Annotated in this window: 782 protein-coding genes, 15 tRNA genes, 6 rRNA genes, 7 pseudogenes and 4 riboswitches (2 of these 814 running past the window's edge); of the genes and pseudogenes, 294 read left to right on the forward strand and 516 right to left on the reverse strand. The window is 68.5% G+C overall.

Annotated features, from left to right (window positions below; translation table 11 throughout):
* Together AC6I9V_RS01050 and AC6I9V_RS01055 are read left to right on the forward strand one after the other, a co-directional pair.
* A protein-coding gene (locus AC6I9V_RS01050; protein ID WP_349411682.1) for a fumarylacetoacetate hydrolase family protein crosses the window boundary here: on the forward strand, positions 1–168 show its end. The gene continues 657 nt to the left of window position 1, outside the view; the window shows 168 of its 825 coding nt (coding positions 658–825); its start codon lies beyond the left edge, outside the window; the stop codon is at positions 166–168.
* Entirely contained in the window at positions 168–920 is a 753-nt protein-coding gene (locus AC6I9V_RS01055; RefSeq protein ID WP_497898021.1) for a maleylpyruvate isomerase family mycothiol-dependent enzyme, read from the forward strand. Before AC6I9V_RS01050 ends, AC6I9V_RS01055 begins: the two co-directional genes overlap by 1 nt.
* A gap of 424 nt (positions 921–1,344) precedes the next feature.
* Here the strand turns inward: AC6I9V_RS01055 and AC6I9V_RS01060 are convergent, their stop codons facing one another.
* From AC6I9V_RS01060 to AC6I9V_RS01090, 7 genes are all read right to left on the reverse strand, one after another.
* Entirely contained in the window at positions 1,345–1,884 is a 540-nt protein-coding gene (locus AC6I9V_RS01060) for a TetR/AcrR family transcriptional regulator (protein WP_497898022.1), read from the reverse strand.
* 36 nt (positions 1,885–1,920) lie between these two features.
* A complete protein-coding gene (locus tag AC6I9V_RS01065) occupies positions 1,921–4,197 on the reverse strand; it encodes an FG-GAP repeat domain-containing protein (RefSeq protein WP_497898023.1) in 2,277 nt (758 codons plus the stop codon).
* A 333-nt stretch (positions 4,198–4,530) separates the two neighbouring features.
* Positions 4,531–4,890 carry an ArsR/SmtB family transcription factor gene (locus tag AC6I9V_RS01070; RefSeq protein WP_497898024.1) on the reverse strand — a complete coding sequence of 120 codons (360 nt, stop codon included), beginning with the start codon at positions 4,888–4,890 and terminating at the stop codon, positions 4,531–4,533.
* A 4-nt stretch (positions 4,891–4,894) separates the two neighbouring features.
* Positions 4,895–6,124, reverse strand: coding sequence for an MFS transporter (locus AC6I9V_RS01075; RefSeq protein WP_497898025.1), 1,230 nt, complete (start codon positions 6,122–6,124; stop codon positions 4,895–4,897).
* A gap of 84 nt (positions 6,125–6,208) precedes the next feature.
* Positions 6,209–6,964 carry an IclR family transcriptional regulator gene (locus tag AC6I9V_RS01080; protein WP_497898026.1) on the reverse strand — a complete coding sequence of 252 codons (756 nt, stop codon included), beginning with the start codon at positions 6,962–6,964 and terminating at the stop codon, positions 6,209–6,211.
* 159 nt (positions 6,965–7,123) lie between these two features.
* A complete protein-coding gene (locus AC6I9V_RS01085; RefSeq protein WP_497898027.1) occupies positions 7,124–8,491 on the reverse strand; it encodes an FAD-binding oxidoreductase in 1,368 nt (455 codons plus the stop codon).
* A gap of 112 nt (positions 8,492–8,603) precedes the next feature.
* A complete protein-coding gene (locus AC6I9V_RS01090) occupies positions 8,604–10,298 on the reverse strand; it encodes an L-lactate permease (RefSeq protein ID WP_497900221.1) in 1,695 nt (564 codons plus the stop codon).
* Positions 10,299–10,652: 354 nt separating this feature from the next.
* On the opposite strand from AC6I9V_RS01090, the gene AC6I9V_RS01095 reads away from it, so the two are divergent.
* From AC6I9V_RS01095 to AC6I9V_RS01110, 4 genes are all read left to right on the forward strand, one after another.
* Positions 10,653–12,839 carry a malate synthase G gene (locus AC6I9V_RS01095; protein WP_497898028.1) on the forward strand — a complete coding sequence of 729 codons (2,187 nt, stop codon included), beginning with the start codon at positions 10,653–10,655 and terminating at the stop codon, positions 12,837–12,839.
* Positions 12,836–13,264: a GlcG/HbpS family heme-binding protein gene (locus tag AC6I9V_RS01100; RefSeq protein ID WP_349411693.1), complete on the forward strand. Its 429-nt coding sequence runs from the start codon at positions 12,836–12,838 to the stop codon at positions 13,262–13,264. Before AC6I9V_RS01095 ends, AC6I9V_RS01100 begins: the two co-directional genes overlap by 4 nt.
* A 125-nt stretch (positions 13,265–13,389) precedes the next feature.
* On the forward strand, positions 13,390–13,932 hold the full coding sequence (locus tag AC6I9V_RS01105) for a PadR family transcriptional regulator (protein WP_497898029.1): 543 nt from the start codon (positions 13,390–13,392) through the stop codon (positions 13,930–13,932).
* A gap of 182 nt (positions 13,933–14,114) precedes the next feature.
* Positions 14,115–15,650, forward strand: coding sequence for an ABC1 kinase family protein (locus AC6I9V_RS01110; protein ID WP_497900222.1), 1,536 nt, complete (start codon positions 14,115–14,117; stop codon positions 15,648–15,650).
* Here AC6I9V_RS01110 and AC6I9V_RS01115 read toward each other — a convergent pair whose 3' ends face one another.
* Positions 15,651–16,112, reverse strand: a complete 462-nt coding sequence (locus AC6I9V_RS01115) for a DUF8821 family protein (RefSeq protein ID WP_497898030.1) — start codon at positions 16,110–16,112, stop codon at positions 15,651–15,653.
* A gap of 119 nt (positions 16,113–16,231) precedes the next feature.
* Between AC6I9V_RS01115 and AC6I9V_RS01120 the strand changes: the two genes are divergently transcribed.
* Positions 16,232–16,810, forward strand: a complete 579-nt coding sequence (locus tag AC6I9V_RS01120; RefSeq protein ID WP_497898031.1) for a type 1 glutamine amidotransferase domain-containing protein — start codon at positions 16,232–16,234, stop codon at positions 16,808–16,810.
* Between the two features lie 14 nt (positions 16,811–16,824).
* Here AC6I9V_RS01120 and AC6I9V_RS01125 read toward each other — a convergent pair whose 3' ends face one another.
* The 4 genes from AC6I9V_RS01125 to AC6I9V_RS01140 form a co-directional block, all read right to left on the reverse strand.
* Positions 16,825–17,898, reverse strand: a complete 1,074-nt coding sequence (locus AC6I9V_RS01125; protein ID WP_497898032.1) for a DNA polymerase IV — start codon at positions 17,896–17,898, stop codon at positions 16,825–16,827.
* A 14-nt stretch (positions 17,899–17,912) separates the two neighbouring features.
* Positions 17,913–18,572 carry a dihydrofolate reductase family protein gene (locus AC6I9V_RS01130; RefSeq protein ID WP_497898033.1) on the reverse strand — a complete coding sequence of 220 codons (660 nt, stop codon included), beginning with the start codon at positions 18,570–18,572 and terminating at the stop codon, positions 17,913–17,915.
* Between the two features lie 58 nt (positions 18,573–18,630).
* On the reverse strand, positions 18,631–19,380 hold the full coding sequence (locus tag AC6I9V_RS01135; protein ID WP_497898034.1) for a lytic transglycosylase domain-containing protein: 750 nt from the start codon (positions 19,378–19,380) through the stop codon (positions 18,631–18,633).
* A gap of 65 nt (positions 19,381–19,445) precedes the next feature.
* Positions 19,446–20,351 (reverse strand): DUF4192 family protein, encoded by a 906-nt coding sequence (locus AC6I9V_RS01140; protein ID WP_497900223.1) that lies wholly within the window; start codon positions 20,349–20,351, stop codon positions 19,446–19,448.
* Between the two features lie 842 nt (positions 20,352–21,193).
* On the opposite strand from AC6I9V_RS01140, the gene AC6I9V_RS01145 reads away from it, so the two are divergent.
* Positions 21,194–21,793 carry a polysaccharide deacetylase family protein gene (locus tag AC6I9V_RS01145; RefSeq protein ID WP_497898035.1) on the forward strand — a complete coding sequence of 200 codons (600 nt, stop codon included), beginning with the start codon at positions 21,194–21,196 and terminating at the stop codon, positions 21,791–21,793.
* Positions 21,794–21,892: 99 nt separating this feature from the next.
* Here the strand turns inward: AC6I9V_RS01145 and AC6I9V_RS01150 are convergent, their stop codons facing one another.
* The gene (locus AC6I9V_RS01150; RefSeq protein WP_497898036.1) at positions 21,893–22,429 is read right to left on the reverse strand and encodes a hypothetical protein; all 537 of its coding nucleotides are present in this window, start codon (positions 22,427–22,429) and stop codon (positions 21,893–21,895) included.
* Between the two features lie 513 nt (positions 22,430–22,942).
* On the opposite strand from AC6I9V_RS01150, the gene AC6I9V_RS01155 reads away from it, so the two are divergent.
* Positions 22,943–23,077 carry a hypothetical protein gene (locus AC6I9V_RS01155; RefSeq protein ID WP_349411704.1) on the forward strand — a complete coding sequence of 45 codons (135 nt, stop codon included), beginning with the start codon at positions 22,943–22,945 and terminating at the stop codon, positions 23,075–23,077.
* 61 nt (positions 23,078–23,138) lie between these two features.
* Here the strand turns inward: AC6I9V_RS01155 and AC6I9V_RS01160 are convergent, their stop codons facing one another.
* Together AC6I9V_RS01160 and AC6I9V_RS01165 are read right to left on the reverse strand one after the other, a co-directional pair.
* Positions 23,139–24,044, reverse strand: coding sequence for a LysR substrate-binding domain-containing protein (locus tag AC6I9V_RS01160; RefSeq protein ID WP_497898037.1), 906 nt, complete (start codon positions 24,042–24,044; stop codon positions 23,139–23,141).
* 111 nt (positions 24,045–24,155) lie between these two features.
* Positions 24,156–25,070 (reverse strand): NmrA family NAD(P)-binding protein, encoded by a 915-nt coding sequence (locus AC6I9V_RS01165; RefSeq protein WP_497898038.1) that lies wholly within the window; start codon positions 25,068–25,070, stop codon positions 24,156–24,158.
* A 298-nt stretch (positions 25,071–25,368) separates the two neighbouring features.
* On the opposite strand from AC6I9V_RS01165, the gene AC6I9V_RS01170 reads away from it, so the two are divergent.
* Positions 25,369–25,860, forward strand: coding sequence for an NUDIX hydrolase (locus AC6I9V_RS01170; RefSeq protein WP_497898039.1), 492 nt, complete (start codon positions 25,369–25,371; stop codon positions 25,858–25,860).
* Between the two features lie 51 nt (positions 25,861–25,911).
* Here the strand turns inward: AC6I9V_RS01170 and AC6I9V_RS01175 are convergent, their stop codons facing one another.
* On the reverse strand, positions 25,912–26,982 hold the full coding sequence (locus tag AC6I9V_RS01175) for an endonuclease/exonuclease/phosphatase family protein (RefSeq protein ID WP_497898040.1): 1,071 nt from the start codon (positions 26,980–26,982) through the stop codon (positions 25,912–25,914).
* Between the two features lie 762 nt (positions 26,983–27,744).
* Between AC6I9V_RS01175 and AC6I9V_RS01180 the strand changes: the two genes are divergently transcribed.
* The 3 genes and pseudogenes from AC6I9V_RS01180 to AC6I9V_RS01190 all read left to right on the forward strand — a co-directional run bounded on the left by AC6I9V_RS01180 (position 27,745) and on the right by AC6I9V_RS01190 (position 30,249).
* A complete protein-coding gene (locus AC6I9V_RS01180; protein ID WP_497900224.1) occupies positions 27,745–28,953 on the forward strand; it encodes an AbrB family transcriptional regulator in 1,209 nt (402 codons plus the stop codon).
* A 322-nt stretch (positions 28,954–29,275) separates the two neighbouring features.
* Positions 29,276–29,565 (forward strand): annotated as a pseudogene (locus AC6I9V_RS01185) (transposase); the annotation flags it as partial.
* Positions 29,566–29,817: 252 nt separating this feature from the next.
* On the forward strand, positions 29,818–30,249 hold the full coding sequence (locus AC6I9V_RS01190; protein WP_497898041.1) for a hypothetical protein: 432 nt from the start codon (positions 29,818–29,820) through the stop codon (positions 30,247–30,249).
* A gap of 282 nt (positions 30,250–30,531) precedes the next feature.
* Here the strand turns inward: AC6I9V_RS01190 and AC6I9V_RS01195 are convergent.
* A tRNA-Leu gene (locus tag AC6I9V_RS01195) sits at positions 30,532–30,613 on the reverse strand.
* 208 nt (positions 30,614–30,821) lie between these two features.
* Between AC6I9V_RS01195 and AC6I9V_RS01200 the strand changes: the two genes are divergently transcribed.
* Entirely contained in the window at positions 30,822–31,427 is a 606-nt protein-coding gene (locus AC6I9V_RS01200) for an ANTAR domain-containing response regulator (protein ID WP_056739732.1), read from the forward strand.
* Positions 31,428–31,518: 91 nt separating this feature from the next.
* On the opposite strand, the gene pyk is transcribed toward AC6I9V_RS01200, so the two are convergent.
* The 11 genes from pyk to hisI all read right to left on the reverse strand — a co-directional run bounded on the left by pyk (position 31,519) and on the right by hisI (position 46,893).
* Positions 31,519–33,018 carry a pyruvate kinase gene (gene pyk, locus AC6I9V_RS01205; protein ID WP_497898042.1) on the reverse strand — a complete coding sequence of 500 codons (1,500 nt, stop codon included), beginning with the start codon at positions 33,016–33,018 and terminating at the stop codon, positions 31,519–31,521.
* A 92-nt stretch (positions 33,019–33,110) separates the two neighbouring features.
* Positions 33,111–34,568 carry a glutamate synthase subunit beta gene (locus AC6I9V_RS01210; RefSeq protein ID WP_146337749.1) on the reverse strand — a complete coding sequence of 486 codons (1,458 nt, stop codon included), beginning with the start codon at positions 34,566–34,568 and terminating at the stop codon, positions 33,111–33,113.
* Positions 34,561–39,177, reverse strand: a complete 4,617-nt coding sequence (gene gltB / locus AC6I9V_RS01215) for a glutamate synthase large subunit (RefSeq protein WP_497898043.1) — start codon at positions 39,175–39,177, stop codon at positions 34,561–34,563. The genes AC6I9V_RS01210 and gltB overlap by 8 nt, the downstream gene beginning before the upstream one ends.
* A gap of 263 nt (positions 39,178–39,440) precedes the next feature.
* Complete coding sequence (gene lgt / locus AC6I9V_RS01220) at positions 39,441–40,727, reverse strand: prolipoprotein diacylglyceryl transferase (protein WP_497898044.1); 1,287 nt, start codon at positions 40,725–40,727, stop codon at positions 39,441–39,443.
* Positions 40,728–40,730: 3 nt separating this feature from the next.
* Positions 40,731–41,573: a tryptophan synthase subunit alpha gene (gene trpA / locus AC6I9V_RS01225; protein ID WP_497898045.1), complete on the reverse strand. Its 843-nt coding sequence runs from the start codon at positions 41,571–41,573 to the stop codon at positions 40,731–40,733.
* Positions 41,570–42,916, reverse strand: coding sequence for a tryptophan synthase subunit beta (gene trpB / locus AC6I9V_RS01230; RefSeq protein ID WP_349411794.1), 1,347 nt, complete (start codon positions 42,914–42,916; stop codon positions 41,570–41,572). The genes trpA and trpB overlap by 4 nt, the downstream gene beginning before the upstream one ends.
* Before the next feature lie 92 nt (positions 42,917–43,008).
* Complete coding sequence (gene trpC / locus AC6I9V_RS01235) at positions 43,009–43,824, reverse strand: indole-3-glycerol phosphate synthase TrpC (RefSeq protein ID WP_497898046.1); 816 nt, start codon at positions 43,822–43,824, stop codon at positions 43,009–43,011.
* Between the two features lie 2 nt (positions 43,825–43,826).
* The gene (locus AC6I9V_RS01240) at positions 43,827–44,114 is read right to left on the reverse strand and encodes an HGxxPAAW family protein (protein WP_349411796.1); all 288 of its coding nucleotides are present in this window, start codon (positions 44,112–44,114) and stop codon (positions 43,827–43,829) included.
* Between the two features lie 103 nt (positions 44,115–44,217).
* Complete coding sequence (locus AC6I9V_RS01245) at positions 44,218–44,844, reverse strand: Trp biosynthesis-associated membrane protein (protein ID WP_497898047.1); 627 nt, start codon at positions 44,842–44,844, stop codon at positions 44,218–44,220.
* A complete protein-coding gene (locus tag AC6I9V_RS01250; RefSeq protein ID WP_497898048.1) occupies positions 44,841–46,409 on the reverse strand; it encodes an anthranilate synthase component I in 1,569 nt (522 codons plus the stop codon). Before AC6I9V_RS01250 ends, AC6I9V_RS01245 begins: the two co-directional genes overlap by 4 nt.
* Before the next feature lie 91 nt (positions 46,410–46,500).
* Positions 46,501–46,893: a phosphoribosyl-AMP cyclohydrolase gene (hisI, locus tag AC6I9V_RS01255; RefSeq protein ID WP_497898049.1), complete on the reverse strand. Its 393-nt coding sequence runs from the start codon at positions 46,891–46,893 to the stop codon at positions 46,501–46,503.
* Positions 46,894–47,037: 144 nt separating this feature from the next.
* On the opposite strand from hisI, the gene AC6I9V_RS01260 reads away from it, so the two are divergent.
* The gene (locus tag AC6I9V_RS01260; protein WP_497898050.1) at positions 47,038–47,682 is read left to right on the forward strand and encodes a TIGR03085 family metal-binding protein; all 645 of its coding nucleotides are present in this window, start codon (positions 47,038–47,040) and stop codon (positions 47,680–47,682) included.
* Between the two features lie 393 nt (positions 47,683–48,075).
* Here AC6I9V_RS01260 and AC6I9V_RS01265 read toward each other — a convergent pair whose 3' ends face one another.
* From AC6I9V_RS01265 to AC6I9V_RS01275, 3 genes are all read right to left on the reverse strand, one after another.
* Entirely contained in the window at positions 48,076–48,843 is a 768-nt protein-coding gene (locus AC6I9V_RS01265; RefSeq protein WP_497898051.1) for a hypothetical protein, read from the reverse strand.
* A 333-nt stretch (positions 48,844–49,176) separates the two neighbouring features.
* Complete coding sequence (locus tag AC6I9V_RS01270) at positions 49,177–49,530, reverse strand: hypothetical protein (protein ID WP_497898052.1); 354 nt, start codon at positions 49,528–49,530, stop codon at positions 49,177–49,179.
* Positions 49,531–49,637: 107 nt separating this feature from the next.
* Positions 49,638–50,258: a hypothetical protein gene (locus tag AC6I9V_RS01275; protein ID WP_497898053.1), complete on the reverse strand. Its 621-nt coding sequence runs from the start codon at positions 50,256–50,258 to the stop codon at positions 49,638–49,640.
* 240 nt (positions 50,259–50,498) lie between these two features.
* Here AC6I9V_RS01275 and AC6I9V_RS01280 point away from each other — a divergent pair, with 240 nt between their 5' ends.
* The gene (locus tag AC6I9V_RS01280; RefSeq protein ID WP_497898054.1) at positions 50,499–50,774 is read left to right on the forward strand and encodes a hypothetical protein; all 276 of its coding nucleotides are present in this window, start codon (positions 50,499–50,501) and stop codon (positions 50,772–50,774) included.
* Positions 50,775–50,950: 176 nt separating this feature from the next.
* On the opposite strand, the gene AC6I9V_RS01285 is transcribed toward AC6I9V_RS01280, so the two are convergent.
* Positions 50,951–51,301 (reverse strand): hypothetical protein, encoded by a 351-nt coding sequence (locus AC6I9V_RS01285; protein ID WP_497898055.1) that lies wholly within the window; start codon positions 51,299–51,301, stop codon positions 50,951–50,953.
* Between the two features lie 181 nt (positions 51,302–51,482).
* Here AC6I9V_RS01285 and AC6I9V_RS01290 point away from each other — a divergent pair, with 181 nt between their 5' ends.
* From AC6I9V_RS01290 to AC6I9V_RS01310, 5 genes are all read left to right on the forward strand, one after another.
* Positions 51,483–52,586 carry a site-specific integrase gene (locus tag AC6I9V_RS01290; protein WP_497898056.1) on the forward strand — a complete coding sequence of 368 codons (1,104 nt, stop codon included), beginning with the start codon at positions 51,483–51,485 and terminating at the stop codon, positions 52,584–52,586.
* On the forward strand, positions 52,583–54,085 hold the full coding sequence (locus AC6I9V_RS01295; RefSeq protein WP_476982616.1) for a tyrosine-type recombinase/integrase: 1,503 nt from the start codon (positions 52,583–52,585) through the stop codon (positions 54,083–54,085). The genes AC6I9V_RS01290 and AC6I9V_RS01295 overlap by 4 nt, the downstream gene beginning before the upstream one ends.
* Positions 54,072–54,455 (forward strand): DUF6262 family protein, encoded by a 384-nt coding sequence (locus AC6I9V_RS01300; RefSeq protein ID WP_476982615.1) that lies wholly within the window; start codon positions 54,072–54,074, stop codon positions 54,453–54,455. Before AC6I9V_RS01295 ends, AC6I9V_RS01300 begins: the two co-directional genes overlap by 14 nt.
* Positions 54,456–55,291: 836 nt before the next feature.
* Positions 55,292–55,516, forward strand: a complete 225-nt coding sequence (locus AC6I9V_RS01305) for a GNAT family N-acetyltransferase (RefSeq protein WP_497898057.1) — start codon at positions 55,292–55,294, stop codon at positions 55,514–55,516.
* A 121-nt stretch (positions 55,517–55,637) separates the two neighbouring features.
* Positions 55,638–56,045: a RidA family protein gene (locus AC6I9V_RS01310; RefSeq protein ID WP_497900225.1), complete on the forward strand. Its 408-nt coding sequence runs from the start codon at positions 55,638–55,640 to the stop codon at positions 56,043–56,045.
* Between the two features lie 103 nt (positions 56,046–56,148).
* On the opposite strand, the gene AC6I9V_RS01315 is transcribed toward AC6I9V_RS01310, so the two are convergent.
* The 15 genes from AC6I9V_RS01315 to AC6I9V_RS01385 all read right to left on the reverse strand — a co-directional run bounded on the left by AC6I9V_RS01315 (position 56,149) and on the right by AC6I9V_RS01385 (position 68,409).
* Positions 56,149–56,487: an EamA family transporter gene (locus tag AC6I9V_RS01315; protein ID WP_497900226.1), complete on the reverse strand. Its 339-nt coding sequence runs from the start codon at positions 56,485–56,487 to the stop codon at positions 56,149–56,151.
* 780 nt (positions 56,488–57,267) lie between these two features.
* Positions 57,268–58,044 carry an imidazole glycerol phosphate synthase subunit HisF gene (gene hisF / locus AC6I9V_RS01320; RefSeq protein ID WP_497898058.1) on the reverse strand — a complete coding sequence of 259 codons (777 nt, stop codon included), beginning with the start codon at positions 58,042–58,044 and terminating at the stop codon, positions 57,268–57,270.
* 49 nt (positions 58,045–58,093) lie between these two features.
* Positions 58,094–58,936 carry an ATP phosphoribosyltransferase gene (gene hisG / locus AC6I9V_RS01325; protein ID WP_497898059.1) on the reverse strand — a complete coding sequence of 281 codons (843 nt, stop codon included), beginning with the start codon at positions 58,934–58,936 and terminating at the stop codon, positions 58,094–58,096.
* 105 nt (positions 58,937–59,041) lie between these two features.
* Positions 59,042–59,305: a phosphoribosyl-ATP diphosphatase gene (locus AC6I9V_RS01330; RefSeq protein ID WP_349411804.1), complete on the reverse strand. Its 264-nt coding sequence runs from the start codon at positions 59,303–59,305 to the stop codon at positions 59,042–59,044.
* 81 nt (positions 59,306–59,386) lie between these two features.
* The gene (ribH, locus tag AC6I9V_RS01335) at positions 59,387–59,872 is read right to left on the reverse strand and encodes a 6,7-dimethyl-8-ribityllumazine synthase (RefSeq protein ID WP_497898060.1); all 486 of its coding nucleotides are present in this window, start codon (positions 59,870–59,872) and stop codon (positions 59,387–59,389) included.
* Positions 59,873–59,934: 62 nt separating this feature from the next.
* A complete protein-coding gene (ribA, locus tag AC6I9V_RS01340) occupies positions 59,935–60,630 on the reverse strand; it encodes a GTP cyclohydrolase II (RefSeq protein WP_497898061.1) in 696 nt (231 codons plus the stop codon).
* A gap of 22 nt (positions 60,631–60,652) precedes the next feature.
* Positions 60,653–61,333, reverse strand: a complete 681-nt coding sequence (gene ribB / locus AC6I9V_RS01345; RefSeq protein WP_497898062.1) for a 3,4-dihydroxy-2-butanone-4-phosphate synthase — start codon at positions 61,331–61,333, stop codon at positions 60,653–60,655.
* The gene (locus AC6I9V_RS01350; RefSeq protein ID WP_349411808.1) at positions 61,330–61,968 is read right to left on the reverse strand and encodes a riboflavin synthase; all 639 of its coding nucleotides are present in this window, start codon (positions 61,966–61,968) and stop codon (positions 61,330–61,332) included. The genes ribB and AC6I9V_RS01350 overlap by 4 nt, the downstream gene beginning before the upstream one ends.
* A complete protein-coding gene (gene ribD / locus AC6I9V_RS01355; RefSeq protein WP_497898063.1) occupies positions 61,968–63,125 on the reverse strand; it encodes a bifunctional diaminohydroxyphosphoribosylaminopyrimidine deaminase/5-amino-6-(5-phosphoribosylamino)uracil reductase RibD in 1,158 nt (385 codons plus the stop codon). Before ribD ends, AC6I9V_RS01350 begins: the two co-directional genes overlap by 1 nt.
* A 156-nt stretch (positions 63,126–63,281) precedes the next feature.
* Positions 63,282–63,432, reverse strand: a riboswitch (FMN riboswitch).
* An 86-nt stretch (positions 63,433–63,518) separates the two neighbouring features.
* Positions 63,519–64,175, reverse strand: a complete 657-nt coding sequence (gene rpe / locus AC6I9V_RS01360) for a ribulose-phosphate 3-epimerase (protein WP_349411809.1) — start codon at positions 64,173–64,175, stop codon at positions 63,519–63,521.
* A gap of 63 nt (positions 64,176–64,238) precedes the next feature.
* Complete coding sequence (locus AC6I9V_RS01365; protein WP_497898064.1) at positions 64,239–65,831, reverse strand: RsmB/NOP family class I SAM-dependent RNA methyltransferase; 1,593 nt, start codon at positions 65,829–65,831, stop codon at positions 64,239–64,241.
* On the reverse strand, positions 65,828–66,748 hold the full coding sequence (fmt, locus tag AC6I9V_RS01370; RefSeq protein WP_497898065.1) for a methionyl-tRNA formyltransferase: 921 nt from the start codon (positions 66,746–66,748) through the stop codon (positions 65,828–65,830). The genes AC6I9V_RS01365 and fmt overlap by 4 nt, the downstream gene beginning before the upstream one ends.
* On the reverse strand, positions 66,745–67,335 hold the full coding sequence (gene def, locus AC6I9V_RS01375; RefSeq protein WP_497898066.1) for a peptide deformylase: 591 nt from the start codon (positions 67,333–67,335) through the stop codon (positions 66,745–66,747). Before def ends, fmt begins: the two co-directional genes overlap by 4 nt.
* Before the next feature lie 70 nt (positions 67,336–67,405).
* Entirely contained in the window at positions 67,406–68,251 is an 846-nt protein-coding gene (locus tag AC6I9V_RS01380; protein WP_497898067.1) for a cytochrome, read from the reverse strand.
* An 86-nt stretch (positions 68,252–68,337) separates the two neighbouring features.
* Positions 68,338–68,409 (reverse strand) — tRNA-Val (locus AC6I9V_RS01385).
* Between the two features lie 520 nt (positions 68,410–68,929).
* Here AC6I9V_RS01385 and AC6I9V_RS01390 point away from each other — a divergent pair.
* From AC6I9V_RS01390 to AC6I9V_RS01420, 7 genes are all read left to right on the forward strand, one after another.
* On the forward strand, positions 68,930–69,058 hold the full coding sequence (locus tag AC6I9V_RS01390) for a hypothetical protein (RefSeq protein ID WP_497898068.1): 129 nt from the start codon (positions 68,930–68,932) through the stop codon (positions 69,056–69,058).
* 178 nt (positions 69,059–69,236) lie between these two features.
* Positions 69,237–69,309, forward strand: a tRNA-Gly gene (locus AC6I9V_RS01395).
* A 50-nt stretch (positions 69,310–69,359) separates the two neighbouring features.
* Positions 69,360–69,430, forward strand: a tRNA-Cys gene (locus AC6I9V_RS01400).
* Between the two features lie 40 nt (positions 69,431–69,470).
* Positions 69,471–69,545, forward strand: a tRNA-Val gene (locus tag AC6I9V_RS01405).
* 57 nt (positions 69,546–69,602) lie between these two features.
* A tRNA-Gly gene (locus AC6I9V_RS01410) sits at positions 69,603–69,675 on the forward strand.
* 50 nt (positions 69,676–69,725) lie between these two features.
* Positions 69,726–69,800 (forward strand) — tRNA-Val (locus tag AC6I9V_RS01415).
* Positions 69,801–69,956: 156 nt separating this feature from the next.
* A complete protein-coding gene (locus AC6I9V_RS01420) occupies positions 69,957–70,229 on the forward strand; it encodes an antitoxin (protein ID WP_497898069.1) in 273 nt (90 codons plus the stop codon).
* 140 nt (positions 70,230–70,369) lie between these two features.
* Here the strand turns inward: AC6I9V_RS01420 and zapE are convergent, their stop codons facing one another.
* The gene (gene zapE, locus AC6I9V_RS01425; RefSeq protein ID WP_497898070.1) at positions 70,370–71,407 is read right to left on the reverse strand and encodes a cell division protein ZapE; all 1,038 of its coding nucleotides are present in this window, start codon (positions 71,405–71,407) and stop codon (positions 70,370–70,372) included.
* Positions 71,408–71,621: 214 nt separating this feature from the next.
* Between zapE and AC6I9V_RS01430 the strand changes: the two genes are divergently transcribed.
* Genes AC6I9V_RS01430 through ybaK form a run of 3 tightly spaced genes read left to right on the forward strand, consistent with a single transcriptional unit; the run spans position 71,622 to position 73,541 of the window.
* On the forward strand, positions 71,622–72,539 hold the full coding sequence (locus AC6I9V_RS01430; protein WP_497898071.1) for a sulfurtransferase: 918 nt from the start codon (positions 71,622–71,624) through the stop codon (positions 72,537–72,539).
* 10 nt (positions 72,540–72,549) lie between these two features.
* The gene (locus tag AC6I9V_RS01435; RefSeq protein WP_497898072.1) at positions 72,550–73,035 is read left to right on the forward strand and encodes a SufE family protein; all 486 of its coding nucleotides are present in this window, start codon (positions 72,550–72,552) and stop codon (positions 73,033–73,035) included.
* A gap of 8 nt (positions 73,036–73,043) precedes the next feature.
* Entirely contained in the window at positions 73,044–73,541 is a 498-nt protein-coding gene (ybaK, locus tag AC6I9V_RS01440) for a Cys-tRNA(Pro) deacylase (protein WP_497898073.1), read from the forward strand.
* 9 nt (positions 73,542–73,550) lie between these two features.
* Here the strand turns inward: ybaK and AC6I9V_RS01445 are convergent, their stop codons facing one another.
* Positions 73,551–74,909, reverse strand: a complete 1,359-nt coding sequence (locus AC6I9V_RS01445) for an alpha/beta hydrolase family protein (protein WP_497898074.1) — start codon at positions 74,907–74,909, stop codon at positions 73,551–73,553.
* A gap of 118 nt (positions 74,910–75,027) precedes the next feature.
* Here AC6I9V_RS01445 and AC6I9V_RS01450 point away from each other — a divergent pair, with 118 nt between their 5' ends.
* From AC6I9V_RS01450 to AC6I9V_RS01490, 9 genes are all read left to right on the forward strand, one after another.
* A complete protein-coding gene (locus AC6I9V_RS01450; RefSeq protein ID WP_497898075.1) occupies positions 75,028–75,519 on the forward strand; it encodes a hypothetical protein in 492 nt (163 codons plus the stop codon).
* A 14-nt stretch (positions 75,520–75,533) separates the two neighbouring features.
* A complete protein-coding gene (gene msrB / locus AC6I9V_RS01455; protein WP_497898076.1) occupies positions 75,534–76,082 on the forward strand; it encodes a peptide-methionine (R)-S-oxide reductase MsrB in 549 nt (182 codons plus the stop codon).
* Between the two features lie 148 nt (positions 76,083–76,230).
* A complete protein-coding gene (locus tag AC6I9V_RS01460; protein WP_497898077.1) occupies positions 76,231–77,628 on the forward strand; it encodes a DUF6421 family protein in 1,398 nt (465 codons plus the stop codon).
* Positions 77,625–78,359 (forward strand): SDR family NAD(P)-dependent oxidoreductase, encoded by a 735-nt coding sequence (locus tag AC6I9V_RS01465; RefSeq protein ID WP_497898078.1) that lies wholly within the window; start codon positions 77,625–77,627, stop codon positions 78,357–78,359. Before AC6I9V_RS01460 ends, AC6I9V_RS01465 begins: the two co-directional genes overlap by 4 nt.
* A 35-nt stretch (positions 78,360–78,394) precedes the next feature.
* A complete protein-coding gene (locus AC6I9V_RS01470; RefSeq protein ID WP_497900227.1) occupies positions 78,395–79,498 on the forward strand; it encodes a threonine aldolase family protein in 1,104 nt (367 codons plus the stop codon).
* A gap of 69 nt (positions 79,499–79,567) precedes the next feature.
* Positions 79,568–80,212: a DUF3000 domain-containing protein gene (locus AC6I9V_RS01475; RefSeq protein WP_497898079.1), complete on the forward strand. Its 645-nt coding sequence runs from the start codon at positions 79,568–79,570 to the stop codon at positions 80,210–80,212.
* 63 nt (positions 80,213–80,275) lie between these two features.
* A complete protein-coding gene (locus AC6I9V_RS01480) occupies positions 80,276–81,694 on the forward strand; it encodes an HRDC domain-containing protein (protein ID WP_497898080.1) in 1,419 nt (472 codons plus the stop codon).
* 140 nt (positions 81,695–81,834) lie between these two features.
* Entirely contained in the window at positions 81,835–83,127 is a 1,293-nt protein-coding gene (locus AC6I9V_RS01485) for a thiolase family protein (RefSeq protein WP_497898081.1), read from the forward strand.
* Entirely contained in the window at positions 83,124–85,289 is a 2,166-nt protein-coding gene (locus AC6I9V_RS01490; RefSeq protein ID WP_497898082.1) for a 3-hydroxyacyl-CoA dehydrogenase NAD-binding domain-containing protein, read from the forward strand. The genes AC6I9V_RS01485 and AC6I9V_RS01490 overlap by 4 nt, the downstream gene beginning before the upstream one ends.
* 66 nt (positions 85,290–85,355) lie before the next feature.
* Here AC6I9V_RS01490 and AC6I9V_RS01495 read toward each other — a convergent pair whose 3' ends face one another.
* The 11 genes from AC6I9V_RS01495 to AC6I9V_RS01545 all read right to left on the reverse strand — a co-directional run bounded on the left by AC6I9V_RS01495 (position 85,356) and on the right by AC6I9V_RS01545 (position 100,066).
* Complete coding sequence (locus tag AC6I9V_RS01495; protein ID WP_497898083.1) at positions 85,356–86,849, reverse strand: ABC transporter ATP-binding protein; 1,494 nt, start codon at positions 86,847–86,849, stop codon at positions 85,356–85,358.
* Positions 86,846–87,598, reverse strand: coding sequence for an energy-coupling factor transporter transmembrane component T (locus tag AC6I9V_RS01500; RefSeq protein ID WP_497898084.1), 753 nt, complete (start codon positions 87,596–87,598; stop codon positions 86,846–86,848). Before AC6I9V_RS01500 ends, AC6I9V_RS01495 begins: the two co-directional genes overlap by 4 nt.
* A gap of 18 nt (positions 87,599–87,616) precedes the next feature.
* Positions 87,617–88,447 carry an ECF transporter S component gene (locus AC6I9V_RS01505; protein ID WP_497898085.1) on the reverse strand — a complete coding sequence of 277 codons (831 nt, stop codon included), beginning with the start codon at positions 88,445–88,447 and terminating at the stop codon, positions 87,617–87,619.
* Positions 88,448–88,546: 99 nt separating this feature from the next.
* The gene (locus AC6I9V_RS01510) at positions 88,547–89,572 is read right to left on the reverse strand and encodes a nucleoside hydrolase (protein WP_497900228.1); all 1,026 of its coding nucleotides are present in this window, start codon (positions 89,570–89,572) and stop codon (positions 88,547–88,549) included.
* Between the two features lie 74 nt (positions 89,573–89,646).
* Entirely contained in the window at positions 89,647–90,624 is a 978-nt protein-coding gene (locus tag AC6I9V_RS01515) for an aldo/keto reductase (RefSeq protein ID WP_497898086.1), read from the reverse strand.
* Positions 90,625–90,700: 76 nt separating this feature from the next.
* A complete protein-coding gene (locus AC6I9V_RS01520) occupies positions 90,701–90,919 on the reverse strand; it encodes a helix-hairpin-helix domain-containing protein (protein WP_349411850.1) in 219 nt (72 codons plus the stop codon).
* 95 nt (positions 90,920–91,014) lie between these two features.
* Positions 91,015–91,572, reverse strand: coding sequence for a hypothetical protein (locus AC6I9V_RS01525; protein WP_497898087.1), 558 nt, complete (start codon positions 91,570–91,572; stop codon positions 91,015–91,017).
* Positions 91,573–91,666: 94 nt separating this feature from the next.
* Positions 91,667–93,640, reverse strand: coding sequence for a 1-deoxy-D-xylulose-5-phosphate synthase (dxs, locus tag AC6I9V_RS01530; protein ID WP_349411851.1), 1,974 nt, complete (start codon positions 93,638–93,640; stop codon positions 91,667–91,669).
* A gap of 133 nt (positions 93,641–93,773) precedes the next feature.
* A complete protein-coding gene (locus tag AC6I9V_RS01535; protein WP_497898088.1) occupies positions 93,774–96,587 on the reverse strand; it encodes an aconitate hydratase in 2,814 nt (937 codons plus the stop codon).
* Between the two features lie 159 nt (positions 96,588–96,746).
* Complete coding sequence (locus AC6I9V_RS01540) at positions 96,747–98,093, reverse strand: class I SAM-dependent RNA methyltransferase (protein WP_497898089.1); 1,347 nt, start codon at positions 98,091–98,093, stop codon at positions 96,747–96,749.
* Positions 98,090–100,066, reverse strand: coding sequence for an APC family permease (locus AC6I9V_RS01545; protein ID WP_497898090.1), 1,977 nt, complete (start codon positions 100,064–100,066; stop codon positions 98,090–98,092). Before AC6I9V_RS01545 ends, AC6I9V_RS01540 begins: the two co-directional genes overlap by 4 nt.
* 169 nt (positions 100,067–100,235) lie before the next feature.
* Here AC6I9V_RS01545 and AC6I9V_RS01550 point away from each other — a divergent pair, with 169 nt between their 5' ends.
* Together AC6I9V_RS01550 and AC6I9V_RS01555 are read left to right on the forward strand one after the other, a co-directional pair.
* On the forward strand, positions 100,236–100,907 hold the full coding sequence (locus tag AC6I9V_RS01550) for a potassium channel family protein (protein ID WP_349411856.1): 672 nt from the start codon (positions 100,236–100,238) through the stop codon (positions 100,905–100,907).
* Positions 100,908–101,678 carry a potassium channel family protein gene (locus tag AC6I9V_RS01555; protein ID WP_497898091.1) on the forward strand — a complete coding sequence of 257 codons (771 nt, stop codon included), beginning with the start codon at positions 100,908–100,910 and terminating at the stop codon, positions 101,676–101,678. It begins immediately after the preceding gene.
* 61 nt (positions 101,679–101,739) lie between these two features.
* Here AC6I9V_RS01555 and AC6I9V_RS01560 read toward each other — a convergent pair whose 3' ends face one another.
* The 4 genes from AC6I9V_RS01560 to dut all read right to left on the reverse strand — a co-directional run bounded on the left by AC6I9V_RS01560 (position 101,740) and on the right by dut (position 104,190).
* Positions 101,740–102,456, reverse strand: coding sequence for a DUF3159 domain-containing protein (locus tag AC6I9V_RS01560; protein ID WP_497898092.1), 717 nt, complete (start codon positions 102,454–102,456; stop codon positions 101,740–101,742).
* Positions 102,453–102,872 (reverse strand): hypothetical protein, encoded by a 420-nt coding sequence (locus AC6I9V_RS01565; protein ID WP_497898093.1) that lies wholly within the window; start codon positions 102,870–102,872, stop codon positions 102,453–102,455. Before AC6I9V_RS01565 ends, AC6I9V_RS01560 begins: the two co-directional genes overlap by 4 nt.
* Positions 102,865–103,581, reverse strand: a complete 717-nt coding sequence (locus AC6I9V_RS01570) for a DUF3710 domain-containing protein (protein WP_497898094.1) — start codon at positions 103,579–103,581, stop codon at positions 102,865–102,867. The genes AC6I9V_RS01565 and AC6I9V_RS01570 overlap by 8 nt, the downstream gene beginning before the upstream one ends.
* A 78-nt stretch (positions 103,582–103,659) precedes the next feature.
* Positions 103,660–104,190 carry a dUTP diphosphatase gene (gene dut, locus AC6I9V_RS01575; protein ID WP_497898095.1) on the reverse strand — a complete coding sequence of 177 codons (531 nt, stop codon included), beginning with the start codon at positions 104,188–104,190 and terminating at the stop codon, positions 103,660–103,662.
* Between the two features lie 122 nt (positions 104,191–104,312).
* Here dut and AC6I9V_RS01580 point away from each other — a divergent pair, with 122 nt between their 5' ends.
* Positions 104,313–104,795: a DUF3093 domain-containing protein gene (locus AC6I9V_RS01580; protein WP_497898096.1), complete on the forward strand. Its 483-nt coding sequence runs from the start codon at positions 104,313–104,315 to the stop codon at positions 104,793–104,795.
* Positions 104,796–104,821: 26 nt separating this feature from the next.
* Here the strand turns inward: AC6I9V_RS01580 and AC6I9V_RS01585 are convergent, their stop codons facing one another.
* Positions 104,822–105,121, reverse strand: coding sequence for a DUF4193 domain-containing protein (locus AC6I9V_RS01585; RefSeq protein WP_138769577.1), 300 nt, complete (start codon positions 105,119–105,121; stop codon positions 104,822–104,824).
* Positions 105,122–105,447: 326 nt separating this feature from the next.
* On the opposite strand from AC6I9V_RS01585, the gene sepH reads away from it, so the two are divergent.
* Positions 105,448–106,905: a septation protein SepH gene (sepH, locus tag AC6I9V_RS01590; protein WP_497898097.1), complete on the forward strand. Its 1,458-nt coding sequence runs from the start codon at positions 105,448–105,450 to the stop codon at positions 106,903–106,905.
* 85 nt (positions 106,906–106,990) lie between these two features.
* On the opposite strand, the gene AC6I9V_RS01595 is transcribed toward sepH, so the two are convergent.
* Genes AC6I9V_RS01595 through AC6I9V_RS01605 form a run of 3 tightly spaced genes read right to left on the reverse strand, consistent with a single transcriptional unit; the run spans position 106,991 to position 111,756 of the window.
* The gene (locus AC6I9V_RS01595) at positions 106,991–108,259 is read right to left on the reverse strand and encodes an alkaline phosphatase family protein (RefSeq protein ID WP_497898098.1); all 1,269 of its coding nucleotides are present in this window, start codon (positions 108,257–108,259) and stop codon (positions 106,991–106,993) included.
* Between the two features lies 1 nt (position 108,260).
* The gene (locus AC6I9V_RS01600; protein WP_349411865.1) at positions 108,261–109,004 is read right to left on the reverse strand and encodes a DUF5998 family protein; all 744 of its coding nucleotides are present in this window, start codon (positions 109,002–109,004) and stop codon (positions 108,261–108,263) included.
* A 46-nt stretch (positions 109,005–109,050) separates the two neighbouring features.
* Complete coding sequence (locus AC6I9V_RS01605; RefSeq protein ID WP_497898099.1) at positions 109,051–111,756, reverse strand: bifunctional acetate--CoA ligase family protein/GNAT family N-acetyltransferase; 2,706 nt, start codon at positions 111,754–111,756, stop codon at positions 109,051–109,053.
* A 67-nt stretch (positions 111,757–111,823) separates the two neighbouring features.
* Here AC6I9V_RS01605 and AC6I9V_RS01610 point away from each other — a divergent pair, with 67 nt between their 5' ends.
* Positions 111,824–114,340: a DNA gyrase/topoisomerase IV subunit A gene (locus tag AC6I9V_RS01610; protein ID WP_497898100.1), complete on the forward strand. Its 2,517-nt coding sequence runs from the start codon at positions 111,824–111,826 to the stop codon at positions 114,338–114,340.
* Positions 114,341–114,714: 374 nt separating this feature from the next.
* Here AC6I9V_RS01610 and AC6I9V_RS01615 read toward each other — a convergent pair whose 3' ends face one another.
* From AC6I9V_RS01615 to AC6I9V_RS01625, 3 genes are all read right to left on the reverse strand, one after another.
* A complete protein-coding gene (locus AC6I9V_RS01615; protein ID WP_497898101.1) occupies positions 114,715–115,503 on the reverse strand; it encodes an ABC transporter permease subunit in 789 nt (262 codons plus the stop codon).
* A 1-nt stretch (position 115,504) separates the two neighbouring features.
* A complete protein-coding gene (locus AC6I9V_RS01620) occupies positions 115,505–116,461 on the reverse strand; it encodes an ABC transporter ATP-binding protein (protein ID WP_497898102.1) in 957 nt (318 codons plus the stop codon).
* 99 nt (positions 116,462–116,560) lie between these two features.
* Positions 116,561–116,944, reverse strand: a complete 384-nt coding sequence (locus tag AC6I9V_RS01625) for a VOC family protein (protein ID WP_349411871.1) — start codon at positions 116,942–116,944, stop codon at positions 116,561–116,563.
* 64 nt (positions 116,945–117,008) lie between these two features.
* Between AC6I9V_RS01625 and AC6I9V_RS01630 the strand changes: the two genes are divergently transcribed.
* Positions 117,009–117,527 carry a DinB family protein gene (locus AC6I9V_RS01630; protein WP_349411872.1) on the forward strand — a complete coding sequence of 173 codons (519 nt, stop codon included), beginning with the start codon at positions 117,009–117,011 and terminating at the stop codon, positions 117,525–117,527.
* 57 nt (positions 117,528–117,584) lie between these two features.
* Here the strand turns inward: AC6I9V_RS01630 and AC6I9V_RS01635 are convergent, their stop codons facing one another.
* From AC6I9V_RS01635 to AC6I9V_RS01650, 4 genes are read right to left on the reverse strand one after another with little or no spacing between them, the layout of a single operon-like run.
* The gene (locus AC6I9V_RS01635; RefSeq protein ID WP_497898103.1) at positions 117,585–118,574 is read right to left on the reverse strand and encodes a GNAT family N-acetyltransferase; all 990 of its coding nucleotides are present in this window, start codon (positions 118,572–118,574) and stop codon (positions 117,585–117,587) included.
* A gap of 21 nt (positions 118,575–118,595) precedes the next feature.
* Entirely contained in the window at positions 118,596–122,033 is a 3,438-nt protein-coding gene (gene cydD, locus AC6I9V_RS01640) for a thiol reductant ABC exporter subunit CydD (protein ID WP_497898104.1), read from the reverse strand.
* 7 nt (positions 122,034–122,040) lie between these two features.
* The gene (gene cydB / locus AC6I9V_RS01645) at positions 122,041–123,090 is read right to left on the reverse strand and encodes a cytochrome d ubiquinol oxidase subunit II (protein WP_497898105.1); all 1,050 of its coding nucleotides are present in this window, start codon (positions 123,088–123,090) and stop codon (positions 122,041–122,043) included.
* A 33-nt stretch (positions 123,091–123,123) separates the two neighbouring features.
* Complete coding sequence (locus tag AC6I9V_RS01650; protein WP_349411876.1) at positions 123,124–124,722, reverse strand: cytochrome ubiquinol oxidase subunit I; 1,599 nt, start codon at positions 124,720–124,722, stop codon at positions 123,124–123,126.
* A gap of 299 nt (positions 124,723–125,021) precedes the next feature.
* On the opposite strand from AC6I9V_RS01650, the gene AC6I9V_RS01655 reads away from it, so the two are divergent.
* Together AC6I9V_RS01655 and AC6I9V_RS01660 are read left to right on the forward strand one after the other, a co-directional pair.
* Positions 125,022–125,408: a BlaI/MecI/CopY family transcriptional regulator gene (locus tag AC6I9V_RS01655; RefSeq protein WP_349411877.1), complete on the forward strand. Its 387-nt coding sequence runs from the start codon at positions 125,022–125,024 to the stop codon at positions 125,406–125,408.
* 6 nt (positions 125,409–125,414) lie between these two features.
* A complete protein-coding gene (locus AC6I9V_RS01660; RefSeq protein ID WP_349411878.1) occupies positions 125,415–126,419 on the forward strand; it encodes a M56 family metallopeptidase in 1,005 nt (334 codons plus the stop codon).
* Between the two features lie 22 nt (positions 126,420–126,441).
* Here the strand turns inward: AC6I9V_RS01660 and AC6I9V_RS01665 are convergent, their stop codons facing one another.
* Positions 126,442–128,550, reverse strand: a complete 2,109-nt coding sequence (locus tag AC6I9V_RS01665) for a DNA gyrase/topoisomerase IV subunit B (protein WP_497898106.1) — start codon at positions 128,548–128,550, stop codon at positions 126,442–126,444.
* A 261-nt stretch (positions 128,551–128,811) separates the two neighbouring features.
* On the opposite strand from AC6I9V_RS01665, the gene AC6I9V_RS01670 reads away from it, so the two are divergent.
* The gene (locus AC6I9V_RS01670) at positions 128,812–129,033 is read left to right on the forward strand and encodes a DUF7455 domain-containing protein (RefSeq protein ID WP_175321658.1); all 222 of its coding nucleotides are present in this window, start codon (positions 128,812–128,814) and stop codon (positions 129,031–129,033) included.
* 172 nt (positions 129,034–129,205) lie between these two features.
* Here the strand turns inward: AC6I9V_RS01670 and AC6I9V_RS01675 are convergent, their stop codons facing one another.
* From AC6I9V_RS01675 to AC6I9V_RS01690, 4 genes are all read right to left on the reverse strand, one after another.
* Positions 129,206–130,540, reverse strand: coding sequence for an RNA polymerase sigma factor (locus AC6I9V_RS01675; protein ID WP_349411880.1), 1,335 nt, complete (start codon positions 130,538–130,540; stop codon positions 129,206–129,208).
* Between the two features lie 276 nt (positions 130,541–130,816).
* Positions 130,817–132,136, reverse strand: a complete 1,320-nt coding sequence (locus AC6I9V_RS01680; protein WP_497898107.1) for a DUF4192 family protein — start codon at positions 132,134–132,136, stop codon at positions 130,817–130,819.
* Positions 132,137–132,222: 86 nt separating this feature from the next.
* Positions 132,223–133,554, reverse strand: a complete 1,332-nt coding sequence (locus AC6I9V_RS01685) for an MFS transporter (RefSeq protein WP_497898108.1) — start codon at positions 133,552–133,554, stop codon at positions 132,223–132,225.
* Positions 133,555–133,589: 35 nt separating this feature from the next.
* Positions 133,590–134,528 carry a proteasome assembly chaperone family protein gene (locus AC6I9V_RS01690; RefSeq protein WP_146337822.1) on the reverse strand — a complete coding sequence of 313 codons (939 nt, stop codon included), beginning with the start codon at positions 134,526–134,528 and terminating at the stop codon, positions 133,590–133,592.
* A 303-nt stretch (positions 134,529–134,831) separates the two neighbouring features.
* On the opposite strand from AC6I9V_RS01690, the gene AC6I9V_RS01695 reads away from it, so the two are divergent.
* The 5 genes from AC6I9V_RS01695 (at position 134,832) to AC6I9V_RS01715 (ending at position 140,910) form a co-directional block, all read left to right on the forward strand.
* Positions 134,832–136,358, forward strand: coding sequence for a leucyl aminopeptidase (locus AC6I9V_RS01695; RefSeq protein ID WP_497898109.1), 1,527 nt, complete (start codon positions 134,832–134,834; stop codon positions 136,356–136,358).
* A 263-nt stretch (positions 136,359–136,621) separates the two neighbouring features.
* Entirely contained in the window at positions 136,622–138,007 is a 1,386-nt protein-coding gene (lpdA, locus tag AC6I9V_RS01700; protein WP_349411885.1) for a dihydrolipoyl dehydrogenase, read from the forward strand.
* 121 nt (positions 138,008–138,128) lie between these two features.
* Complete coding sequence (sucB, locus tag AC6I9V_RS01705) at positions 138,129–139,835, forward strand: 2-oxoglutarate dehydrogenase, E2 component, dihydrolipoamide succinyltransferase (protein ID WP_497898110.1); 1,707 nt, start codon at positions 138,129–138,131, stop codon at positions 139,833–139,835.
* A gap of 93 nt (positions 139,836–139,928) precedes the next feature.
* The gene (locus AC6I9V_RS01710; RefSeq protein ID WP_497898111.1) at positions 139,929–140,279 is read left to right on the forward strand and encodes a hypothetical protein; all 351 of its coding nucleotides are present in this window, start codon (positions 139,929–139,931) and stop codon (positions 140,277–140,279) included.
* Positions 140,280–140,481: 202 nt separating this feature from the next.
* Positions 140,482–140,910, forward strand: coding sequence for an OsmC family protein (locus AC6I9V_RS01715; RefSeq protein ID WP_497898112.1), 429 nt, complete (start codon positions 140,482–140,484; stop codon positions 140,908–140,910).
* A 71-nt stretch (positions 140,911–140,981) separates the two neighbouring features.
* Here the strand turns inward: AC6I9V_RS01715 and AC6I9V_RS01720 are convergent, their stop codons facing one another.
* A complete protein-coding gene (locus tag AC6I9V_RS01720; protein WP_497898113.1) occupies positions 140,982–144,497 on the reverse strand; it encodes a S41 family peptidase in 3,516 nt (1,171 codons plus the stop codon).
* Between the two features lie 74 nt (positions 144,498–144,571).
* On the opposite strand from AC6I9V_RS01720, the gene AC6I9V_RS01725 reads away from it, so the two are divergent.
* Positions 144,572–145,465, forward strand: a complete 894-nt coding sequence (locus AC6I9V_RS01725) for a TIGR01777 family oxidoreductase (protein WP_497898114.1) — start codon at positions 144,572–144,574, stop codon at positions 145,463–145,465.
* Here the strand turns inward: AC6I9V_RS01725 and AC6I9V_RS01730 are convergent.
* Complete coding sequence (locus AC6I9V_RS01730; protein WP_497898115.1) at positions 145,462–147,180, reverse strand: serine/threonine-protein kinase; 1,719 nt, start codon at positions 147,178–147,180, stop codon at positions 145,462–145,464. The two genes, AC6I9V_RS01725 and AC6I9V_RS01730, sit on opposite strands and share 4 nt — an antisense overlap.
* Positions 147,181–147,230: 50 nt before the next feature.
* Here AC6I9V_RS01730 and lipB point away from each other — a divergent pair, with 50 nt between their 5' ends.
* The 4 genes from lipB to AC6I9V_RS01750 all read left to right on the forward strand — a co-directional run bounded on the left by lipB (position 147,231) and on the right by AC6I9V_RS01750 (position 150,362).
* On the forward strand, positions 147,231–147,956 hold the full coding sequence (gene lipB, locus AC6I9V_RS01735) for a lipoyl(octanoyl) transferase LipB (RefSeq protein WP_497898116.1): 726 nt from the start codon (positions 147,231–147,233) through the stop codon (positions 147,954–147,956).
* Positions 147,953–148,960 carry a lipoyl synthase gene (gene lipA, locus AC6I9V_RS01740; protein WP_497898117.1) on the forward strand — a complete coding sequence of 336 codons (1,008 nt, stop codon included), beginning with the start codon at positions 147,953–147,955 and terminating at the stop codon, positions 148,958–148,960. Before lipB ends, lipA begins: the two co-directional genes overlap by 4 nt.
* A 90-nt stretch (positions 148,961–149,050) precedes the next feature.
* Positions 149,051–149,812: a DUF4191 domain-containing protein gene (locus tag AC6I9V_RS01745; RefSeq protein WP_349414026.1), complete on the forward strand. Its 762-nt coding sequence runs from the start codon at positions 149,051–149,053 to the stop codon at positions 149,810–149,812.
* Between the two features lie 187 nt (positions 149,813–149,999).
* Positions 150,000–150,362 carry a DUF3817 domain-containing protein gene (locus AC6I9V_RS01750; protein WP_497898118.1) on the forward strand — a complete coding sequence of 121 codons (363 nt, stop codon included), beginning with the start codon at positions 150,000–150,002 and terminating at the stop codon, positions 150,360–150,362.
* A gap of 415 nt (positions 150,363–150,777) precedes the next feature.
* Here the strand turns inward: AC6I9V_RS01750 and AC6I9V_RS01755 are convergent, their stop codons facing one another.
* Positions 150,778–151,215, reverse strand: a complete 438-nt coding sequence (locus AC6I9V_RS01755) for an RDD family protein (RefSeq protein WP_497898119.1) — start codon at positions 151,213–151,215, stop codon at positions 150,778–150,780.
* Positions 151,216–151,511: 296 nt separating this feature from the next.
* Here AC6I9V_RS01755 and glnA (AC6I9V_RS01760) point away from each other — a divergent pair, with 296 nt between their 5' ends.
* On the forward strand, positions 151,512–152,936 hold the full coding sequence (gene glnA, locus AC6I9V_RS01760) for a type I glutamate--ammonia ligase (protein ID WP_138769611.1): 1,425 nt from the start codon (positions 151,512–151,514) through the stop codon (positions 152,934–152,936).
* Positions 152,937–153,032: 96 nt separating this feature from the next.
* On the opposite strand, the gene AC6I9V_RS01765 is transcribed toward glnA (AC6I9V_RS01760), so the two are convergent.
* The 5 genes from AC6I9V_RS01765 to glnA (AC6I9V_RS01785) all read right to left on the reverse strand — a co-directional run bounded on the left by AC6I9V_RS01765 (position 153,033) and on the right by glnA (AC6I9V_RS01785) (position 159,000).
* Complete coding sequence (locus AC6I9V_RS01765; protein WP_497898120.1) at positions 153,033–153,569, reverse strand: DinB family protein; 537 nt, start codon at positions 153,567–153,569, stop codon at positions 153,033–153,035.
* 15 nt (positions 153,570–153,584) lie between these two features.
* The gene (locus tag AC6I9V_RS01770; protein WP_497898121.1) at positions 153,585–154,100 is read right to left on the reverse strand and encodes a GNAT family N-acetyltransferase; all 516 of its coding nucleotides are present in this window, start codon (positions 154,098–154,100) and stop codon (positions 153,585–153,587) included.
* A gap of 38 nt (positions 154,101–154,138) precedes the next feature.
* Positions 154,139–154,555, reverse strand: coding sequence for a VOC family protein (locus AC6I9V_RS01775; protein WP_497898122.1), 417 nt, complete (start codon positions 154,553–154,555; stop codon positions 154,139–154,141).
* An 83-nt stretch (positions 154,556–154,638) separates the two neighbouring features.
* The gene (locus tag AC6I9V_RS01780) at positions 154,639–157,650 is read right to left on the reverse strand and encodes a bifunctional [glutamine synthetase] adenylyltransferase/[glutamine synthetase]-adenylyl-L-tyrosine phosphorylase (RefSeq protein WP_497898123.1); all 3,012 of its coding nucleotides are present in this window, start codon (positions 157,648–157,650) and stop codon (positions 154,639–154,641) included.
* A gap of 9 nt (positions 157,651–157,659) precedes the next feature.
* Positions 157,660–159,000 (reverse strand): type I glutamate--ammonia ligase, encoded by a 1,341-nt coding sequence (gene glnA, locus AC6I9V_RS01785; RefSeq protein ID WP_138769615.1) that lies wholly within the window; start codon positions 158,998–159,000, stop codon positions 157,660–157,662.
* A gap of 286 nt (positions 159,001–159,286) precedes the next feature.
* On the opposite strand from glnA (AC6I9V_RS01785), the gene panB reads away from it, so the two are divergent.
* On the forward strand, positions 159,287–160,222 hold the full coding sequence (panB, locus tag AC6I9V_RS01790) for a 3-methyl-2-oxobutanoate hydroxymethyltransferase (protein ID WP_497898124.1): 936 nt from the start codon (positions 159,287–159,289) through the stop codon (positions 160,220–160,222).
* 36 nt (positions 160,223–160,258) lie between these two features.
* Here panB and AC6I9V_RS01795 read toward each other — a convergent pair whose 3' ends face one another.
* Together AC6I9V_RS01795 and AC6I9V_RS01800 are read right to left on the reverse strand one after the other, a co-directional pair.
* Complete coding sequence (locus AC6I9V_RS01795) at positions 160,259–160,828, reverse strand: YceI family protein (RefSeq protein ID WP_497898125.1); 570 nt, start codon at positions 160,826–160,828, stop codon at positions 160,259–160,261.
* An 87-nt stretch (positions 160,829–160,915) separates the two neighbouring features.
* On the reverse strand, positions 160,916–161,080 hold the full coding sequence (locus tag AC6I9V_RS01800) for an SPOR domain-containing protein (protein WP_349414057.1): 165 nt from the start codon (positions 161,078–161,080) through the stop codon (positions 160,916–160,918).
* A 55-nt stretch (positions 161,081–161,135) separates the two neighbouring features.
* Here AC6I9V_RS01800 and map point away from each other — a divergent pair, with 55 nt between their 5' ends.
* Together map and ppgK are read left to right on the forward strand one after the other, a co-directional pair.
* On the forward strand, positions 161,136–162,014 hold the full coding sequence (map, locus tag AC6I9V_RS01805; RefSeq protein WP_497898126.1) for a type I methionyl aminopeptidase: 879 nt from the start codon (positions 161,136–161,138) through the stop codon (positions 162,012–162,014).
* Positions 162,015–162,063: 49 nt separating this feature from the next.
* On the forward strand, positions 162,064–162,867 hold the full coding sequence (gene ppgK / locus AC6I9V_RS01810; RefSeq protein WP_497898127.1) for a polyphosphate--glucose phosphotransferase: 804 nt from the start codon (positions 162,064–162,066) through the stop codon (positions 162,865–162,867).
* 140 nt (positions 162,868–163,007) lie between these two features.
* Here ppgK and nrdR read toward each other — a convergent pair whose 3' ends face one another.
* The 3 genes from nrdR to AC6I9V_RS01825 form a co-directional block, all read right to left on the reverse strand.
* A complete protein-coding gene (gene nrdR / locus AC6I9V_RS01815) occupies positions 163,008–163,499 on the reverse strand; it encodes a transcriptional regulator NrdR (protein ID WP_138769622.1) in 492 nt (163 codons plus the stop codon).
* 148 nt (positions 163,500–163,647) lie between these two features.
* Complete coding sequence (gene hisD, locus AC6I9V_RS01820; protein WP_497898128.1) at positions 163,648–165,042, reverse strand: histidinol dehydrogenase; 1,395 nt, start codon at positions 165,040–165,042, stop codon at positions 163,648–163,650.
* Positions 165,043–165,101: 59 nt separating this feature from the next.
* On the reverse strand, positions 165,102–165,725 hold the full coding sequence (locus AC6I9V_RS01825; protein WP_497898129.1) for a hypothetical protein: 624 nt from the start codon (positions 165,723–165,725) through the stop codon (positions 165,102–165,104).
* A 204-nt stretch (positions 165,726–165,929) separates the two neighbouring features.
* Here AC6I9V_RS01825 and AC6I9V_RS01830 point away from each other — a divergent pair, with 204 nt between their 5' ends.
* Positions 165,930–166,388: a flavin reductase family protein gene (locus AC6I9V_RS01830; protein ID WP_497900229.1), complete on the forward strand. Its 459-nt coding sequence runs from the start codon at positions 165,930–165,932 to the stop codon at positions 166,386–166,388.
* Positions 166,389–166,390: 2 nt separating this feature from the next.
* On the opposite strand, the gene dnaE is transcribed toward AC6I9V_RS01830, so the two are convergent.
* The 23 genes from dnaE to dinB all read right to left on the reverse strand — a co-directional run bounded on the left by dnaE (position 166,391) and on the right by dinB (position 194,175).
* Entirely contained in the window at positions 166,391–169,948 is a 3,558-nt protein-coding gene (gene dnaE, locus AC6I9V_RS01835; protein ID WP_497898130.1) for a DNA polymerase III subunit alpha, read from the reverse strand.
* A 63-nt stretch (positions 169,949–170,011) separates the two neighbouring features.
* A complete protein-coding gene (locus AC6I9V_RS01840) occupies positions 170,012–170,974 on the reverse strand; it encodes an RluA family pseudouridine synthase (RefSeq protein WP_497898131.1) in 963 nt (320 codons plus the stop codon).
* The gene (gene lspA / locus AC6I9V_RS01845) at positions 170,967–171,683 is read right to left on the reverse strand and encodes a signal peptidase II (protein ID WP_497898132.1); all 717 of its coding nucleotides are present in this window, start codon (positions 171,681–171,683) and stop codon (positions 170,967–170,969) included. Before lspA ends, AC6I9V_RS01840 begins: the two co-directional genes overlap by 8 nt.
* Before the next feature lie 96 nt (positions 171,684–171,779).
* Positions 171,780–172,457, reverse strand: coding sequence for a DivIVA domain-containing protein (locus AC6I9V_RS01850; RefSeq protein WP_497898133.1), 678 nt, complete (start codon positions 172,455–172,457; stop codon positions 171,780–171,782).
* 150 nt (positions 172,458–172,607) lie between these two features.
* Positions 172,608–172,916 carry a YggT family protein gene (locus AC6I9V_RS01855; protein ID WP_146337845.1) on the reverse strand — a complete coding sequence of 103 codons (309 nt, stop codon included), beginning with the start codon at positions 172,914–172,916 and terminating at the stop codon, positions 172,608–172,610.
* A gap of 150 nt (positions 172,917–173,066) precedes the next feature.
* Positions 173,067–173,597, reverse strand: a complete 531-nt coding sequence (locus AC6I9V_RS01860; RefSeq protein WP_349414066.1) for a cell division protein SepF — start codon at positions 173,595–173,597, stop codon at positions 173,067–173,069.
* A 117-nt stretch (positions 173,598–173,714) separates the two neighbouring features.
* Positions 173,715–174,461: a YggS family pyridoxal phosphate-dependent enzyme gene (locus AC6I9V_RS01865; RefSeq protein WP_497898134.1), complete on the reverse strand. Its 747-nt coding sequence runs from the start codon at positions 174,459–174,461 to the stop codon at positions 173,715–173,717.
* Positions 174,458–175,189 (reverse strand): purine nucleoside phosphorylase YfiH/LACC1 family protein, encoded by a 732-nt coding sequence (locus tag AC6I9V_RS01870; protein WP_497898135.1) that lies wholly within the window; start codon positions 175,187–175,189, stop codon positions 174,458–174,460. The genes AC6I9V_RS01865 and AC6I9V_RS01870 overlap by 4 nt, the downstream gene beginning before the upstream one ends.
* A 129-nt stretch (positions 175,190–175,318) precedes the next feature.
* Positions 175,319–176,533, reverse strand: coding sequence for a cell division protein FtsZ (gene ftsZ, locus AC6I9V_RS01875; RefSeq protein ID WP_497898136.1), 1,215 nt, complete (start codon positions 176,531–176,533; stop codon positions 175,319–175,321).
* A gap of 286 nt (positions 176,534–176,819) precedes the next feature.
* A complete protein-coding gene (locus AC6I9V_RS01880) occupies positions 176,820–177,686 on the reverse strand; it encodes a cell division protein FtsQ/DivIB (RefSeq protein ID WP_497898137.1) in 867 nt (288 codons plus the stop codon).
* Positions 177,679–179,091 (reverse strand): UDP-N-acetylmuramate--L-alanine ligase, encoded by a 1,413-nt coding sequence (gene murC, locus AC6I9V_RS01885; RefSeq protein ID WP_497900230.1) that lies wholly within the window; start codon positions 179,089–179,091, stop codon positions 177,679–177,681. Before murC ends, AC6I9V_RS01880 begins: the two co-directional genes overlap by 8 nt.
* Positions 179,092–179,154: 63 nt before the next feature.
* Positions 179,155–180,288 (reverse strand): undecaprenyldiphospho-muramoylpentapeptide beta-N-acetylglucosaminyltransferase, encoded by a 1,134-nt coding sequence (gene murG / locus AC6I9V_RS01890; RefSeq protein WP_349414071.1) that lies wholly within the window; start codon positions 180,286–180,288, stop codon positions 179,155–179,157.
* Positions 180,289–180,292: 4 nt separating this feature from the next.
* A complete protein-coding gene (ftsW, locus tag AC6I9V_RS01895; RefSeq protein WP_349414072.1) occupies positions 180,293–181,837 on the reverse strand; it encodes a putative lipid II flippase FtsW in 1,545 nt (514 codons plus the stop codon).
* A gap of 2 nt (positions 181,838–181,839) precedes the next feature.
* On the reverse strand, positions 181,840–183,441 hold the full coding sequence (gene murD, locus AC6I9V_RS01900) for a UDP-N-acetylmuramoyl-L-alanine--D-glutamate ligase (protein WP_497898138.1): 1,602 nt from the start codon (positions 183,439–183,441) through the stop codon (positions 181,840–181,842).
* Positions 183,423–184,532: a phospho-N-acetylmuramoyl-pentapeptide-transferase gene (gene mraY, locus AC6I9V_RS01905; RefSeq protein ID WP_349414074.1), complete on the reverse strand. Its 1,110-nt coding sequence runs from the start codon at positions 184,530–184,532 to the stop codon at positions 183,423–183,425. Before mraY ends, murD begins: the two co-directional genes overlap by 19 nt.
* Positions 184,529–185,992 carry a UDP-N-acetylmuramoyl-tripeptide--D-alanyl-D-alanine ligase gene (locus AC6I9V_RS01910; RefSeq protein ID WP_497898139.1) on the reverse strand — a complete coding sequence of 488 codons (1,464 nt, stop codon included), beginning with the start codon at positions 185,990–185,992 and terminating at the stop codon, positions 184,529–184,531. Before AC6I9V_RS01910 ends, mraY begins: the two co-directional genes overlap by 4 nt.
* Before the next feature lie 6 nt (positions 185,993–185,998).
* Positions 185,999–187,660: a UDP-N-acetylmuramoyl-L-alanyl-D-glutamate--2,6-diaminopimelate ligase gene (locus AC6I9V_RS01915; RefSeq protein WP_497898140.1), complete on the reverse strand. Its 1,662-nt coding sequence runs from the start codon at positions 187,658–187,660 to the stop codon at positions 185,999–186,001.
* Positions 187,661–187,770: 110 nt separating this feature from the next.
* Positions 187,771–189,573: a peptidoglycan D,D-transpeptidase FtsI family protein gene (locus tag AC6I9V_RS01920; protein ID WP_497898141.1), complete on the reverse strand. Its 1,803-nt coding sequence runs from the start codon at positions 189,571–189,573 to the stop codon at positions 187,771–187,773.
* Between the two features lie 44 nt (positions 189,574–189,617).
* The gene (gene ftsL, locus AC6I9V_RS01925) at positions 189,618–190,313 is read right to left on the reverse strand and encodes a cell division protein FtsL (RefSeq protein ID WP_497898142.1); all 696 of its coding nucleotides are present in this window, start codon (positions 190,311–190,313) and stop codon (positions 189,618–189,620) included.
* Positions 190,310–191,311 carry a 16S rRNA (cytosine(1402)-N(4))-methyltransferase RsmH gene (gene rsmH / locus AC6I9V_RS01930; RefSeq protein WP_497898143.1) on the reverse strand — a complete coding sequence of 334 codons (1,002 nt, stop codon included), beginning with the start codon at positions 191,309–191,311 and terminating at the stop codon, positions 190,310–190,312. Before rsmH ends, ftsL begins: the two co-directional genes overlap by 4 nt.
* Before the next feature lie 178 nt (positions 191,312–191,489).
* Entirely contained in the window at positions 191,490–191,918 is a 429-nt protein-coding gene (gene mraZ, locus AC6I9V_RS01935; RefSeq protein WP_138769645.1) for a division/cell wall cluster transcriptional repressor MraZ, read from the reverse strand.
* Between the two features lie 430 nt (positions 191,919–192,348).
* Positions 192,349–192,717 carry an SCO2097 family morphological protein gene (locus AC6I9V_RS01940; protein ID WP_349414080.1) on the reverse strand — a complete coding sequence of 123 codons (369 nt, stop codon included), beginning with the start codon at positions 192,715–192,717 and terminating at the stop codon, positions 192,349–192,351.
* A gap of 246 nt (positions 192,718–192,963) precedes the next feature.
* Positions 192,964–194,175, reverse strand: coding sequence for a DNA polymerase IV (dinB, locus tag AC6I9V_RS01945; protein ID WP_349414081.1), 1,212 nt, complete (start codon positions 194,173–194,175; stop codon positions 192,964–192,966).
* Between the two features lie 112 nt (positions 194,176–194,287).
* Here dinB and AC6I9V_RS01950 point away from each other — a divergent pair, with 112 nt between their 5' ends.
* Both AC6I9V_RS01950 and AC6I9V_RS01955 read left to right on the forward strand, forming a co-directional pair.
* Positions 194,288–194,818 (forward strand): hypothetical protein, encoded by a 531-nt coding sequence (locus AC6I9V_RS01950; protein WP_497898144.1) that lies wholly within the window; start codon positions 194,288–194,290, stop codon positions 194,816–194,818.
* Positions 194,815–195,909 carry a polyprenyl synthetase family protein gene (locus AC6I9V_RS01955; RefSeq protein WP_497898145.1) on the forward strand — a complete coding sequence of 365 codons (1,095 nt, stop codon included), beginning with the start codon at positions 194,815–194,817 and terminating at the stop codon, positions 195,907–195,909. The genes AC6I9V_RS01950 and AC6I9V_RS01955 overlap by 4 nt, the downstream gene beginning before the upstream one ends.
* Positions 195,910–195,981: 72 nt before the next feature.
* On the opposite strand, the gene AC6I9V_RS01960 is transcribed toward AC6I9V_RS01955, so the two are convergent.
* Positions 195,982–196,335, reverse strand: coding sequence for an Rv2175c family DNA-binding protein (locus AC6I9V_RS01960; protein WP_349414084.1), 354 nt, complete (start codon positions 196,333–196,335; stop codon positions 195,982–195,984).
* 301 nt (positions 196,336–196,636) lie between these two features.
* Here AC6I9V_RS01960 and AC6I9V_RS01965 point away from each other — a divergent pair, with 301 nt between their 5' ends.
* Together AC6I9V_RS01965 and AC6I9V_RS01970 are read left to right on the forward strand one after the other, a co-directional pair.
* Positions 196,637–198,037 carry a LysM peptidoglycan-binding domain-containing protein gene (locus AC6I9V_RS01965; RefSeq protein WP_497898146.1) on the forward strand — a complete coding sequence of 467 codons (1,401 nt, stop codon included), beginning with the start codon at positions 196,637–196,639 and terminating at the stop codon, positions 198,035–198,037.
* Positions 198,038–198,137: 100 nt separating this feature from the next.
* Positions 198,138–200,258, forward strand: a complete 2,121-nt coding sequence (locus AC6I9V_RS01970; protein WP_497898147.1) for a protein kinase domain-containing protein — start codon at positions 198,138–198,140, stop codon at positions 200,256–200,258.
* Positions 200,259–200,339: 81 nt separating this feature from the next.
* Here AC6I9V_RS01970 and AC6I9V_RS01975 read toward each other — a convergent pair whose 3' ends face one another.
* Together AC6I9V_RS01975 and AC6I9V_RS01980 are read right to left on the reverse strand one after the other, a co-directional pair.
* On the reverse strand, positions 200,340–201,713 hold the full coding sequence (locus AC6I9V_RS01975; protein ID WP_497900231.1) for a class II 3-deoxy-7-phosphoheptulonate synthase: 1,374 nt from the start codon (positions 201,711–201,713) through the stop codon (positions 200,340–200,342).
* A 128-nt stretch (positions 201,714–201,841) separates the two neighbouring features.
* Entirely contained in the window at positions 201,842–202,582 is a 741-nt protein-coding gene (locus tag AC6I9V_RS01980; protein ID WP_497898148.1) for a lysophospholipid acyltransferase family protein, read from the reverse strand.
* Between the two features lie 111 nt (positions 202,583–202,693).
* On the opposite strand from AC6I9V_RS01980, the gene AC6I9V_RS01985 reads away from it, so the two are divergent.
* The 3 genes from AC6I9V_RS01985 to AC6I9V_RS01995 are packed head-to-tail and all read left to right on the forward strand — an operon-like array spanning position 202,694 to position 204,853.
* On the forward strand, positions 202,694–203,518 hold the full coding sequence (locus AC6I9V_RS01985; RefSeq protein WP_497898149.1) for an alpha/beta hydrolase: 825 nt from the start codon (positions 202,694–202,696) through the stop codon (positions 203,516–203,518).
* Entirely contained in the window at positions 203,515–204,318 is an 804-nt protein-coding gene (locus tag AC6I9V_RS01990) for an alpha/beta hydrolase (RefSeq protein WP_497898150.1), read from the forward strand. The genes AC6I9V_RS01985 and AC6I9V_RS01990 overlap by 4 nt, the downstream gene beginning before the upstream one ends.
* Positions 204,311–204,853, forward strand: coding sequence for a hypothetical protein (locus AC6I9V_RS01995; RefSeq protein WP_349414090.1), 543 nt, complete (start codon positions 204,311–204,313; stop codon positions 204,851–204,853). Before AC6I9V_RS01990 ends, AC6I9V_RS01995 begins: the two co-directional genes overlap by 8 nt.
* Positions 204,854–204,867: 14 nt before the next feature.
* Here the strand turns inward: AC6I9V_RS01995 and AC6I9V_RS02000 are convergent, their stop codons facing one another.
* Positions 204,868–205,956: an ROK family glucokinase gene (locus AC6I9V_RS02000; RefSeq protein ID WP_497898151.1), complete on the reverse strand. Its 1,089-nt coding sequence runs from the start codon at positions 205,954–205,956 to the stop codon at positions 204,868–204,870.
* 187 nt (positions 205,957–206,143) lie between these two features.
* On the opposite strand from AC6I9V_RS02000, the gene AC6I9V_RS02005 reads away from it, so the two are divergent.
* Together AC6I9V_RS02005 and AC6I9V_RS02010 are read left to right on the forward strand one after the other, a co-directional pair.
* Positions 206,144–207,961 (forward strand): AMP-dependent synthetase/ligase, encoded by a 1,818-nt coding sequence (locus tag AC6I9V_RS02005; protein ID WP_497898152.1) that lies wholly within the window; start codon positions 206,144–206,146, stop codon positions 207,959–207,961.
* Positions 207,962–208,110: 149 nt separating this feature from the next.
* Entirely contained in the window at positions 208,111–208,692 is a 582-nt protein-coding gene (locus AC6I9V_RS02010; RefSeq protein ID WP_497898153.1) for a dihydrofolate reductase family protein, read from the forward strand.
* Positions 208,693–208,759: 67 nt separating this feature from the next.
* Here AC6I9V_RS02010 and AC6I9V_RS02015 read toward each other — a convergent pair whose 3' ends face one another.
* Complete coding sequence (locus tag AC6I9V_RS02015; RefSeq protein ID WP_497898154.1) at positions 208,760–212,155, reverse strand: pyruvate carboxylase; 3,396 nt, start codon at positions 212,153–212,155, stop codon at positions 208,760–208,762.
* 317 nt (positions 212,156–212,472) lie between these two features.
* Between AC6I9V_RS02015 and AC6I9V_RS02020 the strand changes: the two genes are divergently transcribed.
* The gene (locus AC6I9V_RS02020) at positions 212,473–213,342 is read left to right on the forward strand and encodes a ParA family protein (protein ID WP_497898155.1); all 870 of its coding nucleotides are present in this window, start codon (positions 212,473–212,475) and stop codon (positions 213,340–213,342) included.
* Positions 213,343–213,439: 97 nt separating this feature from the next.
* Here the strand turns inward: AC6I9V_RS02020 and AC6I9V_RS02025 are convergent, their stop codons facing one another.
* From AC6I9V_RS02025 to gcvH, 5 genes are all read right to left on the reverse strand, one after another.
* Positions 213,440–214,036 carry a MerR family transcriptional regulator gene (locus tag AC6I9V_RS02025; RefSeq protein ID WP_028275903.1) on the reverse strand — a complete coding sequence of 199 codons (597 nt, stop codon included), beginning with the start codon at positions 214,034–214,036 and terminating at the stop codon, positions 213,440–213,442.
* Between the two features lie 200 nt (positions 214,037–214,236).
* Positions 214,237–214,740 carry a bifunctional nuclease family protein gene (locus tag AC6I9V_RS02030; protein ID WP_349414096.1) on the reverse strand — a complete coding sequence of 168 codons (504 nt, stop codon included), beginning with the start codon at positions 214,738–214,740 and terminating at the stop codon, positions 214,237–214,239.
* Positions 214,740–215,456, reverse strand: coding sequence for a transcriptional regulator FtsR (ftsR, locus tag AC6I9V_RS02035; protein ID WP_349414097.1), 717 nt, complete (start codon positions 215,454–215,456; stop codon positions 214,740–214,742). Before ftsR ends, AC6I9V_RS02030 begins: the two co-directional genes overlap by 1 nt.
* 23 nt (positions 215,457–215,479) lie before the next feature.
* Positions 215,480–215,953 (reverse strand): FHA domain-containing protein, encoded by a 474-nt coding sequence (locus tag AC6I9V_RS02040; RefSeq protein ID WP_146337876.1) that lies wholly within the window; start codon positions 215,951–215,953, stop codon positions 215,480–215,482.
* 118 nt (positions 215,954–216,071) lie between these two features.
* Entirely contained in the window at positions 216,072–216,458 is a 387-nt protein-coding gene (gcvH, locus tag AC6I9V_RS02045) for a glycine cleavage system protein GcvH (RefSeq protein WP_349414098.1), read from the reverse strand.
* Between the two features lie 153 nt (positions 216,459–216,611).
* Here gcvH and AC6I9V_RS02050 point away from each other — a divergent pair, with 153 nt between their 5' ends.
* Complete coding sequence (locus tag AC6I9V_RS02050; RefSeq protein ID WP_497898156.1) at positions 216,612–217,481, forward strand: Fpg/Nei family DNA glycosylase; 870 nt, start codon at positions 216,612–216,614, stop codon at positions 217,479–217,481.
* 80 nt (positions 217,482–217,561) lie between these two features.
* Here AC6I9V_RS02050 and AC6I9V_RS02055 read toward each other — a convergent pair.
* The 10 genes from AC6I9V_RS02055 to AC6I9V_RS02100 all read right to left on the reverse strand — a co-directional run bounded on the left by AC6I9V_RS02055 (position 217,562) and on the right by AC6I9V_RS02100 (position 227,310).
* Positions 217,562–217,638 (reverse strand) — tRNA-Pro (locus AC6I9V_RS02055).
* A 151-nt stretch (positions 217,639–217,789) separates the two neighbouring features.
* Positions 217,790–219,340 carry a ribosome biogenesis GTPase Der gene (der, locus tag AC6I9V_RS02060; protein WP_146337879.1) on the reverse strand — a complete coding sequence of 517 codons (1,551 nt, stop codon included), beginning with the start codon at positions 219,338–219,340 and terminating at the stop codon, positions 217,790–217,792.
* Complete coding sequence (locus AC6I9V_RS02065; protein ID WP_497900232.1) at positions 219,337–220,035, reverse strand: lysophospholipid acyltransferase family protein; 699 nt, start codon at positions 220,033–220,035, stop codon at positions 219,337–219,339. Before AC6I9V_RS02065 ends, der begins: the two co-directional genes overlap by 4 nt.
* Positions 220,036–220,084: 49 nt before the next feature.
* Positions 220,085–220,813: a (d)CMP kinase gene (gene cmk, locus AC6I9V_RS02070; protein ID WP_497898157.1), complete on the reverse strand. Its 729-nt coding sequence runs from the start codon at positions 220,811–220,813 to the stop codon at positions 220,085–220,087.
* Positions 220,813–221,922 (reverse strand): prephenate dehydrogenase, encoded by a 1,110-nt coding sequence (locus tag AC6I9V_RS02075; RefSeq protein ID WP_497898158.1) that lies wholly within the window; start codon positions 221,920–221,922, stop codon positions 220,813–220,815. The genes cmk and AC6I9V_RS02075 overlap by 1 nt, the downstream gene beginning before the upstream one ends.
* 2 nt (positions 221,923–221,924) lie before the next feature.
* Positions 221,925–223,112: a pseudouridine synthase gene (locus AC6I9V_RS02080; protein WP_497898159.1), complete on the reverse strand. Its 1,188-nt coding sequence runs from the start codon at positions 223,110–223,112 to the stop codon at positions 221,925–221,927.
* Positions 223,113–223,221: 109 nt separating this feature from the next.
* Entirely contained in the window at positions 223,222–223,803 is a 582-nt protein-coding gene (scpB, locus tag AC6I9V_RS02085) for an SMC-Scp complex subunit ScpB (protein ID WP_497900233.1), read from the reverse strand.
* A gap of 98 nt (positions 223,804–223,901) precedes the next feature.
* Positions 223,902–224,747 (reverse strand): segregation and condensation protein A, encoded by an 846-nt coding sequence (locus tag AC6I9V_RS02090; protein ID WP_497898160.1) that lies wholly within the window; start codon positions 224,745–224,747, stop codon positions 223,902–223,904.
* A gap of 8 nt (positions 224,748–224,755) precedes the next feature.
* The gene (locus tag AC6I9V_RS02095; protein WP_497898161.1) at positions 224,756–225,655 is read right to left on the reverse strand and encodes a ParA family protein; all 900 of its coding nucleotides are present in this window, start codon (positions 225,653–225,655) and stop codon (positions 224,756–224,758) included.
* Positions 225,656–225,942: 287 nt separating this feature from the next.
* Positions 225,943–227,310 (reverse strand): cation:dicarboxylate symporter family transporter, encoded by a 1,368-nt coding sequence (locus tag AC6I9V_RS02100; protein WP_497898162.1) that lies wholly within the window; start codon positions 227,308–227,310, stop codon positions 225,943–225,945.
* 134 nt (positions 227,311–227,444) lie between these two features.
* On the opposite strand from AC6I9V_RS02100, the gene AC6I9V_RS02105 reads away from it, so the two are divergent.
* Entirely contained in the window at positions 227,445–229,181 is a 1,737-nt protein-coding gene (locus tag AC6I9V_RS02105; RefSeq protein WP_497898163.1) for a sensor histidine kinase, read from the forward strand.
* Positions 229,178–229,897: a response regulator gene (locus tag AC6I9V_RS02110; protein WP_349414108.1), complete on the forward strand. Its 720-nt coding sequence runs from the start codon at positions 229,178–229,180 to the stop codon at positions 229,895–229,897. The genes AC6I9V_RS02105 and AC6I9V_RS02110 overlap by 4 nt, the downstream gene beginning before the upstream one ends.
* Here AC6I9V_RS02110 and AC6I9V_RS02115 read toward each other — a convergent pair.
* Positions 229,894–231,816: an AMP-binding protein gene (locus AC6I9V_RS02115; RefSeq protein WP_497898164.1), complete on the reverse strand. Its 1,923-nt coding sequence runs from the start codon at positions 231,814–231,816 to the stop codon at positions 229,894–229,896. The two genes, AC6I9V_RS02110 and AC6I9V_RS02115, sit on opposite strands and share 4 nt — an antisense overlap.
* A gap of 171 nt (positions 231,817–231,987) precedes the next feature.
* On the opposite strand from AC6I9V_RS02115, the gene AC6I9V_RS02120 reads away from it, so the two are divergent.
* From AC6I9V_RS02120 to AC6I9V_RS02135, 4 genes are all read left to right on the forward strand, one after another.
* Positions 231,988–232,629 carry a GntR family transcriptional regulator gene (locus tag AC6I9V_RS02120; RefSeq protein WP_349414110.1) on the forward strand — a complete coding sequence of 214 codons (642 nt, stop codon included), beginning with the start codon at positions 231,988–231,990 and terminating at the stop codon, positions 232,627–232,629.
* Positions 232,630–232,639: 10 nt separating this feature from the next.
* A complete protein-coding gene (locus tag AC6I9V_RS02125; protein ID WP_349414111.1) occupies positions 232,640–234,160 on the forward strand; it encodes an MmgE/PrpD family protein in 1,521 nt (506 codons plus the stop codon).
* Positions 234,160–235,062: a methylisocitrate lyase gene (gene prpB / locus AC6I9V_RS02130; RefSeq protein ID WP_138769677.1), complete on the forward strand. Its 903-nt coding sequence runs from the start codon at positions 234,160–234,162 to the stop codon at positions 235,060–235,062. Before AC6I9V_RS02125 ends, prpB begins: the two co-directional genes overlap by 1 nt.
* 61 nt (positions 235,063–235,123) lie before the next feature.
* Positions 235,124–236,263 carry a bifunctional 2-methylcitrate synthase/citrate synthase gene (locus AC6I9V_RS02135; RefSeq protein ID WP_349414112.1) on the forward strand — a complete coding sequence of 380 codons (1,140 nt, stop codon included), beginning with the start codon at positions 235,124–235,126 and terminating at the stop codon, positions 236,261–236,263.
* A gap of 79 nt (positions 236,264–236,342) precedes the next feature.
* On the opposite strand, the gene AC6I9V_RS02140 is transcribed toward AC6I9V_RS02135, so the two are convergent.
* From AC6I9V_RS02140 to AC6I9V_RS02155, 4 genes are all read right to left on the reverse strand, one after another.
* Positions 236,343–237,242 (reverse strand): DUF1330 domain-containing protein, encoded by a 900-nt coding sequence (locus tag AC6I9V_RS02140; protein WP_349414113.1) that lies wholly within the window; start codon positions 237,240–237,242, stop codon positions 236,343–236,345.
* A gap of 151 nt (positions 237,243–237,393) precedes the next feature.
* Complete coding sequence (locus AC6I9V_RS02145) at positions 237,394–237,882, reverse strand: 8-oxo-dGTP diphosphatase (protein ID WP_349414114.1); 489 nt, start codon at positions 237,880–237,882, stop codon at positions 237,394–237,396.
* A 35-nt stretch (positions 237,883–237,917) separates the two neighbouring features.
* Positions 237,918–238,676 carry a hypothetical protein gene (locus AC6I9V_RS02150; protein WP_349414115.1) on the reverse strand — a complete coding sequence of 253 codons (759 nt, stop codon included), beginning with the start codon at positions 238,674–238,676 and terminating at the stop codon, positions 237,918–237,920.
* Between the two features lie 2 nt (positions 238,677–238,678).
* Positions 238,679–239,182 (reverse strand): RNA polymerase sigma factor, encoded by a 504-nt coding sequence (locus tag AC6I9V_RS02155; protein ID WP_349414116.1) that lies wholly within the window; start codon positions 239,180–239,182, stop codon positions 238,679–238,681.
* Positions 239,183–239,301: 119 nt separating this feature from the next.
* On the opposite strand from AC6I9V_RS02155, the gene AC6I9V_RS02160 reads away from it, so the two are divergent.
* The gene (locus AC6I9V_RS02160; RefSeq protein WP_497898165.1) at positions 239,302–239,796 is read left to right on the forward strand and encodes a GNAT family N-acetyltransferase; all 495 of its coding nucleotides are present in this window, start codon (positions 239,302–239,304) and stop codon (positions 239,794–239,796) included.
* A gap of 70 nt (positions 239,797–239,866) precedes the next feature.
* Here AC6I9V_RS02160 and AC6I9V_RS02165 read toward each other — a convergent pair.
* The 13 genes and pseudogenes from AC6I9V_RS02165 to AC6I9V_RS02225 form a co-directional block, all read right to left on the reverse strand.
* Positions 239,867–241,414 (reverse strand): annotated as a pseudogene (locus AC6I9V_RS02165) (HNH endonuclease signature motif containing protein).
* Between the two features lie 189 nt (positions 241,415–241,603).
* On the reverse strand, positions 241,604–242,656 hold the full coding sequence (gene xerD / locus AC6I9V_RS02170; protein WP_497898166.1) for a site-specific tyrosine recombinase XerD: 1,053 nt from the start codon (positions 242,654–242,656) through the stop codon (positions 241,604–241,606).
* The gene (locus AC6I9V_RS02175) at positions 242,656–243,318 is read right to left on the reverse strand and encodes an NUDIX domain-containing protein (protein ID WP_349414776.1); all 663 of its coding nucleotides are present in this window, start codon (positions 243,316–243,318) and stop codon (positions 242,656–242,658) included. The genes xerD and AC6I9V_RS02175 overlap by 1 nt, the downstream gene beginning before the upstream one ends.
* A 27-nt stretch (positions 243,319–243,345) precedes the next feature.
* The gene (pyrG, locus tag AC6I9V_RS02180) at positions 243,346–245,109 is read right to left on the reverse strand and encodes a CTP synthase (RefSeq protein WP_349414777.1); all 1,764 of its coding nucleotides are present in this window, start codon (positions 245,107–245,109) and stop codon (positions 243,346–243,348) included.
* Between the two features lie 74 nt (positions 245,110–245,183).
* A complete protein-coding gene (recN, locus tag AC6I9V_RS02185; protein ID WP_497898167.1) occupies positions 245,184–246,923 on the reverse strand; it encodes a DNA repair protein RecN in 1,740 nt (579 codons plus the stop codon).
* 3 nt (positions 246,924–246,926) lie between these two features.
* On the reverse strand, positions 246,927–247,982 hold the full coding sequence (locus tag AC6I9V_RS02190) for an NAD kinase (RefSeq protein WP_497898168.1): 1,056 nt from the start codon (positions 247,980–247,982) through the stop codon (positions 246,927–246,929).
* Positions 247,983–248,022: 40 nt separating this feature from the next.
* A complete protein-coding gene (locus AC6I9V_RS02195) occupies positions 248,023–248,835 on the reverse strand; it encodes a TlyA family RNA methyltransferase (protein ID WP_497898169.1) in 813 nt (270 codons plus the stop codon).
* Complete coding sequence (locus tag AC6I9V_RS02200) at positions 248,832–249,059, reverse strand: hypothetical protein (RefSeq protein ID WP_497898170.1); 228 nt, start codon at positions 249,057–249,059, stop codon at positions 248,832–248,834. Before AC6I9V_RS02200 ends, AC6I9V_RS02195 begins: the two co-directional genes overlap by 4 nt.
* Before the next feature lie 10 nt (positions 249,060–249,069).
* Positions 249,070–250,062, reverse strand: a complete 993-nt coding sequence (locus AC6I9V_RS02205) for an HAD-IIA family hydrolase (RefSeq protein ID WP_497898171.1) — start codon at positions 250,060–250,062, stop codon at positions 249,070–249,072.
* Positions 250,063–250,068: 6 nt separating this feature from the next.
* Positions 250,069–252,006, reverse strand: a complete 1,938-nt coding sequence (locus tag AC6I9V_RS02210) for a hypothetical protein (protein ID WP_497898172.1) — start codon at positions 252,004–252,006, stop codon at positions 250,069–250,071.
* Between the two features lie 313 nt (positions 252,007–252,319).
* Positions 252,320–252,436: ribosomal RNA gene (gene rrf / locus AC6I9V_RS02215) — 5S ribosomal RNA — on the reverse strand.
* 227 nt (positions 252,437–252,663) lie between these two features.
* Positions 252,664–255,788, reverse strand: a 23S ribosomal RNA gene (locus AC6I9V_RS02220).
* A gap of 534 nt (positions 255,789–256,322) precedes the next feature.
* A 16S ribosomal RNA gene (locus AC6I9V_RS02225) occupies positions 256,323–257,845 on the reverse strand.
* Together the 16S, 23S and 5S rRNA genes form the textbook arrangement of a ribosomal RNA operon.
* 211 nt (positions 257,846–258,056) lie before the next feature.
* Between AC6I9V_RS02225 and AC6I9V_RS02230 the strand changes: the two genes are divergently transcribed.
* Positions 258,057–258,332 (forward strand): hypothetical protein, encoded by a 276-nt coding sequence (locus AC6I9V_RS02230; RefSeq protein ID WP_497898173.1) that lies wholly within the window; start codon positions 258,057–258,059, stop codon positions 258,330–258,332.
* A gap of 22 nt (positions 258,333–258,354) precedes the next feature.
* On the opposite strand, the gene tyrS is transcribed toward AC6I9V_RS02230, so the two are convergent.
* From tyrS to AC6I9V_RS02245, 3 genes are all read right to left on the reverse strand, one after another.
* Positions 258,355–259,668 (reverse strand): tyrosine--tRNA ligase, encoded by a 1,314-nt coding sequence (gene tyrS, locus AC6I9V_RS02235; RefSeq protein WP_497898174.1) that lies wholly within the window; start codon positions 259,666–259,668, stop codon positions 258,355–258,357.
* Positions 259,669–259,766: 98 nt separating this feature from the next.
* Entirely contained in the window at positions 259,767–262,016 is a 2,250-nt protein-coding gene (locus AC6I9V_RS02240) for a HelD family protein (RefSeq protein ID WP_349413830.1), read from the reverse strand.
* A gap of 174 nt (positions 262,017–262,190) precedes the next feature.
* Complete coding sequence (locus tag AC6I9V_RS02245) at positions 262,191–262,712, reverse strand: adenine phosphoribosyltransferase (RefSeq protein WP_497900234.1); 522 nt, start codon at positions 262,710–262,712, stop codon at positions 262,191–262,193.
* Positions 262,713–262,923: 211 nt separating this feature from the next.
* Here AC6I9V_RS02245 and AC6I9V_RS02250 point away from each other — a divergent pair, with 211 nt between their 5' ends.
* Positions 262,924–263,541: a GNAT family N-acetyltransferase gene (locus AC6I9V_RS02250; protein ID WP_497898175.1), complete on the forward strand. Its 618-nt coding sequence runs from the start codon at positions 262,924–262,926 to the stop codon at positions 263,539–263,541.
* On the opposite strand, the gene AC6I9V_RS02255 is transcribed toward AC6I9V_RS02250, so the two are convergent.
* Positions 263,511–264,152, reverse strand: a complete 642-nt coding sequence (locus AC6I9V_RS02255; RefSeq protein ID WP_497898176.1) for a DNA-3-methyladenine glycosylase — start codon at positions 264,150–264,152, stop codon at positions 263,511–263,513. The two genes, AC6I9V_RS02250 and AC6I9V_RS02255, sit on opposite strands and share 31 nt — an antisense overlap.
* A gap of 104 nt (positions 264,153–264,256) precedes the next feature.
* On the opposite strand from AC6I9V_RS02255, the gene AC6I9V_RS02260 reads away from it, so the two are divergent.
* Together AC6I9V_RS02260 and AC6I9V_RS02265 are read left to right on the forward strand one after the other, a co-directional pair.
* Positions 264,257–265,798, forward strand: coding sequence for a DNA-3-methyladenine glycosylase 2 family protein (locus AC6I9V_RS02260; protein ID WP_497898177.1), 1,542 nt, complete (start codon positions 264,257–264,259; stop codon positions 265,796–265,798).
* Positions 265,795–266,310: a methylated-DNA--[protein]-cysteine S-methyltransferase gene (locus AC6I9V_RS02265; protein ID WP_349413834.1), complete on the forward strand. Its 516-nt coding sequence runs from the start codon at positions 265,795–265,797 to the stop codon at positions 266,308–266,310. Before AC6I9V_RS02260 ends, AC6I9V_RS02265 begins: the two co-directional genes overlap by 4 nt.
* A gap of 25 nt (positions 266,311–266,335) precedes the next feature.
* Here AC6I9V_RS02265 and AC6I9V_RS02270 read toward each other — a convergent pair whose 3' ends face one another.
* From AC6I9V_RS02270 to argC, 10 genes are all read right to left on the reverse strand, one after another.
* A complete protein-coding gene (locus tag AC6I9V_RS02270) occupies positions 266,336–267,076 on the reverse strand; it encodes a maleylpyruvate isomerase family mycothiol-dependent enzyme (protein ID WP_349413835.1) in 741 nt (246 codons plus the stop codon).
* A 54-nt stretch (positions 267,077–267,130) separates the two neighbouring features.
* Positions 267,131–267,652, reverse strand: a complete 522-nt coding sequence (locus tag AC6I9V_RS02275; RefSeq protein WP_497898178.1) for a pyridoxine/pyridoxamine 5'-phosphate oxidase — start codon at positions 267,650–267,652, stop codon at positions 267,131–267,133.
* Between the two features lie 138 nt (positions 267,653–267,790).
* Complete coding sequence (argH, locus tag AC6I9V_RS02280; RefSeq protein WP_349413838.1) at positions 267,791–269,206, reverse strand: argininosuccinate lyase; 1,416 nt, start codon at positions 269,204–269,206, stop codon at positions 267,791–267,793.
* Positions 269,206–270,411 (reverse strand): argininosuccinate synthase, encoded by a 1,206-nt coding sequence (locus AC6I9V_RS02285; RefSeq protein ID WP_349413839.1) that lies wholly within the window; start codon positions 270,409–270,411, stop codon positions 269,206–269,208. Before AC6I9V_RS02285 ends, argH begins: the two co-directional genes overlap by 1 nt.
* A gap of 57 nt (positions 270,412–270,468) precedes the next feature.
* Positions 270,469–270,999 carry an arginine repressor gene (locus AC6I9V_RS02290; RefSeq protein ID WP_497898179.1) on the reverse strand — a complete coding sequence of 177 codons (531 nt, stop codon included), beginning with the start codon at positions 270,997–270,999 and terminating at the stop codon, positions 270,469–270,471.
* Complete coding sequence (gene argF, locus AC6I9V_RS02295; protein ID WP_497900235.1) at positions 270,999–271,988, reverse strand: ornithine carbamoyltransferase; 990 nt, start codon at positions 271,986–271,988, stop codon at positions 270,999–271,001. Before argF ends, AC6I9V_RS02290 begins: the two co-directional genes overlap by 1 nt.
* Positions 271,989–271,996: 8 nt before the next feature.
* Positions 271,997–273,211: an acetylornithine transaminase gene (locus tag AC6I9V_RS02300; RefSeq protein ID WP_497898180.1), complete on the reverse strand. Its 1,215-nt coding sequence runs from the start codon at positions 273,209–273,211 to the stop codon at positions 271,997–271,999.
* Between the two features lie 68 nt (positions 273,212–273,279).
* Positions 273,280–274,215, reverse strand: coding sequence for an acetylglutamate kinase (gene argB / locus AC6I9V_RS02305; RefSeq protein WP_497898181.1), 936 nt, complete (start codon positions 274,213–274,215; stop codon positions 273,280–273,282).
* Positions 274,216–274,239: 24 nt separating this feature from the next.
* Positions 274,240–275,406 (reverse strand): bifunctional glutamate N-acetyltransferase/amino-acid acetyltransferase ArgJ, encoded by a 1,167-nt coding sequence (gene argJ, locus AC6I9V_RS02310; protein ID WP_497898182.1) that lies wholly within the window; start codon positions 275,404–275,406, stop codon positions 274,240–274,242.
* Complete coding sequence (argC, locus tag AC6I9V_RS02315) at positions 275,403–276,434, reverse strand: N-acetyl-gamma-glutamyl-phosphate reductase (RefSeq protein WP_497898183.1); 1,032 nt, start codon at positions 276,432–276,434, stop codon at positions 275,403–275,405. Before argC ends, argJ begins: the two co-directional genes overlap by 4 nt.
* 180 nt (positions 276,435–276,614) lie before the next feature.
* Here argC and AC6I9V_RS02320 point away from each other — a divergent pair, with 180 nt between their 5' ends.
* The 4 genes from AC6I9V_RS02320 to AC6I9V_RS02335 all read left to right on the forward strand — a co-directional run bounded on the left by AC6I9V_RS02320 (position 276,615) and on the right by AC6I9V_RS02335 (position 284,226).
* The gene (locus tag AC6I9V_RS02320; protein WP_497900236.1) at positions 276,615–277,718 is read left to right on the forward strand and encodes a fatty acid desaturase family protein; all 1,104 of its coding nucleotides are present in this window, start codon (positions 276,615–276,617) and stop codon (positions 277,716–277,718) included.
* Positions 277,719–277,813: 95 nt separating this feature from the next.
* Positions 277,814–278,779 (forward strand): quinone oxidoreductase family protein, encoded by a 966-nt coding sequence (locus AC6I9V_RS02325; protein ID WP_497898184.1) that lies wholly within the window; start codon positions 277,814–277,816, stop codon positions 278,777–278,779.
* Positions 278,780–278,837: 58 nt separating this feature from the next.
* Positions 278,838–282,791: a Pls/PosA family non-ribosomal peptide synthetase gene (locus AC6I9V_RS02330; protein ID WP_497898185.1), complete on the forward strand. Its 3,954-nt coding sequence runs from the start codon at positions 278,838–278,840 to the stop codon at positions 282,789–282,791.
* A gap of 142 nt (positions 282,792–282,933) precedes the next feature.
* A complete protein-coding gene (locus AC6I9V_RS02335; RefSeq protein ID WP_497900237.1) occupies positions 282,934–284,226 on the forward strand; it encodes a M1 family metallopeptidase in 1,293 nt (430 codons plus the stop codon).
* 15 nt (positions 284,227–284,241) lie between these two features.
* On the opposite strand, the gene AC6I9V_RS02340 is transcribed toward AC6I9V_RS02335, so the two are convergent.
* From AC6I9V_RS02340 to pheS, 3 genes are read right to left on the reverse strand one after another with little or no spacing between them, the layout of a single operon-like run.
* Positions 284,242–284,964: a 4'-phosphopantetheinyl transferase family protein gene (locus AC6I9V_RS02340; protein ID WP_497898186.1), complete on the reverse strand. Its 723-nt coding sequence runs from the start codon at positions 284,962–284,964 to the stop codon at positions 284,242–284,244.
* Between the two features lie 33 nt (positions 284,965–284,997).
* Positions 284,998–287,541, reverse strand: a complete 2,544-nt coding sequence (gene pheT / locus AC6I9V_RS02345) for a phenylalanine--tRNA ligase subunit beta (protein ID WP_497898187.1) — start codon at positions 287,539–287,541, stop codon at positions 284,998–285,000.
* Between the two features lie 3 nt (positions 287,542–287,544).
* On the reverse strand, positions 287,545–288,606 hold the full coding sequence (gene pheS, locus AC6I9V_RS02350) for a phenylalanine--tRNA ligase subunit alpha (RefSeq protein ID WP_349413850.1): 1,062 nt from the start codon (positions 288,604–288,606) through the stop codon (positions 287,545–287,547).
* 250 nt (positions 288,607–288,856) lie between these two features.
* Between pheS and AC6I9V_RS02355 the strand changes: the two genes are divergently transcribed.
* Complete coding sequence (locus tag AC6I9V_RS02355) at positions 288,857–289,291, forward strand: hypothetical protein (RefSeq protein WP_497898188.1); 435 nt, start codon at positions 288,857–288,859, stop codon at positions 289,289–289,291.
* Positions 289,288–289,926, forward strand: a complete 639-nt coding sequence (locus AC6I9V_RS02360) for an SIMPL domain-containing protein (protein ID WP_497898189.1) — start codon at positions 289,288–289,290, stop codon at positions 289,924–289,926. The genes AC6I9V_RS02355 and AC6I9V_RS02360 overlap by 4 nt, the downstream gene beginning before the upstream one ends.
* Before the next feature lie 25 nt (positions 289,927–289,951).
* Here AC6I9V_RS02360 and pcp read toward each other — a convergent pair whose 3' ends face one another.
* Positions 289,952–290,593 carry a pyroglutamyl-peptidase I gene (gene pcp, locus AC6I9V_RS02365; protein ID WP_497898190.1) on the reverse strand — a complete coding sequence of 214 codons (642 nt, stop codon included), beginning with the start codon at positions 290,591–290,593 and terminating at the stop codon, positions 289,952–289,954.
* Positions 290,594–290,673: 80 nt separating this feature from the next.
* Here pcp and AC6I9V_RS02370 point away from each other — a divergent pair, with 80 nt between their 5' ends.
* The gene (locus AC6I9V_RS02370) at positions 290,674–291,831 is read left to right on the forward strand and encodes an Rv2578c family radical SAM protein (RefSeq protein WP_497898191.1); all 1,158 of its coding nucleotides are present in this window, start codon (positions 290,674–290,676) and stop codon (positions 291,829–291,831) included.
* A gap of 62 nt (positions 291,832–291,893) precedes the next feature.
* On the opposite strand, the gene AC6I9V_RS02375 is transcribed toward AC6I9V_RS02370, so the two are convergent.
* The 4 genes from AC6I9V_RS02375 to AC6I9V_RS02390 are packed head-to-tail and all read right to left on the reverse strand — an operon-like array spanning position 291,894 to position 295,269.
* The gene (locus AC6I9V_RS02375; protein ID WP_497898192.1) at positions 291,894–293,267 is read right to left on the reverse strand and encodes an NAD(P)(+) transhydrogenase (Re/Si-specific) subunit beta; all 1,374 of its coding nucleotides are present in this window, start codon (positions 293,265–293,267) and stop codon (positions 291,894–291,896) included.
* Entirely contained in the window at positions 293,264–293,626 is a 363-nt protein-coding gene (locus tag AC6I9V_RS02380) for an NAD(P) transhydrogenase subunit alpha part 2 (RefSeq protein ID WP_497898193.1), read from the reverse strand. The genes AC6I9V_RS02375 and AC6I9V_RS02380 overlap by 4 nt, the downstream gene beginning before the upstream one ends.
* Positions 293,626–294,783 (reverse strand): Re/Si-specific NAD(P)(+) transhydrogenase subunit alpha, encoded by a 1,158-nt coding sequence (locus tag AC6I9V_RS02385; RefSeq protein WP_497898194.1) that lies wholly within the window; start codon positions 294,781–294,783, stop codon positions 293,626–293,628. The genes AC6I9V_RS02380 and AC6I9V_RS02385 overlap by 1 nt, the downstream gene beginning before the upstream one ends.
* Before the next feature lie 42 nt (positions 294,784–294,825).
* Positions 294,826–295,269, reverse strand: a complete 444-nt coding sequence (locus AC6I9V_RS02390) for a (deoxy)nucleoside triphosphate pyrophosphohydrolase (RefSeq protein ID WP_497898195.1) — start codon at positions 295,267–295,269, stop codon at positions 294,826–294,828.
* A 178-nt stretch (positions 295,270–295,447) separates the two neighbouring features.
* On the opposite strand from AC6I9V_RS02390, the gene AC6I9V_RS02395 reads away from it, so the two are divergent.
* The gene (locus AC6I9V_RS02395; protein WP_497898196.1) at positions 295,448–296,656 is read left to right on the forward strand and encodes an MFS transporter; all 1,209 of its coding nucleotides are present in this window, start codon (positions 295,448–295,450) and stop codon (positions 296,654–296,656) included.
* A gap of 48 nt (positions 296,657–296,704) precedes the next feature.
* Here the strand turns inward: AC6I9V_RS02395 and AC6I9V_RS02400 are convergent, their stop codons facing one another.
* Positions 296,705–297,625 (reverse strand): cation diffusion facilitator family transporter, encoded by a 921-nt coding sequence (locus tag AC6I9V_RS02400; protein ID WP_497898197.1) that lies wholly within the window; start codon positions 297,623–297,625, stop codon positions 296,705–296,707.
* A 228-nt stretch (positions 297,626–297,853) separates the two neighbouring features.
* Between AC6I9V_RS02400 and AC6I9V_RS02405 the strand changes: the two genes are divergently transcribed.
* A complete protein-coding gene (locus AC6I9V_RS02405; protein ID WP_349413861.1) occupies positions 297,854–298,120 on the forward strand; it encodes a GlsB/YeaQ/YmgE family stress response membrane protein in 267 nt (88 codons plus the stop codon).
* Positions 298,121–298,226: 106 nt separating this feature from the next.
* On the opposite strand, the gene AC6I9V_RS02410 is transcribed toward AC6I9V_RS02405, so the two are convergent.
* The 4 genes from AC6I9V_RS02410 to infC all read right to left on the reverse strand — a co-directional run bounded on the left by AC6I9V_RS02410 (position 298,227) and on the right by infC (position 301,162).
* Positions 298,227–299,129, reverse strand: coding sequence for a TrmH family RNA methyltransferase (locus AC6I9V_RS02410; protein WP_497898198.1), 903 nt, complete (start codon positions 299,127–299,129; stop codon positions 298,227–298,229).
* A 65-nt stretch (positions 299,130–299,194) separates the two neighbouring features.
* Positions 299,195–299,662, reverse strand: a complete 468-nt coding sequence (rplT, locus tag AC6I9V_RS02415; RefSeq protein WP_497898199.1) for a 50S ribosomal protein L20 — start codon at positions 299,660–299,662, stop codon at positions 299,195–299,197.
* A gap of 119 nt (positions 299,663–299,781) precedes the next feature.
* Positions 299,782–299,976, reverse strand: a complete 195-nt coding sequence (gene rpmI, locus AC6I9V_RS02420; protein WP_009358635.1) for a 50S ribosomal protein L35 — start codon at positions 299,974–299,976, stop codon at positions 299,782–299,784.
* Between the two features lie 115 nt (positions 299,977–300,091).
* Positions 300,092–301,162, reverse strand: coding sequence for a translation initiation factor IF-3 (gene infC, locus AC6I9V_RS02425; protein ID WP_497898200.1), 1,071 nt, complete (start codon positions 301,160–301,162; stop codon positions 300,092–300,094).
* Positions 301,163–301,556: 394 nt separating this feature from the next.
* Between infC and AC6I9V_RS02430 the strand changes: the two genes are divergently transcribed.
* Entirely contained in the window at positions 301,557–301,943 is a 387-nt protein-coding gene (locus AC6I9V_RS02430; RefSeq protein ID WP_146337937.1) for a DUF1844 domain-containing protein, read from the forward strand.
* Between the two features lie 139 nt (positions 301,944–302,082).
* Here AC6I9V_RS02430 and AC6I9V_RS02435 read toward each other — a convergent pair whose 3' ends face one another.
* The 8 genes from AC6I9V_RS02435 to AC6I9V_RS02470 all read right to left on the reverse strand — a co-directional run bounded on the left by AC6I9V_RS02435 (position 302,083) and on the right by AC6I9V_RS02470 (position 308,444).
* Positions 302,083–303,402, reverse strand: coding sequence for an MFS transporter (locus tag AC6I9V_RS02435; protein WP_497898201.1), 1,320 nt, complete (start codon positions 303,400–303,402; stop codon positions 302,083–302,085).
* 63 nt (positions 303,403–303,465) lie between these two features.
* Positions 303,466–304,353 carry an SseB family protein gene (locus tag AC6I9V_RS02440; RefSeq protein WP_497898202.1) on the reverse strand — a complete coding sequence of 296 codons (888 nt, stop codon included), beginning with the start codon at positions 304,351–304,353 and terminating at the stop codon, positions 303,466–303,468.
* Between the two features lie 14 nt (positions 304,354–304,367).
* Complete coding sequence (gene priA, locus AC6I9V_RS02445; protein WP_497898203.1) at positions 304,368–305,114, reverse strand: bifunctional 1-(5-phosphoribosyl)-5-((5-phosphoribosylamino)methylideneamino)imidazole-4-carboxamide isomerase/phosphoribosylanthranilate isomerase PriA; 747 nt, start codon at positions 305,112–305,114, stop codon at positions 304,368–304,370.
* Between the two features lie 75 nt (positions 305,115–305,189).
* Entirely contained in the window at positions 305,190–305,348 is a 159-nt protein-coding gene (locus tag AC6I9V_RS02450) for a CG2302 family histidine operon protein (protein ID WP_186467000.1), read from the reverse strand.
* On the reverse strand, positions 305,349–306,107 hold the full coding sequence (gene hisH, locus AC6I9V_RS02455; protein WP_497898204.1) for an imidazole glycerol phosphate synthase subunit HisH: 759 nt from the start codon (positions 306,105–306,107) through the stop codon (positions 305,349–305,351).
* Positions 306,104–306,730, reverse strand: a complete 627-nt coding sequence (gene hisB / locus AC6I9V_RS02460; RefSeq protein WP_497898205.1) for an imidazoleglycerol-phosphate dehydratase HisB — start codon at positions 306,728–306,730, stop codon at positions 306,104–306,106. Before hisB ends, hisH begins: the two co-directional genes overlap by 4 nt.
* Positions 306,731–306,799: 69 nt before the next feature.
* Positions 306,800–307,918 carry a histidinol-phosphate transaminase gene (locus tag AC6I9V_RS02465; RefSeq protein WP_497898206.1) on the reverse strand — a complete coding sequence of 373 codons (1,119 nt, stop codon included), beginning with the start codon at positions 307,916–307,918 and terminating at the stop codon, positions 306,800–306,802.
* Positions 307,919–307,982: 64 nt separating this feature from the next.
* On the reverse strand, positions 307,983–308,444 hold the full coding sequence (locus AC6I9V_RS02470; RefSeq protein WP_497898207.1) for a LysM peptidoglycan-binding domain-containing protein: 462 nt from the start codon (positions 308,442–308,444) through the stop codon (positions 307,983–307,985).
* 402 nt (positions 308,445–308,846) lie between these two features.
* On the opposite strand from AC6I9V_RS02470, the gene lexA reads away from it, so the two are divergent.
* Positions 308,847–309,596 carry a transcriptional repressor LexA gene (lexA, locus tag AC6I9V_RS02475; protein ID WP_349413874.1) on the forward strand — a complete coding sequence of 250 codons (750 nt, stop codon included), beginning with the start codon at positions 308,847–308,849 and terminating at the stop codon, positions 309,594–309,596.
* 82 nt (positions 309,597–309,678) lie between these two features.
* On the opposite strand, the gene AC6I9V_RS02480 is transcribed toward lexA, so the two are convergent.
* The gene (locus tag AC6I9V_RS02480; protein ID WP_497898208.1) at positions 309,679–311,757 is read right to left on the reverse strand and encodes an ATP-dependent DNA helicase; all 2,079 of its coding nucleotides are present in this window, start codon (positions 311,755–311,757) and stop codon (positions 309,679–309,681) included.
* Entirely contained in the window at positions 311,750–313,327 is a 1,578-nt protein-coding gene (gene hflX, locus AC6I9V_RS02485; protein WP_497898209.1) for a GTPase HflX, read from the reverse strand. Before hflX ends, AC6I9V_RS02480 begins: the two co-directional genes overlap by 8 nt.
* A gap of 520 nt (positions 313,328–313,847) precedes the next feature.
* Between hflX and AC6I9V_RS02490 the strand changes: the two genes are divergently transcribed.
* A complete protein-coding gene (locus AC6I9V_RS02490; protein ID WP_497898210.1) occupies positions 313,848–314,462 on the forward strand; it encodes a class I SAM-dependent methyltransferase in 615 nt (204 codons plus the stop codon).
* Here AC6I9V_RS02490 and dapF read toward each other — a convergent pair.
* The 6 genes from dapF to AC6I9V_RS02520 all read right to left on the reverse strand — a co-directional run bounded on the left by dapF (position 314,443) and on the right by AC6I9V_RS02520 (position 320,135).
* Positions 314,443–315,411, reverse strand: a complete 969-nt coding sequence (gene dapF / locus AC6I9V_RS02495; protein WP_349413878.1) for a diaminopimelate epimerase — start codon at positions 315,409–315,411, stop codon at positions 314,443–314,445. The genes AC6I9V_RS02490 and dapF overlap by 20 nt on opposite strands.
* Before the next feature lie 52 nt (positions 315,412–315,463).
* The gene (gene miaA / locus AC6I9V_RS02500; protein ID WP_497898211.1) at positions 315,464–316,366 is read right to left on the reverse strand and encodes a tRNA (adenosine(37)-N6)-dimethylallyltransferase MiaA; all 903 of its coding nucleotides are present in this window, start codon (positions 316,364–316,366) and stop codon (positions 315,464–315,466) included.
* 4 nt (positions 316,367–316,370) lie between these two features.
* On the reverse strand, positions 316,371–317,927 hold the full coding sequence (miaB, locus tag AC6I9V_RS02505) for a tRNA (N6-isopentenyl adenosine(37)-C2)-methylthiotransferase MiaB (protein WP_497898212.1): 1,557 nt from the start codon (positions 317,925–317,927) through the stop codon (positions 316,371–316,373).
* A gap of 75 nt (positions 317,928–318,002) precedes the next feature.
* A complete protein-coding gene (locus AC6I9V_RS02510) occupies positions 318,003–318,476 on the reverse strand; it encodes a regulatory protein RecX (RefSeq protein WP_497900238.1) in 474 nt (157 codons plus the stop codon).
* Positions 318,477–318,651: 175 nt separating this feature from the next.
* Positions 318,652–319,701: a recombinase RecA gene (gene recA / locus AC6I9V_RS02515; protein WP_146337953.1), complete on the reverse strand. Its 1,050-nt coding sequence runs from the start codon at positions 319,699–319,701 to the stop codon at positions 318,652–318,654.
* A 212-nt stretch (positions 319,702–319,913) separates the two neighbouring features.
* Positions 319,914–320,135: a DUF3046 domain-containing protein gene (locus AC6I9V_RS02520; protein ID WP_497898213.1), complete on the reverse strand. Its 222-nt coding sequence runs from the start codon at positions 320,133–320,135 to the stop codon at positions 319,914–319,916.
* A 41-nt stretch (positions 320,136–320,176) separates the two neighbouring features.
* Between AC6I9V_RS02520 and AC6I9V_RS02525 the strand changes: the two genes are divergently transcribed.
* Positions 320,177–320,698 (forward strand): MarR family winged helix-turn-helix transcriptional regulator, encoded by a 522-nt coding sequence (locus AC6I9V_RS02525; protein ID WP_497898214.1) that lies wholly within the window; start codon positions 320,177–320,179, stop codon positions 320,696–320,698.
* Positions 320,699–320,797: 99 nt separating this feature from the next.
* Here AC6I9V_RS02525 and AC6I9V_RS02530 read toward each other — a convergent pair whose 3' ends face one another.
* The 7 genes from AC6I9V_RS02530 to AC6I9V_RS02560 all read right to left on the reverse strand — a co-directional run bounded on the left by AC6I9V_RS02530 (position 320,798) and on the right by AC6I9V_RS02560 (position 328,852).
* Positions 320,798–321,250, reverse strand: coding sequence for a helix-turn-helix domain-containing protein (locus AC6I9V_RS02530; protein WP_497898215.1), 453 nt, complete (start codon positions 321,248–321,250; stop codon positions 320,798–320,800).
* 138 nt (positions 321,251–321,388) lie between these two features.
* The gene (locus AC6I9V_RS02535) at positions 321,389–321,919 is read right to left on the reverse strand and encodes a CinA family protein (protein ID WP_497898216.1); all 531 of its coding nucleotides are present in this window, start codon (positions 321,917–321,919) and stop codon (positions 321,389–321,391) included.
* On the reverse strand, positions 321,916–322,554 hold the full coding sequence (gene pgsA, locus AC6I9V_RS02540) for a CDP-diacylglycerol--glycerol-3-phosphate 3-phosphatidyltransferase (protein ID WP_349413884.1): 639 nt from the start codon (positions 322,552–322,554) through the stop codon (positions 321,916–321,918). The genes AC6I9V_RS02535 and pgsA overlap by 4 nt, the downstream gene beginning before the upstream one ends.
* 25 nt (positions 322,555–322,579) lie before the next feature.
* Positions 322,580–325,501, reverse strand: coding sequence for an FtsK/SpoIIIE family DNA translocase (locus AC6I9V_RS02545; RefSeq protein WP_497898217.1), 2,922 nt, complete (start codon positions 325,499–325,501; stop codon positions 322,580–322,582).
* 211 nt (positions 325,502–325,712) lie between these two features.
* Positions 325,713–327,401, reverse strand: coding sequence for a ribonuclease J (locus AC6I9V_RS02550; protein ID WP_497898218.1), 1,689 nt, complete (start codon positions 327,399–327,401; stop codon positions 325,713–325,715).
* 61 nt (positions 327,402–327,462) lie between these two features.
* On the reverse strand, positions 327,463–328,371 hold the full coding sequence (dapA, locus tag AC6I9V_RS02555; RefSeq protein WP_497898219.1) for a 4-hydroxy-tetrahydrodipicolinate synthase: 909 nt from the start codon (positions 328,369–328,371) through the stop codon (positions 327,463–327,465).
* 58 nt (positions 328,372–328,429) lie between these two features.
* Positions 328,430–328,852: a hypothetical protein gene (locus tag AC6I9V_RS02560; RefSeq protein ID WP_497898220.1), complete on the reverse strand. Its 423-nt coding sequence runs from the start codon at positions 328,850–328,852 to the stop codon at positions 328,430–328,432.
* 284 nt (positions 328,853–329,136) lie between these two features.
* Here AC6I9V_RS02560 and rox point away from each other — a divergent pair, with 284 nt between their 5' ends.
* Positions 329,137–330,573 (forward strand): rifampin monooxygenase, encoded by a 1,437-nt coding sequence (rox, locus tag AC6I9V_RS02565; protein WP_497898221.1) that lies wholly within the window; start codon positions 329,137–329,139, stop codon positions 330,571–330,573.
* A 100-nt stretch (positions 330,574–330,673) separates the two neighbouring features.
* The gene (locus AC6I9V_RS02570; RefSeq protein WP_497898222.1) at positions 330,674–331,939 is read left to right on the forward strand and encodes a heparan-alpha-glucosaminide N-acetyltransferase domain-containing protein; all 1,266 of its coding nucleotides are present in this window, start codon (positions 330,674–330,676) and stop codon (positions 331,937–331,939) included.
* Here the strand turns inward: AC6I9V_RS02570 and AC6I9V_RS02575 are convergent.
* The 7 genes from AC6I9V_RS02575 to AC6I9V_RS02605 all read right to left on the reverse strand — a co-directional run bounded on the left by AC6I9V_RS02575 (position 331,936) and on the right by AC6I9V_RS02605 (position 337,564).
* Positions 331,936–332,424, reverse strand: coding sequence for a hypothetical protein (locus AC6I9V_RS02575; protein ID WP_497898223.1), 489 nt, complete (start codon positions 332,422–332,424; stop codon positions 331,936–331,938). The genes AC6I9V_RS02570 and AC6I9V_RS02575 overlap by 4 nt on opposite strands.
* The gene (gene dapB, locus AC6I9V_RS02580; protein WP_497898224.1) at positions 332,424–333,182 is read right to left on the reverse strand and encodes a 4-hydroxy-tetrahydrodipicolinate reductase; all 759 of its coding nucleotides are present in this window, start codon (positions 333,180–333,182) and stop codon (positions 332,424–332,426) included. Before dapB ends, AC6I9V_RS02575 begins: the two co-directional genes overlap by 1 nt.
* A 99-nt stretch (positions 333,183–333,281) precedes the next feature.
* Positions 333,282–333,749 (reverse strand): molybdenum cofactor biosynthesis protein MoaE, encoded by a 468-nt coding sequence (locus tag AC6I9V_RS02585; protein ID WP_497898225.1) that lies wholly within the window; start codon positions 333,747–333,749, stop codon positions 333,282–333,284.
* Positions 333,739–334,251: a MogA/MoaB family molybdenum cofactor biosynthesis protein gene (locus AC6I9V_RS02590; RefSeq protein WP_497898226.1), complete on the reverse strand. Its 513-nt coding sequence runs from the start codon at positions 334,249–334,251 to the stop codon at positions 333,739–333,741. The genes AC6I9V_RS02585 and AC6I9V_RS02590 overlap by 11 nt, the downstream gene beginning before the upstream one ends.
* Positions 334,248–334,748, reverse strand: a complete 501-nt coding sequence (moaC, locus tag AC6I9V_RS02595; RefSeq protein ID WP_497898227.1) for a cyclic pyranopterin monophosphate synthase MoaC — start codon at positions 334,746–334,748, stop codon at positions 334,248–334,250. The genes AC6I9V_RS02590 and moaC overlap by 4 nt, the downstream gene beginning before the upstream one ends.
* Positions 334,736–335,953 carry a molybdopterin molybdotransferase MoeA gene (locus tag AC6I9V_RS02600; RefSeq protein WP_497898228.1) on the reverse strand — a complete coding sequence of 406 codons (1,218 nt, stop codon included), beginning with the start codon at positions 335,951–335,953 and terminating at the stop codon, positions 334,736–334,738. Before AC6I9V_RS02600 ends, moaC begins: the two co-directional genes overlap by 13 nt.
* A 27-nt stretch (positions 335,954–335,980) precedes the next feature.
* Entirely contained in the window at positions 335,981–337,564 is a 1,584-nt protein-coding gene (locus AC6I9V_RS02605) for a molybdopterin-dependent oxidoreductase (protein WP_497898229.1), read from the reverse strand.
* Between the two features lie 94 nt (positions 337,565–337,658).
* Here AC6I9V_RS02605 and moaA point away from each other — a divergent pair, with 94 nt between their 5' ends.
* From moaA to AC6I9V_RS02620, 3 genes are all read left to right on the forward strand, one after another.
* Entirely contained in the window at positions 337,659–338,789 is a 1,131-nt protein-coding gene (gene moaA / locus AC6I9V_RS02610) for a GTP 3',8-cyclase MoaA (protein WP_497898230.1), read from the forward strand.
* 7 nt (positions 338,790–338,796) lie between these two features.
* A complete protein-coding gene (locus AC6I9V_RS02615) occupies positions 338,797–339,063 on the forward strand; it encodes a MoaD/ThiS family protein (RefSeq protein ID WP_497898231.1) in 267 nt (88 codons plus the stop codon).
* Between the two features lie 107 nt (positions 339,064–339,170).
* Entirely contained in the window at positions 339,171–339,452 is a 282-nt protein-coding gene (locus tag AC6I9V_RS02620) for a hypothetical protein (RefSeq protein WP_497898232.1), read from the forward strand.
* A 31-nt stretch (positions 339,453–339,483) separates the two neighbouring features.
* On the opposite strand, the gene AC6I9V_RS02625 is transcribed toward AC6I9V_RS02620, so the two are convergent.
* The 8 genes from AC6I9V_RS02625 to AC6I9V_RS02660 all read right to left on the reverse strand — a co-directional run bounded on the left by AC6I9V_RS02625 (position 339,484) and on the right by AC6I9V_RS02660 (position 347,610).
* Positions 339,484–340,389 (reverse strand): alpha/beta hydrolase, encoded by a 906-nt coding sequence (locus AC6I9V_RS02625; protein ID WP_497898233.1) that lies wholly within the window; start codon positions 340,387–340,389, stop codon positions 339,484–339,486.
* Positions 340,386–341,063, reverse strand: a complete 678-nt coding sequence (locus AC6I9V_RS02630) for a TetR/AcrR family transcriptional regulator (protein ID WP_497898234.1) — start codon at positions 341,061–341,063, stop codon at positions 340,386–340,388. Before AC6I9V_RS02630 ends, AC6I9V_RS02625 begins: the two co-directional genes overlap by 4 nt.
* Positions 341,060–342,670 (reverse strand): class I adenylate-forming enzyme family protein, encoded by a 1,611-nt coding sequence (locus tag AC6I9V_RS02635; RefSeq protein WP_497898235.1) that lies wholly within the window; start codon positions 342,668–342,670, stop codon positions 341,060–341,062. Before AC6I9V_RS02635 ends, AC6I9V_RS02630 begins: the two co-directional genes overlap by 4 nt.
* On the reverse strand, positions 342,667–343,908 hold the full coding sequence (locus tag AC6I9V_RS02640; RefSeq protein WP_497898236.1) for a branched-chain amino acid ABC transporter permease: 1,242 nt from the start codon (positions 343,906–343,908) through the stop codon (positions 342,667–342,669). The genes AC6I9V_RS02635 and AC6I9V_RS02640 overlap by 4 nt, the downstream gene beginning before the upstream one ends.
* Positions 343,905–344,780: a branched-chain amino acid ABC transporter permease gene (locus AC6I9V_RS02645; RefSeq protein WP_349413904.1), complete on the reverse strand. Its 876-nt coding sequence runs from the start codon at positions 344,778–344,780 to the stop codon at positions 343,905–343,907. Before AC6I9V_RS02645 ends, AC6I9V_RS02640 begins: the two co-directional genes overlap by 4 nt.
* The gene (locus AC6I9V_RS02650; RefSeq protein WP_497898237.1) at positions 344,777–345,586 is read right to left on the reverse strand and encodes an ABC transporter ATP-binding protein; all 810 of its coding nucleotides are present in this window, start codon (positions 345,584–345,586) and stop codon (positions 344,777–344,779) included. The genes AC6I9V_RS02645 and AC6I9V_RS02650 overlap by 4 nt, the downstream gene beginning before the upstream one ends.
* Positions 345,583–346,347, reverse strand: a complete 765-nt coding sequence (locus AC6I9V_RS02655; RefSeq protein ID WP_497898238.1) for an ABC transporter ATP-binding protein — start codon at positions 346,345–346,347, stop codon at positions 345,583–345,585. The genes AC6I9V_RS02650 and AC6I9V_RS02655 overlap by 4 nt, the downstream gene beginning before the upstream one ends.
* A gap of 63 nt (positions 346,348–346,410) precedes the next feature.
* A complete protein-coding gene (locus AC6I9V_RS02660) occupies positions 346,411–347,610 on the reverse strand; it encodes a substrate-binding domain-containing protein (protein WP_497898239.1) in 1,200 nt (399 codons plus the stop codon).
* Between the two features lie 309 nt (positions 347,611–347,919).
* Between AC6I9V_RS02660 and AC6I9V_RS02665 the strand changes: the two genes are divergently transcribed.
* A complete protein-coding gene (locus AC6I9V_RS02665) occupies positions 347,920–348,393 on the forward strand; it encodes a DUF1579 domain-containing protein (RefSeq protein WP_261382482.1) in 474 nt (157 codons plus the stop codon).
* A 52-nt stretch (positions 348,394–348,445) separates the two neighbouring features.
* Here AC6I9V_RS02665 and AC6I9V_RS02670 read toward each other — a convergent pair whose 3' ends face one another.
* The 6 genes from AC6I9V_RS02670 to AC6I9V_RS02695 all read right to left on the reverse strand — a co-directional run bounded on the left by AC6I9V_RS02670 (position 348,446) and on the right by AC6I9V_RS02695 (position 356,033).
* The gene (locus AC6I9V_RS02670) at positions 348,446–349,789 is read right to left on the reverse strand and encodes a M16 family metallopeptidase (RefSeq protein ID WP_349413911.1); all 1,344 of its coding nucleotides are present in this window, start codon (positions 349,787–349,789) and stop codon (positions 348,446–348,448) included.
* A gap of 122 nt (positions 349,790–349,911) precedes the next feature.
* A complete protein-coding gene (locus AC6I9V_RS02675; protein WP_497900239.1) occupies positions 349,912–352,161 on the reverse strand; it encodes a polyribonucleotide nucleotidyltransferase in 2,250 nt (749 codons plus the stop codon).
* A 245-nt stretch (positions 352,162–352,406) separates the two neighbouring features.
* A complete protein-coding gene (rpsO, locus tag AC6I9V_RS02680) occupies positions 352,407–352,676 on the reverse strand; it encodes a 30S ribosomal protein S15 (protein ID WP_138769772.1) in 270 nt (89 codons plus the stop codon).
* A 193-nt stretch (positions 352,677–352,869) separates the two neighbouring features.
* Positions 352,870–354,153: a kynureninase gene (gene kynU / locus AC6I9V_RS02685; protein ID WP_497898240.1), complete on the reverse strand. Its 1,284-nt coding sequence runs from the start codon at positions 354,151–354,153 to the stop codon at positions 352,870–352,872.
* On the reverse strand, positions 354,150–355,004 hold the full coding sequence (kynA, locus tag AC6I9V_RS02690) for a tryptophan 2,3-dioxygenase (RefSeq protein ID WP_497898241.1): 855 nt from the start codon (positions 355,002–355,004) through the stop codon (positions 354,150–354,152). The genes kynU and kynA overlap by 4 nt, the downstream gene beginning before the upstream one ends.
* 21 nt (positions 355,005–355,025) lie before the next feature.
* The gene (locus AC6I9V_RS02695; RefSeq protein ID WP_497898242.1) at positions 355,026–356,033 is read right to left on the reverse strand and encodes a bifunctional riboflavin kinase/FAD synthetase; all 1,008 of its coding nucleotides are present in this window, start codon (positions 356,031–356,033) and stop codon (positions 355,026–355,028) included.
* Positions 356,034–356,285: 252 nt separating this feature from the next.
* On the opposite strand from AC6I9V_RS02695, the gene AC6I9V_RS02700 reads away from it, so the two are divergent.
* Together AC6I9V_RS02700 and AC6I9V_RS02705 are read left to right on the forward strand one after the other, a co-directional pair.
* On the forward strand, positions 356,286–357,098 hold the full coding sequence (locus AC6I9V_RS02700) for a DUF937 domain-containing protein (RefSeq protein WP_497898243.1): 813 nt from the start codon (positions 356,286–356,288) through the stop codon (positions 357,096–357,098).
* A gap of 47 nt (positions 357,099–357,145) precedes the next feature.
* Positions 357,146–357,577 carry a hypothetical protein gene (locus tag AC6I9V_RS02705; protein WP_497898244.1) on the forward strand — a complete coding sequence of 144 codons (432 nt, stop codon included), beginning with the start codon at positions 357,146–357,148 and terminating at the stop codon, positions 357,575–357,577.
* A 27-nt stretch (positions 357,578–357,604) separates the two neighbouring features.
* On the opposite strand, the gene AC6I9V_RS02710 is transcribed toward AC6I9V_RS02705, so the two are convergent.
* Entirely contained in the window at positions 357,605–358,186 is a 582-nt protein-coding gene (locus AC6I9V_RS02710) for a P-loop NTPase family protein (protein ID WP_497898245.1), read from the reverse strand.
* Between the two features lie 26 nt (positions 358,187–358,212).
* Here AC6I9V_RS02710 and AC6I9V_RS02715 point away from each other — a divergent pair, with 26 nt between their 5' ends.
* Positions 358,213–358,638: a GNAT family N-acetyltransferase gene (locus tag AC6I9V_RS02715; protein ID WP_497898246.1), complete on the forward strand. Its 426-nt coding sequence runs from the start codon at positions 358,213–358,215 to the stop codon at positions 358,636–358,638.
* Positions 358,639–358,731: 93 nt separating this feature from the next.
* A complete protein-coding gene (locus AC6I9V_RS02720; protein WP_497898247.1) occupies positions 358,732–359,160 on the forward strand; it encodes a hypothetical protein in 429 nt (142 codons plus the stop codon).
* Positions 359,161–359,179: 19 nt separating this feature from the next.
* On the opposite strand, the gene AC6I9V_RS02725 is transcribed toward AC6I9V_RS02720, so the two are convergent.
* The 3 genes from AC6I9V_RS02725 to AC6I9V_RS02735 form a co-directional block, all read right to left on the reverse strand.
* Positions 359,180–359,728 carry a hypothetical protein gene (locus AC6I9V_RS02725; protein ID WP_497898248.1) on the reverse strand — a complete coding sequence of 183 codons (549 nt, stop codon included), beginning with the start codon at positions 359,726–359,728 and terminating at the stop codon, positions 359,180–359,182.
* A gap of 62 nt (positions 359,729–359,790) precedes the next feature.
* A complete protein-coding gene (locus AC6I9V_RS02730) occupies positions 359,791–360,546 on the reverse strand; it encodes a class I SAM-dependent methyltransferase (RefSeq protein WP_497898249.1) in 756 nt (251 codons plus the stop codon).
* Between the two features lie 121 nt (positions 360,547–360,667).
* On the reverse strand, positions 360,668–362,215 hold the full coding sequence (locus tag AC6I9V_RS02735) for an HNH endonuclease signature motif containing protein (protein ID WP_497898250.1): 1,548 nt from the start codon (positions 362,213–362,215) through the stop codon (positions 360,668–360,670).
* Between the two features lie 688 nt (positions 362,216–362,903).
* Between AC6I9V_RS02735 and AC6I9V_RS02740 the strand changes: the two genes are divergently transcribed.
* The gene (locus tag AC6I9V_RS02740; protein WP_497900240.1) at positions 362,904–363,398 is read left to right on the forward strand and encodes an NUDIX domain-containing protein; all 495 of its coding nucleotides are present in this window, start codon (positions 362,904–362,906) and stop codon (positions 363,396–363,398) included.
* Between the two features lie 93 nt (positions 363,399–363,491).
* On the opposite strand, the gene AC6I9V_RS02745 is transcribed toward AC6I9V_RS02740, so the two are convergent.
* The 4 genes from AC6I9V_RS02745 to truB form a co-directional block, all read right to left on the reverse strand.
* Entirely contained in the window at positions 363,492–363,923 is a 432-nt protein-coding gene (locus AC6I9V_RS02745; RefSeq protein WP_497898251.1) for a MarR family winged helix-turn-helix transcriptional regulator, read from the reverse strand.
* 254 nt (positions 363,924–364,177) lie between these two features.
* Positions 364,178–364,672, reverse strand: coding sequence for a hypothetical protein (locus AC6I9V_RS02750; RefSeq protein WP_497898252.1), 495 nt, complete (start codon positions 364,670–364,672; stop codon positions 364,178–364,180).
* 22 nt (positions 364,673–364,694) lie between these two features.
* Complete coding sequence (locus AC6I9V_RS02755; protein ID WP_497898253.1) at positions 364,695–365,048, reverse strand: hypothetical protein; 354 nt, start codon at positions 365,046–365,048, stop codon at positions 364,695–364,697.
* Between the two features lie 2 nt (positions 365,049–365,050).
* On the reverse strand, positions 365,051–366,016 hold the full coding sequence (truB, locus tag AC6I9V_RS02760) for a tRNA pseudouridine(55) synthase TruB (RefSeq protein WP_497898254.1): 966 nt from the start codon (positions 366,014–366,016) through the stop codon (positions 365,051–365,053).
* A gap of 119 nt (positions 366,017–366,135) precedes the next feature.
* On the opposite strand from truB, the gene AC6I9V_RS02765 reads away from it, so the two are divergent.
* Together AC6I9V_RS02765 and AC6I9V_RS02770 are read left to right on the forward strand one after the other, a co-directional pair.
* Complete coding sequence (locus AC6I9V_RS02765; RefSeq protein ID WP_497898255.1) at positions 366,136–367,329, forward strand: pyridoxal phosphate-dependent aminotransferase; 1,194 nt, start codon at positions 366,136–366,138, stop codon at positions 367,327–367,329.
* A gap of 65 nt (positions 367,330–367,394) precedes the next feature.
* Positions 367,395–367,592, forward strand: coding sequence for a hypothetical protein (locus AC6I9V_RS02770; RefSeq protein ID WP_138769785.1), 198 nt, complete (start codon positions 367,395–367,397; stop codon positions 367,590–367,592).
* Between the two features lie 33 nt (positions 367,593–367,625).
* Here AC6I9V_RS02770 and AC6I9V_RS02775 read toward each other — a convergent pair whose 3' ends face one another.
* The 7 genes from AC6I9V_RS02775 to rimP all read right to left on the reverse strand — a co-directional run bounded on the left by AC6I9V_RS02775 (position 367,626) and on the right by rimP (position 374,450).
* On the reverse strand, positions 367,626–367,973 hold the full coding sequence (locus tag AC6I9V_RS02775) for a CU044_2847 family protein (protein WP_497898256.1): 348 nt from the start codon (positions 367,971–367,973) through the stop codon (positions 367,626–367,628).
* Entirely contained in the window at positions 367,970–368,419 is a 450-nt protein-coding gene (gene trxA / locus AC6I9V_RS02780; RefSeq protein WP_497898257.1) for a thioredoxin, read from the reverse strand. The genes AC6I9V_RS02775 and trxA overlap by 4 nt, the downstream gene beginning before the upstream one ends.
* Positions 368,420–368,579: 160 nt before the next feature.
* Positions 368,580–369,089 (reverse strand): 30S ribosome-binding factor RbfA, encoded by a 510-nt coding sequence (gene rbfA, locus AC6I9V_RS02785; protein ID WP_497898258.1) that lies wholly within the window; start codon positions 369,087–369,089, stop codon positions 368,580–368,582.
* Positions 369,090–369,352: 263 nt separating this feature from the next.
* Positions 369,353–372,208: a translation initiation factor IF-2 gene (infB, locus tag AC6I9V_RS02790; protein ID WP_497898259.1), complete on the reverse strand. Its 2,856-nt coding sequence runs from the start codon at positions 372,206–372,208 to the stop codon at positions 369,353–369,355.
* Between the two features lie 152 nt (positions 372,209–372,360).
* The gene (locus tag AC6I9V_RS02795; protein WP_497898260.1) at positions 372,361–372,702 is read right to left on the reverse strand and encodes a YlxR family protein; all 342 of its coding nucleotides are present in this window, start codon (positions 372,700–372,702) and stop codon (positions 372,361–372,363) included.
* A 153-nt stretch (positions 372,703–372,855) separates the two neighbouring features.
* The gene (nusA, locus tag AC6I9V_RS02800) at positions 372,856–373,836 is read right to left on the reverse strand and encodes a transcription termination factor NusA (protein WP_146338005.1); all 981 of its coding nucleotides are present in this window, start codon (positions 373,834–373,836) and stop codon (positions 372,856–372,858) included.
* Positions 373,836–374,450, reverse strand: a complete 615-nt coding sequence (gene rimP, locus AC6I9V_RS02805) for a ribosome maturation factor RimP (RefSeq protein ID WP_349414435.1) — start codon at positions 374,448–374,450, stop codon at positions 373,836–373,838. The genes nusA and rimP overlap by 1 nt, the downstream gene beginning before the upstream one ends.
* A 114-nt stretch (positions 374,451–374,564) precedes the next feature.
* Here rimP and AC6I9V_RS02810 point away from each other — a divergent pair, with 114 nt between their 5' ends.
* Together AC6I9V_RS02810 and AC6I9V_RS02815 are read left to right on the forward strand one after the other, a co-directional pair.
* Complete coding sequence (locus AC6I9V_RS02810; protein WP_497898261.1) at positions 374,565–375,674, forward strand: DUF4439 domain-containing protein; 1,110 nt, start codon at positions 374,565–374,567, stop codon at positions 375,672–375,674.
* A gap of 114 nt (positions 375,675–375,788) precedes the next feature.
* Positions 375,789–376,520 carry a VIT1/CCC1 transporter family protein gene (locus AC6I9V_RS02815; protein WP_349414433.1) on the forward strand — a complete coding sequence of 244 codons (732 nt, stop codon included), beginning with the start codon at positions 375,789–375,791 and terminating at the stop codon, positions 376,518–376,520.
* Here the strand turns inward: AC6I9V_RS02815 and AC6I9V_RS02820 are convergent.
* Positions 376,517–377,095 (reverse strand): annotated as a pseudogene (locus tag AC6I9V_RS02820) (integrase core domain-containing protein); the annotation flags it as partial. The gene AC6I9V_RS02815 and the pseudogene AC6I9V_RS02820 sit on opposite strands and share 4 nt — an antisense overlap.
* A 267-nt stretch (positions 377,096–377,362) precedes the next feature.
* Between AC6I9V_RS02820 and AC6I9V_RS02825 the strand changes: the two are divergent.
* The gene (locus AC6I9V_RS02825; protein WP_497898262.1) at positions 377,363–378,280 is read left to right on the forward strand and encodes an aminoglycoside phosphotransferase family protein; all 918 of its coding nucleotides are present in this window, start codon (positions 377,363–377,365) and stop codon (positions 378,278–378,280) included.
* Here AC6I9V_RS02825 and AC6I9V_RS02830 read toward each other — a convergent pair.
* The 13 genes from AC6I9V_RS02830 to AC6I9V_RS02890 all read right to left on the reverse strand — a co-directional run bounded on the left by AC6I9V_RS02830 (position 378,277) and on the right by AC6I9V_RS02890 (position 392,399).
* Positions 378,277–379,644: a pyridoxal phosphate-dependent decarboxylase family protein gene (locus AC6I9V_RS02830; protein ID WP_497898263.1), complete on the reverse strand. Its 1,368-nt coding sequence runs from the start codon at positions 379,642–379,644 to the stop codon at positions 378,277–378,279. The two genes, AC6I9V_RS02825 and AC6I9V_RS02830, sit on opposite strands and share 4 nt — an antisense overlap.
* A 66-nt stretch (positions 379,645–379,710) precedes the next feature.
* Positions 379,711–380,505 (reverse strand): sulfite exporter TauE/SafE family protein, encoded by a 795-nt coding sequence (locus AC6I9V_RS02835; RefSeq protein ID WP_497898264.1) that lies wholly within the window; start codon positions 380,503–380,505, stop codon positions 379,711–379,713.
* Between the two features lie 22 nt (positions 380,506–380,527).
* The gene (locus tag AC6I9V_RS02840; RefSeq protein ID WP_497898265.1) at positions 380,528–382,339 is read right to left on the reverse strand and encodes a proline--tRNA ligase; all 1,812 of its coding nucleotides are present in this window, start codon (positions 382,337–382,339) and stop codon (positions 380,528–380,530) included.
* Positions 382,340–382,717: 378 nt separating this feature from the next.
* Positions 382,718–383,611, reverse strand: coding sequence for a GNAT family N-acetyltransferase (locus tag AC6I9V_RS02845; RefSeq protein WP_349414449.1), 894 nt, complete (start codon positions 383,609–383,611; stop codon positions 382,718–382,720).
* Complete coding sequence (gene ispG, locus AC6I9V_RS02850) at positions 383,574–384,740, reverse strand: flavodoxin-dependent (E)-4-hydroxy-3-methylbut-2-enyl-diphosphate synthase (RefSeq protein WP_138769799.1); 1,167 nt, start codon at positions 384,738–384,740, stop codon at positions 383,574–383,576. Before ispG ends, AC6I9V_RS02845 begins: the two co-directional genes overlap by 38 nt.
* A gap of 60 nt (positions 384,741–384,800) precedes the next feature.
* Positions 384,801–385,094 (reverse strand): YciI family protein, encoded by a 294-nt coding sequence (locus AC6I9V_RS02855; protein ID WP_497898266.1) that lies wholly within the window; start codon positions 385,092–385,094, stop codon positions 384,801–384,803.
* A 28-nt stretch (positions 385,095–385,122) separates the two neighbouring features.
* Positions 385,123–385,644 carry a hypothetical protein gene (locus AC6I9V_RS02860; protein WP_497898267.1) on the reverse strand — a complete coding sequence of 174 codons (522 nt, stop codon included), beginning with the start codon at positions 385,642–385,644 and terminating at the stop codon, positions 385,123–385,125.
* Positions 385,641–386,369: a MarR family transcriptional regulator gene (locus AC6I9V_RS02865; RefSeq protein ID WP_497898268.1), complete on the reverse strand. Its 729-nt coding sequence runs from the start codon at positions 386,367–386,369 to the stop codon at positions 385,641–385,643. Before AC6I9V_RS02865 ends, AC6I9V_RS02860 begins: the two co-directional genes overlap by 4 nt.
* A 285-nt stretch (positions 386,370–386,654) precedes the next feature.
* Positions 386,655–387,986: a M50 family metallopeptidase gene (locus AC6I9V_RS02870; RefSeq protein WP_497898269.1), complete on the reverse strand. Its 1,332-nt coding sequence runs from the start codon at positions 387,984–387,986 to the stop codon at positions 386,655–386,657.
* 39 nt (positions 387,987–388,025) lie between these two features.
* On the reverse strand, positions 388,026–389,210 hold the full coding sequence (dxr, locus tag AC6I9V_RS02875) for a 1-deoxy-D-xylulose-5-phosphate reductoisomerase (protein ID WP_497898270.1): 1,185 nt from the start codon (positions 389,208–389,210) through the stop codon (positions 388,026–388,028).
* Positions 389,211–389,327: 117 nt separating this feature from the next.
* The gene (locus AC6I9V_RS02880; protein WP_497898271.1) at positions 389,328–390,860 is read right to left on the reverse strand and encodes a tripartite tricarboxylate transporter permease; all 1,533 of its coding nucleotides are present in this window, start codon (positions 390,858–390,860) and stop codon (positions 389,328–389,330) included.
* Positions 390,853–391,374 (reverse strand): tripartite tricarboxylate transporter TctB family protein, encoded by a 522-nt coding sequence (locus AC6I9V_RS02885; protein ID WP_497898272.1) that lies wholly within the window; start codon positions 391,372–391,374, stop codon positions 390,853–390,855. The genes AC6I9V_RS02880 and AC6I9V_RS02885 overlap by 8 nt, the downstream gene beginning before the upstream one ends.
* Positions 391,375–391,376: 2 nt before the next feature.
* On the reverse strand, positions 391,377–392,399 hold the full coding sequence (locus tag AC6I9V_RS02890; protein WP_497898273.1) for a Bug family tripartite tricarboxylate transporter substrate binding protein: 1,023 nt from the start codon (positions 392,397–392,399) through the stop codon (positions 391,377–391,379).
* A gap of 172 nt (positions 392,400–392,571) precedes the next feature.
* On the opposite strand from AC6I9V_RS02890, the gene AC6I9V_RS02895 reads away from it, so the two are divergent.
* Together AC6I9V_RS02895 and AC6I9V_RS02900 are read left to right on the forward strand one after the other, a co-directional pair.
* Positions 392,572–394,197 (forward strand): ATP-binding protein, encoded by a 1,626-nt coding sequence (locus AC6I9V_RS02895; protein ID WP_497898274.1) that lies wholly within the window; start codon positions 392,572–392,574, stop codon positions 394,195–394,197.
* Positions 394,194–394,931, forward strand: a complete 738-nt coding sequence (locus tag AC6I9V_RS02900; protein ID WP_497898275.1) for a response regulator — start codon at positions 394,194–394,196, stop codon at positions 394,929–394,931. The genes AC6I9V_RS02895 and AC6I9V_RS02900 overlap by 4 nt, the downstream gene beginning before the upstream one ends.
* Before the next feature lie 802 nt (positions 394,932–395,733).
* On the opposite strand, the gene AC6I9V_RS02905 is transcribed toward AC6I9V_RS02900, so the two are convergent.
* The 7 genes from AC6I9V_RS02905 to AC6I9V_RS02935 all read right to left on the reverse strand — a co-directional run bounded on the left by AC6I9V_RS02905 (position 395,734) and on the right by AC6I9V_RS02935 (position 403,757).
* Positions 395,734–396,567 (reverse strand): HpcH/HpaI aldolase/citrate lyase family protein, encoded by an 834-nt coding sequence (locus tag AC6I9V_RS02905; RefSeq protein ID WP_497898276.1) that lies wholly within the window; start codon positions 396,565–396,567, stop codon positions 395,734–395,736.
* The gene (locus tag AC6I9V_RS02910; RefSeq protein WP_497898277.1) at positions 396,564–397,115 is read right to left on the reverse strand and encodes a MaoC family dehydratase; all 552 of its coding nucleotides are present in this window, start codon (positions 397,113–397,115) and stop codon (positions 396,564–396,566) included. The genes AC6I9V_RS02905 and AC6I9V_RS02910 overlap by 4 nt, the downstream gene beginning before the upstream one ends.
* The gene (locus AC6I9V_RS02915) at positions 397,112–397,873 is read right to left on the reverse strand and encodes a CoA transferase subunit B (RefSeq protein ID WP_497898278.1); all 762 of its coding nucleotides are present in this window, start codon (positions 397,871–397,873) and stop codon (positions 397,112–397,114) included. Before AC6I9V_RS02915 ends, AC6I9V_RS02910 begins: the two co-directional genes overlap by 4 nt.
* Positions 397,874–397,875: 2 nt before the next feature.
* The gene (locus AC6I9V_RS02920) at positions 397,876–398,658 is read right to left on the reverse strand and encodes a CoA transferase subunit A (RefSeq protein WP_497898279.1); all 783 of its coding nucleotides are present in this window, start codon (positions 398,656–398,658) and stop codon (positions 397,876–397,878) included.
* Between the two features lie 21 nt (positions 398,659–398,679).
* Entirely contained in the window at positions 398,680–399,843 is a 1,164-nt protein-coding gene (locus tag AC6I9V_RS02925) for an acyl-CoA dehydrogenase family protein (protein WP_497898280.1), read from the reverse strand.
* A gap of 67 nt (positions 399,844–399,910) precedes the next feature.
* Positions 399,911–402,142, reverse strand: a complete 2,232-nt coding sequence (locus AC6I9V_RS02930; protein ID WP_497898281.1) for an acetyl/propionyl/methylcrotonyl-CoA carboxylase subunit alpha — start codon at positions 402,140–402,142, stop codon at positions 399,911–399,913.
* Between the two features lie 7 nt (positions 402,143–402,149).
* Positions 402,150–403,757 (reverse strand): carboxyl transferase domain-containing protein, encoded by a 1,608-nt coding sequence (locus tag AC6I9V_RS02935; RefSeq protein WP_497898282.1) that lies wholly within the window; start codon positions 403,755–403,757, stop codon positions 402,150–402,152.
* A 157-nt stretch (positions 403,758–403,914) separates the two neighbouring features.
* Here AC6I9V_RS02935 and AC6I9V_RS02940 point away from each other — a divergent pair, with 157 nt between their 5' ends.
* Entirely contained in the window at positions 403,915–404,541 is a 627-nt protein-coding gene (locus tag AC6I9V_RS02940) for an SACE_7040 family transcriptional regulator (RefSeq protein ID WP_497898283.1), read from the forward strand.
* Between the two features lie 163 nt (positions 404,542–404,704).
* On the opposite strand, the gene AC6I9V_RS02945 is transcribed toward AC6I9V_RS02940, so the two are convergent.
* From AC6I9V_RS02945 to pdhA, 3 genes are read right to left on the reverse strand one after another with little or no spacing between them, the layout of a single operon-like run.
* Positions 404,705–406,120 carry a dihydrolipoamide acetyltransferase family protein gene (locus AC6I9V_RS02945; RefSeq protein WP_497898284.1) on the reverse strand — a complete coding sequence of 472 codons (1,416 nt, stop codon included), beginning with the start codon at positions 406,118–406,120 and terminating at the stop codon, positions 404,705–404,707.
* Positions 406,117–407,127: an alpha-ketoacid dehydrogenase subunit beta gene (locus AC6I9V_RS02950; protein ID WP_497898285.1), complete on the reverse strand. Its 1,011-nt coding sequence runs from the start codon at positions 407,125–407,127 to the stop codon at positions 406,117–406,119. The genes AC6I9V_RS02945 and AC6I9V_RS02950 overlap by 4 nt, the downstream gene beginning before the upstream one ends.
* Positions 407,127–408,305 carry a pyruvate dehydrogenase (acetyl-transferring) E1 component subunit alpha gene (pdhA, locus tag AC6I9V_RS02955; protein ID WP_497898286.1) on the reverse strand — a complete coding sequence of 393 codons (1,179 nt, stop codon included), beginning with the start codon at positions 408,303–408,305 and terminating at the stop codon, positions 407,127–407,129. Before pdhA ends, AC6I9V_RS02950 begins: the two co-directional genes overlap by 1 nt.
* Positions 408,306–408,501: 196 nt before the next feature.
* Between pdhA and AC6I9V_RS02960 the strand changes: the two genes are divergently transcribed.
* The 3 genes from AC6I9V_RS02960 to AC6I9V_RS02970 all read left to right on the forward strand — a co-directional run bounded on the left by AC6I9V_RS02960 (position 408,502) and on the right by AC6I9V_RS02970 (position 410,210).
* Positions 408,502–408,975, forward strand: coding sequence for an Lrp/AsnC family transcriptional regulator (locus AC6I9V_RS02960; protein WP_497898287.1), 474 nt, complete (start codon positions 408,502–408,504; stop codon positions 408,973–408,975).
* Positions 408,976–409,147: 172 nt separating this feature from the next.
* Complete coding sequence (locus tag AC6I9V_RS02965; RefSeq protein ID WP_497898288.1) at positions 409,148–409,564, forward strand: DUF4383 domain-containing protein; 417 nt, start codon at positions 409,148–409,150, stop codon at positions 409,562–409,564.
* Positions 409,565–409,583: 19 nt separating this feature from the next.
* A complete protein-coding gene (locus AC6I9V_RS02970) occupies positions 409,584–410,210 on the forward strand; it encodes a hypothetical protein (RefSeq protein WP_497898289.1) in 627 nt (208 codons plus the stop codon).
* Between the two features lie 109 nt (positions 410,211–410,319).
* Here the strand turns inward: AC6I9V_RS02970 and AC6I9V_RS02975 are convergent, their stop codons facing one another.
* Both AC6I9V_RS02975 and AC6I9V_RS02980 read right to left on the reverse strand, forming a co-directional pair.
* Entirely contained in the window at positions 410,320–411,936 is a 1,617-nt protein-coding gene (locus AC6I9V_RS02975) for a monocarboxylic acid transporter (protein WP_349414395.1), read from the reverse strand.
* Positions 411,933–412,313, reverse strand: a complete 381-nt coding sequence (locus tag AC6I9V_RS02980; RefSeq protein ID WP_349414393.1) for a DUF485 domain-containing protein — start codon at positions 412,311–412,313, stop codon at positions 411,933–411,935. The genes AC6I9V_RS02975 and AC6I9V_RS02980 overlap by 4 nt, the downstream gene beginning before the upstream one ends.
* A 239-nt stretch (positions 412,314–412,552) precedes the next feature.
* On the opposite strand from AC6I9V_RS02980, the gene AC6I9V_RS02985 reads away from it, so the two are divergent.
* From AC6I9V_RS02985 to AC6I9V_RS03000, 4 genes are all read left to right on the forward strand, one after another.
* A complete protein-coding gene (locus AC6I9V_RS02985) occupies positions 412,553–413,770 on the forward strand; it encodes a sensor histidine kinase (protein ID WP_497898290.1) in 1,218 nt (405 codons plus the stop codon).
* An 89-nt stretch (positions 413,771–413,859) separates the two neighbouring features.
* Entirely contained in the window at positions 413,860–414,579 is a 720-nt protein-coding gene (locus tag AC6I9V_RS02990; protein ID WP_497898291.1) for a LytR/AlgR family response regulator transcription factor, read from the forward strand.
* Positions 414,576–414,992 carry a hypothetical protein gene (locus AC6I9V_RS02995; RefSeq protein WP_497898292.1) on the forward strand — a complete coding sequence of 139 codons (417 nt, stop codon included), beginning with the start codon at positions 414,576–414,578 and terminating at the stop codon, positions 414,990–414,992. The genes AC6I9V_RS02990 and AC6I9V_RS02995 overlap by 4 nt, the downstream gene beginning before the upstream one ends.
* A 7-nt stretch (positions 414,993–414,999) precedes the next feature.
* Positions 415,000–416,466 carry a sodium/solute symporter gene (locus AC6I9V_RS03000; protein ID WP_497898293.1) on the forward strand — a complete coding sequence of 489 codons (1,467 nt, stop codon included), beginning with the start codon at positions 415,000–415,002 and terminating at the stop codon, positions 416,464–416,466.
* A gap of 18 nt (positions 416,467–416,484) precedes the next feature.
* Here the strand turns inward: AC6I9V_RS03000 and AC6I9V_RS03005 are convergent, their stop codons facing one another.
* The 6 genes from AC6I9V_RS03005 to rpsB form a co-directional block, all read right to left on the reverse strand.
* A complete protein-coding gene (locus AC6I9V_RS03005) occupies positions 416,485–417,063 on the reverse strand; it encodes a DivIVA domain-containing protein (protein WP_349414388.1) in 579 nt (192 codons plus the stop codon).
* A gap of 108 nt (positions 417,064–417,171) precedes the next feature.
* Complete coding sequence (locus tag AC6I9V_RS03010; protein WP_497898294.1) at positions 417,172–418,092, reverse strand: phosphatidate cytidylyltransferase; 921 nt, start codon at positions 418,090–418,092, stop codon at positions 417,172–417,174.
* Positions 418,092–418,649 carry a ribosome recycling factor gene (gene frr / locus AC6I9V_RS03015; RefSeq protein WP_138769830.1) on the reverse strand — a complete coding sequence of 186 codons (558 nt, stop codon included), beginning with the start codon at positions 418,647–418,649 and terminating at the stop codon, positions 418,092–418,094. The genes AC6I9V_RS03010 and frr overlap by 1 nt, the downstream gene beginning before the upstream one ends.
* 75 nt (positions 418,650–418,724) lie before the next feature.
* On the reverse strand, positions 418,725–419,462 hold the full coding sequence (gene pyrH, locus AC6I9V_RS03020; protein WP_349414386.1) for a UMP kinase: 738 nt from the start codon (positions 419,460–419,462) through the stop codon (positions 418,725–418,727).
* A 140-nt stretch (positions 419,463–419,602) separates the two neighbouring features.
* The gene (tsf, locus tag AC6I9V_RS03025) at positions 419,603–420,439 is read right to left on the reverse strand and encodes a translation elongation factor Ts (protein WP_349414385.1); all 837 of its coding nucleotides are present in this window, start codon (positions 420,437–420,439) and stop codon (positions 419,603–419,605) included.
* 147 nt (positions 420,440–420,586) lie between these two features.
* Positions 420,587–421,480 (reverse strand): 30S ribosomal protein S2, encoded by an 894-nt coding sequence (gene rpsB / locus AC6I9V_RS03030; protein ID WP_497898295.1) that lies wholly within the window; start codon positions 421,478–421,480, stop codon positions 420,587–420,589.
* A 429-nt stretch (positions 421,481–421,909) separates the two neighbouring features.
* On the opposite strand from rpsB, the gene AC6I9V_RS03035 reads away from it, so the two are divergent.
* Positions 421,910–422,428 carry a M23 family metallopeptidase gene (locus AC6I9V_RS03035; RefSeq protein WP_497898296.1) on the forward strand — a complete coding sequence of 173 codons (519 nt, stop codon included), beginning with the start codon at positions 421,910–421,912 and terminating at the stop codon, positions 422,426–422,428.
* Between the two features lie 87 nt (positions 422,429–422,515).
* Here the strand turns inward: AC6I9V_RS03035 and AC6I9V_RS03040 are convergent, their stop codons facing one another.
* The 6 genes from AC6I9V_RS03040 to AC6I9V_RS03065 all read right to left on the reverse strand — a co-directional run bounded on the left by AC6I9V_RS03040 (position 422,516) and on the right by AC6I9V_RS03065 (position 427,985).
* Positions 422,516–423,706, reverse strand: coding sequence for an acyl-CoA dehydrogenase family protein (locus AC6I9V_RS03040; RefSeq protein ID WP_497898297.1), 1,191 nt, complete (start codon positions 423,704–423,706; stop codon positions 422,516–422,518).
* Between the two features lie 210 nt (positions 423,707–423,916).
* Positions 423,917–423,990: transfer RNA gene (locus AC6I9V_RS03045), tRNA-Ile, on the reverse strand.
* Positions 423,991–424,124: 134 nt separating this feature from the next.
* On the reverse strand, positions 424,125–425,315 hold the full coding sequence (locus tag AC6I9V_RS03050; RefSeq protein WP_497900241.1) for a glycosyltransferase: 1,191 nt from the start codon (positions 425,313–425,315) through the stop codon (positions 424,125–424,127).
* Positions 425,316–425,423: 108 nt separating this feature from the next.
* Entirely contained in the window at positions 425,424–426,329 is a 906-nt protein-coding gene (locus AC6I9V_RS03055; protein WP_497898298.1) for a DMT family transporter, read from the reverse strand.
* Positions 426,329–427,024, reverse strand: coding sequence for a CDP-alcohol phosphatidyltransferase family protein (locus AC6I9V_RS03060; RefSeq protein ID WP_497898299.1), 696 nt, complete (start codon positions 427,022–427,024; stop codon positions 426,329–426,331). The genes AC6I9V_RS03055 and AC6I9V_RS03060 overlap by 1 nt, the downstream gene beginning before the upstream one ends.
* A gap of 55 nt (positions 427,025–427,079) precedes the next feature.
* Positions 427,080–427,985, reverse strand: coding sequence for a phage holin family protein (locus tag AC6I9V_RS03065; RefSeq protein WP_497898300.1), 906 nt, complete (start codon positions 427,983–427,985; stop codon positions 427,080–427,082).
* Between the two features lie 140 nt (positions 427,986–428,125).
* On the opposite strand from AC6I9V_RS03065, the gene AC6I9V_RS03070 reads away from it, so the two are divergent.
* Positions 428,126–429,349, forward strand: coding sequence for a multidrug effflux MFS transporter (locus AC6I9V_RS03070; RefSeq protein ID WP_497898301.1), 1,224 nt, complete (start codon positions 428,126–428,128; stop codon positions 429,347–429,349).
* 324 nt (positions 429,350–429,673) lie between these two features.
* On the forward strand, positions 429,674–430,081 hold the full coding sequence (locus AC6I9V_RS03075; protein WP_138769841.1) for a hypothetical protein: 408 nt from the start codon (positions 429,674–429,676) through the stop codon (positions 430,079–430,081).
* 67 nt (positions 430,082–430,148) lie between these two features.
* On the opposite strand, the gene AC6I9V_RS03080 is transcribed toward AC6I9V_RS03075, so the two are convergent.
* From AC6I9V_RS03080 to AC6I9V_RS03105, 6 genes are all read right to left on the reverse strand, one after another.
* Positions 430,149–430,221: transfer RNA gene (locus AC6I9V_RS03080), tRNA-Asn, on the reverse strand.
* A gap of 126 nt (positions 430,222–430,347) precedes the next feature.
* Positions 430,348–430,420, reverse strand: a tRNA-Asn gene (locus AC6I9V_RS03085).
* A gap of 76 nt (positions 430,421–430,496) precedes the next feature.
* Positions 430,497–432,452, reverse strand: a complete 1,956-nt coding sequence (gene dnaG / locus AC6I9V_RS03090; protein ID WP_497898302.1) for a DNA primase — start codon at positions 432,450–432,452, stop codon at positions 430,497–430,499.
* A gap of 64 nt (positions 432,453–432,516) precedes the next feature.
* Positions 432,517–433,806: a deoxyguanosinetriphosphate triphosphohydrolase gene (locus tag AC6I9V_RS03095; RefSeq protein ID WP_497898303.1), complete on the reverse strand. Its 1,290-nt coding sequence runs from the start codon at positions 433,804–433,806 to the stop codon at positions 432,517–432,519.
* Positions 433,799–434,980, reverse strand: a complete 1,182-nt coding sequence (dusB, locus tag AC6I9V_RS03100; protein WP_497898304.1) for a tRNA dihydrouridine synthase DusB — start codon at positions 434,978–434,980, stop codon at positions 433,799–433,801. The genes AC6I9V_RS03095 and dusB overlap by 8 nt, the downstream gene beginning before the upstream one ends.
* Before the next feature lie 90 nt (positions 434,981–435,070).
* The gene (locus tag AC6I9V_RS03105; protein ID WP_497898305.1) at positions 435,071–436,522 is read right to left on the reverse strand and encodes a YibE/F family protein; all 1,452 of its coding nucleotides are present in this window, start codon (positions 436,520–436,522) and stop codon (positions 435,071–435,073) included.
* A 213-nt stretch (positions 436,523–436,735) separates the two neighbouring features.
* Between AC6I9V_RS03105 and AC6I9V_RS03110 the strand changes: the two genes are divergently transcribed.
* The 4 genes from AC6I9V_RS03110 (at position 436,736) to AC6I9V_RS03125 (ending at position 440,686) form a co-directional block, all read left to right on the forward strand.
* Entirely contained in the window at positions 436,736–437,488 is a 753-nt protein-coding gene (locus tag AC6I9V_RS03110; protein ID WP_497898306.1) for an alpha/beta hydrolase, read from the forward strand.
* Positions 437,488–438,297: a DUF1295 domain-containing protein gene (locus tag AC6I9V_RS03115; RefSeq protein WP_497898307.1), complete on the forward strand. Its 810-nt coding sequence runs from the start codon at positions 437,488–437,490 to the stop codon at positions 438,295–438,297. Before AC6I9V_RS03110 ends, AC6I9V_RS03115 begins: the two co-directional genes overlap by 1 nt.
* A 15-nt stretch (positions 438,298–438,312) precedes the next feature.
* Entirely contained in the window at positions 438,313–439,164 is an 852-nt protein-coding gene (locus tag AC6I9V_RS03120; protein WP_497898308.1) for a lysophospholipid acyltransferase family protein, read from the forward strand.
* A gap of 73 nt (positions 439,165–439,237) precedes the next feature.
* Positions 439,238–440,686 carry a short-chain fatty acid transporter gene (locus AC6I9V_RS03125; protein WP_497898309.1) on the forward strand — a complete coding sequence of 483 codons (1,449 nt, stop codon included), beginning with the start codon at positions 439,238–439,240 and terminating at the stop codon, positions 440,684–440,686.
* Positions 440,687–440,741: 55 nt separating this feature from the next.
* Here AC6I9V_RS03125 and AC6I9V_RS03130 read toward each other — a convergent pair whose 3' ends face one another.
* From AC6I9V_RS03130 to AC6I9V_RS03140, 3 genes are all read right to left on the reverse strand, one after another.
* Positions 440,742–441,749 carry a GNAT family N-acetyltransferase gene (locus tag AC6I9V_RS03130; RefSeq protein ID WP_497898310.1) on the reverse strand — a complete coding sequence of 336 codons (1,008 nt, stop codon included), beginning with the start codon at positions 441,747–441,749 and terminating at the stop codon, positions 440,742–440,744.
* A 2-nt stretch (positions 441,750–441,751) separates the two neighbouring features.
* Entirely contained in the window at positions 441,752–443,137 is a 1,386-nt protein-coding gene (locus AC6I9V_RS03135) for a glycine--tRNA ligase (RefSeq protein ID WP_146335290.1), read from the reverse strand.
* A gap of 118 nt (positions 443,138–443,255) precedes the next feature.
* A complete protein-coding gene (locus AC6I9V_RS03140; protein ID WP_497898311.1) occupies positions 443,256–444,245 on the reverse strand; it encodes a DMT family transporter in 990 nt (329 codons plus the stop codon).
* A gap of 33 nt (positions 444,246–444,278) precedes the next feature.
* Between AC6I9V_RS03140 and AC6I9V_RS03145 the strand changes: the two genes are divergently transcribed.
* A complete protein-coding gene (locus tag AC6I9V_RS03145) occupies positions 444,279–444,515 on the forward strand; it encodes an RNA-binding S4 domain-containing protein (RefSeq protein ID WP_146335292.1) in 237 nt (78 codons plus the stop codon).
* A gap of 54 nt (positions 444,516–444,569) precedes the next feature.
* On the opposite strand, the gene AC6I9V_RS03150 is transcribed toward AC6I9V_RS03145, so the two are convergent.
* The gene (locus tag AC6I9V_RS03150) at positions 444,570–445,232 is read right to left on the reverse strand and encodes an alpha/beta hydrolase (protein ID WP_497898312.1); all 663 of its coding nucleotides are present in this window, start codon (positions 445,230–445,232) and stop codon (positions 444,570–444,572) included.
* 70 nt (positions 445,233–445,302) lie between these two features.
* On the opposite strand from AC6I9V_RS03150, the gene AC6I9V_RS03155 reads away from it, so the two are divergent.
* Positions 445,303–446,199, forward strand: a complete 897-nt coding sequence (locus AC6I9V_RS03155; RefSeq protein WP_497898313.1) for an SGNH/GDSL hydrolase family protein — start codon at positions 445,303–445,305, stop codon at positions 446,197–446,199.
* Between the two features lie 76 nt (positions 446,200–446,275).
* Positions 446,276–446,767, forward strand: a complete 492-nt coding sequence (locus AC6I9V_RS03160; protein ID WP_497898314.1) for a hypothetical protein — start codon at positions 446,276–446,278, stop codon at positions 446,765–446,767.
* A gap of 98 nt (positions 446,768–446,865) precedes the next feature.
* On the opposite strand, the gene AC6I9V_RS03165 is transcribed toward AC6I9V_RS03160, so the two are convergent.
* Together AC6I9V_RS03165 and mmsB (AC6I9V_RS03170) are read right to left on the reverse strand one after the other, a co-directional pair.
* Positions 446,866–448,350: a CoA-acylating methylmalonate-semialdehyde dehydrogenase gene (locus AC6I9V_RS03165; protein WP_497898315.1), complete on the reverse strand. Its 1,485-nt coding sequence runs from the start codon at positions 448,348–448,350 to the stop codon at positions 446,866–446,868.
* Positions 448,351–448,382: 32 nt separating this feature from the next.
* Positions 448,383–449,285, reverse strand: coding sequence for a 3-hydroxyisobutyrate dehydrogenase (gene mmsB / locus AC6I9V_RS03170; protein ID WP_497898316.1), 903 nt, complete (start codon positions 449,283–449,285; stop codon positions 448,383–448,385).
* Between the two features lie 106 nt (positions 449,286–449,391).
* On the opposite strand from mmsB (AC6I9V_RS03170), the gene AC6I9V_RS03175 reads away from it, so the two are divergent.
* The 3 genes from AC6I9V_RS03175 (at position 449,392) to AC6I9V_RS03185 (ending at position 452,439) form a co-directional block, all read left to right on the forward strand.
* Complete coding sequence (locus tag AC6I9V_RS03175; RefSeq protein WP_497898317.1) at positions 449,392–450,333, forward strand: LysR family transcriptional regulator; 942 nt, start codon at positions 449,392–449,394, stop codon at positions 450,331–450,333.
* A 58-nt stretch (positions 450,334–450,391) separates the two neighbouring features.
* Positions 450,392–450,931 (forward strand): GNAT family N-acetyltransferase, encoded by a 540-nt coding sequence (locus AC6I9V_RS03180; protein ID WP_497898318.1) that lies wholly within the window; start codon positions 450,392–450,394, stop codon positions 450,929–450,931.
* A 143-nt stretch (positions 450,932–451,074) separates the two neighbouring features.
* On the forward strand, positions 451,075–452,439 hold the full coding sequence (locus tag AC6I9V_RS03185) for a sensor domain-containing phosphodiesterase (protein ID WP_497898319.1): 1,365 nt from the start codon (positions 451,075–451,077) through the stop codon (positions 452,437–452,439).
* Between the two features lie 188 nt (positions 452,440–452,627).
* Here the strand turns inward: AC6I9V_RS03185 and AC6I9V_RS03190 are convergent, their stop codons facing one another.
* The 3 genes from AC6I9V_RS03190 to AC6I9V_RS03200 all read right to left on the reverse strand — a co-directional run bounded on the left by AC6I9V_RS03190 (position 452,628) and on the right by AC6I9V_RS03200 (position 456,948).
* On the reverse strand, positions 452,628–454,010 hold the full coding sequence (locus AC6I9V_RS03190; RefSeq protein WP_497898320.1) for an MFS transporter: 1,383 nt from the start codon (positions 454,008–454,010) through the stop codon (positions 452,628–452,630).
* Positions 454,011–454,181: 171 nt separating this feature from the next.
* Positions 454,182–455,315, reverse strand: coding sequence for a homoserine O-acetyltransferase MetX (gene metX / locus AC6I9V_RS03195; RefSeq protein ID WP_497898321.1), 1,134 nt, complete (start codon positions 455,313–455,315; stop codon positions 454,182–454,184).
* An 11-nt stretch (positions 455,316–455,326) separates the two neighbouring features.
* Positions 455,327–455,442: riboswitch (SAM riboswitch) on the reverse strand.
* A 189-nt stretch (positions 455,443–455,631) separates the two neighbouring features.
* The gene (locus AC6I9V_RS03200) at positions 455,632–456,948 is read right to left on the reverse strand and encodes a bifunctional o-acetylhomoserine/o-acetylserine sulfhydrylase (RefSeq protein ID WP_497898322.1); all 1,317 of its coding nucleotides are present in this window, start codon (positions 456,946–456,948) and stop codon (positions 455,632–455,634) included.
* A 62-nt stretch (positions 456,949–457,010) separates the two neighbouring features.
* Positions 457,011–457,126, reverse strand: a riboswitch (SAM riboswitch).
* Between the two features lie 223 nt (positions 457,127–457,349).
* Between AC6I9V_RS03200 and AC6I9V_RS03205 the strand changes: the two genes are divergently transcribed.
* Positions 457,350–457,988, forward strand: coding sequence for a VOC family protein (locus tag AC6I9V_RS03205; protein WP_349412626.1), 639 nt, complete (start codon positions 457,350–457,352; stop codon positions 457,986–457,988).
* Positions 457,989–458,113: 125 nt separating this feature from the next.
* Here AC6I9V_RS03205 and AC6I9V_RS03210 read toward each other — a convergent pair whose 3' ends face one another.
* On the reverse strand, positions 458,114–459,127 hold the full coding sequence (locus AC6I9V_RS03210; protein WP_497898323.1) for an isopenicillin N synthase family dioxygenase: 1,014 nt from the start codon (positions 459,125–459,127) through the stop codon (positions 458,114–458,116).
* 218 nt (positions 459,128–459,345) lie between these two features.
* On the reverse strand, positions 459,346–460,137 hold the full coding sequence (locus AC6I9V_RS03215; protein ID WP_497898324.1) for a CPBP family intramembrane glutamic endopeptidase: 792 nt from the start codon (positions 460,135–460,137) through the stop codon (positions 459,346–459,348).
* 80 nt (positions 460,138–460,217) lie between these two features.
* On the opposite strand from AC6I9V_RS03215, the gene AC6I9V_RS03220 reads away from it, so the two are divergent.
* Positions 460,218–460,874 carry a histidine phosphatase family protein gene (locus AC6I9V_RS03220; protein ID WP_349412660.1) on the forward strand — a complete coding sequence of 219 codons (657 nt, stop codon included), beginning with the start codon at positions 460,218–460,220 and terminating at the stop codon, positions 460,872–460,874.
* A 26-nt stretch (positions 460,875–460,900) separates the two neighbouring features.
* On the opposite strand, the gene AC6I9V_RS03225 is transcribed toward AC6I9V_RS03220, so the two are convergent.
* Genes AC6I9V_RS03225 through tdh form a run of 5 tightly spaced genes read right to left on the reverse strand, consistent with a single transcriptional unit; the run spans position 460,901 to position 467,022 of the window.
* Positions 460,901–462,289: a phenylacetate--CoA ligase family protein gene (locus AC6I9V_RS03225; protein ID WP_497898325.1), complete on the reverse strand. Its 1,389-nt coding sequence runs from the start codon at positions 462,287–462,289 to the stop codon at positions 460,901–460,903.
* Between the two features lie 33 nt (positions 462,290–462,322).
* Positions 462,323–463,534 (reverse strand): amidohydrolase family protein, encoded by a 1,212-nt coding sequence (locus AC6I9V_RS03230; protein ID WP_497898326.1) that lies wholly within the window; start codon positions 463,532–463,534, stop codon positions 462,323–462,325.
* An 11-nt stretch (positions 463,535–463,545) separates the two neighbouring features.
* Positions 463,546–464,658 carry an NAD(P)/FAD-dependent oxidoreductase gene (locus AC6I9V_RS03235; protein ID WP_497898327.1) on the reverse strand — a complete coding sequence of 371 codons (1,113 nt, stop codon included), beginning with the start codon at positions 464,656–464,658 and terminating at the stop codon, positions 463,546–463,548.
* Positions 464,659–464,707: 49 nt separating this feature from the next.
* Entirely contained in the window at positions 464,708–465,922 is a 1,215-nt protein-coding gene (locus tag AC6I9V_RS03240) for a glycine C-acetyltransferase (protein WP_497898328.1), read from the reverse strand.
* 53 nt (positions 465,923–465,975) lie between these two features.
* Positions 465,976–467,022: an L-threonine 3-dehydrogenase gene (gene tdh, locus AC6I9V_RS03245; protein WP_497898329.1), complete on the reverse strand. Its 1,047-nt coding sequence runs from the start codon at positions 467,020–467,022 to the stop codon at positions 465,976–465,978.
* A gap of 158 nt (positions 467,023–467,180) precedes the next feature.
* Here tdh and AC6I9V_RS03250 point away from each other — a divergent pair, with 158 nt between their 5' ends.
* A complete protein-coding gene (locus tag AC6I9V_RS03250) occupies positions 467,181–468,089 on the forward strand; it encodes a LysR family transcriptional regulator (RefSeq protein ID WP_497898330.1) in 909 nt (302 codons plus the stop codon).
* Between the two features lie 3 nt (positions 468,090–468,092).
* On the opposite strand, the gene gatB is transcribed toward AC6I9V_RS03250, so the two are convergent.
* From gatB to AC6I9V_RS03270, 4 genes are all read right to left on the reverse strand, one after another.
* Entirely contained in the window at positions 468,093–469,598 is a 1,506-nt protein-coding gene (gatB, locus tag AC6I9V_RS03255; protein ID WP_497898331.1) for an Asp-tRNA(Asn)/Glu-tRNA(Gln) amidotransferase subunit GatB, read from the reverse strand.
* On the reverse strand, positions 469,598–471,151 hold the full coding sequence (gatA, locus tag AC6I9V_RS03260; RefSeq protein ID WP_497898332.1) for an Asp-tRNA(Asn)/Glu-tRNA(Gln) amidotransferase subunit GatA: 1,554 nt from the start codon (positions 471,149–471,151) through the stop codon (positions 469,598–469,600). The genes gatB and gatA overlap by 1 nt, the downstream gene beginning before the upstream one ends.
* A gap of 4 nt (positions 471,152–471,155) precedes the next feature.
* Entirely contained in the window at positions 471,156–471,452 is a 297-nt protein-coding gene (gene gatC / locus AC6I9V_RS03265; protein WP_175323093.1) for an Asp-tRNA(Asn)/Glu-tRNA(Gln) amidotransferase subunit GatC, read from the reverse strand.
* A 323-nt stretch (positions 471,453–471,775) separates the two neighbouring features.
* Complete coding sequence (locus AC6I9V_RS03270; protein ID WP_497898333.1) at positions 471,776–473,200, reverse strand: CitMHS family transporter; 1,425 nt, start codon at positions 473,198–473,200, stop codon at positions 471,776–471,778.
* 180 nt (positions 473,201–473,380) lie between these two features.
* Here AC6I9V_RS03270 and AC6I9V_RS03275 point away from each other — a divergent pair, with 180 nt between their 5' ends.
* Together AC6I9V_RS03275 and AC6I9V_RS03280 are read left to right on the forward strand one after the other, a co-directional pair.
* On the forward strand, positions 473,381–475,141 hold the full coding sequence (locus AC6I9V_RS03275; RefSeq protein ID WP_497898334.1) for a sensor histidine kinase: 1,761 nt from the start codon (positions 473,381–473,383) through the stop codon (positions 475,139–475,141).
* The gene (locus AC6I9V_RS03280) at positions 475,134–475,805 is read left to right on the forward strand and encodes a response regulator (RefSeq protein ID WP_497898335.1); all 672 of its coding nucleotides are present in this window, start codon (positions 475,134–475,136) and stop codon (positions 475,803–475,805) included. Before AC6I9V_RS03275 ends, AC6I9V_RS03280 begins: the two co-directional genes overlap by 8 nt.
* 13 nt (positions 475,806–475,818) lie before the next feature.
* Here AC6I9V_RS03280 and AC6I9V_RS03285 read toward each other — a convergent pair whose 3' ends face one another.
* Positions 475,819–476,202: a RidA family protein gene (locus AC6I9V_RS03285; RefSeq protein ID WP_497898336.1), complete on the reverse strand. Its 384-nt coding sequence runs from the start codon at positions 476,200–476,202 to the stop codon at positions 475,819–475,821.
* Between the two features lie 98 nt (positions 476,203–476,300).
* Positions 476,301–476,804, reverse strand: a complete 504-nt coding sequence (locus AC6I9V_RS03290; RefSeq protein WP_497898337.1) for a GNAT family N-acetyltransferase — start codon at positions 476,802–476,804, stop codon at positions 476,301–476,303.
* Positions 476,805–477,209: 405 nt separating this feature from the next.
* Here AC6I9V_RS03290 and AC6I9V_RS03295 point away from each other — a divergent pair, with 405 nt between their 5' ends.
* Entirely contained in the window at positions 477,210–477,512 is a 303-nt protein-coding gene (locus tag AC6I9V_RS03295; RefSeq protein ID WP_497898338.1) for a hypothetical protein, read from the forward strand.
* A 111-nt stretch (positions 477,513–477,623) separates the two neighbouring features.
* Here AC6I9V_RS03295 and AC6I9V_RS03300 read toward each other — a convergent pair whose 3' ends face one another.
* From AC6I9V_RS03300 to AC6I9V_RS03380, 17 genes are all read right to left on the reverse strand, one after another.
* The gene (locus AC6I9V_RS03300; protein WP_497898339.1) at positions 477,624–478,454 is read right to left on the reverse strand and encodes an inositol monophosphatase family protein; all 831 of its coding nucleotides are present in this window, start codon (positions 478,452–478,454) and stop codon (positions 477,624–477,626) included.
* A complete protein-coding gene (gene ligA, locus AC6I9V_RS03305) occupies positions 478,451–480,760 on the reverse strand; it encodes an NAD-dependent DNA ligase LigA (protein ID WP_497898340.1) in 2,310 nt (769 codons plus the stop codon). The genes AC6I9V_RS03300 and ligA overlap by 4 nt, the downstream gene beginning before the upstream one ends.
* Before the next feature lie 143 nt (positions 480,761–480,903).
* The gene (locus AC6I9V_RS03310; RefSeq protein ID WP_497898341.1) at positions 480,904–481,170 is read right to left on the reverse strand and encodes a hypothetical protein; all 267 of its coding nucleotides are present in this window, start codon (positions 481,168–481,170) and stop codon (positions 480,904–480,906) included.
* Positions 481,171–481,311: 141 nt separating this feature from the next.
* A complete protein-coding gene (locus AC6I9V_RS03315) occupies positions 481,312–485,763 on the reverse strand; it encodes a type VII secretion EssC family protein (RefSeq protein ID WP_497898342.1) in 4,452 nt (1,483 codons plus the stop codon).
* On the reverse strand, positions 485,760–486,464 hold the full coding sequence (locus tag AC6I9V_RS03320) for a hypothetical protein (protein WP_497898343.1): 705 nt from the start codon (positions 486,462–486,464) through the stop codon (positions 485,760–485,762). The genes AC6I9V_RS03315 and AC6I9V_RS03320 overlap by 4 nt, the downstream gene beginning before the upstream one ends.
* 70 nt (positions 486,465–486,534) lie before the next feature.
* Positions 486,535–488,163, reverse strand: a complete 1,629-nt coding sequence (locus AC6I9V_RS03325; RefSeq protein ID WP_497898344.1) for a serine/threonine-protein kinase — start codon at positions 488,161–488,163, stop codon at positions 486,535–486,537.
* Positions 488,160–489,788, reverse strand: coding sequence for a double zinc ribbon and FHA domain-containing protein (locus AC6I9V_RS03330; RefSeq protein WP_497898345.1), 1,629 nt, complete (start codon positions 489,786–489,788; stop codon positions 488,160–488,162). Before AC6I9V_RS03330 ends, AC6I9V_RS03325 begins: the two co-directional genes overlap by 4 nt.
* Positions 489,775–490,593 carry a PP2C family protein-serine/threonine phosphatase gene (locus AC6I9V_RS03335; protein ID WP_497898346.1) on the reverse strand — a complete coding sequence of 273 codons (819 nt, stop codon included), beginning with the start codon at positions 490,591–490,593 and terminating at the stop codon, positions 489,775–489,777. The genes AC6I9V_RS03330 and AC6I9V_RS03335 overlap by 14 nt, the downstream gene beginning before the upstream one ends.
* 185 nt (positions 490,594–490,778) lie before the next feature.
* Positions 490,779–492,221 (reverse strand): RDD family protein, encoded by a 1,443-nt coding sequence (locus AC6I9V_RS03340; protein ID WP_497900242.1) that lies wholly within the window; start codon positions 492,219–492,221, stop codon positions 490,779–490,781.
* Between the two features lie 26 nt (positions 492,222–492,247).
* The gene (locus AC6I9V_RS03345) at positions 492,248–494,746 is read right to left on the reverse strand and encodes a transglutaminase-like domain-containing protein (protein ID WP_497898347.1); all 2,499 of its coding nucleotides are present in this window, start codon (positions 494,744–494,746) and stop codon (positions 492,248–492,250) included.
* Complete coding sequence (locus AC6I9V_RS03350; protein ID WP_497898348.1) at positions 494,743–496,074, reverse strand: DUF58 domain-containing protein; 1,332 nt, start codon at positions 496,072–496,074, stop codon at positions 494,743–494,745. Before AC6I9V_RS03350 ends, AC6I9V_RS03345 begins: the two co-directional genes overlap by 4 nt.
* A gap of 59 nt (positions 496,075–496,133) precedes the next feature.
* The gene (locus AC6I9V_RS03355; RefSeq protein WP_497898349.1) at positions 496,134–497,105 is read right to left on the reverse strand and encodes an AAA family ATPase; all 972 of its coding nucleotides are present in this window, start codon (positions 497,103–497,105) and stop codon (positions 496,134–496,136) included.
* A gap of 95 nt (positions 497,106–497,200) precedes the next feature.
* The gene (locus AC6I9V_RS03360; protein WP_497898350.1) at positions 497,201–503,335 is read right to left on the reverse strand and encodes an Ig-like domain-containing protein; all 6,135 of its coding nucleotides are present in this window, start codon (positions 503,333–503,335) and stop codon (positions 497,201–497,203) included.
* Between the two features lie 120 nt (positions 503,336–503,455).
* Positions 503,456–504,772, reverse strand: coding sequence for an adenylate/guanylate cyclase domain-containing protein (locus tag AC6I9V_RS03365; RefSeq protein ID WP_497898351.1), 1,317 nt, complete (start codon positions 504,770–504,772; stop codon positions 503,456–503,458).
* On the reverse strand, positions 504,762–505,358 hold the full coding sequence (locus AC6I9V_RS03370; protein WP_497898352.1) for a PH domain-containing protein: 597 nt from the start codon (positions 505,356–505,358) through the stop codon (positions 504,762–504,764). The genes AC6I9V_RS03365 and AC6I9V_RS03370 overlap by 11 nt, the downstream gene beginning before the upstream one ends.
* The gene (locus AC6I9V_RS03375) at positions 505,351–506,268 is read right to left on the reverse strand and encodes a biotin--[acetyl-CoA-carboxylase] ligase (protein ID WP_497898353.1); all 918 of its coding nucleotides are present in this window, start codon (positions 506,266–506,268) and stop codon (positions 505,351–505,353) included. The genes AC6I9V_RS03370 and AC6I9V_RS03375 overlap by 8 nt, the downstream gene beginning before the upstream one ends.
* A gap of 186 nt (positions 506,269–506,454) precedes the next feature.
* Entirely contained in the window at positions 506,455–507,354 is a 900-nt protein-coding gene (locus tag AC6I9V_RS03380; protein ID WP_497898354.1) for an SDR family oxidoreductase, read from the reverse strand.
* A gap of 341 nt (positions 507,355–507,695) precedes the next feature.
* On the opposite strand from AC6I9V_RS03380, the gene AC6I9V_RS03385 reads away from it, so the two are divergent.
* The 4 genes from AC6I9V_RS03385 to AC6I9V_RS03400 all read left to right on the forward strand — a co-directional run bounded on the left by AC6I9V_RS03385 (position 507,696) and on the right by AC6I9V_RS03400 (position 513,116).
* Positions 507,696–509,279 carry an acyl-CoA carboxylase subunit beta gene (locus tag AC6I9V_RS03385; RefSeq protein WP_497898355.1) on the forward strand — a complete coding sequence of 528 codons (1,584 nt, stop codon included), beginning with the start codon at positions 507,696–507,698 and terminating at the stop codon, positions 509,277–509,279.
* Positions 509,276–509,509: an acyl-CoA carboxylase subunit epsilon gene (locus AC6I9V_RS03390; protein WP_349412604.1), complete on the forward strand. Its 234-nt coding sequence runs from the start codon at positions 509,276–509,278 to the stop codon at positions 509,507–509,509. Before AC6I9V_RS03385 ends, AC6I9V_RS03390 begins: the two co-directional genes overlap by 4 nt.
* A gap of 53 nt (positions 509,510–509,562) precedes the next feature.
* Positions 509,563–511,272: a DUF885 domain-containing protein gene (locus tag AC6I9V_RS03395; protein ID WP_497898356.1), complete on the forward strand. Its 1,710-nt coding sequence runs from the start codon at positions 509,563–509,565 to the stop codon at positions 511,270–511,272.
* 392 nt (positions 511,273–511,664) lie between these two features.
* On the forward strand, positions 511,665–513,116 hold the full coding sequence (locus tag AC6I9V_RS03400) for a dicarboxylate/amino acid:cation symporter (protein WP_349412602.1): 1,452 nt from the start codon (positions 511,665–511,667) through the stop codon (positions 513,114–513,116).
* A gap of 89 nt (positions 513,117–513,205) precedes the next feature.
* Here AC6I9V_RS03400 and AC6I9V_RS03405 read toward each other — a convergent pair whose 3' ends face one another.
* On the reverse strand, positions 513,206–513,769 hold the full coding sequence (locus tag AC6I9V_RS03405) for a hypothetical protein (RefSeq protein WP_497898357.1): 564 nt from the start codon (positions 513,767–513,769) through the stop codon (positions 513,206–513,208).
* 189 nt (positions 513,770–513,958) lie between these two features.
* On the opposite strand from AC6I9V_RS03405, the gene AC6I9V_RS03410 reads away from it, so the two are divergent.
* The 6 genes from AC6I9V_RS03410 to AC6I9V_RS03435 all read left to right on the forward strand — a co-directional run bounded on the left by AC6I9V_RS03410 (position 513,959) and on the right by AC6I9V_RS03435 (position 521,226).
* Positions 513,959–514,345 carry a YbjQ family protein gene (locus tag AC6I9V_RS03410; RefSeq protein ID WP_349412600.1) on the forward strand — a complete coding sequence of 129 codons (387 nt, stop codon included), beginning with the start codon at positions 513,959–513,961 and terminating at the stop codon, positions 514,343–514,345.
* Between the two features lie 38 nt (positions 514,346–514,383).
* Positions 514,384–515,103, forward strand: a complete 720-nt coding sequence (locus AC6I9V_RS03415) for a TetR/AcrR family transcriptional regulator (protein ID WP_349412599.1) — start codon at positions 514,384–514,386, stop codon at positions 515,101–515,103.
* 1 nt (position 515,104) lies between these two features.
* Entirely contained in the window at positions 515,105–517,657 is a 2,553-nt protein-coding gene (locus AC6I9V_RS03420) for an MMPL family transporter (RefSeq protein ID WP_349412598.1), read from the forward strand.
* Between the two features lie 107 nt (positions 517,658–517,764).
* On the forward strand, positions 517,765–518,448 hold the full coding sequence (locus AC6I9V_RS03425; RefSeq protein WP_349412597.1) for a Maf family protein: 684 nt from the start codon (positions 517,765–517,767) through the stop codon (positions 518,446–518,448).
* A gap of 169 nt (positions 518,449–518,617) precedes the next feature.
* Positions 518,618–520,462 carry an acetyl/propionyl/methylcrotonyl-CoA carboxylase subunit alpha gene (locus AC6I9V_RS03430; RefSeq protein WP_497898358.1) on the forward strand — a complete coding sequence of 615 codons (1,845 nt, stop codon included), beginning with the start codon at positions 518,618–518,620 and terminating at the stop codon, positions 520,460–520,462.
* A 32-nt stretch (positions 520,463–520,494) separates the two neighbouring features.
* Entirely contained in the window at positions 520,495–521,226 is a 732-nt protein-coding gene (locus tag AC6I9V_RS03435; protein ID WP_349412595.1) for a glutamine amidotransferase, read from the forward strand.
* A 155-nt stretch (positions 521,227–521,381) separates the two neighbouring features.
* Here AC6I9V_RS03435 and AC6I9V_RS03440 read toward each other — a convergent pair whose 3' ends face one another.
* Positions 521,382–522,794 carry an MFS transporter gene (locus AC6I9V_RS03440; RefSeq protein ID WP_349412594.1) on the reverse strand — a complete coding sequence of 471 codons (1,413 nt, stop codon included), beginning with the start codon at positions 522,792–522,794 and terminating at the stop codon, positions 521,382–521,384.
* Between the two features lie 180 nt (positions 522,795–522,974).
* Here AC6I9V_RS03440 and AC6I9V_RS03445 point away from each other — a divergent pair, with 180 nt between their 5' ends.
* The 7 genes from AC6I9V_RS03445 (at position 522,975) to AC6I9V_RS03475 (ending at position 530,100) form a co-directional block, all read left to right on the forward strand.
* Positions 522,975–523,313, forward strand: coding sequence for a YnfA family protein (locus AC6I9V_RS03445; RefSeq protein ID WP_349412593.1), 339 nt, complete (start codon positions 522,975–522,977; stop codon positions 523,311–523,313).
* Between the two features lie 55 nt (positions 523,314–523,368).
* Positions 523,369–523,695 carry an ArsR/SmtB family transcription factor gene (locus tag AC6I9V_RS03450; RefSeq protein ID WP_349412592.1) on the forward strand — a complete coding sequence of 109 codons (327 nt, stop codon included), beginning with the start codon at positions 523,369–523,371 and terminating at the stop codon, positions 523,693–523,695.
* Positions 523,692–524,510 carry a cation diffusion facilitator family transporter gene (locus AC6I9V_RS03455; protein WP_349412591.1) on the forward strand — a complete coding sequence of 273 codons (819 nt, stop codon included), beginning with the start codon at positions 523,692–523,694 and terminating at the stop codon, positions 524,508–524,510. Before AC6I9V_RS03450 ends, AC6I9V_RS03455 begins: the two co-directional genes overlap by 4 nt.
* Positions 524,507–524,839: a thioredoxin family protein gene (locus AC6I9V_RS03460; RefSeq protein ID WP_349412590.1), complete on the forward strand. Its 333-nt coding sequence runs from the start codon at positions 524,507–524,509 to the stop codon at positions 524,837–524,839. Before AC6I9V_RS03455 ends, AC6I9V_RS03460 begins: the two co-directional genes overlap by 4 nt.
* An 87-nt stretch (positions 524,840–524,926) precedes the next feature.
* Positions 524,927–526,390, forward strand: coding sequence for an MFS transporter (locus AC6I9V_RS03465; protein WP_349412589.1), 1,464 nt, complete (start codon positions 524,927–524,929; stop codon positions 526,388–526,390).
* Positions 526,391–528,550 (forward strand): molybdopterin oxidoreductase family protein, encoded by a 2,160-nt coding sequence (locus AC6I9V_RS03470; protein ID WP_497898359.1) that lies wholly within the window; start codon positions 526,391–526,393, stop codon positions 528,548–528,550.
* Positions 528,547–530,100: an FAD-dependent oxidoreductase gene (locus AC6I9V_RS03475; protein WP_497898360.1), complete on the forward strand. Its 1,554-nt coding sequence runs from the start codon at positions 528,547–528,549 to the stop codon at positions 530,098–530,100. Before AC6I9V_RS03470 ends, AC6I9V_RS03475 begins: the two co-directional genes overlap by 4 nt.
* Before the next feature lie 162 nt (positions 530,101–530,262).
* Here the strand turns inward: AC6I9V_RS03475 and AC6I9V_RS03480 are convergent, their stop codons facing one another.
* Complete coding sequence (locus tag AC6I9V_RS03480; RefSeq protein ID WP_349412586.1) at positions 530,263–531,105, reverse strand: hypothetical protein; 843 nt, start codon at positions 531,103–531,105, stop codon at positions 530,263–530,265.
* A 347-nt stretch (positions 531,106–531,452) separates the two neighbouring features.
* Between AC6I9V_RS03480 and AC6I9V_RS03485 the strand changes: the two are divergent.
* The 3 genes and pseudogenes from AC6I9V_RS03485 to AC6I9V_RS03495 form a co-directional block, all read left to right on the forward strand.
* Positions 531,453–531,715, forward strand: a pseudogene (locus AC6I9V_RS03485) ((2Fe-2S)-binding protein); the annotation flags it as partial.
* A gap of 121 nt (positions 531,716–531,836) precedes the next feature.
* Complete coding sequence (locus AC6I9V_RS03490; RefSeq protein ID WP_349412585.1) at positions 531,837–532,007, forward strand: hypothetical protein; 171 nt, start codon at positions 531,837–531,839, stop codon at positions 532,005–532,007.
* 110 nt (positions 532,008–532,117) lie between these two features.
* Entirely contained in the window at positions 532,118–532,702 is a 585-nt protein-coding gene (locus AC6I9V_RS03495; protein ID WP_349412584.1) for a hypothetical protein, read from the forward strand.
* Here the strand turns inward: AC6I9V_RS03495 and AC6I9V_RS03500 are convergent.
* Positions 532,699–533,238, reverse strand: coding sequence for a flavodoxin domain-containing protein (locus AC6I9V_RS03500; protein WP_349412583.1), 540 nt, complete (start codon positions 533,236–533,238; stop codon positions 532,699–532,701). The two genes, AC6I9V_RS03495 and AC6I9V_RS03500, sit on opposite strands and share 4 nt — an antisense overlap.
* A gap of 183 nt (positions 533,239–533,421) precedes the next feature.
* Between AC6I9V_RS03500 and AC6I9V_RS03505 the strand changes: the two genes are divergently transcribed.
* The gene (locus AC6I9V_RS03505; protein ID WP_497898361.1) at positions 533,422–534,879 is read left to right on the forward strand and encodes a benzaldehyde dehydrogenase; all 1,458 of its coding nucleotides are present in this window, start codon (positions 533,422–533,424) and stop codon (positions 534,877–534,879) included.
* Between the two features lie 56 nt (positions 534,880–534,935).
* On the opposite strand, the gene AC6I9V_RS03510 is transcribed toward AC6I9V_RS03505, so the two are convergent.
* The 3 genes from AC6I9V_RS03510 to AC6I9V_RS03520 are packed head-to-tail and all read right to left on the reverse strand — an operon-like array spanning position 534,936 to position 537,448.
* Positions 534,936–535,772, reverse strand: a complete 837-nt coding sequence (locus AC6I9V_RS03510; protein WP_349412581.1) for an oxidoreductase — start codon at positions 535,770–535,772, stop codon at positions 534,936–534,938.
* A complete protein-coding gene (locus AC6I9V_RS03515; RefSeq protein ID WP_497898362.1) occupies positions 535,769–536,008 on the reverse strand; it encodes a hypothetical protein in 240 nt (79 codons plus the stop codon). Before AC6I9V_RS03515 ends, AC6I9V_RS03510 begins: the two co-directional genes overlap by 4 nt.
* Before the next feature lie 24 nt (positions 536,009–536,032).
* A complete protein-coding gene (locus tag AC6I9V_RS03520) occupies positions 536,033–537,448 on the reverse strand; it encodes an NAD(P)H-quinone dehydrogenase (RefSeq protein WP_497898363.1) in 1,416 nt (471 codons plus the stop codon).
* Between the two features lie 82 nt (positions 537,449–537,530).
* On the opposite strand from AC6I9V_RS03520, the gene AC6I9V_RS03525 reads away from it, so the two are divergent.
* Positions 537,531–538,349 (forward strand): purine-nucleoside phosphorylase, encoded by an 819-nt coding sequence (locus tag AC6I9V_RS03525; RefSeq protein WP_497898364.1) that lies wholly within the window; start codon positions 537,531–537,533, stop codon positions 538,347–538,349.
* A 29-nt stretch (positions 538,350–538,378) separates the two neighbouring features.
* On the opposite strand, the gene AC6I9V_RS03530 is transcribed toward AC6I9V_RS03525, so the two are convergent.
* Complete coding sequence (locus tag AC6I9V_RS03530) at positions 538,379–538,861, reverse strand: RrF2 family transcriptional regulator (protein WP_349412572.1); 483 nt, start codon at positions 538,859–538,861, stop codon at positions 538,379–538,381.
* A gap of 175 nt (positions 538,862–539,036) precedes the next feature.
* Here AC6I9V_RS03530 and AC6I9V_RS03535 point away from each other — a divergent pair, with 175 nt between their 5' ends.
* Positions 539,037–540,776: a phospho-sugar mutase gene (locus tag AC6I9V_RS03535; protein WP_349412571.1), complete on the forward strand. Its 1,740-nt coding sequence runs from the start codon at positions 539,037–539,039 to the stop codon at positions 540,774–540,776.
* Here the strand turns inward: AC6I9V_RS03535 and nirD are convergent.
* Positions 540,773–541,153 carry a nitrite reductase small subunit NirD gene (nirD, locus tag AC6I9V_RS03540; RefSeq protein ID WP_349412570.1) on the reverse strand — a complete coding sequence of 127 codons (381 nt, stop codon included), beginning with the start codon at positions 541,151–541,153 and terminating at the stop codon, positions 540,773–540,775. The two genes, AC6I9V_RS03535 and nirD, sit on opposite strands and share 4 nt — an antisense overlap.
* A 427-nt stretch (positions 541,154–541,580) precedes the next feature.
* On the opposite strand from nirD, the pseudogene AC6I9V_RS03545 reads away from it, so the two are divergent.
* The 8 genes and pseudogenes from AC6I9V_RS03545 to AC6I9V_RS03580 all read left to right on the forward strand — a co-directional run.
* Positions 541,581–543,365: pseudogene (locus AC6I9V_RS03545) on the forward strand (FAD-dependent oxidoreductase); the annotation flags it as partial.
* Positions 543,335–543,454: transfer RNA gene (locus tag AC6I9V_RS03550), tRNA-OTHER, on the forward strand. The pseudogene AC6I9V_RS03545 and the gene AC6I9V_RS03550, both read left to right, overlap by 31 nt.
* Positions 543,423–544,151, forward strand: a complete 729-nt coding sequence (locus tag AC6I9V_RS03555) for a hypothetical protein (protein ID WP_497900243.1) — start codon at positions 543,423–543,425, stop codon at positions 544,149–544,151. Before AC6I9V_RS03550 ends, AC6I9V_RS03555 begins: the two co-directional genes overlap by 32 nt.
* 2 nt (positions 544,152–544,153) lie before the next feature.
* Entirely contained in the window at positions 544,154–545,188 is a 1,035-nt protein-coding gene (gene cobA, locus AC6I9V_RS03560) for a uroporphyrinogen-III C-methyltransferase (RefSeq protein ID WP_497898365.1), read from the forward strand.
* A 5-nt stretch (positions 545,189–545,193) separates the two neighbouring features.
* The gene (locus tag AC6I9V_RS03565) at positions 545,194–546,396 is read left to right on the forward strand and encodes a uroporphyrinogen-III synthase (protein ID WP_497900244.1); all 1,203 of its coding nucleotides are present in this window, start codon (positions 545,194–545,196) and stop codon (positions 546,394–546,396) included.
* 151 nt (positions 546,397–546,547) lie between these two features.
* Positions 546,548–547,423, forward strand: coding sequence for an FAD-dependent oxidoreductase (locus tag AC6I9V_RS03570; protein ID WP_497898366.1), 876 nt, complete (start codon positions 546,548–546,550; stop codon positions 547,421–547,423).
* Positions 547,424–547,537: 114 nt separating this feature from the next.
* Positions 547,538–548,260: a deoxyribose-phosphate aldolase gene (gene deoC / locus AC6I9V_RS03575; protein WP_497898367.1), complete on the forward strand. Its 723-nt coding sequence runs from the start codon at positions 547,538–547,540 to the stop codon at positions 548,258–548,260.
* 63 nt (positions 548,261–548,323) lie between these two features.
* Positions 548,324–548,548, forward strand: a complete 225-nt coding sequence (locus tag AC6I9V_RS03580) for a hypothetical protein (protein ID WP_349412564.1) — start codon at positions 548,324–548,326, stop codon at positions 548,546–548,548.
* Positions 548,549–549,098: 550 nt separating this feature from the next.
* Here AC6I9V_RS03580 and AC6I9V_RS03585 read toward each other — a convergent pair.
* Together AC6I9V_RS03585 and mfd are read right to left on the reverse strand one after the other, a co-directional pair.
* On the reverse strand, positions 549,099–549,926 hold the full coding sequence (locus AC6I9V_RS03585) for a metal-dependent hydrolase (RefSeq protein ID WP_497898368.1): 828 nt from the start codon (positions 549,924–549,926) through the stop codon (positions 549,099–549,101).
* 6 nt (positions 549,927–549,932) lie between these two features.
* Positions 549,933–553,574, reverse strand: a complete 3,642-nt coding sequence (mfd, locus tag AC6I9V_RS03590; RefSeq protein WP_497898369.1) for a transcription-repair coupling factor — start codon at positions 553,572–553,574, stop codon at positions 549,933–549,935.
* 189 nt (positions 553,575–553,763) lie between these two features.
* Here mfd and AC6I9V_RS03595 point away from each other — a divergent pair, with 189 nt between their 5' ends.
* From AC6I9V_RS03595 to AC6I9V_RS03615, 5 genes are all read left to right on the forward strand, one after another.
* A complete protein-coding gene (locus AC6I9V_RS03595) occupies positions 553,764–555,299 on the forward strand; it encodes an SDR family oxidoreductase (RefSeq protein ID WP_497898370.1) in 1,536 nt (511 codons plus the stop codon).
* Between the two features lie 48 nt (positions 555,300–555,347).
* Positions 555,348–555,845 carry a DUF2505 domain-containing protein gene (locus tag AC6I9V_RS03600; protein ID WP_349412560.1) on the forward strand — a complete coding sequence of 166 codons (498 nt, stop codon included), beginning with the start codon at positions 555,348–555,350 and terminating at the stop codon, positions 555,843–555,845.
* A 3-nt stretch (positions 555,846–555,848) separates the two neighbouring features.
* Positions 555,849–556,070, forward strand: a complete 222-nt coding sequence (locus tag AC6I9V_RS03605; RefSeq protein ID WP_497898371.1) for an SCO4848 family membrane protein — start codon at positions 555,849–555,851, stop codon at positions 556,068–556,070.
* A gap of 140 nt (positions 556,071–556,210) precedes the next feature.
* Entirely contained in the window at positions 556,211–556,654 is a 444-nt protein-coding gene (locus AC6I9V_RS03610) for a VanZ family protein (RefSeq protein WP_497898372.1), read from the forward strand.
* A gap of 27 nt (positions 556,655–556,681) precedes the next feature.
* Positions 556,682–557,995 (forward strand): UDP-glucose dehydrogenase family protein, encoded by a 1,314-nt coding sequence (locus AC6I9V_RS03615; protein WP_497898373.1) that lies wholly within the window; start codon positions 556,682–556,684, stop codon positions 557,993–557,995.
* Between the two features lie 11 nt (positions 557,996–558,006).
* On the opposite strand, the gene sufU is transcribed toward AC6I9V_RS03615, so the two are convergent.
* The 5 genes from sufU to AC6I9V_RS03640 all read right to left on the reverse strand — a co-directional run bounded on the left by sufU (position 558,007) and on the right by AC6I9V_RS03640 (position 564,334).
* On the reverse strand, positions 558,007–558,492 hold the full coding sequence (gene sufU, locus AC6I9V_RS03620; protein ID WP_497898374.1) for a Fe-S cluster assembly sulfur transfer protein SufU: 486 nt from the start codon (positions 558,490–558,492) through the stop codon (positions 558,007–558,009).
* A 12-nt stretch (positions 558,493–558,504) separates the two neighbouring features.
* Positions 558,505–559,812: a SufS family cysteine desulfurase gene (locus AC6I9V_RS03625; RefSeq protein ID WP_497898375.1), complete on the reverse strand. Its 1,308-nt coding sequence runs from the start codon at positions 559,810–559,812 to the stop codon at positions 558,505–558,507.
* 89 nt (positions 559,813–559,901) lie between these two features.
* Complete coding sequence (locus AC6I9V_RS03630) at positions 559,902–561,470, reverse strand: glycerophosphodiester phosphodiesterase (protein WP_497898376.1); 1,569 nt, start codon at positions 561,468–561,470, stop codon at positions 559,902–559,904.
* Positions 561,471–561,503: 33 nt separating this feature from the next.
* Positions 561,504–562,859: an O-antigen ligase family protein gene (locus AC6I9V_RS03635; protein WP_497898377.1), complete on the reverse strand. Its 1,356-nt coding sequence runs from the start codon at positions 562,857–562,859 to the stop codon at positions 561,504–561,506.
* Positions 562,860–562,912: 53 nt separating this feature from the next.
* Positions 562,913–564,334 (reverse strand): tyrosine-protein kinase domain-containing protein, encoded by a 1,422-nt coding sequence (locus AC6I9V_RS03640; RefSeq protein ID WP_497898378.1) that lies wholly within the window; start codon positions 564,332–564,334, stop codon positions 562,913–562,915.
* 349 nt (positions 564,335–564,683) lie between these two features.
* Between AC6I9V_RS03640 and AC6I9V_RS03645 the strand changes: the two genes are divergently transcribed.
* From AC6I9V_RS03645 to AC6I9V_RS03660, 4 genes are all read left to right on the forward strand, one after another.
* Positions 564,684–565,844, forward strand: a complete 1,161-nt coding sequence (locus tag AC6I9V_RS03645) for a glycosyltransferase (RefSeq protein WP_497898379.1) — start codon at positions 564,684–564,686, stop codon at positions 565,842–565,844.
* A 126-nt stretch (positions 565,845–565,970) separates the two neighbouring features.
* Positions 565,971–567,386, forward strand: a complete 1,416-nt coding sequence (locus AC6I9V_RS03650; protein WP_497900245.1) for an oligosaccharide flippase family protein — start codon at positions 565,971–565,973, stop codon at positions 567,384–567,386.
* Positions 567,379–568,341, forward strand: coding sequence for a glycosyltransferase family 2 protein (locus AC6I9V_RS03655; protein ID WP_497898380.1), 963 nt, complete (start codon positions 567,379–567,381; stop codon positions 568,339–568,341). The genes AC6I9V_RS03650 and AC6I9V_RS03655 overlap by 8 nt, the downstream gene beginning before the upstream one ends.
* Before the next feature lie 129 nt (positions 568,342–568,470).
* Complete coding sequence (locus AC6I9V_RS03660) at positions 568,471–569,589, forward strand: right-handed parallel beta-helix repeat-containing protein (RefSeq protein WP_497898381.1); 1,119 nt, start codon at positions 568,471–568,473, stop codon at positions 569,587–569,589.
* A gap of 21 nt (positions 569,590–569,610) precedes the next feature.
* Here AC6I9V_RS03660 and AC6I9V_RS03665 read toward each other — a convergent pair whose 3' ends face one another.
* The 17 genes from AC6I9V_RS03665 to AC6I9V_RS03745 form a co-directional block, all read right to left on the reverse strand.
* Positions 569,611–570,915: a hypothetical protein gene (locus AC6I9V_RS03665; RefSeq protein ID WP_497898382.1), complete on the reverse strand. Its 1,305-nt coding sequence runs from the start codon at positions 570,913–570,915 to the stop codon at positions 569,611–569,613.
* A gap of 182 nt (positions 570,916–571,097) precedes the next feature.
* Positions 571,098–575,540 (reverse strand): PKD domain-containing protein, encoded by a 4,443-nt coding sequence (locus AC6I9V_RS03670; RefSeq protein ID WP_497898383.1) that lies wholly within the window; start codon positions 575,538–575,540, stop codon positions 571,098–571,100.
* Positions 575,541–575,649: 109 nt separating this feature from the next.
* On the reverse strand, positions 575,650–576,564 hold the full coding sequence (locus AC6I9V_RS03675) for a hypothetical protein (RefSeq protein WP_497898384.1): 915 nt from the start codon (positions 576,562–576,564) through the stop codon (positions 575,650–575,652).
* A 57-nt stretch (positions 576,565–576,621) separates the two neighbouring features.
* Positions 576,622–577,371: a hypothetical protein gene (locus AC6I9V_RS03680; RefSeq protein WP_497898385.1), complete on the reverse strand. Its 750-nt coding sequence runs from the start codon at positions 577,369–577,371 to the stop codon at positions 576,622–576,624.
* Entirely contained in the window at positions 577,368–578,210 is an 843-nt protein-coding gene (locus tag AC6I9V_RS03685) for a CDP-alcohol phosphatidyltransferase family protein (RefSeq protein WP_497898386.1), read from the reverse strand. The genes AC6I9V_RS03680 and AC6I9V_RS03685 overlap by 4 nt, the downstream gene beginning before the upstream one ends.
* On the reverse strand, positions 578,207–579,382 hold the full coding sequence (locus tag AC6I9V_RS03690; protein WP_497900246.1) for a DUF1972 domain-containing protein: 1,176 nt from the start codon (positions 579,380–579,382) through the stop codon (positions 578,207–578,209). Before AC6I9V_RS03690 ends, AC6I9V_RS03685 begins: the two co-directional genes overlap by 4 nt.
* A 5-nt stretch (positions 579,383–579,387) precedes the next feature.
* On the reverse strand, positions 579,388–579,849 hold the full coding sequence (locus AC6I9V_RS03695) for an FAD synthase family protein (RefSeq protein ID WP_497898387.1): 462 nt from the start codon (positions 579,847–579,849) through the stop codon (positions 579,388–579,390).
* Positions 579,850–579,888: 39 nt separating this feature from the next.
* Complete coding sequence (locus tag AC6I9V_RS03700) at positions 579,889–581,334, reverse strand: sugar transferase (RefSeq protein ID WP_497898388.1); 1,446 nt, start codon at positions 581,332–581,334, stop codon at positions 579,889–579,891.
* Positions 581,335–581,979: 645 nt separating this feature from the next.
* Positions 581,980–584,622 (reverse strand): LuxR C-terminal-related transcriptional regulator, encoded by a 2,643-nt coding sequence (locus tag AC6I9V_RS03705; RefSeq protein WP_497898389.1) that lies wholly within the window; start codon positions 584,620–584,622, stop codon positions 581,980–581,982.
* A 58-nt stretch (positions 584,623–584,680) separates the two neighbouring features.
* The gene (locus AC6I9V_RS03710; RefSeq protein WP_497898390.1) at positions 584,681–587,416 is read right to left on the reverse strand and encodes a LuxR C-terminal-related transcriptional regulator; all 2,736 of its coding nucleotides are present in this window, start codon (positions 587,414–587,416) and stop codon (positions 584,681–584,683) included.
* Positions 587,417–587,641: 225 nt separating this feature from the next.
* On the reverse strand, positions 587,642–590,356 hold the full coding sequence (locus AC6I9V_RS03715) for a LuxR C-terminal-related transcriptional regulator (protein ID WP_497898391.1): 2,715 nt from the start codon (positions 590,354–590,356) through the stop codon (positions 587,642–587,644).
* Complete coding sequence (locus AC6I9V_RS03720) at positions 590,343–593,006, reverse strand: helix-turn-helix transcriptional regulator (protein ID WP_497898392.1); 2,664 nt, start codon at positions 593,004–593,006, stop codon at positions 590,343–590,345. Before AC6I9V_RS03720 ends, AC6I9V_RS03715 begins: the two co-directional genes overlap by 14 nt.
* 219 nt (positions 593,007–593,225) lie before the next feature.
* Positions 593,226–593,813: an aminoacyl-tRNA hydrolase gene (gene pth, locus AC6I9V_RS03725; RefSeq protein WP_497898393.1), complete on the reverse strand. Its 588-nt coding sequence runs from the start codon at positions 593,811–593,813 to the stop codon at positions 593,226–593,228.
* A gap of 99 nt (positions 593,814–593,912) precedes the next feature.
* Positions 593,913–594,545, reverse strand: coding sequence for a 50S ribosomal protein L25/general stress protein Ctc (locus AC6I9V_RS03730; protein WP_349412533.1), 633 nt, complete (start codon positions 594,543–594,545; stop codon positions 593,913–593,915).
* Between the two features lie 226 nt (positions 594,546–594,771).
* Positions 594,772–595,752 carry a ribose-phosphate diphosphokinase gene (locus AC6I9V_RS03735; protein ID WP_138769945.1) on the reverse strand — a complete coding sequence of 327 codons (981 nt, stop codon included), beginning with the start codon at positions 595,750–595,752 and terminating at the stop codon, positions 594,772–594,774.
* 5 nt (positions 595,753–595,757) lie between these two features.
* Positions 595,758–597,248, reverse strand: a complete 1,491-nt coding sequence (gene glmU / locus AC6I9V_RS03740; protein ID WP_349412532.1) for a bifunctional UDP-N-acetylglucosamine diphosphorylase/glucosamine-1-phosphate N-acetyltransferase GlmU — start codon at positions 597,246–597,248, stop codon at positions 595,758–595,760.
* A gap of 200 nt (positions 597,249–597,448) precedes the next feature.
* Positions 597,449–597,520 (reverse strand) — tRNA-Gln (locus tag AC6I9V_RS03745).
* A 235-nt stretch (positions 597,521–597,755) separates the two neighbouring features.
* Between AC6I9V_RS03745 and AC6I9V_RS03750 the strand changes: the two genes are divergently transcribed.
* On the forward strand, positions 597,756–598,355 hold the full coding sequence (locus AC6I9V_RS03750) for a TetR/AcrR family transcriptional regulator (protein ID WP_349412656.1): 600 nt from the start codon (positions 597,756–597,758) through the stop codon (positions 598,353–598,355).
* A 693-nt stretch (positions 598,356–599,048) separates the two neighbouring features.
* Here the strand turns inward: AC6I9V_RS03750 and AC6I9V_RS03755 are convergent.
* The 5 genes from AC6I9V_RS03755 to AC6I9V_RS03775 all read right to left on the reverse strand — a co-directional run bounded on the left by AC6I9V_RS03755 (position 599,049) and on the right by AC6I9V_RS03775 (position 605,419).
* A complete protein-coding gene (locus AC6I9V_RS03755) occupies positions 599,049–600,875 on the reverse strand; it encodes an ABC-F family ATP-binding cassette domain-containing protein (RefSeq protein WP_349412531.1) in 1,827 nt (608 codons plus the stop codon).
* 84 nt (positions 600,876–600,959) lie between these two features.
* A complete protein-coding gene (locus tag AC6I9V_RS03760) occupies positions 600,960–601,922 on the reverse strand; it encodes a 4-(cytidine 5'-diphospho)-2-C-methyl-D-erythritol kinase (RefSeq protein WP_497898394.1) in 963 nt (320 codons plus the stop codon).
* A 70-nt stretch (positions 601,923–601,992) separates the two neighbouring features.
* Entirely contained in the window at positions 601,993–602,904 is a 912-nt protein-coding gene (gene rsmA / locus AC6I9V_RS03765; RefSeq protein ID WP_497898395.1) for a 16S rRNA (adenine(1518)-N(6)/adenine(1519)-N(6))-dimethyltransferase RsmA, read from the reverse strand.
* A 126-nt stretch (positions 602,905–603,030) separates the two neighbouring features.
* On the reverse strand, positions 603,031–604,206 hold the full coding sequence (locus AC6I9V_RS03770; RefSeq protein WP_349412529.1) for a resuscitation-promoting factor: 1,176 nt from the start codon (positions 604,204–604,206) through the stop codon (positions 603,031–603,033).
* A gap of 280 nt (positions 604,207–604,486) precedes the next feature.
* On the reverse strand, positions 604,487–605,419 hold the full coding sequence (locus tag AC6I9V_RS03775) for a TatD family hydrolase (protein ID WP_497898396.1): 933 nt from the start codon (positions 605,417–605,419) through the stop codon (positions 604,487–604,489).
* A gap of 162 nt (positions 605,420–605,581) precedes the next feature.
* Here AC6I9V_RS03775 and AC6I9V_RS03780 point away from each other — a divergent pair, with 162 nt between their 5' ends.
* From AC6I9V_RS03780 to AC6I9V_RS03790, 3 genes are read left to right on the forward strand one after another with little or no spacing between them, the layout of a single operon-like run.
* Entirely contained in the window at positions 605,582–606,763 is a 1,182-nt protein-coding gene (locus tag AC6I9V_RS03780; protein WP_497898397.1) for an AAA family ATPase, read from the forward strand.
* 15 nt (positions 606,764–606,778) lie between these two features.
* Positions 606,779–608,164: a DUF58 domain-containing protein gene (locus AC6I9V_RS03785; protein WP_497898398.1), complete on the forward strand. Its 1,386-nt coding sequence runs from the start codon at positions 606,779–606,781 to the stop codon at positions 608,162–608,164.
* A complete protein-coding gene (locus AC6I9V_RS03790) occupies positions 608,161–610,680 on the forward strand; it encodes a transglutaminase TgpA family protein (RefSeq protein WP_497898399.1) in 2,520 nt (839 codons plus the stop codon). Before AC6I9V_RS03785 ends, AC6I9V_RS03790 begins: the two co-directional genes overlap by 4 nt.
* Here AC6I9V_RS03790 and AC6I9V_RS03795 read toward each other — a convergent pair.
* Both AC6I9V_RS03795 and rsmI read right to left on the reverse strand, forming a co-directional pair.
* Entirely contained in the window at positions 610,677–612,176 is a 1,500-nt protein-coding gene (locus tag AC6I9V_RS03795; RefSeq protein WP_497898400.1) for an NAD-dependent succinate-semialdehyde dehydrogenase, read from the reverse strand. The genes AC6I9V_RS03790 and AC6I9V_RS03795 overlap by 4 nt on opposite strands.
* 218 nt (positions 612,177–612,394) lie before the next feature.
* Positions 612,395–613,300, reverse strand: coding sequence for a 16S rRNA (cytidine(1402)-2'-O)-methyltransferase (gene rsmI, locus AC6I9V_RS03800; protein ID WP_497898401.1), 906 nt, complete (start codon positions 613,298–613,300; stop codon positions 612,395–612,397).
* 59 nt (positions 613,301–613,359) lie between these two features.
* Between rsmI and AC6I9V_RS03805 the strand changes: the two genes are divergently transcribed.
* Positions 613,360–615,114, forward strand: coding sequence for a dolichyl-phosphate-mannose--protein mannosyltransferase (locus tag AC6I9V_RS03805; RefSeq protein WP_497898402.1), 1,755 nt, complete (start codon positions 613,360–613,362; stop codon positions 615,112–615,114).
* 62 nt (positions 615,115–615,176) lie between these two features.
* Positions 615,177–617,006, forward strand: coding sequence for an AMP-dependent synthetase/ligase (locus AC6I9V_RS03810; RefSeq protein WP_497898403.1), 1,830 nt, complete (start codon positions 615,177–615,179; stop codon positions 617,004–617,006).
* A gap of 90 nt (positions 617,007–617,096) precedes the next feature.
* On the opposite strand, the gene AC6I9V_RS03815 is transcribed toward AC6I9V_RS03810, so the two are convergent.
* Both AC6I9V_RS03815 and AC6I9V_RS03820 read right to left on the reverse strand, forming a co-directional pair.
* The gene (locus tag AC6I9V_RS03815) at positions 617,097–618,392 is read right to left on the reverse strand and encodes a TIGR01906 family membrane protein (protein ID WP_497898404.1); all 1,296 of its coding nucleotides are present in this window, start codon (positions 618,390–618,392) and stop codon (positions 617,097–617,099) included.
* Positions 618,393–618,517: 125 nt separating this feature from the next.
* Positions 618,518–619,510: a stage II sporulation protein M gene (locus AC6I9V_RS03820; RefSeq protein WP_497898405.1), complete on the reverse strand. Its 993-nt coding sequence runs from the start codon at positions 619,508–619,510 to the stop codon at positions 618,518–618,520.
* A 93-nt stretch (positions 619,511–619,603) separates the two neighbouring features.
* On the opposite strand from AC6I9V_RS03820, the gene AC6I9V_RS03825 reads away from it, so the two are divergent.
* A complete protein-coding gene (locus AC6I9V_RS03825; protein WP_497898406.1) occupies positions 619,604–620,410 on the forward strand; it encodes an RDD family protein in 807 nt (268 codons plus the stop codon).
* A 19-nt stretch (positions 620,411–620,429) separates the two neighbouring features.
* Here the strand turns inward: AC6I9V_RS03825 and AC6I9V_RS03830 are convergent, their stop codons facing one another.
* The 5 genes from AC6I9V_RS03830 to AC6I9V_RS03850 all read right to left on the reverse strand — a co-directional run bounded on the left by AC6I9V_RS03830 (position 620,430) and on the right by AC6I9V_RS03850 (position 625,485).
* Positions 620,430–621,629 carry a L,D-transpeptidase gene (locus AC6I9V_RS03830; RefSeq protein WP_497900247.1) on the reverse strand — a complete coding sequence of 400 codons (1,200 nt, stop codon included), beginning with the start codon at positions 621,627–621,629 and terminating at the stop codon, positions 620,430–620,432.
* A 134-nt stretch (positions 621,630–621,763) separates the two neighbouring features.
* On the reverse strand, positions 621,764–622,987 hold the full coding sequence (locus AC6I9V_RS03835; RefSeq protein ID WP_497900248.1) for a L,D-transpeptidase: 1,224 nt from the start codon (positions 622,985–622,987) through the stop codon (positions 621,764–621,766).
* Positions 622,988–623,135: 148 nt separating this feature from the next.
* Entirely contained in the window at positions 623,136–624,614 is a 1,479-nt protein-coding gene (gene ahcY / locus AC6I9V_RS03840) for an adenosylhomocysteinase (RefSeq protein WP_349412517.1), read from the reverse strand.
* Between the two features lie 135 nt (positions 624,615–624,749).
* Positions 624,750–625,010, reverse strand: coding sequence for a Trm112 family protein (locus tag AC6I9V_RS03845; RefSeq protein WP_497898407.1), 261 nt, complete (start codon positions 625,008–625,010; stop codon positions 624,750–624,752).
* A gap of 82 nt (positions 625,011–625,092) precedes the next feature.
* Positions 625,093–625,485 (reverse strand): DUF3499 domain-containing protein, encoded by a 393-nt coding sequence (locus tag AC6I9V_RS03850; protein WP_349412514.1) that lies wholly within the window; start codon positions 625,483–625,485, stop codon positions 625,093–625,095.
* A gap of 189 nt (positions 625,486–625,674) precedes the next feature.
* Here AC6I9V_RS03850 and AC6I9V_RS03855 point away from each other — a divergent pair, with 189 nt between their 5' ends.
* Complete coding sequence (locus AC6I9V_RS03855) at positions 625,675–626,175, forward strand: metallopeptidase family protein (protein ID WP_497898408.1); 501 nt, start codon at positions 625,675–625,677, stop codon at positions 626,173–626,175.
* Positions 626,176–626,222: 47 nt separating this feature from the next.
* Here AC6I9V_RS03855 and AC6I9V_RS03860 read toward each other — a convergent pair whose 3' ends face one another.
* The 3 genes from AC6I9V_RS03860 to AC6I9V_RS03870 all read right to left on the reverse strand — a co-directional run bounded on the left by AC6I9V_RS03860 (position 626,223) and on the right by AC6I9V_RS03870 (position 631,994).
* Positions 626,223–627,842, reverse strand: coding sequence for a DUF5719 family protein (locus AC6I9V_RS03860; RefSeq protein WP_497900249.1), 1,620 nt, complete (start codon positions 627,840–627,842; stop codon positions 626,223–626,225).
* A gap of 169 nt (positions 627,843–628,011) precedes the next feature.
* A complete protein-coding gene (locus tag AC6I9V_RS03865; protein WP_497898409.1) occupies positions 628,012–631,422 on the reverse strand; it encodes a glycosyltransferase family 2 protein in 3,411 nt (1,136 codons plus the stop codon).
* A gap of 29 nt (positions 631,423–631,451) precedes the next feature.
* Positions 631,452–631,994, reverse strand: a complete 543-nt coding sequence (locus tag AC6I9V_RS03870) for a WhiB family transcriptional regulator (protein ID WP_497898410.1) — start codon at positions 631,992–631,994, stop codon at positions 631,452–631,454.
* Positions 631,995–632,377: 383 nt separating this feature from the next.
* On the opposite strand from AC6I9V_RS03870, the gene AC6I9V_RS03875 reads away from it, so the two are divergent.
* Positions 632,378–633,091, forward strand: coding sequence for a TIGR03089 family protein (locus tag AC6I9V_RS03875; protein WP_349412509.1), 714 nt, complete (start codon positions 632,378–632,380; stop codon positions 633,089–633,091).
* 29 nt (positions 633,092–633,120) lie between these two features.
* On the opposite strand, the gene AC6I9V_RS03880 is transcribed toward AC6I9V_RS03875, so the two are convergent.
* On the reverse strand, positions 633,121–633,690 hold the full coding sequence (locus tag AC6I9V_RS03880; RefSeq protein WP_497898411.1) for a GtrA family protein: 570 nt from the start codon (positions 633,688–633,690) through the stop codon (positions 633,121–633,123).
* 195 nt (positions 633,691–633,885) lie between these two features.
* Between AC6I9V_RS03880 and AC6I9V_RS03885 the strand changes: the two genes are divergently transcribed.
* From AC6I9V_RS03885 to AC6I9V_RS03905, 5 genes are all read left to right on the forward strand, one after another.
* Positions 633,886–635,082, forward strand: a complete 1,197-nt coding sequence (locus AC6I9V_RS03885; RefSeq protein WP_349412507.1) for a 5-(carboxyamino)imidazole ribonucleotide synthase — start codon at positions 633,886–633,888, stop codon at positions 635,080–635,082.
* Positions 635,083–635,156: 74 nt separating this feature from the next.
* Positions 635,157–635,681: a 5-(carboxyamino)imidazole ribonucleotide mutase gene (gene purE / locus AC6I9V_RS03890; RefSeq protein WP_349412651.1), complete on the forward strand. Its 525-nt coding sequence runs from the start codon at positions 635,157–635,159 to the stop codon at positions 635,679–635,681.
* Positions 635,682–635,692: 11 nt separating this feature from the next.
* Positions 635,693–637,327, forward strand: a complete 1,635-nt coding sequence (locus tag AC6I9V_RS03895) for an LCP family protein (RefSeq protein ID WP_497898412.1) — start codon at positions 635,693–635,695, stop codon at positions 637,325–637,327.
* A gap of 75 nt (positions 637,328–637,402) precedes the next feature.
* Complete coding sequence (manA, locus tag AC6I9V_RS03900) at positions 637,403–638,650, forward strand: mannose-6-phosphate isomerase, class I (RefSeq protein WP_497898413.1); 1,248 nt, start codon at positions 637,403–637,405, stop codon at positions 638,648–638,650.
* 3 nt (positions 638,651–638,653) lie between these two features.
* On the forward strand, positions 638,654–639,670 hold the full coding sequence (locus AC6I9V_RS03905) for a lipid II:glycine glycyltransferase FemX (RefSeq protein ID WP_497898414.1): 1,017 nt from the start codon (positions 638,654–638,656) through the stop codon (positions 639,668–639,670).
* A gap of 402 nt (positions 639,671–640,072) precedes the next feature.
* Here the strand turns inward: AC6I9V_RS03905 and galE are convergent, their stop codons facing one another.
* The gene (gene galE, locus AC6I9V_RS03910; RefSeq protein ID WP_497898415.1) at positions 640,073–641,047 is read right to left on the reverse strand and encodes a UDP-glucose 4-epimerase GalE; all 975 of its coding nucleotides are present in this window, start codon (positions 641,045–641,047) and stop codon (positions 640,073–640,075) included.
* Between the two features lie 125 nt (positions 641,048–641,172).
* A complete protein-coding gene (glpX, locus tag AC6I9V_RS03915; RefSeq protein WP_186372267.1) occupies positions 641,173–642,195 on the reverse strand; it encodes a class II fructose-bisphosphatase in 1,023 nt (340 codons plus the stop codon).
* Between the two features lie 193 nt (positions 642,196–642,388).
* Here glpX and AC6I9V_RS03920 point away from each other — a divergent pair, with 193 nt between their 5' ends.
* The 3 genes from AC6I9V_RS03920 to AC6I9V_RS03930 all read left to right on the forward strand — a co-directional run bounded on the left by AC6I9V_RS03920 (position 642,389) and on the right by AC6I9V_RS03930 (position 645,234).
* Complete coding sequence (locus AC6I9V_RS03920; RefSeq protein ID WP_497898416.1) at positions 642,389–643,108, forward strand: DUF4245 domain-containing protein; 720 nt, start codon at positions 642,389–642,391, stop codon at positions 643,106–643,108.
* 10 nt (positions 643,109–643,118) lie between these two features.
* Positions 643,119–643,733, forward strand: coding sequence for a carbonic anhydrase (locus AC6I9V_RS03925; protein ID WP_349412499.1), 615 nt, complete (start codon positions 643,119–643,121; stop codon positions 643,731–643,733).
* Between the two features lie 64 nt (positions 643,734–643,797).
* On the forward strand, positions 643,798–645,234 hold the full coding sequence (locus tag AC6I9V_RS03930; protein WP_497898417.1) for a class II fumarate hydratase: 1,437 nt from the start codon (positions 643,798–643,800) through the stop codon (positions 645,232–645,234).
* A gap of 105 nt (positions 645,235–645,339) precedes the next feature.
* Here AC6I9V_RS03930 and AC6I9V_RS03935 read toward each other — a convergent pair whose 3' ends face one another.
* The 3 genes from AC6I9V_RS03935 to AC6I9V_RS03945 all read right to left on the reverse strand — a co-directional run bounded on the left by AC6I9V_RS03935 (position 645,340) and on the right by AC6I9V_RS03945 (position 647,118).
* On the reverse strand, positions 645,340–646,008 hold the full coding sequence (locus tag AC6I9V_RS03935; RefSeq protein WP_497898418.1) for a VWA domain-containing protein: 669 nt from the start codon (positions 646,006–646,008) through the stop codon (positions 645,340–645,342).
* Positions 646,009–646,113: 105 nt separating this feature from the next.
* Positions 646,114–646,584, reverse strand: a complete 471-nt coding sequence (locus AC6I9V_RS03940) for an NUDIX hydrolase (protein WP_497898419.1) — start codon at positions 646,582–646,584, stop codon at positions 646,114–646,116.
* A 9-nt stretch (positions 646,585–646,593) separates the two neighbouring features.
* On the reverse strand, positions 646,594–647,118 hold the full coding sequence (locus AC6I9V_RS03945) for a prepilin peptidase (protein WP_497898420.1): 525 nt from the start codon (positions 647,116–647,118) through the stop codon (positions 646,594–646,596).
* A 35-nt stretch (positions 647,119–647,153) separates the two neighbouring features.
* Here AC6I9V_RS03945 and AC6I9V_RS03950 point away from each other — a divergent pair, with 35 nt between their 5' ends.
* Entirely contained in the window at positions 647,154–647,804 is a 651-nt protein-coding gene (locus tag AC6I9V_RS03950) for a GNAT family N-acetyltransferase (protein ID WP_497898421.1), read from the forward strand.
* Between the two features lie 459 nt (positions 647,805–648,263).
* On the opposite strand, the gene phoH2 is transcribed toward AC6I9V_RS03950, so the two are convergent.
* Positions 648,264–649,706 carry an RNA 5'-3' helicase PhoH2 gene (gene phoH2 / locus AC6I9V_RS03955; protein WP_497898422.1) on the reverse strand — a complete coding sequence of 481 codons (1,443 nt, stop codon included), beginning with the start codon at positions 649,704–649,706 and terminating at the stop codon, positions 648,264–648,266.
* A gap of 234 nt (positions 649,707–649,940) precedes the next feature.
* Entirely contained in the window at positions 649,941–650,702 is a 762-nt protein-coding gene (locus tag AC6I9V_RS03960; RefSeq protein ID WP_497900250.1) for an isoprenyl transferase, read from the reverse strand.
* A 154-nt stretch (positions 650,703–650,856) separates the two neighbouring features.
* On the opposite strand from AC6I9V_RS03960, the gene trhA reads away from it, so the two are divergent.
* Positions 650,857–651,600 (forward strand): PAQR family membrane homeostasis protein TrhA, encoded by a 744-nt coding sequence (gene trhA, locus AC6I9V_RS03965; RefSeq protein WP_497898423.1) that lies wholly within the window; start codon positions 650,857–650,859, stop codon positions 651,598–651,600.
* Positions 651,601–651,739: 139 nt separating this feature from the next.
* Here the strand turns inward: trhA and AC6I9V_RS03970 are convergent, their stop codons facing one another.
* The 4 genes from AC6I9V_RS03970 to mca all read right to left on the reverse strand — a co-directional run bounded on the left by AC6I9V_RS03970 (position 651,740) and on the right by mca (position 655,890).
* Positions 651,740–652,417 (reverse strand): HAD family hydrolase, encoded by a 678-nt coding sequence (locus AC6I9V_RS03970; RefSeq protein ID WP_497898424.1) that lies wholly within the window; start codon positions 652,415–652,417, stop codon positions 651,740–651,742.
* On the reverse strand, positions 652,414–654,594 hold the full coding sequence (locus AC6I9V_RS03975; RefSeq protein ID WP_497898425.1) for a thioredoxin domain-containing protein: 2,181 nt from the start codon (positions 654,592–654,594) through the stop codon (positions 652,414–652,416). The genes AC6I9V_RS03970 and AC6I9V_RS03975 overlap by 4 nt, the downstream gene beginning before the upstream one ends.
* Entirely contained in the window at positions 654,569–654,904 is a 336-nt protein-coding gene (locus AC6I9V_RS03980; RefSeq protein WP_497898426.1) for a hypothetical protein, read from the reverse strand. The genes AC6I9V_RS03975 and AC6I9V_RS03980 overlap by 26 nt, the downstream gene beginning before the upstream one ends.
* 80 nt (positions 654,905–654,984) lie before the next feature.
* Positions 654,985–655,890 carry a mycothiol conjugate amidase Mca gene (gene mca, locus AC6I9V_RS03985; RefSeq protein ID WP_497898427.1) on the reverse strand — a complete coding sequence of 302 codons (906 nt, stop codon included), beginning with the start codon at positions 655,888–655,890 and terminating at the stop codon, positions 654,985–654,987.
* 93 nt (positions 655,891–655,983) lie between these two features.
* On the opposite strand from mca, the gene AC6I9V_RS03990 reads away from it, so the two are divergent.
* Both AC6I9V_RS03990 and greA read left to right on the forward strand, forming a co-directional pair.
* On the forward strand, positions 655,984–656,442 hold the full coding sequence (locus tag AC6I9V_RS03990; protein ID WP_497898428.1) for a DUF4307 domain-containing protein: 459 nt from the start codon (positions 655,984–655,986) through the stop codon (positions 656,440–656,442).
* A gap of 199 nt (positions 656,443–656,641) precedes the next feature.
* A complete protein-coding gene (greA, locus tag AC6I9V_RS03995; protein ID WP_349412488.1) occupies positions 656,642–657,136 on the forward strand; it encodes a transcription elongation factor GreA in 495 nt (164 codons plus the stop codon).
* A 66-nt stretch (positions 657,137–657,202) separates the two neighbouring features.
* On the opposite strand, the gene AC6I9V_RS04000 is transcribed toward greA, so the two are convergent.
* The 4 genes from AC6I9V_RS04000 to AC6I9V_RS04015 are packed head-to-tail and all read right to left on the reverse strand — an operon-like array spanning position 657,203 to position 661,417.
* Positions 657,203–657,802 (reverse strand): rhomboid family intramembrane serine protease, encoded by a 600-nt coding sequence (locus AC6I9V_RS04000; protein WP_497898429.1) that lies wholly within the window; start codon positions 657,800–657,802, stop codon positions 657,203–657,205.
* A 9-nt stretch (positions 657,803–657,811) separates the two neighbouring features.
* A complete protein-coding gene (gene ilvA / locus AC6I9V_RS04005; RefSeq protein WP_349412486.1) occupies positions 657,812–659,050 on the reverse strand; it encodes a threonine ammonia-lyase in 1,239 nt (412 codons plus the stop codon).
* 3 nt (positions 659,051–659,053) lie between these two features.
* A complete protein-coding gene (locus tag AC6I9V_RS04010; protein WP_497898430.1) occupies positions 659,054–660,409 on the reverse strand; it encodes an AI-2E family transporter in 1,356 nt (451 codons plus the stop codon).
* A gap of 54 nt (positions 660,410–660,463) precedes the next feature.
* A complete protein-coding gene (locus AC6I9V_RS04015; RefSeq protein WP_497898431.1) occupies positions 660,464–661,417 on the reverse strand; it encodes an aldose 1-epimerase family protein in 954 nt (317 codons plus the stop codon).
* 83 nt (positions 661,418–661,500) lie between these two features.
* On the opposite strand from AC6I9V_RS04015, the gene galT reads away from it, so the two are divergent.
* From galT to AC6I9V_RS04030, 3 genes are read left to right on the forward strand one after another with little or no spacing between them, the layout of a single operon-like run.
* Entirely contained in the window at positions 661,501–662,649 is a 1,149-nt protein-coding gene (galT, locus tag AC6I9V_RS04020) for a galactose-1-phosphate uridylyltransferase (RefSeq protein ID WP_497898432.1), read from the forward strand.
* Positions 662,646–663,806: a galactokinase gene (gene galK, locus AC6I9V_RS04025; RefSeq protein WP_497898433.1), complete on the forward strand. Its 1,161-nt coding sequence runs from the start codon at positions 662,646–662,648 to the stop codon at positions 663,804–663,806. Before galT ends, galK begins: the two co-directional genes overlap by 4 nt.
* 47 nt (positions 663,807–663,853) lie before the next feature.
* The gene (locus AC6I9V_RS04030; protein ID WP_497898434.1) at positions 663,854–665,089 is read left to right on the forward strand and encodes an acetyl-CoA C-acetyltransferase; all 1,236 of its coding nucleotides are present in this window, start codon (positions 663,854–663,856) and stop codon (positions 665,087–665,089) included.
* Positions 665,090–665,165: 76 nt separating this feature from the next.
* On the opposite strand, the gene AC6I9V_RS04035 is transcribed toward AC6I9V_RS04030, so the two are convergent.
* On the reverse strand, positions 665,166–666,104 hold the full coding sequence (locus AC6I9V_RS04035) for a Bax inhibitor-1/YccA family protein (protein ID WP_497898435.1): 939 nt from the start codon (positions 666,102–666,104) through the stop codon (positions 665,166–665,168).
* A gap of 169 nt (positions 666,105–666,273) precedes the next feature.
* Positions 666,274–667,026 carry a polysaccharide lyase family protein gene (locus tag AC6I9V_RS04040; protein WP_497898436.1) on the reverse strand — a complete coding sequence of 251 codons (753 nt, stop codon included), beginning with the start codon at positions 667,024–667,026 and terminating at the stop codon, positions 666,274–666,276.
* Between the two features lie 615 nt (positions 667,027–667,641).
* On the opposite strand from AC6I9V_RS04040, the gene AC6I9V_RS04045 reads away from it, so the two are divergent.
* Genes AC6I9V_RS04045 through AC6I9V_RS04060 form a run of 4 tightly spaced genes read left to right on the forward strand, consistent with a single transcriptional unit; the run spans position 667,642 to position 671,785 of the window.
* Positions 667,642–668,934 carry a branched-chain amino acid ABC transporter permease gene (locus tag AC6I9V_RS04045; protein WP_349412477.1) on the forward strand — a complete coding sequence of 431 codons (1,293 nt, stop codon included), beginning with the start codon at positions 667,642–667,644 and terminating at the stop codon, positions 668,932–668,934.
* 9 nt (positions 668,935–668,943) lie between these two features.
* Entirely contained in the window at positions 668,944–669,912 is a 969-nt protein-coding gene (locus tag AC6I9V_RS04050; RefSeq protein WP_146335428.1) for a branched-chain amino acid ABC transporter permease, read from the forward strand.
* A complete protein-coding gene (locus AC6I9V_RS04055) occupies positions 669,909–671,015 on the forward strand; it encodes an ABC transporter ATP-binding protein (protein ID WP_497898437.1) in 1,107 nt (368 codons plus the stop codon). Before AC6I9V_RS04050 ends, AC6I9V_RS04055 begins: the two co-directional genes overlap by 4 nt.
* Positions 671,012–671,785: an ABC transporter ATP-binding protein gene (locus AC6I9V_RS04060; protein WP_349412474.1), complete on the forward strand. Its 774-nt coding sequence runs from the start codon at positions 671,012–671,014 to the stop codon at positions 671,783–671,785. Before AC6I9V_RS04055 ends, AC6I9V_RS04060 begins: the two co-directional genes overlap by 4 nt.
* A 777-nt stretch (positions 671,786–672,562) precedes the next feature.
* Here AC6I9V_RS04060 and AC6I9V_RS04065 read toward each other — a convergent pair.
* From AC6I9V_RS04065 to AC6I9V_RS04180, 24 genes are all read right to left on the reverse strand, one after another.
* Positions 672,563–673,912, reverse strand: a complete 1,350-nt coding sequence (locus tag AC6I9V_RS04065) for an ABC transporter substrate-binding protein (RefSeq protein WP_497898438.1) — start codon at positions 673,910–673,912, stop codon at positions 672,563–672,565.
* 429 nt (positions 673,913–674,341) lie between these two features.
* A tRNA-Leu gene (locus tag AC6I9V_RS04070) sits at positions 674,342–674,415 on the reverse strand.
* A gap of 31 nt (positions 674,416–674,446) precedes the next feature.
* Positions 674,447–675,424 carry an N-acetyltransferase gene (locus tag AC6I9V_RS04075; RefSeq protein ID WP_497898439.1) on the reverse strand — a complete coding sequence of 326 codons (978 nt, stop codon included), beginning with the start codon at positions 675,422–675,424 and terminating at the stop codon, positions 674,447–674,449.
* 126 nt (positions 675,425–675,550) lie between these two features.
* Positions 675,551–677,008, reverse strand: coding sequence for an NAD(P)/FAD-dependent oxidoreductase (locus AC6I9V_RS04080; protein ID WP_497898440.1), 1,458 nt, complete (start codon positions 677,006–677,008; stop codon positions 675,551–675,553).
* Between the two features lie 34 nt (positions 677,009–677,042).
* The gene (locus AC6I9V_RS04085) at positions 677,043–678,422 is read right to left on the reverse strand and encodes a S8 family serine peptidase (RefSeq protein ID WP_497898441.1); all 1,380 of its coding nucleotides are present in this window, start codon (positions 678,420–678,422) and stop codon (positions 677,043–677,045) included.
* 46 nt (positions 678,423–678,468) lie between these two features.
* A complete protein-coding gene (locus AC6I9V_RS04090) occupies positions 678,469–679,422 on the reverse strand; it encodes a Ppx/GppA phosphatase family protein (RefSeq protein WP_497898442.1) in 954 nt (317 codons plus the stop codon).
* Positions 679,419–680,108, reverse strand: coding sequence for a DUF501 domain-containing protein (locus AC6I9V_RS04095; protein ID WP_497900251.1), 690 nt, complete (start codon positions 680,106–680,108; stop codon positions 679,419–679,421). The genes AC6I9V_RS04090 and AC6I9V_RS04095 overlap by 4 nt, the downstream gene beginning before the upstream one ends.
* A 137-nt stretch (positions 680,109–680,245) precedes the next feature.
* Positions 680,246–680,944, reverse strand: coding sequence for an FtsB family cell division protein (locus AC6I9V_RS04100; RefSeq protein ID WP_497898443.1), 699 nt, complete (start codon positions 680,942–680,944; stop codon positions 680,246–680,248).
* A gap of 122 nt (positions 680,945–681,066) precedes the next feature.
* Complete coding sequence (eno, locus tag AC6I9V_RS04105; protein WP_497898444.1) at positions 681,067–682,347, reverse strand: phosphopyruvate hydratase; 1,281 nt, start codon at positions 682,345–682,347, stop codon at positions 681,067–681,069.
* A gap of 128 nt (positions 682,348–682,475) precedes the next feature.
* Positions 682,476–683,201, reverse strand: coding sequence for a MazG nucleotide pyrophosphohydrolase domain-containing protein (locus tag AC6I9V_RS04110; RefSeq protein WP_497898445.1), 726 nt, complete (start codon positions 683,199–683,201; stop codon positions 682,476–682,478).
* The gene (locus tag AC6I9V_RS04115; protein ID WP_497898446.1) at positions 683,194–684,363 is read right to left on the reverse strand and encodes an adenosine deaminase; all 1,170 of its coding nucleotides are present in this window, start codon (positions 684,361–684,363) and stop codon (positions 683,194–683,196) included. Before AC6I9V_RS04115 ends, AC6I9V_RS04110 begins: the two co-directional genes overlap by 8 nt.
* Before the next feature lie 32 nt (positions 684,364–684,395).
* A complete protein-coding gene (locus AC6I9V_RS04120; RefSeq protein WP_497898447.1) occupies positions 684,396–685,085 on the reverse strand; it encodes a DedA family protein in 690 nt (229 codons plus the stop codon).
* A gap of 174 nt (positions 685,086–685,259) precedes the next feature.
* Positions 685,260–685,910 (reverse strand): DedA family protein, encoded by a 651-nt coding sequence (locus AC6I9V_RS04125; protein ID WP_497898448.1) that lies wholly within the window; start codon positions 685,908–685,910, stop codon positions 685,260–685,262.
* Positions 685,911–686,052: 142 nt separating this feature from the next.
* Complete coding sequence (locus AC6I9V_RS04130; RefSeq protein ID WP_497898449.1) at positions 686,053–687,390, reverse strand: thymidine phosphorylase; 1,338 nt, start codon at positions 687,388–687,390, stop codon at positions 686,053–686,055.
* Positions 687,387–687,812 (reverse strand): cytidine deaminase, encoded by a 426-nt coding sequence (locus AC6I9V_RS04135; RefSeq protein WP_497898450.1) that lies wholly within the window; start codon positions 687,810–687,812, stop codon positions 687,387–687,389. Before AC6I9V_RS04135 ends, AC6I9V_RS04130 begins: the two co-directional genes overlap by 4 nt.
* A 2-nt stretch (positions 687,813–687,814) precedes the next feature.
* Complete coding sequence (locus tag AC6I9V_RS04140) at positions 687,815–689,152, reverse strand: ABC transporter permease (protein ID WP_497898451.1); 1,338 nt, start codon at positions 689,150–689,152, stop codon at positions 687,815–687,817.
* Entirely contained in the window at positions 689,149–690,543 is a 1,395-nt protein-coding gene (locus AC6I9V_RS04145; RefSeq protein WP_497898452.1) for an ABC transporter permease, read from the reverse strand. Before AC6I9V_RS04145 ends, AC6I9V_RS04140 begins: the two co-directional genes overlap by 4 nt.
* Entirely contained in the window at positions 690,536–692,149 is a 1,614-nt protein-coding gene (locus AC6I9V_RS04150) for an ABC transporter ATP-binding protein (protein WP_497898453.1), read from the reverse strand. The genes AC6I9V_RS04145 and AC6I9V_RS04150 overlap by 8 nt, the downstream gene beginning before the upstream one ends.
* A gap of 167 nt (positions 692,150–692,316) precedes the next feature.
* The gene (locus AC6I9V_RS04155; protein ID WP_497898454.1) at positions 692,317–693,426 is read right to left on the reverse strand and encodes a BMP family lipoprotein; all 1,110 of its coding nucleotides are present in this window, start codon (positions 693,424–693,426) and stop codon (positions 692,317–692,319) included.
* 312 nt (positions 693,427–693,738) lie between these two features.
* On the reverse strand, positions 693,739–694,764 hold the full coding sequence (locus tag AC6I9V_RS04160; protein ID WP_497898455.1) for an NADP-dependent oxidoreductase: 1,026 nt from the start codon (positions 694,762–694,764) through the stop codon (positions 693,739–693,741).
* Positions 694,761–695,192, reverse strand: a complete 432-nt coding sequence (locus tag AC6I9V_RS04165; RefSeq protein WP_497898456.1) for an organic hydroperoxide resistance protein — start codon at positions 695,190–695,192, stop codon at positions 694,761–694,763. The genes AC6I9V_RS04160 and AC6I9V_RS04165 overlap by 4 nt, the downstream gene beginning before the upstream one ends.
* A gap of 57 nt (positions 695,193–695,249) precedes the next feature.
* Positions 695,250–695,642 carry a MarR family winged helix-turn-helix transcriptional regulator gene (locus AC6I9V_RS04170; protein ID WP_497900252.1) on the reverse strand — a complete coding sequence of 131 codons (393 nt, stop codon included), beginning with the start codon at positions 695,640–695,642 and terminating at the stop codon, positions 695,250–695,252.
* Positions 695,643–695,847: 205 nt separating this feature from the next.
* Positions 695,848–697,047 (reverse strand): amidohydrolase, encoded by a 1,200-nt coding sequence (locus AC6I9V_RS04175; RefSeq protein ID WP_349414353.1) that lies wholly within the window; start codon positions 697,045–697,047, stop codon positions 695,848–695,850.
* Between the two features lie 112 nt (positions 697,048–697,159).
* Positions 697,160–698,317 (reverse strand): mannose-1-phosphate guanylyltransferase, encoded by a 1,158-nt coding sequence (locus AC6I9V_RS04180; RefSeq protein ID WP_497898457.1) that lies wholly within the window; start codon positions 698,315–698,317, stop codon positions 697,160–697,162.
* A gap of 292 nt (positions 698,318–698,609) precedes the next feature.
* Here AC6I9V_RS04180 and sdhC point away from each other — a divergent pair, with 292 nt between their 5' ends.
* From sdhC to AC6I9V_RS04205, 5 genes are all read left to right on the forward strand, one after another.
* Positions 698,610–698,990: a succinate dehydrogenase, cytochrome b556 subunit gene (gene sdhC / locus AC6I9V_RS04185; protein ID WP_138770013.1), complete on the forward strand. Its 381-nt coding sequence runs from the start codon at positions 698,610–698,612 to the stop codon at positions 698,988–698,990.
* A gap of 3 nt (positions 698,991–698,993) precedes the next feature.
* Positions 698,994–699,458 (forward strand): succinate dehydrogenase hydrophobic membrane anchor subunit, encoded by a 465-nt coding sequence (locus AC6I9V_RS04190; RefSeq protein ID WP_138770014.1) that lies wholly within the window; start codon positions 698,994–698,996, stop codon positions 699,456–699,458.
* A gap of 119 nt (positions 699,459–699,577) precedes the next feature.
* A complete protein-coding gene (gene sdhA / locus AC6I9V_RS04195; RefSeq protein ID WP_138770015.1) occupies positions 699,578–701,377 on the forward strand; it encodes a succinate dehydrogenase flavoprotein subunit in 1,800 nt (599 codons plus the stop codon).
* Position 701,378: 1 nt separating this feature from the next.
* Positions 701,379–702,161: a succinate dehydrogenase iron-sulfur subunit gene (locus AC6I9V_RS04200; protein WP_138770016.1), complete on the forward strand. Its 783-nt coding sequence runs from the start codon at positions 701,379–701,381 to the stop codon at positions 702,159–702,161.
* A gap of 99 nt (positions 702,162–702,260) precedes the next feature.
* On the forward strand, positions 702,261–703,031 hold the full coding sequence (locus AC6I9V_RS04205; RefSeq protein WP_497898458.1) for an alpha/beta hydrolase family protein: 771 nt from the start codon (positions 702,261–702,263) through the stop codon (positions 703,029–703,031).
* Here the strand turns inward: AC6I9V_RS04205 and AC6I9V_RS04210 are convergent.
* The 11 genes from AC6I9V_RS04210 to glyA all read right to left on the reverse strand — a co-directional run bounded on the left by AC6I9V_RS04210 (position 702,988) and on the right by glyA (position 712,878).
* Positions 702,988–704,151, reverse strand: coding sequence for a YihY/virulence factor BrkB family protein (locus tag AC6I9V_RS04210; RefSeq protein ID WP_497898459.1), 1,164 nt, complete (start codon positions 704,149–704,151; stop codon positions 702,988–702,990). The two genes, AC6I9V_RS04205 and AC6I9V_RS04210, sit on opposite strands and share 44 nt — an antisense overlap.
* On the reverse strand, positions 704,096–704,773 hold the full coding sequence (locus AC6I9V_RS04215; RefSeq protein WP_497898460.1) for a 2'-5' RNA ligase family protein: 678 nt from the start codon (positions 704,771–704,773) through the stop codon (positions 704,096–704,098). The genes AC6I9V_RS04210 and AC6I9V_RS04215 overlap by 56 nt, the downstream gene beginning before the upstream one ends.
* A gap of 4 nt (positions 704,774–704,777) precedes the next feature.
* Positions 704,778–705,887 carry a tryptophan--tRNA ligase gene (gene trpS, locus AC6I9V_RS04220; protein WP_497898461.1) on the reverse strand — a complete coding sequence of 370 codons (1,110 nt, stop codon included), beginning with the start codon at positions 705,885–705,887 and terminating at the stop codon, positions 704,778–704,780.
* Between the two features lie 16 nt (positions 705,888–705,903).
* The gene (locus tag AC6I9V_RS04225) at positions 705,904–706,737 is read right to left on the reverse strand and encodes an exodeoxyribonuclease III (RefSeq protein WP_497898462.1); all 834 of its coding nucleotides are present in this window, start codon (positions 706,735–706,737) and stop codon (positions 705,904–705,906) included.
* Positions 706,738–706,747: 10 nt separating this feature from the next.
* A complete protein-coding gene (locus AC6I9V_RS04230) occupies positions 706,748–707,320 on the reverse strand; it encodes a hypothetical protein (protein WP_497898463.1) in 573 nt (190 codons plus the stop codon).
* 69 nt (positions 707,321–707,389) lie between these two features.
* Positions 707,390–707,746 carry a VOC family protein gene (locus AC6I9V_RS04235; protein ID WP_349414344.1) on the reverse strand — a complete coding sequence of 119 codons (357 nt, stop codon included), beginning with the start codon at positions 707,744–707,746 and terminating at the stop codon, positions 707,390–707,392.
* A gap of 49 nt (positions 707,747–707,795) precedes the next feature.
* Positions 707,796–708,656 (reverse strand): ABC transporter permease, encoded by an 861-nt coding sequence (locus AC6I9V_RS04240; protein WP_497898464.1) that lies wholly within the window; start codon positions 708,654–708,656, stop codon positions 707,796–707,798.
* On the reverse strand, positions 708,653–709,504 hold the full coding sequence (locus tag AC6I9V_RS04245; protein WP_349414342.1) for an ABC transporter permease: 852 nt from the start codon (positions 709,502–709,504) through the stop codon (positions 708,653–708,655). Before AC6I9V_RS04245 ends, AC6I9V_RS04240 begins: the two co-directional genes overlap by 4 nt.
* Entirely contained in the window at positions 709,497–710,447 is a 951-nt protein-coding gene (locus tag AC6I9V_RS04250; protein ID WP_349414341.1) for an ABC transporter ATP-binding protein, read from the reverse strand. Before AC6I9V_RS04250 ends, AC6I9V_RS04245 begins: the two co-directional genes overlap by 8 nt.
* Before the next feature lie 180 nt (positions 710,448–710,627).
* A complete protein-coding gene (locus AC6I9V_RS04255) occupies positions 710,628–711,572 on the reverse strand; it encodes a bifunctional methylenetetrahydrofolate dehydrogenase/methenyltetrahydrofolate cyclohydrolase (RefSeq protein ID WP_349414340.1) in 945 nt (314 codons plus the stop codon).
* A gap of 4 nt (positions 711,573–711,576) precedes the next feature.
* Positions 711,577–712,878, reverse strand: coding sequence for a serine hydroxymethyltransferase (glyA, locus tag AC6I9V_RS04260; protein ID WP_349414339.1), 1,302 nt, complete (start codon positions 712,876–712,878; stop codon positions 711,577–711,579).
* A 169-nt stretch (positions 712,879–713,047) separates the two neighbouring features.
* Positions 713,048–713,133: riboswitch (ZMP/ZTP riboswitch) on the reverse strand.
* A 31-nt stretch (positions 713,134–713,164) separates the two neighbouring features.
* Here glyA and purU point away from each other — a divergent pair.
* Together purU and AC6I9V_RS04270 are read left to right on the forward strand one after the other, a co-directional pair.
* Positions 713,165–714,025, forward strand: a complete 861-nt coding sequence (gene purU, locus AC6I9V_RS04265) for a formyltetrahydrofolate deformylase (RefSeq protein ID WP_497898465.1) — start codon at positions 713,165–713,167, stop codon at positions 714,023–714,025.
* A gap of 53 nt (positions 714,026–714,078) precedes the next feature.
* Entirely contained in the window at positions 714,079–714,486 is a 408-nt protein-coding gene (locus AC6I9V_RS04270; RefSeq protein WP_497898466.1) for a class I SAM-dependent methyltransferase, read from the forward strand.
* A 284-nt stretch (positions 714,487–714,770) separates the two neighbouring features.
* Here AC6I9V_RS04270 and AC6I9V_RS04275 read toward each other — a convergent pair whose 3' ends face one another.
* A complete protein-coding gene (locus tag AC6I9V_RS04275) occupies positions 714,771–715,274 on the reverse strand; it encodes a DUF2231 domain-containing protein (RefSeq protein WP_497898467.1) in 504 nt (167 codons plus the stop codon).
* An 89-nt stretch (positions 715,275–715,363) separates the two neighbouring features.
* Here AC6I9V_RS04275 and AC6I9V_RS04280 point away from each other — a divergent pair, with 89 nt between their 5' ends.
* The 12 genes from AC6I9V_RS04280 (at position 715,364) to AC6I9V_RS04335 (ending at position 729,389) form a co-directional block, all read left to right on the forward strand.
* Complete coding sequence (locus tag AC6I9V_RS04280) at positions 715,364–715,882, forward strand: gamma carbonic anhydrase family protein (RefSeq protein WP_497898468.1); 519 nt, start codon at positions 715,364–715,366, stop codon at positions 715,880–715,882.
* Positions 715,883–715,977: 95 nt separating this feature from the next.
* A complete protein-coding gene (locus AC6I9V_RS04285) occupies positions 715,978–717,168 on the forward strand; it encodes an ROK family transcriptional regulator (RefSeq protein WP_497898469.1) in 1,191 nt (396 codons plus the stop codon).
* Positions 717,169–717,298: 130 nt separating this feature from the next.
* A complete protein-coding gene (mmsA, locus tag AC6I9V_RS04290) occupies positions 717,299–718,855 on the forward strand; it encodes a multiple monosaccharide ABC transporter ATP-binding protein (protein ID WP_349414333.1) in 1,557 nt (518 codons plus the stop codon).
* A gap of 45 nt (positions 718,856–718,900) precedes the next feature.
* A complete protein-coding gene (gene mmsB / locus AC6I9V_RS04295) occupies positions 718,901–720,169 on the forward strand; it encodes a multiple monosaccharide ABC transporter permease (RefSeq protein WP_349414332.1) in 1,269 nt (422 codons plus the stop codon).
* Positions 720,170–720,231: 62 nt separating this feature from the next.
* Complete coding sequence (locus tag AC6I9V_RS04300) at positions 720,232–721,332, forward strand: substrate-binding domain-containing protein (RefSeq protein ID WP_497898470.1); 1,101 nt, start codon at positions 720,232–720,234, stop codon at positions 721,330–721,332.
* A gap of 202 nt (positions 721,333–721,534) precedes the next feature.
* Positions 721,535–722,980 (forward strand): ABC transporter permease, encoded by a 1,446-nt coding sequence (locus AC6I9V_RS04305; RefSeq protein ID WP_497898471.1) that lies wholly within the window; start codon positions 721,535–721,537, stop codon positions 722,978–722,980.
* Between the two features lie 2 nt (positions 722,981–722,982).
* Entirely contained in the window at positions 722,983–723,690 is a 708-nt protein-coding gene (locus AC6I9V_RS04310; protein WP_497898472.1) for an ABC transporter ATP-binding protein, read from the forward strand.
* Positions 723,691–723,793: 103 nt separating this feature from the next.
* Positions 723,794–724,864 carry a Gfo/Idh/MocA family protein gene (locus AC6I9V_RS04315; protein ID WP_349414326.1) on the forward strand — a complete coding sequence of 357 codons (1,071 nt, stop codon included), beginning with the start codon at positions 723,794–723,796 and terminating at the stop codon, positions 724,862–724,864.
* A gap of 222 nt (positions 724,865–725,086) precedes the next feature.
* A complete protein-coding gene (locus AC6I9V_RS04320; RefSeq protein WP_497898473.1) occupies positions 725,087–726,433 on the forward strand; it encodes a hypothetical protein in 1,347 nt (448 codons plus the stop codon).
* A 480-nt stretch (positions 726,434–726,913) separates the two neighbouring features.
* Positions 726,914–728,203, forward strand: coding sequence for a serine/threonine-protein kinase (locus AC6I9V_RS04325; RefSeq protein ID WP_349414373.1), 1,290 nt, complete (start codon positions 726,914–726,916; stop codon positions 728,201–728,203).
* Entirely contained in the window at positions 728,200–728,679 is a 480-nt protein-coding gene (locus AC6I9V_RS04330) for a mucin-associated surface protein (protein ID WP_497898474.1), read from the forward strand. Before AC6I9V_RS04325 ends, AC6I9V_RS04330 begins: the two co-directional genes overlap by 4 nt.
* 95 nt (positions 728,680–728,774) lie before the next feature.
* Complete coding sequence (locus tag AC6I9V_RS04335) at positions 728,775–729,389, forward strand: SRPBCC family protein (protein ID WP_497898475.1); 615 nt, start codon at positions 728,775–728,777, stop codon at positions 729,387–729,389.
* 108 nt (positions 729,390–729,497) lie between these two features.
* On the opposite strand, the gene AC6I9V_RS04340 is transcribed toward AC6I9V_RS04335, so the two are convergent.
* The gene (locus AC6I9V_RS04340; protein ID WP_497898476.1) at positions 729,498–731,717 is read right to left on the reverse strand and encodes an NADP-dependent isocitrate dehydrogenase; all 2,220 of its coding nucleotides are present in this window, start codon (positions 731,715–731,717) and stop codon (positions 729,498–729,500) included.
* A gap of 262 nt (positions 731,718–731,979) precedes the next feature.
* Here AC6I9V_RS04340 and AC6I9V_RS04345 point away from each other — a divergent pair, with 262 nt between their 5' ends.
* The gene (locus tag AC6I9V_RS04345) at positions 731,980–732,957 is read left to right on the forward strand and encodes a trypsin-like serine peptidase (protein WP_497898477.1); all 978 of its coding nucleotides are present in this window, start codon (positions 731,980–731,982) and stop codon (positions 732,955–732,957) included.
* 649 nt (positions 732,958–733,606) lie between these two features.
* Here the strand turns inward: AC6I9V_RS04345 and purH are convergent.
* Complete coding sequence (gene purH, locus AC6I9V_RS04350) at positions 733,607–735,292, reverse strand: bifunctional phosphoribosylaminoimidazolecarboxamide formyltransferase/IMP cyclohydrolase (protein ID WP_497898478.1); 1,686 nt, start codon at positions 735,290–735,292, stop codon at positions 733,607–733,609.
* 161 nt (positions 735,293–735,453) lie between these two features.
* Between purH and AC6I9V_RS04355 the strand changes: the two genes are divergently transcribed.
* Positions 735,454–736,806: an MFS transporter gene (locus AC6I9V_RS04355; protein ID WP_497898479.1), complete on the forward strand. Its 1,353-nt coding sequence runs from the start codon at positions 735,454–735,456 to the stop codon at positions 736,804–736,806.
* Between the two features lie 71 nt (positions 736,807–736,877).
* Here the strand turns inward: AC6I9V_RS04355 and AC6I9V_RS04360 are convergent, their stop codons facing one another.
* Positions 736,878–737,555, reverse strand: a complete 678-nt coding sequence (locus tag AC6I9V_RS04360) for a putative endonuclease domain-containing protein (RefSeq protein WP_497898480.1) — start codon at positions 737,553–737,555, stop codon at positions 736,878–736,880.
* Between the two features lie 377 nt (positions 737,556–737,932).
* Complete coding sequence (gene purN, locus AC6I9V_RS04365) at positions 737,933–738,517, reverse strand: phosphoribosylglycinamide formyltransferase (RefSeq protein WP_497898481.1); 585 nt, start codon at positions 738,515–738,517, stop codon at positions 737,933–737,935.
* Between the two features lie 39 nt (positions 738,518–738,556).
* On the opposite strand from purN, the gene AC6I9V_RS04370 reads away from it, so the two are divergent.
* The gene (locus AC6I9V_RS04370; RefSeq protein WP_497898482.1) at positions 738,557–738,988 is read left to right on the forward strand and encodes a hypothetical protein; all 432 of its coding nucleotides are present in this window, start codon (positions 738,557–738,559) and stop codon (positions 738,986–738,988) included.
* Between the two features lie 28 nt (positions 738,989–739,016).
* Here the strand turns inward: AC6I9V_RS04370 and AC6I9V_RS04375 are convergent, their stop codons facing one another.
* The gene (locus AC6I9V_RS04375; RefSeq protein WP_497898483.1) at positions 739,017–740,339 is read right to left on the reverse strand and encodes a cell division protein PerM; all 1,323 of its coding nucleotides are present in this window, start codon (positions 740,337–740,339) and stop codon (positions 739,017–739,019) included.
* 156 nt (positions 740,340–740,495) lie between these two features.
* Here AC6I9V_RS04375 and AC6I9V_RS04380 point away from each other — a divergent pair, with 156 nt between their 5' ends.
* The 8 genes from AC6I9V_RS04380 to AC6I9V_RS04415 all read left to right on the forward strand — a co-directional run bounded on the left by AC6I9V_RS04380 (position 740,496) and on the right by AC6I9V_RS04415 (position 751,842).
* Positions 740,496–740,963, forward strand: coding sequence for a DUF4383 domain-containing protein (locus AC6I9V_RS04380; protein WP_349414312.1), 468 nt, complete (start codon positions 740,496–740,498; stop codon positions 740,961–740,963).
* A 216-nt stretch (positions 740,964–741,179) separates the two neighbouring features.
* Positions 741,180–742,616, forward strand: coding sequence for a flotillin family protein (locus AC6I9V_RS04385; RefSeq protein ID WP_349414310.1), 1,437 nt, complete (start codon positions 741,180–741,182; stop codon positions 742,614–742,616).
* The gene (locus tag AC6I9V_RS04390; RefSeq protein ID WP_497898484.1) at positions 742,609–742,866 is read left to right on the forward strand and encodes an NfeD C-terminal domain-containing protein; all 258 of its coding nucleotides are present in this window, start codon (positions 742,609–742,611) and stop codon (positions 742,864–742,866) included. Before AC6I9V_RS04385 ends, AC6I9V_RS04390 begins: the two co-directional genes overlap by 8 nt.
* A 233-nt stretch (positions 742,867–743,099) precedes the next feature.
* Positions 743,100–744,263 carry a glycosyltransferase family 4 protein gene (locus tag AC6I9V_RS04395; protein ID WP_497898485.1) on the forward strand — a complete coding sequence of 388 codons (1,164 nt, stop codon included), beginning with the start codon at positions 743,100–743,102 and terminating at the stop codon, positions 744,261–744,263.
* On the forward strand, positions 744,260–745,654 hold the full coding sequence (locus AC6I9V_RS04400) for a UDP-glucose dehydrogenase family protein (RefSeq protein WP_497898486.1): 1,395 nt from the start codon (positions 744,260–744,262) through the stop codon (positions 745,652–745,654). The genes AC6I9V_RS04395 and AC6I9V_RS04400 overlap by 4 nt, the downstream gene beginning before the upstream one ends.
* 53 nt (positions 745,655–745,707) lie before the next feature.
* Positions 745,708–747,561 carry a putative bifunctional diguanylate cyclase/phosphodiesterase gene (locus AC6I9V_RS04405; RefSeq protein ID WP_497898487.1) on the forward strand — a complete coding sequence of 618 codons (1,854 nt, stop codon included), beginning with the start codon at positions 745,708–745,710 and terminating at the stop codon, positions 747,559–747,561.
* 35 nt (positions 747,562–747,596) lie between these two features.
* The gene (locus tag AC6I9V_RS04410; RefSeq protein WP_497898488.1) at positions 747,597–749,756 is read left to right on the forward strand and encodes a putative bifunctional diguanylate cyclase/phosphodiesterase; all 2,160 of its coding nucleotides are present in this window, start codon (positions 747,597–747,599) and stop codon (positions 749,754–749,756) included.
* A gap of 223 nt (positions 749,757–749,979) precedes the next feature.
* Positions 749,980–751,842 (forward strand): putative bifunctional diguanylate cyclase/phosphodiesterase, encoded by a 1,863-nt coding sequence (locus AC6I9V_RS04415; protein WP_497898489.1) that lies wholly within the window; start codon positions 749,980–749,982, stop codon positions 751,840–751,842.
* Between the two features lie 162 nt (positions 751,843–752,004).
* Here the strand turns inward: AC6I9V_RS04415 and AC6I9V_RS04420 are convergent, their stop codons facing one another.
* The 14 genes from AC6I9V_RS04420 to AC6I9V_RS04485 form a co-directional block, all read right to left on the reverse strand.
* Entirely contained in the window at positions 752,005–752,853 is an 849-nt protein-coding gene (locus AC6I9V_RS04420) for an SDR family NAD(P)-dependent oxidoreductase (protein ID WP_497898490.1), read from the reverse strand.
* Between the two features lie 155 nt (positions 752,854–753,008).
* Positions 753,009–753,125: ribosomal RNA gene (gene rrf / locus AC6I9V_RS04425) — 5S ribosomal RNA — on the reverse strand.
* A 227-nt stretch (positions 753,126–753,352) separates the two neighbouring features.
* Positions 753,353–756,476 (reverse strand): 23S ribosomal RNA (locus tag AC6I9V_RS04430).
* Between the two features lie 517 nt (positions 756,477–756,993).
* Positions 756,994–758,516, reverse strand: a 16S ribosomal RNA gene (locus AC6I9V_RS04435).
* A gap of 594 nt (positions 758,517–759,110) precedes the next feature.
* Positions 759,111–760,385 (reverse strand): plasmid pRiA4b ORF-3 family protein, encoded by a 1,275-nt coding sequence (locus AC6I9V_RS04440; protein WP_497898491.1) that lies wholly within the window; start codon positions 760,383–760,385, stop codon positions 759,111–759,113.
* Positions 760,386–760,510: 125 nt separating this feature from the next.
* Positions 760,511–762,139 (reverse strand): alkaline phosphatase D family protein, encoded by a 1,629-nt coding sequence (locus tag AC6I9V_RS04445; protein WP_497898492.1) that lies wholly within the window; start codon positions 762,137–762,139, stop codon positions 760,511–760,513.
* 167 nt (positions 762,140–762,306) lie between these two features.
* Positions 762,307–762,771 (reverse strand): hypothetical protein, encoded by a 465-nt coding sequence (locus tag AC6I9V_RS04450; protein WP_497898493.1) that lies wholly within the window; start codon positions 762,769–762,771, stop codon positions 762,307–762,309.
* 186 nt (positions 762,772–762,957) lie between these two features.
* Positions 762,958–763,161 carry a cold-shock protein gene (locus AC6I9V_RS04455; protein WP_011690916.1) on the reverse strand — a complete coding sequence of 68 codons (204 nt, stop codon included), beginning with the start codon at positions 763,159–763,161 and terminating at the stop codon, positions 762,958–762,960.
* Positions 763,162–763,362: 201 nt separating this feature from the next.
* Positions 763,363–764,076, reverse strand: coding sequence for a GntR family transcriptional regulator (locus AC6I9V_RS04460; protein ID WP_349413157.1), 714 nt, complete (start codon positions 764,074–764,076; stop codon positions 763,363–763,365).
* Positions 764,057–765,682: a dipeptide ABC transporter ATP-binding protein gene (locus AC6I9V_RS04465; RefSeq protein ID WP_497898494.1), complete on the reverse strand. Its 1,626-nt coding sequence runs from the start codon at positions 765,680–765,682 to the stop codon at positions 764,057–764,059. Before AC6I9V_RS04465 ends, AC6I9V_RS04460 begins: the two co-directional genes overlap by 20 nt.
* Positions 765,666–767,435 (reverse strand): gamma-glutamyltransferase family protein, encoded by a 1,770-nt coding sequence (locus AC6I9V_RS04470; RefSeq protein WP_497900253.1) that lies wholly within the window; start codon positions 767,433–767,435, stop codon positions 765,666–765,668. Before AC6I9V_RS04470 ends, AC6I9V_RS04465 begins: the two co-directional genes overlap by 17 nt.
* Before the next feature lie 63 nt (positions 767,436–767,498).
* Positions 767,499–768,392: an ABC transporter permease gene (locus AC6I9V_RS04475; protein WP_497898495.1), complete on the reverse strand. Its 894-nt coding sequence runs from the start codon at positions 768,390–768,392 to the stop codon at positions 767,499–767,501.
* Positions 768,393–769,343, reverse strand: a complete 951-nt coding sequence (locus tag AC6I9V_RS04480; RefSeq protein ID WP_497898496.1) for an ABC transporter permease — start codon at positions 769,341–769,343, stop codon at positions 768,393–768,395. It lies immediately after the preceding gene.
* Between the two features lie 9 nt (positions 769,344–769,352).
* Positions 769,353–771,026, reverse strand: a complete 1,674-nt coding sequence (locus AC6I9V_RS04485; protein ID WP_497898497.1) for an ABC transporter substrate-binding protein — start codon at positions 771,024–771,026, stop codon at positions 769,353–769,355.
* A gap of 107 nt (positions 771,027–771,133) precedes the next feature.
* Here AC6I9V_RS04485 and AC6I9V_RS04490 point away from each other — a divergent pair, with 107 nt between their 5' ends.
* The gene (locus tag AC6I9V_RS04490) at positions 771,134–771,877 is read left to right on the forward strand and encodes a YoaK family protein (protein ID WP_497898498.1); all 744 of its coding nucleotides are present in this window, start codon (positions 771,134–771,136) and stop codon (positions 771,875–771,877) included.
* A gap of 22 nt (positions 771,878–771,899) precedes the next feature.
* Here AC6I9V_RS04490 and AC6I9V_RS04495 read toward each other — a convergent pair whose 3' ends face one another.
* Both AC6I9V_RS04495 and AC6I9V_RS04500 read right to left on the reverse strand, forming a co-directional pair.
* Entirely contained in the window at positions 771,900–773,138 is a 1,239-nt protein-coding gene (locus tag AC6I9V_RS04495; protein ID WP_497898499.1) for an acyltransferase family protein, read from the reverse strand.
* 130 nt (positions 773,139–773,268) lie between these two features.
* Positions 773,269–773,763: an SRPBCC family protein gene (locus tag AC6I9V_RS04500; protein WP_497898500.1), complete on the reverse strand. Its 495-nt coding sequence runs from the start codon at positions 773,761–773,763 to the stop codon at positions 773,269–773,271.
* A gap of 140 nt (positions 773,764–773,903) precedes the next feature.
* Here AC6I9V_RS04500 and AC6I9V_RS04505 point away from each other — a divergent pair, with 140 nt between their 5' ends.
* Both AC6I9V_RS04505 and AC6I9V_RS04510 read left to right on the forward strand, forming a co-directional pair.
* On the forward strand, positions 773,904–774,293 hold the full coding sequence (locus AC6I9V_RS04505) for a TfoX/Sxy family protein (RefSeq protein WP_497898501.1): 390 nt from the start codon (positions 773,904–773,906) through the stop codon (positions 774,291–774,293).
* A 2-nt stretch (positions 774,294–774,295) separates the two neighbouring features.
* The gene (locus tag AC6I9V_RS04510; RefSeq protein ID WP_497898502.1) at positions 774,296–775,561 is read left to right on the forward strand and encodes a flavin-containing monooxygenase; all 1,266 of its coding nucleotides are present in this window, start codon (positions 774,296–774,298) and stop codon (positions 775,559–775,561) included.
* Positions 775,562–775,933: 372 nt separating this feature from the next.
* Here AC6I9V_RS04510 and AC6I9V_RS04515 read toward each other — a convergent pair whose 3' ends face one another.
* On the reverse strand, positions 775,934–776,527 hold the full coding sequence (locus tag AC6I9V_RS04515) for a pentapeptide repeat-containing protein (protein WP_497898503.1): 594 nt from the start codon (positions 776,525–776,527) through the stop codon (positions 775,934–775,936).
* Positions 776,528–777,766: 1,239 nt separating this feature from the next.
* Between AC6I9V_RS04515 and AC6I9V_RS04520 the strand changes: the two genes are divergently transcribed.
* Positions 777,767–777,997 (forward strand): hypothetical protein, encoded by a 231-nt coding sequence (locus AC6I9V_RS04520; protein WP_497898504.1) that lies wholly within the window; start codon positions 777,767–777,769, stop codon positions 777,995–777,997.
* 292 nt (positions 777,998–778,289) lie between these two features.
* Here the strand turns inward: AC6I9V_RS04520 and AC6I9V_RS04525 are convergent, their stop codons facing one another.
* From AC6I9V_RS04525 to AC6I9V_RS04540, 4 genes are all read right to left on the reverse strand, one after another.
* Entirely contained in the window at positions 778,290–778,922 is a 633-nt protein-coding gene (locus tag AC6I9V_RS04525; protein ID WP_497898505.1) for a hypothetical protein, read from the reverse strand.
* Between the two features lie 458 nt (positions 778,923–779,380).
* On the reverse strand, positions 779,381–783,802 hold the full coding sequence (locus tag AC6I9V_RS04530) for a coiled-coil domain-containing protein (RefSeq protein ID WP_497898506.1): 4,422 nt from the start codon (positions 783,800–783,802) through the stop codon (positions 779,381–779,383).
* Positions 783,799–784,584, reverse strand: a complete 786-nt coding sequence (locus AC6I9V_RS04535; protein WP_497898507.1) for a hypothetical protein — start codon at positions 784,582–784,584, stop codon at positions 783,799–783,801. Before AC6I9V_RS04535 ends, AC6I9V_RS04530 begins: the two co-directional genes overlap by 4 nt.
* Positions 784,584–786,257 carry a hypothetical protein gene (locus tag AC6I9V_RS04540; RefSeq protein WP_497898508.1) on the reverse strand — a complete coding sequence of 558 codons (1,674 nt, stop codon included), beginning with the start codon at positions 786,255–786,257 and terminating at the stop codon, positions 784,584–784,586. The genes AC6I9V_RS04535 and AC6I9V_RS04540 overlap by 1 nt, the downstream gene beginning before the upstream one ends.
* 167 nt (positions 786,258–786,424) lie before the next feature.
* On the opposite strand from AC6I9V_RS04540, the gene istA reads away from it, so the two are divergent.
* From istA to AC6I9V_RS04560, 4 genes are all read left to right on the forward strand, one after another.
* Positions 786,425–788,101 carry an IS21 family transposase gene (istA, locus tag AC6I9V_RS04545; RefSeq protein WP_497898509.1) on the forward strand — a complete coding sequence of 559 codons (1,677 nt, stop codon included), beginning with the start codon at positions 786,425–786,427 and terminating at the stop codon, positions 788,099–788,101.
* A complete protein-coding gene (istB, locus tag AC6I9V_RS04550) occupies positions 788,098–788,916 on the forward strand; it encodes an IS21-like element helper ATPase IstB (protein ID WP_497898510.1) in 819 nt (272 codons plus the stop codon). Before istA ends, istB begins: the two co-directional genes overlap by 4 nt.
* A gap of 278 nt (positions 788,917–789,194) precedes the next feature.
* The gene (gene mscL / locus AC6I9V_RS04555) at positions 789,195–789,599 is read left to right on the forward strand and encodes a large conductance mechanosensitive channel protein MscL (RefSeq protein ID WP_306971928.1); all 405 of its coding nucleotides are present in this window, start codon (positions 789,195–789,197) and stop codon (positions 789,597–789,599) included.
* Positions 789,600–789,879: 280 nt separating this feature from the next.
* Positions 789,880–790,101 (forward strand): hypothetical protein, encoded by a 222-nt coding sequence (locus AC6I9V_RS04560; protein ID WP_237429419.1) that lies wholly within the window; start codon positions 789,880–789,882, stop codon positions 790,099–790,101.
* 1,018 nt (positions 790,102–791,119) lie between these two features.
* Here AC6I9V_RS04560 and AC6I9V_RS04565 read toward each other — a convergent pair.
* On the reverse strand, positions 791,120–791,950 hold the full coding sequence (locus tag AC6I9V_RS04565; protein WP_497898511.1) for a hypothetical protein: 831 nt from the start codon (positions 791,948–791,950) through the stop codon (positions 791,120–791,122).
* Positions 791,951–792,626: 676 nt separating this feature from the next.
* Here AC6I9V_RS04565 and AC6I9V_RS04570 point away from each other — a divergent pair.
* The 4 genes and pseudogenes from AC6I9V_RS04570 (at position 792,627) to AC6I9V_RS04585 (ending at position 794,576) form a co-directional block, all read left to right on the forward strand.
* A complete protein-coding gene (locus AC6I9V_RS04570; protein ID WP_497898512.1) occupies positions 792,627–793,076 on the forward strand; it encodes a hypothetical protein in 450 nt (149 codons plus the stop codon).
* 446 nt (positions 793,077–793,522) lie between these two features.
* A pseudogene (locus AC6I9V_RS04575) lies at positions 793,523–793,822 on the forward strand (SLC13 family permease); the annotation flags it as partial.
* Positions 793,823–794,140: 318 nt separating this feature from the next.
* Complete coding sequence (locus AC6I9V_RS04580; RefSeq protein ID WP_497898513.1) at positions 794,141–794,293, forward strand: DeoR family transcriptional regulator; 153 nt, start codon at positions 794,141–794,143, stop codon at positions 794,291–794,293.
* Positions 794,244–794,576, forward strand: a complete 333-nt coding sequence (locus tag AC6I9V_RS04585) for a hypothetical protein (protein ID WP_497898514.1) — start codon at positions 794,244–794,246, stop codon at positions 794,574–794,576. The genes AC6I9V_RS04580 and AC6I9V_RS04585 overlap by 50 nt, the downstream gene beginning before the upstream one ends.
* Here the strand turns inward: AC6I9V_RS04585 and AC6I9V_RS04590 are convergent.
* The 7 genes from AC6I9V_RS04590 to AC6I9V_RS04620 form a co-directional block, all read right to left on the reverse strand.
* Positions 794,560–797,157: a GIY-YIG nuclease family protein gene (locus tag AC6I9V_RS04590; RefSeq protein WP_497898515.1), complete on the reverse strand. Its 2,598-nt coding sequence runs from the start codon at positions 797,155–797,157 to the stop codon at positions 794,560–794,562. The genes AC6I9V_RS04585 and AC6I9V_RS04590 overlap by 17 nt on opposite strands.
* On the reverse strand, positions 797,108–797,395 hold the full coding sequence (locus AC6I9V_RS04595; RefSeq protein ID WP_497898516.1) for a hypothetical protein: 288 nt from the start codon (positions 797,393–797,395) through the stop codon (positions 797,108–797,110). The genes AC6I9V_RS04590 and AC6I9V_RS04595 overlap by 50 nt, the downstream gene beginning before the upstream one ends.
* Before the next feature lie 14 nt (positions 797,396–797,409).
* Positions 797,410–799,023, reverse strand: coding sequence for an Eco57I restriction-modification methylase domain-containing protein (locus AC6I9V_RS04600; protein ID WP_497898517.1), 1,614 nt, complete (start codon positions 799,021–799,023; stop codon positions 797,410–797,412).
* Complete coding sequence (locus AC6I9V_RS04605) at positions 799,020–799,658, reverse strand: N-6 DNA methylase (RefSeq protein WP_497898518.1); 639 nt, start codon at positions 799,656–799,658, stop codon at positions 799,020–799,022. The genes AC6I9V_RS04600 and AC6I9V_RS04605 overlap by 4 nt, the downstream gene beginning before the upstream one ends.
* Before the next feature lie 706 nt (positions 799,659–800,364).
* Positions 800,365–800,862 (reverse strand): hypothetical protein, encoded by a 498-nt coding sequence (locus tag AC6I9V_RS04610; RefSeq protein WP_497898519.1) that lies wholly within the window; start codon positions 800,860–800,862, stop codon positions 800,365–800,367.
* Between the two features lie 443 nt (positions 800,863–801,305).
* Positions 801,306–803,369 (reverse strand): GmrSD restriction endonuclease domain-containing protein, encoded by a 2,064-nt coding sequence (locus AC6I9V_RS04615; RefSeq protein WP_497898520.1) that lies wholly within the window; start codon positions 803,367–803,369, stop codon positions 801,306–801,308.
* A gap of 362 nt (positions 803,370–803,731) precedes the next feature.
* Positions 803,732–806,887 (reverse strand): DEAD/DEAH box helicase, encoded by a 3,156-nt coding sequence (locus AC6I9V_RS04620; RefSeq protein WP_497898521.1) that lies wholly within the window; start codon positions 806,885–806,887, stop codon positions 803,732–803,734.
* Positions 806,888–807,023: 136 nt separating this feature from the next.
* Between AC6I9V_RS04620 and AC6I9V_RS04625 the strand changes: the two genes are divergently transcribed.
* A complete protein-coding gene (locus tag AC6I9V_RS04625; protein ID WP_497900254.1) occupies positions 807,024–807,764 on the forward strand; it encodes a GIY-YIG nuclease family protein in 741 nt (246 codons plus the stop codon).
* A 164-nt stretch (positions 807,765–807,928) separates the two neighbouring features.
* On the opposite strand, the gene AC6I9V_RS04630 is transcribed toward AC6I9V_RS04625, so the two are convergent.
* Positions 807,929–809,044, reverse strand: coding sequence for a hypothetical protein (locus tag AC6I9V_RS04630; protein WP_497898522.1), 1,116 nt, complete (start codon positions 809,042–809,044; stop codon positions 807,929–807,931).
* Positions 809,045–809,555: 511 nt separating this feature from the next.
* The gene (locus AC6I9V_RS04635) at positions 809,556–809,936 is read right to left on the reverse strand and encodes a VOC family protein (protein WP_497898523.1); all 381 of its coding nucleotides are present in this window, start codon (positions 809,934–809,936) and stop codon (positions 809,556–809,558) included.
* Between the two features lie 386 nt (positions 809,937–810,322).
* Between AC6I9V_RS04635 and AC6I9V_RS04640 the strand changes: the two genes are divergently transcribed.
* Positions 810,323–810,979, forward strand: coding sequence for a DinB family protein (locus AC6I9V_RS04640; protein WP_497898524.1), 657 nt, complete (start codon positions 810,323–810,325; stop codon positions 810,977–810,979).
* Here the strand turns inward: AC6I9V_RS04640 and AC6I9V_RS04645 are convergent.
* Positions 810,976–812,064, reverse strand: a complete 1,089-nt coding sequence (locus AC6I9V_RS04645) for an AI-2E family transporter (protein WP_497898525.1) — start codon at positions 812,062–812,064, stop codon at positions 810,976–810,978. The genes AC6I9V_RS04640 and AC6I9V_RS04645 overlap by 4 nt on opposite strands.
* A 121-nt stretch (positions 812,065–812,185) precedes the next feature.
* Here AC6I9V_RS04645 and AC6I9V_RS04650 point away from each other — a divergent pair, with 121 nt between their 5' ends.
* From AC6I9V_RS04650 to AC6I9V_RS04660, 3 genes are all read left to right on the forward strand, one after another.
* Positions 812,186–812,770 (forward strand): histidine phosphatase family protein, encoded by a 585-nt coding sequence (locus AC6I9V_RS04650; protein WP_497898526.1) that lies wholly within the window; start codon positions 812,186–812,188, stop codon positions 812,768–812,770.
* 388 nt (positions 812,771–813,158) lie between these two features.
* A complete protein-coding gene (locus AC6I9V_RS04655) occupies positions 813,159–814,052 on the forward strand; it encodes an Ltp family lipoprotein (protein WP_497898527.1) in 894 nt (297 codons plus the stop codon).
* 43 nt (positions 814,053–814,095) lie between these two features.
* Entirely contained in the window at positions 814,096–814,530 is a 435-nt protein-coding gene (locus AC6I9V_RS04660) for a hypothetical protein (protein WP_497898528.1), read from the forward strand.
* 132 nt (positions 814,531–814,662) lie between these two features.
* Here the strand turns inward: AC6I9V_RS04660 and AC6I9V_RS04665 are convergent, their stop codons facing one another.
* From AC6I9V_RS04665 to AC6I9V_RS04680, 4 genes are all read right to left on the reverse strand, one after another.
* Positions 814,663–816,561, reverse strand: a complete 1,899-nt coding sequence (locus AC6I9V_RS04665; RefSeq protein ID WP_497898529.1) for an FAD-binding monooxygenase — start codon at positions 816,559–816,561, stop codon at positions 814,663–814,665.
* Positions 816,562–816,787: 226 nt separating this feature from the next.
* Complete coding sequence (locus AC6I9V_RS04670; RefSeq protein WP_497898530.1) at positions 816,788–818,152, reverse strand: MFS transporter; 1,365 nt, start codon at positions 818,150–818,152, stop codon at positions 816,788–816,790.
* A gap of 93 nt (positions 818,153–818,245) precedes the next feature.
* Positions 818,246–818,566, reverse strand: a complete 321-nt coding sequence (locus AC6I9V_RS04675; protein ID WP_349413129.1) for a GYD domain-containing protein — start codon at positions 818,564–818,566, stop codon at positions 818,246–818,248.
* A 175-nt stretch (positions 818,567–818,741) separates the two neighbouring features.
* Positions 818,742–819,077, reverse strand: coding sequence for a cupin domain-containing protein (locus AC6I9V_RS04680; protein WP_349413128.1), 336 nt, complete (start codon positions 819,075–819,077; stop codon positions 818,742–818,744).
* A 154-nt stretch (positions 819,078–819,231) separates the two neighbouring features.
* Between AC6I9V_RS04680 and AC6I9V_RS04685 the strand changes: the two genes are divergently transcribed.
* Entirely contained in the window at positions 819,232–820,998 is a 1,767-nt protein-coding gene (locus AC6I9V_RS04685; protein WP_349413127.1) for a RecQ family ATP-dependent DNA helicase, read from the forward strand.
* On the opposite strand, the gene AC6I9V_RS04690 is transcribed toward AC6I9V_RS04685, so the two are convergent.
* Positions 820,973–821,290 carry an acylphosphatase gene (locus tag AC6I9V_RS04690; RefSeq protein WP_349413126.1) on the reverse strand — a complete coding sequence of 106 codons (318 nt, stop codon included), beginning with the start codon at positions 821,288–821,290 and terminating at the stop codon, positions 820,973–820,975. The two genes, AC6I9V_RS04685 and AC6I9V_RS04690, sit on opposite strands and share 26 nt — an antisense overlap.
* A gap of 155 nt (positions 821,291–821,445) precedes the next feature.
* Between AC6I9V_RS04690 and AC6I9V_RS04695 the strand changes: the two genes are divergently transcribed.
* Positions 821,446–821,712, forward strand: coding sequence for a YegP family protein (locus AC6I9V_RS04695; RefSeq protein ID WP_349413125.1), 267 nt, complete (start codon positions 821,446–821,448; stop codon positions 821,710–821,712).
* Positions 821,713–821,766: 54 nt separating this feature from the next.
* Here AC6I9V_RS04695 and AC6I9V_RS04700 read toward each other — a convergent pair whose 3' ends face one another.
* Both AC6I9V_RS04700 and AC6I9V_RS04705 read right to left on the reverse strand, forming a co-directional pair.
* Positions 821,767–822,513 (reverse strand): hypothetical protein, encoded by a 747-nt coding sequence (locus AC6I9V_RS04700; protein ID WP_497898531.1) that lies wholly within the window; start codon positions 822,511–822,513, stop codon positions 821,767–821,769.
* A gap of 7 nt (positions 822,514–822,520) precedes the next feature.
* A complete protein-coding gene (locus AC6I9V_RS04705; RefSeq protein WP_497898532.1) occupies positions 822,521–823,297 on the reverse strand; it encodes a hypothetical protein in 777 nt (258 codons plus the stop codon).
* A gap of 212 nt (positions 823,298–823,509) precedes the next feature.
* Between AC6I9V_RS04705 and AC6I9V_RS04710 the strand changes: the two genes are divergently transcribed.
* Positions 823,510–824,721, forward strand: coding sequence for a mechanosensitive ion channel family protein (locus tag AC6I9V_RS04710; RefSeq protein ID WP_497898533.1), 1,212 nt, complete (start codon positions 823,510–823,512; stop codon positions 824,719–824,721).
* A gap of 356 nt (positions 824,722–825,077) precedes the next feature.
* On the opposite strand, the gene AC6I9V_RS04715 is transcribed toward AC6I9V_RS04710, so the two are convergent.
* Together AC6I9V_RS04715 and AC6I9V_RS04720 are read right to left on the reverse strand one after the other, a co-directional pair.
* Positions 825,078–825,875: an alpha/beta fold hydrolase gene (locus AC6I9V_RS04715; protein WP_349413121.1), complete on the reverse strand. Its 798-nt coding sequence runs from the start codon at positions 825,873–825,875 to the stop codon at positions 825,078–825,080.
* A 124-nt stretch (positions 825,876–825,999) separates the two neighbouring features.
* Positions 826,000–826,875, reverse strand: coding sequence for a pullulanase X25 domain-containing protein (locus AC6I9V_RS04720; RefSeq protein WP_349413120.1), 876 nt, complete (start codon positions 826,873–826,875; stop codon positions 826,000–826,002).
* A gap of 226 nt (positions 826,876–827,101) precedes the next feature.
* Between AC6I9V_RS04720 and AC6I9V_RS04725 the strand changes: the two genes are divergently transcribed.
* Positions 827,102–828,076 carry an aldo/keto reductase gene (locus AC6I9V_RS04725; protein ID WP_349413119.1) on the forward strand — a complete coding sequence of 325 codons (975 nt, stop codon included), beginning with the start codon at positions 827,102–827,104 and terminating at the stop codon, positions 828,074–828,076.
* A gap of 78 nt (positions 828,077–828,154) precedes the next feature.
* Here the strand turns inward: AC6I9V_RS04725 and AC6I9V_RS04730 are convergent, their stop codons facing one another.
* Positions 828,155–829,267, reverse strand: coding sequence for an adenosine deaminase (locus AC6I9V_RS04730; protein WP_497898534.1), 1,113 nt, complete (start codon positions 829,265–829,267; stop codon positions 828,155–828,157).
* Positions 829,268–829,332: 65 nt separating this feature from the next.
* On the opposite strand from AC6I9V_RS04730, the gene uvrA reads away from it, so the two are divergent.
* Positions 829,333–831,903, forward strand: a complete 2,571-nt coding sequence (uvrA, locus tag AC6I9V_RS04735; protein ID WP_497898535.1) for an excinuclease ABC subunit UvrA — start codon at positions 829,333–829,335, stop codon at positions 831,901–831,903.
* 219 nt (positions 831,904–832,122) lie between these two features.
* Positions 832,123–832,785: a transglycosylase family protein gene (locus AC6I9V_RS04740; RefSeq protein ID WP_349413116.1), complete on the forward strand. Its 663-nt coding sequence runs from the start codon at positions 832,123–832,125 to the stop codon at positions 832,783–832,785.
* Between the two features lie 89 nt (positions 832,786–832,874).
* Here the strand turns inward: AC6I9V_RS04740 and AC6I9V_RS04745 are convergent, their stop codons facing one another.
* On the reverse strand, positions 832,875–833,447 hold the full coding sequence (locus tag AC6I9V_RS04745; protein WP_349413115.1) for a hypothetical protein: 573 nt from the start codon (positions 833,445–833,447) through the stop codon (positions 832,875–832,877).
* Positions 833,448–833,592: 145 nt separating this feature from the next.
* On the opposite strand from AC6I9V_RS04745, the gene AC6I9V_RS04750 reads away from it, so the two are divergent.
* The 6 genes from AC6I9V_RS04750 (at position 833,593) to AC6I9V_RS04775 (ending at position 838,592) form a co-directional block, all read left to right on the forward strand.
* A complete protein-coding gene (locus tag AC6I9V_RS04750) occupies positions 833,593–834,495 on the forward strand; it encodes an MSMEG_6728 family protein (protein WP_349413114.1) in 903 nt (300 codons plus the stop codon).
* A gap of 253 nt (positions 834,496–834,748) precedes the next feature.
* The gene (locus tag AC6I9V_RS04755; RefSeq protein ID WP_349413113.1) at positions 834,749–835,621 is read left to right on the forward strand and encodes a nuclease-related domain-containing protein; all 873 of its coding nucleotides are present in this window, start codon (positions 834,749–834,751) and stop codon (positions 835,619–835,621) included.
* A gap of 48 nt (positions 835,622–835,669) precedes the next feature.
* Complete coding sequence (locus tag AC6I9V_RS04760; RefSeq protein ID WP_349413112.1) at positions 835,670–836,575, forward strand: SDR family oxidoreductase; 906 nt, start codon at positions 835,670–835,672, stop codon at positions 836,573–836,575.
* A gap of 42 nt (positions 836,576–836,617) precedes the next feature.
* On the forward strand, positions 836,618–837,007 hold the full coding sequence (locus AC6I9V_RS04765; RefSeq protein ID WP_349413111.1) for a DUF1622 domain-containing protein: 390 nt from the start codon (positions 836,618–836,620) through the stop codon (positions 837,005–837,007).
* A gap of 62 nt (positions 837,008–837,069) precedes the next feature.
* Positions 837,070–837,849 carry an isocitrate lyase/PEP mutase family protein gene (locus AC6I9V_RS04770; protein WP_349413110.1) on the forward strand — a complete coding sequence of 260 codons (780 nt, stop codon included), beginning with the start codon at positions 837,070–837,072 and terminating at the stop codon, positions 837,847–837,849.
* On the forward strand, positions 837,849–838,592 hold the full coding sequence (locus AC6I9V_RS04775; RefSeq protein WP_349413109.1) for a YqjF family protein: 744 nt from the start codon (positions 837,849–837,851) through the stop codon (positions 838,590–838,592). Before AC6I9V_RS04770 ends, AC6I9V_RS04775 begins: the two co-directional genes overlap by 1 nt.
* A 6-nt stretch (positions 838,593–838,598) precedes the next feature.
* Here the strand turns inward: AC6I9V_RS04775 and AC6I9V_RS04780 are convergent, their stop codons facing one another.
* From AC6I9V_RS04780 to AC6I9V_RS04800, 5 genes are all read right to left on the reverse strand, one after another.
* On the reverse strand, positions 838,599–840,410 hold the full coding sequence (locus AC6I9V_RS04780) for a gamma-glutamyltransferase family protein (protein WP_349413108.1): 1,812 nt from the start codon (positions 840,408–840,410) through the stop codon (positions 838,599–838,601).
* Positions 840,411–840,413: 3 nt separating this feature from the next.
* Entirely contained in the window at positions 840,414–840,557 is a 144-nt protein-coding gene (locus tag AC6I9V_RS04785; RefSeq protein ID WP_349413107.1) for an MFS transporter small subunit, read from the reverse strand.
* Position 840,558: 1 nt separating this feature from the next.
* Positions 840,559–841,953, reverse strand: a complete 1,395-nt coding sequence (locus AC6I9V_RS04790) for an OFA family MFS transporter (RefSeq protein ID WP_349413106.1) — start codon at positions 841,951–841,953, stop codon at positions 840,559–840,561.
* A 159-nt stretch (positions 841,954–842,112) separates the two neighbouring features.
* Positions 842,113–844,452 carry a Tex family protein gene (locus AC6I9V_RS04795; RefSeq protein ID WP_349413105.1) on the reverse strand — a complete coding sequence of 780 codons (2,340 nt, stop codon included), beginning with the start codon at positions 844,450–844,452 and terminating at the stop codon, positions 842,113–842,115.
* 14 nt (positions 844,453–844,466) lie between these two features.
* Entirely contained in the window at positions 844,467–845,090 is a 624-nt protein-coding gene (locus tag AC6I9V_RS04800) for an SOUL family heme-binding protein (RefSeq protein ID WP_349413104.1), read from the reverse strand.
* Positions 845,091–845,211: 121 nt separating this feature from the next.
* Between AC6I9V_RS04800 and AC6I9V_RS04805 the strand changes: the two genes are divergently transcribed.
* A complete protein-coding gene (locus AC6I9V_RS04805) occupies positions 845,212–848,832 on the forward strand; it encodes a TM0106 family RecB-like putative nuclease (RefSeq protein WP_497898536.1) in 3,621 nt (1,206 codons plus the stop codon).
* Between the two features lie 287 nt (positions 848,833–849,119).
* Here AC6I9V_RS04805 and AC6I9V_RS04810 read toward each other — a convergent pair whose 3' ends face one another.
* From AC6I9V_RS04810 to AC6I9V_RS04820, 3 genes are all read right to left on the reverse strand, one after another.
* The gene (locus AC6I9V_RS04810; protein ID WP_349413102.1) at positions 849,120–850,190 is read right to left on the reverse strand and encodes an alkene reductase; all 1,071 of its coding nucleotides are present in this window, start codon (positions 850,188–850,190) and stop codon (positions 849,120–849,122) included.
* 90 nt (positions 850,191–850,280) lie between these two features.
* Positions 850,281–851,138, reverse strand: a complete 858-nt coding sequence (locus tag AC6I9V_RS04815) for a PKD domain-containing protein (protein WP_349413101.1) — start codon at positions 851,136–851,138, stop codon at positions 850,281–850,283.
* Between the two features lie 82 nt (positions 851,139–851,220).
* Entirely contained in the window at positions 851,221–851,883 is a 663-nt protein-coding gene (locus tag AC6I9V_RS04820) for a DUF6318 family protein (RefSeq protein WP_349413100.1), read from the reverse strand.
* A 307-nt stretch (positions 851,884–852,190) separates the two neighbouring features.
* Between AC6I9V_RS04820 and AC6I9V_RS04825 the strand changes: the two genes are divergently transcribed.
* From AC6I9V_RS04825 to AC6I9V_RS04835, 3 genes are all read left to right on the forward strand, one after another.
* Positions 852,191–852,625 carry a pyridoxamine 5'-phosphate oxidase family protein gene (locus tag AC6I9V_RS04825; RefSeq protein ID WP_349413099.1) on the forward strand — a complete coding sequence of 145 codons (435 nt, stop codon included), beginning with the start codon at positions 852,191–852,193 and terminating at the stop codon, positions 852,623–852,625.
* 101 nt (positions 852,626–852,726) lie between these two features.
* Positions 852,727–853,194: a very short patch repair endonuclease gene (locus AC6I9V_RS04830; protein ID WP_497898537.1), complete on the forward strand. Its 468-nt coding sequence runs from the start codon at positions 852,727–852,729 to the stop codon at positions 853,192–853,194.
* Between the two features lie 268 nt (positions 853,195–853,462).
* Positions 853,463–853,627 (forward strand): hypothetical protein, encoded by a 165-nt coding sequence (locus AC6I9V_RS04835; protein ID WP_349413097.1) that lies wholly within the window; start codon positions 853,463–853,465, stop codon positions 853,625–853,627.
* A 20-nt stretch (positions 853,628–853,647) separates the two neighbouring features.
* Here the strand turns inward: AC6I9V_RS04835 and AC6I9V_RS04840 are convergent, their stop codons facing one another.
* The 6 genes from AC6I9V_RS04840 to AC6I9V_RS04865 all read right to left on the reverse strand — a co-directional run bounded on the left by AC6I9V_RS04840 (position 853,648) and on the right by AC6I9V_RS04865 (position 861,872).
* Positions 853,648–854,892 carry a 5-methylcytosine restriction system specificity protein McrC gene (locus AC6I9V_RS04840; RefSeq protein ID WP_497898538.1) on the reverse strand — a complete coding sequence of 415 codons (1,245 nt, stop codon included), beginning with the start codon at positions 854,890–854,892 and terminating at the stop codon, positions 853,648–853,650.
* Positions 854,879–857,110: an McrB family protein gene (locus tag AC6I9V_RS04845; protein ID WP_497898539.1), complete on the reverse strand. Its 2,232-nt coding sequence runs from the start codon at positions 857,108–857,110 to the stop codon at positions 854,879–854,881. The genes AC6I9V_RS04840 and AC6I9V_RS04845 overlap by 14 nt, the downstream gene beginning before the upstream one ends.
* Before the next feature lie 127 nt (positions 857,111–857,237).
* Positions 857,238–857,492, reverse strand: coding sequence for a hypothetical protein (locus tag AC6I9V_RS04850; protein WP_497898540.1), 255 nt, complete (start codon positions 857,490–857,492; stop codon positions 857,238–857,240).
* A gap of 95 nt (positions 857,493–857,587) precedes the next feature.
* Positions 857,588–858,019: an acyl-CoA thioesterase gene (locus tag AC6I9V_RS04855; RefSeq protein WP_497900255.1), complete on the reverse strand. Its 432-nt coding sequence runs from the start codon at positions 858,017–858,019 to the stop codon at positions 857,588–857,590.
* Positions 858,020–858,096: 77 nt separating this feature from the next.
* Positions 858,097–860,142, reverse strand: a complete 2,046-nt coding sequence (locus tag AC6I9V_RS04860; protein ID WP_497898541.1) for an ABC transporter ATP-binding protein — start codon at positions 860,140–860,142, stop codon at positions 858,097–858,099.
* A complete protein-coding gene (locus tag AC6I9V_RS04865; protein ID WP_497898542.1) occupies positions 860,139–861,872 on the reverse strand; it encodes an ABC transporter ATP-binding protein in 1,734 nt (577 codons plus the stop codon). Before AC6I9V_RS04865 ends, AC6I9V_RS04860 begins: the two co-directional genes overlap by 4 nt.
* A gap of 475 nt (positions 861,873–862,347) precedes the next feature.
* Here AC6I9V_RS04865 and AC6I9V_RS04870 point away from each other — a divergent pair, with 475 nt between their 5' ends.
* Together AC6I9V_RS04870 and AC6I9V_RS04875 are read left to right on the forward strand one after the other, a co-directional pair.
* On the forward strand, positions 862,348–863,049 hold the full coding sequence (locus tag AC6I9V_RS04870) for a hypothetical protein (RefSeq protein ID WP_497898543.1): 702 nt from the start codon (positions 862,348–862,350) through the stop codon (positions 863,047–863,049).
* Positions 863,050–863,121: 72 nt separating this feature from the next.
* The gene (locus tag AC6I9V_RS04875; protein WP_497898544.1) at positions 863,122–863,859 is read left to right on the forward strand and encodes a class F sortase; all 738 of its coding nucleotides are present in this window, start codon (positions 863,122–863,124) and stop codon (positions 863,857–863,859) included.
* A 13-nt stretch (positions 863,860–863,872) separates the two neighbouring features.
* On the opposite strand, the gene AC6I9V_RS04880 is transcribed toward AC6I9V_RS04875, so the two are convergent.
* From AC6I9V_RS04880 to speB, 4 genes are all read right to left on the reverse strand, one after another.
* Positions 863,873–865,567, reverse strand: coding sequence for an MFS transporter (locus tag AC6I9V_RS04880; RefSeq protein ID WP_497900256.1), 1,695 nt, complete (start codon positions 865,565–865,567; stop codon positions 863,873–863,875).
* Between the two features lie 73 nt (positions 865,568–865,640).
* Positions 865,641–866,126, reverse strand: coding sequence for a MarR family winged helix-turn-helix transcriptional regulator (locus AC6I9V_RS04885; protein ID WP_497898545.1), 486 nt, complete (start codon positions 866,124–866,126; stop codon positions 865,641–865,643).
* A gap of 154 nt (positions 866,127–866,280) precedes the next feature.
* A complete protein-coding gene (locus tag AC6I9V_RS04890) occupies positions 866,281–867,945 on the reverse strand; it encodes a thiamine pyrophosphate-binding protein (RefSeq protein ID WP_497898546.1) in 1,665 nt (554 codons plus the stop codon).
* Complete coding sequence (gene speB, locus AC6I9V_RS04895; protein ID WP_497898547.1) at positions 867,942–869,057, reverse strand: agmatinase; 1,116 nt, start codon at positions 869,055–869,057, stop codon at positions 867,942–867,944. Before speB ends, AC6I9V_RS04890 begins: the two co-directional genes overlap by 4 nt.
* 688 nt (positions 869,058–869,745) lie before the next feature.
* Between speB and AC6I9V_RS04900 the strand changes: the two genes are divergently transcribed.
* Positions 869,746–870,210, forward strand: coding sequence for an endonuclease domain-containing protein (locus AC6I9V_RS04900; RefSeq protein ID WP_497898548.1), 465 nt, complete (start codon positions 869,746–869,748; stop codon positions 870,208–870,210).
* A gap of 143 nt (positions 870,211–870,353) precedes the next feature.
* Here the strand turns inward: AC6I9V_RS04900 and AC6I9V_RS04905 are convergent, their stop codons facing one another.
* A complete protein-coding gene (locus AC6I9V_RS04905; protein ID WP_497898549.1) occupies positions 870,354–870,929 on the reverse strand; it encodes a helix-turn-helix domain-containing protein in 576 nt (191 codons plus the stop codon).
* Between the two features lie 279 nt (positions 870,930–871,208).
* Here AC6I9V_RS04905 and AC6I9V_RS04910 point away from each other — a divergent pair, with 279 nt between their 5' ends.
* Positions 871,209–872,735, forward strand: coding sequence for a sodium:solute symporter family protein (locus AC6I9V_RS04910; RefSeq protein ID WP_497898550.1), 1,527 nt, complete (start codon positions 871,209–871,211; stop codon positions 872,733–872,735).
* 118 nt (positions 872,736–872,853) lie between these two features.
* On the opposite strand, the gene AC6I9V_RS04915 is transcribed toward AC6I9V_RS04910, so the two are convergent.
* Positions 872,854–873,090, reverse strand: a complete 237-nt coding sequence (locus AC6I9V_RS04915) for a hypothetical protein (RefSeq protein ID WP_497898551.1) — start codon at positions 873,088–873,090, stop codon at positions 872,854–872,856.
* Between the two features lie 299 nt (positions 873,091–873,389).
* On the opposite strand from AC6I9V_RS04915, the gene AC6I9V_RS04920 reads away from it, so the two are divergent.
* Positions 873,390–874,562: a VIT1/CCC1 transporter family protein gene (locus AC6I9V_RS04920; protein ID WP_497898552.1), complete on the forward strand. Its 1,173-nt coding sequence runs from the start codon at positions 873,390–873,392 to the stop codon at positions 874,560–874,562.
* Complete coding sequence (locus AC6I9V_RS04925) at positions 874,562–875,494, forward strand: matrixin family metalloprotease (protein ID WP_349413083.1); 933 nt, start codon at positions 874,562–874,564, stop codon at positions 875,492–875,494. Before AC6I9V_RS04920 ends, AC6I9V_RS04925 begins: the two co-directional genes overlap by 1 nt.
* A gap of 26 nt (positions 875,495–875,520) precedes the next feature.
* Here AC6I9V_RS04925 and AC6I9V_RS04930 read toward each other — a convergent pair whose 3' ends face one another.
* Together AC6I9V_RS04930 and AC6I9V_RS04935 are read right to left on the reverse strand one after the other, a co-directional pair.
* Positions 875,521–876,654, reverse strand: a complete 1,134-nt coding sequence (locus AC6I9V_RS04930; protein WP_349413082.1) for an LOG family protein — start codon at positions 876,652–876,654, stop codon at positions 875,521–875,523.
* Between the two features lie 10 nt (positions 876,655–876,664).
* Positions 876,665–877,168, reverse strand: a complete 504-nt coding sequence (locus AC6I9V_RS04935) for an SRPBCC family protein (protein WP_497898553.1) — start codon at positions 877,166–877,168, stop codon at positions 876,665–876,667.
* Positions 877,169–877,221: 53 nt separating this feature from the next.
* Between AC6I9V_RS04935 and AC6I9V_RS04940 the strand changes: the two genes are divergently transcribed.
* A complete protein-coding gene (locus AC6I9V_RS04940) occupies positions 877,222–877,989 on the forward strand; it encodes a gamma-glutamyl-gamma-aminobutyrate hydrolase family protein (RefSeq protein WP_497898554.1) in 768 nt (255 codons plus the stop codon).
* Here the strand turns inward: AC6I9V_RS04940 and AC6I9V_RS04945 are convergent.
* Entirely contained in the window at positions 877,986–879,242 is a 1,257-nt protein-coding gene (locus AC6I9V_RS04945) for an MFS transporter (protein ID WP_497898555.1), read from the reverse strand. The genes AC6I9V_RS04940 and AC6I9V_RS04945 overlap by 4 nt on opposite strands.
* Before the next feature lie 168 nt (positions 879,243–879,410).
* Here AC6I9V_RS04945 and AC6I9V_RS04950 point away from each other — a divergent pair, with 168 nt between their 5' ends.
* Complete coding sequence (locus AC6I9V_RS04950) at positions 879,411–879,860, forward strand: MarR family winged helix-turn-helix transcriptional regulator (protein WP_497898556.1); 450 nt, start codon at positions 879,411–879,413, stop codon at positions 879,858–879,860.
* Between the two features lie 112 nt (positions 879,861–879,972).
* Here AC6I9V_RS04950 and AC6I9V_RS04955 read toward each other — a convergent pair whose 3' ends face one another.
* Together AC6I9V_RS04955 and AC6I9V_RS04960 are read right to left on the reverse strand one after the other, a co-directional pair.
* Positions 879,973–881,253: an alkaline phosphatase family protein gene (locus AC6I9V_RS04955; RefSeq protein ID WP_497898557.1), complete on the reverse strand. Its 1,281-nt coding sequence runs from the start codon at positions 881,251–881,253 to the stop codon at positions 879,973–879,975.
* Positions 881,250–882,893, reverse strand: a complete 1,644-nt coding sequence (locus AC6I9V_RS04960; protein WP_497898558.1) for an alkaline phosphatase D family protein — start codon at positions 882,891–882,893, stop codon at positions 881,250–881,252. The genes AC6I9V_RS04955 and AC6I9V_RS04960 overlap by 4 nt, the downstream gene beginning before the upstream one ends.
* A gap of 192 nt (positions 882,894–883,085) precedes the next feature.
* Between AC6I9V_RS04960 and AC6I9V_RS04965 the strand changes: the two genes are divergently transcribed.
* Together AC6I9V_RS04965 and AC6I9V_RS04970 are read left to right on the forward strand one after the other, a co-directional pair.
* Complete coding sequence (locus AC6I9V_RS04965) at positions 883,086–883,460, forward strand: ArsR/SmtB family transcription factor (protein ID WP_497898559.1); 375 nt, start codon at positions 883,086–883,088, stop codon at positions 883,458–883,460.
* Entirely contained in the window at positions 883,457–883,939 is a 483-nt protein-coding gene (locus AC6I9V_RS04970) for an SRPBCC family protein (RefSeq protein ID WP_497898560.1), read from the forward strand. Before AC6I9V_RS04965 ends, AC6I9V_RS04970 begins: the two co-directional genes overlap by 4 nt.
* A gap of 103 nt (positions 883,940–884,042) precedes the next feature.
* Here the strand turns inward: AC6I9V_RS04970 and AC6I9V_RS04975 are convergent, their stop codons facing one another.
* From AC6I9V_RS04975 to AC6I9V_RS05015, 9 genes are all read right to left on the reverse strand, one after another.
* Positions 884,043–884,819: an SDR family NAD(P)-dependent oxidoreductase gene (locus tag AC6I9V_RS04975; protein WP_497898561.1), complete on the reverse strand. Its 777-nt coding sequence runs from the start codon at positions 884,817–884,819 to the stop codon at positions 884,043–884,045.
* A 9-nt stretch (positions 884,820–884,828) separates the two neighbouring features.
* Entirely contained in the window at positions 884,829–886,181 is a 1,353-nt protein-coding gene (locus AC6I9V_RS04980; protein WP_497898562.1) for an MFS transporter, read from the reverse strand.
* A gap of 241 nt (positions 886,182–886,422) precedes the next feature.
* On the reverse strand, positions 886,423–887,151 hold the full coding sequence (locus AC6I9V_RS04985) for a FadR/GntR family transcriptional regulator (protein ID WP_497898563.1): 729 nt from the start codon (positions 887,149–887,151) through the stop codon (positions 886,423–886,425).
* A gap of 180 nt (positions 887,152–887,331) precedes the next feature.
* Entirely contained in the window at positions 887,332–888,234 is a 903-nt protein-coding gene (gene sucD, locus AC6I9V_RS04990) for a succinate--CoA ligase subunit alpha (protein ID WP_120955091.1), read from the reverse strand.
* Between the two features lie 12 nt (positions 888,235–888,246).
* Positions 888,247–889,416, reverse strand: a complete 1,170-nt coding sequence (gene sucC / locus AC6I9V_RS04995) for an ADP-forming succinate--CoA ligase subunit beta (RefSeq protein WP_497898564.1) — start codon at positions 889,414–889,416, stop codon at positions 888,247–888,249.
* Between the two features lie 225 nt (positions 889,417–889,641).
* Complete coding sequence (locus AC6I9V_RS05000; protein WP_497898565.1) at positions 889,642–889,785, reverse strand: hypothetical protein; 144 nt, start codon at positions 889,783–889,785, stop codon at positions 889,642–889,644.
* Between the two features lie 24 nt (positions 889,786–889,809).
* Complete coding sequence (locus AC6I9V_RS05005; RefSeq protein WP_497898566.1) at positions 889,810–891,138, reverse strand: glycosyltransferase; 1,329 nt, start codon at positions 891,136–891,138, stop codon at positions 889,810–889,812.
* Positions 891,139–891,146: 8 nt separating this feature from the next.
* Positions 891,147–893,687 (reverse strand): DNA helicase PcrA, encoded by a 2,541-nt coding sequence (pcrA, locus tag AC6I9V_RS05010; RefSeq protein WP_497898567.1) that lies wholly within the window; start codon positions 893,685–893,687, stop codon positions 891,147–891,149.
* A 447-nt stretch (positions 893,688–894,134) separates the two neighbouring features.
* Positions 894,135–894,968, reverse strand: a complete 834-nt coding sequence (locus tag AC6I9V_RS05015) for an inositol monophosphatase family protein (protein ID WP_497900257.1) — start codon at positions 894,966–894,968, stop codon at positions 894,135–894,137.
* Between the two features lie 150 nt (positions 894,969–895,118).
* Here AC6I9V_RS05015 and AC6I9V_RS05020 point away from each other — a divergent pair, with 150 nt between their 5' ends.
* On the forward strand, positions 895,119–895,751 hold the full coding sequence (locus AC6I9V_RS05020; protein WP_497898568.1) for a hypothetical protein: 633 nt from the start codon (positions 895,119–895,121) through the stop codon (positions 895,749–895,751).
* Here the strand turns inward: AC6I9V_RS05020 and AC6I9V_RS05025 are convergent.
* Positions 895,748–896,815 carry a hypothetical protein gene (locus AC6I9V_RS05025; protein WP_497898569.1) on the reverse strand — a complete coding sequence of 356 codons (1,068 nt, stop codon included), beginning with the start codon at positions 896,813–896,815 and terminating at the stop codon, positions 895,748–895,750. The genes AC6I9V_RS05020 and AC6I9V_RS05025 overlap by 4 nt on opposite strands.
* A gap of 197 nt (positions 896,816–897,012) precedes the next feature.
* On the opposite strand from AC6I9V_RS05025, the gene AC6I9V_RS05030 reads away from it, so the two are divergent.
* Positions 897,013–897,162, forward strand: coding sequence for a hypothetical protein (locus AC6I9V_RS05030; RefSeq protein ID WP_497898570.1), 150 nt, complete (start codon positions 897,013–897,015; stop codon positions 897,160–897,162).
* A gap of 113 nt (positions 897,163–897,275) precedes the next feature.
* Here AC6I9V_RS05030 and AC6I9V_RS05035 read toward each other — a convergent pair whose 3' ends face one another.
* The 3 genes from AC6I9V_RS05035 to AC6I9V_RS05045 form a co-directional block, all read right to left on the reverse strand.
* A complete protein-coding gene (locus AC6I9V_RS05035) occupies positions 897,276–898,811 on the reverse strand; it encodes a putative bifunctional diguanylate cyclase/phosphodiesterase (protein WP_497898571.1) in 1,536 nt (511 codons plus the stop codon).
* A complete protein-coding gene (locus AC6I9V_RS05040) occupies positions 898,804–899,286 on the reverse strand; it encodes a DUF7793 family protein (RefSeq protein ID WP_497898572.1) in 483 nt (160 codons plus the stop codon). Before AC6I9V_RS05040 ends, AC6I9V_RS05035 begins: the two co-directional genes overlap by 8 nt.
* Positions 899,287–899,595: 309 nt before the next feature.
* Positions 899,596–900,366 carry a DUF998 domain-containing protein gene (locus AC6I9V_RS05045; protein WP_497898573.1) on the reverse strand — a complete coding sequence of 257 codons (771 nt, stop codon included), beginning with the start codon at positions 900,364–900,366 and terminating at the stop codon, positions 899,596–899,598.
* A gap of 85 nt (positions 900,367–900,451) precedes the next feature.
* On the opposite strand from AC6I9V_RS05045, the gene AC6I9V_RS05050 reads away from it, so the two are divergent.
* The 3 genes and pseudogenes from AC6I9V_RS05050 (at position 900,452) to AC6I9V_RS05060 (ending at position 901,413) form a co-directional block, all read left to right on the forward strand.
* A tRNA-Arg gene (locus AC6I9V_RS05050) sits at positions 900,452–900,524 on the forward strand.
* Positions 900,525–900,537: 13 nt separating this feature from the next.
* Positions 900,538–900,999 (forward strand): annotated as a pseudogene (locus AC6I9V_RS05055) (DUF6314 family protein); the annotation flags it as partial.
* Positions 900,991–901,413: an NUDIX hydrolase gene (locus tag AC6I9V_RS05060; RefSeq protein ID WP_497900258.1), complete on the forward strand. Its 423-nt coding sequence runs from the start codon at positions 900,991–900,993 to the stop codon at positions 901,411–901,413. The pseudogene AC6I9V_RS05055 and the gene AC6I9V_RS05060, both read left to right, overlap by 9 nt.
* Here AC6I9V_RS05060 and AC6I9V_RS05065 read toward each other — a convergent pair.
* Together AC6I9V_RS05065 and AC6I9V_RS05070 are read right to left on the reverse strand one after the other, a co-directional pair.
* Positions 901,410–903,323: an ABC transporter ATP-binding protein gene (locus AC6I9V_RS05065; protein WP_497898574.1), complete on the reverse strand. Its 1,914-nt coding sequence runs from the start codon at positions 903,321–903,323 to the stop codon at positions 901,410–901,412. The genes AC6I9V_RS05060 and AC6I9V_RS05065 overlap by 4 nt on opposite strands.
* A complete protein-coding gene (locus AC6I9V_RS05070) occupies positions 903,320–904,990 on the reverse strand; it encodes an ABC-F family ATP-binding cassette domain-containing protein (protein ID WP_349413061.1) in 1,671 nt (556 codons plus the stop codon). Before AC6I9V_RS05070 ends, AC6I9V_RS05065 begins: the two co-directional genes overlap by 4 nt.
* A gap of 255 nt (positions 904,991–905,245) precedes the next feature.
* Between AC6I9V_RS05070 and AC6I9V_RS05075 the strand changes: the two genes are divergently transcribed.
* From AC6I9V_RS05075 to AC6I9V_RS05090, 4 genes are all read left to right on the forward strand, one after another.
* Positions 905,246–906,025, forward strand: coding sequence for a hypothetical protein (locus tag AC6I9V_RS05075; protein ID WP_349413060.1), 780 nt, complete (start codon positions 905,246–905,248; stop codon positions 906,023–906,025).
* 98 nt (positions 906,026–906,123) lie between these two features.
* Positions 906,124–906,858: a hypothetical protein gene (locus AC6I9V_RS05080; RefSeq protein WP_349413059.1), complete on the forward strand. Its 735-nt coding sequence runs from the start codon at positions 906,124–906,126 to the stop codon at positions 906,856–906,858.
* Positions 906,855–907,604, forward strand: a complete 750-nt coding sequence (locus tag AC6I9V_RS05085; RefSeq protein WP_497898575.1) for a hypothetical protein — start codon at positions 906,855–906,857, stop codon at positions 907,602–907,604. Before AC6I9V_RS05080 ends, AC6I9V_RS05085 begins: the two co-directional genes overlap by 4 nt.
* Before the next feature lie 12 nt (positions 907,605–907,616).
* On the forward strand, positions 907,617–908,351 hold the full coding sequence (locus tag AC6I9V_RS05090; RefSeq protein ID WP_497898576.1) for a hypothetical protein: 735 nt from the start codon (positions 907,617–907,619) through the stop codon (positions 908,349–908,351).
* A 205-nt stretch (positions 908,352–908,556) separates the two neighbouring features.
* On the opposite strand, the gene AC6I9V_RS05095 is transcribed toward AC6I9V_RS05090, so the two are convergent.
* Positions 908,557–911,115: the 3' portion of an alpha-mannosidase gene (locus tag AC6I9V_RS05095; protein WP_497898577.1), read on the reverse strand. Its footprint extends 465 nt past the window's final position; the window shows 2,559 of its 3,024 coding nt (coding positions 466–3,024); its start codon lies beyond the right edge, outside the window; its stop codon occupies positions 908,557–908,559.

Genomic DNA, 911,115 nt, shown 5'->3' on the forward strand with positions numbered 1-911,115 from the left:
ATCTCCACGATCATCACGCTGAACCCGGGCGACGTCATCGCCACCGGCACCCCGGGAGGCGTGGGCCACGCCCAGGACCCGAAGCGCTACCTGCAGGAGGGCCAGCTCCTGGTCACCAGCATCGAGGGCCTGGGCGAGCTGAAGAACCGCGTGGTCAAGGAAGCCTGATGGTTGCCCGCCACGACCAGACGACGGACCCGGAGCTGCTCGCGGCCCTGTTGCAGGCGCGCCGGGGCACGGCGTTTTTCGCCCGCAAGCTCAACGAGCTCTCCGACGCCGACCTCGACGGCGACTCGCTGCTGCCGGGCTGGACCCGCCGCCACATCACGGCGCACATCGGCTACAACGCCCGGGCCATCGCGCGACTCATCGAGTGGGCCGCCACGGGGGTGGAGACCCCGATGTATCCCTCCACCGACATCCGGGACCACGAGATCGATTTCGGCACCACGCTGAGCCCGATCGCGCTGCGGCACCTGTTCGACCACTCCGCCGTGCACTTGAACGTGGAATGGCGGGACCTGCCCGAGGATGCGTGGCACCACAAAGTTCGCACCATCCAGGGCCGCGAAGTGCCCGCCACCGAAACGGTCTGGATGCGCAGCCGGGAAGTCTGGATGCACGCCGTCGACCTGGCCAACGGCGCGGCTTTCCGGGACATTCCGGTCCCCGTCCTGGAGCGCCTGCTCAAGGACATCACCGGGGCATGGAAGACCCGCGGCACCGATGCGGGCCTTGTGGTCAAGGTCACCGACCGCGATCTGACATTCGGGGACACGACGTCGGCGTCCCCGACCGTGGTCTCCGGGCCGCTGCCCGGCGTCGTCGAATGGGCCGCGGGCCGCGGCAACGGCGGCGTCACCGCCGCGGGCGCGGAGACCGCCAACGGCACGGTTCCGGCCGCACCGAAGTGGATCTGAGGCCGGCGCAACGGCCTACAAACCGGGAGGCCCGTTCGCCTGAACAGTTCAGGCGAAGGGGCCTCCCGCTTTCGTGCTTGGCTGTCCGTCCCGGGGCACTTTGAGGGCGATGCCCGACGCCGGCGCCCTGGCTGAAGGCGTGTCCGCGCCAAAGTGCCCCCGGAGCGCGGCCGGACCTTCCCGGGCCCACAGCGTTTCCCGCCGGCCCGACCGGCCGAATCGACGACGATGGCCGCGTTCCCGCCCAGTTGCAGGTCCGAGAAGCCCACCCGGGCAGGCGACACGCCTGCCGACTGCGCGCGGCGGATCCGGTAACTGGGCTGGAGCGCAGCAGGCGTGCCGCCTCCGTTGGTCCACCGCGTTCTCCTGCCCCCTGCCCTGCCGTCCAGCCAACGGCATCGGGTTCACTTCTGCGAGGACCGGCTCAGCCCTCGTCGCAGAGCAGGTGGTACCAGCTGTCGGCCAGTACCTCGAGAGCGTGTTCACGGTTCGGTTCGAACTTCCGCCGCGTCCAGAGGGTGGCCACGTAGTCGAGCGAGGTGAAGGCCAGGGTTCCGCGGATGTGGCGGGTCTCCGCCGGGAAACGCCCGGCCAGCTCCATGCCGCGGACCAGGTCGGAAATGACCTCCTCGTGCCAGCCTTCCACCATCTCGCGCACCTCGCGGTCGACGGCGGCGGCCTCGTCGAGGACGTCGAGGTAGGGCCGGAAGACCGGCCAGAGCGCCGCCCGGGACTCGAGCCAGGCCAGGATCCCGGGCAGCTCGCCGGCGCGCACTACGTCCACCAGGTCGGGCGCGGTCGATCCGCTCTCCGGGCCGTCGGCGCGGTCCAGCACCGCGTTGACGCGCGCCATGAAGTCCCGCATCAGATCGGCGCGTGAGGGGTAGTAGGCGTAGAAGGTGACCCGGGTGGTGCCGGCCGCGGCGGCGATCTCGTCGATGGTGGTCGCGGCGTAGCCCTTCACCACGCGAAAGTCGGCCGCGGACGGCTGATCCCGGCGCTAGAAGGTGCCGGCGGGGGTGCGTCCGAGGTATCCCTCGCTGGGCAGCCCGGTGCCCGCGTATGTCCAGAGCGTACCGTCGGGTTTCCGGGCTACAAGGTCAGGGTGCCCGTCAGCGTTGAGGTCCCCGGAGCCAAGGAGAGCGTCGAAGCTGTTCCAGCCGAAGTAGCCGATCTTCACGGCTGCCTTGTAACCGCCGCTGGTCGCGTCGACGCGGCCCGTCCCCTGGTAGTACCAGAGGGTGCCGTCGGGTTTCCGTGCCACCAGGTCATTGTGGCCATCACCGTTGAAATCCCCTACCCCCGTCATGATGTCGAAGGTGTCCCAGCCGAAGGCGCCGATCTTCACCGGCAGGCCGTACCCGGTGCTCGTGGCATTCACCGCTCCCGTTCCGGGGTAGAGCCACAGGGAGCCATCGGGCTTGCGGGCGGCCAGATCATTCTTGCCGTCGCCGTTGACGTCTCCGACGCCGACCAGGGCGTTGAAACTGTTCCAGCCGAAGTTGCCGATCTTTACCGGCAGGCCGTACCCGGTGCTCGTGGCATTGACCGCTCCCGTTCCGGGATAGAGCCACAGGGAACCGGCGGGACTGCGCGCAATCAAGTCATTCTTGCCGTCGCCGTCGACGTCACCGGCCCCGACCAGGGCATCGAAACCGTCCCAGCCAAAGTTGCCGATCTTCACCGCGGGGCCGTAGCCTCCGGCCCCGGTCCCGGGGTAGAACCAGAGGGTGCCGTCGGGTTTGCGGGCCAGCAGGTCATCTTTAGCGTCGCCGTTGAAGTCGTGGACGTTGACGAGCATATTGAATGCCTGCCAGCCGAAGGCGCCGATCTTGGCGGGAGGGGCGAGGTAGCCGCCGCCTGCGGTGCCTGTGCCGGCGTAGAAGAAACCGGATCCGTCGCTCTGGCGGGCGACCATGTCGGGGCGTCCATCCTTATTAGCGTCGCCGACGCCGATTATGTCGCCGTAGATGTTCCATCCGGTGCCGATCTGCTGCCCGTTGACGAGTCTTGCGGCCCCGGTGTTGGCGTAAAACCAGAGTGTACCGTCCGGCTTCCGGCCGACCAGGTCGCTGGTGCCGTCGCCGTTGAAGTCCCGGACGGCCACGAGCTTGTCGAAGATACTCCAGCCGAAATCAATCTGCCGTGCAGTTCCCGGCAGCCCGTTTCCGGCGCCGGAGTAGAGCCACAGGGTGCCGTCGGGCTTGCGTGCGACGAGATCCGACAGCCCATTGCCGTCGAAGTCCCCTACCCCGAGGAGCGTGTCAAACATGTTCCAACCGAAGTTGCCGATCTTCACCCCGCCGGCGAAGCCTTTGCTTGTTGCGTCGACGCGTCCGGTGCCGGCGTACAGCCAGAGCGATCCGTCCAGGTTCCGGCACACCAGGTCCGGGCGGCCGTCGCCGTTGTAGTCGCCGACGCCGACGATCTGGTCAAACGCCTGCCACCCGAAATCGCCAATCCGCTGCCCTGCCCCGAAGTGCCCGGCCCCGTCGCCGGGAAAGAACCACAGGGTGCCGTCGCTCTGGCGCTGAACCACGTCCGGAAGTCCATCACCGTTGACGTCCCCGGCGGCCACCAGCTTCTCTTTCCAGTCTCCGGGGCCGGTCCCGGGTGTCGGGTTGGGGTTGGGCGCGGGTGACGGCGTCGGCGTCGGCGTCGGCGTCGGGAGCGGTCCCGGAACCGGTCCCGGCGTCTGGGCACCGCTGTTGATGACCACGTCGTCGGCGTAAATATCGCCCATCTGCTGGTCGTGTTCTGCACCGAGCTGCAGCCGGTCGAACGTAGTTGCGCTGATATTCACCGTTTGGGCAAACACCGATTGGCCGTCCCACCAGATTTGCACCCCGGTCGCGGCGCCCTTTGGCACCACGTGCATAACCAGGTGGTGCCAGCTGCCCAGCGTCACGGTCGAGGCCAGGGTGGTGTAGACGAACCCCTGGGCGCCAGTGACGCGGAGCACCAGATCGTTGGTGACGTTGTGCCGGAAGACATCCACGAACCTGATTCCACCTGAAAAGAACCGAAAGTAGGGGACATCGTTCCCCGCTAGCCCCTCCTTGGTGATGTTGAACCAGCCGTCCGCGTAGGCTTCCCTCATTCCGGCTGGCAGGCCCACGGACATGTTCGCGATCGAGGCGTTGTCCGTCGTCGCGTGCAGATGGGCGGAGCACGCCGGACTATTCGACTGGTCGGAGGCGACCGCCACGGTGCCGGTACCCGAGGTGAACGGAGTGAACGGCGACAGAGTGCCCGATTCGAAATTGGTGGCCGCCACCGTGGTTCCGGGATACGGATCCACCGGTGCGGGAGCGCCGGGCTGACATGTCGGCGGGGCGGCGGACGCCGGCCCCGGACTGAACGCAGAGACGCTGACCAGGGGCAGCGCCAACAGACCTGCAAGGATTAGCCTTAGAAACCTAGTCATGTCCTTCGTCCCCACCCCAGCGCAACTTGAGCGTATCGCTCCGTCGTGCGGCCCGGGTCTCGCCAAACGCCCCTGCCGTGACGGTGCCTCCCCACACAGTAGGGCGGGCATCTTGGAAAAACCTTGCAAACGGAAACGCAGCAATCCCGCCTGGCCCCGGGCCACTCCGGGTGGGGGTGACCGTCAGTCGTGGACGGGCTCACCCGTGACTCTGTGGTCGGCGTGGTTCAGGCCCTCCATAACGAGGCGGGTCAGGTGTCCGTCGGAGATGCTGTACACGACGCGGCGGCTCTCCTTCCGGGTGGTCACGAGCCCGCTGAAGCGCAGTTTGGCCAGATGCTGGCTGACGGATGTCCTGGACGCTCCGGTGCGCTCCACCAGGGAGGACACATCGGAGGGTTCCTGGGCCAGCAGCCACAGGAGATGCAGCCGGGTGGGGTCCGAGAGCATCCGGAACGTGGCCGTGGCGGTGTCGAGCCGCCGGGAGTCGGGGGCCGCGTCGTGGTGGAGGCTGGGTGCTGCGGCGCGCTGTACGCTGTCCATCCGATCACCTCCTCGTCGTCGCGGGCGTGGTGCCGGTCTTGGCGGTCGCGGGCCAGAATAGCAGGGCGGCCGCGGTGCCGATGGCCGCCACCGCCGCGAGGGCGCCGGCCGCCACGGGCTGGCCTGCCACAGCGCCGATCCAGCCGGCCGCGGGGTAGGTGAGGATGAAGCACGCGTGCGAGAGCGAGAACTGGGCGGTAAAAATGTAGGACCGGGTGCTGTCCGTCGCGGCACGGCGGAGCAGCCGGGCCGAGGGTGTATTGATCATCGACGTTCCGGCTCCGAGCACCACCCACAAGCCCAGCAGTACGGGCCACGGTCCCGACGAGACCAGCAGCACGAAGGCACCGGCCAGGCCGACGGAAAGCAACGCTGCCCCCGCCCCCATCAAGGTACGGTCTCCGGTCCGATCCAGAACCCTGGGCGCCGCCAGGGCGACGACCATGGATCCGGCACCGAAACAGGCAAGGGCGAGTGCGACGTCCGCGTTTGACCCGCCGAACAACTCCCGGGTATAAACCACGGTGTTGACCAGCACCAGTGCCGTGGCCGCCGCCACCACCAGGTTCAGCGCCATCAGGCCCCGCAGTTCCGGCGTCTTGGCAAAGATCCGGGCGCCCAGGGTGGTGCGGTGCCACAGCGAACCCTCCGGCGCAGCCGCGTGCACCGCCGGCAGCCCTGTGGTGATGACGAGCGCCGCCGAGACCAGGAACCCTGCCACGGTGCCCAGGAACAGTTCGTGGAAGGACACGACTGTCAGCAGCGCGGCCGCCAGGGCGGGACTGAGAAGGGACTCGAGGTCGTACGCCAGGCGCGAGAGTGACAAGGCGCGTGTGTAGTGCCGCTCATCGGGCAGCACCACCGGGATCAGCGCCTGGAAGGCAGGAGTGAACGTTGCCGAGGCACTCTGCAGCACGAAAACCAGCACATAGATCTGCCAGGCCTGGTCAACCGCCGGCAGCATCAAGGCGATGCCGGCCCGGATCAGGTCAGCACCAACCAGCACTGCCTTCTTGGGAAGCCTCTCCACGAGGGCCGCCATCAGGGGCGCGACAAAGACGTAGGCGAGCATTTTGATGGTCAGCGCCGTCCCGAGCACCGCCCCGGCGTCACCGCCGGCCAGGTCAAAGGCCAGCAGACCCAGGGCGACCGTGAGGAGACCGGTGCCAAGCAGGGCAACGATCTGGGCCGAAAAGAGTTTCCGGTAGGCCTTGACGGCCAGAACTTCAAACAACGGGGCTCCCAGTCGGGTCGGCGAAGCGTTCATCGTGTGCACATGTGTGCACACATTAGCCTACCCTGGACCCGCCCCGCCGTGCTAGGCCAGGCTCAGCTCGTCCGAGATTGCCCGCGCCGCGTCCCGCAGGAGGGGAACCGCGCGGTCGGCAAAGGCCTGGTCCACCCGGGATACCGGGCCGGAGACGGAAATGGCCATGGGTGTCGGCGCGTTGTCGACGGCCATGGCGAAGCAGCGGACGCCGAGCTCCTGTTCCTCTTCGTCGACGGCGTAGCCCCGCTGCCGGATCGTCTGGAGGTCCTTGAGCAGGGTGTCGAGGTCCCCGATGCTCTTGGGGGTGGGCGTGGGCATGCCGCTGCGGAACACGATCCCCCGGACGGTGGCGTCGTCGAGCTGGGCCAGAATCGCCTTGCCCACGCCGGTGGAGTGCATGTGGGCCCGGCGGCCCACTTCGGTGAACATGCGCATCGAGTGCCGCGACGGCACCTGGGCGACGTAGATGATCATGTCCGCGTCCAGCACAGCCATGTTGGCGGTCTCCCCCAGTCGGTCCACGAGGGACTTCAGCTGCGGCCGGGCCAGGACGCCGAGTTGTTTGTTCGCGCCCTCGCCCAGCCGGATCAGCCGGGGCCCCAGCGAGTACCGGCGGTTGGGCAGCTGCCGGACATAGCCCAGGCTGACCAGGGTGCGCAGCAGCCGGTGGATCGTCGGCAACGGCAACGATGTGGAGGACGAGAGTTCGCTCAGCATGACTTCGCCGCCGGCGTCGGTGATGAGTTCCAGGAGTTCAAAAACGCGCTCGACCGACTGGACGCCTCCGGGGGCCTTTTCAGCCATCTCGCTCTGTCTCCTGCCGGTCCCTGCCGATATCAAATATCCGCATCGTGAAATTTTTGTCTGACGATTCCAAGATACAACACGCCCGCCGCGGGCCCCGGGCCCGGCCGCCGCCAGCGCGCACGGCCGTGCCGACGGCCGTACGCGCTGGCGAATTCCCTAGATTGCCTTGCCGGGGTTGAGGATGCCGAGCGGGTCAAAGACCTTCTTGATGGCGTGCTGCAACTCGAGGGAGTCGCTGCCCAGTTCGTCCCGCAGCCAGTCGCGCTTGAGGATTCCGACGCCGTGTTCCCCCGTCAGGGTGCCGCCGAGGCTCCGGGCCAGCTCGAACATCTGGCCCAGTGCAGCCTTGGCCGGGCCTTCCGTGGAGGGCTGGCCGGGGTCAAGCACGATCATCGGGTGCAGGTTGCCGTCGGCGGCGTGGGCAACAGTGAAGATCCGCACCCCGGTGCGGCGCGAGATTTCCTCGATGCCGGCGACCATCTCCGCGAGCCGGCCGCGCGGCACACCGACGTCGCCGATGCAGACGTCGCCGAGCAGTTCCAGGGAGGGAATGGCCTCCCGGCGCACTTTGAGCAGTTCGGCGGTTGTTTCCGGATCCGCGGCCTTTTCGTAGGACGAAGCGAGCGGCTTGATGGCCTCGATCAGCACCTCCTGTTCCAGGAATGCCCCGTACCCGTCGGTCTGGGCGAGGAGGAAGGCTCCGCCGCGGCTTCGGTAGTCGGTCCCGAGTGCCGCGTCGACGGCCGCCAGGGTCGGGCCGTCCATCAGTTCCAGTACGGACGGGGTCACGCGCGAGGAGATGATGGCCGAGGCTGCCTGGGCGGCGGCCACGATGTCCGGGAAGAAGGCGGCGACAGTCGCCGTCGCGACCGGGAGCGGGCGAAGCCGCAGCGTAGCTTCCACAACGACGCCGAGCGTCCCTTCGGAGCCGATCATGAGCGCGTTGAGGTCATACCCCGTGACCCCCTTGATCGTTTCCCGGCCGGTCACCAGGAGCCGGCCGTCCGGCAGGACAACCTTCAGCGCCAGGACGGATTCGCGGGTGACGCCGTACTTGGCGCACCGCATGCCGCCGGCGTTGGTGGCGATGTTGCCGCCGATCGAGCAGATGGCGGTGCTGGCCGGATCCGGGGCATAGAAGAGCCCGTGTTCACCCGCGGCCGCGTTGACCTCCGCGTTGAGGATGCCGGGTTCGACGACGATGAGCTGTTCCAGCGGATCGAGCCGCAGGATGCGGTTCATGCCGGAGACGTCGAGGACGATCTCGCCCGCCTGGGCGGCCGAGCCTGCCGCCAGGCCGGTGCCGGCACCCCGGGCGACGATCGGAACCCGCCCCGCCGTCGCGCGGACCATGGTGTCCACAACGTCGTCGATGCTGGTGGCGTACACGACGCCGTCCGGCAGCGTCTCGGGCGTGTAACCCGACCGGTCGGTGTTGACGCTCCTGCGGGCAGCTTCCGCCGTCGAACCGTGCCGGGCGGCGGCGAGCAGCGTCGCCCCCGCCTCTGAAATGGTCTCACTCACGTTGGTCCTCACAAGCTCTGCTCTCTATCTGTTGCTTTGTATTCTCATTCCGGCGCGGCCCCGGCCATGGGGCCGGGGCCGCGCCGGACTGTGTTGGGACGGTGTCGGTTGCTTAGGGAACCATCCAGCCCAGCACCGGGGTGGACTGCAGGACAATAAGGATGGTCAGGAATGCCAGCAGTCCCAGGCTCCAGCCGATGAGCTTCCGGAACAGGACGCTCTCGGCCCCGTCCAGGCCCACTGCAGCCGAGGCAACGGCCAGGTTCTGCAGGGACAGCATCTTTCCGAGGACCCCGGCAGAGGAGTTGGACGCAGCCATCAGGGTCGGCGACAGGCCCGTTTGCTGGGCCGCGGTCACCTGGAGCTGGCCGAACAGTGAGTTGGACGAGGTGTCCGAGCCCGTGAGCGCAACACCGATCCACCCCAGCAGCGGGGACAGGAAAGCGAAGAAGCCTCCGGCGGACGCCAGCGCAATGCCGAGCGAGTTGGTCTGCCCCGAGACGTTCATAACAAACGCCAGGGCCAGCACCGAGGTAACGGAGACGATGGTCCAGCGCAGCTGGAACAGCGTGTCGCGGTAGATGCGGAGACCCCGCAGCGGTGCCAGCTTGTACAGCGCCATGGTGATGATGCCCGAGATCAGCAGCAGCGTGCCGGTGGCCTTGAGGTGGTCAAGCTTGAATTTGTGGGCGGCAACCGGTTTCCCGTTGGGATCCACCGCGTCCAGGCCGGGCCATTCGAACGTCACCGACCCCACTGCTGTGAGCCAGTTCTTCACACCCGGAAGCTGGGCGATCGAGAACACCGCCATGATGATCAGATAGGGGGCAATCGCCATCCACACTTCGCCGTTGGAAGGCCTGACCGCGGCGTCCCTGCGCTCCCCGGCCGTGCCCGCCTGCGCGGGCGCACCGTTGCGGCTCACGCCGCCGAGGCCGGAGGACGTTCCGTAGCCGGTACCGGCCTTCGCACCGACGCTGGCCAGTTCGGCGTCGGCGGTCTCGTTGTCGGCGATGTCGTGCATTCCGATGATCTGCGCCGGCTGCCAGTACTTCAGCATGACCAGCACCACCGCCACGGTGGCAATGGCGGCGACGACGTCGGTGAGCTCCACAACCAGGAAGTTCGAGGCAACGAACTGCGCCAGGCCGAAGACGACGCCGGAGACCACGGCCACCGGCCAGGTTTGCCGGACACCGCGCTTGCCATCGACGATGAAGACCAGGATGAGCGGGACGATGACCGCGACAAAGGGCGTCTGGCGGCCGGCCATGGAGCTGAGGTCGTGAAGGGGGATGCCGGTGACACCGTTAAGGGCAATGATCGGCGCGGCCATCGCTCCGAAAGCCACGGGGGCGGTATTGGCCAGCAGCGCCACGATGGCTGACTTCAACGGTTTCATGCCGGCCGCCATGAGCATGGCGCCCGAAATTGCCACCGGGGCACCGAACCCCGCCAGGGCCTCCAGCAGCGCCCCGAAACAGAAGGCGATCAGGATCGCCAGGATGCGCAGGTCGTTGGAGATGGAGCGGATGGTCCGGCCCAGTACCTCGAACCACGGGGTATCCACCGTGAGCTTATAGACCCAGAGCGCATTGATGAGGATCCAGAGGATCGGGAAGATGGCATAGAAGGCGCCCTGGCCGGCGGCGCTGAGCACCTGGCCAAAGGGCATCTGCCAGCCCACAACCGCGAGCACAATGGACAGCAGCAGGCTCGCGATGGCAGCCTTGGGCGCCTTGACCCGGAAGACGCCCAGCAGAACAAACAGGAGCAGCAGCGGCAGGGCGGCAACCACGGCTGACATGGCGAGGGAACCCGCAATCGGATCGATGACTTGCTGGAACGGCTCAAACCTGGGACTCACAAAAACTCCTTTGTTTTCTCCGAGCTATCGGTGGGCACTGCGGTGGCAGCATGGCGGCAATCCGCTCAGCCTGCGGATTGAATTCCGCATAGTGGAATATATCTTTTGTTCAGTGATATTCAGTGACTGAGAGTATGTGCGATCCAGGTCACAGTCAACCGTCCGCCCCGGCGCGGCGCTGCGCCGCGCCGGGGGCCGCAAACGCCGTTGACAGGCGGCAGCGGGGCTGGGTAGGTTTTATATATTGGTATTTAACTTCCACAATGCGAAATTTGATCTTGAGAGGTGGCCGGTATGCCGAATCACGTGGAGACAAACGGGCTGAACGTCGCCGAGGAGCTCTACGCCTTCGTCCGGGACGAAGCGCTGCCGGGGACGGGAATCGAAGCGGAGGCATTCTGGGCCGGCGCCGCCGAGCTCATCTCCGAGTTCTCGCCGAAGGTGCAGGAACTGCTGGACATCCGCGACCGGACCCAACAGCAGATCGACGAGTACCACCGTTCCCGGGGCGCGGCTCCGGTGGACCCGGAGGAGTACGAGGATTTCCTTCGCTCGATCGGCTACCTCGTCGACGAACCCGGGGACTTCACCATCTCCACTGAGCGGGTTGACCCCGAGATCGCGACCGTCTCCGGAGCGCAGCTGGTGGTCCCGCTGTTGAACGCGCGGTTCGCGGCCAACGCCGCCAACGCCCGGTGGGGCTCGCTCTACGATGCCCTGTACGGCACCGACGCCATCGACGAAGCGGACGGACGCGGGCACACCAGCGGTTACAACCCGGTCCGCGGTGCCGCCGTTGTCGCCCGCGGGCGACAGTTCCTGGACGAGACCACCCCGCTGGCGGGCGCATCGCATGCCGATGTCACCGCCTACCGGATCACCGACGGCGCCCTCCTGGCAGAGACTCCGGACGGCGCGAAGAAACTGGCGGATCCGGCCCAGTTCGCCGGCTTCAGGGGATCCGCTGAAGGACCCGAGTCCGTGCTGCTCGTGCACCACGGACTGCACGTGGAGATCCAGATTGACCGCAGCCACGCCATCGGTTCAGGCGACCCTGCCGGCGTCAAGGACATCGTGCTGGAATCCGCCATCACCACCATCATGGACCTCGAGGACTCCGTTGCGGCGGTCGATGCCGGCGACAAGGTCGCGGGCTACCGCAACTGGCTGCAGCTGATGCAGGGCACCCTGAGCGCCGACGTCGAGAAGGGCGGACGCACGTACACCCGGCGCCTCAACGCCGACCGCGTCTACACGGCACCCGACGGCTCGGAGCTGACCCTGCCCGGCCGCTCGCTGCTGCTCATCCGCCAGGTGGGCCACCTGATGACCAGCGACGCAGTGCTCGACGCCGACGGCGCACCGGTGCCGGAGGAAATCCTGGACGCCCTGTTTACCAGCCTCGGTTCCGTGCATGACCTCCGCGGTCCGCACGCCGGCCGGAACTCCCGTGCCGGATCGGTGTACATCGTGAAGCCAAAGATGCACGGCCCGGGCGAGGTGGCCGTGGCCTGCGCGCTGCTGGCCGGCACCGAGTCCGTGCTGGGGCTCGAACCTCTGACCCTCAAGATCGGCATCATGGATGAGGAGCGCCGCACCTCGGCCAACCTGAAGGCGTGCATCTGGGAGGCGCGGGAACGGGTGGCGTTCATCAATACGGGCTTCCTGGACCGTACCGGCGATGAGATCCACACCTCGATGCTGGCCGGTCCCATGGTCCGCAAGGCCGACATGCGCAACTCCAGCTGGATCAAGGCCTACGAGGACGCCAACGTCGATATCGGACTGGAGTGCGGCTTCAGCGGGCGCGCCCAGATCGGCAAGGGCATGTGGGCGGCCCCCGACAACATGGCCGACATGCTCCAGCAGAAGATCGCCCACCCGCTCGCGGGCGCCGACTGCGCCTGGGTCCCCTCGCCCACCGCCGCGACTCTGCACGCCATCCACTACCACCAGGTCGACGTGGACGCCCGGCAGGCCGAACTCGCCGGGAAGCGCCGTTCGACACTGCGGCAGCTGCTGACCATCCCGGTCGGCGATCCTGCCGGCTGGGATGCTGACGCCCGGCGCAACGAGCTGGACAACAACATCCAGAGCAGCCTGGGCTACATCGTCCGTTGGGTGAACGACGGCGTCGGGTGCTCCAAGGTCCCTGACATCAACGGCACGGCGCTGATGGAAGACCGCGCTACCTGCCGGATCAGCTCACAGCACGTGGCCAACTGGCTCCAGCACGGCGTCGTGACCCCGGAGGAAGTGGAGGCATCCCTGCGGCGCATGGCCGCCGTCGTCGACGAACAGAACGCCTCAGACCCCGGCTACACGCCCATGTCCCCCGCGTTCGACGGCGAAGCCTTCCTCGCCGCCCGCGAGCTCGTGCTTGAGGGAGCCGCCCAGCCATCCGGCTACACCGAGCCGGTCCTGCACCGGCGCCGCGCCGCGCACAAGAACACCGAGAATTTGGCAAGGAACGCATCATGAACCTGACACTGGAATCCGCACAGTCCATCATCAGCGACGCCTTCGCGGCCGGGGCGCAGCACGGCTTCAAACCGCTGACCGTGGTGGTCCTCGACGCCGGAGGCCACGTGATCGCCGCCGCGCGCCAGGACGGCGCCTCGAACAACCGCTTTGAGATTGCGCAGGGCAAGGCCTACGGGGCGCTGGCCCTAGGGATGGGTTCGCGCGCCATCATGGAGCGGGCCGAGCAACAGGCCTACTTCATCGCTGCGGTGACCGCCGCCGTGGGCGGCCGGCTCATCCCGGTGCCCGGCGGGGTGCTGGTCCGGGGGCAGGACGGCACGGTCCTGGGTGCTGTCGGCATCACCGGCGACACTTCGGACAATGATGAGACGGCGGCGACGACGGCGATTGAGGCCGCCGGCCTGACGGCCCAGGCCGCCTGACCCCGGGCCGCTCCCCTCGATCATCTTTTGGGATCCGAGGGGGTGGACCGTCGCCACGGCTCTGGTTTTCGGGTGTATCGGGACGTATCGTTAAGTATCGTTCGTGATCCACCGAGGAGAACAACATGCGCAATTCACACCCGATGGGCGGCTTCGGCGGCCCCAACATGGACAACATGTGGCAGGCCGTCGAAGATCTGCGTTCAAGGTTCGAGAAGCGCGCGGGCACCCGCGCCGGGCGGGGCGAGGTGCGGTCGGCCGTGCTCGCCCTGCTCGCCGAACGGCCGATGCACGGCTACCAGATCATCCGGGAAATCGAGGAGCGCAGCAACGGCAGCTGGAAACCCAGCGCCGGCTCGGTCTACCCCACGCTGCAGCTGCTGGCCGACGAGGGACTGATCCGGGCCGAAGAGTCCAATGGCCGCAAAATCTACTCGCTGACCGACGCCGGGCGCGAGGAGGTAGCGCAGGCCGACGCGTCAGCGCCCTGGGAGGAAACGGGCCCCGCCCCCGGCCCGGGCTTCGCGGCCCTCCCCAAGGCCGGCGTCGAGCTTGCGCAGGCCGCGGCGCAGGTGGGCCGCACCGGCTCCCCGGAGCAGGTGAAGCAGGCCGTGGCGGTGCTCGACGAGGCACGCCGCCGGCTGTATTCGATCCTCGCCCAGGACTGACGGGGGTGCCGGCGGCCGGTCGGGCCCGGGCGGCCCCGGTGTCAGGCGCCGGGAACACCCGCGCCCGCTACCGCCGTATCCTGCGCTTCGCCGCGTGGCACCTCGCGGTCACCTGGTGGTTCGAGCTGATCCTCCCCCGCGTTGGGCTGGGCGGACTTGCCGGGCGCACGCGGACCAATCGGATGCAGAACTTCGCCAGGCGCTTCCACGTGCTGGCGGTGGAACTGGGCGGCCTGATGATCAAGGTTGGCCAGTTCCTGTCCTCCCGGCTGGATGTGCTCCCGCCCGAGATCACCAAGGAGTTGGAGGGGCTGCAGGACGAGGTCCCGCCCGTCTCCTTTCCGGCCATCCGCGCCCTCGCCGAAGCGGAGCTCGGTGCGCCGCTGGAGCAGGTTTTCGCCTCGTTCGAGGAGACGCCCATCGCCGCGGCCTCCCTCGGGCAGGCGCACCGGGCACAGCTCCTGCCCGCCAATGCCGCGGACGCCGGGCTCCACAGCGTGGTCGTGAAGGTGCAGCGTCCGGGCATGGAGGAGATCGTCGACGTCGACCTGGCGGCGCTGCGTAAGGTGGGCGGCTGGCTCAGCCACGTGCGCCTGGTCTCCGCCCGCGCGGACATGCCTGCCCTGGTCGAGGAGTTTGCCCAGACCAGTTTCGAGGAGATCGATTATTTGCATGAGGCGGCGAACGCCGAGCGCTTCGCCGCCGATTTCGCCGACGACGACCGGGTGGATGTGCCCGTCGTCGCCTGGGAGTGGAGCACCCGCCGTGTCCTGGTGCTCGAGGATGTTGCGGCGATCAAGATCACGGATGCGGTGGCCCTTCGTGCGGCCGGCATCGATCCGGCTCAGGTGGCTCCGGTCTTCGCATCGGTGATGTTCGACCAGCTGTTCACCAACGGCTTTTTCCACGCCGACCCGCACCCCGGCAACATCTTTGTCACCCCGGTGCCCGGTGCTTCCGCCGCGCATCCCTGGAAGCTGACGTTTATCGACTTCGGCATGATGGGCGAAGTTCCGCCGGGCACCCGGAGGGGCCTGCGGAAGCTGCTGATCGCGGCCGCCTCGCGTGACGGCAAGGGCCTGGTCGGCGCGATCAGCGACGTGGGAGTGCTGGTCCCGTCGGCCGACAGGGCGGAGCTTGAGCGGGCGATGACGCAGCTCTTCGACCGCTTTGGCGGAATGGGCTTCGCCCAGCTGCGCGAGGTGAACCAGCGGGAGTTCCTGGAGTTCGCCGTCGAGTTCGGGGACCTGGTCCGCTCGCTGCCGTTCCAGCTGCCGGAGAACTTCCTGCTCATCATCCGGGCCATGTCGCTGACCTCGGGGGTGTGCAGTTCGCTGGATGAGGAGTTCAATCTCTGGGACTCGGTCGAACCCTATGCGGCGCGCCTGCTCCGTGACGAACGCGGCAACGTGGTGCAGGACGTGGCCCAGCAGGCGCTCGACGCCGCCGGGACCGCGCTGCGCCTGCCGAAACGCCTGGACGGCCTGGTCACCCGGATCGAGGAGGGTTCACTGGCCGTAGCCAATCCGCGGCTCGAACGCCAGCTGGCGCGGCTGGACCGCTCGGTGCAGCGGACGGGCTCGGCGCTGGTCTTCGGCGCCCTGCTGATCGCCGGGTCCGTGCTGCGGGCGGACGACGCCGTCCTGGGCAGCGTGCTGATGATCGCGTCGGTGGTCCCGCTGCTGCACGGGCTCTGGGTGGGGCGCCGCGGCCTGTGATCAGTACTCGCCCTTGAGCACGAAGTAGGACCCGCGGATCACGCCGGCCAGCTTCGATTTCTGCTGGGCGAACTTGAAAGCTGCCAGTTCCTCCGGGACCTCCATGCCATCGGACAGTTTGAAGCCGACGGCCCGCTTCCCGCCGTCCTCGATGCTGTACATAACGTTGATGGACAGTCCGGACTCGTAGAAGACGTAGTCCATCCGTAAGCCGTCCACCTCGAAGCCGGTGGCTTCGAGCGGCCGCGAGCCGATGACGATGCCGCGCTCGTCCCTGAGGATGCGGCTCACCCGGTCCACGACCTCCGGAACGTCGCCGGCCGGGCTCACGGTAAAGGCGTGGTCATATTTGTTGCGGTAGTAGCGGGCCTCGTTGGCGCGCAGTCCGGCCAGCGCCCCGGCAACCGGGGACGTTTCCAGGCCCACGGTGGCAACGTTCTGGAAATCAACGACGTACGGCATGCGCCCTCCCGGGATAGACGTGTGGTGGACCAACAATAACGTGGCGGCGCTCTGCCGGCCCGAAAGGGCCCCTCCCTTCGACTCTGTCCGTCTCCGGTGCCCGCCCCTACAATGGCGCTATGGCAGTTCCGGAATATGGAAAAGTACCGCAGCCCGTCGGTGGCGGGGCTCCGAAGGCGCTCGTCCTCTCCGCCGATAAGTTTGAAGATCTGGAGTTGTACGTCCCGGTCTTCCGCCTTGTCGAGGCGGGGTGGACGGTCGATATCGCCGCCCCGGAAGAGGGCCGGATCACCGGCGAAAGCAACTGGTACTACGTCATCGCCAACAAGCGCATCGACGACGTCGACCCTGACAAGTACGACCTTCTCTTCATCCCCGGCGGCAAACCGGAGGGTGCACCGACCACGGTGAGGAACAACAGCCGGGCAGTGGACATCGCCCGTTCGTTCTTTGCCGGCAACAAACCGGTCGCCGCAATCTGCCATGGACCGTATCTCCTGGTTTCCGCGGACCTTGTGAAAGGCAGGCGGCTAACCTCCTATTGGGGCGACGGCGTTCCGGAGGAGATCACCAATGCCGGCGGGACCTGGGAGGATGCGGACGTCGTGGTCGATGGAAATCTCGTCACCTCTCGATGGCCGATGGACCTGGCAGCGTTCTCGCGCGAAATGATGAAGTTGGTTGGCAACCGCGCCTGACTGGAAGGGCGCCGTCACCAGCCGCCGCGCGTGGGTGTATGCCCCTTTCGGGCATCGTCGGGCATGGCCATCTCGGCCCGCAGGCCCAGGAGCCGGACCGGACGGCCCGCCTCGATTGCCGCGGCCAGGTCAAGGGCCCGCGCGAGGACTTCGTTCCGGTCGAAGGTCTCCGGAATCTTCCGCGCATGGGTGGTGGTTAGGAACGGCGCGTACCGGACCTTCAGGGTCAGCCCAATCACGGGCCGGCCCTCTGCGGCAACATCCTCAAGGACCCGCGCTGCCAGCTCCCGGACGGCGTCGTCCACCTGCACGGGGTCGGTCAGGTCCTGTTGAAAGGTAGTCTCGCGGCTGTGCCCGCGGGCAACCCACGGGGTGTCGTCCACAACGCTGGTGCCGTCTCCACGTCCGAGTTCCGCGTACCAGGGGCCCATCCGGGGTCCGAACTCCGGGACCAGGTTTTGGGGGTCGGCCGCGGCGAGCTCGGCGACCGTGCTGATGCCGAGTTTGGCCAGCCGTGCGGAGACTTTGGTTCCGACGCCCCACAGCTCCCTGGTGGGCCGGGCGCCCATAACCTCGAGCCAGTTCCCGGCCGTGAGCCGGAAGACCCCGGCCGGTTTGCCGAATCCGGTGGCCACCTTGGCCCGGACCAGGGTGTCGCCGATGCCGACGCTGCAGTGCAGCAGCGTGCGCTCCAGGACGGCGGCCTGAATCTGCCGGGCGTAGGACTCGGGATCCGCCGTCTCGATGCCAACGAAGGCCTCGTCCCAGCCCAGCACCTGGACTGTCGCACCGGGCTGGGCGCGCAGGGTCGCCATCACCGTCTCAGAGGCGGCGAGGTATGCCTCCCGATCGACGGGCAGGATCACGGCGTCGGGCACTTTGCGGGCCGCCACCCGCAGGGGCATTCCGGAACCCACACCGAACGCCCTGGCTTCGTAGGAGGCGGTCGACACCACGGCCCGCTCGGAGGGGTCGCCCCGGCCTCCGACAATGATGGCCCTGCCCGCAAGTTCCGGCCGCCGCAACACTTCGACCGCCGCGATGAACTGGTCGAGGTCGACGTGCAGCACCCACCGGATTCCGCTCACGCCACCAGCCTGCCCTATTGGCGGGTGCGACGGGTGAAGACCATATGGACGACGCCCGCCGGGGACGGAGTCGTTTCGATGTCGAAGCGCTGTTCGAGTCCCTCGAGGGAATCCCAGAGCCGTTCACCCCGGCCCAGGACTATCGGCACGACGACGATGTGCATGTGGTCGATCAGATCGGCCTCGAGGAACTGCCGGACCGTGCTGACGCCGCCGCCGATCCGGACGTCGAGGTCACCGGCCAGGGCACGCGCCTGCTTGAGCGCGGTGACGGGGTCGGCGTCGACGAAGTGGAAGGTTGTTCCACCCTCCATCTCCAGGGTCGGCCGGGGATGGTGGGTCAGGACGACCACCGGGGTGTGGAAGACAGGGTTGTCGCCCCACCACCCCTTCCATTCCTCGTCCGCCCAGGGGCCCCGCTGCGGCCCGAATTTGTTCCGGCCCATGATCTCCACGCCAACCCCGGGCCCCCAGCCGCTCGCAAACGCCTCGTCGACGCCGAACGATCCCTCCGACTCCCCGTGGAAGCCCATCTGGCGGAAGGTGCGCGTCTCGAAAGCCCACTCCATCAGCCGCGAGCCTGCATGACCGAACGGTGCGTCGAGTTGCTGGCCCTCGCCGGTGCCGAAGCCGTCGAGGGAGATCGAGAAGTTGTGCACGCGGACGAGGGACATATCAGCTCCTGGGGTGCTTGTAGGTTGCAGTTACCTTATGGTGATTGCACCCGGCGACTCAAGAGGTTCCCGTCTTGGCGGCGTAGTCGGCCGCTTGGTCCCGAACCTGGCGTACGTAGGACCCGGACTGGTTGTAGGAGTAGACGGCGTCGGTCCAGCCTTGCGCGGTGGAAAGGTCACGGCCGTGGGCGCACAGATAGGCCGCCGCGCTAAGCGCGGCGTCGTCGATATTGAACGGGTCAGCTGTTCCGTCGCCGTTCCCGTCCCGGCCCGCGAGCTGCCAGGTGGAGGGGATGAACTGCATGGGTCCGACGGCGTGGTCCCAGCGGGCGTCGCCGTCGAGGGCTCCGGCGTCGGTGTCGGCGATGGCGGCGAACCCGGCGCCGTTGAGGCTCGGGCCCACGATCGGACCGCTAGCTTCGCCGTTTGCGTTGAGGCTACCGCCGCCGTAGCTTCCGTGGGCCGTTTCAACAAAGCCGATGGCGGCCACGGTGTTCCAGCCGATCCCGCACTTCGGAGCGGAATCGTTGGCCGTGGCCGCTGCGGCAACGTAGGCCCGGAGCGCGCGGGCCGGAATCCCGGTCTGTCCGGCCGCCCGGATCAGCCACTCGGCATCAGCGCTGGGGGTCACGTTCACGGCGGTGGTGAGGCCTGCGGAAGATGCGGCGAGTCTCGCCCCCGCCCGCGGCGGCGGAGCCAGTGCCCCGCTGGCGTCGGCACCGGGCTGGCGGACAGCCCAGAATGAGAACGCCGTGATGACGCATAGCGCGAACAGGCTGAAGACCAAAAGACGTTTGAGACGGAGCACCGACTAATCAAACCATCCAGGTTCGGTGGCCGGTAACCGTGGGCGCCGCGGTCAGCAGACCAGCGTTAGCGGCGGACGGCAGCGCGCCGGCGGCCGGCATCGCTGCTCATCTGCGCGTAGGACTTCTCCGGATTCCGGGCGCAGTCAGCGACCAGCCCGCGGTTCACGACCTCGGCCAGCAGCACCGGGAGGCGGTAGTCGGCGGTGTCCTCCAGTGCCAGTTTCAGGTACCGGGCGGCAAATCCGGACTTACCTTTGAGCCATTCCAGCCAACCGATGAGGCAGAGCATCGGGGCGCGCTGTCCTTCACGTGTGGCCTTCATCAGTTCGAAGGCGACTTCCTGGGCGGTGTCCACACGGGCCCAGTCCGGACGGCCCTCGAACAGTCCAAGCATGACAAACCGGAATGGATCCGATGCACCGGTGATGACATCAGTCATGAGACAGTCCCTGATAACAGGGTGCTGAAATCCCGCCGCGAGTTCCTCCGCGGTCTGGGCGGTCAGGGTGGCGGGCGTCCGCAGAACCTGCGCCCACTGCTCCCGGCTACTTTCCAGCCCGGCGGCCCATCTATCCGGGCGGGAATCCGCGCTGGCGTCGCCGGATCCGTTGTTCCCGGTGAACTGTGCCGGTGCGGTGACTCCTGTGGTGTTGCTTGCGGCGCGGATCAGGGCGGCGTGTCCGGCGCTGGTGATGACCGAGTCCAGCGGCCCCTTGGTCCGGGAGCCCGGGTCGGGGCGGAGGTAGTTCATCCAGGCCTCGGAAGCGACCAACCATGCGTCCGGGAGCGGCATTTCCGCGGTGACCAGCTCGCCAATCAGTGCCGCGACGTGATCGGCGTGCGGACGGCGGCGGTTTGAGCTGGCTGCGTCGTGGCCCTGGCGGCTGGCCGGTATCCGGGCGAAGGTCGGCGGGTTGGTGCCGAACCGCGCGCCCACGCGGAGCGTGAGGCTTGGCCGGTTTCCCTTCATGGTCAGCACGTGGCGGTATAGCTAACACTCATCACAAGAAGCGTCCACCCTTGGGTTGCGTTTATGGCTGGCCGGCGCCGCTTGGGGACAGGCGCCGGCCAGCGCCTATGTCGGAAGCCCGGCCGCCAGCACTGGTGGGGGTCCAGGCTACAGCGGCGCTTCCAGAGCAGTAATCGTTGAGCAAACCCCAAAGGTTACGCCCCAATCGGAAATTCTTTTTCCGCCTACGCAAGCGATACCCATCCGCTGGCACGCTGGCCCCATCTGCCCCGGCTCCGGCAGCGCCATGCACCCCGCTGTGTCGTTCGACCGCGGAACCGGCCCTCGCTGGGAGTTCTTGTTTACCGGAGATTAACCCGATGCCCCTATGCTGGGGAAAACCGCCGTCATCGGGAAGGGCCCGTCCAACCGCCGCACCCCGCCCCCGGCGGAGCAGTGTCGGGCACAGGCCGCACGTGCGAAATTCAAGCTATAAAGATCGGACAATTGCTGTGACCGGGATCCCGAATCGGAGATCGTTCCTACTGGCTGCTGCCTCTCTGGCCCTGGCCGGCTGCGCGCCCGCCAGCCAAGAAATTGGGGCACACCGGACCCCGGGGACGGACGGTGCCGCTCCGCACACCCCCGGCGGGGCATCCCTCGCTGATGGCGGGGAATTAGGAATCGATACGGCCGCTGCTCCGGCCATCCCCGCAGACTTACACCCGGCGGACCTTCCCGCGCCGCCAGCGACAATGCCGACCCGCGCCGACGTGACAACTGCGTTCGCCGGACACGCGCCTAAGTACTGGGGGCTGGAAGCACCCGGGGTACTTAGCCGGTTGCCAGCCACGGCCCCCGGGGTGGCGCTGACGATTGATTTTTGCGGAGGCCCCAACGGCACTGGAGCCGATCTCGCCCTCCTGGCCCTTCTGCGGCAACAGCAGGTCCCCGCCACCTTGTTCCTTAACTGGCGATGGATCACGGCCAACCCCTCCCTGGCCAAGGACCTGGCCGCCGACCCGCTCTTCGAACTCGCCAACCACGGCACCACCCACCGGCCCCTGTCCGTCACGGGCCGGAGCGCCTACGGGATCACCGGCACCGCGAACCCCGGCGAGGTCTACGACGAGATCATGACCAACGACGCCCGCCTCACCGAACTGACCGGACACCGCCCCCGCTACTTCAGACCCGGCACCGCCTACCTGGACGAAGTCGCCGCCGACATCGTCCGCTCGCTCGGCCTTGTGCCGGTCGGCTTCAGCGTTAACGGCGACGGCGGCGCCACCTTCCCCGCCCCGACGGTCACCCGCGAGGTCTCCCGCGCACACACCGGCGACATCGTCATCTTGCACGGCAACCGCCCCGGCGGCGGTACCGCCGCCGGCCTCGTGCGCGCCCTGGCGTCAATGAAGGACCGCGGCGAAACCTTCCGGCCCCTTCCCAAGGAGACTAGCTAGCTGAGCCCAAGGCATGGCGGTGCTCCCACACTGTGGCATGCACTTACCGGGCCACACATAGGGGGAGGGCCCCCAAGGCCCTCCCCCTGGTGTCGGTTGCTAGCGGCCGAACCGGTCCTGCCCGTCACGGTGCTCCCGCTCCTGCCCGTCACGGGCCGCGTCGCCTCGGCGGCTGTCACTGGCGTGTTCGGAGGCTTCGCTGTCTGTCGAAACGGCGTCCTCGTTGTCGGACTTGCTCGTGGCAGGTGCTGGCACTTCCGGCGTAGCCGGAACAGGCTTCGCCTCGTCCGTGCCCGTTTCGTCCTCCGGGGCTTCCGCCGCCTCTCCCTCTGCCTTCCCGTCATCACGCACTGCGGGTTCCTCAGGCGCCGGCCCCTCGCTGGCAGGAGGCGCTGCAGCCGGGGCTGAAGCCGTCGGAGCAGGTGCCGGGGTCCCGGGGGCGGACGGGCTGGCCGTCGGCGGCTCTGATGGTGCCCCTGTCGGGGAGCCGGACGGCGACGGGGAGGTGACGGCCGGCGGCGTGTCGACCGAGGTGATGGTTGTGAACGCGGCGGCGCCACCGCCGAGGGCGATCGCGCCCGCGGCGGTGAAGGTGATGACGGTCTTGCTCGCGGCAAGCGCTGTCAGAATAGGCATGGAGACCTCCGGAATTTCTCGTCTTGATTGCTCATTGGATATTTCTCGGATTGGGCTGCGGCTGCCTCACCGCATGTTCGAACTGCTTGAACACCCAGGTACAACGTAGGCATACCGGCCGGTAGTTTTCAGTGTTCCTTCGGCAATACTGAGCGACTGTTCACTTTGGGTTTACCCGAGGGAAAGAATTTTCGGCGTGGGGAGCTTTTCCGGCACCCGCAGTGAGGACCGCCGGGGTGTCCACCTGGTGGAACCCCGGGGCCCTCCGGGCCCCTTCATGGGCCAGGAAACCATGACCCCATGGGCGCCGTCACCACCGCCGGCTGGCTCGCTCAGCTCACAATACCCAGTACACCCCGTGCCGCCGTCGGGAATCGCTATACTCGATTTGTCCCCCGCTGGGGAGGATTTGAACTTGATGCTTTGGAGGCGGACATGGACGAGAATTTGGCGCGAGTTTGGGTTGCTTCCGCAGACAGTGAGTCAGCGGACTTTGCGGCGGACCAAGCGAGGATGGACCTGCACGATGCAATGACCGAGGCCTTGGAGGACGGCGCCGATCCGCAAAGTGTCTGGGCTGCCTCCAACGCCACTGACTCTGACATGATGCGCGACCAAGTCCGGGTGGACGGGCCCGAGTCAGCATAGAACGTGCGGCCGCCATGGCACCTGCCATGACCCGCGCCTGCCCGTGAAATCTGCCACAGTTCTAAGCGTCCCCGACGCGGGCGACGGCCTCGTCGGGCTGGCCGGGCCAGACGCGATCCGCCAGTCCGAGGACCGGTAAAAGGGCCGGGTTGTCCGAGGCCCCGCGCCAGGCCATGCGCAGGTAGATCGGCAGGGTCTCGTCGAGCACCCGCAGGAACCGCACATGCGGGTCCGTCACGTTCTCCGCCACCGAAGAAACCGTAAGCGAGCACCCGACTTCGGCTCCGACCAGGGCCATCGCGGTCCAGGAATCTGGGGCCCGTTGCACGATGTCGGGATCGAACCCGGCTCCAAGGCTGAGCCTGCGCAGCCGGTCGCCAAGGACAGAGCCCTCGTGCGGGGGAAGCGCCACGAACGGCTCTCCGGCAAATTCGGCCAGCTGCACTTCCTCGTGCCCGGCCAGCCGGTGGGATGCCGGGACCGCCATCACCAGATGTTCTTCCACGATGATGCGCGACTGAACGCCAGCAGGAACGAAATCCCACCGGCCGAGGCTGATGTCCACGTCGCTCCGCAGAACCCGGGCGAGAGCCGGCAGGGCGAAGTCCTGGCTGTCCAGGCGGAATTCGATGACCGGGTAAACTTTCCGGACTTCCCGGGCGAGCACTCCCACAAGTACGTGGGTTGATGCACCGGCGTAGGCCAGCTTGACCGTCCCCACCTCCCCGCGGCCGGCGGCGTGCGCGCTGGCCCTGGCACGGTCCGCTGCGGCGAGGACCTCCCGGGCGGTTGGCATCAGGGCCGCTCCGGCGGCAGTCAACTGGACACTGCGGGTGCTGCGGACAAAGAGGTCGGTGCCGAGGTCGCGCTCCAACTGCCGGACCATGCGGCTGACCGGCGGTTGCGCCAGATGGAGCCGCTCCGCCGCCCGCCCAAAATGCAACTCCTCCGCCACGGCGAGGAACACGCGCAATTGTATGTGACGGCCGCCACAGCGTCTGGGTTAACGCTAGATGCGCTGCGCAGAGGGCAGTGTTCCGATGTGAAACACCGGCCATCAAGTCCCGCTGACACGCAATTAGCGCGTCTTCACGGACTCCTGCAGGTGCGTTTCGAGAACGTCGCGGACCGAGGTCCATGCGTGGGGCCCGTAGCGGTCGTTGTCGACGTGCCGGAGTTGGGCTTCGCCGCTGAACATGCTGACGAAGTATTGCATGCCCTGCCAGGCGGGGAATGCCTCGCCTTTGTCTTTGGACAAGCGCCGGCCGATCTTGCTCATCGCCAGCAGGGTCCCCGCCGTTCCCGCCCACTGCGGTGCAAAGGATGTTCCGGTGAGCTCGGTCATGGTTTGGGCGATGGTGCGGGCGGTGACGCGGTCCCCGGCGACTTCGATGACCCGGGGCGCGTCCGCGTCGAGGGCCACCAGCGCGACGACGCGAGCGACGTCGTCCTTCGTGGTGAAGTCAAGGACCTGGTCCGGTGAGGACCAGTACAGGACCCGGTGGCGGGAGAAGAGGATCATCGGCGCCTGCCCGGTGAGCATGTCCGCGAACGCGCCGTTGAGGACAGACGTCACGCGAATGGGGGCGGCGTCGAGTTCCGCGGCGAACTCGCGGCGGAGTTCGAAGTTTCGGTTGCTGCCCGGAGCGATCCGGCGGTAGTCGGCGGAGTAGTCCGACGGGATGAACCGTGCCACACCGGCGTCGACGGCGGCGGTGAGGAGTGCACGCTGGATGTCGATAATGACCGGACGCGCACCGCTGACGGCCGAGACGACGGCGTCGACGCCGGACAACGCCGAGACCATGGCGGGAGCGTCCGTGTAGTCGACCTCATGGATCTCCACGCGGTCCTGCCCGCCGTAGATTCCGTGGGCCTTGCCGCTGCCGGGGCGGGTCAGGACCCGGACGAGGGTGTCGTTACGGAGGAGTTCGCCAACAATGCGTTGGCCGAGGTCACCGGTGGCTCCGGCGACGAGGACGGTGCTGGTCATGGTGCGCTCTTCCCGGTGAAGTTGTTGGCGAGGTGTCGGCGGGAGGATCGGCGGCCTTCGCCATGAGTCGCCCGATGCGGCCGCGGTCTCGGGCAGCGACGTTCCCCCTGCGAGACGGCCCGACCATGGGTCCGACTCTAGTCCAACAATGGCCCGGTTCCGATCAAGACTGAGACGGGGAACAGCATTATCACTGCTACGCTCCATGCCTGGGCAGATGCCGGAACTCTGCTGAATCTGACCGAAACTACACGATCAATTCTGAAGAGCCACATATCGAACGGGGACGAATATGGCCATGCCGCCCTACATTGCCCAGCTACGTCAAAAAGTTGGCGGAGAGCTGCTCTGGCTTCCCGGCGCTACCGCGATTGTTCTCGATAGTTCGAACGGACAGCCCGAAGTCCTCCTCGTGCGTCGCAGCGACAACAACGAGTGGACCCCGGTGTCGGGATTCTCCGATCCGGGAGAGGACCCCGACATCACGGCAGTGCGCGAGGTGTTCGAAGAAACAACCGTGCATGTGAAAGTTGATAAAGTCCTCTGGATTCAGGCTCTACCAGAGTCTGAATACGTCAACGGGGATAAGGTTCAATACTTCGACGTAGCCTTTAGCTGCAGCCGGGTCAGCGGCGAGGCCCGGATCGGAGATGACGAGTCCTCAGACGTGCGCTGGTGGAAGATTGACGACCTGCCACCGATGAAGCAGCGATTCGTGGAACTGATTCACGTCGCCAGCAAGAGCACCCCAGGGGTGCTAATGGGCGCGGAACGCCGACAACTGGACTAGCCGACCGTTGACCTCTTGAATAACGGCCACTAAGCCCCAGGCGAATGGCCCCTATCCTCGCACTGTGTAGCTCGCCAGAACAGCCTTGTGGTCCGTCGGCCACGGCACATCAGCCAGCAAGAACTGGTCCTTCCCGGACTCGGCAACCCGCTGATTCCGCACAATCGATTCCCGCGGGCCTACGACTTGCGCATCCTTCAGCTTCAATCGGGCATCCGGGTGGTGGAAGACGTAGTCAATCCGGTCCCGTTCGTCCGCCTCCGGCGCCCAAGTCAGCGAGTCGACTGCGGCGTTGGGATTGCTCGCGGGCCACGTGAACCCAGGATGCGTGACCGGGTTGGGGTGCTGGCGCCGATAGGCATCCACGAACCCGGCATCGTCGAGCGCCTGCGTCGAGGCCCAGGGCAGAACAACACCATTGTGGTCGAAAAGCTGCGCAGTTCGGCGCGTCCAATCCAACGTCGAAGGCTCGTTGAAGTCACCGCCGAGGATTACGAGGCGTCCAAGTTCCCGCTCCTTGGCCGCATCCGCGATGAACCGTGCGATCACCTGCGGCCGTCCAGAAGCCTCATTGACCCGGGCAACTGCCGCCGCATCGGTGACCGGACCGCTGGGAATCTTGTTCCAGCCGTACTCGGAAAACTCACCGCTCGGCGCGCCAGGGCCATAAGCGCGGGGCAAGTACGTTGCGTACCACTGGTATTGCAAATGAGCTGCATAGGCGGCGATTTCAACAGAGCCCACTGTCACGACCGCCTTGGTCATATAAGGAAGTGTGGTCGCCTCACCGATCGGGTAGACCGAAACGATCGCGTTGTCCCCGGTCCTCTTGTGCTGAAAGTCCAGGCCGGAGGCATTGAGCTTCGCCACGATATCCGGCGTCGTCTCGCTGGCCTCCGCTATAAAGACCAGGGTGGCGCCGGATGCCTTGATGATGTCAGCGATCATGCCAACACCGCCGGGGACCTGCGTGCCGCCGAACCAGGCATTGATCACCAGGACCTTGAGCGTGGACTCGGACGAAGACGCCGTAGCCGAGGCGGCTCCTGCCATGGACAACGCCCCAAGCGCCGCAGCACCAGTAATTCCTCGGACAACGCTACGACGCGACACCTGGTTCATCGTTTTCCTTCCTCGCATGGATTGGGCCTCAAACGCTATTGAGCTTGCGTGAATACGAAGTTCCCTTCGTAGTTGGAGTCGGGTTAACGCCATGCGAACGGACGACTTCGCCGCCGGCGTCGGCGTCGGATTGCCATAAGCCGGCTACGCACCAGGAAACCGCCGCCAACCAACCGCGGCCGCTGTTCCCGATTTCATGGCCTTTGCGGCACCCGCTCGCCAGGTCAAGGAGTCAACAAATCCGGGGGCATCCCCCCTCGTCAGTTGATGATTACTATCTGGTCCGGAACTACACGGTGGATGCCCTGGAATTGCGCATCCCGGCTCGGAAACCAGTGACTGCCGCGGGCCGGTGGCAGGATGGTTGGATGACATTGCAGGACTGGGGCAGAGCACCCAACGAGGAATGGGTGCGGATGTACCGGGACGGGCTCACAGCGCCGCGGATCGGCGCGCTCACCGGCACCCCGTCATCAACCGTTGGCTACCACCCGCCGCTTGCCAGGGCCGCGGATCAGCAGCTTACTACCGCGAGGACGCCCGCGCAGGCCGGTTCCCGGCAGAGTTCAAGCACGGCCTAGGAGTGGGCCATCTCACTGCCGTCCCTTGAACCTTTATCCAACCTGAGACCGGAATTAATCCCCAATTTCTTCGTCCGTCAGTTGCGGCCCGGAAAGTAGTTCGCGTCAGGGGCAATGGGGCCGGTGAACAGCAACCGGAGGAATGCCTATGTTCAACCGAGGAACTATAGCCGCAACAATGATGCCGCCAGCGGTAGGCCCATGGCGATGGCTTCCGGTCGGACCGCTCGGCCGACATGGTGCGGCGTCCGCGGCCTTGTGGCTGGCGTTGGGAGGGGTTGCCTTCGCTCTGGGCGAGGCCGCTTCGATACTTGACCTACCGGCGCCTCATCTGCTGGTGGCGCTCGTGGTCGGTGCTGCTGCTGCCCTCTCAGGGGCGGTCAAGCGGCAGCTGCCGAAGCCGGCGGCAGTGGCCTCGCAGGCCGGAATCGGCGTTCTCATGGGCAGCTACGTCACCCCGGCGGCCTTGCAATCAGCCGGTGCCACGGCGTTGCCTATGACGGCGGTGACCATCCTGACCATTGGGCTGTGTCTCATGGCCGGAGCTCTCCTGGCCAGATGGGGTCGTACAAGTCTTGCTGAAGGTGCGCTGAGCCTGGTGCCCGGCGGTTCCGCGGCCATCGTCGCTGCCGCAGAGGATCTGGGCGCCGACTCCCGCCTCGTAGCCTTCTCGCAGTACCTTCGGGTCGCCCTCGTGGCTTTCACGGCGCCCGTGGTAGCCACCGCCATCCACCCGGCCGCGGATGGAAACGCGAGCTCTGGGGGCGCGCCGCTCTGGGCCGATCCCTATCGGATCCTTCACCTCTCACAAGGCGCGCATCAGCTCCCGGGCCTGCTCATGCTGGCCGCCGTCTGCATCCTCGGGGTCAGGGCCGGCAAACACTTTTCGATACCAGCCCCCGCGCTGCTCGGGCCGATGGTCATAACCGCATTGTTCGTGTTCACGGGAACCGCGGAGGGCTTCGCGCCAGACGGCGTGCTGCGCAGCCTCCTCTTCACACTGGTGGGCCTTGAAGTTGGTTTGAAGTTTACCTGGGCCTCCGTGCGGAGCATCGGCAGGCTGTTCCCCCACGTCTTGCTCTGGACCGTGGCTGTCTGCCTCGGGTGCGGAGGCCTGGCCTGGGCGTTCTCGGCAGGCCTGGGCCTTCCCCTGGTTGACGCCTACCTCGCGACGACGCCGGGCGGCATCAACGCGGTGCTGGCCACGGCTGCGTCCATGGATACGAACCTCCCCGCCATTTCGACCGTCCAGAGCACGCGCCTCCTCATAGTCATGCTCGTGACCCCGCCCATCATCAGTTGGCTGGCCCGCAAGACCACATCAACGCTGAAACCCGAGCCCGCCGCCTCTAAGCATCTCCCGATCGTGACCGAGTCAGCCGTCTCCTGACAAAGGCCCAACACACCACGGCGTCGTGACCGACGCAGACAGTGCGCGGGAGCCCCGGGCTCGCGACATCGTCGCCACGTCCTCGCCGCCCGGCCGAACTCGGTCAATTCCGCCAGCTGCTCAGGGACAATTCATAAGGCGCATTGGGACCGCTTGCTGTGGCTTGAGGCTCAGGGATAGGGCGAGTAGAGATGTCTTGCATCGCCTGGCACTGGAAGAACCGTTTGAATCCCATTGGGATACCCCAACCGGGCAACCACGGGACCTTGCGCCGCACGGCAAACCTTAGCGTTGGATATTTCACTTTTTCACATTCTGCCCCTGGTCCGACGCGGGGGCCGAGTTCGTCCCGCTCCTGCAGTTCGACGCGGAGCTCCGCCGAGTTGTGTGCGCCACGAACGCCGCCGAGTCGGTGAACGCGCTGATCCGCAAGTCCGTCAACGCCCGCGGGTAGTTCCCCAAAGAACAGGCCGAATTGAAATGCGTCTCCCTCGCGGTCATGGCCTTGGGCCCCACCGGCAAGGGCCGGGCCAGATGGACCCACGCTGGAAGGCCGCCCTGAACACCTTCGAAATCACTTTCGACGGCCGACTATCCACCAGCAGCCGCTGACCATCAACATATGACATACACCCTCGTCCCGAGGGAGCCGTCCGGTGTGCAAGGGTGGGCGGGACGGCGGAAGCGGACATTGCCGGCGCTGGCGGGTCCGGATCCGGAATCGTCGCCGGCGTCGAAGACATCACGGCCCAGCAGAGCAGGCAGAGCCGGGCCAGCCGGTCTGGCGATTCGCCGACGGGCCGGAGGATAATCCGGAGCACGGGCGGTACCGGATGACCTCAAAGCGAAGAAGGATATGTAACCATGGCCAAGCAAAACAGCCCTTCCAAACCAAAAGATGCTCCCAAATCGGCAGCAGCCCCTGTTTCCGTGAACTGGATGAAGGAGCCGCAGCAGCACGACTATCCGGCCGCATCCTCCTACCTGTCCCTGATCGCCGGTCCCGCTGCTGTCGCCAGGGCGATCACGGCCTTCGAGGAGGCGGCGACCGAAACGTTCAAGGCCAAGGACCTCTTGCGTGCAGCGGGACTGCCGTTGCTGCCCGCCGATGACCTGGACGTCGCCAAGGAACTTGGCAGGGTCAGAGCCGGCACAGCACTCTCGCCGTGCCTGGTTATCCGCGGAAGCGCCAAGCACGGGACGACCGCCCGGATCGCCGACGGCTACCATCGAATCTGCGCGTCCTATCACCTGAGTGAAGACACGGCCGTTTCCGCGCGGATCGCCCGATTCTAGGCCGGAATCGATGCCCACGAACGCTCCAGCGGAATCGCTCGGGATACGGACCCATCCGGGACTATCCCTCCAGGACCACCACTTGATCCGCGAATTTTGACAAACCCCGGAACGCCTCCCGCCGGCTGTTCGGCGAGGTTCTGGCACTTACCTTCTGGTGGTGGCCGCGGCCGGGGCCGACATGGTGAACGCCGTTACCGGCGAAGGACTCGGCCATACCTCTCAGGCGAACAGGTTGTCCACCTCCAGAGGCCCACAAGCCTCTGAACAGGGAAAACACTGTGCCCGAGGTGGGACTCGAACCCACACACCTTTCGATACCGCATTTTGAGTGCGGCGCGTCTGCCAATTCCGCCACTCGGGCGCGGAGTACACCGGCTGTCATATTGCGTGCCCCAGGGGTGCTGTGAGCAACGCGATCGCTTCCGGTGCGCGAAATTACTCTACATGCAGATAGGCTGAATTCCAGAATCGCGCCAGTGACGCCGCATCGATCCCAACCGGCCCCCAGTACACCAGCGGACGCGCCACAGAATGGCTCGCCGCCCGCCGTACCTTTACAAGGAGTTCCCGTGTCAGAACAGACGGAGTCAACCCCCACTTCCCAGCCGGCGCGCCGCGTCGTGGTCGCAGAGGATGAGACCCTCATCCGCCTGGACATCATCGAGATCCTGCGCGGTGAGGGCTACGACGTCGTCGGCGAAGCGGACAACGGCGAGAAGGCCGTCCAGCTCGCAGAAGAACTGAAGCCGGACCTGGTCCTGATGGACGTCAAGATGCCCGTGATGGACGGCATTTCCGCCGCCGAAAAGATCGTCAAGGCCCGGATCGCCCCCGTGGTGCTGCTGACCGCCTTCAGCCAGAAAGAACTCGTCGAGCGGGCCCGCGACGCCGGCGCCATGGCCTACGTGGTCAAACCCTTCACCCCGGCGGACCTGATCCCGGCCCTGGAGATCGCCCTGTCCCGGCACGAGGAAATCAAGGCCCTCGAAAGCGAAGTCAGCGACCTGCAGGAACAGTTCGCCACCCGCAAGCTCGTGGAGCGCGCCAAGAGCCTGCTCACCACGAAGATGGGCCTGACGGAGCCGGAGGCCTTCCGCTGGATCCAGAAGACCTCGATGGACCGCCGCCTCAGCATGCGCGAGGTCGCCGAGACCATCATCAACCAGGTCAACTAGGCACTCCGCAGAGAAACCAACAAAAAGGGAGGGTCCCCGCCGCTATACATCAGCGGCGGGGACCCTCCCTTTTTGCCATACCGGGGAAGAACTAGATCTTGGTGGTCTTCTTCTTCTTTTCGGGCCAGGGGCCGAGCTTGTCCTTGGCTCCGGCGTTCTCGCCGTGGCTGCCGGCGTCGGCGAGGTCGCCCACCTTGTGGACCTTCAGCATATTCGTGGAACCGGCCTTGCCGGGAGGCGAACCGGCCGCGATGACCACCATGTCGCCGTCGTCGACGAGGTCCATCTCGAGCAGGCTGCGGTCAACCTGGGCGGTCATCTCGTCGGTGTGGCCCACCATCGGGACCAGCACCGGCTGGATGCCCCAGGTCAGCGCGAGCTGGTTCCAGACGTGCTCCACCGGGGTGAAAGCGAAGACCGGGCGGATCGGGCGCAGCCGGGACAGCCGGCGGGCGGAGTCGCCGGACTGGGTGAAGGTACAGATGTACTTCGCTTCCAGCTGGTCGGCGATTTCGACGGCGGCACGGGTGATCGCGCCACCGCGGGTCTTGGGCTTGGTGCCCAGCGGCGGGACGCGCTCCAGGCCGTGGACCTCGGTGGATTCGATGATCCGGGCCATGGTCTTGACGGTCTCGATCGGGAACTTGCCCACGCTGGTCTCGCCCGAGAGCATCACAGCGTCCGCGCCGTCGAGCACGGCGTTGGCGCAGTCGGAGGCCTCGGCGCGCGTCGGGCGCGGGTTGTCGATCATGGATTCGAGCACCTGGGTGGCCACGATGACCGGCTTCGCCCAGCGGCGGGCGAGCTCGACGGCGCGCTTCTGCACGATCGGCACTTCCTCGAGCGGGAGCTCCACACCGAGGTCGCCGCGGGCCACCATGATGGCGTCGAAGGCGTCGATGATCTCGGGGAGCTGCTCCACGGCCTGCGGCTTTTCGATCTTGGCGATCACCGGCACGCGGCGGCCTTCTTCGTCCATGATTTCGTGGACGCGCTTGATGTCCGAGGCGTCGCGGACGAACGACAGGGCCACCATGTCCACCCCGCGGCGCATGGCCCAGCGCAGGTCGTCCTCGTCCTTTTCGCTCAGCGCGGGGACGTTGACGGCGACGCCGGGCAGGTTGATGCCCTTGTTGTTGGAGACGTAGCCGCCCACGGTCACGGTGGCGACGACCTTGACGTCGTCGACCTCGACGGCGCGCAGGGCAACCTTGCCGTCGTCGATCAGCAGCGCATCCCCGGGGTTGACGTCCTCGGTGAGGCTCTTGAGCGTCGTGGAGCAGATGTCCTTGGTGCCCGGAACGTCCTCGGTGGTGATCGTGAAGGTGTCACCGACGGCGAGCAGGTGCGGGCCGTCCACGAAACGGCCGAGGCGGATCTTCGGTCCCTGCAGGTCAGCCATGATGGCAACGGCCTTGCCGAGCTGCCCGGCGGCCTTGCGGACGTTGTCGTAGGTGTTGTCGTGCACGGAGTAGTCTCCGTGGCTCATGTTCATCCGGGCCACGTCGACCCCGGCTTCCAGCACGGCGAGTGTGTTCTCGAAGCTCGCGATCGCCGGTCCGAAGGTGGCCACAATTTTAGCGCGTCTCATATACCTACCCTAGTTGTCTCTTGGTTGTTTTAAGTTGTCGCGGGGACGAACGGCCGGCATCCGGCCCGGGCCCGGAAGGCGCCGGAGCCGGACTACAGGACGGCGATCGCCCGGTCGGTCGGCGCCACGGGCGCCGGGAGAATGGTGCTGCCCATCAGGAACTTGTCCACGGCGGCAGCGCAGGCTCGGCCCTCGGCGATCGCCCAGACAATCAGGGACTGGCCGCGGCCGGCGTCTCCGGCGACGAAGACCCCTTCGGTGTTGGTCATGTAGTAGCCGTCCCGGGCCACGTTGCCGCGGCCGTCGAATTCGGCGTGGACCTGCTCGGTGATGCCGGCCGGTTCGGCGCCGGTAAAACCGAGGGACAGGAACACAAGGTCCGCCGGGATGATCCGCTCGGTGCCGGCCTTGGGCAGCCGCTTACCGTCGACGAATTCGGTTTCGGCGACCTTCACGCCGGTCAGCTTGCCGTTCTCGCCGACGAACTCGACGGTGGACGCCAGGTAGGTGCGTTCGCCGCCTTCCTCGTGGGCGCTGGCCACCTCGAACAGGGTGGGGAACGTCGGCCAGGGCTGGTGCGCGGCCCGCTCGGCGGACGGCTGTTTGCCGATCGCGAGCGTGGTCACGGACGCGGCCTGGTGCCGGTGCGCGGTGCCGAGGCAGTCCGCGCCGGTGTCGCCGCCGCCGAGGATCACCACGTGCTTGCCCGCGGCGTTGATCTGGTTCTCCACGGTCTCGCCGGCCACCACGCGGTTGGCGGGGACCAGGTAGTCCATCGCGAAGTGCACGCCCTCGAGCTCGCGGCCCGGGATGGGAAGGTCCCGCGGGACGGTGGCGCCGGTGGCGACCACGACGGCGTCGTACCGGCGGCGCAACTGCTCCCAGGTCACGTCGGTGCCGACGGCGACGCCGGTCCGGAAGCGGGTGCCCTCGGCCTTCATCTGCTCCAGCCGGCGGTCCACGTGCTCTTTTTCCATCTTGAAGTCGGGGATGCCGTAGCGGAGCAGCCCGCCGATCTTGTCGTCACGTTCGTAGACGGCGACGGTGTGGCCCACCCGGGTCAGCTGCTGCGCGACGGCGAGCCCGGCGGGGCCGGAGCCGACGACGGCGACCGTCTTGCCGGACAGGCGGGCCGGCGGCAGCGGGGTGACCCAGCCGTTGTCGAAGGCCTGGTCCACGATCGAAACCTCGACCTGCTTGATGGTCACGGCCGGCTGGTTGATGCCCAGCACGCAGGACGCCTCGCAGGGGGCCGGGCAGAGCCGTCCGGTGAACTCGGGGAAGTTGTTGGTGGCGTGCAGCCGCTCCATCGCTTCCTCGCCCTTATCCCGCCAGACGAGGTCGTTCCACTCCGGGATGAGGTTCCCCAGCGGGCAGCCCTGGTGGCAGAACGGGACGCCGCAGTCCATGCAGCGGCCAGCCTGGCTCTTCAGGACACCCTTTTCCTGGGCCTCGTAAACCTCTTTCCAGTCCATGATGCGGACCGGGACAGGACGGCGCGGCTGGGTTTCACGCTGGCGTACTTTCAGAAATCCGCGTGGATCAGCCACCGGTCACCTCCAGGATTCGAGACCAAACTTCTTCGCCGTCGGGGTCAAGGCCCTCTTCGATGGCGTCAAGACGGGTTTGCAGGACAGCCGCGTAGTCGCGCGGAAGCACCTTGGTAATACGGGCTGCGGTGTCGTCGAAGTCCTCGAGCAGCCGGGCCGCGTGCTGCGACTCGGTTTCCTCGAGGTGCTTCACCAGCAGGCCATGGACAATGTCGCGGTCCTCGGCGTCGAGTTCGCGCAGCTGCAGTTCGCCGGCGTCGAGGGCCTGCTTGTTGACCCGTTCGGTCTGCAGGTCCAGGACGTAGGCGGTGCCGCCGGACATGCCGGCGCCGAAGTTGCGTCCGGTGCGGCCGATCACAAGGGCCTGGCCGCCGGTCATGTACTCGCAGCCATGGTCGCCGATGCCTTCGACCACCGCGGTGGCGCCGGAGTTGCGCACCATAAAGCGCTCCCCCACCTGGCCGCGGAGGAACAGCTCGCCGCTCGTGGCGCCGTAGCCGATCACGTTGCCCGCGATCACGTTCCGCTCCGCCGCGAACACGTTGGTGCGGTCCGGACGGACGATGATCCGCCCGCCGGAGAGGCCCTTGCCGACGTAGTCGTTGGAGTCGCCGAACATCCGCAGCGTAATACCGGCCGGCAGGAACGCGCCGAGCGACTGCCCGGCGGTGCCGGTCAGCGTGATGTCGATCGTGTCGGTGGCCAGCACGTCCGTGCTGAAGGTTTTGGTGACGACGTGGCCGAGCATGGTGCCGACGGAGCGGTCCGTGTTGATCACGTCGACGGCGATCTTCACCGGGGTGCGGTCGCTCAGCGCCTCGGCGGCCATCGCGATCAGGCGCTGGTCGAAGTGCTTGTCCAGCTCGTGGTTCTGGCCGGTGAGGTTGCGCAGCGGGGCGTCGTCGTCGAACTCGAGCCCGTGCAGGATCGGGTCCAGGTCCAGCCCCTCGGCCTTCCAGTGGCTGATCGCCTCGCGGGTGTCGAGCATTTCGGCGTGGCCGATCGCCTCCTCCAGGCTCCGGAAGCCGAGTTCCGCGAGGATTTCGCGGACCTCCTCGGCAAGGAACTCGAAGAAGTTGACCACGAATTCGGGCTTGCCGGTGAAGCGTGAGCGCAGCTCGGGGTTCTGCGTCGCGACGCCCACCGGGCAGGTGTCCAGGTGGCAGACGCGCATCATGATGCAGCCGGAGACCACCAGCGGCGCGGTGGCGAAGCCGTACTCCTCGCCGCCGAGCAGCGCGGCGATCACCACGTCGCGGCCGGTCTTGAGCTGGCCGTCAACCTGCACCACCACGCGGTCGCGCAGGCCGTTGAGCATCAGGGTCTGCTGCGTCTCGGCGAGGCCGAGTTCCCACGGGACACCGGCGTGCTTGAGCGAGTTCAGCGGCGAGGCGCCGGTGCCGCCGTCGTGGCCGGAGACCAGCACGACGTCGGCCTTCGCCTTGGTCACGCCGGCGGCAACGGTGCCGATGCCCACCTCGGAGACGAGTTTGACGTGCACCCGGGCCGAGGGGTTGGCGCGCTTGGCGTCGTAGATCAGCTGCGCCAGGTCCTCGATCGAGTAGATGTCGTGGTGCGGGGGCGGGGAAATGAGACCGACGCCAGGCGTGGAGTGCCGGGTCCGGGCCACCCAGGGGTAGACCTTCTGGGCCATCAGCTGGCCGCCCTCGCCGGGCTTCGCGCCCTGCGCCATCTTGATCTGGATGTCGTCGGCGTTGGTCAGGTACAGGCTGGTGACGCCGAAACGGCCCGAGGCGATCTGCTTGACCGCCGAGCGGCGGGTCGGGTCCAGCAGCCGGTCCACGTCCTCGCCGCCTTCGCCGGTGTTGGACTTGCCGCCGAGGCGGTTCATCGCGATTGCAAGCGTCTCGTGCGCTTCCTGCGAGATGGAGCCGTAGCTCATGGCGCCGGTGGAGAAGCGCTTGACGATGCTGGAGACCGGCTCCACTTCCTCGAGCGGGACCGCCGGGCGCAGGCCGTCCTTGAACTTCAGCAGCCCGCGCAGGGTCATCAGGTTCGTGGACTGGTCGTCCACGCCCCGGGTGTAGGACTTGAAGATGTCGTAGCGGCGCTCCCGCGTGGCGTGCTGCAGCCGGAACACCGTCTCCGGGTTGAACAGGTGCGGTTCGCCGTCGCGGCGCCACTGGTACTCGCCGCCGCCCAGCAGGGGCTGGTGCGGCAGTTCGATGCCGTTCTCGGGGTAGGCCATCCGGTGCCGCGCCGCGACCTCCGCCGCGATCACGTCGAGGCCGACGCCGCCGAGCTGGGAGTGCGTGCCGGAGAAGTACTCGTCCACCAGGTCCTGGCCGAGGCCGAGGGCCTCGAAGGTCTGGGCGCCGGTGTACGAAGCCACCGTGGAGATGCCCATCTTGGACATGATCTTCAGGACGCCCTTGCCGAGGCCCTTGATCAGGTTGTAGACGCCGTCCTGCGGGGTGACCCCGGTGACGTCGCCGGAGGCAATGAGCTGCTCGACCGATTCCATCGCCAGGTACGGGTTCACCGCGGAGGCGCCGTAGCCGATCAGCACGGCCACGTGGTGGGTTTCGCGCACGTCGCCGGCCTCGACCACCAGGGCGGTCTTGGTGCGGTTGGCGCTGCGGAGCAGGTGGTGGTGCACGGCGCTGACCAGCAGCAGGGACGGGATGGGTGCCCACTGGGCGTTCGAGTCGCGGTCCGAGAGCACCACGTACTGGACGCCGCGGTTGATCGCGCCGGAGACCTGCTCGCAGATTTCGGTCAGCCGGGCGCGCAGGGCGTGTTCGCCGCCGTCGGGCCGGTACAGGCCGCGGACCTTCATGGCGACCCGGTCGCCGTCGGCGTTCTCGATGTTCGCGATCTTGGCGAGCTGGTCGTTGTTGATCACGGGGAACGGCAGCGAGACCTGCGGCTGGCGGACCTGCTTAGTGTCCAGCAGGTTGCCGTTGGGGCCGATCGCGCAGGTCAGGGACGTGACCAGTTCCTCGCGGATGGCGTCCAACGGCGGGTTGGTGACCTGTGCGAAGGACTGCACGAAGTAGTCGAAGAGCAGCCGGGGACGCTTGGAGAGCACGGCAACCGGAGTGTCCGATCCCATGGCGCCGAGCGGTTCGGCGCCGGTCCGGGCCATCGGGCCGAGCAAGATTTTCAGTTCTTCGGTGGTGTAGCCGAAGGTGCGCTGGCGGATGTTGACCGAGGCCGCGGTGTGCACCACGTGCTCGCGTTCGGGCAGGTCCTTGAGGTCGATCAGGTTGTCCTTGAGCCACTCGGCCCAAGGGTTGGCCGCGGCGACCTCGGCCTTGACCTCGGAGTCGTCGATGATCCGGCCGGCTTCGGTGTCCACGAGGAACATCTTGCCGGGCGAGACGCGGCCCTTCTTGACCACCTTGGCGGGTTCGACGTCGATCACGCCCACCTCGGAGGCGAAGACGACCAGGCCGTCCTCGGTGATCCAGTACCGGCCCGGGCGCAGCCCATTGCGGTCCAGGGTGGCGCCGACGAGGTTGCCGTCGGTGAAGGAGACGGCGGCGGGGCCGTCCCACGGCTCCATCAGCAGCGAGTGGTACTCGTAGAACGCGCGCCGGGCGGGGTCCATCGTGGCGTGGTTTTCCCAGGCCTCGGGGATCATCATCATGATCGAGTGCGTGATGGGCCGGCCGGAGAGCCAGAGCAGTTCGGCGACCTCGTCGAAGGAGGCCGAGTCCGAGGCGCCCGGGGTGCAGATCGGGTACAGCTCTTCGGGGCTGTCCCCCAGCAGCGGGTTGGCCAGCTGCGACTGCCGGGCGCGCATCCAGTTGCGGTTGCCCTTGACCGTGTTGATCTCGCCGTTGTGCGCGATGGTGCGGAACGGCTGGGCCAGCGGCCAGGACGGGAAGGTGTTGGTGGAGAAGCGCGAGTGGACGATCGCAAGCTTGGTCTTGAAGCGGGTGTCCGAGAGGTCCGGGTAGAACGGCTCGAGCTGCGCGGTGGTCAGCATGCCCTTGTAGACGATGGTGCGGGAGGACAGCGAGGGGAAGTACACACCGAACTTGTTCTGCGCGCGCTTGCGGATCCGCCAGGCCCGGGAGTCGAGTTCGTTGCGGGTGAGCGTCTCTCCGGTGCTGGAGGCGAAGAACGGCTGGGCGAAGTACGGCATGCAGGCCCGGGCCATGGCGCCGACGAGGTCGGCCACGATCGGGACCTCGCGCCAGCCCAGGACGGTCAGGCCCTCGTCGGCCGCGAGGCCCTCGATGCCGGCCTTGGCGGCGTCGGACTCGCGCTGTTCGGCCGGCAGGAACGCGGTGCCGACCACGTACTGGCCGGCGGCGGGGAGCTCGAAATCGGTGACCGCGCGGAAGAACTCGTCGGGGACCTGCATGAGGAGGCCGGCGCCGTCGCCGGTTCCCTCATCGGCGCCGACGGCACCGCGGTGCTCGAGGTTGCGCAGGGCGGTCAGGGCGGCGTCCACAATGTCGTAGCCGGGTTCGCCGCGCAGCGTGGCGATGATGGCGAGTCCGCAGGCGTCCTTCTCCTGCTCCGGGTTGTAAAGACCGGCGGCATCGGGCAGCGCCGCGAACCGCTTGAACGGCGAGATCGCCGTGGCGGGCTGTTCCGGACCGGACCAGCTGGGGCTGTGCAGGGTTTGGGTCATGGGAGACGTCCTTCCTCCTGATCGTGCGTATGGGAGGGACAACATTGGCCCGAATCGGTGCGCCGGTGTGACGGGCACAACAACGTGATTTTCCTACTCGAATTGTAGGCCAGCGCCGCTTCCTGCACTAACAGTTACGCGGGCCGCCGGCCCGGGTTTGCATAGCGTCCAGCTGTCTGCTGTGCGTTGCCACCCTGGTGCCACGACGCTGTGGACTCGGGCCCAGCCGGCGGTCGCCCTGCAGCCCGATTTCCGGTGCTGAGCTACTTGGTGCCCTCAGCCTCCGGCGCGGTTCCGGAGGCCCGGCGGCCGGGTGCTCCGGCTTCGGGTTCTCCCTGGGCGGCTTTGCTGCCGCCGGTGGATTCCGCGGCGGCAACGGCCGGGGCCGGAGCGCGGCGCGGACCGCTTTGGTTCTCCGGGAGATTATCATGCGACTCAGTATCTGAGACAGCAGAGTCCGAATGGCGGACAGGAACCGCGACCTTCTCATCGTCGTGTTTGACGGCGTCCTGCTTCGCTTCCGCCTCGGCGTCGTCGTGTTCGACGGCGTCGACCTGGGCGGCGCCCCGTTCGTCTACCTCCGCGTCGTCGTCGGCGTCGACCTTATCGGCGTCGGCGTCGCTGTCCTCCGCCACGGCTGCCGGCTCCGGCTCACGGCCCGGCAGGTAGGGGCTGTCCGGCACGTCGCGCTTGCGCAGGCCCAGGACAATGAACGCCACCAGGGCCGCGAGGAGCACAAAGATGCTGGTCCAGACATTGAGGCGCGTGGTGATGCCGAAGAGGTTGATCTGCTCAGCGTCATCGATCCGCATGGCCTCGATCCAGACGCGTCCCAGCGTGTAGTAGATGGCGTAGAGCCAGAAGAGGCGGCCGCGGCGGAAGTTGAAGCGGCGGTCCAGCAGGAGCAGGATGCCGACGCCCACGAGGTTCCAGACGGACTCGTAGAGGAACGTGGGGTGGAACAGGGTGTCGGCGGGCATGCCGGCCGGGAAGTTGGGGTTGTCGGCGTCGATCTGCAGCCCCCACGGCAGCGTGGTGGGGCCGCCGAAAAGTTCCTGGTTGAAATAGTTGCCCCAGCGGCCGATCGCCTGCGCCAGCAGCAGCCCGGGGGCCGCGGCGTCCACGAACGCGCTGAGCTTCACCCCGGCCCGGCGGCAGCCGATCCAGGCGCCGAAGGCGCCGAGTACCACGGCGCCCCAGATGCCGAGGCCGCCGCGCTGGATCTGCGGAATCAGGGACAGGTCGCCGGTGCCGTCGAAGCCGGGGCCGAAGTAGGCGTCCGGCGACGACACGACGTGGTAGAGCCGGCCGCCGATGATGCCGAAGGGGATTGCCCAGATGGCGATGTCCCAGACGCTGCCTTCAGGCGCGCCGCGGCGGGCCCAGCGCACCGAGGTGAGCCAGAGCCCGGCGATGATGCCGGCCAGGATGCACAGCGCGTAGGCATGGATGCGCAGGGACCCCCAGGGCAGCGGGATGTCGAAGCCGGACCAGTCCGGGCTCGGAATGCTCGCGGGAACCATCGCTGCCGCGTGGAGGACTGACTGCATTGCTTACGCTTCTTCCTTGGTAAGGCCGGTGCTGAGCTCTTTCGTCAAGGACGCTACCGCATCCACGCCGCCCTCACCGATTGCCGCGACGAGGGCCGTGCCGACGATTACTCCGTCCGCGTAGGCCGCGATTTCGCGGACGTGGCCGGCGTTGGAGACGCCCAGGCCGACGCAGACCCGCTCGGCGCCCGCGGCGTGGGCTGCGGCGACGACGTCTTTGGCGGCGGAGCTGACGGAGGTGCGGGCGCCGGTGACGCCCATGATGGAGACGGCGTAGACGAAGCCGCGGCTGGCGTCCACGGTGCGCTTCATCCGTTCCGGCGAGGAGGACGGTGCCACGAGGAACACGCGGTCCAGGCCGTACTTATCCGAGGCGGCCATCCATTCCGCGGCCTCGTCCGGGATCAGGTCCGGGGTGATGAGTCCCGCTCCCCCGGCTTCGGCGAGCCGGCGGGAAAACTCGTCGACGCCCATCCGGACCACGGGGTTCCAGTAGGTCATGACCAGGACCGCGGCTTCGGTCTTGCTGGTGATGCCGCGGACGACGTCGAACACCTGGCTGACGTGGAAGCCCTTGGAGAGGGCCTCGGTGGTGGCGGCCTGGATGACCTGGCCGTCCATCACCGGGTCGGAGTAGGGGATGCCGATCTCGATCAGGTCGGCGCCGTTTTCGGCCAGGGCAATGCCCGCGGCGATGGTGTCTTCGACACTGGGGTAGCCGGCGGGCAGGTAGCCGATGAGGGCGGACCGGCCCTGGGCCTTGGCCCGGTCGATGGCGGCCGCGGACTTGCTGGCGCCGGGAGCCGTGCTCCCGGTGCTGGTTTCGGGGCTGTTGTCGCTGCTCACAGCTGCTCCCCTTCCTGGGCGATCTCGGCTTCGGGCGAATCCTTGTCCAGCAGGTTGAACCATTCCGCGGCGGTGGCCACGTCCTTGTCGCCGCGGCCGGAGAGGTTCACGACCACGATCTTGTCTGCGGCGGGGCCTTCCGCGGCGAGCCGCTGGCCCACCTTCATGGCGCCGGCCAGGGCGTGCGCGGATTCGATGGCCGGGATGATGCCTTCGGTGCGGCAGAGCAGCCGGAAGGCTTCCATGGCTTCGCTGTCCGTGATGGGCGCGTAGCTGACCCGGCCGATGTCGGCGAGGTAGGAGTGCTCGGGTCCGACGCCCGGGTAGTCCAGGCCGGCCGAGATGGAGTGCGACTCGATGGTCTGGCCGTCGTCGTCCTGCATGAGGTAGGAGCGGGCTCCGTGCAGCACGCCGGGCTTGCCCAGGGTGATTGTGGCCGCGTGCCGGCCGGTTTCAACGCCCTCGCCGCCGGCCTCGAAGCCGTAGATCTTCACCGAGGGATCGTCCAGGAAGCCGTGGAAGATGCCGATGGCGTTGGAGCCGCCGCCAATGCAGGCACAGACGGCGTCCGGCAGCCGGCCGGTCTGCTCCAGGATCTGGGCGCGGGCCTCCTCGCCGATCACTTCGTGGAAGTAGCGGACCATGGCCGGGAACGGGTGCGCCCCGGCGGCCGTGCCGAGCAGGTAGTGGGTGTTGCCGACGTTGGCCACCCAGTCCCGGAGCGCCTCGTTGATGGCGTCCTTGAGCGTCTGCGACCCGTTGGTCACCGGAATAACGGTGGCCCCGAGGAGCTCCATCCGGGCCACGTTGAGGGCCTGGCGGCGGCAGTCCTCGGCGCCCATGTAGACCACGCACTCCAGGCCCAGCAGGGCGGCGGCGGTGGCGCTGGCGACGCCGTGCTGGCCGGCGCCGGTCTCGGCGATGACCCGGGTCTTGCCCATGCGCTTGGCGAGCAGCGCCTGGCCCAGCACGTTGTTGATCTTGTGCGAGCCGGTGTGGTTCAGGTCCTCGCGCTTGAGGAAGATGCGGACTCCCCCGGCGTGCTCGGCGAAGCGCTTGGCCTCGGTGAGCAGGGACGGCCGGCCGGAGTAGTTCTTGTTCAGGTCCGCGATCTGGGCGGTGAATTCGGGGTCCGCCTTGGCCTTCTCGAAGGTGTCCTCGAGTTCGTCCAGCGCGGCGATCAGGGACTCGGGCATCCAGCGGCCGCCGTAGGAGCCGAAGTAGGGTCCCGGGGCGTGGCGCAGGGAGGGCGCGCTCTGCGGTCCGTCCTCATCTGGCCGGCTGCCCTCCAGGAAGGCGTCCACGGGGTTTTCGTCTGAGCCGGCTGCTGGCGCATCGACCATCAGTCTCACCATCCTGTTCCACTGCTATCTAGGTCTTCGGTTCCGCACGGACGTACCGCGGTCTGCGGCCGGTTCCCCGGCCCGGCCGCGGGTCAGGAGCGTGCGGCGATTTCTTCGGCTCCGGCGGCCATGAATTCGGCGATCCGTTCGCGCGGGGTTGCGTCGCTGACCAGAGCCTCGCCCACCAGGACGGCGTTGGCGCCGCTGGCCGCATAGTGCCGGACGTCGTCGACGCCGCGGACCCCGGATTCGCCCACAACGAGGGCTCCCGCGGGGATGCCGGCGGCGAGCTCCGCGAACAGGGAGCGGTCGACGTCGAGCGTCTTGAGGTTTCGGACGTTGACGCCGATGATCCGGGCCCCGGCGGCCACGGCGCGTTCGACTTCGCCGGCGGTGTGGGTCTCGACGAGTACGTTCATTCCCAGCTCGCGGCTGAGGGCGCTGTACTCGTGCAGCTGCGCGTCGGAAAGCGAGGCGACGATCAGCAGGATCAGGTCGGCGCCGTGGGCACGGGCCTCCCAGATCTGGTACTCGTCGATCATAAAGTCCTTGCGCAGCAGCGGGATGTCCACGGCTGCCCGGACCGCGTCAAGGTCGGCGAGTGATCCGTTGAATCGGCGTTGCTCGGTCAGGACGCTGATCACGGCCGCGCCGCCGTCGGCGTACTGCACGGCAAGGGAGGCAGGGTCCGCGATGCTCGCCAGCGCGCCCTTGGAGGGGCTGCGCCGCTTGATTTCGGCGATCACCTTGAGCTGGTTCCGGTCCGAGGGTCCGCCCAGGGCGGCCCAGGCGTCTCGCGCCGGGGCTGCTGCCGCGGCACGGTCCTTCAGTTCGGCGAGCGTGACGAGGCGCTGGCGGGCCTCCATATCCTCCCTGACACCGGCATTGATGTCATCGAGAACGCTCACTTCTAGTGGCCGGAGTTCTTCAGCTTGCTGCCGCCGACGCCGTAACCGGCCTTGCGCATGGCAAAGCCCACCACGAGGCCGACCAGCATCACGACGGCACCGGCGATGAAGATCGGGGTGTTGGCGATCACGAAGGCGATGCAGGCGATGAGGGCGCCGACCAGCATGATGATCACGGTGGTCCAGGCCGCCGGGCTGTTGCCGTGGCCGGTGGGCTCGCTGTGGTCGACGCCGTCGTAGACGCCGGTGCCGGCGGCGGGCTTGGGTGCGGAAACAGGGGCTTTGCTCATGGAATTCTCCTCAGGATCAATACTGCTTACATTCTGCCATTTTTTGGCGGCGTCATTGGCCGCGTTACCGGGCGGGCTGCCAGGCCGCGCCAGCGGGCGCGGCTCAGGTGGGGTCGTCGCCACGGGAGAGCCGGTCCCAGCTGTCGATCTCGTCGGCCGGCTGCGCGGGGCCGGTCACGGCGCCGGTGGCGGCGGCGTCGTACTTCGTCCGGCTCTTCCAGTACCGTCCGGCGGGCACAATCGCGAGGGCGCTGACCCCCAGCAGGGCACCGGCGGCGACGGCGAGGACCGGGAACGCAGTGAGCGCCACTTGGACGTTGCTGCCGCTGATGCCGGTGGCGGCGGCGATGGATCCCTGCGCCGCGGCCAGCGGGTCGGACAGCACGGTCACGGCCGCGGCCACAATGCCGGCGGCGGCCAGCAGGATGATCGCCGTGATGACCCAGCGGGCGATGCGCCCCGCGATCGACGCGGCGAGTCCGCCGGCCAGTGCCACCAGGGCCAGGGCGGTGACCGTGGTGGCGGCCTTGCTGCCCTGGACCTGCAGGCCGTTCTGGCTGACGCCCTGGCCCAGCTGGCCGGGATCGAGCTGGACCGTCAGCCAGGTCTGGGTGGTGGTGCCGAAGACGGCCAGCGCCAGCGCGGCGATGACCAGGACCAGGGTGGACTTCCGGGCCCAGCGCGGAACGGCCGGGCTGGTGCTCTTGATGGTGCCGGCGGCGTCGGTCATGGCTGCTCCGTCCCGGCGTCGGGAACAGTGTCCGCGGTGATGTTCCGCAATGACTGCGCCGTGTGCACGGCCCGCATCGGGGCGGCGGCCTTGTTGACGGTCTCGAGCGCCTCGGTGGCGTTGACGGAGTCGGCCACGATGCCGCCGCCGGCCTGCACGTAGGCGCGGCCGTCGCGGAGCAGCGCGGAGCGGATGGCTATGGCCATGTCCATGTCGCCGGCGAAGTCGAGGTAGCCGACCACGCCGCCGTAGATGCCGCGGCGGTGGGGTTCCAGTTCGTCCAGCAGGCGCAGCGCGCGCGGTTTGGGGGCGCCGGAGAGCGTGCCGGCCGGGAAGGTGGCCTTGAGCACGTCGTAGGCGGTGGCCGTCGGCGCGAGTTTGCCCACCACCGTGGAGACCAGGTGCATGATGTGGCTGAAGCGCTCCACTTCCATGAACTGGGTGACGTCAACGGTTCCGGCCACACAGACCTTGGAGAGGTCGTTGCGGGAGAGGTCCACCAGCATGAGGTGCTCGGCGCGTTCCTTCTGGTCCGCGAGCAGTTCCTCGGCGAGCGCCTTGTCCGCCTCGATGGTCTTGCCGCGCGGCCGTGACCCGGCGATCGGGTGGGTGATGACCTCCTCGCCGGTGACCGTCACGAGGGCCTCCGGGGAGGAACCGACGATCGAGTACTGGCGTCCGCCGGCGTCCTCGAGGCTGAAGATGTACATGTAGGGGCTGGGGTTGGTGTTCCGCAGGACCCGGTAGACGTCCAGCGGGTCGGCACCGCAGTCCATTTCGAAGCGGCGCGAGATCACCACCTGGAAGACTTCGCCGTCGACGATCGCCTCCTTGCCGCGGTCCAGGGCGGCGAGGTAGTCGTTTTCGTCCCAGCGTTCCTGCACGCTCGAGGCGAAGTCGAGCGCGGCGGGCTGCAGCACGGAGACGGGCTGCTCGGTGGGGGTGCTGATCTTTGCCAGCAGCGCCTTCACCCGGGCAACGGCGTCGTGCCAGGCTTCGTCGACGCGTTCGGTGCTGTTGTCGAAGTTGATCGCGTTGGCGATCAGCAGCACGGTGCCGTCCATGTTGTCGTGTACGGCCATGTCGGTGACGAGGTTCAGCGCCATTTCCGGCAGGTCCAGGTCATCCTCGGGCGGGCTGGTGAGTTTCTCCCAGTGCCGGACGGTTTCCCAGCCCAGAAACCCCACCAGGCCGGAGGTGAATGGCGGCAGGCCGTCGAAGCGCTCGGTGTGCAGCGCCTTCACGGTGTCCCGGATAGCGTCGACCGGGCTGCCGTCCAGCGGGACCCCGACGGGCGGCTGGCCGAGCCAGTGCGCTTGCCCGTCCTTGGTGGTGAGGGTGGCGCGGGACCGCGCGCCGATGAAGGAATAGCGGGACCAGGCGCCGCCCACCGCGGCGGACTCCAGCAGGAAGGTCCCCGGCTGGCCCTGGGCGAGTTTGCGGTACAGCCCGATCGGGGTTTCGGCGTCAGCGAGCACCTTGAGCCGGACCGGAATGACGCGGCTGTGGCCGGCGAGTTCCCGGAACTCGTCCAGGCCGGGGCTGATGATTCCAAGGTCCTGCATGGCTGTTGTGTTCCGCCTGTTCTCTTGGTCTGTTGCTTTGGAAACGCCGGGGCGCGGGTGGCCCGGGCCTGCGCCGCGCGGGTGGGCCGGTTTAGTCCGCGTTGCCGACGACGGCGTCCAGCGCGCGCCCGTCGAAGCACGTCCGGGTTCCGGTGTGGCAGGCCGCGCCAACCTGGTCGACCCGGATCAGCAGCGCGTCGCCGTCGCAGTCCAGGGCGAGGGACTTCACCCACTGCACGTGGCCGGAGGTGTCGCCCTTGCGCCAGTATTCCTGCCGCGAGCGGGAGTAGAAGGTGACCCGCCCGGTGGTCATGGTGCGGTGCAGCGCCTCGTCATCCATCCAGCCGAGCATCAGCACCTCGTTGGTGTCGAACTGCTGGACGATCGCGGCCACCAGGCCGGCGCTGTCCCGTTTCAGGGATTCGGCCAGGCCGGCAGGGAGCGGAGTTTCGCTGAAGGGGGCGGGGGCAGGCTGCTCAGACATCAGCTCCAGTCTAGTGCCTCCGGGTCGGTGGCCGCCCGGGGTTGGCGGCCCCGCGCTTAACATGCGTGCCAATAGCCCGCTGCGGCCAAAACGGCGGCGCTTCCTGTGCACACCGGCGGGCGTCTCGTGCTAGTTTCACAAGTGATGCATTTCGTCGATCCGTCCCGAGAAGTCCTGGCCGAAACCCTGCTGGCGGCCGGTCCTGACTCCCCCACGCTCTGCAAGGGCTGGCAGACGCGTGATCTTGCCGCGCACCTGTACCTGCGGGAGCGAAAGGCCCGCGTCGGGCTCGGGCTGCTGATCAAGCGACTCTCCAAGGCCTCGGACCAGGCCACGGCCGAGCTCGCCGCCACCATCAAGACCCCGGAAGCCTACGCCCGGCTGGTCAACACCTTCCGCGCCGGGCCGCCCGCGCTCTCGCCGATGCGGATCAAGGCCCTGGACGAGAGCTCCAACCTGATCGAATATTTCGTCCACACCGAGGACGTCCGCCGCGCGGTGGACCGCTGGGCGCCGCGCGCCCTGGACGAGGCCTACTCCGACGCTCTCTGGGACGAACTGGTCAAGCGCGCGGCCATCCTCTACCGCGGCGTGGACCTGGGCATTGTGCTGGTGAGCCCGTCCGGCCCCCGGCATGTGGCCAAGCGCGCCCCGGTCTCCGTAGCGATCGTCGGCGAACCGGGCGAACTGCTGATGCACGCCCACGGCCGGACCCGGCACGCCCTGGTGACTTTCGAGGGCCAGCCCGACGCCGTAGCGCTGCTGCAGTCCGCCGAAGTCGGGCTCTAGTCGCCACCAACTCTCCCGATATCTCTTGACATCCCGTGAGTTGGCCCTGAGTGGGCCCCGCAGTCCACGTGCGCACTCCTAGGCACAATACTTCAAAGAGGAGGAGCGGGTGTCGCGCTGCACTTGCCCTGGCCGTAAATTCCGGCGTCGGTGCCTAAACACTCCGCGCCGGTGCGTCTCGCAACCCTAGGCATTTGAGCCACTAAGGTTACGAGACACCTTGTTCGGGTACGAAAATGAGTTCAAATGCCCGCACCGGACGGTTCGCCCGCGCACACGTGGGATATTGCCACGATGAAGCCGTAAATCCAGGACAACATGACCTAGGAACGGCGCTGGGCGTACCCGAGTGCATAAGCGTCCGCCACTGCTTCTACTGCGGTATTCATTGACCTAGCCGAACTTCAGATCCAGCACTTGTTCGCCGGAGGTCCACGTGAACTCCGGGTCCGGGCCCCGGTAGTGGAAGAAGCCACGTAACGCCGCACTTGCTGTCTCAAGATTGACCACAACCTCGCTAGGAGCGTATGCACGGCCCCCGGGAATGCGAATCTCGGCCTCTTCCTTCCCAATGGCGCCAAGCACCCGCCACTCACTCTCTTCCCGGAAATTCGCTGCGCAATGGACGATGAAACCCGTCACCGGGCTGCCCATGGCTTCGAACCACCCGTCGTTGCGTTCAACAATGAACGCGCCGTCCCTTGCACTGTCCCAGGCCGCCAAGGCCGCCAGCGAGGTTGTCCTGGCGGTGTCAGTACGCGGCTCCTCAGTTCCGTTGACCACCCATACGTCACGCTGGGCCCTAGCTTTATGCCGTCGCTCGAGTATCCAGAGACGCACATAGCTTCCGACCATCACGCCAACGGCGTTGGCGGGCAGCAAAACTGGAGCCAGGACGGACCAAGGCGACGGAAGCTGAGCCGTGAGGAATACCTCCGCAGCAACAACGAGAACAAAAGTGACCGTCACCCAGCTTTCACGGATAACGGCCCTAACCAAGCCGCCACCCACAAGGCCGACAACCACGACGGTGACGATCTCCGCGGAGTACGAACCTCCGGTCTGGAAGAGAGGAAGGGCGAAGAGCGCGACCACAAGAAGCAGCGGCAGGGCCAGCCCCCAGCCGACCCGCGCAAACGTGGCACCTGACGAACTGCGCACAGCACTTCCCTTTCGTAGATATGTGGACCGCAGCCCGCCGTCCGAGCTCTCTATTCTTCGAGCCACACTATCAAGGCGGAATGGGGTCCTTCCACGACGTTGGCACCGAGGCATCATCCCAGACAGTCAACAGACTCTATCTCGCCATCCGTCGCGGCCGCTCTTGGTTCCTGCGCAATTCTCGAAGCACAACGACGCCCTCCGGTCCCGTAGGGCGGTGCCACTAACGGGCGCTCCTGCGTCCGATAGTGGATGGCATTAGGAGTTGAGGCGGGCGACAAGTAGCGTTGTGAAAACGCCCTCACATATAGCCGAAGGTCACCGCCTTTTCGCCTAGAGGACCGCGACCATCATCGACGTCAGAACCATCGCGATCAGCGGTACCCAGAACACAATCCGGCGCTTAGAGAGCATTACTATCGTGGCTATTGCCGCCGCCAGTGGGATGAGCAAGATCAGAACGGAGGCAGACGTTGCCGCCCAACGCGGGATCGGTTGGCTTCCGTTCATCCAATTTGACGCCCCGAGGGCTACCAGCAAATACTGCGCGACGGCGACAAACGGCTGAGCGACCAGGAAGATGACTGAAAAGACGCGGTCGATGATCAATGAAGCTCTGGTAGTTCGGTCGTCGCCCTGTGCTTCTATATGCACAATCCGTCCTGATATATGCTCTTCCGCCGCCATCGAAATAGTCTATGGCGCAGATCCACAGCGTGCGCTGAGGGATCCTTCACTGAGACACCTCCATTGTCATTTACCTCACGTAGACGCTCCCCTTTGCGAACGTATCGCTACCAATCCTTTCGGAGTGTCTCGTCGGGAACGAAATAGGAGCTGGAGTAGTGAACCCAATCGTGCCTGCGTCCCTCTCTGAAAAGGCGGTCTGCAACCATCTGGCACTCCTGCCAATCTTTCCGGGAGTCTTGCGGCCCATAGCCGACAGCTTGACCGAGTTGATCTAACGTCACCAGCCGCGTCTCTCCCGGCGCGGTCGCCACTTCGTAGGTGAAGGTTCCTTTGCGGGAGAACAATCCCTTGCGGACGGGAGTTTCGATCAGACGGAAGTAGGTGCTTCCATTGGCGAACATGGCACCAGCCGCGCTCTCTTTAGATTCCGGCTCCGCATTGACGAAATCCGTAAACTTCTGGAGGAGTTCTTCGTACTCGGCGTTGAGGACTTCATCCACTACTCCGTCCTTCTGCACGTACATGTCACCTAGGCTTCCGCTGCCACCCTTCATTGGCGAACGGAGCCACAGCCGAACCTCTTCCACAGCCTCTTCCGATGGTTCGCTCTGAAGCGCTCTGGCCATCGCTTCGAATTTGAGCGCCACGACAGGCTGATTCATGTGTCTTAGCAGGGACGCAAATCGCATCATGTCCGCTGCCAGTACTTCCGTGTCCGTTTTCATCAGGCTTCCTTCGCGGGGTAGGGGTAAAGCTAACCACGGGAGGACGCCGCGTTCACGGTTTCCCGGTCCGATGAAGCCGATCCCTATCGGGAGCCTCAGGCGGCCGCCCGTAAGCCGGTCCTTCAGCGCACGCTTTGGATCTGCGGGCCATAGACTGTGCCGATGGGGGCGGAAGAGCGTGTATCAGGCCGGAGCGTTGACCTAAGACCACAGGGCGATGAACGAACTACCAAAGCTTCATTGATCATCGACCGCGTCTTTTCAGTCATCTTCCTGGTCGCTCAGCCGTTTGTCGCTTTCGCGCAGTATTGGCTGCTGGTCCTCGGCACGTCAAATTGGACGAACCGAAGCCAGCCGACACCGCTCTGGGTGGCATCGTCTGCCTATGTCCTGATTCTCATCATCCTGCTGGCGGCGGCAATTGCCACGATAGTAATGCTCTCTAAGCGCCGGATCGCGTTCTGGGTACCGCTGCTCGCGATGGTTCTGACGTCGATGATGGTCGCGGTTCTCTAGGCAAAAAGGCGGTGCCCTTCGGCTATATGCGCAGGCGTTTTCGCGACGCTACTTGGTGGCCGCTTCAACTCGCAGCGGCAGCCCTCCGCGGGACGCGGCCACGCCTGAAGGGCCTGCGCTACCGTCTCGGTTCCCGCGGGCCGACGAAAGCCAAGCGCCAGAATCGACTACAGCACCTACGAAACTAAGACGAGCGCACCTGACTGGCCATAAGTCTGCCGCTCTTTGACGCCATCGTGGGGGTCCCATGAAGCCGACTTGAATCCCTCGATCCTCAAGGCAGGATATTTCTGGAACTCCGTCTCGACGACGGTCACGTTGCCTTCACACACTAGTTCCCTTCCGCCTTCCATCTCGATCTTCAGCCCATCCCGAAGATCCAGGGCGGAACTGAGCGCGAACAGGGAATCGAAGGGTCTCCCGTACCAGCCGTCGGGTAGCACGAGGCCGGCTCGTCCGTGCTTTGCGAAGAAGCGCTCGACTACCTGGGCAGGCGGCCCAGTAGTTTGCCAGGGCACAAGGTTCATAGGTCGATCCTACCGACGGCCTTCTGTCGCGGGACCAGTCCGAGACATTCAAAAACGACCGATATCTTTAGCCGTCTGCCAGCTGTCCGTCATGTAGTTCACTGGGGTTTGGGGCTCTGGTTGCTTCGTTGTGGATGGGTTAGCGTCTTGTCCGTCCACGAGGCAGCTGACGGGAGCGGCGATGCGGGTATCGAAGGTGTTGGATCCGGCAAGCAATGCGGTGTCGTACACAGTGGTCGGCGTGGCCGGTGTTGTGGAACCGGCGGAGCGGTATCTGCGGTATCTGGCCGAGACCGAGCGGTCACCGAACACGATCAAGGCCCACGCCCACGATTTGAAGGACTGGTTCATTTTCCTGGACGAATACGGGCTCGACTGGCAGTCGGTGAAGCTGGAAGACGTGGGGGCGTTCATCCGGTGGCTGCGGCGTCCGCCGGACATGCGTGGCCAGGTCTTTTCGGTGCTCCCCACGATCGGGCACCATTGCGGCGAGGCAACGGTGAACCGCAAGCTTTCAACCGTGTCGATCTTCTATCAGCATGCCGCCCGCCAGGGCCTTGACCTGGGCGAACTGATCACGTGCTGGGACCCCGGCGCCCGGCAGGGAGGGTGGAAACCCTTCCTGCACCACATCAGCAAGGGCACCGCGAAACAGCGCCGGGTGGTGAAGCTTCCCGTGACGGCAAGGATTCCCCGCCTGCTGGCCCCCGACGAGGTCCAAAGCATTCTGGATTCGTGCGGGCACCTCAGGGACCGACTGCTGTTCGCGCTGCTCCATGACGCGGGTATCCGGATCGGTGAGGCCCTGGGGCTCCGGCATGAGGACATCGCCGTGGCCGAACGGGAAATCACTGTCCGCCGACGCGACAACACCAATGGTGCGCGCGCAAAGTCGCCTCATTCGCGCTCGGTCCCGGTCACCGTCGAACTGATCCGGCTGTATGCCGACTACCTCGACGTCGAATACGGTGACCTGGATTCCGACTACGTCTTCGTCAACTTGTGGGGCAGGCCCTACGGGCAGGCAATGACATATGCCGCCGTCCACGACCTGGTGCGGCGGCTACGGCGGCAGACGGGCATCGGGTTTGACCCGCACTGGTTCCGGCACACCTATGCCACTCGGATGCTCCGGGAGAACGTCCCGATCGAGGTGGTCTCTAAGCTGCTGGGCCATGCGAGCCTGACGACGACGGTCAACACCTACGCCCATATCTCCAGCGATGATGCCCGCCGCGCACTGGCCGATGCGGGCTGGTTCGCCTCCAGAACGGTGACGATATGACCACCCTGCATCCCGTGCCCTCACGAAACGACCCACTGCCGGTCCGGACGGGACCCTCCCTGGGCGCCGCAGCGCCGTGGGAGACCGAGTTCCCCAAGGACATCTGGCATGCCAGGGCCCTCGGTATCGCGGCCCGCAGCCAAGTCACGGTCCACTTCGAAAACATCACCCGGCCCTGGTTGAAGCAGCTGGCCAAACGATGGGCCCGCTGGCGGCTGACGACCGGATTAACGGTCGAATCCGCGGTGCTGGGAACCAAAGCCGTGGAGAGCTTCAACGCCTTTCTGGATTCAACGAGGATCCCAGTCACCGGCACCGCCGACATTGATCGCGAGTTGATCGAGAGGTTCCTGGCCTACCTGCACACCCATGCCGCCGGGACGACGACGCACCGGATGCGGATCGGCCAGTTCAACACGTTTCTCCTCACCATGCGCCGTCACGGATGGGTGACCGATCTGCCCAGCACGGCCCAGATCTACACCGAGGACTATCCCAAAGAGACGGTCCGGCAACCCCGGGCACTGAGCGAACACGTCATGGCCCAGCTGGAAAACCGGGAAAATCTCGCCAAAATGACCAACCCGCATCACCGGCTGATCACCGTGATTCTGATCCGGTGCGGGCTGCGGATCAGCGACACCGTGGCCCTGACCCAGGACTGCATCACCCGCGACAGGGACGGTGCCCCGTATCTGCGTTATCTGAACCACAAGATGAAACGCGAGGCGCTCGTCCCCATCGATGAAGAACTCGAACGGGCCATCGCGGAGCACATCCTCTACGTCAATGGCACGGGCAACTCCGGGACACGCCAGCTTTTCGCCCATGACCGGGTGGACGTTTACGGCGCCGGACACCTCAGCCCGGGCTCTTACAGCACCGCTCTTCGGCGATGGGTCGAGGACTGCAACGTCACCGACGAAAACGGCACCCCTGCCGTGGTCAGCCCACACCGATTTCGCCACACGCTGGGCACCAGACTGATCAACCTCGACGTCCCTCAGGAGGTCGTACGCCGGATCCTGGACCACGACTCCCACCAGATGACAGCCCACTACGCCAGACTCAGCGACACAACAATCCGGCGACACTGGGAAGCCGCACGGAAAGTCAACGCATCCGGCAGCGTCGTAGAACTTGATCCCGACGGCCCCCTCGCCGAGGCCGCCTGGTCCAAACAACGCCTCGGCAGGGCCACCCAGGCACTTCCCAACGGCTACTGCGGCCTCCCGGTCCAGAAAACCTGCCCGCACGCCAACGCCTGCCTGACCTGTCCCATGTTCATCACCACCGCCGACTTCCTCCCGCAACACCGCGAACACCGGACGCAGGTCGTGCAGATAATCTCCGCCGCCGAAGCCCGAGGCCAGCAGCGGCTGGCCGAAATGAACACACGGGTCCTCGGCAACCTGGACCGCATCATCCAAACACTCGACAACGGAACGCCAGAAGGCCGCAGCCACTTACTCGAGGAGGACAACCGTGCGGGCAGATAACAGCCGCCATATCCGGCAGGCCGCGGAACGCCGGCACGAACTCACCCGCTCCAAAGCCGTCGCCGCACTCCGCGATCTCCAAAGCCAGGGCGGCCCCGTCACCTTCGAAACAGTAGCCGCGGCAGCCGGCGTATCCCGGTCCTGGCTCTACTCCCAGATCGACCTGCGAACCGTCATCATCGGGCTGCGCGAGGACCGCCCACAACAACCCAGAGCGAGTCGAAGCAGCGCCAGTACGGAGTCCCTGCGCGCCCGCCTCAATGCATCGCTGGAGCGGAACCGCGAGCTCTCCGCAGAAATCGAGCACCTCAGACACCAGTTGGCGCTTGCACTGGGACACTCGCGGAGTCGGAACACCAGCGGACTCTAAGGGGACCCCTCAACGGGACAGTCGGCCTCCCGCGTCGCGCGCTGACTAGGATTTGGGTAGAACGGGACTGCCGTTCAATTTGGGGGAGATATGAAAATGGTTAGTCTTGCAATCGCCGCATGGGTCGTGACTGGCCTCATCGCGCTACTCGGAATCAGCGCCGGAGCGACCATATGGTTCTACATGGAACCTGTCGTCGACTCAGTGCCAGACCCGGCGAGCTACTATGTCGCCGCCGGCGCCGGATTCCTGGCACTGTTCCTTAGCCTGGCTGTCAGTGTCGGCATTACCGTCCACTCAGTTCGGTGCAAATCCAGCGGGCGGACCCCAGCAATCTGACGCATATCGGCGACACCGTTCAGACCGGCGGATCTTGACCATCACGTCATCCGAAGGCTGCAGCCATTCAGCAACGAGGGGGCACCGTGAGCATCTCGAGTGCATCACGATTCTTCCCAGCGCTGAAGGACCCCGGAGCGCCAACTATCCACGTCCTGGACACTGTCCAGGACGGACACGCCCCGCCATCACGGCTGTGATCCAGCAGGACTATAGATATGGGTCGTTTTTGCGTGTTGGTGCTGCGTGTCGTTTTTGCATGTGACTTTCGGCGGTAGATGGCGGGGTTCTGGCGGCGCTCTTTGCCGCGTGGCCCGTCCGGAAGGGGATCCCTGACCGGGCACAGGCGTTGGCACGCGTTGTTTGAAACTGCCCTGCCCCGTTCCCCTAGGGTGTTGTCATGACTGAGCGATATTTCTTCTCCGCCGAAGCGGACAGAGTTGATCGTGCCCGCGTACGACATCGAGACTGGAGAGCAGGTAGCTTACGGTCGCGTCGTGACTGACGGCGTTACGCTTGCGTGGCTTTGCGACGTGTTCGTGGCTACTGAAGCCCGCGGTCAAGGCATCGGCAAGTTGCTCGCCGCTGGTGTAATGGCGGACCTGGACCCTCTAGACCTAAGACGGATTCTGCTCTCCACGGCCGATGCCCACGGGCTCTACGCCCAATATGGCTTCACTGAACTGAGCGAGCCATCAAAAATGATGGCGCGCGTCCGCTGACCCATCCCAACCGGACGCTTCCTGCCGCCGGTTTGACCGCCGGCTTACGGTCCATGCTGCTTGTTTCCATATCGGGGCCGATAAGGTGAGATTGACCAGCGAATCCGACAAGAGGACGACCATGCCTAGCGCAGTTACCCTCGTTCGTTCGAGCACCCTCAGCCCGTCCGCACAATACGCATATGCGTCGACCGTTCCCGGGAGCGCACGTCTCATTTTCCTGGCCGGAGCATGCCCCTTGAATGAGGACGGTACGACCGCAGGCCTCGGGAACTACGCAGCACAGGCCGCAAAGGCGATTGAGAACTTGTGTCTTGCCCTGGAAGCCGCCGGTGCCGGAATTGGGGACGTAGTCTCCACCCGTGTCCTTGTGGCATCGACCGAACGGGCCGACCTTATAAGGGCGTGGGACGTGGTTCGGGAAGCCTTCGGCGAGCACGATGTGCCAAGCACGCTGATGGGAGTCACGGTGCTCGGCTACGACGGTCAGTTGGTGGAGATCGAAGCAATTGCCGCAGTTATCGATTGAACCGGCCCCAACCATCATTCCCCAAGGGCATTTGGGTTGATCGCCAGACAACCGGCTGTGCGAGGTTACCCGACCAGCCCCTACCCGCCCGCCCAGTAACTGGTTAAGGGGTGCGCTCCTTGGCGCGCCATTCGTTGGCGTCGGAACGCACCGGAGTCTTGGTGAGGATCGCCGCCGAGATGGAGCCAAGGACGATGACCGTTCCCAGCATCTGCATTGGCGCGAAATGCTCGCCGGCGACCAACCAGCCGAGGAGTATGGCCACGACTGGGCTAAGTAAACCAAGGAAGGCCGTGGTGCTCGCGGGGAGCCGGGCGATGCCGCGAAACCACATAACGTAGGCAAACGCGGTGCCCAGAACAGAAAGGTAGCTGTAGCCGACGAGATTCGAGGCCGTCAGCGGGATAACGGGGAGCCCCTCGAACGCGAGCATCACCCCCAGGAGAGTGAGCCCTCCAGTGCGAGGGCTTCTTCTACCTGGTTCATCGCGTCAACCTCATCCCCGGACATAGTCAGGCGGGAGTCGGAATGTCATCGCATGGCTGTCTTCCGGGCTAGTCGCTCTCCTTGCCATGCGTTGAAGTTCGGCCAGGAGTTCCTTGACTGTCTTGGTTTTGGTGGTCACGACTTCCAGTGTCGCGCGAGAAGCTCCTGAAAAGTGATCATTCCCTGGTGATTCTGCTGTCTGTCTGTTGGAACTCTTGAGGACGCGGAGAGCGGCCCAATTTGGCCCATCTTCTGCAGAGCAAGCAAAGCGTCATCCCTCGGATCGCGCGGCGACAGTCTGGGGGATTGCCACGCCTCGTTACCTCTGAGTTCAAGCGCCCGTTAGCCGGTCGTCGAACGCGCAGCCAGGCAGCGGTTCTTCCTTTGACGCCGTTGCAATCCTCCAAACGTACGTTTACCCCGCACGAGGGAATGTACGGTGATGGCGCCCTAAACGCTCCACACTGCGGCGTCTCGAAACCCATGGCATACGAGACGTCTCATCCCCCTCAAGTGGCAAGGCGGGAATGCGGCTATTCTCTTCGGCCAACGATTCTCATAACTACGTCGCGAAACCATCTTGGGAAATCGGCGTACACAACGTTAGTTATGAGACACCATCGGTGACGCCCCGGGTAAGGCCACCACCGGGCCCGGCGGCACGTCCGTTCATGAGGCACGCCCACAGGGTGGCCAGGGATCTCGGCGGTTCCGAAAGACGGCGGCGCCGGCCGGCCTAGCGGACTTCGAAGCCTGCCTCGCGGATCGCGGCCTTGACCTGGGCAATCATGTCCAGCGGGCCGAAGTGGAAGACCGAGGCTGCCAGCACGGCGTCGGCGCCGGCAGCCACGGCCGGCGGGAAGTGCTCCGGCCGGCCGGCGCCGCCGGAGGCGATCAGCGGCACCTTCACCGCGGCACGGGCCAACCGGATGAGTTCGAGGTCGAAGCCGTCCTTGGTGCCGTCGGCGTCGATCGAATTGAGCAGGATCTCACCGACGCCGCGGTCGGCAGCCTCACGGGCCCAGGCGAGGGCATCGATGCCGGTACCCTGGCGGCCGCCGTGCGTGGTGACCTCGAAGCCGGAGGGCGTCGGCTGCGAGCCCGGACGGGTGCGCCGGGCGTCGAGGGAGAGCACCAGGACCTGGGAGCCGAAGTGGCGCGTGATCTCGTCGATCACCTCGGGCCGAGCCACGGCCGCGGTGTTGATCGCGGCCTTGTCCGCGCCATAGCGCAGCAGCTTGTCCACCTCCGCCACGCCGCGGACGCCGCCTCCAACGGTCAGCGGGATGAAGACTTCCTCCGCGGTGCGCCGGACGACGTCGAAAGTGGTTTCGCGGTTGCCCGAGGAGGCGGTGACGTCGAGGAACGTCAATTCGTCGGCGCCGCCGTTGTCGTAGCGGTGCGCGAGCTCCACCGGGTCACCGGCGTCGCGCAGGCCTTCGAAGTTGATCCCCTTGACCACACGGCCGGCGTCGACGTCCAGGCACGGGATAACGCGGACGGCGACGGTCATGGCTGCTCCTGGCGGTTGCTGGCGGCTGAAGTCTTCACGGACGGCCGCCCTAGATCCGGCAGGCGTGGATGCTGCTGACCAGGATGGCGCGGGCGCCGAGGTCGTAGAGCTCGTCCATGATCCGGTTGGTGTCCTTCTTGGGCACCATCGAGCGGACGGCCACCCAGTCCGAGTCCCGCAGCGGCGAGATGGTGGGCGACTCCAGCCCGGGCGTCAGGGCGGCGGCCTGCTCCACGAGCTCATTGCGGATGTCGTAGTCCATCAGGACGTACTGGCGGGCCACCAGGACGCCCTGGAGGCGGCGGATGAGGACCTCGGTGGCGGGGTTCTGCTCGCCCTTGCGGCCGATCAGGACGGACTCGGAGTTCAGGATCGGCTCGCCGAAGATTTCCATCCCGGCGGCCTTGAGTGTGGTGCCGGTTTCGACGACGTCGGCGATCGCGTCCGCGACGCCGAGGCGGACGGAGGATTCGACGGCGCCGTCGAGCCGGACGACCTTGGCGTTGATGCCGCGCTCAGCGAGGTAGCCGCGCAGCAGTCCGTCGTAGCTGGTGGCGAGGCGCTTGCCTTCAAGCTGTTCGATGGCGGTGAAGTCGCCCACCGGGCCGGCGAACCGGAAGGTGGAGGCGGCGAAGCCCAGGGGCAGCAGCTCCTCGGCATCCACCTCGGCGTCGAGCAGCAGGTCGCGGCCGGTGATACCCACGTCCAGGGTGCCCTGGCCGACGTAGACAGCGATGTCGCGGGGGCGGAGGAAGAAGAACTCGATGTCGTTGTCCGGGTCCACCATGACCAGTTCGCGGCTGTCGCGGCGCTGGCGGTAGCCGGCCTCGGCGAGCATGGCGGAGGCGGCTTCGGACAGGGATCCCTTGTTCGGGACGGCAACTCTCAGCATGGGGAAGGTCTTTCTGGTTAGGAAGTCATCGGTGCAGGCACAGCGGGCCACGTGGTGCGCCGGGGTCCGCGCGGATTCGGTTCCGCGGCGGGCGGCGCGTCGTGGCTAGAGATGCTTGTAGACGTCTTCCAGGCTGAGTCCTTTGGCGAGCATCAGAACCTGCAGGTGATAGAGCAGCTGCGAAATTTCTTCCGCGGCGGCTTCGTCGGATTCGTACTCGGCAGCCATCCAGACCTCGGCGGCTTCCTCCACGACTTTCTTGCCGATGCCGTGGACTCCGGAATCCAGTTCGGCGACGGTGCGGGAGCCCTCCGGGCGGGTGGCTGCCTTCTCACTCAGTTCTGCGAACAGCGACTCGAAATTCTTCACGCCCTCCAGCCTACTTGCTCACGGCAAGACGCCGCCTGCCGGGCCGCCGGATGACGGCCCGGATGTGAGGGAATACACAGGCTAGGAATACTGCTGGAGCGTGACGGCGGTGGCGAGGGCGGCCGTGACGGCCTCGTGTCCCTTGTCCTCGGTGGAGCCCGGGAGGCCGGCCCGGTCGATGCCCTGCTGTTCGGTGTCGCAGGTCAGCACTCCGAAGCCCACTGGCACACCGGTGCGGACGCTGACCTCGGTCAGGCCGAGCGTGGCGGCTTCGCAGACGTACTCAAAGTGCGGCGTTCCGCCGCGGATCACAACACCGAGCGCGACGACGGCGTCGAAGTGCGGCGCCAGCCGGGCCGCGGCGACGGGGAGTTCAAAGGTTCCGGGGACACGCAGCACGGTGGGTTCGCCGATGCCGGCCTCCTTGGCGGCGCGCAGCGCGCCGTCGAGCAGTCCGTCCATGATCTGGGTGTGCCAGCTCGCGGCAACGATGGCGAGTTTCAGCCGGGAGGTGTCCTCGGGGTTGAAGGTGGTGAGGTCGATCTGGGGGGCGCCGTGGCCGCTCATGCGTTGTCCTTGCTGTGGAGTGTGTGGGAGGGGGTGGTGCTGTGGCAGATACCGCGGGGTGCTCAGTCTTGTTCGTGCTCGAAGCCGCGCTGGCCGGCGGCTGGTGCTGCCGGCTCCATGTCCAGGACCAGCCGGTGGTCCATCCGGTCCTTTTTGGTCTGTAGGTAGCGCAGGTTCTGTTCGCGGGACGGCACCTCGGTGGGGACCATCTCGACCACGCGGACGCCGGCCTGGGCCAGCCGGTCCTGCTTGTCCGGGTTGTTGCTCAGCAGGCGGATCTCGTGCAGGCCCAGCTCGGCGAGGATCTGCGCCGCGGCCTTGTAGCAGCGGGCGTCCACCGGCAGGCCGAGCTGCTCGTTGGCCTCGACCGTGTCGAAGCCGGCCTCCTGCAGGGCGTAGGCCTTGATCTTGTTGGCCAGGCCGATGCCGCGGCCTTCCTGGCCGCGCAAGTAGAGCAGGGTGCCGCCGAATTCGTGGATCATCTCCAGGGCGTAGGCCAGCTGCTCGCCGCAGTCGCAGCGGTAGGAGCCAAACACGTCCCCGGTGAGGCATTCGGAGTGCAGCCGGACCAGGGGCGCCTTGCCGTCCGTGGCCGGCAGCGGGGAACTGACGGCGAGGTGTTCGGCGCCGGTGGCCAGGTCGGTCCAGGCCTGAGCCACGAAGTCGCCGTAGGCGGTGGGCAGTTGGACGATCGGTCCGCCGCTGACCGGATGCGGCTGCTGCGCCGGGGTGGCCGGCTGCGCTTCAGAAGTCGTCATTGTTTCTCCTCAGTCCAGGGTGTCAGGCGGATTCCGCCGCGGCGCTGCCGGTGTGACCGGCCTCCAGGTAGGCCACCAGGTCGGCGATCGAGATCAGCGGGCAGCCGTGTTCGAGGGCAAAGCCGCGAAGTCCGTCCAGCCGCATCATTTCTCCGTCGTCGTGCACCAGTTCTGCAATCACGCCCACGGGTTCGAGTCCGGCCAGCCGGCACAGCTCCACTGCTGCCTCGGTGTGGCCGGGACGCTCCCGCACACCCCCCTTAACGGCGCGAAGCGGGAAAACATGCCCGGGACGAGTCAGGGAATTCGGCCGGCTCGTCGGCTCGGCCAGGATCCGGGCCGTCAGCGCCCGGTCCGTCGCCGAGATTCCGGTGCTCACGCCAATGGCGGCGTCGCAGGACACGGTGTAGGCGGTGCCCTTGGCGTCCTGGTTGATGGCCACCATGGGCGGCAGCTCCAGCGCGTCGGCCTGCTCGCTGGTCAGCGGCACGCAGATCACCCCGGAGCTGTACCGGATGGTCCAGCCCATCAGGGCAGGGGTGGCGTGCTGCGCCGCGAAGATGATGTCGCCTTCGTTTTCGCGGTCCTCGTTGTCGACCACCAGCACCGGCCGTCCGGCCGCCATGGCGCGGATGGCGTCCTCAATTGGGTCCAGCGCCGGTGCGTCGACGGCGAACCCGGGGGTGTCCTGCAGCCGGTTCATGATGCGGCCGCCTGGGTCTGTGCGGCGGGGGCGAAGGCCAGGAGCCGCTCGGTGTACTTGGCCAGGACGTCCACCTCAAGGTTGACGCGGCCACCCACGGCCTTGGCGCCCAGCCCGGTCTCGGCCAGGGTGGTGGGGATCAGGCCGACTTCGAACCACGGGGCCGGCTCGGGCGCCGGGCTGACGGCGGTGACGGTCAGGGACACCCCGTCGACGGCGATCGAGCCCTTCTCGGCGATGTAGCGGGCCAGCGGTGCGGGTACGGCGAAGCGCAGCCGGTCCCAGTTCCCGAGCGCCTCGCGTTCGAGCAGTTCGCCGACGCCGTCGACGTGCCCCTGCACGACGTGGCCGTCGAGCCTGCCGCCGGCCGGGACGCAGCGTTCCAGGTTGACCGGGTCTCCCGCGGCCAGTGCACCGATGGTGCTGCGGACCAGGGTTTCGCCCATCACGTCGACGCTGAAGTCCGTGCCGTTGATGTCCGTGGCCGTCAGGCAGACGCCGTTGACGGCGATCGAGCCGCCGTGGGCCAGCCCGGCGGTGCTTTCGGGGGCGTGCAGGCGCAGCGTGGCGCTGGTGTCGCCGTCGCGCTCGACGGAGAGCACCTTTCCCTGTTCGGCGATAATTCCGGTAAACATCAGTTGCCTCCTGCGGCGGTGTCCGCGTCGCTGCGCGGGGTGGAATCGGATGAAGTGTTGGTGGCCGGACGCAGGTGGAGCCGCAGGTCGCGGCCCAGCATCTGCACGGCGCCGCCCGAGGCGTGGTCCCAGTCCCAGTGCTGGGCGTCGGCGAGGGTGCCGATGCCGAGGTCGTCCAATGCCGGCGTGCCGGAGCCGAGCAGCGTCGGGGCCAGGTAGACGATCAGCTCGTCGACCAGGCCGGCGGCCAGGAAGGCGCTGATAATCCGGGAGCCGCCCTCGACCATAAGGTGCCGGACGCCGGCGTCGAACAACCGGTCCAGAGCCTCGCTGGGTTCACGGGTGGACAGGTGCAGCACCTTGCCGTCGTCGCCGTTGACCGCGGCGTCCCCGGGAATCCCCCGCAGCCCCATCACGGCGCGCAGCGGCTGCTTGTCCGCGGGTTCGCCGCCGGGGTTGCGGGCGGTGAGCCGGGGGTTGTCGACCAGGACGGTCTGGGTGCCCACCAGGATCGCGTCGATCCGGCCCCGCAGGGCGTGGTTGTCAGCGAGGGACTCGGGGCTGGAGATCCACTGGCTGGTCCCGTCGCTGGCCGCGATCCTGCTGTCCAGGGTCTGGGCAATGTGCAGAGTGACGAACGGCCGTTTGGCGGCGACGGCGTCGAACCAGCGGCGGTTGAGGTCCAGGGCGGCGACGGCGCCGAGGCCGGAACGGACCCGGACGCCGGCGGCGCGCAGGGTGGCCGCTCCCCCGGCGGCGGGGTCGTGCGGGTCGTCGATGGCGTAGACGACGTCGGCCACGCCGGCGTCGATGATGGCCTGGGCGCAGGGGCCGGTGCGGCCGCAGTGGTTGCACGGCTCCAGGGTGACCACCATGGTGGTGCCCGTGAGGTCCAGCCCGGCGGCTGCCGCCTGCGCGATCGCGTCGGCCTCGGCATGCGGGGTGCCGGCGCCGCGGTGGTACCCGGTGACCAGCGGTGCGCCGTCGGTTCCGATCACGACGGCGCCCACCAGCGGGTTCGCCCCGCGCGGGCCCTGCGCCGCGGCTGCGAGGGCAACGTTCATGGCGGCCGTCTCGGCCGCGCTGAAACCGGCGGCGTCGAAGTCTTCCTGGGCCGGGTGTTCCTGCGGCCCGGCGGCCGGTTGCTGGAGGCTCATGTGCCGTCCGCCGCGGCCCGTTGGGCCGCCGAGCCGGCGAAGAGCCATCGCAAGGGGTTCATGTGTGTGTCGTTCCTTCCCTCAAGAACCGCGATGGCTCCGGGGGTATACGACAGCGCAATTCCGCGGCGCCGGGAGGGCGCCGCAGTAACAGCTGTACGTGCTTCTCTCATCCAGACTTTAACTGTCGGTACCGGAGTTCCACCGGTTCAACCGTCCGCCGTCGCCTTCCTTGCGGAAAGTTCCGGCTCGCGGGTCGCGGACTATAACCGCCGGTTCGGACTTACACCGACCCCGGAGCACGTATGTGTGTAGCTATTCTGACACAACCGCGGGTACCGTCCGGCTATTCCCGCCGGCCGGAGAGCGCAGTTTGCGTCATGTTTCGGCCGGTTAGCGCCGGCCCGCGGCCCGCAGCCGCTCGATCGCGTCGGCCGGGTCATCGGCGCCGTAGACGGCGGAGCCGGCGACAAAGACATCGGCGCCGGCCTCGGCGGCACGCCAGATGGTCTCCTCGGTGATGCCGCCGTCGACCTGCAGCCTGACGTCCAGCCCGGAGGCGTCGATGGCCGCCCGGGCCCGGCGGATCTTCGGCAGCGTGAGGTCCAGGAACTCCTGGCCGCCGAAGCCGGGCTCCACGGTCATGATGAGGATCATGTCCAGCTCCCCGAGCATGTCCAGGAACGGCTCCACCGCGCTGCCGGGGCGCAGCGCGATCCCCGCCTTCGCCCCGCGGGCCCGCAGTTCGCGGGCCAGCTTCACCGGCGCGATCGACGCCTCGGCGTGGAAGGTCACCGACGCGACGCCGGCGTCGGCGTAGGCCGGGGCCCAGCGGTCGGCGTGCTCGATCATGAGGTGGGCGTCCAGCGGGATCGGGCTGACTTCCTGGATGCGCTGGACCACCGGCAGGCCGAGCGAGAGGTTCGGCACAAAGTGGTTGTCCATCACGTCCACGTGCACGGCGTCGGCGGTGCTGATCTTGTGCAGCTCGGACTGGAGGTTCGCGAAGTCCGCAGAAAGGATGCTGGGGTTGATGCAGCAGTAGGCCATGGGTGTCCTTTGTGGTTGCGCGGGTCGGAAGATCAGGTAGCTGGTGCCAGTATGGCCCGAAGCTCAGGCTTTCTTGTGGATCAGCGCCAGGAACATGGCGTCGGTCCGGTGCCGGTGCGGCCAGAGCTGGGCGGTGAGTTCGTGGCCCGCCTCGAGGTGCCCGGTGAGGCTGACGGCGTCCAGGGCCGCGCCGGCGTCGAGCAGTTCAAGGTCGTCGCGCTTGCGCAGCGCGTCGCTGACGACGGCGGTGGTCTCGGCCGGGTGCGGCGAGCAGGTCACGTAGGCCACCACACCGCCGGGCTTGACGGCGTCGAGCGCCGACTTGAGCAGTTCGCGCTGCAGCGGGCCGAGGTCCACGAGGTCCTTGGGGGTTCGCCTCCAGCGGGATTCCGGGCGGCGGCGGAGCGCACCCAGCCCGGTGCACGGCACATCCACCAGCACCCGGTCGAAGCTTTCAGCCATTTCGGATCCGACCTCGCGGCCGTCGCCGGTGCGGACATGCCAGACCTCGTGCGGCACCGCGGCCAGGGCCTGGCGGACCAGTTTGGCGCGGTGCGGGGCGGGTTCGTTGGCGAGCAGGGTGGCGCCGTGCTGGCGCGCGAGGGCGCCCAAGAGGGCTGCCTTGCCGCCCGGGCCGGCGCATAGGTCCAGCCAGCGTTCCGCGCCGGCCGTGCCGCCGTCCGCGGTGGCGTCGGAGCCTCCGCCGCCGTCGGTGGCGTCGGCCAGATCCACTGACGCCAGTGCCCGCGCCACCAACTGCGAGCCGACATCTTGGACCCGGGTGCTGCCGTCCCGCACGGAGGCGAGCCGGCCAAGGTCGCCGCCGCTGGAGAGGGCCGATCCTTCGACCAGCTCCCCCGGAGTGGCGCCGCTTTCCAGGGCTTCGTCGAGGCTGCCGAGGCCCGGCAGCGCAACGAGGTTCACCACGGGTGCCGCGTTGTCCGCTTCCAGGAGCTCGTCGATCTCCGTGACCGGGCGCCCGTGTGCAACCAGGGACTGCCGGAAGGCGCGGACGATCCACTCGGGGTGGGCGTAGCGGACGGACGCCACCGTGGTCTGGTCCTGCTCGTCGCTGAGCAGCAGGTCCAGCCATTCCTCGAGGGTGTGCGCGGAGACCTTGCGCAGGACGGCGTTGATCAGCCCGGACGGTCCGGCGCCGATCACGGCGCGGGCCAGGCCCACGGTCTCGTCGAGGGCCGCATGTGCGGGCACCCGCATGGCGAGCAGCTGGTGCGCCCCGATCCGCAGCGCGTCCAGGATGGCCGGGTCCAGCTGCTCGAGCGGGCGGTCCACGCAGCGCGCAAGGATCGCATCGTAGGTGCCCTGGCCACGGAGGGCCCCGTAGCTCAGTTCGGTGGCGAACCCGGCGTCGCGCTTATCCAGCCCGTGGTGCCGGATCCGGGCCGGCAGCACAAGGTTCGCGTAGGCGTCCTCGGCGGCCACCGCGCGAAGCACCTCGAAAGCCACCAGACGGGCCGGATCGGCGCGCCGGGTGCGCTGGGAGGGGGCGTTTTCGGTGAAGCCGCGCTGCGGGCCTCGGTTCCGTTCCCGGCCCTGCGCGTTCCGCTTCACCCCGCCCCGGGGGCCCCGGTGGCCTTCACCGCCGCGGCCGCCGTGCCCCTGTCCGCGGTTGCCGTTGGATCCGGTTTCGCTCATTCGAAGACCACGCTTTCCAGTGTTGCCTGTCCGCGCGCCCAGTCAGCGGCGGTCATCATTTTCTTGCCCGCGGGCTGGACCCGGGTGAGTTCCACGGGGTGCGAGCCGGTCCCGACCAGGACGGCTTTCCCGTCCAGGGCCAACTGGCCCGGGCGCAGCGGCTGCGCCCCGGGCCGGAGCAGCACCGGTTCGAGTTTCACGCGCTGGCCGTCCAGGGTGGTCCAGGCGCCGGGTTCCGGCGTGACTCCGCGGGACCGGCGGCCAAGCGCGAGGGCCGGCTGCTGCCAGTCGAGGCGGCCGTCTTCGAGGGTTAGCTTGGGGGCCACACTGACCTCGCCCAGCTGCGGGACGGCGGCGGCTTTGCCGGCATCGACGGCCGAAAGAGTCTGGGTCAGCAGCACGGCGCCGCTGTGCGAGAGGCGTTCCAGCAGCTCCCCCGCGGTGTCTGTGGGCCGCACGGCCTCGGTCAGGGTGCCGAACACCGGTCCGGTGTCCAGGCCTTCCTCGAGCCGGAAGGTCACGGCGCCGGTGATGTCGTCGCCGGCGATCAGGGCGCGCTGCACCGGCGCCGCCCCGCGCCAGGCCGGCAGCAGCGAAAAGTGCAGGTTGATCCAGCCGTGCCGGGGAATGTCCAGGGCCGCCCGCGGGATGAGCCCGCCGTAGGCCACGATCGCGGCGACGTCGGGTGCGGCCGCCTCAATCCGGGCAGTCACGGCGGCGTCGACCTTCGCGGCGTGGATGACGTCGATGCCGAGTTCCGCGGCGCGGGCGGCCACCGGCGAGGGTGTCAGCACGCGTTTGCGTCCCAGCGGGGCGTCCGGCCGGGTCAGGACGGCGACGACCTCGAAGCCGGCCGCGACGAGAGCGTCCAGCGACGGTACCGCGACGGCCGGGGTTCCCGCGAAGAGGACCCTCACTGGCCGGTTCCGAAGGAGGAGCCGGCGCCGAAGCTGCTGCCTCCGAAGCTGGAGCCAACCGTCTTGGCCCGCTTCGACGTCGTCTGCTCGGTGATGGAGTCGTAGTTGGCGTTGCGGATGGCGCGGAGCGCCGCTTTGCGGTCCTCGCCCTCGAGCCGGTCGGTGAAGAGGATTCCGTCCAGGTGGTCGGTCTCATGCTGGAAGACGCGGGCGAGCATGCCTTCTCCCTCCAGTTCCACCGGGTTGCCGTGCACGTCGACGCCGGTGACCCGGGTGGCGCGGTGCCGGCGGACCGGGAAGCCCAGGCCGGGGATGGACAGGCAGCCTTCCACCTCGTCCGGCTGGAAGTCCTCGCTGTTCTCCAGCACCGGATTGATGATGTGGCCCTCGACCCCGCGGATACGGTACGTGAAGACCCGCTGGCTGATCCCGACCTGCGGCGCTGCCAGGCCGGCGCCCTCCACGTCCTCCATGGTTTCGGTCATGTCGGCAACGAGCTTCTCCAGCTCAGGCCCGAATTCCGTCACGGGATCGGCAACTGTGCGCAGCACAGGGTCCCCGATGATGCGGATATTCAAAATGGCCATGGGTAATCGGTCCTCACGGTGGGCGGCTACAGGATTCCGTCCAGTTTAGTGGCAGGCTCCGGTTTCCGGCTCAGCGGGCCGCCGGCGGAGCGATGGGCAGCAGAGCGGGTCCGGCGGCCAACGTGTCGGCGGACATCTCCCAGACGCGGCGCAGGGCGCAGAACTTCCACCAGTGGTGCTTGAGGACCTCCGGGTTGGCCCGCTGCGGCCGGACCTCCGTCTCGCCGATGGCGACGGCGAGGAGAATCGGGGAGTCCCCGTGCTGCCAGGGTTCCCACTCCCCCGCCACCGGGTCCACCAGGCTTTCCTCGGCCTTCATGCCGGCGACCAGCTGCATCACCACCTTGTCATCGAGCGGCTTGACTGTGCCGTCGCGGCTGGTTCCCTTGGTCTTGTAGTCGATGAGACAGGTGCGGCCGTTGATCCTGGCGACGAGGTCCAGGGTCCCCGCGTAGCCGACGGTCTTGTTCCACACCGTGATTTCCGGGGCAAGCGGTTCCACCTGGAACAGCTCCCACCATTCGTCAAAGCGGGCGGCGAAGGCTTCCTCACCGTTGGCCGCCAGGGCCTCCCGGGTTTCCTTCATCAGGTGCGGCCGGCCCAGAGCACGGAGGGCCACCTGCTCGCAGTAGTTGTGGACCCGGTCGCCGCGCGCGGCGGCGTCGTCACGGTAGGTTTCGGCGGCCTTGGCGGCGCGGCTGACCGCCTGGCGCACCTTGGCCGGGCTGCCGAGGATGGCCGGCAGCGTGGGGTCCGCGGCCAGGCTGTTCGCGCCCATGTAGCCGAACCATCCGTCCAGGCCGTGGGGCTGCTGGCCGATCACGGTGGTGATGGAGGGGACGGAGAACTGCTCAGACGTGGATCGTGCGTACATCCGACCGTAGTCGGTGGCGTGGGCGAGGAGCGGGGCGGTCATAGAAAGACTCTTTCACGGGGGTCGGACGCTGGCGGAAAACAAAATGGCCCGCCCCGCTCTGTGAGCGGAACGGACCATCTTCCAGGTGGGCGATACTGGGTTCGAACCAGTGACCTCTTCGGTGTGAACGAAGCGCGCTACCACTGCGCCAATCGCCCCGGTGCCATTGAATGCTAGCCCACCCCGGCGGAAATCCGAAATCGGCGCGCTCGACGGCGACGTGGTGCCGGCGGGGTACCCTTGCGCCCCCGCGCGCCGCCATCGGAGTCGGCCGCTTTCGGCGCCCACTTGCCACAAGTGGCCGCAATTCGGGTCGACTTAGCGGCCATCTTTGGTGAATCGATGGGCCCCTGCGCCCGCTGACCCTCCCGGAGCCGCCGAGCCGAGTGCTTTCGGCGCCAACTTGCCACAAATGGCCGCTAAGCGGGCCGGCAATGCAGCCATCTTTGGTGAATCGACGGACCGGGGTACCCCTGCGTCCCCGGGCGCCGCCGTCGGAGTCGGCCGCTTTCGGCGCCTACTTGCCACAAATGGCCGCTATACGGGTCGACTTAGCGGCCATCGTTGGTGAATCGATGGACCGGAGCGCCCGCTGACCCCCGGGAGCCGCCGAGCCGGGAGCATTCGCCACCCACTTGCCACAAATGGCCGCAATTCGGGTCGGCTTAGCGGCCGTCTGTGGCAAATGGCGGAATGGGCTCGCCCCGCCGAATCGCAGCCCTGCCCCGGCACCGCTCCTTCGCCGACCGCGCGTCTGCCGCCGTCGTCGTCGGACACCACGTCGGCCACCCCGCCCAGGCGACGTAAGAATGGGGGGCGAATTACACATCTGTAATTAGCAAAATCCGCTAGATTGCAGGGAAGGGCGGGGGTGCGCCGGCGCGGATGGCGTCCCGATTTGTAGATTGCCTGAACCTCCTATAGAGTTCTTACTCGTTGGAACGCGAGGAATTGCCGATTACGGCAGCGAATCGCAGGCAACACTGCGGACGTAGCTCAGCTGGTAGAGCACCACCTTGCCAAGGTGGATGTCGCGAGTTCGAATCTCGTCGTCCGCTCGCAGGACACTGTCACGGCAACGGCTTCTTTTGGGAAGCCGGAGCTACACGGTGGGTTGGCCGAGAGGCGAGGCAGCGGCCTGCAAAGCCGTATACACGGGTTCGAATCCCGTACCCACCTCGGTGAAAACCCTGGTTTCCGGTTCCGGCCGGATCAAAAGGGGCGATTGGCGCAGCGGTAGCGCGCTTCCCTGACACGGAAGAGGTCACTGGTTCGATCCCAGTATCGCCCACCAAAGCAAGGAAACTTGCTTGACCCAGCACCGCCGGCAATGCCGGAACGGACTAAAAATGCGGACGTAGCTCAGCTGGTAGAGCACCACCTTGCCAAGGTGGATGTCGCGAGTTCGAATCTCGTCGTCCGCTCTGTTTTTTAATCAGATTCACACAACTCCACTCCGGATCCTTCCGGTTGCGGGCGATTGGCGCAGCGGTAGCGCGCTTCCCTGACACGGAAGAGGTCACTGGTTCGATCCCAGTATCGCCCACCACACAAAGCAGCTCCCCCGGGGGCTGTTTTTTTCGTTGCCCTGGCCGGCCCTCCGGCACAGAGTCTTTCTCCTCTGGGCGTACACCCTTGGCACCTCCATGTCCGCCGGTTAGGATCGGAAGCGCTAGGAGCGATCTGGCTCCGCGACCGAAGGGAGGTGCCCGTGGGATTACTTGACGATCTAAAGGGCAAGGCTCAGCATCTGATTGGTGGCAACGAACAGGCCATCAAGGACGGTATCGAAAAGGCGGGTGATTTCGTCGACTCGAAGACCGGCGGAAAGTACGCCGACAAGGTCGATGCCGCCCAGCGAGGCGCCTCCGACTTCGTGGACAACGCGGACGGCCGGCCGGAAACGGCCCCCACCGCAGAGCCGCACGTCGCGGAAGTGCCGCCCGTCCCCGGGGAACCCCGGCAGCCGGGCCTCTGACCCAGGTACGTCAGCGAGGTGCCGGTCCCGCCGAGAGGCGGCGCCGGCACCTTTGTCGTTTAACGACCAACGCGGGGTCACTTACGGCCCATCCGAAGCCTCCGAATGGGCCGTAAGTGACCCCGCGTTGCCGTTACGAACTAGGACGGCTCGTGGTTCTGGCCCTCCCGGGCCAGGGCAGTGAGCCGGGAGACCGCGCGGAAGTACTTCTTCATGTACCCGCCGGTCATCATTTCCTCGGTGAAGAGCTGGTCGAACGGCACGCCGCTGGCCAGGATCGGCACATCCTTGTCATACAGCCGGTCCGCCAGGACAACGAAGCGCAGCGCCACAGCCTGCTCGGTGATGGTTTCCACGTTGCGCCAAACGACGCCGTCGATCCCGTCGATCAGCTGCCGGTAGCGGCTCGGGTGGACGCCGGCGAGGTGGTTGATCAAGGTGCTGAATTCATCCTTGGCCACGGTCTGGCCGTCGAACTCCGCCTGCATGTGGCGCGTCAGCTCGTCGTTGCGCAGCGGTGCCGGGGCCTTCGGCAGGCCGCGGTGCCGGAAGTCCTCGCCGTCGATCCGGACGACGTCGAACTGGTCGGCCAGCACCTGGATCTCGCGGGCGAAGTCGACGGCGGCGAAGCGGCCGTCGCCCAGGGAGCCCGGCAGTGTGTTGGAGGTCGCGGCCAGCTTGACGCCGGCGTCGGCCAGTTCGCGCATCAGCCGGGACATCAGGACGGTGTCGCCCGGGTCGTCGAGCTCGAACTCATCGATGCAGACCAGCTTGTAGTGGCTGAGCGCCTCCACCGTTTTGCGGAAGGACAGGGCTCCCACGAGGTTGGTGTACTCCACGAAGGTGCCGAAGGCCTTGGGGCCCGGGGCGGCGTGCCAGAGCGAGGCGAGCAGGTGGGTCTTGCCGACGCCGAAGCCGCCGTCGAGGTAGATGCCCGCCCGCGAGGTGTCCTTCTTGCCGAAGAGCCGCTTGAACAGGCCGTCGCCGTCCCCGGCTCCGACGCCGGCCGCGAATTTTTGCAGCGCGTGGACCGCGTGGGTCTGGCTGGGCTGGGCCGGGTCCGGCCGGTAGCTGGCAAAGGACACCTCACCGAAGCGCGGCGACGGATAAAACCCGTTGAGGAGTTCATCCACGGAAACCGCCGGTGTTCTGGCGGCGAGCTGTTCGATCTGTACCAAGGTGGTCCGTTCTGCTGGTCTCGTGTCCCCAGAAAGGATACCGGCAACTGCCCCGTTCCCTTCCGGACGCCGGAACGGACGTGACCAAGGCCATATTTCCGAGTAAGTAGCCCGGGGAAGCAATCCTGCCGGGGCGTGGTTAGTGTGGAGAAAGGCCCGGCGCCGCGCACCACCACGGCCCGGCCTCCCGACCGCCCAGTGAAAGGCCATCTTCATGCCCTACCCCGTTGAGCAGAACGAGAAATTCTCCGCCTACGCCCACCCGGAGCGCCTCGTCTCCACCGAATGGCTCGCCGCGGCGATTGACGGCGGCGCGCTCGACGGCGGGAAACTGGTGGTCGTTGAATCCGACGAGGACGTGCTGCTGTACGAAACCGGACACATCCCCGGCGCGGTCAAAATCGACTGGCACACGGACCTGAACGACGAGGTCACCCGCGACTACGTGGACGGCGCAGCCTTTGCCGCCCTCGCCGCGGCCAAGGGAATCTCCCGCGACAGCACCGTGGTCATCTACGGCGACAAGTCCAACTGGTGGGCCGCCTACGCCCTGTGGGTCTTCACGCTCTTTGGCCACGAGGACGTCCGGCTGCTCGACGGCGGCCGCGACAAGTGGATCGCCGAGGGCCGCGCCCTCACCACGGACAAGCCCGCCGTCACGCCGGGTGAGTACCCCGTGGTGGAGCGCAACGACGCCCCGATCCGCGCCTTCAAGGACGATGTGCTGGCCCACCTCGGCAAGCCGCTGATCGACGTCCGCTCCCCCGAGGAATACACCGGCCAGCGCACGCACATGCCGGCCTACCCGGAGGAAGGCGCCCTGCGCGGCGGCCACATCCCCACCGCGGCGTCCATCCCGTGGGCCCGCGCCGCGGCGGAGGATGGCACCTACCGCAGCCGCCCCGAACTGGAGGCCCTCTACCTGGACGAAGCGGGACTCAAGGAGGGCGACGACGTCGTGGCTTACTGCCGCATCGGCGAGCGGTCCAGCCACACCTGGTTCGCGCTCAAGTACCTGCTGGGCTTCGACACCGTACGCAACTACGACGGGTCCTGGACCGAATGGGGCAACGCGGTCCGGGTCCCGATCGTCAAGGGCGCGGACCGCGGCACCGTTCCCGCCGGCAAGTAAACTGGAAGTGATGACTACTTCTGCCCTGCCCCCCGCCCTGGCGGACATCGTTGACGATTTCCAGGCCCTCGAGGAAGCCGAGCGGCTGCAGCTGCTGCTGGAGTTTTCCCGCGAGCTGCCGGATCCGCCGGCCCGGCTCCAGGACCACCCGGAGCTGATGGAGCAGGTGGTTGAATGCCAGTCGCCGCTGTTCCTCACGATCGAGACGGAACCCGCCGGTGACGGGCAGTCCGGTGACGGGCGGCCCGGCGGTGCGCCGGAGCGCGTACGGCTGTTCTTCAAGGCCCCACCGGAGGCGCCCACCACCCGCGGCTTCGCCGGTGTGCTGCACGAGGGTCTCGACGGGCTCAGCCCGGCGGAGATCCTGGCCGTCCCGGACGACATGCCCGAACTCCTGGGCCTCACCCGGGCCATCACCCCGCTGCGGATGCGCGGCATGACGGCGATGCTCGGCCGGATCAAGCGCAAAGTCGCTGCCCTGCCGCAGCACGGCTAAGCAGCCCGGTGGCCCGCAAGCAGGCGTCCCATGGAACCCCGGCCACCGCGGCACTCGCGGCGGCCGGGGTTTCCTTCGTGGCACACCCCTACAGCCACGACCCCGCCGCGGCCAGCTACGGCCTCGAGGCCGCCGAGATGCTTGGCATCGACCCGGCCCGGGTGTTCAAGACGCTGATGGTCGACGTCGACGGGCGCCTCGCCGTCGGCGTCGTGCCGGTGAGCGGAAACCTGGACCTGAAGGCGATGGCCGCCGCCCTGGGCGGCAAAAAGGCCGCCATGGCGGACCCCGCGACGGCGGAGCGCCGCACCGGCTACGTCCTCGGCGGCATCTCGCCGCTGGGACAGCGCCAGCCCTCCCCCACGGTGCTGGACGAGAGCGCACTGGCGCTTGAGACCATCCTGGTTTCCGGCGGGCGCCGCGGCCTGGACCTTGAGCTCAGCCCGGCGGAGCTGGTCCGGCTGACCGGCGCCCGCACGGCCCGGATCGGCACCTCCCGAAGCTAGGGGCTTGCCCTAGCCTGCCGGGGTTGGCCTGGGCGCGAGCTGCTGCCGGAGCCAGGCGGTGACCAGGGACTCCCAGCGTTCCGGGTCGACGTTCCATTCCTTGGTGTGCCGCGCCGTGTTGAACGTTTCGAAGGTCACCATTTCCGGGTTCTTCTCGGCGAGGGCCGCGGAGGGGCCGTAGGGGACGTATTCGTCGTCGACCGAGTGCAGGATCAGCGTCGGCGTCCGGAGCTCCACGGCACGGGACACCCAGTCCATCGCCTTGAGGTCCACCGGGGCGGCCAGCCCCGTGAGCCGGCGGCCCAGCCGGTGGCTCATCATCAGCTGCCCGTAGCGCCCGACGGCTGACGGGATCCGGTTCAGCTCGGCGTGGTGCGCGAGCACGTTGACCCAGTTGATCACCGGAGCGTCCAGCACCATCGCCCGGATCAGGTGGTGGTAGCGGGACAGGTCAGCGGTCTGCAGGCAGATCGCGCCGCCCATGGACCAGCCGAACAGCACCACTTCGCGGGCGCCCTGGTCCAGCGCGTAGGCGATCGCCGCCTCGACGTCGCGCCATTCGGTGGACCCCAGGCCGTACCGGCCGTCCTGCGCCGAGGGCGCCAGACCGTCGTTGCGGTAGGAGATCAGCAGGCTGGACAGGCCCAGGTCGCGGGCCACCCGGACGGCCCGCAGGCCCTCCTGCCGGCTCGCGCCGCGGCCATGCACCATGATCGCCCAGACGTCCGACGACGGCGTTGCGCCCGCCGTGGCTGCCGGCACGTCCGCCGGCAGGCCAGCCTGCGGGGCGGCGCGGACCAGCCAGGCCGGCGCTGTGCCTCCGTCGACTTCGATCTGCACCTCTTCGGCCGGCAGCCCGAGGGCCGCGGGGTCAGGGTGCACGGCCCCGCTCCAGTAGCCGCGCCGCGCCGTCGTCAGGTCCCCGCTGTAAACGGCCTCGACCTCCCGCAGCACCGTCTGCTCGGCGGGCGAATAGGACAGGATCCGGCCGAGCCGGGCGTGCCCGCGGCCGCCGTCGAAGAAGAACCCGTAGACGCCCTCGACCGTTGAGTCCGGGGTCGCCTTGAGGATGACTTGCAGCTCGCGGCCGTCGCGGATCACCGCCAGCACTTCCTGGTCCTCCTCGCGGACCCGCACCGGCGTGATGACGCGCCGGGCGAAGTACAAGGCCAGCGCCGAGGAGCCCGCGGCGAGCAGGCCGGCCGCGGCGCTCCCGCCGATGATGCCGCCCACCGCCCACTTGGCGTTCCCGGCCGTCAGGGTCTCCGGCGCTCCGGTGTCCCGGAGGCCCGCCGGCAGGGCCCGGGCGGTCCTCCGGGCAGGGGGGATCCGGTGCGTTGGCGGGCGGAAGCGCAGGGTCGAGGCCATGGCACCATTCTTACCGAAGTCTTGGCCAACCCCGGCATCCGGCGCACCCGCGGCTCCGTCCGGCCGGGAGGGCGCCCCAATCCGTGCGGGGCGGTGGCCCTGGGGCTAGGCTGGGGGCATGAGCGACCCAATCGTCATCCTGACAGAAGAGCCCCTCGGCGCGGACGACCGCGTCAACATCGAAACCCTCGTGGCCGACGGCGATGCGCCGCTCGTGGTCCTGGTTCCGGCGAACACCGAGCGCCATTTGCTGGTGGACTTCCTGGAGAACCTGTCCATGCTGGAGATCGCCAAGGCCTTCCGCGAACTGAGCACCAGGCACCCCGACCCGGCCGTGGAACGGGCGGCGGCCGCCGAAACCCTGGCGGCCTCCCTCGCCGCACTGGGCGGACTCGGCGGCGGCGTGACCGGCGAAATCGTCGAGGGCAAGGCCGTGGACGGCCTCGTCGCCAAGGTCAAGGAACTCAACGCAGGACAGGCCGTTGTGATCACCCGCCCGCACGCCGTCGCGGACACCTTCCACACCGACTGGGCCAACGAGGCCCAGGACAAGCTCGGCCTCCCGGTGCTGCATCTGTACGCCGGATCGGGATTTATCGGCGACTCCTGAGCGTTGTTGACGTCATGAGCATCTTCAGCAATCGGCCCAAGGTCCAGCCCGTCTCCTCCCCCGCCGGCGGGGATACCGAAGGGAACACCGCAGCGTCCGCGGCCGGACAAACTGCCGAAACCGCTGCGGGCCCGGTGGAAAAGACCGAACAGCAGTGGCGCGAGGAGCTGAGCCCGGAGGAATACCGGGTGCTGCGCCAGGCCGGGACCGAGCGGCCCTACACCGGCGAATACTGGGACACCCACACCGAGGGTGTGTACCAGTGCCGGGCCTGCGGCACCGAGCTGTTCACCAGCCGGGAAAAATTCGATTCGCACTGCGGCTGGCCCTCCTTCTGGGCACCTCTGGCGGAAGGTACGGTGCGCTACATCCACGACCGCACCCTCGGGATGGAACGCATCGAGGTGCGCTGCGCGGCCTGTGATTCGCACCTGGGTCACGTATTCGAGGGCGAGGGCTACGGCACCCCTACGGACCAGCGCTACTGCATCAACTCCGTCTCCCTGAAGCTCGTCCCTGCAGCCTCCGGCGACACCGACGACTCCGCCAGCGCGGCCCGCTAGGCGGAGCCCCTGCCCGGCTGGAGCTGGATGCCACCCACCGGCCCGCTTGCCTCAGACATTCTTATGCTCGACCCAATTTTGAGTTAGCACTTCTGTTTGCTTGCTACGCTCGCCGTAGACGTTCCAGCAACCAGAAAGGCGAGCAACGATGACCGTAACCGCCCTCACCGCCCCTGCCCGGATCACTGCCGATTCCCCGGAATGGCAGCAGCTCAAGGCCGCCGCGACCGCCCTGCAGGCCCTCCAGATCAAAGACGGTTCCGTGCCGGACGCCGCCGATCACGAGGCCGCGGCACGGCTGGTCGCCACCATCACAGCGTCGGTCGACGCGCTGGCACCGTCCTTCCCGCACGATGCCCGCTACCTGGAACTCCTGGCCCTGGACTTCCAGCGCTGGGCCGACGGCGGCTTCGGCGTCCCCGACTTCCTCGACTCGCTCCAGGCCTTCCAGCCTCAGCAGCACCGCATCAACGGCCTGCAGCACCTCGTGGTCTTCCCGATGTACACCCAGAACGGCAGCAGCAACCGCCTGGTCGAAGCCGTGCTGATCGAGGTCGTCTGGCCCGAGTTCATCGCCGGTCTCGAGGCGGGCGATTACTCCAACAAGCTTTTCGTCCCGATCCGTTTCCTCGACTTCACCCCCGGCTACGACACCAACTCCGCAGTGCTCTTCCCGGAGACCGTGGCCGTCCGGGAGACCCCCACCTTCACCTGGGGCGCCATCTTCGCCGACCGCGAGGCCGCCCGTTTCCGCCGGGTGCTGCGCGCCGCCGCGGACATCACCTCGCTGCAGCTTCCCGAGGATGCCGCGGGCCTGCTCGAAGACCAGGAGCTGACACAGGCGACGTTCGTTATGTGGGACCTCATCCACGACCGCACCCACATGCGCGGCGACCTGCCGTTCGACCCCTTTATGATCAAGCAGCGCATGCCGTTCTTCCTCTATTCCCTCGAGGAACTCCGCTGCGACCTCACCGCCTTCCGCGAATCCGTGAAGATCGAAAAGGACGAGGACGCGGATCCGGAGGCCCGCCGACACGCCAAGCTGGTCCAGTACGCCGTCATCTTCGACCGCATCTTCCGCTTCGCGATCACCGGCAGCCGGGTCCGCAACTATGATGGGCTCGGCGGCCAGCTGCTCTTCGCCTGGATGCACCAGCACCACGTGCTGCACTGGACCGACAGCAAGCTCAGCATCGACTGGGACGAGGTTGCCGACGTCGTTATTGAACTCGGCGCCAAGATCGAGGAACTCTACTGGCGCTCGATCGACCGCCCCAAGACGGCCCACTGGCTGGCCGCCTACGAGCTGATTTCCGGCACCGTCACGCCCAACCCGGCCTCGGTCTGGGCCAAGGGGCCGGACGCCCTGCCGCTGGACGGGCCGCCGCGCGGCCTGACCGACCAGGTGCTCGACGACGAGTTCCCGCTCTCCATGTTCTACGAGGCGCTGGAGAAGAAGATGCGCACCGTGATCGAATCCACCGCCGGCATCACGGGGTCGACAGACACCAACGCGGACACCGTTCCCATGAACGCCGGATGAGCGCCGGCCGCACACTGAGTGTGCTGGTCGCGGGCGGCAGCGGTCCGTCGGGGATCGCCGTCGCCCGCGCCCTCCGCAAGGCCGGCCACACCGTTTTCACTGTGGGCTCGGACCGGGCCCGGATCGAGGCCGCCGCGGCCGAAGCCGGCGACGGCGTGGTGCCGCTGGTTTGCGACCTCGCCGATCCGGCCGCGGTCCGGGACCTCCACTCAACACTCACGGAGCGGGCCGAACCTATCGACGGCGTGATCCACCTGGTGGGCGGCTGGCGCGGCGCGAAGGGCATCACGGACCAGAGCGACGAGGACTGGGACTTCCTGGAACGCAACGCCGTCACCACCCTCCGCAACGTCAGCCGGACCTTCTACGACGACCTCGCCGCCTCGGACGCCGGGCGCCTGGCCATCGTCTCGTCCACCGCGGTGGCCAGCCCGACGGCGGGCGGCGCCAGCTACGCGTCGGCCAAGGCGGCCGCGGAGGCCTGGACCCTTGCGGTGGCCGACGGGTTCCGCCGCGGTCAGTCGGGCCGCAAGGAAGACCCCGAAGAACAGCGCAGCGCCGCCGTGATCTTCGTGGTGAAGGCCCTCGTGGACGCGGGCATGCGGGCCAAATCCCCCGAACGCAAGTTCCCGGGCTTCACGGACGTCGAAGACCTGGCCGATGCCGCCGTCGGGCTCTTCACCGCCCCCGCCGCGGAACTGAACGGCCGGCGGCTGCCTCTTAGCCGGTAGGCCGGCACCTCTAGACTGAAAGTGTGAGTAACGAGATGACCAGCACGGTCGAAACAAACACAGTTGATACTGCCCCGGCCAGCACCATGGAGCGGCTCCACGACCCTTCGGTCCGCGGCTTCGCCTCGGACAACTATTCCGGGGTGCACCCGGAGGTGCTGGCGGCGCTGGCCGCCGCCAACGAGGGCCACCAGGTTTCCTACGGCGAGGACGACTACACCGCCCGGCTGCAGCAGCTGATGGAGGAGCACTTCGGGACCGGTATTGAATGCTTCCCGGTCTTCAACGGCACCGGGGCAAACGTACTCTCGCTGCAGTCCCTGCTGCCGCGCTGGGGTGCCGTCATTTGCGCCTCCACCGCCCACATCAACATGGACGAAAACGGTGCCCCCGAGCGGATCGGCGGCATCAAGCTGCTCCAGGTCCCCACAGAAGACGGCAAACTCACCCCCGCCCTGATCGACCAGGAAGCCTGGGGCTGGGGCGACGAGCACCGCGCCCAGCCGCTGGCCGTGTCCATCACCCAGACCACCGAACTCGGCACCTGCTACACGCCCGAGGAGGTCCGCGCGATCGCGGAGCATGTCCATTCCAAGGGCATGAAACTGCACATGGACGGTGCCCGGCTGGCCAACGCCGCCGCCCACCTGGACGTGCCGCTGCGGGCCTTCACCCGCGACGCCGGCGTGGACATCCTCTCCTTCGGCGGCACCAAGAACGGCCTGCTCTTCGGCGAGGTCGTGGTGGCCCTTAACCCCGACGCCGCCCACGGCTTGGTCTACCTGCGCAAGATGAACATGCAGCTGGCCTCCAAGATGCGGTTTATGTCCGCCCAGTTCATCGCCCTGCTCGAGGGTGACCTGTGGCTGCGGTCGGCCTCACACGCCAACGCGATGGCGGCCCGGCTGCGCGCCGGGGTCGAGTCGATCCCCGGCGTCGAGCTGAGCCAGAAGACCGAGTCCAACGGCGTTTTCGCCGTCCTCCCCGCCGGTGTGGCAGACCGGCTGCGGAAGTCCTTCCGCTTCTACGACTGGAACGAGGCGGCCCGCGAGGTCCGCTGGATGTGTTCCTTCGACACCACCGAGGAAGACGTTGATTCCTTTATTGCCGCGATCAAGCGCGAGCTCGCGGCCGGCTAGCCGCCCGTCCGGCCCGGCAGGGCGGCGAGCCTGCCGGGCCGGGACGGCGCCCGTGCATACCCTGTCACTGTGAACGCCCTCGACCAGGTTCCGGCGGATTTCCTCTTCGCTTTGGGAACCCTTCGAAAAGCACGGTGCCGCAGCGAGTTGCGCCTCGACGAGATCCCGGCGCCCGGCCGGCTCGCGCCCTTCGCTGTCGCGCTCGGCGCGGAAGTCGTCGTCCCCGGCGACGGCGCGTCCGGGGCGGTCCACGGTCCGGCGGCCGCCGCGCTGGCACCCGCGGCCGGCAGCGACGACGTCGAACTCGCGACCGGCCGCTTTATCCTCCTGCACGACCCGGACGGCTCCGCGGTCTGGGACGGCGAGTTCCGGATCGTCACCTACATCCGCGCCCAGCTGGAACCGGACATGGGCAACGACGAGATGCTCGGCTCCGTCGCCTGGACCTGGCTGGTGGAAGCACTGGAAAACCACCAGGCCGACTACCGTTCCGCCGGCGGCACAGCCACCCGGGTGCTCTCCGAGAGCTTCGGCACGCTGGCGGACCGGCCCGGAACCATCGACATCGAACTGCGTGCCTCGTGGACTCCGGCCGGCCGCGATATCACCGCGCATCTGGAGGCCTGGTCGGACATGGTCTGCACGTTTGCCGGTCTGCCGCCGCTGCCTGACGGCGTCTCTGCGCTGCCGCGCCGGCGTCCGCGGCGGGCATGACCGGGCCCGGCCAGGCACCGCTTCGGCCTGCAACGATGGCGATGTCGGTAAACTGGAGTCATCATGACCCCTCATAATCCGGAAATCACCACCGCGGGCGCAGCCACCAACACAGCCGCAGCCACCGACTCTGCCGCCAGCACCGCCACGAACCCTGCCGCAGCGCAGGCCGCGGACACGGCAACCCACATCACGGTGGAAGGCTTCGACAGCCTGGTCCCCGAGGTCATTGACCTCGACGCACCGCGTGACGGCGTCCCGCTCGTCATCGAAACCCGGGCAGGACTGGAACGCTGCGCGGCAGCCCTGGCCGCGGGCCACGGCCCCGCGGGGGTCGACGCCGAACGGGCATCCGGATTCCGTTACGGTCAGCGCGCTTTCCTGGTCCAGATCCGCCGCGAAGGCGCCGGCACCTGGCTGATCGACCCTGAGCCGTTCGGTGACCTCAGCATCATCAACGACGCACTGCGCGGCGTCGAATGGATCCTGCACGCCGCCAGCCAGGACCTCCCCTGCCTCTCCGAGCTCGGCATGTGGCCGGACAAGCTCTTCGACACCGAGCTCGCCGCCCGGCTGGCCGGCCTGCCCCGGGTGGGCCTCGCCGCCGTGATCGAACAGCTCCTCGGCTTTGGACTGGCCAAGGAGCACTCCGCGGCCGACTGGTCCACCCGGCCGCTGCCCGAACCCTGGCTGCGCTACGCCGCGCTCGACGTCGAGGTCCTCACCGAACTGCGCGAGGAGCTGATCGAACTCCTCACCGCGGACGGCAAACTCGAGTACGCCGAGCAGGAATTCGCCGCGATCCTCGAGGCCGGCCAGGCCCCGCCGCGCGTGGACCCGTGGCGCAAAACCTCCGGGCTGCACCAGATCCGCGACCGCCGCCAGCTTGCGGCCGTCCGCGAACTCTGGCTGGAGCGCGACTCGCTCGCCCAGAAGCGCGACGTCGCCCCCGGCCGGCTAATCCCCGACTCCTCCCTCGTGGCCGCCGCGAAGGCCATGCCCAGCACCGTCCCGCAGCTGCTCGGCACCAAAGGCTTCCACGGCCGCGCCGCGCAGCGCGAGGCTCCGCGCTGGCTGCGCTGCATCAGCACCGCCCGCAGCCTCGAGGAACTGCCGCCGCTGCACCTTCCCACCAACGCTCCCCCGCCGCCGCGCGTCTGGGCCGACCGGGACCCGGAAGCCGCGGCACGCCTCGCCACCGCCAGGCCCCTGCTGCAGGCCCGGGCCGAGGAGCTGAACCTGCCGGTGGAGAACCTCCTCACCCCCGACTTCCTGCGCCGTGTGGCCTGGCGCCCGCCGGCGGAAATCAGCGAGGAAGGCATCGCCGAGGAGCTGCAGAACCTCGGTGCCCGCCAATGGCAGATCCAGCTCACCGCCCCGCTGATCGCCGAGGCGTTTCTGAACCCGCAGCCGCTGCCGCCGAAAGAGGCCAAGGCAGCCGCCCCGGGAACAGCCGACGCCCCGTCCGAAGCCGTTTCCTGACCCGCCGGCTCCGTCTCCTTGCCAGCTAAGTTACTCATGAGTAACATAGCTGGTGATGCCGCCTGGATCATTCCAGCCCGTCCTGCCCCCCTTGGGCGCGCGCAACGATCCGGCACCCATGTCTCAATGAGGAGTAAAACGTGAGCCAAGCCAGCAGCGCCCAGCCGGCCACCGGAAGAAGGAACACTGTCCGCGACGTCGTTTTCGTCGACGGCGTCCGCACCCCGTTCGGCCGCGCCGGCGAGAAGGGCATTTACGCCGGAACCCGTGCCGATGACCTTGTGGTCAAATGCATCCGCGAACTCATGCGCCGCAACCCCTCCCTGCCGGCCGAGCGGATCGACGAGGTGGCCATCGCCGCCACCACCCAGACCGGCGACCAGGGCCTGACCATCGGCCGCACCTCGGCCCTGCTGGCCGGGCTGCCCCGCACCGTTCCCGGGTTCGCGATCGACCGGATGTGCGCCGGCGCCATGACCGCAGTCACCACGACGGCGAGCGGGATCGGCTTCGGCGCATACGACGTCGTGATCGCCGGCGGCGTCGAACACATGGGCAACCACCCGATGGGCGCCGGCGCGGACCCGAACCCGCGGTTTATGTCCGAGCGGATTGTGGACCCCGCGGCCCTGAACATGGGCAACACGGCCGAGAACCTGCACGACCGCTTCCCGGCCATCACCAAGGAGCGCACGGACGCCTACGCCGTGGCCTCCCAGGACAAGCTGGCCGCGGCCTACGCCAAGGAGCAGATCCAGCCGGACCTGGTCCCCGTGGCCAACATGAAGCCCGGCCAGGGCTGGACCGTCAACACGGTGGACGAGCCGCCGCGCCCGGGCACCTCGGTAGAGGACCTCGCCGCGCTGCGCACCCCGTTTCGCGCGCACGGCCGCGTCACCGCCGGCAACGCCGCCGGCCTCAACGACGGCGCCACCGCCGCGCTGCTGGCCTCGGCCGACGCCGCCGAGGAACTCGGCCTACCGGTCAAGATGCGCCTGGTCAGCTACGCCTTCGCCGGCGTCGAACCCGAGGTCATGGGCATCGGCCCCGTCCCGGCCACCGAGAAAGCGCTCAAGAACGCCGGACTGGGCATCGGGGACATCGGCCTGTTTGAGATCAACGAGGCCTTCGCCGTCCAGGTACTCAGCTTCCTGGACCACTTCGGCATCGCCGACGACGACCCCCGGGTCAACCGCTACGGCGGCGCGATCGCCGTCGGCCACCCGCTGGCCTCCTCCGGCGTCCGGCTGATGAACCAGCTGGCCCGGCAGTTCGAGGAGGACCACAGCGTCCGCTTCGGCATGACCACCATGTGCATCGGCCTGGGCATGGGCGCCACCGTCATCTGGGAAAACCCGCACCACGCCGACTACGGCACTCCCTTTGACAAGACCACCGCACGTTACACCACCGAGACTGGAGCCGCAGCATGAGCGCCGCCGATTTCCGCAAACTCGCCGAACTGTTCCCGGGCGAGACCGTGACCCACTCCTACGTCCAGGACATCCAGCTGCCCGCCGTCAACGGCACCAGCCCCGGCACCTTTGCGCTGGTCACGCTGGACAACGGCCTGGACCACTCCAAGCCCACCACGCTGGGCCCGAACACCCTGATCGAGCTCGGCACCGTGCTGGAAGGGCTACGGGAGCGTGCCGCGCGCGGCGAGATCGTCGGCGTCGGCGTAACCGGCAAGCCCTATTTCCTGGTCGCCGGCGCGGACCTGTCCACGGTCAAGTCCGTCAGCGGCCGCGAGCAGGGCCTCTGGATGGCCCAGCTCGGCCACGACGTCTACTCCACCCTGGCCAACCTCGGTGTCCCCAGCTTCGCGTTCATCAACGGCCTGGCCCTGGGCGGCGGGCTGGAGATCGCCCTGCAGTCCACCTACCGCACCGTCTCCACCGGGGCCGGCGCGCTGGCCCTTCCTGAGGCATTCATCGGGCTGATCCCGGGCTGGGGCGGGGTCTACATCCTGCCGCGGCTCATCGGGCCCGAGAACGCCGTCAAGGTCATGATCGAGAACCCGCTGAGCAACAACCGCACCCTGACCGGCCCGCAGGCCTACGACTTCGGCGTCGCGGACGCCATCTTCGAGCCCGCCGACTTCGTCGAGCAGTCCGTCGCCTGGGCCGCCCGGGTGATCGCCGGTGCCGAGACCCCGGCACGGGCCAACGCCGTCGACGCCGCCGCGCCCGACGTCGCCGAGCGCTGGGCGGCCGCCGTGGCCGCCGGCCGCGCCTTCGTCGAAGCCAAGACCTCCAACGCCTCCCCCGCCCCGGCAAAGGTGCTGGACGTACTGGAAGCCAACCGGACCCTGACCCAGGCGGAGTCGGCGGAGCTCGAGTGCCAGACCCTTGCGGACCTGATGCAGACCGACGAGTTCCGCTCCACCGTGTACGCCTTCCTGGACCTGGTCCAGCGCCGCTCCAAGCGCCCCGCGGGCGCCCCGGACCGCAAGCTCGCGCGCCCGGTCACGAAGATCGGCGTCGTCGGCGCCGGCCTGATGGCCAGCCAGCTGGCACTGCTGTTCGCCCGCCAGCTCAAGGTGCCGGTGGTCATGACCGACATCGACCAGGCCCGGGTGGACAAGGGCGTGGACTACGTGCACGCCGAGGTGGACAAGCTGCTGGCGAAGAAGCGGATCAGCCCGGACGCCGCCAACCGGACCAAGGCCCTGGTCAGCGGCTCGGTGTCCAAGGAAGCCTTCGCGGACGCCGACTTTGTGATCGAGGCCGTGTTCGAGGAGCTCAACGTCAAAAAGCAGGTGTTCAAGGAGGTCGAGGCGATCGTCTCGCCCGAGTGCATCCTGGCGACCAACACTTCCTCGCTGTCCGTCACCGCCATGGCCGAGGACCTGCAGAACCCCGAGCGGCTGGTCGGTTTCCACTTCTTCAACCCGGTGGCTGTGATGCCGCTGCTGGAGATCGTCCGGGCGCCGAAAACCGACGACGCCGTGCTGGCCACCGCCTTCGAACTGGCCAAGGGCCTGAAGAAGTCGGCCGTGTTGGTCAAGGACGCGGCGGCGTTTGTGGTCAACCGGCTCCTGCTTCGCCTCATGGGCGAGGTCACCGCGGCCTTTGACGAGGGCACCCCGGCCGGGGTGGCGGACAACGCGCTGCGCCCGATGGGCCTGCCGATGACACCGTTCACGCTCGGCGCCATGGTGGGGCTGCCGGTCGCGCAGCACGTCCAGGAATCCCTGCACGCCGCCTTCGGGGACCGTTTCACGGTGTCGAAGAACCTGCAGGTAATGATCGACAACGGTATCAAGTCCCTCTGGGACCCGGCCTCCGTCAAGGCCGGCAAGCCCGAGATCCCGGCCGAAACCCTGGCTCTGCTGTCATTCGGCGATTCGCCGTCCACGGCAGAGGAAGTGCTGCGCCGCACGCAGGACGCCCTCGCCGAGGAAATCGGCCTGATGCTGGCCGAAGGTGTGGTGGCCGGGCCGGAGGACATCGACCTCTGCATGATCCTCGGCGCCGGCTGGCCGATGTTCCTTGGCGGCATCACCCCGTACCTGGACCGGGTGGGCGCCTCCGAGCGGGTCAACGGCAAGAAGTTCCTGGCACCGGGTGTGGCCTCCGAGCCGGCCGCCTGAGCCGCCGGCTTCCCAGCCAAAGCGCCGCCGTCCCCGCTGTAAGGCAGGGGCGGCGGCGCTTTTGTGTCAGACTTCCCGCAGGCTCCCGCCGTCGAGCGCGAGGACGCGGTGGGCGCTGGCTTTGGCGTAGGCGAGGTCGTGGGTGACCATCACGACGCCGGCGCCGCGCGCTGCCGCGGCGGCCACGGCGTCGGCGAGGTGTTCGAGGCCGTGCCGGTCCAGTCCCACGGTGGGCTCATCCAGGGCCAGGAGGGCCGGCCTGCGGGCGAGCACCGTGGCCAGGGCCAGCAGCCGCTGCCGGGAGGAGGGCAGCTCGGCCGGGTGGTCCTGCGCTGCTTCGGAGAGCCCGACGGCGGCCAGCGCATTGAGCGCCCGCCCGGGCGCCTCCGCGCCCACCAGCCGGCGCAGTCCAAAGCCGACCTCCCGCAGCACCGTCCGTTCAAAGAGCTGCTCGCGCGGCTGCTGGAAGAGCAGGCCGACCGAGGCGGCGGTGTGTCCCGCCGGGGTCCGGCCAATGCTTCGTCCCAGCACCCGCACCTCGCCGGCGTGCGGCCGGAGCAGTCCGTTGAAGTGGCGCAGCAGCGTGGATTTTCCGGCGCCGTTGGGGCCGGTGATCGCGACAATTTCCCCCGGACGGACGGTGAGGTCCAGGTTCCGCAGCAACCCGTTGGTCCGGTAGCCGAAGCCGATTCCCCGCAGTTCGAGGACCGGCGCTGCGGCGTTTGCCGGGGCCGCGGTCAGTGTCCGCGGCGCTGCGGCGGCGGCGCTCTCCGGCACGACGCCGGCGTCACGCAGGTGGGGGCCCGCGGCCAGTTCGGCGGGTGCGCCTTCCGCCGTCGCCGTGCCGCCGTCCAGTACCAGCCAGTGCCCGGCGCGCCGGGCCAGGGAATCCGCGGACTGGCTCAACAACACGACGGCGGTGCCGGCGTCGACCAGCTGCTCCACCAGCGTCAGGAGCCGGCTGGCGCCGGCGGCATCGAGGGAAGCCAGCGGTTCGTCGAGGACCAGCACCTCCGGTTCGGCAATGACCGCACACGCGACCGCCAGCCGGCGCAGCTCGCCGCCGGAAAGCTCGGCCGGGTTCCGTTCCATCAGCCCGGACAGGCCCGTCAGTTCCGCGGTACGGGCCACCCGTCGAAGCATCTCCAGGCGCGGCACGCCCCGGTTCTCGAGGCCGAAGGCGAGTTCCTCGGCGACGGTGGAGCGCACCGTGGATAGCATGGTGGCGGCATCCTGGGGCACGTAGCCCACCCTGCCGGACCAGGCGGCCGGGTCGATCCGGGGGTCGCCGCCGGCGCCGGCGAACTCCAGCGCGTCCGCGCCGAGCGCCAGGCTGCCGCGCAGGACCCCGGAGTGGCCGGCCCGCAGCCAGCCGGCGAGGACCTTGCCGAGCGTGGTTTTGCCGCTTCCGGAGCCACCCAGCACCGCGGTCAGGGAACCGGGCTGCACGCAGAGCCGCACGTTCCGCAGCGCCTCCCGGTTGTCGCCGTGGAAGCTGAAGCTGTCGATCCGTGCGGCGGCGGCCGGCAACGCGGCGGTCGCGCGTCCGGCCGCGCTCACGCCGGCACCGCCGCCGGCCAGGCCGTGACGAGCCGCAGCACAACGGCGGCCGCGGCGAGCAGGAGCGCCGCGGCACGGAAGATCCGCTGCCCGGGCGGGTCCTGCAGCTGCCGGTAGCTGGTCCGCGGGCCCGGCGCGCCGAAACCGCGCGCGTCGAGGGCCTGCGCCCGGACCCCGGCGTCCTCGATCAGCCCCAGGACCAGCGGCACCGCCTGCAGCCGGGCCGCGGCCAGCCGGGGCAGCAGCCCGCGCCGGACCACCAGGCCGCGCGCCTCCTGGGCCTGCCGGATCTGCTCCAGCCGGCCGGCCATGGCCGGGACCAGGGTGAGTGTGGAGGCGAGGACAAAGCTGAATTGCGGCGGGATCCGCCGCGCGGCCAGTGCTGCCAGGAGATCCGGGACGCTGACGGTGAAGGAGAACAGTAGGAGCACCAGGACGGACGCGGCCGTCCTGGACGCCAGCTCCAGGGCCAGGCCGAGCCCCTCGGCGGTCACCCGGGCCGGACCCCACTGCGCCAGCACTGTGTGGCCTTCCGGGAAGAACAGTCCGTGCAGCACCAGCAGGGACAGGCACAGCGGCACCAGGATGACCCCGGCCGCCGCCAGCACCCGCGGCCCCGCACCCGCGCGGGCGGCGAGCAGCACGGCGGCCGTGGCCACTGCGAGGGACAGCGGCCAGCGGCCGGCCGCCGTCGTGATGACCGCGGCGCAGCCGGCCGCCGTCAGGGCCGTCAGCGGGTGCAGGCGCACGGTCCTAGGCAACTGGTCCTAGGCGGCGGGGGCCGCCGGGGCCTTGCCGGCGAGCACCCGGAAGCGGCGGACGAAGGCGAACTGGAACGTGGTGCGCCGCGGCAGGGCGTAGGCCAGCAGGGCGGCGATGGTGAAGACGATCGCCTTGTCCATCGGGTCCGAGATGAGGGCCTGCTTGGTGATCGCGGCCAGCAGGGTGTCGCCCATGGCGCGGAAGGCGCTGACGACGGCACCGGTGCCCAGGCCGGCGGTTCCGCCGTAGACGAAGGCCGCGATCGGGGCGGAGACAACGCCGGCCAGGATGCCGGTGAGGAAGCCGGCCACCGGGGCCAGGTAGAAGCGGCGGAACAGGCCGCCGCGGGCGGCGAGTCCGGCGAGGAAGCCGATCAGGGCCGCGCCGGCGGCGAAGGGCAGCACGGTGGGGTTAAAGAAGGACCAGACGATGCTGCCGAGCACGCCGGTGGCTGCGCCGGCGGCCGGGCCGGCCAGGACGGCGATCAGGACCGTGCCGATCGCGTCGACGTAGAACGGCAGGCCGGTGCTGCCCATCAACTGGCCGAGCACCACGTTGAGCACAATCGCGACGGGCATCAGGACCAGGGTGGAGGTCGGCAGCACGGGCAGCACGGCGACCAGCAGCAGCACCGCGCCGAGCAGGAAGCCGCCGAGGGCGACGAGGGCGGAGAAGCTGGTCAGGCCGTCGGCGAGTTCCACCGGCTGGGTGAGGACCAGGAAGACGTAGGTGGCGGCGATGGCCGCGGCGCCTGCGATCTCGAGCAGCCGGCGGCGGCGCGGGGCTGTTCCGGGCCGGGCGTCGGCGTCGGGGAGGGTCAGGGGCTGCTGTGACATGGGAATGGTCCTTCGGCGTGGGTTTGGAACGTCCGCCTCATGTCACCTCGGCGCAGCTATCATCTTAGCGACCCTGCGCACCGCCGGGAACACTGCCGGCTATTGTGCCGCCAGGGACCGGTCCAGCGACCGGGCCAGGGCGCCCACCGAGGAAATGAGTTCGTCGAAGCACTGGCCCGGATCGTTGCCGGTGACGATCCTGGCGTTCGGCGGCAGGTCCCAGAGTCCGCGGTAGTCCGCCACCGTGGTGCCAACCAGCAGCGGCGAGACGGTTTCGACGTCGACCGTGGCCAGCCGGGCGGTGAACGGGGTGCGTGCGACGGCGGCGCAGGCGGCGAAGGCGTCGTGCATGTGTGCCACGTAGCCCTGGTCGTAGTGCCGGTGGAACTCCATGTAGAACCGGATCGCGTCGGACAGGCAGGCCACGAGCGGGCTGCTGGAGGTGCTGCGGAGGCCCTCCGGCTGCTCCGGCAGGACGAGTTCCGGCCCGGCCCCGGCGGCCTCCCCGAAGCGCCGGAGGTGTTCGGGCAGCATCTCGATCCGCTCCGTTGTTTCGAGCGCGCACACCAGCGGCAGTTTGTCTTCGGGCAGACCGCGGTAGGCCTCGTAGACTTCCTTGGCGGCGTGCGGGTCCACCGAGGTGTTCCACTCCGCCGTCGGCGTGGTGTTGCCTTGGTAGTAGAAGCTGCCGCCCATGATGACGAGTCCCTTGAGCAGCCGCGGCAGGTCCGGTTCGCGCCGCAGGGCGAGGGCGAAGTTGGTCAGCGGCCCGGTGATCAGCCCGGTGATCTCCCCCGGATGCGCCCGGACTTCCTCCACCCACACGTCGACGGCGTGGCGCGGGGAGATCTGCTGGGCGGGGGCGGGCAGCTCGGCGTAGCCGATCCCCTGCGGCCCGTGGGTTTCTTCGGTGGTGACCAGCGGGATTTCCAGCGGGACCTCGGCGCCGACAGCCACCTCGATCCCCTGCCGCCCGCACAGCTCCAGCAGGGACAGGCTGTTCAGCGCCACCTGGCGCGCCCCGACGTTGCCCGCGGTGCAGGTGATGGCCTGCAGGTGGACCTCTGGCCGGGACAGCAGGTAGACGATCGCCAAGGCGTCGTCGATGCCGGTATCGACATCCATCAGGATCCGCTGGACGGCGGCGTCGGTCTCAGGCACGGGTGCGCTCAACATAGTTCGGCTCGGATCAATGCGGCTCAGAACAGTGCGACCTTCGGCGTGCGCGGGAAGATCTCATCAAGTTCGGCGAGCTCCTTGGCGTCCGGGACCCAGGCGACGGCCTCGGCGTTCTGCCGGACCTGCTCGGGCCGGGTGGCGCCCGCGATCACGCTGCTGACCGAGGGCTGGGCGGCGAGCCAGGAGAAGGCCACCTGGATCTCGGTCAGGCCCCGCTCGGCGGCGAAGGCGGAGAACGCGTCCAGCTGCTTCCAGTCGGCGTCGTGGACCAGGTTGGTGCGCGTGTGGCTCAGGCGCGATCCCTCCGGCGCCTGCCCGGCGGAGTACTTGCCCGTGAGCAGTCCGTTGGCCAGCGGGAAGTAGGGCAGCACGCCCAGGCCGTAGGCTTCGGCCGCCGGGGTGACCTCCAGCTCGGCGCGACGGTCCAGCAGGTTGTAGTGGTTCTGGCTGGAGATGAAGCGTTCGCCGCCTTGGGCGCGGGCCACGAACTCGGCCTCGGCGATCTGCCAGCCGGCACGGTTGGAGTGGCCGATGTAGCGGACCTTGCCGCTGGCCACGAGCTCCTCGAGGGCCGCGAGGGTCTCGTCGATGGGCGTGAGCGGGTCCGGGGTGTGGAACTGGTACAGGTCGATCCAGTCGGTTCCGAGCCGGCGCAGGGAGGCCTCGGCGGCCTTGATGATGTAGCGGCGGGATCCCCGGGCGCCGAAATCGTTGCCGTTGGTCCCGCGCATGTCCATGCCGAACTTGGTGCCGATCACGGCGTCGCCGCGGCGGGACCCGAGTGCCTTGCCGAGCATCGTTTCGCTGAGCCCGGGCTCCCGGCCGTAGGCGTCCGCGACGTCGAAGAAGGTGATGCCGGCGTCCAGGGCCGCATGCACGACGGCGTCGGTCCCCTCCTGCGTCTCGGTGGCGGTATTGGCCCGGCCCAGGTTGTTGCAGCCAAGTCCCACAACGGAGACAGTCAGTCCGGAATTTCCTACGCGGCGGTATTCAGTCATGGGATTCAGCCTATAACGGCCGGCGGCGGCACCGCGGCAGCCGCACGCGGTCTCCCGATGCTGGACCCCTGCCCCCCTACCCTGCGGGCAGTTCCAGTCCGCGTTCGTCCAGGGCATCCTCAAGCTGGGCCAGGGTGCGAGGGCAGACCCCCGGCATCCCGGCAAGCCGGCGCCGGCCAAGCTGCACGAGGTGTTCGAGGGTTTCAACTCCCGCGTGCGCCAGGGACTTGCGGGCCGGGGCCGCCAGTCCGGCGGGAAGCGGGGTGCTGCCGGGTCGAGGGGTTTTGCGCGTCATTGCGTTGCCTTCCTGTCGCTTGCCCCCAAAACTGATGTGAGCCGTGCCCGGCTCCCCGCAGGTACTGTCCGGGCCGTGGCTGGCGGGCCCGGCGCCTAGAGCGTGAAGCTGTTGGCCGGTTTGGCCGAGTGCTTCAGTTTGAAGTCCGTCCCGCCGAACGGTGCGGCACCGATGCTGAGCTTGGTGAAGTCCAGGTCCTCGCCGCGGATGCAGACCTTGATCGCGTTGACCGTCTTGTTGACCTCCGGGGTGAGGCAGAAGATGTTGAGTTTGGCGTCGGAGAATTCGGTGCGGTCCACCACGCCGAGGCCGCGCCAGGCGAGGTGGCTGATCAGGGCGTCCTTGGCCTTCTCCTCGAGGTAGCGGTCGCGGCTGGTGCCGTCCTTGGTCTTGAGCGCGTACTGCGCCACCACCCAGAACTGCTCCTCGTCCGGGATCTCGGCGTAGCCGTCCTCGGTGCACTGCGCGGCGAAGGCCTCCATCAGGCCCTCCCCCGCGGCGGCGTCGGCGGCCTCGGTCTCCTCGGTGGTGCTCTGGTGCCCGACGACGCCGTGGTTCATCACGAACTCGTGGTACTCCTCGTCGATCCAGGCTTCCCTGAAGTGCAGGACTCCCTCGTCATCGCGCTTGTACACGCGGATAATGCCGCTCATGGCTGTCCCTTCGTAAACCGTCCGCGGCAGGTGCCGTCGAAGGGTGCTTGTTGTGCCTTGACGGCGTGGTCGTTCCGGCCCAACGTCGGGACCCTCACAGGATCGGCAGGCTGCCGGTGCTGGGGTGCTCCTGACCGGGCAGCGGCCGCGCGAACGGCACCTTGGTCCCGAGGACCTGGGCGACGACGTCGTGGGTGATCTGCTGGGCCGTCAGTCCGACGCGCTCCAGCACCTGGCTGCGGCTCCCGTGGTCCAGGAACTCCACCGGCAGGCCCACCTCGTTGAGCGCGGTGTCCACCCCGGCAGCCCGCATTTCCTGCCGGATCCGGGAGCCGACTCCGCCGGCCCGGACGCCGTCCTCGATGCAGATCACGAGGCGGTGATGCGAGGCGAGGGCGATAACGGACTTGGGCACCGGCAGGACCCAGCGCGGGTCCACCACAGTGGAGCTGATGCCCTGGGCGCCGAGGCGGTTGGAGACGTCGAGAGCCAGCTCGGACATGGCGCCGACGCTGACGATCAGGACGTCGTTGTCGCTGGACCCGGCGGGCCGCCGGGCCAGCACGTCGACGCCGTCGCTGAGGCGTTCGAGCGCTTCCACTTCGGCGCCGACCGTGCCCTTGGAGTAGCGGATCACGGTGGGGGCGTCCTCGACGGCGACCGCCTCGCGCAGTTCCTCGCGCAGCCGGGTGGCGTCGCGGGGCGCGGCCAGGTGCAGGCCGGGGACGATCTGCACCATGGCCATGTCCCACATGCCGTGGTGGCTGGCGCCGTCTGGCCCGGTGACCCCGGCCCGGTCCAGCACCACGGTCACGCCGGCTTTGTGCAGCGCCACGTCCATCAGCAGCTGGTCGAAGGCACGGTTCAGGAAGGTCGCGTACACCGCCACGACGGGGTGCAGGCCGCCGAAGGCCATGCCCGCCGCGGAGGTGAGGGCGTGCTGCTCGGCGATGCCGACGTCGAACACCCGGTCCGGGTGGCGGGCGGCGAACTTGTGCAGCCCCACTGGGATCAGCATGGCGCCGGTGATTCCGACGATGTCCTTGCGCTCGTCGGCGATGTCGGCGATCTCATCGGCGAACACGGAGGTCCAGGACTTCGCGCCGCCGGCCTCGGTGGGTTCGCCGGTTTCCGGGTCGATGATCCCGACGGCATGGAACTGGTCCGCCTCGTGAGCCCGGGCCGGCGCATAGCCGTGGCCCTTCTCGGTCATGGCGTGGACGATCACGGGGCCGGCGTAGTTCTTGGCCGTGGACAGCGCGTTCTCCATGGCCTGGAGGTTGTGGCCGTCCACCGGGCCGATGTACTTCATTCCGAGGTCCTCGAACATGCCCTGCGGCGCCCACCAGTCCTTGATGCCCTTTTTCATGGCATGCAGGCTCTTGTAGGTGAACTGTCCCACGGGGCCGCCGCTCTGCAGCCGCTTCTTCCACCAGTCGAGGGCGCCTTCGTAGGCGGGCGCGGCGCGGAGTGAATCGATCGTGGGGCGCAGCGAGGCGAGGTAGTCGGCGACGCCGCCGACGGTCGGGGCGTAGGAGCGGCCGTTGTCGTTGACCACGATCACCACACGTCGCTTCTTGTCCGCGGCGATGTTGTTGATGGCCTCCCAGGCCATGCCGCCGGTCAGGGCGCCGTCACCGACGACGGCGATCACGTACCGGTCGCCGTCGCCGGTCAGCCGCCGGGCGCGGGAGATGCCGTCGGCCCAGGACAGCGAGGAGGAGGCGTGCGAGCTTTCGACGATGTCGTGCTCGGATTCGCCGCGGTCCGGGTAGCCGGAGAGCCCGCCCTGCTGGCGGAGCGTGCTGAAGTCCTGGCGGCCGGTGAGGAGCTTGTGCACGTAGGACTGGTGGCCGGTGTCGAAGACGATGCTGTCGCGGGGGGAATCGAAGATCCGGTGCACCGCGATGGTGAGTTCAACGACGCCGAGGTTCGGCCCGAGGTGGCCTCCCGTCTGGGAAACGTTGCCGATCAGGAACTCCCTGACCTCGGCTGCCAGCTGCTCCAGCTGCGCCTCGGACAATTTGTTCAGGTCCTGCGGACTCCGGATGGTCTCCAAGATTCCCAACGGCCCCTCCTTGCGGGTAGTAGACATGCCTTTTAACTCTAACGCCTCCGAACCGGGCCGGGTGCCGGAAACGGGAAAGCCCCGGTCCGTCGGTGACGGGCCGGGGCTTTCGGGCGGTGCTGCCGGAACTGACCTAGCTGGCCGAGATCTGGCGCAGCACGTACTGCAGGATGCCGCCGTTGCGGTAGTAGTCGGCTTCACCCGGGGTGTCGATGCGCAGGACCGCGTCGAACGAGGTGGTGGAGCCATCTTCGGCCGTGGCGGTGACCTTGAGGGTCTTCGGCGTGGTGCCTTCGTTGAGGGCGGTGACGCCCTCAACGGCGAAGGTTTCCGTGCCGGTCAGGCCCAGGCTGGCGGCGTTCTGGCCGGCCGGGTACTGCAGCGGCAGGACGCCCATGCCGATCAGGTTGGAGCGGTGGATACGCTCGTAGCTCTCCGCGATGACAGCCTTGACACCCAACAGTGCGGTGCCCTTGGCGGCCCAGTCACGGGACGAACCGGAGCCATACTCCTTGCCGGCCAGGACAACCAGCGGGGTGCCGGCGGCCTGGTAGTTCTGCGCGGCGTCGTAGACGTAGGCCTGCGGGCCGTCGGCCTGGGTGAAGTCGCGGGTGAAGCCGCCCTCGACGCCGTCGAGGAGCTGGTTCTTGATCCGAATGTTGGCGAAGGTGCCGCGGATCATGACTTCGTGGTTGCCACGGCGTGAGCCGTAGGAGTTGAAGTCCTTGCGCTCCACACCGTTGGCCAGCAGGTACTGGCCGGCCGGGGTGTCGGACTTGAAGGAACCGGCCGGGGAGATGTGGTCCGTGGTGACGGAATCGCCGAGCTTGAGCAGCACGCGCGCCCCGGTGATGTCCTGCACGGGCTCCGGCTGCGCCTGCATGCCCTCGAAGTACGGGGGCTTCCGGACGTAGGTGGACTTCTCGTCCCAGGCGAAGGTGTCGCCGGCCGGGGTGTCGAGTGCCTTCCAGCGCTCGTCGCCCTCGAAGACACCCTCGTAGCCGCGGGCGAACATGCCCGTGTCGATCGAGGAGTCGATGACCTGCTGGACCTCGACCGGGTTCGGCCAGATGTCCTTCAGGAAGACGTCGTTGCCGGCCTCGTCCTGGCCCAGGGCGTCGTTTTCGAAGTCGAAGTCCATGGTGCCGGCCAGGGCGTACGCGATGACCAGCGGCGGGGAGGCCAGGTAGTTCATCTTGACGTCCGGGTTGATCCGGCCTTCGAAGTTGCGGTTGCCGGAGAGCACGGCGGTGACGGAAAGGTCGTTGGCCTGGATGGCCTCGGAGATTTCGGCGTCGAGCGGGCCGGAGTTGCCGATGCAGGTCGCGCAGCCGTAGCCGACGATGTAGAAGCCGAGCTTCTCCAGGTACGGGGTCAGGCCCGACTTGTTGTAGTAGTCGGTGACGACCTTGGAACCGGGGGCCACGGAGGTCTTGACCCACGGCTTGGAGGTGAGGCCCTTGTCCACGGCGTTGCGGGCCAGCAGCGCGGCGGCCAGCATCACGGACGGGTTGGACGTGTTGGTGCAGGAGGTGATCGAGGCGATCGACACCGCGCCGTGGTCCAGTTCGAACTCGCGGCCGTCGGCGGTCGTGACGGCCACCGTCTTGGACGGGCGGCCGTTCGACTTCGGGCCGTGCGCGTGCGGCGCCTGGTCCGTGAGGTGGGTGCCGGAGGCGGTGAAGGACGGGGCGTCCGACGCCGGGAAGCTCTCGTCGATCGCTTCGTCCAGGCTGCCGTCGGCCAGGTCTTCCTTCACGTAGTTGCGCAGGTCCTCGCGGAACTGGGCCTTCGATTCGGAGAGGATGATGCGGTCCTGCGGGCGCTTCGGGCCGGAGATCGACGGGACAACCGTCGAAAGGTCCAGCTCGAGGTACTCGGAGAACTTGATCTCGCGGGAGGGATCGTGCCAGAGGCCCTGTTCCTTCGCGTAGGACTCCACGAGGGCCACGTTCTCGTCGGACCGGCCGGTGAGGCGCAGGTAGTCGAGGGTGACGTCGTCGATCGGGAACATCGCGGCGGTGGAGCCGAATTCGGGGCTCATGTTGCCGATGGTGGCGCGGTTGGCCAGCGGCACGGCAGCGACGCCTTCGCCGTAGAACTCCACGAACTTGCCGACAACACCGTGCTGGCGCAGCTGCTCGGTGATGGTGAGTACAACGTCGGTGGCGGTGGCGCCGGCCGGGATGGACCCGGTCAGCTTGAAGCCCACAACGCGCGGGATCAGCATGGAGACGGGCTGGCCGAGCATGGCAGCCTCGGCTTCGATGCCGCCTACGCCCCAGCCGAGCACGCCCAGGCCGTTGACCATGGTGGTGTGCGAGTCGGTGCCGACGCAGGTGTCCGGGTAAGCGCGGAGCGCGCCATCGACTTCACGGGTCATGACGGTGCGGGCCAGGTATTCGATGTTGACCTGGTGCACAATGCCGGTTCCCGGCGGGACGACCTTGAAGTCGTCGAACGCGGTCTGGCCCCAGCGCAGGAACTGGTACCGCTCGCCGTTGCGCTGGTACTCGATCTCCATGTTGCGCTCCAGTGCGCCGGAGTTGCCGAAGGCATCGATCTGGACGGAGTGGTCGATGACCATTTCCGCCGGTGCCAGCGGGTTGACCCGCTTGGGGTCGCCGCCGAGTTCCTTGACGGCCTCACGCATGGTGGCGAGGTCAACAACGCAGGGCACGCCAGTGAAGTCCTGCATGATCACGCGCGCCGGCGTGAACTGGATTTCAGTGTCGGGCTCGGCGTTGGGATCCCAACCGGCCAGTGCGCGGACGTGATCGGCCGTGATGTTGGCGCCGTCCTCGGTCCTCAACAGGTTTTCAAGCAATACCTTGAGGCTGAACGGAAGGTTTTCTGCACCTTCAACGGAGTTCAACCGGAAAATTTCGTATTCGGTACCGGCTACATTAAGTTTGCCTTTTGAACCGAAGCTGTCCACAATGCTCATCGCAGGACTCCTCTCGCAACAGTTTCATCTTTGTCGCGCCGCAGACCCCTTGCTAGTTAGGTCAGCCTAACTAAGACATGAGTGATGATTTCTCAACAGTGAATTCTCAAAAGTGACTGCAGTGCGCGATGTCGGACTACTCCGCCCATCCTAGTGGCCTCAGCCCCGGGGAGTCAGTAACGCCACAGTCTCCAGGTGGTGGGTGTGCGGGTACAGGTCGAAGGCGCGCAGCCCCGCCAGGGCCCAGCCGGCCTGCTGGAAGTACCCCACGTCCCGCGCGAACGACGCCGGATCGCAGGAGACGTAGGCGATGGCGCGGGGCCTGGATGCCACCAGCTGGTTCACGACCGCCTTGCCGGCGCCGGCCCGGGGCGGGTCCAGGAGCAGGGCGTCGAAGCTGCGGGGCTGCTGCCGCAGCACGCGTTCGACCTTGCCTTGGATGATTTCGACCTGGGGCGCGCCGTGCAGGTTCTTCCGGGCGTCCCGGCTGGTGCCCGGCGCCCCTTCCACGGACAGCACGGAACCGGTGACCCCGACGGCGTCGGCCAGGGGCGCGGTGAAGAGCCCGGCGCCGGCGTACAGGTCCGCCACGACGGACCCGGCATTGAGGTAGCCGCCGCCCTGCAGGAAGCCGGTGACGGCCCCCACCAGTGTCTCCGGGGCGTCCCGGTGGATCTGCCAGAAACCGTCGCCGGTGACGCGGTATTCGTGCCCGGCCGCGGTTTCCTGCACCCAGGTGCGGCCGCGCAACTGCGTCACGGCACCGGTGCCGGGGTCAACGGCCGCCACCGAGATGTCGTCGGGCAACTGGGCGGTGATCGCGGCGAGCCGCTTGGCCCGGGTTCCGGCAGACGGGACCAGGAGCACCAGCGGCCGGGAGCCGTTGGCGGGAGCTGCGACCTCCACCCGCTCGATGCCCTGCAGGTCAATGTCCCAGAGCTTGAGGGCGTTGATGTCCTCGACGGCCAGCGGCATCTCGCGGACGGGGAAGACCGAGTCGGAGCGGTGCGCGTGCATGCCCAGCTTGCCGCCGGCCGTCACGGCGAAACCCGTGCGGGTCCGCCAGGCCAGGCCGGTGCCGGCGGCGCCCGCCGCCTCCCCCACGGCTTCGACCGGGACGGCAAGCTCGACGCCGGCGAGCCGGCGCAGCTGCTCGGCCAGCACCTCGGCCTTGAGGCCGCGCTGGCGGTCCAGCGCGACGTGGCCCAGCTCGGCGCCGCCCACCGGCGGGTGGCCGTGGGACCAGGAGCGCTGCGAGTCGGCAGCGTGCCAGAAGTGCTCCACCCGGTCCGGCGAGGCCTCCAGCACCTCGACGACGTCGGCGCGCCAGAACTTGGCGGACTCGCCGTCGTCGGTCAGCCGGATCCGGACCTTTTCGCCGGGGATGCCGTGCCGGACGAAGATCACACGGCCCTCGTGCCGGGCCACGCAGTGGCCGCCGTGGGCGACGGGGCCGACGTCGACAATCAGCTCGGTGCGGGCGGGGGTCCGGGTGTCGGTGCTCATTGGATGTCCTGCAGTTTCTTGGCTTCTTCGGAGGATTTCAGCTGCCACGGCACGCTGGCCACCATGACCCCGGGCTCGAAGTGCAGCCGGGTCTTGATCCGCAGCGCGGTCTGGTTGTGCACCAGTTGCTCCCACCATTTGCCCACCACGTATTCGGGGATGTACACAACGATCAGGTCGCGCGGGGAGTCGCGGCGCATGTTCTTGATGTACTCCATGATCGGCGTGACGGTTTCACGGAACGGGCTCGCCAACACCGTCAGCGGTACCGGGATCTCCAGCTTCTCCCAGTCCTCGAGGGTCTGCTCCGTTTCCTCCGGGCTGATATCCACCGTGATGGCGTCCAGCCGGGAGGGCCGCGAGGCCCGTGCGTAGGCAAGCGCCCGCAGCACGGGCTTGCGGACGTGGGAGACGAGCAGCACGGCGTGCACCCGGGTGGGCAGCGCGCGCGGCGAGGAGTCCTCATCCACGGCGAGCTCCTTGGCCACGTTGTCGTAGTGCGCCCGGATGCTCCACATGATCAGGAACAGGATGAACATGGCCAGCAGGGCGATCCAGGCTCCCTGTTCGAACTTGGTGATCAGCACGATCACCAGGACCAGGCCGGTCATGCCGAAGCCGATCGTGTTGATGGTGCGGGACTTGAGCATCCGCAGCTTGGTGGCGGCGTCCTTGGCGAGCTTCAGTTCACGGCCCCAGTGCCGGATCATGCCGAGCTGGCTGAGGGTGAAGGAGATGAAGACGCCCACGATGTAGAGCTGGATGAGTTTGGTGACGTCGGCGTCGAAGGCGATGATCAGCACCAGCGCGCCGGCGGCCAGCGCCAGTACCCCGTTGCTGAACGCGAGCCGGTCGCCTCGGGTGCGGAGCTGGCGCGGCAGGTAGCCGTCCTGGGCGAGGATCGAGCCGAGGACCGGGAAGCCGTTGAAGGCGGTGTTGGAGGCGAAGACCAGGATCACGCCGGTGGCGGCGACCACAATGTAGAACGGGATCGAGCCGGCGCCGAAGACGGTCTCCGCGATCTGGCTGATCGCCGGGTTCTGGATGTAATCCTCAGGCAGCGGCTTGCCGTCCAGCAGGAACTCCTTGGCCGGATCCAGCACGATGTGCACCTTGGTGGCGTTGGCCAGGTAAATGATGCCGGCCAGCATGGAGGCCGCGATCACGCCGAGCAGCAATAGCGTGGTGGCCGCGTTCTTGCTCTTGGGCTTCTGGAAGTTCGGCACGCCGTTGCTGATCGCCTCGACGCCGGTCAGGGCGGCGGCGCCCGAGGAGAACGCCCGGAGCAGCAGGAACGCGCCGGCCAGGCCCACCATCCCCTCATCGAACCCGGCGGCCGGGACGATCTCGAACGCGGCCGACGGCGCCTGGCCCAGCTGGCCGGTGGCGGCCTGGAAGATGCCGACGGCGGTCATGCCGAGGATCGAGAACATAAAGATGTAGGTCGGCACCGCGAAGACGCTGCCGGCCTCGCGGATGCCGCGCAGGTTCACCAGGGCCAGGATCACGACGCCGATCGTAGCGATCGCGGCCTGCTGGCCGTGCAGCGAGGGGACGGCCGTGGTGAGGTACGCCGCGGCCGAGGACATCGACACCGCGACGGTGAGGACGTAGTCCACCAGCAGGGCCGAGGCGACGGTGAGCCCGGCGTACTTGCCCAGGTTTTCGTTGGCGATTTCGTAGTCGCCGCCGCCGGAAGGGTAGGCGTGGACGTTCTGTCGGTACGAGGCCACAACGGTCAGCAGCACCACCATCACGGCCAGGCCCACCCAGGGTGAGAAGGCCACGGCGCTGACGCCCGCCAGGGCCAGGGTCAGCAGGATTTCGTCCGGTGCGTACGCCACCGAGGAGAGCGCATCGGAGGCGAAAATGGGGAGCGCAATCCGTTTGGGCAGCAGGGTGTGGGCCAGACGGTCGTTCCGGAAGGGCCTGCCTACCAGCACCCGCTTCACGGCATTGAAAATTGTCAGCACCAGACAAAGCTAGTCTGATTCGGGTCCGATGTCATGACGGCGGAGCCCGTCCGCCAGGCCCCCGGCGGCCCGCGCCGCTGATCGACGGCCTGCGGGTGCGCCCTGGCCGGTACAGTTTTACGCAGCAGCAAACCGCAGCAGCGCAAGAAGGTAGCTTGAGGAGGCACGTGTGGCGCACTTCGTGATCATGGGTTGTGGCCGAGTTGGGGCGACCCTGGCGCACACACTGGAGGACGCCGGCCATTCGGTCGCGATCATCGACCAGGACGACCGTGCTTTCCGCCGGCTCCGGACCGGCTTTTCCGGCCGCAAGGTCACCGGCGTCGGCTTTGACCGGGAAACGCTGAAGCAGGCAGGCGTCGAGGAGGCCTACGCCTTCGCCGCCGTGTCCAGCGGTGACAATTCCAACATCCTGGCCACCCGGGTGGCCCGCGAGACATTCCACGTCCCGCACGTCGTGGCGCGGATCTACGACCCGGGCCGCGCGGAGATCTACCAGCGGCTCGGCATTCCCACGGTGGCGGCGGTGCGCTGGAGCGCCGACCAGGTGCTGCGCCGGATCCTGCCCGAGCAGCACCTCGCCGGCGACTTCCGCGACCCGTCCGGCCGGCTGGTGCTGGCCGAGGTGGACCTGGACGCCGGCTGGATCGGCCACCCGCTCTCCGCGATCGAGAAGGCCGCCGACATCCGCATCGCCTACCTCACCCGCTTCGGCGAGGGCATCCTTCCCGGGCCGGGAACCGCGTTCCAGGACGGAGACACCGTCCACGCCATGCTGAGCGTGGACCGCACCTCCGAGGTCGCCCACATTCTTGCCAAGTCCCCCGCCAAGGAGTCCTAAGTGAAAGTCGTCATCGTCGGGGCGGGCAGCGTCGGTTCCTCGATCGCCCGTGAACTGCTGGCCCACAAGCACGAGATCCTGCTGATCGACCTCAAGCCGGAGGTGATCGGCCGCAGCGGGCTGCGCGGCGCGCACTGGCTGGTCGGCGACGCCTGTGAACTGAGCACGCTCAAGGACGCCCGCCTGGAGGACGCCGACGTCGTGGTCTCCGCGACCGGCGACGACAAGGTGAACCTGGTGGTGTCGCTGCTGGCCAAGACCGAATTCGGCGTCGGCCGGACCGTGGGCCGGGTCAACAACCCGAAGAACGACTGGATGTTCGATGACTCCTGGGGCGTCGACGTCGCGGTCAACACCCCGCAGCTGATGACCGCCCTGGTGGAGGAAGCCGTGGAAATCGGCGACCTGGTCCGGCTGCTGACGCTGCAGACCGGGGTGTCCTCGCTGGTCGAATTCACGGTGCCGCACGACTCGCATGTGATCGGCCTGACCGTGGGTGATATCGACTGGCCCGAGGACGCCACCCTGGTGGCGATCCTGCGCGACCAGGCGCCGATCACCCCCAGCCGGGACGATGTGATCGACGGCGGCGACGAGCTGTTCTTCGTCACCACGATCGCCGCGGAGGACGGGCTGCGGGCCCTGCTCTCGGCGCCGGAGTCCGACGCCGAAGCTGCCGGGGAGCCGTCCGGTTCCGGCCGGCACCCGGCCGCCGTCGAGCCGCACGGCCGCGAGACGCAGGCCGCCGGCGACGACGGCTTCGAGGGCTGACACCCCCAAGTAACTGGCAGCTGTGGCCGTTTTCAGGTCTGAAAACGGCCACAACTGCGGGTCAGTTGGGTTCGACCGGCTCCTCGGCGGGGGCTTCAACGGGGGCCGGCGCGGGGCGGGTGAGCAGCCAGGCCACCCACATGCCCAGGATGTACAGCGGCGCCCCCATGATCAAGCGCGTGGTGGCGAGGCCGGCGAGGCCCTGCTCCCCCATGAAATACAACGGGACCTGGACGAGCAGGCGCAGGACCAGTACCGAGATGATCACCCAGGTGCCGATGCGGTAGGCCTTGACCCTGGCGGGGTGCTTGCGCCAGTCCAGGCCCTCGTTCCGGATAAACCCGAAAAGGAGCCCGGCGAACGGCCACCGCACAGCGATTGAGATGGACATCGCGACGATGTACCCGAGGTTGGTGAAGAACCCGAGCACGTAGAAGTCCTCGGCCTTCCCGGTCGAATTCGCCAGCCAAGCCGAGAGCCCGACGCCGACAATGCCGGCCAACGCCTGCGTCAGCGGTTTGCGCTGGAGAAGCCGCGCGACGGTGAACGCCGCGGCCACGGCCAGCGCGGCGACGAGGGCCAGCGGAAGTTCGCGGGTGATCGTGAACGCGACCAGGAACACGAGCCCGGGCAGGATGCTCTCGGCGATGCCCTGGACACCGCCGGCGCTCTTGAGCACGTCAATGTTGCCGTTGCCGGAGCGGTGCAGGCCCGCCTTGGCCGCATAGCCTTCGGCGAGCTGGGCCACGGTGGGCTGCTGGTCTTCGGGGGTGCTCATTGCTCCTCCTGGCGGGAGAGTATTTCGTAGCGCGGATTGAACATGGTGGGCAGCCCGTCACGCACCGTGACCATCCCTTCGAGCCGCAGCTCCAGGCCGGCCTTGACGCCGGGGATCCGGCGGCGGCCCAGCCAGATCACGCGGAGCCGGTCCGCGGCGACGGCGGGTCCCTTGCGACGGACCCCGGCCGGGCCTGACGGGCCGGTCTGCCCGGCCGCGGCTGCCCGGACGGCTGCGGGGCGGGCCTTGGGCGGCGGGGCGTCGTGGTCGGTGATGATGGCGGTGAAGGCGGCCACCTCGCCGGCCGGGGCATACGTCACGGATTCGATGAAGCCCCGGCACACCACGCGGCCGCGCTCCGGAAGCCCCCGCACCGGAACGGCGGCGGCTGGTTCCTTGCCGGAGGCATCAGCCAATCTGGGTAATCTCCGGTCCGCGCTCGGGCTGGTCAAACTCCGGGGCACCCTGCGGTGCCGTCGCGCCGGAGTCGCGCGGCAGGCGGAGCTGCAGCAGGTCGCGCGGCGGCATCGGGTTCTCGCCGCGGACCACAACAATCTGGCGGAAGAGGTCCTCGAGTCCGGCGGCGGCATTGCGGTCCAGCGCGGCTTCCCCGCCGAGGACGCCGCGGAGGAACCAGCGGGGGCCGTCGACGCCGATGAACCGGGCCACGCGGTAGCCCTCGCTGCCGTCGCCGGCGGGCAGCTTGGCGACGAGTTCGATGCCGAAGTGGCCCTCGATTTCGTCGACCTGGCCGCCCTGGCTGCCCACGGACTGGCCGATCTGCTCACGGATTTCGTCCCAGAGGCCCTCGGAGCGGGGCGCTGCGAAAGCCTGCAGCTGCAGGCTGGAGCCTTCCAGGTCCATGGTCACGGCGACCACGCGCTGGGTGGCTTCCTCGACTTCCAGCCGGAGCTGCAGTCCTTCGCGCGGGGCAATCAGCAGGGCGCCGAGGTCCACGTAGCCGTCCTGGTTGTCGATTTCCGAGGCGTCATACGGGCCGGACCCGCGGACGGCGCCGTCCGTGGCCACGGGGGGTGCGCCGGCGTCCACAGCGTCGGCCTCCCGGGTCTCGCCGGGGTCCGTCAACTGCTCCTGCTTGGCTTTCCTGCCACGCCCAAAAACCATGGGGTTGTCTCCTTAGTTGTGATCCTGCGCGAAGTTCCTGGCCCCGCGCGGGGAACAGCTGTGTGTAACGGCCGGGGTTCAGGCCCCGGGGGCGCCGAATCCGCCGGTGGAGCCGAAGCCGCCGCCGCCGCGGACGGACTCGCTGAGTTCCCGGACGGGCACGAAGTCGGCGTACTCCACACGCTGGATGACCATTTGTGCAATTCTATCGCCGCGTCGCAGTTCAATCGCCTGCTCGCGGTCGGTATTCAGCAGTGTCACGGCGATCTCGCCGCGGTATCCGGCATCCACGGTGCCGGGCGCGTTCACCACGGTCAGTCCGTGCTTGGTGGCGAGACCGGAACGCGGGTGGATCAAGGCCACGAAGCCGTCGGGAAGGGCGATGGAGACTCCGGTGGGAACCAGCCGCCGCTCCCCCGGCCCGAGCACAACGTCCTCGCGCGCGCGCAGGTCCGCGCCGGCGTCGCCCGGGTGGGCATACGAGGGCGGTTCCAGTCCGTCGTCGAGCATTTTGAGCTGCACCGTCAGGGTGGGGGCTCCGTAGGCGGAAATGCCGCCGGCTGCGGGCCCTGCCGGCGGGGTGGTCGCGGCGGTGGTTTCTTCAGTCACAGTTCCCCACTGTAACGCCCGCGGGGAGGATCGACCTACCGCGCGGGCGCCGCCGCAGCCCGGTATGGCGGTGGCCGCCTGGCCAAGGTGAAAAGGCCCGGAAAAAGTGGAAAGCTGGACCCATGCCCGAATCCAGCGCCGCCGTGCCTGCCTCCAACACCCCCCACAACGCCACCGTCCTCTATAGCGAAAAGCTCTGGCCAAGCTTCTGGATCTGGCTGGTGGCTGCGGGACTGGCCGGGGCCGGCATCCTGGTGTTCGCGCCGATCAGCATCGCCGCCGGCATCACGGCCGCCGTGGTGCTCTTCGTCATCCTGGCCGTGCTGCTTGTCCTGTCTACGCCGTCCATCTCGGTCACCGCCGGCACCCTGCGCGTCGGCCGGGCCACCATCGAGAGGAGCTTCGTCGGCGCCGCCGAGGCCTTCCGCGGGGCGGAGGCGACGGCGGAGCGCGGCACCCGGCTCAACGGCCTGGCGTTTATGTGCATCCGGGGCTGGATCGATCCGGTGGTCCGGATCGAGATCACCGACCCCTCGGACCGCACGCCCTACTGGCTGGCGTCCTCGCGGCACCCGGACCAGCTCGTCGCGGCCCTGAACGGCTGACCCCGCAGCTTTGACCCCGGCGGCGCTTAGCCCTCGCAGTCCTTGCAGTACTTCAGGCCGTCCTTTTCGCGGGCGATCTGCGAGCGGTGGCGGACGAGGAAGCAGGAGGCACAGGTAAATTCGTCTGCCTGTGCGGGCAGCACCCGGACCAGCAGCTCCTCGCCGGAGAGGTCGGCGCCCGGGAGTTCGTAGCCTTCGGCGAGGTCGGTTTCGTCTTCATCGACCACCGCGGAAGGCTTGTCCGTACGCCGCGACTTCAGTTCCTCGATGGAATCCTCGTTGAGGTCTTCTTCAGTCTTGCGCGGCGCATCGTAGTCTGTCGCCATTAGTAGTTGCTCACACTCCGCATTCGTTGGGTTGGATCGCCGCCTCCGCACCGGCGGGGGCTGGTAGCCCCCGGTCCCGGCCGGGTTCGGTTCACCGATGTCAACGCCGGACAAGCGCTTTTTGTGCCCGATGTCGGGCCATTTTTACGCGCATCCCCGCCGTAACGCCAGAGTCCTGCGGTCCGGGGGCGGCGCGGCCTCCGCCGGCCGGTGCTAATGGGGCGCAAAGTCGCGGAAAATCACGGCGCGCCCGCCCTCCTAACCGGAATAGCTGCCCATCGGTGGCAGAGTTTCGAATGTTAGTAATGCCAGGGTGGAGGATTTGTATGCAGGATCTACGGCTTGTAGGCGTCCACGACGACGGGGAGCATCTCCTGGTCAGTGGCACCGGCGGCGAGATGTTCCGGCTGCCGATCGATGAGGCTCTTCGGGCGGCTGCCAGCCGGACGCCGGCGAAGGCCGCTTCCGGCGTGGGCGCCGCGCCCATTGCCATGTCCCCCCGCGACATCCAGGCCAGGATCCGCAGCGGTGCCACCGCCGACGAAGTCGCAGAACTTTCCGGCATCCCACTGGCCAAGGTCCAGCGCTATGAGGGCCCCGTGCTGGCCGAGCGCGAGTACGTCGCGCAGCAGGCCCGCAAAATCGAGGTCGCTTCCCCGTCCGCCGGGCACGACAGCTACCGTTCCTACTTCGGCGACCAGCCCGCAACACTCGATGACATGGTCACGCACCGGCTCCGGGCCCACGGCGTCGAACCCTCCACCGTGGAGTGGGATTCCTGGCGCCGCCCGGACGGGAGCTGGAACGTGGTGGCCCGGTTCGACGCCCCCTCCGGTGCGCACGCCGCGATCGGCGAAGAGCCGCCGGCCATGTGGACGTTCAGCCCGGCCCGGAAGTCGCTGCAGAACGCCAACCGCTGGGCCCAGCAGCTCAGTGAACTCGAACCGATTGACGGCCCGGTCCCGGCCCGGCGGCTCTCCGCGGTCTCGGACCGCCCTTTTGATTTTGAAACCGACGCCGAAGCCGCGGCGCGCACCGCCACCGCGCAGCTCAGTGTGGTCCATCCGAACGGAGCCCATCCCTTCGGCGGCCCGCAGGAAAAGGACGCCGACGGGCTGTTGGACATGCTGCGGTCACGCCGCGGCCAACGCCTGGGCCTGGACGAGGACGCCGACGACGCCCTGGCGCTGCTGCTGACCAACGGGGTTCCGGCCGCCCACCCCCGCCCGTCCGAGGTCCCGCCGCCGGAAGACTCCGGCGACGACGACACCGAGGTTCCCGGGGAGCCCGCACCGGCCGCGGAGGAACAGGCCCCGGCAGCGAAGACCGAACCGCACGCGGTTCCGGATGCGTTCGCCCGGCGCCGGGATGCCCGGCCGTCCATGCTCTCCCGGCTGAGCCTGGCGCCGCGGCACGAGGACACCGACGGCGACGACGCGCTGAAGCTGCACGACGGGGTCAGCACCGAGACCCGCGAAATCACCATCGCGGCCTCGCAGTTGCGCCCGGTCCGCACCGGTCCGACGTCCAGCCCCGGGCTGGACGAGCTCCTGGGCGGCGGCCCCTCGCGGCGCGCGCAGGCCGACTCCCCCGCCGATTCACCCGCCGGCGACGCGCCCGTCAACGGCCCGTCCGACGCCCGGGCGTCCCACCGGGACTCGTCCCGCACCGACCCCGCCCGCGGTGACCGGGAACACGAAACACCCGAACGCCAGCCGTCCAAGCCCAAACGCTCCAGCGTTCCCAGCTGGGATGAGATCGTCTTCGGCACCCGCAGCGACTAAGACTACCGCCGGCACGTCACGCCCGTCAGGCTACGGGCCGAACAGGAGACGGCTCAGCCAGGAAGCCGCTCAGTCAGGAACTAGTTCAGTGCCGCGGAGCCTTCCGGGCCGGCTTGGCTCCGGTTTTCCCCTCAGCCTTGAAGCACAGCAGCGGGACCTCGCGCTCGGCCTTGGTCAGCGAACCGTGCTGGCCGACCACCTCCAATGCCCTTGCCTGGACCCGGCGGGTGTCATAGAACGCCAGCGCGTCACGGGCGGCAATCATTACATCCCCGATCCGTGCCCTCACCGGGCCGCGGACGTCCCCGAACAGCCCCGCGGCCACGGCCTCCTTCCGCGTAAAGGCCCAGATCCGGTCGCCGAAGCGCGCCCGCCACGCTTCCAGCAGCCGCCGCCGGCCGGCGTCGTCGGCTCCGTCCTCAAGGTAGAGGTGCACCATCCGAGGCTCCCCCGCTGTGTGCCGGACGCCGGCGATCAGTTCCGGGTCGGCCGAGTAATCGATCCGCTGCGATTCCGGCACGTCCAGCATGCCGTGGTCGCCCGTGACCAGCACGGTCGTGCCGGCGGGGAGGGTGGCGTTGAGCCGGCGCACGGTGGCGTCCAGCTCTTCGAGCTGGTGCTCCCACTGCGGCGACTGGCAGCCGTAGCGGTGCCCGGCCTTGTCCAGTTCGTGGACATAGAAGTACATCAGCGAGCTCTCGGCGCCGGCCATGGCTTCCGCCGCGGCGGCCGTCCGGGCGTGTGAGGTGGTCCCGGCCAGGAAACGGCCGCCGCGCAGCGCGGCCTTGGTCATGGCAGAGTCGCTGAACCGCGGCAGGGCGACGGTGCTGACGTCGACGTGTCCGGCGGCCCGCTCAAAGACGGTGGGCATCGGCTGCCATTGCTGCGGGTCGACGCCGTCGTCCCAGTTGCCCAGCATGTTCACCACCCGGTCCTGGTCCGGGTCGAGGACGTCGTAGCCGACCATGCCGTGCTGCCCGGCGGGCAGTCCGGTGCCGAAGCTGGCCAGCGAGGCGACGGTGGTGGACGGGAAGGCCGCGTCGATCCCCGCCGGCACGGCGCCCTGGCCGGCCTGCAGCACCGAGCGCAGGAACGGCGTGTGGGCGGACTTCTGTTTGAGCAGCTGCCGGCCCAGGCCGTCGGCCAGGACCACGCAGACGTGCTTCGCCGCGGGGAGCTTCAACCGGTTCTCGAAGCCCGGCACACCGAGGCTGGCCGCGGCGCTGCTGAGCACTTCGGCGATGGAACGCTCCCCGTAGGCCGGGGCCGCCGGCATGGCCGGCTGGCCGGCGGGCGACGTCCGGGGCGCCTGCGGCGAGGAGACCGGGGACTGGGAGGCGCGGACGGGCACCATCTCAGCGCTGGTGGCCGCGGCTGAGGCGGTTTCCGAAGACCCCGGCGCGGGGACGCTGCGGCAACGCGGAGACGCCGTGCGTGGCCGGCGCGGTGGAGCCGGTGTTTACGGCCCGGAGCGCGCGGGCGAAAAGCTTGGCGTCCTGGACGGCCTGCAGACCGTCCGCCTCGGCGCTGATGCGGAGCACAATGTCCTCCTGCGCGATGGTGCCGCTGTAGCCGTGGTCGGCCTCGCACTGCGGGTCGCCGCAGCTGGCCGGTCCCATGTCGAGGCGCTGGCCGCCGGACCAGGCGATGGAGAGGGTCAGCTCACGCACCGGGTCCGAGGGCTTGTAGTCCTGCGGCTGCGCGTAGACGTAGCTGAGCACCACGGAGCGGATCTGCGTGACCGGCACGGATTCGGTGGAGACCTGGGCGACGATCTGTTCGCCGGCTTCGTCGAGCTGCTGGTCGTCCACGTGCGTGATGACCAGCATGTCCTCGGTCAGCACCAGCACGGTGATGTGCCGGCGCACCTCGGCCCGGTCGAAGTGGGTCTCGAGGTGGACCAGGTGGGCCACGCAGTCGCGGCCGTCCAGGGCGTCGGCGACGACGTCGGCCACGAGGCGGGGGTAGAAGCCTGCCTGCTGGAGGGCCCCTTCCAAGCTCTGGCCCTGCGCGCTGTGGTCATGCAGGCCATGGGGCTGCGAGCCGTGGCGGGCGGGGACCGGCGCCTGGGGCTGGGATGCTGGAGGCTGGGAGCTCATGGCTTCCATTTTCACAGATCGGCTGGGCACTTGCTAACTGCACCGGCTAACTGCGCATCGCGCGCCTGGCGGTGTCCGTGCGCTGGGCGGCGTTGGCGATCCGGACGTCGGCGGCCAGGATCACGGCGCCGTCGGGACCGGCCAGGACCGGGTTGAACTCCACGAGGACGATCTCCGGGTGGTTGTCCTTGAGCCGGGTCAGCCGGGCCGCGAGGTCCTCGAGCGCGGCGGCGTCGACGGCGGGCAGGCCCTGGTAGCCGAAGAGTTTTCGGGCGGCGCGGGGTGCGCGGATGAAGTCGTGGACGTCGGAACCGGAGAGCGGCGGGACCCGGTGCGCCCAATCATCGAGCAGGTTGACCGCGTCGCCGGCCAGCCCGAAGGACACTACCGGGCCCAGCAACGGGTCCTCGATGGCGCGGAAGGTGCAGGCCTGCCCCACCGGGGCCATCGACTGCACCTCCAGGGAGGGCGAGCCGTAGCGCTGCAGCGACTTGCGCATCTGGACGACGTTGCGCCGCAGCGAATCGGCGTCCTGGATGTCCAGGCGCACCCCGCCTAGGTCCAGACGGTGCCGCAGCGCCGGGTCGGTGGTCTTCAGCGCTACCGGCCAGCCCAGCCGGTCGGCGGCGGCGACGGCGTCGTCCTCGCTCTCGAAACCCTCGGAGGGCAGCACCTGGATGCCGTAAAAGCCCAGCAGCTTGCCGGACGCGGCCGGATCCAGCCGGACCAGTTGCTCGCCGCCGACTGGCCGGAGCAGTTCCTCGAGATCCTCGTGGGCGCCCTCGGGATCGCAGCCCTCGGGTTCCACGAACAGGCCCTGGTCGCGGACCACCCACTGGGCGTAGCGCACCACCGCTGCGAGGGCGGCGACGGCGGCCCCGGGGTTGGAATAGCAGGGCACCCCGGCGGCGGATTCCGCCGTCTCGTCCGCGGCGGCCCCGACCATGCCCTCGACGTAGATGGACGGGTCAAGGAGGCCGGTGAACGCCGCCACCACGGGTTTGCCGGCGGCGGCCGAGCACTCCGCCAGCACCGCGCCGATCTTCTCCACGGTGAGCCCGCGGGCCGGCAGCAGGGCCACCACCACCGCGTGGACCGAGTTGATGGTCAGCGTCTCCTGCAGGCTGCGGCGCAGCGCCGGCAAGGCCCTGGACATGCCGGTGTCCAGGTCGACGTCGGCCACGATCCGCTCGACGCCGAGTCCGGCCGCGGCGGCCCGGTCCGCCACCACCTTGCCGAGCGCCCCGGAGTTGCTGAACACGGCGACGCCGGGCCCCTGGGGCAGCGGCTGGCTGGAGACGATCTGGGCCACGTCCATCAGCTGCTCGATGGTTTCCACCCGGATCACCCCGGCCTGGCGCATCATGGCGTCGAGGGCTTCGGGCGGCGCCTGGGTGGTGCGCACAGCGTGGCCCGGCGGCAGGTTCAGCCCCATGGCGTCGGACTTGGCCACGATCACCGGCTTGGTCCGTGCGAGCCGCCGGGCCAGCCGGGAGAATTTGCGCGGGTTGCCGATGGATTCAAGGTACAGCCCGACGGCGGTGGTGTCGGCGTCGTCCTCCCAGAACTGCATCATGTCGTTGCCGGACACGTCGGCGCGGTTGCCGGCGGAGAGGAACGTGGAGATGCCCACCCGGCGCCGGCTGGAGGCGGCGTAGAGCGAAACGCCGATCGCCGCGGACTGGCTGAACAGGCCGAGGCCGCCGCGGCGGGCCAGGGACGGCGCCATCGAGGCGTTGAGGGACACGGCGGGGTTGGTGTTGACGATCCCGAGCGAGGCCGGGCCGATCACGCGCATGCCGTTGGCGCGGGCCTGGCGGACCAGCTCGCGCTGCCGGGCGAGGCCGCGTTCGCCGTCGTCCGCGTAACCGGCGGTGGCCACCACGATGCCTTTGACCCCGGCGTCGGCGCACTCCTGGACCACCTTGGGGACCTCGTCGTACGGGACGGCGATGATGGCGAGCTTGACCGGGCCGGGGACGTCGGAGAGTTTGGCGAAGGACAGCATGCCGGCCAGTTCCAGGGCCTCGGGGTTGATCGCGTAGACCGGGCCGGTGAAGTGGCCCTCGATGATGTGTTCCAGCAGCTGGTAGCCCACGGTGCCCCACTTGCGGCTGGCCCCGATCACGGCCACGGAGGACGGCGCGAGCAGTTCCTGGATGCTGCGGGCCTCCGCGCGGTGTTCGCGGGACTCCATCACGGCGCGGGACTTGTCCGTGGGGTCGATGTTGAACTCGAGGCTCACGACGCCGTCGTCGAAGTGCCGCTTCACGTCGTAGCCGGCGTCGGAGAAGACCATCAGCATCTTGCGGTTCTCCGGGAGCACCTCGGCGCTGAATTTGCGGATCCCGTTCTCCCGGGCCGCGGCGGCGAGGTGTTCGAGCAGGATCGAGCCGATGCCGCGGCCCTGGTGCGCGTCGGCGATGTTGAAGGCGACCTCCGCCTCCTCCGGGTCATCGAGCCGGTCGTAGCGGCCGATGCCCATGATTTCGCCGCCGATGGTGATCACCAGGGCCACCCGGTCCTTGTAGTCGACCTCGGTGAAGCGTTTGAGTTCCTTGGCGGTGAGCTTGGACTTGAAGGCAAAGAAGCGCATGTAGATGGACTTCTGCGACTGGCCCACGTGGAAGGCCTGCACGGCGTCGGCGTCGGCGGGGTGGATGGGGCGAAGGTGCGCGGTGCCGCCGTCGCGCAGCACGACATCGGCTTCCCAATGTTCCGGATATACGCCGTCCGCGGGCTGATCCACCATAGGCTTAGCCTAGCCATAAACTTTTGCAGTACCCGTTCAGCACCCCGTAGAAGGACCCACCCGCCTCATGGCACGCCGCCAAACCACACCCCCGGCAGGGGAAGCCCCGGACTTCGTCGAGAACATCGTCGATATCGACGTCACTTCCGAAATGGAAGGCTCGTTCCTGGAGTACGCCTACTCGGTCATCTACTCCCGGGCGCTGCCCGATGCCAGGGACGGCCTCAAGCCCGTGCAGCGGCGCATCCTGTACATGATGAGCGAGATGGGCCTGCGCCCGGACCGCGGCCACGTCAAGAGCGCCCGCGTGGTGGGCGAGGTGATGGGCAAGCTGCACCCGCACGGCGACACCGCGATCTACGACGCGATGGTCCGAATGGCGCAGGACTTCTCCCTGCGGCTGCCGCTGATCGACGGCCACGGCAACTTCGGCTCGCTCGACGACGGCCCTGCCGCCCCGCGGTACACCGAGGCGCGGCTGGCGGCGGCCGCGCTGACCCTGACGGACCACCTCGACGAAGACGTGGTGGACTTCGTCCCCAACTACGACAACCAGCTCACCCAGCCGGACGTGCTGCCGGCAGCGTTCCCGAACCTTCTGGTCAACGGAGCCACCGGCATCGCCGTCGGCATGGCCACCAACATGGCCCCGCACAACCTTGCCGAAGTGGTGGCGGCGGCCCGGCACCTGATCGCGCACCCGGACGCCACGCTCGAGGACATCATGAAGTTCGTCCCGGGCCCGGACCTGCCCACCGGCGGCCGGATCGTGGGCCTCGACGGCATCCGGGACGCCTACGCCACCGGCCGCGGCTCCTTCAAGACCCGCGCCAAGGTCGACGTCGAACAGCTCTCGGCACGCCGAACCGGCCTGGTGGTCACGGAACTGCCCTACATGGTGGGCCCTGAGAAGGTGATCGAGAAGATCAAGGACGCCGTCAACGGCAAGAAGCTGACCGGCATCAGCGACATCGTGGACCTGACCGACCGCAAGCACGGCCTGCGGCTTGTGATCGAGCTCAAGAACGGCTTCAACCCGAACGCGGTGCTGCAGCAGCTCTACCGGTTCACGCCGATGGAGGACTCCTTCGGCATCAACAACGTCACGCTCGTCGACGGGCAGCCGCAGACCCTCGGCCTGCTCGAACTGCTCTCCGTCTACGTGAACCACCGGATCAACGTGGTGCGGCGCCGCACCTCCTTCCGGCTGGGCAAAAAGAAGGACCGCCTGCACCTGGTCGAGGGCATGCTCATCGCGATCGTGGACATCGACGAGGTCATCCAGATCATCCGGTCCTCGGACGAATCGGCCGAGGCCCGCACCCGGCTGATGTCCATCTACGACCTCACCGAAATCCAGGCCAATTACATCCTGGAACTGCGGCTCCGGCAGCTGACCAAGTACTCCCGGATCGAACTCGAGAAGGAGCAGGAGGAGCTGCGCCGCGAGATCGCCGAGCTGCAGGCCATCCTGGACTCCCCCGAGCTGCTGCGTGCCCTGGTCTCCGATGAGCTCGGGGAACTCGCGGACAAGTACGGCACCCCGCGCCGGACCGTGCTGCTCGAGTCTGAGGCCGTCTCCCCCACGGTTGCCGCCGCCCTCGCCGCGCCCGGCGCCAAGGGCAAGGCCGCCCCGCTGGCCCTGGAGATCGCGGACGACCCCTGCTGGGCCATCCTGACCGCGTCCGGCCAGATCGCCCGCACGGCCAACCAGGACAGCCTGGCCGAGTCCGGTCCGCGGACAAAGCACGACGTGTTCCGTTCTGTGGTCAAGACCTCGGCGCGCGGCGAGATCGCCGCGGTCACCTCCCAGGGCCGGATGCTGCGGCTCCAGGTAATGGACATGCCCGTGCTGCCGCCCACCTCCGGCACCCCCAACATGGCCGGCGGCGTTCCGGCCAAGGACTTCATCACGCTGCTCAAGGGCGAATCGCTCGTCGCGTTCGCCCCGCTGGATCAGGTCCTGGCCATCGGCACCGCACAAGGTGTGATCAAACGCGTCCAGCCGGACTACCCGCTGAACCGCGAGGACTGGGAAGTGATCGCCCTCAAGGACAAGGACACCGTGGTGGGCGTCGAGCCGGCCGCCGGCGACGACGTCGAGCTGGTCTTCGTGACCCGCCAGGCCCAGCTGCTGCACTTCAGCGCCTCCGCGGTCAGGCCGCAGGGCCGCACCGCCGGGGGCATGGCCGGGATCAAGCTCGCTGCCGGGGACCGGGTGCTGCACTTCGGCACCGCCGGCGCCACCGACGACGCCGCCGTCGTGGTCACCATCGCAGGCACCGAGGGCGCCCTGCCGGGCACCGCGCCGGGCGCCGCGAAGGTCACCGCGCTGGCCGAGTACCCCGCCAAGGGCCGCGGCACCGCCGGCGTCCGCGCGCACCGCTTCCTCAAGGGCGAAGACACCCTGCTGCTCGCCTGGGCCGGCCACGGCCCGGCGAAGGCGTCCTCTCTGGCCGGGGTTGCCCGCTCCCTGCCGGGCGAGCACGGCCGCCGCGACGGCTCCGGCATCCCGCTCTCCCAGGCCATCGACGCGATCGGCCCCAGCATGGCGTGGGCCTCGGACGTCCCGGCGGAGGCCTAGCGCCCGGGCTATTCCGGGCATCCGGTACCGCGCGGGGCTCCAGCAAACGACCAGGTCCGCCCATTCGCCACAGCTGGCCGCTAACTTGCCCGACTTAGCGGCCATTTATGGCAAATGGACGGGCTGCCCTGTGGACGAGTCCTTGCTCGGGACGCCCTGTCCGGCACGAGAACCGTCGCGACCGGCACCCGGCCTCGCTACCCGAGAATGGGCTCCTTGCCCGCTCCGTTCATCCATTTGCCACACACGGCCGCTCAGGGCTTCGCTATAGCGGCCATCTGTGGCCAATGACCAACGGGGCACTCACACGTGAGGCACTCCGGCAGGCAAAGCGGCGTTGCCATGTCCCCGGTAGTCCATCTTTGGTCCCGGGCTCAGGCGGCGACGTCCCGGCGTCGGAAGCCGACGACGGCGAGCGCCACCAGCACCGCGACGGTGCACACGGACACCGCCACCCCGTCCCAGGCGACGCCCGTCCGCAGCGGGTCATGCGCGATGTACTGGAAGAACGGCGAGACCTTCTGGATCCGGTCGAAGGCGTCCACCAAGGGCGCCAGGGCATTGACGATGTAGGCGAACACCGCCAGCGCCGCAGGGACCCCGCGGCTCAGGCCGGTCTTGCCGGTGCCGGCGGAGAGCGCCAGCGCCAGCGCCCCGAACACGACGCCGAGCAGGGCCAGGTGCACCATGGTGGCGGCGACCTTGTCCGCCGGCAGTTCCAGATCCACGAACTTGCCCTCCAGGACCAGCGAGGCACCCATGACGGCCGCCAGCAGGACCGTGCCGAGGACCATCGCCAGGAACTTGTCCAACACCACCCGGCCGCGGCCCACCGGGTTGGACAGCAGCAGGTCCATGGTGTGACGGTCTTCCTCCCCGCCGATGGACCGCGCGCCCGCGCCGATGGCGTAGACCAGCACGGCGATCGGCCCCATAAAGGAGAGCAGTTCAACCTGGATGTACCCGGTCGGGGTCGACATGTCCGCGCCCGAGGTGGCGAACATGGAGCGGAACGCCTCGGGCATCTGGTCGATGAAGTCGCCCATCGAGGGCTGGTCGCGGACGGCCGGCCACACGGCGGCGTACATGGCCACCAGCACCACCAGGGACAGCGACCACGCCAGCAGGCTCCGGCCCTGGTCCCGGAGCGTCTTCGCCAGCACGCTAGCCAGCATCGGGGCCCACCGACCCGGCGCTAACGCCGTTCGCACCGTTCGCGCCGTTGCGGTCCATGCCGTAGTAGCTGAGGAAGGTGTCTTCCAGCGGGGCCTCGGCACATTCGAAGTCCTCCACCTGCCGCGCGCTGACCCGTTTCAGCAAGGCGTCGAGGGCCGATTGCGGGGCGCTGCAACTGAACGAGCGGCCGTCCACCAGCACATCGCGCAGGCCGGGAATCCCGGCGAAGTCGGCCGCGGCCACGTCCTCGGCGAAGCGGGCCCGCACCTGGTGCAGGGACCTCGCGGCCAGGTCCTGCAGCCGCTCCACAGCGACCAGCTTGCCCCGTCGCACCACGCCGATCCGGTCCGCGACGCGCTCCACCTCGCCGAGGACGTGGGAGGAGAACAGTGCGGAACCGCCGTCGGCGGTGTGTTCGAGCAGGATGGTGTGGAAGACCTGCTGCACCAGGGGGTCGATTCCGCTGGTGGGCTCATCCAGCACCAGCAGCCGCGGCCGGGACATCACGGCGAGGACGACGGCGAGCTTCTGCCGGTTGCCCCGGGAGAGGGTGCGGGCCGGCCGGTCCAGGTCCAGGCCGAGCCGGTCCGCAAGCCGGACCGCGTGTTTCTCATCGTCGCGGTGCCGCAGGTGGGCGCAGTACGCGACGTGCTGGTGCCCGGTAAGCCGTTCGTAGAGGGCCGGCTCCCCCGGGACGTAGCCCACCACGCGGTGCACCTGGACCGGCTGCCGCCAGGAATCCAGGCCCAGGACCTCGGCGGTGCCCGCGGTGGGCCGCAGCATGCCCATGATCAGCCGGATGGTGGTGGTCTTGCCGGCGCCGTTCGGGCCCAGGTAGCCGAAAACTTCGCCGGCTTCAATGGTGAGGCTGACGCCGTCGAGCGCGGTGCTATGACCGAACCGCTTGCTGAGGCCGTCGAGCCGGACCAGGGCTTCCGCGCACATGTGCAGAGTCTGCTCCGCCGCGGCGGGCCGCTCCAGAGGCTTTGGGCCCGCGCCAGGTCCCGGGCAGCGCACTGCCGCCCGCGACCAAGCGCGGAGAAGCTACATCCCCGAGTTGATGTTCAGGATGTTGCCTTCGGTGTCGAGGAACCACGCTGCGGAGCTACCGTCCGGCAGGGTGGCGATGCCGTCCTCGGTCTTCAGGCCCGGGAAGTCGTACTCCTCGAAGACAACCCCTGCCGCGCGGAGCTCGGCGACGGTGGCCGGCAGGTCGGTGACCATCCAGCCCATCTGGGTGTTCTTGGCGCTTCCGGCGTTGGACGTCTGGTAGATCAGGAATCTGCTGCCGGCGCCGCAGGTGTATTGCAGGTTGTCCTCGGCATCCGGGTTATCGGGTTCGAGTCCGAGCTTGTCGCGGTAGAAACCGCGTGCGCGGGCGAGGTCCGCGGCCGGCAAAACGGCGCCGACCGGCTGGTCTTTGAGCATGGCTATATCCCTTTCCAGGCCCTTCCCCCGGTTCGCATCCTACTCCTTCCCCTAGACTGCAGACATGCCTATCGTGCCCGATCAAAAAGACTGGACCTGGGTGCTCACCCGGCCGTGCCCCGAGTGCGGTTTCGACGCCTCCGCCTGCACCCCGGCCACGACTCCGGGAAAGCTTGCCAACATGCTGCCGCGCTGGCGCGCCGTGCTGCGGCGGCCGGACGCCGCGGTCCGCCCGGACGAGGACACCTGGTCGCCGCTGGAGTATGCCTGCCATGTCCGGGACGTGTTCACGCTCTTCGACCACCGCCTGGACCTTATGCTCACCGAGGACGACGCCCGCTTCGAGGACTGGGACCAGGACCGGACCGCGGTCGAGCAGGACTACGCCGGCGCCGATCCCGCCGAGGTGAGCGCGGCGCTGACCGCCGAGGGCGAGCAGATCGCCGCGTCCTTTGGCCGCGTCCCGGAGCGGGACTGGGACCGCAAAGGCACCCGCAGCAACGGCTCGGAATTCACGGTGCTGACGTTCTCGCAGTACTTCCTGCACGACGTCGTGCACCACCTCCACGATGTGGACGGATAGCGCGTGGATGGGTAGCGCGTGGATGGGTAGCGCCTCGACGGATAGGCGCGGGACTGCCTAGAGTTCCTTGTCCCAGGCCATGCTGCGGTTGACCGCGACGTACCCCATCTTGGTATAGAGCGCCAGTGCCCCGGTGGGGTTCTCGGAGTCGACGTCGAGCGAGGCCTTGTCCATTCCCGCCGCGGCGAAGCGGCGCATGGCGTCGGCCAGCAGCGCCTGGGCAATCCCCCGGCCCCGGAACTCCCGGCGCACCCCCAGCAGGTCGGTGTAGCCCTCCTTGAAGCCCCGGGCCGCGGCACTGTCGGCGTCGTGGCTGGCGATCTGGTAGCCGGCCACCCGGCCGCTGGCCTTCTCCACGACGACGGCGCTGAGGTCCGGCCGCGCCTGCGGATCGTTCACCACGAACCCCCAGGCCTCCTCGTCGCGGGGCTCGCTGCCCCAGTGGTCGCGGAAGGCGTCGTTGTGGGCCAGCCGGACGGCCTCGTGCAGGCCGGGCCAAAAGTCCACGAGTTCGAGTCCGTCGTCGAGCGCCGGCTCCGGGAAGGCGTCATCCAGCGGCCGGTGCATCTCGTTGTAGTAGCGGACTATCCGGTAGCCGCAGTCCTCGAAGAGCGAGCCCTGGTGGGTGTGCTGCTCTTCCATGTAGAGGCGCAGCCTCGGCCCGGCGGCCCCGGCGTCGTGGGCGAAGCGCTGCAGGGTCCGGGACTCCAGCCAGCCCAGCAGCCCGGTTCCGATCCCGCGGCCCTGCCACTGGGGGTCCACGCAGCCGAAGCCGACGGCCTTGTCACCCTCCGGGTTTTTCGTCAGCCTCGCATAGGCCCGTGCGACGCCCTCGCCGTCGTATCCAACGATGCTGTTCGCGGCCACCGGTTTGGTCCGGGACGCCAAGATCTGGGCCAGGTCCTCGCGCCGCTCGAACCAGACGGGCCGCTCGACAGCGGCTGTCCGGGCAATCAGGGCTGCCCAGTCCTCCAGCTCGGCTTCGCCGGCGGGCCGCCAGTCCAGGCCGGGGTCGAGGCGGCCCTGCGGGTCGGTGTGTCCGGTCATGGCTACAGGCTAACTGCGCCCCTAGCCCCGTGCCAGCAGCGGCTCGGCCCGTGACGCTGCATGGTCGAGGTCAAGCAGGCCGTCCTCCGGGTCGATGTCCTCCGGGTTGTGCGTCACCAGGACCACGGTGCGGCCGGCCAGCCCGCGGCGCAGTTCGGCCAGCATCGCCCGGCCGGCCTCAGCATCCAGATGCGCCGTGGGTTCGTCGAGCAGGATCACGTCGGCGCCGGTCAGGAGCGTGCGGGCCACGGCCAGTCGCTGGCGCTCCCCGCCGCTGAGGAACGCCCCGCCCGGCCCGATGGGGGTGTCCAGCCCGCCGTCGAGCCGCTTCAGCAGCGGCTCCAGGCCGACGGCGATCAGCGCCTCGGCCAGTCGCCGCTCAAGCTCCGCAGCCCCGCCCGGCCCCGCCAAGCGGTCCCCTTCCGGAAGTCCCAGCATCAGGTTTCCGCGGATGGTCGAGTCGAAGAGGTGTGCCTCCTGCGGGCACCACGCGGCGCGGCCGGTCAGGAGGAGCTCTCCCCCCGCGGCCGGCAGGAAGCCGAGCATGGTGGCCAGCAGGGTGGACTTGCCTGAACCGGATGCTCCGGTCACCGCGAGCCAGCGCCCCGGTTCGGCACTGGCGGACAGGCCGGTGAAGACTTCCGCGCCGCCCGGCCACGCGGCCGCCAGGTGCCGGAGTTCGACGCCGGGACGCCCGCCGGGACGCGCGGCCAGCGGCACGATTCCCGGCGATTCCGGCTCCTCCGTTGCGAGGACCCCGGAGGCGCTGATGCGCCGCAGCACGGACCGCAGCGCCGGGTACTGCCGGACCGCCGTCGTGATGGCCGCATACGGTTCCACGAGGGCCAGCTGCAGCAGCACCACCACAGCCACGGTTGCCGGCTCCGCGGCGCCGCGAAAGACCAGGGGCGCGGCGAGAACCGCGCTGGCCAGCGCGGCGGCCCCGCAGGCCAGGACGGTGAGTCCCTGCCCGAGCCCTTCGGCGAGGGCGGACCGCTGCGACGCGGCCGTCGCGGCCCGGTCGGCCCGGTGGATGGCGGTCAGGACCGGGGCGCCGACGCCGTTGGCGTGCAGTTCGGCGCGCGCATCCAGGGCCGCGGCGACCCGGCGCAGCACGCCGGAGCGCAGTTGCTGTTCGGTGCGGGCGGACATCCGGTCCGCGAGCAGCGCCAGCGCCGGAGCGGCCACAAGGCTGACGGCGGCGCCGGCAATCACGGCCGGCAGGGCTACCGGCAGCAACAGCCCGATCCCCGCGACGGCGGCCGCACCGACGGCAACGGCCGTCAGCGGCGGCAGGACCACCCGCGGCAGCAGCTCCCGGACGGTGTCGACGTCGTCCACCACAGCGCCAAGGACGTTGCCGCCCTGCAGCAGCCGCCGCAGCGAGAGGGCCCGCCGGCTCAACGACTCCCACAACCGGCCTCGGAGCCGCGTCAGCGCTGTGAAAACGGCGTCGTGCAGCAGCAGCCGTTCGGCATACCGCAGGGCGGCCCGGCCGACGCCGAAGAAGCGCACCCCCACAATGGCGGTCAGCAGGTACAGGATGGGCGGCTGCTCGCTGGCACGGATGATGAGCCAGCCGGAGAGCCCGGCGAGGGCGAGGGCGAACAGCGCGGCCAGGACGCCGACGGCACCGGCGGCCGCAAACTTCCCGGCGACCGGCGCCAGCAGCCGGCGCAGCTGGGACGCCGCCGTCCCGGCGCCGGCGGCGCTGTCCGCCGGGTCGGGCGCGCTGCCAGAAGCTCCCGCGGCACGGGAGGCGGTGTGGGCCGGGGCCGACGGTCCGGAAGTGCCGGCACGCTGAGGGGCAAGCGGCGAGGCCGGGGCGGCTCCGGAGCGCCCGTCCACGGTTACCAGCTGGTCCGCGAGTTCCCGGGTCTGCCGGTCGTGGGCGACCAGCAGCACGGTGGCCTTGCCCCGCAGCCCCGCGATGCTGCGGCTCACGGCGTCGGCCGAGGCCCGGTCCAGGTGTGCGGTGGGCTCGTCCAGGAGCAGCACCGTGGCGCCGGCCGCGATCCGGGCCAGTCCGCGGGCCACGGCCACCCGGCGCAGCTCCCCCGGGCTGAGCTCGGCAGGATGCTTCGCGGCAAGATGTTCTGCCGCGCAGGCGGCGAGGCAGCGCCGGGCCTCGGCCGTGTCATCGGTGCTGGCGTGCCTCTGCGTCCGGTCCGGGGCCGCGCCCAGGTACAGCAGGACTTCGGCCAGCACGTTGGACTCCACCAACACGGGGTGTTGCGGCACCCACGCGAGGTTCGCCGTCGTAAATCCTGTGAACTCACCGGTGACATCCGTGCCGGCGCCGGAACCGATGGTGCCGGCGAGCACGCCTAGAACAGTGCTCTTACCCGCGCCGCTGTGACCGTCCAGGGCAGTGATTTCTCCCGGTGCAGCCGTAAAGCTCAACGGCCCGACGGCGGCCTCCGCGCGCCCGGGGTAGCGGACGGTCAACTCCCTGACCGTGACCGCGGGCGGCGCAGCGGCCGGCTCGACGGCCTGAGGGGCCGCGGCCGGGACCAGCGGCACGGCCGTGGCGGCGTCGAGCACTTCGGTGGTGTCGGCCAGCGCGGCCCGGCCTTCGTCACTGGCGTGGTGGGCGGTCCCGAGTTCGCGCAGCGGGAGATAGCAGTCGGGGGCCAGGATCAGGGCCAGCAGCCCGGCCTCGAGCGCCATGTCCCCGTGGACCAGCCGGACGCCGATGAAGACGGCCACCACGGCGACGGAGATGGTGGCGATGAGCTCCAGGGCCAGCGCCGAGAGAAAGGCGGTGCGAAGGGTCCCCATGGTCCTGGACCGGTAGTCCTCCGAGATGTCTTCGAGGGCCTTGCGCTGGGCGGCGGCGCGGCCCAGGCCCACGAGCACCGGCAGGCCCTTGGCGAGTTCCAGCATGTGGCCGGAGAGCCGGGACAGTGCCGCCTGCGCGTCACGGACCCGGTCCTCGGTGTAGCGGCCGATCAGGATCATAAACAGTGGCACGAGCGGGACCGTGAGCACGATCACGACGGCACTGATCCAGTCCGCGAACAGGATCCGGGCCCCCAGCAGCAAGGGGATGGCGGCGCAGTTCACCAGGGCGGGCAGGAACTGGGTGTAGTAGTTGTCCAGCGCGTCCAGTCCGCGGGTGGACAGCACCGCTAGGCCGCCGTCGGCCGGGCCGGCGGTGCGGATTCCGCTATGCAGGGCCCGCTCCAGCAGCCGCGAGCGAAGCTCCTCCTTGACCCCCAGGGCGGCCCGGCGGGCGGCCACGGCCTGCGCCCACACCGTCAGCGAGCGCAGCACCACCCCGGCCAGGCCCCAGCCCAGTTGGTCGGCCCAGGCGGGGCTGTGCGCGATCAGGCCCACCAGCATGGCCGCGACCGCCTGCCCCATCAGCACCAGGGACAGGGCTTTGAGGGCCGCGAGCAGCCCCAGCAGGTACAGCGCGGAGCGGGTGGCGGGGCCGGTGGGGAACTGCGGTTTCATCGGGCGGCTAGTCCTTCGGCGCCAGGGCCTTGGCGGCAATGGCGGGCAGGAAGCTGTGCGCCTCGGGAATGTGGGCGGCGCTGACCCGGCGGCGGAACACCCAGTAGGTCCAGGCCTGGTAGGCCAGGACCAGCGGCAGCCCGATGCAGGCGACGATGGTCATCAGGCCCAGGGTGTAGTCCGAGGACGAGGCGTTGGCGACCGTCAGGCTGAAGTCCGGGTTCAGGGTTGAGGGCAACACCACGGGGAAGGCGGCGCCAAAGATCGAGGCGCTGCCGAGCAGCAGGAAGGCTCCCAGCGAGAGGAACGCCCGGCCCTCGGCACCGCCACGAGCGAAGTTCCAGGCCAGGGCGGCGGCCACGACGGCGGCGATCACGGCGGCGACGGTCCACACCTCGCCGCTTTGGAACTGCAGCACGATCGCCCAGCCGGCGATCGGCAGCAGCAGCACCGGCAGCAGCCGCACGAACCACTGCCGCGCACGGTGCCGGACGTCGCCGTCGGTCTTCAACGCCAGGAAGGCGAGCGCATGCAGCAGCGAGAAGCCGACGACGGCGAGGCCGCCCAGCACGGCGTACCCCGTGAACCACGCGAACGGGCCGCCCTCGCGGTCGCCGTTGGCGTTCAGCGGCAGTCCCGTGGTGGTCAGCGCCAGGGCCGCGCCCACCCCGAAGGCGGCCACGAGGGAACCCAGGGCGAGCGCCCAGTCCCACCGTGCCCGCCACTGCGGCGTGTCCACCTTGCCCCGGTACTCGATCGACACGGCGCGGAAAATCAGCGCGACCAGGACCACCAGCAGCGGCAGGTAGAGCGCGGAGAACAGGGAGGCGTACCAGAGCGGGAACGCCGCGAAGGTGGCGCCGCCGGCGGTGAGCAGCCAGACTTCGTTGCCGTCCCAGACCGGGCCGATGGTGTTGAGCAGCACCCGGCGTTCGGTGTCGTTGCGGGCGAAGACCTTCATGAGCATGCCGACGCCCAGGTCGAAGCCCTCCAGAAAGAGGTAGCCCGTCCACAGCACCGCGATGGCAATGGACCAGATGGTGGGTAGCAGTTCCATACTGAAAATCCTCTGCTTCTTGTTCTTGGGCCGTTAGTAGGCGAAGGCCAGGACGTCGCCGGCTTCGGGCTTGCCGGGGGTACCGCCGGGCGGGGTCCGGTCTTTGTTCTCGTCCGCCGGGGCGTGGGCCAGCTCGGGCATTGCGGAGACAACGCCGCCGCGGATGTACTTCACCAGCAGCTTCACCTCAACCACCAGCAGCACGCCGTAGACGGCGGTCAGCACCAGCAGGGAGGTCAGGAGTTCGCCCGCGGAGACCCCCGGTGAGACCGCCGCGGCGGTGAACATAAACACCTGGTCGATGCCGCTGGGGTCAGGGTTCGGGGCGACAACGAAGGGCTGGCGGCCCATTTCGGTGAAGATCCAGCCGGCGGCGTTCGCGCCGAACGGGGCCAGGATGCCGAAGACGGCGAGCCGCATCAGGCCCCGGGAGGCCGGCACGGTCCCCTTGCGGGTGATCCAGAGCGCCACGAGGGCGGCGAGCGCTGCCACTCCGCCGAAGCCGATCATCATCCGGAAGCCCCAGTAGGTGACTTCCATGACCGGGACGTATTGGATTTCCTGGCCGGCCCGGTCACCGTAGATCGGGTTGTCCGGCAGGTGGGTTCCGTAGTCGGCCTTGTACCTCTCCAGCAGGCTGTTCACGCCCTTGACCTCGGTGGTGAAGTCGCCCTTGGCCAGGAAGGACAGGATGCCGGGCACCTCGATCACGGCCACGACGTCGTCGCAGTTCTTGGAGCCGACGTTGCCGACGCTCAGGATGGAGAAGCCGGTGCCGTCGTGGCAGGCGGCCTCGGCGGCGGCCATCTTCATCGGCTGCTGTTCGAACATGAGCTTGCCCTGCAGATCGCCGGTGATGGCGGTGCCGGCGAAGGAGATCATCGCGACGACGGCGCCGATCCGCAGCGAGCGGATCCAGACGGCGTGGTCCGCGCGGTCCCGGCCCGGGATGTCCGATTCGCCGGGGATGACCGTGCCGTCAGCCCCGACCGTGTCGATGCCGTCGTGGCGGCGGCGCCACAGGTGGTACCAGGCGATGCCCAGCAGGAAGGCCCCGGCGACGGCGAGGGCGCCGAACAGCGTGTGCGGCACGGCGACGAGGGCGGTGTTGTTGGTGAAGACGGCCCAGGCGTCGGTCATCACGGGCCGGCCGTTGATCATCTCCACGCCCACGGGGTGCTGCATCCAGCTGTTGGCCACAATGATGAAGTAGGCGGAGAAAACCGAGCCGATGACGGCGATCCAGAGGCACGCCAGGTGCACGCCGCGCTTGAGCTGCTTCCAGCCGAAGATCCAGAGGCCCAGGAAGGTGGATTCGACGAAGAAGGCCAGCAGCGCCTCCATGGCGAGCGGCGCGCCGAAGACGTCCCCGACAAACCGGCTGTACTCGCTCCAGGCCATGCCGAACTGGAACTCCTGCACGATGCCGGTGGCCACACCCATGATGAAGTTGATCAGGAAGAGCTTGCCCCAGAACTTGGTCATCCGGAGGTACTGCGGTTTGCCGGTGCGGTACCAGAGGGTCTGGATCACGGCCACCACCAGGCCCAGGCCGATCGTGAGCGGCACCATCATGAAGTGGTAGACGGTGGTGATGCCGAATTGCCAGCGTGCGATTTCCAAGGCGTCCAAGGCAGTCCCTTTGGCTAGGTTCCCGAGAGTTTTCTACATTGCGTAGAACTAACTTCTACAGAGTGTAGAACAAATCCACACCTTCCCGCACCCCAGCGTGGCACGGCGCACCCCGGCCCGCAATGGAGCGGCAGCAAGGTCCGTGGACGTGCGAAACCGTTCGCTCCCGGAGGACACGGCGGCCATGTTCTACCTTATGTAGAAACTGGACGCAAAACGCGGTAAATTTGAACCTGAAGTATTCAGCAACCACCCGGCGCAGCTACGGCGCCGGACGGCACTCACGAAGGACATACGGAATGGCAAGTCTCGGCGAACTGGAACGGGCAGTGATGGACCTGCTCTGGGCAGGCCAGGAGGCTGCGACGGCGAACACCCTGCGGGACCTGCTGGCGCAAAGCACGCGGTCGCCGGGCGACACCACCGGCCACGAGGGCAAGGACCTGGCCGTGACCACCGTGTTGACCGTTCTTTCCCGGCTTGAGCGCAAGGGCCTGGTGGAGCGCGAACGCGGCACCCGCCCGCACCGCTACCAGGCCGTCTCCAGCCGCGCGGACCACACCGCGGAACTGATGCACGAAGTGCTCGGCTCCGCCCCGGACCGCGAGGCCGTGCTGGCGCGCTTCATCGGCTCCGTGTCCGCAACCGAAGCTGAAACGCTGCGCAAACTGCTGGGCCACAGCTAACACCGGATGTTCTGGACCTCATATTTTCTGGCGGTCCTGGCGATAGTCCTGGCCTGGCCGGTGCCTATCCTGCTTTCCCGTGCCCAGTGGCCGGCCCGCTCCCCCTTTACGGCGATGCTGCTGTGGCAGGCGATCGCCCTCGCCGGCGGCCTGTCCATGATCGGCGCCATGCTTGTCTACGGTCTGGAACCGGTGGGAGACAACCTCCTGGCGGGCCTGCGCTCATTGGCGGGCATGGTCTTCCGCAACGACCCCACGACGGCGCTGGGCTTCTGGCACATCTTTGCGCTCTCCGCGGCGGCGCTACTGAGCGCCCACCTCGTGTTCACCCTGCTGCTGACCTACTACAAGATCCAGCGCCAGCGCCGGCGCCACCGCGAACTGCTGGCGTTACTGGCTTCCCCCTCGGCCGACGGCCCCCGGACCATGGTGATCAGCCACGACTCCCCCGTGGCGTACTGCCTGCCGGGTGGCGCCCGCTCCGTCACGGTGCTCTCGGATGGCCTGATGGCGGCCCTGGAACCGGACGAGCTGCGCGCGGTCCTGATCCACGAAAACACCCACCTGAGCCAGCGCCACCACCTGCTGCTCTGGGCCTTCGCAGCCTGGCGGCAGGCCCTGCCCTGGCTGCCGACCACCCGGCTGGCCCAGGAGGCGGTGAACTCGCTGATCGAGATGCTGGCCGACGACGTCGCGCTCAAGACCGAAAGCCGGGCCACCCTGATCAAGGCGATCGCGATTGTGGCGAGCGGTTCCGCGGGCGCGGCCGCTGCCCCGGCATTGCCGGCGGCCCGGATGGCGTTCGGCGACCGGGCCGCGGAGGCCGACGCCGGCCAGCCCGGCGCCACCGGGGGTGCCGGTTCGGCGGTGACTACCGCCTCGCGCGTCAGCCGGCTGCTCTCCCCCCAGCGGCCGCTGCCCGAGCCGCTGCGGATCGCCGTACTGGGCGCCTGCCTGTTGCTGCTCGCGGTGCCCACGGCGCTGCTGATCGTCCCCGGCCTGCTCGGCTAGGGCGCCGGGTCAGGCGGACACGTCAGGCGTCGATGCGCTCCCGGTCCAGGCTCGCGGCCCCGGCGATGATGAAGTCCTTCCGCGGCGCCACGTCGGAGCCCATCAGCAGGTCGAAGGTCTCCTCGGCCTGCTTGGCGTTCTCGATCCCGACCTTGCGCAGGGTGCGGTGTCGCGGGTCCATGGTGGTTTCCGCGAGCTGCTCCGCGTCCATTTCGCCCAGGCCCTTGTAGCGCTGGATCGGCTCCTTGTACCGCTTGCCCTCCTTGGCGAGCCGGGCCAGCAGGACGTGGAGCTCCGCCTCCGAGTAGGTGTAGATCATCTCGTTGGCCTTCTGGCCGGCGTTGATGACCTCCACCCGGTGCAGCGGCGGGACGGCGGCGAAGACGCGGCCCTCGTCGATCATCGGGCGCATGTAACGGAAGAACAACGTCAGCAGCAGGGTCCGGATGTGCGCGCCGTCGACGTCGGCGTCGGTCATCAGGATGACCTTGCCGTAGCGGGCGGCACCGATGTCGAAGCTGCGGCCGGAGCCGGCGCCCACCACCTGGATCAGCGCGGCGCATTCGGCGTTGGAGAGCATGTCCCCCACGGAGGCTTTCTGCACGTTCAGGATCTTGCCGCGGATGGGCAGGAGCGCCTGGAAGTCCGAGGAGCGTGCCAGCTTGGCGGTGCCGAGCGCGGAGTCACCTTCGACGATGAACAGTTCGGAGCGTCCGACGTCGTCCGTCCGGCAGTCCGCGAGCTTGGTGGGCATCGAGGAGGTCTCCAGCGCGTTCTTGCGGCGCTGGGTCTCCTTGTGCACGCGGGCCGAGATGCGGGACTTCATCTCGCTGACGACCTTTTCCAGCAGCAGCGCCGACTGGGCCTTGTCGTTGCGGTTGGAGGAGGTGAGCTTGGCGTTGATCTCCTGCTCCACCACCTTCGCCACGATCGCCCGGACGGCCGAGGTGCCGAGGATCTCCTTGGTCTGGCCCTCGAACTGCGGCTCGGCGAGGCGGACCGTCAGCACGGCCGTCAGGCCGGCGAAGATGTCGTCCTTTTCGATCTTGTCGTTGCCAGCTTTGAGCTTGCGGGCGTTAGTTTCCACGGCCTTGCGGAAGGTCTTGAGGAGCGCCTGCTCGAAGCCGGACTGGTGCGTGCCGCCCTTGGGCGTGGAGATGATGTTGACGAAGCTGCGCACGGTGCTGTCGTAGCCGATGCCCCAGCGCAGGGCCACGTCCACCTCGCAGTCGCGCTCCACTTCGGCCAGCTGGCTGTGGCCGCGCTCGTCCAGGACGGGCACCGTTTCCTTGAACTTCCCGGCGCCGTGCAGGCGCCAGATGTCGGTGACGGCCGGATCGGCGGCAAGGAACTCGACGAACTCGGAGATGCCGCCGTCGTGGTGGAAGACCTCCTCGTGCGGGCTGGACTCGCCCGGGGTGCCGGCAACCCGGCGCTCGTCCCGCACGGTGAGCTTCAGCCCGGGGACCAGGAAGGAGGTCTGGCGGGCGCGGGCCGCGAGCTCGTCGTAGGAAAACTTCGCGTCCGGGGTGAAGATCTGCCGGTCGGCCCAGTAGCGGATCCTGGTGCCGGTGACGCCCCGCTTGGCCTTGCCGATGACGTCGAGCACGGAACCGTCAACGAAGGGCTCAAAGACGGCGGCGGGGTCCGATTTGGTACCCGGGTCCTTGAAGCGGCCCGGTTCGCCCCGGCGGAAGGACATCTTGTAAGTCTTGCCGCCGCGGTCCACTTCGACGTCCAGTCGGGAGGACAGGGCGTTCACGACCGAGGCGCCGACGCCGTGCAGGCCGCCCGAGGCGGTGTAGGAACCGCCGCCGAACTTGCCGCCGGCGTGCAGCTTGGTGAACACGACCTCGACGCCGGTGAGCCCGGTCTTGGGTTCGACGTCGATCGGGATGCCGCGGCCGTCGTCGTGGATCTCTACCGAGTTGTCCGCGTGCAGGATGATCTTGATGTCGTGGCCGAAGCCGGCGAGGGCCTCGTCGACGGAGTTGTCGATGATCTCCCAGAGGCAGTGCATCAGACCGCGGGAGTCGGTGGAGCCGATGTACATGCCCGGGCGCTTGCGGACGGCCTCGAGGCCTTCCAGCACGGAGAGATGCCGGGCGGTGTAATCAGAACTTGGGGCCACGGGTCGGAAACTCCTTCAGGGATGGAACGTAAAAGACGCTCTTCCTAGGTTAGTCGGCTTATGGCCCGCCGCCCGGTTGCCACTCCCCGAAAGGACACCGGCGGCCAACCCGGCGGACGACACCGCGGACACCCTGGCGGACACCCCGCAGCAGCCGTTACTGAGCCGTGATACGCGGACAGCGAAAGTGGCCCATCCTTGCCATGGATTGTCCGCGAATGCTGGTTATATAGATGTATCGATCTACTAAGGAGGCCGAACATGACAACAGCAGTTGCGGACCGCACACTCACCACCGTTGACCGGTGCGACCGTTGCGGAGCTCAGGCATACGTCCGGGTTGTTCTCGGAGCCTCCGGCGGTGAACTGCTCTTCTGCGCTCACCACGCACGCGCCGTTGAACCGAACCTTCGCCCGCTCAGTTCCGACTGGCACGACGAGACGGGCCGCCTCCACGAGAAGGCACCGGTTCCGGTCGACTAGACGTCCACTCACGAAGGGCCCCTCCACTGCGGAGGGGCCCTTCGGCGTTAACCGCCGGTGTGGCCTGATCCCCGGGCCGGCGGCGGCTTAACCAAACAACGCGGGGTCGCTTCCCGCCCATGGATCCGATGATCATGGGCGGGAGGCGACCCCGCGCGGCCTGAGGTGGTGCTTAGTCCAGGTAGTCGCGCAGGACCTGCGAGCGGGACGGGTGGCGCAGCTTGGACATGGTCTTCGATTCGATCTGGCGGATACGCTCGCGCGTGACGCCGTAGACCTTTCCAATTTCGTCTAAAGTCTTCGGCTGTCCGTCGGTCAGGCCGAAGCGCATCGCCACGACACCGGCCTCGCGCTCGGAGAGCGTGTCCAGCACCGAGTGCAGCTGCTCCTGGAGCAGGGTGAAGCTCACGGCGTCCGCCGGGACCACGGCCTCGGAGTCCTCGATGAGATCACCGAATTCCGAGTCGCCGTCCTCGCCCAGCGGGGTGTGCAGCGAGATCGGTTCGCGGCCGTACTTCTGGACTTCGACGACCTTTTCCGGGGTCATGTCCAGCTCGAGGGCCAGTTCTTCCGGAGTGGGTTCGCGGCCAAGGTCCTGCAGCATCTGGCGCTGGACGCGGGCCAGCTTGTTGATGACTTCCACCATGTGGACCGGGATGCGGATGGTGCGGGCCTGATCAGCCATGGCGCGGGTGATGGCCTGGCGGATCCACCAGGTGGCGTAGGTGGAGAACTTGAAGCCCTTGGTGTAGTCGAACTTCTCGACCGCACGGATCAGGCCCAGGTTGCCTTCCTGGATGAGGTCCAGGAACAGCATGCCACGGCCGGTGTAGCGCTTGGCGAGTGAGACGACCAGGCGGAGGTTGGCCTCCAGCAGGTGGTTCTTGGCGCGCTTGCCGTCGTGGATGACGAACTCGAGCTCGCGCTTGAGCTTCGGATCCATGGAGCCGTCGTCGGCAGCGATCTTTTCCTCGGCGAAAAGGCCGGCCTCGATGCGCAGGGCGAGGTCGACTTCCTGTTCGGCGTTCAGCAGGGCGACCTTGCCGATCTGCTTCAGGTAGTCCTTGACCGGGTCGGCGGTGGCGCCCGCGGACATGACCTGCTGGACAGGGGCGTCGTCGTCGTCGGCGTCGGAGTAGACGAAGCCGGAGCCGGTGGTGGCGGCTGCCGCTTTGCCGGCTACTTCTTCGCCGTCGTCGCCGAGCTCGGCGGCATCGGGGGTCACGTCATCGAGTTCCTCGTCGACCTCAACGTCGTCGGAGTCCTCGTCCCGGGACTTGCTGGCGGCTTCGGCCGCGGCTTTGGCGCCGGGCTTGGGCCCGCGCTTCTTGGGCTCAGGCTTGGCGACTGCCGGGGCGGAGTCATCGCCCGCGGCGGAGGCGGCGTCTTTCGCAGCCTTGTTGGCTGCACGCGTGGCGGCACGCTTGGCGTTTGCCGCCGCCTTCTTCTCCTCGGGAGACAATACGGCCTGGTCGGCGGGTTCCTTCTTCGCGGAAGACGGGGTCACAGAAAACCTTTCTAGCAGCGGTCTGCGGAATCACCATACGGGCAACACCACTATGACCCTGTCAAGTCCGTGTTTCACATCAAGTGCAATCACGACCAGCAGAGCCACTAAGTAGAACTGCCGGAGCGACCGTAATGTTCCCTGTTTCCAAGGTTCCTTACACGCACTCAATCCACGGACCCAACCGGGTCTCGCCAACCATTGTCTCACGATTTTCCGGATCAGGGCCTCGAAGCCACTACTGCCGCGTTATATGGCGCACCACGCCGGCGGGGTTCAGGCGGCGTCGGGATCGAACTTCTGCCAGGCAGCGTCCCTGCGCCGCGCCCACCCGCACAAGGTCCCGCGGCGGCCCAGCTCGGCCAGTAACTCGGCCAGCCGGTAACCGGGCTGTTCGGCGGCCGCCTCGGTGAAGAGAGCGTCGGCGAACGAGCCGCGGCCGCGGCACCATTCAATCCAACCCCGGCCAGTGAGGGCAGCTGCCTTGGCCTCCCCGCCACCGCAACCGCCGAGGCGGGCCAGAACCCGGTCGAGCCCCGCCAGGCGTGCCCAGTCCGGAGCCGGAGGCAACAGGCCCAGCAGTACATCCCCGTACCCCGGGGGCTCCCCGGCCCCGGCGGCCTCCCCCGGCGCCGGGCCGGGAGCGGGCGCTGCCAGGGGGAACCCGTCGAGCTCGGGCAGCGGGGCCGGCTCGTCCGGCCCGGCGTCGAACACACCGAACTCCTCGGCACCGGCTTCCGCGGCCGACCGCCCGGCGGCGGCCATGACCAGGACCGCGTCCCGCCAGGGCGCCACGCACAGCGTCGCGCGCAGGTACCCGGCGAGGCCGGCAGGTAGCGCGCCGGCCGGCACGCCGGCGGACTGCCGCCCGGCGGTATTCCTGGCAGCCGGGCCGTTCGAGGCATCCAGCACGCGTTCCCAGACATCCAGCACCGCGTGGAACTGCGCCCGGTTCCGCCACCGGCCGGAGAATTTCCGGGACCAGCCCTGCTCCGCATCCAACGCGGCCGGTTCGTCCGGCGTCGGCGTGCCGACCGCGCCCGGGCGTCCCGGGAGGGACCGTCCCGGGGCGGCGCCCACGCTGCTGCCCCGGAAGACGAGCTCGGCGTTGAGCCTGCTGTTCTTGATTTCCTCTATCGGCCGGCCGGGTGGCGCGCAGCAGGACGGGTCGGTGCAGTGGGCGTTGCGCCAGTACCGCTCCCCGACCAGCCAGGCATCCCGCACCGGGAGCCCGGCCGCGCCGAGGGTGCGCTCCAGTTCACGCAGGAGTCTCGCCAGGGAGGGAGAAACGCCGTCGTCGGGGACGTCTCCGCCGTCGTCGGCAGCGTCCTCCGGCGCGGAGAAGATGGCGAGCAGCGCGCCGTCCGCCTCCTCATCCGCCTCAAGGTAGTCGCGGACGGTCCGCGCAAACTCGGCCAGCGCAGGCCCACGGCACCTGGACGGCTCCGGGAGGTCGACCCGCAGGGTGGCTCCGAGGCGCTTTCCCTGCAAGGTCATGGCCACAAGGCTGTTGGCCGGCCAGTAGCCGAGCGAATGCGGGATAAAGCCAAGAATGTCTTCGGGGCCGGTGATTTTCAGATGCTCGGGGGCTGTCATAGGCCCAGCTTCGTCCGCGCCGAAAGCGGCCGTCAGCCCCGAAGCCTGCTATGTGGACAACCGCCCGAACAACCCCGGAAAACCGGTCAGGGGGTGCGGCGGCGCTCCGCGACGAGCCGGCGCTGCCGGGCGAGGGCAGCGAGCAGCGGCGGCACCACCACGCCCTGCGCCGCCATCTGGCGGCGCACCTTCCGCCGCGTGATCAGGATGGCCACGGCACCGGCCACCAGCAGCACAAACTGCACGCTCAGCGCGATCCGGAACGCGCCGAGGCTGTAGAGCCCCTCCGGCGACAGCCCGGCCAGGTGCAGCGCATCCAGCGCCAGCCCGATCAGGAAGATCGAGAGGAGGGCGGCGATGAAGCCGCCCACGTTCACGATCCCGGTGGCGGTGCCGATCCGGTGGGCGGGGTTGAAGGTCCGGGCGAAATCGAAGCCGATCATCGAGCCCGGGCCGCCGATGGCCAGGACCACCACCAGCCCGGCCAGCAGCCACAGCGGCGACCGCTCCGGCTGGAGCAGCACCGCAGCCCAGGCCACGGCCGTGGCGCCGGAGATCAGCAGCACCATGGTGGAACGGCGCAGCGGGTGGCGGGCCACAAAGCTGCCCATCAGCGGCCCGGCGGCCATCGCGGCGGCGACGTACAGCGCCATCAGGGCGGACACGGTGCCGGTGTCCAGCCCCTGCGCCGAAATGAGGAAGGGGTAGCCCCAGGTCATCGCGAAGACGGTGCCGCTGAACTGCACGGTGAAGTGGCTCCAGAGGCCCAGCCGGGTGCCGGGCTGGCGCCAGGCCCGGGACAGTGACACGCCGGTGGCGCGGAGCCCCTGCGAGGGTTCCGGCGCGGGGTGGCCCGGCGGCAGGTCCTGCAACAGCACCACCACCAGCACGACGGCGAGCCCGGACATCCCGGCCAGGGTCAGGAACGCCGGGGTCCACCCGGCGGAGTGCAGGATCAGGGCGAACGGCACCACGGAGAAGAGCTGGCCCAGCTGGCCGGACATGCCGGTCAGCTGGGTGAGCAGCGGCACCCGGGACGGGGCGAACCAGAGCGGGATCAACCGGATCACGGAGACGAAGGTCATGGCGTCCCCGGCACCGACGAGCACACGGCCCAGGACGCCGCCGGGGATGCTGTCGGCGAAGGCCAGCTGTAGCTGGCCGAGGCCCATCAGCAGGGCGCCCCCGGCGATCATGGCGCGGGAGCCGAAGCGGTCCACGAGAACGCCGACGGGGATCTGCAGGGCCGCGTAGACCAGCAGCTGCAGCACGGTGAAGAAGGAGATTTCGGCGGCGCTGGCGTGGAACCGGGCAGTGGCCTCGAGGCCCACGACGCCGAAGGAGGTGCGCTGGCTGACCGCCACCAGGTACGCGAAGACCCCGATGATCCAGATCAGCCAGGCGCGGGGGGAGGTCACTCCCCCATTATGCCCCGGCCTTTCATAAATAGTATTTATTCGCCGGGTTCTTTACGGGCCAGGTAGGCCTCGACGGCGGCGCCGAGCGCGTCGGCGTTGGGGAGCTGGTCGTTCTCATCCGCGAGCAGCGAGCGGCGCACTGTCCCCTCGGCCTTCTCGTCGTACCGGGTTTCCAGCCGGGAGACGACCTGCTGGACTTCCTCGGAGGCGTCGATCTGCTCGGCGATCTGCCGGCCGACCTCCCGGCCGGCTTCGCGGAGCCGATCGGTGGGGAGCATCAGCGAGGTAGCCGCGCCCAGGTATTCCAGCCCGGCGACGGCGGCCGTCGGGTATTCGGCCTCGGCCAGGTAATGCGGCACGTGGATGACGTAGCCGGCGATGTTCCGGCCCGCCTCAACCAGGCGCAGCTCCAGGATGTGGCCGACGGCGGCCGGGACCTCGACGGTGGGCTTCCAGACCGAGATCCCCTCGATCAGTTCCGGCCGGTTGCCGTGCACGGTGACCCCGACCGGGCGGGTGTGCGGCACCGGCATCGGGATGGAGTGGATCCAGGCCGCCAGGTTGACGTCCAGTTCCTCCACGATGCCGACGACGGCGCGCGCGAAGCGCTCCCACTGCAGGTCCGGTTCGAACCCGGCCAGCAGCAGGAACGGCTTGCCCAGCCCGTCCTGCATCCGGTACAGGGCCAGGCGCGGGGCCTGGTAGTCCTGCAGGTGGTCCTCGACGAAGCTCACCTGCGGCCGCCGGGAGCGGTAGTCGATCAGCTGGTCGGCGTCGAACTCGGCGATGAGCTCGGACTCCAGGGTGTCCAGCAGTTCCGCGGTGATCTGCTTGACGACGTGGCCGGCGTCGGCGAAGCCGGTGAAGCCCATCAGCAGGTTGAGCCCGCGCAGCTCGGGGCTGCGGAACAGCGCGTCATCACGGACGTACAGAGTTTGGGGGTCCAGCAGGGAGCCGGAAATCCGTTCCATCACGGCATGTTCCTTTCGCAGTAGCAGGTAGTGGGAGGGCGGAGCCAGAGGACAGGGCGGCCCACGGGCCGTGCCGATACCAGCTACAACGCCCCGTCTGCCGGGGTAATTCCTGCCGCGGCTGTGGGCCAGCTCTCATTAAATTGAACTCCGGCGCCGGGGAGAGACTACGATCGGAGCTGGCCTTATAGATGGCCTTGCAGACACCGGATCGCGTGCAATGCCGACGGTGGCTCAGGTACCCGTGGCAGGGCGCCGAACATGCAGTTCCTGCCGAAATATCACAGAGAATTGAGGACTGTCCTCGTGGTCAAGAATACCGAAGTCAAACTGAGTGCCATCGCCGGAGACTTGAAAAAGTCGCCGTCCGACGCCCTCGTCGTCGGCGTGGGACAGGGCACCGACGGTCCCGTCCTGCTCGAAAACCCGCTCTCGGCCAAGGCTGCCGAAGCGCTGGCCGAGTCCCTGGCCGCTCTTGGCCTCACCGGCGCCGCGGACCAGGCGCACCGCCTCCCCGGTCTGCCCGAGGCCGGGGCCGCCGTGCTGGTCCTCGCCGGCGTCGGCAAGGTCTCCGCAGGCACCCCGCTCTCCGAGGAAGCACTGCGCCGGGCGGCCGGCTCGGCCGTGCGCCAGCTCGCCGGCGTCGCCACCGTTACCCTTGCACTGCCGACGCCGAACCTCGCCGCCGTCGCGGCCGTCGCCGAAGGCGCCGCGATGGGCGCCTACTCCTTCACCGAGTACCGCACCGCCAAGGACGGCATCAAGGACCCGGTCAAGAATGTCCGCATCCTCACCGACTTCGCCGCGGACAAGGCACTGGCGCCCGTGCTCGAGCGCGCCTCCCTGATCGGCAAGGCCGTCAACGCCACCCGCACGCTGGTCAACCAGCCGCCGAGCCACCTTTACCCCGAGTCGTTCGCCGACGCCGCTAAGGACCTGGCCAAGGGCCTGCCCGTCAAGGTGACCGTCTGGGACGAGAAGCGCCTGGAGAAGGACGGCTTCGGCGGCATCCTCGGCGTCGGCAAGGGCTCCACCCGCCAGCCGCGCCTGGTCAAGGTCGAGTACGCCCCGGCCAAAGCCACCGCCAAGATCGCGCTCGTGGGCAAGGGCATCACCTTCGACACCGGCGGAATCTCGCTGAAGCCGCACCTGGGCATGGGCGACATGAAGTCGGACATGGCCGGCGCCGCCGTCGTCCTCAACACCGTCCTGGCCCTCGCCGAGCTTGGCCTGCCGGTCAAGGCCACCGCCTGGCTGTGCATCGCGGAGAACATGCCCTCGGGCGCGGCCCAGCGTCCCGCCGACGTCATGACCATCTTCGGTGGCAAGACCGTCGAGGTCCTGAACACCGACGCCGAGGGCCGCCTGGTGATGGCCGACGGCATCGTCGCCGCGAGCCAGGAGTACCCGGACGCGATCATCGACGTCGCCACCCTTACCGGCGCGCAGCTGATCGCCCTCGGCGACCGCACCGCCGGCGTGATGGGCTCCGATTCGGTGACCGGCGCCATCAAGGCCGCCGCCGACCGCGCCGGCGAGCTGGTCTGGCCGATGCCGCTGCCCGAGGAACTCCGTCCCAGCCTGGACTCGCAGGTCGCTGACATCGCCAACATCGGCGAACGGCACGGCGGCATGATGACGGCCGCCGTGTTCCTGCGCGAATTTGTCGGCAAGGGCAAGGACGGCGAGCAGATCCCGTGGGCCCACATCGACATCGCCGGACCGTCCTTCAACAACGGCAGCCCTTACGGCTACAACCACAAGCAGGGAACCGGCTGCACCGTGCGCACCCTGGTGGCGTATGTCGAGGACATTCTCGCCAAAGCCGTCTAGCCGGGACCGCCGCCTTGTGGCCGGGGCTGATACCCCGGCCACAAGGCCGCGTGACACTGGACACAAGCGCTCCACAAACGCCACGGCAAGGTGGAGCATGTATTAGTGGTTCGCTAAGGTGAACCGTAGTTTCACAGCAATCAGCTTCACAGAAGTAATTCCAAACGAAAGGGAACCGGCCTGCTGGCATAATCACGGCAGAGAAGTTCCAAGACCAGATGATGCGTGTTCTCGTGTCATCGTTCACGCGAGGGAGCGTTTTAGTGGCCGATCAGGCAACTGCGCAAGAATTCGACATCCTGGTACTCGGTGGCGGCAGCGGCGGCTACGCAACTGCGCTCCGCGCCGTCCAGCTCGGCCTTACGGTCGGCCTCATCGAAAAGGGAAAGCTCGGCGGCACCTGCCTGCACAACGGCTGCATTCCCACCAAGGCCCTGCTGCACTCCGCCGAACTGGCCGACCACGCCCGTGATTCCGCCAAGTACGGCGTCAACGTGACCCTGGACAGCATCGACATCAATGCCGTCAACGCGTACAAGGACGGTATCATTGCCGGCAAGTTCAAGGGCCTCCAGGGACTCATCAAGGGCAAAAAGGGCATCACCGTCATTGAGGGCGAGGGCAAGCTCCAGGGCACCGACACCGTCGTCGTAAACGGCACCGCGTACAAGGGCAAGAACATCGTCCTCGCGACCGGCTCCTACTCCCGCACCCTGCCCGGCCTCGAAATCGGCGGCAAGGTCATCACCTCCGACGAAGCCCTCACCATGGACTTCATCCCGAAGAGCGCCATCATCCTCGGCGGCGGCGTGATCGGCGTCGAGTTCGCCTCGGTCTGGAAGTCCTTCGGCGTCGACGTCACCATCATTGAAGGCCTGCCGTCCCTCGTCCCGAACGAGGACGCAACCATCGTCAAGAACTTTGAGCGCGCCTTCAAGAAGCGCGGCATCAAGTTCTCCACCGGCGTCTTCTTCCAGGGCGTCGAGCAGAACGACGACGGCGTCAAGGTCACCCTCGTCGACGGCAAGACGTTCGAGGCCGACCTCATGCTGGTCGCCGTCGGCCGCGGCCCGGTCACGGCCAACCTCGGCTACGAAGAAGCCGGGCTGACGATCGACCGCGGCTTTGTCATCACCAACGAGCGCCTACACACCGGCGTCGGCAACATCTACGCCGTGGGCGACATCGTCCCGGGCGTCCAGCTCGCCCACCGCGGCTACCAGCAGGGCATCTTCGTGGCCGAGGAAATCGCCGGCCTCAAGCCCGTCGTCGTTGAGGACGTCAACATCCCCAAGGTCACCTACTCCGAGCCGGAGATCGCCACGGTCGGCTACACCGAGAAGGCCGCCAAGGCCAAGTTCGGCGACGACCAGATCGAAACCCAGGAATACAACCTCGCCGGCAACGGCAAGAGCTCCATCCTGGGCACCTCCGGCATCGTCAAGCTGGTCCGCCAGAAGGACGGCCCCGTCGTCGGCGTTCACATGATCGGCGCCCGCATGGGCGAGCAGATCGGCGAGGCCCAGCTGATCGTGAACTGGGAAGCCTACCCCGAGGACGTGGCCCAGCTGGTGCACGCCCACCCGACGCAGAACGAATCGCTCGGCGAAGCCCACCTCGCCCTGGCAGGGAAGCCCCTGCACGGCTAACAGCCCGCACCACCGCAAGACCACCGCGCTTAGTGCATCCGGCCGGAAAAGCCGGGTGCACTAAGCTCGAACCAGGCAGCAACCATCCGCACCAAAGATCAATAAGGAGAACGGGGACGACATGTCTGAATCCGTTAACTTGCCCGCCCTCGGTGAGAGCGTCACCGAAGGAACCGTCACCCGCTGGCTCAAGCAGGTCGGTGACCGGGTAGAGGTGGACGAGCCCCTGCTCGAAGTCTCCACCGACAAAGTAGACACCGAGATCCCCTCTCCGATCGCCGGCGTGATCGAGGAAATCCTCGTCGCCGAAGACGAGACCGCCGAGGTCGGCGCACCGCTGGTGCGCATCGGCGACGGCTCCGGTTCCGGTTCTGCCGAATCCGCTGCCCCGGCCGCCGAGGAAGCCCCCGCCGCAGAGGCTCCGGCCGAAGAAGCCCCCGCCGAGGCGCCCGCCGCACCTGCCGCCGAAGCCGCTCCGGCCGAAGCACCCGCCACCGAGGCCGCCCCGGCCGGCGAGGGCCACGAGGTGACCCTTCCCGCCCTGGGCGAGAGCGTCACCGAAGGCACCGTCACGCGCTGGCTGAAGAGCATCGGCGACACCGTCGAGGTGGACGAGCCGCTGCTGGAAGTTTCCACCGACAAGGTCGACACCGAGATTCCGTCCCCGGTTGCCGGCACCCTGCAGGAAATCCGCGTCGCCGAGGACGAGACGGCCGAGGTCGGTTCCGTCCTCGCCGTGATCGGCTCCGGCGCAGCTGCCCCGGCAGCCGCACCGGCCCCCGAGGCGCCCAAGCAGGAAGCCCCCAAGCAGGAGGCCCCCAAGCAGGAAGCCGCGGCTCCGGCCGAGGCCCCGAAGCAGGAAGCCCCGAAGCAGGAAGCAGCCCCGGCCGCTCCCGCAGCCGCGGCCGAGTCCGGCTACGTCACTCCCCTGGTCCGCAAGCTCGCCAACCAGCAGGGTGTGGACATCTCCTCGCTGACCGGCACCGGCGTCGGCGGCCGCATCCGCAAGCAGGACGTGCTGGCCGCGGCCGAAGCCAAGGCAGCCCCGGCCGCTGCCTCCGCCCCGTCCGCCGCCCCGGCCGCGGCATCGGCTGAACTGTCTTCGCTGCGCGGCACCGTGCAGAAGGCCCCGCGCATCCGCCAGGTCATTGCCCGCCGCATGCGTGAGTCGCTGGACATCTCCACCCAGCTGACCCAGGTCCACGAGGTGGACATGACCAAGGTCGCCAAGCTGCGCGCCAAGGCCAAGAACTCCTTCCAGGCCCAGAACGGCTCCAAGCTGACCTTCCTGCCCTTCATCGCCAAGGCCGTCGCCGAGGCCCTGAAGCAGCACCCGAAGGTCAACGCCTCCTACGACGAGGACAAGCAGGAGATCACCTACCACAACGCCGAGCACCTGGCGATTGCGGTGGACACGGACAAGGGCCTGCTGGTTCCGGTCATCGCCGACGCCGGCAACCTGAACCTGGCCGGCCTCGCCGGTAAGATCGCCGACGTCGCCGACCGCACCCGCAACGGCAAGATCGGCCCGGACGAGCTCTCCGGCGGTACCTTCAGCATCACCAACATCGGTTCCGTGGGCGCCCTCTTCGACACCCCGATCATCAACCAGCCGCAGGTCGCCATCCTCGGCACCGGGGCGATCGTCAAGCGGGCCGTCGTGGTCTCCGACGAGAACGGCGACGACTCGATCGCGATCCGTTCGATGATGTACCTCTCGCTGACGTACGACCACCGCCTGGTGGACGGCGCCGACGCGGGACGCTTCCTGCAGACGCTGAAGGCACGCCTTGAGGAAGGCGCCTTCGAAGCCGACCTCGGCCTCTAGGCCGCAGCCACCGAAAGGTGAGTCAAGGGCACCTTCCCGTCCGGGAGGGTGCCCTTCGCAATTTGCGGACACTTTGTCGCTAAGCTAGGTCCCATGAACATCGTCTATAACATCATGGTCTTCCTGCACATCATCGGCGCCGCCATGATTGTCGGTATCTGGATTGCCCAGATGAAGAAGCCCACCGTGCACCCCCGCCAGTTCGACGGCGCCGCCCTGCAGATCATCACCGGCGTCGTGATGATGGGCCTCATCCCGGCCCTGAACATGGAGGCGAACTACTTCAAGCTGGGCATCAAGTTCTCGATCGCTCTCGCCGTCGTGGTCCTCGCGTTCATCGGCAGCCGCAAGTACAAAAAGGACGAACCCGTCAGCAAGGGCCTCGCCCACGGCGTCGGCGGCCTTGCCCTGCTGAACGTGGCCATCGCCACCCTCTGGCAGTAAGCTCCGCCCACCACAACGGCGGCGACGCACCCCGCGAGGGTGCGTCGCCGCCGTCGTTAAAAACGGGCCCGGCACGAATGTCGAGGCTATCCTCTGAGAGCGGACACCGGGTGCGGCGGCGGTCCCGACTCCTTAGGATGGGGAACGGCAGGATCCCGCCTACCTGGCAGGATCGCTGATTCAACGACGCTGAGGAGTGGACATGGCAACAACACGCACCGCACACACTGTATGGAACGGCGACCTGATGTCGGGGGCGGGCAACACCAGCCTGGACAGCTCCGGGCTCGGCAACTTCGACGTGACCTGGAAGGCGCGCGCCGAGGCTGCCGAGGGCAAGACCAGCCCGGAGGAACTGATCGCCGCCGCGCACTCCGCCTGTTTCTCGATGGCGTTCAGCCACGCCCTGGCCCAGGCCGGCCACGCCCCGGAGGAAGTCAACACCAAGGCCGACGTCACCTTTGAGCCCGGCACGGGAATCACCGGCAGCCACCTCACGCTCAACGCCCGGGTGCCCGGCATCTCCGAGGAGGACTTCCAGCGCATCGCCGGGGAAGCCAAGACCGGCTGCCCGGTCTCCGCGGCCCTGACCGGCATCGAGATCACCCTCGACGCCACCCTGGCCGCCTAGCACAGGCTCCCCCAGGGACCACGAAGGCCCCCGCACCGAATCATCCGGGGCGGGGGCCTTCGTCGTTTCTGCTAGTCTGCCTGCCGGCGGGCCGGCAACGGGGCCGGACGCACCGTGCGGTAGCCCTCGCGCAGCGGCGGCCGGTCGGTGGGCAGCTCCTGGATCATTTCCTTGAGCGCGCCGATGCCGTACTCGAGCTGCGGGTCCGCGCCGGCCGCGTAGGCGTGCGGCGGGAAGGCCACCTCGATGTCGGGGGCCACACCGTAGTTCTCGACGCCCCAGCCCACACCGCCGGTGAACCACGTCGCATAGCGCGGCTGGGTGACCCCGGTGCCGTCGGCGAGGGCGAAGCGGTTGTCGATGCCGACGACGCCGCCCCAGGTCCGGGTGCCGATGACCGGGCCGATGCCGCGGAGTTTCGACACCTGGGTGATGATGTCGCCGTCGGAGCCGGCGAATTCGTCGGTGAGGATGACGACCGGGCCGCGCGGGGCGTGGTGAGGGTAGGTGCGCGGGCGCTCCCCGCGCGGCATGCTCCAGCCGGTGACCTTGCGGCCGATCAGCTCGGCGACCAGCTGCGAGGTGTGCCCGCCGCGGTTGCGGCGGACGTCCACGATCAGGCCGTCGAGGGAGGTTTCGGTGTCCAGGTCGCGGTGCAGCTGCGCCCAGCCGTTGGCCAGCATGTCCGGGATGTGCAGGTACCCGAAGGTGCCCTGCGAGGCTTCGCGCACGGTGCGGCGGTTGGAGGCGACCCATTCCTGGTACCGCAGCCGTTCCTCGTCCTTGACCGGGACGACGGCGACGCGGCGCTGCTTGCCGGCCTGCCCGCCGTGCCCGGCGCCGTTGCGCAGGGTCAGCTCGACGGCGCGGCCCGCGGCGCCGGCCAGCTGCACGGCCGGGGTGAGGGCGGCGGAGAGTTCGACGCCGTCGATCGCCAGCAGCACGTCGCCGGTCTTGGCATCAACCCCGGGCCGGGTCAGCGGCGAGGTCGCCAGCGGGTCCGAGGACTCCCCGGCGAGGATGCGGGTGATTTCCCAGCCCTCGCCGGTGTACGCGAGGTCTGCGCCAAGGCGGCCCTGGCCGTTGCTGCCGTTCTCGGTCACCAGGGCCGGGCGGACGTAGGCGTGCGAGGTGCCCAGTTCGCCGTGGAGTTCCCAGAGCAGGTCCACCAGGTCATCGTGCGAGCCGAGCCGGTCCACGATCGGCCGGTAGCGGGCGTGCACGGAATCCCAGTCCTGCCCGGCCATGTCCTCGGTCCAGAAGAAGTCGCGCTGCAGGCGCCAGGCCTCGTCGAAGGCCTGGCCCCAGACGCTGACCGGGTCCAGCCGGACCCGGATACGGTTTAGGTCGACTTTGACGAGCTGCCCGGAGTCCTCGTCGGCCTTGGCCGCGGCCGGTGAGACGCGGATCTGTTTGTCCTGGACGAGGACGACTTTTTCGCCGTCGCCGGTGAGCCGGTAGCTGTCCAGGGCCTCGACGATCGTGGAGGTGCGGCGCTTGGCCAGGTCGAAGCGGACCAGGCTCGGCGCCGCGTTCTTGTCCTCCAGCGTGGCCCGGCCTTCCCCGGTCACGCCGGCCAGCTCGTGGTCGAGCCAGAGCAGCGCGCCGGCGGTGGCGGAGAGGTCGGAGTAGTTGCCCTGCGGGACCGGGACGTTGATCACGCGGTGCGCCAGCCCCTCGGCGTCGACCCTGACCGACACCGCATCCTCGGTGCCGGCAGCCTCCGTGGCGCCGGCGGAGTCGGTGTCATCGTCGGGGAGGGCGACGCTCGGCCCGAACGGGGACGGGGTGTCGGCGGCCAGGGCCACGAGGTAGGGCTTGATCGGGCTCGGGAAGGACAGGTCGAAGGAGTGTCCGTCGTAGACCGGGTCAAAGCTGCGGTTGGAGAGGAAGGCGAGGAACTTGCCATCCGGGGTGAAGGCCGGCGACTCGTCCCGGAAGCGGCCGTCGGTGACGTCGATGATCACGGGCCGGGCGGAAGGTTCCCCCGTGCCCGGCTCGCCCGTGCCTGTTCCGGCCGCGATTCCGGCAAGCCGGAGCCGGGTGCGGGAACCGAAGGAGGTGACCGGCTCGGCCCAGCCCAGCCATGCCGAGTCCGGCGACCAGCTGAAGCCGTCGATGCTGCCCTCGCCGATGCTGCTCAGCACGGTCAGGGCGCCGGTGCGGGTGTCCGCGAGGTAGACGTCGCCGAAGGAGGTGCCGACGGCGACCCAGCGGCCGTCCGGGCTGGCCTCCAGGGCGCTGGCGTGGCTCGGCTTCGGGAAGTCGATCCGGGTAGGCTGCCCGGCGGCGGCAGGCGCTGCGCTGTCCCGGGACACGCCGGCCGGGGCCACGCCCTCGCTGTCATCGCCGGGCGCTGCGTCCGCCGCGACGACCGGCCGGGTCAGGGCGGCTGCGGAGACGGGGCGGGGCAGCGGAGTGCCGCCGTCGGCGTCGTGCCCGGCCTTGGCGGTAGCCGCCGGGGCGGTTGCCGGGGCGGTTGCCGGGCCGGCGTGCACGAGGGCCGCGATGGCCTTCAAGTAGAGGGCTTCGGCTCCCCCGTGGTCCGCGATGTAGGCGATCCGGCCGGCGCCGAAGGGGCGGGGCAGGCGTGCGCGGACGCCGGCGGTGGCCTCCACAATGCGCGAGGGACCGTCCTTGTGCCGCAGCCAGTGCAGGGTGCCGTGGGCTTCCACCGCGCTGGCGTCGCCGGTGTGGTCCGGGATGACGTCGCCAAGGTGGCGGGAGGGCTTCAGCGCGGTGGAGCGCCGGGCCTGCGAGGCCGAGCCCAGGGTGATGTCGAGCTTGACGGCGTCCGCGTCGAGGCCGGCCAGGAGCCAGAGTTCACCGGCGGATTCGAAGATCACCCGCTCACCGTCCGTGGCTGCGTGCCGGACGTAGAAGTCCTCGTGGTCCGTGTGGCGGCGGAGGTCTGTACCGTTGGGCAGCACGGAGTAGAGGTTGCCGTAACCCTCGTGGTCGGAGAGGAAGGCGATCCGGCCGCGGACCCACATGGGGTCGGTCAGGTTGCCGTCGAGTTCGGGCACGAGCCGTTCGAACTCGCCGTTCCCGTCCGCGTCGATCCAGAGCTTGCCGGCCGTGCCGCCGCGGTAGCGCTTCCACCAAGCGGGTTCGCGGGAAAGCACACTGGCCAGGACCACGGGCCGTTCGTCCCCAAGGACGGTGCCGAACGCCACGGACTCGACCGGCCCGAACGGCAGTTCCTCGGCCCAGCCGCCGTCCACCGGCAGGCTGTAGGCGTGGGTCAGGCGGCTGTCCGCCTGCCGGAACGCACTGGTGACCACCACGTCGCCGTCGGGGGTAAACCCCTTGACCCGGGTGGAGCTGTGGCCGAAGTAGCTGAGCTGCCGGTATCCGCCGCCGTCGACGTCCGCGGTCACGACCTCCGGGGCGGTGCCCTGGACGACCGTCCACACCAGGCGCTGCCCGTCCGGGCTGAAGCGGGGGTTGCGGGCGGGCAGCTGCAGCGAGGAAACCCGCCAGGCGCGGCCGCCGTCGAGAGGCGCAATCCAGACGTCGTCCTCGGCCACGAAGGTGACCAGATCGCCGTGAAGATGCGGAAAACGGAGGTAGCTCGAATTGGTCATCGTTCGATCATAGTCAAAACGGACGCGGCCTCCGGGGAGGTTCCCCTGCCGTGCCGGGCATGGTGAGATGGATCATGCGAATCCTTGTTGCCGGCGCCTCCGGGCTGATCGGAACCGCCCTTTCCGGCACGCTGCGCGGCAGCGGGCACGACGTCGTCAGCCTGGTCCGGCGGCCGCCCGCCTCGGCCGCCGAGTTCCAGTGGGATCCCGCCGCGGGGCGGATCGACGACGTTGCCCTCAAGGGCGCCGACGCCGTCATCAACCTCTCCGGCGCGGGGATCGGCGACCGTCCCTGGACGCGGCGCCGGATCAACGAGCTGGGCACCTCGCGGCTTGACGCCACGCGGACCCTGACGGCGGCGATGGGCCGGATGGACACCCCGCCTGCGGTCTTCCTGAGCCAGTCCGCCTCCGGCTACTACGGAAACGCCGGGCCCGCGGTGCTGCGGGAGAACGCTCCGGCGGGGAACGGCATCCTGGCCCGGATCTGCGTCGACTGGGAGGCCGGCGCGCACCAGGCGCCGGCCGGGGTCCGGGTGGTCACCGCCCGCACCGGCGTCGTCCTGAGCCGCAGCGGAGGGGCGCTGGGCCGGTTGCTGCCGCTGCTGCGCCTGGGCGTGGGCGGACCCCTCGGCAACGGCCGCCAGTACTGGCCGTGGATTACGCTGCCGGATGTGGCGGGCGCCTTCGAATTCCTGCTTACCGCCCCGCTGGACGGGCCCGTCAACGTCTGCGCGCCGGAAAGCGCGGACGTGAACTCGTTGATCGCGCGGCTGGCCGGGGCGCTGCACCGGCCGGCCCTGCTGCGGGTGCCCGCGCCGGTCCTGCGCCTCGTGATGGGCCAGCTGGCCAACGAGCTGCTGCTGGCCAGCCAGCGGATGGAGCCCGCGGCCCTGGCCGGTGCCGGGTTCCAGTGGCAGCACCCCTCGCTGGCCGAGGCCGCCGCCTGGGTGGCGGGCCCCTCCTAGCCCGCGGCGCCGGGAAGGATCTCCTGGATCCGCCACCTGCCGTCCACCGGCACCAGGACCAGGCGGAGCCGGCGCTCCCCCGCGGCGGCCGCCTCGGCCACGACCGAGCCGTCGGCTTCCCGTTCGCGGTACGGCGGCGAGGCCACGCTGAGCGCCACCACCGCCCGGGCGGGGGTGCTTTCCGGCAGGCTCTCGACCAGCGAGAGCCTGGCCTCGAACCCCTCCAGCACGTGGCCCGATTCCGCCAGCCGGGAACCGAGTGCGGCGTCCGCGGCGGCGGCGGGCGACCCCGGTTCGTTGACGTGCTCCAGTAAGCCGAGGCTGCCCGAGGCGAGGGCATAGGACCGGAGGCCGGCGAGGCCCCGGACGGCGTCCTCCGGCCGTGGCGCCGCGAGCAAATTCCGCAGTTCCGCGGGAACGTCCGGGGTTACTGCGGCTGCGGTCGGGTTGGCTTGGCCGGCGGGGCCCGACGGTCCGGGTGCCGGACCGGCGAGCAGCGGTGCCGCGACGATGCCGCCGGCCGTGACGAGGGCTGCCAGCACAAACGCGGCCGCGACCCGGCGGGTGCCGGCGCCCAGGAAGCCCGTCCTCCGGAGACCCTGCACCCTGGCACGGGATGCTGCGTGCCGTGCCCGGGCTGCCCCTCCGGTCGCGGCTTCGGTGCCCGCTCGCGGCGTCAATACGGCGAGTGCGGGGCGAACCCGCGAGTCAGCCTTTGGACGCCGCCCCTGACCGCGCCCCAGCCCCTGCGCCCTGCCCTGCCAGGCCCGGAGCCAGTCCCGGAGCCAGGCCGTCCGGCGCGCCCTCGCTCTGACGGGCAGGGACCGCCGGGTCAGCAGCTCCGGCAGCACGGTCGGGTGCACCGACGCCGACAGGTCCACGGGCGCTGCCGGCGCGCTGCGGAAGACGGCGGCCGCAAGTTCTGCCGCGGACGGCCGCTGCCGCCGGTCGGTGCGCAGTCCCGCCTCGAGGGCCTCGGCGAGGCCGGCCGGAACCCCCGGGACCAGCAGCGGCAGCGGCGGCCGCTGCGCCTCCGGCTCCGGCGCCCGGCCGGTGAGGCAGAACCAGCCGAGGGCCGCCACGGCATAGACGTCCCCCTCCGGCTGCAGCCCGGCCCGGACAGCGTCAACCGGCGCGGGGTCGCGGAACCCGTCCGTGCCCGGGCGGGACGGTTCCCCCGGGTCCGCCAGCATCCGGGCCACTCCGAGGTCGGAGAGCAGCGGCTTGCCCCGTGCGGTGAACAGCACGTTGCCGGGTGAGACGTCGCCGTGGGTAAAGCCGTTCCCGTGCAGATACGCCAGCGCCTGCGCGATCGGCGTCAGGACCGTGACGGCCTCCCCCGGCGTCAGGCTGCCGCGCGCGGCCAGCAGCGCTGCCAGTGATCCGCCGGGCGCGTAGTCCAGCACCAGGGCCAGACCCGCGGCGCCGCCGCTCCCGTGGCGCAGCCGCACGACGGCGCGGGCCTTGACGAGGTGTTCGTGCTCGAGCACGGAAAGGATCCGGATCTCGCGCCGCACGGCTTCCTCGGCGTCGTCCGGCGCTGTTGGCCCGGCACCGGCAAAACACTTCAGCGCGACGTCACGGCGCGTCACATGTTCCGTGGCCAGCCAGACGGCGGCGGTTCCGCCGCGCCCCAGCAGCCGGCCGACGTCGTACCCGGGAACCTGCGGGGGGCGCCCGGCGCCGGGCCGGGAGGGCAGCATGTCATCATCCATAGCTCAGGAATAGCGGATCCGCGCCGCCCCTGCAGAAGTTATCCACAGGCATGAGAGCTTCACCACAGAATCGGTCCGCGGAAGCGCCGAGGACTAAGCTGGATGCCATGACTCTTGAGTTCTCCCAGCTGGGTCTGGCTCCCGACTTCGTCGACTACACCCGCGGCTGGGACATCCAGCGCGAGCTCCACGAGAAAGTCGTCGCCGGAACCGCCCCCAGCACCGTGCTGCTGCTCGAACATTCCGCGGTCTACACCGCCGGCAAACGCACCGAAGACCACGAACGCCCCTTCGACGGGACACCCGTGGTGCCGGTGGACCGCGGCGGCAAACTGACCTGGCACGGTCCGGGCCAGCTGGTGGGCTATCCCATCATCAAGCTGAAGAATCCGGCCGGCATCCGGGACTACGTCGAGCGCCTCGAAGCCGTCATCATCGCCGTACTGGCCGACTACGGCATCGACGCCGTCCGGATCAAGGGCCGCGCCGGCGTCTGGATCGACCAGGACGAGAAGGGCCCGGCACGAAAGATCGCCGCCATCGGCATCCGCGTCCACGAAGGTGTGACCATGCACGGCTTCGCGATCAACTGCAACAACGACCTGGCGCCCTACGCCCAGATCATCGCCTGCGGCATCACCGACGCCGGCGTCACCACGATCGCGCAGGAGACCGGCCGGGACGTCACCCCCGCAGACCTCTTGTCGCGGATCACCGAGGAACTACGCAACAATGAAGAAGCCCTAGTTGCAACCCATGAAGGAGCCCTACTGTGACACTGGCACCAGAAGGCCGGAAGATGCTGCGCATTGAGCAGCGCAATGCGGCCACCCCGGTGGAACGGAAGCCCGAATGGATTAAAGCCAAGGTCCAGATGGGCCCGGAGTTCGTCCAGCTCAAAAACCTCGTCAAAAAAGAAGGCCTGCACACCGTGTGTGAGGAGGCCGGCTGCCCCAACATCTTCGAGTGCTGGGAAGACAAGGAAGCGACGTTCCTGATCGGCGGCTCCGAGTGCACCCGGCGCTGCGACTTCTGCCAGATCGACACCGGCAAACCCTCCCCCGTGGACATGTTCGAACCCACCAAGGTCGCCCGCTCCGTCCAGTCCATGGCCCTGCGCTACGCCACCGTCACCGGTGTGGCCCGAGACGACCTCGCCGACGAAGGCGTCTGGCTCTACGCCGAAACGGTCCGCAAGATCCACGAACTGAACCCGGGCACCGGCGTCGAACTCCTGATCCCGGACTTCTCCGGCAAACCCGAACACATCGCGGCGATCTGCGACTCCAAACCCGAGGTCTTCGCGCACAACGTCGAGACCGTGCCGCGGATCTTCAAGCGCATCCGGCCCGCGTTCCGCTACGAACGCTCCCTGGACGTCATCACCCAGGGCCGCAACCTCGGCATGGTCACCAAGTCCAACCTGATCCTGGGCATGGGCGAGACCCGCGAGGAAATCTCCGAAGCCCTGCGCGACCTGCACGAGGCCGGCTGCGACCTGATCACCATCACCCAGTACCTGCGCCCGTCCGAACGCCACCTCCCGGTGGACCGCTGGGTCAAGCCGCAGGAATTCGTCGACCTGCAAAACGAGGCCAACGAGATCGGCTTCCTCGGCGTCATGTCCGGGCCCCTGGTCCGCTCCTCCTACCGCGCCGGCCGGCTCTGGGCCACCGCGATGCGCAAAAAAGGCTGGGACGTCCCCGCCGAACTCGCCCACATCGAAAGCTCCGGCAGCACCCGCCAGGAAGCCAGCTCACTGCTCGCGGCGCACTCCTGAACCAACCCGCCCACCATGGCCGCCCAGGGCCGGCGCCGGAGCAATCCGGTGTCCGGCCCTGAGCCGTGCATCACGTAGAATTAAGGCACTATGGCGAATTCCCCTGACTCCAGCACGTCCACTTCTTCTGCCGATGCGCCGAAGCGTGGCCTTTTCTCCCGCAAGCCCAAGGAAGCCAAGGTCAAGAAGCCGAGCCGGCTGAAGCAGATCCGCGAAGTCTTCCAGATGACGCGCCGCCACGATCCGATGGTCCCGTGGCTGATGCTGCTGGCCTTCCTCGGCGTCGTGGCGGTCAGCTTCCTGGTGGGCTTCCTGCTGGAGAACTGGATCACCGGGCTGATCATCGGCATTCCGCTGGGTATCCTCGCGGCCACGCTGATCCTCTCCCGCCGCGCCGAACGTGCCGCGTTCGCCCAGATTGAGAACCAGCCGGGCGCCTCGGGCGCCGCACTTGGCACCCTCCGCCGCGGCTGGATCACCGAAGAGCAGCCGGTCGCCGTAAACCCGCGCACCCAGGACGCCGTGTTCCGCGCCATCGGCCGGCCCGGCGTCGTGCTGGTCAGCGAAGGCCCCAGCCACCGCGTCAAGCCCCTGCTCGACGGCGAACGCAAGCGCCTCGCACGCATCCTGCCCAACGTCACCATCCATGTGATCGAAAGCGGCCGGGGCGAGGGCCAGGTGCCGATCAGCCAGGTCGCCAAGAAGATGGGCAAGATGAAGAACGAACTGACCAAGACCGAGGTCAGCACCGTCTCCAAGCGCATCTCCTCGCTCGGCAACCGCCTGCCGATCCCCAAGGGCATCGACCCGTACAAGGCCCGCCCGGACCGCAAGGCGGCCCGCGGCCGCTAGGGGCGCCCACGCTTTCTACGAACGCCCCGGTTACCGGCATCACGCCGCAAGCCGGGGCGTTCCGCTTTGGCCCACCTCATCCCACCCGCCCGACGCCGGCGCCGCACCGCCGTCGTTGCGGCCGCCGCAGCCGCCGTCGTTGCGGCCGCCACTTATGCCGCCGCCCCAACCGAATCCGGAGAGCCTAATGAAACGCCCCTCGAAGACCGCCGTCGTCAGGATATTCCGCGTGCTGGCCATCGCCGAAGCCTTCAGCTGGGCGGCGCTGCTGGTGGGGATGTTCCTCAAGTGGGTGCTCCGGACCACCGAACTGGGTGTGGAACTCGCGGGTCCGGTGCACGGGGCGTTCTTCATCGGCTACGGAATCTCGGCCCTTGCGCTCTGGCGGCTGCAGCGGTGGCCCTTCCGGGTGGCGCTCTTCGCCGGGCTCTCCGCCGTCCTGCCGTTCACCACCGTCTGGTTCGAACGCTGGGCCGGCCGCCGGGGCTACCTGTCCGTCCGCGACGGCGAGGACGATCTGACCCGTGCCCAGGAGTCCGTGCGGGTCTAAGTCCCGGCGACGCGCTTGGCGATCCGGTCCGTTTCTTCGCTGGGCTGGTCAGCACTCCCGGGTTTGCCTCCGGGCCCCCGCCATTGGCCGCAGGTGGCCGCCACGCGGGCCCTATTCCGGCCATCTCCGGCAAACCGGCGGGGGGCTTCCGCGTATCGGCCGGTCCGACTGAGCGAAGCCCGGTCAATGGCTCCTCCCAGAGACCCTGGCGGCCCAGAATCGGGATTCGCCGCCTCGAACGTGGCTGACCCACGCCATTCGCCACAGGTGGCCGCCATGCGGGGCGGGATACCGGCCATCTCCGGCAAACCGCCGCAGATTCGGTGCTGGGCAGGCGGTTCTGGCAGCTTCCTTCGGCGAAATCCGACGCCGGCCCTCACCATCGCGGGTCCGGCCGTTCAGCGTCGGGCGGCCCCTACCTCCGGACGAGAATCGTGTTCATGGCCTTGTCGTGCAGGCCGCGGTGGTCCGGGTCGAAGATGACCGCGGGGATTACGAGGCAGAGCAGCACACTGCGGACCAGGGCCGGAAGCGGGCCTGCTGGGCCGCCGTCGAGCCGAAGGACATGGATGCCCATGATGCGGTGGCCGATGCTGTAACCCAGCGTGCCCACCAGCAGCGCCTGCTCCACGGCGAACACGGCGAGGGTTGCCCAGGAGTTCCCGGCAAAGGCGAAGTTGCTGATCAGCAGGGCGATCCCCCAGTCGATGCAAATGGCGAGGATCCGTCGGCCCGCCCGGGCGATGGAGCCGGGGCCGGACTCGGGCAGGCCGAGGCGCTCTCCCGGGTACTTGGAGATGCCGGAGGTGTCCGGTCCGCTGAGCCAGGAGCCTATGTCTTTACGATCAACCACCCTCCAAGCCTATCGGCTCCAGCAGCCCTCGACTGATGTTCACAATGTGGACTTTTCGTGGTCACAGAGCGGACCCGGATAGGCCACACTGTGGACAGCGGCTAGCTTTAACACGTCAGCGCATTCTGTAACCTGCCTGAAACAAAGCGGACACCGCGGGGAAATCCCGTGTCCTTAGGGTGGTAACAGTTGCCAGCGGCATCGTAGCGGGGTGAACACTGCGTTTCCCCCGCCGTCGGACTGCGCTGGACCACACGGCCCGATGGCCAGATCTTTCATATGCGTAAGGAGCATAGATGTTCAAGACTGCGGACGAAGTCCTCAAGTTCATCAAAGACGAAGACATCAAATTCGTCGATATCCGCTTCACCGACCTCCCGGGCGTCCAGCAGCACTTCAACGTGCCCGCCAAGAGCGTTGACGCGGACTTCTTCGTCAACGGCCAGCTCTTCGACGGCTCGTCGATCCGCGGCTTCCAGGGCATCGCCGAGTCGGACATGCAGCTCATCCCGGACGTCACGACGGCGTTTGTCGACACCTTCCGCATCGAGAAGACCCTCGCGCTGAACTTCTCCATCGTGAACCCCCGCACGGGTGACCCGTACCACCGCGACCCCCGCGGCGTGGCCGAGAAGGCCGAGGCCTACCTGGCTTCCACCGGCATTGCCGACACCGCGTTCTTCGCTCCCGAGGCCGAGTTCTTCGTCTTCGACAACGTCCAGTACCAGTCCTCCCCGCAGGGCAGCTTCTACAAGATCGACTCCGAGGAAGCCCACTGGAACACCGGCCGCGAGGAAGAGGGCGGAAACCTCGGCTACAAGACCCCCGTCAAGGGCGGCTACTTCCCGGTCTCCCCCACCGACAAGCAGGCCGACCTGCGCGACGCCATGTGCATCGCCCTGGACGAGGCCGGCCTTGAGGTCGAGCGCAGCCACCACGAGGTCGGTTCCGCCGGCCAGGCCGAAATCAACTACAAGTTCACTACGCTGACCCACGCGGCCGATGACCTGCAGAAGTTCAAGTACGTCATCAAGAACACCGCGGACGCCTGGGGCAAGTCGGTCACCTTCATGCCGAAGCCGGTCTTCGGTGACAACGGCTCGGGCATGCACTGCCACCAGTCGCTGTGGAACGGCGGCGAGCCGCTGTTCTACGACGAGAAGGGCTACGCCGGCCTCTCCGACACCGCCCGCTGGTACATCGGCGGCCTGCTGAAGCACTCCTCCGCCGTTCTGGCCTTCACCAACCCGACGGTGAACTCCTACCGCCGCCTGGTCAAGGGCTTCGAGGCCCCGGTCAACATGGTCTACTCGCAGGGCAACCGCTCGGCCGGTATCCGTATCCCGATCACGGGCTCCAACCCGAAGGCAAAGCGCATCGAGTTCCGCGCCCCGGACCCCTCCTCCAACCCGTACCTGGCCTTCGCTGCCCAGCTGATGGCCGGCATCGACGGCATCCGCAACCGCATCGAACCCCCGGCCCCGATCGACAAGGACCTCTACGAGCTCCCCGCCGAGGAAGCCAAGGACATCCCCAAGGCTCCGGGCACGCTCGAGGAGGCCCTGGAAGCCCTGGCCGAGGACAACGAGTTCCTGCAGGCCGGCGGCGTCTTCACCCAGGACCTGATCGACACCTGGATCGAGTACAAGTACGAGAACGAGATCCGCCCGCTCTCGCTGCGCCCGAACCCGTACGAGTTCGAGCTCTACTACGGCGTCTAGCCACCAGCGGCTTTCCGTCAACGGATGGCACGACGGCGGCCCCCACCTTTGGTGGGGGCCGCCGGTCTTTAAGCAACGGCCTCGTCAGGGCACCGGCTACTCCCCGGTCGTGCCGTCGATCCGTTCCCGCAGGAAGTCCGCGTGGCCGTTGTGCCGGGCGTATTCCTCAATCATGTGGACCAGCACCCAGCGCAAAGACACGGTGCCCCGCTGTTTGGCATCCCCGGTGACATCCAGATCGGCGGCGTTCCTGACGAACGATTCAGCAATGGCCACCTCCTCACGCCACGCCCGCCAGGCCGCGTCGACGGCGGCGGCGTCGGCGGTTGCCCCGTCGAAGTCCCCGTCCGGGTCGGCTGCGGAGTGAAAACGCGGCGGGATATCCTGTCCGGCCAGCATCTCCCGGAACCAGTAGTGTTCGACGTCGGCCATGTGCCGCACCAGGCCCAGCAGCGAAATCGTGGATGGTTCCACCGGCCGCCGCGCCAGCTCCTCCGGTCCAAGGCCCGCGCACTTGAGTTCCAAAGTTTGCCGTTGCCAGCCAAGGAATTCCGAAAGGGTGGTCCGCTCATCCGTGCGCGGCGCCGGTTCAATCCGCGGATCCGCGGCGGTGTTTGTGCTCGTGCGCGCCATCCTTTGACGGCCCGGTCAGAACGCCCGGTACATGGTCCGCTGCGGGCCCGCGCCGCCGCCCAGGTACTGCCCGCGGTCCTCGAAGCCGGCCTTGCGGTAGGCGGCCTGCCCGGCCGGATTCTCTTCGTTTACGGAGAGGACGACGCCGGCCTGCCCGCCGCCGAGGGCTGCGGTCAGTTTCGCCGCCGCCCGCACGGCGGCCTCGGCCGCGAGCGGGCCCAGGCCCTTGCCCTGCTGCCGGAGGTCGATCAGGAAGCCGCGCAGCAGCCAGACCGACGTGTCGTCCGCCCAGCCGGCCAGGGTCGCCGCGCCGGTCTGCAGCGTCAGGACCCCGACAGCGGATCCGCCGACGTCGATGACAAAGGGGTGCCGGGCGTCCTCCTCGAGGCCCAGCAGCATCATCCGCAGCGGGTCCCCGACAAAGCGGCGCTGCCCCTCGCCGAGTTCAAGCTCGGCGACTTCCCCCAGCTTGACGGCGCGCGCGTCGTCGTCGAGGTCCTTCAGCGGCAGCAGCCACACGTGTCCAGGCATATTTGAAGCCTACCCATGCCGGCGGCGTGCTTCGAACGCTACAGGGCGGCGTCCTTGGGTGGCCCGGCCGGGTCCATCCAGAACACTTCCCAGAGGTGGCCGTCCGGGTCCTGGAAGCTGTGGGTGTACATAAAGCCGTAGTCCTGGGCTTCCTCCGACGGTGTCCCGCCGGAGGTCAGGGCGGTCCTGACCAACTGGTCCACGGCCTCGCGGCTCTCCAGCGAGAAGGACATAATCGCCTCGCTGGTGCTGCGGGCGTCGGCGACCGTCTTGGACGTGAAGGTCTTGAAGTAGCTCTCCACCAGCAGCATCACGTACGCATCGTCGTTGACGATCATGCAGCTCGCGTTCTCGTCGGTGAAGTCGGGGTTGAAGGAAAACCCCAGCGCGGTGAAGAACTCCACCGTCTTCGCGAGGTCTTTTACGGGCAGGTTTACAAACAGTTGCCTGGTCATGCGCCCCAAGGTAGCACCGTGGCCGCCCGCACGTCAGCAGCCGGCCGCCGGCGCCGTTGCGGGCCCGGCAGCCACCTGCGTGCCTACTGGCCGTAGAAGACCCGCTCGAAGACGGCACGCGCCCGCCGGCTGAGCCGCAGGTAGTCCTCCTCGAACGCGGCGGCGTTCCCCTGGCCGTAGCCGCACCAGCGGGCCACCGCCTCCAGGTCGCGCCGCGAGGAGGGCAGCAGGTCCGAGGCACGGCCGGTCCAGATCACGTTGGCCGAGCGGATCCGGCTCGCGAGCCGCCAGGCCCGCAGCAGCAGCACCACTTCCCCGGCCTCCAGCAGTTCCAGCCCGGCGGCCGCCTCCAGGGCCTGCACCGTGGAGGTGGTCCGCAGCTCCGGGTGCCGGCCGGCGTGCCGCAGCTGCAGCAGCTGGGCGAGCCATTCGACGTCGCTCAGGCCGCCGCGGCCCAGCTTGAGGTGCCGGGCCGGATCCGCGCCGCGGGGCAGCCGCTCGGACTCGACGCGCGCCTTGACCCGCCTGACCTCACGGACATCCTGGTCGGTAATCGTTTCCGGGTACCGGATCGGATCGATCAGCGCCACGAAGTCGGCGGCGAGGTCGTCGTCGCCGGCCATCGGCCGGGCCCGCAGCAGCGCCTGGGCCTCCCAGATGAGAGACCAGCGCCGGTAATACTCGGCGTAGGACTCCAGCGACCGCACCATCGGCCCGGCCTTGCCTTCCGGGCGCAGGTCCGCATCCACCATCAGCACGCGCTCGGCCAGGATGGCGGGCTTGAGCGGCTGGGTCAGCAGGCTGGAGAGCTTGCCGACAATCAGGGCCGCCTGCTGCTGCGCCTCGTCCTCCGGGACGCCGGGCAGCCCGCGGTGCACGTACATCACGTCGGCGTCGGAGCCGTAGCCGATTTCCCGGCCGCCTTGGCGCCCCATCGCCACCACCAGCACCCGGGTCTTAAGGGGCCCGCCGGCCGAAACGACCGTCTCGGCCACCCGGAGCGCGCCCAGCACCGCGGCGCGGTCCGTGTCGGCCAGCGCCGCGCCCACCTGGTCCTGGTCCAGCAGCCCGGCGCTGTCGGCGATGGCAATCCTGAGGATTTCGCGGCGCCGGATCAGGCGGATCAGGCGCATGGCGCTTTCCGGATCGGCGTGCCGGGACATTTTGGAGGTGATCTCCAGCCACTGCGCCTCGTAGCTGAGCGGGGCCAGGTCCTTGTCCGAGCCGAGCCAGGCCACCGACTCGGGCGAGACCTCCAGCAGGTCGGAGATCAGCCGGGAGTTGGAGAGCACGTGGCAGAGCCGCTCGGCCGCCGCCGTCGAGTCCCTGAGCAGCCCCAGGTACCAGTGCGTGGTGCCGAGCGCCTCGCTGACCCGGCGGAAGGCCAGCAGCCCGCCGTCGGGGTCCACCCCCTCGGCGAGCCAGCCGAGCAGGATGGGCAGCAGCTGGCGCTGCAGCGCGGCGCGGCGGCTGACCCCGCCGGTGAGCGCCTCGATGTGCCGCATGGCGCCGGGCGGGTCGAGGTAGCCGAGCGCGGCGAGCCGGCCCTGTGCGGCCTCGGGGGTGAGCCGGGCTTCCTCGCTGCTGAGCGCGGCGGCGGTGTTCAGCAGCGGCCGGTAGAAGATGCGTTCGTGCAGTTCGCGGACGGAGCGCTTGGTTTTCCGCCAGGCCGCGAGCAGCGCGTCCGGGTGCGGGCGTTCGTTCGAGAACGGGCCCAGCACGGCCTTCGCGAGGGACCGCAGCGAGGCCTCCTTGACCGGCATGAGGTGGGTGCGGCGCAGCTGGAAGAGCTGGATCCGGTGTTCGAGCAGCCGGAGGTAGCGGTAGTCGCGGTCGAATTCCTTGGCGTCCGAGCGCCCGATGTAGCCGCCGGCGGAGAGCGCGGCGATGGCCGAGGTGGTGTCCCGGCAGCGCAGCGTCTCGTCCGACTTGCCGTGCACCAGCTGGAGCAGCTGGACGGTGAATTCGACGTCGCGCAGCCCGCCGCGGCCCAGCTTGATCTGCCGCTGCTCTTCCTCGGCCGGGATGTGTTCGGTGACGCGCCGGCGCATCGACCGGACCGACTCGACAAATCCTTCGCGGCCCGCGGAGGCCCAGATCAGCGGCGCGACGGCGGCCTCGTAGCGGGCACCGAGGGCGGCGTTCCCGGCGATGGTCCGGGCCTTGAGCAGCGCCTGGAACTCCCAGCTCTCGGCCCAGCGCGCGTAGTAGCTCTCGTGCGAGGCGAGGGTGCGCACCAGCGGCCCGGACTTGCCCTCCGGCCGGAGGTTGGCGTCGACTTCCCAGAGCCCGGGTTCCCGGCTCGTGGACATGATGGCCCGCGAAATCCCCGAGGCCAGGGCGGTGCCGATGGTGTTCGCCCGCGGGTCCTCCAGCGTGCCGGCGTCGATCACGTAGATGACGTCGACGTCGGAAATGTAGTTCAGTTCGCGGGCGCCGCACTTGCCCATACCGATCACGGCGAGGCCGACGTCGGCCACCTCCGCGGCGCTGAACTGTTCCGCTGCCTCGGCCCGGGACACGGCCAGGGCCGCCTCGATCGCGGCGCCGGCCAGGTCCGCGAGCTCGGCGCCGACGGCGGGCAGGTAGTCCAGCGGGTCGGCGGCGCACAGGTCCTTGACCGCCAGTTCGACGAGTCCGCGCCGGTAGGCCGTGCGGAGCGCCGCGTACGCATCCTGGCCGGCCAGGCCCGCGACCGGTCGGGCCGCCTTCGGGTCGGCGCGGACGGACTGCAGGAGGCGGGTGCGGAGCGCGGCGGCGTCGGCGGGGGCCGGCTCGGGGCTGGACCTCGTGTGGAAGGCGTCGAGGTGTTCGGGGTGCCGGATGAGGAACTCGCCGAGGGCCTCGGACGCGCCGAGCACGCGGTAGAGCGGCTCGCTGCGGTCCGGCTCGGCCGCGGCGAGTTCACGCAGGTCCGGATGCTTCTCGATCAAACGCACCAGCGACAGCAGCGCCGTGTCCGGGTTGGCGGCCAGGGCCAGCCCGGCGAACAGCGCATCCTGGTCCAGGCCATCCAGCTCCGGGGCGGCCAGGAACCGCTCGCCCTTCTCGAGGTCGTTGAACCCCGCGGCGATGAGGCGCCGTGCCAGGCTCACCGCGGCCGCCTAGAGGATGGCCAGGTTGCGCTGCAGCTCGTAGGGCGTCACCTGCAGGCGGTAGTCCTGCCACTCGGCGCGCTTGTTGCGCAGGAAGTGCTCGAAGACCTGCTCGCCCAGGATCTGCGGCATCAGCTCGGAATCCTCCATGGTGCGGATGGCGTCGTGCAGGCTGGCCGGCAGCGGGTCGTGGCCCATCGCGCGGCGCTCGGCCGAGCTCAGCGACCAGATGTCGTCCTCGGCGGCGGCGGGCAGCTGGTAGCCCTCCTCGATGCCCTTGAGCCCGGCGCCCAGCAGCACCGCGTAGGCCAGGTAGGGGTTGGCCGCGGAGTCGATGCCGCGGTATTCGATCCGGGCGGACTGGCCCTTGCCCGGCTTGTACAGCGGGACACGGACCAGGGCGGAGCGGTTGTTGTGGCCCCAGCTCAGGTAGCTCGGGGCCTCTCCCCCGCCCCAGAGCCGCTTGTAGGAGTTGACGAACTGGTTGGTCACGGCGGTGAACTCGGGGGCGTGCTTGAGGATGCCGGCGATGAACTGGCGGGCGGTCTCGGAGAGCTGGAACTCCGCGCCGGCCTCGTAGAAGGCGTTGGTGTCGCCCTCAAACAGGGAGAAGTGGGTGTGCATGCCGGAGCCGGGGTGCGCGGTGAACGGCTTGGGCATAAAGGTGGCGTAGGTGCCCTGCTGCAGCGCGACCTCCTTGATCACGGTGCGGAATGTCATTATGTTGTCCGCGGTCTGCAGGGCGTCCGCGTAGCGCAGGTCGATCTCGTTCTGGCCGGGCCCGGCCTCGTGGTGGCTGAACTCCACCGAGATGCCAACGGACTCGAGCATGGTCACGGCGGTGCGGCGGAAGTCCTGGGCGACGCCGCCGGGGACGTGGTCGAAGTAGCCGCCCTCGTCCACCGGGACCGGCGCGCCGTCCGGGCCGGGCTGCTGGGACTTGAGCAGGTAGAACTCGATTTCGGGGTGGGTGTAGCAGGTGAAGCCCATGTCCGCGGCCTTGGCCAGGTTGCGCTTGAGCACGTTGCGCGGGTCCGCCGCGGACGGCTCACCGTCGGGGGTCAGGATGTCGCAGAACATCCGCGAGGTCGCTTCCGTCTCGCCGCGCCACGGCAGGATCTGGAAGGTGGAGGGGTCCGGCTGGGCCAGCATGTCGGATTCGAAGACGCGGGCCAGGCCCTCGATCGAGGAGCCGTCGAAGCCCAAGCCCTCCTCGAAGGCGCCTTCCACTTCGGCCGGTGCCAGCGCCACCGACTTCAGCGATCCCACGACGTCGGTGAACCAGAGGCGCACGAAGCGCACATCGCGCTCTTCGATCGTCCGCAGGACAAACTCTTGCTGGCGGTCCATGGTGCCTCTTTCCGGGTTTAAGTCCATGCCCCCGGACCGCCCCGACTACTCGTCGTCGGTGGCGCCCGTGGCTGCTCACGAATCACTCTACTAAGCATTCCCGGCGATTGCTGGAGTAGCGCACCGGCGTAACACACCGTTAACACTCCGGCCAACACGCCCGCTTCCGGAGCGGCGTCCCGGCACCGCGGCGGCCGTGCCCGCACGCCGTGTTTGTGACGGGTTTCACCGGGCCGCCGGAACCGGCATGTAGCTAGGACCCCCGGTATCGCACTACGCTCGTGGCATGGCCCCCAGCAACAGCCCCGAATCCAGCATGTCCGCCGAGCTCCCCGCCCCCTACGGCAACGGCCCCGCCCCCCAAGGCACCGCAGCCAACGCCGCAGCCCCCAAAGACAGCGCGCCGAGAGACACCGCACCCAAGCCCGTCGCCCGGATCCGCACCCACCACCTGCGCCAGGCGAAGCTCAACGGCGAGCACTTCGCGATGCTGACCGCGTACGACCAGTACACCGCCGAGATTTTCGACCAGGCCGGCATCGAGGTGCTCCTGGTGGGCGACTCGGCCTCCAACAATGTCTTCGGCAATGAGACCAGCCTGCCGGTCACGGTGGATGAGCTGATCCCGCTGTGCCGGGCCGTCGCGCGCTCCGCCCGGCGGGCCCTGGTGGTGGCCGATCTGCCGTTCGGCAGCTACGAGGTCTCCGCCCATCAGGCGGTGGCGACCGGCGTGCGCTTCCTCAAGGAAGGACTCGCCCACGCAGTCAAGATCGAGGGCGGGAAGTTCTACGCCGAGACGGTCCGGGCCATGGTCCAGGCCGGCATCCCGGTGATGGCGCACATCGGCTTCACGCCGCAGAGCGAGCACGCCCTCGGCGGCTACCGGGTCCAGGGCCGGGGCGACGACGCGCAGCGGCTGATCGACGACGCCGTCGCCCTGGCCGACGCCGGGGCGTTCTGCGTGCTGATGGAGATGGTTCCGGCGCCGGCGGCGGCTGCCGTGGACGCCGCCGTCGAGGTCCCCACGATCGGGATCGGGGCCGGCAACGCGACCACCGGCCAGGTGCTGGTGTGGCAGGACATGGCCGGGCTGCGGGGCGGGAAAATGGCCAAATTCGTCAAGCAGTACGCGGACCTGCGGACCACGCTGAGCGACGCCGCGAAAGCCTACGGCGACGACGTCCGTTCAGGCCAGTTCCCCGGCCCGGAGCACTCGTTCTAGCATCGAGTCCCCCGGCCCGGGAGCAGGCCCGCGGCTTTAGCCGCTGGCGGAGCTGCCGTCGCTCTTGATCGCCGAGACCTCGAACTCCAGGGTGATCTTGTCCGAGACCAGCACGCCGCCGGAGTCCAGGGCCGTGTTCCACTTGAGCCCGAAGTCCTGGCGGTCGATCCGCCGTGAGCCCTCGAACCCAGCGCGCAGGTTGCCCATCGGGTCCCGTTCGACGCCGATGAAGTCGATCGGGATCGAGATCTCCTTGGTGACGCCGCGGATCGTGACGTCACCGCTGACGATGTAGTGTCCCTCGTCGACCTGATCCACCCGGCTGCTCACAAAAGTGATCTCCGGAAACTGCGGGGCGTCAAAGAAATCGTTGGTCCGCAGGTGCTGATCCCGGTCGGCGTTGCGGGTGTCGATGCTCGCGACCTTAACCCTCAGCTCAACCGTGGACCGTTCCAGGTTCTCCGGGTCGACGGTGATCAGGCCGTCGAAGTCATTGAAGGCTCCGCGAACCTTCGTGACCATTGCGTGCCGGGTGGAAAAGCCGATGCGCGTATGGGTGGGGTCGAATCGCCACTGACCCGCGTATTCGGGCCTGAGTTCGGCCATGATATGCCTCCTTGCGGGACCGGCCACGCCGGCCCCGGATGTGGGTAGAGATGGTTGCGAACGGAAGTCCGACTGGGTGTCGCTATCTTAGTCGTCTTCGCCCTTGTCCCAGGCTTCGTTGCGGGCCTTGACCTTTTCGAGGGCATGTTCAGCTTCGTCGCGGGTCTTGTACGGGCCGATCAACTGGCTCCAGTCGGACATGGCGTCTTCTTCAATTTCGTGGGTGTTGACGTTATACCAGTATTCGGTCATCGGGGCTCCTTTGGCCTGTTTTTCCGCCTTGGGTCACTACTTATAGAATCAATCTATGCCTTCTCTGACCTCGACTGCACCCATCGGCACCCTCGTCCCGGGAACAGTCAGCCCCCAGCTCGCCGTGCCGGCGTCCATTCCGCGCCCCGAGTACGTCGGCAAGCCGGCTCCGGCCAAGTTCATGGGGTCCGAAGTCAAGTCCGCCGAGACCATCGAGAAGATCCGGATCGCTTCGCGCCTTGCCGCCCAGGCGATCGTGGAGGTCGGAAAGCACATCGCGCCCGGTGTCACCACGGACCAACTGGACCGGGTGGGGCACGAATTCCTCCTCGACAACCAGGCGTACCCGTCCACCCTCGGCTACCGGGGTTTCCCCAAGTCCCTCTGCTCCTCGCTCAACGAGGTGATCTGCCACGGCATCCCGGACAGCACGGTGGTGCAGGACGGCGACATCCTCAACATCGACATCACGGCCTTTATCGGCGGCGTGCACGGCGACACCAACTACACCTTCCTCGTCGGCGACGTCGACGAGGAATCACGGCTGCTGGTCGAACGCACGGAAGAGTCGCTGCGCCGCGCCATCCGTGCGGTGGCGCCGGGCCGCGAGATCAACGTGATCGGCCGGACCATCGAGTCCTACGCCAAGCGCTTCGGCTACGGCGTCGTCCGGGACTTCACCGGGCACGGCGTCGGCGAGGCGTTCCACACCGGGCTGATCATCCCGCACTACGACGCCGCCCCCGCCTACAACACCGTGATGGAGGCCGGCATGGTCTTCACGATCGAACCGATGCTCACGCTGGGCACGGTCGACTGGGACATGTGGGCCGACGACTGGACCGTCGTGACCCGCGACCGCAAGCGGACCGCACAGTTCGAGCACACCCTGCTGGTCACGGAGTCCGGCGCCGAGGTCCTCACCCTCCCCTGATCCCGCACCACCGAAGACCCACCCCGCCCCTGCCACGAACGGAAGCCCATTGGCCAAGAAGGACGAGAAGTCGAAGAAGAACGCCCCGCTGATCGGCATCGACATCGGCGGCACCGGCATCAAGGGCGGAATTGTTGACCTGAAGAAGGGCAAGCTGGTGGGCGACCGCCTGCGCGTGCCCACCCCGCAGCCGTCAACGCCCGAAGCCGTCGCGGAGGTCGTCGCCCAGGTTGTGGCGGAACTGTCCAAGCGCCCGGACGCCCCGGCCGCGGATTCCCCGGTCGGCGTCACCTTCCCGGGTATCATCCAGCACGGCGTCGTCCACTCCGCGGCCAACGTCGACCACTCGTGGCTGAACCTTGACATCGACGCGCTGCTCACCGCCCGCCTCGGCCGGCCCGTCGAGGTCATCAACGACGCCGACGCCGCCGGCCTCGCCGAGGCGCGCTATGGCGCCGGCGAAGGCGTCGCGGGCACCGTCCTGGTGATCACCCTCGGCACCGGAATCGGCTCGGCCTTCATCTTCAACGGCAAGCTGGTTCCCAACGCCGAGCTGGGCCACCTGGAAATCGACGGCTACGACGCCGAAAGCAAGGCCTCCGCCGTCGCCCGTGAACGCGATGGCCTGAGCTGGGCCGAATACAGCGTGCTGCTGCAGCGCTACTTCTCCCACGTCGAATTCCTCTTCTCCCCCGAACTCTTCATCGTCGGCGGCGGCATCTCCAAGCGGGCGGACGAGTACCTGCCGCACATGTCGCTGCGCACGCCGATCGTCCCGGCCGAACTGAAGAACGACGCGGGCATTGTGGGCGCGGCGATCGAGGTCGCCCTGACGCACAAGCTGGCCAAGTAGCCACGACACAGAAAACCCAACTGACTCGCAGTTGTTGTCGTTTTGAGCACTCAAAGCGACAACAACTGCGAGTCAGTTGGGTTGGAGCCGGTGGTGGCCACGGCTTCCCCTCCGCTGCCACCACCGGAACTTGGGCGAGCCTAGAGCGGGCTCTTCTGCGAGTTCTTGCCTTCCAGCCCCTTGGACTCGGCCTCGTGGCGGAGCAGGGCGATGGCGGACTCGAAGTCTTCCAGCGATTCAAAGGCCTGATATACGCTCGCGAAGCGCAGGTAGGCCACCTCGTCGAGGCGCTGCAAGGGGTTGAGGATCGCGAGGCCAACCTCGTGGGCGTCGATTTCGGCGGCGCCGGAGGCCCGGATGGTCTCCTCGACCTCCTGGGCAAGCATGGCGAGGTCGTCCTCGGTGACGGGCCGGCCCTGGCAGGCCTTCCGGACCCCGTTGATGACCTTGCTGCGGCTGAACGGTTCGCCGACGCCGGAGCGCTTGATCACGGTCAGGCTGGTGGTTTCCACGGTGGTGAAGCGGCGCCCGCATTCGGGGCACTGGCGGCGGCGGCGGATCGCTGAGCCGTCGTCCGCGATGCGGCTGTCGACCACCCGCGAGTCAGGGTTCCGGCAGAACGGGCAATACACGTCGGTTCCTCCCCTGTCGCAAGCCTGCACACCCCGGCGGGTGCCGCAGCACCGTGGCGGTGCATCCGAAATCAGTTTACGACTAGATGTTGCTGAATAACAAGCCTGTAATTACTACATGTTGTGGTTGGGTGCGCCCCGCGGCACCCTAGCTGCCGGCGGCGAACCGGGCGGTAACGGCCTCGCCGTGGGCGGGCAGGTCCTCGGCGCCGGAGAGGCTGACGATGTGCCCGCTGACTTCCGCCAGAGCGCCCTTGCTGTAGTTGATCACCTGGATGGCGCGCAGGAACGTGGTCACGTTCAGCCCGGAGGAGAACGCCGCGGTTCCGCTAGTGGGCAGCACGTGGTTGGATCCGGCGCAGTAGTCGCCCAGGCTGACCGGGCTGTAGTCCCCCACAAAGATGGCGCCGGCGTTGCGGATCCGGCCGGCGACGGCGGCGGCATCGGCGGTCATGATTTCGAGGTGTTCGGCGGCGTACGCGTCGCAGGCGGCGATGCCCTGCGCCAGGTCCTCGACCAGGACAACGCCGGACTGCGGACCGGACAGGGCCTGCCGGACCCGGGCGCTGTGCTTGGTCGCGGCTGCCTGGATATCGAGTTCGTGGCGGACGGCGGCGGCGAGCTCGTCCGAATCCGTGATCAGCACGGAGGCGGCCTGCGGATCGTGCTCGGCCTGGCTGATGAGATCGGCCGCGACCAGGGCCGGCCGCGCCGTCGCGTCGGCCAGGATGGCGATTTCTGTAGTGCCGGCCTCCGAGTCAATCCCCACGACGCCCTTGACGAGCCGCTTGGCGGTGGCGACGAAGATGTTTCCGGGCCCGGTGACGACATCGACAGCGTCAATGCCGGCGTCGGGTTCATTCCCGGTGCCGGTCCCGGCGGGGATGCCGTAGGCGAAGGCGGCGATGGCCTGGGCGCCGCCGATCGCGTAGACCTCGTCGATGCCCAGCAGGCACGCGGCCGCCAGGATCGTGGGGTGCGGCAGGCCGCCAAAGTCCTTTTGCGGCGGCGAGGCCAGGGCAATGGATTCGACGCCGGCGGCCAGCGCCGGGACGACGTTCATGATGACCGAGGAGGGGTAGACGGCCAGGCCGCCGGGGACGTAAAGCCCCACGCGGGCCACCGGGACCCAGTTCTGGCTGACCACCGCGCCCTCGCCGAGTTCGACGTCGGTGTCGGCCGGGCGCTGCGCGTCGGCGAAGCGGCGTGCCCGGCGGACGGACTCCTCGAGGGCGGCACGTACGGCCGGCTCCAGCCCGGCCAGGGCGGCCGTGAGCGCCTCGGCGGGAACGCGCGGGTGGGACTGTTCGACGCCGTCGAAGGTCAGGGCCAGTTCGCGCAGGGCCTCGAAGCCGCGTGTGCGGACGGCGGAAATGATGTCCTGGACCTTTTGCTCGGCGTCGGCCACGGTCCCGTGCTGTGCCCGCGGGACGGCGGCGCGGAGCCCCGCGAGGGACAACCGCTGGCCGCGGACGTCCACGGTGCGGAAAGTCACGGCGCGGTCAGTGTCGGTGGATGCGGGGCTGTCAGCAGTTGGGGTCACGCGACCATTTTACGCGCCGCCGGGTACGGCCCCTGACCGGCTCTGCCCTGATCGCGGCGTCAGGCGCCCGTGCGGGCGTCCGCTCCGGGGGCCGGCTCATGCTCCGGCTCGGTGTGGCCGAACACCGTGGCGAAGAAGATGGCCAGGGCTGTGGCGGCGGGCCAGATCAGCAGCAGGGCGTAGGCACGCAGCGAAAAGGCGATGCTGGCGCTGGCCGAGGTGTCCTCCGCGGCGCCCCACCAGCTGCCGGCGAGCACACCCGTCCCCCATGCCAGGATGGCGCCCGCGGCCCCGGCGGCGACGGCCAGGACCACCGTCGCGGTGCCCAGCCGGGCGGGCCGGTTGCCGGCGACGAGGACGCCGGCCAGGCAGCCGGCCAGCAGGAACAGCGCCGCCAGCACCAGGTCGCGGGGCAGCCAGGCCTCGGGGTTGCTGCCGGTGGCGAGTGCCGGGTCGCGGGTGATCAGGTTGAGGCCGGTCGGCGCCAACAGCCACCAGAGCATGCCCACCGGAAGCCCGGCCGCCGCCATCGCGATGAGCCCCTTCCAGGGCACTCCGTTCCACTGCACGTCCCGCCAGGGCAAACCCCGCCAGGGGACCGCGCGGCGGGGCCGGCGGGGGCCGCCGGGGCCGGGGCCGCCGTCGTGGTGGTCAACGGGCAGGTGCACCGCGGGTTGTGTCATGCCACAAATCTTAACAAGGGATTCGGTGGGGCCGGACATTACGCCGCCGCATGCCACGTGACGCGCCGCGGAACCGATGCCGGGCCGCGAATACCGCACGGGGCGCCCGGCGGAATACGCTGGCAGGAAGTACCGGTGACAATCGCAGGGAGATGAAGCAAAGTGGCCTCAGCCGAAGAAGCCTTCGAGGGAACGTTCAAGGAGATGTTCCGCCGTCATGCGGCCGGTGTCGCGATCATCACGGCGAACTACAACGGCGTCCCCTATGGTTTCACCGCCACCTCGGTGGCCTCGCTCTCGGCAAAGCCGCCGCGCTTCACCTTCAACATGGCCCGCACCTCCAGCTCGTGGCCAGCGGTGGCCAACTCCGCCTACATCGGGGTGCACATGCTAGGCCTGGACAACCAGGAGCTCGCCGACCGCTTCGCCCGCGGCCGCAACCGGTTCGAGGGCGACCACTGGAAGCTCGGCCCGCACGACGTGCCGATCCTCAACAATGTGTCCGGCTGGCTGATCGGCAAGATCCAAATGCGGCTCTCCTTCGAGAACAACGCCGTGGTGGTCGTTGAGGTCGTCGCCGGCGAGGTCGGTGAGCACGGCGCGCCGCTGCTCTACCACGGCGGCAGCTACAGCCAGCCGGTGCCGCTCGACTACGAGATCTAGGCCTAGCTGTCCAGGCAGGTCGGGCCGAGCAGCACCTTCAGGTCGCCGAACAGCGACGGGCTGGGGTTAACGCGCATATGCACGGGCAGCCCCATCACCTCCACCCGGGAGTCGCCGTGCAGATGCAGCCGTACCTCCGACTTGCCGCGGTGGGTCCTGAGCACCTCGCCGAGTTCGTTCACCACGGCCTCGGTGGCCTTGTGCGTCGGCATGGTGATCACCAACGGCCCGTCCAGGCCCTCGCTGAGGTCCGGGACCGAGAGTTCCATGCAGTTCAGGGCCACGGCCCCGTCGTCGCGGCGCTGCAGCCGGCCCTTGACGACGACGATCAGGTCCTCGGCCAGCACCGAGGCGATCGGGCCGTAGACCTGGCCGAAGAACATCACTTCCACCGAGCCGCCGAGGTCTTCGATTTCGGCGCGGGCGTAGGCGTTGCCGCTGGCCTTGGCGATCCGCCGGCTCAGCGAGGTGATCATGCCGGCGATGGTAATGATGGCGCCGTCGTGCGGTCCGTCCTCGGCGATGATCGAGGTGATGGACTGGTCCGCGTGCTGGCTCAGCAGCCCCTCCAGGCCCTGCAGCGGATGGTCCGAGACGTAGAGCCCGAGCATGTCGCGTTCGAAGGAGAGCTTGTCCTTCTTTTCCCACTCGGGCAGCTCGGGGATCTCGATGCTGAGCGAGGACTCCGACTCGGTGTCCTCGAAACCGGCGAACAGGTCGAACTGCCCGATCGCCTCGTTGCGCTTGAGCGTGATGACCGAGTCGATGGCCTCTTCGTGGACCATGGCCAGGGCCCGGCGGTGGTGGCCAAGTGAGTCGAAGGCGCCGGCCTTGATCAGCGATTCGATGGTGCGCTTGTTGCAGACGACCGCCGGCACCTTCATCAGGTAATCCTTGAAGGAGGTGTAGGCGCCTTCGCGTTCGCGTGCGGCCACCATCGCGTCGACGGCGTTGGCGCCGACGTTGCGGATGGCGCCCATACCGAAGCGGATGTCGTTGCCCACCGGGGTGAAGTTGAGCGCGGACTCGTTGACGTCCGGCGGCAGCACCGTGATGCCCATGCGACGGCATTCGTTCAGGTAGATCGCCGACTTGTCCTTGTCATCGCCGACGGAGGTCAGCAGGGCGGCCATGTATTCGGGCGCGTAGTGCGCCTTCAGGTAGGCGGTCCAGTAGGAGATCACGCCGTACGCGGCCGAGTGCGCCTTGTTGAAGGCGTAGTCGGAGAAGGGCAGCAGGATGTCCCAGAGGGTCTTGACGGCGGCCATCGAGTAGCCGTTGTCCTGCATGCCCTGGGAGAAGCCGGCAAACTGCTTGTCCAGCTCGGACTTCTTCTTTTTGCCCATGGCCCGGCGCAGGATGTCGGCCTGGCCGAGGGTGTACCCGGCCAGCTTCTGCGCGACGGCCATCACCTGCTCCTGGTACACGATCAGGCCGTAGGTGCCGCCGAGGATCTCCGCGAGCGGCTCCTCGAGCTCGGGGTGGATCGGGATGACTTCCTGGATCTTGTTCTTGCGCAGCGCGTAGTCGGTGTGCGCGTTCGCGCCCATGGGTCCCGGGCGGTACAGCGCCAGGACGGCGGAGATGTCTTCGAAGTTGTCAGGCTTCATCAGCTTCAGCAGCGACCGCATCGGCCCGCCGTCGAGCTGGAAGACGCCGAGGGTGTCGCCGCGGGCCAGCAGCTCGTAGGAGGCGGCGTCGTCTAGGGCCAGCGCCTCGAGGTCCAGGTCCACCCCGCGGTTCATCTTGATGTTTTCCAGGGCGTCGGAAATGATCGTCAGGTTCCGCAGGCCGAGGAAGTCCATCTTGATCAGCCCGAGGCCCTCGGAGGTCGGGTAGTCGAACTGCGTGATGACCTGGCCGTCCTGGAAGCGGCGCATGATCGGGATGACGTCGATGATGGGGTCCGAGGACATGATGACACCGGCGGCGTGCACGCCCCACTGCCGCTTCAGGCCTTCAATGCCCAGAGCGGTCTCAAAGACCTTCGCGGCTTCCGGGTCGGTGCTGATCAGCTGCCGGAAATCGCCGGCCTCGCCGTAGCGCTTGGCTTCGGGGTTCTGGATGTCGGCCAGCGGGATGTCCTTGGCCATCACGGCCGGCGGCAGCGCCTTGGTCAGCGTCTCGCCCATGCTGAACGGGTAGCCCAGCACTCTGGAGGAGTCCTTAAGGGCCTGCTTGGTCTTGATGGTGCCGTAGGTGACGATCATGGCCACACGCTCGTCGCCGTACTTGCGCGTCACGTAGTCGATCACTTCGGAGCGGCGCCGGTCATCAAAGTCGACGTCGAAGTCGGGCATGGAGACGCGGTCCGGGTTGAGGAAGCGCTCGAAGATCAGGCCGTGGTGCAGCGGGTCGAGGTCGGTGATGCGCATGGCGTACGCCACCATGGAGCCGGCACCGGAACCACGGCCCGGGCCCACCCGGATGCCGTTGTTCTTGGCCCAGTTGATGAAGTCTGCCACCACCAGGAAGTAGCCCGGGAAGCCCATGGAATTGATGACGCCGAGTTCGTAGTCGGCCTGGGTGCGGACCTTGTCCGGGATGCCGCCCGGGTAGCGGTAACGGAGGCCCTTGTCCACTTCCTTGACCAGCCAGGAGGTCTCGTCCTCGCCTTCCGGGCAGGGGAAGCGGGGCATGTAGTTGGCGCCGGTGTTGAACGAGACGTCGCAGCGTTCGGCGATCAGTAGCGTGTTGTCGCAGGCGTCCGGATGGTCGCGGAAGAGTTCCCGCATTTCCTGCGGGGACTTCAGGTAGTAGCCGCTGCCGGAGAACGCGAACCGGGAGCCGCCGTTGTCGTACGTGGGCTCCAGCAGGGTGGACCCGGACTGGATGGCCAGCAGGGCCTCGTGCGCCTTGGCATCGTGCTCGTGCGTGTAGTGCAAGTCGTTGGTGGCCACCAGCGGCAGGTTCAGTTCCTTGGCCAGGCGCAGCAGGTCGCCGGTGACGCGCCGCTCGATGTCCAGGCCGTGGTCCATGAGTTCGCAGAAGTAGTTCTCGGCGCCGAAGATGTCGCGGAACTCCGCGGCCGCCTCGACGGCCTCGCGGTACTGGCCCAGCCGGAGCCTGGTCTGGACCTCGCCGGAGGGGCAGCCGGTGGTGGCGATGAGGCCCTCGGAGTAGGTGTTCAGCAGTTCGCGGTCCAGCCGGGGCCATTTGCCGAAGACCGAGTCCAGCGAGGCGATCGAGGAAGCGCGGAACAGGTTCCGCATGCCCACGTTGTTGTAGCTGAGCAGCGTCATGTGGGTGTAGGAACCGCCGCCGGAGATGTCGTCCTTGCGCTGGCTTTCCTCGCCCCAGCGGACGCGGGTCTTGTCCCCGCGCGCCGTTCCGGGAGTGACGTAGGCTTCGACGCCGATGATCGGCTTGATGCCCTTGTCCGTGGCGCGCTTCCAGAAGTCGAAGGCCCCGAAGAGGTAGCCGTGGTCCGTGGTGGCCAGGGCGGGCATGCCCAGCCGCTCGGTCTCATCGAAGAGTTCGCCGAGCCGCGCCGCACCGTCCAACATGGAGTACTCGGTGTGGTTGTGGAGGTGGACGAACGAGTTGTTGCTGGAAGTCACCGAATCATTCTAGTGCCGGGCACGGACACTTCCGCGCCCGGCACGCGGCCGGCCCCTGGCTGGTCAGGCCTGGCCAGACTCCAGCACCTCGAGGGCGTACCGGAGGTCCTGGGGGTACTCGCTGGTCACGGTGACCCGCTCCCCCGTCCGCGGGTGGTCGAAGGACAGTTGCCGGGCGTGCAGCCACTGCCGGGTCAGCCCCAGCGTCGCGGCGAGCCGGGGGTCCGCTCCGTAGGTGAGGTCACCGGCGCAGGGGTGGCGCAGTGCGGCGAAGTGCACCCGGATCTGGTGGGTGCGGCCGGTTTCCAGATGCACCTCCACCAGCGAGGCCTTGCCGAAGGCTTCCAGCACCTCGTAGTGGGTCACCGAGTCGCGGCCGTCCTCGATCACGGCAAAGCGCCAGTCGTGGCCGGGGTGGCGGCCGATCGGGGCGTCAATGGTCCCGGCGAGCGGGTCCGGCAGGCCCTGGACCACCGCGTGGTAGACCTTGTCCACGGTGCGCTCCTTGAACGCCCGCTTGAGCGCCGTGTAGGCGTTCTCGGTCTTGGCCACCACCATCACGCCGGAGGTGCCGACGTCGAGCCGGTGCACGATCCCGGCGCGTTCCGGGGAACCCGAGGTGGAAATCCGGTAGCCGGCGCCGGCGAGGCCGCCGACCACGGTGGGGCCCACCCACCCGGGCGACGGGTGCGCCGCGACGCCGACGGGTTTGTCGACGACGACGAATTCGTCGTCGTCGAGCAGGATTTTCAGGCCTTCCACAACTTCCTCCACGACTTCCAGGGGGTCCCGGCGTTCCGGCACGACGACGTCGAGCCGCCCGCCGGCGCTGAGTTTGAGGGACTTCCCCACGGCCTTGCCGTGGCTGCTGACATTGCCCTCGGCGATCAGTGTGGCCGCCTGCGAACGGGAGATATCCATGAGTTTCGCCAGTCCGGCATCCACCCGGGTGCCGGCGAGCTCCTCGGGGACGGTGAAGTGCCGGGGCGTGGTTACCGGTCCGGTCCCAGCGCCGGTCTCAGACATTGTGTTCCCGCCCGTTCTCTTCCAGCACTGCCGGCCGGGCTGCCGCCTTGTCCTCGGCCGGGTTTTTGCCCTGGTTGTGGTGTGAGCCGTCCAGGCCGATGCCGCGCAGCGTGAGCAGGCAGATCAACACCACCGAGGAGACCACGGCCGAGTCGGCGATGTTGAAGATCGCGAAGTTGGGCAGCTGGATGAAGTCCACCACGTGGCCCATTGCGAACGAGGGCTCGCGGAACAGCCGGTCGGTCAGGTTGCCCAGCGCGCCGCCCAGCAGCAGGCCCAGCGCCAGCGCCCACCAGGCCGAACCGAGCTTGCGCAGCTGCAGCAGGATCGCGACGGACACGGCCGCCATGATGATGGTGAAGACCCAGGTGACGTTCTCGCCGATGGAGAACGCGGCGCCCGAGTTCCGGATGTAGTACCAGTGCAGCAGCGGCGGCAGCACCGGGATCCGCTCCCCCTCGGTCATGGTGCCGGTGACCCAGAGTTTGGTCAGCTGGTCGAACACGTAGGCGAACACCGCAAATCCGGCGAACAGGGACAACAGCAGTGCGCGCCGCGGCCGGCGTGCCGGGGCCTTCGCGGCGGCGGACTGCGCGGCGGCGGACTGTTCGGCATCGGCGGACTGTTCGGTATCGGCGGGCTGTTCGGTATCGGCGGGCTGGGCGGCGTCCGCGGGCTGGGCGGCGTCTGGGGTTGGTGCGTCAGTCATAGTGCTTTCGTTCCGGTGCCGAGGGGGCGGTTAATGCCAAAAGCCGGTGGCCGAGGAGTCCTCAGCCACCGGCTTTCAGAATACTTGCTAAACGTCCTAGTTGGCTTCGACCTCGGGGGCCGCTACCGAACCACGGGCGTCAAGGTCACGCAGCTGGCCTTCGATGTAGGCCTTGAGGCGGGAGCGGTAGTCGCGCTCGAAGCCGCGCAGCTGCTCGACCTTGCGCTCCAGCACCGAGCGCTGCTGTTCGAGGGCGCCGAGGATCTTGCGGGACTTTTCCTGCGCGTCGTTGACGAGGCTGCTGGCTTCGATCTGCGCCTCGGCGATGATCTTGTCGCGCTGCTGCTCGCCGTCGGCGACGTGCTTGTCGTGCATCTGCTGCGCCATGGCCAGCAGGCCGGCGGCGGACTCTGCCGAGGCGCTGGCGGCGGCGGGGACCGGGGCGGCCACCGGGGCGGGAGCCTTTTCGGCTTCCTTCTTCTTGGCGGCTTCGGCGGCCTTGGCCTCGGCTTCTGCCTTGGCGCGGTCGTCCTTTTCGGCCTTGACGGGTGCCGGCACCTTTTCCACGACGGGGGCTGCAGCAGCGGAGCTGGCGGCCGTGCCGGAACCTGCTTCGGAGAGCTTCTTGCGCAGCTCGTCGTTCTCTTGGTTCAGGCGTCGCAGTTCGACGACGATCTCGTCCAGGAAGTCATCAACTTCGTCCTGGTCGTAGCCTTCGCGGAACTTGGTCGGCTGAAAGCGCTTGTTGACAACGTCTTCTGGCGTCAAAGCCATCTGGTCACCTCGTTGGTCTAGTTAGTCAGGAGGCCTTCCGGCCGTCAAAACTACGGTACCTAAATATGGTCTGGTTACTCTAATTCAACACCGCAGTGTCAAACCGGAGTTTTTTATCTTTTGGCGGGCGGAGCCGGTCCGCCGCCGGGGTTAGGTGGCGATCGGCTGGGCGTACGTGAAGTACCTGGCGATGCCCATGGCCACCGAAACGGCCAGGAAGAGCACCAGGAACGCCAGGTCCAGCGAGATTCCGCCGAGCCGCAACGGCGGGAGAACCCGGCCGAGCAGTTTGAGGGGCCTGTCCGTGACGGAGTACACGGCATGGGCGGTGACGAGGGCCACGCCGCGCGGACGCCAGCTGCGGGCGAACATCTGCACCCAGTCGAAGATCAGGCGGATGATCAGGGCGACGAAAAAGAGCAGCAGCGCGATATAGACGAGTCCGAAAACAATTCCCATGCGTTAGCTCATATCTCCATGATCATTCCGGATACCGCAGTAGCCCGACAGTGGTTGCGCATCCATTCCAGCACGTCTCTTCCAGCACGGAAAGTCGGGCACGGATGCCGGGCAGGTTTCCCCGCCCGGCATCCGCGCCCGGAGCCTGGACTAGCTCTGGTTGAAGAAGCTGGCCTGGGTCTCGCTTACCTTCTTGTCGTCGCCGATCACTTCGACGTACGACGGCGAGAGCAGGAACACTTTGTTGGTCACCCGTTCGATGCTTCCGCGCAGGCCGAACACCAGGCCGGCGGAGAAGTCCACGAGCCGCTTGGCGTCCGCTTCGCCCATGTCGGTGACGTTCATGATGACAGGGATGCCGTCACGGAAGCTTTCGCCGATCAGTTTGGCGTCGTTGTAGGACCGCGGGTGGATCGTGGTGATCTGCCGGAGGCCGGTGGTTTCATCGCGGCTGGCAGCCGCTCGCTTAATGGGTGTCACGGGTGCGCGGTATTCCTCTTCAGCGGCGTAGGGCTCTTCCCGGGGGGCCTCGCGGACAGGGGCCGGCGCGCGGCGCTCCTCGCGGTCGTGCTCCATGGAATCGTCCTCATCCTTGTGCGGGGTGTGATGCTCGGACTCGTAGTGTTCGTCGCCGTCAGCGAGCCCAAGATAGATCATTGTCTTGCGCAGAGCGCCAGCCATGGTCGACTCCTAATCGTGTCCGTTAGGCGGGCCGCTTTTGTGACTTGACTGTGTTGGAGTCGCTGTCTTCTAAACATTGCATTGGAATCCCCGCCATTACCTTCCAATACGTCGAACCTACCGTAGTGCCGGGCGCGGACCGAGAATATCGGAGCCAATTCGTAGGTGTGTCGCCCCGAAACGGACGGCCGCTTCAAGGTCCTGGCTCATGCCGGCTGAAATGGCGGCGGCCTGCGGATATTCGCCGCGGAGCCGGGCGGAGATCTCCGCCAGTTTTTCGAACGCCGCCTCCGGCGCGGCACCGAGGGGAGCCACGGCCATGACCCCGGCCAGCTTCAGGCCCGGGGACCCGGCGAGCTCCGCGGCCAGGGCGGCCACGTCGGCGGGCAAGGCGCCGCCGCGGTGGCCGTCGGCGTCGTCGTCCAGGCTGACCTGGATGAAGCACTCAAGGTCGGCACGAAAGGCGCGCTCCTGCTCGGTGCGAACCGCTTTGGCCAGGGCGGTGACCAGCGGGAGCCGGTCCACGGAATGCACGGCATGAGCGTACCGCACCACGGATTTGGCCTTGTTGCTTTGGAGCTGGCCGATGAAGTGCCAGCGCAACTGCAGCTCTGCGAGCCGGGCGGCCTTGTCCGCCGCCTCCTGGTCCCGGTTCTCGCCGACGTCAGTGATGCCCAGGGCGGCCAGCCGCGCCACGTCCTCGGCGGGGTGGAACTTGGTGACCACAATGAGTTGCGGCGGGTCGGTCTGGCGCCCTGCGGCGGCCACCGCGGCGTCGATCCGCTGCCGGACGGCCGCGAGTGCTCCGCCCAGCTCGGCGAGCCGCGGGTCGTGACCTGCGGGCCCGGCCGCCGGGGCGCTCACGCGCCCGCCCGGTCATGGTCGGTCCAGACGAGGCCGGCGAACCGGCCCGTGTGGTTGTTGCGGCGGTAGGAGAACAGCGCGGTGTCCTCCCGGGTGCAGCCGCCGGAATATTCGACCACGACGCCGGCCGCCTCCAGCTGGCCGCGGACCCCGGCGGGCAGGTCCAGCCCCGGCGTCCCCTGGGAGGTGGTGCACCAGGTGGCCGGAACGAGTGCCGCAACGTCCGCGCGCATGCCCTCCGGGACCTCGTAGCATTTCCCGCAGATGGACGGCCCGATCCACGCGCCGATGCCGGTGGCGCCGAGGGCGCGCATGCGCTCCACGGCGGCGGGAACCACCCCGGCAGCCAGGCCTGGCCGGCCGGCGTGGACGACCCCCAGCACGGGGGCTGCCGACGCTCCCCCGGAGTTCTCCCCCACCAGCACAACCGGCACGCAGTCGGCCACCATGACGGCCAGCGGCTCACCGGCGGACACCAAGGCATCGGCCGTCGGGGCAGGTCCGGCCTCCGGGCCTGCGGGGCCGGCAAAGACGGCCACGTCGTTGCCATGGACCTGGTTCATAAACCGGAAATGCAGGGACCCCAGGCCGGCCGCCTGCTCGAGGGCTTCGCGGCGCGTGCGCACCGCGTCCGGATCATCGCCGACGTGGAGCGCCAGGTTGCCGGCCGCAACGTTCGTAAAGGCCGCCCAGACGCCGGGCCGCACCTCTGCTCGCCAGGAAAACACTCAGCCCACCGCCACGTCAGGAACCTGCACTGTTGAAATCTTCATACCCAACACCGTAACCCGCAAAAGCACCATGGCACCGCCCGGGGGCAGTGCCATGGTGCTGATTGCGGCTGGTGGACCGCCGGCCTACTTCAGGAAGTCGGGCACGTCCAGGTCGTCCGAGTGGCGGCCGGAGAGGTCAGGCTCGACCACGGAGGGCAGGTCTACGTCGAAACCCGAGTCGGCCGGCACGGCCGAGGGACGCTGCTGGCCCCAGTTGCTGAGCCCCGAGGCGCCGACGCCGGCGTGCAGCGGCTGGACCGGCGCGGAAGCCGGAGCCTGGGCCGGAGCAGGTGCGGGTGCAGCCTGGCGCGCCGGAGCGGGCTGGGACTGGTCCATCGAAGGCGAGGTGGCCTTGACGTCGTCGAACCCGGCGGCGATCACGGTCACGCGGGCCTCGTCGCCGAGGGCGTCGTCGATCACGGCACCGAAGATGATGTTGGCCTCCGGGTGTGCCACTTCCTGCACCAGGCGGGCGGCCTCGTTGATTTCGAACAGGCCGAGGTCTGAACCGCCCTGGATGGACAGCAGCACACCGTGCGCACCGTCGATGGACGCTTCCAGCAGCGGCGAGGCGATCGCAAGTTCGGCGGCCTTGACGGCGCGGTCTTCGCCGCGGGCCGAGCCGATGCCCATCAGCGCGGAGCCTGCACCCTGCATCACGGACTTGACGTCTGCGAAGTCAAGGTTGATCAGGCCCGGGGTGGTGATCAGGTCGGTGATGCCCTGGACACCGGAGAGCAGGACCTGGTCGGCAGAGCGGAACGCGTCCAGCACCGAGACGTTCCGGTCGCTGATCGAGAGCAGCCGGTCGTTCGGGATGACGATCAGGGTGTCGACCTCGTCGCGGAGGGCGTCGATGCCGGCTTCGGCGGAGCCGGCGCGGCGGCGGCCCTCGAAGGTGAACGGGCGGGTAACGACGCCGATGGTCAGCGCGCCCAGGGACCGGGCGATGCGGGCCACGACGGGAGCGCCGCCGGTACCGGTGCCGCCGCCTTCGCCGGCGGTGACGAAGACCATGTCTGCGCCGCGGATGACCTCTTCGATTTCGTCCGCGTGGTCCTCCGCAGCCTGCCGGCCGACCTCAGGGTTCGCACCGGCGCCCAGGCCGCGGGTCAGCTCGCGTCCGACGTCGAGCTTGACGTCGGCGTCGGACATCAACAGCGCCTGCGCGTCGGTGTTGATGGCGATGAATTCGACGCCGCGGAGACCGACTTCGATCATGCGGTTGACTGCGTTCACGCCACCGCCGCCGATGCCGACGACCTTGATGACGGCCAAGTAATTCTGCGGAGCTGCCACGTTACGTGTCCCTTGTTCGTGTTCTGTTGCGAAAACTGATGGAGTCGAGCTTGAAGCTTCGAACCTTAACCTTCGACTTGAAGGTTATAGTTATGTCAAGTAACTCATGTCTGTGACGCTATTTCCTATGCCGGGGACATTCAATTACCGGCTCCGCGTGTCGCGGTAATACCGGGGAAATGCCGTCCGTTTCTGCCTTTCCGGGCGCTTTGGCGCCGCGCCGGATCCCGGCGGAAGCACCGGTTCCACTATCGCCCGGTTCCATGCCGATGTAAGTGATTCACGGCTATCGGGTGACCGGCTGCCGCGGCACACTGACGTCGTAGACGCGGACCGGATTCTTCGGGTCGGCCGGCGCATTCAGGAGGGCGGCGAGGACCTTCGCCTTGAGTTCCTTCTCCCCCGCGTTGCCCCAGACGATCGTCTGGCCGTCCACGAGCTTGAGTTCCACCGCGTCCACGGACTTGGCCGAGGCGTCGGAGAGCCTGGCGAGCACGTCCGCCGGGAGCGCCCCCAGAACTGCTGTGACGGCGTGGAAGAGCTCCTTAGGCAGGGCGCCGCCGCCGCCGTCGATCACCGGCAGTTGGACCGAGGCGGGGTCCGTTGTGGTGCCGAGCTGGACGCCGTCGACGTCCACCAGTTGGAAGGCTTCGCCTTGTTTCAGCAGCGCAACCGGGACACGTTCGGTAATTTTCACCTGCAGGGTGGACGGCGGCCGCGCCTGGGTGGTGACCGCCTTGACCTGGACCAGGGGCTGCAGCAGCCCGGTGACCTGCTCGTCGCTGATCTGCGGCAGCGGCTTGCCCTGCAGGGGCGCCAGGGCGGCTTTGACCTGCTCCGGCGTGAGCATCCGGGTCCCCTCTACCGTGACAGTCCGGACGGCCAGCCAGGGCGAGTAGAAGGCTGCCGCAACGATTGCGGCAAGCAGCACCGCGATCACCCCCGCCGTGCTGAGCACGATCCGGCGGCGCCGCTTGGCTTTCGGCTCCGGGAAGGAGAGCACCTTGCCGGGCCGGGGCTCGGGCGTGGCGGCGCCGGCCGGGCCGGCGGACGGCTGTGCTCTTGACGCCGGTGTCGCGGGGTCCGTTTTCGAGGCGGAGATGACGTCCGGCAGTCCCCGCGAGGGATAGCCGGGCCGGCGTGAGTTAGCCACCCGGCGCCTCGGCTTTCAGCGCCTCGACGATGAGCGGCCCGTAGGCGGTGACATCGCCGGCGCCGGCCGTGAGCACGATGTCCCCCGGCGCGGCGGCGTCGAGGACTGCCTGGACGGCTTCCTGGCCGGCGCCAACGAGCCGGCCGCGGGAGCCGAGGTGGTCGGCGATCAGCTGGCTGGTGACGCCGGGGATGGGGTCTTCGCGGGCCGGGTAGATGTCCAGCACCAGGGCCGTGTCCGCGGCGTTCAGGGCCTCCGCGAACTCCTGCGCGAATTCGCGGGTGCGGGAGAACAGGTGCGGCTGGAAGAGCACGTGCACCCGGCGGTCGCCGGCCACCGAACGGGCCGCGGCGAGGGCGGCGCGTACTTCGGTGGGGTGGTGGGCGTAGTCGTCGTACACCCGCACGCCCCCGACCTCGCCCTTGAATTCAAAACGGCGTGCGGCGCCGGAGAAGTTTGCCAATGCGCCGGCCGCTGCCTCCGGGGCGATGCCGAGCTCCAGCGCCACCGCGAAGGCAGCGGCGGCGTTGAGGGCGTTGTGCCGGCCCGGCACCTGGAGGTCCAGGGCGAAGCGGCACGCCGGCGTCGTGATCCAGACGTCGCCCGGGCCGCCGTCGTGCAGCTTCACTTCGGCGTCCCCGGCCGTCCCGTAGAGGACCACCCGGGTGGTGGCCCGCTCGCGGGTGCGCAGCGCCAGGGCGCGGGCGCCGTCGTCGTCGGCGCAGGCCACCAGCAGGCCGTCGGCCGGGAGCAGGGCAGTGAAGCGGTCGAAGGAGGCGTACACCGCTTCGGCGGTGCCGTAGTGGTCCAGGTGGTCGGGTTCGACGTTGGTGACGACGGCGATTTGCGGGCGGTAGTTCAGGAATGAGCCATCCGATTCGTCGGCTTCCGCGACGAAGACCGGGGAGGTCCCGGAGGCGGCGTTGACGCCCAGGGCGGGCACGTTGGCGCCGATGGCGAAGGACGGATCCAGCCCGGCGCCCTGCAGGAGCACCGTGATCATCGACGTCGTGGTGGATTTACCGTGTGTGCCGGCGACCGTGATGGCGGTGTCCTGGGCCATCGTCGCGGCCAGGGCCTCGGAGCGGTGCAGCACGGGCAGGCCGGCGGCGCGGGCCGCGGCCAGTTCGGGGTTGTCCGGGCGGATGGCCGAACCGGCGACGACGGTCTGAGCGTCGGCCAGGTTCGCCGCGTCGTAGCCCACGGCAATCCGGGCCCCGGCCGCGGCCAGCTCGGCCATGACCGGAAGGTCCTTGGCGTCCGAGCCGCTCACCGGCAGGCCCCGGGCCACCATGATGCGGGCGACGGCGGACATCCCGACTCCGCCGATGCCGATGAAGTGCACGCGCCCCAGCGAGTCCTGCGTGCGCGCCGCCGGCGGGGTGCCGTTCTGGGCCTGGGTCATTGCCATACCGCTTCCTGCTTGCTGTTCACTGTTGCTGCTGTTCACTGTCACTGGCGTTGAAAATCACTGCTGCTCGCCATTACTGCCCCCGGGCCCGGCCTGGGCGGCCTCGAGGACCAGGGCGGCCATCCGCCGGTCGGCGTCCCGGATTCCGAGCTGTTCGGCGTCGGCGGCCATCCGGTCCAGCCGGGCGGCGTCGCCCAGCAGCGGGATGAGGTTCTCGCTGACCCAGCCGGCGTCGAACGCCGCGTCGTCGACCAGGAGCGCGGCGCCGGCGTTCACCAGGCCGGCCGCATTCAGCGCCTGTTCCCCGTTGCCGATCGGCAGGGGAACAAAAACGGCCGGAACGCCGACGGCGGCCACCTCGCACACGGTCGCGGCGCCGGATCGCGCCAGCAGCAGGTCGGCGGCGGCGTAGGCCAGCTCCATGCCGTCCACGTACTCGACCTGGCGGTAGCCGGGAGCGGCCAGCAGCTTGCCCTGCGCGTCGTGCACGGTCTTGCCTCGTCCGGTGATGTGCAGGGTCTGGATTCCGGCGTCGGCCAGCGCGCCCACGGAGGCGGCGATGGCGCGGTTGATGCTTTGCGCACCGGACGAGCCGCCGGTGACGATCAGGGTGGGCTTGTGCTGCTCCAGCCCGAGCGTGGTGCGGGCGGCCGCCCGGGCGGCCGTGCGGTCCAGGCCGGAAATTTCGCGCCGCATCGGCATGCCGACGTGGCGTGCGCCGCGGATCCTGGTCTGCGCGAACGCGACGGCGACGTGCCGGCTCAGCCGGGCGCCGACGCGGTTCGCGAGCCCGGCCCGGGTGTTGGCCTCGTGCACCACGATCGGGATCTTGCGGCGCCACGCGGCCAGGTACATCGGCGTGCAGACGTAGCCGCCGACGCCCACGAGCACGTCCGCGCGGGCCTCGTCCAGGATGGTGCCTGCCTGCCGCACGGCAGCGGCGAGCTTGCCGGGGAGCCGAAGCAGCTCCACCGAGGGCTTGCGCGGGAACGGCACGCGGCTGACCGTGGCCAGCTCCAGCCCGGCGGCCGGCACCAGCCGGGCTTCCATCCCGCCCGGAGTGCCGACGGCCAGCAGCTGCGCCTCGGGCCGGACCTCGAGGATGGCGTTGGCGATGGCCAGCAGCGGGCTGATGTGCCCGGCGGTGCCGCCGCCGGCGAGGACTACGGACAGGGACGACTCGGTCTTCATGGGGCTAGCTGCGCTTTCGTGCGGGGTTCTTGGGGGCGGGTTTCCTGGGTGCAGGACCCGGTGGCGCGGTTTGCCTGGCTGTGTTCCTGGCCGGGCCACCCTCGCTCTTCGCGCCGGCTGCCCGGGCGCCATTCACGGCAGCCCGGGCCGACGGGCTGGATGCCTTGCCGGCGGCCCGGGCTGCACGGGCGCGACGCACCGAGTTCGCGAAGGCTGCCGGGCCGAACTTGAGAATCTTCTTCGGCTGCATGCCCGGGTCCATCTGGGCCCGCGCCAGGGACAACGCTACGCCAATGGCGCACAGCGACATCAGCAGGGCCGAACCGCCGTAGGAAATGAAGGGCAGCGGTACGCCGACCACCGGGGCCAGCCCGGTGACCACTGCCATGTTGACGCTGGCCTGGCCCAACAGCCACACCATGATGGAGCCGGCCAGGACGCGGTGGAAGACATCGTGCTGCGCGGCAACGACGCGGTAGATGGCGGTGCCGAGGATGGCGAACAAGACCAGGACGACGAGCGTCCCGACCAGCCCGAGTTCCTCGCCGATGATGGCGAAAATGAAGTCGTTGTGCGCTTCCGGGATCCAGCTGTACTTCTGCCGACTCTGTCCCAGGCCCACCCCGAACCAGCCTCCGGACGCGAGCCCGTACAGGCCGTTGGTGGACTGGTAATTCAAGTCGGACCCGTCGGCACAGGTCTGCCCGGTCCAGGACAGGATCCGGCACATCCGGTTCGGGCTGGTGACGGCGAGGACGCCGGCACCGAGGGCCAGGGCCGCGCCGGCAATCGCGAAGAAGGCAATCCGGACGCCGGCAAAGAAAAGCCCGGCGGCAATGATGACCATCACGATCATCGCTGTGCCCAGGTCGTTTCCGGCCAGGATCAGGCCCAGCACCGCGGCTGCTCCCGGAATCACAACGGGAACGAGGGCATGCCGCCATTCGCGCAGGAGCTTTGCCTTGCGGTCGAGCACCGTCGCCATCCAGACGGCGAGGGCAAGCTTGGCGGCCTCGGAGGGCTGGAAGGTGAACGGACCGACGTCGATCCAGTTCTGGTTGCCCAGGGCGCTGCGCCCGACCACGAGGACCAGTCCCAGCAGCCCGACGGCCAGGAACATCAGGGGCCAGGCAAGACGCCTGAGCCAGCCGACGTTGACGCGCGAGAGGACAAACATCGCAAAGACGCCGAGCGCGGCGAAGCCGCCCTGCTTGAGCGCGGCGGAGTAGGGCGACTCCCCCGCGGCGATCGCCTCCACGCTGGAGGCGGAGAGCACCATCATGATGCCGATCGCCGTCAGCGCGAGGGTGGAGCCCAGGATGAGGTAGTAGGTGGAGCCATTGCGAGACTTGCCGGTCCCCTCCAGGGCGGACCAGAAGCCGCGGTACCAGCCTCTGACCCGGGCGGCCGGGCGGACCCGGGCGGCGGGTTGTGCCGCTCCGGTGTTCCCGGCGGCGGCGGTTCCTGCCTTGCTGCCTGCGGTTCTGCCTGAAGGTGCCCCTGAGGCAGGGGTCCGTGCCGCCGTGGGACGGGTGGGCGTGCTGACCATTGCTACTCCTCGGTGGTCTGAGCCTGCCCTTCCACGAGCTCGCGGACAGCTTCGATAAAGGCGTCGCCACGGTGAGCGTAGGAAGAGAACTGATCCATGGACGCAGCTGCCGGGGCCAGGAGCACAGTGTCCCCGGAGGTGGCCAGCTGTGCCGCCGACGCGACGGCCCGCGCCATCACAGTCTCGCCGAAAATCGGCGAGGGGCCTGCGTCGGCGTGGGCAGTTCCGGCAGTCTGCACCTCTTCAGTGTCGCCCTTCGCGTGGCCGATCACGGGGACATCGGGAGCGTGTCGCTGCAACGAGGCGAGCAGCTCGGAGGAGTCCGCCCCGATCAGCACCACGGCCTTAAGCCGCGGGGCGTTGTCCCGGACCAGTGCGTCGTAATTCACGCCCTTGGAAAGGCCGCCGGCGATCCACACCACATTTTGGAACGCGGACAGCGAGGCCGAGGCGGCGTGCGGGTTGGTGGCCTTCGAATCGTTGATCCAGAGGACGCCCTCATGGCGGGCGACCGGCTGGATGCGGTGGTCCCCCGGCAGGTAGTTTTGCAGGCCCTGGCGGACGGCGGCGGGCTCGACGCCGTAGGCGCGCACGAGGGCGGCCGCGGCGAGGGCGTTGGCCACCATGTGCCGCGGTGCCACCGGACCGAGGTCTGCGATCGCGGCCAGTTCGGCGGCGCTGTCCTTCCGCTCGGGGATGAAGGCCCGGTCCACGAGCAGGCCCTCGACCACGCCGAGCATGCTGATGGCCGGGGTGAGTGTCGTGAAGGCTACCGCGCGGCAGCCCTCGACGACGTCGGCGTCCTCCACCATGCGCTCGGTTTCGATCTGCTCGGCGTTGTAGATGCACGCCTTCTGGGTCCGTTCGTACACCTTGGCCTTGTCCGCCAGATACAAGTCGTAGGAGCCGTGCCAGTCGACGTGGTCCTCGGCAACGTTGAGGCACACGCTGGCGACCGGCGAGACGGAGTGGCTCCAGTGCAGCTGGAAGCTGGAGAGCTCCACGGCGAAGACGTCGTAGTCGACCGGGTCGCGGAGGGCGTCCAGGATGGGGGTGCCGACGTTGCCGACGGCGATCGCCTTGAGCCCGGCGGCCTGCAGCATGGATTCGGTCAGGCCGACCGTGGTGGTCTTGCCGTTGGTGCCGGTGATGGCGAGCCAGTCAGCGGTCTTGCGGCCCTGGCGTTCGCGCACGCGCCAGGCCAGTTCGACGTCGCCCCACACCGGGATGTGGGCCCGGGCGGCGGCGGCGAGCAGGGCCTGGTCGGGGCGCCAGCCGGGCGAGGTGACAATGAGCTCGGGCTTTTCGCCGTCGACCTTCGGCACCGTGGTGACGGCGTCGTCGCCCAGCAGCACGTCGGCGGCGCCGACGATCCGGAGCGTGTCCGCCTGGGCCCGGGCCTTGGCGCTGTCCGCGGCGTCGACCACGACCACACGGGCGCCGAGTTCGATCAGGGTGTCCGCGGCGGCGAAGCCGGAGATGCCGATGCCGGTCACGACGACGCGCAGCCCGGACCAGTCCGAGTCCCAGCTGGTGAGGTTCTCAAGCCGGGGCGAGCTGGCCAGCGGTTCGGGAATGGTCCCGCTCACAGCAGCACCACCCATTCGGCGTAGAAGATGCCCAGGCCGGCGGCGACAAAGAGCCCGCAGAGGATCCAGAACCGGACGACCACGGTCACTTCGGCCCAGCCCTTGAGTTCAAAGTGGTGCTGCAGCGGCGCCATCTTGAAGAAGCGTTTGCCCTTGGTGATCTTGAAGTAGCCCACCTGGATGATGACGGAGAGGGTGATCAGGACGAAGAGGCCGCCGATGAAGGCGAGCAGCAGCTCGGTCCGGGACAGGATCGCGAAGCCGGCGACGGCGCCGCCGATGGCCAGCGAGCCGGTGTCGCCCATAAAGATCTTGGCCGGCGAGGTGTTCCACCAGAGGAAGCCGACCAGCGCTGCGCTGAGGATGGCGGCAAGGAGCGCGAGGTCCAGCGGGTCCCGGACGGTGTAGCAGCCTGCACCGGCTTGGCGCGGTGAGCCGCAGGACTGGTTGCTTTGCCAGATGCCGATGAGGGTGTACGCCCCGAACACCATTACCGAGGCGCCGGCGGCGAGGCCGTCCAGCCCGTCGGTGAGGTTCACCCCGTTGGTGGCGGCGGTGACAATCAGGTTGGACCAGAGCACGAACAGGATGGCGCCAACGACGGTGCCGCCGAACGCAAGGTTCAGCCACGGTATGTCGCGGACCAGGGAGATCTGGTACGACGCCGGCGTGACATAGTTCTCGTCCGGGAACTGGAGCGCGAGGACTGCGAAGATGATCCCGACGGCGGCCTGCAGGATGAGCTTGGCCTTCGCGTTGAGCCCCAGGCTGCGCTGCGCGGAGATCTTGATGAAGTCGTCCAGGAACCCCACCAGCCCCATGCCGACCATCAGGAAGAGCAGCAGCAGGGCCGAGGCGGACGGACCCGGCGAGAGCGGGTTCACCATCCACATGATCAGGTGGGTGATGCCGTAGCTCGCCAGCACCGCGAAGACGACGACGGTGCCGCCCATGGTGGGCGTGCCGCGCTTGGTGTGGTGCGAGGTGGGCCCATCGTCCCGGATGAACTGGCCGTAGCTCTTGCGGACCAGGAAACGAATGAAGAGCGGCGTGCCCAGGAAGGAAAGCAGCAGGGCCAGTCCGGCGCCCATCAGCAGTGCTATCACGGCAGCGGGCTCCCTTCAGTGGTGGTTTCGGGTAATGCTATCCGATCCCCCAGATGGCGCAGGCCGATGCTGTTGGATGACTTGAAGAGGACCAGGTCCCCGGGTGCAAGTTCGGAGCGGAGGATCTCGTAGGCCTCGTCAATGGTCTCGGCGAAAAGGCATTCGTCGCCCCAGGAGCCCTCGTTGACGGCGGAGACGTACAGGGCGCGGGCCTCGCGTCCGATCACCAGCAGCCGGGAGATGTTGAGCCGGACCACCTGGGTGCCGACGGCGGTGTGCTCCCGGATGGAGTCCTCGCCGAGTTCGAGCATGGCGCCGAGCACGGCCCAGGTCCGTCGGCCGCGGCCCAGGTCCGCAAGGGTCCGCAGGGCAGCCCGCATGGACTCAGGGTTGGCGTTGTAGGCGTCGTTGATGATGGTCACGCCGTCGGGCCGCTCGGTGCGTTCCATCCGCCAGCGGCTGGCGGCCGTCTGGGCGCTCAGTGAGGCGGCGATCTGCTCACCGGAGATTCCGGCGGCGTGGGCCGCCCCCGCGGCGGCCAGCAGGTTGCCCACGTGGTGCTCCCCGATCAGCTTGGCGCTGACGTGGTGCCGGGCGCTCCCGCCCGGCAGGATGAGGTCGAATTCGGGGTTGCCGGCGGAGTTCAGCTCGACGCCCTCTGCCCGGACGACTGCCTGCTCGCCATCCCTGGCCGGCCGGGCGGAGAACCCGAGGACCGTTGCCGTGGTGCGGGAGGCCATGGCGGCCACGCGGGCGTCGTCCAGGTTCAGCACGGCCGTGCCGTCGGCGAGCAGCGCCTCAACCAGTTCGCCCTTGGCCCGCGCGATGTTCTCGACGCCGCCGAATTCACCGGCGTGGGCCGTGCCGACGCCCAGTACGACGCCGATTTCGGGGCGGACCATGTCCGCGAGGTAGTTGATGTGGCCGATGCCGGTGGCGCCCATTTCGATCACGAGGTAGCGGGTGTCAAAGCCGGCCTTGAAGACGGTCAGCGGGACGCCCACTTCACCGTTGTAGGAGCCCTGCGGAGCCACTGTTTCGCCGTGGCCGGCGAGGATCCCGGCCAGCAGGTCCTTGGTGGTGGTCTTTCCTGCGGATCCGGTGATGCCGATCACGGTAAAGGCCTGGCCGGCGGCGGCCCGGCGGGCACGGATCCGGCGGACCGCTTCGGCGGCCAGCGCGCCCATGGCCAGGACGGAGTCCTCGACGACGACTGCCGGGAAGGCGTGGCCGGCGGCGTCGGCAACGTCGCGCTGCACCAGGGCCAGCGCGGCTCCGCGGTCGAACGCGGCGGCGACGAAGTCGTGCCCGTCGGCGGCTTCCCCGGGTTTGGCCACGTAAAGGGAACCCGCCGTGGCTTCGCGGGAGTCGGTCACCACGGAGCCGGGCGTGAGGCCCGGATCGGCGGCCAGCCGGCCATGGGTTATTTCGGCGATTTCCGCCGCGGTAAATGCAATCATCTCGGTTTAGGACTCTATCCGCTGCTCATCGAGAATGGTGAATCCTCGTGCTGTCAAGGCTGACCGCAGCTCCACCCGGTCATCGAGCGCCAGGTTGACGCCCTTGACCTCCTGCCAGACCTCGTGGCCGCGGCCGGCCACCAGGATGGTGTCCTGCGGACCCGCGAGCTCCACCGCTTTGCGGATGGCAACGTCGCGGGGAAAGACCTCGAGGATGGTGCAGCCCAGTCCGTCGTGTTCCTTGGCCTGCCGGGCACCCGCCATCACATCGGCGCGGATGGCAGCGGCGTCCTCGTCGTGCGGGTCGTCGTCGCTGACGATCACGATGTCCGCGAGCCGGGCGGCGATGGCTCCCATCGCGGGCCGTTTGCTTTGGTCCCGCTGGCCGGTGGCGCCGAAGACGATGATGACTTTGGATCCCGGTTCCGGGTAGCGCACGGCTTCCAGCGCGCGTTCGAGGGCGTCCGGATTGTGGGCGAAGTCGACGACGGCGGCAGGAGCCGTCGCGACAAGCTGCATCCGCCCGGGCACGGCCACGGTGAACGGATCCGCGCTGTCCAGTGCGGCCTGCACCTCGGCCGCGGCCGTGCCTCCGGCGAGGACCATGACGGTGGCCAGGGCGGCGTTGGCGACGTTGAAGCTGCCGGGCAGCCCGGTGTGCACCCGCAGTTCCGTGCCGTCCCGGTGCCGGAGCCCGAACTCGGTGCCGAGGCCGCGCGGACGGGGATTGACGACAGTCCAGTCGGCGGCAGTCCGGCCGGCAACGACGTCCGGACCGGGTGTGCCGGTCGTGAGGGTGCTGACCGGGATGTCGGCGGCGGCGGCGAGCTTCTGGCCCCATTCGTCGTCCACGGTCACCACGGCGGTCCGGGCACGCCCGGCGGTGAAGAGCCGGGCCTTGGTCTCGAAGTACTCTTCCATGCTCCCGTGCAGGTCCAGGTGGTCCTGGGTCAGGTTGGTGAAGCCGGCGACGTCGAACACCACGCCGTCGACCCGGTGGAACGAAATGGCGTGCGAGGACACCTCCATCGAGGCGGCGGCGAGGCCGCGTTCGCGCATCAGCGCCAGCAGGGCGTGCACGTCCGTCGATTCGGGCGTCGTGAGCAGGCTCGGGATCGGGTCGCCGCCGGCCAGGATCTCGATGGTCCCGATCAGCCCGGTCGTGCGGCCGAGGGCCCGCAGCAGGGAGTTGATGAAGTAGGTGGTGGTGGTCTTCCCGTTGGTCCCGGTGACACCGAACAGCGCGGGGGCGGCTGCGTCGTCCGGGCGGCTCCGGTAAATCTGCGCGGCGAGGGGGCCGACCAGGGTGCGCGGCTCGTCGGCCAGCAGTACCGGGACGGAGATGTCATTGGAGAGGGCCAGCAGGCGGGCGCCGGCGTCGTCGGTTAGCACCGCGACGGCGCCGGCGTCGACGGCCTGGGAAACGAAGTCGGCGCCGTGCCGGGTCGCGCCGGGAAGTGCGACGTACAGATCCCCGGGCAGGACGGCGCGGGAGTTCAGCGAGATCCCGGTAACGGGGACGGCCGCGGAGGCGCCGGGAACGACGACGCCGATCCACCCGCCGATGGTTTCCAGCGGTACCGCGGTGACCTTTGCGGGCCGGAATGCCGCGCTGGATTCCTGGCCGGACGGCGCGGCGGCCGCAGCCTGGGCATTGAAGTCTGACAAGAGGTCTCCGTCGTGTGGTGCCGGGGCGGCGGACGCGGCGCGCGGAGCATGGCCCGCACGCGGCCCGGCCGCGTGAAACTGTTGGTGCTGCTGACTCGTGGTGTTGGGTGCTACTTGGCGTACTGTGGCAGCCTGGCCGGCTCCCCCGTGGACGGCTGGACGTTGTAGGTGCGCAGCGTCTGGCTCATCACCGAGCGGAACACCGGCCCGTTGGTGATGCCGTAAATATTGCCTTTGGGCCGTTGCAGGACCACTTCAACAATAAACCGCGGATCGTCCATCGGCGCCATCCCCACCATCGAGGCGGTGAAGCCGCAGAACCCGGACTTCCCGTCATCACACGGCGACTGGGACGTTCCCGTTTTAGCCCCGACCCGATAGCCGTCGATGGCCGCTTCCTTGATCTCGCCCTCGGTGACGGCACTTTCCAGGATGTCGCGCACCTGCTTGGCGGTGTCCTTGGAGACGACCTGCCGGCTGTCTTTGGCGGGCACCTTTTCCTCGCTGCCGTCGGGATTGATGTAGCTGTCGATCAGGCGGGGCTGCAGCATCACGCCGTCGTTGGCGATGCTCTGGTAGGCGCGGACCGTCTGCAGCGTCGACTGGGCAACACCCTGGCCAAAGAGCACCGTGTATTCCTGCCGGCCGTCCCACTGGGCTGCGGGCGTCAGGATGCCCGCGGCCTCGGCGGGCAGGCCGATGTCCGGGGCCTCGCCGATCCCAAACTTCTGCAGCCAGCCGTGCCGCTGGTCCTTGCTCAACCGCTGGCCCGCCATGACGGTGCCGGTATTCATGGAGTACCCCAGGATGCCGGCCAGGGTCCGTTCCTCGGTGCCATGCTCAAAAGAGTCGGTGAAGTTCTGGCCGTCCACGGTGTACGACGGCGGGATGGTGAACTTGTCCAGCGGGCTGGACTTGCCTTCCTCGATGAGAGCGGCGGCCGTGATCATCTTCTCCACCGAACCTGGCTCGTAGGCCGCCGTCACCGCGCGGACGCCCCGGTCCTTGGCGGCGACCTTGCCGGGGTCGTTGGGATCCGGGGCATTGGTATCCGCCATGGCGACGATATTGCCGGTCTTGGCGTCGGAGACGATGATGACGCCCCATTCGGCGCTGAGCTTGTTGGCCTGGCTCTGGATGGCCTGCTGGGCGAAGTACTGCAGGTCGGAGTTCAGGGTGAGCTTGATGTCCTTGCCGTTAACTGCAGGCGTGAACTGGTCCACGCCCACCGGGATCCGCAGCCCGTCGGCACCGATTTCGAAGAGACGTTTGCCGGATGTTCCCTTGAGTACCTCGTCCTGGGTTTGTTCGAGCCCGGACTGGCCGGTGGTGCCGTCCTTGAGGAAGCCGACGATTCCGCCGGCCACCGAACCGTTGGGGTAGACCCGTTTGCTGGTGCCCTCGGTGACAATGCCGGGGATCTGGAGTTTGGAGATGCGGTCCTCGACGTCCGGCCGGATGTCTTTCGCCACGATGTAGTAGCGCTGCTTGCCGGTCAAGGCTGCTTTGAGGTCGTCCTTTTTCATGCCGAGGACATTCGCGAGCTCTTCGATGCCCTGGTCCCGGGGGATCTTGACGACCGTGTCCTTGCCGTCGACCTGTTCGAGCCGCGGGAAGGAGTCGGTCTTGGTGTTGACGGTCTGGTCCACAACGACGTTGTAACGGATCACGCTGCTGGCCAGGACGGCACCGTGGGCGTCGAGGATGCTGCCCCGCTCCGCGGGAAGCTCCATGGGTTTGAGCCGGTTCTGGAGTGCCGCCTCGGCCATGCCGCCGGCGTCGAGGCCCTGGACCAGGAACAACTTTCCACCGACGACCAGCAGGAGCGAGAGCATGATGCCCAGCCCCAGCCGCAACCGCCGCGTGGCGCTGGGCGTCTTGCCAGCGCGTGCCTTGCCGGTGTTCTGCGCCACGATGTTTCCTTGCTGCTTGCCTGGCTGGTTCTGGGTCCCGTCGGTTATTTTCCGGGGGCCTTCTGCGCGGGGGCCGGGATGGACCCGCCGTGCAGGTCCACGGCCGGCGCGGGGGCCGGGGGCGCGGGCACAGCAGGGGCTTGGCCGGCCGGTGCAGCTGCCGCGGGAGCGGGGACGGCCGGCACGGCAGCGGCCGGGATGCCCTCGGCCGGCTTGCGGTTTGCGAGCGGTTCCTTCCCCGAGGCGGACGGGACCACGTTGACCTGGCCCGCTACGGCCGGGGCGGCGATGACCGCGCCGGGGGCGTCACCCTTGACCGCAGGCTTGGCCTTGCCGGTCACCGTCAGGGTGGACAGGTCGATCTGGCCCTTGCTCGTGGAGGCCACCATGCCCAGCTCCGTGGCTTTCGCGGCCAGGTTCTGCGGGGCGTCGAAGTTCTGGACCTGCTGGGTGAGGTCCTGGTTTTGCTTGGTCAGGGAAGACTGCTTGGCCCGCAGTTCCACCAGCTGGTACTGCGCGGAGGACACGGAGATGTTCAGGACCAGCACCGCCATCAGCGCCAGCGCCAGGATCCCGAAGCACATCACCACGAAGGGCGCCCGGCGTTTACGCGGGGCGCTGCGGACGATGGAGAGCGGGGTGCGGGTCTTGCGGGCCGGCGCACCCGGCTGCAGCTCCGGAAAGGCACGGGCGGTGGCGGCGGTGGCAACGGGGAACCTGTTGACGGCGGCGGTGCTCATGCGACTCTCCTGGCTTTGATGCGTTCCACGGCGCGGAGCCTGGCGGAGGCGGCCCGTGGGTTTTCTGCGATTTCTTCGGCGGTGGGCACCTCGGTGCCCTTGGTCAAGGTCTTGAGTTCGGCTTTGTGTTCCTCGAGCTCCACCGGGAAGCCGAGCGGGGCCGAGGATTTGGATCCGGCCTGGAAAACGGCCTTGACGATTTTGTCCTCCAGCGAGTGGTAGGACATCACGACGACCCGGCCGCCGACGGCGATGGAGGCCACTGCTGCCGGGATCGCGCGCTCCAGCACGTCGAGTTCCTCGTTGACCTCGATCCGGAGTGCCTGGAAGGTCCGTTTGGCCGGGTGGCCGCCGGTCTTGGCGGCGCCGGCGGGGACCACGGCGCGGATTGTCTCGACCAGTTCTCCGGTGGTGGTGAAGGGCTTCTCGGCGCGGTCCGCGACGATCCGGTTGGCGATCCGGCCGGCGAACTTCTCTTCGCCCCATTTGCGGATGATCCGGACGAGGTCCTCTTCGCTGTAGTTGTTCACCACGTCGGCGGCGGTCTGGCCCCGGCTCGTGTCCATGCGCATGTCGAGGGGTGCGTCGAAGGAGTAGGCGAACCCGCGTTCGCGCTCGTCCAACTGCAGCGAGGAGACGCCCAGGTCCATCAGGATGCCGTGGACCTCGGTGAAGCCCAGGTCCTCGAGGACCTCGGGGATTTCGTCGTACACCGCGTGGACCAGGTCGATCCGGGAGGCGAACGGCTTCAGCCGCTCCCCCGCCAGGGCGAGGGCTTCCTCGTCACGGTCGATGCCGATCAGGTGCAGGTCCGGGAACCGCTGCAGCATGGCTTCGGAGTGTCCGCCCATGCCAAGCGTCGCATCGACGACCACCGGCGTCTGCCCCCGGCGTCGGGCTTCCTCGAAACCCGGTGCCAACAAATTGATGCACCGGTCCTTGAGGACCGGTACATGGCGTTCGGACGTAGGCTTCGCCTGGTTGGAGTCTTCGCTCATGCCTGCGTCCTTTCGTGGGGTGGAGTGACTGTCGGGGTGCTGTGCTTCTTGGTCCAGATCCCCATCCGCGCCTACCCTGCGGCCCGCCTGGCTCCGGGGAAGTGAGCCAGGTGAACTGCCGGATGGGCGGCTGGAGATCTTGATCAAGAAACGGTTGGTGCTGGGATGCCGGCGGGTTTCAGAGGATCCCCGGGATGGCGTCGTCGGTTTCCGAGAAGGCGGTTTCCTTTTCGGCCAGGTACTCGTTCCAGGCCTGGGCGTCCCAGATCTCCGCCCGGGTGCCGGCGCCAATGACGGCCAGCTCCCTGCCGAGACCTGCGTATTCCCGGAGCGCCGGCGGAATCGTCACGCGCCCCTGCTTGTCAGGTACCTCGTCGGAGGCTCCAGAGAGGAAAACGCGGATGTAGTCACGAGCCTGCTTGGAGGAGATTGGTGCCTCCCGCATCTGTTCGTGAACCCGGCCGAATTCCGCCTCACTGAAGACGTAGATGCAACGTTCCTGGCCCCTTGTGAGAACCAGTCCGCTGGCAAGTTCCTCGCGGAACTTCGCTGGGAGGATGATTCGACCCTTTTCGTCCAGACGCGGCGAATGAGTGCCGAGAAACACGGCCCACCGCCTGTCTGTTGTAGGAAGTCCAACGTCCCCTGTGCTGCCACTACCCTCTTACGTCCTCCACATTACTCCACTTCGCTCCCCCGTCAACGACATTCGGCATATTTTTGGGCAATTTTGGGGCGTTTTTGACGCAAAAGTTCCTTGCGAATAAAGGCAAGCGCTAAAAGTGGTGCGCAGTGGAGGGAATTCCACCTCCCGGCGGCGGTCGGGCAGCCGCCAAAGCGCCCACGCGCGCCGGCGTCGGGCCGGCTCCGCAGCGGTTGCTCCGTAATTGCCCTTTCGGCGCTCCAAAACGGCACCAACGGAGCATTCGATGCCGGTTAAACGGCAAAAGACCCGCCGAAGCGGGTCTTGAGTTGCCTGGTGGAGGCCTGGGTGGTGCGAAATGGAGGGCCGGTAGGACGGCCAAAGGGAAACCCGGTCAGGAGTCCCCGCGGTGCCGTTCCTCCCACCGCTCCTCAAGGTTGCTCATAAAGGAACTGCGCGGCTTGCCCGATTTGCGGCCGCCGGCGGCGGTGGGCCTGCCGCCGGAGTTGCGCATGGTCGCGAAGTACACGCCGGCACCCATCACCACGAATCCAAGCACCCCGACGACGATGAGTTGCATCGAGACGCCCAACAACAGCAAGAGAATGCCGGCGAGGGCGCCGAGGACCCCAATGACCAGGTGACGGGTGGACCAGGAGCGACCCGGATCCGAGCCCATGGAGCTGGCAAACTTGGGATCGTCCTCATGCAGCTGCTTCTCAAGTTGCTCCAGCAACTTCTGTTCGTGCTCCGAGAGCGGCATCACGACCTCCTTAAGTCGGCCAACGTCCAGACTTGACGCGGCCCTTGTCCCTAAACCCCTAACGTGCGGGATTCCCGCCTGGTTCCCATTCCCCGCCATTGGATGAATGTGGATTCACGGTTCCCTGAAAGGTGTTCAGTTGGCATGGCCGGCAGCCCGAACGTTCGATCCAGTCGTTCGAAATCTACGTATATCTAGGATAGTTTGTTGCGCCCTGTTCTGAAAGACGCACCGGCAGCTTCGCGCTCAGTCGGTGCCGGGTCCGGGGTCCAGTAAACGGGCCGGGAGCACGGACTTGTTGCCGAACTTCCGGGTGACCCGATCCAGGGCCTGTTCGGCGGCGCGCCAGTTGTCGTCCCGGCGGTCCAGACTGAGCTGCAGGGGCGCCTGGGCGGCTTCCTCGAGCTGCTCCGCCCGAATCCCGATGAGCCGGACCGTCATCGGCCTCTCGCCGACGGATTCAAGCAATTGCAGGGCGACGCCATAGAGCAGCTGTGCACTGTCGATCGGGGTGCTGACGGTGCGGCTGCGGGTGATGGTGGAGAAATCCGCGTAGCGCAGTTTCAAGGCCACGGTCCGGGCGTGCATGCCGGCGCTCCGCAGCCGTTCGGCCGTGCGGTGCGCGAGCCGCAGCAGTTCGCGGTGCAGCAGGGCGTCGTCGGCCGTGTCCACCGCAAAGGTCTCCTCCGCGCCGATGCTCTTTTCCAGCCGGACGGGCGTCACCGGACGGGGGTCGATCCCCCACGACAGCCGGTGGACGTGTTCCCCCGTGGCCCCCAGGATCTTCCGCAGCGACGGCAGCGGCGTCGCCGCGACGTCGGCCACCGTCCGGATCCCCATCCGGGCGAGGACCTCGACCGTCTTGGCACCGACCCCCCAGAGCGCGCCGACCGGCAGGGTGTGCAGGTAGGGCACGGTCTCCTCCGGGCCGATCAGCAGCAGGCCGTCCGGCTTGCACCGCGTCGAAGCGATCTTCGCGACGAACTTGCTGGCCGCGATGCCTACCGACGCCGTGATGCCCAGCTCTCCGGCCACCCGACGGCGGATCAGCTCGCCGATGTCCCGGGGCGGCCCGAGCCGCCGGATGGCGCCGCCGACGTCGAGGAAGGCCTCGTCGACGCTCAGCGGCTCCACCAGATCGGTGACCGACCCGAAGATGGCCATGATCTGGCCTGACACCTCGTAGTAGAGCTTGTGGCGCGGCTCGATGATGACGGCCGAGGGGCACATCCGGGCCGCGACCGCCATGGGCATCGCGGATTTGACGCCGAACTTGCGCGCCTCGTAGGAGGCCGACAGCACCACCGAGCGGTCCGCGGGATAGCCTACGATCACCGGCCGGCCCTTGAGTTCCGGCCGGCTTCGCAGTTCCACGGAGACGAAGAAAGCATCCATGTCCACGTGCAGGATGCTGCTGCGCCGGAGCTCGCGAAGACCCGCTTCGCTGTACTGTTTCACGCTGTTGATTTCAAGGTGATTCTCGCTCTCCGGCCCCACACATCAATCCTATGCGCAGGGACTGACTAAACTGGAGGCTGAATCCGGCATCAACACCAGGAGGAATGTCCGCGTGAAGGTTTTTGGAGCGCTCAATCGCGCCGTGGCGGCCGCGGCCGCCGCCGGCGCCTTGCTGGCCCTGGCCGCCTGCACCCCCGGCCAGGCACCGGCCGCGTCGTCACCCTCGGCGTCGACGTCGGCGGCCTCCACCACGCAGGCCACCACCACGGCGCCTCCCAGCCCGTCCGCCGCACCGGGCACCTCCGCGACCGTGGGCGCCTTGGTCTCGGGCTTCCCTGAGAAGCTGCTGCCGGTGATGCCCGGGGCCAAGGTGGAATCAAGCAGCTTCGATAAGACCGCAAGCCCGGCAACGGTGGCCCTGGTGGGAAAGATCACCTCGCCGTCCGCCGGAGTCGTGGCCTTCTACAGCAAGGAACTGGAGAACCAGGGCTTTAAGGCCGTGCCCGGCGAAACCGTCGGGACGGTGGCGTCCAAGGACTTCCTGCGCGGCGAGAACGAAACCGTAAACCTCGCCGTGGTGGAGGCCGCGGGGGTTTCCACGTTCACGATCGGCGCCAACGTCGCCGCAGAGTCCGTCAAGTGAGCCTGGCCGAACAACTGCGGGTTGAGCAGGCGGATTTCGTCGCTGCCGTGGCCGGGAAGCTGACGGACTTCCTGGTCGATCGCACCACGGTGATGTCCGCCATTTCCCCGGACATCGACCCGCTGATGGGTTCGATCTCCAACCTCGTCACGGGCGGCAAGCGGCTCCGCGCCCTGATGTGTTACTGGGGCTGGCGCGGGGCTGGCGGCGATCCGGGCGCGCCGGAGGTGGTCACCGCCGGTTCGGCGCTCGAGCTGTTCCAAGCCGCGGCACTGATCCATGACGACATCATCGACCGCTCCGACACCCGCCGCGGCGGTCCGAGCGTGCACCGCCGCTTCAGTGAGCTCCATGCGAGCCAGGGGTGGGCCCTGGATCCGGAGCGCTTCGGCCACGCCGCGGCGATCCTGACCGGTGACCTGTGCCTGTCCTTCAGCGAGGAATCCTTCACCGAGATCGGCGACCGGGCGGCCTCCGGCAGCCGGGCCCGGCTCATCTTTAATCTGATGCGTGCCGAGGTGATGGCCGGCCAGTACCTGGACATCCTTGAAGAGGTGGCCGGTCCGCACCGGGACCGCGCCGGCGCCGTCAGCCGCGCCCAGTCCATCATCCGGTTTAAATCGGCCAAATACTCCACGGAGCACCCGTTGGCCTTGGGCGGGGCGCTGGCCGGGGCGCCGGACGAGCTGCTCCGCGGCTATTCGGCCTTTGCACTCCCGCTGGGCGAGGCGTTCCAGCTCCGCGACGACGTGCTGGGTGTCTTCGGCGACCCGGTCACCACCGGGAAACCGGCCGGCGATGACCTCCGTGAGGGCAAGCGCACGGTGCTCGTGGCTTTTGCCCTGGACCAGGCCGCTCCGGCCGAGTCGGGTTTCATCGACGCCAAGCTCGGAAGCCCTGACCTGAGCACCGGCGATGTGGAGGAAATCCGCCGCATCATCGTCGACTGCGGGGCACTCCAGGCCACCGAAGTCCTGATCGAGGAATTCGGCCGGGCAGCGTTCGATGCCCTGGAGCTACTGCCGCTGGAGGAACTGCCCAAGACGGCGCTCCGCAAGCTCGCCGAAGCCGCGGTCAGCCGCACCGCCTAGCCCCGGCCGCAGGGGACGCAAAAGGCCGTGCACAACGCCGGGGCGCCGCGCACGGCCTGGGCCGTATGGTTCCTACCAGGCCATCGTCTGGGCCCGGCGCCGGATTTCGGTCTTGCGCCCTTCGCGGAGGGCGTCGATCGGCCGGCCGCGGAGGGAGTCGTCCGGGGTAAAGAGCCAGGTGATGAGTTCCTCGTCCGAATAGCCTGCGTCGGAGAGCACGATAATCGTGCCCTTAAGGCTCTCAACGGCGTGCCCGTCCTGGATAAACGCCGCCGGCACGGAGCGAATCCGCCGGTCGCCGATCCTCACGGCCGCGAGGGCACGCTCGTCAAGCAAGGCATGAACCTTGGTGATGGAGACGTCCAGCAGCTTAGCTACGTCGGGCAGGGGCAGCCATTCGCCTACAAGGCTTTCTACAGTACTCACGGATCAAGATTGCCATGCCGGACCGGATTGCGCCTAGTCAGCCACGATCGAATAATCCGACCTCTTAATGCAACCCGCCCAGGGCCCCGCAACGGCGCCGTCTCCCCCGCCGCCAAGCCGTCCGCGGCGACACTCCAGAAAGCCGTGTTTGCGGAATGTCAAACCGTTCTTGTGCTATTTCGCAATTCATGAGAGATTCACATAGATCACATTTGTAACTGTAGTTTCTTTAGTCACACTGTTAACACCAGTCACACCGGCCTGACCTGCAGCCTTCGCCGCTGAGAAGAGGATCTTTCCCATGACGACGTCACGTTCGCCGAAGCCCCCCACGAGGCCAGGCCTCCCGCTGATCGCGGCGACGACGGCGGCGCTGCCCGCCGTCGTACTTTCGTCTTTGGCGATCGCCCAGCCCGCCGCGGCCGAACCGCGCCCCCGCGCGATCCCGGCGACGCTTGCAGCGGCCATGAAGGCCCAGGCCCAGGGGCTGGCCGCCACCTCGGTCACCTCCGCACTGATTCCCGCGGCTTCCGTCCCGGCAACCATCCCTGCAGCCTTCCGTCCGGCCCAGGTCTCCGCACCGTCCGAATACACGATCGCCCGCGGCGACACGATCAGCGCGATCGCAGGCAAGTTCGGTCTGGACACCTATGCGGTCCTCAAGCTGAACAACCTGCAGGCCAACACCGTGATCTACCCCGGCCAGAAGATCAAGCTCAACGGCTCCGCACCTGACCAGGCCGCTGCAGCGGCGCCGGCTCCCGCCGCACCCGCCGCTCCGGCCCCGGCCCCGGGAACGGCCGGCGGCTCGGTTTACACCGTCAAGTCCGGCGATACCCTGGGCGGTATCGCGTCCCGCCATGGCGTCGGCCTCTCCGACGTCCTTACCTGGAATGCGCTCAGCATGCGCTCCGTGATCTACCCGGGCCAGCAGATCAAGGTCGGTGCAGGCGTGGCCGCGCCGGGCGCCCCGGCCCCCGTGGCTCCGGCCGCCCCGGCACCGGCCCCGGCCAGTTCCGGGTCCTACACCGTGAAGTCGGGCGACACCCTCTCGGGCATCGCGGCCAGGAACGGGGTCAAGCTCTCTGACATCCTTTCTGCGAACCAGTTGACCATGAGCAGCGTCATCTACCCGGGCAACAAACTGGTGATCCCCGGTTCAACGTCCGGCGCCATCAACCCGTCCTCGAGCCAGCCGCCCGCCACCGTGACCCCGCTGGTGCCCAGCACGTTCCTTGGCTTCAGCTACCCGGCGGCCGTCCTCAACTCGGCCAACCAGAACAAGGCACTGCTCAACGCCTCGCCGGTTCCCAGCCGCGAGCAGATGAAGCAGATCGTGGCGGACACCGCGCGACGGATGGGCGTGGATCCCTCCCTCGCGATGGCGTTCGCCTTCCAGGAGTCCAGCTTCGACCACCGCTCGGTGTCCCCCGCCAACGCGATCGGCACCATGCAGGTGATTCCCTCCTCGGGCCAGTGGGCTTCGGACCTGGTGGGCCGGCAGCTGAACCTGCTGGACCCGTACGACAACGCCACGGCCGGCGTCGCCATCATCCGCCAGCTGGTGCGCACCAGCAAGGACCTGGACTACGCGATCGCCGGTTACTACCAGGGCCAGTACTCGGTCAACACCCGGGGCATGTACGACGACACGAAGGTCTATGTGGCCTCGATTAAGAAGCTGCAGAAACAGTTCAGCTAAACCGCCAGCATCGCGCGGGGCTGAGCCCTCCGTCGCGTAACGATACGGGCCCGGATTGCATGTCAATCCGGGCCCGTTTCCGTGCAGAGCTTAGGATCAAATGGTGCAGGAATACACATCGGACGCTCTTGTCGGGACCCTGGTGGACAACCGGTACCTGATCCGGTCCAAGCTGGCCCGCGGCGGGATGTCCACGGTCTACCTCGCCACCGACCGCCGGCTGGAGCGGGATGTGGCGCTCAAAGTCCTGCATCCGCACATGGCCGGCGACCCGCAGTTCCTGGACCGGCTGGGCCGCGAGGCCAAGGCTGCCGCCCGGCTCTCGCACCCGCATGTGGTGGGCGTGCTGGACCAGGGCGAGGACGGCCCCCTGGCCTATCTGGTGATGGAGTACATCAAGGGCCACACACTGCGCGACGTACTCAAGGACAAGGGCGCGCTCACCCCGCGGCTGGCCCTGGCCCTGATCGACCCGGTCGTCGAGGGACTCGGAGCGGCCCACGCCGCCGGCCTCATCCACCGGGACGTAAAGCCGGAGAACGTGCTCATCGCCGACGACGGCCGGATCAAGATCGGCGACTTCGGGCTGGCCCGGGCCATCACCACCACCACCAGCACCGGGGCGCTGATCGGCACCGTGGCCTACCTTTCCCCCGAGCTGGTAATGGGCCGGCAGGCCGACGCGCGCAGCGACATCTATTCGCTGGGCATCATGCTGTACGAGATGATCACCGGCCGGCAGCCGTTCGACGGCGAAGTCCCAATCCAGGTCGCTTACCAGCACGTGAACTCCAGCGTCGGCGCACCCTCGGAGCTGGTCCCCGGCCTGGCCGGGGAACTCGACGAGCTGGTGCAGTGGTGCACCGCCAATGACCCGGAGCAGCGTCCGGTGGACGGCAACGCCCTGCTGGCCGAACTGCGCCACATCCGGACCAACCTCAGCGACGCTGAGCTGGACCTGCGGCCTCCCGCCGCCCGGCCCGCCCCGATGCCGGGCGGAGCACCGGCGGGAGCCGCCGGCACCGCGTCCGGCGCGGCTGCCGCAACGGGAGAAGCCCACACCGAACTACTCGGCGGCATCCAGCAGCCCACCGAAGTCATCAACCGCGGCGGCCAGCACCCGACGACGGTGCTCTCCGGCACGCCGCGGCCCGGCGCGTACGGACCGCTCTCGGCCCCGGACGACGGCGCATTCGGCGCCAGCGCGGCGGAACCCGCGGACGCAGCCGCGGCACCGGCCAGCAAACGGGCACTGCGGAAGCAGGACCGTGACGAGGAGAAGGCACGCCAGCGTGCGGCGGCAACGCCCAGCCGCAGCCTGCGGGCGGGCAACCCCCGCCGCCGCGGCCTGGTCTGGATCCTGCTGCTGGCCGTCCTGGCCCTGCTCGCCGCCGGGGCCGGCTGGTTCTTTGGCATGGGACCGGGCTCCCCCGGAACCATTCCACAACTGGCCAACAAGACCGTGGCGGAGGCGCAGCAACTGCTCCGCACCGCCGGTTTCCAGTCGACCACCCGGGACGTCTTCGACGACGACGTCTCGCCCGGCCTGGTGGTCGGTTCGGAACCGAAAGCCGGACAGGTGGTCCGGAAGTTCGAGTCCGTTTCACTCGCCGTGTCCAAGGGCCCCGAGCTGTTCCCCCTGCCCGGGCTGGCGGGCAAAACGCTCGATGAAGCAAAGACAGCCCTCAATGGCGCCGGCATGGCCCTGGGGCCTGTCACCGAAAGCTACGACGACGCGGCGGCCGCCGGTACCGTGCTGGCCCAGGCCCCGGGTAAGGGAACACCTGCCAAGCACGGGACGCCGGTGGCACTGACCGTCTCCAAGGGCCCGCAGCCGATCCCGGTCCCCGATGTGCGCGGCAAGGACCAGGACGCCGCCGTCAAGACGCTCGAAGCGGCCGGCCTCAAGGCCGTCGTCGCCCCGGAGCCGGTCTTCGACCGGACGGTGCCCAAGGGGAAAGTCGCCGGCCAGGACCCCGCCACCGGGAACCTCACGAAGGGCGGCGCGGTTAACCTCACCATCTCCAAGGGCCCGAAACTGGTCCAAGTGCCCGACGTGTTCCGCAGGCCCGAGGCGGAGGCGGTCAAGGCCCTCAAGGACGCCGGCTTCGAGGTGAAGGTCAGCTACACCTTCGGCTCGTCCGTGCTGGGCCTCGTGGCCGGCCAGGACAAGAGGGGCCAGCAGCCCGAGGGCTCGCTCGTCACCATCACCGTGACCTGATTTCTCCCGCAAACCTAATAAGCTCCGCCCCGGCTGGATCCAGCCGGGGCGGAGCTTATTAGTCTGGGCGGTGTCTGCGGCCTAGCGCTTGGACAGGGCACCCGCCACCAGGAACGCCATCTCGAGGGACTGCATGTGGTTCAGGCGCGGATCGCAGACGGACTCGTACCGGTCCAGGAAGGCGTCCTGGTCGACCGGGTCGGCGCCGCCGAGGCACTCGGCCACATCGTCGCCGGTCATTTCCACGTGCAGGCCGCCCGGGACGGTCCCCAGTCCGTGGTGCACCTCGAAGAAACCGCGCACCTCGTCGATCACGTCGTCGAAATTGCGGGTCTTGTAGCCGTTGGGTGAGGTCACCGTGTTGCCGTGCATCGGGTCGGTGACCCAGAGAACCTGGGCGCCGGAGGCCGTGACGCGCTCCACAATGGGAGGCAGCTTCTCGCGGATGTTGCCCGCGCCCATCCGGGTGATGAAGGTCAGCCGGCCCGGTTCGCGGTTCGGGTCAAGCTTGTCGATCAGCCGCAGCGCGTCGTCGCCGCTGGTCGAGGGGCCGAGCTTCACCCCAATCGGGTTCCGGACACGGGAGAGGAAATCCACGTGCGCGTGGTCCAGCTCGCGGGTGCGCTCCCCGATCCAGAGGAAGTGCGCGGAGGTGTCGTAAGGCAGGCCGGTGCGCGAATCGATGCGGGTCAGGGCGCGCTCATAGTCCAGCAGCAGCGCCTCGTGGCTCGCGTAGAACTCCACCCGCTTGAGCGCCTCGAAGTCCGCCCCGCAGGAGGCCATGAACTGGATGGCCCGGTCGATATCCCGGGCCAGCGACTCGTAGCGCGCATGCGCCGGGTTCTCCGTGAAGCCCTTGTTCCACTGGTGCACCAGGCGCAGGTCCGCGAAGCCGCCCTGCGTGAACGCGCGGATCAGGTTCAGGGTCGACGCCGAGGTGTGGTAGGCCTTGAGCATCCGGCCGGCGTCGTGGGCGCGGGACTCCGGCGTGAAGTCGTAGCCGTTCACGATGTCGCCGCGGTACGCCGGCAGCGTCACGCCGTCGCGCGTTTCGTCGTTGGAGGAGCGCGGCTTGGCGAACTGGCCCGCCATGCGTCCCATCTTGATCACGGGCATGGCCGCGCCGTAGGTGAGCACCACGGCCATCTGCAGGATGGTCTTGACCCGGGCGCTGATCTTGTCCGCCGTCGCGGCTTCGAAGGTCTCCGCGCAGTCCCCGCCCTGGAGCAGGAAAGCCTTGCCCTGGGCCGCGGCGGCGAGCCGTTCGCGCAGGATGTCCACCTCGCCGGCGAAAACCAGCGGCGGGAGCACCGAGAGTTCCTGCACCGAGGCCTCAAAAACGGCCGGGTCGGACCAGCTGGGCTGTTGTGAGGCGGGCAGTTCCCGCCAGTGGTCCAGCCCGGGATAGTCCGCGGCGCCGCTTTGGGCCGTGCTGGCGAACGCGGTGCCGGCCAGGGCAGGGCCGGCCTGCTGGAAGTTGTTGAGGGGGGACGTCGAAGGCTCGGATAGCTCAGTCACCTTCTAAGGATAGGCGCCCGGGACCCTATCGGGGGCGCCCCGCGTCATTGACCGCGGGCCTTCCGTCACACAGCCCCGGGGGTCTCGGTCCCGCGGCCGGCACCGCTCTCCGGCACCTCGGTGGCCTTGCCGGCCAGCCGCAGCTTCACGACGGCGGCATACTCGTCGACGTATTCCTGGCCGGAGAGCCGCATCAGTTCGTACATGATCTCGTCAGTGACGGAGCGCTGGATCAGGCGGTCATCCTCCATGCCGTAGTAGCGGCTGAAGTCCAGCGGTTCGCCGAAGATCATGCCGATGCGCCGGATGTTGGGCATCCGCTTGCCGATCGGCTGGACCTTGTCGGTGCCGATCATGGCGACCGGGATCACCGGCACCCGGGCCTGCAGCGCCAGACGGGCCACCCCGACCTTGCCGCGGTACAGGCGGGCGTCCGGGCTGCGGGTGCCCTCCGGGTAAATGCCCAGGAGCGAACCGTTCTTCAGCACGTCCATGCCGGCGTCCAGCGAGCGAGCGGACGCCGCTCCCCCGGACCGGTCCATCGGCAGCTGGTTGGTCAGGCGGAAGAAGGCCGCGGTGAGTTTGCCTTTGATTCCCTTGCCCGTGAAGTACTCCGACTTGGCCAGGAACACCACCGGACGGGGCACCATCAGCGGCATAAAGATGGAGTCGGAGAAGGAGAGGTGGTTGGAGGCCAGGATCGCGGCGCCTTGGGCCGGAACATTGTCCAGTCCCTTGACCCACGGCCGGAACAGCGTCTTCAGGACCGGCCCAAGGACGAAGGTCTTCATGAACCAATAAAACACGTGGTGAACCTCTCCGGCAGGCGTCTGGCCGGCCCTTCCTCGGGCCCGGCCAGGACTTCAATGACACCCTACTCTAGTGAGTTTTGTCGCGAACAGTGACACGATGGGCTCATGAGCGAAAGCAGCACTCCAATGGCGCCTGCCGCTTATCGCTACCCGGGCCACGGCGCGAACGCGGGCATCGGGGTGGCCATCTGCCACGGCTTTACCGGAAGCCCGCTCAGCGTCCTGCCCTGGGCCGAACATCTGGCGGCCCTCGGCCACGCCGTCACCGTCCCGCTGCTGCCTGGCCACGGCACCGACTGGCGGGACCTCGCCCGGCACCGCTGGCAGGACTGGTACGGCGCCTTCGAGTCCGCGTATCTCGACCTCGCGGCCCGCACCGACAGCTGCTTCGTCGCCGGACTGTCCATGGGCGGGACCATCGCCCTGCGGACCGCGGCGCGCCACCGCGTGGCCGGCGTCGCCGTCGTCAATCCCGGTCTCAGCTTCTACGACCGCCGGGTGCGCTACCTCGGGGTGCTCAAGTACCTGCAGCGCACCACGTTGCCGCTCCGGGAAACTGAGTCGACGGCGGCACCCACCCAGGACGGGGATTACTCGCTGACCCCGTTGTCTGCCGTGCACGAACTGCGCAGGCTGTTTAACGCCACGCTTCGTGAACTGCCCGCCGTCGAAGTCCCGGCCCTGGTGTTCAAATCCGACACCGACGCCGTGGTGCCCCCGACGTCCCTGGCGCTGCTGCGCGAACGGCTCGGATCGCGGGAGCTCTCCGTGGTGCCGCTGCCGGGCAGCGGCCACGTGGCCACGCTCGACGTCGACGCTCCCACGATCTTTGCGGAGTCGGCCCGCTTCTTCCGAGACCACACGTCCCGCCCCGCAGCCCAATCCCCTGCCACCTGGGGCCGGCGGCCAACAACTACGGAGCACGCATGAGCACAGCCCCCGACCACTCACCGTTCAGCAGCGCGTTCACCGGCTCAGGTCCCGGGACCGGCGTGGTGGTTTCCCACGGTTTTACCGGCAGTCCGCACGGGGTACGGGCGTGGGCCGAGTCCCTGGCCGCGGCCGGCTACGCCGTGCGAATGCCGCTGCTGCCCGGCCACGGCACCAGCTGGCAGGAACTGGCCCGGACCCGCTGGCAGGACTGGCACGCGGGCCTCGACGCCGCCTATCTGGAACTGGCCGCCGAGTGCGATCAGGTTTTTGTGGCCGGCCTCTCGATGGGCGGGGCACTGGCGCTTCGGCTGGCTGCCACCCGCCCGGTGGCCGGGGCGGTGCTGGTCAACCCGGGGCTGGTGATCGATGACCCCCGGGCGCCGCTGGCCGGGATCCTGAAGTACGTGCTCAAGTCCACCCCGGCGATCGCCAACGACATCCTCAAAGCCGGCGTGGATGAGGGCGCCTATCCGCGGACCCCGGTCGCGGCGGCCCACGAGCTGAACAAGATGTTCAAAGACACCCTGCGGCTGCTGCCGCGCATCACCACCCCGGCCCGGGTCTACCGTTCCACCGTGGACCATGTTGTCTCCGACGCCAGCCTGGCGGCGCTGCGCCGCGGCCTGACCCACGCCCCGTTGGAGGTCATTCGGCTGGAAAACAGCTACCACGTCGCTACCATGGACAACGACGCGCCCCGGATCTTCACCGGCACGGCCGAATTCATCCGGTCCGTTGTGGAAGGGCACACCCCGGGCGCAGCCGGCGCCAGCCAGAAAGAAACGGCAGATGACTAGATTCGACCCCGGCTCCCCCGACCCGGATTCCCCGGACTCCGGGGCCAACGAGGACGACGCCGTTTGGCGGGACCTGGTGGCCCGGCTCGAGGGCACCGATTCCGGTCCCTTGCCCGGACCCGGCGGCAAGACCCCTGCCGCGCGGACGTTCCGTGACTTCGACCCGCTGGGGCTCTCTGTCCCGCAGCAACTGACTCCCCCGGCCGGGACCCGCCCGGCCGCGGGCGGCGATTCCGAGGGCTCCGCCGACCGGAATGCCCCGCCCGGCCCGCGCGACTACGAGGCGGACGAGGACGAGGGCGCTTTCGTGCCCGAAGAGCCGCCCAGCCTGGCCTCGTCGGATCCGATGACGGTGCTGGCCTGGCTGGGAGCCGTCGGCGGTCCGATCGCGCTGCTCCTGTCCGCCATCTTCTGGCGCTCCGCACCGCTGCTGGCGGTGGTGGGCATGGTGGTCGCCTTCGCGGCGTCGGTGGTGTTCCTGATCATGAAGCTGCCGCATGAAAAAGACGAACACGACGACGGTGCCAGGGTCTAGCCGGACGTGGCCTGCTAGCTGTGCATGCGGCTGCTGACCCGGGAGAGGTCCGCGGCGCCGATCAGGCCCGCGTTGGGACCTAGCGCCGCGAGCTCAATCCCGGCCGCCGGACGGAAGCCGCGGCCGGTCAGGTTGCGGGCGAAAGCCTTCCGCGCCGGAGCCACCAGCAGCTCGCCGGCGTCGCACAAGCCGCCGCCGATGACGAAGGTGCCCGGGTCCAGGGCCGCGGCCAGGTTGGCCAACCCCAGGCCGAGCCACTCCCCGACGTCCTCTAGGAGTTCCCGTGCGGTGGCGTTGCCGGCCTTGGCCAGTTCGGTGACGATCACGCCGGTGATCCGGTCGGCCCGGCCGTCGACCGCCCGCAGCAGTTCCTGGGCCACCGGCGAGTTGGCATCGGCCAGTTCCCGCGCCTCGCGTCCGAGCGCGTTACCGGAGGCATACTGCTCCCAGCAGCCGCGGTTGCCGCACTCGCAGCGGTGGCCGCCGGGCACGATGATCTGGTGGCCGAATTCGCCGGCGACGCCGAAGCGGCCCCGTTCCAGCCGTCCGTCCATCACCATCGCCCCGCCGATCCCGGTGCCGAGCGTGATGCAGACCAGCCGGCTCTCGCCCCGGCCCGCGCCGAAGCGCCATTCCGCCCAGCCGGCGGCGTCGGCGTCGTTGGTCAGCAGCACCGGCCGGCGCAGCAGCCGCTGAAGGTTGTCCCGGAGCGGTTCGTTGCGCCAGGCCAGATGCGGGCTGAACAGCACCGTGGCGCCGTCGAGGTCCATCCAGCCGGCCGCGCCGATCCCGACCGACCAGATACGGTGCCCCCGGCTTAGTTCCTCCACGAGCTCGACGATCACCTGCTCGACGGCGCGCGGGTCGCTCCCCGGCGTGGACCGCCTGGCCTCGCTGAGGATGCGCCCTTCGGCGTCCACCACTCCGGCCGCCACCTTGGTGCCGCCGATGTCCACGCCGATCGCCAGGCCCTTGCGCCCGAGGCGCAGGTGCTCGCGCAGCCGGCCGGCCCGGGCGGAACCGGGGCCGCCCGGTGAGCGGCGGTGCCAGGCGGCGGTCCTGCGCTGCGGACCGGGCTGCGGACCGGGTGTTGGAGTTAGCATCGTTCCCCATTCTAGGCCCGCACGAAGGGGCGCGCCGGGGCAGCCGGACGCCGGGGCAAGTGGCGCCGGCACACGGCTTGACCGTAAAGTTACTCGCCAGTAGGTGAAGTGGAACACACCCCGCGGTGGGCCACATACTACTGTTAGTCGTACCCCTAGCGGGTCTATGGATATCAAAGGAGCTATCGTGCGAGTAATCAGTGTCCCGCCCCTGGTCACCGTCCCCCCGGAAACGAACGTCACAGACCTGGTGCTGCGCCAGGCCGCCAAGGCATCGAACCCCGCCCTGTTCTCCCGGCTCGACGCCGCCGGGCAGTGGCAGGACATCCGGGCCACCGATTTCCTGGCCGATGTGTCCCTGCTCGCCAAGGGCCTGATGGCCAGCGGCGTGGCGGCCGGCGACCGCGTCGGCATTATGTCCCGCACCCGCTACGAGTGGGCCCTGATCGACTTCGCGATCTGGTTCGCCGGCGCTGTCTCGGTCCCGATCTACGAGACCTCCTCACCCTCCCAGGTGGCCTGGAACCTGGGCGACTCGGGCGCCGTGGCGGCCTTTGGCGAGTCGGCCCACCACGAAGACATCATCCGGCAGGCGGCGACCTCGGAGGGGCTGACCGGCCTGCGGCACGTCTGGCAGCTCGAAGGCGACGCCCTCGACGAGCTCCGCGGCGCCGGCACCAACATCAGCGATGAGGAGCTGGAGGCCCGGCGCGGCCAGGCCTCGCTCTCGGATATCGCCACGATCATCTACACCTCAGGCACCACCGGGCGTCCCAAGGGCTGCGAACTGACCCACGGCAACTTCGTGGAGCTCTCCGACAACGTGCTCGCCACCTCGCTCGGCCAGGCCGTCCACGAGCACGCCCGGACCATCATGTTCCTGCCGCTGGCACACGTCTTTGCCCGCTTCATCTCGGTCCTCGCGGTCGCGGCCGGCGTGACAGTCGCGCACACCCCGGACATCAAGAACCTGCTGCCGGACCTGCAGAGCTACAAGCCGACCTTCATCCTCGCGGTGCCGCGGGTCTTTGAAAAGGTCTATAACTCCGCCCTGACCAAGGCCGAGGACGGCGGCAAGGGCGCCATCTTCCACCGCGCCGCGGAAACCGCGATCGCCTACTCGCGGGCGCGGCAGGCCGGCAAGGTGGGCGTGGGCCTCAAGCTCAAGCACGCCCTGTTCGACAGGCTCGTCTACGGCAAGCTCCGCGCCGCCATGGGCGGCCAGGTCGCGCACGCGGTCTCCGGCGGCGGCCCGCTCGGCGCACGGCTCGGCCACTTCTTCCAGGGCATCGGCCTGCAGATCCTTGAAGGCTACGGCCTCACCGAAACCACCGCGCCGGTCACGGTCAACACGCCGTCGCTGATCAAAATCGGCACCGTCGGCGCGCCGATTCCCGGCAATGCCGTGAAGATCGCCGACGACGGCGAAATCCTCGCCAAGGGCGTCTGCGTCATGCGCGGCTACTTCAACCGCGATGACCTCACGGCCGAGACCTTCGTGGACGGCTGGTTCCGCACCGGCGACCTCGGCCAGCTCGACGAGGAAGGCTTCCTGACCATCACCGGCCGGAAGAAGGAAATCATCGTCACCGCGGGTGGCAAGAACGTGGTCCCGGCGTTGCTCGAGGACCAGATCCGCGCCGACGCGCTGGTCTCCCAGGTCCTGGTGGTCGGCGACAACCGTCCCTTCATCGGCGCCCTGGTGACCCTCGATGAAGAGGCACTCCCGGGCTGGCTGCAGCGCCACGGCCTCCCGGCGTCGACTACGGTGGCCGAGGCGACGACGAACGCCGCCGTGACCGCGGCCGTCCAGGAATTGATCAACCGCGCGAACCAGTCTGTCTCGCAGGCCGAGGCGATCAAGTCCTTCCGGATTGTGCCCTCCGACTTCACCGAAGCGTCCGGGCACCTCACGCCGTCCATGAAGGTCAAGCGCGCCCAGGTGATGAAGGACTTCGAGAACGTGATCGAAGAGATGTACTCGGCGAAGCGCGCCAACGCCTAAGCCGCCGGCCCGCAGCAACGCGGGGTCAGCTGCCGCCCGTCCCGGGTCACCGGACTGGCCGTAGCTGGCCCCGCGTTGTGCTTTATCCACCTGCCACGGACCGGCAAGAGCCGCTAATCTGGGGGCATCCTCAAGCAAAGGAGAGCCCCATGGGCACGGTGGTCATGTACAGCTCGGTGTCGGTGGACGGCTTCATCGCGGACGGGAACGACCAGCCCGGACTCCTGTTCGACTGGCTGACCGGCGGTGACGTGCCGTTGGACGACAGCGGAGTGTTGAAGGTCTCGCAGACATCGTACGACTACATAAGGCCGTACTGGGACCAGATCGGGGCCACCGTCGTCGGCCGCCACGTCTTCGACCTGACGGACGGCTGGGAAGGGACGCCTCCGGGCGGGGTTGAGTACGTGGTCGTCGTGACGCACCGGCCGGCGCCGGAGGGCTGGGACCCGGGGGCGCCGTTCTACTTCGTCGACGGCGTCGGGGCAGCCGTGGCCAAGGCGCAGGAGCTGGCGGGTGAGCGCCTGGTGGAGGTTGCCGCCGGTGACGTCGGTGGCCAGGTGTTCGCGGCGGGTCTGGTCGATGAGGTGCGCATGGACGTCGCACCCGTGGTGTTCGGGTCCGGCAAGCGCTACTTCGGGTCGGTCCACGCCCAGCAGCTGTTGGAGGATCCCGACGCGGTGATCCAGGGCAACCGGGTGCTCCATCTGCGCTACCGGGTGCGCCGCTGACAGATCCGGGGGCCTGACCGATCCGGCGGGTGCACGGCGGGCACCTGGCCCGCCGTGCGCCGGCCGGCTATTCCACGACCAGCAGCAGGTCCCCGCCCTGGACCTGTTCAACCGCGCCGACGGCGAGGCGCGAGACGGTGCCGGCCACCGGCGTCGTGATGGAGGCTTCCATCTTCATCGCCTCGATGGTCGCGACGGTGTCCCCGGCCTTGACCGAGTCGCCGGCCTTGACCGTCAGGGTGACGGCGCCGGCGAACGGCGCGGCGACCTGGCCCGGCTGCGAGGTGTCGGCCCGTTCGGCCGCCTTGACGTTGCTGACCACGGAACGGTCGCGGACCACCACCGGGCGGGACTGGCCGTTCAGCGTGCACATTACGGTGCGCATGCCCTTTTCGTCCGGCTCGGAGACGGCTTCCAGCGACGCAATCAGGCGCACGCCCTTCTCCAGCTCGATCTCGTGTTCCGCGCCACGCTGGAGTCCGAAGAGGTAATCGCGGGTGTCCAGCACCGACAGGTTGCCGTACGCCTCAACGCTCTTCTGGTAGTCCTTGGTGGGACCGGCGAAGAGGAGGCGGTTGAGGGTCTGCTGCACGGTCTTGGAGTCGGACTTGAGCGCCGCGCTGTCCTCGGCGCTCAGTTCAACATCGCGGACCTTGACGCTGCGCCCCTGCAGCGCCTTGGTCCGGAACGGCTCGGGCCAGCCGCCGGGCGGGTCGCCGAGCTCGCCGGAGAGGAAGCCGATCACGGAGTCCGGGACGTCGTACTTTTGCGGGTTCTCGTTGAAGTCCGCCGGGTCGGCGTCGAGGCCCACCAGGTGCAGGGCGAGGTCGCCCACCACCTTGGAGGACGGGGTGACCTTCACGAGCCGGCCCAGGATGCGGTCGGCCGCGGTGTACATGTCTTCGATCGCCTCGAAGCGCTCCCCGAGCCCAAGCGCGATGGCCTGCTGGCGCAGGTTGGAGAGCTGGCCGCCGGGGATCTCGTGCTGGTAGACCCGGCCGGTGGGACCGGGCAGGCCCGACTCGAAGGGGGCGTAGACGCGGCGCACGGCCTCCCAGTAGGGCTCCAGGGCGCAGACGTTGGCCAGGCTCAGCCCGGTGTCGCGCGGGGTGTGCGCCAGCGCCGCGACCAGGGCCGAGGCGGAGACCTGGCTGGTGGTTCCGGCCAGGGAAGCCGAGGCGACGTCCACGGCGTCAACGCCGGCGTCCACAGCCGCCAGCAGGGTCGCCAGCTGGCCGCCGGCGGTGTCGTGCGTGTGCAGGTGGACCGGCAGGTCGAACTTCTCCCGCAGGGCCGTCACGAGGCGCGCGGCGGCCGCCGGGCGGAGCAGCCCCGCCATGTCCTTGATCGCGAGGATGTGCGCGCCGGCGTCGACGATCTTCTGCGCGAGCTCCAGGTAGTAGTCCAGCGTGTACAGCGTCTCGTCCGGGTCGAGCATGTCCGCGGTGTAGCACAGCGCCACCTCGGCGACGGCGGTGCCGGTCTCGCGCACGGCGCGGATTGCGGGCGCCATCTGGTTGACGTCGTTGAGGGCGTCGAAGATGCGGAAGATGTCGATGCCCGCCGCGGCGGCCTCGTTGACGAACGCAACCGTCACCTCTTCGGGGTACGGGGTGTAGCCGACGGTGTTGCGGCCGCGGAGCAGCATCTGCAGGCAGATGTTCGGCAGCACCTTGCGCAGCGCCGCCAGACGGTCCCAGGGATCCTCGCCCAGGAAGCGCAGTGCGACGTCGTAGGTCGCGCCGCCCCAGGCCTCGACCGAGAGCAGTTCCGGGAGCAACCGGGACACCGCCGGCCCGGCTGCCGCCAGGTCCCGGGTGCGGACCCGGGTGGCGAGCAGGGACTGGTGCGCGTCGCGGAAGGTCGTGTCCGTGACGGCGACGGCGTTCTGGCCGCGGAGCGCCTTTGCGAAGCCCTCCGGGCCAAGCTCAAGCAGCCGCTGGCGCGAGCCTGCGGCGGCTTCGCCGTCCGGCAGTGCGGGCAGCTTGTCCGCCGGGTCGGTGTGGACGGTGAGCTCGCCGTTGGGCTTGTTGACGGTGACGTCGGCGAGCCAGGTCAGCAGTTTGGTGCCCCGGTCCGCGGAGACGCGGGCCTTGAGCAGTTCGGGGCGCTCGTCGATGAACGAGGTGGCCACGTCGCCGGCGACGAAGTCCGGGTCGTCCAGGACGGCCTGCAGGAAGGAGATGTTGGTGGAGACGCCGCGGATGCGGAACTCGGCGAGGGCGCGCCGGGCGCGGGCGACGGCGGTGGGGTAGTCGCGGCCGCGGCAGGTCAGTTTGACCAGCATCGAGTCGAAGTGCGGGCTGATTTCGGCGCCGGAGTACACGGTGCCGCCGTCGAGCCGGACGCCGGCGCCGCCGGCGGAGCGGTAGCCAGTGATCTTTCCGACGTCGGGGCGGAAGCCGTTGGCCGGGTCCTCGGTGGTGATGCGCGACTGCAGCGCGGCGCCGTTGAGCTTGACGGTCTCCTGTGAGAGGCCCAGGTCCGCGAGGGTCTCCCCCGAGGCGATGCGCAGCTGGGCCTGGACCAGGTCGACGTCGGTGACTTCCTCGGTGACCGTGTGCTCGACCTGGATGCGGGGGTTCATCTCGATAAAGACGTGCTGGCCGGCCCGCTCGCCGACGGTGTCGACGAGGAACTCCACGGTGCCGGCGTTGACGTAGTTCAGGGCCTTGGCGAATTTCACGGCGTCCCGGTACAGGGCCTGCCGGATGCCTTCGTCGAGGTTGGGAGCCGGCGCGATCTCGATGACCTTCTGATGGCGGCGCTGGATGGAGCAGTCGCGCTCGAAGAGGTGCATCACGTTGCCCTCGGCGTCGGCGAGGATCTGCACTTCGATGTGCCGCGGCCGCAGCACGGCCTGCTCCAGGAACATGGTGGGGTCGCCGAAGGCGGCGTCGGCCTCGCGCATCGCGGCCTGCAGGGCCTCGGGCAGGGCCTCCCGGGTGTCGACCCGGCGCATGCCGCGGCCACCGCCGCCGGCGACAGCCTTGGCGAAGATGGGGAAGCCGATCTCGTCAGCTGCGGCGATGAGTTCGTCAACGTCCTTGGACGGCTTGCTGGACTTGAGCACCGGGACGCCGGCCTTGCGGGCCGCCTCGAGGGCGGCGACCTTGTTCCCGGCAAGTTCGAGGACCTCCGCCGGGGGCCCGACGAAGGTGATGCCGGCGGCAGCGGCAGCCCGGGCCAAGTTGGGGTTCTCCGAGAGGAAGCCGTAGCCGGGGTAGATCGCATCCGCGCCGGCTTCCTTCGCGACCCGGACCACCTCGTCGACGTCGAGGTACGCCCGGACCGGGTGGCCCTCCTCGCCGATCAGGTATGCCTCATCCGCCTTCTGGCGGTGGATGGAGTTGCGGTCCTCGGTCGGGAACACGGCAACGGTCTTGGCACCCAGCTCGTAGCTGGCACGGAAGGCGCGGATCGCGATTTCGCCGCGGTTAGCCACCAGAATCTTGGAAAACATACTTCTCCTGCTTCATCGCGGGCGGTTCGGTAAGTCGTCACAGTTTCTAAGACCGGCGTGCGCAAACACAAATCATTGTGGCGCCCGTCACAAGATTATGCGTCATTTCGGCCGGAGAAGGCAGATCGTTGACGTTGCGGGTGCTCCCGGGCCGTCCGGGCCCCCTCCGGGCGCCCGCCGGGTCCGATGAGACGGGATTCGACGGCGGGTCAACATATGATGAGGTGGTGGGTGGCGCATGCACGCCCCGGTCCGAAGGAACGCACGGGCCGGCATGACCCAGTCTCGGCAACCGGCGTTAGGTATTGGTTTTTCAAGTGCAAGTAGTCAGCATCAGCAGCCTCAAAGGCGGGGTCGGCAAGACATCCGTGACAACCGGACTGGCGTCGGCAGCACTCGCAGCCGGCATCCCAACCCTCGTGGTCGACCTCGACCCGCACGCGGATGCCAGTACGGCCCTCGGCGTCCGGCCCGACGAACAGCTGGACATCGGCCGGATGCTGAAATCCCCGCGCCGGGCACACCTGGCCGACAACGTGGTTCCCAGCGGCTGGGTGGAGCACGCCAGCCTCGCTTCCTCCAACGGCGGCTCCGGCCACCGCACGGCGCCCGTCCTGGACGTCGCCGTCGGGTCCGCCTACACCGGCATCTACGACCGGCCCGACCTTGGCCGCCGCGACCTGCGCCGGCTCTCCGCCGTACTGGCCGGCGCCGGGGACTACGAGCTGGTCCTGGTCGACTGCCCGCCCTCGCTCAACGGCCTGACCCGGATGGCCTGGACGGCCAGCGACAAGGTCACCCTGGTCGCCGAGCCCGGGCTGTTCTCCGTCGCGGGCACCGAGCGCACCATGCGGGCCATCCAGCTGTTCCGGCAGGAATTCGCGCCGGCCCTCTCCCCTGCCGGCATCGTGGCCAACCGGGTGCGGACCGGCTCCGCGGAGCACAGCTTCCGCCTGGCCGAGATGCAGTCCATGTTCGGTGAACTGCTGCTCACCCCGCACATCCCCGAACAGGCCAACTGGCAGCAGATCCAGGGCGCGGCCCACTCCGTCCACCACTGGCCCGGCGATTCCGCCAAAAACGCCGCAGCCCTGTTCGACTCGCTGCTGGCCAACCTGATGCGCACGGGCGGCTCCAACACGGAACTGGCCGCCGCGGGCCGGGTTCGCAACCGCAGCCAGCGCTGACGGGCCGACGTCCCGGGCCCGGCCCGGGACGTCGGCAGATGAAAAAGCGCGGGGCCACCTGGTGGCCCCGCGTTTTTGGTCGAATCTTCGAGCCGTGCTAGCCGATCTTGCGGGCCGCGCGGCGCTTGCTGAGTTCATCGTCGGGGAACGACTGGTCCGCGGCGTGTTCGCTCGGAAGCGCCGCGAGGCTGCCTTCCACTTCGCGCCAGACGCGGCCGACGGCGATGCCGAAGACACCCTGGCCGCCCTGGACCAGATCGATGACTTCGTCCGCCGAGGTGCATTCGTAGACGCTGGCGCCGTCGCTCATGAGGGTGATCTGGGCGAGATCCTCGACCCCGCGTTCCCGGAGGTGTTCGACGGCGGTGCGGATCTGCTGCAACGAAACACCGGTGTCGAGGAGCCGCTTGACGACCTTGAGGACCAGGATGTCGCGGAAGCCGTAGAGCCGCTGCGAACCGGACCCTGCGGCGCCGCGCACGGCGGGCTCAACGAGTCCGGTGCGGGCCCAGTAGTCCAGTTGGCGGTAGGTGATGCCGGCCGCCTTGCAGGCCGTCGGTCCGCGGTACCCCGCGTCCTCGTCCAGGACGGGAAGATCCTCGGTGAAGAGCAGTCCCTGGGCACCGCTCGCGGGCACAGCAACGCCTGCCGTCGAGGCCTGCTTGAGCTCGCCTGCTTCGCCTTTCGGACTCACGTGGATCCTCCTTGTCATGAGTTCCCGCGGGAACTTGCAGCACCAGCGCGCCACTGTCCAGTGTGACTTGCGCGGCTGTTGTATGCAATGGGAACTTGTACCTCTGACGTTAGGCCTGCCGGGGGCCAAGGTCAAAGACCTTGGGCCTATTGCCGGGGCGTGTCGAAACTTTCGACCTCGACTTTAAGCTTTGAGCCGTTTCAGCCGGCGAAGTCCTCGGGTTCGACGTCGTCCAGGAACTCCCGGAACCGGCGCAGCTCCCCCTCTTCGTCGACGGCGGGCCCGGGCTGGGCCTCCTCGCCGTCGTCGTGCTCGGTGATCCGCACGCCGGCTTCGTCCATCACGGCGTCGGCGCACCAGATCCGGCACTTCGCGCGCAGGCCGAGGGCCAGGGCGTCGGAGGCCCGCGAGCTGACCGTGGTGCCGTCCTCGAACTGGAGCTGGCCGTAGAAGATGTTGTCTTCCACCGCCACGATGTTGACGCTGACGATCGAGTGGCCAAGCGCCTCGACGACGTCGACGAGCAGGTCATGCGTCATCGGCCGCGGCGGGACCACACCCTGCTGGGCGAGCGCAATGGCGCTGGCTTCCGGCGTTCCGATCCAGATGGGGACGTGGCGCTCACCGTGCAGTTCCTTGAGCAGGACGAGCGGCTGGTTGGACGGCAGTTCGATCCGCACGCCTACGATTTCCACCTCGATCATCAGCTGTCCATCCTCGAGATGCGGTCCTGCACCAGGGCCCGGTGCAGCGAGAGGCACAGTTCGCTGATCTCCCGGGCAGCCTCGGCGGCGCGGGCCTGGGAGGCGGCGTCCTTGCGGGACGTCAGCGTGGCCACCGCGCGTTCCACCAGCCCGAACTCGCGGTCGGCCGCGGCCTGGAAGGGCCGCAGGTGCCGCGGCTCGAGGCCGTGGCTTTCCAGCTGCACGCAGGCGCGGGCCACCTGCAGGGCGTGGTCGTCGAACTTTCCGTTGACGTGGCCGATCAGGCCGAAGCTGAGCAGGGACTCGAGCAGCGGGACGCTGGCCCCGGACTCGGTGCGGAGCTGTTCCTCGCTGAGCAGCCGCACCCGGTTGTTAAGCTCTGAGGCGAGCTCCTCGGAAACGATCCGGGGCGACACCGTCACCCCCGGCGGCAGGCTCTCCGGGCGTTCGCCGCGGTCGATCGCGTCGAGGTAGTCCTTGATCACCTTCAGCGGCAGGTACTGGTCCCGCTGCAGCGACAGCACAAAGCGGAGCCGTTCGACGTCGCCTTCCGAGTACTGCCGGTAGCCGGCCGGGGTGCGTTGCGGATTAATGAGGCCCTTTTCCTCAAGGAACCTGATTTTCGACGCAGTCATGGAGGGGAAGTCGTCGCTCAGTTGAGCCAGGACCTCCCCGATGTTCAGGACCTGGGGTCCGCGCCGTTCGGCTTGTGCCATGGCCACCGGCAACTACCCCGATATCAGACGTGGCCTGCGGTACGGGCAGGGCTGAGGTAGAAGGTGAGCCGGAACTTGCCGATCTGCACCTCGTTACCCGACTTCAGCTCCACGCTGTCGACACGGTCGTGGTTGACGTAGGTGCCGTTCAGGCTCCCGGTGTCCACCACCTCGAAACTGCGCGCCGTGCGGCGGAATTCGACGTGGCGGCGTGAAACCGTGACGTCGTCGAGGAAGATGTCGGCGTCCGGGTGCCGGCCCGCCGTCGTCACGTCGGAGTCGAGCAGGAAGCGGGCACCGGAGTTGGGGCCGCTGTGGGCCACCAGCAGGGCGGACCCGGCCGGGAGCGACTCAATGGCCGTCCGTTCCTCGTTCGAGACCTTCGGGGTGATGGTGGGCTCATCGCGCACGGGGGTGAGATGGATCGACGTGGTCTCCGAGGCTTTCACTCCACCCGTGCCGTATTCACCGGTGTCGTTCTGTCCGTGCCCAACCATTGAGTCCTCCTCATTCGTTGCAGGTGTCCCCCCTGCAAACAACGCATGCGTCCGGAAAAGCCTGGCAGATCCGGTGGTCAGTTCCCGGCGTAGTAGCACAGCCCGGGAACCTTAGGCATTAGCCTACCTGCTGTTCGTACTCCGATGCACTGAGCAGCGACTCCACCGCGTCGGCTTCCGCCAGCTTGATTTCAATCAGCCAGCCCTCGCCGTACGGATCCGAATTGATCAGGGCGGAATCGGTGTCCAGCGCCTCGTTGCGGGCCACCACTTCACCGCTCACGGGGGCGTAAATGTCGCTGACGCTCTTGGTGGATTCCACTTCCCCGACGACGTCGTTGGCCTTGATGTCGGTGCCGACCTCCGGCATCTGGGCGTAGACGACGTCCCCGAGGGCGTCCTGGGCAAAATCAGTGATGCCCACGCGCACGACGCCGTCGGCGTTCGGCGCGGAGACCCATTCGTGTTCGGCGGTGTAGGACAGCTCTTCGGGAATGTTGCTCATGACGGGCCTTTCGTCGGGTCAATCACCAAGGTCTTCGGCGGCCGATCGATCGGGCCGCCGCTGAAAGTATAGGCACATCCGCCCGGGCCCCGGGAGGACTCTGACATGATGTTGCCATGGCAGCACCTGCACCCGTTACGGACGGATTTGCCCATGCCTGAGCTCCCGGAAGTGGCGGCGCTGGCGGACTTCCTGGACGCGCGCCTGCGCGGATCCAGCCTGGCCAAGGTCCAGATCGTCTCCTTCGCGGTGCTCAAGACCGCGGATCCGCCCATCTCCGCACTGGAAGGCAGGACCGTCACCGGCGTGGGCCGGCACGGCAAGTTCGTGGACCTGGACGCCGGCGGGCTGCACCTGGTCTTCCACCTCGCCCGGGCCGGCTGGGTCCGGGTCACCGATGCCCCCACCGGCGCGGTGCTGAAGAAAGGTGGCGGGCACATCGCGGCCCGGCTGTCGTTTTCGGGTGGGGACGGAGCACTCGACCTGGACCTGACCGAGGCCGGCACAAAGAAGTCCCTGGCGATGTACGTGGTCCGAGACCCGGCCGACGTTCCCGGGATCGCGGCGCTCGGCCCGGATCCGTTCAGCCCCGGGTTCGACGTCGATGCCCTGGCCGGGATCCTGGCGGGCAGTTCCCAGCAGATCAAGGGTGTGCTCCGCAGCCAGGGCGTCATCGCCGGCATCGGCAACGCGTATAGCGACGAGATCCTGCACGCGGCGAAGACGTCCCCGTTCGCCATTGCCAGCTCCCTGGACCGGGCGGCGGTGGAGCGCCTCTACGACGCGATCCACGACATCCTCGGGACGGCGCTGGCGGAGGCCGCCGGGAAACCGCCCAGCGAGCTCAAGGACGCCAAGCGGAGCCACATGCGGGTCCATGGCCGGACCGGCGAGGCGTGCCCGGTCTGCGGCGACACGGTCCGCGAGGTTTCGTTCGCGGACACCGCGCTGCAGTACTGCCCAAGCTGCCAGACGAAGGGGAAGATCCTCGCGGACCGGCGGACGTCGCGTTTCCTCAAGTAGGCGCTTCCCTGAAACAGCCCACCCCCGGGAAACAGAAAACCCCGCCATTCCGTTGCCGGAATGGCGGGGTACTTTCTTGTTGGTCGGGCTGACAGGATTTGAACCTGCGACCCCTTGACCCCCAGTCAAGTGCGCTACCAAGCTGCGCTACAGCCCGCTGGTTCTGCCGTTCTCCGCTCCCGATGATCTCCTGTTGTTCCCCATAGGATTTCATCTGAGCAGTCCGGCCGAACCACCTCCAAAAGCTTACACGATTCCGGAGGGTGCCCGTGACACTTTCACCATGTCACAGGCGGCGTGTGTCGGAATCAACGCTTCTTGCCGCGCTTTTCCCGGACCCGCATGTTGACCTCGATCGGCGTGCCCTCGAAACCGAAGGTTTCGCGGAGCCGGCGGGTGATAAAGCGGCGGTAGCCGGGATCGAGGAAGCCGGTGGTGAAGAGCACGAACTTCGGCGGGCGGCTGGAGGCCTGGGTTCCGAAGAGGATCCGGGGCTGCTTGCCGCCGCGGACCGGGTGCGGGTGCGCGGCCACCAGTTCGCCGAGGAAGGCGTTCAGGCGTCCGGTGGGGATGCGCTTGTCCCAGCTTTCCAGTGCGGTGTCCAGGGCGGGAACCAGCCGGTCCTTGTGCCAGCCGGTCTTGGCCGAGATGTTCACGCGCGGGGCCCACGCCACGTGGGCGAGGTCCTGCTCGATTTCGCGTTCGAGGTAGGTGCGGCGTTCGTCGTCGAGCAGGTCCCATTTGTTGAACGCGAGCACCAGCGCGCGGCCGGACTCTATCGCCAGCTGCAAGATGCGGACGTCCTGCTCGCTGAGCACTTCGTCCACGGCGAGGAGCACGACGGCGACCTCGGCCTTTTCGAGCGCGCTCTGGGTGCGCAGCGAGGCGTAGAAGTCCGCGCCCTGGGCCATGTGCTGGCGGCGGCGGATGCCGGCGGTGTCCACGAAGCGCCAGGTGCGGCCGCCGAGTTCGATGAACTCATCGACCGGGTCGCGCGTGGTGCCGGCGGTGTTGTCGACGACCACGCGCTCGGAGCCAGCAAGCTTGTTCAGCAGGGAGGACTTGCCGACGTTCGGCCGGCCGATCAGGGCGATGCGGCGCGGGCCGCCGCTGCGCTCGAGGCCTTCGATGGTGGAGAACTCCGGGAGGGTATCCATCACGTGGTCGAGCAGGTCGGCGACGCCGCGGCCGTGCAGTGCGGAGACCGGGTAGGGTTCGCCGAAGCCGAGGCCCCAGAGCGCGGCCGAGTCGGCCTCCTGGGCGAAGTCGTCCACCTTGTTGGCCACCATGATGACGGGCTTCTTGGACTTGCGCAGCATCTTCATGACGCCTTCGTCCGTGGCGGTCGCGCCGACGGCGGAGTCCACCACGAACAGCACAGCGTCGGCGAGCTCCACGGCCATCTCGGCCTGCTCGGCGACGCGGGCGTGGATGCCGCGGGCGTCGTGTTCCCAGCCGCCGGTGTCCACCACGGTGAAGTTCCGGCCGTTCCAGTTGGCGGAGTACATCACGCGGTCGCGGGTGACGCCGGGGGTGTCCTCGACGACGGCTTCGCGGCGGCCCAGGATGCGGTTGACCAAGGTGGACTTGCCGACGTTGGGGCGGCCGATGATGGCCAGGACCGGGTCCAGCTTGACCGGGCCGTCGAAGTCTTCGTCCTCGTAGCGGCCGCTGAGCAGGGCGGCGTCTTCCTCGTCCAGTTCGTAGTCATCCAGGCCGGCGCGGAGCGAGGCCGCACGGAGTTCGGCTTCCTCGTCGTCCAGGGCGGCAAGGTTCTCAGCCACCTGGTCCGTGCCGGTGGGCGTGTATTCGTCTTCGCCGGCGCCGAAGTGGCCGGGGGTTTGAGTCGTATCGCTCATTGCACTTTCCTTAGGTGGTGATCTGCCGGCGTCCCGGCTACTGCTGTCTGGCGTTCTTGCGGGGAATCCGCGTCGGGCAGGCCCTGCCCGGTGGACTGAATGGTGTCCTGGACGTGCCGGGCGAGGGCGGCGCGGATCTCGGTTCCCACCCTGTCCATTGAAGCACGCCCGGTCTCGCCGGGCCTGCGGCTGAGATTGAGGGCGCCACCGAAGCTGACATGCAGCCGGCGGCCGGGCCTGGGAACCGCGTTGAGGTGCTCGCCGCTGATCCTGGTGCCCAGGATGGCGACCGGGATCACGGTGGCGGCCGAGTTCAGTGCGAGCCAGGCGACCCCGTTGTTGATCGTGGCGACCTCGCCGCTCCCGCGGGTGCCCTCGGGCAGGATCCCGACGCACCGTCCGGCGTCGAGGACGCTTTTCGCCCGCTGCAGCGCGGTCCGGTCACCGGAGCGGTCCACCGCCAGCTGGCCGGAGGCTTTCAGCACCAGTCCCGGGAAGCCCCGGAACATCTCCTTCTTGACGAAGATGTGCATCGGCCGCGGCGCGGCGCCGAACATCACGGGGCCGTCGAGGAAGCTGATGTGGTTCGCGGCGAAGATGACCGGGCCGGCCGCGGGCACGTTGGCGCGTCCCTTGACGGTGGTCCGGTAGACCAGGTGGTCCAGGACCCAGCCGACCGGCCGGCTCCAGGCCATGGTCCCGTCGAGGAACGCCCGGCCGGGCTGCCCCGCCCGGACTGCGCCCTCAGTCACGGTTGATGGCCGTGTGGTTGAGAACCTTGTGCACAATCCCCAGGGCCGCGTCGACGGTCTGGGCGAAGTCCAGGTCCGAGGAATCCAGGGTGACCACGCCGTCGGCGGCCTGGGTGAAGTTCACCACGGTGGAGTCCTTGGCGTCCCGGGCCGTGACCTGCGCGGCGAGTTGTTCGGCGTTCTGGCTGCCGCCCAGCTGGATGCCGCGGCGGCGCAGCCGGGCCTCCTCGCTGGCGGTGAGCAGCATGCGCACCTCGGCGTGGGGCGCGACGACGGTGGTGATGTCCCGGCCCTCCACCACCATGCGGCGGTGGTGCTTTTCGATCAGCTCGCGTTGCCGGCGGATCAGTTCGGTACGGGCGCCGAGCGTCGTGGCGACGGCGCTGACCGCTGCGGAGATGGCAGGCTCACGGATGGCCTCGGTGATGTCAGTCCCGGCGACCCGGACGTATTCGTCCTGGGGGCTGGTGCTGATCTCGAGCTGGAGGCCCTCGGCGGCGGCCTCGATGGCCTCGCCGTCGGCCAGGTCCGTGCCGCTGTCCAGGCAGAACCAGGTCAGGGCCCGGTACATGGCGCCGGTATCGAGGTACGCCAGCCGGAGCCGGCGTGCCACCTCTTTGCTGACGCTGGATTTGCCGGAGCCGGAGGGGCCGTCGATCGCGACGACGAGGCTCTTGCCGGGGCGGACGATGTCCACCGTTGCGATGAGTTCCTGGGTCATTACTGGAGTACCCGCCATCCACGGTCGTTGAGGGCTTCGATGAGCAGCTCGTGCTTGTTGGGCAGCACGGAGAGTTCCACCATGCCGACATTCCGTCCCGAGGAGTGGTCCAGACGGAGGTCCTCGAGGTTGACGCCGATCTCGCCGATCTCGGTCAGGAGCTTGGCGATCTGGCCGGGCGTATCGTCCACCAAGACGGTCAGCCAGGAGTACGCCTGCGGCGGCCCGCCGTGCTTGCCCGGGATCCGGGACTGGCCGGCGTTGCCTTCGCTGATCAGCTGGGCCAGGTCCAACCTGGCGCCCGGCGCCGTCGGATCCTCCAGGGTGCCGATCAGCCGGTTCAGGTCCTCGCGGACGCCGTGCAGGATGTCCACGACCTTGTCCGCGTTGGCGCCGAGGATCTGCACCCAGAGCGTGGGGTCGCTCGCGGCGATCCTGGTCACGTCCCGCAGGCCGTTGCCGGCCAGCGAGAGGGCGTGCAGCGGGGTTCCCTGCAGCCGGCTGGCCACGAGGGAGGACATGACCTGGGGCAGGTGCGAGACCAGTGCCACGGCTTCGTCGTGTTCCTCGGAGCCGAATTCGGAGACGACGGCGCCGAGGTCACCGGCCAGCGCGCGGGCGGCCTGCAGCGCCTCGGGCCGGGTTTCGGGCGTTGGGCAGATGACCCACGGCATCGAGGTGAACAGCTCGCCGCGGGCGGCGACCGGGCCGGACTTCTCCCGGCCCGCCATCGGGTGTGTTCCGACGTAGCGGCCCAGGTCGGCGCCGCGGGTCCGCAGCTCCGCCAGGATAGACGCCTTGACGCTGGCGATGTCCACCACCACGGCCTCCGGGTAGTCCGCCAGGGCGCGGGCGACGACGTCGGCGGTCACGTCCGGCGGCGCGGCGACCACCACGAGTTCCGGCGCCTCGCCCTCAAGGCGCGCCAAGGGCAGGCCGGCGCCGATGTCGACGGCGACGGCCTGGTTGGTCGGCGAGGGGTCGGAGAGGTACACAGCGACTCCGCGGCCGCGGAGCCCCAGCCCGATGCTGGTGCCCAGCAGCCCGGTCCCCACAACCACCACCGGGCCGTTGAGGTGGCCGCGGCCGTGGGTGCGAAATGCAGACATGCCTACAGCCCCACGGATGCCAGCAGGTGGCCGACTTCCTGCTTGCCGAGGTTGCGGATGCTGCCCTGGCGCTGGTCGCCCAGGCCGATGGGTCCGACCTTGACGCGGACCAGCCGCAGCACCGGGAATCCAACGGCGTCGAAGAGGCGCCGGACAATGCGGTTCTTGCCCGAGTGCAGCACGACCTCGATCAGCACGTGGCCCGGGGTCGAGTCAACGAGCTTGAAGGAGTCCACCGAGGCGATGCCGTCTTCGAGTTCGATGCCGGCCTTGAGCTGCGCGCCGACGCCCTGCGGGAACGGCCCGCGGACCTGCACGAGGTAGGTCTTGGGCACCTCGTAGGAGGGGTGCGTCAGGCGGTTGGCGAGCTCGCCGTCGTTGGTCAGCAGGAGCAGCCCCTCGGTGGCGACGTCCAGCCGGCCGACGTGGAAGAGCCGTTCGCCGTGGTGGTTGCGGACGAAGTCGCTGATGCACGGGCGGCCGTCCGGATCCTCCATGGTGGAGACAACGCCCTTGGGCTTGTTGAAGACCATGTAGACCATGTTCTCGTCCAGCTGGATGCGCAGGCCGTCCACATGGATCACGGCGGTCTTGGGGTCGACGCGCACGCCGAGTTCCGTCACGACCTGGCCGTCGACCTCGACGCGGCCTTCGGCGATCATTTCCTCGCAGACGCGCCGCGAGGCGACGCCGGCGGAGGCCATGACCTTCTGCAGGCGGACGCCGTCGGCATCGTGCAGCTCGGACTGCGGCACGGGCCCGCGCGGGCCGCGCTTTCGGGTGGGCTTGCGGACCGGGCCGAGGTTCTGGCCGAAGCGTTCGCTGCCGAACGCGCTGGAACCGGTGGCCTTGGCCGCCCCCGCGCCGATGCGCGGCTTGGGCTTGAGCGCGCCCGGGGTGCCGGGAGCCTTGCCGGCACCGGGCTTGCGGGCCGCGGGCTTCCGTGCCGGCTTCGCGCCGGCCTTGCGGTCAGCCTGCTCGGGGGCTCCGACGCCCGGGTTCAGGTCCGGGTCAACAAAGGCCTCTTCGCGCGGCTTGGGCCGCTTGAACGGGCGGTCGCCGCCGCCCTTGGAGAAGTCGCGCTGGCCTCGGCCGGCGCCGCCCGCACCCTGGGTGCGCGCTGATTGGTGTCCGGCGCTGGTGCGTCCCGAACTGTTACGTGGTGAACCCTGGCGTCCCGCCTGTGTCATGACCCGTCCTTCGTTTGGTGGCCCGCGACGGCTGCCTCACGGCAGTCCCCCACCGGCCGGGCAAATGGTTCTGCCCTGGTGGATACTTTTACGCAGGCAGCATTCCTGCCTACATTCTTCCTGCGTCGTAATACTCTGCTATGCCTTCAAGCCCTGGAAGATGGGGTGAAAGCTGAGGCAACTCAGCCACCGAGCCGATTCCCATGCGTTCGAGGAAATACGACGTCGTGCGGTACAGGATGGCCCCGGACTCGGGATCGTTTCCCGAGTCTTCGATCAGGCCGCGCTGGGTCAGCGTCCGCACCACCGAGTCAACATTGACCCCTCGAATCGCAGAGACCCGCGCCCTGGAGACGGGCTGGCGGTAGGCGATGACGGCGAGCGTTTCGAGCGCCGCCTGCGTCAGCCTGGCACTTTGCCCTTCCAACACGAAGCCGCCTACGACGTCGGCGAACTCCGCGCGGGAATAGATCCGCCAGCCTCCGGCGATATTCCGCAATTCAAAACCCCGGGGGGCGGCACTGAATCCAGCAGTATTCAACGACGTGCTGGCCTCATCCGCATCCGGGGCATTACCAGTATAGCCGTTATACTCCCGCTGCAGTTCCCCGAGCAGACCCTCGACGACGTCGACCGTCAGGTTCAGGCCGGCGGCCAGCTCCGTGGCCGTGGCCGGCTCGTCAATGACCATCAGCACCGCTTCGAGGGCCGCACTGGCGCCGCCGGGCAGCGCTGCCAGGTCCGGAACCCCGGGCCCTCCGGCGTCGGCGGGAGGGTTGGACGCGTCGCTCACGGCTGCTCCTCGTATTCTTCACTCAGGTTCTCGCTGCTCCAGTCCGCGTCGTCGGCGGTCCAGTGCACGGACAATTCGCCGAGGGGAAGCAACTGGTCGAAGGCCACCGCCTTGTCCCGGAACATCTCCAGCAGGGCAAGGAACCGCGCCACCACCACGAGGGTGGATTCGGCGTCGGCGATCAGGGACCGGAAGGTGAGCGGCTTGCCGAGCCGCAGCCGCAGCCCCAGGATTTCCGCCTGTTCCTTCACGCTGACCGGCGTCCCGTGCAGGTGGGCGAGGCCGACCTCGGTGGGGGCGGCGTCCTTGGGTTTCAGGGCCGCCTCGGCGAGGGCCGCGAACTCCGCGGGGCTGTGCTTCCAGACCAGCTCGGGCAGCAGCGCGGCGAAGTGGCCCTCGAGGGCGACCTGCCGCGGGTAGCGCCGGGCCTCCAGCTCCAGGGTGGAGCCGATCAGCCCGGCGACCTGCTTGAAGGCCTTGTACTGCAGCAGCCGGGCGAACAGCAGGTCGCGGGCCTCGAGCAGGGCGATGTCCTCGTCGTCCTCGACCTCGCCGGCGGGCAGCAGCCGGGCGGCCTTGAGGTCCAGCAGGGTCGCGGCGATCACCAGGAACTCGCTGGCTTCATCCAGGGCCCAGTCCTCCCCCAGCCGCTGCAGCCCTTTGATGTATTTGATGAACTCGTCCGTGACCGTGGCCAGCGCCACCTCGGTGATGTCCAGCTGGTGTTTGGAGATCAGTCCCAGGAGCAGGTCGAACGGGCCGGTGAAGTTCTCCAGCCGCACCTCGAAGCCCGGCTTCTTTCCGGACGGCGACAGTTCGGCCGTCGGGGCTGTCGCTGCCACGGCCGTGGTTAGGGTGCGCCGCCGCGCGAGATCAGCTCTTTGGCCAGTCGGCGGTAGGCGTCGGCACCGGCGTGGTTGCCCGCGTAGCTGGTGATCGGTTCGGCGGCGACGGTGGCGTCGGCGAACTTGATGGAGCGCTTGATGACGGTTTCGAAGACCTTGTCGCCGAAGGCTTCCACGAGCCGGGCGATGACTTCGCGGCCGTGCAGGGTGCGGGCGTCGTACATCGTGGCGAGCACGCCGTCGACCTGCAGGCGCGGGTTCAGCCGGTCCTGGACCTTGTCGATCGTCTCGACCAGCAGCGCCACCGCGCGGAGGGCGAAGAACTCGCAGATCAGCGGGATGATGACGCCGTGCGCCGCGGTGAGGGCGTTGACGGTGAGCAGGCCGAGGGAGGGCTGGCAGTCGATCAGGACGACGTCGTAGTCGTCCTCGACCTTCTTCAGCGCCCGGTCCAGGACCTGTTCGCGGGCGACCTCGTTGACCAGCTGGACTTCGGCGGCGGAGAGGTCGATGTTGGCCGGCAGCAGGTCCACGTTTTCGACGCCGGTCTTCTGGATGGCATCGCGGATGTCGACCTTGCGGTCCATCAGGACGTTGTAGACCGTCAGGTCCAGTTCGTGCGGGTTGGTGCCAAGGCCGGCGGAGAGCGCGCCCTGCGGATCGAAGTCGACTAGCAGCACCCGGCGGCCGTATTCGGCCAGCGCCGCCGCGAGGTTGATCGTGGACGTGGTCTTGCCCACGCCACCCTTCTGGTTGACCATGGCGATGACCCGGGCCGGGCCGTGGGAGGACAGCGGCGCGGGTTCCGGGAAATCGCGGTAGGGGCGCCCGGTGGCGCCCATGACGGCGTCGTCCAGATCGAGTTCTGTGCCTTCCAGAGTGGCTGAACCCTGTTCGCTGCTCACGTATCTATCCACACTTTCGATGACGGTGATTTTCCTGCCGGATCCGCCCGGTCCGGCGCTGCCTGCTTGAGGCTGGCTCCGCCCGGCACGGATCGTTATTCCTCCCAAGGTTACAGCCCCCGACACGGTATTCGACGGACCTTGACAACCGCCGACCGGCGCGTCTGACCCTCTGGTAGAGGTCGAGGGTTCCGCTCCGGCGGATCCCGGGGGCACGCAAAACCGCCCGGACGCGGGTGGCGCGTCCGGGCGGTTTTGGTGTGAGGTGAAAGCGGTGCTGCCGGTGCTTAGGCGTTGGCGGGCACCGGGTGTGCGGGCTGGGCAGCCGGCGCAGCAGCGGGCTGCTCGGCCGCGTGGCCGGCGATCATGGTCTGCTCGTCGAACGGAGCGGCGCCGGAGAGGACCCGCTCGACCTGGCCGCCGTCGATCTCCTTGACCCAGGTGCCGATCAGGACGGTCGCCACGGCGTTACCGGTGAAGTTGGTCAGCGCGCGGGCCTCGGACATAAAGCGGTCGATGCCGACGATCATGCCGACGCCGCCGAGCAGTTCCGGCTTGTGGGCCTGGAGGCCTGCGGCCAGGGTGGCCAGGCCGGCGCCGGTGACCCCGGCGGCGCCCTTGGAGGCGATGATCATAAAGATCAGCAGCGAGATCTGGGCGCCGAGGTCCAGCGGGGTGCCCATGGCGTTGGCGACGAACAGCGAGGCCATGGTCAGGTAGATGGCCGTGCCGTCCAGGTTGAAGGAGTAGCCGGTGGGCACCGTGACGCCGACGACCGGCTTGGAAACACCGAGGTGTTCCATCTTCGCGATCAGGCGGGGCAGCGCCGCTTCGGAGGAGGACGTGGAGAAGATCAGCAGGTATTCGCGGCCGAGGTACTTCATCAGGCGGAAGATGTTGACGCCCGAGACGACCTGGAGCAGGCCGCCGAGGATCACAACGATAAACACTGCGCAGGTGATGTAGAACGCGATCATCAGGGTGGCCATGCTGATGATGGCCTGGACGCCGGTGGCACCGACGACGGCGGCGATCGCACCGAAGGCGCCGACCGGGGCGAGCCACATGACCATGATGAGGATGCGGAACACGAGGGCCTGGCCGTGGCCGATGGCCTTCAGGATCGGGGTGCCCTGCGGGCCCATCTTCTGCAGCGCGAAGCCGACCAGGATGGCGGCGAGCAGGGTGGGCAGCACGGGGATGTCACTGGGGATGATGCCGAGCAGGAAGTCGACGGTGCTGTCCGTCGCTGCCTTCTTGTTCGGATCGTACGGGGCGAGCTTGAGGCCCTCACCCGGGTGGATCAGGTTGCCGACGACGAGGCCGATGGCCAGGGCGAACGTCGACATCACAATGAAGTAGCCGAGGGCCAGGCCGCCGACCTTGCCAACCGTGGCGGCCTTGGCGATGGAGCCGATGCCGAGGACGATGGTGCAGAAAATGACGGGGGCGATCATCATCTTGATGAGCTTGATGAAGCCGTCGCCGAGGGGCTTGAGGGACTTCCCGACCTCCGGGAACATCAGGCCGACGAGGGCGCCGAGGACGACGGCGGCGATGACCGCGATGTAAAGGTAGTGGGACTTGTCCAGACCCTTGCGCTGCTTGACCGGCGCCGCGGCCGGTGCCGCTGACTCTCCTCGTTGAGAGGCCATGGTGTTCTCCTTGGATAGGCTGGACTTCGATGCGGCTTGGGGCGCGCATCACGTCCGTTCTGCGTGTTCCTCCATCATTGGGGATGGAGTGACGCGCATCACCGTTGCGTTCATATTGGTCATGGAAGGTGCCGTTGATCCATCACTGGAGCATTGCCCGCAGGCTGTTCGTGGCCCACCTGCTGTTCATGCTGGCCCTGACCGCCGTCGTCGGCACGGCGACGTTTGTGGACGCCCGCGACCACGCCTACCAGGAAGCGGGCCGGCGGATGGCGGGGATCGCCACCGCGGTGGCCGACAACCCGCTGGTCCTGCAGGCGGCGGCCTCCCCCGACCCGTCCGCGCGGCTCCAGCCCTACGCCCTGCAGGTGATGCGGGACGCCCGCGCGGACTTCATTACGATCATGGCGCCGGACCGGACCCGGTGGACCCATCCCCGCGACGAGGAGCTCGGCAAGCCGTACATCGGTTCGATCGACGCCGCCCTGCGGGGCGAGGTCATCACCGAGATCATGGCCGGGACGCTCGGGCCTTCGGTGCGCACCATCGCCCCGGTCAAGGACGCGGACGGCACGGTCCGGGCCCTGGTGGCGGCGGGCGTGACGGTGGGGACGGTGGATGTCGCGTTTTCCGGCCGGCTCCCGGCCCTGCTGGCGATCGCTTTCGCCTTGCTGGCGGCCGGATCGGTGGCCTCCTGGCTGCTGGCCCGGTACCTGCGCCGGGTGACCCGCGGCTGGGGCCCGGAGCAGCTCGCGCAGCTGTTCGCCTACTACGAATCGGTGCTGCATTCGGTCCGTGAGGGGGTGATCCTCATCGATCCCAGGGGCAAGGTGGTGATGTATAACGACCAGGCGGCCGCGCTGCTCGGAGTCCCGCCCCGCGCGGTCGACGGCGTGGCCCCGGGCGACGGCGTGGCCCCGGCCGGCCGCGGCGCGGCGGGCGGACGGGGCGCGGCGGCACCGTCCCTGGCCGAACTGCCGCTGGCCCCGAGCCTCAAGGACCTCTTCGAGTCCGGCCGGACCGCCCAGGACGAAATCCACCTCACCGGCGAGCGCGTGCTCGTGGTCAACCAGGGCCCGGCGGTGGGTCCCCGCTCCCCCGCGTCCCGCCAGCGCCAAACTGCAGGTCCGGTCTACGGCACGGTCGCCACCATCCGGGACCGCACGGAAATCGAGTCCCTTGGCAGCGAACTGGAAACCATGCGCACACTCTCCGACGCACTCCGCGCCCAGACCCACGAGCACGCCAACCGGCTGCACACGATGGTGTCCCTGATGGAACTGGGCCGCGCCGCCGAGGCCCTCGATTTCGCCACCAAGGACCTGGAGCTGAGCCAGCGGCTGACGGACGACCTGGTCAGCTCCCTGGAGGAGCCCGTGCTCGGCGCGCTCGTCATGGGCAAGGCGGCCGAGGCGCACGAACGCGGCGTCGAACTGATCCTCACCACCGGCGGCTCCACGGCGGTGACCGGGCTGGCCGTCCAGGACCTGGTGGCCATCCTGGGCAACCTGCTCGACAACGCGATCGACGCCGCCGCCGATGCGCCGCCGCCGCGGCTGGTTGAGCTCTCGGTCGTCTCGGAGGGCGGCGCCCTGCAGATCTCGGTGGAGGACAGCGGCCCCGGCATCGATCCGGACGCGGTGGAGGACGTCTTCCGGCACGGTTTCAGCACCAAGGCCCCGGGGCCCTTCGGGCGCGGGCTGGGCCTGGCGCTGGTCCGCCAGGCCGTGCAGCGGCTGGGCGGTAGCATGAGCATCACCAGCCCGGCCGGGGCTCTGTTCCGGGTCACGCTGCCGACGGCGCCGGCCCCCGCAGGCTCCGCAGATGAACCCGCCGATGAACCCGCCGGGACAGCGAAGGAACAGCAATGAGTGACATCCGCGTACTCGTCGTCGAGGACGAACCGATTGCCGCGGCGGCCCACGCGGCCTACATCGGCCGGCTGGACGGCTTCACCCTGGCCGGCTCCGCCCCGGACGGGCAGTCCGCCCTGCGCCTGATGACGGAGCTGTCGGCCGCCGGGCAGCCCGTCGAGCTGGTCCTGCTGGACATGAACCTGCCGGATCTGCATGGCCTGGACATCGCCCGCCGGATGCGCGCCTCCGGCCTGTTCGCCGACATCATCGCCATCACCGCGGTGCGCGAACTGAACATCGTCCGCAGCGCCGTCGCGACCGGCGTCGTGCAGTACCTGATCAAACCCTTCACCTACGCCACCTTCGCGGACAAACTGCGCAGCTACCGGCAGTTCCGCGAGCAGCTGGCCTCCCCCGGACCGGGCGGCGCCGGGGCCGGGGCATCCCAGAGCGACGTGGACCAGGCCTTCGCGAGCCTCCGGGCGCCGTCGGAACTGCCGCTGCCCAAAGGCCTGTCCGGGTCCACCCTGGAGGCCGTCCAGGACTTCATGAAACAGCAGGCCGGGGCCGTGTCTGCCAGCGAGGTGATGGAGGCGCTGGGCATGTCCCGGGTCACCGCACGCCGGTACCTCGAATACCTCGCCGACGCCGGCACGGTGTCCCGCACCGCCCGCTACGGCGCGCCCGGCCGGCCGGAAAACGAATACCGCTGGAGCCGGTCCGGGTCCTAGCTGGACACCTGGCCCTGCCGCTCCCCCGCGGCACCAGGCCGCAGCGTCTCCAACAGCTGGTCGATCACACCGGCGTCCTCGATCGTGGAGGGTACCACGTAGTCGTCGCCGTCGGCGATCTGGCGCATGGTCTTGCGCAGAATCTTGCCCGAACGGGTCTTGGGCAGCGCCTCCACCACGGTGACATGCTTGAAGTCCGCCACGGCGCCGATGTCGCGCCGAACCAGGGCGATCAGGTCCTTGACCAGCACCTCCTCCGGCACGTCCACCCCGGATTTGAGGACCACGTAGCCGCTGGGGCGCTGGCCCTTGAGCGGGTCCGCGAGGCCGATCACGGCGCATTCGGCGACAGCCGGGTGCTGGCCGATCACCTGCTCCATGGCCCCGGTGGAGAGCCGGTGGCCGGCAACGTTGATGATGTCGTCGGTGCGGCCCATCACAAACAGATAGCCGTCCTCGTCCCGGTAGCCGGAGTCACCGGTGGCGTAGTAGCCCTCGAAGGCCTGCAGGTAGGAGGAGATGTAGCGCTCGTCATTGCCCCAGAGCGTCGTCAGGGTGCCCGGCGGGAGCGGCAGGCCCAGGACAATGTTGCCCTCGGTGCCGGCCTCCACTTCCTCGCCCGCGCCGTCGAGGATCCGCAGCCTGAAGCCGGGCATTGGCACACTTGGCGAGCCCGCCTTGATCGGCAGCCCGTCCAGGCCGCGCGGGTTGGCGCAGATGGCCCAGCCGGTCTCGGTCTGCCACCAGTGGTCCACCACCGGGACGCCGAGGACGCGCGACGCCCAGTGGAAGGTGTCGGCATCCAGCCGCTCGCCGGCGGCAAAAAGGGTCCGCAGGCTGGAGATGTCGTACTGCCCGAGAACGTTCGCTTCGGGGTCGGCCTTCCGGATGGCGCGCAGCGCCGTCGGCGCGGTGAAGAGCACATTGACCTTGTGGTCCTGGATCACGCGCCAGAACGCTCCGGCATCCGGGGTGCCGACCGGCTTGCCCTCGTAGATCACGCTGGTGGCGCCCGCGAGCAGCGGCCCGTAGACGATGTAGGAGTGTCCCACCACCCAACCGACGTCGGAGGCGGTCCACATCACGTCTCCGGGGCCGACGTCGTAGATGTTCTCCAGCGTCCAGCTCAAGGCGACGGCGTGGCCGCCGTTGTCCCGCACCACGCCCTTGGGGGCGCCGGTGGTCCCGGAGGTGTAAAGGATGTAGAGCGGGTCGGTGGCCTTGACGCCAACCGGGTCCGCGGGCTCGGCGGCTGCCATCGCCGCGTCCCAGTCCAGCCAGCCCGCATGGTCCGCCGCAGATGCCACGAACCCGTCCCGCGCCTTGACCAGCACGGGGATTTCCGGGGTGCCGGCCAGTTGAAGCGCCTCGGCGACGGCCGGCAGGTATTCAATCCGGCGAGAGGGTTCGATCCCACCAGAGGCGGTGACCACCGCGGCGGGGGCGGCGTCCCGGATCCGGGCGGCGAGTTCCTTCGGCGCGAAACCGCCGAAAACTACCGAATGGACCGCGCCGAGCCGGGCCGTGGCCAGCATCGCGATGGCAGCCTCGGGGATCATCGGCATGTAGATCACCACGCGGTCCCCTTTGCCCACCCCCTGGCCGCGGAGCACCCCGGCGAAGCGGGCCACGAGGCCGGTGAGCTCGGCATAGCTGAAGCGCTGCTGGATGCCCAGCATGGCCGAGTCGTAGATCAGGGCGTCCTGGGCGCCGCGGCCCTCCGCCACATGCCGGTCCAGGGCGTTGTAGCAGGTGTTCAACTCGCCGTCCGGAAACCAGGCATAGAGCGGGGCGCGGGCGGCATCCAGCGCGCGGACCGGCGGTGTGCTCCAGGCGATTTTCTCGGCGGCCTCGAGCCAGAATTCCTCGGGCTGCTCAACGCTGCGTTCGTAGCTGTCCCGGTAGCTGCTGGTGACCATGAAGTAATCCCGTCCACGACGTTGTGATGCAGCTCATGGTAGCCCGGCGGGGGTCCCTCCACAAGAGCTGTGTATACAGTGGACGGCGTAATTCCCCCTTTCTACACAAAAAGCTGGGCCAGCACTCGAATTGTGTATACACTGTTGGGGTCAGCCAACGAAGGAGTCAGGATGCGCGCCAGCGACAAGGCCTATGCGGCCCTGCGCGAGGACATCATCGAATGGCGTCTGGCGCCCGGAACCGTGCTCGCCGAAGTGGAGCAGTCCGAGCGGCTGGGCATCTCCCGGACCCCGCTCCGGGAAGCCCTGAGCCGGCTCACCGCCGAAGGGCTGACGACGACGGCCGGCGGCCGCGGCGTCGTCGTCACCGACATCTCCCTGGAGGACATCGACGAGCTTTTCGAACTGCGCGAAACCCTGGAGGGCAAGGCCGCCGCGCTGGCGGCCGAACGCGGCGACGCAGCGACGTTCGAGCTGCTGCAGCGCGAGCTGCTGCGGGCGCCGGAACTGATCAACGGGGCCGATCCCGCGCGGCACGACTATTACAGCCTGGTCGGCCGGCTCGACACCGCCATCGACGCCGCAATCTCCAATTCCTACCTGGCCCAGGCCATGCGCAGCCTGCGTGTGCACTTGGTCCGGGTCCGCAGGCTGGCGGCCGACGACGCCAAACGCCTCACCGCCGCCGCCGCCGAGCACGCCGCCATTGCCGAAGCGATCGCCGCCGGCAACCCCCGGCTCGCTGAGGCCGCCACCACCGTGCACCTGCACCGCAGCCTTTCCCACGTCAAAGCCACCCACGTACCTCACTAGAAGGAGAACCATGGTTAAGGAACACCACGTCCGCGTTTACAAGAGCGAGGAAAACCTGGCCCGCGAGGACCAGCTCGCCTACAAAATCGCCAAGGTGGCGGCGGATCCCGTCGCGGTCTCCGACGAGGTCACCGACATGGTGATCAACCGCGTGATCGACAACGCCTCGGTGGCCATCGCGTCCCTGAACCGCGCTCCCATCGTCGCGGCCCGCGCCCAGGCGCTCACCCACGGCCCCAGCACCGGCGGCAAGGGCTCGAAGGTCTTCGGCATCGAGGAGCGCGTGGCGCCCGAATGGGCGGCCTGGGCCAACGGCGTGGCCGTCCGCGAACTCGACTACCACGACACGTTCCTCGCCGCGGACTACTCCCACCCGGGCGACAACATCCCGCCGATCCTCGCCGTCGCCCAGCACGTCGGTTCCAGCGGCCAGGACCTGGTCCGCGGCATCGCCACCGGCTACGAGATCCAGGTCAATCTGGTCAAGGCCATCTGCCTGCACAAGCACAAGATCGACCACGTCGCGCACCTGGGCCCGTCCGCCGCCGCCGGCATCGGCACCCTGCTGGGCCTCGACGTCGAGACCATCTTCCAGTCCGTCGGCCAGGCGCTGCACACCACCACCGCCACCCGGCAGTCCCGCAAGGGCGAGATCTCCACCTGGAAGGCGCACGCGCCCGCGTTCGCTGGCAAGATGGCCGTTGAGTCCGCCGACCGTGCCATGCGCGGCCAGACCTCCCCCGTGCCGATCTACGAAGGCGAAGACGGCGTCATCGCCTGGATGCTGGACGGCCCCGACGCCAACTACACCGTGCCGCTGCCCGAGGACGGCGAAGCCAAGCGCGCCATCCTGGACACCTACACCAAGGAACACTCCGCCGAGTACCAGGCGCAGGCGTGGATCGACCTGGCCCGCAAGCTGCACGGCGAACACCCCGAGGTCACCGACCCGGCCAACGTCGAATCCGTGCTGATCAAGACCAGCCACCACACCCACTACGTGATCGGCTCCGGCGCCAACGACCCGCAGAAGTACAGCCCCACCGCCAGCCGCGAGACCCTGGACCACTCCATTCCGTACATCTTCACGGTCGCCCTGCAGGACGGCGCCTGGCACCACGTCGACTCCTACGCCCCGGAGCGCGCGGGCCGCCCGGACACCGTGGAACTGTGGCACAAAGTCACCACGGTCGAGGATCCGGAATGGACCCGCCGCTACCACTCCCTGGACATCGCGGAGAAGGCCTTCGGCGGCTCCGTCGAGATCACCCTCAAAGACGGCACCGTCATCACCGACCAGATCGCCGTCGCCGACGCCCACCCGCTGGGCGCCCGGCCGTTCGCCCGCGAGCAGTACGTCAACAAGTTCCGTACCCTCGCCGCCGGCCTCGTGGCCGAGGAAGAGATCGAGCGCTTCCTCGCCGCCGCCGCGCGGCTGCCCGAGCTGGCCGCCGGCGAGCTGGACCAGCTCAACATCAAGGCCGCCGACGGCGTGATCGACCTGGCGTCCGCACCGAAGGGACTCTTCTGATGCTGTATTCGAAGACCACACCGGAGCAGAAGCGGATCCGTTTCCGGGAGCTGCTAGCCTCCGGGACCATCCAGCAGTTCCCGGGCGCGTTCAACCCGCTCTCGGCCCGGCTGATCGAGGAGAAGGGCTTTGCCGGGGTCTACATCTCCGGCGCCGTCCTCGCCAATGACCTGGGCCTACCGGACATCGGCCTGACCACCCTCACCGAGGTGGCCACCCGGGCCGGGCAGATCGCCCGGATGACCGACCTGCCCTCGATCGTCGACGCCGACACCGGCTTCGGCGAGCCGATGAACGTGGCGCGCACCGTGCAGGAACTCGAGAACGCGGGCCTGGCAGGCCTTCACATCGAGGACCAGTTCAACCCGAAGCGCTGCGGCCACCTCGACGGCAAGAACGTTGTGGACCTGGAGACCGCCACCAAGCGGATCCGGGCCGCGGCGGACGCCCGCCGGGACCCGAACTTCCTGATCATGGCCCGCACCGACATCCGGGCCACGGATGGGCTGGAGGCGGCGCAGCAGCGGGCCAAGGCCCTCGTGGAGGCCGGCGCGGACGCGATCTTCCCGGAAGCCATGAAGGACCTCAGCGAGTTCCAGGCGATCCGCGACGCCGTCGACGTGCCGATCCTGGCCAACATGACCGAGTTCGGCAAGAGTGCGCTGTTCACGGTGGACGAGCTGGCCGGCGTCGGCGTCAACATGGTGATCTACCCGGTGACGCTGCTCCGTAGTGCCATGGGCGCTGCTGAGCGTACTCTGGAATCGATCAAATCCGACGGCACCCAGGAGGCACAGGTTTCGAGCATGCTGACCCGTGCGCGGCTCTACGACCTTGTGGACTACGAGGCCTACAACCGCTTTGACACCGGGGTGTTCAATTTCCAGATCCCCGGCATCTGACACCCCCACCGGACTGCCGGCCCCGGCCGGTAAACAGGCGTTAGGAACAAAGGAGTTCAGCATGGCTGAAAATGAGATCAAAAAGGGCCTTGCCGGCGTCGTGGTGGACTACACCGCGGTGTCCAAGGTCAACCCGGACACCAATTCGCTGCTCTATCGCGGCTACCCCGTCCAGGAGCTGGCCGCCAAGTGCAGCTTCGAGGAAGTGGCGTACCTGCTGTGGAACGGGGAGCTGCCCACCGAGGAGCAGCTGGCCGAGTTCACCGCACGCGAACGCGCGGGACGTGCGCTGGACCCGGTGGTCAAGCAGGTCATCGACGCGCTGCCGACGACGTCGCACCCGATGGACGTCTGCCGGACGGCGGCTTCGGTAATGGGTGCCCGGCACCCGCTCGCCGAGGACTCTTCGCGCGAGGCCAACATGGCCAAGGCGGTGGACCTGTTCGCCGCGATGCCGGCCGTGGTCGCCTACGACCAGCGGCGCCGACACGGCCAGGGTGTGGTGGAGCCCCGCGACGACCTGGGCTACTCCGCCAACTTCCTGTGGATGTCGTTCGGCGAGGAGCCGGTCCAGGAAGTCGTGGAGGCCTTCAACGTCTCGATGATCCTGTACGCCGAGCACTCCTTCAACGCCTCGACCTTCACGGCCCGGGTGATCACCTCGACGCTCTCCGACCTGCACTCGGCCGTCACGGGTGCGATCGGAGCGCTCAAGGGCCCCCTGCACGGCGGCGCGAACGAGGCAGTAATGCACACCTTCGACGAGATCGGCATCCGGCAGGAGGAGTCACTCGACGAGGCAGCGGTGCGGGCGAAGGCCTGGATGGAAGACGCCCTGGCGCACAAGAAGAAGGTCATGGGCTTCGGCCACCGCGTCTACAAGCACGGCGACTCCCGCGTTCCCACTATGAAGGCCGCCCTGGACAAGATGATCGCGCATTACGGGCGTCCGGAGCTACTGGGGCTCTACAACGGGCTTGAGACCGCCATGGACGAGGCGAAGGCAATCAAGCCGAACCTCGATTACCCGGCCGGTCCCACGTACCACCTGATGGGCTTCGACACCGCGACGTTCACGCCCCTGTTCGTGGCGAGCCGGATCACCGGCTGGACCGCGCACATCATGGAGCAGCTGGACTCGAACTCCCTGATCCGCCCGCTGAGCGAGTACAACGGCGTGGAGGAACGGCACGTGCCGTAGTTCCTGCCACGAGTAAAAGCGCGGGCCGGCCACCTTGGAGAGGTGGCCGGCCCGCGCTTTTTGTTGATTAAAGGCGCTGCTAGCCCGCGGTGAACTTCAGCGAGGTGATCATGCGCTTCGCGTTCAGGTACTCCGGGGTCTGCATGTAGGCCCGGGCGGCGTCCATCGAAGGGAAGGACTTGACTCCCTTGCGGGCCGGGTCTTGCTGCGTCTCGCCCGCCCGGACCGAAAATTGGTCGGCGAAGGAGTACATCGGCGGGTCGGCGAGGGTGGTGACGACGTTGTAGAACATGCAGGTGGTGCCGTTCTGCCCGGCCACGGAGTTGGTCAGCCCGTAGGTGGCGGAGACATGGTCCGCTTCCTGGAGGGCGCGGAAGACAAACCTCGGCGTGACAGACCCCTTCGTGGCCTGGTACGGGAGATCGACTTCAACTGTATCCAGCACCGTGTAGGGAACGGCGCCCTGGCACGCGCCCCCCAGCCCGCCCGACGGGCCAAAAGTCAGGGAGGCCACCACCACACCGGCCTCATCGGCGACGTCGACTGAGTTGCCGGCGTAGGCGGAAGCCCCGGGCGTCGGGGACACACGCCAGGCGGCCGGATACTCGAAGCTCGCCCTCGAATCGGCGGTGGTGAAAGTCTTCCATTCTCCGGCGGCAGCTGCCCCGGTTGCCGGAACGGAGGCGTTGGCCGCGGGGGACGTCGCGGACGCCGATGGCGCGGCGGTGGGCGCCGTCGTCGTCGAAATGCCTGCGGATGCCGTGGGAGAGACTACAGCGGCCGTCGAAGCTGCTGCGGGGGCCGGCTTCCCTAATCCCATGGTTCCGGCCAGGGCAACGCCCCCGGCCACGGCCGCCAGAGCCACGGCGACGACAACGGCCGCCCACACCCGGCGCCGCCGAACCCCGGTGTTTGGGGACTGTTCGTCGTCGTAACTGTCTTCGTTGTAACGCTCGGCGTTGCGATCTCTCAAGTCCATGCCCTGCCCCCAAAGTGTGAGTGTGCCGCTCCCGACTTCAACGACGAAGAGCGCGGATTGCCGCGTGTGAGAGTCGATCCCTAGGCTACCGGCCCGTGACGGCATTCGGGGTAATTCCGCGCCGCCAACTTAGGTGGTGCGGGGTTACGGATCATCCGGGCGCAGAGGGGTACCTGACCGACGCGACGGTTTCGTTGTCCTCGTTGAGGACGACAACGACGTCGATCGTCTCCCCCGCCAGCGCCGGAGGCAGCCAGTGCTCCGCGTCCTGCCACATCCTCTCCAGTGGCAACGATGCGGCGTCGAACCATTCGGGCGTGATTTCCGGGCTTTCGGCGGGCTCGCCCTCCCAGCGCCGGGTGGTGAAAAGCCGGCAGGACATGTTCCACGCGGGCCGGGCGGGAAAGATGAACTCGACGACGCCGGCGTGGGCGAGGTCCTCCTGGAGCACCACGACGCCGGATTCCTCCCAGACCTCGCGGACCACGGCCTCGGCGTCGCTCTCCCCTGGCTCCACATGGCCGCCGATGCCCACGATCTTGCCGAGGCCGAAGCCGGTCCGCTTCAGGCCCAGCAGGACCTCGGTGCCGCGCCCCGATTCGCGGAGCAGGAAGCAGAGGGTGACTGGTGTAGACGTCATGTGCTCCACCCTATAACCGGCGCCGTGGACCGCAGTCACCCGGCGGCCGGCCCGTCTCCCACGAGCTGCGGGCGCAGTTCAACCGGTATCCCTTTCTGCGCGAATTGTTTGTCCATAGCCTGCTGCGGCGTGAGGCCTTCGTTGTTCGTGGCCTGGAACTCCCAGTTCAGGACGTCGGACCACGGCTGCCGGACATCGCACAGGAACCGTCCGTTCTGGAGTTTGGCGATCTTGAACCAGGCGTTGCCGCCGTCGAGCTGGAGTGCCCTGATCCCGTCATCGGAGATGGAGTAGGCAAGCCATCCGCCGGCACAGCCCAGCACCGTGTAGTAGCCCTGTTCTGCGGGGGCGATCGGGATGATTGCCCGCACCTGGTCACTGCGCTGTTGGTCCACGTTGTCCAAAGTGCAGGCGACTCCGCCGGTGCTCAAAGCCGCCTGCGTGGGGGTCGGGGTGGGAACGGCGGCGGACGGCGTTGGGGAGTTTGGCGAGGAGGTGGCCGAGACAGCAGGGGCCGGGGAGCCGGTCTGTGCTGGCCCGGGCGCCGGCTGTGGCATCAGGCTGCCGCCGACAACCACGGCGGCCACCACCGCTGCGGCGGCGAGCACGGTCGCCGCGGCCGTCCTGACGCCAGTCCTTGCCCCGGAGCGCCGCGCCGGAGTTCGCCCTGCGAGGCTGACGACATTCGGGTCGTCAGAGTAGACAATCGAGCGGGCCTGCTGACTTCCGGGGACTGCGCCAGGTGCTCCCACCCGCGGCTTGGCATCCCTCATGAGCTGTTCGATGCGGTCCATGGCTAGTCCTTCCGTTCGGTCATGAGGTGTGAGGGGGCGGCCTTTGCGAACGCACGGCGGGCCCGGTGCAGGCGGACCGCTGCGGCCGACGTCGAACATCCCAGCGCCTGGGCGAGTTCAGCGGTGGTCAGATCGTCCCAGTAGCTGAGCATCAGCACTTCACGGTCGCGCTCCCTGAGTTGCACGAGCACTTCCGCCACGGCGGACCGTTCTTCGGGGTGTGGTGCGGGGACATCGGTGCGGGCTTCCTCTTTGAGCCGTTCCACCAGATCCTGTCTGCGCCGGCGGCCCTTGTACTCATTCCCGACGACGTTTCGCGCGGTCGCCAGGAGCCACCCGATTCCCGGCGGCTCCGGGAGCTGTTTTTCCCAGGCGATCCTGAAGACATCGGCAGCAAGTTCCTCAGCGCGGTGCCCGTCGTTGATGCGGCACGCGATGTAGCTGTACACCCGCGCGGAATGCTGGGTGTGCAGGTCTATGAATGCTTGCTCTTTCGCAGCCAACATGGTGGTTCCCCCGGACCTCGGATGACTTCTTCCTGAAGACTAAGTGTCCCGTCAGGCAGGTTTTCTTACACGAACCAATAACAACATTCACCGGGCGAGGATTCTGGCAGGATGTGCTGATGGCCTTCACTTTGCGCGAACCCACGCTTCCGGATGCACCCCTGATCGCCGAACTGCACGTGGCCACATGGCGGGAGGCGTACTCTCATTTGCTGCCCGAGGGGTTCTTCACCGCGGAGTACGTCCAGGGCAGACACATGATGTGGAACCAGATTCTTGAGAATCCACGCCCGGATTGGACGATCAGAATCGCGGAGCACAACGCGCAGATCATCGGTTTCGGTGTTGCCGGCCCCAGCTACGGAGCGGAAGGCCAGGACCTCCCCCGCGATCGTCAACTCTTCAGCCTGTACGTGTCGGCGGAGCACTACGGAACTGGCGTGGGACAGGGGTTGCTGGACGCGTCTGTTGGCGATGCTGCGGCCGTGTTGTGGGTCGCAAAAGACAACCCCCGGGCGATCGCTTTCTATCGTCGCAACGGGTTTGCGTTCGACGGTACGGAGCAGATCGACCCGGGTGCTCCACGGATCGTCGACGCCCGGATGGTCAGGTAGGAAACGGTCGCTGTGGTACGAAACCGGCGGCGCGACCAGGGGGCCTGTCGTTAGCGACGCCACGGGCCGGTCAGGCGCAAGGCAGCAGGGAGCTTTCGGGCACAGGGTGCCCGGCCGCGAACAGGTGCCAGTCCGGTAGGGGGTCCTCAGGCAGCTCGGCCTCCGGACCTGGGTCGAGGTATTGTCCGGGATCCGGGGGTGGTTCCGCTTCGAGCTCCCACCCAAATTCCTGGACTTGGATCATATGCGCAGCAACGGCTGGCGGCGGCCAGTGGGGTGGTTCCCAGTCCTGGTGTTCGCTGGGGTAGGTCCGTCCTGATGGTGAGGTCCAGCCTGGCGGGTGGTTCTTGCCGCCCGCGGTGGGTCTCCACGCGGAGCCGTGTTTGAGGCGGTGGTGTTTGCGGCAGGGCTGGCCGAGGTTGGCGATGCCGGTGGTCCCGCCGTCGGCCCAAGCCAGGAGGTGGTCGGCCTCGTTGTCGAGGGAGGCGTTGTTGCAGCCGGGGAACGGGCATTTCCCGTCCCGCAGGCGGAGCCATTGCCGCAGGGCCTTCGGGACCCGGTAGCTGGCCCGCCCGATTTCCAGCGGGGCGCCGTCACGCGGGTCGGTCAGGACCCGGTGGAACGACTCGGCGCCGTCCGCGACCAGGCGCCGGGCCATCGACGGCGGGATCGGCCCGTGCCCGTCCAGCATTGCCGGTTCGTCGGTGGCACCCAGCAGGGACAGGGCCGGAACAGTGACCAGGACCTGCGCCCGGGGCGACGGAACGCCACCGGTTCCCGTCCCGTCGTCGGGCGTTAGGGAGTCAGCGTCGCTGCTGAGGAGCCACGTCGCGGCGATGTCGGCGCGGAGCTGGGTCAGGGTCCGGGCCTCAGCCGGGCCCTGCAGGGCGCGGGCGGCGGCCGTGGTTCGTTCCCAGATCCCGGCGGCGGTGTCGGCCGGCAGGTAGGCCGAAAGCCAGGCCATGCCGTCCCGGTCCGGGGCGTATTCGACCCGCCGGTCCCCGGCGCATTTGGTGTGGCGCGCCTGGATGCTGACCGGGTGGTGGCGTTCGCGCCAGGCGCGCGCCTTCGCCCGGAACCGGCCCGGGACGAGCTCCCCGGCGGCGCAGCCGCGGGCGGGGTTGGGCGCGTCGGGGTCCAAGAAATGCGCTTCCAGCGCGGCCGCCCCGGCGGGGTCCAGATTCGCGGTTTCGTCGACCATGATCCGGGCGTGCTGCCAGGAGATCGTGCCGGCCTGCAGGGCTCCCAGGGTCAGCGGCAGCCCCGCCGTCAGGGCCAGGGCCTCGGAGATCAGCGCCCCGGCGGCCCGTTCGCTGACGGTCAGGACACAGGCGACCTCGGAGACCACCGCCATCTCCCGCACGGTGCAGTCCTGCGGCGTCGCCGCCGGCGGCGCCAGGGCCTCGGCCGCGCCGAGTTACTCCGCGGTCAGCCGGACCTTCAACGCGGCGAACCGGGCCTCGCACCGGGCCACCTCGGCCAGCCCGTCCAGGCAGTTATCGGCCAGGCTCCGCAGCGGATCGGCGGGGCCGCCGCGGTCGTCAATGACGGCAGCCAGCGCAGCAACGGACGCGGCAAGAGCCGCCAGCGCCGCACCGGTCTCCGCACTGGTGTCCATACTCCGAGCCGCTCCGCTTTCCATAACCCCACACTAAAAGCAGGCACCGACAATTAACGAAGCAACCGCGGCAGCGTTCAGACAAGCCGTCGCCGGAAGAAAATTACGCCGGGGACAAGGCGAAATCGGGCCGATGGCCACGAGCAAGCGACAAACCGCCGGCAGCCGCGGGCCGTCCCCTTAGGAGCCTCAGCCCAGCGCCCTCGGGTGCGCGGCGGCGTAGATCTCGCGGAGCGTGTCCGCCGAAACCAGGGTGTAGACCTGCGTGGTGGTCACCGATGCGTGGCCCAGCAGCTCCTGCACCACCCTCACGTCCGCCCCGCCCTCGAGCAGGTGGGTGGCGAAAGAGTGCCGCAGGGTGTGGGGCGAGACATCCTTGGTGATGTTGGCCTTGTCGGCGGCCGCTTTGAGGATGGTCCAGGCGCTTTGCCGGCTGATCCGCCCGCCCCGGGCGTTCAGGAACAGTGCCGGCGTTCCCTTTCCCTTGGCGGCCAGCAGCGGCCGGCCCCGGACCAGGTAGGCGTCCAGGGCGCGGGCGCCGAAGGACCCCAGCGGCACCAACCGCTCCTTGGAACCCTTGCCGAAAAGCCGGACGATAGCGGGGCCCGGTTCGTCGTCGCCCTGCAGCGAGATGTCGTCCACGTCCAAGCCAACGGCCTCGCTGATGCGCGCCCCGGTGGAGTAGAGGAATTCGAGCAGCGCCCGGTCGCGCAGGCCGGTGGCCGTGTCCGTGCCGGCCGCTTCCAGGATGCGGGTGACCTCGTCCACCGTGATGGCCTTGGGCAGCCGCTTCCCGGGCATCGGCGGGTGCACGTCGCTGGCGGGATCGGTGGGAGTGACGCCCTCCAGCGCCCAGAACTTGTGCAGTCCGCGGACCGCGACTACTGTCCGGGCGGCCGAACGCACGCCCAGGGCCGAACCGCCGTCGGAGCCGTCGGAGAGTGCCTGCACGAAGCCGGTGACGTCTTTCCGGGTGATTTCCTCCGGACGCCGGCGCCCGGCCGCGGCGAGGTGCCGGGCGTAGCGGGCCAGGTCGCGGCGGTAAGCGGACAGGGTGTTGGCGGCCAGCCCGCGTTCCACCCCCATGTGCTGCAGGTAGTCCGTGATGGCCCGGTCGACGGCGGTCAGCGGCCGGACGGCCGGCACCGGAGCAGACGCAGCAAGCGCGGCAGGCGCGGGAACACCAGCTTCGGACGCAGCCGGCTCCGCAACGTCGGGCCCGGCCGCCAGCAGCCCGGTCATCAGCGCTGGCTGGGGTGGGCGGGCCACGGCGCGCTGGCCGGGCGGAGGCTTTCGAAGCCGTCGGCCCTGGCCGCCGCGGCGGCGAGGATCCCGACGACGGCGGACGGGTTGTGCAGGCGGCCCTCCAGCACGGCCCGGACCGCGTCCTCGAGCGGGATCCAGTGCAGCTCGATTTCCGCTTCCTCGTCGGTGCGGACGTGCAGCTCGTGGCCGGGGACGTCGCTCAGGCCGCGGGCCAGGTAGATGCGGATGGCCTCACTGGAGGAGCCGGGCGAGTTGAAGAAGTCGGCCAGCACGTTCCAGCGCTCAGCCACCAGGTCGGCTTCCTCCGCGAGTTCCCGGGCCGCGCCGGCCACGAACTCCTCGCCCTCGACGTCGAGCAATCCGGCCGGAATCTCCCAGAGGGCCATGCCCACCGGGTGGCGGTACTGCTTGATCAGCAGGATCTCGCCGTCGTCGTTCATCGGGAGCACGGCCACGGCCCCGGGGTGGTCGATGTAGTCGCGGACCAGGGGCTCACCGTCCTCGCTCAGCCGGAAGCTGTCGCTGACGACATCCCAGATCCGGCCCTGGTAGACCTTCTCTGAAGACAAAAGACGGCGCGGGCTCGGCTCGTCCGAAACCTGCCGTGCAGCATTGGGGGTCTCAGACTTACCGGGCATCGCGCCGTCCTTTGATTCAGTTGGGAGTTACTTCGACGCTGCCGGGGTGGTCTTGGCAGCGGCCTTGGCGGCCGTGGCGGCAGGCTGGCCCGCGCCGTGCTGGTGGTCCAGCGCAGCCTTGACCAGTCCGGCGAACAGCGGGTGCGGGCGGGTGGGCCGGGAGCTGAGCTCCGGGTGCGCCTGCGTGGCCACGTAGTACGGGTGGACTTCACGGGGAAGCTCAACGTACTCCACCAGCTTGCCGTCCGGGGAGGTTCCGGAGAACACCAGGCCCTCGGCGGCGATCTGCTCGCGGTACTTGTTGTTGACCTCGTAGCGGTGCCGGTGGCGTTCGCTGACCGTCGTGGTGCCGTAGGTCTCGGCGATGACGGAGCCCTCGTCCAGCTTGGCTTCGTAGAGGCCCAGGCGCATGGTGCCGCCCAGGTCGCCCTTGCCGTCGACAATGTCGAGCTGCTCTTCCATCGTGGCGATGACCGGGTACTTGGAGTCCGGCTCGAACTCGGAGGAGGATGCGCCTTCGAGGCCGACCACGTTTCGGGCGTACTCGATCACCATGCACTGCAGGCCCAGGCACAGGCCCAGGACCGGGAGCTTGGATTCGCGGGCGTACTTCAGGGCGCCGAGCTTGCCCTCGAGACCGCGGATGCCGAAGCCGCCGGGGACGCAGATCGCGTCCACACCGTCCAGGGACTTGACCGCGCCCTCGTGGGTTTCGCATTCGTCCGAGGGGACCCAGCGGATCTTGACCTTGGTGTTGTTCGCGAAGCCGCCGGCGCGCAGCGCCTCGGTCACGGACAGGTAGGCGTCCGGCAGGTCGATGTACTTACCGACGAGGGCGATCTCCACCTCGTGCTTGGGGTTGTGCACGGCGTCGAGGAGCTTGTCCCAGCTGGTCCAGTCGACGTCCTTGAACGGCAGGTCGAGGGCACGGACGATGTAGGAGTCCAGGCCCTGCGAGTGCAGCGTCTTGGGAATGTCGTAGATGCTCGGCGCGTCCGGGCAGCCGATCACGGCGTCGATGTCGACGTCGCACATCCGCCCGATCTTCTCGCGCATGGCCTGCGGCACGTCGCGGTCCGAACGGATCACGATCGCCTCGGGCTGGATGCCGATGGAGCGCAGCGCGGCAACGGAGTGCTGCGTCGGCTTGGTTTTGAGCTCCTGCGACGGTCCGATGTACGGCACCAGCGAGACGTGCAGGAAGAAAACGTTGTTCCGGCCGACGTCCTGGCGGACCTGGCGGGCGGACTCGAGGAACGGCTGGGATTCGATGTCGCCGACCGTGCCGCCGATTTCGGTGATGATGACGTCCGGGGCGTTTTTGCCCTCGGCGGGCAGCCGCATCCGGCGCTTAATTTCATCGGTGATGTGCGGGATGACCTGGACGGTGTCCCCGAGGTACTCGCCGCGGCGCTCCTTGGCGATGACCGTGGAGTAGACCTGGCCGGTCGTGACGTTGGCCGAACCCTCAAGGTTTTCGTCGAGGAAGCGCTCGTAGTGGCCGATGTCGAGGTCCGTCTCGGCGCCGTCGTCGGTGACGAAGACTTCGCCGTGCTGGAAGGGGTTCATCGTGCCCGGATCCACGTTCAGATAGGGATCGAGCTTTTGCATTGTTACAGACAGGCCGCGTGCCCGCAGGAGGTGACCGAGGCTCGAAGCCGTCAGTCCCTTACCGAGCGAGGACGCCACACCACCGGTTACGAAGATGTGTTTGGTCGTCTTGGACGAGCCCGGGAACCGGGAATTTACACGGGAATTTGATCGCTGCACCACGGAGTTCGAGCCTATCATCAATTCGTTCTTTCTTGGGTCGGCAAAACGCCGTTGTGATGGTCATCCCAGTCCCAAAGAACCGACCGGGACGGTCAGGCCCGCTGCGGCAGCAGCTTGGCGTCGTCCAGCAACTCCTGGGCGTGCGCCCGGGCCGATTCCGAATCTTCCTGGCCCGCGAGCATGCGGGCAAGCTCACGGACCCGCTCCGCCTCGTCGAGGAGCTGGACGTCGCTGGAGGTGAAGCCCGTGGCCGTGGCGCCGTCGGCGCCGCGCACGGAAGTCTTGGTGACCCGGATGTGTTGGTCGGCGAAGGCCGCCACCTGCGGCAGGTGGGTGACTACCAGGACCTGGACATGCCGGGCGAGCATGGCCAGCCGGCGGCCGATTTCGACGGCGGCGCGGCCGCCGACGCCGGCGTCGACCTCGTCGAAGACGAAGGTCGGGACGGGGTCGACGGCGGCCAGCACGACCTCGATGGCGAGCATCACGCGGGAGAGTTCACCGCCGGAGGCGCCCTTGCCAAGCGGCCGGGCCGGCGCACCCGAGTGCGGCTGCAACAGGAGGGCGATCTCGTCGACGCCGAACGGGCCCAGCTGCTCGCCCGGGTCGACGTGGATGACAAGGGTGGCGTCGGCCATTGCCAGGGCGGTCAGTTCAGCGCTGACCCGGGCGGAGAGGTCCTTGGCGGCCTTCTTCCGGGCCTTGCTGATGGCCCCGGCCTGCTTCCGGAGATCGGCTTCGGAGCGGGCCACCTCGGCGTCCAGCGCCTCGATCCGGGTGGAGTCGTCCTGGAGCTCCTCGAACCGCGCCCTCGCCTGCTCCGCCCAGGCCAGCACCTCGTCGATGCTGGGCGCGTACTTGCGCACCAGCTTGGCCAGCGCGGCGCGGCGTTCCTCGATTGCGGCGAGCCGTTCCGGGCCTTCGGTGTCGAGGGAGGCCTGGTAACTGGCCAGCTCGGTGGCGATGTCGTTGAGCAGGAATCCAACTTCGGCCAGCCGGGCGGCGGCGGAGCCGAGTTCCCCGTCGTGTTCGGCGACGTGCTCCAGGGTGCGCTTCGCGGCGTCCACCAGCGTGGTGGCGTCGGCTTCCTCGCCGAAGTCTTCGGAGATCAGGGCCTGGTGCGCCGTGCTGGCGGCGATACGGAGCTCTTCGACGTTGGCAAGCTTGACGGCTTCGGCTTTGAGCGATTCATCTTCGCCCGGCTGCGGATCGACGGCGTCGATCTCGGCCAGGGCGGCCTCGAGGGATTCCGCCTCGCGCAGCCGTTCGCGGGCGGCGCTGCGGAGTTCGTCCAGCTCGACCTGGCTGGCCTTCCAGTGCCCGTGCAGCTGCTGGTAGGCGGCCAGGGAACCGGCGAGGGACTCCCCCGCAAATTTGTCCAGGGCCTCGCGCTGGGCCACCGGGCTCTTGAGCCGGATCTGGTCGGACTGTCCGTGGACCACCACGAGCGTCCCGCCGATCTCGGCGAGGACGCCGACCGGCGCGGTGCGGCCGCCGAGGTAGGCGCGGCTGCGGCCGTCGGCTCCGACGCTGCGCGCCAGCATCAGCTCGGCTCCGCCGTCGAACTCCTCGACCTCTGCCCCGGCCTCACGCGCGCGGTTGACCGCGGCATGGCCGGCGTCGAGCTTGAGCACGGCTTCGGCGGAGGCGCTCTTGGCGCCGCTGCGGACGGCACCGGCGTCGGACCGGGCGCCGAGGAGGAGTCCGACGGCGGTGACCACCATGGTCTTGCCGGCGCCGGTCTCGCCGGTCACAACGCTCAGGCCGGGGCCGAGCGGGAGCGTCGCGTCGGTGATGACGCCGAGGTCGCGGATTCTCAGTTCTTCAAGCATGGGTCACTTCGCGGTCGAGGGATCGGTGGGGGCGCCGGGGTCCGCGGGCTGCGGTTCGGGCAGCTGCGGCCCTGCCTGCGGCGGCGTGGGCAGGGGCGGCATCGGCCGCGGGGTGCGTACCACCGGCAGGGGCCCGGTGTGGATGGAGTCGGGCTGCGGGACCGGGCCGCGCCAGCCCTGGATGGGGAGTTCGAACTTGCGGACCAGGCGGCCGGAGAACGGGGTCTGGTGGGTGCGGGCGAGCCGGACCGGGGTGGCGGAGCGGGTGACTTCCACGCGGGCGCCCGGGGGCAGGTCCACGGAGCGCCGGCCGTCGCACCAGAGCACACCCTGGGCGTCGGTGCGGTTCAGGATCTCGACGGCGAGCCGGGACCTGGGCGAGACCACAAGGGGTTTGGCGAAGAGCGCGTGCGCGCTGATGGGCACGATCAGCAGCGCCTCGACCTCCGGCCAAACCACCGGGCCGCCAGCGGAGAACGCGTAGGCGGTGGATCCGGTGGGGGTGGCGAGGACCACACCGTCGCAGCCGAAGGATGTCAGCGGGCGTTCGTCGACCTCGGTGACCACCTCGAGCATCCGTTCCCGGTTGCCCTTCTCGATGGCGGCCTCGTTCAGCGCCCAGGTGTGCCAGATCTTCTGGCCGCGGACCCAGACCTGCACGTCGATGGTCATCCGCTCTTCCACCGTGTACTGGCGGCTGGCGATCCAGTCGACGGTCTGGGCCAGGTCCGCCCGTTCGCTTTCGGCGAGGAAGCCGACGTGGCCGAGGTTGACGCCGAGCAGCGGCACGTCAACCTCGCGCACCAGCTCCGCCGCGCGCAGGATGGTGCCGTCACCGCCGAGTACCATCACGAGCTCGACGTCCGGAAGTTTTACGTGGTCGTGCAGCACCTCAACGGGCTGGTCCAGCCGCCCGTAGAACCGGACCATATCGCCGAGCTCGGATTTCTGCATCACGGGCACGATGCCGGAGGCATGCAGCTGGGCGCACGCTTCCCAGGCGGCCTTGAGGGATTCCTCTCGGCCGGTGTGGGCAAGGACGAGGACACGCCTGCTCATCGGGTTCCGCCTTCTAGTGCGTCTTGTGCTGCTTGTGCGTTCAGTACTTCGGCCAGATCGTTCCCAGTAACGCAGCGACGGCTGCGTCCCGCTCTTCGATCTTAGGCAGGTCTGTTGGGTTCCCGCGTTTTATCCACAGGAAGTACTCGACGTTTCCGTCCTGGCCGGGCAGCGGGCTCTGCGCGAGGCCCTCCAGATCCAGGCCAGCATCCATCGCCGCGGCCGCGACTTTGGCGACGGCCATGCGGCGTTCCCGCTCGGAGGTCACCACCCCGGTGCGGCCCAGCCGGTCTTTGCCGATCTCGAACTGCGGTTTGACCATCAGGACCAGGTCTCCGCCCGGCTCAGTGCACGCAGCGAGCGGCGCCACGACAAGAGCCAGCGAGATGAAGGACAGGTCAGCCACTGTGAGAGAGGCCGGACCGCCGATCGCTTCCGGGGTCATGTAGCGGACGTTGAGGCCTTCGTGGACCGAGACCCGGGCGTCGCCGCGGAGCTGCGGGACCAGCTGGTCATGACCGACGTCGACGGCAACCACGTGCGCGGCGCCGCGCCGGAGCAGGACCTCGGTGAAGCCGCCGGTGGAGGCGCCGGCGTCGAGGCAGCGTTTGCCGGCCACTTCGACGGCAGGGAAAGCGTCCAGGGCGCCGGCGAGCTTGTGGGCTGCGCGGCTGACGTAGTCGTCTTCGCTCGTGGTAGCGACATCCAGGGCCATGTCGTCCTGGACCTGCAGGGAGGCCTTGGCGAGCACCTCGCCGCCCGAGCTGACCTTTCCTTCGCTAATCAGCCGTGCGGCGTGGGTGCGGGACCTCGCCAGCCCGCGGCTGACGAGGGCCTGGTCGAGTCTGGTCATCGTGGGGTTTCCCCCGCGGCCTGCCCGGCGACATCCTCGTTGAGGGCCGCGGCCAGCTCGTCGTGCAGGCCGGCATATACCTCGCCGTGGGACGCGACGGGCAGTTCGGGCAGGTCACCGAGGCGCAGCAACAGTGCGTCGACGGCCGGATCGCCGACGGCGGACTCGCCTGCGGGCTCCGGCCAGTCGATCCGGGCCTCGGTGGAGGGGTTCAGCTCGGTCATGCTGTCCAGTCTAGTGATCCAACCACTCCAGGCTGGGCGCCTTGGCCGTGGGTGTCTCCGGGTTCGCGGCCCACCAGGCGGCGCAGGCAGCGCGCCAGGAATCGAGATCGGCCGGGTTACCGCTGACCCGCAGGCTGGTGCCGAGTACCTCCGCCGAAGCGCCGCCGCAGCGGTAGCGCCCGTCGCCGTCGTGCTCGATGGCCGGGTAGGGACGGTACAGGTCGGTAAGGTCATTGATCAGGAAGCTGGGGCGTTCCAGGGTGCGGGCGGCGAGGATGGATTCCCGCGTGTCGACGCCCGTCAGCACGGCAACGGTGGCGAAGCCGGCGTTGTTGCCGCCGAGGATGTCGGTGTCCAGCCGGTCGCCGACCACCAGGGGACGGTCGGCGGCCAGCCGTTTGGCCGCGGCGTGGAACAGCGGCGCCTCGGGCTTGCCCGCCACCAGCGGCCGGCGGCCGGTGGCGGCCGCGACGGCGGCAACCAGCGTGCCGTTGCCGGGCGCCATGCCGCGCGCCTGCGGAATGGACATGTCCGTATTGGTGGCCACCCAGAGTGCGCCGGCCGCGACCACGTAGGCCGCCTCCGCGAGGTCCTTCCAGCCCAGGTCGGGGTGGAAGCCCTGCACAACCGCGACCGGGTCTTCGGCCTCACTGCGGACCGGGACCAGGCCCGCGAGTTCGATTTCTCGGGCCATTGCCTCGCCGCCGGTGATCAGGACGCGGGCGCCGGCCGGCAGCATGGACGCGAGCAGCTCGGCAGCTGCCTGGGAGGAGCTCACCACCTGCTGGTCCTCGGCCGGGGCGCCGAGCTCTCGCAGGTGCTGCGCCACTTCGGCGGGCGACCGGGAGGCGTTGTTCGTCACATAGCCCAGCCCGACGCCGATGCCATTAAGCCGCTGCAGCGACTCCACGGCGCCGGGGATGGCCTGCGGGCCGGCATACACAACGCCGTCCAGATCGGCCAGCAGCGCATCGAACCTGGAAATGAGCTCAGCTTCGGCCATGGTCGCTTAGTCCTCGGCGCGTTCCGGAACGCGGGAGTCGTGGCTGTGGGCATCCCCAGTTTCCAGCCCGTCCGCCTCAAGTTCGTCGGCTTCAACCGAATCGTCATCGGATTCGGCGTCGTCGGACTCAAAGAAGTCCGGCTCTTCGTCGTCGGAGCCGGCCTCAAGATCCTGTGCCGCGGACGCCGGCGCTCCGGTTTCCGGGAGGCCCGCGACGGCTTCGGCGCTTGCTGACTTGGGTGCGGGCTCGCCGGCAGCGGCGGCGGACTGCTGGGCAGCCTGCTCCCGCAGGATCCGACGGCGCTGCTCCTCCTCGCGCGCTTCCTCCTCCTCGTCCCAGCCGAGGTCAATGATGTCCGGGTCCTCGTCGACGCCGAGGCCAAGAGCGTTCTCGGCGACGACCGCCTGGCGCTGCCACTTTCCGGCTTCGGCGTCGCGGCCTGCTGCCGTCAAGGCATCGGCGTAGGCGCGGAAGAGCCGCGGGCTGTAGGAGAAGGCCCGGTTGATGTCCAGCTGCGCGATTTCCAGCTCGGAAACGGCGGCCTCGAGCTGGCCCAGGTCGGTGCGGGCGCCGGCGGCGACGATGGCCAGCTCCACCTTGCCCGGAGCGTCGAGGTCCTTGGCTTCTTCGGAGCGTGCCATGTCCAGTGCCCGGTCCGGGCGGCCCAGGCCACGTTCGCAATCGGCCATGACCGGCAGGTGCATGTTGGACCCGCTGATCCGGCGGTAGGTTCGGAATTCGCGCAGCGCCTCGCCGTAGTGTCCGGCGGCGTAGGCGGTCAGGCCGACAGCTTCGCGGACGGCTGCCAGGCGACCACCACGGCGGCTGGCGGCAAGGGCGTGCTGGAAGGCAAGTTCCGGTTCGTCGTCGATGAGGCGGCCGGCCATGACGAGGTGGCGGGCCACCCATTCGGCGCTGTTGTCCTCCAGGGTCTTGATCTGGTGCTGCGTGGCGCGGTCCAGTTCCTTGCCGGTGACGTCTTCGTCGATCTGGGGTGAACGCTCACGGTCCGGGCGGTTGGCGCTGCGCAGGTCCTTGGCGTTGGGTTCGCGGACGGGACGGTCTTCGGCGCGGTCACGGCCGAACTGGCGGGGGCCGGCGTCGCCGCGGTCGAAGCTGCGGGCCGGACGGTCTTCGCGGTTGCCGAAGGGCTTGCGGTTGTCGCCGCCGCTGAACGGCTTACGATCACGGTCGCCACCGAAGCTGCGACGCTCACCACCCTCACGCGACGGACGATCACCAAACGGCTTACGATCACGATCGCCACCACCACTGAACGGCTTACGGTCACGATCGCCACCGAAGCTGCGACGCTCACCACCCTCACGCGACGGACGATCACCAAACGGCTTACGATCACGATCCCCACCGCCGCTGAACGGCTTACGATCACGATCCCCACCACCGCTGAACGGCTTACGATCACGGTCGCCGCCGAAGCTGCGACGCTCACCACCCTCACGCGACGGACGATCACCAAACGGCTTACGATCACGATCCCCACCAAAGCTGCGACGCTCACCACCCTCACGCGACGGACGATCACCAAACGGCTTACGATCACGGTCGCCACCGCCGCTGAATGGCTTACGATCACGATCTCCACCGAAGCTGCGACGCTCACCACCCTCACGCGACGGACGATCACCAAACGGCTTACGATCGCGGTCGCCAGCACCACTGAACGGCTTACGATCACGGTCGCCACCACCGCTGAACGGCTTACGATCTCCATCACGCGACGGACGATCACCAGATGGCTTACGATCGCGGTCATTGAATGACGGGCGCGATCCCTCCGAACGATCGTCCCTTCCACGGAAGCCGCGGGGGTTTCCGCCGGAGTTGTTGGTCCCGCGGAATCCCCCGCCGCCGGAGTTGCGTCCGCCGCCGAAGTTACCGCGGTCGTTGCCGCCTCGGTTGCCGTCGTTGTGCTCAGCCATGGTGGATTCCTCCTGTTATGAGCTGACCACTGGCGCAATCGCAGCCGCTCTGTTTCCGTGTTTCGTTCGCTACGCAACCCGAAATCAAGCGCTTCGAAGTCCGTACATCTCAATCAATTCTAGGCGAGTCGTCTCCGCCCGGCTAACGGCAGCGGGCCATTCCGGCCCCGCGGTGTCAAGTCTCACAGGGCTGTTCCACCTTCGCTGCGCACCGGCAGCTCAAACCGCCGACCTTGAATGGTGGTGGCCTTGTTTGTGGTTATTAAATGGCTCAGGCCCCGACACGGTGTGTCGGGGCCTGGCTGTAATGGTTGTCCGGCGGTGACCTACTCTCCCACACCCTCCCGGGTGCAGTACCATCGGCGCTGTGGGTCTTAGCTTCCGGGTTCGGAATGGGACCGGGCGTTTCCCCCACGCTATGACCGCCGTAACCCTGTGTCCGCACCCCTGGCGGCCCTGTGTGAGGGTTTTCCCGGGGTGGGAAATCTGGTGGTTACAACTTGTGGTGTTGTATTCAGTTGTTTTGGTTCCGTTAGCAACGTGCCCGTGGCGGGTTTGTTGTTTGGGAACCACATAGTGGACGCAAGCGTATCTTGTTTCTTTGTACCCTTCCCTGGATGCAAACGCTTTTGAAGGAACGTTTGCGGGGAGGGGTGTGTGGTGTAAGTTATCGGCCTATTAGTACCGGTCAGCTTCACGAGTCGTTAGTCCTCGCTTCCACATCCGGCCTATCAACCCAGTGGTCTGGCTGGGGGCCTCTCACACGCAAGGTGTATGGAAATCTCATCTCGAAGCGAGCTTCCCGCTTAGATGCTTTCAGCGGTTATCCCATCCGAACGTAGCTAATCAGCGGTGCACTTGGCAGTACAACTGACACACCAGAGGTTCGTCCGTCCCGGTCCTCTCGTACTAAGGACAGCCCTTCTCAAATTTCCTGCGCGCGCAGCGGATAGGGACCGAACTGTCTCACGACGTTCTAAACCCAGCTCGCGTACCGCTTTAATGGGCGAACAGCCCAACCCTTGGGACCTACTCCAGCCCCAGGATGCGACGAGCCGACATCGAGGTGCCAAACCATGCCGTCGATATGGACTCTTGGGCAAGATCAGCCTGTTATCCCCGAGGTACCTTTTATCCGTTGAGCGACGGCCATTCCACAATGTACCGCCGGATCACTAGTCCCGACTTTCGTCCCTGCTCGAGATGTCTCTCTCACAGTCAAGCTCCCTTGTGCACTTACACTCGACACCTGATTGCCAACCAGGCTGAGGGAACCTTTGGGCGCCTCCGTTACTTTTTAGGAGGCAACCGCCCCAGTTAAACTACCCATCAGGCACTGTCCCTGACCCGGATTACGGGCCGAAGTTAGATGTCCAAAGTGACCAGAGTGGTATTTCAACGATGACTCCACCCGAACTGGCGTCCGGGCTTCAACGTCTCCCACCTATCCTACACAAGCCACTCCGAACACCAATACCAAACTATAGTAAAGGTCTCGGGGTCTTTCCGTCCTGCTGCGCGTAACGAGCATCTTTACTCGTACTGCAATTTCGCCGAGTTTATGGTTGAGACAGCGGGGAAGTCGTTACTCCATTCGTGCAGGTCGGAACTTACCCGACAAGGAATTTCGCTACCTTAGGATGGTTATAGTTACCACCGCCGTTTACTGGGGCTTAAATTCTCAGCTTCGCCTTGCGGCTAACCGGTCCTCTTAACCTTCCAGCACCGGGCAGGAGTCAGTCCGTATACATCGTCTTGCGACTTCGCACGGACCTGTGTTTTTAGTAAACAGTCGCTTCCCCCTGGTCTCTGCGGCCCCTGCACGCTCCGGACAGCCAGTGTCCATCACGATAGGGGCCCCCCTTCTCCCGAAGTTACGGGGGCATTTTGCCGAGTTCCTTAACCATAATTCTCTCGATCGCCTTAGTATTCTCTACCTGATCACCTGTGTCGGTTTGGGGTACGGGCGGCTAAAACCTCGCGTCGATGCTTTTCTAGGCAGCATAGGATCACCGAATCCCCCCATACGGGGGTCCCGTCGGGTCTCAGGCATCATGAACGGCGGATTTGCCTACCGTTCGCCCTACATCCTTAGACCGGGACAACCATCGCCCGGCTCGGCTACCTTCCTGCGTCACACCTGTTAATACGCTTGCCTCCCAGGATCAGGTCCCGCGCTCCACCAAAACCCTCACACCACAAGGGTGATCGGGCAGGTCTCGGGCGGTTAGTATCCCCTGTTCAGCATGGGCGGTTTTTCGCCGGTACGGGAATATCAACCCGTTGTCCATCGACTACGCCTGTCGGCCTCGCCTTAGGTCCCGACTTACCCAGGGCAGATTAGCTTGACCCTGGAACCCTTGATCATTCGGCGGACGGGTTTCTCACCCGTCTTTCGCTACTCATGCCTGCATTCTCACTCGTGTAGGCTCCACCGCTGGTTTCCACCGCGACTTCACTGCCCACACGACGCTCCCCTACCCATCCAGACGCCTGAACCACAAGGGCTTAGCTAATATCTGAATGCCACAACTTCGGCGGTGTACTTGAGCCCCGCTACATTGTCGGCGCGGAATCACTTGACCAGTGAGCTATTACGCACTCTTTTAAGGATGGCTGCTTCTAAGCCAACCTCCTGGTTGTCTTCGCAACTCCACATCCTTTCCCACTTAGCACACGCTTAGGGGCCTTAGTTGGTGGTCTGGGCTGTTTCCCTCTCGACTATGAAGCTTATCCCCCACAGTCTCACTGCTGCGCTCTCACTTACCGGCATTCGGAGTTTGGCTGACGTCAGTAACCTTGTAGGGCCCATTAGCCATCCAGTAGCTCTACCTCCGGTAAGAAACACGCAACGCTGCACCTAAATGCATTTCGGGGAGAACCAGCTATCACGAAGTTTGATTGGCCTTTCACCCCTACCCACAGCTCATCCCCTCCATTTTCAACTGAAGTGGGTTCGGTCCTCCACGACGTCTTACCGTCGCTTCAACCTGGCCATGGGTAGATCACTTCGCTTCGGGTCTAGATCACGCCACTGCAACGCCCTGTTCAGACTCGCTTTCGCTACGGCTTCCCCACACGGGTTAACCTCGCGACGTAACACTAACTCGCAGGCTCATTCTTCAAAAGGCACGCCGTCACAACTACAAGGCTGCTCCGACGGATTGTAAGCACACGGTTTCAGGTACTGTTTCACTCCCCTCCCGGGGTACTTTTCACCTTTCCCTCACGGTACTGGTCCGCTATCGGTCATTAGGGAGTATTTAGGCTTATCAGGTGGTCCTGACAGATTCGCACGGGATTTCTCGGGCCCCGTGCTACTTGGGATACTTCCCAGGCGGCACACAACATTTCGGTTACGGGGCTCACACCCTCTCTGGCCGGCCTTTCAAGACCGTTCACCTATGCACATGCTCTCACCCCACTGTCCCGGCAGAGACAGAACGGAAAGTCCCACAACCCCGACCATGCAACGCCCGCCGGCTATTCACACATGGAACGGTTTAGCCTGATCCGCGTTCGCTCGCCACTACTAACGGAATCACTATTGTTTTCTCTTCCTGCGGGTACTGAGATGTTTCACTTCCCCGCGTTCCCTCCACGCACCCTATGTGTTCAGATGCGGGTCACCAGATCACTCGCGCGTCTGGCGGGGTTTCCCCATTCGGACACCCTGGGATCACAGTCCGGTTATCGACTCCCCCAGGCTTATCGCAGATTCCTACGTCCTTCTTCGGCTCCTAATGCCAAGGCATCCACCGTGTGCTCTTAAAAACTTGACCACAAAAGATCAAGGAGTAATTTCGAGAGAACCACAAAACCAACCACACCCAACAACACCACCCCAAAAGGGTGACACCATCACGCACAGCCAGATCCAGGTTCATATTCTTGGAAATTGCTTCTTATAAAAGATGCTCGCGTCCACTATGTAGTTCTCAAACAACAACCCCGTACCACACACCCCACACACTCAGACCCCCAAAAGGACCCATACAGTGCGTGTTCGTCGCAGCCGGGAAACCAGAAACACAAGTCCCGGACACCACCACCCAAGGGGTGGCGGCAACCGGTCCTGTTGTCTCAGGACCCAACAGTGTGCCAAACACTAAACCGCCCGAACCCTCAAACACCGTTCCAGGAACCACACAAGTGGGGATCCGTACTGGGTGCCGGAGAAAACGCAGCGGCCGCTATTTGTTGATATTCCACCCGCGAGCACCCGCCGCAGAACTTGCGTCTGCGCAACGGGCGTACTCCTGACAACACCACCACAGGACATGCGTCCGGTGATGAGCATTGTAGGTGCTCCTTAGAAAGGAGGTGATCCAGCCGCACCTTCCGGTACGGCTACCTTGTTACGACTTAGTCCCAATCGCCAGTCCCACCTTCGACAGCTCCCTCCCACAAGGGGTTAGGCCACCGGCTTCGGGTGTTACCAACTTTCGTGACTTGACGGGCGGTGTGTACAAGGCCCGGGAACGTATTCACCGCAGCGTTGCTGATCTGCGATTACTAGCGACTCCGACTTCATGGGGTCGAGTTGCAGACCCCAATCCGAACTGAGACCGGCTTTTTGGGATTAGCTCCACCTCACAGTATCGCAACCCTTTGTACCGGCCATTGTAGCATGCGTGAAGCCCAAGACATAAGGGGCATGATGATTTGACGTCGTCCCCACCTTCCTCCGAGTTGACCCCGGCAGTCTCCCATGAGTCCCCGCCATTACGCGCTGGCAACATGGAACGAGGGTTGCGCTCGTTGCGGGACTTAACCCAACATCTCACGACACGAGCTGACGACAACCATGCACCACCTGTGAACCGACCGCAAGCGGGGCACCTGTTTCCAGGTATTACCGGTTCATGTCAAGCCTTGGTAAGGTTCTTCGCGTTGCATCGAATTAATCCGCATGCTCCGCCGCTTGTGCGGGCCCCCGTCAATTCCTTTGAGTTTTAGCCTTGCGGCCGTACTCCCCAGGCGGGGCACTTAATGCGTTAGCTACGGCGCGGAAAACGTGGAATGTCCCCCACACCTAGTGCCCAACGTTTACGGCATGGACTACCAGGGTATCTAATCCTGTTCGCTCCCCATGCTTTCGCTCCTCAGCGTCAGTTAATGCCCAGAGACCTGCCTTCGCCATCGGTGTTCCTCCTGATATCTGCGCATTTCACCGCTACACCAGGAATTCCAGTCTCCCCTACATCACTCTAGTCTGCCCGTACCCACCGCAGATCCGGAGTTGAGCCCCGGACTTTCACGGCAGACGCGACAAACCGCCTACGAGCTCTTTACGCCCAATAATTCCGGATAACGCTTGCGCCCTACGTATTACCGCGGCTGCTGGCACGTAGTTAGCCGGCGCTTCTTCTGCAGGTACCGTCACTTTCGCTTCTTCCCTACTGAAAGAGGTTTACAACCCGAAGGCCGTCATCCCTCACGCGGCGTCGCTGCATCAGGCTTGCGCCCATTGTGCAATATTCCCCACTGCTGCCTCCCGTAGGAGTCTGGGCCGTGTCTCAGTCCCAGTGTGGCCGGTCACCCTCTCAGGCCGGCTACCCGTCGTCGCCTTGGTGAGCCATTACCTCACCAACAAGCTGATAGGCCGCGAGTCCATCCAAAACCACAAAAAGCTTTCCACCCCCCACCATGCGATGAGGAGTCATATCCGGTATTAGACCCAGTTTCCCAGGCTTATCCCAGAGTTAAGGGCAGGTTACTCACGTGTTACTCACCCGTTCGCCACTAATCCCCCCACAAGTGAGGATCATCGTTCGACTTGCATGTGTTAAGCACGCCGCCAGCGTTCATCCTGAGCCAGGATCAAACTCTCCGTTGAAGTAAAACAGACACAGCATCCGCCCCCGGGAAAACGGGAACAAACACTGCACAAAATTTGAAACCAGCTAAAAACACCAGACCATCCACGGGGTGGACAATCCGGCACAATCAACCAATTCAATACAATAAATTGGTATCAACAAACTTGGCACACTATTGAGTTCTCAAACAACAGACACATTCGAATATTTGCCGAAACAATTTACTTCGTGAATTCATTTGCTTCGTTTTTCTTCGCTGCGATGTATTTAGCTTATTTCATTCATTTCCACTTTGCAAACCCGGAAGTTTTCCCGAATTTCACCTCGTCGAAGCGAATCCGCCCAGCAAAATGCGAAGCAATTTCGATTTCCCGCATTGTCTGCAAGAAGAATTGCTTCTCTTTGTTGGGGTTTGTCACCACTCAGCGGCGGCGACTCAGAAAACATTACACGCTCCCCTCCGGCCGTGCAAATCGGCCGGAGAAGAGCGTGCTGGGGACGTAACCGGGCCCGGGGTACATGCCTGCTAGACGCCGGAAACCTCCACGGTTGCCAGGTTCTTCTTGCCGCGGCGCAGCAGCAGGAACCGGCCGTGCAGAAGTTCCGCGGGGGCGATGACGGCGTCGGGGTCCGAGATCTTGGTGTTGTTCACGTAGGCGCCGCCCTCGCCGACGGTCCGCCGGGCAGCGGACTTGCTTTCGGACAGCCCGGTGGCCACCAGCAGGTCGATGATGCCGAGGCCGGACCCGTCAACGGTGGCGGACGGCAGCTCCGCGGTCGCTGCCTGCAGGCTTGCTGCATCCAGGACCGTCAGGTCTCCCCCGCCGAACACGGCAGCCGAGGCCGCGATGACTTTCTCCGTAGCTTCCACGCCATGCACCAGCGAAGTCACCTCGTAGGCGAGTTTGCGCTGGCCTTCGCGGGCGAACGGGCGCTCCGCGACCGAGGCTTCGAGGGCTTCGATCTCGGCGCGGCTGAGGAAGGTAAAGACCTTGAGCCGCGCGGCGACGTCGGAGTCGGCGGTGTTAAGCCAGAACTGGTAGAAGGCGTAAGGGCTGCACATCTCGGCGTCGAGCCAGATCGCGTTGCCCTCGCTCTTGCCGAACTTGGTGCCGTCCGCGTTGGTGATCAGCGGGGTGCCCAGGGCATGCACGTGCTTGCCCTCCACCTTGCGGATCAGGTCCGTGCCGCTGGTGAGGTTGCCCCACTGGTCCGAGCCGCCGGTCTGCAGCACGCAGCCGTAGTCGCGGAACAGCTGCAGGTAGTCCATGCCCTGCAGGATCTGGTAGCTGAACTCGGTGTAGCTGATGCCCTCATCGGAATTCAGGCGGGTGGCCACAATGTCCTTTTTGATCATGGTGCCTACGCGGAAGTGCTTTCCGATCCCGCGCAGGAAATCGATGGCGCTCAGCGGAGCGGTCCAGTCGAGGTTGTTGACCATCCGGGCCGCGTTCTCGCCCTCGAAGCTGAGGAAGCGCTGGACCTGGCCCTGCAGCCGGCCGACCCATTCGGCCACGGTCTCCGGGGTGTTGAGCACGCGTTCAGCGGTCTGCCGGGGGTCACCGATCAGCCCGGTGGAACCTCCCACCAGCCCCAGGGGTTTGTGCCCGGCCAGCTGGAGCCGGCGCATCAGCATCAGTTGCACAAGGTTGCCGAGGTGCAGGCTGGGCGCCGTGGGATCGAAGCCGCAGTAGTAGGTCACGGGGTCGCCGGCGAGCAGCTTCTCCAGCTCCGCCTCATCCGTGGACACGTGGACGAGGCCGCGCCATTTCAGCTCTTGCCAGATGTTGGCGAAGCCGGGGTCGTTCTGCTGGGACTGGAGATCATTTAGCTGGGACACGGAATCTAAGTTAGCAGGAACGCCCGGGCCCGAAGGTCCCTCCCCGGGACGTGACGGAACGGCACGTCCCGTCACGCCCAAGGCTGGACACCAAGGGGCTAGCTGCGCGGACCGCGGCCTTCGTCTTCGATGCCGGCCGGCACGCCGGCGGCGGCGATGAGGCGCAGGCGCTGGGTGGGCCGGGTCATCGCCACGTACAGATCCCCCACCTTGCCGTGTTCGTGGTTGAGCATGGCGGACGGTTCCAGCACCACAACGCCGTCGAACTCCAGTCCCTTGGCCTCGCGGGGGCTGATCACCACGATGTCCTGCTCGTAGCTGCCCGCCCCGGTGCCGACGCGGCGTCCGTAGGCGCCGCGCAGCGCGGCGGTGGCCTCCGGCAGGAGCCCGCCGTCGGCGATGACCGCCAGCAGGCCGCCGTCGAGCGCGTCCAGCTCCTCGGGGAGGACCTCCAGGAGCCGGTCGACGATGGTGCCGGGCTTGACCCGGTCGATCACCGGTGACCAGCGGCCGTCGCGGACGGCCTTGGGGGCGGAGACGACGAGTCCGGCGGCGTTGGCCATCCGGGCCGCCGCCTCGGCGATCTGGGCCGGGGTGCGGTAGTTGACGGTGAGTTCCTCAAGCTGCCAGCGGTCCCCGAACATCGGGGCCAGGGCGCTCTGCCAGGACTTGGCACCGGCCACCGAGCTGGTCTGGGCGATGTCGCCGACGATCGTGAAGGACTTCAACGGGCAGCGGCGCACCAGCAGGCGCCACTGCATCGGCGACAGCTCCTGCGCCTCGTCCACCACAATGTGCCCGAATGCCCAGGTGCGGTCGCTCGTGGCGCGCTCGGCCGCGGTCAGCCGGCCCTCGCGCTCCTGGTTCTGGTCCACCAGTTCCTCGGCCGAGATCAGCACATCGACGCCGGCGGTTTCCATGTTGACCAGTGTCTGCTTGGCGTTGGCCAGGTCCCGGGCTCGGTCGTGCTCCTGCTGGGCCAGGCCGCGGCCGGCGGCCGGGTCCAGTTCACCAAGGAGTTCCGCTGCCTCGTCCAGCAACGGCACGTCGGCCTCGGTCCACGGCGAACCGGCGGGCCGCAGCAGCAAGTCGCGCTCGGCCTGGCTGAGGTCCGGGGTGCAGGCCGCCAGGATGGCGGGCTTGCTGAGCAGTTCCCCCACCAGCTTTTCCGGTGTCATCGGCATCCAGCACAGGTTCAGGGCCACGCGGACGTCCCTCGCCGAGCGGACGTCCTCGGCGAGGTAGGAGCGGTCGGCGTTGTTGCCGATGTTGCCGGCCTCGACCAGCTCGGTCATCTGCTCGGTGAGTTCCCGCAGCAGGATCTTGACGAAGGAGACCCGGGCCTCGTTGTGCGGCTTGCCGGTAGCGCGCGCCTTTTCCCGGGCACGGCGCACCTGGCGCGGCGTCAGCACCAGTTTGCGGCCGTCCACCTCGAGGATGCGGTTTTCGGCCGGGATCCGCTGCCGGTTGGCGACGGCGTTGGCCACCACCTCGGCCATGTCGAGCCGGCCCTTGATCGCCGCGACATCGGCGTCGTCCTCGGCGACGGCGTGGATGCCCGGCATCAGCCGGCCCAGGCTGGCCATAACAACACCGGTCTCACCCAGGGACGGCAGCACCCGTTCGATGTAATTCATAAACGACGAAGACGGGCCGACCAGCAGCACGCCGGCAGTCTTGAGCCGGTCGCGGTGGGTGTAGAGCAGGTAGGCCGCGCGGTGCAGCGCGACGGCGGTCTTGCCCGTGCCGGGCCCGCCCTGGACCACCAGGGCGCCGGAGATCGAGGAGCGGATGATCCGGTCCTGCTCGGACTGGATGGTCCCGACGATGTCCGACATCCGGCCGGTGCGCTTGGAGTTCAACGCGGCAAGCAGTGCGCCCTCGCCCTGCAGGGAGTCGTTGTCCGCCAGCAGGTCGGCGTCGAGCACGTCATCCTCGATCGCCTTGACCTCGCGGCCCTGCAGGATCAGGTGCCGGCGGCGGCGCACGCCCTGCCGGTCGAAAGCCGTGGCCTGGTAGAAGTGGCCGGCCTCGGGGGCCCGCCAGTCCACCATTAGCCGCTGCAGGTCCTCCGTGGTCAGGCCGATCCGCCCGATGTACTGGGCCTCGCCGGAGTCCAGGTCGAGGCGGCCGAACACGAGGCGGTCATCGACCGCGTCCAGCTGGGCCAGGCGGTCCTCGTATAGTGCGGCGAACGCGTCCCGCTCGGAGACGTTCTGCATGGTGCCCACGGCGCCGGCACGGCGGACCTGGGCCAGCTGGGCGCGCTTTTCCGCCCGCAGCTCATCCAGCCGGGCGTACAAGCCGGCCACATAGTCGCGTTCATGGGCCAAATCAGCGTCGTGCATCGAGCGTTCCCCTATCGAAAAAGACAGACCAACCATTCTACAGCGATTTCGGTTAACGCTCCCGAAATATGTCGGTTTTCTTCCGGCTGCACTTTTTGTCAGGCATTCTACCGAGGCGGCGGCACCCGTCCAGACCAAGGCCCCGGAGGCCGGGGCGTGCGGACCGGCCTCCGGCTACAGGCCCAGCAGGGCGTGGACGCGGTGTCCGGCCAGGGCGTCGCGTCCGTTCAGTTCGGCGAGTTCCATCACCACACCGACGCCGGCCACCTCGACGCCGCAGCGTTCGAAGAGGCGGGCGGCCGCGCCCAGCGTGCCTCCGGTGGCGAGGACGTCGTCGAGAATCAGCACCCGGGTGCCCGGCACCAGATCCGCGCTGTGCAGCTCCAGGGTGGCGGTGCCGTACTCCAGCGAGTAGTCCTCCGAGACGACCTCGCGCGGCAGCTTGCCGGCCTTGCGGACGGTGACGACCCCGGTCCCGGTCGCGTAGGCCGCGGCTGCGGCGAGCAGGAAGCCGCGGGCTTCCACGCCGGCGACGGCGTCGAACTGTCCGCGGAAGGGCTCAACCAGCGCGTCCACCATGGCCTTGAGCGCGCCGCCGTCGGCGAAGACCGGGGTCAGGTCCTTGAAGACGATGCCGGGCTTGGGATAGTCCGGGACGGTGGCACACAGGCTGGCAATCAGCTCCTGCACCGGCACGCTGGCGGCGCTGGGGGCGGTCTGGCCGGGCTGCCCGGCGGGGTTGGTTTGGGGTACGTGTCGGCTTGGATTCACCCGTCCACCTTACGCGGTGGCCAAGCCGCGGGTCGGGCCGGGCAGCACGCCCGGCCACCCGGGCGTTGCCAACTGTTCATGAGGAGGGCTCCGTTTTGCCGTTTCCCGGGTCCGGCCGCGGTGATTCAATACTGCAATGCAGCACGACATTTCCTTGTCCGGCCACGGCGTCTGCGCGGTTCCGCTTTCGCCGCGGCACGCGTCGGCGCTCTTTGACTTTGTGGATCCGCAGCTGTGGGCCGGCATGGCCGCGGCCCGGCCGAGGGACGCCGCGGAGCTGGCCGATTTGTTCCGTGCGCGGCTCAAGGACCCATCCGTTATTCCGTTCGCCGTGACGGACCAGCGGACCGGGGCGCTGCTGGGCGCCACCTCGCTCTGCGACTATTTCCCCACGCAAAATCGGATCGAGATCGGCGGCACGTTCTTCGGCCGCCAGTTCTGGGGCAGCCACGTCAACGCGGCGAGTAAGAGCATGCTGCTTGGCTACGCCTTCGAGGTGCTTGGAGTGCACCGTGTCGGCTTCCGCTGCGACGCCACCAACGTGCGCAGTGCCGCCGCGATCCAGCGCCTGGGCGCCCAGTTCGAGGGGGTCCTGCGCGGATACCGGGCTGCCCAGGATGGCGGGCGCTCGAACACCGCCGTATATTCGATCCTTGCCGGGGAGTGGCCCGGGGTGCGCGAGGGCCTGCGGTCACGTCTGGCCCCGTTTGCGGTTCCTGCCGGTTACGCCGTCCGGACCTTCGCGGCCTTGTAACGGGAGACGGTCGGGTCGCCGCTGAGCCAGAAGCGCCAGGGGTAGTCGTCGGTGCCGCCGGCGCCGGAGACGCCCACCCGCGGCCCGGAGCTAATTTCTGTCGACGGTTTGTCCGGGAGCTCGAGCCGGAATGGGGCACCGAGCGCGTCGCGGCCGCTGTCCGCCGTCGTCAGTCCCAGGGCGGTGGCGAAGCGGGCGGGGCCGCTGGCCAGGTCCTTGGGGGCCTTCGACGTCGGTCGCCGGGCCAGGGCCAGCTCCTCCCCCGCTACGACCTCCCCGGCGCGCAGCAGCACGGCGGAGGCTACCCCCTCGGGTCCGCAGACGATGTTGGCGCAGTGGTGCATGCCGTAGGTGAAGTACACGTAGAGGTGGCCGGCGGGGCCGAACATCGGGGCGTTCCGGCGGGTCTGGCCTCGGAACGTGTGCGAGCCGGGATCCGGGTGGAGCGAGTCCTCCGGCCCCAGGTAGGCCTCGACCTCGGTGATCCGCACTGCCACCGGCCCGCCGTGGCTTTCGTGTGTGAGCACCGCGCCGAGCAGCTGCGGCGCCACGGTGCGGGCGTCGGCGGACAGCAGCCCGCGCAGGGCGTCAGGCGTCAGGCGCGAATCCATCCTCCGACTTTAACAAACCCACGGCGGCTGGCTGCGGCCGGGCCTCCACGGCCGTGTCCGATTTCCGCTAGCAGTGACCGGCTGGAAGCTGGCAGGATGGAGCCATGGACTTCTGGCAGCGCTACCGGGCGATCGACGCCCGGGACACTCGTTTCGACGGGCAGTTCTACACCGCTGTCCGGACCACCGGCATCTACTGCCGGCCTTCGTGCCCCGCACGGACGCCCAAGGCGGACAACGTCACGTTCTATGAGACCTCCGCTGCCGCGCACGACGCCGGCTACCGGGCCTGCAAGCGCTGCCTGCCCGAGGCCGTCCCCGGCACGCCGGCCTGGAACCTTCGCTCGGACCTTGCCGGCCGCGCCATGCGGCTGATCAACGACGGCGTGATCAACCGCGACGGCGTCGAGGGGCTGGCGTCTCGGCTGGGCTACTCCTCGCGCCAGCTCAACCGGATCCTCAGCCACGAACTCGGCGCCGGCCCGCTGTCCCTGGCCCGGGCCAGCCGCGCCCAGACCGCCCGCACCCTGCTGGTCTCCACCCCGATGAAGGCCGCCGACATCGCCTTCGCCGCCGGGTTCAGCAGCGTGCGCCAGTTCAACGAGACCATCGCTGAAGTCTTCGCCATGACCCCCTCGGAGCTGCGGGCCACAGCCCGGCACCAGCACGCGCCGGCCCGGACCGCGGCGTCCTCCACTGCCCTGACGCTGAACCTGCCTTACCGGGAGCCGTTTGATCCGGGCGTCTTTGAGTTCCTGGCCGTCCGCGCCATCCCCGGCATCGAGGAAGGCACGTCCACCTCCTACGCCCGGACGCTTCGGCTGGCCCACGGGGACGCACGTTTCCGGGTGGAGTACGAAGCCGACGCTCCGGGACGCCCGATCAGGCTCAGCATAGGGGCCGTGGACCTGCGGGATCTGGCCTCGCTGCTGAGCCGGGTCCGCCGCCTCTTGGACCTCGACGCCGACCCGGTCGCCATCGACGGGGCGCTGGGGGCCGACCCGCGCCTGGCAGCCAGTGTCGCGGCCGTGCCGGGGATGCGGATGCCGGGCGCCGTCGATCCGCAGGAACTGCTGATCCGCGCCATGATCGGCCAGCAGATCACCGTGGCCGCAGCCAGGACGGCCCTGGTCCAGCTTTCCGCGTGCGGCGGCGCGAGCCTGGTGCCAGCGGACGGACTGCACGGGATATTCCCGACGGCGGCCGAGATCGCGGACAGCGGGTTCCAGTTGCTCCGCGGGCCGCAGCGCCGGATCGATTCCATCCGCGGCGCCGCAGCGGCGATGGCCGCGGGTGAGCTGGACTTCGGCTACGGCGACGACCTGGCCGGGCTGCAGGCCAAGCTCCTGCCGCTGCCCGGCGTCGGACCGTGGACGGTGGGGTACGTCGCGATGCGGGTGATCGGCGCCCCTGATGTGTTCCTGGCCAACGACGCGGCGGTCCGTAACGGTATCCGCTCGCTCGCCCAGGCGGCCGCCCCGGAATCGCTCTCCCCGGATTCGTTGCCACCCGTTGCGCTCTCGCCCGATTTCCGGGAGCTCAGCCCCTGGCGTTCCTACGCCACCATGCACCTCTGGCGCGCGGCCGCCGCGGTCCAGTCCGCAGCCCGCATCGAGAAACTCTCCCCGAAGAAAGTGACGCAATGAACGCCCAGCTCTTGACCATGGACACGCCCGACGGCCCGTTCACCATCATCGCCCGCGACGGCGCCGTGCTGGCCTCCGGCTGGACCGCGGTGCCCGGCGAACTCACCGGCCAAATCCACGCCGAGCTGCTCCCCGGCGGCTACGAACCGGTCGCGGAGCTGGGCGGGATCTCGGCCGCCGTCGAGGAGTTCTACGCCGGCAACCCCGGGGCCGCCATGGACGTGCCGGTGCTGCAGAAGTCCGGTCCGTTCCGCAGCCACGCCTGGGACATGCTCCGGACCGTCGCCCCGGGGCATCCGGTGACGTACACCGAGTACGCGGAACTCTCGGGCAACGCCAAGGCGGTCCGGGCAGCGGCCAGTGCCTGCGCCTTCAACGCGGCTGCCTTGTTTGTGCCGTGCCACCGCGTGATCCGCACCGACGGGAGCCTGGGCGGCTTCCGCTGGGGGCTCGCGATCAAGGAGAGCCTGCTGGCCCGCGAACGGCAGCTGGCGCCGGTGCCGCAGGCCTAATCAAGCACCCCTGGCTCGAGTGGGCCTACTTGGTCACGGGGACACCCGCGGGCCAGGGCAGCAGCGCCGGCAGCTCAACGCCGTCGGCTGCGGCCGTGGCGCGCAGGCTGCCCAGGGTGGGGGTGCGCCCGGCGAGCCACGCCGCGATATCTGTGAGCATGCCGTTGATTACGGTCGAGCGCCCGCCCGCGGCGCCGAGCGCGACGGACGGCAGGCCGAGCGGCTGCAGCACGAACCTCTCCCCCTCCGGCACCCGGGCGGCCAGGAATTCGAAGAGGTGCTCGCAGAAGTGGCGGCTCCAGGTTTCCGGTCCGCGGCCTGTGCCGAGGTCAGTGGCGTGGATGGTGAGTTCGCGCCAGAGCGCCAGGCCGCCGTCGAACACCACGCCGTCTCGGAAGGTGATGGGCGCCTGCCAGCCTGCCGTGTCGAGTGCGCCGAACGCTGCCAGAGCGCGGCCGACGGCGGCGGTCACGGCGCCGCGGTGCTGCTCGGCGCCGTGGCCGGCACTGAGTTCGATGGCGCGGTTGCGCCCCTCGAAGCCGCCGTCGTAGAGCTCGATCTTTTCGCCGCGTGCCGCGTATTCGAGCTGGCGGGCCATCGCGTTGGCGATTCCGGCGACGTGGGCCAGGACGTGGCCGCGGGTCCAACCGGGAAGCTCCGAGGCGGCCGTGACGTCCGCGTCCGTTAGTTTCGCGGCGATTCCGGTCACGACGTCGGCGGCGCGGCGGAGTTCGTCCGGCAGGTTTTCCGGGGTGATTGAAGTCATGGCGCCCATCCTAACTGAGCGCCCGGATTAACCCTGATTAACTGGGCTTGCCGTTCAGCGCGGCCCGTAGCGGTGCCGGATGTGCCCTCGGTCATGCCGGGCCTGCCAGAATTCCAGCTCCCTCGGACGCAAGGCATAGAGCTGCCAGGCTGGATTTTCGCTGCCGTCGGCGCCGGGCCTGGCGTGCCAGTCGGCGGCGGACGCCTCCGCGGAGAGCACCACCACGTCCCCGGCAACGCGGACCTGGCGGCCTTGCTGCTGCCAGAAGAAGTTGAGCGCCGCATTCGGGTTGGCGCTCAGCTCCCGCCCCTTTCGGGACTCGCGGGAGGTAGCGAAGTGCCAGCCGTCGGCGTCGATGTCCTTGAGGATCAGCATTCGCGAGGACGGCCGCCCCTGCCCGTCCGCGGTAGCCAGGCTGCAGGCGTTGGGCTGCGGAACCCCGGCGGCCAGCGCTTCGGCGAGCCACTGCCGGAACAGCTCGGCGGGGTCCTCGGGCGCCGTTTCCGGGTCGAAGTCAGGGAGTACCTCCGGGAAATCGGGCAGGGACCGCAGGAACTGGCGGAACGATTCGCTCATCCCGTCATGCTACCGAGTGCTGTTCGGCCGCGAACGCACAACGCTCCCTCACCTTTGGCAGGAAACACACCGACGCTCCTGCAGGAATTGCAGGAGCGTCAGTGGAAACGCCGTCCGAAGTGAGGGAGCGTCTGGTTGCTAGCCCGCGTAGCCGCGGACGGCGTCGAGCTCGCCTTCGAGGGCCAGCAGCTGGCGCTCGACGGCGGCCGGCGCGGTGCCGCCTTGGGAGTTCCGGCTGTTGAGCGAGCCATCGGTGGACAGGACCGTGCGGACCTCCGGGGTCAGGTGCTCCGAGATGGCGGCGTATTCCTCGTCCGTGAGGTCCCAGAGTTCGACGTCGCGGCTTTCGGCCTGCTTCACGGCGGCGCCGGAGAGCTCGTGCGCCTCGCGGAACGGCACGCCCTGACGGACCAGCCACTCGGCGATGTCCGTGGCCAGCGCGAAGCCCTGGGGTGCCAGCGATTCCATCCGCTCGGTGTTGAACTTCAGCGTCGCGATCATGCCGGACACGGCCGGAAGCAGCAGCTCCAGGGTGTCGGCGGCGTCGAAGACCGGTTCCTTGTCCTCCTGCAGGTCGCGGTTGTAAGCGAGCGGCAGGCCTTTGAGGGTGGCGAGCAGCCCGGTCAGGTCGCCGATCAGCCGGCCGGCCTTGCCACGGGCCAGCTCCGCCACGTCCGGGTTCTTCTTCTGCGGCATGATCGAGGAGCCGGTGGAGTAGGAATCGTGCAGTGTCACGAAGGAGAACTCCTTCGTTGCCCACAGGATCACTTCCTCCGAGACCCGGGACAGGTCCACGCCGATCATGGCCGAGACCCAGGCGAACTCGGCGAAGACATCGCGGGAGGCGGTGCCGTCGATCGAGTTGTGGGTGGCCGAGTTGAAGCCCAGGTCCGCCGCGACGGCCTCCGGGTCCAGGCCGAGCGAGGACCCGGCGAGGGCGCCGGAGCCGTAGGGCGATACCGCCGCGCGCTTATCCCAGTCCTCCAGCCGCTGCACATCGCGCAGCAGCGCCCAGGCGTGGGCCAGCAGGTGGTGGCTGAGCAGGACCGGCTGGGCATGCTGAAGGTGGGTGCGGCCGGGCATGGCCACGCCCTGGTGGGCCTTGGCCTGGCCGATGAGCGCGTCGATCGTGGCGAGCACACCGCGGGCGATGATCCGGGCGTGGTCGCGCAGGAACATCCGGCCCAGGGTGGCGACCTGGTCGTTGCGGGACCGGCCGGCGCGGAGCTTGCCGCCGAGCTGGGTTCCGGCGCGCTCGATCAGGCCGCGCTCCAGCGAGCCGTGCACGTCCTCGTCGGACTCGGCCGGGGTGTACGCGCCGGAGGCGACGTCCGCATCCAGCCGGTCCAGGGCGTCGAGCATGCCCGCGAGTTCGGCGTCGTCCAGCAGCCCGGCCGTGTGCAGCACGCGGGCGTGCGCCTTGGACCCGGCGATGTCGTAGCGGGCCAGCCGCCAGTCGAAGTGCGTGGACTTGCTCAGCGCCGCAAGGGCGTCCGCGGGGCCGCCGGCGAACCGGCCGCCCCACAGCGCACCTTCGTTGGTTGCGGACGCCATTACTTACCGGCGACGCGGATGTCGCGGCCGGAGGCAACCTTGGCCGACATGCCCCACAGCTCGATGAAGCCGCGCGCCATCGACTGGTCGAAGGTGTCGCCGGTGTCGTAGGTGGCGAGGTCGAAGTCGTAGAGCGAGGTCTCGGAGCGGCGCCCGTTGACGATCGCCTGGCCGCCGTGCAGCACCATGCGGATGTCGCCGGAGACGTAGCGCTGGGTGTCCAGGATGAAGGCGTCCAGGGAGCGCTTGAGCGGGGAGAACCACTGGCCGTCGTAGACCAGCTCGGCCCAGCGCTGGCCGACGGTCGCCTTGAAGCGGGCCTGCTCGCGCTCGATCGTGATGTCCTCGAGGTGCTTGTGCGCAGTGATCAGCGCCATCGCGCCGGGGGCCTCGTAGATTTCGCGGGACTTGATGCCGACGAGGCGGTCCTCGACGACGTCGATCCGGCCGACGCCCTGGGCGCCGGCGCGGCGGTTCAGTTCCTTGATGGCCTGCAGCGGGGTGACCTTGACGCCGTCGATCGCGACCGGGATGCCGGCTTCGAAGGAGATGGTGACTTCATCCGGGGCCGGCGGGAATTCCGGGGTGGCGGTGTAGTCGTAGATGTCCTTGGTGGGGGCGTTCCAGATGTCCTCGAGGTAGCCGGTTTCGACGGCGCGGCCCCAGACGTTCTGGTCGATCGAGTACGGGTTCTTTTTGGTGGTCTCGATCGGCAATCCCTTTTCCTCGGCGAAGGCAATGGCCTTGTCGCGGGTCAGGGCGAGGTCGCGGACCGGGGCGATGCACTTCAGGTCCGGGCCCAGGGTCTGGATGCCGACCTCGAAGCGGACCTGGTCGTTGCCCTTGCCGGTGCAGCCGTGCGCCACGGTGGTGGCGCCGAATTCGCGGGCGGCCTTGACCAGGTGCTTGACGATCACCGGGCGGGAGATGGCCGAGACCAGCGGGTAGTGGCCCTGGTAGAGGGCGTTGGCCTGCAGCGTGGGCATGCAGTATTCATTGGCGAACTCGTCCGACGCATCGGCCACGTAGGCCTCGGCGGCGCCGCAGCCCAGGGCACGCTGGCGGATGGTCTCCAGCGACTCGCCGCCCTGTCCGACGTCGACCGCCACGGCAATGACCTCGGCGCCGGTCGCTTCACCGATCCAGCCGATGGCTACGGAAGTATCCAGGCCACCGGAGTAGGCCAGCACAATACGCTCAGTCACTTCAAATGCTCCTTAGTTGTTGGTTCTTGGTTGTCTGGTGAAAGTTCACGGGGAAGGTCATTGGCCGGCTTCTTCGGCCAGCTGCAGGAAGCGGGCGGCGACGGCGGCGCCGCCGGCCGGGTCACGGGTGACCAGCAGCACGGTGTCGTCCCCGGCGATCGTGCCGAGGATCGAGGGCATCACCGAGTGGTCGATGGCGAGGGCCAGGAAGTTCGCGGCCCCCGGCGGGGTCCGGAGCACCACGAGGTTCGCGGACGCCTCGGCCGTGACGAGCAGTTCGCCGCAGAGCCGCGCGAGCCGGGCGTCGAGGATTTCCTGGGTTACCCCGGACTTGGCGCCGCGTTCGCCGCCCTCCCCCGGCACGGCGTACACGAGCACGCCGTCCTTGCCGCGGACCCGGACGGCGCCGAGTTCCACGAGGTCGCGGGAGAGCGTGGCCTGGGTGACCTGGACGCCGTCGTCCGCGAGCAGCGCCGCGAGTTCGGCCTGTGAGCGGACGGATTCGCCGGTGAGGATCGCGGTGATCCGCGCCTGCCGGGCCGTTTTGGTGGCCGGGCTGGCCCCCTGGGCGGCGGGCTGGATGGACATTAGCCGAGTCCTTCAACCACGGCCAGGCCGGAGCGGTGCATCAGCCAGGCCATCAGGGCCTTCTGGGCGTGCAGCCGGTTTTCGGCTTCGTCCCAGACCACGGACTGCGGGCCGTCGATGACGCCGGCGGCGATTTCGTAGCCGCGGTAGGCCGGCAGGCAGTGCAGCACGACGGCGTCGGGGGCGGCGAGTTTCATCGCGTCCTCGTCGACGGAGTAGTCGCGGAACAGCTGCAGCCGGGCTTCCTTCTCGTCCTCCTGGCCCATCGACACCCAGGTGTCGGTGGCGACGACGTCGGCACCGCGGAGCGCCTCGGCGGCGTCGACCGTGACGAGCACCGAGCCGCCGGTCTGGGCGGCTCGTTCCTCGGCGGCGGCGACGATCTCCGCGGCGGGAAGGTAGCCCTCCGGGCCGGCGATGCGCACGTGCATGCCGGCGGTGACGCCGGCCAGCAGGTAGGAGTTGGCCATGTTGTTGGCCGCGTCGCCGAGGTAGCTCATGGTCAGGCCCGCCAGCTCGCCCTTGTGCTCCTTGACGGTCAGCAGGTCGGCCAGGAGCTGGCAGGGGTGGTAGTCGTCGCACAGGGCGTTGATGACCGGGACGCCGGAGTTTTCCGCCATCGCGACCAGGCCGGCGTGCGCGCCGGTCCGCCACACGATGGTCGACACCATACGTTCGAGGACCTTGGCGGTGTCCTCGACCGATTCCTTGTGGCCGATCTGCGCCTCGCCCGGGTTGATGATGAGCGCGTTGCCGCCCATGTCCGCAATGCCGGTGGCGAAGGAGACGCGGGTGCGGGTGGAGGTTTTGTCGAAGATCACGGCAACGGTCTTGCGGCCGCTGCCCTCCGCGGCGAAGGGCTGGACGCTGTAGGGCGCGGCTTTCATCCGGACCGCGAGGTCCAGGACCTCGGCCTGCTCGGCCGGGGTGAGGTCCGTGTCCTTGAGGAAGTGGCGGGTAGGCCCCGCCGACGTTTCAGGTGCATTCATGGAGGCGGTCACTGGGCGTCCTTTGCGGTCCGGAGGAGGGCCGGCAGCGCGGCGAGGAAGCGGTCGGACTGCTCCTTGGAGAGGATCAGCGGCGGCGCGAGCCGGATGGTGTGCGGGCCGGGGCTGTTGAGGATGAATCCGGCGTCGAGTCCCGCCGCGACGACGGCGGGGGCGACGTCGGCGTCGAGGTCGAAGCCGATCAGCAGGCCCTCGCCGCGGACCTCGGTGACGCCGTCGATTGCGGCGAGGCCGGAGCGCAGGTGCTCCCCCACCTCCCGGACGTGGGCGAGAACCTGCTGGTTTTCCAGCACGTGCAGGGTGGCAAGGGCCGCCGCGGTGGCCACCGGGTTTCCGCCAAAGGTGGTGCCGTGCTGGCCGGCGGACAGCAGGGCGGACACCTCGGGGCCGAAGGTGAGCAGGGCGCCGATCGGGAAGCCGCCGCCGAGGCCCTTCGCGAGGGTCACGGCGTCCGGGACGATCCCGGCGTCCTCGCTGGCCAGCCATTTGCCGGTGCGGCCGATGCCGGTCTGGACCTCGTCCAGGATCAGCAGCGCGCCGGCGGCGGTAGTGGCCTCGCGGGCCGCCTTCAGATAGCCGGCGGGCAGCGGGCGGACGCCGGCTTCGCCTTGGATCGGTTCGAGGAAGACGGCGGCGGTGGTGTCGTCGATCGCGGCGCGGAGGGCCTCGATGTCGCCGAAGGGCACGTGCACGACGCCGCCGGGAAGCGGCGCGAACGGTGCACGGTAGGCCTCCTTGGAGGTCAGCGCGAGGGCGCCCATGGTGCGGCCGTGGAAGGCGCCCTCGAGGGCGATGATTTTGGTGCGCGGCGTCTGGTCCGTGCCTGCATTGCGCCGGGCGAGCTTGAAGGCCGCCTCGACCGCTTCCGTTCCCGAGTTGGCGAAGAATACTTTCGAGCCCGCGGGCGCCTTGCTGATCTCCAGCAGCTTCTCGGCCAGGGCCACCTGGGTGGGGCTGGTGAAGAAGTTGGAGACGTGGCCCAGGGTGGCGAGCTGGCTGGAGATCACGGAGGTGACGAACGGGTGCGCGTGGCCGAGCGCGTTGACCGCGATCCCGCCGAGCAGGTCCAGGTACTCCTTGCCGTCGGCGTCCCAGACGAGGCAGCCGGCGCCCCGGACCAGCACACGCTGCGGGGTGCCGAAGACGCCCAGCAGCGAGGAAGAGTAGCGGGACAGCCACTGCGCGCCGCTGCTCTTTCCAGTCATAACGGAAGCTGTGGGGGCCGAGCCGGCGATGGGGGCCTCCGAAGCGGAATGGTTAAGTTCGGTGCTGCTCACTGTGCGTTCACTTCCTCGTCCGGGACGACCTGCGTGCCGATGCCGGCGGTCGTAAAGGTTTCCAGCAGCATCGAGTGCGGCAGCCGGCCGTCCACGATGTGCGCGCGTTCGACGCCGTCGTCGACGGCTTTCAGGCAGGCCGCCATCTTCGGGATCATGCCGGACTCCAGGCGCGGCAGCATCTCGCGCAGTTCCGAGGCCGTGAGCGAGGAGATCAGCGAGGAGCGGTCCGGCCAGTTGGCGTAGAGGCCTTCGACGTCGGTCAGGATGACCAGTTTGGAGGCGCCCAGGGCGGACGCGACGGCGGCCGCGGCCGTGTCCGCGTTGACGTTGAGCACCTGGCCGGTGGTGGAGCCGTCGTCGTGGATTTCCGGCGCGACGGTGGAGATCACCGGGATCCGGCCGGCCGCGATGATGTCCAGGATGCCTTCCGGGTTCACGCCGACGACTTCGCCGACGAGGCCGAGGTCCACCTCTTCGCCGTCGACGACGGTGCCGGTGCGCACTGCGCGCAGCAGCCCGCCGTCCTCGCCGGACATGCCGACGGCGTAGGGGCCGTGCGAGTTGATCAGGCCCACGAGTTCGCGGCCCACCTGGCCGGTGAGGACCATGCGGACCACGTCCATGGCCTCGGGAGTGGTGACGCGCAGGCCGCCCTTGAACTCGGATTCGATGCCGAGCCGGCCGAGCATGGCGTTGATCTGCGGGCCGCCGCCGTGGACCACCACCGGGTGGATCCCCACGTGGTGCAGGAAGACGACGTCCTCGGCGAAGGCGCGGCGCAGTTCGTCGTTGACCATGGCGTTGCCGCCGTACTTGATCACCATTGTGGTGCCGGCGAAGCGCTGGATCCAGGGCAGCGCCTCGATCAGGGTGCCGGCCTTGCCCTGCGCGTCGGACATCGAGGTCGTCTCGCGGGTCTGGGTGCTCATGGTGGGTGTCCCTCCGGGAACTGCCTAGCTGGAGTAGGCGCTGTTTTCGTGGACGTAGTCGTGCGTGAGGTCGTTGGTCCAGATGGTCGCCTCGGCGGTCCCGGCCTGCAGGTCGATCTCGACGAGGACTTCGCGCGGTTCGAGGTCAACGAGGTTCCGGTCGTCGCCGATGCTGCCGTTGCGGCAGATCTGCACGCCGTTCATCGACACATTGAGCTGGTCCGGTTCGAAGGCCGCGTCGGTGGTGCCGACGGCGGAGAGCACCCGGCCCCAGTTGGGGTCCTTGCCGAAGATGGCCGTCTTGAAGAGGTTGGAGCGGGCCACGGCCCGGCTGACCACCTCGGCGTCCTTTTCGCTGGCGGCGTTGAAGGTGCGGATGGCGATGTCGTGGCTGGCGCCCTCGGCGTCGCCGATCAGCTTGCGGGCCAGTTCGGCGCAGACCTGGGTGAGGCCCTTGCCGAAGTCGGCGGCGGAGGGGGCCGCGCCGGAGGCACCGGAGGCGAGCAACACCACGGTGTCGTTGGTGGACATGCAGCCGTCCGAGTCGGCCCGGTCGAAGGTGACGCGGGTGGCGTCGCGGAGGACGACGTCGAGCAGTTCGGGCTGGGCGTCCGCGTCCGTGGTGAGCACCACCAGCATCGTGGCCAGGCCGGGGGCGAGCATGCCGGCGCCCTTGGCCATGCCGCCGATGGTGAATTCGCGGCCCTCGGCGTCGGTGCCGGTGAACACGGCCTGCTTGGAGACCGAGTCGGTGGTCATGATCGCGGTGGCGGCTGCCGGGCCGCCGTCGGCGCTCAGTTCCCCGGCGGCGACGGTGATCGCCGGGACCAGCTTGTCCATCGGCAACTGCTCGCCGATCAGGCCGGTGGAGCAGACGAAGATGTCGGTCGCCGAGGCGCCGAGTACTTCGGCGGTCTTTTCCGCGGTGGTGTGCGTGTTCTGGAACCCCTGCGGTCCGGTGCAGGCATTGGCGCCGCCGGAGTTGAGGATGACGGCGTCCACGCGGCCGTCCTTGATGACCTCGCGGGACCAGTGCACGGGAGCCGCGGCCACCCGGTTGGAGGTGAAGACAGCGGCGGCGGCCTTGTTGGGGCCGTCGTTGACCACGAGGGCCAGGTCCGGGTTTCCGGAGGCCTTGAGGCCGGCCTTGACGCCGGCGGCCCGGAATCCCTGGGGGGCGGTGATGCTCACGGTGCGACTCCCTGCAGTTCGAGGCCGGCGGTTTCCGCCAGGCCGAGGGCAATGTTCATGGACTGCACGGCGCCGCCGGCAGTCCCCTTGGTGAGGTTGTCGATGGCGCAGGTGACGATCACGCGGCCGGCGCGGGCGTCGAGCGCCAGTTGCATCACGGCGTGGTTGGAGCCCTGCACGGACTTGGTGGAGGGCCACTGGCTTTCCGGCAGCAGGTGGACGAACGGCTCCTCGTCGTAGGCCTCGGCCCAGGCGCGGCGCAGTTCCTCGGCCGTCACGCCCGGCCGCACCTTCGCGGTGGCGGTGGTGAGGATGCCTCGGCTCATCGGGGCCAGCGTGGGGGTAAAGGAGACGGTGACCGGAGCATTCAGCGCCTTGGAGAGTCCCTGCTCGATCTCCGGGGTGTGCCGGTGCCCGCCGCCGACGCCGTAGGGGCTCATCGAGCCCATCACTTCGGCGCCGATCAGGTTCACCTTCGCGGCCTTGCCGGCCCCGGAGGTGCCGGACGCGGCAACGATCACGACGTCGTCGCCCTGGAGCAGGTGGTTGCTGAAGCCGGGGGTGAGGGCCAGCAGGGCCGACGTCGGGTAGCAGCCGGGCACGGCGATCCGTTTGGCGCCGCGCAGGGCCTCGCGCTGGCCCGGGAGTTCGGGCAGGCCGTAGGGCCAGGTGCCGGCGTGCGGCGAGCCGTAGAACTGCTCCCACGCCGCCGGGTCCTCCAGCCGGTGGTCCGCGCCGGCGTCGATCACGACCGTGCCGGCCGGCAGCTGGGCGGCGATCGCCGCGGACGCGCCGTGCGGCAGAGCGAGAAATACGACATCGTGCCCGGCGAGGTTCTCCACGGTGGTGTCCTCGAGGATCCGGCCTGCCAAACCGTGGAGATGCGGCTGCAATTCCCCTAGTCTGGAACCGGCGTTGCTGTGCGCGGTGATGGCGCCGATGGTGACGTCGGGATGACCGGCCAGGAGCCGCAGGACCTCGCCGCCTGCGTAGCCGCTTGCACCGGAGACGGCAACAGAAATAGTCATAGCCACGAGTATACAGCAAGACTATGCATAGAGCCCGATATTTATGCATGCGGTCCGGTGTGCCCGGCACCCGGTCCGTTCCCAGCTGGCCCGCGTATGCTGGGCAGAGGGTGATCCAGACCGTGCCGCTGCAAATGCCAGCTGCAACGTTGCCCGTAACAGTTACGAGGCATGCGTTCCATGACCCCCTCCACCACACTTTCCGCCGACTCTCCGGCGCGCCCGCAGCCCAGGGTCCGTCAGCCGAACGCCGTCGTCCTGAGCTACTCGGAGCTGCTCAAGCGCGTCAAGGCCGAAGGCCTGCTGGAACGCCGCACCGGGTTCTACCTCACGGTGTTCTCCGTTTTGGTCCTGCTGATGACCGCCACCTGGTTCGGCTTCGCGCTGATTGGTGACAGCTGGTTCCAGCTGCTCATCGCCGCGGCCTTGGGCATCCTCTGCACCCAGCTGAGCTTCCTGGCCCACGAGGCCGGCCACCGGCAGATCTTCGCCTCGCGCCGCGCCAACGACTGGGCCGCGCGGCTACTCGCCACCTCCGTGGCCGCGATCAGCTACTCCTGGTGGGAGCAGAAGCACGGCGCGCACCACAACCACCCGAACGTCATTTCCAAGGACCCGGACATCGCCACCGGCGCGATCGCTTTCTTCCCGGAAGCAGCGGCCACCCGGCAGGGCCGGTTCTCCTTCCTGACCCGCAAACAGGGCTGGTTCTTCTTCCCGCTGCTGTTCCTGGTGGGCCTGGGCCTGCAGATCGACTCGATCAGGTTCATCGTCCGCCGCGCCAAGGTCACACACCGCTGGGTGGAGCTCCCCATTCTGGCGGCCCGCCTGAGCCTGCTGCCGGTCCTCGCCTTCACGTTCCTGCCGCTGGGCATGGCGTTCGCGTTCATCGGCGTGCAGTTGGCCGTCTTCGGCTTCTACATGGGCGCCTCCTTCGCCCCGAACCACAAGGGCATGCCGGTGCTGCCCGCGGACAGCCGGGTGGACTTCTTCAGCCGCCAGGTCCTGACCTCCCGGAACATCTCCGGCGGCCGCTTTATGGACATCCTGCTCGGCGGTCTCAACCGCCAGGCCGAGCACCACCTCTTCCCGGACATGGCGCGCCCGCAGCTGGACAAGGCCGCCGTGATCGTCCGCGAGTTCTGCGCCACGCACCAGGTCCCGTACACCGAAACCACCCTGCTGCAGTCCTACGGCATCATCGTGCGCTACCTCAACGACGTCGGCCTCGCCGCCGGCCGGCACTTCGAGTGCCCAATGGCCACCGTTACCCGCCGTTACTAGCCTCCTGCCGGGCATGCTTCGCCCGGCGCGCCCGGGTCCCTAGGATGGTCTCAGGGCGCCGATGAACCAGAGCGCCGCACTTCAAAAGGAGACACATGACGCACGCAATTGTGGCCCGGCAGTCCGGCGGACCCGAGGTCCTCGAACTGGCAGAAGTCGACCGTCCCGTTCCGGGCCCCGGCCAGCTCCTGATCAAGGTCGCCGCCGTCGGCGTGAACTTCATTGACACCTACAAGCGCAGCGGCGTGTACAAGGTGCAGTACCCCTTCACCCCGGGTTCCGAAGCCTCGGGAACCGTGGAGGAAACCGGCGACGGCGTGACCGGCTTCTCCGCCGGGGACCGGGTGGCGACGGCCGAGGGCGTCAACTGCTACGCCGGGTACGCCCTCGTGGACGCGGACAAGGCGCTGCCGGTGCCGCACGGCGTCGACGACTTCACCGCGGCCGCCCTCCCCCTGCAGGGCATCACGGCGCACTACCTGATCAACTCCTCCTTCAAGGTCGAAGCCGGCCACACCGTGCTGCTGCACGCCGGCGCGGGCGGCGTCGGGCTGCTGCTGATCCAGCTACTCAAGGCCAGGGGCGCGCACGTCATCACCACGGTCTCCACCGACGAGAAGGAAGCGCTGGCCCGCGAGGCCGGCGCCGACCACGTGCTGCGTTACGAAGGATTCGCCGCGAAGGTGCGGGAACTGACCGGCGGCGCCGGCGCGCACGTGGTCTACGACGGCGTCGGGAAGGACACCTTCGACGGCTCCCTGGCCGCCCTACGGATCCGCGGCACCCTCGTGCTCTTCGGCGCGGCGTCCGGTCCGGTGCCGCCGTTCGACCCGCAGCGGCTCAACGCCGGCGGCTCGCTGTACCTGACCCGGCCGACCATCACGCACTTCCTCCAGGACGCGCAGGAGCGCCGCTGGCGCTCCGACGAACTTTTCGCCGCCGTGGCGGACGGCAGCCTCAAGGTCCGGATCGGCGCCCGCTACGACCTCGCCGACGCCGCCGCGGCCCACACCGACCTGGAGCAGCGGCGCACCACCGGCAAGGTCATCCTGGTCCCCTAAACACGCACGGGAGTGACACCGAATTCTCCCGTTCACCTGTCCCGAGGAGAATCACGCTGTGAATGAGCAGCAAACGCCGGCCGGCGACACTCCCCCGGCGCGCCCCGCCTACCAGGCGCAACTGCCGGGCGCCTCCGCGGCGCCGCCGGAACGGACCCTGATCGATGTCCTGCAGGACACCGCCAGCCGCTTCCCGGACGCCTCGGCCCTCGACGACGGCCACCGTTCCCTCAGCTACGCCCAGCTGATGGACGAGGTCCGGGCCGCCGCACGGAAGCTGCACCTGGCCGGCCTCGGCGCCGGGGACAAGATCGGCGTCCGGATCCCCTCGGGCACCAACGAGCTCTATATCTCGATCCTGGCCGTCATGTTCGTGGGCGCCGCCTACGTTCCGGTGGACGCGGACGACCCCGACGAGCGGGCGAAACTGGTGTTCGGCGAGGCCCGGGTCTCCGGCATCCTGCGCGCCGGCGGCACGATCGTCGCGGACACCGGCCGTCCCCGCCCGTTCCCGGCCGCCAGGCAGCCAGTCCCCGACGACGACGCCTGGGTGATCTTCACCTCCGGATCCACCGGCACGCCCAAGGGCGTCGCGGTGCGGCACAGTTCCGCGGCCGCGTTCGTCGACGCCGAGGCGCGGATCTTCCTGCAGGCCGAGCCGGTGGGGCCCCAGGACCGGGTGCTGGCCGGGCTCTCGGTGGCCTTCGACGCCTCCTGCGAGGAAATGTGGCTCGCGTGGCGGCACGGGGCCTGCCTGGTTCCGGCGCCGCGCGCCCTGGTCCGGACCGGCATGGACCTGGGGCCCTGGCTCATCAACCACGGCATCACGGTGGTCTCCACCGTGCCCACCCTCGCGGCGCTGTGGCCGGTCGAGTCGCTGGAGAGCGTCCGGCTGCTGATCTTCGGCGGCGAGGCGTGCCCGCCCGAACTCGCCGAACGCCTCGCCGTGGACGGCCGCGAGGTCTGGAACACCTACGGGCCCACAGAGGCCACCGTCGTCGCCTGCGCCGCGCCCCTGGGCGGGCCGGGACCGGTCCGGATCGGGCTCCCGCTGGACGGCTGGGACCTCGCCGTCATCGGCTCCGACGGGGTGCCTGTCCCCGAGGGCGGGATTGGGGAACTGATCATCGGCGGCGTCGGGCTGGCCCGCTACCTCGATCCGGCCAAGGACGCGGAAAAGTACGCGCCGCTACCGGCCCTGGGCTGGTCCCGCGCCTACCGCTCCGGCGACCTGGTCCGCTACGAGCGGGCGGGCCTGCTCTTCATGGGCCGCGCCGACGAACAGGTCAAACTCGGCGGCCGCCGGATCGAACTCGGCGAGATCGACGCCGCACTCCAGGCGCTCCCCGACGTCGCAGGCGCGGCCGCGGCGGTGCGCACGACGGCGGCCGGTAACCAGGTGCTGGTCGGTTATCTGTCACTGGCAGACGGCCGGGAGCTGGATCTGGCGGCCGCGAGGGAACTGCTCGCCTCCAGCCTGCCCGCGCCGCTGATTCCGTTGCTCACCGTGGTGGACGCCCTGCCGACCAAGACCAGCGGCAAGGTGGACCGGCACGCCCTGCCGTGGCCGCTGGCCGGCGCGGGCGCTGCCGACGCCGCGGCGGCGCCGTTGAACCTGCCCGACGACGCCCGTTGGATCGTTGAGCAGTGGAGCGCCGTGCTGGGCGGGACCGTCGCGGACCTGGACGCCGACTTCTTTGCCTTCGGCGGTGGGTCCCTGGCAGCGGCCCAGCTCGTCTCGGCGCTGCGGGTCCGCTACCCGACCATCACGGTGGCGGACATCTATGCCACACCCCGGGTCGGTGCCTTGATTGACGCGGCCCGCCAGTCCCTGCCGGAGGGCGGGGCCGTCGCCGCCGGCGAGCGATCCGTGCGGCCCACCTCCCGCCGCGCCCAGTGGGCGCAGACGCTGCTGGGTGTTCCGCTGCATATCCTCGTCGGCATGCGCTGGCTGACCTACCTGATGGCGGCCAACAACCTGCTGGCGTCCCTGGCCGGTTTCACCGCGGCGCCGACGCTGTCCTGGTGGTGGGTGGCCGCATCCTGGCTGGTATTCGTGAGCCCCGCGGGGCGGATGGCAATCTCGGTCGCCGCGGCCCGGCTGCTGCTGCGCAACGTCGCCCCGGGAAGCTACCCCCGCTCGGGCAAGGTCCATCTACGCCTGTGGCTGGCCGAGCAGATCCAGGACCTGGCCGGCGCCATCAGCCTGGCCAGCGCGCCGTGGGTGCCGTACTACGCCCGGGCCCTCGGCGCCACCATCGGCAACAACGTCCAGCTCCACTCACTGCCGCCCGTCACGGGAATGCTATCGCTGGGCACCGGCTGCAACGTCGAGCCCGAGGTCGACCTCTCCGGCTGGTGGATCGACGGCGACTCCGTCCACATCGGCGCGATCCGGATCGGCGCCGGGGCCGTCGTCGGGGCCCGCAGCACCCTCATGCCCGGCGCGAGCATCGGTGCCGGGGCGCAGGTGGAACCAGGCTCCGCCGTCCTCGGCCGGGTCAAGGCCGGCCACCTGGTGGCCGGGTCCCCGGCGGAACGCCGGGGCAAGGCCAAACAAGGCTGGCCGGACAGCCCGCCGGAGCACCGCCTGATCGGCCGGCTCTGGTTCGCCGGCTTCGCCTCAGCCTCGGCCGTGCTGGCCCTGATCCCCTACTTGTCCGCCGCGGCGGCCGCACTGGTCATGTTCGGCTTCATCCAGGGCCGGGACTCGCTGGCCGCGGCGCTGCCGCAACTGGCCCTCTCGTTCCCGCTGGCCGCCCTGGCGTGGTTCGGCACCAACCTGGTGCTGGTCCTCGCCACCACCCGGCTCCTCGGGATCGGCCTGCGCGCCGGCTACTACCGGGTGCGCAGCCGGATCGGCTGGCAGGTCTGGGCGACGGAACGGGTCCTTGACCTGGCCCGCGACCTGCTCTTCCCGGTCTACGCCAGCCTGTTCACCCCGGTCTGGCTGCGGCTGCTCGGCGCCCGGATCGGCCGTAACGTGGAGGCGTCCACCGTGCTGCTGATCCCGAAAATGACGACCGTGGGCGAGGGCGCCTTCCTGGCCGATGACACGTTGATCGCGTCCTACGAGCTCGGCGGCGGCTGGATGCGGATTGCGCCGGCCAAGGTGGGCAAACGCTCCTTCCTTGGCAATTCCGGGATGACGGCCGCGGGACGGAACGTTCCCAAAAACTCCCTCGTGGCGGTGCTCTCCGCGACCCCTGCCAAGGCGAAGTCCGGCACCTCCTGGCTGGGCAGCCCGCCGGTGCGGCTGCGACGGACCGCCATCGCCTCTGACGACACCCGCACCTTCCAGCCGCCGGCGCGGCTCAAGCTGGCCCGGGCCCTGTGGGAGCTGTGCCGTTTTGTCCCGGTGGTGCTCACGGTCGCCGTGGCCGCGGGGGTGCTGGTGGCCCTGGACTGGCTGGCCGGCACTTTCAATTACGGCGTGGCGGCGGTCCTGGGCGGCGTGGTGGTGCTGCTGGCCGGCGCGGCCGCCGCGGGCAGCGCCGTCGTCGCCAAGTGGCTGCTGGTGGGGCGCATCCGCGCCGGCGAGCACCCGCTGTGGAGCTCGTTCATCTGGCGGAACGAGGTGGTGGACACCTTCATCGAGATGGTCAGCGCCCCCTGGTTCGCGCGGGCCGCGTCCGGCACCCCGGCGCTGGTGTGGTGGCTGCGTGCGCTCGGCGCCAAGATCGGGGCCGGAACGTGGTGTGAAAGCTACTGGCTCCCCGAGGCCGACCTTGTCACCCTGGGCCGGAGCGCTACGGTCAACCGCGGCTGTGTGGTCCAGACCCACCTGTTCCACGACCGGGTCATGAGCATCGACACTGTTACGCTCGACGACGGGGCCACGCTGGGCCCGCACGGGGTCATCCTGCCGCGCGCCCGGATCGGCACCGGGGGCACAGTCGGACCGGCATCCCTCGTGATGAGGGGGGAAACCGTGCCGGCCGCCACCTACTGGATGGGGAATCCGGTCAGCCCGTGGGGCGGCCCGGACGTCCCGGCCCCCAAGCCCAAGTAGCCCCGCCCGTGATGGCCATGCCGAGAGCACCACGCCCACCGCAACCACTGAAGGCCTTTTAATGAGTCCAACCGCTTCAGCCGCCGAGGAATTTCCCGCCGAACTACCTCCCGAACTGCCCGTCGACGCCCCCGACCCGTACATGCCCGGCCACGGCACCGAGGTCTACCGGGTGACCCGCTACGAGCTGGAGCTCGACTACCGGATCAACAGCAACCACCTCGCCGGCCGGGCGACGCTGCACGCCGTTGCGCGGCGCCAGAGCTCCGCTATTGTCCTGGACCTGACGGGACTCCGGGCCACCAAGGTGCTGATGCCGGGCCGGAAGGTGCGCAAGTTCACCCAGCGGGCCGAACGCCTTGTGGTGGTGCCGGACCCGGCGCTGCTGCCCGGCGACGAATTCACCCTGGACATCCGCTACGACGGCAATCCCGCCCCGCGCCGCGGGCTCTGGGGCGAAGTCGGCTGGGAGGAGCTCAGCGACGGCGTCCTGGTCGCCGGCCAGCCCAACGGCGCGGCGTCCTGGTTCCCCTGCAACGACCACCCGCGGGACAAGGCCAGCTACCGGATCGCGGTGACCACCGACGCTAACTACCGCGCCGTCTGCAACGGGGTGCTGGTCTCCCACCAGGCCCGGTCCAGCCGCGAAACCTGGGTCTACGAGCAGTCCGAACCGATGGCGAGCTACCTCGCCACGGTCCAGATCGGCCGCTACGCATTACTCCCCCTCAACCCGGACCGGGCCGCCGGCGACGTCGCCCAGCTCGCCGCCGTGCCGGCGGAACTGTCCGCCCAGGCCCGCACCGGACTCGCCCGCCAGCCCGAGATGATGCGCACCTTCACCAGCTGCTTCGGGCCGTACCCGTTCGCCGGCTACACCGTCGTGGTGACCGAAGACGCCCTGGAAATCCCGCTGGAGGCCCAGTCGCTGTCCATTTTCGGCAGCAACCACCTGGAGCAGCACTGGGAATCGCAGCGGCTGATCGCCCACGAGCTCTCACACCAGTGGTTCGGGAACTCGCTGACGGCGGCCTCTTGGAAGGACATCTGGCTGCACGAGGGCTTCGCCTGCTACGCCGAGTGGATCTGGTCCGAGGAGGCGGGCATCATGACCGTGACCGACCGGGCGAAGGCGGCCTGGCGGAGGCTCAATGGCGGGGCCCAGGACCTGCTGGTCGGTGACCCGGGGCCGGAGCTGATGTTCGATGACCGCGTCTACAAACGCGGCGCCCTCGCCCTACACGCGATCCGGCTCAAGTGCGGCGACCTCGCGTTCTTCGCGCTCCTGCACGACTGGACCGGAAATCACCGGCACGGCTCGGTCACTACGGAGGACTTCATCCTGGCCGCGCACCGGGTCACCGGGATCGACGCCGAGGCAGTGCTCCACCCCTGGCTTTACGAGGCGGCGCTGCCGCCGCTGCCCGCCGACTGAGCCGCGGAAGCACCGTCAGTCCCCCTTCGGAACGCAGGCCAGGGCGACGGCGGCAGCAAAGTGCGCGGGCAGCCCGGATTCAGCGGGCGGCAAGTCCCTGATGCCGGGGTGCTCCAGAGCCTCCACCGTGTCCGGCGCGGTCCGCAGCCCGGTGCCGCACACTTTGAGCCAGGCCTCCTTCCGGGCCCAGAGCCGGGCGCGGCCGGCCAGGAGCTCGGCGGCGGCCAATCCGCGCAGGCTCGCTTGTTCCGCAGCGCCAAGCACCAGTGCGTCGAAGCCGGCAAAATCCGTGCCCTCCGGGTCCTGCACGTCGACGCCCAGCCGGAGCCCCGGTGAAGGATCCGCGACCGCAGCCATCAGGATCCATCCCGCGCTCCGCGAGAGGCTCAGCAGCAACGGCACCGGTTCACCGCGCAGCGCGTAGCCGGGCCGGCCGTGCGCACTTCCGGGCCCGCACTCCGGACAGTCGTAGGCCGCCGTGAGGTCCGCCGCCGGCACACCGAGCAGTTCCGCCGCGAAGCGCCGCAGCGCCAGCCGGCCGGCCAGGAAGGCCTCCCGCGGGCGGGGTTCCATGCCCGTGGCGCGGCCGAGTTCGACGTCGTCCAAAAGCGTGCGGGCGAAGTCCTCCAGCGGCTCATCGCCGGAGGCCGCCGCCTCCACGGTCCGCGCGGCGCCGGGGACCTCAGCTGCCCCGGGGACGCGGAAGGGCGGGACCGACCGCACCATCAGCTGCGACAAATGTCCCGCCCTCCTGTGTTTATCGCCCGGGCGTTAGCGCTGGACCGCGCCGAACCGCTCGTGCGCGGCCGCCACCGCGCTGTCCCGGGCCGCCGAGGCCTCGTCCGCGGTCAGCGTCCGGTCATCCGCGCGGAAGCGCAGGTTGAAGGCCAGCGACTTCTTGCCCTCTTCGATGCCCTTGCCGGCATAGACGTCGAACAGTGCGACGTCCTCGAGCAAATCCCCTGCGCCCTCGCGCAGGGCGGCCAGCACCTCGTCCGCGGCAACCTCTGCCGCCACCACGAGGGCAACGTCCTGGGTGGCCACCGGGTAGGTGGAGATGTGCCGGGCGACGATCACGTCGGCGGCGGCTTCGAACAGTGCATCGGCGTTCAGTTCCAGCGCCACCGAGCGGGCCGGCATGTCGTGCGCCGCGAGCAGTTTCGGGTGCAGTTCACCGGCGTAGCCCAGGACCTCACCGTTGCGGAGCGTCAACTGCGCGGCCCGTCCCGGGTGGAAAGCCTGGTGCTGGCCCTGGCTGATGATGATCTCGACGCCGAGGACGTCGCCGGTAAGCCGCGCGATGTCCAGCGCGTCAGCCCAGTCCCAGGCACGGGGCGCATGCGCCGGTGCGGCAGGCGAATCGTGACCGGTCAGCACCGCGGCGAGGTACAGCGGCTGGTCCGGGACGCCGTCGTACAGGCCGTCCAGCACCTCATCGGCGGGCTTGGCGCCCAGCGGCGGGATGGCGGCCGTGCCCAGCGTGTCCCCGGGCAGGAAAACCAGCCCGGACTCGAACAGCGCGAGGTCGCGGAAGCCGCGGGAGTGGTTGCGCTTGGCGACCTCGATCAGGCCCGGCAGGATGGAAGTCCGCAGGTAGCCGTGCTCTTCGCTGATGGGGTTGGCCAGCTTGAGCGCTTTGCGCTCCGCGCCGGCCTCGGGGGTCCCGAAGGTGTCGTTGGCGGCCTTGGAGACGAACGGGTAGGCCAGCACCTCGGTGAGGCCGGCGTCCGCCAGGGCTTGGACGAGCCGGCGGCGCTGCTGCTGGACGCGGGTAAGTCCGCGGCCCGGGGGCGCCACCGGCAGGGTGGCGGGAATGTTGTCGTAGCCGACCAGGCGGGCGATCTCCTCGGAGAGGTCCTCCTTGGTTTCCAGGTCGGTGCGCCAGCTCGGGGCCGTGACGGCGTAGCCGGTGCCGGTCTTTTCGACGACGGCGCCGAGGTCCTGCAGCGAGGTCAGGATCTGGTCCTCGGTGAAGTCTATGCCGATCCGCTCCGCGGCGAAGGCCGCGGGCAGTTCGACGGCGACGGCGTCCGGTGCGGTGCCGACGTCGGTCCCCTCGGCCACGGCGGTTCCGCCGGCGAGCTCGACCAGGAGGTCAACGACCCGCTGGGCGGCCACGGGGGCGATGTGCCAGTCGACGCCGCGTTCGAAGCGCTTGGAGGCCTCGGACGGGAGTTTGTGGCGGCGGCGGGAGCGTGCGATCGAGACCTCGTCGAAGTGCGCGGCCTCGACCAGGACGTTGGTGGTGGCGTCGGACACCTCGGTGGCGGCGCCGCCCATCACACCGGCGATGCCGATCGCGCCGGAACCGTCGGTGATGAGGAGGTCCTCGGCGTCGAGCGTGCGTTCTTTCGCATCCAGGGTGGTGATCTTTTCCCCGGCCACCGCCCGCCGGACCACAATGTCGCCGGACAGCGTGTCCAGGTCGTAGCAGTGGGTGGGCTGGCCGAGCTCCAGCATGACGTAGTTGGAGATGTCCACCGGCAGCGAGATCGACCGAATGCCGGCCAGCCTCAGGCGCGAGACCATCCACGGCGGGGTCGGCTTCGTGGCGTCGACGCCGCGGACGGTGCGGACCACAAAGCGGTCGCAGCCGGGCTTGCCGTAGATCGGGGCGTCGTCGTTGAGCTTCACGCCGTAGCCGCCGCTCAGCTCCGAGGGAGCCTGGACCTTGGACGCCGGGTCGGTGAAGGGCGTGCCGGTGGCGTGGGCGTACTCCCGGGCCACGCCGCGGATCGAGAACGCGTAGCCGCGGTCCGGGGTGACGTTGATTTCGGCGGCCTGGTCGTAGAGGCCCAGCAGTTCCATGGCGTCGGTGCCGATTTCCGGGTCCAGCCCGATCCGCGAGAGCACCAGGATGCCGTCGTGGTCCTCGCCGATGCCGAGTTCCCGGACGGAGGCGATCATGCCGGCCGAGAGGTGGCCGTAGGTCTTGCGGGCGGAAATGCGGAAGTCGCCGGGCAGCACGGCGCCGGGAAGGGTGACCACCACCTTGTCGCCTTCCACGAAGTTGTGGGCGCCACAGATGATGCCCTGGACGCCGGACGGGTCGATGCCCTCCCCCGTCAGGGTCTGCTGCTGTCCTTCCGGGACCACCCGGACCTGGCACCAGTTGATGGTCTTGCCGTTGGTCTGCGGTTCCTTGACGATGCTCAGGACCTGGCCCACCACCACGGGGCCCTGCAGGGCGTCGGTGGGGCGGTGGACCGCTTCTTCTTCAAAGCCGACCTTGACGAGGTCCGCCATCACGTCTTCGGCGCTCGCTCCGGCCGGTACGGCTGCAAATTCACGCAGCCAGGAAAGTGGGATACGCACTGTTTAGATCTCCATCCCGAAGTGCTCGCTGAAACGTACATCGCCTTCGATCATGTCGCGCATGTCGCCGACCTCATTGCGGAACATGAGGGTGCGCTCGATGCCCATGCCGAAGGCAAAACCTGAATAAACGTCCGGATCGATGCCGGCTGCGCGGAGCACGTTGGGGTTGACCATGCCGCAGCCGCCCCACTCGATCCAGCGCGGGCCGCCCTTGGCGCCCGGGTGCCAGATGTCCAGCTCCGCGGACGGCTCGGTGAACGGGAAGTAGTTGGGGCGCAGCCGGATCTGGGCCTCGTCGCCGAACATCTGGCGCGCGAAGTGCTCCAGGGTGCCGCGCAGGTCCGCCATGCTCAGCTTCTTGTCGATGGCCAGGCCCTCGAACTGGTGGAACACCGGGGTGTGCGTGGCGTCGAGTTCGTCGGTGCGGAAGACCTTGCCCGGGCACAGCACGTAGATCGGGACTTCGCGTTCGAGCATGGAGCGGACCTGTACCGGGGAGGTGTGGGTGCGCATCAGCAGGTGCGCCTCGGGCGGCTCCACGAAGAAGGTGTCCTGCATTTCGCGGGCGGGGTGGTCCGGCTTGAAGTTCAGCGCATCGAAGTTGAACCACTCGGACTCGACCTCGGGACCCTCGGCGATTTCCCAGCCCATGCCGACAAAGATGTCCGCGACGCGGTCCTGCAGCGTGGAGAGCGGGTGGCGGGCACCGGCACGACGGCGGCGCGGGGCGGCGGTGACGTCCACCGTCTCCTCGACCAGGATGCGGGCGTCGTTCTCAGCCTCGAGCTCGGCGGTGCGGTCCGCGAGCGCCTTGTTGACGCGTCCGCGGGAGGCGCCCATCAGCTTGCCGGCTGCGGCCTTCTGGTCCTTGGGCAGCCCGCCGATTTCCCGGTTGGCGAGGCTCAGCGCGGATTTCTCCCCGGTGTGGGCGAGCCGCACGGTCTTGAGTTCATCGAGCGTCGAGGCCGCGGCAATGGCGGCGACGGCCTGGTCTACGGCGGCGGTGATGGCGGCTTCATCCAGAGGGTTCGGGACGGCTGCGCCCGGCAAAGTTTCAGTCATCTACTGTTCTTAGCTACGAGTCGGTTTATGCCAACGCACGCAGGCCTTCAACAGGAGCAGGTGCCAGCGCGTTGGCAAAGGGCAGGGCTCGCCAAAATCGCTCCGGCGGGCGCTCCCCCTCAGTCTAGTTGAAGCCACTCAAGTGCCCGAACGTGACGGCGGCGCCGGCGGTCCCGGCGGTCCCGCCTCCCGCCCGGCGTCGTATCCCGCTGGCGTATCCCGTCAGCGGGTGCCCCGCTAGCATGGCCTCATGACTCCCGGACAGCGGCTGCGGCAGCTCGCCAACGTGGTGAATGCGACGACCCCGCTGGGGCTGTTGCTGGCGGCCTGCGCCCGGACCAGGCTCCGCCGCGGCCCCCGCGGCCTGCTCCTGGCCACCGGCTACGGCTGGCGTCTGCCGTTCGCGGCGGCGTTCACCGTGGGCAACGTGGTGCTCTTCCGTGCCGGGCCGGAGGAGGCCATGGCCAACCCGGTACTGCTGGGGCACGAAGAGCGGCACGCCACCCAGTACGCCTGGTGCCTCGGGGTGCCGTTCCTGCCGCTGTACTTCCTGGCGGCGGCCTGGTCCCTGCTCCGGACCGGCAACCCCGGGTCCGCCAATTTCTTTGAGCGCCACGCCGGGCTCCAGGCCGGCGGCTACCCGCCGGCCACTTCCGACCCCCGAACGGAACGAGGCATCACATGACGGAAACTCCCAGATCCATTTCGGTCACCGGCACCGGCACCGCAGAGGCTGCGCCGGACCTGCTGACGCTCTCGCTCGGCGTCGAATGCCGGCGACCGGGCGTGGACGCGGCGTACCGGGACGCCGCCCGCGCCTCGTCCGCGATCACGGCCGTGCTCCGGGAGCACGGCGTCGGGAATCCGGACATCACCACCACCGGGCTGAACGTCCGGGCCGAGGTCAGCTGGCAGGAGGGACGGGGCCAAATCGTCTCCGGCTACCTGGCCTCCAGCATGCTCACCGTCCGGCTTCGCGACCTGGCGGCGTCCTCCGGGCTGATTGCGGCCGCGGTCGGGGCCGCCGGGGACGACGCGCGCCTCAACGGACTCGAACTCGGCTTCGCGGACCCCGCCGCGGTCGAAGCCCGCGCCCGGGAGGCCGCGTGGCACAACGCCCGGGCGGCAGCGGAACATTTTGCCGCACTGGCCGGCGCGCGGCTGGGCAAGGCCCTCTCGGTGACCCAGCAGCCGGGCACCGCTCCGCCGCTCCCGCTCGCCGCAATGCAGCGAGCCGTGGCGTCCGAGCCGCTGACCGTCGAGGCGGGCGCGGCCGGCGTCACCGCGGCCGTCGGCGTCGTCTGGGAACTGCTGGACTGACCGGTTACGGCGCTGGTGGGTGGCGCTAGTGCGTGGCGCCGGCGGCGAGCTTGAGGTCCGCTGTCGTCGCCAGCGCGGTCCGGACGACAACGGCGAGCGCCTCCGTCATCTGCTCCAGCGGCAGCGAGGCCAGGCCGCTCCCCGGCGGAACCTGGTCGGGTCCAAACGGGACGTGCACAAAGCCGCCCCGGGTGCCGGGGGTGAGCCGCAGGGCGTGCATCAGGCCGTAGAAGACGTGGTTGCAGACGTAGGTGCCGGCTGTCTGGGAGACCTCCGCCGGAATGCCGGCGGTGCCCAGCGCCTCCAGTGCCGCCTTCACCGGCAGGGTGCTGAAGTAGCCCGCCGGGCCGCCGGGTACCACCGGCTCGTCGACGGGGGCGTTGCCCGCGTTGTCCGGGATCCGCGCGTCGTCACAGTTGATCGCGACCCGCTCCAGCGAGATGCGGGCCCTGCCTCCGGCCTGGCCCGCGCAGACCACCAGCGCAGGCCGGTGCTCCGCGAGGGCGGCCTGCAGGACGGCGATGGCGTCCCCGAAGACGCAGGGCAGCTCTACCGCGGCGACCTCGTGTCCCTCGGCCCGTAGCAGGGCCGCCGCCTCGCGCGCCGCGGTCCAGGACGGGTTGGTGGCTTCGCCGCCAAACGGTTCGAACCCGGTCAGGAGAATCATGGGCCCAGCCTAGCAACGCCGCGTTGGTCATCAAGCCCAACGTCCTTGACTTAAGATCGAACATATATTCGAATGTAGCCATGAGATGGGACGCGCAGGCACTCAGGCCACCCGGTGAAACTGACGCCACAGGCGGTGGGCAGCTGTCCGGGGATTCCGCCTCCGGCGCGGGCCCGACCGCTCCCGCGCTGCTGCCGCTGGCCGGATTGGTACGCTCCGTCTCCACCCCTGAGTTTGCCGGGGTCACTTTCCATGAGGTCACTGCCAAATCGGTGCTCAACAAGGTGGCCGCCGGTTCCCGGATGCCGTTCGAATGGACCGTAAACCCGTACCGGGGCTGCAGTCACGCCTGTGTTTACTGCTTCGCCCGCAAGACCCACACCTACCTCGACTTCGACGCCGGCCTGGACTTCGACAGCCAGGTGGTGGTCAAGATCAACGCGGCCGAGGTCCTGCGCAAGGAACTCGCCAAGCCGTCCTGGCAGCGGCACCATGTCGCCCTTGGCACCAACACGGACCCGTACCAGCGCGCCGAGGGCCGGTACCAGCTGATGCCCGGCATTATCGGCGCCCTCGCAGACTCCGGCACTCCCCTGTCCATCCTCACCAAGGGCACGCTGTTGGCCCGCGACATCCCGCTGCTCAAGCACGCGGCCGCCCAGGTTCCCGTGGGCGTGGGGATCTCGCTGGCGATGACCGACGAGCGGCTCTCCGAGGCGGTCGAACCGGGGACTCCCGGACCGCGGGCGCGGCTCAAACTGGTCTCCCGGCTGCGTGAGGCGGGGCTTCCCTGCGGTGTGATGGCGATGCCCATCCTGCCCTGGCTCTCCGACTCCGACGAAGCGCTGGATTCCCTCTTCGGCTCGCTTGCCGCCGCCGGCGCCACCGGCGTCACCGCCGGGGCGCTCTACCTCAAGCCCGGTACCCGGGAATGGTTCATGCAGTGGATCGCCAAGGAGCACCCGCAGCTCGCCGGCAAGTACCGCCGGTTGTACGGCAGCGGATCCTACGCCTCGAAGGAGTACCGGGCCTGGCTGGCCGGCCGGATCCGCTACTTCAAGTCCCGGCATGGCTTCCTGGGCTCCTCGGGGTTCAGCCACCGCGACCTCGACGACGATCCCAGGGAAGAGGAGGCCCAGTACCCGGCCGGCAGCATTCCCGACCCGGCGGCGCAGCGGGCTTTCGCGGGCAACGCACCGGCGGCCCATGCCGGTGCCGCGCAGCCCACGCTGTTCTGAGCACCCACGCTCCCTGCAGACCCTGGCTGCCCTGTCCGGCCCTGCCGGACCGGCCCTTGGGCCTAGAGGACCTTGACCGCGCCGAGGACCTTGGAGAGCGAATCCTTGGCGTCACCGAACAACAAAGTGGTCTTGGGATCGTGCAGCAGCTCGTTCTCGATGCCGGCAAAGCCCGGGCGCATCGAGCGTTTGAGGAACACCACCTGCTGGGCCTCGACCACCTCCAGGATCGGCATCCCGAAGATAGGTGACCCCGGCGATGACTTCGCGGCCGGGTTCACGACGTCGTTGGCGCCCACCACCAGGACGATGTCGGTGCTCGCGAACTCCGGATTGACTTCTTCGAGTTCCCGCAGCGACTCGTAGGGCACGTTCGCCTCGGCCAGCAGCACGTTCATGTGCCCGGGCATCCGGCCGGCGACGGGGTGGATGGCGAAGACGACGTCGACTCCCCGGGCGGTCAGGGCGGTGGCGAGTTCGGCCACGGTGTGCTGGCCCTGCGCAACGGCGAGGCCGTAGCCGGGCACAATCACGACGCGCTGGGCGTACCCGAGCTGGACGGCGACGTCCTCGGCCGAGGAGGAGCGCACCGGCCGGTCGCTGAGCGTGGTCGAGCCTGCGGTGGACCCGCCCCGGAAGGCGCCGAACATAATCCCGGCCACGCCGCGGCCCATGGCGGAGGCCATCACCTTGGTCAGGATGGTGCCGCTGGCGCCGACGAGTGTGCCGGCGACGAGCAGCAGCACGTTCCCCAGCACGATTCCGGAGGCCGCGACGGCGAGGCCGGTGAAGGCGTTCAGCAGCGAGATCACGATGGGGACGTCGGCGCCGCCGACCGGAAGCACGAGTAGCAGGCCCGCGGCCAGGCCGAGGACCAGCAGCGCGCCGGCCCAGCCGGTCGAGCCGGTCCCCACGACGAAGCCACCGGCGGCGAGAGCCCCCACTAGTACGACCGCCATCACCACGGGCATGCCGGGGAACAGCAGCGGGCGGGTGCTGATCAGCTCCTGCAGCTTCCCGACCGTGACGGCCGAGCCGGCGAAGGACACCGCGCCGACCAGCATGGTGAAGACGACCGCCAGCCGGACCCAGGAGTCAGCGCTGTGACCGAGCTCCAGCACCGCGACCAGCGCGGCCGCGCCGCCGCCGACGCCGTTGAACAGGGCAACCAGTTGCGGCATCTGCGTCATCTGCACGCGCCGGGCGACCGGGACTGCCAGGGCGGTTCCGACGGCGATGGCGGCGAGGATCAGCGGGATGTTTTCCAGCCGTGCGGAGAGGAAGACCGTCACGACGGCCACCGCGGCCCCGGCGGCGCCGATGGCGTTTCCGCGCCGGGCTGTACGTGGCGAGCTGAGGCCCTTCAGCGCCAGGATGAAGCAGACCGCTGCCACGAGGTAGAGCAGCGCGGTCCAGGCGGGGGCGAGGATGCTCATGGGCGCCCCTCCCCTGCCCGGCCGGATGCTTCCGATGTGCCAGCCGAAGTCCCGGCGCCGTCCGCCGGGTGCGCGCCGGCTGCTTTCCGCGGTCCGAACATTTCCAGCATCCGGTCCGTGACCACAAAGCCGCCCACCAGGTTGACGGTCGCGAGGGCCACCGCCAGCAGGGCCACGGCCAGCAGCCAGGGATCGTCGGCCTGGCCCGCCACGATGACGGCCCCGACCAGGATGATGCCGTGGATCGCATTGGCGCCGGACATCAGCGGCGTGTGCAGTTTGCTGGTGACCTTCGAGACGACTTCAAAGCCGACGAAGACGGCGAGGACCACCACCGTGAGTAAGGTGACTGCGTCCATTACGTGTGCGCCTCCATAGCTGCCGCCGTGCCGGCGTGGCGGACGGCGCCGTCGTGGGTCAGACAGGCTCCGGCGACGACGTCGTCGTCGAAGTCCGGTGCCACCGTGCCGTCCGAGGTCATCAGGGCGAGCAGGTTGGCGACGTTCTTGGCGTACAGGCGGGACGCGTCGGAGGCGAGGGCGGACGCCGCGTCCTGCATCCCCACCAGGGTCACGGCGCCGCCTGGGACCGGCACCAAAACGTCCCGGCCGGCGATGACGCCCTCGACGTTGCCGCCGGACTCGGCGGCGAGGTCCACCACGACGGACCCGGCCCGCATGCCGGCGACCATGTCGGCGGTGACGAGGAGCGGGGCGGCCCGGCCCGGGATCGCGGCCGTGGTGATGAGCACGTCCGCGGCCGCCACGTGCGGCGCCAGCAGCGCGCGCTGCCGGGCGGCCCGGTCCTCGCCGAGCTCCCGGGCGTAGCCGCCGCTGCCCTCGGCGGACGCGCCCGCTGCCCGGGTGTCGAGGTCGAGATTGATGAAGGTGCCGCCCATCGAGGCGACCTCGTCGGCGGAGGCCGCCCGGATATCGTTCGCGGAAACCCGGGCACCGAGCCGTTTGGCGGTGCCGATCGCCTGCAGGCCGGCGACGCCGGCGCCGAGGACCAGCACCCTGGCCGGCGGGATCGTGCCGGCGGCGGTCATGTAGAGCGGGAAGAACCGCGGGTACCGCACGGCGGCTTCCAGGACGGCGCGGTAGCCGGCGACCAGGGACTGGGAGCTGAGGGCGTCCATGGACTGGGCGCGGGAGATCCGGGGAACGAGTTCCAGGGCAAAAGACGTCACCCCGGCGGCGGCCAGGGCCCCGACGGCCGGCAGTTCCGAGGCCGGGGAGGCGAAACCGATGGTGACGGCGCCCGGCCGCAGCGCGGCGGCGGTCTCTGGCGTGAGCGGACGGACGTGCAACAGGACGTCGAGGGCCTTCAGCGGGAGCGCCGGGGTGAGGGCCGCGCCCGCCGCCTCGTAGTCGGCGTCGTCGTAGCCGGACTCGGCCCCGGCCCCGCACTCCACCAGCAGTGCCAGGCCCAGGCCCGTTAGTTGCCGCACCGTCTCCGGTGTCGCCGCAACCCGGCGTTCGCCCGCTCGCTCTTCCCGTCTGACCCCGACCTGCACACCCAGCTCCTCTCGGTTGGCCCAAGAGTAGGCACACAGGGCTCAGTTTGGCGAGGGTTCGGCTCCAACGGCTGCCAGGAGTGCTTCGACGATCGGCAGGTCGGCCGGGATCCAGGGCAGGCCCAGGACCTCCGAGGGGTCCGCCAGCGGCACCCAGCGCAGCTCGTCGTGGTCCTCCAGCGGCTGCGGGGTGCCAGCGGCCAGCTCCGCGAACCAGACCCGCATGGCTGCCCGTTCGTTCAGCGGCCAGCCGGTCGGCGCCTCGGCGGGCAGTTCCGCCCCCAGCCGGACCTCCACGCCGAGCTCCTCGTACAGTTCACGGTGCAGGGCACCCTCCGGGGCCTCGCCCGGATCCACCTTGCCGCCGGGGAACTCCCACATGCCGGCAAACTGGGGCGGCGCCGTCCGCCGGGCCACCAGGAGGGTCCGGGGGGCGGCCAGGGAATCCACTACTGCGCCGCCGACGACGCTGATGAGTTCAGTCACGTCCACCAGTCTAGGGGCCGCCCGGCGCCCGCTGCCGGGGGACAATGGTGGGGCGCGCCACGTCGGGCGCCGGAATACCGGGCCCCGCGTCCTGCGTTGCCCCCACTGACAGCACAAGCCGATCCACCACGCCGCATTCTCCTGGCCCCGGCCGGGATCGTTCCCGAAAAGCAGACGGATGACCATCACCAAAGACGCCCCCGCGACGCCCAAGACCGGCACCCGCCACCTCGCCCTCGCCATCATCTCGCTCGCCATGGGCGGGTTCGGCATCGGCACCACGGAGTTCACCATGATGGGCCTGCTCAAGGAGGTCGAGCACGGCCTGGGCATCGGCACCCCGGAGGCGGGGCACCTGATCTCCGCCTACGCCCTGGGCGTGGTGGTCGGCGCCCCGGTGCTTGCCGCGGTCGGAGCCAAGCTGCCGCGCAAGTACCTCGCGCTGGGGCTCATGCTGTTCTTCAGCCTCGCCAACCTCAGCTCCTTCATTGCTCCGGACTACGGCACCATGCTGGTGTCCCGCTTTGCTGCGGGGCTTCCTCACGGCGCCTTCTTCGGGGTTGCCGCTGTCATCGCCTCGTCGCTGGTGGCCCCGACCCGGCGCGGCTGGGCGATCTCCATGGTGATGGCCGGGCTGACCGTTTCCAACGTGATCGGTGTGCCGTTCGGGACGTGGCTGGGCCAGAACTTCGGCTGGCGCCTGCTCTTCTTGCTGGTCGGCCTGATCGGGATTGCCACCATGGCCATGCTCTGGAAGTTCGTGCCGTTCCAGCAGCCCCACGCGGACGCCAGCATCCGGCGCGAACTCGGCGCGCTGAAGCGGCTGCAGGTCTGGCTGGCCATCCTGATCGGCATCGTCGGTTTCGGCGGCTTCTTCGCCACGTACACCTACATCGCCCACACCATGACCTCGGTGGCCGGCATCCCGGCGGAATGGCTGCCGCTCGTCGTCGCGCTCTACGGCGTGGGAATGGTGGCGGGCAACATCGTCGGCGGCCGCATCGCGGACCGGTCCGTCATGGGCACCATCTACTGGGTCCTGCCCGGCGTGGCCGTGGCGCTCGTGGTCTACGCGGTGGCGGTGCACTGGCCCTGGTCCGCTTACGTGATGGTCTTTGTGGTGGGCGCGGCCGGTTCCATGCTCGTTCCGGCGCTGCAGACCCGCCTCCTCGACGCCTCGCCCGACGCGCCGTCGCTGGCATCCTCGTTGAACCACGCCGCACTCAACGTGGCGAATGCCCTGGGCGCCTTCCTCGGCGGCCTCGTCATCGCGTGGGGCTGGGGCTACGTGGCCCCCGCCCTGGTGGGAGCGGTACTGGCCATCCTCGGCCTCGGCGTCGCCGTGCTCAGCGGCGCGGTGGAACGCAAAAGGCCGCTGGTCCGGTAACCCGCAGCCTGCGGTTCCGGCCCAACGGCCTCGGTGCGACGCCCGGTCCTAGCCGGCGGTGACGCGTTCCAGGTCCGGTTCCAGGTAGATCACGCGCGCCGTCGGCACGGCGTCCCGGATCCGGATCTCGGCGGCGTCGATTGCGGCCGCGACTTGCCGGCCCGTATCGGAGTGGCCGATGCCGATCTTGGCCGCGACCAGCAGTTCCTCGGGGCCCAGGTGCATGGTCTTGAGGTGGATGATGCGGGTGCCGTCGGATTCGATGGCAGCGCGGATCTTCGCGACGTCGTCCTTCGTGGCGGACTCGCCGAGGAGCAGGGACTTGGTTTCCACGGCCAGCACGGCGGCGATCGCCACCAGCAGCAGGCCGATCATGGCAGTGCCCAGGGCATCCCAGATGCCGTTGCCGGTGACCAGCGTCAGGCTCACGCCGAACAGCGCGAAGGCCAGGCCCAGCAGGGCGCCGAAGTCCTCCAGCAGGATCACCGGCAGCTCGGGCTGCTTGGCATTGCGGATGAAGTGCACCCAGCTCTGCTTGCCGCGGATGTGGTTGGATTCCATGATTGCCGTCCGGAACGAGAACGATTCGGCGATGATAGCGCCGACGAGGACCGCGAGCGGCACCCACCAGAAGTCGCCCTCGATGCCGTGGGGGTGCTGCAGCTTGCCCCACGCTTCGTACAGGGCAAAGAGGCCGCCGACACTGAACAGCACAATCGAGACGATGAAGGCGTAGATGTAACGCTCACGGCCGTAGCCGAAGGGGTGTTCCGGGCTGGCCTCCTTCTGGGCGCGCTTGCCGCCCACCAGCAGCAGGAGCTGGTTGCCGGAGTCGGCGAGGGAGTGGATCGCTTCGGCCAGCATCGAGGAGGACAACGTCAGGATGTACGCGACGAACTTCAGGACGGCAATCGTCAGGTTGGCGGCCAGCGCCGCGACAATCGCTTTGGTACCGCCATTTGCAGCCACGAGAGCTTCTCCTTTGGAGGTTTTTCGGGGGAATCGCGGACACCGGCGGGGGCCCGTATCCGCAAGAAATACCGTACCCGTTCCGGAACCGCGCCCGCACCGCGGAGGGGCCTCAGCAGGCAGGTAACGATTGGGGGTGATGTTGCTGACAGGGGGTCACGCCTGTGTTAGCTTGAAGCCATAATCGGGATTCCTAAGGTGAATGCCGACGAATATGTAGGAGGAGAAATGGGCTTTCTAGGCTGGATCATTCTCGGACTCATTGTAGGTGCAATCGTTAAGGCAATCATGCCTGGCAGGGTCGGCGGCGGCTGGGTCACCAGCCTCGTGCTCGGCGTCGTCGGCGCCATTGTCGGCGGCTGGATCGGCGACCTGCTGTTCGGCGGCGGCAAGATGGAATTCTGGAATCTGGGTTCCTGGCTCCTGGCCATTGTCGGCGGCCTCGTTGTTGCCGGCATCTACGGCGCCGTCACCGGGCGCAACCGGAGCACGTAATCTCTCAAGCCACCGTCCCGGCAGCAGTGCCGCAGCGGTGAAAGCACGACGGCGGGGGCTCACCGAAAGGTGGGCCCCCGCCGTCGTTGTTGTGGCAGCTGTCCGCTCAGGAGGCGGCGGGCTGTTGGGAGCGGGCGCTGGCGTACAGGCAGACCGTTGCAGCGGTGCCGAGGTTGAGGCTTTCGGCCGCCCCGTAGACCGGCACGGCGACCCGGTGGTCGGCCAGGGCGAGTTCTTCGGCGGACAGTCCCTGCGCCTCGTTGCCGAAGAGCCAGGCGGTGGGTTGCTCCAGGGCGAAGACGGACCCGGCGGCCGAGGCGCCCAGGCGGCGGGCCGCGTTCTCGTCCTGCAGGCGGTCCAGGTTCAGCTGGCCCTGGCCGTCCGCGGCGAGGATACCGATGCCGCGTTCCTTGCAGCGGGCCGCCAGCTCCTCGACGTCGGCGCCGAGCACGACGGGCAGGTGGAAGAGGGAACCTGCGGTCGAGCGGACGGCCTTGGGGTTGTAGATGTCAACGCTGGAGGCGGTCAGGATAACGGCATCAGCGCCGGCGGCGTCGGCGGCCCGGAGCACGGTTCCGGCGTTGCCCGGGTCCCGCACCTGGCACAGCACCGCGAGGAGCTGCGGGCGCGCGTCCAGCACCGCGTCGAGGCTGACATCCAGGAAGCCGCAGACCGCAAGAATGCCCTGCGGCGTGACCGTGTCCGCCATGGCGGCCAGCACCTCATCGGTGGCGAGGTACGCGGCGGTGCCCTCCGCCAGGGCTTCCAGGTCCGGGTGCCGGTCCAGGCAGGCCTCGCTTGCGTAGACCTCGTAGACGATCCCGGGCTCCCCCGCGGCAATCCGCCGCTGGTGCAGGACCAGGGCCTCGCGGACAGCCTGCGGACCCTCGGCCAGGAACTCGCGGCGCTTTAAACGGGCCGGGCGCCCGGCGAGCTGTGCCACCTTCCTCACTCGATCGGCTCGAGGATTGGAAAGTGCAAAGTCTTGCGGGCGCCCGGTTTCGTTCATATAAGAACCTTAGTTGCTTACGCAGCGGGTTCTCGAACGGTGCTGTCTTGCGACGGCGGCGGGGACTACTTGGCCTCGGCGTCAGCCTTCTTGGCAGCAGGCTTCTTCGCGGGAGCCTTCTTGGCGGCCTTCGGCGCAGCAGCGGCTTCAGCCTGGACGGCCGGAGCGGAGGTGTCCGCGGGCAGCGAGTCCTTGGCAACCTTGACCAGCGCGGCGAAGGCGTTGGCGTCGGAGACGGCCAGTTCGGCCAGCATACGGCGGTCAACCTCGACCTCAGCGGCCTTGAGGCCCTGGATCAGACGGTTGTAGGTCAGGCCGTTGGCGCGGGATGCAGCGTTGATGCGCTGGATCCACAGGCGGCGGAAGTCGCCCTTCTTCTTCTTGCGGTCGCCGTAGCTGTACACAAACGAGTGCAGCAGCTGCTCTTTGGCCTTGCGGTACAGGCGTGAACGCTGTCCACGGTAGCCCTTTGCGCGTTCGAGGATAACCCGGCGCTTCTTGTGGGCGTTGACCGCCCTCTTCACACGTGCCACGTGCGTACTCCTTCAGAATTCTGATCCCAAGCGTCTACTGCCGGGAAACCCGGCTGGCCTGAGAAGCCTTTTTGGTAGTGGACCGCTGCCAGGCGGCAATCGATCCGAGAACTTGGAACTTAGATGCCGAGCATCTTCCGGATGACCTTGGCGTCGCCCTTGAAGACGATCTTGTCGCCGGCGAGGCGGCGGGTCAGCCTGGAGGACTTGTGCTCGAGGTAGTGGCGGCGGTTGGCCTGCTGGCGGCGCAGCTTGCCGCTGCCGGTCAGCTTGAAGCGCTTCTTAGCACCGCTGTGGGTCTTCATCTTCGGCATGGGAACCGATCTCCTTACGTATCCGCAGACCAGGTCTGCAGTCTTTCGTGCAGCCACCCCTGCGGGCGGCGTGCTGGTTGCTTGCTGCCGGACATTGCTGTCCGGCAGCCGTGAACTAGTTAGTCTTCTTGCTGCCCGGCTTCGGGGCGGCCTTGGGGGCCGCCGGCCGAGCCGCAGGCTTCGGCGCCGCAGGCCGGGCTACCGGCTTGGGAGCCGCGACCGGCTTCGGCGTAGGCTTCTCGGCAGCCGGCGTCGCTGCGGCGGGGGCCGCAGCAACAGGGGCCTTCGGTGCAGCCTTGGGAGCCGCGGCCTTCGGGGCAGCCGGGGCCTTGCTCGCTGCCGGCTTCGCGTCAGCCTTGGGTGCCGCCTGCTTCGGAGCCGCTGCCTTGGCGGCCTTGGGGGCCTCCTGCTTCGGCTCTTCCGCTGCCGGGGCCGCCTCGGCCGGAGCCTTCGCGGCCGCGGTCTCGGCTGCCTTGGATTCCTCTGCCTTGGGCTTCTCGACGGCGGGGGCTTCCGTTGCCGGAGCCGCCGTTTCGGGCGCCTCGGTTTCGGTGGCCTCGGTCCGTACCTGGTAGCCCTCGGGAAGGAGATCGGCGAGCGACTGCGTCATCGGCGCATCCGGGCCCGAGGTGTCGACGCGGCCCGAGGCCTTGGCTTCGTTCTCGGCCTTGGCTTCTGCGCGCTGCGTTGCACGGCGGGCCTCTGCCTTTGCTTCGGCCTTGTTCTTCAGCGGGCCCACCACCATGACCATGTTGCGGCCATCGATACGCGGGCTGGACTCCACGACGCCCACTTCGGCAACGTCGTCGGCGAAGCGCTGGAGCAGGCGGATGCCCATCTCGGGACGCTGCTGCTCACGGCCGCGGAACTGGATCATGGCCTTGACCTTGTCACCGGCGCCGAGGAACCGGAGCGCGTGGCCGCGCTTGGTCTCGTAGTCGTGAGTGTCGATCTTGAGCCGGAAACGGATTTCCTTCAGGACCGTGTTGGTCTGGTTCTTCCGGGCCTCACGTGCCTTGACAGCGGCTTCGTACTTGTACTTGCCGAAGTCCATCAGCTTGCACACCGGAGGCTTGGCCTGCGGTGCAACTTCAACGAGATCAAGATCGGACTCGGCAGCCAAACGCAGGGCATCCTCAATACGGACGACTCCTACCTGTTCACCTGCAGGGCCGACCAGCCGCACCTCGGGGACGCGGATACGCTCATTGATTCTTGGCTCGCTAATGTTAAAGCTCCTGTGTTCGTGGGGGTACTTCGCCGGCAAATGAAGAAGGCCTCCAATTGCCGGAGCAATCGAAGGCCTCGAAGATCGGAACTGCCCTCCCCCGTGAGGAGGCGGCATGCGTCCCCCGCCAGGCGTGATGCCCGGGAAGAATGCCCGACCAGGTACCCGGCAACCTTGATTCCGTGAGGAATATGTGCGGTTGACGCGGGTGGGAGAGAACTCCGCTTGCAAACTGAACTGCCATTCTACAGAAGGCACCCGTTCAACGCACATGTGCGCCGGGCGGGTTGCAGGTGTTGCTTCAAGCTGCAGAAATAACGACATTCAGTCGGTCTGTGACAAGCTTACCAGCATGAGCACTTCAGACAGTAATTCACACGTTTACCAGCCGGCCGACGCTCAGCCCGACGTCTCCCAGCAGATCCGCGACATCTCCGAGGTCCCCGCGATCGAGGTCATCACCACCGCCGCCGTCCACCTGATGAGCGCCGCCGCGGTGAAGCTCGGCCTGGCTGCCGAGGACAACGCCGAAGAGCTCAAGGACCTCGACGAAGCGCGCAAGCTGATCACCGCGCTGGCCGGACTCGTCACCTCCGCGGCGCCGGAAATCGGTTCCCAGCACGCCGGCCCGTTGCGCGACGGCCTGCGTTCCCTGCAGCTCGCGTTCCGCGAAGAATCCGTCATTCCGGACGCCCCTGGCAAGGGCCCGGGCGAGAAGTACACCGGCCCGGTCAACTAGGCACCAGCACTAACAGCCAACGACGACGGCGGCGGGCGGATCCCAGGGGGCCGGCCGCCGCCGTCGTCGGTTAACCGGGCGTTGTAACCGGGCGCTGCAACCGGGCGCCGGAAGGGGGCCGGGCGAGGGCCGCAGCAGGTCAAGCCGCGGCAAGCCGCCGGCGCCGGCGCCGCTGCAGGACCAGGCCCACCAGGCACAGCACAACGCCGGCCAGCCCCACTGAGAGGAAGCCCGCTCCCGGGCCAACCCCGTCAATAAAGAGCCCGGCCAGCGGTGCGCCGAGTGCCACGCCGCCGGTGAGGGCCGAGCCGTACCAGCCCATCGCCTCGCCGCGGCGCCCCTCCTCGACCAGGGCCGCGACCTTCTCCGACGCCGCCGAGAGCACCGGCGCGCACAGCAGGCCCGGGAGCAGCGAGAGCAGGGCGAGCGTCCAGGTGTCCTGCGCGAAGGCCATCGGAAGGGTCAGCGCGGACATGCCCAGCAGCAGCAGGACCGGCGACACCGGCCGGTGCATGGCGCCGTACACGAGGCCGCCCAGCACGGACGCGGCGCACCAGAACAGGAAGACGATGCCGATCTCGGCCTCATGGCCGCCGGTCTGCAGGGCCGCGACAATGCCGACGTCGGTGCCGCTGAGGACCATGCCCGCACCGGCTGCGACGGCGAAGACCGCCGCCACACCGGCCGTGAACCAGGCGAAGTTGTGGACGACCCTGTGCCTCAGGCCCAGGCGGTCCTGCCGGCGCTGTTCCGCGGCGGCCAGCGGTGCCAGCTCGGCCGCGGCTTCCTGCACATGGGGCGCCGCGGCGACGAGCGCGCTCTCCGCGCCCTCCTGCTGGCCGGCCTCGAACGCCGCGTCCGGTTCCGCGCCCGGGTCGGCGCTGCGGGTGGGCGGGTTGATCCACATCAGGAACAGGCCGGAGAGGGAGGTGGCCACGCCCACCACGGTCAGGCCGAGCGCCGAGTAGCCCGCGGTGGCGATGACGGCGCCCGCTGCCGGGCCGATCATAAAAACAAGCTCCGTGCTGATCGCGTCCAGGGCGAAGGCGGTCCGGCGCTGTTCTCCCCCGGCGAGGATGCCCAGCGACTGACGCACCACGCTGAAGATCGGCAGAGTCAGCAGGCCGCCGACGAAGACCAGCGGCAGCAGGAGTTCGTAGCCCACATGCGGCACGATCGACCAGATCACGGTCTCGGAGACGACGGAGGGGATGAGTGCCCGGCGCAGGCCCACGGTATCCACCCGTCGTCCGCGCCAGGGGGCGCCGACGGCGATCCCGATGGTCATGACGGCGGCCGCAGCACCGGCGGCGGCGTAGCCCTGTCCGAGGCTGAGGACGATGTGCAGCGTCAGCAGCACCCCGGCCGCGGAGTGCGGGATGCGGGCGACCATGCCGACGAGCAGGAGGTTCCTGATGGGCCTCACGGCCAGCAGGTCCCGGTAGAGCGCGAAATTCACGAAACTGCTTTCCTTTGTGTACTGCCGTGGGCAGCACCCGGAAGTGTCCGTGCCGGCCGTCGGCTAGGGTGCTGCGCGCTGCAACTTGATGTCGATCGAGTCAACCCGCTCGGCAAATGTTTCATTCCGGGCCAGCGCGTCGTTCAGCCCGGCCACGAGGGACTGCACCGCGGCGGCGTCGAGCCCGTCTTCAAGGTACAGCACCATCCGCAACTCCGGGCCCGCGCCGCCGCCGGGAAGCTGGCCGCCGCCGGCCTGCGCCGACGCCACTCCCCCGCCGGGCTGGATTTCCACGCGCCGGAGCGCCGGAAGGCCAGCCGCCGCGGTTGCGACCGCTTCGGCTACCGCCGGGTCGCTGTAGCTCGGCGTCCAGCCGTGCTGCCGGGCCAGGGCCCAGACGGCGGGCCGGCGCACGACAAAGGTGGCGGCTGAACCGGGATCCAGGACGAGCAGTTCGGCGCCTTCGGCGACGGCGGAAAGCGCCGCCCGCGCGGCGTAGACCGCCACGGGCCGCGCCTCGGCGTGCCAGGCCGCGAGGGCGTCCGCCGAGGTGAAGACCGGCAGCGCGGTCCGGCCGTCCGGCGCCTGCAGGGTCACCAGCGCCATGTCCGCCTGTTTGTCACCGTGCAGTTCCCCGCCGTGGTGTTCCTTGCCCTCCTGGCCGGCCAATGCGTCGCCTTCTTCGGCGAGCCGGGCGAGGATGGGCACAAAGACGCGGGCGGTGGCCAGCGATGCCACGACCGCCGCCTCGTCGCCCGTGCCGGCGGCGAGTGCCGCCAGCGCTGCGCGGTAGCCGGCGTCTGCGGCGCCGTCGTCGTCCTCGAAGTTGTGGATCTTGGCGTCGTCACCGCTGAGGCTGCGCCCGGCCCAGGGTTGCCCGGCGGAGTCCGTCGCGCCCCCGGCCCCGGCGAGGGCGGCGGCGATGTGGCCGGGCAGTGGCTTGTGCTCCATGGGCGGGGGTCTCCCTAGCGGCGGCCGGCGACGTCGAGCGCCTCCGGCAGCGTGAAGTTGCCGTTGTAGAGGGCTTTGCCGATGATGGCGCCCTCGACGCCGAGCGGCACGAGGGAGCGCAGGACTTTGAGGTCCTCGAGGCTGGAGATGCCGCCGGAGGCCACCACGGGTTTGCCGGTCTTTTCCACCATCTGGCGCAGCAGTTCGACGTTGGGGCCCTGCAGCGTGCCGTCCTTGGTCACGTCGGTGACGACGTAGCGGGCGCAGCCGGCCTCTTCGAGGCGGCCGAGCACGTCCCAGAGGTCGCCTCCCTCCTTGGTCCAGCCGCGGCCGGCGAGGGTGGTGCCGCGGACGTCGAGTCCGACGGCGATCTTTTCGCCGAAGCGCTCTATCACGCGCTGCGTCCACTCGGGGTTCTCCAGCGCCGCGGTGCCGAGGTTCACCCGGGCCACGCCGAGGTCGAGGGCCTTTTCCAGGGACTCGTCATCGCGCAGGCCGCCGGAAAGCTCCACCTTGATGTCCAGTCGGCCTACGACCTCGCGCAGCAGTTCGGCGTTGGAGCCCCGCCCGAAAGCGGCGTCGAGGTCCACGAGGTGGACCCATTCGGCGCCCTGGTCCTGCCAGTTGAGCGCGGCCTCCAGCGGGGTGCCGTAGCTGGTTTCGCTGCCGGCTTCGCCCTGGACCAGGCGCACTGCCTGCCCGTTGACGACGTCGACGGCGGGGAGCAACTCGAGTACCGGCAGCGGGGTTTCGGTGGTCATCGTAGGGTCCTCACGGTGTTGGGGCGGCGGTCTGGAAGGGGTGCGTGTTTGCGGGCCGGTCCGGTGCCGGCGGGGTCAGTTTCCCGGCAGGGTCAGGAGCCAGGCGGCCAGCAGCGACATTCCGGCCAGGAGGTAGAACACGACCTGGACCCACAGGGGGCTTTTCTGCTGCCGGAAGGACAGGGCGCCGCCTACGAGCAGTCCGGCGAGGCCCATCAGGACTATGGACCACATCTAGGCGGTCTGTTCCGGGGCGGCGGGCCGGGCGGTGCCGGGCTTGGTGTCGGTGCGCAGGCCGTCCACCCAGTTGCGGAGCAGCCGCGCGCCGGCGTCGCCGGACTTTTCGGGGTGGAACTGGGTGGCGCAGAGCGGGCCGTTTTCCACCGCGGCGATGAACGGGGCGCCGTGTTCGGACCAGGTCACGAGCGGTGCCTTCATCCGCGGCTGGATCACGTCGAAGTCCCAGTGCTGCACGCCGTAGGAGTGCACGAAATAGAAGCGCTCGTTCTCGACGCCGGCGAAGAGCCGTGAGCCCTCCGGCACGGTGACGGTGTTCCAGCCCATGTGCGGCACCACCTCGGCCGGCAGCAGCTCGACCTTGCCGGGCCACTCCCCCATGCCTTCGGCAACGGTGCCGTGTTCCACGCCGGCCTCGAACAGGACCTGGAGCCCGACGCAGATCGCGAGCACCGGACGGCCGCCGGCGACCCGGCGTCCGATCATGCGGACGGCGTCAACGGCTTTGAGCTCGTTCATGACGGTTTCGAAGGCCCCGACGCCGGGGACGACGAGTCCGTCGGCGTTGAGCACGTCCTCGGGCTTGGCGCTGAGGATCACCTCGGCACCGGCGCGTTCCAGCGCGCGGACGGCCGAACGGACGTTGCCGGAGCCGTAGTCCAGCACGGTGACGGTGGGCTTGCCCTCGGGCGAGGCGGGTTTGCGGGCCGCGTCGGGGTTGATGATCGCGCCGTCCTGGAGGACCTTGCCGGTCACAGCGCACCCTTGGTGGAGGGAATGCCCTCGACCCGGGGGTCGGGTTCCACGGCGGCCCGGAGAGCTCGGGCGAAGGCTTTGAACTGGGCCTCGACGATGTGGTGCGGGTCCCGGCCGGCGGTGACATTCATGTGCAGGCAGATTCCGGCGTGAAGCGTGATGGCCTCGAAGACGTGCCGGGTCAGGGACCCGGTGAAGTGGCCGCCGATCAGGTGGTATTCCTGGCCCGCCGGTTCGCCGGCGTGCACCAGGTAGGGCCGGCCGGAGACGTCGACGACGGCGTGCGCGAGGGCCTCGTCGAGCGGGACCGTGGCCTCGCCGAAGCGGCGGATGCCGGCCTTGTTGCCCAGGGCGGTGCGGAGGACCTCGCCGAAGGTGATGGCGACGTCCTCAACGGTGTGGTGGACGTCGATGTGGGTGTCGCCGGTGGCCTTGATGGTCATATCGATCAGCGAGTGCTTGCTCAGCGCCGTCAGCATGTGGTCGTAGAACGGCACGGAGGTGCTGATGTCGGAGACTCCGGTGCCGTCGAGGTCGATCTCGACCAGCACGGACGATTCGCTGGTGGTCCGCTCGAGGCGTGCGGTCCGGGCCTCGGCAGCGGCAGATCCGGTGGTGCTCATGTGGGGTGTCCTTTGGATGAGGCGGGCGCCCGGCAAACGCCGGCGGTGTGCGTGGGTCCTGGCTTTAGTCTAGGCGGACTGCGCTTCGTGGCCGGTCAGGATCCGCTCCAGCGCCTGCAGGAAGGCTGTGGTTTCCGTCTCAGTGCCGGCGGTCACGCGCAGGTGGCCGGGGATGCCAACGTCGCGGATGAGGACTCCGGCGTCCAGCAGCCCCTGCCACGTCTCGTGCGGGTTCTCGAGGCCGCCGAAGAACACGTAGTTGGAGTCCGAGGCCGCGGGCTTGAGGCCCAGCCGGGTCAGCTCGGCGACGATCCGGTCCCGCTGGCGCTTGATGTCTTCAACGTCGGCCATCAGGGCCACCCGGTGGCGCAGCGCGGCCAGCGCCGTGGCCTGGGTGATGGCGGAGAGGTGGTACGGCAGGCGGACCAGGCGCAGGGCGTCGGTGACTTCCGGCGCGGCCGCCATGTAGCCCAGCCGCGCCCCGGCCAGGGCGAAGGCTTTGCTCATGGTCCGGGAGACGATCAGCCGTTCCCGTCCGGGCAGCAGCGTCAGGGCGCTGGGCGTGCCGTCGTGGGCGAACTCGTGGTACGCCTCGTCGACGATCACGATGGTCTGGCTTGCTTTGCCGGCCTCGTAGACCGCTTCAACGACGTCGAGGCCGAGGCCGGTGCCGGTGGGGTTGTTCGGCGAGCAAAGGAAAACAACGTTGGGCTGCAGCTCGCGGACCTGCCGCGCGGCCGATTCGGCGCTGAGCCCATAGTCGTCGGCGCGCACCCCGGTGATGTATCCGGTGTCCGTGCCGGCGGCCAGCAGCGGGTACATGGAGTACGTGGGAGGGAAGCCGAGCGCTGTGCGGCCCGGGCCGCCGAAGGCCTGGAGGATCTGCTGGAGGACCTCGTTGGAGCCGTTCGCTGCCCAGATATTGCCGGCGTCGAGGCCGTGGCCGAGGTACTCGGCGAGCCCTTCCCGCAGTTCGGTGAACTCGCGGTCCGGGTAGCGGTTCAGCCCGGCGGCGGCCTCCGTCACCGCTTCGGCGATGGCCGCACGGACGTCGGCCGGAACCCCGTGGGTGTTCTCGTTGACGTTCAGCAGGATGGGGACGTCCAGCTGCGGCGCGCCGTACGGGCGCAACCCCCGCAGGTTCGTCCGGAGGGGCAGTCGGTTGAGGCGCTCTAGCTGGTCAGTCACCTGCCCAGTTTAAGTGAGACCCTGCCCGCCCCCGAAACTGTGACCGGCAATCCGGCCGCCGGCGCTACTTGGAGGGTACGTAGAGCTGCTGGCCGGGGATGACGCGGGCGGCGCCGAGGTTGTTGAGCTGGACGATGTCCGCGACGACGTCGCGGGGATCCCGTTCCGGTGCCACGGCGCCGGCGATGGCCCAAAGTGACTCCCCCGGCTGGACGGTGACGGTGACCGTAGGCGTGAGCGCCAGCTCCGACGCGGAGTCGGCAGCCTTGGCCGGCGCGTTGAGGAAACCGGCCAGCGAGAGGAGAAGGGCAGCCAGCAGGATCAGCGGCAGGCCAAAGAAGACGAAGCGGCCGCGGCGGGTCAGCCGCAGCGGCGCCTGCCCGGCGGGCACCGTCCGCCGGCTCCGGCCGGACTCCTGGCCGTCGAAGATGCCATTCGGGCCGAAGGCCTCAAAGCCGGACCCCTCGGACGGGCCCTGGCCGGGAACGGAAACCAGCGAACCGGAAATAGCGCTTACTGCTGACATGAGCTGAGCCCTCCTGGACTTATCTGTGCCGCCCGGCGTACTCCACGTACCTGCCGCCAACCGGCCTAACCATCAAACGCGAACCTTGGAACGTAAACGTTGATCACCATGTTCGAACACAGAACCGAACACAGGAGTGCTCCTCCGACGCCCTGCTTCGAACACATATTCGAACTTGGTAGTTCCTGTTTTAGCACTTATGAACGAACATTGTCGAGACTCGCTAGAACAAATGTTTGAAAAACTGTGCAGGCTGGCCTACTTTTGAACCAGCAGGACAACCAATTGCAGGACAACCACGGGTGGCGATCAACAGCAGTTGATCAACAGGGTCTGACATTTTTCAGGCCCGCTGGTCACGGCGGCCACTGCGGCCGGGCGGAACGGAAAGGCGAGGCGAACATGGCAGCACAAGCCGCCGGCGGGAGGGCCGCCCAGCGGAACCCCCAGACCGGCCGGGCGCCGAAGGGCCTCACCGTCCGGCAAAAGAAGATCCTGGAGACCATCCAGCGGTCTGTGACGGACAACGGCTACCCGCCCTCGATGCGTGAAATCGGCGACACCGTCGGGCTCGCCAGCCTCTCCAGCGTCACCCACCAGCTCTCGCAGCTGGAAAAGCTCGGTTACCTGCGGCGGGACCCGAAACGGCCGCGCGCCATGGAAGTCCTGTTGCCGCTGACGCTCGACGAGGGCGCCACCAAGGTGTCCGGTGTTGCGAAGTCCACCGGTCTGCGGGCCGTCGGTGGCCTCGCGGTCTCGGAGCTGGCCAGCGCCACGGACACAGCGATGGTGCCCTTTGTGGGCCGGATCGCCGCGGGCGGCCCGATCCTGGCCGACCAGGTGGTGGAGGACGTGATGCCGCTGCCGCGCCAGTTGGTGGGCCACGGCGAACTGTTTATGCTCCGGGTGGCCGGCGATTCGATGATCGACGCCGCCATTTGCGACGGCGACTGGGTGGTGGTCCGGCGCCAGAACGACGCCGTTAACGGCGACATCGTGGCCGCCCTGCTCGACGACGAGGCCACGGTCAAGACGTTCCGCCAGCGCGACGGCCACACCTGGCTGCTTCCGCAGAACACCCAGTACGAACCGATCCTGGGTGACCACGCCGTCATCATGGGCAAGGTCGTCTCCGTGCTGCGCTCCCTCTAGCACCCGCGTCGGCACGTCCGGCCGCCGACGCCGAAGGCCCCGTCCGAACGTTCCGGACGGGGCCTTCGCGTTGCCTGTCGGCCTAGGTGGCGGTCTGTTGGGCCGGCGCATCCCGGGCCAGGCGTGCAAGGGCGGCCAGGGCCACCGCAGGGTCGGTGGTGGGCCAGAACGGCGGCAGCGCGGCGCGCAGGAACCCGCCGTAGCGCTCAGTGGACAGCCGGGAATCCAGGACGGCCACCACGCCCTTGTCCGACGTCGAGCGGATCAGCCGGCCGGCGCCCTGGGCGAGCCGGATAGCGGCGTGGGTCGCCGAGACGGTCATAAAACCGTTGCCGCCGGCCTGTGCCACGGCACGGGAGCGGGCCGTCATCAGCGGATCATCGGGCCGCGGGAACGGGATCCGGTCAATCACCACAAGGCGGCAGGAGTTACCGGGCACGTCGACGCCCTGCCAGAGCGACATGGTGCCAAAGAGGCAGGTGTCCGGCTCGTCCGCGAACTGCTTCACCAGTGCCGTCATGGTCGATTCGCCCTGGCAGAGGATACTCAGGCCGAGCCGCGGCCGCATCGCCTCGGCGGCTTCCTCGGCGGCGCGCCGGGAGGAGAAGAGGCACAGGGCCCCGCCGCCGGAGGCGCGGATCAGCTTTTCGAGCTCGTCGAGGGCTTCGGGCGAGGTTCCGCGGCCGGGCTTGGGCAGGTGTTTGGCGACGTAGAGGATGCCCTGCTTGGGGTATTCGAACGGGGACCCGACGTCGACGCCGGTCCAGCTGGGGGCGCCCGGGCCGACCAGGCCGAGTCCTCCGGCTGCCGGCTCGAAGGCCGAGCCGATGGCGAGGGTGGCCGAGGTTAGCACGACGGTGTGGTCGGCGAACAGGCCCTCGCGCAGCCGCCCGGCGACGCTGAGCGGGGCGATGTTGATCAGCGCGGGCGCGGAGTCATCGGGCTGGGAGTAACCCTGTTGCGGGTCGAAACTGCTGTTGCGTGAGAACCAGACCACCTCGCGGTTTTCCTTGGCGGCCAGGAGCCGTTCGCACAGTTCGAGGATCAGCATCAGGCGGGACCGGGCGAGCTGCCGGCCGCCGTCGGCGGTGTTGGCGCTGTCGCCCTTCGAATCCGAGAGCGCGGCGCGGCAGGCGTCACGCAACTGGTCCACGCAGTCGAGCTGTTCGCTGTTCAGGCCGTTCGGCATCAGCCCGCTGGGGACGCCTTCAATGGCGAGTTCCAGGTTGGAGGCGGCGTTGTTGAGCGCGTCGACGGTGATTCCGGTGTGCTTGCGGGCACCTGACGCGGCGGCGTGCACCATGGCTACGGAGAGCTGTCCGGACACGGCGCCGGTCACCCGGTCCTGCAGTTCGTGTGCCTCGTCCACCACCACCACGTCGTACTCGGGCAGCACGGCGAGGCCTTCGAAGGCGCTGACGGCCAGCATGGCGTGGTTGGTGACCACAACGTCGGCGTCGGCGGCGTTTTGCCGGGCGAGTTCGCTGAAGCATTCGGCGGCGAGCGGGCATTTCTGCGCCCCGAGGCATTCCATCGAGGTGACGGAGACTTGCCGCCAGGCGCGGTCGGTCACGCCCGGCATCAGCTCGTCCCGGTCCCCCGTCTGGGTGTCCTCGGCCCACTCGCGGAGCCGGACTACCTCCTTGCCGAGCTGGGAGGACGGCCCGCCCATCGCGGCGGCGAAGTGCGGCACGGAGGTGTCCTCGCCGAGGGAGAACAACTGGCCCTCGGAGGGCTCTTCGGAGGGGAAGCCGCCTTCGAGCTTGTGCCGGCAGACATAGTTGGAGCGTCCCTTGACCAGGGCCACTTTCACCGGCCGGTCCAGGGCGGGTGTGATGGTCTTGAGCAGCCGGGGCAGGTCCCGGCCGACGATCTGGGTCTGCAGCGCCAGGGTGGCGGTGGAGACCAGGGTGGGCTTGTCGCTGACCAGCGAGTGGGCGATCAACGGAATCAGGTACGCCAGGGACTTGCCGGTGCCGGTGCCGGCCTGGACCAGCAGGTGGTCGCCGGTTTCAATCGCGCGGGCCACCTGCCGGGCCATTTCGTGCTGGCCGTCGCGGCTCTGGCCGCCCATGCCGGAGACCGCCCGGTCGAGCAGTTCAACTACGAACTGCTCGCCGGACGGCAGGGCCTCCCCTTCGGCCACCGCTGGTTCAGTCATTGCTGACGAAGGAATCCAGTTCGGCGGCGAGCCCCTCGCGCACCATCACCACGGCACGGGTGCCGGTCTCCTCGTGGTCGAGGCTGATGATTTCCGCGTCGGTCTCGTGCAGCTTGCTGAGCAGGTCCCCGCGGTTGTACGGGATCATGAGTTCCAGCTTGACGCTGGGCCGCGGAATGCCCTCGCTGATGGCCTTGAGCAGTTCCCGAATGCCTTCGCCGGTGCGGGCCGAGACCACCACGTGGCGCGGTTCGCGCTGCTTGAGCCGCTCGATCACAAACGGGTCGGCGGCATCGGCCTTGTTCAGGACGATGATTTCCGGCACCTTGCGCGCGTCGACTTCGCTGAACACGGCGCGGACCGCCGCGATCTGGCCCTCCGGGTCAGGGTGGGAGACGTCGACGACGTGAAGGATCAGATCCGAATCCGCGACCTCCTCCAGGGTGGAGCGGAAGGCTTCCACCAGCTGGGTGGGCAGCGAGCGGACGAATCCCACGGTGTCGGCGAGGGTGTAGCCGAGCCCGTCGGCGGTCTCGGCCTTGCGGACGGTCGGGTCCAGCGTGGCGAACAGGGCGTTCTCCACGAGGACACCGGCGTCGGTCAGCCGGTTCAGCAGCGACGACTTGCCAGCGTTGGTGTAGCCGGCGATGGCCACGGACGGGACGGCATTACGACGGCGGTTGGCCCGCTTGGTCTCCCGGGCCGGCTTCATCGCGGCAATTTCCCGCCGCAGCTTGGCCATCCGGGTGCGGATCCGGCGGCGGTCCAGCTCGATTTTGGTCTCACCGGGGCCGCGGGAACCCATGCCTGCTCCGGCGCCGCCCACCTGGCCGCCGGCCTGGCGGGACATCGATTCACCCCAGCCGCGCAGGCGCGGGAGCAGGTATTCGAGCTGGGCCAGTTCCACCTGGGCCTTGCCTTCGCGGCTCTTGGCGTGCTGGGCGAAGATGTCCAGGATCAAGGCGGTGCGGTCGATGACCTTGACCTTGACGATGTCCTCGAGGCCACGGCGCTGGGACGGTGCCAGTTCTGCGTCGACCACCACGGTGTCCGCGCCGGTGGACATCACGATGTCCTTGAGTTCCTGGGCCTTGCCGGAACCCAGGAACGTGCCCGGGTCCGGTTTGGCGCGGCGCTGGACGAGTCCGTCGAGGACCTCGGAACCGGCGGTTTCGGCCAGGGCAGCGAGCTCGCGGAGGGAGTTCTCGGCGTCGGCGAGGGTGCCTTCGGTCCAGAGCCCGGCGAGGACCACTCGCTCCAGGCGCAACTGCCGGTATTCGACTTCGGTGACATCTTCGAGTTCCGTCGACAAGCCGGCCGTGCGGCGGAGCGCGTGGCGCTCCTCGAGGTCCTGCTGGTCGCCGTCGTAGCTGCCGTGCTCCTCATCCAGCCGTGAGATTGCCTGGGCCTTGCCGAACACGGCCCGGGACTCGCCGGAGTGGCCGGCGCCGGTCCCGTTCTTCGAGGCAGGGGCGTCTTTGGAGAGGATCCGGTCGATGACAGCCTGGATTTCCGCAGGGCTCATGTCCTGGGCGGCTGAATCGGGTCCGGTGTTGGGCTGACTGGTCATGGTCTCCTTTGAAGGGTTGGCCCTTCCAGAATAGTGCTGTTCGGTCTCTTGTGGCGCTGTATTCGCGCTGGGCTGACGAGTGTTGGTCATCCATGCCTCCTGGCTTGCCGCCGGCAGCGGTGCCGCGGGCTGGGGCGGGCTCCGGGACGGAGCGCTGGGAAAGGGGAAAGATACAGGCGTGGTCGCCTTAAGGAGGGAGAGACTGTCCGCCCGGCCGGGCTCGAAGGAGCACTGCCAAACTCCAAGGTTCTGGCGCTGGCCGTCGGCTCCATGGCAAGAGCATCGCGGGGCGCACTGAGCGGAAGGTAACTACCTGCGTCGCTGCGGGGACGGGACTTCGCTAACGAAAGGAAGGCCCGTGCCGGCTACTTGAAGTTCAAGAACATGTCTTTAACGTTAGCAGACCGTGCCGCGGCCCCGGACCGGCCGGGGGCGCGTGTCCCGCGCGCTCGCCGGCTCATCTACCGCTGGTCCGTGCCGGTTTCCCATAGCCCCGGACGGCCAACTAATCTGGCCAGTTATGGAGTCCGCACACTATTTCAGCGCCCAGCCGGCCGGGCCGTTCACCCGCAAGCCCCTGACCGTGGAGCTTGCCGGCGCGCAGCGGACGCTGCAGACGTCCGCCGGGATTTTCAGCCCGGACGGCATCGACAAGGGAACAGCGGTCCTGCTGGCGGACGTTCCCGCCCCGGCGCCGCAGGGGAACCTGCTGGATATCGGCTGCGGCTGGGGTCCGATCGCGCTGACCATGGCGCTGCGGGCGCCGCATGCCCGGGTCTTTGCTGTGGACGTGAACGAGCGCTGCGTGACGCTGACGAATGAAAATGCGGCGCTGCTGGGGTTGGAGAATGTCACCGCCAGCACCCCGGGCGAGGTGGACCCGGAGTTGCGCTTCGACACCATCTGGTCCAACCCGCCCATCCGGATCGGCAAGGACGAACTCCACGCCCTGCTGCTGCTGTGGCTGCCGCGGCTGGCTCCGGGCGGTTCGGCCTGGCTGGTGGTGCAGAAGAACCTTGGCTCGGATTCGCTTCAGCGCTGGTTGGCCGCGGAGCTGGACAGCAGCTTCACCGTGACCCGGGAAAGCACCTCAAAGTCGTTCCGCATCCTACGGGTCAGGAAAGCATCCCGCTAGCGACGATCACGGCGGGGCCGCTCAGCTCGACGTGCTCGTGGCCGTCCGCGGCCAGGAAGAATTTGACCCCGACGACGCCGCCGGGCACCGTGACGTTCCAGGTGTCCGGGGCGCCCGCGCCGGCCCAGTGCCGGATCGCGACGGCGGCGGCGCAGGCCCCGGTGCCGCAGGAGAGGGTCTCCCCCACACCCCGCTCGTGCACGCGCATGGTGATGGCTCCGACGCCGTCGTGCACCAGCGGTTCGGACGGTACCACGAACTCGACGTTGGTGCCGTGCGGCGGCGCGGGGTCGACCCGGGGCGCCCTGAACAGTTCCGTGGCTTCGAGCTCGGCTTGCTCCGCGAGGGCGACGACGGTGTGCGGGTTGCCCATGCTCACGGACAGCGCTGGCCGGGCAACTTCCAGGCCGTCGGCGCTGACCAGCGAATCCATGGCGCGGGCGGTGGCCTCGCCCGGGAAGATGAACTCCCAGGGGCCCATGTCGACGGCGTAGCCGGCCGCGGTGCGCACCACGGTCTTGACGCCGCCGCGGGTTCCAATGGTCAGTGACTCCCCCGCCGGCAGGTCCACGAGGCCCTCTTTGATAAGGAAATGGACGAAGACGCGCACGCCGTTGCCGCACATTTCCGAGAGCGAGCCGTCGCCGTTGCGGTAGTCCATAAACCACTCCGCCGCGGGGTGCTGGCCGAGCAGCTCCTGGCCTTCCGGCAGCAGCCGGGAGGGGACGGCGCGGATGAGGCCGTCGGCGCCGATGCCGCGGTGGCGGTCACAGAGGGCGGCCACCTGCTCCGGGGTGACCGAGAGGGCGCCGTGCGGGTCCGCAATCAGGACAAAGTCGTTGCCCGTTCCGTGGCCCTTGGAGAACTTGAGTCCGGCGAGTCCGGCGGTGTCTCCGGCAGTGTCTCCGGCGGGGAGGTGGTCAGCGGCCGCGGCCAGGGTTTCGTCCATGCTCCAAGGTTACCGTTGCGGCCGCGCCGGAGCGGAAACGGCGACGCCGGGCTCAGCTGCAGAGCGCAGCGGCTCGGGCCGGCAACTGCGGGTCCTGCCAGTCCAGCCAGTTGATCCGCGGGTCGGCGCGGAACCAGGTGAGCTGGCGGCGGGCGAACTGGCGCGTCGCGACGATGGTCTCTTCCGCGGCCTGCGCCGGGTCCGACTCGCCGTCGACGACCTTGAGGAACTGCGCGTAGCCCAGGGCCCGGGAGGCGGTCTTGCCGCGGCGCAATCCCAGGGCATCCAGGCGCCGCACCTCCGCCAGCAGCCCCTGCTCGACCATGGTGTGGACGCGGGTGGCCAGGCGTTCGCGCAGCTGTTCGCGGTCCACCTCGAGTCCGATCTGCACGGCCGGCTGGAAGTACTCGCGTGAGGGCATAAAGGAACTGAAGGGCCGCCCCGTGAGTTCGTAGACCTCCAGGGCGCGGATCACCCGGCGCGCATCACCCAGCCGGCCGGCCGAGACCGGATCCACCCGTTCCAGCCGCGTCCGCAGCGGGGCGACTCCGGCCGCTGCCTCCTCCTGCTCGAGGCGCTGCCGGATCTCCGGGTCGGTTCCGGGGAACTCGAGGACGTCGAGGGCGGCACGGACGTACAGGCCCGAGCCGCCGGCCAGGATGGCCCGTTTGCCGCGGGCGTGGATGTCCGCGATCACGGCACGGGCCCGCTGCTGGAAGTCGGAGACGCTGGCCTCTTCGGTCACGTCGAGGATGTCGAGCAGGTGGTGGGGCACTCCCCTGCGCTCAGCCTCGGTGATCTTCGCGGTGCCGATGTCCATGCCGCGGTAGAACTGCATGGCGTCGGCGTTGACCACCTCGCCGTCGAGGGCCAGGGCCAGCGACACGGCGAGATCCGATTTTCCGGATCCGGTGGGTCCGACGACGGCGATGACCGGGGGCGTGGAGGCGGCCACGGAACTAGCGGGTGCGCAGCGGCAGGCTCGGCATGCCCAGCGACACACCGGTCGTGCCGCCGTTGGCTCCGGCTCTGGCTCCGCCCGGGGCCGGGGCGCCGCAGGAATCGGCCTGGGACCGGTCCCAGGCGTCGCCGGCGCGGGAGCGGCGCAGGCTGTAGTCCTCGGCCGACGCCGGGTCCGCGACGAGGTGGAACGCCGCGGCCTCGGTAATGGTCACGGTGACGAGGTCCCCGGGGCGGGGCGTTTCAGCGCCGGCGGGCACGGAGAAGTGCACCAGCCGCTGGTCCTGCGCACGGCCGGAGAGGCGGTGGGTTTCCCCGGCTTTGCGGCCCGACTGGGCGGTCACCATAACCTCCACGCGGCGGCCGAGCTGGCGGGCGTTCTCCTCGGAGGCGATCCGGTCCTGCAGCGCGGTGAGCCGTTCGAAGCGTTCCTGCACCACGGCCTTGGGCAGCTGGTCCGGGAGCTCGGCGGCCGGTGTGCCGGGCCGCTTGGAGTACTGGAAGGTGAAGGCGGTGGCGAAGCGGGATTTCTCCACGACGTCGAGGGTGGCCTGGAAGTCCTCCTCGGTTTCGCCGGGGAAGCCGACGATGATGTCGGTGGAGATGGCGGCGTGCGGGATCTTCTCCCGGACCTTGTCCAGGATGCCGAGGAACTTGGCGGACCGGTAGGACCGTTTCATCTCCCGGAGCACCTTGTCCGAGCCGGACTGCAGCGGCATGTGCAGCTGCGGCATGACGTTGGGGGTCTCGGCCATGGCGTCGATGACGTCGTCGGTGAACGCTGCCGGGTGCGGGCTGGTGAACCGGACGCGTTCCAGGCCGGGGATCTCGCCGCAGGCACGCAGCAGCTTGGAGAACGCCTGCCGGTCGCCGAACTCGACGCCGTAGGAGTTGACGTTCTGGCCCAGCAGCGTGACTTCGATGGCGCCGTCGTCGACGAGGGCCTGGATTTCGGCGAGGATGTCGCCGGGCCGGCGGTCCTTTTCCTTGCCGCGCAGCGCCGGAACGATGCAGAAGGTGCAGGTGTTGTTGCAGCCGACCGAGATGGAGACCCAGCCCGCGTAGACGGAGTCGCGTTTGGTGGGCAGCGTGGAGGGGAACACGTCGAGGGACTCGAGGATTTCCAGCTGCGCCTCGTTGTTGTGGCGGGCGCGTTCGAGCAGGGCGGGCAGCGCGCCGACGTTGTGGGTTCCGAAGACCGCGTCGACCCAGGGCGCCTTCTTGAGGATGGTCTCGCGGTCCTTCTGTGCGAGGCAGCCGCCGACGGCGATCTGCATGCCCGGGTTGGCTTCCTTCACCGGGCGGAGAATGCCGAGGTTGCCGTAGAGCTTATTGTCGGCGTTTTCCCGCACCGCGCAGGTGTTGAAGACGACGACGTCGGCCAGCTCGCCCTCGGAGCGCACGTAGCCGGCGGCTTCGAGCATGCCAGACATCCGCTCGGAATCGTGGACGTTCATCTGGCAGCCGAAGGTCCGCACCTGGTAGGTGCGGTCGGCGGGCTTCTCATCCGGGGAGGGGGTACCGCCGGGGGCTGGGGTAGGAATGGTCAAACTCACCTGTTAAGGGTACCGGTTCGGTGCGGCCGGTTTTTCGGGCCATGCTGCCGGGGGCCGCCGTGCCGGCCGGCCGCGTCAGGCGCCGTCGGCAGCTTCGGCGAGCGACGCGTCCACGGCCTCCCCGACGATCCGGAACGCCTGGGACGGCTGGTAGCCCTTGCGCGCGAGCATCGATGCGAGCCGGCGGACGATTTTGTCCCGCTCCGCACGGTCTTCCAGGCCGCGGGCGTTCCGCAGCTTGCGCTCCACCAGGTCCCGGGCCGCCGCTTCTTCGTCCTCGTCGCTGAGCTGTTCGAGGGCGCCGGCGGCGGTCTCCTGGTCGATGCCTTTCTCGGCCAGCTCCCGGCGCAGGGCACCCTTGGCAAGCTTGCGCGTCTGAGCCCGGCTGCGGACCCACATGTCGGCGAACTCGGCGTCGTCGATCAGGCGGACTTCTTCGAAGCGGTCGAGGACGGCCTCGGTGACGTCTTCCGGGATGTTGCGCTCAGCCAGTTTGCGGGAGAGCTGCAGCCGGCTCTTGGGCGAGTTGGTCAGCTGCCGTAGCACCACGGCGCGGGCTACCGCGGCGGGATCCGCGTCGGCGTCCTGCTCCGGCGCCGGCCGGGCCCGCGGAGCCGTCGGGCCCGAGGTTCCGGGGCCTTCGGTGCCGTCAACGACGCCGGTGCCAGGATTCCGGGAAGGGAACCCTGACCCCTGGCGGCGTCGTGCGGCCGAGGCCCGGCGGTTAGAAGCCGTCAACGGCCTTCAGCTTCGGTGACTCCTCCGCGTCGGCGGCCTTGACGCCAACGCCGAGCTTTTCCTTGATCAGGCGCTCGAGTTCGGCGGCGAGCTCCGGGTTGTCGCGCAGGAAACGGCGGGAGTTCTCCATGCCCTGGCCCAGCTGGTCCCCGTCGTAGGTGAACCAGGAGCCGGACTTCTTGATCAGGCCGTGTTCGACGCCCATGTCGATGATGCCGCCCTCGCGGGAGATGCCCTGGCCGTAGATGATGTCGAATTCGGCGATCTTGAAGGGCGGGGCCATCTTGTTCTTGACGATCTTGGCCTTGGTGCGGTTGCCCACGGAGTCCGCGCCCTCCTTGAGGGTCTGGATGCGGCGGACGTCGATGCGGACCGAGGCGTAGAACTTCAGCGCCTTGCCACCGGTGGTGGTTTCCGGGGAGCCGAAGAACACGCCGATCTTCTCGCGCAGCTGGTTGATGAAGATGGCAGTGGTCTTGGTCTGGCTCAGCCGGCCGGTGATCTTACGCAGGGCCTGGCTCATCAGCCGTGCCTGCAGGCCCACGTGGCTGTCGCCCATGTCGCCTTCGATTTCGGCGCGGGGCACGAGGGCGGCGACGGAGTCGATGACGATGACGTCCAGCGAGCCGGAGCCGATCAGCATGTCCATGATTTCGAGCGCCTGCTCGCCGGTGTCCGGCTGGGAGACCAGCAGCGCGTCGGTGTCGACGCCGAGCTTGGCGGCGTATTCGGGGTCCAGGGCGTGTTCGGCGTCGATGAACGCGGCGATGCCGCCCTGGCGCTGGGCGTTGGCGACGGCGTGCAGCGCGACCGTGGTCTTACCGGAGGATTCCGGCCCGTAAATTTCGACAATACGGCCGCGGGGCAGGCCGCCAATGCCGAGCGCCACGTCCAGCGCGATGGAGCCGGTCGGGATGACCTCGATGGGCGCACGGACTTCATCGCCCAGGCGCATAACGGAGCCTTTGCCGAACTGCTTGTCAATCTGGGCAAGCGCTGCGTCGAGCGCCTTCTGGCGATCCGGGGCTGCGGCCATGATTCACACCTCTGATACTTTCTCGCTGGGAGTGGCCGTCGTGGCCGTTGTTATGTCATCACTGACGCTAGTGGCAGCCACTGACAAAGTTGCCGCCGCCGTCGCGTATGTGGAAAACGCTCTGAAAAAAGCATAGCCGGACCCGAACAGATATTCGAACAATCCGGCGGCGTGTCAGGGCCGGACCCGGACGGACCGGCGGCCGCCGGGCCCTACCCGCGGGGCTTGACGTCGCGGCCGAGCCGGCGCTCGGCGGGAACGTCCTGCACGTCGCAGACCGCCAGCCAGACCTGCCTGGGCGGCACCCCGGCACTGAGGGCCTGGTCCGCGGTGCGGCCGCCGACGCCGGCCAGTACCAGGGAGCTGCTGAGGACACGGGAATATCCCGCCCCGAACTCGTCGTCCATAAGCCGCCAGAAGTCGCTGATTCTCACCAATAAAGTCTCTCACGGGCGCGGACCCTAGAATGGTTGCTATGAGCACCCCACGCGAAGCCGCCCCGGATCCGGCGCACATTTCCGGGACCGGCGACGCTTCCCCGGAGGAGGCGCTGGCCGCCGTCGAACACCAGCTGAGCCTGCTCTGGCGGCGTGCCCGGTCCATGTCTCAGCGGCTCTCCCGGCAGGTCCATCCGGAGATGGAGCCGGCCGCCTACGGCCTGCTGTCGGTGCTGCGGACCAAGGGTCCCATCCGGCTGACCGAGCTGGCCTCCTGCATCGGCGTCGGCAAGCCCTCGGTGAGCCGCCAGGTCGCGTTCCTGGAAGGCCTCGGGCTCGTCTCGAAGCAGGCAGACCCGCTGGACGGCCGAGCCCAGGCCATCAGCCTGACCGCCAAGGGCGAGGAGAAGATGCACCTGGTCCAGGATGCCCGGCGCGAGGTCTTCCGCGAGCGGCTGGCGGAGTGGCCCACCGGCGAACTTGAAGCCTTTGCCGGCTATATGGCCAAACTCAACGCCAGCTACGAACGCGACGGCTTCCCGCGGGACGAAGACCTCTAGATCCCGTCCCGGCGGGCCCCTTCGGCACCCGTCCCGGACACGGAAAAGGTCCCCGGCGCACCGCCGGGGACCTTCCCTTTGAAAGTAGTGGAGTGGGGCTTAGTGCGCCCCGGAGAGCAGGCCGGTGGCCAGCTCGTCGTTCAGCTCGGTGTTGAGCTCACGGTCAAGGTCACGGCCGTAGCGCTGGGAGAATTCCTGCGGCACGGTGTCCGGTACCGCGACGCCCTCGGCCACGGCAACGCGGTCGCTGACCTCGCGGAGCATGCTGGAGAGCGGAACGTCGAGGGCCGAGCAGATCGAGGAGAGCAACTCCGAGGAGGCTTCCTTCTGGCCGCGTTCCACTTCACTCAGGTAGCCCAGGGATACACGGGCACTGTGCGAGACTTCGCGGAGGGTACGGCCTTGGCGTTGGCGGACATCGCGCAGGACATCACCGATTTCGTGACGAAGTACAACCATCTTGCGCTCCTTCTGTTCGCTCTTTGCCTGATCGGCGAGGCCCACATCCTTCCAGCGGACAACGCCGTTTACGGATACGGGCTGCTTTACCATCTGTATCGCCTTGCTCCCTCGTATGTTCGGTTCGCTTTTGAGGGCGAACGTTGTAATGACTTCATCCTAGGCGCCACCCTTATTCCGGGGCGACACAATGTAACAACTATTCGGAATCAACTTTTGTTCCCGGCAACTTTACCCGCGGTAGCCTTCCGGGGACAGGGCTTCAAGCAGGCGCTCCAGGGCGGCGCCGCAGGCCAGCGCCCGGATCTCCTGGCGGGATCCTTCGAAGCGGTACGCGAACGACGTCGCGCCCTCAGCGGTGGCGAGGCCGATGTAGACGGTCCCCACGTCCTTGCCGTCGTGCGGCTCCGGGCCGGCGACCCCGGTGGTTGACACCCCGACGTCGGCGCCGCAGGCGGCGCGCGCGCCCGAGGCCATCGCGGCGGCGACCTGCCCGTCCACCGAGCCGGCGACCGCCAGGACCTCGCGGGATACCCCGAGGACGTCCGCCTTGACCGAGTTCGCGTAGGCGACGACGCCGCCCTGCAACATGGCGGACGCGCCGGGCGTGTCGGCCAGCACGGCGGCCACCATGCCGGCGGTGAGGGACTCCGCCGTGGCCACGGTCAGCCCGCGCTCGATGGCGCCGGCCACGGCCTGCCCGGCGAGGCGGTGGAGGTTGGGGTGGAGCCCCGGTTGGGGGCCGGGCTGCGGAGTGCTCACGGCGCTCCCTCCTGGACCTGCTGTTTCCGGGCCCGGATGCCGCTGGCACGCAGCTTCAGGGCCTCTACGACATATTCGCCACCGGTCCAGACCGTGATCGCCAGGGCCGCCATCATGACCGCGAAGGCCACGAATCCAAGCCACGGCGCGATCGAGGCCAGCGGCATGACGTAGAGGAAGATCGCCGCGGTCTGGACCACGGTCTTGAGCTTTCCGCCGCGGGAGGCGGGGATGACGCCGTAGCGGATAACGAAGAACCGCAGCGCCGTGACGCCCCATTCGCGGACCAGGATCAGGACGGTGACCCACCACGGCAGTTCGCCGAGCAGCGAGAGCATCACCAGGGCCGAGCCGATCAGCAGCTTGTCCGCGATCGGGTCGGCGATCTTGCCGAAGTCGGTGACGAGGCCGCGGCTGCGGGCGATGTCGCCGTCGAGCTTGTCGGTGTAAATCGCCACCGCGAAGGCGACGACGGCGGCCCAGCGCCACGGTCCGTTTTGGGCGGCGAGGCCAGGGGCATCGGCGACGAGGAACCAGACGAAAAAGGGCACCAGCGCGATCCGCAGCATCGTCAGGATGTTGGGCAGGTTCCAGATCCGCGGGGCGGACCCGGCGTTGGTTTCGGCGCTAGTCACCTTCCTAGGCTACCGTCTCCGCCGGTTACCGTCCGGTGAGCGACCAGGCGTCCTCGGAGCCATCCTCGTCCTCGGAGCCGCCGTCGTGATAGTCGATCGCCTGGGTGCGGTTGTCCAGGTCGGCGGCGACCAGGTCCTCGGCGTAGCCGCCCTGGGCGATGTTGGCGTGGGCGTTCTCGCTCAGCGCGGCGGTCTGGGAATCCGCGGCGACCGGCCCGTTCTGGCCCTTCATGGCGGCCAGGACCGCGGCCAGGTCGTCCGGCTTGACCAGGACGTCGCGGGCCTTGGACCCTTCCGAGGGACCCACCACTCCCCTGGACTCGAGCAGGTCCATCAGGCGGCCGGCCTTGGCGAACCCGACGCGCAGCTTGCGCTGCAGCATCGACGTGGAGCCGAACTGGGTGGTGACGACCAGCTCGGTGGCCTGCAGCAGCACCTCGAGGTCGTCCCCGATGTCGTCGTCGATCTGCTTCTTTTCCGCCTCGGGGGCGACGTCGTCGCGGTAGACGGCCTTGAGCTGGCCCTTGACGTGCTCGACCACCTTGTGGATCTCGGATTCGGTGACCCAGGCGCCCTGCACACGCATCGCCTTGGAGGCGCCCATCGGCAGGAAGAGCGCGTCGCCCTGGCCGATGAGTTTCTCCGCGCCCGGCTGGTCCAGGACCACACGGGAGTCGGTGACCGAGGAAGTCGCGAAGGCCATCCGGGACGGGACGTTGGCCTTAATCAGGCCGGTGACGACGTCGACGGAGGGCCGCTGGGTGGCGAGCACCAGGTGGATGCCGGCGGCGCGGGCCAGCTGGGTGATGCGAACAATGGAGTCTTCGACGTCGCGCGGGGCCACCATCATCAGGTCGGCGAGTTCGTCCACGATCACCAGCAGGTACGGGTACGGGCGGATGACGCGCTTGGAGCCCTCCGGCGGGTGGACCTTGCCGGCCCGGACTGCCTTGTTGAAGTCGTCGATGTGCTTGAACCCGTAGTTCGCGAGGTCGTCGTAGCGGGCGTCCATTTCGCGGACCACCCATTGGAGTGCCTCGGCGGCTTTCTTGGGGTTGGTGATGATCGGGGTAATGAGGTGCGGGACGCCCTCGTAGGCGGTCAGCTCCACCCGTTTGGGGTCCACCATCACCATGCGGACCTCGTCCGGGGTGGCGCGCATCAGGATGGAAGTGATCATCGAGTTCACGAACGAGGACTTGCCCGCGCCGGTGGCGCCGGCCACGAGCAGGTGCGGCATCTTGGCGAGGTTGGCCACGACGTAGCCGCCCTCGACGTCCTTGCCGACGCCCATGACCATGGGGTGGTCGGTGCGGCGGGCGTTCTGGCTGCGGAGCACGTCGCCGAGGGACACCGTCTCGCGGTCCGTGTTCGGGATTTCGATGCCGATGGCGGACTTGCCCGGGATGGGGCTGAGGATCCGGACGTCGGAGCTGGCGACGGCGTAGGAGATGTTCTTGGACAGCGCGGTGACACGCTCCACCTTGGTGCCCGGGGACAGTTCGATCTCGTACCGGGTGACGGTGGGGCCGCGGCTGAAGCCGGTGACCTGGGCGTCCACGTTGAACTGGGTCAGCGTCTCGGTCAGCGAGGCCACGATCGCGTCGTTGGCCTCGGTGCGCTCCTTGGGGATGGAGCCGGGGGTCAGCATGTCCGAGGCCGGCAGCGTGTAGGTAACGTCGCCGGCGAGCGAGAGCTGTTCGGTGCGCTGCGGGATCGGGGTGGGCAGCGGGGCGGGTGCGACGGGGTTGGCGGGCACCTTGGGGGCGGCGGCGCCGGGGTTCAGGGAGCCGGCGGCAACCATGCCCGGGGTGACGAGCGGGATCGCCTCGGTGGCGTTCTCCCCCACGGCACCGGCCGCGGTGTCTGCTGCGCTGCCGAGTCCCTGGGCTGCCTTGATCTTCTCGACGGCGATCTCGGCCTGGGTGGGCCGCCGCACGCCGGGCGCCACGGCTTTGGCGCCCTTACCCTTGGCGCCGCTCCCGGCACCGGCTGCTGTTTCGTCGTCGCCGTCGACGACGGCGTGTTCGAACGCTTCGTCCCCGACGTAGCCTTCCAGCCGGGCGTCGTCGTCGTCGTGGTCTTTGCCGAAAAGGCGCTTGCGCTTCTTTTTGGGCGCCGGGCTGTCGTTTTCGTACAGGTAGCTGCGGTCGTGGGCGTCGTGGTCCTCGTCGTGGTCCTGCAGGTCAATGCCCATCAGGTGCTCGTAGGCGCCGCGGATGCGGGAGGGGATGGCCCCGAAGGGGGTGGCTGTGACGATCAGCAGCGAGGTGAAGGCGAGCAGGCCGTAGAGGGCCAGCGGCACCGCGGCGTGGATGGTGGCCAGCGGCGCGGCGGCGAGGTAGCCGAGCATGCCGCCGGCCCGGCGCAGGCCGTCGAAGCCGTCGGCGACGGTCGGCTGGCCGCCGATGACGTGCGCCAGGCCGCAGCCGGCAAAGGTCATGATGAGGAAGCCGATGCCGATCCGGTTGTTGCCGCGGCCGTCCACGGGCTGGCGGAAGAGCCGGAAGGCGCAGACGAACAGCATCAGCGGCAGCAGCAGGGACATCCAGCCGAAGGTGCCGTTGACGATGCCGAAGACGGCGTCGGGGAACCAGCCCTTGAAGCCCCACCAGGCGAAGGTGGCGATGAACGCGCCGAGGGCGAGGTTGAACAGCGCGGCGCCGTCGCGGCGCTCCGCCGGGTCGAGGTCGCTGACATCGTGGCCGATCCGGCGGACGCCGGCACCCACCACATGGCCAATCCCCAGCCAGGCCCCGGCCACCACCCGCACCAGCCAGGGCTGCCGCGGTTCGACGGCGGCCATCTGCCGGGTGCGCGCGCTCCCCTGCGTGCGGCTGGTCTTGGACGCAGCTGCGCCCGAGCTCCGGACGGAAGAACTGCCGGTGTTGCCCTTTGAGCTGCCGCTTGAGTTGCCTCTAGGCGCGGAGGAGGTGCGTGTCGCCATACCCGCAACGGTACCGGACACCGGGCGGAAAACCGCGGATTTCCGGGGCGGGCGGGATCATGTTGAACCCCCGACCCGCTCGGATCCCGGCCACGGGGCCGGGGCCCACAACGGAAACGGCCTCCCCCGGCGGCTCCGCGGAAGGCGGGGCCGGCGGGGAAGGCCGGTTCGGGCGGTGGATCTTGCCGGGGCTGGTGCCCGGGCGGGGTGCCTAGGCTTCCAGGACCACCGGGATGATCATCGGCTTGCGGCGGAGCTTGCGGTTGACCCAGGTGCCGACGACGCGGCGGACGACCTGCTGGAGCTGGTGCGAGGTGTGGTCGCGGTTCTGGACGGCTTCCTCGAGGGCGGCGTTGATCTTGGGGATGATCTCGTCGAAGACCGAGTCGTCCTCGGCCACGCCGCGGGCGTGGATTTCCGGCCCGGAGACAACCTTGCCGGTGGCCCGGTGGATGACCGTGATGATGGAGATGAACCCTTCATCGCCCAGGGTCTGGCGGTCCTTGAGGTCAGCTTCGGTGACTTCGCCGACGCTGGAGCCGTCCACGTAGACGAACCCGACCTCGACCTGGCCGACGACGTCGGCCTGGTGGTCGCGGAGGTCGATGACCGTGCCGTTGTCCGCCAGCAGGATGCTCTCCTCGGGCACGCCCGATTCCAGGGCGATCTTGCCGTTGGCGATCAGGTGGCGGGTCTCGCCGTGCACCGGCATCGCGTTGAGCGGCTCGAGGATGTTGTAGCAGTAGAGGAGCTCGCCCGCGGCGGCGTGGCCGGAGACGTGGACCTTGGCGTTGCCCTTGTGGATGACGTCCGCACCGAGCTTGAGCAGGCCGTTGATGATGCGGAAGACGGCGTTCTCGTTGCCCGGGATAAGGCTGGAGGCCAGGATCACGGTGTCGCCCTGGCCGACGACGACGCGGTGGTCGCCGTTCGCCATCCGGGACAGCGCTGCCATCGGTTCGCCCTGGGAGCCGGTGGACATCAGGACCACACGGTTGTCCGGCAGGTTGTCGATGTTCTTGATGTCGACCAGGATGCCGGCCGGGACCTCGAGGTAGCCGAGTTTCGCGGCGATGGCCATGTTGCGGACCATGGACCGGCCCACGAAGGCCACCTTGCGGTTGTGGTTTGCGGCGGCGTCGAGGACCTGCTGGACGCGGTGCACGTGCGAGGAGAAGGAGGCCACGATGATGCGCTTGGAGGCCTGGCCGAAGAGCCGGTCCAGGGTGGGGCCGATCTCCTTTTCCGCGGTGGTGAACCCGGGGACGTCGGCGTTCGTGGAGTCGGACATGAACAGGTCCACGCCTTCTTCGCCGAGCTTGGCGAAGTGGCGCAGGTCGGTGATCCGGCCGTCGAGCGGAAGCTGGTCCATCTTGAAGTCACCGGTGTGCAGCACGGTGCCGCCGGCGGTGCGCAGGAACACGGCGAGGGCGTCCGGGATCGAGTGGTTGACGGCCACGAATTCGCATTCGAAGGGGCCGAACGTCTGGACCTGGCCCTCGCTCACGATTGTGGTGTTCGGCTTGATCCGGTGCTCCTGGAGCTTCGCTTCGATCAGGGCCAGCGTCAGCTGGGAGCCGACGATGGGGATGTCGTTGCGCAGGCGCAGCAGGTACGGAACCGCTCCGATGTGGTCCTCGTGGCCGTGCGTGAGGATAACGGCGAGGATGTCGTCAACACGGTTCTCGATGTAGGAGAAATCGGGGAGGATCAGGTCGACGCCGGGCTGCGTCTCCTCGGGGAAGAGGACGCCGCAGTCGACGATGAGCAGCTTGCCGTCGATTTCGAAGACGGTCATGTTGCGGCCGATCTCCCCGAGGCCGCCGAGCGGCACGATCCGCAGGGTGTTCTTGGGCAGTTTCGGCGGCGTGACAAGGCCGGGAAGGGCGGTTTGGGTCATAGTGCACTACTTTCCAGGCGGAGCAGGAGGTGTCGGTTCCTGACCAGGCATGGCTGCCGGATCAGGAGTAGACGAGTCCCGCTTCCGCCAAGTCCTCGCGGATCGTTTCGATCTCGGCTTCGCCCGGCTCCACGAGGGGCAAACGGACAACCGAGTTGGGCAGGACTCCCTGCCACTTAAGAACTTGCTTCGCAGCAACAGCACCCTGGATGTGGGTCATCACTGCACGGACCACGGGGTCCAGTTCGAAATGTATGGTGCGGGCGGTGGCAAAATCGCCTGCAAGTGCGGCGTCGATCATCGCACGGTACTGCTGGGTGGCCACGTGCGCCGAGACGCTGACGAGCCCGACGGCGCCGGCGGCCATCCACGGCAGGGTCAGGCCGTCGTCGCCGGAGTAGACGTCCAGATCGGTGTTCGCCATCACGCGGGTGACGGCGGCAAAGTCGGCCTTGGCATCCTTGAGGGCGACAACGCGGGGGTGGTCCGCGAGCCGGATCATGGTTTCCGGGAGGATCGGCACACCGGCGCGGCCCGGGATGTCATAGACCATCACGGGGAGGTCCGCGGCGTCGGCGACGGCCTCGATGTGGGCCTGGATCCCGGCCTGGCTCGGCTTGTTGTAGTACGGGGTGACAATCAGCTGGCCGTGGGCGCCTGCCTTGGCGGCGCGCTTGGCCATCTCGATCGAGTGCGTGGTGTGGTTGGTACCGGTGCCGGCGATGACCTTGGCCCGGTCCCCGACGGCGTCGACGATGACCCGGAAAAGCTTCTCTTTTTCGTCGTCTTCCAGCGTGGAGGTCTCGCCCGTGGTGCCGGAGATTACGAGGGCGTCGTTGCCGTCGTCGACGAGCTTGTTGGCCAGTTCCGCGGACTGCTGATAGTCGACCTCACCGTCGTTGGTGAACGGGGTGACCATGGCGGTCACGAGGGTTCCAAACGTGTAAGAGCGAATGTCAGAGTCGGCCATAGGAAAAACGTTACCCTGTCCCCGGCTTGTTAGGACAATGGCGGCGGCGTGATGCGCGTCAAATTCGGCCCTCCCGCGCTGTGGCTGCCGGCGGACCGGGATGCGACGGCGGAACGGCGCAGTAGCGGCTGACGGCCTCCTCGCGCAGGCCTTCTGCCCAGGCCGAGAGCCGCTGCGCGGCGCGCACGTAGTGGAACAATTCAGTGGGGGTGAGCGCCTCGAGGTCCGTCTCCGCGAGCCGGCGGGCCAGTTCAGCGCCGGGCGCCTGGGCGGACAGGACCGTGCCTTCCCGGTGCCATTGGACGTCTTCCGCCGACTCCCCCGCGACCAGCCGTCGGAACAGGAAATCAACGACGCCGGGGCTCATCGCCTTGAGCACGCCGTCCGCCTTCGCGGGACTGTGTGCCTCGGCGGAGCTGTGTGCCTTGGCGGAGCCGTGTTCCTTGGCGGAGCGGGGTGAAGGCTCTGGTGTGTGGTTCATACCGCCATAGTATTCGAACATATATTCGAATACAAGGATTCTTCGACAGCGCCCGGTGAGCTTGCCGTCTCCTGTGCGTGTGGGGGCTTGGCCGGGCGTGGGGTGCTCCTGCCACTTTCAGGATACGGCCCGGCAGGGGGCTTGCCGCAAGGCCCCTGCCGGCGGCGACAATGGTTGGCCGGGCCAGAGCGCCGTGACGGCTGACACCGGACGGCGCCCGCTCGGGCGGCCAGCGATTCGGAGCCGCAGGAACAGGAGTGGTTTCAGGGATGAGGGATGGGCGTATGTACGACGTGATCATCAGCGGCGGCGGTCCGACGGGGATGATGCTGGCCAGCGAGCTGCGGCTGCACAATGTGGAGGTGCTCGTGCTGGAGCGGGATGCTGAGCCGGGCCAACAAGTCCGCTCGCTCGGCCTGCACCCGCGGAGCATCGAAATCATGGACCAGCGGGGGCTGCTGGAGAGGTTCCTCGCCCACGGGAAGCAGTATCCCGGCGCCGGCGGCCGCCTCGCGGGCATCGATACACCCCCGCCGGCGGACCTGGACACCGCGCACGGCTACGTCCTCGGCCTGCCCCAGCCGGTCACCGACCGCCTGCTCGCCGAGCGCGCTGTCGAACTCGGCGCCCAGGTCCGCCGCGGCTGCGAGGTAGCGGGCTTCGCGCAGGACGCGGACGGGGTGGACGTCGACCTCGCCGACGGCACCCGGCTGCGGACGCGCTGGCTGGTCGGCTGCGACGGCGGACGCAGCCTGGTGCGCCGGCTGCTCGGCATCGGGTTCCCGGGCGAGCCGGCCAGGACCGAGTGGATCCTCGGCGAGGTGGAGGTGACCGCGCCGCCGGAGGAACTCGCGCAGGTCGTCGAGGAGGTCCGCAAGACCCACAAGGGGTTCGGCGTCGGCCCGGCCGGGAACGGCCTGCAGCGTGCCGTCGTCCCCGCGGCGACCGTGGCCGAGGACCGCTCAGTACCGCCGACCCTGGCGGAGTTGCGCACCCAGCTGCGGGCGTATGCGGGCACGGACTTCGGCGCCCACTCCCCGCGCTGGCTCTCCCGCTTCAGCGACGCCACCCGGCTTGCCGACGACTACCGGCGGGGCCGGGTGCTGATTGCGGGCGACGCCGCGCACGTCCATCCGCCGCTCGGCGGCCAAGGATTGAACCTTGGCATCCAGGACGCCTTTAACCTCGGCTGGAAACTCGCCGCCGAGGTCAACGGGTGGGCACCCGACGGGCTGCTGGGGAGCTACGGCGCCGAGCGCCGCCCGGTCGCTGACGATGTACTGTCCCTCACCCGCGTCCAGAGCGAACTGCTCTCCCAGGAGCCGGGCCCGCGGGCAGTGCGCCGGCTGCTGACCGAGCTGATGGACTTCGAGGACGTCCGGCGCCTGGTGGCCGAGAAGATCACCGGGATCGGGGTCCGCTACGACTTCGGGGCCGGCCCGGGCCTGCTCGGCAGGCGCCTGCGCGACATCCCGCTACGGCGCGGCCGGCTCTACGAACTCACCCGCGAAGGCCGGGGGCTGCTCCTGGACCAGACCGGCGGACTCTCGGTGGCGGAATGGGCGGACCGGATCGACTACGTCGCGGACGTCAGCGCGGAACTGGACGCGCCCGCGGTCCTGCTCCGGCCGGACGGCCACGTCACCTGGATCGGCGAGGACCAGGACGAGCTGCTCCGCCACCTGCCCGCCTGGTTCGGAGCCGCCGCGCGGCGGCGGTAGCGCGCGCCAGGTAGCGTGCGCCAGCCGCCGCCCGTGGCGCCGCCCGTCGTCGTCGGCGGGCCCGGCGGTGCCGGCGGGCCGGGCATGAGACGATCGACAGATGACCTCGCGCGGAACGGCTCCACGCTCCGGGACCGCCCGGGGCAAGGCCGCCGCAGCCCGGCTGGCGGGCATCGACGCCGCCCGGGGCCTCGCGCTGCTGGGCATGATGGCAACCCATGTGCTGCCCACGTTCGAATCCGACGCGGAGCTCACCCCCACTTGGATCGGCTTGACCTTCTCCGGGCGTGCGGCGGCGCTCTTTGCCGTACTCGCGGGGATTGGCCTGGCGCTGTCCACCGGGAAGGAGCGTCCCCTCGAAGGCCCGCAGTTGTGGGCGGCCCGCCGCGGCATCGCCCTGCGGGCGCTGGTGGTGGGCGCGGTCGGGCTCTCGCTCGGCGGGCTGGACATCAACATCGCGGTCATCCTGGTCCACTATGCGCTGCTGTTTCTCTGCGTGCTGCCCTTTGTCGGGCTGCGTCCGCGGCGGCTCTGGGCCCTGGCCGCGGCGTGGGTGCTGGCCAGCCCGCTCCTGGCCTACCTGCTGCGGCCGTGGCTGCTGGCCGCCGACCCGCCCCTGCAACTGGGCCACAACCCCGGTTGGGAGGACCTGGCCACTCCGGCCCGGTTGCTCGGGGATCTGTTACTGACCGGCTACTACCCCGTCCTGCAGTGGCTCGCCTACCTCCTGATCGGCCTGGCGATCGGCCGGCTGGCCCTCACGACGGCGGCGGTTCCGGCGCTCCTGCTGGCCGCGGGGACCATCACCGCGGTGCTTGCCAAGTGGCTAAGCGTCGTGCTGATGGAGGACTGGGGCGGCCGGGCGGCACTGCAGGAGTCGCTGGTTGATCCGGCGTATCCGCTGGCGAGCCTGCTGCAGGTCAACCTCGCGGGCATCGAGCAGTCCGGGTCCGCCTGGTGGCTGGCGTCCAGCGCCCCGCATTCGGGCACCACGCTGGACCTGCTGCACACTTCCGGGGTGGCCGCGGCGGTGGTGGGAGTGTTCCTGCTGCTGGGGCGGCTCGCCGACTGGATCCAGCTGGACCTGCTGCTGCCCCTGCGCGGTGCGGGCGCGCTGACGCTGAGCCTCTACACGGCGCACCTGTGCGTGATGGCCTCCCTGTACAACCATCCCCTGCCCGCCGGCTGGACCGTCGAAGGGGTGTACTGGGCGCAGGCCCTGGCGGTGCTGGTCCTGGGCGGCGCCTTCGCGGCGCTGTCCTGGCGCGGGCCGCTGGAATGGCTGGGGCATACCGCCAACCAGGCCGGCCGCGGCCAGCTGGGCCTTAACCGAGTCGGCCGCGGCCGGGGCGCCCAACCCCGCTAGGCGCCGGCCGCCGGGGAACCGTCCCGGAAGAGCCGGACGGCGTCGCGCATGGTCGCGCGGGCGCGTTTGCGGTCCCCGGCGGCGTCGTAGGCACAGCTGAGCCTGAACCAGGAGCGCCAGTCCCCGGGCGCGGCTTCGGCCTCCGCCCGGTACTTCTCAAACTCCAGGTCGGCGGCCTCGCGGACAATCCGGCCGGCCGGGGTGCGCGGCAGGGTGTCCTCCGGCAGTCCGCCTTCGGCCTCGAGTATCCTGGCCAGCCGCTCGGTCCGGGCGCCGAACAGCAGTTCCCGCACCAGGGCCCAGGCTCCGATCACCGGCAGCACCAAGTAGGCCAGTCCTAGGGCTTTCGCCACCAGGTTGGGATCGGAGAGCAACAGCAGGGACCGCTGCAGGGACACCACCAGGTAGAACACCAGCAGGAGCGTCACCGCGCCCACCCAGATCTTGGTGCGGTTGGCCTTGAATGCCGAGAGGACGTTGGCCATCAGAGGCCCAGGTCCAGGTAGCCGTCCAGGCCCACGGTGAGCCCCGGGTGCGCCGCGACGTTGCGCACGCCCAGCAGCACTCCGGGCATAAAGGAGGCCCGGTCGAAGGAGTCGTGGCGGAACGTCAGCTGCTCCCCCGGCCCGCCGAGGAGGACCTCCTGGTGCGCGACGAGGCCGCGCAGCCGGACGCTGTGGACGCGGACGCCGTCGACGTCGCAGCCGCGCGCCCCTGGGCGCTCGCTGGTGGTGGCGTCCGGGCTGGCGGCGACGCCGGCGCCGGCGCGTTCCGCGGCGATCAGCGCGGCGGTCCGCACCGCGGTCCCGGAGGGCGCGTCTACCTTGTCCGGGTGGTGCAGCTCAATGATTTCGACCGACTCGAAGTAGCGGGAGGCTTTCGCGGCAAAGGCGGAGGCCAGGACCGAGCCGAGGGCGAAGTTCGGGGCGATGAGGACGCCGACGCCGGCATTGGCGGCCAGGAGCGCCTCGAGCCGGGCCAGCCGCTCGGCGTCCCAGCCGGTGGTGCCGACGACGGCGTGCAGGCCGTGTTCGACGGCGAAGCGGACGTTAGCCTCGGTGCTTTCCGGCACGGTCAGGTCCACCACAATGCGGGCGCCGGAGTCCACCAGGGTGTCGAGGGAATCATTGCGGCCCAGGGCCGCGACGAGCTTCAGGTCTTCGGCGGCTTCCACAGCTTTGACGGCCTCGGCGCCCATGCGCCCGTTCGCGCCCAGGACGGCGACGGCGAGTTGTTCGGTCATGGCATCAACCCTACCGCCGGGGCCGGCCCGCGCCGGAACCGGGACGGCTGCGTTACCGGCCCGCCCCGGGCGGGAGCTAGCCGCCCGCGCCGACTGGTCTTATCCGTCTGCGCCGACCCACTCGACGGTGCCGTCGGCGAAGAACTGTTCCTTCCAGATCGGCACCTGTTCCTTGATCCGGTCCACGAGCTCGGCGCACACTGCGAAGGCCTGCCCGCGGTGCGCGGCCGAGACGGCGCAGACCAGGGCGGGGTCGCCGATCTCCAGCATGCCCGTCCGGTGCGCGGCCCAGATCCGGACCGGCTGGGTCGGGTCCTCCCCCGCCGCCGGCGTGTGCTCGGCGACGAGCTGAGCGACGACGTCGGCCATCACCTGGTGCGCCGTGGGATGGGCGCTGTAGCTGAGCCTGGCCACCGGCTTGCCGCCGTCGTGGTTGCGGACGACGCCGCTGAAGCTCACCACTGCGCCGGCCGTGTCCGACTCGACCGCGGCGATCGCCTGGTCCACCGAGATGGGCTCGGCGGCCAGGACGGCGTGCACGACTTCAAATGCGGATTCAGTGCCCATGGCTGCCTTCCAGCTGGTCGCAGAGGTGACCGATGATCGGATCCAGCACACCCAGGCCGTCCATGACGCCCTTCGGGGAGCCGGGGAGGTTGACGATGAAGGTGCTGCCGGCGGCTCCGGCGTGGCCGCGGCTCAGCATGGCCATCGGCGTCTTGGCCGTGCCCGCGCCGCGCAGTCCCTCCATGATGCCGGGAATCTCGCGGTCCAGCAGCGGCAGCGTCTGTTCCGGGGTGGCGTCGGTGGGGCTCAGGCCGGTGCCGCCGCTGGTGATGATGACGGCCGGGCGCTGGGTCAGCAGGGCGCGCAGGGCGGCGCCGACGGGCTCGCCGTCGGGCACCACCAGCGCGGGAAAGACCTCGAAGCCGTGCTCCGTCAGCCAGTCGAGGATGACCGGGCCGGTGAGGTCTTCGTAGACCCCGGCGGCGGCGCGGGTGGAGGCGATCACGATGCCGGCCTTCCGGCCGGTCGCTTCGCCGTGGCGGTGCGGTTCGGTGCTGCTCACAGTGCCCAGTCCCCGCTCTTGCCGCCGCTTTTGGCCAGCACCTTGATGTCGGTCAGGACCGCGTGCTTGTCCACGGCCTTGATCATGTCGTAGACGCTCAGGGCCGCGACGGACGCAGCGGTGAGCGCTTCCATCTCCACCCCGGTCACGCCGCGGGTCTTGACCGTGGCGAACACGGTGACGGAGGCGGCGTCGAGCTCGAAGTCCACGGTGACCTTGGTGATCGGCAGCGGGTGGCAGAGCGGAATGAGGTCCGGAGTCTTTTTGGCCGCCAGGATCCCGGCGACCCGCGCGACGGCCAGCGCATCGCCCTTGGGGAGCTCACCGGCGCCGAGCAGGGACAGGACCTCGGCGGTGCTGTTGACTGTGGCGGTGGCCGTGGCCTCCCGCGTGGTCTCGGCCTTGTTGGACACGTCGACCATTTGGGCGGTGCCGTCCTGCCGCAGATGGGTCAGGACGGGCTTGTCGGGGGTTTCTGCTTCGTTCACAGGATCCATACTTCCACCTCGTCGCCCTCGGCGAGCGCCGCGGTTCCCACCGGCACCTGCACCAAGGCGTTGGACCGGGCCAGGGCGTGGACCAGGTGTGATCCGGGGCCGCCTTCCAGCCGGACGGCGCCGTCCGGGCCGAGGGTGCCGCGCCGGACCTGGTGTTTGCCCTCCGGGGAGGTCAGCGCCTCGGCCAGCCGGGCCCGGACCACCGTGCGGGGCGCTGGCGAGCCGAACAGTTCCGCCAGTACGGGCCGGAGGAACATTTCGAAGGAAACGAGGCAGCTCACCGGGTTCCCCGGGAAGCCGAGGACGGGTAGGCCGTCAAAGCTGCCGATGCCCTGCGGGCCGCCCGGCTGCATCGCCACCGGGCCGAATTCGACGTCGTGGCCCGCCAGCGCCTGCCGTACCACCTCGTAGGCGCCCTTGCTGACTCCCCCGGTGGTGATGATCATGTCCGCCTCGGGCGCGTGCCGGTGCAGCAGGGCCGCGAGTTCCGCGGGGTTGTCGGCGGAGATGCCGGTCCGCGCCACCTGCACCCCGGCCTGGCGCAGCGCGGATTCGAGCAGGGTGCCATTGGCGTCGTAGATCTTGCCGGGCCCCAGCGGGCTGCCCGGTTCCACAACCTCGTCGCCGGTGGTGACCAGCAGGACCCTCGGCACGGCGTGCACGGGCACCTCGGTCTGGCCGAGCGCGGCGAGCAGGCCCAGCTGCCCTGGTCCCAGGAAGGTCCCGGCGGCCAGGGCCGGCTCGCCGGCGGCGATGTCGCTGCCGGCAGCGCGGACGAAGGTGCCCGCCGGGGCCGCGGGCAGGCGGACCGTGGCGGCCGCCCCGGGCTCCGGGAAGGAATCCGGGACGGCCTGTTCAACGGGAACAACGGCGTCGGCCCCGGACGGGATCATGGCACCGGTCATGATGGGTGCGGCGGTGCCGGGGCGCAGCGCGGCGGGCTCGGCGCCGGCCGGGACGGGGGCTACAACGCGCAGCTCGGCGCCGCCGTCGGGCACGTCAGCGCTGCGGATGGCGAAGCCGTCCATCTGGGAGTTGGCGAAGGGCGGGAGGTCCAGCGGCGCCGCAACGTCGGCTGCCAGCCCGCGGCCCAGCGCCTCGCGGAGCGGGACCGTGTCCACGCGGGCGGCGAGCGGCGCCAGCAACGCGCGGACCTTGTCCCGGTGCGCTTCGACGGTGGCGGGCCTGTTCGCGGTGCGGTGCATAGGGTTCGTGACCTTCGGCTTGGCGGGCTAGGACTTCACGTCCACTGTAACCGTGTGGTACCCGGTGGCCCCGCTGGGCGCCACCGGGGCGCGCTCCTCCACCTGCACGGCGCCGTCCAGGTCGGTGGCGCGGACCTGCACCTCGTACCGGCCCGGACCCAGCGGCAGGCTCAGTTTCCACTGCCGCCAGGTGTCCGAGGAAATGGCGGACGCCAGTTCGGCCTGCTTCCACTCGCCGCGGTTCACACGCACCTCCACCCTTGCGATGCCGCGGTGCTGGGCCCACGCCACGCCGCCAAAGTCCACCGCCCCGGCGGGCACGCCGCGCCCGGGACGCGGCACGTCGATCCGGGACGAGGTCTTGATCGGTCCGCGCTCACTCCAGCCCCGCGGGGTCCAATAGGCGACGTCGTCCGCGAACCGGGTGACTTTCAGTTCGGTCACCCATTTGGTCGCCGAGACGTAGCCGTAGAGCCCGGGCACCACGAGCCGGACCGGGAACCCGTGCTCCAGCGGCAGGGGTTCGCCGTTCATCCCCACCGCCAGCAGCGCATCCCGGGTATCCGTGAGCGCCTCCAGCGGGGTTCCCGCCGTCCAGCCGTCCACGCTGCGGGAGAGCACCATGTCCGCCCCCGGTTTCGGCCCGGCCAGCGCCAGCAGTTCCCGGACCGGCCAGCCGAGCCAGCGCGCGTTGCCGATCAGGTCCCCGCCCACCTCGTTGGAGACGCAGGCGATGGTGATGTGCCGCTCGGTCAGGGGTTTGGCGAGCAGGGCCGCGAAGTCCAGCTCGACGTCGCGCTCCACCAGCCCGGTGACTTTCAGCTTCCACTCGCGCGGATCCACCAGCGGGACGCGCAGCGCGGTGTCGATCCGGTAGAAATCCTTGTTCGGTGTCACCAGCGGGCCCAGCCCGGCCACGGACAGCTCGGCCCCGGCCGGGAGCGGCGGCGCGGCCGAGGCGGGGGCCGGAAGCACGAGTTTGCCGCGAAGCTCCGCGACGGCTGCCGCCGCTCCCCGCACCGTGGACGCCAGGGCTCCCCCGACGGCGACGACGGCTCCCGCCACCCCCAGGGACTGCAGGAACCGGCGCCGGGCGGGGCCGTCCGTCAAACCGGCCTCCTCCCACTGCCTGAGCTTCCTGACCAGCCAGCGCAACAGCATCATGCCCGCCGCGGCGTCGAGCAGCGGAACGGGTACGGCGATGGCAGTGACCTCCGCCCGGCCCAGCACGGCGGCGGCACCTGCGAGCCCGAAGACTGCAACCACGGCCAGGCCGGCGAAACGGCGGCGCCACTCCAGGACTCCGGCGAGCGCCGCCAGCGCCGCGATCACCAGGGACATACCGGCGAGCAGCGCGAGTTTGTCCGCCGTGCCGAAGAGCGAGACCGCCCAGTCCTTGACGCCCGGCGGGGCGGCGTCGATCACAGCCCCGCCTACAGCCGTCACCGGTGACACCGAGGGGCTGACCAGCGCGGCCGCCAGTTCTCCCAGCACAACGCCGGCGCCGACGGCGGCCACCCCGGACGCGGCGGCCCACAGTTGAGGGCGCCGCTTGACCGGCTGCAGGGTTCCGCTGGGGGCCGCTGCCGAAGCGGCCCGGGACGTGTTCACCCTTCCAGCATAAGTTCGCTGGCGCCAGTTCGTTGGCACTAGTTAGTTGGCTCCGGGGCGTGATGCCTGGCCCGCAGTGGCGTAGCCTGACGGTATGAGTGTTCAGCTTGGCATGCCCCAGCCCCGCGCAGAAGGCGGCCCCGGCGCGCCCGCGCCGCAGCCGGCCGGACGCCCCGCCGGCATGCCTGCCGGGCTGCTGGACCGCTACGGCCGCCGGGCCACCGACATGCGGCTCTCGCTGACGGACAAATGCAACCTGCGCTGCAGCTACTGCATGCCGGCCGAGGGCCTCGAGTGGCTGTCCAAGCAGGCCGTGATGACCGCGGAGGAAATCGTGCGGATCGTCCGGATCGGGGTCGACATGCTGGGCGTGCGGGAACTCCGGCTGACCGGCGGCGAACCGCTGGTCCGGGCCGACCTCCTGGACATCATTTCCGCCCTGCGCCAGGAGCACCCCGAGCTTCCGATCTCCATGACCACTAACGCCGTCGGGCTGGACAAGAAGGCGGCCGGGCTGAAGGCCGCAGGCCTCACCCGGATTAACGTGTCCTTGGATTCACTCCATGAGGAAACCTTCACCAAGTTGACCCGGCGCCCGTTCCTGGACCGGGTCCTCGCCGGCGTGGACGCCGCCTGGGCGGCCGGACTGGGCCCGGTGAAGCTCAACGCCGTCCTGATGCGTGGCATCAACGACGCCGAGTCCCCCTCGTTGCTGGCCTGGGCGCTGGACCGCGGCTACGAACTGCGCTTCATAGAACAGATGCCGCTGGACGCGGACCACGGCTGGACCCGCCGGAACATGATTACCGCCGCGGAGATCAGGGACCTGCTCTCCGTCGACTACGTGCTCGGCACGGATCCGCGGGAGCGCGACGGCGCCCCGGCCGAGCGTTTCGAGGTCCGCGCCCGCGTGCCGGGCACGGACCAGGCCACCGGACCCGTGCTGGGCACCGTCGGGATCATCGCCTCGGTCACCGAGCCGTTCTGCTCGGACTGCCGCCGCACCCGCATCACCGCGGAAGGCAAGATCATGAGCTGCCTGTTCTCCCGCGAGGAAATCGACCTGCTGGGGCTGCTCCGCGGGGGCGCCAGCGACGAGCAGCTTGCCGAGCGCTGGCAGGATGCCATGTGGCTCAAGCCCAAGGCCCACGGCATGGACCACGTCGGACTGGACGCTCCGGACTTCGTCCAGCCGGACCGCAGCATGAGCGCCATCGGAGGCTGAACCACCCGTGAACGTACGCTACTTCGCTGCCGCGCGCGCCGCCGCCGGCCTGGACGAGGAGAAGTTCGACCTCGCCGACGGCGCCACGCTGGCCGGCCTGCTGGAGGCGATCCTCGCCGTCGAACGGCCCGAGCCGCCGGCCGGCACCCCGCCGCTGGCCCGCATCCTGGCCCGGTCCAGCTTCCTGCTCAACGAGGTGGCGGTCCGGAACGGCGCGGCGGTCCTGTCCGTGGACGACGTCGTCGACGTGCTGCCGCCGTTCGCCGGCGGGTAGCCGCCCCCGGGCCGACCGGAGTTTTGGGATACCGCACGCCCCCTGCCGCGCGTAGCTTGGAAGCATCCCGTCAACCCCGGGACTTGCAGCCGGAAGGATAGATAGCGATGTACACCTTGCAGATAGAACACGCAATTACGGACTTTGACGTGTGGAAGGCCGCGTTCGACCGCGACCCGGTGAACCGTGCCGCGTCTGGAGTCACCGCACACCGGGTCAGCCGTCCGGTGGACGATCCGCACTCCGTGGTGGTCGAACTTGATTTTGAGCAGCGCGCCCAGGCTGAGTCGCTGCTCGCGAACCTGCAGACCAAGGTCTGGAACTCCTCCGATATGGCCCCTGCGCTCAAAGGTTCTCCGCAGACCCGGATCCTCGAGTCCGCCCTCTGACCCACCAGGGGTCCGCTTCAGCGCACGGCCACTACGCGACGGCAAGCGCCTCCCGGACGGCGTCCGCGACGGCGCCGGCCCCGGCGTCGCCCATCACGATGGTGTAGTGGTTGACGTCCGGGACTTCGCGAACCCGCAGGGACGGCAGCTTCTCCGCCCAGTCGTCCAGGTAGCCCGGTGTGTAGAGCGCGGCCGGCTCGTTGAGCAGGCCGCGCGGGGCACGCAGGACCACGGTGTCCACGGCGAGTTCGTCCAGGGCCTTCAGAAGCGAGGCGCCGCGGTGCAGTTCCGCGGTGTCCTCGGCCATCGCCTGGTAGCGGGTCGCCGGCCGCAGCTCTGGCTCCTCGCCGGTGAGGTCGTAGTCCACGTAGGCCTCAATGAGCGGGCCCCAGTCGCTGCTGAAGGCCGGGTGCTGGCGCCAGAACGAGCGGTACACCTCGCGGCTCGGGAACGTGGCGTTCAGGCGCTCCGCCGCCGGGCCCAGCACCGAGGAAATGACCTCGGCGTCGGAAATGCCTTCCGGGACCTGGAGCGGCAGGCCGCCGTCCACCAGCACGAGCGAGCGGACGCGCTCCGGGAACAGGTTCGCGAGCACCAGCGAGGCGAACGCGCCCATCGAATGCCCCACCACGACAACCGGGCCCGGCGCCAGCTCCGTCAGAACGGCCGCGAGGTCCTCCGCGTGCGAGGGCATGCCGTACGGCGCGGGCAGCCCGTTGCTGCGGCCGCGACCGCGCAGGTCGGGGGCGATGATCCGCACGTCCGGCAGCGCCTCGGCCAGGTACGGCCAGGCCTTGTGCGAGGCGGTGACGCCGTGGACGGCGAGGATGGTGGGCGCGGCCGGATCCTCCGGGCCCCAGATGGCGGTGTGCAGTGAGCCGCCGCGGACCGCCACGTCGGCGGTGCGGTAGGTGTCCTGGCTGGCTGTCTGGGTCATGGGGCTGTCCCTTCCTGGGGCGGGGTGGGGTTCGCGGCCGGTCCTGGGGCGGAACCGGACGTGGGCGCAAGCGCCCGTTCGATGAACTGCATCATTTCCTCGAAGACTTCCTCGGGCACGTCCGGCCGGGGACCGGGGGCGGGTACGGCGCCCTCCTCGTCCCAGAGCACCCAGCGCATGCCGATCAGCTCGCCGATGCCCATCAGGGCCCACGCCGCCACGGTGGGGTCCATCTCGCGGACCTCGCCGCTGAGCTGGGCCGCCTTGAGCCCTTCGATGTAGCCGTTGACGATCCGGGTGTAGTGCAGGCGCAGGGCCCCGGGTGAGACGAACTCGGCCTGGCGGATGATCCGGTACAGCGCCGGGTGCTCGGCGGTGAAGCGGAAGAAGGCCCGGAAGCCGGCCCGTTCCGCCTCGAGCCGGGTGCCAGCGCTCCTGGCGGCGTCGGTCATGGCATGCCGGACCCGCCGGTTTAGGTCCTCGACCACCTCGTCGAAAATAGTTTGTTTGCCGTCGAAGTACAGGTAGAAGGTGCCGAGCCCGACGCCGGCCGCTTCGGTGATCTTGACGATCGAGGCCTCGTGGTAGCCCACCGAGGCGAAGACGGACTCCGCGGCTTCAAGGAGCTTGGCCCGGGTGCGGGTGCCGCGGGCGGTGCGCGGTGCGGCGCTCATGACCGGCTCCGTTCTGCCGGCAGGGGTCCGGCCGGCGCGCGTTCGGCGAGGTCCTGCCGGAGCCGGGCGCGGAGCACCTTGTTCAGGGCCGTGCGGGGCAGCGCCGCCACCGTCTCGATCCGCGCCGGGACCTTGAAACGGGCCAGCTGGGAGGCGCAGTGCTCCAGCAGTTCCTGTTCGTCGGTGGCCATGCCGGGACGGATCACCACAAAGGCCATTCCGCTTTCGCCCCAGCGTTCGTCCGCCACCCCGACGACGGCGGCCTGCGCCACCGCGGGATGGGTCAGCAGCGCGGCCTCGACCTCGGCCGGGGCGACGTTCTCACCGCCGGAGATGTAGATGTCCTTGAGCCGGTCCACCACCTTGATGTACCCCTCGGCGTCGCGCTCCACAAGGTCGCCGGTGCGCAGCCAGCCGTCGACGAGGACGGCCGCCGTCGCGGCAGGGTCACGGAAGTAGCCGGCAAAAACGCCCGGTCCGCCCACCAGCAGCTCGCCGCTGGCGGCACCCTCGAGGATTTCTCCGGTGACGGGGTCAGCCACGGCGACGGCGACGTGCGGGTACGGTTTGCCGGAGTAGCCCACCATCCGTTCGGCGTCCTCGTTCGGCAGGCACAGCACGTTCGGCGAGGCCTCGGTGAGGCCGTATCCCTGGCTCAGCGCCACTCCCCTGCGGTGCCAGATCCGCAGCAGCGGCGCCGGCATGGGCGCGCCGCCAACCACCGCGTGGCGCAGGCTGCCCAGTTCGGCGTGGGCAAAATCCGGGTGCTCCGCGAGCATCAGGTACTGGGTGGGGACGCCCATCAGCATGGTCACGCCCCGCTCGGCGATCAGCTGCAGGACCCGGCCCGGTTCGAAGCCGCGTTCCAGCACCACGGTGGCCCCGGTCCACCAGGCCAGCAGCGGCTGGATGTTCCAGCCACCCACATGGAACTGCGGCAGGACGGCCAGCACCACGTCGCTGCTGCCCATGTCCAGGGTGCGGGAGAGCGCGAGGTTGTTCCAGAAGCAGTTGGCATGGGTCAGGACGGCCGCCTTGCTGGCGCCCTCGGTGCCCGAGGTGAAGATCATCAGCAGGGCATCGTCGTCGCGCACTTCGCGGCGGGGCGCGCCGGAACCTCCGGGCGCCGCGGGCCGGACCCGGGTGGGCGGCGGGACGGACTTTTCGACGCCGCCGGGACCCAGGGCGGCGGTGCGCGGCCGGTGCGGCAGCAGCGCGCAGGCCGCCGCGGCGAGTGCGTCGAGTTCGCCTTCGACCAACAGCAGCTGCGGGTCCGCGAGTTCCAGCTGGGCTGCGAGTTCCCGGGGTGAGAGCCGCCAGGACAGCGGGACCAGGACCAGCCCGGCCTTGGCGCAGGCGAAGAAGGCCACCACGTGGTCGGAGCTGTTGCCGGTCAGGCTCGCGATCCGGTCCCCGACCCCGTAGCCGGCGGCCCGGAAGCCCTCGGCCAGGGCGGCGGCGCGGCGTTCCAGCTCGCTGTAGCTCAGGGTGCAGCCGCGGTCGTCGATGGCGACCCGGTGCCCGGTGGCGAGGCTGCGGTCGGTGGTCCAGCGGCCCAGGGTATGCAGGCCGTCGGCGGGCCCGGTGGGGCTGGTGCGGGTGCTCACGCCGCGTCCTCGAGGATGTCGCGCGGGGTTTCGGTGCCGTGGCTGCCGGCGCGCCGGCCCCGTCGGCGCTGCGCCAGCCGCTCGGCGGTTCCCGTGATGCCCCCGGGCAGGAAGATCACCACCAGGATGAAGAGGGTGCCGAGGATGAACAGCGGTTCGGACAACGGCACGCGGAGGATGTCCGGGAGCGACTTGATGGCTTCCGAGTTGGCCAGCGTGGTGAGGCGCTGGTCCAGGATCGTATAGAACACGCCGCCGATCACGGCACCCCAGCGCGAGCCGACCCCGCCGAGGACCACCATCACCAGCAGGGTCACGGTGAGGTCCGAGGATACGGCCCGGGGCACGGCCCCGCTCTGCAGCAGCAGGAAAACCATCCCGATGATGCAGACCAGGACGGCGGAGACCACAAAGATCAGGAGTTTCACCAGGTACGGCTGCAGGCCCAGGACGCGGACCCGCAACTCGTTCTCCCGCACGGCGGCCGCGGCGTGGCCGGCCCGGGAGGACTGCACCCAGGTGACGACGATAAACACGGCCACCAGCACCGCCAGCGCCAGCCAGTACAGGTTGCGGGTGTTGACCACGCCCACCAGGACGTCGGGCAGGTTGTCGGTGCGCAGCGTCAGCCCTTCGTCCCCGCCGGTCCTGCCGTCGGGGTTGCGGCCCACGATTACCGAGCCAGCCTGCGCGAAGGCGAGGGTAACCATGGCGAACGGGATGCCGCTGACCCGCAGGCTGATGCTGCCCACCACGTGGGCCAGCACAATCACGATCAGCAGGGTCAGGCCCATGGCCGGCAGCAGCGGAATGTCCAGGTTCTGCAGGATGATCGCGAGCCCGTACACCCCGGCGCCGAAGTAGAGGGCGTGGCCGAAGGACAGCAGTCCCGCGACGCCGAGGAGCAGGTGGTAGGTCAGTGCCGCGGCCGCCATCAGCATGCACATCGCCAGCAGTTGCAGGGACCCGGGCGTGTAGCTGGGGCCCGGCAGCACACCGGGCAGCGAGATGTTCAGCAACGGCAGCAGGACCAGGAGCAGCACACCGGCCGCGCCCGCCGCCCAGCCCGCGAGCCGGCGGCCGGTGACGGCGGTGCGAGGTGCGCTGCCTGCTGCTCCCCGCGCGTGGTGCTTGCGGCTCCGGTTCCTCCCCGTCCGGCGGGCCGCGCCGCCGTCGGGCGCGGGCCGGTCCTGGCGGGCGGTGTCGTCGGTGCTGGAGGTGTCAGTGTCGGTGGTCATGCGGTTCTCCCGAGCAGGCCGGTGGGGCGGAACAGCAGCACGAGCGCCAGCGCCAGCACGACGACGAAGTCGCCGGTGCCGCCGAGGTAGAAGTTCGCGAACTGCTGCAGGACGGCGACGGCGACGGCGGCGATGGCCGCGCCGGTCAGCGAGCCGAGGCCGCCGATGACCGTGACGATGAAGGCGAAGATCAGCAGCGAGCCGCCGAGCATCGGCGAGACGTAGCCGAAGTAGTGCGAGGCGAGGACCCCGCCGAGGCCGGCCGCCGCCCCGCCGATGGTGAAGACGAGGGTGAAGGCCTTGCGGACGTCGATCCCCAGGGCGGTGACCATGGAGCGGTTTTCCACGCCGGCGCGGATGATCATGCCGTAGCGGGTCTTCTGCAGGAAGAACACCAGGGCCAGCAGCACCATCACGGCGGCGATGATGCAGACGAAGCGGTCGTTGGGGATCCGGGCGCCGAGGATTTCGGTGGTGTCCTTGAACCAGGCCGGGCCCTGGATGTACACCGGGTCGGTGCCCCAGACGCCGTCGAACAGGGCCACGGCGGCGAGCGAGAGGCCCACGGTGACGAGAACCTGCTCGATGTGCCGCTGGTAGAGCCGGCGGATCAGGACGAACTCGGTGAACGCGGCGAAGGCGGCGCCGGCGGCAGCGCCGATCAGGAGGGACAGCAGGAACGTCCCCCAGTTGTCGGCACCGGTGCGCCGGGCGATCTCCCAGCCGGTGAAGGCGCCGAGGGTCAGGAACGCGCCGTGGGCGAAGTTCAGCACGCCCATCAGGCCGTAGATCAGCGACAGGCCGGCGGCCACCAGGAAGTACAGGGCCCCGAGGCCGAGGCCGGTGAACAAGAGCAGGACAAGGGTGCTCACAGGGCCGCCCCTTTCTCCGCCGGGCTCCCGGCAGGTTCCACGCTGGTCTCCGCGCTTGTCTCCGAACCGTGGGCGCCCTCTATGGAGACACCCAGGTGCCGCTGGATCAGCCCGGCGTCGTCGAGGAAGTCCAGGGCGGGTCCGGTGTGGACCACCCGGCCGCCGGAGAGCACCACGGCGCCCTCGGCCAGTTGGCGGACGACGTGCAGGTTTTGCTCGACGAGCAGGATCGGGACGGTTTTGGCCGCCTCGGCGAGGGTTTCGGCCACCTCGGCGACGATCTTGGGGGCAAGGCCCTTGGTGGGTTCGTCGACCAGCAGGATCTTGTTGGTGTTCAGCAGGGCGCGGGCCAGAGAGACCATCTGCTGCTGCCCGCCGGAGAGCGTCCCGGCCATCTGCGCGGAGCGGGCCAGCAGGTCGGGGAAGAGCTCCTCGACGAGCTGCCGGCGCGGCGCGGCGTCGCGCTCGGCGAGCCTGAGGTTTTCCGCGACGGTGAGTTTGGCGAAGACCTCGCGGTCCTCCGGGACGTAGCCCACGCCGCTGCGGATGATCTTGAAGGTGGCTTCCTTTTCGATCCGCACACCGTCCAGTTCCACGGCGCCGGTGCGGTCGATCAGGCCGATGATGGCCTTGATGGTGCTGGTTTTGCCGACGCCGTTGCGGCCCAGCAGGGCGGTGATCCCCGTGGCGGGGACGGTAAAGGACACGTCCTCCACGACCTGCTGGCCGGCAATCGAGGCGTACAGCGACTCGACCTTGAGGATGGGCGGGGTTCCTGCGGCGCGGCTTTCGGCTGCGGTGCTCATACGGGGTCTCCGAGGTAGGCGCTTTGCACGGTGGGGTTGGCCATCACGGCGTCGGGGCTGTCCAGGGCCAGCAGGCTGCCGTGGTGCATCACGGCCACCCGGTCCACCAGGCCCAGGACCACGTCCATGTGGTGCTCCACCATCATGACGGTGCAGCCGCGGTCCCGGTGCATTCCCCTGATGATGGCGGTGAGGGACGGGACGTCCCCCGACGCCACCCCGGCCATCGGCTCGTCCAGCAGCACGACGGCGGGATCCGTCGCCAGCAGCACGGCGATCTCCACCTTGCGCTTCTCGCCGTGCGAGAGGTCACCGGCCGCCGTCGTGAGCTGGCCGGTGAGCCCCACCTCGGCGATGGTGCCGCGGGCAATGCGGGTGGCCTCATCCGAGGCGGAGGGGAAACGCAGGATGCTGAAACTGCCGCCGAGCTTCGCCTGGGCGGCGAGCCGGACGTTCTCCAGCACGCTGAGCCTCGGAAACAGGTTGGACGTCTGGAAGGTCCGTCCCAGCCCTGCCCGGGACCGGCGGTGGATGGGCGCGGCCGTGATCTCCCTGCCGTTCAGCATGATGCTGCCCGCGGTGGGTCGCAGCACGCCGGAAATCAGGTTGAACAAGGTGGTCTTGCCGGCTCCGTTGGGGCCGATCACGCCGATCATTTCACCGGCGCCGACCTCGAAGCCCACGTCCTGGAGGATGCGGGCACCGCCGATCTGCAGACCAAGGCCATCCACCGCGAGGGCGGGCAGGGCTGGGGTATTCATACGGGTCCTTCGTTTCTCGCGGGCGGGTTCAGGAAGCAGGCCTGGAGCTGACGCTCCGGGCGGCTACTTCTTCTCCGGCGGCGCGACGGTGTCGCCGGGGACCACCTTGATGAGCTCGGGAGCCCAGGTGTCGCCCTTCTGGACCAGCTTGGCCTGGTACATGTCCTGGATCAGAGCGTGGTCCGAAGCCCGGACCGTTTCCTTGCCCTTGGGGCCGTCGAAGCTGAAGCCCTCGAGCGCCTTGACCATCGCGTCGGCGTCAGCGCCGCCGCCCTTGATGGCCTGGACGATCATCTGGCCGGCGACGAAGCCGTCCGGGGTGAACAGGTCGGCCTTCTTGCCGGCCTTCTCGACGGCGGCGATCATCTTCTTCTCCACCTCGGTGCCCGAGGCGCCTGGGAAGTAGTGGTTGAGGAAGCTGATCTTGGAGCTTGCCGCACCGTAGGCGCCGAAGCTGGAGGCGTCACCGAGTCCGGTCACCACCGGTGCCTTGTCGAAGACACCCTGCTGGCTCAGGGCCTGCCACATGCTGCCGGTCGTTGCCCCGGCCCAGGCCACGAAGACCATGTCCGGCTTGGCGTCGATGAGCTGGCGGGCGAACGGGGTGAGCTCCTGACCGTCGGCGACGAGGATAGATTCCACCGTGGCGCCCTTCGCGCCGAGGACGGCCTTGACCGCGGCGACGTTGCCCTGGCCGAAGGCATTGTCCTGCGCGAACACCAGGACCTTCTTGCCCTTGATGTCGATGAAGCTGCCGGCGGTGGCAACATCCTGCAGGCTCTGGCGGCCCGAGCGGAAGGTGTACTTGTTAATGCCCTGAATGGCGTCGGTCGCGGCGGGGCCGGAGATGTACAGCACCTTGTTCTGGGCGGCCTGCTCGGCGAGCTTCAAAGCGATGCCGGAGGAGGCCGTGCCGCCGATGACCTTGTAGCCCTTGCCGATCAAGTCCTTGGCCGCGGTGACGGCCTTGTCCGGATCGCCGCCGTCGTCGGCGTAGGTGAGGTTGATCTTGGCGCCGTTGACTTCGCCGGTGCCGCCGGTGGCGTAGTCAATGCCGGCCTGGAGGCCCTCGTAGTAGGTGGCGCCGTAGGCTGCCAGCGGGCCGGTCTTGGAGTAGATGATGCCGACGTTGACCGGTTCGGCCGCCTTGCCGGCGCCGCCGGAGCCGGCCGGGGCGGCGGAACCGGCCGTGGGCGCGCAGGCGCCGAGGGCGAGCCCGGTGGCCATCACGGCGGCCATCAGGAACTTCTTTGTATCCTTCACGGGATGCCTTTCGTTGAGAATCCGCGGAATCTGGCAGGAGATCTGGGTAGAACCTGAAAGGTGATTCAGATTACGGCAAATCTATGGCGCGGGTCACAGCGTGTCAACGGACTTCCGGGGGTGCTTTGCAACGAATCGGCAACGTTTCCCGGGAGCCCCGCTGCCAAGCAGCCCTCCACCGACAGACCCTCCCGCAGATCCGGCACCCTCCGGCGCCGCTGCGATCCTTTACAGCCGCGGGACACGGCGTGATGATGGTGGCGGGGCCAGACGGAGGCAATCCCACCCGGAGGAAGCATGGATCGACCGTTGCCAGGCAGCGCACACGAGGCCCTTGAGACATTTCTGGGGCGATGGAGCGGCACGACCCAATGGGAGGCCACCGCCTGGGGCCCGGCCCGGACCGCCGCGGCAGAGGTCGTTTTCGCCCGCGCCGCTGCGGGCCTCGCTGTCACCATGAGTTACCGCCACACCGACGCCGACGGCGCCGTCACCGAGGGTGTTGGCGTCTTCACGATGGACCCGGCCCATCCCGACCTGCTGTGGTACCACGTCAACAGCCTCGGACTGCCCCCGGAAGCGCCGGCCCGGGCCAGCTGGCAGGACGGCACCCTGACCATCGAACGCCGCAGCGGCCGCGGGTCTGCCCGCCACACCTTGCGCATCGACGACGGCCAGCTGACCCATGCGGCCGGGCTGCGGCTCGGGAGCGCGAGCGATTTCAGCCCATTTATGACCACGGTGTGCCGCCGCGTCCCGGAGCCCGCGCCCATCCCGGCCTGATCTGCGGGAGGGTCAGCGGTTTCCGCGCCGGAGGTGAGGGAGCGTCGCCGGACTAGAGGCCGAAGGTCTCGGTTTCCTCGAACGGGCCCACCACGGTGACGGTGCGCGGCGCGGCGGCGAGTTCGCGCGCCAGCTCCTGCACTTCGGCAACGGTGACGGCTTTGATCTGCCGCAGCGTCTCGTCGATGTCCTGGTATTCGCCGGAGACCAGTTCGGCCCGGCCCAGGCGGGACATCCGCGACCCGGTGTCCTCCAGGGCCAGGACGATCCCGCCGCTGAGCTGGCCCACGGCTTTGCGCAGTTCCTCCTCGGTGATGCCGTCCTCGGCCAGCTTGTCCAGTTCGGCGCCGAGCAGATCCAGGACCTGCCGGACCTTCGAGGGCGTGCAGCCGGCATACATGCCGAAGTAGCCCGCGTCGGCGTAGGACGAGGCGAAGGAGTACGTCGAGTACACCAGGCCGCGCTTCTCGCGCACCTCCTGGAACAGCCGGGACGACATGCCGCCGCCGAGTACCGCGTTGAGCACGCTCATCACGAAGCGGCGGTCGTCGGTGGCCACCAGGGAGGGGCAGCCCATGATGATGTTGGCTTGTTCCACCGGGCGCTTGACCACGTGCAGGCCCGCGGTGCCGGTGATGGAGGCCCGCTCGGTGGGGCGGCGCTGCACCGGGGCGGCGTCGTGTTCGAGTTCCCAGCCCGCGGAATGCAGGGCGCCCACCACCAGCTCGCAGACGACGTCGTGGTCCAGTCCCCCGGCGGCGGTGATCACGAGCTCGTCCGGGCGGTAGTAGCGGCGGTAGTGGTCCCAGACCGAGTCGCGGGCGACGGCGCGGATTGCCTCAGGGGTGCCGCCGATCGGCCGGCCGAGGGGGTGCGTGCCGAGGACGGCGGCGACGAAGTGTTCATGGGCGACATCGGTGGGGTCGTCGCTGTCCATCGCGATTTCCTCGAGGATGACGTCGCGTTCCTGCTCCATCTCCTGCGGGTCCAGCACTGCGCCGGTGATCATGTCCGCGATGACGTCGATCGCCATCGGGAGGTCGGTGTCCAGCACCCGCGCGAAGTAGCAGGTGCTTTCCTTGGCGGTGGCGGCGTTCGACTCCCCGCCCACCTCGTCGAAGGCCGAGGCGATTTCCAGGGCGGTGCGCCGCTGGGTGCCTTTGAACAGCAAGTGCTCGAGGAAGTGGGTGGAGCCGTGCTGGCCGGGGGCCTCGTCGCGCGAGCCGACGCCGACCCAGAAGCCGATGGTCGCCGACCGCTGCCCGGGCATGGCCTCGGTCAGCACCCGGACGCCGCCGGGCAGCACCGAGCGCCGCACCTCCGAGCCGCCGTCGGCTCCGTGGATGAGGGTGTCGGAGTGCTGGTTCTGCTCAAGCGGCAGGGGGACGACAGTCATTAAGGCCTTTCAATAAAACCGGCACGGGAAGTGTGCCAAATCTGCCTGCAATCCTACCTGCCTTTAACGGCAGCGGGGCCGGTGGACGAATCCACCGGCCCCGCTGCTTGGGTCAGGAAAGACTACTCTGCGGACTCCACGGAGACCTCAGCGTTGTCGGCGTCAGCCGCGCCTTCCTCGTCCGCCACGACGGGCGAGAGGGAGAGCTTGCCGCGGTCGTCGATCTTGGTGATTTCCACCTGGATCTTCTGGCCGACGGAGACAACGTCCTCGACGTTGTCCACGCGCTTGCCGCCGGCGATCTTGCGCAGCTCGGAGATGTGCAGCAGACCGTCCTTGCCCGGGGTCAGGGAAACGAAGGCGCCGAAGGTGGTGGTCTTGACGACCGTGCCCAGGTAGCGCTCACCGATTTCCGGGACCTGCGGGTTGGCGATGGCGTTGATCGCGGACCGTGCTGCGTCGGCAGACGGGCCGTTGGTAGCGCCAATGTAGACAGTTCCGTCGTCCTCGATCGAGATGTCGGCTCCGGTGTCTTCCTGGATCTGGTTGATCATCTTGCCCTTCGGGCCGATGACCTCGCCGATCTTGTCTACCGGAATCTTGACCGCGATGACGCGCGGCGCGAACTCGGAGAGCTCGTCCGGGGTGTCGATCGCGGAGTTCAGGACGTCCAGGATGTGCAGGCGGGCTTCGCGGGCCTGCTTCAGGGCGGCGGCCAGGACCGACGCCGGGATGCCGTCGAGCTTGGTGTCCAGCTGGATGGCCGTGACGAACTCGGAGGTACCGGCAACCTTGAAGTCCATGTCGCCGAAGGCATCTTCGGCGCCGAGGATGTCGGTCAGCGCGGCGTAGCGGGTCTGGCCGTCAACCTGGTCGGAGACCAGGCCCATGGCGATACCGGCAACGGCAGCCTTCAGCGGCACACCTGCGTTGAGCAGGGACAGCGTGGAGGCGCAGACGGAACCCATCGACGTCGAACCGTTGGAGCTGAGAGCCTCAGACACCTGGCGGATCGCGTAGGGGAATTCCTCGCGGGACGGCAGCACCGGCATGATGGCGCGCTCTGCGAGGGCACCGTGGCCGATTTCGCGGCGCTTCGGGGAACCGACGCGGCCGGTCTCGCCGGTGGAGTACGGCGGGAAGTTGTAGTTGTGCATGTAGCGCTTGCGCGTCACCGGAGACAGCGAGTCGATCTGCTGTTCCATCTTGAGCATGTTCAGCGTGGTGACACCCATGATCTGGGTCTCGCCGCGTTCGAAGATGGCCGAGCCGTGGACGCGGGGCAGAACCTCAACCTCGGCGGTGAGCTGGCGGATGTCCGTCAGGCCACGGCCGTCGATGCGGATCTGGTCCTTGAGGATGCGCTGGCGCACAACCTGCTTGGTGACGGAGCGGAAGGCTGCGGACAGCTCCTTCTCGCGGCCTTCGAACTGGCCGGCAAGGGAAGAGGTGACCTCGTCCTTGAGCTCGTCGGAGGCGGTGTCGCGCTCCTGCTTGTCGGCGATCTGGAAGACGGCGGCCAGCTTCTCGGCGGCAGCGGACTCCACAGCGGCGTAGACGTCGTCCTGGTAGTCCAGGAAGACCGGGAACTCGACGGTCGGCTTGGCGGCGCGGGCTGCCAGGTCGGACTGCGCTTCGCAGAGTGCCTTGATGAACGGCTTGGCGGCCTCGAGGCCCTCGGAAACGACCTCTTCGGTCGGGGCGGTGGCGCCCTGTTCCTTGATCAGGTTCCAGGAGTTGTCGGTGGCTTCGGCTTCAACCATCATGATGGCGACGTCGTTGCCCGCGATGCGGCCGGCAACGACCATGTTGAAGACGGCGTTCTCAAGCTGGGAGTGCTTCGGGAACGCAACCCACTGCGAGCCGTGCTCGTCGGCGACGAGGGCAACGCGGACGCCGCCGATCGGGCCGGAGAAGGGCAGACCGGAGAGCTGGGTGGACATCGAGGACGCGTTGATCGCGACGACGTCGTACAGCTCGTCCGGGTTGATGGAGAGCACGGTGACGACGATCTGGACCTCGTTGCGCAGGCCCTTCACGAAGGCGGGACGCAGCGGGCGGTCCATCAGGCGGCAGGCCAGGATGGCTTCCGTCGAGGGGCGGCCTTCGCGGCGGAAGAACGAGCCCGGGATGCGGCCCGCGGCGTACATACGCTCTTCGACGTCGACGGTCAGCGGGAAGAAGTCAAAACCTTCACGCGGGTGCTTGCCGGCGGTGGTGGCGGACAGCAGCGCGGTCTCTTCGTCGATGTAGACCATGGCTGCGCCGGCTGCCTGCTTGGCAAGACGGCCGGTTTCAAAGCGGATAACCCGCTTGCCGAAGCGGCCATTGTCAATGACGGCTTCTGAGAACTGGATTTCGGGACCCTCCAAGAGAGTCACCTCCGTTTCTTGTTTCACGGAGCCCAGCCGCATCAACCCAGCCCAGCATCTGTCTACTGGCCTGCACTGCACCCGGTCATCGATCGAGACCCACGGGCCGTGGCTTCAATCCTTGAAGCCGTTCCCGGAGGTCACTACCGAGGACCGCGAATGCGTGATGCGGTTGATCCTCCTGTTGAGTTTTGTTTGAAGAAGGCGGCCCCTTCCGTCTGGAAAGGGCCGCCCCTTAGAGCTGACTAGCGGCGCAGGCCGAGGCGCTCGATGAGCGCACGGTAGCGGTTGATGTCAGTGTTCTTGAGGTAGGTGAGCATGCGCTTGCGACGACCGACCATGGCCAGCAGACCGCGCTGGGTGTGGTAATCGTGCTTGTGCTCCTTCATGTGCTCCGTCAGATCCTTGATCCGCTGGGTCAGGACTGCAACCTGGACCTCCGGCGAACCGGTGTCGCCCTCGGACGTTGCGAAATCCTTCATGATGGACTGCTTTACAGCGGCTTCAAGTGCCACGATAACTCCTAGAGATGTGCCGTGAGGCCCGAATCAGTAATTCACTGCCGGGGGTGCCGCGCCGGAATTCCCATCCCCAGGGGATAAGTCTTCCCTACACAACAAGAGCCAGCCGCCACGGACTGCAGCCGGATCCAACGTTTAGTTTACTGGCACGGCGCCGAAGTTGTCTAAACCATGCGGCGCCGGCCGCTTACTCGGAGCCGTCCAGCAGCGAGCGGATCGCCGCGACACCCTGATACAGCTCGGTGAAGGAGGTGCTCAACGGTGAGAGCCCGATCCTGATGCCCTGAGGTGCGCGGAAGTCCGGAATCACGTCCTGTTCCCACAGCGCCGCCGTCATTTCGCGGAACGCCGGGTGGTCCACGGTGATGTGGCTGCCGCGCAACTCCGGGTCCCGCGGGGTGCCGAGACGCACCCCGGCCGGTTCAAGCCAGGCGTCATAAAGTTCGACGGCGAACGCGGTCAGCAGCTTCGATTTCTCCCGGACGGCGGCCATGCCGGCTTCCTCGAGCAGGTCCAGGGTGCCGCGCATGGCCAGCATCCCGAAGACGGCCGGGGTACCGCTGAGGAAACCGCGGATGCCGGGGGCGGGCTCATAGCCGGGCCCCATTTCGAACGCGTCCTTGCGCCCCATCCAGCCCCAGATGGGCTGCTGGAGCCCGGGCAGGTGCCGGGCGTTGACGTAGGCGAACGCGGGCGAGCCCGGTCCCCCGTTCAGGTACTTATAGGTGCAGCCCGCGGCGAAGTCGACGCCGGCGGCGTCCAGCCCGATCTCCACCGAGCCGGCGGAGTGGCACAGGTCCCAGACCACCAGGGCTCCGGCGTCGTGCACGGCGGCGGTGATGCCGGGCAGGTCCGCGAGGAAGCCGGAACGGTAGGCGATCTGGCTCAGGACCACGACGGCGGTGGCCGGGCCGGTGGCGGCGCGGACCTGCTCGACGGTGACGCCCGAAGCGGGGTCGGCGTCGATCCAGCGCAGCGTGAGCCCCTCTTCGCGGGCGATGCCTTCGACGAGGTAGCGGTCGGTCGGGAAGTTGTCCGTGTCCAGCACGATCTCGGTGCGGACCGGGTCGGTGACGGCGGCCAGCGCGGCGCGGATCAGTTTGTAGAGCACCACGGTGGTGGAGTCGGCGATGATGGTCTGCCCCGGGGCGGCGCCGAGCACGGCGCGGCCCAGCTGGTCGCCGATGGCCTGCGGCAGTTCCAGCCATTCCTCGTCCCAGCCGCGGATCAGGCGGCCGCCCCAGCTGTCCTGGATGAAGGTGCTGATGTCCGTGACGGTGCGCTTGAGCGGGCGGCCCAGGGAGTTGCCGTCGAGGTAGGACAGCTTCGTGTCCGTGCCGATGAAGTGTTCCCGGTAGGCGGCGAGGGGGTCAGCGGCGTCGAGGTCCCGGGCGCGCTGCCAGAGGGCTGTGTCGTCCCCGGCGGGGGCGGTGGTGGCGGCGTCGGACGCCTGCGGGTTGAGGGCGCTCACTGGCCGATCTCCGTGCGGACCGCGAACAGCTCGGGGAAGAAGGTCAGCTCGAGGGCCTTCTGCAGGAAGGCGGCGCCGCTGGAGCCGCCGGTGCCGGCTTTCATGCCGATGGTGCGTTGCACGGTGCGCAGGTGCCGGAACCGCCAGTGCTGGAAGTTGTCTTCCAGGTCGACGAGTTCCTCGCAGGCCTCGTAGGCGCCCCAGTTGCTGGCCGCGTTTTCGTAGATGTATTTGAACACCGGGACCAGCTCGGGGCAAAACTCGTGGGCCTGGCTGACATCGCGGTTCAGTACGGAGGCCGGCACGTCGAAGCCCTGGCGCTTGAGGTAGGCGAGGAAATCGTCGTAGATGCTCGGGGCTTCCAGCAGTTCCAGCAGCATCCCGTGGGCTTCGGGGTCGGACTCGAAGACGGGGAGCATCTTGCGGTTCTTGTTGCCGAGCAGGAATTCCACGGCCCGGTACTGGCTGGACTGGAACCCGGAGGAGTTGCCGAGGAAGCCGCGGAATTGGGAGTACTCGGTGGGTGTCAGGGTGGCGAGCACGGACCACTGCTCGGTGAGGGTCTTCTGGATGTGCTTGACCCGGGCGATCGCCTTGAGCGCGGAGCCGAGGTCGTCGGCGCGGAGCCAGGCGGCCGCGCTGCGCAGTTCGTGCAGCACCAGTTTGAGCCACAGTTCCGTGGTCTGGTGCTGGATGATGAACAGCATCTCGTCGTGGTGTTCCGGTGCGCTGACCGGCTGTTGGGCGCTGAGCAGGGTCGGCAGCTGCAGGTATGAGGCGTAGCTCATCCGGGAGCTGAAGTCGCGGACGATGTCCTTGTCCAGCTCGCGCGTGTTTTTCTCAATGGTCACGTGGGGTGCCTTTCCTTTGCCTCAGCGCGCGGTCAGGATGTCGTGGGCCTGGACAACGTCCAGCCGCATCTGCTCGACGAGCGCTTCAGGGCCACGGTACGCGACCATGCCCCGCAGCCGGGCGACAAACTCGACCACAACTGTCTGGCCGTACAGATCGAAGTCCTCGACGGCCTCTTCCGGGCGGTCGATCACGTGCGCCTCGACCTGCCGGCTGACGCCGTCGAAGGTCGGGTTGGAGCCGACCGAAATGGCGGCCGGCCAGCGCGTGCCGCCCTGGTCGACGAGCCAGCCCGCGTAGATGCCGTCCGCCGGAATGTAGCCGGTGGCATCGGCGGAAAGGTTGGCGGTGGGAAACCCGAGGTCGCGGCCGCGGGCGGCGCCGTGGACCACTTCACCGCGCATCCGGTGCGGCCGGCCGAGGACGGCGGCGGCGGTGGCGACGTCGCCTTCCCGCAGGGCCTCCCGGACCCAGGTGGAGGAACAGCGGCGGTCCCCTGCCCCGTCGTCGTGGTGGCCGTCGTCGTGGTGGCCGTGGAGCGGGTAGCCTTCGGAACCGAACTCGCTGATGACCTGGACCTCGAAGCCGAGTTTTGCGCCCAGCGCCTTCATGGTGTCCAGGTCCCCGGAATTGCCACGGCCGAAGCGGGCGTCGTGGCCGATGACAACGTGGCTGGCCTTGAGCGCATCGACGAGCACGGAGGAAACGAACTCCTCCGGCGTCAGGCTGGCCAGTTCCAGCGAATACTTCATCACCAGGACGGCGTCCAGGCCGACTTCGCCGAGGGCTACGAGTTTGTCCTCGAGGCCCATGATCAGCTCGGGGGCGGATTCGGGGCGGTGCACCTGCGCGGGGTGCGGGTCGAAGGTGATGGCGACGGCGCGGGCATGGTTCAGGCGGGCGGTGCGGATGAGCTGCGACAGCACCTGCTGGTGGCCCCGGTGCACGCCGTCGAAGTTGCCGAACGTGACCACGGACGGGCCGAAGTCCGCCGGGACTTCGGACGGATCGTTCCAGATGTGGACCATCTACCTCGCCTTTTTGCTGCCTGCCATGAACTCCTCCGGAGGGGTCGGGCCGGCTCCGGAACTCTCTAAGATTACCCGCAATCGCCCCGGTTCCCGGACGACGGCGGGGGCTCCGGGAGGCGCCTTCCCGCCCGTCCCTCCCCCGCCGCGGGACACCGGGCTACGATGCAAGGGCATGCAGTTCGGCGACGGCAATGCTGCCGGTGCCGCCACCACTGTCCGCGGGAGCGCCCGCGGGTGAAGGAGAAGGCCATGACTGAGCTCCAAGACATCCTCGGGCAGATCCCGGTGGACCAGATCGCCGACATGCTCGGAACTGACCGGCAGAGCGCCCAGGCCGCGGTGGAGGCAGCCGTGCCCACCCTGCTGGCCGGGCTGCACAACAATGCGCAGGCTCCGGAAGGCGCGGCGTCGCTGGAATCGGCGCTGGTTCAGCACCAGGGCGGCCTGGTCGACGGCGGCGTCGACGCCGCCCGGGTGGACACCGCCGACGGCGAGAAAATAGTGAACCACGTCTTTGGCGGCCGGCAGGACCAGGTGGCCCAGCAACTGGCCGGCACCGCGCAGCTGGGCGGGGTCGGCGGGGATCTGGTCCGCAAACTCCTCCCCATGCTGGCGCCGATCGTGATGTCCTACCTCGCGAGCAAGGTCCTGGGCGGCCGCGGCCAGGCCGGCGCGGGTGGTCAGGGTGGCGGCGGTACCGGTGGCGGCCAGGCCGGTGCCGGCGGCATCGACCTGGGCGGCATCCTCGGCGGGATTCTTGGTGGCGCGGGCGGTGCCGGCGGCGGCCTGGGCGATCTCCTGGGCGGCATGTTTGGCGGCGGCCAGCAGCGGACCGCCGACGACGCCGCGGACACTCCCGCCCCCGAGTCCGGCACCGCGCCCGAGCCCCAGCCCCTCCCGCAAGGGCAGCCGGCCGACGGCGCGCCGCGGCCGGGTGAGCTGATCGACGTCGACCTTCCCGGGCCGCAGCCGGAAGACACGACGCAGGGCCGGCAGGACGACACACGGAAGGACGACGGCGGCCTCGGCGGACTGCTGGGCGGTGTCTTCGGCAAGAAATAGGACTTGCTACAGTCAGCGGTGAATTCGCTTCGATGTTGGGGGACATTATGAAAAACAAACTGCTGACCGCCGCGGCGGCGCTGGCCATGTTGACCGCTGTGCCGCTGGGCATCGGTGCGGCCCAGTCCGCCGCCGCGCAGGGCGCCGGCCAGTCCGGCGGGTCGGGCCAGTCCGCTGGGTCTCGATCCGACGGTCCGATCGGGGGCTATGACGGCTGGTGGAACGCTACGCCGGCCTCCGGCAACGCCACGTCGCTTCCGCAGGAGACGGTCGCCGTCAACACCGCGACGAACCAGGTGGTGGACGCCTTCAACCGCAGGATCAACGATGCAGGCCGGGCAACCAGGCTCACGGACGTGGCCTACACGGTCGTTCCCGACCCCGGCTGGCCGGCCCATTCGGTCGTCATCATCGACACGGCCACGAACCTCGTGATCGCCGATTTCCGCGTCGACGCGCGGGGCGAGCCGATCCGCTGACAGGCGGGCTTTGAGCGGGGCGCCCGTCTACCTGGCCGCTTGCGGGTCCGCTTGCGGGTCCGCCTGCGGGAGCCGCTGAAGCCATGCGTCGAGTTCGCGGGGATGGCGGAAGATGATGACCTCGGCGGCGCCGGGGGTGCTCTGAAGGTCACGCATGACCCGCCGTTTGCGGCTGAAGGAGCGGAAGTGCCAGCCGATGATGGAGTCGGGGGCGACGAGGCGGCCGAACGTTTCCCGGTTCCCGTTGCAGACTTCCTCTCGGGCGACGACCCGGCGCACGGAGCGGCGGATCAGCCGGAGCAGCGAGAGCCAGCGCGGATAGTCCAGGCCCACGATGAGTTGCGCGCGCGGGACCACGAGGTCGCGCCACACGCCGTAGGCACTGTCCAGCACCCACTGGTCCTGGCCGGCGATTCCCGCCGCGAGCTTCCGCTGTTCTTCGGTGCTCGGTTGCCGCCAGCCCGGAAGCCAGCCGATGTCGTCGTCGGCGGAATACTCGGGCAGTCCGGTCCGCGCGGCGTAGGCACGGGCGGCCGAGGACTTGCCGCTTCCGGTGACGCCGTAGAAGAGGACGCGTGACGGGGCTGTGGGTGGGTTCCGTGGGGGCACGGGATTCAGCATGCCACACTGGTTCGATGCCTGAGTTTTCAATCTCCGCCGGCCGTGGTGTGTCCGATGCCGAGGCTTTGGCACTGTATCGATCCGTCGGGTGGGCCGCCTATACCCGGGATCCGGCGCTGCTGGTGCGGGCCATCCGGAACTCATCGTTTGTGGTCACCGCCCGCAATGCCGGCGGGGAACTCGTCGGCCTGGCACGCGCCGTCTCGGACGATGCGACCGTCTGCTACCTGCAGGACATCCTTGTTGACCCGGCGTTCCAAAGGTCAGGCGTCGGGCGTGCGTTGTTGGAAGCGGTCCAGAAGCGCTTCGGGCATGTCCGTCAGACGGTTCTCCTGACCGACAACGAACCCGGCCAGCGCGCCTTCTACCAGGCCTTGGGTTTCACTGAGGGTGGAGATTTCAATCCGGAACCGCTCCGGGTGTTCGCCCTGTTCCGTTAGCGCCGGCGCTCCGCCGGAGACCGGCGGGTACTTTCCATAGACCCCGTTCGCCGCGGCGGCTAGGGTTCGAGCATGCGCAGATTCGCGGGGACGATGACTATCGGTGTTCTGTTGGTTGCGCTGCTCAGCGGTTGCTGGCTGCTGCCCGTCTCCCACACTGACACCTGCGTTGATTGGGTCCGCTTCTCGACCATGCAGCAGCGCTTCGACCACGCCGGCGCGGTTCTGGTTGGCAGAGCGCTGAAGCGGGACGGCGAGGTGCAGACCTACGGGTACCAGGCCAACGTGCATGTGGTGGAAGTGGAGCAGGTGCTTAAGGGCCGTCTTGGCGAGGGTCCCGTGCGCATCGCGTCAATGCCGGTCACGTGCGGGGCGTCCTACCCCGACGGCGACCCGCTGGATGCCGGCGGCCGCCAACTCTTCTTCCTCACCCAGCAGAACGAAGGATGGTTCACCATGACGCCGGACCAGGGCGCCGTTCCATTCCCGGCGGGTACCCCGCTCCCCTTCACGACGGGCTGAGTCGGAGCATCTCCTCGGCTCAGCCGACAGTGATCCTGATCCCGGCCACCGCCCCGGTCCAGGCTGCCGTGGGATCGCGGCGCCCCATCAGCTGCGCGCCGATGGACCCCTTCTGGAGCTGGATGACCTGCGTCCGGGTTCCTGAGCAGTCGACTTCGAACACCTGGTGATCGGTGCCGCCGGGGATCCCCTGGGAGAGGTAGATCTGGGCGCGCGGGATGCCAACGCACGCCGCGGTGACGGTGTAGGGTCCGGCAGTCGTGACGATCGCGGCTTTCCGAAAGCCGACGCCGGGCCCGTCGGCCGGGCCGGCCTCGGCCAGCAGGACTGATCCGGGGGCCGTAGCCAGGCGTCGTTCGAGTTCTACGTAGTTGCGTGCTTCCGCGGCCAGCACGTCCGGGTCCCTGGCGGGAAGAGTTCGTGCGGACGCAGGGCTCGCGTTCGCCGACGTCGGCAGCGTATCCCCTTCGTCCTCGTACGCGCAGGCGGCCAGTCCGGCGGCCAACGACACGCCCAATATGAACACCACAACGCCGCGGACGGTTTTCGTTCCCCCAAGACCAGACATGTGGCAGAGTCTATGGCCCGCCTGACGGATGGCAAGTCATCCGCCTTTGACCCTGCGCGAGTTTAATCCTGCGCGAGCCGGAACACCGAGACGTGGCTGCGGGATTCCGCGGTGAATTCGCTGCGGTCCCAATCCGCCCACCTGGATTCCAGCTCGAAGCCAGCCAGCCGGGCCATGAGGTCCAGTTCGCTCGGCCAGATGTACCGGTGCGGAGTTCGTCCGATCCGCGCCTCCCGCCCGTCGGAGAGTTCCGCCCCAAACCTCACAAGGTGCGAGACCACATGCTGATTCAGCACGTCGTACGTGTCGACGAGCAGGTAGCCGGGCCGGCTCACCTCAACCGTTCCACCGTGTCCGGGTGGTAACGATCGTAACTGCGGCACCCAGAGCTCGATCACGAAGCGGCCGCCGGGAGCCAGATGACGGGCAGCGTTCTGGAAGCAGCGCACCTGTTCGTCCTGAGTCAACAGGTTAGCGATGGTGTTGAACACCAGGATTGCCAGCGAGAAACCCTCGCCCGCAACAGCCTCCGTCATGTCGCCCTGAACGACGGGAATCTGATCCTCGGTCACCTTCTCACGAAGGCGGGAGATCATCGCATGGGACAGTTCGACGCCGCAGACCGGCACCCCTGCTTCGGACAGAGGGATGGCGACCCGGCCCGTGCCGATGGCAAACTCTACGGCCCGGCCGTCGCCTGCGAGTTCTGCGAGGACGTCCACCGTGGGGCCGATTACTTCGGGGGAAAACATTCCCTCTCCGGGGGTGTCGTAGTGCTTCGCGGCCTCGGTATCCCAGAGCTGCTGCTGGTTGATCATCCCGCCACTATTGCATCCGGTGGGCCGGTTGCCTACAAACCGGAACCGGTGGGGCGGCCGGGAAGAGCGGCAATCCTGCCCTGCTCATGTCCGTCCGGGTTCCGGCGGCCGGTCGCGTGCCTCAGCAGCGGAAGTAGTGGTTGCGTCTCGGTTGCTGTTGGGGGTCGAGGTGGGGTGGCGGGATGAACCACGGGACGCCCGCGTGGGGCTGGATGGTCCATTCTTCTTTGTGGATCAGGTGGTGATGGTGTGAACAGAGCAGTGTTCCATTGTCGGTGCTCGTGGAGCCGCCGCGGGACCAATAGTCGATGTGGTGGGCTTCGCACCAGGGGGCGGGGATGGTGCAGCCGGGGAACGCGCAGCCCTGGTCGCGGGCGGTGATGGCTTTGCGTATGTGGGGCGGGAAGACGCGGGTGGTGCGGCCTATGTCCAGGACGCGGCCCTTGGATCCGAGGAGGACGGGGATGATGTCGGCGTCGCAGGCGATTTTGCGGATGGTCGCGGCGGCGACGGGCCCGGTGAACGCCGTGGTCCCCGTGGCGGTGAACCCGAAGGGGCTGGTGCCCGGGATTTGCCCGGCCGGGTCGGGGTAGGTGCTGGCAGCGTCGGTCCGGCCGGGGCTGTCGGCCTCTACGGTGTCGGTCAGCCGGTGGAGGCGTTGGAGGAGGTCGCGGTAGTCGATGGTGACCATGACCTGGGGCCGGAAGCCTCCCGTCGCGGGGAGTCCGCCGGAGGCCATGGCGACCTTGCAGCCGCCGACGAGGCCGTCGAGGTGTTTCTGCGGCCGCGACCGCCGGTCAAGGACGTTCGGCAAGAAACCGTCCGTAGTCTCACCGCCTTCCGCGCCTGTCCCGCCACCCGCTCCGTCGGCGTCACTGCCGCCCGCTCCGCCACCGGTGCGGGGGTTGGTGGCGGTGTTCATCACGGTCAGCAGGTGTTCGAACTGTTCGGTGGTGGCGAAGATTTCCAGGTGCTGCAGCCCGTGCCGGGGTTTGCGGATGAAGGCGCCCTGGAGCTGGCGCAGGACTTCCTCGCTGGGTTCGGCGCCGTCCTGGTCGATCGCGTCCACCCAGCGGCGGGTGATCCGGGTCAGGAAGTCCGGGTCGCGCTCGGCCGCGGTGCGGGTCAGGGCATGTTCCATCCGGGCGGCCGTCTCCGCGTCGCAGACGGGCCGGACCCGGCCAAGGGCGAGGGTGATGATGGTCGCGGAGCGGGACGGGACGGTCCCGGCGGCCAGGGCGGCGCCGAGTTCCTCGCGCAGAGGTGGGAGCGGCTGCCCGGTGATCCCGGTGCGGGGCAACAGCTCCTGAGCCAGGGTGAGCCGGCGGTGGGCTTCGACGGCGCTGATCTGCAGCCGGTCGCGGAGGAACTCGCCGGTTTTGCGGTAGCCGTCGTCGAGTGCCGGGGCGCCGTCGGCGGCGGCTTCCTTGCGGGTGCGCTCCACCGCCCCGGCGGCAATGAGCTGCAGGTACTCAATGGCCCGGGAGGCTTCCTCGACCCGGCCGGCGAACTCCGCCGCCTCGCCAAAGTCCATCAGCGCCGCGTCCGCGACCGCCGTGGCACAGAGCCCGCGTAGCTGCCCGCGAATGCTGTCCAGCGGCGGAACCCGGCGCCCCTCACCATCCGGCCTGCCGACCGGACGAACGATGAGAGCTGCACCGATTCCCATGACTCAATCCTGCCGGTGACCTACGACAATAAGGGCTGCCACTCCACAGGCCGGGACGCGATCGGCGTGGGCGGGTGGCACGCGGTCGTCCTGACCGTCCGGCCGGATGGCGGGACGCGCAATGAGAGCTGCACCGATTCCCATGACTTAATCCTGCCAGCGACCCACGACAATTTGCGGTGCCGCTGCGCTGGCAGGAAACCCCGGCTGCACGCGGGCGTCAGCACAGCCTGGCCTGCCGACCGGTCGAACGATGAGGGCTGCACCGATTCCCATGACTCAATCCTGCCGGTGACCTACGACAATAAGGGCTGCGGCGGCAGAGGCCTGGACGCGATCGGCGTGGGCGGCGGGCACGCGATCGTCCTGACCATCGGGCCTCCCGGCCCGACGAGCGTCCGGCCCGCCAACCGAACGGGCTATGAGAGCTGCGGTGATCCTCACATACTCATTCTGGAACCGGGCTCAGACATTATTAGCCCCCGCTACGCGCGCCGACAGACCTAAGACAGTCCCGGGGGCATGCCAACGGCAGAACTGGCAGACTGTTTGGATGGACAACCCAGTCTCCCCGCAGCCCGCCGGAACGCCGCAGCCCGCCGGAACGCCGCCCCACGACGAATCGCAACAGGACGAATCACAGAAAAACGAGCCGCAACGCAAGCCGCATTTCGAACTTCGCCGGCCGCTGGGTCCCCGCGACCCCGGCGATGCCTGGGTGGAGGGCGAGCACGGCCGCTTCTGGGGGCGCTTTGGCTCCGCGGGTCTGCTGGTGCATGATGCCGACAAAGGCGTCCTGCTGCAACACCGGGCCATGTGGAGCGACAAGGGCGGAACATGGGGCCTTCCCGGCGGTGCCCTGCATCAGGGTGAAGGCGCCGTTGAGGGCGCGCTCCGGGAGGCCAACGAAGAAGCCGCAGTCCCGCCCGCGTCGGTCCGAGTGCTGTTCACCTCGGTGTTTGACGTCGGGTACTGGTCCTACACGACGGTCGCGGCCCAGGTTATGGAGCCCTTCGAACCCGCCATCAGCGACCCGGAAAGCCTCGAATTGAAGTGGGTCAGCTTGGAGGGCGTCAGCGACAAGGAGCTCCACCCGGGGTTCGCGGCGGCGTGGCCTGCGCTGCGGCGCAAGCTTCAGGACCAGGCGGAGAACGTCCAAGGGAAAACGAACACCGGGACATAACGCGGATTACGGCGGCGGCAACGCGCCGCCGCCGTCGTGCGGGTGCGGCGCCGTTGAGGGGAGGCTCGGCGTTCCGTCAGGGACAGGGGCGGCTCAGAACCGTCCCGGGACCTCGAAGGCTGTCAGGATTCTGGCCAGATCGTGCTGCAGCGTGGTCCAGTCCTCCAGGTCCTCGGGGAGGGCGTTGCACTCGATCTGGTGCGCAGCGGCCAGTGCGGCACTGCCGGCAGGCGTCAGGGCGACGATGAACTGCCGCCGGTCCCGCTGGTCCCGGGTTCGGGAGACGAGGTCCGCATCTTCCAGCCGAGCCAATACCCTGCCCAGGGACTGGCTTTGCACGGCGATCCTGCGCGCCAACTGTTCCTGGTTCAGCGGCCCGCCTGCGAGACCCTGGAGGGCGATCACCGCGGCGTGCGTCAGGCCGAGGGCGGCCAGCGCCTGGTCCTTTCGCCGCTCGACCACCCTGGCGGCCATGGACAGAAGCTGGTCTGTCCGCCATTTCTTGGCTTCCGGGCTGCGGCTCATCCGTGGCATCCGGTCCGGCGCCTTTTGGCTGCTCTTTTCGGTTCCCATGGTGCTCGGGAAACGGCGTTCACAATGCTCATGATGCCTCCCTCGCTCGGTGGACAAACCTGGGTGCGCCGCTATTCGCGGCCGCACCTAAGTACTACAATAAGCATGCTTACTATGCATTTGGCAAGTTCACTTAGCATGGGGTGTCGCAGGGCACGTTAAGGCTGGCCCCGGTTCGGAGCTGGAGGGTCGTGCGGGGAGGTTCTTCAGGAACGCCGGGGCGCGGGCCGGCGGCGGTACAGCCAGACGAGACCGAGGATCGGCAGCAGCAGCGGGATGTAGCCGTAGCCGCGGCCAAACAGGGACCAGACCGTCTCGTGCGGGAAGTTGACCGCGTCGAAGAGGCTGAGGGCGCCGACCACCAGGACACCGATCAACTCGACCAGCACGGCGGTCACAGACACCTTGAACCAGGCCCGGCCGGCCTTCGCGAGGGAGACGGTTGCGACGATGTAGACGACGGCGGCGAAGGCGGACAACAGATAGGCCAGGGGCGCCTCGGAGAACTTGGTGAGGATCTGGTATCCGGCCCGGGCCGTGGCCGAGAGGGCGAACACCGCATAAACAGCAATAAGCAGCCGGCCTGGGCCGGTATTGCGAGTGTCCCGCGCCGCCGAGGCGTCGTGCGAAGCCTCGGCCGAAGTGTCGCCCGAAGCGGCGGTAGTGGCGGCGTCGCCCGTGCCCTGCTGTGAAGCCGTCATGTCTTTCTTTGCCTCTTCCATGTCAGTACCAGATCTGGCTCATTCGGGCCGCCATCACCAGGGCAGTGACGCCGACGGCGGCGAGGACGAAGTTGCTCCACCGGGTGCGTTCCAGGATGGCCCAGTACACCGCGCCGACGGGAAGCATCAGCGCCGTGACCAGGTAGCCCCAGAACTCCCAGGGCTCCCCCGCGATCTGTTCCCCGGACGCGACCCGGACGATCGACCCCACCAGGTAGACCAGAAGGGACAGTTCGACGGCGGCCACCGACAGGATGGTTGCGTCGTTCGGGGCTTTCTTCAGGATGCCGGCACCGGCGCAGAGGATGGTCGAAACCAGCCCCACCACGAGGATGATGTAGAAATAGGCGTCCACCGCTAGCCCGCCGGCTTCTCGGAGTCTGGAGTCCCTGCGGCCATCTTCCCGGCGGCCGGCTTCTCATTGTCCGGGGCGAAGACCAAAACGGGCTTGGCGTAGCTTCCGGCGTCGGCTAGCAGGGCCACCAGCGAACCGTCGGGCGCGAACGCGGCGGCCGGCTTGTCCGGCGTCGCGGCATCAGCTGTGCCGGCGTCGGCCCCGGCCGCGATCCGGCGGCCGAACGAGAGTTCTGTGGTCTCTTCCGCGCTGAGCTCGCGGTTGGGCATCAGCGCCCTGGCGGCCTGGGACATTTCCAGGACCTCCAGCTCGTCGGCGAGTTGCTCCAGGGTGCGCGCCTGATCCAGGGCGTACGGCCCCACCTGGGTCCGGCGCAGGGCGGTGAGGTGGCCGCCGACGCCGAGGGCGTCGCCGAGGTCGCGGGCTAGGGCACGGATGTAGGTGCCGGAGGAGCACTCGACGGTCACGTCCAGGTCCAGGGCTTCGCCGTCCTGGGCGCGGCGCAGTTCGTGGATGTCGAAGCGGTAGATCGTCACGGGCCGGGCGGCGAGCTTCACGTCCTCGCCGGAGCGGACGCGGGCATAGGCACGCTCGCCGTTGACCTTGATGGCGCTGACGCTGCTGGGCACCTGCTGGATTTCGCCGGTCAGGGCGGCGACGCCGGCGCGGACACTGTCCTCGGTGACCGCGGCGGCGCTGCGGGTGGCGGTGACCTCCCCCTCGGCGTCGTCCGTGACGGTCTTTTCGCCGAGGCGGATGGTGGCGGTATAGGTCTTGGAGGTGCCCACAATGTAGGTCAGCAGGCGGGTCGCCTTGTTGATGCCGAGCACCAGCACGCCCGTCGCCATGGGGTCCAGCGTTCCGGCGTGGCCCACCTTCCGGGTACCGGCGATCCGCCGCATCCGTCCAACCACATCGTGGCTGGTCCAGCCTTGCGGCTTGTCCACTATTACCAGTCCAGAAAGCACGCCTCCCAGTATATCCGGGCCGGAGCCGCCTCCGGCGCGGCTGCCGCCCGCCGCTGCCACCCGCAGCTGCCGTCCGCCACCCGCCGGCCGGGCGGCGGACGCGGACTAGGATGGCAGACATGCCAGAGCTTGCCGCCCACGTTCGCGATGTCCCCATCAACCAGATCCGCGAGATCACCGAGGCCGCCTGGCACACCCCGGGCGCCATTGTGCTGAGCATCGGCGAACCGGGCTTCGCCCTCCCCCGCCACATCCTCGAGGCCGGCATGGCGTGCCTGGACCGGGACGAGACCAACTACACCCCCAACGCCGGCATTCCGGCGCTGCGGGAAGCCTTCGCTGCCCGGTTCCGGGAGCACAACGCGACCGACGTCGGCGCCGACCGGGTGTACGTCGTCGACGGCGCGCAACAGGGCCTGCACTTCGCGATGAGCCTGCTGCTCTCCCCGGGCGATGAAATCCTGATTCCCAACCCCGGCTACCCGACGTTTGCGATGACCTCCAGCCTGCTGCACGCGGTCCCGGTCCGGTACCCGCTGTACCCGGAGCACGCCTTCCAGCCGCGGATCGAAGACATCGAGGCGCTCATCACGCCGCACACCAAGGTGCTGGTCCTGAACTCGCCGTCCAACCCGCTCGGGGCCGTGCTGGGTGAGGAGCTCACCCGCAGCCTGTTGGACCTGGCCGTGGCGCACGACCTGTGGATCATCTCGGACGAATGCTACGAGGCGTTCACCTACGACGTCCCGCACGTCAGCCCGGCACGCTTCGACAGCGACGTTCCCGGCGAGGCCCGGGTGTTTACCTCGCTGACCCTTTCCAAGACCTACGGGCTCACCGGACTGCGGATCGGGGCGCTGATCTGCCCGCCCGGACTTGAGCAGAAGATGAACAACGTGATGGAGGCGATCGTGTCCTGTGTCGCCTCGCCCTCGCAGTACGCGGCGCTGGCAGCCCTGACCGGTCCGCAGGACTACGTCAGCCACGCCCACGCGCACTACCGTGCCAACCGGGACGCGGCCTCCGCCGTCCTGGAAGCCAAGGGCATCCCCTTCCTCACCGCGCAGGGGGCGTTCTACCTCTGGGCCGACGTCTCCCACGTCAGCGGCGGCGACGTCCGGGCCTGGGTCCGCCGCTTCCTCGCGGAGGCCGGGGTGTCCTTCGCCCCGGGGACCGCGTTCGGCTCCATTGGCGAGGGCTGGATCCGGATCGCACTGTGCGGCGCCCAGGCCGACCTCGTGGAGGGCCTGGACAGGCTTCCCGCCCGCGACGCGCCCGCCGCGTCCCTACCGCACGGCCACGCCAGGCAGTAGCCTGACCACACGCGGGTGCGCGGATTCACGGTGCGGACGCCGGCTGCGGCGCAAGGAGGAACCTCATGTGGTGGCAGGACTTGTTGTGGGGCATCTGGAACGGGCTCACGGCCTGGATCGTGCTGATCGTCCACGTCTTCGGGGCGTGGAGCGAGTTCCCCTTCTACAACACGGCGCGGGCCGGCAACTGGTATGACTTCGGTTTCCTGCTGGGGATGGGTTCCCCGCTGCTCGGCGGCCTGGGCGCCCGACGGCGTCGCTGACGCCCCGGCCGGTCCCCCGCGTCCGGCGCCGGTTCAGAGCCGGATCTCGTCTTCCGGCGACGCGGGCGGCACCGGCGGCGCTGTGAAGGACATCCTGACGATGAAATGCCCCTCGGCGCAGTTCCGCGCGATGATCGCCCCGGCCTCCCCCGCAAGCTTCACGCCGAACTGCAATTCGAGGTGCTCGGGCGCCAGTTCCCGCATCACCTCGGCGGCGGCCCTCGCGGCCGGCCGTACGGCGGCCAGGGCATCTTCGAGCCGCCGGCCGGCGTCGAGGATGCCGAGTTCGTTTCGGGCAGGCCGCTCGACGCCGAAGCTGCCTTCGTCGACCTCGACCAGCACCGTTCCCGACCCGACCTCGTAACGCATGATTTCGGTCATGGCTTGCTCCCTTCGCGCCGGCCCGCCAGTGCCTCATCAAGCCAGGTCCGCAGGGCGGCGGCCGGCGGGGCCCCCGCCTGCCGGGCAACCACTGTGCCGCCGGTGATCACCAGCATCGTAGGTATGGCCTGCACGTCGAAGCGCCGGGAAAGGCCGGGCGACTTGTCGACGTCGACCTTAACGAGCTTGACCCGGCCGGCGCGTTCCTGCGCCAGCTTGTCCAGCACCGGGCTGACCATCCGGCACGGCCCGCACCACGCCGCCCAGAAATCGACCAGGGCAGGAACCGGGGACTGCTCCGCGACAGCACCAAAGTCGGCATCGCCGGCCTCCACGATCCAAGGCAGGTCCCGCCGGCATTTACCGCACCGCGGGTGGCCGGCGGCGTCGGCGGGGATGCGGTTGGTGGTGCCGCAATGCGGACACTTGATGAGGGCAGCGCTCACAGCCGCTCACCGCCGTTCTGTTCGCCCGCAGTCATGGTTCCATGGGACCCCCCGGCCCGTGCAGGGCATAGGGCCCAAAGTCCCCCGGGGCCGCAACGGCCCACAGACAGCACTGGCCGGGCCCGTCTCCGGGTCCGGCCAGTGCTGCCGATCTTGGGTGCTACTTGTTGCTGTCCTCGTCGACGTCGCGGTCCGCGCTGAGGTCGGTATCCTCTTCGTCGAAGTCGTCTTCGTCCAGCTCAACGTCCTCGGGGATGTCGCTCTTGTACGGATCGGCGTCGCCGGCGTGCTTGGCGCTGGCCGCGAGGGCTGCCACCTCGGCGTCGCGCTTCTTGGCGGCCCGGAGCAGTTCCTCAAGGTTCGAGGCGACCACGGGGATCTGGTCGGCGACGAATTCCAGCGTCGGCGTGAGCCGGACGGTGATGTTGCGGCCAACCTCCTGGCGCAGCACCCCCTTGGCCTTCTCCAGGCCCTTGGCCGCGTCAGCCTGCGCCACCTCGTCGCCAAACACCGTGTAGTAAACCGTGGCGTGCTGCAGGTCATTCGTGACCCGAGCATCGGTCACAGTCACGCCCTCGAGCCGCGGATCCTTCACCCTGCGGCCCAGCGCCTCGGCAACAACAACCTTAATCCGCTGCGCCAACTTGGCAGCCCGTGCGGGATCAGCCATTTCCACTCCTAAAAAAATTTGGATGTACGACGACGCCGAAACACAAGCCGCACATTGGTGAGTTTGGTGCCACGCGCCTAAGGCAAGCCTACGACGGACTCCCGTTGGAATCTTTCCGGCGGCCTGGGAGTGGCATCGGGCCTGACGGAGCCGGACGGTTTGAGATCGAAGATCGAAAACCGTCCGGCGAAGGGGCGGGGCCGCCGGAAAAATTCCAACGGCCCCGCACCTCTTACTGCTGACTCGCCCAAAGGCGGACCGACTTAGACGCGCGGCTTTTCGCGCATCTCGAAGGTCTCGATGATGTCACCTTCGTTGATGTCGTTGTACGAGCCAAGACCGATACCACACTCGAAGTCCGTGCGGACCTCGGTGGCGTCGTCCTTGAAGCGCTTGAGCGTCTCAACGGTGAGGTTGTCGCCGATGATCTTGCCGTCGCGGGTAATGCGGGCCTTGGCGTTGCGCCGGATAACACCGGAGCGGACGATCGAGCCTGCAATGTTGCCGAACTTGGAAGAACGGAACACTTCGCGGACCTCGGCGGTGCCAAGCTGGACCTCTTCGTACTCCGGCTTGAGCATGCCCTTGAGGGCTGCCTCGATGTCATCGATTGCTGCGTAGATGACGGAGTAGAAGCGCATGTCCACGCCTTCGCGGTCTGCCAGTTCGGCAACACGCTCGGCGGGCTTGACGTTGAAGCCGATGATGACGGCGGAGTCGACCGTGGCCAGGTTGACGTCGTTCTGCGTGATCGCACCGACACCCCGGTGGATAACGCGGAGCTGGACACCCTCACCGACGTCGATCTTGAGCAGCGCGTCTTCGAGGGCTTCCACGGCACCGGACACGTCACCCTTGAGGATGAGGTTGAGGGTGTCGATCTTGCCATCGGCGACGGCCTGGTCGAAGTCTTCCAGGCTGATGCGCTTGCGGCGCTTGGCCAGGGCGGCGTTGCGGTCGGCGGCTTCACGCTTCTCGGCGATCTGGCGGGCGGTGCGCTCGTCAGCGGTCACGAAGAAGGTGTCACCGGCGCGCGGGACGTTGGACAGACCCAGGACCTGCACGGGGCGGGACGGGCCTGCCTCGGTCAGGGCGCTGCCGTCGTCGTCGAACATGGCGCGGACGCGGCCGTGGGCCGTGCCTGCGACGATCGTGTCGCCGACGTGCAGGGTGCCGGACTGAACCAGGACGGTAGCAACCGCGCCGCGGCCCTTGTCCAGGTTGGCTTCAATCGCGATACCGCGGGCGTCCTTGTTCGGGTTGGCGCGCATGTCCAGGGCAGCGTCCGCGGTGAGCAGGACGGCCTCGAGCAGCTCGTCGATGTTGAGGTTCTGGCGGGCAGAGACCTCCACGAACATGGTGTCGCCACCGTACTCTTCCGGAACCAGGCCGTACTCGGTCAGCTGGCCACGGACCTTGTCCGGGTTGGCGCCTTCCTTGTCGATCTTGTTCACGGCCACGACGATCGGCACGTTGGCCGCCTGGGCGTGGTTGAGGGCTTCGATGGTCTGCGGCATCACACCGTCATCGGCTGCCACCACGAGGATGGCGATGTCGGTGACCTTCGCACCACGGGCACGCATGGCGGTGAACGCCTCGTGGCCCGGGGTATCGATGAAGGTGATCTTGCGATCGGTGCCTTCGTGGTTGTGCGTAACCTGGTAAGCACCGATGTGCTGCGTGATGCCGCCGTGCTCGCCGGCCATAACGTCCGACTTGCGGATGGCATCGAGCAGGCGGGTTTTACCGTGGTCAACGTGACCCATAACGGTGACAACCGGGGGACGTGCCTCGAGTTCCTCGTCGCCTTCGGCTTCCAGCTCGGCGTCGAAGTCGATGTCGAAACCGGAGAGCAGCTCGCGCTCCTCGTCTTCCGGGGAGACGACCTGGAGCTTGTAGCCAAGCTCCTCGCCGAGAAGGGCGAAGGTCTCTTCATCCAGCGATTGGGTGGCCGTGGCCATTTCGCCGAGGTGGAAGAGGACCGTCACCAGTGCTGCGGGGTTTGCCTCGATCTTGTCGGCAAAGTCCGTGATGGACGAGCCGCGACGGAGCCGGACTACGGTGTTGCCGTCGCCGCGGGGTACGCTCACGCCACCCAGCGACGGAGCACTCATCTGCTCGAGTTCCTGACGCTTGGCACGCTTCGACTTGCGCTGCTTGCCACGGCCTGCGCCACCCTTACCGAAGGCACCCTGGGTGCCGCCGCGACCGCGGCCGCCCTTGCCGAAGCCACCACCGGCCGGAGCGCCGCCACCGGCACCGGGAGCACCGGTACCTGGAGCGCCACCCGGACGGCCCGGGCCACGCCCGCCGCCGCCGGGACGGCCTGCACCGGCGGGTGCGGGACGCTCGGTGCGGTTGGGCATCATGCCAGGGGTCGGACGGTTTCCGCCGGCGCCCGGACGGGCACCGGGTGCGCCGGCCGGACGCGGTGCGCCCGGACGTGCGCCGGCAGCGCCGGCCGGACGGGGAGCGCCCGGACGGGGACCGCCGGGGCCTGCCGCGGGACGCGGGCCGCCGGGGCGTTCGCCCTCGGTGCGGCTTCCGCCCGGACGCGGCATGCCCTGCGAAGGTGCGAACGGGTTGTTGCCCGGACGCGAGGTGCGTTCGTTGTCGCCGCCGCGGCCGCGGGGCATGCCCTGGGACGTGGCGAACGGGTTGTTACCGGGGCGGGGGCCGCCCGGACGCGGCGCCGAACCACCCTGGCGTGCCGGAGCAGCCGGGGTCTCGGCCTTCGGGGCCGGGCGTGCGCCGGGCTTTGCGCCGGCGGACGGAGCCGCCGGTGCCTCGGCAGCCGGTGCGGCAGCAGGTGCTGCTGCCGGCGCCGGGGCGGCCGGCGCGGGCGCCGGAGCTTCGGTCTTGGATTCGGCAGCCTTCGGCGCAGCCGGGGCCGGCGCGGGCGCCGGTGCTGAAGCTGCGGGGCTGGCCTTGGGGGCGGACGCGGGCGCTTCGGACTTCGGAGCGGCGGGGTAGGCGTTGCGGAGTTTCCGCACCACCGGGGCCTCAATGGTGGAAGAGGCGGAGCGAACGAATTCGCCCAGTTCCTGCAGTTTGGTTACTGCATCTTTGGAAGTAATACCGAGCTCTTTAGCAAGCTCATGTACGCGGACCTTGGCCACATTTCTCCTGTCTCGGTCCGCACCGAGCCAGGCACGAACCGTCTACTTCTTACTGCGGGCCTCCGCCGCGAGTGCAGCTGAAAGGCCCATTGCAGAGCGCAACAAAGTTGTCATCGTTGCGCACTCATCGCTGGGAACTCATCGGGTTTCCATCAGTTTTCTGACCCGCTTTCAGGTTGGACGGTTGTTGCTGCGGCCACCGGGGTGCCCACTGCTTGCGTGCCTGCCAGGATCCAGCGTTCGACGTCGGCGGTGCCGGAGGCCCCGGTGAGGGCGCGTCCGAACGCTCGACGTTTGACCGCCAGTGCCAGGCACTTTTCGCTGGGGTGCAGCCATGCTCCCCTGCCAGCCATCCGGCGTCGTTCATCCACCACGACAGCGGATGAACCGCTGGCGCCGGCGACGAGCCGGAGAAGCTCCGACCGCAAACCCTTCTGCCGGCATCCGATGCAAGTACGTTGCGGCTGATTCTCGAGGTGTTGCACTTCTGCCACGTCCGAGTATCTTCCTGCCTGTACCTGACTGCCTGCCCGAGGGCACGCGGACACCGGCCCTTGGGCGCGGTCATGTCTATTCTAGCCCCTCTGGCGCCCGGACCCCGAACTGGCGCGGATTCCGGGGCCGGCGGACGGGGCCCACGGTGTGGCTTATTTGTCGCGGTTCTCCGCGGCGTCGGAGACGATGTCGATCCGCCAGCCGGTGAGCTTGGCGGCCAGGCGGGCGTTCTGGCCTTCCTTGCCGATGGCGAGGGAGAGCTGGTAGTCCGGCACGACCACGCGGGCGGACCGGGCGGCCTCGTCCGTGATGGTGACCGAGTTCACGCGCGACGGCGAGAGCGCACTGGCGATGAACGTCGCCGGATCGTCGCTGTAGTCCACGATGTCGATCTTTTCGTCGTTCAGCTCGGTCATCACGGCTCGGACCCGGGAGCCCATTTCGCCGATGCAGGCGCCCTTGGCGTTGATGCCGGGGGTGTTCGCCTTGACCGCGATCTTGGTGCGGTGGCCGGCTTCGCGGGCCAGGGCCACAATCTCGACCGACCGGTCCGCGATCTCCGGGACCTCCAGTTCGAAGAGCTTCCGCACGAGGCCGGGGTGGGACCGGGAGAGGGTGATGGAGGGGCCCTTGGTGCCGCGGTGCACGTCGATCACGAACGCACGGAGCCGGTTGCCGTGGGTGTACTTCTCGCCGGGAACCTGCTCGGGCGGGGGCAGCAGCGCCTCCACGGTTCCGAGGTTCACCTGGATCATGTGCGGGTTGTTGCCCTGCTGGATGGTGCCGGCCACGAGTTCGCCCTCGCGGCCCTTGAACTGGCCCAGCACGTTGTCGTCCTCGGCGTCGCGCAGGCGCTGCAGGATGATCTGCCGCGCGGTGCTCGCCGCGATCCGTCCAAACCCTGCCGGGGTGTCCTCGAATTCGCCGATGGGGGCGCCGTCGTCGTCGATCTCGGTGGCCCAGATGGTCACGTGGCCACTCTTGCGGTCCAGCTCCGCCCGGGCCTTCTCGAAGGCGCCCGGCGTCTTGTGGTAGGCCACCAGGAGGGCCTGCTCGATGGTCGGAATCAGGAGATCCAGCGGGATTTCGCGCTCACGCTCCAGGAGTCTCAGTGCGCTCATGTCAATATCCATTAGGCCTCCTCGGAAGGTCCATTGTCGTTCTCCAGCGAGGCCTCTTCGAGGTGGCTGAACTCTATCTCGACTTTTCCACTGCGGATCCTGTCGAAAGGAAGCTTGACGGGGTCGCCCTGCTTGGGCTTCATCCCCTTTTTGACGGTCAGTTCCGGGACCAGGGTCACGCCGCCGTCGTCCACGGACTGGATGCGGCCGGTGACGTTGTCGCCCTGGATCACGTTGACCGTGACGAGGCGTCCGCGGGCCCGGTGCCAGTGCCGCTCCTCGGTGAGCGGGCGGCCGACGCCGGGCGAGGACACCTCAAGATCGTAGGGCCGCGAGTCGGTGCTCGGGTCGTTGTCCAGGATGTCCGAGAGGGTCTTGGAGATCTCGGCGATAACGTCGAGGCTGACGCCGCCGGTTTCCTCCTGCGGCAGGTCCACCACCACGTGGACCACGCGGTTGGCCCCGGCAACGTGGATGGAAACGTCTTCCAGGTAGAGCCGGTTGGCCAGGACCGCAGGCTCGAGGAGCGCGTACAGGCGCTCGGCCTCCAGATTGTGAGCGGGTGCGGCTTCAGCCTTCCCCGTCCCGGTCCGGTCTGTTGAAGTCGTGGCTTCTGCGTTGGTCATGATGCCGCCCGCCTCCCGCTAGATGATGTTGTGTCTACTAGCCTAGCGATATTCCCGGCGCCGTGGTGCATGGAGTTCCCGGCCGAGCTGCCAACCATGACAACATGGTCTGTTGTGAAAGACGACAGCAGGGAAAAACGACGGCGGGCCCGGCTGCCCCGGCACCTCCCCCGCCTGGCCCTCCTTGCCTGCCTCGCCCTCGTGGTGATCAGCCTGGGGATGGTGTTGCAGCCCGGAAAACCGCAGGAACCGCAGGAACCGGCGCCCTCCGAGCGCGCGCGTGCGGCCGCCCTGGCCGACGCCCTGCAGCTGAGGGGCGCCGGCGAACAGCTCGGTGCCGCTCCTTCCAACCCGGCCGTTCCCACCGCGGCGGCCGCGGCGCTGCCCTCCGTCACGCGCACTGTGAGTTTGCTGACAACGCAGGCCCGGGCGCTGCTGCCCGGCCCGGCGAAGGCAGCCGAACCGGCGCGGACTCCTTCCGCGCCGGCCACTTCGGCACCCGCCACCGTCAACAGCCTGGTTGCGGACCTCGCACGGAGCGGACGGCAGCGGCTCACCGATGCGGCCACGGCCGACGGCGGTATGGCCAGGCTGCTGGCCGCAGTCGGGACCGGGCAGTTGCTGCAGTCCTCCTCCCTTGCCGCCGCGGCCGGCATCCCTGACCCGGCGGCCGGACTGCCGGACCTTGGCCCATCCGCCGCGGCCACTGCCGTACCGTCCTGCCCGGCAGCGACGGCGTCGGCCGCGGCCGGCGGCAGCGGGGCCGGCACCGGCACGGACGGGAACACCGGCCTGGCCGGCGCCCTCGCGGCCCTCATCCGCACCGAGCTGGAGACGGTCTACGACTACCAGGTGGCGCTGACCCGGCTGGACGGCGCAGCGGCGAAGACGGCCGCCGAGGACCTCGCACGCCACGAGGCACTTGTCGCCGGCGCGGAATCGTTCAGCCGCGCGCACTGCGCCCCGATCCCGCCACGGGAAGCCGGCTACGCCCTGGACCCGGCGTTCCTGGCGTCCCCCGGACCCGGGCTGGCTGCGCTGGAGACCGCCGCGCTGCCGGCATACGGCGATCTGGTGGCCTTCAGCGAGGGTGACACCCGGCGGTGGGCCATTACCGGGCTCGTGGCTGCCGCACGACGGGCCGCGTTCTGGGGCGCCACCACGGACGCGGTTCCGGGACTGGCCGCCGATCCGGCGTCGTTCCCCACCCTGCCCGCCGGCTGAGCGCACCTGCACAGACGGCAGCTTCCCTGACCGCAGCCTCCGGGCAAGGTCCGGCTTATTGTGCTTAGCCTTCCAATACTGGTCAGCCGCGGCCGCCAATGATTTGCTGTACCTATGGAAACCAGCGACGCAGCAGCGCTTCATGACAACGAACCCCACCGCAACGACATCGCGCACCGGCTGAACTGGCTCCGCGCCGGCGTCCTGGGTGCCAACGACGGCATTGTGTCGGTCGCCGCGATCGTGGTCGGCGTCGCCGGTGTCACCACGGATTCGGGCCCCATCCTGATCGCCGGTGCTGCCGGCGTCGTGGGTGGCGCCATCTCGATGGCGCTGGGCGAATACGTCTCCGTGAGCAGCCAGAAGGACAGCCAGCAGGCGCTGATCGAGAAGGAGCGGCGGGAACTGGCCGAGCAGCCCGAGGAGGAACTCGCCGAACTCGCCGCCATCTACCAGGGCAAGGGACTCAGCCAGGAAACCGCCCACCGGGTGGCCACCGAGCTGACCGCGCACGATGCCCTCGGCGCGCATTTGTCTGCCGAACTGCACATCGACGAGACGGACATCGTCAGCCCCTGGCATGCGGCCTTCGCCTCCGCCATGGCCTTTTTGGTCGGCGCCATCCTGCCCATGCTGGCCATCCTGCTCCCGCCGGAGAACATCCGCGTCCCGCTGACCTTCGTGGCCGTGCTGGTGGCCCTCGCGGCGACCGGGGCCATCGGCGCCTGGATCGGCGGCGGCTCAAAGATGAAGGCGGCCGTCCGGGTGGTCATCGGTGGCGCCGCCGCGCTGGTGGCGACGTTCCTGATCGGCAGCTGGCTGGGTGCCAGCGGCGTGGTCGCCTAAGTGTTCTTCCCATTGACGTTGTGAACGCGGTCGATGGGTGAGCTGCCGCCGATGCCGGTATGGGGTCTGTGGTGATTGTAGTCGTGGATCCATGCCTGGTAGGTGCCGGCCCTGGCCTGGTCGGAGGTGTAGTGGCGGGCGTAGGCCCACTCGGCTGCGAGGGTGCGGTGGAAGCGCTCAATCTTTCCGTTCGTCTGTGGCCGGTAGGGGCGGGTGTATTTGTGGGTCGCCTGGCCGAGGGCGTCATTGAAGCAGCGTGAGCGGTAGCAGGAGCCGTTGTCGGTCATGACGCGGAGCACGGTGATGCCTTGGGAGGCGTAGAACGCGTTGGCCCGGACCCAGAAGGCGGCTGCGGTCTCCTGCTTCTCGTCGGCGAGGATCTCCGAGTAAACGACGCGGGAGTGGTCATCGATGGCCGAATGCAGGAAGGAGTAGCCGATGGGCACGTGCTTTTTCTTGTTCCTGATACCTGCCGTGCCTAGAGTCCGGTGCCCGCCGCCTTCGGGGATTCTGCCCAGTTTCTTCGCGTCGACGTGCACGAGCTCTCCCGGGTGGGCGCGTTCATAACGGACCGCGGTGGGCATCAATTGAGTGTGGTAACCCAATCGATACCGGAGGCCCTCGCCTTTTTACTTCACGCCGCGCTCACAACCTCCGTGGGAAGAACACCTAAGCGGCAACTACGCTGGAGCCGATGACGACGCCAGCACCTGTTCCGCTCCCGCCCGGACTCGCCCGCCGCTACAGCCGCAGCGCCGAGGGCCGGGCCTGGCTGGCCTCACTCCCCCAGCTCATCTCCGGCTGCCTGGCGCAGTGGGAGCTGGTCCCCGACCTCGCTCCCGGTGCCCTGCCGTGGCACGGCCACGGCGCCGTTGTGGTCCCGGTCCGCCGTCCCCCCCGACGGGGAGGCCACCGGCGCTGCCGTCCTCAAGATCGCCTATCCGCACGACGAAGCGCTCGTGGAACCCCACGCCCTCGCCCTGTGGCAGGGCAACGGCGCCGTGCGGCTGCTGGCCAGCGACGCCAGTGCCGGTGCGCTGCTGCTGGAGCGGCTCGACGCCGGAAGGTCGCTTCACGACGAGCCGATGGACGTAGCAGTTCCGGTCTGGTGCGGCCTGGTCCGCAGGTTGAGCCTGCTGCCGGACGACCGGCCCCAATGGCGGGAGTTCAGCCAGATCGCCGCCCGCGCCGAACAGTGGAGCGATGAGCTGCCGGAGAGCTGGGAACGGCTCGGCCGGCCCTTCCCGCGCTGGCTGCTGGAGGCGGCCCTGGAGGTCTGCCAGACCCGCGGCGCCATCGGCCGGCGGTCCGGCACGGACGTGCTGGTCCACACCGACCTGCACTTCCTGAACATCCTCGCTGTGCCCGGCACTGCGGCTCAGCCGGAAGCTGGCGGCTTCACGGCCGCGGACTTCAAAGCGATCGACCCGCAGCCGATGGTCGGCGAAGCGGAGTTCGCGGTGGCCCCGCTGCTCTGGAACCGGCTGGCCGAACTACCCCGCTCCGGCCCCGGCGAAGCCCTGCTGGAGCGTTGCATCGACTTCAGCGCGGCCGCGGGGCTTGACGGCGAGGCCGCCCGGCAGTGGGCCGTGGCCCGGGAGGTGGACAACGCCCTTTGGTACGCGGCCAAGCGGGGCCACCGCGGCGAACTGGCCCGCTCGCTATGGGTGGCCAGTACCCTTGCCGGCAACACCCTGGACGGCCTGCCCGCCGCGCACGAGCTGCCCGAGCCCGGAGCCTCCGTCAGCCCGCGCGGCTAACCGGCGCGGTGTCCGCGCACGGCCGCCAGCGCGGCCCGCACTGCGTCAACGGCGGCAGCCACGTCGGCGTCGTCCGTGCTCCAGTTGCTGACCGAGATCCGCAGGATGTCCCGGCCCTGCCAGCGGGAGCCCGACATCCAGACGTGCCCGTCGGCGATGATCCGCTCCGTGACCGCGCGGGTGGCGGCGTCGTCCCCGAAGGCCAGCGAGACCTGGGTGTAGTCGACATCGTTGAGCACCTCAACACCGTCTAGCGCCGAGAGCCGCTCCGCCAGTTGCCGGGCGCGCAGAACAAGCCCCCGCACCTGGCCGGCGACGCCGCCCCGGCCCAGCGATTTCAGCGCAGCCCAGACCGGCACGCCGCGGGCCCGGCGGGACAGTTCCGGGACCGTCTCGAACGGGTCCGCCGCGCCGTCCGCGGCCTGGATCAGGTAGCTGGTGTGCACGCCCATGGCCGACCGCAGCGCCCGCACGTCCCGGACCACCGCGATGCCGCAGTCGTAGGGCACATTAAGGGTCTTGTGCGCGTCGGTGCCCCAGGAGTCCGCGCCCTGCAGCCCGGCGGTCAGGCGGGCGAGTTCCGGCACCGCGGCGGCCCAGAGCCCGAAGGCGCCGTCCACGTGTACCCACGCGCCGTGGGCCTTGGCAACCGCGATCGCCTCCTCGAAGGGATCAAAGGCGCCGGAGTGCAAGTTCCCGGCCTGCAGGCAGACCAGGGCTGGGGCCCGGCCGGAGCTGTTGCCCCGGCTCGGAGCACCGTCCAGCACGCGCTCGAGGGCGCGGTCCAGTTCCTCGGGGATGATGCGGCCCTGACGGTCCGCGGCGACCGCCGTGGGCCTGCCCAGTCCCAGGTACCGCAGGCCGAGGTCGACCGTGTCGTGCCGTTCCTGGCCCACAAAGCGGTGGATCTTCGGTCCGCCGGCGAGGCCGTCGGCGTCGAGGTCCCAGCCGGCGTCGGCCATCAGGCGCCACCGCGCCGCGGCCAGGCCGGTGAAATTCGCCATGGTGGCACCGGTGGCGAAGCCGACGTCGGACTCTTCCGGAAGACCCAGCAGTTCCAGCAGCCAGTGGCCGGCGGCCTCCTCGATGGCGGCCGTGGCGGGGGTGGCGAAGCGCAGCCCGGCGTTCTGGTCCCAGGCGCTGACCAGCCAGTCCGCGGCCAGCGCGGCCGGCAGGGTGCCTCCGATGACCCAGCCGAAGAACCGTCCCGAGGGCATGGCCATCAGTCCGGGTTCGGCTTTCGCCGCCAGGTAGTCCACCACGTCCGCGGCCGGCATGCCGCCTGCGGGCAGCGGCCCGCCGAAGGCGGCAGCAAGATCCGCTGCGGACGCCCTTGGGCCGACGCGCCGCGGCTGCCAGGGCATCACCGAAGCGTTCGACAGGAGCTGACATAGCTGCATGCTACGCCCGCGGGCCCGGTTGGGGCAGGGCTACCCGAAGACGTCCTGCCAGACGTCGGAGCCAAGTTTGATGATCAGGACGCCCACCACCACGAGGAACACGATCCGGATGAACTTGCTGCCCCTGCTCACGGCGGTGCGGGCGCCGAGGTAGCCGCCGGCCATGTTCGCGGCGCCCAGGACCAGGCCCAGGCCCCAGAGCAGCGAGCCGTGGGGCAGGAAGAACATCAGGGCGCCGGCGTTGGTGGCCATGTTGACGATCTTGGCCTTGGCGCTGGCCTCCAGGAACGCGTAGCCCATGGCGGAGACGAGGGCGATGATGAGGAAGGAACCGGTGCCGGGGCCGATCATGCCGTCGTAGAAGCCGATCACCGCCCCGATCAGGCAGGCCACAACATAGTGCCGGTGCCCGTCATGCCGCAGTTTGGTCAGCTCGCCCACGTTCGGCCGGAATGCGGTGAACAGTGCGACGGCGACCAGCGCCGCGACGATGATCGGCTTGAAGACGCTCGCCGGCAGGGTTGCCGCCAGCACCGCGCCGCCGAAGCTGCCGGCCAGTGCGATCACCGCCATCGGCACCGCGGTGCCCAGGTCCGGCCGGACCCGCCGGTAGTAGGTGACGGTGCTGGTGGTGGTGCCGAAGATGGAACCCATCTTGTTCGTCGCCAGCGCCTGCACCGGGCTGATCCCGGGGACCAGCAGCATGACCGGCAGCTGGATCAGTCCCCCGCCGCCCACGACGGCGTCCACCCAGCCGGCGGCGAAGCCGGCCACCACCACCAGGATCAGCGTGGCGAGCTGGATCGATTCGAGACCTGAGACCATCCTCGGTATCGCCGGCGGCGGGTCAGTTGTTGCGGACGGCGTTGACCACGTGGGCCACCGCTTTGTCCACGGCGACGTTCTCGGCTTCGCCGCTGCGGCGGTCCTTGATCTCCACCACGCCGTCCACCAGTCCGCGCCCGACGGCGAGGATGGTCGGCACACCGACGAGCTCGGCGTCGCCGAACTTGACGCCCGGAGACACCTTGGGGCGGTCGTCGTAGATGACCTCGAGGCCGGCGGCCTCCAGTTCCAGGGACAGCTTCTCCGCGGCGGCGAAGATCTCCTCACCGCGGCCCACCGCGACGACGTGGACGTCGGCCGGCGCGACGGCGCGCGGCCAGACCAGGCCCTTGTCGTCGTGGTTGGACTCGGCCAGGGCCGCCACCGCGCGGGTGACGCCGACGCCGTAGGAGCCCATGGTGACGACGACCTGCTTGCCGTTCTGGTCCAGGACCTTCAGATCCAGGGCCTCGGCGTACTTGCGGCCGAGCTGGAAGATGTGGCCCATCTCGATGCCCCGGGCGGTTTCCAGCGGGCCCGAGCCGTCCGGGGCCTCGTCGCCGGCGCGCACCTCGGTGGCCTCGATGACGCCGTCCCAGCCGAAGTCGCGGCCTGCCACCAGGCCGAAGACGTGCTTGCCGGCCTCGTTGGCGCCGGTGACCCAGGCGGATCCGCTGACGACCCGGGGGTCCACGAGGTAGAGCAGTTTCGCGGCCCCCTCGGTACCCAGCAGGGGCGCGTCCAGGGACAGGCCGGGGCCGAGGTAGCCCTTGACGATGAGGGGCTGCTTCTTGAGGTCTTCCTCGTTGGCGGCCTCGAGCGTGATTTCGCCGGCGATGGGCAGGAAGGAGCCGATGTTCGCTTCGACGCGCTTGAGGTCAACGCCGCGGTCGCCCGGCACGCCGATGACAACGAGCTGGCGTTCGCCGGTCGGCAGGGTCACGGCCAGGACCACGTTCTTGAGCGTGTCCGCGGCGGTCCAGGCGCCGCCGTCGGCCTCGCCGCGGGGCACCAAGGCGTTGGCGGCGTCGACGAGGGTGTCGATGGTCGGGGTGTCCGGGGTGTCACGGACTTCCGCGGCGGGGGCGGTGGAGAAATCGATGTCTGCGGGAACCACGGTGGTGACGGCTTCGACGTTGGCCGCGTAGCCTCCGGCGGAACGCACGAAGGTGTCCTCGCCGATCTCGGTGGGGTGCAGGAACTCTTCGCTCTTGGAGCCGCCCATGGCGCCGGCCGTAGCCGTGACCGGGACGACCTCAAGGCCGAGGCGCTCGAAAATCTTCAGGTACGCGCCGCGGTGGGCGGCGTAGCTGGCGTCCAGGCCGGCGTCGTCGACGTCGAAGGAGTAGGAATCCTTCATGATGAATTCGCGGCCGCGCAGCAGCCCGGCCCGGGGGCGGGCCTCGTCGCGGTACTTGTTCTGGATCTGGTAGATGCTCAGCGGCAGGTCCTTGTACGAGGAGTACAGGTCCTTGACCAGCAGGGTGAACATTTCCTCATGGGTGGGGGCCAGCAGGTAGTCGTTGCCCTTGCGGTCCTGGAGCCGGAAGATGCCTTCGCCGTATTCGGTCCAGCGGTTGGTCGCCTCGTAGGGCTCCTTGGGCAGCAGCGCCGGGAAGTGGACTTCCTGGGCGCCGATGGCGGTCATTTCCTCGCGGATGATCTGCTCCACGCGGCGCAGGACGCTCAGTCCCAGCGGCAGCCAGGTGTAGATGCCCGGGGCCGCGCGGCGGATGTAGCCGGCCCGGACCAGCAACCGGTGGCTGGCCACCTCGGCGTCGGCGGGGTCTTCACGCAGGGTGCGCAGGAACAGCTTGGAGAGTCGAAGGACCACTGGAGGGGTATCCGTTTCTGAGGAAGTGCGGGGCGAACTGGGTGTTTACGAAAATTGTCCAGCTACTAATCTACCGTCTAGCCGCGCACCGGATTCCCGGCGGAAATGGAAGAGCCACGCCATGACGCGGAAGCCCCTGGCCGTTTCCGGCTGGTCATCCCGTGATGGCGTGGCCCCTGCGTCCCCAGTGCCGCTAAGTCCAAGGCTGCCGGTCTAGCTGATCCTGCCCTTCCGGGTGGTACCTGCAGCCAATGGTTCGATCCTCCCTGAGACCGCACGCGCCTGCTCGGCGCGGCTAGCTAGAACCTATGCGATCCGGGCGGTCAAAACAAGAGTTTGCAACCAGATTTCTGTCAACATTGTGTGTCAAGAAGGTGTCTAAAAAAGAACGGTCGCGAACGTTCCCACCTGGCGGAAGCCAACCCGCTCGTAGCTGGCCCGGGCACGGGTATTAAAGTCGTTGACGTACAAGCTGGTGACCGGCGCCAGCGTCTGGGCCAGGACCACGACGGCGGCCATGTAGCCGGCGCTCAGGCCCAGCCCCCGGAACGCGGGGTCCATCCAGACGCCCTGCACCTGCGTCACCTCGGGGGTGACCGCGCCGAGTTCGGCTTTGAACACCACTTCGCGGTTGGGGCCCAGGTGCACCAGCGAGTGGCCGGCACGGATCAGGCCCTTGACCCGGCGGCTGTAGTACTCGCGGCCGCCAAGGTAGGGCGAATATCCCACTTCCTCCTCGAACATGGCCGCGCAGGCCGGCAGGATCCTGTCGAAGTCCGCGAGGTGGCCGAAGCCAAGGGCGGGGTTGGGCTCCAGCAGCGGCGGCCCGGTGATGGTCAGCAGCGGCTGGTTCCCGCGGATTTCCTGGGCATCGTGGCCCAGCTGCTCCAGGGCCGCGTGGAGTGCCCGGACTGTCTCTACCGGGCCGAAGATCGAGGCGTAGCGGCGGCCGGAGCGGTGGGCGGCGGCCGCGACGAGGCCGGCGAGTTCCGGGTCCAGCTGCACCGGCACCAGGTTGGCGCCGGCCCAGCAGGCCCCGAGCAGTGTCCCGCCGTCGAACACGCCGAAAATGCTGGCGCCGCCGGCGGTGGGAGACGCCGTGCCGGCGGTCTCGAGATGGGAGAGGATAAAGACGTTGGCGACGGCGTCCTGCCGGGCTAGTTCCAGCAGTGCACCGGTGTCCGCGCCCGTCAGGATCCGAAGGGTGAGGCCGGCGGCCGCACCGGCACCGTCCCTACGAGACGCTAACCACGGGGCTACCCTGGACAGCATCTTCGCCATCCGACTCCCCCATCTCTTCAGCGAGACGCATGGCCTCTTCGATCAGTGTCTCAACGATCTGGTCCTCGGGGACAGTTTTGATGACCTCGCCCTTGACGAAGATCTGGCCCTTGCCGTTGCCGGACGCCACACCGAGGTCAGCTTCCCGGGCCTCGCCGGGTCCGTTGACCACACAGCCCATGACGGCCACGCGCAGCGGGACCTCCATGCCCTCCAGACCCGCCGTGACCTGTTCAGCGAGCGTGTAGACGTCCACCTGGGCGCGGCCGCAGGACGGGCAGGAGACGATTTCGAGCTTGCGCGGGCGCAGGTTCAGCGACTGCAGGATCTGGTTGCCCACCTTGATTTCCTCCACCGGCGGGGCGGAGAGGGAAACCCGGATGGTGTCGCCGATGCCGCGCGAGAGCAGCGCGCCGAAGGCGGTGGCGGACTTGATGGTGCCCTGGAACGCCGGGCCCGCCTCGGTCACGCCGAGGTGCAGGGGCCAGTCGCCCTTTTCCGCGAGCATCTCATAGGCGGCGACCATAATGACGGGGTCGTTGTGCTTGACCGAGATCTTGAAGTCGTGGAAGCCGTGCTCTTCGAACAGCGACGCCTCCCAGACGGCGGATTCCACGAGGGCTTCCGGGGTGGCCTTGCCGTACTTCTTCAGGATGCCCGGCTCGAGCGAACCGGCGTTCACGCCGATCCGGATCGAGGTGCCGTGGTCCTTGGCCGCGCGGGCAATTTCCTTGACCTGGTCATCGAACTTGCGGATGTTCCCCGGGTTCACGCGGACGGCCGCGCAGCCGGCCTCGATGGCGGCGAAGACATACTTCGGCTGGAAGTGGATGTCCGCGATCACCGGGATCTGCGACTTCCGGGCGATGATCGGCAGCGCCTCGGCGTCGTCCGCGGACGGGCAGGCCACCCGGACGATGTCGCAGCCGGACGCAGTCAGTTCGGCGATCTGCTGCAGGGTGGCGTTGATGTCCGTGGTGGGAGTCGTGGTCATCGACTGCACACTGATCGGTGAGTCGGAGCCGACGCCGACCGAACCCACCTTGATCTGGCGGGTTTTACGGCGCGGGGCAAGAACGGGGGGCGGTGCCGACGGCATTCCCAGGCTGACCGAGGTCACGTGGACTCCTCTGTGGATCGAATTCTAGGTCGAAGATCGATGGCGGGTGGGCGGGGCGGGTTAGACCGCGTGCTCGGCCAGCAGGCCGGTCAGCGGGGCCCACACCATCGTGCGGGTACCGGAGATGGCGCCTGCACCGGCAAAAGGGTCCTGCTTGAGGATTTCGTTGAGGGCTTGTTCGTCGGCCGCCTTGAAGATCAGCAGCGCGCCGGCGCCGTCCCCGTACGGGCCGCTCGCCAGGATCGTGCCCTCCTGGGCCAGGCCGGCGGTCCATTCGCGGTGGGCGGGGCGGGTGGTGTCGCGGGTTTCGGCGGATTCGGCGTCGTAAACGTACTCAACAGCAAAAACAGTCATACGGATACCCTATCGCCTGTCCGGGGCGTCAGCCGAGGAGCAGCACCTTGACCAGTGCCGCGACCCCGGCCGCCCAGAGCAGCGAGGTAAGGGTGCCGATGATGAACCGTTCGGCGGCCACCGGCGTTTCCTTGAGCTCCGCGAAGCGCCCCAGGCCCTTGATGGCGACGACGTAAGCGATCGCGACCGGCTGGCCGGTGAGGATGGCCAGGCAGACCGCCAGGCGCTCCAGGACGCCGATGATCGCGCCGCCGCGAAGGATCCTGGCGCTGCTGACCGTGGCGGCCTCGGAGCCGGCTGCCCCGGCTGAAGGGCCGGCGGTAACCATGGTGGATCCGACGGGCGCGGCGGGGTCTGCGGGCGCGGCGGAGTCTACGGTGGCATCAGCCGAGGGGTCATCGGCCGAGCCGGTGACATCCGCGGCGCTGACGGCTCCGGCGGCGTCGGCCCGGTCGTCGATGGTCCGGGCCAGCCGGAAGACCAGCGCGGTCACGGGCCAGCCGGCGAACCCGGCGGTGAGCAGGGCCAGGGTGATCCAGAGGGCGTTCACCGGTCTCCTTCTGTACTGTCCCGGGGGCGGGAATCCGGCTGCTCGCCGGCGTCCGGGGCTCCGGAGATGAGTCCGTGGGCGAAGGACAGCAGCATTTCCGCCGCCGGCCTCGCGGCCCATTCTTCCTGCCAGCCGGAGCGCAGCAGCGCACGGCTCACCGATTGTTCGGTGATTCCGAGTTTTTGGGCGGCGATTTTCTGTGTACCGTGCGTGCCAGCGTGGCCGTGCTGCACCGAGCGCAGCGCATCCACCACCTTCCACTGCGCGGCCGTCCGGTCCTGCACGAGCCGCCCGATCAGGCGCAGCACCGCCTCGGCGTTGGCGCAGGCGCGCGCGCCGGCGGATCCTGCGGGCGAGGGCGCCGCCTCCCCCCTGCGCAGCCCGCCGGAGACGACGGCGACCGGCACGTGCGCGGACCCGGACTTGGCACTCTCCACGGCCGCCCGGGCCGCCACGAAGGCCGGCCCGGAGCCTTCCCTCGGGCTGGAGGGCAGCGGCAGGTCCACGGCGCCCACCCCTATGCCCACGTACCAGCGGCCGCTCCGCAGGGCGTGCAGGGCAATACCGACAACTTCGTCCGGCCGCTCCACGACGCCCTGGACCTCATCGCCCACCGAGCGCTCGAAGCGCGCCGCCGTCGAGAGTTCCTGCAACTCGGCGAGCAGGCCGGGAACGCGGTCGATGTCTGCGCTGCTGCCGCGCTGGTCGATGGTCATCACGTACATAGCCCCCAGCCTAGGGGGCTGATTCCTTATAATCAATCGCTTTCAACTGATTATCTAAAATAAACCTAATATGGCTGATAATTCAGAATCACCCCGTTGGGGTTGCCGGCCCGGGGCGTCGGCGGATGACGTCCGGGGCGCTCCGACGCTCCCGCCCAGTTACTCCGGCCCCGCGGACCCGGCGCCCGCGGAATTGCGCGGGCTCCGGCAGCGGGCGGCGGGTGCGGTCGCTGGTAACCGGGCGGGAACGTTGGCTAAGCCGGGCACACCTGGGAGGCCGCCGCGTCAGCCGAAGAGGTTGACCGGCTTGACGATATCCGCATAGATCAGCAGCGCGGACATGCCCATCAGCAGCACGGCCACAACATAGGTGACCGGGAGCAGCTTGGCGATGTCGAACGCGCCGGGGTCCGGCCGGCCGAGCAGCTTGGCGATCCGTCGGCGGGCGCCCTCGTACAGTGCCCCGGCGACGTGGCCGCCGTCGAGCGGCAGCAGCGGGACAAGGTTGAACACGGCCAGCGCGAAGTTCAGCCCGGCGAGCAGCCCCACCAGGGCGGCCAGCCGGCTCTGCAGCGGCACCTGCTCCATGGCGGCGACCTCCCCGGCCACACGGCCCACACCGACGACGCTGATGGGTCCGTTGGGGTCGCGGGGCTCCTCGCTGAAGGCCGCCTGCGCCACGCCGGCCACCCGGGCCGGGAGGTTGAGCACAACGCCGGCGATCTGCTTGATGTTCTCGCCTGCCAGCGGCAGCACGGCCGTAGCCGGCTGCGGTACCAGCGCGGTCTGGGCGCCGATCCCCAGGAATCCCACGTCCTGGTAGCGCGGCTTGCCGGCGGCATCCTTGGCCTGCCGGCCGTCCTCGCCCACCACCGGGCGGGCGGAGAGGACCGGCGTGACCGTGGTGCTGACCGGGCCCCCGTCGCGCTCCACGGTGATGGCGACCTGCTTGCCCGCGGAGGCCCGGATCCAGCCGGTGAGTTCCTCCCAGCTGCTGACGGCCTTGCCGTCGAAGGAGGTGATGCGGTCGCCCGGTTTGAGGCCGGCGGCGGCCGCGGGGGTGAGCTTGCAATCGGCGGAGTTGGGATCCACGGTTTCGCCGGCCTTGACCTGGCATTTGGAGACGTCGGCGACGGTGGTGGTGGACGCCGCCACACCGAAGCCCATCAGCAGCACGGCGGTCAGCACCACACCGATCAGCAGGTTCATCGCAGGCCCGCCCAGCATGATGATGATCTTTTTCCAGACCGGCAGCCGGTAGAAGACCCGGTTCGCGTCGTCGGGGCCGACTTCCTCGTGCGCCAAAGAGCGGGCGTCGGCGGCGAGGGACTGGAACATGCCGGTGCTGGAGGGCCGGACGCTGCCGTCGGTCTTGTTCGGCGGGTACATGCCGATCATGGAGACGAAGCCGCCCAGCGGGATCGCCTTGAGGCCGTATTCGGTTTCGCCCCGGCGCCGGGACCAGACGGTGGGTCCGAAGCCGATCATGTACTTCGTCACGCGCACCTTGAAGAGCTTGGCCGGGACCAGGTGGCCGACCTCGTGCAGGGCGATGGACACGGCGACGCCGATCGCCACGAAGACGACACCGAGGATAAAGAGGAGAACGGGGCTCATGCTGGGCTTTGCTACTTCCTGGGCACTGGGGGCTACTTCTTAGGCACTTCCAACGGCCAAACGTTCGAGGGTCCGCGCCCGTGCCCATTGTTCAGCATCGAGCACGGATTCGACCGTCAGCCCGGAGGATCCTGAGTGGCGGCTGAGGACGGCTTCGATCGTATCGACAATCTCGGTGAAGCGGATCCGGCCGGCGTGGAAGGCCATCACCGCTTCCTCGTTCGCGGCGTTGAAGACTGCCGGGAAGGTGCTGCCCTGCCGGGCGGCCTCTTTGGCCAGGCCGACGGCGGGGAACGCCTCAGTGTCCAGCGGCTCGAAGGTCCAGCTGGTCGCCTTGGTCCAGTCGCAGGGCTGCGCGGCCCCGGCCACCCGGTCCGGCCAGCCCAGGCCGAGGGCGATCGGCAGGCGCATGTCCGGCGGGGAGGCCTGCGCGATGGTGGAGCCGTCCACGAACTGGACCATGGAGTGCACCACCGACTGCGGGTGGACCACAACGTCGATCCGTTCCAGCGGGATGTCGAAGAGCAGGTGGGCTTCGATGACTTCCAGGCCCTTGTTGACCAGGCTTGCGGAGTTGGTGGTGACCATCAGGCCCATGTCCCAGGTGGGGTGCGCCAGGGCCTCCCGGGGTGTGACGTTGTGCAGCTGCTCCCGCGTCATGCCGCGGAAGGGCCCGCCGGAGGCGGTCAGCACGAGCCGGTCCACCTCGGCGGCGGTACCGGAGCGCAGGCACTGGGCGATCGCGGAGTGCTCGGAGTCGACCGGGACGATCTGGCCTTCGCGGGCCGCGGCCTTGACCAGGGCGCCGCCGACGATCAGGGACTCCTTGTTCGCCAGCGCCAGCGTGGCGCCGGACTTCAGCGCGGCCAGGGTTGGGGCGAGGCCGATCGAGCCGGTGATCCCGTTGAGCACAACGTCGGCCGGGACTTCGGCGATCCGGGTGGAGGCGTCCGGGCCGGTGATGATCTCCGGCCGGTAGCCGGACACACCGGCGGCGCGGGCGGCGTCGTCGATCAGCTCCCGGAGGACCGCGGCGTCCCCGCTGGCGACGCCGACGGCGCGGGCCCGGGTGTGGACGGCCTGCCGGGCCAGGAGTTCGAGGTTGCCGCCGCCGGCGCTGAGGGCCACGATCTCGAAGAGGTGCGGGGCGCCGTCGACGACGTCGATGGCCTGGGTGCCGATGGAACCGGTGGATCCGAGGAGGACGATTGTGCGCGGCTGCATGGTTCCAGTATCCCGCACCGCGGCGGCGGCGGTTCCATCCGGGGTCTTAACCACGAAATGGCAGATCACGGCAGTGTTTCCCCCAAAAACACTGCCGTGACCTGCCGTTCCGGCGGGTCAGACGGACACAGACTCCTTCTCCGTCACCGCTTCCAGGGCGGCCTGGCGGCGGCGCAGCCACCAGGAGCCAAGGAAGATCAGGCCCATGGTCACGTACACCACCACGGCGAACGGGGTGGATACCAGGGCCACGGGGTCGTTCTGGGAGAGCTGCAGCGAGCGCCGCAGTTGCACCTCGAACATCGGCCCGAGGATCATCGCCACCACCATGGGCGCCACCGGGTAGCCGTAGCGCCGCATGAAGTAGCCCAGGATGCCGACCACCAGCAGCACTCCGACGTCGCTCGGCGAGAAGTTCACCGAGAAGGCACCGAGCGCCGCGAAGACCAGGATGCCGGCGTACAGGTAGGGCCGCGGGATCTGCAGGATCTTCACCCAGAGGCCCACGAGGGGCAGGTTGAGCACCAGCAGCATCAGGTTGCCCACGTACAGCGAGGCGATCAGAGTCCAGACGAGGGCGCTCTGGTTTTCGAACAGGAGCGGGCCGGGCTGGATCTGGTAGCGCTGGAAGGCGGTGAGCATCATGGCGGCGGTGGCCGTCGTCGGGATGCCGAGGGTCAGCAGCGGCACCAGAACACCGGCGGCGGCGGCGTTGTTGGCCGCCTCCGGACCGGCCACGCCCTCGATCGCGCCCTTGCCGAACTGCGCCTTGTGGGCGCCCTTCGCCAGCTTCCGCTCCGCGGCGTAGGAGAGGAACGTGGAGACGTCCGCGCCGCCGGCGGGCACCGTGCCGATCGGGAACCCAATGAAGGTCCCGCGCAGCCACGGCTTCCAGGACCGCTTCCAGTCCTCCTTGGACAGCCAGGCGTTCTTGCCCTTGCTGACCGGGATGACCTCCACCGGCCCGTGCCGAAGCTTGGAGGCGACGTACAGCGCCTCGCCGAGGGCGAAGAGGCCCACCGCCACCAGCACCATGTCGATGCCGTCCACCAGGTTGGGGTTGTCGAAGGTGAAGCGCTGCTGCGCCGTACTGTCGTCGATGCCGATCAGGCCGATGAACAGCCCCAGCGCCAGCGACGCCAGCCCGCGCAGCACCGAGGCCCCCAGCAGCGCGCCGACGGTCAGGAAGGCCACCACCATCAGGGCCACATAGTCCACCGGTCCGAGCCCGACGGCGAGGTCGGCCACGACCGGGGCGAGGAAGGACAGCAGCACGGTGGCGATGGTGCCGGCGATGAACGAGCCGATCGCCGCCGTCGCGAGCGCCGCCGCTCCCCTGCCGGCCTTGGCCATCTTGTTGCCCTCGAGCGCGGTGACGATCGAGGAGGACTCCCCCGGGGTGTTTAGCAGGATGGAGGTGGTGGAGCCGCCGTACATGCCGCCGTAATAGATGCCGGCGAAGACGATCAGGGCCGCCGCCGGGTCCAGGGCGTAGGTGATCGGCATCAGCAGGGCCACCGTCATGGCGGGCCCGATGCCCGGCAGTACGCCGACGGCGGTGCCGACAAAGACGCCACCCAGGGCGTAGAGCAGGTAGACCGGCTGCAGCGCGGTGGTGAAGCCTTCGAGCAGGAGCATGAAGTTATCCATGGAAGAACGGCACCCCCTCAAGCAGCGGGCCCGGCGGGAGCGAGACGCCCAGCAGGCCGCCAAAGACGTACTGCAGCACCAGGGCCATGGCCACGGAGACGAGGACGGCCTTCCAGAGCGGTTTGGCCTCCAGGGTCCAGGCGGCCCCGCTGAACAGCACGGCCGCCGCCACGGGCCAGCCTGCCGGTTCGATCAGGAAGATGTGCAGGATGACGAAGCCGACGAGCTTGGCGAGGGCGATCCAGTCCGTTTTGGCGGTGACGTCCAGGTCCTCGCCTTCCTCGGCCTGGCCGACCTTGCCCCGGAGGACCTGGACGACGATGCCGGTGCCGACGAGCACCAGGATGCCGCAGACGATGTAGGGGAAGGCCCGGGGCCCGATGCCGGTCTCTGACGGCGGGATCGGGATGGATCCCGCCGTCAGGAGCCCCGCGGCGCCCACGCTGACGAACAACAGGGCGAAAAGGATCTCCCCCGTCGGCCGTCTGGTGGGCGTAAGAGCGTGCGAAGACATTGTTACTTGACCAGGCCGATCTGCGTCAGGGTGGTCTTGACCTTGGTGATGTCCTCGGTGAGGAAGGTCTTGAAGCCATCGCCGGCGAGGAACGCGTCGTCCCAGTTGTTCTTCTTCAGGGTGGACTTCCAGGCCTCGGACTCGTGCAGCTTGGTGACAAGCTCGGTCAGCTTGGAGCGCTGGGCGTCGTCGATCGAGCCCGGCGCCACTACGCCGCGCCAGTTGGTCAGCACAACGTCGATGCCCTGGTCCTTGAGCGGCTTGATGCCGGGCAGGACGGGAACCTCAGCCTTGCCGGAGACGGCGAGCGCCCGGACCTTGCCGGCCTTGACCTGTTCGGCGTACTCGCCGACGCCGGAGATGCCGGCCTGGACCTTGTTGCCGAGCAGCGCCGCGAGGGATTCGCCGCCGCCGGAGTAGCCGATGTAGTTCAGCTTGTCCGACTCGACGCCCTGGGACTTCAGGATCTGCCCGGCCAGGATGTGGTCCGCGCCGCCGGCGGAGCCGCCCGTGATAGCGACGCCCTTGCCGTTGGCCTTGATGTCGTCCACGAGGTCCTTGACGGACTGGTACTTCGACGACGCCGGCACCACGAGCACCAGCGGCTCTTCGGTCAGCCGCGCGATCGGAGTGGTGTCTTCGAGGCGGGTCTTCGCGCCGTTGGTCTCCACGGCGCCGACCATCACGTAGCCCATCACCATCAGGGTGTTGGCGTCCTTTTCGGTGGCGAGCTTGGCCAGGCCGTTGGTTCCGCCGCCGCCGCCGATGTTGGTGACCTGGGCCGAGGACACGAGCTTGTTGGACTGCAGGTCCGCCTGGATGGCACGGCCGGTCTGGTCCCAGCCTCCGCCCGGGTTCGCGGGGACGATGATGCTGAGCTTCTTGATCGGCTCTGCGCTGGCAGTTGCCCCGGCTGCTGCGCCGGTGCCGGTGCCGCCTCCGGCGCAGGCGGACATGGCGAGCACGAGGCCGGCTGCCCCGGCCGTCAGCGCGGCCCGGCGGGTGAAGTTGAGGTGGGACGTCATTATCTCTCCTTGTACGAATGTGATGCACATCATTGGAATCACTTCCCCGACCGTAGGGGCGGCCCCGGGCCGGGAACAGTATTCGGACGTAGAGGTAGTAGTGGTCATATTGGTCACGGCGGAACGGCGTCATCCGTCCGGGGCCCGCCCCACCGGATGGGAGACTTGTGACATGGTTCACAGGATTCCGCTGCGCTTCCAGCTGGTCGCCCTCCAGCTCGGAATCGTCCTGGTCGTGCTCACCGCCGTCGGCGCCGTGACGATCCGGATGCAGGAGGCGCAGCTGCGCGACGCCTACAAGGGCCGGCTGATCGGCGTCGCCGAAAGTGTGGCCAGGCTGCCCTCCGTGGTCGACGCCTTCGGCACCAGCTCCCCCGCGCAGACCATTGCGCCGATTGCCGAGGTCATCCGCCAGGCCTCGCACGTCACCTATGTGGTGGTGACGGACCGCAACGGGGTGCGACAGTCCCACCCGAACCCGGAGGAGATCGGCAAGCCCGTCTCCACGGACCCGTCGGTGCCGCTGTCCGGGGACATCTACGTGGGCACCCAGACCGGGACCCTGGGCGAGTCCTGGCGGGTCAAGGTACCCATCTTTGACCGCGCCGGCACGGTGATCGGCACCGCCTCGGTGGGCGTGCTGGAGAGCACCCTGGCCGCAGACCTCTACGAGGACCTCCCCCAGTTGTTCGGCTGGCTGCTCGGCGCCGCGCTGCTCAGTTCCCTCGGAGCCATGTACGTCTCGAAGCTGGTGTGGCGCCGGATCTACAAACTCGAGCCCGAGGATATTGCGGCCCTGCTGGAGACCCGCGACGCCATGCTGCACGGCCTGGGCGAGGGCCTGGTGGCCGTCGACGCCGAGGGCAGGGTGGCGCTGGTGAACGACGAGGCCCGCCGGCTGCTCGGCGTCGGCGAGGAGATCATCGGTTCGCCGGCGACTGCGTCGCTGGAGCCCGGGATCCACCGCTTGCTTACGGCAGGCTCCAGCACCGAGGAACTGGTTCTCTCGGGTGAGCGGATCCTGCTGGGCAAGGTCAACGCGGCCACCGTCGACGGCCGCGAGGTGGGCAAGGTCCTGATCCTGCGCGACCGGACCGAACTGCACACCATGCTGCGGGACCGCGACGGCGCCCTGGACGTGACCCAGGCGCTCCGGGCCCAGGCGCACGAGTTCGCCAACAAGCTCCATGTCATCTCGGGCCTGCTGGAACTGGGCGAGCAGTCCAAGGCGGTGGAGTACCTGGGCCGCAGCCACAGCGACGCAGCCTTCGTGAACCGGCCGCTCGCCCCGGGCATCACCGACGACGGCGTCCGCGCCCTGCTGATCGCCAAATCCACCGTCTGCGCCGAGCGTGGCATCGACATTGTGGTGGATCCGGACTCCGTCTGCTCCCCCGACGGCACCGATGATGTCATTACAGTCCTCGGCAACCTGATCGACAACGCCGTGGATGCCGCCGGTTACGACAGCACGATCGCCGTCGTCCTGGCCCAGACGCCCGAGGGGGAACGGACCCTGAGCGTGGACGACGACGGCCCGGGCGTCCCGGAGTCCGACCGGGAGGCGGTGTTCGAGGCGGGCGTGACGAGCAAGGAGCCGGCCGGGATCAACACGCGCGGCTTCGGCCTGGCCCTGGTCCAGCGCGTGGCGCGGCGCCGCGAAGGCGCGGCCGCGGTGTCCCGTTCGGAGCTGGGCGGCGCCTGCTTTACCGTAAGTTTTACGACGGCGGGGCCCGGGACAGCCGGTCCGGGGACAGCCGTGCCCATAACTAAAGAGGCGGTACTGGAACGACTATGAGCGGCATACGCACCCTCATCATTGACGATGACGTGGCGGTGGCGGGGATTCACCACGGTTTCCTGCTGGCGCGCGGAGGCTTCGACGTCGTCGGCACGGCCCACACCGGGCAGCAGGGCCTGGACCTCGCGGCGGAACTGCTGCCGGAGCTGGTCCTGCTGGATATCCACCTGCCGGATATGTCGGGCCTGGACGTGCTGCAGGGACTGCGCAACCGGCCGCGGCAGCCGGTCGACGTGCTGGTCATCACCGCCTCGCGGGAGCTTGAGACAGTTCGTTCGGCGATGGCAGGCGGTGTCTTGCATTACCTGGTCAAGCCCTTCACCTCGCAGGCCCTGAACGAGCGGCTGGACGAATATGTTGAGCTGCGCGATGAGCTGGCGGCTGGTTCCTCGGCCGGCCCGCTGGACCAGGAGCGGATCGACCGGCTGGTGGCCCCCTCGCGCCGGGCTGTCCTGCCGGAGGCCACGCCCGATCCGGCGGAGGCGGCGGCGGGAGGTCCGGCGGCGCGGCTGCCCAAGGGACTCGCCCGGCCCACCCTCGACGCTGTGATCGACGCGCTGCAGGCGAGCCCGGGGGACGTCTCCGCGGCCGGCCTGGCCCTGCAGCTGGGCCTGTCCAGGGTCAGCGCCCGGCGTTACCTGGAATACCTCGTGGTCAACGGCTTCGCCCGGCTGACCCCGCGCTACGGCGCGGCGGGCCGGCCGGAGAACAGGTACCTCTGGAAGCGCTAAACACGTCCGGGCCCCACCAGCTGCGACGAGCATGCCCATCCTTCGCGCCAGCCACGACGAGCATGCCCATCCCCCACCAGTAGCGACGAGCATGCCCATTCTTCGGAGTGGATACGGGCAGGTCTCGGCTGCGACCGACGCCCATTTGACACAGTTGGCCGCTATCGACCCTGCCATTCCGGCCATCTGTGGCGAATCGGTGCGAATTCAGGTCGAGACCAGGAGCTGCCAACGGTTCTCTCCGGGGTCGGGCCTGCCACGATGAGCATGTCCATTCTTCGGAGTGGATCCGCGGAGGTCTCGGCTGCAACCTGCGCCCATTTGACGGAGTTGGCCGCTAAGGACGCTGCCATTCCGGCCATCTGTGGCGAATCGGTGCGAATTCAGGTCGAGACCAGGAGCGGCCAACGGTTCTCTCCGCGGTCGTGCCGGCCACGACGAGCATGTCCATTCTTCGGAGTGGATCCGCTGAGGTCTCGGCTGCAACCTGCGCCCATTTGACGGAGTTGGCCGCTAAGGACGCTGCCATTCCGGCCAGCTGTGGCGAATCGACGGGAATTCGGTCGCCCGGCCGGCGTGGCTCCAGAGGGTCCACGTGTGCGGTCGGGCCGGTCCACGCCAGCAGCCAGGCTGGTGGCATCCTCCGTCGCCCATTTGACGGCGTCGGGCCGGGCCACGCCACCAGCCACGCAGGTGGCATCCGACGTCGCCTATTTGACGTAGTTGGCCGCTGCGGACGCTCCCATTCCGGCCATCTGTGGCGAATCGACGGGAATTCGATCGCCTGGCCGGCGCCTGAAAGCTACCTTCCGGCGCGGCGGAGGGTGGACTCGGCGTGCTTGAGGATGGGCCCGTCGATCATCTTGCCCTTGTACTGGAACACGCCGGTGCCGGCGGCAGTGGCGGCGTCGAGCAGTTCGGTGGCCGCGGCGACGTCGGACTCGGACGGGGCGTAGGCGGCGCGGACCACGGCCACCTGGTTCGGGTGGATGCACGCCTTGGAGCCGAAGCCGGAGGCGACGGCGTCCCGGGATTCGGCGGCGAGGCCGTCCAGGTCCGGGATGTTGACGTAGACCGAGTCAACCGCTTCCTTGCCAAAGGCCCGGGCGGCCAGCAGCACCGTGGAGCGGGCGTGGAGGGCCACGGCCCGGTAGGTGCCGTCGTCGTCCCGGCTTGAAGTGCCGCCGAGCGAGGCGAGCAGGTCCTCCGCGCCCCACATCAGGCCCACAACGTTAGGTTCCGCGGCGATCGCGGCGGCGTTCACGATCCCGGCGGCCGTCTCGCACAGGGCGATGACGCTATAACCCTCGAGCTCCTTGAGCTGGGCGGCGCTCTCGGCCTTGGCCAGCATCACGTGCCGGTAGGGCGTGTGCTTGAGGCAGTGCAGGTCCTTTTCGAACTCCTCGGTCCCCGCCGGGTTGATCCGGATGATGGTGCGGCTGGGGTCCAGTTCGGGGACGTCCCCGGCGGAGCCCAGCTGGGCGAGGATGGCGCCGCGGGCACGCTGCTTGTCGGCCGGTGCGACGGCGTCTTCCAGGTCCACGATCACCGCGTCGGAGCGTTCGGCCGCCTTCTGGTAGCGCTCGGGGCGGTCGGCGGGGCAGAACAGCAGGGCGGGGCCCATCAGGAAACTCATGACCCTATTGTCCCCTTTTGCGCCGTTTCCGGCGCGGCCGCGGCGTGCGCCTCCCGCGTCCACATCAGGCAGCTGCGCGTCGCGAGGGCCACGACGGTGCCGTCCTGGTTCCGGCCGGTGTGCTGCATGGTCACGATCCCCTGGCCGGGCCGGGAGGAGGACAGCCGTTTTCCGGTCACCTCGGTCTCCGTGTAGAGCGTGTCCCCGTGGTACAGCGGGTGCGGGAAGGACACGTCGGTCAGCCCGAGCTGGGCGATGATGGTGCCCTGGGTCAGCTGCGGGACGGACTGGCCCACCAGCGTGGCGAGAGTGAACATCGAGTTCATCAGCCGCTGCCCGAAGGGCTGCCCGGCACTCCAAGCGGCGTCCAGGTGCAGCGCCTGGGTGTTCATGGTCATGGTGGTGAACAGCACGTTGTCGGTCTCGGTCACGGTCCGGCCGGGCCGGTGCGCGTAGAGGACGCCTTCTTCGAGTTCGTCGAAGTAGAGGCCGCGCTGTTCGATAACCCGGCGGCCGCTTTCGGGCCCGGGCGTTGTATTCGTTGTCATACGGTCAGTTCCTGGTCTTCCTCGAAAAGTTCGGCACCGGTGGCCGCTGCCACGTCCTCCGCGGTGACGTCGGGGGCCAGCTCCCGAAGCACCAGCCGGGATTTTCCGCCTTCGGTCACGACGTCGATCACGGCGAGGTCGGTGATGATCCGGTCGACGCAGCCCTTGCCGGTCAGCGGCAGGGAGCAGCGCTCCACGATTTTCGGGTTGCCGTTGCGGTCAACGTGGTCCATCATCACGATCACCTTCTTGGCGCCGAAGACGAGGTCCATCGCCCCGCCCATGCCCTTGACCATCTTGCCGGGGATCATCCAGTTGGCGAGGTCCCCGTTCTGCGCGACTTCCATCGCACCGAGGACCGCGACGTCGACGTGGCCGCCGCGGATCATGCCGAAGGAGGCGGCGGAGTCGAAGAACGCGGCGCCCTTGTTCACGGTGACAGTTTCCTTGCCGGCGTTGATCAGGTCAGGATCCACTTTGTCCTCCCCCGGGTACGGCCCGACGCCGAGGATGCCGTTCTCCGAGTGCAGCACCACCTCGACCCCGGCCGGGATGTAGTTGGGGATCAGCGTGGGCATGCCGATGCCGAGGTTGACGTACTGGCCGTTGTGCAGCTCCTGCGCCACCCGGGCGGCCAGTTCGTTGCGGGTCCAGCCCTTGCCTTGCACCCCGCCGGCGTGTTCGACGGCGGAGCGCCGGTATTCGTGGCGGACCGCCTCGGGGCGGGGCGGCGCGCCCTGGGCGTTGTTGGTCTCCACGGTCAGGCTCCTGACTGTTCTGTAGTGCCGGAGGCAGTGCTGGAGGTGGTGCGTTTTTCGATGCGCTTCTCGGCGTGCGGCGCGAGGACCACACGCTGGACGAAGATCCCGGGGACGTGGACGTGCTCCGGGTCCAGTTCGCCGGGCTCCACGAGTTCCTCGACCTCGGCGATGGTGATCTTCCCGGCCATGGCGCAGAGCGGGTTGAAGTTCATTGCGGTGGCATGGAACACCAGGTTGCCGTGCCGGTCGCCCTTCCAGGCGTGCACCAGGCCGAAGTCCGGGGTCAAGGCCTCCTCCAGCACGTAGTCGGCGCCGTTGAAACTGCGCACTTCCTTGGCCGCGGAGGCAATCGCGACGTTCCCGTCGGCGTCGTACTTCTGCGGCAGGCCGCCGTCGGACACCTGGGTTCCCACGCCGGCCGGGGTGTAGAAGGCCGGGATCCCGGCCCCGCCGGCACGCAGCTTCTCGGCCAGCGTGCCCTGCGGGGTGAGGACGACTTCGAGTTCGCCGGCGAGGTATTGCCGCGCGAATTCCTTGTTCTCCCCCACGTAGGAGCTGATCGTGCGGCGGATCCGGCCGTCCTTGAGCAGGACCCCGAGACCCCAGTCGTCCACGCCGCAGTTGTTGCTCACGGTTTCCAGATCCGTTGCGCCGCTCTCGTGCAGCGCCTCTATCAGGGCCACGGGAATGCCGCACAGCCCGAAACCGCCGACGGCGAGCGAGGCGCCGTCGCGGATGTCCGCGACGGCCTCGGCGGCGCTGGCAACAACTTTGTTGATCATCGAAAGGATCCTTCCGGCCGGCTACAGTCCCAGTTCGCGGGCGATCAGCATCAGCTGGACCTCCGTGGTGCCCTCGCCGACTTCAAGGATCTTGGAGTCGCGGTAGTGGCGCGCCACGGTGAATCCGTTGATGAAGCCATAGCCGCCGAACACCTGGGTGGCGTCCCGCGCGTTGTCCATGGCTGCCTCGCCTGCGACCATCTTAGCGATGGCCGCCTGCGTCTTGAACGGCTTGCCGGCGAGCATCCGGGCGGCCGCATCGTAGTAGGCCAGCCGGGCGGTGTGCGCGCGCGCTTCCATCCGGGCGATCTTGAACGCGATGGCCTGGTACTTGCCGATGTTCTGGCCGAACGCACTGCGTTCCTTGGCGTATTTCACCGACTGGTCCACGCAGCCCTGGGCCGCGCCGACGGCCAGCGCGGCGATCGCGATGCGGCCCTCGTCCAGGATGGAGAGGAAGTTGGCGTAGCCGCGGCCCCGGGTGCCCAGCAGGTTTTCCTCGGGGACGTGGACGTTGTCCAGGGTCAGCGGGTGGGTGTCCGAGGCGTTCCAGCCGACCTTGTTGTAGGCCTTCTCGGCTTTGAAGCCGGCAGTGTTTGTGGGCACCAGGATGGTGGAGATTTCCTTTTTGATGCTGCCGTCCGCGCGTTCCTCCTGGCCGGTGACCGCGGTGACGGTCACGAGCCGGGTGATGTCCGTACCGGAGTTGGTGATGAACTCCTTGTTCCCGTTGATGACCCATTCCCCGCCCTCTAGGCGCGCGGTGGTCTTGGTGCCACCGGCGTCGGAGCCGGCCTCGGGCTCGGTCAGGCCGAAGCCGGCGAGCGCCTTGCCGGAGGCCAGCAGCGGCAGCCATTCCTGCTTTTGGGCGTCGTTGCCGAAGCGGTGGATCGGCATGGCGCCGAGGGAGACGCCGGCCTCGAGGGTGATGGCGACGGACTGGTCCACCCGGCCGAGCTGCTCGAGAGCCAGGGCCAGGGCGAAGTAGTCCCCGCCCATGCCGCCGAACTCCTCCGGGAACGGCAGGCCGAACAGGCCCATGTCCGCCATCTGGGAGACTACCTCGTAGGGGAAGCTGTGCTCCTCGTCGTGCTTGGCGGAGACCGGGGCCACCACCTGATCGGCGAATTCGCGCACGGTGTCGCTGAGGTCCTGGTAGTCCTCGCTGAGTTCAAAATCTGGCATGGGGGTGACTCCTTGGTCGGTATGTCTGAAGCTGTGGCTAAAGCTGTGGTGCTGAAAATGTGGGGTGCTAGTCCGCGGCGCCCATGGCGATCACGGATTCCTCGACGGTGTCCTCCGCTTTCGAAGGTTCGTGCGGGTGGATGGTGGCGAGGACCTGGTCCGCCTTGACGAGGTCGCCGGAGCTGACACTGATGTGCACGGTTCCGTCGAGCGGCGCCACCAGCTGGTGCTCCATCTTCATCGCCTCCACGGCGAGCAGGACCTGGCCGGCTGCGACGGCGTCGCCGTTGCTGACCGAGACGGACACCACGGTGCCCGGCATCGGCGAGCGGACCGCCGGGTCCGCGGCGCCTTCCTCGCGTTCGACGGCGGCCAGCACCCGTGCGAACCGGGTCTCTCGGGTGAGCACCTCGAGCCGGCAGGACCAGCCCTCGTTGCCGAGGAAGAGTTCAGTCGGTGCGCCGGGTGCCGGGTTGTCCCAGCCCGGATTGACCGGTCCGGTGTATACCGGCGCGAACGCGTACGCCGTGGTGTCGCCGTCGAGGTCCAGTTCCCCCTCGATGCGGCTGGTGGGCCGCCAGAGCGCTGTCCGCTGAGGACCGCCGTCGACGGACACCCGGAGGAGGCCTGCCGCCGGATCGTCGGCAACGGCCACCGTCGCGACGCCGCCGTCCGGCGTGCCCAGGCTGATCCGCCGCGGCACCCGGACACCGAGCCGCCATCCGTCCCGGCGCTGCCAGGATCCGGCCGCGGGCTCTGACTGGCGCTGCTGCTCCGTCTGCGCGAGCGCGAAGAGGGCGGCGGCAACGAGTTCGGCCTCGCCGACGTGGCGGAAGCTGAAGTCCGGCATCTTGCGCTCGATCAGGCCGGTGTCGAGCCGTCCGGCGCGGACGTCGGCGTCGTTGATCAGCAGGCGCAGGTATTCGACGTTGGTGTCGATGCCCAGCGCGGTGTACTCGGCGAGCGCCCCGTCCAGGGTGTCCAGGGCCGCGGTGCGGTCCTGGCCCCAGGCGATCACCTTGGAGATCATCGGGTCGTAGCTCGAGGAGATCTCCAGGCCCTGGACCAGCGCCGAGTCCACCCGGACGCGGCCACTGGCCGTTTCGACTTCGTTGCGGGCTGCGGCGCCGGGCCGCTGCGCCGGGCCAGGAATCTCGTCCAGCAGCAGCACCGTCCCGGTGGACGGCAGGAAGTTCTTCTCCGGCACCTCGGCGTACACGCGGGCCTCCACCGAGTGGCCGGTCAGCACGACGTCGTCCTGGGACACGGTGAGTTCCTCGCCGGCGGCGATGCGGACCTGCCATTCGACCAGGTCGACGCCGGTGACCATTTCGGTGACCGGGTGCTCGACCTGCAGCCGGGTGTTCATCTCCATAAAGAAGAATTCGTCCGGGGCGTTGTCGGAGACCAGGAACTCCACGGTGCCCGCGCCGGAGTAGTTGACGCTGCGCGCGGCGTTGCAGGCGGCCTCGCCGAGCCGGGCCCGGATGTCCGCCCCGTCGGGCAGGGATTCCAGCAGCGGGGACGGTGCTTCCTCGATCACCTTCTGGTGGCGGCGCTGCAGCGAGCACTCGCGCTCCCCCAGATGGATGACGTTGCCGTGATTGTCCGCGAGGACCTGCACCTCGATGTGCCGCGGCGTGGTGACGAGCCGTTCCAGGAACAAGGTGTCGTCGCCGAAGGCACTCGCCGCGACCCGGCGGGCCGTGGCCAGCGTGGCCTCCAGGTCCTCGGCGCGTTCGACAGTGTGCATGCCCTTCCCGCCGCCGCCGGCGGAGGGCTTGATCAGCAGCGGGAAGCCGACGCCGGCCGCGGCGTCGATCAGCTGCGCGTCCGTCATCCCGGGTTCGGCGATGCCGGGGACCACGGGGACTCCGTAGCCGGTGACGTGGTTCTTGGAGCGGATCTTGTCGCCCATAACGTTGAGGGATTCGACGCCGGGGCCGATGAACGTGATCCCGGCCTTTTCCAGGGCACGGGCGAAGTCCACGTTCTCGCTGAGGAACCCGTAGCCCGGGTGCACCGCTTCGGCGCCGGTGTCGCGGCAGGCCTGGATGATGGCCTCGATCTTGAGGTAGCTCTCGCTGGCTGCGGCCGGGCCGATCCGGACGGCAACGTCGGCCTCCCGCACGTGGCGGGCGCCGGCGTCGGCGTCGGAATACACGGCCACGGAGCGGATGCCCAGGGCGCGCAGGGTGCGGATCACACGGCAGGCGATCTCGCCGCGGTTGGCGACCAGGACGGTGCCGAACAGCGGCGTCGCGGGGGTGGAGGCAGCGGGTGTGGAAATAGCAGTCACAGGTGGCTCACATCCGGAAAAGGCCGAAGGAGGTCTCCGGCAGCGGGGTGCGGGAGACGACGTCGAGCGCCAGTCCCAGGACGGTGCGGGTGTCCGCAGGGTCGATGATGCCGTCATCCCAGAGCCGGGCCGTCGAGTAGTAGGGGCTGCCCTGGTCCTCGTACTGCTGTTTGATCGGGGCCTTGAAGGCTTCCTCGTCCGCGGCGGACCATTCCTCGCCGCGGGCCTCGTACTGGTCCCGCTTGACGGTGGCGAGCACGCTGGAGGCCTGGTTGCCGCCCATCACCGAGATCCGGGACGCCGGCCACATCCAGAGGAAGCGCGGCGAGTACGCCCGGCCGCACATCGAATAGTTGCCGGCGCCGAACGACCCGCCGATCACCACGGTCAGCTTGGGGACCCGGGCGGTCGCGACGGCGGTGACCATTTTGGCGCCGTTCTTCGCGATGCCGCCCTGCTCGTAGTCCTTGCCGACCATAAAGCCGGAGAGGTTCTGGAGGAAGATCAGCGGGATGCCGCGCTGGTCGCAGAGTTCGATGAAGTGCGCGCCCTTGAGCGAGGATTCACTGAACAGCACGCCGTTGTTTGCCACAATGCCCACCGGGTGGCCGTGCAGCTTGGCGAAGCCGGTGACCAGCGTGGTGCCGTAGTTCTTCTTGAACTCGTGGAAGCGGCTGCCGTCCACCAGTCGGGCGATGACTTCGCGGACGTCGTACTGGGCGTTGACGTCCGTGGGGACGGCACCGTAGAGCTCGTCCGGGTCGGCAACGGGTTCGACGGCGGTGTCGATCTCCCACGCGGGGGCGGCCGGCTTCGGCAGGGTGGAGACGATGTCGCGGACGATCTGCAGGGCGTGCTCGTCGTTTTCGGCCAGGTGGTCGGTGACGCCGGAGATCTTCGAGTGCACGTCGCCGCCGCCGAGTTCCTCGGCCGTGACGATCTCGCCGATGGCGGCCTTCACCAGTGGCGGGCCGCCCAGGAAGATCGTGCCCTGGTTGCGGACGATCACGGTCTCGTCGCTCATCGCGGGCACGTAAGCGCCGCCGGCGGTGCAGGACCCCATGACCGAGGCGATCTGCGGGATCTTGGCCGCGGACATCCTGGCCTGGTTGAAGAAGATCCGGCCGAAGTGCTCCTTGTCCGGGAAGACCTCGTCCTGCTTCGGCAGGAAGGCGCCGCCGGAGTCCACGAGGTAGATGCAGGGCAGCCGGTTCTCCAGCGCGATTTCCTGTGCCCGGAGGTGCTTCTTGACCGTCATCGGGTAATAGGTGCCGCCCTTGACCGTGGCGTCGTTGGAGATGACCAGGACCTGGCGGCCGTGGACCAGGCCGATTCCGGCGATCACGCCCGCGCCGGGTGAGTCGCCGTCGTACATGCCGTCGGCGGCCAGCGGGGCGATCTCCAGGAAGGGGCTGCCGTCGTCGAGCAGCCGGTCAATGCGTTCGCGCGGCAGGAGTTTGCCGCGGGAGACGTGCCGTTCCCGGGATTTTTCCGGCCCGCCCAGCGCGGCAGTGGCCAGGCGGTCCTTTAGCTCCCGGGCCAGGCCGAGCTGCGCCTCGCGGTTCGCGGCATAGCCGGTGCTGCCGGCGTCCACCTGGCTGGCGATTGTCTCCATTGACTGCTTCCGTCCTCGGCCGTGCGGCGTTCGCCCCGCGGGGCGCACCGGCCATTTCGGTTAGTAACGCATAACTGAGATTTAGGTTAGTCTCTATTAACTGTGATGTCCAACACAGCACAGTTAAATCAGGACATTCGAGAAGAGGGACGCGCCGGTGACCGAGTCAAGCCAGACCACCCAGCGAAGCCAGGCCAAGGAGAACCGCCGCAAGGCGCTGCTCACGGCTGCCGCGGCCCTCTTCGCCGCCGACGGTTTTAACCGGGTATCGCTGGAGGACCTCGGCGCCGCGGCGGGAGTCAGCGGCCCGGCCGTCTACCGCCACTTCGCCGGCAAGCAGGCCGTCTTGGGCGCGCTGCTGCTCAGCGTCAGCCAGGACCTGCTCGACGGCGGCCGGAGCGTGGTGGAGGGCTCCGCCGGCGCTGCCGCAGCCCTCGCCGGCCTGGTCGAATTCCACGTCGACTTCGCCCTCAGCAACCCCGACGTCATCCGGGTCCAGGACCAGGACTTCAGCAACCTCGACGACGACGACGAAGCCCAGGTCCGCACCCTGCAGCGCAACTACGTTGAACTCTGGGTGGACGTCCTAGCCACGATCCACCCGGACACCGATCCGGCCGAACTGCGGATGCGCGCGCACGCCACCTTCGGTCTGATCAACTCGACGCCGCACTCGGTGCGGAACCACGGCCGCCGGATGGCGCTCAAGCGCGCCCGGCCGCTGCTGGAAAGCATGGCGCTGGCCGCGCTGATGGCGCCGGCCACTCCCCGCCCGCTCGCCTAGGTCCCGCGCGCCGTCGCTCAGACCGGCCGCGCTCCGGGGGCACATTGGCGCGGACACGCCGACAACCGGCACCCGGCTGTCGAAATTTGCCCGCAAAGTGCCCCCGGACGGCAGAAGGCCGGGCACCCACGAGGTGGATGCCCGGCCTGTCGGCTTAGGGAACCTAGACCATCGCCAGGGCCATGCCGGGGTCGGCGAGGATGGCGCCGAGGTCCTGCAGGAACCGGGAGCCCTGTTCCCCGTCGACCAGCCGGTGGTCGAAGGACAGGCTCAGCGTCATGACCTGGCGCAGTGCCACCTCATCCTGGTACTCCCACGGCATCTTCCGCACCGCGCCGAGGGCGAGGATGGCGGCCTCGCCCGGGTTGAGGATGGGCGTGCCGGCGTCGATGCCAAAGACGCCGATGTTGGTGATGGAGATCGTTCCGCCGGAGAGGTCCGCCGGGGCGGTCTTGCCGGCCCGCGCGATCTCGGTCAGCTCGGTCAGCGCCGTGGAAAGCTCCAGCAGCGACATCCGGTCCGCGTCCTTGATGTTCGGCACGGTCAGCCCCCGCGGTGTTGCGGCCGCGATGCCGAGGTTGACGTAGTTGAACTGGACGATCTCCTGGTTGGCTTCGTCCCACCGGGCGTTGAGCGTCGGGTGGTTGCGCAGCGCGATCAGCACGGCCTTGGACACCAGGGTTAGCGGCGTCAGCTTGTAACCCGCGAAGGCCCGGCTGGCCTTGAGCCGGCCCAGCAGTTCCATGGTGGGCGTGACGTCCAGGGTCAGGAACTCGGTGACGTGCGGGGCGGTGAAGGCGCTGGACACCATGGCCGCAGCGGTGAACTTCCGCACGCCCTTGATCGGGGTCCGGGTTTCCCGCTCGCCCTGGCCGCGGGCGGCTGCCTGGCCAGCCAGTTCCTGCGGCGCCACCGGCAGGTCCCCGCCGCCAACGAAGTTCCGAACGTCATCGCGGGTGATGAGGCCGTGCTCCCCCGTTCCGGTGACGGCCGCGAGGTCGACGCCGAGGTCCTTGGCAAGCTTGCGCACCGGCGGCGTGGAGCGCGGACGCTCGGTGCCTCCGGCAGCGGCCGGCGCCGCAGCGGCGGCGGCCGGCGCCGCAGGAGCCTCGACGGCCACGGGTGCCGGTTCAACCACCGTCGCAGGCTCCGCGACCGGGGCGGCCACCGGAGCGGCCACGGGGGCAGCCGTGACGGCCGGAGCCGCGGCGGCGAAGCTGCGGGCGCGGCGGGCCGGCCGGCCGGAGCCTTCCAGCACGGCGCCGTAGCCAACCAGGTTCGGCTCCCGCTTGGCGGGGGCTTCCCCGGAGCCGGCGCCGCCGTCGTCGCCCTCCACCTCGAACGAGACGATCGGCTTGCCGACCTCCACCACGGTGCCGGGCTGCTCGTGCAGCGCCGTCACGACGCCGGCGAACGGCGAGGGCAGTTCGACGACGGCCTTGGCCGTTTCCACCTCGGCGATGATCTGGTTGAGCGTGACGGTATCCCCCACCCCGACCTTCCACGCGACGATTTCTGATTCCGTCAGGCCTTCACCGAGGTCCGGAAGCCGGAATTCCTTGATCATGGTGGCGGTCATCCTTCCAGCCCGCTAAGGGAGTTGGGGCGGCCCATGGCCCGGTCGACGCCGTCGAGGATCCTGTCCAGGCCCGGCAGGTGGTGCATTTCAAGCTTTGAATACGGGTACGGCACGTCGAAGCCGGTCACCCGGACGGGTGCCGCTTCGAGGTGGTAGAAGCAGCGTTCGGTGATGCTGGCGGCTACCTCCGCGCCGAGGCCGCCGGTCTGGGAGGCCTCGTGCGTGATGACGAGGCGTCCGGTTTTCCGGACCGAGGCCTCGAGGGTTGCGAAGTCCAGCGGGGCAAGCGAGCGCAGGTCGATCACCTCGATCGAGACGCCCTCGTCGGCCGCGGCCAGGGCGGCGTCGCGGGCGGTCTTGACGAGCGGGCCGTAGGCGACGAGCGTGACGTCGGTGCCCTCGGTGACTACACGGGCCTTCTCCATGGACAGGGCGGCGGAGAGGTCGAGCGTCTCATCTACCTCGCCCTTGTCGTGGTAGCGGCGCTTGGGTTCGAAGTAGAGCACCGGGTCGTCGGAGGCGATGGCCTGCTGGATCATGGTGTGGGCGTCCTGCGGGTTGGACACGCTGATCACGCGCAGGCCGGAGGTGTGGGTGAAGTAGGCCTCGGGCGATTCGGAGTGGTGTTCGGGTGAGCCGATGCCGCCACCGAACGGGACGCGGATGGTGATGGGCATCTTCACGGCGCCCTGGGTGCGGTAGTGCATCTTGGCGACCTGGCTGACGATCTGGTCGAACGCCGGGTAGATGAACCCGTCGAACTGGATCTCCACCACCGGGCGGTAGCCGCGGTAGGCCAGGCCGACGGCGGTGCCGAGGATGCCGGATTCGGCCAGCGGCGTGTCCACCACGCGGTGCTTGCCGAAGTCCTTTTGCAGGCCGTCGGTGACGCGGAAAACGCCGCCGAGGGTGCCGATGTCCTCGCCCATGAGGATCACCTTGGGATCGTTTTCGAGGGACTTGCGCAGGCCCGAATTAATGGCTCGGGCAAAGGTCATCTGCGTCATCAGCGTGCACCTTCTTCGGAAGCGGCTTCTGCGGGATCGCCGAAGGAAGCCAGGTAACGGGTGTAGTGGTCCTGCTGGCGGTCCAGCGAGGAGTTGGGTGTGCTGTAGACGTGCTTGAAGATGTCCAGCGGCTGCGGCTCGGCCATGTTGATGGTGCCGGCGCGCAGTTCCTTGGCCACCGCATCGGCCTTGGCGGCGACGGCGGCTTCCAGCTCCTCGGTGAACAGCCCCTTGCGCTCGAGCAGCGTCTTGAGCCGTTCGATCGGGTCCTTCGCGGCCCAGTCCTCAAGCTCGTTGGCGTCCCGGTAACGGGTGGGGTCGTCCGCCGTCGTGTGCGGGCCCATCCGGTAGGTGACGGCCTCGATGAAGGTGGGTCCGCCGCTGCGGCGGGCGCGGTCGACGGCGATCCGGGTGGCGGCCATCACGGCCAGCACGTCGTTGCCGTCCACGCGCATGCTCGGGATGCCGAAGCCCGAGGCGCGGTCCGCGATCTGGATGTGGGACTGCAGCATCACTGGCTCGGAGATGGCCCAGTGGTTGTTCTGGCAGATGAAGACCACGGGGGCCTGGAAGCTTGCCGCGAAGACCATGGCCTCGTTGACGTCGCCTTCGCTGGTGGCGCCGTCGCCAAAGTAGGCCACGGCCACGGAGTCGGCGCCGTCGTTCTGGATGCCCATGGCGTATCCGGTGGCGTGCAGCGACTGGGCGCCGATGATGATCTGCTGCGTTGCCACGTTCACGGTGAAGGGATCCCAGCCGGCCAGGGCGTTCCCGCGCCAGGCCTTGACAATGTCCGCCGGCTGCACTCCGCGGACGTAGGCGACGCCGTTGTCACGGTAGCTAGGGAAGACGAAGTCGTCGTCGCGGAGTGCCCGGGCCGAGCCGATCTGGGAGGCTTCCTGGCCCAGCAGCGGAGGCCAGAGGGCGAGCTCGCCCTGGCGCTGCAGGGCGGTCGCCTCGGCGTCGATGCGACGGATCGCCACCATGTCCTCGTAGAGCGAGGCGAGTTGTTCGTCGCTTACGTCCTGAACCCAGGAGTCGAACTCCGGATTGCTGACGCGTTCACCTCCCGGGGTGATGAGCTGGACGAGATCGCCGCCCGTGCGCCTGTTTGATTCTGCACTGTTCCCGGGGCCGCCGGCGGCAATGCCGCCCTTGCCCGCGTCGTCGGTAAACACAGTTTGTCCGCAACCTTCTGACGTCGTCTGACCCTGCCCGCGGGACTCGTGATCCCTGCGCGCGACGGCCACCCGGGCGCCGTTGCCCCGGATAATTGTGACCCTACTCACAACTTCCATTGGGTACAACCACCCCCGAAAAAATTGAGCATTCTGCCCTGACCGCGATGTTTGGACCGTGCTAATCTTGCGCATTATGCAACCCTTGGATGGCACCGACACCCGCCTACTTTCGGCCATGGCCCTGGATCCCCGGCGGACCGTGGTGGCACTGGCGCAGAAGCTCGGCCTGTCGCGGAACACGGTGCAGGCCCGGATGGCCCAGCTGGAGAAAAAGCACGTCTTTCTCTCCTTCGAGCGGCGGATCAACCCGGCCTCGCTGGGCTACCCGCTGATGGCGTTCATCTCCGTCCATGTCCAGCAGCAGAAGCTCGGACAGCTGGCCGTGGAGCTGGCCGGCATTCCGGAGATCCTGGAGGGCTACGGCCTCACCGGTTCGGCCGACCTGCTGCTGAAGGTGGTGGCGCTCGACGCCGAGGACCTGTTCCGGATCAACGGCAAGATCCTCTCCTGCGACGGCGTGGACCGGACCGACACCGCGCTGGCCATGAGCGAGCTGATTCCGTTCCGGATCCAGCCGCTGCTCGAACGCGGCCCGGCGGAGGCCTGACTGACAGGTCCCCGACCTCAGGCGCCGACCCTGAGCTGGGAAGACATTCCCGTGCCGGCTCCCGCCGTACCCATCCAAAACACCGCATGGTCCGAATCGTCCTGCAGAGAGTCCCGACCGGGACCCGCACCCGGCCGGCCACCCGCCGGCCCAATAGATAAGGATCCGGACCATGCGCACCTCACCGAACCGCTTGATCGCCACCGTTTTTGGCGCCGTCTACCTGCTGGTCGGCCTGCTGGGCTTTGCCGTCACCTCCGGCGTAGGCTTCTTCGCCACCGAAGGCGTCGACCTCATCATTTTCGAGGTCAACCCGCTGCACAACGTGATCCACCTCGCCATCGGCGCCGCCCTCCTCTACGCGGGGCTGAAGAACGTCCAGCTCGCCAGGGGCGTCAACACCACGGTCGGCGCCGTCTACCTGCTGGTGGGCATCGTGGGGCTGTTCCTGCTCAGCTCGCCGCTGAACATCATCGCCCTGAACGGCCCGGACAACGTTCTGCACCTGGCCAGCGCGGTACTGCTGCTCGGGGTCGGGCTGTCGATGGACAAGTCCGCCGCCGGTACCCACCAGCGCGCCCACGTCTAAGCGCCCGCGCACAGCAGCCATGAAACAGTTCACCAGCAGGATGACGGCACTGCCGGAGGCCGCCGGAATGACCGGACGCAGCCAGGGCACGACGGCGGCCGCCGCCCTCTTGTTCGCGGGCTTCGCGGGCTTCGGCGCGGGTTCGGTCGACCTCGCGACCGCCTCCAGCCTGCTGCTCTCCCCCGCCGCCGGCGGCTTTGCCGTGGCCGGCGGGGTGGGGGCGGCCCTCTGGGGAACGGCGCTGCTGGTCTGGTCCGTCCTGTCCTTGCAGCGGGGCAGCCTGCTGCGGGCCCGGACGGCCACGGCGCTGCTGCTGGTCGCGTCCCTGGTCCACGCCGCGTCCGCGCTGGCGGCCATGGCGGCCGGCCCCTCGGGGCTCGCGCTTAGCCACCTCGCGGCGCTGCTGCTCAGCCTCATGATCGTGGCCGCGTCAGGCTGGTTGAAGCGCCGGTCCGGCGGGGATCCCGCCGGCACCGGGGTTGTTGCGCAGCCCCGGGCAGGCCGGCTGCTCCTGGCCGCGTTCGCCTCCGCGGTGCTGGTCGCCGGGATTGCGACGCCCGGGCTGGCGGCGTCGACGGCCGGCCAGTACGCGGTGCCGCATGGCGAACACGGGCTTCCCGGCGTCGGGTCCCACCACGGCCACTGACAACGGCAGTCTCCACAACGCGAAAAGGAAGCCCCCGTGCACTTGTGCACGGGGGCTTCCTCTTTTGGTGCCGGCCGGAGCCCCGGTGGAGTCCGGACCGGCGGGGGCCCTAGTGGTTCGTGGCCTTCTCGGCGCCCACCCCGGTCAGGGAGCGGACTTCCATTTCGGCCTGCTTCGTGGTGTCCTCCAGCTTCTTGTCCAGGACCGTGCCCAGCCAGCCCAGGAAGAACGCGAGCGGGATGGAGACGATGCCGGGGTTGCTCAGCGGGAAGACCGCGAAGTTGGCCCCCTGGATCATCGAGGTCTTGGCGCCGGAGACCACCGGGGAGAGCGCGATCAGGAGGATAGCGGAGCCGAGGCCGCCGTACATGCTCCAAATGGCGCCCTGGGTGGTGAACTTCCGCCAGAACAGCGAGTAGATGATCGTCGGCAGGTTGGCCGACGCCGCCACGGCGAAGGCCAGCGCCACCAGGAAGGCGACGTTCTGGCCGTTGGCGAAGATGCCGCCGACGATGGCCAGGATGCCGATCACGACGACGGTGCGGCGGGCCACCTTGACCTCGGTGTCCGGGTCCGCCTTGCCCTTGGCGAGGACGTTGGCGTAGATGTCGTGCGCAAAGGACGCCGCCGCGGTGATGGTGAGGCCGGCGACCACGGCGAGGATGGTCGCGAAGGCCACCGCAGAGATGAAGCCCAGCAGCAACGGGCCGCCGAGGTGGAAGGCCAGCAGCGGAGCTGCCGAGTTGACCCCGCCCGGGGCGCCCTTGATGGTGTCGGCACCGACCAGCGCCGCTGCGCCGTAGCCCAGGACCAGCGTGAACAGGTAGAACAGCCCGATCAGCCAGATGGACCACACCACGGACTTGCGGGCTTCCTTGGCGGTCGGAACCGTGTAGAAGCGCATCAGCACGTGCGGCAGGGCGGCGGTGCCGAGCACCAGCGCCAGGCCCAGGGACATAAAGTCCAGCTTGGTCGTGTCGGACTTGCCGTACTGCAGGCCCGGGTTGAGGACGGCCGGGTTCTTGGCCGTTTCCGCCGCGCCGCCGAGCAGGTCGGAGAGGTTGAAGCCGTAAATCGCGAGGACCCAGAAGGTCATCACGGCCGCGCCCGCGATCAGCAGCATGGCCTTGATGATCTGCACCCAGGTGGTGCCCTTCATGCCGCCGATCAGGACGTACATGATCATCAGGGCGCCGACGACGATGATCACCAGGGCCTGGCCGCCCCAGTCGCTGATGCCCAGCAGCAGCGAGATAAGGCTACCGGCGCCGGCCATCTGCGCCAGGAGGTAGAAGAAGCAGACCGCGAGGGTGGAGATGGCGGCGGCAATGCGCACCGGCCGCTGCTTGAGCCGGAAGGAGAGCACGTCGGCCATGGTGAACTTGCCCGTGTTGCGCAGCAGTTCTGCCACCAGCAGCAGCGCGACGAGCCAGGCGACAAGGAAGCCGATGGAGTACATAAAGCCGTCGTAGCCGTTGATGGCGATGGCTCCGGTGATGCCGAGGAAGGATGCGGCGGAGAGGTAATCGCCAGCGATCGCGGTGCCGTTCTGCGAGCCGGTGAACGAGCGGCCGGCGGCGTAGTAGTCGGCGGCCGTCTTGTTGTTGCGGCTGGCGCGGAACACGATCACCATGGTGACCGCGACGAACAGGGCGAAGATGCCCATGTTCAGCAGGGTGGTGTCTTTGAGGGCGGCAACGTTGACCGCGGGGACCATTAGTGTCATTTTGCCGTTCCGCTCACTGGGTTGCCGTGCTTGTCGAACTCGTGGCCTTCGATCTCATGACGGATCTCGGAGGCGATCGGGTCCAGTTTCCGGTTCGAGTAGCTGACGTACCAGCCGGTGATGGCGAACGTGGACACGAACTGCAGCAGACCCAGGATCAGGCCGATGTTGATGTTGCCCCAGACCTTCGTGGACATAAAGCCCACCGCATAGTCGGCCAGCAGGACGTAGGCGAAGTACCACAGCAGGAATGCGATGGCCATCGGGAAGACAAAGCTGCGGTGACGTTTGCGCAGTTCCTGGAACCGCTCCGTCGACTGGACTTCCTTGAAGTCCACGGACGCCGCTGCGTCCGTGTGTTGGGCGTCGTGACCCATCGTTCCTCCTCATTGAGACTGGCGAGTCACCGCCGGGTACCCCGGGCTCCGGAAAAGAGTCCTCCGGCGCTGTGTGACTGCAATCACTGTGCATCGTGATGCGCGTTACATTCCAGCACCGCCGCGTTTCCCGTCGCTCAACGGTCGCGATGCTGCGCTCAACGGCGTTCGACGGCGCCGGGCGGCGTTCGGGGCGCCCGGCGGCCCGGACGCCCCGAACGCCGCGCTACGCTGGCAGCATGCCGGACTCTCCCCTTTTCACCGCGGCGGCGATCGCCGTGATCGCGCTGGCGATCGCCGTCGTCGTGGCCGTTGGACTTAAAGTCCTGCGCTCCTTCCGCGAGCTGGGCACCGACGCGGAACGCGCAACGTACAAGACCCTGCACGCCGCCTCCCGTGCGGGGCAGTACCTGCGCACCGGCCTGAACCCGGCGGGCGCCGCCAAGGCGAGCCGGCAGTTGCGGAGCCTGCTGGGCTGCGACGCGCTGGCGATCACCGACACCACCGGCGTGCTGGCCTGGGACGGTGCCGGCGAGGAGCTCAAGCCCGCCCTGATGGGGCTCGCCGCCAAGGTGCTCGAGGGCGGCCACACCGCGGTGATTCCGGCCGGCGAACTGCAGCTGCTCGCCGCCGGCCGGGCCGCCGCGCCGCTGGCGGAAGGCGTGGAGCGCGCCGTCGTGATCGCCCCGATCAAGGCCGGCACCCGGGTGGTCGGGGTGGTGGCCGCTTTCGCCCCGGCGGCCGGGTCGGGCCTGGTCCGTGCCACCAGCGAGGTGGCCGACTGGGTGGCGACGCAGGTGGAGCTGGCCGAGCTGGATGCCTCCCGGACCCTGCTGATGGAGGCCGAGGTCCGGGCGCTCCGGGCACAGATCAGCCCGCACTTCATCTACAACTCACTCAACGCGATCGCCTCCTTCATCAACACGGACCCGGTCCGCGCCCGCGAACTGGTGGTGGAGTTCGCCGACTTCACCCGCTATTCCTTCCGCCGCCACGGCGACTTCACCACCCTCGCCGAGGAACTGCGCTGCATCGACCGGTACCTGCTGCTGGAACGGGCGCGCTTCGGCGAGCGGGTCCAGGTGAGCCTGCGGATCGCGCCGGAGGTGCTCAGCACCGTCATCCCGTTCCTGAGCCTGCAGCCGCTGGTGGAGAACGCGGTCCGGCACGGCCTGGAGGCCAAGGAGGGCCCGGGCCACATCACCATCACGGCCAACGATTCGGGCGCCTTCGCCGAGGTCACCATCGAGGACGACGGCGTCGGCATGGATCCGGAGAAACTGCGGGCCGTCCTGGCCGGGCACGGCGAAGGCGACCATGTGGGGCTGCGGAACGTTGATGCCCGGCTGCGGCAGGTCTACGGCGAGGACAACGGTCTGGTCATCGAGACGGCCCCGGACGAGGGGACCCTGATCACCATGCGGGTGCCCAAGTCCCAGCCGCGGCACGACGCCTGAGCCCGGCACATTGCCAGGGCCCGCGGCGGGCCCCGCGCCGGGCCCCGCGGCGGCGCTGGTGACACGCCCCGCGGCGGTACCCTAGGACCATGATTAACGTCCTCGTCGCCGATGACGAGCTGCCCGCCGTCGAGGAACTGGCCTTCCTGCTGGGCCGGGATGACCGGATCGGCACCATCCACCGAGCCTCCTCCGGCGCCGAAGCGCTGCGCGCCCTGGAGGCCGAGGATGTCGACGCCGTCTTCCTGGACATCCACATGCCGGCCCTCTCCGGGCTGGACATCGCCCGGGTCATTTCCCGCAGTGCCCGGCCGCCCGCCGTCGTCTTTGTGACCGCCGACGAGGACTGCGCGCTGGAGGCCTTCGAGCTCGCGGCGGTGGACTACCTGCTCAAGCCCGTCCGCGCCGAACGACTGGCCCGGTCGATCGGCCGGATCAGCGAACTGATCCGCGAGGGCGCCCCGCCGCCGGAGATGATCACCGTGGATCTTGGCGGCACCACCAAAATGATCCGGCGCGACGACGTCACCTATGTCCAGGCCCAGGGCGACTATGCCCGGCTGCACACCGCGGATGCCAGCTACCTGATCCGGGTGCCGCTGGCGGACCTCGAACAGCAGTGGGCCGACGCCGGCTTCCTGCGCATCCACCGGTCCTACCTGATCGCCCTGAACCACCTCAGCCACATGAAGCTCGCCGCTGCCCGTCCCAGCGTGACCGTGGCCGGGGCCGAACTGCCGATCAGCCGCCGGCACCTGCCGTCCGTCCGGGAGAAGCTCGAGGCAACCCGGATCCGGCCGCAGGCATGACCCGGGTCCGGGTCACCGCGCCGCGCAGTTTTCATCCGGGCGGCCCCGCCACCGCGGGCAGCCTCACCGCCGGCGCGGCCACCGCCGGCGCGGCCGCCGGCCGCTCGGCCGTCGAGACGCGCGAGGCCGCCGAGGAGTCCGACGCCGGGCAGGTGTTCATCCGCTCGCTGATCCGCTCGCAGCTGCGGCTCGGCATCGTGGTGGCGGCGGGGTTCCTGCTGATCCTGCTCGCGTTCGCGCTGATGCTCGGGCTGGTGCCGGGCCTGGCGGAGCTGCGGATCGCCGGGCTGCCCTTTGACTGGGTTCTGCTGGGAGCCGGCATCTACCCGGTGATCGGCCTCAGCGCGTGGTTGTACGTCCGCACGGCGGCGCGGAACGAGTCCCGCTACCGGGATCTCGCCGGGGACAAGTGAGGCACGGGTGAACCCGGTCGTTGGCATCGCGGCCTTCGTGGCCGTGTCCCTGGCCACCGCCGTGATCGGTTTCTACGGCCTGCGGATCTCGCGTACCACCGGGGACTTCTACGTCGCCTCCCGCACGGTGCGGCCCTGGTGGAACGCCTCGGCAATCGGCGGCGAGTATCTCTCCGCGGCCAGCTTCCTCGGCGTCGCCGGCCTGATCCTGCTCTCCGGCACCGACGCGCTGTGGTTCCCGGTGGGCTACACCGCCGGGTACCTGATGCTCCTGCTGTTTGTCGCCGCGCCGCTGCGCCGCTCCGGCGCCTACACGATTCCCGACTTCACCGAGGCCCGGCTCGACTCCCGGGCGGTGCGCCGGGTGACAAGCCTGGTGGTGGTGGTCGTCGGCTGGCTCTACATCGTCCCTCAGCTGCACGGCGCCGCGCTGGCGATCCGGATCACCACGGGGCTGCCTGCCTGGGTGGGGCAGGTGGCCGTGGTCGCCGTCGTCTGCGTGACGGTGGTGTCCGGCGGGATGCGCTCAATCACCTTTGTGCAGGCCTTCCAGTACTGGCTGAAACTGACTGCGCTGGCGGTGCCCGTGCTGTTTATCCTGTTCGTCCTCGCCGGAACCGGCGCCCCCGCGGTCGCCGAGTCGAACGTGAACCCGACTGCACTGGCCCCTGCGGGTCCGTACCAGAACATCTCGCTGCTGGTGGCACTGCTGTTCGGGACCCTGGGGCTGCCGCACGTGCTGGTGCGCTTCTACACCAACCCTGACGGCCAGTCGGCACGCCGGACCACCCTCATTGTGCTGGGCCTGCTCTCGGTCTTCTACCTGTTCCCGACGGCGTACGGGTTGATCGGGCGGACGTTCGCCCCGGGGCTGGCGCAGAGCGGGCAGGCGGATGCCCTGGTGCTGCTGCTGCCCGGCCGGCTGGTCGGCGGCCCGGCCGGGGACCTGCTCTCGGCGCTCGTGGTGGCCGGGGCGTTCGCCGCCTTCCTCTCGACCACCTCGGGGCTGGTGGTGTCGCTGGCGGGCGTGATCAGCCAGGACATCCTGGGCGGGAGCGTGCGCGGGTTCCGGCTCGCCACACTGCTCGCCGCGGTGGTGCCGCTGGGGATCGCGGCGATGACGGATTCCACGGCTCTGGCCGGCAGTGTGGGCCTGGTGTTCGCGTTCACCGCCTCCACCATCTGCCCGGTGCTGCTGCTGGGCATCTGGTGGCGGGGGCTGACCGACGCCGGCGCGATCGCCGGGATGCTGACCGGGGCGGCGTCCTGCGGCGGCGCCATGCTGGCCGGCGCCCTGCTGGGACCGGCCGGCACGCCGCCGTGGCTCGCGCAGCCGGCCGCCTGGACGGTCCCGGCCGCCTTCGCGGTGATGGTGCTGGTCTCCCGGGCCACCCGGGGCCGGGTTCCGCGGACCATCACCCGGCTGATGACCCGGCTGCACACCCCGGAGCGGCCGCTCGCGACCGAACGGTAAGACTGCGGCCGCTGAGCGTTAGTCGATGGCGGCCATGAGTTCGACGACGCGGTCCAGGAAGGCGTCGACCTGGCTCTCCTCGTAGCCTTCGCGCCCGACGGCGGGCCGGAACGTGGCGCGGCGGACGTTGTCCACGCTGAGCGGCTGGTCCTCCTCGAGGTAGCCGATCAGCTCGTGGCAAAGGTCGTCGACGTCGGTGGTGTTGTAGCTGCGCACCTTGCCCTTGGCGGGGCGCCGGAAGCGCTGGCCGTCAGGCCGGTGCAGACGGCCGCGGAGCAGCCCGGCGAGCCGGCCGATGTCGCGCAGCCAGGCGTCCTCGCCGCGCTCACTGATCAGTTCGTCCCGTTCCCGTCGGGCCAGGGCATCTTCGAGGCGGTCCAGGGCCGCGTCCACGCCGGGGGCCGCGTAGCCGCCCTTGACCGGGTCGAAGGAGACCGCACGGACATCGGCGCTTTTGACCGCCCGGGACGCTGCGTGGGGTGTTTCAAACGACACCCGGGCGCGCTGCAGGAACTGGTCCACCTGCTTGGCGTTGTAGCCGTACTGGTTCCGCTGCACGCGGTCAAAGGAGGCAGGGATCTGCCGGTTGATGTCCACTGTAACTATGTTTCCTTCGAGGCCGTTCGGCGCTGGTTGCGCCGACGTCGGGGTGTGGTTGCTGTACAACCGGCACCATTCTAGGCGCCGGAAGGGGGCGGGCGCTTCCTAGCCGCCGGCGGCGGCGGAGAAGATCATAAACGCCACCGGTGAGGCGAAGACGATCGAGTCCAGGCGGTCCATCACTCCCCCGTGGCCGGGCAGGCTGTTGCCCATGTCCTTGATGCCGAGTTCGCGCTTGACCATGGATTCAGCCAGGTCACCGGCCGTGGCCGCACCGACGAGGCCCACCGCCAGGGCCGCGCCGAACCACCACGGCTCGCCGAGGACAAAAATGCTGGCCAGGACACCGACCAGCACGGCGCCGGCCACCGAGCCGCCGAAGCCCTCCCAGGATTTTTTGGGACTGATTTTCGGGGCCATCGGGTGCTTGCCCAGCGAGGCGCCCACCAGGTAGCCGAAGGTGTCGTTGGAGACAACCAGCAGCAGCAGGGTGCCGATCTGCCAGGCCCCGACCGGCACCACCCCGCCGGGCCAGGGCCCGATCGGCGCGGATCCGCCGGCGGCGTGCAGCGGGAGCACGGCGAAGCTGATCAGGAACGGCACCCAGGCGAGGGTGAAGACGCCGGCGAAGATGCTGCGGGCGGAGCCGGCCGCCCCCTCCAGGGAGCGCCACAGGAGCACCGCGACGCTGCTGAGCAGCAGCGCGAAGAGCAGGGCCTCAGTGCCGCCGAAGTAGGCGGCGAGCGGCATCGCCACGGTGCCCGTCATGGCCGGGATGATCGGCAGGCGCGTGCCGGAGGCTTCCAGCGCGCGGAACACCTCCCAGACGCCGAAGATGGCGAAGGCGGTGACGATCAGCACAAAGGCCAGGGGCAGGAACAGCAGGCCGCCGAGGACGGCGAAGAGCATGCCAAGGCCGACCACCGTCGCCGCAGGAAGGTTCCTGCCGGCCTTTGGCGTCGGGTTCTTCCGCTCTCTCCCCCGCACCCGGACGCGCGGTCCGGGTGCCTGCTGTTCATCCGCCATCAGACCTCGAGCAGCTCGGCTTCCTTGCGCTTGAGCAGCTCGTCGATGCCGTCGACGTGGGCCTTGGTCAGCGCGTCGAGTTCCTTCTCGCCGCGGGTGCCCTCGTCCTCGCCGGCTTCGCCGTCCTTGACCAGCTTGTCCAGGGTTTCCTTGGCCTTGCGGCGGATGTTACGGATGGACACCTTGGCGTCCTCGCCCTTGGACTTGACAATCTTGACGTACTCCTTGCGGCGCTCCTTGGTCAGCTCCGGGATGGTGATCCGGATGACGTTGCCGTCGTTGGAGGGGTTGGCGCCGACCTCGGAGTCGCTCAGCGCACGTTCGATGTCGCGCAGGGCGGTCTTGTCGAACGGCGTGATGAGGATGGTGCGCGCGTCCGGGACGGCGAACGAGGCCAGCTGCTGCAGCGGCGTCGGTGAGCCGTAGTAGTCCACCAGGACTTTGTTGTACAGGCCGGGCGTGGCGCGGCCGGTGCGGATCGAGGCGAAGTCTTCCTTGGCTACCTCAACCGCCTTGTCCATCTTGTCCCCGGCTTCGAGCAAGGTTTCTTCGATCACGTTCTCTCCTCAGAAATTAGTGCGCGCCCCAGTGCCCGGGGAGCTGAACTGTCCTAAAAAACATCCTAGCCGCAGCTAGGGGGTGACGACGGTGCCCAGGTCCTCGCCCCGGATGGCCCGGGTGACGTTGCCTTCACCCTCCATGCCGAACACCACCATGGTCAGGTTGTTGTCCTTGCACATCGTCATCGCCGTCTGGTCCATGACCCGGATGTCGCGGCGCAGGGCCTCGTCGTAGCTGAGGCGGTGCAGCTTCTCTGCGGTGGGGTCTTTCTTCGGGTCGGCGGTGTAGACGCCGTCGACCCCGCTCTTGGCCATCAGGACGACGTCTGCGTGGACCTCCATGGCGCGTTGCGCCGCAACGGTGTCAGTGGAGAAGTACGGCAGGCCGGCGCCGGCGCCGAAGATCACGACGCGGCCCTTTTCCATGTGGCGGATGGCGCGGCGCGGGATGTACGCCTCGGCCACCTGGCCCATGGTGATGGCGCTCTGCACGCGGGTCTCCACCCCCGCCTGCTCGAGGAAGTCCTGGAGGGCGAGGCAGTTCATGACGGTGCCGAGCATTCCCATGTAGTCCGCGCGGGAGCGGTCCATGCCGCTCTGGGAGAGTTCGGCGCCGCGGAAGAAGTTCCCGCCGCCGACGACGATGGCGACCTCGACGTCCGGGACGGCCGCCGCGATCTGCTTGGCAACCCCGCGGACGGTATCCGGGTCAACGCCCAGTTTGCCGCCGCCGAAGACCTCGCCGGAAAGCTTCAAGAGTACGCGGCGCCTGGTCTTCTTTGGCTGGGCAGAATTGTTGACGGTATCCATGGTGCCTTCCCGTTGGTGAGCTCTGAAAAAGGGTATCGTGCCGTGGACCAAAGGCAGCATTCGGCCTGAGTGGCCCGCGTTTTGTGGGTGCATGCAAAAGGGGTGGCCACCGCAGTGACCACCCCTTCAGCGGAGCTTACTTAGGAACCGACGCGGAAACGCGTGAAAGCAGTTGCCTTGACGCCGGCCTCTTCAAGGACCTGCGCGACGGACTTCTTGGCATCCTTGGCGAACGCCTGGTCAACGAGGACCTCGCCCTTGTAGAAGCCCGTAACGCGGCCTTCCACAATCTTGGTCATCGCTGCCTCGGGCTTGCCCTCGGCCTTGGCGGTTTCCTCGGCGATGCGGCGCTCGGACTCGACCAGCTCGGACGGGACGTCCTCGCGGGTCAGGTAGTTCGGGGCCATCGCGGCGATGTGCACGGCGACGTCGTGGGCGGCGGTGGAGGCGGCTTCGCCTTCGCCGTCGACGGCGAACAGCACGCCGACCTGGGCCGGGAGGTCCTTGGAGGTCTTGTGCAGGTACGCGTCAACCGTGGGGGCCTCGATGCGGGCAATGCGGCGGACGACAACCTTCTCGCCCAGCACTGCGCCTTCCTCGATGACAACCTCGGAGAGCGGCTTGCCGTCGACGTCGGCGGCAAGCAGGGTGTCGAGGTCGGCAGCGCCGGACTCGACAGCAACGGCAAGCACCTTGTCGGCGAGCTGGATGAACTTGTCAGCCTTGGCGACGAAGTCGGTCTCGCAGTTGACCTCGATCATCACGCCGACGCCGCCGTCGACCTTGGCAGCAACCAGGCCTTCAGCGGTGGAGCGGCCTTCGCGCTTGGTAGCGCCCTTGAGGCCCTTGATGCGGATGATTTCGATGGCCTTCTCGGCGTCACCGTTGGCTTCGTCAAGAGCCTTCTTGACATCCATCATGCCGGCGCCGGTGCGCTCGCGCAGAGCCTTGATATCAGCGGCAGTGTAGTTCGCCATGTGAACCCCTCTGTCTAGAAATTTGTGTGGTGTACGGACTGACAGGACGGCCGCCCACCCTGGGGGTGGGCCGCCATCCTGTCAGTACCCCGTGCGCCGCCGCTAACTGCCTGCGGCGCACAGGGAGATCCAGATTTATTTGTCTGACTACTTGGCTTCGTCGGCGGCCGGAGCAGCCTCGGCAGCGTCAGCGGCCGGAGCTTCTTCGGCGGCGGGAGCCTCGGCGGCTTCCGGAGCAGCTTCAGTGGCGGCCGGAGCGGCTGCCTCTTCGGCCTTGCTGCCTTCGAGGAGCTCGCGCTCCCACTCGGCCAGCGGCTCTTCCGGAGCTTCCGTGGTGCCGGTGGCGCGCTGGTTGCGGGCGATCAGGCCCTCAGCAACGGCGTCGGCGACAACACGGGTCAGCAGGTTGACGGAGCGGATGGCGTCGTCGTTGCCCGGGATCGGGAAGTCGACTTCGTCCGGATCGCAGTTGGTGTCCAGGATGGCCACAACCGGGATGTTCAGCTTCTTGGCCTCGTCAACGGCGAGGTGTTCCTTCTTGGTGTCGACAACCCAGAGGAGCGAAGGCGCCTTGGTCAGGTTGCGGATACCGCCGAGGTTGGTCTCCAGCTTGGTCAGCTCGCGGCGAAGGAGCAGCAGTTCCTTCTTCGTGTAAGCGGAACCGGCGACGTCGTCGAAGTCGATCTCTTCGAGTTCCTTCATGCGCTGGATGCGCTTGGAGACCGTCTGGAAGTTGGTCAGCATGCCGCCGAGCCAACGCTGGTTGACGTAGGGCTGGCCGACGCGGGTGGCCTGCTCGGCGATGGCTTCCTGTGCCTGCTTCTTGGTGCCGACGAAGAGGACGGTGCCGCCGTGTGCAACGGTGGCCTTCACGAACTCGTAGGCACGGTCGATGTAGGACAGCGACTGCTGCAGGTCGATGATGTAGATGCCGTTGCGCTCCGTGAAGATGAAACGCTTCATCTTCGGGTTCCAACGACGGGTCTGGTGTCCAAAGTGGACGCCGCTGTCAAGCAGCTGGCGCATAGTTACGACGGGCATGCCGACGCTCCTTCCGGCAGGTCATTCATGAGAGAGCCCACGGGCTCTCTTACCCTGCCAATAGTTGACGGTTATTTAGCTCCACCCGGTCGGGTGTTGCTCCTGGCATCCACCGCACCCCTCATCCGGGCCCTGGGGCCGGACCGTAAGAGGCGCAGTCCTCCGCACCCGGAAGCCGGGCTTCGGACAGGGAGGGCTGGATACGCGTAGTCAGCCGCTGCTCCCGCACTCCTGAATGAGACGTGCTGCTTCTGTCCGCGTAAGCGGACTAGGCATGAGGGCACAGCAAACTGCTCCACCAAGTGTACTACAGCGGACCTGCCCGGCAGGACGGTTTCCGGGTGGTCCAGGGGATGGAAATACAGGCGGAAATCCACATAGGCCTGCCGGGATCTTCCCCGTCGCGGCAGGCCGGCCGAAGCTGGCGGCATGAGGGTTTCCATCGTCCCGGCAGCGCTGCTGCTTGTGCTGGCCCCGGCTCAGGCTGCGCCGCTGGCTTCCCCGGCCGGCGGCTGGAGCTGGCCGCTCTCCCCCAGGCCGGCCGTGCTGCGCGGCTTCGACCCGCCGGAGCGGCCCTGGCTCAGCGGGCACCGCGGGGTGGACCTTCGGGCGGCGTACGACGGCGCCCCGGTCGCCGCTCCGGCGTCCGGCAGCGTCAGCTTCGTGGGCGTAGTGGTGGACCGGCCGGTGGTGACCATCGACCATGGCAACGGCCTGCGGAGCAGCTTCGAACCGGTGGAAAGCACCCTCCGGCCCGGCGACGCCGTTGCCGCGGGGGCCGTGCTGGGACGCTCGCTGACCGGGCACTGCGGCACAACCCCCTGCGTCCACTGGGGTGTCCGGCGCGGCGAGGTGTACCTGAATCCGCTGGCCTTCGTGATGGACCTGCGGCCCTCCATCCTGCTTCCGCCCGTGCGCCCCGGGGCGGGGCAGGGCGGTTCCGGATGAAGGGCCGCGAGGGTGCTGCGGGGAACGGCCTGCGTGGACCGCCGGGCCACCCTGTGTCCAGGCAGTGCCTGCCTGGACGGTGGCCGCCTAGACGATGGCCGAGATTCCGGTGATGGCGCGGCCGGTGACGAGGGTGTTGATCTCGTGGGTGCCTTCGTAGGAGTAGATCGCCTCGGCGTCGGAGAAGACCTTCGCCATCTCGTAGTCCGTGACGATGCCGTTGCCGCCCAGGAGGCTGCGGCCGATGGCGACGCTTTCGCGCATCCGTGCGGTGGTGAAGGCCTTGGCCAGGGCGGACTGCTCGTCCTTGGCCTCGCCGGCGTCCTCGAGCTGGGACAAGCGGACCATCATGCCCATCGAGCTGACGGCGTTGCCGAGCATCTGGACGAGCTGGTGCTGGACCAGCTGGAAGGAGGCGATCGGGCGGCCGAACTGGCTGCGCTCGACGGCGTAGCGGCGGGCGACGTCGAACGCGGCAAGCTGCTGGCCGACCGCCTGCCAGGCGACGGCCAGGCGGGTGACCTTGAGGACCTTGTTCGTGTCGCGGAAGCTGTTGGCGTTGGCCAGCTTGAAGAAGTCCGGCACCACAACGTTTTCCAGGGTGATGTCGGCGTTCTGCACGGTGCGCAGCGAGATCTTGTTCTCGATCTTGGTGGCGCTGTAGCCCTCGGTCTTGGTGTCCACGAGGAAGCCCTTGACCTGGTTGTCGGCAAGGTCGCGGGCGTAGATGACCACCCAGTCGGAGAAGGTGGCGTTGCCGATCCAGCGCTTGGCGCCGTTGAGGATCCAGCTGTCGCCCTCGCGCCGGGCCGTGGTGCGGGTGCCGCCGGCAACGTCGGAGCCGCCGAGGGGTTCGGTCAGGCCGAAGGCGCCGATCTTCTTCAGCGAGTAGATGTCCGGCAGCCACGCCTCCTGCTGCTCCTGCGACGCGAGCGCCTCGATCGAGCCGGTGAAGAGCCCGTCGTGCACCCCCATAAAGGTGGCAATCGACGTGTCCGCCCGGGTCGCTTCGGCGTGCAGGATGCCGGCGAAGAGGTTGGAGTAGCCCTGGCGCTTGACCGGGCTGACCAGGTCGATTTCCGCCAGCTTGGGAATGAGCTCCATCGGGAACTCGGCGCGGTTCCAGCAGTCCACGGCGATCGGCTTGACCTCTCGGGCCAGGAACTCGCGGACCTCCGCCAGCCGGTCCTGCTCCTTGCCGCTGAGCAGCTGCTCGAAGGCGAAGAAGTCGCCGTCGGCGTAGGGCAGGTTGTTGATGTCGATTGCAGCTTTGGACATGTTGTTCCTTCACTCGTGATCAGCGGCGATCAAAAGGGCGCGGGCAGCGCGCCGCCGGTATGTTACTCATGAGTAACATACCGCAGCTTTCGGCCGGCTGGCAAGTGACGGAGGCCACGCCGCACTCAGCAAAAAGGGGCCGCAGCCGGCGTGTGAACGCCTGCTGCGGCCCCTGAGCCATGGACTGTGCGGGACATGTCCGCAACGGTGTAGGGCTACTCGGACTTGAACCGAGGACCTTAGGATTATGAGTCCCGCGCTCTAACCAGCTGAGCTATAGCCCCGTAGGCCCGGGCGGACAGGCCCTTGCGGGCCGGATCGTTCCGGGGAAAAACACTCTAGCAATAGTAGTCGCCGGCGCCTGGGCGGCAGTGCCGCCACCGGCGCCCGGTGCGCCGCCCGGCCGGCCGCGACAGCCCTAGACGACGAGGTCGTCGTAGCTGGCGCCGCGGTAGATGTCCTCGAAGGTCTGCAGCGTGCGCTCGATGCTGTGGCTTTCCACCATGTTGCGGCTTGCCTTGCCCATGGCGGCCCGCTCGTCCGCCGGCAGCGAGAGCACACGTTCGATCTTGGCGGCGAGGTCGTCGCTGTCGTTCGGGATGAACAGGAAGCCGTTCTCGCCGTCGCGCACCAGGTGGGGCAGGGCCATAGCGTCGGCGAGCACCACCGGGGTGGAGGCGGACATGGCTTCCAGGGTCACAAGCGACTGCAGTTCGGCGGTGCCGGGCATGCAGAATAGGTCAGCGCTCAGGTAGGCGCGGCGCAGTTCCTCGTCGCTGGCCAGGCCGAGGAATTTCACCCGGTCCTGCAGGCCGAGGCGTTCGACCTGGGCCTCGAGCGCGGGCCGCACCTCTCCCCCGCCGACGATCTCAAGGTGGACGTCCAGCCCGGCCGGCGTCTTGGACACGGCGTCGATGAGCACGTCGATGTGCTTCTCCTCGGCGAGGCGGCCGACGAACAGCACGGTGGGGCTGGTGTGCTGCACCGCTTCCTCTCCGGGCTGCAGTTCATAGGCGGCCGCGTCGATGCCGTTGGAGAGCGGCAGCACCTTGCGCAGGAAGGCGTGCTGGTGCATGGCCTTGGCGGCGAGCGGCGTCGGGGTGGTGACGACGTCGGCCTGGCCCATGACCTTGCCCATGTCGCGCCAGGATACGCGGCCCACGATGTCCTTGAACCACTGCGGGAAGGGCAGGAACGGGTTCAGGTTCTCGGGCATGAAGTGGTTGGTCGCGACGATCCGGATGCCGCGTTTGACGGCCTCGTAGAGGACGTGTTCGCCGATCATGTAGTGGCTCTGGATGTGCACGACGTCGGGCTGGATCCGGTCGAACAGCAGGGCGATTTCCTTCTTGATCTCCCACGGGAACGTGATCCGGAAATATTCGTGGGTCGGCACCGAGTGTGAGCGGAGGCGGTGCACGGTGGCCTCGTCGCGGAACTCGCTGAAGCTCTTGCCCTTGCCCGGCCGGCAGGCGAGGACGTGGACGTTGTGGCCGCGGCCGGTCATGCCCTTGGCCAGGCGGTAGCCGAACTGCGCCGCACCGTTGACGTCCGGCGGGTAGGTGTCCGCGGCAATCAGGATGGTGAGCGGTTTGTCGTTCTCGGGCATGGTCACGGGGATAGCTCCTGGTGGTCACGGTGCGGTCAGCGGGTCCTGGTGTGGCCGGCTGGCCGGGGCGCAGGCGCCGGGCCTGCGCCTGAAGTCTGTGGCGCCGCCCTAGGACAGCCGTCCCGCGGCCTTGCGCGCGTCCTTCTTGCGCTTCGTGACCTCGGGGTGGTGCCGGGAAAGGGCGATCACTCCCACGATAGCAAGGGATGCGGCCGCACCCATGGCAATCGCCGTCACGGCGTGGACGTCGGGCCGCAGTTCGCCCAAGATCACGATGCCGATGGCGATGCCGATAATCGGGTCGATCACGGTCAGTCCGGCGATCACGAGGTCGGGCGGGCCGCCGGAGTAGGCACTCTGCACGAACCACGATCCCAGCCCGCCGGCGGCCGCCATCGCCACCAGCGTGTACCACTGCACATTGAGCAGGAACAGCCCGTTGGGATCGAGCAGGTGTTTGCCGATGATGCGGGTCAGGACCGCGACGAAGCCAAAGAGGACCCCGGCGCCCAGGATGTAGACGAAGGCGCTCATCCGGTGCTTGAACAGCAGCGCCAGGGTGCCGAAGAGCCCCACGGCCAGGGCCAGTAGCAGCACGATCGTCAGTTCGTCGGAGCCGCTGACGTGGTGGTTTTCCTGGGTAACATTCACCGCGAGGATCACGAACAGGGCCGAGCCGGTGACACAGGAGCTGATGGCCACCACGGTGGCCCGGTTCATGCTGAGCCCCTGGTCCTTCGCGTTGATGATGGTGGTGATGACCAGGGCGATCGCGCCGATCGGTTGCACCACGGTGAGGGGCGCCGAGACGAGGGCGACGGCATTCATAGCCGTCCCCACGCCGAGCAGCAGCAGGCCCAGGACCCAGCGGGGGTTCCGGATCAGGCGGAGCAGGCCGTGGGTGCTGAGCGCCAGGCCGCCGGTATCGGCCTTGACCGCACTCCCCTGCCGCTGGGCTCCGAAGGCCAGGAAGAAGGCGCCCGACACCGCCAGCAGAACTGCGAACCAGACCATCAGCGGAGGCCGCCGTCGTCGTCGGGGTTCTGCGTCCTGGGCTCCGCAGCGGGAGCCGCGGCGGCGGTGGTGCCGGCGGCGGCATTTACGCCGGCCCTGCGCTCCCGGCCCTTGCGGATGATGGCCCAGAAGTAGTTGTAGGCGGCGATCCAGTGCCCCACCAGTCCCAGTCCCAGGCAGATCCAGGCGGCCACGAAGTAGGCGTCGGTCCCCGCGATGGGCAGCTTGGAGAGCACCAGCAGCGGTGTGCCGACCAGCAGCAGTGCGGTGCGGATCTTGCCGATCCGGCTGACGGGCAGGTCGGGGTGGCTGCGGAAGTAGAACAGTGATATGGAGAGCAGCACCAGGTCCGGGACGAGCAGGGCGGTCAGGTACCACCATTCGACGACGCCGGCGATCACGAGGGTCACCGCGACCGCAATCAGGGACAGCCGGTCAGCGATGGGATCCATGATGCGGCCCAGGTTGGACATCTGGTTGAAGCGGCGGGCGATGTAGCCGTCCACCCAGTCGGTGCTGCCCATCACGGCCAGCACGAGCGCGGCGGTGCCGTATTGCTGCTTGGCCAGGACCAGCCAGATAAAAAGCGGGACACCCAGGAATCGGACCACGGTCAGCAGGTTGGGGACCGTGAAGATGACGTCGTGATGGATCTGGGGCTGCCCGGGGCGTGCCCCGGCGCCGATGAACTTCATCAGGTCCCCCTTTCCACAGCCGGCAACGGGTGAGCGTCGGAGTTCAGGGTGTTGCCTAGCCCTTGAGCAGCCGGCGGAGGAGGAAGACGAGGGCGGCAGTCGACGCGGCCAGGGCGGCCAGCGGCTTCCAGCGCTTGCCAAGCTCGGTGGCGGCACCGGAGCCGCCGGAGGCGCTGGTTGTGGCGGAGCCGCCGGCCGTCTTCTGCGCGCCCGTTGCGTCGGCGTGGCTGCGGAAGGCGGCAATCCGATCGTCCACCAGGTCCTTGCCGTCCTCCAGCCGGTGCGCGGTCGCGGCGAGCAGGGCCTGGGCCTGGGTCTTGACGTCGAGTTCCTCGCCGAGTTCGTCGCGGACCCCGGTGAGGTGGCGCCGGCGCGTCTCGAGGCGGCGTCGCAGATCGGCCTCGGTCGGGGCGGGGCCGAGGTCGGGCTGCTCTGCGGCTTTTTTGGCTTCCTTCTCCGCCTTGGCCTTGGCGGCGGCCTCTTCTTTGGCGGCCTTGGCAGCCTTGGCCTGCGGGGACTTGGGATCCAGGACGGCGGCGTCGAAGGAAGAGCCTTCCTTCGCGATGCCGAGATCGTACTTGAGGCCGCGGATCGTTTCTTCCGGCATGAGCGGCATGGCCTTCTTGAACCGGCCGTAGCCGATCAGGCCCACGATAAGGGCAATCACCAGGAAGGCGGCGCAGACCAGGAGGGCTGCGAGCCAGGCCGGCATGATGGTGGCGAGGCCCATGATGGCAGCCACGATAAGGCCGATGACCAGGAAGGCGACAAAGACCAGGGCGACGGCGAAGAAGGCGGCGGCGACGCCGAGCTGGATGCCCTTGCGCTTGAGTTCGACCTTGGCGAAGGCAATTTCGTCGTTGAGCTGGCGGGGTGCGAGCTTGAAGATCAGTTTCAGGGTTTTGGGCAGCGCGGAAAGGCGCAGCCCCCCGTTTGTCCTGCCGGTGTGCCGTCCGCTCATCTGTGCCGCCTCACTGGTTCCATCTACGATTGCGCTGGATTGCCGGGCCTGCGCGGCCTCACGCATCCCCAAGTGTCAAAACTATCATTCAGGGTACGGACGGCGGCGCGGCGGGCCGCGCGGGCCTAGGATTGGCTCCTGTGCATACACCCAGCAATCCCGGGGATTCCCTCAGCCGCCGCCGCAAGCTCCTCTACATCCTGATGCTGGGCGCCTTGACGGCCCTTGGTCCGTTCACGGTGGACCTCTACCTGCCGGCGTTTCCGGCCCTGGAGGCGAGCCTGGGCGTGACCGAGGCCGCGGTGCAGCTGACACTGACCGGCACGACGGTCGGTTTCGCCCTGGGGCAGCTGGTGGTGGGGCCGCTGAGTGACAAGTTCGGGCGGAGGCTTCCGCTGATCCTGGCCACCGCCGTGCACATCGGGGCGTCCCTGGGCGCCGCCCTGTCCACGGACATCGCCACGCTGGGCTTGTTCCGGGTGCTGATGGGCATCGGCGCGGCCGGCGGCGGCGTGGTGGCGATGGCGATGGTGCGGGACCTGTTCAGCGGCTACGCCATGGTCCGGATGTTCTCCCGGATGGCGCTCGTCAACGGCCTGGCCCCGATCCTGGCCCCGGTGATCGGATCCCAGCTGCTGCTGCTGATGCCGTGGCCGGGGATCTTCTTTTTCCTCGCCGGCTACGGGACCTGCGTGATTATCGCCGCGCTGTTCGTGGTGCGCGAGACCCTGCCGCGTGAGCTGCGCGGCACCTCCGGGCTGACGGCCCGCCAGCGCTACGGCGTCCTGTTCGCCGACCGGATCTTCGTGGGCATGCTGCTGCTGGGCGGGATGAACTTCGGCGGCCTGTTCACCTACCTCTCGGCGTCCCCCTTCCTGTTCCAGGACGTCTACGGATTCTCGCCGCAGCAGTACGGCCTGCTGTTCGGCGTCAACTCGCTGGGCATCGTGGCGGGCGTACAGACCAGCTCGCGGCTCATCAAGCGCGTCCCGCCGCAGTGGATCCTCGCCTGTTCGACGGCGTGGATGTTCCTGATGGCCCTGCTGATCGTGGCGTTCGACCAGCTGGGCTTCGGGCTGTGGGGCGTCATGGTCCCGCTCTGGTTCTACATCCTGGGCGCCGGGTTCACCTTCCCGTGTGTTCAGGTGCTCGCCCTGGCCAAGCACGGCGCGCAGGCCGGGACCGCCGCCTCGCTGCTGGGCGCGGCGACGTTCCTGATGGCCGGCATCATCTCCCCCGTCGTCGGTTGGCTGGGCCTCGGCTCCGCGACGCCGATGGGCGCGGTCCAGGCCGGCTGCATCCTACTGGCCGCCGCGGCCCTGTGGCTCATCGTCCGGCCCCGGACCGTGCCGTCTATCCACTAGCAGCACCGCGATGGACATGCCCGTCGGCGAGCGCGGGACTTGGACATGCCCCCCGACGGACATGCCCAACCCCGGCACCCAGAAATGGACTTATCAGGCATATGTCCACCCGTCGGCACGACCAATGGGCATGCCCTTTGGTGGGCGCATAAACAGAACAGCCCCCCTGGGACATGCCCAGCCCCCGCAGCCAGGAATGGACATATCAGGCATATGTCCACCCGCCGGCAAGACCAATGGGCATGCCCGGCGTGGGGGGCCGGGCCCGGGCTGCACGGCCGTGCTCCCCTATTCGCGGCCGACGGCGGGCGATAAAGTTGTTCTGTGCCTGACTGGCAGGACCCTCCTCCCCTTCCGGCCACATGGCAGCGGTGCGACGACGGCATTCTGCCCCTGTGGTGGGAGCGGCTGTGCTCCCAGACCAGTCCTCAGTCGGCGGCACTCTTCGCGGCCGGGCTGTTCACCGAGGACCGGCGCCGGCCGATCGCCCAGTGGTACAACCCCGCCTACGACTCAGCGCTCCTGGTTGCCCCCGAGACCTCCGCGGAATGGCCGGTGCAGCGCTTTGGCATCTTCTACGCCCCTCCGCGCGGCGGCTTCACCCGTGTGCACTCCTCGGCGCACGAGTGGCACCCGCGGGAGCCCCGGCAGTCCCCCACCGAGGACGAGGCCTTCCGGGCGGCGGTGGCGGAGGCAGAGCGCTTCCTGCAGGTCGAGATGTTCTTCGTCTAGCGGATGTCATCCCCGGCAAGAAAAAAGGCCCCGCCGCCGGTAAATTACCGGCCGCGGGGCCTGTCCGCTCCTCCTGCTGGACTTGAACCAGCAACCCTTCGATTAACAGTCGAATGCTCTGCCAATTGAGCTAAGGAGGAATGAAGCAGGTATGACATTAGCAAAGGTTTTGGCGCTAAGGAAATCGGCGGCGCCCGCATCCCCCGATACCCCCGCCGGGTATACAAAAAGTCCCCGTCCCGGGGACCCGGAACGGGGACTGTGCGCTCCTCCTGCTGGACTTGAACCAGCAACCCTTCGATTAACAGTCGAATGCTCTGCCAATTGAGCTAAGGAGGAATGAAGCGGATATAAGCCTAGCAAACACCGCGCCGGGAAGTGAAATTGGCCCCCGGCGGAGCACCGTGCGGCAGGCTCAGGAGTCCATCCGGAGCGAGCGCCGCTGCATCTCCAGTTCCATGAGTTCTCGGTTGAGCCGCTGGAACTCCTCGGGGTCCGCTGCGGCGTCCAGGCGCTGCAGCTGGCCCATCTTGTCCGCCTTGACGCGGGTGATCTGCAGTTCGAACAGCCGGGCCAGGATGTCGCGGCAGTAGCGCTGCACGGCTTCGGCGGTGCTGGCCGGCAGGGGCACGACGGCGAGTTCGGACACGAGCGGCCGCAGCGGCTCGGGGACTTCCTGCAGCAGCTGCTCCACCCATCGCGCGGGGTCGCCGATGGCACCCTGTCCGGTGGCCCGGATGGCCTCGTGGATGGCGAGGTAGGCCGGGGTGGAGAACCGGGCCTCGGCGAAACGCTGCCAGGTGGCCCCTTCAAGGATCGCGGGTTCCTGCAGCACGACTTCGAGCGCCTGGCGTTCCATCGCGGCCACCGGGTCACGCGGGTCCGGCCGGTTGAAAGCCGGCAGCGTGGCCGACGGCGGCAGGGGCGCCACGCCGGGGGCGGACCCGGGACCAGCCCCGTGGCCTGGTCCGGCGGCCCGGCCCGGGTTCTGGGCGGGGTTCTGGTTGTAGCCTTGTGCGGCGCCTCCGGCCGGGCCCTGGGCAAGGCGCTTGGCGGCCGCGCCGACCGCGCGGCTGACTTCCTCGACCGGCATGCCCAGCCAGCCGGCGAGTTCCCGCGCGTAGGCAGGCCGGATGCCGACGTCGCGGATTTGCGCCACCACGGGGGCCGATTCGCGCAGCGCCGCGATCCGGCCTTCGACGGTGTCCAGGTTGTGCCGCCGCAGGGTGGCGCGGATGGCGAATTCGAACAGCGGCCGGCGGGTGCCGATCAGGTCGCGGACGGCGGAGTCGCCCTTGGCCTGGCGCAGCTCGCAGGGGTCGGCTCCGCCGGGTTCGACGGCGACGTAGGTTTGGGCCACGAAGCGCTGGTCCTCTTCAAAGGCGCGCAGGGCAGCCTTCTGGCCCGCGGCGTCGCCGTCGAAGGTGAAGATCACCTCTCCCCCGCTGCCGTCGTCGGAGAGCAGCCGGCGGGCGATCTTGATGTGGTCCGTGCCGAACGCGGTGCCGCAGGTGGCGACCGCCGTCGTCACGCCGGCAAGGTGGCAGGCCATCACGTCGGTGTAGCCTTCCACCACCACCAGCTGGCGTTCCTTGGCGATGTTCCGCTTGGCGAGGTCGATCCCGTAGAGCACCTGGGACTTCTTGTAGAGCGCTGTCTCCGGGGTGTTCAGGTACTTGGGGCCCTGGTCGTCCTCGTAGAGCTTGCGGGCGCCGAAGCCGATCGTGTCCCCGGCGATGTCGCGGATGGGCCAGATCAGCCGGCCGCGGAATCGGTCGTAGATTCCCCGGCCGCCTTCGGAAAACATGCCGGTGAGTTTGAGCTCCGGGTCGGTGTAGCCGCGGCCGCGGAGGTGTTTGAGCAGCGAGTCCCAGCCCTGCGGGGCGTAGCCGACGCCGAACTGCTCTGCCGCGGCCCGGTCGAAGCCGCGGCCGTAGAGGAAGTTCCGGCCTTCGGTGGCGCCCGGGGTCAGGAGCTGGGCGCGGAAGTACTCGTCCGCGATCTTGTGCGCGTCGAGCAGGCGTTGGCGGCGGCCGATCTCCTCGCGCTTGGGGCCCGAGCCGCCGTCCTCGTAGCGCAGTTCGTAGCCGATCCGGGCCGCGAGCTTCTCCACCGCTTCGTGGAAGGTGGTGTGGTCCAGCTTCTGCACGAAGGAGATGACGTCGCCGTCCTCGCCGCAGCCGAAGCAGTGGTAGCGGCCCACCTGGGGCCGCACGGTGAACGAGGGCGAGCGCTCGTCGTGGAAGGGGCACAGGCCCTTGAAGGATCCCAGCCCGGCGCCCTTGAGGGTCACGTAGCCGTCGACGACTTCCTTGATGTCGGTGCGCTGGCGCACTTCGTCGATGTCTTCACGTTTAATCAGGCCGGCCACGGAGCCATCCTAGTACCCGCGTACGACGCCGGATGGCGGCCTATGGCACCCGTCACCGACGCCGTCACCACAGCGACGGCAGGCTGCCGACGAGCCGTTCGTACATGGCCAGCGCGGAGCCGTCCGTCAGCGACGCGACCTGGTCGATGACAACCCGCAGCCGGGCGGAATCGTCCGCCGCGGCGCGCCAGTCGGCGGCGAACATCGGCTCCAGGTGGCGGTCGCCGGTGGCGTTGAGCGCGGTCACCAGCGCGTGCAGGACCTCGCGCTGGCGTTCGTAAATCGGCTGCCGGTGTTCGGTGGTCATCACAAACGTGGTGGCCAGGCCCTTCATCACGGCGATCTCCATCACCGTCTCGTCCGGGACGATGAGTTCCGCGTTGTAGCGGGTGAGGTTCTCCGGGCCGTAGACGGCCAGGGTGGTCTCCAGCGCGCTCTGGCAGAACCGGCCGATCAGCTGGCTGGTCATGTCTTTCAGTGCGGCCATGGCCTTGCGGCTGCCGTCGGCCTCGCGCACCCAGACACTGGTGGCCTCCAGCCGCGCCAGGGCGGCGTCGATGGCGGCCGGGTCGTTGTGCGGCAGGTACCACTGCTTGGCGTAGCCCACCACCCGGGCGCGGTGGTCGGGGTTGTCCATCCAGCGCAACTGGAAGTGACCGGCGACGATCGCGTCCTCGACGTCGTGCACCGAGTAGGAGATGTCGTCCGCGAGGTCCATGACCTGCGCTTCGAGGCAGGAGCGGCGCTCGGGCGCGCCTTCCCGGATCCAGTCGAAAATGGGCAGGTCGTCCTGGTAGGCGCCGAACTTGCTGGTGCGCTGGCCGTGGATCACCGGGGCGTTCTCCGCCGACCACGGGTACTTCGCGGCAGCGTCGAGGCTGGCGCGGGTCAGGTTAAGGCCGGCGGGGCGGCCGTCCGGGGCCAGAACCTTGGGCTCCAGCCGGGTCAGCAGGCGCAGGGTCTGGGCGTTGCCCTCGAAGCCGCCGATTGCGTGCGCGACCTCGTTCAGGGCCGACTCGCCGTTGTGGCCGAACGGCGGGTGGCCCAGGTCGTGGCTGAGGCAGGCGGTATCCACCACGTCCGGATCGCAGCCCAGGGCGCGGCCGAGCTCGCGGCCCACCTGGGCGACCTCGAGGCTGTGGGTCAGCCGTGTGCGGACGAAGTCGTCCGTGTCCGGGGCGACCACCTGGGTCTTGGCGCCGAGCCGGCGCAGCGCCGAGGAGTGGAGCACGCGGGCACGGTCGCGTTCAAAGTCGGAGCGGTAGGTGCTTTTGGGCGGTTCCTCCACCCAGCGGGCGCAGTCCCGGTCCACGTAGCCGTCCAGCACGGGCGCCGTCGTCCTGGTTTCAGCCACCGGAGACGTCCAGTTCCGCGTGGCAGATCTCGCGCGACTGTTCGGCGTCCATGCTGCGGTCCAGCAGCCAGTCCTTGGGCAGGGCGGGCTTCTTGGGCGAGCCCGCACGGCCGCGGGGGCCTTCGGCGTCGACGCCTGGGTAGGGCGAGTCGACGTCCAGCTGGTCCAGCGTCGCACGGAGCACTTCGAGGCTGGTGACCAGGGCAAGTTTGGTCCGCAGTTCGCTGCCGACCACATAGCCCTTGAAGTACCAGGCCATATGCTTGCGGATCTCCCGGAGGGCCTTGCCCTCATCGTTGCCGAAGGTTTCCACCATCAGCTCGGCGTGGCGGTACACGCCTTCGGCCACCTGTCCCAGGCTCGGTTTGTGCCGGACGTCGCTGCCCTCGAAGGCGGCCATCAGGTCGCCGAACAGCCAGGGCCGGCCCTGGCAGCCGCGGCCCACCACCACGCCGTCGACGCCGGTTTCGCGGACCATCCGGACCGCGTCCTCGGCGGACCAGATGTCCCCGTTGCCGAGCACCGGGATGTCCGGGAGGGCTTCGCGCAGCCGGGCGATGGCGGACCAGTCGGCCTGGCCGGAGTAGAACTGCGCGGCGGTGCGGCCGTGCAGTGCGACGGCGGCGACGCCGGAGTCGCGGGCGATCCGCCCGGCGTCGAGGTAGGTGAGGTGGTCATCGTCGATGCCCTTGCGCATCTTGATGGTCAGCGGAATGTTTCCCTTAGAGGCTTCCTTGACCGCGGTCTGGACGATCGAGGTGAAGAGGTCGGTCTTCCACGGTAGCGCCGAGCCGCCGCCGCGCCGCGTCACCTTGGGAACCGGGCAGCCGAAGTTGAGGTCGATGTGGTCCGCGCGGTCCTCCTCTACCAGCATCCGGACGGCCTGGCCCACCGTCACCGGATCCACGCCGTAGAGCTGCACCGAACGGACCTTCTCGTCCTCGTCGTGCGAGATGATCCGCAGTGATTCGGGTGTGCGTTCCACCAGGGCGCGGGAGGTGACCATCTCCGCGACGTACAGGCCGCCGCCGTATTCACGGCACAGCCTGCGGAAGGCGGAGTTGGTGATGCCCGCCATCGGGGCCAGGATCACGGGGGTGTCCACCGTGAGGGGGCCCAGCTTCAGGGGCGGCAGTTCCAGCTTGGGGGCGGGAGGCGTTGCTACAACAGTCACCCGACCATTGTCTCAAAGCCGGGCAAATCGGCCCGGTCCCGCTCCGGCTATGTGGAAACCGCACCGGTCGTAACGTGCCGGGCCGCCTGCTCAGCCGGACACAGCCGCGCGGCGGCCGCGGCGCGTCTCCGGCTCCGCGTCGGCGCCGTCGGAGGTACCACGGTCGCCGCTGCCGCCGTCGGACGGTCCGCGGTCGGGCAGGCCTGCGGCGGCCGCGCGGCTGCTACCGCTCAGGCCGCCGGCGGGCCGAACGACGTCGTCCGCCGTGGCCGCGGTCCCCCGGAGTCCGGTGGCCTTGACGACGAGCACGGCGATCAGGGTGGTGACCGGAATCGCCAGCACCAGCCCGATGGAGCCGACCAGGGTGCGGATGACTTCCTCGGAGAGTTCGGCACTGGTGAGCGCGTCCCCCAGCGGGCGTTCGTAGAGCATCACGATGATCAGGATGGGCAGCGCCGCCCCGGCATAGGCGAACGCGATCGTGTAGACCGTGGAGGCGATGTGGTCCCGGCCGATCCGCATCGCCGAGGCGAACAGCTTCCGCGCGGACGTGCCGGGGGCAAGTTCCCAGAGTTCCCACACCGCGGAGGACTGGGTGATGGTGACGTCGTTGAGGACACCGAGGCCGGAGATGATCAGCCCGCACAGGATGATCCCCGAGATGGAGATGTGGTCCGAGACGTTGGCGAGGGTGGCGGCGTCGTGGTTGCCGACGCCGGCCAGGTTCGCCGCATCGGTGGCCCAGGCCGCGAGCGCGGCGGTGATGCCCAGGCCGAACATCGTGCCCAGCAGCGCCGTCGACGTCCGGGCGGTGAAGCCGTGCGCGAAGTACAGCACACCGATCATGATCACCGTGGATCCGACCAGGGCCAGCAGCAGCGGCGGTTTACCTTCCACCAGACCCGGAAGCATAAAGGAGACGAGCACGGCGTAGGCGCCGGCCAGGCCGATGAGGGCGCGCAGCCCGCGCCAGCGGGCCACCGCAATCACCACAACGGCGTAGAGGACCGCAAGCAGGATGATCGGCAGGGTCCGGACGAAGTCAACGAACACGTAGGCGGGTGTCCCCTGGGCGTCGGCGGCGCCCGGCGCCTTGGAGAGGTTCAGGTAGCGGATATTGTCGCCGACCTTGACGCCGTGGGACTTGGCGACGTCGGGGTTGATCACCACCTTGACCGGGTTTCCGCCCTTGTCCGGCTCGGTGTAGGCGAAGGTGCACTGCGAGCCCTGCCCGGCGCCGGGCTGCGGCTGCGAACCCGGCTGCGCACCCTGTTGCGCCGTGCCGTCCATGCAGCTGCCGACGACGACGCGCTGGATCTTGCCGGTGTCGAAGGTGACGCCCGGGGCGGCCGCGTAGGGGCTGGACAGCTTGATGCCGTCCTTGCTGCCCGAGGGCCACAGCAGCACCATCGCCGTGATGGTCAGCAGGGTCAGCGGGACCAGGACGGCGGCCAGGATCCAGTTGGCCTTCTTCCGTGCGGCGAGCGCCCGGGGCGTCACTTCGTGGTGCCCCTGGGTGGTGTGTGAATGTCCGGCGCCCATCAGCAGTTCAACCTCATGCCGAAAACTTTACGGTGTCCGGGCGGCCCGCCGCGCGCGGAGGCCACCGGCGGCCGCCCATCCCCCGGCCGCACGGCTGCGAATGTTCTTCGGAATACGTTCACAAACCAACCGGCTGCAAACGCTGCCGGGAACGCCGGCGGCCGACTTATTGTTGGTAATTGCAGGGACAAAACGATGTGGAGGACACCAGCCGTGGCCAGACGCAAGACTGACGACCGGGAGCCCGGGGCGGCCGGAGCCGGCCCTGCGGCCCGGGCCGAACTGAGCATCGCCGACGCCGCCGGGCAGACCCGCGGCGTCGCCCTGGTGCTGCACGGCGGACGATCGGACAGCTTCGAGGCGGTCCAGGCCCGGCACCTGAGCCCGGCGCGGATGTTGCCCTTTGCCCAGTCATTGCGGAACCAGGGCGGCCCGCACGGCCTGGCGGTCTGGACCCTGCGCAACCGCTACCGGGGCTGGAACGGGCCCGAGATGTCGCCGGTACAGGATGCCCGCTGGGCGCTGGCCCAGATCAGCAGCGAACACCCGGGCGTCCCCATCTACCTGCTGGGCCACTCGATGGGCGGCCTCACCGCGCTCTGCGTCGCGGACCACCCGCAGGTGGAGGCCGTCGTCGCGCTGGCACCGTGGCTGAACGGCGCCACCCCGGTGGAGCCGCTCGCCGGGCGACGGGTCCTGATCGTGCACGGCAGCGAGGACCGCTGGACCAGCCCGAAGAACTCGCTGGCCTACGCGCGCCGCGCCGAAGGTATCGCGGCCTCGGTGGACTACGTCTCGCTGACCGGCGCCGGGCACTTTATGTTCCGCCGGGTCCGGCTCTGGAACTCCCTCGCCAACGGCTTCGTCCTGGATGCCTTCGCCAGCACCGCCGGCGCACAACTGCCCGGCACGGACACGCTCCGCCAGGTCCTTCCGGCCGCCGCCACCCTCCCGGTGGTGCTGTGATGGCCGCCTTCCCGTTGGACGCCTTCCTCGCCAGCCTGCCGTGGGTGGCCCTGGGACTGGTGGCGCTGCTGGCCGTGACGTTCGCCGTCGCCGTGCGCCAGAGCCGCCACTCGGTCATCGACACGATCTGGGGGCTGGGCTTTGTGGTGGCGGCCGCTGTCTCCTGGGCGCTGTCCGCCGGCCACGGCGACGCTGGCAGGCGGCTGCTGCTGCTGGCCTTGGTGGCCGTCTGGGGCATCAGGCTGGCCGTCCACATCGGTATCCGGGCCCGCGGCGGCCACGAGGATCCGCGCTATGTGGACATGCTCTCCTCGGCGCCCGGATCCCGCAACACCTACGCGCTGCGGCGCGTGTACCTGCCGCAAGGCATCGTGATGTTCTTCGTCTCGCTCACCATCCAGGTCGGCATGTTCAGCACCGGCCCGCTCGGCTGGCCGGCGCTGCTTGGGGTGCTGCTGTGGATTCTCGGCTTTGTCTTCGAAACCGTCGGAGACTGGCAGCTGGCCCGGTTCAAAGCCGACCCGGCCAAACGCGGCACCGTCCTGAACACCGGACTCTGGCGCTACACCCGGCACCCGAACTACTTTGGCGACGCCGCCGTCTGGGCCGGGCTGTTTTTGGTGGCGGCGGACTCCTGGCCCGGCGTGCTGACCATCCTCTCCCCCGCCCTGATGATCTGGACCCTGGCCGGCAAGACCGGCAAACCGCTGACCGAGAAGGCCATGTCCGCCCGTCCCGGGTACAAGGAATACGTCGAATCCACCTCCGGCTTTATCCCCTGGCCGCCCCGCCGGCCGGCGGGCCACTGAGATGCGGGGGTTGAGGTGAGCTGGCGGCCGGCACCCAGCGACCGCTTCTACCGCGTGATCGTCCGCACCGGCCAGGCGCTGCGCTGGCTGTTCCGGATCCGCGTCATCGTCACCGGCGCCGAACATCTTCCCGCGCCGGCCCCGGACCACGGCCCCGACCACGGTCCCCGCGGCGGCCGCCGCGGCGCCTCGCGGCGGGCCACCCCCGGTGCGGGCGCCGTCGTCGCGATCACGCATTTCGGCTACCTCGATTTCGCCTTCGCCGAGCTGCTGCTCTGGTGGCACAACCGCGCCCAGATGCGCTTCCTGATCACGCAGGCCGCGGCCGACCACTGGTTCGCCGGTCCCGCCGTGAGCGCCGCCGGGCACGTCGTCGTCGGCTATGACACCGGCGCCCATGCCTACGACGCCGCCGTGCAGAAACTCCGCGACGGCGAGTACGTCGCGATCCTGCCCGAGGCCGGCGTGAGCCGCAGCTTCCAGGTCCGGGAATGCCGGACCGGCGCCGTGCGGATGGCGGCCGAGGCAGGCGTCCCTCTCATCCCGGTCTCGGTCTGGGGCGCGCACCGGATCATGACCCGGCACCACGGCTTCTCCCCGCTCCGGGCCTGGCGGGCGCCGGTGCGGGTGCACGTGGGCGAACCCTTCACCCCGGGCCCCGGACTGGACGTCCCGGCGGCCACCGAGGCCCTGCGGAGCGCCCTGCAGGCGGGGATCGACGCCGGCGTCGCGGACTTCCCGCTGAAACCGGAGCCGGGCGCCTGGTGGATGCCGGCCGCGCTCGGCGGCGGGGCGCCCACCGAGGAGGAACGGCGGCGGCTTGACGAGGCCGAGGGCCCGCGGCGCGCCCGCGGCAGGCGCCGATAAGCCCGGCTCCCGCAGCAGCGGTGGCTAAACTCCATCGGGTAGAAAAACGCACTCAATGGAGAGGTATCCCTCTGTGGCAAACACAGTCCTGACCAAAAGCGGTATCGGCGAAGAACGCGGCCTCGCCCGGATAGCCCAACGAATGGCCGCGTGGACCGAGAAGTGGTTCCCGGACGCCTACATCTTCGCCCTCGCCGGCGTTATCATCATCGCCCTGGCCGCCCTGGCCATCGGCGCGTCGCCGCAGTCGATCGCCGATTCCTTCGGCAACGGCTTCTGGGACCTGACCGCCTTCACCCTGCAGATGGCCATGGTGGTGCTCACCGGCTACGTCGTGGCGACCTCCCCGCCGGTGGCCCGCCTGATCGGCCGGCTGGCCCTCGTTCCCGCGACCGCCCGCACCGCCGTGAGCTTCGTGGCGCTGATGTCCATGTCCGTGTCCTTCCTGAACTGGGGCCTCAGCCTGATCTTCGGCGGCCTGCTGGCCCGGGCGATCGCCCGCCGCAAGGACCTCACCGTGGACTACCGCGCCCTCGGCGCGGCCGCGTTCATGGGCCTCGGTGCCGTCTGGGCGCTCGGCCTGTCCTCCTCGGCCGCGCAGCTGCAGGCGACGGCGGCCTCGCTGCCGCCGGCGCTGCTGAAGATCACCGGCATCCTGGACTTCGGCACCACCATCTTCATCTGGCAGTCGCTGCTGACCCTGGCGATCCTGATGCTGCTGACCACGGTGATCGCCCACTTCTCGGCACCGCAGGGCGGGGCCATCCGCACAGCGGCGGACCTGGGCGTGGACCTCGACGACGAGCCCACCGAGCCGGCGCCGCGGTCCCGCCCGGGCGAGTTGCTCGAATACAGCAAGATCCTGCCGATCCTCGCCGGCTTGCTGACCCTGGGCTGGCTGGTCTCGCAGTTCCTTACCAAGCCGTTCCTGACCGTGGTGAGCAGCCTCAACGGCTACCTGCTGGTGTTCCTCATCCTGGGCCTGGTGCTGCACGGCACCCCGCGGAACTTCCTGCAGGCCGTCACCAAGGCCGTCCCTGCAACCGCCGGCATCCTCGTGCAGTTCCCGCTGTACGCGGCAATGGCCGCGATCCTGACCAAGGCCACCGGCCACGGCGGGATGACCATCTCGGCGCACCTGGCCGAGTTCTTCTCGGGCATCGGCAGCGGCGGCGGCTTCGCCGTCGTCATTGCGCTGTACACGGCCGTGCTGGGCCTGCTGGTTCCCTCCGGCGGCGGCAAGTGGCTCGTGGAGGCGCCGTACGTCATGCAGTCCGCCACCGATGTCCAGATGAACCTGGGCTGGACCGTGCAGATCTACAACATCGCCGAGGCGCTGCCCAATCTGATCAACCCGTTCTTTATGCTCCCTCTGCTGGCGGTGCTGAGGCTGCGGGCCCGCGACCTGGTGGGCTTCACGTTCCTGCAGTTCGTCTTCCACCTGCCGGTGGTGCTGCTGCTGGTCTGGCTGCTGGGCATGACCTTCGACTTCGTTCCGCCGGTGATGCCGCCGGGCAAGTAGGCGTTAAACCCGACTGACCCGCAGCTGTTGTTGCGGGTCAGTCGGGTTAAGCGGGCTAGACGGGGTCGGAGACGATCAGGGTTTCCGCGCCGGTCTGCCGGGCCTTGCCGCTCTCCAGGAGCGGCTCGACGACGGCGCGCAGCGCGTCCATCGAATCGTCCAGTTCCAGCAGGACCGGGTACTGGTACGCGATCAGCGCCAGCAGGTCCCGGACCGCGGCCCGGGCATCCTCGGCGGACAGTTCCGGGTCGTGGCCGAGGAACACATCCGACGGCTCCCCCGCATTGGTGGCGTGGCCCTCTTCGGGCCCGCCCATTTCCGGGCCGCCCTGGGCGTAACTGACCGCAAACGCCTGGAGCCGGCCCTTCTTGCTGGCCGGCACACCCGCGCCGAAGGCGCTGGCCCTGGGCGCGCGCAGCACAATCGCTCCGTGGGCGCCGCTGAGGTCGTCCAGGAAGAGCCGCTGCACCGTGGCAATGCTGAGGTCCCCGGGGCTGTCCCAGTCGTGCACGGCGGTGTAGTAGCGGCCCACGACGTCGCTGAGCTCCACCGACCCGGTGGCCAGGTCCTCCACCTGCTCCGAGGCTGCGGCCTCGGAGCCGTCGCCGAAGACCGGCAGCTTCAGGGCGCCGGGTTCGACGACGACCAGGCGCGAGCGCTGGATCGGCGCCAGGCCGGCGGCCTCGGCAAAGGCGGCGCCGGGCGTGCCCGGCTCCACCTTGGTCCGGAGCCGGGACACTCCCGAGGGCGACTGCCCGGCTTCGTGCCGGAGCATGGCCAGCAGCGTCGAGCCGATGCCGGTCCGGCGGTGGTCGCGGGCAACCTCGACGTAGACCCAGAGGCGCTCCGGATGCAGCGAGGCCTCATGGACCACCCCGGCAGCGACGGGGATGGCGACGCCGTCGACGACGTCCTCGGCCACGATGCAGCGGCGCCACGGGGCGTTGCCGGAGGGGGCGAGGGTGGCACGGAACTGCCGGGCCTGGTCCGTCTCCGGACCGCCCCACATCTCCAGCAGCGCGAGGTCGTCGCCGTCGCGCCATTCGCGGTACGCGATCGCCATGATCAGGCGCCGATCAGCCGTGCGGCCAGGTAGCCCTCCACCTTGTCCAGGGCGACGCGTTCCTGGCTCATGGTGTCGCGTTCGCGGATGGTCACGGCCTGGTCCTCGAGCGTGTCGAAGTCCACCGTGATGCAGAACGGCGTACCGATCTCGTCCTGGCGGCGGTAGCGGCGGCCGATCGCGCCGGCGTCGTCGAACTCGATGTTCCAGTTCTTGCGCAGCTGCGCGGCGAGGTCCTTGGCCTTCGGCGACAGGTCCTCGTTACGGCTCAGCGGGAGCACGGCAGCCTTGACCGGGGCCAGGCGCGGATCGAGCTTAAGCACGGTGCGGACGTCGACGCCGCCCTTGGCGTTGGGCGCCTCGTCCTCGGTGTACGCGTCGATCATAAACGCCATAAATGAGCGCGTGAGGCCGGCGGCCGGCTCGATCACGTACGGGGTGTAGCGCTCGTTGGTGGCCTGGTTGAAGTAGCTCAGGTCCGCGCCGGAGGCCTTCGAGTGCGTGGAGAGGTCAAAGTCGGTGCGGTTGGCGATGCCCTCGAGCTCGCCCCACTCGGAGCCGTGGAAGCCGAAGCGGTATTCGATGTCCGTGGTGCCCTTGGAGTAGTGGCTGAGCTTCTCCAGCGGGTGCTCGAAGAAGCGCAGGTTTTCCTCGCGGATGCCCAGGGACGTGTACCAGGCCATGCGCTCCTTCATCCAGTACTGGTGCCACTGCTCGTCGGTGCCGGGCTCGACGAAGAACTCCATCTCCATCTGCTCGAACTCGCGGGTGCGGAAGATGAAGTTGCCCGGCGTGATCTCGTTGCGGAAAGACTTGCCGATCTGGCCGATACCGAAGGGCGGCTTCTTCCGCGAGGTGGTGAGCACGTTGGAGAAGTTCACGAAGATGCCCTGGGCGGTTTCGGGGCGCAGGTAGTGCAGGCCCTCTTCGCTGGCGACGGGGCCCAGGTAGGTCTTGAGCAGGCCGGAGAATTCCTGCGGTTCGGTCCATTCGCCGCGGGTGCCGCAGTTGGCGCAGGCGATGTCCTTGAGGCCGTTCTCGGCGGGGCGGCCCTTCTTCTCCTCGTATTCTTCCTCGAGGTGGTCCGCGCGGTAGCGCTTGTGGCAGGACAGGCACTCCACCAGCGGGTCGGAGAAGACCTCGACGTGGCCGGAGGCCTCCCAGACCTGGCGGGGCAGGATCACCGAGGAATCCAGGCCGACGACGTCCTCGCGGCCGCGGACCACGGACTGCCACCACTGGCGCTTGATGTTTTCCTTCAGCTCGGCACCGAGGGGACCGTAGTCCCAGGCAGAACGGGAGCCACCGTAGATTTCACCGGCCTGGAAGACGAAACCCCGTCGCTTGGCGAGGGAAATGATCTGGTCGAGTACGGATTTTGCTGCCATGGGAACTCCAGTTTCTGCAGGGCCGCTGGGTGCGGTCCGTGCTGTCAGCCCCGGGTCACCGGCTGGTTGCCGGGCGGGGTGTTGCGGACGGGGTGATGCAAGCTCCTAGCCTACCGGGCTAGCGCCCCTTGAGGGTCCCGCGGGACCAGGGCAGGCTGGCCAGGACGATCGCGGCCAGGGTCAGCAGCGTGCCGACCACGGTGGGCAGGGCGACGACGGTGCCCGGTGCGGGCAGCGCCAGGTCCAGGGCCAGGGATCCGAGCAGCTGCCCGGCGATCATGCCGAGCCCGGTGACCAGTACGCCCAGGCTACGGACCAGGAAGGCGGCGACGGCGATGAAGACGCAGCCCATCGGGCCGCCCAGGTAGTACCACCATTCGCCGGGAAGCGCGTGACCTGGCCCGGCCGCGGCCAGTTTGATCAGCCAGGCGAGCCAGAGCACTATGCTGCCGGCGACAAAGTTGACCAGGGTGGCGGTGATGGGGGTGCGGTAGTGGACTGTTGCGGTTCCGTTCATCGCCTGCTGGAAGCTCATCAGGAATCCGGCGAGCACCGGCAGCAGCACGGGGAGCACCAGCGCCATGGGGTCGGACCCGCCTGCACCGCCTGCAGCGCCGGAGGCAAAGCGCGGCGACACGGCCCACGCCACGGCGGCGACTGTCAGCACACTGCCGAGGACCCGGATGCCGGTGATGGGCCGCTTGCCCGCCGGGCCGATTCCCATCCGGTCCACCAGCAGCCCGCTGAGGGTCTGGCCGGTGACGGCGGCGACGGTGAACAGGGCCACGCCGAGGAGCCCGACGGTGAAGGACTGTGCGAAGACGAAGAGCGCGCCGATGCCGCCGGCCAGCACGTAGTAGCGCGGGAAGCGCCGTTCGCGCAGTGCCGGCAGGACCTGGGCCAGCCCGGCGCGGCCCTTGGGCAGCAGCAGCGAGATGGCGATCATCAGGACCAGACCGGTGCTGAAGCTCACCACGGCGGCGGCCAGGCCGTCCGCCAGGACTGTGCCCAGGGCGCCGTTGATACGGCCCTGGACGGGGACGAGGAGCCCGGCGGAAACGGCCAGGAGCAGTCCGACGGGCAGTGGGAGCCGCGGTGCGTGGGTCATTGGTGCCACCTTTGGTCAGGCATTATTGCTTGTATGAGCAACCCGGAAATCGAAGACATCCCCATCCGCGACGACATGATCCGGCTGGGCCAGCTGCTGAAGCTGGCCAACCTCGTCGAGGACGGGGTGGAGGCTGCGGAACTGATCAAGAACGGGCTCGTGAAGGTCAACGGCGAGATCGATGACCGCCGCGGCCGCCAGCTGCACCACGGCGACACCGTCACCGTGAACGGCCAGACCGTGCGGATCAGCACGCCCGGCGGCGCCTAAGCCCCGCAGAGCCGGGCGGCGCCTGACGACGGCGGCCGGCGGCGCCGTCGTCGGCTATTTGTTGAGCACCTCGTGGGTGAGGAACTCGCCGACGTGGCCGATCTCCTGCTGGTTGATGCCGTGCCACATGCCGGCGTAGAGCACCTTGGTGAGCTTCACATGCTTGCGCACCCAGCCCATGGTGAACTCGATCTTGTCCGGCGTGATCACGGGGTCCTGCTGGTCGCGCCCCCAGAACATCGGCACGGTGCCGTCCAGTTCCGCGTCGCGGAAGCTCGGGTCACCGCCCGCGTCGACGGCGAAGCCTGAGAGCCCGACGACGGCGGCGTAGCCGTCCGGCCGCTGCCGCAGCAAGGTGGTGGCCATGGCCATGCCCATCGAGAAGCCCAGCAGGGTGACCGAGGGGTGGTTGGCCCGGACCGAGTCGATCCAGTCCTGGACATACGCCGCGGCGTGCTGGACGGCGTCGAGCGAGTAGTCGATGGACGCCGTCAGCGGGAACCAGGTGAAGCCCGGCCCGGACACCAGCGGGGCACGCAGCGAGGCCACCACAAACTCCTCCGGCAGCAGGTCCGCCAGGCTCAGCAGATCCTGTTCGTTGGCCCCGTAACCGTGCAGCAGCACCAGCAGGGGCCTGCCGGCGCGGGCCTCTTCGGGCCGGGACCAGAGGACAACGGGGTCGGGGAAGGCGGCGGGATACGGGGCGGCGTCTGTCATGGCTCCATTCTTGCAGTTACCAATCGGTAACAAGCTACGGTGGCGTAGCTTTGCGGGGAGAGTGCAGGATATGAAGGTGAGCGAAACAGCAGCCATGGAGAATTATCCGGACCGGACCGTGAACCACCCTTGGACCCGCTACGTGGCGATGGGAGACTCCTTCACCGAGGGGATCGGCGATCCGGAACCGGCGAGCCCGGGCGGCCACCGCGGCTGGGCGGACCGGGTGGCGGAGGAACTGAGCCGCGGCCAGGCTGATTTCGCCTACGCCAACCTTGCGGTCCGGGGCCGGCTCCTGCAGCAGATCGTGGACCAGCAGCTGGCGCACTGCCTGTCCCTGAAGCCGGACCTCGTGACCCTGTCCGCCGGCGGGAACGACCTGATCCGGCCAGGCGGCGACCCCGATGTCCTCGCCGAGCGGCTGGACTCGGTGGTGCAGATCCTGAGCCTGGGCGGCGCCACCGTGGTGCTCTTCAACGGCCCGGACACCGGCTCCACCGTGCTGGGCCGGATCCGCAGCAAGGTGGCGATCTACAACGAGAACCTGCGCACCGTGGCGGCCCGGCACGACGCCGTCATCGCCGACATGTGGTCCCTGCGCCAGCTCAACGACCCGCAGATGTGGGACGTGGACCGGCTGCATTTCTCGCCGCTGGGCCACCACACCATCGCGGCCATGGTGCTGGATTCACTGAACGTGCAACACACCCTGGAGCCCCTTGCGCCCAAGCCCATGCCGCAGCGTAACTGGCGGGAGGCGCGCACCGGCGACCTCATCTGGGCCCGCGAGCACTTCGTCCCGTGGGTGGTCCGCAGGCTCCGGCACCGCTCCTCCGGCGACGGCATCACGGCCAAGCGCCCGCTGGCCGGGCCGGTGTTCGGCCCGGGGATGCCGCTGGGCTCGGGTGAGGGGCCTCCCGGTTCGGGCGAGGGCCTGCCCGGCGCCGAGGATGCCCTGCGCTCCTGAGCGCGGCGCCGGGCCGGGCACCCTCGGCCGGTATGGCGCGTTAAGCTGAAGGACCACTCCTGAAAGGTTCGATACCGTGTTCACCTTGTTTGGGCTCGCCATCCTGGCGACGATCATCATGCTCGCCATGCGCCGGTACAAGGCGTCCAACCGCGGCCAGAACGGCAATGGCCCCACCTTTCCCGGCCAGCCTTTCGGCGGGTTCCCGGGCCAGTTCCCCGGCCAGCAGAACAACCAGCCGCGGGACGGTTTCACCCAGCGGGACTACTACGGCGGGTTCGGCCAGCTGGGTGCCCCGCAGCCGCCGGCGAACCAGCAGTACCCGGTTCCCTACGAGGACAGCCCGGAGTACCTGAACAACCCCCCGCAGGCCGCGCCGCCGCAGCAGTGGCAGCCGCAGCCCCCGGCGGCCCCCGCGACGCCGGACGTTCCGCCGGTTCCGCCCGTGCCGTCCGGCCCGCAGGGTTACCGCGCGCGCAAGCTCGCCGAGCTGGACCAGAAGTACAGCAACGGCGAACTCGCCATGGAGGACTACATGGCCCAGCGCGCGGAGATCATGAAGGGCTAGCCCCCTAGACACACACAACGCGGGGTCACTTACGGACCATAATCCACTGCTGGATGGGCTGTAAGTGACCCCGCGTTGCTTTATTCGGGGAGGGATCCTCAGTCGACCTGGGGGAAGCCGAGGTCGATCACCGAAGTGGACGGGTCCGGCCAACGGGTGGTGACCACCTTGCCGCGGGTGTAGAAGCGGATGCTCTCCGGGCCGTACATGTGCGTGTCGCCGAACAGCGAGTTCTTCCAGCCGCCGAAGGAGAAGGTGCCCACCGGCACCGGGATCGGGACGTTGACGCCCACCATGCCGGCCTCGACGTCGAACTCGAACTGCCGCGCGGCGCCGCCGTCGCGGGTGAAGATCGCCACGCCGTTGCCGAACTCGTTGTCGTTGACGAGCTTGACGGCGTCGGCGTAGGTCTCGACGCGGACCACCGAGAGGACGGGGCCGAAGATCTCGTCGTCGTAGACCTTCATGCCGGGCTTGACGTGGTCGATCAGGCTGACGCCGATGAAGAAGCCGTTGGAATCGAACTCCTGGCCCCGGCCGTCCACCACCACGGAGGCGCCCTCGTCCGCGGCGCCGGCGACGTAGGAGGCCACCTTGTCGCGGTGCTCGGCGGTGATCAGCGGGCCCATCTGGGACGCAGGGTCGGTGCCGGGGCCGATCTTGAGGGTGGCCATCCGGGTCTTGATCGCGTCCACCAGTTCATCCGCGATGTTCCCGACGGCGACCAGGACGCTGACGGCCATGCAGCGCTCCCCCGCGGAGCCGTAGGCGGCGGAGACGGCGGCGTCGGCAGCCATGTTCAGGTCCGCGTCCGGGAGCACCACCATGTGGTTCTTGGCCCCGCCGAGGGCCTGGACCCGCTTGCCGTGGTCCGCGGCGCGCTTGTAGATCGACTGGGCAATCGGCGTCGAGCCCACAAAGCTGACGGCCTTGACGTCCGGGTGCTCAAGCAGCACGTCCACGGCTTCCTTGTCCCCGTGCACCACGTTCAGCACACCGGCGGGCAGGCCGGCCTCGGCGAAGACCTGGGCGATGAAGATCGCGGAGGACGGGTCTTTTTCGCTCGGCTTGAGCAGCACGGTGTTGCCGCAGGCCAGGGCGCTGCCGATCATCCACAGCGGCACCATGGCGGGGAAGTTGAACGGCGTGATGCAGGCGACGACGCCGACCGGCTGGCGGACGGAGTGGACGTCGACGCCGCCGGAGACCTGCTCGGAGCGTTCGCCCTTGAGGGCGTGGGACAGCCCGGTGGCGAATTCGATGTTTTCCAGGCCTCGGGTGATCTCGCCCTCGGCGTCGGAGAGGACCTTGCCGTGTTCGCTGGTCAGCAGGGCAGCGAGTTCGGGCCGGCGCTGCATGAGCAGTTCGCGGACCTTGAAGAAGATGCCGGTGCGCTTGGCCAGGCTGGTGGCGCGCCAGCCGGGCAGCGCTGAGCGGGCTGCCGCGATGGCCTCCTCGACGCGGGCTGCGGAGGCGAGGGCCACCTCCTTTTCCTGCTCGCCGGTGGCGGGGTTGAAGACGGGACCGTAGCGCTCGGCGTCGGAGACGAGGGCGCCGTTGATGAAGTGCGGAATGCGTTCCATGGGGTGGATCTCTTTCTACAAAGGTGTGGTGGCTACTTGGCGGACTCGAACGAGCCGTCGACGAGCTGGACGATCGCGGAGCAGTCCTTGCCGGACTGTCCGCCATCGATGAGCCGCTGGAAGAGCTGCTGCACGTGCTCGCCGATTTCCAGCGGGGTGCCGGTGTCCTTGGCGGCGCTGATGGCCAGCCCGATGTCCTTGTTGGCGAGCTCGGCGGTGAACGTCGGGGCGAAGTCGTTGTTGGAGGCCGCGGTGGGGACGACGCCGGCCACCGGGTACCAGGTGCGCAGCGCCCAGCTGTCGCCGGAGGAAACCGAGGCGATGTCCCAGAAGACCTGCTTGTCCAGGCCCAGCCGGTCGGCGAGGACAGCGCCCTCGGCCGTGGAGGCGAGGTTGATAAAGAGCATCAGGTTGTTGCAGATCTTGGCGGCCTGGCCGGTGGTGGCGCCGCCGGTGGGGATGATGTTGGCAGCCATCGGGCGGATGTATTCGGTGGCGTCGGCGACGGCGCCGGCCTCGCCGCCGATCATAAAGGTCAGTGTGGCGGCTTTGGCGCCGCTCATGCCGCCGGAGACGGGGGCGTCGACGAAGCGGAAGCCGGCTGCTGCGGCGGCGTCGTGCAGTGCCTGGGCCGAGGCGATGTCGATCGTGGAGGAATCCACCAGCAGGGTTTTGGTGTCCGCGTGGGCCAGGACGCCGTCCTCGCCGAGGTAGACGGCGCGGGCGTGCTCGCCCTTGGGGAGCATGGTGAAGACGACGTCGGCGCCCTCAACTGCCTCGGCTATGCTGCCGGCGGGCTTGACTCCCCCGGCCTCGGCTGCCGCCACGGCCTCGGGGTTCAGGTCGAAGCCGCGGACCTCGTTTCCGGCCTTGGCCAAGTTCACCGACATGAACCCGCCCATGTTTCCCAGTCCGATCCAGGCGACAACTGCCATGGCATAAGCTCCTTTGCTTTGCATTGTGTCCGGCACACTGGCCGGTTTCCGTGTCCAGCATCACACCCCTGCTACAGTGCAATCAAGGGGAAAAAGTGAAGATGGCATGTGCATCGATGCACACATCGACGAAAGGCCAACGGTGGACTTGAAGCGGCTTCCCAGCCCGGACGACCTGCTGATCCTGCTGACGGTGGCCCGGCTGGGCCGGTTCAACGCCGTCGCGGAGACTCTGGGCACCACGCACACCACCATCTCGCGCAGAATCCTCGCCCTGGACAAACAGCTCGGCGGCCGGACGCTGGAGCGCAGCCCGCACGGCTGGGAGCTCACCGAGCTGGGGTCCCAGGCGGTGGTAGCCGCGGAGGCCATCGAGGGGACCCTCGGCGCATTGTCCGGCCGGATCGCCCGGGGCGAGGACGTGCTCTCCGGCCTGGTCCGGATCAGCACGCCGGACGGCTTCGGCGCGGAATTCGTCGCCCCGGCCCTGGTCCGGCTGCAGCAGGAACACCCGCTGCTAAACGTGGAGATGCTCAGCGCCACCCGCAAAGTCAGCCAAAACCGCTCCGGCGTGGACCTGGAGGTGGTGGTGGGCAACCTGGAGGTCAGCAACGCGCAGACCATTTTCCTGTCCAACTACTTCCTGCGGCTGTACGCCAGCCCGGAGTACGCGGAGGAGCACGGGCTGCCGGAAACGCTCGACGACGTCCGGCGGCACGGTTTTGTCTCCTACGTGGAGTCGGCACTGCAGGTCGCGGAGCTGGGCCACCGCTCCACCCAGCTCCCGATGCCCCGCTCCAGCTTCCAGGCCACGAGCATCTTCGCCCAGCTCGAGGCCGTCCGCCGCGCCGCCGGGATCGGGCTGCTGCCCAACTTCCTCGTCGTCGGCAAACCCGGCTTTGTGCCGGTGCTGCCGGACGACTTCCAGCGGCAGTTGCCCATCTGGGCGGTGGCGCGGGCGGAGTCGCTGCGCTCGGCGCCGGTGCAGGCCGTGCTGGCGGCGGTCAGGGCCGAGATCGCCGAACGCCAGGATGTGCTGGCGGGCTGAGCCGGGGGGCTGCGTGGGGACCTCCCCGCGCTATAGGTCACGCCCCATAATTGTCGCTATGGACTACGTGCCAGTACCTCGGATCGATGCCGCCCTCGAAACAGATCGACTGCTGCTGCGGCCATGGCAGGTGTCCGACGCCGCTGTCCTGCACGAACTGTGGACCGAGCGCGATCCCCGCGTTCCTCCGCATCGCCGCATCAGTGCCGATGGTCACCCCACGCTGGAAGATATCGAGGACAGCATCCGTCGCGACGATCGGCATCCCTTCCCCGGACTGCTGGCCGCCGAGCAGAAGGGTTCGGGGCAGGTCATTGGCTATTGCGGGCTGATTCCCAACCGGCATGGACAGCCCGAGGAACCGGAGCTCGCCTTTGAGTTCCTCCGCGACGTCTGGCGCCAGGGGTTTGCGACCGAGGCCTCCCGGGCAGTCCTCCAACAGGCACAGGAATCAGGCTACCGACGCATTTGGGCAACGGTCCGTGACTGGAACACCGCGTCACGCCCTGTGCTGGCCAGACTCGGCTTCGTCGAAACCGGGCGGGTGGAACCCGACGACATCCACGGCGATTCCCTCTTCACTGCAAAGACATTCTGACCGCAGTCCGGGAGCAACGGCGGGGCGGGGTCGGATTGCGAACATCAAGATCCATCGCGCCCGAGAAACGCTGGTGGTCCCTAACCCACCAATCCGATCAGGCACGGTAGTAGGCTCATGTCACCAAGCCTGGGGGAATGGAAATGTCGAAGAATTCGGGTTCGCCGCGGATACGCGATGTACTGGTTGTTGTGCTGGCCATCCAGATGGTGTTCGCCGTGACGGCGGCCGCCATCGTGATCCTTGACCCTGAAGGCATCCTGGATGAACCAAGGGACCGGTTGCTGGCCAGTCTCCTCGTGTTGGCGCCCATGGCCATGGCCCTAGTCCTGGCTGTACGTTTCCGCAGGGGGCACCGGGCTGAGAGGCGCCGTGCTGGGGCTACCGCCCAGTTGATGGACACTGTCCTGATCACCAGCCAGGAGTGGGTGTGGGCCGTCGACGACCGGGGACGCTTCACGTTTTCGAGCCCGACCAGTGAGAACCTTCTCGGATGGAAGCCGGACGAGTTGCTCGGCCAGCGATGCGACCTCGTCATCGATGGCGGCGACCTGGCGCGCGCCAGGCTCGACGTGGCGGCCGCCTCCGGACCGGGCTGGACAGGTGTCATCGTTCGGTGCCGGCACCGCGACGGCGGCGCCGTATGGATGGAAGTCTCCGGCACTGTCCGCCCCGCCACGGACGACCGGCCCGGAGGATTCGAGGGCACGAGCCGGATGCTCCCGCCGCTGACGGCACAGGAGGCGATGGATTCCCTCAACCGCGAACAGCTCCAACTGATGCTCGACCAGGACCGGCTCCTTACGGCCTTCCAGCCCATCCACAGCCTCGCAACAGGCAAACTCCTCGGCGTCGAGGCGCTGACCCGGTTCGTCGGCGAGGACGGTGCCGGCCCCGAATTCTGGTTCAAGGAGGCCGCCATCGTCGGCCTGTTGAGCGAACTTGAGTTCGCCGCCATGGAGAAAGCACTGGAGACGGCGCAGGGACTTCCCCCGGGCATCTACGTGGCTTTGAACCTTTCCCCGGAGACGTGTCTGGACCCACGTCTGCCTGACCTGCTCCAGCGCTCCGGGCTGCCCCCGAAACGAATTGTCCTGGAACTAACGGAACGGCTCGAAGTAAGCGAATACGCCCCGCTCCTTGCCGTGCTGGCCCCGTTGCGGAAAGAGGGGCTCCGCATCGCCGTGGACGACGCCGGCTCCGGCTTCGCCTCCATGCGCCATGTCCTCCACGTCCGGCCCGAAATCATCAAACTGGACCGCAGCCTGATCGCCGGGATCGACGACGACCAGGGCCAGCACGCACTCGGCGCCGCCATGGTGGAGTTTGCCCGCCAAATTGGCGCCACGCTGATCGCTGAAGGGATCGAAACGCCTGAGGACCTCGCGGCCGTGGCAGGACTCGGCATGAGCGCTGGGCAGGGCTACCTCATCGGCCGCCCCTCGATCCACCCGAAAGACTGGGCCACCTGGTCAGAGAGCATGCGCCTCGGGCCCGACACACAATAGACGGCACACCTTGCCTTTGGCGCCTGAACCTCTCGCGCCCGAACTTCGGAACCGGTCGAGGCGTGGATGAGCCGCCCGCGAAAATGCCGGTGACGGCCGGCTAATCGGGGACGGTTAACGGCAGCTGCCCGCGCCCGCGGTGAACGCGGACACGGGCAGCGTGGTGCCAATGGAGCTTACTTCTTGCCTTACTTCTTGCCTGCGGCAAGCAGGTCGGCGGTCCCCTGGGCGTCGGCGGCGTCGACGTCGTGCAGGGAGATGCCGCGGGTTTCCTTCAGGAAGTACACGGCGACCATGGTGACAACGCAGGCGATGAGCAGGTAGATGGCCACCGGAACGGAGGACTTGTACTGGCCCAGGAGCGCGACGGCGATGATCGGGGCGAGCGAACCGGCCACGATCGACGTCACCTGGTAGCCGAGCGAGACGCCGGAGTAACGCATCCGGGTCGGGAACATCTCAGCCATGATGGCCGGCTGCCCGGCGTACATCAGTGCGTGGAAGAGCAGGCCGATGATGACGGCGGCCAGGATGATGAAGTCGTTGCCGGTGTCCATCATCGGGAAGGCGAAGAAGCCCCAGGTCGCACCCAGGACGGCACCTGCCATGTAAACGGGCTTGCGGCCGAAGCGGTCCGAGAGCCGGCCCACCACCGGGACCACGGAGAAGTGAATCGCGTGTGCCACGAGCAGCAGGAGCAGGATCTTGGCGGTGTCGGCGTGGACCACGGTCTTCAGGTAAGTGATGGAGAAAGTGACCACGAGGTAGTACAGGATGTTTTCCGCGAACCGCAGGCCCATGGCGGTGAACACGCCGCGGGGGTAGCGGCGGAAGACTTCGGCGACGCCGTAGCCCTTGTTTTCGGTGACAACTTCCTTCCGTGCCTCAAGGAAGATCGGGGCGTCCTGGACCTTGGTGCGGATGTAGTAGCCGACGACGACGATCACGGCGGAGAGCCAGAATGCAACGCGCCAGCCCCAGCCGAGGAAGTCCGCGGAGGACAGCGTGGAGGAGAGGATGAACAGCACGGCGGTGGCGAGCAGGTTGCCGAGCGGGACGGCCGACTGCGGCCAGCTCGACCAGAAGCCGCGGGACTTGCTCGGGCTGTGCTCGGCCACGAGTAGCACGGCGCCGCCCCATTCGCCGCCTACGGCGAAGCCCTGGGCGAAGCGCAGGAAGACCAGCAGGGCCGGTGCCCAGTAACCGATCTGCGCGAAGCTGGGGAGGCAGCCCATCAGGAAGGTGGAGACGCCCACCAGAATGATGCTGAGCTGCAGCAGCTGCTTGCGGCCGAACTTGTCACCGAAGTGGCCAAAGACGATGCCACCGATCGGGCGGGCCACGAAACCCACCGCGTAAGTCAGGAACGCGGCAAGAATGCCGTCCAGTTCCGTACCCGAGTTGGGGAAGAACATCTTGCCGAAGACCAGGGTGGCGGCGGAGGCGTAGAGGAAGAACTCATACCACTCGACAACCGTGCCGGCCATGGAGGCCGTTACTACCTTCTTCAGTCCGGACGTCTTGACGTCCGGCTCCTCTGCGCGCCGTGCGGCGGCGTTTTCCGTGCTCATGCGAACTCCTTTGGTGTCGCCATCGACACCCTGTGGACCATTGGGTTGACAACGCGCGTGTGAGTTGGGACACACGGCGTCATTCTCCACGAGTATGGCCCCGCATCCCGGCAGGCTCAACCACTAATCACGCAGGGCGTGTCTGCAAAAATGCACACAGCGGCGCTTTGGCTACGCGAAGAAGGTGCTCCGGAGCTGCCCGCTGAGCTGGCCGATTTCGGTCAGGAAGCCGTCGTGGCCGATCGGAGCTTCGATGATGTGCACCGGAACCTCACCCGGCAGGGCGGCGGCGAGTTCATCGGACTGGGCCGGGAAGTACAGCCGGTCCGAGTCCACGGCCGCCACGAAGAACTCCGCCGTGGCGCGGGAAACGGCCTGCTCCAGGGTGCCGCGGCCGCGGGTGACGTCGTGGCTCATAAGCGCCTCGGTGATGGCGATGTAGCTGTTGGCGTCGAAACGGCGCACCAGCTTGTTGCCCTGGTGATCGAGGTAGCTCTCCACCTGGTAGCGGCCCCGTCCCGCCAGCGACCCGGCCTCCAACGGCGCCTCGGCGGCCTGGGCGTTCCGTCCGAAGCGGCCGTCCAGCTCGGCGGCGGAGCGGTAGGTGATGTGGGCGATCCGGCGCGCCAGGGCCAGCCCGGCGTCCGGCTCCGGGCCGCCGTAGTAGTCGCCGCCGTTGAAATGAGGGTCCTGGCGGATGGCGAGGGTCTGGGCCTGTGCGAAGGCAATCTGCTCGGCCGTGCTGCTGGCACCGACGGAAATGACGGCGCAGCGCCGGACCCGCGCCGGGTAGCTGACCGCCCATTCCAGGGCGCGGGCTCCGCCGAGGGAGCCGCCGAGCACGGCGTACCAGCTGCCGATCCCGAGGGCGTCGGCGAGCCGGGCCTCGGCGGCGGTGCTGTCGCGAAGGGTTACCAGCGGGAAGCGGGAGCCCCACGGCCGGCCGTCCGGCGCCGGCGTTGAGGGCCCGGTGGAGCCGTAGCAGCCGCCGAGGATGTTGATGGAGACAACAAAGTACTTGTCCGTGTCCACCGGGGCGCCGGGGCCGGCCAGCTGCTCCCACCATCCCGGCTCTTCGCCGGCGCCGCGGGTGACGTGGGTGTCCCCGGTCAGGGCGTGTTCGATCAGCACCGCATTGGAGGCGTCCGCGTTTAGGGTGCCCCAGGTTTCGTAGGCGAGCGTGGCCTCCGGCAGGGTGGCGCCGGATTCCAGCACCAGGGAGCCGATCGACAGGTACTGGACGGTTCCGTCCGGGACCGCGGGCTTGTTTTCGGGTACTCCCGTACGGGAGACGGCAATCGTCATGTGGGGACCTAACCTCGCGCTTGCCCGCCGTCAGCTGACCGGCGGGCCAGGTCTTCACCCGGGGCACCCCGCCGCGGAAGGAGGGTTGCCGGCCAGCAAGCCGGGGCTGTCGCTGGCACTCATGACCTGCGTCGATTCTACGAAACACGGCGGGGCAAGCGCGAAGATTGTGACGGCCGTGTGACAGCCGGATCTTACGGCAGCCCAGTTTCCCCACCTTTGAGGCCGTGTCCGGCGGGTCGCCCCGAAAATGTCGGCGCGTCCCGCCGTCGCGCCCGCAAAGGTGGGGAATTTCGACGTCGGCTTCCGTATGACCTCAGGCGTCCTTGGCTGCCCGGAAGCCGGCGTCGAGGTCCGCAATGATGTCGTCGATGTGTTCGAGCCCCACCGACAGCCGCACCAGCCCCGGATGGACGCCGGCCACCGCCTGCTGTTCCGGCGAGAGCTGGCTGTGCGTGGTCGACGCCGGGTGGATCACCAGTGAGCGCACGTCACCGATGTTCGCCACGTGCGAGTGCAGTTCGAGGGCGTCAACGAAGCGTTTGCCGGCCTCCGCTCCCCCGGCGAGGTTGAAGGCGACGACGGCGCCCGTCCCCTTGGGCCCGTACTTGCGGCCGCGCTCGTACCAGGGGCTGGACGGCAGCCCGGCATAGGCGACGGATTCGACGTCGTCCCTGGCCTCCAGCCATTCGGCCACCCGGGTGGCGTTGGCGACGTGCCGTTCCACCCGCAGGCTCAGCGTCTCGATGCCCTGGGCGATGAGGAAGGCGTTGAACGGGGACACGGCCGAGCCGAGGTCGCGCAGCAGCTGGACCCTAGCCTTCAGGATGAAGGCCAGGTTTGCCCCCAGCGCCCCGTCCGCGCCGAGGTCCCGGGCGTAGACCAGCCCGTTGTAGGTGGGGTCCGGGGTGTTGAAGCCGGGGAAGCGCTCCGGGTCCTTGCCGAAGTCGAAGTTGCCGGAGTCGACAATCACGCCGGCGATCGCGGCGCCGTGGCCGCCGAGGTACTTGGTGGCCGAGTGGACGACGATGTCGGCGCCCCACTCGATGGGCCGGATCAGGTACGGGGTGGACAGAGTGTTGTCCACGATCAGCGGCACCCCGGCCCGGTGGGCCACGTCCGCGACGCCCTCAATGTCCAGCACGTCCTGGCGGGGGTTGGAGACCACCTCGCCGAAGAACAGTTTGGTGTTCGGCTGCACGGCCCCGCGCCACTGCGCCAGGTTGTCCGGGTCCTGCACAAACGTGACGGAGATGCCGAACTTCTTCAGGGTGTGGGCCAGCAGGTTGTAGGTGCCGCCGTACAGGCTGGGGCTGGCGACGACGTGGTCCCCGGCCTCGGCGATGTTCAGGATTGCGAAGGTCTCCGCAGCCTGCCCGGAGCTGAGCAGGAGCGCGCCGAGGCCGCCTTCGAGGCTCGCGACCCGCTGCTCCACCGCGTCCTGGGTGGGGTTGCCGATCCGGGTGTAGATCGGAGCGAGCTCGGCGAGCGCGAACCGGTTGGCGGCGCTTTCGGCGCTGGGAAAGACGAACGACGTCGTCTGGTAGATCGGCAGCGACCGGGCGCCGGTGGCGGAGTCCGGCTCCTGGCCGGCGTGGATCTGACGGGTTTCAAAGGACCAGGCGTTGGACATTGGAGAGCTCCTGAGTGACTGGGCGCCGGCCGTTCCCGGCTTTTCGACCGGAACGGACCTGGCGGCCGCGCTTGCCGTCCGGCGGGCGCCGGAGGGCCAGGTCTTCACCCGGGGCACCCCACCGCGTTAGGAGGGTTGCCGGCCAGCAAGCCGGGGCTCGATGCTGGCACTCATGACCTGGCTTCAGTCTAGGAACGCGCCCCGACGGCTGGATAGCTTTGTGACGAATATGAATTTGTCCCGGCGGCCGGCCGCGGGGCGTCCGCGGACCGCCCGCTGGCGCCGCAATCCACAGCGGATCCGGGCGGATCCGGCCCCCGGCCCGCACGCGAAAACGACATCCTATCTTGGTTAGGAGAGCCTAAGCTGAGAGCTCCATCACAAAGTGCCAAGATGAGGGCATGCGCATGGATCACGTCTCTTACGCCTGTGAACAAGATGGCCTCGCGGCCACCACCGAACGTATTGCGTCCGCCCTCGGCGTCGAAGCCGTCAAGGGCGGGGTACACCCCCGATTCGGGACCCGCAACATGATTATCCCGCTCGCCGGGCACAAGTACCTGGAGGTTGTGGAGGTCCTGGACCACCCCGCCTCGGACAAGGCGCCGTTTGGCCAGGCCGTGCGTGCCCGCTCGGCGGCCGGCGGCGGCTGGATGGGCTGGTGCGTCGAGGTTGACGACCTCGCCCCCTTCGAGGAGCGCCTGGGCCGGTCCGCCGTCAACGGCAACCGCAAGTTCCCCGACGGCCGCGAACTGGTCTGGAAGCAGATCGGCATCCTGGGCCTGATCGCCGACCCGCAGGTCCCCTACATGCTCAAGTGGGAGGGCGATCCTGAGCTGCACCCGTCCAACGCCTACGCGAGCAACGTCAAGATGTCCGCGCTCACCATCGCCGGCTCGGCCGAACGCGTCACCGAGTGGCTCGGCGAACCGGTGGAGAAGCCGCTGGAAGACGTGGACGTGAACTGGCTCGCCCCGCACGGGACGCCGGGAATCCTGTCCGTCACCTTTGAAACCGATTCCGGAGCCGTCACCATCTGACGATTCCTGCCGACACTTCGGCCGCCAGCAGCGGGTGCCAATGATGCCACCCACCGCTGGCGGCCGAATTCTTTTAAACCGCCCTTGCGCCGCCGGGCGCCCCGACTGGGGCGGGACGGCCGGCCTCAGCCCTTGAGCAGGTCCGGGTGGTGGGCCTCGACGACGTTGGGGTGGGCGCGGAGCCGGTAGCGCAGGGCGTTGTCCCCGTAGGTCTCCAGGATCGGGCTGTTGGTCGGGTCCACCGACAGGCCGCGGGCCTTGGCCTGGAACTCCGGGCTGACCGCGAGCCGGGGCATGGTCGCATCGAGGGCCGGGTTGTAGAAGAACGGCAGCGAGATCCGGTCGGTGCCGCGCAGCGGGGAGATCACCCGGTGCAGGGTCGCCTTGAGGTAGCCGTTGGTGGCCAGCTCGAGCATCTCGCCGATGTTGACCACAAACGTTCCGGGCACCTGGGGCGCGTCGATCCACTGGCCCTGGTATTCGACCTGCAGGCCGCCCTTGCCGGGCTCGACCAGGAGCAGGGTCAACACTCCGCCGTCGCGGTGTGAACCGACGCCCTGCTTGGGATCCGGATCGGATTCGCCCGGGTAGCGCACGATCTTGAGCAGCGGGAAAGCCTGGGCGGCAAACGCGGCGTCGAAGGTATCCTCGGGCGCCCCAAGGGAGACGGCGAGCGCCCGCAGCAGGTCCAGGGAAATGGCGCTGAGCCGCTCGGTCCATTCGGTGACGATCCCGCGCATCTCGGGCAGGTTTTCCGGCCAGAGGTTCGGCCCCTCCAGCCTCCAGTAGTCGGCGACGCCGGGTCCGGGCTCGACGGCGTCGCGCTCGACGCCGATGTCGATCTGTTCGCGCCAGTCGACGGCACCGTCCGTGATTTCGCCGCCGACGCGGGTGTAGCCGCGGAACTGGGGGCTGTGGACGTTCTCGATCGCGAGCTTCTGGTCTTCAGGAAGGTCGAAGAAGCGGCGGGAGATATCGAGCATGGCGTCGGTGAGTTCCTGCGGGATGCCGTGGCCGGCCAGGTAGATGAATCCGACTTCGTGCATGGCATCACGCAATTCATCCCGGAACCGGGCGGCCTCGTCCTGGCCTGCACTCAAGCGGGAGAAATCCAACACGGGGAGTGATTCGAGCGTCAACGTCTCTTAGTCCTTTACAGCGGGTTTGGCAAGCCGGAGCCTGTAACAACTCCAATGTTACGGACCGGGCCGCTGCGGAGAGAGTCTCGTGTCGAAATAAGTCATTCTGCTTGCGTCAGCCCCGGACTTGACCCGTTTTGGTGCAACACGGGGTCACTTACGGCCGGTCCGAGGCATCCGGACGGGCGCTAAGTGACCCCGCGTTGCTTTGTGCTGCGCTAGCCCAGTCCGATGGCCTTGCCGAACAGGCTGAAGCCGACGAAGGCGACGATGTCCAGCAGCGCATGCGCGATCACCAGCGGCATCACCCTGCGCGTCCTTGTATAGATGAGCGCGAAGATGACACCCATGATGGCGTTGCCGATGAAGGGCCCGAAGCCCTGGTACAGGTGGTAGCTGCCGCGGAGCATGGAACTGGCGAAGATTGCCAGCGGCATGCCCCAGCCGAATTTGCCCAGCCGGTCCAGCAGGTAGCCCACCACGATCACTTCCTCCACGATCCCGTGCCGGACGGCGGAAAGGATGAGGACCGGCACCGTCCACCAGTAGGAGTCCAGCGCGCTGGGGATGATCGCCGTCGTAATCCCCAGCGCCCGGCCGGCCGCGTAGAGGCCCAGCGACGGGATCCCGATCAGCGCGGCCAGGCCCAGGCCCTGGAGCAGGTCTTTGCCGGGCCGGGCGAAGTTGAAACCCAGTTTCCGGAATGCCGAGGCACCGGTGCCGCCTGTGAGAGCGCCGCGGGCCAGTCCGGCGGGCCGGTGTTCGGTGAGGAAGTAGATCACCAGCACCACCGGGACCAGGGCGAACAGGATGTCCAGCAGCTGGTAGGTGAGGTCGAAGTATTCGCGGCTGCTCTGCGAGCGGTTCAGCGTCGAGGTCCCCTGCGCCAGCGGCGCCCTGGTCATTTTGTCCAGCAGCTGCACCACCGAATACACCGCCGACTGCCCGAGGGAGAGCCCCAGGACAATCCAGACTTCAAGCCGCAGCCGACGGCGGGAGGGAACCAACATGTTCCTATCTTGCCTGCCGTTCCCGGATGTTGACTGCACGTGCCTATGCTTGGGCTGTGAGCGCGCCCGGGAGAATCTTCATGGTCCGGCATGGCCAGTCCGCGGCCAATGCCGACACCTCTATCTACAACCGGGTGCCCGACTACCGCATCCCGCTGACCCCGCTCGGCGTCGAGCAGGCCACGGCCGCCGGCGAGCAGCTGCGGCGCCAGCTGGACGGCCAGCAGGTGTGCGTCTACGTCTCCCCCTACCTGCGCGCCTACCAGACCCTCGAGGCGCTGAAGCTGGGCCCGCTCACCGAACGCGTGATCGAGGAGCCCCGGCTGCGTGAGCAGGACTGGGCGAACTTCCAGATTGCCGGCGACATCGAGGACCAGAAGGAGCTCCGCAACGCCTACGGGCACTTCTTCTACCGCTTCCGCGAGGGCGAGTCCGGTTCCGACGTCTACGACCGGATCTCCTCCTTTATGGAGACCCTGTACCGGCACTGGTCCAAGCCGAGCTACGCGCCCAACGCCCTGTTCGTGACCCACGGCCTGACCATGCGGCTGTTCTGCATGCGCTGGTTCCACTGGTCGGTGGAGTACTTCGAGTCGCTGAACAACCCGGACAACGCCGAGATCCGCACCCTGCTGCGCTCCGCGGAGGGCAAGTACGAGCTGGACAAGCCGTTCAGCCAGTGGGAGGAGCGCCGCGTGGACGAGACCGTGCTCGACGCGCCGCCGATGTTCTTCTAGCCGCCGTTCTTCCAGCCGGTGGTTGCCTAGCCCGCGGGCGGTTCCTTCAGGGCGATCACCTGGTGGAACTTCCCGCTGGGCCCGCTCTGTTCCGGAGCTTCCTCCGCACGGACCAGCTCCACGTTCGCCAGGCCCTGGCCGGCCAGGAAGCCGGCCAGCTTCGCCGCCACATCCTGCCACACCGTCTCCGCCGCGGCGCCGGGCTCCGGCTGGAGCCGCACCCGCAGGGTCACGGGCCCGGTCTGGACCAGCTGGCAGCGGTGGACCCCCGGCGCGTCGTCCACCGGGGCGGTGATGGCCAGCGGCAGTACGCTCACCGTGGCGCCGCGGCCGTTGTCCAGGTGCAGGACGTCGTCGTGCCGGCCGGCCACCCGGATGGCCGGCAGCGGGTTGCCGCACTCGCAGGGGCCGGGCTTGGCGACCACGGAGTCGCCGAGGTCGTAGCGGATCAGCGGCTGGACCCGGTTGGCGAGGTTGGTCAGCAGCACCGTGTGGGACGGCTGCCCGGCGGGGGTGGGCCGGTAGTCCGCCTCGACCGGTTCGAGGATGACCCAGTCGCTGTTGACGTGCAGCCAGCCGCGGGGGCAGTCCAGGGCGATCGGGGTGAACTCGGAGGCGGCGTAGACGTTGTGCACCGCGCCGCCGAGCGCCGCGGCGAGTCGCTGCGGGTCGCCCAGGGATTCGCCGCTGGACTCCACGATCACGGGGCGGATGTGCAGCCGGCCCGCGTCCTGTTCCCCGGCCAGCAGCTCGAGCGCGCTGGGGTAGCCCACCACGAGGGCCGGGTCGAAGTCGTTGAGCGCCTGCACCAGCTGCTCCAGCGGCTGCTGCACGGAGAACAGCCGGTAGGCGCGGCGGCGGCCCCGGCTGCGGCGCCGTTCGGCCTCGAGCCAGACCACTCCGGCGAAGTGTCCGCCGGCGCCCACCACGACGGCGGCGCGGATTCCCCGCCGCAGCATCGCGAGCAGCCGGCGGGCGTCGAGCGCGGACCCGACGATCCGGACGCCCTGGGCCCGGTAGCAGGCGACGGCGTCGGGGTCATGCACGAACAGGCCGGGGTGGCCGGTGGTGCCGGAGCTGGTGCAGGCGAAGTAGCGGCCCCGATAGCGGGTGCCGACCAGCGACGGATCGGCCACAAAAGCCTCGAGGTCCGCCCGGGTGACGGCCGGGTCGGTGACCCAGTCGTCGAACCGGGCCATGAGCTCCGGCTTGGTGACCGGGGGCAGGTCCCGGAGCTGGATGTCCCCGGCCGGCAGGCCGCGGTAGAGCGTCCGGTAGAACGGGGAGGCGGTGCGGGCGAAGGCCACCAGGGCGGCCAGCCGGGCGTCCCGGCGCCGGGCCAGGGCCCGTTCCCCGCCGTGTTTGGCGCGCACCAGATCGATCATGATGGCGAGTTCCCTGGCGAAGCCGGCCATGTGCATTCCTCCTTGGCCTCCTGGGCGGGCCGGTCAGCGGGCGCGGACCCCGGCGCGCCAGACGGCGTGGGTGAGCGGCATCCCCGGCCGGTACGCCAGGTGCGTGGCGGACGGGGCGTTAAGCAGGTGCAGGTCCGCCCGGTGCCCGACGGCGATGGAACCCACGGCCCGCTGGCCGTCGACGTCGTTCCCGGTCTCCCGGCCCAGCGCCAGCGCTCCGCCGTAGGTCGCGGCCCGGACGGCCTCGTGCACACTGAGCCGCATCTGCAGCACGGCGGTGGTGACGCAGAACGCCATCGAGCTCGTGTAGGAGGTGCCGGGGTTGCAGTTGGAAGCCAGGGCCAGCTGGACGCCGGCGTCGAGCAGTTCCCGGCCGGGCGCCAGCGGCTGCCGGGTGGAAAGGTCGCAGGCCGGCAGGCAGGTCGCCACCGTGCCCCGCTCGCCGGCGCCGGCCGCCGCCTCCCAGCCGGACCAGCTGTCGGCGAGGGCGTGGACGTCCCCGCGGGAGAGGTAGTTCACGTGGTCCACGCTCGCGGCGCCGAATTCGACCGCCAGCCGCACGCCGGGGCCTTCGCCGAGCTGGTTGCCGTGCACGCGCAGGCCCAGTCCGGCCTCCCGGCAGGCCTGGAGCACGCGGCGGGACTGGTCCTCGTTGAAGGCGCCGCGTTCGCAGAAGACGTCGGCCCAGCGCGCGTACGGCCGGACCGCGGCGAGCATGGGCCCGCAGACCAGGTCCGTGTACTCCTCGGCGTCCATGCCGTCCGGGACCAGGTGCGCACCGAGGTAGGTCACCTCGTCCGCGACGGTGGACGCGATCCGGGCGCTGCGGGCCTCGTTGTCCACGTCCAGGCCGTAGCCGGTCTTGGTCTCCAGGTAGGTGGTGCCCTGCGCGACAGCCTCGGCCACGCGGCCCAGCGCCAGCCGGGTGAGGTCGAAATCGCTGGTGCTCCGGGTGGCGCCGGTGGTGACGGCGATGCCGCCGGCGCTGTAGCCCTCCCCCGCCATCCGGGCCTCGAACTCCGCGGTCCGGTCGCCGGCGAAAATCAGGTGCGTGTGCGAATCCACCCAGCCGGGCAGGAGCGCGCGGTGCCCGGCGTCGACGGCGTCGTCGGCCGCGGGGGCCCCGGCGGCGGCACCGAGCCAGGCGATGCGTTCGCCCTCGATCACGACCGCCGCGTCCTTGAGGACCCGGTGCTCGGTGTCCTGGGTCATCAGTTCGGCGATGTTGGTGATCAGGGTGCTCATGGTTCCATTCTTCAGCCCCGGATCGACATCCGCGTTGCGGCCAGTGCCGCGGCTGTCCGGGATGCCGGACTGTCGGCCGGGAACGGCGCGCCGGAGCCCTGCCCGGCGAGGATCTGTTCCGCGGCCAGTTCGGCGATGCCGGAGGAGGTCTGGAAGCCGTAGCCGCCCTGGCCGGCGAGCCAGAAGAACCCGGCGGCCTCGGCGTCGAACCCCACCACGGGGACGCCGTCGGCGGCTTCGGTCCGCAGTCCGGTCCAGGCCCGGCGGACGCTGCCGATCCCCATGGTGGTGACGTCGTTGAGCCGGGTGATCAGCGCCTCGACGTCGCCGGGGTACGGCTGGGCGTCCTCGGGCCCGCTCGGCACGGTTTCCGACGGCGAAATAAGCACCTGCCGCCGCCCGTCCGGCCGGAAGTAGAAGCTGTCCGACGCCACCATCGGGCACCCCTGCGGGAGGGGGTGTTCGACGTCAACAATCGCCGCGGTGCGCCGGTAGGGCTGGAGTCCGAGTTTCTCGACGCCGCTGAGCACGGCGAACTCGTCCGCCCAGGCGCCGGCGGCGTTGACCACAACGGCGGCCTCGAGGCCCTCTTGCCCGGCGCCGAGCTCCCAGCCGGTGCCGAGGCGCTGCGCCGAGTGGACCCGGGCGCCGGTGATGATGTCGACGCCGCCCTCGACGGCCCGCTCCCGGTGGTCCTCCAGCAGCAGCGAGGCGTTGCAGGCAAAGGACCCGGAATCCAGGCCGGCCGCCGTGAAGGACGCCGGCTTGAGCGCGGGGCAGATCTCCAGGGCCTCGGCATGGCTGATCCGGTGCATAAAGCCGCTGGCCTGCCGCTGGACGGTCTCCTCGTCCCCGATCAGCATGAACCGGCGCGGCGACAGCACGGGTTCGGGCCGGGTGCCTTCGTGGGTGCCGATGAGCTCCAGGGTGCGCATGGTCAGGTCCTGGACCACGGGCGGGCCGTAACTGGGGATCAGCTGCCGGGCCGAGCGCGCGGACGTGTGGTAGCCCAGCGACTGCTCGGCTTCGACCAGGGCCACGCTGCATTTGCCGGCGAGGGCGGAGGCGAGGGACAAGCCGGCGATGCCGCCGCCGACGATCACAACATCGTATTTAGCTGACATGCCTCCATCCTTGCACCCGGCAGGAGGCCACGTCAGTACTTTTAGGCCCCTATGCCGCGGCGGCTACGGCCTCGCGGCTGCGGACAAACGCCTGGACGCAGCGCTCGACGTCGTCCGTGCTGTGCGCGGCGGAGAGCTGGACGCGGATGCGGGCGGCACCCTTGGGCACCACCGGGTAGCTGAACGCGGTGACGAAGACGCCGTGGGCCAGCATCGCGTCGGCCACCTTGGCCGCCATCACGGCGTCGCCGAACATCACCGGGACAATCGCGTGTTCGCCGTCGAGCAACTCGAAGCCTTCCTCGCCCATCCGGCGGCGGAAGAGTTCGGCGTTGGCGAAGAGCTTGCCGCGCAGTTCGCCCGAGTTCTCCACGAGGTCCAGGGCCTTGAGCGTGGCGGCGACGATGGCCGGCGCCAGCGAGTTGGAGAACAGGTAGGGCCGGGCCTTCTGCCGGAGCATGGCGATGACCTCGCGCCGGCCGGAGACGTAGCCGCCGGAGGCGCCGCCGAGGGCCTTTCCGAAGGTGCCGGTGTAGATGTCCACCCGGTCCGAGACGCCGGCGTGTTCTGGGGTGCCGGCGCCGGTGGCGCCCATAAACCCGACCGCGTGGGAGTCGTCCACCATGACCAGGGCGTCGTACTTCTCGGCGAGGTCGCAGATCGCCTCGAGCGGGGCGAGGAACCCGTCCATCGAGAAGACCCCGTCGGTGACGATGATCTTGCGGCGGGCCGGGTTCTGCTGGGTGGTGGCCTCGATCAGCCGGGCCTCGAGGTCGGCCATGTCCTGGTTGGCGTAGCGGAAGCGCTGGGCCTTGCAGAGCCGGATGCCGTCGATGATCGAGGCGTGGTTCAGGGCGTCGGAGATGACGGCGTCCTCGGGGCCGAACAGCGACTCGAACACGCCGCCGTTGGCGTCGAAGCAGCTGGAGAACAGGATCGTGTCCTCGGTGCCGAGGAACTTGGAGACGCGCTCCTCGAGGGCCAGGTGCAGGTCCTGGGTGCCGCAGATGAAGCGGACGCTGGCCATGCCGAAGCCACGCTCGTCCATGGCGGCCTTGGCGGCGGCGATGATCTCCGGGTGGTCCGCGAGGCCCAGGTAGTTGTTGGCGCAGAAGTTCAGCACCTCGGCGCTGCCCTGGCCGAGCTGGCCCGCCTTGATGTGGCTGGCCTGCGGCGAGTCGATGTGCCGCTCGGTCTTGAACAAACCGGCGCTGCGGATCTCGTCGAGTTCGTGCTGCAGCTGGTCCTTGATGGCTGAATACATGGTGGTGCGCTCCTCAGCTGGGGTGAATTTTGTACGGTACCGGAAAACGGGGCTTAGAAGCAGGTCCAGTCGAGCACGACCTTGCCGCCCACACCGGCGCGGGCGATTTCGAAGCCCTTTTCCCAGTCCGAGGCGGGCAGGGTGTCCGTGACGACGGCGGAGATGTTGGCGTGCAGCACGGGGTTGGAGGAGAGCATGGCGCTCATGGCGTACCAGGTCTCGAACATTTCGCGGCCGTAGATGCCCTTCATGGTCAGCATGTGCGTGACCACCTTGCCCCAGTCGATGTCGATGGACTGGCTGGGCAGGCCCAGCATCGCGATCCGTCCGCCGTGGTTCATGTTGTCGATCATCTCAGGCAGGGCGGTGGGGTGGCCGGACATTTCCATGCCGATGTCGAAGCCCTCGCGCATGCCCAGTTCGCGCTGGGCGTCCTTGACGCGCATCTTCGAGACGTCGATGGCGAGGTCGACGCCGAGCTGCCGGGCGAGCTCCAGCCGCGGGGCGGAGACGTCCGTGATGGCGATCTTCCGGGCCCCGGCGTGGCGGGCGACGGCGATGGCCATCAGGCCGATGGGCCCGGCGCCGGTGATCAGCACGTCCTCGCCGACCAGCGGGAAGCTCAGGGCGGTGTGGACGGCGTTGCCGAACGGGTCGAAGATCGCGCCGAGCTCCGGGGTCACGGAGGGGTCGTGGTGGACCCAGACGTTGGTTTCCGGGATGACGACGTATTCGGCGAACGCGCCGTCGCGCTGGACGCCGACGCTGACGGTGTTGATGCACATCTGCTTGCGGCCGGCGCGGCAGTTGCGGCAGATCCCGCAGACAATGTGGCCCTCGCCGGAGACCCGGTCGCCGACCTTGACGTCCAGGACGTCCTCGCCAACCTCCACAACTTCGCCGTAGAACTCGTGGCCGGCGATCAGCGGGGCGTTGATGATGCCCTGCGCCCAGGCGTCCCAGGACTGGATGTGCAGGTCCGTGCCGCAGATGCCGGTGGTGATGACCCGGATTTTGACGTCCCCGGCCCCGGTTTCCGGCTCCGGGCGGTCGACGAGTTCGAATCCCGCGTGGGCGCCGGACTTGTAGAGAGCCTTCATGGGCCTGCCTAACTGTGGGGGTGGCTACTGTGTGGGACGCACCCGGAGGATGCGATCGTGTGGGACAACCCACCTCATTAGACCGGCCCGAAAGCGTTAGCACAACCGAGTTTTTCTCAATCGACGATTTAGGAATTGCTTACCTCTAGGATGGGGGCATGGAAATCCACCAGCTCGAAATGCTCCGCGAACTCGGGGCCCTGGGCAGTGTCAAGGCCGTCGCGGAGACCCTGCTGGTCACGCCGTCCGCGGTGTCGCAGCAACTGGCTGCCCTGCAGCGGTCCGTCGAGGTGCCGCTGACCCGCAAGGAGGGCCGCAACCTCGTCCTCACCGAGGCCGGCCAGGTGCTCGCCGACGCCGGGGCCGCCGTCGTCAGTGCGATGGCGGACGCAAGGACGGCGATCGGCGCGTACCACGGCTCCCCGGTGGCGCCGGTGACGCTGAGCGGGTTCCACAGCGCGGGCCAGGCGCTGTTCGCCCCGCTGGCCCGGCTGCTGGCCGAGCCCGGGCAGCCGCGGATCCAGCTCTCTGACGAGGACGTGGCCCAGCAGGATTTCCCGGCGCTGACGGCCCGGTATGACCTGGTCCTCGCGCACCGGATGGACCACAGCCCGCGGTGGCCGGTGGAACGGGTGGCGGTGATCCCGCTGGCGCACGAGCCGCTGGACGTGGCACTGCCGGCAGGCCACCGGCTCGCCGGCCAGCGCGCGGTGAGCGCGGACGACGTCGTCGGCGAACCGTGGGTGACCAGCCACACCGGCTACTCCCCCGCGGACGTGCTCTCCGCCGTCGCCGCCGTATCCAGCCGCGAGCTGAACATTGTGCACCGGATCAACGACTACTCCACGGTGGCGGCGCTGGTGGCGGCCGGCAGCGTGATCGGGCTGCTGCCCCGGCACACCGCGCGGCCCGTGCTGAACCCTGACATTGTGTTGCGCCCGCTGGAAGGCATCAGCACCCGGCGCCGGATCGACATCCTGGCCCGGCCGGAGAACCTTAAACGCAGATCGGTCATGATGGTCTGCGAGGCGCTGCAGACCATCATGACCGACTTGGTGGGTGTCTAGGGGCTAGCCTTCGACGCCGAGGCGCTCCAGGACCAGCTCCTTGACGCGGCCGGCGTCGGCCTGGCCGCGGGTGGCCTTCATCACGGCGCCGACGATCGCGCCGATCGCCTGCAGCTTGCCGCCACGGATCTTGTCCGCGACGCCGGGCTGTGCGGCGAGGGCCGCGTCGATGGCTTCGAGCAGCGGGCCGTCGTCGGAGACCACGGCGAGGCCGCGCTTTTCTACGATTTCCGCCGGGGTGCCCTCGCCGGCGAGCACGCCGTCCAGGACCTCGGAGGCCATCTTGTTGTTGATCTTGCCGTCCTCAACCATCTTGTTCAGTTCCACGATGGTGGCCGGGGCGACGCCGAGCTGGCCGGGGTCGACGTCGGCGTTCTTGGCGCGGCCGACGATCTCGCCCATCCACCATTTGCGGGCCACCGTGGCGGTGGCGCCGGCGGCGATGGTTTCCTCGATCTCGTCCATCACGCCGGCGTTGACGACGTCGCGGAATTCGAGGTCCGAGTAGCCCCAGTCGGCCTGCAGGCGTTTGCGGCGGGCGGCCGGCGGCTCGGGCAGCGTGGCGCGGAGTTCCTCGACCCACTCGCGGGAGGCGACGACGGGGACCAGGTCCGGTTCCGGGAAGTAGCGGTAGTCGTCGGCGTCGGACTTGGGCCGGCCCGAGGTGGTGGAGCGGGTGTCCTCGTGCCAGTGCCGGGTCTCCTGGATGACCGGCAGGCCGGAGTCCAGCACGGCGGCGTGCCGCTGGATTTCGTAGCGGACGGCGTGTTCGACGGCGCGCAGCGAGTTGACGTTTTTGGTCTCCGAGCGGATGCCGAAACGCTCGCGGCCGTGCGGGCGCAGCGAGACGTTGGCGTCGCAGCGGACGTTGCCGCGTTCCATCTTCGCGTCCGAGACGCCGAGGTTCTTGACGATCTCGCGGACCGCGGCGACGTAGGCCTTGGCCAACTCGGGGGCGCGGCTGCCGGCGCCCTCGATCGGCTTGGTGACGATCTCGACCAGCGGCACGCCCGAGCGGTTGTAGTCCACGAGGGAGTAGTCCGCGCCCTGGATCCGGCCGGCGGCGCCGCCCATATGGGTGAGCTTGCCGGCGTCCTCCTCCATGTGGGCGCGTTCGATCTCGACGCGGAACACGGTGCCGTCGGAGAGCTCGATGTCCAGGTAGCCGTCGTACGCGATCGGCTCGTCGTACTGCGAAGTCTGGAAGTTCTTCGGAGTGTCCGGGTAGAAGTAGTTCTTCCGGGCGAAGCGGCAGGTCTCGGCGATCTTGCAGTTCAGCGCCAGACCGATCTTGATGGAGGATTCGATCGCGGTCTTGTTCACCACCGGCAGCACGCCGGGCATACCGAGGTCCACCTCGTTGACGTTGGTGTTCGGCTCGTCGCCGAACACGTTCGGCGCGGAGGAGAACATCTTGGTCTTGGTGTTGAGCTCCACGTGGACCTCGAAGCCCAGCACGGGATCGTACTTCTCCATCGCCTCTTCGAAGCTGAGGGTTGCGTCAGTCATTAGTGTGAACCTCCGTGGCTCAAGGCTGCGTTGTTTAGGTCGGGGGCCTTATCCAGCAGCGGGCCGCCCCACTGCGCCTCGAGCAGCGACTCGAGCACGGCGCCGACGCGGTAGAGCCGGGCGTCCTGGCGGGCCGGGGCCAGCAGCTGGACGCCGACGGGCAGTCCGTCCTCGTCGGCGAGGCCGCCGGGCAGGGACAGGCCCGGGACGCCGGCCATGTTGGCCGGGATGGTGGCGACGTCGTTGAGGTACATCGCCAGCGGGTCGTTGAGCTTCTCGCCGAGCTTGAACGCCGTGGTCGGCGCCGTCGGGGAGATCAGCACGTCGGCCTGTTCGAACGCGGCGTCGAAGTCGCGCTGGATCAGGGTGCGCACCTTCTGGGCCGAGCCGTAGTAGGCGTCGTAGTAGCCGGCGCTCAGGGCGTAGGTGCCCAGGATGATGCGGCGCTTGACCTCGTCGCCGAAGCCCGCGGCGCGGGTGGCTCCCATCACGCGCTCGATCGTCAGCGGGCCCTCTTCGGGCAGCACCCGCAGGCCGAACCGGACGCCGTCGAACTTGGCGAGGTTGGAGGAAGCCTCCGAGGGCATGATCAGGTAGTACGCGCCGAGGGCGTACTTGAAGTTGGGGCAGGAGACCTCAACGATCTCGGCGCCGGCGCCCTTGAGCAGCTCCAGCGCCTCGTTGAAGCGGTTTTCGACGCCGGCCTGGTAGCCCTCGCCGTGGAGTTCCTTGATGATGCCGATCTTCATGCCCTCGACGTTGCCGGTCCGGGCCGCGGCCACGAGGTCCTCGAGCGGGTCCGGCAGCGAGGTGGAGTCGCGCGGGTCGTGGCCGCCGATCACCTGGTGCAGCAGGGCCGAGTCCAGCACGGTGCGGGAGACCGGGCCGATCTGGTCCAGCGAGGAGGCCATGGCGATGGCGCCGTAGCGGGAGACGCCGCCGTAGGTGGGCTTGACGCCCACGGTGCCGGTGACGGCGCCGGGCTGGCGGATGGACCCGCCGGTGTCCGTGCCGAGGGCCAGCGGGGCTTCGAAGGCCGCGACGGCGGCAGCGGAGCCGCCGCCGGAGCCGCCGGGGATGCGCTCCAGGTCCCACGGGTTGTGGGTGGGGCCGAACGCGGAGTGCTCGGTGGAGGAACCCATGGCGAACTCGTCCAGATTGGTCTTGCCCAGGATCGGCATCTTGGCGGCGCGGAGGCGCTCCACCACGGTGGCGTCGTAGGGGCTGTGCCAGCCCTCGAGAATCTTGGAGCCGGCGGTGGTGGGCTGTCCGATCGTGACGATCAGGTCCTTGACGGCGATCGGGACGCCGGCGAGCACGTGCAGGCCCTCGGCGGCGGCGCCTCCCGCGGCGCGGATGGCGTCCACCTCGGCGGCGACGGCGAGGGCTTCCTCGGCGTTGACGTGCAGGAAGGCGTTGACCTGGCCGTCGACGGCGGCGATCCGGTCCAGGTGCGCCTGGACGACCTCGACGGCGGTGACCTCGCGGGCGGCGAGCTTCTCGGCGAGCGCGGCGGCGGAGAGGCGGAACAGTTCGGCGTGGGTTTCAGTCATGGTCTTAGTCCTCATCCAGGATTGCCGGGACCTTGAAACGGCCCTCATACGCGTCGGGGGCTCCGGAAAGCGCCTGCTCGGCCGTAAAGGTGTGGCCCACCACGTCCTCGCGGAACACGTTGGTCAGCGGGATCGGGTGCGACGTGGCCGGGACGTCATCACCGGCGGCTTCACTAACGGACTTAACCGAGTCCACGATGACGGCGAGTTCGCCGGCCATCCTGTCCAGCTCTTCAGCACTCATCTCGATGTGCGCGAGACGCGCGAGATGCGCGACGTCGTCGCGGTTGATCGCAGCCATGGATCTCCCCTGCAAGGTACGGATTATTTTCCGTCCCAGTCTACGTGGGTTCGCATGCTGCTACCGTCCGGCGCCGGGCCGGACAATCCTTTGGCTGTTCGCTCGTTCCTCGCTTAGACGCAGCCGGCAGGATGTCCGTCCCACCGCCGGAGCACCCACCTCACCAAACGCGACTGTCGGGTCCGGAAAATCTCCGGACCCGGCAGTCTCGCGGGTTGCTCAGCGTCGCCGACGCCAGCGGCAGCGCGGGGGCATTCGGAAGCGTGCGTCTAAGCGAGGAACGAGCGAGCACGCGGAGAATGTCCGCGTGATGCCGCCCTTGGTCAGCCGATGCCGATGGCTCCGATTAGGACTCCTACGGCGAGCATGACCAGGGAGATGACGGCGGTGCGCCAGAGAACCTTCTTGTGGTGGTCGCCGAGGTCAACCTTGGCGAGGGAGACCAGGAGCAGGATGGCCGGGACCAGCGGGCTCTGCAGGTGGAAGGGCTGGCCGGTGATCGAGGCGCGGGCCATGTCCGCGGCGCTGACGCCGTAGTGCCCGGCCGTTTCGCTCAGGACCGGCAGGACGCCGAAGTAGAAGGCGTCGTTGCTCATGAAGAACGTCATCGGGATGCTCAGCACGCCGGTGATGACGGCCATAAACGGGCCCATGTCCGCCGGGATGATCTGGACCAGCCACTCGGACATGGCCTTGACCATGCCGGTGCCGTTGAGGACACCGGTCAGCACGGCGGCCGCCATAACCATGGAGACGACGGCGACGATCGACGGCGCGTGGGCGATCAGCTGGGCGCCCTGGTCCTTGACCTTCGGGAAGTTGACCAGCAGGGCGATCGCGGAGGCCACCATAAAGACGAACGGCAGTGGCATGACGTTGGCCACCAGCGTCACCATGACCGCAACGGTCAGGCCGAGGTTGAACCAGAACAGCTTGGGACGGAGGGTGGCGCGGTTCGGGTCCAGGGCGGTGTCCGCCATCGCTGAGTCACGGTCGTCGATGAGGTCCTCGGTGCGTTCCAGGACAGCCACAGAACCGTTGCCGGCGGGGGTTCCGGAGGGGCGGCTGGCCGTGCGCCGGCCGCCGGCGCCGCCGTCGTTCGTGTCAACAGGTGCCCAGATTTCGGGTGCCACGGTGCGCAGCCGGTTGCGTTCCTGCAGGCCCAGCAGCCAGGCGAAGACAAATACGACTACGAGGCCGGCGATCAGCGAGGGGATCATCGGGACGAAGACATCGTTGACGTCGAGCTTCAGTGCGGTGGCGGCGCGGGCGGTGGGGCCGCCCCAGGGCAGGATGTTCATGGTGCCGTTGGCCAGGCCCGCCACGCAGGTCAGGACCACGGGGCTCATCTTCAGCCGCAGGTAGACCGGGAGCATGGCCGCGGTGGTGAGGATGAAGGTGGTGGAGCCGTCGCCGTCGAGCGACACGGCGGCGGCCAGGATCGCGGTGCCCAGGACCACCTTGGCGGGGTCGTTGCCGAGCTTGCGCAGGATGAACCGGACCAGCGGGTCAAAGAGTCCGACGTCGATCATCAGGCCGAAGTAGATGATGGCGAACATCAGCAGCGCGGCGGTGGAGGTCATCGACTTCATCGAGTCGAGCACCATGGGACCGATGCCCAGGCCCGCGCCGGCAAAAAGTCCGAATACTGTGGGGACGATGATGAGCGCCAGCACCGGCGTCAGCTTCTTCGTCATGATCAGCACCATGAAGACCGCAATCATGGCGAATCCAAGTAATACCAGCACGGCCGGCTCCTTCTTCTGTGTTCCGCACCACTCCGCTGTGATGCGCACTACAGACGTTAGGGTGGGCTGCGTCACGGGAGTGCCTTTGCCTCATTTGATTGGCATACTGCTTGTTGGACGCATTTTGCGCATTTAGCTCACCGGCCGCTGTTGCCGCCGGATCACCGAAGGAGGGCCGCCGTGGGAGCCCTCGCACGCCGCACTCCGCTGCGGTTCACCACCCAGACGCTGCTGCTGCAGCTCGGCGTGGTGGCACTGGTGGTGCTGCTCAGCAGCGCCGTGCACGCCTGGCTGACGTATGAGCGGCTGGGCCGCGAGGCGGAGAACCAGGCGCTGACCCTGGCCCGGACGGTGGCGTCGGATCCGGCGGTGCGGGCCGAGGTGCAGCAGATCAGCGCCCAGGCCGGCACTCCCCCGCCCGCGGAGCTGCTCGCCGGCCCGCTGATGGGCGCCGCGGAGGGCGCCCGGGCCCGCACCGGCGCACTGTTCGTGGTCATCACCGACGAGACCGGCCTCCGGCTGGCCCACCCCGACGCCGACCGGCTGGGCGAGCGGGTCAGCACGGATCCCTCCGAGGCCCTCTCCGGCCGTGAGGTCACCACCCGCAACACCGGCACCCTGGGCCCCTCGGCCGGCGCCAAGGTCCCCGTGTTCGCGCCGGCATCCTCCACCGTGGTGGGCGAGGTCAGCGTGGGCTACTCCACCGAATCCATCAGCCAAAGCCTCGCCCGGGACATCGTTCCTATCGCCCTGACCGCGGCCGGCGCGCTGCTGGCGGGCGTGCTGGTTTCCTTCCTGCTGCGGCACCGCCTCCGGCGGCTGACCCTGGGGCTGGAGCCTGAGGAAATCAGCACCCTGGTGCACGACCAGGTGGCCGTGCTGCAGGGCGTGGACGACGGCGTGATCGGCGTCGCTGCGGACGGCAGGATCAGCGTCTTCAACTCCGCGGCGCAGCGCCTGCTGGACCGGCCGGACCTGACCGGAACACCCTGGGCTGAAGCGCCGGTGCCGGCGCAGCTGCTCGCCCTGACAAAGGCCGACGCCGCGGAGGGGGACGCGGTGGAACTCGTCGCCGGCGGCCGGGTGCTGGTGGCTAGTGCCCGCAAGGCCCTGCATGGCCGGGAGGACCTGGGCTGGGTGGTGATGCTCCGGGACCGCACCGAGCTCCAGCAGCTCACCCGCCAGCTCGACGCCGTGGGCACCCTCTCCACGGCCCTGCGCGCCCAGCGGCACGAGTTCGCCAACCAGCTGCACACGATCGCCGGCTTTATGAGCATCGGCCAGCACCAGCAGGCACGCGACTACTTGGCCCGGCTGGCCGCCACCGGACCGCTGAAATTCCCGGTGGACCAGGCCGAGTTGCTCCAGGACCCGTACCTGCAGGCGTTCCTCGGCGCCAAGGGTGTGGAGGCGGACGAGCGCGGCGTGGCCCTGCGGCTCGGTCCCGAAACCCTGGTCCGCGGCGTCGTCGTCGAACCGCAAGAGGTGACCACGGTGCTGGGCAACCTGATCGACAACGCCGCGAACGCCGCCGTCGCGGGCTCCTCGTCCGAGCGCTGGGTGGAGGTTGAGGTGCTGGACGAACCGGGCGACGGCGGCGAGCCCGGCACGCTGCACATCCTGGTGGGCGACTCGGGCGACGGCCTGCCGCCCGGGGTCGGGCCCGGTTCGGACGAGGGCGTTTTCGCCGAGGGGTTCACCACCGCGGAACGTCCGGCCCGGGCCGGGGCGGGGCAGGGCCTGGGGCTGGCGCTGGCCCGGCAGCTGGCGCGGCGCCGCGGCGGGGACGTGAGGGTGCTGGAGCGGGGAACGCCGGGCGGCCCGGGCGCCGTCTTTATGGCGGTCCTGCCGGGAACCACTGCCGGCACCGGTGAAAAAGCGGCAGAAAATGCAAGTGAACCCAGGGCCGACAACCTGGCTGAAGGAGACAACGATGTCTGACGATTTCCGGGTCCTGATTGTGGACGACGACTTCCACGTGGCCAAGCTGCACGCGGCCTACGTGGACTCCGTGGCCGGCTTTATGGCGCTGGCGCCGGCGGGATCGGCGTCGCGGGCCCTGCAATCCATCCACAGCCTCCGGCCGGACCTGGTGCTGCTGGACGTCTACCTGCCCGACGCCTCCGGGCTGGACCTGCTGGGCCAGCTGGACGTGGACACCATGATCCTCAGCGCCGCCTCGGATGCGGCGTCCATCCGGGTGGCCTTCCGCCGCGGCGCCCTCGGTTACCTACTCAAGCCCTTCACCGCCGAGTCCCTCTCCCAGCAACTGCGCTCCTACGCCCGCTACCGGCGGATCCTGGCCACGGCCGGGAACCTCACGCAGGAGACCCTGGAACGGGCCAAGCGCGCCCTGATCCCGGGCGACGTCGCGTCCTCCGCCCGGCCGCGGTCCGCCACCGAGGCGGCCGTGCTGGAATCCCTCGAGCCGGGCGAGCAGTACTCGGCGGCGGAGGTGGCCACCCGGGTGGGCGTCTCCCGGGCCACAGCGCAGCGCTACCTCTCCTCGCTCGCGGACGACGGCGCCGTTGACATTCAACTGCGCTACGGCACCACCGGCCGGCCCGAACACCGCTACGGCGTGCCCCCGGCAGCAGGCGCCTGAGCCCGCGGTGGTGTTAGCCGGCGCTCTTCTGCGCGACGAGTTCGATCTCGACGAGCATCCTGGGATCCAGGAACGGGAGCACGTGGACCAGGGCCAGCGTGGGGCGGATCTCGCCGAAGACTTCGCCGTGGGCGCGCCCCGCTTCCTCCCACTGGCTGATGTCCGTCAGGTACAGCTTGGACTGCACCACGTCCGCGTAGCCGAAGCCGGCGTCGGCCAGGACGCTGCCGAGCTTGTCCAGGATGAAGCGGGTCTGGGTGTAGAAGTCCTCGCCCACGATCCCGTCCTCGCCGCTGGCGGCGGTGGCGGAGATGTAGAGGGTGTTGTCCACCTGGACCGCCCGGGAGTAGCCGACCTTCTGTTCCCAGACGGAACCTGTGCCGAATGTCTTGCGCATGGAAGTGCCTTTCGCAGTGGGGCGTGGAGTCGGCACCACTTTAGGGCGGCAAAAGCCAGGGCAGGTAAACCGGTGGAAATGTGTCGGGCGGCCTGGTGTTACAGCTCCAGGCGGTAGACCAGGAGTTTGATGTCGGTGTCCGGGACGAACCAGTCGCGTTCGGGGACGCGCTGGAAGCCGGTCTTCCGGTACAGGCCGTGGGCGCTTTCCCAGGTCATCCCGGTGGTCAGGGCGACGCCGGTGATGCCGGGCAGGGACCGGGCGTGTTCGATGATGGCCTGCACCATGGCCTTGCCGGCGCCGCTGCGCTGCACCGCCGGGTCCACCACGAGCATCCGGAATTCCAGCTCGTCGGGCCGGGCGATGTCCGCGTACGGCTCCCCCGCGACGGCGAGGGTCACGGAGCCGACAACCTGGCCGCCGCGTTCGGCCACCCAGATGGTCGCGTTCTCGTGCCGCCGGGCGACCTGCTGGATTTGCTGCATGTAGGGGTGGTCCGCGTCCTCGAAGTGCCCGGCGGCCAGGTAGGCGTCCCGGGTGATGCGGGCGACGGCGTCGTAGTCGGCCGGGACGGCGGGACGAATGAGGATCTGCGAATGCACCTGTCTATGTTACGGGCGTCGGCCCCGACCGGGCGCCAAAGCGCGGTTTCCGTGATGGAACTATCAGCGGCCGCACGTCTGCGGGAGTGCGTCAATCATGCGGGCTGCAACTCCCCGTGCAACAGCTGTACCGGAAGGCACTGTGTGGCCGGATTCGGAACCGTTCAAATATTTCTCAAATTTTTTTCGGGCGCAGGCCACCGCCCATTTCAGGTGGAGGAAGCCAGCCTCCAAACCGCACCCTGACCTGCGCTAATGGCAAACGTTCGTCCCTGTGTCCCCGCAGCGCGGGGCTGGTCCTCACCCCCGCGTCGGGGCGGTCACTGGCCTTTGCCCCCCTTGACTACTAAGCATGCTGATCGTTACGTTGTTGTAATCCCCATCACACCAACGAAGGAGTCAACGATGCGTTTGATGACAAAAGCTTCAGCAGGAGCCGCACTGGCAGGATCACTGTTCCTGGCGGGTGGAATGGCACCGGCCAACGCCGCGCCCACCCAAGTCCAGGACGGCCTCGTCAACGTTGCGGTCGGCGATGTCACGATCCTGCAGGACGTCAACATCGGCGTCGCCGCCCAGGTGGCGGCAAACGTCTGCGGTGTGAAGGTCGGGCCCGTGGCGGTCCTCGGCCGGGCAGTGGACAAGTCCGGCACCACCACTCTCGTCTGCGACTCGGCACAAGGCCCGGTCCGCCTGATCCAGAACTAATCCGCCGGTAAGGAACTAGCCCTCTGGTTCCAGGAAATGCGCCCCCCCCGCGAGGGGGCGCATTTTTTGCGTGGGGAATCCAGCGCGCCCGGTTGCTCTGCCGGGCGTCGGTCAGAGCGGGAACTTCCCGGAGAGCTCCAGCGGCCCCGCGCAGGTCCAGGCCGCGAGCCGCTCCTCATCGGAGGGCCCGCCGTCGAGCACACTGGTGAGCCGGGGGCGGCGCACCCAGCAGCCGGCCTCCTCCGCGATCAGCGCGCCGGCGGCGAAGTCGTGTTCGTTCAGGCCGCGTTCGCCGTAGGCGTCGTGGGTGCCGTCGGCCACGAGGCAGAGATCCAGCGCGGCCGATCCCAGCCGGCGCACGTCCGCGAACCCGTCCATCAGGCCCGCCAACCCGGACGCCTGCTCGGCCCGGACGGACGGGTCGTAGCTGAAGCCCGTGGCCAGGATCTGCCCGGTCCGGCCGGGCACCGGTCCGTTGAGCGCTGTGCGCCGGCCGTTTTCCTCCAGCCACGCGCCGTGGCCGCGGGAGGCGTAGTAGACCCGCCCCAGCGCCGGGGCGTGGACGACGCCGGCCAGCCAGGCGCCGTCAGGCCCGGCCACCGCCACCGAGGTGCCGTAGTAGACGATGTTGCGGATGAAGTTGGTGGTGCCGTCGAGCGGGTCGACCGACCAGCGGAAGCCGCTGGCGGTCTCGGGCAGCACGGTGCCGCCCTCCTCCCCGGTGATCGTGTCCTCGGGCCGGGCGCCGGTGATGACCTCGCGGACGGCGGCCTCGGCCGCGAGATCGAAGGCCGTCACCCAGTCCCCCGAATCGCCCTTGTTGCTCACGTCCAGGGCGCCGGCGCTCCGGCCGGCCAGCACCGCGGCGCCGGCGGCGGCGGCCTCCCGGGCCAGCTCGAGGAACGCGGACGCGTCCGGGAATTCGGCCGGTCCGGAGGTCACTCGACAGCCTCCTGGTGGTCCTCGCCGTCCTCGACGTCGTCGACGTCGTCTGCCGTACCGGTTGCGGCACCGTCAGCACCGTCCGCACCGGCGCCGTTGAGGCCGGCCGGGCCGTGCGCGAGCAGCGCACGGAAGCCGTCCTCATCCAGCACCGGCAGGCCCAGCTGCTCGGCCTTGTCCAGCTTGGTGCCGGCGTTTTCGCCGGCCACCACGTAGCTGGTGTTCTTGGAAACGGAGCCGGCGGCCTTGCCGCCGCGGACCAGGATCGCTTCCTTGGCCTCGTCCCGGCTGAACCCCTCCAGACTGCCGGTGACCACCACGGTCAGGCCCTCCAGGGTCCGCGGGGTGGACTCGTCGCGTTCGTCCTCCATCCGGACGCCGTCGGCCGCCCAGCTGTCCACGATGTCGCGGTGCCAGTCCTCGGCGAACCATTCCTTGAGCGCCACGGCGATCACCGGGCCCACGCCGTCGACGCCGGCGAGCTCCTCTTCGGAGGCCTGCCGGATGGCGTCCATGGTCCCAAAAGCGGTGGCCAGGGCGCGCGAGGCCCGCGGCCCGACGTGCCGGATGGAGAGCGCCACGAGCACGCGCCAGAGCGGCTGGGTCTTGGCCTTTTCGAGTTCGCTGAAGAGCTTCTCCGTGGTGGCCGTCGGCTTGGACGGGACCTTGGCGGTGCCCTTGGTGTAGAAGTAGGGCACAAGTTCGAACTCGCCGGTCGCCACGCCCTTGGAGCGCTTTTCGCGGCGGATCCGGACGCCGGCGAGGTCCTCGGGCGTGAGCCGGAACAGGTTCGCCTCGGTGGTGAGCGGGGCGACGTCGGGCTCGGCCGGCTGGGTCAGGGCGATGGCCGCTTCCCAGCCGAGGGCCTCGATGTCGAAGGCGCCGCGGCCGGCGAGGTGGAAGACGCGTTCGCGCAGCTGCGCCGGGCAGGAGCGGGCGTTGGGGCAGCGGATGTCGACGTCGCCCTCCTTGGCCGGGGCGAGCGGGGTGCCGCAGGCGGGACATTCGGTGGGCATGACGAAGTCGCGCACCGGCGGGTCCTGCTGATCGCGCAAGGCCAGCACCGGCCCGACGATTTCCGGGATGACGTCGCCGGCCTTGCGGAGCACCACAATGTCGCCGATCTTGACGCCCTTGGCCTTGACGACTTCCTGGTTGTGCAGGGTGGCCATCTCCACCGTGGAACCGGCGACCTTGACCGGCACCATCACGCCATACGGGGTGACGCGGCCGGTGCGGCCCACGTTGACCGCGATGTCCAGGAGCTTGGTGTTGACCTCTTCCGGCGGGTATTTGTAGGCCACGGCCCAGCGCGGAACCCGGGAGGTGTAGCCGAGGGCCCGCTGGGTGGCTAAGTCGTCCACCTTGACCACAATGCCGTCGATTTCGTGGCTGAGGCTGTGCCGCTTGTCGCCGTAGCGGCGGATGAAGTCCAGTACCTCGGCCAGGCCGGGGAGCACCTCGAAGTAGGGGCTGGTGGGCAGGCCCCAGTCGGCGAGCTGGCGGTAGGTGTCCGACTGGCTGCCGGTCTCCAACCCTTCGCGGGCGCCGATGCCGTGCACGTACATCTTCAGGGGCCGCTTGGCGGTCTCCGCCGGGTCCTTCTGCCGCAGCGAGCCCGCGGCGGCGTTGCGCGGGTTGGCCAGCGGCGCCTTGCCCTCCGCGATCAGTGCCTCGTTGAACTCCGCGAACGCCTTGGACGGGATAAAGACCTCACCGCGGATTTCCATTTCGGCCGGGAAGTTGCCGCCTTTGAGCTGCTGCGGGATTTCCTTGATGGTCAGGACGTTGTGGGTGATGTCCTCGCCGGTGAAGCCGTCGCCGCGGGTGGCTGCGCGGATGAGCACGCCGTCGCGGTAGAGCAGGTTCACGGCCAGGCCGTCGATCTTGAGTTCGGTGAGCCACGACGGCGGGTTGCCGCCGTTGCCAAGCTTGCCGACGCCGGCCTCGGCTTTGGCGATCCAGGCCTCCAGCTCCTCGAGGGAGAAGACGTCCTCGAGGCTGTACATCCGGGTCAGGTGTTCGACGGCGGCGAAGGCGGCGGAGACCTCCCCGCCCACCTCCTGGGTGGGGGAATCGTTGGCCACCAGTTCGGGGTGCATGGCCTCGATGGTCTCCAGCCGCCGGAAGAGTTCGTCGAACTCGGCGTCGGAGATGATCGGGGCGTCCTCCTGGTAGTACGCGAAGCGGTGCTTGCGGACCTGCTCGACCAGTTCCTCGTACTCTTCGCGGATGGCCTCGGACGGGACCAGTTCCCCGTCGGGGCTGTGGGTGTCGGTTTCTGCTGCAGTCTTCCCTGTGCTCACAGACCTATCCTGCCCTAGATCTCCCACGTTGTCCGGTCATTGGCGGGCCCCGGCGCCGCACCGGCCGGCGCCGTCCCCGGGCCGGAAACGGCGGACGGCCCGGACGCGGGATGCGTCCGGGCCGTCGGTGGCAACGGATGGGCCTAGCGGGCGGAAGCGCTCTCCTGGTCGGCGGCGTTGCGGGTGGCCTGCTGGCCGGCCTGCTGCAAGGCCTGGGAAACCCGGGTGAGGGCCGCGACGTGCTCGCCGTTCCACTCGTTGCGGAACTTGTCCGCGTCCGGACCCATCCACTGGGTTCCGGCCAGAACCTTGGTCAGCATCGACTTCTGGTTCTCGATCTCCTGCGAACCGGCCTGCAGCTTCGTCCCAAGAGTCTTGAGCTGAGTAACATCCGCACCCCAAATAGCCATTTGAAAAAACTCCTTAGTTCACCGGACCCGAACCCTGTCGGCGTCCCCAGCGGCCCCCGGCTGCTCCGGAAGATCCATTGCCTAGAACCTACCCTGCCGCGCAAAACGCTGTCCATGGGCAGCCCTCCCCATCCGCGCGCCCTAGTTCCGGTTCTCCGGCGGCAGCGCGACCTGCAGCTTGCGGACCTTGCCGCGGCCCACGATGTAGCCGCGGCCGGGGATGAAGTCGCCGCTGATCCGGCCAAGGGAGGTGCTGAGCAGGCTGTCGCCCTCGATGTCCCCCGGGTTGAGCAGCAGGCCGCGGCGGCCGGACTTGAACGGCTGCGCCAGGGACCAGGCCGAGGACCAGGTGGAGGTTTCGGATTCGCCCACCACCCACTGATCGGCCTTGATCGACGCCGTGACCAGCCGGCCGATCCCGGACTCGGCCAGGGTGTCGGTGAAGTCGGTCAGGCCCTCGATGAAGATCGCGAGCTTGCCCGGGGTGCCGGCGGCGTACTCCACCAGTTCGTCGATGGCATCCTCGACGTCGTCGGTGCCCACCACGGAGCGGTCCCAGAGCTTGAGCGACGCCGCGGCCGAACGCCGCGAGCCGAGGTAGATCAGCTCCACACCCGGGTTGGACCGGCGCAGCGCGTAGGCGAGGGTCACCAGCGCCACGGTGCGGCCGGAGCCCGGCGGGCCGGCGAGCAGGAGCGGTCCCTTGGCCAGGATCTCGGCCGGCTGCAGGGTCTCGTCGTCGACGCCGATCACCGGCAGGTCCGGACTGCCGGCCGGGAGCAGGTCCAGGTCCACCGAGTCGGGCAGCCGCTCGATCTGCGGAGCCTGTTCCACGCCCTGGCGCAGCATGGCCGCTCGGAGCTTGTGCACCTCGCGGGCCTGCACGGCCAGGTTGGAGTTCCCGCCGAGCACCGCCAGCTGCACCTCGAGGTTGCCGAGCAGCCCGCGGCCCGGCGGCGTGGCCGCCCCGAGCACGTCCCGGGGCACGTCCATGGACAGGTAGTCCTCTTCCGAGGACAGCCGCAGCACCAGCCGGCGCTGGATCGAGGCCAGCAGCGACGCCGGCACCGCGTTCGGCCGGTCCCCGCTGACCACGAGGTGGATGCCGAGCGGCCGGCCGTCCGTGGCGAGCTGCAGGAAGATGTCCCAGAGCGCGGAGAGCTTGCTGTATTCGTACGCCTCACGGAAGGCGGACATGCCGTCCACCAGCACAAAAATCCGCTTCTCGTCCGGCATGTTGGCCAGCTGCCGGTACTCCACGATCGTGGAGGCCCGGACTTCGGCGTAGCGGGCCGAGCGGTCGTCGGCGAGGTCGCGCAGCCAGCGCAGCAGGCGGCCGACGCGTTCGACGTCGTCGCCGTTGATGATCTCCCCGACGTGCGGCAACGCCTCGAGCATCTTCAGGCCCGAGGAGCCGCAGTCGATGCCGTAGACGTTCACCGGACCGCCGCGCGGGGTGACGGCGGCGGCGATCGCGATCCCGCGCAGGGCGGCCGACTTGCCCGAGCCGCCGGTGCCGTAGATGGCCATGTTGCCGTCCCGGTCGGGTTCGTAGAAGACCGTGGGCTGGTCCTGGTGCGCCGGGTCGTCCGCCACGCCGAGGAGCAGCCGCTCGTCGGTGCGCGGGTTCGGCAGCCGGGAGAAGTCGTAGGCCGTGGCGAGCTCGTCCAGCCAGGGCTTGCGGGGAGGCTCGATGGCGAGCACGTCGGCGGCCTTGATGATGTTCGCCGTCATCCGGGCGATGTCGTTGGGCCCGGCGGGCTCCTCCCGCTCCGGCGCCTCGGCGGCCGGGGCGGCCCAGGCGGCGCCGGAACCGAACGCCATCTCGACGACGTCGATCTGCGCCCGCTGCGGCTTCTCGGTGGTCCAGCCGCCGGCGTAGCCGGTCTGGAAGCCCTGGATCCGGCCCGGTCCGGTCTTGGCCGCGCCGCGGCCGGGGATGGACGGGTCGAAGTATGCCGCGGTGGGCACGCCCAGGATGTCGACGGCGTCGTCCTCGTCGGCCATGCGCAACGCCACGCGCAGGTTGGTGTTGGCGCGCAGGCTTTCCTTGATCACACCGGCGGGGCGCTGGGTGGCGAGGATCAGGTGCAGGCCGAGCGACCGGCCGCGGGCGGCGACGTCCACCACGCCGTCGACGAACTCCGGCACCTCGGTGGCGAGGGCAGCGAATTCGTCCACGATGATGACCAGGTACGGCGGCGCCTCCGGGTCGGCCTGGCGCTGGAGTTCCAGCAGGTCCTTGGCCTTTTTGCGGTTCAGCAGCTTCTCACGGTGGTGCAGCTCGGCCCTGAGCGAGGTCAGGGCGCGGCGGACCAGGTGCGGGGACAGGTCGGTGACCAGGCCGACGGTGTGCGGCAGGTGCAGGCAATCCGCGAACGCGGCGCCGCCCTTGTAGTCCACGAACAGGAAGCTCACCCGGTCCGGGCTGTACGCCGCGGCCATGCCCATCACCCAGGACTGCAGGAACTCGGATTTGCCGGCGCCGGTGGTTCCGCCCACCAGGGCGTGCGGGCCCTCGTTCTTGAGGTCTAGGTACAGCGGTTCGATGCCCTTGGAGCCGACCAGGGCGCGGAGTGTTCCGTTGTCCTTCCGGTTGGGCTTGGCGCTGGCGTGCACGGAGTTGTTCTCGCTCCAGCGGTCCGCGACGGCCTGCGGGTTGTCCAAGAAGTCCTTGCCGATCAGGGTGGCGTAAGACACCGCACGGGGCAGGTCGGAGTCGTCCTCGAGCGGCTTCCCGACGTCGACCACCGGGGCGAGCATCCGCGCCAGCTGGGCGGCGAGCCCGGCGTCGAGGCTTTCGCAGCTGACCGGGAAGGTGTGCCGGCCCAGCCGGACCTGGCCGGTGGTGGTGCCGTGCTCGCCGTCGACCGCCATAAAGTCGCGGCAGGCCGCCGGGAGCTGCTGGACGGAGGTAGCCACCCACATCACGTGCACGCCGGAATCCGGCCCGCGTTCCAGGACCCGGGTGAGCCGGCCGCGGTCCACCGGGGCGTCGTCCTCGACCACCAGGAGCACGGTGGGCAGCTGCGGTGCCGGAACCTCCTCGCCGCCCGGGACGGACGCGACCCCGGGCCGGAGCTCCGGGCGCGGCGACTGGGCCGCGGCCTCGCGCTGGTCGATCAGGTCCTCGAGGCGGGAGAGCAGGGCCGAGCCGCCGGCCGGCCCGGCTGCGAGGTGGTCGCCGCCGAGCGGGCTGTGGCCGGAGCCGGCGTGCGGCAGCCACTGCAGCCATTCCCAGCGGTCCTTGGACTGGGCCGAGGTGATGGCGGTCAGCACCACTTCGGCCGGCGAATGCAGCCCCACGAGCTGCAGCACCATGCCGCGGGCCACGTCGTCGACGAGGCCGCGCGGGCCGGCGAGGCCGAACGAACCCGCGGTGCGCAGCTGGGAGACGATCGGGACGCCCTCGATGCTGCCGAACTGGGCCAGGCACTGCTGGATTTCGGCCATGTACTCGGGCTCGGTCTCGTTGCTGTGCGGTTCCTCGAATTGGATCCGGGACGGCGCCGTGCCGAGGCCGAAGCGCAGGCCCAGGAAGGCGGTGTGTTCGGGCCGGTGGGTCCAGAGCAGCGGGCCGAGCTTGTAGATGGAGTCCACGGTGTCGCTGACCGAGGGCGCTTCCTGCAGCCGGACCGAGCGCTCCACCTTCTGCAGCGCGGTGATGTCCTCACGGAACGCGGCCATGGCGGCGCGGAAGGCTTTGAGCTGTTCCTTGCGTTCCCGCTTGGACTGGAGCTTCTGGTCCACGTAGTGGCCGACGACGAACAGCGGCATCATCAGCATAAAGACCACGGACAGGACGTTTTGCGTGACGGCGAAAAGGATGGCGCCCATCATCAGCGGGGCCATCAGCATGATGTACGGGAACGGGTGGTGGTCCTGGCGTTTGGGTCCGGCCGGCAGCGTCCGCTGGCGCGGTTCGAACCGGGGCACCACCCGCGGCGAGCGGTTGAAGTTGATCAGCGGCGAACTCGGGGCGGCGCCCTGGCTGCCGCCCAGGGACACCACGGAGACGGTGGTGTCGCCGAGCGTGACGGTGTCGGAGGAGTTCAGCGTGGCCCGGGTGACGGGCAGCCCGTCCATCAGCAGCCCGTTGGCGGAGTTGGTGTCCACGATCTCGACGGTTTCGCCCACCGTGATCCGGGCATGGCGTTTCGACGTCAGCGGGTCGGTCAGCCGGACGTCGACGTCGCGGTCCCGGCCGAGGTAGCTGGTGCCGGAGGGCAGGGCGAATTCGCGGCCGACGTCCGGGCCGGAGAGGACGCGCAGGGTCGCCGCTGCGGGCCCCCGGTTGGCGCCGGGTACGGTGAACTGCTCGCTGACCTGGGTCAGCGAGATGATGGAGCCGGGCCGCAGCCCTGATTCGAGCAGGTTGTCCCCCCGCTTCAGGACGGTGTCCTTGAGGCCGCCGGCGGCGAAGGCCTCCTCGATGCGCAGCGAGAGGTTCGACGGCGGTGTGGTGCCGCGCCGTGCGGGGTCCGCCGCCCAGAGTTCGGTGGCGATGTCCGCGACGGTGGCGAGGCCGTCGACGGTGACGGCCAGGTCCTTGGCCTCGGCGGGGTCGCGGCGCAGGGTCAGCCGGATCCTCATGCTTCCTCACCGCCGCGCTGCGTCTCCAGCAGGACCAGGTCGGCCGCGGTCACCAGATGCGAGGTGACGGCGTGTTCCACCAGCCGGGCCCGGCGGTTGGTGGCGAGCTTGCCGCCGCCGCCGCGCAGCCCGGCCACCCCCACCCGGTCCAGTTTGTCGCACACGTTGTCCAGCTTCCGGTTGAACCGGGTCAGCGCCCAGCCCAGGGTCTTGGCCGCTTCGGCGGAGGAGGGCACGGCGCTGAAGCCGGTCCCTTCGCGGCGGAGCATCGGCTCGGCGAGGGCCACGATCAGGGCCTTCTGGGCGTCGGTGAACACCACCGGGCCGATGGTGGTGTCCCCGCCGCTGTCTTCGCTGCGGGCCTGCTGCCGGAACGCCGGGGTCTTGAGGTGCACCGCGAACTCGTAGGTGGTGGGGCCGGCGGTGAAGATGACGTTGGTGTGGCTGAACACCAGCGGGATGCGGGCGCCCGGGGCGAGCCAGGCCTGCATGCCGCCGGAGGCGTCGGCAATGGTCGCGCAGAGCATGCTGCCGACGTTGCTGAGCCACCAGATGCCGTCATACCGGGCAATCTGCAGGAACTGCCGGTGCAGGTACGGGTTGTCGTCCACCTCGAGGTCGCCCTCGCGGCCGATGCTGAAGATGTCCTCATCGGATGGCTCGTGCCATTCGCCGCAGAAATCTATCGCAAGATCCCCCATTGTCCGTGCCTCCTCGTTGGGCCCTTGGCCTGTGTGTTGTTCGGTGGGCGGTGGGCCCGGGATGTGGTGCTCAGGGCTTCTTCGCGCAGGCGACGGAGCCTTCCTGCATCGGCGAGGATGATCCGTCGGTGCGGACGATCTGCACCTGGATGCAGGTCTCCCCCGCCGGGTTGGGTGCCACCTGGGCCGTGGCCTTGGTGGTGGCGGTGAAGTTGCCGTTGCCCTTGGGTGAGTAGGTCCGCCACTTGTAGCTGTCGCCGGTCTTGGGCTGCGGGTTCTTCCAGGTGAAGGTGAAGTTCCCTGCCGCGTCCAAACGGCCGGCGAGGTTCTCCACGTCCGGGACCGTGCCGCTGTCCACGGCGTCGGCCGGCGGTTTGCTGACCTGCTGGGATGCCTGCGGGGCCGGCACGGGCCGGGTGGTTCCCGCGACGACGCCCACGACGGCGGCGACCGCCAGGACCGCGCCGCCCACGACCGCGAGCACCAGGTTCCGCCGGCCGTGGCCGGTGGCGGCGGCTGGGCCCTCGTCGGCGGCCTCCTCGGGTGGCGCTGTGCTGGAGCGGTTGACGGTGGCCGCGACGTCGTCGTCCTCCGCCGGTCGCGGAGCGGCAAACGACGGTGCGGCAAACGACGGTGCGGCAAACGACGGCGGCGCGGCCGGGACCGCCGCGGGCCGGAACGTCGTGGCGTCGTCGGCGGCCGGTCCGCCGGGAACCCGGGCCGGGAAGGTCGAGGCCGGTCCGGTGGCGTCCGGGTCGATCGCGGCGACGCTGCGGACGCGGGTCTCCTCGAAGGCGTCGTCCGGGTGCGGTTCATCGGCGTGGGGGTCCTCGAGGACCTCGAACGGCGTGACTGAGAGGTTCAGCTCGGCCTGGATGCGCTGCAATGCCAGGGCGAAGGCGTGGGCGGAGGAATACCGCGAGTCCGCCGCCTTGGCCATGGCCGTGGCGAGGGCCAGCTCCAGGGATTCGGGCACGTCGGCGCGGCCCAGCCTCGGCAGCGGCTGGTTGGTGATGCGCGAGATCAGCTCCCGCTGGGAGTTGTCCGCGCCCGGCAGCACAAACGGGGACCGGCCGGCCAGCAGCGTGTAGAGCGTGGCGCCGAGCGCCCAGACGTCCACCAGCACACCGTTGACCTGCCGGTCGCTGAACTGTTCGGGCGGGGACCACGGGATGGACATGCCCGCGTCCTCGTCCTGGTCCCCGGCAAGGGTGCCGGAGATGCCGAAGTCGGTCAGCGCCGGGCGGTTGTAGTCCGTGACCAGGATGTTCGCCGGCTTGATGTCGCGGTGCGCGATCCCGGCGCGGTGCGCGGTTTCGACGGCGGACGCCACCTGGATGCCCACGGCCAGCACCTCGTCGACGCTGAAGCGCTGCCGCCGGTAGCGGACGTCCAGGCTGGGCCGGGAGCAGTACTCCATGGCCAGGTAGGAGTGGCCGGCATCGGTGATTTGCGCCTCGAAGATCGTGACAATGTAGGGGTGCGAGGACAGCTGCGCCATCAGGTTCGCCTCGGATTCGAAGCGGCGGCGGGCGCCCTCGGTCTTGAGGTCCGAGAGCAGCACCTTGATCGCCACCTTGCGGCGCGGCCGGTCCTGTTCGTAAAGGTAGACGTCCGAGAACCCGCCGGAGCCCAGCAGGCTCACGAAGGTGTAGCCGGGGATGCCCGGCGGCGGGGCGGCGGGGCGTTTTGCGTTCACAGCAGCTCCTCGAACCGGAGCTGGACGCCGTCGCCCAGTTCGGCGATGTCGCCGTCGAACAGGATGGCCATCTCGCCCTGGGCGAGCCGGCGCGGGGCCTGGCCCTCGCGCAGCAGGACCGTGCCGTTGGTGGCCTTGAGGTCGCAGAGCATCACGTGCCAGCCCTCGAGCCGGACTTCCACGTGCGAGCGGGAGATGTCCCCGCCGGGGCTCGGCACCTGGACGAGCTTGGGCATCACGGCGCCCTGGACGCGGGACACCGAGGGCTGCCGGCCCACAACAAGGGACTGGTCCAGGTCGATCAGCTCGCCGGTGGACAGGCGCACCCGGCCCAGCCGCGGGCGCCTGACCTGCACTCCGTCGCCGGGCAGCGGCTGGCCGCAGTAGGCGCACTGGGCGTTGGTGGGCGGGTTCGCGTGGCCCTGCGGGCAGACCCGGGCCAGCACCATGGGCCCGGTGCCCGGGTCCTTGGCGGCCGGGGCCATGCCGGGACGCGCCGCGCTCGGCCCGGTGGCGCCGGGCAGGGAGCTTTTGACGATGGTCTGGCCGTCGTGGTCGGCATCCGAAGCCTGCGGCGCCAGCGGGGACGGCACCTGCGTGGACGGCACCTGCATGGAGAACGACGGCGGCGCGGCGGGGCCGGGCGCGGGGCGCGGCGCCGGAGCGGCGGACGGGGCCGGGCGGTCGCCGCCGGTGTGCCACGGCACGGAATCGATCAGCCCGGTGGGCACCGCCGCGGCGGGCGCGGGCGGCACTGCCGCCGGTTCGGGTTCGGATTTCCCGGCGGCCGGTTCCGGCGCGGAGGTTTCCAGGTCCGCTTCCGGAGAGGCGTCCGGCTCCTGCTCGTTCTCCGGGTCCTCGCGTACCGCGGCGTCTTCGATCTTCCGCATCACGGTCTGTTCCCAGAGGTGGTCGTAGCTGCCGGTCGGTTCCTGTTCGGCCGGTACCGGGGCGGGCGCTTCGGGTCCGGGTGCCTCCGGCACCGGGACCTCGTCCTCTTCGGGGAAGTCCAGCACCGTCTCCTCGGAGCTGAAGTGCCCGGTTTGCTCCGCGGCGAAGTCTGCTTCGGCCGCTGCCATCAGCTGGTCGTCCGCTGGGGCGGTCGGCACAACGGCCTCGGGCGCCACCGCGGCGGTCCCGTTTCCGGTTAGCCCGCAGTGCAGTCCCTGCAGCAGCACGACGCCCTCGCCCAGCGGCAGCGGCGCCGGCGCTTCGGCGCTGTCCCCCGCGGGACCGGCGTCGGGGATGGCCACGCTGAAGCCTTGGGCGGATGCGAAGCGCCGTTCGGTCCACGTCGTGACGTCCCGGCCGCTGAGCGCCACGGCGGCACCGCCGTCGCCCTCCGGTGTGACCGCCAGGTCGATCCCGCCGCGCAGGAACACCTGCAGCGATCCGCGCAGTCCCACGATCCCAAACCAGGGCAGCCGGGCGAGCGAGCCGCCCGAGGCCGAGGTCACGGCGTCCAGGACCTCGTGGACCTCCGGATTTGTGGCCAGCAGCGTCCAAAGCGAGTCCACCAGGGCCCGGTCCGTGTCCGGGCGCAGCAGCACCACGGTTCCGGAGCGGACCACGCCCAGCCAGGTCCCCGGCGTATAGCTCACGGCCCGGCGGTCAGCGGGCGCCATGGGACTCCTCGCCCGGGGCGTCCCCGACGACCTCGCCGTCAGGGGCGACCTCCAGGACGTCGGTGCGCGGCAGGGTGGTTTCGTCTTCGGCCTCCGCGGGGGTGCGCGGGGCGGTCTGGGCGCCGGCATCGTGGGCCACGTTGCTCGCGTCCACCACGATGCAGGTCACGTTGTCCCGGCCGCCGCTGCGCAGGGCGGCCTGGATCAGCTGGTCCACGGCGGCCTGCGGGTCCGGCTCGGAGACCAGGATCCGGGCGATGTGCTCGTCGTCGAGCTCGCCGTTGAGTCCGTCCGAGCAGACCAGGATCCGGTCGCCTTCCTCGACGGGCAGCAGCCAGTAGTCTGCCTCGGTCTCGTCGCCGGTGCCCAGGGCGCGGGTGACCACATGGCGGCGCGGGTGGACCGCGGCCTCGGCCATGGTGATCTCGCCGGCGTCCACCAGTTCCTGCACCTCGGAGTGGTCGACGCTGACCTGGTGGAGCCGGCCCTGGCTGAGGCGGTAGGTACGCGAATCGCCGATGTTCATGACCAGCCAGTACGGGATGCCCATCTGTTCGACGACGACGACGCCGGAGAGGGTGGTGCCGGCACGGGAGCCGGTCTCCTCGCGGATCCCCGCGTCGGCCTGCAGCAGGTACTGCTGGACGACGGCGGCGGTGGCGTCCCGCTCCCCGGTGGCGAGCTGCGGGATCTCGGAGAGTGTGCGGACGCAGATACCGCTCGCGATCTCGCCGGCTTCATGCCCGCCCATGCCGTCGGCGACGGCGAAGACCGGGTCGGCGGCGATGAAGGAATCCTCGTTCATCTCCCGGCGCAGGCCGCGGTCGGTGCCGTAGCCGCAATTGAGCCGGAGGCTTGGAACGCTGCTTGGAACGCTGCTGGGGGCACTGCTCTGAACGCTGCTGGGTGCACTGCTCTGAACGCTGCTGGATGCACTGCCGGACGGGGCGGCAGAAGCCTCGGCGGGAGGAACGGAAGCCGGTTGGGGTGTCATGCCTGTCCTAGGTAGAAGGAGCGGTCACCGAAGTGCACGGTGGATCCGGGGCGTACGTGGGTGGGTTCCCCGGGTGCCAGTGCGGTACGGATGCCGTCCGGCGTCGTGACGGCGCTGCCGTTGGTGGAGTTGCGGTCCGTCACCCAGATGCCGCCGTTCCCGGTCAGCACGTGCAGGTGGGTCTTGGAGATGGAGCGTCCGGGGTCGGCCACCGGCAGCAGCTGCACGGATTCCTCGCCGGGCTGGCCGGCGGGGTTGCGGCCGATCAGCATGGCCCGGTCCAGTTCGACTTCCCGGCCGTCGTCGACCCGGATCCGCAGGATGGCCACGGTGACCGGGGCGGAGCTGTCGCCGCGGACCTGGGTGCGGTCGTGGTCATCGTCGGGGTGGGGACTGAACGCGTGGCTGTTCAGGGCCTCGCTGCGGGCCGCCTCGATCAGCACCGGCTGCGGGGCCGCGGGAGCGGGAGCGGGAGCGGGCGCCGGGGCGGCCACGGGAGCGGGAGCCGGAGCGGGGGGCTGAGCCTGGAGCCGGGCGGCCCAGGCGACCGGGGAAGCGACCTGCTGCACCGGCGGCAGATCCAGCGGGGCAAAACTGTACGGGCCCTGGATGCCGCCGGTCGCGAGCGGGTTGCGGCCGGCCTTGATGTCGAAGACGAGGGTCTTGGCGGCGGCATCATGGAAGCCGCGCAGCCTGCCGTTGCGGTCCCAGGTGTTGGAGACCACCACCAGCACGGCCCAGCCGGCGCCCAGCAGGGCCAGCGGTGCCAGGATCCACAGCGCGGCGCCGAACCACTGGAACACCACCACGAGGACGGCGGCCAGGCCCGCCAGCAGCACCCCGGCGCCGGTGACCAGGCCGCGGAGGAACACCGCTCCCCCGCCGGGCGCGTAGCCGTCGGCGTCGGCGCTGCGGATCCCCATCAGGCGGTTGCCCAGGGTCGCTCCGGACCGGGCCTCGATCATCGCCTGGACCAGTGTGTAGGCGGCCGTGACGCCGAGCCCGATGCCGCCGAAGAGCACCAGCGAGGAGGTGTTGTAGGTGATGGAGCCGCCGCCGCGCGTCTGCGTCACCCCGGCGAAGCCGACGGCGAAGAGCACAATGAGGACCGCCACGGGCCCGGTCCAGTCGAGCACCGCGGCCCCCAGCCGCTTGCCCGCATCCGCTGGGACCAGCTCAAGCTTGTTCGGCAAAACGGTACCTCCCCCTAGTCCGTGCATACCCTGACCGTTCAGCTGCACTCCGGCAGGTGCCGGTCCGGACGGGAACGCACGGCCCGGCCCGGAAGTCGCTACCGGGATAGTACCGGGTTCCGGCTGGCCCCGCCGGACGCTGCGGGCAGAGCGGTTGCCGAGCGGCACCCCGCACGAGGTGCAGAACGCGGCGCCCGGGCGGATCGGCTGGTGGCAGCGCGGGCAGCGCTCGACGTCGTCGGTCATGGCTCGGGGCGGCTCTTCCTGGCTGTTCACGGGGTTTCCTGCGGACCGGGCTCCACTGTACTAGCTGTACCGGTTTTGGCTGGGCCGCTGCCGGCCGGCCCGGTCCGCTTCCGGCCGGTCAGCACCGGGCGCAGACCGCGCAGGGTGAGGGCGGCGCGGCCGTCGGCCAGCAGGGAGCGCGGCGAGAACCGGGCCTGCTGGCGCCGCCAGAAGCCGATCGTCCCGGTCATTTCCTGCAGCGAGCCGTCCACGATCTGCCAGTATTCGCGCACCTGCTCCTCGCTCGGCTGCCCGGCGCCGAAGATGGCGGCGTCGGCCCGGCGGGCCAGCAGCGTGGTGGTGCCCTGGCTCGCGGGGAACGCCTCGCCGAGCACGACGGCGGACTCGCGCCGGGTGGCGCGGCTGTCCACGCCGGCGCCGAGGTCGGTCGCGAGGCTCAGGACCTCGTTCCAGCCGCCGCCGACGCGCTGGGCGGGGTGGCCGTCGGTGAAGCGGGCCTTCCGGCGCCGGGCCTTGAGCCAGGCGATCAGCAGCAGCGGCAGCGCCAGGACAGCCACCGGTATCAGGGCGAGGCCGATCGCGGTGAGCAGCGGACCCCAGAAGAGCCAGGGGTTGTTCTTCTTCTCGTCGGCGTCCAGCGCGTCCGGCGAGGAGTCCGGCGGCAGCTCGGCCGGTTCCTGCGGCGGAGGCGGCGGCTGCAGGACCTGGGGCTTGGGCTTGGACTTGTTCTCCGGGTCCGGCGGGATGGGCACGTTGTCCTTGGGCGGGGTGGGGTCGAAGGACACCCAGCCCACCCGGTCGAAGGCCACCTCCACCCAGGCGTGGACATCCTTGCCGGTGATCTTCACTTCGCCGGCGCCGTTCTCCGGGCTCTTGGGGTCCGGGTAGAAGCCCATCACCACCCGTGAGGTGATGCCCAGGTGGCGCAGCATGAGGGACATCGCCACGGCGTACTGTTCGTCGTCGCCGAGCATCTGCTTGGCGGTGAGCAGGCTGCGGATGCGGTTGGCGCTGTGGCCAGAGACGCTGGGCAGTTGACCGTCGGCGATCAGGCCGTTGCTGAAGGCGCCCTTCTTCTGGAAGTGCGCCTCGATCTGGCGGACCCGGTCGATGGCGGTGGGCGCGTCGGCGGCCAGGTCGTTCGCCTGCGAGCCGACCACCGGCGGCACCTCGGCCGGGTCCGGCAGCGAGTCCTTGGCGAAGTCGTACTGGGTCAGCTGGCCGTGTTCCAGCCTGGCCGGGTCGGCCACCTGGACACTGTAGGAATCGCCCTTGGCCAGGCCCCGGGTGGTCACGGCGGTGTCCGTGCCGGAGTTGAAGTACAGTCCGGCGGCGGCGCCGGTGCCGTCCCGTTCGAAGCTGATGCCGGTGGTCTTGCGGCCGCCCGGGAGGAAGTAGCCCTGGTAGTCCTCGATCGTGATGTCCAGGGTGTAGTTGTTGGCCGGGGCGATACCGGTGGAGTCGGCGAGGGTGTTCAGGGACTTCGTGTCGCCCACCTTGGAGAAGCTGCCCGAGCCGTTCGGGTCCATGGTGTAGTTGGTGCCGTTGAACGCGTCCAGGGCGGCGAGCCGCACCCGGCCGTCCTTGGGCAGGCCCTTGACCACAAAGAGGTCGTCGTCCTTTTTGTCCTTGACGAAGGTGCGGAAGCTCGCCAGCGGGGTGACGTAGTCCTTCGGGTCGAACGGGGGCACGATCGTGTTGCGAAGCACCTTGCGGTCATCGTCCGCGGCCACCAGCCGGGAGACGACGGCGGTGATCGAGACGGCGGCGGCGATCACCGCGGCGGCGGTGCCCACGCGGCGGAGCCGGGCGGCGCGGGCGGCCGATTGGTCCGCCTCCGGCCGGTTCACCGACACCTTGCGGGTGTCGTTGCGGCGCAGGCCGTCGCGGCGGAAGGTCGCCCAGGCGATCGCGACGACGGTGAGCGAGATGCCGCGCTCCACGGTCAGGAACCCGGCGTTGGTGCTGAAGGCGATGCCGGTGATGAACAGCGCCAGCACCGGCAGCAGCGGCCAGTACGGGCTTTTGAGCCGCCAGGTCAAAAGCCCGGCGGCGAGGGCCGTAAGCAGGGAACTCAGGAACGGCACAATCAGGGTGCCGCCGGCGTTCCCCACCGGCACCCCGACGGTGAGCATGTCCTTCCAGGCGAAGACCACCCCGGCCAGCAGGGTCCGCAGGGATTCCAGGCTGGGCAGCACCCCGGCGATCGAGGCCTCGGGCACGGCGAGGGCGGTGCCGAAGACGATGTAGGCGCCGGCCGCCAGGGCCGCTGTGATCAGGGCCCCGAGCCGGAAGTGCACGTTGGCGCCGGCCACGGCCAGGCCGAGCCCGATGCCGCCGAAGCCGGCGATCAGGTAGTAGGCGTCGCCGCCGAAGCTGAGGCTGAAGCCGAGGACACCGAGGCCGAGCAGCACGGTGAGGGCGCCGGCGTCGAGCACGTGATGCCAGGCCGGCCGGCCGTCGCCGAAGCCTGAGCGGCGGGACGCCGCCTTGCCGCGGGGCCGGACGTCTGTGGCGGCGCTCATGCGGCGGCCTTCCGCAGCACAATGGCCAGCTCGGAGAGCTCGCCCAGGGTGAGCACGGTCAGGTCCGCGATGTTGGCCCGGGACGGTGCGGCGCCGGGCTGGATCCGGACCGCGAGGCTGCGCACCCCCGGCGGCACCGAGGCCGAGGCGGAGCGCAGCTGGGTTGGGGTGACGTTGCTGCCCACCACAAAGAACACCACGGAAGCGTTGGGGACGGTGTCGGCCAGGGTCCGGGCGAGGTCGACGGCGGTCTTGCGCTGGGGTGCACCGGTGATCCGGGTCATGTCATCGAGCAGGTTGCGGCCGGTTTCGCAGCGCAGCGGCCCGGTCTGGGTGAGGACGTCGAGGTCGCGCTGCTCCCGGATGGCCTGCAGCCCGATCGAGGCGGCGGCGGAGATGGCCAGTTCGAACTCCTGCTCCGAGGCGTATTCGTCCGTGTTGGTGGAGAGCGAGATGGCCAGGTGCGCGCGGCGGGTTTCCTCGAACTGGCGCACCATCAGCTTGTTGGTCCGGGCCGTGGTCTTCCAGTGGATGTGCCGCCGGTCATCGCCCGGCACGTAGTCGCGCAGCGCGTGGAAGGACACGTCGGCGCTGGAGAGGTCCGTGGTGGGCATGCCCTCGAGGTCGCGGATGAACCCTGCCGCGGAGCCGCCCAGGGCCACGGTCTTCGGGTGCACGTAGAGGTCCTCCGGTTCGGTCCAGAGCACCTGGCGGCGGAGCAGGTGCAGCGGGTCGGCGCGCACCGAGCGGACCGGTCCCACCACGATCACGGCGCGGCGGGCGGTGGGGATGGCGAAGAGGTCCTCGTGGACCTGCCCGGGCTTCATCCGGGGAAGGTGGAACACGGCCGTGGCGGTTCCCACGGGCAGTTCCAGGTCGGCGGGCAGCAGCGGCCGGGCGGAGGTGTTGGACACCGTGATGCTGCCGACGGCGCTGTCCCCCACGGCCACCCGGGTCCGGGCCAGGTCCAGCAGCACCCCGTAGGAGGACCGGCCCAGGATGAAGCCGACCGCCAGCACGAACAGCACAAACGCGGCCATCGCGGCGGCCTTGGCTTCCTGCCAGCCATAGGCCTGGCCGAGAATCCACAACACGGCCGAAGCCGCCAGCACGGACCAGCCGAGCGCGCTCACGACGGAGAGCACGGGCTCGAGGTGCCGGCGGAAGCGCTCCCGGGCGGCGCGCCCGGCCGGGGCCAGCGCCAGCGCCGCGGTGCTTCTGGCCTCGGCCCAGACGGCGGAGGGGTGCAGGCGGGCGGGTGCGCCGGGCCGGGAGAAGGGCCGCTTCAGGCGGTCAGCAAGCCGGGTCAACGGAGTGCTGGTGGACATATGGGGGCCTTTGTTCGTGCTGGTTCTTGCGGTGGAAACGGGTTCGGGCGGTGTGCCGCCTACACGGCGGCGCGCTGCTGCGGGGCGGCGACGTCCGCCAGCACCCGCGCCAGGACGGCGTCGGCGGTGGCGCCGGAGAACTCCGCTTCGGGGTCCATCACCAGGCGGTGCGTCCAGACGACGGCGGCGAGGTCCTTGACGTCGTCGGGCAGGACGAAGTTCCGGCCCTGGCCGGCCGCCCAGACCTTGGCGGCGCGGACCATGGCGAGGGCGCCCCGGACGGATACGCCCAGGCGGGTCTCGGGGGCGTTGCGGGTCTCCTCGCAGAGCCGGGAGATGTATTCGAGCACCGCGGTGTCCACGTGGGTGGTGGCGGCGAGGTCGGCCATGTCCGCGACGGCCTGGGTGGTGATCACGGCGGTGATCTCCTTGGAACGGTCCTTGAGGTTGGCCCCGCCCAGCAGCTGCACCGTGGACGCGTGGTCCGGGTAGCCGATCGAGGTCTTGATCAGGAAGCGGTCCAGCTGGGCCTCGGGCAGGCGGTAGGTGCCGGCCTGCTCGATCGGGTTCTGGGTGGCCATGACCATAAACGGCCGGCCGGCCTCGTAGGTGGTGCCGTCCACGGTGACGCGGGATTCCTCCATGACCTCCAGCAGCGCCGACTGGGTCTTGGGCGAGGCGCGGTTGATTTCATCCGCGAGGACGATGTTGTTGAAGATGGGCCCGTTGTGGAACTCGAACTTCTGCGTCTTCTGGTCATAGATGGTCACGCCGGTGACATCCGAGGGCAGCAGGTCCGGGGTGAACTGGATGCGGTTGTTGGAGCCCTGGACGGTGGCCGCCAGGGCGCGGGCCAGCGAGGTCTTGCCGGTGCCGGGGGCGTCCTCGAAGAGCACGTGCCCCTCGGCGAGCATGGCGGTGAAGGTCAACCGGATGACGTGCTCCTTGCCCAGCACGGCCTGGCCCACGTTGGCGACGAGTTTCTCGAAAGTGCCGGCAAACCATTCGGCCTGTTCGGTGGTCATGGTCATGGGTGGTCCTCTTCTGTGTCTGCTGGAAGCCGGGTGAGGGCAGGGTCGGTCCGCCGTGTCCGGCGGTTAGTTGAGTCGGCGGCAACACTGGCACGTCACCTGATCGGCATGCCATTGGGCGGGTTGCCGCCCAGGGACGTGGTGTCACTTCGGGCGAAGTTACCCGCCGCCATGCCGGTGGTGAGGTGGTACCACACGCCGGTCGGGTTGCTGGCGGTCTTGTTCCAGACGACGTAGTAGTCGGTTTGTTCCGTGGAGCCGGGGTCGAACCACTTGCCCGGGGCGATGCACTGGTCCGGGTTGCTGTTCCGGTAGCTGTTGGTGATGCTGTTGGGCTCAGTACAGGTCCGCACCGGCGTCGCCCGGATGCCCCAGGAGGTGGGTTGCGGCGGCGGCCCGCTCCGGGAGGAGTCGCTGCCACTCCGGCCGGGCTGGCCGGCACTGATGGCGCGCACCCGGAGGGTGTGCGTCTCGTCGTACCCGACGGTCCTGGAGTAGGACCGCAGGCCCGTATCCTGCCAGGCTCCGCCGTCCAGGCTGAACTGATAGCCCGTCACCGCGCGGCCGTTGCCGCTGGGCTGGTTCCAGGACCAGGAGACGGTCTTGTCACCCGCGCCGCCGCTGCCGCTGCCGGTCACGGTGGGCGCGAAGGCGAGCCCGTAGGGGTTCACCGTGTTGGAAGCGGGGCTGGCGTCGCCGGGGTTGCTGCTCCGCGAGGAGACAGCCCAGACCACAACGGCGGTGGCGGTCCCGTTGGGGGCGGATACCACGCCGCCCCCGGCCGGGATGGTGCCGCTGCCGTCGCCGGAGGTCAGCTTGTACCGGTAGCTGATCTCGCTGGCGCTGGAGCCGTTCCGCTGGGCAGCCGTCAACTGCGGGAACCTTACGTCGATCTTTCCGCCGTCGCCGCCGGTATCGTAGAGCGTCGCCGAGGGCTGCCCCACCATCGCCGGTTTGCCCACGGCACGGACTGCCCCGGACTGCGCGCTCGTCCCGGACGTTCCGGCCTTGTTCGTGGCCGCAACGGTAAAGGTGTAACCGGCCTCCGAGTTGTCCACGGTGATGTTCTGCGAGGTCCCGGAGACCTGCTGGCTGCCCACCGCGGCGCCGCCGCGGAACGTGGTCAGGGTGTAAGAGGAGATCGCGTCGCCGTTGTTGTTCGGCGCCGTCCAGCTGACCTTGACCTGGCTCTGGCTGCCCACCGAATCAGCCGCCGTCGCGCTCGGCGCCGCCGGGGTGACCGGCACGCCCGCGGGCGTCTCCGCGGCCGAGTAGGGGCTCCACTCGGAGGGGTCCTTGGCGTCGTTGCGGGCCAGGACGCGGACCTTGTAGGCCACCCCGTTCTGCAGGCCCTTCCAGACGTAGCTGGTTGAGGTCAGGTTCTGGATCTGGGCGTTCTGCCCGGCCGGCGCCGGCGAGATCTCCAGGTCGTAGGACTTGACCGCCGAGCCCTTGGATGCCGGGGCCGCCCAGCTGACGGTCAGCTGCTTGTCGCCGAACTTCAGCGTCGGTGCCGCCGGGGTGTCCGGTTTGACGTCCGGGCGGACCTCGGCCGAGGCCGGGGACCGTTCGGACTCGTCGATGCTGTTCGTGGCGGTGACCTGGAAGTGGTACTTGGTGTTGTTGCTCAGCCCGTTCAGGGTGCACGAGTTGGCCGGGCAGTCCTGGCGGTAGCCGCCCTCGCCGTAGACCGTGTACTTGGTGATAGGCGAGCCCCGGTCCGCCGGCGGCGTCCAGGTCAGCAGAGCGGTCCGGTCCCCCACGCTTTGCGCCTGCGGCGTTCCGGGGGCCAGCGGCTTGTCCTTGACGGTCAGCCGGATCCGCGCCGTAGCGTTGCGGGCGGGGTCCCCGGTCTTGTCCGCCACGGTGTAGGCCACCACCATGGTCCCGGAACCCGCGGGCGTGACCTCCACGTTCTCGCCGGCCACCCGGACGTTCCCGGTGCCGGTCTCGGCGGACGCGGAGACGATCTTCAGCGCCGTCTCCGGGAACGGGTTGGCATCGTTGGCCAGCACGTTGACGGTGACCGGTTTGCCGGCGGCGGCGTTGGCTTCGACGTCGTCGTTGGCCACCGGCTTGGGCCGGTTGGAGGCGGTGACCGAAAGCTGGTAGGTCGCCGTGGCCTCGAGCCCGCGGCGGTCCCTGGCCTTGACCTGGACCGCGCCGGTGGCACCGGCGTTGGTGCCGTCCTTGGCCGAGGCCTTCAGGGTCTTCCCGTCGATGCTGGCGTCGAAGCCGGCCGGGACGCCGCCCACCAGTTCGTACTTCATGGCGTCCGCGTCGCCCTCGTCCGGGTCCGTGGTCAGTTTCGCCAGGTCGGTGCTGGCGGTATCGCCCTTGGGCACCTCCACCTGGCTGCCCAGGAGCACCGGCGGGTTGTTCCGGTTGGGGTCCGGAAGAACCTTGGTGCGGATGCTGAGGGTGGATTTCAGCCCGGCCGGATCGTCCGGGCCGCTGCCGTCGGTGACCTCGAAGCTGAGCGAACCCGGGCCCACATAGTCCCTGCCGGCCGTGTACTTCAGGGCGGTGCCGCCGCCGGCCACTGGGTCCGAACCGTCCGCGCCGATCAGCTTGATCCGGTCCGTCTGGGTCAGCCGGGGCGAGCGGCCGTCGCGGACCTTCACCCATTCCTTGAGGTCCACGGTGACCGAGCCGCCGGCCACCACCTCAATGACCTCGTCCTTGGCCAGGGTGGGGACCTGCTGGCCCACGCCGGGGACCCAGATGATGGCGGTGGACTTCTGGCCGTCCACGTCCTCCACGGTGTACGGGATGAGCTGCGGGGCCTCGGTGAGCTCCACGATCATGGTCCCGTCCGGGCCCGGCCGGGCGGTCTTGGCCTCGGTGGCCACCTTGAGGTTCTCGCCCACCCCGTCCGGGTCCTCGTCGTTTCTGAGCACCGGGACATCGACGGCGGTCTTGCCGAGGGTCTGGGCTGAGGTCACCCTGTCATCGCGGGCGATGGGCGCCTGCAGGGGCACGTCCTTCTGCACCTTGACGGCGATCGCGGCCTGGGCCGTGGCGCCGCGGTCGTCGGCCACGGTGTAGCGGACGTTTTCGGTGCCTTCCGCGCCGGGAGCCAGCAGGACCACCCGGCCGCTCTGCTTGCTGACGGCGGCCTGCAGTTCCGGCGCGGCCTCAACGCCGTTGGCCAGGATCCGGATCGGGTCGCCGTCGGGGTCGGTGTCGTTGCCGGTGGCGTCCACCGCGATCTGGCGTCCGGGCCGGACCTTGACCTGGTCATCCACCGGGGTGGGTTTCTGGTTGGTGTCCCCGCGCGGGGCGATGCCCACGGTGACGGTGCCGGTGTTCACGGCGCCCTGCCGGTCCACCACCTTGTAGCGGAAGGTGTCCGTGCCGGCGCCGTCGCCGGCGGCGGTGAAGTCGATGAAGTTGCTGCCCACCGTGGCGGTGCCCATCGACGGGGTGCTGTCGATGCCGGTCAGCTGGACCGAGTCGCCGTCGGGGTCGATCCCGTCCAGCTCCACCGGGATCCGCACGGTGCCGGCTGCGACCACCCGGGCGGTGAGGTTCTTCGGCTGCGGCCGCGAGTTTTGGGCGCCCTCCAGCGGGAGGATGTGGATGGTGACGGCGGCGGCGCTCTTCTGGCCCTGCGGGTCCACGGCGTTGTAGATGGCGCGGACGGTCCCGGGCACGGCGCCGGCGATGAAGCGCAGGGTGTTCTCGGAGACGAAGCTCTTCCCGTCGGCCTCGGGCACGGGCTGCGGCAGTACCGGGTCCACGGTGAGTTTCTCGCCCTGCGGGTGGGTGTCGTTGGCCAGCACCGGAATGGTGACGACGTCGTTGACACGCACGTTCACCTCGTCCGGCTTGGGCTGCGGTGCCTCGACGACGGCAGGGGCCGGGACCGGGACCACCGAGACGCTGCCGGTGGCCGACTTGGTGCCGTTGGACATGGTGTAGCGGAAGGTGAACGGGGTCTTGCCGCCGGCCACGTCGGTGACCCTCAGGACGCTGTGGTCAATCACGCTGACCGAGGCGGTGGCGTTCTCCGGCAGCTGGACGGACTGCAGCACCAGCACTCCGCCGGCGGGGTCGGAGTCGTTGGCGAGCGGGTCTACCAGCACGTTGCCGCCCACCGGCATCAGGGCCAGGTCATGGACGGCCACCGGGCTGCCGGAATCCTTGCCCGACTCGACGTCCACGCGGATCAGGCCCTGGGTGCTTTGCGGGCCGTTGCTGGCGAGGTAGGTGAGGTAGACCGGGCCGGGGGTGTCGCTGCGGAAGGTGAACGTCCCGCCGTCGGTCACCGGGCCCAGCTGCGCCGGGCCCGCGGCCTCCACCTGGGCCAGGCGCAGCGCGCCGCCGTTGGGGTCGACGTCGTTCTTCAGCGGCGCGATCACAAGGTCCTGGCCGACGACGGCGGTGACGTGGTCCGCGTTGACCACCGGTTGCAGGGCTCCGGGGGGCTGGACGTTGACGATCACCTTGCCGGTGGTGGTGGCGCGGCCGTCCCAGATGGAGACGGTGACGGTCTTTTTGCCCGGGGCGGCCCCGGAATCCTGGTAGCTGAGCAGGCCGTCGCGGCGGACCTTGACCTGGTCCTGCTCGTTGTCGGCCTTGGCCTCCAGCAGCACCAGGTCGTCGCCGTCCGGGTCGGTCCAGTCGGTGAGGATGTTCTGGCTGACCGACTTGCCCTGCTCCACGAGCATGGTGGTGGGGTCGCCGCGCTTGAACAGCGGAGGCTTGTTCTCGTCCGGGCCCACCACGTTCAGGGTGATGCTGCCGGCGGCGGAGAGGCCGCGGCCGTCGGCGGCGTTGTAGCCGATGGTTTCGGTGCCGGGTTTCGCGTCGGCGGGAACGGAGATCTGGAAGGCGGTGCCGCCGTAGATGCTCTCGAGGGCGCCGGCCTTGGGCCCGTTGCCGGCAACCGAGGCGGTGAGGACGTCGCCGTCGGGGTCGGAGTCGTTGTCCAGCACGGACAGGACCGTGGTGCGGCCGGGGCGGACGCCGACGGCGTCGGGCTTCGTTTCCGGCGGCCGGTTCGGCTTGGTGCGGTCCGGGAGGATGTTGATGGTGTTGTTGTCCGCGGATTCCTGGTCCTGGTCATTGGACTGGTTCTTGGGCGGAATAACGTCGTCCCAGTTGTTCACCAGCTGCATGTTCTGGTTCACCAGCCACACGTTGCCCGAGTTCACGTCATTGAGCACCACCAGGTCCCGGTTCACCCGGAAGACGTAGCTGGGCGAGGCACTCGCCTTGGGCACCGCGACAGTCTTGTCATCGGCGTCGTTTTCGCAGTCCCGGACGTACTTGTTCGCACCGGACCACGCCGCATGCACGCAGCCGCCCAGCTGCACCGGCGCGGCCGGGACGCCCTGCCCGCCGAAGCTGGCCGTCGTCGCCGTTGAGCCATCCAGCGGCTGCTTCAGGAGCGCCTTGGGCGTCGCCACTGCCACGGCATTCGACGCCGGGCCGGGCTGCTGCAGCTTCGCGTCCTTGGCGTTCTCCAGCGCCAGCTCACGCCCGCCGGGCAGGAACAGCTTCCCCCGGCCGGCATCCAGCACTACCGGTGCGTCCCCCACCACCGTCAGCTGCACGCTGCCGGCGCCCTTGAGGCCTTCCCAGGTGCTCTCCTGCTTGTCGGTGGCCTTGCCGCCGGCGTCCACGGCGGTCACCGTCACCCGGCCCGCCTTGGGGTCCACGCTGTAGATCCGGTCATCGTCCCCGACGGCGGACACCGTCCCGGCACCGCCCGCCAGGACCGGTTCGGTGTTCTCCGGGTCGAAACCGTTCACGGTCGACGGGGAGAGTGCCCACACCGTGCCCTTGGCCGCATCCGTCACCGCGATGACCTTGGAACCGAAACTCACCTCGGCCGAGCCGGGCAGCTTCTTGTCGCCGCCCAGGCGCATCTGTGCGGCCGAGACCTGGTTCAGCGTCGAGCCCGATGCGTCGTCGACGAACACCGTCCCGGCGTCCTGCAGCACATCAAACTTCGTCGACGCCGGCGTCACCGCACCGTCCAGCACCCGCGAGGGGTAGTTCAGCCGGCCCACCGCGTTTTTCGACTTGGACACAACCCACACGCCGCCGTCGTTCAGCTCCACTTCGGTGGTCTTGAATCCCGGATACAGGATGGCGGCCGTCACCAGCACCGCCGAGGCGGCAACGAAGGAGGTACCCGTGACGAACCTGCGGCGCGTGCGTGATCCCAGTTTCCTGAAACCCGGCTTCGTGGCACCCAGCGCGGCGAAAAGTCGTGTCACAGCGTTAAATTTCCTTCAAGATTGTGGTGGTTTCCCCGGCGGACCCGAGAGAGGGCCCCCACTTCCCGCGACAGCCTACCGAACGATGTCCAGTAGCGCGATGGGGAGTGCTCCCCACGCCTAGTCCAGGACCAGGCCCCGCCCGCTGCCGCGCTGGAGCTCCACGGGGTGGATTTCGCCGAATCCGCGCACGTTCTCCGCGTCCCGGGGCAGCAGCACAAAGCGTTCGTCGTGCTCCAGGGCGGCGGCCGTCATGGAGTCCACCAGCACGGTGCCCGGATCGGCCAGCGCGGTGAGCCGGGCGGCCAGGTTCACGGTGGGGCCGTAGATGTCGCCCAGCCGGGAAAGGATGCGGCCCCAGACCATCGCGACGCGGGCCTGCGGCAGGATCTCGTCCTCGTTGAACGCCTGGGCGAGGGCGAGCGAGATCTCGGCGCCGGCCGCAGGGGTCTCGGCAATGTAGAGGACTTCGTCGCCCACCGTCTTCACCAGGCGTCCGCCGCCGACGGAGATGATCTCGGCGCACTTGTTCTCGAAGCGCTGCACCAGCTGGGCGAGCGTCTTTTCGTTCATCCGGCGGGACAGGCTGGTGTAGGAGACCAGGTCCGCGAAGCCCACGGCGCGAGCCAGCGGCAGCGGGGCGTCGTCCTCGTCCCCCTCGCGGCCCTCCTCGCTGGAGGCCAGGCCCGCTTCGGCCCGCACGGCAAGGCGCTGCACACCGGCATTGAGCTGGCGGCGCCACGAGTAGACCAGCATTTCCTCAAGCGCGTCCACCAGGGAGGGCAGCTCGCCGACCAGCCGCTTGCGGGCGACGGCGTCGGTGACGCCCTGCTGGTGGACCATATCCTCCACCAGGGCCTCGATCTGCCAGACCACCATCCGGTCCGTCATCTGCCCGATGGCGCGGGTGACGGAGATGGCGGCTTCCTCGGTGAGCTTGCCGGTGCGGACCAGGTCCACCACGGTGCTCAGGGCGGCCTGGTCCCGTTCGGTGAACGCGACGTCCTCATCGCCTAAGTTGGGGAAGCCGAGGGCGCGCCAGAGTTTCCGGGCGGACAGCAGCGAGAGCCCGGCGCCGGCAGCCACCTCGCGGCGGCGCAGCTTGCGTTCGCCGCCGAGCAGCCGTTGCTCCAGGGCCTTGGCGGCGAGACGTTCGGCGGACATGGTGCCGGTCGCGGGGGCGGCGTCGGCGGAGGCAGAGGCGGCGGCTGCGCCGCCGGTGGCGGCGTCGTCGCTTTCCTCGTCGTCGGCTGCGTTGTCGTCGCTTTGCTCAGCGTCGGCTGCGTCGCCGCCGGCTGTGCCGTCGGAGGGTGCTTCGGCGGCCGCGGAGTCCAGCACGGCTACTTCGAGGGCGGAGACATCCACCACTGCGTCCGGGACCTCCGACGGCTCGGGGGCCAGGAGTCCGGTGTCGGGGTGCGCGTTCTCAGCGTTCATCTCTTCCACCTTCCCTCATGTTCCCCGGCCAGTCGCCGGTGCCGTGCATCGTGTCGTCGGCCTCAATCAGTTCATCCTCCGGAATGTCGTCAATCGCGTCGAGGATGAAGTTCCGGAACGTCATGACCTCAGGGACGTCCGGGATCACCGTGCGTGAGGGGTACCCGGTGTCCAAGGATATATTCCCCGAACGCAATGACCGCTGGAGCAGCGTCTGTTCCACAAACACATTACGGACTGCGGCGAGCGGAACCTGTTGGTCGCGCCGTCGCAACATGCCGTAGCGGGCAATCAGCCGGCGGCTGGTCAGGGTGTAGCGGCTGGCGTGCCAGGTCACGACTTTGGGCAGGCAGTAGGCAACCAGGACCCAGGCTGCCAGGGCGAGGCTGGCGCCGACCAGCCACGGCGTCCAGGCCGGCGTGGCCAGCGGAATGAGCTTGGCCGGGCCGCCCTTCACAATCCAGGCGCAGGCGAAGGCGGTGAGGGCGCAGACCAGGATGAACAGCAGGGCCGGACCAATCAGCGTCCGGGGCTGGGGGCGGGTAACCACAATCACTTGCTCGCCCGGGAGGAGCTCTTTACGCATAGCCGCTTTCGCCGCCGGACTCGCCGGGAGGGGTCCAGGGGCGCAGGTGCACGACGTCGCCGGCGGTCACCACGTGTTCGTGCCCGCCGGCGTCGACCACGAGCAGGGAGCCGTAGTCGTCCAGCCGGGTGGCATGGCCGATGATCTCGTGGTCGCCGGGCAGCTGGGCCCGGACCTGCTTGCCGAGCGTGGTCAGCACGTGCTCCACCCGCTTGTGCAGCGAGGGCCCGCCGGCCATTCCCGCGGCGGGGTCGCCGTCGGCGTTGCAGAAGCTGCGGTAGAGCGTGGCGAAACGGGAGAGGTAGCTTTTCAGCAGCGCGGTCCGGTCCACCGTGGCGGGCTGTTCCAGCAGCACCGAGGTGGCGGTGGGCACCGGGAGCTCGGCCGCGGTGAGGGTGACGTTCAGGCCCGTGCCCAGGACCACCGGGGGCACGGCGCCGTCGCCCATTGGGCCCAGCTGCGCGAGGATGCCGGCGATCTTTTTGCCGCGGACCAGGACATCGTTGGGCCACTTGAGCTCGGCCGGGATCCCTGCCGTCTCCAGCAGGGCTTCCCGGAGAGCCAGGGCGGCAAGCAGCGAGAGCCAGGAGTAGCTCTGGGTGGGCAGCGGACGGCCCTCGGCGTTGACCGGACGGAGCACGATCGAGACGGACACGGAACTGCGGGCGGGAGCCTCCCAGTGCCGGTCGAGGCGGCCGCGGGCGGCGCTTTGATACTCGGCGGCGAGCACGGTGAGGTCCGGATGGGCCCGGGGATCCACGCTCACGCCGCGCAGCAAGTCCGCGTTGGTGGAGCCGGTGGAGTCCACCACGCTCAGCTGCGCGATGCCGTGGGCCGAGAGGAATGCGGCGTCGCCGAGGGCGCCCTGGTCCAGGGGTGGACGGTCCGGTGTCTCCTGAGCGGCTTCCATGCTTGAATCCTACCGAGTTACGGCTGCTCCGGCTCCGGCTCAGGCCCGGCGGATCCTCCCCGGTTTTGGACGCCGCCGCCGGCGGGTCGGCCCGACACACCGCGGAATTCCGGCGTCCAACCGGCAAAGGCGGGGAGTTTCGGCGGGCGCGGGCGAGCCCTCGGCCACCCGGAGGCCGCCGGAAACTCAGAGGAAAATGTCAGGGACCAGACGGTCCTCGGGGGCACCGAGGCTGTAGGGCGCGAAGTCGGTGACGCCGGCGGCGGCGAGAACCTGCTCGTCGGTGTAGAAGTTGCCGCTCCAGCTGCCGGATTCGGGGACCGCGTTGCTGGCGGTCAGCACGGCGTGGGCCGCGTCGGCCATGATCTGCGGGCCGCGCGCGCCGTGGACGATCTGCTCGCCCCCGGGCAGGTTGCGGATCGCCGCCGTGTCGATCAAGGTGCAGGGCCAGAGCGAGTTCACGCTGATGCCGTCCACCTTGAGCTCCTCGGCCAGGCCCAGGGTGGTCAGGCTCATGCCGTACTTGGCCATGGTGTAGGCCAGGTGCATTCCGGCCCACTTGGGATCCAGGTTCAGCGGCGGGGAGAGTGTCAGGATCTGTCCGGCGTCGGACTCGCGCAGCGCGGGCAGGGCAAGCTTGGACAGCAGGAAGGTGCCCCGGACGTTGATGTCCTGCATCAGGTCGTAGCGCTTCATGTCCAGGGCGTCGGTCTTGGACAGGTCGATTGCCGAGGCGTTGTTGACCACGATGTCGATTCCGCCAAAGCGTTCCACCGCGGCGGCCACGGCACCGGCGGCGTCGGCGTCCCTGCGCACGTCGCCCACCAGCGGCAGCGCCTGTCCCCCGGCCGCCTCGATCTGCTCGGCGGCGGAGTACACGGTGCCCTCGAGCTTGGCGTGCGGCAGGCCGGTCTTGGCCAGCAGCACGATGTTGGCTCCGTCCCGGGCGGCCCGGACGGCAATGGCCAGGCCGATCCCGCGGCTACCGCCGGACATCAGGATGGTGCGGCCCTGAAGGGAACCGGAGGCCTGGTACGGGCTCTGCTGGTGCGGGGACGTGCCCGAAGCGTCGTTGCTTGAAGTCATAGGGACACTTTAGCCGATGTTACTCGTCAGTAACATCCCCGGTTTCGGAGCGGCCGTGACGCTCCCGCCCGGTTACCGGCGGCACGGGCGCCCAAACGCAGCCGGCACCCGCGGAATTCCGGGGCCAGGCACCGATGCGGCCTTGAGTAACTGGGCTGGAACGCAGCCGAGGGCGGTGAAGGTCGGAGCGAAAATTGTAGGTTTTCTACAGCGGCGTGGGCGAATACCGTCACTAGACTTGCCAGCACGGCCATGTTTTTGTGTGGAATCCACTTAAACGCCACACAGGCCGGCGTCATTGCGCGAAGAACAGCAGAGAACAACAGAGCCGGAGACACTTGATGAGCCACGATCTGACCACGACCGCGGGGAAGATTGCCGATTTCCGCGACCGCCAGGCCCGTGCCGAGCAGCCCTCCGGCCCGGAAGCAATCGAGAAGCAGCACGCCCGCGGCAAGAACACCGCCCGCGAACGCATCGACCTGCTGCTCGACGCCGGTTCCTTCGTCGAGTTCGACGCCCTCGCCGTGCACCGCTCCACCGCGTTCGGCATGGAGAAAAAGAAGCCGCTCGGCGACGGCCTGGTGTCCGGCTACGGCACCGTGGACGGCCGGCCCGTCGCCGTCTACAGCCAGGATTTCTCCGTCTACGGCGGATCGCTGAGCCAAGTCAACGGCGAGAAGATCGTCAAGGTCCAGGAGTTCGCGCTGCGCAACGGCTGCCCCGTGGTCGGCATCCTCGACGGCGGCGGCGCCCGGATCCAGGAAGGCGTCGCCTCGCTGGCCATGTTCGCGGACATCTTCCGCAACAACGTGCACGCCTCCGGGGTTGTCCCGCAGATCTCGCTGATCATGGGCCCCTCCGCCGGCGGCGCGGCCTACTCCCCCGCCCTGACCGACTACGTGGTCATGGTGGACAAGACCTCGCACATGTTCATCACCGGCCCGGACGTGATCAAGACCGTCACAGGCGAAGACGTGGACATGGAAACCCTCGGCGGGGCGCGGCAGCACAACGCCAACACCGGCACCTCCACCTACCTCGCCGCCGACGAGGCGGACGCGGTGGAGTTCGTGCGCGAACTGCTGGACTTCCTGCCGTCCAACAACCTCGCCGAGGCCCCCGTGCTGGAGCACTCCCAGGAGTTGGAGCTCGACGACGACGACCTCGCCCTCGATGTGCTGATCCCGGACTCGGCCAACCAGCCCTACGACATGCGCAAGGTGATCGAGCAGATCGTCGACGACGCGCACTTCCTGGAGATGCAGTCGCTCTACGCGCCGAACGTGATCATCGGCTACGGCCGCGTCGAGGGCCACACCGTCGGGATCGTGGCCAACCAGCCGATGCAGTTCGCCGGAACCCTGGACATCGCCGCTTCGGAGAAGGCCGCCCGCTTCGTCCGGAACTGCGACGCCTTCAACATCCCCATCATCACGCTGGTGGATGTCCCTGGCTTCCTGCCCGGCAAGGACCAGGAGTTCCAGGGCATCATCCGCCGCGGCGCCAAGCTGCTCTACGCCTACGCCGAGGCCACCGTGCCGAAGCTGACCGTGATCACCCGCAAGGCGTACGGCGGGGCGTACATCGTGATGGGCTCCAAGAAGCTCGGCGGCGACCTCAACCTGGCCTGGCCCACCGCGCAGATCGGCGTCATGGGTGCCCAGGGTGCGGTCAACATCCTGTACCGCCGCGAACTCGCCGCGGTCGCGGAGGCCGGCGGCGACGTCGAGGCCAAGCGCGCCGAGGTCATCCGGCAGTACGAGGAGGAGCTGCTCAACCCGTACCAGGCCGCGCAGCTGGGCTATGTGGACGCGGTGATCGCCCCGTCCGAGACCCGGGTCCAGATCATCAAGGGCCTGCGCGCGCTGCGGGACAAGCGGGCCAGCCTGCCCGCCAAGAAGCACGGGAACATCCCGCTGTGACGGCACCCGAGACGGGAACCGGCGCGGAGCCGGAACAGCCGCTGCTGGCCGTGGTGAAGGGCGAGCCGACGGCGGAGGAACTCGCGGCGCTGACCGCCGTCGTCCTCTCCCTCGGCAGCAGCGAGCCGGCCGCGCCGGAAAAGCCGGGCGCCCGGCACTGGATCCGGCGGCAGCAGCTGCAGCTGGCGCCGAAGCCCGGCCCGGGTTCGTGGAAACGCAGCCGCGGCTAGAAAAAGTTCAGTAACCCTTTCATAACTGGCCGGGCCCGGCTAGTCTCGTTCGGGTGACTACCGAAACAACTGAGAACACCACGCCCGACAACCCGGGGGCTGCGCGCCCGCAGACCGCGATCGACGCCGTCGCCGACGCTTTCACGGACACCCTGATCCGGCTAAACCCGAGTTTCGCCACCGAGCTCGGCCTGCCCGGCCACGAAACCGAGTACCCGGACTTCTCCCCGGCCGGTCACGGGGAGTTCGCCGCCGCCGCGCGCGAGGCCCTCACCGCGCTGCAGGGACTGGAGCCCGCGGACGACGTCGACGCCGTCACCCTGGACGCGATGCGCGAACGCCTGGGCCTGCAGCTGGAATTCCACGACTCCGGCTGGGACCTGGCCGAACTGAACAACATCGCCTCCCCGCCCCAGGAGATCCGCGCGATCTTCGACCTGATGCCGACCGACACCGCCGCGCAGTGGGACCACATCGCGGGCCGGGCGCACAATGTCCCGGCCGCCCTGGACGGCTACATCGTGTCCCTTCGCACCGCCAAGGAAGCCGGCCGGGTCGCCGCCGCCCGGCAGGTGCGGATCGTGATCGAGCAGACCACCAAGCACGCCGCGGAGGACGGCTTCTTCGCCAAGCTCGCCGCCGAGGCGAAAACCGCCGAGGCCCCGCTGCCCGAGGACGTGCAGGCCAAGCTCGACGCCGGCGCTGCCGCCGCCCGCGCCGCCTACGCCCGGCTGGCCGGCTTCCTGGAAGCCGAGCTGCTGCCGGCCGCCCCGGAGAAGGACGCCGTGGGCCGCGAGCGCTACGCCCTGGCCTCCCGCTCCTTCCTCGGCGCCACCGTGGACCTCGAGGAGACCTACGCCTGGGGCGTGCAGGAACTCGACCGACTGATCGCCGAGCAGGAGCGGGTGGCCAACCAGATCCGCCCCGGCGCCACGGTTGACGAGGCCAAGGAGATCCTGAACAACGATCCGTCCCGCCAGCTCAAGGGCACCGACGCCCTTCAGGCCTGGATGCAGGAGCTCTCCGACAAAGCCGTGGCTGACCTCGCCGGTGTGCACTTCGACATTCCGGACGCCATGAAGACCCTTGAGTGCAAGATTGCCCCCACCCAGGAGGGCGGCATCTACTACACCGGCCCGTCGGATGACTTCAGCCGCCCGGGCCGGATGTGGTGGTCCGTACCGCCGGGAGAGGACACCTTCACCACCTGGGCCGAGACCACCACGGTCTACCACGAGGGCGTTCCGGGCCACCACCTGCAGGTCGCCACCGCCACCTACCGCCGCGAACTGCTGAACAAGTGGCGGCGCAATGTCTGCTGGACCTCCGGCCACGGGGAAGGCTGGGCACTGTACGCCGAGAAGCTCATGCAGGAACTGGGCTATCTGAAGGATCCGGGCGACCACATGGGCATGCTGGACATGCAGCGCATGCGGGCCGCGCGGGTGGTCTTCGATATTGGCGTACATCTGGAGTTGCAGGTGCCCGAGCGTTGGGGGTCGGGCACCTGGACTCCGGATACGGGGTACGAGTTCCTCAAGCAGAACCTCGCGATCAGCGAGGGCCAGCTGAAGTTCGAGTTCACCCGCTACCTCGGCTGGCCGGGTCAGGCGCCGTCGTACAAGGTGGGCCAGCGGCTCTGGGAGCAGATCCGCAGCGAGCTCGAATCCCGCCCGGGCTTCGACCTGAAGGCGTTCCACTCCAAGGCGCTGAACATGGGGTCCGTGGGGCTGGACACGCTGAAGCGGGCGCTCCTGGGGTAGGCCGGGTTGTCCGGGAAGGCGGCCGTGCAGCCGCCTCCCGGTGCAGCGGCACGGCCGCCTTCCTCCGCGTGCTCGCTCGTTCTCCCCACCGTCTCCCTAACCTCGCAAGCTCGGCCAGGGAACCCTGACGGCGTGGGCCCACGCTTAGACGCACGCTTCCGGAAGACTGCCGCGCCGCTGCCTGCTCCCCCGGGCCTGGCGCACTTTCCATGCCTGGTCCTCGCGACCCGTCCACACGAGACAATCGCCACATCCCGGGGTGGAATAACTTCATAAACGGGTGGTCTTTCGGCGTCTTTCCGGGGATTTTGTGGGCGGGGGAATATTCGGAGTGCGTAATATTTCTCAACGTTTGTTCGTCGTGTTATGCGCGGGGGTTCTAGCGTGTTCGGGTGACCACTCAGACAAGCACCCCCGCAACCGCAGGAAAGCCCGGTTTCCAGCTGCCCAAATGGGCCGGCTCTTTTGGCTTCCAAATCATCGCCGCCCTGATCGTCGGCCTGGGCCTTGGCCTGCTCGCGAAGTACACGGGCAGCACCAAGACCAACCCGAACGCCCTCGGCGCCACCCTGCAGACCATCGGCTCGAGCTACGTCTCGCTGCTGCAGACCGCCGTCGTGCCCCTCATCTTCACCGCCGTCGTCAGCTCCATCTCCAACCTGCGCGCCGTCTCCAACGCGGCCCGGCTGGCCTGGAACACGCTGCTCTGGTTCGCCATCACCTCGCTGATCGCCGTGCTGATCGGCATCGGCCTGGGCGTGCTACTGCAGCCGGGCGCCGGCACCGGCATCACGCAGCAGGCCAAGTACGCCGGCAAGTCCGGTGACTGGTGGGCCTTCCTGATCGGCCTGTTCCCGAAGAACTTCCTGGGCCTGGGGGCCAGCACCACCGTCACCGACGGCGTCGCCACCACCGCCGTGAGTTTCAACGTCCTGCAGATCCTCGTGATCGCGATCGCCGTCGGCATCGCCGCGCTCAAGGTGGGCAAGGCCGCCGAGCCGTTCCTGAACCTCAACGCCTCCGCCCTGGCCGTGATCCAGAAGGTCCTCTGGTGGATCATACGGATCGCCCCGCTCGGCACGGTCGGCCTGATCGGCAACGCCGTGGCCGTCTATGGCTGGGACACCATCGGCTCCCTCGGCAAGTTCACCTTCGCCATCTACGTGGGCCTGGCGCTCGTGCTGTTCGTGGTCTACCCGGTCCTGGTCCGCAGCCACGGCCTGTCCATCAAGCAGTACTTCTCCGGCGTCTGGCCGGCCGTGCAGCTGGCCTTCGTCTCCCGGTCCTCGGTGGGCACCCTGCCGCTGACCCAGCGCGTGACCGAGCGCTCCCTGGGCGTGCCCCGCGCCTATGCCTCCTTCGCCGTGCCGCTGGGAGCCACTACCAAGATGGACGGCTGCGCCGCGATCTACCCGGCCATCTCCGCGATTTTCGTGGCCCAGTTCTTCGGCATCCAGCTGGACTTCAGCCAGTACCTGCTGATCGCCCTCGTCTCGGTGCTGGGCTCCGCCGCGACCGCCGGCACCACCGGCGCCGTTGTGATGCTGACCCTGACGCTCTCCACGCTGGGACTGCCGCTGGCCGGCGTCGGGCTCCTGCTGGCGATCGACCCGATCCTGGACATGGGCCGCACCGCGGTCAACGTGGCCGGCCAGGCCCTGGTCCCCACCATCGTGGCCAAGCGCCAGGGCATCCTCGACGAGGCGCTCTACAACGCCCCGCGCAACGGCGACCCGTTCAGCGACGACGTTGTTGACACTGTTGACGCCGCTCCAGTTGACGCTTCCCTTGACGCCGACGGCGGCGCACCGGCCGGGCGCGAACTGGCCGGCGCGAAGGCCTAGCAACGGGCCCACGGCCAAAGGCCCTGGCACAAAAAAGTAGTCCCCGGGAAATTCCCGGGGACTACTTTTTTGCCTGTGCCCTGGCGGGCTTAGCGGCCGCGTCCGCCGATGACGCCCTTCTCCACGGCCTTGGTGACCGCGTCGGCCTCGGCCTGGGTCAGCGTGCCGTCGCTGACGGCCTTGTCCAGCCGGGTCTTCAGCGCCGCAGCGTGCTCCGACTGTTCGGCAGTGCGCAGCTCCTCGAGGGCCGCGGTGACCTTGGCCTCGTCGATGCCGAGGGACGCGGCGAGCGACTTGGCCAGCTCCGCCTGCATGGCGGTGCGGTCCGGCTTGGTGCCTTCGGCCGGCGGGGTGGTCGGCTTGTGCGCGTCGCGGAAGGCCTTCAGGGCCGCGGTGACCTTGGCCTCGTCGACGCCGAGCTTGGTGGCCAGCTCGGACGCCTTCTCGCCGCGTTCGCCGCCGTGGCCGTGCCCGCCGCGCATGCCCATGCCGTCACCCGGCGTGGTGCTGCCATCCGCAGGCGCGCTGGAGCTGGCGCTGGGAGTGGGGGTCGGCGTCGTGGTGGCGGAAGCCATCCCGGCCAGTCCGAGGCCGGCGCCCAGGGCGAGGGCCGTGGCCGAAACGCCGAGCGTGATTCTCTTGGTACGTGACATGTGATGTCTCCTGGATCTGCCGTGCGGTGACGGCTCGGTTCTCTACTTGCTGCGCTGTCTTTTTCAAGACGTGCCTCCAGTCTGCGCCGGCGGGCTCGGCTGAAGCTGTTCACAACCTTTCATCTTGCTGTGAAAGATTCCCGCCGGCTTTTCCGTTGCCACCGCCGGCAATATGGCTAGGCTCAGGACATGCTGATCGTCACCTCGAACGACATCCCCGGCCACCGGATCGACGCCGTCTTCGGCGAGGTCATGGGATTGACCGTCCGCGCTCGGGACATCGGGGGCCAGGTGGTGGCGGGGCTGCGGTCGCTGGCAGGCGGCGAGCTCCGCGAACTGACCCAGGTCCTCTACGAGAGCCGGCAGGAGGTGATGGTACGGATGGTCGCCGAGGCCGCGCAGCGCGGCGCCAACGCGATCGTCGCGATGCGGTTCGACACGGCGCACATGGCCAACAACTGGACCGAAATCTGCGCCTACGGCACCGCCGTGCTCGCAATTCCGCTTGCTGAAGGCGAGGCCGGCGCCACCGGCCAGTCCGTGCAGCTAGCCCGGCGGACCGGCACTGGCGACTAAAGTTGCCCGGAGTGCAAACATGCACATAGTGTAAGCACATGCCCTCTCCTGAACTTTCCGGGCCCGACGTCGACGCCGGGTCAGCCGCGCCGTCGCGGCGCGAGCTCAACAAGGCGGCCACCCGCCAGGCCATTACCGAGGCGGCCCTGGGCCTGCTCCGTGCCAACGGCCCGGGCAACTTCACCGTGGAGAACATCGCCGACGCCGCCGCCATCTCCCGGCGCACCTTCTTCAACTACTTTTCCAGCACCGAGGCGGTCATCGCCTCGGTGACCCACGGCTTCCTGGACACGGCGCTGCAGCAGTTCCGGCTCCGCCCGGCCAACGAGCCGATCCTGGAATCCGCCCGCGCCGCGCTGGTCGAACTCGCAGACCCGATGACTGTGGCGCCGCTGGCCGAGCTCTACAGCCTGGGCCAGTCCAACCCGCAGCTGAACCGCTCCGAGCTCGAAGCCTGGGACCACTGCACGGCCGAGATCATCGACGCCGCCCGGGTGCGCTTCGGCCGGGGCGACGGCACCGGCACCGGCGTCGAGGTTGACGAACTCTACCTCCGCGCCCTCGCCGGCTCCATCATTTCCTGCGGCAAAGCCGCCATGGACCTCTGGTTCGCCCGCTGCGGGGGCTCCCTCTCCCCCGAATCGCTCTCCACCCTGCGCCAACTCCTGATCGACTCCATGAGCCTGCTCGGCTCCGGATTCTCCTCCCCGGCAGCCGCTCCCGCCGCCACCACCGCCCCTTCCCCAGATCGGTTCTGACATGGCACTACTGCTGTACCGCCTCGGCAAGTTCTCCTACCGCCACCGCTGGCTCGTCGTCTCGCTGTGGCTCGCCGTGATGATCGCCGTCGGCGGCGCCGCGGCCGCCTTCCACGGCACCCTGTCCAACAACTTCCAGATCCCGGGTACCGAAACCCAGCAGATGGCGGACAAGCTCAAGAAGGAGCTCCCGGCGTCCTCGGGCGGCTCGGCGAGCATTGTGTTCGAGGCCAACGACGCGCGTTTCAGCCAGGCCGGCCAGGACGCAGTCTCGGCCGCCCTGGCCAAGCTCAAGTCCATCCCCGACGTGCAGGGAACCGTTGACCCGTTCGCGACCCAGGCTCAGCTGGACAAGGCCGCCACGGACCTCGCCGCCGGTGAGCAGCAGGCGGCCGCGGGCAAGGCGCAGCTGGACAAGTCCGCCGCTGAGCTCGCCGCCGGCAAGGCCCAGCTGGCAGCTGCCGAACAGCAGATGATGGCCGCCGGCCTGCCGCCGGCCGCCATCGAGGCCCAGCTCGGCCAGCAGAAGGCCGCCCTCGCCGCAGGCCAGGCCAAGCTCGACGCCGGCACCAAGGACCTTGAGGCCGGCGACGCCAAGCTGGCCCTCGGCAAGCGCCAACTGGAGGCCTCGCGGGGCCTGCGCTTCGTCTCGGAGGACGGCAAGGCCGCCATCGCCCAGGTCCAGTTCAAGACCTCGATCAACGGCCTGAAGCCCGAGGTACGGCAGGAAGTCCAGGACATCGTCAAGCAAGTCTCCGCCGCCAATGTGACCGCCCTGCCCAGCAAGGAGATCAGCGAGGACATCTCCGAGGTCTTCGGCACCGCCGAGGTCATCGGCATCGCCGTCGCCGCCCTGGTCCTGGTGGTCATGCTCGGCACCCTGATTGCCGCGGGCCTCCCGCTGCTGATGGCGGTGGTCGGCGTGGCCGTCGGCGTCGGCGGAACCTTCGCACTCAGCGGCGCCGTGGACATGAGTTCCATCTCCCCCATGCTCGCCCTGATGCTGGGCCTCGCTGTCGGGATCGACTATTCGCTGTTCATCGTCAACCGGCACCGCGGCCAGCTGCTCGCCGGGATGGACCCCGAGGAATCCGTGGCGCTGGCCACCGGCACCTCCGGCAATGCCGTCCTCTTCGCCGGCCTTACCGTGATCATCGCCCTGGCCGCCCTGGTGGTTCCGGGCCTGCCGTTCCTGGCCGTGATGGGCCTCTCGGCCGCCGCGACGGTGGCCGTCGCCGTCGTCGTTGCCCTGACGCTGACTCCCGCCATCCTGTCCCTGGTGGGCCGCAAACTCGTGTCCAAGCGGGCGTGGGCCAAGGCGGAGCGGCACAACGCAGCGCCGGGGCACGAGACCGAGGACCTGGCCAAGGACGAATACCGCAGCAGCCACGGCTGGGGCGGCGTCGTCACCAAGCACCCCTGGCTGGCGCTGCTGGCCGGGGTGGCCCTGCTGGGTGTGGTGGCGCTGCCCGCCAGCCAGCTCCGGCTCGCCCTGCCGGACGCCAGTTCCGAGCCGGTGGCCTCGCAGGCCTTCCAGGCCTACGACGTCACCAAGCGCAGCTTCGGTGAGGGCATGACCGGGCCGATCATCGTCGTCGGCGACCTGCCCGCGGGACTGAGCGAAGCCGAGGCGAAGGCCAAGCAGTTCGACGTCGCGGACATCCTGCGCGGCACCGACAACGTCGCCGCCGCCGTGCCGCTGGCCCTGAGCGAGGACCGCCGCACCGCCGTCTTCCAGGTGCTCCCGAAGGAGGGTCCCGCCAGTGCCAGCACGGTCAAGGTGGTCGCCGAGCTGCGCGCCGAGAAGACCCGGATCAAGGACTCCACCGGGGTCGGCATCGGCCTGACCGGCCAGACCGCGGGCAACGTGGACGTGTCCACCAAACTCGGAGACGCGCTGCCGCCGTACCTGGCAATCGTCGTCGGGCTCTCGCTGATCCTGCTGCTGCTGGTGTTCCGCTCCATCGTGGTGCCGCTGCTGGCCACCGGCGGCTTCCTGCTCTCGCTCGCGGCTGCGTTCGGCGGCGTCGTCGCGGTCTACCAGTGGGGCTGGCTGGGGACCGTGTTCGGCGTCGAGAACCCGGGCGCGGTGCTGAGCTTCCTGCCGATTATCCTTATCGGTGTGCTGTTCGGCCTCGCCATGGACTACCAGGTGTTCATCGCCTCCGGCATGCGCGAGTCCTACATGCACGGCGAAACCGCCAAGCACGCGGTGCGCTCCGGTTTCAGCCACGCGGCCGCCGTGGTCACCGCCGCCGCGATCATCATGGTTAGCGTGTTCTCCGGCTTCATCTTCTCGCACCTGAACATGGTCCGGCCGCTGGGCTTTGCGATGGCGTTCGGCGTGCTGGTGGACGCGTTTGTGGTCCGGATGACGATCGTCCCCGCCGTGATGTACCTGCTCGGCAGCAAGGCCTGGTGGCTGCCGCGCTGGCTGGACCGGATCCTGCCGGACGTCGACGTCGAAGGCGCCAAGCTGCGCCAGCCGGCCGTTTCGACGGCGGACGCCGTCGCCGAGCCCGAGGGTGAGCCGGAGGAAGTCGGCGCGCGCTGATCTTCCGCCGCAAAAGCAACGCGGGGTCACTTCGCGCCCATTAATCCCCTCGGGATGGGCCGTAAGTGACCCCGCGTTGCCTTAACCCGGTGAACTAGGCTGGTTGCGTGACCCGCCTCATTCTTGCCTCCCAGTCCCCCGCCCGCACCAAGCTGCTCAGCAACGCCGGCATCGCCCACGAGGTCCTCGTCTCCGACGTCGATGAGGACGCCGTGCAGGCCCGCTACGGCGTGACCGACCCGCACGACACCGCCCTGCTGCTGGCCCGCGCCAAGGCCGAGGCGGTCGCCTCGCTGCCGGAGGCCGAGGGCGCCCTGGTGATCGGCTGCGACTCGGTCTTCGAGTTCGACGGCGAGGCCCACGGCAAGCCGTACACCGCCGAGGTCGCCAAGGAGCGGATGCTCCGGATGAGCGGCCGCTTGGGTGTGCTGCACACCGGCCACTGGCTGGTGGACTGCCGTGACACCGACGGCGGCCCGGACAGCGAAGGCGGCGGCGCCGGTACCGGCGCGACCCTCGGCTTCGTGAACTCCGCGGAGGTGCACTTCCTGGAGATGAGCGAGGACGAAATCGACAGCTACATCGCCACCGGCGAACCGCTGCAGTGCGCCGGCTCCTTCACGATCGACGGCTACGGCGGGGCGTTCATCCGCAAGGTCGACGGCGACCCACACACCGTCGTCGGGCTCTCCATCTCCACCTTGCGGGCCCTCCTGGGCCAGGCCAAGGTGGGCGTCACCGAGCTCTGGACCGGCGGCGCGGCCAACCCGGCGGACATCCGCGCCGAGTGAAGCCTGAGTGAGCACGGTGTAAGCACCAACGCCCGCGCCGAGTGAGCCATTTCGCACCCCCTTGTAGGAACCCCACAAAGGATCGGCCGTTTACGCGCGGGATCCGCAAGTAATCTCGGCGGAACCCACAAAACCGCGCTAGGCTCCCTGAAGGAAAGAAGGAGACGCCTTGTCAGCAAATTCGGAGCAGTCCGCAACGCCAGTGCCCGCCACCACCACGCCGGGCACCCGCCCCCTGAGCAAGGTGCTGATCGCCAACCGCGGCGAAATCGCGGTGCGCATCATCCGCGCGGCCCGCGATGAAGGCATCGCCTCCGTGGCGGTCTACGCCGAGCCGGACCGCGACGCCCTGCACGTCAAGCTCGCCGACGAGGCCTACGCTCTGGGCGGCAACACCGCCGCCGAGTCCTACCTCGTGATGGACAAGCTGATCGAGGTGGCCCAGCGCGCCGGCGCCGACGCCGTCCACCCCGGCTACGGCTTCCTCGCCGAGAACGCCGAGTTCGCCGCCAAAGTGATCGACGCCGGGATCACCTGGATCGGGCCCTCCCCCGAGGCCATCTCCGCCCTCGGCGACAAGGTCCAGGCCCGCCACATCGCCGAGAAGGTCGGCGCCCCGCAGGTCCCCGGCACCGCCGACCCGGTCGAATCCGCCGAGAAAATCCTCGAGTTCGTGGACAAGTTCGGCCTGCCGGTCGCCATCAAGGCAGCCTTCGGCGGCGGCGGACGCGGCATCAAGGTGGCCCGCACCCGCGAGGAAATCCCCGAACTCTTCGAATCTGCCGTGCGCGAGGCCACCGCCGCCTTCGGCCGAGGCGAATGCTTCATCGAGCGCTTCCTGGACGCCCCGCGCCACGTCGAGACCCAGTGCCTCGCCGACGCGCACGGCAACGTCGTCGTCGTCTCCACCCGTGACTGCTCGCTGCAGCGCCGCAACCAGAAGCTCGTGGAGGAAGCGCCCGCCCCGTTCCTCACCGAGGAACAGAACCGGCGGCTCTACGAATCGTCCAAGGCCATCCTCAAGGAAGCCGGCTACCTCGGCGCCGGCACCTGCGAATTCCTCGTCGGCCAGGACGGGACGATCTCCTTCCTCGAGGTCAACACCCGCCTCCAGGTGGAGCACTGCGTCTCCGAGGAAGTCACCGGCATCGACCTGGTCCGCGAGCAGTTCCGGCTGGCCCGCGGCGAGGAGCTCGGCTACGGCGATCCGGAGGTCCGCGGCCACTCGATCGAATTCCGCATCACCGGCGAGGACCCGGGCCGGAACTTCATGCCCGCCCCCGGCACCATCACCGGGCTCAAGAACCCCACCGGCCCCGGCGTGCGGGTCGACTCCGGCGTGGAGCAGGGCGACGTGATCAGCGGCAACTTCGACTCGATGCTCTCCAAGCTGATCGTCACCGGCGCCACCCGCGCCCAGGCCCTGCAACGCTCCCGCCGCGCGCTCGAGGAAATGGTGGTGGAGGGCATCCCCACCGTCATCCCGTTCGACCTCGCCGTCGTCAGCAACCCCGACTTCGCCCCGGCAGAAGGCCCGTTCAAGGTCCACACCCGCTGGATCGAGACGGCTTTCGTCAACGACATCCCCGCTTGGACGCCGTCCGGCGCCGGGGCCGAGGCGGCCGACGCCGGCGACCGCCAGCGCGTCGTCGTCGAGGTCGGCGGCAAGCGGCTCGAGGTGGTGCTGCCGGCGTCGCTGGGCACCGTCTCCGGCGGTGGCGGCGCCAAGCCCGCGAAGGCCAAGAAGCGCTCCCGCAGCGCAAGCGCCGCGGCTCCGGCCGGCGGCAACGCGCTGACCTCCCCCATGCAGGGCACCATCGTGAAGGTGGCCGTCGCCGAGGGCGAGCGGGTGGCCGAGGGCGACCTCGTGGTGGTGCTCGAGGCCATGAAGATGGAACAGCCGCTCACCGCGCACCGCGCCGGCATCGTGATCGGACTCTCCGCGTCCGCCGGCGAGACCGTCTCCGCGGGCGCGGTCATCGCGATGATCGAGGACGGCGAGGCAGCCGAATAGCGGCAGCGGGCGGCGGGAGGCAGACTTAGTACGTGAAGCCCTTCCTGCTGCTCGCCTCCCGTTCCGAGGACGCCGCCGCCGACGACGAATACCTCGCCTACCTGCGCTACACCGGCCTGGTCGAGGCCCAGCTGCGCCGCGTCCGGATGGAGTCCGCGCCGCTGCCGGCGCTGGAGCTCAGCGACTACTCGGGCGTGATCGTGGGCGGAAGCCCCTTCACCTCCAGCGACCCGGCGGAGCACAAGAGCGAGGTCCAGCACCGGGTGGAGCGCGAGCTGTTTGCCCTGCTGGACCGGATCGTGGCCGAGGACTTCCCGTTCCTGGGCGCCTGCTACGGCGTCGGCACCCTTGGCCTGCACCAGGGCGCCGTGATCGACCGGACCTACGGCGAGGGGCTCGGCGGCGTCACCGTCAGGCAGACCAAAGCCGGGCAGCAGGACCCGCTTCTGCGCGGCCTGCCGGAGCGGTTCACGGCGTTTGTCGGCCACAAGGAGGCGTGCACCGTACTGCCCGGCGGGGCGGTGCTACTGGCCAGCTCCGAGACCTGCCCGGTGCAAATGTTCCGGATCCGCTCCAACCTCTACGCCACGCAGTTCCACCCCGAGCTCGATGTCGACGGCCTGACCACCCGGATCGACATCTACCGCCACGCCGGCTACTTCCCGCCCGACTCGGCCGAGGAGTTGATGGCCCAGGCCCGCGAGCACAACGTCACCGAGCCGATGGCCATCCTGCGCAACTTTGTAGAGCGCTACGCCCGGTAACGGTGCCGCACCGGGGCGGGGGCGGGGCGGGGCGGGGGCGGGGCGCCGTCGTCGTTCCCGCCCAGTTACTCAGCCGCCACCGCCCGGCGACACGGAAATGCCCGGCGTGTTCACCGAACACACCGGGCATTTCAACCGGTAACCGGGCTGGAGCGTCAGGCGACGTTGTTCTCGTATTCCAGGTCGCGGGTTTCTTTGCTCACAAACAGGGCAATCAGCGTCAGCACGGCCATAAGCGTCAGGTACACGCCCACCAGGACCGGGCTGCCCTTCGCCATTTCCCAGAGCCAGACGGCGATGAACGGTGCCACCGCCGCGCCCAGGATGGACGAGACGTTGTAGCTGATGGCCGAACCGGTGTACCGGACGTTGGTCGGGAACAGTTCCGGCAGGAGTGCACCCATCGGACCGAAGGTCAGGCCCATCAGCGAGAAGCCGATGATCAGCAGGGCCATGGTGCCGATGAAGCCGCCGCTGAACAGCGGGACGAACAGCAGGCCGAAGGCGAAGATGCCGCCCGTGACAGCCATCAGCATCTTGCGGCGGCCGTACTTTTCGGCCAGCGGGCCGGAGACCAGGGTGAAAATGCCGAAGAACACAACGCCGGCAATCAGCATCCACAGGAAGTCGTTGCGGGTGTAGCCCAGGCCCGGAACGAACGCGGCGGCGGCCGCCTCGGTCATCGGCTTGCCGGCCTTCTCGGCGGCGGCCTTGGCGGCCTCCAGGCTGGAGGCGCGGGTGCCGTAGGTCAGCGTGAACGTGGTCATCAGGTAGAAGAGCACGTAGGTGGCGAGCATGATGAAGGTGCCCAGGATCAGCTGGCGCCAGCTGGTCTTGAAGACGCGGCCCAGGGGCAGCTTGGCGACCTCGTTGGACTCGAGGACCTTGGTGAAGGCGGGGGTTTCGATCAGCTTGAGCCGGACGTACAGGCCGATGATGACCATGACGGCGCTGAGCAGGAACGGCACGCGCCAGCCCCAGTCGGCGAAGGCCTGCGGCGAGAGCGCGTAGCTGAAGACCAGGAAGATGACGTTGGCGATGATGAAGCCGATCGGGGCGCCCAGCTGCGGGAAGGTGCCGTAGATGGCGCGTTTGTTGGCCGGGGCGTTCTCGGTGGCCAGCAGGGCCGCTCCGCTCCATTCGCCGCCGAGGGCCAGGCCCTGGGCGAAGCGCATAACGACCAGCAGGGCCGGTGCCCAGAACTCCCAGCCCGGGACCAGGGCGGTAGGGAGGCAGCCGATCAGGAAGGTCGCGATGCCCATGGTGAGCAGCGACGCCACGAGGGTGCCCTTGCGGCCGAACTTGTCACCGAAGTGGCCGAAAACGATCGAGCCGAGCGGGCGGGCGATGAACGCGACGCCGAAGACGGCAAAGGAGCTCAGCAGCTGGGTGGTCTCGTTCTGGCCCGGGAAGAAGAGCTTCGGGAAGACCAGGACGGCAGCCGTGGCGTAGACGTAGAAGTCGTAGAACTCAACGGTGGTGCCGATCAGGCTGGCGACGATCACGCGGCCGCGCGAGTTCACCTGCTTGGCAGACCCCTGCTCCGCTGAAGTGGCGGTGGATGACATGTAGTGACGCTTTCATGAAGACCGGGCCGCCCTGCGGAGAGAGGCCGGCTAAGGAATGGATATACCGTCGATAATAGTTCCTCGCGTCCACCCAATGGACAAATGTTCCATTATTTGGACGCCGCGTGTCGTTCCGGAGCGCCCGCCGCCCACCTCGCTGCGCGCTGACATGATGGACACGTGACCATTGCAAAAACGATCGTGCTGTTCGTCCTGGCCGCCGCCGCAGAAATCGGGGGCGCGTGGCTCGTGTGGCAGGCGGTGCGCGAGGGCAAGGAATGGTGGTGGGCCGGCCTCGGGGTAGTCGCCCTGGGGATCTACGGTTTTGCCGCGACCCTGCAGCCCGATGCCCACTTTGGCCGAATCCTTGCCGCCTACGGGGGCGTGTTCGTGGCGGGTTCCCTGGCCTGGGGCATGATCTTCGATGGCTTCCGGCCGGACCGGTGGGATATCGCCGGTTCGGCGATCTGCCTGCTCGGGGTGGCCGTGATCATGTTCGCGCCGCGCAACGCAGGCTGAAAAAACAGCTCAATACAAGATTGTCTGAATACATCCCCGGATGTACTTTAAGTAGATGGAAACCCTCACGCATGCCCCGGTGTTGGCCCGGTTCGGCTACGCGGTCTCCGACCCCACCCGGGCGCGGATCCTGCTGGCCTTGTCGGACGCGGCCGCCCACCCCTCGGAGCTCGCCGATTCCCTGGGGGTCTCCCGGCAGAGCATGTCCAACCACCTGACCTGCCTTCGGGGCTGCGGCCTCGTGGTGGCCACTCCGGATGGCCGGCGGACGCGCTACGAGCTGGCCGACGCCCGTCTGGGCCACGCAATCAGGGACCTGCTCGGCGTCGTGCTGGCCGTTGACCCCGCCTGCTGCGCCCCGGACGGGACGTGCCTGGCATGACCATAGCGATTCAGCCCGGCCCGACCGCCGCCCGCCGTGCCACGCTTAGCCGGCGCATCCGGCTGTTTGCGGCCGCGACAATCACCTACAACGTCGTTGAGGCCGTCGTCGCCCTCTGGGCGGGCAACGTCGCGGACTCCACCGCCCTCATCGGCTTTGGACTTGATTCCGTAATCGAGGTCGCCTCCGCCGTCGCCTTGTCCTGGCAGTTCTCAGCGAAAGACCCGGAACGGCGCGAGCACCTGACCCTGCGCATCATCGCAATCTCCTTCTTCGCCCTGGCACTGTTTGTCGCCGTGGACGCCGTCAGGTCGCTGGCCGGAGGCGGCGAGGCACAGCATTCCACACCGGGCATCGTAGTCGCTGCCCTGAGCCTGGCCGTGATGCCCGTCCTGTCCTGGCTGCAGCGCCGGGCCGGCCGCGAACTCGGCTCCAGGACCGCGGTGGCAGATTCCAAGCAGACGCTGCTGTGCACCTACCTCTCCGCGGTCCTGCTGCTGGGCCTCGTCCTGAACAGCACGCTGGGATGGTGGTGGGCGGACGCCGGCGCGGCACTGGTCATCGCCGGGATCGCCGTCCGCGAAGGCATCAACGCATGGAAAGGGGACGTCTGCTGCGCCGTCCCCCACGCCGGGGCCGACGAGGACGACGATGCCCACGGCGGCGGTGTTGCCGGCTGTTGCGCGGGCTGCGGAACCGGTCCCGAACCCAAAGTCGTCACCCTCGCCATGCCGCCACTGCACGGACGCGCCACTCAGAATCCCACCGACGCCGGAAAGTACGCCGGAGACCAGACAGAAACCATGAACACATGAAAATAGAACTCCTCCACATCGCCGACTGCCCCAACACGGCGCTGGCCTTCGAACGGGTCGAAGCGGCCCTGGCCGCCCTGGGGCGCGACGACGTCGCGGTCCAGTTGCGGCTCATAGAATCTGCCGCCGACACCGCCGGGACCGGATTCGCCGGTTCGCCCACGATCACCGCGGACGGGGCGGACATCTTCCCCGGCGGGGCGCCTAGCAGTGATCTCGCCTGCCGGATCTACCCCACACCGGGCGGTCATGCGGGCGCACCGACCGTCGAGCAGGTCATTGAAGCGCTGACAGGGCGCGGCCTCACGCCGTCACAAAAGCGCCGATAGGCAAACGTCACAGCACGTTAACAAAGCGCGAGGGTCCCGGAAACGCGGCGTCCCTAGTTTTGAGGGACATCCCCGAAGGAGGTCCCCATGACTGAACGCATTGCCGACGCCATCACCGGCGTTTCCCCGAACCACGACGCCGGCTCCACGCCTGCCGCACCCGGCCGCACCGCACCCGCCGACGGCACCGCCGTCGGCGGCCCCGCGCTGGAGTACCGCCCGGGCCGCTGGATCGCCAACTGGGACGCCGAGAACAAGGCCCAGTGGGAATCCCTGGGCCGCGGCATCGCCCGCCGGAACCTGAACTGGTCCATCTTCGCCGAGTTCCTGGGCTTTGTGGTCTGGCAACTCTGGTCGATTGTGGTGGTCCAGCTCCCCTCGGCCGGCTTCCGCTTCTCCACGAACGAAATCTTCTGGCTGATCTCGATGCCCAGCCTGGTCGGCGCGACGCTCCGGATCCCCTACACCTTTATGGTCCCGCGCTTCGGCGGCCGGAACTGGACCATCGTCTCGGCCCTGCTGTTGCTGATCCCCTCGACCGGGCTGGCCCTGTGCGTCGGCAACCCCGGCACCCCGTTCGGCGTGATGCTGCTCGTGGCCGCCCTGGCCGGCTTCGGCGGCGGCAACTTCGCCAGCTCCATGGCCAACATCACCTTCTTCTACCCGGCCCGCGAAAAGGGCTGGGCGCTGGGACTGAACGCCGCCGGCGGGAACCTCGGCGCCGCCGTCGCCCAGCTCGCCGTCCCGATCGCCGTCACGCTGCTCGCCGCGGGTGCCGTGAACCTGCCGGTGGCCGGGTTGATGTGGATCCCGCTGATCCTGCTGGCCGCGTTCGGCGCCTGGAAGTACATGGACAACCTCACCAGTGCCAAGGGCGACGTCGCCGGCTCGCTCGCCGCGGTGAAGGAACCGCACCTGTGGATCATGGCCCTGCTCTACATCGGCACTTTCGGCTCCTTCATCGGCTTCGCCGGCGTGTTCCCGAAGCTGATCAAGGACTACTTCCCGACGTTCTCCTCGATCGGCGTCGGCACCGTGGCGCTGTCGCTGGCGTTCCTGGGCCCGCTGGTCGGCTCGCTGGCCCGGCCCTTCGGCGGCAGGATGGCGGACCGGCTGGGCGGGGCGCGGATGACCGTGACCGCGTTCGCCGCGATGGCCGTGATCACCCTGACCATGGTCTGGACGCTGCCGCTGGCGAACTTCTGGCTCTTCCTCACCCTGTTCCTGGCGCTGTTCACGGCCAGCGGCTTCGGCAACGGGGCCACCTACCGGATGATCCCGGTGATCTTCGCCCTGCACAGCCGGGCGGCCCGGTCCGGGGCCAGCACGGTGGCCACCCAGCGGCTGGCGTCCTCGGCGCTGGGCCTTATTTCCGCGATCGGCGCCTACGGCGGATTCGTGATCCCGCAGGTCCTCAACGCCTCCAACACCGCCAGCGGCTCCTACACCCCGGCCTTCTACGGCTTCGTCGCGGCCTACCTCGTGATGCTGGCCGTGTGCTGGGCCTGCTACCTGCGGCCCGCAGCCCGCCACGGCAAAGGACACGTCTAAATGGCCGACGGCGCCGCCACGCACTGCCCCTACTGCGCGCTGCAGTGCGCCATGACGCTGACCGCCCCGGCAACGGCTGCCGCTTCGCTTGAGGCGGCCCCGCTGGAGGTGGCCGGCCGCGACTTCCCCACCAACCGCAGCGGACTGTGCCACAAGGGCTGGACCTCGGCGTCGTTGCTGGAGCACCCGGGCCGCGTCACCGAGCCGCTGCTCAGGGGCGCCGACGGCGTGCACCGCCCGGTCAGCTGGGACGAGGCACTGGAGCGCATCACCACCGCGGTGAAGGCGACCCGCGCCCGGTACGGGCCGGACGCCGTCGGGGTCTTCGGCGGCGGCGGCCTCACCAACGAGAAGGCCTACCAGCTGGGCAAGTTCGCCCGGCTGGCCCTGGGAACCTCGCGGATCGACTACAACGGCAGGTTCTGCATGTCCTCCGCCGCCGCGGCCGGGATGCGCGCCTTCGGCCTGGACCGTGGCCTGCCGTTCCCGCTGGCGGACCTCGACGCCGCCAGCACGATCCTGCTGCTCGGTTCCAACGTGGCGGAGACCATGCCGCCGTTCGTCCAGCACCTGCAGGGCGCTCGCGACGCCGGCGGGCTGATGGTCGTCGACCCCCGCCGCTCCGCCACCGCGGCGTTCACCGCCGACGGCGGCGGCCTGCACCTGCAGCCGCTGCCCGGCACCGACCTCGCGCTGCTGCTGGGCCTCTCCCACGTGGTCATCCACGAAGGACTGGCCGATGCCGGGTTCATCGCGGACCGGACCACCGGGTACGCCGCGCTGGCCCGCAGCGTCGCCGGCTACTGGCCCGAGCGCGTGCAGTCCCTTACCGGGGTTCCGGCCGGGCTGATCCGCGACTCCGCCCGCCGCCTCGCCGAGGGCCGGGCGCGCGGCGGCAGCTACATCCTCACCGGCCGCGGCGTGGAACAGCACGTGGACGGCACGGACACCGCCACCGCCGCTATCAACCTCGCCCTGCTGCTGGGCCTGCCCGGGGCGGCACGCAGCGGCTACGGGACCCTCACCGGCCAGGGCAACGGCCAGGGCGGCCGCGAACACGGCCAGAAAGCCGACCAGCTTCCCGGCTACCGCAAGATCACCGACCCCGCCGCCCGCGCCCACATGGCGGCGGTCTGGGGCGTGCCGGAGGCCTCGATTCCCGGCCCCGGCGTCCCCGCCGTCGAACTGCTCAAATCGCTGGGACAGCCCGACGGCGTCCGCTGCCTGTTCGTGCACGGCGCCAACGTGGCGGTCTCCGCGCCGGACGCGAACGTGGTGATCGCCGGGCTGCGCAGCCTGGATTTTCTGGTGGTCTGCGACTTCTTCGTCTCCGAGACCGCGGCCGAGGCGGACCTGATCCTGCCGGTCACCCAGTGGGCCGAGGAGGAAGGCACGCTGACCAACCTCGAGGGCCGGGTGCTCCGCCGGCGCCGGGCCATCGCGCCGCCGCCCGGGGTGCGCAGCGAACTGTGGATCATGACCCGGCTGGCGGAACTGCTCGATGCGCCGTCGACGTTCAGCGAGGACCCGGAGACCGTGTTCGAGGAGCTCCGGCTCGCTTCCGCTGGCGGTGCGGCAGACTACTCCGGGATCGATTACGCCCTCCTGGACCGCGGCGTAGAAGCCTACTGGCCCTATCCGGCCGGGAGCACCGGGACGCCGCGGCTGTTCCGGGACTCGTTTGCCCATCCGGACGGCCGGGCGGTGTTCACCCCGGTGGCGCCACGCCGTCGGACGCTTGCCGGCGATCCGGAGGCCGCGGGCACGCCGATGACCCTAATCACCGGGCGCCTGCTGGAGCACTACCAGTCCGGTGCCCAGACCCGCCGGGTGGCCGCCCTCGCCGCGGCCCGGCCCGAGGCACGGCTGCAGCTGCACCCGGCGGCCGCCGCGGCGCAGGGCATCGCCGACGGCGACGTCGTCGCGGTCGCCAACGCGCGCGGCGAGGTCCTCTGCCGGGCCGAACTCAGCGCCGACATCCGGCCTGAGACGGTGTTCCTGCCGTTCCACTTCCCGGGGCTGGAGAGCGCCAACCGGCTCACCGAGGCTGCCACCGATCCGGTCTCCGGCATGCCCGAGTTCAAGACCAGCAAGGTGTGGGTCCGGCCTGCCCGGGCGGGCGCCCGCGCCGAGGTTCTGCAGATGGAAGGTGCGCCATGACGGAGCGGATTGTGGTGGTGGGCTTCGGCCCGGTGGCGGCGCGGCTGATCGACGAACTGCTGCCGGCGGTGCGGAGGGGGCTGGTGCACCTGACCGTCGTCGGCGAGGAAGCGGAGGCCGCGTACAACCGCGTGCTGGTGGCCGACCTCGGTGTCGGCCGGACGACGGCGGCCGCCCTGGCGCTGGCGGACGCGGCCGCCCTGGTGGCCGACGGCGTCGAGGTCCGGCTGGGGGTCCGGGTCCGCCGGGTGGACCGGGCCCGGCAGCGGGTCCTGCTAAGCGACGGCAGCTCCCCCGGCTACGACCGGCTGGTCTTCGCCACCGGGTCACGGCCGGTGATCCCCAACCTCACCGGCCTGAACCCGGATCCGGCCGCCCCGGTACTGCCCGAAGGTGTGACGGCGCTGCGCGACCTGGCGGACGCCGCGGCGCTGCAGGCGGCGGTGGCCGGCGGCAAGCGCGTGGTGGTCCTGGGCGGCGGCGTCCTCGGCCTGGAGACGGCGCTGGCCGCGGCCGAGGAGGGCGCCACCGTGACCGTGGTGCACAACGGCCCGCATCCGCTGGGCCGCAACATCGACCGCGGCGGCGGCGCCGTGGTCGCGGCGTCGCTGCGGAACTGCGGCGTGCGGGTGGCCTGCAACGCCCGATCCGTCGCCGTGGAGACCGGGGCCGACGGCGGCTTCTCCGCGCTGCTGCTGGAGGACGGTTCCGCGATCGACGGCGAGCTGCTGGTGCTCTCCTGCGGCGTGCGGCCAAGGACGGAGCTGGCCGAGGGCTGCGGACTGTCGACGGCGGCCGGCATCCTGGTGGACCACCGTTTGAGGGCGCACCACGAACCTCACATTTTCGCGATCGGCGACTGCGCCGAGGTCCGTTGCCCCGACCCGGACTGCCTGGTGTGCCGGAGTGCCCGCGGCCCGTCCGGGCTGGTGGGCCCGGGCTGGCGGCAGGCCGAATGGCTGGCCGGGTATCTGACGCTGCTGGCATCCGGAGCTGATGCTGAGGCTGATGCGTTGCCGCCGCTGCCGGCCGAACAACCGGGGGTAGTGGTGCTCAAGGCCCGCGGGCTGACCATGGCCGTGGCCGGTAACGTGTCCGCCGAGCCGTGGGATGAGGAGGCTTTGACCGCCGGGTCCGTGGGCGGGCGGGCGCGGCTGCAGGTGGCCCAGTGGTCCGACCCCGAGCACGGCCGCTACGTCAAGATGACCACCCGGGCCGGGGTGCTCGAGGGGCTGGTGGCCGTGGGCATGCCCCGCACGGCGGCCGAACTGGTGCAGCTCTTCGAACGCGGCGCCGAGCTGCCCGCGGACCGGTCATTGCTGCTGCGCCTGGACGGCCCGGACCAGGCAGCGCCTGCTGCGGCTGATCCCGAGCGGACCGTGTGCCGCTGCGCCGGAGTGAGCGGAACCGCCATTGCCGCCGCGGTTTCGTCAGGGTGCGGGACGCTGGCCGAGGTGTCCGGGGCCACCCGCGCCGGCACCGGCTGCGGCGGCTGCCACGAAGACATCAGGGGGCTCATCGAGAAGCACTTCCAGGCGGCGGTGGTTTGAGGGTCTGAGTGCCAGGCTGGGAAGGCCGGACATTGCTGAAGCACACTGCGTTGGAGCCCCGCTCCAACCCCCACCCCGGACCATTCAGTTTGCTAAGGGTCGGGGCCACCAGCTTTGGCTATGGACCTAAAAGTTGTACTCCCAGGCCGCTTCGCCCTGCTGCTAGGCTCCGATCCAGCGCATCTTTCCATCCTTCGCCGGGGCACACACCATAGGCTTGCCAGTGCTGGTGACACCGACACCCCCGCTGCAGAACGCTCCCGGGTGGACCACGTTGGGACCGGCGGGTGCGGCCGGCACATACGGAGCTGCCGGGGCCGGCGGTCCTGCGAGGCGTGCCGCCTCTGCTGCTGCGGCGTCGGCCGCAGCTTGGTCTGCTACTGCCTTCTCCGCTGCCACCTTGTCGGCCGCCGCCTGCTTTTCCGCGGCGAGTTTTTCGGCTGCCGCCTTATCCTCGGCCGCCTTCTTGTCTGCTGCTGCCTTGACGATCACCTTGGACTCAGCCTCCGGCAGCCAGAGCAGCTTGCCGTCGGTGCCCTGGGTGCAGACCAGGGCGGCACCTTGATAGACCTGGGTGGCCGCTGCCGACAGGCAGGCAGTGCGGGCCGGGTTCGTGGCGGTGGGTGTGGGCGTAGGCGTAGGCGTGGCAGTCGTGGTTGCCGGCTGGGAGGCCACGAGCGCCGCTTTATTGACGACGGGGGCGCTGGGGGCTGCGGTGGCCCCGATTACGCCGGTGCCGACCAACAAAGCGATAGCACCGAGACTGGCCACAATGCCGGCGGATTTGCGGTGCGGCAGCCTCACCCACGTTTTCCGTTTGGTGAGCAGAGCGTAGAGCCCGGTGATCAGTGCGACCAGGCCCAGCATCAAGATGATGCCGCCGAACCCGGAGGAGGCGGCGGAGGCGATGACCAGGAGCAGCACCAGTGCCGCAACGATCCAGAAGGACTTAGATTGCTGCCAGCTGCGATTCGGGCGCGCCGCAGTGGGGCGTCGATTGAACATGCGTTTTCCCCATGGAAGACGTGATGCGATGCGATTCGGGCGCGCGGCCGTAGGGCGTCGATTGAACATGTGTTTCCCCCATTGAAGATGTGAAGCGATGCGATTCCGTCAACATAACACCAGCAGCCCCTCGGATTCGGAATCCACACGCCGAAGTCCGTCTTCCCCGGGACCCCGTCCCTACGCGGGGCTTTGTTCCCTTGGCACCGGTGTCGGGACGGCTTCAATGGTCACAGGTCCTCACATTCTCCAGGAGACAACTGTTTCCGTCCCCATCATCCTGGCGGTCGCCGCCGTCGCTGTGGTCGCTGTCGTGCTGGGAGTTGTCACGGGCCGGCAGACGGATCCGTGGCGCCGAGCTGCCGGCGGACCGGTCGCTACTGCTGCGCCTGGACGGCCCGGACCAGGCCGCGCCTGCTGCGGCTGATCCCGAGCGGACCGTGTGCCGCTGCGCCGGGGTGAGCGGAACCGCCATTGCCGCCGCGGTTTCGTCAGGGTGCGGGACGCTGGCCGAGGTGTCCGGGGCCACCCGCGCCGGCACCGGCTGCGGCGGCTGCCACGAAGACATCAGGGGCTCATCGAGAAGCACTTCCAGGCGGCCGTGGCGTAGGGGCCGGCCGGACACCTGGCGGGCCCTCCGGCCGGAATCGAGCTTCAGGTCTTCTGCGGCCGCAACACGAGCGCGATGATTGGATTACTGATCTCGGACGTGGAGTGGATCGGAGAGGACCATGTTCAAGACGCTGCTGTGCAAGCTGAATATCCAGCACGATTGGCATACCGAACACGCCGAGGATGGCGCGCTGTACAAGCGCTGCCGGCGTTGCGGCAAGGACGACGACAGCGGAGGCGGAGGGGCCGGGACGTTCGCGGCCTGGGCCGGACCGTCCGGGATGGGCTAAGGCCTCATCCGACGGCCAACGGGTCCCCCGGCGGGCCTTTCTCCCCTTGGCCGCGCCTCCCCCGCCGGGCTTCAATGGGCACAGGTTCTCACCTTCTCCAGGAGGCAACAGTGTCCGTAGTCAGTAGCCGACAGAAGAATCCGCGGCGGCGCGCTGCAGCGCTGACCCGGACCGGCGCGGTCCTCATGGCGGTCTTCACCGTCTTTGGCGGGGCGTTTATCGGCGGTGAGGCCATGGACGAGCCGGGCGGCACCGCGGGGCTGCTGATGATCCTTGCCTGGGCGGCGCCGATGCTGATCCTCGCGGTTCTCGCCTGGTTCTGGCCGTCCGGCACGGCTCCCCTGCTGCTGGCGCTGACCGCCGCACTGTTCGCGGTCAGTGTGTGGTTCGCCCTGGATCCTGCGACGGCGCGCAGTTTCCAGGACGCCAACGGGCCCGTGATCGCCGTCGGCGTCGTCGCTCTGGCGTTCCCGGCGGCGGTCCTCGGGCTGAAGCGCACCGGGCTGGCCGGCTGGCTGCTGCTGACCCTGGGCGCGCTGCCGCTCCTGATCACGATCATCGGCAGGTCCGGCCCGGCGGCCTCGCTGGCGGCGGCAAGCGTGGTCCCGCTGATCACCGGGGCCATCTACCTGGTGGCGGCCCGGATGGCGCGCGTGCGTTCGACGCCGAACAACGTCCGGGCCGCGGCGGCCTAAGGATCCGCGGCGGGCAGACCGGCCACAAAGTCCTCGGCGAAACGCCGGACGCCGTCCCACTCGGTGTAGACGTAGTCGCGGGACAGGTCCGTGTCCGGGGAGCCCTTGCTGCTGGTGATCCGCTTCATCATGTGCCGTTTGAGGAAGCCGTACTGGGTGTACGGCAGCGCGCCGGCGAACAGGCCGACGTGCGCCGGACGCCAGCCGGTCTCCTCCTCGAACTTCTCCACATAGCCTTCCGCGCTCTCCTCGTCGCCGTGCGCGGCGAGGCTGACCGAGAACAGCGCCGAGGGAAGCCGCTCCAGCGCCGCCTTATTGGCGCGGACGAAATCCGTGACAAACGCCTCGTGCTTGCCCATGTGGACCGAGGCGCCGACAATGACGGCGTCGCAGTCGTCCGGGAGGGCGTCGCCGGAGCTCTGCAGGTCCACCGCGCGGGCCTCGTGACCGTGCTCGCGAATGACGTAGGCGATGTACTCGGCGATGCGGGCGGTCTGGCCCTCGACGGTCCCGAAGGGAATGTAAATGTTGGCCATGGTCCACCGTGCCCGCCACCCGCGGCCCGGGGCTAGGGCCGAATGTCACCGGGCGGGGTTGAAAGTGGGCGGGTCTTGACGGCGACGGCGGCACAGCATGTGATGGACGGGGCCGCACCTTCGCCTTCGGGTCCGGCCCCGACGCCTCCGCACGCCACGGTCCCCACGATGAAAGGACAGGACATGTCCCTGCTCGACTCCGCCCTCTGGGAGGGCAAGATCTACCTCAACGGCTGGCGCACCGGCGGCGGCGGGGCCGCTGACGCCGTCGAACCGGCTACCGGCGAGACCCTGGGCAGTTACGGCGTCGCCTCCGTGGCGGACGTCCAGGAGGCAGCCACGGTGGCGGCGAAAGCGCAGAAGGAGTGGGCCGCCCGCAATCCCGAGGAACGGGCCGCCGTGCTGCGCCGCGCCGGCCGGCTCTGGGAGGAGCACGGCGCGGAAATCCAGGACTGGATCATCCGTGAATCCGGCGGCATCCCGCCCAAGGCTGGGCTGGAGACCCACATCGCCGCCAATGAATGCTACGACGCCTCCGCCCTGCCCTCGCTGCCGGCCGGGGACGTCCTCACCTCGAACGAGAACCGCTGGTCCTTCGCCCGCCGCCGGCCCGTAGGCGTGGTCTCCGTGATCGCGCCGTTCAACTTTCCGCTGATCCTCTCGATCCGCGCGGTGGCCCCGGCCCTGGCCCTCGGCAACGCCGTGCTGCTCAAGCCGGACCCGCGCACCGCGGTCTGCGGCGGCGTAAGCGTCATGCGGATCTTCGAGGAGGCCGGGCTTCCGCCGGGGCTGCTCTCACTGCTGCCGGGCGGCGCGGACATCGGCGCCGCCGTCGTCGAAGCCCCCGAAGTCCGCGTCATCGCCTTTACCGGCTCGACGGCGGCCGGCCGCAAGATCGGCGAAACCGCGGGCCGGCTGCTCAAGCGCGCCCACCTCGAGCTCGGCGGCAACAACGCCCTGATTGTGCTGCCCGGCGCGGACCTGGCCAAGGCCGCCTCCGCGGCGGCGTTCGGCTCGTTTATGCACCAGGGCCAGATCTGCATGGCCGCCGGCCGGCACATTGTGCACGAGGACATCTACGAGGACTACGTCGCCGCGCTCGCCGAAAAGGCCGGGCACCTGCCGGTGAGAGACCCCAAGAGCGGCACCGTGGCGCTGGGGCCGGTGATCGACGAACGCCAGCTGCAGCGGGTGGACGGCATCGTGCAGGACGCGGTGCAGGCCGGGGCGCGGCTTGCCGCAGGCGGCACGCACGACGGCCGCTTCTACCAGCCCACGGTGCTGGTGGACCTGGCCGAGGACAGCCCGGCGTGGAAGGACGAGATCTTCGGCCCGGTGGCCCCGGTGATGAAGTTCTCCACCCTCGACGAGGCCGTGGCGCTGGCCAACGACAACGAATACGGCCTCTCCATCGGCATCCTGGGCGACGTCGGCATGGCCATGACCATTGCGGACCGGCTGGACTCCGGCAAGGTCCACATCAACGAACAGACGGTCTCGGACGAGGCGAACTCGCCCTTCGGCGGGGTGAAGAACTCCGGCAACGGCTCACGGATCGGCGGGCACCACGCCAATATGGAGTCCTTCACCGAGATCCAGTGGCTCACGATGCGCCCGGACATCGCGCCGTACCCGTTCTAGGACCTGCCGGGCCCCGGTTCATGCCGGGAGGCGCCGCCAGCGACTGACGGTTTGCTTCACTTGGTGCTCCGGAACTGTAGGCGGAGGTAGGCGTCGAAAAGTCCGGAGCCCAGGAAGCGGCGGGACTGGACGATGGCTTTCGCGGCCGGGGTAACCGTGTACCGGGCGCGGGGCCGCCGGGCGGTTGCGGCGTGTTCAACGGCGACGGCGACGGCGTCTGGCTCGGCGGCGAGGACCGGCGAGGCGTAGGAGGTGGCCATCTGCTCATCCGCCGCGGCCCGCAGACCCGCGTACGGTCCCGCGGCCTGGCCGGAGGAGGCCATGGTGCGGGAGGCAGTCGCCCCGAAGCCGGTGCGGATCAGGCCCGGCGCGATCAGGGAGGTGTGGAGCCCGAAAGGCGCGGCTTCGAAGCGGAGGGCGTCGGTGATGGCCTCCACGGCGTATTTGGTGGCGTGGTAGTAGCCGCCGACCGGGAACGTGACCCGGCCGCCCATGGAGCCGATGTTCACGATCCGTCCGGATCCGGCGGCGCGCATCCCCGGAAGGACCAGCTGGATCATCCGGGAAAAACCGAAGACGTTCGTCTCGAACTGCCGCCGGACCGCGTCCAGGCCCGTCTCCTCGATGGTGCCGTATTCGCCGTAGCCGGCGTTGTTGACGAGGACCCCGACGCTGCCGTGCCGGTCCTCGACGGTGCGGACGGCCGCGGCCATCGACTCCTCGTCGGTGACGTCGAGGGCCAGGACGGTCGCTCCGGCTGCCGCCAGGTCCGCGAGGGCCTCGGTGCGCCGCGCGGTGGCGTAGACGGTGAACCCGGGACGGGCGAGCAGGCGTTCGGCCGTCGCGCGGCCGATGCCGGACGAGGCTCCGGTGATGAGTACTGCTGTGGTCATGGTTGTTCCTTTGCAGAGGTGGCGTGAGGGGTTGCTGTGGGGGTTGTGGCAGGGGCAAGGCTGGTGAAACCTGCGACGAAGATGCCCACACCCCGGCGCAGCCGGTCCGGCAGGGCATCGGGATCCGAGACTCCCGCTTCCAGGCCGCGGGTGAAGGCCAAGAGCATCTCGGCCGCGTCCCGGGCGTCGGCTTCCGGGTAGGACTCGTGGACCGTCCGCGTGAGCAGGCCGAGCATGGGCGGCGTCCACAGCGGCAAACCCTACATGTGGACGTGGAGCCGCCGGGCCGCTTCGGAGATGGAGCCGCTCAGCGACGGGTACACCGTGAAGGTGCTGGCGACGTCGTCGACGTGCAGTTTCTGGGTCACCGCGAGCGAGATCGCGAAGATCAGTTCGGAGGCATTCGGCCCCACCACAACGCCGCCGATCACGGTGCCGGAGCCCTTGCGGGCGAAGATCTTGATGAAGCCGTCCTTGTGGTTGCGCATCTTCGCGCGGGCGTTGCTGCGCAGTGAGAGCTTGACGACGTCGCCCTGGTACTTGCCGGAGTCGATCTCGGCCTCGGAGACGCCGACGTTGGCGATCTCCGGCGAGGTGAAGATGTTCGAGGCCACCTGGTGCAGCTTGAGTGGGGTGACGCTGTCGCCGAGGAAGTGCGCGATCGCGATCCGCCCCTGCATGGCCGCGACCGAGGCGAGGGCCAGCACGCCGGTGCAGTCGCCCGCGGCGTAGATGTTCGGCGCGGTGGTGCGGGAGACGCCGTCGACCTTGATGTGGCCGCTCTCGGTCAGCGCGACGCCGGCCTCCTCGAGGCCGATTCCGGCGGTGTTGGGGATGGAGCCGACGGCCACCAGGCAGTGGCTGCCGGTGACCTTGGAACCGTCACCGAGGGTGACCACAACGCCGTCGTCCGTGCGCTCCACAGTCTCGGCGCGGGCCCGGGAGAGCACCTTCACGCCGCGGCGTTCGAAGACACCCTCGAGCACCTCGGCGGCGTCCGTGTCCGAGCCGGGCAGCACCCGGTCGCGGGAGGAAATCAGGGTGACCTTGGAGCCGAGGCCGTTGTAGGCGGAGGCGAATTCGGCCCCGGTGACGCCGGAACCCACCACGATCAGTTCCTCGGGGAGCTCGTCCATGTTGTAGATCTGCGCCCAGTTCAGGATGCGATCACCGTCCGGGCGGGCCGTGGGCAGTTCGCGCGGGTGGGCGCCGACCGCGAGCAGGATGGCGTCGGCCTCGATCGTCTCGGTGCCCTCGGCGGTGAGGACCTCGATCGTGTGGTTGTCCAGCATCTTGCCGGAACCAAGAAGGATGCGGACGCCCTGGCCCTCCAGGCCCTTCTGGATGTCGGCGGACTGCTGCCGGGCCAGGCCCAGCAGGCGGTCGTTGATGTGCTTGAGGTCCGCGCGCATCGTCGGGGTGCAGTCGCCGCCGTCGAGGTCGAACTTCACGCCCAGCTCGCCGGCTTCGCCCACACGGGTCATCAGGTCCGCCGTGGCGATCAGGGTTTTGGACGGTACGACGTCGGTCAGCACCGCGGATCCGCCGAGTCCGGCGCGTTCAATGATGGTGACCTGCGCCCCCAGGGAGGCTGCGACCATGGCGGCTTCGTAGCCGCCGGGCCCTCCGCCGAGAATCGCGATACGGGGTGCGCTGAAATCGGGATGCGTAGTCACAATCATCCATTGTCCATCATCCGGACCGGCGCCACCAATAAGGATGCTGGGCAGCGCGGGGGCGGCACGGTAGCTTGTACCAGTGAGTAATACAGAATTCCTGAACACGGACCCCTTCGACGCCGCGCGCGCCGCTGCCGACTACATTGCCGAAGAGACCGGCGTTGACCGCCACGACGTAGCACTGGTGCTCGGCTCGGGCTGGGGCGATGCCGCCGAACTGATCGGCGAGACCACCGCGACGCTCTCCGCGGACGAGGTCCCCGGCTTCGCCTCCCCCTCGGTGGTGGGCCACGTCGGCACCATCCGCTCCGTGCTGACCCGCGAGGGCAAGCGCGCCCTGGTCCTGGGCGCCCGCACCCATTACTACGAGGGCAAGGGCGTCCGCGCCGTGGTCCACGGTGTGCGCACCGCGGCCGCCGCCGGCTGCAAGACCCTGGTCCTGACCAACGGCTGCGGCGGCCTCAACGAGGAATGGACGCCCGGCACCCCCGTGCTGATCAGCGACCACATCAACCTCACCGCCACCTCCCCGCTTGAGGGCGCCACGTTCGTGGACCTCACCGACCTGTACTCCCCGCGGATCCGCGCCCTGGCGCTCGAAGTGGACCCCAGCCTGCACGAGGGGATCTACGCACAGTTCACCGGCCCGCACTACGAGACCCCGGCCGAGGTGCAGTACGCCAAGCGGATCGGCGCGTCCCTGGTGGGCATGTCCACCGCGCTTGAAGCCATCGCCGGCCGCCACGCCGGCATGGAGGTCTTTGGCATCTCGCTGGTGACCAACCTCGCCGCCGGCATCAGCCCTGTCCCGCTGAGCCACGAGGAGGTCCTCGAGGCCGGCCAGGCCGCGGGACCGCGCATCTCCAAGCTGCTCGCGGAGATCATCGCCAAGCTCTGAGTCAGGTCCCCGGCCGGGGGCCGGCGGCCTTAGCCGGAGGCGCTCAGGTGCCGGACGGCCTTCTCCCGGTCCCCGGGGAACCGGCGCTCCATGGAGTCGGCGATCCCGGCAATGGTCTGCCGCGCCAGCGCCTGCCGCCAGGCCAGTTCCGCCTGCCGCATGGTCTGGGAGATCAGGCAGGTCCGCACGAAGTTCTCCTGCCGGTCCGCCTCCGGGACGTTGCCCAGGATGCCTTCGCAGCGGAAGGCCGGCTCCTGACCTTCCAGGGCAAGCACCACATCCAGCACCGTGATGTTCTCCGGCCGCCGCGCCAGGTGGAAGCCGCCGCGGGGTCCGGAGACCGAGGTCAGGATGCCGGCCCGGACCAGAGCCTGGAGCTGCTTGTTCAGGTACGCCGAGGGGAGGCTGTAGAACGCCGCGAGCCGGGCGCTGTTCACGGCCTCCCCCGGCGGCGTCCAGGACATATTGACGCAGGAGTGCAAGGCCCACTCCACCCCACGCCCCATTTTCATATTCAAGACGTTACGTGTCCGGAAAAATCGGTGTCAATGACCCGCCGCCCTTACGGCAGCGGTCTTGAGCCGATCTTTCGGAAGTCCTGCGCCGGGCTGGAGTGTGATGGAACTGTAAGCCGCACCGCGCTTGTCGGGGCGCGCCGGGCCTGCGTTTGCCGCTAGTTTGGTACCCATGACGTCTTCCGATGCCGCCTTGACCCAACTGTTGAGCGACGCCCGCACCTGGGCCGCCCAGGACCCGGACCCCGCAACCGCCGCCGCCCTGACCGAGCTGGTCCGCCTCGCCGACGAGGGCGCGCCCGGAGCCCGGCAGGAGCTGGCCGACAGCTTCAACGGCACCCTCCAGTTCGGCACCGCGGGACTGCGGGCAGCCCTCGGCGCCGGCCCGAACCGGATGAACCGCGTGGTGGTGCGCCGCGCCGCCTCCGGCCTCGCCGCCTTCCTCACCGGCGCCGTCGGCAAGGCTGCGCCGGGAACCCGGCCGCGCGCCGTCGTCGGCTATGACGCCCGCTACAACTCCGACATCTTCGCGGCAGAGACGGCCGCGATTTTCACCGCCGCCGGCATCGAAACGTTCCTGATGCCCGCCGCGCTGCCCACCCCGCTGCTCGCCTATGCGGTCCGCGCCCTGGACTGCGACGGCGGCGTGATGGTCACGGCCAGCCACAACCCGCCGCCGGACAACGGCTACAAGGTGTACCTGGGCCGGCATGCCGTCGAGGAAAGCGGCCGCGGCGCCCAGATCGTCGCGCCCTACGACGCGCTGATCGCGGCGGAGATCGACGCCGTCGGCGCCCTGGACTCGATCGCGCTGGCACCGGAGGGATGGACGGTGCTGGATCCGTCGATCGCGGCCGACTATGAGGCCGCCGTCGCCGCCCTCGCCGCCGCGGACCGCTTCCCCGCGCGGGACCTGCAGATCGTCCTGACCCCCATGCACGGCGTGGGCGGGGAAACGGCCGTGGCCGTGCTCAACGCCGCGGGCTTCGCCGGCGTCACGCTGGTCGCCGAGCAGGCCGAGCCGAACCCGGACTTCCCCACCGTGAACTTCCCGAACCCGGAGGAGCCCGGCGCCCTGGACCTCGCGCTGGAAACCGCGGCCCGGGTGGACGCGGACATTGTGATCGCCAACGACCCCGACGCCGACCGCGCCGCCGTCGCCGCGAAGGACCCGGACTCCGGCGCCTGGCGGATGCTCCGCGGGGACGAGGTGGGCGCCCTGCTCGGGGCGCACGTCGTGGCGCGGCTGGCCGCCGGCGCCGGTGCGGCGGAGGGCGTGTTCGCGAATTCGATCGTCTCCTCCCGGCTGCTGGCCCGCATTGCCGCCGCCGCCGGGTATGCGCACGAGGAAACCCTCACCGGGTTCAAGTGGATCGCCCGGGTGCCGGGCCTGCTCTACGGCTACGAGGAGGCGCTGGGCTACTGTGTCGCACCCTCGCTGGTGCGCGACAAGGACGGGATTTCGGCCGCCGTGTTGATCGCCGAACTCGCCGCGGCCGCGAAGTCCGAGGGCAAGACCATCTTCGACACGCTGGACGAGCTCTACCTGGTGCACGGGCTGCACGCGAGTGACCAGCTCAGCATCCGGGTGGCCGACCTGGGCCTGCTGGACGCCATGATGAACCGGCTGCGGGTCAGCCCGCCGGACTCCTTCGGCGGCTCCGCCGTCGAGACGGCCGCGGACCTGGCCGAGGGCAGCGAACAGCTCCCGCCCACCGACGGCCTGCTGTACCTGACCAAGGACGGCACCCGTGTCATCATCCGCCCCAGCGGCACCGAGCCGAAGCTCAAGTGCTACCTCGAGGTGATCCGCAGCGTGGGGTCCGCCGCCGAACTGCCGCAGGCGCGGCTCGAGGCCCGGGCGGCCCTGGACGGCGTCCTGGCCGACGTGCGCGAAGCGCTGGGGCTCTAGAGCTCCACCTCGACGAAGCCGTCCGCGACCCGGGCGGCGTAGGTGCCCAGGCGCAGCTCCGGGTTGCCCAGGCACTCCCCCGTGCCGAGGTCGTAGACCTCCTTGTGCAGCGGTGAGGCCAGGGTGGGGCGGGTTCCGCGGGAACCCGTGATGCCGCGGGCCATCACGTGCGCCCCGGTGGCAGGATCGGCCTGTTCCACCGCGAACACGCCGCCTGTGGCGGTGCGGAACAGCGCCACCTGGCGGCCCGCGATGAGCGCGGCCTCACCCCAGCCCGGCTCCAGGTCCTCGACGGCGCAGACCCGGTGCCACGCGGGTCCGGCGCCCGCGGTGCGCTCCACAAAGCTGCGGGCTGCGCTCTCCAGTACGGCAGTCATGATGGCCCCTCTCAGAAGTTTCGCGGCCACCGCTGCGGCCACAACCCCACGCTAGGACCGGGGTGTTTCAACAGCGTGCGGCCAATGTGTCCGGCCGGTAAAAGAGACCTCACGCCGCCGGAAACGCAGCCGTGATGCAGAAGTTAAGATCACGAAACAAAAGGGAAACTGAAGCGAAACTGCCGGTCCTTAGGCTGAACGGACCAGCTGATCCCCCGGGCTCATGAACCGAACTAATGAACCGGGTGGATCACCGCAGCTGGATCGAACCGTTGCAGCGCACCGCCTGCGGCCCAACGAAAGGCCACCCGTGACCGGACAGACCGCCAGCCCCGAAAACGCTAGTCCCACTGACGCCTCGGGGCAGAACTCCCGCCGCGTCGTCGTCGCCGGCGGCGGACCCGCAGCGCACCGCTTCGCCGAGGCCATGCATGCCCGCGGGCTGGACGGCTGGCAGGTCACCGTCCTCACCGAGGAAGCGCATCTGCCCTACGACCGCGTCGCGCTCAGCAGGGCCCTCACCGACGCCGACGTCGACCTCACCCTCGGCACCGCCTCGATGTGGGACCACTCAGCCCTGAACCTGGTGACCGGCGAGCGCGTCACCGGCCTCGACGCCGCCGCCAAAACCGTGCAGACCGCGGCCGGCACCGTCTACCCCTACGACGAACTGGTGGTCGCCACCGGCTCGGACGCTGCCCGCCTGCCCATCCCCGGCGCCGAACTCACCCACGTCTACCGCACCTTGGAGGATGTCCGGGCCATCAATCAGGCGATCGCGGCCCTCACTGAGAAGCTGGGCCGCAAGGTCAACGCCGTCACCATCGGCGGCGGGCTGCTGGGCCTGGAATCCGCGGCCGGCACCGAGCAGCTCGGCGCCACCCCGATCGTGATCAACGGCTCCCCCTGGCTGATGAACACCCAGCTGGACGAGGGCGCCGGGCAGGCCTTGGGCCGGCTGATCGAGGCCAAGGGCTTCACCGTCCACGGCGGCGTCTTCCCCTCCGAGGTCCTCGCCGACGACGACGGACAGGTCACCGGCGTGCTGATGGCCGACGGCCGGATCATCGACGCCGACCTCGTGATCGTCGCGATCGGCGTGAAGCCGCGCGACGAGCTGTTCCGCGCCGCCAACGAATCCTTCGGCCCGGCCGGGGACCAGCTGTTCGAGCTCGGCCCGCGCGGCGGCGTCGTCATCTCCGACGGCTGCGCCACGCAGGTCCCCGGCATCTGGGCGATCGGCGAGGTCGCCAACTTCGGCGGCATGTGTCTGGGCCTCGTGGCCCCGGCCAACACGATGGCCGAAATCGTCGCGGACCGGCTGCACGGCGGCGCCGCGACCTTCCCCGGTTTCGATACCGCCACCAAGCTCAAGCTCTCCGGCGTCGACGTCGCCAGCTTCGGCGACGCCTTCGCCCGCACCGAACACGCCCTCGAAATCGTCTACGCCGACCCCGCCCGCGGCGTCTACCAGAAGATCGTCACCACCGACGACGCCAAGACCCTCCTCGGCGGCATCTTCGTCGGCGACGCGGCCCCCTACACCTCCCTGCGCCCCCTGCTGGGCCGCGAACTCCCGGCCGAGCCCGGCGCCTACCTCACCGCGGCCGGCGGCGGTGACGTACCAGACACCGAACTCCCGGACGACGCCATCCTGTGTTCCTGCAACAACGTCACGGCCGGATCCATCCGCGACGCCATCAACGGTTGCGGCGCCTGCGACGGCAACGCGCCGGTCCAGGAACTCGGTGAACTCAAGGGCTGCACCCGCGCCGGCACCAGCTGCGGGTCCTGCGTGCCCATGCTCAAGAAGCTGCTCGAAACCGAGCTCACCAAGTCCGGCGTCGAGGTCTCCAGGGCCCTCTGCGAACACATCGAACTCTCCCGCCAGGAACTCTTCGAATCCATCCGGGTCCTGGAACTGGACTCCTTCGAGCAGGTCATGGCCCGGTACGGCACCGGGGATGGCTGCGACATCTGCAAGCCGACCATCGCCAACATCCTGGCCAGCCAGAACAGCGCCTACGTCCTGGACGCCGGCCGCGGCACCCTGCAGGACACCAACGACCGCGCCCTGGCCAACATGCAGAAGGACGGCACCTACTCGGTGGTCCCGCGCATCGCCGGCGGGGAGATCACCCCGAAGAAGCTCGGTGTGATCGCCGCGGTCGCGGAAAAGTACGGCCTGTACACCAAGATCACCGGCGGGCAGCGGATCGACATGTTCGGTGCCCGGCTGGAGCAGCTGCCGGAGATCTGGAAGGAACTGGTGGACGCCGGGTTCGAGTCCGGCCAGGCCTACGGCAAGAGCCTGCGCACCGTGAAATCCTGCGTCGGCTCCACCTGGTGCCGCTTCGGCGTGCAGGACTCGGTGGCGATGGCCATCGCCCTGGAGCTGCGCTACCGGGGACTGCGCAGCCCGCACAAGTTGAAGATGGGCGTCTCCGGCTGCGCCCGCGAATGCGCCGAGGCCCGGGGCAAGGACGTCGGCGTGATCGCCACCGCCGACGGCTGGAACCTCTACGTCGGCGGCAACGGCGGGGCCACCCCGGCGCACGCGCAACTGCTGGCGAAAGACCTCGACGACGAAACCCTGATCAGGTACATCGACCGCTACTTTATGTACTACATCCGGACCGCCGACCGGCTGCAGCGCACCGCCCGCTGGCAGGAGGAGCTCGACGGCGGCATCAAGCACGTGGCGGATGTGGTGGTGCACGACAGCCTCGGCATCGCCGCGGACCTTGAGGCAGCTATGGCCAAGCACGTGGACACCTACGTCGACGAATGGGCAGACACCCTGAGGGATCCAGAGCGCCTGCGCCGCTTCCGCTCGTTCGTCAACGCCCCGGACCAGCGGGACGACTCCATCAACTTCGTCCCCGACGAGCGCGGCCAGATGCGCCCCGCCACCGCCGAAGAAAAAGCCGCCGGCCGGCAACCGGTGCTGATCGGCGCATCCATCCCGGTCCGGTCCAGCAACGAGAGCGAGGTTTAGCCATGCAGCTCACCATTGACCTGACCGGCCGGGACGTCCTGGTCACGGGCGCCGACACCGCCGCCCGCCAGGCCGTCCGCCGCTACCGGGCCGCCGGCGCCGTCGTCGCCCGGCTCAGCTCCCCGCAGGGCGGACCGCACGACGGGCCGCTGCCGGAGCGCCCCTTCCTGGTCGCCGCCGTCGATGACGGACAACCGGGCTGGGAGGCCCTGCTAGGGCGCTGCCGGGACACCGGCATCCCGGTGGCCGTGGAGCCCGCCGCGGGCCCCGCCGGCCACGTGACCCTGGTGGGCGGCGGCCCCGGAACCACCGAACTGCTCACCGTCGCCGCCGTGGCTGCCCTGCGCGACGCCGACGTCGTCTTCTACGACCGGCTCGCCCCGTACCAGGACCTGCCGTCCCTGACCTCAGCGGAGCTGGTGGACGTGGGCAAACAGCCGGGCCACCACAAGGTCAGCCAGTCCGGGATCGAAAAGCTCATGGTGGAGGCCGCGCTGGCCGGCAACAACGTGGTCCGGCTCAAGGGCGGGGACCCGTACGTCTTTGGCCGCGGCGGCGAAGAGGTGGCCGCCTGCGTCAAGGCCGGCGTGCCCGTCCGCGTGATCTCCGGCGTCACCAGCGCCATCTCCGTCCCGGCCGCCGCCGGGATTCCGGTCACGCACCGCGACGTCAGCCGACTGTTCACCGTGGTCTCCGGCCACGCCCCGCTGACAGAGCAGGAACACACGCACCTGGCCGGCCTGGGCGGGACGATTGTGGTGCTGATGGGCATCGGCACGCTGCACCAGCTCGCCGCCGGCCTTCGCCGGGCCGGGATGCGCGCGGACATGCCGATGGCCGTGGTCGAACGCGGCTACCGCCCCGGCCAGCGGACCACCATCGCGGACCTTGGCACCATCACGAGCGCGGCCGCGGACTGCAGCAACCCCGCCGTGATGGTGATCGGCGAGGTGGTCAGGGTGGCGGAAGCCAACCGGGGCTGCGCGGAAGCCGAAGCCGAACTCGACCGCCTCGCAGCGTCCCTGATGGGGGCGTGAGCGACGTGAGCGCACTCAACACCGCCGCCCCCGCCGCGCCCGCCGCCGCGCCGACGCCCACGGCCGCGGGCGCCACGGCCCCCTCGGCCACGGGCGCCGCCGAAGAGGCCGCAGCCGAGCTGCCGCTGGAAGGCTTCCGGATCGGGGTCACCTCGCACCGCCGCTCGCAGGACCTGATCGAGGCCCTGGAACGACGCGGCGCCGAGGTGCTGCACGCCCCGGCGCTGAAGATCGCCCCGGTCCAGGAGGACCTGCGGCTGATCGAGGACACCCGCGCCATCATCGAGGCCCGGCCGGAGCTGTGCATCGCCACCACCGCCTACGGCATGCGCCGGTGGTGCGAGGCGGCGGACACCTTCGGCATCGGCGAGCAGCTGCTGGAAACCCTCGGCGCCACCCGGATGTTCGTCCGCGGCCCCAAGGCCCGCGGCGCCGTGCGCGCGGCGGGACTGGCCGACGTCGGGATCAGCAGCGACGAAACCACGGCCACCCTGGTGGACATGCTGCTGGCCGAAGGGGTGCGCGGCAAGACCGTCGCGGTGCAGCTCCACGGCTACACCGACGTCCGCCAGCTGGAGCGTCTGCGGATGTCCGGCGCGAACGTTATGACGGTCACGCCCTACCGCTGGGTCAAGCCCGACGGCGCGGACCGGCTGCCGAAGCTGATCGAGGCCGCGTGCGGCGGCAACCTGGACGTCCTGACGTTCACGTCCGCCCCCGCCGTCGACGCGCTGTGGAGCATCGCGCACGAGATGGGCCTCTACAAGCAGCTCGTGCAGAGCCTCAAGACCACGGTGGCCACCGCCGTCGTCGGACCCATCACCGCCCAGCCGCTCCTCGACGCCGGAGTGCAGCCGCTGGTCCCGGAACGGTTCCGGATGGGCGCCCTGATCCGGCTGGTCGTCGAACACCTGGCCCTGAACCACGTGCGGCGCCTGGACACCGCCTCGGGCGCGGTGGAGCTGCGCGGCCGCTCGCTGCGGATCGACGGCGAGGCCGTGGAACTTGCCCCGGCGCCGCTGCTGCTGCTCCGGGCGCTGCTGGGTGCCGGCGGTGCCGTGCTCTCCCGCGAGGCGCTCTCGGACCTGCTGGAACTGCGCGGCTCGGTCCACGCCCTGGACATGACCGTCAGCCGGCTCCGGTCCGCCCTGCCGGACGGGGCCCTGGTGGAAACGGTGGTGAAGCGCGGCTACCGGATCCGGGTGTGACCCACGGCATTACCAGCTGGTAACAACTGGCGAACGGGCCGGGAAAATACCGCAACAACACGGTAACCTGCCCGAAAAACCCGCCCCCTACGCTGGGGAACATCAAGAACACGGGCCACATCCACCGGCCCACCAGCGAAAGGGCCAGCACATGTCCGTTACGGAAGCCGCCGCCATCTCCACCGTCTCCGCCACACCGCAGACCCGGCCCCGGATCGTGATCGCCGGCGCCGGTCCGGCGGCGCAGGCGCTGGTCCGCCAGCTCACCCGCACCCCGTTCGCCGGCGGCATCACGGTGCTCAGCAACCGCGACGACGCCCCGGAGGAACTGCTGGAGCTCGCCGCCCTGCCCCAGGTCTCGGTGCGTTTCGGTCAGCCGGCCAGCTTCATCGACGCCGCGGACCGGCGGGTCACCACGGCGGACGGCCTCGAGTTCAGCTACGACCAGCTGGTGATCGCCACCGGTTCGGCGCCGGCCCTGGCCCCGATCGAGGGAGCGGTCCGTTGCCTGAGCTACTCCACGATCGACGACGCCACCCGGCTCGGCGAAGCCGTCAAGGACGTCACCCGGGTCCTCGGCCGCCGGCCGCTGGGCATCCTGGTGGGCACCGGCACGGCCGCGGGCCAGGCCGAAGCCGTGCTGCGGGCCCGCGGAGTCCGGCCGGTCCGGACCACGCTGCGCCCGGCCGCCGTCGTCCCCACCCTCGCCGGCTCCGCCCTGCCGGCCGCCGGCATTGTCTTCGAGGACGGCGCCCGGATGAGCGGGGACCTGGTGGTCCTCGCCGAAGAGCGCGTCTCCCGCGACAGCCTGGCCCACACCGCCGGCCTGGCCACCGCCCCGCAGGGCGGGATCGTGGTGGGCACGGACTACCGCACCTCGGTGCCCGGGATCTGGGCGATCGGCGACGCCGCGGCGTACGACGGCGTCCGGCTCGGCCTGCTGGTGGCGGCCGGATCCGCCGCCGGTGTCTGCGCCTCCCACCTGCTCCAGGCTTCCCTGTCCGCGCCGCTCCCGCAGGCGGCGTAGGGCCCGCGGGCGCCGGTGGCGTTATGGCAAGATGGTTCACTGAGAAGCCACGACATACGCCGTGTCAGCAGGCCGGGCCGGCCACGAACCAGGCCCGCCAGGAAAGGGACCACCATGAGCAACGAAGCCACCACGGACGGCACGGCTGCCGGCACCGACACCACCGCCGGCACCATTGCCTCGTACATCGACCACACCCTGCTCAAGCCGGAGGCCAGTGAGGCCGAGGTCCTGAAGGTCTGCGCCGAGGCGGCCGAGTACCACTTCAAGTCCGTCTGCGTGAACCCCATCTGGGTCAGAACCGTCAAGACCGCGCTCAAGGGTTCCGGCGTGCTGACCTGCTCCGTGATCGGGTTCCCGCTGGGCGCCACCCCGAGCGACGTCAAGGCGTTCGAAGCCCGCGGCGCGGTCCTGGACGGTGCAGACGAGATCGACATGGTGATCAACATCGCCGCCGCGCGCGCCAACGACAAGGGTGCCCTGGTGGACGACATCCGGGCCGTGGCCGAGTCGGTCCACGCCGGCGGCGCCATCCTGAAGGTCATCATCGAGACGGCGCTGCTCGAGGATGCCCAGAAGGTCCTCGCCTGCGAGGCCGCCGTCGAGGCCGGGGCAGACTTCGTGAAGACCTCCACCGGCTTCAACGGCGGCGGGGCCACCGTGGAGGACGTCGCCCTGATGCGCCGCACGGTGGGTACGGGACTCGGTGTCAAGGCCTCGGGCGGCGTGCGGTCCCTCGCCGACGCGCAGGCTATGATTACTGCAGGTGCAACACGTATTGGCGCCAGCTCCGGAATCGCGATCGTCAAGGGTGAACAGGGTTCGTCCGCGTACTGACCGCTCCCGGTAACAGCCGCTGCCGCCACAGTTTTTGAGCCCCGCGGGGCCGAGGAGGAACGAATGTCCAGCAACACCACCAAGACCCCGCAGGGCGAGAACAGCCTGGCATCCAGCGTCGTGCTGTTTGTCCTGATGATGGCCCTGTTCTTCGGCGCCCTGTACTCCCTGTCCTTCCTCAGCCTGGGCAACCCCTGGCCGATGGCCGCCTGCCTGGGCCTGTTCGCCCTGGCGTTCTGGATCCCGCAGACCATCACGGGCCGCTCGGATTCCGCGGGCGAGAACTAATACCGCTTCGCTGAGGCCCCGGGTTATCCCGGGGCCTCAGTCGTTTAAGCGGCCGGTTCCGGAAAAGCGCTACGTTTCCGGAACCGGGCGGCGGTTTCGGACCAGGGCGGCGGTTTCGGACCAATGCACCCCGGGCCCGGGCCGCGCCAGTCCGAAACCGTAGCGGAAAGTGCGACGCCGCCGTCGTGGCGGCTCCCGCGGCGCTGGCCTCCGACGTCGGGCGGGCCGAGTTAGGTGCCCCTTGTCGCCGGGGAGCTGCGTACCGGGGGCACTTTGACACGGACACGCCGCCGGGCAGAGACCGAAAGGCCCAGGCAGGCGCCAAAGCAGCCCCGGACGGACGCGGCCCGGCCGCTCGGATCCCCGGACGACTCTGAGCCGCCGGGGCTCCGCCGGCGAGAGCCAGGCGCTATTCCGCAATCTAAGACGCCGGTTCCGGAAAAACGCGGCGGTTTCGGACCAAGGCACCCCGGGCCCGGGCCGCGCCGGTCCGAAACCGTAGCGGAAAGTGCCCGTCCGACGTCGCCGACGCCGCGGCGACGTCGGCGCCCTAGCCCCCGACGGCGGCGAGCAGGCGGTTGACCAGGGCGGTGCCCAGCGCGAGGGCGGCCGGGAAGTGCACCTTGGCGAGGACCACGGCGGCGGAGATCATGCCGACCATGGCGTAGGCGCTGACCGGGATCAGCACCAGCCATTCCCGCCGCGACCCGGCGCGGCCCAGCAGCGGGATGGAAAACGCGCCGTTGGCCCTCCAGACGTCCTTGACCAGCGGCAGTTTGCGCAGGAACTTCGGCGGCTTGACCACCAGCGGCCAGAGCAGCGGCACTCCCCCGGTGGTGATCATGTCCCCGACGATGTGCACGATGACGCCGGCGAGCATGGACACCGGCAGCCAGGACCACTGGTGCGGCGCGAACCAGGTCACCAGCGACGCCATGGCCAGGGCGAAAATCCAGTTGCTGATCCAGCCGTACTTCGGAAACAGCTTCAGCGCCTTCGCGGCGATGTTGATCATGAACATGCACAGCAGCCCGGCGCCCACGGACAGCAGGCCCCAGTTGGTCTGCAGCTGGAGCTGCCCGGCCATGGCCGCGAGCAGCACGAAGAACGCCGCGCCCAGGACCGAGTGGGTGCCCTGGCGGTGGCCGCCGGAGGCGTTCTCGATCCCGACGGCGATCAGGTTCGACAGCGGCGGCAGGGCGTGCGCCACCGTGGACGAGCGGTGGTCCCAGTCGCAGACCAGGGCCGTGCCCGCCGTCGCCATCCCGCCGATCAGGATCCCGGTGGCGTCCAGCGGGTACCAGCCCAGCGTGTACGGCCCGCTCGAGGCAATAGCCACCCACGCCGCGGCCCCGGACGCGGCGTGGTGTCCTCCCATCACGGGCTAGCCCACGGAAAGCGGGACGTCGGAGAAAATCGCCTCGATCACGGTGTTGGCCCAGGCCAGGATCTCGGCGTCCTGCAGGTCCCGGCCGCCGATCCGTGCCGTCTTGGGCTTGGGGATCAGCACCGCGTCCAGGGCCGGCTTGGCCTGCGCGCCGGGGTACATCCGGGCCAGGCGCATCAGCTTGGACTCCGGGAGCTGGGCGGGCGAGAACTTGATGAAGTTGCCTTGCAGCGCGACGTCGGTGAGGCCGGCCTCGCGTGCGCCCACCCGGAACCGGGCCACGGCGACGAGGTTCAAGGCCGGCAGCGGCAGCTCGCCGTAGCGGTCCACGAGTTCGGCTTCGACCTCGTCGATCGCCTCGTTGCTGAGCGAGGCGGCCAGCTTCCGGTACGCCTCCAGGCGCAGCCGCTCGCCGGGCACGTAGTCGTGCGGCAGGTGCGCGTTGACCGGCAGCTCGATCTTCATCTCGGCGGCCTTCTCCTCGGCCTCGCCGCGGTAATCCGCCACGGCCTCGCCTACCAGCCGGATGTACAGGTCGAAGCCGACGCCCTGGATGTGACCGGACTGTTCCCCGCCCAGCAGGTTGCCGGCGCCGCGGATCTCAAGGTCCTTCATGGCCAGCTGCATGCCGGCGCCGAGCTCGTTGTGCGTCGCGACCGCCTTGAGCCGTTCCAGCGCCACCTCGCCCAGCGGTTTTTCCGAGGGGTACAGGAAGTAGGCGTAGGCCCGCTCCCGGCCGCGGCCCACCCGTCCGCGCAGCTGGTGCAGCTGGGAGAGCCCGTAATTGTCCGCGCCGTCCACGATCAGGGTGTTGGCGTTGGAAATGTCCAGGCCGGTCTCGATGATGGTGGTGCAGACCAGCACGTCGAAGCGCTTCTCCCAGAAGTCCACGATGATCTGCTCCAGGCGGCCCTCGGACATCTTGCCGTGCGCCACCTCCACGCGGGCCTCCGGGACCAGTTCGCGGATCTTCGCTGCGGTCCGGTCAATCGTGGAGACCCGGTTGTGGACAAAGAAGACCTGTCCCTCGCGCATCAGCTCGCGCCGGATCGCGGCCGAGGTCTGCTTGTCCGTGTACGGGCCCACGTAGGTCAGCACCGGGTGCCGCTCCTCCGGCGGGGTGGCCAGGGTGGAGGTCTCCCGGATGCCGGTCAGCGACATCTCCAGGGTGCGCGGGATCGGGGTGGCGCTCATGGCCAGGACGTCCACGTTGGTGCGCATCTTCTTCAGCGCTTCCTTGTGTTCGACGCCGAAGCGCTGCTCCTCGTCCACGATCACCAGGCCCAGGTCCTTGAACGCGAAGTCCTTGGACAGCAGCCGGTGGGTGCCGATCACCACGTCCACGGCGCCGCTTTTCACGCCCTCGGCCGTCTCCTTGGCCTCCTTGGCGCCCTGGAAGCGGGACAGCGGCTTGACCCGCAGCGGGAAGCCGGAGAAGCGTTCGGTGAAGGTCTCGTAGTGCTGCTGCGCCAGCAGGGTGGTAGGCACGAGCACCGCGACCTGCTTGCCGTCCTGGACCGCCTTGAACGCCGCGCGGACCGCGATCTCGGTCTTGCCGTAGCCGACGTCGCCGGAGACCAGGCGGTCCATCGGGATCTCCCGCTCCATGTCCGCCTTCACCTCGTTGATGGTGGTGAGCTGGTCCGGGGTCTCCACGTAGGGGAAGGCCTCTTCGAGTTCGCGCTGCCACGGGGTGTCCGGGCCGAAGGCGTGGCCGCGGGAGGCCATCCGGGCCGAGTACAGCCGGATCAGTTCACCGGCGATCTCCTTGACGGCCTTGCGCGCCTTGGACTTGGTGCTGGCCCAGTCCGAGCCGCCCATCTTGCTCAGCACCGGGGTGTCGCCGCCGACGTACCGGGTGACCTGGTCCAGCTGGTCGGTGGGCACAAAGAGCCGGTCGCCCGGGGCGCCGCGCTTGGACGGCGCGTATTCGAGCACCAGGTATTCGCGGACCCCGTCTCCCCCGCCCGCGACCTTGCGCTGGATCAGCTCCACGAACCGGCCGATGCCGTGCTGTTCGTGCACCACAAAGTCCCCGGCCAGCAGCTGCAGCGGGTCCACCGCGTTGCGCCGCTTGGACGGCATCCGGCGCATGTCCTTGGTGGACCCGGCGGAGGTGCGGCCCAGCAGGTCCGCCTCGGTGAGCAGGGCCAGCTTCAGCGTGTCCAGGACAAACCCGCGGCCGACGGCGGCGGTGGTCACCTCGATCAGGCCCGGCTGCGGCTCCGCGTCCAGGGACTCCACCCGGGCGCAGGGGATGTCATTGTCGTGGAAGAGCTCGGCCAGGCGCTGCGCCGGGCCGGGGCCCTCGGTGGCGACAACGATCCGCCACTGCTCGCGCACGTGCGAGCCGATGAAGTCCATCATCTCCGCCACGTCGCCCTGGTAGCCCCGCGGTTCGCGGGCGTGCAGGTTCAGCACGTCGATCTCGGGCAGCAGCTCCTCGTCGCTGGCGAGCGAGCTGATGGACCACCAGGACACGCCGTGCTCGAGCGCGGTGGAGCGGGTCTCGCCCAGCGAACGGAAGCTCGCCGAATGCAGCGCCGCGGAGGCGGCGGCGCTCAGATCCAAAGGTGCCGTACCGCCGTCGGACGCCGTGGACCAGGCCGCCTCAAGGAACTCCTCGTTGGTGGCGGCGAGGTCGTGGGCGCGGGTGCGGACCTTTTCGGGCTCGATCACCACCGAGATGGAGCCGGCCGGGAACTGGTCCAGGAACGGCACCATGGAATCGACCAGCACCGGGGCCAGGGACTCCATGCCCTCGACGGCGATGCCGCCGGCGATCTTCTCCAGCATGTCCGCCGCGGCCGGCAGCTGGGATTTCAGCGTGGCGGCCCGGGACATGACCGAGGGCGTGATCAGGATTTCGCGGCAGGGCGGGGCGTGCAGTTCGGTGGGGTGGTGCACGCCCGGGGCCGTCAGCGAGCGCTGGTCGGCGACGGCGAACCAGCGCATCTGCTCGACCTCGTCGCCGAAGAACTCCACCCGGATCGGGTGGTCCTCGGTGGGCGGGAAGACATCCAGCATGCCGCCGCGGACCGCGAATTCGCCGCGCCGGGTGACCATGTCCACCCGGGCGTACGCGGCGCCGGCGAGGCTCTTCACGACGTCGCCGAACGGGGCGTCCTGGCCCACCGTGAGGGTCACCGGGACCAGCTCGCCCAGGCCGGCCACGATCGGCTGCACCACAGCGCGGACCGGGGCGACCACCACGCGCAGGGCACCGCCGGCGGTTTCCGGGTGGGCGAGGCGGCGCAGCACCGAGAGCCGGCGGCCCACCGTGTCCGAGCGCGGCGAGAGCCGCTCGTGCGGCAGGGTCTCCCAGCTGGGGAACTCGGCGACCGCCTCGGGCGGTAGGAAGGCGCGCAGGGCGGCGGCCAGGTCCTCGGCCTCGCGGCCCGTGGCGGTGACCGCCAGCACCACCGGCGTGGCGCCGCCGTCGGCAGCGCCGCCGTCGGACGCGAGCCCGTCGGCCATCTCCGCGAGCAGCGCGGCCCGCAGCCCGGCCGGGGCGCTGAGCTGGTAGTCCTCGCTGCGCACCTTGAACGGACGGGACGCTTCGGCCTGCACGCGGGCGAAGGTCTTGTCCTCGGCGAGGGCGCGCCGCAGGCCGGCGAGAGAGGGGCCGTTGAGGCTCATGGCTGGAACTCCTGAAGTGATCACGGGCATGCAGGCAACACGAATACCCGAAATTCGCAAGAATCCCGGGTACTTCCAGCCTACCGCGACCCGGCATCGGGGCGGCACCCGGGGCTAAGCTGGACGGGTCCCAGTCCGGCGGGTTCGGCGTTCCGAATGGCTTGTATCCGCAACGAGAAGGAGCCACCCATGAACGGCATCCCCCAGGCCGGACACGCGAAGACGGTGCTCGTCACCGGCGCCACCGGCTACATCGGCGGCCGGCTGGTTCCCCGGCTGCTCGAGGCCGGGCACCGGGTGAAGGTCCTGGTCCGCACCCCGGCGAAGATCGCCGGCGTCCCGTGGCTGGACGACGTCGACGTCGTCCAGAGCAGCCTCGACGACGCCGAGGCGCTGCGGGAGGCGCTTGAGGGCGTCGACGTGCTCTACTACCTCGTCCACTCGATGGCGGGCGGGTCCGGGTTTGAGGCCAAGGAAAAGGCCATGGCGGCGACGGCGGCGCGGGCTGCCGCCGGGGCCGGCGTCGGGCGGATTGTCTACCTCGGCGGACTGCACCCCGCCGGCGCCGAGCTCTCCACCCACATGCGCTCCCGCGAGGCCGTGGGCAAGGTCTTCCTCGACAGCCCGGTCGATGCGGTGGTGTTCCAGGCGGGCGTGGTGATCGGCTCCGGCTCGGCGTCGTTCGAGATGATCCGGCACCTGTCCGAGACGCTGCCCCTGATGCCGGCCCCGAGCTGGGTGCGGAACAAGATCGAGGCCATCGCGGTGCGGGACGTGCTGCACTACCTCGTCGGGGCCGCGGCGCTGGAAGGCCCGATCAACCGGACTTTCGACATCGGCTCCCGGCAGGTGCTCAGCTACGCCGGCATGATGCAGGAGTACGCCGCGGAGGCCGGGCTGCCCCACCGGGTGGTGCTGGCGCTGCCCATCCCCGCCCCCAAGCTTGCCGGAATGTGGGTGGCACTGACCACCCCGATTCCGCTGTCCATGTCGCTGCCCCTGGTGGAGTCGCTGCAGCACGACGCCGTCTCGCGGGAGCATGACATCGATGCCTTCATCCCCTTGCCCGAGGGCGGACTCACCCCCTACCGGCGCGCGGTGGCCCTGGCGCTGGGCAAGGAACGCGACGGCCAGGTGGAGACCACGTGGGCCAACGCCGGAGCCGACGCCGATCCGCTCCCGAGCGACCCGGACTGGGCCGGCCACCGCGTCTACGTGGACGAACGCAGCTACTCCAGCGCGGTGGACCCGAAGTACGTCTGGACGGTCATCGAGGGCATCGGCGGCGGCAACGGCTGGTATTCGCTGCCGCTGGCCTGGAGCGTGCGCGGCTGGCTGGACAAGCTCACCGGCGGCGCGGGGCTGGCACGCGGCCGGCGGCACCCGCACCTGCTGGCCGAGGGCGAGGTGGTGGACTGGTGGCGGGTCGAACGGATCGACCGCGGCCGGCTGCTCCGCCTGCGCGCCGAAATGCGGGCGCCCGGCCGGGCGTGGCTGGAACTGTCGGTGGAACCGGAGGGCACCGGCAGCCGCTACCGGCAGCGGGCCATTTTCTTCCCGAAGGGGCTCAGCGGCAAGCTCTACTGGCTCGCCGTGCTGCCGTTCCACAGCCTGATTTTCCCCGCCATGTCGCGGAATATCGCCGCGGCGGCCCAGCGCCTCGCAGGGACAGAGGCGGAGACAGGGGCGGCGGCCGAATCGAAACCCGCCGGTCCCACCGCGTAGGATGTTGGGAGCCCGAAACGACCAGTCCCACCCCATGGAGGACCCCCAATGGCCCTGAGTGCATCCACCACCCTTCCGCACAGCGTTGAGAGCGTTACGGCGGTTTTCGTCAACGAGGACTTCCTGCGCCACACCAGCGAACTCGTCGGCGGAACCCTTGAATCGTTTGCCGTCGACGGCGACCCGGCCGGCGCTTTCAACACCACCACCGTCCGCACCATCCCCACCACGCGGATGCCGGACCTGGCCCGCAAGTTCGTCGGCGAGAGCCTCAAGGTGACGCAGCTGGAGAGCTGGGAGGCCCCGGCCGCCGACGGCTCCCGCCAGAGCAGCATCTCGCTGAAGGTCGCCGGCGCCCCCCTGGACGTCAACGCCGTGCAGCGCCTCGTCGCCGACGGCGGCAGCACCCGGATCGAGCTGGAGGGCACCGTGACCTCCTCGGTGCCGCTGCTCGGCGGCAAGATCGCCGACGCGGCCGAGCCGATGGTCGGCAAGGCCCTCAACATCCAGTCCACCCAGGCCCAGGCCTGGCTCGAAAGCCACTAGCCGGTGGAACTCCCCGCGTTCCTGGCCGTCGTGCTGGTGGTGGCCGGCGTCTGGTCCCTGGCCGTCTGGCCGCAGTTCCTGCGCCGGGTCATGAAGGACCCGCGGGCGCGCGACGCCGGCGGCAAAGCCACCCGCTTCCTCACCGTCCACGTGGTGCTGGTCAGCATCTCGATGCTGCTCGGCGCGGCGACGGCGGCCATCGGGATCGCGGGCCTGCTGAGCTAACCGGGGTCTCCCCGCCTTCCTGGCCCGCAGTTGTTGTCGTTCCTCGGAACGACAACAACTGCGGGCCAGCTGGGTTAAAACGGCGGCGGTGCGGGGCTAGAATCAGGAAAATGCCCGCCCGCTGCTGAAGGGGGATACCTGTGCGGCCCCATCGCGTGGCCAGCTGGGGGCTCTTCGCCTACGTCGCGGTGCTGGCCGGGGTGGCCCTGTGGCCGCAGCCGGTGGACCGGCCGATTGCCGGACTCCTGCTCCGGGCGCTTCGGGCGCTGCACCGCCGCGGGATGCCGGGCTGGGTCGACTACGTGTTGGTGGAATCCGTCTCCAATGTGCTGCTGTTCGTGCCGCTTGGCGCGCTCGTGGCCTGGATCATCGGCCGCGGCTATTGGTGGGTGGGTGCTGCGGCCGGCCTGCTCACGTCCTGCGTCATTGAGCTCGCGCAGTTCCTCTTCCTCCCGGCCCGCGTCCCCACCCTCGCCGACGTCCTGGCGAACACCCTCGGTGCGCTCCTGGGTGCCCTGCTTGCGCTGCCGATAATGCGCCGCCGCGGCCCTGTCCGAAACCGGGCGGCAGCACGTACTCTGTGATCACACCCTTGGCGGGAGGACCTTGGAATGCGGATCTCGGTTATCGGCTGCGGCTACCTGGGCGCGGTCCACGCGGCGTGCATGGCGAAACTGGGCCACGAGGTGGTCGGCATCGACGTCGACGAGAACAAGGTGGAGCAGCTCTCCCGGGGACGGGCCCCGTTCTACGAACCCGTGCTCGATGAACTCCTGTCCGAGCTCGAAGAATCCGGACGGCTCCGGTTCACCACCGAGATGTCCGCCGCCCGCGGGGCGGAAGTCCACTTCATCTGCGTGGGAACCCCGCAGAAACGGGGCGAGAACGGTGCGGACTTACGCTTTGTCGACGCGGCCGTGGAGGCGCTGGCCGGCCACGTGTCCCCCGGCGACGTGATCGCGGGCAAGTCCACGGTGCCGGTGGGGACCGCCGCCCGGCTCGCCGAGCTGCTCGCGGAGACGGAGCCGGGCGCCACCCTGGTCTGGAACCCCGAATTCCTCCGCGAGGGCCATGCCGTCACGGACACCCTGAACCCCGACCGCTTCGTCTACGGCGTTCCCGACGGCCGCGAGGACCACCCCGCCGTCGCCGTCCTGGACCGGGTCTACGCGACGCCCCTGGCCGGGGGAACGCGGCGGCTGATCACCGATTACGCCACGGCCGAGCTGGTCAAGGCCGCCGCGAACTCCTTCCTCGCCACCAAGATCTCGTTCATCAACGCGATGGCCGAGGTCTGCGAGGCCACCGGCGCTGACGTCACCCGGCTGGCCGACGCGATCGGCATGGACGAGAGGATCGGCCGGAAGTTCCTGAACGCCGGGATCGGCTTCGGCGGCGGCTGCCTGCCCAAAGACATCCGGGCGTTTATGGCCCGCGCCGGCGAGCTGGGAGCGGACCAGGCCCTGACATTCCTGCGCGAGGTGGATGCGATCAACATGCGGCGCCGCACCCGCGTCGTCGAGCTCACCCGGGAACTGTGCGGCGGCTCCCTGATGGGGCAGCGGATCGCGGTGCTGGGCGCCGCTTTCAAACCCGAGAGCGACGACGTCCGGGACTCGCCCGCGCTGAGCGCCGCGGCCCAGCTGCAGCTCCAGGGCGCCGTGGTGACCGTGACCGATCCGCAGGCGCTGGCCAACGCCGCCAAGCGGTTCCCGGAACTGCCGCTGGAACCGGACCTGGACGCGGCCCTGCACAAAGCCGACGCCGTATTGCTGCTGACGGAGTGGCGGCAGTACCGCGAACTGGACCCGCACCACACCCTGGCCCTGGTCTCGGCACCGCGGATCCTGGACGGCCGGAACGTGCTGGATCCGGCGAAATGGCGCGCCGCGGGCTGGACCTACAAGGGCCTCGGCCGGCCCTAGTCCGCCGGGCCCTACTTAGCCGGGCCCTGGTTCGCGGAGACTTGGTGTGACTCCGCCTGGCCCAGGGCGTCCTCGGCGGCCACCCAGGAGAGCATGGCGCACTTCACCCGGGCCGCGTACCGGGACACCCCTTCGAAGGCCGCCGCGTCGCCGAGGATCTCCGGATCGGCCGGCACCTTGCCGCGGGAGCGCAGCACTTCGCGGAAACTGTCGATCACTTGGTGCAGCTCCGCCGGGTCCAGGCCCTCGGCCAGGTCCGTCAGGACCGACGCGGAGGCCATCGAGATGGAGCAGCCCTCGCCGTCCCAGCGCAGTTCGCTGACCTTGCCGCCGGCCACGGAGACCCGCAGCGTGATCTCGTCGCCGCAGACGGGGTTGAGCTGGTGCGACTGGCCGCTGCTGGCGCCCTCCGGCACCCCGGCGTCGGCCAGGCCGCTGCCGTGGCGCGCCTTGGAATGCTCCAGGATGATCTGTTGGTACAGCTGGTCAAGACTCATGCAGGGCCGTCCTCAGGCTTGGAAGTATCCGCGGACACCGGCGACGGCGTCGAGGAACGCGTCGACGTCGTCGGTGGTGTTGTACAGGTAGGTGCTGGCCCGGGTGCTTGCCGTGAGCCCGAGCCGGCGGTGCAGCGGCTGGGCGCAGTGGTGGCCCACCCGGACGGCGATGCCGCGGCTGTCGAGGAACTGCCCGACGTCGTGGGCGTGCACGCCGGCGACGTCGAACGCGGCCAGGCCGATCCGCTCCTGGCCGGCGGCCGGGCCCAGCACGCGGATCCCGGGGATGGCTTCCAGCCCTTCGACCAGCCGGCGGCCCAGTTCGGCCTCCCAGGCGTGGATCCGGTCGAGGCCGGTCTCGCTCAGGTAGTTGGCGGCGGCGGCCAGCGCCACGGCCTGCGAAATTTTCTGTGTGCCGGCCTCGAAGCGCTGCGGGCTGGGCAGGAATCCGGCGCGGTCCATGGTGACGGTGGTGATCATGGAGCCGCCGGTCAGGAACGGCGGCATCGCGTTGAGCAGTTCCGAGCGCCCGTAGAGGCCGCCGATCCCGGTGGGGCCGAGCATTTTGTGCCCGGAGAAGACGGCGAAGTCCACGTCCAGCGCCTTGACGTCCAAGGCCAGGTGCGGGGCGGACTGGCAGGCGTCCAGCACCACCAGGGCGCCGGCGGCGCGGGCGAGGGATACCAGCCCGGCCACGGGGTTGATGGTGCCGAGGACGTTGGAGGCGTGGGTGAAGGCCAGCACCCGGGTGCGGCCGCCGATCAGCCGGGCGGCGGCGTCGAGGTCCAGGGCGCCGGCGTCGTCGACCGGGATGAATTTCAGGGTGGCGCCGGTCCGTTCGGCCAGCTGCTGCCAGGGAATCAGGTTGGCGTGGTGCTCCATCTCGGTGACCACGATCTCGTCGCCGGCGGCGAGCGCGAAGCGGGCCGCCTCCGCCGGGGCGCCGGGCAGGGATGCGTTCAGGAAGGAGTAGCTGAGCAGATTCAGTCCCTCGGTGGCGTTGGAGGTCCAGACGAGTTCGTCGGGCTCGGCGCCGATGAAGGCCGCCACGGTCTCCCGGGCATCCTCGAAGGCCTCGGTGGCCTCCACCGCGAGGTAGTGCGCGCCGCGGTGCACCGCGGAGTTCCGCTGCTCGTAGAACTCCTGCTCCGCCTCCAGCACGCTGAGCGGGTTCTGCGAGGTGGCGCCGGAATCCAGGTACACCAGCGGGTGCCCGTTGACGGACCGGCCCAGGATGGGGAAGTCGTTGCGGATCCTCAAGACCTCCTCGTTGCCCAGCGCCGTGGCTGAGCGGAGGAGATGGGCGGGTGTGGCAACCATGGGCGGAACTCCTGGATCGGCAGTCGCTGCGGCGCAACAGGGGCGCCCGGCGGGGCCTGCTCCTATTACGTCACGCAGATTAGACCTAATTATCCCACGTTCGCGCAACGTTCGGATCCGGCGGCGGCGCGCAGGCGCACGCGGCGGAACTCCACCGGCGGTCCGGCGTCGTAGTTTTTCAGCAGCGAGAACCAGGCGCCGCCGTAGCGGGCGTCGTCCGTACGGACACTCCACCGCGGGGTTCCGCCCTCCAGCCGCTGTACCGTGAGGCTGTGCGGCGCCACCGCCACCACAAAGGCCAGCCACTCCCCCGGCGCCGGTGCCGGGCTGTCGCCGGCGGCTAGTTCGACGGCGGTTGCCGCTCCTGGGTCGCGGCGGGAGAGCGTGATCCGCCCGCCGGCGCCGACGTCGAGTTCGTAGCCGGGCGCACCCGGGCCGGGGTCCCGCCGGTAGGGCGCGTCGGTGGGCTGCCCGAAGGCCAGGCCCGCCCCGCCGGACGCACCGGCCGGGGGCAGCCCGTCCGGCCAGCGCAGCTCGAACGCGAGCTCCCAGTCCGGGGCGTCCACAGCGCCGCCCATGGACCCGAGCAGGTAGCCGGCGTGTTCCCGGTTGGACAGGCGCAGCGACCCGCCGGCGAAGCCGGGCTGTTCGTCCCATCCGCCGTCCGCTTTCCACGGCACGTCGCCGGTTCCGCGCAGCCCCTCGGGGAAGCGGTCCTCGGTGCGCGGCGCCTCCTGGTGCAGCACGTGCCGGATGTTGGAGCAGATGACCCCGCGGACGCCGAGTTCCCGCAGCCGCAGGTGTTCGCTCCGGCGGCGCACCTCCCAGGCGATCACGGGTTTGCCGGAGTCCACCATTTCCAGGATCCGGTCCTCGGGGGCCGTGTGGTGGATGCCAAGCATGTCCACCAGCGGCACCAGTTCGGCGAGCCGGGGGTAGTCCGCCCGGGTGACGTAGCCCCAGGTGGTGTAGCCGTCCGCGGCGGCCTGGGCATGGCCGGCCGAGGACGCGGGCTGCTTCCAGACAATATGCTGCCGCGCGTCCGGGTAGCCCTCCAGCAGGGCGAGGATCCGCTCCGCGTTGGTGCCTTGTTTGTCCTCCAGGAAGATCACGTGGCTGGCCGCGAAGGCATCCAAAACTTCGGTCAGCAGCGCGATCGGTTCCAGCGGGGTTGCCGGGCCCAGCCACGGCCGGGCGTCGTTGCGCAGCTGGGCCAGCGATGCTGCGGTGGACGTGGCAATGGTCAGCGCGGTGCCGGTCAGCCGCGCCGTGGTCAGGTCGTGGTGGCAGACCAGCACACCGTCGGCGGTGGCGGAGACGGAGACTTCGATCGCTTTCAGGCCCGCGTCTGCCGACTGCCGGTACGCGCGCATGGTGTGCTCGGGCCAGTTGTCACCCGAGCCGCGGTGGGCGACGAAGAAGTGCGGTGCCGAGAGCAGGGTCCCGATGGTGTGCGGTCCGGTGGTCCCGGGTTCGGCAACGGCGCCTTCGGCGACGAAGGCGGCCGCCGCCGTGGCTGCCGGAAGGATGCCGGTGCCGGGCCGCGGACTGCCCGCGGAGCCCGGGCAGGGAGCGCAGCCGGCCACCCCGAGGACCGCACCGGCGGCTGCCAGGCCCAGGAACGCGCGCCGGTCAAACCCGCCGGCAGTTTCCCCCAATCCGCCCATGTTCTTCCCCGGCGCGCTCCGCGCTCAGCCGGCGGTCGCCGTGCGCGCGGGGACAGGCCCGGCACCGGCCGGGCGGGGGCGGGCCGGCGTCTGGCGGGCCGGAAGCGGGGTTGCCAGGGCCGCCGCGGCCTGGTCGCGCCGGAGTCGCTCCCGGCGTTCATCCCCGGCGATCACCACCATTGCCAGCACGGTCCAGACCAGGATCCCGGCCGCTGACCGCGTGGCCAGCGAGCTGTAGGTCTGCGGAATCACCAGGGCCATGACCCCGGCCAGCGCCAGGCCGGGGTAGCCCAGGCGGAACCCGCGGCGGGCCACGAGCACCAGCATGGAGCCGAAGTAGAGCCCGGCCGCGACTATCCCGATGTCGACGCTGTACATCAGCAACGGATTCTCCAGGCTGCTTTGCAGCCCGGCGTGGAAGGCCAGCCTGAAGCTGGTTCCGATTCCGCCGCCGCCGAGGAGGTAGTCGTCCCAGTGGGCCAGGAAATAGTCCAGGGCGACTTCGCGGGCCTGCGCGGAACCGGAGTCGTTGGCCAGCCGGGCCGTGACGCCGTCGATCAGCGGGGACGAGACGACGGCGGCGCCGACGCCGGCGATGCCCGCCAGCATCACCGCCTTCACCCACGCCCGTCCCTGCGCGAGGAGTATGACGGTGACCGCCGAGACGGCGACGGCGATGATACCGACCCTCGACTGGGTGATCAGGCTCCCGACCACCATCAGGACCAGCAGCGCCGCCTGCAGGACCTTGTGCCGGAGGCCGGCCACCAGCGGCGCGGCCAGCGAAACCGCCAGCGACAGGGCGAGGGGCTGGTCCAGGGTGCCCATCCAGCGTCCCGACTGCCGCTCAAACCAATACTGGGTGTTGTAGCCGGACCCGTAGAACAACACGTCCTTCGCCTGCCACTGCAGCACGGCCGCCAGGCAGGCCAGCGCGACAAAGAGCAGCAACGACCCGCGGAGGGTCCCCACGAGGCCGCCGCCCCGGTTGGCCTCGGAGAGCAGGAGCAGGAAGAACAGCACCGGAATCAGGATCTGGTCCACCAGGACCACCAGTCCGCCGGCGGTGCTGGTGCTGATGGAGGCGAGGAACGCCGCGATGACCACCACGGCGAGGACCAGGAACAGGAGGAAATGCCGGGCCAGCGCCTGTTGGACGCTCCACGGGTCATGCAGCATCCGGACGGCGAAGGCGCAGAGGACCAGCCACGTCGCCGGGTGGAAGCCCAGGGGCCCGGCATCCACACCGGTCACCACGGCGGCGCCGACGGCGGGGACCAGGATCCACAGCCCGATCACCAGGACGATCAGCACCCTGGCGTGGCGCCGAAGCACCAGCGCCGCGGCCAGGCACAGCCCGATCCAGAGTGCCAGCTGCATTCAGACCACCTGCCCCGGTTTCCTGTCCCGTACGCCGCCCATTGCATGCGCCCCTAAGGCCGGGGGGACGCGCTCGCGACCGGTTTGCCGGCTTTCGAGCCCGGCGGGAGGCCCGGGGCCGGCGGCCGGGCGCTCGCCGCCGGCGGGAATTTGGCCAGGAACCGGCGGCGGCCCTCCGCGAGGCGGCCCGGCAGGGCGTTCAGCACCACGCCGGCGACGGTGCCGTTTACCAGCTCGAGATTGCGCAGCGCGGCCCGGAGCGTGTCCCGGGTGACCTTCCGGTGCCGGACCACCAACACCGTGCAGTCAGCGGCGGCGGCGATCACGGCGGCGTCGCTGTAGGGCTCCATGGCCGGGGCATCCAGGATCACCCGGGCGTAGCTTCCCCGCAGTTCGGCAAGCGCGGCCGGCAGCGCCCGGCTGCCGAGCAGTTCGGTGGGGTTCGGGGGCACGCCGCCGGCCGCGATGGCGTGAAGGCCTTCGACGGCGGTGTGCTGGATGACCTGCTCCAGCGGCAGCCGTCCGGACAGGACATCGGTGAGGCCCGTGCCCGCCCCCAGGCCAAGCTCGGCGGCAAGCCGCGGCGAGCGCAACCCCGCCTCCACCAGCAGCACCCGCTCGCCTGCTTCGGCCCACGCCCGCGCCAGCAGCAGCGCCACGCTGGTGCTGCCTTCACCGCTCCCGGCGGCCGTCACCGCGACGACGCCGGCTGGCCCCATGGCGGGAAAATGGTCAATGTTGGTGCGGAGCCGGCGCCCGGCCTCGTCCAGCAGTGTCCCCCTGTCCTGGTCCAGGATCCGGGCCGGCGGGCGGTCGGCGGTGCTGAGCGGGATGCGGGCCAGCACCGGCAGCCCGGATGCGTCCTCGACCTCCTGCGCCGTGCGCAGCGATTTGTCGGAGAGCCGGCGGGCGACCGGGATCGCGATGCCGGCGGCGAGGCCCAGGAGCGCCCCGACAGCCAGGTTCAACGGCGCCTTGGGCGAAACAGGGGCGGGATCGTTCGTGGGTCCGGCCACGACCGTCAGGTTGGTGACTGCTCCGCCGGTGTCGAGTTCGCCGGCCGCGCCGCCGAGGTTGCTCGCGATCGCTCGGGCGATCGCGAACGCCTTGGCCTGCTCCGGCTGGCTCACGATGACCGAGAGTGTCAGGGTGTCCCGGTCCGCGGACGCCCCGATGCTGTCGGCGAGGTCTTTGCCGAAGATGCCCGTGCCGCTGTCCCTGACCAGCCGGCCGAGGAAGCCTTCGCTCTTGACGAGGTTGGCGTAGGCGGTGATGCGGTTCCGCGAGAGCTCCTGGGACTGCAGGCTCGATTGACCCGTTGCCGAGGGGGTGACGGCGAAGAACTTGACGCTGCTTTGGTACACGGGCGCCGTCCGGGCCGTGACGAGGGTTGCCGCGCCGAGTCCCGCCAGCAGGCAGACCAGCAGGATCCACCACCCCCGCGCGATCGCCCTGCCGTACTCTGCAAGCTCCAAAGGAACCCCCATGCGGTTCCCATGCCATGCCGCGCCGGCACGGTCCTTCACGGTCCCCTAGTCGCACCATTATTGACCGCAAAGGTGCCCGGCGGAAGCTTTTAACCGGCACCGGTTTTCCCGGCATTGGGGAGCGGCCGGCGGTTCGCTGCCGGGCGCAATCCGCTGCTCCGCCGGGACCGGCCCGGAATCCTAGCCAAAGCCTGGAGCCGGCCGTAGTCTTTCCCTAAGCCTGGGCGGATTCCGTGGGTCTCAACGGCTCCTCGCCAGGACCGGGTCCCCGCGCGCGGCCGCCCGGCCCTGCCGATGGGCGTCCCGTCCGCCGGGGCACGGATCCGCGGGGGGAATGATGGACGAGACCGGGCACGGATTGACGGTGCTGGTGGCGCATCCGAGTGCCGACCTCTACGGGTCCGACCGTGTCCTCCTTGAAACCATCGACGGCCTGCACGCTGCCGGCGCCCGGGTCCTGGTGGCGCTGCCGGAACCCGGGCCGCTGGTCCCCGAACTCGAGCGCCGCGGCGCCGCCGTCGTCCTGTCGCCGACTCCGGTGCTGCGCAAATCCCTGCTCTCGGGCCCCGGGCTGTTCCGGCTGGCCGCGGAGTCGGCCCGCGGCCTGCCCCGCAGCGTCGGTGTGATCCTCGGGGCCCGTCCGGACGTGATCCTCGCCAACACCATCACGGTGCCGCTGTGGACCATCGCCGGCCGGCTCACCGGGGTCCCGGTCGTTACCCACGTCCACGAGGCGGAGGCGAAGGCGCCGCGCCTGCTGCGCGCCGCGCTGGCCGCGCCGCTGCTGCTCTCCCGGAGTATCCTGACCAACAGCCAGTTCAGTGCCGACACGCTGGCCGCCTCCCTGCCGGCCCTGCGCGGGCGGTCAACCGTGGTCTACAACGGGGTGCCCGGCCCCGCGGAGCCCGCCCGGCCGCGGGAGCGGCTGCACGGCGGGTTGCGTATCGCCTACGTGGGCCGGCTCTCGCACCGCAAGGGGGTGGACGTCGCCGTCGAGGCGCTGCTGCAGTTGCGCCGCCGCGGCATCGCCGCTGAGCTCTCGATCGTGGGAGCCGTCTTCCCCGGCTACGAGGACTATGAGACCGCGCTGCGCGGCCAGGTGGCCGACGGCGGTGCCGCCGCGCACGTGAGGTTCCACGGTTTCCAGGCCGACGTCTTCCCGTTCCTGGCCGACGCCGACGTCGTGGTGGTTCCGTCCCGGCTGGAGGAGCCGTTCGGGAACACGGCTGTGGAAGCCCTGCTGGCCTCGCGGCCCGTCGTGGTCAGCAACACCTCCGGGCTGCGGGAAGCCGCCGGCGGCTACCGCTCGGCCCAGTTCGTGGAGCCCGGCGACGCCGCGGGCCTCGCCGCCGCGCTCGCCCGGGTGGCCGCCGCGTGGCCGGAGTACGCCGCCAAGGCCCGGACAGACTCCGTCGAGGCGGAATTCCGGCACAGCCCGGAGCGCTACGGGAAGGTGATGGCCGACCACCTTGCCCAGGCCGCCGGCGGCCGTCAATGACGGCCGGCCTCGCCGGGAGAACGGCCCGCAGCGTGCGCTGGAGCTTCGGCGCCGTGCTGGCCCGGCAGGGATTCCAGATCGGCTGCGCCGTGGTGCTGGCCCGGCTGCTGGGGCCCCAAAGCTACCATCGCGGCCGCGACCGTCTACATCAGCCTGGTCGCGCTGCTCCTGGACCAGGGCCTGTCCGCGGCGCTCATCCAGCGCCAGGACATCACCCGGCGGCTGGCCGGCGCCACCGCCACGCTGAACCTGCTGGTGGCAGCGGCCCTCGCGGCGGGGACCTGGTTTGCCGCCCCGGCAGTGGCCGCGTTCTTCGCGGTGGCCGAGCTGGACCCGATCCTGCGCGTGCTGGCGTTCGCCATCCCGGTCAAGGCGCTCGCGATCACTCCGCGCGCCCTGCTGGCCCGGGACCTGCAGCTGCACCGGGTCGGCGCAGCCGACATCGCGGCCGCGGCCGCCGGCAGCGCGGCGGGCATCGGCGCCGCCCTCGCCGGGGCCGGGCCGTGGTCCATGGTCTACCAGGTGGCGGTCACCGACGTCGTCTGTGCCGCCATGCTGCTGGCCGCCAGCCGGGGTCCGGCGCCGAACTTCGCGCTCCGCTCCGTGGGCCCGCTGCTGGGGTTCAGCCTGAGCGTCTTCGCCACCGACTGCCTGGCCTACTTTTCCCGCAACCTGGACAACATCCTGGTGGGCCGGGTGCTCGGCGTCTCCGCCCTGTCCATCTACGGGATGGCCTACCGGATCCTGGTGGTTCCGGTGCAGTTGATCGGGCAGACCGTCAACCGGGTCATGTTTCCCGCCTTTGCCCGATCGGCGCAGGAACCCGAGCGGGTGGCAGCGAGCCTCGTGGCCGCCACCCGGGTCCTTGCCCTTCTGGCCGTTCCGCTGATGGTTTTTGTGTCCTGCGCCGCACCCGAACTGGTCCACCTGGTGCTGGGGCCGGACTGGATGCCGGCGGCGGCGCTGGTCAGTGTCCTGGCGATCGGGGGCGCGCGCGAGACGATCTTCTACATCACCCCCTCACTGATGAAGGGGCTGGGCCGCGGGGCGCTGATCGTGCGCTACGAGATCCTCGCCGCCGTCGTGCAGGTCGGCGGCATCGTCATCGGCCTGCAGTTCGGGGTGTTCGGCGTCGCCGTCGGCTACACCGCGGCCGGCTTCCTGCTGACCCCCGTGCTGCTGCGGATCCAGACCCGGCTGACCGGGGTGAGCGCCAGGTCCCAGTTGGCGTCCATCATGCCGGCGGCCCACGCGGCACTGTGGGGTGCCGCCGGCTACGGCCTGTGGCAGCTCGGAGACGCGGGCAGGCTGTGGCAACTCTTTGGCGGTCTGGTGATCTTTTTCGCCCTGGCGGCGGCGGCGCTGTGGCTTTTCCACCGGCGGCTGCTGGCAGCCTTCCTGGCCCAGGCGCGCAGCCTCGCCGGGCGCACCGGCAACCCGGGCGACAGCGCCGGCCACCCCGACGCCCGGGCGGCCCGGGCCGCACCCGACGGTCCGGAAACCCCGGACATCCCCAACAAGGCAGGAGGCCTCTATGGCTAACGACGTCGGCTCCGCAGGGGCCGTGGTGATCGCGGTCCTGACCTACCGCCGGCCCGGGGACATCAGCCTTGCGCTCCCCCGCCTCGCCGCGCAGGCCATGACCCTGGCCGACGGTGACCGGCCGCCGTCCACCGTACTAGTGATCGACAATGACCCGGCGGCGAGCGCCCAGGCGGCCGTGCAGGACATCGCCGGCACCCTGGACCCGGGCCTGGTCCGCTATGCCCACGAACCGCGGCCCGGCATCGCCGCCGCACGGAACCGCGCCCTCACGGAAGCCGGAGCCGCGGCGCTGCTGGTCTTCATCGACGACGACGAAGTGCCCTCCGAACACTGGCTCGCCCGGCTGGTGGAGCTGCAGGAGAGGACCGGGGCCGCCGCCGTCGTCGGCCCGGTGGTCAGCGAGTACGAACACGAACCGGACCCCTGGATCCAGGCCGGACGGTTCTTCCGTCGCCGCCGGCTCGCCACCGGCACGCCGCTGACCGTCGCGGCGACCAACAACCTGCTCCTGGACCTGGACCAGGTCCGGGCGCTGGGCCTGGGCTTCGACGAGCGGTTCGGCCTCAGCGGCGGCTCGGACACGCTCTTCACCCGCCAGCTGGTGCAGCGCGGCGGGTCCATGTTGTGGTGCGACGAGGCGGTGGTGGTGGACCGTGTCCCGGCGTCCCGGCTGACCCGAGGCTGGGTGCTGCGCCGGGCACTCCGGAGCGGGAACTCCGCGGCCCGGGTCAACCTCGAGCTCGCCGCCGCGGCGGCCCCGCGGCTGGCGGCGCGGGCCTCGTCACTGGCCGCGGGTTCGCTCCGCCTGCTCGGCGGTGCCGCCCGCCTCGGCGCGGGGCTTCTCACCGGCTCGACGGCGCACCAGGCCAGGGGCTTGCGCACCGCGGCCCGCGGACTCGGGATGGCGTCCGCGGCCTTCGGCTATGTCTACAGCGAGTACCGCCGGAAGTAGCCGGCCACCCCGCCGGGGCGCCCTGGAATTGGAAAGCCGCCGCGGACTCGGCTAGCGTGGAGGCAGGTCTCAGCCGCAGTGTCCCGCCCCCGGGCGGGACCGATGACGAGACCCCGGAGGTGACCGAGCATGGCCCGTCCGACGCGCAGCACCCGCGCCGCGCTTGCCGCCGCGATGCTGGCGGCGGCCCTGACAGCCGGGTGCGGCCAGCCTGCCGCGCAACCTCCCGCCGCGCCGGACGCCGTGCCCGCCGCTCGCGCTCTCACACCGCCGGCTCCCGCCCCCACTGCCACAGCGCCGAATCCGGCCGCCACGCCGCCCCCGGTGCCGCGGTCGCAGCTTGCGGCCGGCAGCTACCGCCCCTCGGAAACCACCACCGGGGTGCCCGCCGGAACCGTGTTGAAGCCGTTCAACCCGGCCGGGGCCGAGCTGGTGATTACCCAGGACGGCACGGTCCTGGACGGCCTCGAGATCTACGGCGACGTCAAGGTCCGCGCCAGGGACGTGACGATCAGGAACAGCCGGCTCCACGGCGGCCCGGGCATCCCGGCCTCGAACACCGGCATCATCGATGCCACCGGCGACGGCGTCGTGAACCTCGTGGTCGAAGACAACACGATCATCCCGGACCGCCCCTCCTACTACCGGGACGGCGTCGTCGGCCATGACTACACGGCCCGGCGCAACCACATCCAGGGCACCAACGACGGCCTCGGCATCTTCAACCGACCCGGCGGCCCGCCCGGCGCCAACGTCACGGCCGAGGGAAACTACATCCATTCGCTGACGTTCTGGTCCAACGACCCGGCCCACAGCGATGGCACCCACAACGACGGCATCCAGGTGCAGGGCGGCGAGAACATCCGGATTGCCGGCAACACCATCGTGGCCAGCGCCCGGCCCGGCCGCGGCAGCGGCCCCAGCCCCCGCGGCCCTCACGCCGGGATCGGCATCATGCTGCAGCAGAACGTGGCCCGGCTGGGCAACGTGGTGGTCGAAAGGAACTGGGTGGATGACGGCCAGACCTCCATTAACATCGACCACGGCAAGTACGCGACCATCACGGTGACGGTCGCGGCCAACTATCTGGGCCACAACCAGTTCGACTTCGGCAACGGCTCGAAGTACCCCGTCCGCGTGATCAGCCGTGCCGCCAGTTCGGTGCAGGGCCTGTCGACGAACCGCTGGGCGGACAGCCTCAACCTCCTGGCCGAGGGTGCCGCCGGCGGGATCCGTTTCAATAGCTGAGCCCGCGGGCTGCCGGCCGGCTCACCGGGCCGTGAGGCTGACCGTGGTGGAGTATTTGGAGTTGCCGAACGGATCCGTCACCACCACCCGGTAGCTGTGCGTTGTTCCGGGGGCGACCGTGTCCCTGAATTCCATCATCGGCCGGTTCCAGAACGTGGTGGACAGCGCCTGGGTGCTGATCAACCGCCCGTCCCGTGAGAGCCGGTAGCTCAGTACCGCGTTGTCCCGGTCCCAGTTGGACTGCCACTTGACCGTGATGACCCCCGACGAGGGCGAGGCCAGCGCCGGGTTGGTGGACGCGGACGAGGAACGGGGTCCTTCCTTGTCCGGGGCCAGGGAGCTGACCGCGAACCGGACCAGGCCCTGCTGGCCTTTGAAGTTGACGTTCTTGAACTCGCCGCCCATCACCACGTAGCTGTTGTTGCCGGTCACGGACCAGGGTCCCTGGCTCTGGCCGGTGGCCGTCCCCGTGTCCAGGTCCGGGTACCAGACCAGCAGCGACGGCGCCGGCTTGCCCGTGAAGCTCGGGAACCCGTGGATGTCTTTCGTCAGCGTTCCGGTGGCCTCCCTCCGCGGCGTCGTCTCCGGGAACCCCTTTAGATTGCCGCAGTAGTGGGAGTGGCCGGCCTTGTAGACCGCCGTGTTGCTGGCGAACACACTGTAGGAGTCGCCGTGGCAGTCGTCGATCCATTTGACCCCCAGGTCGGACCAGTTCCCCGCAAAGGAGCCCTCCAGGGTGCCGGTGCCGTTCATCTTCGAGTCGATAAAGCCCGTCCCGTACCAGTTCGAGCCGTCGCTGGAGAGCGAGGTGATGCCGGAGCCGGTGCCCGCGTTCCGGACGACGTCGTTGACCGGCGTCACGATGTTGGCCCCGGTGAGGGCGTCGACGGCACCGAGCCCGAAGCCCGGTCTGTTGGTGCCGTTCAGGGTGGTGAACAGGCCGCCCGCAACCAGCTTGCTGCCGTCGGGCGCCAGCACCAGCGCGTTGACCCTGCCGCCGGCTGCGATCGGTTTCCAGGGCAGCAGTGTCCCGTTGCTGGCGCGGACCGCGGCCAGCTTGGACCGGGAGGTGGACCCGACGGTGCTGAACAGGCCGCCCAGGTAGACCGTCCCGGCGGTGGCCACGATCGCCCGGACGGTCGAGGACATTCGCGGCGCCCAGCCCGCAATCGTGGCGCCGGTCTGCGGGTCGAGGGCCACCACCTTGCCGGCCGGCTGGCCGTTGGCCGCGGTGAAATCACCGCCGACATAGAGCCGGCTGCCGTCCGGCGACGCCGCCACGGCCAGGGCCTGTGCGTTCAGGGATGCCGTGAACCCGGTGACCAACTGCCCGGTGCTCAGGCTGTAGGCAAGGATGTTCTTGCGCTCGGTGGTCTGCCCAATTCCCCCAGGGAGAGTTCATGGCTTTCCTTAGCTCAGTTGGCGGAGCAAACCGTTGTGCAAACCGGTGGTCGGCCCGGCGGCTCACCCGCCGCCGCCGTCCGGATCCGGATCATCAGCCCCTCCCCCTATGGCCTGGCCACGGACAACTCGTCGAACCGGACAGCCACCGGCGCGTTGGTGGCGGTGCTCCAGAGGTAGGTCAGCAGCCCAATACCGCCGGCCGCCTGCAGCGACGGCGTCGAATCCGCGGCCGTCAGCCCCCAGGTGGCCGGCTCGGCTGCCCCGTCCCGCCAGATCTTGGCCCGCACCGTGGTGGGGCTGGTTCCGGTGACCTGCACCCTGAGCCGGAGCTGGTCGTTCGCGGCCACCGTCAGGCCGGCCACCGCTGCGGACTGCAGCGTCGTCTCCGTACCGCCGGATACCCGGGTCAGGAAGAGCGTCGCCGCGCCGGTGGCGGCGATCCGCAGCTTGGCGCGGTATTCGTCGTCGCCGACTTTGCGCCCGACGGCACCGACATAGGTGCCCCCGCCGGTGGCAATCTTGTCCTGCGCGAATTTCACCGAGAGGTCGGTTGCGGTGGCAGAAACACCGGCCAGGGTGGCCAGCCGGGAGATCCCGCCGGAGCGCGTAGTGATGATCCCGGTTCCGCCGGCCACCGTGTAGTTGGCGGCCGTTCCGGCCAGCGTCCAGGCGCCGCCGGTGTCGGCGGAACCCCAGCTGCCTGCGAGGTCGCGCCCGAACCCGTCCGCCGCGAGCAGGCCCGCCGGGGGGTTCCCGGTGACGGTCACGGCCTGGGTGATGGTGCCGGTGGCACCGGCGTTGTCGGTGACGGTGAGCGTTACCTGGTAGGTCCCGGCGGCGGCATAGCTGTGCGAGGCGGTGGCGCCGCTTCCGGTGGCGCCGTCGCCGAAGTTCCAGGCGTACCCGGACACCGTCCCGTCCGTGTCCGTGGAGCCGGTGCCGTCGAAACTGGCCTGCAGCACGTTGACAGTTGAGGTGAACGCCGCCGTCGGGGCCGCGTTGGGCGCGGGGGCCGCGCCGCCTGCGGTGATGTTCAGGTTGTCCAGCCGCAGGACTACCGGCAGGTTGGTGGAGGAGCCGGAGACGTAGCCGCCGGCGCCGGCGGCGCCCGCGGCCTGCAGGGCGGCGGTGGCATCGCTAACGGTGAGCTGCCAGGCGGCGGGCTCAGCCGCGGAAGCGCGCCAGACCTTGCCGCTGACCGCGGTGGGCGCATTGCCGTCGAGCTTGAGCCGGATGATCGCCGGGTCGTTGGCGGCGAGGGTCAGCCCGCCGATCGCCAGCGGCCCGGCAACGGTCGTTTCGGCGCCGGCCACCACCTTGGTGAGGTAGAGCGACACGGCCCCGGTGGCGGCAACCTTGATCTTTGCCCGGTACTCGTTGTTGTTTGCCCGCCGTCCCACCAGCGTGGCGAACATGCCGCCGCCGTTGGGGACCTTGTCGGCCGAGACGGTGATGCGGCCGTCGTAGTCCGCCGTCGCGACGCTGTTCAGGTACGCGTACCTGCTGGCTCCGGCGGTGCCGATGGTGGCCGCTCCCGCCCCGTTGGCGACGGAGAAGTTGCTGCCGCCACCGGCGACTGTCCACGCTCCGCCGACGTCCGCGGTGCCGAATCCGCCGGTGGTGGTCCGGCCGAAGGCGTCCGCGGCCACCAGGGCGTTGGCGGGCGGGGCCGTGACGGTCACGGCCTGGGTGAGCTGGCCGGTTGCGCCGGCCCCGTCCGTGACGGTGAGGGTGACCTGGTAGGTGCCGGCCGCGGCGTAGCTGTGCGACGCGGTGGCGCCGGTCCCGGAGGCGCCGTCGCCGAAGGCCCAGGCGTAGCTGCTGATGGTGCCGTCGGGGTCCTTGGATCCGGTGGCGTCAAAAGCAGCCGCCAGGTTGGTAACGGAGGATGTGAAGGCGGCGGCCGGCGGCTGGTTCGGCGGCGGGGCCGTCACCGTGACGGCCCGGGTCACGCTTGCGGTACTGCCGGAGTTGTCCGTCACTGTAAGCCGGATGTCGTAGCTGCCGGCGGCGGCGTAGCTGTGCTGCGCCGTCACGCCGGTTGCGGTGGAACCATCGCCAAACGCCCACGCGTAGCTGGCGATCGGGCCGTTGGCATCCGAGGAGGTGCTGGCATCCACCGCTGCGGTCAGGCCGGTGACCGCGGAGGTGAACGCCGCGACCGGCGGCGAGGGCGGCGCGTTCACGGTGCGGCCCGAGGCCACGTAGTGGGCCTGGATCCGGGACAGCGGAAGCACCGAGGGGTAGAGCGCGACGTCGTCGATCTGGCCGCTGAGGAAGCTGATGTAGGGCGGCTGGCCCTTCTGCGAGGTGGGCCAGTTGGGCCAGCCGGTGAGGCTGTCGCCGCCGACCCGCCAGTAACCGTCGAACGGCCAGGCGGTGGTGGTGCCGGGCCGTGCTGCGGCGGCGACCCCGTCGATGGTGAGCTTCATCCCGTCGGCGCCGAGCGAGGCGACGACGTGGTGCCACTGGTTGTCGTTGAAGGTCGCCGTCGAGTTGACCGTGACCCGGGTGCCGGAGCTGCCGCCGGGCCGGACGCCGAAGAAGATGCGCCCGCCCGGGTCCATGTACACGGTCCGGTCCAGGTCGGCCGAGAGCCCGGTTTGGGAGTTTCCGTAGCCGACGATCTGTCCGCCCGCGGTGGAGCCAGTGCGGATCCACGCCTCGGTGCTGAAGGTGTCCGGCCGGGCTGCCAGGGTCGGGTCGCTGGCGACTGCGTCCTGGCTGCCGTTGAGGGCGAGGGCCGTGTCCGCGTCGCCGTTCAGGGCGCCGGGGGCGCCAAAACCGGCACCGGGCTGCAACTGCAGGTCATCACGGCCCGCCAGGTCCACGGCCGTGCTGCCGCCGCCGTCCCCGAGCCGCCAGTAGTTGCCCGGATTGTCAGCCAGGACCTGCTTGGCGTAGTTGCCCGGGGACGCCACGGAGCCCGGCACCGTGATGCTGGCGGTGTCGCTGCGGGCCTCGTTGCCGAACGGGTCCCGGACGAAGATGCGGTAGGTGTAGCTTTGCCCCGGAACCCGGGAGGTGTCCAGGAAGGTCATGCCGGGCCGGCGCCAGAAGGTGGACGCCTGGTTGAGGGTGGCGATGACGGCGCCGTTGCGCCGGACCTCGTAGACGAGGTTCTCGTTGTCCTGGTCCCAGTTGGCCTGCCAGCGGACCCGGACGGTGCCGGCGGAGGGGCTGGACAGGGTGGGGGTCAGGTTGGCGCCGGTGACGCGGGGCCCGCGCTGGTTCGGGGCGAGCCCGGTCCTGGCGAACCTGACCAGCCCCTGCTGGGGCTGGTTGTTGACGGAGGTGAATTCACCGGCCATCACCACGTAGTCGTCGTTGCCGTTGACCGTCCACGGGCCCTGGTCCTGGCCGGTGACCGTGCCGGAGTCGAGGTAGGGGAACCAGTTCAGCAGCGGCGGCGAGGGCCTGCCGGCGTAGTTGAAGTACCCGTGGCTTTCGGTGGTGATGGTGCCGGTGGCCTCCTTGCCGAACGCGATGCCGCGGTTGAAGCTCCAGGGCTGGGTCTGCGGGAAGCCGGCGATATTGCCGCAGTAGTGCGGGTGGCCGGCCAGGTAGACCGCGCCGCCGATCGGTTTGATGGAGTAGCTGTCGCCGTGGCAGTCCTCGAGCCAGTTGGTGGTGTCATCGGACCATTTGACCGAGAACATCCCTTCGAGGTTGCTGGTGCGGCCGAAGGTGTAGCCTGCGCCGTAGACGTTCGTGCCGTCGCTGGCGAGCGTGGTGATGGCCCCGTTGGTGCCGCCGTTGCGCACCAGGCTGTTGATCTGGAAGGGCAGCAGCGCGCCGGCGCCGGTGTCCACCTTGCCCAGGCCCATGCCGGGGTTACTCGAAGCGTTAAGGGTGGTGAACGCGCCGCCCACCACCATGCTGGCACCGTCGGGCGCGAGCGCCATGGCGTTGACGCGGCCGCCCTCGGCGACCGGATTCCACGGCAGCAGCGCGCCGTCCGCGGCGTTGAACGCGGCGAGCCGGCCGCGTGCTACGGAGCCCACGGAGCCGAACAGGCCGCCCAGGTAGACGGTGCTGTCTGTCGCCACGATAGTGCGCACCGACGCGGACATCTTCGGCAGGAAGCTCATGATCAGGGCGCCGTTGGACGGGTTGAGCGCCACGACGCGCCAGACCGTGGCGCCGTTGTACGTGGTGAAGGAGCCGCCGACGTAGAGACGCGATCCGTCCGGGGACGCCGCCAGGGCCGTCACCTCGGCGTTGAAGCTCGGCGTGAAGCTGTTCAGCAGCTCCCCGGTGGTCAGGTTGTAGGCCAGGATGTTGTTCCGGGCAACCTCGCCGGTTCCGGCGGGGGCCCCGGCGGGCCGGGCAAGGCTGAAGTCGCCGCCGACGTACACCGTGTTGCCGATGACGAGCTGGGTCCAGGCCACCCCGTTGATCTGGGCGGTGGGGAGCGCGTCGGCGGAGACCGTGACCGGCGTGGACGGGCTCGCCGGATCGGCCGGCGCGGTGTCGGCGGCTGAGGGCGGGGCGTCCACCAGCACCAGTGAGAGCGCCAGCGCCGTGCCCAGCAGCACCGCGAGCATTCGTTGTAGTTGGTTCCCAGCGGCGCCTCCCGGCGCCGGGTAGGGCGCTAGCCCTGCATTTTTCGTCTGAGCGCTCCCCAGCGTGGCGTTCCGGAACATGTGCTTCCCCCTAGTCCATTCGGTGTCTGGCGGCGCTGCTGGTCAGCACAGCCACGTCCTCGGCCGTGAAGAGGCCTCGGATCCAGTGGTCGTTTCGGTTTTCGCCGACATTCGTTTTCATCAGCGCGTCGCCCTGGCTTCCCGGGATCATCGGGAAGTGCCGCGGCACCGGACGGACCTGCCGGACCGGTATCCCGGCGCGCAGGGCCACCCATTTGAGCCAGATGTCGTCGGCTCCCGGGCAGGCGGCGGCGAAACCGGTGCCGTACCCCTTGAGTTCCTGGAGCATCGCCGGCGGGTAGATGACCCCGGAGACGCCGACGGCGAAATTTGCCGTGCGGGCGGCGGTGTCCCGGGCCCGCGCCCAGGTGGCGTAGTCGGCAATCCCGTCCACGGAGGGGCCGATGATGCTGATCCAGTGCCCGCAGACGGCGTCCGGGTGCCGGCGGGTGGCATCGGTGAGCAGCGCCAGCCAGTTCCGCGGGTAGATGATGTCGTCGTCGGCGGTTACGAGCGGCAGGGTGTGCCGTTCCACCGAGGCGACGTACGGGTAGTACTTGGTGTGGGGGCCGTAGTCCGGGCTCAGCAGGACCTCCACGCCGCGGCGTTCGAGCCGGCGCAGAGCGGCCGGAGCGGTCCGGAACTGTTCCGGCGTCTGCAGCCACAGCAGCAGCCGTTGCGGCCTGGTGCTGCCGCGGGCGATTGATTCGAGCGCCGTCGCAACAGTCTTCAGTCGGGCACCGTGCGTCGTCATGGACACGACGACGGGGGCGGTGCCGGTGGCGGGCCGGCGGGCTGCGAGGTTCCGGAGCCGCAGGTGCGCGAAGGCGATGCCGGCCCGGAGCCGTTTTGCCGCTTTCCTCCCCCGCCGGGCCGTGGTCCGCACCAGCAGCAGCGATGGCAGGGTGTCCAGTTGTGTTGCCATGGCCTGGATCCTTTCCTGTGATTCAACGGTCAGTTCTGTTTGGCCGGCCGGGTCCGCTTAGGCCGGCACCTTGCCCGCAAACGTCGCCACCGGCGTCTCGGCCTCGAGGTTGAGATGGATCTTGACGTTGTCGCGGGCCTCTAGGGGCACCGCGAAGACGAACACACCGGTTCCGCTGGTCCCGGGCGCCACCACGGACGGGAAGGCGGCCGTGTCCGAACCGCTCAGGGATCCGGCCGGCTCGTCGTCCCGGCCGAACGCCACGTCGACGACGGCGGAGTCCAGGGAGATGGGCTCTGGGGTGCTGTTGGTCACGGTGACCTTGAAACGCACGGCCGGGCCGGCGATTTCACCGATGCCCTTCGCCTCGCCCCGGACGGATTGAACGTCCGTGATGGTGGCCGAGACGCCGCCCTTGACAGCTTTCTTGTCCTTCAGGTCCACCGGCGCCGCGGTGGGCTGCGGTATTTCGGCGAGCTGCTGCTCGGACTTGCCCTGGCGGTCCACCGGGCTGGGCGCGGGCCCGGCCTCCGGAGATGCGGGACCGGCCGGCGCCGGCGCGCCTGTCGCGGCGGCCTTGGCCGGCGCAGGGGCCGCCGGGCCCGCCGCCTCCGGTTTCGGGCTGGCGGCCCGGGCAACGGTGTCCTGGCCGGGCCGTTCGCCGGCGGCCCGGGCGACGGTGTCCTGGCCCGTGGCCCAGACGGTGCCGCCCAGGGCGAGCAGAGCCGAAATGCCGACCGAAGTGGCGAGCAGGCGCCGGCGCCTGCCGGCGCTGTGGGCTCCTTGCCCGTGGTGTGCTGTGTTCATTGCGGGACCCCAGTTCCAGTGGTGCTGCCGGTTGGTGCGGATGGTTCCGTGCGGCTGTGCCGGCCGGCCCGGCCGCGCGCCGGCGGGAAGGCGGAAATTTCCCGGAACCACTTGACGGATGCCAACAGCAAGAAGCCTGCTGTGGCTGCGACGATCAGGGTGTAGGCGGCGAGGAAGAGCGGAAGCACGCCGTAGAGGGCAAAGCAGAGGCAGAGGACCCCGTAGTCCATCGGGACCACCAGCACCGAGCGGAGCCAGGACCTGCCGCCGGGGGCAGCCACGGAAACCAGGCCCTGCTGGCGCCGCAACTGCTCGGTGAGGATCATGCTGAAGAACAGCACGGCGGAGATGACGGCGGCGGCCAGCGGAACCAGCAGCCAGCGCCGGTCCACGGTTCCGAAGCGGTACAGCCCGACGGCGAGCGCCAGTGGCAGCGCGGAGGTTTTCACGGCGTCCACCATGTGGTCCAGCCACTCCCCCGCGGCGGATCCGCTGCCCTGCAGCCGCGCGACCTGTCCGTCGGCCGAGTCCAGGGCGTAGCCGACCACCAGCAGCAGGGCCACCCCGATCCCCAGGGCTCCGGACGGCGGGAACATCATCAGCAGGGCGATCCCCGAGAAGGTGAAGACCGCGCTGACCGCCGTGACGGCGTTGGGCCCCAGCCCGGCGTGCAGGGCCAGCGCGGCCAGCAGCCGTCCCAGCCTGCGGTTGACGTAGCGGGAGTAGGCCGGTGCCCCGCGGGCCGCCGTCTTCTGGGCCGCGGCGAGCTGCCTTACGGTGTCCCGGAAGCCGGCACGGGCCTCGTCGTCCGCGCCGATTCCCGGATCGGCGGCGGTCATTGTCCGGCCCCCAGGCTGGGACGCGGCGCCCGGCGTCGGCCCCTGGTTCCTTCTCCGGCGCGCGTCCGGGCGGTCCGTGTCCGGGGGCTCAGGAGCGTCTGGCAGAGCTGTTCGTAGCCGGTCGCGACGTCGTCCCAGTTGTACCGGCGGGCCAGCTGCTGCGCGTGCTGGCCGCGGGCCTCGGCGTCGGAGCCGGGGGCCTCGGCCTCGTGCACCAGCCGGGCGACGTCGCCGGGGCCGGCGAAGTACCGGCCGGCGGTTTCGAGCACCTCACGGTTGAACCCGACGTCGAACGCGTTGGTGGCCGTGCCGGATCCGATGGCCCGCAGCAGCGAGGGGTTGGTGCCGCCCACGGAGTGTCCGTGCCAGTACACCAGCGCGTTCGCGTACAGCTGGTCGAGCAACGCCTGGTCCCAGACGCCGCCCACGAAGCGGACCCTCTCGTCGCCGAGTGCGTGGACCATGTTGGTGTACCGGTCCGAATAGGGGGCGGAGCCGACGACGACGAGCGGGAGCCGGGCGGCGCTCCGGGCGAACCCTTCAACGATGAGGTGGACGTGGTTTTCGGGCTCAAAGCGGGCGACGACGAGGTGGTAGCCGCGCGGCGCCAGGCCCAGTTCCGGAAGTCTGTCCGAGCCGGCGTTTGCCTGGATGGGCGCCCCGTAGGCCAGATATACCGTGTCGGCGTCGAACTTCTCCCGGTAGTAGTCCTGGATGCCGGCGGCGTCGGCGATGAGCGCGTCGGACCACCGGACCGCGAGCCGTTCAACAAGCTGGTAGTAGCTTCGGCCCGCCTTGCCCCACTTGGCGCGCTTCCATTCCAGCCCGTCGACGTGGGTGGCCACGGGGATGCCTGCGGCTTTGATGGCCGGCAGGTAGGGGGCGTTGGCCGCGTTGAAGACGATGGCGGCGTCCGGCCGGTGCCGGAGCAGGTGGGCGACGGAGAGCCCGGTGTGGCTGAGGGTCTCCAGGGAACGTTTGCGCAGCGCCGGGAGGTGCACCAGGTCCATTCCGAGGTGCCGGGCGGGCCGGTCGCCGCCGCCCGTCTCGCGGCAGTAGACGGTGACGCGGTGGCCGCGCTGCACGAGCCGCTGGCCGATTTCCTCGATGGCCGTTTCGAATCCGCCGTACCGGGCCGGGACGCCGCGCGTTCCCACCATCGCGATATGCAGCCCGTTCACAGCCGTATCCCGTGGAGCCGGTGCCCGGGTTCGGGGGAACGGTTGATCAGCTCGAGGGCGGCGCGCAGGGCGGAGCTGGACGTCTGCACGGTGTACGGGAAGAAGACGACGTCGACGCCGACCTCCCGGAACGCCGCTTCCAGCCTGTCGCCCTTCGGGGTGCCCTTCCAGTCGTCGCCCTTGAAGAAGACGTTGAACCGCAGTTCCTCCCAGACGTGGAGCTTGTCCGGGACGGTTTCGGCGTAGACCTTGTCCACGTAGCCGATGCTGCCGACAATCTCCATCCGCTCGGCCAGCGGGACCACGGGCAGCCGGCCCTTGGCCCGTTCCAGCATTTCGTCCGAGACGACCCCGGCGACCAGGAAGTCGCACTGGCTTCTGGCGTGCTTGAGGATGTTGAGATGCCCGATGTGGAACAAATCGAACGCCCCCGGCGCGTAGCCGATTCTGAGACCCATGTCCTGCCCTTTCAATTCACCGCCGGCCCTCACCAGCGTTCAGTAAGCCCCCACCGGGTTCAGGATGACCTTGACGGTTCGCCAGAGGATCATGATGTCTCCCGTCAACGACCAGTTCTCCACGTAGTAGAGGTCCCAGCGGACGCTGTCTTCCCAGCCAAGATTCGACCGGCCGTTCACCTGCCACAGCCCGGTGATGCCGGGCTTGATCAGCAGCCGGCGGGTCACGTCGCCCTCGTAGCCCTCCACCTCGCAGGGCAGCTGAGGACGCGGTCCCACCAGGCTCATGTCCCCTTTGAGCACGTTCCAGAACTGCGGCAGCTCGTCGAGCGAATACTTCCGCAGCCAGCGTCCGCACCTGGTGACACGCGGGTCCTGCTTTATCTTGAACAGCAGCCCGGCTCCCTCGTTCAGCTCCCTGAGCAGGGCCAGGTCCTCCTCCGCGGTCACCACCATGGAGCGGAACTTGACCATCTTGAACCGTTCGCCGTTGCGGCCGACCCGCTCCTGCCAGAAGAAGATCGGGCCCTTGCTGTCACGGGCGATCATCCAGGCAAGGATGAACAGCAGGGGCGCCAGGAGCAGCAGCGCCGCGGCCGAGGCCACAACGTCGACGAGGCGTTTGAGTGTGTGTTTGCCGCCGCTGAACTCCGGCAGCTCCACGTGCATTAGCGGCAGGCCCTCGACGGGCCGCCAGTGGATCCGGGGACCGGCGACGTCGGTCAGGCTGGCGGCCAGGACCAGGCTCGCGTGGGTGCCCTCCAGGGCCCAGCCGAGCTGGCGGATCGCGCGGCTTCCGCCGTGCAGCTGTCCGGCAACGACGACGGCGTTGGCCCCGGTCTCGGTGACCTTTCCGGCCACCGAGGCGACATCGCAGAGCACGGGCACCCGGGTCGCGGAAATCTGCAGGTGGCTGGCGGTGTAGCCGGCCGGAAGGGCCGCCCCTACCACTTCATAGGCGGCACCGGAGACCTTGCCGAACTGGCGGATGACGTATTCGACGTCTGCGGGTTCGCCCACCACGATCACCTTGGAGAGGTAGTGGCCGAAGTTGCGCTGGCGGTTCAGCCAGGCCCGCCACCGCCACCGGCTGAGCAGGAGCAGCAGCGAACCGGCCGGGAGGGCGATCGCGAAGTGGCTGCGCACCACATCGATTCCCAGCAGCAGGACCACGATGGCGATGCCCCCGAATACCCCGACGGTAGCGTCCATGACCCGCTTGTATTCCTCGGCCCCGACGCCGAGGACTGTCTCCTCCCGCGTGCGGTGCACTTCGAGGGCGACGATCCAGGCCAGGAGAATGGCGATGCTGAGGGAAACGTAGCTGGTGACCGCAGGGGTGCGGGCGAGCACTCCCTCGGCGTCGATGCGGACCGCGTAGGCCACGGCGACCGCACAGGTCACAATGGATATGTCGGTGAACCGCAGCCAGCGGCGGTAGCGCCGCGCCCAGGACATCCCGGAGTCCACGGGACGGGCCGCCACGGGTTCCCGGCCGACGGCCGGGGGGTGATCAAACGCCCCGCCTGCGAGCCTTAGGACCCGGGCGGGGCGTCGATTCCAACGACTGCCTCTTTTTCTGTAGCCGGCGCGGTGTTCGTCCACCGCGCTCACGGCAGTTCCACATCTCTCAGTGGTGCAGACCGTTTAAGGGAGCCGGCGGCGGCTGGGGGGAGAGCCTCGGTCTCAGAAGGCTCTGACGCCGCCGGCTCCGTCTTGGGGGTACGACTGCCGGCTGGGGCACCGTACGGTTCCAATGAAGGAGTTCGGATATGGGAGGTGTCGACGCGGCCACCCTTGCTGGTGGCTCTGGCAATTGCGGCGCTGGAACTCAGGCTTGTGGCCCTGCTCCTCCGCGGGCGCTGCCCGCAGTCGAATACCGCCCTGTAGTTACTCATTTTGAGACCTTTGTGAGTCGTTCCTGGGACTGACTTAAGTCAATCGCGGAGGCCTCATCTGCACACGAGTAGGGGTTACCCGACTTCTCTTGCGGTCTACGCCGGGCCACTACTTAGGCATACTCCCGGACGCCGCCCAGGTCACGCAGTAGATACGCGGGATCCCCTGCGGCAACGGTGAAAAACCCTTGAATGGCGCACTCGGGCCCTGCTGAGGCCAGCCCGGCCGCGCTCAAGGCAGCGGAAGATCGCGCTGGATGTCCATCAGCTCGCCGCGGCGGCTGACGCCGAGCTTGCCGAAGATGCGGTACAGGTGGCCTTCGACGGTCCGCTGGGACACGGTCAGCCGGGCCGCGATTTCGGCGTTTGTGGCCCCGCCGGCCACCAGCTTCAGGATCTCGGTTTCCCGGGCGGTGAGGTCGGCGTAGTGTTCGCCGCGGACGATGTTCATCTGCCCGGACATGCCGGCGGCGACCATGCGGTGGTGGACCTTGCGCTGGACCGCGGTGAGCTTCCACTTGTCCGGGTCGTGTTCAAGCAGCTGTGCGGCCTGCTGGGCGGCTTCGAGCGCCAGGAGCAGGTAGCCGGCGCTCAGGGCCTGGTCGCTGAGCGCCATAAGCTCGGTCGAATCAGAGGCGGCGACGGCGAGCGCGTAGTCCCGCAGCAGGCGCGCCTCCGGGCCCTCGACGGCCCCGCTGCTGGCCGCCAGGGCCGCCGCCGCCCCGGTGTCCCCGCCGCGCAGCGCGAGCCGCCTGATGTCGGTTTCCACCCCCCGCAGCCCCTGCCGCTGCGCTTCGGACGCGAGCCGGTCAAGTTCGCGGCGGGCGTTGCCGGAATCAAGGCCGGAGGCAGCCTCCGCCGCCGTGCAGTAGGCCTCCGCGAGGAGCAGGAGCGTCGCCGGCTCGCGGTAGCCGGTCCTGCGGAACGCCAGCGTCTGCTCCGCCGCGTCCCCGGGGTGTCCGGCCGCGGCGGCGGCGTAGGCCGCCACGGCGTGCGCGAAGGCGAGCAGCTCCCAGGGGTCGGCGATCAGGAGTTCTTCCACCCCCAACAGCAGCTCGGTGCGGCTTTCCGGGATGCGGCCCTGCCGCAGCCGGGAGTAGCCGCGCATCACATGCAGCATGCCCCCGCTGTACAGCAGGCGCGGCGACAGGGCGGTGGTGTAGTCGTCAAGGACGGAAGCGAGTTCCTCCCATTCGCCGGCGCAGATCAGGTTCAGGCAGTGCCTCGCCAGCACGTCTTCGTAGACCAGAGGCAGTGCCAGGCCGCCGCCCTGCACCCCGCGCCAGGCTTCCCGGTCGATGCCCAGGCCGGACAGCACCCGGCCCTGCGCGGTCAGCACCTCCGCCAGACGCGACACCGCAGGGATGCGGATCTCTGGGTTGCTCTCCGCGGCGGCGGCCAGCCCCTGCAACCGGGCCTCGAGCTCCGCGGTCCGGCCCTCCCAGCGCTCCAGCAGGAGGCCGGTGGCCATACCCACGGCCGGTCCCGCCCAGCGCGGCTGGGCGGCACCGGCCGTTTCCGGATCCCCGCCGCCGTCGTCGCGCGGAAGCTCCAGGGCTGCCGCCGCCGGTCCGAGCCGGGCCGCCAAAAGGGCGGCCAGATAGGAGGCCTGGCCGTACCGCACCGGCTGCGCGGCCTCCAGGTAGCCGGCCGACGCCTCGCGCCTGCCCAGGATGTAGTTCGCATAGGCCTGCTGGATCTTGGCCTCTGAGAGGTAGCGGTCGTCCCCGATGGCGCCCGCTACCCGGAGCGCCGTCGCGGCATCAAGGTCGATGTTCGCGGCCGTGGCCGCCCGGAGCAGTTCCGGGGCCGGGACCTCCGCGCCGGAATCCAGTGCCCAGCGCAACTGGTTAATGAACGCGTCCGGGTGAACCGCACCCGCCCAGGGCAGCGCCAGGAGGCTGGCCCGGAGACCCGCGCTCCGTCCCGCGGGTACCCGGCGGCGGATGATCTCCCCGATGAGCGGGCTGGCGGGCCTGACGATCCGGTCCCGGTCCCGCGAGACGGTGATGATCCCGGCCATCTCGAGCGCGTCGACGGCCCGGGGGCTGCTGAACCTGAGGATCTGCCCGAGCGAGAGCGGCCCGGCCAGGGCAACGATCGCGGCCGCCGTCTTTTCCTCCGGCGACATGGAGCGGACCTGGTGGTCCAGCAGGTCCGCGGCCGGGACGTCTCCCAGCTCCGGCGGCGCGAGGAGGAACCACGCCCCGCGGCGCTGGCCGATGGCTCCGGTGGCACGGGCATGCTCGATCAGGGACATCAGCATAAACGGGTTGCCGTCCGTCAGGTGGGCGAACAGCTCGCTCACCCACGGCGACACCTCGGCGCGCAAAACCTGTTCGCACAGCTGGTGCACCTCGGCGCGGCTGAGCGGCGCCAGGTCGAACTTCGCGATGATGCCGTCATCCCACAGGGCAAGGAACTCCTCGGGGATCAGGGGGCCCGGACGGCAGGTGGCGAGCAGCCGGGCCGCGCCGGTGGCGACCGCCTGCGCGAGGAGTTGGACGGTCCCCTCGTCCAGGCTTTGGGCGTCGTCGATCACGAACAACGCCAGCGTCGGCTCGGCCCTCAGGCTGGCCGTGACGGCGCCCAGCACGGCCGCGTAGGAGTCGAGGTCATGGGCCGGAAGGCCCGCCAGATAGGGTGCCAGTGCACCGAACGGGACGGCGGCGAGCGCCGGCGTCGCAGCGAGCCTGATCACCGTTCCCTGCGGGTGCAGTTCCGCCAGGACGGCCTTGACGACGGCGGTTTTGCCGGACCCGGAGCTTCCAACAATCAGGGCCCCGGCCCTGCCCTCGTCACGAAGGCAGCGAACCACCTCCTTGACGACGCCGGACCGGCCGATCAGGGTCGCGGCATCAGTCAGGCTTTCCACTCAGGGCCACTCCCGCCGCCGTCGACCGCGTCCGGGGCCCCGGAAGGCCCCGCGCGGATCAACCGATGCGGGCGCTGGCCGCCGGTCCCGAGATGACATCTTTGAGCTCCGATCGGCTGGCGACATGGAGTTTTGCGTACACCTGGTACAAGTGCCCCTCCACCGTGCGGACCGAGACATGCATCTGTTCGGCGATCTTGCGGTTCGATGTTCCGGCCGCGGCCCGGACCGCAACTTCGCATTCCCGGGCAGTCAGGGTGGAGGTAGTCAGCGAGTGGAGGCCGTTCTTGGGGCTGCCGAACCTGTCGTCGAGGGACTGTTCGGTGCGCTGGGAGACACGGAGCGCGATACGGTTTCCGGCTTCGTTGGCACAGTGGACGGCGCGGCGGGCCACGTCCCGGGCGAACACCGCGTTCCCCGAGGCGTCGGCATCCTTGGCAACGGCCAGCAACTGCTCGCTGGCGCAGTCCTTCACACCGTCGGCCAGCCGCAGGCAGAGCAGGGCGAACTGCCCGGTCACCCTGCCGGCGAGTCCGGCGAGCTTCTGGCACAGCTGCCGGTCGCCCAGCCGGGCCGCCGCGGACAGGAAGAGCAGGGCGGTGGCCGTGGCGCCCGCCTCGACGTCGGCATCCGAATCGGCGACGAGGGTGCGGATCGCCGCGGGCCGCTGGCCCAGTTCGGCCAGCGCGCACAGTTCGAAGTAGCGGGTCATCCGGTCCACCAGCCAGGAGCTGGCACGTTGCGGCTGCGCCACGTCGGCCAGCAGCAGGCTGGCCCTTTCCTCGTCCCCGGCAAGCCCGGCGGCATAGGCGCAGGCCGCTGTGGCCAGGGAGGACAAGGCATCCGGGTCCTGCATCCGCAGCTGCCACATCCCGGCCTCAAGCCACGGCCCGGCGCCGTCCAGGTGTCCGGCGTGCAGGTCGATCACGCCCTGGACGATCTCGAACATCCCGCCGAGGCGCGTTTGCGGCTCCGCGGTGCCGGAGGTGGCCGCGAGGAAGGCCGAGGCCTCGCGGAACTTCGCCGAGAGCAGCATCAGCAGCAGGAACCTGCCCCTGATCTCGCGGACGGCGCGGTCGGACATCGGCACGGTGGCGGCCGCGGCGACAACCTGCTTGCCCAGGGCCATGGCGCCAAGGACATTGCCGGTAACGGACATGGCCTCGCAGAACAGGCTCGCCGTCAGCAGCCCGGTTTCGGTTCCCAGCTCCGCATCCGGTCCGGCATGGGCTGCGAGGACATCGCCATAGCGGCCCTCGAACGCTGCCAGCCGAATTTCGGCCAGCCGCAGCTGCTCCCGGGCCGGCTGCAGCTGCGCCGGTTCTTCCGCGGCGGGGCCGTAGAGGCGGTCCCGGACAAGGCCGAGCCTGGTCCGGGCATCGCCTGCGGTGGCGGCGCTGTGCAGGTCAAGATCCACGCGCAGCAGCTGCAGGGCAACCCACTCCGGCAGCGGAAGCCCGGCACCGGCTGCGCCGTCCAGCCGGTGGAGGAGGCGCCGGGCGGACTCGTCGTCGTTGGCCGCCATCTGGGCGTGCACGGATTCGATGGCCACTCCGGCGAGCGCCTCGCCGCCGTCGATTTCGTGGATGAACCGCAGCGCCGAGGCGGGGTCGGAGGAGCTGTTGGCCAGGTGCGCGGCGGCGAGGGCCGTGGCGGAACTGATCTGTTCCCCGCAGTCCAGTGCCCACGCGACATCGGCGGATCCGGCGGGTTCGCCCTGCTCGGTGTCGGCCAGCACCGCGGTCAGACGGCGCCGAAGCTCGGCGCTGCGGCCCGGAGGGACCACACTGGCTACGATGGCGGCGGTCACCGTGTTGGCGACGCTGACCATCGGCGGGTGGTCATGGCCGACCTGGATCAGCGCACGCTCCTGCAGGTTGTCCATGTCCTGCGGGTTGAAGATCCGCATGAGCGTCTGCAGCGGCACGGCGCCGGCCAGGGAGATCAGTTCGAAGACGTCGCGCTGGCCCGGGCTGAGCCGGTTCAACCGCGCCTTGACGACATCGCGCACCTCGCCGGTCAGGGCGATGGAGCCGCCGCTCTGGACCCAGGCGCCCTCCTGCCGGACGATGGTTCCGAGCTTGATCTGTTCCCGGGCCAGGGAATGCAGGAACAGGGCGTTTCCGCCGCTGGCGCTCCAAAGCGCACGGGCGGCCGTGTGCGAGAAGTGGCCGCCGTATTCCTGGTTGAGTGTGGCGGCAGTTTCAGCGAAATCAAACGGCTCCAGATCCACGCGGCGGAGCAGATCATCCTTCCAGAGCCCCATGATGTCGCCGCCCACGTGCGGCAGGTCAACGCAGGCGGCCAGCAGGGTCACGTGGCCCCCGGCGCTGAGCTGGGCGACCATCATGCATGACAAGTCGTCAAGGTCGTGGGCGTTGTCCACAAACAGGACAATGGCCCGGCCCTGGGCTTTGGCGTGGAGGAGCTGGGTGAGTCCGCGCAGCACCATCAGCGGGTGCTCCAGGTGGGAGGCATCAAGGTCGTTGAGCAGCACGCTCAGGGCGCCATAGGGAAGTTTTGATGAAATGGAACTGCCCCGGACCTGGACGACCAGGTAGTCGTCACCGAGTTGCTCCAGGGTGCGCTGGGCGATGAAGGATTTTCCGGCCCCGTGCTCCCCCACCAGGACGACGCCGCAGCCCGTTCCTGATGTCAGGGTTTCCAGGACGTCCGCCACGATGTGCTGGCGGGTGAAGGGTTTTTCCTGCCGCCCGCGCGGGGGGCGTTGCGCTGGTGGAATCGCGTCCGTTTTGCCGCTGCCGGCAGGCACGCCGGCTTCTTGCTGGAACATGGGAGAGACCTTCGCAATCAATGTTTAACCAGTGATAGCTCTACGCTAAGGACCGGGCGCGGCGAAGGCATCCGTAAGTAGTACTCGTTTGCCCGGCGGGTATGGCCCGGGTGCCTACGCGGCTGTACTCGAATCCCGCCGGGCTCTTGGGGCGGCATACCAAGTAGCCGCCGGCTAACTCCGAGTGCCCCCGGCCGTAGCGCGCCCCGGCCGGGCAGGCACCACCTACTCCTCGGCCATTCGGCGCAGCTCCTCGCGTCCCTTGACGTTGAGCTTGGCGTAGCTGCGGTACAGGTGGCCCTCGACGGTGCGGACCGAAACCTGCAGATCGGCGGCAATCTGCCGGTCACTCAGGCCCCGGACGGCCAGCGCCACGATGTCGCGTTCCCGGCGGGTCAGGAGTCCGAGGGTGTCATCCTGGCCGGCCGGCTCCTCCCCGGAAGCGCTGTCGGCACGGTCACGGCAGCGCTGCCGTTGGGCCGCCGCCATCCGCTCCCGCAAGCTGTCGCCGGCGGCATGGTAGGTCGTGGCGGCGTCGCCGTACGCCAGGGCCGCAAAGCCCCACAGTTCGGCCTCCTCGCAGGTCTTGGCCGCGTCGAGCAGCCCCCCGGGGAGACCGGATCCGATCGCCGCGGCGTAACCGCAGACGGCTCGCGCCCGGCGGCCCTCCAGTTCCGGTTTCAGTTCGCGCAGCCGCACCGCCGCGTCCCGGTCGCCGAGCGCCAGCCGGAAGGCCAGCGCATCGAACTCCAGCCCCGCAGTGCTGCCATCCCCGACGGGGTTTCCGAGCCGCTGCAGTTCCTCCGCCGCGTGGCGGTAGCCGCCGAGCCGGGCTTTGCCGTACACCACCGCCATGGCGGCGAGGCATCGCAGGTAGCGGGAGACAGGCGGCCGGGCGGATTCGTAGTCCGCCAGGAACCCGGCGGCCTTTTCCGTGAAGCCGGCGTCGGCGGCGGCGGCAAACGCCATCGCGGCGGTCAGCGAAAACAGCTGCTGGGGGTCGGCCAGCCGCAGGGCTTCGAGGGCTGCCCGCAGCGTGCGCTTGGCCTCGGCGGCCCGGCCCTGGTAGAGCAGGACGATCCCGGCGGCGGTGTGGACGCCGCCGCCGAAGGTGATCAAGCTGGGCCCAAACCCCGCCACAAAGCCCTCGAGCAGACTGTCCGCGGCGCCCCAGTCCCCGCCGTGGATCGCCGCCGTGACGGCGCGGACCACCAGGAAATCGGAGAGGAAGTACAGTTCGTCGTGGTCGGTCCCGGCCGCCGCCAGTGCGGCGGCCGCCACCGCGTAGGCGCTGTCCGGTTTGCCCGCAAGCAGGAGTTGTTCCGCTTCCAGCGCCAGCCCGAAGGCCCTCTCGAGGTTGCTGGCCGGAGGCTGGCCCCCGTCCTGGGCCGCCGCATCGCCGCCGGCCGCCCCGGCAGCCTCGGCGTCGCCGGCAAGGGCCAGGACCATGGCGCGGATCGTCCGCACCCGCTCCCGCGTCGCCGCGAGGATGCCCTCGGCGTCGGCGGGGTTGTCCGCGGCCAGCCGTTCGCCGGCGCGGAGCAGCGCCCCGGCCCGCTGCATGATGTCCGCCGGAGTATGCCCGAGCGCGGAGAGGACCGCCGCCCACAGCAGCGAGCCTGCCAGCAGGCTGTCCAGGGTACGTCCCCTGGCAAAATCCGCCTCCAGGATGTCCCGCGCCGCCGCGTGGTTGGAGGTGTTGTAATACGTCCGTGCGATCACCGCCCGGGCCGCGAGCTGCAGTTCCGGGTCCTTGACCCGGGAGGCCGCCTTGCGGGCCAGGTCGTCCTGGAAGAGCCTGCCGGCCAGGATCGCGGCCCGGAGCAGCTGGCGGTCCTCGACCTCCAGACCGCATTCCATCGACCAGCTCACCTGGCGCAGCAGCCCCTCGGCCGAGGCCGGTTCCCGGTCCATCAGCCGCAGCAGGCTCTGGCGCAGCTGCAGGCTGCGGGCGGGGGAAACCAGGTTCCGCAGGGTGTCGCCGTAGACGGTGTGCCAGAGCCGCAGTTCGGGCTCGGCCCCCTCGGAGACGCGGAGGAGTTCCTGTTCGACCAGCCCCGCGACGGTGGCTTCGTCCACCATGGCCTCGATCAGAGCCTTGGACACCGGCTCGGCCAGCGCCACGAGGTTCAGCGCCTTGCGTTCTTCGGCCGGGCGCCGCAGCAGCTGGCGGCGGACGACGTCGGTGAGCCGTTCGCCGTGGCTGTTCAGCGGGCGGGCGAGCAGCCACACCCCGTTGCGCTGCAGCAGCGTCCCGTCGCTGATCGCGTCGTCCACCAGGCAGCCCAGCAGCAGCGGGTTGCCGCCGGAGGCCTCCCAGAGCACCTCGGCGACATTGGGCAGGACCTGGGGGCCGAGCCGGTCCGCCAGGATTTCGGTCGTTTGTTCCCGCGTGAGCGGGCGCAGGTCGTGCCGTTCGGCGATGCCCTCGAACCAGAGCTGCAGGAGCGGCTCGGGCACACCCGGGCGGGCCGCCGCGCCCACCAGCAGCTTGGCCCAGCCGGCGGCGGCGAGTTCCACCAGCACCCCCGCCGTTGCCTCATCCAGGTCGTGGGCGTCGTCGACGATCAGCAGCAGCGGCTTCTGCGTTGTCCGCCGCTGCCCTTCCAGGTAGCTCCAGAAGGTCCGAAGCACGGCCAGCTGGGAGGTGGCGTCCTCCACGGGCAGGCCCACGATGAACGGTGCGAGCACACCGTACGGCACGTGGCTCAGCGCCGGGCTCCCGTGCAGACGGACCGGCGTCACCTGGCCGCGAAGCTCCTCGGCCACGGCCTCCATCAGCTGCGATTTGCCGATCCCGTGGTCACCGAGCAGCAGCACGGCGACGTGTGTGCCGCCCTGAAGTGCCTCCACCGCCGATGAGAGGTCTTCCGAGCGTCCGGTCAGGACACCCTGCCGGGCTTCGCCGGGAGCGGCTGCGCGGACCCTAGATGAGTCCAAGCAGATCACTCCGCGAGGACACTCCGAGCTTCGTGAATACCTGGTACAAGTGCCCCTCCACTGTCCGAACCGAGATGCCCACTTCCAGGGCGATGTCTTTGTTGGAAACACCGTTGCCGGCAAGGGCCGCGATTTGCCGCTCCCGCTCGGTCAGCAGCGGACCCTTGTTGTGCGGAACGACCGGCAAAGCCGGCACCGAGTCGGACAAGGATTCCAGCATGCTGTGCGCTGCCGTGGCGCTGCCGGCCAGCCCGGCGGCCTTGGCAAAATCAAAGGCGAGGGCCGCGCACCTGGCCTGTACAGCGTCGAGCTCCAAGGCGGCGGCGAGTTCGGCCGCTTCAAGCATGGTCACGGCGTCCTTTTTGCGGCTGCCGACCGCCACCACCCGGGACAGCTCCGCCAGCGGGCCCTCCCGCAGCGCAGCGATCTCCTCCAGGAATTGGAAGTCCTTGACGGTGCCGTTGACGGTCGCGCCGAACATACTGATGCCCGCCAGAGTGTAGAGCCCGTTCCGGAAGTGCCGCTCGGCGGCGTGGACCAGCCGGTCCTTCGCGTCGGGGTCGCCCAGCCAGCGGGAAGCCATGTCCATGCAGAACTCGGCCGAACTGCTGACGACGAAGCGCGCCGGGCCGTCCGCGGACCGGGCGCGGTCCAGGTAGACCGTGGCCTGCACGGAGTTCCCCATCTGCGCGTAGGCAAAGGCGGTGGCGGCGTAGGCCTGGCGCAGCGCGTGCAGGCTGGTCCTGACTTCAAGCTGGGCGATCGCGGCCAGCAGCGGGTCCAGGGCCAGGTAGCCGCGGCCGGCGTACACGTAGGCGAGTCCGACGGCGAGGTCGGTGGCGGCGCTGCCGGAGTGCAGGCCATGCCCGGCGCGCCCGCTCGCGTCCTTGAGCATGTCGATGCTCTGCCGCCACTGGCCGGAGAGGAGCAGGACGTTGAAGGAACGCCAGGCGAAGTTCTCCCGGATCCGCGGGACGTTGGCCCATTCACCGAGCCGTCCGCCGATGTCGCGCATCAGCTCCCGGGCCTGCAGTTCCTTGCCCGTCAGGCACAGGGCCTCCATCAGGATGATCGAGGTGCGCAGCCGGTGGACCGGGTCGATGGCGTCGGTATCGGCACTCGCCGCGGCGGCAGCGAGCCGGTCCATCATGGGCTGGTAATCGCCGATGAAGGACAGGTAGTTGAACTCGCAGAGGTCAAGGCACAGGCCGGCGCGGGCCAGCGCGTCCGCGTTGCCATCTTCGCGGCGGAACTCCTGAAGCCGCAGCCGGGCCTGCCGGATGAGCTCCGGAACCTTCCCGCTCCGGTCCTCCAGCCAGGCCATGCAGTCGGCCTTGGCAGCGATCAGCTCGGCAAAGGCCTCGGGGGCGAGGTCGTTGATCTGCGCCTCGGTGACATCGTCGAGGGCGGACATCGCCTGCAGCGGCAGGCCAAGCTGCAGGTACGCGGCGGCCTTCTGCAGCTGCCCCGCGGGCCATTCACTGTCGCCGGGTGCGATGCTGCCGGCGCATTTGAGCGCGAATTTCGGATCGAAGAGCCGGACCGCGGCCTGGGCGGCAGCCAGCGCGTGGGCCGGCGCCAGCTCGGCGTGGCAGTCGTGCGTCCACGCCGCGTAGGCGAGCAGGTCCTCCACCGTGAGTTCCCCGAGCTCGTCCTCCTGGTGGCCGGGGACCTTGTCGCGCAGCTCAAGCCGCCGCTCCACGCTGAGCCAGTTCCGCACGATGTCGCCCAGATACCGGTCACCGAGCGTCACGAAGTGCCGGTCGGTGCGGTCAACGACGATCTGGCCCGCGTCCTCCATGTCCGCGATCAGTCCCGGCCCGTACATCCTGGCCAGCCTCGACAGGGACATGCAGCGGGCGCAGGAGAGCACCTCGATGACTTCGCGGGCCTCGGGCGACTCCCGGGCGTAGCGCGCCCTGACGATGTCCTCCAGTGCGGTTTTGCCGTCGAGTACGACCTCGTCGAGGAGGGTCCAGACCGAACCGGAGAGCACCAGGTTGCCGCGTTCGATCTGCTCGGAGACGACGGCCTGCAGGAGGGTGGGGCTGCCGCCGACCAGCTCGTGCATCTGGCTCGCCAGGGCGGTTGACACCCGGTGCCCCAGCGCGGCCTGGAGCACCTCGCGGGTTTCGATCTCGGTCATGCTGGCGAGCCGGACTTCGGCGAGCTGCCCGGAGGTGATGAGCCAGTAGAAGTCGGGGGGAAGGTCGGTGGCGCGCTGCGCGGTGGCGATCAGCCGGGCGGTGCCGGTCTGCAGCAGGTTAAGCAGCACCCCGGTGCTTTGCTCGTCAAGGGACGCCGCGTTGTCCACCAGGATCACGCATTTGCGTCCCGCCGCGTCGTTGCGGATCAGCGAGGTGATCCCGTGCAGGATCGCCGTCGGCGAGCCGAGCGAGCTCTGCGGAAGGCGGGCGAGGGTGAACGCGAGGCAGCCGTAAGGAGTGGCGGCGCCGGGTCCGGAGGTGCGCAGCTGCAGGGTGTAGACGTCGGGGCCGAAGCCGGCGAGGGCGCTGCGCCCGACCAGGGATTTGCCGACGCCGCGGTCCCCGGTGATGACCACGCCCATGCTCTCGGGCGCGATAAGGGCAGCCCGGACACGGTCGGCGTCTGCTCCGCGGGCCAGTCCTGACCACGCGTGTCTATTCACCGGCCCCGCGGCGTGCTGATCTTCGGCGGGCGCCAATGTAATGGAAACATTCCCCCAGCCCAGCGAATCCCTCGACATCTAGTTTCCTTTGTACCGCTTTGCGGACGGCAAACCCGTCTCCGTCCGCCTAGAAGTAGCGTAACCCTATCCCCCGACAAGAGAGTAGACAGATCATAGCGGCACAGCGGACGCTTGGAAAGGAAACCCGGCCGGCGCCGGCTACGTCGCCTTCGCGGGGTGGAACTTCTGCTGGGCGGCCTGCAGCCCGTCCCGGACCAGCGCCTCGACGGCGTCGGCGGCGGTGTCGATCAGGAACGGCAGCTCCTTCTTCTCCGCCGTCGCGAAGTCCCGCAGCACAAAATCCGCGGTGTCCATCCGGCCCGGCGGCCGGCCCACCCCGACGCGGACCCGCAGGTAGTCCTTGGTGGCCAGCGCCTTGGAGATGTCGCGGAGGCCGTTGTGGCCGCCTTCGCCGCCGCCGATCTTCAGTTTGACCGTATTAAAGGGAATGTCGATCTCGTCGTGGACGGCAATGACGTGGGCGGGGTCGACGTCGTAGAACTTCGCGAGTGCGGAGACCGGGCCGCCGGAGACATTCATGTAACTCAGGGGCTTGGCCAGCACCACTCGCGGGCCGCCGATGCCGAGCCTGCCTTCGAGGACCTGGGCGCGGGACTTGTGCGACTTGAAGCCGCCGCCGACCCGGGCGGAGAGTTCATCGAGCACCATCTGGCCGACGTTGTGCCGGTTGTGGGCGTATTCGGTGCCCGGGTTGCCGAGGCCTACGATCAGCCAGCTGTCGGTCATGGATCCATCCTTTTAATAGGCGGCGGGTCAGGGCGGCGGGAGCGGAGACGACGGCGGCCGGGCCCCATCGGGACCCGGCCACCTGAGAATACGCCGGAATTACTCGGCAGCAGCCTCGGGGGTCTCTTCGGCTTCGGCACCTTCGGCGCCTTCGGCCGGGGCAGCCTCTTCCGTGGTCTCTTCTTCCTCGAGGATTTCGACGGCCTCGGAGATGTTCACGACCAGGGCTTCGGCGTCGGTCAGCAGGACGGTGCCCTTGGGCAGCACGACGTCGGAGGCGTGGATGTGCTCGCCGGCGGCGCGGCCGTCGATGCTGACCTCGATGGCGGTCGGCAGGTGGGTTGCCTCGGCCTCGAGCGAGAGGGTGGTCATCTCCAGGTTGTGGACGTTGCCCGGGGCGACCTCGCCGGTGACGTGGACGGGGACGTCGACGGTGACCTTTTCGCCCTTGCGGACGGTCAGCAGGTCGAGGTGCTCGATGATCTGCTTGATCGGGTTGCGCTGGATGTCCTTGACCAGGGCGAGGTGCTCTTCGCCGTTGATGTCCAGGGACAGCAGGGCGTTGGCGGTGCGGACGGCCAGGGTGGTGGCCTTGGCCGGCAGGGTGATGTGGATCGGCTCGGCGCCGTGGCCGTAGATGACGGCGGGGATCTGGTTGGCCATGCGGGCGCGGCGGGCAAAGCCCTTGCCGAATTCGGTGCGTACTTCTGCTGCGAGCTTCTGCTCAGACATGGGTGTCTCCTCTGGGACGAACGGTGTTCGGCAAGGGCGGAGGTCTGTCAGCGACCTTCAACGCCGGGCGGCATGGCCGCCCTTCAGAAGGGAGTTTCAGACCCAGTCGATAACGGAGACCAGCACTCCGGCTGTATTCAGCCGGCGCTCTCCCTCGCCAAGGTTTCGGGATCGAGTCTAGCAGTGCCGGGCCCCGTCGCGAAAACGGGGACCGGCCGGGCGTCTGCTACGCGTTGCCGTCGAAGAGGCTGGTCACCGAGCCGTCGTCGAACACCTCGCGGATCGCGCGGGCGATCAGCGGGGCGATGGAGAGCACGGTGAGCTGCGGGAAGTGCTTGTTCGCGGAGATCGGCAGCGTGTTGGTGACGACGACTTCGCGGGCGCCCGACTCGGCGAGGCGCTGCGACGCCGGGTCGGAGAAGACCGCGTGGGTGGCGGCGATGATGACGTCCTTGGCACCGGCGTTCTTGAGCACCTGGACGGCGCCGGAGATGGTTCCGCCGGTGTCGATCATGTCGTCGATCAGCACGCAGGTGCGGCCCTCGATCTGTCCCACCACGGTCTTGGAGACCGCCTGGTTGGGCACGGTGAGGTCGCGGCTCTTGTGCACGAAGGCCAGCGGGGCGCCGCCGAGGCGCTCGGCCCACTGTTCGGCGACGCGGACGCGGCCGGTATCCGGGGAGACGACGGTGATGTTGTCCGAGCCCACCCGGGTGCGGATGTAGTCGGCGAGGAGCGGGATGGCCATCAGGTGGTCCACGGGGCCGTCGAAGAAGCCCTGGATCTGCGAGGTGTGCAGGTCAACGCTCATGATCCGGTCGGCGCCGGCGGTCTTGTACAGATCGGCGACGAGGCGGGCGGAGATCGGCTCGCGGCCGCGGCCCTTTTTGTCCTGGCGGGCGTAGGGGTAGAACGGCGAGACCACGGTGATGCGCTTGGCGGAGGCCCGTTTGAGCGAATCGATCATGATCAGCTGCTCCATGAGCCAGTTGTTCAGCGGGGCCGGGTGTGCCTGGATGACGAAGGCGTCGGTGCCGCGGACACTCTCGCCGGCGCGGACGTAGATCTCGCCGTTGGCGAAGTCGTAGGCGTCCAGCGGCAGCAGCTCGGTGCCCAGCTCCTTGGCGATCTCGCGCGCCAGCTCCGGGTGCGCGCGCCCGGCGGCAAGGACCAGCTTCTTCTCGCCGTGTGCCGTAATTTCGCTCATGATTGCTAGCCCTGTTCTGTCGATGCCGGAGTAGTGGAGGATGTCGGGGTGGCGCCGGCGGCTTCGGCCAGCGCGGCGGAGAGGGAGCCCGGGCGGTTCGCCGCGACCCAGCCCTCGGCGTTGCGCTGCTTGGCCAGGGACAGGGCCAGGGCGCCGGCGGGCACGTCGCTGCGGATCACGGCGCCGGCGCCGCTGTATGCGCCGTCGCCGACCCGGACCGGGGCGACGAACACGGTGTTGGAGCCGGTGCGGACGCCGGAGCCGATGACCGTGCGGTGCTTCTTCTCGCCGTCGTAGTTGGCCGTGATGTTCCCGCAGCCGATGTTGGTGTCCTCGCCGATCTCGGCGTCGCCGGCGTAGCCGAGGTGGGAGAGCTTGGAGCCGCGGCCGATCGTGACGTTCTTCGTTTCGTAGAACGCGCCGATCTTGCCGGTCTCGCCCAGGACGGTGCCGGGGCGCAGGTAGGTGAAGGGGCCGACGCTGGCGTTCGCGCCGATGCGCGAGCCGGAGCCGTGGGTGCGGATCACCGTGGCGCCCTCCCCCACCTGGACGTCGGTCAGGGTGGTGTCGGGGCCGACGACGGCGTCGCGCGCCACCGTGGTGGCGCCGTGCAGCTGGGTGTTGGGCAGCAGGCGGACGTCCTCGTCGAGTGTGACGGTGGCGTCGATCCAGGTGGTGGCGGGGTCTACGACGGTGACGCCGGCGCGCATCCAGGCTTCGACGGTGCGGCGGTTGTGTTCGGCGCCGAGGGCGGAGAGCTGGACGCGGTCGTTGGCGCCTTCGACCTGCCAGCGGTCTTCGGTGACGACGGCGGCGACGCGACCGCCGGCGGCGCGGGCCAGGGCGAGGACGTCGGTCAGGTATTTTTCGCCCTGGGCGTTGTCGGTGGTGACGTGGGCGAGGGCGTCCCGCAGCACGGCGGCGTCGAAGGCGTAGATACCGGAGTTGATTTCGCGGATCCCGCGCTCGGCGTCGCTGGCGTCCTTGTGTTCGCGGATGCCGGTCACGGTGCCGTCGTCGGCGCGGAGGATGCGGCCGTAGCCGGTGGCGTCGTCGAGGACGGCGGTGAGGACGGTGACGGCGTTGCCCTCCGCCTCGTGCGCGGCGACAAGTTCGGCGAGCAGTCCGCCGGTGAGCAGGGGCACGTCGCCGTAGGTCACGACGACGGTTCCGGCCAGCTGCGCCTGGGGGTGCTGCGCGTCGAGGGCCTCGAGGGCGGCTTCGACGGCGCGCCCGGTGCCGGGCACCGCGTCCTGGTCGACGATCAGCGCCTGCGGGTCGAGCGCGGCGATGTGCGCGGCGACCTGGTCACGTTCGTGCCGGACCACCAGGGCGAGTTCGCGCGGCTGGAGCGAGCGGGCGGCGTTCAGTGCGTGGCCGACGAGGGAGCGTCCGCCGATTTCGTGGAGGATCTTGGGGGTACGGGATTTCATCCGGGTACCGGCACCTGCAGCTAGGACAATGACGGCGGCGGGGCCGGTGTTCTCGGGGCTCACGTACGGGCTCTCCTTGCTCAGTGGCCTGACTCAGTGCCGCTGCTCGGTCGATCTCAGTTGGCCCGTGGACGACAGCCAGGTGGTCTACCTCGTTGCCGGCTCCGCGCGGCCGAGCCGGACCACGTTCCGGCCGCGGCATCCTCTTCATCCTACTGGACTCCCGTCGGACCGGTTCCGCCGGCCGCGGCCGCCCGCGGCAGTTCCGCCCATAGGACTCGAACCTATACTCCACGGCTCCAAAGGCCGGGGTGCTGCCATTACACCAGAGCGGACCGTGCCCGGGCGTCAAGCCTGTGGCACAAGAGTCAATTCTGCCACGAAGGATGTTGCTCGTGCGACCCGGCGCCCGGGGGCGGTGGGCGGGGCGCCGGGGCCCGGGTGCGGCGGCCGAGTGCTGGGCCCGTAGGGCATGATGGTGCTGTGAGCAACAGCGCAGGCGTGTCCGGAGGGGCGGACCACTTCACCGGCAGGCCGGTGCGGTCCCCCGGCCACATCCCCAGGGCCCGGATGACCGGCCCGCAGCGCCGCACCCAGCTGATCGGCGTCGGCCGTGGCCTCTTCGCCCTCCGCGGCCTGGACGGCACGACCATCGAGGAGATTGCCTCCGCCGCGGGCGTTTCGAAGCCGGTGATCTACGAGCACTTCGGCTCCAAGGAAGGCCTGTACACCCAGGTGGTGGAGTGCGAGTTCCGGATCCTGCTCGGCTCCATCAACGACGCCCTGTCCACGGAAGCCAAGCCGCGCGTCCTGGTCGAGCGGGCCGCCCTCGCACTGCTGGGCTACATCGAGGACCGCACGGACGGCTTCCGCATCCTGATGCGCGACGCGCCGCCGTCGCAGCCCGAAGGCGCATTCTCCACGTTGCTCTCGCAGGTGGCGGCACGCGTCGAGTACATCCTGGCCGACGAGTTCGCCCGCCGCGGTTTCAGTGCGGCCGACGGCGCCATGTACGCCCAGATGCTGGTGGGGATGGTCGCGATGACCGGCCAGTGGTGGCAGGACAGCCGGACGCCCGACAAACGCGAAGTCGCCGCGCACCTGGTGAACCTCGCCTGGAACGGCCTCACCGGCCTGAGCAAGGAACCGGAGCTGAAAACCGAGGACTAGGTCCGGCACCGAAAGAACGCAGGGCCCCGAGGGACATGCCCATTTCTGGTCACGGGCAGTGGACATATACGCACTTTGCCCAACCCCTAGCCTGACCGCTGAGCATGTCCCGCGGTCCTGACGAGCGGGAACGGACATGCTCATTCCTCGAAGTGCAACTAGGACATGTCCAACCTTCCCCTCCGCGTCCACCCGCGGGACATGCTCATTCCTGGTCACGGGCAGTGGACATATACGCGATATGCCGACTCCTGAGTCTGTCCGCTCAGCATGTCCCGCGGTCCTGACGAGCGGGAACGGACATGCTCATTCCTCGGGAAGCAACTAGGACATGTCCAACCTTCCCCTCCGCGTCCACCCGAGGGACATGCCCATTCCTCGTCACGGGCAGTGGACATATACGCACTATGCCCATTCCTGAGCCGGTCCGCTGAGCATGTCCCTCAGTCCCGGAAGAGGGGAACGGACATGCTCATTCCTCGGGGTGCAACTAGGACATGTCCAACCGGCCCCTCCGCGGCCACCGCGGGACATGCTCATTCCTGGTCACGGGCAGTGGACATATACGCGATATGCCCATTCCTGAGCCTGCCCGCTGAGCATGTCCCGCGGTCCTGACGAGCGGGAACGGACATGCTCATTCCTCGGGGTGCAAACGGGACATGTCCGGCGAGAACGCGGCGCGCCCAGGGGCTATTCGCCGAGGACTTCGAGGGCCTCGAGCCACTCGAGTTCGAGGGCTTCGCGTTCTTCGGCGAGGGTTTTCAGCTTCTTGTTCAGCTCGGCCATGGCGTCGAAGTCGTTGTCTGCGGTGCTCTTGACCATCTGGGCGTGGATCTTGTCTTCCTGCTGGGTCAGTTTGCCCAACTGGCGGTCGATCCGGTTCTTGGCCTTGCGGGCGTCGCGCTTCTCGGCCTCCGAGGGGCCGGACGCGGCCGGGGCGGAACTGCCGCTCGCGGCGGTGACCGGGTTGCCGCCGCCGGTGATGGTGGAGCCGGCCATCGCCGACTCGCGCAGCTCAAGGTACTGGTCCACGCCGCGCGGCAGGGCGCGGATCTTGCCGTCGCCGAGCAGCGCCATCTGGTGGTCCGTGACGCGTTCAAGCAGGTAGCGGTCGTGGCTGACCACCACAAGGGTGCCCGGCCAGCCGTCCAGCACGTCTTCGACGGCGGCCAGCGTGTCGGTGTCGAGGTCGTTGGTGGGCTCGTCCAGCATCAGCACGTTCGGCTCCCCCACGAGCAGGCGCAGGAGCTGGAGCCGCCGTCGTTCACCGCCGGAAAGGTCCCTGACAGGGGTCCACTGCTTCTCGTTGGTGAAGCCGAGCTGCTCCACGATCTGGCCGGCGGTGAATTCCTTGCCGCCGACGTTGAAGGAACGCTTTTCGCGCTCGATCACCTCGATCACCCGCAGGTCCGAGACGTCGTCGAGCTCCTTGACCTCCTGGCTGAGGACCGCGGTGACCACGGTCTTGCCGCGCTTGACCTTCCCGGACGTCGGCTGGATCTCGCCGTTGAGCAGCTTGAGCAGGGTGGTCTTGCCGGCACCGTTGACACCCACCAGGCCGAGCCGCTCACCGGGGGCCAGCCGGAGCGTGATGTTGTCGAAGAGCTTCTGCCCGGCGGAGCCGCCGAGGAAGTCCAGCGAGACGTTTTCCAGGTCCAGCACGTCCTTGCCGAGCCGCGCGGTGGCCATCTTGCTCAGCGCCGTCGAGTCGCGCGGCTCCGGGACGTCGGCGATCAGGGCGTTGGCGGCCTCGATCCGGAACTTGGGCTTGGCGGTGCGGGCCGGGGCACCGCGGCGCAGCCAGGCGAGTTCCTTCTTGACCAGCTGCTGGCGCTTGCTTTCCATTACGGACGCGGACCGGTCGCGTTCGGCGCGGGCCAGGACGTAGGCGGCGTAGCCGCCGTCGAACGGGTCCATGATGCCGTCGTGGATTTCCCAGGTCTTGTTGCAGACTTCGTCGAGGAACCAGCGGTCGTGGGTGACCACGAGGAAGGCGCCCTGGTTGGGCCGCCAGCGGGTCTTCAGGTGCCGGGAGAGCCACGCGACGCCTTCGACGTCGAGGTGGTTGGTGGGCTCGTCGAGCATGATGACGTCGTGGTCCTCGATCAGCAGCTTGGCCAGCGCCACGCGCCGCTTCTGGCCGCCGGAGAGCGCGTGCACATTGGCGTGCCAGTCGACGTCGGAGACCAGGCCGCCCATGACCTCGCGGATCCGCGGGTTGCTGGCCCATTCGTAGTCGGCCTGGTCCCCGACGATCGCGGCGCCGACGGTGAGGTCGCCGTCGAGCACGTCGCTCTGGTCCAGGTAGCCGATATTGACCTCGCTGCGCTTGGTCACCCGGCCCGAGTCCGGGGTGGAGCGCATGGCGAGCAGCCGCATGAGGGTGGACTTGCCGTCGCCGTTGCGGCCCACCATGCCGATCCGGTCGCCCTCTTCAAGGCCGAGGGTAATGCCATCGAGGACGGTACGGGTTGCGTACGAGACCGTGAGGTTCTCGCCGCCGAGCAGGTGTGCCACGGGGAACTGCTTTCCTAGAGGTAATGGTGGAGCTGCGGGCGCTGATGGCGCGGGGTGGTTTTGCCGCCGCTGCGGCGAAAGCTATTAAAGGAGCGTATCGGAGATGATGCGGGCGCCGTGCACCGGCCCGTGGACCGCCAGGGCGTCGAGGCCGTGATGCCGCAACTCCCCGGCGAGGGACTCGGCGGCCGCCGCGCCGTGGGCCAACAGCGCCACCGTAGGCCCGGAGCCGGAGACGAGGCCGGCGATCGCGCCGCAGGATTCGCCGAGGCCCAGGACGTCGCGCAGCCCGGGGGCCAGCTCAATCGAGGCGCGCTGCAGGTCGTTGACGAGGACCCTGCTCAGCGCGTCGGCGTCGCCGCCGCGGAGGGCGGCGAGGACCCGCGGATCCACCGAGGTGGGCTCCTCGATGTCCACCCCTTCGGCGGCGCGCAGCCGGTCCAGGGTGCGGAATACCTCCGGCGTGGACAGGCCAAAGTCGGCGGTGACGAGGACCCAGTCCGTCTGCGCCTTGACCAGGGCGGGCGAGAGTTCGTCGCCGACGCCGAGCCCGACGGCGGTGCCTCCGAGCAGCGCGAACGGCACGTCGGCGCCGAGTTCCGCGGCCAGGTGGGCCAGTTCGTCGCGCGAGAGCCCGCTGTTCCAGAGCGCGTCGCAAGCCAGCAGGGTGGCCGCGGCATCGGCCGATCCGCCGCCCATGCCGCCGGCGACCGGCACGCGTTTGGTGATCTCCAGGTGGACGCCGGTGGAATGCTCCGAGACGTCGGCCATAATGGCCGCCGCCTTGTAGGCGAGGTTGCGCTCGTCGAGCGGGATGTCGACGCCGTCGAGGTCCAGGGTGCTGGCCGGGCTGATGCTGACCGTGATCCCGGGGGTGTCCGTGCTGGTGGCCGCGACTTCCTCGTAGAGCGACACTGCCAGGTAGACGCTGGCCACCGAGTGGTAGCCGTCGGCGCGCAGCGGCCCTACGTCCAGTGAGACGTTGACCTTGCCGGGTGCCTTGACCCGGACGGTCCTCGCGGAAAAGCGCCCTCTCACTGCGTTCATGGCTCCACGCTATGGCATGGCAGGCCGTGGCTCCAAGCAGGGCCGGCGGCTCCGGCGGCGGGGACCGCGGTCAGGAGGCGGGCCGGGCGTGCGCCTCGGCGATCCGGGCAAAGGCGGCAATGTCGAGCACTTCGCCGCGGGCGGTGGGATCGACGCCGGCGGCCCGGAGGCAGCGTTCGGCTTCCGCGGCGCTGCCGGCCCAGCCTGCCAGGGCGGCCCGGAGGGTCTTGCGCCGCTGGGCGAAGGCCGCGTCGATGACGGCGAAGACTTCTTCGCGGGTGGCGGTGGTGGCCGGCGGTTCCCGGCGGGTGAAGGCGACGAGCCCGGAGTGGATCTTGGGCGCCGGCCAGAAGACGTTCATCCCGATCACGCCGGCCTTGCGCATGCCGCTGTACCAGGCCGCCTTGACCGACGGGACGCCGTAGGTCTTGGAGCCCGGGGGCGCAGCCAGCCGGTCGGCAACTTCGTCCTGGACCATGACCAGGCCGTGCCGCAGGCTCGGGAAATGCTGCAGCAGGTGCAGGACGACCGGGACGGCGACGTTGTAGGGCAGGTTGGCGACCAGCGCCGTCGGCTGCACCGGAAGTTCGGTGACCTTCATCGCGTCGGCGAGGACAAGGTGGAAGTTTTCCCCGGCGTCGGGCCGCCACCGGCTGACGGTGGCGGGGAGCTTGCCGGCGAGCACCGGATCGATTTCGACGGCGACGACGGCCTTCGCGGCGTCCAGCAGGCCCAGGGTCAGCGAGCCGAGGCCCGGTCCGACCTCCAGGACCGTTTCGTCCGCGCCGATGTCCGCCGCGGCGACGATGCGCCGGATGGTGTTGCCGTCGATCACGAAGTTTTGGCCCAGCGTTTTGGTGGGGCGGACCCCGATTTCCTCGGCCAGCCTGCGGATGTCGGTGGCGCCAAGGAGGGGCGCGGGTGCGCCGGGGGGCAGCTTCCCGGCGGGCTCGACGGCGGCAGAGGGGGTGGGTTCAGTCACCTAGGTATCCTATCCCGCGGCGGCAACGCCCGAAGGCCGGCCCCGGGGGTCCGGGACCGGCCTCAACGGCCAGCCGAAGTCCTGCGCGGCGCAGGTCAGGCGCCGCGGGATTTCTAAGCGGGTTCGCTAGCGGGACGCCGCCCAGCCGCAGCCCCAAGGCTGCAGGCCGCGCTGGGCGTAGACGCGGTTGGCGATGTCGATCTGCTGGGCCTTGGTGGCCTGGCTGGCGTTGGGGGCGTAGGCGCCGCCGCCGGAGCCCACCCAGGTGCGGATGTCGAACTGCAGGCCGCCGTAGTAGCCGTTGCCGCTGTTGATGGACCAGTTGCCGCCGGACTCGCACTGGGCAATCTTGTCCCACATGGCTTCGTTCATCATGGCCGGGGCCGCGGCGCCGGTGTTGGCGGCGGCTTCAGCCTTGGGCTTCTCCTTCGTGCCGACCGTGACCTTTTCGGTCACCGGCTGGAGGGTGATGTTCTGGGAAACCAGGGTCCGGGAGGCTTCGCGGCCGTCCACCAGCACGAGTTTGAAGCTCTTGCTGATGCTTCCGGCGGCACCGGCCTGGGTGACCTTCTTCTCTCCCTTGAGCATGGCCGCGTCTTCGGTGGTGAGGGTCTCGAACGGGATGGCCTCGGTGGCGTCCGCGGTCTTGGTGGCGTCGACCCGGGACACCTTGACGACCATGTTGTTGACCACGGGGGCGTTGGCCGGCTGCGAGGTGCGGTCGCTGGCGCCGAGCTTGATGCCGGCGTCGGCGAGCAGGTTCCCGACGGTGGCCGCGGTGGTGGTGGTCTGGGTGGCCTTGCCGTCGGCGACGATGGTCACGGATTTCGGCGTCGAGATGCTGACGAAGGAGCCCGAGACGGCGAGCTGCGCGTCCTTGGGGGCGGAAACTTCCGAGGCGCTGGCGACGCCGAGTTCGCTCACGAGGGACTCCACCGTGGGCGCGGTGGTGTTGATGGTCCGCTCGGCGCCGTCCACGCTGACCTTCACGGCCTTGGCGAGGTTGACGTTGATAACGGATCCGTCCTGCACATGGGACTCGGCCGAGGGCGAGACCTTGTCGGCGGACTGCAGTTCCACTTTGGCGCCCCGGACCACCTGGCCGACGGTGCCGCCGAAGGTCTGGACGGAGCTCACTTTGCCGTCGACGTTCAGGGTGACCGTCTTGTTGTTGCCAACGAAGGCGACGAGGCCCAGCACGAGTGCCACGAGCACCACCAGCTGCGCGCCGACCTTGACGAAACTGACCTTGCCGTCCGAGGTGAAGAACTTGACCACGATTGCCCATATCTTTTGGACCATCCGGGCACGGGGATAAGCACCCACGCCTCCCCTGCGCAAAAACCCCCAGGGCAGCTCCGGACGGGTCCGGATATTTGCGGAAAACGCGGGTACCGCCACACCCCCAAACGAGAGCGCACACGTGGATTGTTTACCGCGGTGCGCGCCCGGAGGGAGTGAAATTATCCGAAGGCCTTCCCCGACCCCGGCTAATAGTTGACCACTGTAACCGTAGCGTTATAAACCAGCCAAGATTTTGTGCATACCCGGTATGTTGCCAGAGTGACGCCGGGGGATGGATTTAGTCCCAGGATCCGTACGCCTGCAAGGTGTTTTCGGCCAGCTGGGCACACAGCCCGGAGAGCTCCCGGCCTGTCAATTCGGCCATCGCCCGGACCGTGTACGGAACCATGTAGCTGGCGTTGGGCCTGCCGCGGTGCGGGTGCGGGGTGAGGAACGGGGCGTCCGTCTCGACCAACAGCCGGCCGGGTTCGGCGATGGCCAGCGCCGCCCGCAGGTCCGCCGCGTTCTTGAACGTCACCGTCCCGGCGAAGGACATGTACCAGCCCTCGCTGTTGCAGGTGCGGGCCAGGTCCTCGCCGCCGGAGAAGCAGTGGAAGACCACTCGCTCCGGGGGCCCTTCTTCACGGAGCACCTGAACGACGTCGTTATGGGCGTCGCGGTCATGGATCTGGAGCGTCAAGCCCAGCCGCTTGGCGATGTCGATGTGGCGTCGGAACGAGTACCGCTGCTGGGCCAGCCCCTCCCCCTCGGTGCGGAAGAAGTCCAGGCCGGTCTCGCCGATGGCCCGGATCCGCGGGTGGGAGGCGAGGGCCTCGATTTCGGCGAGGGCCTCCTCCAGCTCGCCGCGGGCGGCGTAGGCAGGGGCGTCGTTGGGGTGCATCGCGACGGCGCCGAGCAGCCGGGAGTCCTGATCCACCGCCTGCACGGTGAACCGGGAGGATTCGAGGTCGCAGCCGACCTGCACCGCGCCCCGCACCCCCACGGCCTCGGCGGCGTCGAGGGCGTCCTTGATGCTGACCGCCGGACCCCCCAGGGAGTAGTCCGCGCCCGGGAAGTCCAGGTGCGTGTGGTTGTCCATGACGGGCACCGGCAAGGGCTCCGGCGCCGGCGGGTACGCTTTCCGGCTGGACGGGCCGGTTCCGGAGGGACCGCCGTCGGCCGCGTCGCTGCCGGTCGCACGGAAAGGGGCGGGAGTCAGCGGATTGCACATTCTTCCAGCCTAGCTGCGGGCCGCGCGGAGATTTACCCGGAACTCTCTGTCTGCATCGTCAGTTGTGTTAGTACGCTGTTAGGAACACAGGCGTGCACGAGATGGGGTTCCCGGCAGTCGCTGCCGCTCCGCCCGGGCCGCACCAGGGCTGAAAGGCTGCCGATGGACTACCACCGACGCACCTCCGTAGACGAAGCACTGCCTGAACGGCAGGGCTTCCCGCACGAGCCGGCCGGGTCCGGAGCCGGAAGCACCGCCGGAACCGGAGCCCCGAGCGCCAACGGCAACGGCCGCAGGCAGCCGGGGCCCGCACTGCCCGCGCCGATGGAGTCCGAGGCTTTCCACGCCGCCAGCGAACGCATCCTGCGCGCCATCAACACCGTGATCGACGGCAAGGCCGAGGCGGCAAAGCTGGCGCTGACCGTGCTGCTCGCCCAGGGCCACCTGCTGCTGGAGGACGTCCCGGGCGTGGGCAAGACCCTGCTGGCGAAGACCCTGGCCCGCACCATCGACTGCTCGGTCAGCCGGATCCAGTTCACCCCGGACCTGCTGCCTTCCGATGTCACCGGCGTCTCCATCTACAACCAGGCGTCCCGGATGTTCGAGTTCCGGCCGGGTGCCGTGTTCGCGAACATCGTGATCGGCGACGAGATCAACCGCGCCTCCGCCAAGACCCAGTCGGCCCTGCTGGAGTGCATGGAGGAGCACCAGGTCACGGTGGACGGAAACTCCTACAAGCTGGACGAGCCCTTTATGGTGGTGGCCACCCAGAACCCGATCGAGATGGAGGGCACCTACCCGCTCCCGGAGGCGCAGCGGGACCGCTTTATGGCCCGCATCTCGATGGGCTACCCGGACAAGGACTCCGAGATGGAGATGCTGGAAACCCACCAGGCCACCTCCCCGCTCGCCCGCGTGACGGCCGTGGTCACCGCGGACGAGGTGGCGTCCATGATCGCCACCGTCCAGCAGGTGTACGTGTCCCAGTCGATCAAGGAGTACACGGTCGCGCTGGGCCGCGCCACGAGGGAAAGCTCCATGCTCCGGCTCGGCGCCAGCCCACGGTCCATGCTGCAGCTGCTGCGCGCCGCGAAGGCCACCGCCGCCCTGGCGGGCCGGGATTTTGTGCTGCCGGACGACGTCGTGAGCGTCGCGGAATCGGTGCTGGCGCACCGGATCATCCTGGACCGCAAGGCGGCCAGCGCGGGCGAGACGCCGCAGAGCGTCATCCGGGCCATCCTGGCGAAGGTGCCGGTGGGACAGGACGGGGCGCCGGCCCGGACGGGGCGTGGGAACGGACGGCCCCGCTCCGCCGCGCAGCCCGCCGCGAACCCCACAAGCTAGGGAGCTGGCGCGGCTGTGGCGTTGCTGGACCGTTTTCCGAGGCACATCTTCAGCCCGCGCGGCTGGGGCCTGCTCGGCACGGGAATCGTGTCCCTGCTGGCCGCCCAGGTGATGGGGCGCCGCGACCTGCTGGCCCTGGCCCTGCTCCTGCTGGTACTGCCGTTGCTGTCCCTCGCCGGTACCCGGGTGCTCAAGCCCCGGTTCCAGGTCTACCGGGAGTTCAATCCCTCCCCGGTCGAAACGTCCGCCACCACCACGGTCCGCCTGGCGGTGGCCCGCACCGGGGCGGGGACCGGCCACGCCCTCATGGAGGAGCAACTGCCGTCCCGGTTCGGGCAGTCCCCGGTTTTCCGTTTCCCCGCCCGGACCGCCACCGCCGGGTCCAGCCGCTACGAGTACCAGCTGCGGAGCGCGAAGCGCGGCCAGTTCCTGATCGGACCGGTCACGGCCGAGTTCAGCGACCCCTTCGGGCTCTCCGTCCACCGCCACGCGATCGACGCCGGCGATGTCCTGACCGTCACCCCGGCCGCCGTCGACCTGCCCGAAACCGGGCTGGCCGGCGCACGCGGGCACGACGGCGTCACGGCGACGCGCATCCGCGCCAACCCCAGCGACGACGACGTGATGACCCGGGAGTACCGGAGCGGTGATCCGATGCGCCGGGTGCACTGGGCGGCGACCGCGCGCCATGGTTCCCTGATGGTGCGCCAGGAGGAATCCGTCACCACCCCGGAGGCCACCATCATCCTGGACCAGCGGTTCCTGGCCTACTCCCACGGCGCCGGGTACGTCTCCGGCGGCGCCGCGGCCGATGCGCACGACCTCGTCACCACGGATGCGTTCGAGTGGGCCGTGACCGCCGTCATGTCCATCAGCACCCACCTCGGCGAGCGCAACTATGCGCTGCGCTGCCTGGACCCGGCGGGCGACCCGGCGTTCCTGCATTCGCCCTCGGCGCCCGAACCGGAAGCCGACGAGTACGCCGGCGCCGGCGGCCTGCAGTCCATTGCGGAGAGCCTGGCGGCGATCGGGCTCAGGGGACCGAGCCACCCGGGCGCCGACGCCGGACCGCAGCCGTTCGATGACCGGCTGATGGACAAACTTTCGGCGCACCGGCTGCGCGGGCCCATCCTCGCAATCCTGGGGCGGCTTTCGGCGGCCGAGGCGGCGGCCCTTGCCCCGGCGGCAGGGTTCGGCGCGAACGCCTTCGCCCTGGTCATCACCGACGGCGCGGCGGACACCGGCCCGGTCCTGGAGATTCTGCGCCGCGGCGGCTGGCGCGCCGCGGCCGTCACCGCGGCCACACCGCTGGCCGCCGCCTGGTCGGCCTTCGACCAGGGCGGAAGCCCGGGGCTCACGGCGGCCGCCGATGTGCGCCGCGGGGCGGCGGGCCGGCGATGACCCTGGCACCTCAGCGCACTCCGGCCGCCGGGAGCCCCGCGACCGACGCGGGGCAGCGTCCCGCGCCAGCACCGGGCGGCGCCGGCCGGCCGAACCCGGCCGTCGTCGAACCATGGGCGATGGGGCTCGCCGTCGCGGTGGCGGTGGCGGGGGCCGCCCTGGGACTGAACGGCGTGCTGCGCGGCTGGGCGTGGTTCCCGGCGGTGCTCACCACGGTCTTCACGGTGGCCGTGACGCTGGCGGCGCTCCGGGCCCTGCGGCTGCGCGGCGTCCTGGTCGGCGCGGGCGGGTTCCTGGCGCTGGCCCTGGTCCTGACGTTTACCTTTTTCCGGCAGCACAGCATCGCCGGTTTTATCCCTTCCGGTGACACCATGGCCCAGCTGCAGCGCTATCTGCGGCGGGCCAGCGAGACGGTCCTGGCCGAGAGCACCCCGGTGGCACCCAACGCCGGCATTGTGATGCTGATCTGCGGCGTCCTGGGCCTGCTGGTCATCCTGATCGACGCGCTCGCCCTGCCGCTCTCGTTGCCGGCCACCAGCGGGCTCGGGATCCTGGCCATCCTGGTGGTCCCAGCGATGGTTAAGCCGCAGAGCGTCGGCTGGCTGGGTTTCACCGGGGCGGCGGTGGGCTACCTGATGATCCTGGCCTGCAGCCACTGGTTCCACCCGGGTGCCGGGGCACGCACGGATACGGCGCGCAACCCGGGCCAGCTCCGGCGCGCCACCCTGACCGGGGCGATGGCGCTGGCCCTGACGCTGCTGCTGCAGCTGGTTGTCCCGGGCTTCGACCAGGGCATCTTCCCGCAGGGCTCCCGGCTGAATCCCTGGGGCACCGCGAACGGCCTGAACCCGATGATCAGCTTGGGCAACAGCCTGCGCAGCCCCACCGGCACCGGCCGGATCACCTATGCGACGAACGCCGCCACGGCGCCCTACCTGCGCTCGGTCACCGTGGACAGCTTCGACGGCGATTCCTGGTCACCGGATGACCGGGACGCCAGCCGCAGGGTGGGCACCGGGAGGATCGACCCGGGGGTCGACTCGACCGTCGAGGAGCAGGTCAGGGTGGTCACGGCCGTCAATGCCGGCCAGTTCACCAGCCCGTACCTGCCGGTCCCCTACGCGCCGGAGGCGGTCAACGGGCTGACCGGCCGGTGGAGTTGGGACCCGGCAACGCTGAGCATCAAGGGCGTGGACCAGAATTCCCGCAACCAGCAGTATGTGGTGATGTCTGTGGCGCCGAAGCTGACGCCTGCCACCCTGGCGCAGTCCTCGGCACCGGTGCGCGGCATTGCGGACACCTTCACCCGGGTTCCCGGCAACGTCCCGCAGATTGTGCGCCAGACCGCGGACACGGTCACTGCCGGGAGCAGTACCAGCTACGCCAAGGCGATGGCGATCCAGAAGTACCTGCGGTCCGTGGAGTTCCGCTACTCGCTCCAGTCCCCCGTCCAGGGCGGCTACGACGGCAACGGGCTGTCGGTGCTGGCCGACTTCCTGGCCGCCAAGAGCGGCTACTGCATCCACTTCGCCTCGGCCATGGCCGTGATGGCACGGCTGGAAGGCATCCCGAGCCGGATAGCCGTCGGCTACGCACCGGGCCGCGCCACCGGAGCGACGGTGTCGCTCGCGGGCCAGGGGGCGCTGCCGGAGTACGAGGTTGATGCCCGCGACGCGCACGCCTGGCCGGAGCTGTACTTCCAGGGCGTCGGGTGGGTGGCGTTCGAGCCGACGCCCTCGCGCGGCGTGGTGCCGGCCTACGCCGTCGAGCCGGCCGCGCCCAGCGGCGCCAGCACCAACGAGAACAATGACGGCCTGTTCCCCACGGGCGACCCCAAGCCCACCGCGGCCCCGGCTCCGGCCCCGCTGCCGCTGCCCGGCCCCGGCGGTGAGGCCCGTTCCGGGAACCGGTTCGCCCCGCTGCTCTACGGCACCGGCGGGCTGCTGCTGGTGCTGCTGCTGCTCGCAAGCCCGGCGCTGGCCCGCCGCGGCCTCCGGCAGCGCCGGCTGCAGCTGGCGGGGGCGGCCGGCGGAGGTGCGGCACCGGCCTGGGCGGAGCTGCAGGACCTGGCCACGGACTTCCGAGTTCCGCCGGGCGAGAGCGAGACTCCGCGGCATTTCGCCGCACGGTTGAGCGGGACGGCCGCGCTCGGCGGCGTGGACGCGCTCGGCGGCGTGGACGGGATCGGCGGCACGGACGCGGGGGCGCGGGGCGCCGTGGCGGAACTCACCGCGGACTTTGAACGCCAGCAGTACGGCCGGCCCGGCGCGGAGACCGCGGCCGGCGGCGCGGCCGCGGACCGGATTGCCCTGGTCCGGGAGTCCCTGCGGGAAAACGCGTCGTGGTGGACGCGGCTGCGCGCCATCTGGCTGCCGCCGTCGCTGCTGGCACGCTGGCGGCGCCGGGCGTCGACGCCGCTGCGCGCGGTCTCGGGGCCGGCGAGGGGCGCCGGGCGGGCCGCCGCGGAGGCCTGGTCCAGGATCCGCGACGCCGCCCGCCGGCTCCGCCGCGGCTAGCCGGCGTAGGGGTCCGCGATCCCGATGTACTGGGTGTAGAGGTATTCCTCGATGCCTTCGAGGCCGCCCTCGCGCCCGAGGCCGGACTGCTTGACACCGCCGAACGGGGCGGCCGCGTTGGACACCACGCCGGCGTTCAGGCCCAGCATGCCGGTCTCGAGCCTTTCGCCCATCCGGATGCCCCGGTTCAGGTCGCGGGTGAAGACGTAGGCCACCAGCCCGTACTCGGTGTTGTTCGCGAGCCGTACGGCTTCGTCCTCGGTGTCGAAGGTGATGATCGGGGCGACCGGGCCGAAGATCTCCTCGGACAGGATCCGGGTGCCCTCGGTCACGCCGGTGAGGATCGTGGGCTGGTAGAAGTAACCGGGGCCCTCGACGGCGGCGCCGCCCAGCACCGCGACCGCGCCGGCGGAGACCGCGTCGGTGACCAGTTCGTGGACTTTGTCGCGGCTCTTCGCATCGATCAGCGGCCCGACCTTGGATTCGGCCTCGGTGCCCCGGGCCGTGGTCATCTCCGCCATCTTCGCGGCGAACTTCTCCGCGAACTCACCGGCCACGGACTCGTGCACAATGAACCGGTTGGCCGCGGTGCAGGCCTCCCCCATGTTGCGCAGCTTCGCCAGCATCGCCCCGGCCACGGCCGCATCGACGTCGGCGTCCGCGAACACCACAAACGGGGCGTTGCCGCCGAGCTCCATCGAGGTCCGCAGCACCGTCCCGGACGCGTCCGCGAGCAGCCGCCGGCCGACCTCGGTGGAACCGGTGAAGGAAAGCTTGCGCAGCCGGGAGTCCTTGATCAGCGGCCCCGTCGTGGCGCCGGCCGTCGAGGTCGGGATCACGTTCAGCACGCCGGCCGGCAGGCCGGCTTCAAGCATCACGGCGGCGAACAGCTGCGAGGTCAGCGGGGTCAGGTTCGCGGACTTCAGCACCATGGTGCAGCCGGCCGCGACGGCGGGGGCGATCTTGCGCGTGGCCATGGCCAGCGGGAAGTTCCACGGCGTGATCAGCAGGCACGGGCCCACCGGCTTTTTAGTCACCAGCAGCCGGGACTTGCCGTCCGGGGACACCGAGTACCGGCCGAAGGCACGGACGGCTTCCTCGGAGAACCAGCGCAGGAACTCCGCGCCGTAGGTGACCTCGCCGCGGGCCTCGGCCAGCGGCTTGCCCATCTCCAGGGTCATCAGCAGCGCGAAGTCATCGGCCCGTTCGGTGACGAGGTCGAAGGCGCGGCGCAGGATTTCCCCGCGCTCCCGCGGCGGGACCTTGGCCCAGGACTCCTGCGCGGCGGCGGCCGCGTCCAGGGCGGCGGCGCCGTCCTCGGGCCCGGCATCGGCCAGGCTCAGCAGCACCTTGCCGGTGGCGGGATCCTCGACGTCGAACGTCTTGCCGGTCGCGGCCGGACGCCACTGTCCGTCAATCAGCAGGCCGGTCGGCACGGAGGCCAGCAGTGCGGCTTCGCGCTCCGCGGTAACGGTGGGCTGGGCAGTTACAGTCACAATGACTCCCTCGTCGGCAGTGGGTTCGGAAATTTCTGATCGGCCTGCAGCGGCTTGGCGCCGCAGGCCCGGACTACTGCCACGGTACTGCCCGATTCTCGGCAGTGTCTACGCGTCTGCGCACTAGCACGCGGCCGTTTCGCTGTGCAGCTGCACAAGGGCGGATGCGGGCCGCCGCCGGGCCCGGTGCGTGCGACGCGGCCGGCGCCGTCGCGGGGTCAGCGTGCGGCGAGAACGGCCGCGTAGAGTTCGCGTTTGCTGATCCGCGCGTCCTCGGCGACGGCGGCGACCGCCTCTTTCAGCCGGATGCCCTGGGCAATGAGCGCGTTGACGGCGGCGACATGGTCCTCGGGTTTGCCCGGCTCCCGTTCGGGCGCGCCTCCCACCACGACGGCGATCTCGCCGCGGACCTCGTTGTTCTCGGCCCATTCGAGGAGTTCGTGCACGGTCCCGCGGATGACCTCTTCGTAGGTTTTGGTCAGTTCCCGGCAGACGGCCGCGCGCCGCCCGGCGCCGAAGCGTTCGTGCAGGGCCCGGAGCATGGGCTCAAGCCGGTGCGGCGCCTCGAAAAACACCATGGTGCGCCGTTCGGCGTCGAGGTCCGCGAGCCGCGAGGCCCGTTCCCCGGCTTTGCGCGGCAGGAAACCCTCAAAGCAGAAGCGGTCCGTGGGCAGCCCTGAGAGGGCGAGCGCCGTCAGCACGGCCGAGGGTCCGGGGACGGCGGTGACGGTGAGCCCGGCGGCGACGGCGCCCTCCACCAGCCGGAAGCCGGGGTCCGAGACCGCGGGCATGCCCGCGTCGGTCACCATGACCAGGGTCTTTCCGGAGCGCACCTGGTCCAGGAGTTCGCCGGTCTTGGCCGCCTCATTGTGCTCGTGGTAGCTGATCACCCGGCCGGCCACGGTGATGCCGAGGCTTTGCACCAGCCGGTGCAGCCGCCGGGTGTCCTCGGCGGCGACGATATCCGCCGTCTCGAGCAGCCCGATCAGCCGGGCGGAGGCATCCCCGACGTTGCCGATCGGGGTGGCGGCCAGCACAATCCGGCCCGGACCGGCGGGCGCCCCCGCTGCCGGAACGGCGTCGTCGGGGGCAAGGGAAGGGGAAGTGCTTTGCTCGGGGTCCACCCCACCAGCCTACTGCCGGCCGCCGCGCGGGACCGACGATCCCGGCGGCGAAAGGTAGCATGGGCAACGTGACGCAGACCCCCATGCGGCCTGCCGAGGCCGGTTCAGCCGCATCGGCGCCCGACGACGCCCACCCGGACCGCACCCGCCCCGCCGGAACTCCGGGGCCCGCCAGACCCGGGCGCAACCTTGAGGGGCACCGCTGGATCAGCCGTCCCGCGGACGGGTTCACGGTCGAGGCGCTCACGCAGCGGCTGGTCGGCGATATCCGCAGCTGGCGGGACTACCCGGCCTCGCTGCGCCTGTGGTTCTGGCTGATCCCCGCCCTGGCCGCGCTGCTCGGCGGGATCCTGCGCTTCGTCCGGCTGGACGCCCCGCACAACCTGGTCTTCGACGAAACCTACTACGTCAAGGACGGCTACTCGTTCCTGGTCAGCGGCTACGAACGGGCCTGGCCGGACAAGGCCAACGACGCCTTCATCGCGGGCAACCCCGGTGTGCTGCTCGAGACCCCCGAGTACGTGGTCCATCCGCCGGTGGGCAAGTGGATGATCGCCGCCGGGATGTGGCTGTTCGGGCCGGAGAGCTCCTTCGGCTGGCGCTTCGGCGCCGCCCTGACCGGCACCCTGTCCATCTTCCTGCTCGCGCTGATCGCGCAGAAGCTGTTCCGCTCACTCACCCTCGGCGCGGTGGCCGGCGTGCTGCTGGCGGTCGACGGCCACCACCTCGTGATGTCCCGCACCTCGCTGCTGGACATCTTCCTGATGTTCTGGGTCCTGGCCGCCTTCGGCGCGCTCCTGATGGACCGCGACGACGGCCGCCGAAGGCTCGCGGCGCGCCTCGCCCGGCAGGCCGCCGCCTCCCCCGGCGGGGTGCCGTCCCGGCTGCAGCTCGCCGCCGGGCCGTGGCTGGGGATCCGCTGGTGGCGGCTGGCCGCCGGCGTCTGCCTGGGCCTGGCGGTCGGCACCAAATGGTCCGCACTGTTCTTCCTGGCCGGCTTCGGCCTGCTGACGGTCCTCTGGGACCTGAGCGCGCGCCGGATCGCGGGCGTGCACGGCTGGATCACCGGCGGCATCCTCAAGGACGGCCTCCTCGCCTTCCTGAGCATCGTCCCCGTTGCGGCCCTGGTCTACACGGCCACCTGGACCGGCTGGTTCCGCTCCGCCAACGCCTACTTCCGGCACTGGGCCGAGGCCAACCCCTCGGCGGAATGGGGCTGGCTTCCGGATTCGCTCCGCTCGCTGGCGCACTACCACCTGGAGGCGTACAAGTTCCACCAGGGCCTCAACGCGGAGCACCCGTACGAGGCGAGCGCCTGGAGCTGGCTGGTGCTGGGCCGGCCGACGTCGTTCTTCTACGAGTCGCCCAAGCAGGGAACCGGCGGCTGCGAGCTGCCCAGCTGCACCTCGGCAATCCTCTCGGTCGGCAACCCGCTGATCTGGTGGAGCGCGGCCGTCTGCCTGGGCGTGCTGCTGTTCTGGTGGGCGGGCCGCCGCGACTGGCGAGCCGGGGCCATCCTGGCTGCCGTGGGCACCGGCTACCTGCCCTGGTTCCTGTACCCGGAACGCACCATGTTCTTCTTCTACGCGGTGTCCTTCGAACCATTCCTGGTCCTGGCCCTCACCTACTGCCTGGGCCTGGTGCTGGGCCGGCGCACGGACCCGCTCTGGCGGCGCCGCTCCGGCCTGTTCCTGGTGGCGCTGTTCGTTGTGGCCGCCGTGCTGCTCTCGGCGTTCTTCTACCCCGTGTGGACCGCTGAGCTCATTTCCTACCAGGACTGGCGCTTGCGGATGTGGATGCCGTCCTGGATCTAGGGCAGGATTACTAACGGAGCCCGGGGCCGCCGGGCCCCGGACCTGAACGGGAGACGTGGGTTGTGAGAGAAGCTAGCACCGGGCTGCTTGTGGAGCTGGACCCGGACAGCAATGTGACCGACCTTTTGCTCGAGCAGCACGCCAAGGACCCGGTACACGCGCTGTACTCCCGCAAGTCACCCTCGGGCTGGGCCGACATCCCGGCCCAGCAGTTCCTGGACCAGGTCCGGGCCCTCGCCAAAGGCCTGATCGCCGGCGGACTGGCGCCGGGCGAGACGGTCGCCGTGATGTCCGCCACCCGCTACGAGTGGACCGTGGTGGACTTTGCCATCTGGTTCGCCGGCGGCGTCACTGTCCCGGTCTACGAAACCTCCTCCGCCAGCCAGGTCGAATGGATCCTGCACGACTCCGGCGCCAGGCGCGTCTTCGTCGAAAACCAGGAGAAGGCCACGCTGGTCCAGGGCGTCCTGGACGGCTCCGGCCTGCTCGGCGACCGGCTGCTCGGCGTCGTCCGGATGGACTACGACGGCGCCGCCCCGAACCTCGCCAGCCTCGCCGCCGCCGGCTCCGGGGTCAGCGACGCCGAGCTGGAGCGGCACCGCTCCGCGGCGGGCCTCGCCGACGTAGCGTCCCTGGTCTACACCTCCGGCACCACCGGCCGGCCCAAGGGCTGCCAAATCACCCACGGCAACTTCGCCCTCGTGGCCAAGAACATCGTCCTGTTCCTGCCCGAGATCCTCCTCCAGCCCAACACCCGGACGCTGATGTTCCTGCCGCTGGCCCACGTCCTGGCCCGCGCCGTACAGGTGATCTGCCTGACCGCCGGCACCACCCTGGGCCACACCTCCAACGCCAAGGAGCTGCTGGAGGACCTCGGTACGTTCAGGCCGACCTTCCTGCTCGTGGTGCCCCGGATCTTCGAGAAGGTCTACGCCGGTGCCGCGCACAAGGCCGCGCTGGCCGGCAAGGACCGGCTCTTCGAGGCGGCCGCCGCCGTCGCCGTCGAGTATTCCAAGGCCCTCGACGCCGCCGCCCGCGGCGCCGGCACCGGCCCCGGCTGGGTGCTGCGCGCCAGGCATGGCATCTTCGACCGGCTGCTGTACCCGAAGCTGCGGCAGGCGTTCGGCGGCCGTGTGGGCTACACGGTCTCCGGGGCGAGCCCGCTGAGCGGCCACGACGCGCACTTTTTCCGCGGCGCCGGCATCCCCGTGCTCGAAGGCTACGGGCTGACCGAAACGACGGCGCCCTGCACCGCCAACACCCCCACCCGCACTCGGGTGGGCACCGTGGGGATCCCGGTGCCGGGCACCACCATCAGGATCGCCGACGACGGCGAGATCCTGGTCAAGGGCATCGGTGTCTTCAAGGGCTACCACGCCGACGAGACCGCCAACGCCGAGGCGTTCGTGGACGGCTTCTTCCGCACCGGGGATCTCGGTTCCCTGGACGAGGACGGCTTCCTGACCATCACAGGCCGCAAAAAGGACCTGCTGGTCACCGCCGGCGGCAAGAATGTCGCCCCCGGCCCGCTGGAGGAGAAGATCCGCGAACACCAGCTCGTGGCGCAGGCCGTGGTGGTCGGCGACGGGCGGCCGTTTGTCTCGGCACTGGTCAACCTGGACCCGGAGGGCCTGGAGAACTGGTGTGCGTCCCAGCGGGTTCCCGCGATGGGCACCACCGAGGCGGCCGCCAGCGAGCAGGTCCGGGCCGCCATCCAGGCCGCCATCGACGAGGCCAACACCCTGGTCTCCAAGGCGGAGTCGATCCGCACCTTCGTGGTCCTGGACGCCGACTTCACGGTCGAGTCCGGGCACCTCACGCCGTCCCTGAAGCTCAAGCGCGCCGCCGTGGTGCGGGACTTCGAGGCGCAGATCAACCGCATCTACGGCTAGCGCCCGCGGGGTTTCCCGCGGACGCAAAAGCGGCCGGCACCCTGGGGTGCCGGCCGCTTTCTGCGTTGCTGGTGCTAGGCGCTGCTGGTGCTAGGCGGAACCGTCGCGGCTGGCGGGAGCGCCGGCGCGGTCTGCCGCGGGCGCGTCGACCGGGTCGCGGCCCGGACCGGCGTCGTGGCCGGCGTCCGTGTCCGGGCCGGCCGGGTTTTCCGCCTTGGCGTTCCGGCGCTTGAAGCGGCGGCCCCTGAGCGCAGCGGGATCCACGGCTCCGGTTTCGGCGTCGACAGCCTCGGCGTCCGCGGTGGCGGCGGTACGGGGCGGCAGCCCGCGGCGCTTGCGGGTCGGCCAGGTGAGGATCAGGGTGAGGAGCGCCGCGAGCAGGACCAGGGCGCCGATCACAATGCCGGCGTCAACCCAGAACTGGCCCGGGAACAGCCGGATCAGGGTGTCCTGCAGCGAGAACGTCCAGGTGCCGTTGGCGAAGAAGACACGGTGGAACTCGGTGAAGAACTGCTCCCAGCCCAGCACCGCGAGCACGCCCAGGCCTATGATGATCACCAGGGTGGCGATCGACCCGGCAAACAGGCCGCGGCGGACACCGCCGGTGCTGCGGCGGCGCAGGTAGAGGATGGCGACCAGGCTGAACAGCACCAGCAGGGCGCCCGCCCCGAACGCGGAGAGGATAACGAGCTTGACGTCCGCCATGTGGCTGACTTCGCCGTCCTTGAACAGCTTGTCGCCGGCGCGGTTGACGAGCTCGCCCAGGTAGCGCGGGCCGGACCAGTTGCTCAGGTAATCCACCGCGTAGGAGCCGTAGGTCATCCGGTCATCGGTGCTGAAGCCGTAGCCGTCGCCGGGGAAGCCCGGGCGGTTGTACTCCACCCAGAGGAACAGCGGGCTGGTCACGGCGCGCACCGCCAGGACCAGCAGGATGACCGGGAAGAAGACCGCGAGCAGGACCTGCATGACCCGGGGGGCCACCGGCTTGGCGTTGGCGGCCTGTTCGCGTTCGGCGTTGCGGCGCTCCACCTCTTCCCGCGGCGGACGGACCTGCAGCGCCGAGGTGGGCAGCGACTCGTTGAAGCTCTCGCCCGCGGCCGGGCGGCCGGCGGGTTCCGTGCCGGCGGCGGTCCCTGTCGCAGTGGCGGTGCTCTCGGCAGCGGCCCTCCGCTCGGCGCGGCGGCCCTGGCGTTCGCCGGCAACGGGAGCCGCGGACGGGTCCCCGTCCGCCGGCGTCGTGCCGGCGCTCCCGGCGACCGGCGTCCTACCGGCGGCGCGCTGGCCCCCGGCCGGCTTCATCCACTCGAAGGCGGGCTCGTCGGCGTCCTCGGCCGGATCCCGAGGAGGATCCTGCCGGTTCGGAGGGGTGGGACTTTGTTCAGTCACTGCTGCTTCGCTTCCGTAGGCTCTCACGCCGCTGGCCCAAGGGTCCGGCGGCGCCACATCTCTGACTCCGAGCCTACCGTCAGGGCCTGAGCAGCGGCGAGGTGCCACCCCGGGGCCGGGCCGATTCAGGCGGCAATTTCGGTGTATCCGGCGTCCGCGCTGCCGAGGTCCCCACTGGCACCGGCCCGGTGCGCCCGTCCGCCGTACCCGAGCACGTAGGCCCAGTACGCCGCGAGCACTGCGGCGCCGATCGCGATTTTGGCCCACACCGGAAGGTCGCTGGGCGTCACAAAGCCCTCGACCACACCCGAGACCAGCAGCACCAGCACCAGGCCAAGTGCCACGGTGATGAGCGAGCGGCCCTCGAGCGCGAGTGCCTGCGAGCGGCGGCGCGGTCCGGGCGCCACGACGGACCAGAAGATCCGCAGCCCGGCCGCGCAGGCCACGAACACAGCCGTCAGCTCCATCAGGCCGTGCGGAAGGATGTAGCTGAAGAACACGTCGGTTTTGCCGGTCGCGGCGAAGACGCCGGCCGCGACGCCGACGCCCTGGGCATTGCCAATAAGGATCATCGGGACCCAGAACCCCGTGATTCCCAGGGCCACGGCCTGCGCGGCGATCCACGCATTGTTGGTCCAGACCAGTCCGGCGAAGGATGCCGCGGGATTCTCGGAGTAGTAGTTAACAAAGTCGTGGTCCACGTAACGGCGGACCGCAGCGTCCGAGCCCAGGGCGCGGAGAGCCTCCGGCGAGTTGCCGATCCAGAGCGCGTACGCCGCGGCGATCAGGCAGAAGACGAAGCCGCAGCAGAGCGTCAGCCAGCGGATCCGGTACAAGGCGGCGGGCAGCGCGATGACAAAGAACCCGGCGAGGTCGGCCATGAAGTTCGAGCGGGCTCCGGTGAACCGCGTGCGGGCCTGGGCGAGGGTCGCCGACAGCGCCGCCGACAGGGCGCTCTCGGGCGCCACGGAGCGAAGCAGCGAGAGGTCGGCGGAGGCGCCCTGGTAGAGCCGCAGCAGCTCGTCGGCCTCGGCGCCGCTGAGCCTGCGCTGGTGCGCCAGCGCATGCAGCCCTGCCCACTTGTCCCCGTTCACCAGGGAGAACGCCTCGATGTCCACGGCACCACCCTAAGCCCCGGGACGCCGATTAGGCCCGCCCGTTGACCCGGATGATTAGACTGTGCCTGATTGGGCAGACGAGCGGGGGCGGGTTTGAGTTCCATCATCACAGGCGAGGCCGTAGTGCTCGAGCTGCGCCCGGCGTCGTTCGCCGCCCGGGCGCTGGGGCTGCTGCTCGATGTCCTGGTGCACGCCGCCGCGCTCTGGGGCCTCCTCGCGCTGGTGGGCGCCGCCGCACCGGATCTGGACCGCGCCGCCCTGGGCGCCGTGATCACCGTGGCCGTGGTGTTCTGCTTTGTGGTGCTGCCGGTCGCGGTGGAGACCCTCAGCCGCGGGCTGTCGCTCGGCAAGCTCGCCGCCGGGCTGCGGATCGTGCGCGACGACGGCGGTTCCATCCGCTTCCGGCACGCCCTGATCCGGGGGCTGATCGGGTTCCTCGAAATCTACGCAACCGTCGGGGGCCTGGCGGTCGCCGTCGCCCTGTTCAACGGCAAGTCCAAGCGGCTCGGCGACCTGGTGGCCGGCACCTACGCACTGCGGCGCAGGGTCCGGGCCGAGGCGCCCGTCCTGCACCACGTGCCGTTCCAGCTGCAGCCCTGGGCGTCGCTCGCGGACATCGGCCGGATCCCCAACGCCGCGGCGCGCCGCGCCTCGCTGTTCCTGCGCCAGTGCGGGCGGATGGCCCCCGGCTCCAGGGTGGCGATGGCGCAATCACTGGCCTCGGAGCTGGCGGCGCATGTCGCTCCCCCGCCGCCGCCCGGAACGTCTCCGGAGGACTACCTCGCCGCGGTGCTGGGCGAACGGAGCCGGCGGGAGCTCGACCGGCTGCGGCTGACCCGGGAGCGCAGCGCGCGCCTGGGCGCACGGCTGGGCCGGTTGCCCCACGAACGCGGCCGCTGACCGGACGCGGCCGGCGACCTCAGCGTTTGGCGTACTGGGCCCAGGGGATGTTCCAGTCGCCGAAGCCTTCCAGCGGTTCGACGGCGGGCGCGCCGGTATTGAGGGTCTGCACCACGTCACCGGTCTTCATGTTGTTGAAGAACCATTCGGCGTCCGCCGGCAGCAGCCCCACGCAGCCGTGCGAGACATTGACCTTGCCCACCGCGCCCCATGCCGATTCAAGGGCCTGGTGGACGTACACGCCGGAACTGGTGAGGCGGTTGGCGTACTCCACGGTCAGCGGCGGGTAGTAGCCCTTGTCCCCCGGCTTGAGGCCGATGCTGCCGGCGTTGAACTTGGAACTGCGTTCCTGCTCCATAATCACCGCGTACCCGGTGGGTGAGAGCCAGTCGGCGTCCCCCAGCGTGACCGGTGCGGTCTTCACCAGCTGGCCGTCGAAGTAGACGTTCATGGTCTTGGTGCGGTCATCGACCACGGCGAGGCGCTGCTGGCCGACCTTGAAGACGACCTTGGTGTCAGAATTGCCGATCATCTTGTTGCCAAAGTCGACGCCGAAGAGCTTCAGGTCCACGGTGACCTGCGTGTTGGCTGCCCAGAATGCCTCGGGCCGGATCCGGACGCGGCGGTCCGAATACCAGCGCCACGCCACGGCCTGGCCGGACGAGGCCGTGACGGTCACGGCTTTCTCCATCGCGGCCTTGTCCAGCACCGGCTCGCTGAAGACAATCTCGATGGGCTGGCCGGCGCCGACTGTGCTGCCGGCCAGCGGATAGACCGCGGCGTCCGCCTCATTGGCTTTCGCGACGGTGGCGAAGGACTGGTCCTTCTTTGTTTCGCGCCCGGCCTGATCCACGATGGTGAAGCTGTACCGGTACCTGGTGTCGAAATCCAGGGGCTGCTCCGCGGTCCAGGTCGATCCGTCCGGGCTCGTGGTTCCGGGCACCGGCCCGCCGCCGGAATCGGGTTCCAGCACCACGTCCTTGACCACCCCGTTGACGGCCTTGACCGAGGGGAGGGCGGCGGGGTTGACGCCCCGGGCGCCGTCGGTGGGCGACACCCCGAGTTCGACCGGCTTCACCACCGGCGCCGCCAGGCCGGCGACGCTGCGCATCGGCGCGGCCGCCTCCGAGGGCAGGGCGCTGTCGGCCCAGACCGGGGACGTGGCGGCGCCGATCCCGCCCGCGCCGACGGCCAGGCAGAGCCCGACGACGGCCAGCATCTTGCCGGGGCTTCGACCGGCGCTCTGTCCGGCCCTCCGTCCGGCGGCCCTGCCGCCGCGGGTGGTCCGGTCCCCTATTCCGTGCTCCATCGTGTCTTCCCCCAAATTGCCGGCAGGCCAACGGCCCGGACGGCTCAGTTCGCGTACTGGGCCCAGGGGATGTTCCAGTCCCCGTAGCCGTCGTCGTTCGCCGCGTAGTCGCCGTCGGTGTTGACCACCTGGACGACGTCGCCGGCAGTCATGTTGTCGAAAACCCACTGGGCGCCGTCCGGGCCGAGCCCGATGCAGCCGTGCGAGAGGTTGGCCTTGCCGATGAACGGCAGGGCGGAGTCCGTGGCCTGGTGGATGAACTCCCCGCTGGGAGTCAGGCGGGTGGCGAAGTTGACGTCCAGTTCGCCGTAGTAGGCGGGGTCGCCGGGCTTGAGTCCGATCGATGCGGCACTCATGTGCTCCACCCGGTATTTTTCCATCAGCACCAGGTAGCCGCGCGCGGACGGGAACCGGGTGTCGCCCATGGTGGCGGGCCACTCGCCCACCTGCTTGTCATTGATGAAGGCTTTGAACGTGTGGGCGGTGGCGTCGGCGACGGCGACTTTCTTGTCCCCGATGTGCACGGTCACCTTTTTGTTGAAGTTGCCGATCTGCCCCTTGCCGAGGTCGACGCCGAACAGCTTCATATCCATCGTGATGGTGCTGTTGGCCGCCCAGAAATTCTCCGGGCGGTACCGGACCATGGTGTTGCTGAACCAGTGGAAGTCGCCCGTCTGGCCCGCGCTGGAGCTGATCTTGATTGCCTTTTCAACGGCATCACGGTTCAGCACGGGCTCGCTGAAGGTGATCTGCAGCGGCTGCGCGACGCCGACCTTCATGCCGTCCAGCGGGTAGATCGCGGCGTCGGCCTCGTTGGCGGTCGAGACCGTGGTGAAGCTGCGGGTGGTGCTTGTGCTGCGCCCGGCGCCGTCCACGATCGAGTACGTCCAGGTGTAGCGGGTGTTGAATTTGAGCGGCCCGGCGGCGGACCAGGCGGAGCCGTCGGCGCTGAGCGTTCCGTCCACGGCGTCGCCGGCCGCGCTCGTGAGTGCCGCCCGTTCGATCCGGCCGTTGCCCACCTTCAGGGTCGCGGGGGCGGCGGGGTTGACCTGAATGGCCGCGTCCGCGGGCGCGGCGGTCAGCTGGACCGGGGGCACCACCGGGAAGGCCAGTCCCTGCGTGGACCGCTCCGGGGAGGCTGCCTCGGAGGCGAAGGACGGGTGGGCCAGCGGACCGGCCGCGGCGAAGACTCCGCCGGCGGCTGCCAGGGCACACACCGCGGCCAGCACGGCGGCTTTCCGGCCGGCGCTCCAGCTTTTGGGGGCGATCACGATACTCGGGTCCTTCCAGACGTTACCTTGAAAGCATAAGTGACTTTCCGCCGCGGGCCGCCGTCGCGCACGGCACGATCCGGTCACAAAAAGAGGCCCCGGACGGTGACGTCCGGGGCCTCTGGCCGCACACTGGCGGGTGCGGCTAGTAGCGGTAGTGCTCCGGCTTGTAGGGGCCGGCGGCGTCGAGGTCCAGGTACTCGGCCTGTTCCTTGGTCAGCTCGGTGAGCTCCGCGCCGAGGGCGTCCAGGTGCAGCCGGGCCACCTTCTCGTCGAGGATCTTCGGCAGCACGTAGACCTGCTTTTCGTACTCGCGCTCACCCTCGGGCTGGCCCGCCTTGGTGAAGAGTTCGATCTGGGCGATGGTCTGGTTGGCGAAGGAGTTGCTCATCACGAAGGAGGGGTGGCCGGTGGCATTGCCGAGGTTCAGCAGCCGGCCCTCGGAGAGCACAATGATGGACTTCTCCGCGTCCGCGCCCTGGTCGAAGACCCACTCGTGCACCTGGGGCTTGATCTCGACCTTCTTGATGCCGGGGATCCGGGCCAGCCCGGCCATGTCGATCTCATTGTCGAAGTGCCCGATGTTGCCCACGATCGCCTTGTCACGCATCCCGGCCATGTGCTCGGCCATGATGACGTCCTTGTTGCCCGTGGTGGTGATGAAGATGTGGCCCTCGGCCAGGACATTCTCCAGTTTGGCCACCTGGTAGCCGTCCATGGCGGCCTGCAGCGCGCAGATCGGGTCGATTTCGGTGACGATCACCCGCGAGCCCTGGCCGCGGAAGGCCTCCGCGGCGCCCTTGCCGACGTCGCCGTAGCCGCAGACGACGGCGACCTTGCCGCCCATCAGCACGTCGGTGGCGCGGTTGATGCCGTCCGGCAGCGAGTGGCGGATGCCGTACTTGTTGTCGAACTTGCTCTTGGTGACGGAGTCATTGACGTTGATCGCCGGGAACAGCAGCTTGCCCTGCTCGGCGAGCTGGTAGAGGCGGTGCACGCCGGTGGTGGTCTCCTCGGTCACACCGAGCAGGCGCGAGCCGATCCGGGTCCACTTCTGCGGGTCCTGCTGCAGCGAGGCGCGGAGCACGTCGAGGAAGACGCGGCCCTCCTCGGATTCGTCGTCGGCCGCGGCGGGGACGGCGCCCAGGGCTTCGAACTCGGCGCCCTTGTGCACCAGCATGGTGGCGTCGCCGCCGTCGTCGAGGATCATGTTCGGGCCGAGGTCCGGGTTGCTGTCCGCCCCGGGCCAGGTCAGGATCTGCTCGGCGGTCCACCAGTATTCCTCGAGCGTCTCGCCCTTCCAGGCGAACACCGGGACACCCTGGGGGTCCTCGACGGTCCCCTGGCCGACCACGACGGCGGCGGCGGCTTCGTCCTGGGTGGAGAAGATGTTGCAGGAGGCCCAGCGGACCTCGGCGCCGAGGGCGGTGAGGGTCTCGATCAGCACGGCCGTCTGGACGGTCATGTGCAGGGACCCGGCGATCCGGGCGCCCTTGAGCGGCTGGCTGGCGCCGAATTCATCGCGCAGGGACATTAGGCCCGGCATCTCATGCTCGGCGAGGCGGATCTGGTGCCGGCCGGCTTCGGCCAGGGAGATGTCGGCAATTTTGTAATCGAAGGTCATGGGGATCCTTTGTGGTAGCCGGAGTGGAGCTGAAGGGACTGCAGGTGGTTCGGCGCCGGGGCGCCCGCCGATGGGCGCTGGCGCGAATTTCCGCGGCCGCTTAGGTCGCAGCGGCGCCGCTGTTGCGCGGCGGGGCTATTGCGCGGCGTGGCGCCCGCCGTTGTGTTGGCCGCCGTCGTGCTGGTCGGAGCGGGCCGAGGTGGCGGCGGCGAGCAGTTCCGGCGGCAGCAGCAGCGGGATTCCGTCCTCGATCGTGTACCGGAGCGTCTGCCCGTCCGCGTTCGGGCTCGTGGCGACGAGCTCCTCGCCTTCCTGCACCAGGGCCGAGCCCGTAACGGGACAGCGCAGGACAGACAGCAGCTCGGGACTGATCAGTGGCGTGGTAAGACCTGGCATGGTGAAGGCTCCCTGGGTGCGACGCAGCAGGCGCCGGTGGCGTACGGAAATTTCAGTTCCCAGCCTACCGCCAGTTCGCGGCTCAGGAGGGTTCACGCAGGACGCGCAGGTGCCCGCGGCGGGTACCCTCGGCGGCGGCCGGGGCTTCGAGTGCCGGATGCGGACTGCGCTGCCCGGGGGCGGGCTCCGCCGCTGTGGGCCGGGCCGCTGCGGCCTCGCGGACGGCGTGCGCCAGGGCCAGCAGGTCATCGGGCCCGGGTCCGGCCGGGGTGGCGGGCATCGCGAGCCGCAGAACTTCCCAGCCGCGCGGCACGGTCAGCGACGAGGCGTGCTGCTCGCAGAGGTCATAGCAGTGCGGTTCGGCGTAGGTGGCCAGCGGGCCGAGGACGGCCGTGGAATCGGCGTAAACGTACGTCAAAGTCGCCACCGCCGAATTACGGCAGGCGGACCTTGAACACTGACGAATTGCACCCACGACATCACAGACTACTCCCCCTGGCCCCCGGCACCGCGCATTGAAACGCCCCTTCCGGCCCGGGCGCCGCCCGGGGTGCGGTGGCGGGCGGCGCCCGGGAGGGCCGCGGACGGCCGCGGTGGGCGGGCGCGGCGGGGCGCCCCGGCCCGCCGTCTCGCAGAAATCAGGCGCCGGGTTTAGAGTCAAGATATGCAGTCATCGCACCCTGTTCCCGGCTTTACGGTCCGGTTGGCTGACCCCGCCGCCGGCGGCACCGCCACGGCCAGGGGCTTCCGGCAACGCCGCCGGAACCGGCATGGCCGCGGCCTCCGCGGCGAGCTGATGCTCCCCACATTGCCCGGGTACCGGACCCGTTCGGACCGTTTTGATGACTTTGTCCTGGATTCAGCCCAGCGCCTGCATGACATCTGGGGCAAACCGCTGGACGGCGTCCGCTTCGCTGTGGAGGAAATTCCGCCGGGACTCGAGCAGCTCGTGGCCGACGGCACGCCCGCGCCAATGGGCAGCTACTCCCCGGCGACGGCGGAGGACGGCCCGGTGATCACGCTCTACCGGAGGGTCGTGGAGCAGGCCTGCGGCAGCCGCGAGGAGCTCCAGGACCTTGTGCACGACGTCGTGGTGGAGCGTACCGCGGAGATGCTGGGCGTCCCGCCGGAGTCCCTGGACCCGGTCTACCGCCGCCGTTACTAGCGCCGCCCGCCGGTGGCCGGGACCCGGCCGGCCTCGGGCCGGACGGGCTAATAGCCGAGGATAACGGGAACCTGTTCCTGCCCGGCCGCACCGGGCGCCACCGGGATGCTCGAAACGTCGGCCTTGTTGTCTTCTTCGAGCAGGACGGCCCCGTAGGACGCGCCGCCCGCCGCCGACACAACGTAGCCCACCAGCGGGGAGCCCTCCACGTCGGCAGGGACCTTGACAGTGGTGGTGGTTCCGCCTGCAATGTCGGCGGTGGCCGCGGCGCGGACCTTGCCGTCCGCGGTGACCGGGGCGTAGGAGATCGTGGCGCGACCCTCCGGCGCGCCGAACACCAGGGACCGGGCGCCGGTGGCGGGCACCGGGACCACGTGCTGGCTTCCGAGCCGGGCCGACGAGGGCGCCCACGCGAAGTCCGCGGCATCCTCGGCCTTGAGCCCGCGGGTGACGCGGACGGCGGCGGCAAAGGACACATCGGAACTGGCCGCGAGCGTGTAGTGGCCGGCCGGAACCCCCGCGAGCGAGACTTCCGTGACGGCGCCCGCCTTGGCGGTGACGACGCCGCCGCCGGGAAGGGGCTTCTGGCCGTCGCGGCCGAACAGTTTCACTTCCACCACGGCGTCCGCGGCGCCCGGGACGGTGATCTGCAGGGCCGGCTTGGCGTCGGCGAAGCCCGGTTTGGCGGCCAGCGCGGCCAGCGCGGCCGGGTCCTGCAGGTCAAGGCCCGCGACGGCCTGCCTGGTGGCGGGGGCCGTTCCGGGCGAAATGAAGTCCACGCCCCCGGCGGTCAGTCCGCGGAGCACGCTTTGCGCGATGACGGCGGCGACCGGTCCGCCGGTGCTTCGCACCCGCACGCTGAGCTGCTCCTGACCGGGAGCCAGGCCGGCGAGGATCACGGAGCGCGTGCTGCCCGGTGCCACCAGCAGACCGCGGCTGCCCGGCGCCTGGATCGGCCCCTTGGCGCCGTACAGATCGAGGCTGACGGTGGCAGGGGTACCGGAGGCGTTGCTGAGGTTGAGCACCGCGGTCCGGCCGACGGCGGTGTTCGCCCCGACCAGCCAGAGGTCGTTGGCCGGACGCTGGCAGGCGGCGGCGGCGGTGCCGCGCAGGTCGCCGTCGGCGGCGGTGTAGCTCATCACGGCCCCGGCGGACGGCTGCTGGTTTCCCTGCGCATCGGCGCTGAGCACGGTGACGGCGTCGACGGCGCGCTGCGGCACCACCCCGGCACGCAGCGCGGGGGCGGCCGGCGTGGGGCTGGGCGCCGCGGACGCGGCAGCGGGCTTGGCCAGTTCCACCAGCGGGCTGCCGGTGAGCGCTGCCAGGCGGCTTCCGGGAAGGACGCCGGAGCCGGAGCTGAGCACAACGGCGTTGACCGCGCTCTTGGCGGTGGCCGATTCCGGGCTGAACTGCGGATCGGTGCCCACGGGCGCGCCCTCGAGCAGCCGGGCGGGTCCCGGGCAGATGCCCACGCTGTTCCCGGCGGGCACTGCGGCCAGGGGCGCCTCGAGCGCCCTGCTTCCGGGGCTCTGCGGGGACAGAGCCGCCGCCGCGACGAGGCCGCCGCCGGCCGCGGCCAGCACCGCGGCGGCGAGCATCCCGCCGACGGCCCCCGAGAGGCCCTTCAGCCGGGCCAGGGCCGGAACCGGGGTGGCGGCCCGGCGCATGTCGCCGCCGCGTCCGTTCCTGTCCCGTTTGCCCTGCTCCGCCGCGGCCGGCTCGGCCGGGGCCGGTGCCTCCGCGGGCGTTGCGCGCTGGTTCCCGTTCTCGTTCCCGTTCGCGCTCGCGTTCGGGTTCTCGTTCGCGTTCGGGTTCTCGTTCGCGTTCTCGTTCGCGTCATGCATGCTGGTGTTCCTTACGCAGCGAGCCTTCGTCCCTGGAGAGCCCGGAGTTCGGGCGGCGGGCGGGCATCGGGATGGCGAGCAGGACGGTCAGTCCGATCACCACGGCCTGGCCGATTCCGGTCCACAGCGCCCACGGGTTTTCGTAGCGGATGCTGAGCTTGCCGCCCTGGGCCGGCAGGGTGAACGCCTGGGCCCAGTCCGAGGAGGTGGCGGTCAGGCGCCGGCCGTCCACCCAGGCGCTCCAGCCCGGGTCGGAACGTTCGGCGAGGACCACCAGGCGGCCTTCCGGCCCGGCGGGCACGGCGGCCTCGGCCGAGACGGCCTCCGACGGCAGCAGCCCGACGGTCGCTCCCGCGCCGTCGACAATCCGGACGCGGTGCGCGACGTCGGCGGCGTTGATCACCGGCTGGTTCAGCGGGCTGATCCGCCACAGCCAGCCGGCATCGGTCTGACCCACGGCCACGAGGCCCGGGACCGCGTCCATCCGGCTGGCGGTCAGCTGCGCCGCACTGTCGGCGGCCTCCAGCACCACGAACCCGACGCCGAGCTGCTCCAGCTGCCCGCGGGGGTCGACCCCCTGGCCGGCGACGATGGTGGCAACCACCCGGCGCAGCATCGCGGCCACGGCGTCGTCGTCGCGCACTGATTCCTCGCCGGGCGCTCCGATGACGGTGCGGGCGGAGGCAACGGCGGAGAGGCTGTCCAGCCGCGTGCCGGCGCCGCGCATCAGCGAAGCCGCGAAGGCGCCGTTTTCCCGGGCGGTGATGACCAGCGTCCGGGCCTGTTCCGGGCCCTCGGCCCGGTCGATGGCCGTCGCCGGCAGCGTGCGGGCCTTGCCGGCCTGGACCAGCCGGCGGGTGCCCAGCTCCCCGGCGGCGGCCGTGCCGGCCGTGCCGGTTCCCGTGCCGGGGTCCGGGACGCTGGCGCCTGCCGCGGCCGTGGGCGCGGGTGCGGCGGACGGGACGGTCTGGAGCACGTTGTGCGCGGCCCAGGCGGTGAGCCCGGCCAGCGGGCCGGCGAGCAGCAACACCATGGCGGTGACGGCGGTGCCGCGGACCAGGATCTTGCGGTACAGCACGTTGCGGCCCGGCGCGGCCGCCGACATGGCGTCGGCTGCGTCGAGCAGGGCCTCGGCGCCGAGCAGGGCGGCTCCAAGCAAGGTGAACGCCGCGGCGGAGACGGCCGGGCCGGTGAACGGGGTGACCAAGACCTCGGCGCTGGCGCCGGTCGCGACGTGACCGGCCAGCCAGCCCCCGGCCAGCATCAGCGTGCCGGCGGCCCAGAGGCAGCGGGCCAGCCGGGGCCGCCGGCCGGCCGCGTTCCGGCCGGGGAGGAAGAGGGCCACCAGGGCCAGCAGCAGCACGGGCAGGCCGAGCAGCAGGGCCAGCAACAGGGCCCACGGCACGGCCCCCGGTCCGAAGGCGGCCAGCCCGGCGAGGCCGGCGCCGGCGTCGAAGCGCAGCGGCTGGCCGAGCGCCTGCTGCCAGAGCGGAGCGGCGTCGAAACCCAGCGGCAGGCCGGGATCGGCCAGCAGGGCGCGGGGCCGGTCCAGGACGGAGAGGGCGAAGGGAACGAACAGGGCCAGGCTGGGCAGCAGCGACCACCAGACGGTGCGGCCGCGGCGGCCCAGCAGCACGCCGCAGAGTGCAACGACGGCGACGGCGGGCAGCAGCAGCGACGGCGCCCCCGCGGTAACGACGGCCAGCGCCAGTCCGGCGGCGGCCGCAGCGGTCCAGGACGGGGTTCCGTTGATGCCGGGTTTGGCCGGAGGTTTCTCGGTGAAGCGCCGCTCCCCCGGGCCCGGGACGGCAAAACGTCCGCGGCCGGGCACCGAGCCGGTGGCGCGCAGCAGGGCCAGGACCAGCAGCGGCATCATCACATGTGCAACAAGCGGGCCGAGGCGCCCCTGGTTGAGGGCCACCTGCAGGGCCGGCGCGCCCGCCCAAAGCAGCGCGGCCGCAAGCCGGAGCCGGCGCCGCTGGGTCAGTGCCCCGGCGGCGAACCAGGCACCCAGCGCGGACAGCGGCATCGCCAGGACCAGCAGCCACACCACGGCGCCGTTGGCGTTCCCTGCCCCCAGGACGCCGAGCAGCCACAGCACGTAGCCGAAGGGGTCGCCGTGGCCCGGGAGCCCGGCACCGAGCGCGATCCACCAGCCCGAGGCATGGTCCCAGATCTCGCCCAGGCGGGCCGAGACCGGCATCAGCGCGCCGCCGGTGACGGCGTCGGCCCGGAACAGGTTCAGCAGGCCGACGAGGGAGGCCGCGGCGGTGACCAGCAGCGCCAGCAGCGCCCCGTTGCCCACCCAGGCGCGCCCGGTGGTGCTGAGCGCGGCGAAATCGTCGGTGGCGTCCCCACTGGGCTGGTCAGCCAGCGGATCGTGCCCGGAAGGCTCGGAATCGTCGGACCCGATGGCCTCCATCAGGGAGCGGCGGTGGGCCCAGACCTCGCGGCGGGGCGTCTGCAGGCCCTTGATCACGGAGCGCCGGATGCGCCGGGTGCGGGCCGCGTTGCGGCGGCCGCGGAGCACGGCGGCGGGCCGGCCCAGCGCCGCGAGCGTGGCCAGCAGCTGGGAGAACCCGTGGCCGGGGTCCTTGACGGCGATGCTGAGGACAAGTTTGAAGAGGCTGCCCAGGAGGGCGCCCACGGCGTGCAGCGGCACCTTCCACGCCGGGGCGTGCTTGAGCCGCAGGTGGACCTGGGCCTTGCGCGCCGCCGTCGCGGTCCCCAGGGCGTGCGGCCGGTGCGAAACGTGGAACATCCGGGCGCTCGGGACCACCACCACGCGGTGGCCGGCGAGCCGGTTGCGCCAGCAGAAGTCGACGTCGTCCCCGCTGCCGGGCAGGGCCGGGTCGAAGCCCCGGAGCTCCTCCCAGACGTCGCGGCGGACCAGCATGCCGGCGGAGTTGACGGCGAAGGTGTCGCTGCGGCCGTCGTACTGGCCCTGGTCGAGTTCGTCCGCCTCGATCAGGGTCAGGCGCTCGGCCCACCGGCTGGTGGAAAGCCCGACGTCGATCAGCCGGCGCCCGGCGTGCCAGTCGAGCTGCTTGCAGCCCGCCACGGTCACCGAGGGCGCGCGCTCAACGGCATGCAGCAGTTCGGCGAGGGCCTCGGGGGCCGGAGCGGCGTCGTCGTGCAGCAGCCAGATCCATTCGGCGGCCGGGTCACCGGAACCGCCCCGGGGCGCGAGCTCCTTGAGGGCGGCCTGGACGGCTCCGCCCATGCCGGTCCTGGCCTGCTCGAAAACGGTGACGCTGGACGTGCCGAGCGCCTGGCCCAGCAGCGCCGCCGAATGGTCGCGGGATCCGGTGTCGACCCCGATGACCGCGTCCGCCGGCCGCGTTTGCGCCGCCAAAGCCGCCAGGGTCCTGGGGAGATAGTCACCGCCGTTGTGGGCGACCACAACGGCGGTGACTTGTACTTCCTGAAGAATTAGACTGCCCGCTTCCTAAGCCGGCGGCGTTCCCGCTCGGAGAGGCCGCCCCAGATGCCGAAGCGCTCGTCATTGGACAAGGCATACTCCAGGCACTGCGAGCGGACGTTGCAGGCGCCGCAGACCTTCTTGGCGTCGCGGGTGGAGCCGCCCTTTTCCGGGAAAAAGGCCTCCGGGTCGGTCTGCGCGCAGAGCGCGTCCGTCTGCCATCCCAGTTCGCCTTCATCGTCGAAGTCCTGCCGGGGCGGCAACCCGATCCACACCGGCTGGGCGGCGCTTCCGGAGTGCAGGGTCTGCAACTCCATCGGAGGGTCAAGCGGATCGTCCTGCTCCGGGCTGCCCGCCAGAAGCGCTTCGTGGGCTGCGAGGAAGGCCGTGGCCTGGTCCTGCAGGGAACCCTGGGTGTGTTCGTTGTACCGCTCCGCGGCGTCCGGATCGGCCGGGTCGACGTACCAGTCGCTCGGCACTCCGCGTGAACGGTATTTCGCCGTCGCCTGGCCGGCGACGACTTCATCTTCATGGATACGCTCTGCAAGCCCCATTGGCGTTCCCTCTCTGATTTTGCAGCCCCTGCCTGACCCTCGGACACTCGGTTGTGTGCCGGCTGTTGCGCAGTGGCTTTCGATACCTAATTACACGCGTGTAAGTATCCGGGAGTCAAGCCGCAGCGGAGATAATAATCAACTTTCGTCGGATTGCAGGGGCACGCCACGCCCGGGATTTTTCGGGCCCCTTGTCGGCCAGGGGCCGGAATTGACAGCATACTGAGCACTTTCTTGCGCTTTTCCTGCGATCGCACTGGGATTCTCTTGCGTTTTCGGCGATTTTGCGCTCCCGCCCTCCACCGCGGCGCGTCGGTCCCCCGCCTCCCGGCCGGCCGGCCGTGACAGAGATCACGCCAGGACCGCCGTGGCAAGATGAACGCATGAGCATCCCGGCAATCGACCTGATGACAGCCCTGCGTTCGGGCCAGTCCACCTCCCCCCGGCTGACCTGGTACGGCCCCGACGCCGAGCGGGTGGAACTCTCCGGCCGGGTGCTGGACAACTGGGTCGCCAAGACCAGCAACCTTCTCCAGGACGAACTGGATGCCGAACCCGGGACGCGGCTCCGGCTGGACCTGCCGGCGCACTGGAAATCCGTGGTGCTCGCCCTGGCCGCCTGGCAGCTGGGCATGGAGGTGGTGCTCGACGCCGCCGCCGCCGAGCTGATCGCGACCGCGGACCCCGGTCCGGCGGCCGCCGGAGGGGGCTTCGAAACGGTGATGGCGGTGGCGCTGCCTGCCCTGGCGATGCGGTGGCCGGGCAGCCTGCCCTCCGGCGTGGTCGACTATGCCGCCGAGATCCGCTCGCATGGCGACGTCTTTATGCCCCATGTGGATCCGGAACCGGGGCGCCCGGCCGTGCGGGACGCCGCCGGCTCCGTGCACACCCATGCCGGCCTGCTGGCCGGCTTCGCCGCGGCAGACGGCACCCCGAAGGAGGGTCCGCGCCTGCTCGTCCGGGCGGCGGACGGCCTCGAACCGGTCCTGGCCCAGGCCCTCGGCGCGTGGGCGGCCGACGGCTCGGTGGTGCTGGTGCACCCGGAGGTCGCGGTCACGGAGCGGCTGCTGGGCGACGAACGCGTCAGCCGGAGCTGACCCGGACGTCCTGACCCGGACCGGCCGGATTAGCGGCGTTCGGGGTCGGCGCCGGGAACGTCGGGGTCCTGGGCCGTCCCGGGAACCTTGACCGGCGCGGGGCCGTGCGCGTGCCGTTCAATGATCTCGTGGTCGTGGGAGAAGTCCGGCTCGTCGTCGAGTTCCTTGTTGAAGACGAGGAAGCGGTAGGCGAAGAACCGCACGACGGTGGCGACGAGGATACCGACGACGCCGGCGAAGAACAGCATGTTCTTGTCCGTGATCCCCATGCCGTACTTGGCGAGGGCGGTGAGGCCGGTGGAGATGCCGATGCCGATGCCGTTGATGAGGACGAACATCGCGAACTCGCGCAGCACGTTTTCCTGCCTCCGGTGGCGGAACGTCCAGAAGCGGTTCGCGATCCAGGAGAAGATCGTGGCGACGGTCGCGCCGACGAAGCGGGCCTTGGCCTCGCTGTCGGACATGGCGCCGTGCATCAGGTAGTACGTCAGGCCGTTGTCGATGACGAAGGCGACACCGCCGACGGCGCCGAACTTCGCCACTTCGCGCCAGAAGAGCGATGCGAGCCCGCGCGCACGATCTGCAAGTGTGTTAATCATGACCCTCCGTGGCCCTCGTGAATCTGTCAGCCATCCGGCCAACGGCCCATTTTAGCGCCGTTTCCCGGGTATGCGCCCCGGCCGGCGCCAATAAGGGCAGCGCACCCCCCGCAAACCGCGCCGAAAAAGGCGCCGTTTCGTCGGCCCGGGCGCGCGGGGGCCGGTTCTGCGCAGGTTTTCGGTAGGCTGGGAGATGTGACTTTTCCTGTAATCGGTGTGGTTGGCGGCGGCCAGCTAGCCCGCATGATGGCCCCAGCCGCCACCGCACTCGGCTTCGAACTCCGTGTCCTGGCCGAGGGCGAGGACGTCTCCGCTGTCGCGGCCGTGGCCAAGGCCCCGGTCGGCGACTACACCGACCTGGACCACCTGCTGGAGTTCTCCCGCGGGCTGGACGTGCTGACCTTCGACCACGAGCATGTCCCCACCGGGCACCTGCGCGCGCTGATCGAGGCCGGCGTCAACGTCCACCCTGGCCCGGACGCGCTGGTCAACGCGCAGGACAAACTGGTGATGCGTGCCGCGATCGACCGGCTGGAGCTGCCCAACCCGCGCTGGGCCGCCGTCGACGACGTCGAGGCCCTGGTTGCCTTCGGCGACGAGGCAGGCTGGCCCGTGGTGCTCAAGACGCCCCGCGGCGGCTACGACGGCAAGGGGGTGCGGATCGTCGCCTCCGCCGCGGACGCCGCGGCGTCCGCGGACTGGTTCGCGGCCATGTCCCCGCTCCTGGCCGAGGCCAAGGTGGAGTTCAGCCGTGAACTCTCGGCCATGGTGGCCCGCACGCCCGGCGGAGAATCCCGGGCCTGGCCCGTGGTGCACACGATCCAGGTCGACGGCGTCTGCGACGAGGTGATCGCCCCGGCCCTGGACATTCCGCTGGAGGTCGCCGCCGCCGCCGAGGACGCTGCGCTGCGGATCGCCAACGAACTTGGGGTCACCGGCGTGATGGCCGTGGAAATGTTCGAGACCCCCGGCGTCGGTGCCGGCTTCCTGATCAACGAACTCGCCATGCGCCCGCACAACACCGGCCACTGGACCCAGGACGGCTCGGTCACGAGCCAGTTCGAACAGCACCTGCGCGCCATCCTGAACCTGCCCCTGGGCGCCACCGACCTGCTCGGGCCCGTGGTGGTCATGAAGAACTTCCTCGGCGGAGCGAACCAGAACCTGTTCTCCGCGTACCCCGCGGCCCTCGCCAGCGAACCGGCCGCCAAGGTCCACTGCTACGGCAAGGCCGTACGCCCGGGCCGCAAGATCGGCCACGTCAACCTCGTCGGCGGCTCGGCGGCCGACGTCGATTCCGTCCGGCACCGGGCCGGCACCGTTGCCAACATCATCCGGGACGGGCGGGCCCAGGCCGGCGCTGCCCCGGGAACCACCGAGGAGACCGCGTGAGCGCCAGCACCGAAGCCCAGGACTCCGGCGCCCGCGCCGCCGCCAACGGGTCCGCCCCGATCGTGGGGCTCGTGATGGGCTCGGACTCCGACTGGCCCGTGATGGAGGCGGCCGCGGAGGCGCTGGCCGAGTTCGGCATCCCGTTCGAGGCCGACGTCGTCTCGGCACACCGGATGCCCACCGAAATGATCCGCTACGGGCAGACCGCCCACGAACGCGGGCTGCGCGTGATCATCGCCGGCGCGGGCGGCGCCGCGCACCTGCCGGGCATGCTCGCCTCCGTGACGCCGCTGCCGGTGATCGGTGTGCCCGTGCCGCTGAAAACCCTCGACGGGATGGACTCGCTCCTGTCCATAGTGCAAATGCCCGCCGGCGTGCCGGTCGCTACGGTCTCCATCGCGGGGGCCCGCAACGCCGGGCTGCTCGCGGTACGGATGCTGGCCTCGGGCACGGACGCCCTCGCCGAGCAGCTGCGCTCCGAGCTCCTCGACTTCGCCCGGGAACTCAACGACGCCGCCACCTTGAAGGGCGCGAACCTGCGCAGCAAGGTGGCCGAGGTGTTCTCCGATGAAAACTGCGTTCCGCGGGGCGGCCGGTAGGGATCGAGGACATGAGCAAGAGTTTCGCCGCTGCGCAGCAGACGAAGCAGCCGATAAAGGGCGCCCTCACCGACCCGGTCCGCTACCCGTCCGGGTCCGGCCCGCGCGTCCTCATCAAGCGCGCCTTCCTGCTGATCCTGCTGACCCTGCTGGTGCCCGGCAGCGCGCAGACCGTCGCGGGCAACCGCAGGCTGGGGCGGAGAGCGCTCCGCGTGACGCTAACAGTCTGGGCGCTGGTCATCGTCGCGCTGATCCTGCTGCTGGTATCCCGCCCCACCCTGATCAACCTCGTCGCCGACCCCGTCACTTCGCTCGTGCTGGTCATCGTGCTCACCGCCCTGTCCCTGGGCTGGGCGGTCCTGTTCGTCAACACGCTGCGCCTGATCCGCCCCGCGCTGCTCGAAACCAGGGCGCGCGCCGCCGTCGTCGTCACCCTGGTCCTGGCCATGCTGCTCAGCAGCGGCAGCCTGGGCTACGCGGCGTACCTGCTGAACGTCGGCCGGGACGCGATCGGCACGATCTTCGCCAGCGGACCGGCGATGGAGCCCTCCGAGGGCCGCTACAACTTCCTGATGATGGGCGGCGACGCCGGGGCGGACCGCACCGGACGCCGGCCGGACAGCCTCTCCGTGATCAGCGTGGACGCCAAGACCGGCAAGTCCGCCATCATCTCGATCCCGCGCAACCTGCAGAACGCCCAGTTCAGCGAGGACTCGCCGATGCGGAAGATCTATCCGGACGGCTACGACTGCGGCGACGAGTGCCTGATCAACGCCATCAACACCGAGGTCACCAACAAGTACAAAAACCTCTACCCCGGGGTGGAGGACCCGGGCGCGCAGGCCACCCTCGAGGCGGTCTCCGGCACGCTCGGCATCAAGGTCCAGGCCTACGTCCTGGTGGACATGGACGGCTTCGCCAAGCTCATCGACGCCATGGGCGGCATCCGGATCAAGGCCGGTGGCTGGGTCCCCATCAGCGGCGAAACCATCGACGAGGCCAACGGCATCCACGGCATGCCGCTGGGCTGGATCCCGGCAGGGGACAACACCCTGGACGGCTACCACGCCCTCTGGTACGGCCGGTCCCGGGAATTCGTCGACGACTACGCCCGCATCGCGCGCCAGCAATGCGTCCAGCAGGCGATGCTCAAGCAGCTCGATCCGGCCACCCTGCTGACGAAGTTCGAGGACATCGTCAAGGCCGGCACCAAGGTGGTCGATTCCAACATCTCCTCCAGCCAGCTCGGCAGCTTCGTGGACCTCGCGATGAAGTCCAAGGGCCAGCCGGTGAGCCGGCTGACCATCGGCCCGCCCGACTTCGATGCGTCTTTCTCCACGGTTCCGGACTTCGAGAAGATCCACCAGGCCGTGGACAAGCTGCTGGCCCCGGCACCCGCCGCCGGGGCTGCCGACGATTCGCTCCGGCAGCCGGCCGAGGCGCCCGGTCCGCTCTCCGCCGCCGGCGGGGCACAGCCGGGCACCCAGCCCGCGCCGTCGCCGACCTCGTCGGACTTCACCCCCGTGACCACCACGCCCGAGGGCGAGCCGATCACGGAGGAAATGCTCAACGAGTTCAAGCGCAACGGCGATGAGCAGTCCATCCGCAACCTGGTAGCCACCAACGGCCAGTGCGCCCCGCTCTAGGCCCGGGCGCCCGGCCGCCCGTTACTCCAGCAGGCTCCAGCAGCCAGTCGCTCTCCGTGAGCAGATAGGGACCACGTGTACGAACTTGAGAACGTCCTCCGGCCCTACGCCTGGGGATCCAGGACCGCGATCGCCGGCCTGCTCGGCCGTCCGGCCTCCGGCGGCCCGGAAGCCGAGCTGTGGATCGGCGCCCACCCGGACTCGCCCTCCGTGGCGGCCGACGGCGGCGGCCGGCTGGCGCTGGACGCGCTGATCGCCGGCGACCCGGAGCACCACCTCGGTGGCGAGAGCGTGGCCGAGTTCGGTCCGCGGCTGCCGTTCCTGCTCAAGGTCCTCGCCGCCGAGCGGCCGCTGTCCCTGCAGGTGCATCCGACGCAGGAGCAGGCGCGGGCGGGGTTCGCCCGAGAGGAAGCCGCCGGCGTCGACCACGCCGCTGCGACCCGCAACTACAAGGACGCCTCCCACAAGCCGGAAATGATCTTCGCCCTGACCGATTTTGATGCCCTTTGCGGTTTCCGGCCGGCGGCGGAGTCGCGCGCGGTCTTCCAGCATCTGGCGTCCTGTTTTGACCTGGCCGGCCTGGCATTGCCGCCGCTGATCCCGCAACTGCTGGACGACCTCGCGCAGCCGGATGAACCGGCCGCCCTGCGGTCCGCCTTCGAGCGGCTGATTGCTGGCGGGGACGACGTCGCCGAGGCGACCGCAGCCGTCGTCGCCGCCCTCGTCTCCGGCGCGCCGCTGGGAACCCACGCGGCGGAGCTGGGCACCGCCGTGAACCTCAACGGGGAATATCCCGGAGATCCCGGGGTGCTGATCTCACTGCTGTTGAACCGGATCTCGCTGGCGCCCGGGGAAGCCGTGTACCTGCCGGCCGGCAACGTGCACGCCTACCTGCACGGGCTCGGGATCGAGGTGATGGCTTCCTCGGACAACGTGCTCCGGGGCGGGCTGACGCCCAAATTCGTGGACGTGCCCGAGCTGCTGAAGACGGTCGCCTTCGAGGCCGTCGCCGTGCCGAGACTCTCCGCCGAGACCACGATGCTGGGCCAGGAACTCTACCGCCCCCCGTTCCGGGAATTCGCGCTGCAGCGGGTGGAGCTGCTCCCGGGCGCGGAACCGGTCCCGCTGGCGCAGTCCGGGGCAGCGGTGATCATCGTCGTCGCCGGCGCGGTCCTGCTGGACTCCCCCAAGGGCGACCTGCAGTTGGAGCACGGCGCGTCCGCGTTCCTGCCGGCCGCCGAGGCGCCGGTCAACGTGCACCCCGTCGCCGGAGCCACCGGGCCCGCCGTGGCCTTTGCCGTCACTACCGGAATGAAGGCTTGAGCCGTGGACTACTTCTTGCAGGGCCCGCAGTGGGCCGACGTACAGCGCGCCCTGGGCCGCACCGTCCACGAAGAGGCCGGCACGGGCTGGCGGTTCCTCGCCGTCGAGGAAAGCAACCCGGCCGGCAAGCTGCTCTACGTCCCCTATGGCCCGCTGGCTGATTCCGTCGACGCCTTCGACGCCGCGCTTGCGTCCCTGACGGCACTGGCGCGCCGGTGCGGCGCGGTGTTCGTCCGGGTTGAGCCGGTCGACGCGGGCTTCAGCGCCGCCGACGCCGGCACCGTGCTGCGCAGCCGCGGCCTGCGCCGCGCGCCGGCGAACCTGCAGCCGGAGCTGAGCTGGATCGTGGACCTGGACCGCGACTTCAAAGACGTGCTGGCGGACATGAAGCCGGTGAACCGCAACCTGTACCGCAACATCCACAAGAAGGGTGTGACGTTCCGGTCCAGCCAGGACCCCGCGGAGATTTCCGTGCTGCTGAGGTTCCTGCACCTGACCGCGGCGCGCAACGGCTTCAAGCCGCAAAGCGACGAGTACCTGAGCCAGGTGGCCCGGTCGCTGATGCCGGCCGGCGCGGCCACCCTGTTCATCGCGGAACTGGAGGGCGAGCCGATCGCTGCGGCCCTCGCCTACGATTGGGCGGACACCCGCACGTACGCCCACGCCGCGCTGGACGACACCCACCGCAAGCTCAGCGCCGGAATCCCGCTGCTGGTGACGCTGATGGCCGACGCCAAGGACAAGGGCCTGGCGCACGTGGACCTTTGGGGTGTGGCGCCGGCCGACCAGCCCGGCCACAAGTGGGCCGGCTTCACGGCGTTCAAGAAATCCTTTGGCGGCCGTGAAGTCGCCTACCCGGGTACTTGGGACCTGCCGGTCAAGAAGCTCCGCTACGGCGCCTACCAGCTCGCCCGCCAGGGGGCCCAGTTCGCACGGCGCGGCGTCAAGACGGCCCGGCAGCTGCCCGCGGCGCTGCGCGGGGCCCTGCCGGGCGCACGGCGCAGCGCACGCCGCAGCTAGCAGGGCATGTCCCCCGGAGGGATGTCACCCCGGGCACACGTGCAGGCCACGAGCACTGGACATGCCCCGCGCTCACCACGGCGCATGGACATATGCCCACTATGCCCAACCTTGGGCACCAGCACCGGGCATGTCCCATGGAGGGATGTCACCCCGGGCACAAACACCAGAGCACAAGCAATGGGCATGTCCCACGCTCACCACGGCCGATGGACATATGCCCACTATGTCTAACCTTGGGCACCAGCACTGGGCATGTCCTCCGGAGGGATGTCACCCGGGCACAAAGACCAGGGCACCAGCACTGGACATGCCCCACGCTCACCACTGCGCATGGACATATGCCCACTATGCCCAACCTTGGGCACCAGCACCGGGCATGTCCCTCGGTCGCAGCCCGGCCTAGTTTACGGCCGAAGCCGCGCGTTTCTGGGCTTCGTAGGCGCTGGCCACCATCTCTTCCACGGTGTGGCGCATTTTCCAGTCCAGATCGCGCGCGGCCAGGGTGCCGTCGGCGACGATCCGGTCAGGGTCTCCGGCCCGCCGGGGACCGATCTCGGGGTCGAAGTCGATGCCCGTCACTTGGGCCATTGCCGTCATGATCTGCCGCACGGACAGCCCGTCGCCGGAGCCAAGGTTGTAGATGCGTTCCAGCGTCTTGCCGGCAGCAAGGGCCTGCGCTGCCGCGACATGGGAGGTCGCGAGGTCGGCAACGTGAACGTAGTCGCGAACGCAGGTGCCGTCCTCGGTGTTGTAGTCGGTGCCGTTGATCCGGGGGGTTTTGCCCGAGGTCAGTGCGCGCAGCACGATCGGGAAAAGGTTGTGGGGGCTGGAGTCGTAGAGCTCGGGCGCGCCGGACCCCACCACGTTGAAGTAACGCAGCGAAGTGTGCCGCAGGCCGCGTGCCACGCCCTGGTCACGGATGAGCCACTCCCCGATGAGTTTGCTCTCGCCGTAGGGGGATTCGGGCTGGGTCGGGGTCTCCTCGGTGACGATGTCCGCCCTGGGGGTGCCGTAGGTGGCGGCCGAGGAGGAGAAGACCATGTTGTCGACTCCGGCGAGCTCCATCGCTTTCAGCAGCTGCGCGGTACCCGTCACATTCTGCTCGTACGTGAGCAACGGCTCCTGCACGGATACGCCGGCGTACTTGAAGCCCGCGAGGTGGATCACGCCGGTCACGGAATGGTCGAGCATGGTGCGGGCCACCAGGTCCGCATCGAGGATGTTCCCGTGCACAAACGGCACGTCCTCCGGCACGAACTCCCGGTGCCCGCTCGAGAGGGAATCCACCACCACCGGTGTCATCGACGCCGCGCGCAACGCGGCAACGACGTGGGAACCGATATATCCTGCACCGCCAGTAACAAGCCAAGTCATGGCTCCACCCTATCCAACGCCGGCCAAAGCACCGGAACGCGGCCGGCCGTCCCGCCGGCCCGGACCGGAAAACAAAGAATCCCGGGGCGCAGGGCGCGTCCCGGGATCCTGCGCATGCGCGGGGATTAGTGCTTGCGGGCGTAGCCCTCCCACTTGCTGGCCTGGTGCTCGCCGTCGACGAACCGGATGGTCCCGGACTTGGAGCGCATCACGATCGACTGGGTGAGGACCTTGTCCTTGGAGTAGCGCACACCCTTGAGCAGGTCGCCGTCGGTGATGCCGGTGGCCGCGAAGTAGCAGTTGTCGCTGGAGACCAGGTCGTTGGTGGAGAGCACCCGGTCCAGGTCGTGCCCGGCGTCGATCGCCTTCTGCTTCTCCTCGTCGCTGGTGGGCCAGAGCCGGCCCTGGATAACGCCGCCGAGGGACTTGATCGCGCAGGCCGCGACGATGCCTTCCGGGGTTCCGCCGATGCCCATCAGGGCGTCGACGCCGGTGCCGGCACGGGCGGCGGCGATGGCGCCGGCGACGTCGCCGTCCATGATGAACTTCGTCCGGGCGCCGGCCTCGCGGATCTCCTCGACCAGCGGGCGGTGCCGGTCGCGGTCCAGGATCATCACGTTGAGCTGGTTGACCTTGACGCCCTTGGCCTTGGCGATCAGGTGCAGGTTCTGCTTGACCGGCAGGCGCAGGTCGACCATGTCGGCGGCCTCCGGGCCGGTAACGAGCTTCTCCATGTAGAACACGGCGGAGGGGTCGAACATGGAGCCGCGCTCGGCGACGGCCAGAACGGCCAGGGCATTGTTGATACCCAGGGCGGTCAGCCGGGTCCCGTCGATCGGGTCGACGGCGACGTCGCACTCGGGGCCGGTGCCGTCGCCGACACGCTCGCCGTTGAACAGCATGGGGGCTTCGTCTTTTTCGCCTTCGCCGATGACCACGACGCCGTTGAAGTGGACGGTCTGCAGGAAGGAGCGCATGGCGTCGACGGCGGCGCCGTCGGCCTTGTTCTTGTCGCCGAAACCGACCCAGTGGCCGCCGGCGATGGCCGCGGCTTCGGTGACGCGGACCAGTTCTAGCGCAAGGTTGCGGTCAGGCTCATCGATTCCGACGGCGAGCGACGGGGAAAGCGTGGAGTACTTCTGGGTCATGGACGCTGGTGACACGTGAACCTCTTCTTCGAGTGGCGATCGTTGAACCGGCGGCATCCGGTGTCCGGCTGCCGCTGGGATCCGTCTGTTACTGATCATAGTCGCGGCGGCCGCGATCGGTGCTGGAATGACGCCACCATGAACGGCCCCGCGCCAACCGGCGCGCGCCGGCCGAATGTGAGATCGGCCCTGAATGGGCGACTATAGAGGGGTGAATGAATTGCAGGACACCCCTCCCGAGGCCGCCGGATCACCGGCCGGCGGAGCATCCCCCGCAGCCGCGGGCGCAGTACCCGAAGCCGCCGGCGCGCAGCCCGTGAAGCCTGTCATCCGGGCGGCCGCCGCCAAGCGGGCCAACGCCTCGGTGATCGGCATGATCATCGCCCTGGTCCTGAGCATCGGCGCTTTCCTGCCCGTGGTGCTGATGAACCCGTCTCCCAAGTCCGACGGCTACCGCCCGGACATCAACGTCGGCGCCATCGCGAAAAACGCGGCAGGTGTGGCGGGATTCACACCGGTGGCCCCGGACACCGGCGACACATTCCGTTCGAATTACGCCCGCTGGGAGTCCGGCTCGGGCAGCGGCGTGGCTACCTGGGAGGTCGGCTACCTTACGCCCAAGGACTCCTTCATCGGGCTGGTCCAGACCCGCCAGTCCAATCCGACCTGGCTGCTGCAGCAGACCAAAAGCGCCCCGGTCACCGGGACGCGCAGCGCCGGCGGACGCGACTGGCAGCTGCGCGACACCGGCAAGGGCGAGAAGTCCATGGTGCTCGACTACCGCGGGACCACGGTGGTCCTGACCGGGCCCGCGCAGCTGGAGGAATTCTCCGTGCTCGCCGCGGCGGTGGTGAAGGCTCTGGAGAGCAACCCGGCCGCAACAGTTTCACCCTCGGCCACCCCCTCGCCGTAAAGTAGGGGCCGTGGCTACCTACCTGACTCCCGCCCTCGCCTGGCGCCGGCTGCGCGAAGGCAACGAACGTTTTGTCGCCGGCGAATCCTCGCACCCGAACCAGGACGCCTCCCGGCGGTCCTCGCTCGTGGAGAACCAGCACCCCTTCGCCGTCATCTTCGGCTGCGCCGACTCCCGGCTGGCGGCCGAGATCATCTTCGACCTCGGCCTCGGCGACGCGTTCGTCGTCCGGACGGCCGGCCAGGTCATTGACGACGCCGTCCTGGGCTCGATCGAATACAGCATCGGCGTCCTGGGCGTGCCGCTGATTGTGGTCCTCGGCCACGACAGCTGCGGCGCCGTCATCGCCACCAAAACAGCAGTGGAAACCGGCGAGATGCCGGTAGGGTTCATCCGCAGCCTGGTCGAGCGCATCACACCGTCCGTGCTGACTTCGCTGCGCAACGACCAGCACGACGTCAACGACATGGTGGTGGAGAACGTCAAGCAGACCTCGCAGCGCCTGGTGGACAGCTCCCGGGTGATTTCCGACGCCGTCGGCAGCGGCCGCGCCGCCGTGATCGGACTGGCCTACCGCCTGGCCGAGGGCCGTGCCGACCTTGTCTCCGGCATCGGCGAGCTCTAGGAGCTTCGTTTCTGCGCCGGTTCATGGTTTTCGGTGGAACGCTTGGGCCGAATAAGCTAGCCCCATGACTTCCACAGCAGATTTGAACACCGAAGAGTTTCGTATTGAACACGACACGATGGGCGAAGTCCGCGTCCCCGTGAACGCGCTGTACCGTGCCCAGACGCAGCGTGCGGTCGAGAACTTCCCGATCTCCGGCAAGACCCTGGAGCGCGCCCACATCGAAGCCCTCGCCCGGGTCAAGAAGGCTGCCGCCCAGGCCAACGCGGAGCTGGGGGTGCTCGACGGCGAGCTGGCCCAGGCAATCGCCGACGCCGCCGACGAGGTCGCCGCCGGCAAGTACGACGGGGACTTCCCGATCGACGTGTTCCAGACCGGGTCCGGAACCTCCTCGAACATGAACACCAACGAGGTCCTGGCCGAGCTCGCCTCCCGCGCGCTCAAGGCCGCCGGCAGCGAGAAGGTGGTCCACCCGAACGACCACGTCAACGCCTCGCAGTCCTCCAACGACGTGTTCCCGACGTCGGTCCACGTGGCCGCCACGTCCGCCCTGATCAACGACCTGATCCCGGCCCTGGGCTACCTCGCGGAGTCGCTCGAGCGCAAGGCCGTCGAGTTCAAGGACGTCGTGAAGTCCGGCCGCACGCACCTGATGGACGCCACCCCGGTCACCCTGGGCCAGGAGTTCGGCGGCTACGCCGCGCAGGTCCGCTACGGCATCGAGCGCGTCAACGCCTCCCTCCCCCGCGTCGCCGAGGTCCCGCTCGGCGGCACCGCCGTCGGCACCGGCATCAACACCCCGGCCGGCTTCCCGGAGCGTGTGATCGAGCTCCTCGCCGCTGACACCGGCCTGCCCCTGACCGAGGCCCGCGACCACTTCGAGGCCCAGGCCAACCGCGACGGGCTGATCGAGGCTTCCAGCCAGCTGCGCAACATCGCGATCTCCTTCATGAAGATCAATAACGACCTGCGCTGGATGGGCTCCGGCCCCAACACCGGCCTCGGCGAAATCGCGATCCCGGACCTGCAGCCGGGCTCCTCGATCATGCCCGGCAAGGTCAACCCGGTCATCTGCGAAGCCTCCATCATGGTCTGCGCCCAGGTCATCGGCAACGACACCGCCATCGCCTGGTCCGGCACCAACGGCGCGTTCGAGCTCAACGTCGGCATCCCCGTCATGGCCGCCAACCTGCTCGAATCCGTCCGCCTGCTGGCGAACACGAGCCGCGTGATGGCCGACAAGATGATCGACGGCATCACCGCCAACGTCGAGCGCGCCCGCTTCCTCGCCGAGGCCTCGCCGTCCATCGTGACGCCGCTGAACAAGTTCATCGGCTACGAGAACGCCGCCAAGATCGCCAAGAAGGCCGTGGCCGAGGGCCTGACCATCCGCGAGACCGTCGTTGCGATGGGCTTCCTCGAGCGCGGCGAGCTGACCGAAGAGCAGCTGGACACCGCCCTGGACGTGATGTCCATGACGCGGCCGCCGCACAAGGCCTAGTCGTAAACGCCCGCTGCTGCGGGCACCGCGTCCGACGGCGGCCGGCACCTTTCCCGGGAAAGGCGCCGGCCGCCGTCGTACTTTAAAGCCGGGACGGCCCCGGCCCTACTCGCGCGGCACCTCTCCCCCGGCGGCACGGCGCTCTTCAGCGGTGTAGGCAGAGTGGGCCGCGGCCTCGGCCAGACTGGCGCCGGCGATGCGAGCCTCGCGCAGCCGCCTGGTCTTGGCGGACTGGCCGGAGAAGGCGGCGTCCACATTGCCGGCCGCATACGTCAGGGCGTCTTCGGCCCGGATGCCGAGTCCGTGCGCCGTCAGGACAGCGTCCTGGTTGGCTCCGAGGTAGGTGAACTGCCAGCCGTACTGGTGCTGCTGGCGTTCGACCAGGGCCTTGACCATGGCGCCGCTGGCTTCGCGTGAGGCATTTTCATGCCCGTCGGTCAGCACGGCCACGAGCACGGTGCCCGGACGCTCCGGTTCGGGCAGCGCCGCCAGTTCCGCGCCGGCCTCCCCGATCAGCCGGACCATGGCGTCGTGCAGGGCGGTGCTGCCGCGGGGCTGGAGGACCAGCGGCGGGACATCCTGGATGTCCACCGCGGCGTAAACCCGTTCATAGACGTCATCGAACTGGGCCAGTGAGAGCTTGCACCGGCCCGCCACCACCTGCTGTTCGCGGACGAACGCCGCGAAGCCGCCCGCGGTGTCGTCGGCGATGGAACTCATGGAACCGGAACGGTCCAGGAGGACGTAAACGTGCGTCAGTGCCGAATCTGTCATGCTTCCCCATTTCCGGCCCGGAGGGGTACCCCGGGCCCACTGTCTCCAGCGGAGGGCTGGATAGCAGGAGGCTACGGCGGGGCTGTGACAATATTGTAGGAGCTCTCAGCCGCGGAAGTGCGCGGGGCCCTCCGGATCCCGCGCCCGCTCGATGGACTCCAGGTGACCGGGCATCAGTTCGGGAAACTCCTCGGGCCGGAACCAGCCCACGGCGAGGGATTCGTCGTCGTTGACGCGCGCCTCCCCCGAGACGTACCGGCAGCGGAAGACCAGGGTCAGGAAGTGGCAGACGTCGCCGTTGGGGTAGGTGGTGGGTCCGACGGCGTCCACCGAGACGAGCCGCTCGGCCCCGGCCACCACCCCGGTTTCCTCCAGGACCTCCCGGAGCAGGCCCGGCGCCGGGTCCTCGCCCGGTTCCAGGATGCCGGTGATCAGCCCCCACCGGCCGTTGTCCGCCCGCTGGCCGAGCAGGACCCGGCCGGCGTCGTCGAAAACCACGGCCCGCGCGCCCGGAATCCACAGCGTCTCGTGGCCGATCTTTTCGCGCAGTTTCAGGATGAAGTCCGGAGTGGCCATGCGGCCAGCCTAGCCTGCGGGCAGCAGCAGCATCGCGGCCGCGGTCCCCGCGAGCATAAAGGGACCGAAGGGGATGTCCGACTTCAGGGTGCCGCGCCGCGTCAGGAGCAGGGCCACGCTCCAGAGCCCGCCGAACAGGAAGGCCGCGAACGTTCCGGCGAAGACGTGGCCCCAGCCGAGGAAGCCGAGGTACAGGCCCAGCACTCCCGCGAGCTTGACGTCGCCGAAGCCCATTCCCGGCGGGTAGGCGGCGCGCAGCAGGAAGTAGAACAGCCAGAGCACCGCGGCGCCGGCCAGCACCCGGAGCCCGGGCACACCGAACAGCCCGGCGCCGCCGCCCGCCGCGGCCCCGGCGAGCAGCAGCACACCCGCGACCGCGTAGGAGGGAAAGATGATCCGGTTGGGCAGCAGGTGGTGCCGGATGTCGATGACGGTCAGCCGCGCCGCCATCACGGCGAAATACGCGCACGCCAGCAGCACCAGCCAGAAGGCCAGCGGGGCCGCTCCCCCCAGGTCACCGAGACGATGGATCACCCTCGGATGCTACCGGTTTTTGCTAGGCTTCGCGGATGACTGACCTCGCCCGCTTCTGGCCGCCCTTCGGCCTCACCCTGGCCACGCCCCGCCTCACGCTCCGGCCGATCCGCGACGAGGACATCCCGGCGGCGGTGCAGGCGGCGCTGGGCGGCATCCACGAACCCGGACGCAGCCCGTTCAGCCGGCCCTGGGCGGAATCCCCGGCCGACGAACTCGGGCCGAACATGGCGCAGTGGTACTGGCGCTGCCGCGGCACCATGTCGCCGCAGGATTGGACCCTGCTGCTGGGCATCTGGCACGACGGCGACTTCATCGGCTGCCAGGACGTCGGGGCCAAGGACTTCGCCACCCTGAAGACGGTCAGCACCGGCTCCTGGCTCACCCGGGACGTGCAGGGCCGCGGGCTGGGCAAGGAGATGCGCGCCGCCGTCGCCCTCTACGCTTTCGACTGGCTCGGCGCCGAGGTCGCCGAATCCGAGGCCGCGGCCTGGAACGAGCAATCCCTGGGCGTCTCCCGCTCCCTCGGCTACGAACTCAACGGCACCACCCGCGCCAGCTGGGGCGGCCAGCTCCGGGACGTCCAAAAAGTCCGGCTCACCCCCGCCACCTTCAAACGCCCCGACTGGACCCTCGAAGTCCAGGGCCACGAACCCACCGCCAAGCACCTGGGCATCGACCTGTAGGGCCCCGCAAGCGGGCCCACGGCGCCCCGCCGTCGCTTAGACACCTCCCGTCGCTGCGCCGCGGTCGCTGGGCGACCTTCGCTCCGCTCTGGTCGGCGATGCGCTCCTTCGCGGGCCACCGCGTCCCCGCGAAGGGGGGCAGCTCCGCAAACCGGTCAGCGGGTCCCTCCTCTAAAAGGTGACGAACGCACACGCCGCGCCGCGCTCCGCTCGAAAAGGTGACGTACGCACACGCCGCGCCGCGGGCTCCGCTCGAGAAGGTGACGAATGCACACGCCGCGCCGCGGGCCTTTCGCGTAGTCGCGCATCGCGACGTTTGCTGCCCCGAAGGTCGCCCAGCGACCGCAGCGGGCGGCAACCGTCGTGTCTAAGCGACGGCGAAAGGGCCGTGGCGGGGCGAACCCAACCACGGCAAACCCAACTACGGCCCCCACGGGAAGGCGAGAAAGCAGGCGAGCCTTAGATCTCAGCCCCCTCGAGCATGTCCGTCACCAGGGCCGCAATCGGCGAGCGCTCGGAGCGGGTCAGGGTGATGTGGCCAAATAGCGGATGGCCCTTGAGGGTCTCGACGACGGCCGCGACGCCGTCGTGCCGTCCGACCCGGAGGTTGTCGCGCTGGGCGACGTCGTGGGTCAGGACGATCTTGGAGTTCTGGCCGATCCGGCTCATGACCGTCAGCAGCACGTTCTTCTCGAGGGACTGCGCCTCGTCCACGATCACGAACGCGTCGTGCAGGGAGCGGCCGCGGATGTGCGTCAGGGGCATGACCTCGAGCATGCCGCGGTCCATGACTTCCTCCACCACTTCCTGGCTGACCAGCGCACCGAGGGTGTCGAAGACGGCCTGCGCCCACGGGTTCATTTTCTCGGACTCGGAGCCGGGCAGGTAGCCGAGTTCCTGGCCGCCGACGGCGTAGAGCGGCCGGAACACGATGACCTTGCGGTGCTCCCGGCGCTCCAGCACGGCCTCGAGGCCCGCGCAGAGAGCCAGGGCGGACTTGCCGGTGCCGGCCCGGCCGCCGAGGGACACGATCCCCACGGACGGGTCCATCAGCAGGTCGATGGCCAGCCGCTGCTCGGCGGAGCGTCCGTGCAGGCCGAACACGTCCCGGTCGCCCTTCACCAGGCGGACCTGTTTGTCGGCTCCGACCCGGCCCAGGGCCGAGCCGCGGCCGGAGAGCAGCACCAGCCCGGTGTTGACCGGCAGCTCGGCCGCAGCCGGGATGAAGACCGGCTCGTGGCCGTAGAGCGTGGCCACCTCGTCCTCGGCGGCGTCGATCTCGGCGATGCCGGTCCAGCCCGAGTCCTTGACGAGCTCGTTGCGGTATTCGTCGGCGAGCAGGCCCATGGCGGAGGCCTTGACCCGCATCGGCAGGTCCTTGGACACCACCGTCACGTCGCGTCCCTCGTTGGCGAGGTTCTTGGCGACGGCGAGGATCCGGCTGTCGTTGTCGCTGCCGCGGAAGCCGGCCGGCAGCACCTCGGCCGAGATGTGGTTCATCTCCACCATCAGGGTGCCGCCGTCGGTGCCCAGCGGGATGGGGCGGTCCAGGCCGCCGTGCTCCACCCGGAGGTCATCGAGGAGCCGCAGCGCCTTGCGGGCGAAGTAGCCCAGCTCCGGGTCGTGCCGTTTGCTTTCCAGTTCGGTGATGACCACGATCGGCAGGATGACTTCATGCTCGGCAAACCGCAGCAGCGCGCGGGGGTCCGACAGCAGCACGGAGGTGTCGATCACGTAGCTTCGGGCGGTTTCCCGTTCTGCTGTTCCTTCCCCGGAAACAGCAAGACCGGCCGCAGCGTCGGGATTCGCTGCGCCGGTCGTGGAAGTTGCTCGCTTGGCGCGAGAGGTAGCCTTCTTGCCCTGGTCGGAAATGACGCCGGGCAATACTTCAGAAATAGCCACATCGACTCCAGCCCCGGGCCGCCGGCCCGGAATTGTTATTGGTGAGGCGGCTCGGCCGTGAGGCCGGACGCGGCCTCCCATACATCCGGTGCGAACTTCCGCTCCATGTACTGGCCTCCCCGATCAGCCGGCGGTTTGCCTGCTGATGGGATTAACGTACGTCCACAGCGCGTCGATTGCCGGACTATTTTTCGGCGATTCTTGCGGACATCAGGTGACGGGCGGGTGAACCGTTCAGGCGCCGAAGCGGCGCTGCCTGCCGGCGTAGTCACGCAGGGCGCGGAGGAAGTCCACCTTGCGGAACGCCGGCCAGAGGGCCTCGCAGAAATAGAACTCACTGTAGGCGCTCTGCCACATCAGGAACCCGGAGAGCCGCTGCTCCCCGGAGGTGCGGATCACCAGGTCCGGGTCGGGCTGGCCGCGGGTGTAGAGGAACCGGGAGATGTCGTCGACGCTGAGTTCGTCCGCCAGCTTGCCGATGTCGGCGCCGCGGGCGACGGCGTCGTGCAGCAGTTCGCGGACGGCGTCGACGATTTCCCGGCGCCCGCCGTAGCCGACGGCCACGTTGACGTGGATCTTCTCGTGCGCCGGGGTGCGGGCCGTGAGCTTGTTCAGCCGTTCGGCGAGGTAGTCGGGCAGGAGCTCCGGCGCGCCCATGGCGTGCACCGAGATATCGACGTCCTCGTCGAGGCGGTCCAGGGTGTTGGCGATGATCCCCATCAGCAGGTCCAGCTCCTCGCCGGAGCGGTTCATGTTGTCGGTGGAGAGCATGTAGAGCGTGACCACCTTGACCCCGAGCTCCTGGCACCAGCCGAGGAATTCGTGGATCTTGTCCGCGCCGGCCTGGTGGCCCTGGCTTGTGGGGGCGTTGAACTGCCTGGCCCAGCGCCGGTTGCCGTCAACCATCACCCCGATATGCCGCGGAATCCGCTCCGGGTCGAGGGAACGCTGGAGTTTGCGCTCGTAGAAGCCATACAGGAACCCGGGCAGTTCCATCCGGAGATTCACCTGGCTTCCTTGGGGTCTGACGGCAGTGCATTCCTAGGCTACCCGCCGGACGGCCTGTGCCGCGCACGCCGCCGCCGTCATTTTCCACCACAACCCTTGTTACTGATGGGTAACTTACTGGACCGTAGGTTATTATTACGGCATGGAGAGCACCAGTCCGGAGCCCGGATCCGAGCGGTCCGCGCACAGCGCACCAGGCCCCACGGCCCGCGGCAACAGCCCAGTGGACGACGCCGCCGTGAGGATCGCCGAACTGCTGATGATCAAGCCCAAGTGGCGGGGCTGGATCCACACCGTCACCGCGCCGCTGGCGTTTGCCGCCGGCCTGGTGCTGGTGCTGCTTGCCCCCACCGCGGATCTGAAGATCGCCTCGGCGGTCTATGCGTTCACGGGGGTGCTGCTCTTCGGTGTCAGCGCCGTCTACCACCGCGGGAACTGGTCCCCGCGGGTGAAGATCGTGCTGAAACGGCTGGACCACACCAACATCATGCTGGTGATCGCCGGCAGCTACACCCCGCTGGCCTGGGCGCTCCTGGAGCGGCCCAAGGCTGTGCTGCTGCTGTGGGTGATTTGGTCCGGCGCCGTGCTGGGGGTGCTCTTCCGGCTGCTTTGGACCGATGCCCCGCGCTGGCTCTATGTGCCGATCTACATCGCCCTGGGCTGCGGCGCCTTGTTCTACCTGCCGGACTTCTTCGCCGCCAGCATCCCCGCCGCCGTGCTGATCTGCGTCGGCGGAGCGCTCTATATTGCCGGCGCCGTCTTCTACGCCCTGAAGAAGCCGAACTTCAGCTACGAGCATTTCGGCTTCCACGAGCTGTTCCACGCCTTCACGGTCTTTGCCTTCGCTGCGCACTACATCGGCATCGCGATCGCCGTCCTGGGCTGAGGCCGCCTGCCGCACCGGCACGGATACTCCCCACTTATGAGGACCCGACGCCGGAACCCACCGGAGATTCGGCCCGACACGCCGGGCGCCCACCCCAAACGTGGGGAAACTCCGGCAACGGCGGCCTGCTCAGCCCGGCTCAGCCCGGCCGGCCCGCGGCGATGAGTTCCGGGAGCCGGCGCATGTCGTCGAAGACCGTGGTGCCCGGACCTTCCAGCCGGTGCGCCGGGGTGACCCCGCCGGCGTAGGCAAAGACGTGCATCCCCGCGGCCCGCGCGGCCTGGACGCCGTAGGCGCTGTCCTCGACGACGGCGCAGCGCTCCGGGGCGGTCCCGAGGGTCCCGGCCGCGTGCAGAAAGAGGTCCGGCGCGGGTTTGCCGTTGGCCACCTCGGTGGCGCTGAAGATCCGGCCGGTGAAGCGGTGCAGCAGCCCGGTTCGGCCCAGGGTGCGCTGCATCTTCGCGTGGCTGCCGCTGGAGGCAACGCAGTGCGGAAGCCGGAGCTTGTCCAGGGCCTCCTCGATGCCGTCGACGGCCGTGAGGTCCCGTTCGAAGGCCTCGTGGTACCACTGCTGGTAGGTGCTGTCCCAGCCGTCGGCCAGTTCGATGCCGAGCTCCCGTTCGATGGTGGCGACGAAGTTGGCCTCGCTCTTGCCGACGAAGCGCTGCACGATCTCCTCGATCTCCAGCTCCCAGCCGAGGTCGGCCAGCACCAGCTGGTCCACCCGGACGGCGATTACCTCGGAATCCACCAGGACGCCGTCGCAGTCAAAAACCACCAGTTCAAACGGGTCCGGAGCCGCGGGGGAAGAAGTCATTCAGCCATGCTAGCCAGTTGTTCCCGGAGCTCCCCGGCGGAACGCGCCGGGAGCCGGCAGACCATGCCCCGGCACAGGAAGGCCTGCGGCGCCCCGTCCGGAGCGGCCTCCCGGCCCCGCAGCAGGGGCACCCGGGCGGCACCGGGCTCCCCCGCCGGGTCCTGCAGCGCGATCACCAGTCCGGGGCTGGGCGAGTACAGCAGTGTCCGGTGCAGCGCGGCCCGCTGCGGCGTGTCCGGCCCGACGACGGCGGCCTCCAGGGGGCCTGACAGCGCGGCCTGCGCCGTGGCGAGCAGCCAGCCGGCCACCCGGGGCGCCCGCACGGCCAGCGGCGGCAGCAGCGACAGGATGTTCCCGGCCAGGGCGCGGTGTTCGGCGGATCCGGAGAGCGCGGACGAGGTCAGCAGGGCCCCGGCATACGCGGCCGCACCGCTGGGGGTGGCGTTGTCGAACGGGTCCATCCCGGCCCTGCCGCCCTGGGCGTTGAGCACCTGCGGTGATTCGCCGGCCGCGTCGCGCAGCGTGCCGCCGGCAGTGAACCGGGTGCCGGCGGCCGCCACGATGCCTTCGGCCAGGGTGTACCAGCGGGTCCGGCCGGTGGCGGCGTAGAGCGCGAACAGGCCCTCGGCGCAGAAGGCGTAGTCCTCCAGCAGGCCGCCGATGCCGCGGGCAGTCCCGCCGTGGGAGACGCGGACCAGCCTGCCGGGTTCCGCCCGGCGGCCGGGGGTCCAGTGCACCCGTTCAAGGTAGCCGGCGATCCGTCCGGCGGCGTCCAGCAGTTCCGGCCGCTCCAGCACGGCGCCGGCCTCGGCCAGGGCGGCCACGGCCAGGCCGTTCCAGCCGGCTACCACCTTCTCGTCCCGGGCAGGCTGCGGCCGCGCCGCACGGGCGCCGCGCAGCACCGGCCGCATCCGCTGCCACAGCTCATCCTCCGCCTCGGACAGCGCCCGGCCGGGATGAAGCGGCGACCCGTCCGCTGACACGGTCCCCGCCGCGCGGACATGCATCAGCCGGGCGACGGCGGCGCCGTCCGCCGGGCCCAGCAGCGCGGCCAGCTCCCCGGCCGTCCAGAGGTAGCTGGCGCCCTCGGCGTGCACACCGTCCACCACGGTGTCCGCGTCAAGGGACGAGGCCAGCGCCGCGGGACCTTCCCCGTCCGGTCCCCCGGCCAGGCCCAGGGCTGCGAGCATCCAGTCCGCGGTGCTGGCGGCGACGGCGGCAGCCTCCGCGGCCGGGTACGCAGCGGTGCCGCCGAGCCGGATCCAGTGGACGTAGACCCGCAGCAACTGGGCGTTGTCGTAGAGCATCTTTTCAAAGTGCGGCACGGACCAGTCGCGGGTCACGGAGTAGCGCGCGAAACCGCCGTCGAGCTGGTCGAACAGGGCCGAGCGCGCCATCGCGGCGAGCGTGCGGCCGGCCAGGTCCCGGGCCGCCTCAGCCGTCCCGGACGCCACCGCGGCGTGGCGGATCAGGAATTCCAGGACCGCCGACGGCGGGAACTTGGGGGCGGCGCCGAAGCCGCCGGCGTCGTCCTCGGCGCGGGCGAGGGCGCGGACCGCTTCGGAGAGCAGCTCCGGGTTCAGGTCCGGCGCGGGCGCGTCGAGCCGGACGGCGGCGCCGGCCTGGGCGGCGGCGATGCCGCGTGCCAGCGCGTCGGCGTTCTGTTCGACGGCGCTGCGGCGTTCCAGCCAGGCCTCCCGGACGGCCTCGAGCACCTGGCGGAAGGAGGGCCGGCCGGGCATGGGCCGGGGCGGATAGTAGGTGCCGGCGTGGAAGGCCCGGCCGTCGGGCAGCAGGAAGACGGACATCGGCCAGCCGCCCTCGCCGCTGATGGCCTGCGTGGCGGCCATGTAGACGGCGTCGACGTCGGGGCGTTCCTCGCGGTCCACCTTTACGGGGACGAAGTTGGCGTTCAGGAAGTCGGCGGTGTCCCGGTCTTCGAAGGACTCGCGGGCCATAACGTGGCACCAGTGGCAGGCAGCGTAGCCGATCGAGAGGAACACCGGGACATCGCGGGCCGCGGCGAAGGCGAAGGCTTCATCGCCGAAAGGGCGCCAGTGCACGGGGTTGCCGGCGTGCTGGCGAAGATAGGCAGAGGGTTCCCCGCCCAGGGCGTTGGCCGCCCCGGGCCGGTCAGCGGAGGAGCCGCGGTCAGCGGTTCCCGGGTCCGGCGTCACCGTTTGCCTCCGGGCGGGTGTCCGCGCCGTCGCTGCCGGTACGGGGCTGGACGCTCTCGGGCCGGGCGGCGCCAGGCTGCGCGGCTTCCTCCGTCGCGGCTCGTTCTTCCTCCACCTGGGCGCGGTACCGGACCCGGCGGATCCGGCGCACCATGTCCACAATCAGCAGTGCCGTGAGCACCACAATGAAGGCGGTCAGCAGGAAGCCCAGCAGCCCCGGGGTGACCTGGTCCTGGTCGAGCCCGGGGCGCAACGACGGCGACGGTGCGGGCGACGGGGATGTCGCCAGGGCGGTGAGCAAGGAATGCACGGTGGAAACCTTCTGTGGGGAACGTCTTTCGCGGAACTTCCCCGCCGCATTTCTACGCGGCATAGAAGTCCCTGCTGGATCTATCTTAGCCCGGCGAAGAAGTCAGTTTCGGGCACGTCGGCGGGGACCCGGGACTGGATCAGCGAGTAGTCCTCCCACGGCCAGGTCTGCCGCTGCATCGCCGGCGACACGGCGAAGAAGAAGCCCTCCGGGTCGATCTGGGTCCGGTGCGCACGCAGGGCGTCATCGCGGGCCTCGAAGTAGTCCCCGCACTCGATCTGCGTGGTGGTGGGGTGGGTGGGCGCCGGCGGGGTGTGACCCTCCGCGTCGGCCTCCAGCCAGGCCGCGAGCCGTTCGGCGTACGGCGACTGCAGCCCGGCTTCCTCCAGGGCGTAGTGCAGGGCCCGGAAACGTTCCGGGCTGAAGGCGCGGTCATAGTAGAGCTTGGCCGGGGCCCAGGCTTCGCCCGTTCCGGGGTACCGCGCCGGGTCGCCGGCGGCTTCGAAGGCCTCGACAGCGACGCGGTGCGCCATGATGTGGTCCGGGTGGGGGTAGCCGCCGTTCTCGTCGTAGCTGAGGATGACCTGCGGCTTGAACTCACGGACCAGCCGGACCAGCGGTGCGGCCGCCCGCTCCAGCGGCAGGGTGGCGAAGGAACCGGCCGGCAGCGGCGGCAGCGGGTCGCCCTCGGGCAGGCCCGAGTCGACGAAGCCCAGCCAGCGCTGGCGGATTCCCAGGACCCGGGCCGCGTTGTCCATCTCCAGCCGGCGCGCGCCGGCCATGTCCCGTTTGGGGTGCGGAGCGCTCTCCATGGCCGGGTTCTGGATGTCGCCGCGCGAACCGTCGGTGCAGGTGGCGACCATGACGTCGACGCCGGAGGCCGCGTACATGGCCATCGTCGCGGCGCCCTTGCTGGACTCGTCGTCGGGGTGCGCGTGGACGGCTAGCAGCCGGAGCGGGGCCGGCTGGCTGGGGGACGCTGTCATCGTCGGACGGCTCCTCTTTCTTCTGCGGGTTCGGTGCCGGGGCCTGAAGCGGCTGCGGACTTTCCCCGGCCCGATCCACACTAAACTGGACTGGTGACTTCCGAGGAGCAGCCTGCCGCGCCCGCGCCGGCACCTACCAGCCTAGCCAATCGTTACGGCGGCCAAAAGCGTGCCCTGGGCGGCAAGGCCAAGCGGAACCTCCTGATCGTCGCCCTGGCCGCCGGGATCGGGGTGATGGCCTGGATCTCGACGTCGGCGGCCACCGAGTCGGTCGGCTTCAAGGACATCGGCTACAGCACCCCCGACGCCACCCTGGCCGAGATCGATTTCCAGGTCACGAAGAATCCGGGGACGGCGGCGAAGTGCGCCGTCAAGGCCCTGGACTCGAAGTTCGCCGTGGTGGGCTGGAAGGTCGTCGACGTCGGTCCCAACGCCGCGGACGCGGGCGCCGACGGCGGCCGCACCACGGTGCACCGGGTAAGCGTGCGCACCGAATCGCAGGCCGTCTCCGCCGTCGTCGACAACTGCTGGATCCCGGACGCCGCCAAGTAGTCCGCCCGTCGGCCGGGGGCGGCGGCGCGTAACACGGTGTGAGCTGCACCGCAGTGGTTCTTGGGTTTATCCACAGCATTGACTACAATGGATCAATACCTCTGCCCCGCTGAGCTGGTTACTGAGATCCATAAGTGGCCACCGTGGCGGGGTCTTTGCTTGTTTGACCAGCTTGTTTGACCATCAAAAGGAGAAGTCCGTGTCGACCACCAACAGCGCAACTGCAGCTTGGCTCACCCAGGAAGCTTTTGACCGCCTGAAGGCTGAGCTGGACCACCTCTCCGGCCCCGGCCGTGCAGACATCGTTCAGAAGATCGAAGCTGCCCGCCAGGAAGGCGACCTCAAGGAGAACGGCGGCTACCACGCGGCCAAGGAGGAGCAGGGCAAGATCGAAGCCCGCATCCGCCAGCTCACCGTGCTGCTCCGCGACGCGCACGTGGGCGAAGCCGCGGCCGACGACGGCATCGTCGAGCCGGGCATGATCGTGGTCGCGAAGATCGCCGGGGACGAAGAGACGTTCCTGCTCGGCTCCCGTGAAATCGCCGGCGACTCCGATCTGGACGTCTTCAGCGAGAAGTCGCCGCTGGGTTCGGCCATCGTCGGCCACAAGGAGGGCGACAAGCTCAGCTACACCGCCCCGAACGGCAAGGACATCACGGTGGAGATCATCTCCGCCAAGCCGTACGTCGGCTAGGCACACCACCCCACGACGCCGGTCCTCCCCGCAGCGGGAGGGCCGGCGTCGGCGCTTAAGCAGTGGTCAGGCCGGCCGGCGCCGGCTCAGCAGCAGGGCCGCCACCACGCCGCCGGCGGCCCCGCCCAGGTGCGCCTGCCAGGAGACGTACCCCGCCACGGTGGGCAGCACCCCGAACAGGATGCCGCCGTAGGCCAGGAAGAGGACCACGGAGAGCAGGATCTGCCCCCAGTGCCGGTTGAAAAACCCGCGCACCAGCAGGAACGCGAAGAGCCCGAAGACCAGCCCGGACGCCCCCACCGTGATGTTGAAGCCGCCGATCAGCCACACCGCCACGCCTGAGCCAAGCCAGCTGGAGGCCAGTGCCGTGGCAAAGACCCGCGCGCCGGACAGGAACACCAGGAACCCGAAGATGATCAGCGGCAGGGTGTTGGAGAGCAGGTGCGCGAGGTTGGCGTGCAGCAGCGGAAACGTCAGGATATCCAGCAGCCCATCGGGGGTGCGCGGGCGCAGCCCGAAGGTGCGGTTGAGGGAGTGCAGCATCAGCGTGTTGAGGAGCTCGATCGCGTAGAGCAGCAGCACAAACGAGCCCAACACCTGCAGGCCCCGGCGGGCCCGGAGCGCAGGCGTGTCACCGCGCCGCTCCCCCTTGGACGCCTCGAGCACCACAGCCGCCTAGTGCACCACGATGGGCTGGAAACCTTCGGCCCGGAGCGCACCGAGGACCTGTTCGCAGTGCTCGTGGCCCTTGGTTTCCAGGTTGACCGTGATGGAGACGTCGCCCATGCTGATCGAGCCGCCCACCCTGGTGTGGTCCAGGCCGGTGACGTTGGCGTCGTTCTCGGCGATGATCCGGGCAATGGTGGCGAGTGAGCCCGGCCGGTCATCGAGCATCATCCGTACCGTCATGTAGCGTCCGGCGGCGGAGAGGCCGCGCTGGATGACTTTGAGCATCAGCATCGGGTCGATGTTGCCGCCGGAGAGCACGACTGCGGTGGTGCCGGGGTTCTCGATCTTGCCTTCCATCAGGGCGGCCACGCCCACGGCACCGGCCGGCTCGACCACCATCTTGGCCCGTTCCAGCAGGAAGATCAGCGCCCGGGCCAGCGCGTCCTCGCTGACCGTAACGACGTCGTCGACGAGCTCGCGGATGATGCTGAACGGCAGCTGCCCGGGCCGGCCCACGGCGATGCCGTCGGCCATGGTGGAGACGCGCTTGAGCGGCACCAGCGCGTCCGCGGCGAGGGAGGGCGGGTAGGCGGCGGCGTTTTCGGCCTGGACGCCGATGATCCGGATGTTCCGGCCGAGTTCCTTGGCCCGCGCCTTGACCGCGACGGCGACGCCGGCCAGCAGCCCGCCGCCGCCGACGCCCATCAGGATGGTGTCCACGTGCGGGATCTGTTCGAGGATTTCCAGGCCGACCGTGCCCTGGCCGGCGACGACGTCGACGTCATCGAAGGGGTGGACGAACACGGCGCCCGTTTCGTCGGCGTAGCGTTTGGCCTCGGCCAGCGCCTCGTCGACGTTGTGGCCGTGCAGCACCACCTCGGCGCCGTGGCTGCGGGTCGCCGCCAGCTTGGGCAGGGCGACGCCCAGCGGCATGTAGATCCGGGCCTTGATGCCGAGGGCTTTCGCCGCGACGGCGACGCCCTGGGCGTGGTTGCCGGCGGAGGCCGCCACGACGCCGCGCTTCTTTTCCTCGGCGGAGAGCTTGGCCATCCGGACGTAGGCGCCGCGGACCTTGAAGGAGCCGGCCCGCTGGAGGTTCTCGCATTTGAAGTAGACCTCGCCGCCGGCGAGGCCGCCGAGGGCGCGGGAGGATTCCACCGGGGTCCGCGTAATAATCCCGTCGAGCAGCTTCTGCGCCTCCAGGACATCGTCCAGCGTGACGGGCAGGCTCTCGAGGGTATTCACGAACTAGTCTCCTTTGGGGGTTCCGGCGTCGGCGCCAGGGAGGCGGACCTCCCTGAAGCTCGGGTCCTCGCCGGCGCCGGCAAGTGCAGGGGATCCCTGCGGGCTCGCGGCGGCCAGCTCTTCATCATGTTCCCACGTTCTGCCCGCAATGTACCGAACGGCCGAGTTTGCTACGGCGAGGATCGGCACGGAGAACAGGGCACCCGGGATCCCGGCCAGGTAGGAGCCTGCGGCCACGGACAGGATGACGGCCACCGGATGCAGCGAGACGGCCTTTCCCATCACGAGGGGCTGCAGGATATGGCCCTCCAGCTGCTGGACCAGCAGGACAATGCCCACCATGATGAGCGCGTTGACCAGGCCGTTGGCCACGAGGGCCAGCAGCACGGCGATCGCGCCGGTGACCAGGGCGCCGACCAGAGGGATGAACGAGCCGATGAACACCAGCACACCGAGCGGCAGGGCCAGCGGAACGCCAATGATAGCGGCGCCGACGCCGATCCCGAGGGCGTCCACAAAGGCCACGAACATCTGGATCCTGGTGTAGCTGACCATTGAGGTCCAGCCGCGCCGTCCGGCGCCGTTCACGGCCGGGCGTGCCTTCCGGGGCATCAGCCGGACCAGGAAGCCCCAGATCCGCTCGCCTTCGAGCAGGAAGAAGATCGTGACGAACAAGGCGATCAGGAGCCCTGCGGCGAAGTGCCCGGCTGTGCTGCCGAAGGTCAGCGCCCCGCTGAGGATGCTGCTGCTGTTCTTCTGCAACGCGGCGGTAGCATCCTGGATGTAGGTGTCGATCTGGGCGGCCGTCAGGTGCAGTGGACCCTCGGCGAGCCAGTTCTGGACCTGCTGCACGCCGGCGAGCGCTTGCCCCCAAAGTTCGCCAAAGCCGGCGGTGAGCTGTCGGCCGACGAGGGCAAGCGCACCGGCAATAAGGCCGACGAAGCCGAGCAGGGTGATGGCGACCGCGGCGCCATTGGGAATCCGGCGCCTGCGCAGCCAGCGGGTCACGGGGCTAAGCAGTCCGGCCAGCAGGGCGGCGACCATGACCGGGATGATGAGGAAGCTGATCTTGCTCAGCAGCCAGACAAGCAACCCCGCCACCACCAGGATGAGCCCGATCCGCCAGGCCCAGGACGCCGCGATCCGCACGCCGTAGGGAATGTCCTCGTCCAGCTGCCGGTCGGTCCGGGGCCGGGGGGCGGCTCCGGGCACAGCGCCGGGCACGGTGCCGGCGGGAACAGGTCCGGTCCCCACTGCGGCCGGGGCCGGGGCGGAGAGTCCGGGGGCCGCGTACCCGGGGAGCTCGGGATCGGGGAACTCGGAGTCGGTACGGCGGGCGGCGTCCTCAGCTGGCGTCATAGCCCCATAATTCCCCAGTGCGGCGCGGAAGTGAAACGGGCAGGGCAAACCCGGCTAGGCCCCAAGCGCGGCCGTGATTCCCCAGCTCATGGTGAAGGACTCCCCCGGCGGCAGCCAGTTCAGGCCGTCACCGCTGTTGAAGGCGTTGGCGGGGCCGGTCATCGGCTCCAGCGCCACGGCCCGGGTGCGGCCGGGGAACGCGTCGGTGACAAAGACGTGGACGTAGCGGCAGTGCGCATCCTGCCAGAGGCTCACGCTGCGGCCGTCGGGCGCGTGCAGGGTGCTGCGGGCCACGCCGCCGTCGAAGTCCAGGTCGGTGTACGCGCAGTCCAGGGTGGCGCCGTCGACCGGGCGGCCGGCGCGGAGGTCGAAGCCGCCGTCCACGGGCTCCGTGCTGCGTGGGATCAGACGCTCGTCCGTCACCAGCCGGGTCCGGCCGCCGACGGTCACGGTGAGGTCTTCGGCCGGGACTTCGCCGAGGCGCAGGTAGGGGTGGGCGCCCAGGACAAACGGCGCCGGCGCCTGGGAGTCGTTGACCAGCGTCTGCCGGACGGTGAGCCCCAGCCCCTCGTCCAGTTCGTAGCCCACCCGGTGCCGGAGCAGGAACGGGTAGCCGTGCTGCGGGAACACGGTGGCTTCCAGGGTCACCGAAAACTCGGACTCGTCCACGAGGTCGTAGGAGGCGTTGCGCAGCAGTCCGTGGCTGGCGTTGTTGCGGGAGACCTCGGTGATGTCGAGCTGCTGTTTCTTCCCGTCGAGGTACCAGAGGCCGTCCTCCACGCGGTTCGCCCACGGCGCCAGGGTGATCCCGGCGGCGCCCGGAGAGATCTCGTCGTCCCCGTAGCTCTCCGTCAGCTGGACCCCGGCCCGGGTGAAGAGCCGCAGCCCGGCCGCCAGCTCGGTCACGACCGCCAGGGCGTCGCCGCGGCGCAGCTCATACTGCCGGCCGCTCGCGTAGCGCCGGGCGGAGGCGTCGGACGGGGAGGCGTGGGATGCGGTGCGGTCCATGGGCACCACGGTACCGAACCGGGCCGCCGGCCGTACACGGCGGGGCTTTGCCGGAAGCTCGCGAAGTCTGATCGAATGAGGGAATGCGCGCCCACAGCATGACCCAGGCCACCCTCGCCGACGGCCGGGACCTCTTCTACTTCGATGACGTCCCCGACGGCGGCGCCGGGGAGACGGACGCCCGGCGGCGGGGGCGCCCGCGGCCGGCGTTCGCGGACCTTCGGGCTCCCGGGGGCCGCAGTGCCGCCGGCGAGCTGCGCTTCGACGCCCTCACCGGTGAATGGGTGGCCATCGCCGCGCACCGCCAGTCCCGGACGCACCTTCCGCCGGCCGATGAGTGCCCGCTTTGCCCCAGCACCCCGGAGAATCCTACCGAGGTCCCGGCGCCGGACTACGACGTCGTCGTGTTTGAGAACCGCTTCCCGTCCCTGGGGCCCGCCGTCGGGCAGCTCCCGGGGCAGCCGGCGTGGGGCACCAGCGTGCCCGCGTACGGCCGTTGCGAGGTGGTGTCCTTCACGCAGGACCACACCGGATCCTTCGGCCGCCTCAGCGAGATCCGGGCCCGCACCGTGGTGGACGCCTGGGCCGCCCGCACCGCGGCGCTCAGCGCGCTGCCCGGCATCCGCCAGGTGTTCCCGTTCGAGAACCGGGGCGCGGAGATCGGCGTCACGCTGCACCACCCGCACGGCCAGATCTACGCCTACCCGTTCGTTCCGCCGCGCGCCGCCGTGCTGGCCGCGGCGGCCCGGAAGTACTACGACGACGCCGACGGCCGCGACACCCTGACCGGCTCGCTGCTGCGCGCCGAACGGACCGACGGCAGCCGGATGGTGTTCGAGGGCAGGCACTTCAGCGCCTACGTGCCCTTCGCCGCCCGCTGGCCGCTGGAGGTGCACCTGGTCCCGCACCGGCAGGTGGCCGACCTTGCGGGCCTCGACGGCGGCGAGAAGGACGAACTCGCCCGGCTGTACCCGGACCTGCTGCGGCGCCTCGATGCCCTCTACCCCAGCCCCACGCCGTACATTGCCGCCTGGCAGCAGGCGCCGCTGGACGGGTTGCTGCGCCCGTCCGGGTACCTGCATCTGCAGCTGACCTCCCCGCGCCGGGCCGCGGACAAGCTGAAGTACCTGGCCGGCTCCGAGGCGGCCATGGGGGCCTTCATCAACGACACCACCCCGGAGGCCGTCGCTGCCCGGCTCCGCGACGCCGGCACGGAAGGAAGCACACGATGAGCGTCCCGCTGGGCACCAGGGAACTCCGTTCGAGGTTCGAGGCCGCCTTCGGGGCCGCCCCCGACGGCATCTGGCAGGCCCCGGGCCGGGTCAACCTGATCGGTGAGCACACCGATTACAACGAGGGCTACGTGCTGCCGTTCGCCATCGACCGGGCCGCGAGGGTGGCCGTCCGGCTCCGGTCCGATTCCGCCGTGCGGATGCTGTCCACCTTCGGAAACCAGGGGCTGACGACGGCGGACGCCGCCGCGCTGGACCCCGTCGCGGCCAAGGGCTGGACCAAATATCCGCTCGGTGTGCTGTGGGCCCTGCAGCAGCGCGGCGTCACCGTCCCGGGCCTTGACCTGCTGCTCGACTCGGACGTGCCGCGCGGGGCAGGCCTGTCCTCCTCGCACGCCATCGAGTGCGCCGTCATCCTGGCCCTCAACGAGCTGACCGGCACGGGCCTCAGCGTCCAGGACATGGTGCTGGCCACCCAGCGCGCGGAGAACGACTTCGTCGGCGCCCCCACCGGGATCATGGACCAGTCGGCCTCGCTCCGGGGCGCGGCGGGTCGAGCCGTGTTCCTCGACTGCCGCGACCAGGCCGTCCGTCTGGTGCCGTTCGACGCCGACGGCGCGTCCCTGGTGCTGCTGGTCATCGACACCAGGGTCTCGCATTCCCACGCCAGCGGCGGCTACGCTGCCCGGCGCGCGTCCTGCGAGCTGGGCGCGGACGTGCTCGGCGTCCGGGCCCTGCGCGATGTGGGGGTCGGGGACCTCGAGGAGGCTGCCGGCCTGCTTGATGCGGAGACATTCCGCAGGGTCCGGCATGTCGTCACCGAGAACGACCGGGTGCTGAGGACCGTGGAGCTGCTCGAGGGCCCCGGGCCGCGGGCGATCGGGCCGCTGCTGGACGCTTCCCACGCCTCGATGCGGGACGATTTTGAGATCTCCTGCCCGGAGCTGGACATGGCGGTGGACACGGCCCGCACCGCCGGCGCGATCGGTGCCCGGATGACCGGCGGCGGCTTCGGCGGCTGCGCGATCGCCCTTGCCCCGGCGGACGCGGAGGATGGGCTGCGGGCCGCCGTCGGAAGCGCCTTCGCCCGGGCAGGCTACGCGGCGCCGGAGATATTCCCGGTGCGCCCGGCGGCGGGCGCCCGCCGGCTGGCCTGACCCGTGCCGGCCTGACCAACCGGGGCGCCCCGGCGTAGGCTGGGCGCATGCCTGAAGCTGTCATCGTTGCCACCGCCCGAAGCCCGATCGGCCGCGCCTTCAAGGGATCGCTGAAGGACGAACGCCCCGACGACCTGGCCGCCGCCATGGTGGCCGCCGCCCTCGCGAAGATCCCCGCCTTCGACCCGAACGACGAGAGCCGCGGCCTCGACGACCTCTACCTGGGCTGCGCCGAGCCCAGCGGCGAGGCCGGGTCCAACATGGCCCGGGTGGTCACCATCCTGGCCGGGCTCGACAACGTGCCCGCCGCGACCATCAACCGCTTCTGCGCCTCGAGCCTGCAGACCCTGCGGATGGCGTTCCACGCGATCAAGGCCGGCGAGGGCGAAGCCTTCGTCGCGGCCGGGGTGGAAGCGGTCTCGCGGTACCGGGACTGGGCCGGGGCCGGGGAGACCGACGCCGGCACCCACAACCCCCTGTTCGAGCCGGCCCGGCAGCGCACCGCGGCCCGGGCCGCGTCCAACACCCCCTGGACCGACCCACGGCTGGGCGGCCGGATGCCGGACATCTACATCTCGATGGGCCAGACCGCGGAAAACGTCGCCACCAGTTACGGCATCGGCCGCGCGGAACAGGACGCCTGGGCGGTGCAGAGCCAGAACCGGGCGGAGGCGGCCCTCGCTTCCGGGTTCTTCGCCCGGGAGATCACCCCGTACACACGCCGCGACGGCACCGTCATTGACCGGGACGACTCCCCCCGGTCCGGCGTCACCCTGGACGCGGTGAGCGCCCTGCAGCCGGTCTTCCGGAGCGAGGGCACCGTGACCGCCGGCAACGCCTGCCCGCTCAACGACGGCGCGGCCGCCGTCGTGGTGATGAGCGATGCCCGGGCAAAGGATCTGGGGCTGGAACCGCTGGCCCGCATCGTCGCCACCGGCGTCAGCGCCCTGTCCCCCGAACTGATGGGCATGGGCCCGGTCGAGGCGACCCGGCGGGCGCTGACGCGTGCAGGCCTCACCATCGGCGACATCGACCTGGTGGAACTCAACGAGGCCTTCGCGGTGCAGGTGGTGGCGAGCGCGCGGGAACTGGGGATCGACCCGGAGCGGCTGAACGTCCACGGCGGCGCGATCGCCCTGGGGCACCCGTTCGGCATGACCGGCGCCCGGATGACCACCACCCTGCTCAACGGCTTGCGCGAACGCGACGGCAGCCTGGGCCTGGCCACCCTGTGCGTGGGCGGCGGCCAGGGCATGGCGGTCATCCTGGAACGCCTCAGCTGAGGCACGGCAACGACAAAGCGGGCCCCGCCTTCCCGGCGGGACCCGCTTCTTAGCGTGCGGTTGCTGCTTGCGGCTGCTAGTCGTCGCCGCGGAGGATGGCCAGCAGGCGGATGATCTCAACGTAGAGCCACACCAGGGTGACGGTGAGGCCGAACGCCGCGGTCCAGGAGAAGCGCTGCGGGGCGCCGGCGCGGACGCCGGCCTCGATGCTGGTGAAGTCCATGATCAGGGAGAACGCGGCCAGGCCGATCGCGAGCAGGCCGATGAAGACGCCCAGCGGGATGCCGAAGATCTGGAAGCTGGTGCGCAGGCCGAACGGGGAGTCGACCGCCCCGGTCCACATCATGACCATGTTGATGAGCGCGAAGACGGCGTAGCCGATCATTGCGATCATAAAGAAGCGCATGGCCTTGGGCGTGGCGCGGACCTTGCCGCTCTTGAACAGCACCAGGGTCACGGCGAAGACGGAGAGGGTGCCGATGACGGCCTGCAGTCCGACGCCGGGGAACATCCCGTCGAGGATCCGGGTCAGGCCGCCCAGGAACAGGCCTTCGAGCGCGGCGTAGGCCAGGATCAGCGCCGGGGAGGGCTGCTTCTTGAAGGTGTTGACGAGGGCCAGGACGAAGCCGCCCAGCGCGCCGACGATCATCAGCATGGAGGCCAGGCCCTGGGCCACCACGAGGGTGACGGCCGCGCCGGCAATCACGGCGCCGAGGCAGGCCGCGGTCTTCATGATGACGTCGTCGAAGGTCATGCGGCCACTGTCGGCCGGTCCCGCGGCGGGGCGGTTGTACATGTCCTGCAGCTGGTCGTTGCTCATCGCCTGCTGCGCAGGGTTCCAGCCGGCCTGGGCCTGGCCGTAGCCGTTCTGGCCGTACGGGTTCTGGCCGTACGGAGCCTGGCCGTAGGCGTTCTGGCCGTAGCCCTGTCCGTAGGGGGCCTGCGGGGCAGGCGGTGCCTGGGTGGCTCCACGGAAGTTCTTTCCGTTGAAGATCGGGTTTCCGCCAAGTGCCATTGCTGGTGTCCTCCAGGTTAAGGGGGTAGGTGATGAGAGCTCGTGAAGATCGGTACGCTTCACGCTACCAATTCCCACGCCCGGTGGGCAGGGATAGTTCCCGCCGGGGTCCGGCCGCAACACAACCGTGATCTGCCGGGTCGGCTCAGGCGTGATCTGCCGGGCCGGCTCAGGCGTGATCGGCCGGACCGGCCCGGCCGGCGCGACCCCGGGCCAGGAACTCGGAATCCGTGCCGCTGTCCACCTCGCCGGGCCGTTTCAGGATGCCGGGCTTCGGCACGGGCAGGACCCCGGGGATCGGTGCCGGGACGCCCGTGCCGCCGTTGACCACCAGGTCGTCGACGTAGATGTCACCCTTTTGCTGGTCATGTTCGGACCCCAGCTGCACCGTGTCGGCCGTGGTGGCAACGATGTTGATGGTGTTGGAGTCGAAGACGGACCGGCCGTCCCACCAGATCTGAACGCCGGTCGCGGGACCGTTGGGGACCACGTGCATCACCAGACGGTGCCAGATCCCGTTCCGCACATTCGGCGCCAGGCTGGTGTACGCGAATCCCTGCGGCGTCGTGGTCCGCAGCACGAGCTCGTGCGAGACGTTCTGCCGAAAGACATCCATGATCCGGACGCCGCCGGAGAAAATCCGCATGTACGGGACGTTGTTGCCGACGGGGCCCTCGGTGGCGATGTTGAACCAGCCGTCGGCGTAGATTTCGCGCGTCCCGGCACCGAGGCCCACGCTCGCTTTCGCGAGGGATTCCGGGTCCGTGGTGGTGTGGAGCCGGATGGAGCAGGTACCGGAGTGGGCGGCGGCAGAGGACAGGGACGCGGCTCCGGTGCCTGCCGTGGACAATTGCAGCCGCTCGTCCAGGGAGCCCGTCTCGAAGTTTGTTGCCACTGCCGTGGTGCCGGGGTAGGGATCCACGGCCGGCGCTGTCCCGCTGACGCACGCCTGCGCCCCGGCGGTGGACGGACCCGACACGAGCGCTGGCACAAGCAGAAGCGCCAGCGCGGCTGCGCCGGCGGCTAGGTATCTGGACCACCGTTTCACCGGTCGTCCCTCCGACATACGCATTGGGATCACACCACAGCACCAACCTGAGGACGGGCGCCCCGGGGGACGCCGTTGCACGAACCTTACCCCGGGCCAACTTGGGTAAACCTTGGGCGCTCACCCGGTTCGGGGCGCGGCCACTGAGCGGCGGGCCCGCGACTGTTTAGGAATCCTCCGGATCAACAAAAGTTTTCTTTAGCCCGGCTAAACCAGCCTGCGTGGCCGGCTTCACGGTTGTTACGCGATCGCGACGTTCTGCCTGCTCGCGGCGGCATTGGAAGCCCCGGCCGGGCTGTAACATTGGGCCAACAGGGTGACGAAGGTCACAGGCTTTACCGGCTCCATCGCATCGCAGTATCCGCCCCGCCGTCGTCCCCTGAACGTTCGCAGCGGTTGCAACGGCGCAACCCAGACCACCCCCATGTGGAGGTTTTCAATTTGAGAAGCACACCGAGAGGCCTGTCGCAGAGACGGCGCGGCAGGATCATGAAAGCTGTGGGGGCCGTTTTCGCCGCCGTGGCCGCCCTCCTGTTGATCGTCGCCCCGGCATCGCAGGCCACGACCCCGTCGCCGACACCATCCCCGTCGAGCACCACGTTCCAGAACAGCATCAGCGGCTTCCTGCGCGGCGACGACCGCGCCCCGCTCGCCGGTGTCACCATCACCGCCAAGAGCGGCGATTTCAAGGGAACAGCCAAATCGGGCGCCAATGGCTCCTGGAACATCGGCGTCCCCACCCAGGGAACCTATGAGGTGGAACTGGACGTCAAGACGCTTCCGGAGGGCATCAAGCTCGCCGAGGGCCAGGAAAACCCCCGCAAGGTCACCTTCAGCCAGACCTCCAACCTCTCGGTGATCTTCGCCTTCGGCAAGGGCATCGTCATCCAGCAGCAGGATTTCGGCCAGAACCTACTTAACCGCCTGGTGGCCGGGCTGAGCTTCGGCCTGCTGCTCGCCCTCGCGTCGGTGGGCCTGTCCCTGATCTTCGGCACCACCGGCCTGACCAACTTCGCCCATGGCGAGATGGTCACCCTCGGCGCCGTCCTGGTCTTCGGCTTCAACGCCATGAACCTGCCGTTCTGGCTCTCGATCATCCTGGCGCTCCTCGGCGGCGGCCTCTTCGGCTACGTCCAGGACGCGGGCCTGTGGAAACCGCTGCGGCGCCGCGGCACCGGCCTGGTCCCGATGATGATCGTCAGCATCGGCCTCGCCCTCGCGGTGCGCTACGTGATCCAGTTCTACTTCGGCGGCGCCACCCAGCAGCTGCCCTTCGCCCAGAGCGCGGAAATCCAGATCGGGCCGGTCTCCATCTCGCCCAACAACCTCTGGTCCCTGCTCATCAGCGTGGTGGTCATTGCCGTCCTCGGCGTCGTGCTGCTCAAGACCCGGCTGGGCAAGGCCACCCGCGCGGTGGCCGACAACCCGGCCCTCGCGGCCGCCTCCGGCATCGACGTCGACTCGGTCATCCGGATCGTCTGGGTCACCGGCGGCATGCTCGCCTCCCTCGGCGGCATCCTCTGGGCCTACTACCGTCCCGGCGTCACCTTCGACATGGGTTCGCAGATCCTGCTGCTCATCTTCGCCGGCGTGACCCTCGGCGGCCTCGGCACGGTCTGGGGCGCCCTGTTCGGATCCATCATCGTCGGCATCTTTGTGGAGCTGACCACCGTGTTCGGCCTCGCAGCCGACCTCAAATATGTGGGAGCACTGTTCATTATGATCGTTGTCCTCTTGTTCCGGCCTCAGGGCATCCTGGGCCGCCGCGAGCGCGTGGGTTAGGAGACAGACATGGACTTCGGATTTATTCTTTCCAGCGCTGCCGGTGAACTGTTCAGCCCGACGACGGCGGCGTACGCGCTTGCCGCCCTCGGCCTGGCGGTCCACTTCGGCTACTCGGGCCTGCTGAACTTCGGCCAGGCCGGCTTTATGGCGGTGGGGGCGTACGGCTTCGCCATCTCCACCCTGACCTTCCACGTGCCGTTCTTCGTGGGCCTGCTGATCGCCGTCGTCTGCTCGGCTATCTTTGCCCTGCTGCTCGGCATCCCCACCCTCCGGCTGCGCGCCGACTACCTGGCCATCGTGACGATCGCGGCCGCGGAAATCGTCCGCTACATCGTCACCACGAACCAGCTCACCTCGGTGACCGGTTCGGCCAACGGCCTGGCCGCCTTCGAGGGCGACTTCTACGCGATGAACCCGTTCCCCGCGGGGTCCTACTTCGGCATGAACAACCGTGACTTCTTCATCCGGATCGTCGGCTGGGGCCTGGTGATCGTCTGCTGCGTGCTGGTCTGGCTGCTGATGCGCAGCCCGTGGGGCCGCGTCCTCAAGGGCATCCGCGAGGACGAGAACGCGGTCCGCTCCCTCGGCAAGAACGTCTACTCGTACAAGATGCAGGCCCTCGTGATCGGCGGCGTGCTTGGTGCCCTCGCGGGCATGGTGTTCACGCTCCCCCGCGGTGCGGTGCAGCCGGCCAACTACGGTACGGAGCTGACGTTCTTCCTGTACACCTGCCTGCTGCTCGGCGGACTCGGCACCGTGCTCGGGCCCGTCGTCGGCGCGATGATCTTCTGGGTGGTGCTGTCCCTGACGCAGGGCGTGCTGTACGGCCTGATCGAATCGGGCGCCGTCACGTGGCTGAACACGGTCCAGGCCGGCCAGCTGCGCTACATCCTGGTTGGCATCGCGCTGATGCTGCTGATGATCTTCAGGCCCCAGGGCGTCTTCGGCAACAAGAAGGAGCTGGCGTTCGCATGAGCATGCACAGCGAAGAATCCAAGGCGGCCGCCGGGACCACCGGCGACGCCGAGACCATCGACTACATGACGGACAACCGTCCCATCGCCGCCGGCGAGATCGCTCCCGGCTGCAAAAAGCGCGACCCGATCGTGGTGGCGGAAAACGTGACCCGCAGCTTCGGGGGCATCAACGCCGTCGACGTCGAGTACCTCGAGATCCCGCGGCACAAAATCACGGCCCTGATCGGCCCCAACGGCGCCGGCAAAACCACCCTGTTCAACCTGCTGACCGGCTTCGACACCCCGAATTCGGGCAAGTGGCAGTTCGAGGGCAACAGCCTGGCCGGCGTGTCCTCCTACAAGGTGGCGCGTATGGGCATGGTCCGCACCTTCCAGCTGACCAAGGTCATGGGCAAGCTCACCGTGATGGAGAACATGCGCCTTGGTGCGTCTGACCAGTCCGGCGAGAAGCTCTCCAAGGCCCTGTTCAAGGGAATCTGGGGCGGCCAGGAGAAGAAGATCACCGCAGAAGCCAACGTGTTGCTTGAGAAGTTCAAGCTCGACGCCAAGAAGGACGACTATGCCGCGTCCCTCTCCGGCGGCCAGCGGAAACTCCTGGAGATGGCCCGCTCGCTGATGGTGCGTCCGAAGCTCGTGATGCTGGACGAACCGATGGCCGGCGTCAACCCGGCGCTGACCCAGTCCCTGCTGGACCACATCAAGAACCTCAAGGCCGAGGGCATGACCGTGCTGTTCGTCGAGCACGACATGCACATGGTCCGCCACATCGCCGACTGGGTGGTGGTGATGGCCGAGGGCAAGATCGTCGCCGAGGGCCCGCCCGCCGAGGTCATGAAGAACCCGGCCGTGATCGACGCCTACCTGGGCGCCCACCACGACGTCGACCTGGGCGATTCGGAAGGCATCAAGGAGCTCGCAGCCGAACTTGAGGCCGACGAGGAATCGATTGTCGGCACCGAGAACGCCGGCCTGATCTCCTCCGATGTCCTCGTGACGGAGGCGGCAGAGCCCGACACCGCCAACGGGGCACCGCACGGCAGGCGCAGCGCCGAGGAGCCCACCCGCGGCGAGCCGACCCGGACAGAGAAGGACACAGAATGAGCGCCACCAGCGCGGCAGCAGCCGCCAAGAACACCTACGACGGCGACTCGGTTGTTAAGGTCACCGACCTGGTGGCCGGCTACATCCCGGGCGTGAACATCCTCAACGGCTGCAGCATCGAGGCCCGCAAGGGTGAACTGATCGGCATCATCGGCCCCAACGGCGCCGGCAAGTCGACCCTGCTGAAGGCGATGTTTGGCCTGGTCAAGGTCCACTCCGGCTCCGTGGTGGTCCGTGGCCAGGACATCACCGGGCTGAAGGCCAACAAGCTGGTCAGCCGGGGTGTGGGCTTCGTTCCGCAGACCAACAACGTGTTCGCGGCCCTGACCATCGAAGAGAACCTGCAGATGGGCATGTTCCAGCGGCCGAAGGACTTCGCCGAACGGTTCGACTTTGTAGCTGAGCTGTTCCCGGAACTGGCCAAGCGGCGTGCCCAGCGCGCCGGTTCGCTCTCCGGCGGCGAACGCCAGATGGTCGCCATGGGGCGGGCCCTGATGATGGATCCGGCCGTGCTGCTGCTCGATGAGCCTTCCGCCGGCCTCTCCCCCGTCAAGCAGGACGAGACCTTCCTGCGGGTGCACGAGATCAACCGGGCCGGCGTCTCCGTCATCATGGTGGAACAGAACGCACGCCGCTGCCTGCAGATCTGCGACCGCGGCTACGTCCTAGACCAGGGCAAGGACGCGTACACGGGCACCGGACGGGAACTCATGAAGGACCCCAAGGTCATCCAGCTGTACCTGGGCACCCTGGCCGACACCGTCGACTAGTTCGTCCGCGCACTCCCAGAGGGCCGTCACCGCACCGGTGGCGGCCCTTCTGCGTACCCGGGTGTGATTGTTGGCCGTGGCGGGCGTGATGTCGGCCGTGGCTCCGGAGACAGCCACTTGCTCGGCGCCTGCGCCCGTTCCTCCCCAACAACGGCGCTTTCGCAAGCACCTGCCTCCGTCGCCCTCTGCGTTATTCTCACCGAACGCTCTGCGGCACCCGGGCCACGTCTCCGCACCGATTCCGGAAAGGCGCACCCCGGAGCCGCCTAGTGTCCGTTTCCGCGCCGGATTCGGACCGGCGCACCCCAGAGCCGGGTAGCCTTCGTCCGATCCCGTAGCGCTTATCCGCTTCCGCAGCACATTTTCGATTCGCAGCTCACATGGCCACCCCCTGGCCCCGACGCCGGCCCGGCCACCACGGCACCCCGTGCCACGTTTCCGCACCGATTCCGGACCGTCGCACCCCGGGCCCGCGTAGCCCGCGTCCGATTCCGTAGCGCTAATCCGTTTCTGCAGCCCCACGGCCGCCGACAGCCAGCCCGACGACGCCGGCCCGTTCCCGTCGGCGATGTCACGTGGCGCAGAGTGTTGGGCCTGCGCCCGCCGGGTTAGTCCGGTTCTTCGGGGTCGCGGTGGACGGGACTGGTTGAAGCCTGCGCTGCGTGACGCCGGGGCCCGGTCGCGTCCTCCGCCGCCACTCCCTACATACGACGAATACACAAGAGACCCCCGTCCGGGAGGACGGGGGTCTCTTGTGTATCTGGGTGGTATCCGGTGTTAGAGCTTGCCGAATTCTTCCTTGACGGGCTTGTAGGTGTTGTCATCCTGGAACTCGTAGATGCCAATGTAGGCTTCCGTCGGGTCCCCGGCGTCGGAGAACGTTACGGGGCCGGACTGGCCGTCGTAGTCGATGTCCTTGCCGTTGCGGAGCAGGGTGACACAGGAGGCGAAGTTGTTGCACTTCTCGCCGCCTTCGGAGACCGCCTTGAGCTGCTTGGCGATGTCCACGCCCTTGGTGCTCTTGGCCGCTTCGGCAGCCAGTGCGATCAGGTTCACGGCGTCGTAGGACTCGCCTGCGTAGCTGTAATCCTTCAGCGCGGGGTCGATCCCGAGCAGCTTCTTCTTGAAGTCATCCTTGGCGAAGGTGCCCGGGATGGTGCCCTGGGCACCCTTCAGGGTGCCGGCCTTGAAGTCCTTGCTGTAGTCGGACATGTTGCCGTCCACCATGAAGATCTGGGTGGGCTTGATGCCCTTGCCCGTCATCAGCGGCACGATGCTCTTGGCCTGGTCGAAGGTGATCAGGGCGATGGCATCGGGCTTGGCCGCGAGGACCTTGTCCACCTGGCTGGAGAACTGTGAGTCGCCTTCGTTGAAGAGTTCCTGCGCCACAACCTTGCCGCCGGCTGCTTCAACCGCCGCCTGCACGTTCTTGGCCAGGCCGGTGCCGTATGCGTCGTTCAGTACGATCATGCCGACGGTCTGGGCGCCACAGGTGGTCATGTAGTTGCCCAGGACCTTGCCCTGCAGGACGTCCGAGGGGGCGGTGCGCCAGTAGAGGCCCTTGTCGTCCCAGGCGGTGAAGTCCGGCGAGGTGTTGGCCGGCGAGAACTGAATCACACCGGCGCCGGTGATCTGGTTGATCACGGTCTTGGAGACGCCCGAGGAGGCGGCACCGATGATGGCGCTGACGCCCTGGCCCAGGAGCGCGGACGTGGATTGCGTGGCGATGTCCGTCTTGGTATCGCCCGAGTCGCGGTGGATCACCTCGACCGGCTTGCCCAGGACGCCCCCGGCGTCATTGATCTCCTTGATGCCAAGGTTGACACCCGCGATTTCGGGCGGGCCGAGGAAGGCGAGGGAGCCGGTGGTCGGCAGCAGGGAGCCGAGCTTGAGCGGGGTCTCGGTGGTGGTCGAGGAAGGGGGCACGGCGCCGCCGGCGCCAGCCGCGGTGGTGGCCCCGCCGGTTGCACTCGGGGCCGGGCATGCGATGCCTGCTGCCTGGGCTGTAGCAGAACCGGTTGACGACGGCGTGGACGAACCGCCACAAGCCGTAGCCAGAAGGGCGACGCCGAGGCTTAGCGCTGTGAGCTTAGCGATGCGCGGCGCCACCTGGGGGAGTGAAGTCATAGAAAATCTCCTCGATCGAAAGGTGCGAACGGCCTTTGACGCGAAAGATCAGGTGTTCCTGATTTAGATTCAAGCTAGTGCAATTTCCGCGCGAAGATAAGTGACTACGGTCACATCCTTATAACACTCGTTGCCTAGGGGGAATCAGGCCAATAAACGGGCCCGCAGGCCGCCTCAGGACGGCCCCTAGGCCGACGCCGCCTACCGCCACCGCCACGGGCTCCACGGCCTTCTCCGCGGACCCCACGGCCGCGCACGACGCCCCCGCAAACAGCGAAAAACGCCCCCGCACCGGTCATTGCGACTCGCGGTGCGGGGGCGTCTTTTGGTGTTCCCCTGCCGTTGGGGGGATATGGAGGAACTGCACAAACATATGTTGCGAAAATCCGCAAGTCAAAAGCGCCCGGTGAAGCGGGGCTGCTGATCTTGTGCCCCAGGTGGGACTCGAACCCACAACACGCGGATTTTAAGTCCGCTGCCTCTGCCAATTGGGCTACTGGGGCGCCCGGTCAATGGTATCCCGGCGCGGGGCCGCTAGGAGGCCGCAGGCGGCCCGTTGAAGGGCTCGGCGTAGCGGAACGCTCCGCTGACGCCGCCGGGCCAGAGGGCCAGCGGCAGCAGCTGGAAGTGCTCGCCCCAGGCAGAGTCCGGGGGCTGCACGCCGAGGGAGGTGGAGGGCACTAAGCCGAACCGTGCATAGTATTCCGGGCTGCCCAGCAGGGCGATGCCCCGCTCCCCCGCCGCGTTTGCCCGGTCGATGGTTTCCTTCATCAGCGCCGATCCGATTCCGTGGCGCTGCAGCCGCGGGGCCACCCCGATCGGGCCGAGCCCCAGCAGTTCCAGCTCCCCCGCCCGGCCGCGGGTGCTGATCACGTGGCCCACGATCTCGCCGTCGAGCTCCGCCACGATGCTGAAGTCGGGCAGGTACTCCCGGCATTCGAAGAGCCGCCTCAGCAGGTCCACCTCCTCCGGTTCCCCTTCGACCGGCAGACCCGTGACGGGCGAGATGGCGAACGCCGCCGCGGTGAGGGCCAGGATGGCCTGCCGGTCCTCCGGCTCCTCGGTGCGGAGCAGGAGGGTGGGCGTTGACTGCTGGTCGCCGCCGTTCGCGGTGCGGCTGGCCGCGGAGAGCTCGTGCAGGACCTCAAGCGCGCGTTCGGCGTCGGCCACGGGAACCAGCAGGTGGTCGTGGTGGAAGCCGGCGAGGACGTTGCAGCTGATCTTGGCTTCCGTCAGGGCCGCGCTGACGGCGGCGGTCAGCCCCAGGGCCTCGAGCGAGGAATGCACCTGCAGGGTGATCCAGGCGGCCACGAAGTCGTACCGCAGGCCCAGGGCATCGGCGTCCTCGCGCGGCAGGACCACCGTCAGGCCCTCGGCTTCGCGCACGGCGGCCGCAATCTGGCCGGCCAGCGGTTTGCCGTGCGGCCAGAGGGCGTAGACGTACTCGCCCTCGCGGAGTGCCGGCTTCATGGTCGCGAGCAGCGTGTGCAGGTCCTTCTCGGCAGGAGTCATGGGCCAAGTCTAGGCGGGCCCTCCCGCCCGCCGGCCAATCCGGCCCGGCACCAGCGGCAGCGGCACCAACGACGACGGCGGCCGCCCCCCGGAAGGGGACGGCCGCCGTCGTCGGGCTGCTGGCGACTACTTCGAGTCGGCCACAACGGTCTCCTTGGCAGCTGCCTCGGCAGGCTTGTCGGCCGCCGGAGCCGCCGGCGCGGCGGCGGGCTTCGGAGCCGGCGTCGCCGCTGACACGAAAGCGCCGCGCGGGTTGTCCAGGTCCATCAGCTGGGTGGTGTCGCGGCCCATAAAGAAGGCGAGGATCCAGCCAAAGATCACGCGGACCTTGCGCTCCACGGTCGGCATGGCCAGGCCGTGGTAGCCGCGGTGCGCCAGCCAGGCCAGCGGGCCCTTGAGCCCGATCCGGCCGATGAGGTTGATGTTGGCGACACCCTTCCATTCGCCGAAGCCGGCGACTGCGCCCAGGTTCTTGTGCTTGTAGTCCTTGAGTTCCTTCTCCCAGCGGGAGGCCCAGAGGTTCTTGGCCAGGCGCTTGGCCTGGCGCAGCGCGTGCTGGGCGTTCGGGACGCAGGTGCCGTCGGGCAGGCCGCTGCCGGTGAGGTCCGGCACAGCGGCGATGTCGCCGGCGGCCCAGGCGTTCTCGATGATGCCTTCGTCGCCGGAAATACGGAGGTCGGGGAGGACGCGGACGCGGCCGCGGGGCTCGAGCGGGAAGTCGGTGGAGCGGACCATCGGGTTGGCCTGCACGCCGGCAGTCCAGACGAGGGTGTCCGATTCGAATTCCTGCGCGGGAGTCTTGTCCGGCAGGTTGATGAGCTTCAGCGAGTCCTCGGCGTTGTCCAGCGAGGTGTTCAGCAGCACCTCGATGCCGCGGCTGCGCAGGTGCTCGACAACCCATTCGGCCTGCTTGGCGGTGACCTCGGGCATGATCCGGCCCATGGCCTCGACCAGGACGAAGCGGACTTCCTCCTGCTTGACGCGCGGGTTGTTCTTGACCGCGGCGCGGGCCAGGTCTTCCATTTCGGTGATGCATTCGATGCCGGCGAAGCCGCCGCCGACGACGACGAAGGTCAGGGCGCGGGCGCGTTCGACCGGGTCGGTCATGAGCGAACCGGTTTCGATGCGCTCCAGGACACCGTTGCGCAGGGCAACGGCTTCCTCGATGGTCTTCAGGCCGATGCCCTTGTCCGCGAGGCCCTTGATCGGGAACGTGCGGGTGATCGCACCGGCGGCCAGCACCACGTCGAAGTAGGGAATCTCGAAGTTCTCGCCGCCGTCGGCCGGTGCCACCACGGCCGTGCGGTTGGCGTGGTCGATCGAGGTGACGCGGCCCTGGATCAGCTCGGTCTGCTTGAGGTGCTGGCGGTGCGAGACGACGGCGTGGCGTGCCTCGATGTTGCCGCCGGCCACCTCCGGGAGGAAGGGCTGGTAGGTCATGTAGGGCAGCGGATCGACGACGGTGACGATGCCACCGGCGTTCGCGATCTTCTTCTGCAGTTTGAGGGCTACGTACAGGCCGACGTACCCGCCGCCGACGACGAGTACCCTGGGACGGTCCTGGAGCTGAGGGGTGGATGCCATGCGTCAAGAATACCGTAGTTTGTGAAAAACTTCACTAACTCGCCGGGGTGCCGGAATCCACGGAATCCAGCGCGCTCGTTTCCGGCCCGGCGGGCCTGTCCGCCGGGCCGCGGACTGCCCGCCGTAGCTGGAGGGCGGCCGCGGCGATGATGCAGACAAAGAGCCCGCCGAAGCCGAGCACCACCATCGCCGGGACGGCACTGTCGGCAGGCGAAGGAGCCTGCGCGGCCGGAACGGTCGCCTCGGGAAGCGTCGGCGCCGCGCTGGGGGGGCTGGGCTGCGCAGCGGGCGCGGAACTCACCGGATTGCCCCTGCGGTGGACGCGGATCCAGTCCGAGATCGACCCCAGCGGGTTGACCGCGCTCTCCGGGACATCGGCCTTCAGGGCAGCCTCGGCGTTGAGTACGCCGAAGCCGTAAAGCGGGTCCTTGCCCGGCAGTCCTGCGTCCTTCGCCGTGCTGACGATCCGGTTGATGACCTGACTCGCCGGCATGTCCGGCCACTTGGACCGGATCAGGGCCGCGACCCCGGCCACAACCGGGGTGGCGCCCGAGGTTCCCGCCCACTCGGCGTAGCCTCCGCCGGGCATACCGCCCACCAGGTTCTCTGCCGGGGCGGCAACGCCGATGCTGATGCCCTGGGAAGACGAGTCGATGCTGGCGACGCCCTTGCGGTCCAGGCCGGCCACCGTCAGCACACCCGGGATCGTGGCCGGGGCCCCCACCTGGATGTTTCCGCCCACGCGGTTTCCGGCGGCGGCGACGATCACCACATCCTTCTGCTCGGCGTAGAGGAACGCCGCATCCCAGCTTTGCGGCCACTCCGGGGCGGTGCTGCCGAGCGAGATGTTGATGACGCGCGCGCCGTTGTCCACGGCCCAGCGGACCGCCCCGGGAATCTGGTCCTGGTCGCTCTTGCCGCCCGGGTTGGCCGATCCCAGCCAGGTGGACACGGAAAGGATCTGCGCTTCGGGGGCCACACCCACGATCCCGTCGGGGCCAACGCCGGCGCCGGGCGTTGGACTGGGGCTGGCGCTGGCGGCCGCAGGCTGGTGGCCCCGGCCGGCCAGCATCGTGGCGACGAGCGTGCCGTGCTCGGGCTTGGCCCCGATGCTCTTCTGGCCGTCGGCGGCCCCCGCGCCGGAGACGTCCGCTCCCCCGGCCAGCACGCCCTTGAGGTCCGGGTGCTTGCCGTCGACGCCGCTGTCGATCACGGCGACCTTGACGTTTGCGCCCTTGGAGACTTCCCAGGCCTTGGTGATGCCGGATTCGGCCAGCCAGTATTCCTTATCCCGGGTGGCATCGGCGTGGGCCGCCGGGGCACCCGACAGCGCTCCCGCGGTGCTCCCGCCGGCAAGGGCCAGGGCCATTAACGCGGAGGCGGTCCGGCGGTGCCGGGCTGTTGCTCTGGTCATTCGGGTCCAATCGGCGGTCTGTCCGGGCGCAAAAGCTGGCTGATGCTCACGGCAGGATGCTAAGGGCAATCCCGTCAAGAATATCGTGTTCGCTGCTGACGGCCGACGTGATCCGGCCGTCGGTGGCGTCCGCCATCCGTTCCAGCACCCGGCGCCAGACGAGGCCGCCGGCGCCGATGACGTCCACGCGTCCGGGATGCATGTACGGCAGGGCCGCGCGGTCCTCCCGTGCCATTTCCAGCAGTGACGTGCACGCCTCCCGGGCGGTGGCCAGGTCCAGTTCCGTGCCGTGGATGGCCGCCGGGGAGTACTCGGCCAGCTTCAGCGCGTGGGCGGTGATGGTGGTGACCGATCCCGCCACACCGATCACCGCGGTGGCGCGCTCCAGCGGGACCGTCCGCGCCGCGTGGCTGATGGCGGCGTCGACGTCGGCTTCCGCGGCGGCGATCTGCGCGGCGGTGGGCGGGTCGCCGACCAGGTGGCGTTCGGTCATCCGGACGCAGCCGACGTCGACCGATTTGGCGGCGATAACGCCGTCGGCGTCGCCGAGCACGAATTCGGTGCTGCCGCCGCCGAGGTCCACGACGAGGACCGGGTCCTTGCCGCGCGAGGGCAGGACGCTGCTGGCACCGGCGAACGACAGCGCGGCCTCCTCGTCGCCGCTGATCACTTCGGGTTCGACGCCGAGCAGCTCACGGACGCCGTCGATGAAGACCTGCCGGTTGCGGGCGTCCCGGGTGGCGGAGGTGGCCACGAAGCGGACCTTTGTGGCGCCGTGGCGGCGGATCAGCTCGGCATAGTCGCGGGTCGCCTCGAGGGTGCGCTCCAGCGCCTCCTGGGCGAATTCGCCGGTGGCGTCGACGCCCTGGCCGAGCCGGACCACGCGCATTTCCCGCACGACGTCGGTGAGCCGGGGGGTGGTGCCGCCGGCGTCCGCCGCATCGGCGATCAGCAGGCGGATGGAGTTGGTGCCGCAGTCGATCGCGGCCACGCGGGTCACTGGCCGGCTCCGGCGCCTGCGTCGGCGTCTGCGCCGGCGTCTGCGTCGGTGGACTCCGCGCGGGCCTTGCGGACCGGGGCGGGCCGGCCGACGATGTCCGGAAGTCCCTGTGGGCCGTGGCGGCTCAGGTCCTGGGAGGGGGCCTCTCCCCCGGTGTCCCAGGCGCCGTCGCAGTAGCAGCGCTCCCGTGTCCACCACTGGCTGATGCCGGCGATGGCCTCGTCGCCGAGCGGGTTGACGCCGGGCCCGGCCGCGAGGGAGTGCCCCACCAGGACGTGCAGGCACTTGACGCGGGTGGGCATGCCGCCGGCGGAGACCCCGTCGATCTCGGGCACGGAGCCGATGCCGGACCGGGCCCCGATGTCGGCGCGGGACTGCAGGTAGGCCTCGTGCGCGGCACGGTAGCCCGCCGCCAGGGCGGGGTCGGCGCCGAGCCGGTCGTTCATTTCGTTCATCAGCCCGGCAGCTTCCAGCCGTGACACGGCGGAGGTGATGACCGGGTGGGTGAGGTAGAACGTGGTGGGGAACGGCGTGCCGTTGCTGAGCCGCGGCGAGGTGGCCGCCACGAGCGGGTTGCCGCAGACGCAGCGGGCGGGGATTTCGACGACGTCGCGCACCGGCCGGCCGAGCTGGCGGCTGAGGACGTCCAGGTCGCGGGCCGATGGCCGGCGCGGCTGTCCTGCGATCTCGGACGCCGCGGCCGGGGCCGTTTCGGCGGGGTCCCCTGCCCGGGGGGTGTCCACTCGGTTCTCGTCCACTGGCGCGGCACCTTCCTGCCCTGTTGGGATCACCGGCCTGCGGTAATCGGCGGCGGGCGCCGCTCCTAGTCTGTTGCCGAACGCCTGATGGACTCCCAGAGGGAATCCACCCACGGCAGGTTGGCGGGGTCTGTGGCTGTGCCTGGCGCGGTACCGGCACCGGACGTTCCGGCAGGAAGATCGCTGCCGAAAACCCAGTAGCCGGTTTCGCCGGGCATAACCATGTTAATGCGGTCGCGGGCCTGCTGCTTCACGTAGTTGGGGTCCTGCCAGCGCGAGACCTGGCGCTTGAGGTCTGTCTGCTTCGCCTGTTTGGCCGAGATGTCGGCTTCGAGTTCCGCGATTTCGGCGCGCTTTTCGAGGAAGATCTTGACCGACGGCGCCAGCAGGATGGTGATCGCGATCATCACCAGGCCCAGGGCCAGCATGCGGCCGGAGAAGGCCTTGGCCGGGACCGGATCGGAGTCTTCCGCTGCGGCGGAGTCCGCGGACCGGTCCGCCGCGGTGGCCGTGGCCGCACGGCCCGCGGCGGCCCTGGCCGCACCGGCCGCCGCCCCGGCGGGGGCGCGGCCGCCGCCGTCGGAGGCACTGTTTGGCTGGGATTTGGGGTGGGGACGGGCCGCGGCGCCGGGTGCGGTGCCGCGGCCCGTCCCGCCGAAATCGGCCCGGATGACGTCGGCGCCGTCGGTTTCCGCCCGGCCGGCGGGCTGGGACGCCGGAGCCGCAGCGGCGGCCCGGGGAACCTTGGGACGGCGGGTTGCCATGTCACTCCTCCAAACAGGCCACAAGACAGGGGCCAAAAACCGGCCAGGAAAGGACCGGCCAAAACAGAACCGGCGGCCATGGTCATTCCACCATAGCCACCGGTTCCGGGATTTAGCGGGTACTAGCCTTTGAAACGCGGGAACGCGCTCCGGCCGGCGTAGCGTGCGGCGTCGTCGAGTTCCTCTTCGATGCGCAGCAGCTGGTTGTACTTGGCGACGCGCTCCGAGCGGGCCGGGGCGCCGGTCTTGATCTGGCCGGCGTTGGTGGCCACCGAGATGTCGGCGATGGTGGTGTCCTCGGTTTCGCCGGAGCGGTGCGAGGTGATGGTCGTGTAACCCGCGCGCTGGGCGAGGGACACGGCGTCGAGCGTCTCGGTCAGCGAACCGATCTGGTTCACCTTTACCAGCAGCGAGTTGGCGGTCTGCGAATCGATGCCGGTCTGCAGGCGCTCCGGGTTCGTCACGAACAGGTCATCGCCCACGATCTGGACCTTGTCGCCGATCGTGTCCGTGAGGGTCTTCCAGCCCTCCCAGTCGTTCTCGTCCAGCGGGTCTTCGATCGAGACCAGCGGGTAGTCGGCCACCAGTTCGGCGTAGTAGGCGCTCATCTCGGCGGAGCTGAGGGTCTTGCCTTCGAACTGGTAGCCGCCGTCCTTGAAGAACTCGGAGGACGCGACGTCCAGGGCCAGGGCGATGTCCTTGCCGGGGGTGTAGCCGGCGTTCTTGATGGCTTCCTGGATCAGGTCCAGGGCCGCGCGGTTGGACGGCAGGTTCGGGGCGAAGCCGCCCTCGTCGCCCAGGCCGGTGGCCAGGCCCTTGGACTGCAGCACGGCCTTGAGCGCGTGGTAGACCTCAACGCCCCAGCGCAGGCCCTCGGAGAACGTCTCGGCGCCGAGCGGGACCACCATGAATTCCTGGATGTCGACGTCGGAGTCGGCGTGCGATCCGCCGTTGAGGATGTTCATCAGCGGCACCGGCAGGACGTGCGCGTTCGGGCCGCCCAGGTACTTGTACAGCGGCAGGTCGGCGGAGGCGGCGGCTGCGTTGGCGACGGCGAGCGAGACGCCGAGGATCGCGTTGGCGCCAAGCTTGCTCTTGTTGGCGGTGCCGTCCAGGTCGATCATCGACTGGTCGATGCTGCGCTGGTCGGTCGCGTCGAAGCCGATCAGCGCGGGGGCGATCTGGTCGATGACGGCGTCGACGGCCTTCTGGACGCCCTTGCCGAGGTAACGGCCCTTGTCTCCGTCGCGGAGCTCTACGGCCTCGTGTTCGCCGGTGGAGGCGCCGGAGGGGACTGCTGCGCGGCCGATCTGGCCGTCGGAGAGCAGGACTTCAACTTCTACGGTGGGGTTGCCGCGGGAATCGAGGATCTCGCGGGCGTGGATGGCATCGATAAGCGCCATGAATATGCTCCTTTGGGTGAAGCGATCTGCTGGGAATCTGACTGCTGGGAATCTAGCGGTGGATCAAGCCGAAAACCGACGTCCTCGTCGCCTCTAGCCTAGTCGAGAGTGGGAAAAGTTACGGAAAGCTATCCAGCCCCCGGACGCTGCCCCGGAGAGCCCGTGCCGCCCGGGGGTGTGTCCTGGAAGCGGCGGTTGGCCGCGCGCAGCGCCCGTTCGGCATCCAGGCCGTCGCGGCGGGCCGCGGCGACGATGCCGAACAGCAGCTCGCCGAGCTCCTGTTCGGTGGCGGGGGCGGGTGCGGTGGGTGCTGGGGTGGCGCCGGGCGCCGGCAAGGACCCGGGGGCACCGGGCAGTCCGGCACGTTCCGCGCGGTCCAGCAGCTTCTGCGCCCGGGCGAGGGCCGGCAGCGCGGCCGGGACGCCGTCGAAGGCGTGGTCCCGGCCGGGCTTTTCGGCCCGCTTCACGGCGTCCCACTTCAGCACGATCTCCTCGACCGTGGCCGGGAAAGTGTCCTGCAGGGACCCATCGGGGCGGAAGACGTGCGGATTGCGCCGGATCATCTTCTCCCGCAGGCCGCGGGCGACGTCGTCGAAGGCGAAGGCGCCGCGCTCCTCGGCGAGCCGGGCATGGAGCACCACCTGGAGCAGCACGTCGCCGAGTTCGGCCCGCAGTTCGGCGTCGCCGCCGTCGGCCTCGATGGTCTCGGCCACCTCGTGGGCCTCTTCAAGGAGGTATTCCACGAGGGATTCGTGGGTCAGGGCGCCCATCCAGGGGCAGTGGACACGCAGCTCGGCGATGGTTTGCAGCAGTCCGCCGAGCTGCGCGTCCGTGGCGTCGGGGTCCTTAGCCAAGGTCGGCGTAGGCCTCGTTGATGTACTCGACCAGGGCTTCCTTCTCCTCCAGCGGCAGGAACGCGGCTTCGGCGGCGTTCAGGGTCAGCTCGAGCAGGTCGTCCAGGTCGTAGTCGAAGGTCTCCACGAGCAGTTCGAACTCGTCCGTGAGGCTCACGCCGCTCATCAGCCGGTTGTCCGTGTTGATCGTGACGTTGAAGCCGAGCTGGTAGAGCATGTCCACCGGGTGGCTCTCGATGCCCTCGCCGAAGCCGGCGATCGCGCCGGTCTGCAGGTTGGAGGACGGGCAGATTTCCAGCGCGATGCCGCGGTCCCGGACCCAGCTGGCGAGCTCGCCGAGGGTCACGAGGCCGATGTTGTCACCGACTTCGTCGCTCTCCGGGTCGGTGGCAGCGTCCGCGGGGTCGGCTTCCTCGAACTCGACGGTGACGTCCTCGGCGATCCGCACCCCGTGGCCCAGGCGCAGTGCCCGGCCGTCGACCAAGGCGGACTGGATGCTCTCCAGACCTGCTGCCTCGCCGGCGTGGATGGTGGCCGGGAAGTTGTGCTGGGCGAGGTAGGTGAAGGCGTCCTTGAAGCGGGAGGGCAGGAAACCGTCCTCGGCGCCGGCGATGTCGAAGCCGACGGCGCCCTTGTAGCGGTGGCGCACGGCGAGTTCGGCGATCTCCTGGCCGCGGTCCGCGTGGCGCATCGCGGTGATCAGCTGGCCGACTTGGATTTCCCGGCCGGTCTCGGCGACGGCGTCGACGCCGGCGTCCAGGCCTGCCTGGACGGCCTCCACGACCTCGTCCAGGGACAGGCCCTGCTGCAGGTGCTGCTCCGGTGCCCAGCGCACCTCGCCGTAGACGACGCCGTCGTCCGCGAGGTCCTCGACGAATTCCTTGGCGACGCGGAACAAACCGTCCTTGGTCTGCATCACGGCGATGGTGTGGTCGAAGGTCTCCAGGTAGCGCACCAGCGAGCCGGAATCGGCGGATTCGCGGAACCACTCCCCCAGCGCGACGGGGTCGGTGGACGGCAGCGTGTGGCCGACTTTTTCGGCGAGTTCAATAATGGTGGCCGGACGCAGTCCGCCGTCCAGGTGGTCATGAAGGGAAACCTTGGGGAGGCCCTTCAGGTCGAATTCGAGGTCAGGGGCAGCGTCAGGAATAGTCTCAGTCACGTTCCCACCATAGGGTCGGACGGCGCCGGGCGCTACTTGCGGGAGGCGTCGGTCGCCGCGGCGTCGTCGTGCGCGGCGTCCCGGGCCACGGCGTCGTCGTCCGCCGGCTCGTAGTGCCGGCCGAGCCGTTTGTGCCACCAGCGCAGCACGTGGTCAACGGCGATGCCGAGGACAATCGCGAACACGACGGCGATCGCGGCGCTCAGGAGCGGGTTGTGGTGCAGCCAGGGGAAGGAACTGGCCAGGATGCCGATCCCGATGGAGTAGATCACCCAGGTGAAGCAGGCAAAGGCATCCAGCACAAAGAACCTGCGGTGCGGGAATCCTGTGGTGCCGGCGACGTAGTTGACGGCCACGCGGCCCCAGGGGATGTAGCGGGCGGTGAAGATCAGCACGGCGCCGCGTTGCTCAAGCTCATAGCGCGCCCAGCCGAAGGCCCGCTGCACCTTGGGCTTGCGCATCCAGCGAAACCGTTCGAGGCCGATCTTGCGGCCGAGCAGGTACGCCATGTTGTCCCCGGCAATGGCGCCGATCAACGCCGTCAGGCCGAGGAACCAGAGGTTGGGCTGGCCGCTGTGCCGGGAGTAGGCGGCGAGGGCGACGATCAGCGTCTCGCTGGGAACCACCATGGCGAAGCCGTCGATGAAGAAAAAGAGCAGCAGGAGGGGGTAAATCCACCACTGGCCGGCTGCATGGAGCACGGCCTCATTAATGAACTCCACGCGGGCTGTGCTCCTAGAAACTGAAAGGGTCGGGACGTGCCCGGAACGGACTGGGTTGGTACTGGCGGGCTTACGGCACCGACGTGACGTGAATCGCACCCCAGTGTCCCATGGTCGGGGCACCTTGCGCTACGCGCGGGCGCCGATGTTTCCCCCCGTGGCGCCGCCGGCGTCCTAGCCGTCGGCCGGCGGGGCGGGCTGCTCCGCCTCGTCCAGGACCGGTTCCTCGGCCAGGCTGCCGCGCAGCCGGCTGAGCGCGACGTCGATTCCGATGCCCAGGACAATGGCGCAGATGATCGCAATGGTGGCGCCCAGCAGGTGGTTGTCTTCGAACCATTGGCCGAAGAACAGCCCGACGGCCACCGAATAGCCGGACCACAGCGCCGCGGAGAGTACCGTCAGCCCGACGAAATGGGAGTGCGCGTAGTGCGTGGCGCCGGCGGTCAGGTTGACGGCCACGCGGCCGATCGGCACAAACCGCGCCACCATGATCAGCGAGGCAGGGCGCTTCCGGAGCTCGCGGCCCGCCCAGGTGAAGGCCCGCTGCGTCCGGTGCCCGCGCATCCACTTCCAGCGCGAGGTTCCGGTGGCCCGCCCGATCAGGTAGGCGATGTTGTCCCCGCAGAACGCGCCGGTGGCCGCCACGACGATCAGCAGGAGCGGGTTGGGCACATCGGCGGTCGCGGCGACGGCGGCCAGGCCGACCACCACCGACTCGCTGGGAACCGGCGGGAAAAAGCCGTCGATCACACAGCAAGCGAACACCAGGAACAGCACCCACGGTTGGCCCGCTGCTGCCAGGATGAAGTCGTTGATTGCCTGCACAGTTTCCTAACGCACGGCGGTACCCGGTTTCTCCCGGAATTCTGTGGTGCCAGTGTACTGCCCGGGCGCAGTCCGTTGCCCTATCACTTGTGGCGGCTAAACCCGGGGCAAAGCAGCCATAAGTGATAGGGCAACCAGGGCCCTAGGCGATGCGGTCGATGATGAGCTGCTGCGCCGGGCGGGAGCCTTCCGGCGCGATTACCGCGGCGTGCTCGAGCGCTTCCTTGGCACGTTCGAACTTTTCCGGGGTGTCCGTCAGTAGGGTCATCAGCGGTTCACCGGCGCGGACCGTGGCGCCCGGTTTGGCGTGCATCCGCACCCCAGCCCCTGCCTGGACCTGGTCCTCCTTGCGCGCCCGCCCGGCTCCGAGGCGCCAGGCGGCGACGCCGACGGCCATCGCGTCGAGTTCTACCAGGACGCCGTCGGCCTGCGCGTAGATGGTCTCGGATTCCTTGGCGACCGGCAGCGCGGCGCGCGGGTCCCCGCCCTGGGCCTCGATCATGCGGTTCCAGACGTCCATGGCCCGGCCGTCCTTGAGCGCGGCGCGCGGGTCGGCGTCGCGGACCCCGGCGCAGGCCAGCATTTCCTCGGCCAGGCGCACGGTGAGCTCGACAACGTCCTCCGGGCCGCCACCGGCGAGGACCTCCACGGATTCCTCGACCTCGATCGCGTTGCCCGCGGTGAGGCCCAGCGGGGTGTTCATGTTGGTCAGCAGCGCCACCGTGTTGACGCCGGCGTCCTTGCCCAGGGCCACCATGGTCTCGGCCAGTTCGCGGGCGCGCGCCTCGTCCTTCATAAACGCGCCGCTGCCCACCTTGACGTCCAGGACCAGCGATCCGGTGCCTTCGGCGATCTTTTTGCTCATGATCGAGGAGGCGATCAGCGGGATGGCCTCGACCGTGCCGGTCACGTCGCGCAGGGCGTAGAGCTTCTTGTCCGCCGGGGCCAGTCCGGCGCCGGCGGCGCAGATGACCGCGCCGACGTCCTGCAGCTGGGCCATCATTTCCTCATTGCTCAGGTCCGCCCGCCAGCCCGGGATGGCCTCGAGCTTGTCCAGGGTGCCGCCGGTGTGGCCGAGGCCGCGGCCGGAGAGCTGCGGCACGGCGACGCCGAAGACCGCCACGAGCGGCGCCAGCGGCAGGGTGATCTTGTCCCCCACGCCTCCGGTGGAGTGCTTGTCGGACGTGGCCTTCACGCCGCCGTCGGGCCGGCGCAGGCTGGAGAAGTCCATCCGCTCGCCGGAGTTGATCATCGCCGCGGTCCAGCGTGAAATCTCGGCGCGGTCCATGCCGTTGAGCAGGATGGCCATGTTCAGGGCGGCCATCTGTTCGTCGGCGATGGCGCCGCGGGTGTATGCGTCGATGGTCCAGTCGATCTGGGCGGGGCTGAGGACGCCCTTGTCCCGCTTGATGCGGATGATGTCGACGGCGTCGAACGCGTTGGCGTTATCGGAAGCAGTGTTGCTGGTGTTCTGGGTCACCGGGTTTCCTCCAGGTGTTGGGGGCCAAATGCGTCGGGGAGCACCTGGTCCATCGTCTTGATGCCCTGTGTGGTCATGAGCTCCATGTCCGGGGCCCGGAATTCGTAGAGCAGTTGCCGGCACCGGCCGCACGGCATCAGCACGTTGCCGTGCGCGTCGACGCAGTAGAAGGCGCGCAGCAGGCCGCCGCCGGTCATGTGCAGGTTCCCGACGAGTGCGCACTCGGCACACAACGTGAGCCCGTAGCTGGCGTTTTCGACGTTGCAGCCGCTGACGATCCGGCCGTCCGCGGTGAGGGCGGCTGCCCCCACCGCGAACTTCGAATACGGCGCGTAGGCGTTCTGCATCGCCGCGACGGCGGCTGCCTCGAGTGCGGCCCAGTCGACGGCCGACGCCGTGCCTGCTGCCAGGTTCTCGGCCACGGTCAGCCCTTGACGTACGGAATGCCGCTGGCCGCCGGCGGCCGGGAGCGTCCGACGAGGCCGGCGACGGCGAGCACCGTCACGAGGTACGGGAGCATGGCCATAAACTGGCTCGGGACCGGGGTGCCGATGATCGTCACGATGCTCTGCAGGTTGTCGGCGAAACCGAACAGCAGGGCGGCGAAGAACGCGCCGATCGGGTTCCAGCGGCCGAAGATCAGCGCGGCCAGGGCGATGAAGCCGCGTCCGCCGGAGATCTCCTTGGTGAAGCTGTCGATCGCGACCAGCGTGAAGAAGGAGCCGCCGATGCCGGCGATCGCGCCGCCGAGGGTGACGTTCCAGAAGCGGGTGGCGTTGACCTTGATGCCCATGGTGTCGGCTGCCTGCGGGTGCTCGCCTACGGCCCGGACCCGCAGGCCCCACTTGGTCTTGAACAGCCCGACCCAGACCACGATCACGGCGATGTACATCAGGTAGCCGATCAGGGACTGCTTGAACAGGATCGGCCCGATCAGCGGAATGTCGCCCAGGATGGGAATGGTGATCGGGTCAAGGTGCGCCGGGGAGTTGAACTTCGCCTTGTCCGCCTGCATCACGGTGCTGAACAGGAAGCCCGTGACGCCGGAGACCAGGACGTTGAGAACCACGCCGACGATGATCTGGTTGACCACGTACTTGATGCTGAACAGGGCCAGGACCATGGACACGAGCGCCCCGGCAATGGCCGCCGCGAGCAGGCCCAGGAAGGGGTTGTGCGTCAGCGTGGCGATGATCGCGGCCGTGAACGCGCCGCCCAGGAGCTGGCCTTCGATGGCGATGTTGACGACGCCGACGCGTTCGCAGAGCACGCCGGAGAGCGAACCGAACACCAGCGGCACGGCCAGGGTCACCGACCCGGCGATCAGCCCGGCCAGGGAGATGTTGTTGGTGCGGGCACCACCCACCACCCAGATCAGGAAGGCCGCGACGAACAGCACAACAAACGCGACCGTGACCCAGCCGGGGACCTTCAGGTTCTTGGTCTTGAGGAAGATGGCGTAGCCGGCCAGGGCCAGCATCAGCACCGAGAGAACGATGCCGCCGAGGAAGGCCGGAACCTCCAGCGCCGGCAGCTGGAAGAAGTCGCTGGCGGTGGAGATGCCGAACTTCGCAGTCTGGTGCGGGCCCATCAGCCCGAAGAAGATGAACGCGACAACCGCCAGGACGGCCAGGGTGACCGGGATTTTCCAGGTCACTGGCTTGGCGGTCACGGCCCGTTTGTGGTTCGTGGGCGACGGCGTTTCCTCCGTCCGGGCTGCAGGCTGCTTTCCCGGCTGGGGCGAGGTTGCTGTTGTGCTCATGCTGCTACTCCGGTGGTTGCTGCCTGCTTGGACTTGGCGGCCTTGGCGGCCTTCTTCTTGCGCGGGTTCAGGCCGAACACCGCGCGCACCAGCGGCGGGGCGGCGATGAAGAGCACGATCAGCGACTGGACCACCAGCACGATGTCGATCGGGGTTCCGGTCTGGATCTGCATCTGGACGGCGCCGGCGCGGAAGGCGCCGAACAGCAGGCCCGCGGCGAAGGTGCCCCACGGCGTCGAGCGTCCCAGCAGGGCGACCGTGATGGCGTCGAAGCCGTAGGTGGCGGCGACGCCGTCGGTGAGGACCTTTTCGGTACCGGCAACCTGGGCGACGCCGGACATGCCGGCGAGGGCGCCCGCGATGGCCATCACCAGGATGGTGGCGCGGGGGACGTTGATGCCTGCGGTGAGGGCGGCCTTCGGGTTGGCGCCGACGGCGCGGAATTCGAAGCCGATGGTGGAGCGGTTCAGCACCCACCAGACGAACACCGTGGCGGCGATCGCCAGCAGGAAGCCCAGGTGCAGGCGGTACTGGGTGCCCAGGATCTGCGGGTACACGGCGCTGGGGTCCAGGATCGGCGAAATCGGGTTGGTCTCGCCGGGCCGCTGGAAGGCCGGGGTGTTGAGCAGGTAGCGCAGGAAGTAAAGCGCGATGTAGTTGAACATGATCGTCAGGATCACCTCGTGGGCGCCGGTGCGGGCCTTGAGGAACCCGACCAGGCCGGCCCAGAGGGCGCCGCCGACGATGCCGGCGACGAGGACCAGCAGCAGGTGCAGCCCCATCGGCAGGTGCAGCGCGAACCCGACCCAGGAGGCGAGGATGCCTGCCATGATGATCTGGCCCTGCGCACCGATGTTGAACAGGCCGGCGCGGAAGGCCAGGGCGACGCCGAGGCCGGCGGTGATCAGCGGGGTGGCGATGGTGAGGGTTTCCATCAGCGGGGCGAACTGCCCGGCCACACCCGTGCCGCGCGGGTTGAACACGGACCCCTGGAACAAGGCCACGTAGGAGCGGGTGGCGGCGGACCAGACAGCGGAGAAGAAATCGCTCGGCCGGGCGAAGAGGTACCCGGCGGAGGCGCTGACGTCCTTGTCCGTGCTGGCGATCAGCAGGCCGCCGAGGATCAGCGCGAGCAGCACGGCCAGCACGGAGACCATGCCGCTGCCGGTGAAGATCTTGCGCATAAGCGAGTCGGGGCCGCCGGGCACGGTGCCGCTCTGGGCGGAGACCGGGACGGCGGAGGGACGCATCGCGCCGCCGGCGGTGTCCAGCGAGGTGGCGGTGGTGGCGTCGGCCGCCGGGGTTTCGGCCGTTTCGGACGGGGCCGTTTCGGCCCGGGTCTCGGCCGGGTCCGGCTCAGCCGCGTGGCGGGGCTTGTTGGTTTCAGTCATGGTGCTCTCCTACGGCGCCGGAGACTGGCTCCTGCGCGGGCTGGGCGGCGGGCGCCGGGGCAGCGGCTGCGGTAGCCGGGGTCTTGGTGGTGTCGGCGTGGGCCTCGTCGGGCGACAGTCCGGCCATCATGAGGCCGAGGACGTCGCGTCCGGTGCCGGCCGGCACAATGCCCACCAGCTTGCCCTTGTAGAGCACGGCGATCCGGTCCGCCAGTTCGATCACTTCGTCGAGTTCGGTGGACACGATCATCACGGGGGTGCCGTGGTCGCGTTCGGCCACGATCCGCTTGTGCAGGAACTCGATGGACCCGACGTCGACCCCGCGGGTGGGCTGGGAGGCGATGAAGAGGCGCAGCGGACGTGACAGCTCGCGCGCCATGACCACCTTCTGCTGGTTGCCTCCGGACAGGGTCCCCGCGGCGAGCGACCCGGAGGGCGTGCGCACGTCGAACTCGTCGATCCGGGTTTTCGCGTTTTCCAGCACCTTGGCCGGGCTCATGCTGATGCCCTTCGCAAACGGTTCCTGGTCGTAGCGGTCCAGGATCAGGTTCTCGGCGATCGAGAACGTTCCGATCAGTCCGTCCACCGAGCGGTCTTCCGGCACAAAGCCGACGCCGGCCTTGAGCACGTCCTTGACGCTGCGGCCCAGCAGCTCTTCGCCGTCGAGCAGGACGGAGCCGTGGACCCGGTCCTGCAGGCCGAGGATGGCCTCGGTGAGCTCGGTCTGGCCGTTGCCCTGGACGCCGGCGACGGCGAGGATCTCGCCGCGGGCGATGTCGAAGCTGATGCCGTCCACCACGTGCTGGCCGCTGGGCGCGATTACGGTGAGGTCCTTGACCGCGAACGTGGTCTCCTGCGGCTTCGCCGGGGCCTTATCTAGGGTCAGATTGACCGCGCGGCCCACCATCATGGAGGCGAGCTCGGTCGTCGACGCCGTCGGGCTGGCCGTGCCCACGACCTTGCCGCGCCGGATCACCGTGATGGTGTCCGAGACGGCCTTGACCTCGCGCAGTTTGTGCGAGATGAAGACGATCGAGGTGCCGTGGCTCTTGAGCTGGCGCATGATGTCCAGCAGTTCGTCGGTGTCCTGCGGGGTCAGCACGGCGGTGGGCTCGTCGAGGATCAGCACCTTGGCGTCGCGGACCAGGGCCTTGATGATTTCCACGCGCTGCTGGACGCCGACCGGGAGGTCCTCGATCAGGGCGTCGGGGTCGACGTCGAAGCCGTAACGGTCTGAGATCTCCTGGATCTTCCGGCGGGTGTCATCGAGATTGAGGAATCCGCCGGCCTTGGTAGCCTCGGCCCCCAGCGCCACGTTTTCGGCGACGGTGAAGACCGGGACCAGCATAAAGTGCTGGTGCACCATGCCGATGCCGGCTGCCATGGCGTCGCCCGGGCCGCGGAAGTTGACGGGTTTGTCGTCGATGAGGATTTCGCCCTCGGTGGGCTCGTAGAGCCCGTAGAGGACGTTCATCAGCGTGGACTTGCCGGCGCCGTTCTCGCCAAGCAGACAGTGGATCTGCCCGGGTTCAACCACCACATCAATGTGGTCGTTGGCTACCAGGGAGCCGAAGCGTTTGGTGATCCCCTTGAGTTCAAGTTTCAAAACTCTGACCAATCTCGAAGTATGTCCGGGTCACGTCCCGGAGGGGTAATGGGGCTGCAAAACCAGCCTAGTGCCTGCGGCGGCCGGTGAAGCGGGGCCGGCGCAACGAAAAGCGCCACAGCCCGTGCGGTCTTAGACCGTGCGGGCCGTGGCGCTTAGTGGGGGAATTAGGACTTCGGGCTGGCTGCGGATTCAACCTTCAGCTTGCCGGAGGCGATGTCCTTCTTGATCTGGTCCAGGTCGGTCTTGAGCTGGGCCGGGACCTGGGAGTCCAGGTCGTGGAACGGGGCCAGCTGGACGCCGTCGTTCGCGAGGGTGCCAACGTACGGCGCGTTGGTGAACTTGCCGTCCTTGTCTTCCTTCACAATGGTCTCCACGGCCTCGCCCATCTGCTTCATGACAGAGGAGAGCATGATGTCCTTGTAGTCCGGAGCGGTGAGGAAGCCGTCGGAGTCAACCCAGATGAGCTTGACGTCCTTGCCTGCCGCCTTGGCTTCCTTCAGGGCCGCGCCTGCACCCTTACCGACCGGTCCGGCGACGGGCATCACGATGTCCGCACCCTGGTCCAGGAAGTTCTGGGTGAACTGCTTGCCCTTGTCCTGCTTCTCGAAGTCGCCGGTGAAGGAGCCGTCCTGCTTGGCCTTGTCCCAGCCAAGAACCTTGACGTTCTTGCCGTTCTTCTCGTTGTAGTACTTCACGCCGTCGGCGTAGCCGTCCATGAAGATGGTGACGGTCGGGATCTTGATGCCGCCGAAGGTGGCGACGGTGCCGGACTTGGTGGTGCCTGCGGCGAGGTACCCGGCCATGAAGGCAGCCTGGGCCGTGTCGTAGATGATCGGCTTGACGTTGGCGATCGGCTTGTCGTAGCCGAAGTCGATGATCGCGAAGTGCTTGTCCGGGTTCGCCGTGGCCTGGGTCTTGGTGGCGTCGCCGAGCAGGAAGCCGACCGTGATGGTCAGGTTGCAGCCTGCGGTGACCATTGCGCGCAGGTTCGGCTCGAAGTCGTTGTTGGTCTTGGACTCGACCTGGTTGACCTTGATGCCGAGGTCCTTCTCGGTCTTCTTCAGGCCTTCGTAGGAGGACTGGTTGAACGACTGGTCGTCGAATCCACCGGAGTCGGACACGATGCAGCCCGTGTAGTTGCTGGCCGACTTGGTGGCGCTGCTGCCGGCGTCCGGGGCAGCCCCGCAACCGGTGAGCAGCAGGGCAGCCGCACCCGCGGTGGCGACGCCGGCCATTGAACCGCGCTTAAGGGTTGCGCGCAGGGAGTTCTTCAAAGTTCCTCCAGGAAGAAAGAGATAGGCGCTACGACGGGAGTTCAATGAGTGTCTGCTTCCGGTTTTCCCCCGAAACACTGTTGTCACTGACGGATTCGCAGCACTGCGCCGAGGCGCACTGATGGAAGCTACTTTAGTGTCATGGAACACGTCGAGTAACACACTTCACAGCCGTTTCCTAGATTGTTGAGAACTTGTTACCAAGCGGTACCCAACGGCGCGAACGTACCCGTGAGGCCCCGAAATCCTTGGAAATCGGGGCCTCACGGGTACGTGCGCGCGGCGGTGACGGCCTGGCGGCCGCCCGGGTACTCAGAGTCGGACGAGCATCTTCCCGGTGTTGGCACCGTCCAGCAGGTCCATAAACGCCCGCGGCGCGTTCTCCAGCCCGTCCACGATCGTCTCGTCGTAGCGGATCGTGCCGTCGGCCAGCCAGGCCGCCATCTTCCCGGCGAATTCGGCCGCGTGCTGGCGCTGGCCGTTGACCAGGAAGCCCCGGAGGGTCAGCTGTTTGCCGATGGCCAGCATGAGGTTCCTTGGAGCGGGCGTCGGCTCGGTGGAGTTGTACTGCGCGATCGCGCCGCACATGGCGACGCGGCCGCCCACGTTGAGCACCGACAGGGCCGCCTCCAGGTGCTCGCCGCCCACGTTGTCGAAGTAGACGTCGATGCCCTTCTCCCCCGCGGCCTCCTTCAAGAGGTCCCGGACCGGACCGTCGTGGTAGTTGAAAGCGGCATCGAAGCCCAGTTCCAGCAGCCGGGCGACCTTTTCCGGCGTGCCGGCACTGCCGATCACCCTTGAGGCGCCCATGGCCTTGGCAATCTGCCCCACCAGGGAACCCACGGCTCCGGCCGCCCCGGAGACGAACACGGCGTCGCCGGGCTTGAACTCGGCGACCTTGAGCAGCCCCGCGTAAGCAGTCAGGCCGGTCATTCCCAGCGCGCCCAGGAAGGCCGACGCCGGCGCCAGGTCGGTGCGGGCCGGTGTGGTGGCGGCGGCGTCCACGACGGCGTACTCCCGCCAGCCGAGCTGATGCACGACGGCGTCGCCCACCGCGCGGTCGGCCGACCGGGACGCGATCACCTCGCCCACCGCCCCGCCGTCGAGCGCGGCGTCGAGGGCGAACGGCGCGGAGTAGGACTTGACGTCGTTCATCCGGCCGCGCATGTACGGGTCCACGGAGATGTAGAGGTTGCGGACCAGGACCTGGCCGTCCCGCAGTTCCGGCAGGGGCGACTCGGCGAGGCGGAAGTTTTCCGGCACGGGGCGGCCGTGCGGACGCGACGCCAGCTGGATTTCACGGGTGCTGGTGGGAAGGGTGGTGTTCGGGGTGCTCATGCGGCGACCTCCAGGATCTTGATGTCTACGGTGATATTGCCTCGGGTGGCGTTGGAGTACGGGCAGATCTGGTGGGCCTTGGCTACGAGCACCTCGGCGGTTTCGCGGTCCACGGCCGGCAGGGCGATCTCGAGTTCCGCGGCGAGGCCGTAGCCGGGTCCGTCGGCCAGCGCGCCGAAGTGGATTTTGGCGGCAACCGCCGAGTCCGTCAGGTCGGCGCCTTCCTTGCGGGCCACGAGCCGCAGGGCGGAGTGGAAGCAGGCGGCGTAGCCGGCCGCGAAGAGCTGCTCCGGGTTGGTCCCTTCGCCGTTGCCGCCCAGCTCCACCGGGCTGGCCAGCGTCACATTGAGCTTGCCGTCGCTGCTTTGGGCGTTGCCGTCGCGTCCTTCGCCGGAGGCCAGTGCCTCGGCCGTATAGAGGGTCTTCATCAGGGGTCCGATCTGTTGGAAATTCAGGGAAAACTGGGTGGCGCCGAGCGGCGCGGGTCAGCGGCCGGCCTGCAGGGCGGCGGTGAGCCGGCCCAGGGTCTCGCGGAGCTGGTCGAGCTCGGGGCCGGAGAGCCCGGCGGCGTCGGCGAGCCGCTGCGGGATTCCGGTGGCTCGGGCGCTGAGCGAGGTTCCGGCCGCCGTCAGGAATACCTCGACGCGCCGCTCGTCCGCCGCGGACCGCCGTCGTTCCACGAAGCCGAGCGATTCGAGCCGCTTCAGCAGCGGCGAGAGGGTGCCGGAATCGAGGCCCAGTTCCTCGCCGAGTTTCCGGACGCTGCGGGGCTGGTCCTCCCACAGCACCATCATCACGAGGTACTGCGGGTAGGTCAGGCCCAGCTCATCGAGCATGGGCCGGTAGACGGCGGTGGCGGCCCGCGAGGCCGCGTACATGGCGAAACACACCTGCCTGTCAAGGCGGGGAGCGTTGAGGCGGGGGGCGGCGGGCTCGGGGGCCCCGGGGGGAACGGTTTTGGTCACGCTAAAACAGTAGCCCACAATTTAGTTGTGCACAATTCAATCACCGGCACTGGGGCCCGAGCGTACATTTGAGGCCCGAAATCGCGGGGATTTCGGGCCTCAAATGTACGTGCGCGGGTTAGAGGTCGCGGAGGGTGCGGAGTGCGGCGGCGGTGAGAACCTGGATGCCGAGGCCCAGGGCGCGTTCGTCCAGGATGTAGTCGCCGCGGTGCAGGTCGTACTCTTCGCCGCCGGGGGTCTTGGTGCCGAGGCGCATCATCGCCCCGGGCAGGTCGGCGAGGAACCAGGCAAAGTCCTCCCCGCCCATCGACTGCGGCGTCAGCACCACCGAGCCCTCGCCGATCTCGGCCCGGGCCGCGGCCTCGATCAGCGCGGTTTCGTGTTCGGAGTTCACCACCGGCGGCACTCCGCGGGTGTGTTCCAGGTGCACGTCGACGCCGTAGGGCGCGGCAATCTGCTGCACCACCTCGTCGAGGATCTCCCCGGCGCTGTGCCAGGCCTCGCGGTCCAGGCAGCGCATGGTGCCGGCCATGTAGCCGCTCGCCGGGATGGCGTTGGGGGCTGAGCCGGCCGAGATGTGTCCCCACACCACGGAGACGCCGCTGCGGACGTCGACGCGGCGGGACAGCACGGCCGGGACGTTGATGGCGATCTGGGCGAGGGCGAAGACCAGTTCCTCGGTCAGGTGCGGGCGCGAGGTGTGGCCGCCCCGGCCGGTGAGTTCGATCTTGATGGTGTCCGACGCCGAGGTGATGGCGCCGATCCGGGTGCCGATCTTGCCCACCTCGATGCGCGGGTCGCAGTGCAGCGCCAGGATCCTGGGCACGCCCTCCAGCACGCCTTGCTCGATGCAGGCGTGCGCGCCGCCGGGCATGGTCTCTTCGGCGGGCTGGAAGATGATCCGGACCGTGCCGCCCAGCGGCGAGGTCTCGTGCATCTGCTGCAGGACCAGGGCGATGCCCAGCATCGTGGTGGTGTGGACGTCGTGGCCGCAGGCGTGTGTCACGCCGTGGTTCTTGGACGCGAACTCCAGCCCGGTCTCTTCGATGATGGGCAGCGCGTCGATGTCGCCGCGCAGCGCGGTCGCGATCGGCCCCTCGCCGACGTCGACCGTCAGCCCGGTGCCCTCGAGCCGGCGGGGCTTCAGCCCGGCGGCCTCGAGCCGCCTGGCGAGCTTGTCGGTGGTGCGGAACTCTTTGAAGGACAGCTCCGGGTGCGCATGCAGGTCGCGGCGGAAGGCGATCAGCTCCGGCAGCAGTGGCTCCAGCCACGGCCCCACCAGGGTGGTTGGCTCAGCTTCAGTAGTGTAATTGCGCACACAATCACTGTAGCGAGAGTCCAAAAAATAGCGGCATCGCCGACGGCGCGTTACGGTTCCCGGACAGCGTCGTGTCCCCGGTCAGCGCGCCTTCGCCAACCCTGGAAACGGGCTAGAGCACGTCCGTGTCGCCGCTGGCCTTGAGCGCGTCCACCGCGGCCTTGACCCGCTGGGAGTTCGCCTTGGTGGTCACCAGCAGCGCATCCGGGGTATCCACGATCACCACGTCCTTGATGCCGATCAGGGCGATCACGCGTTTGGTGTCGGTGACCACCACGCCGCTGGCGTTTTCGGTGAAGACGCGGGCGCCCTCGCCGATCACGGTGACGTCGTCGACTTCCTTGGCGCTGTTGAGGCGGCCCACGGAGGCGAAGTCCCCGACGTCGTCCCAGCCGAAGGTGCCGGGCACCACGGCGACGTCCCCGGCGGCGGCGGCCGGCTCGGCGACCGCGTAGTCGATGGCGATCTTGGGCAGGGTGGGCCAGACGCGGGAGGTGACCTCGTCGCGCAGCGGGGTGTCCCAGGCTTTGGCGATTTCCTGCAGGCCGGCGAACAGTTCCGGCTGGTTGGCTTCCAGGTGTTTGAGCATGAGCGAGACCGGTGCCACGAACATGCCGGCGTTCCAGACGTACTCGCCGCTGTCCAGGTACTGCTGGGCGACTTCCTCGCTGGGCTTCTCGACGAACTCGACGACCGTGTGGGCGCTCGGGGCCCCGGGCACACTGAGCTTGTCGCCGGCGCGGATGTAGCCGAACCCGGTGGAGGGGTGGGTGGGCTTGATGCCGATCGTGACGATCTTGCCTGTGGCCGCGGTGTGGATGGCCTCGCGGACGGCGTCCTGGAACAGCTCGTCGGGGCTGATGACCTGGTCGGCGGCGAAGGAGCCCATGATGGTGTCCGGGTCGCGCGCGTACAGGATGGCGGCGGCGAGCCCGATGGCCGCGCCGGAATCCTTGGGCTCGCTCTCCAGGACCAGGTCCGCCTCGGCCACCTCGGGCAGCTGGCGGCAGACGGCCTCGCGGTGCGCGGTTCCGGTGACGACCAGAACGCGGCTGCCGGCGAGGGGTTCGAGCCGGTCGTAGGTGGCGCGCAGCAGGGTGCTGCCGGACCCCGTGAGGTCGTGCAGGAACTTCGGGGCTGCGGCCCGGGACAGCGGCCAGAGCCGGGTCCCCACTCCGCCGGCGGGAATCACCGCAATAAAGCGGTCGAGCGGGGAGTCCGCCGCAACGCCCTGGAGGGAGTCGGTGCTGGTCATTTTGTCTGTAGTCATCAGGGCTACTTTAGCCGAACGCCGCCCGTTCGCCCCGGGGCACGCGTGGGGCACGCGTGCCGGATGCGCAGTCGGGACCGCCCGCCAATCCGCGTCCGACGCCGGCGGATGTGGCGTTCGTCTCAAAAGCGGTCAAAAACCGCGCCGGGCTCCGTCACCATCGATCCGCTGAATTGAATAAGCTGAGAGCGAAGCCTAGATTTAGGCTTGAGCTTACGAGTGCTCTCGCAGCAGGCGTTCCCCCCGCGTGGATCCCATGCCAGCGCCGCTGTGTTGCAGGGAGGTTTATTCAGTGCCGACAAAACCAGCTGGCACCTTGTACCGCGGCCGTGAAGGCATGTGGTCTTGGGTTGGACACCGCGTTACCGGTGTAGTGATCTTTTTCTTCTTGTTGGTCCATGTGCTGGACACCTCATTGGTGCGTGTGTCTCCCGAGGCCTACACCGCCGTGATCGGTGCCTACAAGAACCCCCTTATGGCCCTGGGTGAAACGGGCCTTGTCGCAGCGATCGTGTTCCACGCCTTCAACGGCCTGCGGATCATCGCGGTCGACTTCTGGAAGAAGGGCGCGAAGTACCAGCGCCAGATGCTGTGGACGGTCCTGGCCCTGTGGGTCGTCGTCATGGTCGGCTTCTCCATCCGCCACCTGTCCCTCGCCTTTGGAGGTCACTAAGCCATGACTGCAACCATTCAGAGTCCCCGTAGCGGCAGGATTGCTCCGCAGTACCGCCGCAACGGCTCCTCCAAGGGCAACTTCGAGATGCTGGCCTGGCTGTTCATGCGGCTCTCCGGCGTCGTGCTCGTGGTCCTCATCTTCGGCCACCTGACCGTCAACCTGCTGGTGGGCGAAGGCATCCACGCCATCGACTTCGGCTTCGTCGCCGGCAAGTGGGCCGACCCGTTCTGGCAGGTCTGGGACCTGGCCATGCTCTGGCTGGCCATGCTGCACGGCACCAACGGCGTGCGCACGATCATCAATGACTACGCCGAAAAGGACGCGACGCGCCTCTGGCTGAAGATCGTGCTCTATGCGGCCGCCGCAGCCATCATCATCCTCGGCACCCTGGTGATCTTCACCTTCAACCCGTGCCCCGTGGTTGACGGCGTGCAGCTGCCCGGCGGGTTCTGCCCCGCCCCGTAGCGGCCCCTGCCTTCGGGCACTGATCCTAGCCTGCCCGCACGGAGCAAGGGTCAGCAGTTCACTGCGCAGGCTCCGCCGGCGGTGTTTTACAGCGAATTTTGAGAGAAAGAGCATCTGGTATGCAGGTCCATAAGTACGACGTCGTCATTGTCGGTGCCGGTGGCGCTGGCATGCGCGCCGCGATCGAGTCCGGTCAGCGCGCGCGCACAGCGGTACTGACCAAGCTTTATCCCACGCGCTCCCACACCGGCGCGGCGCAGGGCGGCATGTGTGCAGCCCTGGCCAACGTCGAGGAAGACAACTGGGAGTGGCACACCTTCGACACCATCAAGGGCGGCGACTACCTGGTGGACCAGGACGCCGCCGAGGTCATGGCGAAGGAAGCGATCGACGCCGTCCTGGACCTGGAAAAGATGGGCCTGCCGTTCAACCGCACGCCCGAGGGCCGCATTGACCAGCGCCGCTTCGGCGGCCACACCCGCGACCACGGCAAGGCTCCGGTCCGCCGCGCCTGCTACGCCGCGGACCGCACCGGCCACATGATCCTGCAGACCCTGTACCAAAACTGCGTCAAGCACAACGTGGAGTTCTACAACGAGTACTACGTGCTCGACCTGCTGACCGTCGAGGAAGACGCAGTCCGCGAGGACGGCACCCCGTACAAGCAGAAGCGCGTCGCCGGCGTCGTCTCCTACGACCTTGCCTCCGGCGAACTGCACGTGTTCCAGGCCAAGTCCGTGGTCTTCGCCTCCGGCGGCGCCGGCAAGGTCTTCAAGACCACCTCCAACGCCCACACCCTGACCGGCGACGGCATGGGCATCGCGTTCCGCCGCGGCATCCCGCTGGAGGACATGGAGTTCTTCCAGTTCCACCCGACCGGCCTCGCCGGCCTGGGCATCCTGCTCTCCGAGGCCGCCCGCGGCGAAGGCGCGATCCTGCGCAACTCCGAGGGCGAGCGCTTTATGGAGCGCTACGCCCCCACCATCAAGGACCTCGCCCCGCGTGACATCGTGGCCCGCTCGATGGCCAACGAGGTCCGCGAGGGCCGCGGCTGCGGCCCGAACAAGGACTACGTCCTGCTGGACCTGACGCACCTCGAGCCGGCCCACATCGACGCCAAGCTGCCGGATATCACCGAGTTCGCCCGCACCTACCTGGGTGTGGAGCCGTACACGGAGCCGGTTCCGGTGTTCCCGACGGCGCACTACGCCATGGGCGGCATCCCCACCAACATCAGCGCCGAGGTCCTGCAGGACAACGACACCGTTGTCCCGGGCCTCTACGCCGCCGGCGAGGTCGCCTGCGTCTCGGTGCACGGGTCCAACCGCCTGGGCACCAACTCGCTGCTGGACATCAACGTCTTCGGCAAGCGCGCCGGCATCGCCGCCGCGGAGTACGCCAAGACCGCGGACTTCGTCGAGCTTCCTGCCGATCCCGAGGCGTACACGCTGAACCTGCTGGAGCACGTCCGCACCTCGGACGGCACCGAGAAGGTGGCCCAGATCCGCAAGGAGCTGCAGGACACCATGGACGCCAACATGCAGGTGTTCCGCACCGCCGAGACGCTGAACCAGGTCCTGAAGGACATCGCGTCCTTCGAGGAGCGGTACCAGCGCATCAGCGTCCAGGACAAGGGCAAGCGCTTCAACCTGGATCTGCTCGAGGCCGTGGAGCTCGGCTTCCTGCTGGAGCTCGCCAAGGTCATGACCGTGGCGGCCCTGCACCGCGAGGAATCCCGCGGCGGACACTTCCGCGAGGACTTCCCCGAGCGCGACGACGAAAAATTCATGAAGCACTCCATGGCGTACAAGGATGACCACGCACCGGCGGATGGTTCCGCCGAGTCGATTGCCGGCATCCGGCTTGCCACCAAACCGGTGGTCTTTACGCGCTACGAGCCGATGGTGAGGAAGTACTAAGATGACCGCTGAACTCGCTGAGCCAGCCTCCAAGATCGAACTGCCCGCCGGCGTCGGCGGCGGCGGGGACATCCCGTCCTTCGACGTCCACCTGCGGGTGCGCCGCTACAACCCCGAGGTCTCCGACGAGTCCACCTGGGACGACTTCCACGTCACCATGTACGGCACCGACCGCGTCCTGGATGCCCTGCACAAGGTCAAGTGGGAAATCGACGGCAGCGTCTCCTTCCGCCGCTCCTGCGCCCACGGCGTCTGCGGTTCCGATGCCATGCGCATCAACGGCCGCAACCGCCTCGCCTGCAAGACCCTGCTCAAGGACCTGGACACGTCCAAGCCCATCACGGTCGAGCCGATCAAGGGCCTGCCGGTGGAGAAGGACCTGATCGTGGACATGGAGCCGTTTTTCCAGTCCTTCCGCGAGGTCATGCCCTTCCTGATCAACCGGGGCCACGAGCCCACCAAGGAACGCCTGCAGTCCGCCGAGGACCGCGAGCGGTTCGACGACACCACCAAGTGCATCCTCTGCGCCGCGTGCACCTCGTCCTGCCCGGTGTTCTGGACCGACGGCCAGTACTTCGGCCCGGCCGCGATCGTCAACGCGCACCGCTTCATCTTCGATTCCCGTGATGACGCCGGCGACATGCGCCTGGAGATCCTCAACGACAAGGAAGGCGTGTGGCGCTGCCGCACCACCTTCAACTGCACCGAGGCGTGCCCCCGCGGCATCCAGGTCACGCAGGCCATCGCCGAGGTCAAGCAGGCCATCCTGGCCCGCAAGATCTAGCACCCCGTTTCACCTGCAGTTCCGCACAACGACGACGGCGCCTCCCACCTTTCCGGTGGGGGCGCCGTCGTCGTAAGCTCCCCTGATCGAAAGGCCCCCGTGTCCCGCTCCGAGAAAGTCTCCTTCGAAGGTTCCACCGGCGAACTGCTCTCCGGCGTCATCGACCTCCCCGAGGGGCCGGTGAAAGGCTGGGGCGTGTTCTCGCACGGCTTTACCCTGGGCAAGGACAGCCCCTCGGCCTCGCGGATGTGCAAGGCGCTGGCGGACAACGGGGTGGGCATGCTCCGCTTCGACAACCTCGGCCTGGGCGAGTCCGCCGGGCACTGGTCGGAGGGTTCCTTCAGCCACAAGGTGGCGGACACCGTGAGGGCCGCCGAGTTCATGCGCGACTCCGGCCGGCCCGTCTCGCTGCTGGTCGGGCACTCCTTCGGCGGCGCCGCCGTCCTGTCCGCCGCGCGGCAGATTCCGGAGGTCGACGCCGTCGCCACCGTCGGCGCCCCGTTCTCGCCCAAGCACGTGGCCCACGTCTTTGACGCGGCCCTGGACCGGATCCTGAGCGAGGGCAGCGCCGAGGTGGACCTCGGCGGCAAGCGGGTGGAGATCCGGCGGCACTTCGTGGAGGACCTGGAAAACGCGGACCTGACCGACTGCATCCGGCAGCTGCACAAGCCGCTGATGGTGCTGCACTCCCCCACCGACAACACGGTGGGCATCGAGAATGCCAGCAGCATCTTTCAGACCGCGCGGCACCCGCGCAGCTTCGTCTCGCTCGAGGGCTCCGAGCACCTGCTCACGGGCAAGGGCCAGGCCGCCCGCGCCGCGAAGATTATTTCGGCGTGGGCCGATCAGTACCTCGACGCCGGAAGCTAGCGGCCGGGCGGCGGCGTGCCCGCGGCTCGGCCGGGGTCTTTCCCGGCTGCACCTGGCGGGCGCCCCAGCCGACCGTCTTTGCCGACGGCGCCGATTTCAGGTCCTCCTCGCGGACCGCGGACCACGCGGCCGAGACGAGGTAGACCTGGCTGACCAGGTTGAACCAGATGAGCAGGCCGATGATGATCGCGAACGGCGCGAGGATCGGGTTCCGGCCGGCGCTGGCGAGCAGTTCGGCGCTGAAGATCTGCAGGATGCTGGTGCCCACGGCGGCGAGGATGGTTCCCTCCAGCAGGGACCGGCGCTGCAGTTTCAGGCCGCCGGCGAGCCGGAACATGATCAGCGCGGTCACCCAGCCCAGCACCAGCGGCACGGCGATCTTGATCGACGTGGTCAGCGGGCCGGCCACCAGCGGGTCCAGCCTGAGCTGTTCGGCCACCCAGCCGGCGGCGGTGCCGAACACCAGCGAGGCGCCGGCGCTGATCACCAGCGCGACGCCGAGCAGCAGCAGGGTGCCGACGTCGTGCAGTTTCAGCAGGATCGGGTTCATCTTCAGTGGCCCGAGGCGCAGCACCCCGCGCAGGCCGTCGCGCAGGCCCGCGATCCAGCCCAGCGACGTCACCACGGTCACGACGGCGGCGATCACGGCAGTCCAGCCCAGGCCGTTGGGGTTCAGCAGCTCCTGCGGGTCCACCAGCCCCTCGCGGCCGTCAACCTTGAGCAGGCCGGGGGCGCTCGTCGCGACGCTGCCGACCACCCGGTCCAGCAAGGCGGGCTGGCCGCGGAGCAGCAGCCCGGCCACGGAGAAGCCGGTGGCCAGCAGGCCGGTGATGGAGAAGAACATGTTGAACCCGATGCCGGCGCTCATCAGCGGGCCGTGCTGCAGGTTGTAATGCTGGAAGGACCGCATCGGCCGGAAGGCGTTGAGCCGGGCGAGCAGCCACTGGACCATCGCCAGCGGCGCGGCCAGGCCGCCGCCCGGGGAGCGGCTGGCCTTGCTCCAGTCGACCCGTTTCCGGCTCACTTCCAGCCGCAGCCGGGCCAGTTCGGTGGGAAGGGGAGGGTCAGCGGGCCCCCGCTGGGCCGGCCTCGCCTCGGTGGTCGTCAGATTCGGTGCCAAAGTCAAGCTCTTCCCGTAGCTGCCAGATGCCGTTGTCGTCGTGCTCGTAGAGTCCCATGCTAGCCACCGGGAAGCTGGCCCTGTAATCCTTGAGCACCGTTTCGGCCTCGTCGAGGCTTTCCGGGGCCACGTCGTGGGCCACCGTCACGTGCGGGTGGTAGGCGAAAGGCAGTTCGCGTTCCAACGGCCCGGCCTGCAGCCGGCGGTGCAGGTTGACGCACTCGCCGAAGCCGGCCTCCACGTTCAGGAAGACCACCGGCGAGACCGGCCGGAAGGAGCCGGTGCCCGCGATCGTCACGGTGAACGGCTCCTGCCGGCGCGCCACCTCACGGACGTGGCTGCGCGTAGCCTCCCAGTCCTGCGTCATGGTGGTGGTCACGAGCGTGATGTGCGCCGGCACCGTGGCGGCCATCGGATCCCCGAAGGAGGCCCGCCAGCGCTGCAGTTCCTCGGCGATTTCCGGCGGGAAGCCCAGGATGACGCCGATGCTGATGCCCTCGTCCGGGGTCTGCCCGTTGCCGGACGCCGTGCCCTTGTGCGGGGCGGCGGCAGGACCCTTGCGCGCGCTGTGGTGGGCGGCGCGTCCGGTGTCGCTGGCGGTGACTTTGCTGACGGAGGACATTGCGCTAGTGGACTCCCCGGGTTCCGGCGTAGGGCAGGAAGCCGACCTTGGCGTACACGTTCTTCAGCGTTACCGAGGCGATCTCCCGGGCCTTGTCCGCCCCCACGGCCAGCAGCCGGTCCAGCTCCGCCGGGTCGGCCAGCAGTTCGTTGGCGCGGTCCCGGATCGGCGAGAGGTGCGCCGTGACCGCTTCGGCCAGGTCCACCTTGAGGTGGCCATACATCTTGCCCTCGTACGCTGCCACGAGCTGGTCAACGCTCTGGCCGGTGATGGCCGAGTAGATCGTCAGCAGGTTGGAGACGCCTGGCTTGGCCTCGCGGTCGAAACGGATTTCGGTTTCCGCGTCCGTCACGGCGGACTTGATCCGTTTGGCGATCAGCTTCGGCTCGTCCAGCAGGTTGATCAGTCCGGCCGGGGATTCCGCGGACTTGGACATCTTCGCCGTCGGGTTCTGCAGGTCGTAGATCTTGGCCGATTCCTTCTGGATGAAGGGCTGCGGGACTGTAAACGTCTCGCCGAAGCGGGTGTTGAAGCGGTGCGCGAGGTCCCGGCTCAGTTCGACGTGCTGGCGCTGGTCCTCGCCGACCGGAACGCCGTGCGGCTGGTACAGCAGGATGTCGGCGGCCTGCAGGATCGGGTAGGTGAAGAGCCCGACGCTGGCCTGGTCGGACCCCTGCTTCAGGGCCTTGTCCTTGAACTGGGTCATGCGCGAGGCCTCGCCGAAGCCGGTGATGCAGTTGAGCACCCAGGCCAGCTGGGCGTGCTCGGGGACCTGGGACTGGACGAAGAGCGTGCACTTGTCCACGTCGACGCCGCCGGCAATGTACTGCGCGGCCGTCACGCGGGTGCGGTGGGCAAGTTCGGCGGGGTCCTGCGGGACCGTGATGGCGTGCAGGTCCGGGATGAAGAACACGGCGTCGTATTCGTCCTGCATCCGGACCCAGTTCACCAGGGCGCCCAGGTAGTTGCCCAGGTGCAGGGAGTCCGCGGACGGCTGCATGCCGGAGAGGATGCGGTGTCTGGTGCCGGCGACGGCGGGGGTCCGGCCGGCGGCCGAGAGGGCGGCGTCGGCGTCGGCGACTGCCACGGTCGGCGCGGTGGAAGGAGAAGTCATCAGGGGAACCTTTTGGCTAGAGCCGGTAGTCCACTACCAGCGGGGCATGGTCGGAGAAGCGGGTGTCCCAGGACGGCGCCCGGTCGACAACTGCCGACACCGCTGCGGCGGCGAGAGCGGGCGTGGCCATGTGGTAATCAATGCGCCAGCCGGTGTCGTTGTCGAACGCCTGTCCCCTCTGCGACCACCAAGTGTAGGGGCCGTCGACGGTACCCGCCAGGCCCCTGTGAACATCCTTCCAGCCGATTTCCTCGCCGAAGAAGCGGTCGAAATAGGCGCGCTCCTCGGGCAGGAAGCCGGCACGCTTGACGTTGCCCTTCCAGTTCCTGATGTCCAGCTCCGTGTGGCCGACGTTGAGGTCGCCCACCACGAGGGCGTGGTCGCTGTGCTTGGCCAGTTCCGGCAGCCGGGTCGCCATCACGTCCAGGAAGCGGAACTTGTCGTCCTGCTTCGGCGTGCCGGCTTCCCCGGAGTGGACGTAGGCGCTGGCCACGGTCAGCTGGGAGGCCTCGCCCGCGGCGTCGCGGACGATGTAGTCGGCCTCGACCCAGCGGCCGGCGGTGGCGAAGTAGTCGTCGCCGATGCCGGTGCGGGTGGCGACGGGCTCGTCGCGGGAGGCGATGGCGACACCGGCACGGCCCTTGGCTTCGGCCTCGGCGTGCAGGATGTGCCAGCCCTCGCCGAGCAGCTCATGGACGATCGCGTCAGGCGCGCGGACCTCCTGCAGGCAGAGGATGTCCACGTCCCGCGGCGCCAGCCACTCCGCCATGCCCTTTTTGTAGGCGGCGCGGAGGCCGTTGACGTTGACCGATGCGATGCGAAGGTGGTCCTTCTTCAATGCCGAGCTCACCCGCTCCACTCTAGTCGATGATGGTTCCGCTGACGGGCTCGTCGGAGCCGCCCCCGGTCTTGATCATGTCCCGGGCATTGGTGGCCGTGATCTCGATGGTCTCCAGCGCGCGGCGGATGGTGTCCTGGTCCGAGGCCTCGCCCTTGGCCCGCTCCTGCTCCACCACGCGGACCTGCACCTGCACAATTTTGAAGGAGTGGTCCAGCTTCATGTCGCGGATGTCGTCCGCCTCACGGCGGTCCCCCACCAGGCGTGTGCCGCCGTGGTCGGCACTGCCGGACGACGGCGGCCGGCCCACCGCCGAGTTGAACGCGTTCTGCGCCTCGTTGAGCTTGGCTCCGGCCCTTTTCGCGGCCCGCTGGATGCTGAACACCACAAAGGCTGCCAGTGCGAGCCAGAACGCGGCGATGACGGCGACAACCCAGCCCACGACGTCGTTCTGGTTCGCCGCGAAGATGACGGCCACGAGGAAGGCGATGATAAAGACCGTCATCCCGAGTCCGCCGATGCGGAACATCGAGAACTTTCCGGTGGCGGCAGTGAACGCGGACGGCTTGGAGGTGGGGTTGCCCAGTGATCGCATGAGCCTATTATCGCAAACCGGCCGGGCGCCGGGCGGCGCTTCCACCCCGGGCGAACGGTGCGCGCGTCCTCAGGAGCGGACCAGGCAGAACGGGTGGCCGCTGGGGTCGGTGTAGACCCGGAAGGCCTTGCCGCCGGCGAACATGTTCGTGGCGCCGAGCTTCAGCACCTGCGCCTCGGCGGCGTCCAGGTCCGGCACCATCACGTCGACGTGCATCTGCTGCGGGTGCTCGGCATCGGGCCACTGCGGCCGGACCAGCCGGTCGACCCGCTGGAAGGCCAGGGCGGGGCGGTCGGCGGCGTCGCCGATCGAGATCCAGTCCGCGTCCTCCTGGACCCGGATCATGCCGAGCAGCTCCTGGTAAAACGCCGCGGCCGTGTCCGGCTGCTCGCAGTCGATGACGAGGGCGTGCCAGCGTCCGATCATGGGATTCTCCTTAGCGACGGGGTGTCTCAGGTGGTGGCGGGACCGCCGGTTACTTCAGGAAGAGCCGGCGGAGCCGGCCGGTGGTGAGTGTCACGCCGAGGACGATCATGACGAGGTAGTAGCCGATGTGCACCGCGGTGGCGGGGGTGAACACGCCCACGCTGATCTGGCGCAGCAGTTCCACCCCGTGCCACAGCGGCATCGCCTGGATCAGCCACTGGATCCACTGCGGGTACACGGCCAGCGGATAGAAGGTCGCGCTGAAGAGGAACATCGGCAGCATCACGAAGTTGATCCAGTCCATCTGCTGGAAGGTCTTCATAAAGCTGGTGATGCCCATCCCGAAGCTGGCAAACCCGAAGGCAATCAGGACCGAGGCCGGGATCATCACGATGGCCCACGGGGTGGTGATCAGCCCCATCACGCCCATCACGGCGGTGAAACCGGTGGCGTACATGGCACCGCGGAGCAGGGCGAGGAAGATTTCGCCCATCGCGACGTCGATCGGCCCCAGGGAGGTGTAGAGCATGCCCTGGTAGAGCTTGGAGAAGTTCATCTTGAAGAAGACGTTCCAGGTGGAGTCGTAGACGGCCCCGTTCATCGCCGAGACCGCCAGCAGCGCCGGCGCGATGTACGCGGCGTAGCTAATCTCCTGGCCGCCCGGGCCCTGGACGGATCCGACGATCGCCCCGAGGCCCACGCCCATCGAGATCAGGTAGAGCACGGGTTCGAAGAAACCCGAGACCATGACCATCCAGTTGCTGCTTTTGGTGGCCATCAGCCCGCGGGCGACGACGGCGCGCACGTTGCGTGAGTAGAGCGGGCCGAAGGGGCGGTTGCGGGCGGCCTCGGTGACGCTGTGGCCGTCGGCTGGGTGTCCCGAATCGTGGTGTCCGGCGAGCAGGCTCATGATGCCATCCTTTTGGCGAACAGGCGCCGGCTCAGGACCCAGCCGATGACGGCGAGGCCGACCAGGAAGACGATGTGGACCAGGGTGAGCAGCGGCGCTTCCTCGTAGCCGTAGCTGACGACGCGGCCCAGTTCGGTGCCGTGCCAGATCGGCGAGATCCAGCCGATCCAGCGGACCGCCAGGGGCAGCGTGTCCAGCGGGAAGAAGGTGCCGGAGAACAGGAACAGCGGCATCACGATGAAACGCATCACCATGGCGAACTGGCCCTTGTCGGTGGTGACCGTGGCGGCGTAGGCCATCAGCGGCAGGCCGAAGGACAGCCCGGCCAGGGTGGCCACCAGGATGGAGACCCAGCCCCAGGCCCCCGGGGAGGCCCCGAACAGGGCCACGACGCCGAAGTAGATCGCGGACTGCAGCACGAACCGGATGGTGACGGCGATGATCTGCCCGGCGGCGATCTGTTCCGGCGTCAGCGGCGAGGCGTGCGGGCCGTAATAGACCCGGCGCCATTTGAAGCCGTCCATCACCGGGAAGGTGAATTCGTTCGCGGCGGTCATCACGGCGGCGGAAATCAGCAGCGCGGGGGCGATGAACGTCAGGTAGCTGACGCCGCCGAAGACCGAGGTGGAGTTGGTGTCCACGAGGGTGGCCAGGCCCACGCCCATCGCGAAGAGGTAGGCGACCGGCTGGCCCACGCCGTACATCACGATGGTCCAGCCGTAGCCCTTCATCACCCGCAGGACCTGCTCGGCGTAGTAGAAGGCCCCCCAGCGGCGGGCGCGGGCTGCTGAGACGGCCGGCGAGTGCGCGCGCAGGGCGGGCGCCGCCGTCGTCTCCGGACTAGTCAACGAGGCTCCGGCCGGTCAGGCGCAGGAAGACATCCTCCAGCGAGGAGCGGCGCACCAGCGAGGTGACGGGGCGAAGTCCGCGGTCCGAGACCTGCTCCAGGGCGGCTTCGCCGTCGTGGGCATAGATGAGGACGCGGTCCGGCAGGGTTTCGATCCGTTCGCCGATGCCTTCGAGCTCGGCGGCGACGGTGGCGTTGCGCTCGGAGCCGAAACGCAACTCGAGGACCTCGCGGGTGGAGTAGTCGCGGATCAGGCTCGCGGGGGAACCCTCGGCCATGATCTTGCCCTTGTCCACCACGATCAGGCGGTCGCAGAGCTGCTCGGCCTCGTCCATGTAGTGGGTGGTCAGGATCAGGGTGACGCCCTGCTCCTTGAGCCGGAACAGCCGGTCCCAGAGGATGTGCCGGGCCTGCGGGTCCAGGCCGGTGGTGGGTTCGTCCAGGAGCAGAATCCGGGGCTCGTTGATGAGGGAGCGGGCAATCGTGAGGCGGCGCTTCATGCCGCCGGATAGCGCGTCCACCTTGGACTTGGCCTTGTCCGTCAGCTGCGCGAACTCCAGCAGCTCATCGGCCTTGGGCTTGAGGTAGCTCATCGGCAGGCCAAAGTAGCGGCCGTAGACCAGCAGGTTGTCCCTGACTTTGAGTTCCTCGTCCAGGTTGTCCTGCTGCGGCACCACTCCCAGGTGGGCGCGAACTTCCGGGCCGTGCTGCTCCGGGTCCAGACCCATGATGCTCAGGCTGCCGGAGGTGCGCTGCGCGACCCCGCCGATCATTTTCATCGTGGTGGACTTGCCAGCGCCGTTGGGGCCGAGCAGTCCGAAGGCTTCACCGGCCGGCACGCGGAAGGAAATGCCGTCGACGGCGGTGACGTCGCCGTAGGTTTTGGTGAGGTTTTCGGCGGTGATGACGTACTGCGGTTCGCCGCTTTCGGCGGGGCTGCTCACGAGAGCTTCTTTCGAGACAAGTTCAGACACCCGGAACACGGTAGTCCATCCCGGCAAACTATGAAAGAGTCTTTTCGTAAAAATATCAAGACGTTTGCCAATTCGTGATGATGCTTAACGGCGCAGGGGCGCCCGCTCCCTGAGGAGGGGCGCCCCTGCGCCGGCTACACACCCGCGGCCCTAGGCAGTGGCGCGTGAACTTTCCAGGTGGCGTTCGGCGGTTTCCACCACGTTCGCCAGCAGCATGGCTCGGGTCATCGGCCCCACTCCCCCGGGGTTCGGCGAGAGCCAGGCGGCGACGTCGGCTGCGGCGGGGTCCACGTCGCCGGTGACCACGGCCTTGCCGCTGCCGTCGTCGACGCGGCTGACGCCGACGTCGAGCACAATCGCCCCGGGCTTGAGGTCCGCGGCCTTGATCATGTGCGGCTGGCCGGCCGCGGCAATCACGACGTCGGCCTGCCGGAGTTCGGCGGGCAGGTCCACGGTGCCGGTGTGGGCGAGGATAACGGTGGCGTTGACGTCCTTGCGGGTCAGCAGCAGGCCCACCGGACGGCCGATGGTGACGCCGCGGCCCACCACGAGGACGCGTTTACCGCTAAGGCTGATGCCGTGCCGGGTCAGGAGCTCCACACAACCCTTGGGTGTGCAGGGCAGCGGCGACTTCATCGGAGAGTTGACGTTGGCGACCAGCCGGCCGAGGTTCATCGGGTGCAGGCCGTCGGCGTCCTTCTCCGGGTCCATGGCCTCCAGGATGACATCCTGGTCGATGTGCTTCGGCAGCGGGAGCTGGACAATGTAGCCGGTGCACTCCGGGTTCTCATTGAGCTCCCGCACCACCGCCAGGAGTTCGTCCTGCGTGGTCTCTTCCGGCAGGTCGCGGCGGATCGAGGTGATGCCCACCTCGGCGCAGTCCTTGTGCTTGCCGCCCACGTACCAGGTGCTGCCCGGGTCCGAGCCGACCAGGATGGTGCCCAGGCCCGGGACGATCCCCTTGGCCTTGAGCGCGGCGACGCGTTCGGTCAGTTCGGCCTTGATCGCGGCGGCGGTGGCCTTGCCGTCGAGGATCCGGGCGGCCTGCGCCTGGGTCTGTGCGGATTCCGAAGTCTGGGAATCAGTGGCTGTCATCGAATCACCACTGCTCGTGCTGCGGGTACAGCGGGAAGTCCTCGGCGAGCTTGTCCACGCGCGCCTGGAGGTCCTCGACGTCGGTCGCGGCGCCCGCCTTCAGCGCGGTGGCAATAATCTCGGCCACCTCGGTGAATTCCTTGGCGCCGAAGCCGCGGGTGGCCAGGGCCGGGGTGCCGATGCGCAGCCCGGAGGTGACCATCGGCGGGCGCGGGTCGAACGGCACGGCGTTGCGGTTGACCGTGATGCCCACCGAGTGCAGGAGGTCCTCGGCCTGCTGGCCGTCCAGCTGGGAGTTGCGCAGGTCCACCAGGACCAGGTGCACGTCGGTGCCGCCGGTGAGGACGGAGACGCCGGCGTCGGACAGGTCGGACTGGTTGAGCCGGTCCGCGATGATCCGGGCGCCTTCCAGGACGCGTTCCTGGCGCTCCTTGAATTCCTCGGTGCCGGCGATCTTGAAGGCCACGGCCTTGGCCGCGATCACGTGCATCAGGGGTCCGCCCTGCTGGCCGGGAAACACGTTGGAGTTGATTTTCTTGGCCCACTCCTGCTTGGCCAGGATGACGCCGGAGCGGGGGCCCGCGAGGGTCTTGTGCACGGTGGAGGTGACGACGTCGGAGTACGGGACCGGGCTCGGGTGCAGCCCGGCGGCGACGAGGCCGGCGAAGTGCGCCATGTCGGTCCAGAGCAGCGCGCCGACCTCATCCGCGATCGAGCGGAAGGCCTCGAAGTCGAGGTGGCGGGGGTATGCGGACCAGCCGGCGATGATGACCTGCGGCTTTTCGGCGATGGCCTGGGCCCGCAGCTTGTCCATGTCGACCCGGAAGCTGCCTTCCTCGACCTGGTAGGCGGCAACCTCGTAGAGCTTGCCGGAGAAGTTCAGTTTCATGCCGTGCGTGAGGTGGCCGCCGTGGGCCAGGGAAAGGCCCAGGATCTTGTCCCCGGGGGTGATCATGGCGGACAGTGCGGCGGCGTTGGCCTGCGCACCGGAGTGCGGCTGGACGTTGGCGAACTCCGCGCCGAAGAGCTCCTTGACCCGGTCGATCGCAAGTTGCTCGGCGACGTCGACGTACTCGCAGCCGCCGTAGTAGCGGCGGCCAGGGTAGCCCTCGGCGTACTTGTTGGTCAGGACGGAGCCCTGCGCCTCCATCACGGCGCGCGGCGCGAAGTTTTCGGAGGCGATCATTTCCAGGGTGCCGCGCTGGCGGCCGAGTTCCTGGGCCAGGACGGCGGCGATTTCGGGATCGAGTTCAGCAAGGGGCTGGTTGCTCACGGCTGCTGAGGAAAGGCGAAGGGAAGTAGTCACGAAGAACTCCTGGCTTGGCAACGGTCACTGCTTTAAGGTCAGGTTACCGGCTGGCCCGCGGCAGCGCCGCAAAATTACGGCTCCCAAAAACGGGGCCGGACTGCGGGCGCGGCACCCCTCAGGGATACCGTCGGCGGGCCGGCAGCGGGCTGCCAACCGGAAAAACGTGACCCTCGGCCCAGGCGTACGATCCGTGGTCTGCGTGCGTGCCGCTCCCTGGTGGTTACCCACCCAACGCCAGTTGCGACGCGTCCAGCCTATCCCAGCCGCGGGTAGGCTGTCTTTCGTGACTGACGAGAAGCTGACTGCCTCCTACATCCTGACCCTCTCCTGCCCGGACCGGCCCGGAATCGTGCACGCCGTCGCCGGCGCCCTCCTGGTGGCGGGCTGCAACATTACGGATTCGCAGCAGTACGGCAGCCAGGGCACCGGCACCTTCTTTATGCGGGTGGAGGCCACGACGGCGGCCCCGCCCGCCGAACTGCACGCCGCCCTGGAACCCGTGGCCCAGGCCTTCGACATGCAGTGGAGCCTCAATCCCGCCGGCCGGAAGGTCCGCACCCTGCTGATGGCGAGCACCTCCGCACACTGCCTCAACGACCTGTTGTTCCTGCAGCGCTCCGGCACCCTGCCGATCGAAATCCCCGCGATCGTCTCCAACCACCGGGACCTGGCCGGCCTGGCCGAGTTCTACGGCATCCCGTTCCATCACATCCCGGTCACTAAGGAAACCAAGGTCGAGGCCGAGGACGAACTGCGCAAGCTCATGGCCGAGCACGACATCGAACTCACGGTCCTGGCCCGGTACATGCAGATCCTCTCCGACGAGCTTTGCACCGAGCTCACCGGCAAGGCCATCAACATCCACCACTCGTTCCTGCCCTCCTTCAAGGGCGCCAAGCCGTACCACCAGGCGCACGCCCGCGGCGTGAAACTCATCGGCGCCACCGCGCATTACGTCACGGCTGCCCTGGACGAGGGCCCGATCATCGAACAGGAAGTCATCCGGGTGGACCACCGGCGCAGCGCCGAGCAGTTTGTCCAGATGGGCCGCGACGTCGAGGGCCGCACCCTCGCCCAGGCCGTGCAGTGGCATGCCGAACACCGGGTGCTGTTGGACGGCAACCGGACGGTTGTTTTCAGCTAAGGGCGTTCAGCTGGGCTCTTGCCTTGGACGGCCGCCCGCCCTTGACTGGGACCATGGGTGCAACACCGACGGAGGAGCTGGCCGGCTTCATCGCCCTGCTCAAAGCAGAGGGCCGGCGCGGCGTCCTCGGCCTGGACTGCGGGCCCGGCACGGACGGTCTCGCCTTCGTCCGGGCGGGCATCCACTTCACCGGGGTGGACGCCTCGGAGGAGAACATCCATGCTGCCCGCGCCCGGGGGCTCTCGGCCTCGGTCGCGACCGGGGCCGCCCTGCCCTTTGCCGACGCGGCGTTCCCCGCCGTCTGGGCGGTGGACGCCCTGGCGGGCCTGCCGCCTGCGGAGTGCGACGACGTCGTCCGGGAACTCCGGCGCGTGGCCGAACCCGGCGCGCCGATCGCCGTCGTCCTCCCCGAGCCCGGGCACCCCGAACGCGGTTTCACGGTCCTCCGCTCCCCCGCCTGAGCCCTCCCTCACTTCCGGCAGGCTTCCCTCCAACGCTCCCTCACGTCATGCGGGCTTTCCTCCAACCGTCCCTCACGTCATGCGGGCTTTCCTCCAACCGTCCCTCACGTCCTTTGGGCTGCGGCCGAACCCTCCCGCACCGATGACGGGATTGTCCCCGCAGAACTGTTAAATCTGCGGAAGGGTCAGATCAACACCCGCCCAATCTGCGGAAGGGTCACGTCAACACCCGCCAGAACTGCGGGAGGATCGCTTCGATACCCGCCGGACCTGCGGGAGGGTTTTCAGGGGCGCCGGACGCTGCGCATGTAGCCGCCCAGGAAGCCGCCCACAATCAGCACCACGGCGCCCGCCCGCGCCAGGTTCACCCCCAGCCGGTGGCGTTCCTTGCGCCGCGCGCGCCAGGAGGCAAGGAAGATCAGCGTCCCGCCCAGGTTGGCGGCCGCGTGCACGATGCCGATGCGCCGCGTGGCGGTGTCCGCCCGCGCCCACTCGGCCCAGCCGCTGAGTCCCGTCGGGGCCGCGGCCAGCACGCCGAGCCCCACCAGCCGGCGGGCGGCCCGGCGGGAACCCCGGTCCGGGAAGAAGTCCAGGAACACCGCCATGAACCACGCCCCGAAGGGCACATCGGTGAGGATGGTGTGCGGCGGGATACCGGTGGCGTCGCCGCGGAAGAAGCGCCGCAGCCGGTCGTCGGCGATCAGCCGGGCGGCCAGCGGCTCCGCGGTCCGGACCGCCGGGTCGAGCGCCTTGGCCTCACCCAGGCGTTTCATCAGCTGCAGGAACATGGCGGCCACCTCCGGACGTGCACGGGAATGGCCACGATCCTACTCAGCGAAGCCGCCGCTGCAAGAGGCCGGTGTCCTAGGCTGGAGGCATGACTCCCGTTTACGCTTTCGCCGGCGATACCCCGGCTGTCCACGAATCCGCCTTCGTCGCCCCGAGCGCCTCCATCCTCGGCAAGGCCACCCTGGCCGAGCACTCCAGCGCCTTTTACGGCGTGTCCGTCCGGGCCGACACCGCGGCGATCACCGTCGGCGCGGGCAGCAACCTGCAGGACAACGTCGTGCTGCACGCGGATCCGGGCTTCCCCTGCAGCGTCGGCGCCCGGGTCAGCGTCGGCCACAGCGCCGTGGTGCACGGCTGCACCGTCGAGGACGACTGCCTGATCGGGATGAGCGCCACCATCCTCAACGGCGCAGTGATCGGCGCCGGCTCGCTCGTGGCAGCCGGGGCGGTGGTGCTTGAGGGCACGGTGGTCCCGCCCCGATCCCTGGTGGCCGGTGTGCCCGCCAAGGTCCGCCGCGAGCTGAGCGACGAGGAGTTCGAGGGGGTCAAGCGCAACGCCGCCCACTATCAGGAGCTCGCCCGGGCGCACCGCGAAATTCACAGCTGACTCACAGGGACCGGCCGTGATCGCCGCCGGACACGGGCACGGCGGGTTGCGTTAACTTCTTGACTACAACGTCGTGATGGGGCACGCTTCATTGCATGCCCTCACCAACGCGCTCAACGAGGAGCCGCACCAAAAACCCCGGGTCGCAGTCCGCGCTTCGCCATCTCAACCAGCAGCGGATCATTGAATGCCTGCTGGCAGGGCCTTCCACCCAGGCCGAACTCGCACGCCAGACCGGCCTGTCCACGGCCACCGTCTCGAACATCGTCAAGATCATGCAGGACGCCGGGCTGGCATCCACGGAGCCGATCACCAGCTCCGGACGCCGCGCCCTGAACGTCCGGCTCAACAGCAACGGCGCCGTCGCCGTCGGCATTGACTTCGGCCGGCGCCACCTGAGGGTGGTCCTGGCCTCGCTCAGCTACCACGTCGTCGCGGAAGAATCGGTCCTGCTGCCCCTTGGCCACCACGCGGAGGAAGGCATCGCCGCCGCCGTCGGGGTCCTGGACCGGCTGCTGGCCGGAAGCGGCGTGGAACGCAGCGCCCTGGTGGGCGCCGGCGTCGGCATCCCGGGCCCGATCGACCGCCGCACCGGCACCGTGGCGCAGGGCGCCATCCTGCCCGAGTGGGTGGGCATCAACATCCTCCAGCGGCTCGAGGAAGCGCTGGATCTCCCGGTTTTCCTGGACAACGACGCCAACCTCGGCGCCCTGTCCGAAGTCACCTGGGGACCGCACACCGGCATCAGCAACCTGATGTTCATGAAGATCGGCTCGGGCATCGGCGCCGGGCTGATCCTGAACGGCATGCCCTACTACGGGAACGTGGGCATCACCGGCGAAATCGGCCACGCCACGATCCACGAGCACGGCCTGGTCTGCCGCTGCGGCAACCGGGGGTGTCTGGAGACGATCGCCTCCACCACCACCATGATCGAACTCCTGAGCCGGGGCGAAGACAAACCCCTGACTGCGGAGGACATCGTGCGCAAGGCCCTCGCCAGGGACTCCGCCACCCTCCGGGTGGTGGACGACGCCGGGCTCGCCGTCGGCCGTGCGCTGGGCAATGTCGCGAACCTCATCAACCCCGAGGTGATCGTGGTCGGCGGCCCGCTGGCAGGGCTCGGCGAGCTGCTCCTGGACCCGATCCGGCGCGGCCTGGTGCGCCACGCGGTCCCCGTCATCGGCGAGACCACCACCCTGACAATGTCCTCGCTCGGCGACCGCGCCGAGGCCCTCGGGGCCACGGCCCTGGTGTTCCAGCATGCCGGAATCCGGCGAAACTAACGCAGCCGTTATCGTGCCGTTGCGTTAAAGACTTGACGACAACGGCGTGATCCAGTTTACTTTTTCATCAGACGGCCCTGCGGTTTGCAGGGGCGGACAACGAAGTCACGCATTGGAGGCGTAAGGGCAGATGACGTCCCTCAACACGCACAGCGATCCGATAATTCTCGAGATGCGCTCCATCACCAAAGAGTTCCCCGGCGTTAAAGCATTGGCCGAGGTGAACCTGCGGGTGAAGGCCGGCGAGATCCACGCCATCTGCGGCGAAAACGGCGCCGGAAAATCCACCCTCATGAAGGTGCTCTCGGGCGTTTACCCTTTCGGCAGCTACACCGGCGACATCGTTTACCAGAGCGAAGTCCAGCAGTTCAAGGACATCCGCGCCAGCGAGCACGCCGGCATCGTGATCATCCACCAGGAGCTGGCGCTCATCCCGGAACTGTCCATCATGGAGAACATCTTCCTGGGCAACGAGCCGACCAAGCGCGGTGTGATCGACTGGGCCGAGGCGCGGACCCGCTCCACCGAGCTGCTGGCCCGGGTGGGGCTGCGCGAGGATCCGGACACCCCGGTCAAGGAGATCGGCGTCGGCAAGCAGCAGCTGGTCGAAATCGCCAAGGCGCTGAACAAGAAGGTAAAGCTCCTTATCCTGGACGAGCCCACCGCGGCCCTGAACGAGTCGGACTCCCAGCACCTGCTGGACCTGATCCTGGGCCTGAAGGGCCGGGGCATCACCTCGATCATCATTTCGCACAAGCTCAACGAGATCGAACAGATCGCCGACTCCATCACGATCATCCGCGACGGCAAGTCCATCGAGACCCTCGACGTCAAGGCCGACGGCGTCGACGAGGACCGCATCATCAAGGGCATGGTGGGGCGCACCCTGGAATCCCGGTTCCCGGACCACGAGCCCAAGCTCGGCGAGACGTTCTTCGAGGTCAAGAACTGGAACGTGGGGCACCCGCAGATCCAGGACCGGCTGGTCTGCAAGAACTCGAACTTCTTCGTCCGCCGCGGCGAGATCGTCGGCTTCGCCGGCCTGATGGGCGCCGGCCGCACCGAGCTCGCACGCTCCCTCTTCGGCCGCTCCTACGGCCGCTTCATCTCCGGCCAGGTCTACAAGGACGGCAAGGAACTGCACCTGAAGACCGTCAAGCAGGCGATCGACGCCGGGCTCGGCTACGTCACCGAGGACCGCAAGTCCCTCGGCCTGAACCTGCTGGACGACATCAAGGCCACCACGGTCTCCGCCGCACTGAAGAAGATCAGCAAGCACAACGTCGTCGACGCGGACAAGGAATTCACCGTTGCGGAGCAGTACCGCAAGTCGCTGCGCACCAAAACGCCGTCCGTGGAGGAAGGCGTGGCCAAGCTCTCCGGCGGCAACCAGCAGAAGGTGGTGCTGGCGAAGTGGATGTTCACCGACCCGGACCTGCTGATCCTCGACGAACCCACCCGCGGGATCGACGTCGGCGCCAAGTACGAGATCTACGGCATCATCCAGCAGCTGGCCAACCAGGGAAAGGGCGTCATTGTCATCTCCTCGGAGCTTCCCGAACTGCTGGGGCTCTCCGACCGTATCTACACCATTTTTGAAGGCGCCATCACCGGCGTGCTGAACAAAGAGGAAGCCAGCCAGGAAAGCCTCATGAAACTCATGACTTCCGCCCGCAAGACCGCCTGACCCTCTGGACCATCCAGAACATTCCGGACAACAAGGACTGACAAAATGAACGCGCTCAAGAAGCTCTTTGGCGGCAATACCCGCCAATTCGGCATGATCTTCGCCCTGGTTGCACTGATCGTCTTCTTCCAGATTTTCACCGAGGGCCGCACGCTCACCCCGGGCAACGTCATCAACCTCTTCAACGGCAACTCCTACATCCTGATCCTCGCGATCGGCATGGTGCTGGTCATCATCGCCGGCCACATCGACCTCTCGGTCGGCTCGGTCGCCGCGTTCGTGGGCGTCAGCGTGGCCATCATGATTCAGGACTGGGGCATCCCGTGGTACCTGGGCATCCTGTTCGGCCTGTTGCTCGGCGCCCTGATTGGCGCGTGGCAGGGCTTCTGGACCGCCTACGTCGGCATCCCGGCCTTTATCGTCACGCTGGCCGGCATGCTGCTCTTCCGCGGTTTCAACCAGTACGTCGGCAAGTCCAACACCATCCCGGTGCCCAAAGACTTCCAGACAATCGGCTCCGGCTACCTGCCTGAGTTCGGCCCGAACACCGGCTACAACAACCTCACCCTGCTGCTGGGCCTGCTCGGCGCCGGCTTCGTGGTGTTCAGCGAGATCCGCTCCCGCCGCAAGGCCAAGGCCCTGGGCGCCGAGGTGCCCGAGACCTGGGTCACCGTCACCAAGCTCGTCCTGATCTGCGGCGCAATCCTCTACGCGACGTACCTCTTCGCGACCGGCCGCCCGGGCACCTCGTTCCCGATCCCGGGCCTGATCCTGGCCGTTCTGGTCCTGATCTACGGCTTCATCTCTTCCAAGACCATCATCGGCCGCCACGTCTACGCCGTCGGCGGCAACCGCCACGCCGCCGAGCTCTCCGGCGTGCAGTCCAAGAAGGTCAACTTCCTGGTCATGATGAACATGTCCATCCTGGCCGGCCTCGCCGGCATGATCTTCGTCGGCCGCTCCACCGCCTCCGGCCCGTTCGACGGCGTCGGCTGGGAACTCGACGCTATCGCGGCCGTCTTCATCGGCGGCGCCGCGGTCACCGGCGGCGTTGGCACCGTGATCGGCTCGATCGTCGGTGGCCTCGTGATGGCCGTCCTGAACAACGGCCTGCAGCTTCTCGGCGTCGGCGCCGACCTGACCCAGATCATCAAGGGCCTCGTGCTCCTGATCGCCGTCGCCTTCGATGTCTACAACAAGTCCCAGGGCAAGAAGTCGATCATCGGCATGATGATGAAGAACTTCGGCCGCAGCAGCGAAAACAAGCCTGACGAGACCACCTCCACCAAAGAGGTCATCGCCAAGGAATCCTGACCGGTTTCCTGGCCCTGGAACCCCGATACTCCGAACACCATCTATAGAAAGTGAACCAAGCAATGCAACTGATTGGTAAAGCAGGAAAGGCAGCAGCGATCGCTGCTATTGCGGCACTGGCGCTGACAGCCTGCGGCCGTTCCGACAGCGGAACTTCCGGTGGAGCAAGCAGCGGCGGGGAGGCGTTCCCGAAGAACTCCTCGATCGGCGTCGCACTCCCCCAGAAGACCAGTGAAAACTGGGTGCTGGCAGAGAAGCTGTTCAACGATGGCCTCAGTGGTGCCGGCTTCAAGGCAGATGTGCAGTTCGCCAACGGCGGCGTCTCGGAGCAGCAGAACCAGATCAGCGCCATGGTCACCAAGGGTGCCAAGGTCATCATCGTGGGCGCCATCGACGGCGCCCAGCTGGGCACCCAGCTCAAGCAGGCCAAGGACGCCGGCGCCACCATCATCGCGTACGACCGTCTGCTCCTGAACACCGAGAACGTCGACTACTACGTCGCCTACGACAACTTCAAGGTCGGCGTCCTGCAGGGCCAGGCCCTGCTGGACGGCATGAAGGCCAAGAAGCCCACGGGACCGTACAACATCGAACTGTTCGCCGGCTCTCCCGACGACGCCAACGCGAAGGTCTTCTTCGACGGCGCCATGAGCGTGCTGAAGCCGAAGATCGACGACGGCACCCTCAAGGTCCTCTCCGGCCAGAACTCGTTCGAGCAGGCCGTGACCCAGGGCTGGAAGGCTGAAAACGCCCAGCGCCGCGCAGACACCCTGCTGACCGGCAGCTACGGCAGTGCCGCGCTCGACGGCGTGCTGTCCCCGAACGACACGCTGGCCCGCGCGGTCCTGACCTCGGTCAAGGCCGCAGGCAAGCCGCTGCCGGTCATCACGGGCCAGGACTCCGAGGTTGAGTCGGTCAAGTCGATCCTCGCCGGTGAGCAGTACTCCACCATCAACAAGGACACCCGCAAGCTCGTTGAGCACGCGATCACCATGGTCAAGGACATCCAGGCCGGCAAGAAGCCTGAGATCAACGATGACAAGTCCTACAACAACAAGGTCAAGACCGTTCCCGCGTTCCTGCTGGCCCCGGTCATCGTGACCAAGGAAAACGTCAAGACGGCCTACGTCGACGATCCGGTACTCGGACCGCTGACCAAGTAGTCTCAACGCTCTAACACCAGGGCCCCGGCTCCCCCGCTGACCAGTTCAGGCACGGGAGGGCCGGGGCCCTTTTGCGCGCCGGGAACGGGCGGACCGCTTTCACAGCGCATCCATAGCATCGGCCGGACGTTCGCACAGCGCGCCGCACCAGTGTGGGAGCAGCCGCCGGCCAATTCGTCCGGCCCGATCCCCTAGGAGAACCGTGAGCGTCCTTGCCCGGAGTGTAGGCAACGCCTTTCGAAACAAAGTCAGGACCGCCGCCGTCGTGGCCGTCCTGGCCGTGGCCATCGGCCTTGCGCTGGCCATGCTGGTGGCCAACCAGGCCGTCGGCGGCAAGGTCGCCGAATTGAACGCCTCGGTGGGCACCGTCCTGACCGTCAACCCGGCCGGCGGCCAGGGCTTCGACGGCGGCGGCGAGCCACTGACCTCGGCCCAGGCAGCCACCGCGTCCGCCGTGCCCAACGTCAGCAGCGTCGTCGGCACCAAGGCCTTGCGCCTGCGCAACGAGGCCGCCGCAGCGGCCCAGCAGGCCGCCCAGTCGGGGCAGACACGGCCAGGCGGGACAGGCGGCCCCGGCGGCGCTTCCGCCACCACCGTCACGACGAACCTCACCGCCGCCGTCGACGCCGGAACGCTGGGCAACCGCAACCAGTCCTCCGGCAGCACCGGCACCACCGGCACCACAACCCAGGCACCGGCGTTCTCGCTGCCGGTCACCGCAACGGGCATCGGAGCCGAGGTTGATTCCACCGGTAAAGCCCTGCAGCTGACCCAGGGAACCGGCCTCGGCGACTACACCGCACTGTCCAAGGGCGCCCTGCTCGGCACCACCCTTGCCGTAAAGAACGGCCTCGGCGTCGGCTCGACCTTCAACATCCAGGACCAGACCTTCACCGTCAGCGGCCTGTTCGACGCCGGCACCGCCTTCGGTAACAACGCCCTGTACCTGACGCTGCCGACGGCCCAGACCCTCGCGGCGCTGCCGGACGAGCTGTCCACCATGATCGTCACGGTCAACAGCATGGACAACGTCGACGCCGCCAAGAACGCCCTTCAGGCCGCGCTCGGCACCGACAAGGCCGACGTCAGCCAGGGCCAGCGGAACCTGCAGACCGCCGTCAGTTCGCTGGACAGCGTGAAGAATATTTCGTTCATCGCCTTTGCGGCCGCCCTGGCCACCGCCGGCCTGATCATCCTGCTGATCATGGTCATGCTGGTCCGCGAACGCCGCCGCGAGATCGGCGTGCTGAAGGCGATCGGCGCCCCCAACCGGACCATCGGGCTGCAGTTCGTCCTCGAAGCCCTGGTGCTGGTGGCCCTGGGCAGCGTGGTGGGTGCCGCCGTCGCCTCCTTTGCCAGCGGCGGCATCGCCTCCGCGCTGATCAGCTCCAACAGCGCGTCGGCGGCGGCCACGGCACAGCGGGGAGTCCAGCGCGGCGGGGGCGCCTTCCCCGGAGGGGGCGCTTTCCCGGGCGGGAACCCCCTCGGCGGCGCCAACCAGCTGCTGGGCTCCGTGACAGCGAGCGCCTCCCCCGGCGTCATCGCCGCCGGCATCGCCGCGGTGTTCGGCGTCGCCATCGTCGGTGCGCTTGTCCCGGCCCTGCTTACCGCCCGTATCCGTCCGATCGAAGTCCTCCGAGGAGAATAGCCATGATTGAAGTCAAGAACCTGGTCCGCACCTTTAAGTCCGGCGACCGTACCATCACGCCGGTCAACGACGTCAGCTTCGCCCTCGAGCAAGGCACGCTCGCCTCGATCGTCGGCAAGAGCGGCAGCGGCAAGAGCACACTCCTGTCCCTGCTGGGAGCCCTCGACAAGCCCACCAGCGGCGACGTCCTGGTTGACGGCGTGAGCCTGGCCAGCATGCCAGACGGTCAACTGACCCGTTACCGGCGTCGCGACATCGGATTCGTTTTCCAGCAGTTCAATCTGATCCCCAACCTGTCGGCCGTGGATAACGTAATGCTGCCGATGGAGTTTGCCGGCACCCGCAAGGCTGAGCGGCTTGAGCGCGCCCGGCAACTGCTCGAGCAGGTGCAGCTGGATCCGGAGAAGCACGGTCGGCGCATCAACCGGCTCTCCGGCGGCGAACAGCAGCGCGTGGCCATCGCCCGGGCCCTGGCCAACGAACCCAAGCTGATCCTGGCCGACGAACCCACCGGCAACCTGGACGAGCACACCGGCGAGCACATCATCGAGTTGCTCAGTGCTCTCAGCCGGGACCACAACACCACGATCCTGGTGGTCACCCACGACCGCGCCCTGGCAAACAAGACGGACCGCCGCTTCCGGCTCCAGCAGGGCAGGCTTACCGAGGAGGCCGCGCGCAACCGGGCGACCGCAGGCCTGCCGGCTTAGTACGGCCGCTGCGGAAAGGTGGCGTCCGATCCTCCCGCAGCTATGGCCGCCTCCGCGGCGTCCATGCCGCTCCCTCCCGCACGCGGGGTGAGAAGATGACACCATGTCTGCCCCCATCGCGAAACCGTGGCTGTTCAGCCAGCCGGACCAGGACCCACGCACCGCCACCGGCGCCCGGCTGCGGTGGGGTGTGGTCGCCACCGGCGGGATTGCAGCGGCGGTGACCCGTGACCTCGAGCTCCTGGCCGACGCGGAGCTGTACGCCGTGAGCTCGCGCAGCCAGGCCGCGGCCGGCGCGTTCGCGGCCGACTACGGCTTCGCCCGCGCGTACGGCGACCAGGACGGGTCTGCCGGCTACGAGCGGCTGCTGGCCGACGACGCCGTTGACGTCGTCTACGTCGCCACGCCGCATGCCCAGCATCACACCATCGCGCGGGCAGCCCTGGCGGCCGGCAAACATGTGCTCTGCGAGAAGGCCCTCACGATCAACGCCCGGGAGGCTTCCGAGCTGGTGGAGCTGGCGCGGGAGCGCGGCCTGTTCCTGATGGAGGCCATGTGGAGCCGGTTTCTGCCCAGCATGCAGCGGGCGTTTGAAATTGCCGCCTCCGGCGAGATCGGCGAGGTCAAGTGGGTCGCGGCCGATCTGGGGTTTCCCGCCCCGTACTCCCCGACGTCCCGGCTGTGGGCGCCGCGGGACGGCGGCGGCGCCCTGCTGGACATCACGGTCTATCCCCTGCTGTGGGCGCTGGGAACCCTCGGTTTCCCGCAGACGGTCAGTGCCACCGGCTGGCTCAACGACGACGGCGTGGACGCCCAGAATGCGCTGACCCTCGGCTACCACCACGGCGCCCAGGCGCAGCTCACGTCCTCGCTGCTGGCCCACGGTCCCCGGGCCGCCACGGTGGCCGGCAGCGGCGGCTTCCTGCAGAGCCTGGGGTCCGTCAACAACCCGAAGGAGTTGCTGGTGCGGGTCGGCTTCGACGAGCCGCGTACGGAACGGTTCAGTGTGGTCGGGCGCGGCTACAGCTATGAGCTCCGCGAGGTCACGCGCTGCATCCAGCAGGGCCTGACCGAGAGCCCGGTCATGCCGCTGGAGGATTCCCTTAACACGATGCGGCTGTTCGACGGCGTGCGCGCACAGCTGGGAGTGAGCTACCCGAACGACCTGCACTGAGCGGGGCTGCGGGAGCCGGCGGCACCGCCGCCGCGGACCTTCGGAGGCCGCTGGCGGGGCGGTTTTCGGGGCGGTTTTCGTGCTGGAATTGCGGGCCCGACGATGCCAAATTTGCCGTCCGCTATGGACTAGCCCCGGCCCCCGGACTTAGGCTGTAGACCAATCGTCGATAGATTTCGGGGAGGGGTGTTGCGCATGCAAACAGCAGCGAGCCTTTCCCCTGTGCGCCGCATCGTTCGGCCCGTTTTGCTGGCCATGGCGGCCGCGCTGGCATGGCTGGCCCTCTCCGCATCCGCCGCCAGCGCCGACGGATCCCCGGCATTCAGCACTGCCCCTGGCGCCCCGGTCGCGTCCGTTGTGGCCATGATCCAACTGCCCATGACAGACGCCGTGGCGCCAAGCCCGCCGGCTCCGCTTCCTGCGGCGCCCGCCCCGACGCTCCCGGCCATCGCCCCCTTCCTGCCACCTGCACCGTTGCCTCCAGCCCCGCCGCCGCTGCCGGTGGAGCAGCCCGCCCCGCCGGTCGTTCCGGTCGCGGAGCCAGCCCCGACGGTGGCCCCCGCCCCGGTGCCTGCCCCGACGGTGGCCCCCGCCCCGGTGCCTGCCCCGACGGTGGCCCCCGCCCCGGTGCCTGCCCCGCCCACAGCCGAGAGCCCGCCCCCGGTTTCTCCGACCACCGAGCCGGTGGCCGAGCCCCCGGCAGAGCCTGCCCCTGCTCCCGCACCCGTCCCGGCTCCGGCCCCTGCTCCCACGCCAGACCCCGCGCTGCCGGTCATCGACCCCACCCTCCCGGTCACCGATCCGGTGACGGATCCGGCCCAGGATCCTGGCGGCCTGCCGGGCATCCCGGTGGTCCAACCCACCCCGGACCCCACGCTCCCGGCACCGCTGCACGGCACCACTCCGGCAGCACCGCTGCCCGGCACCACTCCGGCAGCACCGCTGCCCGGTGGGGTCCCGGCCGTCCCGGCCCCCGGACCTGCGGTGCCCGGCACGACCCCGGTTGCCCCTGTCCCTGCGCCCGCCCCGGCGCCGGCGGCGGCGGCGCCGGCGCCGGCGCCTCAAATCCTTGTCCTGCCGATGGGAGCGGTGGTAGCCGTGTCCCCGGCGGACCCCGCGCTGGCTTGCGGCCCGGGAGCCGTCAGCGCGCCGCGGCCGGTGATGGCCGACTCGGCCCGGTACGTTACCGTGCGCCCGGCCCATGTCCCGCTCATGGTGTTGCCGGAACCCCAGGGCGCGGGCAGCCCGGCTAGCGCCCCGCCCGCAGATAACCCGCCTCCCGCCAGCCCCGTCCCGGCCGGCGACAACACCCCAGCTACACCGGCCGGCGGCAACGACTCGCCGCGCCCCTGGGGTGGCGGAACGGGTCTCCCTGCCCCCAACGCCCTTCCGCCGGTTCCGGGCTCAGGGTCCGGGAGCGGAGCGGCGTCCAGCGGGCCCTCCGGCGCCCTGGCCTGGTTGCCGGGCGCGCTCTTCTTCATTCCCCCCATGGGTGCCGACCCCATCAGTGGCCCGCTGCAGCACGTCCATCCTGCTGACGCCGCTGATCCCGGATCATCTCCTGACTAGAAGGGCCGTCCTCTGCCATTTTCCTGCGCAGAGCACGGTCCTTCGGGCTGCCATGTGCGCCCGCCATCAGTCATTCAGGAGAATTCCCCATGGACCCCACCGTCCGCCGCCGGATCACCGGCACTCCCGTTTCGCCTAGGCGCCCCGTCTCAGCGCCGTCCGCGAACCGGCCCGTGCCGTCCCGCCGCGTACCCCTCCAGCTCCGCCACATCCAAGTCATACCCCCGCCTGCGGAACGCCCGCCGTAGCGCGCGCCCGCTCCTGCCCAGGTCCCTTAACCGCCGGAGCGATGTCGTTGGGTCCGCTGGGGGATCCAACGGCCTCACAGGCAACGGCGACAACCCTTCCCTACGTGCGAAAGGTGGGTACATCAATCCCTATGCCAGACGGGTGGAACAGCACCATGCTGGAACACGATACCCGTACCCGTATTATTCTTTAGGGGCGCCACCTCGGCGCCGACGAGAGGGACGGGGTAACATCGTGGACGCTTCGCCCAGCGAGGTCACGACGGAGATTTTGAGCGGCCGCTACCGGCTCGGTGAACTGGTCGGCAGGGGCGGCATGGCGTCCGTCTACTCGGCCCGGGACGAGAACCTGGGCCGGGACGTAGCGCTCAAGCTGTTCGCTCCGCAGTCCGCCGATGCCGATGAGCTCAAGCGCCAGCAAGCCGAGATCGAACTGCTGGCCACGTTGAACCATCCGAGCCTGGTCACGCTGTTCGACGCCGGAACGGACACACGGATTCCGGAGGAACCGCGGCCTTTCCTGACGATGGAACTGGTGGACGGCCAGGACCTCCGGAGCCGGATCCGGCACAGCCCCGTGCCGCTTGACGAACTTGCCGTCATCGGAGCGGGGCTCGCGGACGCCCTCGCGTACGTGCACTCCCTCGGCATCATCCACCGCGACATCAAACCGGCCAATGTCCTGCTGGTTCAGGTCCGCCCCGGCGAGCCGCTGCGGCCGAAGCTGACCGACTTCGGCATTGCCAGAATAGTGGACGGCACCCGGCTCACCGCCACCGGAACCATGGTGGGAACCGCGGCCTACCTGAGCCCCGAACAGGCCCGCGGTGCGGACATGGGTCCGGCCAGCGACATCTACTCCCTCGGCCTCGTGCTGCTGGAGTGCATCAAGGGATTCGTCGAATACCCGGGCAGCGCCGTCGAATCCGCAGTGGCACGGCTGCACCGCGCCCCCGTCATCCCGGACAGCATTCCCCCGGAGTGGGCCGCGCTGTTCCGAGCGATGACGGCACTGGACCCCCTGGACCGCCCCGCGGCCGCCGAACTGGAATCGGCGCTGCGCCAGGCGCTGATCTCCCCCGACTCGCTCCCGGGTCCGCTGCCCGAAGACCGCACCCGCGTGCTGCCCGCGCCACCGGCCAGGCCCCCACGCTCAGCGCAGGACACGGGGCCGGGAACCGCCCGGAGCGCCGCCCAGACCACGGCGCAGGAGTCGACCGGCGCCGCACCCGGCGTAGACGCACAAACGCGCCCGCAGTACGCCCTCACCCCGGGCGTTCCCGCGGCACGCCGCCCTGCCGCCCTCGGCATGCTCTCCCGCCGGCTCGCCAGCTTCCGTGCCGCCCGGCTCCGGACCAGGGTCGCCGTCGTCCTGGCCGTGGTCGCGCTGCTTGCGGCGGCCGTGCTCGCCACCGCCATTCTCGCCGCACCGAAGCCGGCACCCGCCGTCGTTCCGTATCCGGCGGTCACCGGTGACCTCGGTGAACACCTGAAGCAGCTGCAGAAGAGCGTGGAACCATGACCGGCAAGAACACAAGGCACTGGTTTCCGGCCCTGGCCGGCCCGCTGCTGACGGCCCTCCTGGTTGCGGGCTCGCTCGCCGGCTGTGCCGGGCCGGCGCCCGAACTGGACGGCGCGGCAGCAACTCAGCTCCAGTCCCAGGTCCGCGCCGTCACCGAGGCCGCAGCCGCCGAGGACTCCCCCGGCGCACTGAAGCTGCTGGATGACCTGATGACCAAGCTCGACGCGGCTGCTGCGGACGGAAAGGTGTCCTTCAAACGCCACCAGAGCATCAAGGCCTCCGTCGACGCCGTCCGTGCCGACCTGAACGCCAAGGTGGCACAACAGCTGGCGGCCGAGGCCGCAAAGGCCGCCGCGGCAGCCCAGGCCGCCCAGGAAGCCGCAGCGAAGGCGGCCGCGGACCAGGCGGCGCAGGCACCGGCTCCAGCCCCGGCCGATAACGGCAGGGCGAAGGGCAAGGGCAAGGGTGGCGGCTAGCCACATCCGGCTTCCCCTGCAGGCCGGTTCCGGCTAGCTTGGTCAGTCAGGCCGCACAGGCCTGACGGCCCGCCGACTGAAGGAGTGAAGCAAGCATGGCAACAGTCCAGGAATCCATCGATGTGAACGTTCCCCTGAGCCAGGCCTACAACCAGTGGACCCAGTTCGAAGATTTCCCGCAGTTTATGAGCGGGGTGGACGCCGTCCGGCAACTCGATGACACCACCGTCCACTTCCAGACCAGCATCGGCGGTGTCAAGCGCGACTACGACGCCCGGATCACCAGCCAGGACCCCGACCGGCAAGTGTCATGGGAGAGCCTCGACCGACCCCGCAACGCCGGGACGGTGCGGTTCTCGGAACTCGGACCGGCGGAAACCCGGGTCGACGTCGAACTCAGCTGGGAGCCCGGCTCGGCGGCCGAAAAGATCGGCGCGGCGGTGGGCCTGGACTCCCGGCAGGTCGGGGCGGACCTGCAACGGTTCAAGACTTTCATCGAGGGCCGTGACTTCGAAACGGGCGCGTGGCGCGAACGCGTGAGCAACGCAGAGGTGGATGGACAGGTGCCGGTGGCGCCGCTGCTGACCGATACCGGTTACGACGTCGTCGGCCCCGGCGCGTCGCTGAATACCGATCCGGACATGGCCACTGAACCCGCCTTCGACGCCGACACCTCCAGGCGCCGGGACCGCCGGGCCTCCGACCGCTGACGCGGGCCGCTACGACGCCGGACGCCAACATGCCGGACGCCAAATACGGGCCGATTAACGCCGAAGGGCGCACCGGGGGTTCCCGGTGCGCCCTTCGCCTTGCCGGGCCTAACCCAGCAGGGAGAGCACTTCGCTGAACTTGGCCGAGGGCCGCATCACGGCGGAGACCTTGGCTTCGTCCGGACGGTAGTAGCCGCCGATGTCGACCGGGGACCCCTGCACGGACAGCAGTTCGCCGACGATGGTCTCCTCATTGGAGCCCAGCGCGTCGGAGACCGCGGCGAAGGCCGCGGCCAGCTCGGCGTCGTCGCTCTGGCGTGCCAGCTCGTCGGCCCAGAACTTGGCGAGGTAGAAGTGGCTGCCGCGGTTGTCCAGCTCGCCGGCCTTGCGCTTCGGGGACTTGTCTTCCAGCAGGAAGGTGCCGGTGGCGCGGTCCAGGGTGTCCGCCAGGACCTGCGCGCGGGCGTTGCCCGTGGAGGTCGCGAGGTGCTCGAAGCTCACGGCCAGGGCCAGGAACTCGCCCAGGCTGTCCCAGCGCAGGTGGTTTTCCTTCAGCAGCTGCTGCACGTGCTTCGGGGCCGAACCGCCGGCGCCGGTCTCGAACAGGCCGCCGCCGTTGATCAGCGGGACGATCGAGAGCATCTTGGCGCTGGTGCCCAGTTCGAGGATGGGGAACAGGTCCGTGAGGTAGTCGCGGAGCACGTTGCCGGTGACCGAAATGGTGTCCTCGCCCTTGCGCAGGCGTGCCAGGGTGAAGGCCGTGGCCTCGTCCGGGGACATGATTTCCAGCTGCAGGCCCTCGGTGTCGTGGTCCTTGAGGTATTCCTCGACCTTGGCGATCATCCGGGCGTCGTGCGCGCGGTTCTTGTCCAGCCAGAAGACGGCCGGGGTGGCGGAGGCACGGGCGCGGGTGACGGCCAGCTTGACCCAGTCGCGGATCGGCACGTCCTTGGTCTGGCAGGCGCGCCAGATGTCACCGGGGGCGACCTGGTGTTCGATCAGGACGGTGCCGGCGTCGTCGACGACCTGGACGGTGCCGGCGGACTGGATCTCGAAGGTCTTGTCGTGGCTGCCGTACTCCTCGGCAGCCTGCGCCATCAGGCCGACGTTCGGGACGGTGCCCATGGTGGTCGGGTCAAAGGCGCCGTTGGCGCGGCAGTCGTCGATGACGACCTGGTAGATGCCGGCGTAGCTGCTGTCCGGGAGGACGGCGAGGGTGTCGGCTTCCTGGCCGTCGCGGCCCCACATGTGGCCGGAGCTGCGGATCATGGCCGGCATGGAGGCGTCCACGATCACGTCGGAGGGAACGTGCAGGTTGGTGATGCCCTTGTCCGAGTCGACCATGGCCAGCTCGGGGCCGTCGTTGAGGCCCTTCTGGATGGCCGCCTCGACGTCGCCGCGGATTTCCTCGGGCAGGTCTTCGAGGCCGTTGAGGATGGAGGCCAGGCCGTTGTTGGGGCTCAGGCCGGCTGCGGCGATCTGCTCGCCGTAGGTAGCGAAGAGCTCGGAGAAGTAGGCCTTGACGACATGGCCGAAGATGATCGGGTCGGAAACCTTCATCATGGTGGCCTTCAGGTGTGCGGAGAAGAGCACGCCCTCTTCCTTGGCGCGGGCGACCTGGGCGGCGAGGAAGGAATCCAGGGCGGCGGCGCGCATCACGGTGCCGTCGATGACCTCGCCGGCGAGCACGGGGAAGGCGCGCTTGAGGATCTTGACCGTGCCGTCTTCCTTGACCAGCTGGATCAACAGGTTCGTGTCCGCCTCGATCACCACGGACTTCTCGTTGGAGCGGAAGTCGTCGGCATCCATGTGGGCCACGTTGGTCTTGGACTCCGGGGTCCAGGCGCCCATGCTGTGCGGGTTCTGGCGGGCGTAGTTTTTGACCGAGAGCGGCGCGCGGCGGTCGGAGTTACCCTCGCGGAGCACCGGGTTCACGGCCGAGCCCTTGATCTTGTCGTAGCGGGAGCGGATGTCCGTCTCCTCGTCCGAGGCGGGGTTGTCCGGGTAGTCCGGCAGCGCGTAGCCCTGGCCCTGCAGTTCGGCAATGGCGGCCTTCAACTGTGGCACGGAGGCACTGATGTTGGGAAGCTTGATGATGTTCGCCTCGGGCGTCTTGGCGACCTCGCCGAGTTCCGCCAGGGCATCGCTGACGCGCTGTTCTTCGGTGAGGTAGTCGCCGAAGACGGCGATGATGCGGCCGGCTAGCGAAATGTCGCGGGTCTCCACTTCCACACCGGCCGTCGACGCGAACGCCTCGATGATCGGCAAGAACGAATAGGTGGCCAGCATCGGCGCTTCGTCGGTGTGGGTATAGATAATCTTGGCCATTGCTCGGGCGTCTCCCTGAAAGTCTGCGGAAATCTTTTGTTATCTCAACGGCTCTAACTTACCCGAGGTGGCCGCCTTGGCGCCTATCCGGGACGGGCGCCCGGGCCCGCGTGACTCCGTGAACGGTGGCAAGGCTGCGGAAATCTTGCGTGACAAATGTTGACAAATAGCTTTACTCGCTCGTCACGCTGCCGTAGCTTCTAACCCATCACCGCAGCCGGCCCCGGCTGACCGCCCCGTATCCCTCCCGGTTAGGACACCCATGAGAACACCCAAGACTCTGGCCACCAGCCTCCTCAGCCTCTCCGCCGCCGCACTCCTTGCGGTCTGCGCGGCCGGCACGGCGTCGGCCACACCGGCCCCCGCAGCACAGGACAGGGATACCCCGCTGGTTGCCAGCCAGTCCGTCGACGGCACCCAGGCCGCCGAGTACTGGACGCCCGAGCGCATGAAGTCCGCGATCCCGGGCGATGTTTTGGCGAACAAGGCCCTGGCCCGCGGCAACAAGTCCCCCGCGGCCACCGTGGAAAAAGGCTCCAGCACGCAGATCTCCGGCAAGGCCGCGCGTGGCAAGCCCGCCCTCCACGCGGACGAGTCACCGGTCTCAAATATCGGCAAGGTGTTCTTCACCATGGGCGGCAGCAACTACGTCTGCTCCGGCAACTCCGTGACAGCAACCAACAAGAGCACCGTCTCGACCGCCGGCCACTGTGTCAACGAGGGCCCCGGGGCGTTTGCCACCAACTTCGTCTTCGTCCCGGCCTACCTCAACGGCGCCGCCCCGTACGGCAAATGGGCGGCCAAGGCCCTCTACACCACGCCGCAGTGGAGCTCGGCCGGTGACATGCAGTACGACACCGGCTTCGCCGTCGTCTCCCCGCTGAACGGGCAGAACCTGTCCGACGTCGTCGGATCCTCCGGCGTCCAGTTCAACGCAGCCCGAGGCCTGACCTACAAGTCCTACGGCTACCCGGCCGCGTCACCGTTCGACGGCCAGTCCCTGGTGAGCTGCACCGGGCCGGCCTCCAACGACCCAAACAACCCGCAGTTCAACGCCCAGGGCATCCCCTGCGACATGACCGGCGGGTCCTCGGGCGGACCCTGGTTCATTGGCACCAGCTCCTCGGGCTACCAGAACTCCATCAACAGCTACGGCTACGGCACCCGCTCCACCGTGATGTACGGCCCGTACTGGGGGTCCGTCATCCAGCAGGCCTACGCGACTGCCGCGGCCTCCTAAGACCTCATCCCCGAGAAACCCGCACCCTAGGAAAGGAATAGGGCGACGCGGGGTCACTGGCCGCCCATCCCCCTCGACAGGGCGGCGCAGTGACCCCGCGTTGCTGTGTGCTGCTGGTTGCTGGCTGCGGGTTGCGGGTTGCTGGTTGCTGGGCCTTGGTCCGGAGGATGGACATGCCCATTGCTGGAGCCATGCACCGGACATGCCCATTGCTGGAGCCATGCACCGGGCATGCCCGTCGTCGGGGCCAGCCGACGGGCATAACCTGCATATGTCCATTGCTAGGCGCGAAGAATGAGCATGCCCGTCGGCCTTGAAGTGCAGGAGCATTTCCTGGCCCAAGGTGTTGGCTGGCCCATTTGATCCCCTCGCCGGGCATGCCCATTGCTCGCGGCGGCCAATGGACACAATCCACATATGTCCACTCCTGGGCACGAAGAAGGAGCATGTCCATCGGCCTTGAAGGGCATGCCCATCCCTGGTCTCGAAAAATGAGCATGTCCGTCGGCGACGCTGGCCCGGACGCCTGCGGCTGCACTCCACGCCTCCCCCGCAACCCAGCACCCGAATGCCCACAAAAAAATGGACATGCCCCTCCCGGAAAGGAAGGGCATGTCCATTCTTGGTGGCGGCCGTTGAGCATGTCCCCCTAGTGGAAGAAGTGCCGCGCGCCGGTGAAGTACATCGTGATTCCGGCGGCGTTGGCGGCGGCGATAACTTCCTCGTCCCGGACGGAGCCGCCGGGCTGCACGACGGCGCGGACACCGGCGTCGATCAGGATCTGCAGGCCGTCAGCGAACGGGAAGAAAGCGTCCGAGGCCGCGACGGCGCCGCGGGCACGCTCGGGGGCGCCGCTCGCATCAGCGTTGGAGGCGCCGCCGGCGCCTTCCACGTCCGAGCTCACCGTGACACCCAGCGTGTTGGCCCGCTCGACGGCGAGTCGGCAGGAGTCGAGCCGGTTGACCTGGCCCATGCCGATGCCGACGGCGGCTCCATCCGACGCCAGCAGAATCGCGTTGGACTTGGCCGCACGGCACGCGGTCCAGGCGAAGGCGAGGTCCGCCAGGGTGGCGGCGTCGGCGGCCTCGCCAGCGGCGAGGGTCCAGTTGGCCGGGTTGTCGCCCTCGGCGTCGACCTTGTCCGTGGCCTGGACCAGCATGCCGCCGGAGACCTGGCGGAACTCGGTCGGGTAGCGGCCGTAACCCTCGGGCAGGGTCAGCAGGCGGATGTTCTTCTTTTTAGACAGGATTTCCACAGCCTCGTCCTCGAAGCCCGGCGCGATGACGACCTCGGTGAAGATGCCCGCCACGGTCCGGGCCATGCCGGCGGTGACGGTGCGGTTGGCTGCGATTACGCCGCCGAACGCGGAAACGGGGTCGCAGGCGTGGGCCTTGGCGTGGGCGTCGGCGATCGGATCCGCCGCGGAGGCGGAACCCACGGCCACACCGCACGGGTTGGCGTGCTTGATGATCGCAACGGCGGGTTCGGCGAAGTCGAAGGCGGCACGCAGGGCGGCGTCGGCGTCGACGAAGTTGTTGTAGCTCATCGCCTTGCCGTGCAGCTGGTCGGCCTGGGCGATGCCGGCGGGGGCGGCCTTGTCCACGTAGAGGGCGGCCTGCTGGTGCGGGTTCTCGCCGTAGCGCAGCACCTCGGAACGCTCCAGGGCCAGGCCGGCGTAGGCGGGCCAGTCGATCACGCCGTCGCCGTCCTCGTCGAGGAACTGGCTGGCGGTCCAGGTGGCCACGGCGGTGTCGTAGCTCGCGGTATGCGCGAACGCCTTGGCGGCGAGCCGGCGTCGGGTCTTCAGGTCGAACCCGCCGGAGGACGCCGCGTCCACCACGGCACCATAGGAGGCCGGGTCCACCACAATCGCGACGGCGGCGTGGTTCTTCGCAGCCGAGCGCACCATCGCGGGGCCCCCGATGTCGATCTGCTCGACGACGTCGTCCTGCGCGGCGCCGGACTTGACGGTCTCCACGAACGGGTAGAGGTTCACAACGACGAGGTCGAATGGCTCGATGTCCATCGACGCGAGCGTGTCCATGTGGGCCGGGACCCGGCGGTCGGCGAGGATGCCGCCGTGCACGCGCGGATGCAGGGTCTTGACGCGGCCGTCCAGCATTTCCGGAGAACCGGTGACTTCCTCGACTTCCTGCACCGGGATCCCGGCGGCGGCGATCTTCTTGGCGGTGGAGCCGGTGGAGACGATCTTGACGCCGGCTTCGTGCAGGCCTTTCGCGAGTTCCTCCAGACCGGTCTTGTCGTAGACCGAAATGAGGGCCCGGCGGATGGGAACTCGGTCGATGGATACACGTTCAAGCTGCGTAAAGCTCACAAAAGTCTCCGTCTTATATCGCGGCGGGGCCGCGGGTGGTGGGGATGCGGCCAGTTTATCGCGTCCGGGGTCCCTGCTGTCCGCCGGGACGCCCGCGCGCCCAAGTGTGAAGCATGCCGGCAGGCGCGTCCCGGGACGTAGAGTTTTCCCAGGAGGCCGAAATGAATACGTACACCACTGTCCCCAGCGGCGAACAGGTAGTCCAGGAACTGCCGTGGCGGTGGAAGGTCCAGGGCAGGATCTTCCTGATCGGTGGCCTCGGCTTTATGTTCGATGCCTGGGACGTCACGCTCAACGGGATCCTCATTCCGTTGCTGTCCAAGCACTGGTCGCTGGGCCCGGGCGACGCCGCCTGGATCGGCACCGCGAACCTGATCGGCATGGCCCTGGGCGCCTTCGTCTGGGGCACCATCGCGGACACCATCGGCCGCAAGAAGGCTTTCACCGCCACCTTGCTGATCTTCTCGGTCTTTACGGTGCTCGGCGCACTCTCCCCCGACTTCTCCTGGTTCGTGGCGTTCCGGTTCCTGGCCGGCTTCGGCTTGGGCGGCTGCATCCCGGTGGACTACGCGCTGGTGGGCGAATTCACCCCCCGCAAGCAGCGTGGCAGGGTCCTCACCGCCATGGACGGCTGGTGGCCGATCGGCGCCGCGCTGTGCGGCTTCGTCTCGGCCGGGCTGGTGGCGGCATTCGCGGACTGGCGGCTGACCATGCTGATCATGGTGCTGCCCGCGCTGCTGGTGTTTTGGGTCCGCCGCAGCGTGCCGGAATCGCCGCTGTTCCTGATCCGCAAGGGCCGCCGCGAGGAAGCCGCCAGGGTGATCGACGGCCTGGTCGCGGCCACCGGCGCCGAGGCCCGGGTCTACAGCCTGCCCGAACCCCAGGACGCGCCCCGACTGTCGGCCGGCAGCGCCTGGACCCAGCTCCGCGCGCTCTGGCAGTTCGACTGGAAGATCACGACGGCGGCGTGGGCCCTGTTCTTCTCGATCCTGCTGGTCTATTACCTGTCGCTGACCTGGATGCCGCGGATCCTAATCGGCGCCGGCTTCGAGGAGTACAAGGCCTTCCTCACCACGGCCTCGATGGCCGCCGTCGGCCTGCTGGGCGTGGTGGTCGCCGCGCTGCTGGTCGAACGCACCGGCCGCAAGTGGATCCTGGCCATCACCGGCCCGCTGTCCGCGCTGACGCTGGTAATTGTCGCCGTCGTGGTCGACATCCCGACGGCGGCCGTGTTCTGGCTGCTGGTGTTCGGCTTTGTGGTGCAGGTGGCCATCCCGGTGCTTTACGCCTACGTCTCGGAGCTGTACCCGACGGAGCTGCGCGGCTCGGGCTTCGGCTGGGCCTCAACGTTCTCCCGGCTCGGCGCCGGCTTCGGCCCGCTGGTCTTTGCCGCCTTCCTGTGGCCCGAACTAGGACTGGCGACGTCGTTCGCGCTGGCCGGCGCCCTGGTGCTGGTCTCGGTGCTGTGGATGGCCTTCTTCGCCCCGGAAACCAAGCAGCGCCGCCTGGAGTAGCCCAACTGACTCGCAGATAAGGCCGTTTTGAGGGCTGGAAACGGCCTGATCTGCGAGTCAGTTGGGTTGAGTCAGCGGGGTTGCCAGCCGTGGCCGTAGAGCGCCGTCCGGACCTTGGCGACGGCCGCGTGGCCGGCCTTCTCCAAATGCCGCTTCGAGATGCGGACCGATGTCCAGCCCGCGGAGGCGTAGTCTTCGTCGCGGGCGATGTCCCGGACCACCTGGCCCGCGGCCGAGTGAACGGCCTCCCCCTCGTACTCGACGGCAACACGGTACTCGGGGTAGGACAGGTCCGGTTCACGTACGACGCCGGGCCCCAGGAGGGTGGGCCTGTTCAGGTGCGGCTCTGGAAGCCCGGCCCGGCCGAGGATAAGGCGGAGTCGTGTCTCCGGGGCTGAATCCGCGCCAACCCGCGCATCCTCAAGAGCGAGCCGCGCCTTGCGGATTCCGGGAGTGCCCTTGTGCCGGTCCAGCATGTCGACGAGCTGCTCGACGGTGGCGTACGGTTCGGACCGGCCCTCGAGCGCGGGCCTTGGTTTGCGCAGCAGATGGTCCGCGACGACGGTGAGTTCGTCGATGCTCATCCGGCGTGAACAGTCCAGCCAGGTCCGGACCCGGGTGGTGACCAGGACGCCGTCGACCTCTGTGATCTCGTCGTCGAAAAACTGGCCGACATGACCCATCACACCCCTGCGCCGCGGTATGGCCATGGTGTCCGGCCGGGAGATGTGAATGCCCGGGTCAAGCATGCCCGGAAGGAACCCTGGGAATTCCCAGATCAGAAAGGCAGTCGCATGGGAGGCTGCCGAGAACCTCGTCACCAAAGTCAGTGGCCGAGCCTGGAGCTTCACTCCGGCGCTGCCGTCGGATGACCGCCGGATTCCGCGGCTCGGGATGTGTAGCGAGTGATGCTTGAGCCGGCGCCGGCTAGCTCCGGCGTCAAGGGCTTCCTGGAGGGTGAAGGACGCCGAACCAATCGAATCCGGTAGCGGCCGGGGTGTCTTCATAGCCCTATCGTCGCAAAACAACAGGCCTATCCGGGGGTTATCCACAGGACAGGCCTCGGGGACCCAAGTAGCTGGCAGATGGGGCCGTTTTGAGGGCTCAAAACGGCCTGAACTGCGAGTTAGTTGGGCGGGGCCGCGGGGGCGGTTGCGGCGAGGGATTTGAGCGTCGAGACCAGCAGCCGCCGCTCCACCGTCTTGATCCGCTCGTGCAGCGTTTCCTCGGTGTCGCCGTCGGCCACCGTCACGGCCTCCTGGGCGATGATCGGCCCGGTGTCCACGCCGGCGTCGGCCCAGTGCACGGTGCACCCCGTGACTTTCACGCCGTAAGCCAGGGCGTCGCGGACGCCGTGCGCGCCGGGGAAGGCGGGCAGCAGGGCCGGGTGGGTGTTCAGGTACTTGCCGCCGAACGCGTCGATGAAGTCCGCGCTGACAATGCGCATAAAACCGGAGGACACAACGATGTCGGGCCGGTACGCGGCCACCGCCCGCGTGAGCGCGGCGTTCCAGGACGCCCGGTCCGGGTAGGCCTTGAAGTCCACCACGAACGTCGGGATGCCGGCCGCCGCGGAGCGCTCCACCCCGTAGGTTCCGGGCCTGTCGGCCCCGACGGCGGCGAGCTCCACGTCCAGCTCGCCGGCCTTGACGGCGTCGATGACGGCTTGGAGGTTGGAGCCGGTGCCGGAGACGAGGACAACAATGCGCATTGCCTTAGCTTAGGGGGCCGCTCGCGTACGCTGGAAAACATGAATTCACCGTTCGACCCCGGCGACAGCCCGCGGGGCCAGAGTCCGCGGAGCGAGGCGGCCAAAGCGTCGCTGCTCAGGACGCACAACCTCTTCCGCATGTTCATCGTGACGGTGCTCGGGTCGTTCTTCGTGTTCCAGCTGGACGTCAGCTACCTTTGGCTCGCCGGGATCCTCACCGTCGCGTCCCTCGTCCTCGGCGTCCTGCTGCTGGTCCGCGCCATGAAGCTACGGGAATCGCGCCTGGTGCTGTTCGGGACCATCTCCGGCCTCGTCGTCACCGTGGTGATGGCCCTGATGATCATGGTGTCCGCGGTGTTCTTTAACCAGATCCGGGACTACCAGCAGTGCGCCCGGCATGCCCTCACCCAGCAGGCGGCCTCGGCCTGCCGGACGGAGCTGGAGAAGTCGATGCCCACCCAGCTGCGCTGACGCCGCCGGCACCGCAAGCGGAACCGGCTCAGTCGGCCTCGGCGGCCAGCTCGAGGTCCGCCTCATGCAGTTTCTGCCGGCGTTCCAGCCACGGCCCCGCGGCGTAGCCGATCACGACGCCGACGCTTGTTTCCACCGCGACGAACAGCGCCGTCATCAGCGGGTCCGGGCCGATGTCCGTGAGCCGGCCAATGCCGGCTGAACCCCTGGCCAGCCAGCCCAGCCCCGCCGCGAGCAGCCCGGCCACGGCGCCGGTCATGGCCCCCAGCACAAGGGTGGACACCGTGGCGGTGAACCAGCGCGCCTTGACCTTGATGGAGAGCCATTCGTCGAAGTGGTTTTCGCCTTCGCGCAGGAACCACCAGCCCGCCAGCACGCCGGCGAGGGCCGGCACCACCAGGGCCACGAATCCGTACTCCAGTGCCCCCGAGGGCAGCGCCGCGAACACCGGTATGGAGGGCAGCGGTCCGACGGCGGTGGCCAGCGGCCCTGCGTGGGAGCCGACGCCGAGCGCGAAGCCGGAGCCGGAGGTCCAGGCGAGCGCGAACACAGCCAGGTTGGGAAGGTAGCCCAGTTGGGCAATGGTCAGGGCGGCACCGCCTACGGGGCCGGCGTCGAGCGCCTCGTAGACGGCGATGACAAGGTTCCAGTGAATGAGCAGGTCCGCGGCGAGCAACGCGGTGGCCATCGCCAGGCTGGCCATCACCGCCACGAAGCCGGCTTTGAGGACGGAGCCGAGGTAGGAGCCCGCCCAGCGAGAGTGCTGGCTGGTGCGCGACAGCCAGGCAACGGCGTCGACGCCGATCAGCCGGCTCCAGGAGCCCGCCTCGCGCCGGGCCCCGATCACCATGCCGAGGGCGAAGGGGATCAGCGGCACGATCGAGGCGTACCAGAGGCTGACGCCCACCTCGGCGGTGCGGCAGACGAAGCCGGTGGCGAACCCGAAGGCGCCGTACATCAACCAGGACCCGAGCAGCGCCTGCCAGAGCTGGTCGGTGTACGAGGCCCGGGCCAGCCGGCGGCCGGCGCGCCAGGCGAGCAGGAACGGGATCAGCGCGAGCCCCAGCGGGACCAGCGAAAGGACACCCGATTCAGGCTGGGCCGCGGCGCCGTCGCCGACGGTGTCCAGCAGCAGGGGCACCCCGTGGATCACCAGCCAGGCCTGGCCAGCGAGCCGGGCGAGGAATTCAAAGCCGCTGTCCCGGAAACCGGCCGTGGCCCAGACCGCGACGATCGGTGCCACCACGGCGAGCGCGGAGATCACGGCCGCCTGCGCGGACTCGAGCGCCCCCTGCAGCCACAAAGGCATCGGAAGGCCACGGTCCCCGGTCTGATCAGCGCGCAGTTTCATCGTGATCCATCGTGCCACGCGCCGGGCCGCGTCCGGCGTTCCGACAGGCTTTCTCCCGCGTATTTTCGCGCCGTCCGGGTGGGTCCGCGGCGGCGCTTTTTCCGCTACCCCGCCGTAAAATTTAAAGTGTCCGCAATCACTGGTTGGAGGCAGAAAATGACTACCGCATCTCCACATGCGCACGGCGTACATTTCGGACGGACAGATGTCCAAAACGTCGGCATGGGTGTGGGTATTGTCCTAATTGTCGTGGGAGTCCTGGGGTTCATCCCGGGCATCACCACGCAGTACAGCGAGCTGAGGTTCTTCGGCCCCGATTCCAAGGCCATGTTCCTCAGCCTGTTCCAGGTGTCCATGCTGCTGAACATCGTCCAGCTGGCCATCGGCGCCACCGGCTTGACCATGTCCCGCAACGGCATGGGAGCCCGGAACTTCCTTATGGGCTTCGGCCTGCTGTACATCATCTTCAGCGTTTACGGGCTGATCGTCGGCGTAGGGTCGGCGGCCAATTTCCTTTCGTTCAACACCATGGACAACTGGACCCACATGGTGCTGGGCGTGGCAATGATTGGCGCCGGCTGGCTGCTCTCGAGGCATCTGGCCGATGACGCACAAACCCGGTAAGCGAACACCGGGAAAAGGGAGCCGCGAATGAGGAACGATTCATAGCAATCCAATAATTCGTACTACCTGCTGGTGCGGACGCCGTGAGGTTTCACTGGCGTCCGCACCAGCTTTCGCATTTCCCGGCGTCTGTACACAGAGCTTTGCGCCAAGTGCTGGACTTATTCGACGGCGGCACCCCAGACTGGCCTAACGCACCGACCTGAAAGGTTTTCCATGCCGGATTTCTCAGCCTTTATCCCGCTCCTCGCGATCCTCGCCGGGGCGCTGCTCGTCGTCGCCGTTATCTGGGTGGCGATCAAGCTGATGTGGAAGGTGGCTGAACCGAACGAGGCGCTCATCATTTCCGGCCTGACCCGAGGCACGCTGGAGACCAGGGACGGCATGGACTTCAAGATCGTCACCGGCAAGGGCGCGCTGGTGTTTCCCGGCCTGCAGACCGTGCGGACCCTGTCGCTGACCCTGAACGAGACCGAGCTCAAGGTCTCCTGCGTAACGTCGCAGGGCATCCAGGTGATCGTCGAGGGCGTGGTGATCTACAAGATCGGGGACGCGCCGCCCTTCATCGCGAATGCCGCGCGCCGGTTCCTCGGCCAGCAGCCGAAGATGCAGAGCCAGGTCTACAACGTCTTCGAGGGGCACCTGCGCTCCATCATCGGCAGCATGACCGTGGAAGAGATTATCCGCGAGCGCGACAAGCTCGGCTCGCAGGTGCGCAGCGCGAGCGGGGTGGAGATGGAGAAGCTGGGCCTGGTGGTCGACTCGCTCCAGATCAAGGACCTCCAGGACCCCACCGGCTACATCCAGAACATCGCAAAGCCGCACATCGCTCAGGTGAAGATGGAGGCCCGGATCGCCGAGGCCACCCGCAACCGGGAGGCGGCCGAGCGGGAGGCGGAGGCAGCCGCGCAAATCGCCGACGCGCAAAGCCTGTCCGCGATCAAGCAGTCCGAGGCTCAGGCCAACGCCGAACGCGCCCGGGCCAATGCCGCCCAGGCCGGCCCGCTGGCCGAGGCCACCGCGCGGCAGCAGGTGGTGGTGCAGGAAACCGAGGTCGCGAAGCTCGAGGCGGACCGCGAGGAACAAAAACTCCAGACCACCATCCGCAAACCCGCGGACGCCAAGGCCTACGCCAAGCGCACCGAGGCCGAGGGCCAAAAATCCGCCGACATCAGCGCCGCCGAGGCCCTGGCCCGCCGTACCGAGCTTGAGGCCCAGGTCAACGCCCGCCGCACCGAGCTCCAGGCGCAGGCCAACGCCACGGCCGCAGCGGCCGCCGCCGGGGCCACCCGCGTCACCGGGGAAGCGGAAGCGGCTGCCACCAAGGCGCGCGGCGACGCAACGGCGTCGTCGATCAAGGCCAAAGCGCTGGCCGAGGCCGAAGGCATCAAGGCCCGCGGCGAGGCCCTCGGCACCAATCAGGACGCGGTCATCTCGCAGCAGCTGGCCGAGAACATGCCCGCCATCATCGCGGCGGCCGCGGAGCCGTTCGCCCATGTCGGCCAGCTCACCGTCCTCAACGGCGGGGAGGGCATCAACCGGATGATCGGCGGCATCCTGGCCCAGGTCGGCGATTACCTGCCGGCGCTGCGGACGGCCCTCAAGGACGGCCGGCAGGCAGCCAAGCAGCCGCCGAAAGCCCCGGATGCCTAGGGACGTCGACCGCAGCCTGACCGGCAGGATCGGCCGGGTCACGGGACGCGTGGGCCCCGGCACCATCGGGGAGGTGATGCTGCCTTTCCGCGGCGGAATCAGCGCCTTCCACGCCCACCCCTTCGACAAGACGAGCGTCTTCGCCGTCGGGGACGAGGTGCTGGTGATCTATTACGAGCCGCCCCAAACCGTCTACGTGGACGAACTCCCGGACGTGCTCCGGCACGAGCCAACCGAACCGCGGCGCTGACGTTGCCGGGCGCCCGGAGGCCAGGGCCGGCCGGTCCCTGCGTCCATTTGCCAGAGATGGCCGCTCCGAGGCCCGTCTTAGCGGCCGTCTCTGGCAAATGGGCGCCCTGCATCTTGGGGCGCCCACGCCTTGGAGCGCGCCTGGACCCGCGGCCGCCGCCTGTTAACCCACTCTTCCCCCACAGGCCACACCCGTGACCCCGCGCCGTCAGCCGCCGCGGCGACGGTGGAGGCGTGAGGATCGCACTAGTCGCCGAATCATTCCTGCCCCAGATGAACGGGGTCACGCACTCCATCCTGAGGGTCCTGGAGCATCTGCAGGACCGCGGCGACGAGGTGCTGGTGATCGCGCCGTCCACGCAGGACACCGACGTCCCGGGCGAGGTCCACGGCGCGCACGTCCACCGGCTCCCCTCCGTGCCGCTCGCCGGCTACACGAACGTACGGGTGGCGTTGGGCGGTGTGGCCCGGGTCAAGCGAATCCTTGCCGACTACGCCCCCGACGTCGTCCACCTCGCCTCACCGTTCGTGCTCGGCTGGCGGGCCGCCCAGGCCGCGCACCAGCTCGGCATCCCGAGTGTCGCCATCTACCAGACCGAGGTCCCCGGCTACGCGGCCCGGTACGGCGTCCCCTTCCTGGAGAACTGGGCCTGGAACCGGGTGGACCAGATCCACCTGCTGGCCACCCGCACCCTGGTCCCGTCCACGTTCGCGCTGAACCAGTTCCTGGGCCGTGGCATTCCACGGGTTCAAATGTGGCGGCGCGGGGTGGACACCACCCGCTTCAGCCCGGAGAAGCGCGACGACGCGTGGCGGGCCGCCGTCGCCCCCGGCGGTGAGCGCATCATCGGCTACGTGGGCCGGCTCGCGGTGGAGAAGCAGGTGGAGGACCTGGCGGTGCTCGCGGACGTGCCCGGCACCAAGCTGGTGATCGTCGGCGACGGCCCGCAACGCGAGGCCCTGGCGGCCGCACTCCCGGAGGCCGTGTTCACCGGCTTCCTCGGCGGGGAAGAGCTGGCCCGCGCCGTCGCGTCCTTTGACCTCTTTGTCCACCCCGGCGAGTTCGAAACCTTCTGCCAGACCATCCAGGAGGCCATGGCGTCCGGGGTGCCGGTGGTCGCTACCGGCCGCGGCGGCCCGCTGGACCTCGTGGAGAACTCGCGGACCGGCTGGCTCTACCCGCCCGGCGACCTTGCCGCGCTGCGGGCCCGGGTGACGGACCTGACCGGCGACGACGCCAAGCGCCGCGCCTTTGCCGCCGCGGCCCACGCCTGGGTCCAGGGCCGGACCTGGCACGCGCTGGGCGAGGAACTGGTGCGGCACTACGAAGCAGTCCTGGCCGGCCCGGCCGGGCCCACCACCACACCAAGCCCCACCCCCAGAGGAGCAACCCTGTGAAGATTTCCGTGATCGGCTGCGGCTACCTCGGGGCCGTGCACGCGGCCACCCTGGCCTCGATGGGCCACTCCGTGGTCGGGATCGACGTCGACGCCGCCAAGGTGGCCCAGCTGGACCGCGGCGCCGCGCCCTTCTACGAACCCGGGCTGGACGAGCTCCTGCGCGACGGCCGCGCCAACGGCCGGCTCGCGTTCTCCACCAACTTCGCCGACGCCGCCGGCGCCCAGCTGCACTTCCTCTGCGTCGGCACGCCGCAGTCCAAGACCTCCGACGGCGCCGACCTCAGCTACCTGGTCTCCGCCACCGAGGCGCTGCTGCCCTTCCTGGCGCCGCGCGCCGCCGTGGTGGGCAAGTCCACCGTCCCGGTGGGAACGGTGGACATGCTCCGCGGGGTGCTCGCCGGACGGCCGGATGTGCTCCTCGGCTGGAACCCCGAGTTCCTGCGCCAGGGCACGGCGGTCAAGGATTCCCTGGTCCCGGACCGGCTGGTCTATGGCGTGCCCGGCGGGAAGGACTCCACCCTTACCCCGGACAGTGCCGGCGCGGCCGTCACCGCGGCCCTGGACACGGTGTACGCGCCGCTGCTCTGCGCCGGCATCCCCCGGATCATCTGCAACTTCGCGACGGCGGAACTGATCAAATCGGCGTCGAACGCGTACCTGGCCACCAAACTGAGCTTCATCAACGCCATGGCCGAACTCTGCGAAGCCTCCGGCGCGGACGTCACCGAGCTCGGCGAGGCGATGGGCCTGGACCCCCGGATCGGCGGCCGCTACCTGCACGCCGGCCTCGGTTTCGGCGGCGGCTGCCTGCCCAAGGACATCCGCTCGCTCCGGGTGCAGGCCGCCGCGCTGGGCGTCGACTCGGTGGACGCCTGGATGGCCACGGTGGACGGCATCAACCAGGGCCAGCGCTCCCGCACGGTGGAAGCAGCCCGGGAACTCTGCGGCGGCCAGCTGGGCGGCCGGCGGGTCACCGTACTGGGAGCGGCCTTCAAACCGGACACCGATGACATCCGCGACTCCCCCGCCCTGGACGTGGCGCAGCAGCTGGCCGACGCCGGCGCGCACGTCACCGTCACGGACCCGGCCGCGATCAACAACGCCTGGCTGCGCTACCCGCAGCTGCGCTTCGAGGCCTCCACCGACCAGGCGCTCGAGGGCGCGGAGCTGGTGCTGCTGCTCACCGAATGGGAGGCCTACCGCGGGCTCTCGCCGGACGCCGCCGGGGCCCTGGTCCGGCGCCGGATGGTGCTGGATGCCCGGAACGCCCTCGACGCCGCCGCCTGGACGGCGGCAGGCTGGACCGTGCGCTCTCTGGGCAGGGCCGGGACCGGGGCCAACACCGCCGTCCAGGCCGCAGCCCCGGGCGGGCCGGCCCAGGCCGGCTGAGCTCCCGCCGGCTGAATCCCGGGCCGTGGCGCCCGGGCCGCGCTGCGCCCCCTATGATTTCTGAGGGGAGGATTCACAATGCAGCATCGTTGGTCTCAGATTCATCCGGTTGTGCCCGCGTGAGCACTTCAGCGCGCACCGAAGAGGACGCGCGGCTCCGCGACGCCATGTCACTGCTCTCAGCCACGCTGGAGTCCACCGCGGACGGCATCCTGGTGGTCAGCGCGGAGGGCCGGATCTCCTCCGTGAACAACAAGTTCCTTTCCATGTGGGGCATCCCGCGCGAGCTCGTGGACGCCGGCGACGACGAGGCCGTGATCGGCTCCGTGATGGGCCAGCTGGTGGATCCCGAGAAGTTCGTTGAGAAAGTCTCGGCCCTCTACGCGGACCCGGATGCCGAGAGCCACGACGTGCTGGACTTCCGCGACGGACGCACCTTTGAACGCTACTCGCGCCCGCAAAAGGTTGAAGACCGGGTGGTGGGCCGCGTCTGGAGCTTCCGCGACGTCACCCAGGCCCGGCGCGACCAGGACCAGATCAACCGGGCGATGGCGGATCTCGCCGCGCAGGCCAGCCAGCTGAAGCGACTCGCGTTCCAGGACCCGCTGACCGGGCTCTCCAACCGCCAGCTCTTCAACGACCGGCTGGCGCACGCCCTGGCCGGGCCCTGCGGGACCGCCGTCGACGTCCTGCTGCTGGACCTGGACGACTTCAAGGAAGTCAACGACGTCCACGGCCACCACGCCGGGGACCAGATGCTGATCGAGGTGGGCCGCCGGCTCCGCGCCTGCGTCCGGCCCAGCGACGTTGTAGCACGCCTGGGCGGCGACGAGTTCGTGGTCCTGCTGGTCGGTTCGCTCGACGCCGACGCCGCCGCCGAGCGGATCGTCGAGTCCCTAGGGGTGCCGTTCTGGCTCGACGGCACGATGCTGCGGCCCAGCCTGAGCCTGGGACTGGCCTCCATTGGCGAGGGCGCCGACGACGCGTCCGAGCTGCTGCGCCGCGCGGACATCGCCATGTACGCGGCGAAGGCGGCCGGCAAGAACCGCTACCTGCGTTTCCGCCCGGAAATGATGGCGGCCCTGCTCGAACGCACCGACCTCGAAGCCGGGCTGCGGGCCGCCGTCGACGGCGGGGGGATCACCGTGCACTACCAGCCGATCGTCTCGGCCCGGCTGGGCACCGTGGTGAAGGTCGAGGCGCTGGCTCGCTGGGAACGCGACGGTGTCCTGGTCCCGCCGCAGCAGTTCATCCCTACCGCCGAACGCAGCGGCCTGATCGTGGACATCGGCGCCGAAGTCCTGCACCGCTGCTGCACCGAACTCGGGCCCTGGCTCGCCCAGGACCCCACCCGGTCGCTCGCGATCAATGTCTCCGGCGTGCAACTGCAGCAGGGAAACTTCCCGGAGCTGCTGTTCGCGACCGCCTGCTCCCGCGGCGTCGATCCGCACCAGCTGGTGGTGGAGGTCACCGAGAGTGTCTTCTTCGACGACGACTGCCTGGTCCATCGCCAGCTGGTGCAGCTCCGCAGCGCCGGAGTCAGGGTGGCACTGGACGACTTCGGCACCGGCTACTCCTCGCTGGGACGGCTCCAGGACCTGCCCGTGGACACGCTCAAGATCGACCAGTCCTTCGTCGCTATGATCCGCACCGGCGACGAGCGACTGCCCATCCTCAACTCCATGATCGACATGGCCCACGGCCTGGGCCTGACCGTCACCGCGGAGGGCGTCGAGACCCCGGAACAGGCCGGGTACCTGATGCGGCGCGGCTGCGACTCCCTTCAGGGTTTCCTGTTTTCCAGGCCCCAGCCGGCGGCCGAGCTCCCCGCCGCGCTCTCAGCGTCAACGAGGACCATCACCGCGCTGCGCGGCGACACCGCCGCCCAAACGCAGCCGGTGCTGTGATTTGAGTCTCAGGGCCCTATGATGCTTGAAGTTTAATGACCACCGCCCTGCCGGTGGAATGGAAAATCAAGCGCCTGGGGGCTGGCATCGACGTGGAACAAGGACTGGCGGAGACCCTGCTTGAGCAGGGCCCCGACGGGTTGCTGCTGCTCAATACCGACGGAACCATCTCCTTCCTCAACCCGGCCGCCGAACGACTGTTCGGGTACTCCTCGGAGCAGCTGGTCGGCCTCCTGCACACCCGCCTGCTGGTGGAGGATGACCGCGGCGGGTTCCTGCGGGTCCTGAGCCGCCTCGGCCGCGCGGGCACCTTCGGCACCAAGCCCTTTCCCGCCGTCGGACTGCACCGCAGCGGCACCGAAATCCCGCTGGAACTGACCTGTTCCCTGATCACGACAAGGTCGAAGACCTCGATGGCGGTTGCGGTGCGGGAGACCACCCACCGCGTGGACGACGACGCCGGACGCCGCCACGCCGTCTCGCTCCTCGACGCGACCCTGGAGACGACGGCGGACGGAATTGTCGTGGTGTCCAACACCGGCCAGATCACCGGCGTCAACGAACAATACCTGCGGCTGTGGGGCATGCCGCGCGAGATCCTGGCCGAGGATGACGCGTACGCCCTGGTCAGGTTCATCGCGAAGAAGCTGGTGGACCCGGACTCCTTCAAGGCCAAGGTCGCCGAGCTCTATGCCAACCACGAGCTGCACAGCCAGGACCTGCTGGAGTTCCAGGACGGCCGCACCGTTGAACTGTATTCGCGCCCGCAAAAGGTCGCGGACGAAGTGGTGGGGCGGATCTGGAACTTCCGCGACGTGACCACACGCACCATGGCGCAGGACCAGGCCCGCCGCGCCCTAGACGAGCTCGCCCAGCAGGCCGACCAGCTCAAGGCCCTGGCCTTCCAGGACCCGCTGACCGGGCTGGCCAACCGCATGCTGTTCAACGAACGCGCCACCGCCGCACTGGAGTCCCCCGGCCCCGTGGCGGTGCTGCTGCTGGACCTGGACGACTTCAAGGAAGTCAATGACATCCTGGGCCACCACGCCGGAGACCAGATGCTGGTGGAAATTTCCCGGCGACTGCAGAACTGCGTGGGCCCGCACGGCACCGTGGCCCGGCTCGGCGGCGACGAATTCGTGGTCCTGCTGGAGGGCTGCAACGACTCCGACGCGGTGGCGCAGCGGATCGTGGGCACCCTGAACGCGCCGGTCTCCATCGAGGGGACCCTGATGCGCCCGGGCCTGAGCCTTGGCGTGGCGACGCGCGGCACGGATAACATGTCCTCCTCCGAGCTGCTGCGGCAGGCGGACGTGGCCATGTACGCCGCCAAGGAGGCGGGAAAGAACTGCTACGTGCACTTCCAGCCGGAGATGCTGGCTGCCCTACTCGAACGCACCCAACTGATCGCGGGGCTGCGCCGCGCCGTCGAACTCGGCCAGATCACCGTCTTCTACCAGCCCGTGGTTTCTACGAACCGGCGCGAGGTGGTGCAGTTCGAAGCCCTGGCCCGCTGGGAACGCGACGGGGAGCTGATGGCCCCGGACGCCTTCATCCAGACCGCGGAGCGCAGCGGCCTGATCCGTGACATCGGGGCCGAGGTGCTCCGGCAGAGCTGCACGGAACTGCAGTCCTGGCTGGCCGAAGATCCGGGACGGACCCTCGCGGTCAACGTCTCTGGCGTGCAGTTGCAGCACAAGGACTTTGCCGAGCGGGTGCTGGACATTGCCGCGTGGAGCCGGGTCGATCCGCACCAGCTGGTCATCGAGGTCACGGAAAGCGTGTTCTTCGACGCCGACTCCCACGTAATCCAGCAGCTGATCACCCTGCGCGCGGCCGGCATCCGGGTGGCTCTGGACGACTTCGGCACCGGCTACTCCTCACTGGGACGCCTGCAGGAACTGCCCGTGGACGCGGTGAAGATCGACAAGTCGTTTGTGTCCATGCTGCACACCGGCGAGGAGCGGCTTCCGATCCTGACCTCGATGATCCACATGGCGCACAGCCTGGGCCTGCGGGTGACCGCGGAGGGCATCGAAACCCACACCCAGGCCCGGTACCTGATGGAGCACGAGTGCGACGCGCTGCAGGGCTACCTGTTCTCCCGGCCGGTGCCGGAGGCGCGCCGGGAGGCGGCCGTGGCCCAGTCCGCGGAGGCCATCCAGGCGCTGCAGGAAGCCGCCGTCGCACTGTAGTCACGGGCCGTATTGGGTGCCGTGTCCGGTGCGGATTCCGGAGCCGAGTCTGGGCGCCCAGACGACACATTCGGACGCTTTTGCAAATACCGTCGGGGCGGCGTGAGAGTGTGCTATCGAACACATATGATTTCAGCAGTCGCGGTCCGCAGCGAACCCCCAAAGGGTTTCCCGCGGCGCGCGACCATTCACAGATCCATCGCTTTTGGGGGCAGTACACATTATGGACGCAGCATTCGCACAGACGGTGCTGGAGCACAGCCCCGACGCCCTTGTTCTGCTTGCCCCGGATGGATCCATCTCGTTCTTGAACAACGCCGCGGAACAGCTCTTCGGCTACTCCCGGACGCAACTGCTCGGCGCCGACTACAGCCTGCTGCTGGCCGAGGCCTCCCGGGAGGACTTCCACCAGCTCCTCACCGGCCTGGCGGCCGGGAACTCCGGTGTCGCCGACCGCGGAACCGGCGCTGGAACCGGCGCCACGCGGCTGCCCTTCGCCGGCGCGGGCCGCCGCGGAGACGCCTCCGAGTTCGCCCTGGAAATCACCTGCGCGGCGCTGCCGCCCGCGGCTGGTAGCCCCGGCAGCGACGCCGCCGTCGCGCTCTCCGTCCGCCCGGCCGTCGCTGCTCGTCCCCCGGCCGCCGCGACTCAGCCCGCAGCCTCGCGCGACGCCGGCCCCCCTGCGTCCGCCGCACCCCACCGTCGGACGTCCTCGATAGAGGCCGAACTGGTGCCCGGCACCACCGGCGTCCTCCCCCGCCTCACGCCCGCGGAGCACGACGACCAGCTCAAGGCCGCGGTGCTGCGGGACACGCTGACCGGGCTGCCCAACGGCACCCTGTTCAACGAACGCCTCGCCGCGGCGCTGCGCCGGCCGGATCCGGTGGACGTGCTGCTGCTGAACGTGGACGACTTCAAGAGCTACAACGACATGCTGGGCCGAGCCGCCGCGGACGAGCTGCTGGTGGAGGTGGCCAGCCGGCTGCGTAACTGCGTCCGGCCGCACGACACCGTGGCCCGGCTCGGTGGCGACGAATTCGTGGTGCTGCTGACCGAGTGCCTCAACGCCGGCGCCGTCGCGAAGCGCATCTCCGAGTCGCTGTACGTCCCGGCGCGGATCGGCGGCTCCACGGTGCGTCCCGGGGTGAGCATGGGCCTGGCCTCCAAGACCCCGCAGACGCACGACGGCGCCGAACTGCTGCGGCAGGCGGACTCGGCCATGACGGCGGCCAAGGCGGCCGGGAAGAACACCTGGCTGCAGTTCCGGCCGGAGATGCTGAACACCCCGGCGCACAAGGAACAGGGCGAGACCGGGCTGCGTCAGGCCGTGGAGCTGGGCCAGATCTCGGTGCACTACCAGCCGGTGGTGTCCCCCGGCCTGGGCGCCGTGGTGCAGTTCGAGGCGTTCGCCCGCTGGGAGCGGCACGGCAAGCTGGTTCCGCCCAACCAGTTCCTGCCCGTGGCCGAGCAGAGCGGGCTGATCCGCGAGATCGGCGACGAGGTGATGCGCCGCGCCTGCGCCGAGATCCGGCCGTGGCTCGCCGGCGACGCGGCGTACAGCGTGGCCGTGAACGTCTCCGGCCTGCAGTTCCAGCACCGCGACTTCGCCACCGACGTTTTGGGCATTGTCGCCTCGACCGGGGTGGACCCTCGCCAGCTCGTGCTCGAGTTGACCGAGAGTGTGTTCTTCGACGCCGATTCGGACGTGCTTCGCCAGCTCCGGCAGTTGCGCGAGGCCGGCGTGCGGATCGCGATGGACGACTTCGGCACCGGCTACTCGACGTTGGGCCGGCTCAAGGAACTCCCGCTGGACAAGGTTAAGATCGACCGGTCCTTCGTCGCGATGATCAAGACCGGCAAGGAACACCTGCCCTTCTTCCGCACCATGATCAACACCGCGCAGAACCTGGGGCTCAAGGTCACGGCCGAGGGCATCGAGACGCCGGCGCAGGCCAAGTACCTGATGGACCTGGGCTGCGACTCGCTGCAGGGGTACCTGTTCGCCAAGCCCGCCCCGGCGAGCGACCTGGCCGGCACGATGGAAAGCGCCCTGACCGCGATCGACAAGGTTGAAGCCGCGGGGTAGCCGCTCCGGGACGCTGCCTCAGCTCCGGCCGTTGCCGCCCCGACGCTCCCGCCCAGTTACTGGGCGCCGCAGCCCTTCCGCCCCCAGACTGCCGCGAGTTGGCGCGGCGTTTGCCTGCTGCCCGGCCCAGTAACTGGGCTGGAACGTCGCGGTCCGGTCCAGCTAGCTGCGGGGATTGAGTTTATCGACGTCCTGCGCCACCATGGCCGCGCTGCGGTCCCAGAGCTCCTTGGCCAGCTCGGCGTCGTACGCCTGCTTGTTGGCCTTCGCGAGGGCCCGCTTGGCGTAGTACGCGCCGGAAGCCCACTCCTGCCCCGGCGTGGCCGTGGCGAGCCATACCAGCGTGTCTGCGCCCTGCTCCGGGGACAGCATGAAGCGGTTGAGGAAGCTGCGGTACATGAAGCGGAAGGGGCTGGTGGTGTCTGCGGCGAAGTTGGTGGCCACAACCCCGGGGTGGAACGCCGCCGTGGAGATGCCGGCCGCGTGGTAGCGGTGGTGCAGCTCGGCCGTGAAGAGGATGTTCTCGAGCTTCGCGTTGCCGTAGGCCAGGTTGGCCGAGTATTTGTTCGCGACCTCCAGGTCATCGATGTCCAGCCGGCCGTAAAGCGAGTTGGCGGCGCTGGAGGTGTTGATGACGGCGGCTTTGCTGGCAGTAAGCACGTCCATCAGTTCGGTGGTGAGCAGGAACGGCGCCAAGTGGTTAATCTGGAAAGTCTTTTCGTGGCCGTCCACGGTGAGCTCGCGGGCGCCCATGATGCCGCCGGCATTATTCGCCAGGACGTCGATCCGCGGATACTTCTCCTTCAGCTGCGCCGCAAGCCGCCGCACCTGCGCCAGTTCGGCAAAGTCGGCGACGAAATAGTCCGCACCGATCTCCGCCGCGATCCGCTCGGTCTTCTCTTTGGAACGTCCGACGACGACGACGTTCTCCCCTTGCGCTGCCAGCGTCCGGGCCGCGGACGCCCCAATGCCATCGCTGGCGCCGGTGATAACGATGGTCCGTGCAGTCATGGGAACTCCCGTGGTCGTTGATTCAGAGGGACAAGCTACTCAAGGGTAATCAACGCTGGACGGCAGCCCGGTGTTCCGTTCGCACCGGCCCGCGGAAGGGGCCGTTAAATGGCGCAGGCCCCGACACGGTGTGTCGGGGCCTGGCTGTAATGGTTGTCCGGCGGTGACCTACTCTCCCACACCCTCCCGGGTGCAGTACCATCGGCGCTGTGGGTCTTAGCTTCCGGGTTCGGAATGGGACCGGGCGTTTCCCCCACGCTATGACCGCCGTAACCCTGTGTCCGCGCCCCTGGCGGCCCTGTGTGAGGGTTGCCCTGGGGTGGGAAATCTGGTGGTTACAACTTGTGGTGTTGTATTCAGTTGTTTTGGTTCCGTTAGCAACGTGCCCGTGGCGGGTTTGTTGTTTGGGAACCACATAGTGGACGCAAGCGTATCTTGTTTCTTTGTACCCTTCCCGTGGTGCGAACCCCTTTTGATGTTGGTTCGCGGGGAGGGGTGTGTGGTGTAAGTTATCGGCCTATTAGTACCGGTCAGCTTCACGAGTCGTTAGTCCTCGCTTCCACATCCGGCCTATCAACCCAGTGGTCTGGCTGGGGGCCTCTCACACGCAAGGTGTATGGAAATCTCATCTCGAAGCGAGCTTCCCGCTTAGATGCTTTCAGCGGTTATCCCATCCGAACGTAGCTAATCAGCGGTGCACTTGGCAGTACAACTGACACACCAGAGGTTCGTCCGTCCCGGTCCTCTCGTACTAAGGACAGCCCTTCTCAAATTTCCTGCGCGCGCAGCGGATAGGGACCGAACTGTCTCACGACGTTCTAAACCCAGCTCGCGTACCGCTTTAATGGGCGAACAGCCCAACCCTTGGGACCTACTCCAGCCCCAGGATGCGACGAGCCGACATCGAGGTGCCAAACCATGCCGTCGATATGGACTCTTGGGCAAGATCAGCCTGTTATCCCCGAGGTACCTTTTATCCGTTGAGCGACGGCCATTCCACAATGTACCGCCGGATCACTAGTCCCGACTTTCGTCCCTGCTCGAGATGTCTCTCTCACAGTCAAGCTCCCTTGTGCACTTACACTCGACACCTGATTGCCAACCAGGCTGAGGGAACCTTTGGGCGCCTCCGTTACTTTTTAGGAGGCAACCGCCCCAGTTAAACTACCCATCAGGCACTGTCCCTGACCCGGATTACGGGCCGAAGTTAGATGTCCAAAGTGACCAGAGTGGTATTTCAACGATGACTCCACCCGAACTGGCGTCCGGGCTTCAACGTCTCCCACCTATCCTACACAAGCCACTCCGAACACCAATACCAAACTATAGTAAAGGTCTCGGGGTCTTTCCGTCCTGCTGCGCGTAACGAGCATCTTTACTCGTACTGCAATTTCGCCGAGTTTATGGTTGAGACAGCGGGGAAGTCGTTACTCCATTCGTGCAGGTCGGAACTTACCCGACAAGGAATTTCGCTACCTTAGGATGGTTATAGTTACCACCGCCGTTTACTGGGGCTTAAATTCTCAGCTTCGCCTTGCGGCTAACCGGTCCTCTTAACCTTCCAGCACCGGGCAGGAGTCAGTCCGTATACATCGTCTTGCGACTTCGCACGGACCTGTGTTTTTAGTAAACAGTCGCTTCCCCCTGGTCTCTGCGGCCCCTGCACGCTCCGGACAGCCAGTGTCCATCACGATAGGGGCCCCCCTTCTCCCGAAGTTACGGGGGCATTTTGCCGAGTTCCTTAACCATAATTCTCTCGATCGCCTTAGTATTCTCTACCTGATCACCTGTGTCGGTTTGGGGTACGGGCGGCTAAAACCTCGCGTCGATGCTTTTCTAGGCAGCATAGGATCACCGAATCCCCCCATACGGGGGTCCCGTCGGGTCTCAGGCATCATGAACGGCGGATTTGCCTACCGTTCGCCCTACATCCTTAGACCGGGACAACCATCGCCCGGCTCGGCTACCTTCCTGCGTCACACCTGTTAATACGCTTGCCTCCCAGGATCAGGTCCCGCGCTCCACCAAAACCCTCACACCACAAGGGTGATCGGGCAGGTCTCGGGCGGTTAGTATCCCCTGTTCAGCATGGGCGGTTTTTCGCCGGTACGGGAATATCAACCCGTTGTCCATCGACTACGCCTGTCGGCCTCGCCTTAGGTCCCGACTTACCCAGGGCAGATTAGCTTGACCCTGGAACCCTTGATCATTCGGCGGACGGGTTTCTCACCCGTCTTTCGCTACTCATGCCTGCATTCTCACTCGTGTAGGCTCCACCGCTGGTTTCCACCGCGACTTCACTGCCCACACGACGCTCCCCTACCCATCCAGACGCCTGAACCACAAGGGCTTAGCTAATATCTGAATGCCACAACTTCGGCGGTGTACTTGAGCCCCGCTACATTGTCGGCGCGGAATCACTTGACCAGTGAGCTATTACGCACTCTTTTAAGGATGGCTGCTTCTAAGCCAACCTCCTGGTTGTCTTCGCAACTCCACATCCTTTCCCACTTAGCACACGCTTAGGGGCCTTAGTTGGTGGTCTGGGCTGTTTCCCTCTCGACTATGAAGCTTATCCCCCACAGTCTCACTGCTGCGCTCTCACTTACCGGCATTCGGAGTTTGGCTGACGTCAGTAACCTTGTAGGGCCCATTAGCCATCCAGTAGCTCTACCTCCGGTAAGAAACACGCAACGCTGCACCTAAATGCATTTCGGGGAGAACCAGCTATCACGAAGTTTGATTGGCCTTTCACCCCTACCCACAGCTCATCCCCTCCATTTTCAACTGAAGTGGGTTCGGTCCTCCACGACGTCTTACCGTCGCTTCAACCTGGCCATGGGTAGATCACTTCGCTTCGGGTCTAGATCACGCCACTGCAACGCCCTGTTCAGACTCGCTTTCGCTACGGCTTCCCCACACGGGTTAACCTCGCGACGTAACACTAACTCGCAGGCTCATTCTTCAAAAGGCACGCCGTCACAACTACAAGGCTGCTCCGACGGATTGTAAGCACACGGTTTCAGGTACTGTTTCACTCCCCTCCCGGGGTACTTTTCACCTTTCCCTCACGGTACTGGTCCGCTATCGGTCATTAGGGAGTATTTAGGCTTATCAGGTGGTCCTGACAGATTCGCACGGGATTTCTCGGGCCCCGTGCTACTTGGGATACTTCCCAGGCGGCACACAACATTTCGGTTACGGGGCTCACACCCTCTCTGGCCGGCCTTTCAAGACCGTTCACCTATGCACATGCTCTCACCCCACTGTCCCGGCAGAGACAGAACGGAAAGTCCCACAACCCCGACCATGCAACGCCCGCCGGCTATCACACATGGAACGGTTTAGCCTGATCCGCGTTCGCTCGCCACTACTAACGGAATCACTATTGTTTTCTCTTCCTGCGGGTACTGAGATGTTTCACTTCCCCGCGTTCCCTCCACGCACCCTATGTGTTCAGATGCGGGTCACCAGATCACTCGCGCGTCTGGCGGGGTTTCCCCATTCGGACACCCTGGGATCACAGTCCGGTTATCGACTCCCCCAGGCTTATCGCAGATTCCTACGTCCTTCTTCGGCTCCTAATGCCAAGGCATCCACCGTGTGCTCTTAAAAACTTGACCACAAAAGATCAAGGAGTAATTTCGAGAGAACCACGAAACCAACCACACCCAACAACACCACCCCAAAAGAGGTGACACCATCACGCGCAGCCAGATCCAGGTTCATAATTCTTGGAAATTGCTTCTTATAAAAGATGCTCGCGTCCACTATGTAGTTCTCAAACAACAACCCCGTACCACACACCCCACACACTTAGGCCCCCAAAAGGACCCATACAGTGCGTGTTCGTCGCAGCCGGGAAACCAGAAACACAAGTCCCGGGGTCACCCCCGGTCCTGTTGTCTCAGGACCCAACAGTGTGCCAAACACTAAACCGCCCGTACCCTCAAACACCGTTCCAGGAACCACACAAGGGTGGTTCCGTACTGGGTGCCGGAGAAAACGCAGCGGCCGCTATTTGTTGATATTCCACCCGTGAGCACCCGCCGCAGAACAATCGTCTGCGCAACGGGCGTACTCCTGACAACACCACCACAGGACATGCGTCCGGTGATGAACGTTGTAGGTGCTCCTTAGAAAGGAGGTGATCCAGCCGCACCTTCCGGTACGGCTACCTTGTTACGACTTAGTCCCAATCGCCAGTCCCACCTTCGACAGCTCCCTCCCACAAGGGGTTAGGCCACCGGCTTCGGGTGTTACCAACTTTCGTGACTTGACGGGCGGTGTGTACAAGGCCCGGGAACGTATTCACCGCAGCGTTGCTGATCTGCGATTACTAGCGACTCCGACTTCATGGGGTCGAGTTGCAGACCCCAATCCGAACTGAGACCGGCTTTTTGGGATTAGCTCCACCTCACAGTATCGCAACCCTTTGTACCGGCCATTGTAGCATGCGTGAAGCCCAAGACATAAGGGGCATGATGATTTGACGTCGTCCCCACCTTCCTCCGAGTTGACCCCGGCAGTCTCCCATGAGTCCCCGCCATTACGCGCTGGCAACATGGAACGAGGGTTGCGCTCGTTGCGGGACTTAACCCAACATCTCACGACACGAGCTGACGACAACCATGCACCACCTGTGAACCGACCGCAAGCGGGGCACCTGTTTCCAGGTATTACCGGTTCATGTCAAGCCTTGGTAAGGTTCTTCGCGTTGCATCGAATTAATCCGCATGCTCCGCCGCTTGTGCGGGCCCCCGTCAATTCCTTTGAGTTTTAGCCTTGCGGCCGTACTCCCCAGGCGGGGCACTTAATGCGTTAGCTACGGCGCGGAAAACGTGGAATGTCCCCCACACCTAGTGCCCAACGTTTACGGCATGGACTACCAGGGTATCTAATCCTGTTCGCTCCCCATGCTTTCGCTCCTCAGCGTCAGTTAATGCCCAGAGACCTGCCTTCGCCATCGGTGTTCCTCCTGATATCTGCGCATTTCACCGCTACACCAGGAATTCCAGTCTCCCCTACATCACTCTAGTCTGCCCGTACCCACCGCAGATCCGGAGTTGAGCCCCGGACTTTCACGGCAGACGCGACAAACCGCCTACGAGCTCTTTACGCCCAATAATTCCGGATAACGCTTGCGCCCTACGTATTACCGCGGCTGCTGGCACGTAGTTAGCCGGCGCTTCTTCTGCAGGTACCGTCACTTTCGCTTCTTCCCTACTGAAAGAGGTTTACAACCCGAAGGCCGTCATCCCTCACGCGGCGTCGCTGCATCAGGCTTGCGCCCATTGTGCAATATTCCCCACTGCTGCCTCCCGTAGGAGTCTGGGCCGTGTCTCAGTCCCAGTGTGGCCGGTCACCCTCTCAGGCCGGCTACCCGTCGTCGCCTTGGTGAGCCATTACCTCACCAACAAGCTGATAGGCCGCGAGTCCATCCAAAACCACAAAAAGCTTTCCACCCCCCACCATGCGATGAGGAGTCATATCCGGTATTAGACCCAGTTTCCCAGGCTTATCCCAGAGTTAAGGGCAGGTTACTCACGTGTTACTCACCCGTTCGCCACTAATCCCCCCACAAGTGAGGTTCATCGTTCGACTTGCATGTGTTAAGCACGCCGCCAGCGTTCATCCTGAGCCAGGATCAAACTCTCCGTTGAAGTAAAACAGACACAGCATCCGCCCCCGGGAAAACGGGAACAAACACTGCACAAAATTTGAAACCAGCTAAAAACACCAGACCATCCACGGGGTGGACAATCCGGCAAATTCAACCAATTCAATACAATAAATTGGTATCAACAAACTTGGCACACTATTGAGTTCTCAAACAACAGACACACCCGGCACCACCACAACCATCAATTCAGTCGAGGATCGCTCCGGAGCAACTTTTCAAACTTACCCGAACCCGGGAGTATTCGCAAATTCGCATTTCTGCGAATCACATTCTCCCAAGAAGGTCCCCGCCCGGTCATCAGCACGCAAAGATGCGAACCATTTTCCAGGCCGTTTAGAAGGGGGTCGGTCGCTATCTCTCCGCATCAGCGGCGGCGACTCGAACTACTCTACACACCAAGCAGACCCCAAACAAATCGGGCCCCACAGGTGTCCCGCGGCGTCATATTCCCCGGTGTTCCGCGGAATCCGGCGGCCGCATCGGTCCTCAACTAACCAGCCGCCCGGCGTCGGACCGTTGTGGAGTAGGTCACACCGGGCAGTGGCGGTGGAAGGCGTTCTGTCCCCGTGCCCTGCTACCTGTCCCCCAGCAGCGCCTGCACCTGGAGAAGAAACTTGAGGCCGCCGTCGGACAATTCCCGCTCCCGCAGCCAGAGTCGATCCCCGGGAAGCGTGAGCTGGAGGCTGCCCAGGGACTGCCGCACCGTGCGGTCGATGTCTTGTACCCACTCGGCCGGGATCGGGTCGCCGGAGCGCGTCACAAAGCCGGAGGCCTCAAGCGCCCTGATGATGACCTCGTCGCGGACGGCATAGGAAGGCTCAAATCCCTGGACGGACCAGTGCGCCGCCAGCCGGGTCATGAGTTTCACGGCGTCGTGCTGCGGGGCGCCGATGGCCTGCACCAGGAAGTCCCACAGCTTGTCCGGCTCGGCCAGGCCGAGCTTGCCCATCGACCCGAGCAGCAGCCTGCCGTTGCGCTTGCGCAGCAGTTTCCACGTGAGCAGCTGCAGGCGGAGGTCCATCACCTCGGGCGTGTTGATCTCCCGGTTGCCTTTGCCCACGGTTTCGTCGATCCAGCCGAGCTCTTCCATTGTGCGGCGGACCATTGCCGGCTTCAGGTAGCCGTCCTTCGTCAGTTCCAGCCCCTCCCCCGCGGCATTTTCCAGGAGCCACAGGACCGGGCGGAGTACGGCGCCCCGCTCCGCCGCGGTGACCGGCCGCGGCCACAGCTGCAGGCTGAGACGGCGGAGGCTCCGGTTGACGGCGTCGAGGTCAAAGGCGGTGACGTCGAACTTGGACGTCCACTCGCCGGTGACCCGGTAGAACCACATAGCCGCGTCGTGGTGCTCCGGGTGCTTCTCATTCGCGAGTACCTCCGCAAGGTGGCGGTACCCGCCAATCCCTCCGGAGTCCTCCACCGGTCCGCGGTTGGCACCCTCCACACAGCTGATGGTGCCCTCGGGGACCCACCCGGGCCCCACGAGTTCCACACGATGGTTCCAGGAGTCGCCGAAGTCGTATTCGTACTCAAACAACTCGGGCGACGGTCCCGCTGCATCCAGGAGTTCAAAAAGGACGACGCCGGACGCCGGCTCCGCGCCGGAGTCCTCCGCCGCCTCGTCGGGGCCAACAATGATGCGCCCTTCGCCGTGGCGGTCGACGCAGCGGATGCCGTAGAGGTGCTGGTCGTGCCAGCCGAAGGCCCGCTGGATGGCCTCGTGGAACTGCGGAACCGTGATGGTTTCCGGAACGAGGAGGCGCCGCCAGATCTCCGGCTCCGTGCCCTCGATGCTGATTCGGAGGTCGAAGGCGGGGACGGGATTCAGGATGGCGGGGTCCGCGGGCTGCATGCCGGCCATTGTGCCAGAGATGCGGCCGGACCTCCCCGAGCTAGGCCACGAACCCGGCAACGAAGCCGTGAAGGGTTCCGCCCCGGCCCCAAGACCTCGGCTGCAGCCTTCCCCACCAACTGCGCCTACCGCTCCGGCTGCAGCGCTTTGCTCCAGAGCACGGCCCCGTTGGCGTCGCGAAGGCTGGCGGTAAAGACGTCGTCGGCGCCGAGGTCCACGTGGCCGAAGAACTGGCTCTTGCCGCTGCGCGGGGATTCGTTGGCGTAGGCACCGGACTTGAAGAACGCCACTTCCGGGCCGAACGTCCCGTCCAGGGCGTTCGGGCCGAAGCTGCCGGCGTTGATGGGCCCGGCGACGAATTCCCAGAACGGATCGAAGTCGGTGAACGCGGCGCGCTCCGGGGAGTAGTGGTGCGCGGCGCAGTAGTGCACGTCGGCGGTCAGCCAGACCACGTTCTTAACCCGGTTGCGCTTGAACGCCGAAAGCACCCCGGCGATCTCGAGTTCCTTGCCCAAGGGGGCGCCGGCGTCGCGGTTGGAGAGCGATTCCTCGTTGACCGGGCCGTCCGGGACCACCAGCCCCAGCGGCAGGTCGTTGGCGATCACCTTCCAGGTGGCCTTGGACTTGCTCACCTCGCGGATCAGCCAGTCGGCCTGCTCCTGGCCGAGGATGTGGGTCAGATGCGTTTCCTTGCCGTCGGTGTTCGGGTCCTTGAAGCTGCGCATGTCCAGGCAGAAGATGTCCAGCTGCGGGCCGCGGCTGATCTTGCGGTAGATCCGGGCGGGCTCGAAGCCGGTGCCGCCGGCGCTGACGCCGGCGATCGGCTGGTACTCCTGCCAGGCCTGTCGGCCGCGGGCGGCGAGGACGTCCACGCGGCGTTCGGTGTAGCGGGTGTCGGTGAGGATCTGGCCGGGGTACCAGTTGTTGTGCGTCTCGTGGTCGTCCCACTGCGCGATCACCGGAACCTGCGCGTACAGGGCGCGGACGTTCTTGTCCATCATGTTGTAGCGGTGCCGGCCGCGGAACTCGTTGAGGGATTCGGCCACCTTGGACACTTCCTCGGTGACGAGGTTGCGCCAGATTTGGCCGTCCGGCTCGGTCACCTGCGCACTAATGGGCCCGTCGGCGTAGATCGTGTCGCCCGAGTGGATGAAGAAGTCCGGGGCAGTGTCGTGCATGGCCGCGTAGCCGCGCATCCCGCCGATCTCCTCGTTGATGCCCCAGCCCTGGCCGGCGGTGTCGCCGCTCCAGACGAAGCTTTGGCCGCGGTCGGCGCGGCCGCTGCTGAGCTGCCCGGTTTCCGGGGCGGTGCTGAACGAGCCCTGCGCGCTCTCGCCGGCGTTGCCGTCGGCATCCTCGAAGTGCAGGCTGAGGGCGAAGCGGGTGCCGCCGGGCAGGTGCTCGGCGTTGATCTTGGCGGTGAAGTCGGTCGCCTCGGACGCGGCGCCCCCGCGCAGCACCCGCTGGAAGGCACGGCCGCCGCGGAGCGGGGATCCGTCGTCGTCGACGGCCAGCAGGTTCGCCACCAGGGTCCCTGGGCCCGACGCGCGGGACCACAGCACACCGGAGCCGGTGGTGACATCGCCGGTGGCGATGCCGGACGGCAGGGTCAGGCGGTTGCGGACCAGGGCGACGCCGGCGGGCCGGGCGGCGCTGGCCGCACCGGCCGTTGCGGGGACGACGGCGGCGGCCCCGGCGGCGGCCAGGGCACCTTTGAGGACATTGCGGCGGGTGAAATCAGTCATGGTTTTCATCCTTGACTGCCCGCGTAAACCTGCGGTGGCGGGGGTGTGAACAGCGCCGGGCCAGTGGATTCGGGTGCGGCCAGCGGGGCCAGCAGGCGTGCGGTTGCTCTATCACGTATGGCTGTTCTGACGGCTCAGACCAGCCATAGGTGACAGAGCATCCGGGCAGGAAGCCCTCAGCGGGAGGCGGCGTCGACGAAGGCGACCTGGCCGGCGTACTGCTGGTAGAGCTTGACCGCCTCGTCGACGTCGATGTTTCCGATGTCCAGGGAGACGGCGAGGCCCTCGAGCTGGGCGTTGGACGTTTCGGCCGCGCTCACCCGGTCCGCGACGGCGCGGGAGGTGGCGAAGTTGGTGGCCAGGGCCGCAGCGACGGAGAGGAGCACGGCGAGCAGGCACAACACCCGCCAGACGACCGAGTCCTCGCTGAGCCCGAGGAGGCCGGCGACGGCGTCGGTGAACCCGGTGCCGCCCACCGCGGGGCCGGCGGTGAGCGCGGCGGCCAGGCCGCTGCCGACGATGCTGATGTTGGAGAGCCGGTTCCGTCGGGGCCGTTCGCGGGCCAGGTAGGCGCGGATGGCCTGTTGCTTTTCGTCGATCCGGGCGGACAGCCGCTGCCGGGCGTCTGGTGCTTCGCTCATGGTGTGCCAGCTTCCCTCGCCGATCCCTGGGGCCCCGCGTGGTGGCGAACGCGGACAGCAACAGGATGCTCCCGGCCGGGGTCGGTGTCCAGAGGGCCGCGGCAGCACATCCGGGTTAAACAAAAGCAGGGCCCGTCCGAAGACGGGCCCTGCTAGAAACCTAACGGTTCCGGGTATCTAAGGAAATTAGATAGCCTGGATGTTGGTGGCCTGAGGACCCTTGGGGCCCTGCTCGGTTTCGAAGGAGACCTTCTGGTTCTCTTCGAGGGAGCGGAAGCCGGAGGAGTTGATCGCGGAGTAGTGCGCGAAAACGTCCTGCGAGGAGTCATCGGGGGAAATGAAGCCGAAGCCCTTTTCAGCGTTAAACCATTTGACGGTACCAGTAGCCATTATTTTTGTCCTTCGTGAAGGTGGAGGAACTGTCCCGACTTTCGGGTCCTCCTGTTTGGGGTGCTCAAAACCGCTGCTTCAGAAGAACACGGACTTTCGACCGTGCGTACTGCCTGAACTACGAACTGCATAAACACAACAACACGATCTACTCTACAGGACGGATGGGTGGGCGGTTTACCACACGTCATAAGAAGGCATTCACGACGCCGTCCCGGTTGCGCCGTCGGGTGAGAACCGGCTCAGGTAGCCCAATCTTGAGCTGTGGACGTGGGCGGCCATACCCCGCTCCGCCTCCTGGGCGTTCCCGGCGTCAATGGCTGCCATGATGGTGCGGTGCTCGCTCCAGGAGCTCTTACCCCGGGAGTCGACGTCGGACGCGTAAAGCCATTCGATCTTCCCCGAGATCTGGCGCAACAGCGCCGTCAAGGAGGAGCTTCGGCTTAGCTCCGCGATGCCCAGATGGAAGCGGATATTGAGCTCGGGGAGCAAATCAATCCGTCCGTCTGCAATCGCCTGGTCGCCCGCTTCCAACAGTGCGGCCAACTCTTTGCGGTGTTCCCACCACACCGGGTCCGGCCCTCCCGCAGCGAACTGCGCGGCTGCATGGCGGGCGGCACGCCTCGCGGTGGCCGCTTCCAGGGCTTCCCGGATGGCGAAGAGGTCATCTGCGTCATCGACCGGGATGGCGGAGACCGTTGACCCGGCGAAGGGTTTCGACTCAACGAAGCCTTCCACCTCCAGCGCGCGCAGCGCCTCCCGTACCGGCACCCGGGAGATCCCATACTTGTGCGCCAACGCCGTTTCCGTGATCCGGCTGCCGGCCGGCAGCACGCCGAAGATGATGTCCCGCCGGATCTCGTCCTGGACGCGCTGCCGGGGGGCGTTGTCCGCGCTATCTAGCGAATGCTGCACCAGGAATCGCTCCAAGTAGTTCTCGGGTGTAGTCGGCGGACGGAGCCAGGAAGACCTGGTCCACGCTGCCCGATTCCACCACTTTTCCGGATTTCATGACCACCACATTGTGTGCGATCTGGCGGACCACGGCCAGATCGTGGGTAATGAAGAGGTAGCTCAGGCCCAGCCTATCCTGCAGATCTCCCAACAAATCCAGGATCTGTTCCTGCACCAGCACATCGAGCGCCGAGACGGCTTCATCGCAGATCAGGACCTCGGGCTCCAGCGCCAGCGCCCGGGCGATCGCCACGCGCTGTCGTTGCCCGCCGGACAGCTCGCTGGGGCGGCGCTGGGCGATCGTGCGTGGCAGTGCCACCTGGTCCAAGAGTTCGCCAACACGCTGCCGCCTGCTCGCCGGATTTCCGACGCCGAAGATCCGCAACGGTTCGTCGATCAGCCGCTCGATCGAGTAGGTCGGGTCCAGGGAGCCGAACGGGTCCTGGAAAACCGGCTGGACTATCCGGCGCAGGGCGCGCCGCTCGCGGACGTTGCTGGTGGCGAGGCTGCCGCCGTTGATAAGGGCCTCTCCCCCTGAGGCGGTTTCGAGTCCCAGGACGATTCGGGCCACCGTGGTCTTCCCCGATCCCGATTCGCCGACGATCGCGGTGGTGGTGCCGCGGTCGACGCTGAAGGAGACATCGTCAACTGCCTTGACGATTCCCCCGCGCTGGCCGCGCAGTTTGAACTCCTTGAAGAGGTTCCGGACGGTCAGCACCGGCACCGGCGCGCCTGCGGGCTCCGCCGTCAAGCCGGCGCCGGGGAGCAGGCTGGCCGACGGCGCCGCGGCGACCAGGCGGGCGGTGTAATCCTCCTGCGGGTCGAACATGATCTCCTGCGGCGTGCCGGTTTCGACGATCCGGCCGTCCGCCATCACGATGATCCGGTCCGTGCGGTCCGCAGCGAGCCCCAGGTCGTGGGTGACAAACAGCAGTGAGGTGCCGCGGGCGTCCACCAGCGTCTGCAGGTGGTTCAGGATCTGCCGCTGCACCGTCACGTCGAGCGCCGAGGTCGGTTCGTCGGCGATCAGCAGGTCGGGTTCGCCGGCGAGGGCGATCGCGATCAGTACCCGCTGCCGCATGCCGCCGGAGAACTCGTGCGGGTACTGCCCGTACCGGCGGCCGGCGTCGGGGATTCCGGCTTCTGCCATGAGTTCGACGGCGCGCTGCTTCACCGCGGCCCGGCCGCGCAGGCCGTTGCTGACCAGGGCGTCCGCGATCTGCGCGCCGACCTTCATGGACGGGTTTAGGTTGGACATCGGGTCCTGGGGGACCAAGCCGATCCGGGTGCCGCGGATGGCTCGCATCTGCTTTCCGGTCAGGTCCGCCAGATCCGTGCCGTCGAGGAGAATGGAGCCCTGGGAGATCCGGCCGCTGCCCGGGAGCAGACCGAGGATCGCCCCGATCACGGTGGACTTGCCCGAGCCGGACTGGCCGACGATAGCCACCCGTTCGCCCTTTTTGAGATCGAAGCTCACGCTTTCCAGCACCGGCGCGCCGCCGTAGCTGACCTCGAGGTTGCGGACGGAGAGCAGGGTCTTGTCTTGGTTGTTAGCGTCCGGCTGCATAGCCCTGTGCTCCTCTGGGGTTGGCGGCGGCCTTCAGCAGACCGGTTTCGGGATCGGAGACAACGCAGGAGAGTCGGCCAAGGGCCCAGTCTCCGGCGCGGGTAACAACGTGGCCGCGGCGTTCCAGCTCGTCGATGACGGGCTCGCCGAGCCGGTCCTCGACCACGGCACCGCCCGGGGTCCAGGTACGCGGCCAGAATGACCCCGGAACTGATGTGGTGTGCAGTGCGGGCGCGTCCACGGCTTCCTGCGGGGAGTATCCGCCCACCAGGGTCCGGAGCAGGTAGAGCAGCTGCCACTGGTCCTGCTGGTCGCCGCCCGGCGAGCCCAGCGCGGTGACCGGCTTGCCGTCCTTGAGGACCAGCGTGGGGGTCAGGGTGGTCCGCGGACGCTTGCCCGCGGCCAGGGTGGAAGGGGCGCCGTCTTCCAGCCAGGTCATCTGCAGCCGGGAGCCCAGGCAGAAACCCAGCTCCGGGATGGCGGGCGAGGACTGCAGCCAGCCGCCCGACGGGGTCGCCGAGATCATGTTGCCCCACCGGTCCACCACATCAATATGGCAGGTGTCGCCGCGGGTTTCCCCGCTGGGCATGACAGTGGGTTCGCCCACGCCGGCAAACAACAGCTCGCCCTCGCCGGTGCTCGACGGCGGCAGGTATTCGGTGCGCAGCGGCGGGATAAACGGCTCGTGGCCGGGGACGGTGCCGGGGCGGAACTCGTGCGAGGCCCGGTCGGTGATCAGTTCGCGGCGCTGGGCGGCGTACTCCGGGCTCAGCAGGTAGTCCAGGGGCACGGTGGCGTCGCCGTAGTACGCCTCGCGGTCTGCAATCGCGAGTTTTTGTGCTTCCAGGATGGTGTGGGCGCCGAGGGCGGTGGAGGGATCCAGGTACTCGTCCGGGAAACCGTCCAGGATGGCCAACGTCTGCAGCAGTGCCGGGCCCTGGCCCCAGGGACCGATCTTGGCGATGGTGTGTCCGCGGAATTCCAGCGTGGTGGCCGACTCGTACGAGGCGCTGCAGGCCGCGAAGTCCGCTTCGGTGATGACCGCGGCGTGGTCCGTTCCCGAGGAGTGCCGGTGCGGGGCAGCCAGGAACTCGACGGCGGCCTTAGCCACGAAACCCTCGCTCCATTCCCGCCGGGCGGCGTCGATCCGGGCTTCCCGCGATCCGGTCCCTTCGGCGGCAGCGCCGTCCCCGGCGGCGACCAGCCGGTCCAGGACGTCGGCGTAGGCGACGTTCCTGACCAGATCACCGCCGGCCGGAATCTTGCCGTCGGGCATCCAGAGGGCGGCCGACGTCGGCCAGTGTTCGGTGAAAAGGTCCTTGACGGTCTCGATGGTGCTCCCTACCCGGTCCACGATCGGGTGGCCGTCGCGGGCGTAGCCGATCGCGAAGGCGAGCACCTCGGACAGTTCCCAGGTGCCGTGGTCGCGGAGCAGGAGGAGCCACGCGTCGAAGGCGGCGGGAACGGCGGCGGCCAGTCCCCCGGCGCCGGGCACCAGCTCCAGCCCTTCGGCCAGGTAGTGCTCGCGGGTCGCGGCGGCGGGCGCCGGGCCCTGTCCCATCAGGATCACGGGGTGGGACGGCGCGTCGGCGGTGACGAAGACGCCGGTCATGTCCCCGCCCGGACCGTTCAGGTGCGGCTCCACGACCTGCAGCACAAACGCGCCGGCGACGGCGGCGTCGAACGCGTTGCCGCCGCGTTCGAGCACCGCCTGGGCGGACGCCGTCGCGAGCCAGTGGGTGGAGGCGGTCATGCCGAAGGTGCCCTGCAGGGTGGGGCGGGTGGTGAAGGGAGCTGCGGGTGTGTACGTCACGGGTTACTTTCGGCTCGAGGTTGCGGGGTCCAGGGCGTCGCGCAGGGCGTCCCCGAAGAGGTTGAAGGCCAGGCAGATAACGGCGATGCCGATGCCCGGGATGATCGCCGCGGTGGGGGAACGGAAAATGTACTGCTGGGCGTCGGAGAGCATGATGCCCAGGCTCGGTGACGGCGGCTGGATCCCCAGGCCCAGGAAGGACAGCAGAGCCTCCCCGATCACGGCGACCGGCATGATGACGGTGGCCTGCACGATCAGGGCGGAGGCGGTGTTGGGCAGGACGTGCCGGAAGATGATCCGGCCGCCCGAGGCATCCATGGTTTTGGCGGCCATCACAAAATCGCTTTCCTTGATCCGCAGGGTCTCACCGCGGACCACCCGGATCATGGCCGGGATGTGCGCGATCCCCAGGGCAACGGCGGCGTTGCCCAGGCTGGGTCCGCTGATGGCCACCAGTCCCACGGCGATGATCAGGAACGGAAAGGCCAGGGTGACGTCGGTCAGCCGGGAAATGATGACGTCCAGCCACTTCCAGTAGCCCGCCAGCAGTCCCAGCGGGGCGCCGACCAGGACCGAGAGCAGCACGGAGAGCACCCCGACGATCAGCGAGGCGCGGATGCCGAAGACCAGGCGGGAGAAGATGTCACGGCCGAGGTCGTCGGTGCCGAGCAGGAAGCCGACGGTGCCGGGCTTCTGGAACGGGGTGTTGAAGTGCACCTGCGCGGGATCGTAGGGCGCGATCAGCGGCGCGAAGAGGGCCGCGAGGATCACCAGGGCCAGCATGATGCCGCCGGTGAGGCCCAGCGGGTTGCTGCGCAGTGATTTCCAGATGCGTCCGCGGGAGGAGCCCAGTCCTGCTGAGTCCAGCGCCGCGGGGCGGATTTCGGTGATGGCCATTTAGTTGCCTCCTACTCGGATTTTCGGGTTGATGACCGAGTACAGGATGTCCACCGCAAGATTGATCACGATGTAGCTCACGGTAATGATGAGCACCACGGCCTGGATGACGGGATAGTCGCGGGTGAAGACGGCGTCGAGGGTGAGCTTTCCAAAGCCCGGCAGCGCGAAGATCCGCTCCGTGACTACCGCTCCGGAGATCAGCCCGCCCAGCTGCAGGCCCACGATCGTGACCACCACGATCAGGGAGTTGCGCAGCCCGTACCGGAACAGCACCCGGCCTGCGCCGAGGCCTTTGGCGTTGGCGGTCCGGACGTAGTCGGTGCTCATGGTTTCGATCATGGACGCCCGGGTCTGCCGGAGGATCACCGCGGCGAGGGCGGTGCCCAGGATGATGGCCGGCAGCGTCAGGTAGTACAGGCCCCGGAGCGGGTCCTGCCCGACGTCGACGTATCCGGAGGCGGGGAACCAGCCGAGGTTGACGGCAAGGTAGAGGATCGCGAGCAGTCCCAGCCAAAAGCTGGGCACCGAGAGGCCTACCAGGGCCACGGCGTTGGAGACCCATTCGGGCCAGCGGCCGCGGAAGCGCTCCGAGACGACGCCAAGGAGGATGCCGGCGACGACGGCGAGCACGATCGCGTACGCGGCCAGCCAGAGGGTGACCGGAAGCGTGGTGCCGACCAGGTCGGTGACCGGGGTGCCGGTGCGGGTGGATCGGCCAAGGTCGCCGTTCAGGAGCCGGCCGATGAAGCTGAGGTACTGCGCGGGCAGGGGCTGGTCGAGCCCGAGCTGGGCGCGGACGGCGTTGAGCTGTTCGGGGCTGGCTTCCTCCCCGGCCATTGCGATGGCGGGGTCGCCGGGGAGCTGGCGGATGCCGATGAAGATCACCAGGGAAGCCAGGACCAGGGTGACCAGGGACTGCCAGAGTCGGGTCGAGAGATAACGGATCATGGTGGGTCCTTACTTCTTCGTCACGAAGGCTGCGTTGCTGAGGTGGACGACGCCGTCGGCAAAGGTGTCGATTCCGGCCACCTTGGTGCTGTAGGCGGTGAGGCTGCGGACGCGGTAGAGGTAGATCACCGGGTTGTCGGCCTGGACCTGCTTCACCACCTGGCCGTAGAGCTGTGCGCGGGCGGCCTGGTCCGTCGCGCTGGACGCCTCGGCGAGGAGCTTGTCCACTTGGGGGTTGCTGTAGCCGGAGTAGTTGTTGCCGGCGCCGGTGGCGAGGAAGTTGAACATGTTGCCGTGCGGGTCCACGCGCCCGGACCAGCCGAGCTGGAGGGCGGCGAAGCTGCCGCGGGTCTGGACGTCCAGCAGGGTGGAGTATTCCACGGGCCGGATGGTCAGGGCGAAGCCTGCGTCCGCCACGGCGGCCTGCAGCGCCTGGGCGTAGCGGAGCGCATCAGGAGAGTTGCTGACCTGCAGCTCCACCGGGTAGGGAGTCTGCACTCCCGCTTCCTGAAGCAGTGCCTTGGCCTTGGCCGGATTGAACTCCGGGCAGGCCTTGCTCAGGTCCGATGCGAAGGGGCTGGACGGCGCGATCGGCGAGCAGGCGGGCTCGTACCAGTTGTTGAAGACGGTGTTCACCAGGGCCGCACGGTCCACGGACATGGAGAGTGCCATCCGGACCTTGGCGTCCTTGGCGGTGGGGGTGTTGATCTCGCCCACGGGTTTGCCGACGCCGGCGGTGTTGCCCAGGTTGAGGGTCAGGCCCTGGTAGCCGAGCGATCCCACCTGCAGGATGCCGACGCCGTCCTCCTTGGAGAGGGCGTCCACGTCCTGCGGGGAGACGGAGTCCGCTACCTGGACGGCGCCGGAGCGCAGGTTCGCTGCCCGGATGTTCGAATCGGTCATGATCCGGTAGGTGATGGTGTCCAGGTGGACGTTCTTGGCGTCGTAGTAGAGCGGGTCCCGTTCGACCTTGATGGAGGTCTGCGGCACCCGTCCGGAGAACTTGAAAGGACCCACGCAGACCGGGTGGTCACCGAAGGAGGCGCCGGCGTCGGCCACGGCTTTGGGTGAGAGCACCATGCCGGCACGGTCCGCGAGGGCGGCGGTGATCGGGGCGAACGGCTTCTTGTAGTTGATCCGCAGCGTGGTGTCGTTGAGGGTCTGCACGCTGGCGATCGGGCCCAGCTCGCTCTTTCGCGCCGAGCCTTTCAGGGTCAGCCCGCGCTCGATCGTCAGCCGGGCGGCGTCGGCGTTGAACGGGGTGCCGTCGGCGAAGGTGGCGCCGGTCCGGACCGGGATGGTGACGGCCAGGCCGTCCGCGCTCACCTGGGGCAGCGCGGTGGCCAGCTGCGGGACGATCTTGCCCTTGTCATCGATGTCGTACAGCTTCTGGCACATCGTCTGCATGACGTAGCGGGTGTAGAGGGACGACGACGTCGTGGGGTCCAGGCGGTCCGGTTCGGCGGAGAGCGCCATCACCAGCGCCCCGCCCTCCTGGATTTTCTGGTTTCCAATCGGCGCGGACATCACGTCCGTGCGGGTGACCGCTGCGGGCAGGGCCTGGATCGGCTGGCAGCCGGTGGCAGCAACGGCAACAATGGCGATGCTTCCCACCATGGCGGCAGCCCGGGCGTGGCGCCGGCCGGTGGCCGGCGCGGCGGTGGTGCGGAACAAGAGTGACATGCGGATCCAAATCATCGGGTCGAAGACGACGTCAGTATTGAATACAATCTGTGTATGGATACTACATTCGTATACTTTTGTTTCAAGGATGTATCGGAGATATTTCTGTGAATCGCCAAAAATTCTTGGTCCGCACGGACCGCCTGCATCTGGTCCTGATGCTGATGCTGACGTTTTCCACCGGGGTGGTGGATGCGGTCGGCTATCTGGGGCTGGACCGGGTCTTTACCGGCAACATGACCGGGAACGTGGTGCTGCTGGGCATGGCCGTCGTGGGCGGCACGGGCCTGCCAGTCCTGCGCCCGGCCCTCGCACTGGCCTTCTTTATGCTGGGCGCGGCGCTGGCGGGACGGGTACTGCGGCGCGGAGGCGACGGCTGGACCGTTAGGACCTCCGCGAATTTCCTCGCCGTGGCCCTGGGTCTCTGGGCCCTGACCGTGTTCGTGGCTTCGGCGCCGGTGCATGCCGAACAGCTCTTCGGCAACATGACCACCTCGGCGATGGCCCTGGTGATGGGGATCCAGGCCGCGACGGCCAAGAAACTCAAGGTTGCCGAGATCACTACGGTGGTGGTCACCTCCACCATTACCGGGCTCGCTGCGGACTCACGCCTGGCCGGCGGCAGCGGTGTCCACTGGGTCCGCCGGGCGCTGGCGATTGTGTTGATCCTGCTGGGCGCACTGACCGGTTCAGCGGCCCTGCTGGTGGGGTTGTGGCTGGGGCTCGGGGTGGCCGCGGTCATTGCAACTGTTGTGGTGGCCGTTGGGCATGTCCGGTACCGGAAGGACGCGCGGGCAGCCTCGGCGGAGGTCGGGGAGGCCACCGGGGTTGGGGCCGGGGTGGGAACCTAACCGTTCGCGACTGGCCGCCGCCTCAGCCGCGGTGCCCCGACGCCGCCGCCGCCATGGCCGGGGCCGGCGTCTCCGCCTCCCGCCCGACGCCCGGCCTGGCCGGGCTTTCCACACTGGCCTCTGCCACAGTGGCGTCGCCGGCCCGCCGGCGGACCCGCCGCTCCACGGCGCGTCCGGCGGCGATCGATAGCCGGTGCGCAGGCCGTTCCACGTAGCGGTAGAACATTTCGGCAACCACGAGCGAGGCAGCGACGGAGGCCGCGAGCGCCAGCGGAAGCGAGATGTGCCTCAACAGCGTGACGCCGGCAAGGGTGATCGGCAGGTGCACCAGGTAGAGGCTGAAGGAGACGCGGCCCAGCCACTGCGCCGCGGCCGTGTCCCCGAGCTTCTTCGCCGAGCCGCACAGCAGGAACACCAAGACGATCAGCGTCGCACCCACTGTGACCACAGCCTCGACGCCGAGGATCGGCTGTTCCCGGCTGAACCATTCTGCGTTGGCCAGGAACAGGCCGGCGGCGGCGAGCAGCAGCCAGACGACGCGCGGCCAGGACCGGGTCAGCCCGCGGATCCGCTCCCGTTCGGCGCCCAGGATCGCCCCGATGGCGAAGATCGGCAGATACGTCAGCCACTCGAGGTGGAACACCGCGCCCGCCACGGCCAGGGCCAGGGCGATGCCGAGTTTCAGGTGCCAGAGGCTCCGCCACCGGACGGCGAAGGCGACGTAGGCCGGAAGCAGGAGGGAGAATGCGACCTCGTATTTGAGCGTCCACAGGGGTGTGTTGATGGTGCTCGCGTTCAGCAGGAGCGCTGCGTCCTTGAGGACCTGGCCCGGGTTCGGGTCGGTCACGTACATGTCCGCCCAGACGCTCTGCAGCGGCGACGCCGTGCGGGGAATGAGGACAATCAACGCGACGGCCAGGGCCAGGGATGCCCAGGCCGGCAGGTAGAGGCGGAGCAGCCGCTTGGCGTAGTACGGCGCCCAGCTCCTGGCCGCCCCCGCCCTGGTGAACGGCAGGATCAGCACGAAGCCGGAGAGCACAAAGAAGACGTGCACCGCGGGGGTGCCGTTCCAGAGGATGTGCAGCGGGGAGAACACGGCCCAGGCCTCCGAACTGCTGAGTCCTGCGGTCCGGTCGCCGGCCACCACCCGACCGATGTCGGGGAGCGTGGAGAGCGCATGGCAGGCAACCACCACCAGGGCGGCAAGCCCCCTGAGGCCATCCAGCTGCGTGACTCGGGTTTGACCAGACTGATTCCGCATCCACCCCATGTTACCAGTTCGTTACATAGGGGCGGGGTGGCGGCGTCTGCATCCGCCCAACCGCAGAGCGGCGCGCCGGCCGACGTCGTCCGACCCGCCGTGCAGTGTTGGAGCCGTTCCAGTCCCAGGACTAGGCGTCAATACTTGCAGTGCTGGACTCGGCGATCCGTTTGATCGCGGCGAGCGTCCTCGGAATTCCGTCGAGCGCCTGCTGGGTGCGGTCCGCGATCTGGGCGTCTGCTCCGTCGCCGAACTTCTCACCGAACATGGCGATCCCCGCCGGCAGGAATTCCCACGATTCGCTCAGGACGGTTCCGGCGTCGGACGGGGTGAGGGTGAAGCCCCAGCGGACATACTTGCCGCCGACTACCCAGGCGAACTCGCGGCCGCGCTCGGCAGCCACCACCTGCGACCGGGTCTCCCAGGACCGCGTCGGGAGTTCGTTATGGCCGGTGAACCAGGCGCCGACGTGGCCGGCGCTGTCTTCGTTGTCCCACCAGCATGACGTACAAACCGGGCTCCACTCGCCGGTGCGGGTGATATCTGAGACAAGGTCGTAAAGCGCCTCGGCTGATGCGTTGACCGCGACCGACTCCTGGTAATGGCGGATGCTGCTCTGATTCATGGGTCCATCCTTACAGACTGCTCCCTCTTCCGGGCGGCGGACGGTTCGCGAGCGTCCTACCCGCGGCCTGTACCGCGCACTTTCGAGGGCATATCCTGCAGAAAGACCCGTTCAATGGCCACCAATCCCGGAGGAACACCATGGAAATGCCCAAAGCGTCCGACGCCGACAAGGCCCACTTCCGCGCGGTGGTGCCGGAGACTCCCGAGGTGGTCATCAAGCCGATGTTCGGAAACCTCGGGGCGTTCGTGAACGGCAACATGTTCGCCGGCCTCTTCGGCCCCACCATCGGCGTGAAGCTCTCCGAGGCGGACAAGGCGGCGCTCGAAAGCACCGAGCGGACCGTCCCGTTCGGCCCGGCCGAGCGGCCCATGGGCGGCTACACCGGGCTGCCGGAGATCTGGAACGGTGAGGGCGACGGCGACGAGGCGCGCGCCAGGGCCTGGGTGGAAAAGGCATTCGAGCACGTGGCCGGCCTGCCGCCGAAGGCGCCCAAGGCTCCGAAGGCTCCGAAGGCTCCGAAGAAGTAGCGATGCCCTCCCCCGGCGCAGGACCAGTCCACGACATCGACACCCTGGTGATCGGCGCGGGGCAGGCCGGGCTGGCGACCAGCTACTGGCTGAGCCGGTTCGGCGTCGAGCATCAACTGCTGGAGCAGCGGCCGGAACTGGGCGGCGCCTGGCAGGACCGCTGGGATTCGTTCTACCTGAACACCCCGAACTTTGCGTTCCTGCTGCCGGAGCTCAGCTACGACGGCCCCGAGCCCGACGCTTTCCTCCCCCGCGACGAGGTGATCGCGCTGTTCCGCGACTACGCCGCGCGGATCAAGGCGCCGGTCCGGCTCGGTACGGAGGTGACCCGGGTCGGCGTCGTCGACGGAGGCTTGACGGTGGAGACCAATCAGGGCCGCTGGCTCGCACGGAACGTCGTCCTCGCGAACGGCGCCTTCCAGCGTCCGCGGATCCCGGCGTCGGCCGCGTCCCTGCCGGCCCACATCCGCCAGCTGCACAGCCACGAATACCGCAACGCACGGCAGCTTCCCGACGGCGCCGTACTGGTGGTGGGCACCGGGCAGTCCGGCGGCCAGATCACCGAGGACCTGCTCGACGCCGGCCGGGAGGTCCACCTTGCCGTCGCGACCTGCCCCGAGGCCCCGCGGCGGTACCGCGGCCAGGATGTTTTCTACTGGATCCTGCAGCTCAACCTCCACGGCCCCGAGTACGGCATCAACGGCCTCCAAGCGGACCAGCTGCCCTCACCCGCCGCGCGTTTTATGTGCAACCCGCTGATCTCCGGCAACGCCGGCGGCCACAGCATCCACCTGGGGGACCTCGGCCGCCGCGGCGTCCGCCTGCACGGCCGGTTCGAGGGAACGGACGACGGCGCCCTCGTCTTCAGCGACGACCTCCCCGCACGCCTCGCCCTGGTGGAGGCGGGGTTCGGTGCGCGGCTGGGGCTGATGGCCGACGCCTTCATCGCCGCGGCGGGCATCGACGCCCCACCCGCGGAGCCCTCGCCGGCGGACCACTGGCTGCCCGCAGAATCGGGAGCGCGCCTTGACCCGGAGGCCGAGGGCGTCACCTCGGTTATCTGGTGCACCGGCTACGGGCTGGACTTCGGCTTCCTCGACGTGCCGGTGCTGGACGAGTGGAACTACCCGCGGCACAGCCGCGGCGTCACCGCGGTCCCTGGTCTCTACGCCGTAGGCCTCCCCTGGCTCACGAAGCACCTGTCGGCCACGCTGTCCGTGGTGGGCGACGACGCGGAGTTCGTCGCGGGGCACATCGCGGGGCGGTGACGGAACGCCTTTCGAGCTCGAGCCGCTACGGATGCACCAGCCCCTTCAAGGCCGTGTCCTTGTGGCCGAAGGCCGTTGCAAACAACACCGGCACCAAGCACATCAAACGCACCGCTCGCGGCAACCGCAGCGCCATACCCTCATGACCAGTGCTGCCCGGACGAAGCATGCCACTCATCCGGGAACCCCGTTCCCCACGAACCTTGCGGGTGTGGACCGCCTGGCGAGAGTCCTAGCGGCTGGATCACCCTGGTGCGGCGTGGCCTCGCGGCCATCTAGCCACGAGACGATCTTGCCCTGTGAACGGAAGGACAATGCCACCGCAGTTGTGACATGGTTCTGATTCCCTGAAGTGGTTGCAGTGCGCCCGATTTAAGGGGCCCCGGTACGTTGAATGTCCGTCATGGGCATTCCGCTTATGTTGGAGCTTGACACGAGGATTTCGTATTGAGGGAGAACCGGCTGTGAGCCGAATGATACATTTTGGAAGGTTACCTTTCCGCGGAATCCCTCAAAGCTTGACGTTCTTTCAAAGACAGCACTGCCAAATCTTATTCCTTTTGCGCCGGTGAATCTGAAGTTCGCGTGGTCTTTGAAGACTGCAGAATCAAAAATACCGATGGTCATCTGAGCTTTTCTAAAGGAAACAGCACTGTCAAACTCAGTCTTTTGAAACCTGGCTTCCCTTTCGAACTTAGACTCTTCAAAGTTTGCAGGGCCGTTAAATACTGCGCCCGAGAAGTCAATCGCATTGGGAAGGTAAAGCTTTGAGAAATTCAATTCCGTGAGAGTGGCACCTCGCAAATCGATTGAGACATCCGCCCATTTGCAGGTGAGGCCATCTTCTATTCTTCGGGGGCGCAATCCTGCAGCAATTAACCTTTGTACCGATAGGCGAACTTCGAGTTCGCGCCGATCCGGCTCGCCCGAGTCCACCTTTCCCTGGGGGCATCCGAAGGTAAGCACAGATGACGTCCACACACGCTTGCCTTTGCTCTGCCCACTCGTCTGCGAGCTGGGAAAGCCCATTTAGGCCGGCTAGGCGGACTGCGGGCGCGTCGTCACCCACTTGGTCAGACGCTGAAATAAACCGCGCTTGAAGTTCACTTCTTCGAGAAGCATCTACCCGGGCTGATTCCGTGGCAATCGTGTGCGTGAGCTGACGTTCCGTTGCGTCCAACCTCAACCTGTCAGCGTGTAGTTGCTGCTCTTTGACGCGCTGGCTTCTAAGACCGACGTAAATTGCCGCTGCTGCAGACGGGACTCCAAGGAGAGTGGCTGCGGTCCTGGCGGCATCGAAGGGTTCCGTCTTGTAGGTGTCCTGCAAGTAGACGAAAAGAAGCCAGCCAATGCCTGCCGCGATGGCGAAAAACAAGACAGCCCCCAGGATCAGCGACCAGGCGCTAGGCGGTTTTAGCTCTATCCGAGTGGGGGCAGTCACGGATTCCAATAAGGGCGGCTTCAGCACGATTTATATACCTACTTAAGTGGGTTTCGACAGGTGGCGACCAATGGTAACTCTTCCCTCTAGCTGATGGTGGCAATTCATAAGTACCGAACGAGTCGCCCCCCAAAGAAGTCTGCAACGTTCGGCGTCTCCACGCTGGTGTGGCGCCACCTGACGATACGCCGTCCCCGGTGGTGGTTAGCCCCTATTGTGCCTACGAGTTTAGAAGCTTTTCTCCTCGGGTCACCGCGGGGCCAGCGAGGTGCTGACTTCACCGGCCCTTCACCTACTCGGTAGGTGACTCCGTGTTTCGTCGCCGATCTATTCGTCCAAGGCGTTGTCGACTATCACCTGCTCGACACCCCGGGGCAGGAAGTCGCTGTATTCGACCCCGTCTACTCTGAAACGGTCGGGACTAGCAGATTTGTGCAGCTGCAGGGGAATGTGGTGCTCGCCGAAAATCCCCGCACTGTCGGCGCAACTGCCCAGCCACCTCCCGCAACTCGACACCGACAGCTACCGCAACCCGGGAGAGCTGCCCAGCGGTGCCGCGCTCATAGTCGGCACCGGCCAGTCCGGCGGCAAGATCGCCGACGAAGTGCTCGCCGGCGGTCGAGAAATCCACCTGCCCGGAAGCACCGCGCCGGTACCGCGGCCAGGACCTCCTCTAACTGGATGATGCAGCTCGCACAATTCGACGCCGACTACGGGTGGGGCAGCTGCCCTCCCCAACGGCGAGGTTCGCCTGCAACCCGTTGATGTCCGGCGCCGACGGCGGCCACGACCTCCACCTGCGGGATCGCGGCCGGCTCGGCGTCCGCCTGTACGGCCATTTGGAAGCAGCCGACGACGGTGCCCTCGTCTTCAGTAGTGACCTTCCGGAACGCCTGGGCCTGGTGGAGGCGGCGTTCTACCAGCGGATGAAGCCGATGTCCGACAGCTATATTGCCCACCGGCATGTCGGCACCGGAGCCGAAGCCACCGCGTAAGGACGACTGCCTTCCCTCGGAGCCGGCGCTGCTGAACCTCGAAGCCACCAACATCACGTCGGTCCTCTGGGCAACAGGCTATTGGCTGGACTTCAGCATCCTGGGCATCCCGGTGCTGGACGAATGGAACTACCCCCGGCACCACCGCGGCGTCACCGAACACCCGGGCAGGGCACGGCTCGTCCATCCTGGCGGGCGTGGGCCGCGACGCCGAATACATTGCACAGCACATCGCCGGAAACACAGCCGCCCGGTGACGGCGGAGAGAAGGGGACCTAACCGGAGGTGCAGCTTATAGTCCCCTGATGAGTCTCGGGTGCTTGGTCAGTGCCTCCAAGCCGACTGTTTCCTGGCTGATTTTAGTCCGGGTGACCAGCAGGTGACGGATACGCGGCCGGAGCGGCTCTGGGAACCAGACGAGCAACGGCTCGGGGTCCTCGATTCTCCGATTGCTCGGGTCCGGCTGCTGCCTTCCATGGCGAAGCATCCAATCGTAGTGAGCGGTGGCAGGTTCTAGGACAGGGGTGCCGGTGGAGGCGGCTGCTGCGCGAACGGCAATTTCGATCCCTGCCCGGTCAAGGTCGCCGCAATAAAGCGCCCGTGCCGGTACCGGGTCTAGGAAGGCTATCTCAGCGTGGCCGACCGAGAACTGATTGCCGCCGCCGAACGCGACATGCAAGTCTGGCCGCGCTTCGAACGGAAGTGCACGGCAGGCCATGATGATCGAGTAGTAGGCGGCACGATTCTCGCAAACCAAGAGCCGTGTCGGCCCAGTTCCAAAGATGTGCTGGGACGGCAGAGGAATGGGGGTACGGTGACAGGCGAGAAGGTCCAGCGTAAGAGCACCTGAAGTGAATAGACGGGTCTCCACCTTTTCGCCGAGAATCTTCTCATTGCCGAACAAGTCTAGCGATCGTTCTTCCATGGGTACCGGAATTGCGGCGGGGTGATCGCGGAGCCAGTCTGCGACTAGGTTGAGCAACTCAACTTCATCCGGGCGAGTGGCTATCGCGGCCGCCGCTTCTAGACGGCTCGGGTAGACGCGACGCCGGGTGTCGACTTCCGCTGGCTTGGTTCGGGCCGGTTTCAAGACCCAAACGGGGAGAGACGGGAGCATGCTAGTGTCCCAACCAGTCTTGGACCCAGCTGCCGGTAGCGTAGCCAGCCCGGCGGTGACAAGCTCTTCTAACGCATCACGGAGACGGATTCGGGCGTTGGCGTCGCCGATAAGTGTTGGGTTTGCGGTGTAAGCCTGTTCTCGGAGGTCATCAACAGGCACACGTTGGCTGCGATATGAATTGATGTAGGCCGAGAGCGTTGTAGCGATGTGGCCCAGTGTTTCCTCTCGTCCGTGCCCACTCGGGCGTGCGGCGTCCGTCACGCTCATAAGTCAACAATTGGACGGGTGGGACGTTCGATATGAACTACGCGCGTGCCTAAGATGGCTTCGTGAGCGTCATCCTCCATCTCGCGGATATAACGGCGCGTGCCCGTTCTTCCCGCCCGGTTTTCGAGACGAGTGACACCAGGGAAGTGGGATACCGCGTCAAAATCTTTGACCCCCGTTGCGTATATGAGTTGGACACCTTGGGCGGCGGCGACCTTGCGTTGAAGGTCGATTAGCGGACCATGAGAAGCACGTCCGATAGGGTTGTCGAGAATGAGCATGCCGCCGAAACGCTCCTTATGGCCGGTGCTGACTGCACGGATCTTGGCGATGGTGCAATATAGGGCAACACCGGCGGTTAGCCGCTCCCCACCAGACCACTTGCCGAGAGCGTCAACGTTCTCCTCGATAGGAGTTAGGTCGTGAACGGGCTTTAAAACCTTAACCGTGAAACCACGGGTTCCGACGGCGGCATGGGTCGCCGCTTTCAGCAGTTCCATTCCGTCAGGCTTGTTGCCCTTATCGATAAATTCTTCAAGAACTTGGTTCACATGGGCCCGTAGCTCCGCGTCGGTAGCGCCCACGAACTTAATCTTGAGGAGCTGCTTCCCCGACAGCACCCCTAAACCGTCTGGGATGGCTGAGAACCGCTGCGTGCGATGAATCATAGAAAGGTTGTCAGCGACCGCTGTCGCAAGTACCTCGGTGACGATGGCTTGGTCGGCTGCGATGGACGCCAGATCGCTGGCTAGATGCTCCGCGCGCAGCCACAGATTCGCGGCGAGGCTCTTGGCGTTCGCGGCCAGCGCCGGCTCGGTGTCGTAGAGGATCCGGTCACGCGCTTTCACTGGGACGTCCGAGTGTCTGGTCGCTATGATCCGTAGAGCGGAGACCTGTTCGGAAATCTGCTTCTCCGATGCCGCCGCCCGTTCTTCTGCGTGTTGAAGGGCGACAAGGACACCGGCCAGAGCGCTCTTTGCGGCGCCAATGTCACTAGGGAATGGTTCCGCAGGACCGTCATCGGCTGGGGAGCCAGGCAGGTTGTCAGCCAAAAGCCCGAAGTTGATAATCATGTTGGCCAGATCGACGTCCTGATCGTCAATCTCCCTGAGGTTTTCCTCGACGCGGTTGATGGATTCCAGGAGCCGGGCCGACTGGGCTTCCTGTTCCTCTGCCAGATCGATAGCGTGAGCCTCATTGATCGGCTCAAAAGGGATCGTGCGCCGTGGCACATCGATACGGCGGGATTGGATCTCCTTTAGTGCAGACTCGGCTTCAGCAACGGCGCCTTCGGCGCGGCCCCGGGCCTGTTCTGCCTGGGAGCGGGAGCTCTCAGCAGCGGCTAGAGCGTCGTTGCGATTCTGCCGGCTTAGCCCCGCCGTGGTGGTCAGGGCGGCCTCGGCATCGGTGCGGATGTCAGGGTCGCTAGGTAAGTTGGCGCTGAGCTCGGCGAGTCTCTGGTTGAGCACCTCAACCCTGGCCATAGCACGGTATTTGTTGGCTGGGATCTCGTAGTCGCGGCGGGCCTCGGTGGTGCGCCGATGTAGGGTTTCGAGATCACAGCCGATCACGTCCGCCGCGGTGAGCGTACGCGTCGGGGTGCCAATGAAGGTGACCAGGTTGGCGCGGTCACGGTACTCTCTCCCGGACCGCTCGTACCCAGACGCCTCCTTGTCGAGTCCGTGGGCACGGTCTGCGGCGGCCTTGGCAGCGACTTGTTGCCGCTTCGCTTCTTCGGTCGAGGTGCGGCGCCGAGCTTCAGCGGCGATCAGCCCTTCCTTCCATTCGATTGTGTGGGCAGAGTCGCGGATCAGGTTATCCAGCAGGGTGAGGCTCTGACCCAAGACGTGGATTTGGTCGGTGAGGACGGCCTCGGTGTCCGCATCATCGGCGTCAGCGGCGGCCAGGTCGCGCTCAGTCTGTTTGTTAGCTTTGATTTGATCCACGATTTCAGCGCGCTGCGCGTCGACTGAGCTGATTTGTCTGACGAGCGTTTCGAGGTGCCCCGCAGGGCATGCTTTTAGGAATCCGGTGATCTGGTCACGCAACGTTTGGTCCTCGGTTCGCGAGGCAATCATCGAGGTGGTGCGAGCGTCATGGTCTCGTGCGGCGGTCTCCAGAGCCGCTGCCTCAGATTCAGCAGCATCCTTGTGGACGAGCCCCGGTGCTAGACCCGTCCAGGTGGAGGCCGTTACTCCTCCGGCGGCCTCCTCGAGGAGGCCTAGGGCTGATCCCACCGCAGCCGCGGTAAAGACTGAAACTAGGGCAACTGTCGTTTCACCTGCTGCGATAAGAGTGCGGCTGGCCGCCTCCGCTTGGTCCGTCGGGACAACGACCCCTGAGCCGATACGGGCCAAGCTTGGATGTGCAAGAGCGTCGGGGAGCCGTTCCCGGGAAAGGACGAACCGCAGATGCTGCCAGCCAGACTCTGCAGCAATCCCACCGTCTATGAGGATCCGCGTGAGTCGGTCTACGTCCAATGTGGACGGAAGGTATCCGGTTTCAGTGTGCGCGGTCAGAATGCGGTTTGTGTCAGCCTGGGCGACCTTCTCGGTTATGACCTCGGCCTCAACGCGGCGGATCTCACGATCGAGGGCGCGTAGCAACGTTCCCGCGTCGGCCCACAGGCTCACGGGTACTTCGGGCGAGGCTTCGACCAGAGCAGCGACGCGGCGTGAGGTCGCGAGCCGCGTCGCTGTTGCGGCATGGTCCTGGTGCTGACTACGGAGGCCGTCCTGGTCGTTTTCGACCTGCACTTGCTCACGCTCGAGCCCTATGGCCACGTTGACGAGTCGGTTCCGCTCCTCCGGTCTTGCCTCTCGCCGCGCTCGGACTCCGTTCAGGTCCAGGCGTAGCCGCTCGCGATCTGCGGCGAGGGCGCGGGCATGCTCGGCCAAGTCGGTCTGGACGTCGGGCAGCAGCCCCTTTTCGGCGGCGTGGCGCAGCTCCGCATTGAATCGTTCAAGCTGGACTTCCACCCGAGCCGCAGCGACGGACGCCTCCTCGGCATTAGAACGCGCAGTATCCGCGAGCTTGGTTGCTTCCTCCTCTTGCAGAGCGGCGATGTCAATTTGGGTGCGGGCATCAGTAGCGCGCTCGACGGCTGCCTCGGCGAGCACTCCGAGCAACGTCCTGTAGGCAGCCGCGTGGTCGTCGTGATTCGCAGCTAGCGGAGCGAGTTCAAGGGCTTCGGTAATGGCGGAAGCCTGGGCTTCTGCAAGTTGCTCCACTACGTCCTTGTGCTCGGCCAGCGGGCCTACCGCACGCCATACCTCTACATTTCGACGCGACCGATCCAAGGTCTCCTCGGCCAGCGCGAACCAGCTGCGGGCCTCATCAAAACGCAGGGTTCCGGCCCGTACGCGGTAAAGGAAGGCAGTGTCGTTGAGGACGGATCTGTCGCTGTTGTGCCTGCTGCGGGCGGCTGTCAGCTCGTCCTTGTCGATAGCGAGCCCTCCGCGCCGGCCGACGGCGCGGTCGATGGTAGCAGTGAACGCTGAAGACAGCTGGCTAGCAGCAAGCGTCGCGGCCCGCACCTCGGTGGCTGTAGTCTCCTGATCCATGTAGGCGACGGCGAGGTGTTCGAGCCCGTTCGCAGCGGTGAGGCAGAAGTCTTGGTCAGCGAGCGTCGCGGGCCTCTTTGCGACCTTTGCAGAGATCTGCCCGACGCTTGCTGCAATGTCGCCTACCACCGTTGGGGAGACTGTCAGCCCGAGGAGGAAGTTTATGAAGTCCTTTGGGCTGGTAAATGAGAATAGATTCTCCACACCACCTTCGACGTGATTCATCTTCTTCTGGGAGCGAAAGAGGTCAGGATCCAACCCACGAGCGGCTAATGCGCGTTCCCAGTCGCCGTAGGATTCAGTAGTGATGAACTCGGCGCGCGCGTGCTGCGCGGCAAACGCGCGGATCTGGCCAAGGAAGTCGCTGCGGCGGGTCGGACGTCCGGCTGCGTCGCTGACGGGGAGGCTGCGTGGATCGAAGACACCCGGAACCGCGAAGAACGCATAGTAGGACTGTCCAAGGCGATCACTGTTGCGGGACGCGTTTGCTGGACGGCGCAGATCGTCCCATTCATAGACAGCTCCTGTGACCAAGACTCGTTCGGGGGTCCCGTCAAGGGTGGCAGGCGTGGCGGTGGCCGGATGCCAAACCGCAATCGTATGGCTTGTGTCGCCCGCGTCGACATAGTCCGTCAGATGTCTGTCGGCGGATCGACCCATGAAATCGAGCTTTCGGGGTAGAAGCTGCGCATAGAAAAGGGACAGAAGGGACGACTTCCCGCCGCCATTGCGCAGCCACACTAGGTGGTCCTGCGGGGAACCAGTCTCCCCTGTAGTAGAGATCGTGTAGTCGGTGAAGCGTGCGGACCGTTCTCCGATGGAACGAAGGCGGAGCGATGCAAGGTGGTAGGTCATGACTGTTCCTTCTGATCCGCCAGAATACTGGCGGTTGTGTCGGTGCTGCGCCCGCCAGGGCCGGTGATGGAAGTCCGATCGAGGTCACGTAAGTATGCGTAGGCGTGCCCCGCTCCCATGTATTTGACCTGCACGCGAAACCGCTCGGTCAAGAACCAGTGCCCCTCGCCCGTGGTGTTGTCCGCCCGGGCCATGCCATGCTCGGCGAGCCACCCAATCGTGTTGCGCACCCAATAGAGGGTGGATTTGGCCGAAAGCCGGCTGCCGCCGCGGTTCCGGTCACCGACCAATGTGGCAGGCATATCCGCGTAAATGCGCCAGGCGTGGTCGAGTCCTTCCTGAGGGATGACTTCTCCTGCCGCATCGCGCGTTTCAAGCCCTTTGCACATAACGCGCAGCCACTCTTCGAACTCCACATCGTTGACCTGCCGGACTCGCTCCTCGTCAAGCTCTTCGGCAGACGGGTACGCAAACGCCGCGAGGCCGACGAGCACAAGTGCACCCAGAAGCCGCCCCTCAGGTTCCTGAGTGCGTGGCATGTCGCCGATACGGAACGCGAAGGGCGACTCGGGGCTGACACCGAGGATGAGTCCGAAGTCGCCATCGGAAAGTACCTGTGCGGAGAGACCTGCAAGGATCCCGTCCATGGCACCGCGGAAGGCGGGCTCGCTGCGGTACCGAGTGAGAGTTCGCCGGTAGTCGTCCCCTGAGGGCCGCTTATTCGGTTGTAACGCGAACCCGATCAGGATTCCGATGTCGGCGTAGTCATCGACGGTGAGCATCAGAGGTGTCCTCCGGAAGCGAGGTGTTGCAAGTCAAAGTAATCTGGTAAAGCTGTAGTCGAGCTGGGCAGCGGCTCAATCTCGAACTGGTCGGCATGACCGGCCACGATGAGGTCGTCGCCGGCCCAACCGGGGAGCGTTAGCTGGGTGCCGTCCGTATCAGAAATTGCGCGGTCACCGAAGAACGCGGCGGCGATTTCGGCGCTCGCCAAGTGCTCGTCCGAGGCCTCGTCCTCGTCGTAGCGATCATCGGGAGCGAAGCACCACAGCGCCGCAAGCGTCAGCAAGTCGGCGGCCTGCAGCCGATCGACAAGGTCCGGAAGCGCTCGATCGGCCGTCAGGCACGCAGCAATAAGGGTGGATATTCTCACTGGAAGGCCTGCTTCCGCCGCGATGCAGATCGCAGCATCACGAACGTGCCGGGCGATCACCGGCGGATCGGCTTCGGCGATCGCTTCGGGTTCTATAGATTCATCGGTGAGTTCGCGCCTGCGGCGGATATCAAATAGGTCGTTTATTACTCGGCCCAGGTCCGGAATTCGCGGCGGCCGTGGGCCGGTGACGTGCACAAGCCAATCATCTGCGAGAGGCTGAGCCAACGCTATGGGAAGATTCCAGAAAGGCTCGAAGACGTCTTCGGCCACATCAAGGGAAAGTCCCAGGGAAGGTGGCCGGAATGCCTGCCGGTCTTGCTCACTGAAGAACACCGAACGTGCGCCCATTACCCTCTGGTGAAGCACCTGGTGCCGATGATGGCATTCGTCGAGCATTTTGATTATCCGGGCCGCGGCGGCACGTACTTCAAGATCGTCGACTTCGAGTGACTCGCGGGCCTTGACGAGCAATCGGTACTCGCTGCTCAGGCGTTCTTGGATGTGATCGCGGGCCTGATCTAGTCGTTCGGGCACTTCCTTCGCCCACTTGTTGAGCACGGAACGCAGATCCCTTTGAGTGTCCTTGAGGATGCTTTGGATTTCCTGGGTGAATTTCAGTGAGAGCGCGCGGTGCAAGGTCGCGGACTTCTCCGCGGCAGCGAACGCACCGCGGGCCAGCTGCCGCTCCAGCATCGCCTCGTTCGCTACCTGTTCGTCAGTAACGTCGAACTCCAACCCGTCGACGAGCGCATTGATTGCATCAGAGGACGCGTTTAGGACGCTTATCCCACGAGTGGGATCCTCCTTGAGCCTGAGCAGCCAGAACTTAACGCCGCGGCGGATATGCCCGACCGCGGTGAAGTCGCTGATCTCGTAGGAAAATTTCCGGCCGTGGTTGGGACGGTTGACCAGCAGGTTGATGGTGTAGAGAGCAACTTTTTCATGCTCGTCCTGGGGCCGGTCCCGGGCCGCAGTGGCAGCGAGCGTGGCGACGAACCGGATTGCTTCTTCCTGCGTGACCTCGTCTTCGAATCCTTGGCGGGAGATCACCAAGTCGATAGTTGCTAGTGCGAATGTGGCCACGTCGTAAAGATCAGTGGGCCACGCCTGATGTACGGCGTTGTTCAGGCCGTCAACTATGGGCCGCGAGCGCATGAGTACTGCAACGCGGTCCGCAAAGGTCGCGTCGAGGACACCGGTTCCGGCACTGTACACCCGAATTTTTGGAGCGTTCGGATCTGGTGAGCGGCCCTCATTGAAGTCGCACATGAGCGCCTCTGAAAACAACCTATCGTCCACTCTCAGCCCTTCTCCATGGCTAGCCTGAATATGGCAGTTTGGTTCAGGACCGGCGTAACGGCTTGAACCAGGACCACCCACGACTCGCCGGTGGCTTGTGACGGTTTGAGTTAGGACCACCCTCAGTGTTGTCTTCATCTGATGAAAGCGACCATTGGGAGGTCCGGATGAGGGTGCGCATGGAGTTGTTTGCCAAGATCCGCAGAGACGCCCGCGTGGAGGGCTTGTCCATCCGTGGGCTGGCGAAGCGGTATCAGGTCGGCAGGGACACAGTCCGGCAGGCTTTGTTGGATCCTGTCCCGCCCGCGCGGAAGACGCCGGAGAGGTCATCGCCGCGGCTGGATGCCTTCAAACCGGCGATCGACGCCATGCTGACCGAGGACACGACGGCGCCGCGGAAGCAGCGCCATACCGCCCGCAGGATCCTGGCCCGGCTCCTCGAGGAGCACGGAGCTGAGGAACTTTCGTATTCGACCGTGCGGGACTATGTCCGGATCCGCCGTACCCAGATCGATGTTGAAGCCGGCCGCCGGGTGGAGGTATTTGTCCCGCAGGAACATGCCCCCGGCGCTGAGGCCGAAGTGGATTTCGGTGAAGTCTGGGTCGTCCTGGACGGTGTGAAGACGAAATGTCATATGTTCGTTTTCCGTCTTTCACACTCGGGCAAGGCCATCCACCGGATATACCCGACCCAGGCCCAAGAAGCTTTCCTGGAGGGACACCTTGAAGCGTTCCAGGTCTTGGGCGGCATCCCGACAAAGCACATCCGCTATGACAACCTCACCAGCGCGGTGACCGCGGTGGTGTTCGGGCAGGGCCGGCAGCGCCTGGAGAATGACCGGTGGTTGTTGTTCCGCTCGCACTACGGCGTCGATGCCTTCTACTGCCAGCCCGGGATAGACGGAGCCCACGAAAAAGGCGGGGTCGAAGGAGAGGTTGGCTGGTTCCGGCGGAACAGACTCTCGCCCATGCCCGTCACGGATTCCCTGGACGAGCTCAACGACCGGATCCGGGCCTGGGAAGCCAAGGACGATGCCCGACGGATCATGGACAGGATCCGCACCATCGGCCAGGACTTCGCCGCCGAACGGCCGTTCCTGGCACCCTTGCCGGGGGAGGTCTTTGATCCGGGCCTGACGCTCACGCCGCGGGTAGACAGGTCCTCGCTGATCACGGTGCGGATGGTGAAGTATTCCGTACCGGCACGGTTCATCGGCCGGAAAGTCCGGGTGTCCTTGCGGGCGTCCGAGGTCGTGGTGTTCGACGGCCGGGCCGTTGCAGCCAGGCATCAGCGGATCGTTGCCAAACACGGGCAGTCCGTCCAACTGGATCACTACCTCGAGGTCCTCAAAACCAAACCGGGCGCGCTGCCCGGTTCCACGGCCCTGGCACGGGCGCGGGAGTCCGGGGCGTTTACCAGCGCCCATGAGGCGTTCTGGGCTGCCTCCCGCAGGGTCAACGGCGACGCCGACGGGACCCGTGAACTTATCGACGTCCTGCTGCTCCACCGCTCCATGGACCCCGGAGACATCCAGGCAGGAATCACTGCGGCGCTGCGAGTGGGTGCTGTCAGCGCCGACGTCGTCGCGGTCGAGGCCCGCAGATACGCAACGATTTCTTCCGTGGGTGGGTCCGGTTCGGACCGTCATCCCGGTGCTCATGTTGAAGTGAATGTGCAACGGGTTGTCAGTCTTACCCAGCGCCGTCTCATGGACCCCGCCGCGGTCATCGCCGGGCTCCCTCAGGACACGCGGCCCCTGCCATCGGTCAGCGCCTATGACGAGCTGCTGGTCAAACGCATCGAACACCCCGCTGGAACCGCGTTGAAGGAGAACATCTCATGAGCCCCAGCGTCCCGGGAACAAGCATTACTCCGACTCTGCGGCGGAGGCGCGGTCTGACCGAGCAGGCAGCGGTCGCTGCCGTGGACCAGGCGTGCCGCCGGCTCCGGCTGCCCACGATCCGGGCCGTCCTGGACGAAGCCCTTAGCGTCGCCGGAAAGGAACAACTCTCCTACCAGGGATTCCTGGCCGAATTGCTGCTCGCCGAGTGCGACGACCGGGACCGGCGCTCTTCGATTCGGCGCGTCAAAGCAGCTGGATTCCCGCGCGACAAATGGCTCGGGGACTTCGACTTCGACGCAAATCCGAACATTAACCCCGCCACCATCCACACCCTCGGAACGGGGGAGTGGATCCGCAAGGGATCACCTCTGTGCCTCATCGGCGATTCCGGGACCGGGAAATCCCACCTGCTCATCGGGCTCGGCACCGCCGCGGCCGAGAAGGGCTACCGGGTCAAATACACCCTCGCCACCCGGCTCGTGAACGAACTCGTCGAAGCCTCCGACGAGAAAGTCCTCGCCAAGACTATCGCCCGCTACGGCCGTGTGGACCTGCTCTGCATCGATGAACTCGGCTACATGGAACTGGACCGCCGCGGCGCAGAATTCCTCTTCCAGGTCCTCACCGAGAGGGAGGAGAAGAACTCCATCGCCGTCGCCTCCAATGAATCCTTTTCCGGTTGGACGAAGACCTTTACCGACCCGCGGCTGTGCGCAGCGATCGTGGACAGGCTGACGTTCAACGGGGCCATCATCGAAACCGGATCAGACTCCTACCGACTCGCCCACAGCATTGCGCGCAATCCTGTCGGCTGACGACATGCCCATTTACATTCCTGCGTCGATTCGGCCGGCACGGAACTACCGCATCCCGTTTGCGCGGTCATGGCAGGTCTGCCGGAAGCGATCGTAGTATCTGCAGGATTCCGGCAAACTGAGTCAAAGTACCGGCATTCCAAGGGAAAATCTTCCAAGTCTTTCTCCTCGAGAAGGGATGACGTGGCAGTTAGCGCTGGCTTGTCATCTTCGCCACCCCCCCGGTAATTTATCCGCTGGTCACGGAATCGGCTTCATAGTGGAGTAACTTGAGGAACATGTTGACCGGATTCAAGAATTTCATCCTGAAGGGCAACGTCGTAGACCTTGCCGTCGCCGTCGTGATTGGTGCCGCTTTCGGCGCCGTGGTCACGGCCCTAGTCCAAAGTGTTCTCATGCCGTTCATTGCGGCTCTGGTCGGATCGCCCAATTTCGACAGTTTCGCCGTCGTGACCCTGAACGGAAACGACATCAAATTCGGTGTCCTGCTCACCGCCATCGTCAATTTCCTGCTCGTGGCTGCAGCCATCTACTTCGTCGTTGTTGTCCCGATGAACCATATGATCGAACGCCGCAACCGGCGCCTGGGCATCAACCCGGATGTCAAGGAAGAAGCAGCGGAGGATCCGCAGATTGCTTTGCTCACCGAAATTCGTGACTCCCTGCAGCAGGACCGCCGCTAGTAGCCAACGAGGAAAGGCCGGCCTCCAGAGGCTGGCCGTTCTTTCGGGGTAGGGCAAATTGAATGTCCGGCGCCCCAGCGCCGTCCGGGCTTATCGTGATGCAGGTGCGCAGCGTCTGTGCACATTAATTGCCGGATATTGATGTTTTGGTGAGTGCACTGCGATAGCGTATCCGGCAGGAGCGCGGGGAAATATCCCGGCGTCCGTGCATGCCCCATTCCTGCTTCGCAGGATCCGCGGCGGGTGTGCTGTTGTTCCGTATCGATGAAAGGACATGTACATGGCTGTTTCTATTGAATTGGGCAAGGCACTCGATAAGGCCTACGAGAACTCGACTCTCGACGAAGTTCTGGCCGCGCCGCCCTCGGCCCTTGCCGGGCTGACGGAAAAGCACGATGAACTGCTCGCCGGCATGGGCATCAAGACCATCCGCGACTTGGGGAGCAACAAGTTCTTCGCCACAGCCGGTGTGCTCGTGGCGCTGGCGGGCAAAGTCGGATAACCCGCCGTTGCCGGCCGCCGACGCGCCATGAGAAGGTCCGACCGGCCCGAGCCGGTCGGACCTTTTTCGTTTCCTTGATTGCCGGGACTCGTCCGAATTTCATTGGCTCTGGTCTGCCAGTCTGGGGCAGAGGAACATTGGCCGCCCTGGGCACGCTGGCTCCTCTGTCCTCGGGCAGCGGAGCCAGCGCGGGAATCGGCATGACTCGATTGCCGTGAGGCCTGCCCCCAAAACTTTGGTTGCCCGGGCCTCTTCCACCGTCAGACTAACCGGGCCCGCGCCGGCAGACAACAGAAGACCGCCACCTGACACCGATTTCATCACGGCGCACGGCCGGTCACAGATTCCGCACAACGTCGCCAGCCTCACCGCTTCGGAACGCAGCAAACGTGTTGAGAACTGCGACAAAACGAGCCATCATCGGATCGTTGTCAGTCGGCTATTTTGATTTACTTTCGCCTTCTCCCCTCGCCGAAGTTAGTCAGCCGCAACTGGCAGGAGAGCAGATTCCGGCTCAGCATGACGCTGCGGCGTGCGGAACTGCAACCGGACCGTACCTGGAATTTGCAGTCTTCGATACCGAGAGCTGGCCGCCCCGCCGGACGCCAAGTGTCTCGTTGATTCCGATCCCGATTCCGACCAGGATCCCGCGGCCATCGAGTCGCTCATCAGCTGGGGTTGCCGGGCCAGGCCGGTCCTGATTCGGGCCGTCTCAGTGGTCCTGAATCGGGTTGACATACTCACTAGCCACCAACTTCTCGGACGTTAGCAGTTCCCTCTGACTTTTTATGCGACAACCGCAACTAGTGGGAGCCGATGGCCCAGCCCTGAGGTGACTGCAACAACGATTATGCTGCGGCCCCACAACCGCCAGCTTGTCCAACAAGTACGTCAACGCCCGCGCCCGGGCTTATAGCCAACTGGGACAAGCCCCAACACTGCGATTCATCTGTCACCACGAGATCGACCCGGTAAGGATCGTGCGATCGTGGCCAGCAACCGGAAGCCGCTATCTGGTCTATCTGGCCAGGGTTGCTGCAAGGCCCCCCGCAGCATCCGGCTTGCTTTGTTCCGCGCTCTCCGCTGAACGGATCCGGTCCGCTCGCGTGGAACTGGTCCTCATTTCGAGCCGCGGCGCATGGGTCCGGCGGCCGTTGAACGTCCGGGTTGGAGCCCACAGCCCGTCGACGCGTACCAGATCGTGGGGTTCTTCTCGGCAAACTTCCCCCGCTTTTGCAGTGCAGCCAGGGCAATCATGGCGGAGCTCGATTTCGGCCCAAGCGTCATCTATGACGGTCTTCTCCTGGGATGTCATATGCCGGCTGCATCCGCTGGAGCGTCCGTGGCCCGGCCACACAATTGGAATGCTGCGGCAAGGTTGCCCTGACTGGGTCGGTCGGCCACACTGGGTGGTAAGTTCCGCTTCGCGTTTAGCCAGGCGAGCGGCTTCCTTGTCAAGCACGGCAGGCAATTGGGACAGGTATCCCTGGTCACCGGTACGGGCAAGACCAGCGTAGTAAAAGAGCCATGAGGGGCTCAGATGCTGCCGCCAGTTGATGCCTTGGGAAGAGGCGGATGCGATCGGAACGCCAGATTCAACGAGCTTGATGGCCTTATTGAGGTCGGTGAGTTCTGCGTCCAGCTGTGAAGGGATGCCAGCCAAATGCTCCATGATCTCATCGAGGGCCACTGAGGACTGAGGGTGCCCAGCATAGCCCTCGACCGCAGCGCGGTATTGCCACAGAGCGGCCGATAGCTTCTGACCCGCAGCCAGCAACCCTCTTTCAGGCTGGGCAGTCGCCTGTTTTTGACCCATGAGCATCTCTCTTTCGATCGTCGTCCACCCCATGCTGCCAGTCGAAGAAAATTCCGTCAAGCAATATTTTGCTCAGCGAAAATTCAATACGGGGGCCGTTACGTTTACACATAATGCAGTAGTTACGTCACTAACTAATGCAGTAGTTACGCAACGAGGACGTGCTGTGACCATGTGACGGAGTGACGCAGCGGTAACGTCACGTTCTGATGTACTAGTCATGTGAAGGAGTGATGGTGCGGTCACGTGAAGGAGCCACGCTGGGGCTGTGAACATGTCCGCAGCGCTATCTCACGAATAACTGCGAGCCGCTAGCGTGAATGAGCGTCACCGCGATCGAGATCTCCGCCGTGGGCAGTCGGATCTTTGTTCAATCACAAACGGCGACGGTGCTGCGGTAGTTCTACTTGCTGTGATTGACGATGCCACACCCAACTTGGAACGGGTGGTTTTCCGTTTCAATGCCAAGTCCCTTCGCGAGGGCCGGTTAGAGACGCACCACGAATCAAATGCCCGTTCGCAACTAACCTGTTCCGCGACTATGCGCAGCGGATCGTCGCACCGGTGCAGCTGGGCACCGAGGCCACTCGGATCATTCGGGCGGGCAGCCACTCCAGCGTGGAGACCACTCGCGGGCGCCTCGCGGCAGAGAACGTAGTCCTGGTGAACGGCGCCTTCCAGAACCGGCGCATCCCTGCGGCGTCGGCCGGTGCTCCCCGGGCATGTGCACCAGATCCACAGCCACGACTACCGCAACCCGGCCCAACTTCCCGACGGTGCCGTGCTCATCGTGGGCACCGCCCAGTCCGGCGGCCAGATCGCCGAGGAACTGCTCGCCGTAGGCCGCGATATCCACCTGGCGGTGTCCACGTGCCCGGAAGCGCCGCGCCGGTACCGCGGCCAGGACCTCCTCTACTGGATGATGCAGCTGGCACAATTCGGCCCCGACTACGGACTGAACGGCCTCACCGTGGGGCAGCTGCCCTCCCCGCGGCGAGGTTCGCCTGCAACCCGCTGGTGTCCGGCGCCGACGGCGGCCACGACCTCCACCTGCGCAACCTCGGCCGGCGCGGCCTCCGGCTGCACGGCCATCTGGAACCAGCCGACGACGGCCGCCTCGTCTTCAGTGATGACCTTCCGGAACGCCTGGGCCTGGTAGAGGCGGCGTTCTACCAGCGGATGAAGCCGATGTCCGACAGCTATATTGCCCACCGGCATGTCGGCACCGGAGCCGAAGCCACCGCGTAAGGACGACTGGCTTCCCTCGGAGCCGGCGCTGCTGAACCTCGAAGCCACCAACATCACGTCGGTCCTCTGGGCAACAGGCTATTGGCTGGACTTCAGCATCCTGGGCATCCCGGTGCTGGACGAATGGAACTACCCCCGGCACCACCGCGGCGTCACCGAACACCCGGGCAGGGCACGGCTCGTCCATCCTGGCGGGCGTGGGCCGCGACGCCGAATACATTGCACAGCACATCGCCGGAAACACAGCACAGGACGCAGGGGCCGTCGACGTCCACTGATGCAGCCAGGCCGAGCGGACCGCCGTCGTTATTACAGGTAGTCCCCGGCCCGTTCGCGGGCGATTTCCAGCAGCGTGGAATGGGCGTCGGCTCCGCCTTCGCATCGTCGACGGCGCTGCTCACCGCGTTCAACCCGAGGGCCGGCCCGCTGCTGGCCACCAGCCCACTGAGCGCCTCCGGCACGGTGGCGGCCCTGGCGATCGCGGCCACCGTGGTGGATGTCTCCCCCTTCTCCACCGACGGCGCCCTGGTGGTGGCCAACGCCCGCGACAACGACCGCCAGCGCGTCTACCGCCAGCTCATGATGTACGCGGGCGGGGTGGTCCTCGTGGCGCCGGCGCTGGCCTGGGTGCTGCTGGTGCCGACCGGGGTTATGTAGGCCGGATCCGGACGGGCTGCGAGCCCACGCACGACGCGCCAAAAGGCAGACCGGCTTGGACAGCCGGCCTGCCTTTGGCTGTGTGGTAAAAATGTGCGGCCTGCTTTGCTTCACTCGAGGGCGTGCCCGCTCCCATTGACGAAGCACCTCGCAAGAGGGGTGTCCAGCACGGCACTCACGCTCGCGCCCCACACAGTGGCGCCTGCGCCGGCGGTAAGTTGCAACAAAGCGCTGCCACACAATGGAGACCGGGAATATTCGGCCCACGCGCGGCCCGAGGAGGTCAACCACCTTGCCCTGACCACCGGCCTGGCCTCCGTGGAAGAGCTCTCAGCCCGGTTCGAGGTGACCGCCTCCACCATCCGCCGCGACCTGGCCTTGCTGAATTCCCAGGGGGCTGGCCCTGACGTAAGGCGGGGCGATGGCGCTGGGTGCGCACCCGGAGGCGTCGCTGTGGCAGCGCACGGGTGAGGCGTTCGAGCAGAAGCACGCGATCGCCCGGTGGGCGGTGTCGGTGATCCAGCACGGTGAAAACGTCCTGCACGGCGCCGGGTCCACGACGGGTGCCCTGGCGCACGAGCTGCGCGGGTTCGACAAGTTGGCCGTAACCACGCCGAGCCTCACCTGGACACCACGGATCGGTGGACCAGGGCTTAGGGCTCCTCTTAGCCTACCAGCGCGAGCAGATCCTCCGAAGCCAAATGTTAGGGCTAAGAGTGTGGAACACCTTCCTACCCCTACACCACTGCCGTGACTGTGTCATAGAGGCCGTAGTGGCGTAGTCCCTGGTGAGAATCGATACCTGTGTAGGACAGGGAGGAGTCCTCATATCGACGGAATGCAAAGACTGCCTGGTTCATGTGGGTCGCGTTAAAGACGCCAAGATTTACCAGCATGTGAAAGTCCTCGACGGTAAGGCCAGTGACGGTGCGGAACAGCAGGGGTTCGAGCTTGGTAATGACATCCTGGAGGGTGTTCTCACGAAAGTCGGTCAAGTACATGAAAGCCGGGATGCGGGTGGCAAATTTGACCAAGTTATCTTGAATCTGCTTCCGTTTGGATTTATACTCTTTCTCCTCAGCCGTTATTTCTCGCTTCTCCACTGGGGTGAGGTCGTCGCCCTTCTCCCTCTTTGCTTTCTTTACGGCGTCGCTCTTATTCACCACAGTCTCGAAGATATCGTTGCCGAGTGCACGGAACCCCTCTATATTCATGACGGCGCTGAGGGCATCTGGGTTGTTCATGATCTTACGCAGAGTGTCGTTGTCCACGTTGACAAGGATTACTGATTCCCACTTGCGAGCCAGAAGTGTCGCCGAAGTCCCTGACATGGCGATGTCGAGGATACCGCCGGCGTCGACCTGTGTCATGTTAGAACCGTCGTATGCCAGGACGGGCAGGAACTTTACCAATTCTTCTACAGCCTGCTCAGGGTTCGGGGTCTCCGGTGAGAGCCCGACCCCGTAGTCTGAAAGCTGCCGCAGTGCGCGGGTTGGTGCGAAGTCGAACACGAAACACACTGGCTTGAGGACCGCCTCGGCGTTCGGGTTGTCGCCCTCGGGGTTCTTGATCGACCATGGCGATTGCACGCGGAATGCAGCTTGGAAGTAGGTCTCTGGCGATTTAAGGTTGCGCAGCATAAGGATGGACGACCATTGATTGACAGTGACCCCTGTGGTGAGCTTGCCACACGACAATGTGATCGTTTTAGTATCGCGGCCATCGCCGATTGCTGCCCGAACCGGGGGAAGGGCGTCCAGCCCGATACCCGCGGCAGCACCTGCGACGATGAGGGCCTTGTAATCGTGCCAGAACACGTTGTGCTTCTCGGATAACAAGTTCGCCATCGCCTCGCAGGCTGCCACGTTCGGCAGGAACCAGAACGAGTGTTGGAGGTACGGCAAGAGACGGACGTCGGAATACGGAAATGGCGGGCGGGTGCCCATCCGCATTGCATCGACTTGAGTAGGCAGGAACGCGCCCCGGATGATATCGAGCCATTTCTGCACGTCGGACTTGTGTACAAACTCTGCATCACAGGATCTGCCTTTGGCCTCAAAAAATGCATCGAGGTCAAATTCATCGAACTCACCTTGGTTTGCGACGGCGATGATTTCATCGGGCATTTGATAGGTGAAAAGGCGCATCTCAGGGAGTGCCCCGTAGGGGTTCCATGCGTCAGGGTGCGAGACAGCGTAGTCGGCCTTGGCACGCTGTTCATCGGTGTAAGTCCAGTTGAAGATTTGCTCTTCTATGAACTCGCCAGTCGCGAGCGCCTTGAATGGAGTACCCGACAAATAAAGGTATGCGTTCGCGGTGATGGGAAGGAAGTCGTCCTCGTCGTTGCCGAGCTCGTCGAGCTCCTCATCAAAGGCCGCAAGGCCGTCTTGGTACTCGGCGGCGATTTCTTTTTGCCTAACCCTCTCGTCCTCCCCTTCGAACAGCTCCTTGGCGGAGTCGCGCCAGGCACCGAAGTGATACTCGTCGAAAACGACGAGATCCCAGTTTATGGTGTGGACCCACTCGTTTTTAGCCTTAATGAGCCCGGTTTTCCGGTCCCGCCCGAGCAAGTCCTGAAACGACCCAAAGTAGACCATCGGTCGATTTTTGTCGGCCTCGTCCGGGCTACCACCTGCGGCCGAAGAGAGGTACTGCCAATCGCTGAAGTCCGCGTGGGACTGCAAGTCGATCTGCCACGCGTCCTCAACTGCGGGCTTAAAGGTCACTACGAGAATGCGCTTCGCACCGAGTCTCTTGGCAAGCTGGTAGGAAGCGAAAGTCTTCCCGAAGCGCATCTTGGCGTTCCACAGGAAGCGGGGCACGGCCTGGGCATCCTCACCCCAGATTGACTCGAAATAGCCATATGCTTTCTCGACAGCGATGTGTTGCTCTGGACGCATCTGGAACGTTTCATGATGAGTACCAGTGAGCCTCACGCCGCTACGTAGCTCTGCAATCACAGTACGCACGTCGCTCGGGGTGCAACGCATCCACTCACGGGACGAACCGATGGCCGGATTCTCGAAGCCTTTGTCAATCAGCCGCTGACGCACATCAGAGTCGCGGAATACCGAACCGTCGTCGCGTTCCGCAAGTTCATCGACATGGAGCATGTAAGCCTGCTGCATCTGCCCCTGCGACTCGCGAATGCGCGAATTAACATCAGCCCTCGTGGTCTGCCCCACTTTGAGCAGCCCGGCGTAGCCGGTAGGCGACTCCTCCGGCGCCCATGCATAGATGCGCAGCCTTGCCTTCGGCTTCTCGGGGAGAAGTTCGTCGAGGGGCCTAACCACGGGCCCGGAGGGCCTCAACCTCGTCATAGAAGTCAGCAGCATTGATTCGTCCTAGGATACGACCCCTACCAGCGGTCCAGTTACGCCGCAACCCTTCGGGGACCCCATCCTCTGAGTAGAAGTGAATCCTCTTCTCAGGACCCCAAGCCCCTTGCTCGTCGTTCTTCTCGAAGCGCAACTTAACGTCGGGTGATGTTGCCAAGTACGCCAGCGCTTCTTGCTTTTCTTCTTCGCTCTCAAAGCGCACTTGGTTTTGCGACCCATAGACAAGCTTGCTCAAGCTAACTCCCCCTTTTATATCTCTTTGATGGTTCGTTCTATCAAGACTATATCAGCGGCCTCCAACTCATATAGCTGGTACAACAAGTCATCGGTCCATACCTCGGAGAAGTTCGGGATCGGCAGAAACTCGAACATTGCCTTCGTTATGTTCTGGGTTAGCAGGATCGATGACACCAAGAATCGAGCAAACCGAGTGCGAAGGTAGGATACGGCACTTTCTGCTTCAAGCTTGCTGTCAAAAGGTCCAACGATGAGGTACGACTCAGTTGCCACTGATCCGGGCGGCATTACTTCGATGCGTGAGAAAACGCGTTTCATTCCATCTTTGTCGGTTTGCCCGGCGTGCTCGCTCGAGGTCTTCGACAGCAAGACCTTCCATCGGCCTGCCAATTCCAGGCCCTTGGGGACCAGTTCTCGGGAGATGCGGCCGTCCCCCGAGCTCGCATAGAGAATGAGGTCGCCTACGGCAGTTGCCTGATGCGCCGCATCGAGACCAAATGGACGCCTACTCGAAACCAATGTGGAAAACTTCGTCGGATTCAAGGCATTTACGCGTTGAACAATCTCAAGCATTCTGTTGTCACGGATGAAAATCTCATGGCTGTCAAGACGACGCGTGGCACTATAAGTTACGCCATTCTCGATCGTCTGCACTAGGCAATCACCTTCGTTGTCCCGATCCCAAAGCAGGTAACATACTCCGCCTGCAATATCTACACCCGTGAAGACCTCGCGTGAGTTCGGGTAGTCCACAATATTACGGAGGCGCCTGTCCCCAAGCATGTCCCTCCTGAAGCCATCAAGGCCCTTTCCCCCTGCGAACCACCGAGATGGGATGATCATCATCATGAAGCGGGGGTCTACCCCCTTCGCGGCCTCGACGAACTGGTTGTAGATGGGCTTCGCGCTTGTCCCAGCTCCGCCGCCATCACTTAGTTGGTAGGGCGGGTTGCCGATGATGACGTCGAACTGCATGTTGTCTCCGAAAATCTCTGCGACACGGACTTTAGGGTCGTCGGTATGGATAAAGGCGTAGGCGTGGGTCTCGAGTGAGCTGCCACGCGCGTAGCTGTCCTCACTTGCTCCGCAGAAGAGGCATTTGCGGTTGGTATAAACCACCAGTTCCTCAAGAGTTAAGGGATCGACATAGAACTCGCGTTTACCACCAGACCACGTGTGTTCAGTGCGCTCGAACCAGATGTTGCCATCTTCGTTAGTAAAAGACTTTGCAATTGAGTGTGAACCATTAGCCACTTTCGAGCAGTAAACACTTCTCCGCGCCAACAGTGCTGTCAACTGGGTGATCCCTATGCCGAAAACTTGACGAGTGAGGATGTGGTCGACGCGCTCCTCACGGTTGGGAAACGTTGAAATGAGCCCTTCTGTAAGCCGTCGGACTATCTCGCGGAGAAAGACGCCGGACTTGGTTGACGGATCCAGGAACGTCGCATCAGGGTCGGCCCAGATATCCGCGCCGTCGTTAGCCGCTGCCCACGCTGCTGCAAGTGTGTCGAGCATCTGGTTCGCAAACTCGGGCGGCGTGAAGACCTCATCATTGGACAGGTTTGCAATGCAGGTGAGGACATCGGGGTTGTATATGCGGCGGGTGAACGATGCACGTGTCATTCGGCCACACTCGCGATCTGCCGAACGGTCATCACCGGGTATGTACGGGCGGGAACAAATAGATCGTCGTTTTGGAGTTCACCGAGCAGGGTTCCGTCGAAGGATGCACGCTGCGTGAGATTGTCATAACGGAAGTCGCGTCTCTGGAACTTGCCTTTGCCGAGATAACCCCACTCAGGGAAGGTGATAGGTTTTCCACTCGGAACTGTCATTGACAATGCATCGCCTTGGACAATATTCACTGCCACAACGGCTCGTGCTGCCCGGGCCCACTCATCTTCGCTATCGATGGTCAGGTATATTTTGAAGACGTCTAGGAGGTTAGCGCGGCATTCTTCAGCGTTGTCGCGGAGTAGCTCGATACCGTAGGTACACATCAGTGCGAACAAAGCGTAGTGGCGTTTCTCAAAATCACTTCGCCCGTGCCGAAGGCGAACGGTTGCGAGCTTCCTTGCCAAGAGCGGTACCAGGAAGTTCCCGGAGCCACAGGCGGGCTCGAGCACACGAGAGTCGATGCGCTCCGATTCATGCTTGACGAGATCAAGCATGTCCTCGACCATCCATCTGGGCGTGAACACTTCGCCGTGGTCTGCAACCCGCTGTTTGGACTTCACGAGGCGTTTTGGCTCAATCACACTGGCCCTCTCAAGAATTACTCCTGCATCAAGTCGATCATGCCATTATACCGAGGAGGGCTAACGTTCACTTCTCAGCCACGAAAACAGGAAGACGTCAAAATTTGGACTACGAATTCATCTGAGTCAGCCGAGGAGAAATACCCGCTCCGCTCGCATTCCCACCAATCCATACGGGTTGGTCTCCAACAAGATCGTTTGGCCACATAAGTGGCTCCGGTCAGAACTGCTTATTCCAAGCCACTACCCCAGAATCGCCAACAAAGCCGTCTGTCTCGATCAGGGCACCAGCGGAGCTGGTGCCTTGCTGCGACGAAGCGCAGCCGGACAGTCCGCGGCCTCGACCTCGGTCTTTTTCATCCACCCGTGCGATGTCACCTATCCGTGCAGCAGAGATTTGCGACAGGAAAAAGTCCGCCGATGGGGGCAGCGGACCATCACCGGTTACGTTACAACAGACCTAATTATGCTAGCGAGTGGCGAAAACCGTTAGTCCTTTGTCTACGGCGAGACCTTCTCCGCGGCTGCTGACTGAGCCCACCTCGCGTCAACGGGACTTTGCTGGGCCACGCCGGCGGCAGTAGCGAACACGTCCATTAACATCGGCCGATGCAGCTTCCTGGTGATCGCGATCGGCCTTTCCCCGTTGTGCTCCACGTAGTCAGCTCGCCCAGGGCACGTGTAGGGAACCGCCAGGCCGGTCTCGTCATCCGCCGTTTCTCTGGTGACGAGCACCCTCGAACCACGCGAAGCCCGAACAAGGTAGCGCCGCCCCGTCGGACGTGGGGGACGTTGCATTCTGCAACCCCCAATCGAATAGCTCAGGACTGATCGCGGAGTCTTCGTACATCATGGTCGCCGAGTGCTTCTTGTCGTCCTTGTCAGGGTGATAAATCAGGCATCTGTGGCAGTCGCAGGACACCATGCAACGCCCTCGCGGTGCTGCACGTTCTTGCCACGTTCCAGCGAACCGTACTGCAACGCCGCCAAAAACCTCCTCGCGCCGGTACGTGGCATACGACACCAGCGGAATGTGCTGCAGCCCCGCACCGAGGCTCTTCGCTGCATGTCTGGACGCCGCCACTCCCAGCCTCACCACCTGACGGATCTCGCGGCACACAAACCGGTAGCCGCTCAGGTGCTCCAGGCCGTCGGCGTAAGTTCTAAACCCGCCGCCGTCATCACAGAACGTGTAGAACAGCATGCAATGCAAAACCTGCTCGCGGATGTCGAGCTCCCCGTAGCGGGTGCGTCTTGGTGCCTAGATGTTGTCCAGCACCACCTGCTACGCCACTCGGTCCAGCACCATCTGCGAGCCGGACGGCAGGTACGGGAACTCGTCCTTGACGGCCTTCTCCAGCTCCTTGCGATCGTAGGCGGTCAGTTCCCGCTAGCGCCAGTGGAAGCGGAACTCTCGGCCCTGCTGGCCGATGAAGTCGAGTATCGTCAGCACCGCTTTGCCCTCGGCACGGCGCCGCCCGCGTACCAGCAGCTGCAGGAAGACCGTGGCACTGGTGATTTCCGAGGCTAGATCAGAGACCCCGAATCATTCGAGTGCTCCGCGAGGCTCCACGTTCTGGTCCTTAACGATGACCGCGTCGCCACTCCTTTTGGGGTCGGTTAGCCCCTAGTAAGCACGGGCAGGACTTAGGGCGCGTCTTCGCCGACCAGCGCGAGCAGATCCTCCGAAGTCAACTGTTGCTCCGGGTCTGCCCGTCCGTCCGGAATGGACACTCCCTCGGATCGGAGCACTTCTACGGGATCGCGGTCATCTTCTGAGTCGCCCCAACGGAACTCGTGTGCGACGCTTCCGTCCCAGGTGAGTACTCGATAAGCGTTCGTGCACCGGTCGCAGCCTGAAAGATGCCGTGCCATTGCTTGCGCACCTGTGCCAATTGCCTCGGCGAGGGCGTTGTAGCTCGTCCAGCGGCCTGCGGGCAGGGCACCCAGAATCGCATGCGCCTGAGACCAATCGAACCGTCTGGAGTCGACGAAGCGCTCCCGGTATTCGGCGAGGACAGGTTCGCCGAGCTCGGGGCGAGCCCAGATCGTGACTGCTTGGGCCGCCAGCGCCCGTGCGCGCTGTTCAATACTCGCGGCATTCCATTCGTCGCGCTGGCCGATACCTTGGTTGAGACGGAGCGGGCTGTCCCTGAATCCGGCCGCCATGTCCCGCTTCTCAAGGAATGGCCGGTCGGAGTATTCCGGGTTGTAGCCAGTGAGCGTCAGGTTCCCAAGCGTGTGCAGGTAGCGGTCATGCACAGCCTCCCAGTCGGCACCGAGCGCCTGCTGCCAGGCACGCGTGGCGTTCTGCGGCATGATGTGCTCGATTGTGTATTCAGCAATCGAAACCTCCTCTTTCCGGCCGTGGTTCTCCATGGTGCGAAAGAAGTACCCGCGACGCTTCAGGTGGTACATGTCCGTCATCTTAAGTGCCTCCTCGAACTCCTCGTCCGGCGGGAACCGACGATAATCCGGCAGCGTCAGGAGCCGGCTGCAGACGCTTTCCACGTAGCGCTCGGCGTCGATCGCGGTGGCGAGCGTTGCAAACGTCTTGTTCAGGCTGTTCGTAGGGATCCTGCAAACCGCGCGACGAAACAGATAGGCGATGATTGTGTCCAGAATCCTGCTGAAGTCCGGACCAGCGAGGGCGCCAGCGGCATAATCGGCGTACAAGCGAAGTTGGAAGGGGTAAGCCACGGATGCCAGTTGGTCGAGCTCGCGGAATCTCCTGGCCAAGGCCGGATTGCGCTCGGCATCGAGCGCCATCGCGGCGAACCAATGCGCATGGCGGCTCAGGTCGACCACCAGGTCATCGCGCGTCGTCCCTTCCTCTTCCTGCTCGGAAGCGTAGGACTTGAAGGCGTCGTAGATCTCGTCGAGGCGGGGAATTGACAGGGTCTTTACTGTAAGGAAGTGGCGTACGAATTCGTCGAAGCGGCCCTCGTTGCTTCCCTGGAACTCTCGCTCCATCGGGAACCAATAGTCCTCGTAGAGGCGCTCCTGGCGCGTGGGCGGTAGATCCATCAAGACGAAGTTCCGGATCAGGTCAGCCTGCGAGAGCCTCTTGCCGGTGGCATTCATGGATTCAAATACGAGTTGCGGATCGTCGGCGCCCCGGGTCAGCTTCACGTCAACTACAACGAGCTTGGACAGGCCACGGCAAACGTTGATGAGCCTGTCGGTTGTGGCAGCGCGCAGCAGATCGACGAAGTACGTGTAGTTGGCAATCACCCGCGAGTCAGTCGGAGGAAACGGTGCCCTCCGGACGACTGCCTTCAGCGCGTCCTTGTCGCGTTGGGACAGGATCAGCTTAAAATACTCGTCACCCGACTCGTACGGGTTCGTCAGGTACAGCCCGCGAATCTTCTGTGGCGCGAAGCCGGCTACCGGCTCGCGATCCTCGTGAGGGAGTTCGTCAAGACGTGATGCGAGAGCAGCCAACAGAAGCGTTACGGTCGTGACGCGCTGCTGGCCGTCGATAATCAAGTCGGGTTCACGGGAGGTTCGGGTACCCTGGTCCTTCTCGATGTAGACAATCGAACCGGTGAAGTGGTTATTGAAATTGTCTCGATCACCGGCACGAACGATGTCCTGCCAGAGCTGCTGGCACTCTGGCTCGCCCCATGAGTAGACGCGCTGATAGATCGGAACAACGAAACGCTCGCTCTTCTTCAACAGCTCCAGCAGGTTGGCGTCTACGGCTTTCACGCGAGTCCCCTTCGATACCTATGACAATTACCTGAGGCCCAACAACCGTCGCTTCAGACCTACCGCGGTCGAGCTAGGACAGTCGAGCGCTGCGCAACTGGGAACGCATCCATGCTGAGACCGCGGGACCAGAATACCGCCCGCCTTGCGGCAGATCTTGCATCCGCTTATATCGACGCGTACTTCAGACATCGTCAATGAAACGGCACCCAGCGGTGATCAGCTTGCCCGGCACGGGATGTGCCTCAACGGAGAATGCTCAAATTCCTTCACCCAATAAGAGCTTTAGCCACTTCGCGGGACATTTGTACCGGGCCATCCCGCACAATCGCCCGTCCGAGGCACCTCGCGTCAGTGGCATTTTAGTGTGCCACCGCTGCGGCAGTAGTGAATACGTCTGCCGGCATTGGCCGGTGCAGCTTCCATGTAATGGAAATTGGTTTCTCGCCAACGTGTTGAACGTAGTCCGCCTGGCCGAGGCAGGTGTACGGCACGGTCAGGCCAGTCTCGTCTTCCGAGGTGTCCCGCGTGAAGATCAGGATCTTCGAACCGTGCGCGCCCCGGTTGAGGTAGCGCTTGCCCGTAGGGCTTCCGGATGAGGTCGCGTTCTGCGATTCCCAGTGGAACAGCTCCGGGCTGATGGCGTAGTCCTTGTACATGGTGGTGGCCGAATGCTTCTTGTCATCCTTATCGAGCGTGACGAAAAAGGCGTCGGTGGACGTCGCCGGGCACCAGGCCACGCCCTCCCGGTGCTGAACGTTCTTGCCGAGCTCCAGCGAACCGTATTGCAGGGCGGCAAGGATTTCCTCGCGCCGGTACGTCGCGTGCGAAAGCAGCGGAACGTGCTGCAGCCCCGCACCGAGGCCCTTGGCGGCGTGCTTGGAAGCGGTCACGCCGAGCTTCACGACCTGGCGGATCTCGCTGCAGACAAACTGGTAGCCGCGCAGGTAGTCCAGACCGGCGTCGTACGACTGGAAGCCGCCGCCGTCGTCCCAGAGCGTGTAGAAGAGCATGCGGGCGAACGTCTGCTCGCGCATTCCGAGCTCCGAGTAGCGGGGCGCGTCGGCGCCGACGAGCCTCGAGTACGCCTCGGCACGTTCCGGGTCATCCACGTGGATCAGCGCGGCCATCCGGCCGAGGAGCTTCTTCTCGTCGGCATCGGAGAGCTCCCGGATTCTTCCACTGAGGACCGTCTCCAACGGCGAGTACCCTTCGATCAGCCCGGCCTGGCGGAGGTAGCCGGTCCACGAATCCTTAGTGGACCGGTAGATCGACTTCACGTCGTTCCCGGACCGCTCCAGATAAGCCTCCAGTTCTGTCTCTGCGTAGGAGGCGATGTCCCGGACCAGCTGGGCGCGGCTGAACCGCAACTGGGCCTTGATGTTGTCCAACACGACTTTCTGCGCCACCCGGTCCAGCACGATCTGCGAGCCCGACGGCAGGTACGGGAACTCGTCCTCAACAGCCTTCTCCAACTCCTTGCGCCCGTACCCGGTGAGCGCCCGGTAGCGCAGGTCAAAGCGGAACTCACGGCGCTGCTGGCCGATGAAGTCCATGACGGTCAGCACCGCCTTTCCCTCGGCGCGGCGCAGTCCGCGTCCCAGCTGCTGCAGGAAGATCGTGGCGCTCTGCGTCGGCCGGAGCATCAGGATGGTGTCCACTTGCGGCAGGTCCAGGCCTTCGTTGAAGAGGTCGACGGCGAAGATGCAGTTGATCTCGCGTGCGGCGAGACGTTTCAGCGCCGCCGCGCGGTCGGCGTCGTCGGTGCTGCCGTCGACGGCGACGGAGGCGATGCCGGCGCGGTTGAAGACCTCGGCCATGTAGTGGGCGTGCTGGACCGAGACGCAGAAGCCGATGGCTCGCATCTGGTCCGTGCTGGTGACCTTGTCCCGGAGTTCGCGGATCACCTTGGCGGCGCGGGCGTCGTTGCCGGTGTAGAGGTTGTTCAGCTGCGCGGTGTCATAGTTGCCGCGCTTCCATTCCAGCTGGCTGAGGTCGACGTCGTCCGAGACGCCAAAGTAGTGGAACGGCACCAAAAGGTCGGCGTCCAGCGCGTCCCAGAGACGCAGTTCGCTGGCCGTGCGGCCGTCGAAGAACTGCTTAGCGACGTCGACCCCGTCGCCGCGTTCCGGCGTCGCGGTCAGGCCGAGGAGCTGTTGCGGCTGCAGGTAATCCAGCAGCCGGCGGTAGGTGGGCGCCATGGCGTGGTGGAACTCATCGATGACGACGACGTCGAAGAAGTCCGGTTCCAGCTGCTCAATGCCGAGGGACGAGAGCGACTGGACCGAGGCAAAGATGTGCTTCCACTGCCGTGGTTTGTGCTCTCCGACGTAGAGTTCGCCGAAGGCGCCGTCCTGCATCACGTCGCGGTAGGTGCGCATGGCCTGCTTGAGGATTTCCTGGCGGTGCGCGACAAAGAGCAGCTTCAGGTCCTTGCCGGCCGCTTCGCAGAGGCGCTTGTAGTCCAGGGCGGCGATGACGGTCTTGCCGGTGCCGGTCGCGGCGACCAGGAGGTTGTGGTTGAAGCCCTTGAGCCGCTCGGCCTCCAGGTCCTCGAGCATCTCCTCCTGGTGGAGGAAAGGCTGGAGCTCGAGGCCGGTGGCCGCTCCCGGGACTGCCGTCCGCAGGCCGCCGTTGCGTTCCAGTGCAGCGTCCAGCTTTTCGCCGTCGCGTTCGGGATCGTAGCTTTGGAAGGCGCGCTGTTCCCAGTAGCTGTCGAAGGTGACCTCGAACTTTTGCAGCAGTGTGGGCGTGCCGACGGAGCTGAGCCGGACGTTCCATTCCAGGCCGTCCAGCAGGGCTGCCTGGCTGAGGTTGGAGCTGCCGACGTAGGCAGTGTCGAAGCCGGAGTTGCGGCGGAACAGCCAGGCTTTGGCGTGTAGGCGGGTGGCCTGGGTTTCGTAGTTGATCTTCACCTCGGCGCCGTATCGGTTGACGAGTTCGTCGATCGCGCGGCGTTCTGTGGCGCCCATGTAGGTGGTGGTGATGACGCGGAGTTTGGCACCGCGCTCCTTGAGTTGCGCGAGGGCGGGTTCGAGGAGCCTGAGTCCGGTCCACCGGACGAAGGCGCAGAGCAGGTCGACGGTGTTGGCCGATTCGATCTCCGTCCTGAGTTCCGCGGCGAGGTTTGGATCGTCCTTGCTGTTGGTAAGCAGGGCGGAGTCGCTCAGCTTGGTGGTGGGGCGGCGGAGATTGCGGCGCTTGAGGCTGTCCGGGCGGTGGAGGGACTGCAGTTGAGTGGGGCCGGGGGCGATGCGGTCTCCGGTGTTCAGTTCCTGGAGAAGCTTGTTGGCGAGGGCGACGCGGTCGTTGGGTTTGGCCGCGGCCAAGGCCCGCCGGACGGCGTCTGCTACGTGGCGGGAGAGGATGTCCGGGGAGTCTTCGTCTTTTATGTCTGCGAACACCGGTTGGAGTTCTCGCTCTTGTCTCAGATGGTCGCCGAGGGCATCCGTATTCAGAAGTTCATACAAGCCCTCGGGCAACTGCTCCGCCGCCACTCCCCCAATGTAATTAGTCACTGCGCCAGGTTACTTCAAGAGGAGTGGCATTCTCTTGAGCGGTGCAACGTACTCTGACAGCCCGACTGACAAAATATCCTGTGGATTTCGCTACCATTCAACAATGAAAGCAGCACATGGGGATCATGAATGGACGATGCCGGAGCCCTGCGAAAACGCCTGGACAGCCGCTCCATCATCTCCCGGAGTCTATAAATGGTTCCTTCAGGGCAATCTCCCGCTAAATTTCAACTGGCCTCCGGCGCTGGCACCTATCAGACAAGGTGACTTAATCTACATCGGACGGGCGACCTCCCTACGCACGCGCGCGAAGCATCACAAACTCCTCACGTCCACGTCAACCCTCCGGAGGGCGCTCGCATCGCTGATGGGCATGCAAGCCGAATGGCGAGGAAAGTCGGCGCATCCGGGACTCATCCAAGACCATGAGGCGCGGCTAACAAGTTGGATGACCAATAACCTGACTATGTCCTTTGTGACTATCGATTCAGTGTCACTCGTGGGAGACGCAGAGAAGTCGCTACGCGCTTCGCTGAAACCCCCACTGAATCGGGACGGGTTGACAGCGGAACAGCGGCACACCAGTAGCACGGCGGCTGCGATGCAAAGCAGCGCCATAGGTGAACGGCGTTCGGATTCCGGCGCTTCCGCAAAAAACGCCGAACGTGGCGCTTCACCGGTCAGTGCGACTACTGCAACCGCAAAAGTGGACGCTATAACCGAGCGAATGGTCTTGACAAAGAAACTCTATGAGGAAGGTTGGACACGGTCGCAGATTGCCGAGCGAGTGGGGGTGCACCCGAGCACGATTGGGGACTACATCGCCAAATTGCGGTATCGCGGAGAGATCGGCCCCGGTCGATCTCGAATTCGCTGAGAGTCGCTTGCCGCGGAGTGAATACAGCGGGCGGCCAGCCCTTCGAGCTTATTTCCCCGATCTGTGGCCGCGCTCTGGACGGCGACGGCGTTGGAACCCGGCCCCGCCGGCGAGTTCACCGCGGAAGCGTGGCGTGGCGTGGGTCAGACTCCTTGGTCAGTTGGTTAGTAACCGCTCATGGACCCAAGGAGGGACCGGCCATTGGCGGGATCGACCCAATACCTCTGAACGGGCGCGAAGGCTTCATTGGCAAAGGCCAGGTATGCTAGCGGCTCACGCATGTCAGCATCATTTGCCTGCCCATCGCTCATTAGGGCTTGTCCTGCTTCTAGGGTGTCTTTCAAAACTGGTACAAGCTTGAGAAGACTCACCAGCGGTGACTTAGTCACTCGACGGACGCGAGACTCGCTCAAGTAGGCACCGACCTGCGCTGCGCGCTCTCGTACCTCTTCCACTAGCTCGTCCACGACCCGAGTGTGGCGGATTGGATCGTCGATGTCCGCCAGGAGCTGAACCCTTCGCTCCATTTCGCGCCGAAATTTCGGCAGAAGATCACCGTGGCGGCGTCGGAAACGCAGGAGGTCGTCTACGTCCATGGGATGTTCCGGGACGGGTAGGACGCTCTCCAGGACCACAGATCGTATCTCTGCGAGCTGCAACTCGCCCTCTGACCGTAACCGTACTCTGCCCACTTCTCCACTGCGGTCCAACGGCGTCAAACCCGACAAGAGTGCGTTGGCCGACGACGGCTCGTCAGTGACTGGAATCCATCGTTCATGCTGAGGAAGACCCGTTCGGCTCCATCCCTCAGGGTTTCGACCGCTAGAGCCGACGTTTTCGCAAAGGCTCAAAGCGAGGGCTGCCATGAACTCAGCGGCGGACGCGACCTCTACCAATGCCCATTGGTGGCTTTCGAGACGAGCAAGGCCGTGCCGTGCCAGCGAGTTGAGTCCTAGCTCATAAACCATCAGTTTGTCGACATGAATTCGGGTAAATTTCCCATTGTTGAAGTCGCGTTGACGCTTCTCAAGCTCCAGTGGATCCTGAAACCTGAGAAATGACTCGAAATGTGCCGCAAAATTTGGGCCTGCTTCACTCGGAGAAACCTGGTAGACGAGTTCATTTTGTATCAGTTCCCGGGTAGTGCCATCGTGAAGGTCCGGGTTATTAATGAAGTTCTGCGGCGTGATCGTGGCTACAGAGTCCCAATAGAGTAAGGTCCGAGTCCACCAAGCAGTACGGGGGACTCCGATGTAGGGGAAGTAGAGAGCGCCTTGCATGACGGTAAGACTACGCTGCTTGAGAGCAATACCGGGACAAATACATGTGCGATCGTTGCCTATTGTGATTCCTAACGACAGCTGTGCAACTGTTACGCCTGCTAGCACGAGTCACTGCCTCGAGAGGAAATGGGACGGCCGGCAATTCGAATCCGTAGCAGTCTCTCGACCTAAGTAGTCATGCGAGGCCTATTGGGCAGGCCTCTCCGCCCCTCGCACTCCCACTCACCTCAGGCACCATACGGTTATCGCTGCGGTTTCCAAATCCCAGCGCCTAATCTTCACCGCCGACACAAACAGTTGAGCCCGTTCGAAGAAACCGCACTGACCCTGGCCGTCGCCATCTTCAGCGCTCAAACGCTGGACCAGAACGGCTGGCTGCAGCCTAACAACGCTGCATGGGTGCTGCGGGGCGGACTCATATCGGTTGCGCTATCACGTATGGCTGTTCTCCAGCCTGAGAAGGACCATAGGTGATAGCGCATCATGCACGTGGGTGGCGCCGTCGTGCCTACGACCGCTGGGCGATGTTGAGGATGTTGCCTTCGCTGTCCAGGAACCAGGCGGCCTTCCCCCAGGATGCGGTGGCCACGCCGTTCTCCGTCTTCAGGCCGGGAAAGTCGTACTCTTCGAAGACGACTCCGCGGCCCCGCAGCTCCTCCATCTCGGCTTCCAGGTTGTCCGTTTCCCAGCCCATCTGGGTGTTCTTGGCTGTGCCCGCGTTGTCCGTCTGGTACACGAGGAAGCGGGTTCCCTGGCCGCAGCTGTACATCAGGCTGCCCTCCTCCATTGATTCGGAGGGTTCGATGCCCAGCTTGTCCCGGTAGAAATCCTTCGCCCTGTTGATGTCCTTCGCGGGCAGGACGGCCATGATGTTTGAATCCCCAAGCATGATGATTCCCTTCAGTGCGTCAACGACGGCGCTGGCGTTGCTCCCCCCCGGTGTCGGTCTCCGGAACCCTCGTCCGGAGACTGTGACCGCCCCTCGCGCCGAACCGGGACGGCCACCTGGGACTCGTCAACGCCGCGCCACCCATCACCCGCGCAAGCGGTCCCCGAAGCTTATGGGGCCATTATGGACCGGCGGACCCTGCGGAAACAGAGGGCGCTGGCCGGCGGCCGCCCCCTACCGCCCGGGTGCTGCGGAATCAGCCCCGCCCGTGGCAGAGTACCGGCATGGCAGCTTTCGATCAGTCCAGCGACCTCCAGGGCGCACACTTCACCGACGTGAACTAGCGGGGCGCCCGGTTCATCCGGTCCGACCTGTCCGGCGCGGTGATGCGCGCGGTGGACGCGGCCGGGGCGGACATCGATGCACCGTGGCTGGCCGAGGCCGGGAACACCCTGCGCGTCAACGGCGTCGACGTCGTCCCTTTTGTCGAGGCGGAACTCAACCGCCGCTTTCCTGGCCGCGCCCAACGGCGCGCCGGCGACCCGGATGGTCTTCGTGCCGCCTGGGCCGTGTTGGAGCAGACCTGGGCCGCAACCCTCGAGCGGGTCGCGGCGATGCCGGGCGGATCGGTCGACATCTCGGTGGACGGCGAGTGGTCGTTCGCCCAGACCCTGCGTCACCTGGTCATGGCCACGGACACGTGGCTTCGGAAAGCAATCCTGGAGATCGACGAGCCGTACCATCCGATCGGCCAACCCAACACCGAGTACGAGACCGACGGTTACGACCCGGCCGTTTTCGCGAGTGTTCCGCCGTCCTATGCCGAGGTGCTTGAGGTCCGAGCGCAGCGGGCGGCCATGGTGCGCGACTACCTAGCCGCTGTCACCGCGGCGGATCTGGCCTCGACCCGCCGGAACCCATGGGCCCCCGGCCAACCGGTGACCGTTCGCTCCTGCCTGCACACCATCCTCAACGAGGAATGGGAGCACCACCGCTACGCCGTCCGCGACCTGGAGGTCATTCAGGCGGGATTCGCCGGCTAAGAGGCATCGGCGTCGGCCGCCCCGGGGGCGGGTTCGCGGCCGGTCACCGTCTTGATGATGGTCCAGCCGACGGCGGTGATCGGAACGGCCAGCAGGGCCCCGATGACACCGGCGAGCATGGTCCCGGCGGCCAGGGCCAGCAGGATGGCGAGGCCGTGGATGGACAGTACCTTGCCCATCAGGACCGGCTGCAGGAAGTGGTGTTCGAGCTGGTTCACGCCGACGACCACCGCGAGCACGATGAGGGCCGAAACCGGGCCGTTGGAGATCAGTGCCACGGCTACGGCCAGCGTCCCGGCGGCGGTGGAGCCGACGATCGGGATGAATCCGCCGATGAAGACGAAGACGCCGAGGGGCAATGCGAGCGGGACACCCAGGATCGCGAGGGCAACCCCGACGATGAGCCCATTGGAGGCCGCGACGAGCGCGGTACCGCGGACATAGCCGCCCAGGACGACAGCGGACCGGTCTGCGGCAAGATGCGCGGTGGCGCGGTGGGCGGCAGGCAGGAAGCCGATGAGGAAGTCCCGGATCTTGGCGCCATCTTTGAGCAGGAAGAACAAGGTGACAGCCATGAGGATCATGGCCACCAGGATTTCCCCGACGGTCCGCGCCCCGGTGAGCGCCTCGGAGCCGAAGGAACTGGAGGTGAAGAACTTCTGCACGGATTCACGTGTTGTGTTGATCTGCTCGTCGCTGACCGGGATGGGGCCGGTGTTCAGGAAGGTGTGCAGCTGGTCGACGCCGGCCACGGCCTTTTGGCTCAGTTCCTTCCACTGGCTGCGGACCAGGAACACGATGCCCGTGACGATGCCGCCGAACACGGCAACGATCGCAAGGAACGAGGCAGCGACGGCCAGGGCGCGCGGGAAACCGTGCCCGGCGAGCCAGCGGACCAGTGGCGCGATAGCCGCAGCGAGGATCACGGCGATGGTGGCGGGAATGATGACCAGCGGAACCCGGGTGAGGGTCCACAAAACGGCCCAGGCAAAGGCGGCCACAGCAAGGACCTGGAGGGACCGGATGCTGGCACGGCCGAGGCTGTCGGTCCAGATCGACGGCAGCCCGGCGCGGGTATCAGGCATGGGTTGTCCTCTTTCGCTTGGCGCTGCGGGGCGGCCGTCGCCGCACCGTAATCGGCCCTCCGATCATATGTGCGGAGCCTGGATGGCAGGGCCCCCGGCAGCTCAAGGCACAATGGAAACCATGCCCCTGACAACCTTTGCCCTCGTCCGCCATGGCCAGACCGACTGGAATGCGCAGCGCCGGCTGCAGGGTTCCACCGACATTCCGCTGAACGACGTCGGCCGCGGCCAGGCGCGCGACGCCGTCGCCGTCCTGGCATCGTACGAGTGGGACGCGATCGTTTCTTCGCCGCTGAGTCGTGCGGCGGAGACCGCCGAGCTGATCGCGGCCGGGCTGGGGCTCAGCGTGGCCCGGCTTGTTCCTGGGCTCACCGAGCGCTCCTTCGGCCCCGCCGAGGGTCTGCAGGACGGCCCCGAGCTGGACGCCCTGCGCATCCCCGGTGGATTCCGCGGCGCCGAAAGCGAGGACGACGCCGCCGACCGCGGGCTCGGCGCACTGGAAGCGCTGGCGGAAGAGTTCCGCGGCGGCCGCGTCCTGGTGGTCGCGCACGGCTCCCTGCTCCGGGTGAGCCTCAGCCGCGTGGTAGGCCGCCCACTGCCGAGCATCGAGAATGCCGCGCTCAACCTGGCCCACCACCACGCCGTCGACGGCTGGCAGCTCGAGTACTTCAACGGCGAACGGCTGACAGCGGACGTCAGCGTCTGACCCTAAACGCCGGCCAGCAGGTTTCCTTCTTTGCAGCTGCGGTTGAGCGCAAGCGTGATCGAGCTCTGGGGTCCCTATCGTGACGGCGTGTTTCAACGGGCTGGCCGCTACAACTGGACGCTGGCACTTCTTCCCGAAAACCACTTAGAAGCCATTTTCCATTGCCCCATTTAAATGTCGCATACTGCGTGTAACATTTCGCTTTGCGGGTATCTTCGCCCGCGACGCTATTGGGGGAAGCGAAGATGCCTGTAACTGTTGTCCGGAGCTACGCACCGCTTCTGCGGCCCACGTTCCAGACCGGTCTCCCTCAATGTGCGTCCATCACCGCACCCACTCCGCACGCATTACATCGCACGTCGGTCAGGTGTCCTATGAAAGGACTCTCATGAGCCAATACCCCAATCTCGCCCCCTATCCGCCGGTCCCCGGCTATGGTCAGGCGCAGCAGAGCAGCAAATCGTTCCTGGTGACATGGCTGCTTTCCCTCCTCCTCGGTGTTCTCGGCATAGACCGTTTCTACCTGGGCAAGATCGGAACCGGCATCCTCAAGCTTGTCACGATCGGCGGTCTGGGCATCTGGGCCCTGATCGACCTCATCCTGGTGCTGGCGAACAAGACCCGCGACAAGCAGGGGCTTCCGCTGGAGGGTTACGACAAGCACAAGAAGATTGCCCTGATCGTCACCGCCGTTTTCATCCTCCTGAGTATCGTCGTGAACTCCGCGCGCGCCGCGTCCTCCCCAGTGTCTGCCTCGTCCGTTTCCACTACGAAAAACTCCGCGGCTACCGCGGCTGCTGTCCCTGTCGAAACCGCCACACTGGACCCCGCCGCAGCAAAGGCAAAGGCCGATGCTGACGCCAAGGCCAAAGCGGACGCGGACGCTAAGGCCAAGGCAGACGCTGACGCCGCAGCCGCTGCTGCCAAAGCCAAGGCCGAAGCCGATGCAGCGGCCAAGGCAAAGGCTGAGGCTGAAGCCGCTGCCAAGAAGGGGACGGTTAGCCAGCAGAACGCTCTGCGGAAAGCTGGCAGCTACCTCAGTTTCGCGGGCTTCTCCCGCACGGGCCTAATCGGGCAGTTGGAGTTCGAGAAGTTCTCAACCGCGGACGCGACGTGGGCTGTGGACCACGTCACTGTCGACTGGAACCAGCAGGCAGCGAAGAAGGGTAAGAGCTACCTGGACATGACGTCCTTCTCGCACAGTGGGCTGGTAGACCAACTGATCTTCGAGGGTTTCACCCCGGAACAGGCCGAGTACGGCACGAGTCAGAACGGCCTCTAGCGCTTCGACGCTACGGAATCTTGAACAAAAGAAAATGGGAACAATGAAAAAAGAACTAGCTCTGACGGGCTTGCTGTGTCTTGCCTTGTCAGGATGCGCAGGAGCTAATACGCCCAAGGCTGCTCCGGCCGTCACCGAGACCGTCACGGTCACGCAGACGGCCACCGCAACGGCTACGGCTACGGCTACCGCTACCGTGCCAGCAGAAGCCGCGGCTCCAGTTAGCGCAGCGCCTGCCGCAGCCGTACCCGCCGCGCCCGCTCCGCTCAAGACGGCCGTAATTCCAGCCGTAGTTCCAGGCATGAACGCTCAGGCACTCGACGACGACCTGACTGCTTTGGGGTTCAAGAACGTTATTTACAACGCCGATACAGGCAAGACTGTCCTCTTGCTGCGCAACTGGACCGTGACCGGGATCGATAACCCTGGGGTCGAGCAGGCCGTCAGCAAAGCCGTTGTCGTTCACGTAACCAAGTAGCCTTGCGGCTGGTGCAGATGGCTGCCCTCAGCGATCTGCACCAGCCGTTCATGGGCCTCTGCCGGTTTCGGCTTGCCCACCACGAAAGCGGCTGACTGCCTCCCGCCGAATTCTCGGCGAACTACTTCTCGGCTACGCCCGCCCGGCCACCCGCTCCCCCAGCAGCGGCGCGAAGAACGCGGCGAGCTCCGCCGTCGCCGTCAGCGGCAGCACGGTGGCAACATACTGGTCCGGGCGGACCACCACCACGACGCCGCGGCGGTCCAGGCCGCGCTGTTCGAAGATGTCCGCCCGCGGATCCGCGGCGTAGACCTTCTCGAGGTAGTCCAGCTGGAACGGACCCACCTGCGGCTTGAACACCGCCGGGACCGCGCCGATGTCCACGCTGGTGTGGTCCTGCTGGTAGATGACCTTGAGGTCGAACCACGCGTCGCGGTCCAAGCCCTCGGGCGTGGCGGCCAACGGCGAGTCCGGCGCGGTTGCCAGCCAGTCGGCCAGGTCCGTGGTGGGTGACGGCCCACCGGCCGCGGCAGCATCCGCGAAGACGTAGATCCGCCACCGGCCGTCGGCCGTGGCCTGGTGTCCGAGGTGCAGCGGGTTGGTGTCGCAGACCCGCACTACCGGCGCGGACTTGAAGCGCTTGCCGATGGGGAACCCGGTGGCCAGCTCCTGGTGCTCCGGCTCGCCGATCAGCATGGATGGGGCGTACTGGGTCATAAAGCCGGCGGGGAACTCGGCAGTGCTGACGTAGAAGTCCTCGAGCTGGGAGGGGCTGTCGAATTCCTCCGGCTTCTTCGCCATCAGCGTCGACCATTCCTTGTCGAAGTCGATGAGGTTCTTCGCGACCACCTGCCGTTCGGCCGAGTAGGTGGCCAGCAGGCTCTCCGGGCTCCGGCCCTCCAGCACATGCCCGAGCTTCCAGCCGATGTTGAAGCCGTCCTGCATGGAGACGTTCATGCCCTGGCCGGCCTTGGCACTGTGGGTGTGGCAGGCGTCGCCGGTGATGAACACCCGCGGGGTGCGGGTGCCGCGGTCCTCCGGCAGGACGTCGTCGAACCGGTCGGTCAGGCGGTGGCCCACCTCGTAGACGCTGTGCCAGGCGACGTTGCGGACGTCGAGCGTGTAGGGGTGGATGATGGCGTTGGCCTTGGCGATGATCTGCTCGATGCTGGTGCTGCGCACCGCGCCGGCGTCGGTCTCCGGGACCACGCCCAGGTCCACGTACATCCGGAACAAGTGGCCGCCCTCGCGCGGGATCAGCAGGATGCTGCCGCCGCTGCCCGAGGTGATGGCGCATTTGGTCCGGATGTCCGGGAAGTCGGTGTTGGCCAGCACGTCCATCACGCCCCAGGCGTGGTTGGCCTTGTCGCCGGCCATGGTGCAGCCGATCGAGTCCCGCACCTTGCTCCGGGCGCCGTCCGCGCCCACGACGTATTTGGCCCGGACGGTGCGCTCGGCGCCGGCGTCGGGTCCGGAGGTGTGCGCGAGCGTCACGGTGACGGGGTACTCCCCCTCGCCGACTTCCAGGGCCTTGAATTCGTAGCCGTAGTCCGGCGTCATCCGGGTGGGGGCGTTGGCCATAACCTCGGCGAAGTAGTCCAGGACGCGGGCCTGGTTGACGATCAGGTGCGGGAACTCGCTGATTCCTGCCGGGTCATCGAGGGTGCGGGCGGCGCGGACAATGCGGGACGGATCCTTGGGGTCCGGCTTCCAGAACGCCATCTCGGTGATGCGGTACGCCTCGGCGATGATCCGCTCGGCGAAGCCGAAGGCCTGGAACGTCTCCACGCTGCGGGCCTGGATGCCGTCCGCCTGTCCGATGGCGAGCCGGCCGGGCCGGCGCTCCACGATCCGCGTGGTGACGCCGGGGAACTGGGAGAGCTGGGCGGCCGCGACCATGCCGGCGGGGCCGGTGCCGACAATCAGGACGTCGACGACGTCGGGAAGTTCCGCGGGCCGGTCAAGGCCGACACCGGCGGCCGGCTGAACCCGCGGGTCCCCGGATACGTAACCGTGGTGGTGGAAATGCACGGGCTGTCCTCACTTCTTTGTAGGGTTGGCTGCCGTCGTGTGTTCGATAATAGAACTTCTTGTTCGATTATCGAATCGCTGCTTTGACTATAGGCGTCGCGTGAGGGTGCGGGCAACTTTTCTGTGGTTCCGCTCACACACTGGACCCGGCTCTTCCACGCGTCAAGGTGTCACGGGAGGCGAAGGCGTAACGACGTCGACGGCCTCCCGGCGTCGAAGGAGCGGCCTACGCCGTCCGGCGCTCCCGCCACAGCAGCGACACCACAAACACCACGGCGCCGAGGCCCAGCATGACAAAGACCATCAGCCCCCAGTTCGCCTGGGTCACGCCGGTGCCGTAGAAGATGCCGATCAGCACGGTCGCGGTGATCGCGCCCAGGTAGCGGCAGGTCTGGTAGATCCCGGCCGCCACCCCCCGCTCCTCCAGCCGGGTGGACAGGTACATGCCCTGGCTCGAGGCGATGCTGACCACGCAATAAGGCACGCCCAGTAGCGCCGTCATCGCCAGCACCAGCGGAGCGGCCAGCGATGCGGTCAGCAGCCACATGGTGCCCGACGCCGCGATTAGCAGTACGACGCCGGCGATCAGCACCCGCCGCACGCCGAACCGGTCGATGGCGCGGACCGCGAAGGGTGTCCCGACCACCGAGATGGCGGCGAGCGGCAGCATCAGCAGGCCCACGATGCCCGGGTCGTACCCGCCGGCGGTCTGCAGCAGCTGCGGCAGGCCGAAGAACGCGAAGTAGTAAACGCCGTTGAACAGCGCGAAGCCCAGGTAGACCAGCAGCAGCGGCCGGTTGCGGCCGAGCAGCCGCAGGTCCAGGAAGGGCGGGCTGAAGCGCAGCTCCCGCAGGGCGAACAGCGCTGCGAGCAGCAAGCCTGCGCCGAGCAGCCACCACCGGTAGGCCGGCAGCACGTTGAGCAGCGCCATCATCACCAGCACGAGGGCGCAGATGAACGCGCCGATGCCGGGCAGGTCCGAGTCGCGCAGCAATTCCGACACCCGGCCGCGTTCGCGTTCCTTGTCCGCCGGGGCGAACCGCCGGACCACCAGGATCGCCGCCAGGGCGAGCGGGACGTTGATCAGGAACAGCGCCTCCCAGCCCACCAGGCTCACCAGCAGGCCGCCCACCACCGGCCCGACGGCGGCCGCCGAGGTGTTGGCCATCTGGATCCGGCCCAGCGGCCGGGTGGAATTGACGTTCGCCTGCCGCGCCAGTGCCGCCACCATCACCACGGCGCTGGGGTAGGCCGTCGCGGTCCCGAGGGCCATAAATGCCCGCGCCACACAGAGCAGCGCGAAGTTCGGCGCGAACGGGGCCAGGGCACACGTCACCGCCACGAGTGCCATGCCCAGCAGGAACAACCGGCGCGGGCCGAAGCGGTCCGCCAGCCGTCCCATCAACGGCTGGCCGGCCGCGGAGGTGAGATAGAAGGACGTGACCACCCAGGTGACCGTGGCGACGTCGAGCGCGAAATCCGCGCGCAAGACCACCAGCGCGACGGCGATCATCGAGGAGTTCAGCGGGTTCAGCGCCGTGCCGAGGCTGAGTCCTGCGATGGCGACGCCGGTCCGGGAAGAGTTGCTCACGGCAACAGTCTGTCCTACGGCGGTGGCCCGGACCGAACCCGTGGCCAGCCCCGGGCGGGTTGGCGCGTCACACAGCAGGCCGGCGGCAGCCCGTTATTGCCCCGGCGCCCGGTACGACGGCGTCTTCTTGACGGCCTCGTCGATGTCCTCGACCGACATCAGCGGCTTCAGGCGCACGTTGACGCTGCCGGTGGAATTGATCATCAGCGAGAGAGCCGCGGCGTCGGCGTCGCTCGGGGCCTCGAGGACGCCCAGGACGTCGGTGTCCCCGAAGGCGTAATAGAAACACTCGAGGGTTCCGCCAACGGACTTGAGCGCGTCCACCAGGGCGTCGCGGCGCTTGCTGCCGCCCTCGCGCATGAGTCCCTTGATTCCTTCGCCCAGGTAATTGGCTTCAAACAGATATTTGCTCATGGTCTTTCCTGTCCCGTGATTCCAGGACGCAGGCATCCGGGGGTGGGCATGGCACCCCCATGAGGGAGGATCCTGGAGCCGGTCCCCGGAATGGGGCCGCCGAACCACAGCGTAGGCCCACACCTGCGCACTGACAACAGCTTCCGGAAAGTCCGGCGGGCGGGCCGCCCCTGGCTCAGCCCCTGGCCTTCGCCACCGTCATCAGGATGGCCGAATCCTCTTCCGCCATCAGGCTGTGCAAACCGTCCGGCACGATCAGCAGGTCACCGGCCTTCCCCTGCCACGATTCGTTGCCCGCCTGCAGCCGGACACAGCCCCGAATCACGTAGACCGTCGCATCCCCCGGATTCTGGTGCTCGCTCAGCTGGGTCCCCGCTTTGAAGGCCATCACGGTCTGGCGGAGCACCTTCTCGTGGCCGCCGTAGACGGTGTCGGCGGCCCGCCCGCTGCCGGCCGCGAGCGCCGCGGTGACCTGCTGACGGGCCAGGGCATCGATCGATATCTTCTGCATGCGGGCCACCCTACCCACCGCTGCGGTCCGTGCCGAGGGCCATTTGTCCCGGCCCGCGCAACGCGCTTCTTGTAACCCCCGCCTGCGCCTACGCTGAACTCAGGGGCCAGCACCGGCCGCCATCGCCCTCGAGATCGCGAAAGGGAAGCGCCCTATGAGCGAGGCCATCGGCCCGGGCCGGGAAGCAGTCGAATCGCCCGACGACGACGCCCTCCGCACCCTCGCCGCCACCGCCTTCGGCCTTCCCGAACTGCGCGACGGGCAACTCGCGGGCATGCGCGCCCTCGCCGCCGGCCAGGACGTCCTCGCGGTAATGCCCACCGGCTACGGGAAGTCGGCCCTCTACCAGGTCCCCGCCCTGCTCCTGCACCGGCAGCTGAAGCGGCCCACCGTCGTCGTTTCCCCGCTGATTTCCCTGCAGGAAGACCAACTGGACGGCCTCGCGGAAGCGCTCGGCCCGGACCACGCCGTCGCCGTCAATTCCTCGCACAGCGCCTCCGATCAGGAGCGCGCCTGGCAGTCGGCGGAGCGCGGCGACGCCGTCTTCCTGTTCCTCGCCCCGGAACAGCTGGCGAAGGCCGGCACGGTGAACCGGATCGCGGCCCTCCACCCCGCCTTGTTTGTGGTGGACGAGGCGCACTGCGTCTCCACCTGGGGCCACGACTTCCGGCCCGACTACCTCCGGCTCGGCGAGGTCCGCGAGCGCCTGGGCAACCCGAGGACGGCGGCCCTGACCGCCACCGCTGCTCCCCCGGTCCGTGAGGAAATCCTGGATCGCCTGAGGCTGACGCATCCCCTGGTCCTGGTCCGGGGCTTCGACCGCCCCAACATCAGCCTCGACGTCGTCCGGCACCACGAGGACAAGGAGAAGCGCCGCGCGGTGGTGCGGCAGGCCGCCGCGCTAGTCGGCGAACTGCACGGCCCGGGCCTGGTCTACGCCGCCAAGCGCAAGGACACGGAGAAGTACGCCGCGAAGCTATCGCAGAAGGGACTGCGCGCCGCCGCCTACCACGCGGGCCGGACACCGACGGAGCGGGAGGAGGTCCACCGGCAGTTCCTCGCCGGCGGACTCGACGCAGTGGTGGCCACCACCGCGTTCGGCATGGGAATCGACAAGCCGGATGTCCGGTTCGTGCTCCACGCGGACATCCCGGAGTCGCTGGACAGCTACTACCAGCAGATCGGCCGGGCCGGACGCGACGGCCTGCCCGCACAGGCCGTACTGCACTACCGGTCCGAGGACCTGGGCCTGCGCCGCTACTTCGCCACCCACCGCCCGGACGAGTCCGCGCTGCTCGCCGTCCTTGCTGTCCTGCGCGACGCCGGCGGTTCCGTGCCGACGGCAGACCTGGCCGCCGCCACGGGTTACCCGCGGCGCCGGCTCACCGGGCTGCTGAACCAGCTGCAGGACACCGGCGGCGTCTCCGTGGCGGACGGCCGGATCCGCCTGGACCCCGACGCCGATCCCGCACAGCTGGTGGAACGCGCCGTCGCCCTCGCCGCGGCGCGCGAACGCGTGGACAAGTCCCGCATCGCCATGATGCGCAGCTACGCCGAGACGCACCGCTGCCGGCGCCAGTTCCTGCTGGGCTACTTCGGCGAGGACCTCCCCGCCCCGTGCGGGAACTGCGACAACTGCGCGGACGGGTCGGCGTCCCGGGCGCACGACGTCGGGGCTGCCGCGGCCGCGTCGGCCGGCGCAGGCCCGGCCGACGCCGCGGCGTTCCCGCTGAACTCGGCGGTGGAGCATGCCCTCTGGGGCCCGGGTCTGGTGATGCGGCACGACGACGGGCTGATCACGGTGCTGTTCGAGCGCGAGGGTTACAAAACCCTGTCCCGGAAGGCGGTGCTGGCGAGCGGGCTGCTCACGCCGGCGCCGGGAGCCGGACCCGCGCTCAGTACACCACCCGGAAGTTGCTGAACGCCCCGGTGGCCGGGGTGATCCATTCGTCTACATGATCCACCCGCCCGGGCGCGTCCGGCGAGCGCAGCCAGCTCCGGAACTGCAGCACCACCGCCTGCGGTCCCTCCACAACGACGGCGACCGAACCGTCGTCGTTGTTCCTGACGGTTCCGCATAAGGAGAGTTCCTCGGCCTTGAGCACCGTCCAGTACCGGAACCCGACGGCCTGCACCACGCCCTCCACCCGGGCCGTGAGCCGGACGGCGGTTCCGGTGTCTGCGGCTCCGGACCCCTCAGCGATTTCAGCCATGCCTCCAATGTAGTCCCGGCCCCGGGTCGCCCACATCCGGGCCTTTCGCCCCTTTCAGCCACCGCGGGCGCCCAAGGAGGGTGGAGGGAGACCTCCGGAACTGTGCGCTGCGGACACCCCGCCTCGCCCACCGGAACGCCTGAAAGGAAAAGACAATGGCAGGACAATTCGAGATCTTCACCGACGCAGAATCGAACGTCCGGTTCCGGCTGCTGGGGGCTGACGGCACAGTGCTCGCTGTCTCAAAGGCTTTCGAGGACAAACGTTCCGCGGCGGACGGCATCATGGCGGTCCGCGAGTGCGCCGGCACCGGGCTGATCCGGGAGACGCATTCCACCCCCTGGGGCGGCACCACCTGGACCAAGAGCAGCCAGGTGCCCCACGGCCACACCCGGAGGCGGAGGCACTTCCCGGCAGTGTGAGCATCGTGTGAGGCTCCCGCCCGGTTGGACCACTGGTCCGGCCGGGCGGCGTCGTTAACCCGCGGTTTTCGCCGGCCGCAGCGAGGTGATCATGGTCCGGAGCTGCCGATACTCCGCCGTGTCCCTGTACAGCTTCGCCTTCTCCAGGTACGGCAGCGCCGGATCCCCCGGCGTGGTGTTGTTTGCCGGGTTGTAGGTGCCGCCGAACAGCGCCCCGCTCGGCGGCCACAGGAACAGGTGGAACATGGGGCAGGCCAGCGCCCCGGTCTCCTCGGGCATCATGGTGATCCCGTACCCGGCCGTGGTGGACTGCGTGGGCCCGGGCTCGGTGCCGTCGCCGCGGGACTCAAAGACATAGCGCGGCGCCCCGCGGTCAGCGGTGCCCGGCTCCACCAGCCCCTGGAGGGTCTGGGAATCGTAGACCTGATAGGGGTACTGGGAAGCGCATTCCGCGCCGGTGACAATGTTGGTGCGCAGCTGGGCCATCGCCTTCCCCGCCGCATTGGTGACGTCCACGAACGCCCCGCCGAGCTTGCCGCCGGGATCCCGGGCCGTCCAGTCCGGCGGATAGTCGAAGGACAGCCCGTCCGACGTCGTGAAGGTCTGCCAGTCCGACGGCGTCACGGTCGCCTGGACTCCGGTCGCCGGCGCTCCGCTCCCCGGCGCCGGGGTGCTGGCGGCGGGTGAGCCGCTACTAGGTGAGGCGGGCGCCGTCGGACTATCCGGTGCTGCCGGGGCGCCGCAGCCGCCGAGAAACACGGCCAGTCCCAGGGCGGCCGCCGCCGCCCGAACCCGCGTCACCTGGCCGCTACTTTCCCGCCGGCCGCAGGGACATGATCATCTGCTTGGCCCACTGGTACTCGGGGGTGTCCTTGTACACCTCGGGGCTGTCCACGTGCATGGGACCGCCCGGTGTGGTGTCGAACGGGTCGTAGACGCCGCCAAACGAGGCGCCGCTGGGCGGCCAGTTGAAGAAGTGCGTCATGGGGCATGCCTCGGTCCCAATGGGTTCCGGCTCGGAGGTCAGGCCGTAGGCGAAAATGGTGGCCTTCGCCGGGTCGGTCGCGGTCCGGTCCGTCCGGGCCTCGTAGACGAAGCGCGGAACCGTTCCTTTCTCGGCCAGGGCCGGCACCGGCGCCGTGTCGTATTGCATAAACGGCATCTTCTCCGTGCACTGCGCCCCCGTGACCACCCCGGTGCGGAGCGAGGCGATCGTCTTGCCGTAGTCCGTGAGCACATCCACGGCCGCCCCGTTGGCCCCGGGAGCGGCATCGTTGATGGTCCATTTCTCCGGGTAAATGAAGGTCAGCGTGCCGTCCCCGGTGGTGAACGACTTCCAGCCCGCCGGGGCCGGGGAGGTCGGAGCCTGGGACGCGGTGCCCGACGCGGCGCTCTGCGAGGCGCTCGCCGACGGCGCCGCGGAGGTCGCCGTCGCCGTCGACGTCGCTGACGGGCTCGACGCTGGGCTGGACGCAGTGGCAGAACTGGCCGCCGGCGCGGCGCCGGGTGACCCGCACCCGGCCAGCAACCCTGCGGCGAAGAGTGCGGCAGAACCTACCGTGGCCAATGATGCGGTGCGACGCATGTCCCCCTCCCCCGGAGATGCAAGTGGTTGCACAATTCTCGGGGTTTCCGCCGCGGAATGTAGGGCCGTAGGTCCCGAATCGGCGGCCGGCACGGGAACGCCCGGACCGGCCGGCGCTGGCGTGACCAGACCCACCTTGACTTCCCACCGATTTCAGTTGATTGGCGAAGCTTGCTAGACCTTAAAGGATGCAAGAATTCCTTTCTTCGGCCATGCCTTTCCTCTCCGTGGCCCTGGCCGTGGCCGCCGGGCTGCTCGCCTCGTGGGTGCTGCGCCGGGTTATTCTGCGGCTCAACCGCAAGCAGGAGGCCCTCCGGGAAACCTCTAGGGTGGCGCGAATGCCCCTGCGCCTGGCGCTCTGCCTGATCGGCGTGCGGATCGCCCTTGCCCTGACCACCGACGACGCCGACTGGCGCCGCAACGTGGACCATGTCCTGGTGATCGCTCTGATCGGATCCGTGGCCTGGCTGGCGATTGCCGTGCTGCTGATCATCGAAACTATGGTCCTCACCCGCTACCGGGTGGACGTGGCGGACAACCGGCGTGCCCGGCGGCTCCGCACCCAGGTGATCCTGGCCCGGCGGATCGGCGTCGCGCTGATCGCGATCGTGGCCCTGGGCAGCATCATGCTGACGTTCCCCGCCATCCAGGCCCTCGGCGCCGGGCTGCTGGCCTCCGCCGGGGTGATCTCGATCGTGGCCGGCCTCGCCGCGCAGACCTCGCTGGTCAACGTCTTCGCCGGCATCCAGCTCGCGTTCACGGACGCGATCAGGGTGGACGACGTGGTGGTGGTCCAGAAGGAGTGGGGCCGGATCGAGGAAATCACCCTGACCTACGTGGTGGTGCACATTTGGGACGACCGCCGGCTGATCCTGCCCTCCACCTACTTCACCACCACCCCGTTCGAGAACTGGACCCGGCGCCAGTCCGAGGTGATGGGCACGGTGGAGTTCGACCTCGACTGGCGTGCGCCGGTGGAAGCCATGCGGGCCGAGCTAAAGCGGGTCCTGGCCACCACCGACCTCTGGGACGAGCGTGTGGGCATCCTGCAGATCACCGATGCCACGGCGGGCTTTGTCCGGGTCCGCATCCTGGTCAGCGCCGGGGACAGCGCCTCGCTTTTTGACCTGCGCTGCCTGATCCGCGAGGAGCTGGTGCTGTTCCTTCAGCAGGAATTCCCGACGGCGCTGCCGCACGTCCGGCTCGAATCCATGCCGTCGGCCGCGGCCTCCACTCAACCTGCCGCCAGGCGTCCGGGCAAACTCGCCGCGTCCGACGAGACCGCATCGCGGCTTCCGTCCGACCCGCACGATTCCCAGCTGTTTACTGGTTCGATCGAGGCCTTGCAGCGCTCCCGTGCGTTCTCCGGCCCCGGTGAGGACGTGTTCGAGGACCGGGACAAGTCGGTGGCGGCGCAGAACTAGTGCCGCTTTGCGCGGTTCGCTTTCCCTGGGCGCTTTCCCTGGCCGGCGCCGCTCGGCGCTCCGGTGTCTTCCCTCCCGGCGGGCGCGGGTCGATAATCGGTGCCATGACCATTCCCCCGTCGCCAGAGCCCGATCCGTTCCCGCCCGAGCCCGGGCCGACGTCGCCGGAGCCGCAGCCGGGCGACCCGTTCCCGCCCGAACCCGGCCCTACACCGCCGGCCCCGATCCCCGCGCCCGGCCCAAGCCCGACGCCTGGCCCCGCGCCCACGCCCGGCCCGCTGCCGATCCCGGATCCCGGTCCGGTCCCTCCGCCAGCCGTTCCACCGAGCCCGGACCCCACCCGGTTCTAGCCCGCGTCAACCTTCGGTAACGCCGTGCAGGAAGCGGCGCACCTCGGCGTTGAAGGCCTCCGGCGCCTCGAGCGCCGCCATGTGTCCGGCGTCGGGGATAATGACGAGCTTCGAGCCCGGGATCTGCCGGTGCATCTCGCGTGCCACGCTCATTGGCGCGCGCACATCTTCGGCACCGTACAGGAGCAGCGTGGGCACCGCGATGGTCGGCAGGACATCGCGGTAGTCGGCACGTGCGCTCGCGTTCAAGAGTGCCCGCATTCCCGCCGGATGAAAGTCCGCCATGATGGCGCTGGCTTCTTGCACAACCGCAGGAACTGCACGGTCTGTGAAGAGTGTTGGCAGCCACGCGGGGATGAATCGTTCCGGCGGCAGATCGAGTTCGGCCAGCACCTGGGCATAGCGGCGCTCGACTTCCTCGGGCGGCAGGGATCCCGCCCAGCCGGCGTAGGCCGAGACCAGCAGCAGCGACGCGGGGACGGACGGGTGAGCCCGGCAGAGCTCCAGCGCGATGCCGGAGCCCATGGAGAATCCGAGGAGGTGCGGCTTGCCCGGTACCGCTTCCCGGAGGAACCCGAACAGGGCGTCGCCCAGGTCATGGGCGGTGAAGTCCGCCGGCGGATCGTCCGATCCGCCGCACCCCGGTGCGTCCCAGGCAAAGACCGTGAATTCATCCGACAGCGCGTCGAGCTGGCGTTTCCAAATGCGGCTATCTTCGTAAGCGCCGTGCAGGAGGACCAGCGGCGGCCCCTCGCCCGCACGCCGGTACCGGATGCGCAGGCCCGCAACGTCGACGGTGTCCATACCGCAATGCTAGGTCGATCCGCGGCCTTCCGGCAGGTTCAGGATCAGCGAATCCGCCTGCGACACCCGATTTCGGGTGCCGCAAGCTCTTTTGCGCTTCGGCAGGACGATTTCTTGTCGGTGCCTAGCCGGAGACGATGTCGCGGGTGCGGTGGTCGTACCGGATAACCAGCAGGCCGCCGCGGTGGTGCACCTCGTGGTTGGCGCCGTCGAAGACGCCGAAGGCACCGTAGTTCTCGTCCCAGGACCGGTTGATCGCGATCTTGAAGCTGTACGACCCGGCCGGCAGGTCCGCGGCGAGCTTCCAGAGCTGGTCCACCTCGTCCAGCTGCATCTGGGACTCGTCGTACTGCGGCGCCCAGTTCGCGGGCGCGCCCAGCAGGACGTTGAAGTCGCCGGCGACGGCAACCTCCGCGGGCTGCTCGACGGTCTCCACCGCTGCCGGGGCAGCCGGGGCTGCGGACGCGGGCGCCCCGGCGGCGGCCTTGCGCTTCCGGACGGCCTTGGCGACCGGAGCCACGACCTCTTCGACCAGCTCGGCCATCTTCTCGGCGACCTCTTCGGCTACCTTGACGGCCTTCGGGGCGGTCTTTGCCGTCTTGGCTTTGGCTTTGGGTGCCCGCTTTGCTGCCGGGGCGGACGGCAGCGGGGTGCCCTCCGGAACCGGGGTGCCGGCGTCGAGCGCTGCAGTGAAGGCGGCGGGATCCGCGAAGGCGACCGTGGCGCGCTGGCCGTCCTCGGTGATCGTCCAGCCCGAGCGGCCCTTGACCAGCCAGCCGGCCTTGACCAGCTTGGCCGTGGCGCTGGTGAGGGCCTTGTGGCCGCGGGGGATGCCGCCGCTGAGCAGCTCGCGCTCGTGGTCGTTGAGCGGCACCCGCGCGATCGCCTCGCCGAGGACGACGCCGGCGTTCAGCTTCTCGCCCGACCACACCCCCTCAGCCAGGACATCCAGCACAGCCTTAAGCCGAAGGTTGGTGTTTTCCGCAGCGTTCGCGCCCATGGGTCTCCTTTTGCAGCAATTGATCCACCTGCATTTTGCCAAGCTTCGCCCGGGTTCCGCGACTGGACAAGGTTAACTTTGTGCGTCATGACCCACTGTGACGAGGCAGACAACCGTTGCCCATGGCAAGCAAGCTGACTAGAGTGGCTTGATCGCCGCCACAGCCGGCCCGCTTTGCCCGGGCTCCTCGGCGGCATTCCATCCCCCTCTGCTTCAGGAGATCCCCATGGAATCACGCACCCTCGGCTCGCTCACTGTCTCGGCCCTCGGCCTGGGCTGCATGGGCATGAGCGAGTTCTACGGCCAAGGCGATGAGCAGGAATCCGTCGCCACCATCCAGGCATTCCTCGACGCCGGCGGCACGCTGCTGGACACCGCGGACATGTACGGCCCCTCCACCAACGAAAAGCTCGTGGGCGGCGCCATCGCCGGCCGCCGCGACGACGTCGTGCTGGCCACCAAGTTCGGCAACGAACGCCGCGAGGACGGCTCGTGGGTGGGCATCAACGGCACGCCGGAGTACGTCCGGGCGGCGTGCGACGCGAGCCTGCAACGCCTCGGCGTCGACCACATCGACCTGTACTACCAGCACCGGGTGGACAAGACCGTGCCGATCGAGGAGACCGTCGGCGCCATGGCCGAGCTGGTCCAGGCCGGCAAGGTGAAGCACCTGGGGCTCTCCGAAGCCAGCGCCGACACGGTGCGCCGCGCCCACGCCGTGCACCCCATCGCCGCGCTGCAGACCGAATACTCGCTGTGGGAGCGGGAGCCGGAGACCAAGATCTTCCCGGTCCTGGCCGAGCTCGGCATCGGCTTCGTGCCCTACAGCCCGCTGGGCCGCGGCTTCCTCACCGGACAGCTGCGCAGCGAGGAGGACTTCGCGTCGGACGACTTCCGGCGCCACTCCCCGCGCTTCCAGGGCGAGAACTTCACCCGCAACCTCGAACTCGTGGACCGGGTCACCGAACTCGCTACAGAGAAGGACTGCACCCCGGCGCAGCTGGCCCTGGCCTGGCTGCTGGCCCAGTGCGAGCACATCGTGCCGATCCCCGGGACCAAGAAGCGCGAACGGCTGCGCGAGAACTTGGGCGCCGTCGACGTCGAACTCTCCGCGGACGACCTGGCCCGGCTCGATGAGCTGGCTCCGGCCGGCGTCGCAGCCGGCGCACGGTACCCGCACATGGACAGCATCGACGTCTAAGAAGACAACGCGGGGTCACTTACGGCCGATTCCGACCTCTCGGATGGGCCGTAAGTGACCCCGCGTTGCTTTAAAGGCCTAGCGGCCCGAGGCGGCCAGTTCTGCCAGCAGCTCGGTCTTGCGTTCCTCGCTCGCGAAGGAGGACCGGATGGAGTTGGCGGCGAGCCGGACGCAGTCGAACTCGGAGAGCCCGATCACGGACCTGAGCTGGGCAAAGTTGTCATCCACGTACCCGCCGAAGTAGGCCGGATCGTCCGAGTTCACGCTCACGTTCAGCCCGGCCGCGAGCATGCCCGGCAGCGGGTGCTCGGCCAGCGTGTCCACGGCGCGGAGCCGGACGTTGGAGAGGGGGCAGACGGTCAGGGGCATCAGCTCGTGGACCAGGCGTTCGACCAGTTCGGGATCCTCCATGCAGCGGATGCCGTGGTCGATACGCTCCACGTCCAGCAGGTCCAGCGCTTCGATGATGTACGACGGCGGGCCCTCCTCGCCGGCGTGCGCGATCCGCCGGAGCCCGGCGTCCTTGGCCCGGGCGAAGAGCCGCTCGAACTTCGACGGCGGGTTGCCTACCTCGGCCGAGTCGAGCCCGATCCCGGCAATCGGCGCGTCCATGGCAAGCAGCTGCTCCAGCACCTCCAGCGCCGATTCCTCGGACTGGTCGCGCAGGAACGCGGCGATCAGCAGGGTGGAGATGCCAAACTCCTCCCGGGAGGTGGCCAGCACCGAGGCCACACCGTTGACGCAGGTCGCCAGGGAGACCCCGCGGGACAGGTGAGCCTGCGGGTCAAGCATGATCTCGGCGTGCCGCACCCCGGCCGTCGCGGCCCGGGCCAGGTAGGCGCGGGTCATGTCCGCGAAGTCCTGCTCGGTCTGCAGCACGGCCATGTTGGCGTAGTACAGGTCCAGGAACGACTGCAGGTCCGTGAACTCGTACCGCGCGCGGAGCTCGTCCAGGTCCGCGTACGGCAGCGTGATCCCGTTGCGTTCGGCGAGCGCAAAGATCAGTTCCGGCTGCAGGGTGCCCTCGATGTGCAGGTGCAGCTCCGCGACCGGCAGGGCGGCGTGCACCGCTTCGGGGATCTCGGCGAACTCGGCAACGCCCTCAGCCTGCGGCTCAACTTCCCGCTCCGCCTCCTGGTCCGCCTCCTGGTCCGCCTGCGGCGCCCGAGCGCCGCCGTCGTAAGTTTCCATTCGGTAAGGATATGCCCGCCGGCACCGAGATGCCCGTCCGGGTCAGGGCGGATAGAGTCGAACAGATGCAGAATACCCAGCAGGCTTCCGATCCCGCCGGCCCGGCGCCGGACCATGCGTCGGACGGCTTCGTCCGGGTCCGCGGCGCCCGGGAAAACAACCTGCGCAACGTGGACGTGGACGTGCCCCGCGACGCGATCGTCGCCTTCACCGGCGTCTCCGGCTCCGGCAAATCCTCGTTGGCCTTCGGCACCATCTACGCCGAGGCCCAGCGCCGCTACTTCGAATCCGTGGCGCCCTACGCGCGCCGGCTGATCCAGCAGGGCCACAATCCCAAGGTGGAGCTGATCACCGGGCTGCCGCCCGCCGTCGCGCTCCAGCAGCGCCGCGGCACCCCCAGCTCCCGCTCCACCGTGGGCACGGTGACCACGCTGTCCAACTCGCTGCGGATGCTCTTCTCCCGCGCCGGCAGCTACCCCGACGGCGCCGCGCCGCTGGACTCGGACGCGTTCTCGCCCAACACCGCGGCCGGCGCCTGCCCGGAATGCCACGGCCTGGGGATCGCGCACACCGTCACCGAGGCCTCGCTGGTCCCGGATCCGTCGCTGAGCATCCGCGACGGCGCGATCGCCGCGTGGCCCGGCGCCTGGCAGGGCAAGAACCTGCGCGACATCCTCACCCACCTGGGCTACGACGTCGACACCCCCTGGCGGAAGCTGCCCAAGAAGCACCGCGACTGGATCCTGTTCACCGAAGAGCAGCCCGTGGTGGAGGTGACCCCGCAGCGCGACCGGGTGGCCAAGCCGTACAAGGGCCGCTTCTGGAGTGCGCGCAGCTACGTTTTGCACACACTCGCCGATTCGAAGAGCGCCACCATGCGCGAGAAGGTGCTGCGCTTTATGGAGACCGGGCCGTGCCCGCGCTGCGGCGGCAGCGGCCTGCGCCCCGAGGCCCTCGCCGTGACGTTCGCGGGGAAGACCATCGCCGAGCTCAACGCCGTGCCGATGACCGAACTCGCCGCGGTCCTCCGCCCCACCACCGAACTCACCTCCGCCGGGACCGCCTCGCGCAAACAGTCCTCGGGCGAGGCCAACGAGGTGGCCGTCGCCATCACCCGCGATCTGCTGCAGCGCGTGACCGTGCTCCTGGACCTCGGCCTGGGCTACCTGGCACTGGGCCGCTCCACGCCCACGCTCTCCCCCGGAGAAATGCAGCGCCTGCGGATCGCCACCCAGCTGCGCTCCGGGCTGTTCGGCGTCATCTACGTCCTGGACGAGCCCTCCGCCGGCCTGCACCCTGCCGACGCCGAACCCCTCCTGGCCGTCCTGGACCAGCTCAAGTCCGCCGGCAACTCGGTGTTTGTGGTGGAGCACAACATGGACGTGGTGCGGCGCGCCGACTGGCTGGTGGACGTGGGCCCGCGCGCCGGCGAGGGCGGCGGCGAGGTGCTCTACAGCGGCCCGGTGGCCGGTCTCGCCGAGGTGGAAGCTTCCGTCACCCGGCCGTACCTGTTCCCGGAGGATGCCGAAAAGAGGGCGGACGCCGGCGGTACGCGCGCGCCGCGCTCCAAGGCCCGCCGCGAGGCCGCCGGCTGGCTCGAGCTGCGCGACATCAGCCGCCACAACCTGCAAAACCTCGACGCCGATTTCCCGCTCGGCGTCCTGACCGCCGTCACCGGCGTCTCGGGATCCGGGAAATCGACGCTGGTCAGCCAGGTCCTGGCCGAGGTGGCGAATTCCTGGCTGCACCCCGACGCGGACGCCGCAGCGGCCGCAACGGCGGACGAGGCCGCGGATGCCGGTGAGCCCGGCATCCCGCTGAGCGTCGGCCCGGTGACCGGGCTGGAGCAGATCGACCGGCTCGTGAGGGTGGACCAGAAGCCGATCGGCCGGACCCCGCGCTCCAACCTCGCCACCTACACCGGGCTGTTCGACGCCGTCCGCAAGGAATTCGCGGGCACGGACGAAGCGAAGGCCCGGGGCTTCGGCGCCGGCCGGTTCTCGTTCAATGTGGCCGGCGGACGCTGCGAGACCTGCCAGGGCGAGGGCTTTGTGGCCGTCGAATTGCTGTTCCTTCCCGGCAGCTACGGCCCGTGCCCCGAGTGCCACGGCTCGCGCTACAACCCGGAAACCCTGGAAGTGACCTATCGCGGCAAAACCATCGCGGAGGTGCTGGGCCTGACCGTCAACGCGGCCGCCGACTTCCTGGCGGGTGTCCCCGCCGCGGCCCGGGCCCTGCAGACCCTGCGCGAGGTGGGCCTGGGCTACCTCCGGCTGGGCCAGCCCGCCACCGAGCTCTCCGGCGGGGAGGCCCAGCGGATCAAGCTCGCCACGGAACTGCAGCGTGCCCAGCGCGGCCACTCGCTCTACCTGCTGGACGAGCCCACCACGGGACTGCACCCGGCCGACGTCGAACTCCTGATGGCGCAGCTGCAGCGGCTGGTGGACGCCGGCAACACGGTGGTGGTGGTGGAGCACGAGATGGACGTGGTGGCCGCCGCGGACTGGGTGATCGATCTGGGACCCGCCGGGGGCGACGCCGGCGGGAAGATCATCGCCGCCGGCGAGCCCGCCGTCGTCGCCCGTTCCAAACAAAGCAGGACCGCCCCGTACCTTGGGCTGGCGCTGGGCGGCTGAACCGCCGAAAAGTTCCGGCGGGGGGTTGATCCGCGCCCGGGGCTGCCCTACCGTGGACGCACGCCCGCAATCGGGCGTTTGCATGCCCGGTGCTGCCACCACCAGAACTGCCCGACTGGCAGCCACCGCAGATGACCTCTAGACGTCAGGGGTGGGCAGTGGCACGATAACGTCCGGGGACGGACCGAGCGCCGGTGGCCCTCAGGAGCAGCCGAACCCATGAAGACCTCAACCCTCACTACTGCCGCGCGCCGCGGCGCCACCCTGGCCGCCATCTCGGTCGCCGGCATCGCCCTCTCCGCCACCGGAGCCAGCGCCTCCACCCCCGCCGCGACCGCGACTTCCACCTGGGATGCGCTGGCCCAGTGCGAGAGCGGCGGCAACTGGAGCATCAACACCGGCAACGGCTACTCCGGCGGGCTGCAGTTCAGCCCGGGCACGTGGGCCGCCCACGGAGGCACGGGCTCGGCGGCCAGCGCCAGCCGTGAGCAGCAGATCGCCGTCGCGGAGAAGGTCCAGGCAAGCCAGGGCTGGGGCGCGTGGCCGGCCTGCTCGGCGCAGCTGGGCCTAAGCGGCGGCGCGGCAGCGGCCCCTGCGCAACTTCCGGCAACCAAGGCTCCGGTCCAGTCCGTTCCGGTCCAGTCCGTTCCGGTCCGGTCCGTTCCAGTGCAGCGGGCCCCTGTTCAAACGGCGCCCCGGCACGTTGCCGCAGTGGCCTTGAGCGGCGAGACCTACACGGTTCAGAACGGCGACAGCCTGAGCAAGATCGCCGGGCAGCTCAACATCACAGGCGGCTGGCAGCTCCTGGCCGACGCCAACGCGGACACCATCAGCGACCCCGACCTCGTGCTGGCGGGCCAGGTCCTGAAACTCCCCGCCTGAGCCGACGAAAGGTGATTAAGCGGCGACGCCGGGGCACCCTGTGCGGGCCGCTCCGGCGTCGTCGTTCAATCGTTTTCAGACCGCCGTCTTCAGGCGGCCTTGGGCAGTTCGCGGATGATGCGGACCTTCCACGCGGCGTCGTCGCTGGTGTCCAGCAGGGCCACGGTGCCCTGGGCGAGGTGCAGGGCGACGCGCTTGGCGGCGAGGAGTTCGAGGTAGAGCTGTTCGTTCATCCGGGCGGGGGTGTCGATGACGTACTTCACCGCGTCGCGGACCTTGCGGTAGTTGGCGCTGCGCTCCCGGTGCAGGTGCAGCTCGAGCATCCGGCGCTGGCGCAGCCGCGGTTCGTGCCGGTTGAGCCAGGAGACGGCGGCGTGGACGGCCACCACGACGGCGAGGGAGATCGCGTAGATTTCCCAGCCGCTGGAGAGCAGGAAGAGCGGCAGGTTGGCGATCGCGACGACCGCGATGAGGAGCCGAAACGCGAGCAGGCGGCGCATGGTCAAGGCAACCGAGGCCAGGGCGGCGCGGAAGCCGCTCTGTTCCTTGCGGGCCTCGGCCGGGTCAAGGGTGAACTCCTCTAGGACCAGGATTCCGTTGGCTTCCGGGCCGAGCATTTGTCCGTACTTGGGCGCAAAGGGCGCCGGTGATTTAGGGGTCATGGCGGGTCTTCCGTGCGGCTGGGGTGGTTCCCGTAAATGGTAGAACCCGGAGCTGGGAACTGTCTGTAGGTATCCGCAATGTGAACACGCTCACCCGCGAGGCCCAGCAATTGGTGATGCGGCGCCGTGGCCCCAAACTGGAGAGATGCAGACTTTCCTCCCCTTCCCCGATTTCCGGCAGAGCGCCGCGGCCCTTGACGACGCGCGGCTCGGCAAGCAGCGCGTCGAGGCGCTGCAAATGCTGCGCGCGCTGGTAATTCCCGAGTACGGATGGCAGTCCCACCCGGCCGTCCGGATGTGGATGGGCCACGTCCCGGCCCTGACGATGTACGGCCTGGCCATGGTGGATGAATGGACCGCCCGCGGCGGCGAGGATGCCACCCGGGACAAGATCATGGAGTTCGCCCCGCAGGCCGCGCACCCGGACTACGCGGCCAAGATCCCGATGCCGTACTGGCTGGGGAACCCGGACTTCCACCTGAGCCACCGCTCCCGGCTGCTCGCAAAGGACGAGCGGTTCTACGCGTCGGTGTTCCCCGGCACGGACCCGGATCTTGAGTACGTGTGGCCCGAACCCAAGCACGAACTGCTGCCCGAAGATCCCGCGGGTGAGCGCATGTGGGTCCTGCGCCTGCCGCTGGGCGACGCCGACCCGCAGCAGCTGGACACCATCAGCCTGCCCCCGGTCCGCGGTTCCGCCGCTCCCGCCGGCGACGACGAGTACCAGTTTGTCTACGCGGACAACGGTTCGCGCCGGCCGGACAAAAACGCCCGCAAGCGCCCGGCCAAGCCGCTGGTGAAGAAGCCCACCCGCAAGCGGCAGGCCCAGGAAGACGCCTTCACCACCCTGCCCGGGAAGTCCGTGGTGGCGATCCCGTTCGACGGCGGCCAGTCCTTCGCCGTCGGCGAGGTCCAGGGCCGGCCCATCACCGTGGACGGTGTGTTTGCCCGCAACTTCCACGTCAACGAGATCGTTGCGCGCCGGGACTTCGACTACCCGGCACTTTTGCAGGATCCGCGGGTCTTCTTCCCCATCGCGGCGCGCTAGCTCCGGGCGGCGCGGTAGCTCCGGGCGGGGCTGGCCGGCTGGCTGGCCAACCCCTCGCGGGTTCCGTTCGACGTCGACGTTTCCAAACATCGAGGCGGACCGGAACCCGCGAGCGGGGCGCCGCTGCCCACCGCACCGCCTCCGGCGGTTGCTTCCCCAACTCTGGGCAACTGCCGTTCTTTGGCATATGGTGGCAGCCACCGCCCCGCTTTCCGGGGTGGTGTTGCCACGCCAGAGCTACTTGGGGGAAGTCATGGCCGCAGGAGACGGAGCTGCCGAACAGTCTCGCCTAGCCGCAGATCGCGTCACGCGGCTGCGCCGGGAGTTGGAACGCGCCGAACGCAACGCCCACGCCTGGTCAACGGGCGCGGCCGGCGAGGTACTGGTCGCCGAGAAATTGCAGGCGCTCGAGCCCGACGGCTGGCTGGCCCTCCATGACGTGCACTGGCCGGGTCGGCCGAAAGCCAACCTTGACCACCTCCTCGTTGGACCCGGTGGCATCGTGATTGTCGACGCCAAACACTGGAGCGGCGAGGTCCGTCTTTGGGAGGGCAGCCTCCGGCAAAACGGTTACAGTCGAGAACCGGAAATTGAGGGTGTGCTCCAGCAGGCCTCGGCCGTTGCGGCGCTTCTTGAGCCGAACCACCGGCGACTTGTCCAAGGATGGATCTGCCTGGTGGGCCAACCTGAGCTCCGCGGCACGACAACCAGCCGGATCAGGGTCGAGGGTCTGAACACAATTACCGCGGCCGTCGCGGGCCTTCCCGCCGTCCTGGATCCGGAGCTGGTACCCACAATCCACGCGCATTTGCAGCAGCTGCTGGGCGGAACCACGAGTCCCCGGCTTCTAACCACGGCGCAGTTCAGTGCGGGAAGGTTCGAGTCGAGCGACGCTCCTGCTGCCTCCCTCCGGCAGTGGCGGACGCGGCCGGCACCGGCTCCGGCCAGGACCCGCCGCCCCCGCGGCCGGAAGAAACGGACAAGCATCGCCGCCGCCCTGATGCAGCTTGTCTTCTTGATCGCCGTGGCGTCCCTGCTGATCAACTTCTTGTCCAGTTACCGGCCCGCAGTTACCCCGGCTCCCCGCCCCTCCCCGGCCGTCACCCAAACTGTCCCTGCCCGTTAGCTGCCCCGCTCGCGGCATCACTGCGCAATTGCTGGCAGACTGGCCGGTATGACTGTACTGCTGGCCGGTTGCGGCGATCTGGGGACCGAGGCCGGGCTGCGCTTTGCCGCGGCCGGACACCGTGTGGTGGGCTGGCGACGCTCGCCGGAGAAACTGCCGGCGGCCATCGAGGGCGCCGCGGCTGACCTGAGCCGTGGCGAACTGCCGCCCATCCCGGCGGACACCACCGCCGTCGTCGTATCCATTGCGGCGGATGCGCCCACCGAGGAGGCGTACCGGGCCGCGTACGTGGACGGCCTGGCGCATGTGCTCGACGCCGTGGCGGCGTCCGGGGCGCCGGTCCGCCGGATGCTGTTCGTCTCCTCCACCGCAGTGTACGGCGACGCCGACGGCGGCTGGGTGGACGAAGCGACGACGCCGAGTCCCGGCGGATTTTCCGGCCGCATCATCCGCGAGGCCGAGGAGCTGCTCTATAGCCGTCTTCGCGGGACCGGAATTTCCCCCGTGGTGCTGCGTCTTGGCGGCATTTACGGGCCCGGCCGCACCCGGCTGATCGACCAGGTACGCGGCGGCTCGGCGGTAATCCCGGCGGAGTCCCGCTTCACCAACCGGATCCACCGCGACGACGCCGCTGCCGCGATCGTGCATCTCTGTTTGATGGCTGCGGAGCCCGCGCCTGTGTATCTGGGTGTGGACAACGAGCCTGCTGAGTTGGGCGAGGTGTTGCGGTTCCTGGCTGGCGAGCTGGGGCTGCCGGAGCCCGGCCGGGCTGAACCGGCGTCGGGGGTTGGAGCCGGATCTGGTGCCGGATCGCGCGTCGGCGAGCCGTCGCGGGGTGGGAACAAGCGCGTCAGCAACGCGCTCCTGCGCGGCACCGGCTTCGAGTTTGAGTATCCGAGCTTCCGCGAGGGCTACCGCGCCATCCTGGCCGGCGTCGGCGAGCGGCACCCCTGACGTACAGACGACGGCAGACCACGATCCCCAACGAGGAGCAGCATGGACTTTAGAAGCATCATCGAGGCAATCGGCGGCCTCATGGACTTTGCCGGGGTGGCCGTGATGGTGGTGGGCGCGCTGGTTTCCCTGCCGATGGCGCTGCGGGGTGTCCAACCGCGCGGGCTTCCGGCCGACTCGGAGCCGCTCTCCAAATACCGCTCCTACCGGCAACTGCTGGGTCGGTCTATCCTGCTGGGCCTCGAACTGCTGGTCGCCGCGGACATCATCCGCACGGTGGCCATCACCCCGACGTTCGAGAGCGTCGCCGTGCTGGCCGTCATCGTGCTGATCCGGACCTTCCTCAGCTTCTCCCTCGAGCTCGAAATCACCGGCCGCTGGCCCTGGCAGAAGCAGCCCGCAGGCGCCCCAGCGGCGTCGACGGCCAGCTGACTGGTTCCCCCGAGAGCGGAAAACCCTTCTCGGCTGTTGCTGCCTCCGGCTAGGCTCGCGAAATGACTAATTCCCTTGCCTCCAAAGCCACCGAATTTCTGAGTCTGCACCGAGCCCCCGATATTCTTCAAGTCATCAACGTCTGGGATTCGATCACCGCAAAGGTGGTCGCTGAGATCCCGGGCACCACGGCCCTGGCCACGGCCAGCCACTCCATCGCCGCCTCGCTGGGCTATGAAGACGGCGAGAAGATCCCGCTGGACGAGATGATCAGCGCCGTCGGCCGCATCGCCGCCGCGACTTCCCTTCCGGTCAGCGCCGACCTTGAGTCGGGCTACGGGAACCCTGGCGAGGCAGTACGCAAGGCGATCGGCGTCGGCATTGTGGGTGCCAACATCGAGGACCAGATGCGCCCCCTCGCCGACGCAGTCGACCAGATGAGTTCCGTGGTGCGGGCAGCCGAGGCCGAGGGCATCGACTTTGTCCTCAACGCCCGCACGGACGCGTTCCTCAAAGGCAAGGACCGGGACCCCGGCTCCGTGCTCGCCGACGCAGTTGAGCGCGGCCGGGCGTTCCTCGACGCCGGCGCAACCACGGTGTTTGTACCTGGCCTGCTGGACGAAGCCACCGTTATAGCGCTGGTGGACGGCATCGGGTGGAACAAAGTGTCAGTCATCAACGTTCCCGGATCGCTCGCCCCGGCCCGACTCCAGGAACTCGGCGTGGCCCGCATCTCCTACGGCCCGTGGACCCAGCGAGTGGCACTGACGGCCCTGGCCGACTCCGCGGCGTCGCTGCTGGCCGGCGGAGCGCTTCCGGAAGGAACCCGGGCCCTGAACTAATGGAGACGGATCCGTGGCCCAACGCGCCGGAGTTGCCCCGGCCGGTCATCATGGACCAGCGCTGGACCGACGCCGTCTTCCTGCACTGGCGGATCCCGGAGGCCGTTGCGGCGGCTTTTATGCCCCGCGGCGTCGTTCCGGACGTGTTTGACGGATCGGCCAGGGTGGGGCTCATCGGCTTTCGCATGCAAGGCGCCGGTTTGGGCAACGGACCGGGGGTTCCCTACTTCGGCAGTTTCAACGAGATCAACGTGCGGCTCTACTCCCGGGAGGCTGACGGGACCAGGGGCGTCGTGTTCCTGAGCCTGGACGCGTCGCGGCTGGCGGTGGTTCTAGCGGCCCGGGCAGCCGGCATCCCGTACGTGTGGTCCCGGAACCGGTTCCGTGCAGCGAGCCCGTCCGACCCCTCGACCGGGTATTCGGTGCAGCGTTTCCGGGGCGGTGCGCGGACCGATTTCGCGGTAACACCAGAGTTCGACGCCGAGGCCAGCGATCCGCTGTCCGTCCACCTCACGGCCCGGTTCGGACTCCACACCCGCTTCCGCGGCAAGACGCTCTACGTTCCCAATACCCACGGCCCCTGGCCGCTGTTCCGGGCACAAGTGACCGTGCTGGAGGACCAACTCGTCGCGGCGGCCGGCATCACGGTGTCCGGACCGCCCGAATCGGTGTTGTATTCGCCGGGCGTCCGGACGCAGTTTGGCTGGCCGCGGGTTCTGCGCGGCGGGAATTCCTTCGGTTGAGCAGAGCTACCTACCCGCTGCGTACCCCTGGGCGCCGCGGGGGTTGGCCGCTGCCTGCAGCACCCCGGTCGCCGGATCCCTGACGACGGCAGACAACCGGCCCAGCGTCCAGCCGCCGGCCACCGTCACCACGTGACCGCGGCGCTCGAGCCCGGCGATGACGTCGCCGCCCAGCCGGTCCTCGACCACGGCGCCTCCGGGTTCCCAGGTCCGCGGCCAAAATGATCCGGGCATCGACGTCGTATGGAACGTGGGTGCGTCGATGGCTTGCTGCGGTGAGTAGCCGCCCACGATCGTGCGCAGCAGGTACGGCAGCTGCCACTGGTCCTGCTGGTCTCCGCCGGGCGAACCCAGCGCTGTCACGGCGCGGCCCTCACGGAGGACCAGCGTCGGGGTCAGCGTAGTGCGGGGCCGCTTGCCGGGGGTGAGGGTCGACGGTGTCCCCGGCTCGAGCCACGTCATCTGCAGCCGGGTCCCAAGGCAGAATCCCAGTTCGGGAATCGCGGGCGAGGACTGCAGCCAGCCGCCCGACGGCGTGGCCGAGACCATGTTTCCCCAGCGATCAACGACGTCGATGTGGCAGGTATCGCCCCTGGTTTCTCCGCTCGGCGCCACGGTGGGCTCCCCGACGCCGAGGCCCACAGAGCCCACCTGAGCCAGCGCCGGCGGCGTGTACTCGGTCCGCAACACCGGCAAGTACGGCTCCCGCCCCGGCACCTGTCCCGGCCGGAACTCGTGGGACGCGCGCTCGGTGATCAGTGCCCGGCGGCCCGCGCAGTACTCCTCGGAGAGCAAGTAATCCAGCGGCACGTCCGTGTCCCCGTAATAGGCCTCGCGGTCCGCCAGCGCCAGCTTCTGCGCCTCCAGGATCGTGTGCGCCCCGAGCTCGGTGGACGGGTCGAGGAAGCGGTCCTCGAAACCGTCGAGGATGGCGAGGGTCTGCAGCAGCGCCGGTCCCTGCCCCCAGGGCCCGGTCTTGGCGATGGTGTGCCCGCGGAACTCGACGGTGGCCGCCGCCTCGTAGCCGGCCGCAAAGCCGGCCAGATCGGGCAGGGCCAGTACACCGGCGTGGTCGGTGCCGGAGGAGTGCCGGTGCGGGGTCTGCACCGACTCGACCATCGCGTGGGCGACGAAGCCCTCACTCCACTCCCGCCGGGCGGCGTCGATCCGGGCCTCCCGGGACGAGTCGGCCAGCCCGGCCGCGATGAGCCGTTCCAGGGTGCGGGCATAGGCGGGGTTCCGGATGAGCTCGCCCTCGGCCGGGATCCGTCCGCCGGGCATCCAGAGCTCAGCCGAGCTGGGCCAGTGCTCCTGAAACAGCTCAGCCACCGCGGCAATCGTGGTGCCGACACGGCCCAGCATCGGGTGCCCGTCACGGGCATAGTCGACCGCGAACTCCAGCACGGCGTCCAGTTCCCAGGTCCCGTGGTCGCGCAACAGCAGGAGCCAGGCGTCGACGGCGGCGGGCACCGCGGCGGCCAGCGCCCCGGAGCCGGGCACCAGTTCCAGGCCTTCGGCGCGGTAGTGCTCCACCGTCGCCGCGGCCGGAGCCGGCCCCTGGCCCATCAGCACCACGGGCTTGCCGGGGTCCGATGCCGTCACGAAGACGCCGGTCATGTCGCCGCCGGGGCCGTTGAGGTGGGGCTCCACGACGTGCAGCACAAAGGCGCCGGCCGTGGCGGCGTCGAACGCGTTACCGCCGCGTTCGAGCACCGCCTGGGCCGCCGCCGTCGCGAGCCAGTGCGTGGAGGCACTCATCCCGAAGGTTCCCTGCAGGGTGGGTCGGGTGGTGAACTGCTCCGGCGCGGTGAACGTCATGGATCAGCCGAACAGCGCCGCCACGCGGGTGAGGGTTTCGTAGACCCCGTAGGCCAGCGGAACTCCGACGAGGGCCCAGGCCACGGCCAGCCGGCCGGTGGACGCTTTGACGGCTGCCTGCGCGCCGGGGGTGTGTGCTGTGCTCATCTCAGGCCTCCATGGCGGGTTCGTTAGACCGCTCGCGGTCCGGGCGGGGTTCGTGGAATCGTGCGTCGACCGGCTTGACCAGCAGGTTGGCGACGAAGCCCACCACCAATAGCGCCACCATGGTCAGCAGCGCCGGCTGGTAGGACGCGGCGGTCAGCTTACCGGGGGTGCCCTGGGCATCCAGGAAGGCGTTGACGATCAGCGGCCCGGCGACGCCGGCGGCGGACCAGGCGGTCAGCAGCCGGCCGTGGATGGCGCCGACCTGGAAGGTTCCAAAGAGGTCCCGCAGGTAGGCCGGGACGGTCGCGAACCCGCCGCCGTAGAAGGAGATGATGAGGAACGCGAGCGCCACGTAGAGGATGGTGGTGGTGGACCCGGCCAGGGCCAGCACCGTGTAGAGCACGGCGCCGACGCCGAGGTACACCATGTAGATGCGCTTGCGGCCGGTCACGTCGGAGGTGGCGGACCAGGCGAAGCGCCCGGCCATGTTGCCAATGGAGAGCAGCCCGACGAAGCCCGCGGCGACGGCGGCACTGACCAGGGAGGCGCCGTCGGACTGGCGGAAGAAGTCCTGGATCATCGGCGCGGCCTGCTCCAGGATGCCGATGCCCGCGGTGACGTTACAGAACAGCGCGACCCAGACCAGCCAGAACTGCTTGGTCTTGACGGCGTTCTTGGCTGAGACGTTCTCCGTGGTGACGAGCTTGGCGGCCTTGACCTTCGCTGGGTCGAAGCCCGTCGGCTTCCAGCCTTCGGCCGGGACCTTGATGGTGAAGGCGCCGAAGAGCATGTAGGCAAGGTAGACGACGGCGAGGGTCAGGAAGAGCTTGCCCACGGAGTCGCCGCTGGCCACCCAGCCCTTGGCGCCGGAGTTCGGGTCGTACATCTTCAGGAGCGCGGTGGAGACCGGGCTGGCGATCAGCGCGCCGCCGCCGAAGCCCATGATGGCCATACCGGTGGCAAGGCCCGGCCGGTCCGGGAACCACTTGATCAGCGTGGACACCGGCGAGATGTAGCCGATGCCCAGGCCGATGCCGCCCACGAAGCCGTAGCCGAGGTAGACGAGCCACAACTGGTGCGTGAAGATGCCGAGCGAGCCGATCAGGAAGCCACTGACCCAGAACATGGCCGAGGTGAACATCGCCTTGCGCGGGCCGTTTTTGTCCACCCAGGTGCCCATGATGGCCGCCGACAGACCCAGCATCACGATGGCGATGGAGAAGATCACGCCGATTTCGGTGAGGCTGGCGCCAAAGTGCTTGACCAGCGCCGTTTTGTAGACGCTCGTCGCGTAGGCCTGGCCGATGCACAGGTGGACGGCGAGTGCCGCAGGCGGCACCAGCCAGCGGTTGAATCCCGGCGGTGCGATGGTTCGGTCCCGGTCCAGCCAGCCCATAATTGCTCCCCTCGATTTGTCTGGCGACGTCGATGTCCCAGCGATCCAGAGGCCAAAGCCCTAAATTTGGGCAGTTGCCTCCGGCAATCATGGTGCAAATCATCAGTAAACGTAGGGTTAATGCGCCGAGTGGTAGGGAATCCGCGACGAACGGTGGCGTTACTTTCCGAGTCCCGCTTTCCGGAGCGCCTCGGCCATCGCGGTGTTGGCCCGCGCCGGAACCGGCTGCGATTTCTCCGGTCCCCCGGCGGTAGGCCGCGAGGCTTGCTTGGGCTGGTCCGGCCGCCCCGCAGAGCCCGCCGGTTCGTCGTCGAGCCGCAGCGTCAGCGAGATGCGCTTGCGCTCCGGATCGGCCTCCAGCACCTTGACCCGAACCACCTGGCCGGACTTGACCACCTCGCGCGGGTCGGCGACGAACCGGTTGGCCAGCGCGGACACGTGCACCAGCCCGTCCTGGTGCACGCCGACGTCGACGAACGCGCCGAACGCCGCCACGTTCGTGACGGTCCCCTCCAGCACCATGCCGGGTCTGAGGTCGGAGATCTTCTCGATGCCCTCCAGAAATGTCGCCGCAGCAAACGCCGGACGCGGGTCCCGGCCGGGTTTTTCCAGCTCGGCGATGATGTCCCGCACGGTGGGCAGGCCGAACGATCCGTCCACGAAGTCCTGCGGGTTGAGCGCGGACAGGTCCCGGACCGCCCCGGCGGCGGCCTTGATTTTCCGCGCCAGCGGGTAGGCCTCCGGGTGCACGCTGGAGGCGTCCAGCGGCTCCGCTCCCCCGGTGATCCGCAGGAAGCCGGCGCACTGCTCGAACGCCTTGGCGCCCAGCCGCGGCACCTTCTTCAGCTCGCTGCGCTTGCTGAACGGACCGTGCTCGTTCCGGTAGGCCACGATGTTCTCGCTCAGCAGCGGCCCGACGCCGGCCACCCGGCTCAGCAGCGCGGGCGAGGCGGTGTTGACGTCCACCCCGACGGCGTTGACGCAGTCCTCGACGACGGCGTCGAGGCTCCGGTCCAGCTTCGCCGCCGTGACGTCGTGCTGGTACTGCCCGACGCCGATCGCTTTCGACTCGATCTTGACCAGTTCCGCGAGCGGGTCCTGCAGCCGCCGGGCGATCGACACCGCGCCGCGCAGTGACACGTCCATGCCGGGCAGTTCGGCCGCGGCGAGCGCCGACGCGGAATACACCGACGCGCCGGCCTCAGAGACCACAAGCTTTTGCGGCGCGCTGCCGGCTCCGGCACCGAGCTGCTTGATCAGCTCGGCCGCGAGCTTGTCCGTCTCCCGCGAGGCGGTGCCGTTGCCGATCGCGACGAGTTCAACGCCGTGCTTGCGGGCGAGGCCCACGAGCGTGCGCAGCGCCTCGTCCCACTTCCGGGCCGGGGCGTGCGGGTAGACCGTGTCGGTCGCGACCACCTTGCCGGTGCCGTCCACCACCGCCACCTTCACGCCGGTGCGCAGCCCCGGGTCCAGGCCCAGGGTGGCCCGGTTGCCGGCGGGCGCCGCGAGCAGCACGTCACGGAGGTTGGCGGCGAACACCCGCACGGCTTCGTCCTCGGCCGCGGCGAACATCCGGCTGCGCAGGTCGCCGCTGAGCCGGCTGAGTACCCGGGAGCGCCACGCCTGCTGCGCCGTCTGCAGCAGCCACGCGTCGGCGGGCCGGCCGCGGTCGGCGACCCCGAGGAATCTGGCCACGGCGGCCTCGTACCGGCCGCGCGCGGCGGCCAGGGCGGCGTCGTCGTCCGGTTCCGCTTCGGACAGATCCAGCTCCAGCACGCCGTCCTTTTCGCCGCGCAGCAGCGCGAGGACCCGGTGCGAGGGCATCCCGGACGGCGCCTGGGAGAACTCGAAGTAGTCCTTGAACTTCTGCCCCTCGGTTTCCTGGCCCTTCTTGACGCGCGAGACCATCCGGCCCTGGGTCCAGAGCCGCTCCCGCAGTGTGGCGGCAAGGTCGGCGTCCTGGGCGACGCGCTCGACCAGGATGGACCGTGCCCCGGCCAGCGCGGCGGCGGCGTCTCCGATGGAGTGCTCGGCGTTCACGTATTTGGCGGCTTCGCGTTCCGGGTCCAGCTCGGGGCGCTGGAGCAGGGCGTCGGCGAGCGGCTCCAGGCCGGCCTCCCGGGCGATCTGGGCCTTGGTGCGCCGCTTGGACTTGAATGGCAGGTAGATGTCCTCCAGCCGGGACTTCGTGTCGGCGCCGACGACGGCGGCCTGCAGTTCGGGCGTCAGCGCACCTTGGGCGGCGATCGCTTCGAGGACGGTCCGGCGGCGGTCCTCCAGCTCGCGCAGGTAGCGCAGCCGCTCCTCGAGCCCGCGGAGCTGGGTGTCGTCCAGGGTGCCGGTGGCTTCCTTCCGGTAGCGGGCGATGAACGGCACGGTGGACCCGGCGTCGAGCAGCTCCACGGCGGCCTTCACCTGCCAGGGCTGTACGCCGAGCTCGGCGGCGATCTGGGTCTCAATCGGGGTGGTCTTGGCAGGGTGCTGCGGGAGTTGGCTCACCCAGCCATTTTGCCTTACCCGACTCCGGCGCCCGGCGTCCCCGTGGCGGTCGCGGGTTCCTGCACGTCCTGGACCACCTCGTTGTGGCGCAGGAACCACGGCTTGAACGGCGGGTCGAACCGGGCGAAGCGTGGCGGGCCCACGGCCGTCAGCCCGGCGAGGGCAAGCGCCGCCTGCAGGCCGTCGGTGTGCCGTTCGAAGGCCGCCTCCGAGCCGCTGCCCGAGAAGCGTACGGCCGCGGCGAGGGAGCCGGGTACCGCCCGGATCTTGACGTCGGGGTTGGCCGGGACCGGCGCTGTCTGGGCGGTCAGGCCCGCGGGCAGGACAAAGGCGACCACAAAGTCGGCTGGTTCGTCCTTGCCCGGCAGCGGGCCGCTTTGAAGCACCGGGGCGGTCATGGCCACCTTCTGCGGTGTCCCCTGCGATCCGGTTCCCTGGATGACCGGGGCCGTCATCGCCAGCTTCTGCGAGGCGGTGTTCTTGCCGCTGATGTAGTTGAACAGGTGGCGGAAAGCGGCGTTGCCGGCACGGTCAAAGCTCGCGGTGACGCGTATTTCGGCGACGACGTGCGCGGGATAGCGGCGCAACTCGAAGTGCGGGTAGCGCTGGAGCAGTTCAAACGGTTGCTGTTCGGTCATGGTTTTGTCGACCCTACGCCGCTCCCGCGCCGGCGGCCAGAGTCTGGGTGTCAGAGGGCTTTGGTAGCTTGACAGCAGAGACATCGATCAGCGGCGGATCCATCAATCAAAGCGGGGCACAGTGTTTTTCCTTGAACCGGAAGTACCCGGCGCGGCACCGGATTTGGTCTACTCCGCGAGCGACCTCGTGGTGGCGGTGGACTGCGAGTACCAGCTGCTGAGGAAGCTCGATGAGAAGCTCGGCCGCGCCCCCAAGGCCGACTTCGGTACCGACGAGATGCTCAAGCACGCGGCGGACCTGGGCGAGGTGCACGAGCGCAAGGTCCTGGCCGGCTTCATCGAAGAATTCGGGACCTGGGATCCGGCCCGCGGGCGCGGTGTGTACGACGTCGTTCCCGCCAAATCCATGGACCGCGCCACCCTGCTGGCCAAGCACCACGAATCGATCGAGGCGCTGCGCGCGGGCGCCGACGTCGTGTTCCAGGCCGCCTTCTTCGACGGGCAGTTCCACGGCCGCTCCGACTTCCTGGTGCGCCAGCCCGACGACGGCTACGCCGTGTTCGACACCAAGCTCGCCCGCCACGCCAAGGTGACCGCCCTGCTCCAGCTCGCCGCGTACGGCGACCAGCTCCTGAAGGCCGGCATCCCGGTGGATCCTGCGGTGACGCTTGTGCTGGGCGCCACCGTGCAGCTGGCCAGCGGCGGCTTCGACTACGTCCGGAGCCACCACAAACTCGCCGAGATCCTGCCGGTGTTCCGGGAGCGGCGCGAGCGCTTCCTGGCCCTGACCGCCGCGCACATCGCCGGGGCCGCCACCGTCCGGTGGGGCGCGGATGGCGTCACCGCCTGCGGCCGCTGCGACTACTGCCAGGAGCAGGTCAAAGCCACCGACGACCTGCTCCTCGTCGCCCGGATGAACTCGGTGCAGCGCAAGAACCTGCATGGGCTCGGCATCCACACGGTCACGGAACTCGCGCACGCCACGCTCGTCAAGCCCACCCCCGTGCTTGAGCGGCTGCAGGAACAGGCCCGGATCCAGAGCGGCGCCGGCCCGGCCGACGGCGAGGTGCGGTACGTCAAGGATGGCGAGGAGCACACCCTGCGCTACGCGGTCATGGCGCGGAACACCCTGGCCGAACTGCCGCCGCCGAGTCCCGGCGATATCTTCTTCGATTTCGAGGGCGATCCGCTGTGGCAGGAGAGCGACACGGGGGTGTGGGGGCTGGAGTACCTGTTCGGCGTGATCGAGGCGCCCACCGGGCCAGGCGCTCCGGGGATGTTCCGGCCGTTCTGGGCGCACAGCCGGGCGGCTGAGAAACAGGCCTTCCTGGAGTTCCTGGACTACGTGGAGAAACGCCGGCGGGACTACCCGGACATGCACGTCTACCACTACGCCGCCTATGAGAAGACGGCGCTTCGCAAGCTCTCGGTGCAGCACGTCGCGGGCGAAGACATCGTGGACGAGTGGCTCCGCGAGGGGCTGCTGGTGGACCTCTACCAGACGGTCCGCAACAGCATCCGAATCTCGGAGAACTCGTACAGCATCAAAAAGCTCGAGCCGCTCTACATGGGGGCCAACCTCCGGTCCGGCGACGTTAAGGACGCCGGCGCCTCCGTCGTGGCCTACGCCCACTACTGCGACGCGCGTGACGCCGGCCGGGTCGAGGAGGCCGCCGGGATCCTCGCGGGCATCTCCGATTACAACGAATACGACTGCCTCTCAACCCTGGAGCTGCGGAACTGGCTGCTGCGACGGGCCGGGGAACGCGGGATCACGCCGCGCGGCGGCTTTGGGCCGCTGGATTCGGCGAGCGCCGACACGGCGGACGTGGACGACGACGGCGCCTCCACGGACGCGGCGACCGCAGCAGGCCCGGCGGAGCAAGCCCTGCTGGCTTTTGCCGAGCCCGGAAGCGGCCTGCCCGAGACGGACCGCAAAGCCGTCGCGATGCTGGCCGCGGCCGTGAGCTACCACCGCCGGGAGCGCAAGTCGTTCTGGTGGGCTCACTTCGACCGGTGCGAGCAGGGCCCGGACGCACATCAGCGGGACCGCAACGTTTTCCTGGTCGAATCCGCTGAGGTCCTCGACGACTGGCAGCAGGAAGGCAGGAAGCTCCCGGAGCGTCGGGTCAAGCTGACCGGCACGGTGACCCCGGGCTCGGACCTGCGGGAGGGCAGCACCTGGTTCCGCATGTACGACCATCCGCTTCCCGCCGGGCTGGAAGGCACCGGCAAGCACGGGGCCGGCCGGAACGGATGGTTCGGCACGGAGGTCCTGGAACTGGGCGACGAGGACGGCCAGGACACCGTCATCATCCGGGACCGCCTGCACCGGAACATCCCGGCCCACAATGAGCTGCCCATCGCGCTGACCGAGAACCAGCCGCTCGCCACTAAAAGCCTGGAGCAGGCGCTGGAGTCCCTGGCTGCTACGGTGGCCGTCGGACTGGGCTCCGGGGCCCTCCCCCGCCACCCGGCCCTTGACCTGGTCCGGCGGCTGCCGCCCCGGCTGGCCTCCGGAGCATCCCTGCCGCAGCCGGGCGACGGAGCGGACCCCTTCATCGACGCCATCACGGCGGCGGTGCTGGACCTCGATCACTCCTACCTCGCCGTGCAGGGTCCCCCCGGAACCGGCAAGACCCATGTGGGCTCCCACGTCATCGCCCGGCTGGTGGCCCGCGGCTGGAAGGTCGGCGTCGTCGGCCAGTCCCACGCAGTGGTGGAGAACCTGCTGACCACCGCTGTCTCCACGGCCGGCGTTGATCCGGAGCTTGTAGCCAAGGACGTCAAGCACAGCAATCCCTTGCCGTGGGCGTCGCGTTCCGCCGGTGATGTGGCGGCGCTGCTGGGCTCCGGCGGCGGTGCCCTGATCGGCGGCACGGCCTGGACCATGACCGGCGCCGGCGTCCCGGCCGGCTCGCTGGATCTGCTGGTGATCGACGAGGCCGGCCAGTTCTCCCTGGCCAACACGCTCGCGGTGGCCCAGGCGAGCAGCCGCCTGCTCCTGCTCGGCGACCCGCAGCAGTTGCCGCAGGTGAGCCAGGGCAGGCACCCGGAGCCGGTGGACGAATCGGCCCTCGGCTGGATCTCGGCAGGGCACGCCACGCTCCCGCCGGAGCTGGGCTACTTCCTGGCCGACTCGTGGCGGATGAACTCCAAGCTGTGCCTGGCCGTCTCCGAGCTGTCCTACGAGGGCCGTCTGCACTCCGCGCCGTCCGCGGACCTGCGGCGCCTCGACGGAGTTCCCGCCGGGATCGAGACGGTGATGGTGCCGCACAGTGGCAATACGACGTCGTCCCCGGAGGAGGCCGCCGAGGTAGTCCGGCAGGTGCGGCTTCACCTGGGGCTGGCCTGGCACACCCCGGACGGCTCGCGGCCGCTCGAGGCCGCCGACGTCCTGGTGGTGGCTGCCTACAACGCCCAGGTGAACCTCATTCGCGAGGCGCTGGACCGGGCCGGTCTGTCCGGGGTGCGGGTGGGCACCGTGGACAAGTTCCAGGGGCAGGAAGCGGCGGTGGTGATCGTCTCGATGGCCTGCTCCGCCGTGGCCGAGGCGCCGCGGGGCATGGAGTTCCTGCTCTCCCGCAACCGGATCAATGTGGCGGTCTCGCGCGGGCAGTGGCGCGCCGTCGTCGTTAGGGCCCCGGAGCTGACGAACTACCTACCGCTTCACCCGGAGGGCCTGGAGCAGCTCGGCGGCTTCATCGGCCTCTGCCAAAGGTCCGCGCCGGCGTCACCCTAGGGACATGCCCATTCTTGGCCGCCAGCACTGGACATGCCCATCTTCTAAGCACGCCATTGGACATGCGCTTCGCTTTCGAGCCGCTCAGCGGGACATGCCCATTCTTGGCCGCCACCGCTGGACATGCCCATCTTCTGGGTGCGCCATTGGACATGCACTTCGGTTTCGAGCCGGTCGGCGGGACATGCCCATTCTTAATTGCGAACAGTGCACAGAATAGGATTATGTCCACTGTTCGCGGCATGCAATGGGCATGTCCCGCCCGAGATTGAGCCGGGGCGGCGCTGCTAGTTCTGGTAGGCCGGGTAGTCGGTGTAGCCCTCGGCGCCGTCGGTGTAGAAGGTCGCCGCATCCGGCTCGTTGACGGGGAGGCCTTCGCGCCAGCGTCGCACCAGATCCGGGTTGGCGATGGCGGGACGCCCGACGACCACACCGTCAGTGTGCCCGTCCGAGACCAAGGACTTGGCTTCTTCCGCAGTGGTGATGACGCCGAAGCCGGTGTTCAGGAGGAAGGTGCCGGCAAAGCGCGTGCGCAGGTCCTGGACCAGCTCGCTGGTGGGCTCCTTGTGAAGGACGCTGAGGTAGGCAAGCTTCAGCGGCGCCAGGGCGTCCACCAGGTAGCCGTACGTTTCGCGGACATCGGCGGCGTCCAACTCTAGGGCGCCCTGGACATTGTGCTCGGGTGAGATGCGAATGCCAACCCGGTCCGCGCCAATGGCATCGACCACGGCCTGGACAGTCTCGATCACAAAACGCGCCCGGTTTTCAGCTGAGCCGCCGTAGTTGTCGTCACGCTGGTTCGCAGCCGGCGTCAGGAATTCGTGCAGCAGGTAACCGTTCGCGGAGTGAAGTTCGACGCCGTCGAACCCGGCCTCGATCGCGTTGCGCGAGGCCCGGACGAACTCCTCACGGATGCCGGGCAGCTCGTCGAACGTCAGGGCCCGCGGAACGGGGAACGCCTGCTTGCCCTCGTAGGTGCGGGTGACGCCGTCGATGGCGATGGCGCTCGGGGCGACAACCTCGTGGCCACCGGTGGTGTCCTCATGTGTAACGCGGCCGGCGTGCATGACCTGGGCGAAGATCCGGCCGCCCTCGGCGTGCACTGCGGCGGTAACGTCAGCCCAGCCCTTGAGCTGTTCCTCGGTGACGAGGCCAGGCTGGCCCGGGAAACCGCGTCCGGCGGGGCTCGGAAAGGTACCTTCGCTGACAATCAGGCCGAGCGAGGCGCGCTGCCGGTAATGCTCCACCACCAGCGGTCCCGGGATGCCTTCCCGGCCGGAGCGGAGGCGGGTCAGCGGCGCCATCACGAGTCGGTTCGGGGCTTCCAGTTGTCCGATGGTCAGGGGGGAAAACAGCATGCGCAGTTCCTTTCACAGTGGATTTTGTCCACTGGCGGAAACTCCGCGGCGCCTGCAACTATTCCGGCTGAGACTCGGATCACGCCCCGATCAGCGCGAGGGCTGCGACGCTCCCGGGCACCCCTGGCCTTGCGGATTCTTGAGGCAGTCGTCCGCATAATTGCGGGTGATGGACCGCCACACGCTGACGGTTTGGGGTGCGGAGCTGAACTGCCCTTGGCCGGGGATAGGCAGCGGCGGGCCGCCGTTCACGGAGTACGTTCCCTGGAAATGGGTGGTCAGCACCACGGAGAAGTCGCCGGTTTGCGTGTAGACGTGGCTGGTGGCCGTCTTCTCGCCCCATCGGTCCTGGGGCAACGAGCCGCCCGACGTTGTCGTGGGCCCCAGCGAGGTGCCGTCACCGTAGTTCCAGGAGTACTGGACGGGTTTGGCATCTACATGGACATCCTGAGCGAGGATCTTGATGTCGAACTGCTGCGGATCCGCTTCTGCGAAGAAGTTTGTTTCCGCACCGCGAAGAGTATGCGGGCTGGGTTGCGCGGTTGCTTTGCCGGCGGCGATTGGAAGTTTTTGGAACTCCGTTTGAATTAGGGCTGCGATGCGCGGCAGCAACTCTTCAGGCCGCGCATCAAACAGGCACGTTGGGCCGGAATGAAAGGTCCAGACCGGATTCGGCACCCCCGCGGGAGCCTTGAGCCAGACGACGGGAATCCCCTCAGTACCGTCGGGTCCGTTCTTGCAATCCACGATTACCGCCAGACACTCGGTGTCAAAGTCACCGCCGCCAAGGTGGCACTGGAGCTCGTACTTGTATTGATTCGGGTCATTGAAAACTGAACCCGCGGGGCTCCAAACGAAGCCACCCTTAATTGGATCGATTATCCAGCCCCCGATGTCGACCGTATCTTCGCCCCAATCACCAGTTATCGGCGGTGTCTGCCCGTCCACGGGCGCGATGAGGCTCCCCATCGAACTTGCGAGAGTCCACACGGCCCAGAGAACGACAGCCCTCCAATACGTTCGCATTACGCTAGCCAACGATCGGTTGGATGTTGTTTACGTACCACGATCCGCCCTTGTATTGGGCCAGCATTAAATTGCCGGTGTCATCTGGTTTGGGAGTGGAACGATACATAGTGCCATCAGGATTGAAATAGGAAATCGCCGATTGGGACACCTGAATTGCAACCTGGTAGTTTCCTTGCGTGTCGGCCCGAAACGTCGTGCTGACAGATGGAGTCTGAGTCCGACCTCCTACCAACCAGCGCCCATCGGCGTGCCACCCAGTGATGACGGTCTTCGCTTTCTCGCAGGACCGGCATTCGGTGCTCGTTATGGCGACGAGCCGGGACGTGTCGCCAGTCTCATAACCGTAGCTGAGGAGCTCAAACCAGTACCGCGCGAAGGCCTCCAGCCCTTCCTTCGTCTCCGCTTTCGCCGCCTCTGGGAGCACGGGGACCGGGACGTTTTGTGCCCGGCCCGAGGCATCCGCCGGCTTGTAGCTGGCGGTCGGTGTCGGCGTCGGGGTCGGCGTCGGGGTTGCGGAACCCGAAGAGGAAGCCGGACCGCTACTGACCGTAACGCCGGGCGGAGGTTGGCCGCCGGTGCAGGCCGTTGCCGACAGAACGGCGGCGATAAGCAGTGCGGCTGCGGCTATGTGCCTGCGGCTGGAGATTGGAATGCGAGATGTCATGTTCAGCTAATCCCCCGATAGAAATCAAGACGCCCTGAATCCAAACAATGCCTAAGGGTAACTGAGAACGCCGTCGGGCCGTAAGAGTTATCCACAGCCCGTTTTTCGAACGGCGCGAGTCCGGCTGGCCGGGTCCCTCGGCGCGGCTTATGCTCCTCCTAGTTGGCGCCATGTCCCGGGTCGCTGCAGGATGCTGGGGAAGCTTGGCCGTACCCAAGTTCCTAGCGCCGAAGACCGGGGCCCGCAGCGAGGCTTTCAGTTCCTTACGCCTCTGGCATTTTTCTACGCCGGATAGAACAATGAGCCCATGATGTTCGAACACGCAGAAGGCAGCCCGATCCTGACCCTGACCGAGGACCAAATCTGGAAACTCATCGAAGGGACCAAACACGGCAGACTCGTCGTCACCGTGGCTGGGGAACCGGACATTTTTCCGGTGAATTACGCGGTTAGTGACCGGAAGGTCTATCTGCGCACCGCGCCCGGCAACAAACTCGCCGAATTGACCATCAATTCCAAGGTGCTGTTCGAAACGGACGGCATTCTCTCCGAGGAGGCATGGTCGGTGGTGGTCCGCGGCACGGCTCGAGCCCTCGAGCAGTCGTCCGAGATTGCGGCCGCGGAGGCGCTGGGGCTCAAACCGTGGGTGCCGACGCTGAAAGACTTCTACGTCGAGATTGAGCCGACGTCGGTCAGCGGCCGCCACTTCCAGTTCGGGGAACACCCCGAGCGGGAGATCTAGGCCAGGGCGCCGCCAAGACCCTGCTGCCCGGCACCCCCAACGACCCCGCCGCCAAGACCCCCTCCAACCGCCGCCAGCTAGCCGCGGCCTAGACTTAAACCATGGCGGACAGTCTGACCCCGGAGCGGCGCAGCTGGAACATGTCCCGCATCCGCGGCAAGAACACCAAACCGGAGCTGCTGGTCCGCCGGATGCTCCACGCCAAGGGCTACCGCTACCGGCTCCACGGCACGGCCCGCGGCGGCAGGCTTCCCGGCAACCCCGATCTGGTCTTTGCCGGTCGCCACAAGGTCATCTTCGTCAATGGCTGCTTCTGGCATTTCCACGGCTGCCGGGTCGGGCAGCACGCGCCAAAATCCAACGCCGAGTTCTGGGAGACCAAGCGGACCCGCACCCGGAACCGCGACGCCGAACAGCGGCGCCTGCTCGAGAGCTCGGGCTGGGAGGTGCTCACGGTCTGGGAATGCGAGCTGAAGGACCTTTCCGCCCTCGAGCAGCAGCTGGACACCTTCCTAGGCGCACGTGCCCCGCGACGCGGAAATAATTCGTACGCGACATCCGAAATGTAATCGCGGATCCCGGTAATCTCAGCAGCACCGGCGAGGCAGCCTTCGACTAGTCATCGTAATTGCCTCGCCGCCTACCCGAGACAGACTGGGCCGCCTGGGCTAAACTCGAAACTCGGGGACTAGGACTCTATTGGTCAGTACGTGGGGGTACTACGAACTCCGCAGGAGAAGCAAGATGCCACATTTGTTGTTGTCCACCGAGACCCGCACACGGCACGCTGAGCGGAGCCCCGAGACATCAGAAGATCTGGAGCCTCTGCGCAGGCAAGTGTCCGCCATCATCGACGCAATCCTCTCGGAAACCAAACCCGAAGAGGCCCTCGTCCGTGAACAGCTCCGCTGGCACGTAGCCAACAATCCCGGCCAGCCCGAGAAGGCGCTGCTGAACCACCTGCTCTCCATCTCCACAACCGTGCAGGACGACACCGCCTAGGCTCCCCCGGGAACCGGCACTCAGCGGCTGATCGCAGCCTGCCGCACCACTTCGCCCCACGACTGTTGTGCCAGGTCCGCCACGGAGGCCAGGATTTCCGCCGGAGGCAAGGACAGGTCCAGCGGGAATTCCACCACGTCGATGTCCGTGTTGAGGATCCGCCGAAGTTTGATCTCGCCCGCGCCCGCGTAGACCAGCCATGCCGTCGGCACCCGCAGCGAGGTGCAGTACGCCAGCATCCGGTAGTGGTCAGCGGACAGGGAGGCGCCGACGTCGGACGCCGCCTTGTACTTCGCGTCGTACACCATCACGGGCCGGCCCCCGAGCAGATGCACCGCGCCCGGTTGCACCATGATCCGGTCGGAATCCCGCACCGCCTCGTTGAGCATCGAGTTGTAGCGCAGCCGCATCTCCCCCGGGTGCGCCGCCATGGCCTCCCGCAGCGCGGTGCCGACAAAGTCCTCGAAAACTTTGGACATGTCCACCACAAACGACGCCGAGTGCTGCTTGCCGTCCCCGGCCTCGGCCGAGGCGTTGCGCAGGATCACCTCGGCGAGCCGCAGGGCCGCGTGGTAGCGGGTGTTCATCCGGCTGGCCCGCCACGGCGGCAGCGGGGCGCCGGACTGCAGGCGCGTCACGGCGTCGAGCTTGCCCTTCAACCGCCGCAACCGGCTGAGCACATCGGCCCGCACACCGGGCACCTGCGACATCCGCTCCAGGGCTGCACGCAGGATGCGGTTTTCCGGGATGTCCTCGGTGAATTCGTCATAGGAGACCTCCAGCGGCACCAGCATCCCGGGCCGGCGCGAGATCTGGTCCGAGATCCGGATCCGGCCCTTGACGGTGCGGAGCGACTCGTCGACGTTCAGGTACCCCTGGAGCACGCCGCGGCTCAGCGCCCGGTCCGCGAGCTGGGCCAGTGACTCGGCCAGGGCGCTCCAGAGGTCAGTGTCTTCGACGGCGGCCACGGCGTCATCCCGGAAACCCTGGTTCTCCGTGTAGCCGAGCAGGAAGAGCAGGCGCCCGAGCCCCAGCCGTTCCTTGGGCCGGACCTCCAGCTGCACGGAGGGGGTCCGCACGGACCCGACCTTGCCCACCGGTTCGATCCGGAACAGGCCCATGCCCAGCGGCGAGGCCTTGGCCAGGCCGCTGCCGTTGATGTACGCGGCGCTGCCGGCGTCGATCCGCTCCACCACTCCCCCGGACAGCTCGTCCAGGACAATGTGGCGGACGGCGCCGGCCAGGGCGGGACTAGACGCGCGCAAGGCGGGCCAACAGCTGCTCCAGGCCGAACCGCTCCTCCAGCTGCGCCCGGTTCAGCTGGCCGTGGTAGTGCTCCTCGAGCAGCGGCATCAGCTCGTACTTCCAGATCCGGCGCAGCCCGGTGGGGGTCTGGGCGGCCTTCTTCATGAAGTAGGACGGCCCGATCATCAGGTCGCGGTCCCACTCGTCGATGGCGTTGTTCAGCTCATCGAGCAGCAGCGCCGGCGTGGTGTCCAGCTCGCGGGCCTGCAGGAAGCGCAGCAGCGTTCCCTTCACCGGCTCGGTCTTGGGGTGCAGCTCGATGAAGGAGAACCGGCGGCGGATGGCGGCATCCATCATCGCGATGGAACGGTCGGCGGTGTTCATGGTGCCGATGATGTACAGGTTGTCCGGCAGCGAGAACGGCTCGGTGGGGCTGTACTGCAGGTAGATGCGGTCGTCGCGGTATTCGAGCAGGAAGTACAGTTCGCCGAAGACCTTGGCCAGGTTGGCGCGGTTCATCTCGTCGATGATCAGGAAGTACGGTTTGCTCTCGTTGCCGGGCTTCGCAGCCTCCTCGGCCAGCCGGCGCAGCGGTCCGGCGACCAGTTTGAAGGACACCTGGCCCTCGTCGGTCTTGTCCGGGCGGTAGCCCTCGAAGAAGTCCTCGTAGGCGTAGGAGGGGTGGAACTGGACGAGTTTGACCCGTTCGTCGCCGGTGTCGCCGGCCAGCTCGGCCGCGAGGTGCTTGGCCAGGTAGGTCTTTCCGGTGCCGGGAGGACCGTACAGGACCAGCTGGCGGTTTTCCTCGAGCAGCTCGGCGATTTCCTGCAGGGGCTCGAGGTCCATGTGCAGGGACGCCGCGAACTCGGCCGTCAGCGGCCGGAAACCCTCACAGGGTGGTTCGACGACGGCGTCCGGCTCGGCACCGTCCTCCGGTTCCGATTCGGCTTCGGCCGGGAGCAGCGTGTCGAGCGCCTGGATCACCCTGGTAACGTCCACGATCAGCCCGGAGCTGGCCAGCTGGCGCTGCACATGTCGGGGCAGGTCGGCCGTCGAGTGGACCTCGTCGAACCAGCGGACCTTGCGGCGCAGCCGGCGGTTGTCCTCGTGGTGCTCAGGTTCGCCCAGCACCACGCCCACGCGGACGGCGCCGGAGTGCTGGTAGAGCGTGAGGTCGCCCGGTTTCATCACGGTCAGAAACGCGAAGATGGCGGTCTTGGTGTCCTCGCGCTCCACATAGCTCAGGTGCTTGTAGTCCTCGTCCACGGCGTGCTGCACCACGCCCGCGGTCACGCCCGGGTCCAGCAGGCGGAGGTGCTCGACGTCGAGCGTCACGGCTTCCTCGTCCTGCCACGCGGCGAGCAGCTCGGCATTGTCGTGGTGGCTGCGCAGCAGCCAGGCGCGGCGGCCGGGATCTCCCACCTTCCGCCACTGGCTGACTAGCTGCCGGGAGTACCAGTCGATCCGTTGCCCGGCCTGTTCGTCCAGATGCAGCCGGATGCGGTGGATGTCGGCGGACACTTCCTCGTCGGAGTCACCCTTGGCACCGCCGACCAGCGAGGCGAAGGCGTCGCGGATTTCCTGGCGTTCGACGTCGGCCACGACGGGTTCGAAGTAGCCGGGCCAGACCAGGAACTCGATGCTCCGGCGGATGGCCGGCTGGTCCTCGGGGGTGCCGGCGGTCAGGTTGTGGAACGCCAGCGGGTCCGTGAGGGCTGCCTGCACTGCGGCGGTGGGCTGGTTGTCGACGTGGGCGACGAAGCGGCAGAGCCATTTCAGGTGGTCCCAAATGGTCCAATTAAATTCCGCGGTGCGGTCCCGGATCACGCCGTGGTCCGTCATCCCGGCGTAGAGCTCCTCCGGGAGTTCCAGCGGCGGCTCCAGCCAGGACGCGGATTCGGCGACCCGGGCGCGCTTGACCTTGAGCGACTTCACCTCATGGGCCAGCGGCAACGACTGCAGGAACAGCAGTTCCACGGCCAACTGCTTGGCTCCGCGCGACGCCCCCTCAAGGTTCTGCCGGAGGTTGGTCATCATGGGTGCCTTAGGGTCAGCGGCGCCGGCTTCCAGGCGTTCGAGCAGCTCGACGGCAGCATCCGCGGTCCACGTCATGGTGCGCCCGTCCAGGGCCGACGGCTGGCCGTGCAGGCCCGGGCCCAGGACGAACCAGGCCGCGTCCTCGATCTCTTTTGAGATGCCGAGGGCGCGGTGCATGGCGGTCTTTGGCGATGGGGTCATGCAATCAATTTACAGCCTAAAACTGAACGAAGGCATAACGGGCGGGCATGAGTTACCTGGCAGTAGCTTCCGCGGCCTACCGTCGGCGCCGGGCCCGGAGCGCCCCGGCGACGCGGCCGGCTGGGACTTACTTCGCGGCCGGGCGGCGCTTGACGCCGTAGGTGAAGTAGGTGCCCGGGCCGACGAAGTTGATGAGTGTGGCGGCCCGCCACAGGGCCTTGCTGCCGCGGATTTCCTCCGCCGGGCGCCGCGAGATGTCGCGCTGGGCGGCGACCAGGAGGGAGAGCTGGACCACGGCCGCCGTGATGGTGCCGAACTTCGCCATCGGCGAGAGTTCTTTCCAGGTTTTCTTCCGTGCCCTCGTCTTGCTTCGCTTGGCCATGAGCCCTGCTCCTTGCTTCGAGTGTCCAGACAACCGGGTTCAGGCATCCCCCGGGCCTGATCAGTCTAGGACCGATCCCGGCGGCGAGGTAGGGCCTAGCGGGTCTGGTGGGCGGCCATAAAAGGGGCGAGCTTGGCCTTCTGCTCGGGGGTCAGGCGAAGGACCCGTCCGGTGGCCTCGTCCACGAACGCCAGGTGGCTGCTGGCCTTGACGCAGTCCTCGCCGGTCACGGGATCCTGGACGAGGTAGTGGATGTCGAAGCTGGCACCCTTGACCGCACCAATCCAAAGCTGCACGACGGCGGGCACGTTGCGGTATTCCAGCGTCCGGACGTAGCGGATCTTGTGTTCCACAACGAGCGCCAGCGTCCCCTCCGGGACCTCGTTGAACAGGGACACCTCAGGTTCGACGCCGGGGAAGCCGGCCCCGCGGGGCGGCCCGAACGCGGCGATCCGGGCCTCCTCCAGGATCCGGACGAGCTGGACGTTGTTGATGTGGCCGTAGGCATCCATGTCGCCCCAGCGCATCGGCACCTTGACCTCCAGGCGTCGCGGGTCCGTGGTGCCGGCGGGTTGTCCCTCCGCCGGCGCCATCCCGGCGGCGCTCAGCTGTGCACCGCCGTCGGCTCTTCCAGGACGGAGGCTTCCGCGTCTTCCCCGGCGAACTGGGACATGTACAGCCGGTAGTAGGCGCCCTGCAGTTCCAGCAGCTCCGCGTGCCGGCCCTGTTCGACGATCCGGCCGGCCTCCATCACCAGGATGGTGTCGGCATCCCGGATGGTGGAGAGCCGGTGGGCGATCACAAAGCTGGTGCGCTCGGTGCGCAGCGCGGCCATGGCCTTCTGGACCAGGACCTCGGTCCGGGTATCAACGGAACTGGTGGCTTCGTCCAGGATCAGCAGCGAGGGGTTCGCGACGAAAGCCCGGGCGATGGTGATCAGCTGCTTCTCGCCGGCGCTGACGTTGTTGCCTTCCTCGTCGATGACCGTGTTGTAGCCGTCCGGCAGGGCACGGACGAAGCGGTCCACGAAGGTGGCCTTCGCCGCCGCCATGATCTGCTCCTCGGTGGCGTCCAACTTGCCATAGCGGATGTTCTCGTAGATGGTGCCGCCGAACAGCCACGCGTCCTGCAACACCATGCCCACCTTGGACCGCAGTTCCGCGCGGCTGAGCTTAGTGACGTCGACGCCGTCGAGCGTGATGCTCCCGGCGTTGAGCTCGTAGAAGCGCATCACGAGGTTCACCAGGGTGGTCTTGCCGGCCCCGGTCGGGCCGACGATCGCGACGGTGTGGCCCGGCTCGGCGGTGAAGGACAGATCCTCAATCAGCGGCTTGTCCGGGGTGTAGCTGAAGGTGACGTGCCGGAACTCAACGTGCCCGTCCGTTTTGGCCGGGAGGTGGTCGGTGGCGGTCTCGGCGTCCTGTTCGTCGGCGTCGAGGAATTCGAAGACCCGTTCGGCGGAGGCGACACCGGACTGGAGCATGTTGGCCATGCCGGCCATCTGCCCCAGCGGCTGGGTAAATTCGCGCGAGTACTGGATGAACGCCGTCGCGTCGCCCAGGCTCATCCCGCCCGAGGCCACCCGCAAGCCGCCGACGACGGCGATGCCCACGTAGCTGAGGTAGGACACGAACTGCATGACCGGCATGATCATGCCGGAGACGAACTGGGCGCCGAAGCTGGCCCTGTAGAGTTCCTCGTTCCGCTCGTCGAAGCGTGCCAGCATGTCGGCGTCGCGGCCGAACACGCGGACCAGGTCGTGTCCGGAGAAGGACTCTTCGATCTGGCCGTTGAGCTCGCCAGTGTTCTTCCACTGAGCGGCGAAGAGCTTCTGGCTGCGCGCGCCGATGATGCCGGCCGCCACGCCCGAAAGCGGCAGCGCGATCAGGGCGATCAGGGCCAGCTGCCAGGACACGATGAACATCATGATCACGATGCCGATGACCGTCAGGGCGGAGTTCACAAGCTGCGCGAACGCCTGTTGCAGGGCCTGCTGGATGTTGTCGACGTCGTTGGTGACGCGGGAGAGGATGTCGCCGCGCTGCCGGGTGTCAAAATAGCCCAGCGGGAGTTTGTTGAGCTTCTTTTCGGTGTCGTCCCGCAGTCGGCGGACCACCCGCATGACCAGCACGTTCAGGACGTAGCCCTGCAGCCAGAGGAAGATGTTGGCGACGAAGTACATCACCAGGACCACGCTGATCAGGAACGCGAGCTTCTGGAAGTCGATGCCTACTCCGGGGGTGACGTCCATCCTGGCCAGCATGTCGGCGAAGTTGTCCTGGCCCTGGGATCGCAGCCCGGCGATGAACTGGTCCTTGGTGGCACCGGCCGGCAACTGCTTGCCGACGACGCCGCCGAAGATCACGTCCATGGCCTGGCCCAGGATGCGCGGCGCGATCACGTTCAGGACGACGGCGACCGTGACCATGGCGAGCACGGCAACGATGCCGGCGCGCTCGGGTTTCAGCAGGCCCATCAGCCGCTTTGCCGAGGGCCAGAAATGCTGGGCCTTCTTCGCAGGGACCGCGCCGAACATGCCGCCATCGGCTTCTCCGGGGGTGAATTCCTCCTCGTAGAAGTCGTCGTCCGTCGTTTCCGCGGCTTCGGTGGCCCCGTTGGGGGCCTTGCTGAGCTTTTCGTTGGTGCTCACGCGATGGCCTCCGCGGTCAGCTGGGATTCGACGATTTCCTGGTAGGTGCTGGAGCTCTCGAGGAGCTCCTCGTGCGTTCCGCGGTCCACGATCCGGCCGTTGTCCAACACGAGGATCTGGTCGGCGTCCGCGATGGTGGAGACGCGCTGGCCCACGATGATCACCGTGGCGTCGGCGGTTTTGGCCTTGAGCGCCCTCCGCAGCCGGGCGTCGGTGGCGACGTCGAGGGCGGAGAACGAGTCATCGAAGAGGAAGACCTTGGGTTCGGTGACGAGGGCGCGGGCGATGCACAGCCGCTGGCGCTGGCCGCCGGAGACGTTGGTGCCGCCCTGGGCGATGCGGGCGCCAAGCCCGTTCTTCTTCTCCCGGACGAAGTCGGCCGCCTGGGCGACGGTGAGGGCGTCCCAGAGTTCCGCGTCCGTGGCCTCGGGCTTGCCGAAGCGCAGGTTGTGCTCGATGGTGCCGGAGAACAGGTAGGGCCGTTGTGGCACCATCGCGACGCGTCCGGTGATCTCGGAGCGGTCCAGCTTGGTGACGGGGACGCCGTCGAGCAGCACCTCGCCGGAGGCGGCGTCGAAGAGCCGCGGCAGCAGGGCCAGCAGCGTGGTTTTGCCGGAGCCGGTGGACCCAATGATCGCCACAGTCTGGCCCGGCTCGGCGGTGAAGCTGATATTGCTAAGCACCGACGCCTCCGCACCCGGGTAGGCGAAGGAGACGTTGCGGAACTCCACCCGGCCGGCCTTGGCGGCCGGAGCCAACGGGGCGGCGGGCTCGTGGATGGAGGGTTCGACGTCAAGCACCTCGCCGATGCGGTCCGCGCAAACCGAGGCGCGCGGAATCATCATTGCCATAAACGTGCCCATCATGACGGCCATCAGGATCTGCAGCAGGTACTGCAAGAATGCCGTCAGCGAGCCCACCTGCATGTCCCCGGCGTCGACCCGCTGGCCGCCGAACCACAGCACCGCGGCGGTGGAGACGTGCAGGATCATGCCGATCGCCGGGAACATCAGCACGAACAGCGAGCCGATTTTCAGCGACACGTCGGTGAGCTCCTGGTTGGCGGAGCCGAAGCGCTGCGCCTCGTGGGGTTCGCGGACAAAGGCGCGGACCACGCGGATGCCGATGATCTGCTCGCGCAGGATGCCGTTGAGCCGGTCGATCTTCGCTTGCATGGAGCGGAAGAGCGGCATCAGGCGGACCACGAGGTAGCCGACCACGACCACCAGGAGCGGGACGGAGACCCACACCAGCCAGGACAGGTTGAGGTCTTCGCGGAGGGCCATGACGATGCCGCCGATGCACATGATGGGCGTGGCGACCATGAAGTTCAGTGCCATCAGCATCAGCATCTGGACCTGCTGGACGTCGTTGGTGCCGCGGGTGATCAGCGTCGGAGCGCCGAAGACGTTGACGTCCCTGGCGGAGAAGCTGCTGACCTTGCGGAACACACCCCGGCGCAGGTCCCGGCCGAACGCCATCGCAGCCTTGGACCCGAAGTGGACGCCGGCGATCGCGGTGACCACCTGGATCAGCGCGACGCCGAGCATCAGCGCGCCGGTGCGCCAGATGTAGTCCGTGTCGCCGCGGGAGACACCCTCATCGATGATTTGGGCGTTGAGGCTGGGCAGGTACAGGGCCGCAATGGTCGAGGCCAGCTGGAAAACGATGACGGCCGCAATATACGGCAGATACGGCTTGGAATAGCGCCGTATGAGGGTGACAAGCATGCCCGGGGGTCCTTAGGAACTGACGAGTAGATGAGTCTGGATAAGAGTCCGGGAAGCACACAAGCAACCCGGTGCAGTTAGTACTAACAGAGGGGCCAGACAGCGATAGCCATCCAACTCTACGAAACGAGCCGCCCGCACGGAACATCGTCAGCGGAAAATCATCCAGACGGCGCCGATTTCGGGGCCCGGCGGCTCGGTGGCGTTCAAGAACACCGGGGCGAACTTCGGCACCGTCAGTAACAGTAGTGGCCTGTTGCCACAGTAGTCCCGGCAAAAATACCCGTAGTCGGCCGGGTAGCAATCACTCGTGCCCGCGCGCACCCCCCGGCCTAGCGTGAAAGTTGTCAGTTACTGGACATCTCTGCAGGAAGAACAACGGTTATCTGGGAACCTGCGATCAGCGGTCGGCTCCGCCACGGGCCGCCGTCTCCAGCAGTCTGGTCAGTTCCAATGATCCAGATGGAGTATCGCCATGAAAAAGGTCTCTGTAGTGGTCGGCATTGCCGGCCTTGTTCTGCTGGGCGCCAGCGCCCCTGCACATGCCGACCCGGAAGACAAGATCAGCATCTGCCACGCGACCGGCTCAGAAACGAACCCGTACGTTGAAATTACGATCAGCGAGAACGGACTCAACGGACACAACGCCCAGGGCGTGCACGACGACGACATCGTTCCGGCCCCGTCGGCGGGCTGCCCGTCGGGAGATGACAAAGACCACGGGAACAACGGATCAGAGTCGAAGAAGGTCACCTTCTGTCACGCGACGGGATCCGAGAAGAACCCCTACGTGGTCATCACGACCTCCGAAGAGGCATGGCTCCACGGGCACAAGGACGGACACAACGGCAACGCCGACATCTATCCCGTCCCCGAAAACGGCTGCCTTGCAGAGGACAACGGGGAGAACCCGGGCGGCGGAGGCGGCGGAGATACCACCGAACCGCCCGCTGGAGAAGAGGCAGTGGTGACACCGGGTGCCGCGGCGGTAGTACCGTCCGGCGCCGGGGCCGGCGCCGAGGTCAACCGCGGCTTCAATGCGCAGACCGCCGTCGCCAGCACCACCGATGCCGGGCTTCCCGGCTGGGCGGCGGGCCTGGCCGCACTGCTCACGGCCGCGTCGGTCGTCGCCATGAGGCGCCGGGCACGCAAGCACGGATCAGCCGCCGCCGTCTAGGGCAGTGGCAGAGGGGCGCCGGCCCGCGCGGGGCGGCGCCCCTCTTTACCGGAAACCTATGAAGGAGCTCAGATGCCCTTCCCCCGGACTCCCACGATGGATGCACCGGCTGCCAAGCCGCGGGCCAGGAATCTCGGTGATCTACTAATTCTGGCCTGCGGCCTCGCGGCTTTCCTGATCCTGGCCTTCCTGTTTAGCCCGGGACTCCCCCGCGGGCCCGAGCTTGCCGCCGTCCCGCCGGCTGCCCCGGCGCCGGCGGTTCCCGGAAATCCCACGCCGACGCCGTCGGGCACGGCAACCGCAACGGCCAACCCCACACCAACGCGGGCCGCCGCCGCACCGCAACCGGTGCTTCCGCCGGCGGCAGCGCCGCTTCGCATCGTCTACTCGTCGGCCGGCCTGGACGTTGCGGTGCACCCATTGGACCCGACCCCGGCCGAAATTGAATCCCAAAGCATCGTGCCGCCCATTTCCTTCGATGGATATTGGGTGACGAACTTCGGGACGCCCGGCGCAGGCTCCGCCAACACGACCTACATCATGGGTCACAGCTGGGAAGGCGTAGACGCACCGTTCAACCGGCTCAGTTCAGCCGCGGCCCCCGGGGACACCTTCGAGGTAACGACGGGTGCAGGAACGATCAGCTACCGCGTGGATTCCATTTCCACCGAAGACAAGTCCACGCTGAAGGACAGCTCCATCTGGCGGGTCGTGCCCAACCGCGTCGTCCTTATCAGCTGCTACGCGCAGGACTTGTTCGGAAAGAACGTCGTGCTCGTGGCCTCCCCGGCCCCTGCAACGGGACCGTAACCGCTTGCGCCACTCAGTCGCCGCGGCGCTGGCTTGCGCGCTGCTGGCTGAGCACTTCGATGAACTCGCTGTCGAGGTCCACGATGCCGGAGGCCGCGGCGGGTGCCGAAGCGGGTTCCGCGGCATGTCCCGCAGCCGCGGCGACGGCTGCAGCGCCGGCACCGGCGTCGGCCCCGGAACCGGTGACCGAAGCGGCGGCGGTGGCGTCCGGCTGGACGTCCACGGTACGCCGCAGCGGCTTTTCCTTGATGAACAGCACGGCGACCAGGGCGACAACGCCGATCACCGCCGAGATCAGGAAGATCTCCGCCGTCGCGTCACCGTAGGCGGCGCGCATGATGTCCCGGATCTGCGGTGGCAGGTCCTTGAGGTCCAGGCTGCGGCCGGCGGATCCGCCCGCGGCGGGGATGCCGGCAGCGGCCAGGCCCTCGGTGGCCAGTTCCTTGACCCGGTTGCCCAGGACGGCGCCGAGGACCGAGACGCCGATGGCGCCGCCGACGGAGCGGAAGAAGGCAACGGAGGCGCTGGCAGTGCCGATGTCGGTGGCCCGGACGGTGTTCTGCACGGCCAGCACGAGGTTCTGCATCAGCAGGCCCAGGCCCAGGCCCAGCACGGCCGTGTAGAGACCGGCCAGCCAGAGTTCGGTGGTGTGGTCGATGGTGCCGGCGAGGCCGAGGCCTCCGATCAGCAGGATGGAGCCGGCGATCAGGTAGCGCTTCCACTTGCCGGTGCGGCTGATCAGCTGGCCGGAGACTACCGAGCCGATGAGGTTGCCGGCGATCATCGGCAACGTCAGCAGGCCCGCTTCGGTGGGGCTGGCGCCCCGGGCCACCTGGAAGTACTGGCCGAGGAAGGTGGAGGATCCGAACATGGCGACGCCAACGGCCACCGAGGCCAGGATGGCGAGCGCGGTGGTGCGCTCGGAGATGATCTTCAGCGGGATGATGGGCTGCGCGACCCTGGATTCGACCAGGACCAGCAGGGCCAGCAGGGCGACGCCGCCGCCGACCATCGCGGCCGACTGCCAGGACCACCAGTCGTAGTAGTCCGGGTTGCCGGCGAAGGACACCCAGATCAGCAGCAGGCTGACCCCGGAGGTCAAGAGGATGGAGCCGAGCCAGTCGATCCTGGCGGGGCGCCGGACGTGCGGCAGCTTGAGGGTGATCTGGAGCAGGATGAGGGCGATGATGGCCAGGGGCACGCAGACAAAGAAGGTCCAGCGCCAGCCGAGCGGGCTGTCGACGATAAAGCCGCCCAGGAGCGGCCCGCCCGCGGTACCGACGGCCATCACGGCACCCATGTAGCCGGAGTATTTACCGCGGTCGCGGGGCGGGATGATGGAGCCGATGATGGCCATGGCCAGCGCGGTGAGCCCGCCCATGGCGACGCCCTGGATCACGCGGGCGGTGAGCAGCAGCGGGATGGTTTCGGAGAAGCCTGCCATGACCGATCCGGCGACGAAGATCACGATGCTCAGCTGCACCAGGAACTTCTTGTCGAACAGGTCCGCCAGCTTGCCCCAGATGGGAGTGGTGGCGGCGTTGGCCAGCAGCGCGGCCGTGATGACCCACGCGAAGTCGGTCTGGGTGCCCTTGAGCTCCGACATGATGGTCGGCAGCGCGTTGGCGACGATGGTGCTGCTGATGATCGCGGTGAAGAACGCCGCCAACAGGCCGGTCAGAGCCTCCATGATCTGGCGGTGGCTCATGGCCACCTGGGGTGCGGGGTTCGGGGTGGGTACCGGGGCTTGCCCGGCGGCGGCAGCGTGGCTGGCCATGTGATTACTCCTCAACAAAGGTGGTCGTATTGGTGGGTCCGGCCGTCTTTGCCCGGGCTGAACTCCGAAGGGATTCAGCTAGTTTCTTCAGGATGCGCGCCGTCTCCTCGACGTCGTCCTCGCTCCAGTCCTGCAGGAAGCCCTGCAGGGTGGTGGCTCGTTGCGCCTCGATGGAGCGGAGCTTCTCAACCCCGGACGGCGAGAGCGCGATCAGCTGCGCCCGGCCGTCCTCGGGATCGGGCCTGCGCAGGACGTAGCCCTGGCCGGCGAGCTCGGCAAGGTGCCGGCTGAGCACCGGGGCGCTGACGCCGAGCCGTTCCGCCAGCTGTGTGGCCCGGGTTTCGCCCTCCCCCACAAAACGGAGCACGCCCTGCAGCGCCACCCCGGTATCGTCGCCGCGCAGGTTGGCCGCGGCAACGCAGCGAACGGCGCGTTGGAGATCGAAGATGTGGTGGACCAGTTTGGCCGCGGTGGTCGATGCAACTGACATGTGCGGACGCCCCTTACTTGTTTGCCTGAAGCAACAATACTCTAAATTGATTGCTTTGGGAAACTAAGAACCCTGCCGATGGCGCCGGGGAGCAGCTCAGGCCCCGAATCCGGGCGGATTTGGGGCCTGAGCTGCGTGCCGGCGCTGCCGGCGTTTAGACGTCCAGGTGCGTGGGGGCGAACATCTTGAGCAGGGTTTCGACGACGACGACGTTCGGCCCGTCGGCCTCGAAGCCCGCCCGGAGCGCGTCCCCGACATGCTCGGGGGCCACCCGGACCGCCGGGACGCCGAAGGCCTCGGCGAGTTCCACGAAATCGGGCCGGGCCAACTCGGTGGCCGTGGCCTTGCCGAAGGCGCCCACCATGTATTCACGCAGGATGCCGTAGCCGCCGTCGTCGACAATCAGCCAGGTGACCGGGACGTTGTGCTGCTTGGCCGTGGCAAGTTCGGAGATCGAGTACATTGCCGAGCCGTCCCCGGAGACGGCAAGCACCCGGGCCGAACCGCCGGGCGTGCCCGTGGTTTCCAGGCCAACGGCGCCGCCGATCGCTGCCGGGAAGCCGAAGCCCAGCCCGCCGGCGCCCTGGGCCGAGTGGAACTGGCCCTCACGGGAGTCCCAGCAGCTCCACGCCCAGTAGGCGGAGATGGTCATGTCCCAGAAGGTCTGCATCTGCGCCGGGACGGCTTCGCGGATGTCGGCCATGAACTTCAGCTCTTTGCCGAGGTCCTGGGATTCCAGCCGGGCCTTGACCTTGGCCAGGACCTCCTTGACCAGGTCCTCCGGCGCGGTTCCGTGCCAGCCGGCGCGCTCCCCGTGCGGCTGCACGAGGGCGGCGTCGAGGGCGGCGAGCGCCTGGCCGGCGTCGGCCCGGATGCCGAGGCCCGGGCGGTTGGATTCGAGGACGCGCGGTTCGGCGTCGATCTGGATGATCCTGCCGCGCGGTTCGAAGGTGAAGTAGTTGGAGGTGACTTCGCCGAGCGAGGAGCCGATGACAATCAGCACATCGGCGTCTTCGAGCAGCTCGGTCATGTACTGGTCCTCGATCCAGGACTGCAGCGAGAGCTCATGGTTCCACGGAAAGGCGCCGTTGCCGCCGGGCGTGCAGATCACCGGCGTCCGGAGCTTCTCCGCAATGGAGAGCAGCGACTCCTCGGCGCGGCCGCGGCGGGTGCCGCCACCGGCGATGATGGCGGGGCGGTTCGCCTCGGAGAGCCATTTCACGGCTTCGCGGATCAGCTCCACACGCGGCGGGTTATCCGCGGCTTCGGCGAGTGCGTCCTCCACCGGCGGGACCATGATCGCGTCCAGCAACACGTTCTGTGGGATTTCGATCCACACGGGGCCTTGCGGCGAGGAGATCGCCTCGGTCCAGGCGTCCTGGATGGCCGAGGGAATGCCGGAGGCGTGCTGGATCAGCCGCTGGCTCTTGGTCACGTTCGCGGCCGAGGCCTTCTGGTCATCGAGCTGGTGCAGCATGCCCTTGCGGCGCGCGCCGAGGCCCTCGAGCGGGATCTGGCTGGCCACGACCACCATCGGAACGCCGGTGGCATAGGCTTCCTGGAGCCCGGCCAGGGAGGTCAGCGCGCCGGGGCCGGTGGAGAGGAACAGGACGCCGACCTCGCCGGTGGCGCGGGAGTAGCCGTCGGCGGCGAACGCCGAGTTGTTTTCCACCCTGGAGGAGACAAAGTGCAGGTTCCCGCGGCCCATCGCGTCGAAGAGGCCCAGGGCGTGCTGGCCGGGAATGCCGAAGACGGTTTTGGCGCCGAGGGCCTCGAGGGTTTCGACGACGAGGTCACCGCCGTTGCGCACGCCGGTCATCGGGTGGCTCCGGTCTCGACGGGCCGGGACTCTGGTGCGGCGGGCGCGGCGGGTGCGGAGGGCGCGGCGAAGCCGGCCGGGCGGCGGACCTCCTGGCCGAGTGCCTGGGCCGCGTAGCCGTTGGGAGCGCCGGTCCGGTCGCCGTCGACTGCGCGGTCGGCCAGCAGGGTGACGAGCTCGTAGGCGACGTGGCTCGCGGCCACACCGGTGATCTCCGCGTGGTCGTACGCCGGGGCGACCTCGACGACGTCGGCCCCCACGAGGTTCATGCCGCGGAGGCCGCGGATGATTTCCAGCAGTTCGCGGCTGGTGATGCCGCCGGCCTCAGGGGTGCCGGTGCCGGGGGCGTGCGCCGGATCGAGGACGTCGATGTCGACGGAGATGTAGAGCGGGCGGTTGCCGATCCGGTCGCGGACCTTGGCGACGGTTTCCAGCACGCCCTGGTAGTAGACGTCGGCGGAGGTGACGATGCCAAAGCCGAAGCGGTGGTCGTCGTCGAGGTCCTTTTTGCCGTAGAGCGGGCCGCGGGTGCCGATGTGGCTGATCGCCTCGATGTCCAGGATGCCTTCCTCGACGGCGCGGCGGAAGGGGGTGCCGTGGGTGTATTCGGCCCCGAAGTAGGTGTCCCAGGTGTCCAGGTGCGCGTCGAAGTGCAGCATGGCGACGGGCTGGCCGGCGCGTTCGGCGGCGGCGCGCAGCAGGGGCAGTGCGATGGTGTGGTCTCCGCCCAGGGTGACGAGTTTGCTGCCGGCGGCAGTCAGGTCCAGCGCGTTCTGCTGGATGGTTTCGATCGCCTCGTGGATGTTGAACGGGTTGACCGCCATATCCCCGGCGTCGGCCACTTGGATGTTCTCGAAGGGGCTCACGTCCCAGGCCGGGTTATAGGGCCGGAGCAGGCGGCTGGCTTCGCGGACATGGTTGGCGCCGAAACGAGCACCGGGGCGGTAGGAGACGCCGGAATCGAAAGGCACACCGACCACGGTGACGTCCGCCTTCGCGACCTGGTCCAGCCGCGGCAGGCGGGCAAAGGTTGCGGCGCCGGCGTAGCGCGGGATGCGGGAGGAATCGATGGGGCCAAGGTTGCCATTGGCCTCGATGCGCAGCTCTTCCAAGAGAGGCGTCTCCTTCGAGGATTGTCCGACGGGTGTGACTGCCATCATACACTCGAAAGTTGCCTATAGCGCATCAGATGTTTACTTTCGCGCCCCGACCGTGGCAGAGGGCCGCGCTCCTGCCCAGTTACTACCTCACGCAATCGGCAGGCGGCCCGGAGAACCGCGCGGATCCGGGGACCCCTGGCCGAGGGTGGGTGGTGCCGGGCAAGGTAACTGGGCCGGAGCGCAGGCCTTACCGACCGCGGGGACACCCCGAACACCCGAAAGTAATCCAGATAGCCCAAGTGACTGGTTTCCCGACCGCTCACAAGCCATTGAACTGGCCCCATGGAACCCTTGGAATACCTCGCCCGGCTGGGCGGCGTCGCCCGGACCGGGCAACTGCTCGCTGCCGGCTACTCCCGGACGGACGTTGCCCGGCTGGCGGCGACCGTCCGCCAGCCGAAGCGCGGCGTCTTTATTCTGCCGGGATGCCCGGCGGAGTTCGAGTCCGCACTCCGGCACAACGCCCGGGTCAGCTGCGCCAGCGCCGCAGGGCACTATGGGCTCTGGCTTCGGGAGCCGCCGGCGCAACACCATCTGGCCTGCAACCACGGCCACGGCCGCGGCTTCATCCGGCACCGGACGGTCCGGTTTGACGCCCACCCGGCGCTGCCCTTGGCCGCCGTTGAGGATGTGGTGTTGCATGCCCTGGGGTGCCTGGCCGCCGGCCGCGGCGGCCATCACCACCTCGGCTATGCGGCTGCACGGCGTCCCGATGGAGCTGCTGAAGGCCCAGCTCACCGCCGACCGGTCGGGCCGGGTCAGAAGGGCGCTGCACCTCGTGGATCTGCGGGCAGAATCCATCGTGGAGGTCGACGCCCAGTATCTGTTTAGGAGCAACGGAATCGGCTATGACGCCCAGGTCTACCTCCCCGGGATCGGCCGGGTGGACTTCCTGATCGCCGGGTTCCTGATCGTCGAGGTGGACGGCTTCGCGTTCCACTCGAGCCGCGAGTCGTTGCGCCGGGACCTGCGCCGGAACAACGCCTCGACCCTGGGCGGTTTCGCCGCACTCCGGTATATGCCCGAGCACATCTGGTTCGAGCCCGAACGCGTTGTGGCCGAGATACGGGCCGTGCTAGCCGGGCGGCAGCGGCCAGCCCGCTGACGCTCCCGCCCAGTTACTTCCCGGGCCGGCTCCCTGCGCCCGCGGATTTCCGGGGCCGAGGCGGTTCGCCGGCCCGGCCCGGCCCGAGTAACTGGGCGGGAGCGCTGGGCCCGGAAGCGCAGAGCCCGCTGCGGGGCGTGACCCTACCGGCTGGCGGCGGGGACCAACACCCATAGCACCTCGACCGGCTCGTCGGTGGGGTTCACCCAGGTGTGCGGCTCGCGGCCGGGGAAGGTGACGGTGTCGCCGGTCTCCAGCTCGAACTCCTCGTTGGTGAGGACGAGTCGGATCCTGCCCCTGACCACGTGGAGTACGTCGACGTCGCAGTCAACGGCGTAGAGTTCCGATTCGCCGCGGCCGCGGGGGGCGATCACCGCCTGGATGATCTGGACCCGCCGTTCCGAGCGCGCGGTCAACAGGCGCTCAACGATCCCCTCGCCGCCGAGGGAGATCCGGGGCCCTTCGCCGGCCTTGGTGAGGTGGGTTTCCGGGGCGGCGAACAGCTCGCCGATCGAGATGGAGAGGACCTGGCACAGTGTGACCAGCGAGGCCACGGAGGGCGAGGTGAGATCACGTTCGACCCTGCTGAGGAATCCCTTGGTCAGGCCGGTGGCGTCTGCGACCTGTTCGATGGTGAGCCGCTGGGACTGCCGTGCGGCACGAATCCTGGAACCGATGGCCACCGGGACGTTGCTCGGTTCAACGGGTAGAGCCTTCATAAGGGAACCTTTCACGGCCGGCCGCGCGGCCCCAGCTTTGGAGCCAATCCTAGCCGGACACACCGGTCACGACGCCGCCAAGGACACGCCGTCGTCATACCTTGACTGTTACCGACATCACACCATACTGTTTGGCAACAAGTGTTGCCTATTAGGCAATGATGGAGCGTTTCACCGTGAGCCCTCCCGCAATCTACCGACAAGCAGCCACGGACGCCGACCGCAATGCCGCGGCCCGGCGGCCGGCAGCTGCTCCTGAACCGCTCCAAGGAGCCCTCAATGGACGCAAGTTTCGTCAACATTGCCATCGTGGTGGTGTATCTCGTTGCCATGCTGGCCTTCGGCTGGTGGGGCAAGTCCCGCACCAAAAACAACAGCGATTACCTCGTGGCCGGTCGTCGGCTCGGACCTCTGCTCTACACCGGCACTATGGCTGCAGTGGTCCTCGGCGGCGCATCCACTGTCGGCGGCGTCGGACTCGGCTACAAGTTCGGTATCTCCGGCATGTGGCTCGTGGTCGCAATCGGCGTCGGGGTGCTCCTGCTCAGCCTGCTCTTCGCCAGCACCATCCAGAAGCTTAAGATCTACACGGTCTCCCAGATGCTGAGCCTGCGCTACGGCAGCCGGGCCACCCAGACCTCGGGCATTGTCATGCTGGCCTACACGCTGATGCTCTGCGCCACCTCGACCGGTGCCTACGCCACGATCTTCGTTGTCCTCTTCGGCTGGGACCGCGCCGTCGCCATCGCCATCGGCGGCGCCATCGTGCTGGTGTACTCGACCATCGGCGGCATGTGGTCCATCACGCTGGCGGACCAGGTCCAGTTCGTGATCAAGACGGTCGGAATCTTCCTGCTGATGCTGCCGTTCACGCTCAACGCCGCGGGCGGCCTCGACGGCGTTCGGAGCCGCGTCGACGCCACGTTCTTCCAGATCGACGGCATCGGCCTCCAGACGATCATCACCTACTTCGTCGTCTACACGCTCGGCCTGCTGATCGGCCAGGACATCTGGCAGCGCGTGTTCACCGCCAAGACCCCCTCCGTCGCAAAGTGGGGCGGCGCCACGGCCGGCGTTTACTGCATTCTTTACGGCGCCGCCGGCGCCCTGATCGGCTTGGGCGCCCGCGTCGCCCTGCCCGCGATCGACGTGAAGGCCCTTGGAAAGGACGTGGTCTACGCCGAGGTCGCGACCAACCTGCTGCCGATCGGCATCGGCGGCCTGGTGCTGGCCGCAGCGGTCGCCGCCATGATGTCCACCGCCTCCGGCGCGCTCATCGCCGCCGCCACCGTGGCCCGGGCCGACGTCCTGCCGTTCGTCGCCGGCTGGTTCGGCAAGACGGTCAACACCGACGACACGGACAACCCCGAGCACGACGTTAAGGCCAACCGCCTCTGGGTTTTGGGGCTCGGGGTGGTGGCGATCGTGATCGCCATCATCACCAAGGATGTCGTCGCGGCTCTCACTATCGCCTATGACATCCTCGTGGGCGGACTGCTCGTCGCTATCCTCGGCGGCCTGGTGTGGAAACGCGGCACCGGCATCGCCGCGGCCGCCTCAATGGCGGTCGGCTCTCTGATCACTCTCGGCACCATGATCTTCCTGGAGATCAACGCCGAAGTACCGTTGGACGGCATCTACGCTAACGAACCGATCTACTACGGGCTACTGGCCTCCGCTGTGGTCTATGTCGCCGTGTCGCTGCTGACCAAACCGACCGATCCCGCCGTGATGACGACCTGGCGCGGTCGCGTGGCCGGCGCAGCCGCAACGGAGGATGAGAAGATTCCGGCCCTGAGCCACTGATCCCGGGCCTCTAGCCACGGGCGTGGACTTGCACGGCCACGCTCAAGGCTCTGACGACGGCGGTGCCTCCCCACGGAGGTGCCGCCGTAGCGCCGTCCGGCGTTCTATGCCGGAGCGCCTACTCCTCGTCCTGTTCCGGTCCGCGGAACTCATCGGCGTCGACGGGCTCTATCGGCTGCTCGTCGCCGAGGAAATCCTCCGCATCCAGGGGGACGTTCCGGTCGGCTTCCTCCAGCAGTTCCTCGTCCTCGGTCTCCGCCGCCCCGACCGGAGCGTCCTCGGCGAAATCGTAGGCGGGGTCCGACTCCACGGAGTCCCTGCCCGGCTGGCCGGCCTTCGATCCGGTGTTGTCCATGGTGCAACCTCCGTGCGCTCGCGCTGCGGCAGTGGTGCGTGCCGGCCGGACCCGTCGTCGGCGCCCGGTAAACGGCAGGGCCGGCCTGCCGGAGAACCCGCCCTGGCCTTTATTCGAACACCGCACCGGGTGGCGGTCAAGGGCCGTCCTGCCCGCCTCACGGCGGCCCGTGGCGGCCGCTTCTTTACGGCCAACCTAAACTTTCGGCTGAGGATTGCCAGCCGAAAATCCGCGGAATTACGGGGTACGCTGGACTCGCAATGGGGCCGAACCATGCCCTATCGAGCCCAGGAGTTTCCGTGTCTCAGCACGCCCCGTCTGATCCAAACCATTCCGTCCACGGCCCTGCCGCGGGCTCCCCCACGACCCCTGTGAACCCGGAACCGAGCCCCGCGGCCCGCCCCGCCGACGTCAAGCGCTGGCGGCAGTACCTCGCCGACGAACGCGCCGAGGCCCGCGTTTACCGCGAGCTGGCCCAGAACCGCAGCGGCGAGGAACGCGACATCCTGCTGGCCCTGGCCGAAGCGGAGGGGCGCCACGAGGCGCACTGGCTGCAGTTGCTCGGCGAGCACGCCGGCCGGCCGCGCCCGGCCTCGCTCCGCAGCCAGCTCCTCGGCTTCCTGGCCCGGCATTTTGGCTCCGTCTTTGTCCTGGCCCTGGCCCAGCGGGCCGAGAGCCGCTCGCCTTACGCCAAGGACCCCGCCGCCACGCCGGCCATGGTCGCCGACGAGCAGATCCACGAAGAGGTTGTGCGCGGGCTCGCGACCCGGGGCCGCAACCGCCTGGCCGGCACTTTCCGCGCGGCCGTGTTCGGCGCCAACGACGGCCTGGTCAGCAACCTCTCCCTCGTGATGGGCATGGCCGCCTCCGGCGTCGGCAGCTCCGTGGTGCTGCTTAGCGGTGTGGCCGGCCTGCTCGCCGGTGCGCTCTCGATGGGCGCCGGCGAATTCATCTCCGTGCGGTCCCAGCGTGAACTGCTGGCCGCCACCCGCCCCACCCAGATCACGCTCTCTGCCGCACCCTCGCTGGACATCGAACACAACGAACTCGTCCTCGTCTACCTGGCCCGCGGGATGTCCCGCGAGGCCGCCGAGCACCGCGTCGCGGAGCGGATGGGCCTGCTGGATTGCGACTGCGATCCGAGCCTGTCCCTGCGGCCGGAGCTTCCCGAGACCGAGGACCAGCACGAGGCTGTCGGCACGGCGTGGGGCGCCGCGGCGTCGAGTTTCTGCTTCTTCGCCTCCGGCGCGATCGTGCCGATCATTCCCTTCCTGTTCGGGATGACCGGGATCGCCGCGCTTGTGGTGTCCGCCGCCCTGGTGGGGATCGCGCTGCTGCTGACCGGCGGCGTCGTCGGACTGCTCTCCGGCACCTCCCCCGTCACCCGCGGGCTCCGCCAGCTGGCCATCGGTCTTGGTGCCGCGGCTGTGACCTACCTGCTCGGCATGGCGTTCGGCGCGGTGGTCGGCTAGTGGAGGATCCCGGGTTCCGGGACCGCTCGCCGCGGCACAGCCGTGCCGGCGGCGCCTTCCGGGCGGTCCGGAACCTTGCCGTGGTGATCCTGATTGCCGGTGCCGCCTTCCTGACCGCGGGGCTGGTGTACGGGGATCCCCGTTTTGTCGGCCTGTTTGAGTTCAACGGCGGAGCGAACCCGCACTCGCGCGGCACTGCGAACCATCCGGCCGCAGTCCCGGGCGGCCGGCAGGCCGGCGTTACCGAGGACGGGTCGCACATGGCCGTCCCGCCGCCGGCTTTCGAGGAGCAGGACCAACCCCTGGGGCAGCCGCCCAGGCCGGCGTCCGCCAGCAAGTCGTACAAGTTCCTCGCCACCAATGCCGATGGCAGCCCGGTCGGTTACTCGCCGTGTCGTCCGCTGCACTACGTGGTCAATGCCGCGCTGGCTCCCAAGGGTGCCGAGCAGCTGGTCGAAAACGCGATCAAAACGGTCTCCGAGGCGACCGGGATCAGGTTCGTTAACGACGGGCCCACCACCGAGGCGCCGTCCCAGTCACGCGCCCCGTACCAAAAGGAAGCGTACGGCGACCGCTGGGCTCCGCTGCTGATCGCCTGGACGACGCCGGAGCAGGCCCCCCAGCTGCAGGGACCCGTGATCGGCACCGGCGGCAGCACCCACTTCAGCTACGGCGACGGCCCCAAGAGCTTTGTCACCGGCAGCCTGGAGCTGGACGCGCCGCAGATCAGCGAAGACCTGGGCCGCGGGGACGGCTCGGCGTACGCCACGGCGGTAATCCTGCACGAGCTGGGCCACGTCATGGGGTTGGAGCACGTCGAGGACCCGAAGCAGCTGATGTACCCGGAGATCGGCGCGCCGGACGGCCTGGCCGACGGCGACCTGAACGGCCTGCGCGAGCTTGGCCGCGCCGCGTGCCGCAAGGACCTCTAAGACCGGACGCAGCTTCCGGAGCGAACCTAGCCTTCCAGCACTGCGAGGGCTTCCTCGACGCTGTCCACCAGGAAAATCCGGTTCTCCATCCGCCGTCCCGCGGCCAGGCTCTGCAGCAGGGGCCAGGCCGGAAACCGGCGCAGCCAGTGCTCCTTGCCCACCAGCACCATGGGCGTGATGGTCTCCGGGGCGCCGTAGTAGTTTTCGCAGGCGTCCTGGAAGATCTCCTGAACGGTGCCGCCGGAGCCGGGCAGGAAGATGATCCCGCCGTTGCACAGCTCCAGCAGGATCGCTTCACGGATGGCGTTGGCGAAGTACTTGGCGATGTGCGTGGCGAAGAAATTGGGCGGCTCATGGCCGTAGAACCAGGTGGGAATGCCCAGCGACGGCGTTCCGTCCGGATGGCGTTCAACGACGGCCGCCGCGGTCCGCGCCCACGCCGAGACCGATGGCCGGAACCCGGGTACAACGGCAAGGTCCGCCAGCGCCCGCTGGAAATCCGCGTCGTCCGCCGCGCTCAGGTAGGCGCCGAGGTTGGCGGCCTCCATGGTGCCCGGGCCGCCGCCGGTGGCGACCACCCGTCCGTTCCGGGCCAGCAGCCGGCCCAGCAGCGCAGCCTCGGTGAACCCCGCCGAACCGCGGCTCGCTGCATGCCCGCCCATCACGCCCACCATGGCCCGGCCGACGCACAGCTCCGAGCGGGTCAGCTCCTCCAGCGCGTCGCCGATCGAGTGGTCGTGCAGGGCCGCGGCGAGCGTGGCGTCCAGCCGGTGCCGCTGGCCGGGACGGATGCTCCACTGGTAAACCCTGGCGTCCAGGGTATCCTCGTAGCGGGTTTCCTCGACGCCCGCGTAAAGCTCCTGCGGGGTGTAGAGCCGGCCGCGGTAGGGGTCGAACGGAACCCTTTCCAGTTTGGGAAAGATCAGGGCCCCGCGGGCGCGCAGCGATTCCTCCACCCCGTCGTCGAAGCTGCAGCCGAGGAAGATCGCGCCCTGAGCGTCGAGGGACTCCAGCGGCTCGCGGCGGCCGCGCAGGTCCAGCGACTGGAGGTGCCAGCCGTGCATGGACCGGGCTCCCCCAGCGACCAGCACGTCGAAGCTGCCGAGGCTCTCGACCTCGAGCGTGCGCGGACTTGGGTGCAGGCTTCGGGCAGCGCTCATCCGTGCAGTCCTAGTCCCGGGGGTCCGCGGCGGGGCCTGTGGCGGAGCCGGCGGGACGGCCGGCGCTACCGAGGTAGGTGTCGAGCTTAGCCAGGGTTTGCTCCAGGTTGGCCGGGTGGCGGCGGAGGTAGCCGGCCAACCGCAGGAAGATCTTGCCCCGGACCTGCCGGGCGTCCCACTGCTCGGTCACCAGGGTGCCCGGCCGGCCGGCGGCGTCGCTGGCGGGCTCCAGCAGGTAGCGCCAGACGTGGCCGTAGAAGTGGCGCCAGGCAATGCGCCTGCCTTCCTCGAACTCACAGACCGTGTTGAGGATCTTGTAGTCGACTCCGACCTTCATGTCCATGCCGAACTTCGCGCCCGGGCCCAGCCGTTCCGGGCCGCGGGGCTGGGCGCCCTTGACGGTGTCCGAGCCGTCGATCGCGCTGTGCAGCGCCGGGGTGGCGAGCACCTCGAAGACGGCTTCCGGGGCGGCAGCGATGAAGCGGCTGCGGGACACGAGATACCTGTTGTTCATCCGGCAATCCTAGTCCTGCGCGGGGACGCGGACGTCGTGGTGCAAAATGAGTCATGCAGACTCCAGCCCGGCCCGTCGGCGGCCGTCCCCGCATCGGCGTTCCTGTCCGGCTCAGCAGTTCCGAAGACCCCGACCCGCGGGTGGGCGAGGCCAACGGGCTCTTCGATTACATCGTCGACCTGCTCCGCGACGGCGGCGCCGACCCCGTGCTGCTCACCTCCGCCGAGGACCTGGCCGGGCTCGACGGCGTCGTGCTCCCCGGCGGCGGGGACCTGGACCCGCGGCTGTACGGCGAGGAACCCGGCGAGGCCTGCTACGACGTCAACCACGGCCAGGACGCCCTGGACCTGGCCGTCGCCCGCCAGTCGATCGACGCCGGGCTGCCCGTGCTGGGCATCTGTCGCGGGCACCAGCTGCTGAACCTGCTCTACGGCGGATCCCTGGTCCAGGACATGGACCCGGGCACCGTGGCGCACCGGGACCCCGCTCCCCTGCACGACGCAGGCCCCTGGGCCTGGCACGAGGTCGGGATTGCCGCCGGGTCGAAGGTGGCCGGGCTCTACCGGGACTCCGGTGGCACCGCGGCCGCGGTCACCGTCAAGATCGCCTCGGGCCACCACCAGGCCGTTGCCCGGGTAGCCGACGGGCTCGTGGTGAGCGCGGTGGCCGACGACGGGACCGTGGAGGCGCTGGAAGATCCGGCCCGCTGGGTCGCCTCCGTCCAGTGGCATCCGGAGGCACAGGAGCTGCCCGCTGCGGAGCGGCTGGCGCCGTTCCGGGCCTTTGTGGAGGTCTGCCGGAACCGTACGGCCGCGCGTTAGAGACGCTGCATCTCGGCGTCCGTCCGGGCGGCTTCCGGCCCCGCGGCGGACGGCGCAGGCCGCCGGGCGTCGTCGGGGGTAGTGCCGCGCGGGGCGCCTTTTTTGGCGGCCATGGCGGCGAAGGCCATCACGCCCAGGCCCAGCAGGGTGATGCCGGCGCCGGCCCAGATCGGCGAGGTGTAGCCGAGCCCGGCGGTGATGGTCACGCCGCCCATCCAGGCACCGAGCGCGTTGCCCACGTTGAAGGCGCCGATGTTCGCGCCGGAGGCGAGGGTGGGCGCTCCGTCGGCGTACTTCATCACGCGCATCTGCAGCCCGGGTACGGTGGCGAAGCCAAAGCCGCCCAGCAGCACCATGGACGCGATGGTCATCGGCTGGCTGGCCGAGGTGAGGGCGAAGACGACCAGCACCAGCACGAGGGCAGCGAGCACCACGAGCAGGGTGCGGTCAACGTTGCGGTCCGCGGCCTTGCCGCCGACGGTGTTGCCGATGAACAGGCCCATGCCGAAGATGATGAGCAGCCACGGCACGGTGGCCGCGGAGAAGCCGGTGACCTCGGTCAGGGTGTAGGCGACGTAGGTGAAGGCGCCGAACATCCCGCCGTAGCCCAGAATGGTCACGAAGATCGACAGCCAGACCTGGCCGGAGCGGAAGGCCCGGAGTTCGCCACGCAATCCGCCGCCGGCAGAACCCGTCGCCTCCCCCGCGCCGGTCTTCGGCACCAGGGCCAGAATGCCGACGAGTGCCAGCACGCCGATGCCGGTGATGGCCCAGAACGTGGAGCGCCAGCCCGCGACCTGGCCGAGCATGGTGCCGAACGGCACGCCCAGGACGTTGGCCGCGGTCAGCCCGGTGAACATGATGGCGATGGCGCCGGCTTTTTTGGTGGGGGCGACCATGCTGGCGGCCACCACCGCACCGATCCCGAAGAACGCGCCGTGGGCCAGTGCGGCAATGATCCTGCCCGCCATCATCAGGGCGTAGTCGGGGGCGATCGCGGAGACGAAGTTGCCGGCGATAAACAGCACCATCAGCACCGCCAGCACCGGCTTGCGCTCAAAACGCGTCACCGCGGCGGTCAGGACCAGCGCCCCGACGACGACGGCGAGCGCGTAGCCGGAGATCAGCCAGCCGGCGGTGGCTTCGGTGACGCGGAAGTCCGCGGCCACCTCGGGCAAGAGGCCCATGATGACGAACTCGGTAAGTCCGATTCCGAACCCGCCGAGGGCGAGTGCAATCAGGCCGATGGGCATGGGGACTCCTTCAAAACTGTACGGGGAGATTTGCGAGGCGTAAGCTAATAGTTGCAGACGCGTTATTCATTGTTGCACACGCAACTATCGCGCGCAAGCAACTACTTTGTGGGCGGACGCTCCCGGCTGGCCGGGACGCGGATGCCAGAGCTGGAAGGAGCACAACTGATGGGCATCAAGGACGACGCCGTCGAGGTCCGGGCGCAAGGGTGGCGGACGCTCGCGGCGCTGCATGGCCTGATTGAGGCGGAGCTGGAGCGTTCCCTCCAGGCCGGGGCGCAGCTCTCGGTGGTGGAGTACACCGTGCTGGACGCGCTGAGCCGGCAGGACGGCTGGCACATGCGAATGCAGCAGCTGGCCCGGGCCACGGCCCTGAGCGCTAGCGCCACTACCAGGCTGGTGAACCGGCTGGAGGAACGCGCGCTGCTGACCCGGATCCTCTGCGCGGACGACCGGCGCGGGATCTACACCGAGCTCACGCCCAGCGGCATCGCCCTGCTGGACCGGGCCCGGCCCGTCCACGATGCCACCCTGGAGCGCGCCCTTGCCGAGGCCCAGGAGGTTCCGGAGCTCGCTCCCCTGGTGGACGCGCTCCCCCGGCTGCACGCAGGAGTTTGAACGCGGGAGTCTGAACCCGGCAGACCTGGCTCCGGCGCATTAACGCAGCAAAGGCGCCGGAGGCAGCTCGAAAGCTGGCCTCCGGCGCCTCGCCGGGCCCGGGTGGTCGGGGCTAGACGGTCAGGGCCGAAGTCCGCGCCGTGCCGTCGTAGCCCCCGGACGGCGCCTTGAGCCCGTAGAGCCGGCCGATGGTGGGCGCCACATCCGCGGTCCGGGCGGGTTCCGAGGAGACGGACTGCTTGACCACGGAAGGGCTGCCGCCGGACACGAAGAACGGGATCGGCTCGGTAGCGGGGTGCCCGTGGTTGCCCGGGATCGGGTTGGAGGCCACATACGGGTCGGAGAACCGCCAGCCCGCGCGGCAGTAGGCCACCAGGTCGCCCGCTTCTGCCCCAAGCCGCAGGTCCGCCGGCTTGTTGACCGACAGGACGCCTTCGTGCGCCGCGACCAGCTGCTCGACGGCGGCCAGGCCGGCCGCGCGGTCGGCGTCGGCCCCGGTCCAGTAGAGCAGGTCCGCCCCACCGTTCTGGGCGATCTTGACGTTGGACCGCAGCTCCGGCCGGGACTGCAGGATCAGGTCGATCGAGATGACGTTGCTGGGCAGGGACCAGTCCATCGAATGGTCGGCCAGCACCATGACTACACTGGAGTCCCACTTGCCGGCGCTCTTGAGGTGGTCAATGAAACGCCCCACCTGCACATCGGTGTCCGCGAGGGCGGTTTCCCGCGCGGCCCGCAGCGTGGTTCCGGAGAGGTCGGAGTGCCCCACGCGGTCGATGTCGCCCAGGTTGGTGAAGACGAAGTCGGGGTCCGGCCCGGACACCATGGCGAGCAGTGCGTCCATCGTGGCGGCGTCGGGCGCGTGCCCGGTGATGGGCAGCAGCGGCTGGGGTTCCCAGCGGTAGCTGGCGCGGGTGCCGAAGATGCCGTAGAGGTACTTTTTGCTCAGCACCGAGCCGGTGGTGAGCCCGCGTTCCTGCAGCCGCTCCAGGAGGGTGGGAAAGTGCAGGTCGGTGGGACGGTCGAGGTCCCGCACCGTGCCCTCGGCGCGGTCAAAAATGGCGTTGGCCGGCACGCCCGAGCGGTCCGGGCGCACCCCGGTCATCATCATGACGTGGTTCGGGATGGTCTCCATAACGGGCAGCGAGCGCGCCGACGGGAAGTTGGTGCCGGCCGCCCGCAGGGCCGCCAGCCGCGGTGTCAGGGTGGGCGTGATCTCGTCCGGACGGCAGCCGTCCACCACAAGGACGTAGCTCCGGGTGCGTCCGGCAGCGGGAGCGGCCCAGGCGGCCCCGGGCGCGGCGGACAGCACGACGGCGGCGCCGCCCGCGGCGGCGAGTTGCAGGAACTGCCGGCGGCCCGGCGTCGGCTGGTTGTTGGACAGACGGCTCATGCGAGACCTCCCTGGGCGGGCGTGACCTTGCCCGTGTTGGTTTGGACATTGAAGGACGTGGACAGGGTCGATCCGGATCCGGCGGCGGTGCGCTCGGCGAGGACGTACCAGTCCATCCGGACGCCGGCGGGGGTCACATCCAGGACGGAATAGCCGTGCGAGTCGAAGTCCAGGTACTTCACGTGCGGGTTGGCCGCCTTGATGGCGTTTTCGACGCCGACGGATCCGGTGCGGGGCGGGACGTTGAGGATGTCATCGAGGTTGTCGCTCGTGACAGAGGTGCAGACCAGTTCCGCGGCGACCGAATCGCCGGTGGCCGGGTAGGTGGCCGGATCTGCCGGGACGTCGCACGCCCAGCCGGAGTGGATGTCGCCGGTGAGGAACACGGTGTTCTTGACGCTGTTGTCCCGCAGGTGGCGTACCACGCGGTTGCGGTCGGCCTCGTAGCCGTCCCACTGGTCCACGTTGTACGGCACGCCGCTGATGCTCGTCCCGCCCATCAGTTTTTGCACGCCGGCCAGCTCAGCGGTGCTCAGGGTGGAGGGAACCCGGACAGGAGCAATCATGACGGGGTTGCCGACCAGCTTCCACTGCGGGCCGGCGGAGTTGAGGTTGCCCAGCAGCCAGTCCATCTGGGCGGCGCCGGTGATGGTCCTGGCCGGGCTGCTGATCGAGGAGTCCGCCCCGTTGGCGGCCTGCTGGTCGCGGTAGGTGCGAAGGTCGAGCATGGACAGACTGGCCAGCGAGCCGAAGTCCAGCCGGCGGTAGATCTGGCCGCCCGGCTCGTAGCGCACCGGCATCCACTCTGCGTAGGCCTGGTGCGCGGCGGCGAAGCGCTCACTCCAGGTGCCCTCGGCGCCTGGGGTGTGGTTTTCGGCCCCGCCCTTCCATGCGTCGTTGGCCGACTCGTGGTCGTCCCAGGTCACGATGAAGGGGGCGGCCGCGTGCAGAGCCTGGAGGTCGCGGTCGGTTTTGTATTGGGCGTGGCGGCGGCGGTAGTGCGCCAGCTGGGTCATTTCGAACGCCGGGTCGTGGGGGCGGACCACAACGTCGCGGGCCTGGTAGTCGCCGGGCGCGTATTCGTAGAGGTAGTCGCCCAGGTGAAGGACGGCGTCGAGGTCGCCCCGGGCGGCCAGGTGGCGGTAGGAGGAGAAGTAGCCGGCCTGCCAGTTGGCGCAGGACACCACACCGAACTTCAGGCGGTCCACGGCGACGCCAGCGGCCGGCGCCGTCCGGGTGCGGCCCACCGGGGACACGGCCGCCCCCAGGGTGAAGCGGTACCAGTAGCTCGTACCGGGGGCGAGCCGGTCCGCGATGACCTTGACCGTGTGGTCCCGCGCCGCGCCGGTGCCGGCCTTACCCCGGGCCACGACCTTCTTGAAGCCGGCGTCGGCCGCCACTTCCCAGCCAACGGAAACGTCAGGCCCTACGCCGCTGCCGGGCAGGGCATCCGGCGCTGGAGTGACGCGGGTCCACAGCAGCACGCTGCTCGGCATCGGATCGCCGGAGGCGATGCCGTGGCCGAACGGGCCGGCGGCGGGGGCTGAAAAGGCGCCAGCGGGGGTGCTGGTGGCCAGGGCGCCGGCGACGGCGGCGACCCCCGCGGAGCGCAGTACTTGACGACGAGTAAAGTTAGTCATGCATTCCAGTATCTCCACGCTGGCCCGCCAGAATGCCGATTTTTCCGCCCCATTGGCCGGACGTTCAACGAAAGTTAACCGTGGCGAAGTGCCGCCGCGGGCTCTGCCGGCGCTAGGGCCCTTGCCGCCTGCGGGGCGCCGGCGTACGCTTAAACAACCAAAACATTGATCAACCTACAGGTTGAGTAACTAGTGATACGGGACCCCGTGGCCGACGACGACGAACACCTCGACACCGCCTTCCTGGCGCTGGCCGACCCCGTCCGCCGCCGCATTATCGCCCGGCTCAGCCGGGGCCCGGCCACTGTCAACGAATTGGCGGAACCCTTCGCGATCACCAAGCAGGCGGTCTCGAAGCACATCCAGGTCCTCGAGCAGGCGGGCCTCGTCACGCGCACGCGGGACGCCCAGCGCCGGCCCGTCCACCTGAACCCCGCACGGCTCGAAGCACTCACCGCGTGGATCGACCAGTACCGGTTGGTCCGCGAAGAGCAGTTCCGCAGCCTCGACGCCGTGCTCCAATCCCAGGCCGCTGCGAGCGGCACCCAGGCAAAGGACTCATCATGAGCAACGCCCTGAAACTCACGGTTCCGGAAGGCCTCCCCTTCATCGACTTCGAGCGGGAGTTCGACTTTCCCGTCGCCGAGGTCTTCCGCGCCCACAAGGAACCCGACCTCGTCGCCCAGTGGCTCGGCCCGCGGCGGCTCACCATGGATGTGGACCACTACGACTTCCGCACCGGCGGCACCTACCGGTACACGCACACCGGGCCCGACGGCGTCGCCCACCGTTTCAGCGGCGTCTTCCATACCGTCCGCGAGAACGATTTCGCCATCCAGACCTTCGAATACGGCGGCTACCCGGACGTGGTCAGCATCGAGGCCATCACCTTCCAGGACCTTGGCGGGGGCCGCACCCGGCTGAGCGCCCACGCGGTCTACCCCAGCATGGAGGCCCGTGACGGTATGGCGCAGTCCGGGATGGAGGGCGGATTGACCGAGGCCTACGAGCGGCTCGAGGAGTTACTGGCCGGCGCGAAAGTCTAGGACCGCCGTCGTCCTTAAATAACCATCGCGGGGTCACGTCCGGTCCATCCCACAAGGTGGAATGGGCCGGAAGTGACCCCGCGTTGGTTTCAAGGGCCGGTGGTCAGGAGACCTGCAGGCCGCCGTTGATGTCGTAGGTGGCAGCGGTGATGTAGCCGGCGTCCTCGCTGAGCAGGAAGGACATCAGGGCCGCGACCTCGTCGCGGGTGCCGACCCGGCCCATCATGATGCCCTCGGACATCGCGGCTTTGCGCTCATCGCTGAGCGTGCCTCCCATGATGTCGGTGTCGATCGGCCCCGGGGCCACCGCGTTGACGGTGATGCCGAATTCGCCGACTTCGCGGGCCAGGGCGCGGGTGAATCCGAGGATCCCGGCCTTCGAGGCGCTGTAGGCGACCTTGGAGAACGTTCCCCCGCCGCGCTGTGCGGAGATCGAGGACACGCTGACGATCCGGCCGACCCGCCGTTCGATCATGCCCTTGAGGACCCGCTGAGAGACGATGAACGTGCCACGCATGTTGATGGCGAAGACCTTGTCCCACTCGGCGACGGACGTCTCCATAAATGGCGTGGGTGAGCTGATGCCCGCCAGGTTGGCCAGGCCGACGATCGGCGGAAGCGACTCCTCGACCTCGGTGATGGCCCGGTCCACCGAGGCCTCGTCCGAGACGTCGGCCCCGACGCCGATCGCCTTCACGGCCCGGTTTGAACCGATTTCGGCTGCGGCGGCCTTGGCGTCCTCGGCGTTGATGTCCAGGATCGCGATTGACCAGCCGTCGCGGGCCAGGCGGTCGGCCGTGGCCCGGCCGATGCCGCGGGCCGAGGCGGCGCCGGTCAGGACGACGGTGCGTTCGGCGGGGAATGTGCTCTGGGTTGTCATAAGTGCTTCCTAGTGGCTGTCTGCTGGGGCGGGGGCGGTTGCTGCCGGAGCGGAGACGCCCTCCGGACGCTTGCGGGCGTAGAGGTAGGTGGCGATGGCGGTGATCGCGAGGCAGGCCGCGAGGAACGTCAGGCCGCTCTGGCTGTTGCCGGTGGTGTCCTTGAGGATGCCGACGATGTACGGGGCGACGAAGCCGCCGAGGTTGCCCAGTGAGTTCACCATGGCCAGGCCGGCCGCGGCTGCGGCGCCGGTCAGCGCTGCGGACGGCATGGCCAGGAACGGCGCGATCGCCGAGTAGATGCCCATCGCGGCGAGCGTCAGGAAAACCATGGCGAGGATGGCGTTGACCGGCAGCAGGTAGCCTGCGCCGAGCAGGCCGACGGCGGCAATCACCATGCTGACGCTGGCGTGCCAGACCCGGTTGCCGGTGCGGTCCGATCGCTTGCTCCAGTAGTAGACGAACACGGCGGCGATGGCGTACGGGATGAAGACGATGAAGCCCACCTGCGTGGTGTCGAACTTACCGAGCGCCTTGACGATGGTGGGCATCCACAGGCCCAGGCCGTAGATGCCGCAGACCAGGCCGAAGTACAGGGCCGAGTACGCCAGGGTGCGGGGATCCTTGAGGCCGGCGAGGAAATTATGGTTGCCGGACTTCTGCTTGTCGGCCAGTTCCTTGCTCATGGTGCTCGCGAGCCAGTCGCGTTCCTCGGGCTTGAGCCACTTGGCGTGCTCCGGACGGTCGGTCATGACGAACGGCGTGACGAGGCCCAGCACGATCGCGGGGATGCCCTCGATGATGTAGAGCCACTGCCATCCGTGCAGGCCAGCGACCCCTTCAAGGCCCAGGAGCAAGCCGGACACCGGCGCGCCGAGGGCGTTGGAGATCGGCTGCGCGAGGATGAAGATGCCCAGGACGGTCACGCGCTGCGCTGCCGGGAACCAGAGGGTCAGGTAGAACAGGATGGCCGGGAAGAAGCCGGCCTCGGCCGCACCGAGCAGGAAGCGGATGACGTAGAAGGTGGTCTCGCCGTTGACCAGGAACATGGCCGTGGCAAAGATGCCCCAGCTGATGAGGATGCGGGCGATCCATTTACGGGCGCCGTAGCGGTACATGCCGCCGTTGCTGGGGATTTCCAGCAGGGCGTAGCCCAGGAAGAAGATGCCGGCGCCGAGGCCGTATGCGGCTTCGGTCAGGCCGATGTCACCCTGCATGCCAAGCTTGGCGAAGCCGACGTTGTTGCGGTCCAGATAGGCGACGAAGTACAGCAGGACGATAAGGGGCATGAGCCGTCGGCGGACTTTGCGGAGGGTGGTCTGGCCCAGTTCACTCAGGGCCGGAGCAGTAGCCAGGGAGGTCATCGCGGGCCTCCACCGGTGATCAGGGTGCCCTGGGAAGGGAAGTGCGCGCGCATGAAGACTCCTTTGGCTTGCGGCATTTCGAGATGAAGCAGATATCAGATGTCTGATATCTCAATGAGATTCTAATCACAGCGGCATACGGCGTCAACAGGGTTCGGCAAAGAGTCGCGGCCGCTGTGCGGCACGCCGGTGCAGAGTCCGGCGCGACCCGACAAGACCCGCCGTTTGGAGCGGGCGCGGGTCAGCTGGCGGCGGCTCCGCTGCTGGAGACCGCGAGGTAATGCTTGTAGTCCTCGAAGGTCTGGGTGATGTGCGCGTCCATCGCGGAGCGCGCGGCGGCCGGCTCGCCGGAGGCGATGGCGGCAAGGACCACTTTGTGGTGGTGGATGGCGTGCCGCTGCACGTCCGGGAACGCCGAGGTATCCCGGCGCATGGCGTAGAGCAGCGTCGAAAGCTGGGACAGCAGGGCCGGCACAAAGGGGTTGCCGGAGGCGCGCAGCACGGTGTCGTGGAAGGCAATGTCCGCCAGGGTCAGGGCGTCGACGTCGCCCGAGTGGTGGGCGGCCTCCATCAGCTGGACGCTCTCCGTCATGGCGGCGAGGTCGGCCTCGCTGTGGCGTGCGGCCGCAAGTTCGGCGGCTCCGGTTTCGACCATCCGCCGGACCTCCAGCAGGCGCAGCGCCACCTGGTCCGAAGCCACGCCCCTCGACGCTGCCCGCATGATCGCATCCAGTCCGGTCCAGCGCTCAGGGGGATTGACGAATGTGCCGAGGCCGCGCCTGACGTAGACGACGTCCTGGGCCTTGAGGACCTTCATCGCCTCGCGGGCGGTCAGGCGGCTGACGCCCGATTCCTTGGCGATGTCGGCCTCCGGCGGGAGGGCATCGTCGGCCTTGATCTGGCCGCTGAGGATGTATTCAAGGACCCTGTCCACAACGACGTCCACCAGCGTCCGCCGTTTTTCAGCCATCGTAATCCCCTGCCCGCGCGCCCGGGAGCGGGCGCTTTGCCTTCCCTAAACACTACTAGACCCGCGGGGGCGGTCCCCGCCGCCGTCGTCCTTAAACGAACACGCGGGGTCACTTCCGGTCCATCCCGCAAGGTGGAATGGGCCGGAAGTGACCCCGCGTTGGTGCTTGGCGCTTGGCGCCTAGAGCGTTGCGAAGACCTCGCGCAGCAGCTTGGCGGTCTCGGACGGCGTCTTGCCGACCTTGACGCCGGCAGCCTCGAGGGCTTCCTTCTTGGCCTGGGCGGTGCCCGCGGAGCCGGAGACGATGGCGCCGGCGTGGCCCATGGTCTTGCCTTCCGGGGCGGTGAAGCCGGCCACGTAGCCCACGACCGGCTTGGTGACGTGGGCCTTGATGTAGTCGGCTGCGCGCTCTTCGGCGTCGCCGCCGATTTCGCCGATCATCACGATCGCTTTGGTCTCGGGGTCAGCTTCGAAGGCTTCGAGGGCGTCGATGTGGGTGGTGCCGATGACCGGGTCACCGCCGATGCCGATGGCGGTGGAGAAGCCGAGGTCGCGCAGTTCGTACATCATCTGGTAGGTCAGGGTGCCCGACTTGGAGACCAGGCCGATGGGGCCCTTGCCGGTGATGTTGGCCGGGGTGATGCCGACGAGGGCCTCGCCCGGGGTGATGATGCCGGGGCAGTTCGGCCCGATGATGCGGGTGACCTGCTTGCCGTTGGCGTCGACCTTGGACTGGGCCAGGGCCCAGAACTCGGCCGAGTCCTGGACCGGCACGCCTTCGGTAATAACGACGACCAGGCCAATGCCGGCCTCGATGGCCTCGACGACGGCGTCCTTGGTGAAGGCCGGCGGCACGAAGACGATGGAGACGTCGGCGCCGGTCTCGGCCATGGCTTCCTTGACGGTGCCGAAGACGGTGATTTCGTTATCGCCGTGCAGGACCGTGGTGCCGGCCTTGCGGGCGTTGACGCCACCAACGATGTTGGTGCCGGCCTTGAGCATCAGGGCGGTGTGCTTGGTGCCTTCGCCGCCGGTGATGCCCTGGACGATGACCTTGGAGTCCTTGTTCAGATAAATAGACATAGTCGGGTCCCTTTACTTCGCTGCGTTGGCGAGCTCGGCAGCCTTGTCGGCGCCCTCGTCCATGGTGGCGGCCAGGGTAACCAGCGGGTGGTTGGCCTCGGCCAGGATGCGGCGGCCTTCCTCGACGTTGTTGCCGTCGAGGCGGACGACCAGCGGCTTGTTCGCGGAGTGGCCGAGTTCGGCAAGTGCGCCGACGATGCCCTTGGCGACAGCGTCACAGGCGGTGATGCCGCCGAAGACGTTGACGAAGACGGACTTGACCTGCTCGTCGCCGAGGATGACGTCGAGGCCTGCAGCCATGACCTCGGCGGAGGCTCCACCGCCGATGTCCAGGAAGTTGGCGGGCTTGACGTTGCCGTGGTTCTCGCCGGCGTAGGCAACGACGTCGAGCGTGGACATGACCAGGCCGGCACCGTTACCGATGATGCCGACTTCGCCGTCGAGCTTGACGTAGTTGAGGTCCTGCGCCTTGGCCTTGGCCTCGAGGGGGTCCGCGGCGTCCTTGTCTTCAAGGTGGGCGTGCTTGGGGTGGCGGAAGTCGGCGTTCTCGTCGAGGGAGACCTTGCCGTCGAGGGCAACGATGTCGCCGGCGCCGGTCTTGACCAGCGGGTTGACCTCAACGAGGGTGGCGTCTTCCTTCTTGAAGACGTCCCAGAGCTTGAGGATCACGGCGGCGACCTTGCCGCGAAGTTCCTCGGCGAAGCCTGCGGCGGCAACGATCTCGTCGGCCTTGGCCTGGTCGATGCCGACGGCCGGGTCGATCGCAATCTTGGCCAGGGCCTCGGGACGCTCGACGGCGAGCTGCTCGATTTCCATGCCGCCTTCAACCGAGCACATGGCCAGGTAGTTGCGGTTGGCGCGGTCCAGCAGGACGGAGAAGTAGTATTCCTCGGCGATGTCGGCACCCTGGGCAATCATCACCTTGTTGACGGTGTGGCCCTTGATGTCCATGCCGAGGATGTTGGTGGAGTGCTCCAGCGCCTCGTCGGCGGTCTTGGCGACCTTAACGCCGCCAGCCTTGCCGCGGCCACCGGCCTTAACCTGTGCCTTGACGACAGTTACGCCGCCGATCTTCTCGGCAGCTGCCTTTGCTTCTTCAGGGGTGTGCGCCACGATGCCAGCAAGCACGGGTACACCGTGCGCCTCGAACATATCGCGCGCCTGATATTCAAACAGGTCCACGGTTTAGTGTCCTTCTACGTCGAAGTAGTTTCTGTACAGCCGGACCCCACGTACTCGCGGTTACCGGGCTGCGGAATAAACGCACCCTGCGACAAGCTCGGAAACGAGCCACACGGCGCAATGCTCCTTGTTCGAACTCTAGTCCTTCCTGCGGACCGGCCCGTCCCAGAGTACCCGTTATGTGAGTAAGGACACTATTCTATTGAGCGTAGAAAAACCGCTAGATTACGGGGTTTTTAGGGCCTCCGACGGCGTCGCGGAGCCCGTTGTGGGGGCCGGCGAGATTGGCGCGTAACGGTCGCGCGAAATGAAGAACTCCACCCTGGCGGAGACGTTTCCGCAGGTGGCGCCGCCGTCGTACGCAGGCATGACCCGCTCCCGCGGGCGGCCACCTCAGGCAGGGGCGCCGGGCGTCCCGCCGGCGGCGACGGTCGCCGTGATGACCTCGACGGCGGCGCCCACGCCGTCATCCGCCTCGAACTGCTGGGCCATCGCCTGCGCCCGTGCGCGCCACGACGGATCGCCCAGCACGGTCCCGACGGCGGACCGGATGGCCGCGGCACTGGGCGTCTCGGTCTTCAGGTTCACTCCGACGCCGGCGTACTCCACCCGTGCATTGACGTCGTTCTTACCCTCGTTCAGGCCGGCGGTCACGAGCGGCACCCCGTGCGAGAGGGCCAGCAGCACGCCGCCGAACCCGCCGTTGGTGACAAAGACGTCCGTGCCGGGGAACACCTGGGCGAAGTCAATGTAGTCCTCGACGACGACGTTGGGCTGCGGGTAGCGGCGCCGCAGGTCATCGGAGCCCACCCCGCCGGTTGCCACGATCACCTGGGTGTCCGTGTCCTTGAGCGCCTCGATGGTGGGGACCATCAGTTTTGCCGGGTCCCGGTTGTCCACAGTTCCCTGGGTGACGACGACCCTCCGGCGGTAGGTCCCGGCCGCCGTTGGAGCCGCGGCTGGCCCCGCCGTCGGCAATGGTGCGTCCACGGCTCCGGCACGGTGCGGCAGCAGGGCACCAACGTAGTGGACTTTCGGGTTGGTGTGCCGCCGCGGGAAGTCCAGGGACGCGGTGCCGGTCTGGATGACCGCGTGGGACCACCGGTAGGTCTCGTCGAGGATGGCGGCCTCTTTGGGGGTCTGGAGTCCGTAGTTCTGCAGTTGGCGCACGTAGCTGACCCGGGCGGGCTTTGTGACGAACTGGTCGGAGACCAGCCGGGCGCCGGCATGGAGGATCCGGTGGGCGGGGGTCCGTGCCGGGGCGAAGCCGAAAAACATCGGAGGCACCAGCGGGTCCGTTTCCATGTTGCCGATCGGCACAAAACTGACGACGGGCTTGCCCAGCACCACCGACACGAGGCGCTGGATGAACATGGTGTTGTCCAGGACCACCGCGTCGAACGGGAAGCGCTCGTGCACGTCGCGGATGTCTTCGAAGAAGTTGCTGACGTTGCTCGCGAAGATCCGCTCGCCGTCGAACCGGATCGCCAACGGCCCCTTGAGCCCGGCGCGTTGCGGGTAGAGCTCGTTGAGGTTGTCCCCGGTGTGCTCAACCGCCCGGTTGAACGGGTAGTGCGGGATGCCCAGCTGGTCCAGCTTGGGCGCGAGCGTGGAGCCGGTGTACCAGCCGACCTCGTGGCCTTCGTCCTGCAGGCGGACACCGATGCCGGTCATCGGGTTGAAGTGCCCGGCGATGGCCTGGCTGGCCAACAGGATTTTCATGCCTTAGTTTAGGCGCCAATCTTGGTGAGCGGGGCGTACCGCAGCAACAGCCTCTTCTCGCCGATGTCGAACTTCACCTTTGCCACAGTCTTGTCCCCGGCGCCCTCCACGGCCAGCACGGTGCCGTTGCCAAAGCTGGTGTGGTTGACCTTGTCCCCCACGCTGACGGCAACAATCTCCTTCTGCGGCTGGACCCGGTTCTTGGCGATCGCGGCCGGGACATCGGCGTTGAAGCCGGCCGAGGAGTCCGCGCCGGTGCCGCGGGCGGTACCGGCGCCCCAGAAGGATCCGCCGTAGCGGCTGGAACCGATTGATCCGCCGCCCCAGCTGCTGGCCTGGCGGGTGGATCCTTCGCGCTTCCACTCGACCAGATCGGCCGGAATTTCCTCGATGAACTGGCTTGCGGGGTTGTACTGGCTCTGGCCCCACATGCTGCGCACTTCGGACCGGGTCAGGTAGAGCCGTTTCCTGGCCCGGGTGAGGCCGACGTAGGCGAGCCGGCGCTCCTCCGCCAGTTCCTTGGGGTCTGTGGCGGAGCGCTGGTGCGGGAACAGCCCGTGCTCCATGCCGGTCAGGAACACCACCGGGAACTCGAGGCCCTTGGCGGTGTGCAGCGTCATCAGGGTGACGACGCCGAGCCGCTTGGCTTCGGCGACGGCGGCATCGATATCTGCCCCGGGTGCGTCCGGGATCTGGTCGGCGTCGGCCACCAGCGAGACCTGTTCCAGGAACGCGCCGAGAGAGCCCTCCGGGTTGTCGCGTTCGTATTCGCGGACGACGGCGACGAGTTCGGCGAGGTTTTCCACCCGGGATTCGTCCTGCGGGTCGGTGCTGGAGCGCAGGGTGGCGAGGTAGCCGGTCTGTTCCAGGACGGCCTCCAGTGCCGCGGCGGCTCCGGAGCCGGCGGCCACCTCGGCCAGGTCGTCGAGGAGCTTCACGAAGCCCAGCACGGCGTTCACGGAGCGGGTGGCCATGCCGGGCGCTTCCTCGGCGCGGCGGGCGGCGGCCATAAAGGACGTCCGGTCCCGCTGCGCCAGCGAGGCGAGGGCCCCCTCGGCCCGGTCGCCGATGCCGCGCTTGGGCTCGTTGAGGATCCGGCGCAAGTTGATGTCGTCGTCCGGGTTGACCAGCACCCGCAGGTAGGCGAGGGCGTCCTTGATTTCCTTGCGCTCGTAGAAGCGGGTGCCGCCGACCACCTTGTACGGGAGTCCGACGCGGACCAGGACGTCCTCGATGGAGCGTGACTGGGCGTTGGTGCGGTAGAAGATCGCTACGTCGCCCGGGCGGAGGTTGCCCTCGTCCTGCAGGCGGTCGATTTCCTTGGCGATGAACTGCGCCTCGTCGTGTTCGTTCTCGCCGACGTAGCCAACGATCTTCTCGCCGTCGCCCTCGGCGGTCCAGAGCCGCTTCTCCGGCCGGTTGGGGTTACGGGAGATCACCGAGTTGGCGGCGCTGAGAATGGTCTGGGTGGAGCGGTAGTTCTGTTCGAGCTTGATCGTGCGGGCGTCCGGGTAGTCCTTCTCGAACTCCACGATGTTGCGGATGTCGGCGCCGCGGAAGGCGTAGATGGACTGGTCCGAGTCGCCGACGACGGTCAGCTCAGCCGCGCCGGGGCCTTCGCCGACGATCTCGCGCACCAGGGCGTACTGGGCGTGGTTTGTGTCCTGGTACTCGTCGACAAGCACGTGCCGGAAGCGGCGCCGGTAGGAGTCGGCGAGCGCCGGGAACGCCCGGAACATGTAGACGGTTTCGGCGATCAGGTCATCGAAGTCCATCGCGTTGGCCTGTCGCAGCCGCTGCGTGTAGCCCTTGAAGACCTCGGCGACGGCCTGCTCGAAGGGGTCGTTGTAATTGGCGCTGGAGGCGTAGCTGTCGGCGTCGATCAGTTCGTTCTTGAGCGCCGAGATCTTGTGCTGGATGGCTTTGGGTGCGAAGCGCTTGGGGTCCAGGTCCAGGTTCTTGGCCACGAGGGTGATGAGGCGCAGCGAATCGGCGGAGTCGTAGATCGAGAAGTTGGAGTTCAACCCGACGTTGGCCGCTTCGCGCCGCAGGATGCGCACGCAGGACGAGTGGAAGGTGGAGATCCACATGGTCTTGGCCCGTCCGCCGACCAGCAGCTCGATCCGCTCGCGCATTTCCGCGGCGGCTTTGTTGGTGAAAGTGATGGCCAGGATCTCGCCGTGGTGCGCCCGCCGGGTGGCGATCAGGTAAGCAATGCGGTTGCTGAGCACCCGGGTCTTGCCCGAGCCGGCGCCGGCCACAATCAGCAGGGCGCCGCCGGCGTGTTTGACGGCTTCTTCCTGCTGCGGGTTGAGCCCCTGCAGCAGCTCGTCCGCGTTGGGCAGCCGCGGGCGGTCACCCTCGTCGCCGTGCCCCGCGCCGTGTGCGCCATGCCCGTCGTGCCCGCCATGGGAGCCGAAAACGGGCGCGGACACCGGGCCCGGCATGCCGCTGCCAGCCCCCGGGTTTCCGGACGCTTTCGCGGTCGCGGCAGCCTTCGGTGCAGCTTGGAAGGGTCCGTCGGCATAGGGGTCAAACAACATATCCATGGTGTTAACCAGTCTAGGCGGTGCCACTGACAGCACGATCCGGGGCACCCCTCCCCGACGGACATGCCCTCTCCCGGCGCCGGCGGATGGACATATCGGCATTATGTCCACTGCTCAAGCCCAAGAATGAGCATGTCCGTCACGCGACAGCCTTAGGAATGAGCATGACTGTTGGTGCTGCCTGGTCGCTGGCCGCTCGCCCACCCCCACCCCCGACGGACATGCCCTCTCTTGGCGCCGGCGGATGGACATATCGGCATTATGTCCACTGCTCAAGCCCATGAATGAGCATGTCCATCGGGCAGCTGCCTCAAAAATGGGCATGCCCGTGGGTGCTGCCCCAAGAATGAGCATGTCCATCGGGCAGCTGCCTCAGGAATGGACATGCTCCCTGTGCCCTGCGTCGGCCCTGGAGACGCACCGAGGTTTCGCAGGGTCGGGCCCGGCCTACCCGACCGACCCGGACTCCAGCGCGGCGCGGAGCTGCCGCACCGCCGTCGTGCCTCCGGCGACATGCCAGTCGAGGCCGTTGACGCGGACGACGTCGGTGGCGCCGCCGGCCGCCTGGACGATCGCCTGGCCCGGCAGCCAGTCCCACTCCGGGGAGCTGTGCTGGAACCAGCAGTCGAGTTCGCCGTCGGCCACCCTGCCGAGGTCGCACGAACCGGAGCCGAACATGCGCAGCGCCGCCGCCGCGGTCGCCGCGGCATGCCAGGGCATGGCACACATCGGGTCGGCAAGCCAGGTCGGATGGATGTAGGTGGCGGCACCCAGCTCCGCCAGTTGCGATTCGGAGCGTCCCCGGCCGCCGGCGTCGAGGGGCCGGAAACTCGTCAGCGGCTCACCGTTGAGCGTGGCGGCCCGCGCGGTGCCACCGAGCCAGAGCTTGTCCTCCTCGGGCTGGAAGATGGCCCCGAGCAGCGCCCCGGACGCATCCTTGAGTGCGATCGCCGAGCACCAGTAGCTGGAGCCGTGCAGGAAGTTGTACGTGCCGTCCACCGGGTCGATCACCCAGGTCCGGCCGCTGCTGCTGTGCCGGGAGGCGCCCTCCTCGCCCAGGATGCCGTCGTCGGGCCGGCAACGCTGGAGCTGTTCGAGCACGTAGGCCTCTGCGGCGTGGTCCGCGGCGGTCACGACGTCGGAGACGGAGGTCTTTTGCTGCCCCTCCAGGCCGCCCTGCCGCATCAGCAGCGCCAGGTTGCCGGCTTCCCGCACCAGAGCCTCGGCCAGCTGGTAGTCGTCCAGTTCGGGGCCCAGGTCCGCGGTGCTGTGCCGGCCCATCCGGTGTCTGCCAAGTTCGTTACTGCCTAGTTCGCTCACGCGTTCAGCCTAGCTGGCGCCGTGCGACGCTGAACAGGCGGGCGGGCGTCGCCGCGGTCCCGGCTGGAGACCGGCGAGGCGCGGCCCGGGGGAAAGGGCGATAATGGTGCCATGGCCAAGACACCCGCCCAGCGGATCAAGAAGCACGGCGCCAGCGCGGCCGTCCCCCAGCACCACCTGCCCGCGGTGATCAACCCCAGCACCACGCGGACCCCGCATAAGGCGCAGAGCAACAGCAACCTGATCCTGATCGCGGGCGTCGTGGCCAGCCTGTTCCTGTTCTGGTACGTCCACCTGCTGACCCTGAACCAGCTCACGCAGCTGAGTGGCGGACTCCCGATGCCCGATTCGCTGGTCGGCGGCTTCGACCAGGGCTTTGTGGAGCAGTTGCGCTCGGCCATGGACGGCGATGCCCGCGGACAGCTCAACTACGTGCACAAGACCGCCGGAACGCTGTTCCCGCTGATTTTCGGCTTCACCTGGTTGCTGCTGATCGGCACAAACGTTGCCCGGAAGGGCCTCCGCTGGGCTCTGTGGGCGGTGCCGCTGCTGTTCGCGGGGGTGCGGCTCTGGGGGAACGCCGCGATCGACGCCATGATGTCTGCAGACACGCTCGACGGCGGCCAGGTTGCCCTTGCGTCCGGACTCACGCTGGCCGGCTGGGTCCTGCTGGTCCTCAGCCTGGTAGTCGGCGGCGCGGCGATGTTCCTGGGCCGGAAAGCGTCAGCAGCCCGCCAGCTCTAGTGACGGCCAAAGCCCGCGGCTGACCACAGACGCGACCAAAGAGATCCCGAACCGAGCTCGTCGGCGAGGAACTCCCGGGCCTGCTCGGCGCGGTGCTGCGCACCTGCATCTTCAAAGTGGGACGCGGCTTCGGTCAACGCGTGCCGAGCTTCCCGCTTCTTTCCTTGGTCCAGGTATGCTCTCCCCAGGAGAGACCAAGCATCGCCCAGAAGCTGGGGAGCGACCGCGGCCGTGCAGATGTCTTCCAATATCTCAACCGCTGTTGCCGTGTCACCCGCAACGAGATTCCAGTTTGCCCGGTTACGCCTAAGGAGCAACAAGTCGCTCTGAGTGCCCCCAATGATGTCAGTCGCTAGTTCAGCCCGTTCGATGCAGCGCAGCGTATCCGCGTCTGCGACGTCGGCCGCCAACCGCATTGCTGCGGAGGCCTTGTTGAATTTAGCCCAGACATCCAAATTCTTGGTGGGCGAAAAAGTTGAGGCAGCCAGCTCGTGGTAATGCAACCCATCCTGGACCCTACCGCAGAGGAACGCGACATTGCCGACCACCCAAAAGACCTTGCCGGCCAGTTGATCGTCTAGTTCGTCCGAAATGACTGAAGCGAGACTTTTGCTTTCCGCCCAAGCTTCATCGAATTGACCGCCGTCGGCTAAGGCGGCAATTAGCGCTTGCCTCGCTTGAACATTGATTTCGAGGTCCGAGTCTCCAGAGGTCAGTTCCGCCGCCGCTCGCGCGCAGTCGGCCGCCTGCTCGATGAGTCCAGCCCCTTGACGCGCCTTCGCTAGGAGAATATAGGTTCGGGCCTGATCCCGCTCGCTCACTGGTCCTGATGAACTCCCTAAAAGGCTGGTCCCGAGTTCCACGCAAGCGTTGAACGCTTCCGCGTCAAGAAGGTTCTCCGCTTGAAGAAACGTCATGTTCCACCACGACGTGGCATCTCCGGCGCTCAAGGCGATCTCGGCAGCCTGTTCCGCGCTCCCGGCAGCCTCGGCGAAGGAGTGGTGGCTGCGCTGCTCGTGCGCCTTGAGCTCAGCGGCAGCGTACAGCGGCGATACGGAGTGCATAAGACAAGTATCGGTGGGATTCGTGAAAAAAGGGAACACGGCGCGCAAGGAGCTCTCTCCCGGGGCTATCGCTGGGGCCATTTAGCACATGTCCATAAAGACCTCCGCGAATTCTTGCTCCACGGCGTGTCTTATTCCCCTATACTGAACCTGCATTACCCGAGTCACTTCAGCCACTTTAGTAACAGGAGCCCTTCATGAAGAAAACCATTGCAACCCTCCTCGTCGCCGGTGCACTGGCTGCAGCGGGCGTCTCCGCGGCATCCGCTGTTTCCGCCAACGGTGGTTCCGGCCAGGGCTCTGTCGAGGCCGTGTACTTCTGGCCGAACTCCACCCCGAAGAACTAACGGAGTCAGCAACCGCAAAGGGCGGGAACCAGATTTACCTCCGGTTCCCGCCCTTTGTTATGTCCGGCGGCACCCAGCCGCCCGCGCCGGCGTCGTAATTGCCCGTCAGGGCTCTATTCCGACACCGCACTCCACTGCGACAGCGTTTCCTCAAAGGATTCTGCCGGCACCGGGCGTCCAAAGTAATAGCCTTGTCCGCTGCTGCAACCCAGCCGGACCAGCTCCTCGGCCTGTTCGGCGGTCTCGATCCCCTCGGCCACCGCCTTGAGCCCGCAGGCATGGATCAGGTGCAGCACGGCCTCAACGAAACCACCCTGCTCCTCATCCGTTCCGAGGCCGGCTATCAGGCTCCGGTCGATCTTGACCACGTTCACCGGGAGCCGGCGCAGGTAGCTGATCGAGGAGTAGCCCGTGCCAAAGTCGTCGATTTCGAGCTGCACGCCGAGCTGGCGCAGCCCGCTGAGCGAGTACTTGTCCACGTCTCCGCCGGTGACGGCCATGGACTCCGTCAGTTCGATGATGAGGTTCGCCGCGTCAACCCCGGTCTCCCGCAGGATGTCCTGGACGTGCTCAATCAGTTCAAGGTTCTGCAGCTCGGTGGTGGAGATGTTGACCCGGACGGAGAACTGGCTGTCCAGCGGCAGCCGGTCCTGCCAGTCGCGCAACTGGCGGACCGCGTGGCGCAGGACCCAGTGGCCCAACTCCACGATCATTCCGGTCTCCTCGGCCAGCGGAATGAACTGGTCCGGCATCAGGAGCCCGCGCTCGGGGTGGTTCCAGCGGACCAGCGCCTCGACGCCCTCGATCCGACCGGTGGCGAGCTCCACCACCGGCTGGTAGTGCAGCGTCAACTGGTCATGCTGGATCGCCTCTCGCATCTCGGTGACCATCAGGCTCTGCAGCCGGCGGGCATAAAGCAGCGCCGGCTCGAAGACCTTGATCCCGCTGTGCGGCTGGGCCTTGGCGGCGTACATGGCCGTGTCGGCTTCCATCACGAGGTCGTCGACGGACTGTCCGGGCTCGGCTACGCGCACGCCGATGCTGGTGCCGCAGGTGACCCGGAGGTCGCCGATATCCAGGCTCTCGCTGAGCGCTTTGAGGATCCTGTTGGCGACCCTCCGGGCACGGACAAGGTTGGATTTCGGCAGCATCACGGCAAATTCGTCGCCGCCCAGCCTGGCCACGGTATCGGTCACCCGGACCGCATCCTGGAGCCGCCGGGCAATCACGCGCAGGACGTCGTCGCCCGCGCTATGGCCCAGCGTGTCGTTGATGCCCTTGAAGGAGTCGAGGTCGAGAATCAGCAGCGCCGGCGGCAGCTCGCCGCGGGACGACTCGGCAAGGGCGTGGCTGAGCACCGAATTCAGCGCGGTCCGGTTGGCCAGCTGGGTCAGCGGATCCGTCAGCGCCATCCGCTCGAGCTCCACCTGCGCCTGGCGCAGCATGGCGGTCCGGCTCTCCACGCGCTCCTCGAGCTCCTGGTAGATGGTCTGCAGGTCATCGGCCATCAGGTTGATGCCGGCAATCACCGCAGCGACGTCGTCGCGCGCACCGGAGTGGGGAATCCTGGTGCTGAGATCGCCGCTGGCGATCCGGACGATGCCTTCGACGAGGCTATGGAGCCGGGGATCTGGAACTTCACTATTCACTCGTATACGGCCTTAACCACTCGAGGGCTTCCGCGCGCGAAAGGAAAAACTCCGCCGGGATTGTTTCGGATCTTGAACGCAGCAGGTAGTGCGCGATCACGCGGTCCACCGGGCTCTCCCCCACCAGCGCGAACGCCGTGGCGGCAATCGAACCGGTATAGATCTGGCGCGCTTCCACGCTGACGCCAACGACACCGGAGATGATCAGCAAAACCGGTGCGCGCCGGCCGTCGGCGAGTGCGCGAACGGCCGCCCCGGCCACCCGGGCTTCGGGGCCCTCGATCTCGCGGTTCGGCGGCAGCGCCACTTCGATGATGCCGCCGTCGAGCTGGCGGACGCCGATCACCGGCTCACCGGCCGGCTCCCTGGCCAACAACGACGGCGCCGTGGCGGCGAGCGCCGCTGCAGGGGTCGGGGGCTCTGCGGGGAGTTCCTCATCGGGTGCGTCCGGCGCGACCGGCGCTTCAACTGTCATCGGAGCTCGGCCCGGCGGGCTGCGGCCGGGCGCAGGTGAACATTTGCCGGGTCGCCGAAAACTGTGGCCGCCGGTCCCGGCACAACTAGCTGATCAGACATTTGTCCCCAAAGACTACAAAGTCGGCATCGGCGTGCGCTGGAGCCAAGTCCGGCACGAGGCACCGGACCGTTCCGGCGAATGCCCTCATAATAGTGCAAGCCGGCCAGCAGATGAGACATAAGACACCCCACGACACAGATTCTCCAAAAGTCCCGCCCGAAAGCCTCCGCCGGAATCCCACGAGCCGTGCGGACTGGTCGGGGCGCCCTATTCCCCTCCCCCGGCCGCCCGCTTTCGGGCAACGAGCTCCTGCCGGACGCGCTGGGCGACCACCAGCCCCAGCACCGCCATTCCGATGGTGATGGGGTACCCCATCAGCCGTTCCAGCGTTCCCGGTTCCGGCACCTGCATCCCCGTCAAGCCGCCGGCCACCAGCGCGGCCAGGGAGACAGCGCCGCAGGCAAGGATGAACCAGCCCAGGGGTGTCTGGCGGCGCCACAGCCAGCCGACGAGCAGCAGCGCCAGGGCGCCCGCAGCGAAATACATCAGGGCGCCCACCAGATGCCAGCCGGAGCCGGCGTCTTCGGGCACCAGCCCCACCACTACGGTCCCGGCGCCGGCGGTCAGGCTGAGCGAGCGGGCGGTGAACGCGGCGGCCGACGGCGAGCGCCGCCCCGGGGCCACGGCCAACCGCGCCCCTGCCCGCGCCGCGACACCGATCACGGCCGAGCTCAGCAGCAGCGCCCCGACCATCATGCCGATTCCCTGGACCACGAACGAGGCGTTCATCAGCAGGTGTGCGGGTGAGCAGACATCCCGCCCGGAAAACTCGCCACAGTGCAGCGCGCCGAGGTCGCTAATGTAGCCGGTGCGCCGGCTGTACCGCTCCGGTCCCGCCCACGCGCCGATCACCGCAACCTCGGCGACGAAGTACTGCAGCACGCTCAGTTTGGCGAGGGCGCCGAGGTAGAACCGGGTGGAGGCCACGTCGGGGAGGTAGATGAGCTCCCGGGAGGCGGTCGCGGTAGAGGCTGTCATGCGAAGAGCGTAGTACGTGCCCTCACCTTGTATGCTGGTATCCGTGTCCGGACGGGCCGGCCGACCGCCGCCCACCCGCACGCCCGCCCTCGTAGCTCAGTGGATAGAGCACGGCTCTCCTAAAGCCGGTGTCGTTGGTTCGATTCCAATCGAGGGCACTTGAACTCCCAGATGCCGGGCGCCGGGCAAGCTGATGAACGGCGCTTTGACCTGCGCAACTACCTGCTGGGCAACTGGCAGGTGGACCGCACCTTGCTGGACCGCGGGAACGGCAGCCACGGAACTTTTACCGGCGTCGTTAGCTTCACCGACACCGACGACGGCGGCCTCCGCCTCCACGAAGAAGGCACCGTGCAGTGGTTCCCCGCCAGCGGCGCGGCCTTTGCCGGGCCGGCCAGCCGGGAGTACCTGCTCCGGCCCGCGGCAACGCCGGACACCATGGACGTGTTCTTCGCGGACGGCCGCCCGTTCCACCGCTTCGGCTTCGGCGGCCAGGACCACCGGGATACGCACTGGTGCGATCCCGACACCTACCGGGTCGATTACACGAGGCTCGGCCCGGACGAGTTCCACTACCGCTGGGACGTCACCGGCCCCGCCAAGGACCTGCTCCTCGACTCGGTGCTGCACAGGGCCACGAATCCCCGCATCGTGGTCTCCGCCGTCTGCGTTTTTGACGACGCCGGGCGCCTGCTGACCGTCCGCAAGCGCGGCACGGACAAGTTCATGCACCCGGGAGGCAAACCCGAAGCCGGCGAAACCGCCGCCCAGGCTGCCTCCCGCGAACTCGAGGAGGAAGTGGGAATCGTCGTGGCACCGCAGGACCTGGAGCCCTTCGGCAGCTGGCTGGCGGAGGCCGCGAACGAGGCCGCCACGCAGATCGAGGCCACGGTGTTTACGGCTCCCGGACGCTGGACCGCCCACCCTTCGGCCGAGATCGCCGAGATCCGCTGGCTGGACCTGGCCGCGGCCCTGCCCGACGACCTGGCGCCCCTGCTGACGGATCATGTGCTGCCCCTCCTCGCGGCGAGGGCCAAACAGGGCTAGCGTTCCGGCACCGCTTCCGCAGCCACCGCGGTGGCCTCGGCGAACTGGGTCCGGTAGAGCTCCGCGTAGCGCCCCTCCGCAGCGAGCAGCTCGTTGTGCGTCCCGCGCTCCACAATCCTGCCGTCCTCGACCACCAGGATGGCGTCGGCGGCGCGGATCGTGGAAAGCCGGTGCGCGATCACGACGGCGGTGCGGCCCTCGAGCGCAGCGCCGAGTGCTTCCTGCACCGCGGCTTCGTTGGTCGAGTCCAGCGCGGCCGTGGCCTCGTCGAGGATCACGACGCGCGGCTGGGCGATGAGCAGCCGGGCGATGGTGAGCCGCTGCCGTTCGCCGCCGGAAAGCCGGTAGCCGCGCTCCCCCACCACGGTGTCCAGCCCGTCCGGCAGGGACCGGATCATGTCCTCGAGCCGGGCCTGGCGCAGCACGTCCCACATCAGCTCCTCGCTCGCGCCGGGACGGGCCAGGCGCAGGTTGGAGGCGATGCTCTCGTGGAAGAGGTGCCCGTCCTGGGTGACCATGCCCAGGGTTTGCCGCATCGAATCGAAAGTCAGGTCGCGGACGTCCACGTCGGCGCCGGATCCCGCACCGCCGAAGCGGACGGCGCCCGAATCGACGTCGTAGAGCCGGGAGAGCAGCTGGGCGATGGTGGACTTGCCGGCGCCCGAGGACCCGACCAGGGCCACGGTCTGGCCCGGTTCCACCCGGAAGCTGATGCCGTGCAGCACTTCCTCGCCGCCGCGGGTGTCCAGGGTGGAGACGTCCTCGAGGGAAGCCAGCGAGACCTTGTCCGCTGAGGGGTAGGAGAAGCGGACATTGTCGAACTCCACCGACAGCGGGCCGCGCGGCGACTCCACCGCGTCCGGCTTCTGCTGGATGAGCGGCTTGAGGTCCAGGATCTCGAAGACGCGCTCGAAGCTGACCAGGGCGCTCATGATTTCCACCCGGGCGTTGGACAGGGCGGTGAGCGGGGCGTAGAGGCGGGTCAGGAGCAGCGCCAGCACAACGACGTCGCCCGCGGCGAGCTGCCCGCCGAGGGCCAGCCAGCCGCCCAGGCCGTAGACGAGGGCCAGCGCCAGCGCGGAGACGAGCGTCAGGGCCGTGACGAAGGTGAACTGCAGCATCGCGGTGCGGACGCCGATGTCCCGGACCCGGCCGGCCCGCAGCGCGAACTCGCGGGATTCCTCGTCCGGCCGGCCAAAGAGCTTCACCAGGGTGGCGCCGGGGGCGGAGAATCGTTCGGTCATCTGGGTGCCCATGGCCGCGTTGTGCTCCGCGGCTTCGCGGCGCAGCTCGGCCAGCTTGGAGCCCATCCGGCGGGCCGGAATCAGGAAGATCGGCAGCAGGATCATGGCCAGGACGGTCACCAGCCAGGACTTGTTCAGCATCACCACCAGCGTGAGGGCCAGCGCCACCACATTGCTGACGACGCCGGAGAGCGTGCCGGCGAAGGCGGACTGCGCCCCGATCACATCGTTGTTAAGCCGGCTGACGAGGGCCCCGGTGCGGGTCCGGGTGAAGAACGCGATCGGCATCTTCTGCACGTGGTCGAAGACCTTGGTGCGCAGGTCCACGATAACGCCTTCGCCGATCGTGGAGGACAGCCAGCGCGTCACCAGCCCCAGTCCGGCCTCGGCGACGGCTACCACCGCGATCAGCGCGGCGAGCCAGATCACCGTTCCGGCCGCCGCCTTCGCAATGATCGCGTCCACCACCTGGCCGGCGAGGACCGGCGTAGCGACCGCCAGGACCGCCATCACGATGGAGAGCAGCACAAAGGCGATCAGCCGGGTACGGTGCGGCCGCGCGAAGCCGAAGACGCGTTTGAGGAGTTCCTTGGAGAACGGCTTGGAGCCGGACGAGGCGCGGGTGATGTTGTAGAGGGAGCTCCAGGCAACCCGGTCCATGCTCATGTGTTGGTGCCTTTCGGGGCGCTCGCGCCCTGCAGTTCGGTGACGACGCCGTCGACGACGTGCCAGCGCACGTCCAGGCGCACGTTTTCCAGCAGACGGCGGTCGTGCGTGACCAGCAGCAGGGCGCCGTCGTAGCTCTCGAGGGCTTCCTCGAGCTGTTCGATCGCGGGAAGGTCAAGGTGGTTGGTCGGTTCGTCGAGGACCAGCAGGTTCACGCCGCGGGCCTGCAGCAGGGCCAAGGCTGCGCGGGTCCGTTCGCCGGGCGAGAGCGAATCCACGGTCCGGGAGGTGTGGTCGGCCTTGAGGCCGAACTTGGCCAGCAGGGTGCGGACCTCGGCCGGGGTTTGGTCCGTCAGGACGGCCTCGACGGCGTCGGCAAGTTTGAGACGCCCGGCCAGCAGCCCGCGGGCCTGGTCGATTTCCCCGACCGCCACCGAGGCGCCCATGGAGGCTTTCCCGGCGTCGGGCCGTGTGATCCCTAGCAGGAGGCGCAGCAGGGTGGATTTGCCGGCGCCGTTAGGCCCGGTGATGCCGATCCGTTCGCCGGCGTTGAGCTGCAGGTTCACCGGTCCCAGGGTGAAATCCCCCCGGTGCACGACGGCGTCGCGCAGGGTGGCGACGACGGCGCTGGACCGCGGCGCCGCCCCGATGCTGAACTGCAGCTGCCACTCCTTGCGCGGTTCCTCGACTTCCTCAAGCCGGGCGATCCGGGATTCCATCTGCCGGACCTTCTGGCCCTGCTTTTCGGAGGACTCCGTGCTGGCCGCCCGTCGGATCTTGTCATTGTCCGGGTTTTTCTTCATGGCGTTCCGGACACCCTGGGAGCTCCATTCACGCTGCGTGCGGGCCCGGGAGACGAGGTCGGCCTTGGTGTTGGCGAACTCCTCGTAGCGTTCGCGGGCGTGCCGGCGGGCCACGGCGCGTTCCTCCAGGTAGGCCTCATAGCCGCCGTCGTAGACCGCGACGGCATTCTGCGCGAGGTCCAGTTCCACCACCGTGGTGACGCAGCGGGCCAGGAACTCCCGGTCGTGCGAGACCAGCACCACGCCGCCGCGGAGCCCCTGGACAAAGGACTCCAGCTTGGCCAGGCCGCCCAGGTCCAGGTCGTTGGTGGGCTCGTCCAGCAGCACGATGTCGAAGCGGCTCAGCAGCAGGGCCGCGAGCGCCACCCTGGCGGCCTGACCGCCGGAGAGCCCGGTCATTGCCGCGTCGGGTCCCACCTCGAGGCCCAGCTCCGCCAGTACCGGCGGAATCCGCTCCTCCAGGTCCGCGGCGCCGGAGGCCATCCAGCGGTCGAACGCCGCGGAGTAGGCGTCCTCGGAGCCCGGGGCGCCGGTTCCCAGCGCCTCGGCGGTGGCTTCCATCTCCGCCGTCGCCGGTCCGCAGCCGGTGCGCCGGGCGATGTAGCCGGCGACCGTTTCGCCGTCGATCCGTTCGTGTTCCTGCGGCAGCCAGCCGACGAACGCGTCGGCCGGGGCCAGGCTGACCGTCCCCTCCTGCGGTTCGTCGACGCCGGCGAGCAGCCGCAGCAGCGTGGACTTGCCGGCGCCGTTAGCGCCCACGACGCCGACGACGTCGCCGGGCGCGACGGTGAGGGAGAGTTTGGAGAAGAGTGTGCGGTGGTCGTGACCACCGGAAAGGTCCTTGGCAACAAGGGTTGCAGTCATTAGTCCATTCTCTCACCGAGGGCCAAAACGGACGGCCGCGGGCAGCCGGCCGGGGCTGAAAACCGGCGAAAATTCGCGCAACTGCCGCCGGGCATAGAAGAACCCGCTGGTCCGGACTTGGGGGGTGTACGGACCAGCGGGTTCGAGCATCTAGCATAGTTGAAGTCGCTCCGGCGGTAAAATCGCCGTGGATCCGGCCTTAGGGATCGGGCCGGATGAACGGGCCAACCCCGCACAAACTAAGGGAAACCACCAATGATTCCTGCCCTGCAATGGTCCACGTTGCTCGTCTGCGCACTTGTTGCCCTGTTCCGGATGCCGGCCGCCCTGCGTGGAGAAAACCGCTCCCTCTTCGGCATTTTCGTGCTTGTCACTTTCGCCATGCTCCTCAGCATCGAGTGGAGCTACACACTGGTCGACGGGTTCCTGGGGGGCAACAACTACGCCAACCTGGTGCTGCGCTTCGTCATCTATGGAACCGTCCTGCTGGCCGGGTACAAGATTGCGAAGGGATTCGGGAACGCCAACAGCCTCCGGCTGCTCCTCGGACCGGTCGGTCTGGCCGTGCTGGCTGTGATCGTCCTCGCCACGACGGCGCCGTTCCTGCTGGCAAACACTGCGGGCACCTCCGTGGGGCTATCGACACTGGCGGACCAGAGCCCACCCAACCGCCAGCTTATTGCGCTCTATACGACGGCCGGCCGGCTCTATCCGGCCTTCGTGGCGGCCTGTCTGTTGCCGGCGACCATCAAGACCCTGCGCTCCCGTTTGCCGGGCCTCGTCCGCGGCGGGGCGGCCGTCCTGACGGTCGGATCCGCCGCCATGATCCTGCTGGCCATTAGCGATCTATTGCCCCAGCGCCTGGCCTTCATCCAATACATCATCAGTTCTGCGGCGGTGCTCGGCCTCGTGGTGGGCCTAACCCTGATCTGGTTGGGCAAGGTGGCTGCACGGCGGGCCGCGCGGGCATCCTCCGCACTTGAGGGCTCCCGCCGCGCGCCTGATCAGGCAAACGCCCGGGCTGAAGAATTATGATGATCGGACGGTGGCGGTGCCGGTTGTGGCCAGCAGCGGGCCGCACGGTACTACGTCCCACCACGCCAACTCTCCAGCGGCCCTGCAGGAAGGTATAGATGCCAGTACCCGCCAAAGCGTTTCAACTCTGGCTCCATGGCGCTGCCCCGACGGCCAGCACGGCCGATATCTGCAGGATCTCCGGGGTCAAGCGCACCACTTTGGCCCAGCAACTGGTGCGCGGGAAGGTCGCGGAGACAACCGTCGTCAGCATCAGCCGCGCGCTCGGCATCAACCCCGCCGAGGCCCTCGCAACCTTTGACAACTACGCGGAAATGAAGCAGCTGGCCCAGCGCCCCACCGCGGCGGAACTCGTCAGCCAGGTCGCCACCATGGATCTGCTGCGAGCCGTGATTGAACGCTCTTCCGCCGGCGTATCCCAGGCAGGCCAGACGCCGCACGCGCTTAGCCCGGCCCCGCACGCCACCTCGGTGCGCAACTGGGTGGACGCGATCGACGACGGCGAGCTCCGCCACCGGGTCTCCGCCGCCACGGGCATCGCCCCCCAAAACTATTCGGCCCAGTTGACAGCCAACCGGCTCTCGCCGGAACTGGCGGTCGCAACCTCACGGGCCGCAGGCGTCGGCTTCACGGGCGGTCTGGTGGCAACCGGGCTGATCACCGAGGCCGAGGCCGGATGGCCCTCGGATGCCCGGCAGTCCGCCCTGGACGCGCTTTCCGACGGCGAACTGGCCACCTTGGCCGGCGAACGGCTGCAAACCCTGGGCAAGGCCCTGCGCCGCCAGGAGCTGGAACAGGCGCAGACCGAGAAGATCTGGGAGAACCTCGGATGATCGAGATCCTTCAATGGTCCACCTTGGTCATCTGCGCCGCCCTGGCCCTGGCCAGGATCCCGAGTGCCCTCCGCGGCGAGAACCGCCTGCTCCTGGGCATCCTGCTGCTGATGACCTTCGCGATCCTGCTCAGCATCCAGGCGCCTTATGTGGCAATCGACCAGGCGCTGGGCGGCCGCAACTTGGCCAACCTGATCCTCCGCTTTATCATTTTCGGCGCCATCCTCCTGGTGGGCATCCGCGTCGCGAGGGCATTCGGGGCATGCCGGGCGCTGAAGCTGATCACCGGCCGTGCCGGGGCCGTTGCCTTCACCATTGCCGGCGTCGCCGTGGTTGTGGCGTTCCTGCTGATGGACACGGCGGGGTCCTCAGCCGGGCTGACCTCGGTTGCAGCGCTGGACGCCCACAACGCCGCGCTGGTCGAGTACTACGGGGCGGCGGGAAGGCTTTATCCCAGCTACGTCTCGCTGGTCCTCCTGCCGGCAACGCTCGGGGCGTTCCGCAGCCGCCTCCCGGCACTGATCCGGACGGCGGCCCTGCTCCTGTCCGTGGGAACGGTGGCCATCGCACTCAGCCTGCTATCCCCGGTCATCCCGCCGGGGCTGGGCATCCTGCGGTTTATCGTCAACTACACGGCTGTCCTCTGCTACGTGGTGGGAATGGCCTTGATCTGGATCGCCAAGCTCCGGGCCCACCCGTCACCGCGGACCCGGCAGCCCGATCCAGCGGCCACCGTCCCGGACTAGGAGTGCAGAAGAATGGCAGTCCTTCAGTGGGGCACGCTGATCGTTTGCGGCATCGCAACGCTCGTCCGCGTCCCCGATGCCGTGCGCGGGCACAATCGGGCAGTCTTCGGGATCCTCTTCCTGGCCACGGTCTGCAGCCTGCTCAGCATTCCAGAACCCTACTCGGCGATCGACAGGGTGCTGGGAGGCTGGAATCTGGCCAACCTGCTCCTTCGCTTCATCGTCTTCGGAATGGTCTTCCTGGTGGGGCTTCGGCTGGCCAAGGGTCTTGGTGCCGCCCGCGCCCGGCGCCTGATCACCGGCCCTGCCGGGCGCTGGGGGCTGGCCGCGGCGTGCCTCGCGGTGACCGCGACCTTCCTGCTGATGGATACCGGCGGTTCCTCGGCCGGGCTTGAAGCGCACTCGGACGACAGTGCGCTGAAGGCCGCCCTTGCACCGCTCTACGCGGCAGCCGGGCGCAGCTACCCGGCCCTCGTCTCGCTGATCCTGTTGCCGCCGCTTATGGCCGCTATCATGACGCGCCTGCCTTGGCTGGTTCGGGCCGGAGCCGCGCTGACCCTGCTGGGTGCCGCCGCGGCGATCGCCAGCGTGCCGGCGTCTTTCGCTCCAGGCCAGTGGGATTCGGCCCGGATGCTCGTCAACTACGTTGCAGTGCTCGGCTACGTGCTGGGACTGCTCGCCTTCTGGTTTTCCGGCCAAATCTCCCGGCCCGGACATAACACTCCTGCAACGTTCCGTAAGAAGTAGCCGCCGGTGTTCACAAAATCATTAGAGCGTGAGAGAATCACAAATGTGTGAAAACGCCAGCCGGCTTCGTGAATGGGGATTCAGTCTTACGAAGCCGAGCGAAACGTCAAAGCGCCATTGGGGGGATGAGTGGTAGCGGTCCGGAAGGACCGCTCCCACTCAGCCTGTTTAACGGGCCGGTAGCCGCCCGGCTGGCCCTCAGGCGTCAGCGCTGGAACCGCAGGCTCACCAGCTGGAAGGGCCGCAGCTCCAGGTCCGCGGCGCCGTCACGGACCGTCACCCCGGGCGCCTCCACCGGCCGCTCCAAAAGATCCACGGTGTGCACCCCCGTGGCTGTGAAGTTGGCCGACACCGTGCCGGAGGAACGTTCGCCGAAGGATTCGTAGAGCCGCACGATCACGTCGCCCGAGCCGTCCTCGGCAAGTTTGACCGCTTCGACCACAAGGGCGGGATGGGAGACAGAGACTAGCGGCTCCACTCCGCGGGCCCCCTTGACCACCCGCGGTGCGAGGTTGGTGCGGTAGCCCTCCTCGACGGCGTCGGCAATGGCGGCGCCGGGCCGCACGGTGACGGTCAGTTCGTGCGGGCCGCGGTCCGCGTTCGGGTCCGGGAACTTGGGCGCCCGCAGCAGCGAGACCCGGACCGTGGTGGTGGTGCCGCCGTCGTCGTCGCGGATGGCGCGGGTGACGTCATGGCCGTAACTCGCGCCGTTGGAGACCGCGACGCCGTAGCCGGGCTCGGCCACGTGGATCCAGCGGTGCGCGCAGATCTCGAATTTGGCCGCCTCCCACGAGGTGTTGAGGTGGGTGGGCCGGAAGACGTGGCCGAACTGGGTCTCCGAGGCGGAGCGGTCGGCCCGGACGTCAAAGGCGAAGCCGAGCTTGAGCAGCTTCTCGCGTTCCTGCCAGTCCACCGCGGTGGAGACGGCCAGCGACGGCGCGCCCGGTTCCAGCCGAATCCGCTGGGTCACGGCGGAGGCGCCGGCCAGCCGCTCCACCACAACGACGGCGGCGTGCCCGTCGCGTTCCAGCGTCACGGAGCGGGCCTCGGTCAGTGCGGTGACATTGCGGCGGTAGAACGCGTCGATGTCCCAGGCGTCCCATTCGTTCGGGGTGTCCCGGTGCAGTTCGAGGAGGTTGCCGAACTCCCCCGGCGCAATCGCCTCGCGGCCGCTGGCGTGGTCCGTAAGCGACACCAGCAGGCCGTGGTCGTTGACCTCGGCGCGGATGATCCCGTTGTCCAGCACAAAGCCGCCGCCGGCATCCGCGGACTGCACGGGCGCAGCTGCGCGGACAGGGACGGCGGCGGCGAGCGCCGGGACGCCGAGGCGGCCGTGCGGGGCTGCGTTGAGCAGGAACTCCTCACTTCCCTCCCCCAGCAGGGCCGCGGCGGCCTCGGCGATGATCGCCTCCAGGTCCCGGGCGACGGCGTCGTAGTTCCGTTCGGCGTCCTGGTGCACCCAGGCGATCGAGCTGCCCGGCAGGATGTCGTGGAACTGCTGCAGCAGCACCAGCCGCCAGAGACGCTTGAGCTCGGCCGCCGGGTAGCGGGCACCGGCGCGGACGGCCGCCGTGGCGCACCACAGCTCGGCCTCCCTGAGCAGGTGTTCGCTGCGCCGGTTGCCCCGTTTGGTGTTCGCCTGGCTGGTGTAGGTGCCCCGGTGCAGTTCGAGGTACATTTCGCCCACCCAGACGGGGAGCCCCGGGTATTCGGTCTCGGCGTCGGCGAAGAAGTCCGCGGCCGCGCCGAGCCGGACCCGGGGGGAACCCTCGAGGTCCGCGGTGCGCCGTGCCGCGGCGAGCATTTCGCGGGTGGGTCCGCCGCCGCCGTCGCCGTAGCCGAAGGGGAGCAGTGACATGGTGCCGCGGCCGTGGTCACGGTAGTTGCGCTCCGCGTGCGCGAGTTCCCGGCCGCTGATTTCGGAACTGTAGGTGTCCACCGGGGGGAAGTGCGTGAAGATCCGGGTGCCGTCGATTCCTTCCCAGTTGAAGGTGTGGTGCGGCATCCGGTTGACCTGGTTCCAGGAGATCTTCTGGGTCAGGAACCAGCGGCTTCCGGCGGCCTTGACGATCTGCGGCATGGCGGCAGAGTAGCCGAAGGTGTCGGGTAGCCACGCCTCCCGGCACTCGACGCCGAACTCGGCAAGGAAGAAGCTCTTGCCTTCCAGGAACTGGCGGGCCATGGCTTCACCGCCGGGCATGTTGCTGTCCGATTCGACCCACATGCCGCCCACCGGGACGAACTGGCCGGTCTTGGCCTTCTCCCGGATGCGCTCGAAGAGCTCGGGGTAGTACTCCTTGATCCAGGCCAGCTGCTGCGCCGAGGAGCAGGAGAACACGAACCCGGGGTCCTCGTCCATCAGCGCAACGACGTTGGAGAACGTTCGCGCGCACTTGCGGATGGTTTCCCGGACCGGCCACAGCCAGGCGGAGTCGATATGCGCGTGCCCGGTGGCGAGGAGCTGGTGGGCCGAGGCGTAGGCCGGTCGGGCCAGCACGTCGGCGAGCGCCGCACGGGCCGCCGCCGCCGTGCCCGGCACGTCGTCGGGGTCCATCACGTCGAGCATCCGTTCGAGCGCGCGGAGGATCTCATGCCGCCGCGGCAGTTCCATCGGCAGTTCGTGCATCAGACCGCGGAGGGTCCAGATGTCCTGCTGCAGCTCCCAGACGGCCCGGTTGAGCTCGGCGATGACGATCGGACCCAGCCGGTACTGCGGCTCGGACCCGGCGGTCGCCTTGTCGCCGTAGGGGGTGGCCGCGAAGGT

Source organism: Arthrobacter sp. SlRoot2-15, assembly GCF_059739345.1.

Bases quoted from the DNA above. Each gene is read 5' to 3' on its own strand.
- AC6I9V_RS01055 (WP_497898021.1), top strand. From the start codon at position 168: ATGGTTGCCCGCCACGACCAGACGACGGACCCGGAGCTGCTCGCGGCC.
- AC6I9V_RS01070 (WP_497898024.1), bottom strand. From the start codon at position 4,890: ATGGACAGCGTACAGCGCGCCGCAGCACCCAGCCTCCACCACGACGCG.
- AC6I9V_RS01080 (WP_497898026.1), bottom strand. From the start codon at position 6,964: ATGGCTGAAAAGGCCCCCGGAGGCGTCCAGTCGGTCGAGCGCGTTTTT.
- AC6I9V_RS01090 (WP_497900221.1), bottom strand. From the start codon at position 10,298: ATGTCAGCCGTGGTTGCCGCCCTGCCGCTGCTGCTCCTGTTTGTTCTG.
- AC6I9V_RS01095 (WP_497898028.1), top strand. From the start codon at position 10,653: ATGCCGAATCACGTGGAGACAAACGGGCTGAACGTCGCCGAGGAGCTC.
- AC6I9V_RS01100 (WP_349411693.1), top strand. From the start codon at position 12,836: ATGAACCTGACACTGGAATCCGCACAGTCCATCATCAGCGACGCCTTC.
- AC6I9V_RS01105 (WP_497898029.1), top strand. From the start codon at position 13,390: ATGCGCAATTCACACCCGATGGGCGGCTTCGGCGGCCCCAACATGGAC.
- AC6I9V_RS01110 (WP_497900222.1), top strand. From the start codon at position 14,115: ATGCAGAACTTCGCCAGGCGCTTCCACGTGCTGGCGGTGGAACTGGGC.
- AC6I9V_RS01115 (WP_497898030.1), bottom strand. From the start codon at position 16,112: ATGCCGTACGTCGTTGATTTCCAGAACGTTGCCACCGTGGGCCTGGAA.
- AC6I9V_RS01120 (WP_497898031.1), top strand. From the start codon at position 16,232: ATGGCAGTTCCGGAATATGGAAAAGTACCGCAGCCCGTCGGTGGCGGG.
- AC6I9V_RS01130 (WP_497898033.1), bottom strand. From the start codon at position 18,572: ATGTCCCTCGTCCGCGTGCACAACTTCTCGATCTCCCTCGACGGCTTC.
- AC6I9V_RS01140 (WP_497900223.1), bottom strand. From the start codon at position 20,351: ATGAAGGGAAACCGGCCAAGCCTCACGCTCCGCGTGGGCGCGCGGTTC.
- AC6I9V_RS01150 (WP_497898036.1), bottom strand. From the start codon at position 22,429: ATGCCTATTCTGACAGCGCTTGCCGCGAGCAAGACCGTCATCACCTTC.
- AC6I9V_RS01155 (WP_349411704.1), top strand. From the start codon at position 22,943: ATGGACCTGCACGATGCAATGACCGAGGCCTTGGAGGACGGCGCCGAT.
- AC6I9V_RS01165 (WP_497898038.1), bottom strand. From the start codon at position 25,070: ATGACCAGCACCGTCCTCGTCGCCGGAGCCACCGGTGACCTCGGCCAA.
- AC6I9V_RS01170 (WP_497898039.1), top strand. From the start codon at position 25,369: ATGCCGCCCTACATTGCCCAGCTACGTCAAAAAGTTGGCGGAGAGCTG.
- AC6I9V_RS01175 (WP_497898040.1), bottom strand. From the start codon at position 26,982: ATGAACCAGGTGTCGCGTCGTAGCGTTGTCCGAGGAATTACTGGTGCT.
- AC6I9V_RS01180 (WP_497900224.1), top strand. From the start codon at position 27,745: ATGCCGCCAGCGGTAGGCCCATGGCGATGGCTTCCGGTCGGACCGCTC.
- AC6I9V_RS01190 (WP_497898041.1), top strand. From the start codon at position 29,818: ATGGCCAAGCAAAACAGCCCTTCCAAACCAAAAGATGCTCCCAAATCG.
- pyk (WP_497898042.1), bottom strand. From the start codon at position 33,018: ATGAGACGCGCTAAAATTGTGGCCACCTTCGGACCGGCGATCGCGAGC.
- gltB (WP_497898043.1), bottom strand. From the start codon at position 39,177: ATGACCCAAACCCTGCACAGCCCCAGCTGGTCCGGTCCGGAACAGCCC.
- lgt (WP_497898044.1), bottom strand. From the start codon at position 40,727: ATGCAGTCAGTCCTCCACGCGGCAGCGATGGTTCCCGCGAGCATTCCG.
- trpB (WP_349411794.1), bottom strand. From the start codon at position 42,916: ATGGTCGATGCGCCAGCAGCCGGCTCAGACGAAAACCCCGTGGACGCC.
- AC6I9V_RS01240 (WP_349411796.1), bottom strand. From the start codon at position 44,114: ATGAGCAAAGCCCCTGTTTCCGCACCCAAGCCCGCCGCCGGCACCGGC.
- AC6I9V_RS01245 (WP_497898047.1), bottom strand. From the start codon at position 44,844: ATGACCGACGCCGCCGGCACCATCAAGAGCACCAGCCCGGCCGTTCCG.
- AC6I9V_RS01250 (WP_497898048.1), bottom strand. From the start codon at position 46,409: ATGCAGGACCTTGGAATCATCAGCCCCGGCCTGGACGAGTTCCGGGAA.
- hisI (WP_497898049.1), bottom strand. From the start codon at position 46,893: ATGTCTGAGCAGCCTGCCCCCGCCCCCTTCAGCGAAACTCCGCTCCCT.
- AC6I9V_RS01260 (WP_497898050.1), top strand. From the start codon at position 47,038: ATGCATTTCGTCGATCCGTCCCGAGAAGTCCTGGCCGAAACCCTGCTG.
- AC6I9V_RS01270 (WP_497898052.1), bottom strand. From the start codon at position 49,530: ATGGCGGCGGAAGAGCATATATCAGGACGGATTGTGCATATAGAAGCA.
- AC6I9V_RS01275 (WP_497898053.1), bottom strand. From the start codon at position 50,258: ATGAAAACGGACACGGAAGTACTGGCAGCGGACATGATGCGATTTGCG.
- AC6I9V_RS01285 (WP_497898055.1), bottom strand. From the start codon at position 51,301: ATGAACCTTGTGCCCTGGCAAACTACTGGGCCGCCTGCCCAGGTAGTC.
- AC6I9V_RS01290 (WP_497898056.1), top strand. From the start codon at position 51,483: ATGCGGGTATCGAAGGTGTTGGATCCGGCAAGCAATGCGGTGTCGTAC.
- AC6I9V_RS01295 (WP_476982616.1), top strand. From the start codon at position 52,583: ATGACCACCCTGCATCCCGTGCCCTCACGAAACGACCCACTGCCGGTC.
- AC6I9V_RS01310 (WP_497900225.1), top strand. From the start codon at position 55,638: ATGCCTAGCGCAGTTACCCTCGTTCGTTCGAGCACCCTCAGCCCGTCC.
- hisF (WP_497898058.1), bottom strand. From the start codon at position 58,044: ATGACCGTCGCCGTCCGCGTTATCCCGTGCCTGGACGTCGACGCCGGC.
- hisG (WP_497898059.1), bottom strand. From the start codon at position 58,936: ATGCTGAGAGTTGCCGTCCCGAACAAGGGATCCCTGTCCGAAGCCGCC.
- ribH (WP_497898060.1), bottom strand. From the start codon at position 59,872: ATGAGCGGCCACGGCGCCCCCCAGATCGACCTCACCACCTTCAACCCC.
- ribA (WP_497898061.1), bottom strand. From the start codon at position 60,630: ATGACGACTTCTGAAGCGCAGCCGGCCACCCCGGCGCAGCAGCCGCAT.
- ribB (WP_497898062.1), bottom strand. From the start codon at position 61,333: ATGAACCGGCTGCAGGACACCCCCGGGTTCGCCGTCGACGCACCGGCG.
- AC6I9V_RS01350 (WP_349411808.1), bottom strand. From the start codon at position 61,968: ATGTTTACCGGAATTATCGCCGAACAGGGAAAGGTGCTCTCCGTCGAG.
- ribD (WP_497898063.1), bottom strand. From the start codon at position 63,125: ATGAGCCTCCAGCAACCGGCCGCCGGGCCGCAGGAACACCCGGCCCAG.
- rpe (WP_349411809.1), bottom strand. From the start codon at position 64,175: ATGGCCTACTGCTGCATCAACCCCAGCATCCTTTCTGCGGACTTCGCG.
- AC6I9V_RS01365 (WP_497898064.1), bottom strand. From the start codon at position 65,831: ATGAGCGAAACCGGATCCAACGGCAACCGCGGACAGGGGCACGGCGGC.
- def (WP_497898066.1), bottom strand. From the start codon at position 67,335: ATGGCCATTTTGAATATCCGCATCATCGGGGACCCTGTGCTGCGCACA.
- AC6I9V_RS01380 (WP_497898067.1), bottom strand. From the start codon at position 68,251: ATGACCGCCCCGCTCCTCGCCCACGCCACCGACTACGGTCGGATGTAC.
- AC6I9V_RS01430 (WP_497898071.1), top strand. From the start codon at position 71,622: ATGCCCTACCCCGTTGAGCAGAACGAGAAATTCTCCGCCTACGCCCAC.
- AC6I9V_RS01435 (WP_497898072.1), top strand. From the start codon at position 72,550: ATGACTACTTCTGCCCTGCCCCCCGCCCTGGCGGACATCGTTGACGAT.
- AC6I9V_RS01445 (WP_497898074.1), bottom strand. From the start codon at position 74,909: ATGGCCTCGACCCTGCGCTTCCGCCCGCCAACGCACCGGATCCCCCCT.
- AC6I9V_RS01450 (WP_497898075.1), top strand. From the start codon at position 75,028: ATGAGCGACCCAATCGTCATCCTGACAGAAGAGCCCCTCGGCGCGGAC.
- msrB (WP_497898076.1), top strand. From the start codon at position 75,534: ATGAGCATCTTCAGCAATCGGCCCAAGGTCCAGCCCGTCTCCTCCCCC.
- AC6I9V_RS01460 (WP_497898077.1), top strand. From the start codon at position 76,231: ATGACCGTAACCGCCCTCACCGCCCCTGCCCGGATCACTGCCGATTCC.
- AC6I9V_RS01465 (WP_497898078.1), top strand. From the start codon at position 77,625: ATGAGCGCCGGCCGCACACTGAGTGTGCTGGTCGCGGGCGGCAGCGGT.
- AC6I9V_RS01470 (WP_497900227.1), top strand. From the start codon at position 78,395: ATGACCAGCACGGTCGAAACAAACACAGTTGATACTGCCCCGGCCAGC.
- AC6I9V_RS01480 (WP_497898080.1), top strand. From the start codon at position 80,276: ATGACCCCTCATAATCCGGAAATCACCACCGCGGGCGCAGCCACCAAC.
- AC6I9V_RS01490 (WP_497898082.1), top strand. From the start codon at position 83,124: ATGAGCGCCGCCGATTTCCGCAAACTCGCCGAACTGTTCCCGGGCGAG.
- AC6I9V_RS01505 (WP_497898085.1), bottom strand. From the start codon at position 88,447: ATGTCACAGCAGCCCCTGACCCTCCCCGACGCCGACGCCCGGCCCGGA.
- AC6I9V_RS01510 (WP_497900228.1), bottom strand. From the start codon at position 89,572: ATGGATGTCGATACCGGCATCGACGACGCCTTGGCGATCGTCTACCTG.
- AC6I9V_RS01515 (WP_497898086.1), bottom strand. From the start codon at position 90,624: ATGACTGAATACCGCCGCGTAGGAAATTCCGGACTGACTGTCTCCGTT.
- AC6I9V_RS01520 (WP_349411850.1), bottom strand. From the start codon at position 90,919: ATGACGCGCAAAACCCCTCGACCCGGCAGCACCCCGCTTCCCGCCGGA.
- AC6I9V_RS01525 (WP_497898087.1), bottom strand. From the start codon at position 91,572: ATGAGCGGCATTATCCGCGTGTACAAGCGCGATGACGAGGGAGTCCTG.
- AC6I9V_RS01535 (WP_497898088.1), bottom strand. From the start codon at position 96,587: ATGAGCATTGTGGACAGCTTCGGTTCAAAAGGCAAACTTAATGTAGCC.
- AC6I9V_RS01540 (WP_497898089.1), bottom strand. From the start codon at position 98,093: ATGAGCACCGACACCCGGACCCCCGCCCGCACCGAGCTGATTGTCGAC.
- AC6I9V_RS01560 (WP_497898092.1), bottom strand. From the start codon at position 102,456: ATGAGCACCCCCGAAGACCAGCAGCCCACCGTGGCCCAGCTCGCCGAA.
- AC6I9V_RS01570 (WP_497898094.1), bottom strand. From the start codon at position 103,581: ATGGTTTTTGGGCGTGGCAGGAAAGCCAAGCAGGAGCAGTTGACGGAC.
- AC6I9V_RS01580 (WP_497898096.1), top strand. From the start codon at position 104,313: ATGCCCGAATCCAGCGCCGCCGTGCCTGCCTCCAACACCCCCCACAAC.
- AC6I9V_RS01585 (WP_138769577.1), bottom strand. From the start codon at position 105,121: ATGGCGACAGACTACGATGCGCCGCGCAAGACTGAAGAAGACCTCAAC.
- sepH (WP_497898097.1), top strand. From the start codon at position 105,448: ATGCAGGATCTACGGCTTGTAGGCGTCCACGACGACGGGGAGCATCTC.
- AC6I9V_RS01595 (WP_497898098.1), bottom strand. From the start codon at position 108,259: ATGGTGCCCGTCCGCGCCTCCCAGTCCCCGGTCTCCTCGCCGCAGGCG.
- AC6I9V_RS01600 (WP_349411865.1), bottom strand. From the start codon at position 109,004: ATGAGCTCCCAGCCTCCAGCATCCCAGCCCCAGGCGCCGGTCCCCGCC.
- AC6I9V_RS01605 (WP_497898099.1), bottom strand. From the start codon at position 111,756: ATGGTGGATCAGCCCGCGGACGGCGTATATCCGGAACATTGGGAAGCC.
- AC6I9V_RS01610 (WP_497898100.1), top strand. From the start codon at position 111,824: ATGGCACGCCGCCAAACCACACCCCCGGCAGGGGAAGCCCCGGACTTC.
- AC6I9V_RS01620 (WP_497898102.1), bottom strand. From the start codon at position 116,461: ATGTGCGCGGAAGCCCTGGTCCGGCTCGACGGCCTCAGCAAGCGGTTC.
- AC6I9V_RS01625 (WP_349411871.1), bottom strand. From the start codon at position 116,944: ATGCTCAAAGACCAGCCGGTCGGCGCCGTTTTGCCGGCCGCGGACCTC.
- AC6I9V_RS01630 (WP_349411872.1), top strand. From the start codon at position 117,009: ATGCCTATCGTGCCCGATCAAAAAGACTGGACCTGGGTGCTCACCCGG.
- AC6I9V_RS01635 (WP_497898103.1), bottom strand. From the start codon at position 118,574: ATGACCGGACACACCGACCCGCAGGGCCGCCTCGACCCCGGCCTGGAC.
- cydD (WP_497898104.1), bottom strand. From the start codon at position 122,033: ATGAAACCGCAGTTCCCCACCGGCCCCGCCACCCGCTCCGCGCTGTAC.
- cydB (WP_497898105.1), bottom strand. From the start codon at position 123,090: ATGGAACTGCTACCCACCATCTGGTCCATTGCCATCGCGGTGCTGTGG.
- AC6I9V_RS01655 (WP_349411877.1), top strand. From the start codon at position 125,022: ATGGCAAGTCTCGGCGAACTGGAACGGGCAGTGATGGACCTGCTCTGG.
- AC6I9V_RS01660 (WP_349411878.1), top strand. From the start codon at position 125,415: ATGTTCTGGACCTCATATTTTCTGGCGGTCCTGGCGATAGTCCTGGCC.
- AC6I9V_RS01670 (WP_175321658.1), top strand. From the start codon at position 128,812: ATGACAACAGCAGTTGCGGACCGCACACTCACCACCGTTGACCGGTGC.
- AC6I9V_RS01680 (WP_497898107.1), bottom strand. From the start codon at position 132,136: ATGACAGCCCCCGAGCATCTGAAAATCACCGGCCCCGAAGACATTCTT.
- sucB (WP_497898110.1), top strand. From the start codon at position 138,129: ATGTCTGAATCCGTTAACTTGCCCGCCCTCGGTGAGAGCGTCACCGAA.
- AC6I9V_RS01710 (WP_497898111.1), top strand. From the start codon at position 139,929: ATGAACATCGTCTATAACATCATGGTCTTCCTGCACATCATCGGCGCC.
- AC6I9V_RS01715 (WP_497898112.1), top strand. From the start codon at position 140,482: ATGGCAACAACACGCACCGCACACACTGTATGGAACGGCGACCTGATG.
- AC6I9V_RS01720 (WP_497898113.1), bottom strand. From the start codon at position 144,497: ATGACCAATTCGAGCTACCTCCGTTTTCCGCATCTTCACGGCGATCTG.
- AC6I9V_RS01725 (WP_497898114.1), top strand. From the start codon at position 144,572: ATGCGAATCCTTGTTGCCGGCGCCTCCGGGCTGATCGGAACCGCCCTT.
- AC6I9V_RS01730 (WP_497898115.1), bottom strand. From the start codon at position 147,180: ATGGATGATGACATGCTGCCCTCCCGGCCCGGCGCCGGGCGCCCCCCG.
- lipB (WP_497898116.1), top strand. From the start codon at position 147,231: ATGAGAGCTTCACCACAGAATCGGTCCGCGGAAGCGCCGAGGACTAAG.
- AC6I9V_RS01745 (WP_349414026.1), top strand. From the start codon at position 149,051: ATGGCGAATTCCCCTGACTCCAGCACGTCCACTTCTTCTGCCGATGCG.
- AC6I9V_RS01750 (WP_497898118.1), top strand. From the start codon at position 150,000: ATGAAACGCCCCTCGAAGACCGCCGTCGTCAGGATATTCCGCGTGCTG.
- glnA (WP_138769611.1), top strand. From the start codon at position 151,512: ATGTTCAAGACTGCGGACGAAGTCCTCAAGTTCATCAAAGACGAAGAC.
- AC6I9V_RS01765 (WP_497898120.1), bottom strand. From the start codon at position 153,569: ATGGCGCGCACGAGCACAAACACCGCCGCGGATCCGCGGATTGAACCG.
- AC6I9V_RS01770 (WP_497898121.1), bottom strand. From the start codon at position 154,100: ATGCCTGGACACGTGTGGCTGCTGCCGCTGAAGGACCTCGACGACGAC.
- AC6I9V_RS01775 (WP_497898122.1), bottom strand. From the start codon at position 154,555: ATGACCAGGCAACTGTTTGTAAACCTGCCCGTAAAAGACCTCGCGAAG.
- glnA (WP_138769615.1), bottom strand. From the start codon at position 159,000: ATGGACCGCCAGCAAGAGTTTGTCCTGCGGACGATCGAAGAGCGCGAT.
- panB (WP_497898124.1), top strand. From the start codon at position 159,287: ATGGCCCCCAGCAACAGCCCCGAATCCAGCATGTCCGCCGAGCTCCCC.
- AC6I9V_RS01795 (WP_497898125.1), bottom strand. From the start codon at position 160,828: ATGGCCGAACTCAGGCCCGAATACGCGGGTCAGTGGCGATTCGACCCC.
- AC6I9V_RS01800 (WP_349414057.1), bottom strand. From the start codon at position 161,080: ATGACCGAATACTGGTATAACGTCAACACCCACGAAATTGAAGAAGAC.
- map (WP_497898126.1), top strand. From the start codon at position 161,136: ATGCCTTCTCTGACCTCGACTGCACCCATCGGCACCCTCGTCCCGGGA.
- AC6I9V_RS01825 (WP_497898129.1), bottom strand. From the start codon at position 165,725: ATGACACAACCCGCGGTGCACCTGCCCGTTGACCACCACGACGGCGGC.
- AC6I9V_RS01830 (WP_497900229.1), top strand. From the start codon at position 165,930: ATGTTCCGCCGTCATGCGGCCGGTGTCGCGATCATCACGGCGAACTAC.
- AC6I9V_RS01840 (WP_497898131.1), bottom strand. From the start codon at position 170,974: ATGTCTGAGACCGGCGCTGGGACCGGACCGGTAACCACGCCCCGGCAC.
- lspA (WP_497898132.1), bottom strand. From the start codon at position 171,683: ATGACTGACGCACCAACCCCAGACGCCGCCCAGCCCGCGGACGCCGCC.
- AC6I9V_RS01850 (WP_497898133.1), bottom strand. From the start codon at position 172,457: ATGGCTTTGACGCCAGAAGACGTTGTCAACAAGCGCTTTCAGCCGACC.
- AC6I9V_RS01855 (WP_146337845.1), bottom strand. From the start codon at position 172,916: ATGGGAATTGTTTTCGGACTCGTCTATATCGCGCTGCTGCTCTTTTTC.
- AC6I9V_RS01860 (WP_349414066.1), bottom strand. From the start codon at position 173,597: ATGGCTGGCGCTCTGCGCAAGACAATGATCTATCTTGGGCTCGCTGAC.
- murC (WP_497900230.1), bottom strand. From the start codon at position 179,091: ATGACCCAGGCCCAGAACGGCACCCCGCCGGCGGCGCGCACGCAGGAC.
- murG (WP_349414071.1), bottom strand. From the start codon at position 180,288: ATGAAGACCGAGTCGTCCCTGTCCGTAGTCCTCGCCGGCGGCGGCACC.
- ftsW (WP_349414072.1), bottom strand. From the start codon at position 181,837: ATGGTCAGCACGCCCACCCGTCCCACGGCGGCACGGACCCCTGCCTCA.
- murD (WP_497898138.1), bottom strand. From the start codon at position 183,441: ATGGGTGGTGCTGCTGTGAGCGGGACCATTCCCGAACCGCTGGCCAGC.
- AC6I9V_RS01910 (WP_497898139.1), bottom strand. From the start codon at position 185,992: ATGATTGCATTTACCGCGGCGGAAATCGCCGAAATAACCCATGGCCGG.
- ftsL (WP_497898142.1), bottom strand. From the start codon at position 190,313: ATGAGCACCGCCGCCGTCAACAGGTTCCCCGTTGCCACCGCCGCCACC.
- rsmH (WP_497898143.1), bottom strand. From the start codon at position 191,311: ATGAGCGAAGACTCCAACCAGGCGAAGCCTACGTCCGAACGCCATGTA.
- AC6I9V_RS01940 (WP_349414080.1), bottom strand. From the start codon at position 192,717: ATGCCGCTCTCGGAGCACGAACAGAAGTTGCTGGAGCAACTTGAGAAG.
- AC6I9V_RS01965 (WP_497898146.1), top strand. From the start codon at position 196,637: ATGACGACGTCACGTTCGCCGAAGCCCCCCACGAGGCCAGGCCTCCCG.
- AC6I9V_RS01970 (WP_497898147.1), top strand. From the start codon at position 198,138: ATGGTGCAGGAATACACATCGGACGCTCTTGTCGGGACCCTGGTGGAC.
- AC6I9V_RS01985 (WP_497898149.1), top strand. From the start codon at position 202,694: ATGAGCGAAAGCAGCACTCCAATGGCGCCTGCCGCTTATCGCTACCCG.
- AC6I9V_RS01990 (WP_497898150.1), top strand. From the start codon at position 203,515: ATGAGCACAGCCCCCGACCACTCACCGTTCAGCAGCGCGTTCACCGGC.
- AC6I9V_RS01995 (WP_349414090.1), top strand. From the start codon at position 204,311: ATGACTAGATTCGACCCCGGCTCCCCCGACCCGGATTCCCCGGACTCC.
- AC6I9V_RS02000 (WP_497898151.1), bottom strand. From the start codon at position 205,956: ATGCTAACTCCAACACCCGGTCCGCAGCCCGGTCCGCAGCGCAGGACC.
- AC6I9V_RS02010 (WP_497898153.1), top strand. From the start codon at position 208,111: ATGGGCACGGTGGTCATGTACAGCTCGGTGTCGGTGGACGGCTTCATC.
- AC6I9V_RS02015 (WP_497898154.1), bottom strand. From the start codon at position 212,155: ATGTTTTCCAAGATTCTGGTGGCTAACCGCGGCGAAATCGCGATCCGC.
- AC6I9V_RS02030 (WP_349414096.1), bottom strand. From the start codon at position 214,740: ATGATCGAGGTGGAAATCGTAGGCGTGCGGATCGAACTGCCGTCCAAC.
- ftsR (WP_349414097.1), bottom strand. From the start codon at position 215,456: ATGGCACAAGCCGAACGGCGCGGACCCCAGGTCCTGAACATCGGGGAG.
- AC6I9V_RS02040 (WP_146337876.1), bottom strand. From the start codon at position 215,953: ATGGTTGGGCACGGACAGAACGACACCGGTGAATACGGCACGGGTGGA.
- gcvH (WP_349414098.1), bottom strand. From the start codon at position 216,458: ATGAGCAACATTCCCGAAGAGCTGTCCTACACCGCCGAACACGAATGG.
- AC6I9V_RS02050 (WP_497898156.1), top strand. From the start codon at position 216,612: ATGCCTGAGCTCCCGGAAGTGGCGGCGCTGGCGGACTTCCTGGACGCG.
- der (WP_146337879.1), bottom strand. From the start codon at position 219,340: ATGAGCGATACGACTCAAACCCCCGGCCACTTCGGCGCCGGCGAAGAC.
- AC6I9V_RS02065 (WP_497900232.1), bottom strand. From the start codon at position 220,035: ATGGCCTGGAGCCGGCCGGTCGGCTGGGTCCTGGACCACCTGGTCTAC.
- cmk (WP_497898157.1), bottom strand. From the start codon at position 220,813: ATGACCCAGGAACTCATCGCAACGGTGGACATCGTCCGCCCCGGCAAG.
- AC6I9V_RS02075 (WP_497898158.1), bottom strand. From the start codon at position 221,922: ATGTCTGCATTTCGCACCCACGGCCGCGGCCACCTCAACGGCCCGGTG.
- AC6I9V_RS02080 (WP_497898159.1), bottom strand. From the start codon at position 223,112: ATGACACAGGCGGGACGCCAGGGTTCACCACGTAACAGTTCGGGACGC.
- scpB (WP_497900233.1), bottom strand. From the start codon at position 223,803: ATGGTCATTGACGAGCCGGCCACGGCCACGGAGCTGGCCGCCGGCCTG.
- AC6I9V_RS02100 (WP_497898162.1), bottom strand. From the start codon at position 227,310: ATGGCCTCTCAACGAGGAGAGTCAGCGGCACCGGCCGCGGCGCCGGTC.
- AC6I9V_RS02110 (WP_349414108.1), top strand. From the start codon at position 229,178: ATGAGTGACATCCGCGTACTCGTCGTCGAGGACGAACCGATTGCCGCG.
- AC6I9V_RS02115 (WP_497898164.1), bottom strand. From the start codon at position 231,816: ATGGTCACCAGCAGCTACCGGGACAGCTACGAACGCAGCGTTGAGCAG.
- AC6I9V_RS02120 (WP_349414110.1), top strand. From the start codon at position 231,988: ATGCGCGCCAGCGACAAGGCCTATGCGGCCCTGCGCGAGGACATCATC.
- AC6I9V_RS02125 (WP_349414111.1), top strand. From the start codon at position 232,640: ATGGTTAAGGAACACCACGTCCGCGTTTACAAGAGCGAGGAAAACCTG.
- prpB (WP_138769677.1), top strand. From the start codon at position 234,160: ATGCTGTATTCGAAGACCACACCGGAGCAGAAGCGGATCCGTTTCCGG.
- AC6I9V_RS02135 (WP_349414112.1), top strand. From the start codon at position 235,124: ATGGCTGAAAATGAGATCAAAAAGGGCCTTGCCGGCGTCGTGGTGGAC.
- AC6I9V_RS02140 (WP_349414113.1), bottom strand. From the start codon at position 237,242: ATGGACTTGAGAGATCGCAACGCCGAGCGTTACAACGAAGACAGTTAC.
- AC6I9V_RS02145 (WP_349414114.1), bottom strand. From the start codon at position 237,882: ATGACGTCTACACCAGTCACCCTCTGCTTCCTGCTCCGCGAATCGGGG.
- AC6I9V_RS02150 (WP_349414115.1), bottom strand. From the start codon at position 238,676: ATGGACCGCATCGAACAGCTCATGAGGGATGCCAAGCCGCGGGTGGGA.
- AC6I9V_RS02155 (WP_349414116.1), bottom strand. From the start codon at position 239,182: ATGTTGGCTGCGAAAGAGCAAGCATTCATAGACCTGCACACCCAGCAT.
- AC6I9V_RS02160 (WP_497898165.1), top strand. From the start codon at position 239,302: ATGGCCTTCACTTTGCGCGAACCCACGCTTCCGGATGCACCCCTGATC.
- xerD (WP_497898166.1), bottom strand. From the start codon at position 242,656: ATGACCGGGCTGCTGGCGGCCGGGCCCGACGTTGCGGAGCCGGCTGCG.
- AC6I9V_RS02175 (WP_349414776.1), bottom strand. From the start codon at position 243,318: ATGCCCGGTAAGTCTGAGACCCCCAATGCTGCACGGCAGGTTTCGGAC.
- pyrG (WP_349414777.1), bottom strand. From the start codon at position 245,109: ATGATAGGCTCGAACTCCGTGGTGCAGCGATCAAATTCCCGTGTAAAT.
- recN (WP_497898167.1), bottom strand. From the start codon at position 246,923: ATGCTTGAAGAACTGAGAATCCGCGACCTCGGCGTCATCACCGACGCG.
- AC6I9V_RS02190 (WP_497898168.1), bottom strand. From the start codon at position 247,982: ATGAGCAGGCGTGTCCTCGTCCTTGCCCACACCGGCCGAGAGGAATCC.
- AC6I9V_RS02195 (WP_497898169.1), bottom strand. From the start codon at position 248,835: ATGACCAGACTCGACCAGGCCCTCGTCAGCCGCGGGCTGGCGAGGTCC.
- AC6I9V_RS02200 (WP_497898170.1), bottom strand. From the start codon at position 249,059: ATGACCGAGCTGAACCCCTCCACCGAGGCCCGGATCGACTGGCCGGAG.
- AC6I9V_RS02205 (WP_497898171.1), bottom strand. From the start codon at position 250,062: ATGGCCGAAGCTGAGCTCATTTCCAGGTTCGATGCGCTGCTGGCCGAT.
- AC6I9V_RS02210 (WP_497898172.1), bottom strand. From the start codon at position 252,006: ATGGCTGAGCACAACGACGGCAACCGAGGCGGCAACGACCGCGGTAAC.
- AC6I9V_RS02240 (WP_349413830.1), bottom strand. From the start codon at position 262,016: ATGCACGACGCTGATTTGGCCCATGAACGCGACTATGTGGCCGGCTTG.
- AC6I9V_RS02250 (WP_497898175.1), top strand. From the start codon at position 262,924: ATGCAGCACGACATTTCCTTGTCCGGCCACGGCGTCTGCGCGGTTCCG.
- AC6I9V_RS02255 (WP_497898176.1), bottom strand. From the start codon at position 264,152: ATGGATTCGCGCCTGACGCCTGACGCCCTGCGCGGGCTGCTGTCCGCC.
- AC6I9V_RS02260 (WP_497898177.1), top strand. From the start codon at position 264,257: ATGGACTTCTGGCAGCGCTACCGGGCGATCGACGCCCGGGACACTCGT.
- AC6I9V_RS02265 (WP_349413834.1), top strand. From the start codon at position 265,795: ATGAACGCCCAGCTCTTGACCATGGACACGCCCGACGGCCCGTTCACC.
- AC6I9V_RS02270 (WP_349413835.1), bottom strand. From the start codon at position 267,076: ATGACTTCAATCACCCCGGAAAACCTGCCGGACGAACTCCGCCGCGCC.
- AC6I9V_RS02275 (WP_497898178.1), bottom strand. From the start codon at position 267,652: ATGAGCGAATCGTTCCGCCAGTTCCTGCGGTCCCTGCCCGATTTCCCG.
- argH (WP_349413838.1), bottom strand. From the start codon at position 269,206: ATGGCGTCCGCAACCAACGAAGGTGCGCTGTGGGGCGGCCGGTTCGCC.
- AC6I9V_RS02290 (WP_497898179.1), bottom strand. From the start codon at position 270,999: ATGTCCATCCAGCCCGCCGCCCAGGGGGCCAGCCCGGCCACCAAAACG.
- argF (WP_497900235.1), bottom strand. From the start codon at position 271,988: ATGAATGCACCTGAAACGTCGGCGGGGCCTACCCGCCACTTCCTCAAG.
- AC6I9V_RS02300 (WP_497898180.1), bottom strand. From the start codon at position 273,211: ATGACTGGAAAGAGCAGCGGCGCGCAGTGGCTGTCCCGCTACTCTTCC.
- argB (WP_497898181.1), bottom strand. From the start codon at position 274,215: ATGAGCACCCAGACCCGCGAGACGACCTCGATGTCCGACGCGCAGGGC.
- argC (WP_497898183.1), bottom strand. From the start codon at position 276,434: ATGACTATTTCTGTTGCCGTCTCCGGTGCAAGCGGCTACGCAGGCGGC.
- AC6I9V_RS02320 (WP_497900236.1), top strand. From the start codon at position 276,615: ATGACCCCCTCCACCACACTTTCCGCCGACTCTCCGGCGCGCCCGCAG.
- AC6I9V_RS02325 (WP_497898184.1), top strand. From the start codon at position 277,814: ATGACGCACGCAATTGTGGCCCGGCAGTCCGGCGGACCCGAGGTCCTC.
- AC6I9V_RS02335 (WP_497900237.1), top strand. From the start codon at position 282,934: ATGCCCGGCCACGGCACCGAGGTCTACCGGGTGACCCGCTACGAGCTG.
- pheS (WP_349413850.1), bottom strand. From the start codon at position 288,606: ATGACTGAAACTTTGCCGGGCGCAGCCGTCCCGAACCCTCTGGATGAA.
- AC6I9V_RS02355 (WP_497898188.1), top strand. From the start codon at position 288,857: ATGACTCCCGGACAGCGGCTGCGGCAGCTCGCCAACGTGGTGAATGCG.
- AC6I9V_RS02360 (WP_497898189.1), top strand. From the start codon at position 289,288: ATGACGGAAACTCCCAGATCCATTTCGGTCACCGGCACCGGCACCGCA.
- pcp (WP_497898190.1), bottom strand. From the start codon at position 290,593: ATGATTCTCCTGACCGGGTTCGAACCGTTTGGCGGCGAAGCCACCAAC.
- AC6I9V_RS02370 (WP_497898191.1), top strand. From the start codon at position 290,674: ATGAGATGGGACGCGCAGGCACTCAGGCCACCCGGTGAAACTGACGCC.
- AC6I9V_RS02375 (WP_497898192.1), bottom strand. From the start codon at position 293,267: ATGAGCATCCTCGCCCCCGCCTGGACCGCGCTGCTCTACCTCGTGGCA.
- AC6I9V_RS02380 (WP_497898193.1), bottom strand. From the start codon at position 293,626: ATGGACGCAGTCACCTTACTCACGGTGGTGGTCCTCGCCGTCTTCGTC.
- AC6I9V_RS02395 (WP_497898196.1), top strand. From the start codon at position 295,448: ATGACCATCACCAAAGACGCCCCCGCGACGCCCAAGACCGGCACCCGC.
- AC6I9V_RS02405 (WP_349413861.1), top strand. From the start codon at position 297,854: ATGGGCTTTCTAGGCTGGATCATTCTCGGACTCATTGTAGGTGCAATC.
- AC6I9V_RS02410 (WP_497898198.1), bottom strand. From the start codon at position 299,129: ATGAACGAAACCGGGCGCCCGCAAGACTTTGCACTTTCCAATCCTCGA.
- rpmI (WP_009358635.1), bottom strand. From the start codon at position 299,976: ATGCCGAAGATGAAGACCCACAGCGGTGCTAAGAAGCGCTTCAAGCTG.
- AC6I9V_RS02430 (WP_146337937.1), top strand. From the start codon at position 301,557: ATGAGCACTTCAGACAGTAATTCACACGTTTACCAGCCGGCCGACGCT.
- AC6I9V_RS02440 (WP_497898202.1), bottom strand. From the start codon at position 304,353: ATGGAGCACAAGCCACTGCCCGGCCACATCGCCGCCGCCCTCGCCGGG.
- priA (WP_497898203.1), bottom strand. From the start codon at position 305,114: ATGACCACCGAAACCCCGCTGCCGGTACTCGAGTTGCTCCCCGCCGTC.
- AC6I9V_RS02450 (WP_186467000.1), bottom strand. From the start codon at position 305,348: ATGTGGTCCATAGTCCTGATGGGCCTCGCCGGACTGCTCGTAGGCGGC.
- hisB (WP_497898205.1), bottom strand. From the start codon at position 306,730: ATGAGCACCACCGGATCTGCCGCTGCCGAGGCCCGGACCGCACGCCTC.
- AC6I9V_RS02470 (WP_497898207.1), bottom strand. From the start codon at position 308,444: ATGTCAGCAGTAAGCGCTATTTCCGGTTCGCTGGTTTCCGTTCCCGGC.
- lexA (WP_349413874.1), top strand. From the start codon at position 308,847: ATGGCAGCACAAGCCGCCGGCGGGAGGGCCGCCCAGCGGAACCCCCAG.
- AC6I9V_RS02480 (WP_497898208.1), bottom strand. From the start codon at position 311,757: ATGACTGAACCAGCGGTGGCCGAAGGGGAGGCCCTGCCGTCCGGCGAG.
- hflX (WP_497898209.1), bottom strand. From the start codon at position 313,327: ATGACCAGTCAGCCCAACACCGGACCCGATTCAGCCGCCCAGGACATG.
- AC6I9V_RS02490 (WP_497898210.1), top strand. From the start codon at position 313,848: ATGGAGTCCGCACACTATTTCAGCGCCCAGCCGGCCGGGCCGTTCACC.
- dapF (WP_349413878.1), bottom strand. From the start codon at position 315,411: ATGGACGAAACCCTGGCCGCGGCCGCTGACCACCTCCCCGCCGGAGAC.
- recA (WP_146337953.1), bottom strand. From the start codon at position 319,701: ATGGCCGCAGCCCCGGATCGCCAGAAGGCGCTCGACGCAGCGCTTGCC.
- AC6I9V_RS02525 (WP_497898214.1), top strand. From the start codon at position 320,177: ATGAGCACCCCACGCGAAGCCGCCCCGGATCCGGCGCACATTTCCGGG.
- AC6I9V_RS02530 (WP_497898215.1), bottom strand. From the start codon at position 321,250: ATGGTAAAGCAGCCCGTATCCGTAAACGGCGTTGTCCGCTGGAAGGAT.
- AC6I9V_RS02545 (WP_497898217.1), bottom strand. From the start codon at position 325,501: ATGGCGACACGCACCTCCTCCGCGCCTAGAGGCAACTCAAGCGGCAGC.
- AC6I9V_RS02550 (WP_497898218.1), bottom strand. From the start codon at position 327,401: ATGACCCAAACCGCCCTTCCCGGCCTTGTCACGCCGCCGAAACTGCCC.
- dapA (WP_497898219.1), bottom strand. From the start codon at position 328,371: ATGGCCGACTCTGACATTCGCTCTTACACGTTTGGAACCCTCGTGACC.
- AC6I9V_RS02560 (WP_497898220.1), bottom strand. From the start codon at position 328,852: ATGAACCACACACCAGAGCCTTCACCCCGCTCCGCCAAGGAACACGGC.
- rox (WP_497898221.1), top strand. From the start codon at position 329,137: ATGTACGACGTGATCATCAGCGGCGGCGGTCCGACGGGGATGATGCTG.
- AC6I9V_RS02570 (WP_497898222.1), top strand. From the start codon at position 330,674: ATGACCTCGCGCGGAACGGCTCCACGCTCCGGGACCGCCCGGGGCAAG.
- AC6I9V_RS02575 (WP_497898223.1), bottom strand. From the start codon at position 332,424: ATGGCCAACGTCCTCTCGGCATTCAAGGCCAACCGCACCAAGATCTGG.
- dapB (WP_497898224.1), bottom strand. From the start codon at position 333,182: ATGACCGAACAACTCGCCGTCGCCGTCCTGGGCGCGAACGGGCGCATG.
- AC6I9V_RS02585 (WP_497898225.1), bottom strand. From the start codon at position 333,749: ATGGGCACTGAATCCGCATTTGAAGTCGTGCACGCCGTCCTGGCCGCC.
- moaC (WP_497898227.1), bottom strand. From the start codon at position 334,748: ATGGATCCTGTGAACGAAGCAGAAACCCCCGACAAGCCCGTCCTGACC.
- AC6I9V_RS02600 (WP_497898228.1), bottom strand. From the start codon at position 335,953: ATGCACCGCACCGCGAACAGGCCCGCCACCGTCGAAGCGCACCGGGAC.
- moaA (WP_497898230.1), top strand. From the start codon at position 337,659: ATGAGTGTTCAGCTTGGCATGCCCCAGCCCCGCGCAGAAGGCGGCCCC.
- AC6I9V_RS02620 (WP_497898232.1), top strand. From the start codon at position 339,171: ATGTACACCTTGCAGATAGAACACGCAATTACGGACTTTGACGTGTGG.
- AC6I9V_RS02625 (WP_497898233.1), bottom strand. From the start codon at position 340,389: ATGACCCAGACAGCCAGCCAGGACACCTACCGCACCGCCGACGTGGCG.
- AC6I9V_RS02630 (WP_497898234.1), bottom strand. From the start codon at position 341,063: ATGAGCGCCGCACCGCGCACCGCCCGCGGCACCCGCACCCGGGCCAAG.
- AC6I9V_RS02640 (WP_497898236.1), bottom strand. From the start codon at position 343,908: ATGACCACCGACACTGACACCTCCAGCACCGACGACACCGCCCGCCAG.
- AC6I9V_RS02650 (WP_497898237.1), bottom strand. From the start codon at position 345,586: ATGAGCACCGCAGCCGAAAGCCGCGCCGCAGGAACCCCGCCCATCCTC.
- AC6I9V_RS02655 (WP_497898238.1), bottom strand. From the start codon at position 346,347: ATGAATACCCCAGCCCTGCCCGCCCTCGCGGTGGATGGCCTTGGTCTG.
- AC6I9V_RS02670 (WP_349413911.1), bottom strand. From the start codon at position 349,789: ATGACTGTCGTCCCCCTGCCGCTTGAGCAGAACCAGCACTCCGACACC.
- AC6I9V_RS02695 (WP_497898242.1), bottom strand. From the start codon at position 356,033: ATGGTCCACATCTGGAACGATCCGTCCGAAGTCCCGGCGGACTTCGGC.
- AC6I9V_RS02700 (WP_497898243.1), top strand. From the start codon at position 356,286: ATGACTGAGCTCCAAGACATCCTCGGGCAGATCCCGGTGGACCAGATC.
- AC6I9V_RS02705 (WP_497898244.1), top strand. From the start codon at position 357,146: ATGAAAAACAAACTGCTGACCGCCGCGGCGGCGCTGGCCATGTTGACC.
- AC6I9V_RS02715 (WP_497898246.1), top strand. From the start codon at position 358,213: ATGCCTGAGTTTTCAATCTCCGCCGGCCGTGGTGTGTCCGATGCCGAG.
- AC6I9V_RS02720 (WP_497898247.1), top strand. From the start codon at position 358,732: ATGACTATCGGTGTTCTGTTGGTTGCGCTGCTCAGCGGTTGCTGGCTG.
- AC6I9V_RS02725 (WP_497898248.1), bottom strand. From the start codon at position 359,728: ATGTCTGGTCTTGGGGGAACGAAAACCGTCCGCGGCGTTGTGGTGTTC.
- AC6I9V_RS02730 (WP_497898249.1), bottom strand. From the start codon at position 360,546: ATGATCAACCAGCAGCAGCTCTGGGATACCGAGGCCGCGAAGCACTAC.
- AC6I9V_RS02735 (WP_497898250.1), bottom strand. From the start codon at position 362,215: ATGGGAATCGGTGCAGCTCTCATCGTTCGTCCGGTCGGCAGGCCGGAT.
- AC6I9V_RS02745 (WP_497898251.1), bottom strand. From the start codon at position 363,923: ATGAGCCGCAGCCCGGAAGCCAAGAAATGGCGGACAGACCAGCTTCTG.
- AC6I9V_RS02750 (WP_497898252.1), bottom strand. From the start codon at position 364,672: ATGACGGCTTCACAGCAGGGCACGGGCGACGCCGCCACTACCGCCGCT.
- AC6I9V_RS02765 (WP_497898255.1), top strand. From the start codon at position 366,136: ATGCCAGAGCTTGCCGCCCACGTTCGCGATGTCCCCATCAACCAGATC.
- AC6I9V_RS02770 (WP_138769785.1), top strand. From the start codon at position 367,395: ATGTGGTGGCAGGACTTGTTGTGGGGCATCTGGAACGGGCTCACGGCC.
- AC6I9V_RS02775 (WP_497898256.1), bottom strand. From the start codon at position 367,973: ATGACCGAAATCATGCGTTACGAGGTCGGGTCGGGAACGGTGCTGGTC.
- rbfA (WP_497898258.1), bottom strand. From the start codon at position 369,089: ATGGCTGATCCCGCACGGGCTGCCAAGTTGGCGCAGCGGATTAAGGTT.
- nusA (WP_146338005.1), bottom strand. From the start codon at position 373,836: ATGGATATTGACATGAGCGCACTGAGACTCCTGGAGCGTGAGCGCGAA.
- rimP (WP_349414435.1), bottom strand. From the start codon at position 374,450: ATGACCAACGCAGAAGCCACGACTTCAACAGACCGGACCGGGACGGGG.
- AC6I9V_RS02815 (WP_349414433.1), top strand. From the start codon at position 375,789: ATGGAAACCAGCGACGCAGCAGCGCTTCATGACAACGAACCCCACCGC.
- AC6I9V_RS02830 (WP_497898263.1), bottom strand. From the start codon at position 379,644: ATGCCCTGGCAGCCGCGGCGCGTCGGCCCAAGGGCGTCCGCAGCGGAT.
- AC6I9V_RS02835 (WP_497898264.1), bottom strand. From the start codon at position 380,505: ATGGTCTCAGGTCTCGAATCGATCCAGCTCGCCACGCTGATCCTGGTG.
- AC6I9V_RS02845 (WP_349414449.1), bottom strand. From the start codon at position 383,611: ATGCTGTCCAGGGTAGCCCCGTGGTTAGCGTCTCGTAGGGACGGTGCC.
- AC6I9V_RS02855 (WP_497898266.1), bottom strand. From the start codon at position 385,094: ATGACTGTTTTTGCTGTTGAGTACGTTTACGACGCCGAATCCGCCGAA.
- AC6I9V_RS02865 (WP_497898268.1), bottom strand. From the start codon at position 386,369: ATGTACGTGATGACCATCGACCAGCGCGGCAGCAGCGCAGACATCGAC.
- AC6I9V_RS02870 (WP_497898269.1), bottom strand. From the start codon at position 387,986: ATGAGCCCCGTTCTCCTCTTTATCCTCGGTGTCGTCTTCGTGGCGATC.
- dxr (WP_497898270.1), bottom strand. From the start codon at position 389,210: ATGCAGCCGCGCACAATCGTCCTCCTCGGATCCACCGGTTCCATCGGC.
- AC6I9V_RS02880 (WP_497898271.1), bottom strand. From the start codon at position 390,860: ATGGATAACTTCATGCTCCTGCTCGAAGGCTTCACCACCGCGCTGCAG.
- AC6I9V_RS02885 (WP_497898272.1), bottom strand. From the start codon at position 391,374: ATGTCTTCGCACGCTCTTACGCCCACCAGACGGCCGACGGGGGAGATC.
- AC6I9V_RS02890 (WP_497898273.1), bottom strand. From the start codon at position 392,399: ATGACGTCCCACCTCAACTTCACCCGCCGGGCCGCGCTGACGGCCGGG.
- AC6I9V_RS02895 (WP_497898274.1), top strand. From the start codon at position 392,572: ATGGTTCACAGGATTCCGCTGCGCTTCCAGCTGGTCGCCCTCCAGCTC.
- AC6I9V_RS02900 (WP_497898275.1), top strand. From the start codon at position 394,194: ATGAGCGGCATACGCACCCTCATCATTGACGATGACGTGGCGGTGGCG.
- AC6I9V_RS02905 (WP_497898276.1), bottom strand. From the start codon at position 396,567: ATGAGTTTCCTGATGGGCCCCGCCCTGCTGTTCTGCCCCGCCGACCGC.
- AC6I9V_RS02910 (WP_497898277.1), bottom strand. From the start codon at position 397,115: ATGACAACGAATACAACGCCCGGGCCCGAAAGCGGCCGCCGGGTTATC.
- AC6I9V_RS02920 (WP_497898279.1), bottom strand. From the start codon at position 398,658: ATGATCAACAAAGTTGTTGCCAGCGCCGCCGAGGCCGTCGCGGACATC.
- AC6I9V_RS02925 (WP_497898280.1), bottom strand. From the start codon at position 399,843: ATGCCAGATTTTGAACTCAGCGAGGACTACCAGGACCTCAGCGACACC.
- AC6I9V_RS02935 (WP_497898282.1), bottom strand. From the start codon at position 403,757: ATGGAGACAATCGCCAGCCAGGTGGACGCCGGCAGCACCGGCTATGCC.
- AC6I9V_RS02945 (WP_497898284.1), bottom strand. From the start codon at position 406,120: ATGACCGCCACCATGATCAAGGAATTCCGGCTTCCGGACCTCGGTGAA.
- AC6I9V_RS02950 (WP_497898285.1), bottom strand. From the start codon at position 407,127: ATGACGCAGATGACCTTTGCCCGAGCCATTAATTCGGGCCTGCGCAAG.
- AC6I9V_RS02960 (WP_497898287.1), top strand. From the start codon at position 408,502: ATGCAACCCTTGGATGGCACCGACACCCGCCTACTTTCGGCCATGGCC.
- AC6I9V_RS02965 (WP_497898288.1), top strand. From the start codon at position 409,148: ATGCGCACCTCACCGAACCGCTTGATCGCCACCGTTTTTGGCGCCGTC.
- AC6I9V_RS02970 (WP_497898289.1), top strand. From the start codon at position 409,584: ATGAAACAGTTCACCAGCAGGATGACGGCACTGCCGGAGGCCGCCGGA.
- AC6I9V_RS02975 (WP_349414395.1), bottom strand. From the start codon at position 411,936: ATGACACTAATGGTCCCCGCGGTCAACGTTGCCGCCCTCAAAGACACC.
- AC6I9V_RS02980 (WP_349414393.1), bottom strand. From the start codon at position 412,313: ATGGGTCACGACGCCCAACACACGGACGCAGCGGCGTCCGTGGACTTC.
- AC6I9V_RS02985 (WP_497898290.1), top strand. From the start codon at position 412,553: ATGCCGGACTCTCCCCTTTTCACCGCGGCGGCGATCGCCGTGATCGCG.
- AC6I9V_RS02990 (WP_497898291.1), top strand. From the start codon at position 413,860: ATGATTAACGTCCTCGTCGCCGATGACGAGCTGCCCGCCGTCGAGGAA.
- AC6I9V_RS02995 (WP_497898292.1), top strand. From the start codon at position 414,576: ATGACCCGGGTCCGGGTCACCGCGCCGCGCAGTTTTCATCCGGGCGGC.
- AC6I9V_RS03010 (WP_497898294.1), bottom strand. From the start codon at position 418,092: ATGGCGGATGAACAGCAGGCACCCGGACCGCGCGTCCGGGTGCGGGGG.
- pyrH (WP_349414386.1), bottom strand. From the start codon at position 419,462: ATGGATACCGTCAACAATTCTGCCCAGCCAAAGAAGACCAGGCGCCGC.
- tsf (WP_349414385.1), bottom strand. From the start codon at position 420,439: ATGGCGAACTACACTGCCGCTGATATCAAGGCTCTGCGCGAGCGCACC.
- rpsB (WP_497898295.1), bottom strand. From the start codon at position 421,480: ATGCCCGTCGTAACTATGCGCCAGCTGCTTGACAGCGGCGTCCACTTT.
- AC6I9V_RS03035 (WP_497898296.1), top strand. From the start codon at position 421,910: ATGAGGGTTTCCATCGTCCCGGCAGCGCTGCTGCTTGTGCTGGCCCCG.
- AC6I9V_RS03040 (WP_497898297.1), bottom strand. From the start codon at position 423,706: ATGTCCAAAGCTGCAATCGACATCAACAACCTGCCCTACGCCGACGGC.
- AC6I9V_RS03050 (WP_497900241.1), bottom strand. From the start codon at position 425,315: ATGCCCGAGAACGACAAACCGCTCACCATCCTGATTGCCGCGGACACC.
- AC6I9V_RS03055 (WP_497898298.1), bottom strand. From the start codon at position 426,329: ATGGTCTGGTTCGCAGTTCTGCTGGCGGTGTCGGGCGCCTTCTTCCTG.
- AC6I9V_RS03060 (WP_497898299.1), bottom strand. From the start codon at position 427,024: ATGAAGTTCATCGGCGCCGGGGCACGCCCCGGGCAGCCCCAGATCCAT.
- AC6I9V_RS03065 (WP_497898300.1), bottom strand. From the start codon at position 427,985: ATGAGCGGACGGCACACCGGCAGGACAAACGGGGGGCTGCGCCTTTCC.
- AC6I9V_RS03105 (WP_497898305.1), bottom strand. From the start codon at position 436,522: ATGGGCGCCGGACATTCACACACCACCCAGGGGCACCACGAAGTGACG.
- AC6I9V_RS03115 (WP_497898307.1), top strand. From the start codon at position 437,488: ATGGCCGCCTTCCCGTTGGACGCCTTCCTCGCCAGCCTGCCGTGGGTG.
- AC6I9V_RS03130 (WP_497898310.1), bottom strand. From the start codon at position 441,749: ATGGCGATCGCGTACCGCGAATGGCGCGACGGCGACGACCTCGCGCTG.
- AC6I9V_RS03135 (WP_146335290.1), bottom strand. From the start codon at position 443,137: ATGGCAGCAAAATCCGTACTCGACCAGATCATTTCCCTCGCCAAGCGA.
- AC6I9V_RS03140 (WP_497898311.1), bottom strand. From the start codon at position 444,245: ATGACCCACGCACCGCGGCTCCCACTGCCCGTCGGACTGCTCCTGGCC.
- AC6I9V_RS03145 (WP_146335292.1), top strand. From the start codon at position 444,279: ATGAGCAACCCGGAAATCGAAGACATCCCCATCCGCGACGACATGATC.
- AC6I9V_RS03150 (WP_497898312.1), bottom strand. From the start codon at position 445,232: ATGACAGACGCCGCCCCGTATCCCGCCGCCTTCCCCGACCCCGTTGTC.
- AC6I9V_RS03155 (WP_497898313.1), top strand. From the start codon at position 445,303: ATGAAGGTGAGCGAAACAGCAGCCATGGAGAATTATCCGGACCGGACC.
- AC6I9V_RS03165 (WP_497898315.1), bottom strand. From the start codon at position 448,350: ATGGAACGCATTCCGCACTTCATCAACGGCGCCCTCGTCTCCGACGCC.
- mmsB (WP_497898316.1), bottom strand. From the start codon at position 449,285: ATGGCAGTTGTCGCCTGGATCGGACTGGGAAACATGGGCGGGTTCATG.
- AC6I9V_RS03175 (WP_497898317.1), top strand. From the start codon at position 449,392: ATGTGCATCGATGCACACATCGACGAAAGGCCAACGGTGGACTTGAAG.
- AC6I9V_RS03180 (WP_497898318.1), top strand. From the start codon at position 450,392: ATGGACTACGTGCCAGTACCTCGGATCGATGCCGCCCTCGAAACAGAT.
- AC6I9V_RS03185 (WP_497898319.1), top strand. From the start codon at position 451,075: ATGTCGAAGAATTCGGGTTCGCCGCGGATACGCGATGTACTGGTTGTT.
- AC6I9V_RS03190 (WP_497898320.1), bottom strand. From the start codon at position 454,010: ATGAGCACGGAAAACGCCGCCGCACGGCGCGCAGAGGAGCCGGACGTC.
- metX (WP_497898321.1), bottom strand. From the start codon at position 455,315: ATGACGATTGCCGTCTCCCGTACGGGAGTACCCGAAAACAAGCCCGCG.
- AC6I9V_RS03200 (WP_497898322.1), bottom strand. From the start codon at position 456,948: ATGTCCAACGCCTGGTCCTTTGAAACCCGTCAGATCCACGCCGGCCAG.
- AC6I9V_RS03205 (WP_349412626.1), top strand. From the start codon at position 457,350: ATGCGCATGGATCACGTCTCTTACGCCTGTGAACAAGATGGCCTCGCG.
- AC6I9V_RS03215 (WP_497898324.1), bottom strand. From the start codon at position 460,137: ATGTTGGTTCCCTCCCGCCGTCGGCTGCGGCTTGAAGTCTGGATTGTC.
- AC6I9V_RS03220 (WP_349412660.1), top strand. From the start codon at position 460,218: ATGGTCCGGCATGGCCAGTCCGCGGCCAATGCCGACACCTCTATCTAC.
- AC6I9V_RS03225 (WP_497898325.1), bottom strand. From the start codon at position 462,289: ATGGCCGGCTTCGCCAGGGAACTCGCCATCATGATCGATCTGGTGCGC.
- AC6I9V_RS03230 (WP_497898326.1), bottom strand. From the start codon at position 463,534: ATGAGCACCCTGATCACCAACATCGCCGAACTGATGACCCAGGACACC.
- AC6I9V_RS03235 (WP_497898327.1), bottom strand. From the start codon at position 464,658: ATGTCAGCTAAATACGATGTTGTGATCGTCGGCGGCGGCATCGCCGGC.
- AC6I9V_RS03240 (WP_497898328.1), bottom strand. From the start codon at position 465,922: ATGTATTCAGCCATCAAGGACCAGCTGCAGCACGAACTCGACGAGATC.
- tdh (WP_497898329.1), bottom strand. From the start codon at position 467,022: ATGAAGGCTCTCTACAAGTCCGGCGCCCACGCGGGATTCGAACTCGTC.
- AC6I9V_RS03250 (WP_497898330.1), top strand. From the start codon at position 467,181: ATGGAAATCCACCAGCTCGAAATGCTCCGCGAACTCGGGGCCCTGGGC.
- gatB (WP_497898331.1), bottom strand. From the start codon at position 469,598: ATGACTGACGCAACCCTCAGCTTCGAAGAGGCGATGGAGAAGTACGAT.
- gatA (WP_497898332.1), bottom strand. From the start codon at position 471,151: ATGACTGAAACCCACGCCGAACTGTTCCGCCTCTCCGCCGCCGCGCTC.
- gatC (WP_175323093.1), bottom strand. From the start codon at position 471,452: ATGGCTGCGATCAACCGCGACGACGTCGCGCATCTCGCGCGTCTCGCG.
- AC6I9V_RS03280 (WP_497898335.1), top strand. From the start codon at position 475,134: ATGTCTGACGATTTCCGGGTCCTGATTGTGGACGACGACTTCCACGTG.
- AC6I9V_RS03285 (WP_497898336.1), bottom strand. From the start codon at position 476,202: ATGCGCAAGACATTCGGCACAGGTTCCGTCTGGGAACAGAAGGTCGGC.
- AC6I9V_RS03295 (WP_497898338.1), top strand. From the start codon at position 477,210: ATGCGTTTGATGACAAAAGCTTCAGCAGGAGCCGCACTGGCAGGATCA.
- AC6I9V_RS03310 (WP_497898341.1), bottom strand. From the start codon at position 481,170: ATGGCTATTTGGGGTGCGGATGTTACTCAGCTCAAGACTCTTGGGACG.
- AC6I9V_RS03315 (WP_497898342.1), bottom strand. From the start codon at position 485,763: ATGAGGATCCGGCTGACCCTGCGCCGCGACCCCGCCGAGGCCAAGGAC.
- AC6I9V_RS03320 (WP_497898343.1), bottom strand. From the start codon at position 486,464: ATGGGGGATCTTGCGATAGATTTCTGCGGCGAATGGCACGAGCCATCC.
- AC6I9V_RS03330 (WP_497898345.1), bottom strand. From the start codon at position 489,788: ATGGCGCCCGCTGACCGCCGGGCCGTGAGCTATACGCCGGGGACCTGG.
- AC6I9V_RS03335 (WP_497898346.1), bottom strand. From the start codon at position 490,593: ATGAACGAGGATTCCTTCATCGCCGCCGACCCGGTCTTCGCCGTCGCC.
- AC6I9V_RS03340 (WP_497900242.1), bottom strand. From the start codon at position 492,221: ATGACCGACGACGTCGAGCGCTGCCCGCGCTGCCACCAGCCGATCCGC.
- AC6I9V_RS03345 (WP_497898347.1), bottom strand. From the start codon at position 494,746: ATGAGCGCCGCCACAGACGTCCGGCCCCGCGGCAAGGCGGCGTCCCGC.
- AC6I9V_RS03350 (WP_497898348.1), bottom strand. From the start codon at position 496,074: ATGTCCACCAGCACTCCGTTGACCCGGCTTGCTGACCGCCTGAAGCGG.
- AC6I9V_RS03355 (WP_497898349.1), bottom strand. From the start codon at position 497,105: ATGACCATGACCACCGAACAGGCCGAATGGTTTGCCGGCACTTTCGAG.
- AC6I9V_RS03365 (WP_497898351.1), bottom strand. From the start codon at position 504,772: ATGAACGCTGAGAACGCGCACCCCGACACCGGACTCCTGGCCCCCGAG.
- AC6I9V_RS03370 (WP_497898352.1), bottom strand. From the start codon at position 505,358: ATGCGTAAAGAGCTCCTCCCGGGCGAGCAAGTGATTGTGGTTACCCGC.
- AC6I9V_RS03375 (WP_497898353.1), bottom strand. From the start codon at position 506,268: ATGGAAGCCGCTCAGGAGACACCGGACCGTCCACCCCTGGACCAGGGC.
- AC6I9V_RS03380 (WP_497898354.1), bottom strand. From the start codon at position 507,354: ATGACTTCAAGCAACGACGCTTCGGGCACGTCCCCGCACCAGCAGAGC.
- AC6I9V_RS03385 (WP_497898355.1), top strand. From the start codon at position 507,696: ATGAGCCACGATCTGACCACGACCGCGGGGAAGATTGCCGATTTCCGC.
- AC6I9V_RS03405 (WP_497898357.1), bottom strand. From the start codon at position 513,769: ATGTCACGTACCAAGAGAATCACGCTCGGCGTTTCGGCCACGGCCCTC.
- AC6I9V_RS03410 (WP_349412600.1), top strand. From the start codon at position 513,959: ATGCTGATCGTCACCTCGAACGACATCCCCGGCCACCGGATCGACGCC.
- AC6I9V_RS03415 (WP_349412599.1), top strand. From the start codon at position 514,384: ATGCCCTCTCCTGAACTTTCCGGGCCCGACGTCGACGCCGGGTCAGCC.
- AC6I9V_RS03420 (WP_349412598.1), top strand. From the start codon at position 515,105: ATGGCACTACTGCTGTACCGCCTCGGCAAGTTCTCCTACCGCCACCGC.
- AC6I9V_RS03440 (WP_349412594.1), bottom strand. From the start codon at position 522,794: ATGTCATCCACCGCCACTTCAGCGGAGCAGGGGTCTGCCAAGCAGGTG.
- AC6I9V_RS03450 (WP_349412592.1), top strand. From the start codon at position 523,369: ATGGAAACCCTCACGCATGCCCCGGTGTTGGCCCGGTTCGGCTACGCG.
- AC6I9V_RS03455 (WP_349412591.1), top strand. From the start codon at position 523,692: ATGACCATAGCGATTCAGCCCGGCCCGACCGCCGCCCGCCGTGCCACG.
- AC6I9V_RS03460 (WP_349412590.1), top strand. From the start codon at position 524,507: ATGAAAATAGAACTCCTCCACATCGCCGACTGCCCCAACACGGCGCTG.
- AC6I9V_RS03465 (WP_349412589.1), top strand. From the start codon at position 524,927: ATGACTGAACGCATTGCCGACGCCATCACCGGCGTTTCCCCGAACCAC.
- AC6I9V_RS03470 (WP_497898359.1), top strand. From the start codon at position 526,391: ATGGCCGACGGCGCCGCCACGCACTGCCCCTACTGCGCGCTGCAGTGC.
- AC6I9V_RS03475 (WP_497898360.1), top strand. From the start codon at position 528,547: ATGACGGAGCGGATTGTGGTGGTGGGCTTCGGCCCGGTGGCGGCGCGG.
- AC6I9V_RS03480 (WP_349412586.1), bottom strand. From the start codon at position 531,105: ATGTTCAATCGACGCCCCACTGCGGCGCGCCCGAATCGCAGCTGGCAG.
- AC6I9V_RS03490 (WP_349412585.1), top strand. From the start codon at position 531,837: ATGTTCAAGACGCTGCTGTGCAAGCTGAATATCCAGCACGATTGGCAT.
- AC6I9V_RS03500 (WP_349412583.1), bottom strand. From the start codon at position 533,238: ATGGCCAACATTTACATTCCCTTCGGGACCGTCGAGGGCCAGACCGCC.
- AC6I9V_RS03505 (WP_497898361.1), top strand. From the start codon at position 533,422: ATGTCCCTGCTCGACTCCGCCCTCTGGGAGGGCAAGATCTACCTCAAC.
- AC6I9V_RS03510 (WP_349412581.1), bottom strand. From the start codon at position 535,772: ATGACCACAGCAGTACTCATCACCGGAGCCTCGTCCGGCATCGGCCGC.
- AC6I9V_RS03515 (WP_497898362.1), bottom strand. From the start codon at position 536,008: ATGCTCGGCCTGCTCACGCGGACGGTCCACGAGTCCTACCCGGAAGCC.
- AC6I9V_RS03530 (WP_349412572.1), bottom strand. From the start codon at position 538,861: ATGAAAATGGGGCGTGGGGTGGAGTGGGCCTTGCACTCCTGCGTCAAT.
- AC6I9V_RS03535 (WP_349412571.1), top strand. From the start codon at position 539,037: ATGACGTCTTCCGATGCCGCCTTGACCCAACTGTTGAGCGACGCCCGC.
- nirD (WP_349412570.1), bottom strand. From the start codon at position 541,153: ATGACTGCCGTACTGGAGAGCGCAGCCCGCAGCTTTGTGGAGCGCACC.
- cobA (WP_497898365.1), top strand. From the start codon at position 544,154: ATGCAGCTCACCATTGACCTGACCGGCCGGGACGTCCTGGTCACGGGC.
- AC6I9V_RS03570 (WP_497898366.1), top strand. From the start codon at position 546,548: ATGTCCGTTACGGAAGCCGCCGCCATCTCCACCGTCTCCGCCACACCG.
- deoC (WP_497898367.1), top strand. From the start codon at position 547,538: ATGAGCAACGAAGCCACCACGGACGGCACGGCTGCCGGCACCGACACC.
- AC6I9V_RS03580 (WP_349412564.1), top strand. From the start codon at position 548,324: ATGTCCAGCAACACCACCAAGACCCCGCAGGGCGAGAACAGCCTGGCA.
- AC6I9V_RS03585 (WP_497898368.1), bottom strand. From the start codon at position 549,926: ATGGGAGGACACCACGCCGCGTCCGGGGCCGCGGCGTGGGTGGCTATT.
- mfd (WP_497898369.1), bottom strand. From the start codon at position 553,574: ATGAGCCTCAACGGCCCCTCTCTCGCCGGCCTGCGGCGCGCCCTCGCC.
- AC6I9V_RS03595 (WP_497898370.1), top strand. From the start codon at position 553,764: ATGAACGGCATCCCCCAGGCCGGACACGCGAAGACGGTGCTCGTCACC.
- AC6I9V_RS03600 (WP_349412560.1), top strand. From the start codon at position 555,348: ATGGCCCTGAGTGCATCCACCACCCTTCCGCACAGCGTTGAGAGCGTT.
- AC6I9V_RS03615 (WP_497898373.1), top strand. From the start codon at position 556,682: ATGCGGATCTCGGTTATCGGCTGCGGCTACCTGGGCGCGGTCCACGCG.
- sufU (WP_497898374.1), bottom strand. From the start codon at position 558,492: ATGAGTCTTGACCAGCTGTACCAACAGATCATCCTGGAGCATTCCAAG.
- AC6I9V_RS03625 (WP_497898375.1), bottom strand. From the start codon at position 559,812: ATGGTTGCCACACCCGCCCATCTCCTCCGCTCAGCCACGGCGCTGGGC.
- AC6I9V_RS03635 (WP_497898377.1), bottom strand. From the start codon at position 562,859: ATGCAGCTGGCACTCTGGATCGGGCTGTGCCTGGCCGCGGCGCTGGTG.
- AC6I9V_RS03645 (WP_497898379.1), top strand. From the start codon at position 564,684: ATGGACGAGACCGGGCACGGATTGACGGTGCTGGTGGCGCATCCGAGT.
- AC6I9V_RS03655 (WP_497898380.1), top strand. From the start codon at position 567,379: ATGGCTAACGACGTCGGCTCCGCAGGGGCCGTGGTGATCGCGGTCCTG.
- AC6I9V_RS03660 (WP_497898381.1), top strand. From the start codon at position 568,471: ATGGCCCGTCCGACGCGCAGCACCCGCGCCGCGCTTGCCGCCGCGATG.
- AC6I9V_RS03670 (WP_497898383.1), bottom strand. From the start codon at position 575,540: ATGCTCGCGGTGCTGCTGGGCACGGCGCTGGCGCTCTCACTGGTGCTG.
- AC6I9V_RS03675 (WP_497898384.1), bottom strand. From the start codon at position 576,564: ATGGCAACACAACTGGACACCCTGCCATCGCTGCTGCTGGTGCGGACC.
- AC6I9V_RS03680 (WP_497898385.1), bottom strand. From the start codon at position 577,371: ATGAACACAGCACACCACGGGCAAGGAGCCCACAGCGCCGGCAGGCGC.
- AC6I9V_RS03685 (WP_497898386.1), bottom strand. From the start codon at position 578,210: ATGACCGCCGCCGATCCGGGAATCGGCGCGGACGACGAGGCCCGTGCC.
- AC6I9V_RS03695 (WP_497898387.1), bottom strand. From the start codon at position 579,849: ATGGGTCTCAGAATCGGCTACGCGCCGGGGGCGTTCGATTTGTTCCAC.
- AC6I9V_RS03710 (WP_497898390.1), bottom strand. From the start codon at position 587,416: ATGTTCCAGCAAGAAGCCGGCGTGCCTGCCGGCAGCGGCAAAACGGAC.
- pth (WP_497898393.1), bottom strand. From the start codon at position 593,813: ATGACCGACAGCTGGCTGATCGTAGGCCTCGGCAACCCGGGCACCGAA.
- AC6I9V_RS03730 (WP_349412533.1), bottom strand. From the start codon at position 594,545: ATGTCTGAGCAGAAGCTCGCAGCAGAAGTACGCACCGAATTCGGCAAG.
- AC6I9V_RS03735 (WP_138769945.1), bottom strand. From the start codon at position 595,752: ATGAGCGAAATTACGGCACACGGCGAGAAGAAGCTGGTCCTTGCCGCC.
- AC6I9V_RS03750 (WP_349412656.1), top strand. From the start codon at position 597,756: ATGACCGGCCCGCAGCGCCGCACCCAGCTGATCGGCGTCGGCCGTGGC.
- AC6I9V_RS03760 (WP_497898394.1), bottom strand. From the start codon at position 601,922: ATGAACGCAGTGAGAGGGCGCTTTTCCGCGAGGACCGTCCGGGTCAAG.
- AC6I9V_RS03770 (WP_349412529.1), bottom strand. From the start codon at position 604,206: ATGGTCCAAAAGATATGGGCAATCGTGGTCAAGTTCTTCACCTCGGAC.
- AC6I9V_RS03775 (WP_497898396.1), bottom strand. From the start codon at position 605,419: ATGTGCAATCCGCTGACTCCCGCCCCTTTCCGTGCGACCGGCAGCGAC.
- AC6I9V_RS03780 (WP_497898397.1), top strand. From the start codon at position 605,582: ATGGACTACCACCGACGCACCTCCGTAGACGAAGCACTGCCTGAACGG.
- AC6I9V_RS03790 (WP_497898399.1), top strand. From the start codon at position 608,161: ATGACCCTGGCACCTCAGCGCACTCCGGCCGCCGGGAGCCCCGCGACC.
- AC6I9V_RS03805 (WP_497898402.1), top strand. From the start codon at position 613,360: ATGGGCAACGTGACGCAGACCCCCATGCGGCCTGCCGAGGCCGGTTCA.
- AC6I9V_RS03830 (WP_497900247.1), bottom strand. From the start codon at position 621,629: ATGCTGGCCGTCGTCGGGCTCTGCCTGGCCGTCGGCGCGGGCGGGATC.
- ahcY (WP_349412517.1), bottom strand. From the start codon at position 624,614: ATGACCTTCGATTACAAAATTGCCGACATCTCCCTGGCCGAAGCCGGC.
- AC6I9V_RS03845 (WP_497898407.1), bottom strand. From the start codon at position 625,010: ATGCCAGGTCTTACCACGCCACTGATCAGTCCCGAGCTGCTGTCTGTC.
- AC6I9V_RS03855 (WP_497898408.1), top strand. From the start codon at position 625,675: ATGCAGTCATCGCACCCTGTTCCCGGCTTTACGGTCCGGTTGGCTGAC.
- AC6I9V_RS03860 (WP_497900249.1), bottom strand. From the start codon at position 627,842: ATGCGCCGGGCCGCCACCCCGGTTCCGGCCCTGGCCCGGCTGAAGGGC.
- AC6I9V_RS03870 (WP_497898410.1), bottom strand. From the start codon at position 631,994: ATGGGGCTTGCAGAGCGTATCCATGAAGATGAAGTCGTCGCCGGCCAG.
- AC6I9V_RS03875 (WP_349412509.1), top strand. From the start codon at position 632,378: ATGAGCATCCCGGCAATCGACCTGATGACAGCCCTGCGTTCGGGCCAG.
- AC6I9V_RS03880 (WP_497898411.1), bottom strand. From the start codon at position 633,690: ATGATTAACACACTTGCAGATCGTGCGCGCGGGCTCGCATCGCTCTTC.
- purE (WP_349412651.1), top strand. From the start codon at position 635,157: ATGGGCTCGGACTCCGACTGGCCCGTGATGGAGGCGGCCGCGGAGGCG.
- AC6I9V_RS03895 (WP_497898412.1), top strand. From the start codon at position 635,693: ATGAGCAAGAGTTTCGCCGCTGCGCAGCAGACGAAGCAGCCGATAAAG.
- galE (WP_497898415.1), bottom strand. From the start codon at position 641,047: ATGACTTGGCTTGTTACTGGCGGTGCAGGATATATCGGTTCCCACGTC.
- glpX (WP_186372267.1), bottom strand. From the start codon at position 642,195: ATGACCCAGAAGTACTCCACGCTTTCCCCGTCGCTCGCCGTCGGAATC.
- AC6I9V_RS03920 (WP_497898416.1), top strand. From the start codon at position 642,389: ATGGGCGACTATAGAGGGGTGAATGAATTGCAGGACACCCCTCCCGAG.
- AC6I9V_RS03930 (WP_497898417.1), top strand. From the start codon at position 643,798: ATGACTTCCACAGCAGATTTGAACACCGAAGAGTTTCGTATTGAACAC.
- AC6I9V_RS03935 (WP_497898418.1), bottom strand. From the start codon at position 646,008: ATGACAGATTCGGCACTGACGCACGTTTACGTCCTCCTGGACCGTTCC.
- AC6I9V_RS03940 (WP_497898419.1), bottom strand. From the start codon at position 646,584: ATGGCCACTCCGGACTTCATCCTGAAACTGCGCGAAAAGATCGGCCAC.
- AC6I9V_RS03950 (WP_497898421.1), top strand. From the start codon at position 647,154: ATGACTGACCTCGCCCGCTTCTGGCCGCCCTTCGGCCTCACCCTGGCC.
- AC6I9V_RS03960 (WP_497900250.1), bottom strand. From the start codon at position 650,702: ATGGAACTGCCCGGGTTCCTGTATGGCTTCTACGAGCGCAAACTCCAG.
- trhA (WP_497898423.1), top strand. From the start codon at position 650,857: ATGGAGAGCACCAGTCCGGAGCCCGGATCCGAGCGGTCCGCGCACAGC.
- AC6I9V_RS03970 (WP_497898424.1), bottom strand. From the start codon at position 652,417: ATGACTTCTTCCCCCGCGGCTCCGGACCCGTTTGAACTGGTGGTTTTT.
- mca (WP_497898427.1), bottom strand. From the start codon at position 655,890: ATGACAGCGTCCCCCAGCCAGCCGGCCCCGCTCCGGCTGCTAGCCGTC.
- AC6I9V_RS04010 (WP_497898430.1), bottom strand. From the start codon at position 660,409: ATGACGCCAGCTGAGGACGCCGCCCGCCGTACCGACTCCGAGTTCCCC.
- AC6I9V_RS04015 (WP_497898431.1), bottom strand. From the start codon at position 661,417: ATGGACCGCACCGCATCCCACGCCTCCCCGTCCGACGCCTCCGCCCGG.
- galT (WP_497898432.1), top strand. From the start codon at position 661,501: ATGCGCGCCCACAGCATGACCCAGGCCACCCTCGCCGACGGCCGGGAC.
- galK (WP_497898433.1), top strand. From the start codon at position 662,646: ATGAGCGTCCCGCTGGGCACCAGGGAACTCCGTTCGAGGTTCGAGGCC.
- AC6I9V_RS04030 (WP_497898434.1), top strand. From the start codon at position 663,854: ATGCCTGAAGCTGTCATCGTTGCCACCGCCCGAAGCCCGATCGGCCGC.
- AC6I9V_RS04035 (WP_497898435.1), bottom strand. From the start codon at position 666,104: ATGGCACTTGGCGGAAACCCGATCTTCAACGGAAAGAACTTCCGTGGA.
- AC6I9V_RS04045 (WP_349412477.1), top strand. From the start codon at position 667,642: ATGAAAGCTGTGGGGGCCGTTTTCGCCGCCGTGGCCGCCCTCCTGTTG.
- AC6I9V_RS04050 (WP_146335428.1), top strand. From the start codon at position 668,944: ATGGACTTCGGATTTATTCTTTCCAGCGCTGCCGGTGAACTGTTCAGC.
- AC6I9V_RS04055 (WP_497898437.1), top strand. From the start codon at position 669,909: ATGAGCATGCACAGCGAAGAATCCAAGGCGGCCGCCGGGACCACCGGC.
- AC6I9V_RS04060 (WP_349412474.1), top strand. From the start codon at position 671,012: ATGAGCGCCACCAGCGCGGCAGCAGCCGCCAAGAACACCTACGACGGC.
- AC6I9V_RS04065 (WP_497898438.1), bottom strand. From the start codon at position 673,912: ATGACTTCACTCCCCCAGGTGGCGCCGCGCATCGCTAAGCTCACAGCG.
- AC6I9V_RS04075 (WP_497898439.1), bottom strand. From the start codon at position 675,424: ATGACTCCTGCCGAGAAGGACCTGCACACGCTGCTCGCGACCATGAAG.
- AC6I9V_RS04080 (WP_497898440.1), bottom strand. From the start codon at position 677,008: ATGGCATCCACCCCTCAGCTCCAGGACCGTCCCAGGGTACTCGTCGTC.
- AC6I9V_RS04085 (WP_497898441.1), bottom strand. From the start codon at position 678,422: ATGACCAGAGCAACAGCCCGGCACCGCCGGACCGCCTCCGCGTTAATG.
- AC6I9V_RS04100 (WP_497898443.1), bottom strand. From the start codon at position 680,944: ATGGCAACCCGCCGTCCCAAGGTTCCCCGGGCCGCCGCTGCGGCTCCG.
- eno (WP_497898444.1), bottom strand. From the start codon at position 682,347: ATGGCGCTTATCGATGCCATCCACGCCCGCGAGATCCTCGATTCCCGC.
- AC6I9V_RS04140 (WP_497898451.1), bottom strand. From the start codon at position 689,152: ATGAGCACAACAGCAACCTCGCCCCAGCCGGGAAAGCAGCCTGCAGCC.
- AC6I9V_RS04145 (WP_497898452.1), bottom strand. From the start codon at position 690,543: ATGACTGAAACCAACAAGCCCCGCCACGCGGCTGAGCCGGACCCGGCC.
- AC6I9V_RS04160 (WP_497898455.1), bottom strand. From the start codon at position 694,764: ATGAGCACCCCGAACACCACCCTTCCCACCAGCACCCGTGAAATCCAG.
- AC6I9V_RS04165 (WP_497898456.1), bottom strand. From the start codon at position 695,192: ATGAAGACCCTCTATACGGCCGAGGCACTGGCCTCCGGCGAAGGACGC.
- AC6I9V_RS04170 (WP_497900252.1), bottom strand. From the start codon at position 695,642: ATGTACGCGGCCTCGCGGGCCGCCACCGCCGTCTACCGGCCCATGCTC.
- AC6I9V_RS04180 (WP_497898457.1), bottom strand. From the start codon at position 698,317: ATGACTACAGACAAAATGACCAGCACCGACTCCCTCCAGGGCGTTGCG.
- AC6I9V_RS04190 (WP_138770014.1), top strand. From the start codon at position 698,994: ATGACTGCAACCATTCAGAGTCCCCGTAGCGGCAGGATTGCTCCGCAG.
- sdhA (WP_138770015.1), top strand. From the start codon at position 699,578: ATGCAGGTCCATAAGTACGACGTCGTCATTGTCGGTGCCGGTGGCGCT.
- AC6I9V_RS04200 (WP_138770016.1), top strand. From the start codon at position 701,379: ATGACCGCTGAACTCGCTGAGCCAGCCTCCAAGATCGAACTGCCCGCC.
- AC6I9V_RS04215 (WP_497898460.1), bottom strand. From the start codon at position 704,773: ATGTCCTCCGTCAGCAAAGTCACCGCCAGCGACACCGGACGCGCCGCC.
- trpS (WP_497898461.1), bottom strand. From the start codon at position 705,887: ATGACTTCTCCTTCCACCGCGCCGACCGTGGCAGTCGCCGACGCCGAC.
- AC6I9V_RS04230 (WP_497898463.1), bottom strand. From the start codon at position 707,320: ATGCGATCACTGGGCAACCCCACCTCCAAGCCGTCCGCGTTCACTGCC.
- AC6I9V_RS04235 (WP_349414344.1), bottom strand. From the start codon at position 707,746: ATGATCGGACGCTGGCACGCCCTCGTCATCGACTGCGAGCAGCCGGAC.
- AC6I9V_RS04240 (WP_497898464.1), bottom strand. From the start codon at position 708,656: ATGAGCCTGCTCGCCGGACACCACGATTCGGGACACCCAGCCGACGGC.
- AC6I9V_RS04255 (WP_349414340.1), bottom strand. From the start codon at position 711,572: ATGACAGCCACTGATTCCCAGACTTCGGAATCCGCACAGACCCAGGCG.
- AC6I9V_RS04270 (WP_497898466.1), top strand. From the start codon at position 714,079: ATGGGTGCAACACCGACGGAGGAGCTGGCCGGCTTCATCGCCCTGCTC.
- AC6I9V_RS04275 (WP_497898467.1), bottom strand. From the start codon at position 715,274: ATGTTCCTGCAGCTGATGAAACGCCTGGGTGAGGCCAAGGCGCTCGAC.
- AC6I9V_RS04280 (WP_497898468.1), top strand. From the start codon at position 715,364: ATGACTCCCGTTTACGCTTTCGCCGGCGATACCCCGGCTGTCCACGAA.
- AC6I9V_RS04285 (WP_497898469.1), top strand. From the start codon at position 715,978: ATGCCCTCACCAACGCGCTCAACGAGGAGCCGCACCAAAAACCCCGGG.
- mmsA (WP_349414333.1), top strand. From the start codon at position 717,299: ATGACGTCCCTCAACACGCACAGCGATCCGATAATTCTCGAGATGCGC.
- mmsB (WP_349414332.1), top strand. From the start codon at position 718,901: ATGAACGCGCTCAAGAAGCTCTTTGGCGGCAATACCCGCCAATTCGGC.
- AC6I9V_RS04300 (WP_497898470.1), top strand. From the start codon at position 720,232: ATGCAACTGATTGGTAAAGCAGGAAAGGCAGCAGCGATCGCTGCTATT.
- AC6I9V_RS04310 (WP_497898472.1), top strand. From the start codon at position 722,983: ATGATTGAAGTCAAGAACCTGGTCCGCACCTTTAAGTCCGGCGACCGT.
- AC6I9V_RS04315 (WP_349414326.1), top strand. From the start codon at position 723,794: ATGTCTGCCCCCATCGCGAAACCGTGGCTGTTCAGCCAGCCGGACCAG.
- AC6I9V_RS04330 (WP_497898474.1), top strand. From the start codon at position 728,200: ATGACCGGCAAGAACACAAGGCACTGGTTTCCGGCCCTGGCCGGCCCG.
- AC6I9V_RS04335 (WP_497898475.1), top strand. From the start codon at position 728,775: ATGGCAACAGTCCAGGAATCCATCGATGTGAACGTTCCCCTGAGCCAG.
- AC6I9V_RS04340 (WP_497898476.1), bottom strand. From the start codon at position 731,717: ATGGCCAAGATTATCTATACCCACACCGACGAAGCGCCGATGCTGGCC.
- AC6I9V_RS04345 (WP_497898477.1), top strand. From the start codon at position 731,980: ATGAGAACACCCAAGACTCTGGCCACCAGCCTCCTCAGCCTCTCCGCC.
- AC6I9V_RS04355 (WP_497898479.1), top strand. From the start codon at position 735,454: ATGAATACGTACACCACTGTCCCCAGCGGCGAACAGGTAGTCCAGGAA.
- AC6I9V_RS04360 (WP_497898480.1), bottom strand. From the start codon at position 737,555: ATGCTTGACCCGGGCATTCACATCTCCCGGCCGGACACCATGGCCATA.
- purN (WP_497898481.1), bottom strand. From the start codon at position 738,517: ATGCGCATTGTTGTCCTCGTCTCCGGCACCGGCTCCAACCTCCAAGCC.
- AC6I9V_RS04370 (WP_497898482.1), top strand. From the start codon at position 738,557: ATGAATTCACCGTTCGACCCCGGCGACAGCCCGCGGGGCCAGAGTCCG.
- AC6I9V_RS04375 (WP_497898483.1), bottom strand. From the start codon at position 740,339: ATGAAACTGCGCGCTGATCAGACCGGGGACCGTGGCCTTCCGATGCCT.
- AC6I9V_RS04380 (WP_349414312.1), top strand. From the start codon at position 740,496: ATGACTACCGCATCTCCACATGCGCACGGCGTACATTTCGGACGGACA.
- AC6I9V_RS04385 (WP_349414310.1), top strand. From the start codon at position 741,180: ATGCCGGATTTCTCAGCCTTTATCCCGCTCCTCGCGATCCTCGCCGGG.
- AC6I9V_RS04390 (WP_497898484.1), top strand. From the start codon at position 742,609: ATGCCTAGGGACGTCGACCGCAGCCTGACCGGCAGGATCGGCCGGGTC.
- AC6I9V_RS04405 (WP_497898487.1), top strand. From the start codon at position 745,708: ATGATTTCTGAGGGGAGGATTCACAATGCAGCATCGTTGGTCTCAGAT.
- AC6I9V_RS04410 (WP_497898488.1), top strand. From the start codon at position 747,597: ATGACCACCGCCCTGCCGGTGGAATGGAAAATCAAGCGCCTGGGGGCT.
- AC6I9V_RS04415 (WP_497898489.1), top strand. From the start codon at position 749,980: ATGGACGCAGCATTCGCACAGACGGTGCTGGAGCACAGCCCCGACGCC.
- AC6I9V_RS04420 (WP_497898490.1), bottom strand. From the start codon at position 752,853: ATGACTGCACGGACCATCGTTATCACCGGCGCCAGCGATGGCATTGGG.
- AC6I9V_RS04440 (WP_497898491.1), bottom strand. From the start codon at position 760,385: ATGCAGCCCGCGGACCCCGCCATCCTGAATCCCGTCCCCGCCTTCGAC.
- AC6I9V_RS04445 (WP_497898492.1), bottom strand. From the start codon at position 762,139: ATGAAAACCATGACTGATTTCACCCGCCGCAATGTCCTCAAAGGTGCC.
- AC6I9V_RS04450 (WP_497898493.1), bottom strand. From the start codon at position 762,771: ATGAGCGAAGCACCAGACGCCCGGCAGCGGCTGTCCGCCCGGATCGAC.
- AC6I9V_RS04455 (WP_011690916.1), bottom strand. From the start codon at position 763,161: ATGGCTACTGGTACCGTCAAATGGTTTAACGCTGAAAAGGGCTTCGGC.
- AC6I9V_RS04465 (WP_497898494.1), bottom strand. From the start codon at position 765,682: ATGCAGCCGGACGCTAACAACCAAGACAAGACCCTGCTCTCCGTCCGC.
- AC6I9V_RS04470 (WP_497900253.1), bottom strand. From the start codon at position 767,435: ATGACCGCCTCCACCCACTGGCTCGCGACGGCGTCCGCCCAGGCGGTG.
- AC6I9V_RS04475 (WP_497898495.1), bottom strand. From the start codon at position 768,392: ATGGCCATCACCGAAATCCGCCCCGCGGCGCTGGACTCAGCAGGACTG.
- AC6I9V_RS04480 (WP_497898496.1), bottom strand. From the start codon at position 769,343: ATGATCCGTTATCTCTCGACCCGACTCTGGCAGTCCCTGGTCACCCTG.
- AC6I9V_RS04485 (WP_497898497.1), bottom strand. From the start codon at position 771,026: ATGTCACTCTTGTTCCGCACCACCGCCGCGCCGGCCACCGGCCGGCGC.
- AC6I9V_RS04495 (WP_497898499.1), bottom strand. From the start codon at position 773,138: ATGCGGAATCAGTCTGGTCAAACCCGAGTCACGCAGCTGGATGGCCTC.
- AC6I9V_RS04500 (WP_497898500.1), bottom strand. From the start codon at position 773,763: ATGAATCAGAGCAGCATCCGCCATTACCAGGAGTCGGTCGCGGTCAAC.
- AC6I9V_RS04505 (WP_497898501.1), top strand. From the start codon at position 773,904: ATGGAAATGCCCAAAGCGTCCGACGCCGACAAGGCCCACTTCCGCGCG.
- AC6I9V_RS04510 (WP_497898502.1), top strand. From the start codon at position 774,296: ATGCCCTCCCCCGGCGCAGGACCAGTCCACGACATCGACACCCTGGTG.
- AC6I9V_RS04520 (WP_497898504.1), top strand. From the start codon at position 777,767: ATGTCCGGCGCCGACGGCGGCCACGACCTCCACCTGCGGGATCGCGGC.
- AC6I9V_RS04525 (WP_497898505.1), bottom strand. From the start codon at position 778,922: ATGGAAGAACGATCGCTAGACTTGTTCGGCAATGAGAAGATTCTCGGC.
- AC6I9V_RS04530 (WP_497898506.1), bottom strand. From the start codon at position 783,802: ATGACCTACCACCTTGCATCGCTCCGCCTTCGTTCCATCGGAGAACGG.
- AC6I9V_RS04535 (WP_497898507.1), bottom strand. From the start codon at position 784,584: ATGCTCACCGTCGATGACTACGCCGACATCGGAATCCTGATCGGGTTC.
- istA (WP_497898509.1), top strand. From the start codon at position 786,425: ATGAGGGTGCGCATGGAGTTGTTTGCCAAGATCCGCAGAGACGCCCGC.
- istB (WP_497898510.1), top strand. From the start codon at position 788,098: ATGAGCCCCAGCGTCCCGGGAACAAGCATTACTCCGACTCTGCGGCGG.
- mscL (WP_306971928.1), top strand. From the start codon at position 789,195: ATGTTGACCGGATTCAAGAATTTCATCCTGAAGGGCAACGTCGTAGAC.
- AC6I9V_RS04560 (WP_237429419.1), top strand. From the start codon at position 789,880: ATGGCTGTTTCTATTGAATTGGGCAAGGCACTCGATAAGGCCTACGAG.
- AC6I9V_RS04565 (WP_497898511.1), bottom strand. From the start codon at position 791,950: ATGGGGTGGACGACGATCGAAAGAGAGATGCTCATGGGTCAAAAACAG.
- AC6I9V_RS04585 (WP_497898514.1), top strand. From the start codon at position 794,244: ATGGCGCTGGGTGCGCACCCGGAGGCGTCGCTGTGGCAGCGCACGGGT.
- AC6I9V_RS04590 (WP_497898515.1), bottom strand. From the start codon at position 797,157: ATGCTGCTGACTTCTATGACGAGGTTGAGGCCCTCCGGGCCCGTGGTT.
- AC6I9V_RS04600 (WP_497898517.1), bottom strand. From the start codon at position 799,023: ATGACACGTGCATCGTTCACCCGCCGCATATACAACCCCGATGTCCTC.
- AC6I9V_RS04610 (WP_497898519.1), bottom strand. From the start codon at position 800,862: ATGCTGTTCTACACGTTCTGTGATGACGGCGGCGGGTTTAGAACTTAC.
- AC6I9V_RS04625 (WP_497900254.1), top strand. From the start codon at position 807,024: ATGCCGGAGCCCTGCGAAAACGCCTGGACAGCCGCTCCATCATCTCCC.
- AC6I9V_RS04630 (WP_497898522.1), bottom strand. From the start codon at position 809,044: ATGCAAGGCGCTCTCTACTTCCCCTACATCGGAGTCCCCCGTACTGCT.
- AC6I9V_RS04635 (WP_497898523.1), bottom strand. From the start codon at position 809,936: ATGCTTGGGGATTCAAACATCATGGCCGTCCTGCCCGCGAAGGACATC.
- AC6I9V_RS04640 (WP_497898524.1), top strand. From the start codon at position 810,323: ATGCGCGCGGTGGACGCGGCCGGGGCGGACATCGATGCACCGTGGCTG.
- AC6I9V_RS04645 (WP_497898525.1), bottom strand. From the start codon at position 812,064: ATGCCTGATACCCGCGCCGGGCTGCCGTCGATCTGGACCGACAGCCTC.
- AC6I9V_RS04650 (WP_497898526.1), top strand. From the start codon at position 812,186: ATGCCCCTGACAACCTTTGCCCTCGTCCGCCATGGCCAGACCGACTGG.
- AC6I9V_RS04655 (WP_497898527.1), top strand. From the start codon at position 813,159: ATGAGCCAATACCCCAATCTCGCCCCCTATCCGCCGGTCCCCGGCTAT.
- AC6I9V_RS04660 (WP_497898528.1), top strand. From the start codon at position 814,096: ATGAAAAAAGAACTAGCTCTGACGGGCTTGCTGTGTCTTGCCTTGTCA.
- AC6I9V_RS04675 (WP_349413129.1), bottom strand. From the start codon at position 818,566: ATGAGCAAATATCTGTTTGAAGCCAATTACCTGGGCGAAGGAATCAAG.
- AC6I9V_RS04680 (WP_349413128.1), bottom strand. From the start codon at position 819,077: ATGCAGAAGATATCGATCGATGCCCTGGCCCGTCAGCAGGTCACCGCG.
- AC6I9V_RS04685 (WP_349413127.1), top strand. From the start codon at position 819,232: ATGAGCGAGGCCATCGGCCCGGGCCGGGAAGCAGTCGAATCGCCCGAC.
- AC6I9V_RS04690 (WP_349413126.1), bottom strand. From the start codon at position 821,290: ATGGCTGAAATCGCTGAGGGGTCCGGAGCCGCAGACACCGGAACCGCC.
- AC6I9V_RS04695 (WP_349413125.1), top strand. From the start codon at position 821,446: ATGGCAGGACAATTCGAGATCTTCACCGACGCAGAATCGAACGTCCGG.
- AC6I9V_RS04705 (WP_497898532.1), bottom strand. From the start codon at position 823,297: ATGCGTCGCACCGCATCATTGGCCACGGTAGGTTCTGCCGCACTCTTC.
- AC6I9V_RS04710 (WP_497898533.1), top strand. From the start codon at position 823,510: ATGCCTTTCCTCTCCGTGGCCCTGGCCGTGGCCGCCGGGCTGCTCGCC.
- AC6I9V_RS04715 (WP_349413121.1), bottom strand. From the start codon at position 825,875: ATGGACACCGTCGACGTTGCGGGCCTGCGCATCCGGTACCGGCGTGCG.
- AC6I9V_RS04720 (WP_349413120.1), bottom strand. From the start codon at position 826,875: ATGGGCGCGAACGCTGCGGAAAACACCAACCTTCGGCTTAAGGCTGTG.
- AC6I9V_RS04725 (WP_349413119.1), top strand. From the start codon at position 827,102: ATGGAATCACGCACCCTCGGCTCGCTCACTGTCTCGGCCCTCGGCCTG.
- AC6I9V_RS04730 (WP_497898534.1), bottom strand. From the start codon at position 829,267: ATGGAAACTTACGACGGCGGCGCTCGGGCGCCGCAGGCGGACCAGGAG.
- uvrA (WP_497898535.1), top strand. From the start codon at position 829,333: ATGCAGAATACCCAGCAGGCTTCCGATCCCGCCGGCCCGGCGCCGGAC.
- AC6I9V_RS04740 (WP_349413116.1), top strand. From the start codon at position 832,123: ATGAAGACCTCAACCCTCACTACTGCCGCGCGCCGCGGCGCCACCCTG.
- AC6I9V_RS04745 (WP_349413115.1), bottom strand. From the start codon at position 833,447: ATGACCCCTAAATCACCGGCGCCCTTTGCGCCCAAGTACGGACAAATG.
- AC6I9V_RS04750 (WP_349413114.1), top strand. From the start codon at position 833,593: ATGCAGACTTTCCTCCCCTTCCCCGATTTCCGGCAGAGCGCCGCGGCC.
- AC6I9V_RS04755 (WP_349413113.1), top strand. From the start codon at position 834,749: ATGGCCGCAGGAGACGGAGCTGCCGAACAGTCTCGCCTAGCCGCAGAT.
- AC6I9V_RS04760 (WP_349413112.1), top strand. From the start codon at position 835,670: ATGACTGTACTGCTGGCCGGTTGCGGCGATCTGGGGACCGAGGCCGGG.
- AC6I9V_RS04765 (WP_349413111.1), top strand. From the start codon at position 836,618: ATGGACTTTAGAAGCATCATCGAGGCAATCGGCGGCCTCATGGACTTT.
- AC6I9V_RS04770 (WP_349413110.1), top strand. From the start codon at position 837,070: ATGACTAATTCCCTTGCCTCCAAAGCCACCGAATTTCTGAGTCTGCAC.
- AC6I9V_RS04775 (WP_349413109.1), top strand. From the start codon at position 837,849: ATGGAGACGGATCCGTGGCCCAACGCGCCGGAGTTGCCCCGGCCGGTC.
- AC6I9V_RS04780 (WP_349413108.1), bottom strand. From the start codon at position 840,410: ATGACGTTCACCGCGCCGGAGCAGTTCACCACCCGACCCACCCTGCAG.
- AC6I9V_RS04785 (WP_349413107.1), bottom strand. From the start codon at position 840,557: ATGAGCACAGCACACACCCCCGGCGCGCAGGCAGCCGTCAAAGCGTCC.
- AC6I9V_RS04790 (WP_349413106.1), bottom strand. From the start codon at position 841,953: ATGGGCTGGCTGGACCGGGACCGAACCATCGCACCGCCGGGATTCAAC.
- AC6I9V_RS04800 (WP_349413104.1), bottom strand. From the start codon at position 845,090: ATGACCGAACAGCAACCGTTTGAACTGCTCCAGCGCTACCCGCACTTC.
- AC6I9V_RS04810 (WP_349413102.1), bottom strand. From the start codon at position 850,190: ATGCTGTTTTCCCCCCTGACCATCGGACAACTGGAAGCCCCGAACCGA.
- AC6I9V_RS04820 (WP_349413100.1), bottom strand. From the start codon at position 851,883: ATGACATCTCGCATTCCAATCTCCAGCCGCAGGCACATAGCCGCAGCC.
- AC6I9V_RS04825 (WP_349413099.1), top strand. From the start codon at position 852,191: ATGATGTTCGAACACGCAGAAGGCAGCCCGATCCTGACCCTGACCGAG.
- AC6I9V_RS04830 (WP_497898537.1), top strand. From the start codon at position 852,727: ATGGCGGACAGTCTGACCCCGGAGCGGCGCAGCTGGAACATGTCCCGC.
- AC6I9V_RS04845 (WP_497898539.1), bottom strand. From the start codon at position 857,110: ATGACCCCATCGCCAAAGACCGCCATGCACCGCGCCCTCGGCATCTCA.
- AC6I9V_RS04850 (WP_497898540.1), bottom strand. From the start codon at position 857,492: ATGGCCAAGCGAAGCAAGACGAGGGCACGGAAGAAAACCTGGAAAGAA.
- AC6I9V_RS04855 (WP_497900255.1), bottom strand. From the start codon at position 858,019: ATGCGCTGGGGCGACATGGATGCCTACGGCCACATCAACAACGTCCAG.
- AC6I9V_RS04865 (WP_497898542.1), bottom strand. From the start codon at position 861,872: ATGCTTGTCACCCTCATACGGCGCTATTCCAAGCCGTATCTGCCGTAT.
- AC6I9V_RS04870 (WP_497898543.1), top strand. From the start codon at position 862,348: ATGAAAAAGGTCTCTGTAGTGGTCGGCATTGCCGGCCTTGTTCTGCTG.
- AC6I9V_RS04875 (WP_497898544.1), top strand. From the start codon at position 863,122: ATGCCCTTCCCCCGGACTCCCACGATGGATGCACCGGCTGCCAAGCCG.
- AC6I9V_RS04880 (WP_497900256.1), bottom strand. From the start codon at position 865,567: ATGAGCCACCGCCAGATCATGGAGGCTCTGACCGGCCTGTTGGCGGCG.
- AC6I9V_RS04885 (WP_497898545.1), bottom strand. From the start codon at position 866,126: ATGTCAGTTGCATCGACCACCGCGGCCAAACTGGTCCACCACATCTTC.
- AC6I9V_RS04890 (WP_497898546.1), bottom strand. From the start codon at position 867,945: ATGACCGGCGTGCGCAACGGCGGTGACCTCGTCGTCGAAACCCTCGAG.
- AC6I9V_RS04900 (WP_497898548.1), top strand. From the start codon at position 869,746: ATGCCCTGGGGTGCCTGGCCGCCGGCCGCGGCGGCCATCACCACCTCG.
- AC6I9V_RS04905 (WP_497898549.1), bottom strand. From the start codon at position 870,929: ATGAAGGCTCTACCCGTTGAACCGAGCAACGTCCCGGTGGCCATCGGT.
- AC6I9V_RS04910 (WP_497898550.1), top strand. From the start codon at position 871,209: ATGGACGCAAGTTTCGTCAACATTGCCATCGTGGTGGTGTATCTCGTT.
- AC6I9V_RS04915 (WP_497898551.1), bottom strand. From the start codon at position 873,090: ATGGACAACACCGGATCGAAGGCCGGCCAGCCGGGCAGGGACTCCGTG.
- AC6I9V_RS04930 (WP_349413082.1), bottom strand. From the start codon at position 876,654: ATGAGCGCTGCCCGAAGCCTGCACCCAAGTCCGCGCACGCTCGAGGTC.
- AC6I9V_RS04935 (WP_497898553.1), bottom strand. From the start codon at position 877,168: ATGAACAACAGGTATCTCGTGTCCCGCAGCCGCTTCATCGCTGCCGCC.
- AC6I9V_RS04940 (WP_497898554.1), top strand. From the start codon at position 877,222: ATGCAGACTCCAGCCCGGCCCGTCGGCGGCCGTCCCCGCATCGGCGTT.
- AC6I9V_RS04945 (WP_497898555.1), bottom strand. From the start codon at position 879,242: ATGCCCATCGGCCTGATTGCACTCGCCCTCGGCGGGTTCGGAATCGGA.
- AC6I9V_RS04950 (WP_497898556.1), top strand. From the start codon at position 879,411: ATGGGCATCAAGGACGACGCCGTCGAGGTCCGGGCGCAAGGGTGGCGG.
- AC6I9V_RS04955 (WP_497898557.1), bottom strand. From the start codon at position 881,253: ATGAGCCGTCTGTCCAACAACCAGCCGACGCCGGGCCGCCGGCAGTTC.
- AC6I9V_RS04960 (WP_497898558.1), bottom strand. From the start codon at position 882,893: ATGACTAACTTTACTCGTCGTCAAGTACTGCGCTCCGCGGGGGTCGCC.
- AC6I9V_RS04970 (WP_497898560.1), top strand. From the start codon at position 883,457: ATGAGCAACGCCCTGAAACTCACGGTTCCGGAAGGCCTCCCCTTCATC.
- AC6I9V_RS04975 (WP_497898561.1), bottom strand. From the start codon at position 884,819: ATGACAACCCAGAGCACATTCCCCGCCGAACGCACCGTCGTCCTGACC.
- AC6I9V_RS04980 (WP_497898562.1), bottom strand. From the start codon at position 886,181: ATGACCTCCCTGGCTACTGCTCCGGCCCTGAGTGAACTGGGCCAGACC.
- AC6I9V_RS04985 (WP_497898563.1), bottom strand. From the start codon at position 887,151: ATGGCTGAAAAACGGCGGACGCTGGTGGACGTCGTTGTGGACAGGGTC.
- sucD (WP_120955091.1), bottom strand. From the start codon at position 888,234: ATGTCTATTTATCTGAACAAGGACTCCAAGGTCATCGTCCAGGGCATC.
- AC6I9V_RS05000 (WP_497898565.1), bottom strand. From the start codon at position 889,785: ATGCCTGCGTACGACGGCGGCGCCACCTGCGGAAACGTCTCCGCCAGG.
- AC6I9V_RS05005 (WP_497898566.1), bottom strand. From the start codon at position 891,138: ATGAAAATCCTGTTGGCCAGCCAGGCCATCGCCGGGCACTTCAACCCG.
- pcrA (WP_497898567.1), bottom strand. From the start codon at position 893,687: ATGGATATGTTGTTTGACCCCTATGCCGACGGACCCTTCCAAGCTGCA.
- AC6I9V_RS05015 (WP_497900257.1), bottom strand. From the start codon at position 894,968: ATGGGCCGGCACAGCACCGCGGACCTGGGCCCCGAACTGGACGACTAC.
- AC6I9V_RS05020 (WP_497898568.1), top strand. From the start codon at position 895,119: ATGGCCAAGACACCCGCCCAGCGGATCAAGAAGCACGGCGCCAGCGCG.
- AC6I9V_RS05025 (WP_497898569.1), bottom strand. From the start codon at position 896,815: ATGCACTCCGTATCGCCGCTGTACGCTGCCGCTGAGCTCAAGGCGCAC.
- AC6I9V_RS05030 (WP_497898570.1), top strand. From the start codon at position 897,013: ATGAAGAAAACCATTGCAACCCTCCTCGTCGCCGGTGCACTGGCTGCA.
- AC6I9V_RS05040 (WP_497898572.1), bottom strand. From the start codon at position 899,286: ATGACAGTTGAAGCGCCGGTCGCGCCGGACGCACCCGATGAGGAACTC.
- AC6I9V_RS05045 (WP_497898573.1), bottom strand. From the start codon at position 900,366: ATGACAGCCTCTACCGCGACCGCCTCCCGGGAGCTCATCTACCTCCCC.
- AC6I9V_RS05065 (WP_497898574.1), bottom strand. From the start codon at position 903,323: ATGAGCATGGACCGGGTTGCCTGGAGCTCCCTCTACAACATCACCCGC.
- AC6I9V_RS05070 (WP_349413061.1), bottom strand. From the start codon at position 904,990: ATGACTGCAACCCTTGTTGCCAAGGACCTTTCCGGTGGTCACGACCAC.
- AC6I9V_RS05075 (WP_349413060.1), top strand. From the start codon at position 905,246: ATGATTCCTGCCCTGCAATGGTCCACGTTGCTCGTCTGCGCACTTGTT.
- AC6I9V_RS05080 (WP_349413059.1), top strand. From the start codon at position 906,124: ATGCCAGTACCCGCCAAAGCGTTTCAACTCTGGCTCCATGGCGCTGCC.
- AC6I9V_RS05085 (WP_497898575.1), top strand. From the start codon at position 906,855: ATGATCGAGATCCTTCAATGGTCCACCTTGGTCATCTGCGCCGCCCTG.
- AC6I9V_RS05090 (WP_497898576.1), top strand. From the start codon at position 907,617: ATGGCAGTCCTTCAGTGGGGCACGCTGATCGTTTGCGGCATCGCAACG.